Consider the following 906,810-nt stretch of genomic DNA (forward strand, 5'->3'; position numbering starts at 1 on the left):
GGCGCCGCCGATGGTGCCGAGCATGTAGTCGCGCGTTGCCTTCAGCGAGCGGCCGACACTCATCTGGGTCACGATCAGGGAGGTCAGCACCGCCCAGAGTGGCAGCAACAGATGCAGCGCGGTCGCGATCGCATAGGCCGCGGCCGCGGCCACCGTGACCCGGATCGCCAGCCCCAATTGCGTCCGCCGCGACCTGATATGGTCGAACAGCTCATTTTTGAGTGCCATCGAAGTCCCGGTCCGATCCTGGAAGCCAAGCAAAAGCATGGCTGATGCCCGCAGCCCCAAGGCCGCTTGAAAGGCCAAATCAGCCCGCCTAACTTGCGCGCCAAAACGAGGAAACACGATGGCCCACGAAACCGCAACGCTCGCCGCCTATGTCTTCAACCTGAAATACCAGGATATTCCGGCGGAAGTGCTGGATCGCGCAAAAGTGCTGACGCTGGACTTCCTCGGCAGCGCGATCCGGGCGCGACGCGAGGCCGAATCGACCCCGTCGATGCTGAAAATGCTGGAGGCGCTGGCGCTCGACACCAAGGGCGAATCGACCGTATTCGGCGACAGCAAGACCTGGACGCCGGCGGTCGCGGCGCTGCTCAACGGCGCGCTCGGCCATTCCCTCGACTTCGACGACACCCACGCCGATTCCTCGCTGCATCCGAGCGCGCCGGTGGTTCCTGCCGCCTTCGCCGTCGGCGAGATGGTCGGCGCGTCCGGCCGTGACGTGCTGACCGCGATCGTTGCGGGTTATGAGGTCTGCTGCCGGCTCGGCAACGCGCTCGACCCGACCTCGCATTATGCGCGCGGATTCCACCCGACCGCGACGGCCGGCACCTATGGCGCGGCCGCGGCGGCCGGCAAGCTGTTCGGCCTCAGCGAGAAGCAGCTCATCGCCGCGTTCGGAGTCTCCGGCAGCCAGGCCGCGGGCTCGCTGCAATTTCTGGTCAACGGCGCCTGGAACAAGCGCTACCAGGTCGGCGCCGCCGCGATGAACGGCGTGATCGCCGCGACGCTGGCGCGCAACGATTTCGTCGGCGCGACGGAATCGGTCGAGGGCAAGCACGGCCTGCTCGCCGCCTACACCGACGACGCGCATCCGGACAAGGCGGTCGCCGAGCTCGGCAAGACCTACGAGACCATGAAGATCGGCGTGAAGCCGTATCCGAGCTGCCGCTACACCCATGCCGCGATCGACGCGCTGATCGCGATGCGGCGCGAGCACAATCTGACGCCGGATCAGGTCAAGCGCGTCGAGATCGGCCTGCACCGCAACGGCATCACGCTGACCGGGGATGCAGCGACCAAGCGCCAGCCGCGCTCGATCGTCGGCGGCCAGTTCTCGATGTTCTTCACCGGCGCGCTCGCGCTCGACCAGGGCTCTTTCGGCTGGGACGATTACAACCGCCTGGGCGATGCCGCGATCGACGCGCTCGCCGACAAGTTCGACGTGGTGCAGGACGACCGCCTCGAGATCGGCCGCACCCACCCGTTCGGCGCCCGCGTCAGCATCACCACGGACGATGGCGTGCATGAGCGGCTCTATGCCGATCCCTCCGGCGAGCCAAATTCGTTCCCGGACACGCAGGCCATGCAGCAGAAATTCCTGACGCTGGCCCGCCCGGTGCTGAACGCGCGGGCGGAGAAATTCGCGGACGCGATCATGACGCTGGAGCGGTTCGATCGCGTCGCCAAGGCGACGGAGCTGGGGAGGTAGTGGATCTCTTCGCCTCTCCCCGCTTGCGGGGAGAGGCCGGAATCCAAGCTGCGCTTGGATTCCGGGTGAGGGGGATTCTCCGCGAGTCCAATTGTCACCTCCCTTGCGGAAACTCCCCCTCACCCCAACCCTCTCCCCGCAAGCGGGGCGAGGGAGAAGGGACGGGGCGCGTTGCCGCCACCACGTCGCGCACGAGATCGAACACGCCGTCCGCTTCCGGCGGGGCGTTCGGCGAGCGTCCCATGCGCACGATCACCAGCTTCTCCGACGGGATCACGATGGTGTATTGCCCGATCGTGCCCTTGGCGAAGAAGGCATCGCGCGGCCAGCCGTGCTCCACGCGAAACTTCGCGCCAAAACTGTCGCCCTGGTTGGTCCAGAAGCCGGCGCCGATGCCGACCCACGCGTTCGGCGTGGGCGTGGCCGTGTAGCTCACCCACCCCTCAGGGAGGATGCGCTTGCCGCCGGCGACGCCGTCATTGAGATAGAGCTGGCCGAAGCGCGCCCAGTCGCGTGCGGAGGCCAGCATCTCGCTCGATCCTTCGATCGTGCCCGAGCCATCGAGCTGGAGCACGACATGGCGCATGCCGAGCGGCGCGAACAATTCGTGGCGCGCGAAGCGGAGCGCGTCAGCGGGGTTGCCGCCGGTGGCGACGCGGATCAGATGCGAGAGGATGAGGATGTTGCCGTCGTGATAGTTCCACGCCGTGCCCGGCGCGGTCTCGAGCGGGACGGTCTCGGCATAGGCGGCCATGTCGGTCTCCACGAACTTCATCCGGTTGACCGGCTCGAACGCCGAGCCGAGCGAGGCTTGCAGCGAACTGCCGAGCGCAAGGCCAGCGGTGTGGCGAAGCAGCTGATCGACCGAGATGGCGTGACGCGGATCATCGGGATCTTTCCAGGCCGCGACCGGAGCGGGCCCGTCGAGCTTCAGCTCGCCCTGGCGCACCAGCACGCCGATCAAGGCCGAGATCACCGACTTCGTCATGGAGAAGCCGAGCAGCGGCGTCTCAGGTCCAATGCCGTCGGCGTAGCGCTCGGCGATGATGCGACCGGCCTTCATCACGACGATGGCGCGGGTGCGGCGGTGGGGCGGCTGCGCAGGCTCGGTGAAGGCACGGTCGAGCGCGGCGGCAATCTCGGGACTTTGCGGCGGCACGATCGCGGGGCCGGCGATCTCGGGCAACAATGCCGGCCGCCCGTCGTCTGCAGGCGGCTCGACGACGGTAACGCCTGCGCCGTGCTCGAGCGTGCAGCCCAGGCCCTCGCGATAGACGGCGTGGCTGCGGCCGAGGCCGAACAACGTCACCGTGACATCCTTGCGGACGCGGTCGACCCGGTAGTCCATCGCCCAGGTGATCAGGCCGGTCCCGGGCATGGCATCGTTGGTCTCGGCAAAGTTGCGCTCCGGATCGAGTCCGGAGACGAACGTCTCCGCGCAGAGAATGTCCGCAACGAAGCCGGTGGCCACCTTCGGGACGTCGCGGGCACGGGCGGCGCCGAGCGCGATACCGGCAGCGGCGATGGTGGCGGTGAGGAGGACGATCTTGCGGCGGCGGGTCACAGCTTTTCTCTCCGGCTTGGGGGCATGCAGGAAGGAAGCCGGAGCCGGCTGAGGCGCGCTCGCCGGATTTGGAAAATGGCCTGCCGGAAACTGTATCGCGGCTCGCCGATTCTGAAATTGCCTCGATATTACAATAACCTATGAATCAGACCGCATTTACCTTCAGCCGCCGATATTCCGTCGGTGTCACGCCGGTCACGGCCTTGAAGGCGCGGTTGAACGGTCCGAGCGACTGGAAGCCGGCGTCGATGGCGATGGTGATGACGGGGACCGCGGCCTGGGCGGGGTCGGCGAGCGCGGCCTTGGCCTCCTCGATCCGGTGATTGTTCAGGAACACATTGAAGTTGCGATAGCCGAGCTTCTGGTTGATCAGCCGGCGCAGGCGGTACTCGGGAATCTTGAGCCGGCCCGCCAGCACGCCGATGGTGATGTTCTCCTGGCGATAGATGCGCTCGTCCGCCATCAGGCGCATCAGGGCATCGATGAGCTTCCGGTCGGCGGATTCATCGGCCCTCCCGGGTTGGGCCAGAATCGCCGGCGCGGACGTTGACACCGGAAACAGATCGGCGCCGTCGACGCGCATCATCGCATAGGCAATGGCCGCAACGATGCAGGCGAGCACACCGGCATTGATCGTGTTGGCGACATCGCCTGCGCTGCCGGCAACGAGGATCTGAAGCAGCGCATTCAACCCGCCATAGAGCGCGGCGGCACAGACGATGAAGACACGAACATTGCGGCGGCGCTCGACCAGGTCAACCGACCACGAGGCGATCGTCTGCGCCACCGCGAGCGCGATGAAACCGAGCACGATCAAATCGACTGCGATCACGGAGAAGCGCGTGTTCCCGCCGGGTGCGATCCAGAGACACCCGACAAGGCTGAAGGCAGTCACTGCCGCCCAGATCAACCCGTGCCATGATTGCAGGCGAAATTCGTCATCGAACAGCGCGCGCGTGAACAACCAGAACACCACGATGTTGCCAGTCGAGAGCGCAATCAGCGGTGCATGCCACGCCGGGACCAGCGACGATACGCCGATCGAATAGCTCGCCGCATGCGCGGCCGAGCCGAGCGCGAAGGCCGCGCCGAGGCGGGCTGCCAGCACCTTGCGGAAGTCGGAGAGCAATGACGCCGCCAGCACCAGCAACAGCGCGACGCTGGCGGCGCGAAAGGCGAGCTCGGTTGCGGCAAGGGTCATCGGGTGGTGCGATCGGTCGCAGTTGAAGGCCGCCAAACATCGTTGGTTGCGCCAGGTTTTTCAAGGACCATCCGCAGGCCACGCCTAGAGCCACCTCCACCGCTGTCATCGCCCGGCTTGACCGGGCGATCCAGCAATCCGAGACAGCAGTGATGAATCGAGAGGCTGCGGCGTACTGGATCGCCCGCCTTCGCGGGCGATGACAGCGGAGTATGAGGCCTCATTGCGACACGACGTCTTGTCCGGTCTTTGCCGCGACGATGCTGCGAAATCCTGCTACGATCAGACTCACTGAGATACAAAAAGGAGTCCACCCATGAGCTGGCAACCCTCGAACGATCCCGTGCTCGGCGATCCCATGTCCTGCGATGCGCTCGATCTCGTCATCGTGCCGCGGACACGCGATCTCGGCGACGGATTCGCGGTGCGACGGGCGCTGCCGCACGGCAAGCGGCAGATGGTCGGGCCCTTCATCTTCTTCGACCATTTCGGCCCGGTGCAGTTCGTCTCGGGCAAGGGCATGGACGTGCGGCCGCATCCGCATATCGGGCTTGCCACCGTCACCTATCTGTTCGACGGCGCGATCATGCATCGCGACAGCGAGGGCAACGTCCAGGAGATCGCGCCGGGGGCGATGAATCTGATGACGGCCGGCCGCGGCATCGCGCACTCCGAACGCACGCCGGATGCGCAGCGCGCCTCGGGCCAGAAGATGCTGGGATTGCAGAGCTGGATCGCGCTGCCGGCCGGATCGGAAGAGATCGCGCCGTCGTTCCAGCACTACGCCGCGGGCGAACTGCCGATGATCTCCGAGCGTGATTTTACCGCACGCGTGATCGCTGGCTCCTCCTTCGGCATCGCCTCGCCCGTCACGATGGTGTCGCCCTGGTTCTACACCGAGGTCACGGCAGTCGCGGGCGCGACCGTGCCGCTCGATCCTGATCATGAGGAGCGCGCGATTTACGTGGTGGAGGGCGAGGTCGAGATCGCGAACGAACGTTACGAGGGGCCGCGGCTCCTGATCTTCCGGCCCGGCGACCGCATCACCGTGAAGGCGCTCAAGGCGACGCGGATGATGTTTCTCGGCGGCGATGCGCTGGAAGGCCCGCGCCACATCTGGTGGAATTTCGTCTCCTCCAGCAAGGAGCGGATCGAGCAGGCCAAGCAGGACTGGAAAACCGGCCGCTTCGCCGCAGTTCCGCAGGAACACGAGTTCATTCCGCTGCCGGAATAGGCTAATCGGGTTTCCGGCTGCGCCATCCGGCGCGGCCGGTTCATTGCCTGAAGGCCCTGCCTGCGAAAGCCATACCGATGTCCACCATGCTCTCCAGCGACCTGCCCCTGCCCAAGATCGGACGCGGCAAGGTGCGCGATATCTACGCCGTCGACGATGATCGTCTGCTGCTCGTCACCACCGACCGCATCAGCGCCTTCGACGTGGTGATGGCCGAGACCATCCCGATGAAGGGCGCCGTGCTGACGCAGATCAGCGCGTTCTGGTTCAACGAGCTCGAAGGCGTGGTGCCGCATCACATGATCAGCGCGGACACCGACGAGATCGTCGCGGCCGTGCCGACGCTGAAACCGCACCGCGCCGAGATCCTCGGCCGCGCCATGCTGTGCAAGCGAACCACCGTATTCCCGATCGAATGCGTGATCCGCGGCTATCTCTCGGGCTCCGCCTGGAAGGAATATGCCGCGAGCGGCACGCTGGCAGGCGAAAAATTGAAGGCCGGTCTCGTCGAGAGCGAGAAGCTGGAGCCCGCGATCTTCAGCCCTGCGACCAAGGCCGAGAGCGGCCATGACGAGAATATCACCATCGCGAAGATGCGCGAAGTGGTCGGCGACGAGGTCGCCTACACGCTGGAGAGCATGACGCGCGCGATCTACACGCTCGGCGAGGAGCTGGCGCGGGAGCAGGGCATCATCATCGCCGACACCAAGTTCGAGTTCGGCCGCGACAAGGACGGCCGCATCATCCTGATCGACGAGGTGATGACGCCGGATTCCTCGCGCTTCTGGGCGGTGGACGCCTACAAGCCCGGCCAGCCGCAGGCGAGCTTCGACAAGCAGCCGCTCCGCGACTATCTCGACGCAGAACGCCGCGCCGGCCGCTGGAACGGCGACGCCCCGCCACCGCCGCTGCCGGCCAGCGTCGTCGATGCGACCAGCAAACGATATCTGGAAGCGTATCGGCGGGTGACGGGGACAGAGCTGAAGATCTAGCGCGCATCTTTGTCGTCCCGGCGCGACGCGCTCGTCTCAGGCGTCCGACGGTACGATGCGTTTGGCAGGGATCGACCGATGACGCGCTTCATCGCCCGGCCGCGTGATCCGCATCCAGAGCCAGCAGGAGTTCGGCAACACGGTTGGCGGATGCGGTCCATTCCGCGAGCTTGGCATAATTGTCCGTGAACCAGTTGAACGGTCTGGACCACGACGAATGCCGCTGAAGCCTGAACCACTTCGCCCAGCGTCATCATGCCGCCAAGGTATTTGGGGTGGCAAAGCAGGAGACCGACCACCGGCGTCACCAGAAGACCCGTATAAGTGACCAGCGTCATCCGCATTCATTGCCAGCAGTAGATTCGCCAGATCGCAATCACGCCTGCCCACCATGGGCTCCCGTTCAGCGGCTGCCGGATCAGCAGGAGAGACGAACTTGGCTGGCGCGTGGCGCGATGCTCGTCTGCGGCATTGCCGACGAAGATGCCGGCCTTATCGGTTCGGCTCACCGGGCCAAGCAGCATGAGAGAGAATGGCAGCCATCACGCACTAGTGAAAGTTACAGCAGGACAGCCGCTGCCCTTGCGAGTGAACACAAAGGCCGGCAGGTGCGACCAACATTCTACAGCGGAAGAGTTGGCACAGCGCCTGCCTCAGCCGGCCGCATGTCAGCAGGTTCGAGGCAGCATTTTGGTATCCCAGGAGACGCCATATGCAGCTGAAAGATAAAGTCGGACGGTTCGCGGCGACGGGTCGAAGCTGCCAGAACTGGAAAAAGGACCAGGAGTTGGTCATTTCGCTGCTCAACAAGATCTCCATTTCCGACGGTGGTGCTGAGAACATGCTCAAACCGCAGCTGGTCGTGACCGGTCACGCCAGCGAGAGCCTCTACACCTCGATTCTGTATTTCCAAAAGAAGAACTTTCCCGGCACGCCTGACGGTTACATTCGGCCTACAGGTCCGACATTCAAGCGGCTCGTTGAACTGTCGACAAAGGCGGCTGCCAAGCCCGCCCCGCAAAAGGGCCAGTGGGATGCCGTCGCTACTCCTTCCGTCAATGCTGCACTTAGCAAAGGCATCGCCGACGATTTGAAGCTGGATTACGCGGAGGTGGTCGATATCATCCGGGCCACCGTCACGGACGGCATGGTCACCGCATTCGAGCTGGACGACCTGCTCACCATTGCGAACACCTCCAGAACGCTCTCCGCTACTTCGAAAAAGCTCATCAACCTCTTCGTCGGCGACGAACAGAAGAAGTGGCTTGGGATCGGACCGTACGACCTCAATTCGGATCACAAGAAACTCGCCGCAGAAATGGTCTGCGATTTCCTCAAGAACACGAGGACCACGTTCTTTCCGAAGCTCGACCCGCACCGCGTCGGCATAGGTATTCTCAGGCGCATCGCGAAGCCGAGCCTCATCGATCAGGATCAGGGAAGTCTGTGCGGGCCCTCCGCGCTGATGTTCAGCTACGCATCCGATAAGCCAGGGCACTACGCGCGGTTCGCGATCGACCTGTATCAGAAGGGACAGGCGCCTCTTGGCCGCCTGCTAATCAAGCCGGGAAAGGATGTGAGGAACTACACGCCGCCCTGGTCGCTGGACCACGTCGATTGGCTGACGTGCGCCTCCATACGCGATTCAGAGAATTGGTTCCTCGATTTCGACGACACGGGCAGAATCAGCGATCTTGCCGGCGTCACCCTGCCGAGCGAGATGGAGCAATGGTTCCGCAAGGCCGGATACCGGGACGTGCGCGAGAATACCAACATTTCGCGATTCAACAAAGGCATCGCCGATGTAAACGAAGCCAACACCCTGCTCGACAAGGGGTATCGCGTATGCCTCTTCATAAGCGCCAATATGACGGACTATGATGATCAGTCCGATAAAGGCTCCGCGTTCACGATGCACTGGGTCGTGCTGCGCGAGAAGATACAGGTCGCGAACGGGTACGTGAAGGCGAAGGTTTTCTCATGGGGCAATGGAGATTACGAGATCCCGCACCCGAATAAAACCGGCACCATAAAGCCCCTCGCCACCAAGGACTTTCTTATGAATTTTTACGGGTACGTTGCTGCGAAGGCGTGATTGGCGTGAAGCCCTAGCTGATCCCCCCTTCGACGGCCGCGCGTGTGCCGGCCGGCGAAAAAATGCGGGTCGTGAAAGGCGAAGGTAGCGGCACAGAGGCCGGGGGCTACACCCCCGCCATCATCACGTATTTGATCTCGACATATTCTTCCATGCCGTGATGCGAGCCTTCGCGCCCGAGGCCGCTCTCCTTGACGCCGCCGAAGGGCGCGACCTCCGTCGTGATGAGGCCGGTGTTGACGCCGACCATGCCCGACTCCAGCGCCTCGGCAACGCGCCAGACGCGGCCGAGATCGCGGGAATAGAAGTAGGAGGCCAAGCCGAACGGCGAGGCGTTGCACATCGCAATCACATCGGCTTCGTCCTTGAAGCGGATGACAGGTGCGAGCGGACCGAAGGTTTCCTCCTGCGCCACCAGGGAGTCCGGCTTGACGTCGGCCAGCACCGTCGGCTCGAAGAAGGAGCGTCCGAGCTCGCTGCGCTTGCCACCGGTGACGACCTTGGCGCCGCGCTTCACGGCATCGGCGATGTGGCGCTCGACCTTGTCGACGGCCTTCATGTTGATCAGCGGCCCCTGGGTGACGCCGCTCTCGGTGCCGTCGCCGATCTTCATCGCCGCGACCTTCTTCGAGAGCTTCTGCACGAACTCGTCGTAGATCTTGTCCTGGGCGTAGAGGCGGTTGGCGCAGACGCAGGTCTGGCCCATGTTGCGGTATTTCGAGACGATGGCACCTTCGACCGCGGCGTCAATGTCGGCGTCGTCGAACACCACGAACGGCGCATTGCCGCCCAGCTCGAGGCCGAGCCGCTTCACGCCGACCGAAGCCTGCTGATACAGGATCTTGCCGACCGCGGTCGAGCCGGTGAAGCCGACGAAGCGCACGGCCGGATGCTCGCACAACACCTTGCCGATCGGCGGAGCATCGCCGGTGACGATGTTGAAGACGCCCTTGGGCACGCCGGCCTTCTCGGCAAGCGCGGCAAGCGCGAGCGCCGACAGCGGCGTCTCGTTGGCGGGCTTCAGCACCACGGTGCAGCCGGCGGCGAGCGCCGGGGACACCTTGCGCGTGATCATCGAGTTCGGGAAATTCCACGGCGTGATGGCACCGCAGACGCCGATCGGCTGCTTGATCGCGAGCAGCCGCGCATCGGGGCGCTGCGTCGGGATGGTCTCGCCATAGACGCGCCTCGCCTCCTCGGCGAAGAACTCGACATAGGCGCCGCCGATATCGACCTCGCCGAGCGCCTCGGTGAGCGGCTTGCCCTGCTCGGAGGTGAGGATGAGCGCGAGGTCCTCGCGATTGGCGACGATCAGCTCGAACCATTTGCGCAGGATGTTGGAGCGCTGCTTGGCGGTGTGCTTGGCCCAGGCCGGAAAGGCGCGCTCGGCGGCTTCGACCGCCCTGGTCGTCTCCTCGGCACCAAGCTGCGGAACCTTGGCAAGCTCGACGCCGGTCGCGGGATTGTTGACGGCAAAGACCGGCGTGCCGACCCAGGCGCCGTCGATGTAGCAGGCTTCCTTGAGCAGCGACGGATCCTTCAACCGGTCGCGCAAATTGGACGTGGCTTGCGGGGCGCGTGCGGCGGCAGTCGGGGTCATGGCGTTACTCCCTGGGGGCGATCGGATCGGCCGCAATATAGGGACAGACGATGCGCAATGCACCGCCCTGCAACGCACGTCAGATGCCAGCTAGACTGGCAGCGGCCTTACGCCGCGCCGCTCATATAGGTCTCGCGCCGGCCGATCATGCGCTCGGCCGCGGCCTTGGCATCCGCCTTCGTGGACGTCGCGCACGTCCGGTATTCGAGATCGGGGACATGAGAGGTGTCGCGGCGGCCGAACCATGACCTCGAGCCGACCGGCAGCAGCGCCAGCGCCTGCGCCAGATTGTCGACGGCGCCGAAGGAATAGAGTGCGCCGGTGCCGGCGATGCGGACCTCGTAAATGCCGGGCGAAATCGGCGCCTCCAGGTTCTCGCCGCGTCCCTGACGGGGATAGCGCTTCCAGTCGCTCCAGGTCGAAATCATCTGAGGTCCCCCTCGCCACCCAGCCTCGGACGGCAACATTTGCATCAAGTCTTAACCGGCCCATGGATCGGACCGGGTGCTGAACGCGGCAGCTCACGAAATGTTTCAGGCGTCCGAAAACGCGTGAAACCTATCGCCTGGAGCCCCATCCAGGGTGAGGGCGACGCGCGGGCATCTACCGCAGATTGCAAAGGAGCGTCGCCGTCCAGCCCCGTTGTCGTCCTGCGTGGGACCAAGACCGTCAAGTCACGACATCGCGACCGGCGCATGCGCGTCGATGCGCTTGCCGCGCCGGGCATGTGGGACGACAATCGATCACTTCTAACAATAATCAAACCCGAGGAAACGCCATGCAAAGCAAAGCACAGATCGATGAGATTCTGCGTCAGAAGAGCGAGGCCAAGGAGATTCCGGGCGTCGTCGCGATCGCCGCGAGCGGTAACGACGTGCTGTATCAGGGCGCGTTCGGCAAACGCGACCTGTCCAAGCCCGACGCGATGACCGATGACAGCGTGTTCTGGATCGCATCGATGACGAAGGCGGTGACGTCAGCGGGCGCAATGCAGCTGGTCGAACAGGGCAAGCTGTCGCTGGATACGCCGATCGGCGATGTCCTGCCCGATCTCGCCAATCCGCAGGTGCTGGAAGGCTTCGATGCCAACGGCGAGGCGAAGCTGCGCCCGGCGAAGCGACCTATCACGCTGCGCCAGCTCATGACCCACACCGCCGGTTTCTGCTACAATATGTGGAACGGCGATCTCGCGGTCTATCTGGACAAGAACGGCATCCCCGCCATCACCACCTGCCAGAATGCGGCACTGAAGACCCCGATCATGAGCGACCCCGGCACGCGCTGGGAATACGGCACCAATATCGATTTCGTCGGCAAGGCCGTGGAAGCCGCCAGCGGCAAGCGGCTGGATGCCTACTTGCGCGACAATCTGTTCAACCCGCTTGGCATGAACGACACGGCCTTCAAGATCACCGACGACATGCGCAAGCGCCTGGTCGGCATGCACGCGCGCGGTGAGGACGGCCAGCTGGCTGCCATCCCGTTCGAGCTCGAGCAGGAGCCGGAATTCCACATGGGTGGCGGCGGCCTCTACTCGACCGCGGCCGACTACATCAAGTTCACCCAGATGATCCTCAACAAGGGCCGCGGCAACGGCAACCAGGTGCTGAAGGCCGAGACCGTCGCGACCATGGGCCAGAATCACATCGGCGATCTCGCCATGGGCAAGATGACGACGGCGGCGCCGATGTACACCAACGACGTCGATCTCTATCCGGAGCAGGTGAAGAAGTGGGGCCTCAGCTTCATGATCAACACCGCCAAGACCGCCGAGGGGCGCAGCGCCGGCAGCCTCGCCTGGGCGGGCCTCGCCAACACCTATTACTGGATCGACCCGGCCCGCGACGTCACCGGCGTGATCCTGATGCAGCTGTTGCCGTTCGCGGATGCGAAATGCCTGGAGGCCTTCGCAGGTTTCGAGCGCGGGGTTTATGCCGGGCTGGATGCGGCTGGAAGCGGGCAGAAGGCGGCCTGAAGGGCGCGGCTCTCACCAACCCGTCATGGCCGGGCTCGTCCCGGCCATCCACGTGCAGCCGCAGGGCACAAAGACGTGGATGCCCGGGTCAAGCCCGGGCATGACGACTGAGAGACTATGCTGGGTATTTTGACGAGAGGATTTCGACTTGGCTGACAATTTGGCCGATAAAGCGGACAGTTACGTTTGCGGCATCTCCGACGCGCCGCTGCTCGGCGACACCATCGGCCGCAGCCTCGACCGGGCTGTGCAGCGTTGGGGCGATCGCGAGGCGCTGGTTTCGCCCAGCCACGGCGTCAGATGGACCTGGAGAGAATTCGCCGAGCGGGTCGATGCGCTCGCCGCGGGCTTTCTCGCGCTCGGGCTCGAACGCGGGGAGCGGATCGGCATCTGGTCGCTGAACCGGCCGGAATGGACGCTGACCCAGTTCGCCGCCGCCAAAGCCGGCCTGATCCTGGTGACGATCAATCCGGCCTACCGGCTCAGTGAGCTGGAATTCGCGCTGAAGAAGGTCGGCTGCACCGCGATCGTCACCGCGACCGCGTTCAAGACCAGCAACTACATGGAGATGCTCAACACGCTGTTGCCGGAGCTGTCGGCCGCCGAGCCTGGGCAGTTGCAGGCGGCACGGCTGCCGGCCCTGCGCAATGTCATCCAGATCGGCGGCCCCTCCGCTGCCGGCACGATTCCTTTCGACGAGGTCGCGCGCATGGGCGGCGACCGGCACCGCAGGCAGCTTGTTGCGCTCGGCCATGAGCTGCAATTCGACGATCCCGTCAACATCCAGTTCACCAGTGGCACGACGGGATCGCCCAAGGGGGTGACGCTGACCCATCACAACATCCTCAACAACGGCTATTTCACCGGCCGGGCCATGCGCCTCACCGAGCAGGACCGCATCTGCATTCCGGTGCCGCTCTATCATTGCTTCGGCATGGTGATGGGCAACCTCGCCTCCGTCACGCTCGGCGCCGCGATGGTCTATCCCGGCGAGGGGTTTGACGCACTCACGACGCTGCGTACGATTGAACAGGAGAAATGCTCAGCGCTCTACGGCGTGCCGACCATGTTCATCGCCGAGCTCGATCACCCCGAATTCGCCCGCTTCAACCTGAAGTCGCTGCGCACCGGCATCATGGCCGGCGCCCCCTGCCCGATCGAGGTGATGAAGCGCGTCAACACCGAGATGAACATGCGCGAGGTCACGATCGCCTACGGCATGACCGAGACCAGCCCGGTGAGCTTCCAGAGCGCGGTGGACGATCCGCTGGAGCGCCGCGTCTCCACGGTCGGACGGATCCATCCGCATGTCGAGGTCAAGGTCGTCGATCTCGAAGGCAAGATCGTCAAGCGCGGCGAGCGGGGCGAGCTGTGCACCCGCGGCTACAGCGTCATGCTGGGCTATTGGGAGGAGAGCGAGAAGACCGCCGACGTGCTCGATGCGAACGGCTGGATGCACACCGGCGACCTCGCCACCATCGACGACGAGGGCTATTGCAACATCGTCGGCCGCATCAAGGACATGGTGATCCGCGGCGGCGAAAACCTCTATCCGCGCGAGATCGAGGAGTTTCTCTATCGTCACCCCAAGATCCAGGACGTGCAGATCTTCGGCGTGGCGGATAGCCGCTATGGTGAGGAGCTCTGCGCCTGGGTCCGCGTCAGATCGGGCGAACAGATGACGGCGGACGAGGTGCGGGCGTTCTGCGAAGGCCAGATCGCCCACAACAAGATCCCTCGCTACGTCGAGTTCGTCGACGAATTCCCGATGACGGTGACGGGCAAGATCCAGAAGTTCTTGATGCGCGAGGAAGTCGAGCAGCGGCTGGGACTGAAGGCTGCGAAGACGGCGTGAGGCCGGGGTAGGCGCGCACCTGCCTCCACACCGTGATTGCGAGCGTAGCGAAGTAGTCCAGAAACGTTCCGCGGAGACGGACTGGATTGCTTCGTCGCAAGGGCTCCTCGCAATGACGGGGAGAGAGACGAGCCTTATGCCGTCAGCCCGCGCTGCTGGGCCAATTCCTTGAGCGACACCTGCGGGCGGGCGCCAATGTGCTGAATCACTTCGGCGGCGGCGAGTGCGCCGAGCTCGCCACACTGCTTGTAGCCGAAGTTGCGGGCGAGGCCATACAGGAAGCCGGCAGCGAAGAGATCGCCGGCGCCGGTGGTGTCGACCACCTTGTCGACCGGGAGTGCCGGCGCGGCAACGGCGTCTTCCACCGAGACCACCATGCAGCCCTTCTCGCTGCGGGTGACGACGCCGAGATTGACGTCGTTGCGCAGCTGCTTCAGCGCGGTGTCGAAGTCCGAGGTCATGTAGAGCGAATGCAGCTCGGACTCGTTGGCGAAGACGATGTCGACGGTGCCGTTGCGCATCAACGAGAGAAACTCGTCGCGATAGCGGTCGACGCAGAAGGAATCCGACAGCGTCAGCGCCACCTTGCGCCTGGCGTCATGGGCGATCTGGGCTGCCTTGACGAAGGCGTCCTTGGCGTTCTTGGGGTCCCAGAGATAGCCCTCGAGATAGACGATGCCGGCAGCAGCGACCTCGGCCGGGTCGATATCGGCGGGCGACAGGTCCTGCGCCGCGCCGAGATAGGTGTTCATGGTGCGCTCGCCGTCGCCGGTGACCAGGATGTAGGAGCAGCCGGTGGCGGGGCCGTCCGTGGCGGCAGGCGTGTTGAAGGCGACGCCGGCGGCACGGATGTCATGGACATAGAGCTTGCCGATCTGGTCGTCCTTGACCTTGCCGACATAGGCGGCGCGTGCCCCTAAGCTGCCGATGCCGACGATGGTGTTGGCGGCCGAGCCGCCCGAGACTTCCGTGGCCGGACCCATGTCCTTGTAGATGGCGGCAGCGCGAGCCTCGTCGATCAGCGACATGCTGCCCTTGGCCATGCCATGCTTGGCCAGAAAGGCCTCGTCGGTCCTGACCAGCACGTCGAACAGCGCGTTACCGATGCCGAGAACGTCATATTTCACGTCAGCCATTCACCTTGATCCTGTTTGCCGGATTGCGATCCCTGCGGAAATCCGCTTCCTGTCGGCCTGAAATCCAAGCTCGCGGCCTATCATGACCGGGCCGGCGCGGGCAAGCAACGGTATGATAAAGGGCCGATGATCCGCTCCTTCCTCACCGTCTCGACGGGAACGCTGGCCTCGCGGCTGCTGGGTTTTGCCCGCGATTCCATGATTGCGGCGCTGCTCGGCACCGGCGCCGTGGCGGATGCGTTTCTCGCGGCGTTTCAGCTCGTCAACGTGGCGCGCCGGCTGCTCAGCGAGGGCGCGCTGAACGCGGCGCTGATCCCGGCCTGGCTGCGCATCAGGGATCGCGACGGGGCGGCAGCCGCAGCGGCGTTCGCCGGGCGCGTGCTCGGCACGGTCAGCGCGGCCCTGATCGCGATGTCCATCCTGCTCGCATTGCTGATGCCGCTGGTCATCGCGGTCATTGCGCCGGGCTTCCTTGGCAGCGGCACGCTCGATCGCGCGGTCGAGAGTGCGCGGCTGATGCTGCCTTATCTCGCCTTTGCCGGCCCGGTCACCGTACTGATGGGATTGCTCAATGCGCAGGGCCGCTTCGCGCTGACGGCGTTCTCGCCCCTGTTGTTCAACATCGCGCTGATCGCCGCGATCGCGGTGCTGCTCGTCTGGCAGGCTGACGCCAGTTTCGCTGCGTGGGTGTTGGCGGCCACCGTCGGCATCGCCGGCCTGCTGCAACTCCTGATGCTGCTGTCGCAGCGAAGCGCGCATCTTGCGACGCCGCTGCGCGCCAGTTTCGACAAGGAGATGCGCGGCTTCTTCGCCAAGGCGATCCCCGGCATGCTCGCAAGCTCGGGCCCGCAATGGCTGATGGTCGCGGGCGCGATCATCGCCTCGGCGACACCATCGGCGGTATCCTGGCTTTATTTCGCCAACCGCCTGATCGAGCTGCCGCTCGGCATCGTCGGCGTCGCCATGGGCACGGTGCTGGTGCCGGAGCTGACGCGCGCAGTGAGCAGCGGCGATCGCGACGCCGTGGCGCATGCCGAATCGCGCGCGCTGGAGCTTGCAGCCGGGCTGGCGCTGCCGGCGACGCTCGGCCTCGCCGTTCTGGCCGAGCCGATCGTACGGCTGCTGTTCGAGCGTGGCGCGTTTGGCGCGGGCGACAGCGCGGCCACCGCACATGCGTTGATGTGGCTGGCGCTGGGCCTGCCGGCGCATGTGCTGATCAAGGCGTTGTCGCCGGCCTTTTATGCCCGCAGCGACACGATGACGCCGCTACGCGCCACGGCCAAAGGCTTTGTGGTCGCAGTCGTGCTGGCCGTCCTGCTCGGCCATCTCTTCGGTACGAGCGGGATCGCCGCAAGCATCGCGGCCGGCGCCTGGAGCAGCGCGCTCTCGCTGCTCCGCAAGGGCACGCGCGAGTTCGGCTTCTCGGTCGACGCGATCGCCCGCAAGCGGCTGCCGCGGATCGTGCTCGCCGCCGCGGCCATGGGCACTCTGCTATGGCTGACTGCAGGCCTCGTGCCGGCCGGGACCCATGGCTTCATCGATTTCATCGTGCTCGGCGCGCAGATCGCGGCCGGAATCGCCGTCTACGGCCTGCTGCTGCAGCTCCTCGGAGCGGCGTCCTGGCGCGAAGCGGTTCACGCGTTGAAACGGCCCGCTCATTAGAGTGCGCGCCGACGGCTCTTCACCTCTCCCATCGGGAGAGGTCGATTTGCGCAGCAAATCGGGTGAGGGGACCAGGTCCCTCGATGGAGCCCAACCCCTCATCCGCGCCTTCGGCGCGACCTCTCCCGATGGGAGAGGTGGAATTGCCCTTGACGGGGCAGCGCCGCTGTTGGAAACGACGGCCAATTACCTATGAGAAGGCTGACCATGGCATTCGTTGAACGGGTCTTTTCGGGCGTCCAGCCGACGGGCAATCTGCACCTCGGCAACTATCTCGGCGCGATCGTCAACTTCGTGAAGATGCAGGAAACTCACAACTGCATCTATTGCGTCGTCGACATGCACGCGATCACGCAGGGCGTCGACGTCTGGGGCGGCCCGGCCGAGCTCACGCGCAACACCCGGGAGGTGACCGCGGCCTTCATCGCGGCCGGCATCGATCCGAAGAAACACATCGTGTTCAACCAGAGCCAGGTCTCGGGCCATGCCGAGCTCGCCTGGATCTTCAACTGCGTCGCGCGCATGGGCTGGCTCGGCCGCATGACCCAGTTCAAGGAGAAGGCGGGCAAGGACCGCGAGAACGCATCGGTCGGGCTGTTCGACTACCCCGTGCTGATGGCGGCCGACATTCTGCTCTACCGCGCCACCCACGTTCCGGTCGGCGAGGACCAGAAGCAGCATCTGGAGCTCTCCCGCGACATCGCGCAGAAGTTCAACAACGATTTCGGCGACTCGATCCGGGCACAGGGCGCCAATGACGGCCTGTTCTTCCCGCTGCCGGAACCCCTGATCACGGGCCCGGCGACGCGCGTGATGAGCCTGCGCGACGGCACCAAGAAGATGTCGAAGTCGGATGCCTCCGACAATTCGCGCATCAATCTCACCGACGATGCCGACACCATCGCGCAGAAGATCCGCAAGGCGAAGACCGATCCGGAGCCGCTGCCGACGGAGGAAAAGGGCCTGGAAGCCCGTCCCGAGGCCGACAATCTCGTCGGCATCTTCGCCGCGCTCTCCGGCCGCTCCAAGGCCGAGGTGCTCCGCGAGTTCGGCGGCGGCCAGTTCTCCAGCTTCAAGAACGCGCTGGCGGAGCTGTGCGTCACCAAGCTCGCGCCGATCGCAGGCGAGATGAAGCGCCTCGTCGCCGACCCCGGCCATATCGACGCGATCCTGAACGAGGGGGCCGACCGGGCGCGCGCGCTCGCCGACGAGACCATGAAGCTCTCCAAGGACATCGTCGGCTTCATCCGCCGACGCTAGAGGCGCTCGGCGCGAGGCGCCGGTCGCGTCTCCTCTCCCCAAGCGGGAGGGAGTGTGGCAGCATGCGCGCCATGCACTCGCCGGGACATGCATGACCAGCAAGCGACTTTGCTTCGAGCCGGGTCACAAGCCCAAATGCCTCGTCGTCGTCGACGACACCGCGGAATGGGATCGCGCGGTCTATTATGCCAGCCGCTGGGCGATCCGCGCCGGCGGCGGCGTGGTGATGCTGCGCATCATCGAGCCCGAGCAGCAGAGCCAGGAATGGCTTGGCGTCGCCGACATCATGCGCGCCGAGGCCCAGGAAGCGGCGGAAGCCGCGCTCGACCGCGCCGCCGGCCGCGCCAACGGCATCGCCGCGATCACGCCGGAACGGGTGATCCGGGAAGGCGCCGCCATGGAACAGCTGCTCGCGGTGGTCGATGAGGACCCCGACATCGCCATGCTGGTGCTCGCTGCCAATCCCGGTGCGGAAGGGCCGGGGCCGCTGGTCTCATTGCTCGCGCACGAGTTGGGCACATTCCCGGTGCCGGTGACCATCATCTCGGGCGCGCTGAGCGACGAAAGCGTGGATTCGCTGTCGTAGGTCCCTGGACTCGGAGGCGGCCTGTCGTTTGCTCGTCAGTGGATGGCCGGGTCAAGCCCGGCCACGACGATTGGCGATTTCGGCACCCTAACCTACTGATATGACAACGAAACAGTTCCCTCTCCCCTTGATCGTGCGTTCCCCGTCGCCATCTGCTAGTGGATAGGCACGCGCCGGCCTTGAACCGGCGACGTCTGGAGAAAACCATGTTCATTCAAACCGAAGCCACCCCCAATCCCGCCACGCTGAAGTTCATTCCGGGCCGCGTCGTGGTCGACGGCAGCCCCGTGGAGTTTTCGAGCCGCGAAGCCGCAGGCCGTTCGCCGCTCGCCGAAAAGCTGTTCGACGTGCCCGGCGTGACCGGCGTGTTCTACGGATCGGACTTCATCACCGTGACCAAGGCGAACGGTGAATGGCAGCAGCTCAAGCCCGCGATCCTGGGTGCCATCATGGAGCACTACATGTCGGGCGCGCCGCTGCTTGCCGACGGCGCAGCGCAGGGCGATGCCGATCTCGACGACGAGGACGAGTTCTTCGACGAGGCCGACGCCGAGACGGTCGACATGATCAAGGATCTGATCGAGACCCGGGTGCGGCCGGCCGTCGCCAACGACGGCGGCGACATCACCTTCCGCGGCTTCAAGGACGGCATCGTCTATCTCAACATGAAGGGCGCCTGCTCCGGCTGCCCGTCGTCGACGGCGACGCTTCAGCACGGCATCCAGAACCTGCTCAAGCACTTCGTGCCCGACGTGGTCGAAGTCCGGCCGATGTAGGCGAGCTGCCGTAGGGTGGGCAAAGCGAAGCGTGCCCACCTACTCTCTCGGCGAGAAAGTGGTGGGCACGGCGCAAGAGCGCCTTTGCCCACTCTACGAAATGCAGTGCTCTCAGAGGCTACAATAGTGAATGACGAATGGCGGATGGGCGTGTGGTCCGTTAGACTGTTCGCCATTCGTCACTCGCCATTCGCTTTTTCATGCTGATCCTCGCCATCGATACTGCGCTCGACGCCTGCGCGGCCGCCGTGCTCGACACCGAAGCGGCCGAACTGCGCGCGCAGGAATCGCTGCTGATGAAGCGCGGCCACGCCGAAGCCCTGATGCCGCTGATCGCGCGGGTGATGCAGTCGGCCAATCTCGCCTTCACCGCGCTCGACCGCATTGCGGTCACCGTCGGTCCCGGAAGCTTCACGGGCCTGCGCGTCGGCATTTCGGCGGCGCGCGGCCTTGCGCTCGCGGCCGGGCGGCCGGCCGTCGGCCTCACCACCCTGTCGGCCTATGCCGCCACCGTCGTGGGCCAGAGCGGAACGGCGCCCGTGCTCTCCGCAGTCGACGCGCGGCACGATCACGTCTATTTCCAGATCGTCGCCGGCGACGGCAGCCAGCTGGTGCGACCTAAGGTCGCCAGCATCGACGAGGCGATCGCGGCCTCGCAATTCGGCGCGCCGCATCTGGTCGGCAACGCCGCAGAGATCCTCGCCGATCGCTGGCCGAAGGATGGACCGCAACCTGTTGCGGTCGACGCGCAGCCCGCGCCCGATATCAGCTGGATCGCCTGGCTCGGTGCGGCGGCCAATCCCGACACCACGCCGGCGCGGCCGTTCTATCTGAAGGCGCCCGATGCAAAGCCGGCGGCACAGAGGCCGCTCGCAGCGCAAGCCGCAACCTCATGATGGGATGGCTGTCGGAGTGGTGGCACGGCGGCAGTGCCGTCGTCGAGCCCGCGACCTTGCGCGATGCCGCGCGGCTCGCGCAACTGCACGTCGCCTCCTTCGCGCACGGCTGGGGCGAAGGCGAATTCGAGAGCATGATCAGCGAGCGCAACACGCTGGTGCATCGCCTGCGTCTCGGCCGCAAGACGATCGGCTTTGCGGTGTCGCGGATCGGCGCGGACGAGGCGGAAATTCTCTCGATTGCGGTGGACGGGGCTTATCGCGGCCGCGGCCTCTCCCGCACGCTGCTGATGACCCATCTCGGCCACCTCGCCGGGCGCGGCGTGCGCACAATATTTCTCGAGGTGGAGGAAAATAACCAGCCGGCGCGGCGGCTCTACGACGGGTGCGGATTCGTGGTGGTCGGGCGCCGCGATCGCTACTATAAGCAGCCCAACGGGGAACAATTGAACGCCCTTCTGATGCGACGCGACTTGTCGTAACATCGGTGGCAGAAAGCGCCCGCCAGGCAGACAACGCTATGACCACATTGAAACCTTCCTCTGCATCCAAGGCGTCCGACATCGAGGCGCGCTGTGCCGCCACGGGCATGCGCATGACCGAGCAGCGCCGCGTCATCGCCCGCGTGCTCGCGGAAGCGATCGATCATCCCGATGTCGAGGAACTCTACCGGCGCTGCGTTGCGGTCGACGACAAGATCTCGATCTCGACGGTCTATCGCACCGTGAAACTGTTCGAGGATGCCGGCATCATCGAACGCCACGATTTCCGCGAGGGCCGCGCGCGCTACGAGCAGATGCGCGACAGCCATCACGACCATCTCATCAATCTGCGCGACGGCAAGGTGATCGAGTTCACCTCCGAGGAGATCGAGAAGCTCCAGGCGGAGATCGCCCGCAAGCTCGGCTACCGTCTGGTCGATCATCGACTCGAGCTCTATTGCGTCCCGCTCGACGACGACAAGCCGACGAATTGATGAACAAATTTTGCGACGGCCCCTCTTCACCTCTCCGCGTCGGGGAGAGGTGGCACCGCGCGCCCTGCGCCAGAATGCCATAACCAAGTTACACACTGAATGCCCATCGACCTCATCATCTTCGATTGCGATGGCGTGCTCGTGGACAGCGAGGTGATCTCCTGCCGCGCGCATGCGGACGTGCTGACGCGGCACGGATATCCGATCACGTCGGAGCAGGTGTTCGAGCGCTTCCTCGGCCGCTCGACCCGGCAGGCCAATCTCGAGATCGAGGCCGAACTCGGCCGCAAGCTCCCCGAGGCCTATCATGGCGACCTGCAGGATGAGCTGTTCCGGTCGTTCGAGGCCGACCTGGAAGCGATCCGCGGCATCCACGACGTGCTCGATGTCGTCACTCAGCGCGTCTGCGTCGCCTCGAGCGGCTCGCATCAGCGCATGCGCGTGAGCTTGGGAAGCACCGGGCTCTACGAGCGCCTGGCACCGAACATCTTCTCGGCCTCGCAGGTGAAGAACGGCAAGCCGGCACCGGACCTGTTCCTGTTCGCGGCAAGCGAAATGGGCGTGCCACCCGAGCGCTGTGTCGTGATCGAGGACAGCCTGGCCGGCATTGCCGGCGCGCGGGCGGCGGGAATGACCGTGTTCGGCTTTTACGGAGGCAGCCATTGCGGGGACGGCCATGCCGAGACCCTGCGGCAGGCTGGCGCCGATCTAACCTTTGCCGATATGCACCAGCTCCCGGAGTTGCTCCGGCGGGTCGAGGCGAAGGCCCTGGCCGGCTGATTATCGCCGTCATTCCGGGGCGATGCGCAGCATCGAACCCGGAATCACGGCCAAAACCTCTAGATTCCGGGTTCGCTCGCGCTGCGAGCGCCCCGGAATGACCGTCTCGGCCCCCATTCGCTGGATTTTCGCTCCTCCAGCCTATATCTGAGGGCCGTCCTCCACCGCCATTTTCGGGTTCCATGACGCCGCCGCGCAAGCTGCACATCAAATCATATGGCTGCCAGATGAACGTCTACGATGCCCAGCGCATGGTGGATACGCTGGCTCCGGAAGGATTCGTGGAGACGGCCAGCGCTGAGGACGCCGACCTCGTCATCCTCAACACCTGCCACATCCGCGAGAAGGCCTCGGAAAAGGTCTATTCAGAGCTCGGCCGGCTGCGCGTCGCCAAGGACGAGGCCGCGCGTGGGGGCCGCGCGATGCAGATCGCGGTCGCGGGCTGCGTGGCACAGGCCGAGGGCGAGGAGATCGTGCGCCGGGCACCTGTGGTCGACGTCGTCGTCGGCCCGCAGAGCTATCATCATCTGCCGGAGCTCTTGAAACGCGCCGGCGACGAAGGCCGCGCGATCGAGACCGAGTTTCCCGCGGCCGACAAGTTCGGCTTCCTGGCGCACCCGAAGCCCGATGCGATCCGCGCGCGCGGCATTTCCGCCTTCGTCACGGTGCAGGAAGGCTGTGACAAGTTCTGCACTTTCTGCGTCGTGCCGTACACGCGCGGCGCCGAAGTCTCGCGGCCGGTAGCGAAGATCGTCGATGACGTGAAGCGGCTCGCCGACAACGGCGTGCGCGAGCTCACGCTGATCGGGCAGAACGTCAATGCCTATCACGGCGATGGGCCGGACGGGACGAGCTGGCCGCTCGGCCGGCTGCTCGAGCATCTGGCGAAGATTCCCGGCATCGCGCGGCTGCGCTATTCGACCAGTCATCCGCGCGATGTCGACGACAGCCTGATTGCAGCCCATCGCGATCTCGGTGCCCTGATGCCGTTCGTGCACCTGCCGGTGCAATCGGGCTCGGACCGGATTCTGGCCGCCATGAACCGGAAACATACCGCCGATGATTACCTTGGGGTCATCGACCGTTTCCGCGCCGCCCGCCAAGACATTGCTTTTTCATCAGATTTCATCGTCGGCTTCCCGGGCGAAAGCGAGCAAGATTTTCTCGCCACCCTCGCGCTTGTCACGCAAATCGGTTACGCTGCGGCTTATTCGTTCAAATACTCCGCCCGGCCGGGAACGCCGGCCGCGGACATGCAGGAGACGGTGTCCCCCGCCGAGATGGACCAACGATTGGAGCGGCTCCAGGAACTGATCGACAGCCAGCAATCGGCCTTCAACAAGGCTGCGATTGGCTCAACGGTCGATGTGCTGTTCGAGCGTCCGGCGCGCAAGGAGGGCCAGATCGTCGGCCGCACCGCGTACCTCCAACCCGCCCATGTGATGGCCTCGCCCGACATCATCGGACAAATCCTGCCGATCCGCATCGACAGCCTCGAACGCTACAGCTTTCTCGGCGAACTCGTGACGCCGCATGGCGCGCGCGAGCCCGCTTTATCGCAAGCCACTGGAGCCTGAACCCTTGCCCAAAAGCGCATCGGATTCGTCTTCGTTCGCTCCCAGCCGCAAATTTGACCGCGACATGCAAGTTCCGCCCGAGACCCAGGTCGTCATCGACTTCGACGACAACCGCGCCGCTTCCGCGCTGGTCGGCCCCTACGGCCAGCACCTGGCGCAGATCGAGCGGCGGCTCGGCGTCGTCGTCGATTCCAAGGGCAACCACATCACCATCGGCGGCAGCCGCGACGGCTGCGACGCCGCGCGGCGCGTGCTGGAGATGCTCTACACGCAGGCCGTGAAGGGACAGGATCTCGACCAGGGTGAGGTCGAAGGCGCGATCCGCGCCGTGATCGCGCAGGGCTCGCTGTTCGAGTTCGACGCCAAATCGGCCAAATCGACCTTCGACAGCATCAACTTGCGCAAGCGCCCGGTGCGCGCGCGCACGGCCGCGCAGGACTCCTACATCCGCGCGCTGAAGCGGCACGAGCTGGTGTTCGGCGTCGGCCCCGCCGGCACCGGCAAGACCTGGCTCGCCGTCGCCCATGCCGCCCAGCTGTTCGAGCGCAAGGAGGTCGATCGCATCATCCTGTCGCGCCCGGCGGTGGAAGCCGGCGAGCGACTCGGCTTCCTGCCCGGCGATCTCCGCGAGAAGGTCGATCCTTATCTGCGGCCGATCTACGATGCACTCTACGACCTCATGGATGCGCGCATCGTCGAGCGTGCCCTCCAGACCGGCGAGATCGAGATCGCGCCGCTCGCCTTCATGCGCGGCCGCACGCTCACCAACGCCGCCATCATCCTGGACGAGGCCCAGAACACCACGTCGATGCAGATGAAGATGTTCCTGACGCGTCTCGGCGAGAACAGCCGCATGATCGTGACGGGCGATCCCTCGCAGATCGACTTGCCGAACGGCCAGACCTCGGGCCTGGCCGAGGCGACCCGCCTCCTGGGCGGCGTCGAGGGAATTGCCCAGGTTCATTTCAAGGCCGAGGACGTGATCCGCCACGAACTCGTGGCGCGGATCGTCGCCGCCTACGAAGGGCCGCCGCAGCGGCCGGCCACCGGTCAATCCTGACGAGGCAACACCGGACGGAGAAGGTGCGAACACCGCGCCTTTCGTCCCAGACAACACAATGTCCCATTCCAACCTTCCCATGACCGAGGTCCTCGTCGTCGCCGATTGCTGGCAGCGCGAGCCTGATTCCGAAGCCGTGATCCAGCGCGCCGTGGCGGCCGCCGCCGAGAGCGTCGACGAAGACGTTGCCGACGCGGAAGTGGCTGTGATGCTGACCGATGACGCCGGCATCCGCACGCTCAACAGCAACTGGCGCGGCATCGACAAGCCGACCAACGTGCTGTCGTTCCCCGCGCTCCAGCCGGAGGGCGGGTGGAAGCCGGGCGATGCGCCGCGCATGCTCGGCGACATCGCGATCGCCTACGAGACAATGCGGCGCGAGGCGGACGAGGAACACAAGCCGTTCGAGCACCATTTGAGCCACCTCGCCGTGCACGGCTTCCTGCATCTGATCGGCTACGATCACGAGGACGACGGCGACGCCGAGGAGATGGAAGCGCTGGAGACGCAGATCCTGGCGCATCTCGGCATCCCCGATCCCTATGCCGACCGCGCCGGGGCGCACTGAGATGCCGGATTCCGATCCAATCCAGGACAACCCGCGCAACACGCGCAATCTGCCCGCCGTTGTGGCCCATGGCGAGGTGCTGCGCCCGGCCGCCGAAGGCTGGCTCCTGCGCGCCATCCGGACGCTGTTCGGCTGGAAGGCGGGGTCGGTCCGCCACGACCTCCAGGTCGTGCTCGATGCATCGACGCCCGACGACACCGGCTTCTCCGCGGTCGAGCGCACCATGCTGCGCAACATTCTCGGCCTGCACGAGCGCCGTATCGCCGACGTCATGGTGCATCGCGCCGACATCATCGCAGTGAAGCGCGACATCCCGCTCGGCGAATTGATGGACCGGTTCGAGAGTGCCGGTCATTCCCGCCTCGTGGTCTTCAACGAGACGCTCGACGATCCCGTCGGCATCGTCCATATCCGCGACCTGCTCGCCTTCATGACCGCCCGCGCCCGCGTATCGGAAGCCACCAAGACCAAGCGCAAGAAGCCGTTGCCGGCCGGGCTCGACCTGCGCGCCGTCGATCTCGCGCTGCCGCTTCATGATGCGCACATCATCCGCAAGCTGCTCTACGTGCCGCCGTCGATGCGGGCGATCGACCTGCTCGCGCAGATGCAGGCCACGCGCATCCATCTAGCTCTGGTGGTCGACGAATATGGCGGCAGCGACGGCCTGGTCTCGATCGAGGACATCGTCGAGCAGATCGTCGGCGAAATCGACGACGAGCACGACAGCGACGAGCCACCCTCGATCGTGCGCCTGCCCGACAACGCCTTCATCGCCGACGCCCGCGCCAGCCTCGACGACGTCCGCTCGGTGATCGGCGAGGATTTCGTCACCGGCGAAGCCGGCGAGGAGGTGGAGACGCTGGGCGGCTATCTCGTCAGCTTCGTCGGACGCCTGCCGGTGCGCGGCGAGGTGATCTCGGGTCCGGGCACCTACGAGGTCGAGGTGCTCGACGCCGATCCGCGCCGGGTCAAGCGGCTGCGCATCTCGACACGGAAGGAGCGCCCCGCGCCGCGCACCCAGCGCGAGAGCCGGCGCCGCGAGGCCACGCCGGAGAGCGGACAGCCATCGGCCAGCGACACGCCCACGCCGCCACCGAGCGACGGGACCGGCCCGCAGTGAGTCCATCACAGCGACTCCGGCAGATTGCGCTTGCCATCATTCTCACCTGGGGATGGAAGCGCGCCGTCATCGCCATGGCGGCCGGGGCGCTGTCGGTGCTGGCACTGGCGCCGTTCAACCTCTTCCCGGTGCTGTTCGTAACCTTCCCGGTGCTGGTCTGGCTGATCGACGGCGCCGGCGCCGGCCGCTATGGCGGCGTCCCCGCCGCTGCGCTGACCGGCTACTGGTTCGGGCTCGGCTATTTCGTGCCCGGCCTCTACTGGATCGGCTACGCCTTCTTTGTCGACGCCGACGTGTTCGCCTGGCTGACGCCGTTCGCCGTCCTCGGCCTGCCGGCCTATCTGTCGATCTTCACCGCGATGGGCTTTGCGCTGGCGCGCCTGCTCTGGACCAAGAACGCCACGCGCGTGCTGGCGCTCGCAGCGAGCCTCACCATGAGCGAATGGCTGCGCGGTCACGCACTGACAGGCTTTCCCTGGAACGCGTTCGGCTACGCGCTATCCGAGCCGCTGCCGCTGGCCCAGACGGCGTCGCTGATCGGCCTGTGGGGCATGACGTTCCTGACGGTTGCGATCTTCGCAAGCCCGGCGACGCTGATCGACCGCACGCCCGATCGCCGCCTGCCGTGGCGCGTGCCGGCGGCCGCCGTCGCGCTTCTGGTCGTCATGAGCGTCTTCGGCGCAATCCGCCTGTCGCTGCATCCAACCACAATGGTGTCAGGCGCCAAGCTGCGCCTGATGCAGCCGAACCTCCAGCAGGACGCAAAATTCAACTACGCCGCGAAGACGGAGGTAATGAAGAAATACCTTGCGCTGTCGGACCGCGCCTCCGGGCCGCAATCGACCGGCGTACGCGATGCCACCATCCTGATCTGGCCGGAATCCGCCTTTCCGTTCTTCCTGACCCGCGAAGCCGACGCGATGGCGCAAATCGCCGACCTCCTGCCCAAGGGTACCGTGCTGATCACGGGCTCGGTCCGCGCGCCCGACCTGCCGCGGGGCACGCCGATCACGCGCGCCTATAACTCGATTTACGTGATCGATCACGACGGCAGCGTGCTCGCTGTGTACGACAAGGTGCATTTGGTCCCGTTCGGAGAATTTCTCCCCTACCAGGCGTTGATGGAGAAGCTAGGTTTCGAGCAGCTGACGCGTGTGCGCGGCGGCTTCATCGCCGGCAGCGTGCGGCATGTGCTGCCGGTCCCCGGCGCACAACCGGCGCTGCCGCTGATCTGCTACGAAGCCATATTTCCCGGTGAAGTGGCTGGACGCAACGAACGTCCAGGCTGGATCGTGAACCTCACCAACGACGGCTGGTTCGGCATCTCGACCGGCCCCTATCAGCATCTGGAGCAGTCGCGGATGCGCGCGATCGAGCTCGGATTGCCGCTGGTCCGCTCCGCCAATACCGGCATCTCCGCAGTGATTGATCCGGTCGGACGCACGGTCGCGAGCCTCGGCCTCGGCATCGAAGGCATTTTGGATGCAAACCTTCCGGCCGCGATCCCGCCGACCGTCTATGCACGGGTGGGTGATGCGCCCGCGGCGATGCTCGTCGCAGTGGCCGTGCTCCTGGCGCTCCGCCGGCGTGTCGCCAAGCGTCAGCCCTGATGACGCCGCCGCCGAGGCGGCCGGAATCCTTTGACAACCGTAGTCCCACGGTTGACAGACTGCACGCGGGCTCCCCATTCTGCACCAGCTGCGAAAGACAGAGGTGCGTTGCTAAATTTCTCCGCAATGTTTCCCAATAACAGGGTTTGGTTTTGACGATGCTGCACCCGAGGCATGCTTGATGATTGCGCCGAAGGTGATGTTTGGAGGGCTGAGGAAATGTCGAAAGCGCCCAACCCTGTTGACAAATATGTCGGCAGTCGCGTGCGCATGCGCCGCATCATGTTGGGCATGAGCCAGGAGAAGCTCGGTGAAGCTTTGGGCCTGACTTTCCAGCAGGTCCAGAAATACGAGAAGGGCACCAACCGGGTCGGCGCGAGCCGCATCCAGCAGATCGCCGAGATTCTCCAGGTGCCGGTGTCATTCCTGTTCGAAGGCGGCCCGAGCGGCGTGCCGGGTCCGGATGGCTTCAGCGAAGGCGCCTCGCCCTCTTATGTCTCGGACTTTCTCGCGACCTCCGAAGGGCTCGCCTTGACCAAGGCGTTCACGCGAATCACCGATTCGAAGATGCGCCGCTCCATCGTCGATCTCGTCGAGCAGATTGCGGCCCGCGAAGGCCCCGACAAGCGCTGAAGCGCCATCTCGATGGCGATTTGAGACTGCGTCAAATCTGGCCTATGTCGTCATTTAGGACCGCGCTTTGCTGCGCGCCCGCTTCGATGATGCGATTCAAAGGCACAGATGCGCTCATGACCGGCTCCAATTGGTTCGATTCCCAAACCATCCTCGATGGCATCCGCCGCTGGGTGGAAATCGAGACGCCGACCGAAGCGCCTGAACAGGTCAACAAGCTGGTGTCTCTGGTCGCGGAGCAGTACCGCGACCTGCCGGTCACGCTCGAGCGCGTCGCCGGCGTGGATGGCTGCGGCGATCATCTCGTGGCGCGCACCAATTGGGGTCAGGATCGACCGGGCATTCTGGTGCTGAGCCACCTCGATACCGTTCATCCCATCGGATTCATCGAGCGCCTGCCGTTCAAGGTTGAAGGCGACGTCGCGTTCGGCCCCGGCATCTACGACATGAAGGGCGGTGCCTACATCGCCCATCACGCCTTTCGCGCGCTTTGCGCGACGGCCGATCGCTCGCCGCTCGGCATCACGCACCTGTTCACCTCCGACGAGGAGATCGGCAGCCCGACGTCGCGTGCGCTGATTGAGAAGGAAGGGCGCAAGGCCAAATATGTGCTGGTGACCGAGCCGGCGCGCGACGGCGGCAAGATCGTCACCGGACGCAAGGGCGTCGGGCGCTTCCAGGTATTCATCAAGGGTGTGCCCGCGCATGCCGGCTCCAGGCCCGAAGACGGCCGCAGCGCCGTCCGCGAGCTCGGCAATATCATCCTGGCGCTGGAAGGAATGAACGATCTGACGCGCGGCGTCACCGTCAATGTCGGAGTGGTGCGCGGAGGCACGCGCCCCAACGTGACACCGGAAGAGGCCTATGCCGAAGTCGATCTGCGCGTGCCGGGCCTGAAGGACGCAGACGAGTTCGTGGGCAAGATCCTCGGGCTGACGTCGAAGACGGACGGCGTCACCGTCACGGTCACCGGCGAGCTCAATCGTCCGCCTTACGAGAAGAGCAATGCGGGCGCCTCGCTGTACGAGCATGCGAGGACGCTCGCCGCGGAGATCGGCTTCGAGCTGATCGACACGCATACAGGCGGCGGCTCGGACGGCAATTTCACCGCTGCCTACACCGCGACGCTCGACGGGCTCGGCGTCGACGGCAAGGGCGCGCACACCCATTATGAGCAGCTCTATGTCTCGTCGCTCGCGCCGCGCGCGCGACTGCTCCATCGCCTGTATCAGACGCTGCGATGAGCGAACGCAAATCAGGCCCCGATCGCGACGACAGCGACCGCGCCTTCTTCGGGCGCCGCAAGGGCCACAAGCTCAGGCAACACCAGGCCGGGCTGATCGAGCAGCTGCTGCCGCATCTTGCCCTCGACATCGACGGTGAGGCGCCGGCGGATGCCCGCGCGATCTTCGCTCCCGCAGCCGAAGACGTCAGGCTCGAGATCGGCTTCGGCGGCGGCGAGCATCTCGCGGCCGAGGCCCAGAACTTTCCCGCTACGGGCTTCATCGGCTGCGAACCCTACGTCAACGGCATGGCGAAAATCCTCGCGCAGATCGAGGCCGCCAACATCGGCAACATCCGCCTGTTCGCGGGCGATGCCGCCGAGCTCCTGGCCTGGTTGCCGAAGGATTCGCTGTCGCGGATCGACCTGATCCACCCCGATCCCTGGCCGAAGCGGCGACACTGGAAGCGGCGTTTCGTCCAGGACCGGACGATCGCCGCAATGGCGCGCGTGCTCCGAAGCGGCGGCGAGTTCCGTTTCGTCTGCGACATCGACGATTACTGCGCCTGGACGCTCTCGCATCTTGCGCGCTCGCAGGACTTCATCTGGCTGGCCGAGCGCGCCGATGATTTCCGCCAGCCATGGCCGGGCTACACCATGACACGCTACGGCCGGAAGGCCGCGCGGGAAGGACGCAAGGCGGCTTACTTGCGGTTCAGGCGGGTGTGAATTTTTTCACGCGATACATCCGCAGTCGTCATGCCCGGGCTCGTCCCGGGCATCCACGTACTTTCTTTCGACGGCACGAAGAACGTGGATGGCCGGGACAAGCCCGGCTATGACGACAACGCCTGTTCTTTAGATCGTCCGCCGGTTGCGCCAGAAATTCACGACGCGTTCGGCGGTCGTCGGCATCAGGCGCGTGAAGTTCACGCGCGCGGCCTCGAGGTCGGCATCGGCAGGCGTGCGTTGCGGACCGTACCAGAGCAGGATGAGCGCACGCACCGTGGGCCAGCCGAGATTGAGCACGCGGCCCAGGATCAGAAGCGGATCGTAGCGGTCGCCAGCGATCAGGCGGTCGAGGGTCGAGAGGCGAATGCCGGACATCGCCGAGAGCGAGGCGATCGATTCCTCGTATTTGTGCGCCTTGGCGAAGCCGAGCAGCGCGCTTTCGCCGAGATGGCCCTCTCGATGCAAGGCGAGCACCGTGCGCTGCGCGTCCGAAAAATCGCGGCGCGGCCCCGGCGGGCGCGCCGCCTCCTCGATCGCCGCCATCGCGCGCTTGATCTCGGCCTTGCGCGCGGGATTGACCACGCTGGAGAGGCGGCGGCGGATGACGTCGAGCGTCCCGTCGAGCAGCTGTTTCAGGTGCTCGCCGGAAAGGTCGTTGCGCTGGCCGATCCTGAGCGTCAGCACGCCGTCCTGGGCCGCGCGCCTGATCATCTCGGAATAGCTGCCTGGTGAGAACACCGCGCCGGCATTGCCTGCGGCGCGGCGCACCACGTCGCGATCGCCGCGCTCGACCAGCACGTCGGTGACGACGGGAGACAAGGCTGGGCGCTCCGTCATCGCCAGGAGATGGCCCTGGCCTTTCAGGCGCGCGATCTCGGCAAGAGCCGCGTCGTCGAGCACGGGCGAGCGGCGCAGCACGGGACCGGCCACCATGATCTCGTTTTCGCGCGCGAGCTGATTGACCAGGTGCGGCGGCGCGTTGTTCAGGCGCGAGAAGCGCTCGGCCAGATCGACCCGCGAGGACAGCTCGGCATGTGGGACGAGATCGATCAGCAGATTGTCGAAGAGATCGATCAACTCGGGGCGGAGCTTCTCCGCATCCTGGAAGAACAACTGGGCGATGGCCCGCGCGATCTCGCCGCGTCGCCGCGGATCGCCGCGTTTGACGATATCGTCCAGTCCAGGAATGAGCGACGTGGCAACGGTCATGAAAACGCAACTCGAACGGGGCACGCCGCGGGTGCGCCCTTGGTTCAAGCCGCCCCACGATCGCGGAAGTTAGGCCTGCTTGATGAAAGAAGCGTTGCGCAGGGTCCGCAGATCGGCGCAAAAAGGCCCCGTTCCCGCTGCGATGGGCCTTGTCCGGGAGGGCGGAAAGCGCTATATCAGCGCCAATTCATCTTCTCATACGATCCGCGTAGTGAGAGTGGGCCCGCAAGGACCCGCTCTTTTTTATTACCTGAACGCGGCTTGGCGGAAGATGCGGCCCAACGCGCTGTCGGGAAAGTTCCGAAGCGGGCTTTGAAGTCGTAACCAAGCCTTAACCATCGAGCGCCCTGACCCTGGACATGACCGAGCCGAACCCTGGTTCCACGGATGCCGAATTGCTGGCCGAGCCGCGGCTCGTGGTCGAGCCGGGCGTCGCGGCACGGGTGTCCGCGGTGGCTGCTCCCGTGCTCCAGGGCATGGGCTATCGCCTGGTGCGGATCCGCATTTCCGGGGAAGCCGGCTGCACCGTTCAGATCATGGCCGAGCGACCGGACGGCTCGATGCAGATCGAGGATTGCGAGGCGATCTCGCGGGCATTGTCGCCCGTGCTCGACGTCGCCGATCCCATCGATCGCGCCTACCGGCTGGAGATCTCCTCGCCGGGGATCGACCGCCCGCTGGTGCGCCGCTCCGATTTCGAGCGCTATTCCGGGCATCTGGTGAAGATCGAGATGGCGGTCGCGCACGAGGGGCGCAAGCGCTTCCGCGGCACGCTCGGTGCTGTCGAAGGCGATCGCGTGCATCTGCATCGCGACGACGTCAAGGCAGGTGACGAAGTCGACGTTCTCCTGACCATGGAGGATATCGGCGATGCCCGGCTGGTGCTGACCGACGAACTGATCGCCGAATCCATGCGCCGCGGCAAGGCCGAGGCGCGCGAGATGCGCCGCAATCTCGGTCTCGAGCCGCCGCAGGCGCCGCACGCGAAGATCAGTGAAAGAATCACCAAGAACACCAAGCCGAAGAAGAAGCCGGCTCCGACCAATACGAAGAAACATCGCCTGGCCGCCGAACGCGCGCGGCGGGGCGAGATCGAGCCTGACCAAGGAGACTAGCCATGGCAGTCAGCGCCAACCGACTTGAATTGCTTCAAATCGCGGACGCCGTTGCACGCGAGAAATCGATCGACCGCGGCATCGTCATCGCCGCGATGGAGGACGCCATCGCCAAGGCGGCGCGGGCCCGTTACGGCAGCGAAACTGACGTTCATGCCGAGATCGACCCGAAAAAGGGTGAGCTGCGGCTGTCGCGCCACATGCTGGTGGTCGACAAGGTCGAAAACCATGCCAACCAGATCTCGCTGGTGGACGCGCAGCGCGCCAATCCCGGTGCCCAGGTCGGCGACACCATCGCCGACACCCTGCCGCCGCTGGAATATGGCCGCATCGCCGCGCAATCGGCCAAGCAGGTGATCGTGCAGAAGGTGCGCGAGGCCGAGCGCGACCGGCAATACCAGGAATTCAAGGACCGCATCGGCGATATCGTCAATGGCGTCGTCAAGCGCGTCGAATATGGCAGCGTGATCGTCGATCTCGGCCGTGGCGAGGCCATCATCCGCCGCGACGAGATGTTGCCGCGCGAAGTGTTCCGCAACGGCGACCGCGTCCGCGCCTACATCTTCGACGTCCGCCGCGAGACGAGAGGCCCACAGATCTTCCTCTCCCGCACTCATCCGCAATTCATGGCGAAACTGTTCGCGCAGGAAGTGCCTGAGATCTATGACGGCATCGTCGAGATCAAGGCGGTGGCCCGCGATCCCGGCTCGCGCGCGAAAATCGGCGTGATTTCCCGCGATTCCTCGGTCGATCCGGTCGGCGCCTGCGTCGGCATGCGCGGCTCGCGCGTGCAGGCCGTGGTGAACGAACTGCAGGGCGAGAAGATCGACATCATCCCCTGGTCGCCCGACATCGCGACCTTCGTGGTCAACGCGCTGGCGCCGGCCGAAGTCTCCAAGGTCGTCATCGACGAGGACCGCGAGCGCATCGAGGTCGTGGTGCCCGACACCAACAACCAGCTCTCGCTGGCGATCGGCCGCCGCGGCCAGAACGTGCGTCTGGCCTCGCAGCTCACCGGCTGGGACATCGACATCCTGACCGAGCAGGAGGAATCGGAGCGCCGCCAGGCCGACTTCGAGAACTCCACTCGCGTCTTCATGGAATCGCTCAACGTCGACGAAGTGGTCGGCCAGCTGCTGGCGTCCGAAGGCTTCACCTCGGTCGAGGAACTCGCGATGGTGGACGTCAAGGAACTCGCCGGCATCGAAGGCTTTGACGAGGAGACCGCGCAAGAGCTCCAGAACCGCGCCCGCGAATATCTGGAGCAGCAGGAAGCCGAGCTCGAGGCCAGGCGCAAGGAGCTCGGTGTCGAGGACGCGCTCAAGGACGTGCCCGGCGTGACCTCGAAGATGCTGGTGAAGTTCGGCGAGAACGACATCAAGACGGTCGACGACCTCGCCGGCTGCGCCACCGACGATCTGGTCGGCTGGACCGAGCGCAAGGAAGGCAGCGAGCCGACCAAGCACGCCGGTGCGCTCGATGGCATCGACATTTCCCGTGACGATGCCGAAGCGATGATCATGCAGGCCCGCGTCAAGGCCGGCTGGATCACCGAAGCCGATATCGCCAAGCCTGCCGAAGAGGCTGCGGCGACCGAAGACCAGCCGGCGTAAGGGCCAGGGAGGATGTCATCCGGATGCTCGCCAGCATTGACAGCGAACTCGACCATGGGCCGCGGACCGAAAGGTCCGCGACCATGCGCATGTGCGCGGTCAGTCGCGAGGTCCGGCCGATCGACGAGCTGATCCGCTTCGTCGTATCGCCGCAAGGCGAGGTGGTTCCCGATCTCAAGCGCAAGCTGCCCGGACGCGGCATGTGGATCACCGCCTCACGCAAGGTGGTTGCGGAAGCCGTGCGGCGTCACCAATTTAGCAAGGCCTTCAAGCGCGATCTGCGCATCCCTCAGACGCTTCCCACCGACATCGAGGCGCTCCTGGTTCGGAGCGTGACGGAAGCCCTTGGGATCGCCGCCAAGGCGGGCCAGGTCGTGGCCGGCTTCGGCAAGGTCGAGAGCGCCCTTCGGGAGGGCACGGTCGAGGTCCTGATCCATGCCAGCGACGGGGCCGCGGACGGAATCCGCAAATTGGACATGCTGGCACGTCAAAATGCCGGAAATCGCGGCGCTGAGCCGCAGATTCCCGTCGTCACCGCACTGAAATCGGTAGAATTGGATTTGGCACTCACCCGGTCAAATGTGATACATGCTGCGCTGCTCGCGGGCCCGGCGAGCAGGTCATTCCTGTCACGTAGCCAGATGCTGGTCCGATACCGGATGGCGGACGATGACAAGACTGCCGAAAAGCACGGCCAGGATTTCTGAGAGACAACGACGACCCAATTGGACGGTGCGGCAACGCACAACACTGATAAATCAGGATTAGGACTGCTGAATGGTTGATACCAAGACCCCTGGCGACAAGAAGCTGAGCGTTCCGAGCAAGACGCTATCGCTCAAGCCGCGCGTCGAAACGGGGACCGTGCGCCAGAGCTTCAGCCATGGCCGCAGCAAGCAGGTCGTGGTCGAGAAGCGCGGCAAGCGCCGCATTGGCGATGGCCCCGAGCCGCACGCGCCTGAGGTGGCCGCAAAGCCGGCGCCGGCGGCACCCGCTGCGCCGTCGCGCCCGGCTCCGCCCGCCCCGCCTCGCAACGCCGGTTCCGGCGTGGTGCTGCGTACCCTGACCGAGGACGAACGTTCGGCCCGCGCCAGCGCGCTGGCCGATGCCAAGCTGCGCGAAGTCGAAGAACGCCGCCAGGCCGAGGAAGAGGCCCAGCGCCGCGCCGTCCGCGAGGCCGCCGAACGCGCCGAGCGCGAAGCCGCCGAAGCCCGCCGCAAGGCCGAGGACGAGCGCCATCGCCACGAGGACGAAGCCAAGCGGAAGGCCGAGACCGAAGCCAAGAAGCGTTTTGGCGAAGGCGAGCAGGCCGCAGCGGCCGCGCGCCCCGCAACCGCCGCACCGGCCGCGCCTGCGCCGCGGCCCGGCGCCCCCGCGGCCCGGCCCGGAACCACCACGACCCGCCCGGGAACCACGACGGCGCGTCCCGCAACGACGACCGCGCAGCGCCCGGGTGCACCGGCAGGTCGCGGCCCCGCAGTTGCAGCCGAGCCTGATGAGGACGAAGCTCCGCGCCAGATCCGTCGCGGTCCCGGCGGCGCCGCGCGTCCCGCGCCTCCCCCGAAGACCACCCACAAGCCCGGCCCGCAGAAGGAGCGCGGCCGCCTCACCGTGGTCACCGCGCTCAACGCCGACGAGGTGCGCGAGCGCTCGATCGCCTCGTTCCGCCGCCGCACCCAGCGCCTGAAGGGCCACGCCTCGAACGAGCCGAAGGAAAAGCTCATCCGCGAGGTGGTCATTCCGGAAGCGATCACCATCCAGGAGCTCGCCAACCGCATGGCCGAGCGCGCGGTCGACGTCATCCGCATGCTGATGAAGCAGGGCGCGATGCACAAGATCACCGACGTGATCGACGCCGACACCGCGCAGCTGATCGCCGAAGAACTGGGCCACACCGTCAAACGCGTTGCCGCGTCGGACGTCGAGGAAGGCCTGTTCGACACCGTCGACGATTCCACCGATACCGAAACGCGCTCGCCCGTCGTGACCGTGATGGGTCACGTCGATCACGGCAAGACTTCGCTGCTCGACGCACTCCGTCACGCCAACGTCGTCTCCGGCGAGGCCGGCGGCATCACCCAGCACATCGGCGCCTATCAGGTGGTGTCGCCCGAAAGCGGCAAGAAGATCACCTTCATCGATACGCCCGGCCACGCCGCGTTCACCGCGATGCGCGCCCGCGGCGCCAAGGTCACCGACATCGTCGTGCTGGTGGTCGCGGCCGATGACGGCGTGATGCCGCAGACGGTCGAGGCCATCAACCACGCCAAGGCGGCGCGAGTGCCGATCATCGTTGCCATCAACAAGATCGACAAGCCCGACGCCAAGCCCGAGCGCGTGCGCACCGAGCTGCTTCAGCACGAGGTGCAGGTGGAATCCTTCGGCGGCGAGGTCGTCGACGTCGAGGTGTCCGCCAAGAACAAGACCAATCTCGACAAGCTGCTCGAAATGATCGCGCTCCAGGCCGAAATCCTCGACCTGAAGACCAATTCGCAGCGTCCGGCCGAGGGCACCGTGATCGAGGCCAAGCTCGATCGCGGCCGTGGTCCGGTTGCGACCGTGCTGGTGCAGCGCGGCACGCTCCGCGTCGGCGACATCATCGTCGCCGGTGCCGAAATGGGCCGTGTCCGCGCCTTGATCTCGGATCAGGGCGAGACGGTGCAGGAGGCCGGTCCCTCGGTACCGGTCGAAGTGCTCGGCTTCAACGGTCCGCCCGAGGCCGGCGATCGTCTCGCGGTGGTCGAGAACGAAGCCCGCGCCCGTCAGGTCACCAGCTACCGTGCGCACCAGAAGCGCGAGAACGCGGCAGCTTCGATCTCCGGCATGCGCGGCTCGCTCGAGCAGATGATGTCGCAATTGAAGACGGCGGGCCGCAAGGAATTCCCGCTGATCGTCAAGGCCGACGTGCAGGGCTCGCTGGAAGCGATCCTCGGCTCGCTGGAGAAGCTCGGCACCGACGAGGTCGCAGCCCGCATCCTGCATGCCGGCGTCGGCGGCATCTCTGAATCCGACGTGACGCTCGCGGAAGGCTTCAACGCCGCGATCATCGGCTTCTCGGTCCGAGCCAACAAGGAAGCCGCTGCGGCCGCCAAGCGCAACGGCATCGAGATCCGTTACTACAACATCATCTACGACCTCGTGGACGACGTGAAGAAGGCGATGAGCGGTCTGCTCGCGCCGACCTTGCGCGAAACCATGCTGGGCAATGCCGAGATCCTGGAGATCTTCAACATCTCCAAGGTCGGCAAGGTCGCCGGCTGCCGCGTCACCGACGGCACCGTGGAACGCGGCGCCAATGTGCGCCTGATCCGCGACAACGTCGTGGTGCACGAAGGCAAGCTGTCGACGCTGAAGCGCTTCAAGGACGAAGTGAAGGAAGTCCAGTCGGGTCAGGAATGCGGCATGGCCTTCGAGAGCTATCACGACATGCGCGCCGGTGACGTGATCGAGTGCTATCGCGTGGAGACGATTCAGCGCTCCCTGTAAGTCCAAATCTTACCGAAGCGTTCGGATCTTTTTGAACTGAAATTGCGGGAGTGCGATGGCCGGATTTTTCCGGCCATCCACCCCTCTTCGTTTCAACAGGAAAACGACAATGCCCGTGTCCCAAGCACGGGCATGACGAGGTGATTTTCGAGAATGCCACGCCACCATCAGAAGAAAAGTTCCGCGCCCGGCGGAGGCTCGCAGCGACAGTTGCGCGTCGGCGAGCAGGTTCGCCACGCGATGGCCGACATTCTGGCGCAAGGCAACGTGCATGATGCGGATCTCGAAGGTCACATCATCACCGTGCCGGAGGTGCGGATGTCGCCCGACCTGAAGCTCGCGACGGTCTACGTGATGCCGCTCGGTGGCCGCGACACCGAGATCGTGATCGCGGCGCTCGAGCGCAACAAGAAATTCCTGCGCGGCGAGGTCGCGCGGCGCGTTAACCTGAAATTTGCACCTGACATTCGCTTCCGCGTCGACGAGCGATTCGACGAAGCGGAACGGATCGAGAAGCTTTTGCGAACACCTGCGGTGCAGAAGGACTTGGACAAGGATCTGGAACAGAATCCGGCTTCGGATCGGGAAGAAGAACAATGACCATGGACCCGGCTCACGGCACCATCGGCGGCAACGATGCCGATCAGCGCGAGGTGCAGAAGAATAATTTCGCGGATCTGGGAGGCGATGCCCGGCCGCATCAGGAGCCGCGCCGCGTCAACAACGATCCGCGCGCCAAGCAGCAGAAGGGCAACCAGCCGCGCCGGGACCGCCGCGACGTCCATGGCTGGGTCGTGCTCGACAAGCCGATCGGCATGACCTCGACGCAGGCGGTTGCGGTGCTCAAGCGCCTGTTCAACGCCAAGCGCGCCGGCCACGCCGGTACGCTCGATCCGCTCGCCTCCGGCGGGCTGCCGATCGCACTCGGCGAAGCCACCAAGACCGTTCCCTTCGTGATGGACGGCCGCAAGCGCTACCAGTTCACGGTCTGCTGGGGCGAGGAGCGCGACACCGACGACATCGAGGGCCGGGTGACCGCGACCTCCGACCAGCGCCCGACCCGGGAGGCGATCCTGGCTCTTCTGCCCCGCTTCACCGGGGTGATCGAGCAGATCCCGCCGCGCTACTCCGCGATCAAGATCCAGGGCGAGCGCGCCTATGACCTCGCCCGCGACGGCGAGGTCGTGGAACTGGCCCCCCGGCCGGTCGAGATTCACCATTTAACCCTTGTAGATCAACCGGATAAGGACCGAGCCGTATTCGAGGCCGAGTGCGGCAAGGGCACCTATGTCCGCGCCCTGGCCCGCGATATGGGCCGGATTCTCGGCACTTATGGCCATATCTGCGCCCTCAGGCGGACCCTGGTCGGCCCGTTCGGCGAAAACGACATGATTCCGCTGGATCAGTTGGAGGCTTTGTGCGATAGAGCCGCGTCCGGCGAGGGAAGCCTCGCCGACGCGCTTTTGCCCGTTGAGACCGCGCTGGACGACATCCCGGCACTGGCCGTCACTCGGGCTGATGCGGCAAGGCTCCATCGGGGCCAAGCCGTTTTGTTGCGCGGACGGGATGCGCCCACTTGTAGCGGCACAGTCTATGTCACGGTGGCAGGCCGGCTTCTCGCGCTTGCTGAAGTCGGCAATGGCGAAATCATCCCCAAGCGTGTGTTCAACCTGACCGGCCTGACTGCCAGCTCCGGTCGCAACGAGAGAAATTGACGATGTCGATTGCCGCAGAACGCAAAGCGGAAGTCATCAAGACGAATGCCACCAAGGCCGGCGACACCGGCTCGCCCGAGGTTCAGGTCGCGATCCTGTCGGAACGCATCAACAACCTCACCAACCATTTCAAGACCCACGTGAAGGACAACCATTCGCGTCGCGGCCTCTTGAAGCTGGTCTCGACCCGCCGCTCGCTCCTCGACTATCTCAAGAAGAAGGACGAGGCGCGGTACAAGGCGCTGCTCGAGAAGCACAATATTCGTCGTTAAGTGTTCGTGCGCGCGCCACTGGCGCGCGTTTTCGTGCGTGGTTTCGAACGAAAGCGCTTCCTTAAAGGTTTTTGATCGAGGCTGCGTGCGCGTCGGATGCGCGTCTTTGAGGATTCGCATCCGGGCATGAAGAGTGAAGACCGCGGTTCGGTGTTCGCGTTCGTGCCGACTGACAGTCCAGCAGCAATCCGGCGGCTGGGCACAACGGGCAAGGCGCCCGTATGACCCGAAAGGATGGACGCCATCCGAAATCCAAAAACCATGGCAGGATCGCAGGACGCTGATCATCCGCTCCGATCAGCGTCCCGCAATCTTGCGCATGGTTTTTGTTTTTCGACGCGGCCCTTCTTTCGAGAACCCATGAAAGAAGACCACTATGTTCAATAAGCATTCAGTCGAGATCGACTGGGGCGGACGCCCACTCAAGCTCGAAACCGGCAAGATCGCCCGCCAGGCCGACGGCGCCGTCGTCGCCACCTATGGCGAGACCGTGGTGCTCGCCACCGTCGTCGCGGCGAAGGCGCCGCGCGAAGGCGTCGACTTCCTGCCGCTGACCGTCGACTACCAGGAGAAGACCTACGCGGCCGGCCGCATCCCCGGCGGCTATTTCAAGCGCGAGGGCCGTCCGACCGAGAAGGAGACGCTGGTCTCCCGCCTGATCGACCGTCCGATCCGCCCGCTGTTCGTCGACGGCTGGCGCAATGAGACCCAGGTGATCGTCACCGTGCTGTCGCACGACATGGAGAACGACCCGGATATCGTCGCGCTGGTCGCGTCGTCGGCTGCGCTGACCCTGTCCGGCGCCCCGTTCAAGGGCCCGATCGGCGCAGCGCGCGTCGGCTTCGCCAATGACGAGTTCATCCTCAACCCGACGCTCGACGAGATGGTCGACACCCAGCTCGACCTCGTCGTCGCCGGCACCGCCGACGCCGTGCTGATGGTGGAATCGGAAGCCAAGGAGCTGAACGAAGACATCATGCTCGGCGCCGTGATGTTCGGTCACCGCCACTTCCAGCCGGTGATCAACGCGATCATCGAGCTCGCCGAGAAGGCCGCCAAGGAGCCGCGCGAAGTCACCGTGATCGACAACGCCGCGCTCGAGAAGGAGATGCTCGGCCTCGTCGAGCAGGAGCTGCGCGCCGCCTACGCGATTCCCGTCAAGCAGGATCGCTACGCCGCGGTCGGCAAGGTCAAGGAAAAGGTGATCGCCCATTACTTCCCCGAAGGGCAGGAGCCGAAATACGACAAGCTCCGTGTCGCCGGCGTGTTCAAGGAATTGGAAGCCAAGATCGTTCGCTGGAACATCCTGGACACCGGCAAGCGCATCGACGGCCGCGACAGCAAGACGGTCCGCAACATCATCGCCGAAGTCGGCGTGCTGCCCCGCGCCCACGGTTCGGCGCTGTTCACCCGCGGCGAGACCCAGGCGATGGTCGTGACCACGCTCGGCACCGGCGAGGACGAGCAGTACATCGACGCGCTGTCCGGGACGTACAAGGAAACGTTCCTGCTGCACTACAACTTCCCGCCCTACTCGGTCGGCGAGACCGGCCGCCTCGGCGGCACCAAGCGCCGCGAAATCGGCCACGGCAAGCTGGCCTGGCGCGCGATCCATCCGGTGCTGCCGCCGCACCACGAGTTCCCCTACACGGTGCGCGTGGTGTCGGAGATCACCGAATCCAACGGCTCCTCGTCGATGGCGTCGGTCTGCGGCGCCTCGCTGGCGCTGATGGATGCGGGCGTGCCGTTGAAGCGGCCGACCGCGGGCATCGCGATGGGCCTGATCCTCGAAGACAAGCGCTTCGCGGTTCTCTCCGACATCCTCGGTGACGAGGACCATCTCGGCGACATGGACTTCAAGGTCGCCGGTACCGAGCAGGGCATCACCTCGCTCCAGATGGACATCAAGATCGAGGGCATCACCGAAGAGATCATGCGCGTCGCCCTTGGCCAGGCCAAGGACGGCCGCATCCACATCCTCGGCGAGATGGCCAAGGCGCTGACCAACGCCCGCGCCGAGCTCGGCGAATATGCGCCGCGCATCGAGACCTTCAAGATCCCGACCGACAAGATCCGCGAAGTGATCGGCACCGGCGGCAAGGTGATCCGCGAGATCGTCGAGAAGACCGGCGCCAAGGTCAACATCGAGGACGACGGCACCGTGAAGGTCGCCTCCAGCGACGGCGAAGCCATGAAGGCCGCGATCAAGTGGATCAAGTCGATCGCCTCCGAGCCCGAAGTCGGCCAGATCTATGACGGCACCGTCGTCAAGGTGATGGAGTTCGGCGCCTTCGTGAACTTCTTCGGCTCCAAGGACGGCCTCGTCCACATCAGCCAGCTCGCCTCCAGCCGCGTGCAGAAGACCTCCGACGTCGTCAAGGAAGGCGACAAGGTCAAGGTCAAGCTGCTCGGCTTCGACGACCGCGGCAAGACCCGCCTGTCGATGAAGGTGGTCGACCAGACCACCGGCGAGGACCTCGAGGCCAAGGAGAAGGCCGCCGAGGGCGAGAAGGCGCCGCGCGAAGCGGCGGGCGAGTAAGCTCTCGCACCCAGCCAGAAACACGAAGGGCGGCCGAGAGGCCGCCCTTTTTGTTTGTGCCGTTATTCATGCTCCGGCCGATATGCGCTCCCTCTCCCGCTTGCGGGAGAGGGCTGGGGAGAGGGTGTCTCCTCAGAGAGACTTCCAATGCGGAGAGAACCCTCACCCGCCGCGCTTCGCGCGTCGACCTCTCCCGCAAGCGGGAGAGGTGAACCTGACCTCACGCCACGATGTCGTACCGGTCGAGGTTCATCACCTTGGTCCATGCCTTGGCGAAGTCCTTGACGAACTTCTCCTTGGAGTCCGAGGTGGCATAGACCTCGGCGAAGGCGCGGAGCTGCGAGTGTGCGCCGAAGATGAGATCGACACGCGTGCTGGTCCACTTCACCGCGTTGGTCTTGCGGTCGCGCCCCTCATAGGAGCCGTCGGCCGACGGCGTCCACTGCGTGCTCATGTCGAGCAGGTTGACGAAGTAGTCGTTGCTCAGCGTACCCAGCTTCGAAGTGAAGACGCCGTGCTTCGAACCGTTCGCATTCGCACCGAGCACCCGCAGGCCGCCGACCAGCACCGTCATCTCGGGACCAGTCAGCCTCAGCAGCTGCGCGCGATCGACCAGCGCCTCTTCAGGATGCATGAACTGATGCCGCTTGCCGATATAGTTGCGGAAGCCATCGGCCCGCGGCTCCAGCGGCGCGAAGGAGGCCGCATCCGTCTGCTCCTGCGAGGCGTCCATGCGGCCCGGCGTGAAGCCGACCTTGACGTCGACACCGGCGTCTTTGGCGGCCTTCTCGACCGCGGCGGTGCCGCCGAGCACGATCAGGTCCGCCAGCGAGACCTTCTTCGCGCCGGATGACGCATTGAAGTCCTTCTGGATCGCTTCGAGCTTGCCGAGCACCTTGGCGAGCTGAGCCGGCTCGTTCACCTCCCAGTCCTTCTGCGGGGCAAGGCGGATGCGCGCGCCATTGGCGCCGCCGCGCTTGTCGGAGCCGCGGAACGTCGAGGCCGACGCCCAGGCGGTCGAGACCAGCTCGGACACCGAGAGGCCGGAGCCAAGGATCTTGGTCTTCAGGGCGGCGATGTCCTGATCGCTGACCAGCTCGTGATTGACGGCCGGAATGGGATCCTGCCAGATCAGCGTCTCCTTCGGCACCAGCGGGCCGAGATAGCGCTGGATCGGGCCCATATCGCGATGGGTCAGCTTGAACCAGGCGCGGGCGAAGGCGTCAGCGAACTGATCCGGGTTCTCCAGGAAGCGACGCGAGATCTTCTCGTACACGGGATCGAAGCGCAGCGAGAGGTCGGTCGTCAGCATCGTCGGCCGATGCTTCTTCGACTTGTCGAAAGCATCGGGGATGATCGCCTCGGCGTTCTTGGCCGTCCACTGCTGCGCACCAGCCGGGCTCTTCGTCAGCTCCCATTCGAAATTGAACAGGTTCTCGAAGAAGTTGTTGCTCCACTTGGTCGGGGTCGTCGTCCACGTCACCTCGAGGCCGCTGGTGATGGAATCAGCACCCAGGCCCGTCCCATGCTTGCTCTTCCAGCCGAGCCCCTGATCTTCCAGCGCGCCCGCTTCCGGCTCCGGACCGACCAGCGACGCATCGCCGGCGCCGTGGGTCTTGCCGAAGCTGTGGCCACCGGCGATCAGCGCGACGGTCTCTTCGTCGTTCATCGCCATGCGGGCGAACGTCTCGCGGATGTCCTTGGCCGCAGCGACCGGATCCGGCTTGCCGTTCGGCCCCTCCGGATTGACGTAGATCAGGCCCATCTGCACCGCGCCGAGCGGCTCGGCGAGCTGACGCTCACCGCTGTAGCGCTCATCGCCGAGCCAGGTGCCTTCCGGACCCCAATAGAGCTCTTCCGGCTCCCAGACGTCGACGCGACCGCCGGCGAAACCAAAGGTCTTGAAGCCCATCGATTCCAGCGCGACGTTGCCGGCGAGCACCATCAGATCGGCCCAGGAAATCTTGCGGCCGTATTTCTGCTTGATCGGCCAGAGCAGACGGCGCGCCTTGTCGAGATTGGCGTTGTCGGGCCAGCTGTTGAGCGGCGCGAAACGCTGCTGACCGGCTCCGGCGCCACCGCGGCCGTCGGTGATGCGGTAAGTGCCCGCGCTGTGCCAGGCCATGCGGATCATGAGGCCGCCATAGTGACCGAAGTCGGCGGGCCACCATTCCTGCGAATCCGTCATCAGAGCGGTCAGGTCCTTGATGACCGCATTCAGGTCGAGCGACTTGAACTCCTTGGCGTAGTCGAAGTCCTTGTCCATCGGATCGGACTTGTCCGAGTTCTTGTGCAGGACCTCGATGTCGAGCTGAGTTGGCCACCAGTCGCGGTTGGCACGCGCGGGTTTTCCGCCCGAAAACGGGCACTTCGAAGTGTCGTCCATGAATACCTCCTCTGGCGGCGTCGAACTCGCGCCCTTGACCAGGTAGAACCACTCTAAGCGCCGCATCCCATCAGGGGAAGTTGACTTTAGTGATCGCTGCGATAGGATTTTCTTATGATAAATCTGACGCTGCGCCAGCTGCGGTATTTCGATGCGCTGGCGCGCCACGGCCATTTCGGCCGCGCGGCCGAGTCCTGTTCCATCTCGCAACCGGCCCTGTCGATGCAAATCAAGGAGCTGGAGGAGACGCTCGGCGGGCTGCTGCTGGAGCGCAGCGCGCGGCAGGTTGCGCTGACCCGGTTCGGCGAGGAGCTCGCCCAGCGCGTCCGTGACATCCTGCGCTCGGTCGACGAACTCGGTGATTTCGCCCGGGCCTCGCAGGACCGCTTCGCCGGCCGCCTGCGCATCGGCATGATCCCGACGATCGCGCCTTACCTGCTGCCCAAGATCACCAAGAATCTCACGCGCATGCATCCAGAGCTCGATATCCGCGTGCGCGAGACCATGACTCCCCGGCTGATCCAGGAACTGGTGGAAGGCCGGCTCGACACCGCCATCGTGGCACTCCCGGTGTCGGAGCCCTCGCTCACCGAGGTCGCTCTGTTCGAAGAGAAATTCTTGCTGGTCCGGCCGGGCTCCGACGAGGGGACCCCGGTGCCGTCGCGCGAGATGATGCGCGAGATGCGGCTTCTGCTGCTGGAGGAGGGGCACTGCTTCCGCGACCAGGCGCTCTCCTTCTGCAACATGCAGTCGGCGCCGCCGCGCGAGATGCTGGACGCCAACTCGCTCTCGACGCTGGTCCAGATGGTCAGCGCTGGCATCGGCGTGACGCTGATCCCGGAGATGGCGGTGCCGGTGGAGACGCGATCGGCCTCGGTCTCGCTGGCGCGCTTCCGCGACCCCGAGCCGTCGCGCACCATCGGTATGGTGTGGCGCAAGACCAGCCCGCTCGCACGGCAGCTGCTGCAAATCTCCGAGGTGGTCTGCCTGTCGGCCGGCAAGGTGCGCGCGCGTCAGAGCGTGCGCAGCCAGCGGGCCTAGCTCCGATGCCGCACCCTGTCATCCGCCCTGCCCGCGCAGACGAGTATGATGAGGTCGGCCGCGTCTGGATGGAGAGCTGGGCCTCGACCGGGCTTGCCGAGACGAGCGACTTCCTCCTGGCCAACTTGCGTGCGCGCATCAGGCGCGAGATCGCGAACGGCTGGAGCCTGTTCGTCGCCGACGACAACGGCACGGTCGCTGCGATGCTGGCGCTGCATGTGCCAAAGCTCTATCTCGACATGCTCTTCATCGCGCCAGACTATCAGGGTCGTTCGCTCGGGCGGCGACTGCTCGCGTTTGCGCGGACGCAGATGCCCGATGAAATGTACCTGCGTTGCGTGCGCGAGAACGAAAAGGCCTGGCGCTGGTACGAGCGCGAGGGTTTTGTATTCGAGAAGGAAGAGATCGAGCCGTCGAATGGGTTCATGATGAAATATTATCGGTGGAAGAGGGCAGCTTGAAGCCGCGCGCCATGCTTGCAGGCGCGGCTTACACGCTCTAGTTTTGCAGCTCTCACACTTTCGACCGCTCATTCCCCGATCATGTTCTGTCGTTTCATCGTCGCCATCGTCCTCGCTTCATCGTGCCTGACTGCCACTGGATGGGCCGAGGTCCCCACATCGGCGGCTCCTGGCGCGCCGGTCAAACCGGCTGTCAAGAAACCCGCCGCCAAGCCAAATGCAGCGAAGGCCAATGCGGCCACGAAGCAGCCGGCAGCGATCGAGACCGGCCCTTGCCGCCTGGGCGTCATTTCAGCGATCGGCGGTCGGTTCTCGGTCGAGAAGTTCGGCCTCACGGTGTTCGAGACCGAATTCAACGAGATTCCGATCGACGATTGGAGCCTTGACGACATCCCGCTGGCGCGTGTGCGTGCCGCAAGCGGCGCTGATCCGTCGATCAGGAAGATCAGCTACCCCAAGGGAGCGTTCGAGCCATTCTACAATCCGAAATCCAGGCTCTTTCCGGATCCGAGCGAGCGTTTACCGGCCATCGTTCGCAACATCACCGCCAATGCGAATTGCGACCGCTATCTCGTGGTGACGAGGTACAAGACCGAATTGCAAGGCTCCAGCCTGGTTCTGGACGGCATCGGCGCCTACAGCCGGGGCCTCGGCTCTTTCGCCAGACATTCGCATTTGTTCGCCAATGTTGCGGTCAACCTGATTGACGGCAGGAGCTATGAGCCGATCAATCGGCACTTCGCGAATTTCGGCTCCAATCTCGCCGAGAGCATGAGGCTGACGGAAGATCCGATCACCAAGCTCGACAATTCGCAGTTTCCCGATCCTCCTGCCACCGCGGCGGGCAATACAACGTTGCGAGAAAGGACCCGCGCGCTCGTTGCGGCGAGGCTCGACCGGACTCTCCCCGGCTATCTCAAGGAAGATTAAGCGCCTCGCCGCCGCGGCCCCGTCGACGAAGATGTCGCAAGGCATCACCTCCACGCATTGGGACTTGTACGTTGCGGATTCGCTACGGACAGGCGATGAATGAGCCTCGTCGCGCTTCACGTTGAGGAGGTTCCTCGCCATGATCAAGCTCTACTGGTCTCCCCGCTCGCGCTCGTTCACGACGCTTTGGCTGATGGAAGAGAGCGGCCTGCCCTACGAGCGCGTGCTGACCGATATTTCGACCGGCGCGCAGAAGACGCCGGACTTTCTAAAGATCAATCCGATGGGCAAGGTTCCGGCGCTGACCGACGGCGACGCGGCGCTCGGGGAAGCCGCGGCCATCTGCGCCTACATCGCCGACCGCTATCCCGAGACGAAGCTGGCGCCTGGCGTGACCGATCCGCGCCGCGCGCGCTATCTGCAATGGCTGTTCTTCTCGCCGGGCTGCATCGAGCCCGCCATCATCCAGATCTTCACCAAGATCGAGATCCCGACCTCGACCGCGGCGTGGGGCAGCGCGACGCAGGTGTTCGACGTGCTGGAAGCCGCACTTGAAAAAGGACCGTGGATTCTCGGCGAAGAATTTTCCGCCGCCGACATCACGGTCGGCTCCGGCCTGAATTTCGCGGTACGGCTGTTCAAGATGGTGCCGTCGCGGCCGGCCTTCGACGCCTATCTGGCGCGCTGCATGGCGCGGCCGGCGTTCCAGCGCGCGGAGAAGATCGCGGCCGGTTAGCGCATGATTCGGAAAAGTGTGCAGCGGTTTTCCGAAAGATCATGCTTACGGGTCAGCCTTCCGTCTTCAGATCGTCCGGCCGCGGCATCAGGATGACGTTGTAGCCGGAATCCACGTAGTGGATCTCGCCGGTCACGCCGCCGGAGAGATCCGACAGCAGATACAGCGCCGAGCCGCCGAGGTCGTCGAGCGTGACGCCGCGACGGAGCGGGGAGTGCTTCTGCATGAAGGCGAACATCGCCCGCGCCTCGCCGATGCCGGAGCCGGCGAGCGTGCGGATGGGGCCCGCGGAGATCGCGTTGACGCGGATGCCGTGCGGTCCGAAATCGGCGGCGAGATAGCGCACGGAAGCTTCCAGCGCCGCCTTCGCCACGCCCATCACGTTGTAATTCGGCATCGCGCGCTCCGACGCGCCGAAGGTCAGCGTGATCATGCTGCCGCCTTCCGTCATCAGCTCGGCGGCGCGTTTTGCGACCTCCGTGAACGAGAAGCAGGAGATCACCATGGTGCGCGAGAAATTCTCGCGGCTGGTGTCGGCGTAGCGGCCCTTGAGCTCGTTCTTGTCGGCAAAGCCGATCGCGTGGATCACGAAGTCGAGCCGGCCCCATTGCTCGCGGAGCGCAGCGAAGGTGGCATCGACACTGGCGATGTCCTCGACGTCGCAAGGCAGAACCAGATCCACGCCAAGCTGCTCCGCCAGCGGCTTCACGCGCTTGCCGAGCGCCTCGCCCTGGAAGGTGAAGGCAAGCTCTGCGCCATGGGCATGCAGCGTCCGCGCCATGCCCCAGGCGATCGAGTGATCATTGGCGATGCCCATGATCAGACCGCGCTTGCCTTTCATCAGACCTTCCATCTCACCATCACCTTCCGCTTCGCCGTGGCCGGGTCCATCGCTTCGATGCTTGAGGCCAAGACGTGGATGGCCGGGACGAGCCCGGCCATGACGAAGAAATCAACAATGCACCAACAATGATGTCACGCATCCAGCCGGCTGAACACCAGCGTGGCGTTGGTGCCACCGAAGCCGAAGGAGTTCGACAGCACGGTGCCGATCTTGACGTTGTCGATGCGCTTGCGCACGATCGGCATGTCGGCGAACACGGGATCGAGCTCCTGGATGTGCGCGCTCTCGCAGATGAAGCCGTTGTTCATCATCAGCAGCGAATAGATCGCTTCCTGCACGCCGGTGGCGCCCAGCGAGTGGCCGGTCAGCGCCTTGGTCGCCGAGATCGGCGGGCACTTCTCGCCGACGCCGAACACCTTCCGGATCGCCTCGATCTCCGGCGGATCGCCGGCGGGTGTCGAGGTCGCGTGCGGATTGATGTAGTCGACCTTGGTCTTCACCGTCGACATCGCCATGCGCATGCAGCGCTCGGCGCCTTCGCCCGAAGGCGCCACCATGTCGTGGCCGTCCGAGGTCGCGCCATAGCCGACGATCTCGCCATAGATCCGCGCACCGCGCGCCTTGGCATGCTCAAGCTCTTCCAGCACCAGCACGCCGGCGCCGCCGGCGATGACGAAGCCATCGCGATTGAGGTCGTAGGGACGCGAGGCCGTGGCCGGCGTGTCGTTGTATTTCGAGGACATCGCGCCCATGGCGTCGAACAGCACCGACAGCGACCAGTCCAGCTCCTCGCAGCCGCCGGCGAAGATGATGTCCTGCTTGCCGATCTGGATCGTCTCATAGGCGTTGCCGACGCAATGGTTCGACGTCGCGCAGGCCGAGGAGATCGAATAGTTCACGCCCTTGATCTTGAACCAGGTTGCAAGCGTCGCGGAGGCCGTGGAAGACATCGCCTTCGGCACGGCAAACGGGCCGACGCGCTTGGGTCCCTTGGAGCGGGTGATGTCGGCGGCTTCGACGATGGTGCGGGCCGAGGGACCGCCGGAGCCCATGATGATGCCGGTACGGATGTTGGAGACTTCATCCGGCGACAGGCCGGAGTCCTGGATCGCCTGCTCCATCGCGACGTGATTCCACGCCGCACCCTGGCCGAGGAAACGCATCGCGCGGCGGTCGACCACCGTCGACGGATCGAGCGTGGGCTCACCTTGCACCTGCGAACGGAAGCCGAGCTCGGCATATTTCCCTGCCCGCGAAATGCCAGACTTCGCCTCGTGAAGGCTCGCAAGCACTTCCTGGGTGTTGTTTCCGATGGACGAGACGATGCCCATTCCGGTGACCACAACCCGCCTCATGACAGCCTCGCCTCAATCGTTGTCTTCTTGGTGATGCGCTCAGACCAGGTTGGTGCCCTGCTTGAACAGGCCGACCTTCAGATCCTTGGCGCGATAAATAATCTGGTCATCGACCGAAAGCCACCCGTCGGCGATGCCGAGCACCAGCTTTGCCCGCATCACGCGTTTGATGTCGATGTTGTACACAACCTTGCGGGCGTCGGTCAGCACCTGGCCGCCGAACTTCAGCTCGCTCAGGCCGAGCGCCCGGCCGCGGCCTTCGCCGCCGACCCAGCCGAGGTAAAAGCCGACCATTTGCCACAGCGCATCCAGGCCGAGGCAGCCCGGCATCACCGGGTCGTTCTTGAAATGGCAGCCGAAAAACCAGAGGTCAGGCTTCACGTCGAGTTCGGCGCGCACCAGGCCCTTGCCGAATTCGCCGCCATTGTCGGTGATCTCCGTGATGCGGTCGAACATCAGCATCGGCGGCAGCGGCAGCTGGGCATTGCCCGGACCGAACATCTCGCCGCGGGCACAGGCCAGCAGATCTTCGTAATCATAACCGTTGCGCCTGTTCAGCATTCACGAGCCTCTGTTCAATCCCGATTGAGCGGCGTTCTTTGGCGAAAATGGCCCCGTCTCGATCGGACAGCAACGCCAATTGCCACCGTCGGCCGCGACTCGCGCAAGCCCCGGATGGACTGCGAACCAAGCCTTCATGCTCGGCTGCGCCAAAATCGGCTAAGCGGAACCGCGCGCTCTCTAACACAGGCCATTTCGGGTGGCAAAGCGCATCCATGAAGGTAAAATGACGCGCTCACCACGCGGTTCCAAGCCTGATTAGAACCTCTCTAGTTGCGAGAAACTTGCATCTGCATCTTTCTCTTCTTATACTACAAAGAGATATTGTTCACGCGTGCCCGAAATCTGGAAATGACCGAGAATACCGCGTCCCACTACGACGACGACGCCCATGCTGCGGCCCTCCTGTCCGGCCGCCAGCCGGCTTTGACCGGCTGCCCGTGGCACGACGTCAACGAAATGCTCCAGTCCGCGGGGCTCCGTCCGACGCGCCAACGCATGGCGCTCGGCTGGCTGCTGTTCGGCAAGGGTGCACGTCACCTCACGGCTGAAATGCTCTACGAGGAAGCGACGCTGGCCAAGGTTCCGGTATCGCTGGCGACCGTGTACAACACGTTGAACCAGCTCACCGATGCCGGCCTGCTCCGCCAGGTCAGCGTCGACGGCACCAAGACCTATTTCGACACCAACGTCACGACCCACCATCACTACTACCTCGAGAACAGCCACGAGCTGGTCGACATCGAGGACCCGCATCTGGCGCTGTCGAAGATGCCGGAGGTGCCCGAGGGCTACGAGATCTCCCGCATCGACATGGTCGTGCGCCTGCGCAAGAAGCGCTGAGGTCGTCCTACATCGCTGATCTGATCGTCATGGCCGGGCTTGTCCCGGCCATCCACGTTCTTGGGCTAAGCGTGAAAGTACGTGGATGCCCGGGACGAGCCCGGGCATGCCTGCGGCGTCAATTCACCTGCTCGTCCGAATAGACGCCCCAGAGGCGCTCCTGCTGGATCCAGCCGTCAAAGCCGTTGCCGATGACGCGGCACCAGTTTGCAGCGCACTTCTTCACCTGCGTGACGACGCCGGCCTGGAGCTTTGCTGCAACCGCGCTGTCGGGATCGGGCCGGTCGTAGATCGGGGCGAGGTCGTCCTTGTGCTTCATGGTGACGACCGCGGTGCGGCGGCCCGACAGCAGCGAGTGATAGACCCAGCCCTCGGCCCCCTCGGAATCGCGCACCCGGCGCCAGTTCTCGAACTCGGCGGTGATTTCGACCGGCAGGCCGGCGCGGGTGTAGACCCAGGCGACGTCATTGTCCTTGGTCGGGCCGGCGCGGACGTTCACGTGATCCGATTTGAGGCTGACATAGCGCGGCACCGGCAAGCCGCTGGCGGTCTGCGGGGTATTGTCCTTCGCCGAATGCGAGGGGCCGACCGAGGCGCTCAACCAGGTGCAAACGAGCGCCATCACCGAACAAAAACGCCCCAACGCCATCAACCCGTCTCCTGTCGAAGACCCGGCAAAACCGGATCCTCACCCCAAATTCCAAAACCCTGCCGCGTCTGCCCCTTTTCCCGCCCCACGCGGGTTCCAAGCCTTGGCCCGTGGTTCTTGTCTTGGCCCGGCCTTCTGCTAGAGAGGACGGGCATTTGAACAACCAGTTTGCCCCGATTTTCCGGCCGGAAATGTCGGGAGAGCTTGGAGGAATCGCCGGGGACGGACACGGCAAGGGCAGTGTCGAACAACCGGGTTAATGAGGCCTCAACGGCCGGCCTTTGGCGACAGAGGCGGACCGCGACGCCTCATGAGAGCAGGACATGTCGGTGAAGAAAAAGCCCCTCGTCGTCGTGACGCGCAAGCTGCCGGATTCGATCGAGACGCGAATGCGCGAGCTGTTCGACGCGCGCATCAATCTCGAGGACACGCCGATGTCACCCGACCAGATCGCGGAAGCCGCGCGCACCGCCGACGTGCTGGTTCCGACCGTGACCGATCACATCAGCGCCGATGTCGTGAACCAGCCCGACTGCAAGCTCCGCCTGATCGCCAATTTCGGCAACGGCGTCGACAATATCGACGTTGCAGCCGCCCATGCCCGTGGCATCACCGTCACCAATACGCCGAAGGTTCTGACCGAAGACACCGCTGATATGACCATGGCGCTGATCCTCGCCGTGCCGCGGCGGATGATCGAAGGCGCCTCAATCCTGACCGAGGGAAAGCCCTGGGCGGGCTGGTCGCCGACCTGGATGCTGGGCCATCGCATCGGCGGCAAGCGTCTCGGCATCATCGGCATGGGCCGCATCGGCCAGGCGGTGGCGCGCCGCGCGCGCGCATTCGGCCTTCAGATCCACTATCACAACCGCCGTCCCGTCGCTCCCGTCATCGCCGAAGAGCTCGGCGCGACCTATTGGGAAAGCCTCGACCAGATGCTGGCGCGGATGGACATCATCTCGGTGAATTGTCCGCACACGCCCGCGACCTATCACCTGCTCTCGGCGCGACGGCTGAAGCTGATCCGCAAGGACGCCTACATCGTCAACACCGCGCGCGGCGAGGTGACCGACGAGGACACGTTGATCAAGTTGATCGAAGGCGGCGAGATTGCCGGCGCCGGCCTCGACGTCTACGAGCACGAGCCCGCAATCAACCCGAAGCTGGTGCGGCTCGCCAGGGCCGGCAAGGTGACGCTGCTGCCGCATATGGGCTCGGCCACGATCGAAGGCCGCGTCGAGATGGGCGAGAAGGTGATCATCAACATCCGTACCTTCCTCGACGCCCACAAGCCGCCGGATCGCGTGCTGCCGAGCATGCTCTGAGGCTTACGTCCCGCGCCCTTCCCGCTTGCGCCAATCCGCGACGAAATCGATGAAGGCCCGCAGCGCAGGCGGCGTCTGGCGGCGGCTTGGATAGTACAGGAACGGTCCGGGAAACGGCTCGCACCAATCCTCCATCAGGCTGACCAGCGCGCCGGACTTCACGGCATCATGCACGTAGCCATCGAGCGTTGCCCACACGCCGACACCGTCGAGCGCGGCGCGCATGGCGAGGCCCATATTGGTCGAGATCAGCTTGGCCGGCGGATCGACCTTCATGATCTGACCCTTCTTCTCGAACTCCCAATCATGCATGACCCCGCTCGAATAGCGGGCGCGGATGCAGTCATGATCGAGAATATCCTTCGGATGCTTCGGCTTGCCGCGGCGCGCAAGGTACGCAGGCGAGGCCACGATGACGTAACGCTGCGGACCACTCAGGGAGACCGCCACCATGTCCTGCGCGAGGTGCTCGCCGTAACGGACGCCGGCATCAAAGCCGGCGCTGACGATGTCGACGAACCCGCTCTCGGAAACGATGTCGAGATCGACCTGCGGATGCGCCGCCAGAAACGGCCCGACCATCGGCGCCAGCACCAGATCGACCGCCGGCGGGGGCGCGTTGATGCGGAGGCGGCCCGAGGCGACCTCGCGCAGTCCGCGCACCTGATCCAGGGCATCGCCAACATCGCGCAAGGCCGGAGCGACGCGCGACAGCAGCAGTTCGCCCGCCTCGGTCAGCGCGACGCTGCGCGTGGTGCGGTTCATCAGGCGGACGCCGAGGCGCTCCTCCAGGTCCCGGAGCCGCTGGCTGAGACTCGACACCGACACACGAATTTCGACCGCCGCACGCCGGAAATTGCGGGTGCGGGCGACCGCCATGAAGACATCGAGATCGCGCAGGTCAGGCTCGGCCATTGTTCGCTAATGTGAACAAGCCATTCCGGATTGTCCAGCTTATCGGCTCAATCGGTCGGGCGCATATCTGCCTCGTCACGCGGCGCTCAGCCGCCGCCCTTCGAGGAGAGCCATCATGGAACAACGAAAACTCGGTTCAACCGGCCCCACCGTCTCGAGCCTCGGTCTCGGCTGCATGGCCATGTCCGACGCCTATGGTCCCTCCGATCGCGGCGAGAGCATCGCCACCATCCATGCGGCGCTCGATGCGGGCATCACGCTGCTCGACACCGGCGATTTCTACGCCATGGGCCACAATGAAATGCTGATCCGCGAGGCGCTCAAGGACGTTTCACGCGAGAAGGTGCGGATCAGCGTCAAGTTCGGCGCGCTACGCGGCCCCGCCGGCGACTTCATCGGCATGGACTGCCGGCCGGCCGCAACCAAGAACTTCCTCGCCTATTCGCTCCAGCGGCTCGGCACCGACCATGTCGACATCTATCGTCCGGCGCGGCTCGATCCAAACGTTCCCATCGAAGAGACCGTCGGCGCCCTCGCCGATCTCGTGAAGGCCGGCTACGTCAGGCATATCGGCCTGTCCGAGGTCGGCGCCGACACCATCCGCCGCGCGCATGCGGTGCATCCGATCGCCGATCTCCAGATCGAATATTCGCTGATCGAGCGCGGCATCGAACGCGACATTCTCAAGACCTGCCGCGAGCTCGGCATCGGCATCACCGCCTATGGCGTCCTGGCGCGCGGCCTGATCAGCGGTCACTGGTCGAAGGATTCGGGCAAGGCCGGCAAGGACTATCGGCTGATGACGCCGCGCTTCCAGGGCGCGAACCTCGATGCCAATCTCGCGCTGGTGGATTCTCTGCGCGCGATCGCGAATGAGGTCGGCGCGACGCCTGCGCAGGTCGCGATCGCCTGGGTGGCGGCGCAGGGCCCGGCGATCGTGCCACTGGTCGGCGCCCGGACCCGCAACCGTCTGGCTGAAGCGCTCGGCACAACCAAGGTGACGCTGACGCAAGCTCATCTCGCAGCATTGGCGAAAGCCTTCCCGCCGGACGTCGCTTCGGGCACGCGTTACGCGGCCGAGCAGATGGCGCATCTCGACAGCGAGAAACCGGCCACGAGGTAGCGGCGGCAATCAGGTGCGATGGGCGCTGAGATCGCTGATCACAGGCCCGTCGCCGTTGAGCGGATTGGCCGGATCGCGCCCGTAGCGCAGCGTCTCGAAGCGCATCGCGCGCGCATCGATCATCAGGAGACGGCCGACGAGGCCGTCGCCGAAACCGACGATCTCGCGGATCGCTTCCAGCGCCATCATCGAGCCGAGCACGCCCGCGAGTGCCCCCATGACTCCGGCCTCCGCACAGGCCGGAACGGTTCCGGGTGGGGGTGCTTCCGGAAACAGGCAGCGATAGGTCGGATTGAATTCGCCCTGCTCGTTCGTCTCATGCGCGCGGATGGTGGTGAGCGAGCCGTCGAAAGTGCCGAGCGCCGCCGTGATCAACGGCCGCTTCGCGAAGAAGCAGGCGTCGGAGACGAGATAGCGCGTCGAAAAATTGTCGGAGCCGTCGAGCACGAGGTCATAGTCGCCGATCAGGCTGAGCGCGTTGTCCGCGTTGAGCCAGGTGGCGTGGCCGACGAAGCGGACATGCGGATTGAGCGCCGAGATCCGCTCGGCGGCGCTCTCGACCTTGTGGCGGCCGATATCGGGCGTGGTGTGGATGACCTGGCGCTGCAGATTCGACAGCGAGACCACGTCGTCGTCGACCACGCCCAGCGTGCCGATGCCGGCGGCAGCCAGATACATCAGCGCGGGGGCGCCGAGCCCGCCGGCGCCGATCACCAGCACGGAGGCCCGCTTCAGCGCAGCCTGGCCCGGCCCGCCGACGTCGCGCAGCACGATATGGCGGGCATAGCGTTCGAGTTCGTCCGGGCTCAGCATCGTCTTTCGTTCCTCTCACCCCTCATGGTGAGGAGGCGCAAAGCGCCGTCTCGAACCATGAAGGCCCCGATCTCGCCTGCAGCCATCCTTCGAGACGCGGCCTCCGGGCCGCTCCTCAGGATGAGGAGCTCAGTTCGTGGCCACCAAGCGCCTGAACCACCCCAACATTGTTCGCGACCAACGAGATGTGCTTCAATGACACTGCGTTCAATGGGCTGGCTGGATTTGTCATGAGATCGATGCTTGCGGCAACACTGATGTTTGCGGCCGCCACAGGCGCGAACGCCCAGATGACGCCGCCACAGGTCCCCGGCACCAAGCCGAAAACGGTCCAGACCGTACCGATCCAGCCTCCCGCGATGCAGACGCCGTCGGCGACGGCCGATGCCATGGCAAAAGCGGAGCGGCTGTCGCTCCAGTCCAACCTCGCCTGGGTCGGCCAATATAACGGCGCCATCACCGGCGACGTCAGCGAGCGCATGGTCAACGCCATCAAGGAATACCAGAAGACCAGGGGCGGCAAGCCGACCGGCGTGCTCAATCCGCAGGAGCGCGCCGCGCTCGCCGAGGCGGCGCGAAAGAAGCAGGAGAGCGTCGGCTGGAAGATCGTGACGGAGCCGACCAGCGGCGCCCGGCTCGGCATCCCCGGCAAGCTGGTGCCGCAGCAGGCAAGCGACGCCAACGGCTCGAAATGGACCTCGCCGACCGGCACCGTTCAGGTGCTGCTCAGCCGCCGCAAGGAGGTGAACCCGACCTCGGCAAAGCTCGCCGATCTGGAGAAGGAGCCATCCGGGCGCAAGGTCGACTACACCGTGGTGAAGCCCGACTTCTTCGTGCTGTCGGGCTTGCAGGGCCTGAAGAAGTTCTATGTCCGCGGCACCTTCAAGGGTGACGAGGTCCGCACCATGACGATCGTCTACGACCAGGCGACCGAGAACACGGTCGAGCCGGTCGTGATCGCGATGTCGAGCGCCTTCAATGCATTTCCGTCCGGACCGCAAGCCGGGCCGCCGCCGCGCAAGACCGTCGAATACGGCACCGGCATCGTCGTCAGCGACGACGGTGCGATCGTCACCGACCGCCTCGTCACCGATGGCTGCCTCGCGATCACGATCGCCGGTCATGGCAACGCCGACCGCCTCGCCGAGGACAAGGAGCATGATCTCGCGCTCCTGCACATCTACGGCGCCCGCGCCCTGAAGCCGCTCAGCCTCGCCGGCGGCGCAGCGAAGGCGAATGTCGACATCGTCGGCATCGCCGATCCGCAGGGCCAGGGCGGCGCGGCCGGCGTGTCGAGCGTCAAGGCTGCGCTGGCGGCGGCCACGCAGAGCGCTTCCGCACTGTCCCCGCCGCCGGCGATCGGATTCTCCGGCAGCCCGGCCATCGACGCCGACGGCAAATTCGCCGGCATGGCGCTGCTGAAGCCGGCAATGGTTGCAGGACCTGCGACGTCGGTGCCGGCGTCACAGGCCGTGATGGTCTCCGCCGAGAGGATACGGGATTTCCTGAAGGCGAACGGCGTCGCTGCGAACGGCACGTCGACGGATGCGAAAGCCGCCGTCGTGCGCGTGATCTGCGTGCGCAAGTAGGACGGGCAACATCACCGCTCTCTCTCGTGCCCCGGACGCGGCGCGGCATGAAATGCCGCTCCGCTGCGCCGGGACCCATGCGTCGACAGCTCCGCTTGCGGCTTCCGGGCCCCGGCTCGGCAGCGCATCGCTTTCGCACTGCGCTTTGTCCGGGGCAGGAGACCGATCGGCAGCACCTTACGTACGATTACGGGTCCGGTAATGGTACGGATTCGCTGGCATTCCCCATTCCGCCATCATCGTTACCGTTGATTCGGACCCCCGCGATCCCCTTTGGATCGGGCCGGCACGTCCTGAGCGAGAAGAGCTCAGCATCGCAAAGCGGTGCACGTTCGCGTGGCGTATTCCTGACCCAGCCCTCCAAAGGATTGAACTTCAATGCACACGATCGTACTGGCCACCCAAAAGGGCGGCAGTGGCAAGAGCACACTCGCCGTCGGTCTCGCGCTGGCGGCTAGGCAGTCCGGCTTCACCGTTCGCCTGATCGAGACCGACCCGCAGGGCACCCTGTCCAACTGGCAACGCCGCCGCACCACCGACGATCTCATCGTCGAGCCGATCTATCACGCCGCCGATATCCAGCCGCGCCTGAAGATGCTCGCCGACAGCGGCCTCCAGCTCGCGATCGTCGACACCGCGGCCGGTCTCAGCGCCGCGACCACCGCCGCAATCCGCCATTCCGACCTCTGCCTGATCCCGGCCCGCCCGAGCGTCGCCGACATCGAGGCCACCGCCTCGACGCTGAGCGTCGCGCGCGCCTGGAGGCGGCCCTTCGGCTTCGTGCTGAACCAGACGCCGATCCGCGGCCAGCGGATCGACAACGCGGCCAACACCCTCGCTGAAGAAGCTTCGCTCGATCTCGCCGACGTGCTCGCGCGTCCACTGATCGTGATGCGCAACGACCACCAGGATTCGCTCGCCAGCGGCCTTGCCGTGAGCGAATTCGCGCCGAACGGCAAATCAGCGGACGAGATCCGCGGCCTCTGGCGCTGGATCCAGACCCGGCTGGAGCTCAAGGCCCCGACCAATGTCCTGATCGAGCAGGTGATGTCGGCCGCCGACGGCATGTTGCACGCCGCCGCTGGCCTTGCCGCGGACGAGACCACCACATCGGCGTCCTGAGCGGGGCGCTCGCTCAGCCGCCAGGCGGGGCTTCTTCGCCATCCGCAGAAAGAGCCCAGGCGACGAAGCAATCCGGCGACCAGCCCCGGCCGGATTGCTTCGTCGCAGGAGCTCCTCGATATGACGATTGCGGCTTCACTTCTGACATTTCGGACACCAGAAGGTCGACCGGCCGTTCTGCGTGAACCGCTTGATCGTGCCGCCGCAGCGCGGCGTCGTGCATTTCTCGCCTTCGCGGTCGTAGACCTTGAATGAGTGCTGGAAGTAGCCGAGTTCGCCTGACGTCTGGCGATGGTCGCGCAGGCTCGAGCCGCCGGCCTTGATGGCATCGTTCAACACGGTGTGAATCGCGCCGACCAATCGCTTGGCGTGGTCCGTTGGCTCGCCCCCGGCGACGCCTTTGCGTTGTCCGGACTTCGTCGACAAGGTCGCGGCGATCCGGCGCGGCGACAGATGCGAGCGGTGCAGCGCCTCGCAGACATAGATGTTGCCAAGCCCTGCCACGACGCGCTGGTCGAGCAGCGCGGCCTTCAGGCTGGTGGTCTTGCCGGCGCAGGAGCGCGCCAGCATCGCGGCGTCGAATTCGTTGCCGAGCGGCTCGGGTCCGAGGCCGCGAAGCAGAGGCTCGTCGTCGAGCGCATTGCGCGCGATCACCTTCATGTAGCCGAAGCGGCGTGGATCGTTGAACACGATGTCGGCGCCGGAGGACATCCGGAACAGCACGTGGTCGTGGGTCGAATCCTTGGCCCGCGGATAGTGAAACTCGCCGGGCCGAGTTTCGTTGTCCGGCTTGATGACGCGGAACGAGCCCGACATGCCCAGATGCATCAAGAGCACGTCGCCGGAGGCAAGGTCCGCCATGAGATATTTTGCACGGCGGCCGAGTCCGGTGACGAGCTGCCCCTTCAGCCGCGCCACGAAGTCCGGCTGGAACGGAAAACGCAAATCCGGCCGGCGGGCCTCCGCGACGAGGATCTTCGCACCCTCCATCACCGGCTGAAGGCCGCGGCGGACGGTCTCGACTTCTGGCAATTCAGGCATGGTCAGGCATTCACCTTATGAGGGCGGTGTGATAGCGCCATTGCGGCGGGCGCGCTATGGTCCGCCTCGCGGAGTAGGGTAATGGATCGGCCGGGCGAAACCACGCATTTTGGCTTCAGGGACGTCCCCCTGGGCGACAAGCAGACGCTGGTGAACGATGTGTTTCACAGCGTGGCGTCGCGCTATGACTTGATGAACGACCTGATGTCCGGCGGCCTGCACCGGGTCTGGAAGGACATCATGATCACGGCGCTCGACCCGCCCCGGGGCGACCGGCCGTTCGCGCTGCTCGACGTTGCCGGTGGCACCGGCGACATCGCGTTCCGCGCCGCCAAGGCCGCGGGTGCGGGTTTCCATGCCACCGTCTGCGACATCAACACCGATATGCTGGCCGTGGGCCGCGAACGCGCCGCCAAGCAGCATCTCGACACCCGGGTCGACTTCGTCGAAGGCAATGCCGAAACGCTCGCCTTCGCCGATCGCAGCTTCGACGCATATACGATCGCTTTCGGCATACGCAACGTGCCGCAGATCGACCTGGCGCTGCGCGAGGCCTATCGCGTGCTGAGGCCCGGCAGCCGCTTCCTCTGTCTCGAGTTCTCCACCGTCGAGATGCCCGGGCTCGACAAGCTCTACGATCTGTTCTCGTTCAAGGTGATCCCGCCGCTCGGCCGCATGGTCACTGGCGATGCCGAATCCTACCAATATCTCGTCGAATCGATCCGCAAGTTTCCGAAGCCTGCCGCTTTCGCCGACATGATCCGCGAGACCGGCTTTTCCCGCGTCAGCTGGCAGACACTCTCCGGCGGCATCGTGGCACTGCATTCGGGCTGGCGTTTGTGATCTCTGCCATCACCCACATGACGCGCCTGATCCGCGCCGCGTTCGTGTTCGCGCGTGAGGGCGTGTTCGGCTCGGTCGATCCGAGCCTGGTGCCGCCGCCGGGACAGCTCGCACTGAAACTGGCGCGCCTCATCGAACGCCGCGGCACCAAGCACGGCCCGCGGATAGCGCGCGCGCTGACGCGGATGGGCCCGGCCTATCTCAAGCTCGGACAATTCCTGGCGACGCGTCCCGACGTGGTCGGCGTCATCATGGCGCGCGACCTCGAGAGCCTGCAGGATCGCCTGCCGCCGTTTCCGCAGGACGAGGCCGAGGCCGCCATCGCGACGTCGCTGGAGCGACCGCTGAAGGACATTTTCGCAAGCTTCGGCCCGCCGGTCGCGGCTGCCTCGATCGCGCAGGTGCATCGTGGCGAAGTGCTGCGCGACGGCATCCGCAAATCGGTCGCCGTGAAGGTGCTGCGGCCCAACGTCGCCGCACGCTTCCGCCGCGATCTCTCCGATTTCTTCTACGTCGCGCACAAGGCCGAAGCCCATTCGGCCGAGGCGCGGCGGCTGCGCCTCATCGAGGTCATCAACACCATGTCGCGCTCGGTCGCGATGGAAATGGATTTGCGGCTGGAAGCCGCCGCGCTGTCGGAGATGGCAGAGAACACGCGCGACGATCCTGATTTCCGCGTGCCGACTGTCGACTGGGATCGCACCACGCACAACGTGCTGACGATGGAGTGGATCGACGGCATCGCGCTGAACGACCACAAGCGCCTTGCTGAGTCGCAGGTCGACCTGCCCGACCTCGGCCGCAAGATTATCCAGAGCTTCTTGCGGCACGCGCTGCGCGACGGCTTCTTCCACGCCGATATGCATCCGGGCAATCTGTTCCTGGATGACGCCGGCCGGCTCGTCGCGGTCGATTTCGGCATCATGGGCCGGCTCGGCATGAAGGAGCGGCGCTTCCTCGCCGAGATCCTGCTCGGCTTCATCACCCGCGACTATCGCCGCGTCGCCGAGGTGCATTTCGAGGCGGGCTATGTGCCCGCGCACCATTCGGTCGAGAATTTCGCGCAAGCCATCCGCGCCATCGGCGAGCCGATCCACAACCGCACCGCCGAGGAGATCTCGATGGCGCGGCTGCTGACGCTGCTGCTCGAGGTCACCGGCCTGTTCGACATGACCACGCGGCCCGAGCTGATCCTGCTGCAGAAGACCATGGTGGTGGTCGAGGGCGTGGCCCGCGGCTTCGATCCCAAGCTCGACATCTGGAAGATCGCCGACCCCGTGGTACGCGAATGGATCGAGCGCAATCTCGGGCCCATCGGCCGGGTGCAGGGCGCGCTGGCCGGGACCGGCGACATCGCGCGCGTGCTGATGCGCCTGCCGGAGATCGCCGAGCGGTCGGTGAAGGTCCTTGAGCAGCTCGAGACCATGACGCGCGAGGGCATCAGGCTGTCGCCGGACAGCATCGCGGCCATGGGGCGCAGCGAAGGCCGCAAGAACCGCTGGCGCACCGTGGCGCTGTGGATCATCGCCGCGACATTCATCGGAATCCTGATCGCCGTCCGGAATCTGTGATTGCACTGCAATCACACGAGTGATAGCATCGCTATCATTCCGTGCTGGAGGGGCGTCATGGCAAGCCTGACCATCCGCAAGCTCGACGACGGCGTCAAAACCTATCTGCGGCTGCGCTCGGCCAAGAACCGCAGGTCGGTCGAGGAAGAGGTCCGGGTCATCCTGCGGGAACTGATCGAGGGCCGCGAGGAGCCGCTGACGCCGTTTGCGGTGCCGCCTGCCCCGTCCGCCGCACCGGCGCCGCAGCGCACTGGCGCCCTCCCCGAAGCCAGCGTCACCCTGATCATCGGCGGCGGAATCGCGGCGTACAAATCGCTCGACCTGATCCGCCGGCTGAAGGAGCGCCGTATCGAGGTCCGCTGCGTGCTGACCAAGGCGGCCCAGCAATTCGTCACGCCGCTGGCGGTGAGCGCGCTGTCGCATGAGCGCGTCTATACCGACCTGTTCGACCCCCAGAGCGAATTCGACGCCGGCCATATTCGCCTCGCGCGCGACTGCGACCTGATCGTGGTGGCGCCGGCGACCGCCGACCTGATGGCGAAGATGGCGAACGGCCACGCCGACGATCTCGCCAGCGCCATCCTGCTCGCGACCAACCGCAAGGTGCTGCTGGCGCCGGCGATGAACCCGCTGATGTGGAGCAACGCGGCGACGCGCCGCAACGTCGGCTTGCTCCAGCGCGACGGCGTGGTGCTGATCGGCCCGAATTCCGGCGAGATGGCCGAAGCCGGCGAGGCCGGAATCGGCCGCATGTCGGAAGCGATCGAGATCGCCAATGCCGCCGAACGGCTGCTGCGGCCGCCGGTGCCGCGGCCGCTCGCCGGCAAGCGCGTGCTGATCACCGCGGGTCCCACGCACGAGCCGATCGACCCCGTGCGCTACATCGCCAACCGCTCCTCCGGCAAGCAGGGCTTTGCCATTGCCGCCGCCGCGCAGGCCGCCGGCGCCGAGGTGATCCTGGTCAGCGGCCCGGTCGACCTCGACGATCCACCCGGAGTGACGGTGAAGCACGTCGAATCGGCGCGGCAGATGCTGGAGCAGGTGCAGGCCGCGCTTCCCGCCGATATCGCGATCTTCGCCGCGGCGGTCGCCGACTGGCGCGTCGCCAACGAGGGCGAGCAGAAGCTGAAGAAGACCGCGGCCGGCATGCCGCCGCTTCAGCTGGTCGAGAATCCCGACATCCTCGCCACGATCTCGAAGCTGACCGACAAGCGCCCGCCCCTGGTAATCGGCTTTGCCGCCGAAACCGAACGTCTCATCGACAACGCCAAGGCCAAGCTCGCGCGCAAGGGCTGCGACTGGATCGTCGCCAATGACGTGTCGCCGGCGACCGGCGTGATGGGCGGCGACCGCAACACCGTCCACCTCCTCAGCCGCAAGGACGGTGCGAAGGACGGCGAGATTGCAGTTGATTCCTGGCCGGTGATGACCAAGGAACAGGTCGCCATCGAACTGGTCGCGCATGTCGCCAGAAGCGTGACCGACAAATCCCTGGAGACGGCATCTTGAGCACGAAGGTCACGGTCGAACTGCAGCGCCTCGCCCATGCCGAAGGTCTGCCGTTGCCGGCCTATCAGACCAGCGAGGCCGCCGGCCTCGACCTGATGGCAGCCGTTCCGGACAGCGAGCCGATGACGCTCGCCCCGGGCCAATACGCGCTGGTGCCGACGGGCCTTGCGATCGCGCTGCCGCCGGGGCACGAGGCGCAGGTGCGGCCGCGTTCGGGGCTTGCCGCCAAGCACGGCGTCACCGTGCTGAACTCGCCGGGCACGATCGACGCGGACTACCGCGGCGAGATCAAGGTGATCCTGATCAACCACGGCGCGGCGCCCTTCGTGATCAAGCGCGGCGAGCGCATCGCCCAAATGGTGATCGCACCCGTGGTGCAGGCTGCCCTCGTTCCCGTCGCGGCGTTGTCGCCGACCGATCGCGGCGCCGGCGGCTTCGGCTCGACCGGCCGCTGAATTCCTGACCTCTTCCGCGAGCGAAGCGGGAACGCGCACCCTGATCGTGGCGCGCCATCCGCGCGACCTGCGGAATCCCAAGAACCATGTGGGCGGGAACACCACGGCGGCATTTTTGGGGGGCCTCCTTTACGTTCACGATCTGGACTCTTACCGGCGGAGTCACGGTGGGGGTATTGTCTTTTGATTCGCGCGCGACGGGGGTCGCCGCGCGCAAATTCGTGCGGTCTTGGGGCAACTATGTCAGGCGTGATCGTGTCGATGCGTCGGACGCTGCTGTCGTGCACGTCGCTGGCGCGCAGCGCATTGATTGGGAGCGCTCTTGCGGCGCTGCTGCCGGCTGCGCAGGCCAGGGCCGCCGATCTCATCGACACCTTCTCCACCATGCTGGATTTCAACCGGCAGGAACTCGCCGTCCTCGCCACCGCGCTGGCGCTGCTCGGCTTCTCGGTGGTGGCCGCGATCCTGTTGATGCGCACGCGGGTGCGCCTGGTCAAGAACGAGGCGCGGCTGCGCGCCCGGATCGGGGAACTTCAGCTCCAGGCCGACCGCTTCGGCGCGCTGCTGTTCGCCGAACCGCAGATCCTGATCTCCTGGCCGGCCGGCGACAACCGCGTTCAGATCTCCGGCGACATCTCCATGGTGCTGCCGCGCGACTCCTCCCCACAGCGCGTGCTGGCGTTCGGAACCTGGCTGCCCCCGGAGCCAGCGCTCCAGATGGACCATGCCGTCGACGCGCTGCGCGATCGCGGCGACGGGTTCCAGCTGACCTTGACCACCGCGCACGGCCATACGCTGGAAGCGATCGGCCGTGCCATCGGCGGCCAGGCCATTGTCCGGATTCGCGAGCTCTCCGGACTGCGCCGCGATCTGGCCGAGACCCATCTGCGCTACAAGGCGCTCTCCGACGAGACCGAGATGCTGCGCGGCCTTGCCGCAGCCGCGCCCTGGCCAATCTGGGCCAAGGGTGAGAACGGCGCGCTGACCTACGCCAATCCGGCCTATGTGCGCGCCACCGAAGCGAACAGCGTCACCGATGCCCAGGAGCGCAAGCTCGAGCTGCTCGACAGCGCCAACCGCACCGCGATGGAACGGGGACTGAAGGACGCGGCCAATTTCAGCTCGCGGCTGCCGATCGTGATCGGCGGCGAGCGGCGTATCTATGACGTGCGCGCCATCAACGTGGGCGGCGGCAGCGTCGGCGTCGCAATCGATGCCAGCGAGGCGGATGCGCTGAGGTCGGCGCTGGTGCGGATGGCGGAGGCGCACCGCCGCACGCTCGACCAGCTCTCCTCCGGCGTCGCCGTGTTCGACGGCCAGCGCCGCCTCGCCTTCTACAACGATTCCTATCGGCGGCTGTGGGACCTCGACCGCACCTTCCTCGACGCCAACCCTGACGATTCCAGCGTGCTCGACCAGCTCCGCGCCGCGCGCAAGCTGCCGGAGCAGCCGGATTTCCGCGCCTGGAAGGCCAAGCTGCACGACGCCTATCGCGCGGTCGAGACCGCCAAGGACACCTGGTTCCTGCCCGACGGCCGCGCGCTCTCGGTCGTCACCACGCCGAACCCCGAGGGCGGCGTCACTTACCTGTTCGACGACGTCACCGAAAGCCTCGACCTCGCCCGCCGCTTCGACGGCCTGATCCGCGTTCAGCGCGAGACGCTGGACAGCCTCGCCGAGGGCGTGGCGGTGTTCGGCAGCAACGGCAAGGCGCAGCTGTTCAATCCGGCCTTCGTCCGGATGTGGAAGCTCTCCAGCGATGCCATGCGCGACGAGCCGCACATCCAGACGGTGGAAGGCTGGTGCCATCAGCTCTACGACGATCCCGTCGTCTGGCGCCAGATCCGCGAGGCCATCACCTCGATCGAAAACCGCGCCGACGTGCCGCTGAAGCTGGAGCGCAAGGACGGCAGCGTGCTCGACGGCATGATCCGGCCGCTGCCCGACGGCGCCACCATGCTGACGTTCCAGGACATCACCGACACCGAGAACGTCGAGCGCGCACTGCGCGAGCGCAACGAGGCGCTGGAGGCCGCCGACCAGATGAAGGTGGATTTCGTCCACCACGTCTCCTACGAGCTGCGCTCGCCGCTCACCACCATCATCGGCTTTGCGCATTTCCTCAGCGATCCCTCGACCGGGCCGCTGACGCCGAAGCAGGCCGAATATCTCGACTACGTCACCAAATCGACCAATGCGCTGCTCGCGCTCACCAACAACATCCTGGATCTCGCCACCATCGACGCCGGCGCGATGAAGCTGGAACTCGGGCAAGTCGACGTCAGCAAGGCCATCGAGCTCGCCGCGGAGGGCATCCAGGACCGGCTCGCCACCGACCGCATCCGCCTTAAGGTCGAGATCGCGCCCGACGTCGGCAGCTTCGTCGGCGACGAGAAGCGCGTGGTGCAGGTGCTCTATAACCTCCTCGCCAACGCCGTCGGGTTTTCTCCACAGGATTCCACCGTCGGCATCAGCGCGCGCCGCACCGAACGCAGCGTGGTCTTCACCGTGACAGATTCGGGACCTGGAATACCTGCCGACATGAAGGACAAGGTGTTCAACTGGTTCGAAAGCCGCTCGCAGGGCTCGCGTCACCGCGGCGCCGGGCTCGGCCTGTCGCTGGTGCGCTCCTTCGTCGAGCTGCATGGCGGCAAGGTGCGGGTGGATTCGATCGTCGGCCGAGGCACGGTCGTGATCTGCGATTTCCCGACCGACCAGGCGGCGCATCGCGACGCCGCCGAATGACGGAACCGACCACATTCTCCGTCGCGCTCCACAACGAGACGGCCACTGCGCAATTGATGGCCGACCTCGCGCTGCTGGTCGGCCCCGGTGACGTCATCACCCTCACCGGCGATCTCGGTGCCGGCAAGACTGCGGCAGCACGCAGCCTGATCCGCTACCTCGCCAGCGACGAGACGCTGGAGGTGCCGAGCCCGACCTTCACGCTGGTGCAGGGCTACGAGCTGCCGCCCTTTCCGGTGATGCATGCCGATCTCTACCGCGTCGAGGACGAGAGCGAGCTCGAGGAGATCGGCCTGTCGCCGCTCCCGGATGCCACCCTCGTCCTGATCGAATGGCCCGAGCGCGCACCGTCGGCGATGCCCGAGGATCGCATCGACATCGCCCTGACGCACCGGCCGGCGCTGGGATCGAGCGCACGCGCCGCCGACATCACCGGCCATGGCAAGGGCGCCGCGCAAGTCGCGCGGCTGAAGGCGCTGCGCGACTTCCTCGACGCATCCGGTTACATGGAGGCGACGCGCAAGCGCATGGCCGGCGATGCCTCGACGCGCTCCTATGCGCGGCTGCTGCGCGACGACAGCATCGTCATCCTCATGAACTTTCCGCAGCGGCCCGACGGCGCGGCCCTCTACAACGGAAAGTCCTACAGCGCCGCGGTGCATCTCGCGGAGAACGTCAAACCCTTCGTCGCGATCGCCGAAGGCCTGCGCGCGCAGGGAATCTCCGCGCCCGCGATTCATCATTCCAACCTCGATCATGGCTTCCTGATTACCGAGGACTTCGGCAGCGAAGGTGTGATCGAAGGCGATCCGCCACGCCCGATCGGCGAGCGCTACGAAGCCGCGACCGATCTGCTGGCGATGCTGCACGGCAAGGCGCTGCCGGAGACGCTGCCGCTGGACGGGAAGACCTACGAGATCCCCGTCTTCGACGTTGAGGCGATGCTGATCGAGATCGGATTGATGCCGGAATGGTACCTGCCCGATCGCAACGCGCCGTTGAGCGACGACAAGCGCGCGGAATTCTTCGCGATGTGGCGCGAACTGCTCAGGACGCCGCTGGCGGCGCCGAAGACATGGATCATCCGCGACTATCACTCACCCAATTTGATCTGGCTCGGAGAGCGCAGCGGCATCGAGCGGGTGGGCGTGATCGATTTCCAGGACACCGTGCTGGGGCCGCAATCCTACGACGTGGTGTCGCTGCTCCAGGACGCCCGCATCGACGTGCCCGAGAACATCGAGCTGACGCTGCTGTCGCGCTACATCAAGGCGCGGCGCGCGCAGGACACCAGCTTCGATGCGGCCGGCTTTGCCGAGCTCTACGCCATCATGTCGGCGCAGCGGAACACCCGCCTGCTCGGCACCTTCGCCCGGCTCAACCGCCGCGACGGCAAGCCGCATTATCTGCGCCACCAGCCGCGGATCTGGACCTACCTCCAGCGCTCGCTGGCGCATCCCGCGCTCGGCGCCTTGCGCGAGTGGTATCTCGCCAACGTCCCGCCGCCCCAAGAACCGTCCCAAGAACCGCCTCAAGCCTGATTTGCGGCGCGATTTACCGGCCGTTAGCCAAGACGTCGGTATTCTGGCGGCGAGGCAGCCGGATGATTACGGGGCTGGAGCGGGACAGATGGCGGTACAGACGGACCAGCGCGGCAACGGCCGGGTTGTTTTCGAACGCGGGATTCCGGCCCAGATCATGGGAATCGACGGCACCTGGCGGCGCGACTGCACCATGGAGGACGTCTCGGAGAGCGGCGCCAAGCTGACCATCGACGGCTCGGTGGAAGGGCTCCATCTGAAGGAATTCTTTCTCCTGCTGTCGTCCACCGGGCTGGCGTACCGGCGCTGTGAGCTTGCCTGGGTCAATGGCGACCAGATCGGCGTCAATTTCCTCAAGATCGGTGAAAGAAAGAAAAAGGCGCGTTCCGCGACCATTGGGGCGTGACGGCAACACCCGTCGTACAACCGTCACGGCGGGTGGTTAAGGCGGTCGAGATGCAATGCGGCTGATCGAGCCTCGTGGTACGATTGCTGCGAACGCGAAAGGTCTGAGAAAGCGAAGGATGCCCGTCAAACCGACCAAAGCCATGGTGCTCGCCGCAGGATTTGGCCTGCGCATGCGTCCGTTGACGGACACGATGCCGAAGCCGATGGTGCCGGTGGCGGGCCAGCCGCTGCTCGACCACGTGCTCGACAAGCTCGGCCAGGCCGGCGTGACCGAGGCGGTGGTCAACGTGCACTACCTGCCGGATCAGATCATCAATCACGTCGCTTCGCGCCAGCATCCGCGCGTGACCATCTCCGACGAGCGCGACCAGGTGCTCGGCACCGGCGGCGGCGTGGTCAAGGCGCTGCCGCTGCTCGGCGACGCGCCGTTCTTCCACGTCAATTCCGACACGCTGTGGATCGATGGCGTGCGCTCGAACCTGACGCGGCTCGCTGAAAATTTCGACCCGGCGCGGATGGATATCCTGCTGCTGATGGCGCCGACCGCAACCAGCATCGGCTATGGCGGCCGCGGCGATTACGGCATGCTGCCCGACGGTGCCCTGCGCAAGCGCAAGGAAAAAGAAGTCGTTCCGTTCGTCTATGCCGGCGCGGCGGTCATGTCGCCATCGATCTTCGCCGACGCCCCGAAGGGCGAGTTCTCTTTGACCAGGATGTTCGATCGCGCCAACGAGCAGGAGCGGCTGTTCGGCCTGCGGCTTGACGGTGTCTGGATGCATGTCGGCACGCCTGATGCCGTTCACGCCGCGGAAGAGGCGTTTCTGGAGAGCGTGGCGTAGGGCCATGCTGTCATGCCCCGCGAAGGCGGAGCATCCAGTACGCCGCGGCCTCTCGGGTCAAACTCCATCGCCTCTGGAATACTGGATCATCCGCCTTCGCGGATGATGACACCTGTCCAGCCTGGCGAACAGCGGGGAAGACCCCGCCGCAACGCATGACCATTTGACCCCGCCTCCCTATATTGCCCTGATTCTCGAATCAGGCGGCTCATGCGCGTTTTCAGCGTTCCCATCTCAGTTCCGTTTCTGCGCACGGTCGTCATGGCCCTGCTCGACGGCCGGCTGGTCGAGGGGTTCGAGGCCCGCAAGGAACCGGCGCGGCTGGCCGACGCCACGCTGTACCTGCCGACCAGGCGTGCGATGCGCGTCGTGCGTGAGATCTTCCTCGATGAAATGAAAGCGGACGCGGTCGTGCTGCCGCGCATCGTCGCGCTCGGCGACATCGACGAGGACGAGCTCGCCTTCGCCGGCGAGAGCGAACAGTTTTCCGGTGCAGCGCCGCTCGACATTCCGCCGCGGCTGGGCGAGCTCGAACGGCGGCTGACACTGGCGCAGCTCGTCGCCGCCTGGGCCAGGGGCCCGGTGCTGTCGCCACTGGTGGTCGGCGGGCCGGCCTCGACGCTGGCGCTTGCATCCGATCTCGCGCGCCTGATCGACGACATGGTCACGCGCGGAGTCGATTGGAGCGCGCTCGATGGACTGGTACCGGACCAGCTCGATCGGTACTGGCAGCACTCGCTCGAATTCCTGCGCATCGCGCGCATCGCCTGGCCCAATCATCTCGCGGAGATCAACCGGATCGAGCCGGCCGCGCGGCGCGATCTCCTGATCGCGGCGGAAGCCAAACGGCTGACCGCGCATCCGAGCGGGCCGGTGATTGCGGCGGGGTCGACCGGCTCGATGCCGGCCACCGCGAAGTTCTTGCACGCAGTCGCATCGCTACCGCATGGCGCGGTGGTGCTGCCCGGCCTCGACACCGATCTCGACGACGACGCCTGGCGCACCATCGGCGGCGTGCGCGATGCGCTCGGCAAGTTCGTGGAGCATCCGGCCTCGAACCATCCGCAATATGCCATGCACGCGCTGCTGCAGCGTTTCGGTATCAAGCGTGGCGATGTCGAATTGCTTCAGCCCCCGGCGGAAGACGGCCGCGATCTGCTCGCGTCCGAATCGATGCGGCCGTCTGCCAGGACGGAAGTCTGGCATGACCGCCTGAAGCAGCCTGACGTCGCCGCGAAGATCGCCGGCGGCATGAACAACCTCGCTGTCGTCGAAGCCCCCAACCCTGAAATGGAAGCGCTCGCGATTGCCATTGCGATGCGCGAGGCGCGGCATCTCGACAAATCGGCGGCGCTGGTGACGCCTGACCGCGCGCTGGCGCGGCGGGTGATGGCGGCGCTGACCCGATGGGACCTCGCCTTCGACGATTCCGGCGGCGATGTGCTGATGGAAACATCCGCCGGCACTTTCGCGCGTCTCGCGGCAGAGGCGGCGACAAGGGGGCTGGAGCCGCCGACATTGCTGGCGATGCTGAAGCATCCGTTATGCCGGCTCGGCCGCGCGCCCGGCGCGTGGAAGATGGCAATCGAAGGCCTCGAGCTCGCAGTCCTGCGCGGCACGCGCCCGCCGGCGGCCACCGCAGGCCTGTTGCGCGAATTCAACCGTTTCCGCGAGGAACTCGCAAAGCTCTGGCGCCGCGAGGTCTCCGCGCTGCACCGCGCCGAGCCGCGGGCGCGTCTCAAGGCGGAGGATCTCGATCGCATCCAGGCGCTGATCGATGTCCTGCAAAAGGCATTGGCGCCAATCGAGAGCCTGCCGCCCGCGAGACCATATGACTTCGCCGAGCTCGCGCATCGGCATCGCGAGATCCTGATCGAGCTGTCGCGCGACGAGCAGGGCATCCCGCTCGCCTTCGAGGATCGCGATGGTCTCGCGCTTGCCAGCGCCTTTGACGATCTCCTGCGCAGCGGCACGGCCAGCGGGCTGATGGTGCCGCTGCCCGACTATCCCGACGTCTTCCAGACGGCGTTCGGCGATCGCGCGGTGCGGCGGCGCGACAGACCCGGCGCCCGCTTGCAGATCTACGGCCCGCTGGAATCGCGGCTGATGCAGGCCGACCGCATCATCGTGGGCGGCCTGATCGAAGGTGTCTGGCCGCCGGCGCCGCGCATCGATCCCTGGCTCAGCCGGCCGATGCGGCACGAGCTCGGGCTCGACCTGCCGGAGCGCCGCATCGGCCTCTCCGCCCATGACTTCGCGCAACTGCTCGGCGGCGACGAGGTGATCCTCACCCATTCCGCCAAGGCCGGCGGCGCACCGGCGGTCGCCTCGCGCTTCCTGCACCGTCTGGAGGCGGTCGCGGGCGATGCTCTCTGGAACGCGGCTGTCCGTGCCGGCGAGAAATATGTGCAGTTCGCCGCCGCACTGGACCAGCCCGACGAGGTCAGACCGATCAAGCAGCCGGAGCCGCGGCCGCCGCGCGCCATGCGACCGCTCAAGATGTCCGTCACCGAAATCGAAGACTGGCTGCGCGATCCCTATACGATCTACGCCAAACGCATCCTGCGGCTCGATGCGCTCGATCCCGTCGACATGCCGCTCTCGGCTGCCGACCGCGGTTCGGCGATTCACGATGCGCTCGGCGAGTTCACCGAGGCCTATGCCGCACATCTGCCCGACGATCCCGCGCGCGTGCTGCGTGTGATCGGCGAGAAACATTTTGCGCCGCTGATGGAGCGTCCCGAGGCGCGGGCGCTGTGGTGGCCCCGCTTCCAGCGTATCGCGCGCTGGTTCGGCGAATGGGAGACGGCGCGGCGCGACGCGATCGAGGCCATCACGGCCGAGACCCGGGGCGAGATCTCGATCCCGCTCGACAATGCGCGCACTTTCTATCTTTCCGCGCGCGCCGACCGCATCGAGCGCCGCCAGGGCGGCAGCTACGCCATTCTCGACTACAAGACCGGGCAGCCGCCGACCGGCAAGCAGGTCCGCATGGGCCTGTCACCGCAGCTCACGCTGGAAGCCGCGATTTTGCGCGAGGGCGGCTTCCCTGATATCGACGCCGGCTCCTCGGTGAGCCAGCTCGTCTATGTCCGCCTCAGCGGCAACAATCCGCCGGGCGAGGAACGCATCCTGGAGCTCAAGTTCAAGCAAGGCGACGAGCCGCAGCCGCCCGATACCGCGGCAGCCGAAGCGCGAGCCAAGCTGGAAGCGCTGATCCGTGCCTTCGAGGACGAGAACCAAGCCTATACCTCGCTGAATCTGCCGATGTGGGCGAACCGCTACGGCACCTATGACGATCTCGCCCGGATCAAGGAATGGTCCGCCGCCGGCGGATTGGGGATCGAGGAATGGTGAAGGCGCCGCGGCCCATCCCTGACGAGGTGCGCGCGCGGCAGGCGCGTGCATCCGATCCGACTGCATCGGCCTTCGTCTCGGCGAATGCCGGCTCGGGCAAGACGCATGTGCTGGTGCAGCGCGTGATCCGCCTCTTGCTGTCGGGCGTGCCGCCGGAAAAGATCCTCTGCATCACCTTCACCAAGGCCGCCGCGGCCAACATGGCCGAGCGTGTGTTCACCACGCTCGGGCATTGGGTGACGCTGGATGATGCCGGGCTCGATGCCGCGATCCGCGCCGTCGGCATCCCGCATCCCAGCGCAAAGCTGCGGCGCGACGCGCGAAAACTGTTCGCCTGCGCACTGGAGACCCCGGGCGGGCTGAAGGTGCAGACCATCCACGCGCTGTGCACCCGCCTGCTCCAGCAGTTTCCGTTCGAGGCCAACGTGCCGGCGCGCTTCGCCGTGATCGACGAGCGCGACCAGACTGACATGATGGAGCGCGCCAATCTGAAGGTGCTGCTGGAGGCAGCGCGCGCCCCCGAGAGCGTGACAGGACGCGCGCTCCTGACCGCGATGTCGAGTGCCGCCGATGTCACCTTCAAGGAGGTCGTGCGCGAAGCGTGCCTCAGCCGCGATCATTTCATGGCCTGGACCGACGAGGCCGGCAACGCGGAAGCCGCTGCCGCGCAGATGGCTGCGGTGCTGGGCGTCGACACGAGCGATCGCATCGAGGATGTCGAGACGGAGATTCTGGACGGCCCGTTTCTGCCGCGCGCGCGCTGGGACGAGATCGCCTTTGCGCTTGGCGATGGGAACAAGACTGAAAAGGATCAAGCCGATTGCTTACGGTTGGCGAAGGCGTTGTCGGGGAGTGCGCAAGTTGATGCCTATCTCAGCGTGTTCCTAACCGATGAAAAGAAGCAACCGCGCAAGACGTTGTTGACGAAGCAATTTTGCAAAGATCATCCTTCCGTTGCTCATCTCTTCGACAGTGAGGCACGGCGACTCGACAGACTGATCGAGAAACGCCGCGCGTTAGCCGTGCGCGACCGCACGGCGGCGCTGCTGCGAATTGCGACCGCCGCTGCTGCAAACTACCGCCGCGAGAAGCAGGAGCGCGGTCTGCTCGATTATGACGACCTCATCGACAAGACGCTGGCGATGCTCGACCGCATTTCCTCGGGCTGGGTGCACTACAAGCTCGACCGCGGCGTCGATCACGTGCTGATCGACGAGGCGCAGGATACCAGCCCGCGCCAATGGGACATCGTCGCGCACATCATCTCCGAATTCACCGCCGGCGAAGGCGCGCGCGAGGGGCTGAACCGCACCGTCTTTGCGGTTGGCGACGAGAAGCAATCGATCTTCTCATTCCAGGGCGCACAACCTCGAGAGTTCGATCGACGCCGTTATGATCTCAGAAGGAAGTTTGAGGCTGCCAAGCTGAAGTTCGATCCGGTTTCTTTCAATTACTCTTTCAGATCGGGCGCAGCGATCTTGCATGCGGTCGATCATGTCTTTCGCGAAGAGACTATCTATCGCAGCATCCATGCGGAGAAAGCCTATCCTGTACACAATGCGCTCGCCGATGCAGGCCCGAGCGTAATCGAGCTTTGGGACTTAGCAGTCGCGGACGACAAGCAGAACATCGAGGGCTGGCGTGCGCCATTCGACGGCGTCGCAGTCACCAGCCCTGAGGTCAAGCTCGCGCGACGCATCCAGGCCGAGATCAAGCGGCTGGTCGAGAGCGGCACGCTGACAGGGCACGAGGGCGAGCGTCGTCCTCTACGCTATGGCGACATGCTGATCCTGGTGCGCCGGCGCGGCAACGCATTCGATGCCGTGATCCAGGCGCTGAAGCACGCCAATATCCCGGTCGCCGGCGCCGACCGTCTCAAGCTCACCGAGCACATCGCCATCATCGATTTGATGAACCTCGCCGACGCGCTGCTGCTGCCGCAGGACGATCTCGCGCTCGCGGTGGCGCTGAAGAGCCCGCTGTTCGGGCTCGATGACGACGATTTGTTCACGCTGGCCTGGGACCGCAAGGGATCGCTGCGCCGCGCGCTCGGCGAGCACGCAGCTGGAAGCGAAAAGTTCGCCGCTGCGTTGCGGCGCCTGGAAGCCTGCGAGATGCTCGCCACCGAGGAGACGCCGTTCGCGTTCTATGCCTGGCTGCTCGGCGGCGACGACGGGCGTGCGCGCATCCTGCGCCGGCTCGGCCATGAGGCCAACGACGCCCTCGATGAATTTCTTGAGCTCGCGCTGAACTACGAGCGTAAGGCACCGGCCTCGCTGCAGGGCTTCATGGCCTGGCTGCGCTCGGCCGATACCGAGGTGAAGCGCGACATGGAGATCTCGCGCGACGAGGTCCGGGTGATGACCGTGCACGGCGCCAAGGGCCTCGAGGCCTCCGTCGTGTTCATGGTCGACACCACCTCCTCGCCCGCGGACTCGCAGCGGCTTCAGCTGATCAACGTATCGCGCGACAATGGCGGCGAGGTCGTGGTCTGGGCCGGCCGCAAGGCCGACGATCCGAAGCCGGTCGCCGAGGCCCGCAATGCGATGATCGAGGAGACAGAAGACGAGTATCGCCGTTTGCTCTACGTCGCGATGACGCGCGCGGCGGACCGGCTGATCGTCGGCGGCTGCCTGCCGGGCAACAGGAAGGACGTCCGCAAGCTGAGCTGGTACGACCTCGTCGACACCGGTCTCGCCGGCGCGGGCCTGAACAAGCAGATCATCGAGACGCCGCTCGGCAAGGTCACCCGATTCGCCCGACCGGAAGATGTCGCGGCGCTGGGGGCGCCGGCGGCGCCCCTGGACCAATCGATCGTGCTGCCGGACTGGCTGCGGACGCCGGTGCCGAGCGAGCCCATCGACGACGATCCCGTGCGCCCCTCGGGCCAGTCTGCCGAGGAAGGCCGCAGCGTGCGGACCGGCGAGTCAATCCAGTCGCGCGCTCTGGCGCTGCAGCGCGGCACGCTGGTGCACCGTCTGCTGCAATCCCTGCCCGACATCGCCGTTGAGCGCCGGCGCGAGGCGGCGCTCGGCTTTATGGCACGCAATGCCTCGGACTGGCCGGAGGCCGACCGCATTGCGCTGGTCGACAAGGTGCTCAGCTTGATCACTGAACCGCGTTTCGCCGCGGTCTTTGCCGCCGGAAGCCGGGCGGAGGTTGCCATCGCCGGCCGGCTGGAGCGGCCGGGCCGCACTCCGGCGCTGGTGTCGGGGCAGATCGACCGGCTGGTCGTTCGCCCTGAGGAAGTCCTGATCGTCGATTTCAAGACCAACCAGGCGGCCCCCAAAAGCGCCGCAGAGGCGCCGGCGGCCTATGTCCGCCAGCTTGCGCTGTACCGGGCGGTGCTGTCGCGGCTTTATCCCCGGAAGCCTGTCAGGGCCGTCCTGCTCTGGACGGAGGCCCTTGAATACATGGAGATTTTGGCCCCCGCGCTGGACGCGGCGCTGGCATCCCTTCATCTCGGTGTGAGCGTCCTTGACCCGGCAAGGAGCCGTTCATAGGTTGACCGCATGATCCCAGGCGCGATTCCAGGTCGCGCCGATTCTCTTTCAACCGAGTGAGGTACTCCCAATGGCCGTTAGCAAGGTTTCCGACGCCGATTTCGAAACCGAAGTGCTCAAGGCGAACGGCCCCGTGGTCGTCGATTTCTGGGCCGAATGGTGCGGCCCCTGCCGCATGATCGCGCCCGCCCTCGACGAGATCGCCGGCGCGATGGGCGACAAGGTCAAGATCGTGAAGCTCAACGTCGACGAGAGCCCGAAGACCGCCTCCAAATATGGCGTGATGTCGATCCCGACCCTGATGATCTTCAAGGGCGGCGAGATGGCCTCCCGCCAGGTCGGCGCGGCGCCCAAGGCGAAGCTGCAGCAGTGGATCACCTCCGCGGTCTGATCCGCCTCGAAGATTATTTTCGGAAGCGGCCGGCGAAAGCCGGCCGTTTGCGTTGATGGGACGTGTTCAGCGTATGACGAGTCCCGCCCTTGCCAGCCCCACCTGCGAAGCGCGCCCGAAGATCGAGCTCTCTCGTCGCGATGGAGGCGCGTTCGGTCGACGAGATCCCGCGCGGCAAGGAATGGCAATATGAACCCAAGTGGGACGGCTTCCGCTGCCTGCTGTCGCGCGAGGGCGGCAACGTCGATCTGCGCTCGAAATCCGGCGAGGACCTTGCGCGCTATTTTCCCGAGATCGTCACCGCCGCGCTGAAGCTGAAGGCGGATCGCTTCACGCTCGACGGTGAGATCGTGGTGCCGCAAGGCAAGGGCTTTTCGTTCGACGCGCTGCTGCAGCGAATTCATCCTGCCGCAAGCCGGGTGAAGAAGCTCGCCCAGGAGACGCCCGCGCTCTACCTCGTTTTCGATCTGCTCGCGACGGCCGGAGACAAGCAGCTTGCGAAGGCGTCGCTTCGCGAGCGACGGCCGGCACTGGAAGCTTTTGCGAAGTCCCATCTCAAGGGCAGCATCTTCCGGCTTTCGCCTGCGACGACGAGTTACGCCACGGCCGGGAAATGGCTCGCGCAATCCGGCGGCGGCTCGGATGGCGTCATCGCCAAGCGCGTCGACCTGCCTTATCAGGCGGGCAATCGCGACGGCATGCAGAAGATCAAGAAATTCCGCAGCGCCGATTGCGTGGTCGGCGGCTTCCGCTACGCCACCAACGAGATCGCCGGCCGCAAGGTGGTCGGCTCGCTGCTGCTCGGGCTCTACGACGATGACGGCCTGCTGCACCATGTGGGCTTCACCTCGGCCATCAAGGCGGATGAGAAGCCCGACCTGACCGACCGGCTGGAGGCGCTGATCGGCGAGCCTGGCTTCACCGGGAACGCGCCGGGCGGGCCGAGCCGCTGGTCGACCGAACGCTCGGCGAAATGGTGTCCACTGAAGCCGAAGCTCGTCATCGAAGTCTGCTACGACCATTTCAGCGGCGAGCGCTTTCGCCATGGCACCTCGATCCTGCGCTGGCGCCCGGACAAGGCGCCGCGGCAATGCCGCTTCGAACAGTTGAAGCAGAAGGTCGCCGATCCGATGAAGCTGTTGAAGTGATGGCCGGACGCGCGCGGCCCTACTTGATCCACCCCGTCGCCAACGCGTTCGCCAATTCGGGCTGTCCGTTGCGGCGCGCCAGCGCGGCCATGGCCTCGTGATCATAGGCCACGTTTCGAAACGTCACCTGGCAACCGCCATCAGCGAGTTCGAGGATCGCATATCGCGCGTGCGGGCTGCCGGCCTCGACGACATGCGGGAATGGATGCTTGTCGCGATAACCAGGGCTGCCGACGCTGCCGGGATTGACGATCAGCCGGCCGTCGCGCAAGCGCACGGCACGGGCGAGATGGGTGTGGGCGCAGAGGATCAGCGGCTGCGTGATTCCAAGCGCAAATTGCTCGATGCGATCGAGCGGCGACAACGCGACCGTGCCGTCGGGATGCGCGGTGTCGAGCCAATAGACTTCATCGTTGCCGGGCGTCGCGTGGCAAAGAAACACCTGCTCACGGAAGACACTCGTCATCGGATGCCCGCGCAGCCAGTCGAGCTGCGCGGCATCGAGCTGTGCGTGGGCGGGCCGGTCCCAGGAGCCCATCTTCTCCGGCGGACGGTCGAGCAGATAGCGGTCGTGATTGCCGAGCACATGCACGGCATCGAGCTGCATCAGGATCTCGATCGTGCGGCGCGCATCGAGCGGGCCGCTCAGCATGTCGCCGAGATTGACGATGTCGGCGATGCCGTGCGCGCGGATGTCGGCAAGCACGGCCTCCAGTGCGAGATAATTTCCGTGGATATCGGCAATCGCGGCAAAACGCATTGTTGTTGTCCCAACTCTCGTGCCCCGGACGCAGCGCAGCACGCAGTGATGCGCTGCGGAGCCGGGGCCCATATCGCAGCATCCTGGGTCCCGGCTCTGCGCCGCGTCATTTCATGCCGCGCCGCGTCAGGGACACGAGACCGTCATGCAGGAGGCGTGCCGTTGATCGCCAGCACGTGGCCGGCGAGATACAGCGAGCCTGATATCAGGATGCGCGGCGGCACGTCGTAGGCGAGCTTGGCCAAGGCGCGCAGCGCGGCTTCGACGCCGGAAACGGTCTCGACGCGCATGCCGAGGCTGCGCGCGGCATCCGCGAGGCGATCGACCGGCATTGCGTTCTCGATGTCGGGAATCGGCACCGCGATGATATGACGGGTGAGGCCGGCGAAATTGGCGAGAAATCCCTGCGCGTCCTTGTTGGCCATCATGCCCGCGATCACCACCAGCGGCCGCGACACCCGCTCCTCGAGATCGCCGAGCGCCGCCGCTGCGACACGCCCGCCCTCCGCATTGTGGCCGCCGTCGAGCCAGATCTCGGAGCCCTGCGGACCCCAGGACAGCAGTTCACCCGAGGTGAGGCGCTGCATCCGCGCCGGCCATTCGGCACCGACGATGCCGGCTTCGAACGCGGCATGGCTGACCTTGATGGCCGGAAGCGCCCGCAGCGTCGCGATCGCGAGCCCGGCATTGGCGAATTGGTGACGGCCGAACAGACGCGGCGCCGGGAGATCCATCAGGCCGCGATCGTCGGAATAGACCAGACGCCCGCGTTCGACATTGACGTGCCAGCTCTCGTTGGCGGCAAGCAGCGGCGCACGCATGCGTTTGGCCTGCGCTTCGATCACGGCCATTGCCTCCGGCATTTGCTCGGCGCAGATCACGGGCACGCCGCGCTTGATGATCGCGGCCTTCTCGCCGGCAATCGACGTCAGCGTATCGCCGAGGAAATCCATGTGGTCCATGCTGACGGGCGTGATGACGCAGGCCGCCGGCGCATCGACCACGTTGGTCGAATCGAGCCGGCCGCCGAGGCCGACTTCGAGCAGCACCACGTCGGCCGGGTTCTGCGCGAACAGGTGAAACGCGGCAGCCGTCTTCAACTCGAACACGGTCGCGGCCTCGCCGGCATTGACGCGCTCGACCTCTTCCAGCGCGGCGCGCAACTCGTCGTCACCGACGAGCACGCCGCCGCCCACGCGGCCGAGCCGGAAGCATTCGTTGATGCGGACGAGATAGGGCGAGGTATAGGCGTGGACCCGCAAGCCCGCAGCTTCCAGCGTCGCGCGCAGATAAGCCAGCGTCGAACCCTTGCCGTTGGTGCCGGCGATGTGGATCACCGGCGGCAGCTTGCTTTCGGGGTGACCGAGCCGTTCGAGCAGGCGGTGCATCCGCTCGAGCCCGAGATCGATGCGCTTCTGATGCAGGGCCGACAACCGCCCGATCAGCTCGCCGAGCGGTGTCTTTGCACTGTCAGAGGAGGCGTTCACGCGTGGGGCGCAGCCGGCGCCGTCTCGGCGGCCGATACGATCTGCGCCGGGCTCGCCACCGGCTGCACAGATTTCGATGCGCCTTCCAGCGCCGGCGCCTTGGTCAGCAGTCGGCAGAGCCGCGCCAGCGTCGGGCGCAACTCGTGGCGATGCACGACCATGTCGACCATGCCGTGCTCCTTGAGGTACTCGGCACGCTGGAAACCTTCCGGCAGCTTCTCGCGGATGGTCTGCTCGATCACGCGCGCGCCGGCGAAGCCGATCAGCGCACCGGGCTCGGCGATCTGCACGTCGCCCAGCATCGCATAGGACGCGGTAACGCCACCGGTGGTCGGATTGGTCAGCACGACGATATAGGGCAGTTTTGCCTCGCGCAGCATCTGCACCGCGACCGTGGTGCGCGGCATCTGCATCAGCGACAGGATACCCTCCTGCATGCGCGCGCCGCCCGAGGCGGCGAACACGATGAACGGCGACTTCTTCTCGACCGCGAGCTCCATCCCGCGCACGATGGCCTCGCCCGCGGCCATGCCGAGCGAGCCGCCCATGAAGTCGAAATCCTGCACGGCGACGACGACGGCGGAGCCTTCGAGCTTGCCATAGCCGACCTTGATCGCGTCGTTCAGATTGGTCCGCGCCCGCGCATCCTTGATGCGGTCGACATATTTCTTCTCGTCGCGGAACTTGAGCGGGTCGGGTGTGACCTCGGGCAGCGCGACGTCGAACCAGGTCTCGTTGTCGAAGATCGACTTCAGGCGCGCCACCGCGCCCATGCGCATGTGGTAGTTCGAGCCGGGAATGACGAACTGGTTGGCCTCGACGTCCTTGTAGAACACGAGCTGCCCGGAATCCGGACATTTGATCCACAGATTCTCCGGCGTCTCCCGCCGCAGCATGTTGCGGATCTTCGGCCGGACCACATTGGTAAGCCAGTTCATGGTTTGCTCCGATGTGCGAACCCGCTTCGCGGATCGCCTGAAGGATATATGGCCGCCGGGCGCCCGTCCGGCAAGCCGCCGTGCGCGCTCCTCAAGAGCGGAACTATGGCCTATTCCGCCGCCTGAGGCGCGCCCTTGACGCCCTGGGCCAGGGCCGCCGTCAGCTCGGCGACGGCGTTGACGGTTTTGCCGGTCGCCCGCCCCTCCGCATCGAGGCTGTTCCTGAGCGCATCGACCAGTGCGGTACCGACGACCGCACCATTGGCATGCGAGGCAATGGCGCGCGCCGTCTCCGGCGTGCGGATACCGAAGCCGACGCAGACCGGCAGCTTGGTGTGCCGCTTGATGCGGGCAACTGCCTCGCTCACGGCCGCGGAGTCCGCCGCCGCCGCACCGGTGATGCCGGTGATGGAGACGTAGTAGACGAAGCCCGACGTGTTGGCGAGCACGGCCGGCAGACGCTTGTCGTCGGTCGTCGGGGTCGCCAGGCGGATGAAATTGAGGCCGGCCTTCATCGCGGGCAGGCAGAGCTCGTCGTCTTCCTCCGGCGGCAGGTCGACGATGATGAGACCATCGACGCCCGCGCTCTTGGCGTCGACCAGAAACTTGTCGACGCCATAGATGTAGATCGGATTGTAGTAACCCATCAGCACGATCGGCGTCGCGTTGTCGTCCCTGCGGAAGCCGCGCACCAGCTCGAGCGTCTTCTTCAGCGTCATGCCGGCCTTGAGCGCGCGCAGGCCCGCAGCCTGGATCGACGGGCCGTCGGCCATCGGATCGGTGAAGGGCATGCCGATCTCGATCACGTCCGCGCCGGACTTCGGCAGCGCCTTGATGATCTCGAGCGAGGTCGCCGGATCAGGATCGCCGGCCATCAGGAAGGTCACGAAGGCCGAGCGGCCCTGCTTCGCAAGCTCGGCAAAACGGGTGTCGATACGCGTGGTCATGATCCGGCCGCCGCTGTGCTATACCTCTCCCCTCCGGGGAGAGGTCGGCTGCGAAGCAGCCGGGTGAGGGGGATGGAGAGGTTCAAGTCCAGAGCGCGAAGGCTCCGCGAGTCACAGACGAGTGCCGAAGCAAAGCTTTGGCAGGCGCTGCGCAACAGGCAGCTCGCCCGCTGGAAGTTTCGCCGACAGCATCCGATTGATCGGTACATCGTCGACTTCGTGACTTTGGACGGCAAGCTCATCGTTGAAGTTGATGGCGTCACGCATTTCAGCCCAGCGGAAGTCCAACGCGACAAGGTCAGGACCGAAGTTCTCGAGGCCTGCGGATTCCTCGTCATTCGGGTCTCGAACACGGATGTGTACGAGAATCTCGAGGGCGTGCTTGAGCTCATCGCATCTTCACTGAGATTCGAGTAAGCGGAGAGACCCCTCACCCGGCTGCTTCGCAGCCGACCTCTCCCCGACGGGGAGAGGTGAAGAGAGTGCGACACTCGCCTCACTTGCTCTTGCCCCTCAGGATGTCGCCGACCTGCGGGACATCCTTGTCGCCGCGGCCGGAGAGATTGACGACCATCAGGTGATCCCTGGGCCGTTTCGGCGCGAGTTCCATCACCTTGGCGATGGCGTGCGCGGGTTCGAGCGCGGGAATGATGCCTTCGAGCTTCGACAGCAGCTGGAACGCGGCGAGCGCCTCGTCGTCCGTCGCGGAGAGATAGTTCACGCGGCCGACCTCGTGCAGCCAGGAATGCTCGGGGCCGATGCCGGGATAGTCGAGGCCGGCCGAGATCGAATGCGCGTCCTGAATCTGGCCGTCCGCATCCATCAAGAGATAAGTGCGGTTGCCGTGCAGCACGCCGGGACGGCCGCCCGCGATCGAGGCCGCATGCAGTTGCGTGAGCCCATGGCCCGCGGCTTCGACTCCGAATATCTCGACCGTGGGATCGTCGAGGAATGGATGGAACAGGCCCATCGCGTTCGAGCCGCCACCGATGCAGGCGACCAGCGAATCCGGCAGGCGTCCCTCGACCTCCTGCATCTGCGCCTTGGTCTCGTTGCCGATGATCGACTGGAAGTCGCGCACCAGCGTCGGATAGGGATGCGGACCTGCGACCGTGCCGATGCAATAGAAGGTGTTGTGCACGTTGGTGACCCAGTCGCGCAGCGCCTCGTTCATGGCGTCCTTGAGCGTGCGCGTGCCCGACTGCACCGGCATCACCTTGGCGCCCAGCATCTCCATGCGGATGACGTTGGGCTGCTGCCGCTCGACGTCGACGGCGCCCATATAGACCACGCATTCGAGGCCAAAGCGCGCGCACAGCGTGGCGGTGGCGACCCCGTGCTGGCCGGCGCCGGTCTCGGCGATGATGCGCTTCTTGCCCATGCGCCGCGCCAGCATGATCTGGCCGAGCACGTTGTTCACCTTGTGCGAACCGGTGTGATTGAGCTCTTCGCGCTTGAGGTAAATCTTGGCGCCGCCGAGATGCTCGGTCAGGCGTTCGGCGAAATAGAGCGGCGAAGGCCGGCCGACATAGTTCTTGAGGTAGCCGTTCATCTCGGCCTGGAAGGCCGGATCGTCCTTAGCGGCGGTGTAGGCCTTTTCCAGGTCGAGGATCAGCGGCATCAGGGTTTCGGCGACGAAGCGGCCGCCGAAGATGCCGAAATGGCCGCGCTCGTCGGGGCCGCTGCGGTAGGAATTGGGTTTGGCGACGGTCATCGAACACTCAACTCTTGGCTTGTATTTTGGCTGGCGCGCGCGGCGCGAATGAAGGCCTTGATCATCTCGGAATCCTTGACGCCGGGGGCGCTCTCGACACCGGAGGACACGTCGACGCCACCGGCGCGGGTAACGCGGAGGGCTTCAGTGACGTTGTCGGCGTGAAGCCCGCCCGAGACCATGTAGGGCAGTTTCAGATCGAGATTTTCCAGCAGGCGCCAGTCGAAGGGCTCCCCCAGGCCGCCTGGCCGCGTCGCATCCTTCGGCGCGCGCGCGTCGAACAAAATGCTGTCGGCGACTGCGGCGTAGCCCGGCAGAACGGCGAGATCGGCGGATGTTGCGACCGGGACCGCCTTCATCACCGGACGGCCGAACCGCTGCTTGATGTCGCGCAGCCGCGCCACGCTCTCCTTGCCATGGAGCTGGAAGATGTCCGGCGACAGCGCATCCATGATGTTGTCGAGCGTGGCGTCGTCGGCATCGACCGTGAGCGCGACCTTGAGCGCGCGCTGCTTCACCTGGCGGCCCAGCTCGCGCCCGGCCTCCAGGGAGAGATGTCGCGGGGACGGCGGAAAGAACACGAATCCCACCATGTCGGCACCGGCGTCGAGCGCCGTTTGAAGCGTCTCCCGCGTGGACAGGCCGCAGATTTTGACGAGCAGGGACATGGTCTCGAAGCAGATGGAGGCCGCGGGGTCCGCGGCCGGAAAACGGGGCTTTCGGTCGGGGCCGCTTCTACAACGTCGCGCGCTGCTTGTCTCGCCCGACGGGCCCGTACAGGCCCACCCCGGAGGGAGAGGGAAGCCGCAGGGACTCGGGCTTCGCTGTGGCCGTCTGGGCCCGAAGATCGGCCAGTTCGGCCCTGGCGGTCCGGGCCTCCGCGTCATTCCGGCGCGCCGCGCGCCGCCAGCGCCGCTGGCCGAACCAGACGGCTGAGCCGCCGACCACGACGCCCAGCGCAGCCACCAGGATCAGGAGCAGGAACAGCGGCAACGTCAGCGACAGCGACGGGTCGTCGGAAATGAAGGGATCGAAGGAGACCGTGACGAAATGCCGGTTGGCGACGGCGAACGCGACCAGGATCACGCCCAAGGGAATCACGATCAGCGCGGTCAGGAACTTTCGCATCTCGCTTCGCTCGCCTTGAATCAAGCCTGCGGCCGTATCGCGCGCGACCGCGAAAAACCCTGAGGCCGGCCTTGGAGCACGTTCCGGAAAAGTGTGCAGCGGTTTTCCGAAAAGATCATGCTCAAACAATAACCTAAAGCGCGATCACATCGCGCTTTAGTCTGCCGCGCCGGGATCCGGATGGTCGCGGTTCAGCCGCTCGCGCATTTCCTTGCCGGTCTTGAAGAACGGAACGCTCTTCTGGTCGACGGGCACATGGGCGCCGGTACGTGGATTGCGCCCTGCGCGTGCAGGGCGGTGCTTGACCGAGAAGGCACCGAAGCCGCGCAGCTCGACGCGATCACCGCGCGCAAGCGCCGCTACGATCTCTTCGAGAATCGCATTCACAATGTTCTCGACATCCCGCTGGTACAGATGCGGGTTGTGCTCGGCGATACGCTGAACAAGTTCGGATTTGATCATCGAGAGATAGGACCCGGAAGCGTGCGGATGACCATTTCCGTGAAAATACCGTGATCTGTCAAGACGCTAAATCAAGGCTGGGCATCGCGAAAATACGTGACAAATGCCGAAAAAGCGTGCTGCGCCGGCACTCGCAGGGCGAGAAAACTTTGCGGAACTCGCCTGTTCCCGTCAGTTTGATGCGGCCGGTTGCCACAAGGCCAGCATGCCATCCATTCCGAGCCGGTCGACCGCCTGCGCGACCCCGGTTTGGCCGATCTGATGCGCAATCGAGCCCAAACCGAGCGCTTCCAGCGTCACGGCAGCGGCCGTCTTGAGGAAAGTCAGATCGCCAAAGCGCGGCTGAAGCTTGTAATCGCGTACCGGAAGCCCCTTCTTGACGCCCTTGTGCTCGACCAGCCAGGTCACCGCCGCCTTCTCATCGCCGATCTGGTCGATCAGCTTGAGATCGATCGCCTGGCGCCCGGTAAAAACACGGCCATCGGCGACTTTTTCGAGCTGCGTGTCATCCATGCCACGCCGCTCCTTCACCATTCCCTTGAACCAGGCGTAGGAATCCTTGACCAGCGCATCGAGCGCGGCACGCGCCTCGGGACTGGTCGGCTCAAAACCGTTGGGTGCCGCCTTCAGCGGCGAGGACTTCACCTCCTCGACCTTGACGCCGATGGTCTTCAGCAGCTCGGAGACGTTGGGGTACTGGAACAGCACGCCGATCGAGCCGACCAGCGAGCTCTGCTGGGCGATGATGTGGTCACTCGCGATCGCCGTGATGTAGCCGCCCGATGCGGCGAGACCCTCGACGACGACGACCAGCGGCTTCTTCGCCTTCAGGCGGGTGAGCGAGTCGTAGAGCTGCTCGGAGCCGGCAGTGGTGCCGCCCGGCGAGTTGATGTGAACGATGACGGCGGCGGCCGCCGAATTCTCCAGCCGCTCCAGCGCCTGGGTGCGCTCGGAATCGCTGCGGATCAATCCATCGATATGAACGCGCGCGATCGAGCCGGCGGATGCGAAGGTGCCGCGCGCCCCCGGTGTCGCGATCAGCGCGAAGCTCGCGATCGCCGCGATCGCGATCAGCGCGGCCATCACACGCCAGAACGTCAGCTTGCGGCGGATCCTGCGGCGATCGACGATGATGTCCGAATCGAGCGACATCGGAATATCTCCAAATGAAAGGCTGGGCGCGTTGTGCCGTCACAGCGTGACCATTGGCTTATCTGGATACATCAATTGCGGCGCAATTTGAAGAAATGAAGGCCTGCGGCGGGGTAGGCAGGAGGCCGCCACATATTCGGTGTCGTCCCCGCGAAGGCGGGGACCCATAATCACAGGGAGGCGTGTAACGCGAGGCGCCCACTCCGAGTCGTCGTCAAACGGCACCCTGTGGGTATGGGTCCCGGGCTCGCGCTTCGCGCGCCCCGGGACGACAATCGAGTACGCAGCAACAAAAAAGCCCCGGCTCGCGCCGGGGCCTTGATGTCAGCAAAACGGACGTTTCGCTTACTTGCTGTCGCGGTTCTTGAGCGCGGTGCCCAGAATGTCGCCGAGCGTCGCGCCCGAATCGGAAGAGCCGTACTGCGCGATGGCCTCCTTCTCTTCGGCGACTTCGAGCGCCTTGATCGACACCTGGACCTTGCGGGCCTTCTTGTCGAACTGGATCACGCGGGCATCGACCTTCTCGCCGACGGCGAAGCGTTCGGCGCGCTGGTCGTTGCGGTCACGGGCGAGTTCCGAGCGCTTGATGAAGGTGGTGAAGTCGGTACCGGCGATCTTCACCTCGATACCGCTCTCCTTCACTTCGAGCACTTCGCAGGTCACGACCGCGCCCTTCTTGACATCGCCCGGCTCGGCGAAGGGGTCGCCTTCGAGCTGCTTGATGCCGAGCGAGATACGCTCCTTCTCGACGTCCACATCGAGCACCACGGCCTTCACCATGTCGCCCTTCTTGTAGTTGTCGATCACCTGCTCGCCCGGAAGCTTCCAGTCGAGGTCGGAGAGGTGGACCATGCCGTCGACGTCGCCCTCGAGACCCAGGAACAGACCGAACTCGGTCTTGTTCTTGACCTCGCCCTCGACCACCGAACCGGTCGGGTGAGCTTCGACGAAGACCTCCCAGGGGTTGCGCATGGTCTGCTTGAGGCCGAGCGAGATGCGGCGCTTGACGGAATCGACTTCCAGCACCTGCACGTCGACTTCCTGCGAGGTCGAGACGATCTTGCCGGGATGCATGTTCTTCTTGGTCCACGACATCTCGGAGACGTGGATCAGGCCTTCGATGCCCGGCTCGAGCTCGACGAACGCACCGTAGTCGGTGATGTTGGTGACGCGGCCGGTGAAGCGGGCACCCAGCGGGTACTTGGCTTCGATGCCCTGCCACGGATCGTCCAGCAGCTGCTTCATGCCCAGCGAGATGCGGTGCGTCTCGTGGTTGATCTTGATGATCTTGACCTTCACGGTCTGGCCGATCGAGAGCACCTCGGTCGGGTGGTTGACGCGGCGCCACGCGATATCGGTGACGTGCAGCAGGCCGTCGATGCCGCCGAGGTCGACGAACGCACCGTAATCGGTGATGTTCTTGACCACGCCGTCGATGACCTGACCCTCTTCGAGGTTCTGCACCAGCTCCTGACGCTGCTCGGCGCGGGTCTCTTCCAGCACCGTGCGGCGGGAGACGACGATGTTGCCGCGGCGACGGTCCATCTTGAGGATCTGGAACGGCTGCGAGTTGTTCATCAGCGGCGCAACGTCGCGGATCGGGCGGATGTCGACCTGCGAGCGCGGCAGGAACGCCACGGCACCGTCGAGGTCGACCGTGAAGCCGCCCTTGACCTGGTTGAAGATGACGCCGTTGACCTTCTCGTTGTTCTGGAACGCCTTCTCGAGCTTGCCCCAGCTCTCTTCGCGGCGCGCCTTGTCGCGGGACAGCACGGCTTCGCCGAGCGCGTTTTCGATGCGATCGAGGAACACTTCCACCTCGTCGCCGACCTTGAGATCGCTTTCACGGCCGGGGCCGGAAAATTCGCGCAGCGCAACGCGGCCCTCGGTCTTCAGGCCGACGTCGATGACGGCCATGTCCTTTTCAATTGCAACCACCTTGCCCTTGATGACGGAGCTTTCCTGCAGGTTGCCGCCTGCGAAGGACTCGTCGAGCATCGCGGCGAAATCGTCACGCGAAGGGCTATAGGTATCAGCAGAAGTCGAAGCCATTTGTTCTCCAGTTGCGGATCTCTTGCCGGCCGTTGGGTTCATGGGCGCATCGCACGCGCAGTGTCGGAAGGTCCGCAAAAACCTTCGAGCGACCGCTCGCTGCCCCGGCTCGGCGCCGGAACAGCGGAAGCGGGCCGGCAGAGGCCCGCGCGTTCGATACGTGGAATCTTTGTCCGGAGCCTGGATTGCGCCGGCCCCGAAACAGGGACCGAGGTATCGACATCAAAGAGGCGGGAGCGGGCGCTTCCTCCAATGACGGCTGCGGCTTAACCCCGCGACCGGCCCGCTCGGACGGCCTCGATAATGTCGATGGCGGCCCGGACGCCGCCTTCTATATCCAGTTGGGAGTTATCTAGCAAGTAAGCATCCGGGGCCGGTTTCAAAGGCGCAATCGGCCGGTTCTTGTCGCGTTCGTCGCGCTGGATGATGTCGGCGAGCACGGCGGCCTCGTCTGCCTCCTCGCCCCTCGCCCTGGCCTCCATGGTGCGGCGGCGCGCGCGAACCTTGGGGTCTGCGACGACGAAGATCTTCACGTCGGCATGGGGGCAGATCACGGTTCCAATGTCCCGGCCGTCCAGCACCGCTCCGGGCGGATCGGCGGCGAATTGCCGCTGGAAGTTGACCAGGACCTCGCGGACCCTGGGGATCGCCGAGACGATCGAGGCGCCCTCGCCGGCCTTCTGGGTCTTCAGCGCGGGATTGCCGAACTTTTCGGGGTCGAGCTCCAGCGCGGCCTGCACCGCCGCCGCCTCGTCGCGAAGATCGTGGCCGGACTCCATGAGAGAATAGGCCACCGCGCGGTAGATCACGCCGGTATCCAAGTGGCGATAGCCGTAATGATGGGCGAGACGCTTGCCGAGCGTCCCCTTGCCCGAGGCCGCCGGCCCGTCGATGGCGATGATCATGAAAACTCGGCCCCTAGCGAACGCATCATCGGAATGAAATCCGGGAAACTGGTGGCGATGAAAGCGGTGTCGTCGACCGTCACCGGCTGGTCGGAGGCGCAGCCCATCACCAGGGCCGACATCGCGATGCGATGGTCCATGTGGGTGGCGACGATTCCGCCACCGGGGACATGGCCGCGGCCCTCGACGATCAGATCATCGCCTGAGACCTCGACCTTGACGCCGTTGACGCGAAGCATGGCGGCGGTCGCCTCCAACCGGTCGGATTCCTTGACGCGCAGCTCCTGCAGCCCGCGCATGATCGTCGTGCCTTCGGCGAAGGAGGCTGCGACCGCCAGCACCAGATATTCGTCGATCATCGAGGGCGCGCGCTCCGGCGGCACCTCGACGCCGCGCAGCTTCGAGGCGCGCACGCGCAAGCGCGCCCTCGGCTCGCCGGCATCGCCCCGCACTTCGCTCTCCTCGATCGAGGCGCCCATTTCGCGCAGCGTGGTGAACAGACCGGTGCGCAGCGGATTGGTCATGACGTCGGACAGCACGATATCGGAGCCCTCGACGACCAGCGCCGCAACAATCGGGAAGGCCGCCGAAGAGGGATCGGCGGGGACGACGACATTGGCGCCATGCAGCTCGGGCTCGCCCACCAGCGTGATGCGGCGGCCGTGCTGGCCTTCCTGGACCGAGGTGATGTCGGCGCCAAAATGCTTCAGCATCAGCTCGGTGTGGTCGCGGCTGGCCTCGCTCTCGATCACGGTCGTAGTGCCCGGCGCAGCCAGGCCCGCCAGCAGCACGGCCGATTTGATCTGGGCCGAGGCGACCGGGGTCCTGTAGGTGATCGGCAGCGGATCGCGCGCGCCCTGGAGGGTCAGCGGCAGACGGCCGCCCTCGCTCCCGGACACGACCCTGGCGCCCATCTTTTCCAGCGGATCGAGGATCCGGCGCATGGGGCGGCTGCGCAGCGAGGCGTCGCCGTCGAACACCGCCGAGATCGGGCAGCCGGCAACGGCGCCCATGACCAGCCGGCAGCCGGTGCCGGAATTGCCGAAATCCAGCGGCGCCTTGGGCTGGGCGAAGCCCCCAACGCCCACGCCCTGCACTTTCCACGCGAAATCGCCGGTACGCTCGACCCTGGCGCCGAGCGCCTGCATGGATTTGGCTGTGTTGAGGACGTCCTCGCCCTCCAGCAGGCCTGAAATCCCGGTCTCGCCGACCGCGAGCGCGCCCAGGATGAGGGCGCGGTGAGAGATCGATTTGTCCCCGGGCACCCGTACTTTCCCGGTCAGAGGACCGCTGGCGCGGGCCTGGAGCGGCCTCGGTTGGTCGGAATGGGTCAAGATTGTGTCCTTGGATGCGCCCTCACCGGGCTGCGGCGCAGGTATCACATGGTCCGCGCCTCGTCACGGGCATGTCGTTCTCCTGTAATGCGCTATTGACAGCGGGCCGCCAACTAGCCAAGTGAAGCACCGCTTTTCAGACATTCCCAGGATTCCTGCCGTGGCCAAGTCCGAACTCGGAACTAAACGTATTTGCCCGACCACGGGCAAGAAGTTCTATGACCTCAACAAGAATCCGGTGATCTCGCCCTATACCGGCGAGGTGGTGCCGATCGCTCCGGTGGCGCCCGCTCGCGTCCCCCGCGGCGCCGAAGCCCGGCACGCGGCGACAGCGGATGCCGCGCCGGAGCCGGCGGAGGCCGAAGAATTGGTTTCCCTCGAGGAGGCCGATGCCGAGGAAAATACCGGCAAGGTCAAGGCCGTCGTGCCGGAATCCGAGGATGATATCGAGGTCGATGAGACCATCGACGACGACGATGACGATGATTCGACCTTCATTGCCGACGAGGAAGAGGGCGATGAGGACGTGACCGACATCATTGGTGACGTCGGAGGTGATGAAGAGACTTGAGATCAGCCCTGATCTGTGAAAAAGGGTGCACCGCGCGAGTCGAAAGGGCTCGCCGGTCCGGGGTGATCGACCAGGTTCACCCCGGTGAAGAATTAAGGGGCCATAGCTCAGCTGGGAGAGCGCTTGCATGGCATGCAAGAGGTCGGCGGTTCGATCCCGCCTGGCTCCACCACGCTTCGCCCTTCGGGCTACGCGTGGCGCAGCCGCGCAGAGCCCGAAGGGTGAAGCGTGGTGTCCGGCGTAGCCCGAAGGGCGAAGACGGACAGGTGAGACACCAGCCCAATGACGACCCACGCGACAGCCAGCAATGTGGTACGTCTACATTCTCAGAAGCGTTGAATTTCCTGACCAGGAATACATCGGCGCCACGGAAGATCTGAAGCGGCGAATCCCGGAACACAATGCCGGCAAATCCAGCCACACCGCTAAGTACAAGCCTTGGAAGTTGATCTGGTACTGCGCCTTTCCCGACAAGTACAAAGCTCTGGCGTTTGAGAAGTACCTGAAGTCTCACTCCGGCCGCGCCTTCGCCAAGAAGCGCCTCTAACCCCCTACTCCCCGATCACCGCATTGAGCCTGTCGCGCAGCGCGACGATTTCGTCCTTCATCGCGACCAGTTCCGACACCGAGCAATCCGACGCCGCCAGGATCGACTGCGGCACGGCGCGGGCCTTTTCCTTGAGCGCGTATCCCTGCGGCGTCAGCGCGATCAGCACCTGACGCTCGTCCTCGCGCGAGCGGGTGCGCTTGACGAGGTGGGCGGCCTCGAGCCGCTTGAGCAGCGGCGTCAGCGTGCCCGAATCCAGGAACAGCTTCTCGCCGATGTCCTTGACCGGCACGTCGTCGCGCTCCCACAGCACCAGCATCACCAGATATTGCGGATAGGTCAGGCCGAGCCGGTCGAGCAGCGGCTTGTAGACGCGGTTGAAGGCATGCGCTGCGGAATAGACCGCAAAGCAGATCTGGTTGTCGAGCCGCAGCGGCGCGTCCGCTGCCGATGGTTTCCGGGCCATTGCAGAATCTCACGAGGTTCGGCGGCATTGTGGGGCCGGTCGGCGCCACATTCAATTGCGAACAATTAAATGTGAGACGTCGCATTTTCAATTGCGCACAATCTAATTGCCTGCAATAAAGATCGCACCCACCCAAGATCAGGGAGACCACAATGTCCGTGAACGTCCTCTACAAGACCAGCGCAAAAGCCACCGGCGGCCGCGACGGCCATGCCGCGACCCTCGACGGCGCGCTCGACGTCAAGCTCACCACGCCGAAGGAGCTCGGCGGCGGTGGCGGCGCCGGCAACAATCCCGAGCAGCTGTTCGCGGCCGGCTATGCCGCCTGCTTCATCGGCGCGATGAAGTTCGTGGCTTCGCAGGGCGGCCCGAAGGTGCCGGCCGACGCCTCCGTCACCTCGACCGTCGGCATCGGCCCGCGCTCCGAGGGCGGCTTCGGCCTCGACATCGACCTGGCCGTCTCGCTGCCGGGCCTTGCCCGCGCCGAGGCCGAGGCGCTGGTCGAAAAGGCGCATCAGGTGTGCCCCTACTCCAATGCCACGCGCGGCAATGTCGACGTTCGCCTGACGGTCGTCTGATCGGGAGTGCGGATGGGCTGGCCCGGGATTCCCCTCGGGCCGGCCGTTTCCCCTGATTTGCCATTCTGCGGGATTGCGCGCAGCGGCGCATACGCCCCTTACCCGGAGGGGCATTGCTGGCGTGCACGAACCTCGCTAGGCCTGTGATCAAACCTCGACACAGGAGAAGCGAAGGCATGAGTTCTGAAGCCGCCCTAGGTGCCATGAGCGGACTGCGCGTCGTCGATCTCACGCGCGTGCTCGGCGGTCCCTACTGCACCCAGATCCTCGCCGACCATGGCGCCGACGTGATCAAGGTCGAGCCGCCCGCGGGCGACGAGGTGCGCGAATGGGGCCCTCCCTTCCACGAGGAGGACGCGGCCTATTTCGTCGGCATCAACCGCAACAAGCGCTCGATCGGCCTCGACCTCGGCTCAGAGGGCGGCCGCGCGGTGCTACTCAAGATGCTGGAGACGGCCGACGTCCTGATCGAGAATTTCAAGCCGGGCACGCTGGAGAAATGGGGCATCGGCAACGAGAGCTTGCGCGAAAAATTCCCGCGCCTCGTGCATTGCCGGATCTGCGGCTTCGGCGCCGACGGCCCGCGCGGCGGCAACCCCGGCTATGACGCCATCATCCAGGCCATGACCGGCATGATCGCAGCGACCGGCTCGCCCGAGAGCGGGCCGATGCGGATCGGCGTGCCGCTGGTCGACATCACCACCGGACTCTATGCGGCGATCGGCATCCTGATGGCGCTTTCGGAGCGGCAGCGCTCCGGCAAGGGCCAGTTCCTGGAGACGACGCTGTACGAGACCGGCCTTGCCATCATGCATCCGCACACCGCGAACTATTTCATGCATGGCAAGCCGCCGAGCCTCACCGGCAACGAGCACCCGAACCTCGTGCCCTACGCGATCTTCCCGACCAAGACCGACAACATCTTCATCGGCGTCGGCAATGACGGCACCTTCCGCAAGCTCGCCAAGGAGATCGGCAAGCCCGAGCTCGGCACCGACCCGCGCTTTGCCCGCAACAAGGACCGTATCGCCAATCGCGAGGCGCTGCGTGCCGAGCTTGCCGCCGTGTTCAGCCAGCACGAGGCCGAGCCGCTGTGCAATCGCCTGCTCGCCGCAGGCCTGCCCGCCGGCCCCGTGCAGAAGATCGACCAGGCGTTGACGAATCCGCACACGATCGCGCGCGGCGATATTATCGAGAAGGACTGGTACAAGGGCGTCGCCTCGCCGATCCGGCTCGATCGCTCAAAGCCGAGCCTGCGCCGCCTGCCGCCGAAATTCAGCCAGCACGCGGCGGAGGTGCTCGGCGAGTTCGGCTACTCCAAGGCCGAGATCGACGCGATGGTCGAGAACGGCACGGTCTGCGGCCCCGAGCGCAAGCGCTGAGTGGCGCGATCAAATAAGATCGCGAACGTCGCCGGAGGTGCGCTCCCTCCCCCGCTTGCGGGGGAGGGCTGGGAAGAGGGTGTCTCCGCGACGGGACAATCACCCAGAGGATAAAGCCCTCACCCGGCACTGCGCGCCGACCTCTCCCGCAAAGCGGGAGAGGTTTGGAGCCCCGCGGCCTGACCGTCAGCGTCACACAACGATGCCGCACTGCGGCGCGGACTGCGCATGTGCAGCGTGGGCGGAGGAGTGCGCGCACGGCTTCGCCTATTTGACAGCTTTCCTTTTCAAGCGCTTGCCGCTTTCGTTTCGGCCGCTTACACAGTCATGTGAACGTCATATGGCGCTGCTAGCGCAAGCGCTTCTTCAGTGACGGGCAAGGGAGGTTTCTTGATGGCTCTTCGACATTTTGGTGCGGCTGCCGCATTTGCACTCACGGTCGGCTTGTCGGCTTCGCCGGCCCTGGCTGTGACCGAAATCCAGTGGTGGCACGCGATGACCGGCGCCAACAACGACGTCATCGTCAAGCTCGCCAACGACTTCAACGCCGCGCAGAGCGACTACAAGGTGATTCCGACCTACAAGGGCAACTACGCCGATACGATGAACGCCGGCATCGCGGCGTTCCGCGCCGGCAACGCGCCGCACATCATGCAGGTGTTCGAGGTCGGCACCGCCACCATGATGGCCGCGACCGGCGCCGTGAAGCCGGTCTACAAGCTGATGGCAGAGACCGGCGAGAAGTTCGATCCGAAGGCCTATCTGCCCGCGATCACCGGCTACTATTCGACCTCGAAGGGCGAGATGCTGTCCTTCCCCTTCAACTCGTCGTCGACCGTGATGTGGGTCAATCTCGACGAGCTGAAGAAGGCGAATGTCGAGATCCCGAAGACCTGGCCCGAAGTGTTCGATGCCGCCAAGAAACTGAAGGCGGCCGGCCACGCGACCTGCGGCTTCTCGAACTCCTGGGTCACCTGGGTCAATCTCGAGCAGCTCTCCGCCTGGCACAACGTGCCGCTGGCGACCAAGGCCAACGGCCTCGACGGCTTCGACACCGTGCTCTCCTTCAACGGACCGCTCCAGGTCAAGCATCTCGAAAATCTGGTCGAGCTCCAGAAGGACAAGACCTACGACTATGCCGGCCGCACCAACACCGGCGAAGGCCGCTTCACCTCGGGCGAATGCCCGCTCTACCTGACCTCGTCGGCATTTTTCGGCAACGTCAAGGCGCAGGCAAAGTTCGCCTTCACCGCGGTGCCGATGCCCTATTATCCCGACGTGAAGGGCGCGCCGCAGAACTCGATCATCGGCGGCGCCTCGCTCTGGATCATGGGCGGCAAGTCGGCCGACGAATACAAGGGCGTCGCGAAATTCCTGACCTTCCTCTCCGATACGGATCGCCAGGTCTACATCCACAAATCGTCGGGCTATCTGCCGATCACCAAGGCGGCCTATGAGAAGGCCAAGGCCGAAGGCTTCTACAAGGACCAGCCCTATCTCGAGACCCCGCTGCTCGAACTGACCAACAAGGAGCCGACCGAGAACTCCCGCGGCCTGCGCCTCGGCAACATGGTGCAGCTCCGCGACGTCTGGGCGGAAGAGATCGAGCAAGCGCTGGCCGGCAAGAAGACCGCCAAGCAGGCGCTGGACGCGGCCGTCGAGCGCGGCAACACCATGCTGCGGCAGTTCGAAAAGACCGCCGTGAAGTAAGGCGACAAGCGGCAGGCCGGTGAAGCCGGCCTGCCGCTGCTGCGGGCATCATGCAAAAGCAAGCCATTTTCCAATCCAAGCTGTTGCCCTACGCGCTGGTTGCGCCGCAGCTCGCGATCGTCCTGATTTTCTTCTATTGGCCGGCCTTGCAGGCGGTGATCCAGTCCTTCCTGCTCCAGGACGCCTTCGGCCTCTCGACCAGCTTCGTCTGGTTCGAGAACTATATCGACCTGTTCAAGGAGCCCGCCTATTTCGAGGCGATCCTGCGCACCTTCTTCTTCTCGTTCGCGATCGCGGTGTCGTCGCTGTCGTTCGCGCTGCTGCTCGCCGTGATGGCGGACAAGCCGCTGCGCGGCTCGATGCTCTACCGCACGCTGCTGATCTGGCCCTATGCGGTGGCGCCGCCGGTCGTCGGCGTGCTCTGGATCTTCATGCTGCATCCCTCGCTGGGCGTGCTCTCGCGCTATCTGCGGGCCCTCGGCATCGACTGGAATCCGCTGCTCGACGGCGACCAGGCCGCGGCGCTGATCATCCTCGCCGCCGCCTGGAAGCAGATCTCCTACAATTTCCTGTTCTTCCTCGCCGGCCTGCAGAGCATCCCCAGAAGCGTGCTCGAGGCCGCCGCGATCGACGGCGCGCGGCCGATGCGGCGGTTCTGGACCGTGACCTTCCCGCTGCTGTCGCCGACCATCTTCTTCCTCCTGGTCGTCAACATCGTCTACGCCTTCTTCGACACGTTCGGCATCATCGACACCATGACCCGCGGCGGCCCCGGCAAGTCGACCGAGACGCTGGTCTACAAGGTCTATACAGACGGCCTGCTCGGCGGAAATCTCGGCAGCTCGGCGGCACAGTCGGTGATCCTGATGATCATGGTCATCGTGCTGACGGGCATCCAGTTCCGCTTCGTCGAACGCAAGGTGACCTACTGATGGTCGAGGAAGAGGGCTTCCGGCGCTACGTCGCCCACATCATCCTGTGGATCGGGATCGCGATCGTCGCCTTCCCGGTCTATCTCGCCTTCATCGCCTCCACCCAGGACAACGCGGTGATCGCCAACGGCCAGATGTCGCTGCTGCCGGGCGGCCATTTCCTCGAAACCTACTACCAGACGATCTTCGTCGGCACGAGCGGCTCGACCCGCGAGCCGGTCGGCAACATGATGCTGAACTCGCTGGTGATGGCGCTGCTGATCGCCGTCGGCAAGATCGCGATCTCGATCATCTCGGCCTATGCGATCGTCTATTTCCGCTTTCCGTTCCGGATGCCGATCTTCTGGCTGATCTTCATCACCCTGATGCTGCCGGTCGAGGTCCGCATCTATCCGACCTACAAGATCGTCGCCGATCTGCACATGCTCGACAGCTATGCCGGCCTGTCGCTGCCGCTGATCGCCTCGGCGACCGCGACGCTGCTGTTCCGCCAGTTCTTCATGACGGTGCCGGACGAATTGCTGGAGGCCTCACGCATCGACGGCGCAGGTCCCTTCCGCTTCTTCTGGGATACGCTGCTGCCGCTGTCGCGCACCAACATGGCGGCGCTGTTCGTGATCCTGTTCATCCTCGGCTGGAATCAATATCTCTGGCCGCTGCTGATCACCACGCGCGACGACATGCAGACCATCCAGATCGGCATCCGCAAGATGATCACCACCACCGACGCGCTGACCGAATGGCCGATCGTGATGGCGACCGCCGTGCTGGCCATGCTGCCGCCGGTGTTCGTCGTCGTCGTCATGCAGAAGCTGTTCGTGCGCGGACTGGTCGAGACGGAAAAGTGAAGATGGCGAATAGTGAGTGGCGAGCAGCGAATGGGGTCGCTGCGTCCGCCTTGCGTACCAACCAGTCCCCATTCGCCACTCCCTATTCGCTATTCGCCGGAAAATCCCATGGCTAACGTCACCCTGCGCAACGTCCGCAAGACCTATCCCGGCGGCTTCGAAGCCATCAAGGGCGTCGACGTCGATGTCGGCGACGGACAGTTCTGCGTGCTGGTCGGCCCCTCCGGCTGCGGCAAGTCCACGCTGCTGCGCATGGTCGCGGGACTCGAAACGGTCACCGGCGGCGAGATCGACATCGGCGGCCGGATCGTCAACGGAATCGAGCCCGCCGACCGCGACATCGCGATGGTGTTCCAGAACTACGCGCTCTATCCGCATATGAGCGTCTACAACAACATGGCCTACGGCCTGCGCAACCGCGGCATGGCGGAGGCGGAGATCCGGACCCGCGTCGACGAAGCCGCGCGCATCCTCGAGCTCGCATCGATGCTGGAGCGCAAGCCGCGCCAGCTCTCGGGCGGCCAGCGCCAGCGCGTCGCGATGGGCCGCGCCATCGTGCGCCAGCCCAAGGTGTTCCTGTTCGACGAGCCGCTCTCCAATCTCGACGCCAAGCTGCGCATCGCGATGCGGGTCGAGATCCGCAAATTGCAGCGCCGGCTCAACACCACGTCGATCTACGTCACCCACGACCAGCTCGAGGCGATGACGCTCGCCGACATTCTCGTCGTGATGAACGGCGGCCAGGTCGAGCAGGTCGGCAATCCCCTCGCGATCTACGAGAAGCCGGCGACGACCTTCGTCGCCTCCTTCATCGGCGCCCCGCCGATGAATTTGATGTCGACGCGGCCCGAGGAGATCCGGTCGCAGCTCGCCGGCAGCGCCGCGGCCGACGCCGGCATCCTCGGCATCCGCCCGGAAGACTTCGTCATCACCGACCAGACCCCGGACGGCGGCGTCGCCCTGCCGCTCACCGTGGAAGCGATCGAGCGCGTCGGCGCCGAAACCTTCGTCTACGGCTCCCGCGAGCAGGAAGAGCAGCGCGTCGCCGCCACGCCCGGCGAGCTGCCGCCCGGCGAGATCATCGTCCGGATTCCCGGGACCGAGGCGCCCGCCATCGGCGCGAAAATCCGCGTCGCTGCCGTGCGCCAAAAGCTGCACCTTTTCAGCAGCGACGGGCGCACGCGGATCGAGGTCTGACCGGCTTCGGCAGGCCGATCGATCAAAACTGCGAAAACAACCCCATGCACAGTAGAAGGGGGGTTGTTTTCATTGGGGAAATTCAGCGGCAGTTTCGTCATGCCCGGGCTTGCCCCAGACCATCCACGTTCTGCTGCGAGGAAGGTTCGTGGAGGGCCGGGACAGGCCCGGCCATGACGATCATTGGAGCATCCCGCGCGCTGTCTGGAGCCTTCGACGCACGGCCATGCCCCATCCACAGCCCTCCGCTACGTCCTTGAACCCACACGGGAACATGCCCATATTGCTGATCAAGGGGTGCCTTGACGGGCCCTGAAACACCAAAGTCGCTTCTGCGAGGACTTTGTAAACTATGTCTCGTGTTCCAACGCTCTCCAGTCCCTTTCTGCTGGGCTTCGACGAGATCGAGCGCGTGCTCGACCGCGTCGTCAAAGGCGCCGACGGCTACCCTCCCTACAATATCGAGAGGTGCGGCGGATCGGACGGCCAGCCCGAGCGTTTGCGCATCACGCTGGCGGTTGCCGGATTCACGCGCGACCAACTCGATGTAACCATTGAGGAAAACCAGCTCGTGATCCGCGGGCGGCAGCAGGACGACAAGACCCGGCAATACATCCATCGCGGCATCGCCGCGCGCCACTTCCAGCGCACCTTCGTGCTGGCGGAGGGGATGCTGGTGCTGGGTGCGGATCTGAAGAACGGGCTGTTGTCGATCGATCTGGCCCGGCCAGAACCGGAGAGGATCGTTAAGACAATCGCTATCAATGAGCACGAATAATGGAACGAGTAGCGGACTCGACCGCTTAGTGTTCCAGAGGAGTCGAGACCATGAGTGAAGGTCACGTTGCGTTCGAATACGAAGCCAAGAACGTCTCTCCGGAGACGCTGGCAACCCTGGGCGAAGGCCATATCGCCTATGTGAAGCAGATCCGTTCCGAGGACGTGCCGGACCTGTTTCCCGAGGCGCCGAAAATCGCGCCAGGCCTCAAGCTCTTCGCGCTCCACGCCGCCGACGGCACGCCGATCATGCTGACCGACAGCCGCGAAGCCGCCGTCGCCAACGCCTGGAGCAACGAGCTGCAAGCGGTGAGCGTGCACTGAGCGCACGCGCGTCACACGAATAGAGTTTCAAGCGGGCATGCCTTCGCACGAAGGCGTGCCCGTTTTGCTTTGGAAACATTAGGCCATCGGGGCAAGGGGCTTAACGGTCCCGCCTCGTCAGGAGAGTTGCTCCACCCCTACTCTCTATCCGCTTCGCCGGCGTTCACGCCACTGTAGCTCTGTCCGGCGCATCAAACTAAACTCGCACACGAACACGCTCTTGGATTCGTTGATAGAGAGCAACTTCCGCCTGCGCCCGCAACTCGATAGCTAGGGCAAATCTCTGATCTTCTGATGACCAGCCGCTTTCACAGCGGACGGCAAGGAAATAGCTGTCGCCGTAACGCTGAGAATTAGTAGTCATCGAAAACGTCGCGCACTGAAGCGTGCCGCGCTCTCTGCGCTGGGCACCGGGTTTCAGATCGCATTTGAGGCTGTCTTTTATGCGGAACACTCGCCCCTCATCGGCCTCCCATTTGCGAAACGCATCGAACACATCGTTTGCGCTTGCGCCTCGTATCAAATGGAAGCCCATCTTGAGACCTGCGTAGTCCAATCGCGTGTGCTTCACAGGTGGATCGAAACTCAGCGCCACCTTGATTTGTCGCGCGCCTTTCATCTGGAATACGTCCGGTATGGGCACCTCGTAGACTGCGAATTTGTCCGCCGAGAGAACGTCTTCTGCGACGAGCACAACTCGGTTATCTTCAGAGTCGAGCGCCTTAGCCACGTCTGGCCGACCATACCCAAGAAGATTGAAGATTGCGTCGTCATCTCCTAAACGCTGGTCGACGGCATCGGGATGTTCGGCGCTCAGCGCCAGCAGTGCCCTCACCAGATTTGCAGATGCGTCGGGAAAATCCTAGTTCATGAGCGAAAACCTCCGCCGTGAGAGTTTTGCCGCATCCCGGCGGACCGCAAAAAAGCAGTTTCGACCGCACCGTTAACCCGTGCCTGCGCAAAAGGTCCGCACCGCGGAACTCCTCCATCAGGCCCAAGAAGGTTCGAATGTTGTGGGGCGAGAGGACAAGCTGGTCTGGTGTGCGCTGAGGAACAACAACTTCCACCAGATTCGAGAAAGCCACGCCCTTAGCAAGTTTGAGCGGAATCAGCGGGAGGCCCGGTTCGATTGCCGTGATTGGCTTGCGCCGAGGAGACCTCATTAGGAGTCCGATTAGTGTGCACTGCGGAAATAGCGATACTCGGATCCAATCAAGCGACCGCCGCGCCTAAGCCGGACGACGAAAGGTTGGTCCAATTAGATGATTCGAGACTAAGACACTTTGCCGGGCCTCGCACCGAAGAACTTGGTTATCCCAAGATGATACGAGCCTTGAGAAACAAGGCTGTGTAACAACCTCTGGATCAGCTAAAAATAATGATGTAAAATCAATATGTAAGGGGTCAATCCTCGCAATCCTTTCCTGAGCACCAGTTTCTGCAAGTCCTGCCTTAGTCTAGTCCGTCGTCAAATCCTCCACGCCGGGGCGGTGGAGTTCAGGTCGCATAACCTTCCCGCTTCAACGCACCGCCGGAATCAGCGCCCGGATGATGTCCGGCTTCCAGGTTTGGCGCTCGCTGTCGAAGGCCGCGAAATCGTGGTCGAACTGCCAGTAGGCCCATGCCCAGCCGAGCCGCTCCGCGCTCCGCGCCACGAACGACAGATATCTCGTCCGTGCTTCGGCTGGAGCGGCCTCGTACACGCCGAACTCGCCGAGATAGATCGGGCGCTTCTCCCTTTCGGACCAGGACAGGATCTTCTCGAAATCGGCGCGAGCCTTGCCTTCGTCCTCCGCAGTGCCCCAATCAAGCGGACCGATTCGCGAGAACGTCGGCGACCACGGTGCGCCCTGATGGGTGAAACGGATCGGCGCGTAATAGTGAAACGTGACGATGAGGTTTCGGTCGTCCGACGGCAGGACCAGTTCGTCGACAGGCATGTCATCGACGTTGAGAACTGCGGCGATGACCGTCCGCCGGGGGTTGGTGGCGCGGATGATGCCGAGACACTCGTTCAGAAGGGCGTTCCAGGCAGCGGACGCCATCTGCCCGCCCGGCTCATTGAGGACCTCGAAGACGAGCTTCGGATATTTTCCGGCGTAGCGCGCGGCAATCTGCGTCCAGAACGCTTTCAGCTTCTCGGTGCACTCGGAGACGTCGCGCTGGCAGACATGGGTATCGTGCTCGTCCAGGATGGGGATGAGCTTTCGGGCGAGCACCTCCTCGATGACGGCATCAAGCCGCCTCAAGACGGTTTCGTCCAGCAGATTCCCGGGATTCATGAACTTGAAGCCGAAGAAATTGATACGAACGTGCGAGAACCCGGCGCGTCTGATCGCCGTGAGGTTATCCAGCCGAAATGGCGCGTTCCGGCCTCCCTCCCAGATGCCGTCGTAACCGAGGATGTTGATGCCGCGTCCCAATTTCGAGGGGGACGGCGCGGTGCCCTGGCCGGCTGCGTCGGCCCGGGATCCGATTGCGAGCACGGCGATCGCCAGAGCCAGACCGAACGCCAGCGGCCAGCGAGCGCAGATCGCCTTCATCCGTTCCTCCTCATCACGACAGGGATTGCTGCGGCACCGGCCTGCATACCGCAAAGAAGAATGCGACCAGAAGCACCGACGTGAACATCGTCGAGCGGAGGAACATCGTCTCCGTGAAATTCGATTGGAAACTCAGGACAACGAATCCGATGATGAGAGCGCAATGGCCGCGATCGATCGACCGGGTGGAGATCAAATACTGGACCTTCTCCGAGAACAGATAGACGCTGGCGGCGAACAGCAGATATCCCAGGAATCCCGTTTCGATCGCCACCGCGATGTAACCGCTGTGATAATTGTCGAGCACCCAGCCATGATTCTGGTTGAAATAGTCGTAAATCGCAGGGCGCGTCCAGAATCCGTTGATGCCGAAGCCCAGCAGCGGCGCATCGTTGAAATGGCTGATGGCGTACTGCCAGATGAAGGTCCGCTCGGTCAAATTGATGGTCGTTTCGCCGAGATGGATGGAATCGTACCCCGTCACGTAGAAATACAGGATCAGCAGGGCGGCCAGGATGCACATGATGAACGGCAGCACCGCGTAGACTCTCATGCAGCGGATCGACCACATCGAGGTAAAGAGCAGCGCTCCCGCGGCAACGGCAACGGCACCGGCGCCACGCGATTCCGAGGCGATGACGCACGTCGATGCCAACAGGAACATCGAGAGGAAGGCGATCCATCCCTGCCCCGTCATCTTCCGATAGCAGGCAAAGAACATCAGATAGGCGCTGATGAAGCCGAGCGTCTGCTTCGATTCGTAGATTCCCTGCCACTGGCCATTGTGCATCCAGCTCTGGTCGACGCCGATCTCGGGCACGAACACCGCGCACAAGGCCGAGGCCGCGACCAGAATGAAGAGCCCCAGCGCCGTCGACCCGACGATCTCGTCGATGTCGATCCGCGTGATGAGGCAGTACGCCCCGAAGGTCGTCACCGCGAGTGCCGCGCTCTTCATGAACGCCGCGCCGGCGAGGCTGGTCCAGAGAACGGAAACGACGGCAAGAGCATAGAATGCGACCAGCGCGATGAGATCGGGATTGCACTGCACGCGCACGCGCGGGCGTACGAAGGCACTGGCGTAGATCAGGATGATCCACATCAAGAGCGCTACGGCCTGTTGCACATAGCTCCACTCTGCGCGAAGCAGCGCGGGATTGAAGACGCCCATCGACGCGATCACGTTGACGGTGATCGAAATGCGGATCACGTTTCTGGCAAGCGTTTCCACGCCGACCCCGCGCGCTTTCCAGATCGCGCTGTCGTATGCCCCGGAATCCGCCACGGTATGCAGGCTGGCCATGAGCTGACCTTCCAGAAGCACGGTTAATATTTTGCTTAATGCCCATCGCGACCGCCCTCGCGCGGGCGGCGTTCCCAGGGCTCGAGATTCATCCGATGCCGGGGCCCGGAGGGCCCCGGACGATGCTTAAAGCGCGGTGCGATGAGGATGAAACGTCACCGCGCTTCAGGGTGTTGTTCAGGCATGATCTTTTCGGAAAGCCGCTGCGCACCTTTCCGGATCATGCTCAGGCCGCGGTCGCCGGCGGCAGTGCCAGCACCGAATAGATCGCCTCGGCATCGCGCGAGGCGCGGAGCTTCTTGGCGATGTCCTGATCGCGGAGCAGGCGGGCGATGCGGGCGAGCGCCTTGAGGTGATCGGCGCCGGCGCCTTCGGGGGCGAGCAGCAGGAAGACGAGATCGACCGGCTGGCCGTCCATCGCCTCGAAATCGATCGGGCGGTCGAGGCGCGCGAACAGGCCGAAGATCTTTTCCAGCTTGGGCAGCTTGCCGTGCGGAATGGCGACGCCGTAGCCGACTGCGGTGGTGCCGAGCTTCTCCCGCTGCAGCAGCACCTCGAACACCGAGCGCTCGTTCTGCCCGGTCAGCTCGGCGGCCTTGGCTGCGAGCTCCTGCAAGGCCTGCTTCTTGCTGTTGACCTTCAATGCCGGGAGAATCGCCTCGGGTGCGACCAGATCGGTAATCGGCATGGAGGGTTTCCGAGGTGAATTAAACCGTCAGGTTCCGATTTGGCCAACTTGATAGACCAAGCTGAGCCGGCGTCAATAACATGAAGCAGGAGGCGCACTTAGCCCCGGTCGAGATGTGGGGGGCTTCTACTCCAACGCAATCCCGGTGCCAACTCCCGCGTGTGGCTTTGCCACCGTCATTGTTAAGGGCCGGAATGGTACGGTGCCCGAATCCCGGGCCTAGCCGTGCGACTGGCCGTCCACTTTCGCCCCCGGCGGGTCAATCCAGCCCACATTGCCGTCCGCCCGGCGGTAAATGATGTTCACCCGACCTGACGAACCATGCTGGAATACCATGCAGGGCGCCCCGCTGAGGTCGAGTTCCATGACCGCTTCGCTGACCGAGAGCCGCTTCAGCGACGTGGTTTGCTCCGCGATAATGACCGGGCTGTAGCCGGTGACTTCCTCTTCGCCCTCTCCGGGCGCTTCCAGCACGTAAGCCGTGGCGTCGAGCGCAGCCATCGCTTCGGAGGCGACATGGGCCTTGCGCGCGGAGCGATCCTTGAGCCGGTTCTTGTAGCGCCGCAGCCGCTTCTCGATCATCAGCAGCGCCTGGTCGGCGCTGGCATAGGCGTCCGGTGCGTTCGAATCGGCCTCCAGCGTGATTCCCGAATCGAGATGCAGGGCGCAATCGGTGCGGAAACCGAAACCGTCCTTGCTCAGCGTGATGTGGCCGGAATAGTTGCCGTCGAAATATTTGCGCAGCACCTCGTCGGTGCGGTCGGCGACGCGGCCGCGCAGGGCCTCGCCGACGCTGATGCTCTTTCCCGAAATCCGGAGAGTCATGGGATGCCTCGCTTGGTTTGTAGCCCCAGTTGCGATGACGAATCATCGCAGCTGAAGTCGCTCCCTGCGCACGATCTTCGCGCAAACGCGCTCCGCGTATGTCGCGAGGAGAACCGCTGCACATCTTTCCGGATCATGCGCATGCCTGGATCGGTCTCGCAGGGAAGACGAGAGTAGCGCGATTTCGCGCCAGCGCAATCAGGCCGGCTCGGGGTTGCGGGAGCGATCGGACAATGCGGTGGAGAGAACGTTACCAAGTGCGCTCTGCTTGTCGCGGCGGCGTTGCACCGAGGAGGGTATGCGCATGGCTTCGCGGTACTTCGCGACCGTGCGGCGGGCAATATCAATGCCCGAAGCGCGCAAGCGTTCCACGATGGTGTCATCCGACAGGATCGCGGAGGGCTCCTCCGAATCGATCAGCTGCTTGATGTGGTGACGCACGGCTTCGGCCGAATGCGCCTCGCCGCCGTCGGCCGAGGCGATCGAGGCCGTGAAGAAATATTTCAGCTCGAACGTGCCGCGATTGGTCGCCATGTACTTGTTGGCGGTGACGCGCGACACCGTGGATTCATGCATCTGGATGGCATCGGCGACGGCCTTCAGATTGAGCGGCCGCAGGTGCGCCACGCCATGTGTGAAGAAGCCGTCCTGCTGGCGCACGATCTCGGTTGCAACTTTCAGGATGGTACGGGCGCGCTGGTCGAGCGCGCGCACGAGCCAGGTCGCGTTCTGAAGCGCGTCGGTGAAATAGGACTTGTCGCCGTCCTTGCCGACCTTCTTCGACAGCTCGGAATAATAGGTCTGGTTGACCAGCACACGCGGCAAGGTGTCGCTGTTGAGCTCGACATGCCAGCCGCCGTCGGGACCCGGACGGACATAGACATCGGGCACCATGGTCTGCAGGCGCGCCGAGCCGAACTTCATGCCGGGCTTGGGATTGAGGCGGCGGATCTCGCCGATCATGTCGGCGATGTCCTCGTCGTCGACGCCGCAGATCTTGCGCAAGGCAACGATGTCGCGCTTGGCAAGCAGATCGAGATGCTCGACCAGGGCCTGCATCGCCGGATCGTAGCGGTCGAGCTCGCGGAGCTGGATCGCCAGGCACTCGCTCAAATTGCGCGCGCAGACGCCGGGCGGATCGAATTTCTGCAGCACGGCGAGGACGCCTTCGACGTCGGCTTGCGATGCGCCGAGGCGCTCGGCGGCCTGGCCGAGATCGGCCGGCAGATAGCCGGCCTCGTCGACGAGGTCGATCAGGTACTGGCCGATCATGCGCTGGGCGGGGGCGGCGAAGGCGACCGCGAGCTGCTCGGCGAGATGGTCCGACAACGTTGTCTCGGCCGCGACAAAAGCTTCGAGATTGTAGTCTTCGGTCCCAGAGGCACCGCCGCCCCATTCGGTATAGGTGGTCGGCGCGGCGTCCTGGGCGTTGCGCGCCGCGGCCTCGGCGGGCTCCTCGGAGAAGACGTTGTCCAGGCCCGTATCCAGGGTCTGCTCGATCTCGGCGCGGGTGCCGAGATCCTTGCTCATCCATTCTTCCTGGCCCGGCTCGAAACCCTCGGCGCCGCCGCCGAAGCCGTCCTCGCCCTGACCATCGCCTTGACCGTCGGAATCGCCGTAACTCCCGGCCTCGGCCGGAGCCTCCCCCGCCGGGCCCTCGTCACTGGCCCGTTCCAGCAGCGGATTGCGCTCGAGCTCCTCTTCCACGAACGTCGTGAGATCGAGATTGGACAATTGCAGCAGCTTGATCGCCTGCATCAGCTGCGGCGTCATGACCAGCGACTGCGACTGCCGGAACTCTAGTCTCTGCGTGAGCGCCATGAAGCAAGAACCGTTCCCAAAAATTGGTCCGATTTTTGCTTATCCTAGTCCGAGCCCGATGTACACGTCTTGACGAAACGCAAAAACGGGCTAGAGGCGGAATTCCTCGCCAAGGTAAAGGCGGCGCACGTCCGGATCGGCAACGATCTCATCCGGAGTTCCCTCGGTCAAGATTTCCCCGGCATAGACGATATAGGCGCGATCGGTGAGGCCGAGCGTCTCGCGGACATTGTGGTCGGTGATGAGCACGCCGATGCCGCGATTGGTGAGATGGCGGACGAGGTCCTGGATGTCGCCGACCGCGATCGGGTCGATGCCGGCGAAGGGCTCGTCGAGCAGCATGTAGTTCGGCCGCGTCGCCAGCGCGCGCGCGATCTCGACGCGGCGGCGCTCGCCGCCGGACAGCGCGATCGACGGCGATTTGCGCAGGCGCGTGATGTTGAATTCGTCGAGCAGCGAATCGAGCTGCTGCTCGCGCTTCTTGTGCGAGGGCTCGACCACTTCGAGCACGGCGCGGATGTTCTGCTCGACGGTGAGGCCGCGGAAGATCGAGGCCTCCTGCGGCAGATAGCCGATGCCGAGCCGCGCGCGCTGATACATCGGGAGCTTGGTGACGTCGTGGCCGTCGAGCTCGATCGCGCCGCGGTCGGCCTTGATCAGGCCCGTAATCATGTAGAACACGGTGGTCTTGCCGGCGCCGTTCGGCCCGAGCAGGCCGACCGCTTCGCCCCGGCGCACATAGATGCTGACGCCGCGCACCACCTGGCGGCTGCCGAAACTCTTTTCCACGCTATGCACAGCCAGGAAGCCGGGCCGCTTCAGCAGCTGAGGGCCGCCCGCGCCGTTGGAACTCGCGGCGGCCCTGACCGGGTGAACGGCCTGCGGACGCGGCGGCTCGACTTGATAGCCGGCCTGGTAGTCATCCCGGAACTGGTCCGCCGCGCGCATCGGCTGGTCGCGGGCGACCGGCTGCGCGTCCCTGATGGGACTGGTCACGAGGCCGCCGACGCTGTCACCGAGCGAGGTGATGTCCTGACGCGCAAATCCTGGCCGGCCGCGCTTGGCGGGGCGCCGACGGAACATGCTGAAGAGATCGACCATCCCGCCTTCTAGCCTTTTCGCGACGATCCTGCGCGAATTCGCGTGATCTGCCGCACCGGCCTTTCAGTTCGCCGAGGCAGCATGAGTGAAGGGATGTCTCATGCCCAGTGAAACACGCCCGAAAAGCGGCGGATCCCGCTTCGAAAGCCCTGCGCGCTAGATACAGCCTCGCCGGGCAAGCTTCAACCTCGGATCGCGAGGATTCGAGACAAGTGATTGAATTCACTTTTGTTTACTTGCGCCGGGCAATTGCAGGGGCGGCGCCGCGCCGGGCTTGGCTCCTTGTCCCCCTTGGCCGCAATCATTGCTGCCGCCCTGCGGCAGCAGCGCCTGCACGCGGCCGTTGTCGGATTCGACGCGTGACACGCCGGTCGTCATGTCGACCATCAGGCGGTCGCCGCGCAGCACGTTCTTGCACTGGGTCAGAACCACCTGGCCGCCCGAGCCGCCGAGCATGGTGATGAGGTTGGTCCGGGTGTCGAACACGGCGGTCTCGCCGGTTACCACCTGGTCCTTCTGGGTGACCACGACATTGCCGCGCGCCTCCAGCCGCTTGATCGAGGAGCTGCCGCCCGGACCCGGCGTCGCCGACTGCATCGGCGCCGATTTCGTGCCCTTCGGCGCAGGCTGCGGCGCGGCCGGCTTATCGCCCGAGTCATAAAACACAACCAGCGTCTTCGAGGTCATGGTGGTGTCGCCCTGCACGACCTTCACATTGCCGGCGAAGGTCGCCTCCTTCTTCTTGTCGCGCATCTCCAAGGAGGCGGCCTCGATCTGGATCGGCTGATCGCGGTTCTGCGAAAAGCCCTGCATCGCGTTGGGCACGCCTTGCATCGTGCTCTGTGCAAAGGCCGCACCCGTGACGAGCAGTGCGAGACCGACGGCGAGCGCGGCCTTGCTGGCGACAGCGTCGCGCGGAAAACAGTTCATCATGAAAATCATCTTGAATTGGCAGACTTGTTCTGAGGCGTACGCGTCTTCGCAGGCGGCGCCGGCTCGGGCGGCGCTGGCTGGGCGGCGGGCTGCGCGGGCTGCTCGTCCAGCTTGTCCAGGTGCATCACCACATTGCCCTCGAAGCGGATGACGTCACCACCTTCGGTAATTCGCAAGCGATCCGCCGTCAGCGTGCCATTGGTCAGCGTGACGTCGACGCGCTCGTCCGAGGAGACCGTGCCCTTGCCCATGTCGACGAAGGCCGAGTTCAGCCGCGCCTCGTAGCCGGTCGAGGTGCGCAGGAAGATGTCCTTGTGCAGCTCGAGCTGCTGCTGCTTGTTGTCGAAGCGGCCGGTGCGGGCATCGAGGAAAAGCGTCGATCGATCCTCCATCAGCACCTTCGCGCGCAGGTCCGACAGATCGACATGATCGGGGTCGGTGATGTCCTGCGTCGCGGTCTTGGCCCAGAGCTCATAGGGCCGCTGGTCCGGGGTGAAGCCGGCGAGGTGCGGCGATTCCATCGTGATCTTGGTGCCCGACACCACCATGTTTCCGGAATCGAGCGGCAGCTTCGGCATCAGCATGCGGAACGGATTGAAGATCGAGACGCCGACGATGGCGGCCATGGACAACAGCACCGCACCCGGAACCGCGATGCGCAGAATCCGCACCAGGCGGCTGTGGCGCGCCGCGCTGGCGAACTTCGCCGCAAGCGCGGCGTCGTAGGTGGGATTCTGGGCCGAATTCACCTGGGCTCCTGAAGTCCTGGGCTCCTGAAATATCGCTCGCCTCGTCCGGTCGACGGGCGTCCCCATTGTATCCGGCGCCGCCCAAATATGCAGCCGGCGACAGGCCGTTACGAAAGTGTCCGAAACGGGGCGGCAACCTCAGGGTAACCGCCGCAGGGGGCCTCAGGAATGCGCGAAAATGTCCTCTTCCGCCCAGCCCTGGAGGTCGAGCAAGGCGCGGGTCGGCAGGAAGTCGAAACAGGCCTGTGCCAGCTGGCTGCGGCCTTCCCGGACCAGCATGGCATCGAGCCGTTCGCGCAAGGCATGCAGATGCAGCACGTCGGAGGCGGCGTAGGCGAGCTGCGGCTCGGTCAGGCTGTCGGAACCCCAGTCGCTGGATTGCTGCTGCTTGGAGAGGTCGATATTGAGCACCTCGCGCACGAGGTCCTTGAGGCCGTGGCGGTCGGTATAGGTGCGGGTCAGGCGGGAGGCGATCTTGGTGCAGTAGATCGGCCCGGTCATGACGCCGAAGGTCTGGTACAGCACCGCGATGTCGAACCGCGCGAAGTGGAAGATCTTCGTGACGGCCGGATTGGCCAGGAGCGCCTTCAGGTTCGGCGCATCGGTGTGCCCCCGGGGGATCTGCACCACGTCGGCGCTGCCGTCGCCCGGCGAAAGCTGCACCACGCAGAGCCTGTCGCGGTGCGGGTTCAGCCCCATGGTCTCGGTGTCGATCGCCACCGCTCCGGTGTAGCGGGACAGATCGGGCAAGTCGCCGCGGTGCAGACGTACGGTCATGGCGTGTCAAAACCTCGGGTCGAATCGGTGCGTCGATATCATAGGCTAAACGGATGGACCGCGATGTAGCCACTGGCGAGAGGTCACGCAAGCGGCGCCATGACCTGATGGCCCGGTCAGATCGCGGCGATGGCGTGCAGGTCGGCGATCCCCTAAAGCGGAATGGCTTCAGGTTGAATCGATCGCCGCGGGCCGTTCACCTCTCCCGCGTGCGGGAGAGGGCTTTCTCCTCTTGGGGATTGTCCCATTTGGGATACACCCTCTCCCCAGCCCTCTCCCGCAAGCGGGCGAGGGAGTGCACCTCCGTCGTTGCAGCAATCAAGCTTCATCCCATCAGGCCTTAGCCGGGATTGGAGGGATCGGCTGGTCCTGCACTCTCGCACATGCTGGGCGCTGAAGCGCTTGATCAGCCGCGGCACAATCAAGGTGACTCACACCCTCCACGGCGCACGAAATGATGGGCCGCTGCTCTTTCCGGCAGAGCAGGTTTTCAGGCCGGCCCGCTGCAATTCGCCCCGGCGCACCCTATCTGTTGCCGGCCTCTCCGCCCTCGCCCGCTCACCACGAATGAAGTGCCAATGACCGAACAGACGCTCGCCGCGCCGATCGACGACCACGGGAAACGCCAGCGCGGCTTCTCGCGCTACCAGGCGCTCCTCATCGCGCTGCTGGCGTTCACGCAGTTCACGATCATTCTCGACTTCATCATCATGTCGCCGCTCGGCGCCATCCTAATGCCCTCGCTCGGCATCACGGCCGGGCAATTCGGCGTCGCGGTGTCGGCCTACGCATTCAGTGCGGGCATTTCGGGAATCCTCGCCGCCGGCTTCGCCGATCGGTTCGATCGCAAACGCCTGCTGCTGTTCTTCTATGTCGGCTTCACGCTCGGCACTGCGCTCTGCGCGGCCGCGCAGACCTACCATGTGCTGCTGCTCGGCCGGATCGTGACCGGATTGTTCGGCGGCGTGATCGGCGCGGTCGTGCTCGCCATCGTCACCGATTTGTTTCCGCTGCACCTGCGCGGCCGCGTCATGGGCTTCCTCCAGACGGCGTTCGCCGCGAGCCAGGTGCTCGGCATTCCGGCCGGACTGTTTCTCGCCAATCACTGGAATTGGCATGTCTGCTTCGTTGCGATCGTCGTGGTGTCGATCGCAGCGATCGCCATCATCGCCCTGGTCATGGAGCCGGTCGATGCGCATTTGAAGCTGAAGCAGGACAAGAACCCGTTCCACCATCTGATCGCGACGATCGGTCAGCCGCGCTATACGCTCGCCTTCGCCGTCACGACGCTGCTGGCAACGGGCGGTTACATGCTGATGCCGTTCTCCAGCGCCTACACTGTGCACAATCTCGGCATCGACATCACGCATCTGCCGACGATCTATCTCGTCTCCGGCCTGTTCAGCATCGTCACGGGACCGCTGGTCGGACGTGCCAGCGATGCGTTCGGCAAATATCCGACCTTCGTGTTCGGCTGCGCGATGACCGTGGTCATGGTGCTAATCTACACACATCTCGGCCACGTCTCGCTGGCGACCGCGATCCTCGTCAACGTCCTGATGTTCGTCGGCATCTTCTCGCGGATGATCCCGTCGCAGGCGCTGATGTCGGCGATCCCCGACGCGAGCCAGCGCGGCTCCTTCAGCGCGGTCAGCGCCTCGCTCCAGCAGCTCTCCGGCGGGCTCGGCTCGGTGCTCGCCGGCGCGATCATCGCGCAAGCGCCCGACGGCTCGCTGATCCATTTCGACCGGATCGGCTACGTCGTCGTCGCGACGACGATCATCACGCTGGTGATGATGTATTTCGTGCAGAAGGCGGTGGCGGAGCGGGCGGGGAAGCAGGTGGTGTGAGGGCACCTTGCCGCAGCAGCAGCCCGGCTCCCAGATCAGCCGCCGCCGAACTTGGATGGATCGTCATAAGCGGGAGGATCATCGTGGTCGGTCCGCAGACCGCCGGGAACGGAGTCGTCGCGATAGATGCGCACGCCATTCGGAGTGACATAGACTGGAGCCGTGGCCTGGCCCGGCCGAACGATGACATGTCGCAACTTGTGATGCCCTCTTGCGGCGGCGTTCGCAGAAGCACACAGACCGATCAAGAAGCACAAGAAGACGCACGATCCCAAGACACAGCGCATTGCACTTTCTCGGCTCATGGCCCAATGCCAACGCAGCACTCTGAAAGGGCTTATCTATCTGGATCTGTTTGCGATCCTCGACCGATAGGTGACTGCTGTGTACCAGTCGAGTGTACCGCAGGCAACAGTTACAGACACAATCTATAGTCGCGACCTACATGGCTCGGTCTTGTCTGAAACTATACGTCGTTACAGCGGGAGCAGGACCCCAGGTCACCGTTCGTATTCACAAGCGGGCGGGCCGGCCATAACTTAGTTACAAACTTCAACACTTTCGCCGGTGTGGGTGTTCGCATTACCGCCCCTACGAAATTCCAATCGACAACCTTTGGACACTGGCCGGCAGCCGGCGCTATTGCAAACAATCTGTCCGCTCGACTGTGGCTTCGCGGGCGTAGCCTCGATCTTCTTACGCTCCGCGTCCCGCTTCGTCACATCCTCACGCGTGGCGACCGGCTTCTTGTCCTGGGCCTTCTCGCATTCATTATCGTCGTTGACGCGATAACCAGCCCGACATGCGATCTTCACGCAGGCATCGCCATCGGCCTTGAAACCGTGATCGCAGACCAACGGGCAGACCCGCCCTGGCTTGGCCTTGATCGCATCGAGCGCATCGAAGCTCGCAAGCGTCGTGTCGAGCTTCGTTCCCGCATACTTGTTGAACAACGTCAGGGAGCGCTGTGACTTGGCGCTCCACTCACCGTTCTCCGCATTGGCAAGACAGCCGACCCGGCGAAGTTCGGATTGCACCGACGAGGCGAGTTGTTGCGGCGACTGCGCCGGGGCGGGGGAAGGTGTCGGTGATGGCAGGGCAGCAATCCTCGGATCGGCTTCGGGGATGCCCTTCTTCTCCGCAGCCTGCTTGTCGGTCAGAGCCTTTGCGACAGCCGCCTCTATCTCCTTCCGCCGTTGCTCTGCTGCTGCCGCCTTCGCTTCTTCGAGTTCCTTGGTTTTCTCAGCGGCGAGCCGTGCATTCTCGGCGGCCTTGGCCGTAGCGGCCGCCTTGTCGTGTTCGGCCTTCTTTGCACGGTCAGCGGCAAGCCGCGCCTTGTCTTCTTCAGCCTGCCGTGCCTTCTCTGCGGCCACTGCGCGAGCTTCCTCCGCCGCGATCTTGTTGAGTTGACCCTTTGCGAGGCCTGCGTAGAAGCCCTCAGGATACTGAACGAGGAAAACAGTCCAGCCATCCCGAGTGCCGAGCTGCAGGGCAAGCTCATAGTTCCGGCGAATAGCGTCTTCCGGGCTTGCCTGAGGGCCGGTTGCTGTCGGCTTCGCTGCCACAAGCGGCACGTCATCGCCGCCGAGCGAACCGTAGACATAGGGTTCCTGCCTGTAGCTGGTGTTCTTCAAGACATCATCGCGGACGAAGCCAAACGCCTTGCGCAAATCGAGACCGGGCGTCGGCAGCCGCTCAACAAGAGCTGCGGCGAATGGGCTATTCTTGGCATCGCCATCCGAGGCCGTTGATCCCGCCTTGGCGGCAAAGGCGATCATGGTGTTGGGGCTTGTCGGCTCAATCTTGGCCAGACCGCGCCCGATAGCGCGGGAGGCCACGGTGCGCTTCATGGTCTTGGCGAACGGGTTGTCGCGGCAGGCATCGAGGATGACGAGGCGAAGCTGCTTCGCAGGCTCCACGGCGAACAGAGCGCGGTCCAGCGCCACGGTTTCATCGAGCACGTCGCTGTCGGTCTCAAGCGCCGCATCAGTCGGGATCAGGTAGTTGGTCCCGTCCAGCTCAATGCCATGACCGGCGTAGTAGATGACTGCGACCTCCGCATCACGTACGCGGCTGCCAAACTCACGCAGGGCCTTACGCATCTCCACGCCATTGAGATCGGTCCGGACGTCAATCAGATCGAACCCGGCCTTCTTGAACATGCCTCCGACCAAGGCGGCATCATTGGCGGGGTTGGCGAGCCGGGGCACACTCTTGTAGGCGGAATTGCCCATCACCAACGCGACACGGCGTTCGGCATGGGCCGAACCGCACGTCAGCCAGATAAAAAAGAACAATGAAAACCAACGAAACGTGCCCATCGTCGCCCCGAATAACACCCGTACAGCGTATCCAAAGACTGTCGCAAGGCAAGTTCCGGCTCTGTGACGCCAGTCACCTTAGCTCTCTGATTGTCCCCATTCGGATAGAAGGCATCGCCTACCGGGCCGCAACGAGTGCCGGGCTGGCATTCCCGGCGTGGCTACTCGGGAGGTTCTAGCCGTTCAATCCGTGAAAGGCCGAGGACGCCATTAGGGAGACACTGATCAGAGCGGAGGCGGCAGACTTCAAGATCGACCGCGTCGTCGCGGATCATGGCGTCTCGGGGATCAGCACTCGCCTCGCAGAACGCCCTGAGGGCAAGCGCCTCTTCGACATTCTCCGCAGCGGGGACGTTCTCGTCGTTCGCTGGATCGACCGCCTCGGACGCAACTACGGCGACGTTTGCGACACCATCAGGGAGTTCACTTCCGCAGTCTCATCCCCACGGGCACACGCAGCACCACGCCCACCGCCTTGTCGGTCAGGTCAGCGGGAACGCGCTTTCGGAGGTAGTGAACGGAGGAGCCGTCGCGGCGGATAGGAGAAGCCATTCGCAGAAGCATGTGTCCCGTCTCTGTGTACCAGTTGAGACGGTCGATCACCCTTGAATAACAGGGACTTCAGCGAAATCAACAACATCGCCGAGCGATGGTGCCCAGGAAAGGACTCGAACCTTCACGGCCGTTAAGCCACTGGCACCTGAAGCCAGCGCGTCTACCAATTCCACCACCTGGGCATGCCGTTTGGGGCACGGAGGCGGTTACTACGGTTCGGTGACGCCGTTGTCAATTCATGCGTGAGGCCCGGTTCGGGATGCCGATTGCGCATCGCAAACCGGCCCGATAAAAGCCTGACAAGACGCACTCTTTTCCGCAGGAACGGACACCCCCATGGCATCGAATCTGGACACGCTCGTCACGGTTTTCGGCGGATCGGGGTTTTTGGGCCGGAATGTCGTCCGGGCCCTGTGCAAGCGCGATTACCGGGTCCGGGTCGCGGTGCGGCGGCCGGAACTCGCCGGATACCTGCAGCCCTCCGGCAGGGTCGGACAGGTCCACACCGTGCAGGCGAATCTGCGCTATCCGGCCTCGGTCGAGGCGGCGCTGCGTGATTCGCATGTCGCGATCAACCTCGTCGGCGTCCTCACCGAGGGCGGCGCGCAGACCTTTGACGCCGTCCAGGCCAGGGGCGCCGAAACCGTCGCCAAGGCCGCGGCCGCGGCCGATGCCAGCCTGGTGCATGTCTCGGCGATCGGCGCCGACGCGGAATCGCCCTCGCGCTATGCCAGGGCCAAGGCGGCGGGCGAAGCCGCGGTCCTCGCCGCGGTTCCCTCCGCCACGATCTTCCGCCCCTCCGTGATGTTCGGTCCCGAGGACCAGTTCACCAACCGCTTTGCCGCGCTGGCCCGGATGTCGCCGGTGCTGCCGCTGATCGGCGGCGATACCAAGATGCAGCCGGTCTATGTCGGCGACGTCGCCACCGCGATCGCGGATGCCGTCGACGGCAAGGCCAAGGCGGGCGCCACCTACGAACTCGGCGGGCCGGAAGTGCTGACCATGCGCGAGATCATCGAGACCATCCTGGAGATCACCGACCGCAAGCGGATGCTGATCCCGCTGCCGTTCGGCCTCGCCCGCTTCCAGGCCGCCTTCCTGCAATTCGCGCCGGGCGCGTTCAAGCTGACGCCGGACCAGGTCACGCTGCTCGAGCGCGACAACGTCGTCTCGGAGGCGGCGAAGGCGGCCGGCCTGACGCTGGAAGGCCTCGGCATCACCCCCGATTCGCTGGAAGCGATCGCCCCGCAATATCTCTGGCGCTTCCGCGCCGCCGGTCAGTTCCAGCGCATGAGCGTGTGAGGCTGGTTTGCTTCTCCCGCTTGCTTGCGGGACGGCGTAGGCCGCCTCTGGCAGCCGTCCTCGAGAACGCCGGCGCATCGCTTCGGCAATGATGTCGCGACGGTGAGGACTTTCGCCTCACTGGAGGTCTCTCTGCGGAGACACCCTCTCCCCAGCCCTCTCCCGCAAGCGGGCGAGGGAGCGCACCAACGGAGTTCCTACTGCCCGAGCGCCAGCGCGATCAGGCCGAGCGTGCCGACGATGACGCGCCACCAGGCGAACACCACGAAGCCGTGACGGGTGACGTAGGTCAGGAACGTCTTCACCACGATGATGGCGGTGATGAACGACACCACGAAACCGATCGCAACGATGCCCATGTGGTCCATCGTCATCTCGGCGCGGCTCTTGTAGAAGTCGTAGGCGAACGCACCGATCATGGTGGGGATGGCGAGGAAGAACGAGAACTCCGCCGCCGCGCGCTTATCGGCTCCGAGCAGCATCGCCGCGACGATGCTGGCGCCGGAGCGCGACACGCCGGGGATCATCGCCACGCACTGTGCGATGCCGATATAGAGATACATCAGCAACGGAAATCTGGTGGCGTCATGCTCGCGCGGCTTGAGATCGAGCTTGTCGACCCAGAGCAGGATGGCGCCACCGACGATCAGCGTGAAGCAGATGACCCAGGGATTGAACAGCAGGCTCTTGATGTACTTGCCGGCGACGAGGCCGACGATCACGGCCGGCAGGAACGCCACCAGCACGCCGATCACGAAGCGCCGCGCATCAGCATCGCCCGTGAACAGGCCGATCACAACGTCCCACAGCTTCCTGAAATACAGCCCGACGATCGCGAGGATCGCGCCCAGCTGGATCAGAACGGTAAACGAATCCCAGAAGGCGCCTTCGCCGAGATGGAAGAAGCGCTCCGCGAGCAGGAGGTGACCGGTCGAGGATACGGGAAGGAACTCGGTCACACCCTCGATGATGCCGAGGATCACTGCCCGTATTACGTCTGACATATTTACGGTCCATTTCGGCTGGAAAAGCGGGGCTCTTCTCGCCTATTCGTTCCCATGCCGCAATCGCAAAATGCGAGATCACGACCTTGCCTCGCGGTTTTGAGGGACTAGTGTGGCGCCGCACAAACATTGATGGATTCTTAAGCACCATCAAATAGTCAAAGGCTTCATGTTTACGCTGTTTCATCATCCCTTCTGCCCGCATTCGCGCTTCATCCGCCTGATCGCGGGCGAATACGGGCTCGATCTGAAGCTGATCGAAGAGCGCAGCTGGGAGCGGCGCGAGGCGTTTCTGCTTCTCAATGCGGCCGGCACCACGCCGGTGTTGGTGGACGAGGAACAGCCGCCCATTCCCGGCGCGGCCATCATCGCCGAATATGTCGACGAGGCCTATGGTGCCGAGATGGGCCCGAAACGCCTGATGCCGCAGACGATCGGCGAACGCGTCGAGGTGCGCCGGCTGATGTCCTGGTTCAACGAAAAATTCTTCGAGGAAGTCTCGCACCCGCTCGTCACCGAGCGCATCTACAAGCGCTTCATGAGCGAGGAGAACGGCGGCGGCCCGCCTTCGGCCGACGTGATGCGCGCGGCGAAGGCCAATGTGCGCTATCATCTGGCCTATATCGGCTGGCTGGCGCAGACGCGCAATTTCCTCGCCGGCGACCGGCTCACCTACGCGGATCTCGCCGCCGCGGCGCATCTCTCGGCGATCGACTATCTGGGCGACGTGCCATGGAGCGAGGACGACGCAGCAAAGGCGTGGTACGCGCGGGTGAAATCCCGCCCGTCGTTCCGTCCGCTGCTCAGCGAATGGCTGGCCGGCGTGCCGGCGTCGCGGACCTACGTGGACCTGGATTTCTGATGAGGATCGTCATGCCCGGGCTCGTCCCGGGCATCCACGTTCCTTCTCTTATCATGAGCGCGACGCAAAGACGTGGATGGCCGGGACAGGCCCGGCCATGACGAGCGTGGATCCGACGGCGATCAAATCTACCCCCGACATGGATGGGCTGCGTTCCGCACTCGAGGAGCAGGCGCGCGCGCTTGGCTTCGACTGCATCGGCATCACCGCGCCGGGCACGATCGAGAGTGCCGGCAAACACTTCCTCGAATTCATCGCATCGGGCAGCCATGGCGACATGGACTGGCTCGCCGCAAGCCCTGAGCGCCGCGTCGATCCGCGCGGGCTGTGGCCCGACGTGCGCAGCGTGATCATGCTCGGCGTCAATTACGGTCCCGACTCCGATCCGCTGGCGATCCTCGAGCAGCCCGCGCGCGCGGCGATCTCGGTCTATGCGCAGGGCGACGACTATCACGATCTCATCAAGAAGCGTCTGAAGGCGCTGGCGCGCTGGCTGGTCGCGACCGCGCCGTCGGACGTGAAAGTCTTCGTCGACACCGCGGCCGTGATGGAGAAGCCGCTGGCGCAGGCGGCGCAACTGGGCTGGCAGGGCAAGCACACCAACCTCGTCTCGCGCGAGTTCGGCTCGTGGCTTTTTCTCGGCGCGATCTACACCACGCTGGAGCTGCCGCGCGATGCCGCCGAGATCGATCATTGCGGCTCGTGCCGGGCCTGTCTCGACATCTGCCCGACCGCAGCGTTCCCCGCGCCCTACAAGCTCGATGCGCGGCGCTGCATCTCGTACCTCACCATCGAGAACAAGGGACCGATCCCGCGCGAATTTCGCAAAGCCATCGGCAATCGCATCTATGGTTGCGACGATTGCCTTGCAGCCTGCCCCTGGAACAAGTTCGCGCAGGCGGGCCGCGAATCCAGGCTCGCGGCGCGCGACGAACTGCGTGCACCTCGGCTTGCCGAATTGGCACGGCTCGACGACGCGGCGTTCCGCGCGCTGTTCACGAAGTCGCCGGTCAAGCGCATCGGCCGCGACCGCTTCTTGCGGAACGTGCTGATTGCGATCGGCAACTCTGGCGAGGCGGCCCTGGCGGAGGAGGCGCGGCGGTTGCTGGAAGATGAGAGCCCGCTGGTGCGTGGCGCTGCGGTGTGGGCATTGGGGCAGCTGGTGGTTCGGGAAGAGTTTGAGGCGATGAGGCTGCATGCTCTCGATCGCGAGCCCGACGAGAGCATTCGCGAAGAGTGGAAAGCCGCTCTCTGACCCTCATCCTGAGGAGCCGCGCGAGCGGCGTCTCGAAGGATAGAGGCCGAGCTGCCGCAGCGCGGCCTGCATGGTTCGAGACGGCGCTTCGCGCCTCCTCACCATGAGGATTGAACGTCTTGATTTCCCCGCGCGTTTCTTCAATCTCGCGGGCATGACAAACATGCCTTTCTTCACCCGCGACGGCGAGACATTCCACCCGACGGAAGTTGCCAATGGCCCCTGGGATCCGAACTCGCTGCACGGGCGCGTCATCGTCGGCCTGTTCGGCTTCGCCATCGAGGAACGCCATTCCGGGCCCGAGTTCGTGCCGGCGCGGCTCACCGTCGACATGTTTCGGCTGCCGACCATCGACAAGCCGATTGAAGTGACGACGCGCCTGGTGCGCGATGGAATGCGCATCCGCGTGGTGGAAGCGGAGTTCTTCTCCGGCGGCGTCAGCATGGCGCGCGCCTCGTGCCAGCTGCTGCGGAAGACGCAAAATCCTGATGGCAATGTCTGGTCGCCGCCGAACTGGGATGTGCCGAAGCCGGCCGACATCCCCAAGCCCGCGGATCCCAGGCTCGGCATGAACGGCAAATGGACGACGCGGCCGATCGTCGGCCAGATGGGCTCGCTCGGGCCGCGCCGGCTCTGGATGAGCGAGGTGCGCGAGCTCGTTGCGGGCGTGCCGATGACGCCGTTCGTGCATGTCGCAACCGGCGCCGATTTCGCCAGCCCGTTTGCCAATGCCGGCGACAAGGGGCTCGGCTACATCAACAGCGACGTCACGATCTATCTGCACCGCCTGCCGGTCACCGAGTGGATCGGCTTCGAAGTCGTGAACCACCACGCCACTGACGGCGTCGCGATCGGCGAATGCTGGCTCTATGACGAGCAGGGCCCGATCGGCACCGCCACGGTCGCCGCGCTGGCGCAGCGCAAGCCGATGGCGAATCCGTCGAAGCGGTAGGAGCGCGCGCCTCTCTCCGGTCGTCATTCCGGGATGCGCCGTCAGGCGCAGACCCGGAATCCATCGGACCGCAGGCCAAAAGGCGAAATGGATTCCGGGTTCGCGCTTCGCGCGCCCCGGAATGACGATCAGGTGATATGCCGCTGCATCTCCGGGCGCGCCTTCAGCTCGGCGCCCTGCCTGGCGACGATCTTCGCGATGCGCTCCGGCGCGAACTTCAGATCGACGAACGCCGGCGCGGTGTTGGCGACCTCGTGATAGCTCGCGATCCTGCCGTCACGCAGCGTCATGATCGCCACGCCCTCGAACATCGCTCGCGCGCCTTTGGCTTCCGGTAGAGTCGAGCGATAGCTGAAGGTGTAGCGCGCATAGAGCGTGGTGCCATCGGTGACGGGATCGTGCATGTCCCAGCGGAAATCGGTCGCCGTGCGATAGAACCAGTCGTCGATCATCGCCGCGATCTTTTCGCGACCTTCGAAGGCGCCGTAGAACACGTCGTGATAGACGCCGTCCTCGGTGAACAGTTCGGCAAAGGCGCGGCCGTTGCGCTGCTCGACCGCGTCGCAGAAGGCGCGCAGCATGGCGGTGGTGGTCATTGTTGCCTCCCTTCCCATTGCTGTCGTGCCCCGCGAAGGCGGGGCGTCCAGTACGCCGCGGCGCCTCGGTTCAACCGCGACGGCCTCTGGAATACTGGATCGTTCGCCTTCGCGGACGATGACATCGAATGCTGGGCAACAGTTTCACCCGATCTCGGCGACCGCGGCAAGAAGGCGCGCGATGTCCTGCGGGCGGGAGAGGCGGTGATCGCCGTCCTGGATCATGGTCAGCACGACGTCGTCGGCCGGCAGGCGGTGGGTCAGCGCGAACGCGTGCTGCCATGGCACGTCGGGATCTTTCGCGCCTTGCAGAATGCGGACGGGGCAGCCGAGATCGATGGCGCTGCCGAGCACGAGGTGGTTGCGGCCCTCCTCGATCAGGTTCCGCGTGATCGGATAGGGTGAGCCGTCGCCGTAATCCGACGGCCGCATCCAGACACCCTTGGTTTCGATCTCCTTCTTCACCGCGGGCGAGAAATTCTTCCACATCAGCTCCTCGGTGAAGTCGGGCGCGGGCGCGATCAGGACGAGGCCGGCCAGCGACGCCTTGCCAGGACGCTTCTTGATCTCGCGCGCGAGCAGCAGCGCGATCCAGCCGCCCATGGATGAGCCGATCAGGACTTGCGGGCCGTCGCAAAACCGCTCGAACACCGCAACGCTCTCCTCCAGCCAGCGTCCGATGGTTCCGTCAGTGAATTCGCCGCCGGACTCGCCGTGGCCGGAATAGTCGAACCGGACCATTGCGCGGCTGTGATCCCGGGCAAAGGCGTCCAGCGCCAAGGCCTTGCTGCCCAGCATGTCCGACTTGAATCCGCCCAGCCAGACCAGTCCAGGCCCCTGTCCGCTCCGACTGCGTACCGCGATCCTGCGTGCGGACGGGCCCTCACCCACATCGATGAAGTCGAGCATGGCATCAGGAATTATATCGGTCATGGAACATTTACTCTGGCTGTGCGGTTTGAGCTGTCCGGGCGCGTCCCGCGATGCAACCCGATGGCTGCATTGGCCGCCCTTTGGGACGCTTGCGGAACAGAAGCAAGGTGTCTATGTCGTCTGCGTGCCCAGGCGTGACCAAAATGCCTCGCATTTGAGGGTTTTTCGCGCCGCATGAGCGACTTGCTTGCCGGCAAACGCATCTTCCTTCAAGATAGCCGCTTCTTTCACAACTTTGGAGAACCACCCATTCGCCGTCCTAATAAAGCTCCGCCCGCTGCCAGCAAAGACGGGCCGCGCATCAATGATGATATCCGCAATGCGCAGATCCAGCTGATCGACCAGACCGGTGACAACAAAGGCACGGTCGAGACCGTCGTCGCTATCCGGATGGCTCAGGAAGCCGGCATGGATCTGGTCGAGATTTCGCCGAATGCCAGCCCTCCCGTCTGCAAGATCATGGACTACGGGAAGTACAAGTATTCCGCTCAGAAGAAAGCCGCGGAAGCCCGCAAGCGGCAGAAGACCGTCGAGATCAAGGAGATCAAGCTCCGCCCGATGATCGACGACCATGATTACGACGTGAAGATGCGCGCGATGCAGCGGTTCTTCGAAGAGGGCGACAAGGTCAAGATCACGTTGCGCTATCGTGGCCGCGAAATGGCGCACCAGGAGATCGGCACCAAGCTGCTGGACAAGATCAAGACCGACGTCGCCGAGCTCGCCAAGGTCGAGCAGGACGCGCGGTTCGAAGGTCGCCAGGTCGTCATGGTGCTGGCGCCGCGCTGACGCGAAGCGCTTTGGTTCAGGACTGAGTTTTCAACGGCCCGTCCGGATCTCCGGCGGGCCGTTTTGTTGTGTGCGCGTTGCTGGAGATATCTCTCGCCACGAACTCGCTGCACCTCTCCCGCCTGCGGGAGAGGTCGACGCGCAAAGCGCGGCGGGTGAGGGCTCTCGCCTCTTGAGGATCCTCGCTTGCGGAAGCAGCCCTCTCCCCGACCCTCCCGCAGGCGGGGGAGGGAGCGCACCGCCGTCGTGGCGATGGTTTACCCTATCAGGTCCGCGTCGCCTGCCAGGTGCCGCTGCACTGGTCGCCGGAGATGATACCTCTCCACGAGCCGGCACCGTTCATGCCGGCAAGCCGGCCGCCGCCGCTGGCATGAGAGGCGCCGACCGAGACGTGGACAGCCACAGCGCCGGAGCGGTTGACCTTGCCCGAGACCCGGCCGCCGCCTGCGGACGAGACGCGGCTGCCCGTCACGGTGAAGGGGACGCTGTAGCCTGAGCTGCAACTGCCCCTCGTGGTGGCGAAGGTGACGTTCCAGATGCCGTCATAGCCGCCGACGCGGGCATCGGCAGTCGACGGCAGCATGGCGGCCGCGAGCAGGGCAAGCAACGCCAGATGACGCGGACGGACGAAGCCAGTCAAAGACGAAGGCGATCGGGAAAAATGGGCCATTTTGGTCCTGCTCCGGGCGACACGGCTGGGGACATGAGGGTGGCAACACCGGATAGTCTCCGGGCCTGTTCGGCCGGTTCATCGTTGCCATTTGGCTCCCGCTCTGTCATAAGCCCAGCCTTCATCGCCCGGCTGATTAAGGGCTGCCGTGGCGGTGTTTCGTGCGGGTTTCGCGCTCGTTCGCAAAAACCTGAGCACAATCAACGCTCTAACGAGCATTTAGACGGCCAGCCGCCTTCACGGGCGGATTTCTGTTGTGGCCATAGGAGAGCCAAATGCCCAAGCTGAAGACCAAATCGGGCGCTAAAAAGCGCTTCAAGGTGACTGCCACCGGCAAAGTGATGCACGCCCAGCGCGGCAAGCGTCACGGCATGATCAAGCGGACGAAGAAGCAGATCCGTCAGCTCCGCGGCACCCGCGTGCTGTTCAAGACCGACGGCGACAACGTCAAGAAGTACTTCTTGCCGAACGCCTGATCGCGTCCACGATCAATGCCAGCCGCGCCGCGCATCCCGCGGCGATCCGAAAACCAAGTCATCTCTGAAGGAATTCGTCATGTCTCGCGTCAAACGCGGTGTGACCGCCCACGCCAAGCACAAGAAAGTCTACAAGGCCGCCAAGGGCTTCTATGGCCGCCGCAAGAACACCATCCGCGCTGCCAAGCCGGCCGTGGAGAAGGCGATGCAATATGCCTTCCGCGACCGCAAGCGCAAGAAGCGGACGTTCCGCGCGCTCTGGATCCAGCGCATCAACGCGGCCGTCCGTCCGTACGGCCTGACCTACAGCCGATTTATCGACGGCATGGCCAAGTCCGGGATTACCGTGGACCGCAAGGTGCTGTCGGATCTCGCGATCAGCGAGCCCGCCGCGTTCCAGGCGATCGCCGAGAAGGCCAAGGCCGCGCTCGCGGCCTGAGGCCAGCGCTAGCGGGCCTTTTGGCCCGCAGCCTTCAACGCGCGCTGCGAGTAGCGCTGGGCGACCTCCGCCCGGCAGAATGCCGTAAACGACTGATACATGGTGCCGGACTTGTTCCGGTACTTGACGTCGCACGCGTGCATCTCGCGCTTGTAGGCCTGCGCCTGCGCGGCGCTGAGGCCGGGCTTGAAGTCCGCCTCGCACTTCGTCTCGACGGCGGCGCCGAGCTCGACATCGCCGCTCGCGGTCAGCTGGCAATCCCTGAAGACCTTCATCGCGCTTTCGCAGCTCTTCTGGCTGCTGATGGCGGCCGCGACCTCGTCCAGCGTCATGGATTGCTCCATGCAGACCATGGCGCGCGCCGGGGTACCTACAATGGACAGAACAGCGGCCAGAACGGCCCAACAGCATTTCGAAGGCATCGCGAAGGTCTCCTCGTATCCTTCCTTGGTGGCCCGCGCCCTCGCGAGGTTCACCCCGGCCGGGCGGGAGCCCGAAAACACCGGCTTTTCGCTTGACGTTACGCCCTTCCGGCGGCGACAACCCAGCCGAATTTGGCAGCAGGGATTTGACTGTGTCCGACCTCGCAACGCTCGAAACATCCATCCTCGACCAGATCGCCGCCGCCGGCGATGAAGCCGCGCTCGAAGCGGTGCGCGTCGCAGCCCTCGGCAAGAAGGGCTCGATCTCGGCGCTGCTCGCCACGCTCGGCAAGATGTCGCCCGACGAGCGCAAGACGCAAGGCGCGGCGATCAACCAGGCCAAGGACAAGGTCACCGAGGCGCTCGCAGCAAGGCGCGATGTGCTGAAGTCCGCGGCGCTCGATGCGCGGCTCGTGTCCGAGACGATCGACGTCACCCTGCCGCTGCGCGACGCACCGGTCGAGGCCGGCCGCATCCATCCGCTGAGCCAGGTCTGGGACGAGCTGACCACGATCTTCGCCGACATGGGTTTCTCGGTCGCCGAAGGTCCCGACATCGAGACCGACGACTACAACTTCACCAAGCTGAATTTCCCGGAAGGCCATCCCGCGCGCGAGATGCACGACACCTTCTTCTTCCATCCGAAGGAGGACGGCTCGCGCATGCTGCTGCGAACCCATACCTCGCCGGTGCAGGTGCGCACGATGCTGAGCCAGAAGCCGCCGATCCGCGTGATCTGCCCGGGCCGCACCTACCGCATCGATTCGGACGCGACCCACACGCCGCAATTCCACCAGGTCGAAGGCCTCGTCATCGACAAGACCTCGCATCTCGGCCACCTCAAATGGATCCTGCACGAGTTCTGCAAGGCGTTCTTCGAGGTCGACCACATCAACATGCGCTTCCGCCCCTCCTTCTTCCCGTTCACCGAGCCGTCGCTGGAAGTCGACATCCAGTGCCGCCGCGACAAGGGCGAGATCCGCTTCGGCGAGGGCGAGGACTGGCTCGAGATTCTCGGCTGCGGCATGGTGCACCCGAACGTGCTGCGCGCCTGCGGCATCGATCCCGACGAGTACCAGGGCTTCGCCTGGGGCATGGGCATCGACCGCATCGCCATGCTGAAATACGGCATCGCCGACCTGCGCCAGCTGTTCGACAGCGACGTCCGCTGGCTGTCCCATTACGGCTTCAAGCCGCTGGAGGTGCCGACGCTTGCCGGAGGGCTGAGTTCGTGAGGGCGGCACTCCAATCTGAGACCGCGAAGACTCTCTCCGTTCCCGTTGGGGAGACAGCCCTCTCCCTGACCCTCCCCCGCAAGCGGGGGAGGGAATGGATGGAGCGAACGCGTGGCGCTTGCCTCATGGAAACGTATTCTCTGTCGGCGCGACAGGTCGAACCCCCTCCCCCGCTTGCGGGGGAGGGCTGGGGAGAGGGTTTCTCCGCAACGGGGCTGCCGATGGTCGATCCCAAGCATCCGGACTGGAAAGTGCCGGCCAAACAGCGTGCCAATGCGCGCGCACTCAGGCGCAATTCGACCGATGCAGAGCGCATCCTGTGGTCGGAGCTGCGCGCCGGCCGATTGAACGGCGCGAGCTTCCGCCGCCAGGTGCCAATCGAGCGCTACATCGCCGATTTCATCTGCCACGCCGCCAAGCTCGTGATCGAGCTCGATGGCGGCCAGCATTTCTCCGATGAAGGCGAGCGCGCCGATGCGCGACGCTCTGCGGCGATCGAAGCGAAGGGCTTCAAGGTGCTCCGCTTCAGCAATCTCGATGTCATGACCAATCGTGGCGGCGTTCTCGACACAATCGCGACCACCATCGCGGAGAGAACCCCCACCCCAGCCCTCCCCCGCAAGCGGGAGAGGGAGCAGACCGTCTCCGTGGAGAAGAAGCAGCCATGAAATTCACCCTCTCCTGGCTGAAGGATCATCTCGAGACCGACGAGCCGCTCGACAAGCTCGCCAACAAGCTCACCATGATCGGGCTCGAGGTCGAGAACATCGAGGACAAGGCGAAGGCGCTGAAGCCGTTCACCATCGCGAAGGTGATCTCGGCCGAGCAGCATCCGAATGCGGATCGCTTGCGCGTCTGCATGGTCGACACCGGTGACGGCGGTGCGCCGGTGCAGGTGGTGTGCGGCGCGCCGAATGCGCGTGCGGGCCTCGTCAGCGTGTTCTCGCCGCCCGGCACCTACATTCCCGGCAAGGACATCACGCTCGGCATCGGCACCATCCGCGGCGTCGAGAGCCGCGGCATGCTCTGCTCGGCGGCCGAATTGCAGATCTCCAACGACCATGACGGCATCATGGAATTGCCGGCGGATGCGCCTGTTGGCGCGGCCTACGCCGAATGGGCCGGGCTCGGCGATCCCGTGGTCGAGATCAATCTGACGCCGAACCGGCAGGACTGCACCGGCGTGCACGGCATCGCGCGCGACCTCGCCGCCGCCGACATGGGCAAGTTCAGGGATCCCACGATCAAGCCCATCAAGGGCGAATTCCCGTGCCCGGTGAAGGTCACGGTCGAGGATTCCTCGCTGTGTCCCGGCTTCGCGCTCCGCCTCGTGCGCGGCGTCAAGAACGGACCGTCGCCGGAATGGCTGCAGAAGCGGCTGACCGCGATCGGACTGCGCCCGATCAACGCGCTGGTCGACATCACCAACTTCATGACCTTCGATCGCGCGCGGCCGCTGCACGTGTTCGACGCCAAGAAGGTCAAGGGCAATCTCGTCGTGCGCCGCGCCCGCGACGGCGAGAGCCTGCTGGCGCTCGACGGCCGCACCTACAATCTCGATCCCGCGATTTGCGTCATCGCGGACGAGCACGGCGTCGAATCGCTCGCCGGCATCATGGGCGGCGAGGCCTCGGGCTGCGACGATGATACCACCGACGTGCTGATCGAATCGGCGCTGTGGAACGAGATCAACATCGCCCAGACCGGCCGCAAGCTCGGCATCAGTTCGGATGCGCGCTACCGCTTCGAGCGCGGCGTCGACCCGGCCTTCATGGTGCCGGGACTGGAGCTCGCGACCAAGCTCGTGATGGAGATGTGCGGGGGCACGCCGTCCGAGACTGTCGTGGTCGGCAAGGCCTTTGGCGATGACCGCTTGATCGAGTTCCCGATCACCGAGGTCAAGCGACTCTCGGGCATCGAGGTGCCGCAAGCGGAGATGAAGCGCATCCTGACCCATCTCGGCTTCATGATGGCGGGCCCCGGCCCGGTCGTGAAGGTGGCGGTGCCGTCCTGGCGCACGGACGTGCACGGCAAGGCCGACATCGTCGAGGAGGTCGTCCGCATCTTCGGCGTCGACAAGGTGCCGATGACGCCGTTCGAACGCGGCGAGGACGCACGCAAGTCCGTTTTGACCCCGCTCCAGCTGCGCACCCGACGGGCGCGGCGCGCGCTCGCGAGCCGCGGCATGGTTGAAGCCGTGACATGGTCCTTCATTGCCAAGCCCGCGGCGGAATTGTTCGGCGGCGGCCAGCGCGAGCTCGAAGTGGCCAACCCGATCGCGTCCGATTTGTCGGACATGCGCCCGACCTTGCTTGCGGGCCTGATCGCGGCCGCGCAGGCCAACACTGATCGCGGCTTTGGCGATGTCGCGCTGTTCGAGGTGGGCCAGATTTTCAAGGGCGATCGCCCGCAGGACCAGTTCATGGCGGCAAGCGGCGTGCGGCGCGGCTTTGCTTCCTCCGAAGGTCTCGGACGGCACTGGACCGGCTCGGCGCAGGCTGACGTGTTCGACGCGAAAGCCGACGCGCTGGCGGTGCTCGCTGCGGCCGGTGCGCCGACGCAGGCGCTTCAGGTCGTGGCGGGTGGTCCTGGCTGGCTGCATCCGGGGCGTTCCGCCACGATCCAGATCGGCCCGCAGAACGTGCTCGGCCATTTCGGCGAGATGCATCCGCGCGCGCTCGAGGCGCTCGGCGTCGACGGTCCCCTGATGGTGTTCGAGGTCATTCTCGACCGCATCCCTGAGGCGAAGAAGAAGCCGACGCGCGCCAAGCCGCTGATCGAGCTCTCCGCCTTCCAGCCGGTGTCGCGCGACTTCGCCTTCATCGTCGACCGCGCCGTGAAGGCCGGCGACATCGTCCGCGCCGCGCAAGGCGTCGACAAGAAGCTGATCACCGGCGTGAACGTTTTCGACGTCTACGAGGGCAAGGGCATCGATGACGGCAAGAAGTCGATCGCGATCGCGGTGACGATCCAGCCGCGCGAGAAGACCCTGACCGACCAGGAGATCGAGGCCGTCGGTGCCAAGATCGTGGCCGAAGTCACGAAGAAGACCGGCGGTACTCTGAGAGCATGATGCCGAGAAGTGTGAAGCGGTTTTCGGACGACATCATGCTCCAGAATCGACAAGCATGAGTCTCGCCGACTTTCTCCCGAAGGATGTCAGCCTCACCATTGCGATGGCGCTCTGCGCCGTCGCTTTCGTTTCGGGCACCGCGCGCGGCTTCTCCGGCTTCGGTTCGGCGCTGATCTTCATGCCGCTGGCGAGCAGCATCGCAGCGCCGCGGCTCGTTGCCGCCCTGCTGCTCGTCATCGATTTCGTCGCGGCCGCGCCGCTGCTGCCTGACGCATGGCGGAAGGCCGACCGCAGGGCCACTGCCGTGATCGTGCTGGGCGCGCTGATCGGCGTGCCCGTCGGCACCTATTTCCTGAGCGTGCTGGAGCCCGTCACCACGCGATGGATCATCTCCTGCTTCGTCGCCGCCCTCCTGCTCCTGCTGCTGTCGGGCTGGCGCTATCGCGGCAAGGACCACGCCTGGCTCTCGGTCGGCATCGGCGGTCTCTCGGGCTTCTGCAGCGGCCTCGCGCAGACCGGCGGCCCACCGATCGTCGGCTATTGGCTCGGCCGCCCGATCGCACCGATCGTCGCACGCGCCAACATCGTGCTGTTCTTTGGCGCGTCGGATTTGTTCTCGATGATCAGTTACGCGACCACGGGCCTGATCAGCCGCGAATCGCTCGCGCTCTCGCTGATCGTCGGCCCGGTCTATGCGGCTGGCGTCGCGTTCGGCGCCTCGCTGTTCGGACGCGCGAGTGAAAGAGTGTTTCGCGGGATCTGCTATGCGCTGATCGCGGTGGCGGTGATTGCCGGGCTGCCGGTGCTGGACAGGGTGTTGCGGTAACTCTCTTCGCCGGGACGACGCGTCGAATTCATTGCGGTCTTGCCCGCCGCTTCTTCGTCGATTGCGTCGGCACGTCGGCCGGCTCGGCCTTGAGCGCGCCAATCTTGCGCAAGGCGGCATCCGCGGCGCGCTCGCCGCTTTCCCAGGCGCCGTCGACGGTGCCCCAGAGCGTCTCGTGCGTGGCTTCGCCGGCGAGGAACATGTTGCCGATCGGCTCGCCCAGGGTCCTTCGCGAAAGCTGGCCGCCGGGCGAGGATGCCGACATTGCGCCCAACACGTAGGGCGCGGCATTCCAGCGCGTCGCGCTGGTCTTCTGCACGGCTGAAGCGGCCTCGCTGCCGAACAGCTTCGTGATCCACTCCTTCGCGAAAGCGGCCATGGCCTTCTCGCCCTGCTCGGAGAGATCGCGGCCGAAGGAGCCGCCGACATCGATCGAGCACAACGAGGAGCCGCCGATATTGGCGAACATGAGCGCCGTGCGCGTCGAATTGCTCTGCTCGATGAGGATATCGTCGCGTGACAGGCCGAGCGGATTGCCCGGCAGTTGCAGCACGATGCGATCGTAGCTGCCGAGGCTGAGCTTTGAGGCCGCATCCAACGTGCGCTTGGGAATGTCGGGCGCGAACCTGATAGCGCCCGACGTCAGCACATTGGTCGAAACCGTGACGATGGCGGCGCGTGCGGCGATCTTGCCGGCTTGCGTCTCCACGCCGACGTCGCGGTTGCTCCAGACGATCCGGCTCGCCGGCGTCGACAGCGCCACCGGCACCTGCTCGCCGAGCTTGGCAATCAGAGTGCCGAGGCCCTGACGACAGGCGATCGCCGCATTGCGGTCCTGCGCGCGTCCCTTGTCGATCGCGGACAGCTCCTTCAGGTCCTTGCCGGCGAAGCCCGGGCCCAGCATGAACTCGGCCGCGCCCGCCCAGTCGCCGAGATCCTTCGGCAGCACGGACGCGCAGGAGGTATCCAGCTTGCCGCGCGCGGCCTCGTCGATGGCGCGGTTGGCGCGTACCAGCGCGGCCAGGAACTGCTCGGTCTCGCCCGCGCGCGCGTTGCGGCGGCCGATGCGCATCTTCTGGCCCGATGGCGCCGGCAGCGCATCCAGCCCGACACTGCGCGCCAGCCGGATCATCGGGTTGGTGTCGGGATTGTGCATCCACCGCGCGCCGCGATCGAACGGCGTGTCGAAGGTCGTGCTATCGGTGATGCAGCGGCCGCCTGCTTGCGATGCCGCTTCCACCACGATGACCTTGCGGCCCGCCGCCATGATGCGCCGCGCCGCGGCGATTCCGGCTGTTCCGGCCCCGATCACGACGATGTCGGCCTCGCGCGGCAGGGGCGCGGCGGATGCGCGCAGGACCGGCAGCGCCGCAAGAGCCGCCGACGCCGAAAGGAAACCGCGGCGCGTAATTGTCATGTGATGGTTTCCGGGGACTTGCGGCGTATGGGAACAGCCCGCGAACCTTGCTGCATCTGATGTTGCACGGCAACCATCATGGTGAATCAATCGTGCTTGATCTCACAGAGTGATGAACCGAATTGCAACACGTTTCGACCATGATAGAGAAGGGAAAAAGACGGCCGGAAAAGGCCGTGGGGGGAGTTTGACATGGGGACGGTCCTGGATTCAGTCGGCAAGCTGATTGCCGCGTACCTCTCGAAGGAGGTGCCGGGCTACGAGCCGTTCACGCCGAGCGACCCGGAGCATCTGCGCGGCGTCATCGAGCCCGGCGACGTGCTGCTGGTCGAGGGCAACAACCGCATCTCCGGCATCATCAAATATCTGACGCAGTCGACCTGGTCGCATGCGGCGCTCTATGTCGGACCGGTCGCAGGTGCGGAGGAGGCGGATGGCGAGCCGCATGTGCTGATCGAGGCCAATATCGGCGAGGGCGTCACCTCGGCGCCGCTGTCGAAATATTTCCCCTACCACACCCGCCTCTGCCGCCCGGTCGGACTGTCCTATGAGGACCGCACCACGGTCTGCCGCTACGCCATCAACCGCATCGGCTTCGGCTACGACACCAAGAACATCGTCGACTTGATGCGTTATCTGTTCCCGATGCCGATACCGCAGCGCTGGCGCCGGCGCATGATCGCGATCGGCTCGGGCGACCCGACCAAGATCATCTGCTCGGCGCTGATCGCGCAGGCCTTCGACGCCGTGCGCTATCCGATCCTGCCGAAGATCACCAAGGCCGGCAGCCGTGCCGCGCGCCGCGAGATCCTGCACATCCGCGATTCCTCGCTCTACATGCCCCGCGACTTCGACATCTCGCCCTATTTCGAGGTCGTCAAACCCACCATCGTGCACGGGTTCGACTACACCGCCCTGCACTGGGCCGACAAGCAGAAGCCGCTCGAGGAGGTAGCGGGCTCATTCAGTGTGTTTCCAGAAACGGTCCTGGCGCCGCCGCTCATTCCTGAGGCGATTGACGAAGAGGCGCCGGCTGAGATTCCGGCTGAAGAAGTGACCTTGCAGGCCGCGGGGGCCAGCGCCGCTTTCTCCGAGCATCTCGTGCTGCCGAGCGAACTCGCGGTGTACCGCGCGAGGACGCGGGAGATGGCGGCGTAAGTCTCCCGCCAACGTCATTGCGAGAAGCGTAGCGACGACGCAATCCAGAATCGCTTCGCGGAGGCAGCCTGGATTGCTCGCTGCGCTCGCAATGACCTGAATTAACGCTCCGCCCGCCCGATCACCGCCATCAGCTCCGCGATCTTCTCGCGCTGGTCGGCCTTGTCGCCGCTCGCAATGGCGTGCTCGACGCAATGGGCGACGTGGTCCTTCAGGACCTCCTCCTCGACCCGGCGCAGCGCGGCACGCACAGCCGAGATCTGCGTCACGATGTCGATGCAGTAGCGGTCTTCCTCTACCATTTTCGACAGGCCGCGAACCTGGCCCTCGATCCGGCCGAGACGTTTTCCGACAGATGCCTTGATGTCCTTGCGCATGGGGTCTATATACCCCTACCGGGTATAGGTTGCAAGCCCAGGACAGGACCGGAGCATGGCCATGAACAGCAGCGAGCATCGTCACGACGCGGAAACCCATTCCGGATGCGGCTGTTCCACGAAAGCTGCACCGCCGGCGGCGAAGCCCGCGGCATCCTCGTGCTGCGGCGGCCACGTCGATCATTCCAGCCACGCTCATCATCACGGCCACGACCACGGTGATTCCGCGGCCAAGGTGAAGGACCCCGTCTGCGGCATGACGGTCGATCCCGCGACCTCGAAGCACCACTTCACACATCACGGCGAGACCTTCCATTTCTGCTCGGCCGGCTGCCGTACCAAGTTCGCCGCCGATCCCGCCAAGTATCTTGCGAAGGAGAAGGCGCCCGAGCCCGAGATGCCCGCGGGCACCATCTACACCTGCCCGATGCATCCGGAGATCCGCCAGGTCGGACCGGGCACCTGCCCGATCTGCGGCATGGCGCTGGAGCCTGAGGTGGCGAGCCTCGAGACCGGACCCAACCCCGAGCTCGCCGACATGACGCGGCGGTTCTGGATCGGCGGCGCGCTGGCGCTGCCGGCCGTGGTGCTGGAGATGGGCGGCCATCTCGCGGGCCCGCACAACTGGATCGATCCGACGCTGTCGAACTGGATCCAGTTCGTCTTCGCGACGCCCGTGGTGCTGTGGGCGGGCTGGCCGTTCTTCGTCCGCGGCTGGCAGTCGCTGCTGACGCGCAACCTCAACATGTTCACGCTGATCGCGATGGGCACCGGCGTCGCCTATGTCTACAGCGTCCTCGGCACCGTGGCACCGCAGCTGTTCCCTGCCACCTTCCGCGGTCATGAGGGTGCTGTCGCCGTCTATTTCGAGGCGGCTGCCGTCATCACCGTGCTGGTGCTGCTCGGCCAGGTGCTGGAGCTGCGCGCCCGCGACGCGACCTCTGGTGCGATCAAGGCGCTGCTCCAGCTTGCACCGAAGACGGCACGCCGCGTCGAGGCCGACGGCAGCGAGCATGAGGTCGAGATCGACGCGCTCCATGCCGGCGAGTCCTTGCGCGTTCGCCCCGGCGAGAAGGTGCCGGTGGACGGCATCATCCTGGAGGGCCGCTCCTCGCTCGACGAATCCCTGGTCACCGGCGAATCCATGCCGGTCACCAAGGAGACCGGCGCGAAGGTCATTGCCGGCACGCTGAACCAGTCGGGCAGCTTCGTGATGCGTGCGGACAAGGTCGGGCGCGAGACGCTGCTGTCGCAGATCGTTCAGATGGTTGCGGACGCGCAGCGCTCGCGCGCGCCGATCCAGCGCCTGGCCGATCAGGTCTCCGGCTGGTTCGTGCCGATGGTGATCGTTGTCGCGCTCGCTGCCTTCGGCGCCTGGGCCTGGTTCGGACCGGAGCCGCGGCTGGCCTTCGGCCTCGTTGCAGCCGTCAGCGTGCTGATCATCGCCTGCCCCTGTGCGCTCGGCCTCGCGACCCCGATGTCGATCATGGTCGGCGTCGGCCGCGGCGCGCAGGGAGGCGTGCTGATCAAGAACGCCGAGGCGCTGGAGCGCATGGAGAAGATCGACACGCTGGTGGTCGACAAGACCGGCACGCTGACCGAGGGCAAGCCCAAGGTGGTCGCGGTCGTGCCGGCGGCCGGCTTTGCCGAAGACGACATCCTTCGGCTCGCGGCCAGCGTCGAGCGCGCCAGCGAACATCCCCTGGCTGACGCCATCGTGCGCGCGGCCAGGGAGAAGCAGCTCGCCCTTGGCCAGGTCGAGCAGTTCGATTCGCCGACTGGCAAGGGCGCGACCGGCAAGATCGACGGCAAGACCATCGTGCTCGGCAATGCAAAATACCTGACGTCGATCGGCATCGAGACCAAGACGCTCGACACCGAAGCCGAACGGCTGCGTGGCGACGGCGCGACCGTGATCAACATGGCCGTCGACGGCCGGCTGGCCGGCCTGTTCGCGATCGCCGATCCGGTCAAGGCCTCGACCCCGGAGGCGCTGAAGGCGCTCGCGGCGGAAGGCATCAGGGTCATCATGCTGACCGGCGACAACCGCACCACGGCCGAGGCCGTCGCGCGCCGGCTCGGCATCGCCGAGGTCGAGGCCGAGGTGCTGCCGGACCAGAAGAGCGCGGTGGTCACCAAGCTGCAGAAGGCCGGCCGCAGCGTCGCGATGGCCGGCGACGGCGTCAACGACGCGCCGGCGCTGGCGGCGGCCGAGGTCGGCATCGCCATGGGCACCGGCACCGACGTGGCGATGGAGAGCGCCGGCGTCACGCTGCTCAAGGGCGATCTCGTCGGCATCGTGCGGGCACGAAAACTGTCGCAGGCGACGATGAGCAACATCCGCCAGAACCTGTTTTTCGCCTTCATCTACAACGCCGCCGGCATTCCGATCGCCGCCGGGGTGCTCTATCCCACCTTTGGCGTGCTGCTCTCGCCGATCATCGCCGCAGCGGCGATGGCGCTGTCCTCGGTGAGCGTGGTCGGCAATGCGCTGCGCCTGCGCACGACGCGACTGTGAGCTACCGGCACACTCCCTCGCCTCCCTTCGGAGGAAAGGCTACAAATGGCCCGTAGCCCGATGGAGAGGACCCGATGCAGCGGATAACGATCACGATCGAGGACGATCTCCTGGCGGAGATCGACGCAGCGGCGGAGGCGCGCGGCTACCAGAACCGCTCCGAGATCATTCGCGATCTCGCCCGCGCCGGCCTGCAACAGAGCACGGAGGGCACGGCACAGACCGGCCAATGCGTGGCTGGTCTCGTCTATGTCTACGACCACGCCGCGCGCGATCTCTCAAAGCGCTTGGTGCAGGAATTCCACGGCCATCACGACCTCGCGCTGGCGACGCTGCACGTCCATCTCGACGACGACAATTGCATGGAGATGACGGCGCTGCGCGGCAACGCCTCCGAGGTCAGGCACTTCGCCGACCACATCATCGCCGAACGCGGCGTGCGCTACGGCCGCGTGGTGATGATTCCGACCGGCGAAGGCAAGCAGGCGAAGGGGCGCAAGCAAGGGCACAAGCATGGGTAGCTGGGCGCTCGCGTTCCCCCGACCGGGACACGGGTCGTGCCTGGGCAGCCGGCCGCCCTTGCCGAAGCCGCCTCGGGTGTCTACCTCTCGCGAAGTGTTGACCTGAGAGGATCTCCCATGCTGGATGCCGCCATCAAGGCGCTGTCGCAAATGATCTCGCCGCCGATGCGCTCGATCCTGTGGCGATCGGTCGGCTTGGCGCTGGTGCTGATCACCGTGCTGGCGATCGGCCTGCAGCGGCTCCTCAGCTGGTTTGCGGCCAATGGCGAGGTCTGGCTGGAAAGCCTGCTCGGACCGGGCTGGCATTCATCGATCGAAGTCCTGTCGTGGATCGTCTCGATCGCGGCGGGCCTGGGCGTCGTGTTCGGCGGCATCTTCCTGATGCCCGCGATCACCTCGCTGGTGGCGAGCCTGTTCGTCGACGACGTCGCCGACATCGTCGAGCGCGAGCATTATCCGGCCGAGCGGCCCGGCGTGGCGCTGCCGTTCAGCCAGGCGATCCTCGAGGGCATCAAGACCGCCCTCTTGACGATCCTGGTCTACCTCGCCGCCTTGCCGCTGGTGTTGTTCGCCGGCGCCGGATTCCTGATCTTCTTCCTCGCCGCGGCCTGGCTGCTTGGCCGCGAATATTTCGAGCTCGCGGCGATGCGCTTCCGCCCGCCGGAGGAAGCCAAGGCGATGCGGCGTGACAACGCCGCCACCATCTTCACCGCCGGGCTCTTCATCGCCGCCTTCGTCTCGATCCCGATCGTCAATCTGGCGACGCCGATCTTCGCCATGGCCTTCATGGTCCACATGCACAAGCGCCTGTCAGGCCCGCGGCCCGAGCTGATCGAGCCGGCGCGGCAGGTGCGGTGATTGTGCGCACCTTCTCCCGCAAGCTTGCGGGAGAGATGACCGCCCCCGTGGCGCGAGCGAACGAACCAACCATCACCGCATTCAGGCGGCCCGCACACCACACTTTCGCAGCAGCATCCTGGCGAAGCCGAACGGCGCCGGCGTGAAGGGACCCGTCGGCGCGCGGGTGACCAGCGCGACGACGCCGAGTGCGATCACCGCGAGCCAGAAGCACAGGCAGAAACCGTCGATATAGGCGAGCACATTGGCCTCGCGCTGCACGATGCCCGCGAGCGTGCCGACCGCGCGCGGCTGCGCCGATCCTGTGCCATGGGCGGCGAAGTGATCGGCGAGCTGCTTCAGCCTCTGCACCACATCGACATCGCCGACCGCAAGGTTCTGGCCGAGATAGAAGGAATGGACCTGCTCGCGCACGCGCAGCCAGGTGCCCATCAGCGCCACGCCGATCTCGGCGCCGCCGAGCCGCATGATCTGGATATAGGCGGCAAAGGAGGTGGCGCGGCTGGGATCGGAGTTGGAGAGCAGCGTGATGATCAACGGCAGCAAGGTCAGCGACTGCCCGATCGCCTGGAGCAGCACGATGCCGGCGAAGTCCTCGCGCGCCCAGACGTGGGTGAGTTGCGTGCCCCAGAGATTGGCCGCGGCGAAGCAGGCAAAGCCCACGACGACCACCGTCCGCGTATCGAAATGCCTCAGCAGCCAGATCGAGACCGGCACCAGCACGAACATCGGCAACGCGCCACAGGTGAGCAGCAAGAGGCCACTCTGCTCCGGCCTGAGCAGCGCGATGGTGGCGAGGAAGTTCGGCACCAGCGACGCATTGGACAGGCTGGTCAGCGTGTAGAGCAGGATCAGGAGCAGCCCGAAGCCGATGTTGCGCGAGAACAGCACGTTCACATGCGCCCAGGGCTGCCTGACCAGCGATTCGTTGAGGAGGAAGGCCAGAAACAGCACCGCGCCCGCTGCGAGCAGTGCCATCACCGTGCCGGAGCCGAGCCAGTCCAGCCGGTTGCCCTGGTCAAGTCCCGCATAGATCATCGACACCGAGGCGCCGAGCAGCAGCATGCCGCCCCAATCGGCCTCGCGCAGCAGCGCGCGGTTCACCGGCTCGTTCGGCGTGCCGAGATAGACCATCAGGCCCATCAAGGGCGCGATCACCACGCCCTGCCAGTACAGCCATTGCCAGCCGAGATGGTCGACATAGAAGCCGACCAGCGAGGTCGAGGTATCCAACGCGAAGCCGACGCGGATCGAATAGATCGAGATCGCCGGCAGCCACCAGCGGATCGGCAGATTGCGGAACACGATCATCAGCGTCGCCGGCACGAAGGTGCCGAGCAGGAGACCATGCACGACGCTGAGGACGAGCAATGTCGGATAGTCGTGCACGAACGGAATGATGAACGAGACGGCGGCGTAGACGAGGCTGGGGATGCCGAGCACGCGGCGCAGGCCGAACACCGTGGCAAGCCAGGCCACCGCAGGCGCGATGAAGATCTGCGAGCCGATGCCGGCGGTCGAGAGCCAGGCGCCCTCGTCAAAGCCGAGCGAGAATGCGCCGCGCAGGTCCGGCAGGCCGACCGTGGTCAGCCGGCTGTCGAAATTGGCAAGGAACGAGCCGAGCAGCACCGCCGCGACGGCGAACAGGGGCTGCGGCGCGACGCCGCCGCGCGAGAGCGGTTCGCGGCTGGCATCGTCATTTTCGGCCATTCGCGGCCTTCGTATCGATGCTGGTGACCACCGACATGCCCGGCACCAGCCGCGCCAGCAGCGGCTGGTCGTCATCGAACTGAATGCGCACGGGAATGCGCTGCACCACCTTTGTGAAATTGCCTGTTGCGTTGTCGGGCGGCAGCAGCGCCACCTGTGCCCCCGTCGCCGGCGCAATGCGCTCGACCCGGCCGCGCAGCTTCTCGCGCGGGAAACTGTCGACGGTGATCTCGACCGGCTGGCCCGGTGCCACGTGCGTGAGCTGGGTCTCCTTGTAGTTCGCGATCACATAGACCTTGGGCAGCGGCACCACGTTGATGAGGTTGGTGCCGATATTGACGTAATCGCCGGGCTGCACCTGGCGCTCGCCGACAACGCCGTTGAACGGCGCGGTGATCCTCGTGTAACCAAGCTTGAGCTTCGTACCCGCCAGCGTCGCCTTGGCCGCCTCGACATCGGCCGCGCGCTGCTTCCTGGTACCTTGCAGGACCTCGAGCTGATGCTGCTGGGCCGCGATCACGGCGCGGCTCGCGCGCACGTCGGCCTGGGCCTTGGCGTAGGCGGCCACCGCCTGCTCGAGGCGCTGGCGCGTGCCGGACTCGCTCTGCGACAGCGATTGCTGACGCTCCTGCTCCTGCCGTGCCTCGACCTCCATGGCCTCTGCAGACAACCGCGCGGCCTGCGCCTGCGCGATCGTCGCATATTGCAGCTCGATCTGGTTGGCGAGATTGTCGAGCGCGGCTTGCGCCGCGGCGACCGCAGCTTCGGCCTGCGCGACTTGCGCCTCGTAATCGGCGGGATCGATCTGGATCAGGAGGTCGCCGGCCTTGACGCGCTGGAAATCGGTGACCCCCACGCTGAGGACTTCGCCCGAGACGCGGCTCGAAAGCCGCGTCAGATCGGCGCGCACATAGGCGTCATTGGTGGTCTGGACCACGGCGTTGCCAACCCATTCGTCGAAGCGCAGCGTTGCCAGCGCGACGAAGGCGAGCGCGACGATGACCGCAAACAGCGGGATCGCGAGCCGGCTCCAGAGCGGCGTGGCCGGCCGCTGCGTCGGCTTCGGTGGTGGGGCAGGCGCTGCGGCGGGAGGCGACGATGGAACTTGCTCTTGTTGACTCACGACTTAACCTCAAACGAACTCACCGCGATCTCACACCGTCTTCTCCGGCCACCGGCAAAGATCGTTGATCAGGCACACCTCGCAGCGCGGCTTGCGCGCGAGGCAAGTATAGCGCCCGTGCAGGATCAGCCAATGATGGGCATGCAGCATGAATTCTGCCGGGATGACCTTTTCGAGACCGAGCTCGACCTCGAGAGGCGTCTTGCCGGGCGCAAGTCCGGTGCGGTTGCCGACGCGGAAGACATGCGTGTCGACCGCCATGGTGTGCTCGCCGAAGGCCATGTTGAGCACGACGTTCGCGGTCTTGCGCCCGGCGCCGGGCAGCGATTCGATCTCGGCACGCGTGCGCGGCACTTGGCCGCCGAATTCGCTGAGCAGCTTCGCCGACAGCGCGATCACGTTCTTCGCCTTGGTGCGGTAGAGGCCGATGGTCTTGATGTACTCGCGCAGGCGCTCCTCGCCGAGCTCGAGCATCTTCTGCGGGGTGTCGGCGACCTCGAACAATGCGCGCGTCGCCTTGTTGACGCCGGCGTCGGTCGCTTGCGCCGATAGCACCACGGCAACCAGCAGCGTGAACGGATTGACGTGCTCGAGCTCGCCCTTCGGCTCCGGATTGGCCTTGCGGAAACGGCTGAAGACCTCGCGGACCTCGGCCGGCGTCCAGGGTCTTGCGGCTCTGAGCGATTTCCTGGCGGACGCTTTCGGTTTGGTCGCGACCGGTTTTGCCTTTTTCTTCGGCACCGCCGCTTTACGCGGGGCCGGCTTGCGGGTGATTTTCGCCATGATCGGGATATACTGATGGACGATGAGCACAGGCAACGAAATTGAGCGCGCGCGATCTGAAAGCGAGGATGAGCCTCAGATCTTCTCCGCGCTGCTGACGCCGCACCGCTCGCTGAACCGCACAGGCTTTCTCGCCGTGATGCTGTTCCTGAGCGTCGTCAGCTTCGTCACCGGCCTCGCCTTCCTGATGATGGGCGCCTGGCCGGTGTTCGGCTTCTTCGGTCTCGACGTGCTGGTGATCTGGTGGGCCTTCAAGGTCAATTTCCGCGCGGCGCGGGCCAGCGAGGAGATCGTGGTGACGCCGTCGGAACTGCGCGTGCGGCGCGTCAGCCATCGTGGCCAGGTTGCCGAATGGACCTTCAATCCGCTCTGGGTCCGGCTCGACCAGGAGGTCGACGAGGAATACGGCATCGAGCACCTCTATCTGATCTCGCGCGGCCGCCGGCTGCTCATCGCCGGTTTTCTCGGACCGGCAGAAAAGGCAAGCTTTTACAATGGCTTGGTTGGAGCCCTCAACGCCGCGCGGCGTGGGCCGACCTATAATCCGGTGATTTGAGCACAGTCGGGAATCGGGTGGTTTCGAGCCACCCCTTCTCCTACATTCCGGCCATGATGACCCTCGCGATCCACGACCAGCGCCTGGCCAAGCCGGGCCCCCACAACGCCGCGTTGCGCGACTATGATTCGGTGCGCCGGGCGATCGCCTTCATCTCGGCGAACTGGCGCGCGCAGCCGACCATCGAGGCGATGGCGGATGCCGCCGGCGTCACGCCGGACGAGCTGCACCATCTGTTCCGCCGCTGGGCTTCGATCACACCGAAGGCCTTCATGCAGGCGCTCACCCTCGACCACGCCAAGAACCTGCTCAGGGATTCCGCCAGCATCCTTGACGCGGCGCTCGACTCCGGCCTGTCGGGTCCCGGCCGGCTGCACGATCTCTTCGTCACTCACGAGGCGATGTCGCCGGGCGAATGGAAGAACGGCGGCGCCGGCCTCATCCTGCGCTACGGCTTCCATTCCTCGCCGTTCGGCACCGCGATCGTGATCGCCACCGATCGCGGCCTGTCAGGACTTGCCTTCGCCGATCACGGCGAGGAGAAGATCGCACTCGCCGACATGACGCGGCGCTGGCCGAACGCCACCTATGTGGAAGATCACGAAGGCACCGCGCCGCTCGCGGCGCGTGTCTTCGACTCGAAGCTGTGGCGTCCGGATCAGCCGCTGCGCGTGGTCCTGATCGGCACCGATTTCGAGGTGCGGGTGTGGGAGACGCTGCTGAAGATTCCGATGGGACGCGCGGTGTCCTATTCCGACATCGCCTGCAACATCAACAGCCCCAAGGCCTCTCGCGCCGTCGGCGCCGCCGTCGGCAAGAACCCGGTCTCCTTCGTCGTGCCCTGCCACCGCGCGCTCGGCAAGAGCGGCACGCTCACCGGCTATCATTGGGGCATCACCCGCAAGCAGGCGATGCTGGGCTGGGAAGCGGGGCAGCTGGGGCTGCAGTAACGATCACCGTCATTCCGGGGCAGTGCGTCAGCACTGAACCCGGAATCTCGAGATTCCGGGTTCGCCCTTCGGGCGCCCCGGAATGACGCATCAAGGATTAACCCGCCAGATCCAGCTTCGAGGCCACCGTCGAATCGGCATTGAGCCGGTAGATGATCGGCACACCGGTGGCGAGCTCGCGCTTCAGGATACCCTCGGGCGAGAGCTTCTCCAGCACCATGATCAGCGCGCGCAGCGAATTGCCGTGGGCGGCAACCAGGGTACGCTTGCCGTTGAGCACGCCGGGCAGGATCTCCTGCACGTAATAGGGCAGCGCGCGCGCGAGCGTGTCCTTCAGGCTTTCGCCGCCGGGCGGCGGCACGTCGTAGGAACGGCGCCAGATCAGCACCTGCTCCTCGCCCCATTTCTTGCGCGCATCGTCCTTGTTGAGGCCGGAGAGATCGCCGTAATCGCGCTCGTTCAACGCGAGGTTCTTCGAGGTCGGCAGACCGATCTGACCGAGCTCGCCGAGGATGATGTCGAGCGTGTGCTGCGCGCGCGTCAGCACCGAGGTGAAGGCGACGTCGAACACGAGGCCCTGTGCCTTCAGCTTGCGGCCGGCTTCCGTGGCTTCCTTCACACCGAGCTCGGTGAGATCGGGGTCCTTCCAGCCCGTGAACAGGTTCTTCAGATTCCATTCGCTCTGGCCGTGACGCACGAGCACGAGAAGACGTTCGCTCATTGACTGCTTTCCGTTTGCTCAATCAGAAATCGGCGAGGCCGAGTACGTCGGCCATCGAGTAATGCCCCGGCTTCTTGCCGTGCGCCCACAGCGCCGCCTTCAGCGCGCCATGGGCGAACAGCATGCGGTCCTCGGCCTGATGCGACAGCGTCAGGCGCTCGAACGGGCCGAGGAAGCTGACGCTGTGATCGCCAGCCACGGTGCCGCCGCGCAAGGAGGCGAAACCGATATTGCCCGGCCGGCGCGCGCCGGTGATGCCGTCGCGCCCGCGCTCGGAATGGTCATCGAGGGTGACGCCGCGGCCGCCGGCTGCGGCCTGACCCAGCATCAGCGCCGTGCCCGAGGGCGCATCGACCTTCATGCGATGATGGGTTTCGACGATCTCGATGTCGAAGCTCTGGTCGAGCGCCTTGGCGACACGCTTGACCACGGCGGCGAGCAGGTTGACGCCGAGGCTCATATTGCCCGACTGCACCACGACGGCGCGATTGGTGACGCTCTTGATCACGGCGTTGTCGGAGCCGGACAGTCCGGTCGTGCCGATGACGTGGACGATGCCGCGCTCGGCGGCGATCGCGACATTGGCGATGGTCGCCGCCGGGACGGTGAAATCGAGGATGCCGTCGGCATCCCTCGACATCGCCCAGAGATCGGCGGACAGCTTGATGCCATTGGCCGGCAGGCCTGCGAGCACGCCGGCATCCTTGCCGAGCAGCTCCGAGCCCGGCGCTTCCAGCGCGCCCGCCAGCACGGCGCCCTTGCTCTCGGCAATCGCCCGCGTCAGCGCCCGGCCCATCCGGCCGCCGGCTCCTGCAACAATCAAGCGCATGTCGGACATGGTGTGATCCTCTGAGCCGCCGTTGTAGCGGGGGGATGCAGTTCCGGCAACCGAGGGGGGCAGGCAGGTCGCCTGCGGCCATCCTTCGAGACGCCCGCCTCCGGCGGGCCCTCAGGATGAGGTCTCGTTTCGCGGCGAGATGTCAGAACCTCATGGTGAGGAGCCCGCGCGAGCGGGCGTCTCGAACCATGCAGGCCCGAGAGGGCCTCAGCCGTCCTGCGGCTGCGGGCCGTCATAGCCCTCGATGATGATGAGGTCGGCGACCGAGTGCGGCTCGCGCACCTTGATGTTGGCCTGGTATTCCGGCGAGTTGTAACAGGCGAGCGCGGTCTCGTAGTCCGGGAATTCGATCACGACGTTGCGGGTGCGGCTGGCACCCTCGACGGTGGTGAACTTGCCGGCGCGGACGACGAAGCGGCCACCCCATTTCCTGAAGATCGGACCGTTGGCGACGGCGTAGGGCTTGTAGCCCTCGTCACTGCTCACGTCGACGCGCCCGATCCAGTAGCCCTTTGCCATTGCTCTTCTCCCTTGGTGATCAGCCGAGCGCTTGCACGATCTCGGCCTGGATTGCGTCGGCGGCCGCCTTGGGATCGGAGGCCTCGAGGATCGGCCGTCCGACGACGAGATAGTCGGCGCCCGCCGCGATCGCACGACCCGGCGTCATGACGCGCTTCTGGTCGCCGGTCGGTGCGCCCGCCGGACGGATGCCGGGCGTGACGAGGCTCATCTGATGGCCGACGATCTTGCGCAAGGCCCCCACCTCTTCCGGCGAGCAGACGAGTCCATCGATGCCGAGCACCTGTGCCTGCTGTGCGCGCGCTTCGACCAGATCGGAGACGCCGAGCCGATATCCGGCCGCGTGCAGGTCGTCGTCATTGTATGAGGTCAGCACCGTGACCGCGAGAATCTTCAAGCTCGATCCGCCACGCCCTTCGACCGCCGCCTTCATGGTCTGCGGATAGGCGTGGACGGTAAGGAAGGTCGCCCCCAGCCTGGCGACACTCTCGACACCGCGCATCACGGTGTTGCCGATGTCGTGCATCTTGAGATCGGCAAACACTTTCTTGCCCTCGCCGGCGAGCTTGCCGATCAGCGGCAGGCCGCCGGCATAGGCGAGCTGATAGCCGATCTTGTAGAACGTGACGCTGTCGCCGAGCCTTGCGACCATCGCCTCCGCAGCCTCCGGGCTCGACACATCGAGCGGAACGATCAGGCGGTCCTTGGGGGCGATCTCGGCTGGCGTCATGTCACCTCACATCATGCGTTGGGAAACGTCGATCAACTGCGCTACCAGCTCCTTCAACGCGGCGATATCGCCCTCATTCTTCAGCCTGTCCATATCGTCATAGGCCTGGTCGGCAAAGGCGAGCGTGAGCTGGCTGGCAATCACATTGGCGTGGCACGAGGAGAGGATCAGCCGCAAGGCCTGGAGCGCGCGGGCCGCACCAAGCCGGCTCTGCGAAGCGCCGGCGAGCGCGAAGACGCGGTTGCGGAACACCTCGCCGCGCGCCTCGTGCAGCTCGTGCACGCGGCTGACCCAGTCGATCGCGTTCTTGAGCAGCGGCGGCACCGAGGCGTTGTATTCGGGCGAGACGATGAGGATGCCGTGATGGGCGCCGATCATGCGCTTGAGATTGATGGCGTGCTTGGGCACGCCGGATTTGGCCTGGAGATCGCCGTCGTAGATCGGCAGCGGAAAATCGGCCAGCGAGATGCGGGTGACGTCGACGCCGGCCTGAGCGAATTCATACGCGGCGACCGCTGCCAGCTTCGCATTGTGCGAGCCGGTGCGCAGCGAGCCGGGAATGATCAGGATTTTGGGCGCGGACATCCAATCCCATGCGTTCGGCGAAACGGGCCCGCCGCACAAAAAGAGGAGCCGGCGGAATTAATCCTTGCGATACACCCAGACGCGGGCCGGCGGAAGGTTCATCCAGATCCGTTCCGAAGCCTCTGTGGACACGCCGTGCAGCGATTTCGGGATCGGCGGCACCACCGCATAGGTGAACTGGATGAAGGGCGCGCCGGGCGCGAGCGCGGTGAAGGCGTCGCGGATGAGCCGCAGCCGCGTCAGCATCGGTTTTGTGACGAGCGGCAGGCCCGAGACGACCGCGCTAGCCGGCGCGCTCAAGACATTCCAGAGCGTGTCGCGGAGGCGATAGGCATCGCCCTGCACCACCTTGGCTTGTGGGTAGCGGTCGCGCAGCAGCGCGCAGAAGCCGGGATTGTATTCGACGAGGACGAGACGCTTCTGGTCGACACCGCGCTCGATCAGCGCGGAGGTGATGGCGCCGGTGCCGGGTCCGAGCTCGACCACCGGTGCGTCCGAATCGACATCGACGTAATGAGCCATGGTCCGCGCCAGCAGCTTGCCTGACGGCATGACCGCACCCATGTGCAGTGGCTTTTCGATCCACGACCTGAGAAAGCGCACCTCGTCATCGAGTCGAGGCTTCTTCAACGCACGCGCGGACGATGGCAATGGCATGTTGGGACCGGACGGGACCGCGGGACCGCGGCGTGTCAGAAAATGGTCATAAAGACGTATAGGCCGAAGGCGGTACGGTCAAGACGAGTCAACTCGCCCGATTACCGAAGAAGTCCTTGACCTTGGCGAAGAAACCCTCGGATTCCGGCTGGGTGTTGCCGGAGGAGAGCTTGTCGAACTCGGCCAGCAATTCCTGCTGCTTCTTGGTGAGATTCTGCGGGGTCTCGACCACGACCTGGACATACATGTCGCCCATCTGGCGCGAGCGCAGCACCGGCATACCCTTTGATGCAATGCGGAATCGGCGGCCCGACTGGGTTCCGGCGGGCACCTTCACCTTGGTCTTGGCCTTCTCGATCGTCGGCACCTCGAATTCGCCGCCGAGCGCGGCCGTCACCATCGAGATCGGCACGCGGCAATGCAGATCGGCGCCGTCGCGTTGGAAGAACTGGTGCTGGGCCAGCGACAGGAAGATGTAGAGGTCGCCGGGCGGTCCGCCGCGGACGCCGGCCTCGCCCTCGCCGGCGAGCCTGATCCGTGTGCCGTCCTCGACGCCCGGCGGAATGTTGACCGACAGCGTGCGCTCGCGGGTAACCCGGCCCTGGCCCGCGCAGGACGGGCAGGCGTCCTCGATCATCTGGCCGCGCCCCTGGCAGCCGGGACAGGTCCGCTCCAGCGTAAAGAAGCCCTGCGACTGCCGCACGCGGCCGGCGCCGCCGCAGGTCGAGCAGGTCTTCGGCTTGGTGCCGGCCTTGGCACCAATGCCCGAACAGGCCTCGCAGGTGACCGAGACCGGGATCTCGATCTGTGCGGTCTTGCCGCCGAAAGCTTCCTCGAGGGTGATTTCCATGTTGTAGCGCAGGTCGGCACCGCGCTCGCGGCCGCCGCGGCCGCGCTGTCCGGCCATGCCGAACAGGTCTTCAAAAATGTCCGAGAAGGAGGAGGCGAAGCCCGCGCCGAAGCCGGCGCCGCCGCCAAAGCCGCCGCCCTGCTCGAAGGCGGCGTGGCCGTAACGGTCATAGGCGGCGCGCTTGTCCTTGTCCTTCAGGACCTCGTACGCCTCGTTGATTTCCTTGAACTTGACTTCGCTGGTCTCATCCCCGGGATTGCGGTCGGGGTGGAATTTCATCGCCAGCTTGCGGAACGACGATTTCAGCCTGGATTCGTCGGCATCACGTTCGACTTCGAGGGTCTCGTAATAGCAGCGCTTGGTGGACGTGGACATGCTGAGCTCGGTCTATCCAATCGCGATTCAAGTTGGGGCGAAACAACGTTGCCACGCAGCGATATAAGCGCCCTTCGACCTTGCGGCAGAGGGCAGCATGGCAGCGCTGGGAATAACGGCTGGGACTTGATCGATCATAATGGGCGCCTTGCCCGCCCGCCCCGGCACGACGGCCTCCCCCGCGAGGGAGGAGGCCGGCATTGCGTGTGGGGTCCAAGCCGTCCGCATCATCACCCTCTCGGGGTTCAGGCGGACTTCTTGTTGTTCTTGTCGTCGTCGACTTCGGTGAACTCCGCATCGACGACGTCGTCCTTGGCCGCATCCTTCTTGGCGTCGGCCTCGGCCTGCTGCTTGTACATGGCCTCGCCGAGCTTCATCGAAGCCTGCGCCAGCGTCTGCGTCTTGGCCTTGATCGCCTCGGCATCGTCGCCCTTCAGCGCTTCCTTGAGGTCGCTGACGGCATCCTCGATGGCGCGGCGCTCGCTCTCGGCGACCTTCGAACCGTGCTCGGCCAGCGCCTTCTCGGTCGAATGCACCAGGCCGTCGGCCTCGTTCTTGGCGGTCACGGCCTCGCGGCGCTTCTTGTCCGCCTCGGCATTGGCCTCGGCGTCCTTGACCATCTTCTCGATGTCGGCTTCCGACAGCCCACCCGAGGCCTGGATGCGGATCTGCTGCTCCTTGCCCGTGGCCTTGTCCTTGGCCGAGACGTTGACGATGCCGTTCGCGTCGATGTCGAAGGTCACCTCGATCTGCGGCATGCCGCGCGGAGCCGGCGGGATGCCCATCAGGTCGAACTGGCCGAGCATCTTGTTGTCGGCCGCCATTTCACGCTCGCCCTGGAAGACCCGGATGGTGACGGCATTCTGATTGTCTTCAGCCGTCGAGAACACCTGGCTCTTCTTGGTCGGGATCGTGGTGTTGCGGTCGATGATGCGGGTGAACACGCCGCCCAGCGTCTCGATGCCCAGCGACAGCGGGGTCACGTCGAGCAGCAGCACGTCCTTGACGTCGCCCTGGAGCACGCCGGCCTGGATCGCGGCACCGATCGCCACGACTTCGTCCGGGTTGACGCCCTTGTGCGGCTCCTTGCCGAACAGCTGCTTCACGACTTCCTGGACCTTCGGCATGCGCGACATGCCGCCGACCAGCACGACTTCGCCGATCTCACCGGCGGTGACGCCGGCATCCTTCAGCGCCTTGCGGCAGGGCTCGACCGTCTTCTGGATGAGGTCGTCGACCAGCGCCTCGAACTTGGCGCGGGTGAGCTTCATCGTCAGATGCTTCGGGCCGGTCTGGTCCGCCGTGATGAACGGCAGGTTGATCTCGGTCTGCGTCGTCGAGGACAGCTCGATCTTGGCCTTCTCAGCGGCTTCCTTCAGGCGCTGCAACGCAAGCTTGTCGTTGCGCAGGTTGATGCCCTGCTCCTTCTGGAACTCGTCGGCCAGATAGCCCACGAGGCGCATGTCGAAATCTTCGCCGCCGAGGAAGGTGTCGCCGTTGGTCGACTTCACCTCGAACACGCCGTCGCCGATTTCGAGAATGGAGATATCGAAGGTGCCGCCGCCGAGGTCGTACACGGCGATGGTGCCGGCCTTGGTCTTGTCGAGACCATAGGCGAGCGCGGCTGCGGTCGGCTCGTTGATGATGCGCAGCACTTCGAGGCCCGCGATCTTGCCGGCGTCCTTGGTCGCCTGGCGCTGGGCGTCGTTGAAGTAGGCGGGAACGGTGATGACGGCCTGATCGACCTTCTGGCCGAGATGGGCTTCCGCGGTCTCCTTCATCTTCTGCAAGATGAACGCCGAGACCTGCGAGGGCGAGTAGGTCTGGCCGTCGGCCTCGACCCAGGCGTCGCCGTTGGAGGCTTTCACGATCTTGTACGGGACGAGCTTCTTGTCCTTCTCGACCATCGGGTCGTCGTAGCGGCGGCCGATGAGGCGCTTCACTGCGAAGAAGGTACGCTCGGGATTGGTGACGGCCTGGCGCTTGGCCGGCTGGCCGACGAGGCGCTCACCGTCATCCGTCACGGCGACGATCGAAGGCGTCGTGCGCATGCCTTCGGAATTCTCGATGACTTTCGCGTTCTTGCCATCCATCACGGCGACGCACGAATTCGTGGTGCCGAGGTCGATCCCAATGACCTTTCCCATGGTCCTGATATCCTTCTTTTTGCGGCAGGTTGGCTGGGCCCAGAAGGCACCCGAACCGAAACCCCCTAAGATCAAACATCCGCGATATTGCGATGATTGAGGCTCATATAGGAGGGGGGGAGGGGCCCGCAAGGACCGAAGCTACGTTTCTGCCGCGAAAACATTGGGTTTTGAAAGATGATGTCCGGGCTCCGCCGCCCTTGCGAGTGAGGAATTATTAACAGGTTCGGGCCTCGGCAAGCCCCGCCACCCACAACAGGCCCTGCCCTGTTGCGGCAGGGCCAAACCCGCTAAAAGGCGAACCGGCCGGACAGCCGGCGCAGCTGCTTCGCGCGACAAAGCGGCCCGGCGGCCGACCATCGAACGGCCTCAATGTGAACCAGTCAGAGTGCCCATGAAGCTGATCCGCCCCCTCGCCGCGCTGGCCCTCCTCGCCGTAACAGTGTTTCCGGCCCTTGCCGCCGACGCCGTTTTCCCACCTGGCTTGCGCCTCGGCATGGTGCCGCTGATCGGCCTCAGCACCGCCAAGACCTTTCCGGGCTTCGAGAGCGAGGATGGCAGCGTCAAGGTGCTGGTCACCGAGCTGCCGCCGGCGGCCTATGGCGAGGTCGTGAGCGCCTTCAATTCCAATCCCGCCGGGACCAATGGCGTCACGCAGGACAAGATCGAGACCCCCGCAGGCCTCGCCTATTTCACCACCGAAAGCGGCAAGGCCGGCGATACCCCGGTGAAGCGCTATTCGATGATCGTGCCCGGCGCCGGCTTCTCCGGCTATGTCGCGGTGCAGATCCCGGAGAATGCGACCAAGATCTACACGGATGAAGCGGTGCGGCAGATGTTTGCGAGCACCGTCACCCGCAGGCAGGTCTCGGCTGAAGAGCAGATCGCGCTGATGCCGTTCAAGATCACCGATCTCGCCAACTTCAAGGACATCCGAACCCTCGCGCCGGGCAGCAGCATCATCCTCGCCGACGGCGATGAGAGCACGGGTTACGAGTCGAAGCCATTCATGATTCTCGGCGTGATCGGCGCCACCCCGCAGCAGGCCGACGACCGTGCCCGCTTCGCCCAGGAGGCGGCGCTCCAGATTCCCGGCGTGCGCGAGTCGCGCATCACCATGTCCGAGCCGATTCGCATCAATGGCCAGCAGGGTTTCGAGACCCGGATCGACGGCGTCAGCGGCAAGGACAAGATCCCCGTGACCGTGGTGCAGTGGATCCGCTTCTCGACTGGCGGCGCATCATTGCGCATCATCGCCAGCGCCCCACGCGACCAGTGGCTGCCCGCCTTCACCCGCTTCCGCGCGGTCCGCGACGGCATCCAGCCGAAGGGATAGCTGCATCCCGCAAGCGGGATGCGCTCCCTCCCTCGCTTACGGGGGGCTGGCAGAGCGTTGTCTCACCAGCAAAGACTCTCCCAGAGGAGAGCCTCACCCGGCCGCTTTGCGCACCATGAGGTTCAATCAGTTCGGCGCGCCGTTCGATTCGTTGTTGTTGGCGGCGGGGGCTGCCTTCGCACCGCCCTTGGCGACACCGACCAGCGCCGGACGCAGCACGCGCTCGCCGATGGTGTAGCCGGCCTGCATGACCTGCACAACGGTGCCTGAGGGCACCGACGCGTCAGGCACTTCGTACATCGCCTGGTGGAAGTTCGGGTCGAACTTCTGACCCTGCGGATCGAGCTTCTTCACACCATGCTTCTCGAGCGCGCTGTGCAGCGAGCGCTCGGTCAACTCGACACCCTCGATCAGCGCCGTAAGGCCAGGATCGGCCGCGGCACGCGCTTCGGCCGGAACGGCATCGAGCGCGCGCTGAAGATTGTCGGCGATGTCGAGCACGTCGCGGGCAAAGCCGGTGATGCCGTAGAGACGCGCGTCGGCGACCTCCTTGGTGGTGCGCTTGCGCAGATTCTCCATCTCGGCCAGCGTCCGCAGCATGCGGTCGCGCGCCTCGGCGGCTTCCTTCTGCAACGACTCGACCGAGCCGGGCTCGGGATCGTCAGGCATGATGTAGGGCTTTGACACCACGGGCTCGCCGGTCGCTGCAGCCGTGTCTTGAGGTTGCCGGTCTTGCTCGGTCATCGGCTCTAATCTCGAACTCGTTTCAGGGATTGTTGGCCCGGATATCGTGCCTAAGCTTGCGAAAATCAAGCGCCCGTGATCGGCGGAAACGCCGGTCAGCCCCCCAGAAGGCGGCTGACGATGCGGGCGGCGTAGTCCACGGTCGTGATCACGCGGGCATAATTCAGCCGCGTCGGGCCGATCACGCCGAGAACGCCGACGATGTGGCCGGCGGCATCCCGATAGGGTGAGATGATCGTGGAGGACCCCGACAACGAGAACAGCTTGTTCTCACTGCCGATGAAGATGCGCACGCCCTCGGCGGTCTCGGCGCGGCCGAGCAGGTCGATTACGCCGCGCTTGGTCTCGAGGTCGTCGAACAACAGGCGCACCCGCTCCAGATCCTCCAGCGCATGCAGATCTTCGAGCAGATTGGCATGGCCGCGAACGATGAGCTGGCGGTCCTCGTTCTCGCCGCCGGACCAGCTGGCGATGCCGGCCGAGATCACCTTCTGTGTCAGCTGATCGAGCTCGGCACGGGCCTCTGCAAGGGCCGTCTCGAGCTCGAGCCGCGCCTCGGCCAGGGTGCGGCCGCGGATGCGCGCATTGAGGAAATTGCCGGCCTCGGTGAGCGCCGAGGAGGGAACTCCTGGCGGCAGCGTCAGCACGCGGTTTTCCACCTGGCCGTCCTCGCCGACGAGGATCACCAGCGCTTTCTCCGGTTCCAGGCGGACGAATTCGATGTGCTTCAGCCGCGCATTGGATTTTGGCGTCAACACGACGGCGGCGGCCCGGGTGAGGCCGGAGAGCCGCATCAAGGCCTGGTCCAGCGCCGCCTCGACCGACTGCGCCTCGCCGACCGAGGAGAGCTGGCTCTGGATCGACTGCCGCTCGGCCTCGTTGAGGTCGCCGACCTGCATCAGGGCATCGACGAAGAAGCGCAGGCCGAGTTCCGTCGGCAACCGCCCGGCGGAGGTGTGCGGGGCATAGATCAGGCCGAGTTGTTCCAGATCCGCCATGACGTTACGGACCGAGGCCGGCGACAGCGGCATGGCGATCAGGCGGGAAATGTTGCGCGAGCCGACAGGCTCGCCGGTGGCGAGATAGCTTTCGACAATTTGACGAAAGATGTCGCGGGAACGCTCGTTGAGCTGGGCAAGGCCTGCGCGCGGCGCGATCAGATGGATCGGATCGTGATGGGCCACAGACGGTAACTCCTCTCAGATACTCGTAATTTGTCTATCCCGGGCGCTTCTGACAAGCGTGGCGTTTGCGGCCGCGAAATCAGGGGGTGAAAAAGCCTTGCCGCCCATCCCCGCCGCACCTACAAGCACCGCGAGCAGCCCTTTCCCGTGAGTTTTGGAGGTTTTCCCATGCGGCCAAGCCGCCGTGCGCCCGACGAATTGCGCCCCGTGACGCTGGAGCGCGGCGTGGTGAAATATGCGGAAGGTTCGTGCCTGGTGAAATTCGGCGACACCCATGTGCTGGTCACCGCCACGCTGGAGGACCGCCTGCCGCCATGGCTGAAGGGCCAGGGCCGCGGCTGGGTCACCGCCGAATACGGCATGCTGCCGCGCGCGACCTCGGAACGGACCCGCCGCGAGGCCTCCGCCGGCAAGCAGAGCGGCCGCACCGTCGAGATCCAGCGCCTGATCGGCCGCTCGCTCCGCACCATCATCAATCTCGAAGCCCTCGGCGAGCGCCAGATCACGGTCGATTGCGACGTGCTTCAGGCCGACGGCGGCACGCGCACGGCCTCGATCACCGGCGCCTGGGTCGCCCTCGCCGATTGCGTCAACTGGATGAAGGCGCGCAACATGGTCAAGGCCAACGTGCTGCGCGACAACGTCGCCGCGATCTCCTGCGGCATCTACAACGGCACGCCGGTGCTCGACCTCGACTACGCCGAGGATTCCGAGGCCGAGACTGACGCCAATTTCGTCATGACCGGCGATGGCCGCATCATCGAGGTACAGGGCACCGCGGAACGCGAGCCGTTCACCGAAGCCGAGCTGCTGGCGCTGATGGCGCTGGCCCGCAAGGGCGTCGCGCGTCTGGTGGACTTGCAGAAACTGGCTGTGGCGTAGTCAATAGGCCATGCACCGCCGAATCACGGACAAGCTGGTCATCGCCACCCACAATCCCGGCAAGCTCGCCGAGATGCGGGAGCTGCTTGCGCCGTACGGCATCGAGGCGGTGTCGGCGGGAGAGCTCAGCCTGTCCGAGCCGGACGAGACAGGCAGCGATTTCCGCAGCAATGCCGCCATCAAGGCGATCGCGGCGGCGCAGGCAGCCAGGCTACCCGCCTTCGCCGATGATTCCGGCATCGTCGTCGACGCGCTCGACGGCGCGCCCGGCATCTACAGCGCGCGCTGGGCCGGCCCCTCCAAGGATTTCAACGCGGCGATGGCGCAGATCGAGCGCCTGTTGCAGGAGCGCGGCGCCACCACGCCGGACAAGCGCAAGGCGCATTTCGTCTCCGCGCTGTGCGTCGCCTGGCCCGACGATCATCTCGAACAGGTCGAGGCGCGCGTCGACGGCACGCTGGTCTGGCCGCCGCGCGGGACTGCCGGCTTCGGCTACGATCCGATGTTCCTGCCCGACGGCCACAACCGCACCTTCGGCGAGATGGAGAGCATCGAGAAGCACGGCCTGCCGCCGCTTGGCCTCGGCCTGTCGCACCGCGCCCGCGCCTTCGTGAAACTGGCGGAGATCTGCCTTGAGCCGCGCTAGAGCGTTTTCGAGCGAAGTGGATACCGGTTCGCGCCAGGAAACCGCGTCAAAACAAGAATCTAAAGCCTTTGGCGTCTACGTGCACTGGCCGTTCTGCTTGTCGAAGTGCCCCTACTGCGACTTCAACAGCCATGTTCGCCACGCCGCGATTGACGAGGCGCGCTTCGCTTCCGCCTTCGCGCGCGAGATCGCAACCACCGCAGAGCGTGCGCCGGGCCGCGAGGTCACCTCGATCTTCCTCGGTGGCGGCACGCCGTCCCTGATGCAGCCCGCAACGGTCGGCGCCGTGCTCGATGCGATCGGCAAGCACTGGACCGTCGCAGGCGACGTCGAAGTCACGCTGGAAGCGAACCCGACCAGCGTCGAGGCCACGCGCTTTGCCGGCTATCGCACCGCCGGCGTCAACCGCGTCTCGCTCGGCGTGCAGGCGCTCGACGATGCCTCGCTGAAGGCGCTCGGCCGCATGCACAGCGCGCGCGAGGCGCTCGATGCGGTCGCCATCGCGCGCCGCTCGTTCGACCGCTATTCGTTCGACCTGATCTACGCCCGTCCCGACCAGACGCCGGAGATGTGGGCCGACGAGTTGCGTCTGGCAATCGATGAAGCGGCCGAGCATCTGTCGCTCTATCAATTGACGATCGAGGAAGGCACGCCGTTCTTCGGCCTGCACCAGGCCGGCAAATTGAAGACGCCGGATGAAGCGGTCGCGCGCGCGCTCTATGACGTCACACAGGAGACCTGCGACAGGCTGGGTCTGCCCGCCTACGAGATCTCAAATCACGCCCGGCGCGGCGCCGAGTGCCGGCACAATCTGGTGTACTGGCGCGGCGAGGAATATGCCGGCATCGGCCCCGGCGCGCACGGCCGCCTCGACATCGACGGCGTGCGCCACGCCACTGCCACGGAGAAGCGTCCCGAGGCCTGGCTGTTGCGCGTCGAGACCAACGGCCATGGCGTCGTCACCGACGAGCGCCTCAACAGCGAAGAGCGCGCCGACGAATTCCTGCTGATGGGACTGCGCCTTGCCGAGGGCATCGACCCCGAGCGCTACACCGCCCTCTCCGGCCGCCCGCTCGACCCCCGCCGCATCGCGCTGCTGCGCGAGGAAGGCGCGATCACGGTGGATCCGACGGGCCGGCTGCGCGTGACCAGCAGCGGTTTTCCGGTGTTGGATGCGGTGGTCGCGGATCTGGCGGCGTAGCGAGCTGCCGTAGGGTGGGCAAAGCGGAGCGTGCCCACGCAACTGCACGCGATTAGCTGGGATGGTGGGCACGGCGCGAGTGCGCCTTTGCCCACCCTGCGGCACCGTCGTCCGGAGCTACGCCCCAAAGCTCTTCGGTGAGCCCGCCACCGCAACGCCGCCGCCTTGCGTCACCTTCATCACTGCGAGCCCGCGTTCGTTGGTGCCGTCTGCGCGGAAGCGGAACAGGCCGTCGATGCCGGCGAAGCCCGAAGGGTTGGTGAGCACGTCCGGCGAGAAGCGGGTGGGACCTTGCGTGCGCGCCAGTGCGGCGACGAGGGCGACGGCGTCGTAGGCCAATGTCGCGGTGCGCACCGGCTCGCCGCCATATTTGGTGCGATAGCGGCCCGAGAAGGCGCGGAAGCCGGCCGGGTCGGGCGCGGCGTAGAGGCCGCCCTGGAGCGCGGCGCTGGCATAGACGCGCGGATTGTCCCACAGGCCGGTGCCGAGCAGCTGGATGTTGCGCAGATTCGCGCCTGCGGCCGTCATCGCATCCGCCACCGACACCACGGCATCGCCGTCGTCGGCAATGAACAGCGCATCGGCGCTGCCGAGCTGCTGCGCGACGGTGCGCGCCGGCGTGGCGCGATCGGCACCGTATTTCTCGAAGGCGACGATCCGCCCGCCCCGCCGCGGCACCGCCGCCTTCACCGCCGCTTCGACGACATTGCCATAGGCATTGTCGGGCACCAGCACGGCAACGGAGCGCTTTCCGATGCTGGCGGAATATTCGACGATGCGGTTGACGTCGGACTCCGGCAGGAACGAGAGCAGATAGACGCCGCGGCCGGCGATGCTGGAATCGGTCGAGAACGCGATGACGGAAATGCCGCGCGTGCGCGCGACCTGCGCCACCGCCGGCACCGACTGTGCGAACAGCGGCCCGAGGATGATCTCGGCGCCTTCGTCGACCGCCTGCTGCGCGCCGGCTTGCGCGCCTTGCGGGCTGCCATTGTCGTCCTTGATCAGGAGCTGGATGTTCGGGTTCTGGAACTCGGCCAGCGCCATCTCGGCGGCGTTGCGCATGGATTGCGCGGCGAGGCCGGCATTGCCGGCGGCGGAGAGCGGCAGAATCACGGCGACCTTCACGCCGCCGGTGCCGGCGGTCGTCGCCTGTTGCGGGGGCCCTGCCGGCTGGGCCGGCGGCGCGGAGCTCGAGAACGGGTTGGAGAACTGACTGAGACTCTGCTGCACGCCGGCGCAGGCCGACAGCGCGGGCGCGCCTAGCAACAGGCCGAGCGCACTCCGGCGGGTCGCCCCCGACGTTCGGGACCCCGGAGGCAGAGACTTTGGATGACGCGGGCCCACCATGGCAGCTTCTCTTCTGACCCGCCGTCGCCGGCCGGTCACGACATTCCTTCCGCGACACAGGCCGCGGATTCAGGCATATTGTCGGCAAACAGTTAACCAAAACAAAAGGATAACAGCCGCTTAACGCGACCGCTTTCCTGTCATGGCAGCCATTCGCCGTCGCTCATCCAGCATCAAGGCGGCGTTTCCGTCGTGAATATGGCGCGAAGGCCCCTCATTCCCTCTCGAGGTGATCCTGGCCGATCACATTCCCGTCCGTTCCTCGCCCCCTCACCTGGGCACGATCCTGGGCACGATCTTTTTCGACCAGCCGGTTCCCAGCCCTGCGGATCGTGCCTAAGTTGGCTTCATTATGCGCGCAAAGCCGGCCCCGATAAATACGCCTGAAGCTCAAGACCCCGCCTCGCGCGGTTTCTCCATCGATGCCCATCGGCTTGCGGCGCCGAAGGCCGCGCCGGGTCTCTATCTGGTCGCGACACCGATCGGCAATCTCGGCGACATCACCCTGCGGGCGCTTCAGACGCTTGCCGGCGTCGATGTCATCGCCTGCGAGGACACCCGCATCACGCGCCGCCTGACCGAACGCTATGCGATCGCAGCGACGCTCAAGCAGTATCACGAGCACAATGCGGAAGCGGCGCGTCCGAAGATTCTGGAGGCGCTGGCGCAAGGCCGCTCGGTCGCGCTGGTGTCGGACGCCGGCACGCCACTGATCTCCGATCCCGGCTTCAAGCTGGTGCGCGAGGTCTGCGCCGCCGGCCATCCGGTGCACGCGCTGCCCGGCCCGTCCTCGGTGCTGGCTGCGCTGTCGGTCGCCGCGCTGCCGACCGACCGCTTCTTCTTCGAGGGTTTCCTGCCGGCGAAATCCGCCGCGCGCCGCGCAAGGCTGGCCGAGCTTGCGCGCATCGACGCGACGCTGGTGATGTTCGAATCGGGCAACCGGATGCAGGCCACCTTGGACGATCTCGCGGAGATCATGGGCGAACGCGAGGCCGCGGTCTGCCGCGAGCTGACGAAGTTGCACGAGGAGGTCAGGCGTGCGCCGCTCGCCGAGTTCGCGCGGCAAGCCGATGCGCCCGAGACGCGCGGTGAGTTCGTCCTGGTGATCGGCCCGCCCGCAGCGGACGCCGATGTGCTGGCATCGGATGCGCTCGACGGGCTCTTGCGCGAGCAGCTTGCCGCAAACAGCGTCAAGGATGCCGTGGCGCATGCGGTCGCATTGTCGGGCCGGCCGCGCCGCGAGGTCTATGCCCGCGCGCTCGCGCTCGCAAAGGATCTTCGGGGCGGCGATGGCGAAGACTGAGATCCCCAGGGAACCGAAGGTCGCCTCGCCCGAGCGCGTCGCCGCGTTCCGCACCGGCATTTCCGCGGAGAGCCGCGCCGCGGCCTATCTGATGGCCAAGGGCTACCGCATCCTCGCCAAGCGCTACCGCACCCCGCATGGCGAGATCGACATCGTGGCGCGCCGCCGCAACCTGATCGCTTTCGTGGAGGTCAAGGCGCGGGCGAGCCTCGATGACGCCGCTTTCGCCGTGACGCCGCGCCAGCAGCAGCGCATCATCGACGCCGCGCAAGGCTGGCTCGTAGCGCATCCCGAGCATGCCGAATTCGAATTGCGATTCGACGCGATGCTGATTGCGCCGCGCTCGCTTCCGCGCCATGTGTTGGCGGCATTCGACGCCTCGACCTGAAAGGCAGATCATGAAACTCAATGTCGCCGTCCAGATGGATCCCATCGCCCGCATCAACATCAAGGGCGATTCCACCTTTGCGCTGCTTCTGGAAGCGCAGAAGCGCGGCCATGGCCTGTCCTATTACACGCCCGACAAGCTCTCGATGGTCGGCGGAGAGCTGGTCGCGCCGGTTCAGCTCCTGACCGTGCGCGACGAGCCCGGCGACCACTTCACCCTGGGCGAGCCCAGGCGCGAAGCGCTGAACGGCTTTGACGTGGTGCTGCTCCGCCAGGACCCGCCGTTCGACCTCGCCTACATCACCTCGACACATTTCCTGGAGCGCATCCATCCGAAGACCCTGGTCGTCAACGATCCCGCCTCCGTGCGCAACGCGCCGGAGAAGCTGTTCGTGATGAATTTTCCGCAGCTGATGCCGCCGACGCTGATCTCGCGCGACCTGGATGAGATCAACGCGTTTCGCGACAAGCACGGCGCCGTCGTCATGAAGCCGCTGCACGGCCATGGCGGCGCGGCGGTGTTTCGCGTGATGCCGCAGGACATGAATTTCGGCTCGCTGTTCGACATGTTCTCGGTGACGTTCAGGGAGCCCTGGGTGATCCAGCAGTTCATCCCCGAGGTGAAGCACGGCGACAAGCGCATCATCCTGGTCGACGGCGAGTTCGCCGGCGCGGTGAACCGCGTGCCGGCCGCCGACGACCTCCGCTCCAACATGGTGCGCGGCGGCGCGGCCCAGGAGACCGAGCTCACCCCGCGCGAGCGCGAGATCTGCGCCACCGTCGGCCCGGCGCTGCGCCAGCGCGGCCTCCTGTTCGTCGGCATCGACGTCATCAACGGCAACCTCACCGAGATCAACGTCACCTCGCCGACCGGCATCCGCGCGATTGCACGGCTCGGCGGCCCTGACGTTGCGGCGAGGATCTGGGACGTGATCGAGCAGAAGCGGAAGAAATAGCGCCGGCGACGCCGGCGTCATTCCATCACCATCGTCCTGAGCCGCTCGTCCTGCACGGCAGGACGAGCGCCGGCGCGTCGCGGCACACATGGCGATGGCGCCCGACGTCGCGCCTCTCCCGTCACTAACCACCCGTTCACCATGACGCCCACGCGCCGCATTCGATCGCGTGCGCGGTCTGCGTGAAACTACGGAGCCGCTGGCCGATCGAATAACGCCGCGTTCACCATCCGCCGAAAACCAGCATCGCGGCCGGCCATCGCATTCGGCCTCGCAACACCCCTTATACTTTTGCTCCCTACTCATCGACGCGGGGGAACACGCCACGTGCAGTTCGAGTGCCCCGCGTAAGAGTAGAGGCGCATGAACACCGCACGCATTGTCGTTCTCGTCATCGCACTGGGCGCCGGCGGCGTCGCTGCGTATCTGGCGAGCGGCTTCGACAACAATCCCGCGCCTGCCCTTCCCGTCGCCGAGAAGCTGCCGACGGTCGAGGTGCTCGTCGCGAAGAACGATATCCAGCTCGGCCAGGCCGTGAAGCCCGACGACCTGCAATGGCAGGCCTGGCCGGCCGCGACGGCGAGCAGCGCCTTCATCCGCCGCGACGGCAGGCCCGACGCTCAGACCCAGATCGCCGGCTCGATCGCACGCGTGCCATTGATGCAGGGCGAGCCGATCCGCGAGCAGAAGCTGGTCAGGGCCGAAGGCTCCGGTTTCATGGCCGCGATCCTGCCGTCCGGGATGCGCGCCGTCTCCACCGAGATTTCAGCCGAAACGGGCGCCGGCGGCTTCATCCTTCCGAACGACCGCGTCGACATCATCCTGACCCGCCGCCTGAAGAATCCCGACGGCAACAGCGATGGCCCGACCGGCGGCAACGACCTCATCCTGTCCGAGGTCATTCTCGCCAACATCCGCGTGCTCGCGATCGACCAGGCGCCGAAGGAAAAGGACGGCCAGAATGCCGTGCTCGGCAAGACCGTCACGCTCGAGCTCAGGCCCGACCAGGTCGCAACGCTCTCGGCCGCACGCCAGGGCGGCACGCTGACGCTCGCGCTGCGCAGCATCGTCGATGCCAACGCATTCGAGGGCACGCCCGAGGACCAGGCGGTCAAGCGCCCGGGCGGCGTGAACGTGATCCGTTACGGCGTGCAGGCACGACAACTGACGTCACAGAAGTGATGGGGATAGCATGAATTACGGGGGTGATCGAACGAGCCTGCGCATTCGGGGGAAGCGCGCGCGCTCGTTCCTGGCGGGGACGATGTTGATGCTGGGGCTGCTCGCAGCCTCCGACGCCGTCAGCGCCGCGGATGCGCCGGTCGGCGACCAGGCGCCGATGCAAGCGCCCGACCTCGGCGTGTCGCCGGTCTCGACGGTCGCAGCGGCGAGGACGCGATTCCTGTCGCTCGGCGTCGGCAAGTCCGTCGTCATCGACCTGCCGCGCGAGGTCAAGGACGTGCTCGTGGCCGACCCCAAGATCGCCAACGCGGTGATCCGCTCGGCGCAGCGCGCCTATATCATCGGCGGCCAGGTCGGCCAGACCAACGTCGTGTTCTTCACCGCCGACGGCCAGCAGGTCGCCTCCTACGACATCGCCGTGAAGCGCGATCTCAACGGCATGCGCGCGGCGCTGCGCCAGTCCTTGCCGGGCGTACAGGTCGAAGGCGTCGGCGACAGCGTGATGCTGACCGGCTCGGTGTCGAGCCCGGTCGAGGCCCAGCAAGCCGGTGACGTCGCCGCAAAGCTCGTCGGCGGCGCCGAGAAGGTCGTCAACAACATCGTCGTGCGCGGCCGCGACCAGGTGATGCTCAAGGTCGTCGTCGGCGAAGTCCGCCGCGACATCGTCAAGCAGCTGGGCGTCGATCTCAGCGCCAGCCTGAACGCCGGCACCGCGGTGGTGAATTTCAACAACTCCAACCCGTTCTCGGTCTCCGGCGGCCCGCTCGTCAGCAGCAACGGGCTCGGTGTCACCGGGCTCGCAAAAGGCGTGGCCACGGTCAACGCCACGATGCGCGCGATGGAAAGCGCCGGCGTGATGCGGACGCTGGCCGAGCCGAGCCTGACGGCGATCTCCGGCGAGTCCGCCACCTTCATTGCCGGCGGCGAATTCCCGATCCCTGCGGGCTATTCCTGCGATCCGGTCACCCATGTCTGTACCACCCAGATCACCTACAAGAAGTTCGGCATCTCCCTGAACTTCACGCCGGTCGTGCTCAGCGAGGGACGTATCAGCCTGCGCGTGATGACCGAAGTCTCGGAGCTGTCGAGTCAGAACGCCATCTCCGTGACGCAAGCGGTGTCCGCGGGCCAGACCAGCTCGATCACCATCCCGTCGATCCAGACCCGCCGCGCCGAGACCACGCTGGAAATTCCCTCGGGCGGCTCGATGGCGATGGCCGGCCTGATCCAGCAGCAGACCAAGCAGGCGATCAACGGCCTGCCCGGCGTCGACCAGCTGCCGATCATCGGCGCGCTGTTCCGCAGCCAGGACTTCGTCAACAACGAGACCGAGCTGATGGTGATCGTCACGCCCTATGTGGTGCGCGCGGTCGCCCAGAAGGAATTGTCGCGGCCCGACGACGGCTTCGCGCCGGCCTCGGACGCGCAGACGGCGCTGCTCGGCCGCATGAACCGCCTCTATGGCATCGCGCGCCGCGTCGATCCGATCAGCGGCACGCCGGGTGATTTCGGCTTCATCATCGACTGAGACGAACGCGCGGCGTGGGGACCGGGGCAGGAATTGGGGCAGGAGGGGATGAGGCGATGACGAAGACGACAGCCGATCGACGTCGCAATCTGGGCGTGGTGCTGGCACTGGCGGGGATCTCCGTCATGCTCGGCGCCTGCAACACCACCGAGATCGTCACCCAGACGGTGCCGACCGACTATCGCCAGCGCCACCCGATCGCGGTGCAGGAAGGCAAGAAGTCGATTGTGATTTTTGTCGGCAAGGCGCGAGGCGGCCTCTCAGCCGCACAGCATTCGGATGTCGCGGGCATCGCGCGGGACTGGGTGCGCGAAGGCACCGGCTCCGTCGTCGTCGACGTGCCTGTCGACAGCGCCAATTCGCGCGCGGCTGCTGCGACCTACCAGGAAATCCGGTCCGTGCTGGCGTCGGGCGGCGTGCCGTCGCGTGCCATCGTCCAGCATCCCTACCGCCCCGAGGATCCCGGGCTGCTGCCCACCATCCGCCTGAGCTATTCGAAGATCGCGGCCGTCGCCGGCCCCTGCGGGCTGTGGCCGGAAGACGTCGGCCCCTCCATCCTCGACCCCGGCTACAATGAGAACCGGCCCTATTTCAATCTGGGCTGCGCCACCCAGCGCAATCTCGCGGCCATGATCGACAACCCGGCCGATCTCGAGCAGCCGCGCGCCGAGACACCCGCCTATACCGCACGACGCAACATCGCGTTCGAACGCTATCGCAAGGGCGCGACGACCGCGACCGCCTATCCCGAATCCGACAAGGCCAAACTCAGCGACACCGGCAGATGACAAGCTTCGACGACGAAGAAGCGGACGATCCGCGGCACCCCGAGGAACACATTGCACCGGTTCCTCGCATTTCCGTGCAAGCCTTTTGCGAGACCGAGCAGACGCTCAATGCGGTGACCGCGGCGGGCCAGGATCGCCGGCTCGCCAAGGCCCACCTTACCGCCAAGGACGGTGGCCTCGCCGCGGCGATCGAGGTCTATGAATCGATGCCGACGCCGAACGTGATCGTCATCGAGTCCGACGGCACGCGCGACATCCTCGAGGGCCTGGACGACCTCGCCGGCGTCTGCGATCCCGGCACCCGTGTGGTCGTGATCGGCAATCCCAACGACACCGCGCCCTATCGCGAGCTGGTGCGCCGCGGCGTCAACGACTACGTGGTCGGCCCGGTCGAGACACTCGACGTCGTTCGCTCGATCTGCAGCCTGTTCTCGGCTTCCGAGGCCATCATCACCGGCCGCGTCATCGCCGTGGTCGGCGCCAAGGGCGGCGTCGGTGCGTCCACCGTCGCGCACAATGTGGCCTGGACCATCGCCCGAGACCTCGCGCTCGATTCCGTCGTGATCGATCTCGACCTCGCCTTCGGCACGGCGAGCCTCGACTACAACCAGGATCCGGTGCAGGGCATCGCCAATGCGGTGCTGTCGCAGGACCGGCCGGACACGGCGCTGATGGAACGCCTGCTCGCCAAATGCACCGATCGCCTCAGCCTGCTGGCGGCACCGGCTGCGCTCGACCGCGTCTATGATTTCGGTACCGAAGCCTTCGATGCGGTGTTCGACACGCTACGCATGACCACGCCCTGCATCGTGCTCGACGTTCCCCATCAATGGTCCGGCTGGACGCGGCGCGCGCTGGTCAACGCCGACGACATCGTGATCGTGGCCGAGCCCGATCTCGCGAACCTGCGCAACACCAAGAACATGCTGACCGTGCTGAAGGCGGCACGCCCCAATGATCGCCCGCCGTTGTACTGCATCAACCAGGTCGGCATGCACAAGCGCGCGGAAATCGAGGTCAAGGCGTTCGCCAAGACCATGGAGAGCCAGCCGATCGCGGTGATCCCGTTCGATTCGAAGCTGTTCTCGACCGCGGCCAATAACGGCCAGATGATCGCGGAGGTCGCCAAGACCCACCGCACCACCCTTCTGTTCCAGAACATGGCGAACCGCCTTGCCGGCCGCGGCGAGGTGAAGAAGCCGAAGCGCTCGCTGCTCGAGCCGCTCCTGAAGAAGCTGAAGGGCAGGTCGGGGCGCGGGTCGGCCCCGCATCGCAAGGCGTCGTAAAGATCGGGAATCGCAAAGATCGGAAGAGGGCGGACTATTTGTCCGCCCTTTGCTGTTTCTTCGCCAGCAACTGGCGCAGCGCCGCGACCTTGGCCGCCGCCTGATCGGGCGGCAGATCGGCCTTCACGAGTATTTCGGCTTCGGCCTCTCGGCCCTGTAATCCCAGCACGAGCGCGAGATTGGCACGAACCCGCGGATCGTTCTGATTGCGCTGATAGGCGCGGCCGAGCACCTGTTCGGCCTTCGGCAGATTGTTTTGCAGCACATAGGACAGGCCGAGATTGGACAGCACGGTCGGCTCGTTCGGCACGATCTTCAACGCCGCGGCGTAATATTGCTGCGCCTCCTCGTTGCGGCCGAGCTGATCGAGCGCCGCGCCCTGCGCCGACAAGATGCGCCAGTCCGGATCCTCAGGCGTATGCGCACGGCTGAGAACGTCGAAGGCCTGCTGGAAATTGCCGCTATCGGCGAGCGCGCGGCCGTAGCCGGCGAGCAGCGCCTTGTTGCTGGGATGGCTGAGCACGGCCTGCTCAAGCACCGCGACCGCCTGCGCGCGCTGGCCGGTCTCGCGCAGCGCCTTGCCGTAGGCGAGCGCAACGGAGGGATCGCCGGGCCTGGCGCGATAGCGCTCGCGCAATGCGTCCATGTCCGACCGGGCGTCGGCCTTGCCGGCTGTTTCCGATTTGCCGCCGAGCGCGCCGGTGACGTCCTCGAGGCCCGTCGTCTGACAGCCGCCCAGGCCGAGCACCAGGAGTGCGGGAAGCAGGAATCTCGCCGGAGGGGCGAGGGACGAACGCTTGGACATACTCTGATCACTCGGCAACTGATCAGAGATGCTGACCCATTAACGCTAAAGTCCCGTTAAGGAGGACGGCCCCTGCGGCCTAGTCCACGAATTCGGCGCCGAACTCGCAGCCGATGCGCCAGCGCAGGCGGCATTGGCGGGAATAGTCGGGCGCGAAGATGATGGTGAATTGCGGCGGCACTTCCAGGAATTCCGCCACCACTTTCACACCCCCATCCGAAATATCCGTGATCGTGCAGTCCCTCGGCAGCGAGCCCGCGCCAAAATGAATCTTGGCGAGCCGGCTGCACACCCGACGTTCGCTTCTCCGGCGATTTGCAAGCATCTTGCTACTTCACTTGTTAGATCACGGCCCATCCCGCAGCCTCAGGAGTAATGGACATTCGTTGGAATGTGCTGAGGACAGAAGCCCGCATTCGAGACGTAGTCTCCACGTCGCGTTTACGACTGGTTAGGATTTGGCGACCTGCGGGATTGTCCCGTATCATTCGTACGAAGGACGTGCGTCAGCTCGAAATTTTTCGGGCGATCCTGCCCGCGGGTCTCAATGATAAATGGCTGGGAAAACGGAACAATTCTCAATTGCGCTTCCGGTCGAAGCTATCGAAACGATCGAGAATGGGCTGATCCCGTTCGGAATTCACGGGAAGAAGCGCGGGACAGTATCCGCTCACCAACGTAAGGCATTGGTCTCGCACCTCGGTGCCATAGCTCAAAGGTGCCCATACGCGCCTTCGTCTCACCTTGAACCATAGGTCGCGCTAAAAGCCCGCCAGCGGAGCCTTCAAGGCGCTCTGATAGATTTCCAGCGCGAGTGTCAGAAAAGAGTAGTCCGTGGTGTCGGTGATGTTCTCTCGCCCTGTCTAGACTGCTGTCTCCCGATTGCTTCAGAAGAACCTCGGCCAACGCCAAGCTCATGATCGAGTAATAAAGTAGTGTCGGTTTGGTAGCGAGCGAGACCACTTTGCTTGCGAGGAAGTACTCTCGGGCCTGCATCAAGCAAAATCGGAGTTGGCGGGCCTGCTTTCGGGCATTCTGCTCTTGCTGCCTACTCAGTCCGTGAAGCTTGACGAGCTGATTGGTGACGGTGCTCACATTGTGGAACCGCTGAAGCGACGCCCAAGGTGCTCGCTCTTCGATTGTTCTAATTACCGCAATGTCTGTAAGCAGCATCTCCGGTTATTATCTGAACTCGGGTTGTATTTGACCTCAGCTCACCCAGACATTAGCGGCTTTCCACAAGCGAGCCGCCACCAAGCTCCGGAGAATGTTCCCGTATTGTTCTTGCGCAAGCGGCCGCGCTCTGCTACCCCTAATTGCGCGAAAGGGGCAGGCTGGTTCGAGCATGGTTCAGCGGGTTTCTACCGTCGCCTTCGAGGGGATCGAGGCCCGCGCGGTCGACGTGCAGGTGCAGGTCGCCCCTGGCCTGCCGGCCTTCGCCATCGTCGGCCTGCCGGACAAGGCGGTATCGGAGGCGCGCGAGCGGGTGCGCTCGGCGCTGATCGCCTCGGGGCTGGCGCTGCCGGCGCGGCGGATCATCGTCAATCTGGCACCCGCCGACCTTCCCAAGGAAGGCAGCCATTACGACCTGCCGATCGCGCTCGGGCTGATGGCGGCGATCGGCGCGATCCCGCCGGATGCGCTGACCGGCTTCACCGTTCTCGGCGAGCTCGGCCTCGACGGCTCGATCGCACCGGTGGCCGGTGTATTGCCAGCCGCGATCGGCGCCAATGCGCGCGAGGAAGGCTTGATCTGCCCGGCGGCCTGCGGCTCCGAGGCGGCCTGGGCGAGCCCGGACATCCAGATCATCGCGGCGAGTTCGCTGATCCAGATCGCCAACCATTTCAAGGGCACCCAGGTGCTGTCGCGGCCCTCGCCGAAAGTGCACGAGGCGCCCGCCTCCACGCTCGACCTGCGCGACATCAAGGGCCAGGAAAGCGCCAAGCGCGCGCTGGAGATCGCGGCCGCCGGCGGGCATCACCTGCTGATGATCGGCGCGCCCGGCGCCGGCAAATCGATGCTGGCCGCGCGCCTGCCCTCGATCCTGCCGCCACTGTCGCCGGGCGAGCTGCTCGAGGTCTCGATGATCGCCTCCGTCGCCGGCGAGATCGAAGGCGGCGCGCTGACGGCGCGGCGCCCGTTCCGCGCGCCGCATCATTCCGCCAGCATGGCCGCGCTCACCGGCGGCGGCATGCGCGCCAAGCCCGGCGAGATCTCGCTGGCGCATCAGGGCGTGCTGTTCCTCGACGAGCTGCCGGAATTCGATCCGCGCGTGCTGGATTCGCTGCGCCAGCCCCTGGAGAACGGCGAAGTTGCGGTGTCGCGCGCCAATCACCGCGTCACCTACCCTGCCCGCTTCATGCTGGTCGCAGCGATGAATCCCTGCCGCTGCGGCAATGCGTTCGAGCCCGGCTATGCCTGCAAGCGCGGCCGCATCGACCGCTGCACCGGCGACTACCAGGCGCGCATCTCCGGTCCCCTCATGGACCGCATCGATCTGCGCATCGAGGTGCCGGCCGTGACCGCGGCGGACCTGATCCTGCCCCCGGCGGCGGAAGGCTCCGCCGAGGTCGCCGCACGCGTGGCGGCGGCGCGCGACATCCAGCTCGCGCGCTATGCGGATGCCGGCCTGCCAAATGTCCGCACCAATGCCGAGGCGCCCGCCTCGGTGCTGGAGGAAATCGCAAAGCCGGATGCGCAAGGCGCCAAGCTGCTGCGCGATGCCGCCGAGACCATGCGGCTGTCGGCGCGCGGCTATCACCGCGTGCTGCGGGTGGCGCGCACGCTGGCCGACCTCGACAACGCCGACAAGATCGGCCGGCTGCATCTGGCCGAAGCGCTGTCCTACCGCGCACTCGCGGAGGATGTGCGGCAGATGGCGTGATCGCATCGCGCATCAACCCGGCGGTAACGATTTTCCTTTACGCTCTGCAAACCATAAGGCCCGCGCGTTTCGGTCGTGAGTTCCTGAAGGGCCCGGCGAGTAGAGTGTCATGTTGCGTTTCAAGATCCTGGCCTCGGTTGTTCCCCTGCTGGCGGCTGCGGTGTTCGCCCGTGCCGAGATCGGATCGGTCTCGCATCCCTGCATCGCGCTCAGCGACACGACGGTCGAGCTCACCTCCCTGTTCTGGACTGCCAACGTGCATGTCGCCTTCACCGACGATCCCGCCCGGGCGACGGTGCGGGTCCAGATCACCGATGACGCGGACGCCGCGGACTTCACCGTGGTGGACGACGGTCTCGGCTCCGAGCCGGACTCCTGCGAGCTCACCCCCTCGACACGGCTGATCTCGATTGCCGCGCAGCCCGTCGACGGCGGACCGGTGGTCTATCTCTCCAGCGAAGGACCGGCGGATTACCGCATCTATGTGCGCTCGAAGACGTTCTCGCAGCGCGAGGCTGCGGCGCTGATCGTCGGCGCCCGCGGCGGCCACCGCCAGCTCCAGGCCGCCTCGCTCTGAGCCGTTAACATCCCGTCAACCCTGTCTGAAGGCGGGGCCCAGGCCGCAAACTGTTCGCAAGGTCGGCGCGACATCGTGGCAGCCGGCGATCACAGGTTTCGAGCAAGAGAGTCGGGTCGGGTGGCGATGGATCGGATGTTCCGGATCAAGGTGCGCATGCGCCGCTTCAAGCGGCAGCACCCCCGCATTGCCTTCGCGATCCGCTCCTTCATGATCTTCTCGGCGACCTTCGGCGGCGCCTATGGTTTCGTGTCCGGCAGCCGCTCGGAGAATTCCGCCTACGATCCCCACGCCTTTGCGATCGGCGCGAGCTTCCTGTTCGCGCTCGCCTGCCTCGGCCTTGCGACGCTGAGCATGCGTCTGCGCTTCGTCAACAGGCGGCTGCGCACGCTCGCCGCCCACAATGAGGCCTTGATCGACCGCAATTGGGAGCTGAAGGAAGCGGAAGAACGCGCCCGCAGCCTGTTCGAGCAGCAGGGCGACCTCATCGTGCTGCGCGACACGGAGGGCCGCATCACTTTTGCCAACGAGGCCTATTGCGCGCTCGCAGGACAAGCGCGCGGCGCACTTGTCGGCACGCGCTTCGATTTCGACGTGCTGGAGCAGGGCGACAGCGCCCGCGAGAGCAACGGCACGCGCATCCACGACCAGAAGATCGCAACTCCGCTCGGCGCACGCTGGATCGCCTGGCGCGAGGGCTATGTCCGGCTCGACGCCGGACAGCCCGCCGAACTGCAGAGCGTGGGTCGCGACGTCACCGACCGTACCGAGACCGAACGCGCGCTGTCCGACGCGCGCGACCAGGCCGATGCCGCCAACCGCGCCAAGTCGCGCTTCCTCGCGATGGCCTCGCACGAGATCCGCACGCCGCTCAACGGCATTATCGGCATGGGCGGCCTCCTGCTCGACACCAATCTGACGCCGGAGCAGGCGACCTATGCCAGGGCGGTGAAGACCTCGGGCGAAGCCTTGATGGCGCTGATCGAGGAATTGCTGGACTATTCCAAGATCGAGGCCGGCAAGCTCGACCTCGATCAACGTCCCTTCGCGCTCTCGACCCTAGTCGAGGAGATCACCGAGCTGCTTGCGCCGCGCGCGCAGGCGAAGACGCTCGAGATTGCCGCCTATGTCGATGAGCGTCTGCCGCTCGAGGTCGTCGGCGACGCCGCGCGGCTGCGCCAGGTGCTGCTCAACCTCGCCGGCAACGCCATCAAGTTCACCGCGGGCGGCGGCGTTGCGCTGATCGTCGAGCCCGGCATCTGGCCGAACGAGATCAGCTTCCTGGTCCGCGATACCGGCATCGGCATCGCCGCCGAAGCCCAGCAGCGCATCTTCCGCGAGTTCGAGCAGGCCGACCAGCGCGTTGCCCGCACCTATGGCGGCACCGGGCTCGGCCTTGCCATCAGCGAACGCATCGTCAAGCGCATGGGCGGCCGGATCACGCTCACGAGCGAGCCGGGCAGGGGCTCGACCTTCGAGGTCGCGGTGCCGCTTCCGCCGGCGCAGGCCGGCGCCGGACAGACGGCATTTCCGAGCCCCGATCTCACCGGCAAGTCGATGCTCCTCGTCGCCGACGGCATCGAGGCCTCGTTGATCGCGCGGCGCCTCGCGCGCTGGGGCGGTCAGACCTGCCTGGTTGCGGATGCGGCGGTCGCCGAAGCGCTGTTGCCGGAACGCTCGTGGCACGCGGTGCTGATCGATCGCGCGATCGGCCCTGCCATTGCCGACCAACTGGGTGACGCGGCCCGCGCGCATGCCTTGCAGCGCCTCGTGCTGCTGACGTCGAGCTCGCGCCACGAGAAGCTGTCGCCGGCCTTCACCGGCTTTCTGATGAAGCCGCTGCGGGCCGCCTCGCTCGCCGCCCGCCTGGCCCTGACGCCGGAGGTCGCCTCGCCCGATCTCGCGCCGGAGCCGCCGGCCGCATCCACCGGTACAGCGCCGGCGAAGAGCCTGTCGATCCTCGTCGCCGAGGACAACGAGATCAACGCATTGCTGATGCGCTCGCTGCTGATCAAGCTCAGCCACCGCGTCGTCATCGCTGTCCATGGCGAGGCCGCGCTGGAATCCTGGCTCGCCGCCTCATCCGCCGGCACGCCCTACGATCTCGTGCTGATGGACATCCAGATGCCGCAGCTCGACGGCATCGAGGCGACAAAACGCATCCGCGCGCATGAGGCCGCCACGGGCGGTCAGCACACGCCGATCCTGGCGCTTACCGCCAACACGCTGGCGGAGGATCGCCATGCCTGCTTCGAGGCGGGCATGAACGGATTTCTGATCAAGCCGCTCGACCGGGAGAAGCTGGACGAGGCGCTGGCCGGGCTGGCCGCATCGCGGCATCTGGCAGTCCCGGATCACGGGAACCCGATCCCCGCCGGCAATCGCTAATTGAAATCGAGCGCGTTGCGCGTCACCATCCTCCGGGGGCATTTGCAAAAGAGGATTTGCGCATGAACGTGCTTTGCCGCCTCGCGCTTATTGCCCTCCTCGCTGGAATCTCCCGGCACGCCGCAGCCGATGCCCCGGACCTCATCTCGTCGCTCAAGCAAGGCGGTTACGTCCTGATCTTCCGGCACACCGCGACCGACGACAGCCAGAAGGACGTCTACCCGTTCAAGTTCGACGACATGAGCGCCCAGCGTCAGCTCAGCGACAAGGGCAGGGACATGGCGCGCCAGATCGGGGCGGCGATCAGGGAGCAGGCGATCCCGATCGGCGAGGTCTACACCAGCAGGCTGAACCGCGCGGCCGAGGCGGGCAGGCTGATCTCCGGCCGCGAGGTCAGGCCGGTCGATGCGCTCACGGACAGCAGCAATGCCAGCGCATCGGGAATGGCAAACCCGACCGGTGCCAATGCAAAGGCCGGGCAGGCCGTGCGTCAGCTCGTCGATGCGCCGCCGAAGGCAGGCACCAACACCTTCCTGGTCACCCACAAAACGAACATCGCCGATGCCTTCGGCAAGGAAGCCGGCGACGTGCAGGAGGGCGAAGCCTTCGTCTACAAGGCCAACGGCTCCGGCCCTGCCACCTTCGCGGGGCGCATCAAGCTTGCGGACTGGAACGCGAAAGCAGGCAGGTGAGGGGCCTGGCATCCGGCCGGGACTGCTGCCGGTGCGCAGGAAACTCCGGATCTCACGTCTGATCGCGTAGCCACGTTGCGATGAACGGTCGGAGCCGCCAGCTGGAGGGCCGGCATTGGGCCGGTTCACGAGCGCATGTTCCTGCGGCGACGCGGCGTAGCGATTGGCCCGGCGTGACTTTCCGCTCCGCCACGTTGTTGTGATACGGACATCTTATGACGAGCGACCGAAAGGCTGGCGACGACGTGAGAACATCAGAAGACCGCTCATTCCTCATCTTGCTTGCCGCGATCTCCGTTGCGTTCGGGTGGGTGCTTTGGCCATTCTCCGGCGCATTGTTGTGGGCCATCCTGCTGGCCATCATCTTCGTACCCCTCTATCGGCGCGCCCTGGAAACCCTCCCGGGAAGGCACAACCTTGCCGCATTGTTTACTGTCGTCGTCGTGATCGTCATGGTGCTGATCCCGGTGGCGGTCGTCATCGCTTCGCTCGTCGACCAGGGCGGGGAGCTGTATCAGCGCGTTCAGAGCGGGGAGATCAGTTTCGCTCATCCCCTGCAGCAATTGAGATCCGCACTGCCTGGCTGGGCTGCTTCGCTGTCAGATCGCCTGGCCCGCATGGATCTTTCGGCGCTGAAGGAACGCCTGTCGGGCCTGGTCGTCCCAGCCGGCCAACAGCTCGCCGGGCATGCGATCAACATCGGTCAGTTGACGCTGGAGTTCGTCGCAAGCCTGCTCGTGATGCTATACCTGCTGTTCTTCCTGCTGCGCGACGGCGAAGACCTGAGCGCACGCATTCGCGACGCACTCCCGCTGCGCCCGAGCCAGACCGCCGAGATCCTCGATGCGTTCACCCTCGCGGTGCGCGGAACGATCAAGGGGATCGTTCTCGTCGCCCTGATACAGGGGGCGCTTGGCGGGCTCATCTTCTGGCTGCTCGGCTTGACTGCGCCGCTGCTGGCGGGAGCGCTCATGGCGCTGGTTTCGCTGCTGCCCGTGCTCGGCTCCGCCCTGATTTGGGTTCCGGCCGCACTTTATCTGCTCGTGGCAGGCGCAGTCACGAAGGGCCTCATTCTGCTCGCTTTCGGCACCTTCGTGATTGGCCTGGCGGACAATTTTCTTCGCCCGATCCTGGTCGGCCAGTCGATCCAGATGCCGAGCTATGTCGTGCTGCTTGCCACCCTGGGCGGCCTCGCGACCTTCGGAGCGAACGGCTTCGTCATCGGCCCGCTCGTCGCCGCGATGTTCCTGACGACGTGGCACATCTTCGTCGCCTCGAAGGCGCAACAGGGGGTCCGGAAATGATCGTCATTCCGAGCCTCGAGCGGGCGATGGGCACCAGCCGGGCTTGGAATCCGGCCGACCCGGAACGTTATGCCGCATAATCAATAAACCGCGGCGCAGACAGCTTGTCGGGCGGCGCTTGGCCTCCCCGGAAGATGGTGTCTGCCTTGGCGGCGCGCTTGCAATGCGGGCACACGAAGAGATGCGCGATGATCGGGGTTGGCTCGTCCGCGAGCAGCTCGGAGCGAAACCACTTCATCTCGACATGGCAGTCGGGGCAGATCGGCGCTTCGAGCTGCTCCGCAGCGCTTCTGAGACGATCAACCATGCTGCCTTTCCCGCCGTTTCCAAAGGAATAGCGGAATACCCATTGTTGGTCTGCAACAAAAGATACTTTCGGCTCGAACCGGCCAGCGCTACGTTCACGGCGCCGTCACAGCCGCCTGAGCGCCACGCTCTCCACCGTGTGGTCGGCGCCCTTCTTCAGGATCAGCGTCGCCCGGGGGCGGGTCGGCAGGATGTTGTCCTCGAGATTGGCGAGGTTGGTGCGTTCCCAGATCGCGATCGCGGTGGCCGTGGCCTCCTCGTCCGACAGCAGCGCGTAGCGGTTGAAGTAGGATTTTGGATTGGTGAATGCAGTGTCGCGCAGCGCCAGGAAGCGCTTGATGTACCATTGCCGCAATGCCGCCTCGTCGGCATCGATATAGACCGAGAAATCGAAGAAGTCGGAGACGACAGGCACCGCCTTGCCGTCACGCGGCAGCTTGCCGGTTTGCAGCACGTTGACGCCCTCGACGATCAGGATGTCGGGCTGGTCGATCTCGGCCCACTGGTTCGGCACGATGTCGTAGGTCAGATGCGAATAGACCGGCGCGCGCACGTGGCGGCGGCCGGCCTTGATGTCGGAGAGGAAGCTGAGCAGCAGGGGCAGATCGTAGCTCTCCGGAAAACCCTTCTTCTGCATCATGCCGTGCCGCTCGAGCACCGCGTTGGGATAGAGGAATCCGTCGGTGGTGATCAGTTCGACCTTCGGCCGCGGCGACCAGCGCGCCAGCAGTGCCTGAAGAACGCGTGCCGTGGTGGATTTCCCGACCGCAACCGAGCCTGCGACGCCGATGATGTAGGGGACCTTGCGATCCCTGATGTTGAGGAACTGGCGCTCTGCGTAATACAGGCGCTGCATGGCGTCGACATAGATCGACAACAGGCGCGACAGCGGAAGATAAATGTCCTCGACTTCCTGGAGATCGAGGCGGTCATGCAGTGAGCGCAGCCGGTCGAATTCACCCGGCTCCAGCGTCATCGGCGTATCGTCGCGGAGGCGCGCCCACTGCTCGCGCGTATAGACGCGGTACGGATTATACTGCTGCTCGGGTGCGCGGATATCCATAACGCGACCTCTCCACTTCGGCTAGCTGCCGCTCTTGCGCGACGCCTTTTCTTCCAACCCTGACATATTCGTACGCTTGTCCAGCGCGGCTTCGACCTCTTCCAGCTTTACGCCGCGTACCTTGAGCAGCACAAGGAAATGATAGAGCAGGTCGGCGCTTTCAGCGATCAGATGCGCGCGATCGTTTTCGACTGCAGCGATTACGGTTTCGACTGCTTCCTCGCCGAACTTCTTGGCGCAATGCTCGGCGCCCTTGTCGAGGAGCTTGCGGGTATAGGAGGCTTCGCCACCCGAGGCCGCGCGGGCGTCGATGGTCTCGGCCAGATCGTGGATCGTGAAACGCGGCATCGGACTCACTCGGAAACACACAGGGCTACGGCGGCCATCCGCCAATCTAGCATTCTTGAGTACAGGAGTCGTCAGGCATCCAGGCGCATGGGGAGTCCCCGCCGCGCCATGTGCTCCTTGGCTTCGCGGATGGTGAATTCCCCGAAATGGAAGATCGAGGCGGCCAGCACGGCCGTGGCGTGCCCGTCGCGGATACCGTCGACGAGATGGTCGAGATTGCCGACGCCGCCCGAGGCGATCACGGGAACGGGAATACTGTCGGCGATCGCACGGGTCAGCGGAATGTCGAACCCCTGCCTGGTGCCGTCCCGATCCATCGAGGTGAGCAGGATTTCACCGGCCCCGAGCGAGACCACTTCCTGGGCGTATTCGATGGCATCGATGCCGGTCGAGTTGCGCCCGCCATGGGTAAAAATCTCCCAGCGGTCGCCGCCGGGGCGCTTGACGCGCTTGGCGTCGATCGCGACCACCACGCACTGCTCGCCGAATTTTTCGGCAGCTTCCTTGACGAACTCGCGCCGCGCCACGGCGGCGCTGTTGATCGAGACCTTGTCGGCACCGGCGCGCAGCAGCGTCTTGATGTCGTTGACCTCGCGCACGCCGCCGCCGACGGTCACAGGCATGAAGCAGGCCTCCGCCGTGCGCCGGACCACGTCCAGCATGATGCCGCGGTTCTCATGGGTCGCGGTGATGTCGAGGAAGGTGAGCTCGTCGGCGCCGGCGGCGTCATAGGCGATCGCGGCCTCGACGGGATCGCCGGCATCGCGCAGATCGACGAAGTTGACGCCCTTGACGACGCGACCGTCCTTGACGTCGAGGCAGGGGATCACGCGCACCTTGAACATCAGATGTCTCCTAAGTGCGCGCGTTGCGGATCAAGGCGAGGGCGGCGGCGGGGTCGAGCCGGCCGTCGTAGAGCGCGCGGCCGGCGATCGCGCCGGCGAGCTTCTTGGCGCGCGGCGTCAGCATCGCCTTGACGTCCTCGATCGAGGCGAGACCGCCGGAGGCGATCACGGGAATGGAGATGGCCTCGGCGAGCGCAATGGTCGCGTCGAGATTCAATCCCTTGAGCAGGCCGTCGCGCGCGATGTCGGTGAAGATGATGGCGGCAACGCCGGCATCCTCGAAACGCCGCGCGATCTCGAGCACCGTGACCTGCGAGGTCTCGGCCCAGCCTTCGACCGCGACCTTGCCGTCACGCGCGTCGAGCCCAACCGCGACGCGGCCGGGAAACTTCTTCGCCGCAGACTTCACCAGTTCAGGATCGCGCACCGCGGCGGTGCCGATGATGACGCGGGTGATGCCCTTGTCGAGCCAGGCTTCGACGGTCTTGAGATCGCGAATGCCGCCGCCGAGTTGCACCGGGATCTTGATCGTCCTCAGCATCGCCTCGACGGCCTGCGCGTTCACGGGCTTGCCGGCGAAGGCGCCGTCGAGGTCGACGACGTGGAGATATTCGAAGCCCTGCTCGGCAAAGCTCCGCGCCTGCGCGGCCGGATTGAGGTTGAACACGGTCGCGCGCGCCATGTCGCCTTGCTCGAGGCGCACGCATTGGCCGTTCTTGAGGTCGATGGCGGGAAAGAGAATCACGGCTTCCATCGCAAGAAGTTCGAGATCAGGGCCAGCCCGAAACGCTGACTCTTCTCGGGGTGGAATTGCGTTCCGATCGCGGTGTCCTTCGCCACGATCGCGGTGACGGGGCCGCCGTAATCGGCGCGCGCGAGCACGTCCGCCTCGCTGGCGGGGTTGAGGTGATAGGAGTGCACGAAATAAGCGTGCTGGCCCTTCGGACCGAGCGGCAGCTTGTTCAGCACCGGATGCTCCCTGAGCACCTCGAGCGTATTCCAGCCCATGTGCGGGATCTTCAGGCTTTCATCGCGTGGCGTGATCTTCTCGACGTCACCGCCGATCCAGTTCAGGCCTTCGGTGATAACATGTTCCTTGCCGCGGCTCGCCATCAGCTGCATGCCGACGCAGATGCCGAAAAAGGGCCGCGCCTTGACCCGCACCGCCTCGGTGATCGCCTCGACCATGCCGTTGACGGCATCAAGGCCGCGCCGGCAATCGGCGAAGGCGCCGACGCCCGGCAGCACCAGGCGGTCAGCCTCGTAAGCCTGGTCCGGATCGCTGGTGACGAAGATCTTTTGCGGGCTCTCCAGGCTGCGCGCGGCGCGCTCGAACGCCTTGGCGGCGGAATGCAGATTGCCGGAACCGTAATCGATGATGGCGACGCTCATCTTGACCCTCCCGGTTCTGGAAACAATCCAATGATGCCGCCGGCCGGAATTGGCGGCGGGTTCGAAAACGACTGACCCTGCGTGTTGCGGGTGGGCGGCGGACCGCCGCGATCGATGGCCCATTGATCGTTGACGATGCCGTGCTGCTTCTGGCTCCAGCGCTCGAAGAAGCGGCGCTCGGCGGTGTCGCCGTTGTCGGCGACCACCACGTCGAGCTGCCGCCATTTGCCGCGCGACAAGGTCCAGCGGCGCAGGCTCGAGGCTTCAAAACCCATCAGCAGCGCGATGATGAGATTGGCAAAGACGACCGAGCTGCGGCCGACACCGAGGCTGGACAGCCCCGCGCTGAACGCGGCCGTGAAAAGCACCCAGCCAATCAGCGCCAGCCACAGCCGATTCCACAGCAGCCAGAACGGACCGAAGATCATCGCCCAGAAATGGAAGCCGTCGCGCACGAAGACGAACTTGTCGGTCGCGCGCAGATCGGCTCCGCCAGGGAAGGGAGCGTGAACTGTGTAGACAGGCATGGTGATGCCCCGTTCTCTGAATTCAGTGATGCCGCCGGCAGCGTTTTGCCACCGAGACGAAGATGTCAGCCGCCGAGCGAACCCTTGGTGGACGGGATCTCGCCCGCCGCCTTCGGATCGATCGCGACCGCCGCCCGCAGCGCCCGCGCCAGACCCTTGAAGCAGGACTCGGCGATATGGTGGCTGTTATCGCCATATAGGGTCTCGACGTGGAGAGTCACGCCTGCGTTGATGGCGAAAGCCTGGAACCACTCGCGCACCAGCTCGGTGTCGAACTCGCCGATCTTGTCGCGGGGGAAATCGACCTTGAACACCAGGAACGGGCGGCCCGAGATGTCGATGATCACGCGCGAGAGCGTCTCGTCCATGGGCATGTGCACGCCGGCATAGCGGGTGATGCCCGCCATGTTGCCGAGCGCCTGCCTGACCGCCTGGCCGAGCGCGATGCCGGTGTCTTCGGTGGTATGGTGATGATCAATGTGCAGATCGCCCACCGCCTTGACCGTGAGGTCGATGCGGGAATGGCGGGCGAGGAGATCGAGCATATGGTCGAAAAAGCCGATGCCGGTCGCGATATTGGACACGCCTGATCCATCGAGGTTCACGGAGACCTCAATGTCGGTTTCCTTGGTCTTGCGCTTGATCGTCGCGGTGCGCATTGAAAGCTTTCGCTATGGTTTGCCCGAAAACGGCGGTCTTTTAACAGCCAAATGACGGCTTCGCTACTGCGGGAACGCTCCGTCAGCCCGGCACTTCCGCCTATGGTGAGCGAAATCTAGGGCCGGAACGGCCCGTTGTGCCCAGGTTGTGCCCTTTGCCCCGACCGCCTAAATCAGGCCGGACAACGAGGATCATCCATGCAGGCTCCCCAGAACAGCTCGCCGGTCTGGCACGGCACCACGATCTTGACGGTCCGCAAGGGCGACAAGGTGGTGATCGGCGGTGACGGCCAGGTCTCGATCGGCCAGACCGTGATCAAGTCCAATGCCAGGAAGGTCCGCAAGCTCGGCAAGGGCGACGTGATCGGGGGCTTCGCCGGCGCGACCGCCGACGCCTTCACGCTCTTCGAACGGCTGGAAGCCAAACTCGAGCAATATCCGGGACAGCTGACCCGGGCCGCGGTCGAGCTCGCCAAGGACTGGCGCACCGACCGCTATCTGCGGCGGCTGGAGGCCATGATGATCGTCGCCGACAAGGACGTCTCCCTGGTGCTGACGGGCACCGGCGACGTGCTCGAGCCCGAGGCCGGCGTGATGGCGATCGGCTCCGGCGGCAACTATGCCCTTGCGGCGGCACGGGCCCTGCTCGACACCGACAAGGACGCCGAGACCATCGTCCGCCGCTCCCTCGACATCGCCGCCGACATCTGCGTCTACACCAACCGGAATGTGACGATCGAAGGCCTGGCGACGGGCTAGGACCTATCTGTGACTCAACAGCGGCGCTCCGGACTGGCTGTAACCTCTCCTGCTTGCGGGAGAGGTCGGCGCACAGCGCCGGGTGAGGGTTTTCTCCTCGTGGGGATCGTCCCATTGCGGAGACACCCTCTCCCCCGCCCTCTCCCGCAAGCGGGCGAGGGGTCACAGCACCGCCGGGGCCGCTAGATGACCACCACCTACACTTTCCGCCCGATGACCACGGCCGACATGCCGCTGATCCGGCGGTGGCTGGACGCACCGCATGTCGCGGAATGGTGGCATGATCCGGAGACGCTTGAATTCGTCGGCGGCGACCTCGATCATCCCGACCTGGCACAGTTCATCGTCAGCAAGGACGGGCCCTTGGCGTATCTGCAGTGCTACCAGCTCGGCGAATGGCACCTCGGCTTCGGTCCGCAGCCGACAGGCACACGCGGCCTCGATCAGTTCATCGGCGAGGCCGACATGCTCGGATGCGGCCACGGCTCCGCTTTCATCCGCGCGTTCACCGACGAACTCTTCGCGCGCGGCGTGCCGCGCATCGTGATCGATCCGAGTCCCGCCAATGCCCGTGCGATCCGTGCCTATGAGAAGGCCGGATTTGTGCCGCAGCATGTCATCGTCACGCCCGACGGTCCGGCCCTCCTGATGATCCGAGACCCATGACGCTCGCCGTGACCCCCACTGCCAAGACCGCATTTCCGCCGCTCGCCTGGGTCGGCATCGCGCTGCTGCTGCTGGCGCTGCAGGCCTCGATCCTGCTCGCGATGGGGCGCGTGCCGATCTGCACCTGCGGCACCATCAAGCTCTGGCATGGGGTGGTGAACAGCTCGGAGAATTCCCAGCAGATCGCCGACTGGTACAGTTTTTCGCACGTGCTGCACGGCTTCCTGTTCTACGGCCTGACCTGGCTGCTGTTCGCAAGGCTGCCGTTCCTGCCCTTGTCCTGGCCGGCCCGGCTGATCGTCGCCATGCTGATCGAGGGAGCCTGGGAGATCGTCGAGAACTCGCCGTTCATCATCGAGCGCTATCGCGCCGGCACGATCTCGCTGGATTATTACGGCGACAGCATCGTCAATTCGGTCGCGGACAATCTGGCCATGATCCTGGGGTTCCTGGCCGCACGCGTGCTGCCGGTCACAGCGACCGTCCTGCTCGGCATCGCCTTCGAGATCATGCTGGCGCTCCACATTCGCGACAATCTGACGCTCAACATCCTGATGCTGATCCATCCGATCGAGGCCGTGAAACAATGGCAATCGGGGCCGCCGATCATCTGACCTGAAATGCGGCTTGTCCCGGCCCGCATCTGACCCTAGCTAAGCACACATGACAGACTTCTCTCCCCGCGAAATCGTTTCCGAACTCGACCGTTTCATCGTCGGCCAGGGCGACGCCAAGCGCGCCGTCTCGATCGCGCTGCGCAACCGCTGGCGGCGGCAGCAGCTCTCCGGCTCCTTGCGGGAGGAGGTTCTGCCGAAGAACATCCTGATGATCGGCCCCACCGGCGTCGGCAAGACGGAAATCGCGCGACGGCTCGCCAGGCTCGCGAACGCGCCATTCCTGAAGGTGGAAGCGACGAAATTCACCGAGGTCGGCTATGTCGGGCGCGACGTCGAGCAGATCGTGCGCGATCTCGTCGAGGTCGCGATCGCCCAGGTGCGCGAGCGCAAGCGCAAGGACGTGCAGGCGCGTGCCCAGCTCGCCGCCGAGGAGCGCGTGCTCGATGCCTTGGTCGGCGCCAATGCGAGCTCGGCGACGCGCGAATCCTTCCGCAAGAAGCTGCGCGCCGGCGAGCTCAACGACAAGGAGATCGAGATCGAGACGCAATCGTCCGGCGGCGGCATGCCGATGTTCGAGATCCCGGGCATGCCGGGCGCGCAGATGGGCGCGATCTCGCTCGGCGACATTTTCGGCAAGTTGGGGGGCCGCAGCAAGACGCGGCGGCTCACGGTGGAGAGCTCGCACGAGATCCTCGTCAACGAGGAATCCGACAAGCTGCTGGACACCGAGCAGCTGACGCTGGAGGCGATCAGCGCGGTCGAGAACAACGGCATCGTGTTCCTGGACGAGATCGACAAGATCTGCGCGCGCGACGGCCGCGTCGGCGGCGACGTCTCGCGCGAGGGCGTGCAGCGCGATCTCCTGCCGCTGATCGAAGGCACCACGGTCTCGACCAAGCACGGCGCGGTCAAGACCGACCACATCCTGTTCATCGCCTCGGGCGCGTTCCACGTCGCCAAGCCGTCCGACCTGCTGCCGGAATTGCAGGGCCGCCTGCCGATTCGCGTCGAGCTGCAGGCGCTGACCCGCGACGACATGCGCCGCATCCTGACCGAGCCCGAGGCCTCGCTGATCAAGCAATATATCGCGCTGATGCAGACCGAGGGCGTGACGCTCGACATCACCGACGATGCGATCGACGCGCTCGCCGACGTCGCGGTGGCCGTCAACTCCACGGTCGAGAACATCGGTGCGCGGCGGCTCCAGACCGTGATGGAGCGGGTGCTGGACGAGATCTCGTTCACCGCCCCCGACCGCAGCGGCGAGACGATCAAGGTGGATGCGGATTTCGTGCAGAAGCACGTCGGGGATCTCGCCAAGAACGCGGATCTGAGCCGGTTCATTTTGTAATTTGAGGCGGTCACGCTATTGATGCGGCGTGACCGTACACATCCTGCAAAATCCCTGGCGGCTGCTGCTCGCGATCAACGCCGCCGTCCTCGTCGGCGTCTTCGTCCACAAGATCCAGCTGCCGCCTTACGTCCCCTATATTCACCTCCTCGTCGACTATCATTTCGGCTTCATCAAGCGCGCGCTGATCGGCGCGGTCGTCGCCCTCTTCACCGACAAGGTGCCGGTCTGGCTGGTGTTTGCGCTCGGCGGGGCGACGTGGCTGGTGACATCAGCACTTTACGCAAGGCTGTTTCAGAAGACCTTCGGCTTCACCGCGAGGACGCTGCCGCTGTTCGTCTTCACCGCGGGCTCGCCGTTCTTCCTGAAGAACTTCATGCACACGCTCGGCCATTTCGACATCTATGGCTGCGCGCTGGCAATCATCCTGCTGCTGATGCCCGCGGGCTCGCTGCTGTTCGTCGCCACGGCTGCGCTGTTCTCGATCGTTCTCGTGCTGATCCATCACATTCATCTCTTGATGTATGTGCCGACGATCATCACCATCGTCGTGATCAGGCACTACCTGACCCATGGCTGCAATCGCAGCAACATTGCTTTCGGTAGCGTCGCCCTCGCCGTCGTCTCCGCGCTGTTCTTCGCGGCGCAGTTTTGGGGAACGATGCCGATCCCCGAAGCGGATTTCGTCACCTATCTGAAAAGCCGGATGGCCGATCCCGCGCGGACCGACCTGCTGCAATTTGCCTACATCTGGTACCAGCCGCTGGCGAAGGAGGTTGCCGACACCTGGGGCCGCCTGCCGCACAACATTCTCGGCGTGCCCGTGTTCGTCCTGCTGATCTGGCTGCACGCGCCGTTGTGGCGTTATCTTGCGCGCCTGATCGGCGCACTCGACAGCGAAACGAACCGCCGCCTCGTCGTCGCGGCGCTGGTCGGCATCAGCCTCGCCTATGTCGTGATGTTCGCGATGGTGTTCGACTATTCGCGCTGGATCTCGAACTGGGCGGTCTGCGTGTTCCTGATCCTGCATGCGGTGAAGATGCTGCCGGCCAAGCAGGAGGCTGCGCTGATTCCGGCGGAGGATCGCAACACGAACATCTTCGGCCTCATCGTCACGCTGATCCCACGCGTTGGAATCGTGCGGCCGTTTTGAGGCGGTGCGCTCCCTCTCCGCAAGCGGGAGAGGCAAGAGAAGCCGCACACGTCGGGACTGCTAACCCCTCGCCCGCCTAATCCGCACATACAGCGCGCCCTCGCCGCCGTGGCCGATATGCGCGGTCTCGAAGCCGACGACGAAGGCACGGAATTCCGGCAGGCTGAGCCATTCCGGCACCTGACGGCGGAGCACGCCGCTTTCGCCGCCGCTGCGGCCCTTGCCGGTGATGACGAGCACGAAGGTCAGGCCATCCTGATGGGCGCGGTGCAGGAAACCGGTCAGCGCGCGATGGGCGCGCGTCTGGGTCATGCCGTGCAGATCGAGCCGCGCCTCGATCTCGCTGCGGCCGCGCGACAGTTTTGTCCGCTCGCGCTTGCCAAGCGGCGCCAGGGGCGGAATGGACGGCTTCGTCACGCGCGGCGACGGCGCGGCAGCGACGGGCCGCGGCGATGACGCGGGTCGATTGGCCGGACCGGCGGGTGACGACTCCGGGCGCGGCGCGGCATGCGCCTTTGGCACGCGGTGCTTCCTCAGCGGCTTGACCTGCCTCGAAACGAGGTCCCACAGCTCGCGCTCCTCATCGCTCAGCGCACGGCGGCGCGGCGAGGGGCGAGGCTCCAGCACGGGCGGACGGGACGATCGTTTCATTGCTGCCGATGAGGACGATTCTTCACCGGACGGCGCGGCTCAGAGGCAGGGTCGATCGCGGGACGCGGCACCGGTATCGGAACGGGACCGGCGATGGCAACCGTTTCGTTCTTGTCTTGCGCCGCGGCGGCAGCGGGCGTTGCCGCCTTGGCCGGGACGGTTTGCGGAAACAGCTTTGCGATCTTCTCCGAGGGCCTGGCGTCCGGTATCGGCAATTTCGCGGCGCGCGGGCCCGGATCGAGGCTCTTCGGCACCAGCATCACGAAACGCATGGGATGGCGCAGCCGCCCGGAGACACGGCCGGCCTCCTGGCCGGCGCCGAAGAACAGATCGGCGCGTGCGGGGCCGATGATGGCCGAACCGGTGTCCTGCGCGATCATCAGCCGGTGAAACGGCGTCTTGGCGCGTTCGGACTCGATCGGCAGCTCGCCCTCGATGAAGAACGGCGTGCCGTAGACATGCAGCGATTTGTCGACCGCGATCGAGCGGCCGGCGGTCAGCGGAATGCCTTGCGCGCCCACCGCCTCGTCCTTGTCGGAGAGGTTGACCTCGCGGAAGAAGATGTAGGCACGGTTCGCGCGGCGCAACTCCTTGGCGCCGTCGGGGTTCTGCGCCATCCACTCCCTGATCTTCTGCATCGACATCTCCTCTTTCGGGATGATGCCGCGCTCGATCAGGATGCGGCCGACGGCCGTGTAGGGATAGCCGTTATAGGCGTCGTAATTGAGCCGAACCGAGCTGCCGTCCTCGAACTTGATCCGTGCCGAGCCCTGGATCTGGGCGAACAGAAGATCGGTCGGATCCTTGAGCCAGGCGATCTCCAGCCCGCGGCCGGCGATCTTGCCGTCCTCGATCTCGCCACGGTCGTAATAGGGCACCAGCTTGCGGCGGCCGATCTTGCGATAGACCGGGCCCTTGTTGGGCAGGCTGACCGAATCCTGCTTGTAGCCGCGCACGAACAGATTCGAGGGACGGCGATAGACCGGCACGTTGTAGACATCGGTTTGCGTGCGCGACCCCTCCAGCACCGGTTCGTAATAGCCGGTGACGAAACCGTCGGGCTCGCCGAGGCGCGAGATCCGCAGCGGCGTGAAGTTCTCCTCGAAGAAGGTCTTCGCCTTGGCGTCGTCGGCGAGATCGCGCGTCTTGGCGGCGCGGCAAGGCTCGCTCAGTGAGGCGCCCAAGGCCTTGGATTCGAGGGCCTTGGGTTCGAAGGCCTTGGGTTCGGCCCCGCCGTTCTGCGCATTGATCGGCCGGCAGCTGGCGCGGAACGTCTTGTAGGCGGCGAGATGGTCGTCCTCTTCCCAACCCTTCACGTCCGCCCAAGCCAGCGGCAGATATTGCGCGCCGGGAATTTCGAACGGCAGGGGGAGCTGCGGATAGGGCAAGGCCCGCGGCGGGGCGGCGGGCAATTGCCGGGCGTGATGATGATGGCTGCGATGGTGGCGCCGCGCCGCCTCGGCACCGAGCGAAAACGACGAGAGCACGACGGCACACGCGCAAAGCGCCGTCGCGCTGTTCTTCAGAAAGACCTTAGTTCGCGCTTCCGGTGCCAACCAGCTTCCAGTTCGGATCGCGAGAGGAGGTGTCGCGGGCGAAAGTCCAGATGTCGGTGATGTCGGCGACCGTGTCGGCGCTGCCGTCGACGATGTTGCCGGCCTTGTCGCGGGTGGCCGAGATCATCTGGGAAACGAAGCGCACGGTGAGCTGGGCGGTGCGGTCGCGCATCTCGGCGCCGACGAGCTCGGCCTTGTCGATCGAGACGAAGCGCGTCTCCGTCTTCTGCTCGTTCTTCTCGCGTTCCTTGATCGCGGCATCGAAACTGTCATAGACGTCCGACGACAACAGGTCGCGCAGCGCACGGCGGTCGCCATTGGCGAAGGCCAGCACGATCATCTCGTAGGCGCCGCGGGCGCCCGAGATGAAATGGCGCGGGTCGAACGTGGAATCCTTCTCGACGATGGCATCGAGGCCCTGCGCCAGCGCAGTGCCCGGCTCGGTCAGCCCCTTCCAGCGATCGGAGGGCGGGGTCGGCTCGGCCGTCGGCGCGAGCGGGGCCTGGTCGATCACCTTGCCCGGCACGGTCACGACGTTGTTGTCCTGGGCACCTCCCAGCGCATTGCGGGCGGCGGTGCGATCGAACGGCGGCCGCTCGTTGCCCGTGCGCTGCCCCAGCACGCTACGCAGTCTCAAAAAGATGAAGACTGCCAGCGCCAGGAATATGATGGTGTAGATGTCCACGTCGTATTCGCTTTCTGGTCTTTTCAGGGGTCGTCGCCGGGAAAATCAATCCGGCCAGTAGACCGTTCCCCACGGAAACGGCAAGTCCACATCACCATTTTGGGTCCGTATCGGGTCCGTGGGATGTAGGCACGAAATCTCGCTGGGCCAATGGCGCCTTTTGGCACAGCTCCAAGTGTAGCGCGTTTTATGCTTGAGGGGAAACCCGATCCTGCCGGGAAATCGCGCATCTTCAATCATTTAAGGCGCAATTTGGCGGAAAAGGCAGGATGACCGTCCAAACGGCGGGCGCGGCCCGATTCCCCGATCCGGGGCCGTTCGTCCTTGTGGAACGAGGCGGCCCTATGTTAGCCAACCGCCGCGAAATTCAGCCCCAATCGGGTAAGGAGAGACTTTCATGACCAACGGTAACGGCACCCCTCCCGAGGCGGCCCAGGCTCCCCAGCTCAATGTGCTGGCGCAATATACCAAGGACCTCTCGTTCGAAAATCCCAACGCGCCGAGCTCGCTCCAGCAGCAGAGCCAGCCGCCGCAGATCAACATCCAGATCAACGTCAACGCCAACAATCTCAGCGAACAGGAGTTCGAGGTGACGTTGTCGGTCGAAGGCAAGGCCGAGACCGCAGGCAAGGTGATGTTCTCGTTCGAGCTCGCCTATGCCGGCGTGTTCCGGATCGTCAACGTGCCCAAAGAGAACCTGCATCCGCTGGTCATGATCGAGTGCCCGCGCCTGTTGTTCCCGTTTGCCCGCGAGATCATCGCGACCGCGGTGCGCGACGGCGGGTTCCCGCCCCTGATGCTGGATCCGGTCGACTTCGTCGGTCTCTATCGCCAGAACATGGAGCGGCAAATGGCCGCTCAAGGTCAAGCCGGTCAGGCCTGACCGACCGCCACGGCGGCTGGAGCGGGCAGGTACTCGTTCCAGATCGCCTTGTCGCCGAGTGTCGCGATGAAGGCCCGATGGGCCTCTCGCTCGGCCTCCGAAATCCGCGGCGCGAGCGGCACCAGGCGCTGCCGCCGCGGCGCATCGCCGCCCGCATTGACGCGGATCTCCTGGGTGTCCGAAGCCAGCAGCAGCTGCGACTGTCGCGCCCCGACCAGATCGACATAGACTTCGGCCAGCAGCTCGGCGTCCAGCAGCGCGCCGTGCTTGGTGCGGCGTGAATTGTCGATCGCATAGCGCGAGCAGAGATCGTCGAGCCGGTTCGACACGCCGGGATGCTTGCGGCGCGCCAGCAGCAGCGTGTCCACCAGCCGCTCGCGCGGGATCGCGGCGCGCTTGATGCGGTCAAGCTCGGCATTGATGAAGCCGATGTCGAACGAGGCGTTGTGGATCACCAGCGGGGCGTCGCCGATGAACTCCAGAAACTCGTCGGCGACCTCGTGGAACAATGGTTTCGTCGCCAGGAATTCGGACGACAATCCGTGCACCGCGAACGCTTCCGCCGGCATGTCCCGTTCAGGATTGATGTAGACGTGAAAGGTCTGCCCCGTCGGCATGCGGTTGAGGATCTCGACGCAGCCGATTTCGACGAGCCGGTCGCCGCGGAGCGGATCGAGGCCGGTCGTTTCGGTGTCGAGGACGATTTCGCGCATGTCTTGGTCGCCGTGTGAGACGGCGAATCAGGCTCGCCGCTGCGGCATCTTAACGACCTCGGCCAGAATGTGCGCGATTTGCGCCCGCACCGGTTCAAGTCCGTGTGACGTATCCACCACGAAATCGGCACGCCGGCGCTTTTCGGCATCCGGCGTCTGCTTGGCGATGATGGCGTCGAGCTTGGCTTCGTCCATGGTGCCGCGCGCCAGCACCCGCTGGCGCTGGAGTTCGGGCGACGTCGAGACCACGACCACGGCGTCCACGCGCTTGTCGCCGCCGGTCTCGAACAGCAGGGGGATGTCCAGCACCACGACCGGCGCCTTGGCGGCCTCGGCGTCGGCGAAGAATTTCTGCCGGGAGGCGCCCAGCATCGGATGAACGATCTGCTCGAGCTGCTTGATCGCGGCAGGATCGTGCACGACGCGCGCCGACAGTTTTGTGCGGTCGACCTTGCCGTTGACGGTGGTGCCGGGGAAGGCAGCCTCGATCGCGGGAGCCGCTTCGCCTTCATAGAGCTGATGCACGGCGGCATCCGCATCGTAGACGGGCACACCGGCCTCCGCGAATAGTTTCGCGGTGGTGGATTTGCCCATCCCGATCGAGCCGGTCAGTCCGAGGATCCGCATCAAGCCATAGCCATGTCTGTCGGTCACACTGCAACTAGCCGCTCGCGGCGCAGGAACGCAAGCAGCGGCAGCAGCGGCAGGCCGAGAATGGTGAAATGATCGCCCTCGATCCGCTCGAACAGATGGATGCCGAGGCCTTCGAGCTGATAGGCGCCGACGCTGGTCGTGACGGCATCGCCGGCGGCGTCGAGATAGGCCGAAAGCTCGGCATCGGTCATCTCTCGCATGGTCATGCGGGCGACTGACACGTCCTCGAAAACAATCTTGCCGTCACGCGCAACGGCTATGGCCGAATTCAGCTCGTGGCTCTTGCCGGCGAGATCGCGCAATTGCGCCAGCGCCTGTGCGCGGCCTGCAGGCTTGTTGAAGAGACGCATCCCGAGAGCCAATGTCTGATCGGCGCCGATCACGTAGCTTCCTGGATGACTCGCCGAAACCGCCTTGGCCTTTTCTCGCGCCAGCAACAGGGCGATCTCGCGCGGGTTTGACAGTCTCGATGCGGCCTGAATGCCGCGCTCGTCGATATCGGCCGTCACGGCCTGGAATCCGAGCCCGGCATTGGCCAGCAGCATTTTGCGCGCGCTGCTTTGCGAGGCCAGGATCAACGGAGATGTACCGCGCCACAGAACCATGGCAGAAACTATTCCGAGGGCCGGTTGCGCTGGCGATCACTATAGAGCTTCATGATCGCCGCCGCGGTTTCCTCGATCGAGCGGCGGGTGACGTCGAGCAGCGGCCAGTCATGCTTGGCACTCAGCTTGCGAGCAAACGCGACCTCCTCGGTGACCGACTGCTTGTCGGTGTAGGTGTCGCTGCCGGACTCGGCTCCCATCGACAGCAGGCGATTCTGCCGGATCTGGATCAGGCGTTCCGGCGTCGCGTGCAGGCTGACGACCAGCGGCCGCGTCAGCGTCTCCAGTTGCGAGGGCACCGGAATGCCTGGAACCAGCGGCACGTTGGCGGTGCGGATGCCGCGATTGGCGAGATAGATCGAGGTCGGCGTCTTCGACGTCCGGGACACGCCGACCAGCACCACGTCGGCCTCGTCGAGACCTTCGACGTGCTGACCGTCGTCATGAATCATCGTGTAGTTCAACGCGTCGATGCGCTTGAAATATTCCGCGTTGAGGACGTGCTGCGCGCCGACGCGTCCGGTGGTCGCAGCGCCGAGATAGGCTTCGAACAGCTGCATCACCGGGCCGATGATCGACAGGCTCGGAACATTGATCTGCTTGCACTTGTCCTCGAGCCTGGCGACCAGATCCTTTTCGAGCAGCGTGAACAGCACGATTCCCGGCGCCTCCTCGATCTCATCGAGCACGCGGTCGAGCTGCTTTTGGCTGCGCACCAGCGGATAGACGTGCTCGACCGGTGTCACGTTGGCGTATTGGGCCGCGACCGCGCGCGCCACGGTGATGAGCGTCTCACCAGTGGAGTCGGAAACCAGATGCAGATGGAAATAATTGTTCGAGGTCGGCACAGAAACTCTTTGTATGAGGGCGGGGCGGTTTGTGGATTTCTGTGGAGCTTAACCCCTTGGAAAGGGATGTGCGACACCAGGGGCGGGACAACGGCCAATTTTCTTCACACCACTGCCCCTCAGGACAAGTCCGGCGCCCTCTGATGAGGCGAGCGGGATTGCGCGGATAACCCTCTTGATAAGCTGCCGACGGGGAAGCGCAAGCTCTTGAGTCCGGGCGGCTTATCCGAACGGCTCGAGGCCACGCTGGATATGTTGATGGATGTGAACAAGCGCATGCGAAGCGGCGGACGGAATTGTGTGAGTCCAATCCACGGTCACATAGACTCAAACCTTAAGATTCTAAAAGTTTTAGGTTTAGAAGAGCCGAGCACGCGGATATGTGTGTGCACCCAAATCTATGAATGAATTCTTACCGAGCTCGTTCCATCCACTGTCCGGTGAGACAGGGCGCGTTCGAACGACATGGATCCCGGTTCGCGTCCATAAAACGCGAAAGGCAAGACACGGAAGGCTGCCGGAATGTACGAGTGGATCAAGGCGCTGCACGTGATCGCGGTCATCTCCTGGATGGCCGGCATGCTCTATCTGCCGCGGCTGTTCGTTTATCATTGCGAGGCGGAGATCGGCTCGAAGCAGTCGGAAACGTTCAAGGTCATGGAACGCCGGTTGCTCAAGGCTATCATCAACCCGGCCATGATCGTGACCTGGCTGGCCGGTCTCTATCTCGCGTGGTCCGGCCATTGGTTCGCATCGCCCTGGTTGCACGTAAAACTGGCATTGGTCCTGGCGATGTCCGCGGTCCACGGCTTTTTTTCCCGTTGGCTGAAGGATTTCGCCGCCGACCGGCGCCCGCGGAGCCAGAAATTCTATCGAATAATCAATGAGGTGCCGACCGTTCTGATGATCTTCATCGTCATCATGGTGATCGTGAAGCCGTTCTAGGCACATCGCGCCGACGATTCGCTCAGCGCTTCGGCTTGCGGAGCAGGAAGCGATTTTCTATATTGTCGACATCCCACCCAACGCAGGCGGATGTGGTTGTGTCCGGGCTTTCCAGAAGCCGGATACCGCATCAGGTTTGAAGCCTCCCGGCGCTCACCTTGCCAGTCCTGCGGACCTTACCTTCTCACGTCCGCATTTCAGAGCCTCCTCGCACCCCCCTCTTCTAAGGCTACCCCACAGGACCACCCCAATGCGGGAAATCAAACTCCAGGACCTCAAGTCGAAAACCCCGGCCGAGCTCGTCTCGTTCGCGGAAGAGAACGGGGTCGAGAACGCAAGCACCATGCGCAAGCAGGAGCTGCTGTTCGCCATCCTCAAGCAGCTCTCGCTCGCCGAGACCGACATCGTCGGCGAAGGCGTCGTCGAAGTGCTCTCCGACGGCTTCGGCTTTCTCCGCTCGCCCGATGCGAATTATCTGCCGGGCCCCGACGACATCTACGTGTCACCATCGCAGATCCGCCGTTTTGGCCTGCGTACCGGCGACACCATCGAAGGCCATATCCGTAGTCCGAAAGAGGGCGAGCGCTATTTCGCGCTGCTGAAGGTCAATACGCTCAATTTCGAGGACCCGGAAAAGTCCAAGCACAAGGTCAATTTCGACAACCTCACGCCGCTGTTTCCGAATCAGCGCTTCCGCATGGAGATCGACGATCCCACGCGAAAGGACCTGTCTGCACGCGTGATCGACATCGTTGCGCCGATCGGCAAGGGCCAGCGCGCATTGATCGTCGCACCGCCGCGCACCGGTAAGACCGTGCTGATGCAGAACATCGCGCATTCGATCACGCACAATCATCCCGAATGCTATCTGATCGTGCTGCTGATCGACGAGCGTCCGGAAGAAGTCACGGACATGCAGCGCTCGGTGAAGGGCGAGGTCGTGTCCTCCACCTTCGACGAGCCGGCGGTGCGTCACGTCCAGGTCGCCGAGATGGTGATCGAGAAGGCCAAGCGCCTGGTCGAGCACGGCCGCGACGTCGTGATCCTGCTCGATTCGATCACCCGCCTTGGCCGCGCCTACAACACCGTGGTGCCATCATCCGGCAAGGTGCTGACCGGCGGTGTCGACGCCAACGCGCTCCAGCGCCCGAAGCGGTTCTTCGGCGCCGCCCGCAACATCGAGGAGGGCGGCTCGCTGACCATCATCGCGACCGCGCTGGTCGATACCGGCAGCCGCATGGACGAAGTCATCTTCGAAGAGTTCAAGGGTACCGGTAACTCGGAACTGATCCTAGACCGCAAGGTGTCGGACAAGCGCACCTTCCCGGCGATCGACATCTCACGCTCCGGCACCCGCAAGGAGGAGCTCATCACCGATCCGCAGGTGCTCAAGAAGATGTACGTGCTCCGCCGCATCCTCAATCCGATGGGCACGATGGACGCGATCGACTTCCTGCTCGACAAGCTCCGCTCGACCAAGAGCAACTCGGAGTTCTTCGAGTCGATGAATACCTGAGTGCACTGCAGCAAGGGATTAGAGGGCGCCTTCGGGCGCCCTTTTGTTGTGCGGCTTTGCTGCAGCGAAGTTGCGGCATGAAAGGTTGGTTCCCACCCGGATCGCGCGTTTTAATAATACGTTGATATCGCGAGGAAAGTTGGGATTGGACTCGACCCGAACTTTCTCGGGTACGGAACTTTGCAGCAAAATGCTGGAGTTATGTTGCGTTGCAGCATAGGCATTGCTGCAGGATTTGGTGCAGCAAATCCTCCGGCTGGCCGGCGGAAACGGACGTTTGCCTTTTCGCCGGGAGGCGGACAAATAGGCCATGCATCCGAGAGACCAGACCATTTTTGCGCTGTCATCCGGCCGGGCGCCCAGCGCGATCGCGGTGGTGCGTGTGTCGGGCCCGCAGGCCGGCTTGGTGCTGACAAGGCTCGCGGGCCGGCTGCCGGCACCGCGGCAGGCGAGCCGCCGGTTGCTTCGTGACGGCGCGGGCCAGCCGATCGACGATGCGGTGGTGCTCTGGTTTCCAGGACCGGCCAGCGCGACCGGCGAGGACGTCGCCGAGTTTCACGTCCATGGCGGACGCGCGGTGCTTGCGGCGCTCCTCGCGGCAATTTCGAATATTCCGAATACACGCGCCGCTGAGCCTGGAGAGTTCACGCGGCGCGCGTTCGAGAACGGCAAGCTCGACCTCACCGAGGCCGAGGGTCTCGACGATCTCATCCACGCCGACACCGACCGGCAAAGGCGCCAGGCGCTGCGCCAGTTGCAGGGTCTCCTCGGCGATCACGCGCGCGACTGGCGCGAACGCATCATCGAGGCATCCGCGCTGATCGAGGCGGGCATCGATTTTTCCGACGAAGGCGATGTGCCGGCCGAATTGAAGGCGCCGGCAGTCAGGGCAATCCAAGCCCTGCATGACGAAATTTCAAAAGTCCTTGCGGCACAGGGACAAGCTGAACGTCTGCGTGACGGCCTGGTGGTTGCGATCGCGGGCGAGCCGAACGTCGGTAAGTCGACCTTGATCAACCAACTCGCGCGGCGCGAGGTCGCGATCGTCTCGCCTCATGCCGGCACCACGCGCGATGTGATCGAGGTGCAGCTCGATCTCGACGGCTACCCCGTCACTGTCATCGACACAGCCGGCATTCGCGAGACCGACGATCCCGTGGAGCAGGAGGGCGTGCGTCGGGCGCGTGCACGAGCCGGGGACGCCGACCTGGTCCTGTGGTTGGTGGAGGACGGGCAAGCTGTCGACCCGGAAGCCATGCGCTCGCTTCGGATATCCGGCGACGGTGCTACTTCGCCGGGCGGCTCGGTCTGGATCGTCCGTAACAAGATCGATCTCGACCGGCGCGAGGGCCCGATGCTGCCGGGCGAGTTCCCGATCTCCGCGAGCCGGGGCGACGGCATTCCGGAGCTGGTCGAGGCGCTCGTAACGTTCGCCGCCAACTTCTTCGGAACGACGGAAGGCGCTTTGGTGACCCGGGCGCGGCAGCGCGATCTGCTGCGCCAAGCGTCGGACAGCTTGCGCCGGAGTCTGCAGCTTGTAGAAGAGGGCGAAGAGCTGGCGGCCGAAGAGCTGCGCGCCGCCGCTTATGCCCTGGGCCGTCTGCTGGGCCGGGTGGACGTTGAGGACGTCCTCGGGGCGATCTTTCAGAAATTCTGCATCGGAAAGTAGGGCTAGTTCTTCATTGTAGAACTAGGATTTGTTCCATTCCTTGTGTTTCACGTGAAACAGCGCAGGGAACGTCTTCGGCCTGTTTCACGTGAAACACCGGGGCGATCTTACGCTCCAATTCGCTCGCACATTGCGCGACTTGGGGCCCGCTTAGCACGAGTGGACGCTAGGGCCGCTGGCCGCGATCGCCTCATTGCGAGGAGCCTTTCGACAAAGCGATCCAACTGTCTCTATTTTGGCATACTCCGAATCGCTTCGCCGCGCTCGCATGACGGCGCGGTGCTGATCTGCTTTCTCGATGGATCGCCAGGATCGCATCCGCACAATCTACCACGGCCCCGTGGTTCGTTTTGGCGTGGTGAAACAACAGCATCTTCAACGCTCCTTCTACTGTGCATGGGGTTGTTTTCGCGAAAGCCGGGATCGGCCGGCGACACCTGTTTCACGTGAAACACGGCCGACCCCGAGTTTCCACTTCCGGCTTTTTGCGCTCTGGGATAGAAGTCCCACCATGCGAACAGAGCGAGCAAGCTTCGACGTCATCGTGATTGGCGGCGGCCACGCCGGCTGTGAGGCAGCGGCCGCTGCTGCGCGGATGGGTGCGGCCACCGCCCTGGTGACGCACCATTTCTCGACTATCGGCGCGATGTCCTGCAATCCGGCCATCGGTGGTCTCGGCAAGGGTCATCTGGTCCGCGAAGTCGACGCTCTCGATGGCCTGATGGGTCGCGTGGGCGACGCCGGTGGCATCCAGTTTCGCGTCCTGAACCGCCGCAAAGGCCCCGCAGTCCGCGGTCCTCGCGCCCAGGCTGATCGGAAGCTCTATGCGGCCGCCATGCAGGCCGCGATCCGGGAGACCGAGGGCCTTTCGGTCATCGAAGGCGAGGCCGACGAGCTGATCGTGGCCGAAGGGCGGGTTACAGGTCTTCGCCTGGGTGATGGCCGTGAGCTGCGGGCAGGGGCGGTTGTGGTCACCACCGGCACATTCCTCCGCGGTCTGATCCATCTCGGTGAGAAGAGCTGGCCCGCCGGCCGGGTCGGCGAAGCTCCTGCGATGGGCCTTTCAAGCTCCTTCGAGCGCGCCGGGTTCACCCTCGGACGCCTCAAGACCGGCACGCCGCCCCGTCTGGACGGCACGACGATCGACTGGTCCGCTGTCGAGATGCAGCCCGGGGACGAGCCGCCGGAGCCGTTCTCGGTCCTGACCGAGCGGATCACGACCCCGCAGATCCAGTGCGGGATCACCCGGACCACGACCGCGACGCACGAGGTGATCCGCGCCAATGTCCATCGCTCTCCGATGTACTCCGGCCAGATCAAGAGCTCCGGCCCGCGCTATTGCCCCTCGATCGAGGACAAGATCGTCCGCTTCGGCGACCGTGACGGCCATCAGATCTTCCTGGAGCCGGAAGGGCTGGACGATACGACCGTCTATCCCAACGGCATCTCGACCTCGCTGCCGGAGGAGGTCCAGCTTGCGATCCTCGCCAGCATTCCGGGCCTGGAACCGGTGAAGATGGTGCGGCCGGGCTATGCCATCGAATACGACCACATCGATCCCCGCGAGCTCGATCCGACCCTGCAGACCAAGCGCCTGCGCGGACTGTTCCTGGCCGGGCAGATCAACGGCACCACCGGATATGAAGAGGCTGCCGGGCAGGGCATCGTGGCCGGGCTGAATGCGGCATTGTCCGCCAGTGGGGCCGCGCTGACGGTGTTCGATCGGGCGGACGGCTATCTCGGCGTCATGATCGATGACCTCGTCACCCGCGGCATCAGCGAGCCCTATCGGATGTTTACCTCCAGGGCCGAGTATCGTTTGACGCTGCGGGCCGACAATGCGGACCAGCGCCTGACCGAGAAAGGCATCGCCTTGGGATGTGTCGGCAGCGCCCGAACCCGGCATCACCGCACCAAGATGGATGCTCTGAACGCAGCCCGGACGCTGTCGAAGTCCCTGACCATCACCCCGAACGAGGCGAGCAAGCACGGCCTGTCCCTGAACCGGGATGGCCAGCGCCGGTCGGCCTTTGAGCTGATGGCGTATCCGGAGATCGGCTGGAGCCAGGTTCGCGCAATCTGGCCGGAGTTGGCGGCGATCGATCCCGTCATCGCCACCCATCTTGAGATCGATGCGAAATACGATGTCTATCTGGAGCGCCAGAGCGCCGACGTCGAAGCGTTCAGGCGCGATGAGGGCATGGTGCTCTCGGACGTCGATTACCAGCAGGTCCCGGGTCTCTCCAACGAGGTCCGGGCCAAGCTGGAGAAGGCCCGCCCCTTTACCGTCGGCCAGGCTGGCCGGATCGATGGGATGACGCCGGCTGCCCTCGGCATCCTCGCGGCTTATCTGCGCCGTGAAGCTCGGAAAACCTCCAAGGCCATTGCATAGGCGTTTCACGTGAAACAGCGCGGACCGAGCGGGGACAGGCCGCTATTGCGACGACCCGGAGCAGGTGCCGCCGTGCGCCAATCCGACTCGACACCGGCCCGACCGAAGATCGACAAGGCCAACGCCAACGATCAGTCGCTGGACGCAATCATCGCAGCCGACAAGGTCGCGGCACTCAAGCTCGCGCCCGTTTCACGTGAAACCGAAGCCCGGCTCGATCGCTACATCGCCCTGCTGCGCGAGTGGCAGGCCAAGACCAATCTGGTCGCGCCTTCGACCTTGCCGCATCTCTGGACGCGGCACATCGCCGATTCGCTTCAGCTGGTCGATCTCGCGCCGACCGCAAGACGCTGGGCCGACCTCGGCAGCGGCGGCGGCTTCCCCGGAGTCGTCCTGGCCTGCGCCATGGCGGGGACGCCGGGCGCGAGCGTCCACCTCGTCGAGCGAATCGCCAAGAAGGCGGCTTTCCTGCGCGAAGCGATTCGCGTCACCACATCTCCGGGAGTCGTACATCTCGCTGAGATCGGGGATAATGTGGATAGAATCACCGGCCCCGTCGATTGCGTCACCGCACGCGCACTGGCTCCGCTACATCAACTCATCGGCTTTGCGGAGCCGCTGATGCGCCAAGGCGCAAAGGCGCTGTTTCCGAAGGGTCAAGATGTAGAGGCTGAATTGACCGAAGCCGCTAAATATTGGAATATTCAACCTCAGCTCCATCAAAGCCGCACGGGTGACGGCTGGATCGTGGAGCTGACGTCCGTCGAACGACGCGGGTGAGGCGTTCAGGGGGAGTGGGGAATTGCGATGAGCGTGATTGACGAACCGCAGCAAGAACAGACGGCCCAGGAGACCAACGAGGTCCCGCATGGCCACCCGCGCATCCTGGCGCTGGCGAATCAGAAGGGCGGTGTGGGAAAGACAACCACAGCGATCAACCTCGGCACGGCGCTCGCGGCGATCGGCGAGCGCGTCCTGATCGTCGATCTCGATCCGCAGGGCAACGCCTCGACCGGCCTCGGCATCGATCGCCGCAACCGCTCCTGCTCGACCTACGACGTGCTGGTCGGCGAAGCCGCGTTGCGCGAGGCGGTGGTCTCGACCGCGGTGCCGCGGCTGCACATCGCGCCCTCGACCATGGACCTCTCCGGTCTCGAGCTCGAGCTCGGCACCACGCCCGGCCGCGCCTTCAAGCTGCGCGACGCCATCGGCGCACTCAACAACAACGTCTCGCCGGACGCCGACTACACCTATGTGCTGATCGACTGCCCGCCCTCGCTCAACCTGCTCACGGTGAACGCGATGGCGGCCTCCGACGCGATCCTGGTGCCGCTGCAATGCGAGTTCTTCGCGCTCGAGGGTCTGTCGCAATTGCTGCAGACGGTGGAGCAGGTGCGCTCGACGCTCAATCCGAACCTGTCGATCCACGGCATTGTGCTGACCATGTTCGACTCGCGCAACAACCTCTCGAACCAGGTCGTCGCCGACGTCCGCCAGTTCATGGGCGAGAAGGTCTACAAGACCATGATCCCGCGCAACGTGCGCATCTCCGAAGCGCCGTCCTACGGCAAGCCGGTGCTGGTCTACGATCTCAAATGCGTCGGCAGCGAAGCCTACCTGCGGCTCGCCACCGAAGTGATCCAGCGCGAGCGCGAACTGCGCACGGCGCATTGAGGCTGCCGTAGGGTGGGCAAAGGCGCCTTCGCCGTGCCCATCGTCTTCCGCAAACAATCGGTGGGCACGCCTCGCTTTGCCCACCCTACGACAATTCAGTTCTGGAGTGCTGCACCGTGAATCCAAGGGAGCTGGCGATGGCCGACGAAGCGCGTTCGCGACTGGGCCGAGGTCTTGCGAGTCTGATCGGTGACGTCGGCGGCGAGGCTCAGCATGTCGATCGTCCGCGCGCACAGCGCAAGGTGCCGATCGAATTCATCAAGCCCAACCCGCGCAACCCGCGCCGCACCTTTTCGGAGACCGAGCTCAAGGAGCTCTCCGACTCCATCAGGCAGCACGGCGTGATTCAGCCGATCGTGGTGCGTCCGCTGAAGGGCGCGCAGGATCGCTACGAGATCATCGCGGGCGAGCGGCGCTGGCGCGCCTCGCAGCTCGCCGGCCTGCATGACGTGCCGATCGTTCCGGTCGACATCAGCGACAGCGACGCGCTGGAGTTCGCGATCATCGAGAACGTGCAGCGCGAAGACCTCAACCCGATGGAAGAGGCCCAGGGCTATCACGCGCTCGCCAACGAGTTCAAACGCAGCCAGGAGGACATCGCGAAGGTCGTCGGCAAGAGCCGCAGCCACGTCGCCAACATGATGCGGCTGACGAAGCTGCCGGCCGAGGTGCAGGCCTTCATCGCGACCGGTGAATTGACGGCGGGCCACGCCCGCGCGCTGATCGGCGTGCCGGATCCGCTCGCCGCCGCCAAGCGCATCGTCGAGGAGGGGCTCAACGTTCGCCAGGCCGAGGCTCTGGCGCACGAGGAAGGCGTGCCCGAGCGCAAGCCGCAGAAGGCGCGCAGCACTGGGGGCAAGGAAAAGGACCCTGATACGATCGACCTCGAAAAGCGCGTCAGCGACGCGCTGGGTCTCAAGGTCACGGTCAATCATCGCGATCCCGGCGGCTCCGTGCAGATCAACTACCGCAACCTCGATCAGCTCGACGAGGTGATGAAGCGGCTCGCCAAGGGCGCGCTGTAACTCCGCTGTCCCGTGCCGCGGGCACTGATCTCCACCCGTCATCCTGAGGTGGCCGCTTCTTCAGCGGCCCTCGAAGGGCGACGGCCCGGCTGTAGCAGCGCGGCCTTTCATCCTTCGAGGCTCCTGGCACGATGCGTAGCATCGTGCCACTCGCGCCTCAGGATGACGGATTTGGCCCCTTGCTTTGTTGCGTTCGCAGTGACGCGGAGAGAGCTCAGCCCCGCCGCTTCGCGTTCGCCGCAATCGCCATCAGCGCGCGCTGGGCTATGGCTGCGGCGAGGGTGGACTGCTTGCGGGTGTCGAGCGCCGCGGTTGCGAGCTGCTCGATGATCGCGGCAAGCCGCGCCGGGCTGAAATTGCGCAGCGCGGTTTCGACCGCGGGCTTTCGCGAAAAATGCAGGCGCGGAAAGCCGCCATCGAGCACGGCGGATGCCGGCGTGCCGTCGGCGATCGCGAGCGCGGATTTGTGCAGCCACGCAGCCTGCCGCTGCGCGGCGGAGATGATCACGCCTGGATAGGTGCCGGCGATCATGGCCTTGGCGAATTCGGTCTCGACGATGTCGGGCCGTCCGGCAAAGGCGCCGTCGACGATCGGATCGAGCTTCAGCTCCGACGCATCGGCGACCACGGCCATGACGTCATCCAGCGTGACCTCGCCTTTGCCGTGGGCGTAGAGGGTCAGCTTGCGCAGCTCGTTGCGCGAGGCCTGGCGGTCACCGCCGAGGAATGACATCAGCGCCGCGCGGGCGTCCTGAGCGATGCGCAAATTCGCGATACGGAGCTCGTCCTCCATCAGCCTGGCCAGATCGCGCTCAGTGTCGGGATAGCAGCCGATCGCCACGGCCGTCTTGGCGCGCTCGCATGTCTTGCGCAGCGGCGATTCCGGGCGAAGTTCGCCGGCCTCGATCACGATGCGGCAATCCTTCACGTTCATCTCGGCCAGCGTCTCTATGCCGCTGGCGAAGCTGCGCGAGCCGGCGCGAACGCGGATGGCGCGGCGGCCGCCGAACAGCGGCACGGTCATGGCTTCGTCGACGAGGCGCGAGGGCTCGGCGGAGAGCTCGTCGCCGTCGAGCTTGACCAGCGAGAACGGATCGTTGGGATCGTCGACGCTGGACGCGATCAGCGCATCGGCGCGCTCGCGCACGAGGCCCGCATCGGGACCGTAGAGCAGGATGATCGGACGGCCGGCATCGGGCCGAGCGAGGAAGGCGTCGATCTCTTTTCCGCGCAGTGCGACCATGGTCCAGATCGTCATTCCGGCGCGCGCGCAGCGCGAACCCGGAATCCAGAGGTTTGGGATCGAGATTCCGGGTTCACGCTGCGCGTGCCCCGGAATGACGGGAACGACTTAAGTGCCTGCGGTGAAGAACGAGGCGAGCCGGGTGGAGATGTTCTCGGCGATCTCGTTGGCGGCACGATCCTCGGCATCGCGCACGGCGCGGGTGCGCGAGAAGCGCTGATAGGACCCCGGCATGTCATAGGACACGCGTGAGAATGTCGAGCCAGTCATGACAGACTTGCCGGTCGCGACGTCGATCAGATTGTACTGGGCGTCGATGCCGAGATTTTCGCTGGTCGGCAGTCCGGTCGCGGCGCTGACGATCAGCGAGGAGCGGCTGGTGGTGAAGCGGATATCCAGTCGATGCGTCGGCGGCATGCCCGTCGCCGTGCCGTAAAGCTTGAATGCCAGCGCGTTGCGGATTTCGACGCCGACGCGGGCCTCGCGCGAAGCATTGGGCTTGCTGATCGGGGGTAGCTCGACGCCCATCAGCCTTTCGCGCAGACCGGGGGTGCCGTCAGTGCGCTCGGCATACATCGGCTGGAAGCAGCCTGCCGTCAGCGCCGCTAATGCAGCGACTGCCAGCAAGCGGGCTGCGATACGGATCCTAGCCGACAACATTCACGATCCTCTTGGGAACGATGATCACCTTGCGGACGGGCTTGCCGTCCAGGGCCAGCTTTACCGCATCGAGGGCCAAAACGGCAGCCTCGATTTCCGGATTCTGGGCCGCTGTTGCAACTGTGACCTCACCCCGCTTCTTGCCGTTGACCTGGACCACCAGGGTCACGCTGTCTTCGACCAGCAAATCGCGTTCGATTTGGGGCCAATCGGCTTCCGAAACCAGCCCCTTCTGGCCCAGAACCCGCCAGCACTCCTCGGCCAGATGCGGCATCATCGGAGAGAACAGCTGCACCAGGATCTGGCTGGCCTCCCGGATCGCCCAGGCCAGATCCGGCGCCAGGTCGGCTGCGGGCTGGCCCGGGCGCTGCAGCACCTCCGAGAACGTGTTGGTGAATTCGCGGATATGGGCGAGGCAGACGTTGAAGTGCAGCCGCTCGATGCCGGTTGTGACCTTGTCCAGCGCGCCGTGGGCGGCCTTGCGCAAGGTGGTCGCGTCCGGGCCGAAGCTGGCCGGCCGGGCCGCCGGCGCACCGTTGCCGAGTTCGGCGGAATCGTTCACCAGCCGCCACAGCCGCTGCACGAAGCGCGAGGCGCCCTGGACGCGCTCGTCGCTCCAGATCACGTCGCGGTCGGGCGGGGAGTCCGAGAGCATGAACCAGCGGGCCACGTCGGCGCCGTAGGTCTCGATGATGTCGTCGGGGTCGACCGTGTTCTTCTTCGACTTGGACATCTTCTCGATCGGGCCGATCTGGATGTCCTCGCCGGTGGCGAGCAACGTTGCGCGGCGCCCGTTGCCGCCGACCTCGATCTTCACCTCGGCGGGCTGCACGTAGGTGCCGTCGGCCTTCTGGTAGGTCTCGTGCACCACCATGCCTTGCGTGAACATGCCGGCGAACGGCTCGTCCAGCGCAATGTGCCCGGTCGCCTTCATCGCGCGGGTGAAGAAGCGGCTGTAGAGCAGATGCAGGATCGCATGCTCGACGCCGCCGATATACTGGTCGACCGGCAGCATCCGGTTGGCGACCGCAGGCGTCGTCGGCGCGTTCTCGTTCCAGGGATCGGTGAAGCGCGCAAAGTACCAGGACGAATCCACGAAGGTGTCCATGGTGTCGGTTTCGCGCTGGGCCATGCCGCCGCATTTGGGGCAGGTGACGTGCTTCCAGGTCGGATGATGATCGAGCGCGTTGCCCGGTCTGTCGAAGGTCGCGTCGTCCGGCAGCACCACCGGCAGGTCGGCGTCCGGCACCGGCACCACATCGCATTTCGGACAGTGAATGACGGGAATCGGGCAGCCCCAATAGCGCTGGCGCGAAATGCCCCAGTCGCGCAGGCGGAAATTCACTTGCCGCTCGCCGATCGGCGCGTTGCCGCGCAGCTCCGTCTCGAGACGCTTCGCCACCTCTTCCTTGGCCTGCTCGATGCTCATGCCGTCGAGGAAGCGCGAATTGATCATGCGGCCGTCACCGTCATAGGCGGTGTCGGTGATGACGAACGACTTCGGGTCCTGGCCCTCCGGACACACCACAGGCGTGTTGCCGAGACTGTACTTGTTGACGAAGTCGAGGTCGCGCTGGTCGTGCGCGGGGCAGCCGAAGATGGCGCCGGTGCCGTATTCCATCAGTACGAAGTTCGCGACATAGACCGGCAGCTTCCAGCTGGGGTCGAACGGGTGCACCGCGCGGATTCCGGTGTCGAAACCCTGCTTTTCCGCGGTGTCGATGATCTCCTGCGCGGTACCCATCTTCTTGATCTCTGCGATGAACTCCGCAAGCTTAGGGTTCTTCGCAGCGGCGGCCTGCGCCAGCGGATGATCCGCCGAGATCGCCATGAATTTCGCGCCGAACAGCGTGTCCGGGCGCGTCGTGAAGATCTTCAGCTCGCTCTCGCCGGCCGGCGTCGTCGCCGGATCCAGTGCGAAGCGGACCAGCAGGCCTTCCGAGCGGCCGATCCAGTTGCGCTGCATCAGCCGCACCTTGTCGGGCCAGCGGTCCAGCCCGTCCAGCGCGCTCAAGAGCTCCTGCGAGTACTTCGTGATCTTGAAGACCCACTGATTCATTTCCCGCTGCTCGACGACCGCGCCCGAACGCCAGCCGCGGCCGTCGATCACCTGCTCGTTGGCGAGCACGGTCATGTCGACGGGGTCCCAGTTCACCTTGCGCTTCTCGCGCTCGGCGAGACCCTCGCGCAGGAAGTCCAGAAACATCTTCTGCTGGTGCTTGTAATAGCTGGGATCGCAGGTTGCGATCTCGCGGCTCCAGTCCAGCGACAGCCCGATCGAGCGGAGCTGTTTCTTCATCGCGGCGATGTTGTCGTAGGTCCAGGCCTTCGGGGCGACCTTGCGCTCGATCGCGGCGTTCTCGGCCGGCAGGCCGAAGGCATCCCAGCCCATTGGATGCAGCACGTTGAAGCCCTTGGCGCGCATGAAGCGGGCCAGCACGTCACCCAGGGTGTAATTCCGGACATGGCCGATATGGATGCGCCCGGAAGGGTAGGGGAACATCTCGAGCACATAGTATTTCGGCCGCGGATCGTCGTTCCTGGAGACGAAGATCGCCTGCTCGTCCCAGAGGCGTTGCCAGCGCGGTTCGGCGTCGCGGGCGTTATAGCGTTCGGAGGTCATGGAATCGTTGGGTTTTCGTGGGTTCGGCCGTCTCAAGACGGCGGACTAGGCCATAGAAGACCTCAGGGGGTCAATGGGTTGCCGCGTTCTGGAACTTCGACCGCGCCTCCGCATAACTACGAGGGCCCGCGTTGGGGTGTGATTAAGGGGTCGATGCCAATTTGCGGCCCGACAAGGCCGCATGACCGCGATGGATTCCAGCTTCGACGATCCCGATTACGACTATGCCGCGTCCATCGCCGGACGGGCGATGCGGAGCATGGCCGAACAGCGCATTGCGCCGACCCCGGCCAATTTCGCGGTCTGGTTCCAGTATTTCGCGGGCAGTCATGACGATCTGCGCAACGCGATCGATCTGCTGATCGACCACAATCGTCCCTTCGATGCGCGAACCAATCAGGATCTGTTCGAGACCTACGTCGCGCCCCAGGCGAGTGCCGCCGCGGTCGACACCTCCGAGCGGCTGCAGACGCTCATGGGGGCCGCGAAGGAATTTCTGGCGACCGCGATCGCCGACAATCATTCGCAGATGCAGGTCATCAGCCAAGTGGCCGACCAGGGCAGGGCCGGCGTCGATCCAAAGTTGCTGGTCGCCCAGCTCATGAACGAGCTCGCGCGGGCCGCCACAAGGGCGACGCGGCTGGAGGCAGGTTTTGCGGAAAAGACCCGCGAGCTCGACGTGATCCGCGATTCGCTGTCGCGGTCCGAGCAGCGCGCCCGGACCGACATGTTGACGGGGCTGGCGAACCGGCGGGCCCTCGACGAATTCCTGCGCAAGGCGCAGACGACCGCGGAATGGGGCGAGCCGCTCGGCGTGCTGATGCTCGATATCGACTACTTCAAGGCCTTCAACGACAATTTCGGCCATGGCGTCGGCGACCAGGTGCTGCGCCTGATGGCGAAGGTGCTGCGCGAGAAAGTTCGCGAGCAGGATCTGCCGGCCCGCTATGGCGGCGAGGAGCTGATCGCGGTGCTGCCGGACGCCGATCTCGGTACATGTGCCGAGATCGCCGAGCGCATCAGGCGCGCGATTGCCGAATGCACGATCACGCGCCGCTCGACCGGCGAGATCCTGCCGAATATCAGCGTGTCGATCGGCGTGGCGCAGTACCGGACCGGCGAGGCGATCACCGATCTCATCGAGCGTTGCGACCGCGCGCTCTATCTCGCCAAGAGCGGCGGTCGCAATCGCGTCGTGACGGAGGTCGAGCTTGAGCGGGCCGGGGCCGCGGGCTAGGCGCTGGCCACCATCATCATATCAGCCGCGCCGGTCTCGATCGCCTGCACGCCGTGCTCGACGACATTGTTGCGGCCCCGATGCTTGGCGGCATAGAGCGCGGCGTCGGCGGCTTCGATCAGGTCGCCGGGACGCAAGGACTCGTTCGGCTTTGTCGCGGCGACGCCGATCGAGACCGTGACGATCATATGCGCGGACGTGATGTGCGGCAGGCAGAGTCTCAGCACGGCCGCCCGCACCTGTTCGCCGATTTCGGCGGCGCGCATCACGTCGGTATTCGGCAGCAAGAGGCAGAATTCCTCGCCGCCATAACGTGCCGCAAAGCCCATCGTGTCGGCGGCGATGCCGGACAGCGACTCGCCGAGCCGGGTCAGACAGGAATCGCCTTCGAGATGGCCGTAAGTGTCGTTGAACAGCTTGAAATGGTCGACGTCGATCATCAGAAGCGCGAGGTCGCTGCCATATTGCTGCGCGCGCATCCATTCGAAATCGAGCCGGCTCTGGAAACCGCGGCGGTTGGCGAGCCCCGACAGCATGTCGATCGAGGCCATCACCGTCAGCCGGTCGTTGCTCGCAATCAGCTCGCGCTCGCGCTGGCTCAGCTGCGCAGCCATCGCGTTGAGGGCGCGGGCCAGCGGAACGAATTCGGCCGGCAGCCGATTGCGTGCCGCGCGGGCCGACAGGTCGCCCTCGCCGAGACGCTTGGCCATGTCGGCGAGCATCTCGATTGGCTTGATGACGAGTTTCTCGGCGGCAATCAGCGCGCCGAGCAGGACGAACACGACGACAAAAGCGAGCTGCAGATAGGCGGTGCGGATGTCGCGGTTGACCGCGGCTGACACCTTGTCTTCATCGATGCTGGCGATCAGGCGGGCATTGGTGCCGGCGATGCGGATATAGCTGACCGCGCGGCGGGAGCCGTCGGCGGCGAGGAACGACAGTGAACCCTCGTCCTGGTCGGACCGCAGCGCCTTGTCCGCGATTGCGGACATCAGCGGCATGTTGTCGAGGGGACGGCCAACCGCGCTGTGCTGATCGGCGGGAGCCGCCAGCACGGTGCCCGCGCTGTCGACCAGCACCGCGGTGATGCCGGCGCGGCCGCCCAGATTGCTCATGACCTTCGACATCCAGTCGAGATTGACGGTGGCGAGCACGACGGCATCGGGCACCCCGCTGAAGGCCGAGACCGGATAGACCGCCATCACGGTCGGCGAGAGCACCGGCCGCGACAGGATGAAATCGCTGAGAACGAAGCGGCCGGTTTGTTGTGCCTGCTGGAAGTAGGGCCGGTCACTGAGATCGAGCCCGACATACATGTTGTTGGTGGCGCATTGGATGCGTCCGTCCTGGCCGGCGATCAAAAGCGTGCGGATCCAGGGAAGGCTCGACGGCAGGCTTGCGCGCAGCACGTCGCAGCTCTTGCTGATGCCGCCGGCGGAGGCGCGGATGAAGGCTTCCGATTTCAGGATGGTCTCGACCGACGAGATCACCTCGCGCTGCGCATCGGCACTGTGCCTTGCCACCGTGGTGAACTCGGCCGCAGCCTGCGCGATCTGCCGCACACGCGTGTCTTCGAGCGAGCGGATGCGCTCGAGCATTAACGGCGCCACGAGAATGACCGCAAGCAACGCAAGCCGCGCCCGGATTCCCAGAACCTGCTTGAGTTTCGCGCGTTTGCGGTTGAGACTGACGCTTGCCATCTTCGTTACCCACCCCATGGGCCAAGGTAAAGCGAAGGGTTCAAAAACTGTTTCTTGAACTCGGTAAAATTGGACTTAACTCGGGCTACGATCCCGGCCAAGAGACGTCATGACAGAAGCCATCGCCGCGCCGGTAACCGGCCATTCACCAAACGCGCTCGCCGCGGTCGAAGCTGAAATCGCCCGCGCCTGCACGGACGCGCGGCGCGACCGCGCCTCCGTGACGCTGATCGCGGTGTCCAAAACTTTCGCCGCCGATGCAATTATCCCGGTCATCGCCGCCGGGCAGCGGGTATTTGGCGAGAATCGGGTGCAGGAGGCCAAAAGCAAGTGGCCGGCGTTAACGTCTGTTTACCCCGATATCGCGCTGCATCTGATCGGGCCGCTGCAATCCAACAAGGCGAAAGAGGCGGTCGCGCTGTTCGACGCGATCCATTCGGTCGATCGCCCGAGCATTTGCCAGGCATTAGCCAAGGAAATCGAATCCCAGAACAAGCACCCGCAGCTCTTCGTCCAGATCAATACCGGCGAGGAACCGCAGAAGGCCGGCGTCGCGCCCGGCGAGGCCGATGCTTTCCTCGCGAGCTGCCGCGACACCTATGGGCTCACGATCTCCGGACTGATGTGCATCCCGCCGGTCGACGAACCGCCGGCCGCGCATTTTGCCCTCACCGCCAAGATCGCCGCGCGCAACGGGTTGAAGAACCTCTCGATGGGCATGAGCGCCGATTTCGCCACCGCCATCATGCTGGGCGCCACCCATGTGCGCGTGGGTAGCGCGATCTTCGGGCACAGGTGATTGTCGTAAGCGAGGGCCGTGCCCCACCCGAGTTCTTGAGTTCGTCATTGCGAGCGTAGCGAAGCAATCCAGGATCTTTCCGCGGAGGTAGTCTGGATTGCTTCGTCGCAAGGGCTCCTCGCAATGACGGCGGAGCTGTCTACACAAACCCCACCGACACCTTGCCCAGCACGCCAAAATCTGCCGCGAAATGATCGCCGGCCTGGATCGGCAGCGGCGGATGGCACGTGCCTGTCGTCACCACCTCCCCCGCCCGCAACGTGAGGCCGAGCCCGCGCAGCTCGTTGGCAAGCCAGGCGAGCGCAACGCGGGGATCGCCGAGCACGTTCCTGCCGTGGCCGACATAGTGCTCGCCGCGCAGCATGATCTGCGGGCGTTCCGCGATGAGATCGATCGCGCGCCAGTCCGCCGACGTCGCCGCGCCCAGCACGAACAGATGCGCGCAGGCATTGTCGGCGATGAGCTGGGCCTCGCCGGCGCGGGCGAAATCGGCAAAGCGCGAATCGGGAATCTCGATCGCGGGATGCAACGTCTCGACGGCGGCGAGCACCTCGTCGACGGTGTACGGCGCCGCGCGCGGCGGCAGATCGCGCCCGATCCGAAAGGCGAATTCCGGCTCGCCGACGCGCATCTCGTTGCCCTTCATCGATGTAGTCCCGCCGTCAGCGATCACGGTGTCGCTCATGATGCGTCCGGCCATGGGGCCTGCGACATTGATGTGCTTCTGTCCGGCCTCGCTGGTAGCCGCGATCTTCCAGCCGAACAATTTCCCGCTTGATTGTCGTTCGAGCGCGGCCTGGATGGCGTAGCCCTCGGCGCGACTCTGCGGCCGCAGCCGGGCCTCCAGTGCGTCCAGCTTGGTGCCGTCGCGCCAGTGTTGAACCAGGATCTGCGAAGCGACGGCGATCTGATCCTTGTCGAGCATGCACCCTCACCCGATGATGATTCGTGTTCGCGGGCCCAAGCGCCGCAGCAATTGCAGCATCGCAGACTTCGTCATGGAGACGCAGCCCGCGGTCGGGCCGAAATTGTCGCGGGCCAGGTGCAGGAACACCGCACTGCCGCGGCCGGCGATGCGCGGTCTGGTGTTGTGGTCGATCTCGATGATGAAGTCATAGAGGTGGTCGGCCCGCTTGAGCCGGTCACCGCCCTGCCCCTCGCCGAGCCGGATGCCCTGATTGTAATGGCGGTCCCGTGGATCCTCGCACCAGGCGTCTGCGCCGGTGATCATCCGGGCCGGCAAGAACGTCTGGGGGCGGCTGTGCCGGTCGCCCCGCCACCACAGCCGCCTGGGACGGAAACTGCCCCTGGGGGTGCCGCCATCGCCCTCGCGCTTGTTGGCCAGAATGCCGCCCCGCCCCAACGCAACCGGGATGGTCAGCGTTCCAACCGTCAGCCAGCCCCGGCGCGGATTTCCGGCCGCAGCCTTAACGCGGATCGCAGACAGCGGCCCGGCGCGTCGATTCCTGGCGTAACCGACTGAAGCTGCTCTATTTTTCATGTGAACGTGCAATGTCGAATTCATTACAGGACATTCATCAAATCGCCCTGCTATTCTGAGTTAGAGTGCTTCCGGCTTGTGAATCGGTAACAGCCCACTACTTCAACACGAACAACAATAAAACGGCGACCCTAAACTTCCCTCGCGGCTGGGTGCGGCATGGATGCGCGCCGAGCCGGACCCTAAAAGGATGACCCCCTATGGCCAATGCCCGCAAGATCCTGATCGTGGATGACGATACCGATCTGCGCGATACGTTGGTGGAGCAATTATCGCTGCACGAAGAATTCGAAGCCTCCGCGGTCGACACCGGCGCCAAGGGCGCGAGCGCCGCAAAGGCGAATTCTCCCGATCTCGTCCTGATGGATGTCGGCCTGCCCGATACCGACGGCCGCGAAGTCGTCCGTTCCTTGCGCAAGGGAGGATTCAAGGCCCCGATCATCATGCTGACCGGGCACGACACCGATTCCGACACGATCCTGGGGCTGGAATCCGGCGCCAACGACTATGTCGCAAAGCCCTTCCGCTTCGCCGTTCTGCTGGCTCGCATCCGTGCCCAGCTCCGCCAGCACGAGGCCAGCGAGGACGCGGTGTTCTCGGTCGGCCCCTACTCCTTCCGTCCCGGCTCGAAGATGCTGACCGCGGCCAATGCGCGCAAGGTCCGCCTCACCGAGAAGGAAACGGCGATTCTCCGCTTCCTCTACCGGGCCGGCCAGATGCCGGTGTCGCGCGAGACCCTGCTCCAGGAGGTCTGGGGCTACAATTCCGGCGTCACCACCCACACGCTGGAAACCCACATCTATCGGCTTCGCCAGAAGATCGAGAAGGACGCCGCCAACCCCGAGATCCTGGTTACCGAAGCCGGTGGCTACAAGCTGGTGCCGTGATACGTTCCGGAAACGCGCGATTCGTCGTAAATTGGCGCGTTTCTCGAGCCACGGACCAGAATGTCAATCGACGACGACGTAGCGCTTCTCGAGCGTGTCCCGACACTGCGCCTGTTGGGAGACGCCTCGTTGCGCATGCTGGCGATCGGTTCCGAGCAGCGTGACTTCGTCCGCGGTGATGTCCTGTTCGATCTCGGTGACGCCGCCGATGCCGGCTTCGTGGTCCAGCGCGGCGCCTTCAGGGTCGAAGACGGCGCCGGCGCCGAAATGATCGCCGGTCCTGGCGCGCTGATCGGCGAGCTCGCACTGGTGGTGCCGATGAAGCGGCCATCGCGTGCGATCGCGCTGGAGCATTCCTCCGTCATCCGCGTCGCACGCAGCCTGTTCCAGCGCGTGCTGGAGAGCGACCCCGCCGCCGCCGTGCGCCTGCGCGACGAATTCGCGGTGCGCTCCAGCCAGATCGCCAGCGATATATTGATGGCCGGCGCGAAGCTGACGTCGTAACTGCTCCGCGCGTTCCGGAGAACGACGGGATCCCTAGACCTCCAGCGTCACCGTGACGGGCACGTGGTCCGATGGACGCTCCCAGCTCCGCGCGTCGCGCAGGATCCTGAAATCGCTGACCGCGTCCTTCAGCGCGCGCGAGACCCAGATGTGATCAAGCCTGCGGCCGCGATCGCCGACGGTCCAGTCGGCGGAACGATAGCTCCACCACGTATAGACCTTCTCCGACATCGGGATGCGCTCGCGCGCGACGTCGATCCATTCGCCGGCGGCGAGCGCCGCCTTCAGCTTCTCGGTTTCGACCGGTGTGTGCGAGACGACTTTCAGAAGCTGCTTGTGCGACCACACGTCGTTCTCGTGCGGGGCGACGTTGAGGTCACCGACCAGGATGTGGCGGTCCTCGCCGCGCGGATGCAGCGGCTCGCATGCCTTCATCTCGTCGAGGAAGCGAAGCTTGTGATCGAACTTCTCGTTCAGCGCGGGATCGGGGATGTCGCCGCCGGCGGGCACGTAGAAATTATGCAGCACCAAAGGCTTTGCGATGCCCGCCTTCTCGCCGAACGACACCGAGATATGGCGCGAATCCACCTTGTCGCAGAAGGTGCGGATGTCCTTGGACTCGAAGGGAATCTTCGAGACGATGGCGACACCGTGATAGCCCTTCTGCCCGTTCAGCGCGACGTGCTCATAGCCGAGCCGCTTGAAGCGCTTCAGCGGAAAGGCGTCGTCGATGCACTTGGTCTCCTGCAGGCACAGCACCTCCGGCCGCGCGCTCTTCAAGAATTTCGCGACCAGGTCGATGCGCAGCCGCACCGAATTGATGTTCCAGGTTGTCAGAGAAAGACGCATGGCGACGATCTAACAAACTCCATCCGTCATGGCCGGGCTTGACCCGGCCATCCACGTCTTTTTGTCGGACCCAAAAACGTGGATGCCCGGGACAAGCCCGGGCATGAGGTGATTGGAGCGGCCATGCAATCTCAACCCGGCGACGGGCCATAATTGGTGAAATCGATCTTGAACATGTTGGGGTCGAGCTTCTTGCTCGAATCCAGATTGTAGACGGCGATCGTGGTGTCGTAGCCCTGCGGGTCGGTGACGGTCCACTGCTTGAGCTGTCCGTCCTTGGCGCCGAACATCAGGAGCAGCCGGCTGGTGCCGACCAGCGCCTGCTTCTCCTCGATGGTGACGCTGACGAAGACGTCGTCGGCCGAGACGTTGACGACGTTCGTGTCCTTCATCAGGTCGATGCGGTCGGACAGCAGAAAACGCAGTGGCGTCTGCGACAGCGGATAGATGTCCTGGGTCGCGAGCTTGCGGTCGCGCACCACCAGCGAGGATCCGTCGGCGACGATGTCGATCGGGCTCGGCGCGTCATATTCGAAGCGCACCTTGCCGGGCTTCTGGATGTAGAAATCGCCCTGTGTCTTGCTGCCGTCGGGGCCGACCTGGACGAAATTACCAACCAATGTCTGAAGCGACGACAGATAGGCGCTGACCTTGGCCGCCTGCGCTTTCTGGTTGGCATCGAAGGTCTGGAAGATGCTGGTCGGCACGTTGCGCCGCGGATCCGGGATGACCGGATTCGGCGGCGTCTGCGTCGCGCCGGTCACAGCGGGCCCACCGGCCGGCCCGCCGTCGCTGCGGCCCTTCGGTGCAGGCTTCGGCACCGGGACGGTCTGCGCGAACGACGTCGCAGTCACCATCGCGGCGGTGACGAGAAGCACGCCGGCCACGCGCGCACTTCGCGCGGCGATGGTGGCGGCGAATCGAATGTCCGGATGTCTGATCAACACGTCGTCCTGTATGGCTGGGCGCCCTTTTAGCGTGATTTCTGGCAAAAGCAGATATCGATTCTGCGTGAAATGATGTTCAGAGGCCCTTCGCCTCACATATGGCTGTCTTCTTCCTCGACCAGAATCTCGCGCTTGCCGGCGTGGTTGGCTGGGCCGACGATGCCCTCCAGTTCCATGCGCTCCATCAGTGATGCGGCGCGATTATAGCCGATTTGCAGGCGGCGCTGGATATAGCTGGTCGAGGCCTTGCGATCGCGTTTGACGATGGCAACCGCCTGCTGGAATAAATCGCCGCCGCCATCCCCGCCCATGCCGGTCGCGTCGAACACGGCGCCGTCCTCGTCCTCGGCCGGCTCCTCGGCGGTAACGGCTTCGAGATATTCCGGCTGTCCCTGCGTCTTGAGATGACGCACCACCTTCTCGACCTCCTCGTCGGAGGCGAAAGGTCCGTGCACGCGGCTGATGCGGCCGCCGCCGGCCATGTAGAGCATGTCGCCCTGGCCGAGCAGCTGCTCGGCACCCATCTCACCCAAAATGGTGCGGCTGTCGATCTTGGAGGTGACCTGGAAGGCGATGCGAGTCGGGAAGTTCGCCTTGATGGTGCCGGTGATGACGTCGACCGACGGACGCTGCGTGGCCAGGATCACGTGCAGGCCGGCGGCGCGCGCCATCTGCGCGAGACGCTGCACCGCGCCTTCGATGTCCTTGCCGGCGACCATCATCAGGTCGGCCATTTCGTCGACGATGATGACGATGTAGGGCAGCGGGTCGAGCGAGAGCTTCTCTTCCTCGTAGATCGCCTTGCCGGTTTCCTTGTCGAAGCCGGTATGCACCGTGCGCGTCGGCTCCTCGCCCTTGGCCTTCAGTTCGAGCAGGCGCGTGTTGTAGCCGTCGATGTTGCGCACGCCGAGCTTGGCCATGTTCTTGTAGCGCTCTTCCATCTCGCGCACGGCCCATTTCAGCGCGACCACCGCCTTCTTCGGATCGGTCACGACGGGCGTGAGCAGATGGGGAATGCCGTCATAGACGGAGAGTTCGAGCATCTTCGGGTCGACCATGATCAGCCGGCACTGGTCCGGGCGCAGCCGGTAGACCAGGCTGAGGATCATGGTGTTGATCGCGACCGACTTGCCCGAGCCGGTGGTGCCGGCGATCAGCATGTGCGGCGTGCGGGCGAGATCGATGATGACGGGATCGCCGCCGATGGTCTTGCCGAGGCACAGCGGCAGCTTTGCCACCGTGTCGGTCGCCTCCTTCGCCACCAGCAATTCGCGCAAATAGACCTTCTCGCGATGCGCGTTCGGCAGCTCGATGCCGATCGCGTTGCGGCCGGGCACGACCGCGACGCGCGCCGACAGCGCGCTCATCGAGCGGGCGATGTCGTCGGCAAGCCCGATCACGCGCGAGGACTTGATGCCGGGTGCCGGCTCCAATTCGTAGAGCGTAACGACGGGACCCGGATTGGCCTTCACGATCTCGCCGCGCACACCGAAATCCTGCAGCACGCCTTCGAGCGAACGGGAGTTGGTCTCCAGCTCGGCCTTGCTGAGCGGCTGGCGATCGCCCGCTTTCGGGGCGGCCAGCATCGAGACGGAGGGAAGGTCGAACTTGTCGGAGGACTTCCTGGCCGCGGCCTTCGGTGCAGCCTTCTTGCGCGGGGCGCGCGCGGCCGGCTGCTCCTCTTCCTCCTCCTCGTCTTCCTCTTCTTCGTGCTCGTCCTCGTGGTCCACGTCTTCGGATTGCGGCGAGATCGAGGGCGCGGCGCGGCCGCCGCCCAGATTCGGCTCCTGGCGGCTGAATGCAGCGGCCTTGGCTTTCGGTCCGCTCGAGACCAGCGAGCGGTAGGCGGCGCCAAGCAGCCAGATCAGCCGCGCCTTGGTGCTCATCAGCGCGTGGAACAGCCAGCCCAGCGACACCGAGCCGCGGTCGCTCTCCTCGTCTTCGTCGAGCGGCTTGTCGTCATCCTCGATCTCCGCGAGCTCGTCGTCCTGCTCGCGGGCGCCAAGGCCGCAGGCGATCAGGAAGGTCGCGGTCATCGCGGCGAACAGGATCGTGCCCAGCACGATGCGATAGATCGTGCCGGCCGGTCCGAAGATCACTGCCGGCGCACGCACCAGCGCGTCGCCGACCACGCCGCCGAGGCCGGTCGGCAGCGGCCATGCGCCGCCATGCGGCCAGCAGCTGACGAAGCCCGCCGCGATCACCGTGCAGAGAATCCAGGAGCCGAGCCGCAGTGCTTCGCGGTCGAACGGGCGATGGGTCATCATGCGCCAGCCCCAGACCGCAACCGTCAGGACCAGCATGATCGCGCCGAGCCCGAGGATCTGCATCGCAAGGTCTGCACCGATCGCGCCGGCATAGCCGAGAATGTTGCGGATCGGCCGCGAGGTGGCGTGGCTGAGACTGGGATCCTGCACCGACCACGTCATCAGCGCGGCCGAGGCGACGCCCGCAAGCGCGATCAGGCCGAGGCCGGTGAGCTCGCGCATGCGCCGCGCCAGACCCTCGCGGATCGATGGCGGCAGATGGCCGACCAGCGGAATGACACGTTCGATTGCCGACATGCTCATGGGCCCCGCCTAACCCAGAGTCTCGACCAGGCGGTGCAGCGCCTGCGCCGTGGTCTCTCCATCCTGCACCAGTGCGAGGCGAATGTAGCCTGCACCGGGATTGAAGCCATCGGGCTGGAGCCGGGCCAGATAACTGCCGGGCACCACGCGCACGCCTGCTTCCTTGAAAAGTCTCAGCGTCACCGACACGTCGTCGCCGAGGGCGGACGTGTTGAGCCAGACGCAGAAGCCGGCATCGGGCCGGCGATAGCCGTAGCGATTGCCGATGATCTGGTCGGCGAGATCGAACTTGATGCGGTAGAGCCTGCGGTTCTCCTCGACATGCGCTTCGTCGCCATAGGCAACGGTCGCGACATGCTGGAGCGGCACCGGCACCTGGGGCGCCGCAACGTTGCGCAGCTCCAGGAACATGCCGATGAACTTCTTGTCGCCGGCGGCGAAGCCGACGCGCATGCCCGGCAGGTTGGAGCGCTTCGACAGCGACTGGAACGCAACCACGCGGGTGAAGTCGGGGCCGGCGCATTCCAGAACGCTGCCAGGAGCCTCGCGGGTGTAGATCTCGGAATAGCACTCGTCGCTGAGGATCACGAAGCCGTAGCGGTCGGCGAGTTGCTTCAATCGTTTGAAATAATCGGGCGGGGCGACCGAGCCCTGCGGATTGGCCGGCGAAGCCAGATAGAACGCCACCGTACGCGCCAAAATCGCCTCGTCGATGGCATCGAGATCGGGCAGGAAGCCGTTCTCGACCGTGGTCGGCAGATAGACCGGCTCGCATGCCGCGGCGCGGGTGCCGGCGCCATAGACCGGATAAAACGGGTTCGGCATCAGGATCACAGGCTTGCCGGGACGCGGCCCGACATAGCGCGCCGCGGTGATCGCCGCGAAGAAAAGCCCTTCGCGGCTGCCATTGAGGACGAGAATCTCGCTCTCGGGATCGAGCGGCCGCGGCAGCTTGAACCGCGACGACAGCCAGGCGCCGGCGGCTTTGCGGAACGGCTCGATGCCCTTGCCGAGCGGGTAGCGGCCGAAATCGGCGATGTGCTTCGCCAGTACCGGGCCGACGAAGTCGGGCACGGGATGCTGGGGCTCGCCGACTGCAAGCGTGATCAAGGGCTTACCTGGCTGATGCGGCGCCAGCAGCTCGTTCAGCCGGATGAAGGGCGAGCGGTCGGTGTCCGGGCTTCCACCGGCCTGCGGCGCACGGGATGAAGCGGTCATAGCCATTCTGGGCGCCAGCACTCTTGGAACAGCCGGTCGCGCGAAGGCACCGGCGGGAAGCGGTTCAGTTCACCATAGATAGGGCGAGGTTAAGACGCGATTAACCATCGGCCGCCGCCCGCGTCCAGAGCGGGAATATCGAGGCCGGATCACAAACAGGATGCGGGCTACAGGGCCCGGCTGGTTCCTCCACCTCTCCCGCTTGCCTGCGGGAACACTCGCGCAATGGCACTGCGCCGGCATCATCGGATCGCCTTCGGCAACCCCTTTCTTCAGGCCCCGATCAAAAGAAAAAGGGGCTCCAGCTTGCGCTGGAGCCCCTCAACGGTCAGGGCATTGCCGGGTATGTGCCCGAACCGGAGTTGTGGACGTGGTCTGCGGGGAGACCCCGTCCCGGGAGGAGACTTACATGTTGTAGGCGCGCTCGGTGTGCTCGGTGATGTCGAGGCCTTCACGCTCGCTCTCGACATTGGCGCGGAGGCCAACGATCACGTCGACGACCTTGTAGAGGATCGCCGAACCGACGCCCGACCACGCCAGCGTGGTGCAGACGGCCTTGATCTGGGCGAGGATCTGCGTGGCGAAGTCGTAATCGGCAACCTTCGGCGGGATGGCCGTGTAGTCGACGATGCCGGCGCCGCCGAGAGCGGGGTTGACCAGGATGCCGGTGCCGATGGCGCCGACGATGCCGCCGATGCAGTGCACGCCGAACACGTCGAGCGAGTCATCGTAGCCGATCGCGTTCTTCACGACGGTGCAGAAGAACAGGCAGACCACGCCGACCACGAGGCCGAGGACGATCGCGCCCATCACGCCGGAGAAGCCGGCTGCAGGTGTGACGGCCACGAGACCCGCGACAGCACCGGAGATGACGCCGAGCACGGAGGGATGACCCTTGATGATCCACTCCGCGAACATCCACGACAGCGCGGCGGCCGCGGTGGCGACGAAGGAGTTGGTCATGGCGAGGGCAGCGCCGCCGCTGGCTTCCAGGTTGGAGCCGGCGTTGAAGCCGAACCAACCGACCCAGAGCAGCGAGGCGCCGATCATCGACATGGTCAGCGAGTGCGGAGCCATCAGCTCCTTGCCGTAGCCGACGCGCTTGCCGATCAGGAGAGCGCCGACGAGACCTGCGATGCCGGCGTTGATGTGCACCACGGTGCCGCCCGCGAAGTCGATCGCGCCCATCTTGAAGATCCAGCCGGCGTCGGCATTGACCTCGTCGAGCTTGGCCTGCGCCGCGGTCTTCGCCGCCGCATCACCCGCCGCAGCGAGAGCCTTGGCCGCGTCCTGGATCAGGTCCGGACCGGGCCAGTACCAGACCATATGTGCGATCGGGAAGTAGATCAGCGTCACCCAGAGCGGGACGAACAGAGCGAGCGCCGAGAACTTCATGCGTTCAGCGAAGGCGCCGACGATGAGGGCGGGCGTGATCGCCGCGAAGGTCATCTGGAAGCACATGTAGATGAGCTCCGAGATGTTGGCGTCGACCGAGAAGGTCGCGGCCTTCGAGTCGGTGGTGACGCCCATCATGAAGGCCTTGGAGAAGCCGCCGATGAAGTCGGAGCCGCCGGTGAAGGTGAGGCTGTAGCCATACACGGCATAGATCACGGTGACGACGCAGACGGTGTAGAACACCTGCATCAGGACGGAGAGCATGTTCTTGGAACGGACGAGACCGCCGTAGAACAGCGCGAGGCCGGGGATCGTCATCAACAGCACCAGCACTGTCGATGTCAGCATCCAGGCGTTGTCTCCCTTGTTGACCGTTGGCTCGGCGTAGGCTGCGGTCGCAGCGAACAGGCCGACTGCGAGAGCCGCCAATCCCGCGCCATAGGGACGCTTGAACGTCATATTATTTACTCCTGATTGGATAAGGTTGAGCGCGAAATCAGAGGGCCGCGGCATCGGCCTCGCCGGTGCGGATGCGCACCGCGTGGTCGAGGTTGATGACGAAGATCTTGCCGTCGCCGATCTGTCCGGTTTTCGCCGCGGACGTGATGGCGTCGATGGTCTTGTCGACCTGGTCGGAGGCGACAGCGACCTCGATCTTGATCTTGGGCAGGAAGCTCACGGCATATTCGGCGCCGCGATAGATTTCCGTATGACCCTTCTGGCGGCCATACCCCTTGACTTCCGTCACCGTGAGACCGTGAACGCCGATGGCGGTCAGGGCGTCACGGACTTCTTCCAGCTTGAATGGCTTGATAATCGCCATAACAATTTTCATGGGTCCTATCCCCGCTTGGGCCCGGTCCGGACGTGGCCGGGCGTTTCTCGACTGGTTCGCCACGAGGGAGAAAATTCACTACGCGGGCACAGCCGGACCCCTAGAATCAAATGCCGTGCCAGATCGGACGTGTTGCCTAACGGACTATGAAAACGGGTGTTTTCGCGTTTGACGGGTATTTCGGTGCGGTGCGCTATTACGTCGCGCTTAAAACGTGGTCATGTCTGCTCAAATCCAGTGCAGAACAGACTGCCGACACAATGTTGCTCACGCGTCGGGCAGCAAGAAGGTAATTTCGTAGTGCAGTCGCCTATTGCAGGGCTTCACCGTGCTGCGAAATATCCAGCCCCTCGAGCTCCTGCTCACGGGATACGCGCAAGGGCACGAACAGGCCGACCAGCTTGAGCAGGATGAAGCTCATGCCCCCCGACCAGACGAAAGTGACGGCGACCCCGTAGAACTGAATCAGGACCTGTTGAGGATGGCCCTCCAGAAGGCCCGCGGTGCCGCCGATGGCGCTGGTCGCGAACACGCCGCCGAGCAGGGTGCCGGTCAGCCCGCCGATGCCATGGACGCCGAACACGTCGAGCGAATCGTCATAGTTGAAGCGGTGCTTCAGCCAGGTGCAGGCCCAGTAGCAGACCGCCCCGGCGACGATACCGATGACGATGCCGTGCCAGGGCGCGACGAAGCCCGAGGCCGGCGTGATGGTGCCGAGGCCGGCCACCGCGCCGGAGATCATGCCGAGCACGGAAGGCTTGCGCCGCGTCGACCATTCGATCGCAGCCCATGTCAGCGCGCCGGCGCAGGCGGCAAGATGGGTCGCGATGATCGCCATCACCGCGCGTGAATTCGCTGAAAGAGCCGAGCCGCCATTGAAGCCGAACCAGCCGACCCACAGCAGGCCGGTGCCCATCACCGCGAGCGACAGATCGAACGGCGAGAGATTGTCGGTGCCGTAGCCGTGACGACGCCCCATCACCTTGGCCGCAACGAGGCCTCCGGTGCCGGCCGACAGGTGCACCACGAGGCCGCCGGCGAAATCCAGCACGCCCATGCTGGCAAGGAAGCCGCCGCCCCACACCCAATGCGCCAGCGGGATGTAGACGAAGATGAACCAGGCGATGGAGAACAGGAGATAGGCGGAGAACCGCATGCGGTCGGCGACCGAGCCCGCGACCAGGGCGACCGTGATGATCGCAAACGTCATCTGGTACAGCATGAACAGCGATTCCGGGATGGTCTTCGCCGCAGGGTTGACGCTGTCCATGGTCATGCCGGCGAGAAACCAGCGGTCGAGCGTGCCGATCCACGGCCCGTCTCCGACGAAGCAGAGCGAATAGCCGAACGCCACCCAGAGAATGGAGATCAGCGTCACCGCGGAGAGGCTCTGCGCCATGGTGGCGAGCACGTTCTTCTTGCGCACCATGCCGGAATAGAACAGCGCGAGCCCCGGGATCGTCATCATCAGCACCAGCGCGGTGGCGACGATCATCCAGGCCGTGTCGGCGGTGTTGATCCCGGAGGGCGCGGCGTGCGCCGGCAAGGCCACCACGGACACAAGCCCGATCGGCGCAGCCATGCACGCTGCGCGGCGCAACAATCCCGCCATGTCGTTTCCCCCCGGCATCAATTGGCGTCGCACGCTGTGGCGTCGTTGCCCGGTGCGATCGAAGATTTATCAGAGCGCTTTCGAGCGAAGTGGATACCGGTTCGCGTCGAGAAAACGTGTCAAACCGAAGCCTAGAGCGCGTCGCTGTCGGTCTCGCCGGTGCGGATGCGCAGCGCATGGTCGATCGGCGTGACGAAGATCTTGCCGTCGCCGATCTGCCCGGTGCGGGCGGTCGCGGTGATCACGCTGACCGCCTTGTCGGCAACGTCGGAAGCGACCGCGATCTCGATGCGCAGCTTGGGCAGGAAGTTCACGACATATTCGGCGCCGCGATAGATCTCGGTGTGGCCCTTCTGCCGGCCGTAACCCTTCACCTCGGTCACGGTCATGCCGTGGACGCCGATCGCGGTCAGGGCCTGCCGGACCTCATCGAGCTTGAAGGGTTTGATGATCGCGACGACGAGTTTCATGGTCAGGCCTATTCCCCGGGATGCGCCGCGCCGCATGTCCCCGGCGCAGCGTCAATCTGGCATCTTTCCGGGCAAATGGCATAAAAAAGTTGCAGACTGAAGCGGAAAAACGTCTGGCCATGTCAACGGCCGCCTCTGTACAGGGCAACCGTTCATCATTCACAATGCATTTTTGGCATGGATGCGGTGAACCCGCGGCGGTCGGGCGGTACAAAAGAGTTTTGGGGGACGCTTCATGGCGAGTTGGTTTTACGCATCCGAGGGCAAGCAGCAGGGGCCTTTTCCGGAGGGACAATTCCGCGATCTCATCGCCCAGGGCATCGTCCGCCCGGATACGCTGGTATGGACCGAGGGCATGGCGGGCTGGCAGAAGGCTGCCGAAGTCCCCGGCCTGATCGGCGGCGGCGCCCCGCCGATGATGCCGGCCGGCGGTCCACCGATGATGGGTTCCGGCGGCTATGCCGGCGCAGGCAGCGGCGGCTCTCTGGCGGTCGATTTCGGCATCCTGGAATTCACCTGGCGCAGCATCGTCCTGCTGATCGGAATGATCTTCATCATCCCGGCGCCGTGGGTTTTCGTCTGGTACACGAAATGGATCGTGTCCTGCGTGAAGGTCCCGGGCCGGCCCAATCTCAGCTTCATCGGCGACGCGATGACGCTGGTGCCCTGGTATTTCGGCTTCATCGTTCTGGCGATCGCCCTCGGCTTCATCGGCAGCGATATATTGAGCAACCTGCTGTTCGTCGCGCAGATCGTTCTCTACTGGCTCCTGATCAAATGGATGATCGCGAACCTCGCCTCCAACGGGCAGCCGCTCGGCTTGAGCTTCACCGGCACGATCTGGGCCTATATCGGCTGGAATCTGCTGTTTGCGATCTCCATCATCACCATCATCGGGTGGGCCTGGGTCGCCGCGGCCCAGATGCGCTGGTTCTGCCGCAGCGTCGAGGGCACGCGGCGTGAGGTCGTGTTCAAGGGGAGCGGTCTCGACATCCTCTGGCGCGGCATCGTCGCTGCGATCCTGTGCAGCCTGATCATCCCGATTCCGTGGGTCTATCGCTGGATCATGAACTGGTTCGCCTCGCAGACCGAGCTCGTTCCGCGCGGTTCGTTCGGAGCATGACCCGGACAGCCACCGGCGCGATCCATCGCGCCCCGTGGCGCTATGCCTTCCGCTCGCGCACGGAGCCTTCCTGCGCGACGGAGGCGACCAGCGTGCCGTCGGGCTTGAAGATCGAGCCGCGGGTCAGGCCGCGGCCGCCTTGTGCGCTCGGCGAATCCTGCGCGTAGAGCAGCCATTCGTCGGCGCGGAAGGGGCGGTGAAACCACATCGCGTGGTCGAGGCTCGCCGGCATCATGCGCTTGTCGAACAGCGTGCGGCCATAGCGCGCCATGATCGCATCGAGCAGCGAGAAATCCGAGGCATAGGCGAGCGCGCACATATGCAGCGCCGGATCGTCGGCCAGCTTCGCCGCGGTCTTGATCCAGACGTGAATGCGGCCGTCGTCGATCTTCTGGCCGAAATAGCGGCCGAGCTCGACCGGGCGCAGCTCGATCGGGCGGTCGGATTCATAGTAGCGGCGGATGAACTCCGGCATCTCCTTGAACATCGGCTGCTTCGCGACCTCCTCCGCCGTGAGCTTCTCCGGCGGCGGCACGTCGGGCATCTTGTCCTGATGGTCGAACGCGCTCTCCTCCTCGGCGTGAAACGACACCATGATCGAGAAGATCGCGTTGCCGTGCTGGATCGCGGTGACGCGGCGGGTCGAATAGCTCTTGCCGTCGCGCAGGCGCTCGACCTGGTAGATGATCGGGATCTGCGGATCGCCCGGCAGGATGAAATAGCAATGCAGCGAATGCGGCAGCCGGCCCTCGACGGTGCGGCACGCGGCAACCATCGCCTGCCCGATCACCTGGCCGCCGAACACCCGCTGCCAGCTCGTCTTCGGGCTGTTGCCACGGAACAGATTCACCTCGAGCTGCTCGAGGTCGAGGATCGAAATGAGGTCGATCAGGCTTTTGGACATGATGATGCTTTCGAAGATCTCGTCATTCCGGGGCATCGCGATAGCGATGAACTATAGTGCGCAATTGCGCACCTGAGAATCCCGAGCTGACAACCTCTGGATTCCGGGTTCGCGCTTGACGCGCGCCCCGGAATGACACATCGGGCCCTTCGGCCCTTGTTTCACCGCACTGTTTCGCCCAGCTCAAGTCTGCTAGCAAGACCGAGAATTGACCGGGAAACTTGGTATGTCGGTACAGGGTAGTATTGTCATCGGTGGCGGCGCGTTTGCAGGGCTTGCGCTGGCCCTGGCGCTGCGCCAGGGGCTCGGGCCCGAGATCCCCGTCATCGTCGCCGATCCCGCGCTCGGCACGCGGCCGAGCCGCGACCCCCGCGCCACCGCGATCGTGGCCGCCTGCCGCCGCCTGTTCGAGACGATCGGCGCCTGGGACGCCGTCAGGAGCGAGGCGCAGCCCATCCTCGACATGGTCGTCACGGATTCGAAGCTGGAGGACGCCACGCGTCCGGTGTTCCTCAACTTTGCCGGCGATGTCGCGCCGGGTGAGCCCTTCGCGCATATGGTCGAGAACCGCCGCCTGATCGATGCGCTGGTGGTGCGTGCGGAGGCCGAGGGCATCGATCTGCGTGCGACCACCGTGGCGTCCTACGACGCGCGTTCCGACGGCATCGACGTGACGCTTGGCGACGGCAGCGTCATCGCGGCGAGCCTGCTGGTCGCCGCCGATGGCGCGAGGTCGAAGCTGCGCGAGCGCGCCGGCATCGCCACGCATGGCTGGGAGTACGACCAGTCCGGCATCGTCGTCACCGTCGGCCATGAGCGCGATCATGAGGGCCGCGCCGAAGAGCATTTCCTGCCCGCAGGTCCCTTCGCGATCCTGCCGTTGTCGGGCAAACGCTCGTCGCTGGTGTGGACCGAGCGCCGAGCTGAGGCCGCGCGCATCATCGCGCTCAGTGACGAGGAATTTCACAGTGAGCTCGAGCGGCGCTTCGGCCTGCATCTCGGCGAGGTGAAGGCACTCGACAAGCCGCGCGCGTTTCCGCTGTCTTATTTCGTTGCGCGTTCCTTCATCGCCGAGCGGCTGGCGCTGGTCGGCGATGCCGCCCACGTCATCCACCCGATCGCTGGGCAGGGCCTCAACATGGGCCTGAAGGATGTCGCCGCGCTGGCGGAAGTGGTCGTCGATGCCGCACGGCTCGGCATGGATATCGGCGGTGCCGACGTGCTCGAACGCTACCAGCGCTGGCGCCGCTTCGACACCATGGCGATGGGCGTTGCCACCAACTCGCTGAACTTCCTGTTCTCCAACCAGTCGACGCTGCTGCGCACGGTGCGCGACATCGGCCTCGGCCTCGTCGACCGCGCCCCGCCGCTGAAGAACCTCTTCATCCGCCAGGCCGCGGGCCTCACCGGCGAGGTGCCGCGGCTGTTGAAGGGCGAGGCGTTGTAGGGGCGAATAGCGATTGGCGAGTAGGTCCATTCGCTATTCGCTACTCCCTATTCGCTCACATTCAATCGATCTTGCGCGCCTCTTCCGGCAGCATGATCGGGATGCCGTCGCGGATCGGATAGGCGAGCTTGGCGCTGCGCGAGATCAGTTCCTGCTTTGCGGCATCGAACTCGAGGGGGCCCTTGGTCAGCGGGCAGACCAGAATCTCCAGCAATTTGGGATCGACGCTGGCTTCGGCACGTTCGGTGGGCGCGTTCATGGGATTCTCCGGCACTCGGCTGCCTCTAAAGCACGATCCGGAAAAGTGCGCAGCGGTTTTCCGAAAAGACCATGCTTAAGCAACAACCTGAAGCGCGATGACGATTCATCCTCATCGCGTCGCGCTTTAGCATAGAAATTCGCGCCCGCCCATCGCAGGCCTAAGCCGAGACCATCGCCAGGAGCTCGTCGAGCAGGGCCTGAAGCCGCGCGGCCGGCACCGGCGGGCCTGACAGGGCGAAACCGAGAAATGTCCAGTACAGGATCTGCGCGCGGGCCTGCGCCGTCGCCGGGGTGAGCCCACGCTTGTCCAGCAGCTCTTCGATGTAGTCGAGCCTGCGGCGGTCGATTGCGCGCACCGCCCCTTGCGCCGCCGCATCGAACGCCGCCCAGTTGCGCACCGCGCGCTCGAGGTCGAGCCGCGCGCCAAACGATCTCCGCAGCAGCATCCTGAGCGGCTCGTCGCTGGCGGCCTCGACCTCGGCGATGATTTGCTCGGCCGCGATGTCGCGCCAGCGCTTCAGCACGGCGGCGTGAAACGCGGCCAGGTCGGCGAAATGCCAATAGAAGCTGCCGCGCGAGACGCCCATGGCCTTGGCCAGCGGATCGGCTTTCAGTGCCGTGAAGCCGCTTTTGGCGAGCACCTTCAGGCCCTCTTTGGTCCAGTCGTCGGCGGAAAGCTGTTCGGTCATGCCGGGCTCCAGATGGCGGCCATACACTAATGTATTGACAGCCTCCAGCAAGCAGGTGCATATATCCATACAGTACTGTACGGATGGAGCATGCCCCATGCGCGACCTTCTCCTGCAATGTTCCGGCCTCGCCGCGATCGTGCTGGCGCTCATCCACGGCGTGCTCGGCGAGACCAGGGTCTTCGCCCGCGCCAGCATCGAGCCGGCGCGCCTGCGCACGCTGATCCGACTGGTATGGCAGGCCGGCACGGTGGCGTGGGTCGGCGGCGGCGTGCTGCTGCTGGTTGCGCCCCGGCTGGAGTCGAGCCTTGCCCGGCACTGGATCGTTGCCACGCTCGCAATCGTGTTCGGCGCTGCGGCCCTCGCCAACGCCTTCGCCATGCGCGGCCGCCATTTCGGCTGGGTCGGCATGGGCGCAGTGGTCGCGCTCGCGGTCGCCGGCTACTAAAGCGCGATGCGATGAGGATGAATCGTCATCGCGCTTTAGGCTGTTGTTTTAAGCATGATCTTTTCGAAAAACCGCTGCGCACTTTTCCGGATCATGCTTTCGCGCTGCGCATCCGGCCTGCGAGGGGTAAGGCGGCAGCGGCGGGGCGAATCCGGGTTGTGCACCGGGCGCGCTCACGTTTTCGCTCATGTTAGAACTTATCTAAAGCGAACCAGGCCCGTACCCGATTGACTTCATCACCTCCTTTGCTTCCTTCGGTGCGCCCCGCGGCACTGCGGTGCGCACACGAGAGGAGGAGACGTTCGTGAAGGTCATTCGTGTTGTTGCCATTGCACTGACGCTCGGGATTGGCATGGGATCGGCGGCAATGGCCGACGGCTTCAAGAACTGCACCAAGCTCGACAAGGCGTCGTGGAAGCCGGCCAGCGAAGCCGAAGCCAAGGCCAAGGCGGCGGGCTACGAGGTGCGTCGCTCCAAGGTCGAGGGCTCGTGCTACGAGGTCTACGGCGTCAAGGAAGGCAAGCTCTACGAGTTGTTCTACAGCCCCGAGGATCTCAGCCTGAAGCACACGATCGCCAAGTAGGCTGCGCACCTGAGCCCCGAAGCGAATTGGGTTTGATGAAAGCAGTGCCGGAGGAGCGCGGGGTGTCCGACAGGACGCCCGCGAATCGACACGTCTCGCGGACGGTCGCGGTCTGGGACCTCCCGTTGCGCCTCTGGCACTGGGTTCTCGCGATTTCGGTTGCGATCGCGTGGTTCACGCCGACCGTGCATGACGGCGTTCACCGCATCGTCGGCTATGCGGTCATCGGCCTGCTCGCCTTCCGCCTGCTCTGGGGCTTCATGGGAAGCCGCTATTCGCGCTTCCGGATGCTCGGCGTCAGGCTGCGCGCCGCGCCGAACTATCTGTGGAATCTGCGGCGCGGCATGACCGGCCGCTATATCGGGCTCAATCCCGCCGGCAGCTTGATGCTGGTTGCGCTGCTGGCCTCGCTCGCCGTCTCGACGATCACGGGCGCGATGTCGGTCACCGTCACCTTCTTCGGCGTGTGGTGGGTCGAAGACACCCACCATTATTCATCGGACGCGGTCATCGTTCTGGTCGTGCTGCACGTGTTGGGCGTGCTGGTGATGGGGATTCTCCAGCGCGAGAACCTGGTCCGCGCGATGTTCACCGGGCGCAAGCGCATCCGGCACCATTCATAAAAATTTCGAAGGCCACATTCCCTCCTCGTCATGGCCGGGCTTGTCCCGGCCATCCACGTTCTTCTGTGTGGCAAAGACGTGGATGCCCGGGTCAAGCCCGGGCATGACGGAGCTTGTAGTGCCTACAGTCTCACTGCAGCGGCGGATCGCCGCTGGTGCGCCTCTTGGCGAGATCCATCTCGGTGACTGCGATCAGGATCTCGGCGCGGGTCTTCAGGTCGGGCGCTTCGAGCATCGCCTGCTTCTCCGCCGGGCCGTAGGGCGACATCATCGCCAGCGCGTTGACGAGCGCCTCGTTGGGCGCGCTCTCGACGCCCTCCCAGTCGACCTTGAGATTGTTGGCCTTCAGGAAGTCGGCCAGCACCGTCAGCAGCGCCTCGCGATCGACCTCCTCCTCGCCCATGCGCGCGGTGAAGTCGTCGACGAAAGCGAAGAAGTCCACCTTGCACTGCCGGTAGGCGGTCAGCACTTCGAGCTCCTCGACAACCTTGAAGCGCGCGACGCCGGTGAGTTCGAGGATGTAGCGGCCGTCGCCGGATTCGGCGAGCTGGGTGATCCGGCCGACGCAGCCGACGCGGAACAGCGCCGGCTTGTCGGAATTCTTCGGCGAATGCGCCACGTCAGGCTGGATCATGCCGATCAGGCGATGCCCGTCACGGAAGGAATCGTCGACCATCGCGAGGTAGCGCGGCTCGAAGATGTTGAGCGGCATCTGGCCGCGGGGCAGCAGCAGCGCGCCCGGCAGCGGAAACACCGGAATGATCTCCGGGAGGTCGGCGGGCCCGCGATATTCGATGTTGATCGGCATCTGCCCGGTCCCCCTGGCGTCGCCAGCGCGCCCTTACGAAAACAGGATCGTCGACAAACGCTTGCGTCCCTCGACGGTTGCATCATCCGTGCCGCCCCAGGCCTCGAAGAACTGCACCAGCTGCTTGCGGGCGCCGTCGTCGTTCCACTTGCGGTCGCGCTTGATGATCTCGAGCAGCTGCTCGGTCGCGGCGGCGCGGTTGCCTTGTGCGTTGAGCGCGGTGGCGAGGTCGAATCGGGCCTGATGATCGAGCGGGTTTGCGGCGACTTTCTGTTCCAGCTCGGCGACCGGTCCAAGCGATTTTGCCTGCTCGGCGAGATCGATCGCGGTCTGCACGGCCTTCACGGCCGGGTCGTTGCGCTTGGATTCGGGCACCATGGCCAGCGTCTGCTTGGCCTGCTCCATCGCGCCGGAGACGGCGTAGCACTTCGCGAGGCCCGCAAGTGCCGCGATATTGGTCGAATCATGCTGGAGCGCCTCGGCATAGATCTGCGCCGCCGCCGCCGTGTCGCCCTCGGCGAGCACCGCATCGGCCTCCTGCACGATCTCGGCGACGTTGACCTCGCCCGGCGCGGTGACGCCCTTGGTCAGCCGCTCGATGAAGGCATTGACCTGGCTCTCCGGCACCGCGCCCATGAAGCCGTCCGCCGGCTGGCCGTTGACGAAAGCGATCACGGCCGGGATCGACTGGATGCCCATCTGGCCCGGGATCGCCGGATGCTGGTCGATGTTCATCTTGACCAGCTTGACCTTGCCCTTGGCCGCCTTCACGGCCTTCTCCAGCACGGGGGTGAGCTGCTTGCAGGGGCCGCACCACTCCGCCCAGAAATCGATCAGCACCGGCTGGCGCTTCGATTCCTCGATGACGTCCTTCACGAAGGTCTGGGTGGTGGTGTCCTTGATCAGGTCGGCCGCAGCCGGGCCTGCCGCTCCGTTACCCTGGTCGATGATCGTCACGGGATTCCCTCGTCATGTCTGGAATGACGGCTCTTTAGCACGCCGCCACATCATATGCTTGTGGTCGGCACCTAAATTGGGCCGGGGTGGCCGAATTTCAATCCAGGCGACCCGATTCGCCGGTTCCGGGGCCTTTTCGGGTGGTTCGGTCGCTTTCAGGGCCCAAATGGGGCCCCCGATTGCGAATCTATGCCGCCGGTAGCTGTTGCATTCCCCTCCCGCTTTTGGCATACGACAGCCGTTGCCGGCGCGTCACGCGACCGACACAGGATGCGGGTGTAGCTCAGTGGTAGAGCACGACCTTGCCAAGGTCGGGGTCGAGGGTTCGAGCCCCTTCGCCCGCTCCAATTTCTCCCAGAGCATCCAGCCGAACCGGGTCGGGCCGTGGTTTCCACGCCGCTGACGGCTGTATTTTTGGGACTCACATGACAATTCTGATCACCGGCAGTGCCGGCCACCTCGGCGAAGCCATTCTCCGCACGCTCCGTGGCCACGGGTCATCCGTGCGCGGGATCGATCTGAAGCCCTCGCCCTTCACCGACGCCGTCGGCTCGATCGTCGATCCCGCGTTCGTGCGGGAGCAGATGGACGGCGTCACCGCCGTCATCCACACCGCGACGCTGCACAAGCCGCATGTGGCGACCCACTCCAAGCAGGACTTCGTCGACACCAATGTCACGGGCACGCTCAATCTGCTCGAGGCGGCTGCGGCGGCGGGTGTGAGGAGCTTCGTCTTCACCAGCACCACCAGCGCGTTCGGCTCGCAGCTCCGCCCCGAGGCGGGACAGGCCGCGGTGTGGGTCACCGAGGATCTGCCGTCCATCCCGAAGAACATCTACGGCACCACCAAGCTGATGGCGGAGAGCCTCTGCGAGCTGTTCTTTCGCGAGCGCGGTGTGCCGGTGGTGGTCTTGCGGACCTCGCGCTTCTTCCCCGAGGACGACGACGATCCCTCGGTGCGGTCGGCCTACGCGCTCGAGAACGCGCAGGCCAACGAGCTGCTCTATCGCCGGCTGGATATCGCGGACGCCGTGAGCGCGCATCTGCTCGCCGCCGAACGCGCGCCGAGGATCGGCTTCGCCCGCTACATCGTCTCGGCCACCAGCCCGTTCGAGCAGCGTCATCTCGCCGCGCTCGCGCGCGATGCGGCGGGCATGGTGCGCGAGCTCTATCCGGAATGCGCGCAGCTCTACGCGGCGCGCGGCTGGCGGCTCTTCCCCGCGATCGACCGCGTCTATGTCAACGACCGCGCGCGGCGCGAGCTGGGCTGGCGGCCCGAATTCGACTTCGCGCATGTGCTGCGCAGCCTGCAAGGCGACCGCGATTTTCGCAGCACGCTGGCCCGCGAGATCGGGTCGAAGGGCTATCATGACACGGTGTTCGACGACGGCCCCTACCCCGTCGCCTCGTAAGCGCCGCGATCGCCATTTTGCTCGACGCTTCAGATGTCTGGCCGGCGTCGCCGGGAGCGCGCCGATCTCAGCCGTTCTACTGTGCATGGGGTTGTTTTCGCGTTTTTGCACGAGCACCCCTCGTGCTGCGCGCAGACGATCCGCGCGCCATCTTGATTCCGCGCTGCAGCGAGAGCGTTGTCGTCGCTGCGTTCGCCCCCTCATTGACATTCCGTCTCAATTTTTTCGGAGCGCGAACGCGGTGCAGGCGGCGCGCTTCTCACCGTTCGCAGATGTGCTAACCTTTTTGGGTCTGTCGTTCTGACGGACCCAAGACTTCGTCTCTCGACTGGCAAAACCAAAATAACGCGCAGCCCTGACGGCTGCCTTAGGGGAGTGACGCGATGAAATTCCATCGATCCGTCTTTCAGTCCGTTCTGGCGCTTGCAGCGTTTGCCCTTCTTGCGGGGACCAGCGCCGGCAATGCGCAACAGCAGGACAAGAGCAAGCCGCTGAAGAAATACGAATCCGGCACCAAGGAGTTCTGGACCCATCCGCCGGACGACTGGTTCCTCGGCGACGAGACCGAGGCGCAGAAGGGCCTTGCGCCGCCCTCGGGCCCGCCGACCGGCGCCTCCGACGCCGAGCTCGCCAACGTCGTCAAGAAGATCAAGCTGCCGCCGGGCTTCAAGATCGAGGTCTACGCCTCGGGTGTGCTGGCCGCGCGGCAGATGGCCTGGGGTGACAAGGGCACGCTGTTCGTCGGCTCGTTCGGCCTCGGCAACGTCTATGCCATCAAGGACAACAACGGAAAGAAGGAGGTCAAAACCGTCCTCAAGGGCCTGAACATGCCCACCGGTCTCGCCTTCAGGGACGGCGCGCTCTACGTCATCGCCGTCGACAAGCTGATCCGCTACGACAACGCCGAAGCCAATCTCGACAATCTCGGCCAGGGCAAGGTCGTCTATGACGACATGCCGTCCTATGCCGCGCATGGCTGGAAATACATTGCGGTCGACAAGGAAGGCTGGTTCTTCCTGCCGTTCGGACCGCCCTTCAATATCGGCATCCCGCCGACCAGCGTCTCGCAGATCCGCCGCGTCGATCCCAAGACCGGCAACGCCGAAATCTGGGCGCTCGGCGTTCGCAACTCGGTCGGCGGCGACGTCGATCCGCGCACCGGCAAGCTCTGGTTCACCGAGAATGCCCGCGACTGGATCAGCGACGATCTGCCCAGTGACAAGCTGAACATGATCAACAGGATCGGCGAGCATTTCGGCTATCCCTATTGCCATCAGGGCAATCTGCCTGACGACAAGTTCGCGATGGGCCACAAATGCTCCGAGTTCACACCGCCCGTGCTGAATCTCGGCGCCCATGTCGCTCCTCTCGGCATGAAGTTCTATACCGGCGACCAATTCCCCGCCGAGTACAAGAACAACATCCTGATCGCCGAGCATGGCTCCTGGAATCGCCACAAGTACCAGGGCGCGCGCATCGTGCGCGTGATCGTCGGGCCGGACGGCAAGAATCCCAAGCGGGAGATCTTCGCCTCCGGCTGGCTCGAGGGCGACCAGGGCTATCTCGGACGTCCCAACGACATCATCCTCGCCAAGGACGGGTCGATCCTCGTCGCCGACGATTGGGCCGGCGCGATCTACCGCATCAGCTACAGCAAGAAGTAGCGCGCGCACGACACGAGGCTGCGGCGGCCGGAAGGCGCCGCAGCCTTTTGTTTGACACAGCAAGCACACAGCGGAACGCGTTCGTCATGCCCGGACTTGATCCGGGCATCCATCAAGCGGGAAGCCCTTCAAGAATGGGATGGATTGCCGGGAAGGCCCGGCAATGACAGTCGGAGACATCATTCATGCGAGCAGTTTGGTCGGGAGTTCTGGCAGCCACGCTTCTGATTGCGCCGGCCACGCGTGCCGCCGACGTCGCCGCCGGCAAGGCCAAGGCGCAGGTCTGTGCCGGCTGCCACGGCGAGAACGGCGTCTCGCAGACCGAGAACATCCCCTCGCTCGCCGGCCAGCCCGATCAATTCCTGCAATGGCAGCTGGTGTTCTTCCGCGCCGGCTCGCGCAAGAACGAGCAGATGCAGCCGATCGTCGAGGAGATCACCAACGAGGACATCCGCAATCTCGGCGCCTATTTTTCACAGCTCGCGCCGCCGAAGGGAGCCGAGGACGGAGATCCGGACCTGTCGAGGAAGGGCGCGCAGGTTGCCGCCGGCCGCCGCTGCGCTTCGTGCCACACGGACAGCTATGCCGGCACCAAGGCGGTCGCGCGGCTCGCGGGGCAACGCGAGGAATATCTCGTCAAGGCGCTGCATGACTACAAGGCCGGCCAGCGCGTCGGCGGCGGCGTCGCCGCGATGGCCGATGTCGCCTATCACATGAGCGACGAGGAGATCACGGCCGTTTCGCACTATCTCGCGCATCTGAAATAGCGCGGATCTGTTACCGCAAATTCCGCGTCGTCCCGGATCAGCGCTCACTTCGTTCGCTTGCTCGGGACGACGGCTATGTACGAAGCGCCTACCCCGCGCGCTGCTTCTCATACGCCTTCAGATGCGTGTACGCGATGCGCAGCTTCGGCACCGGCACCTTGGCGGCGTCGGCGCGCGCGATGAGGTCGCCGATGACGTGATCGGCCTCGACCGGCAAGCCAGCCTTGATGTCGCGGAACATCGAGGCGGTCATCGGCGAGCCTTCGGCGGTGAGGTTGCCCTTCACCCGCTCGAAGAACGGCCCGCCCGGCGGATAGCCGGACGCGGCGGCGACCGCGCTGGTCTCGTCCAGCATGCCGAGCAGGAAGTCCCGGCCGCCCGGAGCCGCCAGGATGTCACCGACCGAGGCGCGCATCAGGCTGGTGGATGCCGCGAGCGAGGAGAGGAACACCCACTTCTCCCACATGTCCTGCATGATGTTCTGGCTGGCGGTGGCGCCAGTGATGCCGCTCTTGAAGGCTTCGTCGATCGCTTTCACCCGGTCCGACATCTTGCCGTCGCGCTCGCCGTAATTGATCGACTGCATCGGCTGGAGCTGCACCACCTCGCGCTTCTCGTTCAAGGTCGCGGCGATGGCGCAGAGGCCGCCGAGCACCCGCTCCTTGCCGAACCGGGCATCCAGCGTGTCGAGATGCTTCATGCCGTTGAGCATCGGAATGATCGCGGTGTTCGGACCGACCGCCGCGGCAAACGACTTGATGGCGTCGTCGAGGTCGAACGCCTTGCAGCTCAGGAGCACGACGTCGAACTTGTCCTTGAGCGCGTCCGCCTGCACGGTCGGCGGATTTCTCAAGGTCACGTCGCCATTCGGGCTCTTGATGATGAGGCCGGCGCTCGCGAGCTCGCTGGCGCGCCGTGGCCGGACCAGGAAGGTGACGTCGCGGCCGGCCTGCAACAGCCTGCCACCGAAATAGCCGCCAATGGCGCCGGCGCCGACCACGAGAATACGCATTGCAGAACTCCGTTGAACGAGGCGAATGGCGAGTAGGGAATAGCGAATAGGGTGAGAGGCCGCAAATGACGAGTCACAATTTCACGACTCGCTCTTCGCCTTTCCCTATTCGCCCCCTTCCAGCACCATCTCCTCGACCTCGCGCAGCTGTTCCTTGCCGAAGAACATCTCGTTGCCGACGAAGAAGGTCGGCGAACCGAAGGCGCCGCGGGCGACCGCCTCCTCGGTGTTCTTGATCAGTTTGCCCTTGACCTCGGGTTCCCCAGCGCGGGCGAACAGCCTTTGCGCGTCGAGGCCGGAGGACGCCAGCGCCTTCGCCGCGATTTCAGGATCGTCCATCTTCTTCGGCTCGCGCCACATGTGGTGGAAGGCGGCCTCGACATATTTCTCGAACACGCCCTCGAGCTGCGCCGCGATTGCCGCGCGCATCAGGTTCAGCGTGTTGACGGGGAAATGCGGATTCCAGACATAGGGCTGGACATGGAAGCGCTTGATGAAGCGCTCGGTCTCGACCGCCTGGAATTCGCGCTTGTTCTTGATGCCGGCCAGGGTCTCCGCCGGCGACTTGTTGTTGGTCGACTTGAAGATGCCGCCGAGCAGGATCGGCACATATTCGAACTTGACGCCGATCCGCTGCTCGATCGCCGGAATCGCCAGATGGCTGAGATAGGCGTTGGGGCTGCCGAAGTCGAACAGGAATTGCGGGGCGGTACGGGTCAAAATCATGCTCCCTGACGTCGCTTTTCGTCATTGTGGCGCAGGCCGCGCCACAGGTCCACCGTTTAATGACGGTCATAATACTTAAGGTCCCGTCAGATCAGACGCTGGATCGCCTGCTTGCGCCACACCAGGAGGTAATAGCCCATCTGCAAAATGAACATGGCGCAGAACACGATCGGATAGGCCGCCCAGACGCCCGCAAGGCCGATCGTGCGGCTCAGGATCACCGCGGCCGGCAGTTCGATCGCGACAATCGCGAAGATCGACAGCAGCATCGGTGTGAACGCGACACCGGCCGCACGCATCGCGCCTGAAAACACCGTGGCGAGGCCGAACGGCACCGAGCTCCACAAGGCGATGTACAGCAGCCCTTTCGCAAGATCGAGCACGGCGCCATCGGTGATGAAGATGCCGAGCACCGCGCGCGGCGCGAGATAGATCAGCGCCACCAGCCCGCCGGTCAGCACGATATTGAGCATGAGGCCGGTGCGGACGATGCCGTCGAGCCGCGTCCTGTCGCTGCCGCCGACAGCCTGGGCGCCGAGGATCGAGACCGCGATCGAAATCGACATCGCCGTGAACTGCGTGTAGCCCATCACCTGGTTGACCGCGCCGTAGGCGGCCGTGGCCTCCGACCCGTAGCCGTTGACGAGGCCGAGCAGCACCAGCTCGGCGATCGCCATCGCCACCATGCCGATGACGCTCGGCAGCCCGATGCCGAGGACCTTTCCGAGCACGGCGCCGTTCAGCCGCAGGTGACCCAGCAACACAGCGTCCGGCGCGAGCGCGTGCTTCTTCCGCAGCAGATGGGCCGCGAGCACGATCAGCGTCGTCGCATTGGCGATCGCAGATGCCCATGCCGGACTGGTGATGCCCGCCGCCGGCAATCCGGACGCGCCGCGGATCAGCAATGGCGTCAGGATCAGGCCGGTCGCAGTCGAGAGCGCCAGCGCCAGCAGCGGCGTCAGCGCGTCGCCGACGCCGCGGATCATTGCGGTCATCAGCAGGAAGACGAAGCCGAGCGGCATCGTCAGCAGCATGATTCTCGCATAGGCGCTGGCCTCATCGAGAATGTCGGCGGGCGTGGCGAGCGCCATCATCAATTGACGGCTGAAGAGGCCGCCAATCAGTGCAACCGAAATCGACAGCAGCAGGCCGACTGCGAGTGTCGTGCCCGCGATGATCTTGATCCGGCCGTGCTCGCCCGCGCCGAAGGCCTGGCCGATCAACACGGTGGCGCCGGTGCTCAGCCCCATGACGAAGGCGAACAGGAAGAACATCACCGGGAAGAACACAGAGACCGCGGCGAGCGCATCGACGCCGATCATCTGGCCGAGATAGACATTGCTGACTGTGCCGAACAGCGATTGCAGCGCGTTGCTCAGCATCAAGGGTGCGAGGAAGTGGAGGAATGTGGTCCAGAGCGGTTTTGGAGCGGACATGGATCGGCCTTTCATCAGGGCGTGCGAAGCCGTTGCCGCGCAATGCGCGGCCCGGCCGTCGATGGGGTTGTGAAGAGCGCCGCGCTTTAAGCGCGGTCGCTGTAGGCGAGCTTGACGATGTGGTCGCGGATATCAGCCGGCCAGTCGGCGATCAGTCCGGTGAAGCGCCGCCGGTCATCTGCGAACAGCGCGCGCGAGGCCTCCTCGAACTGCGGCAGATCGCCGGCCATGGTCGACATGAAGTGATAGGCCGCATCGCGCGCCTGGCGCTCGCGGTCCTTGGCGCCGCTGGCGCGCCTCGCCTCGTCGACGAGCTTGCGCAGCGCGACCGAGGCGCCGCCGGCCTGGGCGTTGAGCCACTCCCAGTGCCGCGGCAGCAGCGTCACCTCGCGCGCGACCACGCCGAGCTTGGGCCGGCCGCGGCCGCGCGACTCTGCGGGTGCCTCGGCCGCCTCGGCCGGCGGCGGCGCCAGCTTCTCCAGCCGCGCCAGCACCTCGCGATCCTCGCCGCGCAGGTCGAAGTCGATCGACCGCCCGGTCCCGTCGTCGAAGATGATGATCGGCTGGTCTATCGGCTGCGTTGCCCGCTTGACGGCGAGCGCGACCTCGCCGGCCGGACCGGAGGCCAGCCGGCGCTGGCCGGCGAATGCTGTGTAAGTCCCTTGCATTGGAATCATTGCCATATTGATCGTGTTGGCAGCTTAATACCCGGGTAAATTACTCGCGTCAATATACCCGGGTGAAAATATCCGCGCCGCCGCCTCGACAATGTGTTCCCGGGCTGGCACGAACGCTCGGCCGATCGACCACGCCTAGCCCTGAGGACCCCGCGATGCTGACCGTTCACCACCTCAACAATTCCCGCTCGCAGCGCGTGCTGTGGCTGCTCGAGGAGTTGGGCGTGCCCTACGAGATCGTGCGCTATCAGCGCCAACCGGACATGCACGCGCCGAAGGAGCTGCGCGCCATCCATCCACTCGGCAAGTCGCCGGTCATCACCGACAACGGCAACACCATCGCCGAGTCGGGCGCGATCATCGAATATCTCATCGCGACCTACGGCAACGGCCGGCTGATCCCGCCGCCGAACACGCCGGAGCGGTTGCGCTACACCTATTGGCTGCATTATGCGGAAGGATCCGCGATGCAGCCGCTGCTGCTCAAGCTGCTGTTCACGCTGATGCCCAAGCGCGCGCCGGCGCTGCTGCGCCCGCTGGTGCGCAAGGTCTGCAACCAGGCGCTGACCGCGTTGGTCAATCCGCAGCTCAAGCAGCACATGGACTATTGGGAAGGCGAGCTTGCCAAGAGCGAGTGGTTCGCCGGCAGCGAGTTCACCGCGGCCGACATCCAGATGAGCTTTCCGCTGGAAGCGGCCCAGGCGCGCGGCGGGCTCGAGCAGGGCCATCCCAGGGCGATGGCGTTCCTGGAGCGCATCCACGCGCGGCCGGCCTATGCGCGCGCGCTGGAAAAGGGCGGGCCGTATCAGGTCGGGCGGTAGTTTCTTCACCGTCATTCCGGGGCGCCCGAAGGGCGAACCCGGAATCTCGAGATTGTGACGCGAGATCCCGGGTTCGGCTCTTCGAGCCGCCCCGGGATGACAGTGGCTACTAATCCGCGTACAGCACGCGCCCGCGTGTCTCCGGCAGCGCGAAGGCGGCGATGAAGAACACTGCGTACGCCGCCACCGCGAAGATCGCGATCGCATTGCCGAGCGACGTCGTCGCCGACAGCGCGCCAACCAGGAATGGAAACAGCGCGCCGATGCCGCGGCCGAAATTGTAGCAGAAGCCCTGGCCCGAGCCGCGCAGCCGCGTCGGATAGAGCTCGGTCAGGAACGCGCCGATCCCGGAGAAATAGCCCGAGGCGAAGAAGCCGAGCGGGAAACCGAGTATCCAGAGGATCTCGTTGGTCAGCGGCAGCTGTGTGTACAGAAGCACCACCGCCATGGCTCCGAGCGAGAAGATCAGGAACAGATTGCGCCGCCCGATCCGGTCGGCGAGCCACGCGCCCACGAGATAGCCGATGAAGGAGCCGATGATCAGCGTCGCGAGATAGCCGGTCGATCCGACGATCGACAGGTGCCGCTCCTTGGTCAGGAATTGCGGCACCCAGAAGGTGACGGCGTAGTAGCCGCCCTGGCAGCCCGTCGCCATCAGCGACGCAAGCACCGTGGTCTTCACGATCGGGAAGGTGAAGATCTCCCAGAGCTTCGGATGACTGCCCGTTTCCGCGTGCCTGGCGCGTGCCTCGACTGCGATCGCCGGTTCGGTGACAGAGCGGCGGATGTAGAACACCAGAAGTGCCGGCAGCGCACCGATCACGAACATCCAGCGCCAAGCCGTCTCCGCCGGCAGCAGCGAGAACAGGATCGCCTGCGACAGCACGGCCAGGCCCCAGCCGACCGCCCAGCCCGACTGGACCGAGCCCACCGCGCGCCCACGATATTGCGGCCGGATCGCCTCACCCATCAGCACGGCGCCCGCCGCCCATTCGCCGCCGAAGCCGAGACCGAGCACGGCACGTGCGATCAGGAGCTGATCGAAATTCTGCACGACGGCGCAGACCAGAGAGAAGAACGAGAACCAGATGATGGTGATCTGGAGCGTCCTGACACGCCCGATATGATCGGAGAGATAGCCGCCGAGCCAGCCGCCGATGGCAGAGGCGAGCAGCGTCACCGTGCCGGCAAGGCCGGCCGAGGCCGCATCGACCTTCCACAGGGCGATGATGGTGCCGATCACCAGCGGGTAGATCATGAAGTCCATGCCGTCGAGCGCCCAGCCCGCAGCGCAGGCCCAGAACGTCCGCCGCTCGGGCGCGTTCATGTCGCGATAGAAGGCGAGCAGGCTGGTGTCCTCGATCTCCGCGCGTTCGATGCGCTGGTTCGGATCGGCGGTGGTCATGCGCGTTTCCCCGGCAATTGCTTTTGGCCGGGCCGGTGGTAGCACGCACGCCGGCCTGTGCAAGCCGCTGCGCGCTGCCGTGCCATGCAGGGAGAGCGGGCTACTGCGCCGCCGCTTCCGCGCCGCGCGTCCGCGGATCGGCCGCGCCAAGCAATCCCTTCGGCGTCACGAGAATCGAATTCGCCGATGTCTGCCCCATCGGCTCGACGACGAGGTGGCCCATGGCCTTCAGCGCGAGCAGCACGTCGTCGGGAAAGCCGCGCTCGACGCGCACCTCATCCGGTAGCCATTGGTGATGCAGCCGCGGCGTTGCGACCGCGGCCGCAATATCCATCTTGTAGTCGAGCACGTTCACGATCACCTGGAGCACGGTCGAGATGATGCGGCTGCCGCCGGGCGAACCCGTCACCAGCACCGGCTTGCCGTCCTTCAGCACGATGGTCGGCGACATCGACGAGAGCGGCCGCTTGCCGGGGCCCGGCAGGTTTGCCTCGAAGCCGACGAGGCCATAGGCATTGGAAGCGCCGACTGCCGCGGTGAAATCGTCGAGCTCGTTGTTGAGCAGCACGCCGGTGCCGTCGGCGACGAGGCCGACGCCATAGCTGAAGTTCAGCGTATAAGTGTTGCTGACGGCGTTGCCGCGACCGTCGACGACGGAAAAATGCGTCGTGTTGCTGCCCTCACGCGGCGCGGCAGAAGCGGACACGAGCTCCTTCGACGGCGTGGCGCGTTCGGCAGATATGCCCGCGCGCAGCTCGGCGGCATAGTCCTTCGCGATCAGCGTCTCGATCGGTGCGTTGACGAAGGCGGGATCGCCGAGATAGCGCGCGCGATCGGCATAGGCACGCTTCATGGCTTCGATCAGCAGATGCAGCGATGCCGCCGATCCCTGCTTCAGATCGGCAAGCTGAAAGCCTTCGAGGATGTTGAGCGTCTCCAGCAGCACCACCCCGCCGGACGAAGGCAGCGGCATCGACACGATGTCGTAGCCGCGATAGGTGCCGCGCACCGGCGCGCGGATGACCGGCTGATAGGCCTTGAGGTCGGCCGGCGTCATGATGCCGCCGGCGTCGGCTACGGCCTTGGCGAGTTTCTCGGCGACCGGCCCCTCGTAGAAGCCGCGCGGCCCGAGCGCGGCGACGGCCGACAGCGTTTCGGCGAGATCGCCCTGCAGCAGCCGGTCGCCTTCGCCCAGCGGCGTGCCGTCAGGCCGCGAGAAGATCCTGGCCGAGGAAGGCCAGCGTGCCAGCCGTGGGTACCAGCTCGGCAGCGTATCGGCGATGTCGTCGCTGACGATGAAGCCATCGCGTGCGAGCGCGATGGCGGGCGCGAGCAGCTGCGCCAGCGTGAACCGGCCGGAGCCGTATTTGTCCAATGCCAGCGCGAGGCCCGCGACCGTGCCGGGAACGCCGACGCCGAGCGCGGAATCCCGTGACTTCGTCGTGTCAGGCTTGCCGTCTGCGCCGAGGAAGATCTGTGGTGTCGTCGCAGCCGGCGCGGTCTCGCGATAGTCGATCGTGATGTCTTCGTTGCGATCGGCGGAATGGATCACCATGAAGCCGCCGCCGCCGATATTGCCGGCGCGTGGGTAGGTGACGGCCATCGCAAAGCCGGTCGCGACCGCAGCGTCGACCGCATTGCCGCCGCGCCGCAGGATGTCGGCGCCGACCTGCGCAGACAACCTCTCCTGCGCCACCACCATGCCGTGCTCGGCGACGACAGCGCGAACCGCGTCGCGCGCGGGCGGCACGTAGCCCCGCCGCGCATCCTGCGCGGTCGCAGGCGCGAGACTGAACGCCAAAGTGGCTATGAAGGCGAAGAATGTCCGTCGTGTCGAATATGATGACATCATCAAAACGTCTGCCGCGGCCTCGGGCCAGTTCACACACCTCGCTGCAATGCTATACGGTTTGCTCCAAGAGGGACAAAACTGTTCGTGATGAGGACTGCCGGATGACGACGATTGCCCCCGATGTGCGGATGGCCGGCGCGCAGCGGACCTATCCGCCGCGCGCCGCCGTCGTCAGCTGGATCTTGTTCGATTGGGCCGTGCAGCCCTATTTCACGCTGATCACGACCTTCGTGTTCGCCCCCTATTTCGCGACCAGCGTTGCGCCAAATCCCGCCACCGGGCAGTCGCTGTGGGGTTTTGCAATGGCCGCCGCGGGCCTTGCGATCGCGCTGCTGTCGCCGGTGCTGGGGGCCATCGCGGATGCATCGGGCCGCAGGAAACCATGGATCGCAGGTTTCGGCGCGGTGCTGGTCCTGGCGTCCTGCACGCTGTGGATCGGCAAACCCGGCGATTACGCCATCATTCCGTCGCTGCTCACCGCCGTCGCGCTCGCCAGCGTGGGTGCGGAGTTCGCCACCGTCTTCAACAATGCGATGATGCCGACCCTGGTGCCGCCGGAGCGCATCGGCCGGCTCTCCGGCACCGGCTGGGCGATCGGCTACGTCGGCGGCATCGTCAGCCTGATCATCGTGCTCGGCTTTCTCGCCGCAAATCCCGAGACCGGTCGCACGTTGCTCGGCTTCACGCCGTTGTTCGGCCTCGATCCCGCGACCCATCAGGGCGACCGTGCTGCCGGGCCATTGACCGCGCTCTGGTTCATCATCTTCGTGACGCCGATGTTCCTGTTCACGCCGGATTATCCGGCGAAGCGCCGGTTGCGCGAGGCGCTGCGCGAAGGTCTGTCCGAACTGAAGCGATCGATCAACGCCCTGCCCAGGCAGAAGTCGCTTGCGGCATTCCTGCTCGCCAACATGATCTACACCGATGGTCTGGTGTCGCTGTTCGCGTTTGGCGGCATCTATGCCGCCGGTACGTTCGGCTGGCATACGATCCAGATCGGCACCTTCGGCATCATGCTCGCGATCGCCGGCGCGTTCGGCGCATGGTTCGGCGGCAAGCTCGACGATCGTCTCGGGCCGAAGCGTGTCATCGCCGGCAGTCTGCTGGTTCTGCTGCTGGCAGTGGCCGCGATCCTTCTGGTCGACAAGGACAGCGTCCTGTTCGTCAAGGTCGAGCCGCCGCAAGCAGGCGCTCCCCTGTTCTGGAGCGCGGCGGAGCGCGCCTATCTCGTGCTGGGCTGCCTGATCGGTGCAGCCGGCGGCCCGCTCCAGGCCGCCTCCCGCACACTGCTGATCCGCCTCGCACCGAAGGATCGCATCGCGCAGTATTTCGGCCTGTTCGCATTGACCGGGAAGGTGACATCCTTCATCGGCCCGCTCCTGATCGGCATGATCACCGCCGTGACCGCAAGCCAGAAGGCCGGCATGGCCGTGCTGGTGGTGTTCTTCGTTGCAGGACTGGGGCTGTTGATGCGGGTGCGGAAGTAGCATCCCCACCGTCATTCCGGGCTCGCGCTTCGCGCGTCCCGGAATGACAGCAAGCTCAATGCCTGAAGTGTCGTGTTCCCGTGAACACCATGGCGATGCCGTGCTCGTCGGCGGCCTTGATCACCTCGTCGTCGCGCATCGAGCCGCCGGGCTGCACCACGGCGGTGGCGCCGGCCTCGATGCAGGCGAGCATACCGTCGGCGAACGGGAAGAACGCATCCGATGCCACCACCGAGCCCTTGGTGAGTGGCTCGGCGAGCTTGAGCTCAGCTGCGGCATCCTGCGCCTTGCGCGCGGCAATGCGGGCTGAATCCACCCGGCTCATCTGGCCCGCGCCGATGCCGACGGTGGCGAGATCCCTGGCGTAGATGATGGTGTTGGACTTGACGTGCTTGGCCACGCGGAACGCGAACTTGAGATCGCGCATCTCGGCATCGGTTGGCGCCCGCCTGGTCACGACCTTGAAGGTCATGTCGTCGACCACTGCGTTGTCGCGGCTCTGCACGAGCAGGCCGCCGGCCACCGTCTTGGCGGTCAGGCCCGGCGCGCGCGGATCGGGCAGGCTGCCGGCGAGCAACAGGCGGAGGTTCTTCTTGCCGCCGATGATGGCGATCGCCTCCTCGCTGGCGTCGGGCGCGATGATGACCTCGGTGAAGATCTTCGTGATCTCGCGGGCGGTGTCGGCATCGAGCGGGCGGTTCATCGCAATGATGCCGCCGAACGCCGAGGTGGAATCGCAGGCCAGCGCCTTGCGATAAGCGTCGACGAGGCTGGAGCCTTCCGCGACGCCGCAGGGATTGGCGTGCTTGACGATGACGCAGGCCGCGGTGCGCCTGGCGTCGAACTCGCCGATGCATTCATAGGCAGCATCGGTGTCGTTGATGTTGTTGTAGGAGAGCTCCTTGCCCTGGAGCTGCCGTGCGGTGGAGACGCCCGGGCGCTTGTCGGGCGTGGCGTAGAACGCCGCGGTCTGATGCGGATTCTCGCCATAGCGCAGCGACTGGATCAGCCGGCCGCCGAAAGCGCGGAAGTCGGGCGCGTCGATCTCGAGCTGACGGTTGAACCAGTTCGAGATCGCGGCATCGTACGCCGCGGTGCGGGCATAGGCCTTCGCGGCAAGGCGCCGGCGCAGCTTCAGCGTGGTCGCGCCCTTGTTGGCGGCCAGTTCGTCGAGCACGGCCTGGTAGTCCTGCGCCTCGACCACGACGGCGACGTCGTCATGGTTCTTGGCGGCGGCGCGGATCATCGCGGGCCCGCCGATGTCGATGTTCTCGATGCAGTCTTCGAAGCCCGCGCCTTTGTCGACGGTCGCCTCGAACGGATAGAGATTGACAACGAGAAGATCGATCGGCGCGATGCCATGCGTCTTCATCGCGTCGGCATGCTCCTTGTTATCGCGGATCGCGAGCAGACCGCCATGCACCTTCGGATGCAGCGTCTTGACGCGGCCGTCCATCATCTCGGGGAAGCCGGTCAGCTCGGACACGTCCTTCACCTCGAGCCCGGCCGCGGCTATGGCCTTGGCGGTGCCGCCGGTCGAGACCAGCTCGACATCGTGCGCGGCGAGCGCCTTTGCGAATTCGACCAGGCCGGTCTTGTCGGAGACGGAAAGGAGAGCGCGGGTGACGCGGCGGGGATGGTCAGTCATGAGCAAGATCCTCTGTCTTAAGGAGTGTCTATGCCCAGGCGCGCGGCGGATGTGTCCCGCGCTTCCCGATGGTGCTCCATCCAAGGTCGCCAGTCGCGCGAGCGCGTGTTCGTTAGCAGCTTTTGCCCGTTTTCACAACGACGAGATGCGTTGAATTCGCGCGCCTACAGCGGAAGTTCCGGCTCGCGGCGAGCGTTGCGGCGGGCATTGGTGACGGCCGGCGAGGCGGTGGAGCGGACAAAGCTCCAGCGGATCGAGGGCGCCTGCCGCGCGTCCTGACGGATCACGATCTGGGCGGTGCGGCGCGGGCCGTCATTGCCGGCCAGGAACACGCTGTCCTCGAGGTCGACCTTGTCGTCGAGCGCCTCGAAGGTCCAGACGTCGCGGTTCGGCAGCACCAGCATCACGCCGCGGGCATCCGAGAGCCGGCTCGCCTTCACCGCCGGATGCAGATGGAAGCGCAGCGCGAAATCGGCATCCGCGCCCTTGAAGCGTCGGCCCTGCGGCGGCGAGAGCGTGTCCTCGCCGTCGATGCGGGCGCCGTCGTTGGCGATCATCAGCACGCGACGGTGGATTGCCCCGAACTTGGCGAGGTAGCCGTCATGCGATGTCGTGAGCAGCGTGCCGTTCTGCACGATCTCGCGATAGCTCTCGACCTCGACGGGACCGCTGGTGATGGGCGCGCCGTGCAGGAGCCGCTTCATCGCCGACATCTCGACGAACTGGCATGACGAGGTCTCGTGATAGGTCAACGTCGAATGCGCCGCCGTGCTGCGTGCGAACGGCCGCCAATTGTCGCGGCCCGTGGTCGGCATGCCGCAATTGGTGACGATGCGGCTGATGCCGGACGACAGTTCGAACGACAGGCAGCCGGCGTGGGCGTCGTGGCTGACGCCGGCCGGCGGCGGCGGGCCGGTGTCGATGATCAGCGTGGTCTGGCCGGCATCGAGGCGCTGGAAGCCGGTATGCGGCATGTTCGCCATCGGCACGCCGTGGGTGTCGTCATAGGCGAGCAGCGTGGCGAGCAGGTCCGAAGAGGTCGCGCTCATGCCGTTGAACAGGGCGAAATTGCCGTCGCCGTGCCGGAAGAAGCGCAGCATCGGCATCATGCGATCGATCGCGTTGAGCAGCGCCGGCGGCGGCGCGATGTTGCGCGCGGCAAAGGTCTGCCGCAGTGGCAGCAGGTCGATCAGGAGTTCGATCAGCGCGCCCGGGTTGCGGGAGATGTGTCCACCGTCGGGCAGGATCTGCCGCTGCAATTCGTCCGACAGCTTCTTCGAGGCGCTGCGGATGTGACGCGCCTGGTTGGCGAGGCACAGGGCCGCATAGCACAGCGCGATCAGCACCTGGAGCTTCGGCACCCCGTCGGGAATGTCGACCATGGCGTAGCGCAGGAAGCGGATCTCGCGGGCCAAGGCGCGCAGATAACGGCGATAGAACTTGTTGTCGGTCTCGCCCAGCACCAGCGGCGCCTGCGACAGCAGCGAGATCACGCGCCTGGCCAGCACGTCGGCGCGGCGCGCGACGGGGCGGCGCTTGTTGGCGGGGTTGGCGATCCAGTCCTCGATGAGCGCGCGCGCATTCGCTCGCGTCAGCGCAGTGTCGGCGGCGCGCAAATGACGCAACCAGCCGAAGCCGAGCAGCGCAACTTCCCAATCCTCCGACGGCGGCTCAAGATCGAAGATCGAGCGGCCGTGGCAATTGACGATCTTGCCGGCGAAGACGAAGCGGCCGGCATAGATTTCGGCAGCGCGAGTCGCGTCCGCGGTGCGCAGGTCGTGCGGTGCGATGATCAGCCGGTCGGTGCGGCCGGGCCAGACCCGCGACAGCGCAACGGAACCGCCGCTCGCGCGCGCGAGCATGTTCCGCGCGAAGCGGTTCATGACCAGCGTCGAGATATGTCTGCGTTGAGCGACCGACACGCCTTGCCTTGAAGGGGGAGAGGACGACGAATCCTTATTAATCCCAAAATCGGACGGCTGACACCACCTTGAACGGCGCGAATCAGCGTCGTGATGGCAAAATCCAGTGCAAAATCAGGATTTAACGAGCCGGGCCGCGAAAAATCCGTCGAGGCCGCCGAGCTTGGGATCGGCGTTCGGCAGATGGCAGGGCAAGGTGCGAAGATCGCCGTCCCGGTTGAGGATTTCGTCGAGACCTGCGACCTCCGACGCGTCGATCGGAACACGGCGAAGCGCAGGCTCGGCGGCGAGCAGCGCCGCTACGGCCTGTTCGCCTTCCTCGGGTTCCAGCGAACAGGTGCAATAGACCAGCGTGCCGCCGGGCTTGAGCAGCGACACCGATTTTCGCAGCAGCCGCTGCTGCAGCGTCGCCAGGGCGGCGATGTCGGATTCCTGCCGCAGCCATGCCACGTCGGGATGGCGGCGGATCGTGCCGGTCGAGGTACAGGGCGCGTCGATGAGAATACCGTCGAAGGCCTCGGCCGGGCCGGCCCATTCCAAGGCGTCAGCAACGACAGTCTCCGCCTGGAGCGACAGTCGCGCCAGGTTTTCGCGCAACCGCGCCACTCGCGCGGGCGAGCGGTCGATGGCCGTGACACGCGCGCCGGCATGCGCCAGCTGCGCGGTCTTGCCACCGGGGGCGGCGCAGAGATCGGCAATGGACTTGCCCTTGACGTCGCCGAACAGCCGGGCGGGCAAGGCGGCAGCGGCGTCCTGTACCCACCATTGTCCTTCGGCGAAGCCGGGCAGCATGGTCACCGAACCGTGCAGCAGCATCCGCACCGTTCCCGTCGGCAGCGTTTCGCCATGCAGGCGGCTCGCCCATTGCGCGGGATCGGACTTCACCGTCAGATCGAGCGAGGGCTCGTGGCCGAGCGACAGCGCCATGTCGCGTGCGGTCGCCTCGCCATAGTGCGCGCTCCAGCGCGCAAACAGCCATGGCGGCAGGTCCAGCGATTGTGTCGCGACCTCCTCGATCAGCCCCTTGCCCTCGCGCGCGCAGCGGCGCAGCACGGCGTTGACGAGGCCGGCATAACGCGCGGCGCGGCGGTCGGATTGCACGAGGCGAACGGAGAGGTCGACCGCGGCGTGATCCGGCACGTCCATCCAGAGGATCTGCGCCGCGCCGATCAGGAGCGCGCTCTGCGCACGGGGCGCATCGGAGGGAATTCCCTTGTCGAGCAGGCGGGACAGCACATGGCCGAGCGTGCCGAGCCGGCGCAGCACCGTGGCGACGAGGCGGCGCATCAGCGCGCGGTCGCGGTCGGCCAGCGTCTTCAGTCCGGGATGGGCGCCGCTGCCGTCGAGCTGGTCGTCGAGCGTGCGGTGCTTGTGCAGCACGCCGTCGACGATGTCGGCGGCAATCCGCCGTGCCGCTAGACCGGGCACTTCGGATGGAGGGACGAAACGTTGAGATGGCATGCGGAAGCAAGGTTCTGAGCGAGCGGCAGTTCCGCCGCAATGGCGCATGCCTCGAGAGACTGATCTCTGGCACGCGAATATGCCAAATGTAAGAATGGGCACTCGCGATTGCAGCCCGCAATGACCATTTCAGCAATGCGTTATTGGACCTCGCACTTCCCGTCATCCTGCGTTAGGAACCCGCCGAGATGAGTGACCAGCCCTCCCTTCCCGATCGCAAGCCGCTGTCGCCGGCCGCCCAGCGGGCCTTGGCCGAAGCCGAGGCGCGCCGGCAGGCTGCGGCGGCCGCGCATGATGAAGCCGCGCCGAAGGAGTTGCAGGGGCCAAAGGGTCCGGAGCCAACCCGCTACGGCGACTGGGAGCGCAACGGCATCGCTTCGGACTTTTGAGACGCCGCTTTACGCGCGCTCCTCATGAGCCATCTTGCCGGTTCGGCCGACTCAGCCCTAGCGTGCGCGGATGTCGCGCTTCGATCCCAGCCGTCCATACCGGACTTCATACAGCGGCTCGCCGTTCGGCCGTCGCTTCTCCGGACTGTTGCCGTGGATGTTCGTGGTCGGCGTTGTGACGGCCGTCGTGCTCGGCTTCCGCCAGGGAACGATCTGGCCCATTCCGCATGTGGATGACGAACGGTCGCGCGATGCCGAAATCATCCTGAAGCAGTCCGGCGCGGCGGGCGCTCGTCAACCGGTCGAGGTCCTTCGCACCGTCGACGGCGACACGTTTCTGGCGCGCGTGCACCAGCACAATGGCGGCGATCTCGTCGCACGTGTCCGGCTGCGCGGCATCGATGCGCCCGAACTGAAGGCGTCCTGCCAGGAGGAGCTGAACAAGGCCGAAGCTGCTGCCCGCGCGTTGCGCGATCTGCTCAGTCAGGGGGGCGTGACGATCACCAATCTCGGCCCCGACAAATACGGCCGTGTTCTCGCCGACGTCGCCACCCGGAAGACCGCGAGCGTTGCGGCGGCGATGCTCGCCGGCGGTTATGTGCGCAGCTACAATGGCGGCCATCGCGACGGCTGGTGCGCGCGGGGCTGGCGCTTGTGGTAACAAGAAAGCCGCGTCGCAACACGCGGCTTTCATCTCGACCGATTCAGGCGATTAGCGCGTCACGACCACCGTCGTGCCGACCGAGACGCGGCCGTAGAGATCGGTGATGTCGTCGTTGAGCATGCGGATGCAGCCATAGGAGACGAAGCCGCCGATCGAGCCCGGCACGTTGGTGCCGTGGATGGCGTATTCGCCGCCGGTCAGCGTCATCGCCGCGACGCCCATCGGGTTGCGCGGCGAGCCGCCGGGAATGACGTCGGGGATATCAGGCTTGTCGCGCTTCACCTCGGCGGGCGGCGCCCAGGCCGGGTTGAGATACTTGCCCTCGATCTTCGTCGTGCCGGCCCATTGCTTGCCGGCCTTGCCGACGCCGACCGGATAGCGGACGGCGTGGCCGTTATCGAGGATGAGATAAAGCCGCCGCTCGCTGGTCCTGACCACGATGGTGCCCGGCGAATAGTCGGCGAGGTGTGCGCCCACCAGCTCCGGCCGCGCCTCTGCCGCGGTCGACATCAAGACCCCAACCCCGATGGTGGCGGCCAGCGCCACCGCAATCCTCATCGACATCGATGCTTCCCCTTGCCCCAAACGGATCGTCCAAAAATTACGCAGAACCGGCAATCGTCGCCGCGCCAGGCCCTCGTCAGCGCTCATTCTTAACCGCGCCTGTTAACCGGATGGTTTCCACGCGCGGCCGCCGAGGGCCTGCCGGCAGCGGGAACAAAGGAAATGTTCGAAATAGAGTAAATGATCTGAAAACAACACTTTCCGGGAAAGATGCCGGTCGCGCCGGTGCGCGCCCTGACAAGAGCGTGAGGACGTGAACGGCTGTTGTTTTGGAAGGGCCGCGCAAGCTGCCTGTTGCTCTCGTGTCCCGGACGCGCAGCAGCGCCTTAGCGCTGTTGCGAGAGCCGGGTCCCACGGGGCCACACACGTTCTGCCGCTGCATGGGCCCCGGCTCAGCAGCGCACCACTTACGTGCTGCGCTGCGTCCGGGGCGCAAGATCTTACGCCGACTTCCGGTTCTGCCGGTTTTTGACGAGGTCGTCGACGACAGCGGGATCTGCCAGGGTCGAGGTGTCGCCCAGGCTGCCGGGCTCGTCCTCGGCGATCTTGCGCAGGATGCGGCGCATGATCTTGCCGGAGCGGGTCTTGGGCAGGCCCGGCGCGAACTGGATCTGGTCGGGCGAAGCGATCGGGCCGATCTCCTTGCGCACCCAGGTGACGAGCTCCTTGCGCAGATCCTCGGTCGGCTGGACGCCGGCCATCAGGGTGACATAGGCGTAGATGCCCTGGCCCTTGATGTCGTGCGGGAAGCCGACCACCGCCGCCTCCGAAACCTTCTCGTGCGCGACCAGTGCGCTCTCGACCTCCGCGGTGCCCATGCGATGGCCGGAGACGTTGATGACGTCGTCGACGCGGCCGGTGATCCAGTAATAGCCGTCGGCGTCACGCCGGCAGCCGTCGCCGGTGAAGTACTTGCCCTTGTAAGTCGAGAAATAGGTCTGCTCGAAGCGGGCGTGATCGCCATAGACCGTGCGCATCTGGCCGGGCCAGGACCGCGTCAGGCAGAGATTGCCGGTGGTCTCGCCTTCCAGCACCTTGCCATCGGCGTCGACGATCTCAGGCACCACGCCGAAGAACGGCTGCGTCGCCGAGCCGGGCTTGAGCTTGGTCGCGCCCGGCAGCGGCGTGATCAGGATGCCGCCGGTCTCGGTCTGCCACCAGGTGTCGACGATCGGGCAGCGATCGTCGCCGACGACGCGGTGATACCACTCCCAGGCTTCGGGATTGATGGGTTCGCCGACCGAGCCGAGCAGGCGCAAGCTCGCGCGCGAGGTCTTCTTCACGGGCTCGTCGCCGCCCTGCATCAGCGCGCGGATCGCAGTCGGCGCGGTGTAGAAGATGTTGACCTTGTGCTTGTCGATGACGTTCCAGAAGCGGGAATTGTCAGGGTAATTCGGCACGCCTTCGAACATCAGCGTGGTCGCCCCGTTCGCCAGCGGCCCGTAGAGGATGTAGCTGTGGCCGGTGACCCAGCCGACGTCGGCGGTGCACCAGTAGATGTCGCCGTCGTGATAGTCGAAGACGTATTGGTGCGTCATCGAGGCGAACACGAGATAGCCGCCCGTGGTGTGCAGCACGCCCTTGGGCTGGCCGGTCGAGCCCGAGGTGTAGAGGATGAACAGCGGGTCCTCGGCATGCATGTGCTCGACCGGGCATTCCGTCGTCACCATCGCCGCCGCCTCGTGGTACCAGAGGTCGCGCGTCGGGTTCATGTCGACCTTGCCGCCGGTGCGCTTGACCACCACCACCCAGTCGACGCCGTCGGCCTTCGTGAGCGCCGCGTCGACATTGGCCTTCAGCGGCACCTTCTTGCCGCCGCGCAGGCCTTCGTCCGCGGTGATGATGACCTTGGACTGGCAGTCGTTGATGCGCTGGGCGAGGCTGTCCGGCGAGAAGCCCGCGAACACGACCGAATGGATCGCGCCGATGCGTGCGCAGGCCAGCATCGCATAGGCGGCTTCGGGAATCATCGGCAGGTAGATGGTGACGCGGTCGCCCTTCTTGACGTTGCGGGTGCGCAGGATGTTGGCCATCCGGCAGACCTCGTCGTGCAGCTCCTGATAGGTGATGTGCCTTGACTGCGAGGGATCGTCGCCTTCCCAGATGATCGCGGTCTGGCTGGCGCGCGTGTGAAGATGCCGGTCGATGCAATTGTGGGCGACGTTGAGGACGCCGTCCTCGAACCATTTGATCGAGACGTTGCCGGGCGCGAACGAGACGTTCTCGATTTTCGTCGGCGCCTTCATCCAGTCGATGCGCTTGGCCTGCTCTGCCCAGAAGCCGTTCGGGTCCGAGATGGAGCGGGCGTACATCTCCTTGTACTTGGCCTGGTCGACCCAGGCGCGCTTCGCCCACTCCGCGGGGACGTCGTAGATCTTCTCGGACATGCTTCCCTCCACATGCGGCAGGCCGAACGCCAGCGATCGGCGAGCCGACTTGATCATTGACTGATTATGCGTCGGGCTAACCGGACCCGACAAGGAGCACAAGCTGGACCTTCGGCGGGCTACCGGCCATGCGGAGGATCAAGGCGACCCGCCGCGACTGTCGCAGATCTGAAACAGGCCCGCGGGGCGGCTTTTGGGCCTCGGCCCGGAGGCCCGGGTCAGGCGGTGCAGAGCTCTCATGCGCGAATGGAGGTATTTAGAAACCGCCTCTCACTGATTCGGGACTCGCAATACGGTTCGGAACACCCTAAATGGCCAACCCGGGTCCAAAGAGACCCCTCGGAACAAAAATCAGAACAGCGGCATTGATCGATAACAGGCAGGGCTAAGGCGTAAGGCTATGATGGATCAGCAGAATCTCGGGACGAAGCGGCTCGCTTCAGCCGATCCTGCGGCCATTGCCCTGGCCAAAGCCCTCGGACAATGGCCCAAACCGCCCAGTTTCAGGCGCCCCAGCCCGAAAAAGACCTTCGATGCGGCGCCGGCGACGGTCGAGGCGCTCGCCAGGGAGCACGGCTTGCGGCTCGGCGACCAGAACGAGCTCACCATCCGGCGCATCAAGCGCGGCAAGGGCTACTCCTTCGTCCGTCCCAACGGCGCGCATATCCGCGACGCACGCATCATCCGCCGGCTGCACGCGATGGCGGTGCCGCCGGCCTATCGCGAGGTGCGTTACTCCGCCGATCCCAGCTCGCACCTCCAGGCGGTGGGCCGCGATGCCGCGGGCCGGCTGCAATATCGCTATCACGCCGATTGGGAGAAGGTCCGCGAGCACCGCAAGGCGCACCGGCTGGAGAAGCTCGTCGGCGCACTGCCAAAAATCCGGCGCAAGGTCTCGGCGTTCCTGTCGGGCGACGAGCCGACGCGCGAGTTCGCGCTCTCGGCCGTGATCGAGCTGATCGCGCGCACCGCGATCCGCCCCGGCAACGAATCCTATGCCCGCCTCAACGGCACCCGCGGCGCCACCACGCTGCTGAAGTCCAACGTCACGCTCGAAGACGACTGCTTCGTGTTGACCTTCAAGGCGAAGGGCGGCAAGGCGGTGCGGAAGGAGTGCGACGCCGCCAAGCTGGTGCGCGCCATCGGCATCCTGCAGGGCGTCCCCGGCAAGCGCATGTTCCAGTATCGCGATGCCTACGGCATCGTGCGCGCGGTCAACACCACCCAGGTCAATGCGTTTCTGCGCGAGATCGCCGGAATCAAGATATCGCTGAAGGATTTTCGGACGCTGATGGCGTCCGCCGTCGTCGTGGAATCGCTGTCGCGGATCACGCCGGCGACGAGCCAGCGCGGCCGCAAGAAGCAGGTGCTGGACGCCATCCGCGCCGCCGCGGACAAGCTCTCCAACACGCCGGCGATCTGCCGCAAGAGCTACGTCCACGATACCATCGTCACCGCGTTCGAGGAGGGCATCCTCGAACGCTTTGCCGCGACCATGAAGGGCCAGCGCTCGCAGGCGCGGCGCGAGCAGCTCTTGCAGCAGGTGGTCGCGACGGCGGCGGTGTAACGACACTGCCCTAGGGTGGGCAAAGCGCAGCGTGCCCACGATCTCGCTGCGAATTCCGGCATGCAATGGTGGGCACGCTGCGCTTTGCCTACCCTACAGAGCTACGACTTGGCCGAGACGCCGTTATCGGGACCGGGATCGCCGCCTGCGGCCACGATCGTCAGCCGTTCCAGATAATGCGCCCACCCTGTCGCGTGCGAAGCCGCCTGCGCTTCGCTCGGCAGGCCGCTATGGGTCATGCGCAGCAGCGTGCCGCCATCGCGTTCGATCAGGTCGATCTCGATCAGGCTCGAGCCTGGCGCCACTTCCTGGCCACCTTCCCAGCCGAACGTGTAGGCCAGACGATGCACCGGCACGACCTCGCGGAAGGCGCCGCGGGCGACGCCGCCGCGCGGACCGACGCCCTTGAGCAGATAGAGCCCGCCGGGATGCGGCTCCGTGGTCACCTCCGAGCCCATCCAGCTCAGGATCTTCTCGGGGTCGGTCAGGTAAGCGAAGACGGTAGCGCGTGGAGCTGCGATCTGGGTCTCGCGTCGCACGATGAACGGTTCAGTCATGGGCGATCATCCCTTCGCTGACACTGGGACATGGCGGCGCGCGGGCGGCCCGTCAAGGATTGCCCGTGACAAACCCGGCCCGCCTTCGCCATGATCGGGCCATGCAGCTCTCCCCGACGCTCGCCTGGCTTGTCGATGTCGCCTCGGACAGTGCCGGGGCCGACCGCCTGCTCGCGGAACTCGGCGCTCATCTCATGGCCGACGGCGTGCCGCTTGCGGCGGGTGCCCTAACGCTGGAGGTGCCGCATCCGCTGATCGCGAAGCGGACATGGCTATGGCGGGCCGACAGCGGCCAGGTGATCGAAGCGCTCGGCTTCGCGCCTGGCGGGCTCGCACCGGATCCGCCGAACGATGCCGGTCGCCGCTGGCTGCGCGACATCGCGCGTGGCGAGCTGCACGAAGACATCGTCGGACGGCAAGAGGGGCCGCTGCTCGGCTGGATCGGGCCGCGGCCGTTCACCGCAGACGAAATCGGGCAACTGCGCCAGGCCGCGCGTTTCGCCGCGACGCCGCTCGCCGTGCTCGCCGCGCGCGCCACGTTGCGGGCAACGCTGGATGCCTATCTCGGCAGGCGCAGCGCCGAGCGGGTGCTGGCGGCACCCTTGCGGCGCGATCTCGGCGAGACCATTCAGGCCGCGCTGCTCTATGCGGATTTGCGCAATTTCACGACGCTGTCGGAAACCTCGCCGCCTGGCGAGGTCATCGCCGCGCTCGACGCCTGGTTCGATCGCATCGCCGGCGCTGTTCACGCCTTCGGCGGCGAGGTGCTGAAATTCATCGGCGACGGCGTGCTCGCGATCTTTCCGGTGGTCGAGGCATCGCCGCGCCCTGCCTGCGAGGCCGCTCTGCGTGCTGTAGGCGCCGCCGAGGCCGGGATGGCCTATCTCAATGCCGAGCGCGGCGCCGAGGGTTTGCCGCCGCTGGCGTTCGGTGCTGCGCTCCATCTCGGCGAGATGCTCTGGGGCAATATCGGTGCCGCGAACCGGCTCGATTTCACCGCGATCGGTCCTGCCGTCAATCTCGCCAGCCGCCTCGAAGGATTGTGCAAGCCGTTGGGGCGGACCGTGCTGGTGTCGGGCGCGATCGCCGCCGAGACGGACATGCCGCTGGTCGCGCTCGGGTCGCATTCGCTGCGCGGCATTGCCGCGCCGTGCCAGGTGTTCGCGCTCCCGGAGACGTGAGAAACTACACCCCGCCCATCTTGCAGACGAGCTTCCACTCCTCCGCCGTCACCGGCTGCACCGACAGGCGCGAATATTTCACCAGGGCCATGTCGGCGAGCTTCTTCTCGGCCTTGACCGCGGCCATCGTCACCGGCGTCTTCAGGGGCTTGTCGGCCTTGATGTCGACGCAGACGAACTTGCCGGTCTTGTCGGTCGGGTCCGGATAGGCTTCCTTGATGATCTCCGCGATCCCGACGATCTCCTTGCCCTCGTTGGAATGATAGAAGAACGCCTTGTCGCCCTTCTTCATGTTCACGAGGTTCTGGCGCGCGGTGAAATTGCGCACGCCGGTCCAGGCCTCGCCCTTGGCGCCCTTCGCGACCTGCTGGTCCCAGGACCACACCGACGGTTCGGATTTCACGAGCCAGTAGTTCATGACAACGCGCCCTATCCATTCGTCATGGCCGGGCTTGTCCCAGCCATCCACGTCTTGTCACCAGTTCAATATCAAGACGTGGATGCCCGCGACAAGCGCGGGCATGACGAGAAGACGTCATTCCTCTGCCTTGAAGGGGCGCGTCATCAGCCCCGAGATCGCGGCATCGATCGTGCTTCGGCCGCTCAGGATCGCCGCGACCGCTTCTGATACCGGCAACTCGATGTCTTGCGAAGCTGCGAGTTCGATCAGCACAGGTGCCGTGAACTCTCCCTCGGCGAGCTTGCCGGCGGGAGGCTGCTCGCCGCGCCCGAGCGCAAGTCCGAGCGCGAAGTTGCGCGATTGCAGGCTCGAGCAGGTCAGGATCAAGTCGCCGAGGCCGGACAGGCCGGAGAGCGTCTCGCTGCGCGCGCCGAGCGCGCGGCCAAGACGCGCCAGTTCGGCAAAGCCGCGGGTCGTGAGCGCAGCCTGTGCGGAGGCGCCGAGCTTGCGCCCGACCGCGATGCCGACTGCGATCGCCAGCACGTTCTTGGCCGCACCGCCGATCTCGACGCCCCGGATGTCCGTGGAGTGATAGGGCCGGAACGTCGGCGAGCCCAGCGCCTGCACGAGCGTGCGCGCCAACGCCTCATCGTTTGCCGCCAGGGTCACCGCCGTCGGCAGGCCGCGCGCGACGTCGTCGGCAAAGCTTGGGCCCGACAGGATCGCCGGCTGCGCGTGAGGCGCGGCCTCCGCGATCACGTCGGTCATGAACTTATGGGTGCCGTGCTCGATGCCCTTGGCGCACGCGACGATCGGTACCGGCCTCGCCAGATGCGATGCCAGCATGTTGACGGCGCCGCGCAGATGCTGCGCGGGCGTTGCGATCAGCAGCATGTCGGCGCGTGCGGCGAGCGCCAGCTCGCCCGTGACGACAATCTCCGCAGCAAGCCGCACGCCGGGCAGCCGCGGATTGTCGCGGCTCGACGCAATCCGCGCGGCATGCTCCGCATTGCGAGCCCAGAGCGTGACGCTCCGCCCGGCTCGCGCTGCCACCGTGGCGAGCGCCGTACCCCAGGCGCCGGCGCCGATCACCGCGACGGATTGCAGCGCGGCCATCGCTAGAATCCCGCCCGCGTGTTGCCGTAGCCTGTGGGCGCCGTCGCGTTGGCGTCGAGCAGCCACCGCGCGCGCGGCTGCGCGTCCATCGTATCGGTCAGGCCGAGCGCGAGGCGCTCGGCGCCGGCCCAGGCGATCATCGCGCCGTTATCGGTGCAGAGCGCCGGCGGCGGCATGATCAGTTGCGTCCCGGCCTGTCTTGCAACGTCATGCAGAGCGCCGCGGATCGCTTGATTGGCGGCGACACCGCCGGCGGCTACGAGCGCGCGCGGCGCGCCGAACTGCTCGCGAAAAAGTCTCAAGCCGACGCTCAGCCGGTCGGCGGTCGAGTCGAGCACAGCGGCCTGAAAGCTCGCGCAGAGATCGCTGATGTCCTGCGGTGTGAGCTCAGCCAGCCGGCCCGCTTCGGTGCGCACCGCCGTCTTCAATCCCGACAGCGAGAAATTGGCATCGGGACGTCCCTGCATCGGCCGCGGAAACGCAAAGCGGGTGGCATCGCCGCCCGCCGCCGCGCGCTCGACCTGCGGTCCGCCCGGATAAGGCAGTCCCAGCATCTTCGCGACCTTGTCGAAGGCCTCGCCGATCGCGTCGTCGACCGTGGTGCCGAGCCGTACATATTGGCCGACGCCGGTGACTGCGACGATCTGGGTGTGGCCGCCGGAGGCGAGGAACAGGCAATAGGGAAATTCGATTCCGTCGGTGAGGCGCGGCGTCAGCGCATGCGCTTCGAGATGGTTCACCGCGACCAGCGGCGTATCGTGCACCATCGCGATCGCCTTCGCGGTGGTCAGCCCGACGATGACCCCGCCGATCAGGCCCGGCCCCGCGGCGGCCGCGACGCCATTGAGCTGGGCAAAGCCGATGCCGGCCTCGCGCATGGCGCGGTCGATGATGCCGTCGAGCAGATCGACATGCGCGCGCGCGGCGATCTCTGGCACCACGCCGCCGAAGCGGGCATGTTCCTCGATCTGCGACCGCACGATGTTGGACAGGATCCTGCCGCTGCCGTCAGGCGCGCGCTCGATCACGGCCGCGGCGGTCTCGTCGCAGGTGGTTTCTATGCCCAGCACCAGCATTGGCGAATTGTTATCCAATTTGCGCCCTTGCGCTCATCCATAAACCAGCGTTCTGGTACGTCCGGTAGCATTCCGGGGTCGGCTTGCGCAATCGTCACGCGCAACCGTCTAGGTCAATGCGCCACCGCCACGTGGTTCGGGAACACCAGCGATGTCCATTCTTGTCACACGGCCGCATCCCGACAATGAGGCGACGGCGGAAAGTCTGCGCGCGCGGGGGCATGCGGTGCTGCTCGCGCCGGTGCTCAAGTTCGAGCCGGTCGCCGTCCATGACGAGAGTGAAGGTCCCTACGGCGCCGTTCTCGTCACATCGGCCAACGCGATCCGCGCCGTCGCGCCGCAATTGCCGGAGCTCGGGCTCCTGAAGCTGCCTTTGTTCGCGGTCGGCGAGCATACGGCTGCTGCGGCGCGCGAGGCCGGTTTCGCCGAGGTGATCGTCGCCGGCGGCGATGCTGCTTCCTTGCGCGACAAGGTGATGCAAAGCGCGCGCGACAAGGTGCTGAAGAAAAAGAGCGCGCTGCTGTATCTCGCCGGCGCCGATCTGTCGCGCGACCTCGGCGGCGAACTCGGTGCGGAGGGCTTTCGCGTCGTCACGCGGACCGCCTATCGCATGGCGCCGGTCAAGCATCTGCCGCGCGAGGTTTGCGAGGGTTTTGCCGCGCACGGGGTCGAGGCGGTGCTGCACTACTCCCGGCGCAGCGCACGCGCGTTCCTGGATGCGGCGCGGGACGAAGGCGTCGAAATCTCGGCGCTGGCCATACCGCATTGCTGCCTGTCCGAGACGGTTGCGAGCGTGCTGCGCGACGCCGGCGCGTCACGGGTTCTGGTGGCCGCAACGCCGGACGAAAGTGCCCTATTCGACACCTTGGAGCGTGCGTTGCGCACCCGTTTGGCGTAAGAGGTCAGGCCGAATCCGACGCAATCTAGTTCACCCGGGTATGGAAGTGTGAGGAACCGTCACGATGGCCGACGACAAGCCTGAAGACGCTGGATTGGCGCCCGAGACGGGTCGTACCAAGCGCACCCCGCCCACCATCGATCTTGAGGCGACGGAAGTCTCGACCCAGCCGCAGCAGGTCGCGGATGAGCCCGAGGCGTCCGAGCATGTCGCGCAGGAGCAGGCCAGGTCCGAAGAACCCGGATCCGAGGAGGTCAAGGCCGAGCCTCGGTCCGAGCCTGCAGAGGAGCAGGTTTCCGTCGCGGCCGCACCCGTGTCGGCGCCGATTTCGCCCTGGGTCATCGCGCCGTTCTCCGGCGCTGTCGCGGCTGCGGTCGTGATCGCGGTGGGCTGGATGCTGGGCTGGCCCGCGGTGCAGGCGCCGCCGGCCGCGCCTGAGGTAACCCGTGCGACAATCGATGCACTGAGCGCACGCGTTGCTGCGGTCGAAGCCAAGGCCGGCAGGCCCGCAGCCGATCCGGCCATGGCGGCGCGGATCGACGCGCTGGAGAAATCCGCAAGCAGCCTGCGCAGCGACATGGCCAATCTGCGTGCGCAGTCCGACAAGACTGCGAGCGCTTTGAACGACGCGAAGGTTGCCTCGCCCGCTGCAGCGCCTGATCTTGCCGCTATCATCGACCGCATCGCCCAGCTCGAGCGCGCCGGCAAGACGGAGCGCGCCGAGCTTGCGCGGCAGGGCGAGAAGATCGCCGAGGCCAGGACGATGGACGACAAGCCGCTCCGCCATGTGGTAGCGGCGTCCCTCCTCGACGTCGCCGTTCGCCACGGCGATCCCTATCAATCGCAATTGGCGGCGGCGCGGTCATTTGCGGCCAAGCCCGACATGCTGAAGCCGCTCGACGCGTTTGCGTCGTCCGGCATCCCGACGCCGGCCGCGCTGAGCCGCGAGCTCCTCAACATCGTGCCGAAGCTGTCGCCGCCTCCGGAAGCTCCGTCGAGCGACGCCGGCATCGTCGAGCGTCTCCAGGCCGGCGCGTCAAAGCTCGTCCGCATCGAGCGTACCGACGGGGTCGGCAACGATCGCGGTGCCATCGTTGCGCGCGTGACCGCGGCGGCGCTTCGCAACGATTTCGTGGAAGCGCGGCGCGAGCTGAAGACTCTGCCCGAGGCCGATCGTGCCCCGGCGCAGGCCTGGCTCGACAAGACCGATGCCCGCGAAGCCGCGCTCGCCGCGTCCCGCAAGTTCGCCGACGATGCCATGGCGGATCTCGCCAAATCTGATCCGGTCAAGCCTCTTCAGTAAAAGTTCGCGCAACAATCGGCGCGTATAGGGATCGCCATGCTTCGCATCGTCCTCTTTCTTGTCCTGATCGCACTGGCGGCGGCCGGCGCGGCCTGGGTTGCCGATCAGCCCGGCGATCTCGTGCTGACCGCGGCTGGTTTCCGCATCTCGACGACGCTTCCCAGGTTCGTTCTCTTGCTTGGCCTGTTTGCCGTGGCCGTCGTGCTGGTCTGGAGCATCCTGACCACGATCTGGCGCACGCCGGGGCGTCTGCGCCGCCGTCGCCACGAAAAGCGCCAGGCCCGCGGCCGCCACGCCATCACCCACGGCCTGCTCGCGATCGGTCATGGCGATTCCGCGCTGGCCCGCCGTCACGCCGACGCGGCGCGGCGGCATGCGCCGAACGATCCGCTCGCTCTGCTGCTGCACGCGCAGTCGGCCCAGCTCGAAGGCAATCGCGACGAGGCGCAGCGCGTCTTCCGCGTCATGGCCGAGCGCGAGGACACGCGGCTGCTCGGCCTGCGCGGCCTGTTCATCGAGGCGCAGCGCGCCGACGATGCGGTCGGCGCGGTGCTGATCGCGGAGGAAGCGATCAAGCTGTCGCCGTCCTCGACCTGGGCCTCGCATGCGGTGCTCGGCTTCCGTTGCGCGCGCGGCGACTGGCGCGGGGCACTCGCGATCCTCGACTCGAATCTGCGCGCGGGGCAGATCGACAGGCATACCTATCGCCGGCAGCGCGGCGTCCTACTCACCGCGCGCGCGCTGGAATTGCAAACGATGGACCGCGACGTCGCGCGCGAGAGCGCGATGGAGGCGGTCAAGCTCGCACCGACCCTGGTGCCGGCGGCGGTGCTCGCGGCAAAATTCGAGAGCGAGGCGCATCAGGTGCGCCGCGCCATGAAGCTGGTGGAAGCCGCCTGGCTCGCCAATCCGCATCCCGATCTCGCGGACGCCTATGCGCATGTGAAGCTCGGCGATACCGCATGGCACCGCCTACAGCGGGTGGAGACCCTCGCCGCCAAGACGCCCGCCGACAAGCCCGGTCATGTCGAAGGGCAGCTCGCGATCGCGCGCGCTGCGATCGACGCCTCGGAGTTCGCCCGCGCGCGCGAGGCGCTCGCGCCTTATCTCAAGGATCCGACCCAGCGCGTCGCGCTGCTGATGGCCGAGCTCGAGCGCACCGAGCATGGTGACGGCGGCCGCGCCCGCGCCTGGACCTTGCGCGCGGTGCGCGCCCGCCTCGATCCCGCCTGGACCGCGGACGGCTATGTCAGCGACCGCTGGCGTCCGGTCTCCCCGGTCACCGGCCGCCTCGATGCGTTCCAGTGGCAGACGCCGGTCGCGAGCCTGCCCTCGGACAAGGGCCCCACGCTCGAATCCTCGGCCTTCGAGGAAGCCATGCTGGCCGCTCCGCCGCCGAAGCGGGTGGCCGCCGCTCCCAGCGAAGCTCCGGTGGAACCGCCGGTGACGGCCCCGGTGTCAGCGCCGGCCGCCCAGGACAATTCGCCGCCTCAGGCCCAGGAGGTTGCCGGGGAATCCGCGAAGGAGGAGCCGGTGGTCACGCCCTCCGAGCCCGCGAATCCGGCTCCGGCGCCCGCCGAATCATCGCCGCTGGCGGCGACGCCGGTGTTCCGAACCCGGGCCGACCTCGGCAAGCCGACATCGGCGCCGGTCGAGGCCGTCATCCCGATCGTCCGTGCGCCGGATGATCCCGGAATCGACGACGACGGCCCCAGCGATGAATTTACGGAACAAATCGGCACGCCGAAGGCCCAGGCCGGCGGCTGGCGCGGATTCTGGTCCCGCTGGGGCGCGTGAAGCGCATTTCAGACCCGGCTTGTCCTTGCCAATTCGGGCCATGCCCGATATCAGGATCGCACGTATCGGGACCGGCATCGCCGAGGTCCCGGCAGGGTTCGCCGCAATAGCTCAGTCGGTAGAGCACGTCATTCGTAATGACGGGGTCGGGGGTTCGAATCCCTCTTGCGGCACCAGCCTTTTCGTTGTCCAGCCGGAGACATCGGTCACATGTCGTACCTAAGACATGGGTGGCAACCTCGTGCCGGTTCATCCGAGCCCGCAATCCCGTCGTTTCGACCAGCGCATCCAGGTCCAAGAACGTGTATGGCCGGGACAAGCCCGGCCATGTCGCTGGTTGAACCTATCTGAACGGATGGCAGTGCCTACTGCGAGACCGTCTGCACCACGCTTCCGATCGGACGCGTATTCGTGCCGGCGGTCGGCACCTTCATGTCCTTCATCAGCGCCTCGTCATATTCGGGCAGCGTCTGCAGCGTCGCCTTGGCCTTCATCTGCACGACCTTGTAGCCGCCGGCCTTGAGCCGCGCGAGCAGCGCCGGCATGGCTTCGCCGGTGTGCTTCTGGAAATCGTGCATCAGGATGATGCCCTTGCCGAGCTTGTCGAGCCTGGTCATCACGGTCTCGACGATCTTCTCAGGCGTCGCACCTTTCCTGAAGTCGAAGGAGTCGATGTCGGTCGAGAACATCGCGACGTTGCGGGTCCCGAAATAGGTCACCATCGCGGGATTGTGCTGGAGCTGCGGGAAGCGGAAGAACGGCGCCGGGTTGGTGCCGAGCGCGAATCTCACCGCGCTGAAGCCCTTCTCGACCTCGTCCTTGACCTGCTGCTCGGTCATCTTCTTGCTGTTGAGGTTGACGTGCGACCAGGTGTGCGTGCCGACCGTGTGGCCCTGGGCCAGCACCTGTTTCAGGATTTCCGGATGATAGGTCGCGTGCTTGCCGACCGAGAAGAACAGGCCCTTGGTGCATTCGTCGGCGAGCGCCTTCAGCACCGCGGGCGTGTTGACCGGCCACGGACCGTCGTCGAAGGTCAGCACGACCTCCTTGTCGGTGAGGAAGTCGAACTGCTTGAAGTGCTCGAAGCCGAAGCCGGGACCGCCCGTGGTGTCGATCTCGACGACGCGGGACACACCCAGCGCGTTCGGATTGGCGCAGGCCTGTCTCGGCTGCATCGGCATGACTGGGGCGGGCGCGGCTGCCGGAGCGGCTGCCGTGGACTTGGCCGCGATCGTCGCGGTGGTCTCGACGTCATCCTTGGCGGAGAGCTTCGCCTGTGCCGGCAGTTGATCGGCGGCACGAGCGGCAACTGTCTTGGGAGCGCCCTGGTCGGCGCGCGCGGAATAATAGAACCAACCGCCGGCGGCGATCACGACCGCCGCAACTACACTGGCCAGCATAAGGCCCAACGCATTACGCATCGCTACTCTTTCCAATTACGCAACCAAACCAGCGGAATTTTCCGCGCGACCAGCCATTAATGCGAAGTAAGAGTTAACGTGACACCAACACGACGGCGGCTGTGGAGGAATTTCAACGGGGTGCGCCAAAGTGACCGGGATCACAGATGATGGGTCTCCCGTGAGCGTCATCACAGTGGAAACGGTTTTGCCGGAGCATCGTGGCTCCCATCAACAACCGGCCCGCTTAGCGCGGAGCCAATGGGAGCTTCAAATGACCAGGTCTCTGAACACCAAGTCGTTTACCAGCAAGATCCGCGACACCAGCCTGGCTCTGGGCTTTGCCGCCATCGTCTCGATCGCTTCGACGAGCTCGAGCTTCGCGTTCTCGGCCGAGGCGCAGCAGATGTGCACCGGCGATGCCTTCCGCCTGTGCTCGGCGGAGATCCCCAACATCCCGAAGATCACGGCGTGCATGATCAAGCATCGCTCGGACCTGAGCGCCGGCTGCCGCGCGGTGATGGACAAGAACCTCGCCAAGGGCGCCTCGCGCAAGGTCGCTGACGCCCAGGACAAGCAGTAAGAACGCGCAACCGAGATCGTTGCGTCGGTCAGCTCCCCTCGCGATGTGCCCCGGCGTCAAGCCGAAGCCCCCCGCGGCGGCGCTCGTCCCGCCCGGCCACAAAGCCGTTGCAGCCCCGGGATCGTCGCACTAGCTTCGCCCGCACATCTTTCCGGGTAAGAGGCATTACGCGATGACCAGATTTCTTTTCATCATCCCTTTGCTCATGTTCGCATCGGCCGCGTCGGCGCAGCAGCTGGGCCAGGACGCTTGCGCGCGTGACGTCACGCGCTTCTGCCGCGCCGTCATGAACAATGGCGATGGCGCCGTGCTCGCTTGCTTGAAGCAGCACCGCACCCGCCTCAGCAAGGCCTGCGACAAGGTGCTGACGGATCACGGGCAGTGATGATTCCCGTAGCCCGGACGAGCACAGCGATATCCGGGACGCTTGGCCCCGCCTGTCGCTTCGCTCATACGGGCTACGGTCTGAAAGAGGCTACGTGCTGCTGCCTGCAGCGGTCGCAACCACCGGCAGCACCTCGCCATCGGCGCGGTCCGGCGTCTCGTCCTTCCACCGCACCGAGCCGAACGGGCGCTCGAGCATGCGGCGGATCCGCACCGGCTCGGGGCCGATGTGGAAGTCGATCGCCTGCTGATGCAGCGCGCGTTCGGACTGGGTCGAGCGGTTGCGCTGGCGCAGGTAATCGAACCAGGTCGGGCAGTGATAGCGCTCGGTCCATAGTTCGGGATCGGCAATGTCGCGCGCGATCGACCAGCCATAGGCGCCGTTGCGCTGGCGCGAGAGCTGCACGTCCTGCATCACGTTGTGGAACGCGCGCGCGTTCTCCTGGGCGACCCGGTATTCGATCTCGACCACCAGCGGTCCGCTGCGTCCGGTCAGCGACAGCTTGACCTCGGGATCGGCCAGCACGTCCGCATCCTCGTTGCGCGCGCCGACGCGTGGCATCGTGAGCCAGATGCCGAGCAACGGCGAGATCAGCATCAGGCCTGCCGCCGTCAGCAATGCGATCTCGACGCCGGCATAGTCCGTCAGACGGCCCCAGCCCCAGGCGCCGATCGCGATGCCGCCGGAGATCGAGGCCTGGAACGCCGCGAGCGAGCGGCCCGCGACCCAGCGCGGTGCCGACAGCTGCACGCCGATGTTGAACAGCGCGATCGCAGCCATCCAGACCGCGCCGGCCAGCACCAGCGCCGTCGCCGTCAGCACCGGCTCGCTGCTCACCGCAAGGGCGGCCATCGCGAACGCCATCGAGATGGTGCAGGCGCGGATCGCGGCCTCGCCGCTCATGCGCTTGCGCAATTCGTGGATGTTGAGTGCGCCGATCACCGCGCCCATGCCGAAGGCGCCGAGCATGATGCCGTAGGTCTGCGCGCCGCCATGCAGGAGGTCGCGCGCGACCAGCGGCATCAGGGCCATCACGGCGCCGCCGATCAGGCCCATCACCAGCGTGCGCAACAGCACGATCTTGATCGGCGGCGAATTGGTGATGTAGCGCACGCCCGAGACCATGGCGCGGTTGAGCTTTTCCCGCGGCAGGCGCGAGGGCTCGGTTCTGCGGCGCCAGAGCAGCAGCACGACCAGCAGCGGCAGATAGAGGATCGCATTGCAGGCGAACGCGGCCACGGCGCCGAGCGCAGCGACGATGACGCCGCCGACCGCAGGACCGAAGCTGCGCGCGATGTTGTAGCTGATGCCGTTGAGCGCCACCGCGGACGCCAATGCCTCAGGCGGCACCTGTTCGCTGACCGAGGACTGCCAGGCCGGGCCGAACAGCGCATTGCCGCTGCCGACGACGAAGCAGAAGACGAGCAGCAATTCGGGGGTGATCAGGTTGAGGCCGGCCAGAACGGTGAGCGCGCTCGCGCCGATCAGCGCGATCGACAGCGAGACCAGGGTGACGATGCGGCGGTCATACATGTCGGCGATGGCGCCGGCGGGCATCGAGATCAACATGATCGGCAGCATCAGTGCGGTCTGCACCAGTGCCACCTTGTCGGCCGAGGCGGCCATCTGCGTCATCGCCCAGGCTGCGCCTACGCCCTGGATCAGGAGGCCGAGATTGGAGAGCAGGCTGGCGAGCCAGATGCGCCGGAACAATGTGTACCGCAGCGGGGCGGTGATGCCGTCGCCGGCAAATGTCTGGCGTTTCGTCTGCTCGGTCATATCCCCTTCCATATCGGGTGTCAGAACTAGCTTCAGCGATTCCGATCGGATCACTGATGCCTGCGAAAGTCCTTCGCTGTCCAGTGGTTAGGCAGGTATAAGCGGTGCAAAGGCATGGTTTTGCCGGGAGGAACAGATGAGGCTGTCGCGACGGACGATCCTGCTGGGAGCCGGCAGCCTGCCTTTCGCGGTTGCGAGCATGCGGGCCGGCGCGATCGCCCAAACCGCACCGGGCGTCCCGCCGAGCACCGAGGTGCCGCCGATCCTGTTCGTCCACGGCAATGGCGATTACGACGCGCTCTGGATGACGACCTTGTGGCGGATGGAATCAAACGGCATCGCCCGCGAGCGCATGATGGCGATCAATTTCACCGATCCCCTGGCGCGCAGCGATGACAAGGTCGAGCAGGCGAACCGCTCCTCGACCGAGGACCAGCGCCGCGAGCTCGCCGCTGCCATCACTGAATTGAAGCGCCGGACCGGTGCGGCGCGGGTGGCCCTGGTCGGCAGCTCGCGCGGCGGCTATGCGATCCGCAACGTCATCGGGAACGGCGGCGCTGGCGATGTCAGCCACGCCGTCCTGTGCGGCACGCCCAACCACGGCGTGTTCGCGACCGATGACCAGCCGAACAACGAATTCAACGGCCGCGGCGTATTCCTGCGCGGCCTGAACGAGGGCGAGAGCGAGGTGACGTCGGGTGTTGCCTTCCTGACGCTGCGCAGCGACGGCATGGACAAATATGCGCAAGCTGACGGCCGCTTCATCGGCAAGCCTGGCACGCCGACCGGTGTGACCGCCGAGGGGCCCGAACTGAAGGGCGCCACCAACCTCGCGCTCGGCGCGCTCGATCATCGCGAGGTGGCGTTTCACCCTCGCGCCTTCCGCGAGATCTACAAGTTCATCGCCGGCCGGGAGCCCGCCCGCATCGCGATCGCGCCGGAGACCGGCGTGAAGCTGAGCGGGCTTGTCACGGGAATGCCAGGCGGTGTGCCGACCAATCGTCCGGTCGCGGGTGCAACCGTCGATGTCTTCCGTGTCGATTCCAATACCGGGGAGCGCAAGGGTGGTGCGCTGCACAGTGCAAAGACCGCTGCCGACGGCCGCTGGGGGCCGGCGCAGGTCGATCCGGCCTGGTCGCTCGAATTCGTCCTGACCTCGCCGGATGCGCCGACGACGCACATCTACCGCTCTCCGTTCCCGCGCTCGTCAGACGTCGTGCACCTGCGGCCTGCGCGACCGCTCGGACCGGCAGACAAGGACGCAGGGGCGGTCGTGATCATGTCGCGGCCGCGCGGCTATTTCGGCCTGCCGCGGGACGTGGTTCTGTTCGATGGCAAGGAGCCGGCCGACGTCAAGCAGGGCGTGCCCACGGATGCGGCAGCAACCCTGCGGCTTCCGGCCAGCGAGATCTGGCGTAACATCGTGGCCCAATTCGGCGAAGAACGGATCGTGGCGCGCGCCTGGCCTGCCGCCGAGAACAGGATTGCGATCGCCGAGCTGACTTACTAGCTGTTTAGCTGCGTCACATCTGCGGGAGAGAGCCATGAACTTCGCCAGCGTGCGTCGGCCCATCATCCCTCCGGCTCCTGCGCGTGCGCCCGACGACATGTCGTTCTTCGGCCGTCTCGCGGTGGTCCGGCAGAACATGATCGCGACCTGGGGGCAGCGCGCCTATGAGGAAGAGGTCATCCTGGGTCGCTTCTTTTTCCGCAACAGTTTCATCCTGAACCAGCCGGACGCGATCCGGCACGTTCTGCTCAGCAATTACGAGAACTATACGCGCACGCCGGCCGGCATCCGCATGCTGCGCCCGGTGCTCGGCGACGGCCTTCTGATCGCGGAAGGTCATTCCTGGACCTTTCAACGCCGCACCCTCGCGCCGGCCTTCACGCCGCGCGCCACCGCAAATCTCGTTCCCCATATGACGGCGGTGCTCGACGAGACGATCGCGAAGCTCGATCCGCAAACGGGCGAGCCGGCCGATCTGCGCGAGATCATGCAGCGCATGACGCTCGAGATCGCCGGGCGCACCATGTTTTCGTTCGGCATGGATCGGCATGGTACGACCTTGCGCAACTTCATCATGGAATACGCCGCGCGGTTGGGGCGCCCGTATCTCCTCGATATGGTGCTGCCGGTATCCTGGCCGAGCCCGATGGATTTCGCCCGCGCGCGCTTCCGCAGGCGCTGGACCGAATTCGTCGCGATGCTGATCGCGGAACGGCGTGCGGCCGGCAAGAAGGACGGTGCGCCGCCGCGCGACCTGTTCGATCTCATGGACGAGGCGCGTGATCCTGAAACCGGCAAGGGCTTCTCGGACGAGCAGCTCGTGGACGAGGTCGCGACCATGATCCTGGCCGGTCACGAGACCACGGCGACGGCGCTGTTCTGGGCGCTCTATCTGCTCGCGCTCGATCCCGATACGCAGGAGGAGGTGGCGTCCGAGACCCGCGGAGAGCATCTCGACAGCATGGCCGATATCGATCGCCAGAAATTCACCCGCGCCGTGATCGACGAGACCATGCGGCTCTATCCGCCGGCCTTCCTGGTCGCGCGGGCCGCGCGCGAGAAGGACAACGCGGCCGGTGTCGGGATCGGCAAGGGCGACATCATCATGATTGCGCCCTGGCTGCTGCACCGGCACGAGAAGCTGTGGGATCAGCCGAACGCGTTCGTTCCAAAGCGCTTCATGTCGAAGGAGGCGCCTGACCGTTTTGCCTACCTGCCGTTCGGCGCAGGTCCGCGCGTCTGCATCGGCGCGCCGTTTGCCCAGGCCGAATCCGTGCTGGCCCTGGCCCGGCTGATCGGCGCATTCCGTGTCGAGCTTGCCGACCCGGCGAATCCCGTGATCCCGCTCGGCGTCGTCACCACCCAGCCGGACCACTCACCCATGTTCCGCATCACGCGTCGGTGACAGGCGCTCGTCTGGCCGATGGCGTGATCCACCCTAGATAGAGCCCCGCCATGAGCGACATCCAGGCCCAGTTTTCCGTTCTCAAGCAGACCGCCGATCCCGTTGTGGTGGAGGCCATCGCGCAGCTGATCGCCAACGGTCACGATCGCGATCTCAACCGGATCAATGCGCTGGATTTTGCCAACCGTACCGGGCTCGACCAGGAGAAGGTCATTTCCGGCTTCCTGCACGCTTCGCGGCTCGGCCTGTTCGACATGAGCTGGAACGTGCTGTGTCCCGGCTGCGGAGGTGTGCTGGGGGCGCACGCCACGTTGAAGTCGTTGAAGCACGACGACTACAATTGCGCGCTCTGCGCCGCCGGATACGAGGCCTCGGTAGACGAGATGGTCGAGGTGGCCTTCACCGTCAGTCCGCGGGTCCGCCGCATCGGTGCTCATGACCCCGACACGTTGCCGATCTGGGAATATGTGCGGCAGATGTTCTGGAGCTCAGGCGTCGACATCAACGATGAATCGTTTTCCCGCCTGATCAACGAGGTGACACTCGAAGCCCTCGAATTGCCCGCCGGCGAGAAGGCGATCCTCTCGCTCAATTTGCCCAGCCAGTTCATCATCGTGTTCGAGCCGGTTACCCACTCCGCCCATTTCCTGGACGTTCAGGGCGAACCGACGAGCGAGCGTCAGCAGCTGTCGATCATGTTCAACAAGCTGGAGGCGCCGACGGGGACCACCGTGATGCGCCCCGGACCGTTGCGTCTCATGCTCGAGAACCAATCGGACAATCGCGTGTTGCCTTCGGTCTGGATTGCCGACCACGCGTTGCACGAGATGATCGGCAAGCGCAAGCCGATCCTGACGGCCAAGCGGATGCTGTCCAACCAAACGTTCCGCGACGTCTTCAAGGCCGACAACCTCAATGTCGACCAGCGGCTGAAGATCACGTCCCTGACGTTCCTGTTCACCGACCTGAAGGGCTCGACAGCGCTGTATGAGCGGGTCGGCGACCTCAACGCCTTCGATCTCGTGCGGGCGCACTTTCGCGCACTGCTGGAGATCATCGCCGCCGAGAAGGGGGCGGTCGTGAAGACGATCGGCGATGCCGTGATGGCGACCTTCGTCAGGCCCGAGCACGCCATCACCGCGGGACTGCGCATGCGCGCGGCGATGGACGAATTGAACAAGCAGCGCGGCGCCAACGACCTCGTTCTCAAGATCGGCATCCATGAAGGTCCCTGCCTTGCGGTCATGCTCAACGAGCGGCAGGACTATTTCGGTCAGACCGTCAACATCGCCGCGCGCGTGCAGAGCCTGTCGACTGCGCAGGAGATCCACATCACCGGTCCGGTGCTGGACGCTCCCGCGGTCGCCGAGGTGCTGGAGCAGCGCGCGATCAAGCCGATCCAGAAACAGGCAGCGCTCCGCGGCATCGCCGACAAGATGGTGGTGTACGAGATCCCGTGAGTTCGGATCGTCATTCCGGGGCGATGCGTTAGCATCGAACCCGGAATCTCGAGATTCCGGGTTTGCGCGCCCCGGAATGACGATGAAGAGATTGCCGAAACGTAATGCAGCGCGCGGAACTGACGCACATTGCGCCCGTTGAGTTTCCCTCTCATATAATGCTGGTAACAGCCGCGCTCCTTGCGGCTGTCATCGATCTCGGTAGGACCTTATGCTCGACGGCTTACGTCAATTCATCGCCGACATTGTCGGTCCTCAAGCCTCGGACCGCGCATTCGGCGACAGCGATTATCGGCTGGCGGCCACTGCACTGCTGGTCCACGTGGTCTCGTTGGACGGCCAGCCGAGCGCGGCCGAGCAGCGCAAGCTGCACAGCCTGATCGAGAGCCATTTCGGGCTCGATCGCGGCACTGCGGATCGTCTGATCGCGGACGCCACCCAGGTCGAGGGCGAGGCGGTGGACCTCTATCACTTCACCAGCGTCATCATGCGCTCGCTCGACGAAGAGGGCCGCAGGCGCATCGTCCGGATGATGTGGGAGCTGGTCTATGCCGACGGCCAAGTCAGCGAGTTCGAAGACAATGTCGTCTGGCGTGCTTCCGACCTGCTCGGGATTTCCCAGCGCGACCGGATCGAGCTGAAGCACGCGGTCGCGGAGCGTGCCGGTGGACAGCTCAAGGACAGCGCCGTCGGTTGACGGCACTGGACTCGGCGGATCGCGGCCCGCGTGGGCACATGACGAAAGTTTAATATGTTCGTCGCCTGCGCCGAATACGCCTGCAAATCAACGGCTTCTCTGCATTGTCGGTCGTTCTGCTCAAGCGGCCATGCTGCCGGTGCCGCTTGCCTGTTGCGCACGGCCTATGCTCTCGTTCCGCCGTTGCGGGGCTAAAATAGTTGAATTCAAGAGACTTCGATCGTGGCTGAGCGGGTGACGTTGATTACTGGTGCTTCGGCGGGCATCGGGATGGAGCTGGCGCGTGTGTTTGCCGCCAATGGACACCGCCTCGCATTGACCGCGAGACGGGCGGATCGGCTCGAAACGCTCGCGAACGAGCTCGCTGCCAAGGGCGGCAAGAAGCCGATCGTGATCGCCTGCGATCTCGAGAAAGCGGATGCCGGCGAGACGATCGCGGCAGCCCTTGCAGCCGAAGGCGTCGAGCTCGACCATCTCGTCAACAATGCCGGCTTCGGCGTGTTCGGCGATGCCATCGAGCGCGATCGCGTCGAGCAGCTCGGCATCGTCGATGTCAACATCCGGGCCCTGACGGATCTGTCGCTGCGCTTTGCCGATCAGCTGATCAGGAACAAGGGCGGCCTTCTCAATGTCGGCTCCGTCGCCGGCTTTCTGCCCGGTCCCGGCATGGCCGTGTACTACGCGTCCAAGGCCTATGTGATCTCCTTCACCGAAGCGTTGCGGGCGGAGCTTGCACCGCTCGGCGTCCGCGTCACCGTGCTTTGCCCGGGCCCGGTGCCGACCGAATTCCAGGCCCGCGCCGGCGTTGGGTCCGGACATGATACGGCCGTTCTCAACGTCTCCGCGACCGAAGTTGCGCGGGAGGCATATCGTGGCCTGATGGCCAACAAGCGGGCAGTGCTGCCTGGTCTCGGTATCAAGATTGTGCCGTTCGCGCTGCGTTTCTTCCCGCGCGGCTTCATCCTTGCGGCGACCAGCCGGTTTCAAAGGCACAGGCACTAGAGGCCCCGTAGTGGCCCGGAGTTTGCTTCAGTATCGCGCGTATGTGCGCGAACTCACACGATGTTAACCATCGCTTAGCTATGCTGGCGGTCTGAACCGATAGCACTCGCAGAGGCCATGTCGTTCCGGACGGACAGGTTTGGTGGCGCAGAGGTGGTGGCCTTCCCACGGAAGGCGCCGGGCGCCGCCGCCTCCGAAACCCGGCGGCCGGTTCTGATCGTCCTGCATCAGGAATGCTCGACACCGGGCCGCGTCGGCAATGCGCTGCGCGCGCTCGGCCATCGCCTCGATATCCGCCGTCCGCGCTTCGGCGATCCCCTGCCCGAGACGCTCGATCGGCATGCCGGCGCCGTGATCTTCGGCGGCCCGATGAGTGCTAACGATCCCGATGACTACATCCGCCGCGAGATCGACTGGATCGAAATTCCGCTCCGCGAGCAGCGGCCGTTCCTCGGCATCTGCCTGGGTGCGCAGATGCTGGCGATGCAGCTCGGGGCGCGCGTCGCCCCCCATGCGGAGGCGCTGACGCAGATCGGGTATTACCCGATCAGGCCGACCGCTGCGGGCCATGCGCTCTGTCCGCACTGGCCGGCGCAGGTCTATCACTGGCATCGCGAGGGATTTGAGTTGCCGGTTGGCACTGAGCTACTCGCCGAAGGCGATGATTTTCCGGTGCAGGCGTTCCGTACCGGCAATGCTTTCGGCGTGCAGTTCCACCCCGATGTGACCTACGCGATGATGCATCGCTGGACCACGCGCGGCTATGACGGCTTCAGCGCGCCCGGTGCGCGGCAGCGGCATCATCATTTCGCCGATCGTGCCGTCTACGATGTCGCGGAGCGCGCCTGGCTCGATCACTTCATCGACGGCTGGCTCGCACGCCGGCCGGTGCTGGCGCAAGCCGCCGAGTGATCGCGTCTTCGCGCAAGTCTTTTCGCGCCTTCGCGCAAGTCCTTGCCTCTTCCCTGGATATGCTAGGCTCTCCGCAAACGAGCACGCACCAATGCGTGCCGGCCGACAAGGGAGAGCGCCGTGGCCTACGAACACATTCTCTACGAGGTGAGCGACAGGATCGCGACCATCACGCTGAACCGCCCCGACCGCATGAATGCGTGGACGCCGATCATGGAACGCGACGTGCGTCACGCGATGGAAGCGTCAAGTGCCGATGACAATGTCCGCGTCATCGTGCTCACCGGCGCCGGCCGCGCCTTCTGTGCCGGCGCCGACATGGATGCGCTGAAGGGGCTCGACCCCGATGACGTCAGGCGTGCCTCGAACCTGCCGCCCTTCGACATGAATCGCCGGCCGGATTGGCAGACGCGCTACGGCTATTATCCGTCGATCAAGAAGCCTGTGATCGCCATGCTCAATGGCGCCACGGCCGGCATCGGACTCGTGCACGCACTCTATTGCGACCTGCGCTTTGCTGCCGACAACACCGTGTTCACGACCGCCTTCGCGCGGCGCGGCCTGATCGCCGAGCATGGCATCAGCTGGATGCTGCCGCGGATCGTCGGCCACGCCAATGCGCTGGATCTGTTGCTCTCGGCGCGGCGCGTATCGAGCGAGGAGGCGTTGCGGATCGGGCTGGTCAACCGGCTCTGCTCGCCGGAGAAGCTGCGCGAGGAGACCTACGCCTATGCGCGCGACCTCGCCGATTTCGTCTCGCCGAGCGCCATGGCCGTCATCAAGCGTCAGCTCTACGAGGTCCCGTTCCAGACGCTTGCCGAGGCGACGATCGAGGCCAACCGGGAGATGATGGTGGCGTTGAACGGGAGTGATTTCAGGGAAGGCGTCGCGAGCTTCATGGAGAAGCGGCCGCCGAGGTTTACGGGCAGGTAGAGGGATCTATCAGCTACAGCCCGTCTTCGCCTTGCGGGCTTCGCCGGACACCACGCTTCGCCCTTCGGGCTCCGTCGCGGCAGCGCCACGCGTAGCCCGAAGGGCGAAGCGTGGTGGAGCCAGGCGGGATCGAACCGCCGACCTCGTCATTGCGAACGACGCGCTCTCCCAGCTGAGCTATGGCCCCTTTGCTGGCCGCTCTGGTGAATGCGGCCGACAACCGGGCGCCATTTAAGTCCCCGCCAAGGTCAAGTCAAGGACGGGCGTAACCCGGTTTTAGCCATTCCGGTGCCCGAACTTCCCTTGTTTGGGCCGGGGGGAACCGATATCTAGCAAAAGCCGTCAATCCCGACCGACCCAGAGTTTTCAAAAGCCATGCGTGCCGTTCTCGACATCGTCATCATCGTGCTCGACCTCTACGTCTGGCTGCTGATCGCTTCCGCGATCCTGTCCTGGCTGATCGCCTTCAACGTGGTGAACACCCGCAACCAGTTCGTGTCGGCGGTGGCGGAGTTCCTGTACCGGATCACCGAGCCGGTCCTGGCGCCGATTCGCAATTTCCTGCCCAGTCTTGGCGGCCTCGACATCTCGCCGATCATCCTGATCCTGATCATCATGTTCATTGAGCGGGTGATCCTGTACTACATCTACCCGAACGTGATCTGAGACCGCTGGAGCGCCTTTGGTTGCCAAGGAAGCTCATAAAGATCCCTGGCGCTACTCGGCCACAGGAATCAGCATCGCTCTGAGGGTAACGCCGCGCGGCGGCCGCGACGACATCGACGGGATCGAGCAACTCTCGGACGGGCGTACGGTGCTCAAGGTGCGGGTGCGCGCCATTGCCGATGGCGGCGAGGCCAACAAGGCCGTCCTGGTGCTCCTCGCGAAATCGCTCGGCGTGACCAAGGCCAGCGTAAGACTGCTATCCGGAGCTACCTCACGGTTGAAGCAGATCGCGGTCGACGGCGATCCGGCGCGGCTCGGAGAGGCCCTTCGCCAGCTTGTGTCGGCCAAATCGAAAGACTGAGGGAACTGACATGACGGCCAGGATCATCGATGGAAAAGTCATTGCCGCGGAGCTGCGCGCCCGGGTCGCCGGGGAGGTTGCCAGGGTCAGGCGCGAGCACAACCTGATCCCCGGCCTTGCGGTGGTCCTGGTCGGGAACGATCCCGCCAGCGAGGTCTATGTCCGCTCAAAACACACCCAGACCCAGGCTGCGGGTATGGCGTCGTTCGAGCACAAGCTGCCGGCCGACGTCTCGCAGGCCGACCTGCTGGCGCTGGTCGCAAAGCTCAATCGCGATCCGGCCGTGCACGGCATTCTCGTGCAATTGCCGCTGCCGAAGGGGCTGAATACCGAAGCCGTCATCAACGCCATCGATCCCGCAAAGGATGTCGATGGCTTGCATCCGAACAATGCCGGCCGGCTCGCCGGCGGCTTCGAGGCGCTGTCGCCCTGCACGCCGCTCGGCTGCATCATCCTGACGAAGAGCGTGCATGCTTCGCTCGAGGGCATGAACGCCATCGTCATTGGCCGCTCCAACCTGGTCGGCCGCCCGCTGGTGCAGCTGCTGTTGAATGAAAATGCCACGGTCACGATCGCGCATTCGCGCTCGCGCGATCTGCCGGGTCTCGTAAGGCGCGCCGACCTCGTCTATGCCGCGGTCGGCCGGCCCGAGATGGTGCGCGGGGATTGGCTGAAGCCGGGCGCGACCGTGATCGACGTCGGCATCAACCGCATCCCGAAGGACGACGGCAAGACCCGTCTCGTTGGCGACGTCGCCTATCAGGAAGCGCTTGGCGTTGCCGGCGCGATCACCCCGGTGCCGGGCGGCGTCGGCCAGATGACGGTGGCGTGCCTGCTGGTGAACACGCTGCGCGCAGCCTGTGCGATCGCAGGGCTGCCGAAACCGGCGGTGTAAGTAAACTCTCGTGTCCCGGACGCGGCGCGGCATGAAATGACGCGACGCTGAGCCGGGACCCATGGCGCCACTGTACTGGGCCCCGGCTCAGCAGCGCATCGTTTCACGCTGCGCCGCGTCCGGGGCACAGAAACCTAGCCCTTCTTTTTCTTCTCGCGCTCGATGCCTTCGAGGATCAGCTTGTGCGCTTCCTCTGCGCCGCCCCAGCGCAGGATCTTCACCCATTTGCCCTTTTCGAGATCCTTGTAGTGCTCGAAGAAGTGCTGGATCTGCTGCAGCGTGATGTCCGGCAGGTCGGAATAGCTCTTCACCTTGTCATAGCGCTGCGTGAGCTTGGACGACGGCACCGCCAGGATCTTTTCGTCGCCGCCGGCTTCGTCTTCCATGAACAGCACGCCGACCGGACGCACGCTCATGACGGCGCCGGGAATGATGGCGCGGGTGTTGATGATCAGGACGTCGCAGGGATCGCCGTCATCCGACAGCGTGTGCGGGATGAAGCCGTAGTTACCGGGGTAACGCATCGGCGTGTAGAGGAAGCGGTCGACCACCAGCGTGCCGGCCTCCTTGTCCATCTCGTACTTGATCGGTTCGCCGCCCACGGGGACCTCGATGATGACATTGACGTCGTGTGGTACGTTTTTCCCGATCGAGACCGCATCGATACGCATTCAAGGCTCCGTTGTTGCCGAGGTGAAATCGCGCCCGGCAGCGATTTTGGCGCTGTCATACGCGGGCTTGGCCCGCTGATCCATCGCGTTTTTGTGAAATAATGAATCCTGCGATCACCGGCTCGAAAGGCGACGGTATCGACGGACGGAAACGCTGCCGGGTACGATTTCAGCAGCTCAATTGGTCCAAGCGAAGGCAACCTTGTCGAGCGACTTGGGCCCGAATCGCTCGGAAGAGCGCGCCACCATGCGGCCGCCCAGGGCACGGTAGAACTCCGTGGCCGGATCATTGTCCGAGAGCGCCCACACCACCATGCTCTTCAGCCCGCTCTGCATGAGGTCGCGGCGGGCGGCAGCGAACAGGCGGCGGCCGAAGCCGAGACCCTGGAATTCCGGTCGCAGGTAAAGCTCGTAGATCTCGCCGTCGAAATGCAGGCTGCGGGCGCGGTTGCGGCCGTAATTGGCATAGCCCGCGATCTTGTCACCGAACACGAGCACGCTGACGCGGCTGCCCTTGCGGATCGCGCTGTCCCACCACTGCGGACCGCGGCGGTTGATCAGCTTTTCCAGCTCGGCGCCGGGAATGATGCCCTGATAGGCCGAGCGCCAGGCTTCGTCATGAGTGGACGCCACCGCAGTTGCATCTGCAGCCTTGGCCGGCCGGACCTCGATCAGGGTTGTGCTCATGGACACGATCAAACCAAGTCACCGCGCCGGCGGCAAGACCTATCGTTAATTATCGGTTAACCTGTGGACTTTCTGCATCAGTATTTCGACCATGTTGTGCCGAAAGAGGACAAGCCGCTGCCTCGAACCGCAACCGCGTGCCGCGCGCCGGTGCAAAACTACGTCTCGGCGGCGAGGGGACGGCAATGGCAACGCAGAAAGTCGGCCGAAATTGATTCGTTCCTACTAATCTGGCTGTCGCTGTTCGCGTTCGCCTTCGGCCAATTCATGCGGCTCCTCAATACCATCGCGCTCGTGCCTCTGCTGGCTTTGCTGATTGCGTCCCCTCTGTGCGCCGAGGTCACGTTTGGCCCCTCGGGAGGGGAGAGCGAACCGTTTCGCCGGCAAGCGTGGCGGGTGCCCGCGCCGGATACCGACCTTGCCGCGCGTGCTCTCCTGTTTCGTCCCCCGGGCCCGGGTCCGTTCCGACTCGCGGTGATCGCGCACGCCTCGACGCAGAACGCGCTGCGTCGTGCGCAAATGCCGCAGCCGGAATACCGTCCGCTCGCCGCCTATCTCGTCGCGCGTGGATTTGCCGTGCTGGTGCCGGAGCGGCTCGGCCATGGTGCGACGGGCGGCCGCTATGTCGAGGATCAGGGCGGATGTGACGAGGCCGACTATGTGCGCTCGGGCCGCGCAACGGCCGACGCGATTTCGCTCGCGCTGGGCTTCTTGCGAAAGCAGGATTTCATCCGCAAGGATGCCGCGATCGTGATCGGCCATTCCGCCGGTGGGTGGGGTGCGCTGGCGCTCGCCAATGCCGATCCGAAGGTGATCTCCGCGATCACAGTGTTTGCGCCGGGGCGCGGCGGCCATGCCAATGATGAGCCGAACCGCATCTGTGCGCCGCATACGCTGCTTGCCGCGGCGGCGGAGTTCGGCAAGGTGGCGCGCATTCCCGTTACATGGCTCGTTGCAGGCAATGACAGCTATTTCGCGCCCGCATTTTCGCAGAAGCTCGCCGATGCATTTCGCGGAAGTGGCGGCAACGCCGACCTGCGCTTCCTGCCGGCCGTCGGCAGCGAGGGCCACTGGATGATCGAGACCGAAGCCGGCGTCAAAGCCGCTGGCAGTGCGCTCGAACGTACGCTGAACCCGCCCAAGCCTGTGGCGACCAAGAAGCCATGACGCTGTATTTCCTGGTCAAGTTCCTCCATGTGCTCGGCGCCATCGTCATCCTCGGCACAGGAACCGGCATCGCCTTCTTCATGCTGATGGCGCATCGTACGCACGACGTGGAGTTCATCGCGCGTACCGCTTCCGTGGTGGTGATTGCGGATACGATCTTCACGCTGTCGGCGGTGATCCTCCAGCCGGTCAGCGGCGGCCTGTTGATGATGCTGTCTGCCACGTCGATTACGGAACGCTGGCTGCTCGCTTCGCTGGCGCTCTACGCTATCGCCGGCCTGTTCTGGATTCCCGTCGTGTTCATGCAGATCGAGATGCGCGACCTCGCGCGCAAGGCCGCGGCTCAGCGCAGTGCGCTGCCACAGTGCTACCATGCGCTATTCCGCCGCTGGTTCGCATTCGGCTTCCCCGGCTTCGGGGCGACGATGACGATCCTGTGGTTGATGATCGCAAAACCCTTCTGAGTGCAGCGATGAATCAGCGAACCATCCTGGTGCTCGGCGCCTCCGGCCTGATCGGCCGCTTCGTCACCGACGATCTGCGCGGGCGAGGATTTCGTGTTGTCGGCGTGGCGCGCAGCCTGTCGCCGACGCAGAGAATGAGCGCGCTGGACATCGAGCTACCGATCCTCTCGCTCGATGCGGCCGCGCTGATGCGTCTCCTCGGCGAGCATGCCGTCGATGTCGTCGTGAACTGCCTCGGCGTGCTCCAGGATGGTCCCGGCAGCAACACGAGCGCGGTGCATCGCGATCTCGTCGCGCGCCTGCTTCAGGCGATCGGCGACAGCAGCCGCGCGATCCGGCTGGTGCATATCTCGATTCCCGGCACCGCCGAGACGGATCGCACGGCCTTCGCCACGAGCAAGCGCGAGGCCGAGCGCCTGATCGCGGCCTCCGGCATTCCCCATGCCATCCTGCGGCCCGGCTTCGTGGTCGCGCCGGCAGCCTATGGCGGCAGCGCCATGCTCCGCGCGCTTGCTGCCTTCCCGGTCGATTTGCCGGCAAAGGAATTGGCCACGCCATTCCAACCCGTCGCGATCGAGGACATTTCGGCGACCATCGCCTGGCTCGCCGCACGCGACGCCGACGATGCCGCCGTGAAGGCGGTGAGCTGGGACCTGATGCAGGCGGAGCCCGTCACGATGGCCGGGGTCATCGAGCCTTTTCGCCTCGCGTTCGGCGCGGCCGGCTGGCCGCGTTTCGCGATGCCGCGCTTCGTGCTCGATCTCGGCGCCAAGATCGGCGATCTCGCCAATCATCTCGGCTGGATGCCGCCGATGCGTTCCACGGCCATCGCAGAGCTGCGCCGCGGCGTGCGAGGTGATCCCACGGTCTGGATCGCCGCCACGGGCATCGCGCCGAAGCGGCTGGCTGATGCGCTCGGGCGCCATCCCGCCACCATCCAGGACAAATGGTTCGCGCGGCTGTTCCTGGTCAAGGCGCTGATCTTCGCGAGCCTGGTCGCATTCTGGCTCGTCTCCGGCTTCATCGCCCTGTTCGTGTCCTACCGCGCCGCCGCCGGCATTTTGAGCGCGCATGACTTCCCGCCCGCGCTCGTCGATCCCATCACCATCGGCACCAGCCTGATGGATATGGGCATCGGCATATTGATCGCCTTCCGCCGGACCGCGGCGATCGGGCTGGTCGCGGGCATCGTCGCCTCGCTCGGCTACATGGTTGGCGCGGCGATCCTCACTCCCGACCTCTGGATCGAGCCGCTCGGCGCGCTGGTGAAGACGGGACCGGCCATCGTGCTGATGCTCGTCGCGCTGCTCATGCTGGACAATCGCTGATGAGCAAGTGGCCCGACGATGACGTGATCCTGTTCGACGGCGTCTGCATCTTCTGCTCGCGCTGGGTCCGCTTCGTCGCCAGGCGCGACACGGCAAAACGGTTCCGGTTCACGCCGATCCAGTCGGATTATGGGGCTCGGCTTGCGCGCACGTTCGGCATCGATCCGGATGATCCCGACACGAACGCGGTCGTCCACGGCGGCGAGGCGTTCATGAAATCCGACGCCGCGCTGACAGTGCTGTCGCAGCTGCCGGGATGGAGCTGGGTGCGCGTATTGTTTGCCGTGCCAAAACCGGTGCGGGACCCGATCTACAGCCTGGTCGCGCGCAACCGCTATCGCATCTTCGGCAGGTACGATGCCTGCTTCGTGCCTGATGCCGATCTGCGGGCGCGGGTGATCGAGTAGCGCGTCATTGCGAGCTCGCAATGACGGCGTGTGCGGTTACGGCTTGTCCAAAACCGCCAGCACCTCCTTCGCCGCCCGCTCGCCGCTGTCCCGCGCGCCATGCGCCGTCGTGAAGAAAGTCGGCGACGTCGCTTCGCCCGCGAAGAACAGCCGGGCATCGACCGGTGCGGCCAGCACCGCGCGATCCCCGGCGTGCCCCGGCAGCGCATGCGAATAGGAGCCTCTCGCGAACGGATCGCGCGCCCAGCGGGATTCGCAGAGCGGCCTCAGCTTGCGCCTGATCTCGTTGCCGAGGAAGCCCGCGATCTCGTCGATGCTCTGCGCGGCGATGGCGCCGTCGCCGGCATCTTCCAGCTCGCGCGCAAAGCTGCCGCCGAAGAAGCCCTCGATGCAGGGCTGGCCGAACGGGCGGATGTGATAGGTGCCCATGTCCGTGCGCATGGTGGCGCCACGCAGATTGGCTTCCTTCGGAAAGGCTTCGGCGTCGTCGAGCGCCAGCGTTACCTTGTCGTCGACGCCCAGCGGCAGACCGGCTGAGGCATCGACCTTGGCGGGGAGCGGCGGCGAGAAGCGGATCGCCTCGAGGGCGATCAGATTGGTCGGAACGGTGACGATTGCCTTGGCCGCGGTCAGCGTGCCCCGCGACGTCTCGATGCGGATGCGCTTGTCGGAATGGTCGATCAGCGTGACGTTGCAGTTCAGCGCCACCGGGCAGGGTGCACCATACGCTGCAACCAGCGCGCCATAGCCACGGCGGACGCGCCAATTGAGGCCGGTATCCTCATAGGCGTCCCAATCCAGCGTGGACATGTCCTTGAGTTCGCAGCCGTTGATGTAGGTCGAGATCGCGTCGATCATGGGATTCCAGCGATTGCCGGCCTCGAGGCTCAGGCTCGCGGGTTCGTCCTTGCCCTTTTGCGCGGCTTCCCACAGGCGCTCATAGAACGCGTCCATCGCGTGCATGAAGTCGTCGCGCTCGGCCTGCGGAAAGGCATTGCCGAAGGCGCGCTCGCGCCAGGGCGGCAGGTCCTTGTTGACCTCGAAATCGAGTTGTCGCGCGATCGGCACGAAGGAGTTCTTGTCCGCCGAATGCAGCCAGCCGCAGCCGACGTCGAACGTCACCTCGGACGAGGCCTGCACAGTCCAGGCCCGGCCGCCGAGCCGGTCACGGGCCTCCAGCACGATCACGGAGAGGCCGGAGCCTCGCAGCGCGTGCGCCGCGCCAAGGCCGGCGGCACCGGCGCCGATGATCGCGACGTCGACGGAGGAGGGGAGGGAGGTCATGGGCGGGCTCTAGCACGTTCGCTGAGCGCGCTGAAGCCGGCCGGCGCATACCTACCGCAGCGCACGCGGATCCAGGATGCCACCTTCTCTCCGACTGCGCGACATTCGTGAAGGAGACCGGTGCGGCATCGGCCCGAGCCGACTTGTCTTTCGTGCCAAGGTTGTATTCAATTTGGTATTCTCTTTCGCCCATTCTTCAAGGGATTTCCCCCATGCTGAACATCGACTCGGGTGTCGAGCACAAGCGAACCGCAGTTCTGGTGGTTCACGGTATAGGCAGCCAGCGCGCGCTGGAAACTGTGCGCGGCGTCATCCGCGGTGTCTGGCGCAACAAGGGCAATCCCGACGACAAGGAAAACAAGCTCTGGACGCATCCGGAGAAAAGCGGCGTCGACATCGATCTGACGGTGATGACGACCAGCGAAGTGCCGGGATCGGCGGACAAGCGCGTGGTCGATTTTCACGAACTCTACTGGGCTCATCTCATGAGCGAGACCAAGGCGGTCGCCGTGCTGCTCTGGCTCTACGAGTTGTGCCGCAAGGGGCCGGTAATGAGAACCGGGCTGAACGCGCTCTGGTGGGCCGTGTCCATCTTTCTATGCCTGATGAACCTCTCGTTTGCCGTGCTGGCACTCAGGGGCGTGTTGCTGTTCTCGGAGACTAGCGCGCAAAATATCCTGATTGCGCCCTTCCTTCTGCTTCTATGCAGCGTCGTGTTCGGCCTTTACGTCGCGCTCAGATGGCAGGCTCTTCGTCTCATCCTGTGGCTGGCTGCCTTCTGCGTTGCGGGTTTCGCCGCCGGCCTCGGCTATCTGTGGCTTGAGGGTACTTTCCCCGGCGGAAACGGAGTCCTCGATGGTGCCGAGATCTTGACGCTGATCGGTCTTCCGACCTTGGATGCGTTGCTGGCGACGTACCTTGTGATGGGACAGCAGGGAGCGCGTGCGTTCTGGCGCACACTCGCGGTCTCGCTGCTCGTGTCCCTTGCCTTCATCTGGGCCGATCAGCACTGGTACGACAGATCACTAGCCGAAACCGTGCTCAGGGCATGGCCCTGGGGACTGAATTCGCCCTGGAGCGCCCCCATCGCGTTTGGTGTGATCGGCATCTATCTCGCCGCCAACGGTGCATTCCTCCAGCCTTATCTCGGCGATGCCGCGCGCTATTTCCGCGGCTCACCAGCCAATGTCGCCGTTCGCCGGGCCATCCGGAAGGAGGCGGTGGATACGCTGGCGCGCCTGCATGATAGCGGCCGATACGACCGTATTGTCGTCGTCGCCCACAGCCTGGGCACTGTCGTCGCTTACGATATGCTGCGAGCCTATTTCAGCAGGATTTGCGACGAGTTGCCGCCGATCACACTGCTCGGCCAGGAGTTCTTGGACGTCGATGGTGCGCCGTGGCAGCCCGAGAAAGTGGCCACCCATGAGGAGAAAGTGGAGCTCCGCCGTAAGGCACGGCAGTTGATCGCAAACATTGCCGATGTGACCGTCAGGCGGCCTGTCGAACAGCGGCATTTCAAGAGCTGGCTGGTAACCGACTTCGTCACGCTCGGGAGCGCCCTGTCCCACGCTCATTTCCTGATGTGCGAGGAGACAAAGGAGCCCGATGTCGCCGAGAAGAATGGACACGAAAGGTTGCGAGCAGATTTCAGGCGTCGTGTCGAGGAGCGCGAGTTTCCGACTTGTCCGCCGAAGCGGCTCCAGCATGATGGCTTGCTTGCCTTCGACAATCCGAGGAAGAAGATACGGCAGATCCACCACGGCGCGCTGTTCGGGTTGACGCGCTGGACCAATATCTACTTTCCGATCGAACAGATCTTCTGGGGCGACGCGATCGGCGGGCCGTTAGCCCCGATCTTCGGCCGGCACATCGTCGACCTGCCGGTCTCGACGAAGTTGGCCGGCGGTGCGGACTTCTTCACCCACACCGCTTATTGGAATGTCGACCGGAAGCCCGATACTTGGAAGGCGCCGCATCTTGCGGCTCTGCGCGACGCGGTCGATCTTTCCGACGGGACACCGACGATCGACCTCGTCGGTCGCGGCGAGGACGCGCCGGGCGAAGCCGGGGGGTAACTCTTACGCCACCGCTTCCTTGGCCTTTTCCGCGCGCTTGCGCTCGTTGGGGTCGAGGTGCTTCTTGCGCAGGCGGATCGACTTCGGGGTCACCTCGACGAGTTCGTCGTCCTCGATATAGGCGAGCGCCTTTTCCAGCGTCATGCGGATCGGCGGGGTCAGGCGCACCGCTTCGTCCTTCGAGGTCGTGCGGATGTTGGTGAGCTGCTTGCCCTTGAGCACGTTGATCTCGAGATCGTTGTCGCGGGTGTGCTCGCCGACGATCATGCCTTTGTAGACCTTCCAGCCCGGCTCGATCATCATCGGGCCGCGGTCTTCCAGCTTGAACATGGCGTAAGCCACCGCCTCGCCCTGGTCGTTCGAGATCAGGACGCCGTTGCGGCGGCCCTGGATCTCGCCCTTGTACGGGGCGTAACCGTGGAACAGGCGGTTCATGATCGCGGTGCCGCGGGTATCGGTGAGCAATTCGCCCTGGTAGCCGATCAGGCCGCGGGTCGGCGCGTAGAACACCAGACGCAGGCGGTTGCCGCCGGACGGCTTCATCTCGATCAGCTCGGCTTTGCGCTCGCTCATCTTCTGCACGACGACGCCGGAATGCTCCTCGTCGACGTCGATCACGACCTCCTCGACCGGCTCCATGGTGGCGCCGGTGGCCTCGTCCTTCTGGAACACGACGCGCGGGCGCGACACCGAGAGCTCGAAGCCCTCGCGGCGCATGGTCTCGATCAGGATCGCGAGCTGCAATTCGCCGCGGCCCGAGACTTCCATCGCGTCCTTGTCGGCGGCTTCGACCACACGCAGCGCGACGTTGCCCTCGGCTTCGCGCAACAGACGGTCGCGGATCATGCGGCTCGTCACCTTGTCGCCTTCGGTGCCGGCGAGCGGGGAGTTGTTGACGATGAACGACATCGACACGGTCGGCGGATCGATCGGCTGCGCCGGCAGCGGCACGTCGACGGTCGGATCGCAGAAGGTGTCGGCGACGGTACCCTTGGTCAGGCCGGCAATGGCGACGATGTCGCCGGCTTCGGCTTCATCGAGCGGGGTGCGCTCGAGGCCGCGGAACGCCAGGATCTTGGTGATGCGCCCGGACTCGACCAGCTTGCCCTCGGCGTTGAGCACCTTGACCTGCTGGTTCGGCTTGAGCACGCCGGAGGAGATGCGGCCGGTGATGATACGGCCGAGATAGGGATTGGCTTCGAGGATGGTGCCGATCATCCGGAACGGGCCCTCTTCGACCTTTGGCGGCGCGACGTGGCGCAGGATCAGGTCGAACAGCGGCTCCATGCCCTTGTCCTTCGGACCCTCCGGGCTGTCGGCCATCCAGCCCTGCTTGGCCGATCCGTAGAGGATCGGGAAGTCGAGCTGCTCCTCGCTGGCGTCGAGCGCAGCGAACAGGTCGAACACCTCGTTGATGACTTCGGTCGGGCGCGCGTCGGGGCGGTCGACCTTGTTGATGACGACGATCGGCTTCAGGCCGACCTTGAGCGCCTTGGACACGACGAACTTGGTCTGCGGTAGCGGGCCTTCCGCGGCGTCGACCAGGACCAGCGCGCCGTCCACCATGTTCAGGATGCGCTCGACCTCGCCGCCGAAATCGGCGTGGCCGGGGGTGTCGACGATGTTGATGCGGGTGTCCTTCCACTGCACCGAGGCTGCCTTGGCCAGAATGGTGATGCCGCGCTCACGCTCCAGGTCGTTGGAGTCCATGGCACGATCGGTCACCTTCTGGTTCTCGCGGAACGTGCCGGACTGCTGGAGGAGCTTGTCGACCAGGGTCGTCTTGCCGTGGTCGACGTGGGCGATGATGGCGACGTTACGGAGGTTCATGGGAGAGCTTCTTTGCGTTCGAACAATGGGTTAAGCGCGATCTCGCCGGTCGGACCGGGACCTCTTCTCGAAACAACGCTGGAAGACTGGAAACGGGCGCTCGCCGCCCAAAAGGGAAGCCCGGCCATATCGACCGGGCACCCTGCGCGTTGCGGCGCAATATATGCAAAAACGGCCAAAAAACAATGTGTTCTTTGGCCGTTGGTTGACTGAATTTTGTCCGGGAATTCCCGGAGCTTAAGACCGGGTTCCTGGGTGAGCCGGGGCCTTTCGGCCCTTGATGGCGGCCCAGATCAGGGCAACGCCCCCGATCCCGACGACCAGCCCAAGGAAGACCAGCGGCGCGATGTCGGAGGCGATCTTGCCATCCTCGAACACCGAGATCCCGCCGAAGAGCAGCGCACAGGCACCCGGCAGCAGCAGCATGATCCCGAACATCGCCATGAGCGCGGTCAGGCAGCCGCTGCGCTTTTGCGCCGGCGGCGGAACGGGAGGCGCGGGCGGCGGTGTGTCGCTGATGCTCATGCCTGCAAGACCCCTTCGGTCGCCTGAGCGGCCAACCCGGCGCGGATGCCGTCGATCTTTCCGTTCCGGTAGAACAAATTGTAGGTGTCGAACGGAATGATCGCGCCCTGCTCCGTCACGAAATGGATGCAGCTGCGCTTGACGTTGCCGACGCAGAAATTGAAGCGATCGAGGAATTGCACGATGGTGACGCGGAAAACATTCTCGTAAGTGAGCCCCTGCGGCACCTCGAAGCTCGGCAGGCAGCACAAGAGTTCGCAGACGCGCTCGCTCGTGTTCAGCGGTCCCGACGACAGCGAGAACAGGTCCAAGAACTTCTCCTGGAATTTTTCCCGCAGCATCGGATATTTTTCCGGGCTGATGGTGTTGGGCATCACTGCAACGAGCTGCTCCTGCGGGATCAGCGAGGTCAGCGGCAATACCTTCTCGCCGTTGCGCAGGCCGTAGCCGATCGAGATACTCTCGGGATTGCAGGGCAGCGGGATCATGTCCTTGTCGCCGAACACGCCGGTCTCGATGACGCGCTTGCGGATATCCGACAGCATGATGCGGTCGGTGGTCTTGTCGAAATTCTCGTTGCGCCCGGCGTCCTGCACCGGCTGCAGTGTGACGCCGCGCACGCATTTCCAGGTCAGCGCGTGGCGGACGATGTCGCCGATCTCGGCGTCGTTGACGCCGCGCTTGATGGTCGCGACCAGCGTGGTCGACACGCCATAATGCTCGAGATTTTCCAGCGCCTGCTGGCGGATTTTTCGCAGATCCGCGCCGCGCAGATCGATCAGCGCATCGCGCTGGAGCGAATCGAACTGGAGATAGACCTCCAGCCCGCGCCTGTTCTCGGCGAGCCGCGCCACAAAGTCCTTTTCGCGGGCGATGCGCAGGCCGTTGGTGTTGATCATGACGTGGCGGATCGGGCGGGCGCGCACCGCGTCCAGGATCTCGAAGAAATCCGGATGCAATGTCGGCTCGCCGCCGGAAATCTGCACCAGATCAGGCTCGCCTTCGCTCGCCACCAGCGCGTCGAGCATCCTCTCCACCGTCGCGAGGGGCGTGAATCTCGTTCGTGCCGGCGCGGATTCGGCAAAGCAGACAGGGCAGGTGAGGTTGCAGTGCTCGGTGATCTCGATCAGCGCCAGGCAGGAATGCTGCTCGTGGTCGGGACAGAGGCCGCAATCATAGGGGCAGCCGAATTCCGTGCGGTGCTGGACTTGCAGCGGCCGGTCGCCCGGCTTGATGAAATCCTTGCACAGCCGCCAATAGGCCGCGTCCGTCGACACCAGCGTCGACTGAACGCCGTGCTCCTTGCAACGCTTTTCGTACCAGACCTCGTTGCCAAAAATCTGGATCTTGGTCGGCGCCAGCTTCAGGCAGGTCTCGCAAAGGGATTGGGTCTGGCCCCAGAAGATGTAGGGACGCGACTTACGCAACGGCGCGTTCATGCAGGGATCTCGCTTTGGCCGCCGTCGCCAGCATGAATGCGGCGTAGAGCAGGATGGACAGCGACAGCAGGTGAAACAGCGTGAAAGGACCGATCAGCGTGCCGTAGGGCTTGAGGAATTCCCATAGGAAGCGCTGCGCTCCATAATAGGCGAGAACCAGGTAGAAACCATTGGTGATGGTGAAGGCGTTTCGGTTCAAGACCGCCAGCACATAGACAATCGCGAATACGGCCATGGCTGCGCTCTCGTAGAGCTGGACGGGATGGCGAAGGACGCCGTCGCCGAAATCATGGCCGAAAGGCAGCGCCGTCGGCGTGCCGTAGGTGAAGTCGTCGAGGCCCGCGAAGTAGCATCCGAGGCGGCCGATCGCGATGCCGAGCGCCAACGGCAGCGCAAACCGGGCGCCGGTTCGCACCGCGATCCCTGCGGACCATTTGTAGAGCTCGATCGCGACGATGCCGCCGGCCAGCGCGCCCTCGACCGAGCGCGCGATGCCGCTCTGTCCGGACAGCCACAGATTGGCCGACCCGAACAGATAGGCGCCAATTCCGGCGCCGAACACCAGCGCGGCGATATAGGGCAGCTCGAAGGATTGCGCCGGAAACTGCAAGCCCCGTCGCGCCAGCCAGTAGACGGCCACCGCGGCCGCCAGCCACGCTGCGATATCGAACAGAGTGTGAAGGAAAGCCCCGCCCATGCGGGAGGGAGCATAGCACGATCACGTTCAGAAAAGCGCGCCGCGCATCGCTGTGCCCCCAGGCCGCTACCCCGCCTCCCGCTCCTCGGTTGGATAGACGCCGCGCAGGACCTCCTCGAAATGCATCTTCACGGCATCGTTGCACAGGCAGGCGCGCAGCTTCAGGCCATCGCGGTTGCGAACCAGGATCGAGCCGCGCCTCGTGTCGAGAATGTGTTCGGCCTTGAACGACTGAAGCACGCGGCTGGCATAGCTGCGCCCGACCCCGAGCAGCGTCGCGAGCTGTTCGTGGGTCAGCGGCACACTGGTCTCGTCGCCGGTCCGCTCCATCGCCGCCAGAATCCATTTGGCGGTCCGCTGCTCTATCGAATGGATCGCGTTGCAGGCGGTCGACTGGAAGATCTGGGCCAGCATGCAATCGGCATAGCGGGCGAAGATGTTGCGCAGCGACGCCGAGCGCAGCTTGGCCGCTTCCAGCTTGGCAACGTGAATGCGCGCAAACGGCCCGCCGAACTTCACGCAGATCCGGGTATAGGCCGGCAGAAATCCCTCGCTGACGATGCCGCCCACCGCGCCTTCGCGGCCGACCAGAATGGTTTCGACGTCGCGGCCGTCCTCGTTGGGGACGAGGAAGGTCGCGAGCGACGGCCCGCAGGGGAAGTGGACGACCTGCACGTCATCGCCGGGATTATAGAGCAATTGGCCCGCTGCGGAGTCTTCGAAAGTCACGTGCGGCGCAAGGAGGGCGTAGTCGGCCTGGCTCAAACGCCGCAGCAGATTGTTGGCCGGCCGGCTCTCGACCTCGGTGACCTTGCCGATACGCGCATCCATCGTGAAACTCCCGTCCTTCCTCCCACCTTAGCGAGTTCCGCGCCACCCCTGTGTGCACAAGTGGACAGACTGAACAACGATGATGTGGTGAGTTTCGTTCCGGGAACCCTCCGATGCGCTGCGCGCAGGCATCGTGTCGCGGCAGTCCTGATCCTAAAACCTCAACGCAAGATGCGATCATGGCACCCGCACTTTCCAACGGCTCAGGCTGGCCGGCCGATGTTCTGATCGTCGAGGACGATCCGATCATCGCAATCGATTTCGAGGACCGTCTGCTCGGATTTGGTGTGACCGGCGTGCGGACCGTCGGTTCGGTGACGCAGGCGCTGGACGCCATTACGAAGCGTACGCCCGACTTCGCGCTGCTCGATGTCGAGCTGATCCGCGAGACCAGCTTTGCGGTCGCCGAGCGGCTGACCGCGCTGGAGGTTCCGTTCGTTTTCGTCACCGGCTATGGCGCCGAGGCGCGCATTCCGCCCGAACTGGCGGGCCGGCCGCGGTTGCAGAAACCGTGTTCGAGCGATGCGCTGGAAGCGGCGCTCAAGCTACGCGCCGCCAATTAGCAATTAGCCTTGCTTCGGATCGAGCGTGGTCGACCACAGCGCCACATCAGCGCGGTCGCGCAGGGTCACCGTCATTTGACCCGAGGCGCCGTCGATCTTGACGTGACCGAAGAACTGCATGCCCGCTGACGGCGGCAGGTTCTGGCTGTCCTTGCCCGGTGCCTTGACGAAGCGAACCTCGGGGCCAAAGGTGTTGTCGAGCGCGTTCGGACCGAACGTACCGGCGTGCAGCGGACCCGACACGAATTCCCAGAACGGCTCGAACTCCTGGAACTGCGCCTTGTTCGGATCGTAATAATGCGCGGCGGCGTAGTGCACATCCGCGGTCAGCCACACCGTGTTGGTGACCGGCGCCATCTTGATGAAGCGGAGGATGTCGGCGATCTCGAACTCGCGACCACGCACCGGACCGTCGCCCTGTGCAATGGCTTCCGAGCCACCCTTCGGCGTGTCCGAGACAATCAGGCTGATCGGCATGTCTGACGCGATCACCTTCCATGTCGCGCGCGAATTGAGGAGGCCGCGCTTGAGCCAGGCGATCTGGTCCGGACCGAGGAAGGAGCTGGCGGGGCCGTAAGCGGTCTCGAGATTGGGCCCGTTCGGGCCGCGATAGCTGCGCTCGTCGAGCACGAACACGTCGAGATGCGGGCCGTAGGCGATCTGGCGATAGACCCGGCCGGGCTCCACGATGCTTTCCCGCATCGGGTACATCTCGTGGAAGGCGCGCCCCGCGCGGGCCGCGAGCAGCGAGATGTCGCGCACCTTGTAGGCGGCCGGCAGCTCCTTCGACAGCGACCAGTTGTTGGTCACCTCGTGGTCGTCCCACTGCACGAAGATCGGCACTTCGGCATTGAAGGCTCGGAGGTTCGCGTCGGTGAGATTGTATTTGTGCGCGGCGCGGTACTCGTCCAGCGTCTCCGCGACCTTGGCCTTCTCCGGGATCGTGACGTTCTTCCAGACCTTGCCATCGGCGAGCTTCACCTCGGACTGGATGGGACCGTCGGCATAGATCGTGTCGCCGGAATGCAGGAAGAAATCCGGCCGGTGCTTGCGCATCGCCGAAAAGGTGAACATGCCGCCGTCATCGGGATTGATGCCCCAGCCCTGGCCGGCGACATCGCCGCCCCAGACGAAGCTGACGTCGCGGCGGTCGGCCGGCGCGGTGCGGAAGCGGCCGACGACCGCCTCGCCCTCGACCGCGCTGTGCGAGAGATCGCGGAAGCGGACGCGGTAAAAAATGTCCTGGCCGCCCGGCAAATTCTCCAGCAGCATTTTTGCCGTGAAGTCGCTCTCGGGCAGCGCGGCGATCGGCGGCAGCGCACGGGCATCCCTGAACGTATCAGTCGTCGCCACCTCGACCAGCATCTGTGCCGGCCGGTCGGTACGCGCCCACACCACGCCGCCATCGACGGTGACGTCGCCAGACTGCACGCCATGAGTGACCGCCGGCCGATCGGCCGCGCGCGAGAGATAGGGCATTGCGATCGTGCCGAGCGCACCGGCGCTGGTGGCGAGGAAGCGGCGGCGGGAGAATTTGATGTTCATGAAGATGGCTCGCTGACTGGCGCAGCTTTCGCTGTCATTCCGGGATGGTGCGCCAGCACCAGACCTCAGGTGCGCAATTGCGCACCGGGGAATCTCGAGATTCTCGGGTGCGCAATTGCGCACCAGGGTTCGATGCTGGCGCATCGCCCCGGAATGACAGGGAGCTATATTGAGACAATGTGACGCAGCCATTACGCCGGCAAGCGCCTACGCGTTGCCGGCGGCCCTGAACTGCGCGCCGGCGCGCTGCAGGTTCTGCGGCAGGCTCATCAGCAATGCCTTGCGGTCGGCGACCGCAGAGTGGAACTGGTCGAGTGCGATGTTGAAGGCGGTGAGCGCGCCTTCCTCGATCGCGCCGTGATCGTAGCAGCGCAGCGTATCGCGCAGGATGTCGTCAGCTTCGGTCTGCATCTGGTCGAGTTCTTCGGCCGTCTCGCACTTGCGCGCAGCGGCGATCATGTCGAGCAGGCGTTCGCGCTGATGATTGTTGCTGTCGCGCTCGTCCTTCTTCAGGTATCCGGCGAACCAGGCGCCGATCGAGCCCATGGCCGAAAGCGCCATCAGGCTCCACCAGATGTAGTCGCTGTATTTGTCGAGGAAGGTCTTTTCCTCGCCGTCGACGAAGGCCGCCGCGCCGGGATGCACCGGGATCACCGCATCCTTGTCGGTATCAGGCGTTTCGATCTTCGCCGCGAGCGGAAATTCCGTGACCAGTTGCTGGCGAACGGCGAAGAGCTGGCGCGTGAACGCCGCAATGGTGGTTTCGGCCACGCCTTTGCGCGCCACGATGTGGTGCGAGAAGCTGATGGTCTTCACCTCGTCCTCCGGGCGGGCAGGCGAGCCACCATAGGTGCCGGCGGGAATCTCGGACGCTTCGTAGACCGGATGGTTTTGCGCGATCGCATCCGCCGAATCGATCGCAAGGAAGGTGGGCGCCCCGAAATCCTTGGTGGAGGCGGCGATCGCATCCGACGTGATCTTGCTGTTGACGGGGCCGGCCGCGAGATAGACGTCGGCCTTCTGCGCCTTGATCGCCTCGGCGGCTTCGTTCGCCGGGAATTGCACGATCTCGACCTTGGCGGGATCGATGCCGTACTGCTGGAGGATCACCTTGAGCAGATTGACGTTGGCCTGGGTGCGGCCGACCACGCCGACGCGATGGCCGGCGAGCTGCGAGATCTTGGTGACCTTCGCGCCCCGCTTCTTGCCTTTGCCCGGCACGGACCACAGCACCACGACGTTCTTGCGCAGGGTCGCGACCGCTTGCGCGTTCTTGGGTACGTCGACGTCGCCGCGCACGATGGCGAGATCGACCTTGCCTTCCGCGAGCGCGTCGGCGCTCGCCGTGGCGCCGTCGGTCTGGAACGGCCGCAGCCGTACCTGAGCCTTGGTCTGGGTGAAGGCCTGCGTCAGCGCCTGCACGACCTTGATGTCATCGCTGTTGGCCGGGCCGACCGCGATCTTGAGCGTCACCGGACGCATCGCGAAGTAGTATCCGCCGGCGAGCGCGCCCACGATCGCAAGCACGAGTGCCAGAGACACGAGCGCCGTCTTCCGCGCCGCCGATCGCGGCGAAGGCGGAGGGGGCGCTTCGGCCAGGTCCAATCCCCCGGTCATCGATCTCCCAAACAGGCGCTTCAGGCTCAGTTTCATCTTGGCCGGCGATCTACCGTTGCAATTGTAGCAAATTTCCTTGTCCGGCGGGGTTACATCTCCGTCATGGTTAGCGGACGCAGGAAATCCCGTATGAACCCGGGCAGCGGCGCGGTGTTAGAGTAAAGTTCCCCCCAAAAGGCAAGGAGACGATCATGGCAGAACGGCTCTCGGCGGAGGAGCGCAGGCAGGCGCTGGGCGGACTATCGGGCTGGAGTGAGGTCCAAGGCCGCGACGCCATCGGGAAAATCTTTGTCTTCAGGGATTTCAACGAGGCGTTCGGCTTCATGACCCGCGCCGCGCTGGTGGCCGAGAAGATGGATCACCACCCCGAATGGCGCAACGTCTACAAGACGGTGGAGGTGGTGCTGTCGACCCATGACGCCGGCGGCGTCACCACGCGCGACATCGCGCTGGCCAAGGCGATGAACGCGATCGCAGGCTGACACTTGACGGATACTTGGCTGACGTCTTGCAGGGATCGGCCGCATCCCCATCTTGTGATCAGCCGGGACGGGACGACCCGCCGCCTCCGGCAGAACGGGGAGTTTTTGAGCATGGCTGCCGAGCACAGCGTCGGCTTCGAGCCGGCCGATCGGCTCGCGGAAGATCGCGAGAGCGTGCGCCGCCGCTTCTGGCGCAAGCTGAAGCGTGTCGCCGCGCACCTGCCGTTCGCGGAAGACCTGCTTGCCGCCTATTACTGCGCGTTCGACCGGCAGACGCCGCGCCACGTCCAGGCCTCGCTGCTCGGGGCGATCGCCTACTTCATCCTGCCGTTCGACTTCGTCACGGACGTGATGCCGATCCTCGGCTTCGCCGATGACGCCGCCGTGCTCGCCACTGCCATCCGCATGGTCGCCAGCCACATCACGAACGAGCATCGTGAGGCCGCCCGCGCCGCGCTGCGGCGTGGGGTGGATGAGGCGGAAGAATCAGCGGAAGCTTAGGAGCGCTCACCACGAGCGCGCTGTCATTCCCTGCGAAAGCGGGGAATCCAGTACGCTGCGGCCTCTCGGTTCATCGCTACCGTCTCGGAATACTGGATCGCCCGCCTGCGCGGGTGACGACAGTTGGGTATGTGGCGATGGCGTCGCGACACCATTCGCCACGACATCCTCACGGATGCAGGATCACCTTGCCCATGGCCTGGCGTCCCGCGAGCACCTTCAGCGCGTCCGCAGTCTGGGCCAGCGGGAAGGTGCGGTCGACATGCGATGAGATCTTTCCCTCCGCCGTCCACTTCACGAGCTTCTCCAGATTGGCGCGGTTCTTGGCCGGGTTGAGTCTCGTCCAGGCGCCCCAGAACACGCCGCGGATGTCGCAGCCCTTCAGCAGCGCGAGGTTCAGCGGCATCTTGGGGATGTCGCCGGCGGCAAAGCCGATGACGAGGAAGCGACCCTCCCAGGCGATCGAGCGCAGCGCCTGCTCGGCGTAAGCGCCACCAACCGGATCGAAGATGATGTCGACGCCCTTGCCGCCGGTGAGCTTGCGCAGGCCTTCCTTCAGATCTTCCTTGCCGTAGTTCAGCGTCAGCTCGGCGCCATGCGCTTTCGCGAATTCGAGCTTCTCGTCCGACGAGGCGCAGGCGATCACCTTCAGGCCCATCAGCTTGCCGAGCTCGCAGGCTGCGAGGCCGGTGCCGCCGGCCGCGCCGAGCACTGCGAGCGTTTCGCCGGGCTTCGGGCTCGCGCGGTCCTCCAGCGCATGCAGCGCGGTGCCGTAGATGATGATGATGCCGGCCGCGCGGTCGTAGTCGAGATTGTCGGGGATCTTCACGATCGATGCCGCCGGCAGCGCGATCTTCTCGCGCGCGCCGTTGTGGCCGCAGGATGCGACGACGCGGTCGCCGACTTTCAGATCGGTCACGCCGGGGCCGATGCTCTCGATCACGCCGGCGACTTCCGCAGCCGGAGAGAACGGGAACGGCGGCTTGATCTGGTACTTGCCCTGAATCATCAGGATGTCGAAGAAGTTCAGCGCCGCCGCCTTGATCGCGATCACGGCTTCGCCGGGACCGGCCACCGGATCCGGCACCTCGGCCAGAACGAGATCGTCGGGCTGGCAATATTGCGAGCAGAGGATGGCTTTCATGGCGGCACCTGAAGCGTTTCGAGTGGAATTATAGTTGACCTGTTTCTGCCGGATTTAGGCACGGGCGACAATCCGGTTTCTTTGCCCAAAGCGATGCACAGCCCTATCCTCGCGCCATTGCGAGCGCAGCGATGCAATCCAGACTATTTCCGCGGGACGGATTCTGGATTTGCTTCGCTGCGCTCGCAACGACGAAATCCACGGAGATGGGGATTCAAACGATGTTTGAAACAAACCTGCTCAAGAACAAGCGCATCCTCGTCACCGGCGGCGGCTCGGGCCTTGGCGCGGCGATGGGCCGTCGCTTCCTCGCGCTCGGCGCAGAGATCGTGATTTGCGGCCGCAAGCTCGACCGGCTGGAAGCAACCGCGCGCGAGATGCGCGAGCAGACGGATGGCAAGGTCACGACGATCAGCTGCGATATTCGCGATGGCGCAGCCGTCGACGGCATGATGGATCAGATCTGGCGCGAGGCGCCGCTCGACATCCTCGTCAACAATGCTGCCGCGACCTTCATCGCACAGAGCGAGCATCTCTCCTTCCGCGCCGCGGATGCGATCCTGGCGCCGACGCTGCATGGCGCGATGTATTGCACGCTCGCCGCCGGCAGGCGCTGGATCGACGGCACGCATGGCGGCGTCGTGCTGTCGATCCTCTCGACCTCCACCATCACCGGTCGCGCCTTCACGGTTCCGTCGGCGATGGCGAAGTCCGCCCTGCTGGCGATGACCAAGAGCCTTGCGGTGGAGTGGGGCCCGAAGGGCATCCGCACCGTCGCGATCGCGCCCGGTCCGTTTCCGACCGCCGGGGCGTCCGGGCAGCTCCGCCCCGAGGGCCGCGACGAAAGCTGGACCGCGCGCAACCCGCTGGGACGGACCGGCGGGCATAGCGAGCTTGCCGATCTCGCCAGCTTCCTGGTCTCCGACCGCGCCGGCTACATCAATGGCGAAATGGTGGTGATCGACGGTGGCGCGCATTTGCGCAGTTCCGGCGCCGAGGATTTGCTCGGCTGGACTGAGGCGCAATGGGCCACCCAACGCGCCGCGCGATCCAGGGCCTAGCCGCAGCCGATACCGCTAACTGCCTTCCCAAATTGGACTTTCCCGGCTATGCGTGCCCGGGGACAAAGCGCGATCGGGCCATCTTCCAGTCACAATATTGAGGGAACCACTCCGAGCATGTGGCGGGTGCTGATTTTAGCTTTGATGACTGGCGTCATGGCCGGGGGAATCGCCGATTCCGCGCGGGCGCAGACGGCGCAACCGGCGCCCAAGGCCGGACCAAAAGAGTCTGCTCCAAAAGAGGCGACACCGAAGCCGGCTGCGTCGCCGGCCCATACGACGGCAAAGGGGGCTTCGAAGCCCGAGAGCAAACCGGCGGCCTCGCCCGCCGCGGTTGCGGGTGGCGCCGAGCCGAGCTTGATCGGGCAGTTCGGCACTTGGGGGGCCTATGCGGCCACGCCCAATGGCAAGAAGGTCTGCTTCGCGCTGGCCAAGCCTTCGTCGTCGAAGACCAATCCGCCGAACCGGCCGCGTGATCCCGCCTATGCGTTCGTCTCGACCCGGCCGGCGGAAAAGGTCAACAACGAAGTCTCGGTCATGATCGGCTACGCGCTGAAGCCGGGCTCGGAATCGACCGTCGAGGTCGGCGGCGCCTCCTTCGCGATGTACACGCAGGGCGACGGCCTCTGGATCAAGAACGCGGCCGAAGAGGAGCGGATGGTCGAAGCCATGCGCAAATCCGCCGACCTCGTGGTCAAGGGGGTCTCGGCCAAGGGCACGGAGACGACCGACACCTTCTCGCTGAAGGGCCTCGCCCAGGCGCTCGACAAGATCGCGCAGGATTGCAAGCGGTAAGGGCGCAAGCGTTAAGGCTGCCGGCGATGAGGTCGCAATCGGCCGGTCCGATTGCTATATAGGGGCGGTTCCAGATTTTCGGTCGTCATGGCCGGGCTTGACCCGGCCATCCACGCGCAACCGCGATTGACGAAAGACGTGGTTGCCCGGGTCAAGCCCGGGCATGACGAACTCAAACAGCAGTAGTCCAGGTCCCATCAATGCAACCGACGACCGAGCCGCACAACGCAACCCTGGTGGAGAAGACTCCGCTCGAAACCTATGTGCCGCCGGCCAAGCCGTCGCTGATCGGTCTGTCGCGCACCGAGCTTGCCGACCGCCTCGGCGAGATCGGCGTCGCTCCGGCCCAGCGCAAGATGCGCGTGCAGCAGCTGTGGCACTGGATCTATTTCCGGGGCGCCCAGAACTTCGACGAGATGACCTCGATCTCGAAGGGCATCCGCGCCGATCTCGCCCGGCATTTCACGGTCGACCGGCCTGAGGTCGTGGCCGAGCAGATCTCCAACGACGGCACCCGCAAATGGCTGCTGCGGCTGCCGAGCGGCGATTCCGTTCAGAAGGCGCATGAGGTCGAATGCGTCTACATCCCCGAAACCGACCGCGGCACGCTGTGCGTATCCTCGCAGGTCGGCTGCACCTTGAATTGCTCGTTCTGCCACACCGGCACGCAGCGCCTGGTGCGCAATCTCACCGCCGGCGAGATCGTCGGACAGGTGATGGTCGCACGCGATCGTCTCAACGACTGGGCCGATCGCGAGGACGGCACGCGCCGCGTCACCAACATCGTGATGATGGGCATGGGCGAGCCGCTCTACAATTTCGACGCGGTGCGCGATGCGCTTCTCATCGTCGGCGACAACGAAGGCATCGGCATCTCCCGCCGCCGCATCACGCTGTCCACCTCCGGCGTGGTGCCGAACATCGTGCGTGCGGGCGAGGAGATCGGCGTCATGCTCGCCATCTCGCTGCATGCGGTGCGCGACGAGCTGCGCAACGAGCTGGTGCCGCTCAACCGCAAATATCCGATCAAGGAGCTGCTGCAGGCCTGCCGCGACTATCCCGGCGCCTCGAACGCGCGCCGCATCACCTTCGAATATGTGATGCTCAAGGGCGTCAACGATTCGCTCGACGATGCGAAGCTGCTGGTGAAGATGCTCAAGGGCATTCCGGCCAAGATCAACCTGATCCCGTTCAATCCCTGGCCCGGCACCGCCTATGAATGCTCGGACTGGGACCAGATCGAGAAGTTCTCCGAATACATCTTCAACGCCGGCTATTCCTCTCCGGTACGCACCCCGCGCGGCCGCGACATCCTCGCCGCCTGCGGCCAGCTCAAGTCGGAGACCGAGAAGCTCAGCGCACGCGAACGTCAGGCGCTCCGCGCCATGGCGATGACGGATTGAGGATGCGTGCCCGCGCTCTCGCATCCCCGTCATTGCGAGCGAAGCGAAGCAATCCAGAGCCTTTCCGCGGCGGCAGTCTGGATTGCTTCGTCGCTACGCTCCTCGCAATGACGTGAGGGTGGCGCAATGTCCCTGATTGGCCGCCTCATCGTCATCTTCATCGGTTTCCTTGCCGCCTGCTTTGTCGGCGGCATGATCGTCGTCGTCGCGCTATTGTTCCCGGAATTCGCCGATCTCGGCGCCGGTCCCGTCGATCAGGGCACGATCGACATCCTGCTCGGCTTCGGCTTCATCTTCGTCTCCGGCTTTGCGCTGGTGCCGGCAGCGGTGATCGTCGCGATCACCGAAGCGCTCTACATCCGCAGCGCGCTCGCCTACGCCGTCGGCGGCGGCGTCGTGGGGCTCGTCTGCTATCTCGGCCTCGTTCCCTTTCATCCCGACACGTTCCAGTTCGAGGGCATCGTGCGCCGTCACCTGGAGATCATGACCGGCGCGGGCATCGTCGCCGGCGTGGTCTACTGGCTGATCGCCGGCCGCAATGCCGGCGCCTGGCGCGATCCGCCGCCCGCGCGCCGTCCGCCTCCGCCACTGCCTTCACAGTCGCGGCCGGATGCGCGCTAGTTTTGCGCCTGTCATTCCGGGATGGTCCCGTGGCACCGCCCCGGAATGACGGGCGCGGGGTTTTCATCTCCTTCCCTCTCCGCTAAACCGCGCGCCATGAACCGGACTGGACTCTTCATCGCTCTGGCGCTGTGGCTCGTGATCGGCGTCGTCTTCGGCCTCTATCCCGAGCTCGACCTCAAGCTCGCCGCGCTGTTCTTCGATCCCGAGACCAGGACGTTTCCGCTCAAGCTGAACGGCTGGGCCAGTTTCGCGCGTGACGCTGCGATGTGGGTCGCCTGGGCATTCGTGCTGCCATCGCTGGTCGCACTCGTGGTCAAGATGATCCGGCCGGACCGGCCGCTGATGGTGTCGGGCCGCGCGATGGTGTTCCTGCTGGTCACGATCATCCTGTCGGCCGGCATCCTCACCAATCTCACCTTCAAGACCTATTGGGGCCGGCCACGCCCGGTGGTGGTGACCGAGTTTGCCGGCGACCAGCAATTCGTGCCGTGGTGGGATCCGCGCGGCGGCTGCGCGCGCAACTGCTCGTTCTTCTCCGGCGAAGGGGCGACCGCGTTCTGGACGCTCGCGCCGGCTGCGCTGGCGCCCCCGCCGTGGCGCCCGCTCGCCTATGCCGCCGCCGTGGTGTTCGGCGCCTTGACCAGCGGGCTGCGCATGGCCTTCGGGGGCCACTTCTTCACCGACGTTTCCATCGCCGGCCTCGTCACCTTCGTCGTGATCTGGTTCGCCTACGCCCTGATTTACCGTTGGCCGCGGACGCGGTTTTCGGACGAGGCGGTCGATGCCGCCCTGACCCGGCTGAGCATGCCCGGCTACCGGCTCCGCCAGCGCCTGTTCGGCCGCAAGACCGGTCCCGAGCCGTCGGTTTGAGCCATTAAAGGGGTGCCGAGCCCTGCGAAATTTGATATTCGCGCGGTCAAGTTCGAAACCTTCATCAGCCCTTGAGACCCGATTGGAAGCCCCATGACCACGATCCTGAAAAGCCTGCCCAAGGGCGAGAAAGTCGGCATCGCGTTTTCGGGCGGCCTCGACACCAGCGCGGCGCTGCTCTGGATGAAGCAGAAGGGCGCGCGCTGCTACGCCTACACCGCCAATCTCGGCCAGCCTGACGAGGCCGACTACAACGAGATCCCGCGCAAGGCGATGGAGTTCGGCGCCGAGAAGGCGCGCCTGGTCGATTGCCGCACGCAGCTGGTGCACGAAGGCATCGCCGCGATCCAGTCCGGCGCCTTCCACATCTCCACCGGCGGCATCACCTATTTCAACACCACCCCTCTGGGGCGCGCGGTGACCGGCACCATGCTGGTCGCGGCGATGAAGGAAGACGGCGTCAACATCTGGGGCGACGGCTCGACCTTCAAGGGCAACGACATCGAGCGCTTCTACCGCTACGGCCTGCTCACCAATCCAGGCCTGAAGATCTACAAGCCCTGGCTCGACCAGCAGTTCATCGACGAGCTCGGCGGCCGTGCCGAGATGTCGGCGTTCATGACCGCCCAGGGCTTTGCCTACAAGATGAGCGCCGAGAAGGCGTATTCGACCGACAGCAACCTGCTCGGCGCCACGCACGAGGCCAAGGATCTCGAGAGCCTCGACAGCGGCATCAAGATCGTCAACCCGATCATGGGCGTTCCGTTCTGGCGCGACGACTGCGTCGTCAAGGCCGAGAAGGTCGTGGTGCGTTTCGAGGAAGGCCAGCCCACGGCGCTGAACGGCCAGACCTTCTCCGATCCCGTCGCGTTGTTCCTCGAAGCCAACGCCATCGGCGGCCGCCACGGCCTCGGCATGAGCGACCAGATCGAGAACCGCATCATCGAGGCGAAGAGCCGCGGCATCTACGAAGCGCCGGGCATGGCGCTCCTCCACATCGCCTATGAGCGCCTCGTCACCGGCATCCACAACGAGGACACCATCGAGCAGTACCGCATCAGCGGCATGCGCCTGGGACGCCTGCTCTATCAGGGGCGCTGGTTCGACTCGCAGGCCCTGATGCTGCGCGAGACCGCGCAGCGCTGGGTCGCGCGCGCCGTCACCGGCGAAGTCACGCTCGAGCTGCGCCGCGGCAACGACTATTCGATCCTCAACACCGAGAGCCCCAACCTCACCTATGCGCCTGAAAGACTCAGCATGGAGAAGGTGGAGGACGCCGCCTTCACGCCGGCCGACCGCATCGGGCAGCTCACCATGCGCAACCTCGACATCGCCGACACCCGCACCAAGCTCAAGCTCTACAGCGACACCGGCCTGCTCTCGGGCAGCGAAGGCTCGCAGATCTTCCGCCTGGAGAGCGACAAGGGCTGACGTCTTCGTAGCTCGGATTTATCGCCGTGAATCCGGGGCTACGAATTTAATGACGGTGTCATTCTCGATCGCTACGCTTGCCGTTCCTGTCGGAAACCGGATTGCGGAGCATCGAGCATGGTCAGGGGATCGGCACTCGCCTCTCTCATCGTCCTCTGTTGGGCATCGTCATTGTCGGCGCAGACGATCTATCCGATCGATCGTGCCGAGATCCTGGCCGGAGCCAAATTCGACTTCAAGGTCGAGCTCCCTGGGCTGGTCGATCCCGCCAAGTTGAAGGTGACGGTGAACGGCGTGGACTACGCGACCGCGTTCGGCCGTGCCGGAACCTTCATCGAGCGCGAGGATGGCAAGGATCAGTCGGCCCTGATCCTGCGCGACGTCACGCTGACCAGGCCGGGCAACGTGGTCGTGGACGTGAGCGACGGCATGGGCCAGCACAGCGTCACATGGACGGTCTACGATACGGGGCCGCGCAAGGCGAAGAACGTCATCCTGTTCATCGGCGACGGCATGTCGCCGGCGCACCGGGTCGCAGCCCGAATCCTGTCCAAGGGGATTTCGGAGGGCAAAAGTCGCGGCAAGCTCGCCATCGACGACATGCCTCACATGGCGCTGGTGGCAACCGCAGGCTCGGATTCGATCATCACCGATTCCGCGAACGCGGCCAGCGCTTACGCGACCGGGCACAAGAGCGCCGTCAACGCGCTCGGCGTTTATGCGGACCGCACCGCAAGTCCGTTCGACGATCCCCGGGTCGAAACCATCACCAGCCTTGCCAGGAGGCAGCACGGCATGGCGATCGGCGTCGTCACCAACACCGAGATCGAAGACGCGACGCCGGCGGCGATGGTTGCGCACACGCGCCGCCGTGCCGCCTACGACGAGATCGTCGAGCAGTTCTTTGCGGCGAAGCCGGACGTCCTGATGGGCGGCGGCAGCGCGAATTTTCTGCCGAAGTCGGCCGCCGGCTCGAAACGCAAGGACGAGACCGACTACATCGCCAAGTTCCGCGATGCAGGCTATCAGGTGGCGACCACCGCGAGCGAACTCGGCGCTGTCTCGGCAAAGCCCGAGACGGCCAGGCTGCTCGGCCTGTTCGCCACGGGCAACATGGACGGTGTGCTCGACCGCAAATTCCTCAAGGGTGGCGGCGTCAAGAAGTTTCCTGAGCAGCCCGACCTGACCGAGCAGGTGCAGGCAGCGCTGCAACTGCTGTCGCGGAATGAGGCCGGCTTCTTCCTGATGGTCGAATCCGGAATGATCGACAAATATGCGCATCTGCTCGACATGGAGCGGGCCGTCTACGACACGATCATGCTCGACAATGCGGTGCGCCAGACGCGTGAATGGGCGCGGGCGCGCGGCGACGACACTCTCATCCTGGTGCTGGCGGACCACAATCATCCCAACAGCCTCGTCGGCACGGTGAATGACGACATGGCCACCACGCCCAACGTTCCCTTGCGCGAGCGCGTCGGAGTCTACGATCGGGCTGGATTTCCCAACTATCCGGCTCCCGACGCGGAAGGTTATCCGGCACGCATCGACGTCAGCCGGCGGCTCGCCATCTTCTCCGCCAGTCTGCCCGATCACTACGAGACGTTCCGTCCGAAGCTGGACAATCCCAACGAGCCGACCGTCAAGGCCGGCGCCGACGGGACCTTCAAGGCCAACGACAAATACAAGGACGTCCCGGGCGCGGTGCTGCGCCCCGGCAATCTCTCGGCGATGATCGGCGCCAGCGTGCATTCGGGCGAGGACGTCATCCTGACCGCGACCGGACCGGGCAGCGAGCGCGTGCATGGCTCGATGGACAATACCGACGTGTTCCGCGTCATGGCCGATGCGTTGGGATTGGCTGCGGGGCAATGATGCACAGGTTCCATTGCGAACCACCCGGTTGCACTCCTCCCGCAAACGGGCGCGGCAAGGCGATCCGCACCTGGCTCGCTCACGTCACATGCATTTCACGATGAGGGAGGCGGCGCGAAGACGAGCTTCACACAGCTGCGGAAGAGCAGAATCTGCCGCTCCAGCCGCTTCGGATCGTTGAGTGTCTTCGACATGATGATCGCGCCGTCGACCACGCACGAGATCATCTCTGCGAGATCGTCGAGGTTGATCGATTCGCGCGGCGGATGGACCGCTGCGATGCCGTCGAGGATCGCGCGGAAATGCGCATTCCAGGCCCGGACCGATTGCGCCGTCAGGTCGCGAACCTCGCGGTCGAACAGGCGCTCCTGATAGCAGATGCTGGCGATCAGGCACCCGGGATGGCCGTTGGGCAGATCGGCCATGACCTCGGCCAGCAGCTTCAGCGAGATCAGGAACGATTGCAGCGGATCGTCCGAGAGCTCACGCCCTCGCTGGAAGATCTCCTCGAACAGGCGATCGTTCGTCTCCACATAGCGGCGCAGCATCTCCCGCGCGAGCGCGTTCTTGTCCCTGAAGTGATAGAAGAATCCGCTCTTGGTCAGTCCGGCCTCGGCGATGACCTCATCGATCGAGGTTGCGCCGAAGCCCTTCGCGAGCACCGCCGCTTCGGCGATCTCGAGAATGCGTTCGCGCGTCGCTTCGCCCTTTCCCATCGATGCCTCCAAAACCGTACCAACGGTGTGGAATCCGCCGCGTGCGAAATCCGCGCCGCTCCCGGCGCTTCGCGTAAGCCTCTGATTTTGTATCCGTTTGCAGGTGGAGGTTCAGCCGCACCATCAGACTTCTAGAGCGGCGCGACATTATGCGGCACCACTCGCGCGAGACCGAAGGCGCCGCGACGCGACCGAAGTGGAGCGGCTGGCGCCAAGCGAAGGAGCGATCAATGGCCAAGTACAGACACGATCTGCCGCAGCACCGCGGCGGCATCTTCTTGACCGATGGCGGCATGGAAACCACCCTGATCTTCCACCAAGGGCTGGAGCTGCCGCACTTCGCGGCATTCGTGCTGCTGGACAGCGCGGATGGTTGCGCGCATCTGAAGCGCTACTACGAAGCCTATCTCCGCATCGCGCGGCAGCATGGACTCGGCTTCGTGCTCGACAGCCCGACCTGGCGCGCCAACCCTGATTGGGGCGCCAAGCTCGGCTACGATGTGGCCGGGCTCAAGGCCGTCAACATGGGCGCCATTCGCTTTCTCGACGAATTGCGCGGCACATGGGAATCGCCTCGCACGCCATGCGTGATCAACGGCGCGATCGGTCCGCGCGGCGACGGCTACAAGGCCGGCAACATGGACGCGGCGGAGGCGGAGGTCTACCACTCGGCCCAGATCGCTGCCTTCGCCGAGGCTGGCGCCGACATGGTGACGGCGTTCACGCTGAACAGCATCAACGAAGCCGTCGGCGTGGTGCGTGCAGCCAGGACGCAGGAAATTCCGGTCGCGATCTCCTTCACGGTCGAGACCGATGGCCGCCTCGTCAGGGGGGAATCGTTGCGCGAGGCGATCGAAGCGGTCGACGACGCAACGGAGCGCGCATGCGAATATTTCCTGATCAACTGCGCGCATCCGACCCATTTTGACGGCGCACTCGCGGCCGGCGAATCGTGGGTCCAGCGCATCCACGGCATCAGGGCCAACGCGTCGATCAAGAGCCATGCCGAGCTCGACGAGTCGGAGACGCTCGACAGCGGCGATCCCGTCGATCTCGGCCGCCGTTACCTTTCGCTCAGGCGCGCGTTTCCGCAGATGCGGATTCTCGGCGGCTGTTGCGGTACCGATCACCGACACGTTGCGGCCGTTTGCGAGGCCTGCCTGCCGCCAGAAGCGATGAGTGCGTAATACATGCAAAATGAAATGGCCGGGATCGCTCCCGGCCATTTGCGTTTGTGGCTTGTGCCTCAGCGCGGCGGCGCGGTGCCGGGCGGGGGCGGCGGCAGCGAGGCCTGGCCGCCGTTGAGCAGCGGCGTGATGCGGCGGACCGTGACGCGCCGGTTGATCACGCTCGGTCCTTGCGTCTGTTCCTTCAAGTACTGCTCGCCGTAGCCTTGCGACGTCAGGTTCTCTGCCGGCACACCGAACTGCTGCGTCAGCAGTTCGGCCGCGGACTGCGCGCGACGGTCCGACAATGACAGATTGTCGACCTCGTTGCCGACCGCGTCGGTGTGCCCCTCGATCAGGAACACCTCGCGCGGGTTGCGCTGGATCGCACGGTTGAGGCCGTCGGCGATCGCTTGCAACCGGGCCGCCTGGTCCGGTGGGATGGTCCACGATCCCGTCTCGAAGTTGATCGTGTTGACGTCGATGCTCGGCATCTGCATGCGAACATTGGGGCTGTAGCGGATCTCGTCGAGCGAGTAACGCCGATCGATCCGTTGCACCGGCGGCGCCTCCATGGTCTCGTAGATCAAGTCTGGCGACGCTTCCTCGGCATCGACGATGTAGCGATCATAGGGCATGTTCACGACCGGCGGCGGTACGTCGACATAGAAGCCGCCGACCGATCGCGGATCGCGGTAGGTGTTGTCGATGATGATGACCTCGCGCCCGGCGGGGTCTCTGCGGATGCGCCGCATCAGCCGGCCGTCGGTGCCGACCACGGTGATGATCTCGCTGCCGTCGGGACGGATCACGACGGTGCGGGTTTCGCCGCCGACGGTGTCGGTGCGGATGTCGCGGGCCCCATAGCGGAAGCGATAGAGATCGTTGCCGCGGACATAGGCCTGCCCGCCCGGATCGCGGACGATGATGCGGTCCGGCTCGGTGTAGACGGTGCGGCCGCCTTCGATGGTCTCGCGGCGCTGATTGTGGAGATCGGCGATGGTGGCACCGATCACGGCGCCGGCCACGACGCCCGCACCGATCGCGAGCGGCGTGAGGTCACGCTGCGGCGGACGCGGCGGCGGCGGCAGCGGTGCAGCAACCGTGGGAGCGGCCCGGAACGCGGGCGTCACCGTGGGCGGGGCGTATTGCGCCTTGTTCGGCGGCGGTGCGGCGGCCGGCGTGCCGGGAACCACCGTCGGCGCCGCAGCGCCGGCCGGAGGCGCCGGTGGGCGAGCCGGAGCGCCGGCTTGCGGTGACGCGGGCGGAGTGCCGGCAGCGGGTGCGCCTGCAGGCGGCGTACCACCTTGAGGGCCGGGCGTCGGTGTCACTGTGCCGGGGGTCGGCGTCGCGGCTGGGGCCGGGGTTGCGCCGGGTGCAGGCGTCGGTGCGGTCCCGGGACGTGCGGGCGGTGTCGTCGGAGTGACGCCACCTGGTGCCGGCGTGGCCGCTGGAGCGGGCGTGGCACCCGGAGCAGGTGATCCTGCAGCCGGAGGCGTGCCGGGACGCACGCCGGGCGGCGTCGCGCCGGGGGCCGGGGTCGCAGTCGGTGCGGGAGTCGTTGCCGGTGCGGGTGTGGTCGCCGGGGCAGGTGCGCCCGGGCGAGCCGTGGGCGCCGCTGTCGGAGCAGGGGGTGTTGCCGTGGGCGTCGGCGCGGGCCGTGCCGAAGGAGCCGCTGGAGGAGGCGGTGGCGGCGGAGTCGGGCGAGCCGCAGGCGGCGGCGGTGTGGGCGCGTGTTGCGGAGCCGCGGCGGGAGGCGGCGAAGGCTGCTTCGGCGCGGCAGGCGGCGGTGCTGGCGGCGTGGGAGCCGGGCGCGCGGCAGGCGGTGTCGGAGCATGCTGCTGCGGAGCCGCAGCCGGAGGCGGCGCAGGCTGCTTTGGAGCGGCCGGCGGCGGCGGGGGCGGCGGAGGTGCCGGACGGGCCGCAGGTGGAGGCGGAGGCGGTGGCGCCGGACGGGCCGCAGGTGGAGGAGGTGGCGGTGGCGGCGCAACCGGACGCGGCGGTGCGGCTGCCGGCGGAGGCGCGGCGGGCGGATGGGGCGGTGCAGCCGCGGGCGGTGGTGCCGCCGGGCGTGCGGGTGCTGCAGGCGGAGCCGCTGCTGGCGGTCCCTTCGGCGGCTGCTTCGGTTTTCCGTCAGGGCCCGTCTCTTGAGGCTGGGCCTGCGCGACCACGAGCGGCGAAGCGTCTTGCGCATGCGATGCGGTGTTTGCCAATTGCATCGCGGTCAGAGCCGTCGTCGCAAGCAGCACGAAACGAAGGTTGGTCATGGTGGTGAACTTCCCCGGAAGGTTCTTTGACGAAGTGTCGGGATGAACATCTACGCGTTAGGCCGCATTGTGGCAGGCGATGCAGCCGCAGCCCGATTTATTTCTGCATGCAAATCATTTCACTATGGCGACGTTCATTGCGCATTCAGACGCTGGTTGCAATCGCCTTGCATGTGATGGGTCGCGCCTCATGCGTAGTCCTGCGGCGAACTTAAGTCCGTCGCAGGATTTGGCGTGAGCGGCCCATTCGGACCGCGCGATGGAATCTCTTCGGGCATGCGGCCCGGCAATTCGTCGGGGCGCGGTGATTCGCCTGGCTCGCGAACCGGCGGTGTGATCTCGGGTTGCGGATTGCCAGGGGGAATTCCGGGCGGCGGTTCTGTTGGCGTGCCGGGTGTCGACGGCGGAATCTCGGGCGGTTCGATCGGCATCACATCGAGACCTTGCGGTTCTCGCCGATGTCCGGACGTGTGTTCGTGACGGCCGCGGCCGCCATCTTCACGTAGGAGATCACCGTCCCCGGCGAGTCCCAGAATTCGGCGTCGTCAGGTGTGACCTCGAGCACGCGGATGTTGGGATCTTCCGCAGAGTCCCACCATGCCTTGGCCGGCGTCGAGAACAGCTCCTTGATCTTGGCACGGTCGTTGGAAACGACGGCAGTGCCGGTCAGCGACACATATTTCTGGCTACCGGCATCCGCGAACGACAGGTTGACGGATGGACTGCGTGCGATTTCCTCATCCTTGTGACGCCGTGCATCGGTCAGGAAAAAAATCGTGTTCGCGTCGCGGTCGAGACGGGCGCTCATCGGCCGCGCGCGGAGCTTGTCGCCGTCGCGCGTGACCAGCATCGCGAATCCGATTTTCTGCATCAGATCCCAGACCCGATCGACGTCGCCGGCATTGTCGTTGGCCATGTCGTGCTCCTTTTTGCAAGGAACGATAACGGCCTGCCTGGAACGATGTTCCTGCCGAATCCTTCCTATTCCGGCGCGTGGCAGACGGCCTCGATATTGTGGCCATCAGGGTCGAGCACGAACGCGCCGTAGTAGTTCGGATGGTAATGCGGGCGGATGCCGGGCGAACCGTTGTCGCGGCCGCCGGCCGCGATTGCGGCCCTGTAGAAGGCGTCGACCGTGGCGTGGTCCTTGGCGCGAATGGCGACATGCACCGGCTTGTTCATGGCGCCTTCGCCGCCGATCCAGAAATCGGGCTTGCCCTCGGCGCCGAAGCCTGCGGCGGAAGCGTGGCCGGTCTGCTCGGCCGTGACCTCCATGACCAGGCCGTAGCCCAGCGGCGCCAGCGCCGTCGTGTAGAACGCCTTCGCGCGTTCATAGTCGGAGACCGAGATACCCAGATGGTCGATCATGGCAACCTCCCTTGTTTGTCCCTATCAGCATGACAGGAATGTATTGCGTCGGGTCTTGCGCGTCATCGCGCTTGAGCGAATGTGGCGCGAGATGCCCACTCCAAGTCTTCGCCAAATTGCTCCCTGTGGGTATGGGCCCCGGATCGGCGCGCGCTTGTCCGGGACGACGGAGAGAGTACTACGCCGCCCTCTTGCGTTGCCTCAGGAAGCGGCCAAGCAGCTTGCGCTTGCCTTTGCGCGGAATCAGGTCGATGTCGCTGACGAGCTTGGCGCCGCCCTTGCGCCGCTCCAGCACGATCTTGCGGCTGTGGAAGGCCTCCAGCTCGGCGCGATGCGCGACGCTGACGATCGTCGCCTTCGGCAGCGCGTCGGTGATCATCTTCATCATCTTGTCCTGGCTCTTCTCATCGAGCGCCGAGGTCGCCTCATCGAGCACGACGATGTCGGGATTGTGCAGCAGCCGCGCGAAGGCGAGGCGCTGCTTCTCGCCGCCGGACAGCGTCTGGTCCCAGGGTCCTTCCTCTTCGATCTTCTCCTTGAGATGATCGAGCCCGACCTTGTGCAGGGCTTCGCCGATCTCCTCGACGGTCCAGTGGTCGGCCGCGCCTGGATAGGCGACCGCCCGCCGCAAGGAGCCCGAGGGGACATAAGGCCGCTGCGGCAGCATGAACAGCCGGCGATCGACATGGAAATTGACGCTGCCGCCGCCCCATGGCCATAGGCCTGCGATGGCGCGCACCAGAGTACTCTTGCCGGTGCCGGATTCGCCGGCGACCAGCAGTCGTTCGCCGGGCTCGATCACGACCTCGGTCTCGCCGACCACGGCGGTGCCGTCGTCGAGCGTGACGGAGAGGTCCTTCAGCTCCAGCATGGCGTCGTTGCGCGTCTCGCCCCGCTTGATGCGGCCAAGGCCATCGCCCTGCTCGGCGCGTTCGAGGCCGTCGAGCGACATCATCAGCGAGGCGATGCGGCGCGCACAGGCGTTCCAATCTGCCAGCCGGGGATAATTGTCGACCAGCCAGCCGAATGCGCTCTGCACGATGGTGAAGGCGGAGGCCGCCTGCATCACCTGCCCCAGCGTCATGCTGCCGTCGAGGAATTTTGGCGCGCACAGCAGCAGCGGCACCACCGGCGCAACCAGGCTCGATCCCTGCGACACCAGCGTGGTGCGCATGTGCTGGCCGGCGAGTCGCGCCCATTGCCGCAGCACGCGGGTGAAATTGCGATCGATGCCGTCGCGCTCCTCCTCCTCGCCGCCGAGCAGCGCGATGCTCTCGCCGTTCTCGCGCACGCGCGTCAGCGTGTAGCGGAAATCGGCTTCGGCCTGGTTCTTGCCCTCGGAGACCTGGACGAAGCGCCGGCCGATCACCACGATCGAGCTGGATGCGATCGCGGCGTAGAGGATCGCGGCGATCACGAGGAAGCCGGGGATGGTGATGGCCGAGCCGCCGAGCGTGACGGTGAGCGCGCCGCCGATGGTCCAGAGCACGACGATGAAGGTCGCGGCTGACAGCAGTGCGGACGTCACGCCGGCGAGGAAATCGACCGGGGAGTCGGTCGCAATCCGCAGATCCTCGGCGATGCGGTATTCGGGATTCTTGTGGTCGCCGCCGACGAGATTGAGCTGATAGTAGCGCCCGTTCTTGAGCCATCGCGTCAGCACGCTCGCAGTGAGCCAGGCGCGCCAACGTCGCTGGATACCCATCCGCGCGAACACCTGCGCCACTGCGAGCACGATGCTGCCGATAGCGAGCGGGAAGAACACCATCGTGAGATGGAAGACACTCGCCGCATCGCGCTTCTCGATCGCGTCGAAGATCGCGCGATTCCAGACATTGATGCCGTATTGGAAGCCAACCGTCAGCACGATCAGCAGGCCGAGACCGATCGAGAACGGCCAGGCCAGGCGGTCGCCGTTGCGGCCCCAGAAGCCGCGGGCGCTAATCCAGAACCGGGTCAGCAGATAATCCTTGCGGGCCTGCTCGGCTTCCTCGGGTGAGAGCTCGGGGTCGGGTTCGACCAGCTCGGGCGGGGGCGGTGCCACGTCATCGCCGTTCTCGCCTTTGATTTCCACAATGGGCGGCTTCCTGCCCTGTTCGCGCGTTGTGGCCGGCTTGTGCATGGGCGGACAACGCACAGGGAAATCAATCGGTTCCCTTCGGTTCCGGCCGCCGGATCACTCGGCGGCGCCGTCGCGGACGTGCCGCAGCCGCGCGGCCCGGTGCAGAACGCGCGACAATTCCTCGATCGAATAGGGCTTTTGCACGAGATCGCAGCCGGCCGCGCCCTCTTGTGACAGAGCCTGGCTGTAGCCCGTGGTCAGCACGACCGGCACGGCGATGCTGCGCTCGCGGATCGCCTGTACCAAATCGAGCCCGGTCATCCCGGGCATCACCACGTCCGAGAGCACGACGTCGAAACGATCCGCGTCCACGACGAGCTCGGCAAGCGCATCGGCGGCATTGTCGACCAGCGTGATGCTGTAGCCGAGCTCGGTGAGGCCATCCGCGGCGAAATTGGCAAGCTCGATATTGTCCTCGACCACGAGCACCGACATGCCGGTACCGGCCATTGCCGGCGCAGTGTTGGGCGCCTGGCGTTGCGGCAGCAACTCCGGCGACACGCGCGGCAGATAAAGCGAGAAGGTGCTGCCGTGTCCCACCTCGCTCGTGACGGTCACTTCACCGCCGGACTGCCGGGCGAAACCGAACACCTGGGACAGGCCGAGACCGGTGCCGTGGCCGATCTGCTTGGTGGTGAAGAACGGCTCGAAGATGCGTCCGAGCCGTGCGGCGGGAATGCCGACACCGGTGTCGCTGACGTTGACGCGGACGAAGCCATGGTTTGCCAAGGTCTGGTTGGCCGAAAGCTTCGCCAGCGTGTCCGGAACGGTCGTTGCGGCCTCGACGCTGAAAACGATCCTGCCATTGCCCCGCATGGCATCGCGCGCGTTGGTGGCCATGTTGATCAGCGCCGTCTCGAACTGGCTGGCATCGGCATTGACGAGGTACGGCTCCGCCGGCAGCCGCATGACGATCTCGATCGCGGGGCCCAGCAGCGTGGCGAGCATGTCGTGCAGCGACTGCACCCGCGCACCGACGTCGAACACCTCCGGCTTCAGGGTCTGGCGCCGCGCAAAGGCGAGCAGCTGCGAGGTCAGCTTGGCCGCGCGCGCCACCGAATCCGCAATGGCCGTGATGTAGCGCTGTCGGCGCTCCTCCGTCAGTTGCGGCCGGTTCAGGAGGTCGACCGACGCGCGGATCACGGTCAGGAGGTTGTTGAAGTCGTGCGCGACGCCGCCGGTGAGCTGCCCGAGCGCCTCCAGGCGCTGGCTGTGCTTGAGCGCCTCCTCGGCCTCGCGCCGCTTTGCAGCTTCCGCCTGAAGGTGCCGGGTGCGCCGCAACGCGAGCGCCAGCAACAGAAACAGAAGCGCGGTGGCGGGAATGCCGAACACCAGGTGCTGGCCCATGGTGGCGAACCAGCGCGCGCGGATCGCCGAGGTCTCGAGCCCGGCGCTGACATAGATCGGATATTCGGCGACACGCCGGTAGGCGATGCGCCGCTCGATGCCGTCCGAGGGCCAGCCGACGGTGATGAGGCCGTGCTCGGGTTGAGCCGCGATCTTCCGGCCCACCGGCCCGGCCGGATCGAGCCGAAACTCGTGGTCAAGGCGGGGAAAATGCGTAAGCATCGCGCCGTCGGCACGTCCCATCGCGAAGAAGCTGCCGGGATCCGATCCAATTCTGGCGTAAAAGCTCTCGAAATATTCCGGCAGCACCGAGGCCTGGATCACGCCGATGAAGCTGCCGTCGTCGGAGTCGCGGCGGCGGCTGACCCCGAAGAAGCGCGCGCCCTGATAGGGTGGCCGTGGCGTCAGGGTCGTGCCGATGAAAGTGCCGATGCTCTGGTCGATGTGGGCATAGAAGTATTCGCGATCGGCAAAGCTGAGGTCCGCCGGCGGCGAGGCAAGGCTGTTGACCAGCGCTTTTCCGTTCGCATCGAAGATCCAGGCCGATTTGAGCTGCGGCAGCGCATCGGTCAGCCGCTTGAGGCGGCGATGCAGTGCCGGTTCTCGCGCGCGGATGATGTCGTCCGGCAAGCCACGCACGACCTCGTTGAGCTCGGCGAGGCTGCGGTCGATGGTCTCGAACACCTTGAGCGCGTGCTCATGAGCGACGTCGACCGTCCGCTCGATCTCACGGTCGGCGATATCCCTGGTGGAGGTGTAGGAGATCGTGGCGGCAACGGCGAAGAGCGCAATCGGCAGCGCCAGGGATGCCGCCATCATCCACTGCAACAGCCTCAGCGAGTTGCGTTGCGCCCTCTGCACAGTCGCTCCAGTCCCTGATCGTGAGCTTAACTGAATTTCGCGCCGGGAAGGAAGTCGGTTGCGATCGTAACCATTGGTTGCAATTTTATGGGTTCGCCCGCCATGCGGGTCAAGAACGATTCTACTCAAATTGGGGCAGGTCTTGGAATGTCACGCATGATCGGCCAAGGGGCGGCAAGTTCGCGTGGCATGCAGAGCGATGGAGCGGAGGCCGGCGCATCCGCGGTCCATCGCGCTACCGGAGGGGGGCGTCAGATATCGTGCTCGTCGCGCAGCGCGCGGGCCGCCTTCTCCCCGATGATGACGCATGGCGCCATCGTGTTCCCGGTGGTGATCCGCGGCATCACCGAGCCGTCGGCGATGCGAAGGCGGTCGATACCGTAGACCTTGAGCTTGCTGTCGACCACGGACATCGCATCGCGTCCCATCTTGGCCGAACATGTCTGGTGCCAGTAGGTCACCGCGGAGTCGCGCACGAAGCGTTCCATCTCGGCGGCGCCGAGAGGGCCGGGCATCGACTCGCGCGCCACCAGCGGCTCGAAGGCGCGGGTATTGCCGAGCTCACGGCAAACATCGACGCAGGCGATCGCCGTCTTCACATCGTCAGGATGCGACAGCATGTTGGCTTCGATCCGCGGCGTCGCAAGCGGCTCGGCGTTTCGGAGCCTCACCCTGCCTCGGCTCTTCGGCAATGCAAGGCCGGCGAACATCGTCCAGCCATGGGCAGGGGCCCGGCCTGCCGTCTCGGGACTCGGCACGGGAAACTCGACCTGGCAGAACAGCAGGTCGGGAGTCCTGAGTGCAGAGTCGGATTTCCAATAGAGCGTCGCCGCGTTGCCGGTGTTGCGCGGCGCGATCGGCTCGCGATACTCCCAAATGCATCCGAACGATACGTGATCCTGCAGGTTCTGCCCGACACCGGGCAGGTGCTGGACCACGGGAATCCCAAGCCGTCGAAGTTCTGCCTCATCGCCGATGCCGGAACGCATCAGCACGGACGGCGTCTGGATCGCTCCGAGCGCGAGTACGAGTTCCCGGGCCGCATGGATCCGCAACACCTGGCCGTCACGCATGGCCTCGACACCGACAGCTCTCCCGCGTTCGAGCAGGACGCGGGAGACCTGCGTGCCGGTCAGCAGGGTGAGATTGGGCCGATCGAGATAGGGATAGGTATAGGCGCGGAAGATGGAATGGCGTCTGCCGTTCCGGACCAGGATATCTGTAACGGCGCAGCCGCCTTCGCCCTCCATCATTTCACCATTGGGGCTTTCAAAGGTCGGAATGCCGATCTCCTCCGCGGCGCCGAGCATGGCCAATGCGGCTGGGCCGGGATCGGGTGACGGCTGCACGAAAACGGGGCCGCCGGTGCCGCGATGACGCGCATCAGGCGGGCCTTGCCAGTTCTCGATCTCCCGGAAAATCTTCGAGACTGCGTCATAACCCCAGGATTGATCGCCGGTTTCCTCGGCGAAGAAATCCCAATCACTGCGGTGACCCCGCGCCCACAGCATCACATTGATGCTGGAGCCGCCGCCGAGAACCTTGCCCATCGACATCGGAAGTGCGCGCCCGTTCAAGTGCGGGTTGGGCTCTGCGACAAAGCCCCAATCGGTCGCACTGCCGAGGTTTCCCGGCCATGCCGACGGCTCCATGACGGTCGGCACCTCGTCGCTTCCCCCTGCTTCGATCAGCAGAACAGTGACGGAGGGATTTTCGGCGAGGCGGCGCGCGACGACCGACCCGGAACTGCCAGCGCCGCAAACGACGAAGTCGTAACTGCCGCTGGAATTTTCGTGGAGGCGACGCTGATTGGCAGCAACACGGTCAGCAAACTCCGGAAGATCGGAAGGCAGAAAGTCACTCATGAGGATGCTCCAGACAAATCGACGGTGCGGGGGGACGCAACGCGCCAGGGAAGACGGCGGTAAGGGAGATGAAGAGGGGGCGTCGCCGGGACGAAGCTCGGTCGGGAGGCGTCACGGATCGCGACATTCCCGTGGTTGAGAGTGTGTGGAGTGGCCAGCCGCGCGGCGGTTCGGCTTGCGCGAGGACGATTCGCCGGGCGGCTCAGGGCCAGAGCCCGGCTTCTTCCAGAGGAAGACGTGCCCCTCGGCAGCTCGCATCTGCCATGCAGTGCGGAGCCATTCTATCAGATTTATCAAATCTATCGTTATCATCAAATCTATCAAAATAGCAGCCGCCTGCTCTTGTCAACACAAGTGGGAGCACGACATTGTGAGGTCTGGGACGAGGCCGGCCGGCGCGCGGTCGGGGGTAAAGATGGATGGTATGGCCAAGGACATTCTGACGACGGCGGAGGCTGCCAAGATACTGGGCGTCTCCGTGCGCACGGCTCAGCTTCTGATCGAAGGCGGCTCGATCCCGTCCTGGAAAACCCCGGGGGGTCATCGCCGCGTCTACCGCCGCGACGTTCTCGGGCTGATCGCCGGCTCCGGCGAGCCGCCGATGCTTGCTTCCGCCCGGGTGATCCTCATTGCGCGGCAAGAACGCATGGCCGATTACAAGGCGGCCTTGGCGGAGGTCGATTTCTGTGTCGTCGAGAGTTACTCGGACATCTACACCGCGCTGCTTGCGATCGGCACGCGGTTGCCGGCTGCCGTTGTGATCGAAGCCGAAACATCGGACGCCAGCAGACTCGCCATGCTGGAGAGCTTGCGCGCCGATCCATCACTCGGCAGTACCGAGATCCTTGTCGTCGGGCGCTCGGCTGGAACCCGGCGATCAGGCGGGGGCGGGCCCGGCTCCAGAATGACGGTGTTCGTCGACGAATTGCCCGCGTTGCCTGCAGCAATCGAAACCGTTTTCAAAGCCCCCGTCGGACACCCCTTTCCGTTCGAGACGCCGCCTTCCTTTCCCTTCCCGGACAATGAGGGCCAGCGGCTTCTCGCACTCGAACGCTCCGGCCTCGTCGACACGCCGCCTGAAGATTCTTTCGATCGTCTGACCTGGCTGGCGGCGCGCAGCCTTGATGCTCCCGTGGCATTGCTGACGATGCTGACCCCGACCCGACAATGGTTCAAGTCGCGCTATGGGCTCGATATGGTCGATACGCCGCGCGGCTGGGCGTTCTGCAACTACACCATTCTGCAGAAGGGCATCATGGTCGCCGAGAACCTCGCGACCGACCTGCGTTTTGCGGAGAATCCGGCGGTGAAGGGTGAGCTGGCGTTTCGGTTCTACGCTGGCTGCGCAGTGAGTGATCCCGACGGCTTTACCCTGGGGTCGCTCTGCGTGATCGACACTCGGCCACGCGCGCTAGACGAAACGCAGAAGCAGATCCTTGCCAATCTCGCCGCGCTCGCTTCGGACGAGATTAAGTTGCGCGCCACGGACCGCCAACTGCGCTGGGCAATCGAACGCGGGAATTCAAAACCTGGCGCGGCGGCAGCGTCGCCCCTGCCTGGCACCAAGCGTGTAGTGGAGCATCAATAAAGCGCGAGGGGGATCGGGTGATCGACGTCGCGCTTGGATCATCGTTTGAGAATGATCTTAAGCGTCGGTTCTGATTCGATCAGAACCGACAACGCTCCGGGCCCCAGTGAGACGCGTCCTCGCTCACACAGGGCCGATCAGATCTGGCGCTCGACCATCTTGAGCTTGAGCTCGGCGATGGCTTCCGCCGGGTTCAGCCCCTTCGGGCAGGCCTTGGCGCAGTTCATGATGGTGTGGCAGCGGTAGAGGCGGAACGGGTCCTCGAGATTGTCGAGCCGCTCGCCGGTTGCCTCGTCGCGGGAATCGGAGACCCAGCGGTTGGCCTGGAGCAGCGCGGCAGGTCCGAGATAGCGCTCGCTGTTCCACCAATAGCTCGGGCACGAGGTCGAGCAGCAGGCGCACAGGATGCATTCGTAGAGGCCGTCGAGCTTCTCGCGGTCCTCGTGGCTCTGGCGCCATTCCTTCTGCGGCGTCGGCGAGGTCGTCTTCAGCCAGGGCTCGATCGACGCATACTGGGCGTAGAAGTTGGTGAGGTCGGGGACGAGGTCCTTCACCACCGGCTGGTGCGGCAGCGGATTGATCTTCACCGCGCCGTCCTTGACGTCGTGCATCGAGCGGGTGCAGGCCAGCGTGTTCTGGCCGTCGATGTTCATGGCGCAGGAGCCGCAGACGCCTTCGCGGCAGGAGCGGCGGAAGGTCAGCGACGGGTCGATGTGGTTCTTGATCCAGATCAGGCCGTCCAGCACCATCGGACCGCAATCATTGGTGTCGACGTAATAGGTGTCGACGCTCGGATTCTTGCCATCGTCCGGGTTCCAGCGATAGACCTTGAACTCGCGGAGCTCGGTCGCGCCCGCGGGCTTCGGCCAGGTCTTGCCGCCCGATATCTTGGAGTTCTTCGGAAGTGCGAATTCAACCATTGCTCTAACCTTTCGTCATTCCGGGGCGGTGCGCAGCATCGAACCCGGAATCTCGAGATTCCGGGTCTGGTCCTTCGGACCATCCCGGAATGACGGCTACTGTTCGATCAATACACGCGCGCCTTCGGCGGGATGTACTGCACGTCGTTGGTCATGGTGTAGTCGTGAACCGGGCGGTACTCGATCCTGACCTTGCCGGTATCGTCCAGCCAGGCCAGCGTGTGCTTCATCCAGTTCTTGTCGTCGCGCTCGGAGAAGTCCTCGCGCGCATGGGCGCCGCGGCTCTCGGTGCGGTTGGCGGCCGAGTTCATCGTCACCACCGCCTGCGAGATCAGGTTGTCGAACTCCAGCGTCTCGACGAGGTCCGAATTCCAGACCAGCGAGCGGTCGGACACGGCGATGTCGCTGATGCCGCTGTGGACCTTCTGGATCAGGTTCTGGCCTTCGCTCAGCACCTCGCCGGTGCGGAACACCGCGCAATTGTTCTGCATCACGTGCTGCATGCCCTCGCGCAGCTTCGCGGTCGGGGTGCCGCCGGAGGCATAACGGAAATGGTCAAGGCGGCCGAGCGCCATCTCGGCCGAGTTCGCCGGCAGCTCGGGCTGCTTGCCGTTAGGCGTGAGCTTCTCGGCGAGGCGGAGCGCTGCGGCGCGGCCGAACACGACGAGGTCGATCAGCGAGTTGGAGCCGAGCCGGTTGGCGCCGTGCACGGAGACGCAGGCGGCTTCGCCGATCGCCATCAGGCCGGGGATCACCGCATTGTCGTCGCCGTCCCTCTTGGTCAGGACTTCGCCGTGATAATTCGTGGGGATGCCGCCCATGTTGTAGTGCACCGTCGGCACGATCGGGATCGGCTCGCGCGTCACGTCGACATTGGCGAAGATCTTTGCGGATTCCGAGATGCCCGGCAGGCGCTCGGCCAGCACGGCGGGATCGAGATGGTCGAGATGCAGGAAGATGTGATCCTTTTTCTTGCCGACGCCGCGTCCTTCGCGGATCTCGATCGTCATCGCGCGCGAGACCACGTCGCGCGAGGCAAGGTCCTTCGCCGACGGCGCATAGCGCTCCATGAAGCGCTCGCCCTCGGAGTTGACGAGATAGCCGCCTTCGCCGCGCGCGCCTTCGGTGACGAGGCAGCCCGAGCCGTAGATGCCGGTCGGATGGAACTGCACGAACTCCATGTCCTGCAGCGGCAGGCCGGCGCGCAGCACCATGCCGCCGCCGTCGCCGGTGCAGGTGTGTGCCGAGGTGCAGGAGGCGTAGGCGCGGCCATAGCCGCCGGTGGCGAGGATCACGGTCTGGGCGCGGAAGCGGTGCAGCGTGCCGTCGTCGAGCTTCAGCGCGATGACGCCGCGGCAGGTGCCCTGGTCGTCCATGATCAGGTCGATGGCGAAGAATTCGATGAAGAACTCGGCCGCATGGCGCAGCGACTGGCCGTACATCGTATGCAGCATCGCGTGGCCGGTGCGGTCGGCGGCGGCGCAGGTGCGCTGCGCCTGGCCCTTGCCGTAGTCCAGGGTCATGCCGCCGAACGGGCGCTGGTAGATCTTGCCGTCCTCGGTGCGCGAGAACGGCACGCCCCAATGCTCGAGCTCGTAGACCGCCTCGGGCGCGTTGCGCACCATGTATTCGATCGCGTCCTGGTCGCCCAGCCAGTCCGACCCCTTCACGGTGTCGTACATGTGCCAGCGCCAGTCGTCCTTGTGCATGTTGCCGAGCGAGGCGGAGATGCCGCCCTGCGCCGCGACCGTGTGCGAGCGGGTCGGAAACACCTTTGTGATGCAGGCGGTGCGAAGTCCGGCCTCGCTGCAGCCGACCACCGCGCGCAGGCCGGCGCCGCCGGCGCCGACCACGACGACGTCGTAGGTGTGGTCTTCGATCGGATAGGCTTTGCCGTTGGTGGCGGGAGCGCCGTTGCCCGTGCCATTCGTTGTGGCGGCCATGGGTTACACTCCGGAAGAAAGTTTCAGGATCGCATAGGTCGAGGCGAGTGCGACGGCGATCGAGAAGAAGTTGTTGAGCATGATCGCGGTGAGCTTCAGCTTCTCGTTATGGACGTAGTCCTCGATCACCACCTGCATCCCGATCTTCATGTGCCAGGCGCTGGCGAAGATGAAGAGCAGCAGGATCACCGCGATCGGCAGCGAGCCGAGGATCTGGGCAGCGCCGGCCTGGTTGCGGCCGAGCAGCATCATCACGATGACCACAACCGGAATCATCAGCAGCGTCATGGCGACGCCAGTGATGCGCTGGCGCCAGAAATCGGAGGTGCCGGAATGCGCCGCGCCGAGATTGCGGACGCGGCCGAGCGGGGTACGCATCGACGGCGGCTTCGGAGAGCCGTGGGATTCGCTGTAGCTCATCGTCCGCCTCCGATCGCATAGGCGATGATCCAGATCAGCACCGTCAGCACGATGCCGCCGATCAGGGCGCCCCAGGTCAGGGCTTCGCGCTCGTTGGCCTTGAAGCCGTAGCCGAGGTCCCACACGAAATGCCGGATGCCGCTCAGCATGTGGTGCATCAGCGCCCAGGTGTAGCCGAACACGATCAGGCGGCCGATGATGCTGCCGGTGAAGGCCTGGACGTGGGCGTAGGCGGTCGGGCCGGAGGCTGCCGCGATCAGCCACCAGGCCAGCAGCAGCGTTCCGACGTAGAGAGCGATGCCGGTGGCACGGTGAACGATGGACAGCGCCATCGTCAGGGTCCAGCGATAGGTTTGGATGTGCGGCGAAAGCGGTCGTTCGATCCGTGCGGTCATGGGCGGCTTTTGATGTTTGTTGCGGCCCAGCATGGGGCGCGCGGGGATCGCGAAAGGTCGGCTCTATTTACGGAGTCGATCTGGCCGGCGCAATCACCAAATCGCCATAAATCGAACTTGGGTTCAGCTCTATGGTCTTGATGAACCAAGGCCAATCCGGCTCTTGGTATACCAGGCCCGCGGTCCACCAACCAAGATAGGAATATAGATTCATATTTTTGGGTCGACGCGGCAAGGCGCATTGAAATCGCTATTGGAACTCCTCTAATCCGCCCATTTGCCATCGGCGGTTCGCGCCGGCCAGCGCATCGGCGCAGCCTGCCGCTCATTCCCTGGGACGGAATCTTCGCACGCAGCTCAACGGCGCCATGGCGCGCTGACGGCCGATATGCGCAGCCCGCATTCCACCCCAGCCGGGCTGCCCCGGCATGTCGACCAGATCGGTCAGATCGCCTACAGCTTTGCCCGCAGCCAGATCCGAGCCGATGCTTCGGAGGAGCTGCGCCAGTCGGCGGGGCAGTTCGGGGTGATCGCGGGTCTCGATATCAAGGAAATCGTCGAGCTCGCGCTGCTGCTGATCGCAACCGGCGCGCTCTCGGGATTTCTGGCCGGCGTGTTCGGCATCGGCGGCGGCGCGATCCTCGTGCCGGTGTTCTATGAGTGCTTCCGCATCGCCGGCGTACCGCTAGAGGTGCGGATGCCGCTGTGTGTCGGCACCTCGCTCGCCGTGATCATCCCGACCTCGATCCGCTCGTTCCAGGCGCATTACAAGCGCGGGGCGGTCGACATGACGATCCTGCGCGTCTGGTGGCTGCCGATCGTGATCGGCGTCCTCGCCGGCAGCGTGATCGCGCGCTACGCGCCGGAGCGGCTGTTCAAGATCGTGTTCGTGGCCGTCGCCTGGTCGGCCGCGGTCCGGCTGATCTTCGCGCGCGAGACCTGGAAGCTCGGCGACGATCTGCCGAAGGGCCCATTGATGCGCGTCTACGGCTTCTGCGTCGGCATCTTGTCGACCTTGATGGGCATCGGAGGCGGCCTGTTCTCGAACCTGCTGATGACCTTCTATAGCCGTCCGATCCACCAGGCCGTTGCGACCTCGTCGGCGCTCGCGGTGCTGATCTCGATTCCCGGCGCGCTCGGCTACGTCTATGCCGGCTGGCCGGCGGCGGCGAAATATCCGGCCGTCGCGGCCCTGCAGGCTCCCTTCGCGCTCGGCTACGTCTCGCTGATCGGTGCCGTGCTGGTGATGCCGATGAGTCTTGTGACGGCACCGCTCGGCGTGAGAGCCGCGCATGCGATGTCGAAGCGGACGCTGGAGGCCGCGTTCGGGTGCTATTTGTTGATCGTCGGCAGCCGGTTCGTGCTGAGTCTGGTGGGCGGGCTGTAGCCGCCGCAACGTTCGTCAATTGCGAGCGCAGCGACCTGTCCGCCGAAGCCTTGGCGAAGGCGGAAGCAATCCAGAATCCTTCCGCAAAGGCAGCCTGGATTGCTTCGTCGCAAGAGCTCCCCGCAATGACGCCGAGAGAGCGGAGCACGCTACGTCTTCGCGTAGATATCCTTGTACGTATCGCGCAGCACGTTCTTCTGCACCTTGCCCATGGTGTTGCGCGGCAGCTCGTCGACGACGAAGACGCGCTTGGGCATCTTGAACTTGGCGAGCCGGCCGTCGAGCGCCTTGAGCACCGAGGCTTCGCTGACATCGGCGCCCTTGTTGCAGACCAGCACCGCCGTGACACCCTCGCCGAAATCGGCATGCGGCACCCCGATCACGGCGGACTCGACCACACCAGGCATGGCGTCGATCTCGCTCTCGATCTCCTTCGGGTACACGTTGAAGCCGCCGGAGATCACGAGATCCTTGCCGCGGCCGAGGATGTGGACGTAGCCCTTGGCGTCGATCTTGCCGAGATCGCCGGTGATGAAGAATCCATCCGGCCGGAATTCGGCCTTGGTCTTCTCCGGCATGCGCCAATAGCCCTTGAACACGTTCGGGCCCTTCACCTCGATCATGCCGATCTCCTCGCGCGGCAATTCCTTGCCGGTCTCGGGATCGGTGACGCGCACCGAAACGCCGGGAAGGGGAAAACCGACCGCGCCGGGCACGCGCTCGCCGTCGTAGGGGTTCGACGTGTTCATGTTGGTTTCGGTCATGCCGTAGCGCTCGAGCACCGCATGTCCCGTGCGCGCCGACCATTCGCGGTGGGTGTCGGCGAGCAGCGGCGCCGAGCCCGAGATGAACAGCCGCATGTGTTTCGTGGTCTCGTGCGACAGCGCGGGATTCTGCAGGAGCCGCGTGTAGAACGTCGGCACGCCCATCAGCACCGTCGCGCGCGCCATCAGCTTGATGATCAGATCAGGATCGAGCTTCGGCAGGAAGATCATCGACGCCCGCGCGAACAGCGTCACGTTGGTCGCCACGAACAGGCCGTGCGTATGGTAGATCGGAAGCGCGTGGATCAGCACGTCCCTATCGGTGAAGCGCCAATAGTCGACGAGGCTCAGCGAGTTCGACGCGAGATTGTCGTGCGTGAGCATCGCGCCCTTGGAGCGGCCGGTGGTGCCCGAGGTGTAGAGGATCGCGGCGAGATCGTCGTTTTCGCGCGCCACCGTCGCGAATTCGCTGCCCGCCTTGTCGGCGGCCTCCGTCAGCGAGCCCTTGCCGTCGGGGCCGAGCGTCTCGACCTTGGCCTTCACCTTCGCCGCAATGGGGGCGAGGCCTTCTGCCTTTGAGGGATCGCAGACCACGAGCGACGGCTCGGCATCGCCGATGAAATAGTCGAGCTCGTTCAGCGTATAGGCAGTGTTGAGCGGCAGATAGACCGCGCCGGCCCGCACCGTCCCGAGATAGAGAACGATATTGGCGACCGACTTTTCCACCTGCACCGCGACGCGGTCGCCCGGCTTCACGCCGCGGGCGACCAGCACGTTCGCCATCTGCCCCGCGCGCGCGATCAGATCGCCATAGCTGATATGGACGCCGTCATGCGTCTCGATCGCGAGCCGCTTGGGATCGTCCAGGCCATCGAACAGGCGGGAAAACAGGTTGGCGTCGGCAGCTTGGTTCATGCAACATTCCTCGCCGGCAGAGGCCGGTCAAAACCGAGGGCTGGATTAGCAAAAACCGCCCCGCAGAAGCAACGGAGACAGTTTGCATGTCAAAAAACGGGAAACGCGTGGCCTGGGTCACGGGCGGCGGCAGTGGGATCGGGGAAGCCGGCGCCGAGGCGTTGGCTGCCGACGGCTGGACGGTGGTGGTCTCGGGCCGCCGCAAGGATGCCCTGGATACCGTGGTTGCCAGGATCACCGGGGCGGGCGGAGCGGCCGAGGCCATTGCGCTCGACGTCTCCAATGCGGCCGAGGCCCAGAAGGCGGCCGATCAGATCGTCGCAAAGCACGGCCGCATTGACCTCCTCGTCAACAATGCCGGCATCAATCTCCCCAAGCGCAGCTGGAAGGACATGGAACTGGAAGGCTGGGACAAGCTGGTCCAGGTCAATCTCAATGGCGTGCTCTATTGCATGCGCGCCGTGCTGCCGACGATGCGCAAGCAGAAGGACGGCGCGATCATCAACGTCTCGTCCTGGGCCGGCCGACACGTCTCGAAGATGCCGGGTCCGGCCTACACCACGACCAAGCATGCGGTGCTGGCGCTGACCCATTCCTTCAACATGGACGAATGCGTCAACGGCCTGCGCGCCTGCTGCCTGATGCCGGGCGAAGTGGCGACCCCGATCCTGAAGCTGCGCCCGGTGGTGCCGAGCGAGGAGGAGCAGGCGCGTTCATCGCGTCGATGCCGCCGCGCGTCTGCATCAACGAGCTGCTGATCAGCCCGACGCATAATCGCGGCTTCATCCAGACGCCGAACAACAGGGATTGAGACGCGAAGACCGTGCGGCAAACTCTCCTCGTCGTCCCGGGGCGCGACGCAGTCGCCAACCCGGGACCCATAACCACAGGGAGAAATTGTCGCGCGCAACGGGTCACTCCGAGTCTTCGCCAAACTGCTCCCTGTGCGTATGGGTCCCGGATCTGCGCTTCGCTTGTCCGGGACGACATTTGAGTGTGTCGCAGCGTGCTCGCCTCATACACGGACGCGCCGCCGCATAGTTTCACGCATCACAAAGAATTTTTCCGCGAAACCGCAACCCAAACCCTCCCGTAGTTCGGTGCAACGACGGCGCTGCTGCATCACCCCTCGACTGTCGCAGCTGCCGTTGTTGCCCCAACTCAATGCCGGCCACGCCGGTCACCATTCAATCGGGAGATCTCCATGTCGAAGCGCATTGCCTATCTCGCTGCCGCCGCCTTCAGCGCCCTCGCCATCACCGCGACCGTCGTCGCGCCGGCCAGCGCCGAGGAGAAGACCGTCATGGTCGGCGGCGCTGCGATGTTCCCGTCGAAGAACATCGTCCAGAACGCGGTCAACTCCAAGGACCACACCACGCTGGTGGCGGCGGTGAAGGCGGCGGGCCTGGTGCCGACGCTGGAAAGCAAGGGTCCGTTCACGGTGTTCGCGCCGACCAACGCCGCCTTCGGCAAGCTGCCGGCCGGCACCGTCGACAATCTGGTCAAGCCCGAGAACAAGGCGACGCTGACCAAGATCCTCACCTACCATGTCGTGCCCGGCAAGCTCGATGCCTCCGACCTCACCGACGGCAAGAAGCTGAAGACCGCCGAGGGCGAGGAGCTCACTGTGAAGAAGCAGGACGGCAAGGTCTGGATCGTCGATGCCAAGGGCGGCACCTCGATGGTGACGATCTCCAACGTCAACCAGTCGAACGGCGTGATCCATGTGGTCGATACCGTGCTGATGCCGGCGACGTAACACCGCGCGCCCCCGTTTCATCCCCCGAACAGGGTGCTTCGAGACGGCGAGCCGGGGGTCCCCGGCTCGCTTTTTTGTGACCGCGATAAGCTCGCAGCATCGATTCGATGCCGGACAGGGCGTAACGAAAGCGGAAACTTCGGCGTATAATTACCGTCAGACGATCTTCAGGACGGAACCAGCATGGCGAGTCTCACAGTCACCGACGAGCGGGTCGGGGTCACCCCGGCCAAAGTGATCCAGCCGGCCTGGGTGCGGATCATGCACTGGGTCAACGCGCTTGCCATGATCCTGATGATCCTGTCGGGCTGGCAGATCTACAACGCCTCGCCGCTGTTCGGCTTCAGCTTCCCGCGCGAATATACGCTTGGCGGCTGGCTCGGCGGCGGCCTGCTCTGGCACTTTGCGGCGATGTGGCTGCTGATGATCAACGGCCTCGCCTATCTCGTCACCGGCATCGTCACCGGCCGCTTCCGCAGGAAGCTGCTGCCGATCACGGCGTCCGGGGTGCTTCACGACGCCAGGGCGGCGCTGACCTTCAAGCTCGGCCATGACGATCTCACCGTCTACAACTACGTGCAGCGCCTGCTCTATGCCGGCATCATCGTGGTCGGCGTGCTGATCGTGTTGTCGGGGCTTGCGATATGGAAGCCGGTGCAGCTCTATTACCTCGTGATGCTGTTCGGCGATTATCCGGCCGCGCGCTATGTCCACTTCTTCTGCATGGCCGCGATCTGCGCATTCCTCGTCATCCATGTCCTTCTCGCGCTGCTGGTGCCGAAGAGCCTGCGCGCCATGATCATCGGCCGCTGAGGAGGAGACTATGGCAAAGCGCTCATTCCTGATTCCCGGCGTCGACAAGCGGCTCCTGATCAAGGACTCCCTCAAGACGATGCCCGATGTCACCCGCCGCCGCTTCATCGCAGGCGGTGCCAGTCTCGGGGCGCTGACGCTGCTCACCGGCTGCGACGTCGTCGACTCGTCCTCGGCCGAAACCATGCTCGCCAAGGTCTCGAAGTTCAACGACGCCGTGCAGGCCTGGATGTTCAATCCGGATGCGCTGGCGCCGACCTTTCCCGAGAGCGCGATCACCAAGCCGTTTCCGTTCAACGCCTATTACGATCTCGACGACGCGCCCGATATCGACGGCGCCGACTGGAAGCTCGAGGTGCGCGGTCTCGTCGACAACAAGAAGTCATGGACGCTGGACGAGCTCTACAAGCTGCCGCAGGTCACGCAGATCACGCGTCACATCTGCGTCGAGGGCTGGAGCGCGATCGGCAGCTGGACCGGCACGCCCATGCGCGATTTCCTCAAGTTGATCGGCGCCGACACCCGCGCCAAATATGTCTGGTTCCAGTGCGCCGACAAGGACGGCTACAACTCGCCGCTCGACATGCGCTCCGCGCTGCATCCGCAGACCCAGATGACGTTCAAATACGCGAGCGAGATCTTGCCGCGCGCGTACGGTTTCCCGATGAAGATCCGCGTGCCGACGAAGCTCGGCTTCAAGAACCCGAAATACGTGGTCTCCATGGAAGTCACCAACGACTACAAGGGCGGCTATTGGGAAGACCAGGGGTATAATTCGTTTAGTGGGAGCTAAAAGGGCGAATGGCGAATGGGGAGTAGCGAATAGAGAAGCACTGAAGCCAGTCCGTTCCCATTCGCCACTCACTATTCGCCATTCGCCCTCTAGGCCACCTTCCTTTGGCACAGCGACAGCACCGCCCCGAGCGCCAGCAACCCCGCCGACACGTTCAGCGCGTAGCTCAGGCTCCCCAGCGCATCCGTGATCGCGCCGACCACGATCGGCCCCAGCGTCTGGCCGACGCCGAACGAGATCGTCATCGCGGCGATCGCGGTCGGCCACACCTCGGATGGATAGTTGAAGCGCACGAAGGCCGTGGTCGAGCCGACCACGGCGAAGAAGGCGACGCCGAACACGACGGCGGAGACCGCGAGCCATGCCGGCGAATGCCCGAGGATCGGCAGTGCCGCGCCCAGCGCGTTGGTACCCAGGATGATCGCGGTGGCGAGGCCGCCGCGGTCCAGCGCCAGCACCCCGCGCCAGGCCCAGGGCGTGACGAAGGCGCTCAGCCCGATCAGGCTCCAGAACGCGGCCTGCGCCGCAGCCCCGCCGCCGCCGTCGCGCACATAGGCGATCATGAAGGTCATGTAGGCGATGTAGCCGGCGCCGAACAGGAAATAGCCGGCGAGGTAGATCAGCACGGGGAGGATCGCGAACGACGCGTGGCTGCCTTCCGAGAAGCGGACGCTGCTCTCGATGCGGATCAGGAACAGCGGGATCGTCATCGCGACGGACAGCAGCGTCAGCGCCCACCAGACGATCCACCACGAGCCCGGTCCGAAATGTTGCAGCGTGAACGGAGCGATCAGGCCGGAGGCGAGAATGCCGATGCCGGGCCCGGCATAGAACAGGCTCAGCAGGAAATTGGCCCGCTCCGGGCGCGACTGCGCGATGGTGGCGGCCAGCGCGCCGCCGGCGACGAAGCCGACTGCCGCGCCCAGGCCCAGCACGAGACGGGCCAGGCTCAGCGCGACGAAATTGCCTGATAGCGCGCAGGTGGCGAGCGCGGCGAGGCAGGCCAGGGTCCCGCCGCGGATCGCCGCGGACCAGCCGATGCGCTGGATCAGCCGGGACGCCACCAGCGCGCCCACGAGATAGCCGACGGCGTTGATCGTGTTCATGAAACCGGCGGCCGAGTAGGACCAGCCGAGGTCCTCCCGCATGTCCGGCAGCACCAGCGCATAGGCAAAGCGGCCGATTCCGAGCCCGACCGTCGCAGCCAGCGACAGGGTCAGGATCAGCCGCGCGAGGTGCGCGTTGGGCGGTAGGCCGTCAGGGGCGTGCAAGGGGTACTCCGGCGGAGGAAGTGTGGCAGGCTCCATCCGTTTTGCACAGCCGCCTCCCCGGCAATGGTGTCTTGCCAAGCACGCAACGCCGCTCTAGCACTCCGGCCGAAATTCACGAGATGCCGTCATGCCCGGCCTTGTGCCGGGCATCCACGTTCTTCGCGCCGCAAGCCAGGACGTGGATGGCCGGGACAAGCCCGGCCATGACGAAACGGAGGAAGAACGACCATGGCGACCCACAAACTGCTGCTGCTCCCCGGAGACGGTATCGGCCCCGAGGTGATGGGCGAGGTGAAGCGGCTGATCGACTGGCTCAATGCGGCCGGGATCGCCAGGTTCGAGACCGACACCGGTCTCGTCGGCGGCTCCGCCTATGACGCCCACAAGGTCTCGATCTCAGAAGGCGACATGGCCAAGGCGAAGGACGCCGACGCCGTGATCTTCGGCGCGGTCGGCGGACCGAAATGGGATGCGGTTCCGTACGAGGTGCGCCCCGAAGCCGGCCTGCTCCGCCTGCGCAAGGATCTCGCTCTGTTCGCCAACCTGCGTCCCGCCGTGTGCTACCCGGCGCTGGCCGATGCTTCCAGCCTGAAGCGCGAGGCGGTCGAGGGTCTCGATATCATGATCGTGCGCGAGCTCACCGGCGGCGTCTATTTCGGCGAGCCCAAGACCATCACCGATCTCGGCAACGGCCAGAAGCGTGCCATCGATACCCAGGTCTACGACACCTATGAGATCGAGCGCATCGCCCGCGTCGCCTTCGAGCTTGCCAGGAAGCGCAAGAACAAGGTGACGTCGATGGAGAAGCGCAACGTCATGAAGTCGGGCGTGCTCTGGAACGAGGTCGTGACCCAGGTTCACAAGCGCGAATACCCCGATGTCACGCTCGAGCACCAGCTCGCCGATTCCGGCGGCATGATGCTGGTGAAATGGCCGAAGCAGTTCGACGTCATCGTCACCGACAACCTGTTCGGCGACATGCTGTCCGACATCGCGGCGATGCTGACGGGATCGCTCGGCATGCTGCCCTCGGCCTCGCTCGGCGAGATCGACGTCAAGAGCAAGAAGCGCAAGGCGCTGTACGAGCCCGTGCACGGCTCCGCGCCCGACATCGCCGGCAAGGGCCTCGCCAATCCGATCGCGATGATCTCGTCCTTCGGCATGGCGCTGCGCTATTCCTTCGACATGGGCGATCTCGCCGACAAGGTCGATGCCGCGATCGCCGCGGTGCTCGCCAGCGGCCTGCGCACCGCCGACATCAAGTCGGAAGGCACCACGGCTGCTTCCACCACGCAGATGGGCGAAGCGATCCTGAAGGAATTGCAGAAGCTGCACGCGTAAGCGATCTGTCGTAGCCCGGATGAGCGCAGCGATATCCGGGAACTTGCCCGTCGCGTTCCCGGGTGTCGCTGCGCTCACCCGGGCTACGACTTCTCGGAGCCCGCCTCATGGATGCCTCTTCCCGACCCAAGATCGCGGAAACCATCGTCCATGAAACGGTGCGCCTGCGCGAGGCGCAGATCGGGCGCCGTTGCGAGGTGCTCGCGGGCACGCGCATCGAATATGCCTCGCTCGGCGACTACTCCTATCTGGGCGAGAATTGCGACGTCGCCGACGCGGTGATCGGCAAGTTCACGGCCATCGCCAACGCGGTGCGGATCGGCGCGCCCAATCATCCGATGGGCCGGCCGTCCCAGCATCGCTTCACCTACTGCCCCGAATATTACGATACGAGCGCGACGCGTGACCGCGACTTCTTCGCGGAGCGCCGCGGCGACCGCGTCATCGTCGGCAATGACGTCTGGATCGGGCACGCCGCCATCCTGCTGCCGGGCGTGAGCGTCGGCGACGGCGCGGTGATTGCCGCAGGCGCCGTCGTCAGCCGCGATGTCGAGCCCTACACCATCGTCGGCGGCGTTCCCGCGCGTCCCATCCGCAGGCGCTTTGACGAATCGGTCGCGGCAAGCCTGCGCCGGATCGCCTGGTGGGATTGGCCGGATGCGCTCATCTTCGAGCGCCTCGGCGATTTCCGCTCCGAGGCGATCGGGGAATTTTGCCGGCGTTACGACCCGGCGGCCAACGCGTGAGGCGGACCATCTCATCACAACAAAAATGGCCGGGCGTGAGCCCGGCCATTTTGATTTGGATCGCCTCGTCCGCTCAGTACAGCGGGAAGTTCTGCGGATAGCCGCCGACATCGCCTGGCGGCGAGAGCGGCTGGCGATCGATCGGGCGGTTCAGGTTCTCGCGGGCGAAGGACGGATAGCCAACGGCCGGCGGGAAGGCGTAGTCGGTGAACTTGCGATCGCCCGGATTGACCTCGGTGCCGCCATCCAGCCAGGAGCGCTTGCTCACATAGATGCGGGTGCGGCCCTGCTGATAGACCGCGTTGGGGCCGCTCGGGCCGTAGATGGGCCGGCCGCGATCGTCATAGCGCTGCTTGGACTTGGTGTCGGCCGAGGCCGGAGTCGCGAACGCGATGGCAATCACGGCGCCCGCCGCAAGCCAGGTCGCCAATTTGTTCGCCGCAGAAAATTTCGAGCTCATCACGTCCCCTTCAGGCGGCAGGCCGCCAGTCGATTTCACCGCATACTAGCCCGGCGGGGGTGACTGCAACTAGGTCAATTGGGTCACACCAGCGGGGAATAATCGTGCGCATCGGCAAAAGTTGCATGCAAACCAGCTACTTGAGCTTGATGCTGATCAAAGCGCTCCGCGCAATTGCGCGTTCGCGGCGCCCAGCAGCCAGTCCGCCGGGCCCGCGGGGTCACAGCGGCCGCGCTTCAGCTCGGCATGGGCGAACAATTCCGCCAGCCTCGGCTCGTTGCCCGAGGCCAGCAGCGTCAGCCGGTTCAGCGTGCAGGCGATCGCCGCGCGCCGGGCGGGCAGGCTGTCGCCCTGGCAGGTGAATCCGGAGATCTGGAGCGCCGGCTCCTCGCCGCGCTTGAGGTAGCCGAGACAAGCCTGCGCGCCCTCCATTGTGCCGGTTGGCCGGAACAGGGCGACGGGGCCGAATTTGGTGTCGATCAGGCCGGCCTGCTCGAGCGCGGTGGCCGCGCCCAAGCCCATCCGGGCGGCGAGGTCCGCGGTCGCCGGCCGTGTCACGTCGAATTCGGCGCCTTGGCGGTAGATTTCAAGCTCAGCCACGGGCCTGCCCGCGTCATCGCTCCAGCGCAGCACGTCCCTACGGCCGCCTTCGGGGTGCCTCAGGATGGTGTAAGACGCTGTTTTGTCGGAAGAATCGTGTCGGCTGACGGCGAAGGCCGGGTGTGAACGGTCCGCCACGCTCCAGCCCGGTCTCCCGGCCGGCTCGTCGTCGCGCAGATCGGGCAGCTGGCCCAGCGCTGCGAGGGCGAGGATGGCAAACAGCGCGAGCGTCCCCACATAGGCGAACAGGCGCGCCAGCGTGCCGACGACCTCGTCGGCGAAAGCGAGCAGCGCCAGCTGGATGGCGGTCCGGGTAGGGCTAACGGCCGTGCTGGCCTCAGGCGACTGCATCCACGGCCTTCAGGCATGGTCCCACGTTGTCTTGAGGCCGGTTCTCGCATAGAAGCGCTGCTCTTCCTGTTTAAGCGTCAGCTTCAGGAACGGGCTTTTTCATCGGAGAGTGAACGATGGGTTACAAAGTCGCAGTGGTCGGCGCGACCGGCAATGTCGGACGGGAAATGCTCAACATCCTGGATGAGCGCAAATTTCCCGCGGACGAGGTCGTGGCCCTGGCCTCGCGCCGCAGCGTCGGCGTCGAGGTCTCCTATGGCGACCGTACCCTGAAGGTCAAAGCGCTCGAGCACTACGATTTCTCCGACGTCGACATCTGCCTGATGTCGGCGGGCGGCGCGGTGTCGAAGGAATGGTCGCCGAAGATCGGCGCCGCCGGCGCGGTCGTGATCGACAACTCCTCGGCCTGGCGCATGGATCCGGACGTGCCGCTGATCGTGCCGGAAGTGAACGCGGCTGCGACGGAAGGCTTCAAGAAGAAGAACATCATCGCCAACCCGAACTGCTCGACCGCGCAGCTCGTGGTCGCGCTCAAGCCGCTGCACGACAAGGCCACGATCAAGCGCGTCGTGGTCTCGACCTATCAATCGGTATCGGGCGCCGGCAAGGACGCGATGGACGAGCTGTTCTCGCAGACCAAGGCCGTCTACACCAACAGCGAGATCGTCAATAAGAAGTTTCCTGCGCGCATCGCCTTCAACGTCATCCCCCAGATCGACGTCTTCATGGAGGACGGCTACACCAAGGAAGAGTGGAAGATGATGGCGGAGACCAAGAAGATTCTTGATCCCAAGATCAAGCTTACGGCCACCTGCGTGCGCGTGCCGGTGTTCGTCGGCCATTCCGAGGCCGTCAACATCGAGTTCGAGAACCCGATCAGCGCGGACGAAGCCCGCAACATCCTGCGCACCTCGCCGGGCTGCCTCGTCATCGACAAGCAGGAGCCCGGCGGCTACGCCACGCCCTATGAGGCGGCCGGCGAGGACGCCACCTATATCAGCCGCATCCGCGAGGACGCGACCGTGGAGAACGGTCTGGTGCTCTGGTGCGTGTCGGACAACCTCCGCAAGGGCGCAGCGCTCAACGCGATCCAGATCGCCGAAGTGCTGATCAACCGCAAGCTGATCAGCGCGAAGAAGAAGGCGGCGTAACTGGCGAATGGTGAGTTGCGAATGGCGAGTGGATCATTCGCCATTCGCTATTCGCCATTCGCCATCTTGAATTCCTTCGTCGTCTTGTCCAGCACGAACAGCGAGCCCTCCGAGACGCCGAAATAGGCGCCGTGCGTCTGCATCTGGCCGCTCTCCACCGCCTTGCGCACGAACGGGAAGGTCATCAGGTTTTCCAGGCTGCGGAACACGGCGGCCTTCTCGATGCGCTCGACGAACTGCGCCATGCTCTCGTGCTCGCGCTGCTCGACCACTTCGCCCGGCTTGATGAACATCTGCATCCATTTGCCGATGAAGTCGCCCGGCGTGAGCGGCTCGATCTTGTCGACGAAGGCGCGGATGCCGCCGCATTGCGCGTGGCCAAGCACCACGATGTGCTTCACCTTCAGCACCGTCACGGCATATTCCAGCGCCGCCGAGACGCCGTGGGCGGTGCCGTCGGGCTGATACACCGGCACGAGGTTGGCGATGTTGCGGACGACGAACAATTCGCCGGGGCCGACGTCGAAGATCACCTCCGGCGAGACGCGGCTGTCGCAGCAGCCGATCACCATCACTTCCGGCGACTGCCCCTTCACCGACAGCTCGCGATAGCGGGTCTGCTCGGTCGGCAGCCGCTGGGTGGCGAAGGCCTTGTAGCCTTCCAGCAAATGCTTCGGGAATGTCATCATACCTATGCCTAATCATAGACCGCTGGGGTGAACAAGCCTTTCGAATGGGCAGTCCAAGTGCTATCGGCTGATGTCAGACGACAGACGAGGAAGGAACGCTTGCATGACCCGCCCGCGCCGCAGCCATCTGTTCATGCCCGGCTCCAACCCCCGCGCGCTGGAAAAGGCGCGCAATCTCTCCGCCGACGGGCTGATCCTCGATCTGGAAGACTCGGTCGCCCCCGAGGCCAAGGCGGCGGCACGTGACGGCATCGCCGCCGCCATTGCGGCCAAGGGTTTTGGCAAGCGCGAGATTTTGATCCGGACCAACGGTCTCGACACGCCGTGGTGGGCCGATGACGTCGCGATGGCCGCCAAGGCATCGCCGGACGGCATCCTGGTTCCAAAAGTTTCAAGCATCGAGGATCTCGACGCCATCGGCCGCCGCCTCGCCGAGCTCGGCGCCGCGCCGAGCGTGAAGGTCTGGGCCATGATCGAGACCGCGCGCGCGGTGCTGCACGCCGAGGAGCTGGCCGCCGCCGGACGCGATCCATCGCGGCGCCTCTCCGGTTTCGTGTTCGGCCCGAATGATATCTCGCGCGAAACCCGCATCAGGATGCTGCCGGGCCGCGCCGCGATGATCCCGATGATCACCCACTGCATCCTGGCGACGCGCGCCCACGGCCTCGAGATCCTCGACGGCCCCTACAGCGACATCGCCAATTCCGACGGCTTCGCCACCGAATGCGCGCAAGCCCGCGATCTCGGCTTCGACGGCAAGACGCTGATCCACCCCTCGCAGATCGACGCCTGCAACGCGATCTTCACGCCTCCCGAAGAGGAAGTCGCGCGCGCCCGAAAGATCATCGCCGCGTTCGAGCTGCCCGAGAACGCCTCGCGCGGCGCGATCCGCCTCGACGGCGCCATGGTGGAGCGCCTGCACGCCGACATGGCCCGGCGCACGATCGAGATCGCGGACGCGATCGCAGCGATGGGGAAGGGCTGAGGTGTGCCTCAGACCCGTTCCGTTCTCCTCGATCTCGACGGAACTCTGGTCGATTCCCGCCCGGGCATTGTCGCGAGCTGCTCAGCCGCATTGCGTGTGCTCGGACACGATCCCGCCAAGGCACCCGATATAACCATCGGGCCACCGCTCGAAGACATCCTGCAGGTATTGCTTGCCGCGTACGGCGACGACCGGGTCAATGAAGCCGTCGTGGCCTATCGCGAGCACTACGGCACAACCGGTCTGCTCGGGAGTGAACTCTATCCCGGGATCAGTGATGCGCTTGACGAGATGCGTCGCGCCGGATTGCGGATCTATCTCGCCACATCGAAGCGCGAAGTCTTCGCGCGGCGAATTCTGGAAAACTTGAACTTGTCGCAGCACTTCGACGGCATCTACGGCTCGGTGCCAGGCGGCAAGCTGGATCATAAGCCGGAGCTGCTCGCCCATATCCTGTCCGAAGAGAATGTCTTCGCCTCTTACGGCCTCATGGCCGGCGATCGTCGCCACGACATTGCCGGCGCTCACGCGGTCGAGATGCGCGGCCTCGGTGTGCTCTGGGGATATGGCAGCCGGGAGGAACTCGAATCGTCCGGTGCAGACCAATTGGTGGAGCGACCCTCTGATCTCTCTCGCGTGGTCCTGTCGATGCTGAGCGGGTAGGCTCGGCTCTGCCCGCTACAAGATGCGAGGTCGTGCTGTCCCCGGCTGTGCCGATCCGCTGCTCGCGCACCTTCGCAATCATTCCGCGGCGCGCCCACCGCGATATAGAGCGTGTATCATCGTCTTACTGCCTTCGTCGCGCATTCTTCAGAGTCTCGGATGGCAGCTCACCGACGGTCCGCCGATATTCGGACGCGAAGCGTCCGAGGTTTCGGAAGCCGCATTTGAACGCCACGGCCAGCACGCTGGTCTGTACATCGGGCCGACGCAACAGCTCGGCCGCGTGCTGAAGCCGAACGCGGCGCGCGAACTGGCCGGGGGATCCGCGTCCGGCATCGGAGAACTCGCGGAAAATCGTCCGCACGCTCACATTGGCGATCCCAGCGATCCTTTCCAGATCGAGAGGTTCGCCCCAATGAGCCTCGATGTAGGACTCCACGATGTCGATCGCGGTCCGGTTGGCGCCCGGAGCGGAACGCTGAAGCCGGCTGGAGAAATTGTGCCGATGCGCCAGGAGAATCCGGACCATCAGCGCACGCTCCAGCTCTGCGATGGCAATGGGTGAGTAATCCTGCCCAAATCGATCCAGCTCTTCCGCGAACCTGAAGACCTCCTGGCGCACATGCGTCATGACCGCGGGATTGGCTTCGCCTGCGGTGAAACGCAGCTTGATGTCACTGTCGTCGCCGAGCATGCTCTTCAGCAGGCGCTCCAGCGCGGCGGCATCTATCCTCACCACCAGCTGGCGGTAGCCTGGCGCAAAGTCGAGATCCAGCCTGGCGTCGCCGGAGATGATCGGGCTCCAGGCCTCGATCGGCTGGCTATTTCCCTTCGTTCGGAAGCCCGCAGATCCCTGGATGGAAAAGAGCTGGCGGAGAATCTGCGATTCAGGAAAGGAGAGCGATGCCGCGCCCTCGTAGGCGCAGAAGGCGAGGCCGATGGACCTCAAGCGAGCAAAATTGGCCTCTATGCCGAACTCATCGTCATACTTGTCGAACCGATCCGCGCCGTAGGCCGCAAACAGGCGGTCGCGCGCGAACTCGCTGTCGCGCGACCGAATCAAGGGATAGCGGTCAAGATAAATAACGGTGCCCAAATCAGAGTTCCTCACCGTGCAAACTACCGTATCGCCTACGAGGCGCCACCAATTCGAGATTGAATGCAACGGCTGTCGGACGTGCCTGGATCACTCGAGGCGGCATGAACCGCACCCATGGCGGCTGCGACGAAATGCCCGGACGCGCACTGTAGCTGCGAACGACATCGACTTCGCTCACCGGCCAGCTGCGCGCCGCGATGCCGACGGTAAGCGAATGCTTGCTGCGAGCGCTTTGTCAGATTGCGATAGTGATTTTAGGACCGCGTTTGCAAGTTCAGGGCCCGTGCCGCCGCCGCCCGGTCGCGCGTCGCTGTCAGGTTAGCCGCTTTGGCAAAATCCGGCCATTGTGTCTGCGATCGGACAAATAGTTCGATAATTCGATTCAGATATCCCAGTTCGTATTGCGAGCAGAAACCCGCCTCGGCGTGCACACAACCGGGTTGATATTGGAGAGATCATGTTCAAGCGCAAGTCGAGCTCCGACGCGTTGACGTTGATGGCGGCGAAGGTCGTAAGTGCCAATCTGATGATCGCGGATAACGACCTCAAGATCGTCTACATGAACGACGCTGTGACGGATCTGCTTCGTGCCGCCGAGAGCGATCTCAAGAAGGGGCTGCCGCACTTCAACCTCGACACGCTCGTCGGGACCAACATCGACGTATTTCTCAGGAATCAGCAACATCAGCGCAGGATGCTCGCGAGCCTCAGTGGTGTGCATCGCGCGACGATCCAGATCGGCGAGCGGGAATTCGACCTCGTTGCAACTCCCTTGAGCAGCGCCGACGGCAGCCGGGCGGGCGTCGTGGTGGAATGGTCCGATGCCTCGGTTCGTCTGCAGAACCTCGATTTCGGGGCTCAGGTTGCCGCCGCGAACCGCTCGCAGGCGGTCATCGAGTTCAACATGGATGGCACCGTTCGCAGCGCCAACGAGAACTTCCTGCATACGATCGGCTACACCCTGAACGAGATCCGGGGCAAGCATCACAGCATGTTCGTGGCCGAGGCCGAGCGGGGCAGCGCAGCCTATCGCGAGTTCTGGGCCGCGCTCAACCGCGGCGAATACCAGGTCGCCGAGTACAAGCGCATCGGCAAGGGCGGCAAGGAAGTCTGGATCCAGGCTTCATATAATCCAATCCTCGACGAGAAGGGCAACCCCTTCAAGGTGGTGAAGTTCGCGACCGACGTCACCGCCGAGAAGCTGAAGAACGCCGATCTCGCCGGCCAGGTCGCGGCGATCGACAAGGCCCAGGCCGTGATCGAGTTCAACATGGACGGCACGATCATCACCGCCAATGCCAACTTCCTCGGCGCGCTCGGCTATTCGCTGGCCGAGATCAAGGGCCAGCATCACAGCATGTTCGTCGAGCCCAGCGAGCGCGACAGCGCCGGCTATCGCGAGTTCTGGGCCGCGCTCAATCGCGGCGAATACCAGGCGGCCGAATACAAGCGCATCGGCAAGGGCGGCAAGCAAGTCTATATCCAGGCCTCGTACAATCCGATCCTCGATCTCAACGGCAGGCCGTTCAAGGTCGTGAAATACGCCACCGACACCACCAAGCAGGTGCTGGTCCGCATGGGCAATGAGCGCGTCCGAGGCATGATGGAATCGGTCGCCGCCGGCTCGGAGGAGCTCAACGCCTCGGTGCGGGAGATCTCCGAGGCGATGACCAAATCCCGCGAAACCGCGATGAGCGCGGTGGAGCAGGTCTCGGCTGCCGACGCGCAGGCCCAGCGCCTCACCGAGGCCGCGCAGGCGATGAGCGGCATCGTCGAACTGATCAACAACATCACGGGGCAGATCAACCTGCTCGCGCTCAACGCCACGATCGAGTCGGCCCGCGCCGGCGAAGCCGGCCGCGGCTTCGCCGTGGTCGCTTCCGAGGTGAAGGGCCTCGCCAACCAGGCCAAGCAGGCGACCGACAAGATCGGTCAGGAGATCGGCAGCCTCAACCAGATCTCGGGCGACGTCGTCGACGCTCTGAGTGCGATCAAGCAGGCGATCAACAATGTCAGCGAGTACGTCACCTCGACCGCCGCAGCGATCGAGGAGCAGAGCACGGTGACGAACGAGATGTCGACCAGCATGCAGCGTGCCGCGGCCGAAGCCGCGGCGATGGCTGGTCGCGCGTGATCAGACGATCACGTCCTCGGAGCATCCTGTAGTTCAATGGGCCAAGCCGACGACTGAGCACGGGATAGGAAAGGGCGCCGACCAGCAGAGCAGCCGCTCGCGTCTTGCTCTACCAATCGCGTTGAGTATCTCTTCCTGGACATCTGCCTAGCGCGGATTTCCCTTGCCGGTCGCTGTGCACCGCAACGGCCGTTGCTTGGCGCGAACATGCCTGTGATTTGGATCACACAGGCCGGCTGCTTGCTTCGATAAATTCGCGTCGCTTAAATACTGCTTCCCGTCCCGGATATGGCGAATGGGCTTTGGTATGCTTCGCAAATTATTCTGGTGCTGCGTAATCCTTGTCCTCGCAGGCCCCGCAGCCGCTATTGACCGCGTCAAAGGCGACGTAAACCCGGCCATTGCCACCGCCTCGGAGGCCATCCGGCGAGATCCGAAGGACGCGAATGCGTACTACAACCGAGGGAATGCTTACGCCGCCAGCGGCGATACGGACCGCGCCATAGCCGACTACACGACGACGATCCGGCTCGATCCGGCGCATGTGAACGCGTATTACAACCGGGGCAACGGTTACAGCAGCAAGGGCGACACGGACCGGGCCATCGCTGACTACACGGCGACGATCCGGCTCGATCCGGCCTATGCCAACGCGTACTACAACCGAGGCAACGCCTACAGCAACAAGGGCAACACCGATCGCGCCATTGCCGACTACACCGAGGCGGTGCGCCTGCAGCCGGCGAATGCGAACGCGTATTTCAATCGCGGAAACGCCTACGGCAACAAGGGCGACGCGGACCGTGCCATCGCCGACTACACCGAAACGATACGCGTGGATCCCACCTATGCGAACGCGTATGTCAATCGCGGGCTGGCCTACGAGAAGCGCGGAGATTTCGCCAAGGCAAGAGCCGATTTCAACGCCACGCTCGGACTGACTCAGAGCGCCACAAGATGGGCTCTCGACAAGGCGCGTGAGCGGCTCTCCGCCCTGCCGCCGCCGCGGCCAGCTACGATCCTGGTCGAGAAAGCCGGCGTACCCCCGTCCGTCGCGGCGCCCGGGGTTGCGAACGGTGATCGCCGTATCGCCCTCGTCATCGGCAATTCCGCTTACGAAAACGTCGCCGCACTGCCGAACCCCGTCCGCGATGCGAGCCTCGTCGCCGATGTGCTGAGGCTCACCGGGTTCGAAGCGGTCACTCTGCTGACCGATCTGCGCAAGGATGCCTTGGTGAATGCCTTGCGCGAGTTCGCTGCACGTGCGGAAACGGCGGATTGGGCGGTCGTGTATTATGCCGGACACGGCATGGAGGTCGGCGGCATCAATTATCTCATCCCGACCGATGCGAGGATCGCCGCGGACCGCGAAATCGGGTTTGAAGCAGTGCCGGTCGATCAGGTCCTCAATGCCGCCGAGCGCGCCAGAAAATTGCGCCTCGTCATTCTCGATGCGTGCCGTGACAATCCGTTCGCCGCCCAGATGAAACGCACGATGACGATGGCGTCGCGTTCCGTGTCGCGAGGTCTCGCCCCGCTCGAGCCGGAGGCTGGAACGCTGGTCGTCTATGCCGCCAAGGACGGCGAGACCGCGCTCGACGGTGACGGGATCAACAGTCCGTTCGCGACCGCCTTCGTCAAGAATCTTCCGACGCCGGGCCTCGAAGTCCGCAGGCTGTTCGATTTCGTTCGCGACGATGTCATGGAAGCGACCGGCCGCAGGCAAAAGCCGTTCAGCTACGGCTCGATCTCCGGACGGCAGGACTTCTATTTCGTGGCTGGCAAGTGAGGTCCGACGGGGTGCAGCTCAGCGCGGCGCGAGGTCGGCGCGATCGAGCGACTCCAGCGTCGAGGCGTTCGCGCAATAGCCGTGATAGTTCTCCGCGGCGGTGCCCTCAGCGAGATCGCGGTCGCACTGTCCCTTGTGACCGCAGAGCGAGCAGGTCCGCTCCATGTCGCGCAGCAGCAGGGGCTGCGCCTGCCCGAGCCGCTCCGCACTGATGCCGAGCTGCTCCAGCATCTTCGGAAGTTCGTCGGCGGCGTGCCGGCCGTGACGGACCAGCTCTTCGAGATCGTCGGGCGCGATCCTGAGATCATTCGCGATCCGGTCGAAATCGGCGCGATCGAGCTGCCGCATCTCGTTCATCTCGCGGCGATGCTTCAGCCAGTTCGCAAAGGACTCGATGAGGTCCTGAACGATGGGATAAGGCTTGCTTGCGGTGCTCATGGAACGCTCCATTCGGACGTCGGAATTGGAGCGAATTAAGCACAATGGTGCAGGAGCGCGTTGCGCTGGATCAAACTGGGAAGGGGCCGCGGCCTCCGCTGCACCTCTCCCGCTTGCGGGAGAGGTCGACGCGTCGCGGGCGATGCGAAGCATCGTCCGGCGCGTCGGGTGAGGGTTTTCTCCTCTTGGGGATTGTCCCATTGCGGAAACACCCTCTCCCCAACCCTCTCCCCAACCCTCTCCCGCAAGCGGGAGAGGGAGCGCACCTCCAGCGCGGCAGCTACGCAAACCGCTCCGCCGCCCAGGCATACAGGCTGCCCGGAATCGGCTTTTCGCCGCCGCGGCCCTTGGGCGAGATGTGCAGGCCGATGATCTCGGGGCTGGTGACGAGGCCGAGATAGCTCGATGGGTCGAAGAAGCGTTTCGGCTCGGCATGCACGGCATAGAACGACTGCTTCGGAAGTGCGTTGTGCAACTCATCGGTGCGGCGCGCGAGCGCGGTCAGCGCGGCAGGGCCGTAGATCGCGACGCGAATATCCGAAAGGCGGTTCGAGCCGCCGCGCAGGCGGCGCATCATGAAGGTGACGCGGTGGCGCAGCGACAGCCAGTCCGGCGTCAGCTCATCCTGCTCCATCAGCTCCTCGAACGCGCGCACGATGCCGTGCCCGCGCGGAAGATAGATCACGGAGTTGCCGAGCTGGCGCGGCCGCTCCCAGGCGAAGTACGGTTTTGCCGGATCGATCTCGATGGGCTTCAAGAGCAGCACATCGGCATCGAGCCAGAGGCCGAGGCCCTTCGCCATCAGCTTCATGCGGAAGAAGTCGCTGAACTGCAGCTTGGTCCAGTCGCGCCAGCTGCCGTCCGGCTGCGGCGGCCGCAGCCGTTCGGAGAAGGCGTGCGGCAGGATCGCCTCGGCATCCGCATTGGCGATTCCTGCAGGCAGGCCGGGAATGGTGTCGAAGCTGTAGACCGTGATCTTGTGGCCGGCAGCGAGCTGCGAGCGCAGACAGGTCCGGCGCAGCGCATCCATCGGGCCATGCCAGAAGGTGACGATCTCGGGCAGCATGAGGAAAAGCTATACGGGATATCCGGAGCAAAGAAAAAGCCCCGGCGCGGATGGCGCACCGGGGCTCGAACGAGAACTAGAGCATGATCAGGAAAAGTGTGCAGCGGTTTTCCGGAAAGATCATGCTCAAAGAATATGAAGTCAGGCCCAGGCGCGTTCGCGCTTGAGCTTCTCCTCGTAGCTGTCGATCGAGGCCTTCTTCTCCATGGTGAGACCGATGTCGTCGAGGCCGTTGATCAGGCAGTGCTTGCGGAACGGGTCGATCTCGAACTTGACCTTGCCGCCGTCGGGGCCGCGGATCTCCTGGTTCGGCAGGTCGATCGTCAGCGTCGCGTTGGCGCCGCGCTCGGCATCGTCGAACAGCTTGTCGAGGTCTTCCTGCGAGACGCGGATCGGCAGGATGCCGTTCTTGAAGCAGTTGTTGTAGAAGATGTCGCCGAACGAGGTCGAGATCACGCAGCGGATGCCGAAGTCGAGCAGCGCCCAGGGCGCGTGCTCGCGGCTCGAGCCGCAGCCGAAATTGTCGCCGGCGACCAGAACCTTGGCGTTGCGATAGGCGGGCTGGTTGAGAACGAAGTCCGGGTTCTCGCTGCCGTCGTCCTTGTAGCGCTGCTCGGAGAAGAGCCCCTTGCCAAGGCCGGTGCGCTTGATGGTCTTGAGGTACTGCTTCGGAATGATCATGTCGGTGTCGACATTGATGATCTTCAGCGGCGCCGCGACGCCTTCCAGCGTGGTGAACTTGTCCATGGTTGCGCTTTCCCGGATGGGTCTGGAGGAACGGGTATTTATCGCGATCGGGGCAGGAATCCTAGGCCAAATTGGGCAGGGCTAGCCTGCTCAGCGAGTTTGAGACCGGACTGGCGCGGCGTCGGGACTTCACCTCTCCCGCCTGCGGGAGAGGTCGCGCCGAAGGCGCGGGTGAGGGCTCTCTCCTCTAGGGGACGGTCCCGTTGCGGCGACACCCTCTCCCCAACCCTCCCCCGCAAGCGGGGGAGGGAGCGCATCGTCTTCGTGGCCCTCGCTACTCCGCCCGCGCTTCGATCGCCGCCATATCGTCGTCGGAGAGGCCGAAATGGTGGCCGATCTCGTGGATCAGGACGTGGCGGACGATATGGCCGAGGCTTTCGTCGTGCTCGGCCCAGTAATCCAGGATCGGCCGGCGGTAGAGCCAGACCATGTTCGGCAGCCGCGCCACGTCGCCAAAGCTCTGCTGGGGCAGGCCTACGCCCTGGAACAGCCCGAGCAGGTCGAACTCGCTCTCGCACCTCATCTCGTCCAGGACCTCCTCGGTCGGGAAGTCGTCGACGCGGACAATCACGCCCTCGCAGAGCTTGCGAAATTCCGCCGGCAGGCGCTCGAACACCTCGTGAGCCATCGCTTCCATCTCGGCCAGCGAGGGCGCTTTCAATTCCGTCCACATGGGCTTCTTCTAAAGCGTTTTCGAGCGCAGTGGATACCGGTTTCGCGTGAAGAGGACGCGTCAAACTAGAATCCGGGGCCTGTTCCGATTCCATCAGAACGAGCTCTGTCGCGGGTTCCGCGGCGATGCATCTGGCATTATAAGCGCGGCGAGGTTGACGGGCGCCGCCAAAACGGGGAGCGTGGGGCCGTCGATGGGACGTTTCAGGTGGGCGGAAAAATGCGAGCGAAAACAGCGCTGACTCTACTGTGCATGGGGTTGTTTTCGCAGTTTTGCGTCGGCGCGGACGCCCAGACCGCCAGCCCCGGGATTCGCCTCGCCCAGGCGGCTCCGCCTGACGACGTTCCCCCGCCACGCAAGCGGCCCCCGGCGCGCCTGCGCGTCACGCCCTATTACAGCCCGGACGGTGTCTATCCCCGCTACAATCCGGGGCCCGACGCACTCCGCGTGTGCAACGCCACCTATGTGCAGGAGTACCGGCCGAGCGGCACCGTGATCGTGCCGCGCGTGAGCTGCTACTGGCGCCGGGGCTGACCAGTTCAATGCCCGCGCCAGCGAACAGCGCGGTGGCCTCGTGGGGGTCGTGATGGCGAGATGGATCGCATTGGCCGTTGCCGTCGCGCTTGCCGCCGGCCTGCTTCGCGCTGCTTCCGCGGCGCAAAGGGTGACGATACCCGAGGCCTCGGCGGGGATCGCGGTTTTCGATATGCGACGACACGCGCGAACCCGTGACATCGTGCGGCCTGCTGCGCGCCCTGATCCACGCTATTACGCGCGGCCCGTCTACTACCGCCCCTATCCTTACGGCGTGCCCGCACCTTTCGTGTTCAGCTACGGGCCCTTCTGGTGAGGCGCCGCTCTAACCGGGCGCAAATCCCCTGACCAGCAGCACGGTCGCCTGCGCGCCGGCCTTGCGATCACGCGAGATGTCCTCGTACTCGGGCGAGTTCGAGAAGGCGAGGAACGCGGCCTCGTCGGGAAACGACATCATGACCAGCTTGTCATGCGGCCATGCGCCTTCGAGCACGCGCGGATGTTCGTCGGCGGCGAGCAGCCGTCCGTTGTAGTTCTTGAACACGTCGAAGAATCGCGCCTGATAGCGGTCATAGGCCGCGCGGTCCGTCATCTTCAATTGTGCAATGGCGTAGACAGTCATCTGCAAAATTCCTCCCGTCGCGGCACTGCGTCGCATCGCGGGACCCAGCGTCGTTCATTCATGGCGCGTTCACCTCGCTCTCCTCAGTTTACCCGAGGGAGCGACCGTTGTTGAACAGCAATGGCGCAGCCGAGACGTCGCGCCGCAGCTCTGCTGTCCAGATTCAGGGAGGATTCCATGCTGAGAATGTTCGGCCTCGGGACGAGCCCGATGCGCTTGCTCGGGCTTGCGGCCGCCGCGACGCTGATGCTGTCGGCCGGCACCGCGCGTCGGGCTGAAGCACTCACCTTGATCAATCCGGCGACGTCACCCGCAACGAAGGCCGCGGCCGACGATCTCGTCACGCAGGTTCGCCACGGTGGCGGGCATGGTGGACATGGCTTTCACGGCGGAGGTTTCCGCGGAGGCGGCTTCCACGGCGGCGGGCGACATATCGGCGGCTTCCACGGCGGCGGTTTCCGCGGCGGCCATGTCGGTGGCTTCCGCGCCGGGCCGGCCTTTCATCACCGTCATGTCGGCGGCTTTCGGCACGGCGGCTTTCGGCCTGGCGGATATGGCGGCTACCACCGTCACTGGGGCCATCATCGCCCGCACTACGGCTATCGACACTTCCGCCGGCCCTATTACGTTGGCGGGTATTATCCCTACTACAACTATCCGCGCCGCTGCCGGATCATCTGGACCTATTACGGCCCGCGCCGCGTCTGCCACTGGCCGCGCTGGCAGTATCCGTACCGCTATTGGTGACGTGAGTGAATTGCTGGCCCTGCATCCGTCATGGCCAGGCTTGTCCCAGCCATCCACGTTCTTGGGGCTTGCACAGAGAGTTCGTGGGTGCCCGGGACGAGCCCGGGCATGACGGAGAGGCTGGTTAGAGCCAATCCTTCAGCTTCCATGACGAAGCCTTCCACCGCATCAAATTCTCGACCTTCCACTGCCTGAACATCGCCGGCGGCCAGCGGCTGAGCCTGGAGGTCTCCTCGACCTCCGGCTTGGCGACGATGCGCAGCGGCGTTGCGCGCCGGCGGTGCTGGCGCGTCGCGTCACTGATCAGATCGACATATTCCGGCTTGTTGGCCATGAGGCGCGTCCTCGCGAACCGTCGCGAGGACACAATGTGGGCGAGGCGGATTAACGGCGGTTTGCCGCGATCGCTACAATTGCAGGAACCGGCTTACCGCCAGTCCCTGACATCGACGAAGTGACCGGCGATCGCCGCCGCCGCTGCCATCGCCGGCGAGACGAGGTGCGTGCGGCCCTTGAAACCCTGGCGGCCCTCGAAATTGCGGTTCGAGGTCGAGGCGCAGCGCTCTTCCGGCTTCAGCTTGTCCGGATTCATGGCAAGGCACATCGAGCAGCCCGGCTCGCGCCATTCGAAGCCGGCCTTGATGAAGATCTTGTCCAGACCCTCGGCTTCCGCCTGCTCCTTCACGATGCCGGAGCCCGGCACGACCATGGCGTTGACGTTCGCTGAAACGGTCTTGCCTTCGGCAATCTTCGCGGCCGCGCGCAGGTCCTCGATGCGGCCGTTGGTGCAGGAGCCGATGAAGACGCGATCGAGCTTGATGTCGGTGATCTTGGTGCCCGCTGTCAGGCCCATGTACTTGAGCGCGCGATGCTTGGAGATGCGCTTGGCCTCGTCCGCGATCTTGTCCGGATCGGGCACGATGCCGGTCACGGAGATGACGTCTTCAGGCGAGGTGCCCCAGGTCACGATCGGCGGCAGCTTCGCGGCATCGAGGCGCAGCTCGTGGTCGAAATGCGCGCCGTCGTCGGAGCGCAGTGTCTCCCAATAGCGCATGGCCGCATCCCAGTCCGCACCCTTCGGTGCCTTCGGGCGGCCGCGCAGGAAGTCGAACGCCTTCTGGTCGGGCGCAACGAGACCCGCGCGGGCGCCGCCTTCGATCGACATGTTGCAGACCGTCATGCGGCCTTCCATCGAGAGCGCACGGATTGCCTCGCCGGCATATTCCAGCACGTAGCCGGTGCCGCCCGCGGTGCCGATCTCGCCGATGATGGCGAGGATGATGTCCTTGCCCGTCACGCCGTCAGGCAATTTGCCGTCGACGGTGACGCGCATGTTCTTGGCCTTCTTCTGGATCAGCGTCTGCGTCGCCAGCACATGCTCGACCTCGCTCGTGCCGATGCCGTGCGCGAGCGCGCCAAACGCGCCATGCGTCGAGGTGTGGCTGTCACCGCAGACGATGGTGGTGCCGGGCAGAGTAAAGCCCTGCTCGGGGCCGATGACGTGGACGATGCCCTGGCGCCTGTCGAACTCGTTGTAATATTCGACGCCGAATTCCTTGGCGTTCTCGGCCAGCGCCTTGATCTGCTCGATGCTTTCAGGATCGGGATTCGGCTTGCTGCGATCGGTGGTCGGCACGTTGTGGTCGACGACGGCGAGCGTCTTCTCGGGCGCATGGACCTTGCGTCCCGTGGCGCGCAAGCCTTCGAACGCCTGCGGCGATGTCACTTCGTGCACCAGGTGGCGGTCGATGTAGAGCAGGCACGTGCCGTCGTCGGCTTCGTGCACCAGATGGTCGTTCCAGATCTTGTCGTACAGGGTGGTCGGCTTGGACATGAGCGTCAGCTCCGAAGAATGTGTGTCAGCGATGAGCGCGCCTGGCGCGCGGGCAACAAAACCGTCAGCGCAGCTTTTAGGCTGCGCGCGTAAGCTCTGACGTTGCCGAGGTCGCGAAGCGTCCGAAGAACCGGCCAGGCAGCCGCGAGCGATCGTCGATGACGATGCGCTTGGCGGACGAGGGGCTGGTCAGATCTGGAAACATTCCAAGAATATATAGCAGGCCGAATTGAAATCGCGAGTGCTTTCAATGCGCGGTCAGGGCATGACCCTCATCCTGAGGAGCGCGCTCTTGCGCGCGTCTCGAAGGATGAAGGCCCGGTCTGCGGCCTCGCCCTTCGAGACGCGCGTTCCGCGCTCCTCAGGGTGAGGGGCGGCACCGCATGCGCGGCTTGAGGCCAAACAAAAAAGCGCGGAGCCGAGCCCCGCGCTTTGGAAACTTGCCCGGTGGGGCGAAGCTTACTCGCCGACGGCGGCCTGGCGGTCCTGCTTCTCGACGATGCGGGCCGACTTGCCGCGAAGGTTGCGGAGGTAATAGAGCTTGGCGCGACGCACCTTGCCGCGGCGCACCACCTTGATCGAGTCGATCATCGGCGACATCACCGGGAACACGCGCTCGACGCCCTCGCCATAGGAAATCTTGCGGACGGTGAAGCTCTCGTTGAGGCCACCGCCGGAGCGGCCGATGCAGACGCCTTCATAGGCCTGCACGCGGGTGCGGTCGCCTTCGACGACCTTCACGTTGACGATCACGGTGTCGCCGGGGCCGAATTCCGGAATGTCCTTGCCGGCGGACAGCTTGTCGAATTGCTCTTGCTCGAGCTGCTTGATCAGGTTCATGGGTAAATCTCCATCGGCGCGCCCAGCCTTTTCAAACGGGGGCTGCGCGAAATTCGTCTATCCAGCCATTGCGGATGTGGCCGCTCCTATAAGGCAAGCCGGAGCGTTTGTCACCCGTCTGTCTTGGTTTTTGGCGTTTTTTGGCGCCCGGCCCGATTCGGGACGGGGGTCGGCACTTGCGCCCACAAATCCGGCCGCCGGGCCGCCGTCAGGGCCTCCGATTGCGCCCGCCGCCAGCCTGCAACCTTGGCATGGTCGCCCGAGGTCAGGATTTCCGGGATCGGGACCCCCTCAAACAGCTGCGGGCGGGTGTATTGGGGGTATTCGAGCAGCCCGTCCGAAAAGCTTTCCTCGGTTCCCGAGGCCTCCTTGCCCATCACCCCGGGCAGGAGCCGCACACAGGCGTCGATCAGGGCCAGGGCCGCGATTTCACCCCCGGACAGGACGTAGTCGCCGATCGAGATCTCCTCGAGGCCCCGTCCGTCGATCACCCGCTGGTCCACCCCCTCGAACCGCCCGCAGACAATCAGGGGGCCGGGGCCCCTAGCCAGCTCCGTGACCCGGGCCTGGGTCAATGGCCGACCCCGCGGGCTCATCAGGAGGCGCGGCCGCTCCGGTCCGGTCTCCGCGGCGTCGATGGCGGCAGCCAGCACGTCCGCGCGCAGCACCATGCCCGGGCCGCCGCCGGCCGGGGTGTCGTCGACGCTGCGGTGGCGGTCGGTGGCGGAGGCGCGGATGTCCCGCGCCTCGAGCTGCCAGAGTCCGGACGCCAGCGCCCGGCCGGCCAGGCTCACGCCGAGCGGCCCCGGAAACATCTCCGGAAACAGCGTCAGCACGGTCGCGCGCCAGGGTGAGGGATTGGTCATCGGATCCAAAATGTCTCGTCGTTCCGGGGCGCGCGAAGCGCGAGCCCGGGACCCATAACCACCGCACTTCGCTTTGCGATGATGGGGGCTACCAGCTTAGCCAAAAAACCACGGCCTGTGACTATGCGTCCCCGCCCCCGTGCGCTTTGCGCACCAGGCGGGGACCACTCGCGGAAGGATGTTCGTCGCCCTCGATTTCCTGCGGCAGCGCGATCACCACGCGCCCGCCGGCGAGATCGACTTCCGGCACCACCGCATTGGAGAACGGCAGCAGCAGCGTCGGGCCCTTGGACGGGGCGATCTCGATGATGTCGCCGGCGCCGAAATTCTGGATCGCGACGACGCGGCCGAGCGCATCGCCGTCCGTGGTGACGGCGGCGAGACCGATCAGGTCGGTGTGGTAATATTCGTCCGCGTCGGTCGCGGGCAGCTTGTCCCGCGGAACGTAGAGCTCGATGCCGTTGAGGCGCTCGGCTTCATCGCGGGTCGTGACGCCCTTGAACGTCGCGACCAGATGATCTTTCGCCTCGCGCGCCGTTGCGACCTCGAACTGGCGCTTGCCGTCCTTGGACAGCAGCGGACCGTAGCGCCTGACGGCGAAGGGATCCTCGGTGAAGGTCCAGAGCTTGACCGCACCGCGCACACCATGCGCGGCGCCGATCCGCGCGACGCAGACCAGCGCCGACATGATCTGGCCTTAGGACTTGGCGGCGGCTTCGGCCTGCGCCTTGCGCTCCTTGCGCGGCACGGCCTTCTCCGGGTTGTTGCGCGCTTCGCGCTTCTTGACGCCGGCAGCGTCGAGGAAACGCGCCACGCGGTCCGAGGGCTGCGCGCCCTTGGCGACCCAGGCCTTCACCTTCTCCAGGTCGAGCTTGAGGCGCGCCTCGTTGTCCTTCGGCAGCAGCGGATTGAAATAGCCCAGACGCTCGATGAAGCGGCCGTCGCGCGGAAAGCGCGAGTCGGCAACGACGACGTGATAGACGGGACGCTTCTTGGTGCCTGCGCGGGCGAGGCGGATAACGACGGACATTCAGTTCTCCTTCAAAGTACAGTTTGTTCGGTTGATTGGTATTCCGCGTTGCGTGGGACCGGTGCAGTCCCCCGCGACGAATTCCTCATTTCTTCTTGCCCGGAAAACCGCCGAGGCCCGGCAGCGTGGGCTTGCCGCTCAGCCCGGTCAGTCCAGGAAGGTTGGGCAGACCCTGGCGAAGACCCGCCGGCAAATCCTTCGGCAGGTTCGGCAGACCCTGTCCGCCGCCGCTCTGCATCTTCTCCTGAAGCGCCTTCATCTCTTCCGGAGAGGGAGGCTTCATGCCGCCGCCAAAGCCCATCGCCTGGGCGATGCCGGCGAGCGGGCCGCGCTTGCCCGAGCCCATGGCCTTCATCACGTCGGCCATGTTCCGGTGCATCTTGAGCAGCTTGTTGACGTGCTCGACACTCTGGCCGCTGCCGGCGGCGATGCGCTTCTTGCGGCTCGCTTTCAAGATATCCGGATGCCGGCGCTCGTCGCGGGTCATGGAATCGATGATCGCCACCTGGCGCTTCAGGATCTTGTCGTCGATGCCGGCCGCCGCGATCTGGTTCTTCATCTTGGAGATGCCGGGCATCATGCCCATCAGCCCGCTGATGCCGCCCATGCTGGACATCTGCAGCAGCTGCTCGCGCATGTCGTTGAGGTCGAACTGACCCTTGCGCATGCGCTCGGCCGTGCGCGCAGCCTTTTCGGCATCGATGTTGGCGGCGGCGCGCTCGACCAGCGACACCACGTCGCCCATGCCGAGGATGCGGCCGGCGATACGATCGGGATGGAAATCCTCCAGCGCGTCGGTCTTTTCTCCGGTGCCGAGCAGTTTGATCGGCTTGCCTGTGACCGCGCGCATCGACAGCGCGGCGCCGCCGCGGCCGTCGCCGTCGACGCGGGTCAATACGATGCCGGTGAGGCCGACGCGCTGGTCGAACGAGCGCGCGAGATTCACGGCGTCCTGGCCGGTGAGACTGTCGGCGACCAGCAGTACTTCATGCGGGTTCGCCGCGGCCTTGATCGCCGCCGCCTCCGCCATCATGTCTTCGTCGAGCGTGGTGCGGCCGGCGGTGTCGAGCAGCACGACGTCGTAGCCGCCGAGCTTGCCGGCTTCCAGCGCACGCTTCGCGATCTGCGGCGGCTGTTGCCCCGCCACGATCGGCAGGGTCGGAATGTCGAGGTCGCGGCCGAGCACGGCGAGCTGCTCCATCGCCGCCGGACGGTAGACGTCGAGCGAGGCCATCAGCACCTTGCGCTTGTCGCGCTGGACCATGCGGCGGGCGAGCTTTGCGGTGGTGGTCGTCTTACCCGAGCCTTGCAGGCCGACCATCATGATCGGCACCGGCGGCACGGAATTGACGTCGATGGTCTGGCCTTCGCTGCCCAGCGTATTGACCAGCTCGTCATGGACGATCTTGACCACCATTTGGCCGGGGGTCACCGACTTGACGACGGTGGCGCCGATCGCCTGCTCGCGGACGCGCTCGGTGAAGCTGCGGACCACCTCGAGCGCGACGTCGGCCTCCAGCAGCGCGCGGCGCACCTCGCGCATCGCGGCGTCGACGTCCTTTTCGGTCAGCGCACCGCGCCCCGTCAGACGATCGAGAATGCCGCCAAGCCGTTCCGACAGATTGTCGAACAATGCCGTTGTCCCTTGTCCTGCTCGCGCAGGGTTGCCGCGTTCACCACTGTCATGCCCCGGCTTGACCGGGGCATCCAGTACGCCGTGGCTGTTCGGTTCCACCCGAGCCGCCTCTGGAATACTGAATCCCCCGCCTTCGCGGAGGATGACCGCTTTCCTGGGCAAGCGATCTTCCAAACACCTTTGCGCCCGAGGGCGCACAGCGCTGTCGGGCGTTGACCTCTGGTCCTAAGGCCAGTCGGCGGGTCGAAAAGAAAGCCTTTCCGAGAAAGTGGCGGGGTTAAACGCCGCTCCCGCCCAAAAGTCAAGGAAAGTTAGGGTGCCGGGGCGCCCTTGATAAGGCAAGGTACTGAAAATGTGACCTTTTTGGCCATGGGTTCCTTTTCTGCCAGCCCGGCCCATATAGCCGGTGATGTCTTACCGCCCGACTATCCCTACGAGCCTGCCGGTCACCCGACTTCTGGGGGCCGCTCGCCGGCGCCGGTGCTCCGGTCGGCGTCCTCGCGCTGGATCTTCCGCATGAAAACCTATGACGGCCCCGCCTCCGACCATTTCAACGGCCTGCACTTCTTCGATCCGGACGGGGCACCGCCGAAATCGCTTCGCGAGGTGCTGCGCTGGCAATTTGGCGGCAAACGGCAGCGCGCGAAATGGCCCGTTTGGGCGCCGAGCCCGCATGCCGACATCCCGCCGGAGCGCGTCGAGGGCGACAAGGTGCGGCTCTCCTTCGTCGGCCACGCCAGCTGGCTGATCCAGGCCGGCAGCCTCAACATCCTGGTCGATCCGGTCTGGTCGATGCGGGTCTCGCCGGTCGCCTGGGCCGGGCCGAAGCGGCACAACGATCCCGGCATCGCCTTCGAGAAGCTGCCGCAGATCGATGTCGTGCTGGTCTCGCACGGGCATTACGATCATCTGGATATCGCGACGCTGTCGCGGCTCACCAAGAATTTCGCCCCGCGCGTCGTCACCCCGCTCGGCAATGACGTCACGATGCGCGGCGCCGATCCCACCATCAAGGTCGAGGCCTTCGACTGGCACGATCGCGTCGAACTCGGCGGCGGCATCGCCGTGCATCTGGTGCCGACCCGGCACTGGACCGCGCGCGGCATGTTCGATCGCAACAAGGCGCTGTGGGCGAGCTTCGTGCTGGAGACGCCGGCCGGCCGGATCTACGTCGTCTGCGATTCCGGCTATGGTGACGGCCGGCACTTCCGCCGCGTCGCCGAGAGGCACGGGCTACTACGCCTCGCGATCCTCCCGATCGGCGCCTACGAGCCGCGCTGGTTCATGCGCGACCAGCACATGAACCCGGAAGATGCCGTCAAGGCGCTGCTCGACTGCGGCGCCGAGCAAGCGCTCGGGCACCATCACGGCACGTTCCAACTGACGGATGAAGCGATCGACGCGCCGGCGAAGGCCTTGGTGGAAGCGCTCGATGCCGCGCAGATTCCGCAGGACAGATTCGTGGCGATGAAGCCTGGGCAAGTGGTGGAGATTTAGCTCTCCACACGCACAGCTCGTGCCCCGGACGCAGCGCAGCACGTCAGTGATGCGCTGCTGAGCCGGGGCCCATGTCGCTGCATTGTATCGTGGTATCGTGTTGCTGCTGGGTCCCGGCTCTGCGCAGCGTCACTGCGTGCCGCAGCGCGTCCGGGACACGAGACCTACTGTCCCGGCTTGATCGCCCAGCTCACATTCACCGTCACCGACAGCGTCTCCTCGCCCGGCGCCACCGCGGCCTGTGGTGCAGCGGCCATTGGCGCTGCCATGCGGCCCTTGAACAGCGGCACCGGGCCGCCGCCCTCGGTGACGCTGAGCGGCGCGCCCAGCGTCACGCCGGCGGCCTTGGCATAGACCTCCGCCTTGCGCCGCGCATCGGCGATCGCCTGCTCGCGTGCATCGTCGAGCAGCTTTGACGCCTGCGTCACCTCGAAGGAGATATTGCCGATATCGTTGGCGCCGGCGCTGACCAGCGTGTCGATGATGCCGGCCACCTTGGTCACGTCGCGGATCTTCACGGTGACGCGGTTGCTCGCGCGGAATCCGACCACGGGCGAGGCGCCGGTGGATTTGTTCTGACCGTATTGCGGCTGCAGCGACAAGCGCGATGTCTGGAAGTCCTTCTCGGCGATCCCTGCGCCCTTCAGCGCCAGCAGCACCTTGCCCATCGCGGCATTGTTGGCGTCGGAAGCTTCCTTCGCCGTCTTGGCATCGTTGGCGACGCCGGCATCGATCTGCGCGAGATCCGGGGCTGCGGAAATCGTGGCTTCGCCGCTCACCGAAATGGCGGACGGAAAATCGTCGGCGCGTGCGGGCGCCGTCAGCAGTGCGGTGGCGAATACGGCGGCGAGCAGGGCAGGCTTTTTCATCATTCTCACTTCAGCGGCACGAAAACATTGATCACGAGCTTGTCCTCGGCCGTCTTCAGGGGATCGGTGAGGTACTCCTCGATGAAGGTGTCCTTGGCTTCCAGCTTCTTGTCGTCGAGATGGTTGGTGATCGCCTCATAGGTGTTGTCCATGTTGTCGTAGGACCCGCGATGGACGAATTTCAACGCCTTGCCCTCCGGCGATTTGCCGATGCTCATGTCCTTGGACAAGTTCTTCGGATCCTGGTCGACCGGGATCTCGGCAAGGAAGGTGAAGCCGGTGTCGTCGGTCGAGGTGTAGACGATCATCGCATTGCCGGCTTGCTTGATGCCCTGCTTGTCCAGCAGCGCATTGAGGGCCTTGAAGGCGTCGATCAGCGTGTCGAAGGCCGAATCCCAATTGGCAGTGCCCTTGACCATCACGACCTTCCTCGCCTCGAGCGTGGTCTCGAGGCCGAAGGGATCGGCGGTCTGCACCGGAGCGGGGCTTGCGGCCGCCGCGGGCGGGGACGCCGCCGGGCCGGGTGAAGCGCTGGCGGCGGGCGAAGGCGTCGCTGCCGGGGCTGGCGACGCGCTTGCCGCGGGGGCGGGTGCCGCCGATGGCGCAGGCGAGGGGCTTGCCGACGCGGCCGGTGCCGGGCTGGGTGTCTGTGCCGGAGCCCCGGACAGGCCAATCGACATGGCCGCCGGGATCAGCGCGGCCAGAGCGAGACGACGAAAACTGGTCATTCTATTCTCCCCAAGGCCTGGATTCACCAAGGCCCAAATTCATCAAGGCCTTACCCACCAAGGCCTCAACCTGGCCGCGCGTCCCGGTTCGCGCGAACCGCGCCGTTCTAACACGCGAGCGCCGAATTCGTCCCATGACAGATGCGTCATGGCCGACGTCCTGGCTCGCGGCCGCAAATCACTGGCCAAGCTGGCAAGGATCGCCATATAAGGCGGGCGAAATTCGGGAATTTTCATGAGCGCGCTGGCCAACCACGCATTTGCCAAGATGAACGGCATCGGCAACGAGATCGTTGTTGTCGACATGCGCGGTTCCGCAGGCCGGGTGACGCCGGACGATGCGCGGGCGGTAGCGGCTGCGCAAGGCGGCATCGCCTATGACCAGCTCATGGTGCTGCAGAAGCCGCGGCTGGACGGCACCGAAGCCTTCATCCGCATCTACAACAATGACGGCTCGGAGGCCGGCGCCTGCGGCAACGGCATGCGTTGCGTGGTGCGCCGCATCTTCGAGAAGACCGGGCAGACCGCCGCGACCTTCGAAACGGCCGCCGGCCTGCTCAATGCCTGGCAGGGCCCAGCGGCCGATCTCTACACCGTGGACATGGGTGTGCCGAAGTTCGGCTGGCAGGACATTCCGCTGGCGGAAGAGTTTCGCGACACCCGCTACATCGAATTGCAGATCGGGCCGATCGACGATCCGATCCTGCATTCACCCTCCGTGGTGAGCATGGGCAATCCGCATGCGGTGTTCTGGGTCGAGGACGTCAACGCCTATGACCTCGAACGTTTCGGTCCGCTGCTGGAAAACCATCCGATCTTCCCCGAGCGCGCCAACATCACGCTCGCCCATATCGTCGATCCCCAGCACATCACGATCCGCACCTGGGAACGCGGTGCGGGCCTGACCAAGGCCTGCGGGTCGGCGGCTTGCGCCACGGCCGTCGCCGCGGCGCGGCTGAAGCGCGCAGAGCGCAAGGTCGAGATCATGCTGCCCGGCGGCAAGCTCGGCATCGAATGGCGCGAGCGCGACGACCATGTGCTGATGACCGGCACGGCGACCTTCGAATATGAGGGCCGTTTCGATCCGGCGCTGTTCGCGCCCGTCACGTGATGGGCGTCGAGGTCGTCACCTTCGGCTGCCGCCTCAATGCCTTCGAGGCCGAGGTGATCCGCAGCAAGGCGGAGGGCGCAGGCCTTTCCGACACCATCGTCATCAACAGCTGCGCCGTCACCAACGAGGCAGTGGCGCAGGCGCGCCAGTCGATCCGTAAATTGAAGCGCGAGCGGCCCGGTGCGCGCATCGTCGTCACTGGCTGTGCCGCGCAGACGCAAGCTGCGATGTTCGCCGACATGGCCGAGGTCGATCGTGTCGTCGGCAATGACGACAAGCTGCATGGCGAAGCGTGGCGCGAGACGCACGCGGCGTTCGGCGTCGGCACCAGCGAGAAGATCGCCGTCAGCGACATCATGGCTATCAGGGAGATGGCGCCGCACCTCGTCGACGGCTATGCGAGCGGCCTGCCGCGTGTGTTCGTGCAGGTGCAGAACGGCTGCGACCATCGCTGCACCTTCTGCATCATCCCGTTTGGCCGCGGCAATTCGCGCTCGGTGCCGATGGGTGCCGTGGTGGAGCAGGTGCGGACGCTGGTCGAGCGTGGTCATGCCGAGATCGTGCTGACCGGCGTCGACCTCACCAGCTACGGCGCCGATCTGCCCGGCGCGCCAAAACTCGGCCTGCTGACCAGGCAGATCTTGCGGCATGTGCCGGAGCTGAAGCGCCTGCGCATCTCCTCGATCGATTCGATCGAGGCCGACAGCGATCTGCTCGATGCCATCGCCGGCGACGCGCGACTGATGCCGCACCTGCACCTGTCGCTGCAATCGGGCGACGACATGATCTTGAAGCGCATGAAGCGGCGGCATTCGCGGCAGGATGCGATCGCGTTCTGCGACCAGGTCCGCCGTCTGCGCCCGGACATCGCCTTCGGCGCCGACATCATCGCGGGCTTTCCGACCGAGACGGAGGAGATGTTCTCGCGCTCGCTCGGCCTCGTCGAGGAATGCGGCCTCACCTTCCTCCACGTCTTTCCCTATTCGCCGCGGCCCGGCACGCCGGCCGCGCGAATGCCGCAGGTTGCGGGGCCCGAAATCAAGGAACGCGCGAGACAACTACGCGCGGCGGGGGAGGTGGCGTTGCGGCGGCGGCTGCAAACCGAGATCGGCGCCACGCGCGATGTGCTGATCGAGAGCGCGGGGCAGGGCCGAACGGAGCATTATCTTCCGGTGGCTGTTGCGGGCGAGTGTGTTGGAAGCGTGGTGTCGCGCAAGATTACCGGCAGCGATGGCGAGCGGCTGACTGCGTAGCTCTGCTTCTTCCTTCTCCCCTTGTGGGAGAAGGTGGCGCGTAGCGCCGGATGAGGGGTTGTTTCAGCATACGCCATTGCGAGCGGCTCGCTCGCTGAGAGATACCCCTCACCCGTCTCGCCGCTACGCGGCGAGCCACCCTCTCCCACAAGGCGAGAGGGAAGAAACGTGCAACGCCGCATCCACCAAACAGAATTTACGACGCCCTGACCTGCCAGAACCGCAGCGTCCGCTTTGCATTCTCCGGCGTCATGCGCGCGTAGTGCGCTTGCGCCCTGGCGAGATCGGCCGGCTTCATCGCGCCCGTCGCGAATCGGCTTTCGAGCACGGCGCCTGTCGTCTCCCAGCTGAGCTGCGCGGCCTTGCATGGCACCAGCAGGCCGTCCTCGCGCACGCTCTGCATCAGCGGGCGAATCACCTCGACCGTCGATCCGGATAGTGCCGCAAGGGTCGCCACAGTCTCCTCATAGCGCCGTTGTCTGGCGAAGCCGAGCAATGCCGCCTCGTCGAGCTGGCCGGTCGCCTTGAGACCCGCGATGGCGCGCTTGGCGCCTTCGAAATCACGGACACCGGACATCTCGCGCTCGACGCCGATGGTGACGGCAGCGATCGCGCTCCGGATCTCCTCGAACAGATGCGGCGGCGCGCGCGACAACAGGCGGGCGCGCACGGCGTCCGTCGCCGAGCGCAATAATTGGCGACGCAGATCCGATGGCAGATCGACCCGAACGCCGATGCTGACGGCGAGCTCCGGATCGCTCTCGGCCTGTCCGACGATGATGGCAAATCCGCCTCCGGAGACGCGCGCGCCGGGATTGGCGGCGAGCCGCCGGCTGACGCTGGGATAGCGGCGCGCCAGCAGCGCGTCGGTGACGATCTCCTTCAGCCACCAGCGCCCGGCGATCGCGAGCAGATGCGGCTCGCCCTTGCTGGAGGCGATCTTCACCAGTTCGCCGTCGTCGAGGCGCGCGGATTCCTGCAGCACGGGACCGGCGATGCGGATCTCGTCATTGTTGGCGAGGCGGCGGATCACGGACGGCGGTGCCTGCGCGACCGGCGCGAGCTGGGCGCTGATCTCGGCGAGCGCGATGCGTGCGCCCATGTCGGCGATGGCGCGCAGCTCGATGGTGCCGATCAGGCGCTCGAGCACGTCGTCGAACAGTGCGATCTGCTCGTCGTCAAAGCTGCCGGCGGAAGTCAGGAACAGGTCGGTGACGCGCCGGGCCGTCTCCAGCCCCTTTTCCGGCGAGCCTGCCCGAATCGCGGATTCGACCTCGTCGATGATCGATTGCTGGGCCTTGGACATCACGCGCTGCTCGTCCCGAGCGGTTAACGGAAGCTTTTTCTAAGCAAACGCTATCATTAGAGAGGAGCGCTGAAGGTTTCGTAAACCATGGGGCTTGAGAGCGGCCACGAAGACAGTCGGCTCCCTCCCCCGCTCGCGGGGGAGGGGTGGGGAGAGGGTGTCTCCGCAAGCGAGGACCCCCAAGAGGATAGAGCCCTCACCCGCGTCGCTTCGCGCCGCGACCTCTCCCGCCAGCGGGAGAGGTGAACATCAGCGGCACCTATTCCCCATTCCACCCGCAAGCCCTGAGCTTCTCGTGCATGTGCGGTGGGGCCGGCGCCACGACGCGGACCGGCTCCTTGTTCCGGGAGATCGGCACCACGATCTCGCGGGAATGCAGGTGCAGCTTTGGCTCGCCGAAGCGCGGGCCGTTGCCGTAAATGTTATCGCCGAAGATCGGCCAGCCGGTCGCGGCCGAATGCACCCGCAATTGATGGGTCCGGCCGGTGACGGGTTCCATGGCGAGCCAGGTCAGGCCCTCGCCCCGGCCCATCACTTTCCAGTTGGTGATGGCCTTCTGCCCCTCCGGGTCGGGCTTCTGCCACCAGCCGCGCTCGGCGTTGAGGCGGCCGAGCGGCATGTCGATGGTGCCTTCGTCTTCCGCGGGGCCGCCCTCGACCACGGTCCAGTAGGTTTTGCCGATCTTGCCATGCTTGAACAGCAGGCCGAGCGATGCAGTGGCCTTGCGATGGCGGCCGAGCACGAGGCAGCCGGAAGTGTCCTTGTCGAGCCGGTGAGCCAGCACCGGCGGCCGCGGCAGGCCGAAGCGCAGCGCGTCGAAGGAATCCTCCAGATTGGCGCCGCCCTTGGGACCGCGATGCACGGGAAGGCCGGCCGGCTTGTTGATGACCAGCATCAAGCCGTCGCGATGGAGCACGCGCGACAAAATCTCCTCGGCGGTCAATTCGGGAACATCGAGCAATTGCAAGACTTTCGTTTAATCGTCGGAACGGCTAACACACACCAGTGCGGCGGATTTGGCATTCGCCCGGTGTTCGCCGCAAGCGCGAAGCGAATGCCAAATCCAAGAGCCGCACTGGCAAAGAAATTTTCGCTCGGGCCGCTCCTCGATTTGAAGTTCCTAACCGAACTTGCGGCAAGAGAGTAGGAACTTCAAATCGGCGGCACGAGCACATGAACGATACCTCCGAGACCCCCAAGCTGAGCTGGTGGCGCCGCCTGTCCAACGGGCTGAAGCGCACGTCGTCCTCGCTGGGGACCGCGGTCGCCGACCTCGTCACCAAGCGCAAGCTCGACCGCGCCATGCTCGACGACATCGAGGACGTGCTCTTGCGTGCCGATCTGGGCACCTCGGTCGCGGTCCGGATCGCGGACGCGGTCGGCACGGGGCGGTATGACAAGGCGATCTCGGCCGACGAGGTCAAGGACGTCGTCGCCACCGAGGTCGAGAAGGTGCTGGCGCCGGTGGCGAAGCCACTCGAGATCGATGCGGCCAGGAAGCCGTTCGTCATCCTCGTCGTCGGCGTCAACGGCTCCGGCAAGACCACCACGATCGGCAAGCTCTCGCAAAAATTCGCATCCGAGGGCCGCAAGGTGATGCTGGCCGCCGGCGACACCTTTCGCGCAGCGGCGATCGAGCAGCTCAAGGTCTGGGGCGAGCGGACGAAGACGCCCGTCATCGCCGGTGCGCAGGGCTCTGATTCGGCAAGCCTCGCCTTCAACGCGCTGACGGCGGCGAAGGAGCAGAACATCGACGTGCTCCTGATCGACACCGCCGGCCGCCTGCAGAACAAGGCCGAGCTGATGAACGAGCTCGAAAAAGTCGTGCGCGTCATCCGCAAGGTGGATGCCAGCGCGCCGCACGCGGTGCTGCTGGTGCTGGACGCCACCGTCGGCCAGAACGCGCTGTCGCAGGTCGAGGCCTTCCATCGCACCGCTGGCGTCACCGGCCTCGTGATGACCAAGCTCGACGGCACCGCGCGCGGCGGCATCCTGGTGGCGCTCGCGGAGAAATTCAAACTGCCGGTGCATTTCATCGGCGTCGGCGAAGGCGTCGACGATCTCGCGCCGTTCACCGCGCGTGATTTCGCCCGCGCCATCGCCGGAATCGAGTCGTAGGTTTCCTCGTCATGCCCCGCGAAGGCGGGCATCCGGTACGCCGCAGCTTCTCGGTTCAGCCGAGCTGCCTCTGGAATACTGGATCCCCCGTCTTTCGCGGGGGATGACAGCAAAGAAGGTCAGGTAATGGACAAGACCCAGCCGCATCCGCTGTTCAAGCTCGCGACCGAGCTCGGTCCGCTGCTCGTGTTCTTCTTCGTCAATGCGAAGTTCAATCTGTTCGCCGCGACCGGCGCATTCATGGTCGCGATCGTGGTGGCGATGGCCGCCTCCTATGTGGTGACGCGCCACATCCCGATCATGGCGATCGTGACGGGCGTGATCGTATTGGTGTTCGGCACGCTGACCCTGGTGCTGCACGACGAGACCTTCATCAAGGTCAAGCCGACCATCATCTACGGCCTGTTCGCTGCGATCCTCGGCGGCGGCCTGTTGTTCGGCCGCTCCTTCATCGCCGTGATGTTCGACCAGATGTTCAACCTGACGCCGCAGGGCTGGCGCATCCTCACGCTGCGCTGGGCGTTGTTCTTCGCCGGCATGGCCGTGCTGAACGAGATCGTCTGGCGCACCCAGAGCACCGACTTCTGGGTGAACTTCAAGGTATTCGGCGTGACGCCCATCACGATGATCTTCGCCATCGCCCAGATGCCGCTGACCAAGCGCTACCACCTCGAGCCGGTGTCGCTGGAGACCAGCGAGGCGGAGGCGGGGGATGTGAGCAAGGGCTGACGGTCTCGTGTCCCGGACGCGCGAAGCGCGAGCCGGGACCCAGTCTCTTTCCAAACGTGACGTCGTGGTGACATGGGCCCCGGCTCTGCAGCGCATCGATGAAGGATCGCTGCGCTGCGTCCGGGGCACGAGATGCCTTACGACCCCGCCTTCAACGCCTTCTCCATCTGCGGCATCAGCACAGTCCGCAGATTGTCCGGCGTGACCGGCCCCACCAGCTTGTAGACGATGGTGCCCTCGCGCCCGACGACGAAGGTTTCCGGCACGCCATAGACGCCCCATTCGATCGAGGCGCGGCCGTTCGCGTCCACGCCGACGCGGCCGAACGGGTTGCCGTAGCGGCCGAGGAAGCGGCGCGCATTGTCGGAGGCGTCCTTGTAATTGATGCCGACCAGTTGGAAACGCTTGTCCTTGGCGAGCTCGGTCAGGAGCGGCGCCTCGTCGTGGCACGGCACGCACCAGGACGCCCAGACGTTGACCAGGCTGACCTTGCCCTTGAACGCGGCGGGATCGAGCCCCGGCACCTGGGTGCCGTTGTCCTGCAATCCCTCCAGCGGCGGCAGCGCCGTCTGCGGCGCCGGCCGACCGATCAGCGCCGAGGGAATCCGCGAGGGGTCGCCGCTGCCGAGCCGGAACCAGAACAGCAGCGCGAGTCCGATGAAGGCGATCAGCGGCAGCACCATCAGGAAGGTGCGGCGCTGCGGCGGGGCGGAGGTCGACTGGTCGCTCATCGCAGCTCCGTCGCGCTGCGACCTGAACGACGGGTGATGCCGCGCTCTTCCAGTTCGCGCAGGCGCTGGGTCTGATTGCGATAATCGAGCACGATCCAGCCGATCAGGATCGCAACCACGGCGGCCGCCGCGGCATAGGACGTCACGATGAAAGAGGCGTAGGGACCGAGCGACATGATCAAGCGGCCCCGACTTCGTTTGAAGCGCCTTCACCACGCGAACCGCTTTCGCTCGAGAACGCGATGCGGCTCGCCTGCATCATCTGCAGCGAGCGGACGCGGCGGCGCAGGATCTCGTTGCGCATCGCAGCCAGATGCAGCGTGACGAACAGCAGCGTGAATGCGATCGCCATCACCAGCAGCGGAATCAGGAACGACTTGTCGAGCGCCGAGCCGCCCATGCGCATCACCGAGGCCGGCTGGTGCAGCGTGTTCCACCAGTCGACCGAGAACTTGATGATGGGCAGGTTGATGGCACCGACCAGGGTGAGCACCGCAGCCGCACGCGCCGCGCGCGAGGGATCGTCGACCGCGCGCCACAGCGCCATCAGGCCGAGATACATCAGGAACAGGATCAGCACCGAGGTCAGCCGCGCATCCCATTCCCAATAGGTGCCCCACATCGGCCGGCCCCATAGCGAGCCCGTGAGCAGCGCAAGGAAGGTGAAGCTGGCGCCGATCGGAGCTGCCGCTTTCGCGGCGACATCGGCGAGCGGATGCCGCCACACCAGCGTGCCCAGCGAGGCAATGCTCATCACGCCCCAGACGAACATCGACAGCCAGGCATTGGGCACGTGGATGAACATGATCTTCACGGTCGCGCCCTGCTGGTAGTCGTCGGGCGCGAGCGCGGATTGATAGAGGCCGATCGCGAGCAGGATGACGGTCGCGGCCGCGAGCCACGGCAACATCCGCGCCGTCAGGGCGAGGAACCGTGTCGGATTGGCGAGGTCGATCAGCGTCATGGTATCCTGATAATCACCGGGGGCCGCTCAGGCAATCAGCACGAAAGGCCGCAGCGAAAATTGATCGGAGTCAAGGTCGGTCGAGCCATCTCAATCGAGACCATGGCGCAGGCTCGCCGCCGCCGCGAACGGGCCGATGACGAGGCTGACCAGGGACAGCGCGCAGAGGATCGAGAACGGCGCCCCGAACGTCATGGGACCGACGATCACGGCCTGCGAGGCCGCAACGCCGAAGATCAGCACGGGAATCGACAGCGGCAGCACCAGCACGGCCATCAGCAGCCCGCCGCGGTGCAGCGTCACTGCCAGTGCCGCGCCGATCATGCCGGTGAAGGTCAGGGCCGGCGTGCCCGCCAGCAGCGTCAGCGCCACTGCGCCGGTTGCGACCATGTCGAGGTTGAGCAACAGGCCGAGCACGGGGGTTGCGACAATCAGCGGCAGGCCGGCGGCCAGCCAATGCGCCAGCGCCTTGGCGGCACAGGCGAGTTCCAGCGGCGTCCGGCTCATCGTGATCAGGTCGAGCGAGCCGTCCTCATGGTCGGCCATGAACAGCCGGTCGAGGGTGAGCAGGCTCGCCAGCAGTGCGCCGAGCCACAGGATCGCCGGCCCCAGCCGCGACAGCAGCGCCAGATCCGGCCCGACCGCGAATGGCATCAGCACCACGACAGTCAGGAAGAACAGCACGCCGATCAGCGCCCCGCCGCCGACGCGCAGCGCGATCCGGATGTCCCGGCGAATCAGGGCGGACAGGGCGGTCATGGAGGGCTCCCAGAGAGCCGCAGCGGCGGTGCGCCCCCTCCCCCGGTTGCGGGGGAGGGTCGGGGAGAGGGTGTCTCGACAACGAAGACTCCCCCAGCGGAGAGAACCCTCACCCGGCGCTGCGCGCCGACCTCTCCCGCAAGCGGGAGAGGCAAGGGAGCTCGCGGCGACACCCGATGCCAGCGAAATAGCTGCCCCGGCAGCCGCTGCACCTCCATCCGAGCGCAGGAAATCTGAGGGTGGCCTGATTTCACGCCTTCCCCCCGATCCGCAGCTCCCGTGATTCGATCCCCAACGGGGCATGGGTCGCTGCGACGATGAGGCCGCCCCGTCCAAGGTGCTCACGCATCAGGCCACCGAACATATCCTGGCCGGCCACATCCAGCGCATTGGTCGGCTCGTCCAGCAGCCAGACCGGGCGGCGGATGGTCAGCAGCCGGGCCAGCGAGAGGCGGCGGCGCTGGCCGGCGGAGAGGAAGGCGGCCGGAAGATGGGTGGCATGGTCGAGGCCGACGGTGGAGAGGCATTCAGCCGCGTCACTGCGCTCCCCGCCCAAGAAATCAGCCCAGAAGACCAGATTTTCCGCCACGCTCAGGGCCGGCTTCAGGGCATCGCGATGGCCGAGATAGTGGCACTGCTCCGGCACGGTCAGTTCGGCGTCGCCCCCGTCCAGCGCGATCGTCCCGGCGGCGGGAACGAGCAGGCCCGCGATCAGCCGGAGCAGCGAGGTCTTGCCCGATCCGTTGCGACCCGTCACCGCCACGGCTTCGCCCGAGGCGGCCGCGAATTCGAGGCCGGCGAACACCTCGCGTCCGCCCCGCACGCATCTGAGCCCGTGACCTGAAAGCCGCATCTCGCCTCGTTTCAACCCGCTCAAAGCCAGGCCTCAGGAAATCTTGGGGTAGCGCATGGGAATTTTTGGCTCGCGGATTGCTGCGGCACGATTGTGGCTGTGGCGGCGCCGTTAGAAAGCTTCTATAAGCCCGGAACTACTTGATGCAGCAACTCAACCTGCCCCTGCAAGCGGCCCAGCCTGATACGCTGACGGTGTTAAAATACCCTGCCGGGTATAGCTAACAATTGGGATCTCCTACATGACCTCGCTCGACAGCTTCAAATGCAAAAAGACCCTCAAGGTCGGCGCCAAGACCTATGTGTATTACAGCCTGCCCACGGCCGAGAAGAATGGTCTGAAGGGAATTTCGAAACTTCCCTATTCGATGAAGGTCCTGCTCGAGAACCTGCTGCGCAACGAGGACGGCCGCTCGGTCAAGAAGGAAGACATCGTCGCGGTGTCGAAATGGCTGCGCAAGAAGTCGCTGGAGCATGAGATCGCCTTCCGTCCCGCGCGCGTCCTGATGCAGGACTTCACCGGCGTGCCGGCGGTGGTCGACCTCGCCGCGATGCGCAACGCGATGCAGAAGCTCGGCGGCGATGCAGAGAAGATCAACCCGCTGGTTCCCGTCGATCTCGTCATCGACCACTCCGTGATCGTGAACTTCTTCGGCGACAACAAGGCCTTCGGCAAGAACGTCACCGAGGAATACAAGCAGAACCAGGAGCGCTACGAGTTCCTGAAGTGGGGCCAGAAGGCGTTCTCGAACTTCTCCGTCGTGCCGCCCGGCACCGGCATCTGCCACCAGGTCAACCTCGAATATCTGGCCCAGACGGTCTGGACCAGGAAGGAGAAGATGACGGTCGGCAAGAAGACCGGCACCTTCGAGGTGGCCTATCCCGACTCGCTCGTCGGCACTGATTCGCACACCACTATGGTCAACGGTCTTGCCGTGCTCGGCTGGGGCGTCGGCGGCATCGAGGCGGAAGCCTGCATGCTCGGCCAGCCGCTGTCGATGCTGCTGCCCAACGTCGTCGGCTTCAAGCTGAAGGGCGCGCTGAAGGAAGGCGTCACTGCGACCGACCTCGTGCTGACCGTGACGCAGATGCTGCGCAAGCTCGGCGTGGTCGGCAAGTTCGTCGAGTTCTTCGGCCCGGGCCTCGACCATCTCTCGGTCGCCGACAAGGCCACAATCGCCAACATGGCGCCCGAATATGGCGCGACCTGCGGCTTCTTCCCGGTGGACGCCGCCGCGCTCGACTACCTCAAGACCTCCGGCCGCGCCTCGGCGCGCGTCGCGCTGGTGCAGGCCTATGCCAAGGCGCAGGGCCTGTTCCGCACCGCCAAGTCGCCCGATCCGGTGTTCACGGAAACGCTGACCCTCGACCTCGGCGACGTCGTGCCGTCGATGGCGGGCCCGAAGCGTCCCGAAGGCCGCATCGCGCTGCCGACCGTCGCGGAGGGCTTCTCGCTTGCGCTCGGCAGCGAGTACAAGAAGGCCGACGAGCCCACCAAGCGCTTCCCGGTCGAAGGCAAGAATTTCGATATCGGCCATGGCGACGTCGTGATCGCCGCGATCACCTCCTGCACCAACACCTCGAACCCGAGCGTCTTGATCGGCGCCGGCCTGCTCGCGCGCAACGCCGCGGCGAAGGGCCTCAAGGCCAAGCCGTGGGTGAAGACCTCGCTCGCCCCGGGCAGCCAGGTGGTTGCGGAATATCTCGCCAATTCCGGCCTGCAGCCCCATCTCGACAAGGTCGGCTTCAACCTGGTCGGCTTCGGCTGCACCACCTGCATCGGCAATTCCGGTCCGCTGCCTGAGGAGATCTCGAAGTCGATCAACGACAACGGCGTTGTCGCGGCCGCCGTGCTCTCCGGCAACCGCAACTTCGAGGGCCGCGTCTCGCCGGACGTGCAGGCCAACTATCTGGCCTCGCCGCCGCTGGTCGTTGCCTACGCGCTCGCCGGCAGCGTCACCAAGAACCTTGCCGCCGAGCCGCTCGGCGAGGGCAAGGACGGCAAGCCGGTGTACTTGAAGGACATCTGGCCGACGACGAAGGAGATCAACGCCTTCATGAAGAAGTTCGTGACCGCGTCGATCTTCAAGAAGAAATATGCCGACGTGTTCAAGGGCGACACCAATTGGCGCAAGATCAAGACGGTCGAGAGCGAGACCTATCGCTGGAACATGTCTTCGACCTACGTGCAGAACCCGCCCTATTTCGACGGCATGAAGAAGGAGCCGGAGCCGGTCACCGATATCGTCGAGGCGCGCATCCTCGCCATGTTCGGCGACAAGATCACCACTGACCACATCTCGCCGGCCGGTTCGATCAAGCTGACCTCGCCCGCTGGCAAGTATCTCAGCGAGCACCAGGTGCGTCCGGCCGACTTCAACCAGTACGGCACGCGGCGCGGCAACCATGAAGTGATGATGCGCGGCACCTTCGCCAACATCCGCATCAAGAACTTCATGCTGAAGGGCGCCGACGGCAACATTCCGGAAGGCGGCCTGACCAAGCACTGGCCCGACGGCGAGCAGATGTCGATCTACGACGCCGCGATGAAGTACCAGCAGGAGCAGGTGCCGCTGGTGGTGTTTGCCGGCGCCGAATACGGCAACGGCTCCTCGCGCGACTGGGCGGCGAAGGGCACGCGTCTGCTCGGCGTGCGCGCCGTGATCTGCCAGAGCTTCGAGCGCATCCACCGCTCCAACCTGGTCGGCATGGGCGTGCTGCCGCTGACCTTCGAGGAAGGCACCTCGTGGTCGTCGCTGGGCCTGAAGGGCGACGAGAAGGTCACGCTGCGTGGCCTCGTCGGCGACCTCAAGCCGCGCCAGAAGCTGACCGCGGAGATCGTCTCCGGCGACGGTTCGCTGCAGCGCGTTTCGCTGCTCTGCCGCATCGATACGCTGGACGAACTCGACTACTACCGCAACGGCGGCATCCTGCACTACGTGCTGCGCAAGCTCGCGGCGTAAGCGCGGATTTGTGAACGATGGCTCACTGCGAAGTGAGTAGAAGCCTAAACGAAGGCGGCCTATCAAAGGCCGCCTTCGCGCGTTTGCGGTACGTTTCAGATGGGCTCGCCCGGCGGAAAACCTTCCCTTGGACGGTTGGCTGGACGGACGAATGTACCGTGCCCCGTAAGACTACGGTGACCATCCGGCGATAAGATTCCCCTTCCCACGAGCAATGGTGTGCGGCGTTCGACATGACGACAATGACGGCTTCTCATCCGATTTCGCGCTGGTCCAATGCCCTCTGGACGGGAGCTCTCGGCATCTGCGCGATCGTCGCCGTCATCCGCCCCGCGCAGGCTGATCCCCGCGCCGTTGTTGAATTGTTTACCTCGCAGGGCTGCTCCTCCTGCCCGCCCGCCGACCAGATCATCGGCGATCTCTCGAAAGACCCCTCGATCATCGCGTTGAGCATGCCGATCGACTATTGGGACTATCTCGGCTGGAAAGACACGCTGGCGGACTCGCGCTTCTCTGCACGGCAGCGTGCCTATTCGCGCATGCGCGGCGACCGCGAGGTCTACACGCCGCAGGCCGTCGTCAACGGCTCCACGCATGTCATCGGCAGCGATCGCGCCGGCATCGAGAATGCGATCGGCAAGACCGACAAGGGCACCGGCGTGATGAGCGTGCCGGTGACGATGTCACTGTCGGGCAAGCACATCAACGTCTCGGTGGCCGAAAGCAAGGAGCCCGCGGTCTCGCACGGCGAGGTCTGGATCTGCTCGATCGCCAAGTCGGTGCCGATCGCGATCACCCGCGGCGAGAATCGCGGACAGCAGGTCACCTATCACAACGTGGTGCGCAACCTGCTCAAGGTCGGCGACTGGACCGGCCGTCCGGAAAGCTGGACGGTGCCGATCGAGAACCTCACGCGCGATGGCGTCGACGGCGCGGTGGTCTATGTCCAGGACGGCAGCCGGGAGAAGCCCGGCCCGATGCTTGGTGCGGCCTACACGTCGCTGCATTGAAGGCGCGCTTCGACTCTTCCGACTCGAACACTTTTCAACCCTCATGGTGAGGAGGCGCGTCAGCGCCGTCTCGAACCATGCAGGCCCTGCTCCCGCAGCGTGGCCTTTGATCCTTCGAGACGCCGCGCGTAGAGCGCGGCCCTCAGGATGAGGGGAGAGTGTCTTTCCGGAGATGTTTGGAGAGACCGTCACTCGCCGCGATAGAAACAACACAAACAAAAAAGGACCAACTCGCGTTGGCCCTCCTTGCCGTGCGCACAGACCCGATCCTGTTCGACCCCGGGGGGCTGGGGGCTGAGGAATCCGGAACCGAAAGGACCGGGTCAACGCACAGGACTCTTTATCGCAGTGCAGGGCGGCGGGCGGTGGGCGGAAAAGCGGCGATACTATGATTCCTGCTAACGATCCCGTGACGGTTTGCCGCGACAAAGTTCCACCCCTGCGTGTGCCCTGACTCGCAGCGGATTCGGTGGGTTGAGCCCCCTTGCGGCGCGGAACGGTTGGCGCAATCATGCAATTGTCATGAGCGCGGTTCCGGGGACGGTCTTCGCGGACGCGGTCATGGCGTGCGATGAGGAGGCGCTTCCCATGAGCCTGATGTCGGAGGATGCCGATCCGAGCGAGCAGCGCGCGGCGGCGCGCCCCGCCGCTGCGAATGCGCAGCCGAACCGGGTGACGTTCAACCGGCTCGAGCTGCACCGGATTCTCAATCTCTACGGCCGCATGGTTGCCGACGGCGAATGGCGCGACTACGCCATCGATTTCCTGAAGGACCGCGCCGTGTTCTCGGTCTATCGCCGCGCCTCGGAGGTGCCGATCTATCGCATCGAGAAGGACCCGCGGCTCGCGCGCAAGCAGGGCATGTACAGCGTGATCTCGGCGACCGGGCTGATCCTGCGCCGCGGCCATGAGCTCGAGCGGGTGTTGCTGGTGATCGATCGGAAGCTGGCGGTGGTGTAGCCGTACGAAGGGTGCGTTGGGTGGGCAAAGGCGCAAAGCGCCGTGCCCACGATCTCTCGCCATCGTTACGTTTGGTGGGCAGCTTTCGCTTTGCCCATCCTGCAGCAGCCGTGATGTGCGCGAACTTCGTAGCCCGGATGAGCGAAGCGACATCCGGGTCTTGTCTCGCAGCGTTCCCGGGTATCGCGGAGCCTGTCATCGGGCGGCGCTTTGCGCCGACCCGTTGGCTCACCCGGGCTACAGAACCTACCTCTCCGGCACCGTGCTTGCGCCCTCGCCGAGGTCCCGCTGCATCATCACCGTGTCCAGCCAGCGGCCGAATTTCAGCCCGACATTGGGATGCGTGCCGATCATCTTGAAGCCGGCTTTGGTGTGCACGCCGATCGATCCGGCGTTGGCGGAATCGCCGATCACCGCGATCATCTGGCGAAAACCGCGCGCCTCGCATTCGGTGATCAGCCGTTCCAGCAGCAACGAGCCGACGCCGCGGCGGTGGAAGGAGGGATCGAGATAGATCGAGTTCTCCACCGTGAAGCGGTAGGCCGGCCGCGGCCGGTAGGCGCCGGCATAGGCGTAGCCGGCAATGCTGCCGTCGAGCATGGCGACGAAATAGGGATAGCCGCCGTCGATCAGCGTGCGGTAGCGACGCGTCATCTCGGCGAGGTCGGGCGGCTCCAGCTCGAATGTCGCCGTGCCCTCGCGGACGGCCTGCTGGTAGATGGCGGTGATGGCGGGAAGGTCGGCCTCGGTGGTGGGCCTGATTTCGGGTGCGGACATGGCGCGGAGATTAGAGCGTTCGCACGGAGGCTGGAAGAGCCCCGGCTGCCTCAGCACCCGTCATTGCGAGCGAAGCGAAGCAATCCAGAAATGCATCCGCGGAGGGACTCTGAATTGCCTCGTCGCAAGGGCTCCTCGCAATGACGAGGAGAGGCATGGGTCCACAAACAAAAACCCCGGCCTTTCGGCCGGGGTTCATGTCCGTTCTCTCTCGTCGTTGCGCTTACTCGCGCTGGCCGAGCAGCTGCAGCAGCAGCGTGAACAGGTTGATGAAGTTCAGGTACAGCGACAGCGCGCCGGTGATGGCCGCACGCTCTGCGATGTCACCGCCGGCCGAGGCGTAGCCGTAGATGTAGTCGTTCTTCAGCCGCTGCGTGTCCCAGGCGGTGAGGCCCGAGAACACCAGCACGCCGACCACCGACACGATGAACTGCAGCATCGAGCTGGCCAGGAACAGGTTCACCAGGCTGGCGAGGACGATGCCGATCAGGCCCATGAACAGGAACGAACCCATCCCGGTGAGGTCACGCTTGGTGGTGTAGCCGTACAGGCTCAGCGCACCGAAGGTCGCCGCGGTGATGAAGAATACCCGCACGATCGAGGTGTGCGTGAACACCAGGAAGATCGACGACAGCGAGATGCCCATCAGCGCCGAGAACACCCAGAACAGGATCTGGGCGGTCGAGGGGGCGAGACGGTTGATGCCCGCCGAGATCACGAACACCATCGCGAGCGGCGCGAGCATGAACAGCCACTTCAGGGGGCTGACGAACATGGCGTAGCCGAACGGCGTCAGGAACAGCTTGCCGACGCGGACCGCTTCCGGGGTCGCAACGTCGGTCACGGCGGCCATGTAGACGCCGAGGGCGGCCAGGCCAGTGATGGCCAAGCCGATGGTCATGTAGTTGTAGATGCGCAGCATGTAGGCGCGCAGGCCGGCATCGACCGTCGCGGCGTCAACACGCCCGGCGGCCCTGCCGAAAGGAGAAGCGTAGTTACGGTCTAGGTCCGACATGGTCGAAATCCCGCTGGTTGGCCGGTCCGGCATGAGGGTCGCCATGCCGCCGGTTCGTCAAATTCTATCTCGGATTACCAATCGCTGCCGACTAAATTCTAGCTAACAATCGGGTCTCCGAACCCATCCGATATGTGGGAAACTAACACATTCGGTGCAACCGTCCACGCGCGGCTGAATGTCGCCCTCGGCTACAATCCTGACGGGCGGCCATGGTTAATCGCAGGAATCGTGCGATTCCGCTCCCGCGCGGCGACCCGCTACATTTTGTCACAAATTCCGCAACACCGTCGCGGGCTTTTTGTTCAACGCCAGCAGCGTGCCGGCGAGTCCCAGCCCGACGGTGACCACGAGGGCGGCCGCGACCACGCCGGCCGCGCTGCCGGCCTGCCAGACGAAGCTGAGCGTCATCAGCCGCGTCACGATCATCCAGGCCGCGATGCTGCCAGCGATCACGCCGAACACCGCGGTGGCGAACCCGATCAGGAGGTACTCCAGCGCATAGGCGCCGAGCAGCCGCAGCCGCGTCGCGCCCAGGGTCTTCAGGATCACCGCATCGTAGACCCGGTGGCGGTGGCCGGCTGCGAGCGCCCCGCCCAGCACCAGGATCGCCGAGATCAGGGTGACGGCACTGGCGCCGCGGATCGCCAGCGCCAGGTTGGTCACCACCGAGCCGACCGTCTCCATCACCTCGCGCACGCGCACGCTCGTCACCATCGGATAGGCGTCGGCCACCTGCTTGATGATCTTGCCGTCACCCGCGGCATTGCCGCCGGCCTCGGTCAGGGTTGCGATATGGGTATGTGGGGCGCCCTTGAAGGCGTTCGGCGAGAAGACCAGGACGAAGTTGATGCCGAGCCCTTGCCAGTCGATGGTGCGCAGATTGCCGATTCTCGCCGGGATGTCGCGGCCGAGCACGTTGACCACGATCTCGTCGCCGAGCTTGAGGCCGAGTCCGTCGGCGATCTTCTTCTCCATCGAGACCAGCGGCGGCCCGGAATAGTCGGCGCTCCACCATTCGCCCTCGACTACCTTGGAACCTTTCGGCAGCTCGCCGGTGTAGGTCAGGCCGCGGTCGCTCTGCAGCACCCATTCGGAATCGGTCGTCGGCTTGAGTTCCTCGGCGCGGACGCCGCGCGCGGCGACGATGCGCCCGCGCAGCATCGGCACGTCCTCGACCTTCGCGCCGGGCGCGATCTGGCGCAGATAGAGGTCGAACTGCTCGGCCTGCGCGCTCGGAATGTCGATGAAGAAAAAGGATGGCGCCTGATCGGGCAGAGCTGCGAGGAACTGCCGGCGCAGATTGCCGTCGATCTGGGTGATGGTGACGAGCACGGCGAGCCCGAGCCCCAGCGACAGCACGACCGAAGGCGTCAGCGCGCCGGGCCGGTGGATGTTGGCGATCGCCAGGCGCAGCATCGGCAGCCGCGTCCGCGGCAGCCGCCGCGCGATGGTCATCAGCAGGGCGGCGATGCCGCGCAGCAGGGCGAACACGACCACCGAGGAGGCGACGAATACCGCGGCGATGCGCTTGTCGAAGGAGAGGCCGATCACAACCGCGATGAGCAGGGCGATCACGAGCCCCATGAACAGGAGATAGCCCAGGCGCGGCCGGTGCCATTCCGAGCTGATGGTGTCGCGGAACAGCGCGGCGACCGGCACGTCGTGCACGCGGCCAAGCGGCCACAGGCCAAAGGCCAGCGCGGTCAAGAGGCCGTAGACGAAGGACAGCGCGAGTTCGTCGGCATGCACGGCCGGCACCACGGGCAGCGGGAGCAGCTTGCCGAACAGGCCGACGATCGCAAAGGGCATGGCGGCGCCGAGCACGAGGCCGATCACCGAGCCGATGCAAGCGAGCAGCATGACCTGCGCAAGATAGATGCCGAAGACGTCGCGCCCGGTCGCGCCCACGGCCTTGAGGGCCGCGATCACCTCGAGCCGGCGGTCGATATGGCTCTTCACGGCATTGGCGACGCCGACGCCGCCGACCAGCAGCGCCGCGAGGCCGACCAGGGTCAGGAACTGCGTGAAGCGGCTGATGTTGCGCTCGAGCTGCGGCGAGGCATTGGAGCGGCTGCGAATCTCCCAGCCGGCCTGCGGCACGGCGTTGCGGGCGTCCGCGATGAAGGCTTCGGTGGCGCGCTCGTTGTTCGCGGCATCGGGCAGCTTGACCCGGTAGACCCAGCGCACCAGGCTGCCGGGCTGGATCAGGCCCGTGGCGCGCAGGCCCGCCTCGCTGATCAGGAAGCGTGGCCCGAAGCCGATGCCGCCGGCGAGCTTGTCGGGCTCGGATTCGACCGTCGAGCGGATCTGGAAGGTCGCCGAGCCAATGGTGACGCGGTCGCCGGTCCTCAGCGAGAGCCGCGCCAGCAGCGTCGGATCGGCGGCGGCGCCGAACGCGCCGTCACGCTCTGCGAGCAGGTCGGACATCGCCAGGGGCGGTGCCAGCGTCAGCTGGCCCAGCAACGGATAGGTGTCGTCGACCGCCTTCATCTCGACCAGCGCCAGCTTGCCGTCAGTCGTGCGCGCCATGCCGCGCAAGGTCGCCGCCGTCGACAGCGTGCCGCGCGAGCGCAGGAAGGCGACCTCTTCGGGCTTGGCCTCGCGCTGGAACAGCACGAAGGAGACGTCGCCGCCGAGCAGCGTGCGGCCTTCGCGCGCGAGGCCGTCGGAGAGGCTCGCGGACACCGAGCCGACGCCGGCGATCGCCATCACGCCGAGCGCGATGCAGGCGATGAAGACATAGAAGCCGCGCAGGCCCCCGCGCAATTCGCGCAGGGCATAGCGCAGCGACAGCGCAACGCCGCCCGGCCTCGCGAATGGTTCGACTGCCGCGCTCATGCCGGCGCAGACTGCGTGTCGATGCGCCCCGAGCGCAGGCGGATGACGCGATCGCAGCGATGCGCGAGCGAGGAATCGTGCGTGACCAGCACCAGGGTCATGCCGCGCTCGGCGTGCTTGCTGAACAGGAGATCGACGATCTGTTTTCCGGTTGTCTCGTCGAGATTGCCGGTCGGCTCGTCGGCGACGAGGATCGCGGGATCGGGCGCCAGCGCGCGCGCCAGCGCAACGCGCTGCTGCTCGCCGCCGGAGAGCTGCGTCGGATAGTGATGCAGGCGGTCGCCGAGCCCGACCGATTGGAGCTCCTGCGCCGCGCGCCGCGCGGCATCGGGATTGCCGGCAAGCTCGAGCGGCACGGCGACGTTCTCCAGCGCCGTCATGGTCGGAATCAGATGGAAGGACTGGAAGACGATGCCGACCTGGCGGCCGCGGAAGCGGGCCAGCGCGTCCTCGTCGAGGGCATTGAAAGGCGTGCCATTGACCACCACCTCTCCGCTATCAGGACGCTCCAGCCCCGCCATCACCATCAGCAGCGTGGATTTGCCCGAGCCTGACGGGCCGATCAGGCCGATCGTCTCGCCCGAGGCGACCCGCAGGCTGATATCCTTGAGGATGTGAACGCGTGCCGCGCCCGCGCCCAATGAGAGATTGACGTTGGAGATGGCGATGGTGTCCGCGGCGGTAGCGGCGAGCGAAGAGGGGTCGATGCGAGTGTCCATGGTCCGGTCATATGGCAACTCCGACAGCGCGGTCGAGAGGCGTTACGGTTTGTTCATGCACATAGCCGTGTTGATGCTCGCTTTGATGACGATCGCGCCCCCCGCCTGGGCGGACGCCGCAAAGCCGATCAGGCTCGTCGTTCTCGGCGATTCCCTCAGCGCCGGTCTCGGCCTCCCGGCCCAGGAGGCGTTCCCCCAGAAGCTCAAAAAAGCGTTGCAGGCCAAAGGCATAGACGTCGACACGATCAATGCCGGGGTGTCCGGCGACACCTCCTCCGGCGGCCGCGACCGGCTCGACTGGTCGGTGCCCGATGGAACCGATGGCGTCATCGTCGAGCTCGGCGCCAACGATGCGTTGCGCGGCATCGATCCCGACCTGACGCGGGCCGCGCTGACCGACATCATCCAGCGGCTCAAGGCGCGCAAGATCGCGGTGATGCTCTGCGGCATGCTGGCGCCGCCGAACTACGGCGCCGACTATGCCGCGCGCTTCAATTCGATTTATCCGGATCTGGCGAAAAAATTCGACGTGCCGCTCTACCCGTTCTTCCTCGAAGGCGTGGCGGCCGACGCCAAGCTCAACCAGGCCGACGGCATTCATCCGACTGCGGCCGGAGTCGACATCATCGTCGGCAACATCATGCCCACCGTGGAGGCATTCCTTGGCACGATAGCTGAGCAACGGCGTTGAAATGCAGGCAGCGCTAACCCTAATTCCCAGGGTTTTACGGAGGTGAGGCGCGGCATGCTTCGCAGAGTCACACAACTGCGATAGGAATCAGGGTACCGGTGATTCGTCGCCGGCTCTAATTTGGATATGATCCTGCTCAGGGATCGTACCCAAGCATCGGGAGTGCGAAACGATGCCGCGTTTGTTCACGGGTCTGGAAATTCCGGCCGAGATCGGCCAGTCGCTTTCCAACTTGAGGGGCGGCCTCCCCGGCGCCCGCTGGATCGATCCCGAAAATTATCACGTCACCTTGCGCTTCATCGGCGACATCGACGGCGTCTCCGCGAACGAGATCGCCTCGATGCTGTTTCGCGTCGACCGCAAGCCGTTCGAGGTGAAGGTGCAGGGCCTCACGAGCTTTGGCGGCCGCAAGCCGAGGGCAGTCGTCGCGACGATCGCGCCGAGCAAGCCGCTGATGGAATTGCAGGCCGAGCTCGAGCGGATGATGCAGCGGATCGGCCTCGATCCGGAGGGACGCAAGTTCACACCGCACGTCACGCTGGCCCGGCTGTACGACGCCTCCGACCGCGACGTCGCCGACTATCTCTCGCTGCGCGGCTACTTCCCGAGCAAGGCGTTCATGGCGGAGCGCTTCGTGCTGTTCTCGTCCCGCGCCTCCACCGGCGGCGGGCCGTATGTCGTCGAGGACGCCTACGAGCTGTGTGCGTGAGAGGGGCCTCGCCCCGCGCGCGCTATCGGAGCGGCGCCGCGACCGGTCGGCTGACATCGGTCTTCGCGAAGTCCTCGCCTTTGAACAGCAATGGTTCGCTGCGGGTCATGGCCAGCGCGTAAGAAAGGCAATCACCGTAGTTGAGCGATGCGGTGTGACGCCCCTTCCCGTAACGCCGCCAGGCGCGCCGTGCCGCATCGGCTTGAAAGGCATCTACTGCCACGATCTCTGCGCCGATCTTGACGAGCCAGAGATCGAACTCGCGCCCGCCGGCGTCACCGAGCCGCGTTTCGATCACCATCGTTGCTTCGAGCACGGTTGCGGCAGAGATCAGGCGGATTGGATCGTCCGCGATCAGTCGCTCCATACTGGCTGCATCGGCTTGATTGAACGCAATGGCCACGATCGCAGATGTGTCGATCACCATCAGCGTGGCAATCCATGCTCGTCATATCCGAGAATTTCCTCAGGCGTGCGGTCGTCGGCCACGGGCATTTCGCTCCAGCGTCGCCTGATCTCGGCCATGTCCTCCAGCAATGCGTCCCTGCGATTTTGACCGCCGAGCCTGCGCAATCGCTCCTCGATGGCGCGCTTGGTTGCGGCCGTGATGGTCTCGCCCGTCAATTGCGCCAGGCTTCGCGCCAATTGCTCTGTTTCGGGGTCCTTGATGCTCAGGGCCATTTCGAGGTTCCTTGGTTCCTTAATAGGTATATTCTAGCCCGGGTCAGCGCAACAACAGACTAGGCCCCGAGCTGAGCGTCGCGGCATCAACGCGCGTTCTGCTCGCCGAGGACGGCGCATGCCCGGTGTGCCAATACGCAGTTGCAATTTCCGCCGGTCTCTGGCGGTAAAGGGCCATGCTCTCGACTCCCAGTTCCCCCTTCAGCGACGCATACCAGGCCCAGGTCGCCTCCGGCGCGATCGAGCCCGATGCCGCGCAGGCCGAGGTCGCCGAGGCCTATGCGGCGCTCGACCAGCGGCTCGCCACTTACAAGCCGCAGCGCAAGCAGGGCCTGCTCAGCCGCCTGTTCAGCAGCAATGACAAGGAGGACGTGCCGCGCGGGCTCTACATCCACGGCGAGGTCGGCCGCGGCAAGACCATGCTGATGGACCTGTTCTTCCAGCACAGTACCGTCGAGCACAAGCGGCGCGCGCACTTCCACGAATTCATGGCGGATGTGCATGAGCGCATCTACGACTTTCGCCAGAGCATCGCGCGCGGCGATATCGCCGACGGCGACGTCATCGCGCTGACCGCGAACGCGATCTTCGAGGAGAGCTGGCTGCTCTGCTTCGACGAATTCCACGTCACCGACATCGCGGACGCGATGATCCTGGGGCGCCTGTTCGCCAAGCTGTTCGAGCTCGGCACCGTGGTGGTCGCGACCTCCAACGTCGCGCCTGATGATCTCTACAAGGGCGGCCTGAACCGCTCGCTGTTCCTGCCCTTCATCAAGCAGATCACCGACCACATGGACGTCGCGCGGCTCGACGCGCGGACCGACTTCCGGCTGGAGAAACTTCAGGGCGTGCCGATGTGGCTGACGCCGGCGGATGGCGATGCGGACGCCGCGCTCGACCGCGCTTGGAAGCGGATGTCAGGCGGCGCCAAATGCAGGTCGCGCGACATTTCGATCAAGGGACGCATCCTGCATGTGCCGTGCTCGGCCCATGGCGTGGCGCGGTTCTCGTTCGCCGACCTCTGCGAGAAGCCGTTAGGCGCATCCGACTACCTCAGGCTGGCGCACGACTATCACACCATCCTGGTCGACCATATTCCAGTGATGGACCTCTCTCAGCGCAACGCCGCCAAGCGATTCATCACGCTGATCGACGCGCTCTATGACAACGCCGTGAAGCTGATGGCCTCGGCCGACGCCAATCCGATCTCGCTCTACCTCGCTACCGAGGGTAACGAGGCCAACGAGTTCAAGCGGACCGCCTCGCGCCTGATCGAAATGAGCTCGGAAACCTATCTGGCGCTGCCTCACGGCCGCAAGGATTCCACCGCGAGCGGCTCGACCAAGGGCCTGGTGGAGACTTAAGTCCTATTTGCCACCGCTGTCATTCCGGGGCGCGCGGAGCGCGAGCCCGGAATCCATCGGTCCGTCGACTCCGCCGCCCGATGGATTCCGGGCCTGCGCCCGGCGGCGCATCCCGGAATGACGAGGATGTGGCTGGCGCCTCTCTCGGCAAGCCCGACAATTGGGCATTCGGCGACTTGAACGGGGGAGACGAAAGGGATAACCACCCGTCTCAGTTTTCCCCTCCTTACGTGTCTAAAGGACAGGTTCACATGGCGCGCGACAAGATTGCTTTGATTGGCTCCGGTCAGATCGGCGGAACGCTGGCTCATCTCATCGGCCTGAAAGAGCTGGGCGACGTGGTGATGTTCGACATCGCCGAGGGCGTGCCGCAGGGCAAGGCGCTCGACATCGCGCAGTCCTCGCCGGTCGACGGCTTCGACGCGCACTACAGCGGCGCGAATTCCTACGAGGCGCTCGACAACGCCAAGGTCTGCATCGTGACCGCCGGCGTGCCGCGCAAGCCGGGCATGAGCCGCGACGACCTCCTCTCCATCAACCTCAAGGTCATGGAGCAGGTCGGCGCCGGCATCAAGAAGTACGCGCCCGACGCTTTCGTCATCTGCATCACCAACCCGCTCGACGCCATGGTCTGGGCGCTGCAGAAGGCCTCGGGCCTGCCGCACAAGAAGGTCGTCGGCATGGCCGGCGTGCTGGATTCGGCCCGCTTCCGCTACTTCCTGGCGGACGAGTTCAACGTCTCGGTCGAGGACGTCACCGCCTTCGTGCTCGGCGGCCATGGCGACACCATGGTGCCGCTGGTGAAGTACTCCACCGTCGCCGGCATCCCGCTGCCCGACCTCGTCAAGATGGGCTGGACCTCGCAGGCGCGCCTCGACGAGATCGTCGACCGCACCCGCAACGGCGGCGCCGAGATCGTCAACCTGCTCAAGACCGGCTCGGCCTTCTATGCCCCGGCCGCGTCCGCGATCGCGATGGCCGAGAGCTATCTGAAGGACAAGAAGCGCGTGCTGCCCTGCGCCGCCTATCTCAACGGCGAGTACAGCGTGAAGGACATGTATGTCGGCGTCCCCGTCGTGATCGGCTCCAAGGGCGTCGAGCGCGTGGTCGAGATCGAACTCGCCGGCAAGGACCGCGAGGCCTTCGACAAGTCGGTCGGCGCCGTACGGGGCCTGGTCGATGCCTGCAAGAAGATCGCCCCCGATCTTCTCGGCCGCTAAGCCGCAAGCAATACCCCGCCGAAGATCGAAACCCGGTCTTCGGCGGTTTCACTTCCGGAGCCCGTGACCGGGCGGGTTCCGGCGCAGTCCAGATCTCGAAGTCAAAGAATCCAGGTTGCAGTTCCTGTGGTATATGGTATGCCAGCCACAAGACTGAGGTGGGCCCATGAGGTCACCGCCCGCGGGTTCAGGGAGCGACCATATGAATATCCATGAATATCAGGCCAAAGCGCTGCTGGGTGAGTTCGGTGTGCCGATCTCCAAGGGCGTCCCGGTCCTCAAAGCCGCCGACGCCGAAGCTGCTGCCAAGGCGCTGCCTGGCCCGGTCTGGGTGGTGAAGAGCCAGATCCATGCCGGCGGCCGCGGCAAGGGCAAGTTCAAGGAAGCCTCTGCCGGCGACAAGGGCGGCGTCCGCATCGCCAAGTCGGCGGCCGAGGTCTCCGAATTCGCCAAGCAGATGCTGGGTGCGACGCTCGTGACCGTGCAGACCGGCCCGGCCGGCAAGCAGGTCAACCGCCTCTACATCGAGGACGGCTCCGACATCGACAAGGAGTTCTACCTCTCCATCCTGGTCGACCGCGAGACCTCGCGCGTCTCGTTCGTCGTGTCGACCGAAGGCGGCGTCAACATCGAGGACGTCGCGCACAATACGCCCGAGAAGATCGTGACCTTCTCGGTCGATCCCGCCACCGGCATCATGGGCCATCACGGCCGCACCGTCGCCAACGCGCTGAAGCTCTCCGGCGATCTCGCCAAGCAGGCCGAGAAGCTCACCGCGCAGCTCTACGCCGCCTTCGTCGCCAAGGACATGTCGATGCTGGAGATCAACCCGCTGGTGGTGACCAAGCAGGGCCAGCTCCGCGTGCTCGACGCCAAGGTGTCGTTCGACGACAACGCGCTGTTCCGTCACCCCGAGGTGCTCGCGCTGCGCGACGAGACCGAGGAAGACGCCAAGGAAATCGAGGCGTCCAAGTACGACCTCAACTACGTCACCCTCGACGGCAACATCGGCTGCATGGTCAACGGCGCCGGTCTTGCCATGGCGACGATGGACATCATCAAGCTCTACGGCATGTCGCCGGCGAACTTCCTCGACGTCGGCGGCAGCGCCAGCAAGGAGAAGGTCGCAGCCGCCTTCAAGATCATCACCGCCGATCCCAACGTGAAGGGCATCCTGGTCAACATCTTCGGCGGCATCATGAAGTGCGACGTGATCGCCGAGGGCGTCACGGCGGCGGTTCGTGAAGTCGGCCTCAACGTGCCGCTGGTGGTTCGCCTCGAAGGCACCAATGTCGAGCTCGGCAAGAAGATCATCGATGAATCCGGACTGAACGTCGTTGCGGGCGACAATCTCGACGATTCCGCGCAGAAGATCGTGAAGGCCGTCAAGGGAGGCTAAGGCCATGGCCCAGGACCATCTCGCCGCACCATCTCCGCTTCCCGAGCACGCGCGTCTCGCCGCGTTCGCCGGCGAATGGAATGGCGAAGAGGTGGTCTTCCCGTCGCGCTGGACGGAAGGCGGGCCGGCGACCTCTCGCGTCGTCGCCCGCATGGACCTCAACGGGTTCTACCTGATCCAGGATTCGGCTCAGATGCGCGACGGCAAGCAGGTCTTCGCCACTCACGGCATCTTCACCTACGATCCCGACGACCGGACCTACAAATTGTTCTGGTACGACTCGCTCGGCTACACGCCGCCCTCGCCCGCTTCGGGCGGGTGGGTCGGCAAGACCCTGACGCTGGTGCGCGGCTCGCTCCGCGGCAATGCGCGCCACGTCTACGAGATCATCGACGACGATTCCTATTCGTTGAAGATCCAGTTCTCGCCGGACGCGGAAGGCTGGGCCGACGTGCTCACCGGCGTCTACCGCCGCATCCACTGACCTCTCACTCGTTAGTTCGCGAAAGCAGACCTCATGTCCATCCTGATCGACAAGAACACCAAGGTCATCTGCCAGGGCTTTACCGGCAAGAACGGCACCTTCCACTCGGAGGCTGCGATTGCCTACGGCACCAAGATGGTCGGCGGCACCTCGCCGGGCAAAGGCGGCTCGACGCATCTGGGTCTGCCGGTGTTCGACACCGTGCGCGAGGCGCGTGAGAAGACCGGCGCCGACGCCTCGGTGATCTACGTGCCGCCGCCGGGCGCGGCGGATGCGATCTGCGAAGCCATCGACGCCGAGATCCCGCTGATCGTCTGCATCACCGAGGGCATTCCTGTTCTCGACATGGTGCGGGTGAAGCGTTCGCTGGCCGGCTCCAAGTCGCGCCTGATCGGGCCGAACTGCCCGGGCGTCATGACCGCCGGCGAGTGCAAGATCGGCATCATGCCGGCCAATATCTTCAAGACGGGCTCCGTGGGCATCGTCTCCCGCTCGGGCACGCTCACTTACGAAGCCGTGTTCCAGACCTCCCAGGAAGGCCTCGGCCAGACCACGGCGGTCGGCATCGGCGGCGACCCGGTCAAGGGCACCGAGTTCATCGACGTCTTGGAGATGCTGCTCGCCGACCCCAAGACCGAATCGATCATCATGATCGGCGAGATCGGCGGTTCCGCCGAGGAGGACGCCGCCCAGTTCCTCAAGGACGAGTCCAAGCGCGGTCGCAAGAAGCCGATGGTCGGTTTCATCGCCGGTGTCACCGCCCCTCCCGGCCGCCGCATGGGGCATGCCGGTGCGATCATCTCGGGCGGCAAGGGCGATGCCGGTTCCAAGACCGAAGCGATGAAATCGGCTGGGATTACAGTGTCCCCGTCGCCCGCCCGCCTCGGCCACACGCTTGCCGAAAAGTTGAAAGGCTAATTCACTCTTTCGTGCTTTTCCGGGCGAAGTTTCGCAGCAAATAGGGTAAAGGGTGCCTGTCGCGCCGAGCCTCTGCCGGGGAGCTCGGCGCCAGCGCCGTTTGTTATGCGCGAACCGAAATCGCCAGGAACTCCAGTATGTCTCGCCAGGACGCGAACGCAGCCTTTGCCTTGTCTTCCTTTTTGCAGGGCACCAACGCCACCTACATCGACGAAATCTACGCCCGCTACGAGAAGGACCCGTCCTCGGTCGATGCCGAGTGGCAGGAGTTCTTCAAGAGCCTCAACGACCAGCCCTCTGACGTCCGGAAGAACGCCCAGGGTCCGTCCTGGGAGCGCGCCAACTGGCCGCTGACGCCGAAGGACGATCTGACCTCGGCGCTCGACGGCAACTGGGCCGAAGTCGAGAAGGCGGTCGGCACCAAGATCGCCGCCAAGGCGCAGGCAAAGGGCGCCGACATCTCCTCCGCCGACATCCTCCAGGCCACGCGCGACTCCGTCCGCGCCCTGATGCTGATCCGCTCCTACCGCATGCGCGGCCATTTCCATGCCAAGCTCGACCCGCTCGGCATCGAAGCGCCGCGCAACCGCGAGGAGCTCGATCCGCGCACCTACGGCTTCACCGAGGCCGATTACGATCGCAAGATCTTCCTCGATCACGTGCTCGGCCTCGAATACGGCAGCTTGCGCGAGATCACCGCGATCTGCGAGCGCACCTACTGTCAGACGCTCGGCGTCGAGTTCATGCATATCAGCAATGCCGCGCAGAAGGCCTGGATCCAGGAGCGCATCGAGGGACCCGACAAGGAGATCTCGTTCACCCGCGAAGGCCGCAGAGCCATCCTGATGAAGCTGATCGAAGCCGAAGGCTTCGAGAAGTTTTGCGACACCAAGTTCACCGGCACCAAGCGCTTTGGCCTCGACGGCGGCGAATCGCTGATCCCGGCGCTGGAGCAGATCATCAAGCGCGGCGGCAATCTCGGCGTGAAGGAGATCGTGCTGGGCATGCCGCATCGCGGCCGCCTCAACGTGCTGACCCAGGTGATGGGCAAGGCACACCGCGCGCTGTTCCACGAATTCAAGGGCGGCTCGGCCAATCCCGACGCGGTCGAGGGCTCCGGCGACGTCAAATATCACCTCGGCGCCTCCTCGGACCGCGAGTTCGACGGCAACCGGATCCATCTGTCGCTGACCGCCAACCCCTCGCATCTCGAGATCGTCGATCCCGTCGTGCTCGGCAAGGTGCGTGCGAAGCAGGACCAGCACGGCGATCCGCCGGACATGCGTATCTCCGTCATGCCGCTCCTGATGCATGGCGACGCCGCGTTCGCCGGCCAGGGCGTGGTGGCGGAGTGCTTCGGCCTGTCGGACCTGAAGGGCTACCGCACCGGCGGCTCGGTGCACTTCATCGTTAACAACCAGATCGGCTTCACCACCTATCCGCGCTACTCGCGCTCCTCGCCCTATCCGTCGGACGTGGCGAAGATGATCGACGCGCCGATCTTCCACGTCAACGGCGACGATCCGGAAGCCGTCGTGTTCGCGGCCAAGGTCGCGACCGAGTTCCGGCAGAAATTCCACAAGCCCGTCGTCATCGACATGTGGTGCTATCGCCGCTACGGCCACAACGAGGGCGACGAGCCGGCCTTCACCCAGCCGGTGATGTACAAGCGGATCGCGGCCCATCCCTCGACCCTCACGCTCTACTCCAAGCGCCTGATCGCCGAAGGCGTGGTCACCGAGGGCGAGGTCGACAAGCTGAAGGCCGACTGGCGCGCCCGGCTCGATGCCGAGTTCGAGGCCGGCACCTCCTACAAGCCGAACAAGGCCGACTGGCTCGACGGCAAGTGGTCCGGCTTCAAGATCGCCGACCAGGAAGAGGACGCGCGTCGCGGCGTCACCGGCGTCGACCTTCCGATCCTGAAGGACATCGGCCGCAAGATCACCAAGGTGCCGGACGGTTTTCGCGTCCACCGCACCATCCAGCGCTTCCTCGACAACCGCGCCAAGGCGATCGACACCGGTGCCGGCATCGACTGGGCGACCGGCGAAGCGCTGGCGTTCTGCACGCTGCTCCAGGAAAACCACCATGTCCGTCTGTCCGGACAGGATTCGGAGCGCGGCACCTTCTCGCAGCGCCACTCGGTCCTGATCGACCAGGAGGACGAGAGCCGCTACACGCCGTTCAACCATCTCGGCAGCCAGCAGGGCCATTACGAGGTCATCAACTCGCTGCTGTCGGAAGAGGCCGTGCTCGGCTTCGAATACGGCTATTCGCTCGCCGAGCCGAACACGCTGACGCTCTGGGAAGCCCAGTTCGGCGACTTCGCCAACGGCGCGCAGGTCGTGTTCGACCAGTTCATCTCCTCGGGCGAGCGCAAATGGCTGCGCATGTCCGGTCTCGTCTGCCTCCTGCCGCACGGCTATGAGGGCCAGGGACCGGAACACTCCTCGGCGCGCCTCGAACGTTTCCTGCAGATGTGCGCGGAAGACAACATGCAGGTGGTCTACCCGACCACACCGGCGAACTACTTCCACGCGCTGCGCCGCCAGCTGCACCGCGAGATCCGCAAGCCGCTGATCATGATGACGCCGAAGTCGCTGCTGCGTCACAAGCGGGCGGTGTCGCGTCTCGAAGAGCTGGCGAAGGGAACGACCTTCCACCGCATCCTGTACGATGACGCCCAGATGCTGCCGAGCGAGGCGATCAAGCTCGTTCCGGACGAGAAGATCCGCCGCATCGTGCTCTGCTCCGGCAAGGTCTATTACGACCTCTACGAGGAGCGCGAGAAGCGCGGCATCGATGACATCTATCTGATGCGCATCGAGCAGCTCTATCCTGTGCCGCTGAAGGCGCTGGTGGCCGAGCTCTCGCGCTTCAAGAAGGCCGAAGTGGTGTGGTGCCAGGAAGAGCCCCGCAACATGGGTGCCTGGCACTTCATCGAGCCCTATCTGGAATGGGTGCTGAACCAGGTGAACGGCGTGAGCCGGCGTCCGCGTTATGTCGGCCGCGCCGCTTCCGCCGCGACCGCCACGGGTCTGATGTCCAAGCATCAGGCGCAGCTGAAGGCGTTCCTGGACGAAGCACTGAGCTAGGCAATTTCAAACTGAGTCATGCCCCGCGAAGGCGGGGCATCCAGTACTCCGCGGCATTCGTTCTGCTCATCGACGTCACGGCGTACTGGATCGCCCGCCCCCGTGCGCAAGCGCGCACAAGGCGGGCGATGACACATGAATTCAAGACCGCGATCTCCTTAAGGAAAAGACCATGACTGAAATTCGTGTGCCGACGCTCGGCGAATCCGTCACCGAGGCCACCATCGGCCGCTGGTTCAAGAAGGCCGGCGATCCCGTCGCCGTCGACGAGCCCCTGGTGGAGCTCGAGACCGACAAGGTCACCATCGAAGTCCCGGCGCCCTCCGCGGGCACGCTGAGCGAGATCATCGCCGCCGACGGCGCGACTGTCGCCGTCGGTGCGCTGCTCGGCCAGATCACCGAGGGGGCCGGTGCTGCCAAGCCCGCCGCCGCTCCCGCCAAGCCGGCCGCGGCTCCGGCTCCGGCCGCTGCGGCTCCGGCTGCTGCCGCCGCTGCGCCGAAGGCGCCGCCGGCCGATGCGCCGCTCGCCCCGTCCGTGCGCAAGCTGTCGGCCGAGACCGGCATCGACGCCTCGACCGTGCCGGGCTCCGGCAAGGACGGTCGCGTCACCAAGGGCGACATGCTGGCTGCGATCGAGCGCGCCGCCTCGGCGCCGACCCCGGTCAACCAGCCCGCCGCCGCCGTGCAGGTTCGCGCGCCGTCGCCGGCCGATGACGCAGCCCGCGAAGAGCGCGTCAAGATGACCCGCCTGCGCCAGACCATCGCGCGCCGCCTCAAGGACGTGCAGAACACCGCGGCCATGCTCACGACCTTCAACGAGGTCGACATGACCAACGTCATGGCGCTGCGCGCGCACTACAAGGACGCGTTCGAGAAGAAGCACGGCGCCAAGCTCGGCTTCATGGGCTTCTTCACCAAGGCCGTCGTGCAGGCGCTGAAGGACATCCCGGCGGTCAACGCCGAGATCGACGGCACCGACCTGATCTACAAGAACTACTACCACATCGGCGTCGCCGTCGGCACCGACAAGGGCCTCGTCGTGCCCGTGGTGCGCGATTGCGACCACAAGTCGATCTCCGACATCGAGAAGAGCATCGCCGATTTCGGCCGCCGCGCCCGTGACGGCCAGCTCAAGATCGACGAGATGCAGGGCGGCACCTTCACCATCACCAATGGCGGCATCTACGGCTCGCTGATGTCGACCCCGATCCTGAACGCGCCGCAGTCCGGCATCCTCGGCATGCACAAGATCCAGGAGCGCCCGATGGTCGTCGGCGGCAAGATCGAGGTTCGCCCGATGATGTACCTGGCGCTGTCCTACGATCACCGCGTCATCGACGGCAAGGAAGCCGTCACCTTCCTGGTCCGCGTCAAGGAGAGCCTGGAAGATCCGGCGCGCCTGGTGCTCGATCTCTGATCCCTGTTGCTCTGCGAGCGCCGTCGCGATCAGCGCGGCGGCGCGTGTCGAACCATGGAGGTGCGCATGACGGATAAGGTCGTTGTCATCACCGGCGGCAGCCGCGGCATTGGGCGGGCGACCGCGATCGCGGCGGCCGCGCGCGGCTATCGCGTCGTGGTCGGCTATGCCAGCAACAAGAAGGCGGCCGACGAGGTCGTCGCTCAGATCGAGGCCGCCAACGGCAAGGCCATCGCGGTGAAATGCGATGTCGCCGAAGAAAACGACATCCTCGCCCTGTTCAAGGAAGCTGACGAGCTGGGCACGCTTGGCGCGCTCGTCAACAACGGCGGCATCGTCGGCAAGAGCGGCGTGCGCGTGGACGAAATGTCGGCCGAGCGCATCCAGCGCGTGATGGCGGTGAACGTGACCGGCTCCATCCTCTGCGCGCGCGAAGCCATCAAGCGGATGTCGACCAGGCACGGCGGCGAGGGCGGCGTGATCGTCAACCTCTCGTCCGTCGCTGCCAGGCTCGGCGCCCCCAACACCTATGTCGATTACGCCGCGTCCAAGGGCGCGGTGGATTCCTTCACCGTCGGCCTCGGCTACGAGGTCGCGGGCGAAGGCATCCGCGTCGCCGCCATCCGTCCCGGCCTGATCGACACCGAGATCCACGCGGCCGGCGGCGAGCCGGACCGCGCCCATCGCCTGGCCCATATGGTGCCGATGAAGCGCGTCGGCACCGCCGAGGAAATCGCCAATGCCATCGTCTGGCTGATGTCGGACGAGGCCTCCTACGTCACCTCAGCCATTCTCGATGTGTCCGGCGGACGCTGACGCACCGGCGGACGCTGACACATCCTCATCACGCCAAACTTCACGGGACTTTCACTCATGGCTACCTACGATCTCGTCGTCATCGGCACCGGACCGGGCGGTTACGTCTGCGCGGTGCGCGCAGCCCAGCTCGGCATGAAAGTCGCCGTGGTCGAAAAGAACGCCACGCTCGGCGGCACCTGCCTGAACGTCGGCTGCATGCCGTCGAAGGCGCTGCTGCACGCCTCCGAAATGTTCGAGGAAGCCGGCCATTCCTTCGCCAAGATGGGCGTGGCGGTCTCGTCGCCGAAGCTCGATCTGCCCGCGATGATGAACTTCAAGCAGCAGGGCATCGACGGCAACGTCAAGGGCGTCGAGTTCCTGATGAAGAAGAACAAGATCGACGTGCTCAAGGGCACCGGCAAGATCCTAGGCACCGGCAAGGTCGAGGTCTCCGCCGACGGCAAGTCGCAAGTCATCGAAGCGAAGAACATCGTCATCGCCACCGGCTCCGACATCGCGCGTCTGAAGGGCATCGAGATCGACGAGAAGCGCATCGTGTCGTCCACCGGCGCGCTGTCGCTGGACAAGGTCCCCGGCAAGCTGCTGATCGTGGGTGCCGGCGTGATCGGCCTCGAGCTCGGCTCGGTCTGGCACCGTCTCGGCGCCGAAGTCGTCGTCGTCGAATTCCTCGACCGCATCCTGCCCGGCATGGACGGCGAGATCGCCAAGCAATTCCAGCGCATCCTCGAGAAGCAGGGCTTTGCGTTCAAGCTGGGGGCCAAGGTCACCGCGGTCGACACTTCGGGCAAGACGCTGAAGGCGACGATCGAGCCCGCTGCCGGCGGCGCTGCCGAGACGCTGGAAGCCGACGTCGTGCTCGTCTGCATCGGCCGCGTGCCCTACACCGACGGTCTCGGTCTGAAGGAGGCCGGCGTCGCGCTCGACGCGCGCGGCCGCGTGCAGATTGATCCGCATTTCGCCACCAGCCTGAAGGGCGTCTATGCCATCGGCGACGTCGTCGCGGGCCCGATGCTCGCGCACAAGGCCGAGGACGAGGGCGTTGCAGTCGCCGAGATCATCGCCGGCCAAGCCGGCCACGTGAACTACGACGTCATTCCGGGCGTCGTGTATACCACGCCGGAAGTGTCCTCCGTCGGCAAGACCGAGGAGGAACTGAAGCAGGCGGGCGTCGGTTACACCGTCGGAAAGTTTCCGTTCACCGCCAATGGCCGCTCCAAGGTCAACCAGACCACTGACGGCTTTGTGAAGATTCTCGCAGATGCGAAGACCGATCGCGTGCTCGGCGTTCACATCATCGGCCGCGAAGCCGGCGAAATGATCCATGAAGCCTGCGTTCTCATGGAATTCGGCGGCAGTGCCGAGGACCTCGCGCGCACCTGCCACGCCCATCCGACCCGCTCGGAGGCCGTCAAGGAAGCCGCGCTTGCGGTCGGCAAGCGGGCCATCCATATGTAGGCACGCGCCCAGCACCGAATCGGGCGGGAAACACATGCTGCGCCGCCTCCTTCAACCGGTCTGGGTCCTGCTTGCGATCATCTTCCTGATCGAAGCCTGGCTGTGGGACCATCTCGAGCCGATCGTTGCCAGGGTCGTCGCAGCCATCCCGCTCGCGCGGTTCAAGCATTGGCTGACGGAGCGCGTCAATGCGCTGTCGCCGGCCATGACGCTGATCGTGTTCGCGGTCCCCATCGTCCCGCTGTTCCCGCTCAAGCTGGTCGGCTTGTGGCTGCTCGCGCACGAATATTGGACCAGCGCGGTCTTCATGATCGTGTTCGCAAAGCTGGTCGGCGTCGGCGTCACCGCCTTCGTGTTCGACGTGACGCGCCACAAGCTCCTGGAGATGCACTGGTTCGAGCGGATCTACGATCTGGTGCTGAAGGTGCGCGCCAAGGCCGCCGAACTGGTCGATCCGATCAAGCGCCGCATCCGCGAGCTGATCGCCGGCAACGGGCAGGGGTGGTCCGTCCGCACGCTTCGCCTGATTCAGCGCTTCCGCAAGAGCGTGCACGAAGCGCGGTGAGCGCCGGCACAATCATTCTCTCACCGTCACCCTGAGGTGGCCGCTTCTTCAGCGGCCCTCGAAGGGCGACGGCCCGGCTCTCTCTGCGCGGTGGCAGCGGTGGCCGCTCATCCTTCGAGGCTCCCGGCGCGATGCTTTTTGCATCGCGCCACTCGCACCTCAGGATGACGGGATTAATAGCGTCGGCCGTAGCCCTCAATGCAAATGCAACAGATGCGGCCACCACAGGCCGAGCGCGGTCATGATCAGGCCGGCGACCGTCAGCACGCCGCTGACATAGGCCAGCGCGAGCATGCCGGTGATGATGGTGGCCGAGGCCAGCACGATTCCGATCTGGAACGCGGCCGAGGCCAGCTCGAAATGGTGGTATTTCGCGGTCGCCTCGTCGCGCGCATGCTCGGCGTGCTTGGCCTTCTCCGCGAGCTGCTCGGTGCCTTCGCCGGTCTCCGGCTCGGAGCGGTAGCGCTGTGCGGTCTTGGTCCAGTCGTCGATCTGCTTCTGCACGGCCGGCTTCATGGCGGCGTCGTCGGCCAGCGAGCCCAGCGTCAGCTTGCCCTGCTCGGCCGCGGTAATCACCACGGTGCGGCGGATGCTCTTGGCCTGGAAGAATGCCCAGAGATTGGCACCCTCGACGTTCTTGCTGATCGATTCGGTCTGGGCGGCCTTGCCGAGCGTCTCCGAGATCGCCAGGAACAGCGCCAGCACCGCGATCAGCAGCGCGATCTTCTTGTTCGAGCCGGACGCGTGCTCGGCGTGCTCGGCGTGCTCCATGCTTTCGTGTGCGCCCATGATTCCCCTCTTGGTCGGTTCCGCAACGATTGACCGAACCGCGGCTGCCGCGCAAGAGGCACGCGAGCTATGACGAGAGTGTGTCAGCGCCGCGGATGCGCGCTCGCGTACACTTCCAGCAGCCGCTCGGAATCGATGCCGGTGTAGACCTGCGTGGTCGAGAGCGAGGAATGCCCGAGCAATTCCTGGATGGCGCGCAAGTCGCCGCCGCGCGAGAGCAGGTGCGTGGCGAAGGAATGGCGGAGCGCGTGCGGCGTGGCGCTGTCGGGAAGGCCCAGCGCGCCGCGCAACCGCTCCATCGCCAGCTGGATGATGCGCGGGCTCAGGGGGCCGCCGCGCGCGCCGACGAAGATCGGCCCATCCGCCGGCAGCGGATAGGGGCACATCGCGACGTACTCCTGCACCAGCTCCAGCACGTTCTGGAGCACCGGCACCATGCGCGTCTTGTTGCCTTTGCCTGTCACGACCAGCACGTCGCCTTCGCCGGGACGCGGCACCTCGCGGCGCTTCAGGCCGAGCGCCTCGGAGATGCGCAGGCCCGAGCCATACAGCAGCGCCATCACCGCAGCGTCGCGCGCCAGGATCCAGGTCTCGCGGTCCTCGCCGGCGCGCTCGTCGGCGTCGGCAAGCCGTTTGGCCGAGGCCATCGGCAGCGGCTTCGGCAGGCTCTTCGCAACCTTTGGCGCGCGGATTGCGGACAATGCACCGACCTTGCCCTTCCCCTCGCGTTCGAGGAAGCGGCCGAACGAGCGCAGGCCCGCCAGCGCGCGCATCAGGCTGCGGCCGGCAATGTCGTCGGCCCTGCGCATCGCCATGAAGGCGCGGATGTCGGTGGCTTCCAGCGCCGCGAAGCGCGCCAGCGTGACGCGCTCGCCCCAATGATTGCTGAGGAAATCCAGGCACTGCCGCAGGTCGCGGCCATAGGCCTCCAGCGTCTTCGGCGACAGCCGCCGCTCGGCGCCGAGATGCGACAGCCAGCGTGCCATCTCCTGCGCGATCGAGGGATCGGCGCTGGCGAGCTCGATCTGTGGGACGGCCGCTTTGCTCATGCGCTCTGGACGTGGTGATTCCGCACAGTATATCGCATCACACTCGTTTATCGTTCGCTAAGGCCGGCCCGTGGCGCTAGCCTTGAGCACCCCCGGTTCCGATTCTCCCCTCATGGATCATTCGTCGCGCAGCCCGACCGCCCCCGCCAACGCGACCCGCATGGTCGACGTGCTGGTGCCGGTCGCGCTCGACCAGACCTATTCCTACAAGGTGCCGCGCGGGATGGAGTTGAAGGCGGGCGATCTCGTCGGCGTGCCGCTCGGCCCGCGCGAGGTGCTCGCCGTGGTCTGGGGCGAGAACGCCAATCCCGATCCGCGCCTGCACAATCGCCTCAAGGAGGTCAGCGAGAAGCTCGACATCCCGCCGCTCAAGCCCGAGCTGCGCCAGGTGGTCGACTGGGTCGCCAATTACACGCTGAGTCCGCGCGGCATGGTGCTGCGCATGTGCCTGCGCATGGGCGAGAATCTCGGCCCGGAGCGGGTGCGCGCCGGCGTTCGCCTGGTCGGCGATCCCCCCAAGCGCCTGACGCCCGCGCGGCAGCGGTTGATCGCGGTGCTGTCCGACCGGCTGCTGCACGGCAAGTCCGAGGCGGCCAAGGAAGCGGGCGTCTCCTCAGGCGTGATCGACGGCCTCGTCGACGAAGGCACGCTCACGGTCGAGCCGATGCCGCCGCCTCCGCCCCCTCCCGCGCCCGATCCCGATTTCGGCCGGCCGGATTTTTCGCCGCTGCAGCGTGCCGGCGTGGATGCGATGCGCGCGCTCGCGGCCAACGGCACCTTCCATGTCGCGCTGCTCGACGGCGTCACCGGCTCGGGCAAGACCGAGGTGTATTTCGAAGCCGTCGCGGAAACCATCCGCCGTGGAAAACAGTCGCTGATCCTGATGCCGGAGATCGCGCTGACTGGCCAGTTCCTCGACCGCTTCGCGCAGCGCTTTGGCGTGCGGCCGATCGAATGGCATTCTGAATTGACGCCGCGCACCCGCGCACGCAATTGGGCGGCGATCTCCGCTGGCACCGCGCCGGTCGTGGTCGGCGCGCGCTCGGCGCTGTTCCTGCCCTATGCCAATCTCGGCCTCATCGTCGTCGATGAAGAGCACGACCAGGCCTACAAGCAGGACGACGGCGTGCACTACCACGCCCGCGACATGGCGGTGGTGCGCGCACACATCGCCAGGATTCCGGTCGTGCTGGCTTCCGCGACGCCTTCGGTGGAGTCCGAGGTCAATGCGCGCAAGAGCCGCTACCAGCGCATCGCGCTGCCCTCGCGCTTCGGCGGCCAGCACATGCCGCATATCGAGGCGATCGATCTGCGGCGCGAGCCGCCCGCGCGCGGCCGCTTCATCTCGCCGCGGCTTGCCGGCGAGATCAGAATCGCGATCGAGCGGCGCGAGCAGGCGCTGCTGTTCCTCAACCGCCGCGGCTATGCGCCGCTGACCTTGTGCCGTGCCTGCGGCCATCGCTTCGCCTGCACCATCTGCGATGCATGGCTGGTCGATCATCGCTTCCGCCAGCGCCTCGTCTGTCACCATTGCGGCTTCTCGATGCCGCGTCCGCACATCTGCCCGAACTGTTCCGCCGAGGAATCGCTGGTCGCGGTCGGTCCCGGCGTCGAGCGCCTGCAGGAGGAGGCGGCCGCGCTGTTCCCGGAAGCGCGCACCATGGTGCTGTCCAGCGATCTCATCACCTCGATCGAGACGATGCGCTCGGAGCTCGCCGAGATCGCGGAGGGCCGCGTCGACGTCATCATCGGCACGCAGCTCGTGGCGAAGGGCCACAATTTCCCGCGGCTCAATCTGGTCGGCGTGGTCGATGCGGATCTTGGCCTCAGCAACGGCGATCCGCGCGCGGCGGAGCGCACCTGGCAATTGCTCAATCAGGTGATCGGCCGCGCCGGACGCGAGCAGGGTCGCGGCGTCGGCTATCTCCAGACCCACCAGCCCGATCATCCCGTGATGAAGGCGCTGATCGCCTGCGACCGCGAGGCCTTCTACGACAGCGAGATCGAGCTGCGCGAGAAGACGCTCTATCCGCCGTTCGGCCGGCTCGCGAGCCTGATCATCTCGGCAGGCGACCGTCCGAGCGCGGAAGGTTTCGGCCGCAAGCTCGTCGCGCTGGCGCCGCGCGATGAACGCGTGGTGGTGCTGGGGCCGGCGGAAGCGCCGCTCGCCGTCATCAAGGGCCGCTACCGCTTCCGCATCCTGGTGAAATCGGCGCGCGGTTTCGATCTGTCGGACTATCTGCGCCGCTGGCTCGCGGTGTGCCCGAAGGCGACGGGCAATCTCAAGCTCGAAGTGGACGTCGATCCGCAGAGCTTCTTGTAGCGACACTCTCTCTCCCGCGTCATTGCGAGGAGCTCTTGCGACGAAGCAATCCAGAGTCTCTCGGCGGAAAGATTCTGGATTGCTTCGCTGCGCTCGCAATGACGGTGAGAGAGTGGTGCGCAAATCTCTCCTCGCGTGCCCCGGACGCGGCGCAGCGCCCTTCAGCGCTGCGCTGCAGAGCCGGGGCCCATGTCGCTGAGGAGCTCGCGGCTCCTGGGTCCCGGCTCTGCGCAGCAACGCGCGCGCGTTGCTGCTTGTCCGGGACACGCGCCGAGCCCCAATAAAAAAAGCCCGCGGTCCCCCAAGACCACGGGCTTGTCTCACGCGCGCAGCAAACTGATGGAAACTGCGCGTGTGAGGAGAGGCGCTTGAGGTGCCCCGTTAGGAGACGACTTCCGCGGTGACGCGGCCGACGCCGGCGCCGGTGAGGCCGATGGCGCGGGCAGCGCCCGTGGAGAGGTCGAGGACACGGCCGCGAATGAACGGGCCGCGGTCATTGATGGTGACGACCACGCTCTGGCCGCGATGGGTGACACGCAGCTTGGTGCCGAACGGCAGCGAACGGTGCGCCGCAGTCATGGCGTTCTGGTTGAAGCGCTGGCCCGACGCCGTCCGGCTGCCGGACTCGTTGCCGTAAAAGGAAGCCACGCCGGAGAAGCTGCGGCCCGTGCCGGAGGTCGGCGTCATCGACGCATTGGCGTTGCGCCAATCGGAGGTCGCGTTGGTGTCGGTCTGGGCGTGGTGGCGGTGATGATGATGCCGGTGATGCCGGGATTTGGCGGAAGCTTCGGTGGCGGTTCCACCGACGAGAAGGGTTGCGGCGACGAAAGCGATCGCCGTACGCGGCCGGGTCACAAAGCCCAGCGTCTTCAAAGACAGCATTTACTGGTCCCTAAGCTAGTATTGCCACATATGTGGCTAGTGGAGCCCCCATCAGTTTGTGAGCGGTTTGGCGTTTCGATTCCCAATGAGGCGTGAATTGGGCAGTAAATTGGGTATGTTTCGTCATGAAACATCTTGTTACCGTTGTACGATAATCAGAGGATGTTCCGTAATCTTTGGCTTTAACGATTCATTAACCTCATGATTACTTCTAAATACTGTAAATCGAAGTGATCGTTTCGATTGTTCAGAATTCGGTAAGTATTCGGCCAGTGGAACCGGCGGCGTCGGAATCACGCCTCAGTGATCCGTGTTCATGGCCGCTATGCGCTGGGGGCAGGAACCAACCGCCGGGAGGCTTCCGGCAATTTCCGCGATGCGGGAGGTCGTCGGTCCGGACGCGCCAGCGCCGCCCTCGCGGCGTCGTTCGCTGCGACGAACTGGCGAGAGAACCTCGTGCCTTTAATTTGGCGTCATGTTGCACCTGCGCGCCTGCTATGTTAGCAAAGCCGCGATTTTAACGAGCCCGGCACCTCCCGTGCTGGTCGAAAATCGAAGTCCCGCTTGAATTCCAAGGGCTTGGATCGCTAGGCGCCGCTTCGTGGCGACGGTTTTTCCCTTGCGAGTTTGACAGCAAAAAGAGCGCGTCTGTGGCTGCAGAAGATACGTCCGTTTCTGGTGTGTCCGGCCGTTATGCAACGGCCTTGTTTGAACTGGCCCGCGACCAGAAAGTGGTCGACGAGGTCAAAGCCGATCTCGACAAATTCGATGCCTTGCTGAACGAAAGCGCGGATCTCAAGCGCCTCGTCCGCAGCCCGGTGTTCGCGGCCGACGCCCAGTCCCGGGCCCTCTCGGCCGTGCTGGCCAAGGCCGGCATCGCCGGCATCTCCGCCAACTTCCTCAAGGTGCTGACCGCCAACCGCCGCCTGTTCGTGGTGGCCGACGTCATCCGCGGCTACCGCGCCCTCGTCGCCAAGTTCAAGGGTGAGACGACGGCCGACGTCACCGTGGCGGAAGCGCTCTCGGACAAGAATCTCGATGCCCTCAAGGTTGCCCTGAAGTCGGTGACCGGCAAGGACGTCGCGCTGAACGTGAAAGTCGATCCCTCGATCATTGGTGGCCTCGTCGTCAAGCTGGGCAGCCGCATGGTGGATGGTTCGCTTCGCACCAAACTCAATTCGATCAAGCACGCGATGAAAGAGGCAGGCTGATGGACATCCGCGCCGCGGAAATTTCCGCGATCCTCAAGGACCAGATCAAGAATTTCGGCCAGGAAGCTGAAGTCTCCGAAGTCGGACAGGTGCTGTCCGTCGGCGACGGTATCGCCCGCGTCTACGGTCTGGACAACGTCCAGGCCGGTGAAATGGTCGAGTTCGAGAACGGCACCCGCGGCATGGCGCTGAACCTCGAAACCGACAACGTCGGCGTCGTTATCTTCGGTGCCGACCGCGAGATCAAGGAAGGCCAGACCGTCAAGCGCACCCGCGCCATCGTGGACGCGCCCGTCGGCAAGGGGCTGCTCGGCCGCGTCGTCGATGCGCTCGGCAACCCGATCGACGGCAAGGGTCCGATCCAGGCCGAGAAGCGTATGCGCGTCGACGTCAAGGCGCCCGGCATCATTCCGCGCAAGTCGGTGAGCGAGCCGATGGCGACCGGCCTCAAGGCGATCGACGCCCTGATCCCGATCGGCCGCGGCCAGCGCGAGCTGATCATCGGCGACCGCCAGACCGGCAAGACCGCGATCGCGCTCGACACCATCCTGAACCAGAAGCCGCTCAACGCGCAGCCCGACGAGAACATCAAGCTGTACTGCGTCTACGTCGCCGTCGGCCAGAAGCGTTCGACCGTCGCCCAGTTCGTGAAGGTGCTGGAAGAGCAGGGCGCGCTCGAATATTCGATCGTCGTCGCCGCCACCGCCTCCGATCCGGCGCCGATGCAGTACATCGCGCCGTTCACCGGCTGCACCATGGGCGAGTACTTCCGCGACAACGGCATGCACGCGGTCATCATCTATGACGACCTCTCCAAGCAGGCCGTCGCCTACCGCCAGATGTCGCTGCTGCTGCGCCGTCCGCCGGGCCGCGAAGCCTATCCGGGCGACGTGTTCTATCTGCACTCCCGCCTGCTCGAGCGCGCGGCGAAGCTGAACAAGGACCAGGGCTCGGGCTCGCTGACGGCGCTGCCGATCATCGAAACCCAGGCCAACGACGTGTCCGCCTACATCCCGACCAACGTCATCTCGATCACCGACGGCCAGATCTTCCTGGAAACCGACCTGTTCTTCCAGGGCATCCGTCCTGCCGTGAACGTCGGTCTGTCGGTGTCGCGCGTCGGCTCGTCGGCGCAGACCAAGGCCACCAAGAAGGTCGCCGGCAAGATCAAGGGCGAGCTCGCGCAGTACCGCGAAATGGCGGCGTTCGCGCAATTCGGCTCCGACCTCGACGCCTCGACCCAGCGCCTGCTCAACCGCGGTTCGCGCCTGACCGAGCTGCTGAAGCAGCCGCAGTTCTCGCCGCTGAAGATGGAAGAGCAGGTCTGCGTGATCTGGGCCGGCACCAACGGCTATCTCGATCCGCTCCCGCTCAACAAGGTGCGCGCGTTCGAGGACGGCCTGCTCTCGCTGCTGCGCGGCAAGCACGTCGAGATCCTCAACTCGATCCGCGACACCCGCGACCTCACCGACGACACCGCTGCCAAGCTGAAGTCGGTTGTCGAGGGCTTTGCGAAGTCATTCGCTTAAGAAACAACCGTCATGGCCGGGCTTGTCCCGGCCATCCACGTCTATTGGCGTGCAAGACGGGACGTGGATGCCCGGGACGAGCCCGGGCATGACGACTGGGATAGGCTAGTGGCTTGGCCGTAATGGTCGAACCGCCGGGGTGAACGAAGAATGGCGTCACTTAAAGACATGCGCGTCCGCATCGCCTCCACCAAGGCGACGCAAAAGATCACCAAGGCCATGCAGATGGTCGCAGCCTCGAAGCTGCGCCGTGCGCAGACCGCCGCGGAAGCGGCGCGTCCCTATGCCGACAAGATGAGCGCGGTGATCTCCAACATCGCCAGCGCCGCCGCGGGCTCGCCCGGCGCGCCGGTTCTGCTGGCCGGCACCGGCAGGGATCAGGTGCACCTGCTGCTGGTCTGCACCGGCGAGCGCGGCCTGTCCGGCGCCTTCAACTCCTCGATCGTGCGCCTGGCGCGCGAGCGCGCCCTGGCGCTGATGGCGCAGGGCAAGGACGTGAAGTTCTTCTGCGTCGGCCGCAAGGGCTACGAGCAGCTGCGCCGCCAGTTCGACAAGCAGATCGTCGAGCATCTCGATCTGCGCAGCGTTCGCCAGCTCGGCTTCGTCAACGCCGAGGACATCGCCAAGAAGGTCCTGGCCCGCTTCGAGGCCGGCGAGTTCGACGTCTGCACGCTGTTCTATTCGCGCTTCAAATCGGTGATCGCACAGATCCCGACCGCCCAGCAGGTGATCCCGCTGGTCGTCGAGGAGAGCGCTGCTGCCAGCACCACGTCCTACGAATACGAGCCGGAAGAGGATGAGATCCTCACCCGCCTTCTGCCGCGCAATCTCGCGGTCCAGATCTTCCGCGCGCTGCTCGAGAACAACGCCTCGTTCTACGGTGCGCAGATGAGCGCGATGGACAACGCGACGCGCAACGCTGGTGAAATGATCCGCAAGCAGACGCTGGTCTACAACCGCACGCGTCAGGCGCAGATCACCAAGGAACTGATCGAAATCATCTCGGGCGCCGAGGCCGTCTGATCAAGGCGCGTCGGTACCCATCATACGCAACATCCCGGTCAAGCTGACCGTGGTCTAACGAGCATGATCCGGAAAAGTGGGAACCGGTTTTCCGCAAGATCATGCTCAAAAAGTAAACTAGCTCACGATCCGATCTGATCGGATCATGAGCTGAATTCGGATCGAAGGAGACATTCAATGGCAGCCCAGGTCGGTCGCGTCACCCAGGTCATCGGCGCCGTCGTCGACGTGCAGTTCGAAGGCCACCTCCCGGCCATTCTCAACTCGCTCGAGACCAAGAACGGCGGCAACCGCCTGGTGCTCGAAGTCGCCCAGCATCTCGGTGAATCCACGGTGCGCACGATCGCGATGGACACCACCGAGGGTCTGGTCCGCGGCCAGGAAGTGACCGACACCGGCGCGCCGATCCGCGTTCCCGTGGGCGAGGGCACGCTCGGCCGCATCATCAACGTCATCGGCGAGCCGATCGACGAAGCCGGCCCGGTCAAGTCGGAAGGCCTGCGCGCCATCCACCAGGAAGCACCGAGCTACACCGACCAGTCGACCGAAGCCGAAATTCTCGTCACCGGCATCAAGGTCGTCGACCTCCTCGCGCCCTACGCCAAGGGCGGCAAGATCGGCCTGTTCGGCGGCGCCGGCGTCGGCAAGACCGTGCTGATTCAGGAGCTGATCAACAACGTCGCGAAGGCGCATGGTGGTTATTCCGTGTTCGCCGGTGTCGGCGAGCGTACCCGCGAAGGCAACGATCTCTATCACGAGTTTATCGAGTCCAAGGTCAACGCCGATCCGAAGAATCCGGATCCGAGCGTGAAGTCGAAATGCGCGCTGGTGTTCGGCCAGATGAACGAGCCGCCGGGCGCCCGTGCCCGCGTCGCGCTCACCGGCCTCACCATCGCGGAAGATTTCCGCGACAAGGGCCAGGACGTGCTGTTCTTCGTCGACAACATCTTCCGCTTCACCCAGGCCGGCTCGGAAGTGTCGGCGCTGCTCGGCCGTATCCCGAGCGCCGTGGGTTATCAGCCGACGCTTGCCACCGACATGGGCGCGCTGCAGGAGCGCATCACCACCACGCAGAAGGGTTCGATCACCTCGGTGCAGGCCATCTACGTTCCGGCCGACGACTTGACCGACCCGGCGCCCGCGACCTCGTTCGCGCATCTTGACGCGACCACCACGCTGTCGCGCTCGATCGCCGAAAAGGGCATCTACCCGGCGGTGGACCCGCTCGACTCGACCTCGCGCATGCTCTCCCCGCTGGTCGTCGGCGAGGAGCACTACGCGGTCGCCCGTCAGGTCCAGCAGGTGCTGCAGCGCTACAAGGCGCTCCAGGACATCATCGCCATTCTCGGCATGGACGAACTCTCGGAAGAGGACAAGCTGACGGTGGCCCGCGCCCGCAAGGTCGAGCGCTTCATGTCGCAGCCGTTCCACGTCGCCGAGATCTTCACGGGATCGCCGGGCAAGTTCGTCGAGCTCGCCGACACCATCAAGGGCTTCAAGGGCCTGGTCGAAGGCAAGTACGATCACCTGCCGGAAGCCGCTTTCTACATGGTCGGCACCATTGAAGAAGCCGTCGAGAAGGGCAAGAAGCTCGCCGCTGAAGCGGCTTAAGAGGCGAATGGCGAATGGGGAGTAGCGAATAGTCCGCTGCTCCCGACCGCCCACTCGCTATTCGCCACTCGCTATTCGCAGGTTTCCCATGGCCACCTTCCACTTCGATCTCGTCTCTCCGGAAAAGCTCGCCTTCTCGGGCGAGGTCGATCAGGTCGACATCCCCGGCGTCGAGGGTGATTTCGGCGTGCTGGCCGGACATGCGCCGGTCGTGGCCGCGATCCGTCCGGGTATTCTCACCATCACCAGCGGCGGCAGGCACGAGAAGATCATCGTGCTCGGCGGCATCGCCGAGGTCTCCGACAAGGGGCTGACCGTGCTCGCCGACGTCGCGACGTCGCTGGCCGAGCTCGACCGTGCGCAGCTCGCCGAGACGATCGCGGAGATGGAAGAGGGACTGAAGGAGCACGAAGGCGGCGAGCTCGATCACGCCATCGAGCGGCTCGACCACTTCAAGAGCATCCAGCAGCAGCTCAGCTCCACGGCTATGCACTAAGCCCCGGGGCACCGCTCCGGGGCTCAAGCCTGCAAATCCCGAACAGGTTCAGCGCTCGTCACGACCGTGGCGGGCGCTGAGACTTTATTGCGGGATCGCTGGAGCTGCCGCCGATTTTATCGCGAGGTGTCAAACACTTCGCTACTGTGCATGGGGTTGTTTTCGCAGTTTTGGAGCATGATCCGGAAAAGTGTGCAGCGGTTTTCCGAAAAGATCATGCTCAAACAATAACCTAAAGCGCGATGACGATTGTTCCTAATCGCATCGCGCTTTAGCTTGCGAAGGCTGCAAACTCTCTCGCCACCGCCCGGTAGACCTCACGTCGGAATGGCACCACGAGATCGGCGACACGGTCGAGGCGCTCCCAGCGCCAGGCGTCGAACTCGGCGGGCTGGCCGTTGCGCGGTGTCAGCGGATCGATCTCGTCATCGCGGCCGGTGAAGCGCAGCGCGAACCATTTCTGGCGCTGGCCTCGGAATTTCGCCAGCCGGTGCGTCTGCGGCCCGTCGTAAGGCGGGAATTCGTAGGTGAGCCAGTCGGTCTCGCCGAGAAAGTCGGCGCTCACGACATTGGTCTCCTCCCAGAGCTCGCGCATCGCCGCATCGCGCAGATCCTCGCCCTCGTCGACGCCGCCCTGCGGCATCTGCCAGTCGAGCCCCGGCAGGACGATCTCCGGCCCGTCGCCCTTGAAGCGGTGGCCGATCAGCACACGGCCGTCGGCATTGAACAGGGCGATGCCCACGTTGGGGCGGTAGGGCTTTTCATTGGTCACGCGCGGATCCCTTGCCGTCATTCCGGGGCGATGCGAAGCATCGAACCCGGAATCTCGAGGCTCCGGGTTCGATACTTCGTATCGCCCCGGAGCGACAGTGGATCATTCATCCGCCAGCGCAGAAAATTCCTTCACCACGCGCTCATAGACCGGGCGCTTGAAGGGGATGATCAACTCAGGCAGATTCTTCATCGATTCCCAGCGCCAGCTCACGAACTCCGCCTTGTGGCCGCCACCGCCGGGCTTCTCGACGTTGATCTCGCTGTCCTTGCCGGTGAACCGCACCGCGTACCATTTCTGGCGCTGGCCGCGGTAGCGGCCCTTCCAGGCGCGCCCCGCAACCGTGCGCGGAATGTCGTAAGTGAGCCAGTCCGGGACTTCGCCGAGCAGCTCGACCGAGCGCACGCTGGTCTCCTCGTAGAGCTCGCGCTTGGCGGCTTCCCAGGTGTCCTCGCCGGGGTCGACGCCACCCTGCGGCATCTGCCAGACATGGGTGTCGTCGACATGCTCGATGCCGCCGGCGCGGCGGCCGATGAACACCAGTCCCTTTGGATTGAGCAGCATCACACCGACGCAGGTCCGGTAGGGCAGATCCTCGTAACGCGCCATTCCGCCAGACCTCTCGCATGCCTCAGGTCCGGCTTGATGCGGCCCCGCGGGAGCCGTGCCGTACCAATTCGTTGATTTAGCTGGATTTTGATTTCAGCATCGCGGTTGTCAATGGCACCAAAAGGATACCTCGGTCGCCCAATGTCTTGGTCCAGGCGCCGATGCGCTCGATCGAGACGGGCAGGGCCGAGGCCGTGCCGACAGCGATGCCGCGTTCTCGTGCGGTCGATTCGAGCTTGTTCAGAGCGCGGTCGATCTCGGTCGGCGTCGGCACCACGTCGATGGCGATGTCGCCCTTGCCGAACGGCATGGCCTGGTTCGCCGCGGCCTGGGGCGCGATGCTGCGCGGCGAGGAGCCGTCGTCGAAGAAGCCGAGGCCGCGCTTGGCGGCCTCGCGGATGATCTGCTGCATCGCCGGCTCGGTCGCGATGAATCGCGCGCCCATGAAATTGGTGAGGCCGGCATAGCCCTGCATCCGGCTCAGGTGCCAATAGAGACGGTCCATGTTCTGGTCGGGGCTGAGCGAGGTCAGCAGCGTTTGCGGTCCCGGATCGTTGTCGGGGAAGTCATAGGGCTCCATCGGGATCTGGAGGAAGATCTCGTGGCGCTGCGCGCGGGCGCGCTCGGCGAGCTTGCCGGGGTCGGAGCCATAGGGCGTGAAGGCCAGCGTCACCGCCGCCGGCAGCTTCATGATCGCGTCGGTGGTCTTGGCGGCGCCGACGCCGAGGCCGCCGATCACGATCGCCACCACCGGCATCTTGGCGGCCTTGGCGCGGTCGGCGTCCGCCGCATAGACGTCGAACGGCTTCAGCCCGTCAGCGGCCACCGGGATCATGCCGTAGCGCGATTTCTCCAAGAGCTTCGGATTGATCCCGGCCATGACGGGCGGCGGGGCGGATGCTGCCTCGCCCTTGTCGGCGGCATCGCCACCGCCGATCACCACGTCGTGGCGGGCGCCGGTCGAGCCGTCGATCATGGTGATGGTCTTCTGCTCACCGGGGGCGGCCTGCTTCGGCGCCTCCTTGGTCTCGTGCTTGCCCTCCGGCTTGCTCTCCGAGCCGTGGCCGGAGGCCGCCGGCTTCTCGTCCGTGGCATCGGGAGCGCGGATCGCGATCCGGGTCATCGGCTCGCCGCCGAGCGGATCCTTGTTGAAGATGGCGAAGCCGGCAAAGGTGAGGAGGAAAAGTCCGAGCAGGACGGCAAGCAGCTGCATGGCCGTGAACGGCAGCCGCAGCCGGCGTTTCCGGCGCGGCTTGTCCTGTCCGAGCGGCGCGCTCAGATCATCGGCCGTTTCAGTCATGCGAGATCCCGAATCACTCCAGCCGACGATACCATGCCGAGGTCAAGCGGCGGCAGGCCGGGATAGGCCGGGGGATCGGACTTGCAAGCAAAAGGGCGGCTCCAGGAGCCGCCCTTTTCGTCAGATCGCGGAAATGCGAGGACTCAGTTCGCCGCTTTGGGCTTGTCGGTCGTGGCCTTGTTGTCGCCCGGCGTGGGGGCGGCGGAGGCGCTGTTCTTGATGCCGTGGAGCAGGTCGCCGGCGAGCTTGAGCGCCTTGTCGTCCTTGGCATCCGGCGGGACGTAGGACTGCGAGCCGGTCTTCTCGTCGCCGTCGTTCTTCAGATGGCCGCGCAGCGAAGCCTCGCCCTTGGTGTCGGTGCGCGACTTCAGCTCGTCCGGCACGTCCTGCAGCACCTCGATGTCGGGCACGATGCCCTTGGCCTGGATCGACTTGCCCGACGGCGTGTAGTAGCGGGCGGTGGTCAACCGCAGCGCGCCGTTGCCGCTTCCGAGCGGAATGATGGTCTGCACCGAACCCTTGCCGAACGAGCGCGTGCCGACGATCGTCGCACGCTTGTGGTCCTGCAGCGCGCCGGCGACGATTTCCGACGCCGAGGCCGAGCCGCCATTGACCAGCACGATGACCGGCTTGCCCTTGGTCAGGTCGCCCGCATGCGCGGTGCGGCGCTGGGTCTCCTCGGCATTGCGGCCGCGGGTCGACACGATCTCGCCCTTCTCAAGGAACGAGTCGGAGACGGTGACCGCCTCCTCGAGCAGGCCGCCCGGATTGTTGCGGAGGTCGATGATGAAGCCCTTGAGCTTGTCGCCGCCGATCTGGTTCGTGAGGTTGCCGATCTCCCGCTTGAGGCCTTCGGTGGTCTGCTCGTTGAAGGTGGTGATGCGGATATAGGCGATGTCGTCCTGCTCGATGCGCGCGCGCACGGAGCGGACGCGGATGTTGTCGCGCACCAGCGTGACGTCGATCGGATTGTCCTGACCCTTGCGGATGATCTTGAGCTTGATCTTGGTGTTGACCGGGCCGCGCATCTTCTCGACCGCCTGGTTCAGGGTCAGGCCCTGCACCGCCTCGTCGTCGAGATTGGTGATGATATCGTTGGCCATGACGCCTGCGCGCGAGGCCGGTGTGTCGTCGATCGGCGAGACCACCTTGATCAGGCCGTCTTCCATCGTGACCTCGATGCCGAGGCCGCCGAACTCACCGCGGGTCTGCACCTGCATGTCGCGGAAGCTCTTGGCGTCCATGTAGCTCGAATGCGGATCGAGGCCGGTGAGCATGCCGCTGATGGCGGATTCGATCAGCTTGGTGTCATCGGGCTTCTCGACATAATCGGAGCGCACGCGCTCGAAGACGTCGCCGAACAGATTGAGCTGGCGATAGGTGTCCGCGGTGGCGGCTCGCGCGCTTGAGCCCATGAACACCGCGCGGGGCTGGGTCACGAACAGCGTCAGCGCTGCACCGGTGGCGGCGCTGAGGAGGATTACTGAAGTCTTGCGCATCATCCGCGAACCTTCTCGCCTTCACTTGCGGCCCACCATGGGCCTGGATCGATTGGAGTGCCGTCTTTACGGAACTCGACATACAGCACAGGTTGACTCGCGTTCGTGGCGAGAATGGAGGCGACTTGAGAGGTCGACCCCATGGTCGCGACCGGCTCCCCCGTGAGCACAAACTGTCCGATGTTGACCGAAATGCGCTCCATCCCGGCGATCAGGACATGATACCCGCCACCGGCGTTGAGGATCAAGAGTTGTCCATAGCTGCGGAACGGCCCGGCATAGACCACCCAGCCATCACACGGCGTCGTGACCTGGGAGCCGGGCTTGGTGGCCAGCGAAATCCCCTTCTGGACCCCGCCAACCCCGTCGGAACCGCCAAAGTCCCTGATCTTGTTACCGTTAACCGGCAGAGGCAGGAGTCCCTTGGCGGAAGCGAAGGAGATCGCCGGGGTGGTGCGGGACTTGTCCTTGAAGGCGCCCGGGCCCGACTTGGCGCTGGCGGCCGCTTTCGCCTCGGCCTGCCTTGCGGCCTCCGCGGCCTTCTCGGCAGCCTTGGCGGCGCTTTGCAGGTCCTGCTCCATCTTGGCGATCAGCCCCTGGAGATCGCCGACCTGCCTTGAAAGCGCGATGGCGCGCGAACTCTCGGCGTCCAGGTCCTTTTCGCGCGCCGCCTGCTGTCGCTGCCGCTCGTCGACCAAGGCGGCGAGCCGGGTCTGGTCGTTGCGGACCCTGTCGCGGTCAGAGGCGAGCTGGTCGCGCTCGGTGGCGATGGTCTTGCGCAAGGCCACGAGCTCGCCGAGCTCGGCCGCGATCTTCTCGGCGCGGCCGCGCAATTCCGGCACGACGGCGCCGAGCAGCATCGCCGTACGCAGTGATTGCAGCGCATCTTCGGGCCGCACCAGCAGCGCCGGAGGTGTGCGCCGGCCGGCGCGCTGCAAGGCCGCGAGCACTTCGACGATGTCGGCACGGCGCGAATCGAGCGAAGCACGCATCTGCTGCTCGCGGCCGTTCAGCGCGCGCAGCCGCGCTTCGGCCTCGTCGATCTTGGTCTCCACGGTGCGCACATTGGCGGCGGTCTCGATCAGCTGCTGATTGAGCTGGGTGCGGTCCTGGCCGAGCGCGGTGATCTCGGCCTTGAGCTTGGCCTGCGCTTCCTCCGCGCTCTTCTGCCTGGCGCGCGCGGCTTCCAGCTCCTGCTCGCGCTGCTTGATCGCGTCGGGCGAGATGGCTGCGGTCTGCGGCGCCGGTGTTGCCGTCTGGGCTTGCGCCAGGCTTGCGCCGGCGACGTTGGCGATCAGCAGCAGGTTGAGAATCGGCGCTCGCATCGCTTCTCGGCAAAAGTGCTCGTTGTGGCGCGCATCACGCGCGGTGATAGGGATGGCCGGCCAGAATGGTGGCGGCCCGATAAAGCTGTTCCAGAAGCATGACGCGGACCATTTGGTGCGGCCAGGTCGCAGAGCCGAACGCGATCGCGAGCTTGGCCTTACGGCGCAATTCGGGCGAAAGTCCGTCCGCCCCTCCGATCACGAAAATAGTATGTCCGGCGCCTTCGTCGCGCCAGCGCCCGAGATGCCGTGCGAACACGGTGGACTCGAGATTCTGGCCGCGCTCGTCCAGCGCCACCAGGATGGATCTTTCCGGAATATGCGCCGAGATCGCCGCAGCCTCCTCGGCCATCCGGGTGGCGGTATCGCGCGCGCGGCTCTCGGGAATTTCGTGGATGCTGAGCTCGCGGAATCCAAGCTTGCGGCCGGCCTCGTCGAACCGCTCGAAATAGCGGTCCGCAAGCTCCCGCTCGGGGCCCTGCTTCAGCCGGCCCACCGCAATGACAGCAACACGCATGATATCTTCAGGGTCTGATATCGTCAGGGTCGTGTTTCAAGACCGCGCGCCATAAGCGCGCGCACACGACGCTAGCATGCGCGTCAGCCGATTCGAAATCGGCTCGATGAGCCTAGATCGCCTTCGCCGCCCCCGGGCCCTGGGTGTACAATCTCTCGAGATTGTAGAACTCGCGGACCTCGGGTCTGAACACGTGCACGATCACGTCGCCGGAATCGATCAGCACCCAGTCGCAATTGGGCAAGCCCTCGACATGGATGTTCTTGATGCCGTTTTCCTTGAGGCTCTTGGTGACGTTTTCCGCGATCGCGCCGACGTGCCGGTTCACCCGGCCGGTGGTCACGATCATGTAGTCGGAGTACGCCGATTTGCCGCGAAGGTCGATGGTGACCGTCTCTTCCGCCTTCATGTCCTCGAGGCGGGAGAGGATCAGGCTCAGCGTCTTGTCGGCGTCGGGTTGCGCCTTCAAGGCCGCAGCTTTGGTCGATGTTTTACGCGTAGGCTTGGCAACCTTGGGTAAAACAGGCTTCGTCGAAGCTGACTTGGACAATACAGATGTGGTCAGGGACCATTCCTTTCACTGTATCGCGAACGCGAATCCGGCGCTCACTGGTTACACTACATCATGTGGGGTTAAGGGTTTCAATATGCCAGAGAGCCTCCAGCCCGCACACTTCGTCTCACTTCGTACCTTTCCAGCTTCCGTCCGGGTTCCGCAGGCCCGTCGAGGAGAGGTTCAGCTTCAATCCGGTCAGGAACACCCAGGCGGGCGCCGGCCGATCCGCAAGTCCTGCCGCCTTCGTCTCGGGCAGGCGGTAGCGCGATAGCGCCTGGGCGGCGGGGGAGGCGAGGGCACGAAAACTCTGCGGCGGGCGATCGATGATGGCCATCGGCACCTGGGCGGCGATGCGCCGCCAGTCCTGCCAACGGTGGAATTGAGCGAGATTGTCGGCGCCCATGATCCAGACAAAGCGCAGGCCGGGGAAGCGGCGGCGCAAGGTGTTGATCGTGTCGATAGTGTAGCGCGTACGGATGACGGATTCGAGACAGCTCACCTCGATGCGCGGATCATCAGCGACGTCGCGCGCGGCCTGCATGCGCGCGCCGAGCTCGTGCAGCGTGCCGTTCTCCTTCAGCGGATTGCCGGGCGTGACCAGCCACCACACGCGATCGAGCTTCAATCGCTTCAGCGCAAACTGGCTGATGGCGCGATGCGCCTGATGCGGCGGATTGAAGGAGCCGCCGAGCAGGCCGATGCGCATGCCCGGCGTGTGGGGCGGGACCGCTTGCGCCGGGGAACGCGGCACGACGAAATTGTTGCTCAATGCCCGCGCCTCGCGATGTCTACGGCCGGGTCTGCCCGGTGCCGTGGACGCGATATTTGAAGCTCGTCAACTGCTCGGCGCCGACCGGACCGCGGGCGTGGAACCGGCCGGTGGCAATCCCGATCTCGGCGCCGAAACCGAACTCGCCGCCGTCGGCGAACTGCGTCGAGGCGTTGTGCAGCACGATCGCGGAATCGACCTCGCTCAGGAACTTCTTCGCGGCAGCCTCGTCCGCGCTCACGATCGCGTCGGTGTGATGCGAGCCGTGGCTCTGGATGTGCGCGATCGCGCCGTCGACGCCGTCGACCACCTTCGCCGCGATGATCGCGTCGAGATATTCGGTGTCCCAATCGTCTTCGCTGGCGGGCTTGACCCGTGCATCGATGTTCTGCACGGCGTCGTCGCCGCGCACCTCGCAGCCGGCATCGAGCAGCATCTCGACCAGCGGCTTCAGGTTCTTGCCGGCAGCGGCGCGATCGACCAGCAGCGTCTCGGCCGCGCCGCAGACGCCGGTGCGTCGCATCTTGGCATTGAGCACGATCGACTTCGCCATTGCGAGGTCGGCGCTGCCATCGACATAGACGTGGTTGACGCCTTCGAGATGCGCGAACACCGGCACGCGCGCTTCCTGCTCGACGCGCGCGACGAGGCTCTTGCCGCCGCGCGGCACGATCACGTCGATCGCACCGTTCAGGCCTGACAGCATCATGCCGACCGCGGCGCGGTCGCGCGTCGGGACCAGCGTGATCGCGGCTTCGGGAAGGCCCGCTTCGCGCAGGCCCTGCACCAGGCACTCATGAATGGCACGGCAGGAGCGAAAACTGTCGGAGCCGCCGCGCAGGATCACGGCATTGCCGGACTTCAGGCACAGCACGCCGGCGTCCGCCGCCACGTTCGGCCGGCTCTCGAAGATCACGCCGACGACGCCGAGCGGCACGCGCACGCGCTCGATGGTCATGCCGTTCGGCCGCTGCCAGCTCTCGGTGACGACGCCGATGGGATCGGCGATGCCGCGGACGATGGCGATACCTTCGGCCATGCCCTCGATCCGCGCCGGCGTCAGCGTCAGGCGGTCGATGAAGGAAGCGGTCATGTTGCCGGAGGCACGGGCTTCTGCGACGTCCTCGGCGTTGGCGGCGAGAATCGCAGCAGAGCTTGCGCGGATCGCCCGCTCCATGGCCTCAAGCGCCCGGTTCTTCTGCTCCGGCGGCGCCAGCGCCAGCACGCGCGCGGCAGCGCGGGCTCGGGCGGCGAGATCGGACATCAGCGCCAAGAGATCGCCAGCTCGATCGGCATTGCCGTCAACGGCTTTGAGGGGGGCGGCCATGGGGTTCAACCTTCTGCTAAGGCGGTGTCCTAGCACGGAAATCCCGCTTTTGCGAAGGGTCGGGAGGGTATGGCTGGTCTCCCGACGTCATTCCGGGGCGGTGCGTGAGCACCGAGCCCGGAATCTCGAGATTCCGGGTCTGGTCCTGCGGACCATCCCGGAATGACGGCGCAAAGGGATCTACCCGCCCACCACGAGATCGTCGCGGTGGATCATCTCCGACCTGCCGCTGATGCCGAGGATGCTCATCACGTCCGGGGAGGAGCGGCCCTTGATCCGCTCGGCGACCTCGGCGTCATAGGCGATCAGGCCACGGCCGACCTCGCTGGTATCGGGGCCGCGGACGATGACGGCATCGCCGCGGGCGAACTGGCCCTCCACCTTGATCACGCCGGCCGGCAACAGGCTGGCGCCGGCGCGGAGCGCCGTCACGGCGCCGGCATCGATCGTCAGCGTGCCCTTCGGCTCCAGCGTGCCTGCGATCCAGCGCTTTCGCGAGGTGATGGGGTTGGCCGGCGTCAGGAACCAGGTGCAGCGGCCGCCATTGGCGATCGCCTGCAGGGGATGCTCGATCTTGCCGGAGGCGATCAGCATGTGGGTGCCGCCCGTCGTGGCGATCTTGGCCGCCTCGACCTTGGTGCGCATGCCGCCGCGCGACAGCTCGGACTCGGCGTCGCCCGCCACCGCCTCGATCTCCGAGGAGATGCTCTCGACCACGGGTATGAGCTTTGCGTCCGGGTTGTTCTTCGGCGGGGCGTCGTAGAGCCCGTCGATGTCGGACAGCAGCACGAGCAGGTCGGCGCTCGCCATGGTGGCGACGCGCGCGGCGAGGCGGTCATTGTCGCCGTAGCGGATTTCGTTGGTGGCCACCGTGTCGTTCTCGTTGATCACGGGGATGGCGCGCCATTCCAGCAGCTTGCCGATGGTGGAGCGGGCGTTGAGATAGCGGCGGCGCTCTTCGGTGTCCTGCAGCGTCACCAGGATCTGGCCGGCGCCGATGCCGTGCGCCCCCAGCACCTCGGACCAGATCCGCGCCAGCGCGATCTGGCCGACCGCGGCAGCGGCCTGGCTCTCCTCCAGCTTCAACGGACCGCGCGGCAGCTTGAGGCGGCTGCGGCCGAGCGCGATCGAGCCGGAGGAGACGACGAGGACGTCGCGTCCTTCGTTGTGCAGCTTGGCCATGTCGTCCGCGAGCGCGGCGAGCCAGGACGCGCGTACCTCGCCCTTGTCGGAATCCACCAGCAGTGCGGAGCCGACCTTGACGACGATACGGCGGAATTGACTGAGTTCGGGGCTGGCCATGTGTGTATGTGCTGGCGCGTGTGACGAATTGCTCTGCATCGGAAGCGGCGGAGCGAAAGAGCGGCGCCGGTGAGGCCTGCTTTTGCAGCAGGACGATGGCCGGCGCAAGGCGGGCGAGATGGTAAACGGCCAACGTCGGCCTTGTCTTGGACGCCAACCCGGTTCTAATGCCGGCAACCAAAAACGGGGTTGGAGAGGAAACGTATGGATCGCCGCAAATTCATGACCGGATGCCTCGGCCTGCCGCTCCTCGCGCATGCGGGTGGAGCGCAGGCGCAGGCCGGGCTGAGCAAGATCATCTTCCCGTTCGCAGCGGGAGCCGGCGGCGATACGCTGTGCCGGCTGATCGCGCAGGAGATGGCCCCGGTGCTGCAACGGACCATCGTGGTCGAGAACCGCACCGGCGGCGACGGCCTGATCGGCATCAAGGCGGTGAAGGGCGCAAGCCCCGACGGCAGCATGGTGCTGGTGACGACCGGCCCCACCATGTACCTGCTGCCGATGGTGGAGACGACACCGAGCTTCGACACGGCCAGGGACTTCATGCCGGTGTCGCTGCTGGCGCGGTTCGAATTCGCCGTCGTGATCGGCCCGGGGATCGACGTCCCGGATTTCAAGAGCTTTGTCGCCTGGCTGAAGGCGCATCCCGACAAGACGTCGTTTGGCGTGCCGAGCAACGGCACCATCCCTCATTTCACGGGCTCCAAGCTCGAGAAGGATCTCGGCATTCCCCTGACCCGCGTGCCCTATCGCGGCAGCGCACCCATCCTCAACGACCTCGTCGGTGGCCATATCTCGTTCGGCATCACGACATTGGCCGACGCGCTGCCGCAGCATCGCGCCAAGGGCGTGAAGATCGTCGCGGTGGCGAGCGCCGAGCGCTCGCCGTTCGCGCCCGACGTTCCGACTCTGAAGGAGAACGGCATCGATCTCGTCGCGGACGCCTGGTACGGGATGTGGCTTCCCGCCGGCAGCCCGCCGGAGTTTGCCGGCAAGCTCGGCGCAGCCGCGAGCGCGGCGCTGGCCAAGCCCGAGGTGAAGGAGAAGCTGACGGCGATCGGGATGATCCCGGTCGGGTCGACGCCGGAAGGATTGACGAAGGAGCTCGCCGCAAACACGGCGTTCTGGCAGCCGATCGTGAAGGCGACGGGCTACAAGATCGAGAATTGAATCTGTTTGGTCGACAATGACAGAGCGGTTACTCGGCGCGGCGCGCGTGTTTGCGAGCAATTATCAGATCGTCGTGTGCGACGATCCATTCAGGTCCCTTGAGAGCGAGGAGAACTGGGACGCGGAGAAAACCAGGCAAGGTTTTGCCGGCGTGCCGGCGTTTCGAATGATTGGCACCGAAGCCGATCTCAACGACCATTGGGTTGAGCTGGTGTCGAGTGACGGGCCGCCTTCATCGGATGAGTGGCAGCGGATCACGTGCGTGCATTTCAGTTGCGGGAGCGGGCATATTCACGTCATGTCGGTGATCGACACCGATCCTCCAATTTCTGCGGATATCGAGCGGGGTGACTACGCAGTCTACGTGGCTGGGCAAAATCTCGGAGTTGACCAGTCGAGCCTCGGTGAGACGGCCAAACTCTCGGACGCTGAAATCGCCGAGCGAAAGGATATGGAGTGGTACCGGCTCTTTCTGGTGCCAGGTAAGCCGAAATTTGAAGGCCGTTTGGTCGACCGTTAGTCGGCAGCATTTGCGCGGTCGTCGCTGGGCTTGATGCCTAGAGAGAGCGGCGCGCTCTCTCTATCCCCTCATCCTGAGGAGCGCGCTTTTGCGCGCGTCTCGAAGGATGAAAGGCCCCGCTGCTGCGGCTCGGCCTGCATGGTTCGAGACGGCGCTGTCGCGCCTCCTCACCATGAGGGTCTTATAGTTTCGCGCGCTGCGCGATGCCGTCCTTGATCGCCGCGAGCTCTTTCTCGTCCCAGATGCCGATCAGGATCCCGCCCTTCACCTGGAGCTGGTTGTCCGCATAGGCCGCGATCTTCTCGCGCGGCGTCGTGATGTGGCCGTTCGGATGCAGCGCCCAGTCGAACAGCTCGGCCTGGAGGCGCGCGATGATGCCCGCGCATTCCGGATCGTCGCCGCGATCGACGTATTCCTGAGGATCGGTTTCCAGGTCGTACAGCATCGGGCGGAAGCCGGAGGCGTGAATGTATTTCCAGCGGCCGTCGAACACCATGAACAGGCGGCAGCGTTCGATCGGCTGGTTCAGCTTCAGCCGCACGTCCTGCATGGCGTAGTCGTATTCGGAGAATGCCACCTTGCGCCAGTCCGGTGGTGTGGCGCCGCGCAGCAGCGGGAGCAGCGAACGTCCTTCGAGGATGTGGCCCGGCACCTTGCCGCCGAAATAATCGACGAAGGTCGGCGCGAGATCGATCGCCTCGACCAGCGCGTCGCTGCGCGTGCCCCGCGTGGCGTCGGCCTCCTTCGAGGGATCGATGATGATGAGCGGGATCTTCGCTGACTGCTCGTGGAACAGATCCTTCTCCCCCATCCAGTGATCGCCGAGATAATCGCCGTGATCGGAGGTGAACACGATCATGGTGGTGTCCAAGAGGCCTCGGTCCTCCAGAAACTTCATCAGCACGCCCATCTGGTCGTCGATCTGCGTGATCAGGCCCATATAGGTCGGAATCACCTTTTCGCGGGCATCGTCGCGCGCCATGTTGCGGGAATAGCGCATGTCCATATAGGCGCCGAACACGGGATGCGGATTCTGGCGCTCGCGCTCGGAGCGGATCACCGGAATCATGTCGTCGGTCGAATACATGCTCGCATAGGGCTCGGGCGCGATATAGGGCCAGTGCGGCTTGATGTAGGACAGGTGCAGGCACCACGGCCGGCCGTCGGTCTCGGCCTCGGTGATGAAGTCCATCGCGCGCCGCGTCATGTAGGGCGTCTCGGAATGCTCGTCCGGCAAACGCGCGGCCTTGTCGGCATGCACCAGCAGCCAGCCGTTCTGCAGGGAGCCATCGTCGGCTGCGCCTGAATTGGCCCAATGCTCCCAGGGATTGGTCGCCTCAAAGCCCTGCTGGCGCAGATAGTCATCGTATTTCGGTCGCGGCCGCCCCGTGGGATGCAGGCCGTCGTCGCGCTCGTAAGGCTCGAACCCACATTCGGCGACGTGCACGCCGATGATCGATTCCGGCGGGATGCCGAGCGCCTTCATGCCCTCGAGGTCCGGCGCCATATGGGTCTTGCCGACCAGCACGTTGCGCACGCCGATCTTCTTGAGGTGATCGCCGAGCGTAGGCTCGCCGACGCGCAAGGGCCAGCCGTTCCAGTGCGAGCCGTGCGAGCGCATGTAGCGGCCGGTATAGAACGACATCCGCGACGGCCCGCAGATCGGCGATTGCACATAGGCCTTGCTGAACAGCACGCCGCGCTTCGCCATCGCGTCGATGTTCGGTGTCTTCAGCGTGGGATGGCCGGTGCAGCCGAGATAATCATAGCGAAGCTGGTCGCACATGATCCAGAGAACGTTCTTCGCGCGCGCCATGCCTTGCCCTTTCCGCACATTCGTCGTTTGATGCTGCGATATAGGAGCCGCGATGACAACCTCTCCCGAAGGGAGAGGTCGATTTGCGCAGCAAATCGGGTTAGGGGTTCAGGTCCCACGAGAGGGCGGAGCCTCTCACCCGGCGCTGCGCGCCGACCTCTCCCTGTGGGAGAGGTGTCAAGTTCGGGGCTGCGTTCTCACAGGGGCCAAATCACGCCGACCACGGCTCCGCCTCGGCCGCGCTCTTCGCCTTCGCGGAGACGGGGCTCTCGCCGATCACGTCGGCAAGCGCGCGCAACGCTTCCTTGACGCCCTGGCCGGTGATGCCGGAGAGAAGCAGCGGCGTCTTCTTCGCCGCGCGTTTGAGGCGGTCCTTCTGCTTCTTGAGCTCGTCCGGCTCGACCGCGTCGATCTTGTTCAGCGCGACGATTTCGATCTTGTCGGCGAGCTGTCCGCCATAGGCGTCGAGCTCCTTGCGCACGGTCTTGTAGGCCTTGCCGGCGTGCTCGCAGGTCGCGTCGACGAGATGCAGCAGCACCCGGCAGCGTTCGACATGGCCGAGGAAGCGGTCGCCGAGGCCGGCGCCTTCATGCGCACCCTCGATCAGACCGGGAATGTCGGCCAGCACGAATTCACGGCCGTCGGCATTCACGACGCCGAGCTGCGGATGCAGCGTGGTGAAGGGATAGTCGGCGATTTTGGGCTTCGCCGCGCTGACCTTGGAGAGGAAGGTCGACTTGCCGGCATTGGGCAGGCCGACGAGTCCGGCATCGGCGATCAGCTTCAGCCGCAGCCAGATCCAGCGCTCCTCGCCGGGCTGGCCGGGATTGGCGTTGCGCGGCGCGCGGTTGGTCGACGACTTGAAATGCGCGTTGCCGAAGCCGCCATTGCCGCCCTCGGCCAGCACGAACTTCTCGCCCACCTTGGTGAAGTCGTGGATCAGCGTCTCGCGATCCTCGTCGAAGATCTGGGTGCCGACCGGTACCTTGAGCACGATGTTCTTGCCGTTGGCGCCGTGGCGGTCCGAGCCCGAGCCGTTCTCGCCCTTCTGGGCCTTGAAGTGCTGCTGGTAGCGGTAGTCGATCAGCGTGTTGAGCCCGTCGGCCACTTCGATGATGACATTGCCGCCGCGGCCGCCATTGCCGCCGGAGGGACCGCCGAATTCGATGAACTTCTCGCGGCGGAACGCCACGCAGCCGTTCCCGCCGTCGCCGGAGCGGATATAGACCTTTGCTTCGTCGAGGAATTTCATGGGCCATAGGTAGGCCAGCCGGTGCCTTGCGGCAACCCGCATTGCCCCGCGGATTGGCCGAATTTCTCCCGAAGTCGCGCCTTGCTTAACCTGCCGGGCGGCGCCGGATCAGGAATTTCTGCATGCCCTCCAGCACCAGCTCCTTGCGCTGGTTGAAGATCGTGCTTCGAAGCGTCACCACGCCGGTCGAGCGGCCCGGCGTGAGCTCGGTGACCTCGAGCGCGGGGTAGATCGTGTCGTCGGCGAACACCGGCTTGAGGAACCGGCTCGATTGCTCGAGGAAGCCGATCAGGGAGTCCTCGACCATGAACGGAAACAGGCCGGCACCGGGCGCGGTGTGGATCAAGGTCTGGAAGCCGTGGGCGAGCAGATGCGGCATGCCGCGGCTGCGGCAATATTCCAGGTCGTAGTGCACCGGATGGGTGTCGCCGCTCGCGGTCTGGAATGCGGCGAACACCGCCGAGGTCTGGGTGCGGCTCGGCAGCACGAAGCGCTCGCCGACGACGAAATCCTCAAACCAGCGTTGCGCGGGGATCATGCGATGCTGGGTGGGATCGAAGTCGGTCATGCGCTGCACCATCGGAACGGACTTCCATCGGAACGGACTTGGAGAATGATCCGTATCGCGCCGCGCGCAGTGCGACAATGCGTTCAATTGATCGAACGCGGACTTGTTTGGTGCCGTGTCGCCATTAAAAGGACCTTCCGACGCTCTATCGATCGCGCTGCTGCCCTGTCCTCCGTCATTGCGAGGAGCGCAGCGACGAAGCAATCCAGGCTGCCGCCGTGGTGACAGCCTGGATTGCTTCGCTTCGCTCGCAATGACGCGTTTCCCGAAGCAAACCCTGTCGATGCCCCTGTTCAAGAACCTTTCCGCCTATGACGACCGCTCGGCGCGGCTGGCCGGCATCGCGCTGATGGTGCTGTCGATCTTCATGTTCTCGTTCGGCGACGCCATGGGCAAGTTTCTGGTCGGCACCTATTCGGTCGGGCAGCTCTTGTTCCTGCGTGCCTGCGCGGCGCTGCTCTTGCTGTCGCCGATGATCTGGACGCAGCGTCGCCAGTTCCTGCATCTGGAGCGGCCGGGCTTGCAGCTGTTCCGTGTCGTGCTGTCGACGCTCGAGGTGGCTGCCTTCTTCCTCGCGACGGTCTATCTGCCGCTTGCCGACGTCATCACCTATTATCTGGCCGGTCCGATCTTCGTCACTGCGATGTCGGCGATCTTCCTGGGGGAAAAGGTCGGCTGGCGGCGCTGGACAGCGATCCTGATCGGCTTCTGCGGCGTGCTGATCGCGCTGCGCCCCTCCGCGCAGACCGTCAGCCTGCCGGCACTGATCGCGCTCGGCGGCAGCCTGTCGTTTGCGACCCTGATGCTGATCACGCGCAGCCTGCGCAAGACGCCCGACATCGTGATGGCGTCCTCGCAATTCATAGGCACGTTTTCGCTGGGTGCCGTGCTGTCGGCGTTCCACTGGGTGCCGCCGACGCCGGGCAGCCTCGTGATCTTCGCGCTGGCCGGATGCATCTCGGTGACCGCGCTGTTCTGCGTCAACCGCTCGCTCAAGCTGGCGCCCGCGAGCGTCGTGGTGCCCTACCAATATTCGATGATCGTCTGGGCCGTGATCTTCGGTTTTGTCGTGTTCGGCGACGTGCCGTCGATCGCAACCCTCGTCGGCGCCGCCATCATCATCGGCGCCGGCTTCTACATCTATCTGCGCGAGCGCGATCTCGGGCGCGCGGGTGCCGACGTGAACCCGCCTGCGTGAACGCGCCTTCGTCGTCCCGGGGCGCGCGAAGCGCGAGCCCGGGACGACAGCGGAGAATGTGGCGCGCTCTTGCCCTACCTCATGCGTCGCGCGCTGCTCCAGCTCTTCAGCGACGCCCAGACCCCGCGTGACAGGCGGAAGCAGTCGACGGGCGTCGAGGAGCCCAGCGCCAGGAAGCGGTGCAGCTGCACGCCGCTCCACTGGAAGCCGCACTTCTCCAGCACGTTGCGCGAGGCCGGATTGGTGACGCGCGCACCGGCATGGAGATGCTCGTCCTCGAACTCCTCGAAGAAGAAGTCGATCGCGCCGCGCGCGGCTTCGGTCGCATAACCCCGGCCCCAGTGCTCGACGCCGAGCCAGTAGCCGAGCTCGGCGTTGCCGGGCGTGGAGCAGTCGATACCGACCATGCCGACCGGCTCGGTGTCGTGCTCGATCAGGAACACGGTCTCGCTGCCGAGCGCGGCCGTGGCGCGGATGAATGCGACGGCGTCGTCCTGCGAATAGGGGTGCGGAAGGCGGCGGGTGTTCTCGGCGACACGGCGGTCATTGGCGAGCCGGGCGATCGTCCTGACGTCGGCGAGGGTCGGCCGCCGCAAGGTCAGCCGCTCGGTGGCGACGACGCTGGGTCTCGCCTCCTGCAAGGTCACGCTCGAGAAATCCTGCAACATGTCCGGCTCCGTGAAAGTCACTAATTCGAAGTGAGCAAGTCAAAGAAAAGGGGAGGCCGGTTTCCCGCCTCCCCTGGAGCCTGCTTGTGGACTCCGCCGGTTCAGTCAGGACCCGGCGGACTCCAAATTTGATCCACCGTCTATTCAGCCGCCTCGGCGATCGGGAGTACCGATACGAAGGTGCGGCCGTTGGCTTTAGCCTGGAACGCAACGCGGCCCTCGATCTTGGCGAACAGAGTGTGGTCCGTGCCCATGCCGACATTAAGGCCGGGGTGCCAGGTCGTGCCGCGCTGACGCGCAATGATGTTGCCGGGAGTGACGATCTCCCCGCCGAACGCCTTGATACCGAGGCGCTTGCCTTTGGAATCGCGTCCGTTACGCGATGAACCGCCTGCTTTTTTGTGAGCCATGGCTCGTCTCCGAAATCCTGCGTATGTCTAGGTCAATTCCTTGACGGAATCATTTCAAAAGGTCTCACGCATCAATTCGTGAACTGGCGTGATCGGTTCTCGTTACTCGGCGGCTTCGGCTGCCGGCTCCTTGGCCACCTTCTCCCGCTTCGGGCGCGGGCCCTTGGTGGGCTTGGCGCCATCCGTCAGGATCTCGCTGACGCGCAGCACGGTGATCTCGTCGCGGTAGCCGCGCTTGCGGCGCGAATTCTTGCGGCGGCGCTTCTTGAACGCGATGACCTTGGGGCCGCGCTTGTGGTCGAGCACCTCGACCGCAACGGACGCACCTGCCACCGTCGGGACGCCCAGCACCGGCGTGTCGCCGCCGACCACCAGAACTTCATTCAATTGCACGATCGAGCCGACTTCGCCTTCGATCTTGCCTACTTCCAGGACATCATCCGGCACGACGCGGTATTGCTTGCCGCCGGTTTTGATGACTGCGAACATCGTTTTTTTCCTTCGTGTTCAATCCCGGCCTCGCGACGGATATCGTCGGGGCCGGCTTTTTGTCAGTCGCTAAGGGTTTATGCGCGTTTGTGCGGGCGGGACTTACCCCTTTGAAAACCCACGCAAACGCAAGCGGCGCGAGAAACGCCCCGCGCCGGCTGTGGGACTTATAGCCGCTGGACGCCGCGAGTCAAGGAAAACCGCGGGAAAAGGCCCGAGATCTGAAGGATTTGGAGCGTTTGCGAGGGGTCGAGGGGAATCTCGGCCCGGGCTGCAACCATCGGGTTCCCTCGCCGTTGTCCTCGCAAATCTCTCGCGGGCAAGGGCTATCATGGCAACGGACGAACTGGTCAAGACAACGGGCATCGCCCAGCACGGCGCCGAGCGGCTGCCGTCGGTGGATGTCGACAGCTTCAACATCGAGATCAAGGACGAGGACGGCTTTCTCGGCGACCGCGCCAGCAAGGGCGCGTTCCGGGATATCCTCGATCGCTGGCGCAAGCCGCTGCGCAAGACGGGGGAGGACCCGTTCGGCAAGGTGCCGACGGAGGAGATCAACAAGAAGACGCTGGACGCCATCCTGGTCGGCGACGACACCGAGGCCTCGGCCGTGGTGCACAGCGCGATCGAGGATTTCGCCCAGGAGCTCGCCTATGTCACGCGCCGCTTCCTCAAGACCAAGGCCTGGGCCAAGACCGAGCGCATCGTCGTCGGCGGCGGCTTTCGCGATTCCCGGCTCGGCGAGCTCGTGATCGCCCGCGCCGAGATCATCCTGAAGTCGGAGGACCTCAAGATCGACCTGCAGCCGATCCGCCATCATCCCGACGAAGCCGGCCTGATCGGCGCGCTGCATCTGGCGCCATCCTGGATCTTCGAGGCCCATGACAGCATTCTTGCCGTCGACATCGGCGGCACCAACATCCGCTGCGGCCTGGTGGAAACCAGCTGGAAGAAGGCCAAGGATCTGTCGAAGGCCAGGGTGGTGCATTCCGAACTGTGGCGTCATGCCGATGACGAACCGACGCGCGAAGGCGCGGTGAAGCGGCTCACCAAGATGCTGAAGGGGCTGATCACGGAAGCCGAGAACGAAGGCTACAAGCTCGCGCCTTTCATCGGCATCGCCTGCCCCGGCGTGATCAACGCGGACGGCTCGATCGAGAAGGGCGCGCAGAACCTGCCGGGCAATTGGGAGAGCAGCAAGTTCAACCTGCCGGCGAGCCTCATCGAGGCGATCCCCGTCATCGGCGAGCACGACACGGCGATCCTGATGCACAATGACGGCGTCGTTCAGGGCCTGTCGGAAGTGCCGTTCATGCAGGATGTCGGGCGCTGGGGCGTGCTCACCATCGGCACCGGGCTCGGCAATGCGCGCTTCACCAACCGCCGCAAGGAGAACGGTAACGGCAAGGACCGCGATTCCACGGAGAACGGGAAGAAAAAGAGCAAGTCAGACAAGGAGTAACCTTGACCGGTTAGGTTAAGGGGCGGATTGCGTTGCGCCATGCGGGCTACACGCTACGGTCGAAATCGCCGCTTTCACTCGGCCGGCGAAGCCGCCCTTCCTGGCCAGTATTTCAATGAGCGGCACGGGACCGCCAGTGTTTACCGCGTCTGGCGGTCCCACCCCCCTTCTGCTTTCCCTTTGAGCCGTGATTCGCCCCTGCGTCCGCGGCCTCGGCCCCCGCGCCGGGCGAGGCGAAAACTCCGCCCCGAAACGCTCAAACGCGCGCCAAAATCCGCAATCGGCGCCGCCAGCACCGCGACCGTCGCAGGGTTCGGCGGAAAACCGTCCCGATTTTCGTCTCCCGCGCCTTGTCTGGCCCGCCATCCTCGCCTATTAACGCCCCCAACCACAGGGGCCGCAGCCCCTCAATGGCGCCTTCAGGAGAGGTGGCAGAGTGGTTGAATGCACCGCACTCGAAATGCGGCATAGGTGCAAGCCTATCGGGGGTTCGAATCCCTCCCTCTCCGCCATATTAGAACGGCCTCGAGAAAGCCCCGTAAAACAGAGACTTTTGCATACCCGGCGGGGTCCTGGTGGAGCCCTTGAGTGTAGCCCCAAGAAACCCACTATTTCGCACATGCGGTTGCTGCTGGCAGGATTCCGCACGCTTCGGAAGCTATCGTCGGGCTGGATTGGCCCCTTGCCTAAGCTCGTAAATCAGTTTTGTGAGGTTGGGGTCGTCCGGCCCGATGGCGGCGAGGCGCTGTGCATAGGTTAGCGCGGCTTCCGTATCGCCATTCGTTCGGCTGAACGCAATGAGCGCGGACAGGATGCTGCGATCGTTGGGATGGCTTGCCAGGGCTTGCTTCAGGACCGTCACAGCTTCGTCAGCATGGCCACTTGAATGGAGTGCGACCGCGTAGACATAGGCTTATTGCGGACTGTCCGGCTCCAGTTCGATTGCTTTCTGGAATTCGAGGATGGCTTCGTCCGGTCGCTTCAGCCGTGTCAATGTTAGCCCGAGCGCATGGCGGAGCGCGGCGTCGCGTGGCGATGTCGCGATCACTGTACGCAACGCATCTTCACCGTCCTTATCCCTGCCGAGCTGCCGATAGAGATCGGCGAGGTTGACGGCAGCGACCGTGTATTGCGGGCTCAGCCGCAACGCCGCCTTGTATTCCGACTCGGATTCGGCCGACTGTCCGCGCTGGGCCAGGAAGTTTGCAAGCGTCGTCCGCGCCTCGGGCCTTTCCGCGTTGGCGCGTTGCGCATCGACGAATTCCGCTGCCGCCTGATCGAAGCGCGCGCGATCCGCCTGGGGCTGTCTCGCGGCCGGGATGGCGGCGAGCAGCGAGGCCGTTCTGATCCGGACGCCGCGCACGGGATCGGCCAGCAGAGGGGATGCCAGCGGCCAAATCTGGGCGGCCGGGAGGTTTGCCAGCATGTCGAGGGCTCCGATCCGAACCATCGGGTCGGAATCGGACAGCCCGCTTCGCGCAGCATTGATGTTCGCCGGCGAAACGCGTGAGGCGAGTTCGCTGAGTGCGCTGGCGCGTGCGACGGCTGGTGCATTCTTGCCCGCGGCGATGATGCCGAGAAGGGCGGCGGCATCGACCTGGTCGGTCCGTGCTGCGCGGAAGGCGGGCCCAAAGGTCTGAAAACCCTTTCTGCCGGGACCGAACCACCGTTCGACGGCAGCGGCCGTCCACTCTGCGGGTTTGTCGCGGTGGCAATCGTTGCAGGCGTTCGGCGTACCCAATGTGAGGGAAAGATCGGGGCGCGGGACACGGAAGGTGTGGTCATGGCGGGGGTCGACGACCATGTAGGTGCGCGTCTGCATGTGGCACGAGGTGCAGGTTGGCTGCGGCTTGACGCTGCCGTGGTGATGATGCTCGACGTTGGCGTATTTCTCCGGCGCATGGCATTGCAGGCAGACGCCTTCGCCGGATGCTCGAAGCTTCGCGCTGTGCGGCTCGTGGCAGTCGCTGCAGGTGACGCCGGCGGCAAACATCTTGCCTTGCTTGAATGGCGTATAGTTATACGGCTCTTCCTCGTCACGGATCTGGCCATCGGAATGATAGGTCGTGCGCGCGAGCGGCTCGACCACGTGCGTCTGAGACAACCACTGTCCTGGCAGCCAGTCCTCGTGGAAGGAGGCCCGCCGCGCATGGCACAACCCGCAGGTCTCGACCTCCTTGCGAAGCGTGGCAGGCGCGACGCTGCGCCTGCCGATCCCTGTTTGCGGATCGATCGGCCAGGTGACGCCTTGGCGCTCGTCGAGCAGCGTGAGCAGCCCCTTGCTTGGGTCCTCGCGCTTGCCGAAGGGCCACCAGCTTTGTTGCTCGCGCGCCCAGGCGGCATGACGCGAACCCTGGCCGTGACAGGCTTCGCAGCCGACGCTGATCTCTGACCAGCCAGTCGCGAAGCGGTCTGTCTTGGCGTCGTAGTTCTTGCGTACGCCCGTGGAGTGGCACTCCGCGCACATGAAGTTCCAATTCTGGTTCAGCCCGGTCCAGTGCAGGACATCGTCGTGCTTGATCTGCTCATTGGGATAGATGTGAAACCAGCGCTGGCCGCCTTTGTCTTGCGGGCGACTGTCCCAGGCAATCGAAAGCGCCTGAATGCGGCCGTCGGAGAACTCCACCAGGTATTGTTGCAACGGCTCTACGCCGAAGGTGTATTTCACCTCGTAGACGGCGAGCTGACCATCCGGTCCGTCGGTCTCGACCAGAAACTTGCTGTCCTTGCGGAAGAAGCGGGAGTACACGCCATAATGGTCGAAGCCGGCGTCGTTGAAGTTGCCAAGCACAGTCTTCTCGGTGGCGTGCTGCATCGCAACCTTGTGCTGCGAGGCGTTCCAGAGCTTGGCTTCGGTACGATGACAGCCGGCGCAAACTTCGCTACCGACGAAGCTTGCGCCTGAATCGTCTTGCGAGTCCGAAACTGCCCCTCTGCTGCCGAGAAACCACAGGGCAAGTCCCAAAGCGGAGACCAAAACCAGTACGAACCCGAAAGCCGTCCGGGCCATTCGCATCGCGCGCAGAACGGCTCCTGATCCTGTTGACGTCGGTGCTTCGGCGACAGCCGGCTCTTCCCCGATGGGATCCTTTCGCAATCCCGATTTGGTGGAGGATCTCCGTCGCTTGCGTGCCAACGACACCCCCAGCGTTAGGACCGCGATGGTGCGATCGCGACTGTGCCGAGTTGCTGGCGCGGAGCCTTCTCGTCGCATATGCAATCGTCAGAGCTCTGGGGCAGGTCCAGCCCCATCGCCCTGTCGGTTGCCACCGTCGCCTTGCATGCCGCTACGACATTGAACTCGGGCACGCGGCCGCTGACGGGGATCACAAGTTGGCTTCCGGGCAGTGCCATCGAAAACAGCGCGACCTTCATACTGAAGCTCCCTGCGAACTGCCCCTCGTCGAATGAACCACCTGACTTCAGCGCCGCAACAAGTTGAGTCTTTCCGTCGGGACAACGTTGACCTGGATCAAAGGGGGGCCTGGTCCTGCTGACAGGCTCGCAGTTTGCCGTGCGTACCATCCCACCGGGAGTTCGCCATGAGATCCATTTGCAGTATGTTCGTGGGTGCATGTTTTCTCGCCCTGAATTGCGTTTCGGCATCGGCTCAGCAGATCACCGGCACGCTTGGTTCGCCCGGCGCCACCGCCACAATTGACGGAAAGCAAATTCCGCCACCTGATCCGAAGTTCGGCGGCGTAATCAACGAAAAGGCGTCGGAGTCGAAGCCGTGGTGGGCCCCGCGTGTCGTGCCGCCGAAAGGCGCGCCCAACGTGCTGCTCATCATGACGGATGATCAGGGCTTCGGTGCGCCGAGCACATTCGGCGGCGTGATACCCACGCCTGCGATGGATCGCATCGCGAAAGCTGGGCTACGCTTCACGAATTTCCACTCAACATCGTTGTGTTCACCGACGCGGGCGGCGCTGATCACAGGGCGCAACCATCACTCGGTCGGCTTCGGAGTCGTCGGCGAAGTAGCTACTGGTTTCCCGGGTTACAACTCGATCATTCCGATCGAGAAAGGAACGATCGGCACGGTCCTGAAGGCGAATGGATATGCAACGTCGTGGTTCGGCAAGGACCACAACACGCCATCGTACCAGTCGAGCCAAGCCGGGCCGTTCAATCAATGGCCGACCGGAATGGGTTTCGACTATTTCTATGGCTTCGTCGGTGGCGACGCCAGCCAGTGGCAGCCGAACCTGTTCCGCAACACGACGGCCATCTATCCTTTCGAGGGCAATCCGAAGTGGAATTTGGAAACGGCGATGGCGGACGATGCCATCCAGCACATGAAGCAGCTCAAGGCGCTCGCGCCCGACCAGCCGTTCTTCGTCTATTACGTGCCGGGTGCGACCCACGCGCCGCATCATCCGACGCCGGAGTGGATAAAGAAGATCAGCGACATGCACTTGTTCGATGACGGATGGAACAAGGTGCGTGAAACCATCTTCGCCAACCAGAAGCGATTGGGCATCATGCCCGAAAACGCCAAGCTGACGCCGTGGCCGAAAGAATTGCCGCAGTGGGATTCTCTCAGTTTCGAGGAGAGGAAGCTCTTCATCAAGCAAGCGGACGTCTATGGCGCATATCTCGCCTATGCCGACAACGAAATCGGCCGGGTCATCCAGGCCGTCGAGGATCTCGGCGAACTCAACAACACCATGATCATCTATATCGGGGGCGACAATGGCGCGAGTGCCGAAGGCATGATCAACGGCACGCCGAATGAATTCACCACGTTCAACGGCGTCGCGGTACCGGTCAAGGACCAGCTTCTCTGGTACGAGTTCTGGGGATCGGACAAGACATTCCCGCACTTTGCGGCGCCGTGGGCGTGGGCGATGGGCACTCCGTTCAAGTGGGTAAAGCAGGTGCCGTCGCATTTCGGCGGCACGGCGCAGGGCATGGTCATGTCCTGGCCCGGCCACATCAACGATCCGGGCGGCATCCGCAGCCAGTTTCACCACGTCATAGACATCGTGCCGACGATCCTCGAGGCCACGGGCATTCCGCAACCAGACATGATCAACGGCATCAAGCAAATCCCCGTCGAGGGGGTCAGCATGAAGTACACTTGGGACAAGGCGAATGCGAAGGCGCCGAGTCAACATACGACGCAGTACTTCGAGATGCTCGGCAATCGCGCGATCTACCAGGACGGATGGGTGGCGGCCACGACACCGGCGACACTTCCCTGGGCGCTCAGCTCGGCCGTGCCTCCGGATGTCATCACCGGCTACAAGTGGGAACTTTACAACGTCCAGGAGGACCCGACCCAGTTCGACGATCTCGCCGCCAAGATGCCGGACAAGCTCAAGCAGATGCAGGACCTGTTTTACTCCGAGGCAAAGAAGTACAACGTGCTGCCTCTCGACAATTCCACCCTCGCCAGGTGGAATGCGCCGCGCCCAAACCTCACGGCGGGACGAACGGTCTTCTCCTACAGGGGTGAGCTGTCGGGCGTTCCGGCCAGTGCAGCTCCAAGCATCCTGGGCAAGTCCTACGCCATCACTGCTGAGGTCACGATCCCGGACGGCGGCGCCGAAGGCATGATCGTTACCGAAGGCGGGCGCTTCGGCGGCTATGGCCTGTTCGTGAGCAAGGGCGAAGCCGGCGTTGGCCGCGGCAAGGTGGTGTTTCTCTACAACCTGCTCGACCTCAAGCGAACCATGTGGGAAGGGCCGGAGTTGAGCGCCGGCAAGCACACCATCATCTTTGACTTCAAGTCCGATGGTCCGGGTCTGGGCAAGGGCGGTACCGGCGTGTTGTCCGTGGACGGAAAGGAAGTGGCAAGACAATCCATGAAGAACACCATTCCCGTCACCTTCCCCGAGGATGAAACCTTCGATGTCGGCCTGGATACCCGCTCCGGGGTCGCGATGGTCGAATACCGCTACGACCCGCCGTTCAAGTTCACCGGCGAGATCGACAAGCTGACCTTCAAGCTTGAACCTTTCACGCCGGAGCAAGAGGCAAGCGCAAAGCCATAGCGGCACCGGTGGTTGGTTGCTTCGCAACAGCAGGCGGAACGATGAAGAATGCTCTGACGTTCGCCGCTGTTGCCGAAGCTGCCACCGGGTTGGCTCTGCTCGTTGCCCCTGCGCTGGTCGGCCAGCTGTTGCTGGGTGAGCGGCTGACAGGCATCGCAGTACCGGTCGCGCGCGTCGTCGGGATTGCCTTGATTGCTCTCGGCATCGCATGCTGGCCGGGGCCGCCGCTTGTCGGGATGTTGAGCTACAGCGCGTTGGTCACGCTCTATCTCGGCTACGTCGGCTTCGCGGATGGATTAGTCGGCGTGTTGCTGTGGCCGGCGGTCACGCTTCATTTGCTGCTGACCTTGTTGCTTGCTCGCGAAGCTGCTCTGCTCGGTCTTTCCGGTCGGTAAGCACCCCTTACGAATGTGTACCGCATTTGGCGCGCCATCGAGCCAATTGTCTTTGGGGCCTGCGGTGATCTTCTTCGACTTGATGCAGATCAAGGTTCGCACCGCGACCCGGACCCAGCCTTTCGATACAAATTATTCAAAGGGGATACGCCATGGATTTCAGCATCAGACATTTGGGGGCAGCCGCGTTGATGCTCTCGACCGCCGCGGTTTCGGCAAATGCGGCCGACATGCCGACCAAAGCCTACGTTCCGGCGCCTGCCGTCGCGCAAGTCTACAATTGGACCGGTCTTTATGTGGGGGTGAACGGCGGATACGGCTGGGGCTCGCAGGATCCCTTGACGCTCGTTTCCAACAGGTTCGATCGCACAAGCTTCAATATCAGCGGCGGAATGTTCGGCGGCACGATGGGCGCGCAAATTCAGCAGGGCATCGTCGTGCTGGGCGTCGAAGGTGATCTTGATTGGGCAAACATCAAGGGCAATGGCGTCTCCACTCCGACCATCGCAGGCGTTCCCCAAGCCATCACGCTCAACATCGCATCAAAAATCAGCGCCGTAGGAACAGCAAGGCTGCGCGCAGGCGTCGCCATGAACAACTGGCTGTTCTACGCCACCGGCGGCGCGGCGTTCGTCAAATCCAGCGCCGACGGCACCTCGATCGCCGGCTCTGCATGCGGAACGGCCGGCGTGCTCACGAACTGTTCTGCTTCGGCGTGGCGGCCGGGACTGGCGGTCGGTCTCGGTGCCGAGTGGGCGTTCACTCAAAACTGGTCCGCGAAACTCGAATATCTCTACATCGCCACTGTCGGAAGCGGTGCCAATACGGACCATCTGAATACGGTTCGTACCGGCATCAATTACAAATTCTAGCATGCGAACCGGTATCGACGAATTCGTCTGACCGCGAATGCGCATTCTCTTTGGATATCGAACGGAGCACGTCATGATGAAGCGATCAATCGTATTCTCGGGTCTACTGATGGTTGGATTGGCGTCTGGTTTCGTAGCCGCAGGCACGGAACCGGCCAGTGCCGTGGTGTACTGTCAGTATGTCGAATATCCCGTCGGCTGCGTTGCAAGGGCCGGTGTCGTGCTTCGGCCGCGACCGGTCGCGCGCGCCGTGGCGACTCCCGGCGTTGGAGTCGCGGGCACGCCCATGAACCGCGGTGGTCCCGTCAACCGAGCGGGCAGGCGCTGAGGCGACCAACATCGGCGCGGCATTGGATCGTGTTCGATTGTACCGGGAGAGCAATCATGAAACTGTATCGATCAGTTCTCGCTGCTGCGGGCGTATGGAGCCTGTCGTTGCTGGTGCCCCTTCCGGCAGCCGGCCAGCAGGTCAATGGTACTCTCGGTGCGCCCGGTGCAACCTCGACGATCGACGGCAAGCAACTGCCGCCGCCAGACGCGAAATTCGGCGGCGTCATCAAGGATGGAGCGCTGCAGTCGACGCCCTGGTGGGCGCCGCGCATCGTGCCGCCGAAGGGCGCGCCCAACGTACTGTTGATCATTACCGATGACGCCGGCTTTGGCGTGCCCAGTACGTTCGGAGGTGTCATACCGACCCCGACCATGGATCGCATCGCCAACAGCGGCCTTCGGTACAACCGGGTCTTTTCCACCGCGCTGTGTTCTCCGACACGCGCAGCGCTGATCACGGGACGCAACCATCACTCGGTCGGGTTCGGTGTGATCTCGGAGCAGTCGACCGGCTTTCCCGGCTACAACAGCATCATCTCCAAAGACAAGTCCACGATCGGGCGCATGTTGCTCGACAACGGTTACTCGACGTCGTGGTTCGGCAAGGATCACAACACGCCGGCCTTCGCAGCCAGCCAGGTTGGTCCGTTCGATCAGTGGCCGACCGGCATGGGATTTGAATACTTTTACGGCTTCGTTGGCGGCGATGCTAACCAGTGGGAGCCGAATCTCTTCCGCAACACGACGCAGATCTACCCGTTCCTGGGCAAGGAGTCGGGGACCTGGAATCTGGTTACCGCGATGGCGGACGATGCCATTGACTGGATGACGCGGGTCCATCAGACCGATCCGTCGAAGCCGGTCTTCATCAAATACGCGCCCGGTGCCACGCACGCGCCGCATCATCCGACCAAGGAATGGGTCGACAAGATCAGCAAGCTGCATCTGTTCGACGAAGGCTGGAATAAGGTGCGCGATCGGATCTTCGAGAACCAAAAGCAGCTGGGCGTGATTCCGAAGGAGACCAAACTGTCACCCTGGCCAAAGGATATCCTGAAGGAGTGGGACCAGCTGACAGCCGACGAAAAGAAGCTCTATATTCGTCAGGCGGAGGTATTCGCCGCCTATGAGGCCTACAGCGACCACGAGATCGGGCGCGTCATTCAGGCTTTTGAGGATCTTGGCAGGCTCGACAACACTCTGATCATCTACATCAATGGCGACAACGGCACGAGTGCCGAAGGCGGCCCGATCGGTACGCCCAACGAGGTGGCCTTCTTCAACGGCGTGCCGGTGCCCGTCGATGTCCAATTGGCCAAGTATTACGACGTGTGGGGTACCGAACACACCTACAACCACATGTCGGCCGGCTGGTCGTGGGCTTTCGATGCGCCGTTCTCCTGGTTCAAGCAGAACGCCTCGCAACTCGGCGGCACCAACCAGAACATGGTTGTGTCATGGCCGGCTCGCATCAAGGACAAGGGCGGGCTGCGCGAACAGTTCGTTCACGTGATCGACGTGGTGCCAACGATCCTCGAGGCCGCGGGCATCCGCGCTCCCGAGATCGTCGACGGCATCAAGCAGGCGCCGATCGAGGGCACGAGCTTCGCCTACACGTTCGAGGCGGCGAACGCGAAGGCCGCGTCGCGGCACAAGACGCAGTACTTCGAGATGATGGGCCAGTGGGCCCTGTATGACGACGGGTGGTTCCTGAGCACCAAGGTCAATCGCGCGCCTTGGGAGGCTTTCGGCCCCGCCAATTCCGACCCGCTGAACAACCAGACACTTCAGCTGTTCAACTTGAGCCAGGACTTCAGCCAGACCGAGGATCTTGCCGCGAAGAATCCGCAGAAGGTCAAGGAGATGAAGCAGAAATTCATCGCCGAGGCCAAGAAGTATCAGGTCTTCCCAATGGACGCCTCGGTCGCCGCGCGAATCGTCGCGCCGCGCCCGAACATTACGGCCGGTCGTTCCGAGTTCGTCTACACCCGGCCGATGACGGGATTGCCGCAAGGCGACTCGCCGCTGCTGCTTAACACCTCTTATGCGATCATCGCCGACATCGACGTTCCGACCGGTGGGGCGGAGGGCATGATCCTGACGTCGGGAGGACGCTTTTCCGGCTACGGCTTCTATCTCCTGCAAGGCAAGCCGGTGTTTCTTTGGAACATGATCGATCTCGAACGTATCAAGTGGGCGGGGGCTGAGGCGCTTCCGCCCGGACGGCATACGGTCGAATTCGACTTCAAGTACGAAGGTACTGGCGTCGGAACGCTTGCGTACAACAACTTCAGCGGCCTCGCCCAACCCGGCACCGGTACGCTCAAGGTCGACGGCAAGGAAGTCGATTCGAAGCGCATGCCGAAGACGCTGCCGATGATCCTGCAATGGGACGAGAGCTTCGATATCGGCTCGGATACGCTGACCGGCGTGAACGATGCCGACTACAAGCCGCCTTTCCCGCTGACCGCCAAGCTCAACAAGTTGACGATCAAGGTCGACCGTCCACAACTGTCACCTGCAGACATCAAGAAACTCGAGGCAGCAATGACTGAGAAAGCCAAGGCGGACTGATTTGGCCGCATCATGAGGGACGTGCTCCGTCAGCTGTTTCTCGATGTGCCACGAGCCGTCCCAATCCCGAGGCGGCGGGTTCGCTCTGATGCTTTCGATGCGTTGAAGTATCGCGATCGACGGTCCGTCGCCAGGCATCACCTCCAGTGAGGCACCAGGCCTCGCGAGTGCATCGTCCCATCGTCGCTCGCGGTAGGCCGGGTGCCCTTCCAGATACCTATCTCGCAGCGCATGTCTGCAGCTCCGCGTCGCCGGGACAGCCCGAAGGCGATTTCGCCAGCGCCCCCGCTACGGCGAATCCATCTTCCCCGCGGGTGAGGGTCATCACGGGATTTTCTTCGTATTTTCAATGACCGTGCGGCTGGCACACGCCTTGCGAAGTGGAGAGGGACGATGAGCGTCGCGCGGTTGCGATGGCCTGGCCTCGGGAATTCGGAATGCCCAGCCCACTAACCGAATACAGTCCCGAATGGGAAACTTTCGAGGCCGAGGCGTCGGGGCTGGCGGATTCGGATCGCCGCGAGATCATCGACGAATCCACTGAGCTCGATCTCGCCAGCGAATTGCTGGCGGTCAGCAACGAGCTGGAGCTCGACCAGTTTCTCGGCGATCTCATTCGCAAGGTCGGCCGCGCGGCCGGCTCGATCGTGCACTCGCCGCTCGGCAGGGCGATCGGCTCCGGACTGAAAAGTGTGATCAAAACGGCGTTGCCGCTCGCAGGCGGCACGCTTGGGACTTTCGCGGGTGGACCGCTCGGCGCTTCGATAGGCAGCGGACTGGCCTCCATGGCTGGGCGAGCATTCGGCCTCGAGCTCGAGGGACTGGGCCCGGAGGACAGCGAGCTTGCAGCGGCAAGGCGCTTCGTGCGCTTCGCCAGCGAGGCGGTGGGCGACGCGATCGGGGCACCGCGATCGCAGGACCCGGCCACAACAGCTCGACTCGCAATCGCGGCTGCGGCGCGGCGCAACGCGCCTGGATTGTGGCGCTACGGGATTATCCCGCGCGGCCGCAAACGTCGGCGGCAGTCGCAGCGCGACCGTTCGGGCGGACCCATCCACATTCGATCTGCGGAGGACAGCATGCACAACATTGGCCGCATTCAGCTCGAGACCGATCCCGAGTTGGAGAACTACGAAGCCGGGCAGCTCGAATGGCTCGGCGAAACCGTCTTCAGCGAGGCCGAGGAGATGGAGCTCGCCGCGCAACTGATGGAAGTCAACAGCGAGGAGGAGCTCGATCAGTTTCTCGGCGACCTGATCCGCAAGGCCGGGCGTGCGCTCGACAGCTTCGTGAGCTCCCCGTCCGGCCAGGCGATCGGCGGGATCCTGAAAGGCGCGGTCCGGCAGATCCTGCCGCACGCCGCGGGTGCGCTCGGCACGTTCGTCGGTGGGCCGCTCGGTGCGCAGATCGGCAACGGCCTCGCGTCGATGGCGGGCAACGAGATGGAAGCGGAAAGTTTCGAACAGGAGGATCGCGAATTCGCCGGCGCGCGGCAGTTCGTGCGTGTCGGCGCCGACGCCGTCAGGAACACGGTCGCGGCGGGGCCGCATGTCGAGGCGATGGAGGCGGCGCAAGCCGGTATCGCCCAGGCGGCGAATGCGCTGGCTCCGGCGTTGCTGCGGCCGCCCGCTCCCGACCTGGGACCATGTCGCTGCGGCCAGCGCGGCCGCTGGCGGCGTCGCGGCAACAAGATCGTGCTTTACGGCGTTTAGGGCAGGGTATCGTGATCGGCTCCTTCGCAAAATCGATGCTGCTGCACGAGACGCGCGCCCTGCTGGCGCGGCTGGCGCTGGTCAAGCCGTTTGCGCTGCAGGAGCCGATGCTGCCCGCCGCCGCGTTGCTCCCGGCCGCGGAGGTCGCGATCGACCGCTTCCTGCTCGCCGGCCGCCGCGAGCTGAGGCTCATGGTCGGCCGCTACCTGGCCTGGCTGAACGCGGCGGGCGACGAGGTCAGCGCCGAGGAGGCGCAGCGCCGTTTCGCGGTGCTGCGCCTCAAGTTCAACGCGGTGCTGACCCAGTTCGACACCTTCGCAGACGTGATCACGCAGCGTAGCGAGAACGAGTCGGGCGTCTGGCTGTCCGGGCTCGACGTGGTCGCGGCCGAGGCCCTCGCGCTGCCCGGCTATTGCGATCCGCCGCCGGTCATCTGCTATCTCGATCGCGACATCGGCGCAGCGATACGGCGCGCACGCACGCGCATGCCCGGCGGCGGCGAGAGTCCGGTGGCCATCATCCGCGTTCCGCGCGAGCGCATGGTCGGCACCAGCATCGCGTCGTCGCTGGTGCATGAGGTCGGGCATCAGGCGGCGGCCTTGCTGGACCTGGTCAATTCGCTCCGGCCGGCGCTGTGGCGGCTGCAGCATGGGGCCGGAGCCGCCCGCCGCGCCTGGCAGTTGTGGGAACGCTGGATCTCCGAGATCGTCGCCGATTTCTGGTCGGTCACGCGGGTCGGAATCGCGTCCACCCTCGGGCTCATCGGTGTCGTCAGCCTGCCGCGCGCCTTCGTGTTCCGCCTCAACGCCGATGACCCGCATCCGATGCCGTGGATCCGCGTCAAGCTCAGCGCGGCGATCGGAGATGCGCTCTATCCGCACCCGCAATGGCAGCGGCTGAGCGCGACATGGGAGTCGTTCTACCCGGCGGACGGCGTGGCGGCGGAGATACAGGCGCTGCTGCAGGAGTTGCAGGCGACCATGCCCGCTTTCGCGGCCGCGCTGATCAACCACCGGCCGCCGGCGTTGCGCGGCCGGTCGCTCGCCGAAGTGATGGACACCGGCGCGCGGCAGCCCGCGCGGCTCGCTGCGCTGTTCCAGTCCTGGCAGGCGCGGCCGTCGGAAATGTATCGCGCGAAGCCGACGCTGGTCTTCGCCGTGATGGGACAGGCGCGCTCGGACGGCAAGCTCGGTCCCGAGGACGAGAGCCTCTTGCTCTGCAAGCTGCTCACCTTCTGGGCGCTGCGCGCCACGTTGGACATGTCGGAAATCTGTGCGGCCGCGCCGGTTGCGCGCGCCCGCGCTGCATGAAGGCTCAAAGGAGGATCAGATGATCAAGAAGATTCAGACGGTAGAGCTCGAAGCCAATATCAACCTGGTTCTGCGGAATAGTGACACCGTGACCCTCACGGTCAATCTCTCGGATCTGGAGCTGGAGAGGATCACGACGGAGCACGGCCCGCTGGTGTTCGCAATCGACGGCGTGGATATCGACCTCGATGCACACAATCCGCGAATGGCACGATGGACGCCGCCGGAAAATATAACGACACGGGTGCACCGCGCGACGGTCGCCGTGGCCGGCCATGAGATCGGTGAGACGTGGATACACACCGTGCGCACCGCCAAACAGCCCGAGGACATGCCGGTGTGGGATTTCCACGTCGACGACGACGACAAGGGTGTTGAAGAGGGCGAACCAATCAAGCTCACAGTGGGAGGTCCATCGGTAGAGAGCGCCAAGCTGCATTGGCGTTTCGACACCGGCAACAAGGGGGCGATCCGTAACGTCAAGGTCGAAGCCAAATCGGTAACTGCCTCCTGGGATACGAGCGGGATGTTTGCCGGGACGCACACCGTCAGTGCCCTGCTGGTGGACGAGCGGGGAGCCGCCGTAATGCGCGGGCACGATCCTGTAGTCCTTAGCGACACGGGACGCGTCAGGGCGCAGCCGCTCGGCCGCGGCGACACGTTGCGGGTGTCACTGCAACGTCCGGCCGCACTACGCACCCGTGACCAGGCATTCTGGTCGCTGATCCGCAGTTGCACCGGGCAGATCAGCGGCGCTCGTTATGCCGAGTTCATCGAAGGCGTGCTCTGTAAGCAGAAGACCGACCTCGTCGGCCGCGGTTCGATGCTCGCGAGCCGGCTGGTGCGCGACGCGCGCGATCTGCAGCCGTTCAGCTACGGCGTCGGAGCCTACGAGCTCTTGAAGACCGCTACGCAGGTGTTCCTGCTGCTGGAATGCGGCGGCTGTCATGCGGAGATCAAAAATCTCGATCCGGACGACGAGTCGCTGCGCTTCGGCGAGCAGGTGACGCTGGAGGATCTGCGCGCGCGGCTCTGCGCCTACATCCCGCACGGACAGCTGCCCTACATCAAGCGTGTGCTCGATAGCGCTTTCCAGGGCGAAAAGGAGATCGCCAGCCTGCACTGCTATGGCGTGCTCAGCTCGCGGATCCAGGTGCCGTGCCTGCTCGAGCTGATCTGGTCGTACTGGCACGAGGAAGGCATGCTGGTGCAGAGCATCGGCGCCATCGCGCGGCGCTTTCAGAACGTGCGGGCGCGGGGAGACCGCGATCCGCTCGCCCATCTCGAGATCGATCCGCTGCGTCCGCTCGGCAACCTGTTGTGGGGCTACATTCAGGACGAGCCGAACCTGCTCTCCGTGAAGCGCCGCGCCTATGAATACGACCATCAGTATGGCCTGCAGCTCTACGGCAAGGCGGTGCCGCCGCTGCGTTCGGCGGACAGCCGGTCGAAATTCCTCGAGGCATTCCACCATCTGCTGCACCGCTGCTCGATCTTCTACAAGGAGGACAACGACACAACGGTGATCGCCGACGGCTTCGCGCTGCTCAACGCGCTGCAGGAGGTGCACATCCTGCTGGCCGAAGGCGCGAACAACCAGTTCGGCGATCTGCCGTGGACGGCTCGCGCCGAGATGCTGATGCAGCAATGGCTGCTGTCGCGGCCGGAGATGCGCGACTTCCTGCAGGGTCGCCGCATGGTGCCCTACAAGGAGCCGTGGATGGCGACGGTCGACACCATGAAGGCGCTGCAGGGATGGACCGACATTCCGGTCACCTACTTCCGCGACCTCGGTGTCTATGGCGAGCAGATCCTGCTGACGATCCGCTACGGCGACTGGATCGACGTCAACAACGAGGAGGCGGCGAAGAACTGGGCCCGCTCCTGGCGACCCGAGGTCCAGGGATACCTGCACGCCTACCGTGCCGTCACCGGCATGGATCTCACCAATGCCGAGATGGTCGACCACACCATGCCGGCGATCCACCTTCAGAACCGGTTGGCGATGCAGCGGTCCCGGTGAAGGGCCGCCGCGGCAGCGTCACTGAGATCTCGTCTCCGGCCGCGCAACCAAACTGTCAGCGAGGACATCATGAACAGGGCATTCGAGAGCGAACGCAGCGATTTCGAGTTCAATTCCGAGATGGACGAATTTGGCGAGGCAGAATTCGGCGAAGCGGAGTCCGATGAAGCCGAATTCGGCGAAGCGGAGATCCGCGATCACCGGCGTCGGTTGCCGCGTCTGCCGCCGCGCGCTTACCCGCAACGGCCATACGCATCACGCGTCAGCGCACCGTCATTCCGCTACTCGCCGTCCGGCCGGGTTTCGCGCTACTACGCGGCGCGTCCCTATCGTTCGACTGTCTATGGTTCGCGTCCCCTTGGAGCCAGTCGGTGGTGGCCGGCGCGGCCGGTCTATGGATCGCAGGCTTACGGGATGCAGCAACCGGTACGTTATGGTTACTGGCAGCAGCCTTATACGGCCGGCATAGCCCCGCGCTGGCGCCGCTGGCGTCGCTGGTATGGCGGCGGCTGGCCATACGGCCAGATGCGGTACCCGCAGCCTTACGACGAACCGCAATATCCCGAGCCGGCTTATGTCGAGCCGCCGCCACCGCCTCCGGTTGTTGCGCCGATGGTGCAGATGGCGCCGCCGCCTGTCGCCGAGCCGCCAAGTCCGGAGCCGGCCGAGCCTCCAGCGCCGCCGCCCACCGGCCAGTCAGGCGAGTTCTTTATCGAGCCGGAGGCCTTCGAGTTCGAGTCGGAATACGGCTACGAGGGCGAACAGGACGAGTTCGAGGACGAATACGAACAGGGCTGGTACACGCCGAAACGGCTCACGGGTCGGTGTCCAGCCTACGCCCCCGGCGAGGTCGCGAAGTCGAGGACCGAGGCGGGTCACCTTCCTGCCGATGTCTTCCCGCAGCCAAGCCAGGCGCTGGTCGCAGACTTCGGCGTCGATTGGCGCCATACCAAGCCGAGCCTCGCCCATGACGCCACGCTGCAGGCCTGGCTTGCGAGCGCAATCGCCGAGATGCGCGCCAATCCCGCGGTCGGGCTCTCGGTCATTGGCTTCAGCGATTGCGTGGGGCGTGAGAACAACAACAGCTTCCTGCGCCGCGGCCGGGCCGAACGCGTGAAAGAATTGCTGCTGCGGCTCGCGGGTCCTGACCGCGCGTTCCTCAGTTCGAGGCTCGACGCCTGGGCGGCACCGAGCGACGAATTCATCGCCGACAACGGCACGGTTGCCGGGCGCGCGCAGAACCGCGGGGTGCTGATCATGAAGTCGGAGATCATCCGCGTCACCGGGGCCGCGCCCGGTCGTGGCCGGCGATCAGGCCAGTAGCGTACTGACGACAACGGGAGGGTGACATGACGAGCCCATTCAATATCTCCCGGAAGCCGTTCGAATCCGTCGCGCCTGCGCCGCGCGACGGATTCGAGCGTCCTTCGCCGTTCCGCACCCACAACCTGTGGCCGGCGCAAGGCCGGGCGACGCCCGAGGAGTTCTATATCGAACCCGAGGCGTTCGAATTCGAGCCGGAGTTTGACGAGTACGAGAACGGATGGGCCGAGTCCGAAGGCGCCTTCGATGAATATGAAGCGCCGACGCCCCGGGCAGTGTGTCCTCCGTATCAGCGGGGCGAGGTGGAGAGGTCCCGAACCGCGCAGGGGCATCTGCCATCCGACGTCACCAGGCCCGGCAGCGGCGGCTTGCTGGTCATGGACTTCGGCGTCGATCAGCCCACTCCGAAGGCGTCCCTGAGAAGAGAAGCCGCGCTGAGGAGCTGGCTCAGGGAGATCATCCAGGTCGCTCGCGCCAATCCCAGCACCACCATCTCAATCACCGGATACAGCGATTGCGTCGGCCGGGAGAAAGACAATCGTGCCCTTCGCCTCGGCCGCGCTCGACAGATGGCGCAATTGCTCCAGCAGCTTGCCGGCTCCGACTGGAGGTACCTGGGCGGGAAGGTCCGAGTTGCCGCGGCATCGCCCGGTACTTACATTGCCGACAACAGCACGGTACAAGGACGCGCGCAAAACCGTGGCGTGCTCATCGAGAGTAGGCGCGAAATTTCATTTGCTCAGGAGCCTGTCAGAGCGCGCTTCCCGGCCCCCACGCCCAACATCGAGGAAGACCCCGAATATATCGGGCGGGTCATCCTGAGAGCTCGCGAGCTGTTTGGCCGTACCGGCAAGTGGGACCAATTCGGCATGCCCATCAACGAGGCGAAGCGACGGCGAATCCTGTGTCTTGTTGACCAGATTGCACGGCCCGGAAACGACATGCGGTATCTGACGGCTGACGCGGTGGACCGGTACGACCGGTACGTTGACATGACAGAACCGGAATTCAGCGACGCGATCGAGTTCCTGATCCCGTCCGTTCGGGCCTGGGGCCAGGCCCCTCACCTCGCCAAACCAGGTCCGAAAAAGACAGACAAGGAGATCTGGCGCGACATGACCATCCTCGAGGAGAATATCCGTGGCGGCATACGCATGATCAATCAGATGTTCGAGCTGCGACAAAGCGCAGTGTCGCAGCGTGTGCGGCGGTTGAGAGACTGGGTGGCAAAGCAGCAGATCAATCCTCTCAGCCTCTACCCTTGCTTCAAATGACGATGCTCATCGAAACGATCGCGCGGAGAAACGAGGGAGCGACTGTGGCAAGCGACTTCGGGATCCCGCCGGACACGTTCGAATTCGAAGCGGGATTCCCTGCGGTCATCGCGCCACGGTAAAACGCTTCGACCGATCCTCTCGACCAAAGCGGAATGGCTTTAGGTTGAATCGATCGCCGCGGGTCGTTCACCTCTCCCGCAAGCGGGAGAGGGAGTGCACCTCCGTCGCTGTCGCAATCAAGCTTCATCCCATCACGCTTTAAGTGCCCGAATTGCCGTTGTGAGCGCGCCGCGCGGCGCGTCGCATCTGCAGCGCACGGTCCGTCACGCCCAGGCGCTGCGCGGCGAGCTGCAGGCTCCCGTCCTCGCTGTCGATGGCGATGCGTATGGCGGTTTCGGCGGCGGCCTGGCTGATTTCCTTCAATCCGGCTCCAATGTCGACCGCATGGCGGATCGCCTGCTCGAAATCCGCGTTGAGCCACTGGCCATCTCCGGCGCCGACCGCGGGATATTCGTCGACGGGCACATCGCCGACGGTGATCGGGCCCGGTCCGACATGGCGGCTCGCGATGCGCGCCACAAGATGTCGCAAATCCCGGACGTTGCCCGGATATACCCGCGCGAGCAGCAAACTGCGCACCGCGGGCTCGAAGTCGAGGTCCGGAATGTCGGGGCGGAACACGCGCAGAAAATGCCGCGCCAGCGGCAGGATGTCCTCGCGTCGTTCCTGCAGGCTGGGTACCCGGACCACCCAGCTGGCGATGCGATAGTACAGGTCGTTGCGGAAACAGCCGTCCGCGATCCCCTCGATCAGGTTCTTGTTGGTTGCACTGACGAGGCGAAACGCGGCATGCCGCCAGACGTTGCCGCCGACGCGCTTGTAGGTGCCCTCCTGGATGACGCGCAGCAGCTGCGCCTGCAGCGGCATTGGGAGTTCGCCAACCTCGTCGAGAAACAGCACACCGCCGTCGGCCGCCGCGAAAGCGCCGTCGCGCATCGCCACGGCTCCGGTGAAGGCGCCGCGTTCGTGTCCGAAGAACTCACTGCCGGATAGTTCCGGCACGATCGTCGTGCAGTCGACGACGACCAGCTCGCTTTCGGCCGCGTTCGAATCCAGCTGATGGACGAGACGCGCCAGCAACTCCTTGCCGGTGCCGCTCTCGCCGGTCAGCAGGACAAAGGCGGACGTGAAGCGGGCAATCTCGATGACTTGGCGCAGCGTCGCGCGCCACGCTGCGGTCACGCCGACCAGCCGGTCCATGACCGCTGCGGATTGCATGAGCGCGTCGACGGCCTGCCAGCGCGCGAACCGCGCCTTGATGCGTTCGGCGACGCCGGGTGCCGACGACCATGTCAGCAGGTCCGATGCGCCGGCGTGCAAAAGCTGCCAGGCCTGCGCACCGTCTGCGGCCGTGCCAGCGGTCTCCAGCACCAGGACCCGCCCGTGATTGCGCGTGTGCTCGCGTACGAATTCACAGATGTCCTCGTTCAACCGCGCGATACACAGAATTCCGTCGCCCTCCGCACTGGAATCGAAGGGGCGTGGGCGAATGCCCGCGCCGGCAAGCGACTCGAGCAATGTCTTTCGGTCGCAGGACTCGTTCTTGTCCCATACATGCAACCACGGCTCACGATGCATGGCCTGCTCCGGACAGGAAATACAGGACCTCGCGATCCTGCCCTCAGGTGCGAACGGCTATTACGTGATCATCAGTGCCGTGCCGGAATTCCCGGCACTAAGCGCTTGCGAGCCGGGCAGTGCGAAGGCTGCCTACTCGATAGCAACGACATTGAAGCAAAGGGTGGCTCGATGGAGCTCCGGCAACCGAAGAATATGATCCAACACCAAACACGGGGCGACTCCAGAACGCAGAATCGACGCGGCAAGGGGTAGAACTTCATGCTCGCTCAGCTTGGCGGGAGTTTCTCACGCTGGCTGAAATCGGGAAAGACCCGAATCTGTGCCGCTGGAAAAATTCCATCGAGGAAGCAGGATGGCGCTTGCGCCAATGTAACCATGGCCTCAACCGGCGGTTGTGAATGCTGTTTCCCCAGGCCTGATGATTCCAAATGGATTGATTCGATTTAAGCGGGAATCCTTCTCTTTCCGCCAATCAAACCTCATCATTTGCAGCTGCTCGATCGGAAGATAGTCTGTGCGGGAGGTTCTTATGCGGACCCCACGGACGTAACTTCCGATCGCAAGATCGGGGTTTGAAGCGACTTGCATGATGTTCTGGCGGGTCAGTTCGTCATCGCATCGTTTGATCACCTCCACGAGTGCCGACGGCATGTTGAATGCAATGAAGGGAGCGCTCTCCGAGCGATCGGCTTCGGGTAATATCGATCGAGGAAGGCCCGAAAATCCCGCATGATAGGGAAGTCTGCCCATTGCGGGTCCGTCACGTCCATCTGATAGCCCGCGCTGAGAATTCCAAGCGCGTTCTACAAACCGGCAGGCCTTATTACAGCGCCGACCGAGACACGTAGGCGCGGACGAAATGGTCGGCTGAATGCCCGCACACCGAGCGCGAGGTGATCAGCCGAAATCCGAGTCGAGGGCCGTCAATAGTTCAGACGTTTCGCTAGGACCGGGAAGAACGGCTGCGTTACTAACGATGCGCCGTCTGGGCCTATCTGAGTCTTTGCAAAAAAGGCCTTAAGCCAACATCCCGCGACCATCCGCCGGCCCGGCAGCACGCGGCGGCTCTTTCCGGTTACCGCATGTTGGTGAGCTGCTTCTCGTCTCACCTGCTCGCTGCCGTCATTTCCCCTCACTCTTCAGATGAGGCAAGTCTGCGCCCCTCTGTTGAGCAGCCTTCCAGACATAACGGGTAAACGCAGCCGTTTCTGCCCATTGTAGATGCACCGGATCTGTAAATGCCGAGTCCGGCACTTGCCATTCGGTCATGCCATCGACCAAAATTGCTTTAGTAGGGGCAAGCGCCGATGCGACCGCAGATCTGAATTGTTCTCGTATCGAGCGGGATCGGTCGTGACGTGCGGCCCACCCCGGCATGACGGGAAAAGTCACCGCAACGAACTGAATGCCCTTCGATTCGAGCCAGGTGGCGAGGCCGGTTAGTTCCGCATAGCAACTCGACTCCGGCTTGACCGGGTATCCCGCGTCCGGCACGTCCCTGACCAGGGGGCCGGATCCAAACTCGTCAAACTGCAACTCGGAGCGGCGCTCTTCGGCGTAAAGCACGTGAAAGAAGACGTCTTTGAGACGAAAGTTACGAAAGCGAAGCCACGCCCTGTCTAGTCTGTTGCTTAGTTTTCGATCGATGAATTGATCGACCAGATCAGGATCGAAAAATGCAGTCGGATTCCTCGAACAGCCTTGGAAGTCTCGTGGTGCAAGGACCATCATTACAGTTTTTGCGTTCGATGCGCGCGAGAGAAGAAACTCGGTCATATAACGAGTCTGATTGACGGTTAGGGCGCAGGGCGCTGCGTTTATGATTCCCCCCTCGGGGCGAACCACATGGAAATCAAGATTACGCCAAGTCACCGACGACCCCACCCCGATGAGCGCCGCATTCTTCCAATCCGGGTTGTCTCTCAGCCAGACAAAACGGCCGTCGATGCACCACGTCCCGGATACCGGAGGCGGCGGCAGGCGATCAACGGCCCGCAAAACTCCGAGTGCTGCAAAGAATCCAACCACCGACAGGAGGACCGTAGTGGAAAATGCGGCAAGACAGACCCGCGCGCGACGTTCGGCGCTACCTTCATCGCCCGTCCGGATCATCTGCATTTTGGATTCCTCCGGTTAGAACTGGAAATAGAGGAAAGATTGCACGATGGACATCTGGGTCAGCGTGAAGACGAAAAGGCAGCCCAACGCCACGCCGTGCACTGGGTAGGCAGTCGCAAAGTGACTGGCCCAGGAGGAGTGCTCTTCAGCCCGATGCTGCGGATCGTAACCCAGCCACTGCTGTGAGTTGGGGGCAAACAGCGCAATCGCCGACAAAGTGACGATAGACGCCAGCGTCAGCAGGGTGGTCAGTTGCCGGTCGGCATTGATCCCGAGATCGAATCCATTCAGTCCGATCATCGTCCCCATCATCTTGGTTGCGCTTCCCATGGAGTCCGCGCGGAACAGCACCCACCCAAACACGACGAATATCAAGGTAAGGGTGCGGCCAGCCATGGCCCCGGATCGACTGGTGCCGCTGCGTTGGGCAGTACCGAAGAGACGTATCCAGAAATGGCATATGGCCAGCCCGAAGCCATGAAACGCTCCCCAGCAGACGAATGTCCATCCCGCGCCGTGCCACAGCCCGCCGAGCAGCATGGTGACGATCAGGTTTGCGAACCGCCGTATTTCCCCTCGGTGGCTGCCACCGAGAGCAAAGTAAAGATAATCGCGGAGAAATGCCGACAGGCTCATGTGCCAGCGTCGCCAGAAATCGATGAGGTTTTCTGCCTTGTACGGCGAGTTGAAATTCAGCGGAAGGCGAACCCCGAACAGGAGGCCCAATCCGATCGCCATGTCGGAATAGCCGGAGAAGTCGAAATAGAGCTGCAACGTATACGCCAGGGCTCCAACCCAGGCTTCGGCAAAGGTCGGCGAAGCTCCCCTGGCCACACCGTCGAAAATCAGATTGGCCTGCGGCGCCATGCCATCAGCGAACAGCACCTTCTTTGCAAGGCCGAGTACGAACAGGCCGCTTCCGAGCGCAAGAGTTGGGGCCCTCGCGCTCAATTGCTCGTTGCTCATGAATTGACGCATTAAAATCCGGTGATTGACGATCGGCCCGGCGATCAGGTGCGGGAAGAACACCACCATCAGTACGTAATCCTTGAAGCGGTACCCGTACGTTTCGCCCCGTGACGAATCGACGAGATAGGCGATCTCCTGAAATGTGAAAAACGAAATCGCCAGCGGCAACACCAGATCGAGGACAGGAATGTCGGCTCCAAAAATCGTATTGACGTTGGCGGCAAGAAAGCCTGCATACTTGAAATAGCCGATCATGCAGAGGTTAAATGCGATGCCCACGGCAAGCAGAAGTCCGGTTGGCCTTCCGCTTCGCGCGCGATCCGCGAGGCTCGTGCCGCAGATGAAATTGAGGGCGATGCTCGTGAAGAGCACCAGAAGATTCCATGGGTCCCAAGCCGCATAAAACGCCAGGGATGCGCCAATCAACCAAAGCAAGGTGACGGCTTTGGTTGCAAAGAAACGCAGGGCGAAATAGCCGAACAGTACGGCAGGCAGGAACACGAGTATGAACTGATAAGAATTAAACAGCACGTAGATTACTCCGCTCGCTGACGGTTAATCGCGTCGTTTTAGACTTAGTCAGAGCCAGTAACTCAGCCACTTGCCGCTGATTTCACCATCGTAATTGTAGGCGCCGAATCCTCAGCGAAGCTGCGTTCGAACAGTTCGATTCGCGAATGTACGGGAGGAGAGGATTCTCACGGTCGCCCGGGGCAGAAGATGACGTGCCGGGGCTTTGACGTTATCTGGCGGATGGGCGGCCAGAAGAGCCACCTGGCTTCTCACCAGGTCCATGTGATGAAGCCATCGTTGCAATTGGGCGGCAGCCGTTCTTGAGATTCGTCAAGTCATCCAGTGGCATTCAGTCGCGGGCACAATCGCGAGCGAACTATTGCCAATGACTGCATTCGATTTTCATTGAAATATTTCTGAGCGGAGTGCGAGACCGATTGTGCCCGCGTCAGGCATCGATCTGCCGCATCTCGACCGATCGAACTAGTTCGTCGGCGCTAAAAGTCTAGACCGCAGTTCAAGATGGCCGCTTTTTCCTGCAGAGCGGTGACGGGTTGAACCTGTTATGGGTGGGGTCCGACCTAGCAACGTCCCGCCCTCCGACGACACCCCGAGTATTCCCAAACGATGTTCGACAAATCCTACCGGCAGCGCCTCGAAGCCGATCTCGGGCGATGGGAGGCCGATGGCGTGATCGCGCCGGCGGCGGCGGCCTCGATCCGCAATGCGCTGCCGCCGCTTCCGGCGGGCATCAACATCGCAATGGTCGTCGCCATCGTCGGCGGCCTGCTGATCGCGGCGGCATTCCTCGCCTTCGTGGCGGCACATTGGACGGAGATTGCGCGACCGATGCGGTTCGCGATCCTGCTCGCCGGCATGGTCGTCACCGGCGGCCTCGGGGCCTGGTTCGCTGCGAGCGGCCGCAGCGTTCTCGCCGATCTCTGCGCCAGCGTCGGTGCGATCATCTTCGGTGCGGGCATCGCGCTGGTCGGCCAGATGTATCATCTCGGCGAGGATTTTGCCGGCGGCATGCTGCTGTGGTCGATCGGCGCGTTTGCCGCGGCGCTGCTGACCGGATCGCGCGGCGCGCTCGCGGTCAGTCTCGTCGCCGCCACCATCTGGACCTGCATGCGGACTTACGATGCACCCGACGTCCTGCATCTTCCGTTCGTGGCGGTCTGGCTGGTCGCAGCAAGCCTTGCCTTCGCCTGGAATTCGCGCGTCGCGGCTCATCTCGTCGCTCTGGCCGTGCTGCCGTGGTGGATCGCGACGTCGCTTCGCTTCGATTTCGCCGGAGCCCAGCCGTCATTCGTGCTCGCGAACGGTGCGGCCCTGCTGTTCGGCGCCGGGCTCGCGATCGCCGCAGCACCCTCGCCGCGGGCGCTTGGCCTCGGAACAGTTCTGTCGATCTACGGCGCGTTGTCGCTGGCCGGCGCCGCCGTCCTGGAAGTGACGACCGTCGACGACATCATCCGTCTCCGGACCGCCACGGTGCCGGCCCAGCCGCTTTGGGCGATCCTGTGCGGCGTCGCCGGCGTGATCCTTGCGCTCGTGTCCGCCGCGATCACCAGGCGCCCGGGTGAAGTCCTGGCAGGATGCGCGATCGGGCTCGTGCTGGTCGCGGCGCCGCTGTGGCCGGCATCCACGGCCGGCGAGCCCTGGTTCGCCTATGCCGCACTGCTCTGCGCCATGCTGTGCCTCGTCGTGTCGGGCATGCTCGATGCAACGCGCCCGCGCATCGTTGCCGGCTGGCTCGGGATCGCCGGCGTCATTGCGGGCATCACCTGGGCCGTGAAGGGCTCGCTGCTGCGCCGATCGGCTTTCCTTGCGGCCGCGGGCGTGGTGGCCGTCCTGTTCGCAACCGCGCTCAACCGCATGCTGCCGAGGGCTGAGCGATGAACAACACGATCGCGTCCCTCACCGGCCTCTGGCAGCGCATTCCGAAAGCGGCGCTGTTCGTCGCCGCCATCCTCATTCAATGCGCGCTGCTGGTCCTGATGGTCGCCGACCGCATGCAGATCCTGCGCGAAGGCAGGGAGGTCACGTTGCAGACCCAGCCGGTCGATCCCCGCGATCTCCTGCGCGGCGACTATGTCGTGCTCCGCTACGACATCTCGCAACTGCCGGCAGGTGCGCTGGCTGGCAAGCCTGCGGCCGAGCGCAATCCTGACGTGTTTGTGAAGCTCGCACCGAATGCCAACGGGCTCTATGAGGCGGTTTCGGTGCACGCCGCGCCCGTCACGGTCACGGCGCCTGAAATCCTGATCCGTGGCCGCGTCAGCCATTCCTGCGGTTCGACCGGCCGCACCTTCTGCGACAAGCTGACGATCAAATATGGTCTCGAAAGCTACTTCGTGCCCGAGGGCGAGGGCAGGAAGCTCGAGCAGGCGCGCAACCAGCAGAAGCTGCGGGTCGTCGCCGCCGTGCTGCCCTCGGGCCGCGCCGCCATCAAGCGGCTGCTGCTCGACGGCGAGCCGGTGTATGAGGAGCCGTGGTACTAGTCGCCGGTGCTTAGGGGCGCCGACTTCAACGCCCGCCGCAGCACGTCCCACATTCGCGGCTCGCTCATCTGTGCCACGTTGAAGCGCATGAAGCGCAATGCCGTCTGCGACACGCTGAACACGTTGCCGGGCGCCAGCACGACATTCTCCTGGAGCGCGGCGCGCGCGATCTGCGTGGCGTCCTGCCCGTCGGCCAGGCGGCACCACAGGAAGAAGCCGCCGCGCGGCATCAGCCACGGCTCGATCCCCAGCGCCTGAAGCTTGCGCGCGACGTCCCGACGCGTGCGCGTGAGCCTCAGTCGGAGCTCGTCCATGTGCTTGCGATAACTGCCGCCGATCAGGACTTTCGCAATGATCTCGGTCGCGACCGGGCTCGGCCCGCCGAAGCTGGTTGCGACCTGGAGGTCGACGAGATTCTCGATCCAGTCGGCGCGGGCCGCGATGTAGCCGCAGCGCACCGACGCCGACAGCGTCTTGGAGAAGCTGCCGATGCGGATCACGCGGTTGAGGCCGTCCAGCGCGGCAAGGCGCGGCGAGCGCTCCGGCTCGAAGTCGCCAAAAATGTCGTCCTCGATGATGGTGAGGTCGTGCCCGGCGGCCGCGGTCAGAAGCCGGTGCGCGGTCGCAAGAGACAGCGTCGCGCCAGTCGGATTGTGCAGAGCTGAATTGGTGATGTAGAGCCGCGGCCGTTCGCTGCCGAGGATCTGCTCGAAGCGCGCGACGTCCGGGCCCGACGGCGTATAGGGCACGCCGACGATCCTTGCCTGATGTGCGCGCAGCAGTGCACGGAAATTGAAGTAGCAGGGATCGTCGACCAGCACGGTGTCGCCGGGACGAAGCAGGAAGCGGCAGACGAGGTCGGTGGCCTGCGTCCCCGAGCCCGTCAGCATGAGCTGGTCGACTGACGCCTCAACGGCATCTTCCGCCAGCCGCGTGATCAGCAGCCGGCGCAGCGCCAGTGCGCCGCGCGTGCTGCCATAGTCTGTCAGCAGGCGCTCGTCGGCCCGCGCCAGCGCGCGGATGGCCCGCCGCAAGCCGGCCTCCGGCATCCAGTCTGCCGGCAACCAGCCGCAGCCCGGCTTGAGCACGGCCGCATCGGCGTCGAGCGACTGCCGCGACACCCAGAACGGATCGACTTCCCGGTCGCGCCGCGGCTCGACTTCGGCCAGCGCGAGCGGCGGTGTTGCCGTCGGGGAGACATAGAAGCCCGAGCCGCGGCGCGCGCGGATCAGGCCTTCGGCCGCGAGCCGGTCATAGGCCTCGACCACCGTGGAGGGCGAAACGTCCATGGTCGCGGCAAGACTGCGGATCGAGGGCAGGCGGTCGCCGGCACCGAGCGCGCGGCCCGCGACCTTGGCGCGGACCGCGCTCATGACATCGGCGGTCCGCGTGCCGTTGCGGCCCCTCATGCGTGTGTCGGCGCCCAAAGGTGTATGACCCTCCATACCAATACAGCTTTGCCAGATTGTATGGGATTGTCGCTGGCTTCGCCATGGTCGAAGCGGGTAGATGACCGCGCCAGGGAATGAGGTGACATGCAATCTGCGGGCAGCGGCTGGGGCAACGGTCTTCTGGGCGTCATCATCTTCAGCGGCTCGCTGCCGGCGACGCGGGTGGCGGTCGGCGGCTTCTCGGCGCTGTTCCTGACGTCGGCGCGCGCCGTCATCGCGGCGCTGATCGGGGCAGTGGTGCTCGGCCTGCTCCGGCAGGCGCGGCCGCAGCGGCGTGATCTCGCCTCGCTCGCCATCGTCGCGGCCGGCGTTGTGGTCGGCTTCCCGCTGCTGACGGCGCTCGCGCTCCAGCACATCACTTCCGCGCATTCGATCGTCTTCATCGGCCTCTTGCCGCTATCGACCGCGATCTTCGGCGTGCTGCGCGGCGGTGAGCGGCCGCAACCGCTGTTCTGGCTGTTCGCCGTGGCCGGCAGCGCCACGGTGGCCGGCTTCGCCCTCGCTGGCGACGGCTCGGCATCGCTCACCGGCGATCTCTTGATGGTGGCCGCGATCGTGCTGTGCGGCCTCGGCTATGCCGAAGGCGCCGCGCTGTCGCGCCGCCTCGGCGGCTGGCAGGTGATCTCCTGGGCGCTGTTGCTCGCGCTGCCGTTGATGGCGGCGCTCGCGATTCTGACATGGCCGCCCGTCTGGAGCGGCGTCACCGTGCCCGCCTGGATCGGGCTCGCCTACGTCTCCGTCTTCAGCATGTTCGTCGGCTTCATCTTCTGGTACCGCGGGCTCGCCGTCGGCGGCATTGCCCGCGTCGGCCAGTTGCAGCAGCTGCAGCCGTTCTTCGGTCTCGCGCTCGCGGGCTTCCTGCTGCGTGAGCCCGTCGCCTGGAGCATGATCGCCGCGACCGCGCTCGTGGTCGTCTGCGTCTTCTTCGCGCGGCGGTTTGCGTGAGGCTGTGCCTCACGCCTCCCCCATCACCGTCCGCGTCAGCGCGCTCCTTGCAAACTTCTTCAGCGGCATCGGCTTGCCGAACAGAAAGCCCTGCACGAGGTCGAAGCCGAGTTCGTTCGCCGCCACGAGGTCGGCGCGGCTCTCGACCCCTTGAGCCACGGTGCGCGCGCCAAAGCCCTGCGCCAGCTCGACGATGTGGCGGCACACCGTGCGCTTCAGCCGGTCCCCGCCGCTGCCGGTGACGAATTGCCGATCGGCCTTCAGCTTGACGAAGGGAATTTTGTCGAGCCCCATCAGCGACGGCCAGTTGGTGCCGAGATTGTCGATCGACAGCGCGATATTGTGCAGGCCCACCTCGCGCGCGACCTCGGTCAGGAGATCGAGCTCGCGGATCGCCTCCTCGCTGTCGATCTCGACGGTCAGTCCGCCGAAGGCCGGATGCGTCGGCACGCGACGGCAGAGATCGCGCACCGCGTGCGGCTCCCTCAGATAGGAGGCGGGAAGATTGATCGACAGATCGACCGGGCTTTGTTGTTCCAGAAGATAGTGCCAGTCCTGCACGGCGCGATCGATCACGAACTCCGACAGACCGCGGAAATGCGGATCGTGCGGCTCCGGGATGAAATAGGCCGGCGGTACCACGCCCCAGGTCGGATGCCGCATCCGCACCAGCGCCTCGGCGCCGCTGCGCACGAGCGTGCGCGCGTCGATCTTGGGCTGGTACCAGAGCTCGAGCCAGCCGGCGTGCAAGGCCTCGCCGACATGCACCGCCGGGCTCGGCGCCGGCTCCTCCGGCAGCAGCATCGCAACACGCTCGCGCAGCGTCTCCGCGGCAAAGGGCGTGGTCAGCGGCGGCAGCATCGCAAGGCCATACTCCTCACCGACCTGCCGCACGGCTTTGACGATGATCGATTCGCGGGCACCGACGGCGAGGACCCTGCCAGCAAATGCCTCGCGCACCAGGATTTCGAGGAATCGTCCCGGCTCGATGCCATCGGCGGCGACGCCGAGCAGGATCAGGTCCGGCAACTCGGTGGCGAGCACGGTCTTCAGCTCGTCGGCACTGGCGCATTCGCAGGTGACGAAGCCGAGATCCTCGAGCACCTCGCTGAGAAAGGCGCGCAGGTGACGCTTGCTGTCGGCCACGCAGGCGCGCGGCGTCACCTTTCGTCGTCCGAAGGTCACAGGCCTCCGGCCGACGAGTTCAGTCATCCCATCGTTCATCGTACACCACTCCCGTTCCGTGACGTTTTTTTAAACGGCGAGCGTGGGTTCAAATAAGGAGAGCTTCACATCGTTCTTGAATAATTTGAGTAACGTTAAGCTCTGCAATTTGAGCTAACTTTTCGACAGAAGCTTCGAAAAGAATCCGCATATCCAGGCATCGCATGCGCAACGCTGGTCGAAGCGCGCGAAAAATCTCTCGCGCGCAATGGGCGTGCAATTTTGCCGCTCGACCGCGTTGCGCAATGCGGTTGCGCTGTCGCTCCGGCGCAGGGATGAGGCCGACGGAGGATTGATTGCCGGCGACTTTCCCGTGTCACGCCAGCCCGCGTGCTCGTTCGAGGGGCGCGGCTAGTGGTGCTTGTCGTTGTGGTCGGTGCGCAATTGCCTTGCGGCGATGACGTCGGCGCCATTGTCGTCGACGCGAGCGTCAGCGCGCGCATCGGAGCGACGGCTGCGCCGGAACAGCTCGTCTTCCCGTCCTGCGCGCATGTTGCGCTGTCGCGCGCCGTGGTTCTGCGACAACGGGTCCGGGCCGGAGACCGAGAATGTGAAGCGCATCACACGCACATTGCTGCAGCTGCGCTATTGGTCCGCGCAGCCGGTGGTGGGCTGTCGAGGATTACAGCAATGTCGATGCGGCGAATGATGTATTGGTGGTTCAGATTCGTGCTGTCGGGGCGGTTTTTCGACCGTTTCCTGAGCCTGCCGCGCGCCCGGCGTGCCTAACTAATCGCATCGCGCTTTAGTTTTGCCCGATCAATTTGCGGAACGCCGCCGCACCGTCCTGCATCGCGTCGCGTCCCTTCCAGGCCAGATAAGTCAGCTTGCCGCCGAGCGTGTCGTGGCTGCGCAGCCGCCGCGATCCGAGAATGTGGCCCACATTGGCGGGGAAGCGGCTCACCTCGGCGGAGACCAGCTTCGCGATCGCGTCCATCAATTGCTGGAGGCGGACGCCCCAGTCGCAATGCTCGATGCCGTCGATGCGGACCTTGAGCGCATATTCGGTGTCGTAGATTTCGGCGAGCAGGTCGCGGGCGACCAGCACCCGGTTGTTTCGGAGCGCGATGCGAAGCGCGAGGCGCTTGTCGTCGAGCCGGTCGAGGACCATGTGAACGACGCAGGCATAGGGCGTGGCGGCAATGTCCGCGGCGGCCTTGCTCGCAGCAGCCTTGGTGGCAAGCCGCACCAATTGCCAGGGCGTCTTCAGACGCCGCGCCACCAGCGCCAGCGCAAAGGGCAGCGCGTCGGGATGGGCCTTCTTGAAGGCGTCGAGCTGCGCGGTGGTCTGAGCGACCTGGCCGTCGTCGAACTTCGCGATCCTCTCGGGCAGCTTCTCGTTGAACTTCGGTAGCGCATCGCCGGCGCGCAACACATGCAGCATCTTCACAACGTCGTCGAAGGCGGTGCGCGAGGCCGTGTATTGCGCGAGCTTGGCTCGCGCCGATTCGGTGCTCTCGGACGAGGTGAGGGTGCTTTCGAGGACCTTGACGACCTTGATCTGGAAGGTCGACGCGATCTTCTGCACCTCCTTCGGGTTGTTCGCCGCGACCTGGTCGTTGATCGCCTTGATGTAGTCGCGCGCCATGGTCGGCAGCAGATCGCGGCAGATCCACTCCCAGATCGGGGTGAGGGTGTTGCGCGAGATCCGCCCCAGATTGGCATGCTCGGGTGCGCCATCGATCAGCAGCAGCTGCAGCGGCGCGAAGAAATAGCGCGACGGGTTGGTGGCGCGCGCCTGGGTCGATCCGTCCTTGCGGAACTCGGCGCGCAAGCGGGACTGGATGTCGGCCGAGCCTGGCATGTCGATGCCGCACAGCTCGAGCCGCTCGAGCTCGCTGAGCAGACAGCTGCGCGACAGCGGCGTCAGCCTCTGCAGGAATTCCGACAGTCGATCGATCTCGTTCATGGCACGCATCTTTCGCAGCGTGTCCCGCTGGTTTGCGGGCCCAATGCGTGGAGGCATTTGCGCGCTCAACCGCCCTAGAGAAGCAAGTCGCCGTTAATTAATCCGTAAAAGCCGGGGGCCGACGCCGGTTGCAGGCGGCGCTCGAAGGGAGTTTTCCGGCCTGACGGCTCAAGGTGTCGGCCGGAACTCAACCGCTGCACGATCGAGGGCGGCCACACGCAAGCACAAATTGTGCCGAAGCCGCCTTTTTAGCGCAAAAGGGCCCAAATCACCGTAGTCTTACGGAGCAGAAAGTTAAGCACAGACCGGCTCCGGTTCCGCTAAACGAGTGCCATGGGGTCACCGAATGATACGGCCACTGATTCGCGGCCGTCGGAATGGGACGAAGGCGGCGCTGCGCCGGCTGAGGAGCCTGATTTCGTCCGCCTGAGCGCCGCCCGTGCCAAGGCGGCCGACGAAATGGCCGCGGCCATTGCCCGCGAGCTCAACGGCCCCCTGACTGCGCTCCTGCTCTACATGGGCGAGATCAAGCACCACAGCGATCAGCTCGTGCCTGCTACGGGCGATCGTGCCTATCTGCAGCGGGTGGTGGAGAACGCGCTGGTACAGACCGAGCGCGTTTGCGGCCTGGTCAAGCAGCTTGCCGGCAAGGGCGGCTTGCCGATCCCGTCCGGCACCGAGGAGGCGCAATCGAAGGCCGCTCGCGCGCTGCAGCCGCAGCGCGTGCCGAGCGCCGAGCTCGTCGGTCCGTCGGGCCAGAAGCGGCTGACCAAGCGCGAGCGCGAGGTGCTGAGGCTGATCAGCGAAGGCTATTCGAACAAGCAGGGCGCGCTTCGCATGCAGATCAGTCCGCGCACTTTCGAGAGCCATCGCGCCGAGGCGATGCGCAAGCTCGGTGCGCGCAACACCGCGGATCTCGTCCGTGCGGCGCTGCTGCATGCGATCGACTGAGGCGGGCGTGCGGCGTCGCCGGCAGGCGATGCGCCCGCGACATCTCTCGAGACGTTCGGAAACCCGTCCTGCTCAGAAATAATCTTCGGCGAACGGACGCGCGGGGGAGGCGCGACGCAGCGGCTTGATCTCTTCCTTCGGCGCGTTCGGAATGATCGTGATGGTCCAGCGGGGAGGCACGCTCGATTCCTGCTCAAGCACCGAACGCACGAAGCCGGTCACGGTGGACTCGCCAGCCTTCACTGTCGCCATCCGGCCGTTGAACTGCGCGATGCGGAAGCGACGAACCTCTTTCTGGTCTGCCGTCTCGTACTTGAACATTGGAAACCCTCCTGGTTTTCCCCGGGACTATCGCCTCCCATGATTAGCCATCTATGAAGATCCAAAACCGTAGAAGTACGGCGGGCTTCGCGTGGTCTGTACCCGAGCGTCTTCGAGCGGAGCGGATACCGGTTCGCGCACGGGAAACGCGTCAATCGCATCGCGCTTAGACCTGCGGCTCTTGTGCGCGCGCGGCGGCGTAGGCGGCATCCATCCGGTCCAGGAGCGCGCGGAATTCGGCCTCGCCGAGGCCCTCCGCGGTCTTCTCCAGCCGCAACGCCAGCGCTGCGAGCCTGACATAGCCGAATGTCCCGGCTGCGCTCTTGAGCGAATGCGCCTCGCGCGCGATCCGGGCGTGGTGCTGCGCAAGCGAGAGCGTGCGGAACAGTTGCAGGCGCGCGCGGGTCTCGCTCCAGAACACATCCCGCACTTCACAGGCAGCATCCTCGCCGATCTCGCGCACCAGCGCTTCGTACGCGCGCGGCTCACGCGCGGGGTCGGCATCGAGCGCGTTCAGCGCAGGCGCGACGGGGGCGTCAAACATGGCTTGCCTGCCTTGATCATCGTTCGTTGTCGCGCGGCACGTGGCGGCGCGAGGTACGTCCCGTGTCTACGGCATCGGAATTTCAGTTCCGGTAGCAGGATGGCCGGTGTTTGCAGACCGGTATTAGCCGGCGGTTTACCAATCGCCCGCGGCGTTCAGCGTGTGCCGAGCAGCCGGTCGTACTGGGCCTTCACGGTAGCGTAGCAGGCGCACGCCGTCCGGCGCAGGCCGTCGATGTCGATGATCTGGATGTGTCCGCGGCTGTAGTGGATGAAATTGGCCTGTTGCAAGGAGTGGGCGACCAGCGACACGCTGTTGCGCCGCGCCCCGATCATCTGTGCCATGGTCTCCTGGGTCAGCAGCAGCCGGGAGTCGCCCGACAGATCATGAGTGTGCAACAGGCACCGCGACAGCCGCGACTCCACGGGATGGGCGGCGTTGCAGCCGGCGGTCTGCTGCACCTGGACGTAGACTGCAAGCCCGTGGCGCATGAGCAAGGTGCGCAGGGTGCTGCTCTGGTCGGCGGCGATCCGCAGCGGGTCCAGATCCACCACTGACGCGACGCCGGGAACCAGCACGAGCGCGGTGTTCAATACAGACGCCTCGCCCATGATCGAAAACGTCCCGAGCAGGCTGTCGCGGCCGATCATGGCGACCTGCACATGCTCGTCCCTGGCCAGCTCCACCACCAGCGAGATGACGCCGCGGTGGGGAAAATAGGCGCGCTTCAGCGTCTCGCCGGTCTCGGCCAGCACTGCGTCATGGGGCAGATCAACCGTTCGCAGGTGCGGACGGATCAATTCGTAATCGTCCGGCGACAGTGCGGACAGGAAACCGTTGGGTGGACGGGCCATCGTTTCCAAAGCTGCCTCCCCTGTTCCTGCATCGTCGAATCGCGACAGGCGACATCACGGCCCTGTGCGGTAAGTTCAATCATGTACAGGCCGGGATATATTGGCAATTGAGACAGGTTGTCCGGCCGCGGCAATCGCTTCCTGCGGCGCTTCGTGCTTGCAAGACGGCGCGCTTGCGGCAGCGACTGGAAGGAAAGCTCCGATTTCGAGCATGGAGGCAGTTCCGGGGAACAGCACGACGCGTCCATCGGATGCCGTCGGCAAGTGCCGTTCGTCGCTCAGTTGTAGTTTTGGCAGATATTAACCCAAAGGTTGTGACCTAGTCCAAACAATTTCGGGTGACGATGGCAAGGCTGGCGAAGCCGGGCTGCACGCTCGAACACGACCAGCTCGATCTGATGATCATCGACATCGTCATGCCGCATTGCCTGCCAGAGCGTCGTGGCGGCGGCATTGCCTCGGCTGCGCGCGGCTAGGTTAGCGCGGCACGAGTCGCTATGGCCGCAGGGTAAGAGTCCGTTTACCTCATGAGCGGACGGCGCACGTCGCAGCAATTCCGCGAAGCGCAAGCCACGAGAGCATCGCCGGTTGCGAGCGGCTCGGGCCAACCCCCGCAGGCCGTCTCCAATGCTCTTCGCGAGCAGGACTTTCCCGCACGTCTCGCCTCGCTGTTATCGGCCCGTTTACCTCGCACGCCGACTCCTTGCGGCGTGGAGACGGATTTGCCGAAAAGCGCTGGGGCATGCGGTCGAACCGCAAACTTCTCTTCAATATCCGTAGTAGGACGGAGGATGAAATTAACGGGACTGTGAAAGGGGATGTCTAACGATCGAGGATAGGGCGTCCATCCGTGCCAAGGGTGGCTCGGGCGTCCAGTTTAAATCCAGGTCAGTAAGGCGTAGCTCATGGATGATCTGTTGCGGGAGTTTCTGACGGAGACCAGCGAGAGCCTGGACACCGTGGACAATCAATTGGTGAAGTTCGAGCAGGAGCCGAACAACGCCAAGATCCTGGATAACATCTTCCGCCTGGTCCACACCATCAAGGGCACCTGCGGCTTCCTCGGCCTGCCCCGGCTCGAAGCGCTGGCCCATGCCGGCGAGACCTTGATGGGCAAGTTCCGTGACGGCATGCCGGTGACCGGGCAGGCGGTGACGGTGATCCTGTCCTCGATCGACCGCATCAAGGAGATCCTGGCCGGGCTGGAGGCGACCGAAGCCGAGCCGGAGGGCAACGACCGCGACCTCATCGACAAGCTGGAGGCGATGGTCGAGCAGGGCATGGCGGCGATGTCAGCGTCGGCTTCGCCGATCGCGGCAGGCTCGGCGCAGCCGATGCCGTCGGCCGGTGCTGCTGCTCCCGTCACTGAGGCTCCGCCGCTGGCGCCGGAAGCCCCGGCTGCCGCTGCGCCTGCGCCTACCAAGGAGCTGACCACGGGCATGCTGATCGAGCAGACGCTGGAGCGCCCGTTGCGTCCCGGCGAGGTCTCGCTCGACGAGCTCGAGCGCGCCTTCCGCGAGACCGCGATCGAGGCGCCGGTGCCCGCGCCCGTTGCCAAATCCGAAGTCAAGGCCGAGCCCGCGCCGGCTGCCGAAGTCCCGGCTCCTGCTGCGAAGGAAGCCGCCAAGGAGAAGGCGCCCAAGGAGAAGGCCGCGCCGAAGAAGTCGATGGCCGACGAGGGCGCCTCCGAGGGCGACCGCATCGCCAACCAGTCGATCCGCGTCAACGTGGATACGCTGGAGCACCTGATGACCATGGTCTCCGAGCTGGTCTTGACCCGCAACCAGCTGCTGGAGATCTCAAGGCGCAACGAGGACACCGAGTTCAAGGTGCCGCTGCAGCGCCTCTCCAACGTCACCGCCGAGCTGCAGGAAGGCGTCATGAAGACGCGCATGCAGCCGATCGGCAATGCCTGGCAGAAGCTGCCCCGCATCGTCCGCGACCTCTCGAGCGAGCTCGGCAAGCAGATCGAATTGGAGATGCACGGCGCCGACACCGAGCTCGACCGCCAGGTGCTCGATCTGATCAAGGACCCGCTCACCCACATGGTGCGCAACTCCGCCGATCATGGCCTCGAGACCCCCGCCGAGCGGCTGGCTGCCGGCAAGGGCGAGCAGGGCACCATTCGCCTGTCCGCCTATCACGAGGGCGGCCACATCATCATCTGCATCGCCGACAACGGCCGCGGCCTCAACACCGAGAAGATCAAGGCCAAGGCGATCTCGAGCGGTCTCGTCACCGAGGCCGAGCTGGAGAAGATGAGCGAAGCCCAGATCCACAAGTTCATCTTCGCGCCGGGCTTCTCGACTGCGGCCGCCATCACCTCGGTGTCGGGACGCGGCGTCGGCATGGACGTGGTGCGCACCAATATCGACCAGATCGGCGGCACCATCGACATCAAGAGCGTGGCCGGCGAAGGCTCGAGCGTCACCATCAAGATCCCGCTGACGCTCGCCATCGTCTCGGCGCTGATCGTGGAAGCCGCCGGCGACCGCTTCGCCATCCCGCAGCTCTCGGTGGTCGAGCTGGTGCGGGCCCGCGCCAACTCCGAGCACCGCATCGAGCGCATCAAGGACACCGCGGTCCTCAGGCTCCGCAACAAGCTGCTGCCGCTGATCCACCTGAAGAAGCTGCTCAAGATCGACGACGGCGCGGCCTCCGATCCCGAGAACGGCTTCATCGTGGTGACCCAGGTCGGCAGCCAGACCTTCGGCATCGTGGTCGACGGCGTGTTCCACACCGAGGAGATCGTGGTCAAGCCGATGTCGACCAAGCTGCGCCACATCGACATGTTCTCCGGCAACACCATTCTGGGCGACGGCGCGGTGATCATGATCATCGATCCCAACGGCATTGCGAAGGCGCTCGGCGCCGCCGGCTCCTCGGCCCATGACATGGGCGAGGACGCGGCCGGCCATCACATCGGATCGGGCGAGCAGACCACCTCGCTGCTGGTGTTCCGCGCCGGCTCGTCCCAGCCCAAGGCGGTCCCGCTCGGGCTCGTCACCCGCCTGGAAGAGCTGCCGGCCGACAAGATCGAGTTCAGCAACGGCCGCTACATGGTGCAGTACCGCGAGCAGCTGATGCCGCTGGTGGCCATGGAAGGCGTCACCATTGCCAGCCAGGGCGTCCAGCCGATCCTGGTGTTCGCCGACGACGGCCGCTCCATGGGCCTCGTCGTCGACGAGATCATCGACATCGTCGAGGAACGGCTCAACATCGAGGTCGGCGGTTCAAGTTCGGGCATCCTGGGCTCGGCCGTGATCAAGGGCCAGGCCACCGAGGTGATCGACGTCGGCCACTTCCTGCCGATGGCGTTCTCCGACTGGTTCACCCGCAAGGAGATGAAGCCGTCGATGCACTCGCAGTCGGTGCTGCTGGTCGACGACTCGGCCTTCTTCCGCAACATGCTGGCTCCGGTGCTCAAGGCCGCCGGCTACCGCGTCCGCACCGCGCCGACCGCGCAGGAGGGCCTAGCTGCGCTCCGCGCCCAGAGCTTCGACGTGGTGCTGACCGACATCGAGATGCCCGACATGAACGGGTTCGAGTTCGCCGAAGTGATCCGGTCCGACAACAACCTCGCCGCGACGCCGATCATCGGCCTGTCGGCGCTGGTGTCGCCGGCGGCGATCGAGCGCGGCCGTCAGGCCGGCTTCCACGACTATGTCGCCAAGTTCGACCGTCCCGGCCTGATCGCGGCGCTGAAGGAGCAGACCGCGGGCGCCGCCGGCGCTTCCGAGCTGAGCCGGGCCGCGGCGTAACCCAGGGGATCAGGAGATAGGCTTATGGCCAGCAACAAGACCCAGTCCAGCGAAGGCGCCATGGTCGAATACGTCACCGCGATGATCGGCGGCCAGCTGTTCGGCCTGCCGATCTCCCGCGTCCAGGACGTGTTCATGCCCGAGCGCGTCACCCGCGTTCCGCTGTCCTCGCGCGAGATCGCGGGCGTGTTGAACCTGCGCGGCCGCATCGTCACCGTGGTCGACATGCGCGCCCGTCTCGGCCTGCCCAAGGCCGAGGACGGCAAGGTGCCGATGGCGGTCGGCGTCGACCTGCGCGGCGAATCCTATGGCCTGCTGATCGACCAGATCGGCGAGGTGCTGCGCCTGCCCGAGGCCGGCATGGAGGAGAACCCCGTCAACCTCGACCCCCGCATGGCCAAGCTCGCCGGCGGCGTCCACCGCCTCGACGGCCAGCTCATGGTCGTCCTCGACGTCGATCGCGTCCTCGAGCTCGCACCCGAAATGATGGCGGCCTGAACCAAAGAAACCATCGAAGCCGGAGAACCAAAATGAAGACGTGTTTGGTGGTCGATGATTCCAGCGTGGTGCGCAAGATCGCGCGCCGGATCCTGGAAGGTCTGGAATTCGAAGTGACCGAGGCTGAGGACGGCGCGAAGGCGCTCGAGATCTGCCAGCGGCAGCTGCCCGATGCGGTGCTGCTCGACTGGAACATGCCCGTCATGGACGGCTTCGAGTTCATGGGCCACATGCGCCGCCTGCCCGGCGGCGACCAGCCCAAGGTGGTGTTCTGCACCACCGAGAACAACGTGGCTCATATCGCGCAGGCGCTCAGCGGCGGCGCCAACGAGTACATCATGAAGCCTTTCGACAAAGACATTATCGCCGACAAGTTCGCTGAAGTTGGTTTGATCCCGGTCGGACAAGCCATGGTCTGAGTGTGTCTGGCCCGAGTGCTTGGGCCAGAGTGTTCCAGTACAGCTTCCGAGAGGCCATCCGTGACCCCGACCGAGTATGAGTATCTGCGCAAGTTTCTGAAGGACAATTCCGGTCTCGACCTGTCCGCAGACAAGCAATATCTGATCGAGAGCCGCCTGCTGCCGCTCGCCCGCAAGACCGGGCTCTCCGGCATCGCCGAACTGGTGCAGAAGCTGCAAGCCGGCTCGCGCACGCTGATCACCGATGTGGTCGAGGCGATGACCACCAACGAGACCTTCTTCTTCCGCGACAAGGTCCCGTTCGATCATTTCCGCGACCACATCATGCCCGAGATCATCAAGGCGCGGGCCAACCGCCGCAGCGTGCGGATCTGGTGCGCCGCCGGCTCGACCGGGCAGGAGCCCTATTCGCTGGCGATGTGCCTGAAGGAGATGGGCGCGGCCCTCACCGGCTGGCGCATCGAGATCATCGCGACCGACCTGTCGCAGGAGGTGTTGGAGAAGGCGAGGGCCGGCATCTACAGCCAGTTCGAGGTGCAGCGCGGCCTGCCGATCCAGATGCTGGTCAAATATTTCAAGCAGACCGGCGAGACCTGGCAGATCAATCCCGAATTGCGGGCGATGATCCAGCATCGCCAGCTCAACCTGCTGCACGACTTTGCCCAGCTCGGCACCTTCGACGTCATCTTCTGCCGCAACGTGCTGATCTATTTCGACCAGGACACCAAGATCAACATCTTCAACCGGCTGGCGCGCCAGATCGAGCCGGACGGCTTCCTGGTGCTGGGCGCCGCCGAGACCGTGGTCGGACTGACCGATACGTTCAGACCGATTCCGGAGCGGCGCGGCCTCTACAAGCCGAACGATCCGCGTGCGGCGGCAGCCAAGCCGGTTCTCGCCGCAGCGGCGCCGCGAGTGGCGGCGGCGATGGCGGGACAATAACATGGCCGACGATGGCAAGGGCGCGGAGCGCGTGACGTTCAGCCGCGGCTATGATGTCTGCATCATGGCCATCGACGGCACCTGGCGGCGGGACTGCAAGCTCAACGCAATCTCCGACACCGATGCCATCCTCACGGTGGAGGGCTCGATCCAGGGATTGAATCTGAAAGAGTTCTTCCTGCTGTTGTCGTCAACGGGCCTCGCCTACCGCCGCTGCGAGCTGGTCCGCGTCAACGGCGCCGAAATGGACATCCAGTTTCTGCGCGGCAAGAACAGGAAGAAGCGCGGTGCGGCCGGCGGCCACGACGCCGCGGCGTGATCTGGCCGCAGCTGCCGCCATTCCGTCCGGCACCTTGCTTCACATTTGTTGAACACATTCGAATCAATTGGCCGCAGCGGCTTTACATCGCCTAAGCGCGAGCCGTGTATCCATTGAGGGTCTCAATCTCAGGATACGGAAATGCCCAGAAGTTCTCTTTCCCCCGTCTCGTCAAACCTGCCGGACGTCGCCGAGCGGCGTGCGCTTCAGCTCCTGGTGGTCGACGACGACGCCACGCAGCGCCACCTGATCGCGGTCGCCGCCAAGCAGGCCGGCCACGAAGTCACCGTGGCGCCATCGGTGACGGACGCGATCGAGAAGCTCCGCGCCGCGCGCTTTGACTGCGTGACGCTCGACCTCGTGCTGGAGGATGGCGACGGCATCGACGTGCTGCGCGAGATGGCGAGCGCGAAATTTGCGGGCTCCGTGATCGTCATCAGCGGCATGGACGGCAAACGCCGCAGCGCCGCCCGCAGCTTTGCCCGCTCCGTCGGGATCGAGCTGCAGAGCCTGCCGAAGCCGCTGGATCTCGCGGCCCTGCGCATCAGCCTCGCCAATCTCGGCAAGATCGCGATGGGCCTGCCTGCGATCCACACCTGGGGTGGTGTCGCCAACGACGCGATCGTGGAACGGCACCGCGCCTGACGCGCAGAGCTGGCATGCGAGCGGCTGCTCCGCCGCGCTGATTGCAACTCAGGCCGGCCTGCCGGATTCCGATAATTGTTGCAGGGCGTGGTCGAGCCCCGCCCGGCAGGCAATGAGCGCGGCGCCCGCCGCGGCGTAACGGGGCGTGACGTCGTCGAGCACGAAAATCTCAATGGAACCCGCGATAGCGCTCGCGTGCCCCGCCGCGTCTTCCTCCGCCATGACTGCGTCGATCAGGCGCAGACTGATGTCGATGCGCGCGATCAGAGAGCGAAGATCGGCTGCGATCAACTGACGGCTGTCAGTTGCAGACGTCGCGACAAGCGGGGCCGTGCCGGCGAAATTTAGCATGGATAATCTCCGTGTCCCGCAATTAGGCACCCTGCCGCTACTTGTGCGTTAAGTCCATGTCCCGTACAAATACGGGTGGGCCGAATCCGCGCCGAGCGCCATAAGGGTTGGCGCGGACGCGAGTCCTTCATGCCAACCGGATGTGGCACATGGCCGAACAAAGCTCTCGCGGTGAAATCTTCGTGGTGGACGACGACGCTGCCGTTCGCGACACCTTGTCGATGGTGTTGAAGGCGGCGGGCTATGACGTGATCTGTTTTGCAGACGGAGCAGCACTGCTCTCGGTCGCGCGAAGCCGCACACCGGCTGCGATTCTGCTCGACGTGCATATTCCGGGAAAGTCGGGTCTCGACATCCTGAAGGAGTTGCACGGCGAGGATTATCCGGCGCCGATCTTCATGATCTCCGGTCAGGGCGACATCGCGATGGCGGTCGGCGCGATCAAGAGCGGCGCCCTCGACTTCATCGAGAAGCCGTTCCGCGGCAGCGAGATCGTCGGCCGGCTCGATGAGGCGATCGGCGCCTATGTACGCAGGCAGGCGCAGAATGCAGCGCCGAAGTTCGGCTCGCTGCATTTCCCCGGACGCGAGCCGTTGACGCGCAGGGAGCGCGAGGTGCTGGAGCAGTTCGCCTCCGGTGCATCCAACAAGGAAGCCGGCCGCACGCTCGGCATCAGCCCGCGCACGATCGAGGACCATCGCGCCAACATCATGAAGAAGCTCGGCGCGCGCAATGCCGCCGATCTGATCCGCATCGTGATGACTGCGGCCCAGCGCGCATCTTAGCAAGCTCTTGTAGCCCGGGTGAGCGAGGCGACACCCGGGACCGCTGCTGCAAAGTCCCGGATATCGCTTCGCTCATCCGGGCTACGCAGCCTCAAGTGCTCAGCGCCTTGCGGATGATCTGCGCCAGATCCGACTTGCGATAGGGCTTTGCCAGCAGCAGAACACCGGAATCCAGCCGGCCGTGATGGATGATCGCGTTCTCGGTGTAGCCTGACGTGTAGACCACCTTGAGATCCGGGCGCGTCTTCATCAGCTCGTCGGCGAGCTGCCGTCCGTTCATCTTGCCGGGCATGATGATGTCAGTGAACAGAAGGTCGAACGGCTTTCCGCTGGCGACGATCGTGAGCGCCTCCGCGGTGTTCGCGGCCTCCAAGGTGACGTAGCCCAGCGAATGCAGTTGGGTCAGCACGTAGTCCCGCACCAGACGGTCGTCCTCGACCACGAGGATCGTCTCGTGTCCGCCCTCGATCGTCGCCGGCGTCACGCCCTCGCCGACCGCTGTCGCCGTCTTGCCGGGCGGCAGGTACATCTTGATCGTGGTGCCGTGGCCCTCCTCGCTGTAGATCTTGATGTGACCTGCGGACTGCTTGATGAAGCCGTAGACCATCGAAAGCCCGAGCCCGGTGCCCTTGCCCGGTCCTTTCGAGGTGAAGAAGGGGTCGAACACCCTGGTCAACATGTTCGCGGGGATGCCGGTGCCGGTGTCGCTCACGGCGATCAGGACGTAGCGCCCCGGCGGCACGTCGTTCGCGCCGGCATAGACCTCGTCGAGATAGGCGGCGCCAGTCTCCAGGATCAGCTTGCCGCCGCCGGGCATGGCGTCGCGAGCATTGAGCGCGAGATTGAGGATCGCGGTGGTGAGCTGGTTGGGATCGACGATCGCGACGCAATTCTCATCCTCGAACACCGATTCGATCTGGATCTGCTCGCCCAGCGTCGGCCGCAACAGTTTCGCGGTGTCGACGATCAGCGAGTTGATGTCGATCTCGCGCGGCTGGAGCGGCTGCTTGCGCGCGAAGGCGAGCAGGTGCTGGGTCAGATCGGCGCCGCGCGCGGCGGCCTCGTCGATCATCTTGGTGATGGCCGCGAGCTGCGGCTCCTTCGCGACCGCTTCCGCGAGAATCTCGATCGTGCCGGTGATGACGGTCAGAATGTTGTTGAAGTCATGCGCCACGCCGCCGGTGAGCTGGCCGACAGCCTCCATTTTCTCGGCGTGACGGATGCGTTCCTCGGCGGCGATCTTGTCGGTGAGGTCGCGGCAGAACACGTTGAACAGCAGGCCCTCGCGGCGCTTCAGGGCGGTGACGCTCAGCTCGGCCCTGAATTCCCTGCCGTCGCGGCGGCGGCACATGAGCTCGCGGCGGCGGTTCAGCGTCGTGCCGTCCTCGTCCTCGAGGAAGCGCTTCAGCCCCGCCCTGACCCTCTCGCGCTCGCTCTCGGCGACGATCAGATCGATCGTGCTCTTGCCGAGCACCTCGTCCCGGCGCCAGCCGAAGAGCTGCTCGGCCTGCGAATTCCAGTTCAGGATGCTGCCGGTCTCGTCGGTCTGGACGAAGGCGTCGAGCGAGGTGTCGACGATGTTGCGGGCGAGCCGTTCACTCTCGCGCAGCGATTCCTGCGCGAGCCGTGCCTCTGTCATGTCGCGACCGACGAAGAAATATCGATGCGCCGGCTCGGACCAGTTGCCGAGCCAGGACAGCCACACCTCGTGGCCGCTCTTGTGGAAGCAGCGGGTGTCGGCGAGCTTGGGACGCTCGCCGCGACGCAAGGCGCGCATCTCGACGCGCGACTGCTCCAGATGATCCGGATGAATGAAATCGGCGCCGCTGCGGCCGGTCATCTCGTCCGGCCGGTAGCCGAGAATGGCTTCGCTGCTCGGGCTGATCTGCGCGATATGGCCCCGCGCATCCATGATCATGATCAGATCCTGCGATGTCTCGAAGATCTGCCGCCGCTCCTCGAGCTGGTGCTGCAACACCCGCTCGGCGCGCCGCGCCTCGGTCAGGCTGCTCGCGCTCCCGGAGACGCCGACGATCTGGCCGGATGGCCCCCTGATCGGCGAGAGGCTGAGCGAAATTTCGACCGGCGTGCCGTCCTTGCGCAGGCGCACGGTCTCGAACCGTTCGATCGGCTCGCCCCGCGCGATCCGCTGCAGATAGTCCTTGCCGTGCGCGCGACGGTCGGGCGGGACAATGATCGACGTGGGCTTGCCGATCGCCTCGTCCGCCGAATAGCCATAGAGACGTTCGGCGGCCGGGTTCCAGCCCGTGATGACCGCATCGAGCGTCTGCATCACGATCGCGTCGTCGGACGATTCCACCGCGGCGCTGAACAGCCTTTCGCGCGCCGCGTGATGGCTTCGCGCAGCCTCGGTGCGGCGATGCTCCTCGATCTCGCGCTCGAGAGCGGCCGTTTTCGCACGGGTCTCCTCGATCATCCGGGCAAAGGCCCGCGCCAGCACGCCGGTCTCGCCGCCGGCGTCGACGGGAATCTCCGCTGGACGTCCGCTGCCGATCGCCTGCACCGCCGCAGTGAGGCGCCCGATCGGGCGTGTCAGCGAACGCGCGAGCAGCACTGCGAGTGAGGCCGCTGCAAGCACGGCCAGCACACCGACGAGCAGGGAGGTTCTCTGGATGGCCCCTGGCACGAGGCCGAACACAGGCGCCGGAATCGTCTCGATGATTGCGACCCATTCCTTGCCCACGAGCAGCGCCGGCGCGATGGCTGCGCCGCTCGGCCGGCCCGATCCGTCCGTCATGAGCCGCGTGGAGACTTCCAGCGTGCCGGCCAAGGCGGCGAAATACGGAAAGTCCTTGCGCCAGTCGTTGGGACGGTCATGCAACGCACCGAATTCCCGCGTGCGATCGGGGTGGATGAGATAGTCGCCCCGCGAATTCACGACGTAGATCTCTCCTCCTGAAGTCGAGGTGGAGCGGACGCGGTCGAGTGCCGGGCGCATGTCGACATTGGCGACGATGATGCCGAACGGCTTGCCGTCGGATGTGAACAGAGGCATCGCAACCCGCAAAGTCGGAGCGTGAGCGGCCGTGGTTCCCCCGTGGCGGGTCGCGAGATCGATCGGGGACACGTAGATCTCGCCGGGCCGGAGCCGCATGGTTTCCCTGAAGTAGGCTCGGTCGCCCTTGCGCTCCAGTTCGCCGTCCGGGGCGATCCGTGCCGTTCCGCCCGGTCCGGAGCGATCGACGCGGACCAGTTCGCGCTGGTCGTTGTCGACACCGATGATCCGGAACTGCCCATAGATGGGCTTGGCGTCGATCTCGGCCGCGAGCCGCGTCGCGATACGCTCGCGCCAGGTTTGCTCCGAGACGCCATCGATGGGGTCGGTTCCTCCACTGGTGTGAGCGCGGATGAGGCCGTTGATTGCCGCTGCGGCGCGGTAGCCGATCAGATCGCCGCGCACGCCGGCAACGTAGGATTCGAGATTGGTCGCGAGCAGGCGTGACTGGGCTTCAACCCGCTCCAGGACCCGTGGAATGACGGCCTGTGTGGTGTTGCGATAGCCCAACCATCCGACTGCGGCCACGGTCACCGCCACCAGCAGGATCATCGCGATGGCCAGCCGCGTTGCCAGCGTCGTTGCCAGTCTCATGGGGACTTTCGCCGGGCTTGCCGTATCGCGTCTGTTCTGGCCCGGAGCAGAGGAGGTGTCCTGGTCATCTGCAGCCATCGCCGGCGACAGTCACGTGATAACCAGCCCGTTCCAGCAGCCGGATGGTGATCTCCAAGCCCGGATCGTCATCCACGATCAGGATGTTGGCCACGTCTGAAATCCTCCGGGTCAATGGGGAAGTCCCCGGCGACCATCAAAGCCATCAAAAACATGAAATTGTTGCGCGGATTCTCGTCTGCCGGCAAGCACTTCGGAGCCTCTCCGGCCTGAGGTGCCGATTTTTTGCCCCGCACCGTCCCTATGCCCGCCTGAGTGCATAGCAGAGGTTCGCTCTCGGCCCGCCCAGCGCCTTGCCGGGCATGGAGAGCCTGTGAGAAGAGCAGGGCCAATCCTTCGGACGGACAAGGAATGAAATGACCAACAAGAAGAAGTCGCCCGACCAGCTCCGCAGCGCGCGCTGGTTCGCGCCCGACGATCTGCGCTCGTTCGGCCACCGCTCCCGCGCCATGCAGATGGGCTATGCCCCCGAGGAGTGGAAGGATCGCCCGATCATCGCGATCCTCAACACTTGGTCGGACGCGCAGCCCTGTCACATGCACTTCAAGTCGCGTGTCGACGACGTCAAGCGCGGTATCCTGATGGCCGGTGGCCTGCCGCTGGAGCTGCCGGCGCTGTCGTTGTCGGAATCGCTGCTCAAGCCCACCACGATGCTCTATCGCAATCTGCTGGCGATGGACGCCGAGGAATTGCTGCGCAGCCATCCCGTCGACGGCGTGGTGCTGATGGGCGGCTGCGACAAGACCACGCCGGCGCTGCTGCTGGGGGCGACCTCGATGAACATCCCGGCGATCTATTTGCCGGCCGGTCCCATGCTGCGCGGCAACTGGAAGGGCAAGACGCTCGGCTCCGGCTCCGACGGCTGGAAATATTGGGACGAGCGCCGCGCCGGGAAAATCTCCGACAAGGACTGGCTCGACATCGAAGCCGGCATCGCCCGCAGCTACGGCACCTGCATGACCATGGGCACGGCCTCGACCATGACCGCGATTGCCGAGGCGATCGGCATGACGCTGCCCGGCGCCTCCTCGATTCCGGCGGCCGATGCCAACCACATCCGCATGGCCTCCGAATGCGGCCGCCGCATCGTCGAAATGGTGTGGGAGGACCTGACGCCGAAGGTGATCCAGACCCGCGAGGCGTTTGAGAACGCCATCGCGGTGGCGATGGCGATGGGTTGCTCCACCAATGCGATCATCCACCTCATCGCTCAGGCCCGCCGCGCGGGCCAGGACATTGGCCTGGACGATTTCGAGACCGCGAGCCGCAAGGTGCCCGTCATCGCCAATGTCCGTCCAAGCGGCGATACCTATCTGATGGAGGACTTCTTCTATGCCGGCGGCCTGCCGGCGCTGATGAACCGGATCAAGCCGCATCTGCATCTCGGTTGCATCACCGTCACTGGCAAGACGGTGGCTGAGAACATCGAGGGCGCCGAGGTCCACGATGCCGACGTGATCCGCTCCATCGACGATCCCATCTACAAGGAGGGCGCGCTCGCGGTGCTCAAGGGCAATCTCGCCCCCGACGGCTGCGTCATCAAGCCCTCCGCCTGCGCGCCGCGCTTCCTCAAGCATACCGGGCCTGCGCTGGTGTTCGACGATTATCCGTCGATGAAGAAGGCGGTTGACGATCCCGACCTCGACGTCACCGAGGACCACATTCTCATCCTGCGCAATGCGGGGCCGCAAGGCGGGCCGGGCATGCCGGAATGGGGCATGCTGCCGATTCCGACCAAGCTCGTGAAGCAGGGCGTGCGCGACATGGTACGCATCTCGGATGCGCGCATGAGCGGCACCAGCTATGGCGCCTGCATCCTGCACGTCGCGCCGGAATCCTATGTCGGCGGCCCGCTCGCGCTGGTGCGGAACGGCGACCGCATCACGCTGGACGTTGCCGCGCGCACGATCAATCTCGACGTGAGCGAGGCCGAGCTCGACAAGCGCCGCGCCGCCTGGAAGCAGCCCGAGCCCCGCTTCGAGCGCGGCTATGGCTGGATGTTCACCAGGCACATCAAGCAGGCCAATGACGGCTGCGACTTCGATTTCCTCGAGACCGATTTCGGCGCGCCGATCGGCGAGCCGTCGATTTACTGACGTCGTTCCGGGGCGCGAAGCGAACCCGGAACCTCGAGATTCCGGGTTCGATGCTTCGCATCGCCCCGGAATGACAGATGAGGATGCCCATGACCAAACTCAGTGACGCCACCCGCAACAAGCTCAAATCCGTCTCCACCGCCACGGTCGCCACCGCCCTGTTCAAGCGCGGCCTGCGCATCCAGATGATCCAGGATGTGCATCCCTTAAGTCCCGATCAGCCGACCATGGTCGGCGAGGCCTTCACGCTGCGCTACATGCCGGCGCGCGAGGATCTCAACACGATCGACGTCTTCAAGGACCGTTCGCATCCGCAGCGCAAGGCCGTGGAAGATTGCCCTCCGGGCGCTGTGCTGGTGATGGACAGCCGCAAGGACGCGCGCGCGGCATCGGCAGGCGCGATCCTGGTCACGCGATTGATGAAGCGCGGCGTCGCCGGCGTCGTCACTGACGGCGGCTTTCGCGATTCCGCTGAAATTGCAAAACTCGGTTTTCCCGCCTTCCACCACCGCCCCTCGGCGCCGACCAACCTCACGCTGCACCAGGCGATCGAGATCAACGTCCCGATCGGCTGCGGTGACGCCCCGGTGTTTCCCGGCGACGTCATCCTGGGCGATGCCGACGGCGTCATCGTGATCCCGGCGCATCTCGCGGATGAGATCGCGAGCGAGACCATCGAGATGACCGCGTTCGAGGACTTCGTCACCGAGGAAGTCGGCAAGGGCCGCGGCATCTTCGGCCTCTATCCCGCCACCGACCCGCAGACGCTCACCGACTTTGCGGAGTGGCGGAAGAAGAACGGGAGGTAGTCTCTTCGCCTCTCGCTGCAAGCGGCAGGGCTATCGCATATAGGCGATCTCGCCTGTGGCCATCCTTCGAGACGCCCGCCGTAGGCGGGCCCTCAGGATGAGGACCGAGGTCGTGGCGATCGGCTCAACGAACACGGACGCTGTTTAGCCTCATCCTGAGGAGACCGCGCAGCGGTCGTCTCGAAGGACGAGGCGTGCGCACCGGCCGTCGCTACAAGTTACATGCGATCGCCCTGCTGCTTGTGGGAGAGGGAGAAGAACTAAGCCTCCGCCATCCCTGCCGCCCACAGCGCGAACGCATAGACGATCGCGACCTCGTCGAGCCGGTCGAAACGTCCCGAGGCGCCGCCGTGGCCGGCGCCCATGTTGGTGCGGAGCAGGACCGGGCCGCCGCCCGTCATGGTGGCGCGCAGGCGCGCGATCCATTTGGCGGGCTCCCAATAGGTGACGCGCGGGTCGGTCAGGCCGCCCATCGCCAGGATCGCCGGATAGTCCTTTGCCGCGACATTGTCATAGGGCGAGTAGGACAGGATGGTGCGGAAATCCCTCTCGCTTTCGATCGGGTTGCCCCATTCCGGCCATTCCGGCGGCGTCAGCGGCAGCGTGTCGTCGAGCATGGTGTTGAGCACGTCGACGAACGGCACTTCGGCGACGATCCCTGCAAACAATTCGCCGGCGCGATTGGCGACCGCGCCCATCAGCATGCCGCCGGCCGAGCCGCCATGGCCAATGATGCGTTTGGCGCTGGTGTATTTCGCATCGATCAGTGCACGGGCGCTGGCCGCGAAATCATCGAACGAGTTGGTCTTCTTCTCGCGCTTGCCGTCGAGATACCAGCCCCAGCCCTTGTCGGCCCCGCCGCGAATGTGCGCGATGGCGTAGACGAAGCCGCGGTCGACCAGCGACAGGCGGTTGGCATTGAACGAGGCCGGCATCGCCATGCCGTAGGAGCCGTAGCCGTAGAGCAGGAGCGGCGCTGAGCCGTCGAGGTTCAGCCCGCGGCGATAGAGGATCGACACCGGCACCTCGGCCCCGTCATGCGATTTCGCCATGATGCGCGTGGTGACGTAATCGGCCACGTTGTGGCCGGACGGGATCTCCTGGCGCTTGCGCAGGGTGCGCGTGCGCTTGACCATGTCGTAGTCATAGACTTCCGACGGCGTCGTCATCGACGAATAGGCAAAGCGCAAATTCGTCGTCTCGAACTCGTAGGAGCCCATCGTGTCGAGCGAATAGGCGGCCTCGTCAAACGCGATCGCGTGTTCTTCCTTCGTCGAGAGATCGCGGATCACGATCGACGGCAGCGCGTTGGCGCGCTCCAGTCGGACCAGATGGCCGGCATAGAGATCGAGGTCGATGATGTAGATGCCGGGACGATAAGGGATCAGGTCGCGCCAGTTCTTGCGCTCGGGCGAGCCAAGCCGCGCCGTGACGATCTTGAAGTCGATGGCGTCGTCGGCATTGGTGAGAATGAAGAGCTCGTCCCCGCGGTCGGCCAGCGAATATTGCACGCCTTCCTCGCGCGCGGCGACCAGGCGCGGCGGTGCCTCGGGATTGGCGAGATCGATCAGCCGCTGCTCGCTCGTCTCGTGGTCGCCGCCTGCGATCACGCAGAAGCGGCCGCTGGTGCTTTCGTGCAGATGGGTGAACCAGCCGGCATCCTGCTCTTCGTAGACCAGCGTGTCGTCGGCCTGCCTGGTGCCGAGCTTGTGGCGCCAGACCTGCATCGGACGGTGATTGTCGTCGAGCTTCACATAGAAGAAGCTCTTGCAGTCCGCGGCCCAGACCACGCCGCCATCGGTCTCCTCGACGAGGTCGTCGAGATCCGCCCCGGTCGCCCAGTCACGCACGCGGACGGAAAAATACTCGGAGCCCTTGGTGTCCGCGCTCCAGGCCTGCAGCTCGTGATCGTGCGAGTGCCGGCTGCCGCCGAACTTGAAATATTTGTGGTCCTTGGCGAGCGCGTCGCCGTCGAGCACGATATGGCCCTCGCCGCCATCGCGCGGCATGCGGCCGAACAGCTCGTGCTGCCCGCCCTCGCGAAACCGGCGGAAATAGGCGAAGGGGCCGTCGGGCGACGGCACGCTCGAATCGTCCTCCTTGATCCGCCCGCGCATCTCGCGCACCAGCGTCTTCTGCAGGCTAGCTGTGTGGCCGAGCAGGCTCTCGGTGTAGCCGTTCTCTTCGTCGAGATATTTGCGGATATCGGGATCGAGCACCGCAGGGTTACGCAGCACCTCCTGCCATTTCTCGTCCTTCAGCCAGGCATAGTCATCGGTCACCGTGATGCCGTGGCGCGTGAAGGAATGCGGCCGGCGCGGGGCGACGGGGGGCTTCGAAGGCGTCTTGGCTTGTGTCACTCGGTCCTCGTTCGTGTCCGACGTCGCTGTTCTTCGCCTCTCCCCGCTTGCGGGGAGAGGCCGGGATTTGCGACAGCAAATTCCGGGTGAGGGGGACTCTCCGCGAATCCAACTCTCACCAGTCTTGCGGAGACTCCCCCTCACCCCGACCCTCTCCCCGCAAGCGGGGAGAGGGGGATTGAGGGCAACTCGCTGCGTTCCCTTATATCGTCCCGATTCCGCGAATTGCCAGCGCCGCTGCGCCGAGCCCGCCGGGTTGTTGACCGGCCCCTTGTATGCTTTAGGGACGATATCCCTGCCGCCGGTCCAGCCAGATGCTGTTCAATTCCTATCCATTCATCCTGCTGTTCCTGCCGGTTGTGCTGGCCGGCTATTTCCGGCTCGGCCAGCGCAGCAATCTCGCCCCGGTGATCTGGCTGGCGCTGGCCTCGCTGGCCTTCTACGCCATCGGCAGCTGGCAGTTCGTGGCCCTGTTGCTGGTATCGATCGCGTTCAACTACGGTGTCGGCCATCTCCTCATCGTGGCGGAGCTCAAGCCGTCACGGCGCCGGGCCGCGCTCGCTTTTGGCGTCGTCGGCGATCTCCTCGTGCTCGGCATCTTCAAATATGCCGGCTTTGCCGCTGAGAACATCAACGCGCTGCTAGGTACGCATGTTGCGGTCCACATCCTGCTGCCGGTCGGCATCTCCTTCTATACGTTCACCCAGATCGCGTTCCTGGTCGATGCCTATCGCGGCCAGGTCGCGGCCTATGCGCTGCCGCATTACACGCTGTTCGTGACCTATTTCCCGCACCTGATCGCCGGACCGATCCTCCACCACAAGGACATGATCCCGCAATTCGAGCGGGAGGAATCGAAGCATCCGCACGCGCATCTGATCCTGTGCGGAATCATCATCTTCGCCATCGGCCTGTTCAAGAAGACGTGCCTTGCCGACGGCATCCAGCCGCTGGTCGCGCTCGCCTTCGAGGCGCGTTCGCCGAGCTTCGACCAGGCCTGGCTCGGCGCGCTCGCCTACACCTTTCAGCTCTATTTCGACTTCTCCGGCTATTCGGACATGGCGATCGGGATCTCGCTGATGTTCGGCATCTTCCTGCCGGTCAATTTCAACTCGCCCTACAAGGCGACCAGCATCGTCGAGTTCTGGCGCCGCTGGCACATGACGCTGTCGCAGTTCCTGCGCGACTATCTCTACATCCCGCTCGGCGGTAATCGCAGAGGTCGCGTGCTGCGCTATGCGAACCTGATGATCACGATGCTGCTCGGCGGGCTCTGGCACGGCGCGGCCTGGACGTTCGTGACGTGGGGCGCGCTGCACGGCGCCTATCTCTGTCTCAATCATGCCTTCAACGCGCTGGTGCCGGATCTCCCGTCGTCACTGGCGCGCCCGGCCCGCATCGCCGGAGCGGTTCTGACGTTTCTTGCCGTCGTCGTCGCCTGGGTGTTCTTCCGCGCCGAGAGCGTCGCATGGGCGCTACGGATCCTCCGCGCCATGGCCGATCCCGCCGATATCGTCTTTGGCCGCGAGGAGATTGCGGCGCTGGTGCTGGTGTCGGTCTACGCGGCGCTGGTGTGGCTGACGCCGAACACCCAGGCGATCATGGGCTACGATCACGGCAATCGCAGCGTCGGCGGGGCCCTGCTGGCAGGGCGCATGCGACCGCTGTTTCTCTATGGCGCGTCGCTGGTGCTCGCGTTCGGCATTTTGGGCATCCAGAGCCACAGCGAGTTCATTTATTTCCGGTTCTGATGCGCGCACCGTTCACCAATGTGAGACGTCTTCTCCTCGCGAGCATCGTGTGCGCGCTGGCCGCGGCTGCGCTGACCTTCGTCGTCGATCCGCTGCAACTGTTTCGCCCCTCGCGCCTCATGGCGGCCTTCTACTCCGACGACACGCGCGTGCAGAATGCCGGGCTGATCCGCAGCCAGTCGTTCGACACCGCCTTCATGGGCACATCGCTCGCGATCCATTTCCGCCAGAGCGAGATCGATCGTGCGCTCGGCGTCCATTCGCTCAAGCTGGCGATGACCGGCTCCAATTCGCGCCAGCAGGCCTTCGTGCTGGAACAGGCGATCGACCGCGGCGCAAGGCGTGTGATCTGGGAGATGGACGACTTCATCTTCGTCGATGCCGCCGACATCGAGACGGATCCCTATCTCTCCGTCGACCTCTATCGCGGAACGGCCAAGGGCATCGCGTCTTATCTGTTCAGCGCGGCGATGGCGAAGGAATCCCTGTTCGCGCTGGCGCGGTCGATGCCGTCGCTGCGCGAGCCGCTGACCCGGGCGGCGCCGTTTCTACCGGTCAAGTTCGCGCTGTCCGACGTCGATGACATCTACGCGCTGCCGCGGGATTTCGATGTCGCGCGCGGCTACAACGCGACCAGGACGCTTGCCGCCTTCGCCTACATCACCGATCCCGTTCGCCGCCGCTTCCTCGGCGAAGGCTACGGCTACGACGCGATGGTCCGGCACTTCGAGCGCGATGCCGTCGGCCTGATCACGCGCCATCCCGACGTGACCTTCGACATCTACTTCCCGCCCTATTCGATCCTGCAATTCGTCGCCATGCGCGATGCCTCGCCCGGGACGCTGACGATTGTCACCGAACTGACGGCGCATATCGCGCGGCGCCTGACGCAGTTTCCCAACGTGCGCCTGCATGATTTCCGCGCGATCAAGGCGGTGACGCACGATCTCGATAATTACAGCGACGTCATCCACCATTCGCCGGTGGTGGACGCCATGGTGCTGAAGTGGCTGGCAAGCGGGGAGTATCGCGTCGATCCGAAGCAACCGACCGCGTCGCTGGATCAGTTGAAGGCGCAGGTCGAAGCGTATCGCCTCGAGCGCTGATCTTCCCCTCTCCCCTTGTGGGGGAGAAGGAAGAAAGCCTACGCCGCCACCTCTTCGCCGAGATACGAAACCGCCGCCTCCAGCCCGCCCTTGCCGTGCGGGATCTTCAGTGCGTTCAGGCCGACCTCGATCACGCCGAGCGTGCCCAGCAGCATCGGCGCATTCACGTGGCCCATATGGGCGATGCGGAAGGCCTGTCCCGAGAGGTCGCCGATGCCGGTGCCGAGCACGACGCCGCACTTCTCCTTGCAATAGCGTTGCAGCACGGCCGGGTCGTGGCCGTTGCTCATGGTCACCGTGGTGACGGTGTTGGAGCGCTCGCTCGCTTCGGCCACGTTGAAGCCGAGCACCTGGCCTTCCGACCAGACGGCGACCGCACGGCGCGCGGCTTCGGCGAGCAGGCTATGGCGACGGAAGGCGTTCTCCAGGCCTTCCTCGTGCAACAGGTCGATCGCCCGGCGCAGCGCGAACAACAGGTGCACCGGCGCGGTGCCGGCATATTTACGATAATTCTCGGTGCCCTCGCGCTCGCTCCAGCTCCAATAGGGCGTCGACATGTTGGCCTTCTTGTGCACCTCGAGCGCCCGCGCATTGGCGGCGACGAAGCCAAGGCCGGGCGGTGTCATCAGGCCCTTCTGCGAGCCGGACATCGCGACGTCGATGCCCCATTTGTCCATCTCGAACGGCATGCAGCCGAGCGAGGCGACGGTGTCGACCATGTACAGCGCGGGATGGCCGCTGGCCTTGATCGCCTTGCCGATCGCCTCGATGTCGTTCTGCACGCCCGAGGCGGTGTCGACCTGGACCACGACGACCGCCTTGATCGTGTGCTCCTTGTCGCGGCGCAGGCGCTCCTCGACCTCGTGCGGCCGCACCGCGCGGCGCCAGTCGCCCTTGAGCACCTCGACCTCGGCGCCCATCAGCGCCGCCGCATTGCCCCAGCCGATCGCAAAGCGTCCGCTCTCCAGCACCAGCACCTTGTCGCCGCGCGACAGCACGTTGCTCAGCGCCGCTTCCCAGGCGCCGTGACCGTTGGCGATGTAGATGTAGGACTTGCCCTTGGTCGCGAACAGCTTCGAGATGTCGCCGAGCAGGCTCTCGGTCAGATCGAGCATCTCCTTGGAGTAGATGTCGATCGCCGGACGATGCATCGCCCGCAGCACCTCGTCGGGCATCGTGGTGGGCCCGGGGATGGCCAGAAACTCCCGGCCCGCGCGAACGGTCATTGCTGTTGGTCCTTGTTGCTTGAGAACAGGCTGATTGGTCGCTGATTCATGCTTTTACGCGCCGCCGGGTCTTGAGAAAAGCACGTAAAATGCAGGGCTGGGTTATCGCTTCGTCTCCCGGCACCCGGCCGCTTCGGCTTCCTCCACCGAGCAGAACCAGCGAGTGCCCTTGCTGATCTTCATCTTGATCTGGGTGTACCAGCGGCTGGTCGGCTGGTGATAGATGCACTCGCCGGCGCTGTTCACATTGCCCTTGATGGTGCAGTCCGGCGAGGGCGCGACCGGCCCCGAGGCCGAGGCGAGCAGCACCGCATGCGCGCCGTCGGGCGGCTTGGTGGCGCCCAGGATGGCCGTCTTCTTGTTGCGCACGCGCCAGTCCCAGGGTGCGATGAAGGCGCCCTGCCACATCCCGGCCTTGGCCTCGCGCGCGGCCTTCTCATCCGCCTCATAGTCGTGGGACATGCGGGTGTAGGCCAGTGCCCAGCCGTTGCGCACCAGCCATTTCTGAATGTCCTCGCCGCCGACCTCGCAGCGCGCCACGGTGCGGCCGCGCCGGTCGATCGACCTCGTGTGGCAGGCCCAGCTCTTGCCCTCGGCGTATTTGGCAAGCTCGTCGCGGGCGGCGACGCCGCAGGTCCAGCGCTCGGTCTTGGTGTTGAGGCAGAGCTGGTCGACCGCGGGCGCGTCGATGCCGCCAAGCCGGATCCGCGTGTTCCCGATCACGACGGCATCGCCCGCGCGGACCTTTGCGTTGCCGGTGATGTCGGCGGCCTCGGCCAGCGACGGCAGGGCAAGGAAAGACAGTGCAATCAGGATTCTTCGCAGCATGCCTGTCCGCGCGTGATGAGATACCGGTAGAGCCCGCAATTGTGGTCGGCTTTTGACCTCGCGGCCAGCATATGCCTGACGACTGGGCTTTCAACTTCCCGTCATTGTGGTGAGTATCCACGCCTCTCTTGTCCCGGACGCGCTGCAGCGTGAAACGCTGCTGCGCAGAGCCGGGACCCAGAAAATCACGGACACAATTCGCAGTCGTATGGGCCCCGGCTCTGCAGCGCACCGCGCAAGTGCGCGCTGCGCCGCGTCCGGGGCACGAGAGGAGCTCACCCCCGCGCCATCGCCCTTTTCGCCACCGCCAGCCCCATCAGCACGAAGGCCGAGGTCACCTCGGGACCGCCGACCAGAATCCGCGTCGGTGTCTTCATCTTGTTCCATTCATAGGCGCGGAACGGGCCGCGGCGGCCGCCTTCGCCCAGGCTTGCGATGATCACGTTCAAAGCCGGCGCGAAGGCGCGCGGGTCGGCGCCGAGATGGCCGAGCGCGATCAGCGCGAGCGCGGCGTCGAACACGTTCATCTCGGCCGCCATCATCTCGCCCTTGACGTAGGACAGCACGCGGTGGCGGATGAAATCGAAATCGCCATCGGGATCGATCGCGGCCTGCGCCGCCAGCGGCAGTGCCAGGAAGGCGGCATAGCAGCGGCCGAAATAGGCGCTGTAGAGCTCCGGCAGGTAATAGATGTGCGAGCGCGGGTTGGCGAAGGCACCGCTGGCCGCCAGCCGCTTTTGGAAGCCGATGATGCGATGCACGGTGGCGAGCCGCGCCGGCGTCTCCAGAATCTTCCAGCGCGCCAGGTTGCGGAAGCTGACCTCGAGAATGTCGAGATTGAGCGTCGGATCGAGATCGTTGCCGTAAGGGCGCTCGCCGTCGAGATTGTCGATCCAGGTCGCAACCCCACCCTCATAGTCGATATTGTCGTTGAGCGGCACGGTCACGCGCGGCGCGTTGACGCCGGCGCGCACCTGATAGCCGGAGTAGAAATCCAGCAATGGCTGGTCGATGATGGGATCGGTGCAGCCGGCCTGCGTCGCCGCGGAGATCGAGCACGCCGTGGTGTCGCAATCCGGCACGTAGATGCCGAAGCCGAGATCCTGCTTGATCTGCGCGAAGTAGCGGGAAAAGCGTGGATGCGGCGCCGGCGCGAGCGCGGTGATGACGTTGAAGCGCGCGCCGTCGATGCCCTCGACCTCCTCGCGGCTGATGTTGACGCAGAAATCGACCATGTCGGCGATCGCGCGCTCCGCCGCGATCTTGTCGGCGACCGAGGCGAGCCCGGTCTCGACGTAGCTCAGCAGCGCCTCGATGAAGAACGCATCGTAATAGGCCGAGCGGTGGCGGATCTGCACCGGCTCCCACATCGGTTCGGCAATGCCTTTCCACGGTGGATTGACCACGGCCCGCGCGGACGAGCGCGCGATGAAGACGCGGGCGAGATTGAACAGCAGCGAGGAGTTCTTGTAGCCGCGCGCGTTGAGGCCCGTCAGGGCCATGATCAGCTCGCGTCCGCGGAAATCGGGATCGCCGATCAGGTTGAAGGCGGCATAGGTCGGCAGGAAGCCGTTTCGGCGGTACGAGCCGAGTAGATGCTGCGCGCAATCGCGGATCGCGCCGTCGATCTGCGCGCTCTGCGGCATGGCGGCGGTGAACGGCGCCGGCGGCGGCCTGGGGTGGTCGAGCGCGATGCTGTCGACGAGATCGGCGATCGGCCGCCCGACCGCCGCCCAGTCGGGCTCGACCTCGTCGCGGGCGTGGACGAGTGCCTCGCGCAGCCGGGTCAGCCTGGCTTCGTCGCGCAGCTCGGGCAGGCCGGCGCGGCGGAGCAGGATCCGCAGCGCGGGATTGCCGAGTGCGGTCTTGTAGAATTTGGCCAGATGCAGATCGCCGCTGGCCGTGTCAGACAATACGGGATCGCAGACGTCGTACAGCGACGGGCCGTCCTTCCGCGCCGTCAGCGCCCGGCAGGCGGCGCCGGCAAAATAATGAAAGCTCATGAAATACCTGGTCGCGGGGGCTCATCCGGGGCCGGCGAGCGCGCAGCTGTCCGCACACCACCCCCTGCAAGTCTTTGAAAAAGCTACCCGGATTCGCAGGAAAAACAAATGTGATAGACGTCACAAAAAAGCCGGCACGAGGCCTGCATGACGGCCTCCGGAATGCTACGGAGGCGTCAAGAATGGAGCCATCCAGCTCGGAGAATTAACCAACCTATTCAGAGACTTAACTCAAATTTCGAGCAATCTATTGCCCGAGGGCCTATATGCGGTTAAGGGTTTGTTTGGTGCGGCGCCGCAAATTGCGCGCAATTCGGGGGCACTCCCCCGGCCAATCCCTCAAACCTAAAGACGCTATCGCGCTACTCAAACAGTGTGCGCGCGCGTGGCTGGTCTTTGGCACAGGAAACGAACCGAGATGAATGTAAAGCAGCTCGACCTTTCCAGACGCACGATCGCCTTCGCCGCAGCCCTCATCGGCACGGTGTCGCTGGTGATCGGCGCCCATGCTGCTCTCAACATGCGTGCGATCGACGCCGCCAAGGCCGTCTCGACCGACCAGATCACCGGTTCGATCGGCCAGACCTCGCGCCTGGCTCTCGTCATCGGCAACGGACACTATCCCGACGCCAGCGCGCCGCTGACGCAGTCGATCAACGACGCCCGTGCGCTGTCCTCGTCGCTGCGCAAGAACGGCTTTGACGTCGACATGGTGGAAGACGCGACCAAGGACGACATGGTCCGCGCCGTCAACCGCCTGAAGTCCCGGATCAAGCACGACAGCGTCGTCATGCTGTTCTTCGGCGGCTTCGGCGTGCAGGCCGGCCGCGAGAGCTACATGCTGCCGGTCGATGCCGTGATCTGGAAGGAAAGCGACGTCCGCCGCCATGGCGTCTCCATCGAGGGCGTGCTCGAGATGATGAAGGAGCAGGGCGCCAAGGCCAAGCTCGTCGTGGTCGATGCCTCCCGCCGTAATCCCTACGAGCGCCGCTTCCGCTCCTACAGCCACGGCCTCGCGCCGATCAGTGCGTCGGACAATGCGCTGATCCTCACTTCCGCCTCGCCCGGCAAGGTCGTCGACGACGGCAAGGGCGAGCACAGCGTGCTGGTCAGCGAGTTCCTCAACAATCTCAGCAAGCAGGGCAGCGCCGAGAGCGTCTTCAACAAGACCCGCCTCGCCATCTCCCGCGCCAGCGAAGGCGACCAGGTCCCGACCGTTTCCTCCTCGCTGCTCGAAGACGTCCAGTTCGGCGAAGCCGGCGGCTAGGCTTTTCCGGGCTTTGCGATGTGCGTGTTGTTGCGCACATCTGTATCCACATCGTCATTGCGAGCGCAGCGAAGCAATCCAGATTCTTTCCGCGGAGGGACTCTGGATTGCTTCGCTGCGCTCGCAATGACGGTTGTGGCGACTACTTCGCGGCTTCCGCGCTCGCCATCACCGGGCGCACCGGATCGCCTTCGCGCAGCAATGCGCCGGCGCGGGCGACGACGACATCGCCTTCATTGAGGCCGTCGCGGACCTCGATGTTGCCGCCCGACATCAAGCCGACCTCGACACGCTTGGTCTCGACGCGGTTGCGGCGGATCACCTGCACCACGGTGCCCGCGGATGAATACTGCACGGCGGTCAGCGGCACCGCGACGTTGCAGCTCTGTCCGGTCTTGATCAGCGCGCGCCCGCTCGCGTTCAGGAGCAGACGCTTCTGCGATGAGATGCCGATATAGACCATCCCCTGCTGGATGTTCGGCTCGACGGTCGCGCCGATGCGGCGCACCTTGCCGCCGATGTCGTCGGCGCCTGCGATCCACACGCTCGCCTGCTGATTGACCGCGAGCTTGCGCACATCGGTGGTGGCCACCAGGCCGACGAGATCGTATTCGCTGCGCGCAACGATCGTGAACAGCGCCTCGCCCTTGGCCGAGGCGAAGTTGCCGATCTGCGCAGTCGAGGTCGCGATCACGCCCGCCACCGGTGCGGTGACCTGAAGCGTGCCGCCTTCGGGCAGCGCCAGCCGAGCCAGCACCTGGCCGGCGGTGGTGGTATCACCCGCTTCCGCCAGCACCTCCGTGACCTTCAGGCCGGGACGTTCGGGCCGCACCGAGGTTTGCTCGCGCGCGACGATCGTGCCGGTCGCCTCGACGATGTCGGAGAAGCAGGATTTCGCGACCTTCAGCACCGTGACCGCCGGCCCCTTGGGCGCGTCGTCATCGGCGGCTCCGGCCGGATGGGGGCTGAAGACGAGCAGGCCGGCGACGGCTGCGGGACACAGGTTTCGACCAACGGCACGGGGCAAATGACGCATCGGAAATTCCACAGGGGCTATGTCTCCAATCGATAGCAGATGGCCGCCGCCCGCACTATGGCCGCGTCGTCCCAAAACAGGATGCCGCGCCGCAGGCGGTCGCGGCAAGCCTTTGATTAGTCGCGGGATTGGTGAACAGGTTCGCGCTTCTGGGGTGCGCTTTGCCGTGGTCGTCCGGGCCCCGGGTGCGGCCGATCACGGTCTTCTCATCTGCGACAGCGACCTGTATGGGTTTAGCGTCAGAAACGATGCGGCGTTGCTGCCGTACAACTCTTGGTCGAGACGGGATGCAGCAGTTCGTATGCGAGCAGAATATCGTCCATTTCGAGCGGCTGCTCAATGAGACGAGCGACCCGACGGTCCAGAGTACCGTGCGCGCACTGCTGGCGTCGGCGAAGCGCCAGTTGGCGTTGTTGAACTCGGCCGCGTCCGGCGCCGATTCGACGCGGCTCGAACAGCGCCGGCGGCAGCATATCGACGGCGCAACGATCCGGCGGCAATTCCAGCCGGAGTTCGATAGCTCGCCGCACCCCTACATGTTGCTGGATCCCGGCCCGGGACTGTCCATCGTCGACATCAACGACGCCTATGCGGCGGCGACCTTCATCAGCCGGGCCGACGTGGTCGGCCGGTCCCTGTTCGAGATGTTTCCCGACAATCCCGACGATCCGCTCGCCGATGGCGTCAGCAATCTCTACGGCAGCTTACGGATCGTCGGCGAGACGGGGCAGGCCCATGCCATGGCGATCCAGCGCTACGACATCCGGGATTCCGATGGCACCTTCGTGGAGCGTCATTGGCAGCCGATCAACTCGCCGATCCATGACACGGCCGGCCATCTGGTCTTCCTGCTGCACCACGTCGAGGACGTCACGCCACAGGTCGCGGCGCCGCGTTAACCGTCAGCCGCGCCGATCGCCCAGCAGCTTGCCGGTCGAACGTTCGATCAGATGCAGCCGCGTGCAGGCCGGGCATGACACGGATACGTGCGTGCGGTCGGCCGGCTCATCGGTAAGCCGATGCTGCACGTTCAAGCCAGTCTGAGGGCATTTGAAGACAATCTGTCGATCCATGGCCGGAGATATGCCGCCAAGCCGGACCTTGCGAAATTACGGATGTTTACGTAGGTCGGCGGCCCCTCAAGGCAGGCTCAGGAACTCGACCCAGTTCGGCTTCCTGCCGGTGGGATAGGATTTAAGCTTGGCCAGCGCGCCGCTGCTCTGGTCGATGGCATAGACCGTCATGCCGTCCGAGAGCTCGCCGACCGCCGCGAGGTAACGCCCGCTGGGATCGATGGCAAAGCCGCGCGGCTGGGTCTCGGTCGGGACGCTGCCGATCGTGGTCAGCTTGCCGCTTGATCCATCGACCCTGTAGGCGGCGAGCGTGCTGGTGGTGCGCTCGGAGGCGTAGAGGAAGCGGCCGTCCGGAGTGATGTGGATGTCGGCGGCCCAAGGCTTCTTGTCAGGCTCTTTGGCATTGAACCCTTCCGGCAGCGTGGTGGCGCGCTGGATCTCGTCCCAGGCGCCGCTGCTGGCATCGTAGGCGAATGCCGCGACGTCGCCGTTCAGCTCGTGAAGGAGATAGACGAACTTGCCGCCAGGGTGAAACACGAAGTGCCGCGGCCCCGATTTTTGCGGTGCCTTGTGCGCCGGCGGATCGCTCGGCGCCAGCGTACCGGTTGCGGCGTCGAACGCGAAGCTCAGGACCTGGTCGGAGCCGAGATTGGTCGCGAACACGAAGCGGTTGTCGGGCGAGGGCAGGAAGGCGTGGGCGTTCAGCCCGGTCGGGATCACCTGCTTGGGTTCGCCGACGACGCCGTTGGCCAGAAGCGGATTCAGCGCGACCTTGTTGCCGCCATAGGAGGCGCTGAACAGGAACCTGCCGCTGCGGTCGAGGGCGATGTTGGCCATGCTGTCCGCGAGCGGTCCGTTGCCGAGATGGCTGAGCCGGCCCGTCCCGGGATCGATCGCAAAGCTCACCGCGAGGTATGGCTGCGAGCGGATTCCGGCAATCAGCACGCGATGGTCGGGCGTGATCGCGAGCGGCGTCGAGGAGCCGGGCTTTTCGACGTCCTTGAAGGCGGCCGTCTGCACGAGCGTCATCTCGCCGCGCTCGGTCATCTTGAACACGCTGATGTCGTTGCTGTCGGCGTTGCCGACATAGGCGAAGGTCTCGGCCATGCCGGCACGGGCTCCGGAAACGAGAATGAGGCAAGCGAACAGGGTGGTGGCGATCGCAGCGCGTGATGCTTTGGATGCGGATGCTCGGCGCGGTCTCGGCCTCGGTTTCGACATGGGCTCCTCCTAAGGCCGGATCGCGGCATCGTCGTTTTGCCGGCGAGGATAGCGGCAGGCGTGCCGCCGCACCAAATCCCAATCGGGATCGATCGATGCCGAATTCGTATCGGTGGCGCCGGGTTAGCCCACGCATCGCCGCCGTGCGGCCAGTGCATTGCAGAGCGCGACGCTCCCATGAGCCCTTTCACGGGTCGAAAACAGCCGATGCCGCTGCGAACCAATGCCGCGCGAGTGCATTGAACCGGCATGCCCCGTGAAAACGATCTCGAAGGCAAGCCCGACATGGGCGGCAAGCATGGCGGTCAAGCCGGCCAGCCCAAGCTTCCGCCACGCCCGCGCGAGGGCGAGCGCGACGAGGACGTCGTGGCAAAGCGCCACACCGGCCAAACCGATCGCGCGCCGCCACCGACCAAATCAAAATAGCGCCTCGTCCGCCCGCATGCTGTTGGACGGTCGTCGCGCCAGGGAACGGCGGCATCGCCACGCCGTTACCCAGGTGCGTCGGGCGAGAGATGGAAACGGAGGCTGGCCGTGTTTTGGATCTATTGGAACACCGCCTGGTCGCTGATTATCAGCGGCATCATGGTCGCCACCATCGTCAGCCATCCCGACGCCGAATTCGCCGAAGTGCGCGCGGCCCGGCGATCGATGTGAGCTTGCCGAGCTCGCGGGTTTGCCCCTGTTCCGGCGAGGTCCTGAGCAGCAGCCCGTCAGGCCTTGCCGCCACCGTGATCCCTGTTGCCGTCAGCCGGCCGCCCGCCGCGGCCTGACCGATGTGCCGGAGGCCGGGGGCCGCGCTCCCGTGACGTAGTCGGGAAGCTGAAACTTGCGCCGGTAATCCTTCGGCGACACGCCGGCCTGCTTTCGAAACAAGCGGCGGAACGATGCCACGTCCTCGTATCCAACCTCGCGGCAGATATCCTCGATGGCCGTTTCCGACGTCTCGAGCAGTTGCTTGGCTTCCTCGATGCGCAGCGTCTGCACATAGGCGAGCGGCGAATAGCCGGTCGCTGCCCGGAAGCGCCGGTCGAATGAGCGCTTCGGCAACCCGGAGTGATGCACCAGCGCCGCAATGAGGTCCTGCCGCTGGTAGTTCTGCGCGATGTAGTCTTGGCACTTCCTGATCACGCCGTCGCCGTGATCCACGTTCTGCACCATCGAGGCGAACGGCAATTGTCCCTCGCGATGCCACTGGTAGAGAAAGAGTTTCGAGATGCGAATCGCCTCTTCCGTACCGCCGTATTTCGCGACGATCAGCAGCGCGAGATCCTGCCAGGATGATGCACCGCCCCCGCAGACGAGATTGTGACCGGGCCCGTTCTGCACCAGCACGCGCTCCATGCGGAGCTTGACCTTGGGGAAATGCTTTCGAAACACCGGCTCGTAAACCCAGTGCGTGGTGGCCTCGTATCCGTCGAGCAGGCCGGCTTCGGCGAGCACGAGAGACCCGCCGCAGGATCCGTACAGCTGCGCGCCCGCTTCGTGCATCCGCCTGATCCATGCGATGAGCCGGCGATCGAGCACGGCGGTGCCCGTCTCTGCCGTGACGATCACATTCGGTACGAACACGATGTCGGTCGATTCAACCTGATCGACCAAGTCCTGCGGCAGGATGCTGACCCCGGTGATCAGCTTGATCGGGCCAGGTTCGGCGCCGACCAGCCGTGGTTCGAACAGGCCTTCCGGCGTGCCGCCCTTGACGCCGTCCCATATCCGTCCCGCGCCCCACAGCGTGTCGAATACGCCGTAGATGATCGACGGATCGCATTCGGCGAACACGGGAATACTCACGCGTACACGTCCACGTGACATTCTGCAGCCTCTGGCTCGATTGGCTCGAAACTGACTATTCTGCCTCTCCATCCGCGAGTCCAGACACCCTATGTCGCACCTCAGCGGCGCATCTCCGCGCCCTGAGGAGCCAGACATGAACTTGGATGAGAGAAAGCTCGAGCAGCTGCTTGGACTCGTCGTCAACGAACTCGGCGCCGCCTCCAATGCGGCGCTCGTCGTCCTCGGCGACCGACTGGGATTATTCCGCGCGCTGGCCGACAGCCCGATGACGTCAGCCGAACTGGCCAGGCGAACGGGGACTCACGAACGCTACGTTCGCGAATGGCTGTCCTCACAGGCGGCTTCCGGCTTCGTGAGCTTTGATGCGACGAAGGACACGTTCAGCATGACACCGGAGCAGAAGGCCGTATTCGCGGATGAGAACAGTCCGGTCGCGATGGTTGGCGGCTTCAGCCTGCTGCCGGCGGTTTATCACGATGAGCCGCGACTGGCCGAAGCGTTCAAGACCGGCAAGGGCCTGCGCTGGAGCGATCACTGCAATTGCATGTCCTGCGGCGTCGACCGCTTCTTCCGGCCCGGCTATCGCGCGCATCTGATCGCCGAATGGCTGCCTGCGCTCGACGGCGTCGTCGAGAAGCTGGAGCGAGGGGCCAAGGTCGCAGATGTCGGTTGCGGCCACGGCTATTCGACCCGGCTCATGGCCGAAGCATTCCCGAACTCGGACTTCATCGGCATCGACTACGACGAGACCTCGATCGACTGCGCACGGGCCGAGATCTCCGGCGCACGCAATCTGCGATACGAGGTCGCAAAGGCCCAGGATTTCGGGGGATCTGGCTTCGATCTCGTGACGATGTTCGATGCGCTGCACGACATGGGCGACCCCGTCGGCGCCGCCCGCCACGTTCGTGCCGCGTTGAAGCAGAACGGCACCCTGATGCTGGTCGAGCCGGCGGCGGGCGACAGCCTGGCCGACAATCTCAATCCGGTCGGGCGGGTCTACTACGCCGGCTCCACCCACATCTGCCTTCCGACGTCGCTGAGCCAGGACGTCGGTTTGGGACTCGGGGCGCAGGCCGGCGAAAAGCGCATCGCGCATGTGTTGCGGCAAGGCGGCTTCTCGCAGATCGGCAAGGCTGCCGCCTCGCCCTTCAATATGATCCTGGAGGCGCGGCCATGACGGCCGCGCACGTCCTTGTGCGCATCGGCGCGATCGCGGTCGAGCCGCACGCTGCGGACGCGAGGTGGCCGTGATTGACGTCGTCGTCCACCTCCTTCTCGCCCGCGCTTCGCTGGTCGCAGGCCTGTCCCGCCTGTCCTGGAGGCGGGTGGTTGCGCTCGGTCGCCGCGGATGGCGCGCGTTCTGGACGGTCACCGCGGGGGCGTGAAGCGCGGTGACGATTCATCCCCATCGCATCGCGCTTCAGGCTGCCACCGCCTGCGCCGCCAGCAGCCGTTTCAACTCCGCCGCGGGCACGGCCGGGCTGAACAGCCAGCCCTGCATCTGGCTGCATCCGAGCTGACGCAGCACCTCGCGCTGGGCCTCGGTCTCGACGCCTTCGGCCGTCGTCGCCATGCGGCGGGCGGCGGCCATGTGCACCACGGCCTGCACGATCGGCGAGGAATCCTCGGGCTCGCCGATGTCGCTGATGAAGCTGCGGTCGATCTTGATCTTGTCGAACGGGAAGCGGTGCAGATAGCTCAGCGAGGAATAGCCGGTGCCGAAATCGTCGAGCGCGATGCGCACGCCGAGCTCGCGCAGCTGCTGCAGGATCGTCAGCGCCTCCGCATCGTCACGGATGAGCACGGTCTCGGTGATCTCGAGTTCGAGCCGCCCCGGCGCGAGCCCTGACTCCGCGAGAGCGGCGGCGACCTTGAGCGCCAATGTCCGCGAGCGGAACTGGACCGGGGAGACGTTGACCGCGATGTGAATCTGGCCGGGCCAGGAGGCGGCTTCGAGGCAGGCCTGCTTCAGCACCCATTCGCCGATCTCGCCGATCAGGCCGGTATCTTCCGCCACCGGAATGAAATCCGCGGGCGAGACCATGCCGCGCTCGGGGTGGCGCCAGCGCAGCAGCGCTTCGCAGCCGGTGACCACATTGGCGGCGAGGTCGACCAGCGGCTGATAGTGCACCTCGAACTCGCCGCGCACGAGCGCGTGACGCAGATCGAGCTCGAGCTGCCGGCGCTGCCGTGCCTTGGCGTCGTATTCGGGTGCAAAGAGGCGGAAGGTGCGGCGCCCTTCCGACTTCGCCGCATACATCGCAAGATCAGCGCGCTTGAGCAGATCGTCGAGATTGTCGCCGTGGTCGGGCGCGATGGCGATGCCGATGCTGGCATCAGTCGGGATGTCCTGGCCCTTGCAGCTCACCGGCGCGCGCAACGCCCCGAGGATCGTTTCCGCCAGCGCCGTCAATTCGGCCGCGTCGTTCGTGCCGGCCTTGACGATGGCGAACTCGTCGCCCCCTAACCGCGCGACCATGTCGTTGCCGCTCACGCAGGCGCGCAGGCGGTTCGCCACCTGGCGCAGCAATTCGTCGCCGACCTCGTGGCCCAGCGAATCGTTGACGCCCTTGAACTCGTCGACGTCGATGTAGAGGATCGCGAACGGCTTGCCCTGGCCGAGCTCGGCGATGCGGCGCTCCAGATGCCCGCGCAGCAGCACGCGGTTGGGAAGGTCGGTCAGCGCGTCGTAATGCGCCATATGGGCGATGCGCTCGTCGGCGCGGATGCGCTCGGTGACGTCGTCATGGGTGGCGAGCCAGCCGCCGGCGGCGCCGGGCTGATTCTTGATCTCGACCAGGCGGCCGTCGGCGGTCTCGACGATGGTGCTCTGGGTCCGGCCGACATTGCTCAGGATGCCGTCGCAATAGGCCTCGACGTCGCCCTCGAACGAGCCGGTGTCCCGGCGATGCCGGATCACGTCACGGAAATGGACGCCGGGCTTCACCACCTCCGTCGACAGGCCATACATCTCGATGTAGCGCCGGTTGCAGACGATCAGCCGCTCGTCCTGGTCGAACATCAGGAGGCCCTGCGTCATCGTGTTCATCGCGGTGTCGAGCCGCTGCTTCTCGAGCGAGAGCCGGTTCGTCATCTGGCGGAAGATCAGATAGAGCGTGAGCACCAGCAGGCCCGTCGACAGCACGGCAATGGTGACGAAGAATTTCGTCTGCGTGCGCCAGGTCGCCAGCGTCGCATCCATCGACTTGGTCGCCACCACCACCAGCGGCTCGCCCGCGAGCAGGCGCGAGGCGACGATGCGGTCCTTGCCGTCGATCGGGCTTGCGAGCTGGGTGGTGACGAAGGTGCGCTCGAACACCGCCATCTGCTCCGGCGTGCCGTTGCGGAAATTCTGCCCGATCATCGCATCCGCATGCGGAATGCGCGCGAGCAGCTGGCCGTTCTGGTGGTGCATCGCGATCGAGGATTCCTCGCCGAGCCCGGTCGAGGCAAAGAAGGATTCGAGCTGTTCGGGCGCGATCGCACGCGAGACCAGCCCGAGGAATTCGCCATGCGGGCCGGAGACGCGCCGCGCGAACACGATCGCCGGTCCGCTGCCGAGCCGGGCGGGCTCGACTTCCACCTCTTCCTGCGAGGCGGGATCGTTCTTGAGCCGGTTGAAATAGCCGCGGTCGGCGACCGAGATGTCGGCGACCGGCCATTGCCGCGACGAGTTGATCAGCAGGCCCCTGGAATCGAACAAATTGGCGCCGGCAACGTCGGACCAGCCGCTGGCCTTGGCACGCAGCACCTCGTGCACGGCGAGCGTGCCCATTTCGCTGCGGAAGATTTCAGCGGATTCGATGCCGTGGCTCTCGAGCTCGGCGATGATGCTCTTCTGCAGCACCGCAAAGTCCTCGAACGCGCGGTCGAAATGCCGGGCGAGCATGCGGACGGAGTTTTCCAGGCTGTCGCGGCCGCTCTCGATCGCATTCTGCCGGAAGCGGTCGACGGTGAGCGCGGTGCCGATGGCGGTCGCAAGCATCAGCACGAAGCCGCCGATGATCAGCCATGTCAGCGGCGCCCCGCGCCAACGGCGGAGCAACGCGCGCATTCGCGCGGTCCATCTGATCGATGCGCCCATCCGGCCCTCCCGTGGGATGCAAGATGCAGCAAAACCGACAAGACCCCGTTACCATTAAAGGTTAGGAAAACATGAATCGGAGGTGGCGCTCACCGCCTGATCTCCCATCGCAGCGCCTCCGCATTCGCCTTGGCGAATATCGACGGCACGTCGAAAGTGCCGGTTTCGAGATCATAGCGGCAGCGCCAGTCGGCGAGGCCCTTCACGGCAACGTTCTTCGGATGCCTGTCCATCTCGCCCGATAGCGAGATCACGAGATAGCGGTTGTTGGGCCAGCGGACGCCGAGCCGGCGATAGCCATCCTCCGTGCCTTTCACGAGATTGGCCGAGATGTGGAAGTCGAGCTTCATCCTCTTCGTGTCGGACCGGCTGTGGAAATAGGCCCAGGCGAGATCGCTGAGCGACTTGCTGGTCGCCCTCACGACGGCTGCCTTCTCGACACGGTAGAGATAGAGGTCCTGCTCGCCGGAGCCGGTCTTCTGCATCCGCACCAGCCATCGCGAGTCGTCGGTGAAACGGAAGCCCGCCGGATAGGTCTGCTCCGGCTTCAGCTCGGTCATCTCTTCGCCGTGCCGAGCCCAGGCCTGCCACCTGACGTTGAAATCATCGCTCTCCTTCACGTGCTGCTCGATCCTGGTGGCGCCGTCGGGCGAGGTGAAGGCGAGATCCGTGTTGTCGGACAGGGTGAAGCCGGGCGGCGGGCCGGAGGCAGCGAGTGCGGGTGAAGCCGCCACCGTCAGGACGAGCGCCAGCCATCGGGCGGGACGGCGAAATACGGCCACGGGAAAATTCCTTGAAGACATGCCGCGCTGCGGCCTCGACGGTTGGACGCCGGCGGGGTCGCGCCGGTTCATCCCGGGCGCCGGGACGGAGGCTTATCATCCTATCGACCGTCTTGCTGCCGCAGCCAAATCGGCGCACTTTGCCGGCCTCGGCTGATTTGCCACCCAAGGTCCTTTTCAGATGATCACCGCATCCAAGGTCCTCATTGCCCTCTGTCTGCTCGCGCTGGCCGGCACCGCACTGGTGATCGGCCCGACCGAGCTGCGCCGCCTGTTGCCGGACGGGACGAAGACCGCCGTCGCCGCCAAGCCGGAGGCCAAAGCCGAACCCAAGGCTGAGGCCAAGGTCCAGCTCAAGCCGGAACAGCCAAAGCTCGCCGGCGGCGCGCCGCCGGCCCCGGCCCCCGGGCCGAAGGCGGGCGCGCTGGCCGAGACTCAGAACGAGGTCACGGCCGCGCTCGCCGATCTCGCGCCGGTCAAGCCGCCGCCGGCGGTTGCGGATAGCGGCCCTCGTTTCGACGTCGCCCGCGTCGACGATCACGGCGAGGCGGCGGTGATCGCGGGCCGCGCCACGCCGGGGGCAAGGGTCGAGCTGCTGCGCGACGGCAAGCCGCTCGATAGTGTGGTCGCGGACGCCTCGGGCCAGTTCGTCATGACCCCGCCGCAGCTTCCCTCCGGTTCCTATGAATTGACGCTCCGGGCCAAGGCACCGGACGGCACGGTGACGGAGTCCGGCCGGACCATGCCGGTGACCATCGCCGCGGCGGCGCCGCCGCCCGCGCGGCCCGCACCGGCAGCGAAGCAAGATGCGGGACAGGAGCCGAAGCAGGCCGAGAAGCCCGACGACAAGCCGGATGTCGTGGCCGCCCTGCCATCGGCCTCGCCGCGTCTGGCTTCAGCGCCTGACAGGCAGGCGGCCCGGCCGAAATTGACTGGCGCGCCGAAACCCAAGGTCCTCGCGCGCGCGCCGGCGGACACCACGGTCGCATCGGCCTCGCCGGCAGACGTGCTCACCGCCGCACCGGCGCCGGCGGGCGGCAGCCGGGTCATTGCCCGTGGCGACAGTCTGTGGGCTCTGAGCCGGCTCGCCTATGGCGACGGCGCCCGTTACGCGGTGATCTTCAAGGCCAACCGCGACAAGATCAACAACCCCAATCTGATCTATCCCGGCCAGACTTTCGTGATGCCGCAAAAGGCGGAGTGACGGCACGCTCCATCCTCCCCCGCCCAGGCGGGCGTCTTGAAAGTCGCCTGTCGCGGGCAGAGCGCGCGGTCGCCCGCGACGCTTTGCCCTGTGTCTCTCCGGAACAATCGGTTCCCTCGCGCGTCATTGTGCTGCGACGCATTGCGCTTGGCGCTGGGAGGAGGCCGAGGTGGTCAGGTCGGCGATCATGTCGGGACGCATGGGACTGGCACTGGCCGGCGCGACCCTCGTGATTGCGGCAGTGTTGCTGCCCAACAAGGCGGAGGCGCAGTTCGGATTGCGTGGCGGTCCGCTTGGCGTTGCACGTTTCGCGGTCGGCCACATGCTCGGCGTGTCGCGCCTGCGCCACTCCCGCATGGCCGTGCGCAGCAGCCGATACCGCTCCGCTGCGCTGCGGTCGCAAGATCTGCGCGGGGCCGAGCGCGGCCAGCTGTCCAATCCCTATGTCCTGCGTGCGGCCCTCACCGCGCAGGCTGCGCTCTCGGGCTGGCATGGCGGCCGGCGCCCGCAGGGCTGGTGGCGCCATCCCGACGGCAGCTACGGCTGGGTCGGCCCGGTGTTCTGGCCATTCGCGCATGACGATCTCACCACCGCGATCATGTTCGGCGACACCACCAGCCTCTCGTTCTATGGCTATGGCGACATCTATGCCGCGATCTTCTCGCCCTATGCGGCGACGGAGCTCGCCGCCTACACCGCGCCGCAAAGCCGGCGTGGACGAAGGGTCCCGACGGCGGAGACGCTCTGCGAGGCCAGCGACACCGGCGGCCTGCCGGTCGACCGCATCGCCGCGGCCGCGGCACCGAACGAGCTGCAGCGCACTGCGCTCGACGAGCTCGCATCCGCCTGGAATGGGGCGCGCGAGGCCATCCACACTGCCTGCCCGGAGCAGGCGCCCGCGACTGCGTCGGAGCGCCTCGGCCTGATGCGCGAGCGCCTCGAGGCCATGATCAAGGCGATCGACGCAATCGAAGCGCCGCTGGCGAAATTCACCGGTCTCCTCAATGACGACCAGAAGGCCAGGCTCAATGCCCTCGCCAGCGATCGCCGCGCTGCGCTGGCGTCCCGCCAGCCCAAGGATTCGCAGAAGGATGCGGCCAAGGATGTGGTCAAGGATGCGCAGGCGGCCGCCGCCTGCCGGCCCGACTACGATCCGCGTTATGACGAAAAGGCGCAGCGCCAATACGAGCAGCTGGTCCAGCAGCAATGGCCCGCCAACGACATTGCCTCCACGCTCCACCTCGACGAGGTGGCCCGCGCCCGCTTCGAGGTGCTCCAGGACACCACCCTGCGCACCATGCAGACGCTCAGCGCCTGCCCGACAGAGCCCGCCGCGACACCGCAAGCCCGCCTCCCGGCCGTGAAGGCGCGGCTGCAGACGATGCTGCAAGCCGTCGGCGACGTCACCGATGCGCTCGACGATTTCCAGGCGGATCTGAGCGACGAGCAGAAGGCCGGGTTCGAGTCGATCGGGCCGAAGCGGGGGGCGTGAGGCCGGAGTCGCAACGCCTCCCGTGAAGGTCGCTAAAGCATGATCCGGAAAAGTGCGCAGCGGTTTTCCGAAAAGATCATGCTGAAACAACAACCTAAAGCGCGATGACGATTCATCCTCATCGCATCGCGCTTTAGCCGACCTCCCGCCGAACCTTCGCCGCTGCGTCGCACATGGCCTTCAGCTTCCCGAACGCAGTCGCACGCGGCATGTATTTCATGCCGCAATCCGGCGCCGGGACGAGACGATCCGGCGAGACATATTTCAGCCCGTTGCGGATGCGCTCGGCGACGGTATCGACGCTCTCGATCGCGGGATCCGCGAGGTCGAGCACGCCGAGCATGATCTTCTTCGACGACAGGTCCTTGAGCACGCCGAGGTCGAGCTTCGGCTGCGCCGCCTCGATCGAAATCTGGTCGGCGGTGGTGTCGTCGAGCTCGGCCAGGAAGGAATAGCCGGCCGGCTTGTTCGAGCCCGGCACGACCGCAGCATAACCAAAGCAGAGATGCACCACGGTCGGCACCGTGATCCCTTGCAGCGCGCGATTGATCGCCTTGACGGCGTAGCGCTTGGCGAGTTCCGGATTGTTGCGCACCCAAGGCTCGTCGAGCTGGATCACGTCGGCGCCGGCCTTTTGCAGATCGAGCGCCTCGGCATTGACGGCCTCGGCGAGAGCCATCGCGAGCTCCTCGTCGTCCTTATAGTACTCGTTCTTGGCCTGCTGGCTCATCGTGAATGGTCCGGGAAGGGTGATCTTCGCCGCACGCTCCGTGTTCTTGCGCAGGAACTGCATATCGTGCAGCTCGACCGGGCCTTTGCGCCTCACGGGGCCGACGACGCGCGGCACCGGCGTCTGGGTGTTGCCGGTGCGCGCCACGATCATCGCGGGATTGTCCCCGTCGATGCCGTCGAGCGCTGTGGCAAAGCGATTGGAGTAACTCTCGCGGCGGATTTCGCCGTCGGTCACGATATCGATGCCGGCGCGCTCCATGTCGCGGATCGCGACGATGGTGGCATCGTCCTGGGCTTCTTCCAGGTGTTCGGGCGGCAACCGCCACATGTCGTGCAGGCGTGTGCGCGGCACCACCTTCGACAGCATGGCGCGATTCACCAGCCATTCCGGCTGCGGATAGCTGCCGACCACGGTGGTCGGCAGGATGTGCGTCGGCATGGGCATGGGGTTCTCCTTCTTCTTCTTGTTGTGGCTTGTCGTTGTTGAGCGCGACTGTTCAGGCCGCGCGCGTTGCCGCGGCCGATCCTTCGTCCTTGACGGGATTGCGCAGGATGCCGATGCCGGAGATCTCGATTTCGACGACGTCGCCGCCCTTCATCCACAACGGTGGCGTGCGATAGGCGCCGACGCCGCCGGTCGTGCCGGTGACGATCACGTCGCCGGGCACGAGCTCCGTGAAGGTCGAGCAATAGGCGATCAGGGCCGGGACGTCGAAGACGAGATCGGAGATCGGAGCCTTCTGCACTTCGACGCCGTTGAGCCGGGTGATCAGCGTCTGCTTTGCGATATCGGTCAACTCGTCGGTCGTGACCATCCAGGGCCCGAAGCCGCCGGTGCCGGCAAAATTCTTGCCCGGCGCGAATTGCGAGGTGTGGCGCTGCCAGTCGCGGATGCTGCCGTCATTGTAGCAGGCATAGCCGGCGACATGGCTGAGCGCGGCTTCACGCGAGATGCGGCGGCCGGCCTTGCCGATGATGACGGCCATTTCACCCTCGTAGTCGAAACGTTCGGATTCCAGCGGCCGGATCATCGGCTGGCCGTGGCCGACCTGGCTGTTGGCGAAACGGGTGAAGATCATCGGATGCGCCGGCGTCGGATGGCCGCTCTCGGCCAGATGCGTGGCGTAGTTGACGCCGATGCAGAAGATCTTGTCGGGATCGGGAATGGTCGGCAGCAGCGCGACGTCCTGCAACGCGTAGTCGGTCTTCTCGCCGGCGAGTTGCTTCAACTCGTCGAGCGCCCCCTTCGCGAGCAGCGCCTTCAAGGTCGGATATGTCTTCAGGCGCTTGCCGGCATCGATGACGCCTTTGTCGGTGACGATGCCATAGCTCGCAGTACCGGCGATCGTGAAGCTTGCAACTTTCATCGGTCAAACACTCTCTTCAATGCAGGAGACATAGTCGTTGATCGGAAGGACGATCTCGCCGCAGCGGATCGGAACGCATTGCGGCGGGAAATCCTGGCGGAAGCGCGCACCGGCGGCATCGGCGCGGTCGAGGAAACGCTCCAGATGATCCGTGGCGCCGGTCGGCAGATCGTGCAGCACCGTCAGCGTCCATGGCTGCCGGCTGCACTGGTCGAGGGCACGCTCGGTCCAGCCGTCGGGATCGTCCCAGTCGCGCGGAATGGAATTCCAGAGCACGCAGCTGTGTCTTTTGCGCGCGAGATAGTCGACGACGGAGGGCTTGAGCAGCCGCTTGTCGAGATTGCCGCCGCCGCCGAACGGCCGGAACCAGCGCTGCGGATGTGTGAGAGCGCCAATCGCGTCCTGCGCGCGTCCGATCTCGTTCTCTGCGGTATCGCGCCCCGATTGCTCACCGAGCGGAATGCTATGCGTAAAGGTGTGATTGCCGATCCAGTGCCCCTCACGGTGCGCGCGCTCCGCAAGTCTGCGCCGCTCGGGATCGGCAAGCTTCTCTCCGATGACGAAGAAAGTGGTCTTGATCCCGCGCTCACCGAGAATGTCGAGCACGCGCGGCGTCACCTCGGGGTCGGGACCGTTGTCGAATGTTAGGGTCAAATCGTACACGCGAGTACCTCAGGTCGCCGGCTGCATCGCGCTGGATGCGATGTCGTCGTTGGCCTGACCGGCGCGGGTGCCGGTCTGCCAGATCGCCGCCTTGCGCTCGATCCACCGGATCACGGCGTTGAATCCGATCGCAAGAAACAGCACGAGCAGTACGCCCGCGAACACGTGCGGGCTGTCGAGGATCGTCCGGTAGCGCGAGATCAGGTAGCCGATGCCCGCCGAGGAGATCAACATCTCCGAGACCACGACGCCGACGATGACCAGCGCACCGCCGACGCGCAGACCAGACAGCACCGTCGGGATTGCCGCCGGGATGATGACGCGGACCAGCCGCTGGCTCAGCGTCGCGCCCATGCTGCGGGCTGCGAGCAAGAGTTGCGGATCGATGGTCTGGATACCGGCGGCGGTCGCGAGCATCGTCGGCAGGAAGCCGTAGATCGAGGCGAATGCGATCTTGGATTCGGAGCCGATGCCGAGCCACACGGTGAAAACGGGATAGAGGATCACAAGCGGCACCGCATAGAGGCTCGACACCATCGGCATGATCAGCACGCGCGGGCGCGGCAGGCTGCCGACGATGGCGCCGAGCAGGATGCCGCCGCCGCAGGCGAACGCCATGGAGACCACGACCTCGTAGAGGGTGACGGCAAGCGCATGACCGTATTCACCCGCGTCTGTCCATCCCGCCATCAACGTGGACGACAGCGACGGCAGGAACAGTTCCGGGATGAGCCCGGCGCGCGGCAACAGCTCCCACAGCGCGATCAGGCCGATCACGATCAGATATCGCAGCGTCTTCGCGCTTATCCTGGCACTCATCTCCGCCTCACGCCGATTTGCGGATGTGCCGCCAGATGCGGTCGCGCAAGCTCCCGAAGGCATCGCCGCTCAGCATCTCGTAGGTGCGCGGCCGCGGCAGCTGGACCTGGAGATGGTCCACGATGCGGCCGGGCCGTGCCGACATGACGATCACCTCGTCGGCGAGATAGACGGCTTCGGTCAGGCTGTGCGTGACGAACACGACCGTCTTGCCGGTCGCGGCCCAGATGCGCAGCAGCTCGTCGCCCATGGTCATGCGCGTCTGTTCGTCGAGCGCTGCGAACGGCTCGTCCATCAGCAGCACCGGTGGATCCTGCACCAGCCCGCGCGCGATCGAGACGCGCTGCTTCATGCCGCCCGACAGCTCGTGCGGATGACGTTTGCCGAAGCCTTCGAGCCCGACCAGCTTCAACGCATCCTGCGCCTTGGCTCGCCGTTCGGCCTTGGGGACACCCCGCAACGCCAGCGGAAACTCGACATTGTCCTCCGCCGTCAGCCACGGAAACAGGCTCGGCTCCTGGAACACCACGCCGACCCTGTCGGGGTCGGGCTGCAGGATCGGCGCGCCGCTGATCGTGATGGTGCCCGCGGTCTGCTGACGCAGCCCCGCCATCATCATCAAAAGGGTCGACTTGCCGCAGCCGCTGGGGCCGACCAGCACGACGAAGCGGCCGGGCTTGATCTCGAGCGAGACGTCCTCCAGCGCGACGACGTCCTGCGACCGGGTCTTGAACACCTGGCCGACATTCTTCACCTCGATCGCGCCGGCGCGCGCGGCGGGCTTCAACGGGGTCACGTTCGCCAATGGCTGCATCGCGTTTCCACCCATCTGACAAGTTCGTTGAACGTCATGGCGATCGCGGCGACCATCACGACGCCGGCGAGGAGCTGCTTCATCTGGAAATTCTCGCCCCAGGTCGCGATCTGATGGCCGATGCCGTCGCGTGAGGCGTACATCTCGGCGAGAATCACGCCGGTCAGGTTGAAGATCATGGAGATCCGCAACGCCTCCAGCAGCACCGGCAGCATGCTCGGCAGGTAGACGCGGAACGCCGTCTGCATCGGCGTGGCGCCGTAGGAGCGCGCCACCGTCAGATGCTCGACCTTGACCGACTCAACCGCCGTCGTGGTCGACATGATCACGATGAAGATCGTAGAGAAGAAGCCGAAGCCGACCTTCTGGGCAAAGCCGACGCCGAACACGAGGATGAACATCGGCAGGAAGATCGATTTCGGGATGCTGAAGGCGAAGAACAACAGCGGCTTGGCGACATCGGCGAAGTAGCGGTTCTCCGCGACCAGAAAGCCGATCACCGCGCCAAAGGGGACGGCCAGCGCGAACGCGGCCAGCACCTCGGTCGCGGTCACCATCAGGTCCTTCTGCACGGCCGCGCGCTGCAGGAGATCGCCGAGCGTCACGAAAGTGTCGGACGCCGACGGCAGCAGGCGCGGATTGACGATGCCGGTACGCGACAACACCTCCCACAGCGCCAGGATCGCGACGATAATCGCGAGCCGCGCAAGGTTGATGGCAAGCGTGCTCTGCATCGCCAACTACTTGGTCGGGACGGGCTTGAACCTGGTCGAGATCACGTCCTCGACCGGCACGATGTCCTTGAGCCCGCCGAGCTTGGCGAGGTCGAGCGAGAGCTGCACGGCGGCGCTCACGTTGGCTGCGCCCATGTCGCCGCTGGTCTCGAGCTTCATGATTGTGTTGTCGTATTCGAGGCCGGCGATCTCCGGCGGCATCTCGTAGAGCTCGGCGATCAGCTTGATGGTGACGTCGCGATTGGCGCGCATGAACGCGACCGCGCCGTAGAGAGCGTTCACGGCCTTCTGCACCAGCTGAGGCTTGGCCTCGGCGAATTTGTCGAGCACGATCCAGCCCGCGGTCAGGTTCGGCGGAACCGCGGTCGCGTAGTCGAGGATGGTCTTGGCTTCGCCGGACTTCGAGATCTGGAAGCTCAGTGGCGAATAGACTACGGCGGCCTCGACATTGCCGGCCAGCAGATTCGGCACCAGGCCGCCGCCGCCGACGGGGACGCGCGTGAAGTCGATCTTCTTGTCCTGGATGGTCCACAGCGCGAGCAGGTCCGAGCCTGAGCCGGCCGCGGTGATCGCGACCTTCTTGCCGTTGAGGTCCTTGACGTCGAGCGTCGATTTGGCCGGCACCATCAACTGCCAGCCGAAATTGCCCATCGCGGCGTTGGCGACGATGCGCGACATCACGCCCTTCTTGCGCCCGGCGGAAACCAGCGAGGGCGGATCGAGGATGATGTCGGCTGCGCCCGCAGCCATGCCTTCGAACGTCTCCGCGCCGCTGCGATAGATGGTCAGCTCGGCCTGGATGCCTTCCTTCTCGAACAGCTTTTGCCGCACGGCCGTCTCGGCGATCGTCGTCGGCCAGTAAGTTTTCGTGGGCAGGCCGACGCGAATGGTGTCGGCGGCGCTCGCGGGGCCGGCGAAAATTGCGGCGGCAACGAGCGACATGAACGCGTGACGGCGATTGATCTTCATTGTTTCCTCCCGGTCTCTCTTTTTTTGTGCCGAATTTCTAGGGATCGTCAGGTCGTGCGGCTCACCTCCGCAATGCGCGAGGCGGCGAGCTCGACAAACTCCTTGGTGATGCCGAAATGCTTCGACAAGGCGCGAACTGCCGCGTCCGCGTCGCGTTTCATCACGGCAGCGACAATCGCCTCGTGTTCGGCCTCGACGTCGCGCGGCTTGCCACCGAGCTCGCGTCGGATCGAAAGACGGCGATATCTCTCACTCTGCTCGTGCAACACGTCGCGGAAGCCGAGCAGCCATGGCGAGCCGCAGGCGTTGACGAGCGCACGGTGGAAAATGCGGTGACGGATCACCCATTCCTCGTAGTGCACGGTCGGATCATCGGGGTAGTGATAGGGGACGGCCTTCAGATCCGCCCAGGTCGACTTCACCGACGCGAGCCAGGCGTCATCGCCCCGCTCGATCGAACGGCGCAGCGCGAGGCCCTCGATGTCGATCCGGGTCTGTGTCACGTCGGCGAGATCGGCGAGCGACACCGGGCTCACGCGGAAGCCGCGCTGGTCTGACGCCTGCACGAGGCCGTCGGCGACGAGACGCGACAAAGCCTCGCGGACGGCGGCAAGGCTCACCGAAAACTGCTTGGCGAGGCCGGCGATGTGCAGCTTCTGGGCCGGCAGCAGCCGCGCCGCCAGGATATCGGCGCGCAGCCGCTCATGCAGCGCCGACGTCAGGCTGCGCGGACCATCGCCGGGGTTTCCGGACATGTCGAACTGAAGCGGACCCATTGCGGAATGATTGCAAGGCGCCACCCCGCGGTCAACAGAAAATCGAAAATCGATTTTATTGGCGCCTCTTGGTTGAGCAGGAGAAGAAGCGGCACGCTTGGCGTGATCACCCGCAAGCCCAGTCGAACTTCATATCCCTGAAGTCGAGCTGGGCGTTGCCGCCGCCGAAATTGTAGCCGCCGAAATATTCCTCGAACTCGATGTAGAACGGGCTCATTTCGGGCACGGCCTGGCAGGGCCGCATCGTGCCGCCGAGATGGTTGTGGGCGTGATCCTTGCTCCAGTCATGCAGGCGGAAATTGTCGCGGCCGGGCACGCCGCCGACATAATAGTAGTAGGGCTGATAGCCGGTCGGCGTCTTCCCGCGCACGTGCTCGTCCTGCGGGCTCTTGCCGGCATTGGGATCGTTCGCGCGCGGCGACAGGGCGATCGCGCGATTCTCGACGAGATCCGCGCGCGGCGAAGCGGCGAACATCTTCCTTGCGTAAGGCGGCGTCGCCTCGAAGAAGGCGCTGGCCCCGCCGACGTCGAGCCAGCGGGGCCGCTCGGCCGTCGCCAGCGGTGCCGGCGGCGTCGCGAACGCGCCCTCGTACTCGGCCCGTGTCAGCAGCAGCGCGGCATATTCGTAGTCGAGAATGTCCGTCATGCGCGACAGGCGTGGATGGGAGATGCGCGCCATCACCGCCTCGCGAATCTCGGGATCATCGGGCGCGCCGCCGTCGTTGTGATCTGGCGCGGTGGCAAAGAACGACACCGCGACGATGTCCTCGCCATGCACGCGATAATCCTCCGGCAGCAACAGCGTGAACCCGTGCATCAGCGGATAGCCGCTGACCGGATCGAGCGGCCATTGTTCGCTCGTGATGCCCGGCGGCGGCCCAAAGACCCAGCCATGATCGCGCACGCGGTCGGCGGGACGGTCCAGCATCTGCAGATCATAAGCACGCGAAGGCGGGGCAAATGCCACGGTCGGCTCCATCCGGGTTCAGCCTCGCCGTTGAGGCGAGGGTTGGTCGCGAGGAGGCGGGATGTGGTTCGTGGGGATGCTACCGTCTTGCCGCTGTTTTCGCCCGACGTGTCAAACGCTTTGGCACCCGCGGAAAGGCCCCGCTAACCCATTGATTCCTAAGACCCCGTCTACTGTGCATGGGGTTGTTTTCGCACTTTTTGCTTCGGCTACCCGCGCATCCGCGCGACCGACGCATCCACCACGTTCTCCACCTCCTCGCGCCAGCTCAGGATCTCCATCGCCAGCACCGGGTGATTGAAGCCCTTGAGCTGGAGATCATCGAGGGCGCGGGCCTCGACCCACGGCTCGACCATGCCGTAGACGCGGCGGCTCACCACGATCTGGTTGGGCTTGGCTTCTCCGCACAGGCGGGAGGCGAGGTTGGTGACGCTGCCGATCGCGGCATATTCCAACCGCTGCTCGAAGCCGACCTGGCCGAGCGTGGCATAGCCGAGCGCGATGCCGATGCCGAAGCCGAGGCTATGGCCGCGGTTGCGCCAGCGCTCGGTCAGCGGGCCGATGGTGTCGCGCATCTCCACCGCCATCTTCACCGCGCGCCTGGTGTGGTCCTCGAACTGGATCGGCGCGTTGAACAGGATCATCACGCCGTCGCCGGCATATTTGTCGAGCGTGCCCTCATATTTGAAGATCAGCTTGCCGAGCGCGGCGTGATATTCGCGCAGCACGTTCATCGCCTCTTCCGGCTCGGTCGCTTCGGTGAACGCGGTGAAGCCGCGCAGGTCGCAGAACACGACCGTCACCTCGCGGCGCTGGCTGGTGAGCAGCCCCTCGGGGCTGTCGGAGGAGGCGATCAGCTGCGCCACCTGCGGCGCCAGGAAACGCTCGAGCTTGCGGATGCGCTCGATCTCGCCGAGCTGGGTCTTGACGCGCGCCTCCAGCGACTTGTTCCAGTCCTTGAGCTGCTCGGTCTGCTCGCGCAGCTTGTCCGCCTGGGCGCGCACGGTCTTGTTCGCGGCCTCCAGCGCGTGGCTCTTGTGGTCGACCTCGCTGAACAGCCGCGCATTGCGCATCGCCAGCACGGCCTGGTTGGCAAAGGTGCGCATCAGGCCGATGACGCTGCCGGCGAACTCGCCGCCGGCGTGGCGCAGCACCACCAGCGAGCCGAGCGTGCCCTGCTGGTCGATCAGCGGCACCACCAGCACCGAGTTGAAGCCGGCCGCGAGCGCGACCTCGCGCAGCGGCTGCTCGGCGGCCTCGCCGAGCTCGGCAAGCGCGATCGGCTCGCCGCTGGCGGCGGCCTCGCTCAGGATGTTCTCGCCCTGCTCGATGGTGACATGCGCGCCGTCGGCGGATTTGTCGATGCCGTTGGCCTCGACCAGGTTGAAGCGGCCCGCCTCGGCGTCGAAGCCGTAGATCAGCACCGCGTCGGCATGGGTGATCTCGATCGCACGGGCGGCGATCGTCGCAAGCACGGCGTTGAGATCGAGCGAGGAGGCCACCGCGCGGCCGACCTCCTCCAGCACCTTGAGCTCGTGAATCGACTGCGCGAGATCGCGGGTGCGCTCCTCGACCTTGGTCTCCAGGTTCGAATAGGTCTCCTGGATCTGGTCGGCCATGCGGTTGAACTGCCCGGCAAGGTCCTCCAGCTCGTCGGAGGTGTGCACGTCGATGCGGTGGCTGAAATCGCCTTCGCCGAGCCTGTAGGCGCCGTCGCGCAGCGCCGTGATCGGGATGATCATGCGGCGCGCCAGCAGCGTGCCGGCAAGGATTGCGACCATCAGGCCCATGCCGATCAGCAGCACGATGCGCACCAGCTGGTCGCGGATCGGCATCAGGGCCTGCGTGGTCGGCTGCTCGAACAGCACGCTCCAGCCGAGCTTCGGCACGATGCTCGCGGCGCTCATCACCGCATGACCATTGAAGTCGGTGCCGGACGTGTCCGGCTCGTGGCCGGGCGCGATCGCGGCTGCGACCTGCGACAGCCTGGAGAGGTCCTTGCCGATTTCGGGCCCTTTCGAGGACGTCGCAAGCACCCGGCCGCGCGGATCGACCACATAGGCAAAGGCCGCCTTGCCGACCTGGGCGTCGGACAGGAAATCGGTGAGGAAGCTGAGATCGATCTCGGCCACGGTGACGCCGGCGTTGAAGCCGGAATGCGCCACCGAGATCGACATCATCGGCGTCCGGTCGGCGAACCAGGCCGGCGCATAGCTGACGCCGCGGGCGACGGCGTCGGTGAAGCGCATGTCGCGGGAGAGGTCGGCATTGCCGCCGGTCGTGGTCGACTGCCGGGAGACGCGCAACACCTCGCGGCCGTCGCCGTTGAGCTGGAACAGCTGGTTGACGTCGGAGACCTGGTGCAGCAGCTGCGCGTAGTCGGCGCGGCGCTTCTCCAGCGTGTCCTGGCTCGCCCGCGTCACCCAGCTGATCTGGCGATCGAGCTCGGAGATCGACTGCTCGATCCGCCGGGCGGCCGCCTGGGCCTTGTTCTCCAGCCCGTCGGTCAGCGACGTCCGGGTGGCGCGGTAGGAGATCCAGGTCTCCATCGCCCCGTTGACGGCGAGGACGAACACGACGAGGCCGACGAGGGAGACGACGTATTTGGCGAACAGGCCCCCGCGCAGAGATCGTGTCTTGTCGTTCGCTCCTGCCATCCCGATCCTCTTGCGCCGCCATCGACGCCGGCGCTGCGGGCCGTTCTACCACAATTTGGGCCATGGGGCCGTGGCGGGGCCGGCGGACCGGCCGGTGTGGTTACCCCCGGTGGACTTCCGGGCCGGTGGAAGGGAGTAATTGCCGCAGCCTCATCCCGCTCGGAGGAAGCCGCAGGGGTCGAAGCCGATGCAGGGATTTGCCCGTGACGTCCAGCGCGCCAGTCCTTCGGTCAGCGATTGAAGAGCTGCCGCAGCACGTCGTTCATTGGCTGACTGTCCTGCTGCGCCGGCGGCGGGTCCTCCAGAGCGGGGGCCGCAGGCGAGGCCTGCGGCGCCGGCGTGGAGGGCGTTGCCGGCACGCTGCGGCTGCGGCCGGAGGCGGTGCCAGTGCCGGTTGCTGCGCCACTGGAAAGCCCCTGCTGGATCAGATTGCCGATCGCCTCCCCCAGCGGGCCGCCGAGCACATTGTTCTGTCCCGGCTGCTGGGCTTGCGGATTGGCATTGCCGGGCGCATTGCCGCCGCCTGGCGCGGTGGCGCCACCCAGCCCGAGGCTGCCCAGAATGTTGCCGAGCCCGGCGCCGTCGGGGCCGAACAGACCCTTGCCCATCTCGCGCAGCTTGGCATAGGCGGCGTCCGGATTGTCCAGCATGCCGGCCATATCAGGATAGATCCGCGGCTGCGACCAGCTGCCCTGGATCATCACGGGGATACCGAAGCCGACCGGCTCGGAGATGCGGCCCTGGCCTTCGGTCGTCATCACGAGCTTCGGCTCGACGCGAAAGCCCATCATCTTGGTGTCGAGCGCGATGGTGCCGGCGCCGGTCACGCGCACCAGCGGTCCGATCAGATTGAGATCGGTCGTCACCGCCTGGCCCTTGTCGATGCGGAAGGAGGCCGAGAGCTGCGACAGATCCGTGCTCTGTTCCTGGCCAGGGTCCTGATTTGCCTGCCAGCCGGACAGCGTGCCTGCCGTCAGCGAGCGGATCATCTGCGCGACGTTGATGCCGCGGATGGCGCCGTCCTGGAAATTGACGAAGGCCGTGCCTTGCATGTTCGCCATCAGCGCGCGCTGACTATTGCCGGCACTGCGCAGGGCGAGCTTGGCCTGCAGCTTGCCGTCGATGCGGTCGAATTCGGCAAGGCCCTGGAGCAGCGGCAGCGCGCGCACGCCGACGAGATCGGAATGCATGGCAAAGCTCGGCGCACCGCTGGTCGCATCCAGGATCACCTCGCCCGAGACCTGGCCGCCATAGGCGCCGAGATTGGAGGTGCCGGCCTTCAGCACGCCGCCGGCGAGCTTGGCGTCGAGCGCCAGCGGCGCGATGCGCGCATCGCCGATCAAGGCTTCGTTCGCGGAGATCCGCAACTGCGCGTCGACATAGTTGAGCCCGGACACGTTGATCGGCGCATCGCTCCAGGGCTGTCCGGCCGTGCCCTGCGGCGATTTCGCCAGCGGCATCGCGAGCCGCTGGAAATCGAGGTCGACCTTGACCAGGGGCTTGCTCGCGATGTCGACCGAAGCCCAGCCGTTGAATGCGCCGTCGCCGAGCCTGCCGTTCACGCCGTTGATCATCACCACATCGCGGTTGAGCCGCATCTCGGCGTGTCCGGTGAGCTGGGACTTCAGCACGTCAGGCATGTCGATGGCGAAATCCACGGGAACGGTCGGCCGCTCGGCTGGCGACGACGGCGCGGCCGCCTTGATGTCGAACTTGGTCGGATGATCGCCGACGCGCGCGGTGCCGGTGATATTGACCTTGCGGTCGTGGTCGACGGTCGTGTCGGCGTTGATGGCGCTGATGCGGCCCTCGACACGATCGCGCAGGCGCGAGAATGCAACTTCGCCGTCGATCACCTTGATGCGGTCGATGGTGGCGCCATTGGTATCGAGCGCGAGCGGCTTCGATGGGGCGCCGGCACTCGGCAGGCGCTCACGCAGCAGCGGCTGGTAGAGCACGGGATGGGTGACGACGAGTTCGCCGATCTCAGGGCGGCCGGACCATATGCTCGCGAGCGACATGTCGGCCTGCACGCTGTCGACCGTCAGGCGCGTGATGCCGCTGCGATCCCTGGGGTCGGCAAGCGTGAGGTCGTTCAGGGTGACGTTCAGCGTCGGCCACAGGCTGATCTTCGTGGTGCCGTCGATCGACAGGCGATAGCCGGTCGCGCTCTCGACGCGCGAGGCGATCGCGGCGGTCAGGAAGCCCGAGGGGATTCCCACCATCAGCAGGAGTGCGATCACGATGATGACGGCGGCCAAAGCTCCGCCGGCGAATTTCAATGCTCTCATGTCGACTTTCCAACGACGGATGATCGGCGTCGAATCCGGCAGATGACCCGTCCTTTGCGCCTTTAGTTTATCCCCGGACGGGAAGCGGCTCCAAGCGCGTAAAAATAGTCCGGGGGTGCTGCAAAGTTATGTGACTTATGACACACTTCTCCGGCGCGGTTTTACGCGATCCTGAAGTTTGATGGTTTCAAGCGATTTGACAGGAACAGTGACGTTCACAAGGACATTGAAATGAGCAAGCAGGCCGAATTTGCGGTCATCCTGAAGATGAACCCGATGTTCGCCGATCTCGGCGCAGACGAGCTCCAGCGGTTGTCCAATCTCTGTCACACCCAGCATCTGGGGAACGGCGAGGTGCTGTTCCAGAAAGGCGATCTCGGGGACGCGCTGTTCGGCGTGCGCCGCGGCCAGGTCCGCATCGAGACCGGCGCCTCCGACGGCAGCCGGCTGACGCTGAATTTCATGGGGCCCGGCGACCTGTTCGGCGAGGTCGCGGTGCTGGACGGCCAGAGCCGCACGGCGGATGCCACTGCGGGCGAGACCAGCGAATTGTTCGTGCTGCGACGCGAAGACTTCCTCGGCTTCCTCGAGCGCGAGCCAAAGGTCGCGATCAAGATCATCGCACTGCTGTGCCAGCGCATCCGCTGGCAGAGCGAGCGCATGGAGGAGTCCATGCTGCAGCCGCTGCCGGTTCGCCTGGCGCGGCGGCTCTGCGCGCTCGCCGCCGATTTCGGCTCCGAGGTCCACATCTCGCAGGAGCAGCTCGGCGTCTTCGTCGGCGCCGCCCGCGAGAGCGTCAACCGCCAGCTTCAGGCCTGGCGCAAGGAGGCGATCCTCGATCTCCAGCGCGGCCGGATATTGCTGCGGAACATGACCAAGCTGACCGCGATCGCTAGGAACGAGTAGGGGCGGCCGCTCGCGGCGTTCGATCCTTCCTGCTCGCCGCGCACTCATCATCGCACCCAACCGGCGGCGTCGTCCGTTTGAGACGCGCGATCCTACTCCGCCGCCGGGTGCACGAAGTTCTTTGGTACGTGGGGCGCCTCCGCTGGTCCCGTCTCGTGATGATCGTCCGTCTCGGCGTCCTCGCTGTGCACGATCAGCCGCTTGGCGAAGCGCCAGATCAGGGCGCCGAAATCGTCCATCACCATGAACATCGCGGGCACGAACACCAGCGACAGGATGGTCGAGAAGATCAGGCCGCCGATCACCGCGAGCGCCATCGGCGAGCGGAATTCGCCGCCGGCGCCGACCGCGAGAGCGCTCGGTATCATGCCGGCGGCCATCGCGATCGTGGTCATCACGATCGGCCGGGCGCGCTTCATGCCGGCGTCGATCATGGCTTCCTCGCGCGGCTTGCCGGCGCGAATGGCTTCGATCGCGAATTCCACCAGCATGATCGCGTTCTTGGTGACGATGCCCATCAGCATCAGGATGCCGATCCACACCGGCGTGGTGAGCTGCTTGCCGGTGACGAGCAGCGCTGCGATGGCGCCGCCGATCGAGAGCGGCAGCGAGAACAGGATGGTGATCGGCTGCAGGAAGGTGCCGAACAGCAGCACCAGCACGGCGTAGACCATCATCAATCCCGCCGTGATCGCGGTCGCGAAGCCGTCCGACAATTCGTTCAGGCTTTCCGCGTCGCCGGAGGGCGAGACCTTCACGCCCTTCGGCAGGGTCTTCATGACCGGCAGGTCGTAGATCTTCTTGGTGGCATCGCCGAGCGCGGCGGAGCCGACGAGGTCGGCCGCGACGGTCGCCTGCCGCTCGCGGTCGTAGCGGTTGATGCTGGTCGGACCCTGGTCGAGCTTGACATCGGCGATAACCGAGAGCGGCACGCCGCCCTTCTCGCCGCGCTCGCCAAGCGGCACGCGCAACTGTTCGAGCGTCTTCAGATTGCCGCGCGCGGCATCCTCGAGCTGCACCCGGATCGGTACCAGGCGATCGCCGACGTCAAATTTGGCGAGCGCAGGGCCGACGTCGCCGATGGTGGCGACACGGATGGTCTGCGACAGGCTTTCGGTGGACACGCCGAGCCGTGCGGCGAGATCGGCGCGCGGTTCGATACGCAGCTCGGGACGCTCCAGCGAGGTCTCCGAGATCACATTGGCGATGGTGGGAATGCGTTTCATCTGCGTCGCAAGCTCGCTCGCGACGTTGTTGACGATGTTGGGATCGACACCGGTCACCACCAGCGAGATCGCGCGCAGGCCGTTCTCGTCCAGGAACCAGAAACGGATATCGGGAACGTTCTCCAGCTCCTGGCTGATCGAGAATTCAAGCTCGCGCTGGGTGATGTCGCGGCTGTTCTTGGGCGTGTAGTTGATGATCAGGGCGGCACGCCGGACTTCCTGGGTCCCCGGCGGGACGCGCCCGCCGTCGACGAAGATGCTCTTGACCTCGGGCCGCTTGCGCAGGCGCGCGACGATGTCCTCGGTGACCTTTTCGGTGTAGGCGAGCTGGGTGCCCGGCGGCAGCTCGAGGGCAAGCAGCGAGCGGGCGCTGTCCTGCGCCGGCAGAAAGCCCTGCGGCAGCAGCGTGATGCTCCAGATCGAGGCGGCGAAGACGCCGAGGCCGATCAGCACCGTGATGAAATAGTGCTTCACCGACCAGCCCACGATCCGATGATAGGACCGCAATATGCGGCCGGGCGGCGGTTCCACATGCGTATGGTGCTTGAGGAAGTAGGCTGCCAGAACCGGGGTGACGAAGCGGGCCGCGAGCAGCGAGAAGAACACCTGCACCGAGACGGTGATGCCGAACTGCTTGAAGAACTGCCCGGCAATGCCCGACATGAAGCTCGCGGGTGCGAAGATCGCGATGATGGTCAGCGAGATCGCGATGACCGCGAGGCCGATCTCGTCGGCGGCCTCCAACGCGGCACGGTAGGGCGATTTGCCCATGTTCATGTGCCGGACGATGTTCTCGATCTCGACGATGGCATCGTCGACGAGAATGCCGGTCGACAGCGTGATGGCGAGAAAGCTGACGAGGTTCAGCGAGAAGCCGAGCAGGTCCATCGCCCAGAACGCCGGGAAGATCGACAGCGGCAGCGAGATCGCGGCGATGATGGTGGCGCGCAGGTCGCGCAGGAACAGCAGCACGATGACGACGGCGAGGATGGCGCCTTCGAACAGGGTCGAGATCGCCGCGTGGTAATTGCCGTTGGTGTATTCGACCGAGGTGTCGATCACCTTCAGATCGACATCGGGATAGGCCGCCTTGAGCGCGTCGATGCGCTTCTGCACGGCTTCGGCGACCTTCACGTCGCTGGCGCCCTTGGAACGCTTGATGCCGAGCGCGACCACCGGCTCGCCATTGAAGCGGGCGAAGGTGCGGCGGTCGGCGATGGTGTCGGTGACGGTACCGAGATCGTCGAGCCGGACCTCGCCGCCGCCGAACAGCGGGATCATGGTGCCGGCGAGATCGCCCAGCGTCTTGGCGCCCGCGAGCGTGCGGATCGCCTGGTCGTTCTTGCCGATCTCGGCGCGTCCGCCGGCGACGTCGACATTGGTGCCGCGCAGGCTCTGGCTGACATTGACGGCAGTCAGGCCCATGGCCTGCAAGCGATCGGGATCGAGCGAGACCAGGATCTCGCGCTCGACACCGCCGATGCGCTCGACCTGGGCGACACCGCGGACGCCCTGCAGCGCGCGCTTGACCACGTCGTCGACGAAATAGGAGAGCTGCTCCGGCGTCTTGCCGGGCGAGATCGCGGCATAGGTGACGATCGGCAGGCCGATGACGTCGACGCGCTGGATCAGCGGCTCGGTGACGTTCTGCGGCAGGTTGGAGCGCACGCGCGTCACCGCGTCCTTGACGTCGTTGAGCGCGCGGTCGGTGTTGGTCTCGAGCGCGAACTGGATCGTGGTGACCGACAGGCCGTCGGTGATCGAGGAGGTGATGTGCCTGACGCCCTCGACGCCGGAGACCGCGTCTTCAACCGTCTTGGTGACCTGGGATTCGAGCTCGGCTGGTGCTGCGCCAAACTGCGAGACCGCAACCGAGATCACGGGGATGTCGGCCGAGGGCAGCCGCGTCACTGCAAGCTTGGTGAAGGAGGTCCAGCCGAGAACCAGAAGGATGATCGAAAAGACGACAGACGGCAGCGGATGACGAATTGACCATGCCGAGATATTGAGAGCCATCAGCGTACCCGCGTGCGATCGAGTTCATCGGCGAACATGGTCTTGATCTGGTCGCCATCATGGAGCGAAGAGCCGGCGTCGGCCACGACGATTTCCCCGACCTCGAGGCCTTCCAGGATTTCCGTCGAGGTGTCGGACGACAGTCCGACCCGCACCTTGCGCGTCTCGACGACATTGCCTTTGACGACCTGCACCATGAGATGGTCGATCGCGGTCTTGGGGATGGAAACGCCGCAGCTGCGCTTGGCGTCGATCGAGGCGCGGGCGAACACGCCGACCTTGAGCGATGGATTGTTGGTGACGCTGATGCGGACGCGCCCGAGCTGGGTCGTGCGGTCGATTTCGGGCGCGACCAGCCGGACGCGTCCGATCAGATCGGGCGCGTCGTCGCGGCTGATGCGCACGGTCGCGCCGGAACTGAGCTTGGACATGTGCACCGCCGGCACCTGGGCGTCGAGCTCGATCTCGTTGTTGACGGCGATGCGGAACATCGGACCAGCCTGCGGCGAGGCCGGCGCGCCGACGATGGTGCGGACCTCGGTGATGAGACCCGGAGCAGGTGCTCTCAACGAGATCGGGCCTTGCGGGCCGGGTCGCTGCGGCTGGCCCGGGATCTGCGGCGGCGCAGTCAGGCGCGCCAGCTCCTGGTTGTCGGCGACAATGGCGCCCTCGGTGACCAGGAGGTCGGTGACTCTTGAGCCTTCCTGGTCGGCAACGACCACCGCCTCGCGGCGCGGCACGAAGAAGCCGGTCACCCGCACCAGGTCGGAGAAGCAGGCGTTGGTGGACTTCGTCACGATGACGAGCGCCTCGCCCGGCGTCTCCTTCGCTTCGGGGCGATGCCGATGCTCGAACAGATAATAGCCGACGCCGAGCACGGCGACGAACAGCACGGTTCCGGCCGGCTTGAGATATTGAGTCAGATTCATCGCCGGATCATCCTGGCCTGGCTCACGGCCGTCCGTGCGAGGCCCAGACAGAGCGTTTCCCCGAAATAAAGCGTCCCGCAAGGTTGCGGGACGCGCTTTGGAAGCGAGACCTTACACCACATCACGACTGTTCACTGTAAAGGATTACGTCGAGCTCACTTCGACGCGGTAGTCTTGTTTTCCATGTTGACGACCTGCACGCGGCGGTTGACCTCTGCCAGCGGCTGGCTCGGATTCTTGAGCTTGCTCTTGCCATAGCCGACGGTGACGAGATCGGTCGCGGAGATGTTGTACTTCTCGACGAGGTAGCGCTTGATCGAATCGGCGCGACGCTCCGACAGGTCCTGGTTGTAGGCTTCGCCGCCGGCGGCGTCGGTGTGGCCGGCGACCACGAAGGTCGAGCCCTTCAGGTCGGGACTGGTCAGCGCCCGGCCGAGCGCCTGCACCGACGGCATCGACTTGGCGCTGATGTTGGCGGAGTTGTAGTCGAACGTGATTTCGAGATCGATGTTCGGCTTGTCCTTGACGACTGAAGCGATTTCCTCGCGCTCGGTCGACGACAGCGAGCGCGTCGAGCGGCCGCGCACGGACTGAATCAGCTTGGTCTCCGCCGCGTTCGGCGCGGATTCGGTCTGCGGGCCGATCGAGAGGCCGCGGGTCAGGGGCTTCTTGGCCGGCGGTGCGAGCGCGCGGACGATCTCGTCCTCGGTGACATTCTTGCTGTTGCCGTCATCGCCTGCGTACGCGCGCGGCAATGACAGAGCGGCGCCGACGATGATGATGGACAGGATCGCGGTAAGTCCCTTTGCAGCCAATCTCATAGCCAGTCCCTCCTGCTCAGCCAGTCGCGTGCTTCCAAATTCCGGCAATAGGCCCCGGAAAAGGCCTCTTGCGGCATCCGCCCATTAGTCTTTCTTGGCCCGTCCAAGGTTCGAGGCTTTGACTGCCCCAACTCGAAAAAATATCAACGCACTCCGTAGCTTGCGAATTCCTGAACGATGTTCGGATCCATCGCCTTGGCATTGGCGATGTCCAGCGCTCCTTCCTGAGCGGAGCCGTTGCGTTGCTTGGCAAGGCCCCGTCCGTAGAGCGAGGAGGTCAGGCGCGGGTTGATCTTCAGGGCCGCGTCGAAATCGGCGATGGCGTTCTTCACCGCGCCCGACTTGAGGTTGACGAGTCCCCGGCTGTCCAGCGCATCGACGAAGTTCGGCCGAAGCCGCAATGCCTCGTTGCAATCCTTCAGCGCGCCCTGGAGGTCGCCGACCACGGTGCGAGTCCAGCAGCGGTTGTTCAGCGCCTCGACGTCCTTCGAATTGATCCGGAGGGTATCGTCGAAATCCTTGATCGCGAGGTTGTAGGCGCCCTTGCTGGCATAGACCTGGCCGCGCCGATACAGCGCGTTCACGTCGTCCGGATTGGCGGCGATCTTGGCGGTCAGGCCCTTGATCGTGGGATCGTCAGCCAGCGCGGAGGCGCTGGGTCCGCTGTCGGTGCTCGGCGCGGGATCGATCGGTTTCACCGGCGGCGGTGGCGGCGGCAGGGCGGCCTCGATCTGTGGCTTTGGCGCGGGGGGCGGCGCGGGTGCGGGGGCAGCTGGAGCAGCAGGAGCGGGTGCCGCAGCAGTGTCGGCCGGCTTCGGCGGCGGAGGCGGTGTCGGCGGGGCAGGTGGTGCCGGCGGCGGGTTGTTGGCGATGACGGCCGGCGCAGCGGGGGGCGCAGGCGGCGGCGTCGTTGCGGGACGCGATCCGCCGGCGCCCGGAATGAACGAGAAGTCTTCGGCCAATGACGAGGAAATCCACGGCACCTGCTCGCCGCGCGAGGCGCGGGTGACGCCCATCTTGGTGCGGTTCAGCGTCTCTTCGGCCATCAGGTCGGGGACGCGGATCTCCTTCAGCAACTCCTGGACGAACAGGCTGTGGTCGCCACCGGCGTCGGAGACCACCGAGGCCAGCGCCGCCGAATACATCACCAGCGTGCCGTTGGGCGCGATGACCGGGGTCAGGCCGGCCGAGAAGCTGCGGAACCGGCGCTCGAACGGATTGCGCCTGGACGCATCGATCAGCGCGATCTTGACGCCGGCGCCGCGGCTGTTGAGCTCGCCGAGCACGGTCTCGAGGCTGAAACCATCGCGGCGCACGTCGGACTCCGTCCAGATCTGCGCATCGACCGGCAGCAAGTAGCTCTGGCGCGCCGACTGGATGCCGAAGCCGCTGAAGAACACCAGCGCCACCGATCCCGGCTTGATCTTGCCGTAGAGCTTGTCGAAGGCGCGGCGCATCGCGTCGCCGGTCAGGTTCTCGCCGATCTCGACCGAGAAGCCGTCCCGCTTGAGCTCATCGGCGACGTCGCGCGCATCGTTGATCGGTTCCTTCAGCGGAGCATCCGCGTCCGGATATTTGGCGTTGCCGATGACAAGCGCAAAACGGTCGCCGGCCGCAAGCGATGGGGCAGTCGGGACAAGCGAGACGAGCAAGGGCAGAAGAAAAAAGAAGCGAATTTTCATAATCAGCGCGGTCCAGCCAAAAAGGCGCCGTTCCAGCTTGCGCCGCGGCGACCTTAACTTACGCTTCCTGCATTATCAAACCGGGGACGGGGGGCGTCAACCGCTTGGAGATTCGGCATTATCGTAGCGATTGACCGCAACGTATGGGCGTGCCCCGAGGGGGATGGACGGGCTGTCATGACGGTACTCGGCGCGGCCTGGTTCGATCCTGTCGGCACCATGTTTAAGGCAACCATGGCGATGAAAAATGTGATTGGTCTCACATTGCGGGGCCGGCTCCCGGCGCAATGCCCCATTTGACCTTTCCTGCCGACGATGGCTTGGTGTGCTCGATCGTCCCAGAAGATCCAACTCAGAAAAGCAAGACCATGGGAAACGTCTACGAAATCTACGCCCTTCGCTACGCGACGATGTCGCCACGCACCCCCAGCATGAACTTCCTGGCACCCGATCCACATGACAGTGCGGCGCAGGACCTCGACTATTTCGTCTGGCTGATCCGAGGGCACGGCCGCGACATTCTGGTCGACACCGGCTTCAATGCCGAGGAGGCGAGCGCGAGGGCGCGCAAGCTGACACTCAACCCGGTCGATGCGCTGGAGCGCTTCGGGGTCGCCGCATCTGCGATTCGCGACGTCATCGTGACGCATCTGCACTACGACCATGCCGGCAATCTCGACCGCTTCCCGAATGCGCGCTTCCATCTCCAGGAGCGCGAGATGGCTTACGCGACCGGCCGCTGCATGTGCAACGGACTGTTGCGACATCCGTTCTCGGTCGAGCACGTCACGCAGATGGTGCGCCACGTCTATCGCGAGCGGGTCAGCTTCTATTCGGGTGACGGCGAGGTTGCTCCAGGCGTGACAGTGCATCGCGTCGGCGGCCATTCCGACGGCTTGCAGGTGGTCAGGGTTGAAACTGCGCGCGGTCCGGTGGTGCTGGCATCCGATGCCGCGCATTACTACGCCAATCTGCAGCGCAGGAGCCCGTTCCCGATCGTCTACAATGTCGGCGACATGGCACAGGGCTGGGAGACGATCGAGCGCCTTGCCGGCCATCCCGACAGGTTCATTCCCGGACATGATCCGATCGTGACGGAGATCTATCCGCGCGCCAGCGAGAAGGTCGACGCCTGGGCGCTGCATATGCCGCCGACGCGATCGTTCGCGAAATGACGGCGAAGCCATCCGGGGCGCGCGTAGTGCGAATCCGGAATGCAGAAGTTGACGGCATCGGCTAATACGCCTGCTTGGCGTCGGCCTCTTGGCTGGTCTGGATCAGGTCGAGGCTCTGCTCGATCTTGCCGAGCAGGGCCGAGAGTTGCTTGCGCTCCTGCGCGGAAAGGCAGGCGAGGATCTCGTCTTCCCGCCGCAGCAATTGCGGGAAAAGCTCTTCGTAGAGCGCGCGGCCTTTCCTCGTCAGTTGCAGCCGGAATTCGCGGCGGTCGGCCTCGTTCTCGACCCGTTCAATCAGATTGTCGTTGAGCAGCGCGGTCACCGCACGGCTGATGGTGGATTTGTGCGTGCGGGTGCACTGCGCGATGTACTGCGCGCTGCAGGCATCGTTGCGGAAGCCGAGCGTGGCGATCACGCGCCAGGCCGGAATGTCGAGGCCATGCCGTTCTTGATATTCGACCGAAAGCGCGGAACTGACTTCCGCTGCGAGCCGGTTGAGGCGGAACGGCACGAACTTGAACAGGTCGAGCCGTGGCTTTGGCCGCGCCGAAGCCTCGTCGGCGTCGCGCGCCTTCAGCGCGATGTCGCTGGATGTCCTCGCCAAGGAAAGCGCTCCGAATTCCAGTTGACGGCCGGCCGGCTCCGGTCCAAAATAGTTGCACGTGAGACTATCTAGCAGATCAGTCCTCTCCTGACCAGAGCCGAGGTTAGTGTATGGCACAGGCCAAATCCCAGTTCGGCTATCGACGCCACCCCGATCAGGATCGTTCCGGCCAGAGCCCGGCCGAGCACGCGGTCGTGGTCGTCGGTGCGGGCCCGGTCGGGCTGTCGCTGGCGATCGATCTTGCTCAGCGCGGCCAGCGTGTCGTCCTTCTGGATGATGCCGATCGTATCGGCGAGGGCTCACGCGCGATCTGCTTCTCGAAGCGCTCGCTGGAATATTGGGACCGGCTCGGCGTCGGCGACCGCATGGTCGACAAGGGCGTGGTGTGGAGCGTTGGCCGCATCTTCCACGGCGAGTCCCAACTTTACCAGTTCAATCTCCTGCCGGAGAACGGCCACAAGCGGCCGGCCTTCATCAATCTCCAGCAATATTACGCCGAGGCCTATCTGGTCGATCGCATCGACGATCTTCCCGAGATCGACCTGCGCTGGCGCAACAAGGTGACGGCGCTCGAGCAGCGCAACGGTTCCGTCGCGTTGACGATCGAGACGCCGGAGGGCGCGTACCGCGTGCTCGCCCAATACGTCGTCGCCTGCGACGGCGCGCGCTCCTCGCTGCGGCAGATGGTCGGCGCCGAGTTCGCCGGGCAGGTGTTCGAGGATCAGTTCCTCATTGCCGACGTCAAGATGACTGCGGAATTCCCGACCGAGCGCTGGTTCTGGTTCGATCCGCCGTTCCATGCCGGGCGTTCGGCGCTGCTGCACCGGCAGCCTGACGATGTCTGGCGCATCGATCTCCAGCTCAACCGCTACGCCGATCCTGTCGTCGAGAAGAAGCCCGAGAACGTGCGGCCGCGGATCGCGCGTATGCTCGGCCACGACAAGTTCGCGTTCGAGTGGATCTCGCTCTACAAATTCCAGTGCCGGCGGATGGACCGCTTCATCCATGGCCGCGTGGTCTTCGCCGGCGATTCCGCGCATCAGGTCTCGCCCTTCGGCGCACGCGGCGCCAATTCCGGGCTGGAAGACGCCGAAAACCTGTCCTGGAAGCTCAATCGCGTGCTGCGCGGCACCTCGCCCGCGAGCCTGCTCGAGAGCTATCACATCGAGCGTAGCGCCGCCGCCGACGAGAACATCCGCGAATCGACCCGCTCGACCGATTTCATGGCGCCGAACTCGCATCAGGAGGCGCGGCTGCGCAAGGCGGTGCTGTCGCTGGCGAAGGAGACCGAGTTCGGCAAGCGCATGGTCAATGGCGGCCGGCTTTCGGTGCCATGCAGCTATGATTCCCCCTTGTCCTCGCTCGACGCGGATACGTGGCACGGTGGGCCGTCGCCCGGCTGTTCCATGCTCGACGCCCCCGTCACGACGCCGGCCGGCGAGCAGATCTATCTGACGGATGCCTTCCGCAAGGGTGGAACGGACTTCACCCTGCTGTCGTTCAGCAATGGTGCGGCCATCGATGCGCCCGATGGCGTCAAGGGCATCCGCATCGGCGGCGAGGGCGGGTTTGCCGATCCCTCGGGCTTGGTCGCGAAGCGCTACGGCGCCGAACCGGGCGCCGCCTATCTGCTGAGGCCGGATGGCTATGTCGCGGCGCGCTTCCGCCATCCGACGCGTGCGACGATCGCGGCAGCGCTGGCGCGTGCCGAAGGCTTGTATTGAGGTTCGCATGCCGCTTTCCACCAGCTCCAACTTCGCACGCCCCGACGACGCCTTCCGCGCCATCGTCGAGGCGCATCGCGGTCTCACCGAGGAGCAGAGCGCCGATTTCGACGCGGCGCTGGTGCTGATCCTCGCCAACCATATCGGCGATATCGACGTGCTGCGCGAGGCGATCGGGCTTGCGAAGCGCCGCATGATCGACGGCCAACAGCAACAACAGCAGCAACAATAACCCGGTGACTTGAAGGACGAATTGATGGCGAAGAACTTCGCATCCACTGGCGATCTCTCCGAGAAGAAGATCACATTCTCCGAGATCGGTACGGACCTCTATGCTTTCACCGCCGAGGGCGATCCCAACACCGCCGTCATCGTCGGCGACGACGGCTGCCTCGTGTTCGACGCGCAGGCGACGCCCGCGATGGCGAACAAGGTGATCGAGCGCGTGCGCGCAGTCACCGACAAGCCGATCAAATATGTCGTGCTGTCGCACTATCACGCCGTGCGCGTGCTCGGCGCCTCTGCCTACAAGGCGCAAGGCATCGTCGCCTCGCAGGAGACCTATCGGCTGATCGAGGAGCGCGGCAAGCAGGATTGGGATTCCGAATACGGCCGCTTCCCGCGGCTGTTCCAGGATGCGCAGAGCATCCCCGGCCTGACCTGGCCGACGCTGACCTTCGAAGGCGAGATGACGATCTACCTCGGCAAGCGCGAGGTTCGCCTGATGCAGCTTGGCGCCGGCCACACCTCGGGCGACATCGTCGCCTGGGTGCCGGACGCGGAGGTGATGTTCTCCGGCGACCTGATCGAATATCACTCGGCCTGCTATTGCGGCGATGCGCATTTGCGCGAATGGCCGATGACGTTGAACGAGATCCGCAACTTCAATCCCAAGGCGATCGCGCCGGGCCGCGGCGATGCGCTGAAGGGCACGGCCACGGTGCGCGAGGCCATCGCGATGACGCGCGACTTCGTCACCTCGCTCTACGGCGCGGCCGAAATCTCCGTTGCTCGTGGTCGCACGCTGAAGGAATCGATGGCGGCGACCCGCGAGGTGATGGATCCGAAATTTTCCAGCTTCGCCATCTACGAGCACTGCCTGCCGTTCAACGTGTCGCGCGCCTATGACGAGGCGTCGGGGATCGACGACCCCGTGATCTGGACCGACAAGCGCGACCAGGAAATGTGGGCTGCCTTGCAAGGAGGAGGATAGTCATGAACATCAATACCTCGCCTGACCAGATCATCCGCAGCTCGGCCCAGGTGACGCCGGGTTACATGTCCGGCTTCGGCAACAGCTTCGAGACCGAGGCACTGCCGGGCGCGCTGCCGATCGGGCGCAACTCGCCGCAGCGCTGCGCCTACGGGCTCTATGCCGAGCAGCTCTCGGGCTCGCCTTTCACCGCGCCGCGCGGCGCCAATGAGCGCTCCTGGCTGTACCGCATCCGGCCCTCGGTGAAGCATTCCGGCCGCTTCGAGAAGGTCGATGCCGGCCTGTGGCGCTCGGCGCCTTGCCATGAATACGAGCTGCCGATCGCGCAGCTGCGCTGGGATCCGACGCCGCTCCCCAAGGAGGATGTCACCTTCGTTGAGGGCGTGCAGACCATGACGACGGCGGGTGACGTGAACACCCAGGCCGGCATGGCCGCGCATGTCTACCTCATTACCAAATCGATGGTGGACCAGCATTTCTACAATGCCGACGGCGAGCTGATGTTCGTGCTCCAGCAGGGCAATTTGCGCCTCGTCACCGAGTTCGGCCGCATTGACGCCGAGCCCGGCGAGATCGTGGTGATCCCGCGCGGCGTCAAGTTCCGCGTCGAGATTCCGAATGGCCCGGCGCGCGGTTATCTCTGCGAAAATTACGGCGGTGCCTTCACCCTGCCGGAGCGCGGTCCGATCGGCGCCAACTGCCTCGCCAACGCGCGCGACTTCCTCACGCCGGTCGCGAACTACCAGGACAAGGACACGCCGACCGAACTGTTCGTGAAGTGGGGCGGTTCGCTGTTCAAGACCACGCTGCCCCATTCGCCGATCGACGTCGTCGCCTGGCACGGCAATTACGCGCCGTACAAATATGATCTGCGCACCTTCTCTCCCGTCGGCGCGATCGGCTTCGATCATCCCGATCCCTCGATCTTCACGGTGCTGACCTCACCGTCGGAGACCGCGGGCACAGCGAACATCGACTTCGTGATCTTCCCCGAGCGCTGGATGGTCGCGGACAACACCTTCCGTCCGCCCTGGTACCACATGAACATCATGAGCGAGTTCATGGGCCTGATCTACGGCGTCTACGACGCCAAGCCGCAAGGCTTCGTGCCGGGCGGCATGAGCTTGCACAATTGCATGCTGCCGCACGGCCCGGACCGCGATGCTTTCGAGCACGCCAGCAATGGCGAGCTGAAGCCGGTGAAGCTGACCGGCACCATGGCCTTCATGTTCGAGACCCGCTATCCGCAGCGCGTCACCGCGCATGCGGCGAAGGCTACGACGCTCCAGGACGATTACGCCGATTGCTGGAAGGGCCTGGAGAAGAAATTCGATCCGAGCCGGCCGTGACGGTCGTGCCCTCTCCCCTTGTGGGAGAGGGTGGCTCGCCGCGTGGCGGCGAGACGGGTGAGGGGGTCTCTCCGCGAGCGGACCTCTCTCATTCTGGATTCGCGGATAGAACCCCTCATCCGGCGCTTCGCGCCACCTTCTCCCACAAGGGGAGAAGGAAGAAAGGACCGGGCCAGACGTGACGACACACCCCAACGACCCCAGCCTCCGCTCCTTCATCGACGTCGATCCCGCCTCCGACTTCCCGATCCAGAACCTGCCCTATGGCGTGTTCTCGGCGAATGGATTGGCGCCGCGCGTTGGTGTCGCCATCGGCGCCTACATTCTTGATCTGTGGGAGCTCGAGCAGGATGGCCGCCTCGATGTCGGGCAGCCGGGGACCTTTGCGGCAGGCAGCCTGAATCCGTTCATGTCGTTGGGCTCGAAGGCGTGGTCGACGACCCGCGCGCGGATCAGCGAGCTCTTGCGGCACGACAATCCCGAATTGCGCGACAATGACGAGTTGCGCAAGCTGGCCCTGGTTCCCATGTCGGCTGCCAAACTGCATCTGCCCTTCACCGTCTCCGGCTACACCGACTTCTACTCCTCGAAAGAGCACGCCACCAATGTCGGCGTGATGTTCCGTGGCAAGGACAATGCGCTGCAGCCGAACTGGCTGCATATGCCCATCGCCTATAACGGCCGCGCATCGACGGTCGTGGTCTCCGGCACGAAGGTGAAGCGGCCTCGCGGGCAACTGAAGCCGCCGAATGTGGATGTGCCGAGCTTCGGGCCGTGCAAGCGGCTCGATTTCGAGCTGGAGATGGGCGTCGTGATCGGCCAACCCTCGCCGATGGGCGGCATGCTCAGCGAGAGCCAGGCCGAAGACATGATCTTCGGCTTCGTGCTGCTCAATGACTGGAGCGCGCGCGACATCCAGCAATGGGAATATGTGCCGCTCGGGCCGTTTCTCGCCAAGGCGTTTGCGACCTCGATCAGCCCCTGGGTGGTGACGCGCGAGGCGCTGGAGCCGTTCCGGCTGAAGGGGCCGGAGCAGGAGCCGGCGCCGCTCGACTATCTCAGGCAGACGAAGCCGCAGAACTACGACATCGCGCTCGACGTCTCCCTGCGCGCTGCGGGTGCCAATGCACCTGCCGGCATCAGCCGCACCAATTTCAAGTACATGTACTGGTCCTCGGTGCAGCAGCTCATGCACCACGCTTCCAGCGGCTGCGCCATGAATGTCGGCGATCTCCTGGGCAGCGGCACCATTTCTGGCCCTGAGAAGGACCAGCGTGGCAGCTTGCTCGAGATCAGCTGGAACGGCACCGAGCCGGTCGAGCTGCCCGGCGGCGCCAAGCGCTCATTCCTGGAAGACGGCGACAGCCTCGTGATGCGCGGCTGGTGCCAGGGCAGCGGCTATCGCGTCGGCTTCGGCGAGGTCGAGGGGACGATTCTGCCGGCGGAGTAGGAGCGCTCGCCGCCACAAGTACCGTCATTGCGAGTGCAGCGAAGCAATCCAGAATCTCTCCGCGGAAAGATTCTGGATTGCTTCGTCGCAAGGGCTCCTCGCAATGACGGCGTGGAGAGCGCTTATCGCCTCTCCGGCGGCACGTCGCGGACTCTCGCGCAATGCGCCGCGATATCTTCTACGCAGTACTTCAGATGCACCCGTTTGTCGGACGGCGCCTGCTTCGCTGTGCACACGCCCGGCCGCCATTCTTGCGCCGGCCTGATCGGGCGCGGGGCAAAGCCGCCGCCGCAATTCGGGCAGACGTTGAACAGCTTGGTCTCGACGCAATCCGCGCAGAACGTGCATTCATAGGAGCAGATCCGCGCGTCCGTTGCGCTCGGCGGCAGGTCGCGGTCGCAAAATTCGCAGTTCGGCCGAAGCTGGAGGGCCATGTCGAATCTCCGCACGTGGAGCCGGATCATCGCAGGTCGCGCGCGCCGCGCGAATGCCATAGTTCCCTCGATTTCAGCCGGCCCTGATTTCCTTGAGCGGCAGCCTGGAGCTTTCCTTGAGCCTGTCGAGCACGATGGAGGAGCGCACATGCGCCACGCTCTGGTGCGGCATCAAGACGTCGTTGACGAGGTTGGAGAGGCCCTTGAGGTCGCGCAGCACGGCTTTCAGCACGTAGTCGGCATCGCCCGTGAGCGAATACGCCTCCTGGATCTCGTCGATCCGGTTCACCAGCGCGCGAAAGCGCTTGGAATTGTCCGGGGAGTGGGTCGCGAGCCCCACCTGGATGAAGGCGATCACGCCGAAGCCGAGCGCCTCGCTGGAGAGGTCGGCATGATAGCCCGCGATCACCTTCTCCTCCTCCAGCCGCATCCGCCGGCGTGAGCATTGCGATGCGGAGAGGCCAGCGAGGTCGGCGAGCTCCTGGTTGGTGAGGCGGCCGTCGTCCTGGAGTGCGCCCAGGATCTTGAGGTCAAAGGCGTCCACAGGAATCATGCGTCAATCGTCCATTTTTTGCACAAAGCGTGCATAAAGTAGCGAAATCGCGACCCGTTTGCACGCCTCTTGCGCGCCCTATGAAGGATAGTTCCTCCCGGCAGCAAATTGGGAGAACCGCATGGGTCCGTTTCCGCACGATGCACCGCCGGCCACGATCAGCGCCGACAATCCGATGGGCACCGACGGGTTCGAGTTCGTCGAATATGCGCATCCCAATCCGGAACAGTTGCACGCGCTGTTCAAGCTGATGGGCTATGCGCCCGTCGCGCGCCACAGGACCAAGAAGATCACGGTCTATCGCCAAGGCGACATCAACTATCTCGTCAACGAGCAGCCCGGCACCCACGGTTACGAGTTCGTCGCCGCGCATGGCCCCTGCGCGCCGTCGATGGCCTTTCGTGTCGTCGACGCGAAGGCGGCCTATGACCGCGCGATTTCGCTCGGCGCCGAACCTGCCGATGTGCCATCGGCGCAGAAAACGCTCGACGTCCCCGCGATCAAGGGGATCGGCGGCAGCCTGCTTTATCTCGTCGACCGCTACGGCGCCAATGGCTCGGCCTATGATGCCGAGTTCGAATGGCTCGGCGCACGCGATCCGCGACCGGTCGGCGCCGGTTTGTTCTATCTCGACCATCTCACCCACAACGTTCATCGCGGCCGCATGGACGTCTGGGCCGGCTTCTATGAGAAGCTGTTCAACTTCCGCCAGATTCGCTTCTTCGACATCGAGGGCCGCGCCTCCGGCCTGTTCTCGCGCGCGCTGACGAGCCCGGACGGCAAGATCAGGATTCCGATCAACGAGGATGCCGGCGATTCCGGCCAGATCGAGGAATATCTGAAGACCTATCGCGGCGAGGGCATCCAGCACATCGCCTGCGGCTGCCACGACATCTACCGCACCATCGAAGGCCTGCGCGAAGCCGGCCTGCCGTTCATGCCGTCGCCGCCCGACACCTATTTCGAGAAGATCGATGCGCGCCTGCCCAAGCATGGCGAGGACGTCGCACGGCTCAAGAAGAACGGCATCCTGATCGACGGCGAGGGCGTGGTCGAGGGCGGCCAGACAAAGGTGCTGCTGCAGATCTTCTCGGCCAATGCGATCGGCCCGATCTTCTTCGAGTTCATCCAGCGCAAGGGCGACGACGGCTTTGGCGAGGGCAATTTCAAGGCCCTGTTCGAATCGATCGAGGAGGATCAGATCCGGCGCGGCGTGTTGAAGGTGGATGCGGCCTAGGTCGCTGCTTCAGCCACACTGCTGCGTCACAACAGGTGTCGTCCCGCGCAGGCGGGGACCCATAGCCACAGGGAGGAGTCGTCGTGCGAGACGGCAACTCCGAGTCTTCGTCAAACCACGTCCTGTGGATATGGATCCCGGGCTCGCGCTCCGCGCGTCCCGGGATGACAGCGGAAATTACTTCGCCGCCGCCCACGCCTTCATCACCGCGGCGATCTCCGCCGGCTCCGGCTCGCGCACCGTCGAGGGCGTGCGCGAGAAGCGCGGTGCCGGCCCCGGCTGCTTGATGCCGTGGCGCTCCACGAAGACCTTTCGCGCGACCATGTGCGGATGCTTCGTGGCCTCCGACATGGTCAGCACCGGCGCGAAGCAGATGTCGGTGCCTTCCATGATCTTGCACCAGTCCTCGCGCGTCTTGCTCTTGAACACTGTCTTGAGCTTTTCCTTCAGCCCGGGCCAGGCCTTGGGATCCATCTGCGCGTCGAAATCGGCGTCGGTGAGCCCGGCATGCTCGCGCAGCAGCGCGTAGAATTGCGGCTCGATCGAGCCGATCGAGACGAAATGGCCACAGGCGCATTCATAGACGCCATAGAAATGCGCGCCGCCATCGAGGAAGTTCTGGTTGCGCCCCTCGGTCCAGCGTCCCATCGCGGTCATGTCGAAGAAGAACGACATCAGCGATGCCGCGCCGTCGCACATGGCGGCATCGACGACCTGGCCTTTGCCGGATTTCTGCGCCTCCAGGAGCGCTGCGAGCACGCCGACGACGAGATAGAGCGCGCCGCCCCCGAAATCGCCGACGAGGTTGAGCGGCGGCACCGGTGCTTCCGTGGTGCCGATCGCGGCGAGCGCGCCGGTGATGGAGATGTAGTTGATGTCGTGGCCGGCGGCATTCGCGAGCGGGCCTTCCTGGCCCCAGCCGGTCATGCGGCCATAGACCAGCTTTGGATTGCGTGCGAGCACCACGTCGGGCCCGAGCCCGAGCCGCTCCATCACGCCGGGACGGAAGCCCTCGACCAGGGCATCGGCGCTGGCAAGCAGGTCGATCACCTGTGCAATCGCGGCCTTGTCCTTGAGGTCGAGCTCGATCACCTTGCGGCCGCGGCCGGCGACCGACTTCATGCTCTTCTTCGCACCGATCCGGTCGAGCGTGACGACCTCGGCGCCCATGTCGGCCAGCATCATGCAGGCGAACGGACCAGGACCGATGCCGGCGAATTCGACGACGCGGAAGCCCGAGAGCGGGCCGGAGGTGCGGACGGATGAGGTGGGGGCTGATTTATCGAGCACGTTGTTGTTTCCTCGGGGTCGCGAGCAGAGTGCCGGTGGTCCGGCAATCGCTTCCGACGTTCCTCTGTGGGCGAGTTAATTGACTGATTAACTTTTCTCGCCTTCACGTCAGCGAGGCAAGCGGTTTTCATGCCGCACGGCCAAATAAAAACGGCGCGCACCGAAGTGCGCGCCGCGGAAAATTTGCGTGGAGGCGCTATCAGCGAGCAGCGGCGACCGCGCGCTGCGCCATCACCTTGACGAGATTGGCGCGGTACTCCGCCGTGCCGTGGATATCGGCGAGGAGTCCATTCGCCGAAATCGTCACGTTGTCGATCGCCGAGGCCGACCAGTTCGCCTTTAGCGCGGCCTCGATCGAAGGCACCCGCATCACGCCACTCTGTGAGGCGCCGGTCGCGGCAACCCGAACCTCACCCGATTTGGTCTGCGCCACGAACACGCCGGTCAGCGCAAAGCGCGAGGCCGGGTGCCGCATCTTTTCGTAGCCTGCCTTCGCCGGCACGGGGAATGACACGGCGGTGATGATCTCGCCGTCTTCGAGCGCCGTGGTGAACAGGCCCTTGAAGAAGTCATCCGCCGAGATCGACCGCTTGTTGGTCTTCACGGTGGCGCTGAGCGCGAGCAGCGCGGCCGGGAAATCCGCGGCGGGATCGTTGTTGGCGATCGAGCCGCCGATCGTGCCGCGGTAGCGCACGGCGGGGTCGCCCAGCACCGAGGTGAGATAGGCGATCGCGGGAATTGCCTTCTTCACGTCGGCATTCGTCATGATGTCGTAGTAGGTCGTGGCGGCCTTGATGGTCAGCGTATCGCCTGACAGTTCGACGCCCTGCAGCTCCTTGATCCTGCCGAGGTCGATGACGTCCGACGGTGCGGCAAGGCGCTGCTTCATCACCGGCAGCAGCGTCTGGCCGCCGGCGAGGAATTTCGCCTCGCTTCCTTTGGCGAACAGGCTGGCGGCTTCGTCGACCGAGGAGGCGCGATGATAGGTGGTCTGGTACATCTTGGTTGCTCCTGAAATCTCTTCTCTGTCATTCCGGGATGCGCCATAGGCGCAGACCCGGAATCTCGAGGTTGAATTCGTGGCTCCAGATTCCGGGTTCGACGCCTCGCGTCGCCCCGGAATGACGACGGTGGTCGGCTAGGCCGCGTGGATCGTGCGCCACACCCGGTCCGGGGTTGCGGGCATTTCCAGAGTGTTCTTGCCGATCGCATCCGTGATCGCGTTGATCACGGCCGCTGACGCCCCGATCGCGCCGGCCTCGCCGCAGCCCTTGATGCCCAGCGGATTGCCCGGGCAGAGCGTCGTGGTGTGGGAGAGGTTGAACGACGGAACATCGTCGGCGCGCGGCATGGCATAATCCATGAACGAGGCCGTGACCGGCTGGCCGTTGGCATCGTAGATGGCATGCTCGAGTAGCGCCTGCCCGATGCCCTGCACAAGGCCGCCATGGACCTGGCCCTCGACGATCATCGGATTGATCAGCCGGCCGAAATCGTCGGCCGCGACGAAGTTGACGAAGGAGGTCTTGCCGGTGCCGGGATCGACCTCAAGCTCGCAGATATAGGCGCCGGCCGGGAAGGTGAAGTTGGTCGGGTCATAGAAGGCGCTCTCCTTCAGGCCCGGCTCCATCCCGTCAGGCAGATTGTGTGCGGTGTAGGCCGCGAGCGCGACCATCGGCAGGGCGATCGCCTTGTCGGTGCCGGTCACCTTGAACTCGCCGTTCTCGATGACGATGTCGGCCTCCGACGCCTCCAGCGCATGCGCTGCGATCTTCTTGGCCTTGGACTCCATCTTCTCCATGGCCTTCAGGATCGCGGTAAGACCGACGGCCGCCGAGCGCGAGCCGTAGGTGCCCATGCCGAACTGCACCTTGTCGGTGTCGCCATGGACGATCGAGACCTGGCTGATCGGAATGCCCAGCCGTTCCGCGACGAGCTGGCAGAAGGTGGTCTCGTGACCCTGGCCGTGGCTGTGCGATCCCGTGAGGATCTCGATGGTGCCGACCGGGTTGACGCGCACCTCGGCCGATTCCCACAGGCCGACGCCGGCGCCCAGGCTGCCGACCGCCTTCGACGGCGCGATGCCGCAGGCCTCGATGTAGCAGGACACGCCGATGCCGCGCAGCTTGCCGTCGGCTTTCGCCTTGGCCTTGCGGGCGGGGAAGCCGGCATAGTCGATCGCCTTCATCGCGGCATCGAGCGACGCGTTGAAGTCGCCGGTGTCGTAAGCCATGATCACCGGCGTCTGGTGCGGGAACTGGGTGATGAAGTTGCTCCGGCGCAGCTCCGCCGGGTCCACCTTCAACTGCCGCGCCGCCGTTTCCATCAGCCGCTCGATCAGATAGCTCGCCTCAGGGCGGCCCGCGCCGCGATAGGCGTCGACCGGCGTGGTGTTGGTGTAGACGCCGATCACCTCGGCATGGATCGCCGGGATGTTGTACTGGCCCGACAGCAAGGTCGCGTAGAGGTAGGTCGGCACCGAGGACGAGAACAGCGACATGTAGGCGCCGAAATTGGCGTAGGTCTTCACCTTCAAGCCGATGACCTTGTTGTTGGCATCGAACGCCATTTCGGCATGGGTGATGTGGTCGCGGCCATGCGCGTCGGTGAGGAAAGCCTCGGTGCGGTCGCCCGTCCATTTCACGGGACGCTCGACCTTCTTGGATGCCCACAGCGCCACCATCTCCTCGGGATAGATGAAGATCTTGGAGCCGAAGCCGCCGCCGACATCGGGGGCGATCACGCGCAGCTTGTGCTCGGGCGCGATGTTGTAGAACGCCGACAGCACGAGGCGGGCGACGTGCGGGTTCTGCGAGGTCGTATATAGAGTGAAGTGCTCCTCCGCCGCGTCGTAATCGGCGATCGCCGCGCGCGGCTCCATCGCGTTCGGGGCGAGACGGTTGTTGGTGACGTCGAGCTTCACCACATTGGCAGCCTTGGCAAAGGCGGCATCGGTGGCACCCTCGTCGCCGATCACCCAGTCATAGACCTGGTTGCCGGGCGCTTCGGGGTGAAGCTGGGGCGCGCCGGCCTTGATGGCGGCTTGCATGTCGGCGACAGCGGGGAGCTCCTCGTAATCGACGACGACGGCTTCCGCCGCGTCGCGCGCGAGATTCTTGCTCTCGGCGATGACGACGGCAACGGCCTGGCCGACGAAGCGCACCGTCTCGGGCGCCATTGCCGGCCACGCGCCCATCTTCATCGGGCTGCCGTCCTTGGAGGTGATGGCCCAGCCGCAGATGAGGTTACCGACCTTGTCGTCGACGAGCTGCTTGCCGGTGAGCACCGCGACCACGCCCGGCATCTTCAGCGCGGCGGAGGAGTCGATCCCCTTCACCTTGGCGTGCGCGTGCGGGCTGCGGATGAAATAGGCATGGGTCATGCCCGTCAGCTTGATGTCGTCGACGTAGCGGCCCTTGCCGGTAATGAAACGCTTGTCTTCCTTGCGCACGACGCGTGCGCCGATGCCTTCAACACCCATGACTGGTCCTCCCGACCGGAATTTTTGTTGACCCGCGCTTTCCCTCGAAAGCGGGAGTGGTGATTTCTTGCTTCGCGACGGCCGCTCTACTCGGCCGCCTGCGCGACCTTCATGCGTCCGGCCGCATCCAGCACGGCTTTCACGATGTTGTGGTAGCCGGTGCAGCGGCAGATATTGCCCTCGAGCTCTTGGCGGACGGTCGCCTCGTCGAGCTGGCCACCATGGCGTTGCACGATGTCGATCGCGGACATGATCATGCCCGGCGTGCAATAGCCGCATTGGAGGCCGTGATTGTCGCGGAAGGCAGCCTGCATCGGGTGCAGCTCGTCGCCCTTGGCGATGCCCTCGATCGTGGTGATGCTGGCGCCATCGGCCTGCCCCGCCAGCATCGTGCAGGATTTCACAGCACGGCCATCCATGTGCACGACGCAGGCGCCGCACTGGCTGGTGTCGCAGCCGACATGGGTTCCGGTGAGGTTGAGGTGATCGCGCAGGAGCTGGACCAGCAGCGTGCGGTCCTCGACGTCGACAGCAACGGCCTTGCCGTTCACTGTCAGGTTGACTTTAGACACGGCGTAGTCCTCCCGGGATTGATTTTGATTGCTTCTAATTAGAGACAGCGGCCCGGAACTTTGCAACTAGGATTTTGGTCGCCGGCGTCATTGAAAAGTCATTGATCCAGTTCGGCGCGCGAGGATTTGGGAGGCGGAGCAGCCGGGCTGGCGTGGGATGCCAGCAATCATCTCGATCCGGATCGGCCTTTGGCCGATGCGGCGAGCATCGTACGGGCCTGCCAAATTTACCGCCCCTTATCGATTCTGCCTTAGTTTTGCGCATCCAGGTCGGGGGGCGGGGCGCCTCCGGATCGCGGCTGAATTACAAATGGGGGTGGGAATGTCCGGGCGTATCGCGTCGCCGTCTAAGCGTACACTGTTTCCGGCCCTCAGGTTCCGCGCAAAGATCATTCTCGGCTTCGCCGCCGTGCTGGTGATTTCCGCCGGCAGCATGGCTTTCTCCTATTTCGGCTTCGAGCGGGTCGCCTCCGGGGTCGGGTCGTACCGCAGCAGCGTTTCCGAGGCCGATCTCGCCCGCAACATCGATCGCGAGCTGCTCGCCTATCGTTCGGCCGCCCGTTATTTCGTGGTGACCGGCAAGGAAGACGACGCCAAGGCGGCGCTGGATGCTGAAGGCAGCCTGAAGAACGCCATCGACCAGGCCGTGAAGGGCGCCAAGACGCCGGCGCGGCAGGAGAGCCTCGACAAGCTCGCCAAGGAGTTCTCCAACTTCTCCGCGACCTTCGCAAAGGTGCTCAAGGCCAAGCGCGACAGTGCGCTGCTGGTGCAGAACCAGCTCAGCCGCAACGCCAATCTCTTGAAATACAAGCTGGACGATATCGGCAACAACGCCTCCGACTCCGAAGCGCAGGCGATCGAGTTCGGCACGAAGCAGGTCAACGCCCAGTTCCAGACGGCGAGTGCGGCGGCGACCAATTTCGTGCTGACCTCCGACCAGGCGATCGCCACCAGCGCGCTGGCGCGGCTGAAATTCGTCGAGAACTCGCTCGGTGCGATCTATTCCATGGACGACAAGGTCGTCGCCGGCCTGAAGGATGCCAAGGCTCTGCTCGGCGCCTATCGCGAAGCGCTGGAGAAGCTGATCGCCAATGCCAAGCTGGTCGATGATCTCGTCACCGAGATGAACGGCTCCGCCGGTGCGATCCTGCAAGGAGCGACCACGATGAAGGCCGACCTCCTCGCCGAACAGCAGCGGCTGGATTCGGAGTCGGAGGCGACCATCGGGCGGACCGAGCAGCTGGTGCTGATGCTGGCCGTTGGCGGCACGCTGCTGGGCGCGGTCCTTGCTTTTCTGCTCGGCACCGGCATCTCGCGTCCGATGATCGCGATGTGCAAGGCGATGCGCGAGCTTGCCTCGGGCAATTTCGACGTCGTGCTGCCGGGTCTCGGCCGCAAGGACGAGATCGGCGAGATGGCCGGCGCGGTCGAGGAGTTCAAGGTTCAGGCGGTCGCCAAGGCCGAGCGCGACGCCGCCGCCAGCGAAATCCAGAACCGGGAGCAGGCCGCAAGCCGCCGCTCCGAGCTGATCCGCTTTGCCGACGATTTCGAGAGCGCGGTCGGCGCCATCGTCTCCAACGTCTCGGCCTCGGCCGTGCAGCTGGAATCGGCGGCCTCGACGCTGACCCGCACCGCCGAGACCACGCAGAGCCTGTCGAGCCAGGTCGCCGGCGTCTCCGAGCAGGCGTCCAGCAACATGCAGTCGGTCGCGACCGCGACCGAAGAGCTCTCGGCCTCGGTCGAGGAGATCGGCCGTCAGGTCCGCGATTCCAGCCGCATCGCCGAAGCGGCCGTGGTGCAGGCCAAGGAGACCGACGGCCGCATCGGCAAGCTGTCGCATGCCGCCCAGCAGATCGGCGAGGTGGTCAAGCTGATCACGGCGATCGCCGAGCAGACCAACCTTCTCGCGCTCAACGCCACCATCGAGGCCGCGCGTGCCGGTGAGGCCGGCCGCGGCTTCGCGGTGGTGGCGAGCGAAGTGAAATCGCTGGCGAGCCAGACCGCGAAGGCGACGGACGAGATCTCCTCGCACATCGCCGGCATGCAGGGCGCCACCGCCGAATCGGTCGCCGCGATCAAGGAGATCGGCGCGACCATCGGCCAGATCTCGTCGATCTCGACGTCGATCGCGAGCGCGGTCGAGCAGCAGGGCGCCGCCACCCAGGAGATCGCCCGCAGCGTCCAGACGGTCGCACAGGGCACGCAGACGGCCGCCACCGATATCGGCGAGGTCAACCGCGGCGCCGCCGAGACCGGCTCGGCCTCGGAAGAGGTGCTGAATTCGGCCAAGACCCTGTCGAGCGAAAGCACCCGCCTGCGCGCCGAGCTCGACCGCTTCATGGCGAATATAAGGGCGGCGTAGGTTCACGGCCTCCGAAGTCCGCGCTGCCTCATCTCCGCTGTCGTCCCGGGTCGGTGCTTCGCTCCCGCCAATGCTGCGCGTCGTCGGAAGCTGCGCTGGTCCGGTACGACAGCGGAGATTGGGCGGCAGTCAATTTGTAGCGGCCGGAGAAAGCGCGCCTTAACAATTCCCTGGGTCACCTAACCGCCAGTTGCGGCGCCACAAATTTACCACAGCTTATCCTTTGCCCCGTAACGTGCAGAAGAGCCGGGAAGCGGGCTGCTTCCGGGATGCGCCTGGTTTTCCGCGAATGGAATGGGGTGGGGGAATGTCGGTCAAGTCGAAGTCGAGCAAATCGAAGCTGCCAACGCTGCGTTTTCGCGCAAAAATCATCCTCGGCTTTGTGGCGGTGCTAGCCATTCTCGCCGTCAGCATGGCGTTCGCCTATTTCGGCTTCGAGCGAATCGCAGGCGCCGTGGCGTCCTACCGCACCAGCGTATCGGAAGCCGACCTGGCGCGGACGGTCGATCGCGAGCTGGTCGCCTATCAGGGGCTGGCGCGGGCCTATACCCTGACCGGCGCGGCCGATGATGAGACCGCAGCCAAGACCGCTGAAGGCAATCTGAAGAGCGCGATCGCCAAGTCGATGACGGCGACGACCGGCGCCGCCCGCCGTGAGCAGGTCGGCAAGCTCGAGACCGAGTTCCAGAACTTCACGAAAGTCTTCAGCGAGATCATCACGCTGACGCGCGAGAACAACAAGATCGCGGCCGATGAGCTCAACAGTGTCGGCAACAAGATCCGCTTCAAATTCGACGATCTCGCCGACACCGCAGCTCTGGCGGGCCTGAACTCGGTTCAGACCACGGCCAAGGACGTCACCTCGCAATATCTGGCGGTCTCCACCTCGGTCGGCGCCTTCGTGGCCAAGCCGGAGCCGAAGACCGCCGACGGCGTGATCGCCCGCATCAAGTTCCTCGAGACGCTGCTGGTCTCCATCTACGCGAATGACCAGAAGATCACCGATCGCGTCAAGGAGATCGGCGATCTCTTGAAGCAGTACCGCACCTCGTTCGCAAAGCTGAACGAGAACGTGAAGGTCATCGTCAAGCTGAACGGCGAGATGACCAGGACGGCCGCGACCATCCTCAAGCTCTCGGCCGAGCTGCGTTCGGATCTGACCGCCGACCAGCAACGCATCGAGGCGAGCGCCAATTCCACCATCGTGGAAACCGAGCAGCTGATGCTGATGCTGGCGCTGGGCGGCCTGGCCGTTGGCACCGTGCTGGCCTTGTGGCTCGGTAACGGCATCTCGCGTCCGATGATCGCGATGTGCAAGGCGATGCGCGAGCTCGCCTCGGGCAATTTCGACGTCGTGCTGCCGGGTCTCGGCCGCAAGGACGAGATCGGCGAGATGGCCGGCGCGGTCGAGGAGTTCAAGGTTCAGGCGGTCGCCAAGGCCGAGCGTGACGCCGCCGCCAGCGAAATCCAGAATCGGGAGCAGGCCGCAAGCCGCCGCTCCGAGCTGATCCGCTTTGCCGACGATTTCGAGAGCGCGGTCGGCGCCATCGTCTCCAACGTCTCGGCCTCGGCCGTGCAGCTGGAATCGGCGGCCTCGACGCTGACCCGCACCGCCGAGACCACGCAGAGCCTGTCGAGCCAGGTCGCCGGCGTCTCCGAGCAGGCGTCCAGCAACATGCAGTCGGTCGCGACCGCGACGGAAGAGCTCTCGGCCTCGGTCGAGGAGATCGGCCGCCAGGTCCGCGATTCCAGCCGCATCGCCGAAGCGGCCGTGGTACAGGCCAAGGAGACCGACGGCCGCATCGGCAAGCTGTCGCATGCCGCCCAGCAGATCGGCGAGGTGGTCAAGCTGATCACGGCGATCGCCGAGCAGACCAACCTTCTCGCGCTCAACGCCACCATCGAGGCCGCGCGTGCCGGTGAGGCCGGCCGCGGCTTCGCGGTGGTGGCGAGCGAAGTGAAATCGCTGGCGAGCCAGACCGCGAAGGCGACGGACGAGATCTCCTCGCACATCGCCGGCATGCAGGGCGCCACCGCCGAATCGGTCGCCGCGATCAAGGAGATCGGCGCGACCATCGGCCAGATCTCGTCGATCTCGACGTCGATCGCGAGCGCGGTCGAGCAGCAGGGCGCGGCCACCCAGGAGATCGCCCGCAGCGTCCAGACGGTCGCACAGGGCACCCAGACGGCCGCCACCGATATCGGCGAGGTCAATCGCGGCGCCGCCGAGACCGGCTCGGCCTCGGAAGAGGTGCTGAATTCGGCCAAGACCCTGTCGAGCGAAAGCACCCGCCTGCGCGCCGAGCTCGACCGCTTCATGGCGAATATAAGGGCGGCGTAGGTTCACGGCCTCTGAAGTCCACGCCGTCGCCCACACTCCGCTTGTCCGGGACGACGGCGGAATAAGAAGCGCGTGAGTCTTATTCTCTCCCGAAGGCTCGCTTCAGCTCCACCTTCGCGCGCTCCAGCCGCGTGCGCTGCGTCTTCGGCAGCGTCCTGCCGGCGCGGTTGATGTAGAAGGTCAGCATCGACAGCGCCGAGCGATAGGCGCCGGTCTTGCGACGCGAGCTGTGCTCCGCCGAGCGCTTCAGGGAGGCCGCGATCTTCCCGGGGTCCTTGAGCTTGAACACACCGCGCTTGAGATCGAGCGCGTCGCTCTCCCGCGTCACCCGTTGCGACCAGCGCTTCGGTGCCGCACGGCGACTCGACCTCTTGCGCGTCGTGCTCGTCTTGCGACGCGCGGTGTTGCGCGCGCCTGTCTTCCTTGAATGTGTCGTCTTTCTGACGTGAGCCATGCGTCAACTCCTTGCGGCTCCATCGGAAACGAGCGGTGCCAACGGACGTTCCCATGGGAACCTGGCCTCGCCGCAGGCGTTGTCGCAGGTGGCAGGCGAATTGCCGCACCCCGATGATCGGATCGACCCGTCCACATCACGTGAGAGGGGTCCTTTCCATTGATCAGACGAACCCGATGGAATTGCAGCAAAGCCCAGCCCTGAACTATGTACCCGTAGTCCCGTCGGCGACCGCGACCGACCGTATCGTCGAGACCAGCATTCCCTCGCGGCTCGACGCGCTGCCGTGGAGCGGTTTCCACACCCGCGTCGTGCTCGCGCTGGGCATCACCTGGATCCTCGACGGGCTCGAGGTGACCCTGGCTGGTGCGCTCTCGGGGGCGCTGAAGCAGAGTCCGTCGCTGCAGTTCTCCAATCTCGATCTCGGCATCGCCAACTCCGCCTATCTGGCGGGCGCCGTGCTGGGCGCGCTCGGCTTCGGCTGGCTCACCGACCGCATCGGCCGCAAGAAGCTGTTCTTCATCACGCTTGCGCTCTATCTCTCGGCAACGGCGGCGACCGCGCTGTCATGGAACGTCGCGAGCTACGCACTGTTTCGTTTCCTCACCGGCGCCGGGATCGGCGGCGAGTACACCGCGATCAATTCGACCATCCAGGAGCTGGTGCCGGCGCGCTATCGCGGCTGGACCGATCTCGTCATCAACGGCAGTTTCTGGATCGGCGCCGCGATGGGCGCGGTGGCGGCCATCGTGCTGCTCGATCCTGCTGTGATCGATCCCGAGCTCGGCTGGCGCCTGGCTTTTCTCATAGGCGCGATCCTCGGCCTCGTCGTGCTTCTGATGCGAATGTGGATCCCGGAAAGTCCGCGCTGGCTGATGATCCATGGCCGTCCCGACGAAGCCCACGCCATCGTCGACGGGATCGAGCGCTCGGTGATCGGGCATGATCAGGACCTGACGGATGGGCGCTTCACGAAGATCCGCCTGAGAATGCGCGATCACACGCCGCTCCGCGAGGTCGCGCATACGTTGTTCTCGGCCTATCGCCAGCGCGCGGTGGTCGGCCTCGTGCTGATGAGCGCCCAGGCGTTCTTCTACAACGCCATCTTCTTCACCTTCGCGCTGGTGCTGACCGATTTCTATGGCATCAGTGCCGATCAAGTCGGCTGGTACCTGCTGCCCTTCGCTGCCGGCAATTTTCTCGGGCCCCTGCTGCTCGGCCGTCTGTTCGATACGCTCGGCCGCCGCACCATGATCATGTTCACCTATGGCGCATCGGGCGTGCTGCTGGCGGTATCGGGCTATCTGTTCTCGATCGGCGTGCTGAGCGCACAAGGGCAGACCGTGGCCTGGATGGTGATCTTCTTCTTTGCCTCGCCGGCTGCGAGCGCGGCCTATCTCACTGTCAGCGAGACGTTTCCGTTGGAGGTTCGCGCGCTGGCGATCGCGGTGTTCTACGCGATCGGTACCGGCATCGGCGGCGTGATCGGGCCGGCGCTGTTCGGCGCTCTGATCGACACGGGTTCACGCAACAGCGTGTTCGCCGGCTATTTGCTGGGGGCAGTCCTGATGATCGCGGCTGCGATCGTGGCGTGGCGCTATGCCGTCTCGGCGGAGCGCAAATCGCTCGAACAAATCGCGCGGCCGCTCGCCTTTATGGAGTAGACTGATGAAATCGGAACTTGCGGACATGGCATTGGACCAGAAGCGCACCATGCTGGATGACGATGCGCCCGAAGCGGTGCCGGTGCCGCATGCCTTGGTGCCGCATCTCGATGAAATCGCCATCCTGCTCGACATCGACGGCACGCTGCTCGACCTGATGCCGACACCGCGCGAGGTGTGGGTGCCGCCGGGCCTGTCGGAAACGCTGGGCCGGCTGACCGAGCGCACGTCCGGCGCGCTGGCGCTGGTCAGCGGCCGCTCGCTCAACGACATCGACCTGATCTTCGCGCCGGACGTGTTTCGTGCCGTCGCCGGCCACGGCGCCGAAATGCGGCTGTCGGTCGACAACGAGGCCGATGCTGTCCATGCGCCCCCCCTCGACAAGGAGCTGAAGCGGCGCCTGGCTGCGGTCGCCAAGCTCAGCCCGGGCATTCTGCTCGAGGACAAGGGCTACTCGCTTGCCCTGCATTACCGTCTCGCGCCGCATGCGGAGAAGGCGATCTACGAAGCCGTCTCGTTGATCCGCGCCGACCTGCCCAATGCGCCGATCGAGGTGCTGCCCGGAAAGTTCGTCTGCGAGATCAAGCATTCCGGCTTCACCAAGGCGAGCGGCGTGCGCGAATTGATGAAGCACGAGCCATTCAGGGGGCGGCGCCCGATGTTCATCGGCGATGACGTCACCGATGAGACGGTATTCGCGATCATGCCCGACATGGACGGTCTCGCCTTTTCCGTCGGCCGCCGCGCCATGGGCGTGAATGGCCACTTCGATGCGCCGGCGGATGTGCGCGCGTTCCTTGCGCGCCTGCTCGATCCGAGGTGAAACGAAGGCAGCGCCACCTCGCAGACACAAAGCCCTGAGCGCAGCCTCACTGCGCGCCGCGATACATGCTGTGCAACACGACCGTAAAAGCCGTCTTTGCAGCGAAATCCCAGGGTTCCGCAAGCGAAACCAGTTCCCACGCGCGCGCCCGATTTTGGTTTCAATTGGTTGAAACGATGATCAGGAACCATATTGATGAACGGCAGTTAAACGGGGTGGAATGAACAGGAGGGGACGACCTGTGAACTTAGTCGTCGTTTCAAATCGTGTCGCGCGCGGCAAACCCAACGAGCCCATGACGGGCGGCCTCGCGGCGGCACTGCTTCCCGTGGTGGAACATTCTGGTGCGATCTGGGTCGGTTCCTCCGGCCGGGTGCGCGATGGCCATCAGAAGGAACCTTTTGCCGAGATCGAGGCGCTCGGGACCGGTGCGATTGCGACGCTGGACCTGCCGGCGGCGCATTATGGCGGTTATTACGAAGGCTTTGCCAATTCGGCGCTGTGGCCGGCACTGCATTCGCGCAGCGATCTGATCCGCGTCTCGCGGGAGGACTATGTCAGCTATCGCGAGGTCAACGCCTTCATGGCGCGCGCCTTGCTGCGCTTCCGAAAAGCCAAGACAGCGTTCTGGGTGCAGGACTATCATTTCCTCGCGCTCGGTGCAGAGCTGCGCGACCTCGGCGTCGATGATCCCATCGGCTTCTTCCTGCATACGCCGTGGCCCGTCGCCGCGGTGATGCAGGGCGTGCCCAACCATCGCGAGCTGATCACGGCGATGCTGGCCTACGATCTGCTTGGCTTCCAGACCGAGGAGGATCGCCAGAACTTTCTCGGTTATGTCGGCGGTGAGCTCGGCCTCGCCATCGAGGACGGCGTTGCGATCTCGCAGCATGGGCGCACCCGCTGTGAAGTCTTCCCGATCGGCATCGATGCGGAGAAGTTCGCGCAATATGCTGCGAAGTCTGCCTCGCACCCCGATGTGTCGCGGCTGCGGCGCAGCCTCAACGGCGAGCGGCTCGCGATCGGCGTCGACCGGCTCGACTATTCGAAGGGTCTCGTCAACCGCATCAGCGCGTTCGACCGGCTCTGGACCGAGCAGCCGCAATTGGCGCGCAGCATCTCGCTGCTCCAGATCGCCAACCCGTCGCGCGGCGGTATCGAGGCCTATGGCAGTCTCCAGAGCGAGGTCGCGCGCCTCGTGTCCGACGTCAACGGCCGCCACGGCGAGGTCGACTGGACGCCGATCCGCTATCTGAACAAGGGCTTCAGCCAGGCCGTGCTCGCGGGACTCTACCGCACGGCGCAGATCGGCGTGGTGACGCCGCTGCACGACGGCATGAACCTCGTCGCCAAGGAATATGTTGCCGCGCAAAACCCGGCCGATCCCGGCGTGCTGGTGCTGTCGAAATTCGCGGGCGCCGCCAACGAGCTGGACACCGCACTGCTGGTCAATCCGCACGACGTCGACGGTATGGCGCGTGCGATCGCGGTCGCGGCCTCCATGCCGCTCACCGAGCGCAAGATGCGCTGGGACGCGATGATGAAGAAGCTGCGCGGCCACACCATCCAGCAATGGTCCGCCGACTTCGTCGCCGAGCTTGAGAAGTGCCGGACGGAGAAGGCGGCGGTCGCGCCGCTCGCAGCCCAGCCGCCGCAGGCACTGCGCTGGCTGAAGTCGGCGATATCAGGCGTGCGGTTGATTTAAGATTCTCGCAGGCTCTGTCCACGCCGTGATGGCCGGCCTTGTCCCGGCCGTCACGTCTTGCCGCGCGGATCCGAGACCGTGGATGTCCGGGACGACCCTCGGGCATGACGGTATCAGGCGAATGGCGCGAACCCTCAATAGCAATACGACACGCCCTCCAGAATCGCGCATTGCCGCTTGTTCGGCGCGTTGGGATCGTCCAGCGGCACCACGCCCTTGCCCTGGCCGACGAATACGCCCGGCCCGACATGGACCGAGCTCTTGTTGCCGACGATCACGCTCTGATGCGGCGTCGAGCTCGAGCGCGTGCCGTCCGGCCAGAGGATGGCATCGCCCGAAAGCACCCCGCGCCGGCCGTCGTCACAGCTGACGTCGACGCCTTGCCGGGTGCAGACCTGCGCGGCGGCGGGCACGGCGAGGGCAGAGCCGAGGGCCGAAATCAGCCCAAGGGCGGCGATGGTCCTGCAGGTGGTCATGGCGTACCCCGTCGTGTTTGGCGGCTTCCCGTGAATCGTCGCGCCAAACCCGCCTGCGGTTCAGCCGGCAGGCGGGTCAAGGCACCTGCAGCGACAGATATTATCTCGCAAATACAACAAGTTGCGGAAAATCGCCCGATTCCCTCCGCGATCCCTTGCAAAATCATCGGCGCCCCTTCAAGAGAGGGCGCTCCGGAGAGATGGCCGAGTGGCTTAAGGCGCACGCTTGGAAAGCGTGTGTGCGGGAAACCGTACCGTGGGTTCGAATCCCACTCTCTCCGCCACCCGGCCAAAATGATCTCGTACTTGGAGCTGCAGACAGACCAAAAACTCGGCCGTTTTCCTGCATTTTTTTGGCGGGCGCAGAACCCACTGGCCATCCAACATGGGCCTGAACGACGCCGGAGAACCGAATTTTCTCCGAATCTTTGAATCCCCACAATCGGTCTAGTACGGCATTTCTCAGAAAATCAACGGCTTGGCTACCCGGCAGTTTGAATCCGTCTCGCTCAAGCGACTGGGGATTTGCCGTTCTTCATCCGGTCGCCGGATGGTCCGAAGCTTTGATCCAAGTCGACTTCCGCATCAAACATTCCGATGATCTCGCTCGTTCGCGGGGCGGTCAAAATCAGCGCCTCCCAAGCCTGAGCGGTGACGCCCTCTTTGAAGCCAGCGGCACCATCGAGTAGCTCATCAGAAGGAAAGCCCGTCGGTGAGTGGTGCATGTGGCAAAGCTCATCCGTGATGACAGGATCGATCTAACGAGCTCCGCGGCCTGCGGTTGAGGCTTACTTCCGATTCGGCGTCATTGATCCCCAGCGCATGCGAAGTGGCTATTATGCTCTGGCACTCTCGCTTGTTCGGTCCCTCGATGAACGGCCTAAACGACAGGAGTTTCGTTTTGATCGGAGAACTTGAGGCCGCAACCGTACAACGAGTTTGTAGCTTCATTGACGAGTGGGCTTAGTATCGCGTGCTGGTCGGGATTTTAACTACAACGAGTGCAGGGCTTGTGGGCGTTTTGTGTGGATCGATAGAACTGTTGCTTTGGGTACATAATCGTGGACGTCGTTCCCAATTGAAGGCTTGAGTTCATCGAAGCTTATTCGGAGCTATTCCGGGCGTGGGGCCGGCGTTCCGGGCGTCGACCACGTTGCCCCGCTTAGCGTTGAGTTCTGAAGAGGCTAGGCCAAGACGATCCAATCTACAAAGTCGCGTCGTTTCTCTTGGACCCTGCGCAGTGCATCCGCAACGAAGTTGGACTTGCCGGTGACGTTGATCACTAACGTATCAATCGCGCGAGTAAGTGGGATCATCACCCACCTTGACGCATGCTGCGAAGCGGTTTCTTCGGCAGTGGTGTATAGATTATCAACGAGGTGATCTTCAGAGAACCACTGATCTCTCTTGTAGTCCCAAAGCGTGTCGAGTTGATAATTAATCACGGTCCAGCCTTCGAGCCCGCGGCAGGAGTCGTATTGCACGAAGCGCAATTCATCGCGATGTGTCGGAAAATGCTCCCGGACATCACGGTTGGTTCCGTCCCAAACTCTGCCGCCGCCGCGGTCATAGTTCAGTGCTGGGCGACACAATTGTCCCAACTGCCCGGTTTCGACCATAAGCGGTGGAACGCAGGCGAGCATATCTACAGGGGCATTGCCCAGCGCATTGGCGTCGCCACACCAGCCTTGTAAGAGGTCTGGCCTACTTGCCAAATCTCCTTCCACGACGATCACGCGGCCGCCGGGCGCTTCGGTGTTTGGTTCCAGATCCCAATCTTCAATTCCGAGGCTTGACGCCATATCGCCGACAAACCTGGCGAGGTTAGCTTTCATGCGCATGCAGCGGGTGAGCCGTCGTGCGCGTAAGGAACTTTTCGAAACGCCGTGCGACCAGTCAGCCATCGACTCCCGCACATATTGGTCGACACCGTCCGAAACGGTAAGCCGCTCTGGCCCGTAAAGATGCCGCAAGATTGCGATCTCGTCAGTCGGCCAGTCCTGCCCCTCGTCGACGAATACAAGGTCCCAGTCAAAATCCGCCCCGTGCTGCATCATAAGCGCATCGAGATCCCCACGGTTTACTGTGCCCGATTGCAAATAATCGAGCAGCGCAGCCTTGTGTTCGTCAAAACCATCGAGAAAGCCCTCATAACTGTCGATGATTCCCAATTGCCGCATCACGCGACCGAAGAAGGCATGGACAGTGTCGATCGCGATTCCGCCTTTTTCCAAGCTCTTGGGAACACCGAGTAGAGCCATCGTGCGCCGAAGGTCGGCGACAAGGGCCTTGTTGAACGTCAGCAGTAGGGATCGCTGTTGGCGCATTTCATAAGCGCGATATGCCATTTGCAGCAGGATGACTGTCTTGCCTACGCCCCCACGACCTTTGAGGATCACCTGACGCTCGCCGAGATCATCCAGCCACGCATCGGACATTGCACGTTTAGCGATCATGTCCATTCGGCGCCGGTCGAGCGGCGTTGGCTCGAGCGTGTCGAAAAGTTCGAACTCCGTCGATAGAATGCGTTCGAACACATCAACCGCGCCGAACACGAGGTCTACACGATTTCCGTTGCGGTAAGGTCGCGCGATCTGGCCGAGCACGTTCAGCACGCGCGCGAAGCTGGCGTCATCGCCTAAACAATTGTGCGGTCGCTTCGGTAGATCGCTCTCGCGCAGGCCGGTAAATAGAATGAGGTCCTGAACGTGGATTTGATCGAGTCCATGCCGCCCGAGATACTTTTTGAACTCAAACATCTGCAGCCGGTTCTTCTCGGTCACGCACTCCCATGTCGTCTTTCCGTTGCGGATGTAGCGGACGGAAGCGACCTTGCCGTCGAAGCGAACCCCCGATGCGTCGTGGGATTTGACTTCTATCACGACGGCGAAGTTGCGGACGCTCGCAGTTCTGGGAACGAACGGTTCCATATCGCGCGGATAGAATTTCCACTCGACATCAAAAGAACGCGGCGCGGCTAACTGGCCGACCACGATAAGATCGAGATCTTCAACCTTGTATCCATACATCTTGAAACCGACGAAGATCTTGACGATGTCCTCGCGGCTCTGAGCCAAATCCGGCCAGAGCTTGAGAAGCAAGCGCCGCACGTGAACTGCCGCCTCGTACTCCTGCCCCTCCAAAACGCCTAGAATCTCTATCACGCTCGCGGCTCCTCCCTATTGCCCGAGCGCGCTTTGCACGTTCTTAGTCGCCGTTGGCAAGTTTCCGCGGACCAGCAACTCGTTCACGGGAACGACGGGTATCTCGCCCCACCTCTCACGCATACTTGCAATGGCCGGATCGGCCGGATGGTCTCCCGTCAAAGCGCCCGCGAGCGCAATCGCGAAACGCTTCCCATCAGCACGTGTGGCGAGGATTGGAATTGTCACCGGCCCGAGGCCGGGAACGCGAACTTCCTCATTCGCGGCGAATGTGACGCCATCCGTCTGCTGACGCTCGAGATCCTGGTGAAGGAGACGACTCGATTCCCGGATTCGGCGGGCGTTGAATGGCTGCATCTCACCACTGATGAGATAATCCAGTAATTCAGCGCCAACGTGTCGATCAAGAAGCCCGTGCTCGAACTTGTTCTTGAAACTCCGAAGACAGCGATAACAGGATGCGTCACAGTCCTCAGGACAGGTTTTCATGAGGCTCAGTGCCCGGTCGAACAGTTCGCTGCCGCGGTGGGCGACTTGACTGGCGAACCCCGCACCGCCCGGTAGCGTGTCGTAAAGAAATATTTCTGCCTCAAGTCCGCTCGTTCCCGCAGGAGTCAGTGCGGGCCGATACTCCGCCATCAACTCGCCTGGTTCGATTTCGAGCATCGAGGACGCAGCCTTAGCCAGTGCTTCACTGACCGACCGCAGCGCGACATCCGTGGGGTAGAGGCCAGGTTTGAGCTTGAGCGGTGCAGCGACTCTGAGCGAGAATAGGGCGATGTCGGTAATGAAGTCCGTGCCAAGCACAAGTCCGCGCGTAGTGCCGCTCCCCGGACATTGCGGTTCCTTATCGTCTGGAAACGGCTTTTGGTGTGGACCGCCGAGCGCTGCCGATGCCTCCACTGACGCCTCGATCCGCCCGCACTTGGTGCAGTAGTCGTAGCCCTCTTGCTTGGGCCCCGTGTTGGCGACCAGGAGGTGCTTACGGTCGGGCATTGCTCGGATCCGATCGTTGACCGGTATCCACTTCTCATCGTCGGCTGGCGTGGGCATCGTCAGTTTCGCCCGCGTGGCGTGGGCAGTCTCGGGCATGTCGTCCGGTGAGGTCATCTCCTCCTCGTAAACGGGATGCGCAAAGCCCGGCGGACGCATCCAGTAATGGGTGGGACCAAAGGTGCCTTCGCCACCGCAAGCATGACAATCATGCGCGACACCCGGCTTCAGCCCCGAGTCGAGTGGCACGGTCTCGGCGAAATGGCACTCCGAACACTCTCGATAGAGCCGTCGGTTCTGCCAAGCGTCGAAGCGGTCATCAGACATCGGCGCGTAAATCGCGCCGGAAGTATAGCATTTGCCGGAAATCCAGACAGTCTTGCCAGGTGCGTATTGAGACAGCGCGACAGGCAAGGATTGCGAAGGCGCAAACTTCATAATGGGCCGGAACGACGTCGAGCGGTCGACATCGAAGACGTTGAATGTCGCGACGTCGGTTGGAAAGGCGTAGCGCGGGAGCACGCCGCGGTAGAGCAAGCGGTCGAGTAACTTACCCGTCAGTGCTTTCTCGGGCGGCGCCTCGTCTCCTTCCTCCTCGGGAACCTCGGGCCTCTCTTCCCCATCTTCCTCGGCGATTTTCTCGCCCCCGAGAGATTTGGAACTCAGAGCTTCATCGACTGCCTCGAGAACGTCGCGCACCATTTCTTTCAGCAGCGCCTCACGGTCCTCGTCCCGCAATTCGTCCGGGATCCAGTCCGCCACGCGGGCCTGCAGATCCGCCTCCTTCGCTTTGAGCCACTGGGCGAAATCGCTTCTGTTGAGGATTTCGCCTCCAGATTTGAAGCCCTCGACAGTGCCGAGTACTGAGAAGAGGCTCGGATCGGCATCCGGATCGAAGCCAGGTATCCGGTCCTGGTGATAGCTTTGCAGCAGGAACGCCCGGATGTGTCGCTGTACGATGTCACGATTGTCGAGCGTCAGCTTTGGATCGACGACAGGTCCGGCGATCATGGCCTCGGGTTGACTGAAATAGTGTTCGTCATGGCTGTCGGCGCTGCCGAACGCAACCACTGTCGCGACTGCATTGCCTCGGCGGCCAGCTCGGCCGGCGCGCTGTTGATAGTTAGCCCGTCCCGGCGGCATGTTGCGCAGAGCCACCCCTGACAATGCGCCAATATCAATACCGACTTCCATTGTTGTTGTGCTCGAGAGCACGTCGATCGCAGTTGATCGCTTGGCTGCTGCCCCCCATTCGAGCGCGACATCCTGAAACAGCAACTCATTCTCCTCGGCGCGCGAGAACACGTCCTCGCTTTGTGGCGCATTCAACTGAGCGGTGTGCTCCGCTGCGATGAGCGCCATCGGTTTGCTGTTGGGGTCGGTGAGCGCCGCCACGACGGGGTTGCGATAGTAGCCCTTGCGGGCGGTGAAGACAGGATCAGCAGATGGATCAAGAGGCGCAATGTTGGTGCTTGCGCAATCGAGGCAGTGCGCTATCCGCGACATCGGACGGTGAACGGAGCGGCAATCGCCGCATCGAACCCACGGGCCGTCGAGTTCAAGAGAGAGATTCTTGCCGGCAAGCCGTTTGTAACCGCTCTCCATCTCTTCCGTGAAGATGGCCATCAGTTGCTGTTGCCACGTTTTGTCGAACGCTTTGCGCGTAGCACTGTCGGGGATCACACGCTGCATTGCCCTGAACGAGCCCTTCTGCGCGCGGACGCTCGTGCCGCGCCCCTTGTTGGGACGCTTGTACCAGGTGGGTGGCATGGCGTTCAGCCAGAAGCCGTTTGACCGCCAACAACGCAGCCACGCGCGGGCAAGGCCGATCTTCTCCTCGTTGCTCTCCGCGATTCCTGGGATGACGGGGAGCGCGTGTACCGCGGCAATTTTGTCCGCGCTCTCGCGAAGCGACGCGAGTGCCAACGCTTCGAGGCCCAAGTAGCGATCCTGAACTGTCTTTACGATATCGTCGAGCAGCGCCTGGGGCGCCACATCACTTCTGTGCTTGAAAAACAGCATCATCATCTTTGTCGGATCTTCGAGCGCGCCGTCCAGCACGGCCGCGGCAATCTCAGCGTCGGTGGCGAAGGTCTCGCCGGGCTTCAACTCGGGCCGCAGGCGTACGCCCAGTGCCTTTGAGGCGAGGATGACAGCAACATAGAGATCGCCCAGATTCAGCATCGAGGCGACCATCGGCTGCTGGCGAAATTTGTCGAACCCCCAGACGATCAAAGAACGCAGCGCGTCGCGCACTGAATAGAGTTGGAGATTGGGGGCCAGGCGCGCGGCTACCTGCCGCGAGTCAGAAAACACTAGCACCTTGCGTCCCCGCAAGGGCGCAAAACTGGTTGCCTCCTGCGGTCCTGGTGGTTGAACCTGAATCTGACGCGCGACGAGCGCCTGGAACGGCTGATCCCCCTTCGTCTGGTGGTCTTGAACCGATGTTCGCCCGAACGCAGCGGTCTCTCCGCACACCGCACAGGGTGTGAATTGTCCACGAACCTCCGCGCGGGTATCGGTTTCGCCGTTCTCATCTGTGGCGGGGGTTGTGCGATCCTTGCGCAGATAGACGGTCCGACTGCGCGGGCCGGGGACTGGGGGATTGATCCGACCGGTTTCGAGGTCGTACTCAGCAGCTTCCACGACATCGGTCAGCCGCGGTTCGGCGAGCAGTAGATCTAGGTCGAGCAATGGCGCCGTCTCGAGTCCGGGCATTTTGAGCCGGCGACCGGGTTCGGACCAGAGCGCGTTCGGCGTATCGACATCGTCCGAATGCGCGCGGGCATGCGCGGCACCACAGTTGCGGCAAGTGTAGAATTCCAGCACCCGCGAACCGCATCCACAAATCTCGCGCGGCTGACTGTACATGCGACCGCAGACGCCTGAGCGACCTTCCGGCGCCAGTTCGGTGCAGTCGGGATCCATGCAGACCCAAAGGCCGGGTAGGCCGCGATAGAAATTGTGAATCCGGCAGGGCAACAGACCGGCCGCCTCAGGCGACTCACGAGCCACGCTGCCCAGCGCAAGCAACGTCGTCACCGCTCGGTCTGCGAGATCCGGCGCGTCCGGAAACAGCGCCGCCCCCAGATCCGCCACAGGACGTGCTACCTTCATCGTCATGTTTACCAGCAGACCTAACGGCGCGAAGGTTTCAAGCGCAGCGTATAAGGACTTCTCCAGATCTGCCGACGGTGTGACGCGTCGGTGCGCCAAGAGCGGCGCGATGGCTGCTTGGCGTTCCGCCTCGTCAGATGCGTAGAACCGATCGAGATCAATCGCTGAGAGAACTTCGGCGTCTGCGGCCGTGCCCGGGGCTGCATGCGACCGCAAATCGAGGTCGCCTGTAATTGCCACGAAACTCTGCGCTGGCGCTCCAGACAATTGCCCCCCGAACTCGCCGGCCCTCTCGGTATCCGAAAAGCTCGCGGTCGCACAGATGACCTGAAATCGTTCCACAGGAATGCCAAGCCGAGCGCGCAATCGGCGGAGAAGCAGGCCGACTTCGGCGCCGGCGGCACCACGGTAAAGATGCGCTTCGTCGAGAACGACGGTAAATTTTTCATCCGGATTGTTTGCGAGCCACGCGCTCGTTTGATCGAATATCGTCCGTTCTATCGGACGCATGAGCATGTATTCGAGCATCGAATAGTTTGTGACGAGAAGATCCGGTGCCGCAGCTTGCGCTTCGTGCCGAGTGATCAGTTCGCTATCACCTGGCAACGTCACGGCGCGGAGCGGCTTACCGGTCTTGCGGTTGGCCCAGTCCGTGCCCTTGGCACCGAACCATTTTTCAAGGTCAGGTTTGGCGGGCCACTTGCCGCGTCCCTGCAACTGTGAGCGTAAGTTTGCCGCGAGTTTTTGATCGTCCGAGGGCTGACCCGATGCTTGGCGTTCAATCTCGACATAGAAGCTCTCGAATGAAGCGAGTTTCTTGCCGTCGCGTTTTCCCGACCGTACCCCGGCGTAGGGTGTGCGGCTGGTATAGCGCGCAAATGTAGGTGGACGACCCGCCCACTCGGTGAACATTTTGACGATCCGCGGATCGCCAAAGATCGCGCGCAATCGTCCTAATTGGTCATTAACAAGGGCGTTCATCGGATAGAGCAGCAGGGCGCGAACGCCACGTTGATCGCCGAAGGCCTTTGGATGCTCCGCCGCTTCACGGGCAAACTTGCCAAGGATCGGCAGCAGGAAAGACTCCGTCTTACCGGAACCGGTGCCCGTCATGATCACCAAGTTGCTGTCGTCAATCAGCGCATGACGGATGGCATCGCCCTGATGGCGATATGGCGGATCGAAGAGAAGCCGCGGATTGCCGCCGTCGCGCTTGGAGAGCGCAGAGTAGACAGCCAGCGCCGCAGGCGGCAGACCCGCCATATCTCCGAATCGTTGTCCGACCTGGTATTTGGGCGTCGATTCTAGATAAGGAATTTGATGAGTGACACCGGGACGATCGAGCAGTGTTCGGCGCTGCTCGATGAGGGCGGGGTCGCCGATGTGATACGTCGCCTCGATATAGTCCTTGAGCGACGTGTGCAGTTCATCGATCGTCTCTTGAATGGTCCGCGTCATGTGGCCGTGCCTCGCTCACTCGCTCTCGAAATAAAGATAATCGCGCAGGAATGCCTGTTCTGTATCCGCTTCATTCACAGGTACGCGGAACGACATCAGGCACCCCTCCGGGCTTAGCTCTTCGCCCACAACGCCGAGGCGTCGCCGAGCCCAACTCGGCAAGGGAAAGAAAAAGTCGAAATGCTTGAACCCGTCGTTGGAACGGACGCGATAGCGTTGCGACCGACCCGCGCGTTCGTCCAGCGCCAACTGGAGTCGCCAAGCACTATCACAACCACGCCAGCGATTCCCTGGAAGTGGCAAGTCGATCATCGCCTCGAGTTGACCGAGATTGAACCGACCATAAGCCCACAGGTCAGCGCCGTAAGCCTGAGGTCTACGAAAGATGAAGGTGCCTGTCTGCCGCAGTGGTGCGTACCAGCGGTCACGGTAGCGGCGCTTTTCCAACGTCCAATCGAGAAGACGCATATCGGTCATATCGCCAATCGGCGATCGCTGAACAAGCCTCGCATCCATGTTTGCGATGTGAGCAGCCGCATCTTCCTTCTTGGGATTCTTCAGCCAGGTTTCGAGCGATAGTTGACGAAATCCGATGCCGCGCAGCAGCAAGGAAAGATCTTCACCTTCGAGCGGGGCGATTGTCCGTATCGCGCCACGTGTCTTCACTCGTTCTAGTAGCTCCGCGGGCAGGGGCAGCGGATCGTCACCCGCGATACCTACAAGGAAAGCCGTTCCCGATTGATGGATAATGAAAGTTGGCGGAGCGGCGAAAAGCCAGGTCGCCTTGACGGTCTCGTCAAGCGTCGTGACGTCGCTCAGTTCCAGAAGATCGCCGGCCGCGACGAGCGAATCAATCAGGCGCTCGATCTTCTCCATAAAAGTGTCATCAACAGTAACAAGGTTACGATGACTCGCGATAACAGACGCGATCAATGTTCGCGGCGAGCACGGACAGTGGCACCCCGCCAATCGGCGCAGGGTGGCAATCCAATACGCATCATCCGCAACGGCGCCCACCGGCAGGCGCAGTGCCTGCCGAGCGGACGCCATTACAACGGCCGGTGAGACCACCGTGATCATCGACGGCCATGCTCCGCCGAGTTGAGTTGCGTGACGGGGACCGCAGTGGCAATACAAAGTACTCGCGCGGCACGAAGCAGGAATGGGACTGACTTCAATGTGTTGAGATGGGCTGCAAGTTTGTCGTTCCAAGGGCCGCCCTTTTCGAGCCACCAGCCCAACGCCAGCAATGCCGCTGCGGCGCCATTGGGAATTTTACTGTAGCGCCTGGCGAGCACTTCAACCTCAGTAGATTGCTTGGTAAGCGACATGGAGCGAAACTTCTCTATGTCCCGCGCGATTACGAAGTTAAAGGCCTTTGGAGCGCCGGTCTGCGCCATAAGGTTCTTCAGGTCTTTCCAACTCTTCCGTGAACGTGAGTAACAGGCTTCGGCGGCAACCCAATCCGATCCGAAGATCAACACTGCCAACTCGTGTTGGAAGGCGTCAAGGACCGCCTGTCTGCGCGGCGACACAAGGGGTCCAACAAGCTTTGCGCTCTTCCATTGCTCCATTATTCTGCATAGTTGCCCGATGCGATTCTTAAGGTCGGAGGCGAGAGCAATTTTGGGCTCGATTGCAAGTCCGGAGAGGCTACCGAGCGTTTGGGGCATGCTGACCACGAGCGTTTCGCATCTGTCACCGTAGGAAGCGACACAGAGGCCTCCTTGCCCACTAGGGTAGAATTCAGTTTCAAGTTCTTTTGAGTTGAGATCTCTGGGGCTGGCAGGCTGTGCAAACGGAAAAAACTGCGCATGAACGGGGGTGTCGCCGCCATGGTCGTCGATCAGGCGGAGCGCTGTGCGACTGGGGCCGCGATGCCAGACCCACCGCAAGGGCGCTACGTCCCGCTGAAGCGGCAATCGCCAAGAGCCGCTCGCTTCACTGTCAACAACGATCCTGCCCGATGTCGCTGTGAGATAGGCCCACGGGTCTGATTCTCTCTTCAGGAACGCGGCCAAAGTGCGCGACCATATGTCTGGCGTTACCGGCAGGGGAAGCACGGCGATCTGCTCGGTCGCGAGAACGTCGCCAGCAGCGTTCAGTAATTCCACGTAGATCCGCACTTGCTGCTGAGCGGGACCGAGTGCCTGGATGCTTACCTCGCCCTTCCAGAGTTGGTCGAGGCTTGGTTCCGCCGGATCCGCAGTGATCGCCAAGCCGCTATGGCCAGTAGTACCTGCGATCCATGGCTGATGTGGACGAATTGCGAGTGCGATGTAACCGGTCGCGGCCTTTGTGGCATTGTTGACCTTCGATCGAACTTCTACGGAAACGGTATGCTGTCCGACATCCAAATCCGTGAGTTTCAAGAAAACCGGCGCCCCCTTATTAGCCGGAACCTCAACCGGGAGGCCACCATCAAGCTGAACTCGGTAGCTATCGATCGAATGGTCTGCCTCGAGAGAGAGGCAGGGACTCTCACCGTCCATCCACTCGGCAAAGCCTTCCCCATCCCACCGGCGCGCTTCCAGCCCGGCTGGCGCGATCCGAACTGATTGCCCGATACCGAGTCCGAGGGCACGCAAAGCAGTGATCGCGTCATCCGAGAGGTACTGAGGAAGTTCAAAGCTAACAGCCGTCACACCCGTGGCCAGGATCGTCACCGACGTCCCAATCGGCCCCATCGCGATGGGGGCGTTCGAAACGAGCACATAGCTTTCGCCCGGCCGCACCATGCGGCCAATGACTTCGCGAGCGAGACCATCCGCTCCAACGCGAAACAGCCAAATAGGACCGTTCGTGATGCATCCGTCCGCGGTTAGCAATTGCGTTAGGATGAGCGGTGGATCGGTGAACTGTAAGAGCGGCCGGCGCGAAGCGGGCCAGGACACCAAAACCCGGCGCTGGTCCCCCAACATAAGCCAACCGGGTGGTAACAGACCAGGTGAGCCGAGGACGCTACACCTTGCGCGTCGCAGATAGGCACTGAGGTCAGGGGAAAGGTCCGCAATCGGTCGCAGCGTGGGCAACTCGGCCCACACCTTCCATTCCCCAGGCGCCATCCGCCGTAGTGTCAGGACTGGTCTGATGTACGGGTGGGGAGCGCTCCCACCGACCCGAGGCGACGTGCTTTTGCCGGTGCCGTCCGGAAGATGGCGCGTGGTTCCCTTGACTTGGAGCCGTTCGACGGCTTGGCGCGCGTCTCGGAGCCAAGCCCTCGCCGCGCTCGCTTTCTGAAGATCTGCAACGATACGCTCCAAGGTGATTGGAAGGATGAACTGCGCAACCGCCTCGGTTCGACCGCCGAGGAGCGCCATCACGATCCGGCCCGCAATCTCTTCCTGCTCGAGAAAATTCCGAAAGCGCGATGGGGCATCGTCAGACATGCTCGCCAAGAAGCGACCAATCTTCGCCGGATCGCCTCCCAGCATTTTGGCTAGTTGATAACGCCACTGGTACAACGCGCGAGCCAGTTGAGATTGCAGATCGCGCGGCAGAAGAGCGTGGGTAATGGGCCACGCGATGATAGAGAACCACTTAGCCCAAGGCCCTGTCGGCTTTAGACCTGCATACTTTTCGTGGAATCGTCGGAACCAGAGCCGGAGCGTACGCCGATCAACGCAATGTCGCCATTCCGGGGTTCGCCGCTCAAAGGTCGTCCAGTATTCATCGCCATCATATTCGTAGCCTTGCTCCGCAGCATAGACGACCCAGACAAGCCAAAATCGTCCCGGCTGCTCGGAGCCGCCAAGCGACCGATTGAGCAGTTTTCCGAGGTTGCCCCGTTCGTCGGAACCAAGACCATGCTCAATCGCAAAAACCGGCAGGGCCTTCGCGCGCCGAGTTTCGGCAAGCGCAGCGAAGTGAGCCTCGAGACGCTTCTGCCAATCATGAAGGGTCGCGGCTGAGCCGACGACCGACGCGCTAACCGACGACCGCACAGAGCGGCCGCCGCATGTGCTTATTCAACATACGGCCCCCCCACCACAATTCCTTTTGCCTTGGCGAATCGCCCGGCTAAATCAACAGGCGAATTATGCGGATTAGCGCAACTAATGCTAGTCCAACGTCCGTCTAAGGAAACCGTCGGCAGTCAGAACCTATTGATCTGGCGTAAAGCCCCGCTGGCAACTGCCGCTGCCAGCCGGCCAAAACCTTCGGGGTTCTAAAGTCCAGGCCTTTTGTTCCAGATTTGTGCGTCCCTCCCTCGGGCCCGCCCAGATCGAGCGTTTTCAGTGGATCGTGGCGGCTCAGGGGGGCGGCAGCGCTAAAAGGAGCTGACGGAGCCGTCGGATTGCTTTATCGGTTAGCGGCGAGGTCGCCGGCAGTGTGGAATAAGAGATAAGAGAGATGTCGAAGGTTGCCGCAATCCGAAGAGGGGCCGGTTCGGCGCCCGACACCTCGATTATCGCCCTGGATCGCTTCATCCAGTCAACGCGGGACTCCGGTTATAAGGGCACCGTCAGTGCCGTCGCCGAACTGGTCGATAACGCTCTGGAAGCATCCGCCCGGCGCATCGACATCCACATTCGGAAATCGACAGCGGGGGATGATTTCGAGGTCTCGATTCTGGACGATGGCACCGGGATGGACGCAGAGACGCTGACAGAGGCGTTACGCTTCGGAGGAACGACCCGCTTCAACAGCCGCAAGGGATTAGGTCGATTCGGCATGGGACTGCCGAATGCCTCGCTCAGCCAAGCCCGGCGCGTGGACGTGTACACATGGCAGCAGGGCGAGGCGCCGATCACCAGTTATCTCGACGTTGATCAGATCGTCTCCGGCACCCTCTCGGCTATTCCGAAGCCAATGCGTCAATCGCTGCCAACTGGCGTAAAGGCCAAGAAGTCCGGCACCCTTGTGGTCTGGACCCGTTGCGATCGCCTCGACCATCGCCGGGTTTCCACGGTTGAAAAGCGTCTGCATGCGGGCTTGGGGCGCATCTTCCGCCACTTCCTCTGGGCCGGGACCGTGATCGCGCTGAACGGCAAAGCGATCGATCCCGTCGATCCGATATTCCTCCAGGCGTCCTTTGAAGACGGTGACGCTAAGAAATTTCAAGATGTCATCACGGTCGAAATCGCAACGGAGCCCGAAAATCCATCAAGCCCTGCGGCACAGGTCCAGATACTATTCACCGAGTTGCCGGTCGCGGAATGGCACGAACTCTCAAATGACGAAAAGCGCGCCCGCGGCATCGCGAATGGCGCTGGTGTATCGATCGTACGTGGCAGACGTGAGGTCGATTTCGGCTGGTTCTTTATGGGAGCGAAACGCCGGGAGAATTATGATGATTGGTGGCGCTGCGAGATCAGATTCAACCCTGACCTGGATGATGCGTTTGGCATCACTCACACCAAACAGCAGATTCGGCCGAAGGAATATCTGATCGAGGCGCTTGAGCCGATCATCGAGGACACCGCCAAGGCGCTCAATTCGCGTGTCCGGCAAAAGCATCTGAATCTAAAAACCGAGAAGACTGGTATCGAAGCGGAAAAATTAGCGACTAAGCGACATGATCGCCTGCGTCCGATTCCGAAAACTAAGGGCCACGTTGCCGATACACGAGCGCTCTCCGACCTCGCAGATCGTCATGCGCGAGTGAAAGAGGCGCTGACAGAGAAAAGTCCGGACACAAAGTATCTTTTAGTCCAAGATGAACAGGACGCCGGACCGTTCTTTAAGCCGTTGGTCGCGGACGGCGTTCTCGTCGCGGTTCTAAACTCCAATCACCTCTTCTTCCGAAAATTCTACGAACCGCTCGTCGCTCAGAACGGGTTAGATTCGACGAAAGCGTCGCACGTGATCAATCTAATGCTTTTGGCCGCAACACGTGCCGAAGCGCTTTTCAGCAACAAGGATGAACGAAAAACGCTCGCCAAGTTCCGCAAGGAATGGAGTGAGGTGCTAGACGCTCTCCTGCGTTCATAGGACGAAAGTGAGCGCGATTGACATTACACCTACGGCGGTCACGACGACGGCTTCTAAGCGACTTCTTGCGCAATTTGTAGCCGATCTGTCTGCCGTGGGTGCTGACCTTGTGGAGGTTAAGTCACAGCGGCTCCGCGCGCGAAGCCGCTTGATTGCTGATGCCGAGAAATTGAAGACAAACGACAAACTCGGTCTCATTGCATCAGCCTCAGTTATCGCCGATCTGGTTGGCCAAGGTTGGCTTATCAAAGTCAACAAGAAAGAGAGAATTCTCGCTCACCGCCCGTCCGATGACGACGAGGAAGTACGTGTCCACAAGCGCCGCCGTTATCAAGCCGCACGCGAGGCCCAACTTAGGCAGCCAGCCACCCGCGCATTCATCGAGCGTATGGAACGGGGCGTGCTTACGAGCACCGGACGCCACTCGATCTTCTCGTTAATGCGGGATGGTCGACATCTTCAAATCGAGATTGCCGGCGCACTATCGGGCACATCAGGCAAAGTACTTGCCGATCTCGTGCGGCCTTATATCCAGTTTGTTCACTCCACGTCGAATTGCGCCATCACCGGCTTACCGCTGCAGGACATCTGGCGCTACTTTCGTCACACCTGGACCAATCCCTATGAAAGCGTGCCCGGACGCAGCATGCTGTTTCTCGTGCGCGATGAAGCCGCACCCAACCACCCGGTCATGGGTATTGGAGCCATAAGCAGCGCTGCTGTCCAACTCGATGCACGAGACCGCTTTATTGGGTGGCTCGGCGAAGATATCATTGCCGAGTGCCAACAGAATCCCAATCCAGAATATTCCGATTGGGCTCTCGCAACGATCGACAAGGCTTTGAAAGCGATCTACCGGCAAGACTTCCTTGAGAAGGGAATCTTGCCTGCGAAACTTCCGAAGCACATCCCGCAGCCCGTTATCGCCAAGTTGCAAAAACTTGCAGCGAAAGCGCGCGAAGAACACTACGCGCGCGCGGAAGCGACACAGAACAAGAAGAACGGTGACGCGTCGGGAGTCAAAGCGGCAGATTGGCAAAGATACGCACGCTCGCTGCTTTTTACCTTTAAGCGCGCACGAGAGATCGCGGCCCTTCTTGATACTCGTAATACGTTGCAATCGGCTTTCGATGGCGTTGCCAAGGCCAAGCGACTCGAAGCCCTATTAGCGTCAGGAGGCGGTCGCACGGCTTTTTCAAAAGTCGTACGACTTGCCCGTTCGATGACAGTTGGGACAGAGATTGCTGATCTTACGGTCTGTGGTGCGGTGCCGCCATACAATGCGCTTCTGGGCGGAAAGTTGGTGGCGATGCTGGCCGCAAGCCCCGAAGTCGTTCTTGAGTACAGGCGGCGTTATCAATCGCTTCCCAGCATCATCGCTTCCTCAATGGCCGGCCGTGCGATCGTGCGTCCTGCAAATCTGGTGTTTATTGGAACCACCAGCCTCTACGGCGAGCGTCCAAACCAATACGACCGTACATCGTATCCGTGCAAAGTCGTCGGAGGCCGGAAAGGCGAATCTGTTCGCTATAGATATCTTACGAGTCTGGAACGAAACCGCACGTCGGGCATCGGTACGTTTCAGTTCGGTCACGACACGAAGGCCGCAATCGAGAAATATCTATCAAGCACAACTAACGGACGCCGGGTTAACAACGTGTTTGGCGAGGGCACGAGTCCAAAACTGCGCTCGCTCCGTGATGGCCTGAATGCTCTCGGCATGAGTTCTGACGAAATGCTCCAGCACGGCATAGAAAAGGTGGTCTACGGCGCAGCATTGGTCTCAAACCCTGCCAGGTATCTCCTTCGACTAGATGACGTGCCTCACTACCTCTTCTCGCTCGATGAGGCACAACAGAGCACGGCCAGGATCGCACAACATTGGTTTGAACGTTGGGCTTCGGCGCGTATGGAGCGAGCCGAGACAGAACAGAAATTGTTGGCTCACACGCTTGTGCGGCCGGTCCGCCACGGGGCTCGCGTATTGCTCCCCAGCGATGATGCAGATCAACTGTCCTTCCGGATTTAGCAATCCACTAGCGTCACGCGAGGAGTGGCTGAAGCCGACATTGTGCAAAGCGGCTGCGGAGCGCTGGGCGGGTTGCGCGCGGTGTACAGGACCAACAAAGGGGCAGTAGTGATATCTCAACTTCTGAGATGCTTGCGGAGGCGTCTGCCGTCCTGGCGACCATCCTTTGCTTCAGTGAATAATTGATTCCGTTGCTCGCCCAAAATTCTCGCTGTATCGCAATTTCTCAGCACCCCACACCAAATTCCCGTTGCCCAATCGGGCGTACAGAAATCGCAATGAAATCTCTCGCTTCGGCAACTGAACGTCACATCTACACGGCACCCCGTAGAGTTGGCCGCAGGGCCTCATGCCGCAACCGTTTGAAAATGTCGAGAGCCGGCACCCAATTTCGTCGGGTGCGTTCCAAAAGGGAGAGCAAGTGCTTCCAAAAGGTTCTGCAGATCGCCGGTACACAGCCTCGGAAAACGCCACGCTGTAATTGCTGAGTGGGATTCGAAGTCTCTCGCCTTCTCTTCTAGAGCCGAGATGAAGTTCCAGATGAAGTTCCATACCATTCGATGTGCGAATCCGCGTCCTCAAAACCGCTTCCATCTTAGAAGGGTTTTAGCGGCTTCCGGCCTTCCGAGCGGATGAACTGAACAGAGCCTGCTGCTGGTCCCACTCAGCTGGTATGGATTTCAACAACTGCGCCAGCTCAAGCCCGCCAGGCTGCAGGCCGTTCAGGATGGCTTCGGTGATGGCCGGCGATAGCAACGTCAGCCGAAGTACGCGGCAGAGATAAGACTCGTTGATCTTCTCAGCCTTGGCGAGGTCTCGCACCGAGCTAAATAGGTTTGATTCAAGCATGCTGCGCCAGCGATGCGCCCGCACCACGGCTTTGACCAACGTGTTGTCGACCTGAGGCTTCGGCGGTGACCAAGCCTCCGCATTCGCGGGGGTAACCACCCGTTTGCGTCCACCCTGCCGGCGGAATGAGATCGGGATACTCACGACCAAGGTTCGGCCATCCCGACCGAGCTTCGGTCGCCCTATGGGCCCAAGTGTGAGGGTGGTCGGCCTGTTCATTCGGCTGCCTGCTGAAAGGGTTGTGGTTGCAGGTCCGAGGAGAGTGAGGTTAGGCCCTCGATCTTTAAGGAAATGTCCATCCGCTCGGCATGCATGTCGATGCGCTCCACGAGCAAACCGACAATGCGAGCCTGTTCGGCCGGAAAAAGCTCGTCCCAGAGGTCGTCAAAGCCGAGCAGGGCGCTCCGCACCTCCGCCTCGCTAGCTTCGGCGGATTGCTTGCGGAGAGCACGCCAGGTCTGAACGATGATTTCGGGTGTTTGCAGCAACCGTCGAACTTGATCGATGATGATACGCTCTAACTCGGCGGCGGGCACCAACTTGACGGGACAGTCTGATCTGCCCTGCTTCATCGCGGTCTGGCTGATGTAGTAGCGATAGAGCCGGCCGGACTTCCGGGTGTGAGTTGGCGACATCGCCGCGCCATCAGGCCCGAACAACAGACCCTTCAGCAGGGCAGGGGTTTGTGCCCGGCTATTGTTGGCGCGCTTGCGCGGGCTCTCTTTGAGGATGGCGTGGACCTGGTCCCAGAGCTTCCGCTCGATGATCGCTTCGTGCTCGCCCGGATATGAGGTCCCCTTGTGAACAGCCTCGCCAAGATAGACCCGGTTGTGGAGGATCTTGTACAGCACACCCTTGTCCAGGAGGTGCCCGTATCGCGTTCGTTCGTTAGCCGCGACGAACTCGCGGGCCAGAAGGGTCGCGGACTTGAGCTGTACGAAGCGCCGAAAAATGGCCCGAACCCGCTCGGCATCGACCTCGTGAATAAGCAATTTGCGGTCGCGGACTTCGTAGCCGAGCGGCGTCCAGCCACCCATCCATTTGCCGCGCTTGCGAGAGGCCGCAACCTTGTCACGAATGCGCTCCCCGATCAGTTCGCGCTCGAACTGGGCAAAGGTCACCAGAATGTTCAGAGCCATGCGGCCCATGGCATCCTTCGTGTTAAAAGATTGGGTGACTGAAACAAACGTCACCCCATGGCGCTCAAACAGCTCCACAAGGTTGAGGAAGTCGAGCATCGACCGCGAGAGTCGATCAATCTTGTAGACGACGATGACATCTACCTTGCCGGCCTGGACAGCAGCAATGAGCCGCTTCAAGGCAGGCCGTTCGAGGTTACCACCCGAGAAGCCGCCATCATCGTAGCGATCGGAAACCGCAGTCCACCCCTCGGCTCGCTGGCTCACGATGTAAGCCTCACACGACTCGCGCTGCGCATCGAGTGAGTTGAAGTCCATGTCGAGGCCTTCCTCGCTCGACTTCCGGGTATACACCGCGCAGCGAACCTTACGAGTTGCAGGGCGGGCCGAGCCGGCTTGTTCAAAGGCGCCGGCGAACGGGCTAGCTGCGCGTTTTGGCGATCGACGGGAGGTCATTTGCCAGCCGAATTCTTGAGGCCGAAAAAGACCCAGCCATTCCATTTTGTGCCGGTGATCTGGCGGGCAACTGAGGACAGAGACTTGTAGGGGCGGCCCAGATATTCAAAATCGTCGTGGCGAACGGTGACGCAGTGCTCCACGCCCTCCCATTCGCGGATCAGCTTCGTCCCGGCGACGGGGCGCAGAGTCGGCCGGGCCTTGCGGTCTGCCGGCTTCTGATCGGCATATTGCTTGGCCATGGCCTTGAGCCGTTCGGTGGTTTCCCGGCTCAGGCCGCCATAGGCCAATTCCTGAATGCGGTAGGCCAGCCGGCTCTCCAGGAAACGGCGGTTATAGGCAGGAGGCTCCGTATCGAAAAGATCGCGCCAGCGGGCCTTTAGAACGGGGGCAGAGGCGCCTTTCATGGCCGCCAGCTGCGCCAGCACGGATGATTTCAGGGCCATTTCGCGTTCTCCAGTACGGGTCGAACACCGCTCTGGCCGGGCGAGAAGTGAAGTGAACTTTCTCCCGGGTTCGCAAATTCTGCACTGGACTTCCTGGCGTTAAGGCGCAGTAGGCCGGCTGCCAATATCTCGGCGATATCTGTAAGATGTTCCGAGCGATCCGAAATGGAAGTCGAATCTGTGGCTTTGATCATGAGAAAGAGGGCGACTTGCTGCAACTCTTCTCCCATGCCTCGACCATGTCCAATGGATAGACCACCCGGTGGCCAATTTTGAGGTACCCGGGGCCGATGCCCTCTTGCCGCCAACGCTGCAGGGTGCGGTGCGAAATCGAGAGGCGCCGTGCCAATGCCTTTTCGCTGAGGTGCGCATCCATTGCCAAATCTCCGTGTTAGTACCTGTGACTACGCAGCGGAGTTTGTTGATTCGCGATCCAATTGTCGGCGGGCCTAAGGAGGTCGTCTGGCGGTAAGCCCTAGCATTGAAAATTCAACGCATTCTATTTTCATTGACTGGCGGGAGGCTGCTCGGAGGCTCCCGAGGGGGATCGATCGCCAGGCGATACATACCTTTACCGTCAGATTGAATGATTGACCTTCCGTCCTCCCTAGTCTTCAGCACATCGCTCAATTTCAGCTGCGATGAGCCGGCGAGTTCCAGTATTTTTTTACCGTTTCGCCACCCGCTGCTGTCGCCGAGCCAGGCCTCATGCAGAACACGCACAATGTTGGCCCACTGTGGCGACAAATCGTAACTGATCCCGTGCAGCCATATGTGACGATAATCTGGGTCATGGCGGAATTTGTTGTAGCCGAGCTGACCAAGATCGTCGTCCAGCCACTTCGGGATCGTCCTGATGTTGCGGGGCATAACTGATAGCTCGAAAAACTCAAGCTTTTCAAACTTGTGATGTTCTCCGACGGCTTCGAAGAATTCATAGTCGATTTCGAGAATGTCCCAGAGGCTTGGCTCGATAGGAATGCGCCCAGAGCCACCTTCCGGGATTCCGGATCCGATGATGACAGCGTTCGACAGCAGTTCCTTGAATGCTTGGTCGGCTGCCTCACGCAGCTTCTGATATTCGCGCAGCGTAACTGGATCTCCAATGACGCGATAAACAGCGACGTCAGAGGGCGGCTCAGCCTTACCTGACAGCCTCGCCAATTGAGTTAACTGCGCTTCGTCAGTCCATTTCCTGAAGGCGCTCTCCGGATCAAGCCCCCGCTTTGGTCGATTTGGCATGAGCGACATGGCATTTCCTTGGCTTAACTCTTCACCGGTTTAGAGCGCCGGTGATTCGGGTGTTTTCGTCATCTTAGCGCGCCGTGACATGTCCTTGGGCCGGGCTCCCTCATGTCATTGTGGATATTCGGTTGCGCTCTCTTACCCGCAACTACTCCATTCCGTCGCGCCACCTTGCAATCCAATGTGCCGAAATCCTTCTGTATGCGTGCAACAGGAATGGACAGCATGGGCCGCACAAATCAGCCAGGGGCTTTCCCGATATTGATCGCCTTCAAGGTCCTTGCGCTGACGGACCACATGTCAGCAGTAGAGCGCCGGGTCGGTGCGGCCCTGCTTGACAGCTTCAATCGGAAAACCCGGCAGTGCGATCCCAGCCTTGAGAGAGTGGCGGGCCTTTTGAATGTCCACCGCCGCACGGTGATCCGGGCTACCGCGAAGCTCGAAGCTCAAGGACTATTTCGTAAAATTCGGCATGGCGGCCATTCACACCGCAATCAATACGAACCAATCTGGTCCACGTTCACTGATCTCGAAGCCAGATGGCGCGGCCGGTTCGAGGCCGCCGCCCGCGAGCGCCGGACAGGAATGTCATCTTTAGCAGGGCCCGAAAGTCACAATGCTGGTGACCCCGGAGTCCCCCAAACCTGTCGTCCTAACCAATCTAAGCTAACCTCGTCGGATCGCCGCGTCGATGCAACCAACGGCCGGCGGAGCCTTTCGGTAATTAGCGAGGGCTCTGCAGTTGAGACCCCACAGCCTGCATTGTGCGCGACAGCCAGTCCTACAAAAACATCGACGCGGTCCCTAGACGCAGCCCGCACTGCAGCCGAGCGTCGTTGGAGCAACGATCTATTACGAGATTTCTCGGGCCGCCCTGCTGTTTATGCGAGCGTGGTCGATTTTATCGATGAGAAGCTGCAAACAGCGGCAACGGACGCCGAACTTTGCAGGCGCGGCTGTGGCAGCTTGCTTATCGTAGAGCGATATCTTGAGGACTCTATCTACCTGGGTTCACGCATAATGCGATCGGACGAGAAGTGACGTCGGGCTGCCGGGGGACGGGGGCGGGTCAAAAGTCGGTCGGTTTGCAACGAGCGGACCGGCGCCACTCTCATTCAGGGATTTTTTTCCCGCGGAGGCAAACTTTAGGGCCTGTAGCTGGATGCATTTCGGACCTGTCAGCAACGAAGCATCTGCGCAACCTGCTGGAGATCGTAACTTATTGGGAGCGCGCGACTTTTTCCCTCCGTTTTCTTCGCTTGGTACGCTGTGTGTCTCAACCTAGTGAGCAGGCCGTAGAATCGACCATTATTTTCCTGCGCGGCACCAGTGAAGCAACGGCGGTGGTTTGGAAAAAGTGTCGCGAAATTCCCCAGGGGGAGGGTGCCCGATGACGGCGCAGTGTTCAGAGGCCAAGACATGACACAACAAGCGACTTACCCCGAAGAAACAACCGCACGGCTTCAAATCGAATACTGGCCACTTGATCGGCTGATCCCCTACGCGCGCAATGCGCGCACCCATAGTCCGGCCCAAGTCGCCGAGATCGCCGGCAGCATTCGCGCCTTTGGCTTTTCGAATCCGATCCTCGTCAGCGAAGACGCAGATATCATCGCGGGACACGGCCGGCTGGCCGCTGCTCGCAAGCTTGGACTGACAGAGGCGCCGGTCGTGGTCCTCCGAGGGTTGACGGAGGTGCAACGCCGCCAGTTGGTGCTTGCCGACAACAGGATTGCGCTAAACTCCGGTTGGGACAGCAAGATGCTGAGCCTCGAACTGGCGGACCTGTCCGGCTTGGGGGCCGATCTCGCCTCTATTGGCTTCAGCAAGAAGGAGTTGGCGGCCGCGCTTTCACGGGTCGAGGGCGGCTTAACGGACGAGAACGATACCCCCTCGATCGTCGAGGCCGCAGTCTCCCGACCAGGCGACATTTGGCAGCTCGGTCCCCATCGAGTTGCGTGCGGCGATAGTCGAGATGCAGCTCTCGTCCGTTCACTGCTGGCCGGTGTCTTGCCTCAATTGATGGTTACCGATCCGCCCTACGGCGTTGAGTACGATCCGGAATGGCGTCATCGCCGCGGCGTCAACAATTCCAAGCGGACCGGAAAGATTCAGAACGATGAGATCGCCGATTGGGAGCCCACATGGGCTTTATATCCAGGCGAGATCGCCTACGTCTGGCATGGTGCTTTACGCTCGTCCATTGTAGCCGAAAGCCTCATCAAGAGCGGCTTTTCGATTCGCGCGCAGATCATCTGGGCCAAGGACCGCTTAGTGATGAGCCAGGGAGACTATCACTGGCAGCATGAGCCCTGCTGGTACGCGGTCCGGAAGAAGGGCAACTGGACCGGCGATCGCAAGCAAACGACGGTCTGGAACATCAGTAGCGGCGGGCAGGATGCCGAAACCAAGCATTCGACCCAAAAGCCAGTCGAATGCATGCGCCGGCCGATGCTGAACAATTCCAGTCCGGGGCAAGCTATCTATGAACCCTTCCTTGGAAGCGGGACGACCCTCATCGCGGCGCAATCGTGCGGGCGTATCTGCTTGGCATCCGAGATCGACCCATTGTTCGTCGATGTCGCGATCCGCCGATGGCAAGCCTTTACAGGTGAGAGGGCAATTCGCGAACGAGATGGCACTTTCTTTGAAACACTGCAGCAGGAGACGCTGTCGCCGGACGGCGCTCGTGATCCCATGGCGTAATCGAGAACGGATATGCGTGGCCGTCGTCCAAAACCAACGAGGATCAAGGCTTTGACGGGTAACCCGGGGAAACGCCCTCTCAATGTGCACGAGCCGCGGCCTGAACCCGCACTACCTGAGTGCCCACCGCAACTCAATTCGGTTGCCAGGCGGGAATGGGCGCGGCTGACCGGCGAGCTTTCAAAGCTCGGCCTCATAACTCACCTCGATCGCGGCGCCCTAGCCACCTACTGCGGCGCCTATGCGATGTGGGCAGAAGCGATGGAGCAGATCCAAAAGTTCGGTACGATGGTCAAATCACCGACCGGATATCCGATACAGTCGCCCTACCTGGCAATCGCCAATCGACAGGCGGAAATCATGATGCGCATAGCGTCGGAGTTCGGTTTCACGCCTGCAAGCCGCAGTCGGATAGTGACCCCTCCGCCAGATCAACTGCCGCTCTTCGCCGGATTAAGTCGGGAAGACGAAGATGCTAACGATGCCTTATGATGACGGTCGATGGGAACGGTCTGCCATTTCTCCTCGAGCCTGTCCCGAATTTAGCCCTATCTGGCAGACAGGGCTAACGTCGGCCAAAGCAAACTGAGGGGAATCGTGCTTACGGAACAAATTGCCGCAACCTTCTCGACAGTCATGAAAATGAGAGGGGGTGTGGCGTCTACATATGAACGCCAGCCACAGCTAACCCTGTCTGGCAGATAGGGCTAGTCGAATTGCTCTCTCGCTCGAAGCCTCCTAGTCAGCCGTTGGCCTGCTTCTTCCATAACAATGGATACGCGCACTCTTGTGCACTGCGGTGGAAACCTCATTCCCCCATTTTTGCCCAACGCGCTGGTCTGCTCCTCCCGATAGGCGCCGGCACTGAGAAGGCTATCTATGGTGTGATTTGATATATTCACAACCGAAGGGTCTTGGTGCATATTATCAACCGGAACGAGAAGGCAGGTGTCGGCAAATTGATACCACCTGTTTGTGACGAGCGGCCGGATGATGTCGGCGGCATAAGCTTTGTTATTTTAGGATATCTCGGCTCGCCTTCAGGCCCTGCCAATAAGTGTGAAGTCGGCCATCGTTTTTGGACTTATTTTGTTGTTCGATTGTGGGAGGCGGAGGCCAATCCCCAATGGGTGAACTTGAAAAGCTCAGTGGATTACAAAAGCGGGTTCTGAGAGAGGCAATTCTAGATACCTTCGGCCGCGATGACTTGAAGATCATGCTGTCGGATGAGCTTGAGGTCGATCTCGGCAAGATTGTTGGCTCCGGTACCTTCGAAAAGGAGGTTTTCGAACTCATTGAGTGGGCTCGAAGGCGAGCCAAGCTTGGCCGCTTGATCGGCGCGGTGGTGGCTCACAGGCCCGAGTTGGCCAACAGCATCACTTTTGCAGCAGCGCCTCCGCAGGCTGCTTCTCATCCGAGCCAGCTCGAGCGCCTCGTCCGCAATGGAGAGGGAATTGATCGCTACGGCCCGATGCTCGATAGATTTCTAGCATTGCAGGGACAGATCTGCCGAGTGGAGGCGACGCTCGGCGGGACTGGGTTTTTGGTTGCGCCCGATCTAGTGCTCACAAACTTTCATGTACTGGAGCCAGAGATCCAAAAAGGTCGCTACGACGGGGTGACCTGTAGATTCGACTTTCTTTCGGAAGCTTCGCGCGGTGTGGCGGTGCGCCTCGCTTCGTCCGAAACTTGCGTCGCGCACGCGGGGTATGCCCCGGCCGATGCCACGACGGGAGGTCGCTTGCCGCGACGAGGCGAACTTGACTATGCCCTAGTCAGACTCGCTTGGCCTGTCGGCAATGAACCGTTAGAGAGGAATGGGCAGCTTCGCGGCGCAGTAGCGGTTTCGTCTTCAGCGCCGGTACCGACTGAACAAAAAATCCTATTTATCGCTCAGCATCCCCAAAATGGCCCATTATCTTCAAGCTGGGGCCTCTCGCGCGGGCTGGCGAGCGGCGGCTTTCGCCTTCGGTACACGGCAGAAACCTTGGCGGGGTCATCGGGATCGCCTGTCTTCGACGGCGATCTATCACTCGTCGCGTTGCACCACGCCGGAGAACCAGGCTCAAGCCTCCAGCCCGGCGAATACAATCAGGGGATTCCGATTTCACTTATTGTCGCGGATTTGGCGGAAAGGTCGATTGAGGCGTTTTGGGAGTAGTTGTTATGAGCTGGAAAATTAGCGGAGCGGCGATCGGAAGGGCGCGGAAGATTCTCTTCGATCGGACTGAACGATCAGAAGTGATTACTGCAATAAGTGATCTCGAACTTCGTAACCCAGGACTTTCAGACGATCTGCAGTACGAGCCATGGCTTCAGCAAATGCTGGACCGATTGAATAGGGACTTGCAACTTCCGAGATTATTTGAAGAGCTCGCGAGCAGACTTGAACAAGTCAATCCCGGCGATCACAATGCGAGCGAACTGAGGCACATTGTAGCAAGCGCTCGACCGAAAGAGTCACAAGAGCCGGCGTCTGATGCCAAACGGCACGGCGAGAAGTTTGACCCGCGCAAGCCGCCAGCAAGGCTAAGCCGCATAATTCTTCTCGGTGAATCGGCAGCCTATAGCGCACCGCCTGTGGCCAAATCACGAGAAACTCTGCAAATCGTGCTTCAGCAAGCCTTTAAGGACGAAAAGGTTGATGTGATTGATTGGCATGATATGTGGAATGCTCGCCACGCCAAGCGTGCTGAAACAGGCGATGCAGAAGCGCTTTTCGTTCGCGTGGTCAATACGGACAGCATAGATGATGACTTGGAGCCGCTGATTACGCTACCGCGAAAAATTGCCCAAAAGCTTGAAATGGACGGCGCAATCGACGCCTCTCAGATCGTTATCTGGAATTGCGATAGTGATGGAGGTTTTGCGAATGAGAGCAAGGCCGATCAAGAGCCGCTGACGAATGGCGATGAGCTGCGCCCCCCAAGACACAAAGCCGTTGAATCGCGGCTTTCGCAAGAAAGGCTACTCCTCAATCAACAGCCGGTTGCCGATCTCGTAACTGTCTTACGTTCACGGCTACGACTAGAACGGTGGCCGCCTGCACTCAGAATAGAGCACCCAGGCGAGAACAAGCTGATCGAGAACAAGCTGATTGAAGTAATAGTTTCTCGAACAATGGGAACGTGCAAGCCACCATATCCGCAAATGCTTTACTTAGAGGCTACGTCGACTGAAAGCTCCGAAAGCTTGACGGATGAACTCGATGAAATTGTAAATAATGACGCGGCACGAGATGGGCTTATCATTGCCATTCACGATTTGAATTTGAGTCTCACGGACGATCGCAATGCGGCGCTGTGGGCGTTTCAGGACAGACTCAAAGAGTATGACGGCCTGCTAGAACCAATCATCAGGACAAAGGGTATACCGACAAAGAAAGTAATCAAGCTCGCAGTCATTATGGCGTCCGCCGACAAGCTGCCTCGCGGTGGATATCCATACTCATATTTGCATCGAGACTGGACAGTCGTTGGCATGAAGAAGGACGGCGAGGCCGCGAAACTCGAAACTTCCGATGAGCGCAAAATAAAGAGGATGGTCGATGAACTGCTGAGAGCGAACTAATGGAATCCGGCAAGCGAAAGCCAATATCGCAATTTTCAGCCGCATTTGAAGCTGAGCGCATCGGCAGTGGCGCAGTTGGTTCGTCGCACCAATCTTCGCTGCCGAAAGACGAGCACGGGTTTCCCCTCCCTTCACCTCGGCCCTATCCAGGACTGCGGGCCTTCACTCCTAGGGAGGCGAGGCTGTTCTTCGGGCGTGTGAAGGAAGCTGGAGATTTACGCAAGCGCTTGGCAGAAAGGAATGTCGTCGTCATTCTTGGTGGCTCAGGGTCGGGGAAATCTTCCCTTGTTCTCGCGGGAGTGCTGCCGCGGCTCAATGATGTCGGCAGGATACCCGGCCGGAGAGGACGATGGTACACGTTGAGCTTCCGTCCAGGGGACGATCCGAGCCAGAGACTATTCGATGCACTTTGGGCGGACGTTTGCCTGCCTCTGCTCGCACTCAAGCAAGGCACTTCTGTTTTTGCCGAAGTATTCGGCGGAAGAACAGTGTCCGAGCAGAAAGATGATTGCTGGTTAGGGGAATTGCGGAAACGTATCGACGCCGTTGTCAGGCCGGGCGGCACCTTAACCGTTTCTGGAGTCTACGACTTTCTAGCAAAGCTAGATGATATCGACTCGCAGCTAGCGGAACTGCGTGACAGCGTTAGGTCAGGAAAGGTGAATCTACTCCTGCTGATAGACCAGTTCGAAGAGCTGTTCCGCGATAAGGTTCAGGCCAATAAGCAACGAGACATCAAGACAATCGTTTCTCTATTGACCTATGCCAGCCAGCATCGAGACGAGTCCCTCGTGATCGTGGTCACTCTGCGCTCAGAAGAGCTGCATCGCTGCGTCGAAATCGAGGGACTGGCGCCCATAATTAACTGGGGCTTCTATCTGATCGATAGGCCGAGTATTGATGCACTCAAGTTAGCGACGATCAGTCCCGGTCATGAAACTTTGGCTGCGTGGGGCATAGGCGTTTCTGAAGGTCCAGGAACCGAAAGCAATCATGAGCAGGGAAGCGCGCCCTTTTCGATCGAGTTCATGGAAAAGCTTACTGGTTCAATCAAGAAATTCCAGGAGGGGGCGACCGCAACTTACGTTCAAACGGAGAGCCGTCGGCGACACCAAGCCGATTTGCTTCCATTGTTCCAGCATTACTTGCGCATTAGTTGGGGCGCAGCAGTCGGTCGCTGGGGTATGGATGAGGCAGAGACCGCAGTAGTGGAGCTTTCCGATCTAAAGGGTTGGATCGCTGCAAGAAGAGGACGCGTCCAAGAGCTTCGGGAGTGGATTCGTAGGACCACCCAATCAGAGGAACTTGACGTTGCTGTTGTTCCAAGAAATTTGCTCGAAAGGTGCTTCGACACTGCGTTCGCGGTTACGCTGAGCGAGGCAGTTATCGGCAAACGCTGGGATGAGAGGGAGGCGTGGCCCGACAACGACAGCGGAATGCATAGACGCCTTCGACTTGTTCAGGCGACCTTCGTCGCGCTCGCCACGCGCGACGATAAGGGAAATGATGCCCGAAGACCAGCAAGCGCCGAGGAGATTCTTGCCGCCTCCTATGAACAGGCGAATGCTGATGAGCTAAAGAACATCCTCTCCTTCTTCAAAAATCGAGATTACCTGCAGGGCGGGGAGAACGGCGAGCCATATGACGTCAGTCATGAGGCGCTCATTCGCAACTCGTCTGAGTATCAAGCGTGGTTGGCGGACGCGAGGAGAGTGACCGATGCTCTTATCCGAGCAAATGCGGTGCTATTAGCTGCTGGGACGGAGGTAAAGAGCTATCCGAAATCCAGCTCATTCTCTGTGTTGCTGCGCAAGTCAATCGCGAGCATATCACGAACCCTGCGGAACGCGTGGTCCAGCTACTTCTTAACCGACTTAAGCAGCGCTGGGGCGAAATTCTCGGAAGCTATGTGTCGAGAGCTGGAGCGCGTTTTTGGTCCAGGCGCGGTCTTCAATCCAGCTTGGATAGCCAATCGCGCACGACTAGGCGACGCTGACATCGATCAAGCTCAAGCGCTGCAGCGAATAGAATCTGTTTGGACCAAAGCTTATCGCTGGCACACTGACATCGAAACGCAAACGAACAAGGTATCGACGTACTTCGGAATAGGCCTGGTGAAGGAGGTCCGGGCAACAATTAAAGGGAAGAAAGCGCCTCTCAGGCCTGTAACGGGACGTACGCTTCGAGCAATTAGAGCCAACGCATTGGCTTATTTGCTTATACTCCCACCACTAGTTGGCGCGGTGCTTTATCTGAGCGTTTGGCCGCTACAGCAGAGGTCGGCACTATTTTCTGACTATGCCTCCAACAGTCGATCGAGCCAGTTCCGCGAAAGGCTCCTCCTGCTGGCTTCGACGCTTCGTGACAGTGATACTTTGATTGGCTGGCTAGCGTTAGACGCTAACGATCTCAGGCGACAGACGAGGGAGTTGTTGCTTCGTTCGCCGATCTTCGGAGGAACGTTCGCTGCGGCTGCGTGGAGCGCTGACGGTAAGCGTGTTGTCACGCTAAAGAAGAAAAACGACCCCCTAATTGTGCACGATCTATCGAATATGAGTAGCGGAACGCCGATAGAGTTGCCCGTTGACACAAGTGAGCCGGACATTGCTCCACCCCCAACGATCGGTTTTGTAAGGGAGAAGAACGGCGAAGCAATTGCCGCATTTCGCAGCGTTTCGGGCGCGCTTTGGGTTGGAAGAGAAGGAACGCAGTTTACTAAAGCCCTTCAACTGTCCGCAGAGAGTCGTTCACCAGGCGAATGGATCCAGCGAGTCATTATACTCGATGATCACGTGAAGATCGTCATGCCTCACTTCGCGAATGGCACAATTAATGAAATGAGTCTGATAGACCTCGATCGCAGTAAGGGAGGATATCCTCCATCTGCTGACGTAAAAAAGGTTCAGCTTGATTGGTCGCCAGCGGAACGGCAGGCGTTTAGGCAGCCAGTTCTATCCGAAGACTGCAGTGCTCACGCATTCTTGGGCAAAGAAACTGATAGCGAACTTCTCTCGAAAAATGACGTTATGCCAGGTTTCTTCGTTTGGATCCGCACTGATGGTGCAACGAAAATCGAACGCAAGAAGCTCAATGGCTTGTTGGCTACTGGCGGTGCGGTCGCCATCGCACGCAATTGCGGCTCCGTCGTGGTTCGCGACGACGGCGTAGATGGAAAGGTGAAGCTGCATCTAATCGCAATCGAAGGCGGTAAAATTGCCGACCCGATAGCCTTCTCACTGGAGCATCTAAGTGCCGATTTCATCAACAACGTTTCACCAGTCTTCCCCCAGACTCAAGCAATCTTTGCAGCTGCTCCAATTGGCGAAAAATCTTGGCGCGTGGGTTGGCCAACCGACCATGGCCTAGCGGTGGTGGATCTGCGCCCCGACACTGCAGGCCTTCCGAGCCCTCTTAATCAAGATAAAACAATGCTTACCGGGATACGGGGCGGTTATGAGACCGGCGCGTTGAGCATTAGCCCAGATGGAAAATATGCATTCTTGATCCGGCAAGAGACCTTCGCAGCACCAAATCAGGTGCGCGTATTTTCTCTCGATCTCGAGAAGCGTAAAACCGAGCTTGAGGCGCTAAAGACTACAGAGGGACTGGTGCGAGAGGCTTGTCGGATTGCGCAGCTTGAGGACGGCAGTTCCACTTTGTCTGAGGCCGAAATGCTCAACTGGTTTAAGGCGAAGGGGGCGCCTCAGCCGTGCCAATAAAATTGAGACTAGCCTGAGGGTTTTGCTCCCCGCGACTACAGCCATTGTACTCAAAAAGGAACTCGGTTCGCGAAAACAGCAGGAGGGCGAATAAAATGTCCGTTCATAAGCTAAGTATTCCCTATTCTTTCATACTAGCTCTATCGACCGTCGACGCAACTATCGGTGCGGGAAATGTTAACGGTATCGCCGACGTTCAGATTCTTGGACGCGCGCCAGGTCTCTTGGAGCAGGCATCGACTTCAGACGGTCCACAATCCAAAGAAAAGGATCTTGTGCGGTTAGCTCAAGGGTGCTGGTACGGGTATTGGCGGCGTTGTTGAGCCATGCTGAACCCACGATTGATCGTCCTCCAGTCAACCCCGTACTGCAACATCGATTGCGAGTACTGCTACTTAGGGAACCGAAACGATCGCCGTTTGATGGCTGCCGAAGTGGTCGATGCAATCTGCGAGAAGCTGTTCTCTCAATTGGATAGCGATGCAGCGCCTAGGGTCGTATGGCACGCCGGCGAGCCCACGGTAGCGCCAATTAGTTGGTACCAGCGGACCTATGAAAAACTTCGTCGTGTTTCTCCGCCGGGTACGACGTTCGCTATTCAAACAAACGGTGTTGCGATCTCATCAGAATGGATCGAGTTTTTGCGCCAGAATGACATTCATGTTGGCATCTCTATTGATGGTCCGGAGCGCTTTCACAATGCAAGAAGGAAGACCCGTGCGGGGGAAGCGACGTGGTCGCTCGTAATTAGAAACTTTCACCGCCTCCAAGGGGCAGGGCTGCATGTCCACGCCATTTCCGTACTGAGTCCTAGTAGCCTGTCGGCAGCCGATGAATATTACCGGTTCTACAAAAGTAATGAAGTAAGCCACGTTAGCTTCTCCATTGACGAGGCTGTTGGATCAAATCCGGTGAGTTCCTTCGATGGAGCCGATTACAAATCTGCTATAGTTGTATTTTTGCGAACGCTGTTAAGGCTCGCGTTTTCTGAGCGCTATTTGCTTCACATACGTGATATCGAACGGATTGCGCAAATTCATTCCGAGGGCGTGCCTGTCTATAACGAGCAGGTTAGGCCCTGGGACATTATCGCCATTGCCGCAAATGGAGACATCACAACGTTCTCGCCTGAATTTATGGAGCTAAAATCGGTTGAGCATAACGACTTCTCCTTTGGCAACATTCTTCAAGGCGAGTTTTCTGACGTCCTCGAAAGCTTAGTCGTCAAACAAACGGCAGACGAAGTGGCCGCGGGAGTCGAACTTTGCCGCAAGACGTGCCACTACTTCCCGGTATGTGGAGGCGGATCACCCAGTAACAAATTAGCTGAGAACAAGACCTTGGTATCGAGCGAGACTTCCTTCTGCAGACTTTCCATCCAAACAGCTGCAGATGCTCTCAACGAATTCCTGAAGGAAGTTAGTCACGATTGCAACAGCGATAGCGCGAAAAGCGTGCTTTAGAACTACTTGTGCAGTTCACAAAATCACCCGATGAAGCGAATTTGTTCCAACGTTCTAAGGGGCGCTCGCTTTAGACCGCTGAGCGTCTCTTCCGTGGTCACCAACGGGTCGAAACTCGCTAGCTTGCCAAAATTAATGCCGCTGCGCGCCGCTATCGAATGAACGGGTACCTGCGTCGCTACACTCAGCTGTGGTGATGTGAAGGCCCCGAAGACGAATTCCTCTTCAGGAAGTGTGCTTTCTTGATCCATCTCATAGCCGGTCGCGCACAGCTTCCCAGTCCTATCATGGACAAATGCTATCACTTTCCAAAATGCCAAAGGTATCCGGACTCCAAATCTCTCAGGATCGTGCTTTTCGAAATATGGACCGGTGAATACTGAAATCTTCATTTCGTCTTCTCGAGCGTGGTCTAGTGCGTAGTCCTCAAGAGCTAGCCATATCGGCGAATTGAAGGCTTGCATTTGCGGAGCCACATTCGTGACGTGCATCGAATCTTCGTTGCCCCGCCTGGCCGCCTTTAGATCACCCCAACCTGGATCTTCCCGCCGCGTCATGTGGCCGCGGCTAAATCTCGGTGGGTTGCCGTAGCATTCATTCATGATCTGCTGCGATTTGGCTATTCGTGGATCCCATTTCCAACCCACCCTCGCGCTTTTTCTTGAGAGAGCGCCGTCGATATTGACGGCGCTGAGCAAGCACATGCGTCGACTGCGGCTCATCACAATCGAATAGTGCTCATAGCGCAATTCGGTTTCTATCTTTCCATTGAATTCGAACTCCAGGACGTCGTCGGAGCCACGTTCTACAGCAGGCAAATCAACTCTCAATTCGTCCATCCCCAAAAAAGTGGCTCGATATCCAGCCCGATCACGGTAGTCCTCAGCTCTCGCCTCTTCTCCCTCGACTGCGTCATTGTCACAGCTGACCATTGCCGAGGGTGGGTTGGGCTGCGCGATGCCAGGAGATCTCCTAGCGTCGCCGACTGAAATTGTTACTGTAATTGGGATGGTGATGCTGGCGCTATTGCGTGCGGTCGATGCTAGCTTGTCGGGCGGAGTCGGAACCATGACTGGCTGGAATGACTTGCGAGCGCTTACTTTAGGAGACGCTAGCGTTCTTGTACGAAGGTTCTCCAGCAGGCGTTTGACGATGTCGGCGCGGACCGCGTAATTGGTGGCAAGAAAGCTGCCACTGAAATGGAGGCCGAGCGCCTCTCCGCTTTCGAGATCAATGACGGCAGAACCGGAGTTTCCGCCGAGCGTAGTGCAATTGTGTAGAATGCGCGTCGGCTCGATATCCGTTATTGCTCCCGGTGCAAGCCGCTTTTTGTTATAGATTCTGCCGAAAATATTCTCCATCAGATCCGGCTCGGGAATGCGGCTATCGTAGGCTGGATAGCCTATTGTGGCGACGTTCCGCGCGATCCCTATTTCAGCGGCAAGGCCGATCGGCATCGCCAGCTTTGAGCTACCGTTTGTGATATCGACCTCGAAAAATGCTAAATCTGGTCCCGGTTCTGCCGATATATGCAACGGTCTGACCAGCTTGAAAACAAGCCTCGCTGGATTGTCTATCTCCTGAAGGAAGTCGATGCAGGCGCTCATCTGTCCGTCCAGACCGGACCGAAAAGTAAGACCACTTCCCTCTGTTGTGGCAAACTCGCGCGCCACATGCCGGTTCGTTACAAGAATATTCTCTGCAACGAGCCAGCCAGTACCGGCCCAGTCTAGTCGCCCGCCTTGAAGATCAATGCGCCCGACAGCGCGAATTGCTTGGGTAAGCCTGGATTCTGCCTTGCGCAATCGCGCTAACCAGATCTCGCTGTCAGCCTTGTCAACAAAATCCAGCTTCGCGATGTTGTCTCGGATTGCGAGAACAGGCCGTGTGCGACGCAGGACAATACTTTCTAATGCGAGCGCTTCTTCCGGAGGCCGGGCCGGTGCCACAGATTCGAGCCCTGGGCGTGCTCGTCCGTGATCGGCACTCTCAGCCGACAATTCTGGATCGCTATCATGCACCAGGTCATTGAAGGCGCGTAAGCGCGCCAGTTGCTGCTCAATCGCTCCCATCTCGTGCCCCCTTTACGAACTTACTTAGCTAGATTGCGACCTTGGGTGCAGCCTCATGCCTGTGCACTCCCGCACGTCGTCCTTTTGGCGAGGTGCTAGGCGTTGCCGGTGAAGTAGATCACAAGTGAAAAATCGTGCAACCATAGGTTTGGAAGCTAGCAAAAGATCCCATAACCGCGCACTACGCGAGGGGCGCTGAGCTTGGCTCTGCGATCACACGTTAAGCGCTCGGCCGCCGGCCGAATGGTTTCATAACAACGCGTACGCGAATGCGACCAAGTCGATTCAATTGCACCTGGGCGTTCAGGCCGCGTTTGCCTCGGATTCCGTGATCCGCTGGAATTCAAACAGCAGTTCCTGGAAGTGCTTGGCGAGATAGCCGACCACCCGGCCGTTGCGCAGCAGCTTTGAGACGAAGCCGACCGCCAGAACCAGATCGAGGTGGTCGGTGCCGTAGGTCTGTTCAGCCACTTTGAATTCCCGGGCGAGCGAGGCCGATTCCCGCTCCATCAACGACAATTGCTCATCCGACAGGCCCTTGGGGGCGCGCGGGGTGTAGCCGGCCGCCAGCTGATTGCGCGGCGTCGCCGCCACTAGAGAGCGCACATAGCTGTTCGAGAAGTTGTTCATCGCGATCATCAACTCGGCGGCTTCGATCTGCCGCAAGGGCGCGAGCTTGCGCAGCTCAGAGAACGAGTTGAGGGTTAGATGCTTTTCTTTGAGCAGGTCGACGGCCTCCACGCAGATGCCGTCCAAGAGCTTGCGGCGCCTGCGGATACTGGCAACATCGACATTCAGCGCCTTGGCAATCCTGGCTTCCGAGACGCCGTTCTCGATCGCCTTTAGGATCATACGGTGCTCTTGAATGATCGCGATGCGGTTGACGCGCTTGTTGTAGGTGAAGGCTTCATCTTCCGTTGAGATCAGGCATTCGACCTCGAGCAGCCCGCGGTCTCGCAACACCTCCAGGCGTAAATGGCCGTCCAGAAGCAGGAATTTGCCGGAATTGTCGCGGCTTCGCGCCACCACAGGCGGCTCGACCAACCCGATCTCGCCGACGGAGGCGGCGATCTGCCGATACTTTGGCGAACGCTTCACCTCCTCGGACACCAGCTTCAAGGGCTGGATATCGGCCAGCCTGACCATGGCGGTCCGTTCCTCAAAGCCCATTCGCACCGAAATGTGAGGTCGGCGCGCCATCGCCTAGCCCTGCCCATGCAGCCGTAGCGCCAAGTTCTTGGGCAACGTATCGAGCCTTTCGTCCTCCAATATTGACAGAAATTCCGGCTCAACCAAAAGCTTGCGCAGGGCTTCAAGAATGAAGATCAGACGGGCCTTGGTGCTATTAGACTTGCGGATCAGCACCCGCTTGCGGTCAACATCCTGTCGGTAGGCCCGTAACAGCGCATTGGAGCTCATCGGCAACCCATCGGTTCGTCTCGGGCCGGTCTTATACCCCTTGCCCCGACGTCGCCGCTGCTCGATCAGCTTCTTGGCTGCGAGAAGCCGTTGCCCTCTCAGGAGCTTTTCCTCATAGGCTTGCTGCAGCACGGATTGGATGTCGGCGTCCTGTGCTTGCGAGATCATGACGGCAATGCTGACCGGCATCTGTCCAGCCTCGACGGCGCGGAGCAACCGATGCTCGCCGCTCTCCAACAGGCTACTCACGCCCTTGACATACTCGATGCTAAGTCCGGTTTTGCGGGCGATATCATCGAAATCGTAGCCACGCCCTCGCAGCCCCTCGATGTCATGCAGGAGGTCAATCGCGCGGTGCTGACGGCGGGCGCAGTTCTCAACCAGGCTCATAATGGCGCTGTCTTCATTGCTGGCATCGACCACGACGGCAGGAATCTCTCGTTGCCCGAGCGCCTGATAAGCTTCCAGGCGCCCTTGTCCGCACACGAGGTCGTACCGCGGCTCACCTTCGCTCGTCTTCCGTTTGACCGTGATCGGCCGCTTCAGCCCGAGTTCGGCGACACTCGTGACGATCTCCTTGAAAATCCGGCGATTGCGTGCGCGTGGATTGACGACATCGATGGCTCCGACCGGAATGATCTCAATGCATTGCGCCGATCCCATAGCTGACCTCCATCAGTTGCGAGCGCGCCGCGAGTTCAAACAGCATATCGAGCGCGTCATAGCGATAGGCATCTAGTGCCAGGCCATTGTGTTCGGCGAGGGCAAGCTGATCGGCTTCCATCTCGAAGCGTGGCAAAAGATAGTAGTCGAGTACGCCACTGTTCATCTGGTTCATCCGGATCGCTACCGTGATGTCCGGCCGCAGACCCGCATCGAAGCGGATCTTCCAGCGGTAGGAGCCAGCCATGGTCTCTTGCGACCGGACCAAGCAGAGGGAAGCGGTGAATTCGTCATTGACGGTGAGAAGGTCGGTTTCGGCGTCCTGTCGGACCGATCCTCCGATCTCTTCGATCCCGAGCACCGTCGCGGCAATAAAGTCCGGATACATCCGACGCAGCACGCGATTGATCTCGATGTAGCGGTAGTCCCGGTCTGGGCTGAACCCAATGAGTTCGTAGGCGCGGATCAGGCTCCCAAAGCGAGTGCGATAAGCGCTGCTGGACGGACCGACCTCGAGTTCATCTATGATGATTCCGGAGAGATAGCCGTGTTGCTCCAAGAGCCCGCGGAGCACATCGAGAAGCTCCTCATCGGAATAGCGCTTTGAGCGATCGGAAATGATGATTTGCGCGGATCTAAATGTGTCTTCGTCGACGATAGGCTCAAAAGCTTGGTCATGACGTATCCAACTTTCAGGGGGATTGTAGATCCGACGTCCCTTGAGCTTGCATGAGCATCTGTTCCAGACATTGTTGCCAATGTACTTCTCGTTGATGAGGATCTGATGCACGGTCGCCCTGCTCCAGGAGCGATCGAGATCGGTGGTGATGCCTCTGGCATTGAGGCTGTCCGCGATTTCCCGCTCGCTCTTGCCTTGAACGACGAAGGCCTCGTAGATGAACCGGATGGTCTCGATTTCTTGTTCGGGGCCGGGGATGAGCACGATTCTGTCGGTTTGGATGCTTTTGTGCTCGCCACGAACCAGCTCCGCTTTGGCGACACCATTTTGATCGATTAATTGCCGTCTCAATCCGAATCCGGCCGGCCCGCCTTGGCGATAACCAAGCTCGATCAAGCGCCGCTGCCCGGCAAACACTTTGACTGACAGTTCTCGACTGTACTCGCCGGCCATCGCGCGCTTGACGCCCTTGACGATGGTCGACACCGGGCTTCCATCATTCTCGAATTGCTCCGCGCAGTAGCGAACCGAGATGCCGGCGCGTTTGCAGATGTATTCGTAATAGGCGCTTTCGTCCGCGTCTTGGAAGCGGCCCCAGCGACTTACATCGTAGACGAGGACCGTCGAAAAGTCGGCCGAACCGTTTTGAACATCCTCGATGAGCTGTTTGAGAGCCTGCCGGTCATCAAGATTGAGGCCGCTCTTGCCACTGTCCTCGTACGTCTTTTCGATACGAAGGCCGTGACGGGCAGCGTACTCGCGGATCGCTTGTGACTGGTTCGCTGTGGAATATTGTTGGTGGTCGGTCGACATCCGCACGTATTCCGCCGCGGGTTTGCCGGCCCGGCTTTCCAGTTCAGCGCCTTTATGAGACGTGTCCTGCAACATCGTCGCCCTACTAGCGTCAAGAATGAATGATCGAGTATTTGAAACTATAACTTAGCTCGGGAGGAAACATGTTTCCGAAAACGGGCAAGAAGTTTCCAAAGGATGGAAATGCGTCGCCAACTTATGCGAAGTTGGTCGCCGATGTCCTCAAGTCAGAGCTGGGCAACAGCCATCAAGCTCACAAGACCCTGATGCGGTGGACGGGGGCTAATGAAAGGACAGCCAAGAATTGGCTTTCGGGCACTAACGGCCCGAGCGGCGAGCATCTATTGCAGCTCATGAGAAATTCGGATCGATTCTTTGAATTCGTCTTGAGACTATCGCATCGGCCGGCGCTGCCATCCAACCGAAGGCTTGAGGAGGTAAGGAACAGCTTACAAGTGACAGCTGATTTACTCTCGGAAGTTATTGAGATCCAGGACAGATAGGTCCTCTGAACTCGGTGCTGAAGTTCGCGAATAATGTGCGCGCAGAGAAGCGATTTGCCATCGCGAGGCACATCGTCGCCGAGGCCCTACAGAAGAATCTGGCCTCTCTTGCACAGCACACCTGGCAGCCTCGTCCGCGGCCTGTGGGGCATCGAGCATGCGTGGGGAGGTGAACGTAATCATTCAGCGTAGGGCGTGTTCCTCGGCAAGCGCCGGTTGAGGTCCGGAGCGCCGTCATTCGCCAAACCGGACCGCGTTCGCCCAATCCCCGCTTAGCCTTATCTACGGCTCGATGCGCGGCGGCTTCCGAGCATCAGGAATTGCCTTTGCGTCTCGTGCAGCCGGGCGGCCATCAGTGTCCGCACCTGCTCCGATCTCTCATGTTCGTCGAGGTTCGGGTTTGCCCATGCACCAAACACTTCCTCATCGCTGAAGTTCGCGCGCAGATCACATGACATGCGACTTTCCCACCCTGAGGTATCTTCCCGGCGGTAGTTGATGAAGATGCCCGTCATCGCGCGACCTCAGGTCGCAGACCACGTCGAAGTATTGGTAGAACAAGCCGCGTTCTGCGAGATCGCCATAGTGCTCGCTCAAAGCCAGATGGCAACAATGTTGTTTACTGCCGGATGCGGACGAGTCGTCTAATAGACTCGCAAGCAGTATTTTGTCGAGTAAACGGAGGTCTTTCTCTGTTAGTGTGGCCTCTTCGAAAGCGCTAGCTGCAGCGCGGCATGGGTGGCATCGCCGGCCCATCCATCGGCTATCAGGTTGTTGGCCTTTTGGAATTGCAGCACGGCGTCTTTAGTCACGGGCCCGTACTCACCATCGATTTCAAGTGTCGGATTGGCACCGAGGACATTCAGCGCGGTCTGAAGCCATTTTATCCTGATCGGGTCAAACATCGTCGACGCAGCTGCGGCCGGCGCAAATCTCTCATCAATGCCTGGAAACTTTTGCTTACCTATTTCCTTTAGCAGGGGCAGGAGATCACCCGCGTTTTCCTCCACCGCCTTGACGACTGGTGTTCCTATCCTAATAGCTTCCTGAATTTGTGGCGCGACGTTGATTGCTCGGAAGATAATGGGCAATAACTGAATGAGCAGCGTTTCCATAGGAATTCTCCCTCAACAACTGTGTCTGAATTGTATCGCGGCCCTCTCACGTGCAGTTTCGATCCTACAACCACCTCACGCCTGATTTTCGGGTCCAACAGCAGTGTGCTTCAAGGCCGATTTGAAAATCAGTTGATACGGCCAGCGGCGGCAAAGTGATCGCTCATTCCGATTCAGCGCCACGCCGCCTGGACGTGCATCCAGTCGTAATCTCTCTTGCGTCCGAGGCTATACCAGCCCTCGCGCTCCCAAATGGCCCACCAGTCGTTGTATTCCGGACGCGCTAGACTGGCCCTGTCCTTGTGCCATTTCAGGGCGTTGCGATCGGGATCCCAGTCGATCGCGATGCCCCAGGCATGGGTCGACCACTGATCACCCCCGCGCATCTTGCGGTTGTTGTAGCATCCGCCGAAAAGATCGAGGCGCAGGCGCTTCAGCTCTGCTTCGCCATAATGCTTATGAATCGCCTCGAGCACGACACCCAGGCTGTCCGCTACCTTCTTGTGGCACCTGATCGCCTTGACGGGAGCATACGGCTCCCACGCAAGCTGTAGCGGCCAAGGGCATCGTACGGGGACGAGCGCCCACTCATCTCCATGTGCCCCATAAAAGGCGGTCAGGGCGGCCTGGCTTTCTTTCGGCCAACCTCGCGGATTCGCGTCACTAGGAGCGCTGGCGTTATTATCTTCTTCGTCACGCCAGTTGGCAGGGTGTCGCCCGTGATCACGGAGATGTACCAGACCATCAAATGCGTTGTCCGTCAGTTGCCCCCAATAGCCATCGATGTCTCCGGGGCTCGTCCCCTTGTCTTTGCAGATGAGCTGGACTAGTGCGACAGCTTGGCGCTGGGCAGGCCACGTACGCAAATCCGGGGGGAGATTTGCAGCCCGCCGTTCGAGGAGTGCACCAACAGGGAAGGCACCCCAGTCGCGATCAATTCGCTCTCGTGCAATATGCGACAGGGCCATTGCCACGACGACCTTGTAGTCGCGCCCCAGGTCAAGATTGGCCGCGGAGATGACTGCTGGGGCTGGGGCCGGGACAGGCGGCCCCGGCGAGCCCACATCGGGGGAGAGCATGGGGGCTATTGGTTCAGCGATCGGCCTCGGTGGCTGGTCGGCGGCTTGACCCGTGCTGACGATGACTGGGGTATCCGCGCCTGGCACCCTGCCAAATGAGGCTGGCATGAACGTCGTGTCAGCATCTTCAAGTGCCGCCGGCTCGACCGAAAACGAGCCCAGGCCCCAATCCGCCATGTTGAACCGGTCGCCATGCACGGTGCCTTCACCCTCGCCGATCGCCGACCGTCGTTTCAGAACGTCCGCCTGCCAAAGGGGCTTTGCCGCCTGCGCGATGATCAGCGCCCATCTGCGGCGTCGCGGTAGTCCCTTAAGACCTGGTTCGGCGCGCATGAGGGCGTCCAAAGCGCTTGCCAGCCCTGGTCGCCGTCCGGCGCCCCCCATCTGGACGGCGGTGTCGTAAAGCATTGCTACGTCAAGCGCTTCGGCCGCTCGCCAGCGCTTCGCGTCTTCAACGCAGATTTTCCAGTACCGATCGCGCGCATTCTCGAGCTGGAGCTTTTGAACCTCGGGAAATGATCCGAGCCGCGCGAAAGCTTCTTTCCATTCGGCCTGAAGTCCGTATCGGTTGGCACCCGTCGAGATCGAGTTGGCCCAACTCTCCTTCTCGGCGGGCGAGGCCGTTAGGATCTGCCGCAGGATCTGCTCTTTGCCGCCAAAGGCCCGCGCGAGCGTACCTGGATACTCACGCTCCACCAGGCGCAGAAATGCGGGTAGATCACTCTTTAGAGTCATGCCGATGAGGCCAAACGTCACGCCGGCCCCGTCGAAGTTTCCAACGGCGCCCTCGAAGCCTGTCCCCTCAAAAGCGGCAGTCAAATGGAGACAGCGATCAAACAAAGATGGCGCAGGAAGGCCCGTGATGTCCTCCCAGTCCGATTCACGGCATTGACCGTCAGAAGTCGATCCGCGGACCGCTTGAAATCTTTTAATCGCACTCTCGGTCCCGGGGCCGTACTCGCCATCGACCTTGAGCGCATAGAAGTTTGCTTGCGCCAAAGCGGACTGCAAGATCTTGATCAAAAGACTTGTGGGGGACCTGAACCCTGTGGCGCTTCTGCGGAATAGGATCGAAGTAGGATCTGATGGCTGATTAAATGATTCGGAAGGCATGGCACTCGCCTCCGCTGTGTTGCGTGATAAAATTACAGGACGTGACGGGTCAAAAATTAAGAACCCGCCTATTTTTCCGCAGGTTCAACAGAAATCGATATACTCGCAAGGGTTGCTCAGTCCCCCCTATTTGTCAAGAGGCCCCACGGTCAGCCGGCGTCAACCACATGCCATTGTCAGCTAAGGCGTCGACTGTCATCATGGCACTCAATGTCTCAATCGGTCGCGTGAGCCTATCTTGGAAATACTGGCTCTTTTGCGCATCTCCGCTGTCTCTGTCGGCATAGCCCTGACCGAGTCAGCCTTCTGTCCCTACGCGCACGGCAGCGATACACCGTTGACGGACTGCAAGGCCGTCGGCAATGACGGAAGCTTTGCTCTCGATATTGAAGCCCATATTGTTCGAAGAGGAGAAGATGGAAGAGGCGTGCCGTACGATGTTATCAGCCGTCAACGACTTCGCGAACTTTCTGGCTACTGCGTCACACACGGACGCCGCTACCGCTATCGTACGGAAATTTATGGGCTCACTGTGGAATTCGACGACGCGGGAGCACGGCGTCGGCTTCGCTTTCGATGCGAGGCCGCTGAGGATGCCGCGCCCGCAGCTGTGACCTGCGACAGGGAGGTCCGCACCATCGATTGGCGAGCTCCATCGAACGTGTTCGACCGGTACCGTTAGACATTCCTGCCACACACGAATAGCGCATTGCGATCCGCCTGCTTACGAACAGGGCAAAAATGCTTATCCGCTGATTGTACGGGAAGCGGCGCATCGCGGAGCAACGTTCTTTCAAGAAATGCTCAAAAGCAGTCACTCAGCACGAAGCTGGAGTTGAAGATGTGAAGGAAAGGAGTCTGATTGGGGAACAATCAGTGTTCATGAATGTCGCCGCAACCGATCCGGGGCGAGATTTCCGCAAAGCCATCGATGAGCACGTCTCTTCTTCCGGAATCCTGCCTGTGGTGATCGGCAGGAATTGGTCCGATGCTGGCGATCAAACGGGACATCGGTGGATCCATGATCCGCTCGACTTCGTTCTCCTGGAAACGGGGACCTTCTCTGAAGCGTGATATCTCTGTTGTGCCGATCCCGCTCCAAGGAGCTTCGATGCCGTGCATGGATCAGCTTTGCGCAGAGCTCGCGGATCTTGCTTTTCGTAATGAGCTCTCAGGATCTGCAGTGGCATGTTGCGACTTTTCTGCTGCCAGGCGCGGGCGAGGTTGCCTCGGCGATTATGCCGGACTGCAACCCCGGTTTGTGTCGACTGCTTGTGGAAATCGCGGTCGCCTACTCTGGACCTAAGCAAACTTAGGCCATCGGTGTGCGGAGCGATACATCGGACCAAATACGGCACTCGGGGCTGTTAAGGCCCAAAACATTGGTGCAGCTGGCCAAAGGTGGTTGCTACCCGCCCAAGAGCTGGCATGTCGGTCTGAGCGCTCTTTAAGAGGTGCCATAATACGGCTAGCGGCTCGTTCCCGACGAACGTCTCGGACTGGAGAAGGCGTGCAGCTTTGGTCGTGACTGAGCAGGCGCAATGGAGCAATTTTCTTTCTAGTTTCTCTCCCTCCGCCATGTCCTGCTGATTCAAATTATGCTTTTTGATTTTTGACCCCGGATTAGCCTCCACGGCGTGCGCTATCTCCTTTGTTACTTACCCTGACGCCATGAGATACAGCGCAGGTCAATTGGTACAGGTCGGTCTGATGCGCGTCGCAAAATAGGATGTCAGGGCGAGCAAATGGACTCTCTGAGAGTCGCGCGGTAACGGACTAGAGCCTTTACCGCCTCGCTGGTAACAGCAAAATTGGCATCAGAGGACCTAAGAGGTGGTCCGGCAAAGTGCTTACTCTGAGCACCGCAAGACAGGCCGTTTGCAATGAACGCAACAGAGCAGACGGTTCGCGCGGGCTCAAAAGGAGATTGGCATGAGCAATGGAGCTGTACGCCAGCTGGACGAGAAAACGACTCTCGAACGGCAAATCGAAATAGGTAACCGGAACTACAATCCAGCCAAATGGGTACCGTTTGAATGGGACGATCCGAAGTTTGGTCCGCAAATCAAGGGCGAAGTCGCTGTCATTCGTAGTAATGGCACCAGCGGCTTCCTTCAAGCGGGCCTCTGGAGGACAGGCATTGGCATCGCGGGATGCGAAGCGAACGGTTCATGTCACGTGGACTATTCAGCGCCGCTCGGCGACGAAACCATAGTGATCCTCGAAGGGGCGGTGACAATCACCATAGCCGCCACCGGGAAGAAGTACCGTCTTGAGGCCGGATCGATCATCAGTCACCCAAAAGGAGTGGTGTTGAGCTGGGATATTGATCCGCCATTTCTCAAGAAGTTCTGGGTGATCTGGGACAGCCCAAATCCGGCAACTCGCGAGACCGATATTTTCGTCGGCAACATCAGCGATAATCCCGATCTTTGGGCACCGTATCGATGGGTCGAGCCCGACCACGGTCCGCAGACTTGCGGTGAGTTGTTTGAGCTCCGATCAACGGGAAGCACCGGCACGCTCAAGTGCGGTCTCTGGCGCACAGGAGTCGGCATCCCCGGCTGCGAGGCGGACGGATCCTCGACAATTCCCTATACCGCTCCGCTCGGTGACGAGACAATGCTGCTGCTCGAGGGGCAAGCTCACCTGATCAATGAAGAGACCGGTGAGGAGTACCAATTCAAGGCCGGCGACATCATTGCTCTACCTTCAGGTCTGAAGGTCAAGTGGACATCGAAAGCACCGTATGTGAAGAAGTTCTGGATCATCACAAACGAAGCCGTCGCTTAGTGACCCCGTAACTTAACTTGAAGAAACCTAAGGCTTGGGGGTACGTCCCCAAGCCAGTCCTCAAATCGTTGGCTATTCGTGCTCACTCGACGCCCGCCTAAGGCCCTGGGACCAGGTACGAGTTTGGCCGTACCGATACACAGGTTGAGAACCAGTCACGAGTCGAATGGTGCAGTTGCGAGCAGGTTCGTCCGGTACCTCGCGTGCTGAATCAGCCCAATAGCGGTTTGGATCTGTTGCGGATTCAGGCACGGATAGCCCAAGAGTATTTTTCGTTCCCCGTCTAGACGAGGGTGAAGCTGATGCGTCGGGCTTTCGTTCAACGTGTAGACGCCAACACCGATCTGCTGGCACTTTGACTTTAAGTCCGATGCCGAACCGAAGTCCGATTCGATCGTCCAAACCAAGTGCATGCCACCTTCGAAGCCACCAAGCGATGTGGCTGGGAACGCACGCCCGATGCATTCCATCACAGTGTTCCTGCGCTCCAAATAGCACGTCCTCATCCGAGACAGGTGCTGTTCGAACGCGCCGGATGATATGAAATCGGCCGTAACGGACTGCTCCAACCATGGATGACCGTTGTTCATCACTGACTTGAGGCAGCGAGCGGCTTTCGCCAGATCGTGCGGAAAGACCGCGTATCCGAGACGCAAGCCCGGCCCGATCGACTTGGAGAACGTCCCCAAATACACCACGCACTCGGGCGCCAGCGCTTGTAAGGCTATCAGCGGGGTCGAATTATGTCGGAAGTCGCTGTCATAGTCGTCTTCCACGAGTAGCGTACCGGTATGGCGAGCCCATTCGACCAAATTTAGTCGGCGCTCTCGCGACATGGTGACACCGAGTGGAAACTGGTGGGAAGGCGTCACGTATCCGACGCAACCGCCGTCCTTCGGCAGCATGTCGGTGTCCAAGCCATCGTCTCCGATTGGCACCGGCACCAACTGAGCACCAAGGCTCGAGAACGCCTGTGCAGCGCCACGATAGCAAGGATCCTCCACGACAACCTGCTTGTCACGGATTTCCATCAGCCGCGCCACCAAGTTCAGGCCTTCTTGGGCTCCTGCCGTGACAACGACCTGCTCTGGTTTACATAAGATGCCACGAGCGGTACGCAGATGATTTGCGATCGCCTCGCGAAGCAGTGGGTGACCGGCAGGATCCGTGTAGTCGCTTATCAGCCTAGTGAAAGTATCTAGGTGTTCGACCGTAAGTCGTCGCCATAAATTTCTTGGGAACAGACCCGGATCCGGGCGACCAATGCGGAAGTCATATCGCAGCCTGTCTCTCGGTTCTTGGTAGAGATGCATCCCATCAACCGCCCGCTTGAACCGGGCGAACGATAGCCGGGCTACTTCCGCGTCGGGATAGCCATCCCTTATACGAATGTATTCGCTCGGCAGCGGATCGCAGACGAAGGTGCCAAGGCCCGGCCTTGTCACAATAAGACCATCTGTGATCATGCGCTCGTAGGACAACACCACTGTCCGTCTGGAAATATTCAGGTCCGTCGCCATCTCCCGCGTGGAGGGCAGTCGAGCGCCCGGTTTCAATATTCCACGGGATATCAGCTCTCGAACTTGGTCGACGAGCTGGCGTTGGAGGCCGGCTTTCCCTTCCGAACCTATGTTGATCGGCAATTGCATGATACCAACTCGAAGCAATGCGCGTGCCAATAGTGTACCGGAAAAGAGGCTCCTAGCCGAGGTCATCCGGGTGGACTCATGGTCATTTTGCGATGCGGACCCATTCTCCTCAGGTCCTCCCAGCTTGCGATCCGTGGCTTCGTTCGCCTAACGCCACACTTGGATCAGCAAGTCGCTGCCCAATAGTTCTGCGGCATCGGTCATGAGCGACCTGGACTAAGGGAAAAATCATTTCCTGGCGCCAGTCAGAGTTCTGAATCGTTCTAGTCTTCACGCCGCCAGCGCAGTGGGCGCACCGGAAATGAGGACGAGTTATGGCGGTATATCAAAGCATGCAACGAGTACGGTTCTCGAGCGAGGACGGCTACAAGAAGTTTCAAGTCGTGTTTGCGAACGTGCGTCATCAGTTGAAAAAGCTCCCCGGCTTCCTCCATTTGACTTGGTGGGTGCATCCCGACGATCCGCACTGGTACAACGAAGTTAGCTTCTGGACGAGCTTCGAAGCTCTGAAGGATTGGCACATGGACACCTACCACAAGCACGCGAAGGAATGGGCGGTCCGCACCGGCGCCATCATGGAGGACATCATTGTCAACTTCGAGTACAAGAATGCGCGCCTCATTCGGGTGTGTCCGGCTTGTGCCTTCATTTCGGACAAGGCATTCGACGTCTCCATGGAACAAGCGGCGCTGGCCGAGCCCTGTCCCAAGTGCGGCTTCATTTTCCCCGTGATGGCTGAGACCGCGAATAGCACGGCGGTCTTCAAGGACGTTTCCTCAATACCGACAGCAATCGCCGCGGAATGAGAGGTGCTCGCTCCGGGATGCCGAGCGTCGATATGAGCCCGACTGCCGCACGGAAGCAGAAAGAAGACTCCTCGCGAGCGCGGAAGCTCTACCCTTCAGGGCCAGGGCTATTGCAAATGGTTCTTATACAGGTGCGAAGGCGCTCGGCGTCATGGTTCGAGACGCGCCGCAGGCGGCGCTTCTCACCATGAGGGTCCAAGATTTTGCCGCGAAACAAGACCTCATCCTGAGGTGCCAGCCAAAGGCTGGCGTCTCCAAGGATGGGCCGCAAAGACACCGCCTGCAGGTTCTTTTCAAATGCGATAGCTCTGCCTTCAGGGCCGAGCGTGGTCACCAGGTGTGCCTCGATGCTGTGGAATAGCCGAAAGAAACTGCCCGTTACCGTCTTGTCTGGATTTCTTGGCGCCGGAAAAACCACCCTGTTGAACGAGTTGCTTCTTAACCGGACTGGTCGGCGCGTCGCTGTGATCGTTAACGACATGTCGGACGTCAACATCGACAAGGCTCTGATAGAGTCGGGTGGATCTCAGTTATCCCGCACCGAAGAATCTTTGATAGAGCTTAGCAACGGCTGTATCTGTTGCACGCTCCGGGGAGATCTCATCGACGAGGTGAGAAAGCTCTGCAACGAACGACGCTTCGACAACCTGATCATCGAGGCTACGGGAATTTCGGAGCCAATGCCCATTGCGGCGGCATTTTCCTACCGAGACGAGAAAGGCCGGAGCCTGGATGATATCGCCTATATCGACAACATGGTGACGGTGGTCGACACCGCGCGCATTGCCCAGGACTTTTGGTCGCGTGAGCTCCTGCAAGCAAGACAGAAGGAAGTGTCCCCTGACGATAAGCGAACCATTGTCGAGTTGCTGGTCGACCAGGTGGAGTTTGCCGACACCATCATTCTGAACAAGATATCCTCAGCGACGAACGAGCAGCGCAAATATGCATATTCGATCATTCGCGGACTGAACTCGGACGCGAGAATCTATGAAGCGGATTTCGGCCGTCTGGATTTGACGCGGATCATCGGGGTAAGTCGGTTCGCCCCGGAAAGAGCCGCCCTGCATCCCCTTTGGAAGAAGGAACTCGAAGGATTCAAGGATCATGTGCCGGAGACGTTGGAGTTCGGCATTTCGAGCTTCGTTTACCGCGCCCGGCGTCCGTTCGATCCTCAGCGCTTTTCCGATTTCCTGGACAGCGGCTGGGGCGGAGTGTTGCGCGCGAAGGGATTTTTCTGGTTGGCCAGCCGACCTCGGTGGGTTGGAGAACTGAGCCATTGCGGTGCTCTCGTGCGAACCAGCGGGAGGAGCTGGTGGTGGTGTGCGGTCGATCAAAAGTTGTGGCCTAGGGATCCTGCCTGGCGCAGCCAACTCGCGGCCTCGTGGGACCCAAGGTACGGCGATCGCAAGCAGGAACTCGTATTCATTGGCGTGGGGCTCGATGTTGAGGATTTGCAAAGACGGTTGGATTTTTGCCTCACCGAATCGTGGCCGTTGGAAAATCCCGCAGAACTCGCTGACGAAAGGGATTGCTTTCCGGTGTGGCGGGCGAAGGCTGACTCAGAAGAATCCCACTTCGTGGCCGTATGACGTTGCCGAAATCTTGCACAATAGTGTGCAGTGTTTTGTGCACGTGCGGCAACGAACTATGCAAGTCTTTGTCGTCGGGTTGATACGATTAATGAAGGGGGCCGACATGGTGGCTTTCGACGTTGCTCGTCGTTGACGACCGCGCACGCCCGTCGCACGGGTATTGAACGAAGCGCCAAGCGAGGTATTCCGGATATTCTGAGCTGCCGGCTGGCTGATCCAGGATTCTTCTGACCGAACGGGAGCAGAGCCCGCACTGCGTCCAGGATATCATGATCACTGATGACGTTGCACTTCAGCGATTCGTGCTCATTCAGGAAGGATCACACGGGGGTCGACAAGGCATGCAATTCGCGGTTCAAATCGAAGAAGTTGGATGCACCAGCTGTGCTGTACAAGAGGAAGCCGTAGAACTCAATTGCATATCCGAGATAGCCGGAGATGATGACGCGCCTCACCGTCGCCAGCGAACTCGTGCGCCACATAGAGCGCGTGGTCGCATCGTTCGTCTTTGAACGGCAGGAAGACGTTGAAGATGGTCTCGCTCATGAGTCCCCCGATCCGGCTACTCAAGCGGATCTAGATTGCAATGGGTTCCAAATCCAGCGGTGCTAGTGCTGCCCCGCGGCGTCGTTACTCCGCTTTTTCGCTCGCAGGCTAATTGCCGCTCTTAGCTCGGGCGTAGTCCGGCGGCGATTGGCGGTAATTTTAGTGTTGGCGTAGTGGAAATGGCAAAAGTGGCGTACCCGACACGATTCGAACGTGTGGCCTTCGCCTTCGGAGGGCAAACGCCCACGCCCCAGGCTGAGCGGTGCGACGGCAATTTGCCTTTCGCTAGTCGCTTGGTGGCACTGTTGTCGATGACCGTCCATTGGACGGGATAGGCTTTTGTCGAAGGCGAAATTCCATTCCGGCGGTAGCTCAAACGGTGGGTTTGGTCTGGGAAGGTCGAAAATACTTGATCTTTCAATGAGGATTGACTGACACTCTCTCCGCCATAGGCGCGATTTGACCGCTTCGTTCGCCGGCTTACGATTTCGACGATTCGTACGACCGATGGAGTCGGTCCGCCGCGCCAGCTGACTGTCCCCAGGAAGCTCGCCGTCAAGCTCACGTGGCAAGTCCACCATGACGTCGTGACCCCATGGTGCAAGCGAAGTTCTTATTCCGCTGCCACGCGCGCCTGGGACCGACATCGCTGGGCATGACGTTTCGCACGACGAGGACAAGATCGGCCTTTCCGGGTTAGGCGCTTGCGTGAATGGGTGCAGATAGAGGTCCGGGCGATCATCCGCGATTCAAGTTTGTCTATCTCCGGCATCCGCGGCGAAGCGTGCAAAGGGCGGATGAGTGACTGGCGATCAGCAACAGTACATTTGCACCTTTGATGAAGGTGCGATCGTAAGGCGGCACTGTCTTGCGAAGCGGCGACGCTGCCAATGGCGTCTTTGCCGCGACCGGCTGCAATCTCCGCATCACAAACACCTTCCGCGGGAAATGCCCCGGCCCGGATTCTTCTGTATATAGCTGGGCCAATCGATTGATTCTCGATCTGCGCCGGCGCGGTAACTTGATCCGCATTGGCAATGCTGCAGCTGCCGCAACGCGCCAAGGGGGCATCAAAGAGACATTCATGAGCGCCATGCCGGTGGGCTGCTGGCCAACTCCGTGGCCGCCGGCGCCGGTGAGATGATGTTGCGATCGTGCGAGGTGCGGCCCAAACGATGGCTGCGCTGATCAGCGCTCATGCCCGTGAGCCCCGACGCAGGCGATGTCCGCGCGTTTTCGGAACGACGGCGGGCGGTGCGCCGGATGCAGAGTGCAGCACCGGGGCGATGGATATGCAGACGAGACAGACCGCGGCCGACATGGATGGTCCGCGTGGCGGGGGATGGCAGAGATGGAGATGTTGGTACTAACGGGGCGTGGTTTTGCCGGCCGGCCGGCTCGCTTGGCGGTTTTGGCGGGCCTGGTTTGCGCCATGCCGGCCCTGTCCGGCTGTAACGAGAAAAACCGGTATGCCGCGCCGCCGTCGGCAAAGGTGGCGGTGGCAAGCCCGATCCAGCGGCCGGTCACCCTCTACGCCGAGTTCACCGGCAACACCGCGCCGCTCGCCGCAGTCGATGTGGAGGCCCGCGTTCAGGGCTTCCTGACGGCGATCGGCTATCGCGATGGCGAAGCGGTCAGGAAGGACCGCGTGCTGTTCGAGATCGAGAGGGATCAGTACCAGGCGCAATTCGATCTGCAGCAGGCGCAGGTGGAGAGCGCAAAAGCCAAGCAGGTGAATAGCAAGCGGGAGTACGACCGGCAGGTCACGCTGGGTCAGAAGGACGTTTCCACCCAGCGTGCGGTCGACGAGGCGACGATGAACTACGAGATGGCGAACGCCCAGCTCGCCGCCAACGAAGCCAGTCTCAGGCTCGCGCAGACATCACTCGGCTACACCACGGTGCGCGCGCCCTTCGACGGCGTGGTCACTCGGCACCTTGCCGAGGTCGGTTCGCTGGTCGGCCAGTCCGGTCCGACCAAGCTCGCTACGGTCCTTCAGGTCAATCCGATCCACGTCTATTTCAACATTTCCGAGCAGCAGCAGATCGACATGCGTGACGCCCTTGCCAAGCAGGGCAAGACGCTCAGGGACCTGCGCGAGAAGGCCGAGGAGCGATCGGTCGAGGTGGCTCTCGCCGCGGATGCCGCATTTCAGTACAAAGGCAAAATCGATTACATCGCCCCGCAGCTCGACCCCAATACCGGTACGCTGCAATTGCGAGGGGTGTTCGAGAACAAAGATATCGCGCTGGTGCCCGGCCTGTTCGTGCGTGTCCGTGTTCCGGTCGGCAAGATCGAGAACGCGCTGCTCGTCAATGACACCGCTGTGATGTCGAACCAGGCCGGCAGCTATGTGATGGTGGTCGGCGAGGACAAGGTGGTTGCCCAGCGTCAGGTGACGACCGGTCCGGTGGAAGGCCAGCTTCGCGTCATCACCGGCGGGCTCAAGGCCGACGACAAGGTCGTGATCGGATCGATCCAGCGCGCGGTCGCCGGCAACACGGTCGATCCCGTCGCGGGCACAATGGCCGCGGCCGGCCAAGGCTCGACGTCCGCGCCTGCCTCTCCGGTCCCGGCGGCGGGGTCGGGACGAAGCTCGCAATAGGTCACCGGCACACACAAGGCTCTCATGTTCTCGCGCTTCTTCATCGAACGGCCGGTGCTCTCGAACACGCTGGCGTTCCTCATCGTCCTGGTCGGCGCGCTGGCGTTGGCGAGCCTGCCGGTGTCGCAATATCCGAATGTGGTGCCGCCGACCGTATCGGTGACGGCGACCTATCCCGGCGCCAGCGCGCGCACCGTGATGGATACGGTCGCCCTTCCCGTCGAGCAGCAGGTCAATGGCGTCGACCACATGATCTACATGCAGTCGACCAGCGCGAGCGACGGCAGCTATAGTCTTGTCGTCACCTTCGACATCGGCACGGATCCGGACACGGCGCAGGTTCTGGTGCAGAACCGGGTCTCGCTGGCGAGCGCGCAACTGCCCAGCGCGGTCTCGACGCAGGGATTGAATGTCCAGAAGAAGCAGACCTCGATTCTTCAGTTCATCAATCTCTATTCTCCCGAGGGCCGCTACGACAACCTGTTCCTCGCCAACTACGCCACCATCCACCTCCAGAACGAGCTGGCGCGCGTGCCCGGCGTCGGCAACGTCACGGTGCTGGGGTCGGGAGCCTACGCCATGCGCATCTGGCTCGATCCCGGCCGCCTGCAGGCGTTCGGCCTGACCCCGAGCGATGTGACCTCGGCGATCCAGCAGCAAAGCAACGAGGTGACCGCTGGCCTCGTCGGCGCGCCGCCGACGCCGGACACCGTCAACTTCCAATACGTGCTCAATGTCACCGGCCGGTTTTCCGAGGCGGCGGAGTTCGAGAACATCGTGGTCAAGGTGGCGAGCGGCGAGGGCGGCAGGATTGTCCGCATCCGCGACATCGGCCGGATCGAGCTCGGCGCTGCGTCCTACGGCCAGACCGCGACGCTGAACGGCCGGCCGTCGGCGGCGATAGCGGTCTCGCAGCTGTCCGGCGCCAACGCCCTGACGGTTGCCGAGAGCGTCAAGAGCAAGATGGACGAGCTGTCGAAATCGTTCCCGTCCGGGCTCGCCTACAAGGTCTCGTTCGACAGCACCAAGTTCATCACCGCTTCGGTCCGCGAAGTCTACGAGACACTGGTGATCGCCGCCGGCCTTGTGCTGATCGTGATCCTCGCGTTCCTGCAGGATTGGCGGGCGATGCTGGTGCCGGCGACGACGGTGCCGGTGACCATCATCGGCGCGTTCGCCGCGATGTCGCTGCTCGGCTTCACCGTCAATACGACGAGCCTGTTCGCGCTGGTTCTTGCCATCGGCATCGTGGTGGACGACGCCATCGTGATCGTCGAGGGCGTGGCGCGTCATCTGGATGGCGGCATGTCCAGCCGCGAAGCTGCCGTGAAGGCGATGTCCGAGCTGTTCGGCCCCGTGATCGGCATCACCCTGGTGCTGATGGCGGTGTTCCTGCCGGCGGCGACCTTGTCCGGACTGACTGGAAAGATGTATCAGCAGTTCGCGCTCGTGATCGCCGCGACCGCAGTCATCTCCGCGATAAACGCCGTGACGCTGAAACCGACGCAATGCGCGTTGTGGCTGCGGCCATCGGTGCCGCCGCAGGAGCGCAACGTCGCCGCGCGCGCCTTCAACGCCGTCTACGGGCGCGCCGAGATGCTGTACACGGCGCTGATCAGCCGCATCGTCGCCCTGAGCGTTCCGGTTGCACTGCTCGGCATCGCCTTGATCGGCGTTGCGTTCTACAGCCTCTCGACGGTGCCGACCGGCTTCCTGCCGGACGAGGATCAGGGCTATTTCGTCGTCAGTCTCAAGCTGCCCGACGCGGCTTCCGCGCACCGGACGGAGACTGCCGTCGCGGAGGCGGCAAAGCTCGTGCAGGCGGTCCCCGGCGTCGAGGACGTGATTGCGGTGTCCGGCATCTCGCCGCTCGACAATAACGCGACGCTGTATAACGCCGGCATGCTCTACGTGGTGCTCAAGCCCTGGGACGACCGGAAGACGGCCGATCTTGGCATCGGCAGCATTGCGGCCAATGCCCGGGCCGCTCTCGACGGCATGGACAGCGCGACGGCGCTGATCATGCTGCCGCCGCCGATCCAGGGCATCGGCAATGCCAGCGGGTTCACCATGATGGTGCAGATCAAGGACGGCAGCTCCGATTTCGTGGCGTTGCAGAACGCCGTCGACCAGCTCGCCGCCAATGCGTCGACGCAGACCGGGCTTGCCCATGTCGCGCCGAACTTCAAGGGGACGGTCAAGCAATTCCGTCTGGTGGTGGACCGCATCAAGGCCGAGGCCATCGGCATCACCGTCGGCCAGGTCTTCTCGGCGCTGGAGGCCTATATGGGGTCGACCTACGTCAACCAGTTCACCAAGTACAATTACGTGTTCAAGGTCTACGTCCAGGCGGATGCCGCGTTCCGGCTCCAGCCCGACGACATCCTCAAGCTGAAGGTCAAGGGTGCCGATGGCCGGATGGTGCCGTTGGGCACGGTCGCCGCCATCAAGGATGAGGTCGGCCCGCCGCTGATCACGCTGTACAATCTCTATCCCGCGGCGACCGTCACCGGCAGTCCGGCTGGCGGCTTCAGTTCCGGAGAGGCGATGTCGCTGATGAGCGAGGTCGCGGCCAAGTCGCTGCCGCCCGGCATGGGGACCGCCTGGACCGGCATGTCCTATCAGGAGCAGATCGTCGGCAACCAGATCTATCGCGTCTTCCTCATTGCATTGGTGCTCGTCTATTTCATCCTCGCCGGTCAATACGAGAGCTGGCTGCAGCCGCTCGCGGTGATCCTCGCCGTGCCGCTCGCGCTGCTCGGCACGGTCATCGCGCTCGATGCGACGGGCATGCCGAACAACCTCTACACCCAGATCGGCATCGTCCTGCTGATCGCGCTCGCTGCCAAGAACGCGATCCTGGTGGTCGAATATGCGCGCGAGAAGCGGGCCGAGGGCATGGAGGTCGCTGAGGCGGCGATCGAAGCGGCACGGCTGCGCCTGCGCCCGATCCTGATGACCTCGTGCGCCTTCATACTCGGCATGCTCCCGCTGGTGTTCGCCAGCGGAGCCGGCGCCGGCGCCCGTGTTTCGATCGGGCTGGCGGTCGTGAGCGGCATGTTGGCTTCGACCTTCCTCGCCGTGCTCTTCGTGCCGCCATTCTTCGTGGTGCTCGAACGGCTGAGCGTCGCATGGGCAGCGCGGACGAAGCGGGTGACCACGGCTTCGTGATTTCGGCCGCACCTCAGCAGCGCCGGAGCTGAAACGTTCGGCTCATTTCAGAGCAGTCGATTGACGCTCCCTTCGCCAGCCTCATCACACCAATCTCCACCTTCCATCACCCGCCCGCTTCAACGCCGGATCGCTCACCCGCACGTGCTCGGCCAGGAAATCGATGAACGCGCGCACGCGCGCGGGCAGTGGCGCGGTGTGGCCGACATAGACGGCGTGGATGTCTTCGCGGTCGCCGGGATTGTAGCCTTGCAGGACCGGGACGAGGCGGCCGGACTCGATGTCGGGGCCGATGTGGAAGAGGGCGAGCCGGGCAAGCCCGACGCCGCCCAGCGCAAGACGGCGGGCGGCTTCACCGTCGCTGGCGCGCGCGACCGGTGACGGCACGGCCTCCTCGGTGTGATCCCCGCGCCTGAACGGCCAACCGCGGATGCTGCGCGGAAAAGTCCAGCCGATGCCACGGTGATCGGCAAGGTCCGCCGGCGTTTTCGGCGTGCCGCAACGGGCGAGGTAGTCCGGCGCGCCGACCACGACCATGCGGCTGCTGCCGAGCTTTCGCGCGACGAGACGCGAGGCCCGCAGCGGGCCGACGCGGATGGCGACGTCGGCGCGCTCCTGCATCAGGTCAATCAGCGTGTCGGTCAGCACGAGATCGAGCGTGACGTCGGGATGCCGTTCCAGGAAGCGCGGGATCAACGGCACCAAATGCAGCATGCCGAAGGGAATGTTGCAATTGACCGTGAGGCGGCCGCGCGGCGCCGCGCCCGAGGCGGCCTCGCGCTCGGCCTCCTCCATTTCGGCGAGGATGCGCACCGCCCGCTCGTAGAAGGCCCGGCCCTCCTCGGTCAGCGTCAGCTTGCGCGTGGTGCGGTTGACGAGTCGCGCGCCGAGCCGCGCCTCCAGCCGCGACATCAGCTTGCTGACGCCCGACGGCGTCAGGCGCAGCTTTCGCGCGGCCTGGGTGAAGCCGCCGAGATCGACCACGCGGACGAAAACCTCCATCTCGGCGGAGCGGTTGGTGTCAAAACGGGCCATGTTGAATTCACGTCACAAATGATTGGATTGCCGACATTCTAATGGTGTTGCGGCCATGCCGCTATCTGCGGGGCTTCGTCTCATCCATCGGAGCCACGCATGCCTCCCGCCGTCCTCGCGCTCACCGCCGGTGCCTTCGGCATCGGCACCACCGAATTCATCATCATGGGCCTCTTGCTCCAGGTCGCCGCCGACATGCATGTTTCCGTGCCGGTCGCCGGCCTGCTGATATCGGGCTATGCGCTCGGCGTGTTCGTCGGTGCGCCGGTGCTGACGCTGGCGACGCGGCGGATGCCACGGAAAACAGTGCTGCTCGCGCTGATGGCGATCTTCACGCTGGGCAATGCGGCTTGCGCGCTGGCCCCGAATTACGAACTGCTGATGGCAGCTCGCGTGCTGACCTCGCTCGCCCACGGCACGTTCTTCGGTGTCGGCTCGGTCGTGGCCACCAGCCTCGTCGCCGAGGACAAGCGTGCCTCCGCGATCGCCACCATGTTCATCGGCCTGACGGTCGCCACGCTCCTGGGCGTGCCCTTCGGCGCGTGGTTCGGCCTGATGCTCGGCTGGCGCGCCGCGTTCTGGGCCGTGACGGTCATCGGCGTGATCGCGTTCGCGGTGGTCGCCGCGCTCGTGCCTGGCCATGTCGGCAGTGGCGACAAGCCGATCTCGCTCGCCGAAGAGGTCGCCGTGCTCGGTCGTCCGCAGGTGCTGCTCGGCCTCGCCATGACCGTGTTCGGCTTCGCCGGCCTGTTCGTCGTCTTCACCTATATCCAGCCGATCCTGACGCGCTTCACCGGTTTCTCGGAGGCTGCCGTCTCGCCGATCCTGCTGGTGTTCGGCGTCGGGCTCGCGATCGGCAACGTCGCCGGCGGCAAGCTTGCGGACCGCGGCCTGGCACGGGCCCTGACCGGCACGCTGGCCGCGCTTGCGATCGTGCTGCTCGGGCTGGCAGCCGTGCTATCGATCAAGATCCTTTCCATCGCGCTGATCCTGCTGCTCGGCATCGCCGCCTTCGCAACCGTCGCCCCGCTCCAGCTTCGCGTATTGGAGGCAGCCGGCCCCAGCGGCCGCACGCTCGCCTCCAGCCTCAACATCGCCGCGTTCAATCTCGGCAACGCGCTCGGCGCCTGGGCCGGCGGCGTCACCATCGACCGCGGGTTCGGGCTTCCCGCGTTGCCGCTGGTCGCGGCCGGCATCACAGCGATCGGCCTCGCGCTGGCGCTGTGGAGCCTTCGGCTCGATCGCGCGCCGGTCGCCGCCGCGGCGTGTCCGGCGGAATAGCGGAGGAAACCCATCATGGAATACCGCAATCTCGGCGCCTCCGGACTCAGGGTCCCCGTGCTCAGCTTCGGCACCGGCACCTTCGGCGGACAGGGCCCCCTGTTCTCGGCCTGGGGCCGCAGCGATGCGGACGAGGCGCGCAGGCTGATCGACATCTGCCTCGATGCCGGCGTCAACCTGTTCGACAGTGCTGACGTCTATTCGAACGGCGCGTCCGAGGAGATTCTCGGTGCTGCGATCAGGGGCCGGCGCGACAAGGTGCTGATCTCCACCAAGATGAGCCTGCCGATGGGCGAGGGGCCGCACGATGCGGGCTCGTCGCGGCAGCGGCTCCTGACCTCGGTCGATGCGGCGCTGCGCCGGCTTGGCACTGACCACATCGACCTGCTCCAGCTCCACGCTTTCGACGCCTTCACCCCGATCGAGGAGGTGCTGTCGACGCTCGACATGCTCGTGCGCGCGGGCAAGCTGCGCTATGTCGGCGTCTCCAATTTCGCCGGCTGGCAGTTGATGAAGTCGCTCGCCATTGCGGACCGGCATGGCTGGCCGCGCTATGTCGCGCATCAGGTCTACTACTCGCTGCTCGGCCGCGACTACGAGTGGGAGCTGATGCCGCTCGCGCGCGACTAGGGGGTGGGGGCGCTGGTCTGGAGTCCGCTCGGCTGGGGCCGCCTTACCGGAAAGATCCGGCGCGGCCAGCCGCTGCCGCCGAACAGCCGCCTGCACGCGACCGCACAGTTCGGTCCGCCGGTGCGCGACGAGACGCTCTACGCCGTCGTCGACGTGCTGGACGCGATCGCGATGGAGACCGGCCGCACCGTGCCCCAGGTCGCGATCGCCTGGCTGCTGAGCCGTCCCACCATCGCCTCCGTCATCATCGGCGCCCGCGACGAAGCGCAGCTGCGCGACAATCTCGGCGCAGTGCGATGGCCGCTGAGCGCGGATCAGATCAAGCGTCTCGACGAGGCCAGCGCGGTGATGCCGCCCTATCCCTACTATCCCTATCGCATCCAGCAGGGTTTTGCCCGGCTGAATCCGCCGCCGGTGTAGTCCAGGAGACGCAGGCAATTCGTCGCATCGGTGTACCGTCGCAATGCGCCATGCAGAAACGCGGCTGTACACGCCTCATCCTCGTCCGTAACCTCCGCCGCACAATTTCAGGAGATGCGACGTGGCGAAGAAAACGGCAACCAAGAAGAAAAGTGCTTCCAGGAAAGCGGCAACGAAGACGAGCAAGAAGGCATCGAGCAAGAAGACTTCGAGCAAAAAGACCCCAGCCCGAAAGGGCGTCGCTGCGAAAACGATCAAGCCAGCCAAGAAGGTCGCCGCGCGCAAATCAGCCACCGCGCGTCGGCCCAGGGGACCGGCCTGGCAATGGTCCGCGGTCGATACCGCGGCCGCGATCCGCTCCGGCGCAATCTCCGCGGTCGAGGTCGTGGAAACGCATCTCGAGCGGATGCGCACCGTCAATCCGGGACTCAATGCGGTTGTCGTGGATCTCTCGGAAGAAGCGCTTGCGGCCGCGCACGCCGCCGACAAGCAGCGCGCCAAGGGCGGCGAGCTCGGCCTCCTGCACGGTGTGCCCATCACCATCAAGGAGAATGTTGACTATGAAGGCCGGCCCAACTTCAACGGCGTTCCCGCCAACAAGGATCTCATCGCGCCGTCGGATGCGCCTGTTGTCCGCAACCTCAGGAAGGCCGGCGCCATCGTCCTTGGTCTCACCAACACCCCGGAATTCTCCTTCCGCGGCTTCACCGACAATCCCCTGCACGGGCTGACGCTGAACCCCTGGGATCCTGATATCACCTGCGGCGGCTCCTCGGGCGGTGCGGGTTCGGCGGTCGCGGCAGGCATCGGCACCATCGCCCATGGCAACGATATCGGCGGCTCGCTGCGCTGGCCGGCGCATTGCAACGGCGTCGCGACCATCAAGCCGACGCAGGGCCGCATCCCCGCCTTCAACGGAAGCGCAACGGCGGAGCGGCCGATGCTGGCGCATCTGATGTCCGCGCAGGGGCCGCTCGCCCGCCATGTCGCCGACGTTCGCCTCGCGCTGGAGGCGATGAGCCAGCGCGATCCGCGCGACCCCTGGTGGGTGCCGGCACCGCTGATCGGACCCAAGCCGAAGGGGCCGATCAAGGTCGCGCTGGCGAAGATCCCCGAGGACATGGACGTCGATCCCTCCGTCGCCGCGGCGCTGCGCCAGGCCGCCGACCATCTCGAGCGTTCCGGCTATCGCGTCAGCGAGGTCGAGGTGCCCGACATCAACGGCGTCTGGCAGACCTGGTGCGACATCATCACCAACGAGACCGTGGTGATGCAGGAGGCCGGCATGCTGAAGGTCACGTCCGAGGATTTCCACAAAGCCTGGGGCGGCATGAAGGCCAAGGCCAACGTGCTCGATCTCAAGGCCTGGATGCAGGCGACTGCCGCGCGCAGCGGCCACATCCGCGCCTGGCAATTGTTCTTCGAGGAATATCCGGTCGTGCTGGCGCCGACCACGGTGAAGCCGACGCCGGGCCCGCGTGACGACACCGTCAGTTCCGAGCGCGTGCGTGAGATCTTCTGGGGCGAGATCCGCTTCATCTCCGCCATCAACGTGCTGGGCCTGCCCGGCGCCGTGGTGCCTGTGGCCCTCCACGACGGCAAGCCGATCGGCGTGCAGCTCATCGCCGGCCGTTACCGCGAGGACCTCGCACTCGATGCCGCCGCCGCGATCGAGAAGCGTGCCGGCGTGCTCACCCACCGCCTCTGGGAGAACATGGCTTAGGCCTAAGCAACACCGCCACATTGACGATGCACCCCTCTCCGCGTGTGGGCGAGGGGTGCTCGCCGTGCAGCGGCGAGTTGGGTGACGCCGAGCAAGACACGGCGTGATCGGTTAATCGAATTTAACCGGGATCACTGCCAATTCGCCAGCAGGCGTTAGGGTTACTTCCTCGATCTCTATACGAATTATTGTCCGCTTTACCGCCCGCCTCTAACACGAGGACGGCGGACAACGCACATGCCTCATTCTAGGCCAATAAGTGCGGCCCGCCCCACGCGGAGGTGGCATAATGCGCAACGAGACGATCGCTATTCACGCCGGTTACGAGCCCGAAGCGACCACGCACGCGGTTGCCGTGCCGATCTACCAGACCGCGGCCTACGCCTTCGACAGCGCCGATCATGGCGCCGCCCTGTTCAATCTCGAGACCGAAGGCTTCCGCTACAGCCGCATCGCCAATCCGACCAGTGCGGTTCTGGAGAAGCGCATCGCCCAGCTCGAAGGCGGCGTCGGCGCGCTTGCGGTCGCGACCGGGCAGGCCGCGCTGCATTTCGCCTTCGTCAACGTCGCCGATCACGGCGGCAACATCGTTTCGGTGCCGCAGCTTTATGGCACCACGCACACGCTGCTCTCGCACATCCTGCCGCGCCAAGGCATCACCGGCCGTTTCGCCGAGAGCGACAGGCCTGAGGCGATCGAGAAGCTGATCGATGAGAACACCCGGGCCGTCTTTGCCGAGACCATCGGCAATCCCGCCGGCAATGTCTGCGACATCGAGGCGCTGGCGAAGATGGCTCATGCGCATGGCGTGCCGCTGATCGTCGACAACACTGTCGCAACCCCGATCCTGCTCAAACCGTTCGACTACGGTGCCGACATCGCCGTGCATTCGCTGACCAAGTTCCTTGGCGGTCACGGCACCACGCTCGGCGGCGCCATTGTCGATTCCGGAAATTTCCCCTGGGCCAAGCATGCCGAGCGCTTCCCGGCCTACAACAAGCCGGATGCCTCCTATCACGGTCTTGTCTATGCCGAGCGGTTCGGCCGCACCGCTTACATCGAGCGGGCGCGAAGCGTCTATCAGCGCACCATGGGCTCGGTGCTGTCGCCGTTCAACGCCTTCCTGCTGCTCCAGGGCATCGAGACCGTGGCGCTGCGCATGGAGCGTCATGTCGAGAATGCGCGCAAGGTCGCCGAATTCCTCCGCGGCGATCCGCGCGTCGCCTGGGTCAATTATACCGGTTTCCCGGACAGCCCCTATTATCCGCTGGTGCAGAAGTACCTGAACGGCAACGCCTCCTCGCTCTTCACCTTCGGCATCAAGGGCGGCATGGAGGCCGGCAAGACGTTTTATGATGCGCTGAAGCTGATCACGCGGCTCGTCAATATCGGTGATGCCAAGTCGCTGGCCTGCCATCCGGCCTCGACGACCCATCGGCAGATGTCGGCGGAGCAGCAACGCGTCGCCGGCGTGCTGCCGGAGACCATCCGTCTGTCGATCGGCATCGAGCATGCCTCAGACATCATCGAGGACATCGACCAGGCGCTGGAAAAGGCCTGCCCGTCAGCGCGGCTCGAGGCCGCGGAGTAGGCGGCGTCGCCCATGACGATCCTGATCGACAGGGATCAAGTCGTATCGAGCCCGGCCCTGGTGCCGGGCGAGGGCGATCTCGTGCGCGACCATGCCGGCGCCGACCTCACGATCGGGCTGATCAACAACATGCCGGATCCGGCGCTGAAGGCGACCGAGCGGCAGTTCATGAAGTTGCTCCAGGCCGCCGCGGGCCCGCACCGCATCCGCTTCCACTGCTTCTCGCTTCCCAGCGTGAAGCGGTCGCCCGAAGCGAAGTGGCATGTCGACAGCGAGTATTCCGACTTTTCCGATCTCGAGCGCGGCAAGTTTGACGGATTGATCGTGACCGGTGCAGAGCCGATCGCGCCCGCGCTCGACCAGGAGCCATACTGGCAGGATCTCACGAACCTCATCGACTGGGCCAAGGCCAACACGCGCTCGACGATCTGGTCGTGCCTTGCCGCGCATGCCGCGGTGCTGCATCTCGACGGTATCGAACGACGGCGGCTGCCGGCCAAATGTCACGGCATTTTCGATTGCGACGTCGTGACGCGCGATGGGTTGACCCGTGCTGCGCCTGCGCCGCTCAAGGTCTCGCATTCACGCCTGAACGAGATCGTCGAGAGCGACCTCGTGCAGTCGGGCTATCAGGTGCTGACACGCTCGGCCCAAGCCGGCGTCGACGTCTTCGTCCGCCAATATGCCAGCCGCTTCGTGTTCTTTCAGGGCCACCCCGAATATGACGCGCTGTCGCTCCAGCGCGAATATCTGCGCGACATCGGCCGCTATCTCGCGCGGGAGCGCGAGACCTACCCGCGCCTGCCGGTGAGCTATTTTGACGCAGCGACGGAAGAGAAACTGGCTCGCTTCGAGAAGAAGGCGGCGCATCAGCGCCATCCGGCACTCGCCAACGAGCTGCCCGGGCTGAACCTGCGCGCCGACATCGGCGCTGGCAACGCGGCGGCAATGCTATTCCGCAACTGGTTGCGCTATCTCGGCGCGGACGCCGACGCGTCGGTAGCGGCGCGCTAGCGGAAGCGGTCTTGGTCTCACGTTAGGATTACCCAGGCGTTAGGCTTGCCTCAACCTGCGCACGAATGTTTCAGTAGAGGAATAGGAAATCACGGGAAGCGCAGCGTGTGGTCGGCACTCCAGGGACGCGTGAACAATCGGCTGGCCCGGCATTTCCATGCCGCTCCGCACCGATTGCCCGCGCATGCGCCGATGGTGAGCTTCACTTTCGACGATGCCCCCGATAGCGCCGCAGGCGAGGGTGCCGAGCTTCTGGAGCAGCATGGCGGCCGGGGGACGTTCTATCTCGCCGGCAGCTTGATCGATCAGCCGTCGGACCATTGGCACGGTCTGTCGAACGATGCGATCGTGCGGCTTCACCGGGCCGGTCACGAGATCGCCTGCCACACCTTCTCGCACCGGAGTTCGGCCACGCTCGATGAGGCCGCGATGGCTCGCGAGATCGAGCGGAACCGCAGTCATTTCCGCGGCATCGATTCCTCGATCACGCTGGAGAACTTCGCCTACCCCTATGGGCTCGCCTCGGTCTGGCGCAAGCCGCAACTCGCGAAAGCCTTCCGTTCCGCGCGCGGCATTCTTCCCGGCGTCAACAGCGACGTCATCGATCTCCAGTTCCTGCGCGCCTCGCCGCTGGTCGATTGCGAGATCGATCCGGCAGGCGTCGATCGCTATTTCGACGAGGCGGTCGCAAGCGGCGGCTGGCTGATCTTCTACGGCCACGACGTCGCCGATGCGCCAAGCCCCTATGGCTGCACGCCGCACCTGATGCGTCATGCGCTGGAGGCCGCCGGTAAGCGCAACATGCCGATCGTGACCGTTGCAGAGGCGCTGCGACGGATCGGAGCGTAGCTGCCACCCTCTCCCGCAAGGGGAGAGGGGAAGAGAAGCGCCTGCCCCGCAAACAGTCTTGCCACGCCCGCGCCGGCATGCGACTGGCGTTGTGACGAATCTCACGGCCTGATCTGTTCCGCATGTCCGCTCCCTCCACCGCTCCGCTCTCTGCCCCGGCTAACGGCCGCGACGCGCTGTCGGTGCTGCATTCGGTGTTCGGCCTGCCGGGTTTTCGCGGAGCGCAGGGCGAGATCATCCGGCATGTCACCGAGGGCGGCAATTGCCTCGTGCTGATGCCGACCGGCGGCGGCAAGTCGCTGTGCTATCAGCTTCCGTCCTTGCTGCGCGAAGGCTGCGGCATCGTGGTGTCACCGTTGATCGCGCTGATGCGTGACCAGGTTGCCGGGCTGATCGAGGCCGGCGTCAATGCCGCCGCGCTGAACTCGTCGCTGACGCCGCAGGAGGCGTCCGACATCGAGCGGCGCCTGCTCGCGGGCGATCTCGACCTGCTCTATGTCGCGCCGGAACGCCTGGTCACGCCGCGCTGCCTGTCATTGCTGGCGCAGGCGAAGGTGGCGCTGTTTGCGATCGACGAGGCGCATTGCGTCTCGCAATGGGGGCATGACTTCCGTCCCGAATATGTCGGCCTCTCCATCATCGCCGAGCGTTTTCCCGACGTGCCGCGCATCGCGCTGACCGCGACGGCCGACGAGCTGACGCGCAAGGAAATCATCGATCGGCTTCAGCTCACGGGCGCGCCGCAATTCGTCTCGAGCTTCGACCGACCCAACATCCGTTACGAGATCGTCGACAAGCGCAACGCGGTGTCGCAGCTGAAGGAGTTCATCCGGGAGCGGCATGCGGGCGATGCCGGCGTGGTCTATTGCCTGTCGCGCAACCGCGTCGAGGAGGTCGCCGCCGCGCTTCAGGACGCCGGCATTGCGGCGCTGCCCTACCATGCCGGGCTCGACGGCAGCGTGCGCTCGCGCAACCAGGACCGCTTTCTCAACGAGGACGGCATCGTCATCGTCGCGACCGTGGCGTTCGGCATGGGCATCGACAAGCCCGACGTGCGCTTCGTCGCCCATCTCGATCTGCCCAAGAGCATCGAGGCCTACTACCAGGAGACGGGGCGCGCCGGCCGCGACGGCAAGCCGTCCACGGCCTGGATGGCCTATGGGCTCTCCGACATCGTGCAGCAGCGCCGCATGATCGACGAGTCCAGCGCCTCCGACGAATTCAAGCGGGTCTCGATCGGCAAGCTCGATGCGCTGGTCGGCCTTGCCGAGACGCCGCATTGCCGGCGCCGGCGGCTGCTCGCCTATTTCGGCGAGATCGTGATGGGTGAAAGCTGCGGCAATTGCGACAACTGCCTGACGCCGCCCAGGATGCGCGACGGCAAGGTGCTGGCGCAGAAGCTGTTGTCCTGCGTCTATCGAACAGGGCAGCGTTTTGGCGCGATGCACCTGATCGACGTGCTGGTCGGGCGCCTGACCGAGAAGGTGACGCAGTTCGGCCACGACAAATTGTCCGTGTTCGGCATCGGGCGCGAGCTCAACGAAAAGCAGTGGCGCACCGTGCTGCGGCAGTTGGTGGCGATGGGCCATTTGCAGAGCGACAGCGAAGCGTTCGGTGCGCTGAAGCTGACCGAGACTGCGCGCGGCGTGCTGCGCGGCGAAACCGAAGTGTGGTTGCGCGAGGAGGCGCCCGGCACGCGCATTCGCGCGAGCCGCGGCAAGTCCCGCCGCGGCGACCTTGCGCCCGCCGCCAGCGCCGCGCCAGGCGATGTCGATCCCGAACTGCGCGCGCGGCTGCGCTCGTGGCGTTCGGAGGTCGCGCGCGAGCGCGGCGTGCCGGCCTATGTGGTGCTGCACGATGCCACTATCGACGGCATCGTCCGGGCCTGGCCGACGACACTCGACGAGCTCCGCAACGTGCCCGGCATCGGCGACAAGAAGCTCGAGCATTACGGCGACGAGCTGCTGCAGATCGTCAAGACGCGATAAACGACAAATACTCCGCCGTCATCCCGGACAAGCGCGCCCAAGGCGCGCGCAGATCCGGGATCCATAACCACAGGCCGATGTGGTTACGGCAGGCAGGCCACCACGAGCCGTCGCAAGACGATTGCTGCGGCGTATGGGTCCCGGGTCGGCGCTGACGCTTGCCCGGGACGACAGCGGAGGGGAGGCGAGAGGTGGGTTACCTCACCCATTCCTGAACGCATACGCGTAGCCGTTCAGCGCGGGTGCACCGCCGAGATGGGCGTAGAGGATCTTCGCACCCTTCTCGAAATAGCCCTTCTTCGCGAGGTCGATCAGGCCCTGCATCGACTTGCCCTCGTAGACGGGGTCGGTGATCATGCCTTCGAGGCGCGCGGTGAGACGGATCGCCTCCTTGGTCTCTTCCGACGGCACGCCATAGGCGGGATATGCGTAGTCCTCGATCAGCACGACGTCGTCGGCGACGAGCTCCTTGCCGAGCTCGACGAGCTCAGCGGTGTTCTGCGCGATCTCGAGCACCTGCGCCTTGGTCTGGGCCGGCGTAAAGGACGCGTCGATGCCGATCACCTTGCGGGCGCGGCCATCGGCGGCGAAGCCGACCAGCATGCCGGCATGGGTTGAGCCGGTGACGGTGCAGACGATGATGTAGTCGAACTTGAAGCCGAGCTCGGCCTCCTGCTTGCGCACCTCCTCCGCGAAGCCGACATAGCCGAGCCCGCCATATTTGTGCACGGAGGCGCCGGCGGGAATCGCATAAGGCTTGCCGCCCGCCGCCTTCACCTCCTCGATCGCCTGCTCCCAGCTCTTGCGAATGCCGATGTCGAAGCCGTCGTCGACCAGGCGCACGTCGGCGCCCATGATGCGCGAGAGCATGATGTTGCCGACGCGGTCATAGACCGCGTCCTCGTGCGGCACCCAGGCTTCCTGCACGAGGCGGCACTTCATGCCGATCTTGGCCGCGACCGCGGCGATCATGCGGGTGTGGTTGGACTGCACGCCGCCGATCGAGACCAGCGTGTCGGCGTTGGAGGCGATCGCATCGGGAATGATGTATTCGAGCTTGCGCAACTTGTTGCCGCCATAGGCGAGGCCGGAATTGCAATCCTCGCGCTTCGCATAGATCTCGACATTGCCGCCGAGGTGTTTTGACAGTCGCTCCAGCTTCTCGATCGGCGTCGGGCCGAAGGTCAGCGGGTAGCGCGCGAATTTTTCCAGCATCATGGGTTATCCCGATTTGGCGGTGGCGTCTGAGGAACGGAGCTAGCATCGCCTCGGAAAAATGTGCTCTCGAATATTGGGTCAGTGCTGGCTATCTCTTGCGTCGATTGGCTCAATAGGCCAGATTTCTTCCAAATTATCCGCTACAAGTGAAAGCTTCTTCCGTGGCCGCTCGACTTGACCGCATCGACCTTAAGATACTGAGATTGCTGCAAAATAACGGCCGGCTTAGCAATGCCGAGCTGGCCGAGACGGTCGCGATCAGCCCCGCCACCTGCCATCGCCGCACTCAGCGCCTGTTCGAGGACGGCTTCATCGCCACCGTGCGCGCCATGGTCGCGCCGAAGAAGCTGGCAAAGGGCACGCTGGTGATGGTCGGCGTCGTGCTCGACCGCTCGACGCCTGAGAGTTTCGCCACCTTCGAAAAGGCCATCGCGAAGTTGAAGTTCGTGCTCGACTGCCACCTGGTCGCCGGCGACTTCGACTACTTCCTCAAGATCCGCGTCGGCGACATGGAGGATTTCAACCGCATCCATGGCGAGCAGCTCATCGCGCTGCCCGGCGTGCGCCAGACCCGAACTTTCTTCGTGATGAAGGAAGTCGTCGACAACGCGCCGCTGGAGTTTTGAGCAGAAGCGTTTTCCAGCGAAGTGGAAGCCGGTTCGCGCCATAAAACGCGTCAAAACAGAATCCTGCGCACTTGATGCGCGATCCGCATCATGAGAGGTTCATCCGATGCAGACATTTCCCTTCCGCCAGTACAATCCGGCCGGGCCGAGCTATCGGCGCGGCTGGGTCGACGAGGCCGTGGCTGCGATCGAGGCCGACCAGTGCCGCACCGCCGACACGCATCTGATCCGGTTGATCGTGCCGGCGCTCTCCGGCATCGACATCTATCTCAAGGACGAGTCCACGCATCCGACCGGCAGCCTGAAGCATCGTCTCGCGCGATCGCTGTTCCTCTATGCGCTCTGCAACGGCCACATTGGCGAAGGCACGCCCGTCGTCGAGGCATCGTCGGGATCGACGGCGGTGTCGGAAGCCTATTTCGCGCAGATGATCGGCGTGCCCTTCTACGCCGTGATGCCGCGGACGACCTCGGCGGAGAAGATCGCCGCGATCGAGCATTATGGCGGCAACTGCCATTTGATCGACGACGGTCGCGCGCTCTATGCGGACGCCGCGGCGCTCGCCGCCCGTCTGAACGGCCACTACATGGATCAGTTCACCTTCGCCGAGCGCGCCACCGACTGGCGCGGCAACAACAACATCGCCGAGTCCATCTTCACGCAATTGCAGGGCGAGCCGCGCCCGCTGCCGGACTGGATCGTGATGGGCGCCGGCACCGGCGGCACCTCGGCCACCATCGGGCGCTATCTGCGCTATCGGCAGTATCCGACGCGGCTATGCGTCGCCGATGTCGAACATTCCGCCTTCTTCGACTGCTTCCGCTCGCAGGACCGCTCCCATGTCTGCGACCGCCCGTCACTGATCGAGGGTGTCGGCCGGCCGCGCTGCGAGCCGTCCTTCGTGCCGGGTGTGGTCGATCGCATGATGAAGATCCCGGATGCGGCGACGATCGCGGCGATGAACGTGCTGTCGCGCCGGCTGCGCCGCGCGGTCGGCGGCTCCACCGGCACCAACTTCCTGGCGCTGTGCCGGCTCGCCTCGGAAATGCGTCAGGCGAACGCGACAGGGTCGCTGGTGACGCTGATCTGCGATTCCGGCGAGCGCTACCGGCAGACCTGTTACGAGCCCGCATGGCTGAAGGCGCGCGGACTCGATCCGGCGCCTTACGAGGCGGCCTTGTCGTCGTTCCTCGCGACAGGCGAGCCGCTGAGGCTCGATGTCGACGATGTCTTCAATCCGCAGGGCGTGCGAAGCCCCGCCGCGTCATAGCAGCGTCTTTCTGCCGTTTTTCAAATTGGCACGACCGTCACGGCAACTTCACTTGCCCTGCGCACGCATGCAGGTGACGGTTGTGGTCTCAACGAGGAGATCCCATCGTGCGCCTTCCCATTCTCGATCCCAAGGATCTGACTGACGAACAGAAGCCGCTCTATGACGATATGCGAGCCGGCATCACGGATCATTTCAAGGGTTTTGTGAACATGCGCGACGACGGCGCGCTGCTCGGGCCCTGGAACCCCTGGATCCGCGAGCCGCGCTTCGGCGGGCCGGTGTGGGAGCTGGTCAAGGCGATCGCGTCGAACCCGCTGCTACCGGCGCCGGTGCGTGAGGTCGCGATTCTCGTCACGGGCTCACATTTCCGGTCCGGTTACGAGCTCTATGCCCACGTTCTGGTCGCCGAGCAGCGCGGTCTGTCCGACGAGAAGCTGGCGACCATCGTCGCCGGACAGCGGCCTGTCGATCTGACCAGGCAGGAGGCGGTCGCCTATGACATGGCCTCGGCCCTGGTCAGCGGTGGCGTGCTGCCGGAGCTGACCTATCGTGCGGCGGTGAAGGAGTTCGGCGAACACGGCGCGGCCGAGCTGTCCTATCTGGTCGGCGTCTATTGCATGGTCTCGGTCACGCTCAACACGTTCGACGTGCCGGTGCCGGATTAGCAGCGGCTTTGTTTCAATTGAGCATGATCCTCTTCCGGGATCATGCTCAATTGCGCACGGCGTAGAGCGGCGTTCGCAACGTCAGCTGATAGGACGGCTTCGGCGTCCACGCGATCAGCGCGGTGATGCCGAACAGGCGGTTGTCGTTGTCGTCCATGCGGTCAAGGTCGAGCCGCAGGATCGGCTGGGTGAAGGACTCCGCGATCGTCCGTCCCGCGAGCTGTGCGCCACCGAAGGACTGCATGCCGAGGCGCCCGGTGAACTTCCAGTTGCTCGGCCATTGGTAGTAGCCGCCGCCATAGAGGATCGTGTTCGGCCGGATGCTGGCGAACGTACTGGCAATGGTGGCGGTGGTGTATTGCATGCCGGCCAACCAGCCCCGCGTCTCGTCCTCGTCGAGCGCGTAGTCGAATTCCAGGATGTTGTTGAAGGAATTCACCATGCCCTGCTCGTTCGGCACCGACTGCGTCAGCGTCGATTGCAGCGTGATCGTCGGGATCTTGCCGCCATTCTGCTGGTGGAGGTCGGCCTGCACGCCGATGTTCCAGCTGGTGATGTCGAAGGACGACCAGCCGCCGCCGATATCCGTCGTCGATCCGGACACGCCGCCATAGAGCGAGACACGGTCGGTGACGTCGACGGTCAGCGGCAGGTCAACGGCAATCGACTTCGCCGCCGGCAAGCCGCTCGGCAGCGTCGTGCTTCGTCGCGCCGCCAGGGCCTGGAACGCGGCCGACAGCGAGGTGGTGCCGAAGCCGAGCCCGAGCGTGCCTGCGGGGATCGTCGCGTAGCTGGTGCGGAGGTCGAGGTAGATGTTCGGAACAGCCGGCTTTGCCGGTGCGTCCTCGTCCGCCTCGGCGGCGAAGGCCGCGCTTGCTGAAACCGTCACGCAGGCCAGCCCCAGCGCGACGGCGCGCAAAGCCGGACGATGCGGTGGGTTGCGAGTTGACACGTGACAATCCGACGCGTGAGGCTCTGGTGGCGGAAGCGCACGCTAGATGGAACGTGATCGTTCCCGCGGTCAAGCGCTATCCGCAAACGATGGACTGTATCGACGCACGCGGCTACCCTGTCGTGACTGCACCGACACTCTCGCCGGCCAGAGTGCAGGCCAGACAACGGAGGACGACAGCCATGAACACGTCACGCCGCATCCTGCTCGCCGGAATGGCGGGGCTCGCCCTCGCTCCGACCGCTGCGGCGGCCGCACCGGCGCCAGTGGTCGATGATGTGACGGTTGCCGAAGAACGCTTTGCGCGCATGATCGCCGCCGCGCATGCTCCGGACGTCACTTGCGCACGGCAGGCGGAGCGCTATGCGGATGCGCATTGGCCCGAATATCTTGTGGCCGCCAGGGCCGTTCTCGACGCACGCGTGTGATTCTCACACTCACTCACTTCTTCACCGCCCTCCGCACCTGTTCGCCGATCTGCGACAGCACGAGCTGGGCCTGCGGCAGGATCGCGCCCATGGCGTGGAAATTGTGGACCATGCCGTCGTGGCAGACATGTTCGACGGCGACGCCCGCAGCGAGCAGCTTGCGGGCATAGGCATTGCCTTCGTCGCGCATCGGGTCGTACTCGGCGGTATGGATGATCGCGGTCGGCAGGCCCGTCAGCCGTCTCGCGCGCAGCGGAGAGACGCGGGGGTCGGCGGCGTCGATGCCCTCGGGCAGATAATCGGAAAGATCGGCTTCGATCGTGACGCGGTCGATCAGGTGGCCCTCGGCAAAGGCCTCGCGCGAGGGCGAGGTTTCCTCGAAATCCAGTACCGGGCAGATCAGGCATTGCGCGGCGATGGAGAGGCCGGCGGTCTGAGTCGCCTCCTGGCACACGACCGCAGCCAGCGTGGCGCCGGCGGAATCGCCGCCGATCACCAGGCGGTCCGCGTCGATGCCGAGCGATGCCGCCTCGCGCGCCACCCATTCGGTGGCGGCGATCGCGTCATCGACGGCGGCGGGGAATCTGTGCTCGGGCGCGAGCCGGTAGTCGACCGACACGAGGCGGCAGCCGGTGGCATGCGCCAGCGCGGCCGCGATGCGGTCGTGCGTGGCAATGCTGCCGGCGACGAGCCCGCCGCCGTGAAAGAACACGAAGCCCGGTGCGAGTTCCTCGGCGCTTGCCGGCGTGTAGAGGCGATAGGGCAGTTCGCCGGCACGGCCGGCCAGAACGCCGTCGGACGTCGTCACGTCCGGCGCCTCGGCACGCGCGAACTGCATCAGCTTTGCCAGCGATTGCCGCCGCGCTTCCACGCTGGGCCGGCTCCGCGCCTGCGGCGCAGCCGCAGCCATCATGGTCAACAAACGCTTGGCGAGCGGATCAAGGGGCATGGATCTCTCCTTTCTCCCACGAGGGGAGGGTAGCTCACCACGTCCCCGCAGGGAATCTTTTAGAAATTGGGGGCAATAGTGCCCGGATATTTCCAAGGGGAGGCCGGTCATGGCCGAGATCAAGAAGCCCATCGACTATTCGCCGAGCTGGACCTTCTTCGAGGGCGAATGGCACGAGGGCAACGTGCCGATCATGGGCTCGCGCACGCATGCGGCCTGGCTCGGCTCGATCGTGTTCGACGGCGCGCGCGCGTTCGAGGGTGTTGCGCCCGATCTCGACCGGCACGTCGCCCGCGTCAATCAATCGGCGATCAATTTTGGCCTGAAGCCGGTGCTCGATACCGGCGCCTGGCTTGCGCTCGCAACCGAGGGCATTGCGCGATTTGCGCCCGATGCCGAGCTCTATGTCCGTCCGATGTACTGGGCGCAGAACGGGAGCGGCGGCGGCGTGCTGTTCGACCCCGAGACCACCAATTGGTGCCTGTGCATCTACGTGGCGCCGATGCCAAAGCCCGTCGGCAACGCGATCACGCTGTCGCCGTTCCGCAGGCCCACCGCCGAATGCGCGCCGGTCGAAGCCAAGGCGGCCTGCCTCTATCCGAACAATTCGCGCGCGCTCGCCGAGGCCGCCGCGCGCGGCTTCAACAACGCGCTGATGCTCGACATGCTCGGCAACGTCGCCGAGTTCGGCAATTCGAACGTGTTCATGGCGAAGGACGGCGTGGTCTTCACGCCGGTGCCGAACGGCACTTTCCTGAACGGCATCACGCGCCAGCGTGTCATCAGCCTGCTTCGTGGCGACGGAATCACCGTGGTCGAGAAGACGCTGCGCTATGCCGATTTCCTTGCCGCCGACGAGATCTTTTCATCCGGCAATTTCGCCAAGGTCGCTCCCGTGATCCGCATCGACGAGCGCGAGCTGAAGCCAGGCCCGTTCTACACGAGGGCGCGCAAACTCTATTGGGATTTCGCGCATGCGGTGAGGCTGGCGGCTTGAGCCAGCTGTCGCGCGCTTACAGGCCGCGTCTCCGGAACCGGCTGAACTGAAACGCCTGCGTTGAATCCCACGGCGTGTGATGCGTCTCGCTGCGCGTCTCGACGAGCCCAAACTCAGGTCCGAGCTCCGCTGCAAGGCTCGCGCTGTCGTGTCGCTGAACCGGCAGGCCGCTGCATTTCTCCGGACCATCGGGCGCGAACGTGCCGATGATGACTTGTCCGCCGGGGGTAAGCGCTGCCCGCAGGCGTTCGACATAGGCCGCCCTGTCGCGCGGCTCGGTCAGGAAATGAAACGCGGCGCGATCGTGCCAGACGTCGTAGGCCTTCGCCGGCTGCCACGTCGTGGCGTCGGCAACGATCCAGTCGACGATCGAACCGGCTCCGCCGATTCGCTTCTTCGCCGCATCAAGCGCGTTGGCGGAGAGGTCCAGCACGGCGACGTCGCGATATCCGTCCTGCAGCAGCGCATCGACCAGCCGTGAGGCGCCGCCGCCGATATCGATGATGGCTGCGCCATGATCCGGATTGGCCGCGCGGATCATCTCGAGCGAGATTGTCGGACTGTCCTGAAACCAGCTGACCTCGGCTTCGCCCTTGGTGGCGTAGACATTGTCCCAATGGGTGCTTCGGCCAGACATGGCTCGTCCTCCGGCGCGCTGGGAGCCGGTGCCAATGAAAGACTACTCGTCCTTCTTCGACATCCGCTCGAGGCGTTCCTGCATCTCCTTCATCTGCTGGCGCAGGTCGTCGATATTGCTGTCCTTCGGCGCCTCAGTACTCGCATCGGGCTGCGGCTCGGCAGTGGTGGTCGGACGTGGCGCCGCAAACGGCTTGAACATCGAGAAGGTCTGCTGGAACAGCTCCATGTTGCGGCGGACCTGCTCCTCCAACGGAGCAAAAGGAGTGCCGGACAACGTATTGGCGATCTGCTTGCGGAACTTCTCCTGCTCTTGGGTCAGCGTCGCGATCGACTGCTCCAGATATTTCGGCACCACCATCTGCATGCTGTCGCCATAGAAGCGGATGAGCTGGCGCAGGAAGGTGGTCGGCAGCAGGTTCTGGCCGGCCTTGTTCTCCTGCTCGAAGATGATCTGGGCGAGCACGGAGCGGGTGATGTCGTCGCCGGTCTTGGCGTCATAGACCAGGAAGTCTTCGCCATCCTTGACCATGGCGGCGAGGTCTTCCAGCGTCACGTAGGTACTCGTTCCGGTGTTATAGAGCCGGCGGTTCGCGTATTTCTTGATGGTGGTGGGTTGGTCTGATTTCGCCATGGGCTCTCACTTGCAAACGCGGAGAACGGGAACCTGTCGGGCAATGCCGCAGGGCGGGAAGAGTACGCAACGCAACAAAATAAGCATTTTCAAAGGGCTCACGCTACCGTTTTGTGCGGCACGGTTAATTGCAGAGCAAAATCGTGCTTGCGAAAGCGCCAAGAACGCTATTTTGAATGCGTTGCGGCATGAATTCGGAGACCGTCCGATTGACATGCCTCAACGACGTTAACAGGATGCCGTTCGAGACTGGCGAGCCGTCTTTTCCCCAGCCCCGCCTGCCCCCTTCAAACCCAGGAGATGCCCATGTCAGACGATGTCGTCATCGTCAGCGCCGCCCGCACCCCGGTCGGTAGCTTCAACGGAGCGTTCGCGACCCTTCCCGCCCACGATCTCGGCGCCATCGCCATCAAGGCCGCGCTGGAGCGCGGTGGCATCGAGCCCGGCCGGGTCTCCGAGGTCATCATGGGTCAGATCCTGACCGCGGCCCAGGGCCAGAACCCGGCCCGCCAGGCTTCGATCGCCGCCGGCATTCCGGTGGAGAGCCCGGCCTGGGGCGTGAACCAGCTTTGCGGCTCGGGCCTGCGCACGGTTGCGCTCGGCTATCAGGCGCTGCTCAACGGTGATTCCGAGATCGTGGTCGCAGGCGGCCAGGAATCCATGAGCATGGCCCCGCACGCCCAGCACCTGCGCGGCGGCGTCAAGATGGGCGGCCTCGAACTGGTCGACACCATGATCAAGGACGGCCTGTGGGATGCCTTCAACGGCTACCACATGGGCAACACCGCCGAGAACGTCGCACGGCAGTGGCAGATCACCCGCGCCCAGCAGGACGAGTTCGCCGTTGCTTCGCAGCAGAAGGCGGAGGCCGCGCAGAAGGCCGGCAGGTTCAACGACGAGATCGTGCCCGTCACCATCAAGACCCGCAAGGGCGACGTCGTCGTCAGCGCCGACGAATATCCGCGTCATGGCGCCACCCTCGACGCGATGGCCAAGCTCAAGCCGGCCTTTGAGAAGGACGGCACGGTCACTGCGGGCTCGGCCTCCGGCATCAATGACGGCGCCGCCGCGGTGGTCCTGATGACCGCCAAGCAGGCGGCCAAGGAAGGCAAGAAGCCGCTCGCGCGCATCGTGTCCTGGGCTCAGGCCGGTGTCGATCCGAAGATCATGGGCTCGGGCCCGATCCCGGCCTCGCGCGCCGCGCTGAAGAAGGCCGGCTGGAATGCCGGGGACCTCGACCTGATCGAGGCCAACGAAGCCTTCGCGGCGCAGGCCTGCGCCGTCAACAAGGATCTCGGCTGGGACACCTCCAAGGTCAACGTCAATGGCGGCGCGATCGCGATCGGCCATCCGATCGGCGCATCCGGCGCACGCGTGCTGGTGACGCTGCTGCACGAAATGCAGAAGCGTGATTCGAAGAAGGGCCTGGCCACGCTGTGCATCGGCGGCGGCATGGGCATCGCCGTGTGTGTGGCGCGCGACTGACGACGACCTTGCACGGAGCTGACGCGTGCGCCGCACACGTCAGCGCGTGCATTGCACGCGACCAAAAAGGCAGCGGTTGCAAATCAAATATTCTTCGCAACCACGCAAGCCTCGACTAAAGAGAAACGCCCGGCTCGACGCCGGGCGTTTTGTTCTTGATGTCCGTCAAACCAATCGCATAATCCATCGCTAAAAACGGTCACTCAAAAGCGTCCGAAAAGTCCAAGGGAAGGATCACGACATGGCACGTGTTGCATTGGTCACGGGTGGTACGCGGGGCATCGGTGCGGCGATCAGCAAGGCGCTGAAGGCCGCCGGCTACAAGGTCGCGGCGAACTATGCCGGCAACGATGCGGCGGCGGAGAAGTTCAAGGCCGAGACCGGCATCGCGACCTACAAATGGGACGTCAGCAGCTTCGACGCCTGCGCGGAGGGCGTGAAGAAGGTCGAAGCCGATCTCGGGCCGATCGAGGTGCTCGTCAACAATGCCGGCATTACCCGCGATACCGCCTTCCACAAGATGACGATCGAGCAGTGGACCGCCGTCATCAACACCAATCTGGGCTCGCTGTTCAACATGACGCGCCAGGTCATCGAGGGCATGCGCGCGCGCAAATTCGGCCGCATCATCTCGATCTCGTCGATCAACGGCCAGAAGGGGCAGTTCGGTCAGGTCAACTATTCCGCGGCGAAGGCCGGCGACGTCGGCTTCACCAAGGCGCTCGCGCTCGAGAACGCCAAGGGCGGCATCACCGTCAATGCGATCTGCCCGGGCTACATCAACACCGAAATGGTGCAGGCGGTGCCGAAGGACGTCCTGGAGAAGAACGTGATCCCGCAGATCCCGGCCAACCGGCTCGGCGAGCCCGAAGAGATTGCGCGCGCAGTCGTGTTCCTTGCGGCCGACGAGGCCGGCTTCATCACCGGCTCGACCCTGACCGTCAACGGCGGCCAGTACATGGTGTGATGCGATCGCATCACGTGGCCCGATAATTTCCACATCGTCATGCCCGGGCTTGTCCCGGGCATCCACGGCCTTACAACAGCCGTCGCCACGGAAGAACGTGGATGGCCGGGACAAGCCCGGCCATGACGGAAGCATTGGGTCGATGACTGCCCGCACGGCAACGCTGATCGGATTGACCGCGATCCTGATGTGGTCGCTGCTGTCAGTGATGACGGTGGCGACCGGAAAGATCCCGGCGTTCCAGCTCGCCGCGATGACCTTCGCGATCGGCGGTGTCGTGGGGCTGCTCACCTGGATCGGGCGGAGCGAGGCGGCGAAAAGCCTGCGTCAGCCGCTCGCCGTCTGGGTCGTCGGCGTCGGTGGCCTGTTCGGCTATCATGCGCTGTATTTTCTCGCGCTACGCTTTGCGCCGCCGGCCGAAGCGGGCCTTCTGAATTACCTGTGGCCGCTGCTCATCGTGCTGTTCTCGTCATTCCTGCCGGGCGAGCGGCTGGCCGCGCATCACATCATCGGCGCGGTCCTCGGCCTCGTCGGCACCGTGCTGCTGTTTGCCGGCAATACCTCCGGCTTCGCGCCGGGGGCGGTGCCGGGATTGATCGCGGCCTTCATCGCCGCTTTCGTCTGGGCGACCTATTCGGTGCTGTCGCGCCGCTTGAAGGCGGTGCCGACCGACGCCGTCGCGGGCTTCTGCCTCGCCACCGCCGTGCTCGCCGCAGTGATGCATGTCGCGCTGGAGACCACCGTGTGGCCGGAGACCACGCTGCAATGGCTTTCCGTGATCGCGCTCGGCATCGGGCCCGTCGGCGCTGCCTTCTACGCCTGGGACATCGGCATGAAGCGCGGCGACATCCGTGTGCTCGGCGCCGCCTCCTACGCGACGCCGCTGCTCTCGACCGGCTTCCTCATCGCCGCCGGCTATGCCAAGGCCAGCGCCAACATCGCAATCGCCGCCATCCTGATCGCCGGTGGCGGCCTGATCGCGGCGAAGGATATGGTGCTGCGGAAGAGGTGAGCTACGGCTCCCAGCCCGGCGGAGCGAGTTCGAAGCCCGCGAAGTCGAACGCGGGCGCCACGGTGCAGCCGACCAGCGTCCATTCGCCGGTGGTTTCCGCCATCTGCCAGGCTTGTGCCGGCACGATCGCCTGCGGCCGCTCGCCGCCGACGAGGTCGGTGCCCAGCCGCACCTCATGCTGGGAGCAGCCGTCATGGGCGATGCGCAGCATCAAGGGGCTGCCGGCGTAATAGTGCCACGTCTCGACCGCATCGACGCGATGCCAGTGCGAACGCTCGCCGCGAGCCAGCAGGAAGTAGATCAGCGTCGAGCGCGAACGCCCGTTGGCGTCCGTGGCCAGATCACGAAACGTTTCGCGGTAATGCCCGCCTTCGGGATGCGGCCGGAGTTCGAGGCGCGCGATGATCTCGGCTGCGGTCGGCATCGATTCCCGTCAGGACTTGTTCTTCAGGACTTGTTCTTGCGCTCGCGCAGTTCGCCGAACACCGCGGCGGCATCCGCGCCCTTCATGTGTAGCCTGGCTGCGACCTCGGGCGCATCGGCCCGCAGGAACACGTTTGCTCGCTTCTCGTCACCAAGCAGTGAGGGAATCGTGGGCTTGTTCTCGGCCCGCAGCTTCGTCACTTCGGCGGCGCGCGCCTGGAGCGCCGGATTGTCCGGCTCGATGGTCAGCGCGAACTTGACGTTGGACGCCGTGTATTCGTGGCCGCAATAGAGCTTGAAGTCGTCGGGTAGCGCCCGCAGCTTCAGAAGCGAATCCCACATCATCGGGTAGGTGCCCTCGAAGACGCGGCCGCAGCCGATCGAGAACAGCGTGTCGGCGGCGAAGACCGTCTTCTCGGTGTCGAACACGTAAGAGATGTGGTCGAGCGTGTGGCCGGGCGTCTCCACGACACGCGCCAGCAAATTGCCGATCTTCACCACGTCGGCGTTGGCGACGCGCAGGTCGACATTCGCGATCTTCGTCGTCTTGTCGTGCGGCGCCACGACGCGGCAATTGTATTTCTGCTTGAGTTCGGCAACCCCGCCGACGTGATCGCCATGATGATGGGTGATCAGGATGTCGGTGAGCTGCCAGCCCTCGCGCTCCAGGGCCTCGAGGATGGGACCGGCCTCCGGCGCGTCGATCGATGCCGTCGCCTTGGTTTCCACATCGTGGATCAGATAACCGAAATTGTCGTTTAAACAGGTGAAAGTACGAATTTCGGCGGCCATGTCATCTCCATCGGGCTCAGCCCCGCCAGACAAATATGGCGTTAACGTTGCGCAGGCAATGCAATATTCCGCGCGCAGCGGCGGCCTTGCGCATGTTACATTGCCGTCATGACCATCGACGTCGTCGACCTCCGCGAGTTCTATTCCCGCCGCCTCGGGATCGTGGCGCGGCAAATGATCAATCGCGGCATCAGGGAGCGCTGGTCAAGCGCCGAGGGCCAGCGCGTGCTCGGCATCGGCTATCCCACGCCCTATCTGGGATTGTTCCGCGAGGACGCCGAGCGCTGCATCGCTTTCATGCCGGCGGCCCAGGGCGTCCTGAAATGGCCGACGGGACGACCGGCGCTGGCCTCGCTGGTCGACGAATACTCGCTGCCGCTTCCTGACGCCGCGGTCGACCGCATCCTCCTGGTCCACGCGCTGGAGATGTCGGACGATCCGGCCGCGTTACTGCGCGAGGTGTGGCGCGTGCTGTCGCCGTCCGGGCGCGTGATCGCCGTGATCCCGAACCGGCGCGGGGTATGGACTCGCACCGACAGCACGCCCTTCGGTCACGGCCGGCCCTATTCGCGCTCGCAGATCACCGAGCTGCTGCGCCAGACCTGGTTCACGCCGACCGCCTGGGGCGAGGCGTTGTTCATGCCGCCCTATGCCGGAGGCTGGGTGCTAAAATCGGCGCAGATGTGGGAGCGCGCCGGCGCAGCGTTGTCGCTGCCCTTTGCCGGCGTCCATATCGTGGAGGCGACCAAGCAGGTCTACCGCGCGATCCCCGCCAAGCGCGAGCGCGCGCGGCTCATTCCCTCGCTCGCGAAGCCGGTGCTGGTGCCGTCCCAGACGACAGCGACGCACAGCTAGAGCGCGATGCGATCAGGATGAACCGTCATCGCGCTTTAGGCCGTTGTTTAAGCATGATCTTTTCGTAAAGCCGCTGCGCACTTTTCCGGATCATGCTTTGGGCTCACCGTCCCCTACCGGGAGAGGTGGTCCGTGCCCGAGCGCTCACCGCTTCAGCCAGGCACAAACAAATCGTCCCGGCGAGGCCGGGACGAGTCGGGTCTGAAAATCAGAAGTGGCTACTCGCCAGGGGCGACCTCGTCGCTGGACGCGACTGGGGCGGCCTCACGCTCGGGGCGCGGGCCATGCGGTCGGCGCCGCCGCCGCGGATAGCGCTCGCCGCCACTGGCGCCCTCGAACCCGCCCTGGCCGCCATTCGCGGCGACATTCACTTGCGGCTGCGCGCCGGTGATGAAGGAGGGCAGGCGGTCGACGCTGCCGGCATCGGCGATGACGGGCTGCGGCTGGTTGGCGGGTTGCGGCTGATATTGCGGCTGTGCGCGATGATCGCGTTCGCGTTGCTCGCGCGGCTGCTGGTTGTCGCGCTGATAGGGCTGCTGGCCGTCGCGCTGCTGATGATCACGCTGGTGGTGATCGCGCTGGCCATCGCGGTCGCGCATGAAGGGCTGCTGCGGAGGCTGCGGGACGAAACCCGGCTCCTGGCCGAAGGCCGAGAAATTCTCGCCGTCATCCTCGCCGTCGTCGCTGCTGCTGATGGGCTCATCGCCGCGCGGCTGCTGGTTCTGGCGGAACTGCTCCTGGGCCGCCGCGATCAGGCGGAAGTAATGCTCGGCATGCTGGTAGTAGTTCTCGGCTGCAACGGGGTCGCCGGAGGAGCGCGCATCACGCGCAAGCTGGAGATACTTTTCAGCGATGTGCGAAGCGGTGCCGCGAATCTTGATGTCGGGTCCGTTGGACTCGTAGACCCGGGTCATCGGGTTCTGGCCGCGCCGGTTGTTGTTATTGTTGTTGTTGCGGTTGCGCATCCGCTGCTTGTTCTGACCGTTTCTCATGTCCTGCCTTCGATTCCAGCCCTAAAGGTTGCACGCATTACTGATTGCTAGGAGTGACCTGGTGACAGCGGCTCACGTCTCTCGCGCGCACCGCGCGCAAGCCGGATCGAGCCCTGCCAATGTTCGTCGACCGTCGCGTTCAACAAAGACGCGTTCCCCACCCGCCAGCATTCATTGCCAGCGAACCCATTCATTTCGCCTGCCGAAACAAGCCCAGCTTTCTTGCGTAAGTTTTCAAGCGCAATATCAGGCTTTCGTTCACGTTGCGGTCGGAGAGCAGCGCAGCTCCAATGGCCATCGCGCTCAACAGGACCTGCGGCTTGGAACCTTTAAATCAGTAAAGCTCTCGCCCGAGAGCCCGGCTTTCACCCGTAGGTATACGGGGCCGGCACCGATGTGTTGAACGGAACGTAGTCGTTCCCAGGCGATATTCCAAGAGGTTTTTTGCAGCCCAATCCGGCTTTTATGGAGGCATTTTTCGGGCCGAAACGGCCCGCGGAATGCCCGCCAGGTCGGCCTTGGGCGGCCGGTCCAGGGATAACGCGGCGCCCCTCATCAAGGTTTCAATATTTTGGGCCTGGCCCTGTCCGGCCTCGACGATTAGCGCTCCGCCGGGCGCGAGCCGTTCGGCCGCCTGGGGGATCAGCGCGCGGTAGGCGTCATATCCGTCATTGCCGCCGTCGAGCGCCAGATGCGGATCGTGCCCGCGCACCTCGATGCTCAGTTTCGGAATCTCGGCCGAGGGAATATAGGGCGGGTTCGAGACGATGAGATCGAACGGGCCGCGGAGCGCAGCGGCGTAGGAGCAGGCGACGAAGGCGGCGCGGTCGGCGAGGCCGAGCGCGGCGGCATTGTCCCCGGCGGTTCTGAGCGCGTTCTGGCTGAGATCGGTGCCGACGCCGAAAGCACCCGGAATTTCGTGCAGCAGCGCGAGCAGGATCGCGCCGGATCCGGTGCCGATGTCGACGATACGCGGCGGATGAGACGCCTGCCGCTCGCGAAATATCTCGAGTGCAAGCTCGACCACGGTCTCGGTATCGGGGCGCGGGACCAGGGTTGCTTCCGACAAGCGAAATGGCAGACCCCAGAATTCGCGTGTTCCGAGGATGCGCGCCACCGGCTCGCCGGCGATGCGGCGCTGCGCATGCTGCGCCAGCCGCGATGCCTCGGCCGCGGTGAGAGGACGGGCAGCCTGCGTGACCAGGCCGGTGAGGTCGAGGCCGAGCACCGCACTGATCAGGATGCGGGCGTCGAGCTCGGCTTCGTCGAGCTGTGCCGATCTCAACAGCGCAGCAAGCGTGCGCCGCGCACCCTCGATGGATTGTCCGGTGAAGGGGTTGCTCACGCCTCAGGCCGCCGCGCCTTGCGCAGCGAGCTGTGCGGCCTGGTGCTCCGTCGTCAGTGCGTCGATCAATTCACCCAGCGCTTCACCCGCGATCACCTGCGGCAGCTTGTAGAGCGTGAGGTTGATGCGGTGATCGGTGACGCGCCCTTGCGGAAAATTATAGGTGCGGATGCGCTCGGAGCGGTCCCCGGAGCCGACCTTCTCCTTGCGCTCGGCGGAGCGTGCGGCGTCGACGCGTTGCCGCTCGGCGTCGTAGATGCGCGAGCGCAGGATGTTCATGGCGGAGGCGCGGTTCTTGTGCTGCGAGCGGCTGTCCTGCATCATCACCACGATGCCGGTCGGGATGTGGGTGATGCGGATCGCCGATTCGGTCTTGTTGACGTGCTGGCCGCCCGCTCCTTGCGCGCGCATGGTCTCGATCCGCAGGTCGTCGTTCTTGATGTCGACGTCGACGTCCTCGACCTCCGGCAGCACGGCCACCGTCGCGGCCGAGGTGTGGATGCGTCCCTGCGTCTCGGTGTCGGGCACGCGCTGCACGCGGTGCACGCCGGATTCGAACTTCAGCTTCGAGAACGCGCCGCGGCCCTGCACCTCCGCGATGATTTCCTTGTAGCCGCCGACGGTGCCTTCGCTGGCCGAGATCACCTCGACCTTCCAGCCCTGAAGGCTGGCAAAGCGCTCGTACATTCGGAACAGGTCGCCGGCGAACAGCGAGGCTTCGTCGCCGCCGGTGCCGGCTCGGATTTCCAGCACCACGTTGCGGTCGTCCATGGCGTCCTTCGGCAACAGCGCGACGCGGATCTTCTGGACCAGCTCCTCGATTTGTTGCGTCAGCTCGTCGCGTTCGGCCTCCGCCATGCTGCGCATCTCGGCATCGGTCGCCGGATCGGCGATCAGTGCCTCGGTGTCCGCAAGCTCCTTGACGGCGGAGCGATAAGCCTTCACCGCCTCGATCAGCGGGGTGATCTCGGCGAGCTCGCGTGTGATCTGCACATACCGCTCGGAGGCAAGTTGTCCGAGCGATTCGGCCTCGAGCGAGGCGTGATGCGCGAGCAGGACGTCCAGTTTGGCTTCGGGGAGTGACGACATCGGTTCAGTCTCAATAGCGGCAGGAGGCGAGGCGGCGGGACGCGGCGAAAGGCCCGCTACAAGGCCAGGCCTTCGGCCTCGGCAAATTCCGTCAGCTTCCGCCGGATCGAGACGCTGCCGGCCGGCGCGTCCAGCAGCGGACCAAGCACCGCCTCGGCCTTCTTGGCGTCGAGATCGAGCACCATCGCCTTGACCGGGCCGAGCGCAGTCGCCGAGAGCGACAGCGAGCGGTAGCCCAGCGCGATCAGCGCGAGCGCGCCGATCGGCTTCGACGCCATCTCGCCGCACAGCGAGAGCGATTTCTTCGCCGCGTGCGCCTTGCTTGCGATGTCGCGCAGCGCGCGCAGGATCGGCGTCGACATGGTGTCGAAGCGCTCGGATACCTTGGCATTGCCGCGATCGACCGCGAACAGGAACTGGAACAGATCGTTGGAGCCGACCGAGATGAAATCGACCTTCTTCAGGAGCTCGTCGAGCTGGTAGAGCAGGGCCGGCACCTCGACCATGGTGCCGATGTCGATTCTTTCAGGCAGCGTGTGGCCGTGCTGGCGCAGATATGTCAGCTCGCGCTCGACCAGTGCCTTGGCCGCGTCGAATTCGGCGACCTCCGAGATCATCGGGAACATGATGCGCAGCGCGCGGCCGCCGCCGGCGCGCAAGAGCGCGCGGATCTGGCCGCGCAGCAGGCCGGGACGATCCAGCCCGAGCCGGATCGCGCGCCAGCCGAGCGCGGGATTTTCCTCGATCACGGCTTCCATATAGGGCAGCGCCTTGTCGCCGCCGATGTCGAGGGTGCGGAAGGTGACCGGCTTGCTGCCGGCCGCGTCCAGCACGGTGCGATAGAGCGCGAGCTGGTCGCTGGTGCGCGGCAGGCTCTGGCCGACCATGAATTGCAGCTCGGTGCGGAACAGGCCGATGCCGGCGCTGCCGGTGTCCTCGATATGCGGCAGGTCGATAGCCAGCCCTGCGTTGATCATCAGCTCGACCTTCTGGCCGTCCTTGGTGACGCAGGGCCGGTCGCGCAGCGCCAGATACTGGGCCTGGCGGCGGGCGCGGAAGCGCACGCGCTCGGCGAAGGCGGCCTCGATCTCCTGCGACGGGCGCACATAGATCGAGCCCGAAGTGCCGTCGACGATGATGGCATCGCCGGGATCGGCGATGCCGGGCGCGTTCGGCACTTCGCCGACCGCGGGAATGCCGAGCGCGCGCGCCACGATCGAGACGTGCGAATTTGCGGTGCCTTCCTCCAGCACGATGCCGCGCAGGCGCTTGCGGTCGTAGTCGAGCAGCGCCGCCGGGCCCATCGCGCGGGCGATGACGATGGCATTGTCGGGCAATTGTTCGCGCGAAGGCGCGTGATCCTGGCCGACCAGCTGCCGCATCAGGCGGTAGCCGAGGTCTTCCAGGTCGTGCAGGCGGTCGCGCAAGTAGGGATCGGTCGAGCGCAGCATGCGCGCGCGGGTGTCGGATTGCACGCGTTCGACGGCGGCTTCCGCGGTGAGGCCGGTGGCGACCGCCTCGTGCAGCTTGTGCGACCAGCCCTGGTCGTTGGCGAACATGCGGTAGGCTTCCAGCACCTCGCGATGCTCGCCGCCGTCGGCGACGTCGCCGCGCTCCAGCATGCGGTCGAGGTCGGCGCGCAGCTTGGCGAGCGCGGTGTCCAGCCGCTTGATCTCCTTCGGCAGGTCCTCGGCGATGTAGTCCTTGATGACGACGCGGGGCTCGTGCAGCACGACATGGCCGAGCGCGATACCCTCGGACAGGATCGCGCCGACCTTCTGCGCGGAATGGCGCGCCGCCGGCTCCTGGCCCGGCTGGGCCAGCGCGGACAGCTCGCCCGAGGCGATCAGCTCGGCCAGCACCATCGCGGTGGTCTGGAGCGCCTCGAGCTCCTCCTCGACATAGTTGCGCTTGGCGCGGTTCTGCACCACCAGCACGCCGAGCGTGTTGCCGGCGCGCAGGATCGGCACGCCGAGGAAGGAGTGGTAGATCTCTTCGCCGGTCTCGGGGCGGAACGAGAACGCCGGGTGGCTCTGCGCATCGCTCAGATTGAGCGGCGTCGCCTCGCTGGCGACGAGGCCGACCAAGCCCTCATGGGCGCTGAGCACGGTATGGTGCACCGCCTCGCGGTTGAGGCCTTCGGTGGCGTAGAGCTCGAGCGTGTTGTCGATGCGCAGCACATAGACCGAGCACACCTCGGCCACCATGTTGGCGGCGATCAGCACCACGATCTTGTCCAGCCGCTCCTGGGCCGAGACCTGCTCCGCCATGGTTTCGCGGAGCCGTCTCAACAAGACGCGGGGACCTCCCGACGCGCTCCGCATGAACCGTCAATCTCCTCCGTCTGCCGGGCCCGGCGGTATCAGCCGGCGGCTGGCTCAAAATTCCAGAAAAACAACCAAATTGTTTGTCCGGCGCAGGCACAAGCCCAAAATCTACCTGAGATTCAGCGCTTGTACCGAATCAGCGCCGCCTGAACTGGGACACAGTCTGCGGCAGCCCACCCTGTTCGCCGTATAGCGAATTGAGGCTTGTTTTGCCAAGCAAAACGCCTGCCAAACGCGAAGGTGTGTACACCTTCGCGTTTGCTGCGACCGCTAAGAGAAAATTAGCCTAGGCATGGTCCGGAAAAGTGCGAAGCGGTTTTCCGGAAAGACCATGCTCCAACAACAATCTAAAGCGCGACGATGGTCGCGCTTTAGGCCTGATCGAGGCCGTAGAGCGTATGCAGGGTGCGCACCGCCAGCTCGGTATAGGCGGCATCGATCAGAACCGAGAATTTGATCTCGGAGGTTGTAATGGCCCGGATGTTGATGTTCCGCCCGGCGAGGGCCGAGAACGCCTGGGCGGCCACGCCGGCATGGCTGCGCATGCCGCTGCCGATCACCGAGATCTTGGCGACGTCGGTGGCGGTATCGAGCCGCGCATAGCCGATCTTCGCCTTGGCGGCGGTAATCGTATCCTTGGCGCGGGTATAGTCGGCGGCCGGCACCGTGAAGGTGAGGTCGGTGGTCTTGCCGTCCTCGGAGACGTTCTGCACGATCATGTCGACGTTGATGTTCGCATCCGCCAGCGGGCCGAAGATCGAGGCCGCGACGCCGGGCTTGTCCTCGATCTGGCGCACCGAGATCTGGGCCTCGTCCTTCGAAAAGGCGATGCCGGTGACGACGTGGCTTTCCATGATCTCCTCCTCGCTGCAGATCAGCGTGCCGGGCGGCTGGTTGGCATGCGGGTCGATATCCTCGGGCTTGTCGAAGCTCGAGCGGACGAAGATCGGCATGTTGTGGACCATGCCGAGTTCCACCGAGCGGACCTGGAGCACCTTGGCGCCCTGCGAGGCCAGTTCCAGCATGTCCTCGAACGCGATCTTGTCGAGCCTCTTGGCCTTCGGCACGATTCGCGGGTCGGTGGTGTAGACGCCGTCGACGTCGGTGTAGATGTCGCAGCGGTCCGCCTTGACGGCGGCGGCGATCGCCACGGCCGAGGTATCGGAGCCGCCGCGGCCGAGCGTGGTGATGCGGTTGGTCTCGGGGTTGATGCCCTGGAAGCCGGCGATGACCGCGACCTCCTTGCGCTCCTGGAAGCGCTTGATGATCTCGCTGCCGTGGATGTCCTCGATCCGGGCCGAGGCATGGGCGTCGCTGGTCTTGATCGGGATCTGCCAGCCCTGCCAGGAGCGGGCCTGAATGCCCATGCCCTGGAGCACGATGGCAAGAAGACCTGAGGTCACCTGTTCGCCCGAGGCGACCACGGCGTCGTATTCGCGCGCATCGTGCATCGGCGAGGCCTCGGTGCACCAGGCGACCAGCTCGTTGGTCTTGCCGGCCATGGCGGAGACGACCACGGCCACTTCATGGCCGGCATCGACCTCACGCTTCACATGGCGTGCGACGTTGCGGATACGTTCGATGTTGGCGACGGACGTGCCGCCGAATTTCATCACGAGGCGGCTCATGACGACGCGTGCATTCCTTCATAAGGATCAGTATGGTGACCCGCACTGGACGGGTGCCTCGCGGACACCGACGCGCGTATACATAGCGGCGGGGCCGGGGGCAAGCGGGTTCCTGCGGGGGCAGGACGTGGGGGAAGTGGGTTAACCGAGATCATGGCGCGCTATATCGACGAGATCCTGCAACCGGGCGAGCGGGTGCTGTATTCGACCAATGCGCACTGGATCTTCTACTTTCCGGCCATCGTGGCCTGGATCGTGGCGCTGGCCCTGTTCGTGCTGTCCCGGCAGGCCACCGCCGACTGGCTCGTCCTGCTTTGCCTGGTCGCCTCGGGTCTCGTGGCTCTGGCGGCCTTGTATTGGACCATCAAGGGCTGGTTCCATCGCTTCACCACCGAGACCGACGTCACCAATCTCAGGGTCGTGCACAAGACCGGTTTCATCAAGCGCCGAACCTTCGAGATGGCGCTGGACAAGGTCGAGAGCGTCGACGTCGACCAGTCCATTCTTGGACGTATTCTCAACTACGGCGACGTGACGATTCGCGGCGTCGGCGAGGGCATCGAGACGATCAGGACCATCGCTTCGCCGCTCGCCTTCCGTAGTTCGATCACCACGCGGTAGGACCGCGCGCAACCATGAGCATGCAGCAAAATATTTCCCTTTCCGCCCAGCCGGGCTCGACCGTCGACGCCGCCGAGATCGCGAAATTCTCAAAACTCTCCGCGGAGTGGTGGGACCCCAAGGGCAAGATGGCGCCGCTGCACCGGATCAACCCGCTGCGGCTCGGCTATATCCGCGACGCCGCCTGCCGCAAGTTCGAGCGCAACGTGCGCAGCCTCAATTGCCTCGGGTCCCTGCGCGTGCTCGACATCGGCTGCGGCGCCGGCCTGCTGTGCGAGCCGTTGTCGCGGCTGGGCGCACAGGTCATCGGCATCGATCCTTCCCAGAGCAACATCGCCGCGGCGAAGCTGCACGCCGACAAGAGCCATCTTGCGATCGACTATCGCTGCACCACGGTGGAGGAGATCGACCCGCGCGAGCGCTTCGACATCGTGCTGGCGATGGAGGTGGTCGAGCACGTCACCGATGTCGGCGTCTTCCTGAAGCGCTGCGCCTCGATGCTGAAGCCGAACGGCCTGATGGTGGTCTCGACGCTGAACCGCAACTGGAAGAGCTTCGCGCTCGCCATCGTCGGCGCCGAATACGTGCTGCGCTGGCTGCCGCGCGGCACCCACGAATGGAGCAAGTTCGTCACCCCCGACGAGCTCGCAAAACACCTGCTCGACAACCGCCTCGTCATCACCGAGCAGACCGGCGTGGTCTACAGCCCCTTCGCCGACAAATGGACCCTCTCGTCCGATATGGACGTGAACTACATGGTGGTGGCGGAAGCCATGGTGTGACGCGCGGGCCGGCGGTCTTCGCCAACCTTCTCCCTGGGGTTATGGGTCCCTGCGTTCGCAGAGACGACACCGAGTTTGTGGCGTGAGCATCGCACCCATGACGTCTGTGCGGTTGACCACGCTGACCTCAACTTGCAGGTTGGCCGCAATCATTTCCCGCTAACGCCTGTCCCACCCCACCCCGATGCTCACCATCGCCAGTCTCTGGATTCCCTTCACCATCATTGCCGCGCTCGGGCAGGTCGCGCGCAATGCGATGCAGCGGTCGTTGACGAAGCCGCTGGGGACCTGGGGCGCGACCAATATCCGCTTCCTGTTCGGCTTTCCATTCTCGGTGCTGTTCCTCGCCGTCGTGCTGCTCGCGACCGGCGATCATCTGAGTATGCCGCCGACCGTGTTCTGGCCGTGGCTGCTCCTCGGGGCGCTCAGCCAGATCGTCGCCACCGGCCTGATGCTGCTCGCGATGAACGACCGCTCCTTCGTGGTGACGACGGCTTACCTGAAGACCGAGGCGATACAGACCGCGATCTTCGGCTTCATCTTCCTCGGCGATCACCTCACCTGGCTCAAGGTGCTCGCGATCGTGATCGCGACCGTCGGCGTCGTCATCACTGCGCTGCGGCCGGGCGGCGAGAAGAGCTTTGCCGAACTGAAGCCGACCATCACCGGCCTCGTTGCCGCCGCGGCGTTCGCGCTGTCCGCGGTCGGTTTTCGCGGCGCGATCATCACGGTGCCCGACGTGTCGTTCGTGACGGCCTCCTCGTTCACGCTGGTGCTCGGCCTGTTCGTGCAGACGCTGGTGCTGACGATCTACCTGCTTCTACGTGCGCCGAAAGTGCTGCAGGGCATCCTCGCGATGTGGCGGCCGTCGATGCTCGCCGGCTTCACGGGCGCCTTCGCCTCGCAATTCTGGTTCCTGGCGTTCGCGCTGACGGCGGCTGCCAATGTCCGCACGCTCGCTTTGATTGAGGTGCTGTTCGCGCAGGCCGTGGCCTACTATTCGTTCAAGCAGCCGATCGCGCCGCGCGAGCTCGCAGGGATCGCGCTGATCGTGATCGGCGTGGCAGTGCTGGTGGGCGTGTAAGGCACCGTCATTCCGGGATGGTCCGAAGGACCAGACCCGGAATCTCGAGATTCTCAGGTGCGCAAGTGCGCACCAGAGTTCACGCTTCGCGTGCCCCGGAATGACGCGTTGCGCGCATCAATTCCGGTCTTCCGGGAGCGTCGGCAGCGGCGAGACCTCGATGCCTTCGTCGATCAGCGACTTCGCCTCTTCCGGCGAGGCCTCGCCATAGATCGGACGGTGCTCCTTGTCGCCGTAGTGCATGGCGCGAGCCTCGTTGGGAAAACGCTCGCCGACATTGTCGGCGTTCTTGACGATATGATCGCGCAGCTCCTTGAGCTTGGTGCGCAGCTCGCGCTCCTGCGCCATCAGCAGCGAGGTCGGTCCTGACGGCGCGGCTTCGGGCGTCGTGGCCGTGGCGACTGGCTCCGGCGTCGCGCGGCCACGGCTCTTCTTGCCGACGATGCGCGGCGCCATGATCGCCTTCTCGACCTTGGCCGAGCCGCAGATCGGGCAGGTCACGAGCTTCCGCTTCACCTGCGAATCATAGGCCGACGAGCTCTGGAACCAGCTCTCGAAGGCGTGGTCGCGGTCGCAGCGAAGGGCGTAGCGGATCATGCCGAGCCCCGCACGAGGTGCAAATGGTCCGGTCCCGCCTTGGAGTCGGAGACGCCGAAGCGGCGGCCATGCTGGAGCGAGGGAATCGCCCGGCGGGCGGTCTCGACCCTGGCCGGATCGATCTTCGCCATGATGATGCCGGGCTCGACGTCACCCTCGGCCAGAATCTCGCCCCAGGGATCGATGATCAGCGAATGGCCGTAAGTTTCGCGCTTGTTCTCGTGCAGGCCGGCCTGGGCCGCGGCGAAGACGAAGCAGCCGGTCTCGATCGCGCGTGCGCGCAGCAGCACGTGCCAATGCGCTTCGCCGGTCTTGCGGGTGAAGGCCGACGGCACCGTGATGAAATACGCGCCGCTCTCGGCGAGCGCGCGGTAGAGTGCCGGGAAGCGCACATCGTAGCAGATCGTCAGCCCGATGCGACCCCAGGGCAGATCGGAGATCACGGCGGTCTCGCCCGGCTGGTAATTGGCGGATTCGCGATAGCTCTCGCCGTCCGGCAGCTCGATGTCGAACATGTGGATCTTGTCGTAGCTCGCGAGCACATCGCCCTCGGGCCCGATCAGGAAGGAGCGGTTGACCGCCTTCTCCGGCGAGAAGCGCAGCGCCAGCGAGCCGACATGGAGATGAATCTTCAATTCCGCCGCGAGCGCGCGGTAGGCCTTCAGCGAAGCGTCGTCCTCTTCACTCTGCAGATGTTCGAACAATGCCTTGCGGTTCAGCTGCATCATGTTGCTGACTTCGGGCGTCTGCACGTAGTCGGCGCCGTTGGCCGCAGCCTGCCGGATCAGCTTCGTTGCCTGTTCGAGGCTCGGCTCGGGCATCAGGCCGGTGCGCATCTGCACCATGGCCGCGGTGAAGGTGCGATTCTCGCTCATGAGACCGCCTTGACGCTCTCGAGCATGCCGTCGAGCTTGCCGTCGCGGTCGAGCGCATAGAGCTCGTCGCAGCCGCCGACATGGGTGCCGCCGATCCAGATTTGCGGGAAAGTCGAACCTTGGCCGGCGCGGCCGTACATTTCCTGGCGCCAGGACGGGTTCTTGGCGACGTCGAATTCGGTGAAGGTCGCCTTCTTGCGGGTCAGCAGCGACTTGGCGGCGGAACAATAGCCGCAGCCCGGCCGGGTGTAGATCTCGACAGCAGCAGTCATTTCGTCCGGCGCTCTCATGTCATGAATTCATTGAACTATATGGGACGGGGGCCGCTTTCGACAACCCGGGCGAAGACCAGCACGTCGACCTGGGCCGCTTTGGCGCGCAGCAGGACCCGCGCGCAGGCATCCAGCGTCGCCCCCGACGTCAGGACATCGTCGATCAGGACAATGCGGCGGCCCTGAATCTCGGCCTGACGGTCGGGAGATACCTGGAATGCGCCCTGCACATTGGTGGCGCGCTGGGCACGCGACAGGCCGATCTGCTGCTCGGTCGGGCGTACCCGGCGGAGCACCTCGCCTCGGACCCTCACCCCGCTTTGCCGCTCGATGACACGCGCGAGCGCTCCGGACTGGTTGTAGCGCCGGCGCCAGGCTCGTCGCCAATGCAAGGGAACGGGTACCAGCATGTCGGCGTCCGCGAGCAACTCGCTGCCCGCGCGCGCCATCCACCGGCCCATGGCCGGCGCCAGATCGGTGCGGTCCTGGTATTTCAGCGCATGCACCAGCGTGCGCGCGACGTCGTCGTAACGCACCGCCGCCCGCGCGCGCTGGTAGGCCGGCGGGCTCGCGATCGCCTCCATCGACAGCATGTCGGGGCCCGGGTCATAAACGAAGGGAATGCCCAGCCGCGGACAGTAGGGTCGCTCGATGAACGACAGCCGCGCCCAGCACGAAGCACAAACGCCCTCGCCGTCGACCGGCTCGTGGCAGGATACGCATTGCGTCGGCAGGGCGATGTCGAGCGCGAGCCGTGCCGCGCGCGACGCCACGTGGCGGCCAGCCGCCCACGCGGCGCGGAAGGGTGCGGCGATCGAGCGGGTCGGGGCGGCGTCGGCTTCCATGAGACAAGGCTAGCGTTCCGCTTGCGAGGGCTCAAGCGGCCGAATTCGGTGTCGTGCCCCGGACGCAGCGCCCCTGGCGATGCGAAGCATCGTCCGGGACAGGAGAGCGTTGCCAGAACCGTGGTGATCAGCGTAACCAGCGGCATGGCTCAGACCCCGCAAACCCCGCCCGCCTTGTTCGATCGCGCCTTGCTGAACGCGCGGCAGCGGCGCGCACGGGCGCTGGGCGAGGTGACATTCCTGCTCGATCGCGTGGCCGAGGACATGTCCGACCGGCTGGCTGCGGTGATGCGCGAGTTTCACGCTCCGGCCGATCTCTGGACGCCCGGCGAGGGGCTCGCGGCGTTGCGCGCGAGGCTTCCGACAATCGCGCGGATTGCACCCGATGCGACGGGTGTGGAGACACTTCCCTTCGCGCCGGAAAGCCTCGATCTCGTCGTCTCGGCGCTGGCACTGCAATTCGTCAACGACCTGCCGGGTGTGCTTGCGCAGGTTCGCCGGGCGCTGAAGCCGGACGGCCTGCTGCTCGCCGCCATGATCGGCGGCGACAGCCTGACCGAGCTGCGCCAGGCCTTCGCCGCGGCGGAAGCCGAATGCGAGGGCGGCGTCTCGCCGCGGGTGGCGCCGTTCGCCGACTTGCGCGACGTCGGCGCGCTGTTGCAGCGGGCAGGCTTCGCGCTGCCGGTCACCGACGTCGACCGCGTCGTGGTGCGCTATGCCAATGCGTTCGCCTTGATGCAGGATCTCCGCCGCATGGGCGCGGCCAACGTGCTGATCGAACGACGGCGAACGCCGAGCCGGCGCGCGACGCTGCTGCGGATGGCGGAAATCTACGCCGAGCGCTTTGCCGATGCCGACGGCCGCATCCGTGCGACGTTCGACGTCATCTGGCTCTCCGGCTGGGCCCCGCATGCGAGCCAGCAGCAGCCGCTCAAGCCGGGATCGGCCAAGGCGAGTCTGGCGGAAGCGGTGAAGAAGGCGGGGGAGACGTAGGCGTTTCCGAACGTCATTCCGGGGCGATGCGCAGCATCGAACCCGGAATCTCGAGATTCCGGGTTCGCGCGTTGCGCGCCCCGGAATGACGAGCGAATAATCGACGCCGCCGTTACGACCTCACATCAGTAGATCGATCAGATGTGGGATCAGCGGAATGTCCGCCGGCGGCATCGGATAGTCGCGCAGCTTGTTGGCGCGGACCCAGGCGAGGTTTTGCCCTTCGCGCGGCGTTACCAGGCCCTCCCAGCGCCGGCAGATGTAGAGCGGCATCAGGAGGTGAAAGGTCTCGTAGCCGTAGCTGGCGAAAGTCAGCGGCGCGAGGCATGGCTCGGCGACGGTGATGCCGAGCTCCTCATGGAGCTCGCGGATCAGGCTCTGCTCCGGCCGCTCGCCCGGCTCGAGCTTGCCGCCCGGGAATTCCCAGAGGCCGGCCAGCTGCTTGCCCTCGGGACGTTGCGCGATCAGGACGCGCTTGTCGGCATCGACCAGCGCGCAGGCCACGACGAGGGTGAGCTTCAGTTCGGCCATCCGGTCAGGACCTGTAATCCCCGTTGATCGCGACGTATTCCTTGGTGAGGTCGCAGGTCAGCACGCGGTCGCGGCCCTTGCCGAGGCCGAGCGCGACCTTGATCGCGATCTCCGGCGCCTTCATCGCTTCCGATACCTGCGCTTCGTCATAGTCAGGATCGCGCGCGCCGCTCTTGGCGACGCGGATGCCGTTGAAAGAGATCGAGAGCTTGTCGCGATCGGCCGGCTCGCCGGCCTTGCCGACCGCCATCACCACGCGGCCCCAATTAGCGTCTTCGCCCGCGATCGCGGTCTTCACCAGCGGCGAGTTGGCGATCGACATCGCGATCTTGCGCGCCGAGGCCTTGGTCTTGGCGCCCTCGACCGTGATCTCGACCAGCTTGCGCGCGCCCTCGCCGTCACGCGCCACCTGCTCGGCGAGGTTGGCAAGCACCTGGTTGAAGGCTTTGACGAAGGCCTTCAGGCGCGGATCGCTGGCGCGGCTGATCTTCGGTGCGCCGTGCCCGGCGGCGGCGCCGGTCGCAAAAGCCAGCAGCGTGTCCGACGTCGACGTATCGCCGTCGATCGTCACCGCATTGAAAGTGTCCTCCACGCCGCTCTTGAGCAGCGCCTGCAGCGCTGCCGGCGCGATCGGGGCGTCGGTGAAGATGAACGACAGCATCGTCGCCATGTCGGGGGCGATCATGCCGGCGCCCTTGGCCATGCCGTTGATGGTGACCCTGGCCTTGCCGAGCTTGACCGTCGCGGTCGCGACCTTCGGAAAGGTGTCGGTGGTCATGATCGCCTTGGCCGCGGCGAGGTAGTCGCCGGGCTCGGCGGTCTCGGCGAGGCGGCCGAGCACGCCGTCGAACTTGGTCGCATCCAGCGGCTCGCCGATCACGCCGGTCGAGGCGAGGAAGATCTCGCCCTCGCTGCAGCCGACCGCCTTGGCGGCGATCTTCGCGGTCAGCGCGGTGGAGGCGCGGCCGGTCTTGCCGGTGAAGGCATTGGCATTGCCGGAATTGACCACGAGCGCGCGGGCCTTGCCGCCCTTCAGCTTGGCGCGGCACCATTCCACGGGCGCGGAGGGGCACTTCGATTTGGTGAAGACGCCGGCGACGGCGGTGCCCTTGTCCATCACCGCCAGCAGCACGTCGGTGCGGTTCTTGTAGCGGATGCCGGCTTCGGCCGTCGCAAGACGGATGCCCGCGATCACGGGCATGTCGGGAACGGTTTTGGGGGCGAGGGGAGAGACGGCAGAGGACATCGTGGGGCGCCTTGGTGGGTCTGGACATGCAGATGGCCGGGGGATGCCCGGCCATTGCGATGCTTAGATACTCTCGGCGTCAGCGAAGTGACAGCGAATTCTTACTTCTTCGCCGGCGGCGCCATCTTGCTGTCGGACGGCTTGGCAGTGTCGGCGGGCTTGGCGTCCTTGGACGCATCCGCCGCCGGCTGGTCGAGCCGCTCGACCTTGGCTTCGGCGCGCAGCTTGGCGACATACTCGGCCTGAGCCTTGCGGGTCACGTACTGCTCGATCTGGGCCTTGACCTGCTCGAAATCGGGCGCCTTGCGGTTGCGCTTTTCCTCGACCTTGATGATGTGCCAGCCGAACTGCGACTTCACGGGGTCGGAGATCTTGCCGGGCTCGAGCGAGAACGCCACGGCCGAGAACTCCGGCACCATCTGCTCCTTGGTGAAGAAGCCGAGGTCGCCGCCATCGGCGGAGCCCGGGTCCTTGGACTTCTTCTTGGCGAGCTCGGCGAAATCGGCGCCCTTGTCGAGCTCGGCCTTCACCGCCTTGGCCTCGTCCTCGGTCTCGACCAGGATGTGGCGGGCGCGCACCTCCTGCTCGCCGGTGATCTGCTTGGCGGCTTCCTCGTAGACCTTCTTCATGGCGTCCGGCGTGGTGGCGGCCTTGCCCTCATTGGCGAGCAGGCTGTCCATCAGGAGCCGGTTGCGGGCGAATGCCAGGCGCTTCTTGAACTCCTCGCTGTCGGCGATCTTCTTGTCTTCGGCAGCCTTGCTGACGATCTTCATGTCGATGAGGAAGGACAGGACATTCTCGTCCTTGGTCGCCGGGTCCATCTGGGCGAGGCTCGGCCCGAGTTCCTCCTCGGCCATGGTGACGTCGCTCTTCTTGATTTCCGCGCCATTGACCTTCGCCAGCACCGGATCGTCGGCGGCCCGGAGCGGGCCCGCGAACGCCAGGGACAGCGCCAAGCAGGCTGTCAAGCCGAGGCTGCCAGCCAGGGCCGACGCATGCCGGAAGCGCTGGCCGGTGGTTACCGGGAACGAGGTGGTCATGGAAAATCCTTATGTTGAAGCAGGGGGCTGCTCGAGCGGGGCGGACACTCGCCCAATTCAGGGGGGCTTGGCAACGCGAAAAGTCTGTCAAAATGATGAATTAGCCGCAATGCGCCCGCCGTTGACAAGGCCCTGACCGGGCCATATCTCTGCCCGGTCGCGACCATGGCGATGGCGTTTATTTTGCTGCGTTTTTGGCCGTTGAACCCAGAGTTGCCCAATTCCCACCCATATGGCGGATGAACCCGCAGTCCGGGCTCAGATGCCGCGAGGCGTCACGGTGAGTTGATAGGCAGGCGGGTGACAACTTCTTGGCTGCAACGCGGTTAAATCGCGAACACAGGAACTAGGCATGATCGGCGCGCTCGCCCGCAAGTTTTTCGGCTCCGCCAACGACCGGCGGGTGAAGGGATATCAGTCCCGCGTCAACGCGATCAACGCGCTGGAGCCCGAAGTCTCCAAGCTGTCCGACGAGGCGCTGAAAGCGCGCACCGCCGAGTTCAAGAAGCAGCTCGCCGAAGGCAAGACGCTCGACGATCTCCTGGTGCCGGCCTTCGCCACCGTGCGCGAGGCGGCCAAGCGCACGCTCGGCCAGCGTCATTTCGACGTCCAGCTGATCGGCGGCATGGTGCTGCACGAGGGCGACATCGCCGAGATGAAGACCGGCGAAGGCAAGACGCTGGTCGCAACGCTCGCGGTCTACCTCAATGCGCTCGCCGGCAAGGGCGTCCATGTCGTCACCGTCAACGACTACCTCGCCCGCCGCGACTCCGGCTGGATGGGCCAGATCTACGGCTTCCTCGGCATGACCACCGGCGTGATCGTGCACGGCCTCGACGATGCCGAGCGCAAGGCGGCCTATGCCTGCGACATCACCTACGGCACCAACAACGAATACGGCTTCGACTACTTGCGCGACAACATGAAGTACCGGCTCGAGGACATGGTCCAGCGCCCGCACTTCTTCGCCATCGTCGACGAGGTCGACTCCATCCTGATCGACGAGGCGCGCACGCCGCTGATCATCTCCGGTCCGCTCGACGACCGCTCGGATTTCTACAACACCATCGACGGCTTCCTGCCCAGGCTCGACAAGACCGATTACGATGTCGACGAGAAGCAGCGCACGGTGACGCTGACCGAAGCCGGCATGGAGAAGATCGAGACCCTGCTGCGCGATGCGGGTCAGCTCAAGGGCGAGTCGCTCTACGACGTCGAGAACGTCTCCGTCGTGCACCACATCAACCAGGCGCTGCGCGCCCACACCCTATTCACCCGCGACAAGGACTACATCGTCCGCGACAACGAGGTCGTCATCATCGACGAGTTCACCGGCCGCATGATGCCGGGCCGCCGCTATTCGGAAGGCCTGCACCAGGCGCTGGAGGCCAAGGAGCACGTCCAGGTCCAGCCCGAGAACCAGACGCTCGCCTCGATCACCTTCCAGAACTACTTCCGCATGTACGAGAAGCTGGCGGGCATGACCGGCACGGCCGCGACCGAAGCGGACGAATTGTTCGACATCTACAAGCTCGAGGTCGTGGAGATCCCGACCAATCTGGCGGTCGCGCGCCTCGACGAGGACGACGAGGTCTATCGTACCCAGCAGGAGAAATACGCAGCCATTCTTGCCGAGATCGAGCGCGCCAATTCGCGGCTCCAGCCTGTGCTGGTCGGCACGGCGTCGATTGAGAAATCGGAGGTGCTTGCCGAGTTCCTGAAGAAGAACGGCTACAAGCAGATCGATTTCGGCAAGGAGGGCGCGCTCGACAAGCTCTATGCCGCGGCCCGCGCCGGCAAGCAGGCGAAGCTGTTCGCGGTGCTGAACGCGCGCTTCCACGAGCAGGAGGCCTATATCGTCGCGGAAGCCGGCGTGCCCGGCGCGATCACGATCGCCACCAACATGGCCGGCCGCGGCACCGACATCAAGCTCGGCGGCTCGCTGGAGATGCGCATCCAGCAGGAGACCGCTGCTATCACCGACGAGGCCGAGAAGGCGAAGAAGATCGAGCAGATCAAGGCCGACATCGAGCGCTTCCGCGAAATCGTGCTGAAGGCCGAAGAAACCGTCGAGATCGAGCCGGCGAAGGGGTCCAAGCCCGCCAAGACCGTGAAGAAGCCCGGCGGCCTCTACATCATCGGCTCCGAGCGCCACGAATCCCGCCGTATCGACAATCAGCTGCGCGGCCGTTCCGGCCGTCAGGGCGATCCCGGCCGTTCGAAATTCTTCCTGTCGCTCGAAGACGACCTGATGCGGATCTTCGGCTCGGACCGTCTCGACAGCATGCTCCAGCGTCTCGGCCTGCAAGAGGGCGAGGCCATCATCCATCCCTGGATCAACAAGGCCCTGGAGAAGGCGCAGCAGAAGGTCGAGGCGCGCAACTTCGACATCCGCAAGAACCTCCTCAAGTTCGACAACGTCCAGAACGACCAGCGCAAGGTGATCTTCGATCAGCGCGTCGAGCTGATGAAGGACGAGAGCGTCGCCGAGACCGTCACCGACATGCGTCACGCCTTCATCGACGACCTCGTCGCCAAGCACGTGCCCGAGCATGCTTATGCCGAGCAGTGGGACGTCGCGGGTCTGAAGGAGGAACTGAAGCGCGTGCTCGATCTCGACCTGCCGGTCGACGAATGGGCGAAGGAAGAAGGCATCGCCGACGAGGAGCTGCTGAACCGCATCGAGACCAAGGCCGACGAGCACATGGCGGCCAAGGTCGGGCAATGGGGTCCCGACGTGATGCGTTACGTCGAGAAGACCATCCTGCTCCAGACCCTCGACCATCTCTGGCGCGAGCACCTGATCATGCTCGACCATCTGCGCCAGGTCATTGGCCTGCGCGGCTACGGCCAGCGCGATCCGTTGCAGGAATACAAGACCGAAGCCTTCAATCTCTTCCAGGAGATGAGCGCTCACTTGCGCGAGGCGGTCACGGCGCAGCTGATGCGGGTCGAGATCGTCCCGCCGGAGCAGGAAGCTCCTGTCCTGCCGCCGATGGAGGCGCACAAGTTCGACCCGAATACCGGCGAAGACGAAATGGCGCTTGCCAGCGTCACCCTCGGCGCCCCGGCCACGGATGCGTCGCTACGGGATCCGAAGAACCCAGCCAGCTGGGGCAAGATCGGCCGCAACGAGGACTGCCCGTGCGGCTCAGGCAAGAAGTACAAGCACTGCCACGGCAGATATGCCTAGCCCCGGGCATCGGCCGGGCTCCCGGCCGGCCCGCCTTGGTTCCATCGCTGCTGCGGCGTCAGTGTCGTAGACACTAGCGGAACCCTCTGTAGCAAATGCTGTTGTCATGCCGTGACCTTGCGGGGACGTGCGCTCGTCTCGCAAGCAAGGACAACGTCGTCCGCCGCTGCCTGACCAGTTTCGACGATCGGAATTCAAGTCGGGACGGCTCAACGTGGGGAGGCCGCCACAACGCCGGCGATGATGCGACGTCGCTCGATAATGGCTGCGCTGGCCCGGGGGTGAGACCGTTTCATGAGTTCCGCAGACAATCTCCCGCCGTCCAGAACCGAAATCCTTGAGGCGCACGATCTTGAAAACCTTGCCGTTGAGGCGGGCTTCGATGAACTGACGTCGTTCACGGCGGCTCTGTGCGAGGTGCCAATCTGTCTCGTCAGCGTGGTCGGCGACACGATGCAGCGCTTCGTGGCCAGACACGGCCTCGACGTTTCCGAAACGCCGCGCGAATCCTCGTTCTGTGCGCACGCCATGCTGGGCTCCGACCTGATGGTCGTGCCTGATGCGACCCGGGATCCGAGGTTCGCCGAAAATCCCCTGGTGACGGGAGACCCGTTCATCAGGTTCTATGCCGGCGCGCCGCTCGTGACGGAGGACGGCTTTCCGCTCGGCTCGCTCTGTGTCATCGATCGCGTGCCCAGGCCGGGCCTTACGCCGCTGCAGCAGCAGGGCCTCCGCGTCATGGCCTCCCAAGTCATCGGCGCGATGGGGCACCGCAAGAAGACCAGAATCCAGCAGGCCAGCGAGGCCGTCGCAAAGCAGGCGCTGTCGGAGACCGAGCAGAAATTTCGCATCTTGGCTGACACCATGCCCCAGATGGTGTGGTCGACGCTGCCCGACGGCCACCACGATTACTACAATGCCAGGTGGTACGAATTCACGGGCGTGCCGGAAGGCTCCACCGACGGTGAGGGCTGGAACGGGATGTTCCACCCCGACGATCAGGACAAGGCCTGGGAGCGCTGGCGGCATTCGCTGAGAACCGGCGAGCCCTACGAGATCGAATACCGTTTGAGGAATGCCGACGGCAATTATCGCTGGACCCTCGGACGCGCCCTGCCAATTCGCGACGGCGAAGGCAACATCACCCGCTGGTTCGGGACCTGCACCGACATCCACGAACAGAAGCTGCTGATGGAGCAGCGCGAGATGATCAGCCAGGAGCTGAGCCATCGCATCAAGAACATCTTCTCCGTGATCAACGGGCTGATCGGCCTGTCGACGCGCACGCATCCGGAGCTCAAGCGTCTGGCGGACGAGCTGCGTTCGCGCATCATGTCGCTCGGCAAGGCGCACGACTTCGTACGTCCGCACAGCGCCCGATCGCAGCCGACCTCGACACAGGCGACCCTCAAGGGCCTCATGGAGCAACTTCTGTCGGCCTATCAGTCGGAGGCGCAGCGGGTTGCGATCACGGGCGGCGATTTCCGCATCGACGACCGCTCCGCAACGCCCTTGGCGCTGTCGTTCCACGAGCTGGCGACCAACGCCGCCAAGTACGGCGCGCTCTCGACGCTGGAAGGACGCGTCGCCATCGACATCAGCGAGGCGGACGAGGATGTCGTCATTGCGTGGACGGAAAGCGGCGGTCCGCAAGTCGAGGCGGCGCCGGCCGTGGAAGGCTTCGGCTCCAGGCTGATCGCGTTGAGCATGTCCAACCAGCTGGGCGGGGCGATCTCTTACGCCTGGAAACCGGAAGGGCTCCGGGCCGTGGCTACGATTCCAAAGGCCTCGATGAGCCGGCCGCTGCCGCAAAGAACGTGACGTCGGGGGAACGGGGCTGAGCCGCCTGGCCGGCGGCGTGATGAACTGCGGTCAGGATCGCATCATCGCTGAAAGGCTTGCGGATGAATCCAATGGCGGTCTCCGCCCGGGGCGCGATCTGTGCGGGATTTGCAGTGACGTAGACGATCTTGGTCCCGTATGTGCGCGACAGGTCGAGTGCGATCTGCGGCCCGGTCGATCCGTCGCGCAGATTGACATCCACCAGCGCGATCTGCGCCTTGGGCCCCGCTTCCAGCGCCTCCTTGCGATCCGCAGCGATCGCAGCGACGCGATAGCCCGCGTCTTCCAGGATCCGGGCAATGTCGCTGGCGACGAAGATTTCGTCTTCGACGATCAATACTGAGCGTGTCATTCGCGAGCCGTGGGTGGCCTCAAAAAGACGGGACCGGCTCGGTGGATTTTGTTCCTCACGGCCGTACGCGCCGGGATCAACCGTCAGTTCCGCTTTTTGTTCCGCCAAGCCGCATGGCCCGATCGGCTTTCACCCGGCGCAGCCGAGCCTCAGTTCGAGCTGTCGATCAGGCTCTCCAGTAGTCGCTTGAGCTCGCTCGTCGACTTGTCGCCGTAGCTTTCCAGGATGTGCTCCTCCTGGTCCACCGCGAGCGAGTTGAGCTTCCTGCACAGCACCTTGCCGCGGTCGGAGATGAACATCAGGACCTTGCGGCGGTCGTTCGGGTCCTGAACGCGATAGACCAGCGTGTCGGAGACCATGCGGTCGATCATCTTGGTCAATGTCGGATGGTTGAGCAGCACCGCATCCGCAAGCTCTCCCATCGAGTGGCCGTTGCCATCCGACAGCACTTTCAGGATGCGCCATTGCTCGACGGGAACGCCTTCCTTGCTCAACCGCAGTTCGAGCTGCCGGTTGATTTCCCGGTTGGCTTGCGCGAGCAGGTAGGCGAGGTGTTCGGTGATCGGGGAGTTTTCTTTCGGCGGTTTTGCCACGGCTAAGACTTCGTCTTGACCCAGATGAGTGAATGTCTTGCAATCAATGCTGCATCTATATGCACTTCAATTCTTGAACATTCAATATTTTCAAAATAGGATCATTGCCCAACAAAAGGGCGGAAGCCGCGGCCGCCTGATCAATGTGCTTTCAGGTCTGGTCCCAGACAGGAGTTGGCGTGCGCGCGACGGTGAACTTCCCGGCTCACGGCAGACCGGCGTTGCCGCCGTCCCTGCTGTTCAGGAATTTGTCGTCATCGGTGGCGGATTTCGACCTGTCCCCGGTCGATGCGCATTTCATGAAGCGGCGCGGCGCGCGCAACAAGCTGCGCATCGGCAATTTTCTCACCTTCACCGGCTCGCCGGGGATCTGGGGCCCGAGCTCCACCAACAGCGCGATGCTGGCGGTGGCCGAGATCAACAAGCGCGGTGGCATTCTGGGCCGCGAGCTGGAGCTGTCGATCTACGACTCCGGCGGCCCGATCGAAGACGTGGTTCGCCGCGCCGAGCAGGCGATCGCCTTCGACGAGGTCGACCTCATCATGGGCTCGCATATCAGCGCCGTCCGCGTCGCGCTGCGCAAGGTCACCGGCGACCGCATCCCCTATATCTACACCCCGGTCTATGAAGGCGGCGAGCGCACGCCGGGGGTCATGGCGATCGGCGAGACGCCGCGCTGGCAGAGCCGGCCCTCGATCCATTGGCTCGCGGAGGTCAAGAAGGCGGCGCGCTGGTACCTGATCGGCAGCGATTACGTCTGGCCCTGGCAGTCGCATCGCGCGGTGAAGCGCTACATCAAGGAGGCGGGCGGCCAGGTCGTCGGCGAGGAGTTCGTTCCGGTCGGCGAGGACAATCACGAGCCGCATCTGGCGCGCATCCGCGCCGCCAGGCCGGACGTGGTGCTGATCTCCCTGATCGGCACCGACAGCATCACCTTCAACCGCGCCTTCGCCGAAGCGGGCCTTGCCACCTCGACGCTGCGCCTCGGGGGCGCGATGGACGAGACCGTGCTGCTCGGCATCGGCGCCGACAACACCGAGAATCTGTTCTGCGCCTCCGGCTATTTCAACTGCATGGCTTCACGCGCCAACGACGAGTTCCTCAGCGGATACGAGGCCATGTTCGGCGCCAATGCGCCGCCGGTCGGCTCCGTCGGCCAGTCGAACTATGAAGGGTTGCGCTTCCTGGAGTCCGTAGCCAACCGCGCCGGCTCGCTGGCGTTTCGTCCGCTCCTGAAAGCCGCGCGCAACACCGTCTACTCGGCCGGCCGCGGACCCGTGACTCTTCGCGACGGCCGCGCCGAGATGCCGATGTACTTCGCTGAAGCCGACGGTCTCGACTTCAGGATCATCAAGACGTTCTGAATGCGGCCGCCGATACGTCGCAGCCGTCTCGCGAAATAATACTTGAAAAGGAAAATATTTCCGTCTGTAGTATCGCCGCGAAGCCGGATTGGCCCGCGCCGTGCAGGCGCGGGCGGAAGGCTTCCGTTCAACGCCAGGAAACAAGAAGCCTTCAAGGAGAGCGCCGTGACAGTTGTCCTTCCCACGCCCGACCAACTTCGCAGCGTCGCCGAGCAGTGCGGCCTTTCGCTGACCGACGACGACGTCGCCTCGTTCCGCGGCCTGATGCAGGGCTCGATCGAGGCCTACAATCTCGTTGCCACGATGCCGGACGAGGTGCCTGAGGTGAAGTACCCGCGCACGCCGGGTTACCGGCCCTCGGCCGAGGAGAACCCGCGCAACGCCTGGTATCGCAAGTCGACCGTGAAGGGCGCAGCCAGCGGCAAGCTGAAGGGCAAGACCGTCGCCCTGAAGGACAACATCATGCTGGCCGGCGTTCCCATGACCAACGGGTCGTCGACGCTGGAAGGCTATGTGCCCGATTTCGACGCCACCATCGTCACGCGCATGCTGGATGCCGGCGCCGAGATCAAGGGCAAGGTGCATTGCGAGCATTTCTGCCTGTCCGGCGGCAGCCACACCGGATCCTACGGGCCGGTGCACAATCCGCACAAGATGGGCTACTCGGCCGGCGGCTCGTCGTCGGGCTCGGGCGTCGTGGTCGCCCTCGGCGAGGTGGACATGGCGATCGGCGGCGATCAGGGCGGCTCGATCCGGATGCCGTCCTCGTTCTGCGGCATCTACGGCATGAAGCCGACCTGGGGCCTCGTGCCCTATACCGGGATCATGCCGATCGAGATCTATGTCGACCATACCGGCCCGATGACCGCGACGGTCGCCGACAACGCGCTGCTGCTCGAAGTGCTCGCCGGCGACGACGGCTACGATCCTCGCATCAAGGCTCCGAAGGTCGAGGAATACACCAAGGCGCTCGGTCAGGGCGTCAAGGGCATGAAGATCGGCATCGTCAAGGAAGGTTTCGAGCAGCCGGGCGCGGAGGCTGCGGTGAATGAAGGCGTGCGCGAGGCAGCAAAGCGTTTCAAGGATCTCGGCGCCACCGTCGAGACCGTCTCGATCCCGATGCACCTCCTGGGTGGCGCGATCTGGACCCCGATCGGCACCGAAGGCCTGACCCAGACCATGATGTTCGGCGACGGCTACGGCCTCAGCCGCGGCGACCTCTATTCGACCTCGCTGATGGATTTCCACCGTGGCTGGCGCCGGCAGGCCGACTCGCTGTCGGAGACCACGAAGTTGTTCATGATGCTCGGCACCTACATCAACAACAATTTCGGTCCACGCTTCTACGGCAAGGCGCTCAACATCTCGCGCCGGCTGACCGCGGCCTACGACAAGGCGTTCAGGGATTACGATCTCCTGCTGATGCCGACCACGCCGATGAAGGCGACCAAGCTGCCGGAGCCAAATGCAAGCCGCGAGGAGTACGTCGCCCGCGCGCTCGAGATGATCTCCAACACCGCGCCGTTCGACATCACGCATCATCCCGCGATGTCGCTGCCCTGCGGCATGGTCGACGGCCTGCCCGTCGGCCTGATGCTGGTCGGCCGCATGTTCGAGGAATCCACGATCTACCGCGCCGCCCATGCCTTCGAGCAGATCGGCGACTGGAAGAAGATGTGAACGAGGTGTTGATGCAGGTGGGCGGAACGCCAGATCGTTTTCGCGCGAACTGGACCCCGGTTCGCGTCAGGAAAACGCGTCAAAACCGAATTCTAGAGGCCCGTTCCGATTCCATCGGAACGGGAAAGGCTCCGGCGCATGGCTAATGCGTTCGTCGCGACGTTCGAGATCCTGAGCTTCGGGGCGATCATCGTTCTGATCGTGCTGGGGCTCGGGATCATCGCCAGCATGATGGGCATCTTCAACTTCGCGCAAGGCGAGTTCGTCCTGCTCGGCGCCTACATCACCTATCTCGCCTATGCCAGGGGCCTGCCGATCTGGGCCGGCATGGTCGCGGCGCCCTTCGTCGTCGGCGCGCTCGGCTTCGTGCTGGAAGCGCTGATCATCCGCCGCTTCTACGCCGCACCCATCGTCGCCATGCTCGGCACCTATGCGCTCGGCCTGATCATCCGCGAATCCGTGCGCGGGCTGATCGGCGGCTTCTATCTCACCGTGCCCGAGCCGATCGGCGGCTCGATCGACATCGGCGCCATGCACATCTCGGCCTGGCGCTTCACCATCATCGTCATCACGCTCCTGGTGATGGCCGGCTGTTACCTGCTGCTCTCGCGCACCAGCTTCGGCCTGCGCATGCGCGCCACGCTGGAGAACCCGTCGCTGGCGCGCGCCTCCGGCATCTCCACGCCCTTGATGTACGGCGCCACCTTCGCGTTCGGCTCCGCGCTCGCCGGGCTTGCCGGCGCGCTGATCGTGCCGGTGTTCAGCCTCTACGCCGATCTCGGGCTGCGCTTCCTGATCCAGGGCTTTGTCGCGGTCATGGTCGGCGGCGTCGGCTCCTTCATCGGCCCGGTCGCCGGCGCCGGCGTCATCGGCACGCTCAGTGCCGCTCTGCCCTGGGTGATGGCGCCCGTCGTCGCCGATGTGCTCGTCTTCGTGCTCGCCATTGTCTTCATCAAATTCCGCCCGCAGGGCCTCATCGCTGGAAAAGGGGTTTAATCACATGCTCGATCGTACTCAGCTCACGCGGCGTCGTTTCCTCTCCAATTTCGCTTTTGCGTCCGGCGCGGTCGCAACCGGTGTCGGCAGCTGGGTGATCCCGGCGCCCTGGGCCAATGCGGCGGAAGGCCCGATCAAGGTCGGCATCGCCACCGACCTCACCGGCCCGATCGCCTATGCCGGCAACGCCGACGCCAACGTCGCCAAGATGGTGATCAAGGAGATCAACGCGGCCGGCGGCCTGCTCGGCCGTCCGCTCGAGCTCTACATCGAGGACACCGCGTCCAACGAATCCGTCGCCGTCGGCAACGTGCGAAAGCTGATCCAGCGCGACAAGGTCGACATGGTGCTCGGCGGCATCACGTCCTCGATGCGCAACGCGATCAAGGATCCGATCGTCGCCCGCGGCAAGACGCTCTACATCTATCCGCAGCTCTACGAAGGCAAGGAGTGCACGCCCTACCTGTTCTGCACCGGCCCGACGCCGGCGCAGCAGTGCGACGAGTTCATTCCCTGGCTGATCAAGAACGGCGGCAAGAAGTTCGCGCTGCCCAGCGCCAACTATGTCTGGCCGCACACGCTCAACGTCTACGCCCGCAAGGTGATCGAAGCCAACGGCGGCGAGGTCGTGTTCGAGGAATATTACCCGCTCGACCAGGTCGACTTCTCCTCGACGGTCAACCGCATCATCTCCAACAAGGTCGACGTCGTCTTCAACACCGTCATCCCGCCGGGCGTCGGTCCGTTCTTCAAGCAGCTCTATGAAGCGGGCTTCCTCAAGAGCGGCGGGCGGCTCGCCTGCGTCTACTATGACGAGAACACGCTCAACATCAACCAGGCCGCGGAGATCGAAGGCCTCGCAAGCTGCCTCGACTATTTCAAGGTGCTGACCAAGGAAAACCCGTTCGACGCCAAGATCCAGGCCGCCTACGAGAAGGATTTCCCCGGCAACTTCCTGTTCGCCGCCGGCAGCGCCGCCACCGGCACCTATCGCGGCCTGAAGCTGTGGGAGGCTGCCGTCAAGGAAGCCGGCAAGATCGATCGCGAGTCGGTCGCCGCCGCGCTCGACCACGCCAAGATCGCGGAAGGTCCGGGCGGGCCCGCCGAGATGGTGCCGGGCAAGCGGCACTGCAAGATGAAGATGTACACCGCGGTCGCCAAGGGTGGGAACTACGAGATCGTCGCCCGCAGCAACGGCCTCGTCGATCCCAAGGAATGCTGACGTCAAATGCCGGGTCATCGTCAGTTTGGCTTGCATCTGTGCCAGCCGAGAGGCTCTCTCTTCACCTCTCCCCGTTGGGGAGAGGTGACACACGACCAGGCGGACTGATCCCACGATGTCGAATTCGAAATGCTGAAGTCCATGGGTGCGGCTAAACAGGCTGTCCACGCCAACGTTGGCAGCGAAGCGGACGTTCCGGGGGCCAAGAGCGCATCGTCAGGGCGGAAGATCCTGCCGATCGTGGAGGGCGTCGTGCTGGTTGCAGCGCTGCTCGCGCCGCTGGTGCTGCAGGACTATCTCACGGTGTTCGCGACGCGGGTGATCATCCTGGCGCTGTTCGCGCTGTCGTTTGACCTGGTCTGGGGCTATGCCGGCATCATGAGCTTCGGCCAGGCCCTGTTCTTCGGCTCGGCCGGCTACGGCGTCGCGCTGCTCGCGCGCGACCTCGACATCACCAACATCCTCCTGGTGCTGCCGGCGGGGACCATCATCGGACTCACCTTCGCGCTCCTGCTCGGCGGCTTCCTGCTGCTGGGACGGCATCCCTCGAGCGTGATCTTCGTGTCGCTGGGCACGCTCACCGGCTCCTACGCCGCCGATCGCCTGGCCCGCGGCTGGTATTATCTCGGCGGCCAGAACGGCATCCCCTCGATCGCGCCGATGTCGCTCGGCGGCTACGAGTTCACGGAAGGCCCGGCCTTCTACTATCTGGTGCTCGGCATCCTCGTCGTCGTCTACCTGCTCTGCCGCTTCCTGGTACGTTCGCAGTTCGGCCTGGCGCTCGCGGGCCTGCGCGAAAACGAGCAGCGCATCGCTTTCTTCGGCTACAAGGTGCAGCACCTGAAAGCCATCATCTTCACCATCGGCGGCGCCATTGCGGGCCTTGCCGGCAGCCTCTACGCCTTCCACGAGGGCTTCGTCTGGCCCAACATGGTCGGCGTCGTGGTCTCGACCCAGGTCGTGCTCTACGTGCTGTTCGGCGGCTCCGGCACGCTGATCGGTGCCGTCATCGGCACTGTCATCGTCGAGGGCGTCAGCTTCTGGCTGTCGGACAATTATCGTGACGTCTGGCCGATCATCCTGGGCCTCTTGCTGCTGCTCGTGATCCTGTTCCGGCCGCTCGGCCTGATCAGCTTCGTGCTCGGCGAGCGCGAGCGGGTCGGCAGCTTCGGTTCGAAGCCAAAGGAGAAGCGCAATGCCGCTCCTTGAGGCCGCCGGCATCAAGAAGGTCTTCGGCAAGCTCACTGCGCTCGACGGCGCGGCGCTCACCGTCGGCGAGAACGAGTTTCACGGCCTGATCGGCCCGAACGGCTCCGGCAAGAGCACGCTGATGAAGTGCATCGCCGGCGCCGAGGTGCCGACGCAGGGCAAGGTCTCCTTCGTCAACACCGACATCACCGCGTTCACGCCGACCGAGCGGGCGCGGGCCGGCATGAGCCTGAAATTCCAGATCACCAGCGTGCTGCCGACGCTGACGCTCTACGACAACATCCTGCTCGCGCTGCAGGCGCAGTGCTCGCTGCTCGACCTCGTGTTCTCGCGCACGCGCGGTCTCCTGCACGACCAGGTCATGACCATGCTGACGCAGTTCCGCCTCGCCGACCGCGCCTTCGATGCGGCCGCCGCGCTGTCGCACGGCCAGCAGCAATGGCTGGAGATCGCGATGGCGCTCGCCGGCAAGCCGAAGCTGTTGCTGCTCGACGAGCCCACCGGCGGCATGAGCCTGGAGGAGCGCCGCGTCACCGGCGAATTGCTGCAGCCGATCAAGCAGCATTGCTCGCTCGTCATCGTCGAGCACGACCTCGATTTCATCCGCGACATCTGCGATCGCCTCACCGTGCTCGACCAGGGCAAGGTGCTGGCGTCGGGCACGGTGTCCGAGATCCAGGCCAACAAGGCCGTCCAGGAGATCTATCTGCGCCGTGCCTGAATTTTTGGACATCAAGCATCTCGACGCCGGCTATGGCCGCAGCCAGGTCCTGTTCGACGTCAGCCTCGGCATTCCCTGGCGCGGCGGCGTCGCCGTGCTCGGCCGCAACGGCGCCGGCAAGACCACGCTGATGAAGACCATCGTCGGCGAGCTGCCGGCGTGGAAGGGCGAGGTCGCCTTCGACGGCCGCGACATCAGCCGCCGCGCCACCCAGGAGCGCGTCCGCGCCGGCATCGGCTACGTCCCGCAGGAGCATTCGGTGTTCGCGCGCCTGTCGGTGCGCGACAATCTCGCGGTCGGCTCGCTCGCGAGCAAGAAGGCCGACGCCGTCGATCACGTGCTGACCATCTTCCCAAAGCTCGGCCAGCGGCTCGACCAGCCCGCCGGCACCCTCTCCGGCGGCGAGCGCAAGATGCTCGCCATCGGCCGCGCCATGCTGGGTGATCCCAAGCTATTGCTGCTGGACGAGCCGACCGAAGGCGTCTGGATCGGCGTGATCGAGGAGATCACCGAACGCCTGATCGATCTCGCCAAGGATATCGCCGTCATCATCGTCGAGCAGCACCTCGACCTGGCGCTGCGCGTCGCCGACTACGCCTACGTGCTCGACCGCGGCAGGGTTGCGCTGCAGGGCGAGGCGGGCGAGGTCAGGGACAATCCGGAGCTGATGCGGTATCTGGCGCCGTAGGGATGCTCGTGAAGCGCGCCGAACCCACACCGACCACAGCTTTCATCCTCCGCGAAAGCGAGGCATCCGGTATGGTGCTCCGTCTCAAGCTAGGTCCAGACGCAACATTACTGAAAGCCTCATTATGCGGGAAGTCGCGACCAATAGGGCGCGGTTAGAAGCAGCATGAAAAGCGCGCGTTCGGCCTGGTACTTTGCGGCATATCGACTTGATTCCCGCCCTCGCACCACGACCGCTCCTCCGCTGGTGCAGACGCTCCACACCCATCTCTTTCGCTTGCGCTGCACCAAAGTCACTTCGAATGTCGAAAACTCCGATCTGACCATTGTCGCCGCTTCTCACCCTGCAACCAACCGGACAAACTTGAACCCGGAGGTCCGATCCCTGTCTTCACCCATTTGGGTGAAAGAGGACTTGCCCATGCCAGGGCAAGGTCTGGTCTGGGCCGTCGGGCGGAAGGGCGATGAGGGATGTGTCTGCGGGATAGGGGTCTAGCCGCCGCGCAATGCCTTGCCAGCGAGCAGGCTGACGAGCTCCTGCTGACGGGAAAGGCCGGTCTTTGAAAGCACGGCTTTGAGCTGCGTGCGCACCGTCTCTCGCGTCACGCCGATTTTTGATGCGAGTGCATCGACCGATCCGGCCTGAGCAACTCCACGTGCGACCTGGGCTTCTGCCGGCGTCAGGTCGAACAGCCCTTGCAGGACTTCCGCACTCGGTACCGCGCCGCGATCGACGGGCGTCACGATGAGCATGAAGGTGGCTTGCGTGAAAATATCGCGTGCGGATCCGCGCACCGGGACGACATGCAGGACCATCGGTACGCGATCCATGGCCGCTGCGATGGCGAGGGACTTGACGCCTCGACTGGTGCCAACGAACGAGGTCCCCAGCGCCGCCAAGAACAATCCGTCCGCAGTGACATCTGTCAGGGCCAACCGCTCTGCGCGGTCTTGGAACAGCGACGGCATCAGTGCTTCGAACAGGCCGTTCGCCGCGAGTAATTTGCCTCGTTCGCGCAATATTGCTCCGGGCAGCCCAATGGCCTGCAGTGCGTCGGCTTGCGCGCGCGCGCGCTCGAAGCCAAGGCGGTTTGCAGTCAGGGACGCCCGAGCTAGATGAGGCCTCAGGCCATCAAGGAACGAGACGACGTCGCGCGGCACCGGTCCGTTGTCTTGGTGTCGCGGCATGACGATCGCAATCGAATCGCCGCTCGGTATTGAAATGAGGGTCCCGGCTCTGTAGCCGATTCCGTGCCTGCGGTAGAAATTGCAGTACACGTCATTGGTCGCGATCTCCTCCTCCGATAGAAGGTCTCCATCATTGAGGAAGCCGGCGTAGTTGAGGGCGGCGGCACGCGGCAGCAACGGATCGCGCTCACTCCATCCCTCTTGCAAGAAAAGAGGCATGGTCTGGTCGTGATTGACGGAATTGACCCCGCTGATATAGCCGTCGCGTACCGCGAAAAGCAGTCCGCCATTGCCGCCGATAGCGTTACCGATTTCATCGAGAACCGCGGGCCACAATGACGGTATGAGCCCGGCCTCGTAGATACGGTCAATCAGATGATCGAGATGCCCAAATCCACTCATGCGCAGCGCGAGAGAGCAAACGGCGTAACTATAGCTGGGTGACCGGGTGACGCAATCCGGCACATCGAGAGGCGCCCCGGATCCTTGGAGGGAACCAGTCGGCTCCTCAATCCTCGCCGTGGCGGCCTTGTCGGAGGCGTTCGAACTCTACGACGAACTTTCTCCGGCCTTCCCCAAGTCGCGATTTCTTGCATTCCGCGTGCGGGATCAAGCTTCCCGACAAGCTGGCGGATCGCACGCGGCTATTGCTGCGGCGGGCCATGTGCGGGGAAGGGCAATCAGCAGGTTGTGCTTGGCTTGCTCCGGAAGGCGCGGCGCCCGCCTACTTCACCGCCCCAAACCGGCTGTCGAACGAGTTCGACTGCACCACCGGCGCGGCGCCCATGATCTGCGTCGCTTCACCCGCGCCATCCGACACGGACGGCTTCAGCGCCGGACGCGTCTGGGCGAGGCGGGTGTCGGGCTTCGGCGGCTCCGCAGGCTTGGCGGCGACGGCCGCCGGCTTCGGCGCATCCTTGGCCGTGTCCTTGGACTTGTCATGCCCCGGCACGAAGCGGGTCACAGCGGCCTTCAGCCTCGATGCTGCCGTAGGCGGCGTCACGGACGTCTGGGTCGGCGCCACGGACGCTGTGGCCTGCGGCGGCGGCGTGGTCGCCGTCGTCTCGGAGCTGCCGAGGCCCATCTTGCGGCCGAGGTTCGAGAAGAAGCCGCCGCCTTGTGATTTCTCGGCTTGCGATTTCTCAGCCTGGGGCTTCTCCGCCGGCGCAACTGCGGCGACGCGCGTGGTCGCGGGCGCGCTGACGGCTGCGACCGGCACGTCCTGCGGTGCGGTCGCGGACGCCACCGAGTCGAGGTTGGGCTTCGGCGGATTGACGTGACCGGGGATCGTGCCCGGCGCCTTGGCCATCGCCAGCATCTGCAGCGTGGTGCCTTCGGCGCCTTCGGACAGGCCGGTCGAGCCTTCCGGAATCTTGGCGGCGAACACCTTGTTCATGCCGCCGTCGATGCCGGTGTTCATGCGCGCCACCGGCGTGCCCTTGGCGACGAGCTTGGCGTATTCCGTTTCGTCCTTGGCCTGCTTCTCGCGGACGGCGGCGACGATCTCCTCGGGGATCACATAGGCCGGGCACTTCGCCGAGGCGTCGAACACCAGATCGCGCTTGGCGTCCGCCGGCTTCGCCGCGTCGAACACGTATTTCTTTTCGCAGAAATCGACCCTCGGCTCCTGCCGCGTCACCTCGAAATGATCATAGCCTTCCTTGATCATCTTCCAGAACGGCATGTTCGGATTGTTCCGGTGCCTGGCCATGTTCACCGGCGTCATCTTGAACGGATAGGCCTGCAGCTGGAACGCCTTCTGGCCGCCGAAGAAGGATTCGCGCCCCAACGAATAGATCTCCGCGATCTGCTCGTCCGTCATCGCGTAGCAGCCGCGCGACGAGCAATCGCCATGCACCATCAGCTGCGAGCCGGTGCGCCCCAAGGCCTTGTCGAACGCGTTCGGATAGCCCGTGTTGAAGGACAAGTAATAGGCCGACTGCGGATTCATCTGGCTCGGGTTGATCGAGTAGAATCCCTCCGGCGCCTGGCGGTCGCCTTCGCGCACCTTGGGGCCGAGGTCGCCGGACCAGCGGCAGATCGGATAGGTCTTGAGCAGCGCGAACTTGCCTGAGCGGGTCTGCTTCCAGATCTCGAGCTCGGCCTCCTGCTTGAACAGGCGGACCAGGATCGGCGATTGCAGGTCCATGTCCTTCTCGGCCATCGCAGCGATCAGCTTCGGCGGCACCGGCTGGTTGGCCTTGGCGTTGGTCGCGAGCGAGACCTGGTCGCTGTTGCAGCCGGTCAGCAGAACGCCGGCCGTCATCAGCGCAACCGAAGCCAAGAGCGCGCGAGCAAGCGAACGAGAAATCAAGATGGACCCCACACCGTGCCGGGCATTGATGCGCGAACCCCAATTCTATGGAGCATGATCCGACCGGCGAACCGGACCCGTCCACGGGCTTTTTCGGACCACGCCCCAGCGCTTATGCCCTGAAGCCATTGATTAAAATTCTAACCTCTGGGTCATGCGGTCGCAACCCGAGCGGGGATCACGAGGGCGTTGGCCCAAAGGTGTGGTCAACAGAGACTTAAACTGGGCCGGAACTTGGACCACGGCCAAACCACCACTGAGATCGCCGATTTGGGCAAAAAAAGGGTTAATGCGGGGTTACCGGGGGCCGTCCTGCGACGGTCTCGTGCCCCGGACGCAGCGCAACGCTCCTTGGGCGGTGCGCTGCTGAGCCGGGGCCCATGCTGCGGGTGAGCTGTGCGGCCTCCTGGGTCCCGGCTCTCCGCAGCCGCGTTCCACGCTGCAGCGCGTCCGGGACACGGCAACAAGCCCGAATCAGCCCAGTTTCCGGCCGATATCGAGGAATTTCTGCCGCCGCTGCTTGCGGATGGCATCCCCGTCGAGGCCCTGGAGCTCGTCGAAGGCCTTGGCGATGGCCTCGCCCGTCGTGGCGATCATGGCGGCGGGGTCGCGGTGGGCGCCGCCGACCGGCTCCTTCAGGATCTGGTCGATCACGCCGAAGCGGAGCATGTCCTGGGCGGTGATCTTCATGTTGTTGGCGGCTTCCTGCGCCTTGGTGCCGTCGCGCCAGAGGATCGAGGACGCCGCCTCCGGCGAGATCACGCTGTAGATCGCGTGCTCCAGCATCAGGACCTTGTTGGCGGTGGTGATGGCGATGGCGCCGCCCGACATGCCCTCGCCGGTGATGATCGCGACGTTCGGCACGGTCAGGGCGAGGCAGGCGTCGGTCGAGCGCGCGATCGCCTCGGCCTGGCCGCGCTCCTCTGCGCCGATGCCGGGATAGGCGCCCGCGGAATCGGCGAGCGACAGCACCGGCAGCCCGAAGCGCTCGGCCATCTCCATCAGCCGCACGCATTTGCGATAGCCTTCGGGCCGCGCCATGCCGAAATTATGCCGGATCCGGCTCTCGGTGGAATCGCCCTTTTCCTGGCCCATCACGCAGATCGGCTCGCCGCGGAAGCGGCCGAAGCCGGCGACCAGCGCCTCGTCCTCGCCGAACTTGCGGTCGCCGGCGAGCGGGGTGAATTCGGTGATCAGGCCCTTAATGAAGTCGTTGAAATGCGGCCGCTGCGGATGCCGCGCGACCAGCGTCTTCTGCCACGGCGTCAGGTTCTGATAGAGGTCGGCCAGCGCCTGCGCCGCCTTGTCCTCGATCCGCCCGATCTCGTCGCTGATGTCGGTGCCGGACGCCGCGAGCGCCCGCAATTCATCGACCTTGGAGTCGAGCTCGGCGACGGGCTTTTCGAAGTCGAGATAGCTGCGCATCTGGTCTTGCATCAACTCAATATAGGGGGACGGGGCCTTGGAGCGAAGCGAGGTTCGGGTCACGGAAAGATGTGTAGCGTCTTCAATGGTTTGGCTTGTGTGCTCGTGCGGCGCCAGCCAAATCAATCGGTGAGGCCCCGGCTCTTTCTGCGGAGACGCGGCCGAAGTCAAGGCGGTTCATGGGTCGCCGTAGCCCGGATGAGCGAAGCGATATCCGGGGCAGGTCGTGCCTTGGGCACAATCCCGGATGTCGCTTCGCTCATCCGGGCTACGACAGCCCCGTCCAGGGCACGAGACCTGTCTACTTCTCGGCCAGCGGGTGCAGGTCGCGCACCAGGCTCTTCAGCCGCTCCTCGACGACATGGGTGTAGATCTGCGTCGTGGAGATGTCGGTATGGCCGAGCAGGGTCTGCACGATGCGCAGATCGGCGCCGTTGTGCAGGAGGTGGCTGGCGAAGGCGTGGCGCAGCACGTGCGGGGAGACCAGCCGGGCCTGCAGCCCGGAGGCGACCGCGAGCTCCTTGAGGTCGCGGGCAAAATGCTGTCGCGTCAGATGTCCGCTCTCGCCGAAGGAGGGGAATAGCCATTTCGAGGCGGCGAGGCTGTCTTTCTTCTTCTCGGTCTTCGCGGCCTCCGTCGCGGCAAGGTAATCCGCCATCGCCTGCCGCGAGGCCTCGTTGAGCGGCACCAGCCGTTCCTTGTTGCCCTTGCCGCGCACCACGATCATGCGGGCGTCGCGCTTGGCCGCCGAGCGCGGCAGCGCCACCAGCTCGGAGACGCGCAGGCCCGTGGCGTAGAGCACCTCGAGCAGGCAATAGAGCCTGAGAGCGCGCAGCCGCTTCGCCGGCGAGGCCTCTTCCGCCTCGCTCAACTCCTTGGCGCGGCGGAGCATGCGGTCGACGTCCGCGATCGACAGCACCTTCGGCAGGCCGCGGCCGCGCTTGGGGCCGGACAGGATCGCGGCCGGATCATCGCCGCGGATGCGCTCATTGAGGAGGAAGCGGTAGAGATGCCGCATTGCCGACAGGCGGCGGGCGACGCTGGTGGATTTGAAGCCGCGGATGTCGAGATCGGCGAGATAGTCGCGCAGCGTCTGCGTTTCCGCGTCCACAAAATTGTGGCCGACACGGCCCAGGAATTCCGAGAAATCGGTGAGGTCGCGGCGATAGGCGTCGAGCGTATTGGGCCCCGCGCCCTGTTCCGCCGCGAGCATGTCGAGGAACAGGCCGATGAGCTTGGCGTCTGAGGGCTTGATGGGCATGCCTCGGAGGCTAGCGCCTATTTCTTGAGAAATTTATCCGGCGGGATCGTTACCGTCATTTCCCGCGGCTTGGGATTGACGAAGTTGGCCAGCGCGAAGACCACGCCATAGACGATGCCGGCGATCACGGCGACGACCGTCAGGAAGCGGAACAGGCTGGGCATCGTTCTGGGGTCTCGGGCAGAGGACTTGGATAGGGCTCTTGGATGGGGCTGTTGGTAGGTCTTGGCAGCCAAATTAACCAATGAAATCATCCAACATGTTCGCCGTTTCGTGGCAAGAGTCCTCTGGCGAGGGCCCCCATGGGATCGTATAGGTGGCCAAAGCATGCCGCCCCCGGCGGCAGATCGAGCGAGATCCAATCGAGCGAGACAATGTCCGACGCCGCGGTGCCAGCACAAGCGACCCCTGAGGCCGACATCCTGTCGGCGCTCGGCGCGCGCTCGATCGTGCTGGTCGGCATGATGGGGGTGGGCAAGTCCACCATCGGCCGGCGGTTGGCGGCGCGGCTTGGCCTGCGATTTCTCGATGCCGATGTCGAAATCGAGGTGGCCCACGCCGGCATGACCATCCCGGAAATCTTTGCGGCCCATGGCGAGCCCTATTTCCGCGATGGCGAGGCCCGTGTGATCGCGCGCCTGCTCGAGGGAGGTCCCGTGGTACTGGCGACGGGCGGCGGCGCTTTCATGCGCGAGGAGACGCGCGCGCGCATCGCGGCGAAGGCCATCTCGATCTGGCTGAGGGCGGACCATGACGTCATCATGCGCCGCGTGCGGCGCCGTGCCGACCGTCCGCTGCTTCAGACCGCCGATCCCGAAGGAACCGTGACGCGCCTTCTCGCCCAGCGCGAGCCGGTCTATGCCAATGCCGATCTCACCATCGCCTCGCGCGACGTGCCGCACGACCGGATCGTCGAGGAGTGCATCGAGGCGCTGCACGCCCATCTCTGCGGCGGACAGGCCGCCCAACCCCCTGCCGACGTTGCGAGTGCCGTACGATGACTGCGCCGTTGAAACATTCCGATCCAGTCAAGGTCGACGTCGCGCTCGGCGACCGCGCCTATGACATCGTCATCGGCCGCGGCGTGCTGTCTTCGCTTGGAGAACGGGTCGCAGCATTGCGGCCGGGCGTGCGCACGGCCATCGTGACCGACCGCACCGTCGCGAAATACTGGCTCGAGCCCACCGAGGCGTCGCTCGCAGCCAGCGGTATTCCGACCTCGCGCATCGTCGTCGAGGAAGGCGAGATCTCCAAGACCTATGCCGGCCTCGAAAAAGTCAGCGAAGCCCTGATCGCCGCCAGGATCGAGCGCAACGATCTCGTCATCGCGCTCGGCGGCGGCGTCGTCGGCGATCTCGCCGGCTTTGCCGCGGCGATCCTGCGCCGCGGCGTCGATTTCGTGCAGGTGCCGACCTCGCTTCTCGCGCAGGTCGATTCATCCGTCGGCGGCAAGACCGGCATCAACTCGCCGCAGGGCAAGAACCTGTTAGGGGCCTTCCACCAGCCGGTGCTGGTCATCGCCGACACCGCCGTGCTCGACACGCTGTCGCCGCGCCAGTTCCGCGCCGGCTATGCCGAGGTCGCCAAATACGGCGTGCTCGGCGACGAGGCCTTCTTCACCTGGCTGGAAAAGAACCATTCCGACATCTTCAAGGGCGGTTCGGCGCGCGAGCACGCGATCGCGACCTCGTGCCGCGCCAAGGCGGGCGTCGTCTCCCGCGACGAGCGCGAGAGCGGCGAGCGCGCGCTGCTCAATCTCGGCCACACCTTCGGCCATGCGCTGGAAGCGGCGACCGGCTTCTCCGACCGTCTGTTCCACGGCGAGGGCGTCGCGATCGGCATGACGCTGGCGGCGCAGTTCTCGGCCAGGCTCGGCATGATCGGCGAGGCCGATGCGGCGCGCGTCGAACGGCACCTGATCGAAGCCGGCCTGCCGACGCGCCTGCAGGACATCGCCGGTTTTGCGCAGGAAGGACTTGCCGATGCCGATGCGCTGATGGCGCTGATGGCACAGGACAAGAAGGTCAAGCGCGGCAAGCTCACGTTCATCCTGCTGGAGGCCGTGGGACGCGCGGTGATCGCCAAGGACGTCGAGCCGAGCCTGGTGCGCGATTTCCTGCAGTCGAAACTGTCGCAGTGATGGCGGGACCGTTCAGATCGGCCGCCCGCGAAACGGCGGGGAATGCCGAGGCGGTCGCGAGGCAAACATGAGTTCGATCTCGGTCAATCTGCTGCTGGCGGTCCTCTTGCTCGCCGCCAACGCCTTTTACGTGGCTGCGGAATTCGCGCTCGTGAAGAGCCGCGGCTTTCGCGTCAAGGCCATGGTCGAGCAGAATCGCTTCGGCGCCCGCCTGCTGCAGACGATGATGGGGAATATCGAATCCTATCTCGCCTGCTGCCAGCTCGGCATCACCATGGCGTCCCTCGGTCTTGGTTGGATCGGTGAGCCGACCGTGTCTGCGCTGCTGAGTCCGATCCTCCAGCCGCTCGGTTTGTCGGAGGCCACGCTGCACTTCGTCTCGTTCGTGGCGGGTTTCCTGGTTTTCTCCTCGCTGCATATCATCATCGGCGAGCAGGTGCCGAAAACGCTTGCGATCAGGGAGCCGATGCCGGTGTCGCAGTGGATCGCCTATCCGCTGCATGTCTCCTACCTGCTGTTCTATCCGCTGAGCTGGTGTCTCAACGCGGCTTCGAGCGCGATCCTGCGTCTGATCGGGGTCCAGGAGTTTTCGCAGCACGAGATCCTGACGGATTCCGAGATCGAGGGCCTGGTCGAGGAATCGGCCGTGCACGGCAAGATCGAGAGCGGCGAGGCCGAATACATTCACAACGTCTTCCGCCTCGGCGAGCTGACCGTGTCCGACGTGATGGTTCATCGCACCGCCATGGTGATGATCAATGCCGACCTGCCGCCGGAGGAGCTGGTGCGGGAGGTGTTGGCCACCGAGTACACCCGCATTCCGCTGTGGCGCGACAAGTCGGAGAACATCATCGGCATCCTGCACGCCAAGGATCTGTTGCGGGCCATCCGCGCGTCGGAGGGCGATACCTCGCGCATCGACGTCACCAGCATCATGCTGCCGCCCTGGTTCGTGCCGGAAATGCGGCCGATATCCCAGCAGCTCAAGGCGTTCCGCCGTCGCAAGACCCATTTCGCGCTCGTCGTCGACGAGTATGGCGAGGTCGAAGGCCTCGTGACGCTGGAAGACATTCTGGAGGAGATCGTCGGCGATATCTCCGACGAGCACGACGTGGTGGTCACCGGCGTGCGCCGTCAGCCCGACGGCTCCGTCGTGGTCGACGGCTCCGTGCCGATCCGCGATCTCAACCGCGCGCTGGACTGGCACCTGCCCGATGAAGAGGCAACGACGGTCGCCGGCCTCGTCATTCACGAAGCGCGCTCGATCCCCGACCGCGGCCAGAGTTTTACCTTCCACGGCTTCCGCTTCCGCGTCCTCCGCCGCGAGCGCAACCGCATCACCGCGCTCCGTATTTCAGCGGTGGCACGCGAGGGTGAGCTGGAGGAGACCAAGCCGAGACGGGCCGGAACGTCGTTCTGATCTCGCTCTCCGTCTCCCTCCAGGGGAGGGGCTATTGCATATGAGAGCATCTCTCTGGCGGCCATCCTTCGAGACGCCCGCCTTTGGCGGGCCCTCAGGATGAGGACGGAGTGTGCGGCCGCAGTTTCAACGAGCAAGATGCCGCTTAGCCTCATCCTGAGGAGGCGCGTAAGCGCCGTCTCGAAGGACGAGGCGCGTGCTCGGGCTGCAGCCAACAGTCATCTGCGATAGCCCTGCCCTCCAGGGGAGGCGAGCAAATCAGCCTTCCCCTGGCGCCTGCGCCTGGATCGCGAGCGCGTGCACGCCGCCCGAGAGTTCCGCGGCGAGCGCCGAATTTATCATGCGATGGCGGTCGACCCGGCTCTTCCCTTTGAAGGCGGCAGACACGATATAGACGCGAAAGTGCGTCTCGCCGCCCGGCTGATGGCCGGCGTGGCCCTCATGCAAGTGTGACTCGTCGACGACCCGCAGGCTTTCCGGCGTGAAAGCTTCCTGCAACTTGTTGCTGATAGTGTCTTTCATGACCATGAGTGCCATTAAGGGACGCGATCGCGGCCCGTCAACTCCCGGGCCTCACGCTAATTGCAATGTCAAGACTTGAAGGTTTTTGCATTGCGTAGTCAAAGTCAGCCATGCCGATCGATTCATCAAAGTTCTTCGACTCCATCCGCGTCAAGCCGCGCGGCAAGCAGGCGGAAGCGAAGCCGCGCGACAGCGTGGTCGCCTGCGAATGGACCGGCTGCCAGAACAAGGGCAGCCACCGCGCGCCGAAGGGCCGTGAGAACCAGCGCGAATACTGGCACTTCTGCCTCGACCACGTGCGCGAGTACAACCAGAACTACAATTTCTTTTCCGGCATGAACGCCGACGCCGTCGCGCGCTACCAGAAGGATGCGCTGACCGGCCACCGTCCGACCTGGAAGATGGGCGCCAATGGCGGCGTCAAGAAGGGCGCGGAAGCCGAGATCGACGGTGCGTTCGATCCATTCAGCATGTTCCAGGAGCTCAATGGCCGCACGGGCTGGCGGAAGGGCCCGGAGGCGCCGCCCAAGGCCGAAACGCGCAAGGTGATGAACGCCGAGCGCAAGGCGCTCCAGGTCATGGGCCTCGGCCCCGGTGCGACGCTCGCCGACGTCAAGGCCAAGTACAAGGCGCTGGTGAAGCAGCACCACCCCGACGCCAATGGCGGCGACCGCTCCACTGAGGACCGCCTGATCGAGATCATCAAGGCGTATAATTATCTGAAGACGGTCGTGCGGGAGGCGTAAGGCCTCGCATTCTTTCTTCCTTCTCCCCTTGCGGGAGAAGGTGGCGCGAAGCGCCGGATGAGGGGTATCCCTCCGAGATACTGCGCTGACAGTTTTGCGCGCGGAGACAACCCATCACTCGCCGCGGCGCGAAGCCACCCTCTCCCGCAAAGGGAGAGGGGAAGCACGGCACGCTGCCGCCGATCATTCACCGGGATACTTCACGTCTTCGGCATCGCCCCGACATAGGACGAACTCGGCCGGATCAACCGTCCCGTCCGCTGCTGCTCGCGCGCGTGTGCAGTCCATCCCGCGGCGCGTGCCACCGCGAAGATCGGCGTGAAGGCCTGGCGCGGAATCGCGAGCGCGTCGAGCAGGATCGCAGTGAAGAACTCCACATTCGTCTCCAGCGGCCGCTCCGGATTCTTCTTGCGCAGCGCGGCGCGGATATAGGCCTCGACCTCGCCGGCGAAGGGCAGGTCGGCGCCATCCGTTGAAAGCCGCTCGATCGCGGCCTTGAGCACGTCGGCGCGCGGGTCGCGCACGCGATAGACGCGGTGGCCAAAGCCCATCAGCCGTTCGCCGCCCGCGAGCGCCGCATCCACCCACGGCTGGATGCGTTCGCTGCTGCCGATCGCATCCAGCATTTCCAGCACCGGCTCCGGAGCGCCGCCATGCAGCGGACCGGTGAGCGCGCAGTAACCGGCGGTGACCGCGGCGAACAGATCAGCCTGCGTCGACGCCACTACGCGCGTGGTGAAGGTCGAGGCATTCATGCCGTGGTCGCAGACGGTGACGAGGTAGGCATCGAGTGCCGTGACCTCGCGAGGCTCCGGCGAGGCGCCGCGCAGCATCCGCAGCGTATCGGCGGCATGGCTTGCATTCGGATCGGGCGCGACCGGCTCCAGTCCCTTGGCGCGGCGGACCAGTGCGCCCGCGATCACCGGGAATGCGCCGACGATGGTCGCCTCATGCTCCAGCCCGTGCTCGGCGCGAAGCGCGGCGACGGCTGCGCGAAACCCGTCGACGATGCCCATGCCGCGCGTCGCCGGCAGCAGGTCGGGCAGCCGCGCGAAGGCGCACTCGCGCGCCGCGCCCAGGCTCGCCCGCACATTGGCTTCGCTCAGCGTGGTCTTGCTGGCGCCGTTCCAGAGCCGGGCGGTGACGCCTTCGAAACTCGATTTGGCGGCGAGGTTGCCGACATGCTCGCCGGCGATGATCAGCTCGCCGCGCTCGCCGTCGACATGGCTCAGCACGGTTTCAGCCGCGGGGACGCCGTCCAGCCCGATTTGGCTCTTGGTCAGATGAATGTTCATGGCCTGTCTCCTTTCACGCGAGATAAGGTCAGGCCTCTCGACAGATTGATCAATCTTGATTACGTAAATCAATATGAAAAATTCCGATGGGCTGTACCTTTCTGCCCGGGAGGCCGCCGCCGAGCTCGCGATCTCCCCGGCCACTCTCTACGCCTATGTCAGCCGAGGCCTGATCCGCTCCGAGCCGACGCCGGACTCGCGCAAGAACCGCTACCGCGCGGAGGATGTGCGGGCGCTGAAGGAGCGCCGCGTACCGTCGCCGGAGCCGCGCGGGCTACGCAGCTTCGATGCCGACCTGCCGGTGATGGACACGGAAATCTCGACCATCACCGAGGAGGGCGCGATCTATCGCGGCGTCAATTGCGTCGATCTTTCCGAGAGCGACACGCTGGAGCACACGGCGACGCTGCTCTGGGACGTCTCCGGCGTCGATCCGTTCGCTCCGGACAATCAACCGGAGATATCCGAGGAGATGCGCACGATCGGGCAGGCCGCGCGCCGGGCGGCGCCGATCGACCGGGCCATCGCCGTGCTCGCGCTGGCCGCCAGCGCCGATTCCCGCGCCTTCACCCGTGCGCCCGATGGCCGCGCGCTGGTCGGCGCGCGCATCGTCCGCCTGCTGGTCGCGACCATGCTCAATGCCGAGCCGTCGGCCGAGCCGCTGCATCGGCAGATCGCCAACGCCTGGGCGTCCGACAACAAGCATGCGCCCGATCTGATCCGCCGCGCGCTGGTTCTGCTCGCCGATCACGAGCTGAACGCCTCGACCTTCACCGCGCGTTGCGCGGCCTCGACCGGCCTCAACCTCTACGATTCCGTCATCGCCGGCCTCGCCGCGCTGAAAGGGCCCAAGCATGGCGGGGCCGGCGTGCTGGCCTCGCAGCTCGTGAAGGCGCTGGTCGACCGCGACGTCGAGCCGATGGTGCGCGAGCGCGTCGCGCTCGGCGAGCGTTTCGCCGGCTTCGGCCATGGCGTCTACAAGCGCGGCGATCCCCGCGCGCAATCGCTGTTGAACGCATTGTCGCGCGCCGGCGCGCCGCGCAAATTCACCCGCGAGGTGCCGGAGCGCATCGCGGAAGCCACCGGCGAGTTCGTCAACATCGACTATGCGCTCGCAGTCCTCGTGCAAGCGCTGCGCCTACCCGCGGGCAGCGAGCTCGCCCTGTTCGCCATGGCGCGCAGCGTCGGCTGGATCGCGCACGCCAGCGAGCAATTGCAGTTCGGCAAGCTGATCAGGCCAAGGGCCAGGTATGTCGGGCCGGCGCCGGGGCGGCGGGCGGGGGCTGCGGATTCCAGAATTCGGGGCGCATAGTCTGCCGACCTTGTCAGCTCAGGCTTCCGGCGAAACGTTCGGCGAGCCGGTTCTTCCTGAATGCCTCCGCCACCCAGTCCACGAAGACTCTCGTCTTCGCGGGCACGAGCTTGCGCGATGCATGATAGATCGAGATCGCACCGGCGTCGCAGTACCAGCGCGGTACCAGGCGCAGCAGGGAGCCGTCTTCGAGCGCTGGAAGGATGTCGGCTGTCGCGAGCATGGCCACTCCCAGGCCCAGCAGCGCTGCTTCGCGCATTGCGGCGGGATCGTTGACCACGATGGACTCCGACAGCGACGCCTGAACTTCCCGCCCCGAAACATCGCGCATCGACCAGTGCCGGATGCGCCCGGTTTGCAGCGAGCGCATCACGATGCCATTGAGCCCGGCCAACTCATCAGGCTTGGTCGGAGGCACGCGCCCGGACATGTAGGCTGGTGACGCCACGGCGACGATATGGGCGGGCGCAAGTGTTCGGCTCACAAGTCCCGGCGACAACTCGAACCCGCCACCAATAGCCGCGTCGTAGCCTTCGCCGATCAGATCGACCTGACGGTTCTCGAAGTGCCACTCAGGGCGGACCAGTGGATACCGGGCAAGGAAGCCGGGAAGTAGCGGCAGGATATGAGCCGTACCGAATGTCGGTGGCAGGCTGACTTTGAGAAGGCCTGCCGGCTCGGTGCTGCCGGTCGATATCCCTGCAATGGCTGCCTGAAGGCCTTCGAGATTGTCGGAGATCGCCACGCGAAACGTCTCGCCCGCCTCCGTCAGCGTCAATTTCCGCGTCGAACGATGAAACAGCCGGACGCCGAGATTGCGCTCCAGCATGGCGACGTTTCGGCTGACGGCGGCCGGAGTCAACGAGAGACGTCGACTGGCCTCCGAAAAGCTGCCGGATTCGGCGCTGCGGAGGAAGGACTCAAGGTTCGCCAGCGTTTCCATCTATCCATTCTCAAGCAATCGTTGAAAATATTACGAGCAATATCCTCCTAATCAAGGGGCAATGTTTGGACCATCTCTGCACCACCGATCAGCTTGCCTGATCCCAAGACATCTCGGAGATTTTCCATGTCCACTATCGGCATCATCGGCGCGGGCAATATTGGCCGCGCAATCGCCCAGGCCCTGGCGCGCAACGGCATCGCCGTGACCCTGTCCAACAGCCGCGGCCCGGAAAGCCTAGCCGCGACCGTTGCCGAACTCGGTCCGCTCGTGACCGCCGGCACCCGCGAAGAGGCCGCTGCCAAGGAGATCGTGTTCGTCGCAGTCAACTGGTCGAAGCTGCCGGATGCGCTCGCCGGGCTGCCGCCATTCGCCGGCCGCATCGTCGTCGACGCCAACAATCCGATCGAGGCCCCGCTGTTCAAGCCGGCTGAACTCGGTGGCCGCGCCTCGTCCGAGGTTTTCGCAGATCTCGTGCCCGGTGCGCGGGTGGTGAAGGCATTCAATCATCTTTTGGCGCAACTCCTCGCAACTGACCCTGCGAGCGACGGCGGCAAGCGCGTGCTGTTCTACTCGGGAGATGACGCTGATGCGAAAGCCGTTGTCGGCGCGCTGATCGATCGGCTCGGATTCTTCGGCATCGATCTGGGCTCGCTCGCGATCGGAGGCAGGCTGACCCAGTTTCCCGGTGGTCCGCTTCCGGCGCTGAACCTGGTCAAGTTCGGCTGACCCTTCGAGAAGGTTCACCAACGATATGAGATGATGAAAGGCTACCCAGATGACAACCGATAGTACCGATTTCGACCACCTGCTTCGCTCAAATCTGGAGCGCGTGTTCAACGAGCGGATCGAGGACAAACGGCGCGCCGCCATCGCCGAGTTGTTCGTCGAAGAGCCCGTGATGTACGAGCCGACGAAGATCGTCCGGGGCCGGTCAGAGATATCGCGCGTCGCCGGAGAACTTCTGCAGCAGTTTGGGCCGACATTCAGGTTCGTACCCGATGGCGTCGCCGTCGGGCATCATGGTTTGGCACGTCTGGCCTGGCATGCCGGGCCTGAGCATGGTCCAGTCGCCGTGACCGGGGCCGACGTCGCGGAAATCGAAGGCGGTAAGATCTCACGCTTGTGGGTGTTGCTCAACGCGCCGTGAGAGACGGTCGCCCTGCCGAAACTAGGTCTGCGGCTTCGACGCGGCGACTTCGCTGCGGCTCCGGCGGCGTATGAACCATAACGCGGCGCCGAATGCGATCGCCACGCCCGTCACGGTCAATATCCAGATGTGCTTGCCGACATGCCCATGATAATGCAGCCCGGCATATTCGTGCAGGGCTGAGACCGCCAGCACGCCCGGCAGCACATGCGCGGGCGCCCAGGCCAGGATGGCCGGGATGTTCACCGCGTAGAATTTCGCCGGTGCCATGCCGAGCGCGCCGGCGGTCACGGGGACGAAGGCCCGGACCGGCGGCACGAAGCGGGCGAAGAACACGGCCCAGGTGCCAAAGCGGTTGAAGAAGCTCTCGCTCTCGGCGACCACGCGCGGATAATTGGTCAGCGGCCAGGTATTGAGGATCTCGCGCTGGCGCCGGTGCCCGATCCAATAGGCTGAACCGTCGCCGAGCACGGCGCCGAGCGCGGCTGCCAGCAGCACCCATTGCAGCTTGAGTTCGCCGCCAGGGACCAGGGCGCTCAGCGCCAGGATGATGGTCGAGCCCGGGATCACCGATCCCACCACCGGCACGGCTTCGAGCAGCGCCGCCAGGAACAGGGTCAGATAGCCCAGCCATGGATGGGCCGAGACGAAGGCGATGAGCGGATCGAGGAAGGACGTCACGTCGTCTCTGTGGCGGGCTGGAGCATCGGGGTTCAGACCCTACCTAAGTAAGCACGTGCGGCAAACCTGCCATTTGGGCAGGCAGAGGCGTTGCCCCGCCCGAAATTCGAGCGTGATTCGCAAGGCAGCCCTCCAAAAACTGCGTTCCTTGCCTATCTAAATGAAAACACGATGGAACTTTGATTGGAGGGCGGGCTTCTGCCCGCCCCTTGTCTCTGATAGGTTGCTTTCCAGCACCCAGCCGCAGCCAACGTGCGAATAACCGGTTTCGGGACCGCCCGGGACCTCGGAGGATTGATGACGACCGCCGCCCTGTCCAAAGTTGAGGAAGTTTCCGGTCTGCCCGACATGAAAGTGTCGGTTCGCCAGGTGTTCGGGATCGATAGCGATCTCGAAGTGCCGGCCTATTCCGAAGTCGATCCTCACGTGCCCGAAGTCGACGCCGATTACCGCTTCGACCGTGCCACCACGCTCGCCATTCTCGCAGGCTTTGCGCGCAACCGCCGCGTCATGGTGACCGGCTATCACGGCACCGGCAAATCCACCCATATCGAGCAGGTCGCCGCCCGCCTGAACTGGCCCTGCGTGCGCGTCAACCTCGACAGCCACATCAGCCGCATCGATCTCGTCGGCAAGGATTCGATCGTGGTCCGCGACGGCAAGCAGGTCACCGAATTCCGCGACGGCATCCTGCCCTGGGCGCTGCAGCACAACGTCGCGCTGGTGTTTGACGAATACGACGCCGGCCGCCCGGACGTGATGTTCGTGATCCAGCGCGTGCTGGAGGTCTCGGGACGCCTGACGCTGCTCGACCAGAACAAGGTGATCAAGCCGCACCCGGCGTTCCGGCTTTTCGCCACAGCGAATACGGTGGGCCTCGGCGATACCTCGGGCCTCTATCACGGCACCCAGCAGATCAACCAGGGCCAGATGGACCGCTGGTCGATCGTCACCACGCTGAACTATCTCAGCCATGACGAGGAAGTGGAGATCGTGCTGGCCAAGGCCAAGCACTATCGCACCCAGGAAGGCCGCGACATCGTCAACAAGATGGTGCGCCTCGCTGACCTCACCCGCAACGCCTTCGCCAACGGCGATCTGTCGACGGTGATGAGCCCGCGCACGGTGATCACCTGGGCGGAGAACGCCGACATCTTCGGCGATATCGGATTTTCGTTCCGGGTCACCTTCCTCAACAAGTGCGACGAGCTCGAACGCCCCCTGGTCGCCGAGTTCTACCAGCGCTGCTTCAACGCGGAGCTGCCGGAATCGGCGGTGAACGTGGCGCTGAGCTGATCTCTCGCGAGATGTCGTCCCGGCGGGCGCCGGGACCCATACCGCGTGATATCTCGATTGAAGCGACGCTGATAATTTCCCTGACTACCGCCGGTGGCTATGGGTCCCCGCTTTCGCGGGGACGACGGTGAGATCGAGATGAGCACCACCTCCAACTCCAAATTCCGCACCAACAAGGAAGCGCCGACCGAGCCGTTCAAGCGCTCGGTAGCCTCCTGCCTCAAGGCGATCGCCAGGACGCCGGAGCTCGACGTCAGCTTCGCGGCCGAGCGGCCCGGCCTTGCGCCGGGCAAGGCGCGGCTGCCCGAGCCCGCGCGGAAGATGACCCGGCGCGATGCCGCGATCGTGCGCGGCCATGCCGATTCCATCGCGCTCAAGCTCGCCTGTCACGATCCCAAGGTTCATCGCAAGCTGATGCCCGGCAATCCGCAGGCGCGCGGCGTGTTCGAGGCGGTCGAGCAGGCTCGCGTCGAGGCGATCGGCGCGCGCCGCATGGCCGGCGTTGCCAAGAACCTCACCGCGATGCTCGACGATCATTTTCATCGCGGCAAGTTCGACGAGATCACCGACCGCGCCGATGCGCCGCTCGCCGATGCGCTGGCGATGCTGGTGCGCGAGCGCCTGACCGGCCTCGCGCCGCCGGCGGCGGCGAAGAAGATGGTCGACCTCTGGCGGCCCATCCTCGAAGACAAGATCGGCAAGCGGCTCGACCGGCTCGACGGCGTGGTCGAGGACCAGACCAAGTTCGGAGACGCCGTGCATGATCTGTTGTCGGCACTCGAGCTCGGCGACGAACGCAACGCCGACAGCGAAGACAATGACGAGAACGACGAGAACCGGGACGGCGACAACGACCAGTCCGGCGCCGAAGGCTCGCCCGATTCCGACGCCGCGCAGGAGATGAGCGCCGACCAGGCGCAGGCGACCTCGGAAGAGATGAGCGAGAGCGCGATGGAAAGCGCGCAGGCCTCGACCTCGGATACGTTCGACGACGGCGAGCTCGGCGACGACGAGACGCCCGGCGAGGCGACGCGTCCGAACGCGCACGGCAAGAACGAGCCGCGCGGGCCGGAATATCACGCCTTCGCGCCCAAGTTCGACGAGGTGATCGCGGCCGAGGACCTCTGCGACCATGACGAGCTGGAGCGGCTGCGCGCCTATCTCGACAAGCAGCTCGCGCATCTGCAGGGCATCGTCGCCCGCCTCGCCAACCGGCTGCAGCGCAAGCTGATGGCGCAGCAGAACCGCGCCTGGGAGTTCGATCTCGAAGAGGGCATCCTCGATCCCGCGCGGCTGTCGCGCGTCGTCACCGATCCCTATCATCCGCTGTCCTTCATGCACGAGAAGGAGGCGACGTTCCGCGACACCGTGGTGACGCTGCTGCTCGACAATTCCGGCTCGATGCGCGGACGCCCGATCACGGTCGCGGCGACCTGCGCCGACATCCTCGCGCGCACGCTGGAGCGTTGCGGCGTCAAGGTCGAGATCCTCGGCTTCACCACGCGCGCCTGGAAGGGCGGGCAATCGCGCGAGGCCTGGCTGGCCGCCGGCAAGCCGGCCAATCCCGGCCGCCTCAACGATCTCCGCCACATCATCTACAAGTCCGCCGACGCGCCCTGGCGCCGCGCGCGCAAGAATCTCGGCCTGATGATGCGCGAGGGGCTGCTGAAGGAGAATATCGACGGCGAGGCGCTGGACTGGGCGCACAAGCGCCTGCTCGGCCGGCCCGAGCAGCGCAAGATCCTGATGATGATCTCGGACGGCGCGCCGGTCGACGATTCCACGCTGTCGGTCAATCCCGGCAATTATCTCGAGCGGCACCTGCGCCACATCATCGAGGAGATCGAGACCCGCTCGCCGGTCGAGCTGATCGCGATCGGCATCGGTCATGACGTGACGCGCTACTATCGCCGCGCGGTGACGATCGTGGACGCCGAGGAGCTCGGCGGCGCCATCACCGAGAAGCTCGCCGAACTCTTCAGCGAGACCGCCACGGCGCCCACGCAAGCACCCGGTCGCCCGCGACGCAAATTGCATTCGTGAGCACGCATTCATCCCGCCGCCGCTTTCTCGGCCACGCGGCGGCGGGATTCTCCACCCTCGCAGTCTCCCGCTTCGCGCTGGCGCAAGCCACGACCGAGCCGCCTCCGCGCGCGCTCCAGGTCGAGCACGCCGTCGCAGAGCCCGTCAGCGTCGAGGTCAACGCGCGCCCCATTCCCAATTTCGAGCCGCGCGACCGCACGCGCACGCGCTTCGGCTCGCTGGACTATCGCAGCGGCCTGGTGCTGACCTCGCCCTATCGCGGCTTCGGCGGCTTGTCCGGCATCCGCTTCCTCGACGGCAAGGGCGAGCGCTTCCTCGCCATCTCCGACCAGGGCGGCTGGTTCACCGGCACCATCCGCTATGCCGGCCGCGAGATGACGGGCCTTGCGGACGTCGAGGCCGCGCCGGTGCTGGGCGCCGACGGCCGGCCGATCACCGAGAAGAAGCTCTGGTACGACACCGAGTCGCTCGCGCGCGACGGCAACCTCGTCTATGTCGGGCTCGAGCGCGTCAACCAGATCCTGCGCTACGATTTTGCCAGGGGCGGCACCCGTGCCCGGGGCGAGGTGATCAGCGTCCCGCCGGCCTTGCGCAAGCTGCCCTACAACAAGGGGCTCGAGGCGATGGTCGTCGTGCCCAAGGGTCAGGGCCAGCCGCTCGCGGGCAGCCTGATCGCCTTCTCCGAGCGCGGGCTCGATGCCGATGGCAACCTCATCGCCTTCCTGATCGGCGGCCCCACGCCCGGCCAGTTCGGCGTGCGGCGGACCGAGAAATACGACATCAGCGATGCCGTGCTGCTGCCCTCCGGCGAGCTGCTCATCCTCGAACGCAAATTCTCCTGGTTCACCGGCGTCAACATCCGCATCCGCTCGATCCCCCTGAAGTCGATTGTCCCAGGCGCGCTGGTCGATGGCCCTGCGCTGTTCGCCGCCGATCTCGGCCACGAGATCGACAACATGGAAGCCATCGACGCCCACGTCACCGCCGACGGCGAGACGGTGCTGACCCTGATCTCCGACGACAATTTCTCGATGCTGCAACGGACCCTGCTGCTGCAGTTCACGCTGGCGGAGTAGGCAGTCTCTCCCTGTCATTGCGATGGAGAGGCTGGCTCGCGCCAGATCGCAATTGCGGGAATGCACGCCGAGGCGACCCGCCATTCCTCCGCCCCGCTAGCAATCCGCGCGTCTGCCACTACACTCCGCGCATAGCCCCTCTCATCTTTCGGAACTCCCCGCATGAGCGTCCTGTTTTCCCCGATCAAGCTGCGCGGCCTGACCTTGAAGAACCGCATCGTGGTGTCGCCGATGTGCCAGTATTCGGCCGATGACGGCGTCGCCACCGACTGGCACTTCACCCACATCAACAATCTGAGCCTGTCGGGCGCGGCGATGTTCTGCATCGAGGCGACGCATGTGGAGGCGATCGGCCGCATCACGCCGGGCTGCCTCGGGCTCTACAGCGATGCCTGCGAGGCCGCGCTGAAGCCGATCCTCAATTCGGTGCGCAAGCATTCCTCCGCCGCGATCGCGATGCAGCTCGCCCATGCCGGCCGCAAAGCCTCGAGCGCGCGCCCCTGGGACGGCGGCCAGCTGATTCCGGTCAGCGACGGCGGCTGGCAGACGGTCGGCCCGAGCGCGGTGCCGCACAAGGAGGGCGAGGCCGCGCCTGCGGCGCTCGATGCTTCGGGCCTCAAGCGCATCCGCGAGGCCTTCGTCGACAGCGCCAGGCGTGCCGCGCGGCTCGGCATCGACGCCATCGAGGTGCACGGCGCGCACGGCTATCTCCTGCATCAATTCCTGTCGCCGATCTCGAACCGGCGCACCGACGAATATGGCGGCAGCCTCGAGAACCGCATGCGCTATCCGCTGGAAGTGTTCGACGCGGTCCGTGCGGCATTCCCCGCCGACAAGCCGGTCGGCATGCGGGTGTCGTCGACCGACTGGGTCGAGGGCGGCTGGGATCTGGCGCAGACCATCGAGTTCGCGAGAGCGCTGAAGGCGCGCGGCGTCGACTGGATCGATGCCTCCTCCGGCGGCGTCTCGCCGCTGCAGAAGATCGCGCTCGGCCCCGGCTATCAGGTGCATTTCGCAGACGCCATCAAGCGCGAGACCGGCCTGCCCACCATCGCCGTCGGCCTGATCACGGAGGCAAGGCAGGCCGAGGAGATCGTCGCATCCGGCAAGGCCGACATGGTCGCGCTCGCCCGCGGCATGCTCTACGACCCGCGCTGGCCCTGGCACGCCGCCGCCGAGCTCGGCGGCGAGGTCGAAGCGGCCCCGCAATATTGGCGCTCGCAGCCCTCGACGCAGAAGGCGCTGTTCGGCAAGACCACGTTCGGCGCGCGGTGAGGGCACCTGAGGCGCGATGATCCTGCCCCGCCCTCGTCATTGCGAGGAGCCCTTGCGACGAAGCAATCCAGGACTGCCTCCGCCGAGGGGTTCTGGATTGCTTCGCTTTCGCTCGCAATGACGATGGGGAGGCAGGCGTGCACCACACGTAGATGTCGAATTCCGGCGGGCGTGATTCAGACGTTCCTCGCCCCTCCGTAACTCCCCCGAGCTTCCACGCCCCTCGAAACTGGCCTAACCTTCCGCGCAGCCGAGGCAATGGAGGGCCGCCCATGCGTTATCCTGTTCGCAAAGCTGCTCACATCTTCGAGCGCGTGGGCCTTGCGATGGCCGGTGCATCGTGCGGGCTGTTCGTCGGCGCCTATGTCGGATCGGCGATTCCCGTGCTCACCACCCAGGGCTTCCTGCTCCTGATGATGGTGCTCGGCGGCATCGGCTTTTATCTCGGCATCGACACGCCGCAGCTGCCGTTCGACGATGCGCACAGCCAGATCGACGCCGCCGAATTCATGAGCTCCGCCGGCACGCTGCTTGCCACGCTCACCGCCTTCGTCTCCGTCTTCGTCATCGTGCTGCGGATCGACCCGCACATGCTCTGGACCTGGCTGGTCCTCGCCGGCTGGCTCGCCGGCGTCGTCATGCAGATCGTCGCGGGCGCCAAGGCAAGGATGCGGAAGTAGCTTTCTGACCCTCCCTCTCCAGGGCAGGGCCATCGCATATGGTGTGCACAATGCAGCGGCATCGGCACTGGGCTCCCTCTCCCGCTTGCGGGGGAGGGCTGGGGTGGGGGTGTCTCCGCATCGGGATTGCCAGGGATTGATGAGAATGTCCCTGCGTGGCGAGAGCCCTCACCCGCCGCGCTCTGCGAGCGCGTCGGCCTCTCCCGCAAGCGGGAGAGGCGGAGCAAGCCCGCAGACAGTCCTTGTGAATCCATATGCGATGGCCCTGCCCTCCAGGGAAGGGTCAGCAGCAGCAGGGCTCAGAACACCACGCCCACCCGCGTGCCGCGCTTCCAGGCGATGCGGCAGCGCTTCTTGGTGTTGACGTGCAGGAGCTCGAAGCGATCGGGGATCTTCACCTGGCCGCCGAGATCGACGCAGGCGCCGCCGGGCGAATAGTCGATCAGCGTGCAGGGGATCACCGGCGCGCGCGGGTCGGTGATGATCTTGGCCTGGCGCGACACCAGCCCTGCTGGCTTGACGCGGGTAAACTTTCGCGGATGCTGTGGCACGTCTCCTCCAAGTCCGCAGGTTCTGCAGTCGGTTTGGAGGGCCATGATGGCAGGCGAGATGATGCGATCGCGCTAAGCCGCGAATGAGAATTTTAACGAAAAGTGTTGGCGAAAGCAGAAAGCGGGGTAGCAGGATGCGCCGCCTTCCCCCTCTCCCCTTGTGGGAGAGGGTGGCTTCGCGAAGCGAAGCCGGGTGAGGGGTTCTCTCCTCACGACCGGTCTTGCGAGTGGAGACAACCCCTCATCCGGCGCGCGTTCGCGCGCCACCTTCTCCCACAAGGGGAGAAGGGAATCGCAGCTCACCCCGTCACGCCCCCTCCACCTGTGCCCCCGCCGCCTCCGCGTGCGCCGGCTCCACCGGCATCGGCACCGTCACGTAGTCCTTCGGCATGTTCACCGGCCGGTAGTCGGGCTCCACCGCCATCCGCTTCAGCACACTCTCATGCACGTGCGCGCCTTCGGGGATGACGCGCGGCTCGCAGTCGGGGATGTAGAAGCCGAAATAGGCCTTCCGCTCCGGCCATTCCTTGTACTTGGCGCTCTTCGGCAAATACTCCAGCACGCGCCAGGCCGGTGTCATCGAATCGTGCAATTGGCCCGTCTTGCCGGTGTAGGCCGGCGCGACATAGTGGAACGGCGAGTTCTTGCGCTGGACGCCCCAGGCGAGCTGGTTCACCGTGCGCGGGTTGAAGTTCAGCCCGGCCTTCGCGGCTTCCTCGATCATCCAGATCAGCGGGTATTTCGACTCCCCGCTCTCGACTTCCGGATAGCCGCCGCCGACGTCGCAATGCACGCCGGCGAACCACACCTGCAGAATGTCCTGCGGCACCTTCTTCTCATCTCGCACGTAGCGGTTGCTCCAGAAGTCCTGCGGCTGGCGGTACTGCTTCAGGCGGAACATGCAGCGCCGCTCGTCGATCGCGATCGCCTGCCGGAAGATCCTGACGCTGGGGTTGCGCAGCGTGAAGGCGAGCTCCTCCAGGCTGAACAGGAAGAAGAAATTGTCGCGCCGCGGCACGATCACGCTCGCCACCGTGTCCCAGACGCCGATGAAGTGGATGGTCGGCCAGCGCGTCGAGGTGATGCGCGCGAACTGCGCGGCGAGGTCGAATGTGTCCTTCGGCAGCGGCCCGCTCTCGTCGGTCGCGATGCCCTCGACGTCCTCGATCGCGTTGCCGCGCCCGGTGCCGGAATATTGCTTGTAGGCGACGAGGCCGCTGCCTGCGAGGTTCGCCTGCTCCGGCGAGATCAGGCCGATCTTGTGAATGAGCCCCGCCAGCACCCGCACGGTGTAGGCCCCGCGCGAGAAGCCGAACAAATAGATCCTGTCGCCCGGCGCATAATGCTCGACCAGGAAGCAATAGGCGCTGAGCACGTTGTCATCGAGCCCGTAGCCGGTGGCGAGCCCCAGCACCATGTTGACGTTGGCCTTGAAGCGATGCCACGTCGTCGGCTCCGTCACCGTGCCGACCCCGGGATCGTAATACACCATCTGCCGCGGCGACGTCCTGTCCGTCTTGCGCAGGCAGCGATAGAGCTTCAGGACGTTGGAGATGTTCTCGCTGATCTCGTTGCCGGTGCCGTCACAGCAGATGACGAGGTGTTTTGGCTCGGACCTGCGATCGGGAGTGGCTGCCTGATCCATGGGATGCGCCTCGGGGTGATGCTACCGGGGCGAGTATAGCGGAATTCGGGGCCGCACGCCTTCGATATTAGAGATACTAGGTATTGTGTTCGCCGTGTGGGAAAGTGCGGCGCAATGCAATTGCTTCACTGATGCGCGACCAATGCGAAGACGGCCAAGGCGGAGACGAAGAGCAAGATCGCGATTAGGAGAGCGCGATTTTGCCATTTGTGTCTTGTTGTCAATTGTTGGTCGCATGCGGAGCATATTGTTCGCAATGCATAGGTGTTTCGTACTGCGGCGACTCGACGCTTCAGCAATGAATTCAAAGTCCAATCAAGTAGTGGCCGCGAAGTGATTGCCATGCCGCCGACGCTTGTGCCGGAACGCACCGTTCTTCTATGACCTCTCCCGTTCGGGATTGAGGCACCACAAAGATGACATGTTGGCATATCAGAGTTGTTCGTGCATCATCAGAGATGAGAATGCCTGAGTGATTTATATCGCCAATTACGCAACCTTTTGCGTGAACCGCACCCACCGCATTTGCTAGATTGATCGCACTACGTACCAGAAAGGGGAAGTTGGCCTTTACAAACTTGGTTCGGCGGCTGCTTGGGGAGTAAAGCTCGTGAACAGGGCTTCGTCCTCCCACTTTCTCCATCGTGAATCCGGCGAACTCGCCATTCGAATGGAATAGTGGCTTCGTCGGGAAGGCGACGCTCGTTGCTCCATCTTGAAGCTTCGCCCGGACCATAGCTAAGACTTTGTCGCGCCGACTCCCTGCCTTTTCAGGGAAGTAGATTTTCGCAGCTTTGGTCGGGTCGCCGAGGATTTCGTATACGGCTCCTTCGCCGCCGCGGCCTAGCAGCTTCAATAGCGATACGGGGTGCCTTTGGTCGTCAACGAGTCCCTTGGGAATAGACATCCGCTTACACGCGTTTTGCCAGAACGATGGTCTTGTCGTCGTCTGTCTTCTCGCAAACCAACGGGCTCTCAAGAAGCAGTTTCAGTTGTCGGGACATTCTCCGGTCGCGTCCGGTATCACCGCCGTCAAATGCACCAAAGACCTTGTTGAAGAATGGAGCGAACGCCCGGCGCTCTGAAAATTCTAGAACTAGTCGCTCAATCCCGTCGGTAAAGATGCAAACTTCTTTTACGTCGCCCTCAATGTGAGTGATCGCTATAGCGGGTTGAGGGTCATCAGTTACGAAGTAGGTAGTTGAGGCGTATTCGCCGTGGCTAGGCGTGTCGCCGGCCGTTGATAGTGTCGGCGGATAGAAGTTCTGAACAGTCGTGAAGTCGGTTTCAACCGTGACGGGGCCGAATGTTACGATTGCTACTTCCACCCGCTTCGCAGCTAGCGAGTCCGCAAATAGCTCATCCCGAAATTGCTGCAGCCCTTCGTTCAGGTGTCGGATCGGGGCTCCGCCCATCGAACCAGAATTGTCCAGCACTAAGATGACCGGGCAACGGTTCTCCGGATTGTCTGCAAAGCCCAAGTCGGCAAATGGCTGCTGCTCAAAAGAATATTCGTTCACAATTCCCTCCCATACGACAAGGAGAACTTTTTAAGAGTATACGATCACATCTGCAACCAGCAGGAAAGAGGCGGGTAGCGATACCTTCGTAATATGGCCCCTCGACTAGGCGCGTGACCCCAAAACAAAAACGGCCGGATCTTCCGATCCGGCCGCAACGCAAACTCTTACTGGCTAAGCCTACGCCACGCTACTTAGCCCCCGCCCAATTCCGAAAACTCAGCTCGCCTGCTTCGCCGGCTGCGCCTCGCCGACCTTCTTCTGGATGGCGCGCTTCAGCTCGAGGGCGCGCGGCGACAGATTGTCGGCGTTGGCCTTGAGCAGGAAGGGGTCGAGGCCGCCATTGTGGTCGACGCTCTTGACCGCGTTGGTGGAGACGCGCAGGCGCACGTTGCGGCCCAGTGCTTCCGAGATGAACGTCACGTTGACGAGGTTCGGCAGGAAGCGGCGCTTGGTCTTGATGTTGGAGTGGCTGACCTTGTGGCCGACGAGGGGGCCCTTGGCCGTCAGTTCGCAGCGGCGAGACATGGCAAAAATCCTTATCCTGAACCCCCAACGATCTGCGGCCGCCATTCGGGGCGCCACGGGGGCAAATTCTTTCGTCCTTGCAGGGAGCGGGCGGACGTATAGGGGGGAAGGGGCGGGACGTCAAGGTTTTGGGGTGTCTTTTAGAGCCGCCCGGGTGGTGCGCTCCCTCCCCCGCGCGCGGGGGAGGGCTGGGGAGAGGGCTCTTTCCTCTTGGGGCCCGGACGTCATTGCGGATGGTGCCCCCAAGAGGAGAAAACCCTCACCCGCGCTTCGCGCGACCTCTCCCGCAAGCGGGAGAGGTGGAGCTCGTGGTTACCGCCCGATCACCAAAACGGCAATGATTATCGCGCCTTACCATCACATAAAGGGCGTATTCGCCGCCGAAATATCAGGGGGAGTTCCGGGGCGGATACGTCCGGACACATTGTTTGCCGCGGTTTTTGGTTTAAGTAACAGCGCATCGCGCCCTGATTGGATTGCTTCGTGCTTGCAACGTCTCTTTTTGCGCAGGATTTGCGCTCAGCCCGGCCACGCCTGGCCGGCTGGCTGATGGCGCTTTGCGCGCTGGCCCTGGCGTGGGGCGCGGTGCCGGCCGCGGCACAGGGCAAGCTCGAGGCGCAGTATGAGGCCTCGCTGGCGGGCATTCCCGTCGGCAAGGGCGCCTGGAACATCGATATCCAGGACGACGTGTTTTCGGCGGCGGCCGCGGGCGGCACCACGGGGCTACTGAAGTCCTTCACGGGCGGCTCGGGCACCGGCGCCTCGCAGGGCCGCGTCGTCAACGGCGCGCTGGTGGCGACCGGCTACCAGGCCTCCACCACCACCCAGAAGAAGACCGAAGAAATCCGCATCACCCTCGACAAGGGCAATGTGAAGGATTTTGCGATCCTCCCGGAGCCGCCGGTCGATCCTGATCGCATCGTCGTCACCGAGGCGCATCGCCGCGGCGTCTGGGACCCCATGACGGCTTCGCTGTTGCGCGTGCCCGGCACCGGCGATCCCGTTTCGCCGGACGCCTGCCACAACGGCGCGCCGGTGTTCGACGGCCGCATGCGCTACGACCTCAAGCTCGATTTCAAGCGCATGGAGACCGTGAAGGCGGAGAAGGGGTACAAGGGCCCGGTCGTGGTCTGCTCGCTCTATTTCGTGCCGGTCGCCGGCTACATCCCCGATCGTCCAGTGATCAAATACCTCGCCGCCCAGCGCAACATCGAGATCGCCTTCGCCCCCGTCGCCGGCACGCGCATCCTGGTCCCGTTCTGGCTGAAAGTGCCGACGCCGCTCGGGCCGGCCATGCTGGAAGCCACCAGCTTCATCACCTCGGCCCAGCCGCCCCGCGTCGCCAAGACGCAGTAGCGAGGTGTCCGCGCCTCTCCCTCCGCCGCCATTCCGGGGCGCGCCCCTTGGCGCGAACTATGGTGCGCCCTTGCGCACCTGAGAATCCATCAGGCCGCAGAGACGGTTGCGCGATGGATTCCGGGTTCGGCGCTGGCGCGCCGCCCCGGAATGACGAGCGAAATGGCCTCCAAAAGCACGCCCTAATGATTTCAATCACTTACCTACTGTGCATGGGGTTGTTTTCGCGAGTTTTGTTTTGGCGCCCCCGATCCGGGAATCCATTTGACTCCTCCCCGATTCTGATTCGACTCCGCGCCGTCCCCAGCTTTAACCGATACGCTCGCTTGTGCGACCGCGCAAAACTCCATCTAGTGCACAACCAACGCGAGTCCCGCGACATGTTGCGAGAACGGAACGGGACTCAACGGGGAGTCAGCGATTCGGCCGCGATTCGTTCTAGAGTCGTTCCGAAACTTAAGGCGAACGGGAAAAGCGTCGCAGAGTGAGACAGTTGCGCGGAGTTTGGCGCGGGGCGTTCCCACACCCACGGTGTCATCGCCCGGCTTGACCGGGCGATCCAGTACGCCGAGGCGGTTGTGGTCGAGCGGAGAGGCCGCGCCGTACTGGATGCCCCGGTCGAGCCGGGGCATGACAGCGGAGTGCGTGGTTGCCGCGCAGCGTTCGGAGACATGGCCGACACCCAGCCCCCTCACCGCCTCATGCAGCACTGACATTCGCCCAAATCGCCATTACCTAATCCCCCAGACATGGCTTTTTCCTCCTCCCCCTTCGCCTCCGAGCGCGCCCTTCACGATCGAGTGCCCGGCGCGGGCGTCACTGCGGTGCTCGGACCGACCAACACCGGCAAGACCCATCTCGCCATCGAGCGGATGCTCGCGCATCCCTCGGGCATGATCGGCCTGCCGCTGCGGCTGCTCGCGCGCGAGGTCTACAACAAGATCGCCGACAGGGCCGGCGCTGCCAGCGTCGCGCTCGTCACCGGCGAGGAGAAGATCAAGCCGAAGAACCCGCGCTATTGGGTGTCCACCGTCGAGGCGATGCCCAGGGATCTCGACGTCTCCTTCCTCGCCGTCGACGAGGTTCAGATCGCCGCTGATCTCGAGCGCGGCCACGTTTTCACCGATCGCATCCTCAACCGCCGCGGCCGCGACGAGACGCTGCTGCTGGGCGCCGCCACCATGCGCCCGATCATCGAGCGGCTGCTGCCGGGCGTGTCCATGATCACGCGGCCGCGCCTGTCGCAGCTCGAATTCGCCGGCGACCGCAAGATCACCCGCCAGCCGCGCCGCACCGCCATCGTCGCGTTCTCGGCGGATGAAGTTTACGCCATCGCCGAGCTGATCCGCCGCCAGCATGGCGGCGCCGCGGTGGTGCTGGGATCGCTGTCGCCCCGCACCAGGAACGCACAAGTGGCGATGTTCCAGAACGGCGACGTCGATTACCTCGTCGCCACCGACGCCGTCGGCATGGGCCTCAATCTCGACGTCGACCACGTCGCCTTCGCCTCCGACCGCAAGTTCGACGGCTACCAGTTCCGCCGCCTGACACCGTCCGAATTTGCGCAGATCGCCGGCCGCGCCGGCCGCGCCACCCGCAACGGGACCTTCGGCACCACGGGCCGCTGCGCGCCGTTCGAGCCCGAGCTCGTCAACGCGCTGCAGAACCACACCTTCGATGCAGTGAAGGTGCTGCAATGGCGCAATTCGAAGCTGGATTTCTCCTCGCTCGGCGCGCTCCAGGTGTCGCTGAACCTCGCCCCCGGCCACGAGGCGCTGACGCGCGCGCCGATCGCCGAGGACATGCGCGTGCTCGACCACGCCGCCCGCGACGGCGAGGTGCGCGATATCGCGCATGGTAAGGCCGCCGTGGAACGGCTCTGGGAAGCCTGCCAGATCCCGGACTACAGAAAACTGTCGCCCGCCGCCCATGCCGAGCTGGTGACGACGCTTTACGGCTTCCTGATGCGGAAGGGCTGCATTCCCGACGCCTGGTTCGAGTCCCAGGTCACCCAGGCCGACCGCATCGACGGCGATATCGACACGCTGTCGGCCCGAATCGCCCAGATCCGCACCTGGACCTTCGTCGCCAACCGCCCGGACTGGCTGAGAGACCCCGAACGCTGGCAGGGGATCGCGCGGGAGGTCGAAAATAAATTATCGGATGCGCTCCATGAACGCTTGACTGAGCGTTTCGTTGATCGCCGGACCAGTGTATTGATGCGCCGCCTGCGGGAGAACACGAGCTTGAATACTGAAATCGGCAAGACCGGCGAAGTCATCGTCGAAGGCCATGTCATCGGCCGCCTCGACGGCTTCACCTTTGCACCGGATGCTGCGGAAGCAGGCTCCGATGCGAAAGCCTTGCAGGCCGCAGCGCAAGCGGTGCTCGCCGGCGAGATCAACGCGCGCGCCGAGAAGCTCGGCAATGCGCCGGACGAGCAGTTCGTGCTGACCTCCGAAGGCATCATCCGCTGGACCGGCGATGCCGTGGCGCGGCTGTCTGCCGCAGACGACGCGCTGCATCCGCGCATCCGCATCATCTCCGACGAGCGCCTGACCGGCGGCCCGCGCGACAAGGTGCAGGCGCGGCTCGAACTCTGGCTCAAGACGCACATCGAGAAACTGCTCGGGCCGATGTTCGAGCTGTCGAAGGCCGAGGACGTCACCGGCATTGCCCGCGGCATCGCCTATCAGCTGGTCGAGGCGCTCGGCGTGCTCGAGCGTCCGAAGATCGCGAACGAGCTGAAGGATCTCGACCAGTCTTCGCGCGCCGTGCTGCGGAAATACGGCGTGCGCTTCGGCGCCTACCACATCTATTTCCCCGGCCTGCTCAAGCCCGCCGCGCGCGCACTCGCTGCGCTGCTCTGGGCGCTGAAGCAGGACAATGTCGATCTCTCCGCGCTCTCGGGCGCGCAGCATCTGGCGTCGTCGGGCCGCACCTCGTTCCCGGTCGACAAGCAGCTGCCGCGCGATGCCTATCGCGTGCTCGGCTACAAGCAGGCCGGCGAGCGCGCCGTGCGCGTCGACATCCTGGAGCGGCTGGCCGACCTGATCCGCCCGGCGCTGGCGTGGCGCGAGAACTCGCCCGGCGAAAAGCCCGCCGGCGCATTCGACGGCCGCAGCTTCGTGGTCACGCAGGCGATGACTTCGCTGACGGGATCGGCCGGCGAAGACTTCGCCTCCGTGCTGCGCGCGCTCGGCTATCGCATGGAGAAGCGTCCGCCGCTGCCGCCAAAGCCGGTCGTCGTCGAAACGGTTGCGGCCGAAACGGTTGTAGCCGAAACGGTTGCGGCCGAGACGCCGCCCGCCGAGGGCAGCGCGGAGACCTCGACCGAGGCTTCGACCGGGACCGCGGCGGAGGCCGTTGCCGGCCTGCCGGCGGAGACGACCGTCTCCACCGAAGCCGCTGACCAGTCCGTCACGGTCGAAGACGCGCCCGGCATGGAGCCGCACGACGAGCCCGCCCATGAGGAGCCGGCGCTCGAAGCCTCTCCCGAGACCCCCGTCACGCCCGAAGATGCCCCCGGCATTGCGCCGCCGGCAGAAGAAGCTGCGACGTCCCCCGAGGCCGCCGGCCTCGAAGCCGCTGCCGCCGAGACGGCCGCGACTGAAGCCGCGGCATCGCCCGACGCTGCCGCGCCCGAGGCGGCAGTCGCGCCCGCAGAGCCCGAGCTGGTCGAGGTCTGGCGCCCGGCCGGCCGTCACGAGGACCGCAAGCCGCGCCACGAGCGCCATCGCCACCAGCGTCACCATCAGCCTCGCCCGCAGGCGGGGGCTGAAGCTGGCGCGGCCGCACCCGGCGAAGCCGCCGAAGGCGCGAAGCCGGGACATCGTCACGGCGGCGGTCGCCGCGATGGCGGCAGGGACTTCCGCAAGCCGCGCGAAGGCGGTGCGGACGGCGCGCCGCGTCCCGAGGGCCGCGACGACAGGAATCGTCGTTTCGAGGGCAAGGGCGGCGACAAGGATCGCAACCGCGACAAGGGCAAGTTCGGTGGAGATCGCGACAAGGGCCGCGACAACCGTGGCCGTGATCGCGACAAGGGCCGCGACCGCCAGGGCGGTCCGTCGCTGCGCCCCTATGCCTCGAGCGCAAGCCCGCGCGAGCGCGACCGTCCGGCCGATCCGAACTCGCCCTTCGCAAAGCTTGCCGCGCTGAAGGAGCAGCTGTCCGGCCGGAAGGAGTAACGTCGCATCTTCAGGCGACGTGCGGAGCTGTTCGCGTGAAGACAATGCGTCAGAAGGAGCAGGGAGTAGAGTCACGACGACCGAGCGGCAGCGCCTCGATAAATGGCTGTGGCATGCGCGGGTGGTGAAGGCGCGCACCTCCGCCGCCGAGCTCGTCGTCACCGGCCATGTCCGCATCAACGGCGCGCGCGAGACCTCGCCGGGGCATGCCGTCAAGATCGGCGACGTGCTCACCATCGCGCTCGATCGCACGGTGCGCGTCCTGAAGGTGACGGGCTTCAACGAACGCCGCGGCGATGCTGCCTCGGCACGGGTGCTCTACCAGGAGCTCGGCGAGCGCAATTAATTGCGCTTTGTATTCATTTCTTGGTCGATCAAACGGCGCAAAGCCGTCATGATCGGCCTTCCCGATCTTGCGGCGCCGGGCCATCCGCGCTACGCAAGCCGCGACTTTTAAAAGAGCTTTTCGGAGCGTTGGATGACTTACGTCGTCACTGAAAACTGCATCAAGTGCAAGTACACCGACTGCGTCGAGGTCTGCCCGGTCGACTGCTTCTACGAAGGCGACAACATGCTCGTCATCCACCCCGACGAGTGCATCGATTGCGGCGTGTGCGAGCCGGAATGCCCCGCCGACGCCATCAAGCCGGACACGGAACCGGGCCTGGAAAAGTGGCTCCAGGTCAATGCCGACTACGCCAAGAGCTGGCCCAACATCACCCAGAAGAAAGAATCACCCGCCGACGCCAAGGAATTCGACGGCATGGAAGGCAAGTTCGAGAAATATTTTTCTCCGAACCCGGGCTCGGGCGACTAATTCGGGCCCAAACTTAACCCTAATAGCGGCGTTGGCGCCGAAAACCAGCCCTGAAGACCCCTAAATCATTGATTTTTGCGGGAAATGTGCTATATTGGGCACATTAAGCCGAACCCCGTCAGCCCGTTTGGCCCCTCTGGGTTCCCGTGAAACCAAATGTCGAACAGGGGCGTGGCAGTTTCCGCGCGCAGGCTGTGTCACAGAAAACGCGTAAAAAGAGTACTTCAGCGAGGGCTTCCCATAAGGAGGCCAAAAAAGTCGCCGCGGCCAGCCGTAGCGCATCCAAGGGTCGGACCGCGACGAAGGCGCCGGCTGCAAAGTCCTCGAAGAACAAAAGAAGCGCAATGCCTAACAAGACTGCCAAACCGGCCGCGAAAGCGACCGCTGCCAAGCCTGCTGCTGCCAAGCCTGTGACTGCAAAGCCGGTAACTGCCAAGGCTCCCGCTGCCGCTGCCAAGCCCGCGACGAAGGCTCCTGTTGCTGCTGCGCCTGCCAAGGCTCCCGCGGCGGCGAAGCCGGCTGCCAAGCCCGCTGCTGCGCCGAAGGTCGAGGAAAAGAAGGTCGTGACCCAGCGTCAGGGCTTCAAGGCCAACGAGTTCGTCGTCTATCCCGCTCATGGCGTCGGCCAGATCCTGGCCATCGAGGAGCAGGAGATCGCCGGTGCGAAGCTCGAGCTGTTCGTCATCAACTTCATCAAGGACAAGATGACGCTGCGCGTGCCCACCGCCAAGGTCGCCAATGTCGGCATGCGCAAGCTGTCCGATCCGGCGCTGGTCAAGAAGGCGCTGGAGACGCTCAAGGGCCGCGCCCGCGTCAAGCGCACCATGTGGTCGCGCCGCGCCCAGGAATACGAAGCGAAGATCAATTCGGGCGACATCGTCGCGATCGCGGAAGTCGTGCGCGATCTCTATCGCTCGGAGTCGCAGCCGGAGCAGTCCTACAGCGAACGCCAGCTCTATGAAGCGGCGCTCGACCGTCTCTCCCGCGAGATCGCGGTGGTGCAGCACTCGACCGAGACCGAAGCGGTCAAGGAGATCGAAGCCCAGCTCGCCAAGAGCCCGCGCCGCAACGCCAAGGCGGAAGCCGCCGAGGGCGAAGCCGACGCGGATGCCGAGGGTGAGTCGGACGATACCGATGGCGACGACACCACCGTCGCCGACGAGGCGGCGTAAGCCCCGCGTCGAACGCAAGAGATCAAAAGCCCGGCCGTTCGGCCGGGCTTTTTGTTTGGGGATCGTCATCTGGAGCGACCGGAGCTTTGCGCAAAGGCATCTCAACAAATTCGATGTCGTCCCGGCGAACGCCGGGACCCATAGCCCCAGGGAGAAATTTGACGAAGATTGGTCGTTCGGTACGCCTACCGATCGCAACGATAGATTCCGCGTTATGGGTCCCGGCGTTCGCCGGGACGACGAGAGGAGAGAGTCTTCGTCAAACGACGCGCGACGCTTTCATCACCTCACCGGCCGCTTCTCGAGCTTCCTTGCCAGCGTCCGCCGGTGCATGCCCAGCCGTCGAGCCGCTTCCGAGATGTTGAACTCCGTCTCGATCAGGGTCTGGTGGATGCGCTCCCATTCCAGCGTCTTGATCGAGGTCGGCCGCGCATCGAGCGCGACCTCGGCGTTGCCTTCGGCCTTGTTGAAGGCGGCTTCGATGTCATCGGTGTTCGACGGCTTTGCCAGATAGTGGCATGCGCCCAGCTTGATCGCTTCGACGGCGGTGGAGATGCTGGCAAAGCCGGTCAACACCACGATCAGCATGTCCGGATCATGCGTGTGCAAGAGCTCGACGCAGGCAAGGCCCGAGGCGCCGCCGAGCTTGAGGTCGACCACGGCGTGGCCGAAGGAGCGTTGCTCCAGCACCTGGCGCACCTCCTCGATCGAGGCGGCGAGCACGACCTCGTAGCCGCGGCGCTCGAAGGAGCGCTTCAGCGTGCGGGCGAAGCCGGCGTCGTCCTCGACGACGATGAGGGAGCGGTCAGGCGTCAAAATTCCCTCCGATCGCGAGCGTTGCGAGCGGCAACGTCAGGCGCACCGTGGCGCCGCGCTTCCTGTGGTTCTCGGCGGTCACGGTGCCTCCCAATTTGCGTACGACATTCACCACCAGGAACAGGCCGAGCCCGCCGCCGGCGCGTCCCTTGCTCGAGTGGTAGGGCTTGCCGAGCTGCGCCAGCATCTCCGGCGCAAAACCCGGGCCGCGGTCGCTGATCGACAGCACGAGATTGTCGCCTTCGCGCTCGGCCACGAGCTCGACCCAGTCGCGCGAGACCTCATAGGCATTGTCGAGCACGTTGAAGATCACCTGCTTCAACGCGACGTCGGAGACGATCGCGACGTCCTCGCCGAACGTGTTGACGAAGTACAGCGTGCGCGCCGAGCGCGCGTTGCGCCACTCTTCGACCAGTGCCGTGACGAAGGCCGTCACCGTCGTCGGCGAGGAGCCTTCGCCGCGCGCTTCGCCCGCCGACACCAGGATCCCCGTGACGATCGATTTGCAGCGTTGCAGCGATGTCTCCATCTCCGCAAGATCCTCGGCAAGCTCCGGATCGGCGGCGAGATCCGGCATGCGACGCCAGTCGCTGAGGATCACCGAGAGCGAGGCGAGCGGCGTGCCGAGCTCATGTGCCGCGCCGGAGGCGAGCAGGCCCATGCGCACGATGTGGTCCTGCTCGGCGGCATGCTGACGCAGCGCCGCCAGATGCGCATCGCGCTGGCGCAAGTTCCTGTTGATGCGGGTGACGAACACCACCAGCAGCACGGCGTTGAGGACGAAGCCGAGCAGCATGCCTGTTACGGTGAGGGTGTAGGTCTCGCTCAGCGGATTGGGCGGCAGGTCGAGCGGCCGGTAGGCCAATGTCAGCCAGACGAAGCTCGCACAGGTCAGCGCGACCAGCGACCAGGTCGAGCGGGCATCGAGCAGCACCGCGCCCAGCGTCACCTGGAGCAGGAACAGCGAGGTGAAGGGATTGGTGGCGCCGCCGGACAAATAGAGCTGCGCGGTCAGCGCGGCGACGTCCAGCATCAGGGCGACCAGGAGCTCGTTGTTGGTGATCGCGGCGCGATGGCGCACCCAGACCAGGCTGGAGACGTTGAGCAGCACCAGCGCGCCGATGACCGCGGCCATCCGCTCCAATGGGAGGGGGATGCCCAGACCAAAATGCACGGCGCCGATGGTCACGATCTGGCCGACCACCGCGGTCCAGCGCAGCTGGATCAACAGCGCCATGTTCTTGCGGTTGGTCTCGTCGTCGGTCGGAGCGCTGCCGATCAGCTCGCTGCGCGCATCGGCCTGCGACTGCAGCGTGACGGCCAGCCCGTCACGCGCAAGCGTCTGGGAAAGCGTTTTCCCGTCGTCAGGTCGGCTCGACGATCGTTCCAGCATCTGATCCCGTCCTGCGGGCGATGGCATCGGAGCCGCCGGCCGTTTCGTGGACGAAGCGCTTGCGGCGGAACAGCCCGCCGCCGAATGTGACGAAGAGTTTACCGGCCAGCATGAAAGCCAGGGCAAACCACGTCAGCGCGTAGATCAGGTGGTTATTGGGAAAGCGGATCACGGTCAATCCGCCGATCGGACCGCCGGCGATTTGTGATCCGGCGTCGGCATCGACGAAGAAGGGTGCGACGTCGTGAAGGCCGCGTTCCGCCGCAATCGCGGCGACGTCGCGTGAGTACCAGCGGTTGTGCTGGGGCGCGTTGTCCCGGAGAAATCCGCCCTTCGGCTCCGTCACGCGGATCAGGCCGGTGATCTCGACCTGACCGTCGGGATTGCCGCCCCTGCGCGTCGACGCGTCGCGCCGCTCGGACGGCACGAAGCCTCGATTGATCAGCACCAGCGTGCCGTCGCTGCGCTTCAGCGGCGTCAGCACCCAATAGCCCGGGCCTTCCTCGGTGACGGCCTGAACCAGAGTCTCGCGGTCATGCAGGAAACGGCCGCTGACGCTGACGTGCCTGTATTCGTCGTTCGCGGCGCTGATGGTGGGCCATGACGTGGGCGAGGGAACCGGCTGCGCCGGAGCATGAACGCGCTGCTCGACGCGGTCGATCAGCGCCAGCTTCCAGGCCCGGCGTTCGATCTGCCAAACTCCGAGCGCGCCCAGAATTGCAAAGGCGATGAGCAAGAGCGCCGTGAGCCACAAGGAAGGGGCGCGCACAGCCTCGCTGCGCGTCCCCCCTGGCTTGCTCGTCACGGTCCGGGTCTTGCTCACTTCGGAGTCTCGCTTAGTTCATTCCCGGCATCTGATGCACCGGCATCATGTTGCTGTTGAGGTGGCTCATCACCCACAGCGAACCGGACAGCGCGATCACCACCATCACGATGGTGAAGATCAGCGCCATCATGCTCCAGCCGTTCTCGGAGGCCGTGTTCATGTGCAGGAAGTAGATCATGTGCACGACGATCTGCACGACCGCGAAGGCCATGATGACCAGCGCGGTGATCTGCTTGCTCGGAAGCGCCTCGCTCATCACCAGCCAGAACGGGATCGCGGTGAGCACCACCGAGAGCACGAAGCCGAGCAGATAGGTCGAGAACGTGCCGTGGGCGTGGCCGTCGCCGTGGTGATGATGGTCCGCATGGGCGGCGTGGGTATCGGTGTTCATCGCAGAACTCCCAGGAGATAGACGAAGGTGAAGACGCCGATCCAGACCACGTCGAGGAAGTGCCAGAACATCGACAGGCACATCAGGCGGCGGCGGTTGGCCTCGATCAGGCCGAACTTCTGGACCTGCACCATCAGCGTCACGAGCCAGATCAGGCCGCACGAGACGTGCAGGCCGTGGGTGCCGACCAGGGTGAAGAAGGCCGAGAGGAAGGCGCTGCGCTGCGGCGTGGCGCCCTCGTGGATCATGTGGGCGAACTCGGTGAGCTCGATGCCGATGAAGGCAAGGCCGAACAGGCCGGTGATCGCCAGCCACATCTGGGTCTGGGCGACCTTGTTCTGCTGCATCGTCAGCATGGCAAAGCCATAGGTGATCGACGACAGCAGCAGCATCGAGGTGTTCACCGCGACCAGGTTCAGGTCGAACAGGTCCTTCGGGGCGGGGCCGGCGGCATAATTGCCGCCGAGCACGCCGTAGGTGGCGAACAGGATCGCGAAGATGAGACAGTCGCTCATCAGGTAGATCCAGAAGCCGAGCGCGGTGCTCCAGCCTTCCGGGTGCGGATGTTCGTCGGCGAGATAGAAGACCGGCTCGCCGGTTTGCGAGGGATTGACAGCGACAGTCATTTACTTGGCTCCGGCGAGCAGTTTGGTGCGCGCGTCCTCCGTCCGGATGATGTCTTCAGCCGGAATGTCGAAGTCGCGGTGATAGTTGAAGGTATGGCCGATCCCGACGGCGAGCATCGCGATGAAGCTCGCAGCCGCCAGCCACCACATGTACCAGATCAGGCCGAAACCCATCGCGGTGGCGAAGCCGGCGAGGATGATGCCGGTGCCGGTGCTGCTCGGCATGTGGATCGGCTTGAAACCGGTGAGCGGACGCTGATAACCGCGCTTCTTCATGTCCCACCACGCGTCATTGTCGTGAACGACCGGGGTGAAGGCGAAGTTGTAGTCCGGCGGGGGCGAGGAGGTCGCCCATTCCAGCGTACGCGCGTCCCAGGGATCGCCGGTGACGTCCTTGAGCTGCTCGCGCTTGAGCAGGCTGACCGCGAACTGCATCAGCATGGAGAGGATGCCGATGAAGATGAAGAGGGCACCGATCGCGGCGATGACGAACCAGATCTGAAGCGAGGGGTCTTCGAACACGCGCAGGCGGCGGGTCACGCCCATCAGGCCGAGCACGTAGAGCGGCATGAAGGCGAGGTAGAAGCCGGTGACCCAGAACCAGAACGACATCTTGCCCCAGAACGGATCGAGCTTGAAGCCGAACGCCTTCGGGAACCAGTAGTTGATACCGGCGAACGCGCCGAACACCACGCCGCCGATGATCACGTTGTGGAAATGCGCGATCAGGAACAGGCTGTTGTGCAGGACGAAGTCGGCCGGCGGCACCGCGAGCAGAACGCCGGTCATGCCGCCGATCACGAAGGTCAGCATGAAGGCGATCGTCCACATCATCGGCAGTTCGTAGCGGATGCGGCCGCGATACATCGTGAACAGCCAGTTGAACATCTTCGCGCCCGTCGGGATCGAGATGATCATCGTGGTGATGCCGAAGAACGAATTGACGCTGGCGCCCGAACCCATCGTGAAGAAATGGTGCAACCACACCAGGTACGACAGGATGGTGATGACGACCGTGGCATAGACCATGGAGGTGTAGCCGAACAGCCGCTTGCCCGAGAAGGTCGAGGTGACCTCGGAGAAGATGCCGAAAGCGGGGAGAACCAGGATGTAGACCTCGGGGTGGCCCCAGATCCAGATCAGGTTCACGTACATCATCGGGCTGCCGCCGAAATCGTTCGTGAAGAAGTTGGTTCCGACGTAGCGGTCGAGCGAGAGCAGCGCGAGCACCACGGTCAGGACGGGGAAGGAGGCGACGATCAGGACGTTGGTGCAGAGCGAGGTCCAGGTGAACACCGGCATCTTCATCATCGTCATGCCGGGGCACCGCAGCTTGACGATGGTACAGATCAGATTGATGCCGGATAGCGTCGTTCCGACGCCGGCGACCTGCAGCGCCCAGATGTAATAGTCGACGCCGACATCGGGACTGTAGCCGATGTTCGAGAGTGGCGGATAAGCCAGCCAGCCGGTGCGGGCGAATTCGCCGATGAACAGCGAGGCCATCACCAGCACCGCGCCGCCGACCGTCATCCAGAAGCTGAAATTGTTCAGGAACGGGAACGACACGTCGCGTGCGCCGATCTGGAGCGGCACGACATAGTTCATCAGGCCCGTGACCAGCGGCATCGCCACGAAGAAGATCATGATCACGCCGTGGGCGGTGAAGACCTGGTCGTAGTGATGGGCGTTGAGATAGCCTTCGGAGCCGCCAAAGGCGAGCATCTGCTGGCCGCGCATCATCAGCGCGTCGGCGAAGCCGCGCAGCAGCATCACGATGCCGAGGATCATGTACATGATGCCGATGCGCTTGTGGTCCACCGTGGTGAACCACTCGCGCCAGAGATAGCCCCAGAGACGGAAGTAGGTGAGGCCGCCGAGCAGCGCCGCGCCGCCGAGCGCGACCACCACGAAAGTGCCGACGACGATCGGCTCGTGCAGCGGCAGTGACTCGAAGGTGAGCCGGCCGAAGATGAGCTTGAGAAAATCAGGAGACATGCTGGATCTCTATTAGGAGTCTGACTTCGGACGCTGTCCGAGGAAGAAGGACGAGGACTTGAGCGGCGTGAACGACGGCCGCTTCAGGCCGGCGCCGATGAGCGGCATGGTGTCGGTCGGGGCCGTGATCGAGGCGGTGGTCTTGCCCTGCGGCGCATCCGGCGTGCAGGTGCCGGCGACGAAGCTCGGCTCCGGCCCAAGCGCGGTGCCGCGGCGGGCGTATTTGTCGTAGGCCAGCGGCAGCGTGTTGTTCAGGCCCTGATGGCCGGCGCCGCCCTTGGCGTCGATCGCCATCATCTCGCTCTGGCACATCTTGCCGGTCTCGACGCACATGTTGAGGATCAGGCGGTAGAGATCGGCATCGACGGTGCCCCAGCGCCGCACCGGCTCGTTCTGGCTGGGCTTTTCGAGCTGGAGATATTCGGCGCGGCCGAGCGCGCCGCCGGCCGACTTGGCGCTGGCGATCCAGGCGTCAAAGCCCTTGTCGTCGAGGCCCTTGAAGTTGAAGTGCATGCCGGAGAAGCCGGCGCCGCTGTAATTCGCCGAGAACCCCTTGTAGGTGCCGGGGTGGTTGACGACGGCGTGGAGCTTGGTCTCCATGCCCGGCATTGCGTAGATCTGGCCGGCGAGCGCGGGGATGTAGAACGAGTTCATCACCGAGGAGGCGGTGATGCGGAAGTTGATCGGACGATCGACGGGCGCCGCCAACTCGTTGACGGTGGCAATGCCGTAGCCCGGATAGATGAAGAGCCACTTCCAGTCGAGCGCGACGACGTCGACCTCGAGCGGGGCCTTGGACTGGTCCACGGCGCGGTCGGCATGAATGCGGCCGAGCGTGCGGTACGGATCGAGCAGATGCGTGCCCATCCAGGTCAGCGCGCCCAGGCAGACGATGATCAGCAGCGGCGCCGACCAGATCACCAGCTCGAGCTTGGTCGAATGGTCCCATTCCGGCTCGTAGCGAGCCGCCGTGTTGGACTGGCGGTAGCGCCAGGCGAACAGCGCCGTCAGCGCCATCACGGGCAGGACGATCAGGAGCATCAGGACGGTGGAGATGATGACGAGGTCGCGCTGCTGGGCAGCGATGTCGCCGGCTGGCGCCAGCACGACGTAGTTGCAGCCGCTGAGCGCAACTGCCAGGGGTAGTAGCGCCAGGATCTTGAGACGAGACACGGGCCGAGCCTTTGAGAATGAGTTTCCTTTGCGGGGGCAACGGGTAGCTGCGACGCAACAATCCGGACATTGGACAATTTGTCCAATGTTGCAGTGCAGAATGTTGGGACAGACAGAACCGGATTGCCTGGCCTTCGGCCGGGCGGTCGGCTTTGGTTTTCAGGACGTTAAGGGCGCACGAATGGCGACGGCACAGACCCCCGCAATGGCAGACCTCCACACGGGCGAGCACGGCCACGACCAGGCCAGTCCCGGCGAGATCGCTATCGGCGTCATCATCGGCCGCACCTCGGAATTCTTCGACTTCTTCGTCTTCGCGATCGCTTCGGTGATCGTGTTCCCGCGCCTGGTGTTTCCGTTCGCGAGCGAACTGACCGGCACCCTTTATTCGTTCATGATCTTCGCGCTGGCCTTCATGGCCCGGCCGATCGGCACCGTCATTTTCATGACGATCGACCGTGCCTACGGCAAGACGGCAAAGCTGATCTCGGCTCTCTTCCTGCTCGGCACCGCCACCGTGGCGCTCGCGTTCCTGCCCGGCTATCACGAGATCGGCGTCGCCGCGATCTGGCTGCTGGCGCTGGCGCGCATTGCGCAGGGTCTGGCCTGGGGCGGCGCCTGGGACGGCATGGCTTCGCTGCTGGCGCTGAACGCCCCGTCCTCCCAGCGCGGCTGGTACGCGATGGTGCCGCAGCTCGGCGCCCCGCTCGGACTGATCGTGGCGAGCGCGCTGTTCGCTTATTTCGCCGGCAATCTTTCCGCGGATGATCTCTTCGACTGGGGCTGGCGCTATCCGTTCTTCGTCGCCTTCGCCATCAACGTCGTGGCGCTGTTCGCGCGCCTGCGCATGGTGACGACGGAAGAATACGCCACGCTGTTCGAGACCCGCGAATTGCAGCCCTCGCGCATCTCCGAGACCGTCGCGCGCGAAGGCCAGAACATCATGCTCGGCGCATTCGCGCCGCTGGCGAGCTTCGCGCTGTTCCACATGGTCACGGTGTTTCCGCTGTCCTGGGTGTTCCTGTTCACCCGCGAGAGCCCGGTGCGCTTCCTGATCATCGAGATCGTCGCCGCCATGTTCGGTGTCGCCGCGATCGTGATCTCCGGCATCATCGCCGACCGCGTCGGACGCAAATCGCTGCTGATGGGATCGGCGATCGCGATCGCGATCTATAGCGGCTTTGCCCCGCAGCTGCTCGATGCCGGCGCGTTCGGAGAGACCATCTACATGGTGATCGGCTTCATCCTGCTCGGCCTGTCCTTCGGCCAGTCCTCCGGCGCGATCGCCTCGAACTTCCGGCAGACATACCGCTACACGGCTTCGGCATTGACCTCGGACATGGCCTGGCTGTTCGGCGCCGGCTTTGCCCCGCTGGTGGCGCTGCTGCTCGCCACCAATCTCGGCGTCATCGCTTCGGGTGCGTATCTGCTCTCGGGCGCGTTCTGGACCCTGCTCGCGCTCTGGCTCAGCGGCCAGCGCGAGGCGGGCGACATGGACGCGGGGCGTTAGGCTCGCGTCGTCGCCGCATCACAGGTGTCGTAGTGTCGTAGGGTGGGCAAAGGCGCATCGCGCCGTGCCCACCACCTGTCGCTATCATTGAGGGATGGTGGGCACGCTTGCGCTTTGCCCACCCTACGGCGCCGACCGTTGCCTCAATCCGCCACGATCTTCACGCGATCGCGCACCTTCACCTGGGCGGTGCGATCGAGGCCGTTCAGCACGCGGAAGCGCTCGGCGGGATGATCGACGCCGGCCATGCGGTGGGAGAGCGATTCCACGGTATCGCCGGGCTGCACGGTGATGACCTTGATGCGCAGCGGGCGCGCGGCCTGAATCTCTTCGAGAGTCAGGCGACGGAACGAGTTGACGGTCTCGCGCGCGTTGCGCTCGCTCTCGGTCGACTTCTGCCGTGTCGCGAAGATGAAGCGATAGACGTCGCTGCCGAAGCGCAGCGCATAGACCTTGAACTGCCACTGATCGCCCTTGGCGGTGGCGGACGCTGCCGGAAACCCGTTGATCGTGAGATCCTCGGTCGACGCCTTCTCGACGCCTTCCATCCAGCCCGAATTCAGGTAGTCGCCGAGCGACTGTTCGGCCGGCACGCGCACCACGTCGAAGCGCATCGCCTGCGCGCCGCCCTCGCGCACGCCGATCACGGCCTGCGCGGTGTTGTCGAGCGTGAAATTGTCCGGCGCCTGGAAGGTGAAGCCGAGCTTCGGATGCAGGAAACGCCGGCCGCGGACGAAGCCTTCGCTGGGATCTTCGCCATAGACGAGGTTGTCGATCGCGGCGAGATAGCTTTCGCGGTCGCGCTCGGCGCCCTCCGGCGCCGTGTATTGCCGCGCGATATTCTGCGCGTTCTGCACGCGTTCCGGGGTTGCCGGATGCGACGAAGTGAAATCCTGCGCGCGCGGATCGAGCGAGCTCTTGCCGGCCTTCAGCTCGGCATTGCGCTCCATCGCCGAGAGGAAGCGCGCCGCGCCATAGGGATCGAAATGTGCCTTGGCGGAAATGCCGACCCCGATGCCGTCGGCCTCGATCTCCTGCTTGCGCGAGAAACTCGCCATGGTGAGCTTGGTCTTGGCCAGCGCAAGCGCGGTGAGATCGGGATCGTTGCTCATGTCGGTGACGACGCGGGTGACGATCGCGGCCTGGCGGGCCTGGTCCTCGCGCATCGCGGCGTGCTTGGACAGCACATGCGCCATCTCGTGGCTGAGCACGGAAGACAATTCGGAGGTGTCGCTGGCGAGCGCGAGCAGGCCGCGCGTGACATAGAGCTGGCCGTTCGGCAGCGCGAACGCGTTCACCGCGCCGGAATTGAGGATGGTGACCTTGTAGCCCTGATCGGGGCGGTCGGAAGCCGCGACCAGCCGGTCGACGGTCTTGCTGACCAGCGCCTCGAGCCTGGGATCGTCATAGGTGCCGCCATAGCTCGCCAGGATGCGCTCGTGCTCCTTCTCGGTGGCGGGGGTTTGCGCCACGGCGGGCTTCGGCTTCGGCATCATGACGGTCGCCGGGGCCGCCGCGGTCTGGAACCGGCCCATATCGCCACAACCGGCGAGAACAGCCGTGCCCAGAACAAGGCACAGCGCGGCCGGCGCCGCCCGCAGGCGGCGGCGTTCAACCCGTACGTGCCGTTCTAGCACCCCATCCACGTCGCTTAACCCGTGCCTGGCCTGATCTTAAGGCCTTACCCCTGTCGGCTCGTTTGCGCCCAGCAACTCGACCTGCCCCACGAGGCGCACATCGATGCGCGGCCCCGTACTCCCCTCAACCCAGCCCCGAACTCGAATACGCCGATTCTCCAGGGACTTAAGGCTGATACCGGCGCCTTCGAACGCCGGCAGCGTGCGCTTTGAAATAGTCACGGCAAAGCCACGTGTCCAGTTCCGTCCGAAGTTGAGGTAGGTCGTTGCCCCAGCTTGCCGGACCGACAGGACTTTGCCCTCGACCACCGTAAAGCGCCCGATCTCCGCCAAAATATCGTCCGGACTTTCCGCGTTTTTTATGGCCGACAGGTCAGCCCAGCTGCCCATTTTTTGGCGCCGTGCCGCGGCTTCTGACGCCATCAGGGAGGCCGCGCAGTCCTTGTCCGCGATCTCGGCGGAGACCATGGCGTCGCCCCGGGCGAGCAGCGTGGCCTGCACCGGGGTGTCGCTTCCGCCGATGAAGACCAGCGCCCCTTGGCGGCCGTAGCGATCGGGCGTGTCGTCAGCACCGCGGAGTATCACGTCGCGGCCGGCGAGCAGCGATGTCAGCGCCTGCTTCGTCGTCGCCGTCGGCTCGATCCCGCTAAGGCGAATTTCGCGGCCGTCGTCGAGACGCACGCTGCGCGCATCGACGATCGCGGCAACGCGGCCTTCGTCTTGGGATTGGGATTCGAACTGGCACGGATTGGCGAGCGCGGCGCTTCTCGCGACGAGAAGACATGCGACGATGAGATGAAGCAGTCGCGTCACGTGACCCGGAGAGGTTGCGTTGCGGGCGGATCATAACTCAAGCGTCGTGAGCCGCGAAGAGTCTTCCTCACAATGACGGCGCGGAGGCGCATTTCCGCATCTCACCATTCCGCTTTGCGGAAAACGCGCGCGGCAATCGTGTGCTCTCAACACCCGCGCGCTTGCTGCGCTGTTGCGCATGCGGCAGGATTGCGGCAATAGCGATAGCGAACAGCTATAGCCAAGAGCAATAACCAAGCCGCCATCAGAGTACGGCGCGATAAAGGGAGATCGTTTTCGATGAAGAGACTTTTGCCTGGCATTTTTGCCGCCGCTTTTGCCTTGAGTGCAAGCGCCGCGCAGGCTCAGGACAAGCCGCCGCTGAAGATCGGCGGAATCCTCGACATGTCGAGCCTGTATGCCGACATCACCGGTCCCGGCAGCGAGACTGCGGCCAAAATGGCCGTCGAGGATTTCGGTGGCGAGGTGCTGGGGCGCAAGATCCAGGTGCTGGCGGCCGACCATCTCAACAAGGCGGATCTCTCCGCCAACATCGCCCGCGACATGCTCGACAACCAGGGCGTCGAGATGATCTACGACGTCGCGGCCTCCGCGACCGCGCTTGCTGCCGGCGAGATCGCGAAAGCGCGCAACAAGATCATCATCTTCAATGGCCCGGGCTCGATCCGTCTCACCAACGAGGCCTGCGGTCCCTACACCGTGCACTACGTGTTCGACACCTACGGCCAGGCCAACGTGACCGGCCTTGCGGCCGTGAAGTCGGGTCTCGACACCTGGTTCTTCCTCACCGCCGATTACGCTTTCGGCCAGGACCTGGAGAAGGACACCGGCAGCGTCGTGACCAAGACCGGCGGGAAGGTGCTCGGCAGCGTGCGCCATCCGCTCAACACGTCGGATTTCTCCTCGTTCCTGCTGCAGGCCCAGGCCTCCAAAGCCAAAGTCATCGGGCTCGCCAATGCCGGCGGCGACACCGTCAACGCGATCAAGCAGGCGGCCGAGTTCGGCATCACCAAGGGCGGCCAGAAGGTCTCGCCGCTGCTCGCCTTCGTCTCCGATATCGATTCGATCGGGCTCGAGACCGCGCAGGGCCTGTTGCTGGCCGAGGCGTTCTACTGGGACCTCAACGACGACACGCGCGCCTTCTCGAAGCGCTTCATGGAGCGTACCAAGCGGGTGCCGACCTCGGCGCAGGCCGGCGTCTATTCTTCCGTCACCCATTACCTGAAAGCCGTGAAGGCAGCCGGCACGACCGACGCCGCGGCGGTGATCAAGGTGATGAAGGAGACGCCTATCAACGACTTCTTCGCCAAGAATGGCAAGATCCGCGAGGACGGCCGCATGATCCACGACATGTACCTGTTCGAGGTGAAGAAGCCGTCGGAGTCCAAGGGCCGCTGGGACGACTACAAGCTGCTCGCCACCGTCCCCGGCAACGAGGCGTTCCAGTCACTGGAGCAGTCGCGCTGCCCGCTGGTGAAGAAGTGACGCGAAGCGTCATCCCGGGGCGCGCGTGAGCGCGAGCCCGGGATCTCGAGGTTCTCAGGTGCGCAATCGCGCACCGGGGTTCTCGTTGCGCGAGCCCGGAACGACGGAGCAAAGCAACAACAAGGGAGACGTCCTGTGAGCAACGACATGGTCCTGCAGAAGCTCGAAGGCGGGCTGCTCACCATCACGATGAACCGCCCGGAGCGGAAGAACGCGCTCAACCCTGACATGGTCGCCGGGCTGGTCGAAGCGGCGCGGCGCGCGGCTGATGATCCGGAGGTGCGGGCGGTGCTGTTCAAGGGCGCGGGCGGCTCCTTCTGTGTCGGCGGCGACGTCAAGTCGATGGCGGCAGGCCGCGCGCCGCTGCCGTTCGAGCAGAAGCTTGCGAATCTGCGCCGCGGCATGGAGGTCTCGCGCATCCTGCATCAGATGCCCAAGCCCGTGGTGGCGCAGCTCGATGGCGCCGCGGCCGGCGCGGGCCTGTCGATGGCGCTGTCCTGCGACCTGCGCATCGCCTCCGAATCCTGCAAGATCACCACCGCCTTCGCCAAGGTCGGATTCTCCGGCGATTACGGCGGGACCTATTTCCTGACGCAACTGCTCGGCAGCGCGCGGGCGCGTGAGCTCTATCTGATGTCGCCGGTGCTCACCGCCAGGGAAGCGCATGCGATCGGCATGGTGACCAGGGTCGTGCCCGACGCCGAGATCGATGCCGCCGCGCACGAGCTCGCGCTGTCGCTGGCGCAGGGCCCGTCGATTGCGCTCGGCTTCATCAAGCGCAACATCAACAATGCCGAGCATCTGGCGCTGGAGGATTGCTTCGACGGCGAGGCGATCCATCACACCCGCTGCGGCGACACCGAGGATCACAAGGAGGCCGCCAAGGCCTTCGTCGAGAAGCGCAAACCCACATTCAAGGGCGCATGACCATGGCGCCCTATATGCGGTTGCGGCAGATCTGCCTGGTCGCGCCGCAGCTCGCGCCCGTCGTTTCCGACATCGCGGAGATCATGGGCCTTTCCGTCTGCTATCGGGACGGCAATGTCGCCAAATACGGCCTGGAGAACGCGCTGCTCCCGGTCGACGCGATCTTGCTCGAGGTGGTGGCGCCCTTCAAGGACGGCACCACGGCGGGGCGCTTCATCGAGAAGACCGGCGGCCGCGGCGGCTATATGGCGATCTTCTGCTGCAACGATCCGGACGAGCGCGGCCGCAACGCCAACGCGCTCGGCGTGCGCACCGCCAACGTCATCGACCATGCGCCCTATCACGGCGTGCAGCTCCACCCGCGCGACTGCCGCGCCGCCTTCATCGAGTTCAACCACACCGAAGGCAGCGACGACATTCTGGGCCCCTATCCGCCGGCGGGGCCCGACTGGCAGAAATTCATCCGCAAGGATGTGACGCAGGCGCTGACGGCCGTGGAGATGCAGAGCCCGGACCCGCAGGGGCTGGCGGAGCACTGGGGGAAGATCATCGGGATTGCGCCGAGTGGCGATGCCGAACTGAAGCTGCCGAACGCAACCTTCCGCTTCGTGAAGGGCGCCAGCGAGATCATGAGCGCGCTGGAGTTTCGGGTGACCGACGCGGCTCAGGTGCTGCATGCCGCGCGAGCTAAGGGGCACGCGGTTGCGGGGAACGAGTTCCTGCTCAGCGGGGTGACGTTTCGCGTGAGCTGATCCTGTTCGTTATCCGTCACCCTGAGGTGCTCGCCTCTTCGGCGAGCCTCGAAGGGCGACGGCCACTGGCCCGGCCGTTCATCCTTCGAGGCTCTCAGCACGGCGCTATGCACCGTGCTGCTCGCACCTCAGGATGACGGGTCGAGACCGCCGCGACGAGATACGGCGGGGCAGAACTACCTTCCCTTGAAATTCGCCGCGCGCCGCTCTTCCGTCGCCTTCACACCTTCCTTGAAGTCTTCCGTCGCGCGCAACCTGGTCTGCTCGGCGAGCTCGTGGTTGGTCGCGGCCATGACGCGGTCGGCGAGGCCGGCGCGCATGGTGGCGCGGGTGGAGAGCAGGCCGAGCGGGGAGCATTCGGCGATCTCGCCGGCGAGCTTCATCGCGGCCGATTTCACCTGGTCCTGCGGCACCAGCTCGTTGGCGAGGCCCCACTTGTAGGCCTCCTCGCCGGTGACGCGGCGGCTGGTGTAGAACATCAGCTCGGCGTTGTTCTTGCCGATCAGCTCGGGCAACGTCACGGTCAGGCCGAAGCCGGGATGAAAGCCGAGTTTGGTGAAGTTCGCGGAGAAGCGCGCCTCGGGGCAGGCGACGCGGAAATCGGCCGACACCGCGAGCCCGAGTCCGCCGCCGATGGCCGCGCCCTGAACGGCGGCAACGATCGGCTTCTTGGCGCGGAAGATGCGCACCGCCTGGATGTAGAGATGGTTGATCGGGCCGAGGCTGTCGGCCGGATCGCCCTTCTTGTCGGCTTCGCGCGCTTCCTGCGCCTGCCGCGCCGGATCGCCGAAATTGGCGCCGGCGCAGAACGCCTTGCCCTGCGCTGAGAGCACGGAAGCGCGGATCTCGATGTCGCGATCGAACTCTTCCAGCGCATCCGCGATCTGGTTGATCAGCGATATGTCGAAGAAGTTCAGCGGCGGTCGGCGGATCTCGATGGTGCCGACATGCCCGACCTTCTCGACGCCGATATCCTTGTAGGTGCTCATTTCTAATCTCCAGTATCTCAGTAGCGAAGAATCACCTCTCCCATTGGAGAGGTCGATTTGCGCCAGCAAATCGGGTGAGGGGATCAGCTCCTCTATCGTGGGACCCTAACCCCTCACCCGGCGCTACGCGCCGACCTCTCCCGATGGGAGAGGTTGACGGAGCGCGAGGAGACAGGTCCGATCCCATCAGCTTAGCGCAAGCCAAGTCCGCGGGCGATGATGCCGCGCAGCACCTCGGTGGTGCCGCCCTGAATGGTGAGTTTCGGCGCGGTCTTGATGGCGAAGTCGAGCTGCCGCTCCAGCGTCTCGCGGTTGCTCGCGGTCTCCTCGACGAAGGCGGCGAGGTCGCGGACGCGGTGAGGAAGCTGCTGCTCCCAGACCGTGCCGATGTCCTTGACGATGGACGCTTCGACCACCGGCTCCTTGCCGGCTTCCAGCATGCCGGCAACCGAGACCGACATGCGGCGCATGGTGTGGAGTTGCGCCACCAGCCGGCCGATGCCCTCGGCGCTGCGCGTGTCCGGATTGGGACCGACTGCGCGCACCAGTTCGGTCAGCACGTAATAGGTCTCCAGGAAGCGCTCGGGGCCGGAGCGCTCGTAGGCGAGTTCCGAGGTGGCCTGCTTCCAGGCGCCGTCGACCTCGCCGAGCACGTGATCGTCGGGGATGAAGTGGTCGGTGAAGACGACCTCGTTGAATTCGTACTGTCCGGTGATCTGGCCGATCGGGTTCACCTTGATGCCGGGCTGCTTCATCTTGACCAGGAACTGCGTCAGGCCGTGGCGGCGGTTCTCCTTGGTCGGCGGCGAGGTCCGGAAGATCGCGATCATGTAGTCGGCGATGTGTGCCGACGAGGTCCAGATCTTGGTGCCGTTGATGAGGTAGCCGCCGTCGGTCTTGGTCGCGCGCGTCTTCGCCGCAAACAGGTCGGAGCCGGAATTCGGCTCGCTCATGCCGATGGCAAAGCAGACCTCGCCGCGGCAGATTCGCGGCAGGATCTCCATCTTGATGTGCTCGGGCGCGTATTTCAGCAGCACCGGCCCGCTCTGGCGGTCGGCGACGAAGAAGCGCCGCGTCGGCGCGTTGGCGACGCGCATCTCCTCGGTCACGACGTAGCGTTCGAGGAAGGAGCGTTCCTGGCCGCCATATTTCTTCGGCCAGGTCATCCCCAGCCAGCCCTTGGCGCCGACCCTGCGGGAAAATTCCGGCGCGTCGGTGTCCTCGCGGTTGGGCTTGTGCGGATCGAAGGTGCCGGCGGCGATTTCCTCGGCGAGGAAGGCGCGCACCTCCTTGCGCAGCTGTTCGCACTTCTCCGGCAGGCGGATCGGATCGAAACGGAGGGCAGCGGTCATTGTTGTCTCGTCTCCTGATCAGCGCGACGCCACGAGCGGCCACAATTCGTCGGCGCCGCGGTTCGCGACCAGCCTGCCGAGCTCGACGGCCCAGTAGCTTTCCGAGCCGAAATCGTCGCGCCAGGCCAGCGCCCGCAGCGAATAGCGGTGCAGGATATGCTCCATGGTGAAGCCGATCGCGCCGTGGACCTGATGCGCGATGCCGCCGCCTTTCTCGGCGGCTTCCGCGCAGCGGATCTTGGCGGAGGCGGCTTCGAGATAGACCTCGTCGTTGAAGGATCTTGCGTTGGCGATCGCGTCGGCGGCCGACGTCGCCGCCGCAAGCGCCGCGGCGGACTCGCCGGCAAGGCGCGCGAGATTGTGCTGCACCGCCTGGAATTTCGAGATCTTCTTCTCGAAGGCGACGCGCTCGTTGGAATAGCGCACGGAGATATCGAGCATCGATTCCAATGCACCGGCGATCTGAAGGCTGCGTGCGACGCCGCCCATCAGCATCAGCGTGGTCTGGTCGCAGCCCTTCGGCGCGGGTTTGATGATGATGGGCTGGACCTTGTCGAGCGTCACGGTGTCGCTGTGGTCGTAGCCGACATTGAGGCCGGCCTCGATCCGTGCCCTGGCCGCATCGACCAGCGCGATGGAAACACCGTCCTTGCCGTGCGCCAGCACCACGAAGTGCTTCGCTGTCTTCGCGAACGGCACGCCGCGGGCACGGCCGGAGAGCGCGCCATCGGCAGCGAGGCTGATGCGGTCCTTCGGCGAAGCCGGCAGCACCGTCATCTCGCCTTCGGGCGATGAGATCCTGGCCTGCGCCAGCAGCCACCCCGCCAGCATGGTCTCGGCCAGAGGCACCGCGACCGCGAAACGGCCGGCGGCGTTCAGCAGCGCAAAGCCATCGGCAAGGCTCGCGCCGGAGCCGCCGAGATCATCGGGCACCCAGGACAATGGAAGGCCGGCCTCGCTCAGCGCCCGCCACAGCGGCGCCTGCCACGAATCCTTCTTGTCGTTGTTGATGGTTTGCGGATCGGCGAGATCGGCGAAGATTTTCTCCGCGGTCTCGACGACGATATTGTCACTCTCCGCCACAGCGTTCCCCGTGTCTTGCCATTGGCGCGTCCCGTTCCGTAGGCGGGTGCGCGCTCTCTTCTTGCGCCCGAAGATCGGAAAAAGCCATGGCCCTGACAAGCGTTGACCGCAGGTCAACCTGCGGCGTGGGCATGGGCGCAAGGGCCAACAGGAGGCTAATTCCGCTTAGCGGAGTTTGCTCGATTTGCAGGGCGCGGCAAACTCGCTAAAGAGGACGCCAACGTCAGAACAGGGGAAGGAATTCGGGATGGCAAAGGACAGTCTGTGCGCAATCGTGACGGGATCGGCGTCCGGCCTCGGCGCGGCGACCGCGGAGATTCTCGCGCGGAGCGGGGCGCGGCTCGTCATCAACTATTCGTCGAGCCAGAAGGAAGCCGAGGCCACGGCCGACCTCTGCCGCAAGGCCGGCGCGGCGGAGGTCCTGGTCGCGCAGGGCGATGTTTCCAGGGATGAGGATTGCCGCAAGATCGTAGCTGCCGCTGCGCCCTGGGGCCGGCTCGATATCCTCGTCAACAATGCCGGCACCACCAAGCATGTCGCTCACGCCGATCTCGACGGATTGTCGGCGGAGGATTTCCAGCGGGTCTATGGCGTCAACACCATCGGTCCATTCCAGATGGTGCGCGCGGCGCGCAGCCTGCTCGAGGCGGGCGCGAAGGCTTCGGGACGGCCTTCCGCGGTGGTCAACGTATCCTCGGTCGCCGGCATCAGCGGTGTCGGCTCGTCGATCGCGTACGCCGCGAGCAAAGGCGCACTCAACACCATGACGTTGTCGCTGTCGCGTGCGCTGGCGCCGCTGATCCGCGTCAACACGGTATGCCCCGGCTATATCGACACGCCCTGGTTCACCAAAGGCCGCGGCGAGGCAGGGGCCAAACAGGTGCGCGATAGCGTTGTCGCAAAGGTGCCGCTGAAGGTCGCCTCGCGCGCAGAAGACATCGCGCAACTCGTCTGCTTCCTGGCGATGCCGGCCTCCAGCAACATGACCGGCGAGGTCGTGCGCATGGATGCGGGGATGCATCTGGTTACCTAGCTCGTCATTGCGAGCGAAGCGAAGCAATCCAGAATCCCTCCGCGGAAACGGCCTGGATTGCTTCGTCGCAAGCGCTCCTCGCAATGACGAGTACGGAGCGACGGCGTGCCCCGACTTCCCGCGCTACTACCCCTTGATCACGCCGCTCGCCACCAGCCGGTGCCAGATGAACAGCACCACCACGGCGCCGATCGTGGCCATGATGAAGCCGGCGCCCTGGTCGGGGCTGTAATGGCCGATGGCCTGGCCGAGGAAGGTCGCCAGAAATGCGCCGGCGATGCCGAGGATGGTTGTGAGGATGAAGCCGCTCGGATTATTCGGCCCCGGCGCCAGCCAGCGCGCGATAAGGCCGGCGACGAAGCCGACGACGATGATCCACAACAGGCCGCCCATGCTCATGAGTGTGCTCCCCTTCCCGAGAACGCTTCGAGCATGATCCGAAGAAGTGTGTCGCGGTTCTCCGAATGGATCATGCTCAGACCAAGAACTTCAGATTCGGCCCGAGATTTCGTTCTCGGTCGGCAGCCGTCCGTCCGGCGTCAGATGGTCGACCACCTGCGGCAGATATTGGCTGAGGCCGGAGAGCAGTTCCTCGCGTGACAGGCCGCTCTGGGCGGACAGGCTGTCGATCTGGTCGGCGCCGAGTGCGCTGGCGAGATCGCCGGGCGCGATCGGCTTGTTCTCGCCCCTGCCGACCCAGGAATTCGCAGCTTCGCCCTGGCCGCTCTGCTGGAGCTGGTTGAGGAGATCGCCGAGCCCACCGCTGAGCACGGTGCCGGCCGCGCCGCCCGCAAGCAGGCCGCCGAGGCCACCTTTGAGCAAATCGCCGAGACCGCCGCCGGGGCCGCCCGCATTCGCCTGCGTCGGAGGCGGCAGCGGCGACCGCGGCTGCGGGGCAGGCGCCGCGCCGGGCTGCTGGCCTGCCGTCAAATGCTTGAACGCCTTCCAGGCGAGCAGGCCGAGCAGCGCCATGGTCATCGGCGACATGCCGCCGGAGGATTTCTCGGAGCTCGGTGTGCTCGGGCCGCGCGGGCCGTTTTGCATGCCATTGAGGACGTCGAGTAGACCCATGGTGCTCTCCTTTGGCCTCTGGTTCGGCGAGCGCTCGCCGCTGACTGCCCCCGGGGCGAAAACATATGGGGCACGCATGACCGTTACAAGTCGGATGCACCGCGATTGGTTGCCGGCCTGGCCTCTGCTATCGAAGGCGAGCCGTTCAGGTTGAGCAAGGCGAGGTTATGACAAATCGACCGATCGTAGTCGCCGGCGCGGGCGCCATCGGCTGTTTCGTCGGCGGCATGCTGGCGGCCGCCGGCCGCCGCGTCGCGCTGCTGGTGCGGCCGCGGGTGAAGACCGAGATCGAGCGGTTCGGCCTGCTTCTGACCGATTTCGACGGCTCCGAGAAGAGGCTTGGCGCGGGTCAGCTCGCGCTATCGGAGGATCCCGCGATCTTCCACAGCGCAGGTATCGTGCTGGTCACGGTGAAGAGCGCCGACACCGCCGACATCGCGGATCAGATCGCGCAGCATGCGCCGCAGGATGCCGTCGTCGTCTCGCTCCAGAACGGCATCGGCAATGTCGCGGTGCTGCGTGAGCGGCTCGGCGGCCGCCGCGTGCTTGCGGGTATGGTGCCGTTCAACGTGATCGCGATGGGCGGGGGGCGTTTCCACCGCTCGACCTCCGGCGACATCCACGTGGGAGAGGATCCGGAGAACACGGCCGCCGCACTCTCCGTCGCCGGCCTGACGGTGCGCGCGAGCGGTGACATCACCGGCGTGCAATGGGGCAAGCTGATCATCAATCTGAACAATGCGCTCAGCGCGTTGTCGGACTTGCCGCTCGCCGCGCAACTGGCGAACCGCGACTGGCGCAGATTGTTCGCCGACCAGATGGCCGAGGGGCTCGCGGCGCTGAAGGCGGCCGGCATCACGCCGGTCTCGGCGACGCCGATCCCGATGAGGTGGTCTCCGGCCTTGCTGCGGCTGCCCGATGCGATCTTCAAAGCGATCCTGGGACGCACGATGAAGATCGATCCCGAGGCGCGCTCCTCGATGTGGCAGGATCTCAAGCAGGGCCGCAGGACCGAGATCGACTATCTCCAGGGCGCGGTCATCGCGCTCGCCGAGCGGAACAATGTCAGCGTGCCGCTGATGCGCCGCATTGTTGCGCTGATCAAGGAGGCTGAGACGGCCGGCAACGGCCCGCTGCGGCTGACGCCGCAGCAGATTCGCGGGTCGGCGTGAGTGCGAAGGAGGAACGCGATGAAGCGTGGTTTGATGATCGGGCTTGCACTGGCCGCGCTTTGCGCCGCATCGACGCTCGCCTACGCCAGGCCGCCGACGGTCATGAACTCGCCCGGCTATGACAGGCGGTTGCAGGAGAGCCGCAAGGAGTTGAGTGGTTCGATGGCCATAACGGAGCCCGCGACTGCGCCCGCGGTCAAGCCGAAGCGCGGCAAGAAGAAGCACACGAACTGACGCTCCACGCTCAATCCGGAAATGACGCTGTCTCGGCTCAGCCCTTCTTCGCGGGCTTGCTCGGGGTCGGGTTGAACAGCTTCTTCAGATCGTTCAAGCTTTCCGATAGCCGTGGCCATTCGCAGGAGAACGAGCCCTTGGTGCAGGGTGCGCCCTTCGGCCTCGGGCCTGCGGCCTGCTGGACCTTTGGCCGCTCGACCGGAATAGGCACGCGCTCGACTTCGGTTCGCAGTGCCACCTGCTGAAGCTGCTGCACCAGTTGCTCTTGCTGCTCGCGCTGCTGGCGAGCGGTGGCCTGGGCTGCTTCATTGCTGCGGCGCTGACTGGCGAGATAGGCGGTGTAGGCTTCGTCGATCTTCTTCTGTTCCTCCGGCGTCGGATTGGGGCCGGCGATGTCGAAGGTGCGATCCTGGAGGAAGTCGTAATAGGAATAGCCGCCGCCCGGCTTGCGGCGGCCAGCAAACTTGGCGTTGCAATCGGCAAGCGCGGAGGTCTTCTCGGACTTGGTTGCGGCCTTCTCGGCGGCGTCGGCGCATTCCTCGAAATCGACCGGCGCGCGCTTCCACCATTGCGCCTCGGCATGCGCATGCGTCAGCAGGAGAGACCCTGCTGCGGTCACAAGAAGCAGCGCCGCACGACGCGATGTAGCCACGGCCGACATTCTACGAGAGCATTCCTTGCAGGACTCAACCCGAACTGAGTCGAGACCGATTTTTGCCCCTTTATCGCCGCCTTGTCACCCATGGAACTTGGGAATTTCATGTCTGCAATGCTGACATTTTGTGCTTGACGTGGCGCGGGAGTCACAGCGCCCTGCCGGCAGACTGTTACACTCATGCCGTGAGCGCCTCACTCCCGAGGCGTCGCCAAGAAGACGAAGTGGAAACGCCTGATGCTGCTGCCCCTGTCCGACGTGCCGCGCTGGTACGCTGAACGCAAACCGCATGGCACGATCGCCATCCGTCACGGGCAGGACACGCTGACCTGGGACGAGCTCGAGCGTGGCGCCAACCGGCGCGCCCGGGCGTTCGCGGCAAGGGGCGTCAAGCCCGGCGATTTCGTGGCGATCGGCCTGCCGAACGGCAACACGTTCTTCGAGACCTCCTTCGCGGTATGGAAGTGCGGGGCGACGCCGACCTCGCTGTCATGGCGGCTGCCGCGCGGCGAAGCCGCCGCGGTGCTCGACATTCTGAAGCCGGCGCTTGTGGTCGGCGGCGAGGCCGACTGGAATGCGCCGAACCGGCTGCCTGCGGACTTCGTGCCGGAAGGTTTCTCGGACGAGCCGCTCAATGCGCCGGTGGCGCGCTATTGGAAAGCGATGACCTCAGGCGGCTCGACCGGCCGTCCCAAGGTGATCCTCGACCATCAGCCGGCGGTGACCGACACGGTCGCCGCGCCGCCGCTCAACATCCCCTTCGGAGTTTCGCTGCTCAATCCCGGCCCGCTCTACCACAATGCGCCGTTCATCGTGTCGCATTACGCGCTGTTCGTCGGCGGCAAGCTCACCGGCCTTACCAAGTTCGATGCCGAGGAGACGCTGCGCCAGATCGAACGCGAGCGCGTGCAATGGGTCAATTTCGTGCCGACCATGATGCACCGGATCTGGGCGCTGCCGGAGAACGTGCGCAACGCCTACGATGTGTCGAGCCTGCAGACGGTCTTCCACATGGCCGCGCCGATGCCGCCCTGGCTGAAGGAGAACTGGATCGCCTGGCTCGGGCCCGAGCGGATATGGGAGCTCTATGGCGGCACCGAGCGCCAGGGCGCCTGCATCATCTCCGGCACGGAATGGCTGACGCACAAGGGCTCGGTCGGCAAGATCGGCGACATGGCGAAGCTTCGCATCATCGGCGAGGACGGCAACGATGTTGCGCCGGGGGAGACCGGCGAGATCTACTTCCTCAACAATGACGGCAAGGACGCCACCTATCACTATCTCGGTGCCGAGCCGAAACGCCGTGCCGACGGCTGGGAATCGCTCGGCGATATCGGCCGGCTGGATGCGGAAGGCTATCTCTATCTCGGCGACCGCCTCGCCGACATGGTCTTGCGCGGCGGCGCCAACATCTATCCGGCCGAGGTCGAGGCCGCGGTCTCTGCCTGCCCCGGGGTGCGCTCCTGCGTCGTGGTGGGCTTGCCCGATCCGGAATTGGGCCAGCGTGTGCATGCCATCATCGAACCGGAGCCTGACGCCAACGGCCAGGCCATCGCCGACGGCATGACGGAGTTTCTGAAAGACCGGCTCAGCCGCTACAAGCACCCCGAAAGCTTCGAGTTCGTCGGCGCTCCGCCGCGCGATGATTCCGGTAAAGTCCGCCGCACCCTGTTGCGCGATGAGCGCGCGGCGTGGATGAAGGAGGGGCGCGCCTTCCGGATCTGGCCGGCGAAAGCGCGGGCGCACGTCGAGTAAGACAAACACGGAAGGACTGACATGACGATCACCATTGCAGCGAGCAGCGTGCCGAAACCGCCGGCCGATATCATCGAAGGTTTCAGGGACGCGCCGACCTCGGTGATCTCTGACAATCTCGCCCGGCTGCCGGGCGCGGTGGGGCTGAGGCCGTATCATCGCGGCGGCAAGCTGGTGGGAACGGCCTTCACCGTGCGCACCCGTCCCGGCGACAATCTCGCCATCCATCGCGCGCTCGACCTGGTCGGCCCGGGGGACGTCATCGTGGTCGACGGCGGCGGCGACGAGACGCGGGCGCTGGTCGGCGAGATCATGAAGAACATCGCGCAGTGGCGCAAAGCGGAAGGCTACGTCATCGACGGCGCGATCCGCGACGTCGCGGCTTTCGCGGCCGACGACTTTCCCTGCTACGCCCGCGCGGTGATCCATCGCGGTCCCTACAAGAACGGGCCCGGCGAAATCAACGTGCCGGTCACCATCGGCGGCAGCGTGATCTCGCCCGGCGACATCGTGGTCGGCGACGAGGACGGCGTGGTGTCGTTCCCCGCCGCCGGTGCCGCTGCGCTGCTGGACGCGGTGCGCGCCCAGGTCGCGCGCGAGGAGGAGACGCTGAAGGCGATCCGCGAGGGCCGCTACCAGGGATCTTATGGCAAAGCCTGATCAGATACGCGTGAAGGGGAGGATGGCGTGAGCCAGAAGGACGAATTCCACAACATCGACGATGCCAGCGACGGGCTGTTCCGCGAGCTCGCAGCCGGGGTGACCACGCGCATCTTCTCCGGCGAGCAGGCGATGCTCTCGGTGGTGACGCTGGCGCCGCATGCGCAGGGTACGCTGCATCACCATCCCGAGGAGCAATGGGGCGTGCTGCTCGACGGCTCGGCCATCCGCGTCCAGGGCGATGAGGAGATCCCGGTGAAGAAGGGCGACTTCTGGCGCACGCCCGGCAACGTGCCGCACACCATGCGGGCCGGCCCCGACGGCGCCCGGGTGCTGGACATCTTCAGTCCGCCTCGGCCAGAATACAGAAAACCAGGGTCGGGTTTCGGAACGACCTGAAGCGCCAAAGAGCAAAAGCCGGGCGCGGAGACACAAGGGAGGGGACGATGACGATCACAAGACGGGCGCTGCTGACAGCGCCCGCTATTCTCGCAATCGCGCCAGCGGAGGCGCAGGCCGGCAAGATTACACTGGTGGTGCCGTTCCCGCCGGGTGGCTCGACCGACGCGATGGCGCGGCTGTTGCAGGCCAATCTACAGACAAAACTCAATCGCATCGTCGTGGTCGAGAACAAATCGGGCGCGGCCGGCGCGCTCGGCGCGGCGCAGGTCGCCAAGAGCCCGGCGGACGGCTCGACCTTCCTGGTGACGTTCGATTCCCACGCGGTGATCCCGGCCATCCTCGACAAGCCACCGGTCGATGTCGAGCGCGAGTTGATGCCGGTGCTGCTGATCGGCACCGCGCCTTACGTGATCGCCGCAGGTGCCGGCCGTCCCTACAAGAGCTTTGCCGACGTGGTCGCGGCCTGCAAGGCGACGCCCGGCGCGGTGAAATATGCCTCTGTCGGCATCGGCACGCTCGGCCATCTCGCCATGACCGTGCTCGGCAGCAAGGCCGGGGTCGAGATCATGCACGTGCCTTATCGCGGCGGTGGCCCCGCGATGAACGACGTGCTCGGCGGCCATGTCGACCTGATCGCGGGATCGGCCGCGCTGGTCGCCGCCCAGCTCGGCACCAACATGCTGCGCCCGATCCTGCAGCTCGGCCGCGAGCGGCTGCCGGCGCTGCCGGACACGCAGACCGCGATCGAGGCCGGCTTCCCCGATTTCGAGACGCTGGCCTGGTGGGGCATCTTCGCCCCCGCAGGCACGCCGCCCGATATCGTCTCGGCCATGGCGACGGCGTCCAGGGAGATACTGAGCGAGCCCGCGACCGCCGCCCAGCTCAAGGACACCCAGCACATGACGCTGCTGCTCCAGGACGGCGCTGCCTTCAAATCCTTCTTCGACAAGCAGGTCGCCTATTGGGGCAAGGTGGTGAAGGACAACAATATCAGGGCATGAGAGGCCTCTGCCCGGGATTGCCATCCCGGGTCCGGTGGCAGGTCCGGTGCGCTCGCGCGGGCCTGAGCGTCAGAGCATCTTGCCAACGATCTTTGTCATATCCGCTGCCGAAAACGCGCGCAGCGTTTCGGTGCGGACGTTGCCGAGAGCGCTGAGACTAAGGCTGAGCGACATCGCGGCAGCCTCATCTGGAGCCTCGAGAACGGTCACAACGTCGTATCGTCCCTGCGTCCAGACGATCTCTTTCACAGTCACGCCGAACGTTTTGGCCATCTCCTTGAAGGCGTCGGCCCGCTTCGGCGAGTCCTTGACGTTGCGGGCTCCCTGATCCGTGAAGTTTCCCAGCACAACATAGGTTACCATGGTCGTCCTCCCTGGTTAGAACCTGAGGAAACCGCGCCGAGCTTGCCACAGCGGCCGAGACAGCGCTACTTGCACGTTGGGGAACGTCAGCGACTGCGACTTATTCGGTCAGGACAACGGCCGCGCGAAACTGAGCTCATGGCCGTCCGGGTCGGTGAGATGGAAGTAGCGCTCGCCCCATTCGGCATCGCGCGGCGTGGTCGACGGCTGCCATCCCGCAGCGCGCGCCTGCTGATAGGTCGCGTCCACGTCGGCGACATGGAAGATGACGCGGCCCCACCAGGACCAGCACCTGTCGTCCGGCTGCGCCGTCAGGTTGAGATAGCCGCTGCCGGCGCGAAAGCTCGTGAATGCCGCGGCCTCGCCGCCATAGAGAAGCTCGAATCCGAGCGAGCGGTAGAAATGCACGGCGCGCGCCATGTCATGGGTGCCGAGCGTGATGGCGCTGATGCTCTCGATCATGGTGGGCTGCTCCGCCGAGAGGGGCCTGGAAGCGATTGTATAGCCGCCCTGTTCAGGTTGACGATGGCTTGGCCCGCCTGACGGCTGGCGAACCGCATTTTGCTCTGCTATGACGGGATCGAACCCGTACCCACGGGTTCCGCGGTCCCGTAGCTCAGCCGGATAGAGCGGCGGTTTCCTAAACCGTAGGTCGGATGTTCGAGTCATCCCGGGATCGCCATTTTCATCTTCCTCCCGTATCGCGTATCAGGCCGAGATCCGCGCAAAGCGCTTGCGATATTCGGCGGGCGTCACGCCGACATGGCGGGCGAACGCGCGGCGCAGCGTGTCCGCGTCGGCAAAGCCGCAATGCAGGGCCACCTGCTTGGGCGCTTCGTTTCCGAGTTCCAGCAGGCGCCTCGCCGCGTTGACGCGGGCCTCCTCGACCCAGGTTGCGGGGGTGATTCCGACTTCGGCACGGAATAGCCGCGCAAAGTGACGCGGGCTGATGTCCATGCGCGTCGCGAGGCTCGCAACGCTGTGGTCCAGTCCAGGATTGGCGGCGACCCAGCGCTGCAGTTCCTGCAGCGCGGCACGGCCGGCGGGGACGGTCTCGCCCTTGCGGCTGAACTGCATTTGTCCACCCGGGCGCTTGAAGAACATGACGAGCTGGCTCGCAACCTTCATCGCCGTCTCGCGCCCGAGATCCTCCTCGACGAGGGCGAGCGCGAGATCGAGCCCCGCAGTGACACCGGCAGCCGTGCGAAGCTTGCCGTCGGTGACGTAGATCGCGTCCCTGTCCACGGTGACTGAAGGGTATTTTTCGGCAAGTCGGTCGGCGACTGCCCAGTGTGTCGTGACTCGTCTGCCGTCGAGGAGGCCCGCCGCTGCAAGGAAGAAGGCGCCGCTGCAAACCGATCCGAAGCGCCGGGTCCTGGTCGCCCGCCGGCGGAGCCAATCGGTCATCACGCCGCCTGCCGGCACGTCGGCGGCGTGCGGGCATCCCGCGATCAGCAACGTGTCGATGCTCTCCTGGAAACCGCGATCGATGATCCGGTCCGGCATCAGTCGCACGCCTGAAGAGCTGTGGATCGGGCCGGGCTCCGCCCCAGCCACCAAAAGCACATAGGCCTGATGGCCGGCCTGCACGTTGGCCTCGGCGAAAACGTCGAGCGGCCCCGCCACGTCGAGAAGCTGCACCCCGGGCAACGCCACGATCACAACTGTCCTCGGTTTCGGCTTCCCGCTCATGTCCGCCTCGGTCGGTATTTGTCCGCTTTAGACGTATTACGTCAATTGAAGACAGAATAGCGCGGATTTAGCTTGCGGGCGACCAGAGATTTTCAGGAGACCCTCATGCCACAGATTGTCAAAGCCGCCGCCATTCCCGACAGCAAGCTTGCGCGCGCCGTCACCGACTACATCCGTGACACCGAGACGGACCTGCTCTTCAATCATTCCAGCCGCGTCTATCATTTCGGCGCGCTGGCCGGCATTCGCCGCGCGCTGAAATTCGACCGCGAGCTGCTCTACGCAGGTGCGATGTTTCACGACATCGGCCTGATGCCGGGCCATGGCAGCAAGCACGAACGATTCGAAGTGGACGGCGCGCACGCCGCTCGTGACTTCCTGCGCAGCCATGGCATCTCCGAAGCCGACGCCTACACGGTCTGGACCGCGATCGCGTTGCACACGACGCCGGGCGTGCCGCAGTATATGCATCCCGTCGTCGCTCTGGTGACCGCCGGCGTCGAGATGGACGTTCTCGGCCTCACCTACGAGGATTATTCCGACGAGGAACGCGAGGCGGTGGTGCAGGCGTTTCCGCGAACGCCGCACTTCAAGGAAGACATCATCCAGGCGTTCTACGACGGCATCAAGCACAGGCCGGATACCACCTTCGGCAACGTCAAGGCCGACGTCATCGCCGACAAGGAGCCGCATTTCCATCGCGGCAACTTCTGCAGCGTCATCCGCGGCTCGCGTTGGCACGGCTGAGCCGCCGCCCGGCGCTGCCGCGCGGCCTTACCGCCTCTTTCTCCAAATCACCGATCGGGAATCATCACATGAGCGACAAGCCACCCTATCTCACGCACGCGACCGGCGCTCCCGTCAGCGACAACCTGAACATCATGACCGCGGGCCGTCGTGGCCCCGCTCTTCTCCAGGACATCTGGCTGATCGAGAAGCTGGCTCATTTCGACCGCGAAGTGATCCCCGAGCGGCGGATGCATGCCAAGGGATCGGGTGCCTTCGGCAGCTTCACCGTAACCCATGACATCACCCGCTATACCAAGGCGAAGATCTTCTCGCAGATCGGAAAGCAGACGCCGATGTTTGCACGCTTCTCGACCGTCGCCGGTGAACGCGGCGCGGCCGACGCCGAGCGCGACATCCGCGGCTTTGCGCTCAAGTTCTACACCGAGGAAGGCAACTGGGACATGGTGGGCAACAACACCCCCGTGTTCTTCTTCCGCGATCCCCTGCGTTTCCCCGACCTCAATCACGCGATCAAGCGCGACCCGCGGACGGGGATGCGCAGCGCCGACAACAATTGGGATTTCTGGACGCTGCTGCCGGAGGCGCTGCATCAGGTCACCATCGTCATGAGCGAGCGCGGCATTCCCAGGAGCTATCGTCACATGCACGGGTTCGGCAGCCATACCTACAGTTTCCTCAACGCTGCCAATGAACGGACTTGGGTGAAGTTTCACTTCCGCACGCAGCAGGGCATCGAGAACCTGACGGACGCCGAGGCCGAGGCGCTCGTCGGCAAGGACCGCGAGTCTCATCAGCGCGATTTGTTCGGGAGCATCGAGCGCGGTGAATTTCCGCGCTGGACTCTGTTCGTGCAGGTCATGACCGATGACCAAGCCAAAGCGTTTCCGTTCAACCCGTTCGATCTGACCAAGGTCTGGCCCAAGGCGGATTTTCCGTTGATCGAGGTCGGATATTTCGAGTTGAACCGGAATCCGGAAAACGTCTTCGCCGAGGTCGAGCAGGCCTCCTTCTCGCCGGCCCATGTCGTGCCCGGCATCGGCTTCTCGCCCGACAAGATGCTGCAGGCTCGTCTGTTCTCATATGGAGACGCGGCGCGCTATCGCCTCGGCGTCAACCATCACCTTATTCCAGTCAATGCCCCAAAATGTCCGTATCACAGCTACCATCGCGACGGCGCAATGCGGACGGACGGCAATCTGGGGAGAACGCCGACCTATTTCCCCAACAGTCACGGCGAGTGGACCGATCAGCCCGATCTCAACGAGCCGCCGCTGGAGATCGACGGCGCCGCCGCCCACTGGGATCATCGTATCGACGACGACCACTATCAGCAGCCCGGAGACCTGTTCCGCAAGATGAACGCGGCGCAGCGGCAGGTCCTGTTCGACAATACGGCCCGCGCCGTCGGCAGTGCAGCCGTCCACATCCAGGAGCGCCACATCGCGAACTGCACGAAAGCCGATCCGGCCTATGGCGCCGGTGTCCGCAAAGCGCTGATGCGTCTTGCCATGGTTCGCTCTGAATAGGTGCATCGACAGCATCCCCGGAGGAGACGGAATTTGCGTCAAAGGCCGGGGCGCGGCTCTTACGGGGGCTGCTGATTTGTCATGGGTCCTTCGTCTCGGTTTGCCAGGGACTCCGGCGCAAAAATTGCTAGAAGTGTGGGGATTCCTTCCCTTCGGTCGACCAGTCGGCCGCCTCACAGCTAGATCCGGAGACCATGATGCCTTTCGACTTGATCCTGCGCGGGGGGCGGGTGATCGACCCATCCCAGAAGCTCGATGCCGTGACCGATGTCGCCTTTGCCGGCGGCAAGGTCGCTGCGATCGGCAGCGGGCTCAAGGCCGACCCTGCCACGCAGGTGCGTGACGTCTCGCAGTTCATCGTGACGCCGGGGCTGATCGATCTGCACACCCATGTCTATTGGGGCGGCACCTCGCTCGGCATCGATGCCGAGGAATTCTGCCGTCTCTCCGGCGTCACCACGGCGGTCGACACCGGCAGCGCAGGTCCCGGCAATTTCGCCGGCTTCCGCAAGCATGTCATCGAGCCGAGCCAGGTTCGCATCCTCGCTTACCTGCACGTCTCGCATGCCGGCATCTTCGGCTTCTCGCACCGGATCATGGTCGGCGAGAGCGAGGAGCTGCGGCTGATGAATCCGATCGAGGCGGCCAAGGTGGCCGATGCCAACCGCGATCTCATCGTCGGCATCAAGGTGCGCGTGGGCTTGCACTCCTCGGGCACATCGGGCGCCGTCCCGCTCGACATCGCGCTGGAGGTTGCCAGCGAGGTCGGCATGCCCCTGATGGCGCATATCGACCACCCGCCGCCGAGCTATGAGGAGGTGCTGGCCCGCCTGCGGCCCGGCGACGTTCTCACCCATGCGTTCAGGCCCTTCCCCAACACGCCGGCGACCGCGCAAGGTACGGTGAAGAAAGCGGTGCTGGATGCGCGCGAGCGCGGCGTGCTGTTCGACATCGGCCACGGCAAGGGCTCGTTCGCCTTCAAGACCGCGCGCGCCATGCTCGCCAACGGCTTCTATCCCGACACCATCTCCTCCGACATCCATCAGCTCTGCATCGACGGCCCGGCCTACGACCAGGTCACGACCATGTCGAAGTTCCTGTGCATGGGCATGGAGCTGCCGGACGTGATCGCGGCCTCGACGGTGAACGCGGCGATGGCGCTGCGGCGCCCCGAGCTCGGCAGCCTCAAGCCGGGCAGCGTCGGCGACGCCACGCTGATCTCGGTCAGGCAGGGCCAGTTCGATTATGAGGACGTCGTCGGCGAGCACCTGATCGGTGACCGCAAGATCGTCTCCGAGGGAGTCGTCATCGGCGGCCGCTGGTGGCATCCGAATTGAACGGCCCACGATCGAGAGCGTGCGCAGGGCGCGCTTTCAATCGCGTCCCGCCTCCATGATGGCCCTGGCGAGCCGTGCCGGATCGGAGAAGCACAGCTCGTGGCTTCCCGGCACCTGCACCAGGCGGAACAGGCCGAGCTTCTCCGACAGACGCGGATGCCAGCCGTAGCTGTGCGGCAGCGCGGTGTCTTCGGTGCAGTTGATATAGGATTTGGCCAGCTGCATCTCCGCCGGATTGGTCTTGAGCGCGATCCTGTCGGTGAAGGTCGCCAGCGGATGCGGATTGAGGACGTCGTAGGCGCGCTGCGCCAGTGCGACATCTGCATCGTTGATGAAGGCTTCGCGCCAGACCGGGAAGGGCAAGACCACCGAGCCGTCGCCTCGCTCGGCCGCGATCGCGTCGAACAGTCCGATATAGTGTGGCGGCACCATGTCGTTGAGGCATTCGCCATCGTTGGGCACGAAGGCATTCCAGTACACCAGGCGACGGATTCGATCGGGCGCGAGATCGGCGACGCCGGTGATGATCATGCCGCCATAGGAATGGCCGAGCAGGATGACGTCCTTGAGATTGTTCTCGGCGAGATAGTCGGCGATCGACTGGATCGCCTCCTTCAGTCCGGTCGTCTTGGCATCGCCCGGGCGGTTGCCCTTGATCGTCGGCGTATAGACCTGATGGCCAGCGGCGCGGATCGGGGCCGCGACGGGCTCGAACTCGGCACCGGTGTGCCAGGCGCCGTGGACGAGAACGTAGGTCGACATGTTGTGGCTCCTCCCAAGGGTGTGGTTAGATCGAGGCTGCGCGGCCCTGCCGTACGTCGATTGTGGACCGGCGGCTGGTTTGCCGCTTGGCTGGGAGTGAACCGGATTGGTCTCGGAGTGAACCGATGCAGCAGATCGAGCGCGCCATTCCGTCACGTCAATCGGCCTGGAATACTGCGGGCGTGCGGCCGACCGAGCAATTCGCCTATTATCGCGAGGCGATCTGCCAGGCCTTCATGAATCTGACGCCGGAGCCGGCGGCCGCAGCCGGCTTTGCTGCCAGCGTTGATCACGTCCGCCTCGGCGATGCCGCGATCAACCGCGTCAGCTTTCCCGAGCACGTGGTGCGGCGCTCTGCGGCCGACATCGCGACATCGGACCGCAGCTGTTTCTACCTCAACCTGAAGCTGGCGGGCCGCTGTCGCATCCAGCAAGGGGATCGCGAGATCAGCCTTTCGTCGGGACAGGTCGGCATCTTCGACAGCGATCGGCAGTTCGCGCTTCTGCACGACCGCGGACCACAGTTGAGCGTTGCCTCGTTCTGGGTGCCGGCAGAAGCCTTGCGCGAGCGCCTGCCGGCCTCCTTCGACGTCGGAGCAGCGCGCGTCTCCGACGATCCCTTCGTCGGCCATCTCATCGTCGAGACCGCGCGCACGCTCAGCGAGGGGGCGCTGCGCATGAGCGAAGACGAGGGCGTGCGGCTATTCCGGGTTCTGATCGAACTGGTCGCCGTGAGCCTGTCGCGGCGCAGCCGGGCAGGCGCTGCGGAGTCCGAGAGTCTTGCCGATGCAACCACGCTGGCGCTGAAGCGAGCCATCCACCGGCGGCTCCGCGAGCCCGGCCTCGCGGTTGCCGATGTCGCCGAGGCCGTCGGCATCAGCGAGCGCTATGTGCACAAGCTGCTGGCGCGATCGGGCTCCAGCTTCACCGACTATGTCATCGACCACCGGCTCGACGGCGCGGCCAGGGATATCGGGGATCCCGCAATGGCGGACCGTGCGATCGGCGCCATCGCGTTCGACTGGGGCTTTTCGGACCTCTCCCACTTCACGCGGCGCTTCAAGCAGCGCTTCGGCTGCCGGCCGCGCGACTGGCGTGCGCGATGATCTACAGCGACTTGATCTATAAGGATCTGGCGATCAGCAGCTTCATGATCTCGTTGGTACCGCCATAGATCTTCTGGATGCGCGAATCGATGAAGATGCGCGAGATCGGGTATTCCTGCATGTAGCCGTAGCCGCCGAACAGCTGCAGGCATTCGTCAGCGGTCTCGACCTGCTTCTCCGAGCACCAGTATTTCGCCATCGACGCCGTGACCGTGTCGAGATCCCCGGCGATCAGGCGCTCGATGCACCAGTCGACGAAGACGCGTGCGATCATCGCTTCCGTCTTGCGCTCGGCGAGCGTGAAGGCGGTGTTCTGGAAGTCCATCAGCGGCTTGCCGAACGCCTTCCGCTCCTTGGTGTAATCGGTGGTGAGCTTGACCGCGCGCTCCATCGAAGCGACGGCGCCGACCGCGAGCGCGAGGCGCTCCTGCGGCAATTGCTGCATCAGCTGAGCAAAGCCCTGGCCCTCTTCCTTGCCGAGCAGGTTTTCCGGCGGCACCGTGACGTTGTCGAAGAACAGTTCCGACGTATCGGACGCATGCAGGCCGATCTTGTCGAGGTTGCGCCCGCGCTTGTAGCCGTCGGCACCCGCGGTCTCGACCACGATCAGCGAAATGCCCTTGGCGCCAGCTTCGCCGGTGCGCGCGACCACGATAACGAGATCGGCGGCCTGGCCGTTGGTGATGAACGTCTTCTGGCCATTGATGACGTAGGAATTGCCCTGCTTCTTCGCCGTGGTCTTGACGGCCTGGAGGTCCGAGCCGGTGCCGGGCTCGGTCATGGCAATGGCGCCGACCATCTCGCCGGAGGCCATCTTGGGCAGCCAGCGCTTCTTCTGCTCCTCCGAGCCGTAGTTGAGGATGTAATGCGCGACGATGGCGCTGTGCACGGAGACGCCGGTCGTCATCTCCGGCACGGTGCTTTCGAGGTCTTCCAGCACCGCTGCGTCATAGGCGAAGGTGGCACCCAGGCCGCCATATTCCTCCGGCACGCTCGCGAGCAGCGCACCCATCTCGCCGAGCCCGCGCCAGGCGAAGCGGTCGACCATCTTCTGCTCGCGCCATTTCTCGGCATGCGGCGCCAGGTCCTTGGCGAGATATTTCCGGAACTGGTCGCGGAACGTGTCCAGCTCTTCGGTCATCCACGACGATCGGTATTGCATCAGCGCCTCGCTCTCAGACAATCAGGCCGCCGCCGGCGACGACCACCTGGCCGCTGATATAATTGGATTCCGGGCTGCAGAACAGATAGACGGCGTCGGCGGCCTCTTCCGGCGTGCCGCCGCGGCCGAGCGGGATCATGCGCGACATGGCCTCCAGCATGTGCGGCTGCACGCCCACCTTGATGTCGCGGCCGGCGACGTCGATGGTCTTCTGCTGCGCCTCGATCGGCTGGGTCAGACGGGTGTTGATGAGGCCGAAGGCGACGCAATTGACGTTGACCTTGTAGCGGCCCCACTCCTTGCACATGGTCCGGGTCAACCCGATCAGCGAGGCCTTGGCCGAGGAATAGCTCGCCTGTCCGGCATTGCCGTAGAGGCCAGCGATCGAGGAGATGTTCACGACCTTGCGGAACACCTCGCGCCCCTCCTCGGCTTCCTTCCTGGCAAAGACGCGGATCGGCTCGGCGGCCGCGCGCAGGATCCGGAATGGCGCGACGAGATGGACGTCGAGCATGGCCTGAAACTGCTCGTCCGTCATCTTCTGGATGGTGGAGTCCCAGGTGTACCCGGCATTGTTGACGATGATGTCGAGCCCGCCGAACTTGTCCAGCGCGGCGCCGACGAACCGGTCGGGGAAGCCCGCTTCCGAGACGCTGCCGTTCACTGCGGCGGCGTCGCCGCCGAGCGCCTTGATCTCCGCGACCACCGCGTTGCCAGGCTCGGCATCGAGATCATTGACGACCACCCGGGCGCCTTCGTGCGCGAGCTTGAGTGCGATCGCGCGCCCGATGCCGCGGCCCGAGCCGGTGATGAGCGCGACCTTTCCTTGTAACTTTGCCATTTGCATGTGTCCTCCTGCTGTCACAGCGCGACGACGGCGCTGCCTTCGAGCTTGACCTCGCCGCGATCGTCCCTGGTGGTGAGCGCGAGCTTTGCGCGGCGCTCGCCATTCTCCGCGAAGAGCTCGGTCACGGTGCCTTCGCATGTCAGCTTGGCGCCGAGCTGGGTTATCGAGACGAACCGGGTCGCAAAGCTGCGGAGCTTCGACGGCGGCACTACATCCGTGAGCGCCTGTCCGAGATAGGCCATCACCAGCATGCCGTGGGCGAACACATCCGGGAATCCGGCCGTCTTGGCAAAGTCGATATCGACGTGGATCGGATTGTGATCGCCCGATGCGCCGCAATAGAGCGCGAGCGTGTGGCGGGTGATCGGCGGAAAGACCTTGTGGACGATGCGGTCGCCGGCCTTGATGTCTGCGGATGCCATCACGACGTCACCTTGTTGCGGACGACGATGGTGCGCGCGGTATCGGCGACATGCACGCCGTCCTGGTTGGTCACCTCGCATCGGATGCCGATCAGCGTCATCGCACCGCCCTTCTTCTCCGTCACGCTGGTCACGCTCGGCCGAAACGTCAGGGTGTCGCCGACCAGAACCGGCGCGTGATAGACGAAGCTCTGCTCGCCATGCAGCACGCGGCCAAGGTCGATGCCGAGCGCGCTGAACATTTCGAACGGGTCCCCGGCGTCCATCATCTCCAGGCAGAACAAATAGGTCGGCGGCACCGGCGTTCCGGCAAATCCGGCCGCGCGCGCAGCATCTGCGTCGCGGTAGACCGGATTCTGTTCACCCAGCGTATTCAGGAAGTAGCGAAGACGACCCGGCTCCACGCGCGCGGTGACGGGCGTGAAGCAGCGCCCTACGGCGGACTGATCGACCATGGCGATATCAATGGCGCTGGTAGAGCGTGACGACGCAGGCGCCGCCGAGGCCCAGATTGTGCTGGAGCGCGACCTTCGCACCCTCGACCTGCGTGGGTCCCGCCGTGCCGCGCAACTGCCGCGTTAGCTCGTAGCACTGCGCAAGCCCGGTGGCGCCGAGCGGATGTCCCTTCGACAGCAAGCCGCCGGACGGATTGGTCACGATCCGGCCGCCATAGGTGTTGTCGCCGTCATTGATGAACTTACCGGCCTCGCCCTCGCCGCAGAGGCCGAGCGCCTCGTAGGTGATGAGCTCGTTGTGGGCAAAGCAGTCGTGCAGCTCGACGACGTCGAGATCGTCGGGCCCGATGCCCGCGCTTTCATAAACCCGCCTTGCCGCCTCTTTGGCCATGTCGTAGCCGACCAGTTGCATCATGTCGCCGGCCTTGAAGGTCGACGGCGTGTCGGTGGTCATGGCCTGCGCCGCGATGCGCACCTGCTTGCCGATGCCATGCTGGTCCGCAAACCGCTCGGACACCAGTACGGCGGCGGCGCCGCCGCAGGTCGGCGGGCATGCCATCAGGCGCGTCATCACGCCCGGCCAGATCACCTGGTCGTTCATCACGTCGTCGGCCGTGACTTCCTTGCGGAAGAGTGCGAGCGGATTGTTCCTGGCATGACGGCTCGCCTTGGCGCGCACCTTGGCGAAGGCGTCGAGCGGTGTGCCGTATTTCTTCATGTGGCTGAGCCCGGCGCCTCCGAAATAGCGCAGCGCCAGCGGAATGCCGGGGGCGTCGATCAGCTGGTCCGCAGCCGCGTCGAATTCCTCGAACGCGCTCGGGCGATCGGTATAGACGCTGCCGAGCGCGCCGGGCTTCATCTGCTCGAAGCCGACCGCCAGCACGCAGTCGAGCGCGCCGCTCGCGATCATCTGCCGCGCCATGAACAGCGCGGTCGAGCCGGTCGAGCAATTGTTGTTGACGTTGACGATGGGGATGCCGGTCATTCCGACATGGTAGAGCGCGCGCTGCCCGCAGGTGGAATCGCCGTAGACGTAGCCGACATAGGCCTGCTCGACCTTCTCGTAGCCGAGGCCTGCGTCGGCGAGCGCGAGCTCGGCCGCTTCCGTCCCCATCTCGTGATAGGGCGCGCTGGCGCCCGGCTTGGCGAAGGGGATCATGCCGACCCCTGCGACGACCACGTCAGACATGGTTTCCTCCCGATAAATTACCCATTGGACTTTTTCTTACCCATGGGTAACATATCGGTCGATGTCCTCCGGAGTCAACCGATCAAGCATGGATTCAGCGCCGCCCGCTCCGCCCTCATCGCCGCCGCCCTGGCTGCCGTTCGAGAGTCGCCGCCGCGCCCGCGACGAGAAGCGCGAGGCGGTGCTGCGCGCCGCCGTGCAGCTGTTCCTGGAGCAAGGCTATCATCGCGTGACGCTGAACGAGGTCGCCGAACGGCTGAACATCACCAAGCCCGCGCTCTATAATTACTTCCGGGGCAAGGACGAGATCCTGTTCGAATGCTGGTCGATGGGCGCCGAGCTCGTCGACAGCGTCATCACGGAGATCAACGCCGGCGGTGGTTCGGGCCTCGCCAAGCTGCGCAAGCTGGTGCACGCCTATGCCGGGCTGATGGCGACCGACTTCGGCGCGAGCCTGGTGCGTTTCGATCTGCGCGACCTGACCGAGCGGAACGCCGGTGTCGCGCGCGCCGCCAAGAAGCGCATCGACGCCACGTTCCGGAAGTATATCTCCGGAGGCATCGACGACGGCTCGATCAGGCCTTGCGACCCCAAGCTTGCAGCGTTCGCGATCGCCGGCGCGCTCAACTGGATCGGCCATTGGTATCGCCGTGACGGCGGGCTGTCGCCGAGCGAAATCGCCGACGAGTTCACGGTTCGGCTGACGGAAGGCCTGGCGACCGCGGGCCGGCAGCAGATGACAAAGAAGACGCCGAGAGCGCCGCAACGGCGCAACTCAGGGCGCGGGACGACAGGGAAGAAGCGCACAGGAGGAGGAACGCGATGAATATCACGCATGGGCTGCGGCGCGCGCTGCAGATCAATCCGAACGGGCTGGCCACCGTCTATGGCCAGCGGCGGCGCAGCTGGGGCGATCTCGGCGAACGCGTTGCCAGGCTGGCCGGCGGCCTGCGCACGCGCGGTGTCAAGGACGGCGACCGCGTCGCGGTGCTGTCCTTCAACTCGGACCGCTATCTCGAGCTCTATCTGGCGACCGGCTGGGCGGGCGGCGTGATCGTGCCGCTCAACATCCGCTGGAGCGCCCTCGAAAACGAGGATGCGCTGCGCGACTGCCGTGCCTCCGTGCTACTGGTCGACAAGGCCTTTGCGCAGGTCGGCGCGCAGCTCGCCGGCGCCATTCCAGGGCTGAAGCTGATCTATGCCGACGACGGCGAGGTGCCGGCGGGCATGGAGAGCTATGAGGATCTGGTCGCGGGCAGCGCTCCGGTCGCCGATGCCATGCGCAAGGGCGACGATCTCGCCGGCATCTTCTACACCGGCGGCACCACCGGGCGTTCCAAGGGCGTGATGCTCAGCCACCAGAACCTGATGGCCAACGCGCTCAATGCTCTCGGCGAAGGACTGTTTCCGGCGAGCACGACCTATCTGCATGCGGCGCCGATGTTTCACCTCGCCAACGGTGCGGCGATGTATTCGCTGCTGCTCTCCGGCGGCTCAAACGTGATCGTTCAGGGCTTCACGCCCGAAGGCGTGATGGCTGCGATGCAGAACGAGCGCGTGACCGACGTTTTGCTGGTGCCCACGATGATCCAGATGTTCGTCGATCACCCCGCGATCGGAAACTACGACCTGTCGTCGCTCAAGCACATCATCTACGGGGCCTCGCCGATCAGCGAGGCGGTGCTCGACCGCGCCGCGCGCGCATTGCCGCATGTGCGTTTCACCCAGGCCTATGGCATGACCGAACTGTCGCCGATCGCGACCCTGCTGCACGCCGGCGAGCATGTCGGGGAGGGGCGCCGCAAGGGACGTCATCGCGGTGCCGGCCGTGCCACGCTCGGCTGCGAGGTCCGGATCGTCGACGAGAACGACCGGCCGATGCCGGCAGGGTCCGTCGGTGAGATCGCGGTGCGCGGCGACACCGTGATGATGGGCTATTGGGAACGGCCGGAAGAGACCGCGCGCGCCGTCGTCGACGGCTGGATGCACACGGGCGATGGCGGCTACATGGACGAGGACGGGTTCATCTACGTCGTCGACCGCGTGAAGGACATGATCATCTCGGGCGGCGAGAATGTGTACTCGGTCGAGGTCGAAAACGCGCTGGCGCAGCATCCGTCGGTGCTGCAATGCGCGGTCATCGGAATTCCCAATGAGCAATGGGGAGAGCAGGTCCATGCCGTCGTGGTCAGACGCGGCGGCGTGGAGGTTTCGGCGGGCGAGCTGATCGAGTTCACGAAGACGTTGATTGCCGGCTACAAATGTCCGCGCAGCATCGAGATCACGGAGGCACCGCTGCCCCTGTCGGGCGCGGGCAAGGTGCTGAAGCGCGAGCTGCGCAGGCCGTTCTGGGAAGGTCGGGAACGGCGGGTCAGCTGACGGCTTCCGCTCGCGTCGAGGTGCGCACGCCCGCGACGTGCGCGCGAAGTTTCATGTTTTCAGATCGCGGTCGCGCAGGTACCATCGGGCCCGATCCATTCGGGAATAGTGAGTCTTGGTCGAGACGCGCGAGCTCAAGCTCGACATCGAGCGCATCGGGACGGTCTCGGCGATCCTGACGCAGCCGGACCGTGCGCGCGCCTGCTACGTGCTGGCGCACGGCGCTGGCGCGGACATGCGGCATGCCTTCATGGAGAAGGTCGCAGCAGGCCTTGCGAGCCGCGGCATCGCGACGTTCCGCTTCAATTTCCCTTACATGGAGAAGAAGCTGGGGCGTCCCGACCAGCCGGCGGTCGCGCACGCCGCCATCCGCGCGGCGGTCGAGGAAGCGGCGCGGCTCTGTCCTGGATTGAAGCTCGTCGCCGGCGGAAAATCGTTCGGCGGGCGCATGACCTCGCAGGCGCAGTCGAAGTCTCCGCTGCCCGGTGTCAAAGGGCTCGCCTTCCTCGGCTTTCCCCTGCATGCCGACAAGAAGCCGTCCAGCGAGCGCGCCGAGCACCTCGCCGGCATCACGATCCCCATGCTGTTCCTGCAAGGCACGCGCGACGGGCTTGCCGATCTCGGCCATCTCAGGCCCGTGATCAAAACGCTCGGCGGGAGGGCGACGCTACATGAAGTCGAAGGCGGCGATCACTCCTTCGCGGTCCTGAAAAAGTCGGGCCGCAGCAATGACGAGGCGCTGACGGAAGTGCTGGACGTGCTCGCGGCCTGGATCGACGAATCGGTTAGCGCGTGATGACCTGAGCGCGATTGTGTTCAGGCAACAGCAAAGCTCTCTCGTTCCCTCCCCCCTTGCCCGCAAGGGGGGAGGGAACGCATCTCGATCGAGGCGCTAGCGAGGCTCATCCCATCAGGCGTAAAGCTCACGCCGCATAAAGTCCCTTGTCGCGTGCCTTCTGAATCGCCAGCGCGGCGATCAGGTCGAGCGTCGGCGTCGACAGGCCGGCGGTGCGCGCGAAGGCTTGGGGTGCCCTTACCAGCACGTCGATCTCCATGGCGCGGCCAAGCTCGTAATCCTGGAGCAGCGACGGCTTGTGATTGGGGGCAGAGCCGCTTCGGGTCACGCGCTTGACCTCGGGAATGAAGTGCTGGGCGATCTCGTTGGCCTCGCTCAGCATGCGTGGAATCACCTCCGCAAAGGCGGGGTCGTCGCGCACGCCACGCGCGGTCTGGCCGGTGAGGAGGCACAGCACCGACAGCGACATGTTGGTCAGCAGCTTTGACCAGATCGCCTCCCGGATCTCGGCCACCGGCGGCGATTCCAGTCGCGCGTCATTGAAGATACCGCGCAGCCTGGTGATGCGCTCGCAATGGCGGTCGTCGCATTCCCCGATCAAGACGCGATTGCGCTCTGGCGTGAGGTTGTGCACCACGCCCGGCGCGGTCACCTCATTGGAGGAGAAGATCACGCCGCCGATGATGCGCTCCTTCGGGATGCAGGCGCGCAAGCGTCCGCCGGGATCGAGGAAGGAAATGTCCGGCGGCGTCGGGTGCCGCGGCGGCAGGCCGATGCCGTACCACCAGGGAATGCCGTTCTGCGCGAACACGATCGCGGTGTCGTCCCGGAGCAGCGGCTTGATGCTGCCGACCAGCCCCGGAAGCGCGGTGGCCTTCAGCGTCGAGATCACCACGTCCTGTGGGCCGAGCTGGGCCGGGTCGCCGGAGGCGTTCATCCTGGCGCCGACCTCGGAATCGCCGACGCGCAGCTTGAGCCCGCTTGCGCGAGCCGCCTCCAGATGCGCCCCCCGCATCACGCAGCTGACCTCGTGGCCGGCGCGCGCCAGCCGTACCGCAATGTGGCTGCCGACGGCGCCCGCGCCGAAAATGCAGATGCGCATGATGATGTCCCGTCCTGGTCTCTTGCCGCCCGGCGCCAGCATGACACAAGCCGCCATGCGATGGACGCGGCTGCCCCACGCCGGAAAGATATGGATCAGGACGCGCCGTCTCGGCCATACTGCGTAGTAAACAAGCCGACCGGAGGATCGCCGATGACTGCCAGCCCCGTCCTGTGGACTCTCGATGAGCGTGGGGTTGCGACCGTCACGTTGAACCGGCCGGAGGTCAACAACGCCTATGACGGCGCGCTGATCGCGGGTGTGCTCGGGGCCATGGACGATCTCGGCAGAAAGCCGAACCTGCGCGTCGTCGTGCTCAGGGGCAACGGCAAGCATTTCCAGGCCGGCGCCGACCTCAAATGGATCAACGGCGTGCGGCCGCAATCGGCTGAAGCGAACGGAGCGGCGTCGCGGGCCACCTTCGAAGCGGTGCAGCGGCTCAACACGCTGCCGATCCCGACCGTCGCACTGGTGCAGGGCGGCTGCTTCGGCGGCGGCACCGGCGTGATCGCGGCCTGCGATGTCGTGATCGCCGCGGACAACGCCCTGTTCTCGATCACCGAAGTGCGCTGGGGCCTGACCGCCGCGATCATCATCCCGCAGCTCTGCGACGCCATCGGCGTTCGGCAGGTCCGCCGCTACGCGCTGACCGGCGAGCGCTTCGGCGCCGAGGACGCCCGCCGCATCGGCCTCGTCCACGAGGTGGTGCCGCTTGCCGAACTCGAAGCCGCAGGCAGCAAGGTGGTCGAGCAATTGCTCGCCAACGGGCCGGAGGCGATGGCTGAAACCAAGAAGCTCGCGCTGGAGAGCTCGTTCGGCGGCATGGCGGTGGACGATGCCGCTTACACCCGGCTCGTGCAGCTGCATTCGCTCAAGCGCCAGAGCGCCGAGGCAGCGGAAGGGCTGGCTTCGTTCGCGGAAAAGCGTGCGGCGAACTGGGGCGGCGGCTAGGCCGCCCACTCTTTCGTCCGCAGCGACTCACGAGTTTTCATGAGCGCAAAACCCAGCAGATTGAGCCCGGGCCAAGCATGCGGGTCTCCAGCCCGCTTGTCGTCGGCGGCAAGACCGATTCCCCAAATGCTGTCGACGGGACTGGCTTCCACAAGCACGGTCTCGCCGGTCGCGAGCAGCCAGTCTCCGAGCTCGGGGTTTTGGCCGAACTTCGCCAGATTGCCGCGCACTGCCACGTCGAAGCGATGAGCGATCCAACGCTCATCGTCGTAGTTCTTCACCAACCGACCGAGCTTTTTCGCCTGCGATGGAGCAGGTGCAGCAAGGATGGCGTCGAGGGTGTCTCGATCCCCAAAGAGCTCGGCCTTCTGCGCCATCATGTAGTGCTCGGCCGTTGCGTAGGCCTGGCCATCAACGATGAACGTCGCCGGCCACCACTGGCTGAGCACGTGCTTGTCGACCCTGTGATCCTTGGGCGTGTGTCCCCAGAAGAAAAGAAACTCGGGAACCCATCCAGAGCTGACGGCACTCTTCAGTGCGTCCAACCCGTCGATTTGCATCCATCCTCTCCTTTCATCATCATGGTACGCTCAGCAGCCGCGGCAGATGTTGTTGATGCTGCGGTAGACCGCGTCGTCGTCCTGCCGCAGCTGGCGCATCGTTTCGAGTGTCTTGCTCTCGTCGCTCGCAGGTGCAGGCTTGCGCTTTGCGGCCAGCTCTTCCTCCTGACGCTTGTAGCAGGCCTCGCGATCAGGCTTGGCCTGGATGAAGCGGCAGTTCTGCTCGAGGGCTGCGGCGGGCGTGGTTGAGAGCGCGAGGGCGACGACGGCGGGCAGGGCATGTTTCAAGAGCATCGGATCCGTTGTTTGACATGAGCGCGGCACTGTAGCCCGGATGAGCGAAGCGACATCCGGGAATACGGCGAGCGGCCCCGCATATCGCTTCGCTCATGCGGGCTACGGCCTCCGCGTACTTGGCGCACCTTCTCTCAGGTCCATTCTGCGAGAGCAACCGCCATCTTGTGACACCTTCGCGACGCAGCCTACAGCGACCGCGCCAGCGACGTTTTCAGCAGGGTGAGCAGCGCCTGCACCGCGGCGGCATTGCGCCGCCGTTCGGGGATCGCGGCCTTCACCCACAATTCGGGAATCGGAAAGTCGCGCAGCACCGGTTTGAGCGTGCCGTCGCGTAAAGAGTCCGCGACGAGATAGTGGGAGATCAGCGCGATACCATTGCCGGCGATGGCGCTGCGTGCCAGCACATGCCCCTCATTGGAGGAGAGCAGTGGGCTGACCTGGACGCTGATGCGGCCGCGCGGTCCGTCGAAGACCCATTCGGGGCCGGTGGGCATGAAACTGAGGCAACGATGCTCGACGAGGTCGCGCGGATGTTTTGGTGTGCCATGTTTCTTCAGGTAAGCCGGCGAGGCGCAGAGCAGCCGCTTCAGCGGGCAGAGCGGCTCGTCGATCACGCCGCCGAAGGAATGCGGGAAGGCGCCGATGGCGATGTCAAACCCCTCGGTGACGGGATCGACCGGACGATCGATCAGCACGATCTCGAGTTTTAGCCGCGGGTTCTGGGTCTGGAAGGCGCTGAAGGCATCGGCGAGGCGCGCCACCGTCAGCGAGGTCGGCGCCTTGATGCGCAGGTGATCGACGAGGTCGTGGCCCTTCTCGCCCATGCGCGAGAGCAGGTCGGTGGCGTCGGCCACGACACCACGCGCGCGATGCACATAGCGCTGCCCCGCTTCGGTGAGCCGCAATTGCCGCGTCGAACGGTGAAACAGCGGCGTGCCGATTCGTGCCTCCAGCTGCGTGACGCGCTTGGCGACGACCGAGGTCGAAACATTGAGCTTTCGTGCGGCGGCGGAGAATCCGGCCGCATCCGCGGTGGCGAGGAAGGCCTGAAGGTTCACCAGGACGTCCATGTCGGCCTTCCTCGATTCGCGAAAGCTGATCGCGTATTTTGGTGGATTGTAGCTTGCTGCGCGTTAATTCATAGTCGCCCTCAAGCAAGAAATTTCGGGAGCGGACGCGCCATGCGGGCGACGATGATCGAAGAGCCGGCACGACAAGTGCCGCTCTATGGCGAATACGAAGTTGTCGTGCTCGGCGGCGGACCGGCCGGCATCGTGGCGGCAGCTTCAGCGGCGCGCGCGGGACGGAAGACGCTGCTGATCGAGCGTTACGGCTTCCTCGGCGGCATGGGCACCGCGGCCGGCGTCACCAATTTCTGCGGCCTGCACGGCAATGTCTATGGCGAGCACCGGCGGCTGGTGCAGGGCATGGCGTCGGATCTGCTGGCGCGGATTGATCGGCTGAACGGCCTCAACACGCCGCATCTGATCCTCGGCAAGGTCTTCGCGCAGGCCTATGACACCGCCGCGTACAAGATCGCCGCTGACCAGCTTCTGGCCAGTCACAAGGTGCATATCCTCTTCCATGCGCTCGGTGCCGGCGTCGTGATGGGCGATGACCGCCGCATCGACGCGCTGCTGGTCGAGACCAAGGCCGGCCGGCAGGCGGTGCGATCAGAAATCTTCATCGACTGCTCGGGCGATGGCGATCTCGCCGTGTGGGCCGGGGCGCCGTTCGAGGTCGGCGACGAGCAGGGCCATCCGCTCTATCCCTCGATGATGCTCCGCCTCAACGGCATCGATCCCGGGAAGGCGGGCGAGGCCTGGCGGACCATCCCGCAACTGATGGAGAAGGCGCTCGCGGCCGGCACGCACACATTCCCGCGCAAGAGCGCCATCGTGCGGCCGCAAAAATCCGGCATCGAATGGCGCGTGAACTTTACGCAGGTCGCGCGCGAGGACGGCCATGCCATCAACGGCATCGAGCCCGACGATCTCACCCGCGGCGAGATCGAGGGCCGCAAGCAGGCGCTCGCCGCGTTCGAATTCCTGCGCAGCGCCGTGCCGGGCTTTGAAAATTCCTACATCGTCGACCTGCCGCCGCAGCTCGGTATCCGCGAGACCCGCCGCATCGAGGGCGGTTATCAGCTCAGCGGCGAGGACGTGCTCGGCTGCGCCTCGTTCGAGGATTCCATCGGCGTCAATGGCTGGCCGATCGAGGCCCATGTTCCCGGCGACGTCGTCTTCACATTCCCGCCAATTCCGGAATCGCGCGGCTACAACGAGCTGCCCTACCGGATGCTGGTGCCTCAAGGCGTCGACAATCTCCTGGTCGCCGGCCGTTGTGCCTCGATGACACATGAAGGCCAGTCGGCGGCGCGGGTCTCCGGTGCCTGTTTCGTGATGGGCGAGGCTGCCGGTTCCGCCGCCGCGCTGGCGCTCTCCGGAAACCGAATCCCGCGTGACATCCCCATTGAAAAATTGCAGGAAACGTTGAAGCAACAGGGCGCCTTCATCGGGCGGGACCAGGCCGTCCCCGAAGGGCTGTAGCGGACTGCAAGACAACGACGGCGGAGGAATTGGAATGATCGGGATGGCGCGGCTCGCGATAGCGGGCCTTGTGGCGATCATGGCGATGGGCACGGCGCGGGCCGAGGATGTGCTGAAGGCCAAGATCGGCGTGCTCCGCCTGTCGTCTTCCGCGCCCGTCTTCATCGCGCAGGACAAGGGCTATTTCCGCGACGCCGGCCTGGAGGTCGAGCTGAAATTCTTCGATGCGGCGCAGCCGATCGCGGTGGCGACGACCTCGGGCGACGTCGATTTCGGCGTCACGGCCTTCACCGCGGGCCTCTACAATCTCGCCGGCAAGGGCGTGCTGAAGGTGATCGGCGGCATGAGCCGCGAGAAGCCCGGCTATCCCCTGATCGGCTATTTCGCCAGCAACAACGCCTATGCCGCCGGCCTGAAGACCCCGAAGGATCTCGCCGGCAAGCGCGTGGCGGTGACGCAGGTCGGATCGAGCTTTCACTATTCGCTCGGCCTGCTCGCCGACAAATACGGCTTCAAGCTCGCCGACGTGAAGATCGTGCCGCTGCAATCGCTGTCGAATGCGGCGGCTGCGCTCAAGGGCGAGACCGTCGATGCCGCGCTGCTGCCGATCTCCACGGCGCGAAAGCTGATGGACGAAGGCGGCGCGAAGTTCCTGGGCTGGGTCGGCGACGAGACGCCATGGCAGTTGGGAGCGGTGTTCGCCTCGCCGAAGACGCTGGCCAACAAGACACTGGTCACAAAACTGCTGGGCGCGCTCGCCAAGGCCGATCGCGAATATCACGATGTCATCCTCGCTGCGATGAAGGACGGCGTCGCGCCGATCAATGACAAGACCAAGCCGCTCTTGGAGATCATCGCGAAGTACACCAACCTCCCGGTCGAGCAGGTGGTCGGCAATTGCGCCTATGTCGATCCCGACGGCAAGCTCGACGTCAAGAATGTCGACGACCAGATCAAATGGCTGCAGGAGCAGGGCTTTGCCGACAAGGGCTTTGATGCCAATGCGATCATCGCCAAGGAATTCGTGAAGGCGGATTGATCGATGCGCTTTCCCAACCATCCCCGTCACCCTGAGGTGCCCACCTTGCGGCGTGCCGCAAGGTGGGCCTCGAAGGGCGCACGGCCCGGATGCAGCGGGGCCGCTCATCCTTCGAGGCTCTCATTGCGATGCGTTCGCATCGCAATGAGAGCACCTCAGGATGACGGATCGGGAAGGGCGATCGAATGGACCTGATCGCCAGCCACATCTCCCATCGCTTCGGCGATCTCGCCGTGCTCGACGACGTCTCCTTCACCGTTAGCGCCGGCGAGGTGGTGGCGATCGTGGGGCCCTCGGGTTGCGGCAAGAGCACGCTGCTGTCGATCCTCGGTGGGCTGTTGCAGCCGACCTCCGGCGCGGCTGAGCTGCGCGGCGCGCCGCCGGCAGACAGTCTCAATCCGCTGACCTTCGTGTTCCAGGATTTTGCGCTGCTGCCCTGGGCCACGGTGGAGGAGAATGTCGAATTCCCGCTGCTGCATGCCCAGCTTACCGCTGCGCAACGCCGTGCGCTGGTCGAAGACGCCCTGCGCCGCACCGGCCTGACCGATTTCCGTCAGACCTATCCAAAGCAGCTTTCCGGCGGCATGCGCCAGCGCGTCGGCATCTCGCGCGCGCTTGCCGTGAAGCCCGCGATCCTGCTGATGGACGAGCCGCTCTCGGCCCTGGATTCGCAGACCCGCGAGCTCCTGATGGAAGACTTTGTCCGCCTGCTCGCCGAAGGCGGCATGGGCGCGGTCTACGTCACCCACAATCTCGAAGAAGCCGCACGGCTTGCCGACCGCATCGTGGTGCTGTCGCGGCGGCCGGGACGCATCCGCGAGGTCGTGACCGTGCCGATGACGCGCGCGGCGCGAGGCGAAGCGGCGGCGCGCGAAAGGCTGCTTGCGCTCCAGAACCAGATCTGGTCGCTGATCCGCAACGAGGCGATCGATGCCGAGCGCGAGGTCCAGCATGCTTGACCGCGCGCCGGCGGAGATTGCGAAGGACACTGCGACGCGCCGCGTCCGCTTCCGCGGCGCGGGCTTCGTGCCGGACTCGAGCCGCCACGGCGGCTGGATCGCGCTCGCGCTCGTCATCGCCATCTGGCAGGCCGCCGGCAGCGCCGGCCTCGTCAATCCGCTGTTCCTGCCGGCGCCCTCGGCGATCGCGCGCGCGATCTACCAGCTCGCGATCTCAGGCGCGCTCTGGCAGCACGTCTCGGCCTCGCTGCTGCGCATCGGCGTCGGCTGGCTGCTCGGCACCGCGGCCGGTGTCGCCGTCGGCTTTGCCATCGGCCTGTCGCGGCTGGCGCGCAGCGTCGGCATCACCTTCATCTCGGCGCTGTTCCCGATTCCGAAGATCGCGCTGCTGCCGCTGTTGATCCTCTGGCTCGGCATCGGCGAAGAGCCGAAGATCGCGACCATTGCGCTCGGCGTCTTTTTCTCGACCGCGATCTCGGTCTATAGCGGCGTCGATGCGGTGCCGCGCAACCTGATCCGCATGGCGCAGAGCTTCAACGTTCCGTTTGCCACCATCGTGCGCAAGGTGATCTGGCCGGGCGCGCTGCCCGCGATCCTCGCCGGCTTCCGCATCACCGCCTCCGTGGCGCTGCTGCTCGTCGTCAGCGCCGAGATGATCGGCGCGCAATACGGCATCGGCGCCTTCGTGCTGCAGGCCGGAAATCTGATGCAGACCGATCAGCTGCTCGCGGGCGTGGTGATCCTGTCGGTGTTCGGGCTGGCAGTGGGCAAGGTGATCGGCTGGCTGGAGACGGGGCTGTTGCACTGGCGGTGAAGCATACTCCGTCATTGCGAGCGCAGCGAAGCAATCCAGCATCTTTCCGCGGGGCAGTCTGGATTGCTTCGTCGCAAGTGCTCCTCGCAATGACGATGGGGCTAGAGCGCGATGCGATTAGGATGGATCGTTATCGCGCTTTAGGTTGTTGTTTAAGCATGGTCTTTTCGGAAAACCGCTGCGCACTTTTCCGGATCATGCTTTAGCAGCGCGCCTCACGCGTTGCCGCGATCTTCCCTGAACAAATCCAGCTTCTGCTGCACTGGCCGGTCCGAGAAGCTGAACAGCACGGCGTCGTCATCCGCCTCGTGCGTCACCCAGTGCCAGCTCGGCACCACGAACAGATCGCGCGGGCCCCATTCGAAAACGGTATCGCCGATGCGGCTGCGGCCCTTGCCTTCGATCGGGCAGAACACCGTCGCATCGGTCGCGCGATAGCGCGCGGTCTTGAAGCCCCTGGGCAAAAGCTGGATGAAGGTGCCGATGGTCGGCATGGCGAAATCGCCGGTCTCGGGGTTGCTGAACTTCAGCTTGAGCCCGTGACAGGCGTCCCACTCCTGGCTCGCGCGGGCCTTCTCCAGCGCCTCGCGGGTGTAGGCATAGGGATAGCTGAAGATCGGCGAGGTCTTCGAGCTCCGCTTCACATCGACCGGCAAGAGATTGTGGCCGTAGCGCGCAAAGCTGTCGCCGGCAGGTTTCGTGATCTTCTGCTGGTCTTCCTTCGATCCTTCCGCGAAGGAGCAGTCGAAGAACTGCACCAAGGGGATATCGAGACCGTCGAGCCAGAACATCGGCTGGTCGGTCTCGTTGGAATGATCGTGCCAGGTCATGGACGGCGTAATGATGAAATCGCCGGGCTCCATCGCGGTGCGCTCACCATCGACGGCGGTGTGGGCGCCTTTGCCCTCGAGCACGAAACGCAGCGCGGACTGGCTGTGCCGGTGCGCAGGGGCGACGTCGCCGGGCACCACCATCTGCACGCCCGCGTAGAGCGAGGTCGTGATCTTGGACTGGCCGCGCAGCCCCGGGTTCTCCAGCACCAGCACGCGCCGCTCGGCTTCCTTGGCGGTGATGAGCTTGCCGGCCTCGAGCATGTAGTCGCGGATGACGTCGAACTTCCAGAGATGCGGCCGGCAGGCGCTCTTCGGCTCCGGCGTGATCAGGTCGCTCATCACCGTCCACAGCGCGGTGAGATTCTCGCCGTCGATCTTGCGGTAGAACGCCTCGCGTTCCGGCGTCTTGGTCACGGCTTCCATGGTTGCTGCTCCCGATCGTTTGTTGATTGACAGTATACTGACGATCTGGGTTGCGTCAATGTGACGGGCCTATGTATAAGACAGTCATTCCGGGTTCGGCACTTCGATCCGCCGCGGAATGACGAAAACAGGGAGGTCCCGATGAAGCTGCACGGCTATTTCCGCTCCAGCGCCGCCTATCGGGTGCGGATCGCGCTGAACCTCAAGGGGCTCGGCGCCGAGCATCTGCCGCATCATCTTCGCAAGGGCGAACAATGCGCGCCCGCTTATCTGGCCATCAACCCGCAGGGCCTCGTGCCCGCGCTGGAGAGCGAGGGCGGTGCGGTGCTGACGCAATCGGTCGCGATCATCGAATGGCTCGACGAGACCCACCCCAGTCCTCCGCTGCTGCCGAAGGATCCGCTTCGCCGCGCCAAGGTGAGGGCATTCGCGCTGGCGATCGCCTGCGACACCCATCCGGTGCAGAATTTGAAGGTGCTGGCGCGGCTGCGCGAACTCGGGCTGCCTGAGGAGAAGGTCCAGGACTGGGCGGCGTGGGTCAATCGCGAGGGCCTGTCGGCCTGCGAGACCCTGATCCGAGCTGAGAAGGGGCCGTTCTGCTTCGGCGATGTGCCGACGCTGGCCGATCTCTGCCTCGTGCCGCAGCTTACCAATGCCCGCCGCTTCGGCGTCGACGTCTCCGCCTATCCGCGCCTGCTCGAGGCCGAGGCCGCCGCCAAGGCGCTGCCCGCCTTCGCCGATGCCGCACCGGAGAAGCAGCCCGATGCCGAGTAAGCCTGCCGCTCCGATCACCATGGACGCGGTCTATGCCGCGCCGGGCTATCTGTTCCGGCGCATGCAGCAGATCGCGGTCTCGATCTTCATGGAGGAGTGCAAGGCGTTCGATCTCACCCCGGTGCAATATGCCGCGCTGGTCGCGATCCATACCCATCCCGGCATCGACGCGACGCGGCTGTCGGCGGTGATCGCCTTCGACCGCTCCACGCTCGGCAGCGTGATCGAGCGGCTTCAAGCCAAGGGCTATATCGAGCGCAAGCCGGCGCCAGAAGACAGGCGGATCAAGCTGCTCCACCTGACCAAATCAGGCGCCGCGATCCTGCGCGACATCATTCCCGTCGTCGAACGTGCCCAGGCGCGGATGCTGGAACCGCTGAAGCCCGCCGACCGCAAGGCGCTGATGGGGCTGCTGGTGCAGCTCGTCGATCTCAACAACGAGGCCTCGCGCGTGCCGCTGCGGGCCGAGGACGCGCTGGAGCATCTGGGGAAGGCTGGGTGAGAGGGCTTCCAATGTCTCGTGTCCCGGACGCGCTGCAGCGCCCTTGCGCTGCTGCGCAGAGCCGGGACCCAGAACATTGGACGCGTGGCGCTGAAGTGTGGGCCCCGGCTCTGCATCGCTTCGCGCTGCACTGCGTCCGGGGCACAGCGCCGCGGCTACAACTGGGCCGCCGACCTCACATCCTCAGCAATGCCTGCCGGTCGATCTTCCCCGTGCCCGTCTTCGGCAGCTCGTCGATGAAGATCACCTCGCGCGGATATTTGTATGGCAAGAGCTTGCCCTTGACGTAGTCCTGCAGCCTGCGCGTCGCCTCACCCTGGTCGACGGCGCGGTTGTTCATCACCACCACCGCCTTCAGCGTCATCCGGCGATCCGGCAATTCTGCGGCGAACACCGCGCATTCGCGGATGTCGGGGTGGTCGGCGAGACACAGCTCGACCTCGAGCGGATAGACCCACTGGCCGGAGATCTTGATGAGATCGTCGGCGCGGCCGCGGAAGAAGTGGAAGCCGTCGGCATCGCGGACGAAGCGGTCGCCGGTGTAGATCCAGCCGCCCTCGCGAATCGTTTCCGCGGACTTGTCCGGCCGGTTCCAGTACAGCGGCGTGTTGGAATCGCCGCGCACCCACAGGATGCCTTCCTCGTTATCGCCGACCTCGTTTCCGTCCTTGTCGCGCAGCGCGACCTCGTAGCCGGGCACGCGCAGGCCGGCGGCGCCGAGCTTCTTCTGCTCGGGCCGGTTGGAGAGATAGATGTGCAGCACCTCGGTCGAGCCGAGGCCTTCGACGATTTCGAGCCCCGTGAGCGTCTTCCAGCCGTTGAAGACCTCGGCCGAGAGCACCTCGGCGGCGGAGAGCGCCATGCGCAGCGACGAGAAATCCGTCTTGTCCGCGCCGTCGGCCTTTGTCAGCGATGTATAAAGCGTCGGCAGCCCGAAGAAGACCGTCGGCTTGTATTGCGCGATCGCCGCGAAGATCGACGCCGGCTTGGGCTGGCCCGGCAGCAGCAGCGTCGCGGCGCCGGCAGAGAACGGGAAGGTGACGGAATTGCCGAAGCCGTAGGCGAAGAAGATCTTCGGCACCGAGAAGCAGATGTCGTCAGGCGTCAGCTTCAGCACGTTCTGCGCAAAGGCGGCATTGCTATAGGCCATGTCGTGCTGGAGATGCACGATGCCCTTGGGCCGTCCGGTCGAGCCGGAGGAGTACATCCAGAACGCCATCTCGTTGCGACGGGTGTCGGCTTCGGCGAGATCAGCCGGGAATTGCGCGAGCCAGTCTGCTGCCGCGAGCGTCGCAGGCGCGGCATGCTCGCCCGCCGCCCCGTTGACGACGATCAGCGTATGGAGCGTCGTATCCTTGCACGCCTCCGCGTTGAAGCGCGCCGCGAACTCGGCATCCGCGACCGCGACGGCCGCCCCGGAATCGGCGAGATAGAATTGCAGAAGGTCCGGCGGCGTCAACGTGTTGATCAGGAGCGGCACGAAGCCGGCCCGCACCGCGCCGAAGAAGGCCGCCGGGTAGGCCGGCGTGTCGTCGAGGAACAGGAGCACGCGATCGCCGCGCTCGAGGCCGAGCGAGGCGAAACCGTTGCCCCACCGGCAGGCTTCGCCGCAGAGCTCGGCATAGGTCCGCGTGCCTGCCGGGCCCATGAGCGCCATCTTGTCGCCGCGGCCCTTGCCGAGATTGTCGAACAGCACGCGGCTGGCATTGTAGATCTCGGGAACGGCAAAGCCTATTTCGCGTGCGCCCGCGCCGTCCGCGGGCACCTGGTCGCGGATCTCGTTGCTCATGCCGCATCTCCGCCGTTCTTGGCCGCCTCGTAGCGCGCCATGAAGGCCGGCGACATCGCGCGCAGCCGGAAATCGTCGATGCGGCCGGAGCGGGTGATGTAGCTGTAGGCGAAGTCCAGCAGGGGAAGCTTCATGTGCTCGGCGAAGTGCTCGTACCAGAACGCGCTCGTGCGCGCGGCATCGACGAGCTTCTGCACGATGGGCTTGCGCGCGGCCTGATAGCGATGCAGCGCGGTCGCAAGATGCGCATCCGACTCCAGCGCCTTGACCAGCGCGATCGCGTCCTCGATCGCGAGCCGCGTGCCCGAGCCGATCGAGAAATGTGCGGAATGCAGGGCGTCGCCGAGCAGCACCATGTTCTTGAACGACCAGTGCTCGTTCCAGACCCAGGGAAAGTTGCGCCAGACCGATTTGTTGGAGACGAGGCAATGGCCGCCGAGCGTGTCGGCGAACACCTCCTCGCAGACACCCTTGGACTGCTCGACGTCCTTGTAGGCGAAGCCGTAGGCCTGCCAGGTTGCGTGATCGCATTCGACCAGGAAGGTGCTTATGCCCGGCGAATAGCGGTAGTGATGGGCGTTGAAGGCGCCGCGGTCGGTCTTCACGAAGGTCTGCGACAGCGTGTCGAAGCGTTTCGAGGTGCCGTACCAGACGAACTTGTTGGAGGAGTAGGACAGCGACGTCCCGAAATCGCCTTCGAAGGCGCGGCGGACCAGCGAGTTCAGGCCATCAGCGGCGACGATCAGATCGTGGCCGTTGAGTTGGTCGATGGCTTGGATCGGCGTGTCGAAGCGCGGCGTGACGCCGACATCGAGCGCGCGCTGCTGCAGGAACTTGAGCAGCTCGAGGCGCCCGATCGAAGAGAAGCCGACCCCGTCTATGGCGACGCTGTCGCCGTGCAGGTTCAGCGTGATGTTCTCCCAGCTCTCCATATGCGGGGCGATCGCATCGACCGTCTCGGGGTCGTCGGCTCGCAGGAATTCCAGCGCTTGGTCGGAGAACACGACGCCAAAGCCCCAGGTCGCGTCGGCCGGGTTCTGTTCGAACAGGTCGACCTGATCCTCGGGATGACGCTTCTTCCAAAGATAGGCGAAGTAGAGCCCACCTGGCCCCCCGCCAATCACGGCGATCCGCAACGTCTGCCTCCCTAATTGACAGTATACTTACTATCTAGGGGTAGACTAATGTGCTCCGGCTCCCGGCGCCAGCGGAATTATCGGCAAGGCCGGCACGCCAAAGCTCGCCTTCGAACACCCGTTTCGCCGGTGTCCGAAACCTCAGGTGCGAACCATAGCCAAACCGGGGCGAATTGGCCACCGGGGGCATCAGACGCAGCGCTTCACATAGACCCCGTTCACCAGCGCCCTGGTGCAACGGACCGCGGGCACGGGCTTGCGGACCACGACGGCCGCGTTCGGACCGGCGCAGCCGGCGCGATACACGCCGCGGGCGCACACCACTTCGCACGCCGACCATCATTGCCGCGCGCCTTGCCGCGCGATGCGCCGCCTCATCGTGCCGCGAAGGGGGCGAGCACGTCCTTGCACGCGGGCGACAGCGAGGCGGCCCTGTTGGAGATGCATTGAATGATACGGCCGCCGCCGGGCGCGACCCCGGCGCAGAGCGTGCGGATGTCGGCGCCGCAGGCCGACCTCACGATGAACAACTCCTCTCGCGGCAGCAACGGGCGCAAGACGATCACGGCTGGCGCGGCTGCTGCCGCCGCTGGCGCTGCAGCTGCCGCCGGCGCTGCGCCCGCTGGCGCTGCCGTCTTTGCTGCGCCGCCGCCGGCTGCGGCGCTCACGGCCTTCTCGCAGGCCGGCGAGACCTTGGCCTTGTTCTTCTCCAGGCATTCGAGCGCCGCTGCGCCGCCCGGCGTCACGCTGGCGCAGACCTTGGGATAGTCGGCGCGGCACGCGCTCTTGACGGCCGCAACCTGCGCGCTGCTCGGCTGCTTGGCGGCAGCGGCCTTCGGCGTCGGTGCAGCGGCGGGCTGCGCTGCGGGCGCGGGCTCAGCCTTGGACGCAGCGGGCGGCGCCGATTCCACCTTGGGAGCGGCTTCCTTGGGCGCAGCCTCGGTCTTCGGCGCGGCGGGCGCGGCTTCGGTCTTCGGAGCCGCAGCGGGCTCGACGGCACGAACCGCGGTCTGGCATCCCGATGACAGGCTGGACATGTTTTTCGCCAGGCATTGATACGCTTCCGTGCCGCCGGGCGTCACGCTCGCGCAGTGCGCCATGAAATCCGAGCGGCATGCGGAGCGGATGGCGCTCTTCTGGGCCTCGGTCGGCGCTTGCGCGGCTGCCGATGTCGCGGTCGCAAAGAGTGCCGCCGCCAGCAGCGCCTTGCGCCGCGATGCATGCTTCAACGTGTTGAACATCTGAATGATTTCCTGCCCGTCGGGTGAGCCGAGGATTCTTGAAATGTGATGCAATCGCAATCGTCGCGAGTGACGCCTCGCAAGGCAGCATCATTCGCCGCTTTGACCTCACCCGCAAGTCAATTATGCCAGCGCCGACGGCGTCTCAGAGCCGGACCATGCGTTTGCCGCGGTTCTCGCCCGCGAGCAATCCGATCAGCGCCTTCGGTGTGTTCTCGAAGCCGTCGATGATATCCTCCTGCACCCTCAGCTTGCCGGACTTCACCCAGGCCTGCAGGTCAGCGAGCGCACGCTGGCTCTCCTTCATGTAGTCCATCACGATGAAGCCCTGCATGACGAGCCGCTTCACCACGATCAGCCCGGGCACGCCGCGCGGGCCGTGCGCGGCAGGCGCGCCGTCATACTGCGAGATCGCGCCGCAGCAGGCGATGCGGCCGTAATTGTTCATCTGTGGCAGGCAGGCTTCGAGGATGTCGCCGCCGACATTGTCGAAATAGACGTCGATGCCTTTCGGCGCCGCTGCGCGCAGCGCCTTGAACACCGCGCCGTCCTTGTAATCCACCGCGGCATCGAAGCCGAGCTCGGAGGTCAGCCACCCGCACTTGTCCGCGCCGCCGGCGATGCCGATGACGCGGCATCCCTTGATCTTCGCGATCTGTCCGACGATCGAGCCGACCGAGCCCGCAGCCGCCGAGACCACGACCGTCTCGCCCTCTCTGGGCTTGCCGATCTCCAGCAGGCCGAAATAGGCGGTGAGACCGGCGATGCCGAACACGCTGAGCAGGTGCGTCATCGGCTCGAGCTTCGGCATCTTGGTGAGATGCTTGGCCGGCACTGCCGCAAATTCCTGCCAGCCGGTGTCGCCGAACACGATGTCACCCGGCGCAAGCTCCGGCGCCTTCGAACTGACGACCTCGGCGATGGCGCCACCGGCCATCACGCTGTTGGCCTCGACCGCGGAACGATAGGTCGCGCCGTGCATCCAGGCGCGGTTGGCGGCATCGAGCGAGATGAAGCGCACGCGCAGCAACGCCTCGCCGTCCTTCGGCTCCGGCACTGTGCCCTCCACCATCTTGAAATGCTCGGGGCCGAGCTTGCCGCCGGGCTTCTCCACCAGCAGGATCTGGCGATTGACGTTGCCGTTCATGGCGTTCCCCTCTTTGATTCTTTGACGACCATTGATGCAGCCGCCGCGAACAAGACCCGCAGGCCGCATTTGCTATGCGTGGCCTCAAGGCTAGAGCGCTGCGTTCCATTTCACAACTGGAACATCCGCTCATCTTCCCCGAACACCCGGTCCAGCGCCGCGTCATATGTTGCCTGCACCAGTTCCGGATGCAGCTTGCCCAGCGCTTCCATCATCACGCCGGAATTGATCTCGAGCACTTTCCATTCGCCGTCGACACGCACCACGTCGATCGACGCAAAGGCAATGCCGATGGCGCTCGCGGCATCGACCGCGAGCTTCACGCAAGCCGTTCGAACCTCGCCGTCCTCCAGCAGCACGGGCTTTGCAGTGGCATCGAGATTGTGTCGCCAGTCCGAGCCACGCTGCTTGCTGTAGACGACGAGGGGCAGATCACCGAGCTGCACGACACGGACCTCGTCTTCGATCGCCAGATAGGGCGAGATCGCGAGTCCAGCGTTCATCGAGAAAACGTCGTCAACCGCGTGATCGAGTTCCGCCACCGTCGACACCTTGAACACCGACCGTCCCGACGTTCCCTCGTTCGGCTTCACCACCACACCTTGCGGATGGTCGCGAAGCAGTTCGAGCATGGCCTCTCGCCAGGTGGGGCCAACGATATTCCTGCCGAGCCTTGGGTTGAGGAAGAGCCGATGGGGAACGCATGGCACACCGGCCATCTCCAGCGCCTCGGCAGTCGCCGATTTGTCGTTGGCGAGGCGGTGGGCGATGGCGCTGTTGAGGCCGATGTCGTAGCCGAAGGCGAAGTGGCGCCTTTCGCCCCGGCGCATCGCGATCAGCCAGCCGCCGGGGCGGACATCGACCGTGATCCCATGCTGGGCGCAATAGCGCCTGATCGCCTGGACGAAGATCCGCTCGCCGTCTGCCATCTGCTCCAGTCGCTCTTCAGTCGTTCCTGGCGCCAAAAGCCGCAAAAGACGGGAATCGGCGCCAGACCGGGGTGAAAATCAGAGCTATTCTTAATGAAATTCTCGCGAGCGCGACGGAAATTAAGTGCTGCCATCGCGCCCCGCAGGGAAAAGAAATTGCCCACCGCGCGCGCTCGGCAGCAAATTCATCAATGATGCGCGGAATTCCGCCCAAATGCCGGTTTGATCGGCATCAATTGCATCCGAAACGAGGTTGATTATTGGTCTCAATGGCGTAGATCACACACGCGAAATCCTCCGCCATGGCAGATGGTGCCCGCCCCGCGTCAGGGGCCGGGCAGCGCTTTTGCCCTAAAACCGCAGTTATTCGGAATATCGAAAATCATGAGCGCGTTTTACCGAGAGAAGGTTCTTTCCGTCCACCACTGGACCGACACGCTGTTCAGCTTCCGCGCCACCCGCGATACCGGCTTCCGCTTCCAGAACGGCCAGTTCGCCATGATCGGCCTCGAGGTCGACGGCCGTCCGCTGCTGCGCGCCTACAGCATGGCGAGCGCCAACCACGAGGAAGAGCTCGAGTTCTTCTCGATCAAGGTTCAGGACGGCCCGCTCACCTCGCGCCTCCAGAAGATCAAGGAAGGCGACACCATCCTGGTCGGCCGCAAGGCGACCGGCACGCTGATCACCGACAATTTGCTTCCCGGCAAGCGGCTGATGCTGCTCTCGACCGGCACGGGCCTCGCGCCGTTTGCGAGCCTGATCAAGGATCCCGAGGTCTACGACCAGTTCGAGTCGATCGTCCTGGTGCATGGCTGCCGCCAGGTCTCCGAGCTCGCCTATGGCGAGAAGCTCGTTGCGACCTTGCGCGAGGATGAGCTGTTCGGCGAACTGCTCGCGGACAAGCTCGTCTATTATCCGACCGTGACCCGCGAGCCGTTCAAGAACCGTGGCCGCATCACCGACCTCATCAGCTCCGAGCAGATCTTCAACGACATCGGCCAGGGCCCGCTCGATATCGAAACCGACCGCATCATGATGTGCGGCAGCCCGGCGATGCTCGAAGAGCTGAAGGCGATGTTCGAGAGCCGCGATTTCGTCGAGGGAAGCGGCAACAAGCCTGGCCATTTCGTGATCGAGAAGGCCTTCGTCGAGCGGTAAGTTCTGTCGAAGAAGTGGCGTGATCGCGCGCCACACCCGACTCGTCGTCCCGGACAAGCGCGCCTAAGCGCGCGTAGATCCGGGACCCATAACCACAGGCCGTGGTTATGCGACGAGGCGGAGCGGACAGCTTTCCCAGCCCCAAAATCTCGTGGTTATGGATCCCGGGTCTGCGCTGACGCTTGCCCGGGACGACGGCTGAGCTTGTGGATCCAGTGTGGCCCGCTCGCAGCCCCATAGGAGCCTTGTGGCCTGCGGTCTCTTCCTCCCAACCCTTCTGTTGCGGTGCAGCAGCCCGCGATCGAGGCTGATTGATTTGCCTCGGCCGAATTCGCTAGCCAGAAACAAGGGCGGCGTCATATCCGTATGACAGGGGCGGGCGTATCGTATCGCTGCTGTAGGCAGGCAAGAGGACGGGAATCGTGGCCAACGACGACAAGACACATGAATCCCCCAAGCGCCTGCCGCTCGCGGAAGAGGGGATCATGGAAACCATGCTGCTGCCCTTCTCGCCGCGCTACATCGTGCTGACGATCTGCGCGGTGGTCACCGCGCTCCTGATCGGCATCGGCATCGCCGACCGCAAGATCTTCGACATCCTGCTGGTCCCGATCCTGATCTTCGGCGCACTGACGCTGCTCGGCATCCGCGATCTCCTGCAGAAGAGCCACGCGGTGCTGCGCAACTACCCGATCTCCGCGCATATCCGCTTCCTTCTGGAAGAAATCCGGCCCGAGATGCGGCAATATTTCTTCGAGAGCGAGAAGGACGGCATGCCGTTCTCGCGCGACACCCGCGCGGTGGTCTATCAGCGCGCCAAGATGGAGCTCGACAAGCGTCCCTTCGGCACCCAGGAGGACGTCTACCGCGACGGCTACGAGTGGATGCATCACTCGGTCGCGCCGAAGACGCATGCCGCGGAGAAATTCCGCATCACCATCGGCGGCCCAGATTGCACCAAGCCCTATTCGGCCTCGGTGTTCAACATTTCGGCGATGAGCTTTGGCGCGCTCAGCCCGAACGCGGTGCGGGCGCTGAATGCCGGCGCCAGGAAGGGCGGCTTCGCGCACGACACCGGCGAGGGCGGCGTCAGCCCCTATCACCGCGAGATGGGCGGCGACATCATCTGGGAGATCGGCTCGGGCTATTTCGGCTGCCGTCGTCTCGACGGCACCTTCGATCCCGAAGCGTTCGCGCGCGTCGCCAGCGAAGACCAGATCAAGATGGTCGAGCTCAAGATCAGCCAGGGCGCCAAGCCCGGCCATGGCGGCGTGCTGCCGGCGGCCAAGGTCTCGGAAGAAATCTCGAAGATCCGCGGCGTCGCCATGGGCGAGGACTGCATCTCGCCGGCTTCGCACCGGGTCTTTTCCACACCCGTGGGCATGATGCAGTTCATCGCCGAGATGCGCCGCCTCTCCGGCGGCAAGCCGGCCGGCTTCAAGCTGTGCATCGGCCATCCCTGGGAGTTCCTGGCGATCTGCAAGGCGATGATCGAGACCGGCATCTATCCTGATTTCATCGTCGTCGACGGCAATGAGGGCGGCACCGGCGCCGCACCGCTGGAGTTCATGGATCATCTGGGCATGCCGATGCGCGAGGGCGTCAACTTCGTCCACAATGCGTTGATCGGCATCAACGCGCGCGATCGCATCAAGATCGGCGCCTCCGGCAAGATCGCAACCGCCTTCGACATGGCGCGCGCCATGGCGATCGGCGCCGACTGGTGCAATTCGGCGCGCGGCTTCATGTTCTCGCTCGGCTGCATCCAGTCGCTGAGCTGCCACACCGACCGTTGTCCGACCGGTGTTGCGACGCAGGACCCGACGCGTGCGCGCGCGCTCTACGTGCCGCTCAAGATCGATCGCGTCCACAATTACCATCATGCGACGCTGTACTCGCTGACGGAGCTCATTGCCGCCGCCGGCCTCGAACATCCGCAGCAGCTGCGCCCGATTCACTTCAGCCAGCGGACGTCGACGACCCAGGTGCAATCCTTCGCGCAGCTCTATCCGGCACTGCGCCCGGGCGAGCTGCTCGAAGGTACGGAAGACCCGCGCTTCCGCGACGCCTGGCGCATGGCGCGCGCCGCGACGTTCGAGCCCGCGCTGTAGGATTCCGGTCGCAGAAATTCACCGCGCTTCAGGTTGTTGTGTGAGCATGATCTTTTCGGAAAACCGCTGCGCACTTTTCCGGATCATGCTTTGGCGCTTAACGTTTGGTTCAGCTTTGGGTGTAAATTCCGCCCATGGACGAGCGACGCAGCAAGGCGCGACATCGGGTGCTGAAGGCCGGAACCATCGAGTTCGGCGGCGGCGCGATCGACTGCGCCGTTCGCAATCTCTCCGATCATGGCGCCGCACTCGACGTCACCAGCCCCATCGGCATCCCCGAGCATTTCACCTTGTTCGTCCCGGCCGACGGAACGCATCTGTCCTGCACCGTGGTCTGGCGCAAGGAAAAGCGGATCGGGGTGAAGTTCGGGTAAGGGCTTTGCGTTGTCCGGGACGACAGCGGAGATTTTAGCTCACGCCGCAGCCCGTTCGCTCCGCCGGGTTGCCAGGATCTTGTCGATCCTCCGTCCGTCGAGATCGACCACCTCGATGTGCCAGCCGCGGAAATCGAAGGCATCGCCGGCACTGGGGAGCGCGTTGAACTGTTGCAGCACCAGGCCCGCCACCGTGTTGTAGCGGTGCGGCGGCAATTCGACACCGAGCAGCTCGCCGAATTCGTCGGCCGGCATCCAGCCGGAGATCAGGAGCGAATCGTCGGCGCGCCTGACATAGGCCGGCTCCGGCGGCCCCGCCTCGGAATGAAAGGCGCCGACGATCGACTCGAGGATGTCGGTGGCGGTCACCACGCCTTCGAAGGCACCGTATTCGTCGTAGACGAAACCGACGTGAACCGGAGCCGCTTTCAGGATGGTCAGCACGTCGCGCGCATCGGCCGACACCGGGATGCCGGGTGCCTCGCGCACGAGCGCGCGCAGATCCGGCGTGCGTTCGTTCATGTAGGCCACCAGCAGGTCCTTGGCCTGGAGCACGCCGATCGGCTTGTCGCGGTCGCCGTCGGAGACGGGAAAGCGCGAATGCGGGCTCCTGGCGATGATCTCCCGGATGGCGGCCGGATCGTCATTCAGGTCGATCTCGTCAACCTCCGTGCGCGGCGTCATGACGGCGCCGACAGGCCGATCGCCGAGCCGCATCACGCCCGCGATCATCTCCTTCTCGCCCGGCTCGAGCACGCCCGCGCTCTCGGCTTCGCTGACGAGGTGATGGATCTCGTCCTCCGACACCTTCTCCTCGGCCTTGCCGCCGCGGCCGAGCAGGGTGAGGATCAGCTTTCCGGAGACGTCGAGCAGGAAGACGAGCGGTAGCGATATCTTCGCCAGTACATGCATCGCGGGCGCGACGCGGACTGCGATGCTCTCGGGATCGCGCAGCGCCACCTGTTTCGGCACCAGCTCGCCGACGATGAGGGTGGCGTAGGTGATGAGCGTGACCACGATGCCGACCCCGACGATGTCGGCAATGCCCTTGGAGAGGCCGAGCTCGAGCAGCCATTGCGTCAGCCGCTGCCCGAGCGTTGCGCCCGAGAACGCGCCGGAGAGCACACCGACCAGCGTGATGCCGATCTGCACCGTCGACAGGAACTTGCCGGGATCGGCGGCCAGCGTCAGCGCCCGCTCGGCGCCGCGCACGCCCTTGGCCGCGAGCAGCGACAGCCGCGCCGGACGCGACGAGACCACGGCCAGCTCGGACATGGAGAGCAGGCCGTTGATGACGATCAGGACGACGACGATGACGAGTTCGAGCGAGAGCATTGACCTTCCGGAGGTAAGCAAGTGTGGCCGGATGACGGCGCAGGCCATTGATATAGGTATTCGGTGAGGAGATGCTGGTGATTCCGCGCATTCAGGCCTCGAAGGGAACCGGCGTCCGGCGGTGTTCCCGAGGGTCGTCCGCGACGACCTGACACTCCGCGGAACTACGGATTGTCGCTTAACGCCCCCTTAGTGGCCGCCCACTAGATTTTCGACATTGCAGAAATGGATTCGGGGAAATCAGGATGCGGATCGGGAAGCTTTTCGCGCTGTCGATGCTGACGGTGACGGTATTTGCGGTCATCCTTGGCGCCGAGGTGCTGATACCTCAGACGCGCATCTTCGCGAACCGCTCCGACGCGATCAAGACCGTCGATGCCTTTGGTGCGACCCTGATGGCCAGCCAGCACCTCGCCAGCCTTCGCGCTCCCTACATCGGACCGATCTTCCAGGAAGGCGCTGCGACGCAGGCGCAGCTCGAAGCTGCCGCGAAGGCTACGAAAACGGCCGAGGCGGGCCTCGACGCTGCAAGGCGCGCCATCATGGTGCTGGACGATGGCGGAGCGATCGCCGAAAATCTCGACCGTGCCGCGCGGCGGCTGAAGGAGATTACCACCGCTGCGGATCGCGCGATGAGCGTCCCCCTGGCGGCGCGTGACAGCACCGCGATAAAGGGCTTCCTGCCCGGCGTTGCCGAGGTCCTCGGCAACATCGAACCGGTCATGAACCGGCTCGAAGCGAAGGTCATCAATGCCGATTCCTCGCTTGCGGCGCTCTTGAGCCTGGCGCGAACGGCGCAGGATCTGCGGGTTTCGGCCGGCAGCCGCGCGGCCACGCTGTCCCCGGCGCTCTCCGCCCGCCGCCCGCTCACCGCGGCTGAGCTGTCGCTGATGGACCGCATGCAGGGACGCGTGGAGGCCGACCGCGAGCGCATCGAGGCCGGGATCGACCAGCTCGGAAATCCCTCCCGCATCGCCGCCGCGCTGAAGGCGGCAACGGAATCCTATTTTGGACAGGCAGCGGTTGCCGTGGACAAGGAGCTTCCTGCAGCGCGGAGTGACGGCAAGTACGGCGCCACCGCCGACGAGCTGGCGAAGGTCATCGTGCCGGCCATCCAGATGTTCTACGGCGTGCGCGACGCCGCGCTGGCGGAAGCTGCCGAGCGCGCCTCGGCCGCGCGAGACGGCGCGCTGGCAATGCTCGCGCTGGCCGCTGTCGCCGTGCTGGCGCTGCTCGGAACGCTCGGCGGCGTGACCGTGATGCTGCGCAGGCGCGTGGTGACGCCGCTCGGCCGGATCGCCGACGTGATCGGCGCGCTCGCCGCCGGACAGCACGAGGTCGAGATTCCCACGACCGGCCGCGACGACGAGATCGGACAGGTGGCGGGCTCGCTGCAGCACTTCAAGGATTCGCTGCTCGCCAAGAAAGCCGCCGACGAGGCCGCTGCGGTCGAGGCCGAGGCGAAGCTGCGGCGCAGCCAGCGCATGGACCAGATCGCGCGCGAGTTCGAAGCCATGATCGGCGACGTCATCAACACCGTCTCGTCGGCCTCCTCGGAGCTGGAAGCGTCCGCGGGAACGCTGACGAGCACCGCCGCGCAATCGGAGAATGTCACCGCGACCGTCGCGGCCGCCTCCGAACAGGCTTCCACGAACGTGCAGACCGTTGCTGCGGCGGCCGAGGAGATGGCCTCGTCGGTCGACGAGATCAGCCGTCAGGTCCAGGATTCCGCGCGCATCGCCGGCGAGGCGGTGCAGCAGGCCGGGCGCACCAACGACCATGTCGGCGAGCTCGCCAGGGCCGCGGGCCGGATCGGCGACGTCGTCGAGCTCATCAGCCAGATCGCGGGCCAGACCAATCTTCTCGCCCTCAACGCCACCATCGAGGCGGCGCGCGCCGGCGAGGCCGGGCGCGGCTTCGCCGTCGTCGCCTCCGAGGTCAAGGCGCTGGCCGAGCAGACCGCCAAGGCCACCGGCGAGATTAGTCAGCAGATCGCGGGGATCCAGAGCGCAACGGAGGATTCGGTCGGCGCCATCAAGGCGATCGGCGACACCATCACGCGCATGTCCGAGATTGCGTCCGCAATCGCCTCGGCGGTCGAGGAGCAGGGCGCGGCGACGCGGGAGATCTCCCGCAACGTGCAGCAGGCCGCGCGCGGCACCCAGCAGGTCTCCGCCAGCATCGTCGACGTGCAGCGCGGCGCGAGCCAGACCGGATCGGCTTCCTCCAATGTGCTCGCGTCGGCCAGATCGCTGTCGGGCGAGAGCAGCCGTCTCAAGGTCGAGGTCGGAAAATTCCTGGACGCGATCCGGGCCGCGTAGAGGCGAGCCCCCGCTCAGAACTCGCCGTGCACGCGCCCCGAAAACACTGACACTGGACCACGATCTGCGTTGTAGGCGGGATTGACGATGAGCTGGTAGTCGGCGGTGAAGGTGAGATTCTTGTTCAGCGCGTAGGCGTAGTAGGTCTCGAGCACGCGTTCGCGGCGGTAGTTGAGCTGGCCATCGCCGATCAGCGGGCCGAGACCGCCGGCGGCGATGAAGTCGCGGTGATCCTGCGACAGGGCGTTGACGGCGCCGGCGATCGCGACCACGTCGTCGGGCCGGCCCCATGTCGTGCCTTTGACCGAGACGCCACCGGACAGGCTGCGATCGATGTCGGTGAAGGCCATGATCTCGTTGCGGCCGTCGTTCCAGCTCCAGCGGCCGAACACGCCGATGTCGCCGGTGATGGCCTGTTCGAGGTTGAACGCGTAGCCGTACTTGATGCGGCCACGGCGGGTCTGGCTGATGTCCACGCCGAACGCGGGATTGTCCAGCGTCTCGCGATAGCTGCCGGAGAAAGCGCTGTTGACGAAACCGAGCGTGCGCAGCTTGCCGGGCTGGCCGAATAGCGAGTAACGCAACTCGAGCTCCGCGACGTACTCGCCGCGACGGCCGATATTCATGTCGAAATTGTTGGAGTTGGAGACGGCATCCATCAGGAAGTAGCCGCCGCGCAGCGCCCATTGCTTCTGGTTCAATTCGGCGGTGGCGCCATAGCCGAGGCCGAGCTTGTCGGCGGCATAGTCGAAGGCGCCGGAGGCCCAGATCGACCAGTTCATGAAATCCTTGCGCGGATCGTGCGCGTAGGCATTGCCGTCGAACACGTCGACCACCGAGAACTTGCCGACCTGCAAGGTCAGGCGCGAGACGTCGGCCTTGCCGGCAAGCTGAAACTGGCCGCTGGCCAGCTCCTCTTGCTCGCCGCCGAAGCCGAAGGTGTGGCGCACGAACAATCGCGAGGCGTTGAAGTGTGGATAGGGAAAGCCGGACTTCTGCGCTTCGCCGTTGGGGAAGCCCGCGGCGCCGGTCGTGTTGTTGAATCCGAAACCCTGGAGAAGCTCGGGGTTGAAGTAGACCTCGCCGCCGTCCCACAACCGCGCATTCAGATAGAGCGAATTGCTCCAGGTCTGCTGAAAATCCGGCGACGGGAGCAGGCTGTTCGGTCCGGTATAAGGCGCGTGGAACGCGGGGTAGCCCTGCCCGAGCACGGTCGACTGGCCGTGAATCTCCCAGCGGCTGGATTCGGTGTCGGTGACGTCGGATTTCGGGTCGTAGGTCGGCACGCCCGGCCAGTCGATCTTGCGATTGAGGCCGATGCGCAGGCTGTGAAAATCCATCGACGACGAATATTGCCCGCCCGAGGGGAAGGTGACGTTGGCGTTCTCGAACTTGCTGTAGAGATATTCGAGCCGAGCGCTCCAGTGCGGTGCAAAGGCGTATTCGGCGCCGCCGCCGGCAGTCCAGCCGAACCGCGTGTGCAACACTTTCTCTTCGTTCCCGCCGGTCGGCGTCGAGAGAAAGCGCTCGCCGGCGAAGGCCGCGCCGCCGGTCGCGTAAAACAGCCAGTTGCCGCTGGCATAACCGAGCCGCGCGCGCAGGCTCGCGACATAATCCCAGCGCTCCTCCGCGCTCGACAGCGCGGTCACCGCCGATGACACGACGTGATTTGAGGGGAGGTAGTTGGGGAAGGAGATATCGCCTTCGACGCCGAGCAGGAAACCTGAGTTGAGGCGCCAGTTGTAGCCGGCCTGGACGCCTCCGGTCATGCCGTTGAACACGTGATCGTCGGTCGCGAGGGTGGGATCGGCCAGCGTTGCCGCGGATGTGCCACGGGTGAAGCCGACATGCGCACCGATATAGAGGCCCGTCCAGTCATAGACCGCCTTCAGGGCCGAGGCCTTCAGCGGCAGATCAGCCGTGTGGCCGGTGCCCGGAAAAGCCAGTGCGCCCGAGGCAATCGCCGCAGCCGTCCGCAAGTACCTGTAACGGTGACCTCTCAACGTCAAAACGCACGCCCCCAAACGCGAATGTATTCCACCTGCGCGATATCCCTGCCGATTCGCGGCGCCCTGTCATCAGGCCTCGGCCGTCCACGCGATCGAGTCCCAAGTCCCGTGCGGTTGCTATCCTTATTGCAATTAATTCTTAATAGCAACTAGAGTGATTGTTGCAGGTGGATGCTTCGCACCGCCTTGTGACGGGGGTGCAACAACTGCCCTGCGCCTCCAAACAGATGACCCCGCCCGGGGGGACAGCCGGGCGGGGTCGGGGGCACGACACGGGGTGGATGAGGCGCCCGTGTCGGACGCAGGATCCAGGAGAGATCGGCCTCAGATACCCAAATCAGTAGCAGGTACGAACGCGGCCGACGTACTGGCCGAAGGCGTTGTACTGGGCGACCCAGCCGCAGCGGTGATAGCCGTGGTAATAGGGGTCGTTGCTAGCGGCGATCGCGGAGCCGACGACGGCGGCGGTGGCGATGCCTGCGCCGACACCCCAGACCCAGCCGGGCTGCTTGGCTTCGGCAGAAGAGGTGGTGGACACCATGCTGCCGGCGACGGCGAGGGCAGCGAGAGCTGCGGCGGCAACCTTGGTCTTGATCGACATGTGAAACTCATCCGGGTTGAGGCGGTCCGTTGTGGCCCGCGTGCCCAGTTGGACGGAGGTTCTTCGCGTCCGGTTCGAAGGCCGCAGATGTAGCCGCGAAGACTCGACCTTTCCCGTGTGAATCCAGAAGGATGCCGGCTAGCCGAGGGGGCCCTTCGCGAGCCTGTTCACGTCGAAGTTATCGACTTCACTGAGCAGCTCGCAGAAGGCGCGCGCACCCTGGTCGATCAGCCGCTCGCCCTTCTCGGCCACGGCCAGCGTCGCATTGCCGATCGCGCCGCTCGGGTTGAGATCCTGCGCCTGCCAGGCGAACGGCGCGGGGCGCTGCGTCGAGAGCCAGCGATACTGCTGCTCCATCGCGACGCTGCTCGCAGGGAAATCCGCGATTGCATCCATGCGCACCTGATCGGGATAGCGCGCCAGCATGATCGAGGTCTCGACCGCGCCGCCGTGAATGCCGTGGCGCACTTCCTCGGCCGGGAACAATCTGTCCGCGCCCGACAGCCGCGACCATGACGTCGTCACCACGAACAGTTTTTGGTGCGCGCGCAGGTCTTGCGCGACCAGCATCATGGCCGCGCTGTTGCCGCCATGGCTGGTGACGATGACGAGCTTCTTCACGCCGCGGCGTGCAACGTCCTCGCCGATCCCTGTCCAACTTTTCAGCGCAACGTCGGTCGGCAGCGTCTGCGTGCCCGGATAGTCGATATGCTCGGTGGAAATCCCGACCGGTTCAACCGGGAGAAATCCGGCCGGAATGCTCTCAGGCAGCAGCTCGCGCACGCGCGCCAGATAGGCCTCCGCGATCAGCACGTCGGTCGTGAGCGGCAGATGCGGACCGTGCTGCTCGGTCGCCGCCAGCGGCAGCACCGCGATCCAGCGCGACGCCTCCGCAGGGCCCGCATCGGCCCAGTCGATATCGATCCAGTTGCGGGGAGGCGTCTTCAAGGTTTCTTTGCCCGAATTTGTCACGTAATTTGGGGTATGAGGGGATGCGGGCCTGGCCGGTTCGCGTCCCCTGATGTCATGCGATTTTATCGCGTTGCCTTTACTTGAGCCAGACACGATTGGGCCAGCCACGATCGACGGAGTGCCATCATGACCCCCTCTCATCTGCGGCGAGCGTTAATTGCGGGTTTGTTGGCCGCTATCGTGTCCTTTGTGCCGGCGCGCGCCGAAACGCTCGACAAGGTCACCTTCGGCACCAACTGGGTCGCCGAGGCCGAGCATGGCGGCTTCTTCCAGGCGGTCGCCGACGGCACCTACAGGAAATACGGGCTCGACGTCACCATCGTCCCCGGCGGTCCCAACGAGAACAACCGCATGCTGCTGATCGCCGGCAAGATCGATTTCTTCATGGCCGCGAACACGCTGATGTCGTTCGACGCCGTCGCCAACAACGTCCCCGTCGTGACCATCGCCGCGATCTTCCAGAAGGATCCGCAGGTGATGCTGACGCATCCCGACGCCAAGGTCACGAAGATCGAGGATCTCAAGCCGCTGACGCTGTTCGTCTCCAAGGAGGGCATGGGCAGCTATTTCCAATGGCTGAAATCCGAATACGGCTTCAGCGAGAAGAACGTCCGTCCCTATAATTTCAATCCGCAGCCCTTCATCGCCAACCCCAAGAGCGCGATGCAGGGTTACGTCACCTCCGAGCCCTTCGCGGTGGAGAAGGCCGCCGGCTTCAAGCCGAACGTGCTGCTGCTCGCCGATTACGGCTTCAACACCTATTCGACCCTGATCGAGACGCGTCGCGACATCGTCGAGAAGAAGCCCGATCTGGTGCAGCGCTTCGTCGATGCCTCCATGATCGGCTGGTACAATTACATCTACCGCGACAATTCCGCCGGCAATGCCCTGATCAAGCAGCTCAATCCGGAGATGACCGACGATCTGCTTGCCTATTCCATCGCCAAGATGAAGGAACACGGCATCGTCGATTCCGGCGACAGCTTGAAGAACGGCATCGGCGCGATGAGCGACGAGCGCTACACCTCCTTCTTCAACAAGATGGTGAAGGCCGGCGTCGTGAAGGCGGATCTCGACTTCCGCAAGTCCTATACGCTGCGCTTCATCAACAAGGGCGTCGGCATCGAGCTGCGCCCGAACAAGCCCTAGCGCATGCCGGGATTGGATCGAGGCGTGCCGGTGTCGTCCACCTCTCCCGAAGGGAGAGGTCGCATCGCATCGCCAGATGCGATGCGGGTGAGGGGTTGCGCTCTCTCGTGGGCCCTCATCCCCCTCACCCGACGCTGCGCGCCGACCTCTCCCCGATGCGGAGAGGTGAAGGGCGCCCGAAACGCCGCAGTCATCGATCAATGGTAGAGCGCAACACCTCGCCCGGCGTCGAGGCCAGCCTGACGGCTCTTGCCGTCAGTCTGCGCGGCGTGACGAAGGCCTATGACAACGGGGTCATGGCACTCGGCCCGTTCGACCTCGCCGTCCGCAAGGGCGAGTTCATCTCGCTGCTCGGCCCGTCCGGCTGCGGCAAGTCGACGGCGCTGCGCATCATCGCGGGGCTCAGTGCGCCGTCTTCGGGCACTGTGCGGGTGGCGCGTCACGAGGGCTCGGTGCAGCCCGGCCATGTTCAACCGGGTCACGGCATCGGCTTCGTGTTTCAGGAACCGACCCTGATGCCCTGGACCAGCGTCCGCGAGAACGTGCGGCTGCCCTTGAGGCTCGCCCGCGTGCCGAAGGCAGACGCGCGCGCGCGTGCCGACGAGGCGCTGGCGAGCGTCGGGCTCGCCGATTTCGCCGATGCCTTTCCGCGCGAGCTCTCCGGCGGCATGAAGATGCGGGCGTCGCTGGCGCGCGCGCTCGTCACCGACCCCGAGATCCTCCTGATGGACGAGCCGTTCGCAGCCCTCGACGAGATCACGCGCTTCCGCCTCAACAACGATCTGCTCGCCCTGTGGCGCCGCCTTGGCAAGACCGTCATCTTCGTCACCCATTCGGTGTTCGAGTCCGTCTATCTGTCGCAGCGCGTTGTGGTGATGACGGCCCGGCCCGGCCGCATCCAGGCTGACATCCGCATCGAGACGGTCGAGCCGCGCGGGGAGGAGTTTCGGACCTCGGCCGCCTATTCCGATTACTGCCGAAGAGTGTCGGCCGCGCTGGCGCCGTCGTATTCGGGACAGTCGACGCTATGAGCGCGCAAGCTCCCATCACCGCGGGATCGTCCCGCGCGCAGCGCGTGATGCGCTTCGTGCTTCCCGTCATCGTGTTCGCGGCCGGCCTCGTCGCCTGGGAACTCGTGGTCCGCCTCAAAGGGATCCCGCCTTACGTGCTGCCGGCGCCGTCCGTCATCGTCCTGACGCTGCTCAAGGACTGGGCGGTCCTGTCACAATCGCTCGCCACCACGCTGCTGACCACGCTCGAGGGGTTCCTCGCGGCGAGCATCGGCGGCATCGCGCTGGCGCTGCTGTTCAACCAGTCGAAATGGGTCGAATATTCGCTGTTCCCCTATGCCGTGGTCCTGCAGGTGACGCCCGTCATCGCGATCGCGCCGCTGCTGCTGATCTATCTGGAGCAGCAGACCGCGGTCGTGGTCTGCGCCTTCATCGTCGCCTTCTTTCCGGTGCTGTCCAACACCACGCTCGGGCTGAATTCGGTGGATCGCAATCTCGCCGGCCTGTTCCAGCTCTATGGTGCCTCGCCACAGCAAGCGCTGCGCTTTCTCAAGCTGCCTTCGGCACTGCCCTACATCCTCGGCGGCCTGCGCATCGCCGGCGGCCTGTCGCTGATCGGCGCGGTCGTGGCCGAGATCGCAGCGGGAACTGCCGGCGCCGGCTCCGGCCTCGCCTACAGAATCGCGGAGTCCGGCTATCGCTTGAACATACCCCGCATGTTCGCGGCGCTGCTTCTGTTGTCGCTGGCCGGGATTGTCATCTATGGGGTGCTGGCGCTAGTTTCCCACCTCGTTTTACGGCGCTGGCATGAGAGCGCGCTTGGAAAGGAAAACTGATGGCTGCCGGTTCGATTTCGTCCGAAAAGATCGACCTTCTGATCTATGGGCCGGTGCGGCCGATTCTCGAGAACGGCTTTTCCGATCATTTCGTCGTGCACAAGGCGGAGACACGCGGCGATCTCGAGCGCCTGACGCCGGCGGTCCGCGACAAGATCCGCGGCGTCGCGGTGACCTATCACACCGTGCGCGCGGACAGGGATTCGCTGTCACAGCTGCCGAAGCTGGAGATGGTGGCGAGCTTCGGCGTCGGCTACGACCATGTCGACGCCAAATACGCCGCCGAGAACAATATCGTCGTCACCAACACGCCCGACGTGCTGACCGAGGAGGTCGCCGACGTCGCCATGGGTCTTCTGATCTCCACCTTGCGCGAGTTCATCAAGGCCGACCGTTACGTCCGCTCCGGCCTCTGGCAGACGCAGAACTATCCGCTCAGCGTCGGCTCGCTGCGCGACCGCAAGGTCGGCATCGTCGGCATGGGCCGGATCGGCCAGGCCATCGCGCGCCGGCTCGACGCCTCGCTGGTGCCGGTGGTCTACCACTCGCGCAATCCGTCCAAGGACGTCTCCTACAAGCACTACCCTGACCTGCTCGAGATGGCGAAGGCGGTGGACACGCTGATGGTGATCGTGCCCGGAGGCGCCGCCACGAACAAGATGATCAATGCCGAGGTGCTCAAGGCCCTCGGTCCGCGCGGCGTGCTGGTCAACGTCGCGCGCGGCTCGGTGGTGGACGAGCCGGCGCTGATCCAGGCACTGAAATCAGGCACCATCCTCGCCGCCGGCCTCGACGTGTTCGCGGCCGAGCCGAACGTGCCGGACGAGCTCAAGACCATGCAGAACGTCGTGCTGCTGCCGCATATCGGCTCGGCCTCGGTGGTGACGCGCAACGCGATGGACCAGCTCGTGGTCGACAATCTCAAGGCCTGGTTTGCCGGCAAGGCGCCGCTGACGCCGGTTGCGGAAACGCCGGTCAAGGGGCGCTGATGAGAGCTCTTCGGGTCGTTGCATTCGCCGTCGCGGCCACCTTGGCCGCGATCGGCATCGCGCATGCGCAGGATGCGACGAGCCTGAAGAAGCAGATGCCCGGACAGTGGGAACTCTCGACCACCGAGCGCAGCAAGACCTGCGTCGTCACGCTCAAGAGCGATGCGGCGGCGCAGGGCTTCAAGCTGGAGCTGGAGCCGGCCTGCAAGACGGCGCTGCCTTTCACGAAAGACATCGTCGCCTGGAACGTCAGGGGCCTCGACATCGTCCGCTTGCAGGACGCGACCGGCGAAGCCGTGATCGACTTCACCGAGGTCGAGGCCGGCATCTTCGAGGGCCTGCGCCAGGGCGAGGGCGTCTACATCCTGCAGGATCTCGCTGCCGCGCGTTCGATGGCCAAGTCGATGGACCAGATGATCGGCGACTGGTCGATGGTGCGCGGCAACGGCCAGCCGGTCTGCGGGCTGACGCTGACCAACACCGAGGCGGACTCGGACAATTTCCAGGTCTTCCTCAAGCCGAAATGCGACGCGACGATCGCGCAGTTCAACCCGACGCAATGGCGCCTCGAGCGCGGCCAGATCATCCTGATGTCGAAATCAGGCGAGGCCTGGCAGTTCGAGGCCGACGACCACGCGCAGTGGCGGCGCGTCCCCGACACCGCCGATCCCCTGATCATGCTTCGTCAATAGGCGACGCGGGCGTACTCGGCCTGCATGTTTCGCCCGGCGATGCGAAGCATCATCCGGAGACGCCCGCTTTGGCGGGCTCCTCACCATGAGGGTCTGATATCTCGCCGCGTAACGCGACCTCATCCTGAGGGCCCGCCGGAGGCGGGCGTCTCGAAGGATGGTCGCAGGTTACGTCGTCACCCTCGGCGGCGGCGCGGTGCCTTGCGACCATTTCTCCATCTTGCCGAGCACGCCCCAGACGGCGAGCGCGAGCGAGATCGGCATCGCGAACTGGCTGATGCCGGGCACGGCGGTCACGATCGTTCCGAGCAGTCCGGCGAGGCCGCCGGCGTTGGGGCTCGCCGTCACCGACGAGAGCAGCGCGGTGAGCAGCGAGCCGCCGATGCCGAGCGCGGTCTTCTTGCCGTCGAGCAGCTTGCCGACGGTCTCGCCGAGCGCGCCGTTGACCTGGCCCAGCATGGGCTTGCCTCTGCTCGTGTTGAGGAGAGTGCTGAGCAGGTCGACGACCTGCTTCAGCTGATCGACGGGGGCGGGGCTCGCCGGGGCGACCGGTCCCGGCACGGGCGCCGTCCTGTTGATGAGCGAGAAAAGCCGCTCGAACAGGCTGATCGGGTCATTCGTGGCAGGCAATGTCCTGCTCGGCACGGTCGCCGGCAGCGTCGCGCCGCCGGCTGACGGTCGCAGCAATTGCGCGAGGTCCTCCAGCCGCTTCAGGATCTGCGACAGGTCGACCGCCTGCACCGAGCCTCCAGGCTGCGTCGCGCGCGTGATCGCGGCGACCGTGGCCGCATCGAGAAGCCCGGTATCCCTCAGGCCGTTCTGTTCCTGAAACTGCGAGACCGCGGCCCTGGTCTTTGGTCCGCTGATGCCGTCCTCGGCGAGCGGCGGGTTGGCGCCGAGCTTGTTGAGCGCCTGCTGCATGAGAATGACCGACGAGGCGACGTCGTCCTCGGGCTCGCTGCGGCCGGCGAATTGCGGGCTGCCGTCGAGCGTGATCGAGGAGTCGAGTGACATCATCGCATGCAGGATCACGGCCGTGCCGAGCTGCGAATCGACATGATTGGAGTCGAATACATGGTCGCGAACGAATTTTCCCGCCCTTGCCTCCGGCGGGCCGTACAGCGTCGAGCCGCCATAGAGATAGGGCGAGTTGACGCCCTTGGAGTGATAGCCGAAGCCGTTGAACGCCTCGAGCCGGAACATCATCCGCGCGATGCTCCAATCGTTCGCACCAATGAAGTTCTGGATTCTGAACGCGTCCACGGCGCCGTCCACGAACGTGGCGAAGGGGCCGCGCCCCTTTGGAACGAGCTTCGTCACGCGATGAAGCGACTCGCCGTTGCCGAGATACGTGTCGAAATCGAAGTTAGACTCGCGGTAGTGGCAGAGCGCGGTGAAGAACCAGGGGACGCCCGTCAACCGTTCGATCTGCTGATACGTCGCCTTGCCGTTGAGGGCCTTGCGGGCGACTGCATTCGCCTCGGCCAGGCGTCCGGCCCGGATCTCGAGATCGGCCCAATTCCGCTCATACTCGTCTTTCAATCTTTCGAATGAGATCATTTTCCGCTCCCGCAAATTGACTGAATGATCGACTCTCCGTGCAAGCCAAAGTGAACCAGGTGCCGTGATCAGCGCGTCGCTCCGGCGTGATCTCCCGAAATCTGGCAGGTCGCCGACCCGGAGCATGTGAAATGGCTTACAGCTTCGGTGGGAAATCATCGGTAGAACCGGGAGCCCGGCGCGACCACCTTTCGGGGAACCGGCTCGCCCGTCCATCGGCTAGCGGCGAGACGGTCCGGCAAGGAGTCCTGCATCGCCAGGCGGGGCCTCGCGATCGGCATTGAACCCGGCAATGCGGGCATGGCGGTTTCCGATTGTCGAAATCTCCGCCAGATCCGAACTTTGTCTCCCTCTCGAGCGACCAAGACATATTGGTTTCGAAGCACATCGGGATTTGACATGAAATTTGCTGCTTTGGCTTTTTCGTGCCTCTTTTCGTGCCTTCTAGCGTTCTCGATGCCCGCCAATGCAAGTGACGCGGGCACCTTCAACGCGATGATGGTCCTGGCCACTCAAGGGGATGCCGAGGCGCAATACCATGTCGGCATGATGTACAATAATGGCATCGGCACCCAACAGGATCGCAGCCGGGCGTTCGAGTGGTTTCAGAAAGCGGCTGCGGCCAACGATCCGCTGGGAGCCTACAAGCTCGGCTGCTACTACGACGGGCAAGGCGTGGGCATCGTCGCAACCGACCAGGATCAGGCGTTGAAATACAAGCTTGTTTCCGCCAAAGCCGGTTATGCGCGTGCCCAGCACGATGTCGCTCTTCTGTACGACAGACGAGGAGATTCGGAAGAAGCGCTGAAATGGTGGAAGATGGCCGGCGATCAGGGACTTCCTGGCGCCCTGTTCGGCCTGTCCCGCGCGTACTCCGCCGGAAAGGGAACGCCGAGAGACCTGTCTCTGTCGTATGCGTACTTCAAGCTCTCGCAACTGGCGCCGGCCAAGAACGTGAACGAGATGGCTTCCATGTTGTCCAAGCCGGAGCTCGAGAAGGCCGAAAGATTGGTTTCCGAATGGAAGCCGCAACCGACTGCTTTGACGCTCAAGGCATTGAGCGGCATCAGGGCCGCAGAAGAGCACTTGAAGGTTGCCAGGAACAAGATGTTCTGATCTTGCCCGGAAGCATGATCCGGAAAAGTGCGCAGTGGTTTTCCCTCGCGACAAACGCGGAACGCGTTTGCGCGGAGATCATGCTTGAACAACAAGCTGAAGCGCGATGACGATTCATGCCAGTCGCATCGCGCTTTAGATCAGCCGCATCCCGCGCAGGCTGGCGTGGCCGTTCCTGCCGACGATGATGTGGTCGTGCACGGCGATGCCGAGCGGCTTGGCGATGTCGATGATCGCCTTCGTCATCTGGATGTCGGCCTGCGAGGGCGAGGGATCGCCTGAGGGGTGGTTATGCACCAGGATGACGGCGGTGGCGGAGAGTTCGAGCGCGCGCTTGATCACCTCGCGCGGATAGACCGGGGTGTGGTCGACGGTCCCGGTCTGCTGCACCTCGTCGGCGATGAGCTGGTTGCGCTTGTCGAGGAAGAGCAGGCGGAATTGCTCCTTGTCGGCAAACGCCATGCTGGTGCGGCAATAATCGATCACCTCGTTCCAGGACGACAGCGCGTTGCGGCTGTTGACGCCGCCCTTGGCCACGCGATGCGCGGCGGCGGCGATCAGCTTGAGCTGGTTGATCGCGGCTTCGCCGATACCGTCGACCTCGCGCAGCCGCGCCACCGGGGCATGGACGACCTCGGCGAAGGAGCCGAACGTCTTGATCAGGATTTTCGCCAGCGGCTTGGTGTCCCGCCGCGGCAGCGCCGGAAACAGCGCCATCTCGAGCAGCTCGTAGTCGCTGAGCGCATCCGCGCCCGCGCTGTAGAAGCGTTCGCGCAGCCGCTCGCGATGGCCGTGATAGTGCGGCGCGTCCTCAGGCTTGCTCTTGTCGTGGTCGGACTTGGCGGGCATCGGCCGCCAGCATTGCCATGTCGGAGGAATTTTTCAATCGGCAATTGTAATCGCCTCATGGCTTCCGCATGGGTGCGGTCACCGCTATGACCCCCATGACGATGAACGTCATGCCGGCCAGCATCGACCAGGTGAAGCTCTCGCCAAGGAGCGTGGTCCCGAGCGCGACGGCGAAGCCCGCGCGCAGATAACTGCCGCTCGTCGTGCCGAGCGGGCCCAGCGTGCGGATCAGGCGGAAATAGATCACCATTGCGAGCGCGGTGCAGACGATGGCAAGGCCGAGCACGGCTGCGATCGCCTGGCTCGTCGGCGCCAGCGTCCAGGGCCGGTCGAGGACAGCGGCTATGGGCAGCATCAGGGCGGCGGCGCAGGCCATCGCGCCGGCTGCCGTGACGGCCGCGGGAAGGCTCGCGAACCGCTGCCCCCAGATCGGTGCGAGCGCGTAGCAGAAGCTCGCGGCCAGCACGGCTGCCTGTGCCAGCGGCGCGGCGGTGCCGATCCCCGAGAGCGCATCGACTCCCATGGTCAGGGCAACGCCTGCCAGGCCGAGAGCAACACCGATGATCGTCCGGCCGCTGATCGCCTGTCGTCCGCGCCCGGTCGTCATCGCGATCGCAAGCACGAACATCGGCGGGGTCGCGTTGAGCACGCCGGCGAGACCGCTGGTGATGTGCATCTCGCCCCAACTGATCAGGGTGAAGGGCAGCGCGCTCTGCAGCAGCCCCTGCACGACGAACGCCGCCCACACCGACCCCTGGCGCGGCAGGGTGTATCCCTGCTTGGTTGCGATCAGGGCCAAGAGAAGGGCCGCGATCGTCACCCGCGCGGCGACCATCGTGAACGGCGGAATCGTCGGGACTGCAACCTTGATGAGCGTGAACGAGCTGCCCCAGATCAGGGAGAGAAGCAGCAGCAGCCCGATCTCGAATGCGAGACGGGTTTGCCCTGACGTCGTCTGTTGCGCCTGTGTGCTCATGCGATCTGCTCCGGGATCTGTCGACACCATGATCGGGAGCGGCGATGCAGGCTGGCTGAATTCGGACCTCATCGCCCGGTCGAGTCCGATTTCAGCTACTCGGCGGCGCGCCCTGAAACTATGATTTCGCCATGGCGACAGGCTCCGCGCATCGGCAAACGCTGCCACCGCATCTCGATTGGGAAACCTGCGACCGGGCGCGCCTCGCGCGGGCGCGCGCCTTCGACGGCCTGTTCTTCTCCGGCGTCCGTTCGACGCGCATCTATTGCCGGCCGGTGTGTCCGGTTCGGCCGGCCCGCTCCGAGAACGTCACCTTCTATGCGACCGCGGCGGCCGCCGAGCGGGCCGGCTTTCGCCCGTGCCTGCGCTGCCGGCCGGAAGCTGCGCCGGGCTCTCCGGCCTGGATGGGAACGGCCACCACCGTTGCCCGCGGCATGCGGCTGATCCACGACGGTTTTCTGGATCGGGCGTCCATGACGGATCTCGCGGACGCGCTTGGCGTCGGGCCGCGCCATCTCCTGCGTCTTTTCATGCGCCATGCCGGGGCGAGCCCCAGCGAGATCGCGGCAACGCGGCGCGTGCAGGAAGCCAAGCGTCTGATCGACCAGACTGACATGACGTTGGCGGAGATCGCCTTTGCCGCGGGATTCGGCAGCGTTCGGCGCTTCAACGACGCGTTTGTCGCGACCTACAAGAGGACGCCATCATCGTTCCGCCGCCGGCGGTAGGGCGGTATGAAGCACCGAACTACGGTGCGCAATTGCGCACCTGAGGATCTCGAGATTCCGGCTCGCTCGCTGCAGCGAGCGTTCCGGAATGACACGCCGGGCAATCACCCGATCTGCTTCTCGCCGTGCCGCTCCGACAGCGTGAATATCTCGACGCCCGTCGCGGTGACGCCGACGGAATGCTCGAACTGCGCCGACAGCGAGCGGTCGCGGGTGACGGCGGTCCAGCCGTCGGACAGGATCTTCACATGCGGCTTGCCGAGATTGATCATCGGCTCGATGGTGAAGAACATGCCGGGCTTGAGCTGCACACCCTCGCCGGGCCGGCCGACATGGATGATGTTCGGCTCGTCGTGGAACATGCGCCCGAGGCCATGGCCGCAGAAATCGCGCACCACGCTCATGCCCTGCGGCTCGACGAAGCTCTGGATGGCGTGGCCGATGTCGCCGGTGGTGGCGCCGGGCTTCACCGCGGCGATGCCGCGCATCATCGCTTCATAGGTGACCTCGATCAGCCGCTCGGCCTTGCGCGCGATCGGGCCGATCGCATACATCCGGCTGGAATCGCCATACCAGCCGTCGACGATGAAGGTGACGTCGATATTGACGATGTCGCCTTCCTTCAGCGGACGGTCGCCCGGCATGCCGTGGCAGACCACGTGGTTGAGCGAGGTGCAGGTCGAGTAGCGATAGCCGCGATACATCAGCGTCGCCGGATAGGCGCCATGGCTGAAGGCGAAGTCGCGGACGAATTCGTCGATCTTCGAGGTCGGCACGCCCGGCCCGACGATGTCAGTGAGCTCGTCGAGGCATTTTGCCACCAGCGCGCCCGCTTTGCGCATGCCGGCAAAGGCGCTCGGCCCATGCAGCTTGATCTGTCCGGTCTTGCGCAGGGAGGTATCGGTGGCTTCGACGTAGCTCATGCGTGTCAGGTCTTCTCGGGGCTGGTCTCGATATCGGCGGAAAGGATTGATTTCGGGCCCCAATTTAATGATTGCGGGCCTTCATGCAAGCCGAGGCAGAGCGTTTTCGAGCGAAGTGGCTACCGGTTCGCGTGAAGAAAACGCGTCAAAACAAGAGCTTGCCGGCCGGGCGGCGAAAGCGGCCTAATTCGGGACTTCTACGGTGGTTTCCACGGGGAGGGCGCCGCCGCGGATGCGGATTTCGCGGACGGGGTAGGGAACCCGGATGCCCTCGCGCTTGAACGCGTCCCACAGCTCCAGCATCACGTCGCTCCTGACCTTGTCCATGCCGTCGGGGTCGGCGATCCAGAAGGTCAGCGAGAACTTCATGCCGGCTTCCGCGAACTCGGTCAGGATGCAGGTCGGCGGCTTGCCCTTCTGCGCGCGCGGATGGGCGGCGGCGGTCTCGGCGGCGAGCGTGCAGACAAGGCGCGGGTCGGCATCGTAATTGGTGCCGAAGGCGATCTTCACCAGCGTGTTCTTGTCGGTATAGGTCCAGTTGACGACCTTCTGCGTCACCAGATCCTCGTTCGGCACCAGGAATTCGCGGCCGTCGCCGGCGGCGACGGAAATATAGCGCGTCTTCATCGCGCTGATGCGACCGGTATTGTCGCCGATGGTGACGAGATCGCCGGGCTTCACCGACTTGTCGGCGAGCAGGATGATGCCCGAAATGAAATTGGCCACGATCTTCTGCAGGCCGATACCGATGCCGACGCCGACCGCGCCGGAGAACACCGCGAGCGCCGACAGGTCGATCCCGACGGCGCCCAGCGCGATCACGATCGCGACGGTGAGTAGCCCGATACGGATGATCTTGACCAGCAGCACCTGCACCGACGGCGTCAGATCGGTGGTCGCGTTGATCCGGCTCTCGGCAAAATTGCTCGCGATGTTGGTGGCCCAGAGTGCGATGAGGAGGAGCGCACCGGCCTTGAGTGCCAGCAGCGGGGTCAGCCTGAGGCCGCCGAGCACGATCGCAAAGGAATCGAGCACGTCGACCGTGGCGTCGAGCTGGCCGAGGATGGAGAGCGCGGCGACGAACCACGCCGTGATCGACACCAGCTTGACGATGAAGGCGTTGCGCAGCACCGAGGTCACGAGCCGGATCACGAGCCAAGCGAAGCCCAGCTTGGCTGCGACCATCAGGAGATAGCTGCGGCTCGGCCAGGTCGCGTGGTACATCACCACGCGCGAGATGATCACGAGCAGCGTGAACACCGCCGTGGAGGCGCTGGAGACCATCACCCGGACGAAATGCCGGAGCGGCAGCGGCAAGCGCATCGCCAGCGAGGTCATGTCGACGCGGCTGCGAATCGCGGTCTCCGCGGCATAGGCGATGCCGGCCGCCGCCAGGATGAGACCGAATTGCAGGTAGAACCAGGGTGAGGAGATTTCCGCCCCGACGCTGCGTGCGGTCGTCTGCACGAACTCCATGAAGTCTTTGAGGTCCATGTCCATCGGTCTCGTCGGCAAGCGGGGAGGAATTGATTCGAGGGAGCCGCAGAATCCCACAAGGGGCGCGGCCGGACCATCGATACACCGTCAAGTGAAGCGCGTTAAGGCCGCAAAATGCGGGCAGATTGCCGCGAACCATGGGAAATGGGTTGGCGCGCGAGTCCGCCGACGATAAGGATGCAATCCCAGCGATTTTTACCCGGAAGGTGGATGGCTTCCCTCGACTCCGTCAGCATCGCCATATTGCTCGGCGCCGTCCTCGTCATGGCCGGCATCCTCTCGAGCCTGCTCGCGCTGCGCTTCGGCGCACCCTTGCTGCTCGTCTTTCTTGCGATCGGCATGCTCGCCGGCGATTCCGGCCCTGGCCAGGTCCAGTTCGACGACGTCCGCACCACCTATCTGGTCGGCTCCGTCGCGCTCGCCCTGATTCTGTTCGACGGCGGCCTGCGGACGCGCTTTGCCAGCATCCGCACTGTGCTGGCCCCGTCCGTGATGCTCGCGACCGTCGGCGTGCTGCTGACCGCGATTGTCACGGCGCCGTTCGCGAAATACGCGCTCGATCTCAACTGGTCGGAATCGCTGCTGGTCGGCGCCGTGGTGGCCTCGACCGACGCGGCGGCGGTGTTCCTGCTGGTGCACACCCAGGGCCTGCGCCTGCGCCCGCGCGTCGGCGCGACGCTGGAGGCGGAATCCGGCACCAACGACCCGTTCGCGATCTTCCTCACGCTCATGCTGGTGGAATACATCTCGATCGGCTCGAGCTCGCCCGGCCATGTGCTGATGGAGTTCATTCAGGAGGCGGTCCTGGGTGCCATCGTCGGTGTCATCGGCGGGCGCCTGGTCGTGATCGCGCTCAACAAGGTGGCGCTGCCGCAGGGCCTGCATGCCCCGTTCGTGGCCACAGCTGCACTCGTGATCTTCGGCGGCTCGCAGATCATGCACGCCTCCGGCTTCCTCGCGGTCTACCTTGCCGGCATCATCATCGGCAACCGGCCGACGCGCGCGCATAATTCGGTGGTGACGTTCCTCGATGCCGCGACCTGGCTGGCGCAGATCGTGATGTTCGTGCTGCTCGGGCTCTTGGTCTCGCCGAGCCGCCTCGGCACCAGCATATTGCCGGCCGTCGCCGTCGCGCTCGTGCTGATGCTGGTGGCGCGGCCGCTCGCGGTGTTCGTGTGCCTTGCCCCGTTCCGCTTCAACTGGCGCGAGAAGATCTTCATCGCCTGGACCGGCCTGCGCGGCGCGGTCGCGATCTTCCTGGCCTCGATCCCGATGCTGGTCGGGCTCTCCAAGGCCTATCTCTATTTCGACGTCGCCTTCGTCGTCGTCATCATCTCGCTCCTGCTGCAGGGCTGGACGCTGGCGCCCGCCGCACGCAAGCTGCACGTGGCGTTGCCGCGCGCCGAGCGCGGCCCGCGGCGCGTCGAACTGGATCTGCCCGGCCAGCTCGAGCAGCAGCTGGTCGGCTATCCGGTGCGGCCCAAGAGCCTGTACTTCCGCCGCGGCCTGATCCCGTCCTGGTCCAAGCCGACGCTGGTGATCCGCAACGAGAACATCCTGACGCCGGCGGAAGCCGACCCGATCGCGCCCGGCGACTACATCTATCTGCTGGCCCCGCCTGAAAAGGCCGAGTCGCTCGACCGCTTCTTCGTCGACATGCAGCCGAGCACGGCGCCCGATCCGCATCTGCTCGGCGACTTCATGGTCTCCGGCGACCACACGCTCGCCGAGCTCGCCGAGATCTACGGCGTCAAGGTCGGTGAAGACGAAGGCAAGCTGACCTTGGCGGACTATTTCGACGTCCATCTCGACCGCGCGCCGAAGGAGGGCGCCGAGCTCGCCCTGGACGAGATCGTCCTTGTCGCGCGCTCGATCTCCGGCGGTCGCGTCAATCTCGTCGGCTTGCGTCTGCCGGAAGAAGACGAGACGCCCGAGCCGCTGACGCGCGCGCAGGCGCTGCGGAAGAAACTTGCGGAGCTGTGGACCTCGGTGGCAGGGGTTTAGCGTATGATCCGGGTTCGCCATTCGTGCGCCCCGGGATGACGGGAATAGGGAACCGCCACCAAATCGCCGCAACCGCCGAAGATTTGCGCGGTTTCGTGAGCGCGAAACCGGAACGCTCCGCGGCGCCGCTCGTTCTAAGCCGCGAAACAGCTTGAACCGACAGGAGCATACCAATGCGAAAGTTCGTCCTTCCGATCGCGATGGCCCTTACGCTCGGCGCGGCGGCGCCGGCGATGGCCTATGACACCGGCGATCAGATCTCGATGCAGGTCGCGCTCGATGTCGCGAGCGCTCTCGGCGTCGTGACGATCTCGCACACGAACTTCCTCGGCGATGAATGGGAGATCGAGGGTCGCGACCGCGCCGGCCGCTGGATGGAGGTGGACGTCGATGCCCGAACGGGCGAGGTCCGCAACGTCGACCGCGGCTGGTAGCCGAAAGGAACACTGTGGCCCGGGTGGCGCGCAGCGGCGAAATCCGGGCTACCGCCGCCTCACGCCAGCACCTTGACCCCGCCGACCGACGTCACGCGGCCCTGCTTCAGCAAAACGATCTGCGTCGCGAGCTGGCGCAGCTCCGCGGCGTCGTGGCTGACATAGACCATCGGCACGTTGGCTTCATCCCGCAGCCGCACCAGATAAGGCAGGATCTCGAGCTTGCGGCCCTCGTCGAGCGCGCCGAGCGGCTCGTCGAGCAGCAGCAGCCGCGGCTTCGAGAGCAGCGCGCGTCCGAGCGCGACGCGCTGGCGCTCGCCGCCGGAGAGTTTTCCGGGACGGCGATCGAGCAGCGCGCCGATGTCGAGCAGGTCGATGATGCGCTTGTGCTGGGAGGGATCGGGCGGCAGGCGGTTCATCCGCCGTCCATAGTCGAGATTCTGCGCGACGTTGAGGTGCGGAAACAGCCGCGCGTCCTGGAACACATAGCCGATGCGGCGGCGCCAGGTCGGGACATGGATGCCGGCCGCGGTGTCGTCGACGGTTTCGCCGTCGATCACGATGGTGCCGCGGTCGGGCCGCAACAGCCCTGCGATCATGTTGACCAGTGACGTCTTGCCGGCGCCCGAGGCGCCGAACAGGCCGATGGCACGGCCTTCGCTGGCGAAGGTTGCATGCAGCGAGAATTCGCCGAGCTGCTTTTCGATGTCGACGCGCAGCATGGTCAGTTTCCGTGCAGCCGCGCGGTGGCGCGGCGGGCGAACCACTCGGCGGCAATCAACGCGCCCAGCGCCAGCACGATCGAGACGATCACCAGGCGTCCCGCCGCGGCATCGCCGTCCGGCGTCTGGATCAGCGAATAGATCGCCGAGGATATCGTCTGGGTCTCGCCGGGAATGTTGGAGACGAAGGTGATCGTCGCGCCGAACTCGCCGATCGCCTTGGCGAAGCCGAGCACCATGCCGGCGAGCACGCCGGGCAGCGCCAGGGGCAGCGTCACCGTGAAGAACACTTTCCATGGGGCGGCGCCGAGCGTCTCGGCCGCCTGCTCGAGCCGGCGATCGATCGCCTCGATCGACAGCCGCATCGGGCGGACCAGCAGCGGAAACGCCATCACGCCGCAGGCCAGCGCCGCGCCGGTCCAGCGGAATGAAAAGACGATGCCGAGATAGTCGGCGAGGAAGCCGCCGACGAGGCCGCGGCGGCCGAACGTCAGCAGGAGCAGATAACCGGTGACGACAGGCGGCAGCACCAGAGGCAGATGCACGACCGCGTCGAGCAGCGACTTGCCCCAGAAATCACGCCGCGCGAGCAGCCACGCCAGCGCGATGCCGAATGGCGTCGCCACCAGCGTTGCGATGATGGCGACCCTGAGCGAGAGCAGGATCGCCGTCCATTCGGCGGGAGAGAGGTCCGACATCAAGCCGCAGATATCACGTCGCAAGCCCTAAGTTATGGGACTGACCAGGAACTTGAAGCCGTACTTCTCGAAAATGGACTTGGCCGCCGAGGAGCGCAGGAACGCCAGATAGTCGCCGGTCTCACCCTTCGCGGTCGTGGTCGCGGCGACGGGATAGACGATCGCGGGATGCGAAGCCGCCGGGAAGGTGCCGATGGTCTTCACGCCGGGCTCGACCTTGGCATCGGTCGAGTAGACGATGCCGAGACCGGCTTCGCCGCGGGCGACCAGCGTCAGCGCGGCGCGGACGCTCTCGGCCATGGCGAATTTCGGCTCCGCGGCCTGCCAGGCGCCGAGCTTCTCCAGCGCGGCCTTCGCATACTTGCCCACCGGCACGGACTTGACGTCGCCGGTCGCGATCCTGCCGTCGCCGGCGAGCTTGGCGAGGTCGAAGCCTTGCGCGATGTCGACGTTGTCGATCCTGGCATCCTTCGGCGCGATCAGCACGATGCTGTTGCCAAGCAGGTTGACCCGGGTCGGCTCGTTGATGGTCTTCCTGGAGATCGCGTAGTCCATCCAGTCGGTGTCGGCCGAGACGAACACGTCGGCCGGCGCGCCCTGCTCGATCTGCTTGGCCAGCACCGAGCTTGCCGCATAGCTGACGCTGAACTTGACGCCGGTCTTGGCGGTGTAGGCGGCGTCGATCTCGTCCAGCGCGTTCTTCATCGAGGCGGCGGCGAACACGGTGATGGTCTTGTCCTCGGCGGCGGCGGGCGAGAGGGCCGCGCCCGCGAGGATCATGAAGGCGGTGAAAAGTCCTGAAATGCGTAACATGGGGAGCGCTCCGTGCGAGTCCGCGCGCGGCAAGATGCACGCGCAAGTCTGGCGTTGGGTGGGTTGATGCGATGGGTGGAAGCGCTGCTCCACGGGGCCCGGCAGCGGCTTACGACCGGCAGGGATATCGCGATTGCGAAGATAGCAGGCTTGCGCCTCCGGTCAAAGGCGACCGTTGGTCTGACCGCATGACCCGGACGGTGCGCAGCGGCTTTCCGGAAAGGTCATGCGCAAACAACGACGTACCCGTTTATTGCGCCGGCAGGATCGCAATGGAGACCGAATTTTCCTTGGCTCCGCTGACCTGCAGGACGAAAGACTGTGCCGACAGCTCGTACTTCATGGTCTTGCGGATGCCATCGCAATCGGTCGCGCCGCTGAAGTCCACGGGCTTGAGGACCTGCCCGTCCTGGACCACATCGACCCATGCGCCGGCCGACAGGCTGATCGTGTAGAGCCCGGCCTTCGGCGGCTTGATGCTGGTGAAGCCGGCAAAGGTGCCGTCCTTCGGCGCCCGCTCCGGCGGCGCGGGCAATTTCGCTTCGCTCGGGGCGACCAGCCCCAGCGTGATGGCCGATGCGGGCAGGGCAGCCTGCTCGCTTCCCGTGGCGAGCCTGGCGCGATCGGGTGCGGTCAGCGCGGCGCGCTCGCGCTCGATCGGCCATTTGAACTTGTCGCAGCCGCTGGGCTCCTCGGCAGCGAGGGCGGAGGTCATGCTGATCGTGAGCGCAGCGAGGAAGGTGAGGGCGCGCATGTGAAATCCCATCATTGGCCACGCGACGGCGCGAGGCTTGCGGTCAGGCTTGTTGAAAGATGGGATGCACATCCCGGGATGCCGCGGGCTTACGGCACGGCGGCAAAAGATGTTAGCGCATCAGGGGAGTACGAACCAATCAACGAGTTCGTCATCCCGGGGCGCATGCAGCGCGAGCCCGGGATCCATGGCCACAGGCGGCAATTTGGCGAAGACTCGGAGTTCTCACTTCGCGCCAAACTTCTCCCCGTGATGATGGGTCTCCGCGTTCGCGGGGACGACACCGATCGGGCGGTGACAGCATGCCCACCCGCACACATTACGGTTTCGCGTCGCCCGCGTGCAGCACCACCTTGCAGGCCGCGGGCATCTGCGCCAGCGTCATCGGCGGCTTCGGTTTTGGCGGCTCCGGCGGCGGCTTGGGGTGCAGCACAGCATCGGAGAACCAGTAGGCGAGATCGGCGGGTTTGCATCCTTCGTCCTCGGCCTGTGACGGCTGGCCCTCGCATTCGCCCGCCCCCGGCGGGCAGCGCATGCGGATGTGGAAGTGGTAGTCGTGGCCCCACCACGGCCGGATCTTCGACAGCCACGCGCGATCGCCCTTGGCCTCGCGGCACAACGCCCTCTTGATCGCGGCGTTGACGAAGATGCGCTGCACGGCGGGCTCCCGCGCGGCATCGCGCAGCACCAGCACATGGCCAGGCGTGAACACCTTGGGATCGACATCGAGCCGGTCCTGGCGCACCATCATCACCGCCGACATGTCCTCGCGCTCCTCGCGCGAGAGCCGGCGGTTCGGCATCGGCGTCAGCCAGATGTCGGCGTCGAGACCGATCTGGTGGCTGGTATGGCCTGACAGCGCCGGCCCGCCGCGCGGCTGGGCGATGTCGCCGACCAGGATGCCGGGCCATCCTGCGTCCTTGTGCGCCTTCGCCGCGAGCCGCTTGATCAGTGCGATCATGTCGGGGTGGCCGTAGCTGCGATTGCGCGACAGCCGCATCACCTGCCAATGGTCGCCGTTGACCGGAATCTGCTCCGCGCCGCCGATGCAGCCCCTGGCGTAGGAGCCGATGACATGGGCCGGCCCCTTCGACGGCAGCAGCTTTCGCGCGAACAGCTCCTTGGCGGGGAGATCGGGGTCGTTCGGATTGGCGAGCGGCGGCAGCGGCTTCGCATTGGTGCTGCCCTTGTCCTGGGCCAGCGCGCCGCCGGCAGCCAGGAGAGCGAGCGAGAGCAGGAGGAGTGTGATGCTGCGGCGACTCATGCTGATGTCCTTATAGCCCAATGCGCCATCAGGGTTAAGAACGAGGCATTGAGCGGATCGCAACGTCGCGGCGCACGGTCCAAATCGCGTCTCAAATTGCCGCTTTTTAACGGCGCAATAACCGTATCCTGCATTGACCAAAATTCGTGCGTGGAGGGAGGAATATCTGCGGTTCGCATGCAATCGCGGGCAATTTCGGAACTGATTCAGGTGCGCGCGCAGTTTTGCGCCAGATCGCCCGTTGATTGCGATGCCGGACTCGGTCCGAAGGCGCTTGCCGCCGCGGCCGCGCCGCGCAAACAGGCAGCAAGGTGCGCCTCGCGCGGACCGCGGCCGGGCAAGATTACTTTTTTTTCAGACACTTGCCTCAAGACTTGCGGCCGCCGGGCGCGCGACTGGGACGAGTGAAGTTGAGTTTGGGGTCTCGAAGAACGAAAAAGCGAAAGCAAGACGTGCTTGCCCGCGCCGGCAGAAAGGCGCGCAAGCCGCGTTTCGCGTGCGCGCCGCGAGACCTTGTCGAGCGCGACGAAGTCCTGCGCAGCCGCGCCGAGGCGGAAGCCGCGATTGCGGAAGCGCGCAAATCCCATGAACGCCTGCGCCAGGCCATCGATATCCTGCCGCAGGGCATCGTGTTCCTCGATGCCGAAGGCCGTTACGTCCTCTGGAACAAGAAATACGCCGAAATCTACAGCAAGACCGCCGATCTGTTCGAGGAAGGCGCGCGCCTCGAGGACACGCTGCGCATCGGCGTTGCCCGCGGCGACTATCCCGAGGCCATCGGTCATGAGGACGAGTGGATCGCCGAACGTCTGCAAAAGCTCTATCAGCCCGGTGCGCGCCACGAGCAGAAGCTGTCGGACGGTCGCGTCATCCTGATCGACGAGCGCCTGACCGACGACGGCGGCGTCGTCGGCCTGCGCGTCGACATCACCGAATTGAAGCAGCGCGAGGCCTCGTTCCGCCTGCTGTTCGACGGCAATCCCGTGCCCATGATCGTCTGCGCGCTGGATGACGAGCGCATCATCGCCGTCAACGACGCCGCGGTCGCGCATTACGGCTACAGCCGGGCCGAGTTCGAGAGGCTGAAGATCCGCTCCCTGCAGGCCTTCGACAGCGAGCCGCCCTGGACCGCCGACCACTCCAGCGAGGAACAGGCCGGCCGCACCTGGAAGCATGTCAAGGCCGACGGGACGCTGATCGACCTTGCAATCTACTCCCGCGAATTGACCTATGCCGAGCGCCCCGCGGTGCTGCTCGCGCTGATGGACATCACCGAGCGCAAGCGCGCCGAGGCGCGGCTCGCCTTCATGGCCCAGCATGACGGGCTGACCGGCCTGCCCAACCGCAGCCTGCTGCGGCAGCAGATGGATGAAATGCTGCTGCACACGCGGCGCAGCGCCGAGAAGGTCGCGCTCCTGATGCTGGGGCTCGACAATTTCAAGGCGGTCAACGACACGCTGGGGCATGCAGTCGGCGACAAGCTCCTGCGCGGTGTCGCCAAGCGGCTGCGCTCGACCCTGCGCGAAGAGGACGCGCTGGCGCGGCTCAATTCCGACGAGTTCGCGATCGTGCAGGGCGGACTGACCCGTCCCGAGGACGCGGTGATGCTGGCCAAGCGCCTCCTGGAAGCCATCGCCGATCCCTATCTGCTCGACGGCCATTCCGTGGTGATCGGCGCCTCGATCGGCATCGCCATGTCGCCCGGCGACGGCGACGATTCCGAGAAGCTGCTCAAGAGCGCCGACATGGCGCTGTCGCGCGCCAAGCTGGACGCGCGCGGCACCTTCGCCTTCTTCGAGGCCGCGCTGGATGCAAAAGCGCAGAGCCGCCGCAAGACCGAAGTCGAGCTGCGCGACGCGATCCAGAACGACGTGCTCCGTCCCTATTACCAGCCGCTGATCGATCTCCAGAGCGGCCGCATCACCGGCTTCGAGGCGCTGGTGCGCTGGCCGCATGCCGAGCGGGGCATGGTCTCGCCGGCCGAATTCATTCCGGTCGCCGAGGACACCGGCCTGATCAATCCGCTCGGCGGGCAGATGCTGCGCCGCGCCTGCCTCGATGCCGCGGCCTGGCCCGACGACGTTCGCGTCGCCGTCAACCTGTCGCCGCTCCAGTTCCGCAGCGGCAATCTGCTCTCGGTGGTGACGGACGCGCTGAAACATTCCGGTCTGCCGCCGCGCCGGCTCGAGCTCGAGATCACCGAGACGCTGCTCCTGGAGAAGAGCGCGCAGGTACTGGCGACGCTGCACGCGCTGCGCGCGCTCGGGGTGCGCATCTCGATGGACGATTTCGGCACCGGCTATTCCAGCCTCAGCTATTTGCGCAGCTTCCCCTTCGACAAGATCAAGATCGACCAGTCCTTCGTGCGCGATCTCGGCGCCAACCGCGAGGCGCAGGCGATCATCCGCTCCATCGTCAGCCTTGGCAAGGGTCTCGGCGTCACCATCACCGCCGAAGGCGTCGAGACCGAAGCCGAGCTGAGCTGTCTTCGCGCCGAAGGCTGCCATGAGGGCCAGGGCTTTCTGTTCAGCAAGGCCCGGCCGAATGCAGAGATCGTCAGCCTGCTCGCCGCACAGCGCGGGATTGATGCCGCCGATGACGAGGACGCTGCGCTGGTGGCGTGATCTCTCGTTCCTTTGGTACGTAGGGGACGCGCCGCTCTCTCGGTTAACCTCTCCCGCTTGCGGGAGAGGTCGCGCCGGGGGCGCGGGTGAGGGTTCTTTCCTCTGGGGGATTGCCTCGTTGCGGATAAACCCTCTCCCCAACCCTCCCCCGCAAGCGGGGGAGGGAGCGCAGCGTCACTTGTGGCTGCGGTTAGCGACCTTCCGCCAAGAGCGTCTTCCCCACATCCTCATAGTGCGTGTCCCGCGCCTGGATCTGCTGCGCGATGGCGTGCATGTCGCGGAACCGGCGCTCGAACGGGTTGCTGCGGAACACCGCGGTCGCGCCGGCCATGTGATAGGCCGTGTCGACCACGCGTGCGGATTGATGGATGGTCCAGGTCGCGGCGAGGCGGACCGCGCTGCGATGCGCCGCGCTGAATTCGCCGGTCGCAGACAGGTCGCGCCACATCGCGTTCGCAGCCGCATAGAGATAGGCGCGGGCGGCACGCAAATCACCCTCGGTGCGGCCGATCAGCCCCTGGACCGCACCGTTGTCGCGCATGGCGCCGGCCGCCAGCGATTGGTGCTTCTCCCGTGCCAGCGTGATAGCGGCATCCAGCGTGGCGCGCGCGACGCCCAGCGACACCGCGGCAAAGCCGAGGCTGAAGGTCGCGCCGGTGCCGATCTTGTAAAGCGGGCCCGGCTCGCGCAGCGCCGACGGCACGTCGCGAAACGCCGTGAAGCGCTCGGGGATGAAGAGGTCGTTGACCTCGTAGGAGTCCGTGCCGGTGCCGGCGAGCCCGATCGCCTGCCACACGTCGTGCAGGGTCGCGCGCGCAACCGGAAACAGGATGGTGCGCACCTCTGGCGCCCCGTCGGCATTCTTGCGCGGCACGCCGTCAGCCCCGACGATGCGGACATGGGCGCCGAGCCAGCTCGCCTGCCGCGAGCCTGAGGCGAAGTCCCAGCGCGCGGTGACGCGATAGCCGCCCTCGCCGATGCGTGCCTCATGCGCGATCGCGCCCCAGGCGAGGATGCCGGGCGGGGTGTTGAAGATTTCCTGCGCGGTGTCGTGATCGAGCCAGGCCGCGATCATCGCGCAGACACTGCACTGGCCGAGACACCAGGCCGTCGAGGCATCCGCCTTGGCGATTTCCTCCAGCATCTGCATGAAGGCTTCCGGCGCGGCTTGCGCGCCGCCGAGGCTCTGCGGCAGCAGCGCCCGGTAGAGCCCGTTCTCGATCAGCGCGGCCACGACGCCCGGCGTCAGCCGCCGTGTCCGCTCGATCGCGTCGGCTTCGCGTGCAATCAAGGGGGCGAGGGCTCGCGCCCGCTCGACCAGACCAAATCCGGGAAGCTCGGACATTCGCGCTGTCTCGCCCCTTCTGCCGTGAGCGGTAGAGGCGCGATGGTGATCCATCTGGCTGATGGGATCAAGGCGACGGCGACGGCGTCGGCCGGAACGGGCGCGTCACGGCCTGCCGCGGCGGTTCTGTTGATTTGGGTCAAGTCGAATTCGGCGGGCGCGCCCCACAATTGCAACGAGGGGCGGGACCTCGGGAGGCACACGATGCGACATCAGATGCTTGCAGCAGCCCTGCTGCTCCCCCTCCTCGGCAATTCCTCGCTCGCGCAAGCGCCTGCCGACCACCAGGCCCATCATCCGGATCAGAAGGACGCGCCTGCGGCCAGTCCGGCCACGCCGCCGGAGGCGCCGCGCAGCACTTCCCCCTCTCAGGGCAGGATGGGCGGCGGTATGATGAACATGATGGGCGGCAACATGCCGATGTCCGACATGATGCGGATGATGGGCATGATGCGTCAGTCCGGCGGTGACTGCATCAGCGGGATGGAGACCGTCGATCGCGTGGAGGGCCGGATTGCCTTTCTGCGCACCGAGCTCAAGATCACCGATGCTCAGGCGCCGGCCTGGAACGCGTTCGCCGATGCGCTGCGCGCGAATGCCAAGGCTCTCGGGGAGCTCCGCGGGTCGATGGCCGGCTCCGGGTCAGAGACCTTGCTGGATCGCGTGACCTGGCAGGAAAAATGGCTGTCGGCGCGGCTGGAGGCCACCCGTGCGATGAAGTCGGCGCTGACCAACCTTGTCGGCACTCTTTCCGACGAGCAGAAAAAGACCGCCGACGAATTGCTCGCGCCCAACATGGGCATGATGCCGATGATGCAGGGTGGCCGGATGGGCGCCATGCCGATGCAGGGCGGAAGATGAGGGCTTCACCCGCATCCTCGCCATGTCTCGATAATGTTGGCAACTGCGGCATGCTTTCTGGACCGTAGCGACGCGGCAATGTAGCTTCTGCGGTTGATTGAAGTAATGAGCCGGCGTCCACGACATCACCGCGCTGGCCCGGTAAGCGCTCGCCGCGGCGAGACGCTCTGATCAAGAGAGGCAGTGCGCTGGAGTGAAGTGGACTGCGACCAAACCACCACCCCTGAAGGAGCGCGATCTTCGGATCGACCTCTTTCGGGGCCTTTCCCTATGGTGGATCTATATCAATCACATCCCGGAAAGCTATCTGAACCGGTTCACGCCCAAGAATTTCGGCTTCAGCGATGCGGCGGAGATTCTCGTATTCCTGTCGGGCCTTGCGTCCGGCATCGTATACGGCGACCTGATGCGTCAGTCCGGCTTTGCGGCCGCGAGCTTGCGCATGTTGCGGCGTTCGTTCGAAATCTATGTCGCGCAGATCATGACTGTCGTCCTGTTGCTGGCGGAAGTGGCGTACATCGCGGCATGGCAGCCCGGCATGTTCGATCACGCCAACCTGGCCATCCTGCTGCAGGAGCCTGCAGAAACACTGGTTCAGGTGGCACTGCTGCGCTATTCCCCGGTCAATCTCGACCCTCTGCTCCTGATGGTCATACTCCACTTCGCGCTCATTCTCATCGTGCCGCTGACGATACGCGCCTGGCCGCTGGCCCTGACCGGATCCGTTGCTCTCTATGTTCTCGCCCATCAGTTTGACTGGTACATCCCGGCCTATCCGAGGGGGCAGCTCTATTTCAATCCGCTGAACTGGCAGCTGCTGTTCGTGATCGGCATCTGCTGGGGAGCAAACCGCGGCGATTGGCAGCTTGCCGTTCTCAATTCCCGGGCTCTTGCCGTTCTGGCGGCGGGCTACGTGCTGTTCTCGTTCGTGATCACCCTGGGCTGGCAGATCCACGCGATCGAAGCCTATGTGCCGGGTTGGCTGTCGCGTCTGATCTATCCGGTCGACAAGACCAATCTCGATATCCTGCGATTATTGCATTTTGCTGCGCTCGCACTGCTCTGCTGGCGCCTTCTTCCAAGCAATGCCAGCATCCTGAAAGCCAGGGCGCTGCTGCCGCTGATACGATGCGGCGAATATTCGCTCGCAATCTACTGCGCCAGTGTTCTGCTGTCCTTCGCGGCTCATGCACTGCTCAGCCTGGGCTGGAACAGCCTGGCATGGCAGACGCTGATCACTCTCCTGGGCCTGGGCCTGATGAGCGCCATGGCGACATTGCTCGCCGCAATCGATCGCGGCATGTTTCCCCATCTCAGGCCGTTGTAGTTTCGAGCACGAATGCGCAGGCGCATTGTTCCGGTGTCAGGCCGCGATGCGGCCGAGATCGAGCGATGGCCGGCGCCGCGTCGGGAAGCTCAGCGCCACCGCGACGGCGGCGAGCCCGATCGCGAACGAGCCGGCGTGCAGCCATGTGTAGCGCTGGAAATTGTCGAACACGAGCCCGCCGGCCCAGGGACCGAGCGCCATGCCGAGGCTGGCGAAGGCCGATACCGCGCCGAACACCGTGCCCATGATGCGCGCGCCGAAGAATTCGCGGACCAGCACCGCATAGAGCGGCATCACCCCGCCATAGGCGAGGCCGAACACCACCGAGAGCGCGTAGAATTCGCCGAGCTGCCCCACCGCCAGATAGGCCGCGATGCACATCGCCTGCACCAGCAAGCCGCCGACCAGCACGGGCTTGGCACTGAAGCGATCGGCAGCCGCGCCCAGCAGCAGGCGGCCGCCGAGGCCGGAGACGCCGGCGACGCTGTAGACCGTCACCGCCGTGAGCGGAGCGATGCCGCAGACCATCGCATAGGACACCATGTGGAAGATCGGGCCGGAATGCGCTGCGCAGCAGGCGAAATGCGCCGCCGCGAGCGCGATGAACTGCGGCGTGCGCAGCGCCTGCGCCGCGCTCAGCTCCACGTCAGGAGCGGCGTCCGCATTCGTGTTGCTTGCCGCTGCCGGAGCCGGACGCACCAGGAAGCAGGCGGGGATCAGCAGCGCCCAGGCAGCACAGCCGATCACCAGCATCGCGGTGCGCCAGTCATAGGTCGTGATCAGCCAGCTCGCGGCCGGCGCGATCGTCACCGGCGATACGCCCATGCCGGCGGAGACGAGAGCTACCGCAAGGCTGCGGTTCTTCTCGATCCAGGCGCTCGCGAGCGCCATCATCGGTGCATAGAAGCTGCCGGCGGCAATGCCGATCAGGACGCCGAAGGAGAGCTGGAACTGCCACAGCGTTGCCGCCTGGCTCGCGGTGACGAGGCCGAGCCCGAGCAGCAGGCTTCCCGAGAGCACCACGATGCGGGTGCCGAACCGGTCGGACAGCGTGCCCCAGAGGAAAGCGGCCACGCCCATGCAGAGGAAATCCAGCGTCGCCGCCGCCGACACCCCGGCGCGCGACCAGCCCATCGCTTCCGAGATCGGCTGCAGGAACACCGCGAGCGACAGCATCGTCCCGAACCCGACGCAGGTCATCAGCGCACCCGCGGCGACAACGACCCAGCCATAGTCGAAGCCTGACGGCTTGCTCATGCGTTTCCTCAGCGCTTTTGGTTTTGTTGACAGCGCGCAGGTGGGATGGTGGACCATCCGCAGGCGGAGGGCAAGGTTAGGGTGTTATGCGCGATTCTGAGCCCGTCGTCATTCCGGGGCGCGCCACTTGGCGCGAGCCCGGAATCCATTTCTCCGCTTTGCTTGCTGCACGATGGATTCTCAGATGCGCAATAGCGCATCACAGCTCGCGCCCCGGAATGACGATGTGCCACCCACCGCGATGATTGCACTATGCCAGTGTTTTGCCCGACGGAGCAAATCGAATTCTGAAAATCGAAAAATTCCAATCCGAACAAGGCCCCGTCTACTGTGCATGGGGTTGTTTTCGAGATCTTGGTTTGTCCGATCGCAGAACGCTCGGACCGGACCTCTCTTACCGCAATCTGGTCCCGCTCCCCGTTCATGGTCGGGCTTGACCCGGCCGTCCACGTCTTGGTCAAGCCCAAAAACGTAGATGCCCGGAACGAGCCCGGGCATGACGGTAGTTGACGTAGCCGTAAGTCTAAGCCCCGCCTCAGCTGTCCACCTTCAGCGCCGCGATGAAGGCTTCCTGCGGGATGTCGACCTTGCCGAACTGCCGCATCTTCTTCTTGCCTTCCTTCTGCTTCTCCAGAAGCTTGCGCTTGCGCGTGATGTCGCCGCCGTAGCATTTTGCGGTGACGTCCTTGCGCAGCGCGCGCACCGTCTCGCGGGCGATCACCTTGCCGCCGATCGCCGCCTGGATCGGGATCTGGAACATGTGCGGCGGGATCAGCTCCTTCATCTTCTCGACCATGGCGCGGCCGCGGCCTTCGGCCCGGGTGCGGTGGACCAGCATCGAGAGCGCGTCGACCGGCTCGGCATTGACCAGGATCTGCATCTTGACGAGATCGGCCGGCTTGTAGTCGGTGAGGTGATAGTCGAACGAGGCGTAGCCCTTCGACACCGACTTCAGGCGGTCGTAGAAGTCGAACACGACCTCGTTGAGCGGCAGGTCGTATTTCACCATGGCGCGCGAGCCGACATAGGTGAGCTCCTTCTGCGCGCCGCGGCGGTCCTGGCACAGTTTCAGGACGCTGCCGAGATATTCGTCGGGCGTCATGATCGTGGCCTCGATCCAGGGCTCCTGGATCTCGGCGATCTTCACCACATCGGGCATGTCGACGGGATTGTGGATCTCGAGCTCGCTGCCGTCGGTGAGCTTCATCTTGTAGATGACGCTCGGCGCGGTCGCGATCAGGTTCAGGTCGAATTCGCGCGACAGCCGCTCCTGGATGATCTCGAGGTGCAGCAGGCCGAGGAAGCCGCAGCGGAAGCCGAAGCCGAGCGCGGCCGAGGTCTCCATCTCGAAGGAGAAGCTGGCATCGTTCAGGCGCAGCTTGCCCATCGCCGCGCGCAGCGTCTCGAAGTCGTCGGCATCGACCGGGAACAGGCCGCAGAACACCACGGGGATCGCCGGCTTGAAGCCGGGCAGCATCTCGGTGACCGGCTTCCTGTCGTCGGTGATGGTGTCGCCGACGCGGGTGTCGGCGACTTCCTTGATCGCGGCGGTGATGAAGCCGATCTCGCCGGGGCCGAGCTCCTCGACCTGCTGCATCTTTGGCGTGAAGAAGCCGACGCGCTCGACGTCATAAGCCGCGCCCGTGCCCATCATGCGCACGCGCTGGCCCTTCTTCATGGTGCCGTCGACGATGCGCACCAGGACGACGACGCCGAGATAGACGTCGTACCAGCTGTCGACCAGCAGGGCCTTCAGCGTGGCGTCGCGATCGCCCTTCGGCGGCGGCAGACGCGTGACGATGGCCTCCAGCACGTCGGGGACGCCGAGGCCGGTCTTGGCCGAGATCATCACCGCATCCGAAGCGTCGATGCCGATGACGTCCTCGATCTGCTGCTTGACCTTCTCGGGCTCGGCGGCGGGCAGGTCGACCTTGTTCAGGACCGGGACGATCTCGTGATTGTTGTCGAGCGCCTGGTAGACGTTGGCGAGCGTCTGCGCCTCGACGCCCTGGCTGGCGTCGACCACCAGGAGGGAACCTTCGCACGCCGCCAGTGACCGCGAGACTTCGTAGGCGAAGTCGACATGGCCGGGCGTGTCCATCAGGTTGAATATATAATCCTTGCCGTCCTTGGCGCGGTACTGAAGGCGCACCGTCTGCGCCTTGATCGTGATGCCGCGCTCGCGCTCGATGTCCATGGAATCGAGCACCTGCTCCTTGCCCGCCATCTCGCGGTCGGAGAGGCCGCCCGTCATCTGGATCAGGCGGTCGGCCAGCGTCGATTTGCCATGGTCGATATGGGCGACGATGGAGAAATTGCGGATGTTGGAAATGGGGACGGTCGTCATGGGCGCGGGATACCACTCACATCCCCGTGCGGCAACCATATTGCTGTATTTTCAGGGCCTTTCTTCACGCCAAGCTGATTCCACGGCAGGCCAAAACGCGCTACGCAACGGCGCATGTCCACCACCTCGATCCCATCCGCCAGAGCGCGGGCGAAGACCCGCTTGAGTTACAACCGCTTCCGGGCCTGGCTGGTTGCCTGCGCGGTCCGTCCCGAGGCGCGGCTGTGGCTGGTGATCCAGCTCGCCATCCTGCATGCCGTGCTCTGGACCTTCATCCTGATCAATATCAAGGCGGCGCAGGACGTTCACATGGACGTCGCAGAAGCCTATGGCTGGGGCCAGAAATTCCTCTGGGGCTATGGCAAGCACCCGCCGCTGTCGGGCTGGGTGGCCGGCCTCTGGTTCAAGGTGTTCCCGGCGGCGGACTGGGCGACCTATGCGCTGGCGATGGCGACGGTGAGCGTCGGCATGGTGATCTGCTGGCTCGTGAGCTTGCGCGTGGTGGATGCGCGACGCGCGTTCCTCGTCGTGGTGATGATCGCACTCTACCCGATCTTCAATTTCAAGGGCTTCAAGTACAACCCGGACCTGCTCCAGCTCGTTACGCTGCCGCTCCTGGTGCTCGCTTATCTCAACGCATTCGAGAAGCGGACCTGGCAATCCGGAATCCTGCTCGGCCTTGCCGGCGCGCTGGCGCTGATGACCAAATACTGGGTGCTGACCATGGTCGGCGCCATCGGCCTCGCCGCGCTGATCCATCCCGACCGGTTGCGATTCCTGTCGTCGCCCGCGCCGTGGGTGGCGATCGCGACGATGGTCGCGGCGATGATCCCGCACATCGTCTGGCTGGCGGACGCGCATTTCGTGCCGCTGACCTATGCCGGCGACACCTACAGCCTCCAGGACAGCGGTCAGGTGCATCAGCTCGTCGCCGGCTATGTGCTGCATAATCTCGGGTTGCTGGCATTGCCGGTGGCGCTCGCGGCGCTGGCCATGGCGCTGGTGCCGCCCTGGGTCAAGTTGCTGCGGCGCGCCCCCTCGCGCGTCGTGACGCGCGCCTGGGCGCGGGGCGGCAATCCCGCCGTCAATCTTTCGCAGGCGCTGAACGTCTGGATCGTCCAGATCATCGTCGCCTTCGGCCCGCCGCTCGGCGCGCTGGTCTTCAGCATCTACATGAAGACCGATTGGGGCATCTCGCTGTTCTTTCTGGTCCCGCTCGCGCTGGTCGCGATTCCTGCGTTGCGGGTGCAGAGCGCCGTGCTGTTCAACATCGCCGCGATCTGGCTCGTGCTCAGCGCTGCGACGCTCGCCGCTTCGCCCTGGATCGCCGCGCGCGAGATGGCGGTCAATGGCGGCAACACCGCGACCTATGGCGCGCGGTCGGAGCTGGCGCGCGAGCTGACCCAGGCCTGGCACGCGCGCTTCGCCTCGCGCTGGGCCGTCGTCGCGGGAACGATGGAGACGATTCAGCCGATGGTGTTCTACAGCCCCGATCACCCCAGCCCGTTCACGCCGAACGAAGCCTGGGCTTCCGGGCTGACCTCGCTCGACGACATCAAGAGATACGGCTTCATCGGCGTGTTCGATGCGACCGACGAACGCCTGCCCAAGTTCGAGAAATGGATGTCCGAGACCGCGCCGAACGCCGAGCGCATCGTGATGACGACGCGCCGCTTTACCCACGGCAGAGCGGGCCCGTCGATGACCTGGAACGTCTACATCGCAGCGCCCGGGAAGTGAGGGTTATTGTCGTTCCGGGGCACGCGAAGCGTGAGCTACGGTGCGCATTTGCGGACCTGAGAACCTCGAGATTCCGGGTTCGATGCTGCGCATCGCCCCGGAATGACAATCGGGCCTAAGTCCCTTCCTCGTTGAACTTGCTCTCGACGAGTTCGGTGATCGCCGCGAGCGCGGCTTCGGCATCCGTGCCGGCGGCCGATACCGTGATCGTCGTGCCGGGACCGGCGGCGAGCATCATCAGGCCCATGATCGAGGTGCCGCCGACGGTCTCGCCGCCGCGCGTCACCCACACCTGCGCGTCGAAGCGCTCGACCGCCTGGACGAATTTCGCGGAGGCGCGAGCGTGCAGGCCGCGCTTGTTGATGATCAGGAGATCCTTGGAGATCGCGCCCGCGGGCACGCCTGTCCCCGCTTGTGGCGCCTCCCCGCTCATTTGCCGGCGAGCACGCGGCTGGCGATCGTGACGTATTTGCGGCCCGCTTCCTGAGCCATCGCGATCGCGTCGGGCAGCGAACGCTCCTCGCGCACCTTGGCGAGCTTCACCAGCATGGGAAGGTTGATCCCTGCGAGCACTTCGACCTTGGGCCGGCTCATGCAGGATATTGCAAGGTTGGATGGCGTGCCGCCGAACATGTCGGTGAGGATCGCAACGCCGTCGCCGGAATCGACGCGATTGACCGCCTCGATGATGTCGCTTCGGCAGAGATCGGAATCGTCTTCGGCACCGATCGTGATCGCTTCGATTTGCTTTTGTGGACCCATGACATGCTCAAGCGCTGCCTTGAATTCGTCGGCAAGGCGCCCGTGGGTCACAAGTACTAGACCAATCATCGGAAAACTCCTCGCGGGCGCTTTTGGTGCACCGCACGAACGCGCCACTTTGACCATCCAGAGCCCCCGCGCAAGAGGGGATGTTGCGTATCTCCCTGAATATAGACGGATGGATAATGGGAGCTGCGCCGGTCTACTCGGTCGCGATACTGGGGTTCATATGGTTACCATTTCCCTTCGAACAATCGCCGGTAGGGTTAACGGAAGATGAACTCTTGGTAGTGGTCAAGGCCGCAACAACCAGGAGGAGGGGCGAATGGTCGCGGCCGACCGGGACTCGCGGTATTTCGACACCAAAAATGCTGGTTTTCAACGATTCCGCCGCAGGCAGGCGCTCCGCGTCCGCCGCGTCCAGATCGACCACGAGACCGACGGTCGCATGCTCCACGAAGTCGCAGCGACGGATTCCCAAGCCCCGGATCTCGATCAGGCCAGCCAACACCGGCGCGGGGCGCACCTCAATTTCATGGCCGACTGTCGCCAGATGGACACGGTCATCACCGACCAGAACGGCCCTTTCGACCACGCCCGAGCGTCCCGCCATGATCAAATCAAAGGCAAGGCGCGACTTGCCGGAGCCCGACGGCCCGCGGATCAGCACCGCCAGAGATCCGACCTTGACGGCCGAGGCGTGAACGCTGGGCCCGCCGTCGCTCATAGGGCCGGCAGCCTGACCACGAAGCGCGCGCCGGCAACCGTCGGAGTCCCTTCGGCATCCAGCGGGCCAGGACGGTTCTCCGCCCAGATGCGTCCGCCATGGGCGTCGATGATCTGCTTGGAGATCGACAGGCCGAGGCCGGAGTTCTGGCCGAAGCCCTGATGCGGACGGTCGGTGTAGAAGCGCTCGAAGATGCGCTCCAGCGCGTCGTCGCGAATGCCGGGGCCGTCGTCGTCGACCACGATCTCGATCTCGCCGCGGACGCGGCGGCAGGTGAGACGCACCTTGCTGCCGGCTTCCGAGAACGATTGCGCGTTGGAGAGCAGGTTGGAGACCACTTGCCCCAGCCGTGAATCATGGCCGCTCACGGCGAAGGTGTCGGTCGGGCTGCGGCCCTCGAAGCGCGTCTCGACCGCGACGTCGTGGCCGAGCTTGGTCTCGTTGGCGACGGACACCAGCGTCGTCAGCAGGCGGCGCAGATCGACGGGGATCGCGTCCTGGCGCTGCAATTCGGCATCGAGGCGGCTGGCGTCGGAGATGTCGGAGATCAGCCGGTCGAGCCGCTTGACGTCGTGCTCGATCACCTCGAGCAGGCGCGCGCGGCTGGTCTCGTTGCGCGCCAGCGGCAGCGTCTCGACCGCCGAGCGCAGCGAGGTCAGCGGGTTCTTCAATTCATGGGCGACGTCGGCGGCGAACATCTCGATCGCTTCGATGCGGCTGTAGAGCGCGCTGGTCATGTCGCGCAGGGCGCCGGAGAGGTGCCCGATCTCGTCGCGGCGGCGCGTGAAGTCGGGAATCTCGATGCGGGCCTTGATGCGGCGGCGGACGCGCTCGGCGCTGTCGGCGAGCCGGCGCACGGGTCCGGCGATCGTGCTCGCGAGCAGCAGCGACAGCATGATCATGACGGCGGCCGCGACGCCGCCGACCTTCAGGATGGCGAGGCGCTCGGCGGTGACCATCTGGTCGATGTCGTCGCCTTGCGTCGACAGCATCAGCGCGCCGTGGATCGCGCGCGAGCGGAGCACCGGGACCGCGACCGACACGATCACCTCTCCGCGCGCATTGACCCGCACCATCGAGCGTTTCTGGCCCTGCAGCGCGTCCCCCACCTCCGCATAGCCATTGCCGTTCTCGGGCCCGAGCTCGCGATAAAGCGGCAGGTCGCCGCGGTTCAGCCAGGTGCGCACCGCGACCATGCCGCGCTCGACGAAACCGGGCTTCTCGGCCGGAGGCGGCAGATCGAAGCGCAGAACGTTCTCGAGGTTGCGGCTGTCGAGCAGCAGGCTGCCGTTCGGATCGTAGATGCGGGCGCGCGTCTTGGTCGGCGAGATCAGCGTGCGCAGCACCGGCGCCACGCGCTCCGGATTGATCGGGAAGTCCAGCGGCGAATATTCGTCCGAGCCGCCATAGGTCTCGCCCGGCTTGAGGTCGAGCAGCCGGTCGGGGTCGATGGTGATGGCGTTGGTCTGCACGGTCGCGGAGGCCGCGATCGCGCCGGCGATGATCTCGGCCTGCACCAAAAGGCTCTGCGCGCGCGCGTCGATCAGCCCGGCGCGGAATTGCGACAGGTACAGGATGCTCGCCACCAGCGCGACGAGGCCGGCAAGGTTGAGCGAGACGATGCGGCGGGTCAGGCTCGAGAAGGACAGCGCGAAGAAGAACTGCCCGGCGCGCTTCAGCCAGTTCAGCGGTCGCCAGCCCTGCGGCTTCTCATCAGTGACGTGCTCCGGAACGCCGTCGGATGCAAGATCCCCGGCGCTCTGGTCTGAGTCAGGCTGCGTTCGGTCAAGCAATGCTCACGCCCGCGTTAGGACAGCTCGTGCGAAGGTCCCCGCATCCTAGAGCGATCCTGGTCCCGATGGAACGAGAACCGGAGATGACATCGATCTTCGTGAAGGGCGCCAGCCGCCTCAGGCTTCCTTGAAACGGTAGCCGACGCCGTAGAGCGTCTCGATCATCTCGAACTCGTTGTCGACCACCTTGAACTTCTTGCGCAGCCGCTTGATGTGGCTGTCGATGGTGCGGTCGTCGACATAGACCTGGTCGTCATAGGCGGCGTCCATCAGCGCGTTGCGGCTCTTGACCACGCCGGGCCGGGTCGCGAGCGCCTGCAGGATGAGGAATTCGGTGACGGTCAGCGTCACCGGCTCGTTCTTCCAGGTGCAGGTGTGGCGTTCCGGATCCATGCGCAGCAGGCCGCGGTCGAGCGCCTTGGCGTCGTTCTCCTTCGGCGCGACGGTCGGGTCCTTCGGCGCCGAGCGGCGCAGCACCGCCTTGACGCGCTCGACCAGCAGGCGCTGCGAGAACGGTTTGCGGATGAAGTCGTCGGCGCCCATCTTGAGGCCGAACAGCTCGTCGATTTCCTCGTCCTTGGAGGTGAGGAAGATCACGGGCAGGTCGGATTTCTGCCGCAGGCGGCGCAGCGTCTCCATGCCGTCCATGCGCGGCATCTTGATGTCGAGGATGGCGAGATCGGGCTGGGTGGTGCGGAAACCGTCGAGCGCGGAGGCGCCGTCGGTGTAGGTCATGATGCGGTAGCCTTCGGCTTCCAGCGCGATCGAGACGGATGTGAGAATGTTGCGGTCGTCGTCGACCAAAGCGATTGTGGGCATGAGCCTCTGCTTTCTGCTTTCCGTTTGGGTCGTGGCTTGAAACGGCGAGCAATCCAGTGATGCGCCGCATACATACATGGGTGCCGAAGTGGCGTTCGAACCTTGTCACCGAGCAATGCAAGCTGGGCTGAAGTGTGACCAAGTTCCACGAAACGCGGCAGATTCGCCGCATCTCGACCCATAACCGGCCTCTCGTTTACCCGAAACAAGGCCCTCCATGCAACCACCTGACCAGAGAAAGCCGATGCAACCGACTCCCGATTTCGACCCCGGAAAGCTCGCCAAATCGCTGCTGCGGCGGTCCCGGCAGGGGGCCCTGGCGACGCTGATGACCGGCAGCGGCGATCCCTATTGTTCCCTGGTCAATCTCGCCAGCCACCCCGATGGCTCGCCGATCCTGCTGATCTCGCGCCTCGCCGTGCACACAAGGAACATCCTCGCCGACAGCCGGGTCTCGCTGATGCTGGACGAGCGCGTGGCCGGCGATCCCCTGGAAGGCGCCCGAATCATGCTGTCCGGCCGGGCGGAGGAGGCCGATGCCGACAAGGCTCTGCTGCAGCGACGGTATCTCAGTGCCCATCCATCGGCGGAGGGCTTTGTTTCGTTTAAGGATTTCGCCTTCTTCCGGATCCGTCCCACCGGGACCCATCTGGTCGCCGGCTTCGGCCGGATCGTCGACCTCAGGCCCGATCAGTTTCTCACGGACCTCACCGGCGCCGAGGACCTGCTGTCGGCGGAAGAGGGCGCCGTCGAGCACATGAATGCCGACCATCGCGATACCATGAACCTCTATGCAACGAAGCTCCTCGACGCCGCCGAGGGCGACTGGCGCTGCACCGGCTGCGACCCCGAGGGCCTCGACATGCAGGACGGCCAGACCACGTTGCGGCTGGACTTCCCGGAGCGGGTGACGGATGGCACGGCACTGCGCAAGATGCTGGTCCGCCTCGCTGGCGAAGCGCGCATGAAGATGGACCAGAGCGCAACGACTTGAACGCCGCGACCCGTCCCTGCGACCCATGACCGTGATGGTTTTCGGGCTCGCAGCGAGAGGGGTCATGGCGCGTCATCGTATGGCATGGGCCGCGGGTCTGGCGCTCGCGATCACCATCTTGCTTGCCACCCCGGCCCTCGCCCAGAAGGGCGATCTCGCCGCACAGGGGGCGCGGATCAACGCACTCAATCAGGCCGGCAGATATGCCGAAGCGTTGCCCCTGGCGCAGGCCATGGTCGCGAGCCTGGAGAAGGCCAACGACGGTCGCGAATTGTCCGCCGCGCTCAACAATCTCGGCCAGGTCCATGCCGGCCAGGGCCGCGACGATCTGGCCGAGCCGGTCTACAAGCGCGCCATCGCGCTGATGGAGAAGTCGCTCGGCCTCGACACCGGCTTGATCGCGCCCGAGCTGAACAATCTCGCCGCGCTGTTTCAACGGCAGGGCCGCTTCGCTGAAGCCGAGCCGCTGTTCAAGCGCGCGCTCGCCATCAGCGAAAAGAGCCTGTCGCGCGAGCATCCCGATGTCGGCCGAGCTCTGAACAATCTCGCCACGCTCTATGTGAAGCAGGAGCGCTTTGCCGACGCCGAGCCCCTGTTCCGGCGCGCGCTCGCGATCTATCAGAAAGCCGCCGGGCCCGAGCATCCCGCGGTCGCAACCGTCCTGAACAACATCGGTCAGGTCGATCGCGACCTCAATCGCGACGCCGATGCCGAAGCTCCGATCAAGCGCTCGCTCGCGATCCGCGAAAAGGTGCTGGGGCCGGAACACCCCGATGTCGCGCGCTCGCTCAACAATCTCGCCGGGCTCTACCAGCACCAGAAGCGCCATGCCGAGGCCGAGCCGCTTTATCGTCGCGCCCTGGCGATCCGCGAGCGTGCACTCGGACCGGATCATCCCGATGTCGCGACTTCGGCGAGCAATCTCGCCCATTTCCTGCAGGCGACGGGACGGACGGCGGACGCTCTGCCGTTTGCGCAGAAGACGCTCGCCGCCAATCGTGCCCAGCTGCGCGTGGTGCTGCCGATCCTGTTCGCAGCGCGGCAGCAATCGCTGCTGACGAACGACAGGGCGCTCGATAACGCACTCGGTGCGATCCAACGCGGCACGCAATCGTCCGCCGCCTCCGCCGTGACCAAGCTCGCAGTCCGGTTGGCCGCCGGCAGCGACCGGCTCGCGGAACTCGTGCGCAAGGACCAGGATCTCGCGGCCGAATCCGACGCGCTCGACAAGGCGATCGTCGCCGCGGTGTCGAAGCCGCCCGCGCAGCGCGACGTCGCGGCCGAGCAGCGCAGCCGCGCGCGGATCGCGGCGATCGCGAGCGCACGCAATGAATTGCAGAAGACGCTCGCCGTCGAGTTTCCCGACTATGCCTCGCTCTCCAACCCGCTGCCGCTGACGGTGAAGGAGATCCAGCCGCTGCTCTCGGCCGACGAGGCGATGGTGATCTATTCCGTCGTCGACAGTCAGAGCTATGTCGTCGCGATCACGCGCGAGAGCGTCGACTGGAAGGAGATTTCTCTCGGAGCGGATGCACTGGCGCAGAAGGTGGCCGCCTTCCGCAGGGGGCTGGATGTCGGCAAGGCGAGTGATGCCTCCGGCAAATCGGGACTGTTCGATCTTGCGCTCGCGAGCGAGCTCTATACCGCGCTGCTCGGCCCGGTCGAGGCGCTGACGAAGGACAAGCGCAACCTGCTGGTCGTGCCGTCGGCCGCGCTGACCGCATTGCCGTTTCATCTGCTGGTCACGGAGAAGCCGCAGGCGGCGATCCCGGACAGGCCCGAAGGCTATCGCGATGCCGCCTGGCTACTGCGGCGTCAGGCCGTCTCGGTGCTGCCGTCGGTGATCAGCCTGAAATCGCTGCGCGCCTTTGCCCGCAGGGACCACGGCGTCAAGCCGATGACCGGTTTCGGCGATCCCGTGTTCAACCCTGGAGCCGAAGGTCCTGCCGACCGGCGCGCCGCGAGCGGCAGGATCGCCGCGCGCAGCATCGCGACGATGGCCTATGCCGAGTTCTGGCGCGGCGCAGGCGTCGATCGCGCGCGGCTGGCGCAGGCGCTGCCGCAGCTGCCCGACACCGCCGACGAGCTGAATGCGGTGGCGAGGGACGTCGGCGCCGCCGCGGCCGATATCCATCTCGGGCGCGATGCCAGCGAAACGACGCTGAAGCGTGCAGCGCTTGCCCAATACGGCATCATCTACTTTGCCACCCACGGCCTCGTTGCCGGCGACGTCAAGGGACTGGGCGAGCCCTCGCTCGCACTCTCCATTCCGGATCAGCCGTCGGAGCTCGACGACGGTCTTCTTACCGCGAGCGAAGTGGCCCAGCTCAAGCTCAACGCCGATTGGGTGGTGCTGTCGGCCTGCAACACCATCGCGGGCGACAAGCCCGGCGCCGAGGCGCTGTCGGGATTGGCGCGCTCGTTCTTCTATGCAGGTGCCCGCGCGCTGCTGGTTTCGCATTGGGCCGTGGATTCGGAAGCTGCCACCCGCCTGACCACATCGACGTTCGCGCTGCTCAAGAACGAACCAAGGATCGGTCGTGCCGAAGCCTTGCGCCGTGCGATGTTAGCCTATCTCGATGACGCCTCGTCGCCGCGAAATGCCTATCCCGCGATGTGGGGGCCGTTCGCACTGATCGGCGAAGGTGAGGTCAGGTGAGATTGCGCCGCGGCGATTGTGCATCGCAACAACCCCGAGTAACGCGCAAACGTGCATTTGGTTGCGCGATCATTCGTACTTTTTTGCCGCGGCTGCTCAGAGCTGACATGCGCGACGTTTGGCGCGGTCCTTGAATAAACCAAATCCTGCGGGATCAGCTTGGCAACGCCAGCGTTCACGATTATGACGTCGTTCAGCCGAGGCCGAACGGCCCATTGATCAAGGTGACCGTGGTGGCGCTAAACTTGTCGCGCTGAGTGTCGCGGGTTCTAGGAGGATTCTTTCGTGCAAGAGACGGGCGTGCGCAACGGTGCCTTCGGCGCCGACAAATTCGGCTTAAGGAATCTCAAGCAGGTGCACTGGAATCTCCGTGCGCCGCAACTCTATCAATACTCGCTCGCAGCGGGTGAGGCGGTGCTCTCCGCTGACGGTGCGCTCTGCGCCGACACGGGCGAGTTCACCGGCCGCAGCCCGAAGGACAAGTTCACGGTCCGTGACGCCACCACCGACAAGAAGATGTGGTGGGCCGGCAACCAGTCGATCACCGCGGAGCAGTTCGAAACGCTCTACCAGGACTTCCTCAAGCACGCCGAAGGCAAGAAGCTGTTTGCGCAGGATCTCTATGGTGGTGCCGACCCGGCCTACCGGATCAAGACGCGCGTCTTCACCGAGCTCGCCTGGCACTCGCTGTTCATCCGCACGCTGTTGATCCGCCCCGAGGCGATCGAGCTGTCGACCTTCGTGCCGGAGCTCACCATCATCGACATGCCGAGCTTCCGCGCCGATCCTAAACGCCACGGCGTGCGCTCGGAGAACGTGGTCGCGATCGATTTCGCCCGCAAGATCGTCCTGATCGGCGGGTCTTATTACGCCGGCGAGATGAAGAAGTCGGTCTTCACCACGCTGAACTATTATCTACCCGAGCGCGGCGTGATGCCGATGCACTGCTCGGCCAATGTCGGCGCCAAGGGCGACACCGCGATCTTCTTCGGCCTGTCGGGCACCGGCAAGACCACGCTGTCGGCCGATCCCAACCGCACGCTGATCGGCGACGACGAGCACGGTTGGGGTCCGAACGGCGTCTTCAATTTCGAGGGCGGCTGCTATGCCAAATGCATCAAGCTCTCGAAGGAGGCCGAGCCGGAGATCTATGCGGCCTCGACCCGCTTCGGCGCGGTGCTCGAGAACTGCGTGCTCGACGAAGACACCCGCGTGGTTGATTTCGACGACGGCTCCAAGACCGAGAACACGCGTTCGGCGTACCCGCTCGAGTTCATCCCGAACGCCTCGCGCACCGGCCGCGCGCCGCAGCCGAAGAACGTGGTGATGCTCGCCGCCGACGCCTTCGGCGTGCTGCCGCCGATCGCAAAGCTGTCGCCGGCGCAGGCGATGTATCACTTCCTCTCCGGCTACACCGCCAAGGTCGCCGGCACCGAGCGCGGTCTCGGCAACGAGCCGCAGCCGGAATTCTCCACCTGCTTTGGTTCGCCCTTCCTGCCGCTCGACCCCTCGGTCTACGGCAACATGCTGCGCGACCTCATCGCCCAGCACAATGTCGACTGCTGGCTGGTCAACACGGGGTGGACCGGCGGCAAGTACGGCACAGGCAGCCGCATGCCGATCAAGGTGACGCGCGCGCTGCTCACCGCCGCGCTCGACGGCAGCTTGCGCAACGTCGAATTCCGCACCGACAAATATTTCGGCTTCGCGGTCCCGACCGCGCTGCCGGGCGTGCCGAGCGAGATCCTCAACCCGGTCAACACCTGGAAGGACAAGGACGAGTTCGACAAGACCGCCCGCGCGCTGGTCGGCATGTTCCAGAAGAACTTTGCCAAGTTCGAAGCCCAGGTCGACGCCGAGGTGCGCGCCGCCGCGCCGGACGTGAAGCTCGCGGCGGAGTGATCTCTCGCACTGTCCTCAATGCAAGAGGGCGGCCGTGAGGCCGCCCTCTTTGTTTGTACGCAACTCTCACCGTCATTGCGAGCGTAGCGAAGCAATCCAGAATCTTTCCGCGGAGACGGTCTGGATTGCTTCGCTGCGCTCGCAATGACGAACGTTGTGGAGACGGCCTATGCCTTGAAATACGCGATCTGGGTCGTGGTCGCGAGCAGCCTGCCGTTGGGCGACCACAGTTCGGCGTTCTGGTCGGCGTAGCTCTTGTGCATGATCTTCGAGTCCGCCGTCGCCAGCACGCGCGTGATGTCTTCAGCCGCGAGCTCTGCGCTGTCGGTGTGGAAATAGGTCGTCAGCGACACCGTGCCGAACGGCACGAGTTCGCGGCGCGCGTGGAAGATGCGGCCGAAGAAGGCGTCCGACATCGACATCAGCGACAGCATGTCGAGCTTGCGCGGCGTGCGGTCGCTGATCCAGATCTTCGAATAGGTGCTGGCGGGCTCGGCCTGCTGCGGGCCGATCCGCATCTCGCCCTCGACGAAGCGGAATTCGTACTGGTTGGCCCAGGACGCCGAGATTTTGGGAAACGGCATCGTCTCCTCGAACGGCTTTGCATCCGGATATTGCGCCACCCGGTGCTCCCAGGACGGCCGCCGCTCGGCGAACACCGCGGTGGCGAGCGTTGCGACCTCGCCGCCGCCCTGGCTGAGCTCGACGCTCCAATGCTGGCTGGAGCGATTGGCCTTCACCAGCCGCACGTCGAGATCGAACGGACCCTTCGCGATCGGCGCGCAGTAGTTGACGGTGAGGGCGAGCGGATCGCCGGCGGCCTGCGGATGCTCGATCAGCGCGCGCAAAATAGTCGCGGCAGTGGCGCCGCCGAATGGGCCGACGAAGGCCCAGTAATCGTCGCTGGTGTGCCCCTGCCAGCTGGAATCGCCGGCGGTGACGCGGGTGGCGTCGTCGAAGGGGTGGGGAAGCTTGGCGTGCATTGGAGTCCTCAGTGTCTCCCCGCCGTCATTGCGAGCGCAGCGAAGCAATCCAGACTGTCTCCTAGGAAAGATTCTGGATTGCTTCGCTGCGATCGCAATGACGCTGGTCGAGGTTGCTGCGGCGTGTCACCGGCGCCGCCTTGGGGATGATAACGATCATATCATCATCCGCCCTGCGAGATGCAATAACCTCGCAGGTAACGCCGTTTCACGCCGCGGAAAATCAGCCCGCGGCGTCGCGCAGATCCGGCAGCACCGGCGTGGTCGGATTGACCGGCACGTTCCAGATCTCCTCGGCGTATTCGCGGATGGTGCGGTCGGAGGAAAACCAGGCCATGCGCGCAACGTTGAGGATGGAGGCGCGTGTCCATGCCGACGAGACCAGCCAGCGCGCATCGACCGCGCGCTGCGCCTCGTAATAGGAATCGAAATCGGCGCTGACCATGTAATGGTCGAGATAGCGCAGCGCATGCGCGATCGATTCGAAGCGGCCGGGCTCGCCGGGCGAGAACTCGCCGGCGCCGATCGCGTTGATGGCGCGCTGCAGCTTCGGCGAGTTGCGGATCACGTCGGAGGCGTCCAGCCCCTGCTTGCGCCGGATCATCACGTCGCCGGCCTCCATGCCGAAGATCGCGATGTTCTCAGCTCCGACATGGTCGCGGATCTCGATATTGGCGCCGTCGAGCGTGCCGATGGTGATGGCGCCGTTGAGCGCCAGCTTCATGTTGCCGGTGCCGGAGGCTTCCATGCCGGCGGTGGAGATCTGCTCGGAGAGATCGGCCGCGGGAATGATCACCTCGGCGAGGCTGACATTGTAGTCGGGCAGGAACACGACCTTGAGCTTGCCGTCGATCGCGGGATCGTTGTTGACGATCTCGGCGACGTCGTTGATCAGCTTGATGATCAGCTTGGCGTAGCGATAGCTTGCCGCCGCCTTGCCGGCGAAGATCTTCACCCGCGGCACCCAATTGCCGCTGGGGTCATCCTTGATCGCCTGGTACAGCGCGACCGTCTCGATGACGTTGAGCAGCTGGCGCTTGTATTCGTGGATGCGCTTGATCTGCACGTCGAACAGCGCGCTCGGATCGACCTTGATACCGAGCCGCTCGCCGATCAGGCGCGCCAGGGCCGTCTTGTTGTGGTGCTTGACGCCGCGGAATTTCTTCTGGAACTCGACATCGCTGGCGCGCGCCTCGATCAGGCTGAGCTGGGTGGGGTCGTCGAGCACGGCATCGCCGCAGGTCTCGCGCAACAGGTCGGTCAGCTTCGGATTCGCCAGCATCAGCCAGCGGCGGAAGGTGATGCCGTTGGTCTTGTTGGTGATGCGGCCGGGATAGAGATGGTTGAGGTCGTGGAATACGGTCTCTCGCATCAGGTCGGAATGCATCGCCGAGACGCCGTTGATGCGGTGCGAGCCGACGAAGGCGAGCTGGCCCATGCGCACGCGGCGGCCGCTCTTCTCGTCGATCAGCGAGACCGAGGCGCGGAAGTCGATGTCGCCGGGGCAACGCGCCTCCGCGAGCGCCAGATGCTGCACGTTGATGCGGTAGATGATCTCCAGGTGCCGCGGCAACAGCCGTTCGAACAGCTCGACCGGCCAGGTCTCCAGCGCCTCGGGCAGCAGCGTGTGGTTGGTGTAGGAGAGCGTGGCGACGGTGATCTTCCAGGCCTCGTCCCAGCGGAAATTGTGCAAGTCGACGAGGATCCGCATCAGCTCGGTGACGGCAAGGCTCGGATGGGTGTCGTTGAGCTGCACCGCGACCTTGCCTGCGAGGTTGCGCAGCTGGCCGTCGGAGGCGAGATGCCGTTTCACCAGGTCCTGGAGCGAGGCGGAGACGAAGAAATATTCCTGGCGCAGCCGCAGCTCGCGGCCCGCCGGGCTCTCGTCGTTCGGATAGAGGAACTTGCAGATCGCCTCCGCGCGCGACTGCTCGGCGCTGGCGCTGACATAGTCGCCCTTGTTGAAAGCATCGAGCTTCAATGGATCGGGCGAGCGCGCCGACCACAGGCGCAGCGCATTGACGTGGTGGCCGCGCCAGCCGACGATCGGCGTGTCATAGGCGATCGCCTGCACGGTCTCGCCCGGATGCCAGATCGCGCGGTCGCGGCCCTTGTCCTCGACATGCTCGACGCCGCCGCCGAAATTGACGTCGTAGATCACCTCCGGCCGCTGCAATTCCCAGGGGTTGCCGAAGCTCAGCCATTCGTCGGGATATTCCTGCTGCCAGCCCTGATTGATGATCTGGCGGAACAGGCCGTAATCGTAGCGGATGCCGTAGCCGATCGCGGGAATCGACAGCGTCGCCATGCTCTCCATGAAGCAGGCGGCGAGGCGGCCGAGGCCGCCATTGCCGAGCGCGGCGTCCGGCTCGCACTTGCGCAGCTCCGGCAGCGAGACGCCGAGATCGCCGAGCGCGACCTCGAAGATCTTCAGCAGCCCCATGTTGTTGAGCGCGTCGGTGAACAGGCGGCCGATCAGGAATTCGAGCGAGAGATAATAGACCCGCTTGCGTCCCGCATCGTAGCTGTGCTTCTCGGCCGTCAGCCAGCGATGCACGATGCGGTCGCGTAGCGCCAGCGCCGCGGCCTGGTACCAGTCGTGTTTCGTCGCCATGCCGGCGTCCTTGCCGATGGCAAGGCGCAGCTTTGCCAGGATCGCGCCCTTGATCTCAGCCAGCGCGAGTTCGTCGATGGGCTGTCCGTGGGCCGGAGAACTGGGTTGGAACGATGAATCCTGCAAAGCCGTCACTTCCTGGGTCGAAAGAACTCTTACCAATCTACGCGTCCTGCCCTTGCACTGGAACTGTCGCCCGTGCGGTGGTGCACTGCGCTGGCGCAAATTTATGCAAGGAACGGGCCGAATTGGGAACCCGGGCGAGCACGGAGAAGCCGGGATTCGGTGCTAGATTACAAAAGATTCAGCCATCAGTGTGGAGGAGACCCCATGAGACTGCTGACGCGACTGCCGATCGAAATCGCCGCTGCGGCCCTGCTCGTCGTCTGCATCGGCGCCTCCGGCGCGGCGTTTGCCGCCGGCAAATCCGGTCGCAGCGCCGACGGTCTCAGTTGCGGATTCACGGTCCCGCAGAATGCGTCGCCCGCAGCCCGCTGCGCCGCGATGAAGCGCCAATGCGGCGGCAAGTTCTACGCAAATGCGTGCGGCGACAAGCTGCTGTCCGCGGCGAATTGAAAGCCGTCGGAGGTCCGGCGGGCTCAAGCCGCCTTCGTCTGCACCGTGTCGCAAAACTCAGCGAGGCGACCCGCAAGCCGCAGCGTTGCCGGGCTCGCGTCCGGCGAAGCCATCAGTGCGAGCTCGGTCTTGTTGATCGGCGCAAAGCCCTCCTTCGCCGTCAGCACGCGGTGCTCGGACTGGATCGACATCTCCGACAGGATGCTCAAGCCCATGCCGGCGGCGACCGCGGCCTGGATGCCGGCGAGATTCGATGACGTATAGGCGGTGTGCCAGGCGCGGCCGGCGCTCTCCAGCGCGTGGATGGCGCCGGCACGATAGATGCAGCCGAGCGGAAAGCCGATCAGCGGCACCGACGACACGTTGACGTCGACCGGATGGCTCTTGCTGGTGACCCAGTGCACCCGCTCGGGCCACACCGCGATCGCGTCCTTTCCCCCGGCCTCGCGCTTGTAGAGCGCAAGGTCGAGCTCGCCGCGTTCGAGATCGCGGGCCAGGTGCTTGCTCTGGTCGGCGCGCACGTCGAGCCGCAGGCCCGGATGCGAGCGCGAGAACGCACCCAGCAATTTGGGCAGCCGGTACGCCGCGAAATCCTCGGGGATGCCGAGCCGGATCGCGCCTTCGCTGTCAGGCTGGCGCAGCACGTCGCGCGCCTCCTCGGCGAGCGAGAGCAATCGGCGCGCATAGGAGAGCAGCCGCTCGCCGGCCTCGGTCGGCCGCACGTCCTTGCCGTCGCGGTGCAGCAGCAACTGGCCGACATCCTCCTCCAGCCGCTTGATCTGCTGGCTCACGGTCGACTGCGTGCGGTGGACGCGGGCGCCGGCGCGGGTGAAGCCGCCGGCCTCGACCACCGAGACGAAGCTGCGCAGGAGCTCCAGGTCGAGCATGCTGGCCTCCATTGGAAAATCCACTGATGTCGAGTTAATCATTTAATTTCCAAATGACAAGCGGTCTCCCTAGATCGGGGTCCAGAAGAAAAACATCCGAGAATGCCCTCATGTCGCTCGCCACCTCGCTTTCCGCAGCCCCCAGCCGTTTCAGCACGCTGCCGCTCGCCATCGGCCTGTTCTGCCTGCTCTGGAGCTACGCCTTCGTCGCCGGCAAGATCGGCGTCACCCATTGCCCGCCGCTGATCCTGCTCGCCGCGCGTTTCTCGCTCGCCGGCATCTTGATCCTGGGCGCGACGCTGATCCGCGGCGACGGCTGGTCATTGTCCTGGCGCGACGCCGCCATCTTCGCCGTGCTTGGCATCGCCAACAACGCGCTCTATCTCGGCCTCGGCTATACCGGGCTGCAATCGGTCTCCGCCGGTCTCGGCGGGCTGATCGTCTCGGCCAATCCGGTGTTCACGGCGGCGCTCGCCGCGATCCTGCTCGGCGAAGGCATGACCTGGCGCAAGGCGAGCGGCCTCCTGCTCGGCGTGATCGGCGTGACGGCGATCGTCTGGCACCGCCTCTCGGTCGGCACCGATTCGCTGCACGGCATCGTCTTCACGCTGGCCTCGCTGGCCTCGCTCGTGGCCGGCACCATCCTGTTCAAGCTGCTGGCGCCGAAGGGGTCGTTGTGGATCGGCAACGGCGTGCAGAACCTCGCCGCCGGCATCGTGCTGACGCCGGTCGCGCTCACCTTCGCCGATATCCATGCGATCGACTATACGCCGAGCCTGATCGGCGCCTTCGCCTTCCTCGTGCTCGGCGGCTCGATCCTCGCCTATTGGCTCTGGTTTCATCTGCTGAAGGTGTGCGGCGCCACCGCCGCCAGCGCCTATCACTTCCTGATGCCGCCGCTCGGCATGCTGTTCGCGTTCCTCGTGCTCGGCGAGCACGTCGAGGCGCGGGACCTGCTCGGCATCATTCCGGTCGCGCTCGGGATCTATCTGGTGACGCGGCCGGCCAAGGCGGCGTCGTGAGTGAAGTCTTCGTCATGGCCGGGCTTGACCCGGCCATCCACGTCTTCGTTGCCGCGCGCAAGAACGTGGATGCCCGGGACAAGCCCGGGCATGACGGCGACGAGGCAGTATGCGCCCATCAATCCTTCCGGAACACGATCGACGCCATCCAGCCCGTCATCAGCGCCATCGCTACCGTGGCCAGACCATACAGCAACCCGTTGTGCCGTGCGGTGGTGGCCACGAACTGCTCGAAGCCGACCTTGACGATCTCGAACGCGGTCTCGGTCTTGCCGATGAATGCGCCGTTCGCAAACAGCTTGATCTCGATCTCATAGGTCCCGATCGGCACCTCCGCTGGCAGTGGAATGCCGGTGCGGAACAGCGTTGGTGTCAGGAACGTCACCGCGCTCGGATCCTCGCGATAGAGGCCGCGCTCGGTGCGCAAGCGAATGAAGGCCGAGCGGAACGCATCGTTCGGCACCACGTCGGCGTAATCGCCGCCGACCCGCTGGGTCAGCAGCACGTTGTTGAGCCCGATCTGCTGCCGCCGTGCGATCTCGGGCGAGGTGATCGCATCGAAGGGGCGGTTGGCGAACAGCGCGAGATAGCTCGGCACCTGCAGGAACTGCCGGTAGTCGGTGTTGATCCAGATGCCGAAGGTGCGCTCCTTGCGCCGTGTCACCATGTCGGCGCGCGGGCCCCTCACGGTGACGACGAGATCGTAAGCCGTGCGGTCGGCGGGCGTCGTGGCGTCCCTCTCGACCGAGCCGAACAGCACCAGCTCCTCGCCGGAATAGTTCGGTGTCACCGTGACGCGGTGGTTGGAGACCGACACGATCAGCCGCTCGGCCCGCGCAGCGCCGCCGAGCAGCAGGACGAGAACGATTGCGAGAAGCGTGCGCGTCATCCGCTCACTCCGAGCTCGCGAATGGTGAAGAGATCCGAGGGCTGGATCACCAGCTCGATCGCGAAGCGGACGCCGACCGAAAGGATCAGCAGGCCGAGCAGCAACCGCAGCTGCTCGCCGCGGATCTTCTGGCCGGCGCGGGCGCCGAACTGCGCGCCGGTGACGCCGCCGACCATCAGGATCAGCGCCAGCACGGCGTCGACGAGGTGGTTGGTCACGGCGTGCAGCATGGTCGCGAACAGCATGGTGACGAGCGTCAGCACCATCGAGGTTCCGATCACCGTCGAGGTCGGCACCCTGAGCAGATAGATCATGATCGGCACCAGGATGAAGCCGCCGCCGATGCCCATGATGGCGCCGATGAAGCCGATCACGATGCCGACCACCACGACCGGAATCACCGAGAGATAGATCTTCGAGCGCTTGAACCGCATCTTCAGCGGCAGGCCGTGGATCCAGTTGTGCGTGCGTCGCGGCGGCAGCGCGCCGCGCCGGGTCCGCATCAACGCGCGCAGGCCCTCGGAGAACATCAGGCTGCCGACGGTGGTGAGCAGCACGACGTAGGAGAGCGCGATCATCAGGTCGAGCTGGCCGAGTGCGCGCAGCTGCGTGAACGTCCAGACGCCGAGCGCCGTGCCGGTCACGCCGCCGCAGAGCAGGACGCTTGCCAGTGCCGGATCGATCGCGCGCCGCCGCCAGTAGGACAGCGCGCCGGAAAAGGACGAGGCTGCGATGTGGCTCGCGACGGAGGCGACCGCCACCGCCGGCGTGATGCCGATGAAGATCAGCAGCGGCGTCATCAGGAAGCCGCCGCCGATTCCGAACATGCCCGAGACGAAGCCGACCGCGGCGCCCATGACGAGCACCAGGAAGACGTTGACCGGAAGATCGGCGATCGGAAGGTAGAGCTGCATTGAACCACGCACCGGCGAGACGGATCGACGAACGCGGAATGCTCGCGGAAAGGACGGAACGATTGCCGCGCCCCTCAATAGCGGACTTTGCCTGCGGGCGGGACCGGGAACTTCGCGCGTGGTGAATGGGCGCGGCGAGAGCGTGACCAAACCGGGCGAGATCGTTGCGACCACAAGGGTACGCTCCCTCCCCCGCTTCGGGGCAGGGCTATCGCATTTGAGAGCCTTCCCCTGTGGCCATCCTTCGAGACGCCCGCCTTTGGCGGGCCCTCAGGATGAGGGCTAAGTGCGCGGCAGCAGTTTCAGCGGGCATCGGTGCCACTTAGCCTCATCCTGAGGAGACCGCGAAGCGGTCGTCTCGAAGGACGAGGCGCGCGCTCAGGCTCCGCCAGGAACGACTGTTCAAGAGGAGAAAACCCCCACCCGGCGCTACGCGCCGACCTCTCCCGCACGCGGTCGAGGTGCACCGAGTCCGTGGCTGGCTTGGTTCGCTCTCGTTACTATGCGGCTCAATTCGCGGCCGAAGCCGAGCGCTTGGTCGCGACGGCCTTCGGCGCCGGCTTTGCGCTTGCCTGCGACGCGGTGTCCCAGCCGCCGGCGGGCGCTGCGACATTGACGGCATCGTCGGGCTGCGGCTCGGGGCTGAAAGTCTGGATCGCGAGCTTGGCGGCGGCGAGCGATTGCGGGTCGAGGCGCTTGGCGACGTCGTCGCGCTTGCCGGCCGCGTCCGCATCGCCCTGTGCGGCCGCCAGGCTGAACCATTTGTAGGATTCGGCGAGGTTCTGCTCGACGCCGATGCCGCGGGCATAGAGGATGCCGAGGTTGAACTGGCTGTCGGCGACGCCGCGATCGGCCGCCTTGCGGAACCACTGCGCTGCGCTCTTGTAATTGGCGCCGCGCCCACCGCCGTCGGCGTCGAGCACCGCGAGATTGTGCATCGCCTTGGCGTTGCCGCGCTCGGCGGCCTGGGTGTAGTAGCGGCGGGCGATGTCGGCGTCCTTCTTCACGCCAAGGCCCTTTTCGTAGAGCGTGCCGAGGCGGAAGATCGCGGGCACTACGCCGGCCTGCGCCGCGCGGTCGTACCACTTCGCCGCTTCGTCGTAATTCGTGGCGACGCCCTTTCCTTCGGCAAAGCGCACGCCGATCTCGTAGGCCGCGGTTGCATCGCCCTTCATCGCGGCGGTGCGCAAGGCCGGGCCGCCGATGCCGTCAGGCAATCTCTCGCTCGGCGGCACCTGGACGAGGCCGAGCTTGGCGCGGCTGGTGCCGGACAGCGCGCCGGTGACGTCGCTGGAGGCCGGCGGCGGGGCTGCGGCAGGCGCCGGCGGGATCTCGACGGAGGCCGAGTTGCCCGGAATGGCGGCGGGCGCCGGCGCGGCATTGATCTGGGATTGCCGTCCGATCGGCGTCGGCGACGTCATCGACGGCGTGATCTGCTCGGGCGTGGCGGGCTTGGTCTCGACCGGGGGCGGCGGGGCCAGCGGCGCCGGCTGGCCGGACGTATCGTCCATGGCCTGCGGCGCCGGCGGCGGGCTGCCGCCTTCGAGCAGGTTCATCGCCATCTTGAAGGTGCCGAGCACGATTACGACCACGCTTGCGCCGACCAGCAGCGAGCGGATCTTCGAAGTGATGGTCGAACCGCCGTCCTTGCCCTGGTCCTTGTTCTTGGATCGGTCGGCCCCTGCCTTGGCGGCGCGGCCGGTCTTTTCCGGCTGCGCGGCGGCGGCTTGCGCGGCGCGGCGTGCGGCCGCGATGAAGCTCGACGACGACACCGGCTCTTTCGGCGCGGTGGCAATTCCGCTGATCGCGCTCTCGGAGGCGGCGATGCGCTCCGACGGCGTGGCGAGGCGTCCGCCCGGCCGTGTGCCCGGCTCGAGCGGATGATCCGGTGGCAATTCCGGCGCGAGCGCGGTCCGCGCGGGCGCGGTGTGCGGCTCCAGGATTTCGCTGATCGCACGCGGCGGCAAGGGTGGTGCGACTTGCGGTGCCGCCGGCACCGGCGGCGGCGCAACGGGCGCGGCTGCGTGGAATTCGCGCGGCGCGGCGACGAAGGCGGCTTGCGCACCCTGCGCGGCGGCGGGATTGGGCAGCTCGGGCTTCGGATCGTATTTCGGCTGCTGCGGTTGTGGCCGCGGCTCGCGCGCCATCGGCGCCGGCTCCATCGGAGCGGCCATCGGCATCGGCTGCGGCGCCGGCACGGTGCGCACCGCGCGCAGATCGCCCTCGATCATCGAGAGGCGATCGACGACGTGGCCGAGCGCGCTGTGGACGGCCTCGAGCGAGTCCTGGGTGTGCCGGGTGGTCTCGGCCTGGCTGAAGCGGATGTCGGAGAGCTCGCGCTTGACGAGATCGACCATGCCGGAATCTGCGAGCGGTGCGGAGTTGCGGCTCTCGGCCAGCGCGGCATAGGTCGCCTGCTGCCGCTCCAGGTGGCGCAGGATGTCGTGCAGCCCGTCCTCGACGCGGCTCAGATTGCCGTTGTGCGGATCGGAGGCGGCTTCGATCCGTTCCAGCAGATAGGAGACGCGCTGTTCGAGATGCGCGAAGGTGGACGCGGAATCGCTGCCGACCTGCATGCGGTCGAAACGGTCCGACAGCGCGCGGATCGCGGCTTCGAGGTGCTCGGTGCTCTCGGATGGCTGAGGCCGTTCGCGGGTTTCGAGCGCAGCGGTGAGCGCGGCGATGCGCTGCTCCAGCACCGCGAAGCTGTCGCCGTGGCCGGAGGCGCGGGTGACCTGGTCGACCTTGGACGACAGCAGCTGCACGTCCTCGGAAAGCCGTGCCAGCGCCTCGTTGGAGGCCACGTTCGAGACGATGCCGCGCAGCGCCGAGATCGCGCCTTCGAGCTGCTGCACTGTCGAGGGATCGTCATTGGCGCGCAGGATCAGATCGAGCTTGGCGCCGAGATTGCGGATCGCCTCGTCGTAGCCGGTGAGCTGCTCGGCCGGCGTCAGCGTGCGCAGCACCTGCTTGATGTCGGACAGCGCATGCTCGATGCCGGAGAGGACCTGGCCGTCGGTGCCGTTGGACCGTGTCTCGTCGATGCGACGGTGCAGCGAGCGGATCTCGTTCTCGATCGATTCGATCGCGCGGCGCGGCATCGCCTCGGTGATGGCGGCACGGATTTCGGCAAGCTCGCTGCGGAAGGCGTTGATCGCCTGCTCGGTATTGTCGGGACGCTGCAGCGACTCGATCTGGCTCGTGATCTTGAGCAGGTGGCGCTCGAGCGATGAAAAATCCGGCCCCGGCTGCGGTGGCGGCGGCGCGTAGGCAGGCGCCGGCGGGGCCATGGGCGGTGCGTAAGGAGCGGCGGGCGCAAGCGAAGGCGCGGCACGCGGCGGCATCTGCCTGGGCGCAAAGCCGTCGAGCTCGCTCTGGCGCGCGGTGATCTCGGCGACCGCGACGTCGAACGAAGCCGGGCTCAGGGGTGGTGAGCTGCGATAGACCTGCGCGGCCGCGCGCTCGACCGCATCGGCCTGGCGCTGGCGCGTGTCGGCCGGGGCGGGGCGTGGGGCCTGCGGCTGCTGCGGTTGCCGCTGCGGGCGGGAGATTTGCGACAGGCGCGCATCGAGCCGCGAGATCGCATCGTTGAGTTGACGCGCGACGCCCTGCTCGCGCGAGACGTCTGGTCTTGAAGAGTCCTGGCGCGGGGCGGGCTTGGAAATCCGTTCGATCTGCTGGGTGATCGCGTCGAGCCGCTGGTGGATGTCCGCGACTTCGCGGCTCTCCTGACTGGGGCCTTGGCTCGGCATGTGCTGCGGACGCTGGTCGTAGGCTGCGCGAAAGTTCGGCGGGGCCGTCTCGCCGAGCGTGGAGCTCAGCCAATCGTTGAGTGACATGCCGGCTCTGCGCGCAGCAGCTTCGGCCCGCTCCCGGACGGATGGATCGATGCCGTCAACACTCCACGATACGCGCGAATTCATGACTCTGTCCGGTTCCGACTCCGGCGCCCCACCCGGCGCCTCCAGCCTCCCCACGCGCCCCGGTTGCAAAGACAATCGAATTTGGCGCGGGTCGTCTGCCTCGAAAACCGACTTTTTCCTGTTACGGTAAATAACGAGTTAAGGAATGCGGCGCCGCTGTCTTAAAGTTGGGCGGAACAGCGAGCCCCGGAACAAGGTGCGCTCCGCTTGCGGGAGAGGGTTGGGGGAGAGAGTGCTTCCGCAATCGAGAACCCCGAAGAGGAGAAGGCGCTCACCCGCGCCTTCGGCGCGACCTGTCCTGCAAGCGAGCGCTTTGCATAATTCGGAACGAAACCGAATGCACCGGAATCGAAACGAGAACTGACCAGATTCGTTTGCAGAACATCGCTCTAGTTCCGCCCCATTTTGCAAAGCTCTCGCAAGCGAGAGATGTGGGCACCGCCGAGGCCGAACCTAGCCCTTCCCGCGCTTCCCATCCTCCAGCGGCACTACCGTGGCCTTGCCACTCATCGCCGACAGCGCCTCGAGCGCGGCTTAGCGACCTGGCGGGTGCAAGCGCGTGTCCAGTGCGAATGGCTCCTGAGATCTCAGCTTGTAGGCGCCCGCCGCATTTGCGGCCGTGAAGATCAAATTCCAGCTCGCCGTCGAGACCACGCTCGGAATCACGATGAACCTGTGTTTCGCAAGCAGCTCATCCCCGAATGCCTGCTGGCCGGCGCTCGGTATCCCCGGCCTCAGCCAGTTGGGATTTGGAACGGTATTGGGCTCGACGACGAATACACCCGCTGGATCGATCGCTGTGGCCGTGATCACATGGGACACCATGTCCAACGCGCGAAATCCCTTATGAACGGCGACCTCCAGAATCGCCGTCGCGGGATCGATCGAACAGTAAACCGTGCGAACTCCTTTGCTGTTCCAGCGGCCTCCGACGAGAAACGCGCCCTCTCCACTGTCCCAGGTCGCAGCATATTTGGATTGATCCAGACGCCAAGCCACCAGCTCGGAGCCGCCGAGCGATGCGGGGAGCGGTGTCACGCGTAAACGCCATACTCAAGCCGTGCGAGAAAATCCTCGACGAGTTCAACCCCGGCAGGTGTGGCTAACAGATCAATCGGCTTGCGTTGATCGAGGCCAATGGCCGGGCGCTCCAGCCACTGCTCAGCCTCCTCCTTCGATCCGAGGACCGAAGTGGCTTTCGCCAATATTTCTGCGAGCTTCCACGCGCGCCCGCTCTGTTCAGGGCTGAGCTGCCGGATATTTTCAGCCGTGTGCCGCTGGTAGGTTCTATGGCTCATTCCGATCGCCTTGGCGAAAGAATCGTCCCAGCGGAGAAATGCGAAATTTGCGACCAGATACACCAGCGCCTTGGATGGGAGGCCACTCACGAGAATTTCGTGAGCCTCTAGTGGGCTCTTGGGCATCTTCCGAAAGGTGGAAGTTCCCCCGAGAAGCCGTGTGACGGCCGCCAGCCGGGCAATTTCAGGGGATTGAGCAAGTTCGTCCATCAGCATCAGTCTCGCCACTTGTCGCTCAAAATATGACAAGTGTCGAAATGATTTTCAAGGGCGGGGCACCAATTCTTGGTCGGGCTCGGCCCCTCAGCCCTTCTCGCGCTTGCCATCCTCGATCGGCACCACGGTGGCCTTGCCGCTCATCGCCGACAGCGCCTCGAGCGCTTCCTCGCAGAAGTCGGCCACCATCTGCTCGTGCCGGGCCCCCAGGCGGAGCAGGAGCAGGTTGCCGAGGTCGAGCTTGCCCTCTGCCGTGCCGTCCGGAAAGCGCTTCTTCAGGATGCGCTCGTAATTGGCGTGGCGGTCGCGGTGGTGCTCGAGCCGGGCCATCAAATCGGCGCGCAGCGGCTCGATGTCGATGCTGTCGAGCGCATGGAGGCGGACCAGGAGGTCGTCCTTGGTCGAGGCCGGCGTGCTTGGCCGCGCGGCCCAGTGCCGCAGCGCTGTTCGGCCCTCCGGAGTGAGCGTATAAACCAGCTTGTTGGGCTTGCCTGATTGCACGACCTCGCGGCCCTGGATGTAGCCGCGGTCGCGCAGCTTGGAGAGTTCGCGGTAGATCTGCTGGTGGTCGGCCTTCCAGAAGAAGCCGATCGAGGAATCGAACGTCTTGGCGAGCTCGTAGCCCGTCATCGGACGTTCCGTCAGGCATGCGAGGATCGCGTCGCCCAGTGCCATGACCGGTCTCCTGTTCTCGACCTTGTGGCTTGACTTTATGCGCATCGGCGCATATGCGTCAATGTGCATATGAGGCGGCTGAAGGGCCGGGCGAAAGACCCGTCCTGAAAACCCAGCGGAATCAACCCTTTCGCTACTGTGCATGGGGTTGTTTTCGCGTTTTTTGCCAAGGCTCCTGGAAAGCCCTTTAGGGAGGCACCCGAGAATGACCGGCCTCGATTCCTGGTACGCCTACATGAAGTCTCATGACCGCACCGCGCTCTGGGATCTTCTGCACCCCGATGCCGTGTTCGAAAGCCCCGTCGTTCACACGCCGCAGCGCGGCCGCGACATCACCTTCAAATATCTCTCCAGTGCCGAACAGGTGCTCGGCGGTCCGACCTTCACCTATGTGGGTGAGTGGAGGAACGAGCGCGGCGCCGTGCTCGAATTCAAGACCATGATCGACGGCATCGAGATCAACGGCGTCGACATCATCAGCTTCGACGGCGAGGGACGCATCACGCACTTCAAGGTGATGGTGCGTCCGCTCAAGGCGATCAACATGCTGCACCGTCTGATGGCGGAGCAGCTGGCTGCCCAATCATGATACTGCCCTGAGTTGCCGAACCCGCTAAGCTCGCGGGCGAACGCGCCGCAGGAACCGCACGAACATCATTTCAAGGCCCATGCCGGGAGAACCCCATGCCGATCTATAAAGCCCCCGTCGAAGACGTGAACTTCCTGCTCAACGACGTCTTCCAGATCGACCGCTACGACAATCTGCCGGGCTTCTCCGATGCGTCGAGCGACGTGCGCGAGGCGATCCTCGGCGAAGCCGCCAAGCTCGCCGAAGAGGTGCTGCAGCCGCTGAATCGCGTGGGTGATCTCGAAGGCTGCAAGCGCGCCGACGACGGCAGCGTCACCACGCCGAAAGGCTTCAAGGAAGCGTTCAAGCAGGTCGTCGAGGGCGGCTGGCTCGGCCTGTCGGCGCCGACCGAATATGGCGGCCAGGGCCTTCCGGTGACGCTGAGCCAGGCGGTCAACGAATTCCAGATCTCCGCCAACATGGCGTTCTCGATGTATGGCGGTCTGACCATGGGCGCGACCGCGGCGCTGCTGGTGCACGGCACGCCCGAGCAGAAGAAGATCTACGTCCCGAAGATGGTGGCCGGCGAATGGACCGGCACCATGAACCTCACCGAGCCGCATTGCGGCACCGACCTCGGCATGCTCCGCACCAAGGCGGTGCGCCAGGCGGACGGCAGCTTCAGGATCACGGGCACCAAGATCTTCATCTCGGCCGGCGAGCACGATCTCGCCGACAACATCATCCATCTCGTGCTCGCCCGCATCGAGGGCGCGCCGGCCGGCATCAAGGGCGTGTCGCTGTTCGTGGTGCCGAAATTCCTGGTGAACGCCGATGGTTCGATCGGGCAGCGCAACGGCGTCGTCTGCGGCTCGATCGAGCACAAGATGGGCATCCACGGCAATTCCACCTGCGTGATGAACTACGACAACGCCACCGGCTGGCTGATCGGCGAAGAGAACAAGGGCATGCAGGGCATGTTCGTGATGATGAACGAGGCCCGTCTCGGCGTCGCCGTGCAGGGCCTCGCGCAGTCCGAGGTCGCCTATCAGAACGCCGTCGCCTATGCCCGCGAGCGCATCCAGGGCCGTTCCCTCACCGGCGTCAAGGCGCCGGACAAGCCGGCCGATCCGATCATCGTGCATCCCGACGTGCGCCGCACGCTGCTGTCGATCCGCGCCTTCAACGAGGCCGCGCGCGCTTTCGTGATCTGGACCGCGCTGAAGAGCGACGTCGCCCACCGCTCCGAGGATCCCAAGGACCGCCAGGCCGCGGACGACCACATGGGCCTGATGACGCCGGTGCTGAAGGGCTTCCTCACCGACTACGGCTTCGCCAACGCGGTGCAGGCGCAGCAGATGTATGGCGGCCACGGCTACATCGCCGAGCAGGGCATGGAGCAGTTCGTGCGCGATGCGCGTATCGCCATGATCTATGAAGGCGCCAACGGCATCCAGGCGCTCGACCTCGTCGGCCGCAAGCTGCCGCGCGACGGCGGCCGCGCCATCATGGCCTTCTTCGGCGAGGTGATGGCCTTTGCCAAGGAGAATGGCGGCGACGAGGCACTCAAGCCCTTCATCACGCCGCTCTCCACCTCGCTCGGCCACCTCCAGCAGGCCACCACCTGGCTGATGCAGAATGCGATGGCGAAGCCGGACAATGCCGGCGCGGCTGCCACCGACTACCTGCATCTCTTCGGCTTCGTCGCGCTCGGCTATATGTGGGCGAGGATGGCCAAGGTGACGAATGCCAAGATTGCCGAGAGCGGGGCGACGCCCTATCTCTCGACCAAGCTCGTCACCGGCCGCTTCTTCATGGAGCGGATGCTGCCGGAGACCGCGGCCAATCTCGCGCGCATCCAGGCCGGATGCGCCACCATCATGGAATTGCCGGCGGAAGCTTTCTGAGGCCTGCTCCCGCCGCCGTTTCCCAATAGCTTTCAAACATCACATCAGGAGGGCGTCATGCCTGAGGCATTCATCTACGACCACGTTCGCACCCCGCGCGGCCGCGGCAAGGCGGACGGCGCGCTGCACGAGGTCACGGCGCTCGCGCTCGCCACCGTGCCGCTGAAGGCGCTGAAGGAGCGCAACAATCTGCCGGAAGATTCCGTCGACGACGTCATCCTCGGCGTGGTCGATCCCGTCGGTGAAGCCGGATCCGACATCGCGCGCTTCGCCGCGCTGAAGGCGGGCCTCGGCGACGCCGTTCCCGGCGTGCAGATCAGCCGGTTCTGCGCCTCCGGCCTCGATGCCGTGAACTTCGCCGCCGCGCAGATCATGAGCGGCCAGCATGAGCTGGTGATCGGCGGCGGCGCCGAATCCATGAGCCGCGTCGGCATCGGCGCTTCCGGCGGCGCATGGCCGATGGATCCTTCGATCGCGGTGCCGGCCTATTTCATGCCGCAGGGCGTCTCGGCCGATCTGATCGCGACCAAATACGGCTTCTCGCGTGACGACGTCGACGCCTACGCCGTGCAGAGCCAGCAGCGCGCGGCAAAGGCCTGGGACGAGGGGCGCTTCGACAAGTCGGTGGTGCCGGTGAAGGACATCAACGGCCTCACGATCCTCGCCAAGGACGAGCACATGCGTCCGTCGACCACGATGCAGTCGCTGGCGCAGCTGCAGCCGTCGTTCACCATGATGGCGCAGATGGGCGGCTTTGACGGCGTCGCGGTGCAGTCGCATCCCGAGATCGAGCGCGTGAACTACGTGCATCACGCCGGCAATTCGTCGGGCATCGTCGACGGTGCCGGCGCCGTGCTGCTCGGCAGCAAGGAGGCCGGTAGCAAGTACGGCATGAAGCCGCGCGCGAAGATCCGCGCGTTCGCCAACATCGGCTCCGAGCCGGCGATGATGCTGACCGGTCCGGTCGACGTCACCGAAAAGCTGTTCGCGCGCTCGGGCATGAAGAAGTCCGACATCGACCTGTTCGAGCTCAACGAGGCCTTCGCCTCCGTCGTGCTGCGCTACATCCAGGCTTTCGACATCGACAGCGCCAAGATCAACGTCAATGGCGGTGCCATCGCGCTCGGCCATCCGCTCGGGGCGACCGGCGCGATGATCCTCGGCACCGTGCTCGACGAGCTCGAGCGAACCAACAAGTCCACCGCCCTTGTCACGCTGTGCATCGGCGGCGGCATGGGCACCGCGACCATCATCGAGCGGGTGTAACTTCTTCCCCTCTCCCCTTGTGGGAGAGGGTGGCGCGAACACGCGAAGCGGGTTCTGGCCGGGTGAGGGGTCTGTCTCCGCGGATGCAGACCCCTCACCCCCTCGCTTCGCTCGGACCCTCTCCCACAAGGGGAGAGGGGAAGACGAGACCCCCATCAACCGCCGCGCCTGAGATCGGCTGCGGCACCGAGGAGCAACCAGCATGGCCTACAAGAATTTCAAGGTTGAGACCGACGCAGACGGCATCGCGCTCGTCACCTGGGACATCCCGGGCCGTTCGATGAACGTGCTCGACGAGACCTCGACCAATGAGCTCGAGGCGATCGTGAAGGAAACGACGGCAGACGCCGCGGTGAAGGGTGTCGTCATCACCTCCGCGAAAGAGGCGTTCTGTGCGGGCGCGGACCTGTCGATGCTCGAAGGCATGAACCAGGCCTATGCGAAGGTCTTCAAGGAGCAGGGCGAGACCGCGGCGAACCAGATGCTGTTCGACCAGAGCCGCCGCTTCTCGCTGGTGCTGCGTTCGATCGAGACGTCGGGCAAGCCGTGGGCGGCCGCGATCAACGGCCTCGCGCTCGGCGGTGGCTTCGAGATCACGCTGTGCTGCCACTATCGCGTCGCGGCGGAGAATCCCAAGACCCGCCTCGGCCTGCCCGAGGTCAAGGTCGGCCTGTTCCCCGGTGCCGGCGGGACGCAGCGTGTGCCGCGCCTGGTGCCGCCGCAGGATGCGATGACGATCCTGCTCAAGGGCGATCCCGTCACGGTCGAGAAGGCCAAGGCGCTGAACCTCATTCACGCCGTGGCGCCCGCCGCCGACCTCGTCAAGGCGGCGAAGGACTGGATCAGGGGCGGCGGCAAGGCCGTCGCGCCCTGGGACGAGAAGGGCTTCAAGCTTCCGGGCGGTCCGGTGTTCTCCAAGGCCGGCATGATGATGTTCCCGGCCGGCAACGCGATCTACCGCCGCGAGACCTACGACAATTATCCGGCCGCGCGCGCCATCATGAGCTGCGTCTATGAGGGCCTGCAGCTGCCGATCGACGCCGCGCTGCGGGTGGAGTCGCGCTACTTCGCCTCGGTGCTGCGCTCGAAGGAAGCGGCCGCGATGATCCGCAGCCTGTTCCTGTCGATGCAGGAATTGAACAAGGGCGCCCGCCGCCCGAAGGACGTGCCGCCGACCAAGGTGAAGAAAATCGCCGTCATCGGCGCCGGCTTCATGGGCGCCAGCGTCGGCTATGTCTCGGCCCGCGCCGGTCTCGACGTCGTCCTGATCGACCGCGACCAGGAGAGCGCCGACAAGGGCAAGGCGCATGCGCAGAAGGTGATCGAAGAGCAGATCAAGAAGGGCCGCGCCAAGCCCGGGGATGCCGAAGCGCTGCTCGCGCGCATCACGCCGACCGCCGACTATGCCGCGCTGAAGGACGTCGACCTCGTCATCGAGGCCGTGTTCGAGGACCGCAAGGTCAAGGCCGAGACCTTCGCCAAGGCGCAGCAATATCTGAAGCCGGACGTGATCTTCGCCTCGAACACCTCGACCCTGCCGATCACCTCGCTGGCCGAGGGCTTCAAGGACCAGGGCAAGTTCGTCGGCATCCACTTCTTCTCTCCGGTCGAGAAGATGATGCTGGTCGAGATCATCAAGGGCAAGAACACCGGCGATCTCGCGCTCGCGACAGCGCTCGACTACGTCCGGCAGATCGGCAAGACGCCGATCGTGGTCAACGACAGCCGCGGCTTCTTCGCCAACCGCTGCGTCGGCCGCTACGTCGCCGAAGGCAACGAGATGTTCCTGGAGGGCGTGCCGCCGGCGATGATCGAGAATTGCGCCAAGATGGCCGGCATGCCGGTCGGCCCGCTCTCGTTGTCGGACGAAGTCGCGCTCGACCTCGGCCTCAAGATCATGAAGGCGACGGAGGCCGATCTCGGCCCCAACGCCATCAATCCCGATCAGAAGAAGCTGATGGTGGAGATGGTCGAGAAGCAGGGCCGCCTCGGCCGCAAGAACAGCAAGGGCTTCTACGACTACCCCGAGAAGGGCAAGGGTCAGAAGAGCCTTTGGCCGGGACTCTCGGCGCTGCAGCCGAAGCAGCTCGATCCTGACACGCTCGACGTCGAGGAACTGAAGCAGCGCTTCCTGGTGGTGCAGGCGGTGGAAGCCGCGCGCACAGTGGAGGACCACGTCATCACCGATCCGCGCGAAGCGGATGTCGGCTCGATCCTCGGTTTCGGTTTCGCGCCGTTCACCGGCGGCACGCTGTCCTACATCGACTTCATGGGCACGAAGAAGTTCGTCGAGCTCTGCCGCAAGCTCGAGGCGAAATACGGCTCGCGCTTCACCCCGCCGAAGCTGCTCGAGGAGATGGCGGCGAAGGGCGAGACCTTCTACGGCCGCTTCGCGCCGAAGAAGGCGGCGGCCTGAGACAGACCTGTAGCCCGGATGGCGCGTGAGCGAAATCCGGGCACGCAGAGCCAAAAGGCCGGATCATTGATCCGGCCTTTTTATTTTCCGTCGCCGAATGGCGAGAATGCGCGCCCCGATACGGTCTCGCCGGCGAGACTGGCCGTCCAGCTGCCTTCGTCGCCGCGGCCGATGCGCACTTCAAAATGCCAGCCATTCTGGTTGGTGAAAGCGATGTCTGCGCCGCGTTTCGTCCTGGCGTAGCTGCACCGATATTCGGTCGGCCGGTCCGGAAAGACGATCTTTCCTTCCCTGCTCTCGAACACGGCCGAGGTGGTCTGTGGATGGATCATGAAGATGCAATCGCGCTGCGGCGCGACCGGCGTCGACAAGCCAAGAATCGCGAGCGGCGCGCCGGCGGTCATGAGGACGATCATGTTCATGAGGCAACTGTCTCCTGGAGATGATCCTTCGACGTCGTCGCCGATCACATGGTTCACGATGAAGAAGGGCCGGATGATCCACGCCAGAATCCTGCCGCAGCCACGCTCCGCCCTGGCACCGCTCTTGCTGATGTTTCCCCGGATGGCCCATTGGCATTGAAGGTGTCCCGCAATGATCCCCACCGTGTCTCAAGACAGCGCAGCCGGCGTTGCGGTAAGATACGCCCCCTTGCTGCTTCTGGGTCGGTCGTGGCGCCGCCGCGGGCTCCTCCGGCGGCGCAGAAAAATTCCCTCGTGGTTCGGCCTGGTCCTACTCGTTCTCCTTCTCGATATCGCGATGGCCGTGCTTGCCTGGCTCGCCGTCGATGTCGTCCTGCATTGAGAGCTCGCCCCTGTACAGGTAGAACGTCGCGGCCAAATAGGCGAGCTGGCCGGCAATCAGGCAGCCGACGACGATCGGAACGCCCGTCCAAAATCCAAAGCCTGAGGTCTGAAGGACCGTTGCTGTAACGATCGCGGTCGCCGGCGAGACCAGCAGCAGAGTCCAGACTCGGAAGATGAGCCCCGTCGCAAGGCCAGTGATTGCGCTCGCGAGCAGGAGAAGGAGTACAGCCGTCACAATAGCTTCCCGGTCCAGTCCAGTGGTCTGCGTCGTGTTCCCGCGCTGAAGCTGAGCCAAGTGGAGTGCTCTCACAAGGATTGTGACGGCCGCGGAGTGCACAACGCAGAGTTATTGTTAACCCTGACAATGCTCGTAAAATTGCAGTCAGTGCAGCGCGAATCTTCGGATTCAGCGAATGGCGCAAGCAGAGCGGCTGATCATCGATCCCCGTCTTCGTCGCTTCGCCTGTCCTGCTCGGTGAACGGCGGTCCAAAGCTCCCGCGCAGCTCGGAGGTGAGGAATTTCAGCTTGTGGTGCTCGGAACTGTCGCGGGCTGGCGCCAGCGCCTCGGCCGAGGCCAGACGGCGATCTTCTGGACAATCACCGGGCCTTCGGTCACGATCTCGCCGCTGTCGAGGCCCGGCGCAGGGCCTGGCCCCCAGGGGTCAGCTTCAGATAGTCCTCGCCCATTTTCGAGCTTCCTGGCGCCGATTCGACCTCGACCATCTCATAGGGCAGGCCGGCCGACAGGAGGGCCATGGGGATGGCGAGCAGGCACCGGTCGAATCCTGCGGTTTCGCGGAATTCCGCCTGATGCTTGGTTCGGCCGAAAGAGCAACTACATGCACCTGCTTGAAATAGTCAAGATTGATGCAGGTGCATCAAATGGAGTAAGAGACGGGCGACGAACTTGAGCGGGACCATGAAACGCAAACCATCGACCGAGGCAACAGCCGCCTGGATCCGCCTGATGCGGGTGCAGAGCCGCGTGCTCGATTGCGTCGAGCAGGACTTGAAGAAGGCCGGCTTCCCACCGCTGGCCTGGTATGATGCGCTGCTCGAATTGTCGCGGGCGCCCTCGGGCGAGCTGCGGCCGGTCGAACTCGAGCGGCAGATGCTGATTCCGCAATATTCCACCTCGCGGCTGATCGACCGCCTGGTCGACGAGGGCCTGGCCTCGCGGCGCGAATGCAAGATCGACAAGCGCGGCCAGTTCGTCGAGATCACGGAAGCCGGCCGCGAGTTGCAGAAGCGGATGTGGGGCGCCTATTCGGCTGCGATCGAGAAATATGTCGGCTCGAAACTGTCCGATGCCGACGCCGTCAAGCTCAGCAATCTGCTCGATCGCCTGGGCTGCTCGTGCGGCGAGGTGAAACTGCCGCCCGCGGGCGTCAACGAAAGCATGCCGTCGCGATGATCGCGCGGCAAACCGCTCGTCCGCGCAACCGGTGGGTTCGCGGGCCATCCCTGTCACCGCGCGCGTTCGGTCGAAGCGCCTTTTTGATTAGAGTTTGATATGGCGCGAGACCAGATCGATATGACGCCGCTGCAATCACGCGACGAACTCGTCGCGTGGTTCGAGGCCGGCTGCAAGGACCCGTCCGAATTCCGCATGGGCACCGAGCACGAGAAGACGCCGTTCACGCTCGAAGGCCACCATCCGGTGCCGTACGAAGGTGCGCGCGGCATCGGCGCGCTGCTCGAAGGCATGAAGCTCCTGCTCGGCTGGGAGCCGATCATGGAGCAGGGCAACATCATCGGCCTCTACGACGTCACCGGTGGCGGCGCGATCTCGCTCGAGCCCGGCGGACAGTTCGAGCTGTCCGGCGCGCCGGTCGAGAATGTGCACCAGACCCAGGGCGAGTTGATGGCGCATCTGGCACAGGTGCGCGAGATCGCAACGCCGCTCGGCATCGGCTTCCTCGGGCTCGGCATGACGCCGTCCTGGTCGCGCGCCGATATCCCGGTGATGCCCAAGGGCCGCTACAAGATCATGACCAACTACATGCCGAAGGTCGGTCAGTACGGCCTCGACATGATGTACCGGACCTGTACCGTGCAGACCAATCTCGACTTCTCCTCCGAAGCCGACATGGTCAAGAAGCTGCGCGTCTCGCTCGCGCTCCAGCCGGTCGCGACGGCACTGTTCGCCAATTCGCCGTTCACCGAGGGCAAGCCGAATGGCTTCCTGTCTTTCCGGTCCGAGATCTGGCGCGACACCGACAACGCGCGCGCAGGCATGATGCCGTGGGCCTTCGAGGACGGCATGGGGTTCGAGCGCTATGTCGACTACGCGCTCGACGTGCCCATGTATTTCGTCAAGCGCGGCGAGGAATACATCGACGTGTCGGGCTCCTCGTTCCGCGCGTTCTTCGAGGGCCGCAACAACAATCTTCCCGGCGAGCGTCCGACGCTGTCGGACTGGGCCAACCATCTCTCGACGATCTTTCCGGAAGTGCGGCTCAAGCGCTATCTCGAGATGCGCGGCTCCGATGGCGGTCCGTGGGGCCGTTTGCCGGCGCTGCCGGCGTTCTGGGTCGGGCTGCTCTACGACGACGTTTCGCTCGATGCCGCCTGGGACATGGTGAAGCACTGGACCGCGCATGAGCGTCAGGCCCTGCGCGATGACGTGCCGCGGTTCGGCTTCAAGGCGCGAATCAAGGACCGCTATCTGTTCGAGATCGCCAAGGAGTGCCTCGTTCTGGCACATGCCGGCCTGCGCCGGCGCGGCCGGATCGACCAGCTTGGCCGCGACGAGACCCGACACCTCGAGCCGCTCGATCGCATCATCGATTCCGGCCGGACGCCGGCGGAGGAGATGCTGGAGAAGTTCAACGGTCCCTGGAAGGGCTCGGTGGAACCGGTCTACGCGGAATACGCTTTCTAGAGTCATAGGCGAGCGACCGGATCCGAGCCGTTCATCGCCCGTACAGGTTTGCGGCGATCAAATGATCGGGCCGGAAAACCTGAGCGTCCTCAATAACTCGAAAGCTGTTCCGATGGTGAAGGGCCGCCTGCCTGGGGCCGTCATGGCACGCCTCTTGGCTTGTGCCGCGCTGCTTTTGCTCGCGCTTGCGAGCGTGCCCGCGCGCGCGCAGACAGCATTCGACAGGCCCGGCGGCGACTATTTCAGCACGCCGGTCACCTCGGGCGATCCCGAGGATTGCGCGCTGCTGTGCGAGCGCGACCGCCGCTGCCGCTCCTGGAGCTTCAGCTATCCCGACGTCGAAGGCGGCTCGGCGGTCTGCTGGTTGAAGAACACCGTGCCGCCGCGCGTGCCGGGAAGTTGCTGCATCTCCGGGGTGCGCGGCGCCGGCGTGATCGAGCCGCGCGTCGAGGGCGTCGAGACGTCGATCGACCGCCCGGGTGGTGATTTGCGCAATTTCGAGCTCAAGGACGGCGAAAGCGTAGAGGCCTGCAAGGCCGCCTGCACCGCCGACAACAAATGCCGTGCCTTCACTTATGCCCGCCCCGGCTACGTCGGGCGCGAGGCGCGCTGTTTTCTGAAGAAGGAGATCAAGCCGCCGCGCCGCAAGGCCGGATTCACGTCGGGCGTGGTGCGGTGATGCTCGTAGTCGTGCCCCGGACAGGGTGATGCGCTGCTGAACCGGGGCCCATTGCGGTCCCGCACTCTCTGCACGATGGGTCCCGGCTCTGCGCCGCGTCGCTTCGCGAGGCGTCTTGTCCGGGACAGGAGTGAGTCTTGCTCACTCTGCCGCAATCACCGTGAGCTCGGGCCACAGTGCCTTCCATCGCGCGGCTTTCGCCTCGTAGTTGGCGGCGGAGAAGTTCGGCGCCCGGTTGGGCCTTACGATCAGCCTTGCGACGTCATCGAACCCGTGGGGCGCATAGACGTCGAAATTCCCGCCGGCGGGTCGGATACCCAGTTGCGTATTCTCCGTGAGGAAACGGTCGATGCCGTCCGTCGAGCACGTCAGCGGCGGATAGGGCAGGCCATGCTTGTCGGGGTACCACAGATGCACCCGCGCCTGGTTGCGGATCTCGATCCTGGCGCCGAGATGAGCGAGCCGCGCATGCAGCCTGCGGATCACTGCGTCTTCCGCCTCCCACGACGTATCGGGATCGAAGTAGAACACGTCGTAGTCGGCGATGCCGTGACTGATCGCACGGCCGGTGAGCACGTTCCACACCGTCTGCACCAGGCAACCCGCGACCAGCCAGGCATCCGGCAGCGCAAGCTGCGCAAGGGCGTCGGCAATCGCAGCGTTGACGGGATTTCTCAGGGCAAGCGCGAGGAATTCGTCACGGTTCATCGTGAAGGGGAGAGACTTCCGCTCAATGCACGGCGGTGAAGAACCGGGCCAGCCTGAACCCGGACAGCCAGGTCCACACCGGCTGACCGCGCATGCCGAGATCCCAGGAGCCGAGCACGGCATCGGCACGGCCGATCAGATTGTCGATCGGCAACAGGCCGACGCCGCCGGCGCGCAGCGGCACGCGGCTGTCGGCGGAATTGTCGCGGTTGTCGCCGAGCACGAAGAGATGCCCGGCCGGCACCGTCACTTCGGGCGTGTTGTCGAGCGGGCCGTTGTCGCGCATCTTGAAGATCAAATGCGAGACGCCGTTCGGCAGCGTCTCGACATAGCGATAGGCAGGCTCGCTGCCGCCACGGTCGTCCTCGGCGGCGCCGACGCCGTCGGGCTTCAGCTCGGCGGGACGGTCGTTGATGAAGAGCTGGCCCTGCCGCATCTGGATGCGGTCGCCGGGCAGTCCCACGACGCGTTTGACCCAGGCCTGCGAGCGATCGCCGGGCCAGCGGAACACGACGACGTCGCCGAGCTTCGGCGTCTCCGCGAACACCCGGCCGCTCTCGGGCAGGCTGATCTGAATCGGCAGCGATGAGGTGCCGTAGCCATAGGGGAATTTCGAGGCGAGCAGCGCATCGCCGATCAGCAGCGTCGGCTCCATCGAGCCCGACGGCACGTAGAACGGCTCGGCCAGCGCGCCCTTGGCGATGAAGACCGCGGCCACGATGCCGGCGAGCTGCACGAGTTGCCCACCCCAGCCGCTGCTTTTCCGCTTGGGGGTGACAGTCACTTTGTCTTCCACGCTCATGCGCCCGTTCCACCCACCGTGATGCGTTCCATCAGCAGCGATGGCTGGCCGACGCCGACCGGCACGCCCTGACCGTTCTTGCCGCAGGTCCCGATGCCGGTATCGAGCGCAAGGTCGTTGCCGATCATGCGGATGCGATGCAGGTCGGTCGGTCCGTTGCCGATCAGCATGGCGCCCTTCAGCGGTGCGCCGATCTTGCCGTTCTCGATCTTGTAGGCCTCGGTGCACTGGAACACGTATTTGCCTGAGGTGATGTCGACCTGGCCGCCACCGAAATTCGCGGCGAACACGCCGTTCTTGACCGAGGCGAGGATCTCGGCGGGATCGCGGTCGCCCGCGAGCATGTAGGTGTTGGTCATGCGCGGCATCGGCACATGGGCGTAGCCCTGGCGACGGCCGTTGCCGGTCGGCTTCATGTTCATCAAGCGCGCGTTCTGGCGGTCCTGCATGTAACCGACGAGGATGCCATCCTCGATTAGCACGGTGCGATTGGTCGGCGTGCCCTCGTCGTCGATCGACAGCGAGCCGCGCCGCGAGGCGATGGTGCCGTCGTCGACGACCGTGACGCCCTTGGCCGCGACCTGCTGGCCCATCAGGCCGGCAAAGGCGGAGGTCTTCTTGCGGTTGAAGTCGCCCTCCAGGCCATGGCCGACCGCTTCATGCAGCATCACGCCGGGCCAGCCGGCGCCCAGCACGACGTCCATCTCGCCGGCCGGCGCTGGAATCGATTCCAGATTGACCAGCGCCTCGCGCAGCGCGCCGTCGGCGGCCTCGCGCCAGGATCTGCTCTCGATGAATTCGGCATAGCCGGCACGGCCGCCATAGCCCTTGCTGCCGCTCTCCTGGCGGTCACCCTGGCCGGCGACGACGGAAATGTTCACGCGCACCAGCGGACGGATGTCGCGATAGCTCTCGCCATCGGGCCGCAGGATCTCGACGACCTGCCAGGTCGCGCCCAGGCTTACGCTGACCTGCCGCACCCGCGGATCCTTGTCGCGCAGGTAAGCGTCGATCTCGGCGAGCAGCTTGACCTTGGTCTCGAAGCCGGGCGCATCGAGTGGATTGTCGTCGCCATAGAGCCGCACATTGGTGTGCGGGGGCGGCGCGGCGAAGCTGCCGGAGTAGCCGCCGCGCACGGCGGCGACCGCGTCGGCGGCGCGAATCAGCGCCGGCAGCGACACGTCGGAGGAATGGGCGTAGCCAACCGCATCGTCCTTGACGGCGCGTAGGCCAAACCCTTGCGAAGTGTCGTAGGTCGCCTGCTTCAGCCGCCCATTGTCGAACATCAGCGCTTCGGTCTGGCTGTATTCCAGGAACAATTCGCCGTCGTCGGCGCCCGAAAGCCCGCGCGCGACCTCGTGGCGAACCTGGTCGCGGTCGAGATTGGCACGGTCGAGCAGGGAGGTTGTTGCGGGGTTGGTCATGAGTCCGTCCATTATCGGGGGCTGTGGGGCAAGATAGTGGTTTCGGACCGGCTCCGCGAGGGCGCCAAGCCTCACATTACGGAAACAATAGGATCGCTCACCAGTGCCCGATCGGCCGCTACGGCAGCTTGTCGTAGCCCTCGCCGAGCCCGTTCAGGCTGAGCGGGAAGCCGATGCCTTCTTCGGGGGTCTCGAAGATAATGAAGGTTGCGGTCTTGGCGCTGCGCAGCTGGCCGAGCAGCTTGTCGTCCATCACCACTTCCGCCACGCAGCCGTTGGGCAGGCATCTGACGAAACCGGCGCGGCCGACGTCCTGGTTATCGAGCTTGAGTCCGAGGCCGGAGGGCAGCAGCACACCCAGCGGCGCCACCACGCGCATCAGGCGGCTCTTCTGGTCGGCGGTTTTCAGCACGATCACGGTCAGGCCGGCATTGGAGCGGTCTTCTGCCACCACGCTCTGGATCAGCGCGCATTGCTCGGTCTGGGCGCCGGGCGGGGTATCGCAGCGGATCTGCCAGTCGCCATGGACGGAGCGCACCGCGCCCTGCGCATGGGCGAGGCCGGGGAGCGCCAGGAGGACGATCGCGGTCAGGAGGGCGGCCAGCGCCGGGAGGCCGCTAGCCGGCTTTGCCATCGATCTCGAAAGCCCCATCGGGTCGGTCCCTCTGCTCGCCTGGGTCGCTCGCGCTTGGCAGGCCAATCTGGCGGACTGATACGGGAATGACGGCGTCTTGAAGGCGATTCCCAAGCAAATTCCGCGCCGCCTCGCACCGCCGCCGCCGGCACGAATCAGGCTCCTGCGCGGCCATCCGCCAGTGCCTACCGCGGGCAATTCCGCTGTCAAGCCGCAGCATCCCGGCAAACGGTATTTTTGTTTGATGTTGCTGGGAAATATCTTGCCGGTGATGGCTGACAGACCGAGCTCAAGACTGCATTGCGATAGATCAAGAATTATGGTTTGAGAGGCTTGATTTCGCGTTCTAGCGATCTGGCCCCAATTCCTCTTAGAGGTATTCTTGCGTGGCGGTTTGTCGGACTGGCGGATCGAATAAGCGTTTCCCGGAAATAGGGGAATGCACTTGGGGTGATTTCGTAAGGGGAGCGCGAACGGCATGAGGATGTCGATGGGTCGGGTGGGCCGGCAATTGCTGGGATTGGCCACCATCGCCTTGGTGGCGGCTGGCGTCACGCTGGGTACGGGTGGTGCGGCGTTCGCCGAGCTCGGGCAGCCGGCGCCGTGGGAGTGGACGCTGCAGCAGTCCGGTTCCCCGGTGATGGACAATATTGTCTGGTTCCACAATTTCCTGTTCGTGCTGATCACCCTGATCACGCTGTTCGTTCTGGCACTGCTGGTGATCGTGGTCATCAAGTTCAACGCGAAGGCCAATCCGGTGCCGTCGCGGACCACTCACAACACGCTGATCGAGGTGGCCTGGACGCTGGTTCCGGTGCTGATCCTGGTCGGCATCTCGGTGCCGTCGTTCCGGCTTCTGTTCCTCCAGCTCGACATTCCGAAGGCTGACCTGACCGTCAAGGCGACGGGCAAGCAGTGGTACTGGTCCTACGCCTATCCCGACAACGGCAAGTTCGAGTTCGACTCGCTGATGGCCCAGGACAAGCAGCCCCGCCTGCTCGGCGTCGACAACGAGATGGTGGTGCCGGTCAACAAGGTGATTCGGGTCCAGACCACGGGCGCGGACGTCATCCACGCCTTTGCGCTGCCGGCTTTCGGCGTCAAGATCGACGCCATTCCGGGCCGGCTGAACGAGACCTGGTTCAAGGCCACCAAGACCGGCATGTATTACGGCCAGTGCTCGGAATTGTGCGGCAAGGATCACGCCTTCATGCCGATTGCGATCCGCGTGGTCAACGACCAGGAGTTCGCCTCCTGGGTCGAGGCGGCCAAGAAGAAATTTGCGAGCGGCGGCACCAGCACCTACGCCTCCGCGGCCGGCCCGACGCAGTAAGCGCCGGGCGACGGCTCAAGGGGACTGAAAGCGACAAAAAGGGCGGGACCGCATAAGGTCCGCATGGGACGCAAGGCAGGATTTGAAAATGGCAACGAGCGCAGCGGCACACGGCGATCACGCGCAAGACCACGGACATGACGAGCACGCCCATCCGACCGGGTGGCGGCGCTACGTCTACTCGACCAACCACAAGGACATCGGCACGATGTACCTCGTCTTCGCGGTCATCGCCGGCGTCATCGGCGCCCTGATGTCGATCGCGATCCGCGCCGAGCTGATGTACCCGGGCGTGCAGATCTTCCACGAGACGCACACCTACAATGTGTTCGTGACCTCCCACGGCCTGATCATGATCTTCTTCATGGTGATGCCCGCGATGATCGGCGGCTTCGGCAACTGGTTCGTGCCGCTGATGATCGGCGCGCCCGACATGGCGTTCCCGCGCATGAACAACATCTCGTTCTGGCTGCTGCCGGCGTCCTTCGCGCTGCTCCTGATGTCGACCTTCGTCGAGGGCGAGCCGGGCGCCAACGGCGTCGGCGCCGGCTGGACCATGTACGTGCCGCTGTCGAGCTCCGGCCATCCGGGCCCGGCCGTCGACTTCGCGATCCTGTCGCTGCATCTGGCGGGCGCCTCGTCGATCCTCGGTGCCATCAACTTCATCACCACCATCTTCAACATGCGCGCGCCGGGCATGACCCTGCACAAGATGCCGCTGTTCGTGTGGTCGATCCTGGTGACGGTGTTCCTGCTGCTGTTGTCGCTGCCGGTGCTCGCCGGTGCGATCACCATGCTGCTCACCGACCGCAATTTCGGCACGACGTTCTTCGCACCCGACGGCGGCGGCGACCCCGTGCTGTTCCAGCATCTGTTCTGGTTCTTCGGTCACCCCGAGGTGTACATCCTGATCCTGCCCGGCTTCGGCATGATCAGCCAGATCGTCTCGACCTTCTCGCGCAAGCCCGTGTTCGGCTATCTCGGCATGGCCTATGCCATGGTCGCGATCGGCGGCATCGGCTTCGTGGTGTGGGCGCACCACATGTACACGGTCGGCATGTCCTCGGCGACGCAGGCCTACTTCGTCGCGGCCACGATGGTCATCGCCGTTCCGACCGGCGTGAAGATCTTCTCATGGGTCGCCACGATGTGGGGCGGCTCGATCGAATTCCGCGCCCCGATGATCTGGGCGGTGGGCTTCATCTTCCTGTTCACGATCGGCGGCGTCACTGGCGTCGTGCTGGCGAACGCGGGTGTCGATCGCGTGCTCCAGGAAACCTACTACGTCGTCGCGCACTTCCACTACGTGCTGTCGCTCGGTGCGGTGTTCGCGATCTTCGCCGGCTGGTACTACTGGTTCCCGAAGATGTCGGGCTACATGTACAACGAGACTTTGGCCAAGGCGCACTTCTGGGTCACCTTCATCGGTGTCAACCTGGTGTTTTTCCCGCAGCACTTCCTCGGCCTGTCGGGCATGCCGCGCCGCTACGTCGACTATCCCGACGCCTTCGCGGGCTGGAACCTGGTCTCGTCGGTCGGCTCCTACATCTCCGGCTTCGGCGTGCTGATCTTCCTCTACTGCGTGATCGACGCCTTCGCCCGCAAGGTGCCGGCCGGCGACAACCCCTGGGGTGCCGGCGCGACCACGCTGGAGTGGACGCTGCCCTCGCCGCCGCCCTTCCACCAGTTCGAAGTGCTGCCCCGCGTGCAATAGGCAATCTTCCGCGGCGCCCGTGACGGGCGCCGCGGCGCTATAACGAAGCGAGTAGATCTAAGTGTCCGTCCTCGACCAGAACGCCATCGACATCAATCCACGCATCTCAGAAGCGGGGGTTGGCGACTATCTCGCGCTGCTCAAGCCCCGGGTGATGTCGCTGGTGATCTTCACTGCGCTGGTCGGGATGGCGATGGCGCCGGGGCATTTCCATCCCGTGCTGGCGATCACCTCGCTGCTCTGCATCGCGGTCGGTGCCGGCGCCTCCGGGGCCCTCAACATGGCGCTCGAAGGCGACATCGACGCCAAGATGTCGCGCACCGCGAACCGGCCGATCCCGCGCGGCCGCATCACCCGTCCCGAAGCCATGGCGTTCGGCATGACGCTCGCCTTCTTCTCGGTGATGACGCTCGGCATCCTCGTCAACTGGATCGCCGGCGCGCTGCTCGCCTTCACCATCTTCTTCTACGTCGTGATCTATACGATGGGCCTGAAGCGCTGGACCGCGCAGAACATCGTGATCGGCGGCGCGGCCGGCGCGCTGCCGCCGGTGGTGGCCTGGGCTGCGGTGACCGGCACCGTCGACGTCGAGCCGCTGCTGCTGTTCGCCATCATCTTCTTCTGGACCCCGCCGCATTTCTGGGCGCTGGCGCTGTTCCGCTCCGACGACTACGCGCGCGCCGGCATTCCGATGCTGCCCAACGTCGCCGGCCCCGACGCGACCCGCCTCCAGATCCTGCTCTACACCATCGTGCTGATCGCGGTTGCCGCGGCGCCCTGGGCGCTCGGCTATTTCGATGCCGTCTACGGCATCGTCTCGCTGATCCTGGGCGCCGGCATGCTGGTGCTCGCGATCAACGTCTATATGCGCCGCGAACGCAGCCAGTCGCTGCGCGCGACCCGCAAGCTTTTTGCCTTCTCGATCCTGTATCTGTTCGCGCTGTTCGCGACCCTGCTGGCCGAGGTCGTGTACCGGGCGCTTGCTCCGATGGTTGGGGGCGCATGAGGCAGGAATGGCTGACAAACCCGAGCCAGATGGAATCGTCCTCACCGAGGCGCAGAAAAAGAGCCGTCGTCAGCGTTCGATCGCAATCGCGCTCGCGCTCGGCGTGCTGGTGGTGCTGTTCTTCGCCGTCACCATGGTCAAGGGACCGGCAGTGCTAGTGCGGCCGATGTAGGTAACATGGATCACGAGCCGACCATATCGCGGGATCAGAACCGGACGGCCACGAAGGGCCGTCTCGGTGGCCTTGGCCGCGACGCGCTGGTTGCCTCGATCTGCGGCGGCGTGGTCGCGCTGATGGTCGGTGCGTCCTACGCGGCGGTGCCGTTCTACAACTGGTTCTGCCGTGCCACGGGCTTCAACGGCACGACGCAGGTCGCGACCTCTGCGCCGGCCACCGGCCCGATCGCGCGGAGGATATCGGTGCGCTTCGATTCCAACGTCGCGCCCGGCCTTCCATGGAAGTTCGAGCCGGAGCAGAGCGAGATCGAGGTCAATATCGGCCAGGTCGTGACCGTCTTCTACACCGTGACCAATCAGGCCGCGCGCACCACCGCGGGCCAGGCCGCCTACAACGTCGCGCCGCTGACGGTCGGCTCCTATTTCCAGAAGATCAACTGCTTCTGCTTCACCGAGCAGACCATGGCGCCCGGCGAGAAGCGCGAGATGCCGGTCGTGTTCTACGTCGATCCCTCGATCGTCGACGACCACGAGAATGACGGGCTGGGCTCGATCACGCTGTCCTACACGTTCTATCCGGTGCGCGACCCCGTGGTGAAGCCGCTCGCTGCCAGCGAGGACGATAAACGCAAGGGAAATCTTTGACCGCCGGGCTCATGCTCAGGCGGTTGGAAACAAGGGGATAAGTGCCTGACAGGCACGGGATTGAGGAGAGAGACGGAATGGCTACGGCGCACACCAAGCATCACGACTATCACCTGGTCGATCCCTCTCCCTGGCCGGCCGTCGGCTCGCTCTCGGCCTTCATCATGGCGGTCGGCGCGATCGCCTGGATGCACCACATGTTCTCCGCCGCGCCGATCGTGTTCGGCGTCGGCACCGTGGGCGTGCTCTACACCATGGCGAGCTGGTGGGGCGACGTGATCAAGGAAGCCCAGTACAAGGGCGACCACACCCGCGTCGTGCAGCTGCACCACCGCTACGGCATGATCCTGTTCATCGCCTCCGAGGTGATGTTCTTCGTCGCCTGGTTCTGGGCCTATTTCAATGCCGCGCTGTTTCCGGCCGACGCCGTCCATGCCACCCGCGATGCGGTGTTCGGCTGCGGCCTCGGCACGCAGCCCGGCGCCTGCTCTGTCCCCGGCACCTGGCCGCCGAAGGGCATCGAGACTTTCGATCCCTGGCATCTGCCGCTCCTGAACACGCTGATCCTGCTCACCTCCGGCACCACCGTGACCTGGGCGCACCATGCGCTGCTCGAGAACGACCGCCAGGGCCTGAAATACGGCCTGATCCTCACCGTCGTGCTCGGCGCGCTCTTCACCTGCGTGCAGGCCTATGAGTACAGCCACGCGGCGTTCTCCTTCGCCGGCAATGTCTACGGCGCGACCTTCTTCATGGCGACCGGCTTCCACGGTTTCCACGTGCTGGTCGGCACCATCTTCCTGCTGGTCTGCCTGTTCCGCGCCTATGCCGGCCATTTCACGCCGAAGCAGCATCTCGGCTTCGAGTTCGCCGCCTGGTACTGGCACTTCGTCGACGTGGTCTGGCTGTTCCTGTTCCTCTGCATTTACGTCTGGGGACGCGGCGCCGAGACCATGGCCCACGCCGCCCACTAAGTTGCATCGAATCGATCAGAAAGGGCGGCCCCAGGGCCGCCCTTTCGCTTGCCGGCCGCCGAACGTTCGGCGGAAACTGTGATAGGGTCCGCCATCATGAACGACACCGCCGGCCCACCCCAGCCCGAAACCACCGTCCTGCAAAGCGCGATGCGCGGGCTCGCCTGCAAATGCCCACGCTGCGGCCAGGGCAAGCTTTATGCGGGCTTCCTGACGCTCGCGCCTGCGTGCGACCGTTGCGGCCTCGACTACGCCTTCATCGATACCGGCGACGGCCCGGCGATCTTCATCATCATGCTCGCCGGCGCCATCGTGGTCGGCTGCGCGCTGGTCGTCGAGGTCAAGTACCAGCCGCCGTTCTGGCTGCATGCGGCGCTCTGGCTGCCGCTGATCCTCGCCACCACGCTGTTGCCGCTGCGTGCGATGAAATCGCTGCTGATTGCGCTGCAGTTCCACCACAAGGCGGCGCCGGGCCGGTTGGTCGACCGCGCGAAATGAGCGAGCCCGCGCGCAAGGCCCGCGTGGGCGGCTTCGCGCTGTTCACGCTGTTCCTGACGGCTGCGTTCGTCGCGCTCGGTGTCTGGCAGTTGCAGCGCCGGACCGCCAAGCACGAGCTGATCGCGGCACTCACCGAGCGGCTTGCGGCGGCGCCCGTCGCGCTGCCGCCGCCGGCGCTGTGGACCGCGCTGAATCCTGCTCGCGATGAATTCCGCCGCGTCAGCTTCACCGCCACCTACGCGGCCCTGCCCGATGCGATGGTCTATTCCTCCGGCTCCGCGGTGCGCAAGGACGCCTCCGGCCCCGGCACCTGGGCGTTTCTGCCGGCGCGTCTACCCACGGGCGAGACGGTCGTGATCGATGCGGGCTTCGTCGAGAACACGATGCAGGATCGCGGTGTCGAGGATCGCGCGGTGAAGAAGCTCGTCACGGGCCAACCGGTGGCGCTCACCGGCTATCTGCGTTTTCCCGAGGCGCCAGGCTGGCTGACGCCGGCGGAGAATCGCGACAAGCGGCTCTGGTTCGTGCGCGATCACCTGGGAATCGCAAGCGCGCTCGGCTGGGGTACGGTCGCGCCGTTCTATGTCGATCTCGAGCATCCCGCGCCCGCGAATGGCATTCCACGACCGGGACCGCTCGACGTGAATCTGAAGGACGATCACCTGCAATATGCGATGACCTGGTTCACGCTGGCCGGCGCCGTTCTGATCGCCTTCGCCGTATGGGCAAGAGGCCGGCGGCAGGGCTGAGCTTGTTCGGAACCATCTCGCGGGAACCCGGTATCGCCCGGGGTTTATTATTCAGCGCATATTCACGAGTGTGGTCCTAAGCCGCTGGTTATTTCCGCGGCAGACAGGATTGCGGCGTGAGCGATTTCGACCAGATGGGAATTATCGTCGATTGGGTGGACGCCTGCCGGAAGGGCGACCTCACGGCGCTGCTCGATCTCTATGCCGACGACGCCCAGCTCGAATGCGCGTGCAACGGCACGCAGCGATATCAGGGACGGAGCGCGCTCGAAGCCTATTGGCAGCCTCGGCTCAGCGCCTTCGCGTCGGCAGGTTTCGGGCTGGAGGAAATCCATCCGACGCCCCACGGCGTCGATCTCGAATATTCCGTCGCCGGCGCGCTGCGCATTCAGGTCTCGTTTCGTTTCAACCCGGAAGGCAAGATCCGCAGCACAATATGCGAGCCCGCGCGCCAGAACGCGCATGACGGCTGCGTATGCTAGAGCGCGAAGCGGTTGGGATGAATCGTCATCGCAGCCTGGGTTGTCGTTCCAGCATGATCTTTTCGGAAAACCGCTGCGCACTTTTCCGGATCATGCTTAGCCTGCTGACGGCGCGTCCCGCGTCGTCTCGACGGGAAGACGGCAGCGGACGTAAGTTCGCTCATCCACGCGCAACAGGGACAGCGATCCGCTGAGCGCGCGCACGCGCTCATGCATGCCGGTCAAGCCCCGGCCGAAGACGTTGCCCGCAGGAAAGCCGCCGCCGTCGTCGGAGATCTCGATCGCGAGCGTCTCGCCGGCGACGGTCGCCCTTACATGAGCGTTGCTGGCGTTGGCATGGCGCAGCACGTTGGTCAGTGCCTCCTGGATCAGCCGATACACGGTTTGGGCCGCCGGCCCGTCGATCACGTTCAGATCGGCGTCGATCGTGTCCGTCAGGATGATGTGCGGAGCCTGATTGCGAAAGGTCCGGAGCAGCGTCTGCACGCTGGTCGAAAGGCCGAGTTCCTCGATATAGAGCGGCCGCAGCCGGTCGAGGATACGGCGATTGGTCTGCTGGAGCGCCTCGACCGATTGCAGCAGGCTCTGTGCGGAATTGCCGAAATTTCCCGCCGGCGGCGCAGCCTCGGCCAGCGCGATCGTGCCGGCGCGGATGCTGAACAACAGCGGTCCGAGTTCGTCGTGCAATTCGCGGGCGAGATCGCGCCGCTCGTCGTCCTGGAGCGACACCAGCCGGTGCATCAGATCGCGATTGTCCTGGCTCAGTTGCGCCAGCGTTGCAGCCAGCGCATTCGCCTCTTCGCAGCCTTGCCGGATTTCCGGCGGCCCCCCGACCGGAATCGGCCTGGTGTAATCGCCCCGTCGTATCCGCGTGAGACCTTGGCCGAGATCTTGCAAAGGCCGCAGGACGGATCCCGCCAAGACATAGGCGATCGTGCCGGTAAGAACCATCAGCACGGCGACCAGGCTGGTGAGCGCGAGAAAGCCGATCCATTTCTCGAACAGATCGGCCGACATGTCCTGCAGGAATACGATATCGCCGATGCGTCTGCCGTCGATCATCACCGGCGATGCCGCGTCCATGTCGGGGGTGGCGAGAAGGTCGATGAACCATTGCGGCACGCCATGCGGCTTGTGCAGGCCGTCCTTCGGTGACGGCGTGGTACCCGCATCCAAGGCGCGGAATTGGATATCGGAGGAGGTGTCCAAGGAATGGACAAAGGCGTCGAGCGTCCGCCGTGGATTGTCCGATGTGCGCAGCGTGTCGTTGAGCGCGGCGGCGATGGCCTCTGTCGAACGCCGTCTCGGCTCGTTCTCCGCCGCCAGTTGGTCCGTTGCGAATATATGGAGCAGCAAGCCCGCCAGGATCAGCGCCGCCAGAAAGCTGGCGCCGAGCGGAAGAAACAGTTGCGTCCTGAACGAAAGTCGTTGCCACATTAGGCCAATTCTAACGCGCATCGGCGGGATTTACCCTTTCCATTTATTCCCGCCGGTCTATGAGTCGAAAAACAAGAGAGTGCGCGATGCAAGATACCGCCAAGCTGGCGACCAGGGTCCTGATCGTCGACGACCATCCCGTGGTGCTGTCCGGTTGCCGCACCCTGTTCGCGTCCGACCATTCAATTCGCATTGACGAGGCGAGCGACGCCAAATCCGGGCATCGCGCCTATGTCAGCAAGCGGCCCGACGTCACCGTGATCGACATCAGCCTGCCCGATGTCTCCGGCTTCGAGCTCATGCGACGCATCCGCAAGGACGATCCCGATGCCAAGATCATCATGTTCAGCATGAACGACGATCCGGCCTTCGTGGTGCGGGCAGTGGAGCTCGGGGCGCAGGGCTATGTCTCCAAGGGCGACGATCCCCGGATCCTGCTGAAAGCGGTGCGCAAGGTGGTCGCGGGCGACCATTTCATCTCGCCGCAACTCGCCGAGGCCGTGACGTTTTCCGGTGCGGCCATCAAAGCCAATCCGGCCTCGCAGATGACGCCGCGGGAGCTCGAGATCCTTCGCCTGCTTGGACGCGGCGACAAGATCGTCGAGGTCGCCGAGGCGCTCGGCATCTCTTACAAAACCGTGGCCAACACCACATCCCTGCTCAAGCAGAAGCTGGGCGCCAAGAACCACTCCGACCTGATCCGGATCGCAGTGGAAATCGGGATGAACTGACCTTCTGCCAGCGACCGAACCGGCTGCTCCAGGATGCAGCGGTTCGGTCGACGGATCGACGCCGCCGTTTGCCGGGCAATGCATGGGCAACGGGCGGCACCCATCCGCGGACACAATGGGCCGGGCCTGTATTCGTTCCTGCAGCAGAAATTCTTTCGGGAAAAAGTAGCAATCTGAAATAAACCCCCGGCTGCATTGCAGTAGTCGTGCCCGAAACGAGTCGGGAAAAACAGGAACATTTTTCGGCCGGCACGGTTTTGGCCCTTGACGACTTCGTGGCCGGCGACGAATGCTTGCCGGAACGGTTTTGACGGGCGCGACCCTGACGAAGCAAACCGGTCTGCACACAACGACAGACCTTCCAAGAGAAGGGCTGCGGCAATGCCGCAGCCCTTTTTCATTGGGCGATAGGAGGGCCGGAAGCGGTTTCCCGATGCCGCAAAACACTTTATGGTGGCCCAAAGCCTCTGGCTGTTATCAAGTAGTTTCGTAAAATCAAAGGCTTAAGGATCGAGCCTCGGTTCGGCCGGCCTTTGGAGGGCAGTTTGACTCGTTATATCTCGACCCGGGGCGAGGCCCCCGAACTCGGCTTCTGTGACGTGATGCTGACCGGGCTTGCCCGTGACGGGGGCCTATATGTGCCGGCGACCTGGCCACAGCTCCCGACCGAGACGATCGCCGGCTTCTTCGGCCGGCCCTATTGGGAGGTCGCGGTCGACCTGATTCGTCCCTTCGCCGACGGCGAGATTTCGGACGCCGAGCTTGGTCGTATGGCGAACGAGGCCTATGCCACCTTCCGCCATCCCGCGGTGGTGCCGCTGCGCCAGATGTCGCCGCACCAGTTCGTGCTGGAGCTGTTCCACGGCCCGACGCTCGCCTTCAAGGACGTCGCGATGCAGCTGATCTCGCGGCTGATGGACCATGTGCTCGCCAAGCGCGGCCAGCGCACCACCATCGTGGTCGCCACCTCCGGCGATACCGGCGGCGCCGCGGTCGAAGCCTTTGCGGGACTCGAGAATGTCGATCTCATCGTGCTGTTTCCGCACGGCCGCATCTCCGAGGTGCAGCGGCGGATGATGACGTCGACGGGCGCGGCCAACGTCCATGCGCTCGCCATCGAGGGCACCTTCGACGATTGCCAGGCGATCGTGAAGGGGATGTTCAACAACCATCGCTTCCGCGATGCGACCTCGCTGTCCGGCGTGAATTCCATCAACTGGGCGCGCATCGTCGCCCAGGTGGTCTACTATTTCACCTCCGCCGTTGCCGTTGGGGCGCCGGCGCGCGCGGTCGATTTCGTCGTGCCGACAGGCAATTTCGGCGACATCTTCGCCGGCTACGTCGCCAAGCGCATGGGGCTGCCGGTGCGGACCCTGCGCATCGCCGCCAACGTCAACGACATCCTGGCGCGGACGCTGAAGACCGGAATCTACGAGGTGCGCGAGGTGCACGCGACGGCGTCGCCGTCGATGGACATCCAGATCTCGTCCAATTTCGAGCGGTTGCTGTTCGAGGCGAGCCGGCGCGATGCAGCAGGCGTGCGCCGTCTGATGGAGTCGCTGAAGCAGTCCGGACGTTTCGTGCTGCCCGACGCGACGCTCGCCGCGATCCGCGAGGAGTTCGATGCAGGGCGCGCCGACGAGACCGAGACTGCGGCTGCGATCCGCGCCGCCTGGCGCGAAGCAGGCGAACTGGTCGATCCCCATACGGCGGTGGCGCTTGCCGTCGCGGACCGCGATACCACCGACACGAGGGTGCCGAGCATCGTGCTCTCCACCGCCCATCCGGCCAAATTCCCCGACGCTGTGGAGGCGGCCTGCGGCCAGCGGCCGCAATTACCGGCCTGGCTCGACGGCTTGATGACCAAATCCGAACACATGAGGGTGATGAAGAACGATCAGGCCGAGGTCGAGCGGTTCGTGCTGTCGGTCAGCCGCGCCGCAAAGCAAGGAGTTGCCGGATGAGCGTCGAGATGACCAAACTTGCCTCCGGCCTGACCGTCGTCACCGACGAGATGCCCCATCTCGAGACTGCGGCGCTCGGCGTCTGGGCCGGCGTCGGCGGACGCGACGAGAAGCCGAACGAGCATGGCATCTCGCACCTGCTCGAGCACATGGCGTTCAAGGGCACGACCAAGCGCTCCTCGCGCGAGATCGTCGAGGAGATCGAGGCGGTGGGCGGCGACCTCAATGCCGGCACCTCGACCGAGACCACGTCCTATTACGCGCGGGTGCTGAAGGCCGACGTGCCGCTCGCACTCGACGTGCTCGCCGACATCCTCGCCAATCCCGCCTTCGAGCCCGACGAGCTGGAGCGCGAGAAGAACGTCATCGTGCAGGAGATCGGTGCCGCGCAGGATACGCCCGACGATGTCGTGTTCGAGCACCTGAACGAGCTCTGTTATCCTGACCAGCCGATGGGCCGCTCCCTGCTCGGCACGGCCAAGACGCTGCGCGCCTTCAACCGCGACATGCTGCGCGGCTACCTCTCGACGCATTATCGCGGGCCCGACATGGTGGTGGCGGCCGCCGGCGCGGTCGATCACGGCCAGGTCGTCGCCGAGGTCGAGAGACGCTTTGCCAGCTTCGAAGGGACGCCGGGGCCGAAGCCGCAAACCGCTCAGTTCGGCAAGGGCGGCGCCAAGGTGGTGCATCGCGAGCTCGAGCAGGCGCATCTGACGCTGGCGCTGGAAGGCGTGCCGCAGAGCGACGCGTCGCTGTTCTCGCTCCAGGTCTTCACCAACATCCTCGGCGGCGGAATGTCGTCGCGCCTGTTCCAGGAGGTGCGCGAGAAGCGCGGCCTCTGCTACTCCATCTACACCTTCCACGCACCTTATACCGACACCGGCTTCTTCGGCCTCTACACCGGCACCGACCCGGCCGACGCGCCGGAGATGATGGAGGTCGTGGTCGACATCATGAATGATTCGGTGGAAACGCTGACCGAGGCCGAGATCGCCCGGGCCAAGGCGCAGATGAAGGCGGGCCTGCTGATGGCCCTGGAGAGCTGCTCCTCCCGTGCCGAGCAGCTTGCCCGGCATGTGCTCGCCTATGGGCGGCCGCAGACGGTGCAGGAACTGGTCGCCCGGATCGATGCCGTCAGCATCGAATCGACGAGGGACGCGGCGCGTGCGCTGCTGTCGCGGAGCCGGCCCGCCGTTGTCGCATTGGGCAGTGGCAGGGGTCTGGACACGGCCGTATCTTTTGCGGAAGGATTGACCCGGGCGCGCGCCAAGGCGCGGCTGCATTAGGAGCTGTGCTAGGGAGCCTACCCCGGAAAGCATCACCATGGCCCTCTTTCGCCTGCCATCCAGTGGACCCGCCACCCTCGCCCCGCGCGGCAACGGGCTGCTGCTGCGTGCGCCGCAAATGTCGGACTTCCTGCAATGGGCTCATTTGCGCGAAACCAGCCGCGACTACCTCACGCCCTGGGAGCCGATCTGGCCGTCCGACGATCTCACCCGGTCCGGCTTCCGGCGGCGCCTGCGCCGATATTCCGAGGACATTGCCGCGGACCGCTCCTATCCCTTCCTGATCTTCCGTGAGTTCGACGGCGCCCTGGTCGGCGGCATCACGCTTGCCAATGTCCGGCGCGGCATCGTGCAGGCCGGCACCATCGGCTATTGGGTCGGCCAGCCTCATGCCCATCGCGGCTACATGACTGCCGCGCTGCGGGTGCTGCTGCCGACGCTGTTCGGCGAGCTCAATCTGCACCGGGTCGAGGCCGCCTGCATCCCCACCAATGCACCGTCGATCCGCGTGCTGGAGAAGTGCGGCTTCTCGCGCGAGGGCCTGGCGCGCCGTTATCTCTGCATCAACGGGGTCTGGCAGGATCACCTGCTGTTCGGCCTGCTGCACGAGGATTTCCGCGGCTGAGCTGCCATCCCGTGAGGGCAAGGTCTCCCTGCCTGCCACCTTTTTGCTGCCTTGGGTTCGCCGATTTTGACGATATAACGGCGCGGGCCGGCCGGCGGTTGGGTCCGGATATTGTGATGGAGCATGGGTGTCGATGGTGAAGGAGCTTCGGTCATCGCGGAACGCGTTGCGGCGGGGGACAGCGGCCGCGTTGGCGCTGTCGATTGCGCTCGTGTTCGTCTCGCCGGTGGCGGCCCAATCCTTGAGCGACCGCTTCAAGAGCCTGTTCGGCGGCAAATCGGACGAGCCGGCGCAGCCCAATCCGGCGCCCACGCCCGGCCAGCCAGCCGACGACGAACTCGATTGCCCGCAGGTCACCGTGCGCGCCGGCGCTTCCACCTATGCCGTCGGTGCGAACGGCAAGCAGGCCGTCGGTAACGACATCCGCTTCCAGGCCACGATCACCAAGATGGCGCGCGAATGCGCCCGGAATGGCGGCGACATCACCGCCCGGATCGGAATCCAGGGCCGCGTCATCGCAGGTCCCGCCGGTGCGCCAGCTACGGTCGACGTCCCATTGCGCATCGCGGTGGTGCAGGGCGGCGTCGGCGAGAAGGTGATCGCCTCGAAGGCCTACCGGACCACGGTCGCGATGTCGGAGGGCGGCAGCGTGCCCTTCACCTTTGTCGCCGAGGATCTGAGCTATCCGGTGCCCTCGGCCAAGGATGCCGATTCCTACATCTTCTATGTCGGCTTCGACCCGCAGGCGCTCTCGCCCGAGCCGAAGGCGCGGAAGAAGAAGTAGGCGAGGTGTTGCGGCAATCTCAGCTGTCATTGCCCGCGAAGGCGGGCAATCCAGTATTCCAGAGGGCGAGGTGCTTGAACCGAGAAGCCTCGGCGTACTGGATCACCCGCTTTCGCGGGCGATGACACCCAGTTTGCGGCTGCAGATCGACCAACAAAAAAGCCGGCGCTCATCGCGCCGGCTTTTTGATTGATGAGAGGGTACCCCTCAGTTCAGCTTCTGCCTGACTTCGTTGATGCCCTTGGCGAGCAGGTCGTCGGCGACCTGGCCTCTGACCGACTGCGACAGGATCGTGGAAGCGGCCTGGACAGCGGCTTCCGCGGCTGCGGCGCGGACGTCGGCCAGCGCCTGGGCCTCGGCGAGCGCGATCTTGCTCTCCGCGGTCTTGGTCCGGCGGGCGACGAAGTCTTCCATCTTCGCCTTGGCCTCGGTCGCGATGCGCTCGGCTTCGGCCCTGGCGTTGGCGATGATGTCGGCAGCCTCGCGCTCGGCCGTGGCACTGCGCGACTTGTAGTCGGCGAGCACCTTGGCCGCCTCCTGCTTGAGGCGCGCGGCGTCGTCGAGCTCGGCCTTGATGCGTTCGGCGCGATGATCCAGCGCCGTCATCGCCGTCTTGAAGACCCCGAGATAGCCGAACACGACCATCAGGATCACGAAGGCGACGGCGACCCAAAATTCAGGTTCGAAGAACATCTCGACTAACCCTTCAAGGACGCATCGACCGCGGCATTGACCGACGCGGCGTCCGGAACGACGCCGGTGAGCTGTTGCACGATCTGACCTGCCGCATCGGCCGCGATGCCGCGGACGTTGCTCATGGCGGCGGCGCGGGTCGAGGCGATGGTCTTCTCCGCCCCGGCGAGCTTGGCTGCCAATTGTTCTTCCAGCGCCTTGCGCTCGGCTTCCGCCTGCGCATTCGCCTTGTCGCGGGATTCGTTGCCGATTGCCTGCGCCCGCGTGCGCGCCGCAGCGAGCTCGCTTTCATAGGCCTTCAGCGCAGCGTCGGACTGGTCCTTCAGCTTCTGCGCTTCGGCGAGGTCGCCCTCGATCTTGTTCTGACGCGCCTCGATCGCACCGCCGATGCGCGGCAGGGCGAGCTTGGACACGATCACGTAAAGCAGGACGAAGAAGATCGCGAGCGACACCAGCTGTGAAGCGAAGCTGCTGCTCTCGAACGGCGGAAAACCGCCACCGTGGTGACCACCGTCAGCCTCGGTGTGAGCGCCCGCCGGACCTTTCGCGCCGCCATGACTCTCAGCCATGGAGTTCTCCTGTTGCTGTCACACGCGCCGTTCCAAGGACTGGAACGGCGCGAAAAACGTCGTCCTCAGAGCGGAACGAACAGCAGCAGCAGCGCGATCAGCAGCGAGAAGATGCCGAGCGCTTCGGTCACGGCGAAGCCGAAGATCAGGTTGCCGAACTGGCCCTGAGCGGCCGACGGGTTGCGCACGGCTGCGGCGAGGTAGTTGCCGAAGATCACGCCCACGCCGACGCCCGCACCGCCCATGCCGATGCACGCGATGCCCGCGCCGATAAGTTTTGCTGCTGCCGGATCCATTTTAGACTCCTTGGAAGAAAGATGGGGTTGTGGGTGGAAATTCCCCGGACCGCTCAGTGTCCCGGATGAATGGCGTCGTTGAGGTAGATGCAGGTCAGGATCGCGAACACATAGGCCTGGAGGAACGCGACCAGGATTTCCAGCGAGGTCAGCGCGACCGTGAGCGCCAGCGGCAGTACGCCGCCGATCCAGCCTATGGCGCCGAGCGAGAAGCCGAGCATGGCGACGAAGCCCGCGAACACCTTCAGCGCGATGTGGCCGGCCAGCATGTTGGCGAAGAGACGAACGCTGTGGGAGACCGGCCGCAGGAAGAACGACAGGATCTCGATGAACATGACCAGCGGCAGGATGTAGATGGGGACGCCGTGGGGAACGAAGATCTTGAAGAATTTCAGGCCGTTCTTGTAGAGGCCGTAGATCAGGACCGTGAAGAACACCAGCAGCGCGAGCGCCGCGGTGACGATCAGATGGCTCGACACCGTGAAGGTGTAGGGGATGATGCCGACCAGGTTCGAGACGCAGATGAACATGAACAGCGAGAAGATCAGCGGGAAGAACTTCATGCCTTCCGCGCCGGCCGTCGAACGGATGGTCGAGGCGACGAATTCGTAGGAGATTTCGGCGACCGACTGCAGGCGCCCGGGAACCAGCTGCGTGCCACTGGCAAGCATCAGGAGCGAGATGATCGCCACCGCCACCAGCATGTAGAGCGATGAATTGGTGAAGGCGATCGTGTGATTGCCGATGTGGCCCAGGGTGAAGAGAGGCTCGATGTTGAACTGGTGGATCGGATCGATTTTCATCAGCGCGGCATCTCTTGGTCTGCCGGGCAATGCCGGCGGGTCTCGGTCTGCCGGCCGGGCCGGCCCGTACCGGCGAGGCCGGCACGATCATTCCTCTCCTGGTGGGATCCGCTAGGAATCGCCGCGCCTGTTTTGACCCGCGCCCGCCGTTCTCACCACATTCACCACGCCAGCCACGAAGCCCAGCAGCAGGAACACGATAAATCCGAAGGGCGACGTCGACAGCAAGCGGTCGAACCCCCAGCCAATCCCCCCTCCGACAGCGACGCCGGCGATCAACTCCGAGGATAACCGGAAACCAAGCGCCATCGCCGAGGCTCTGGCCGCTCTGTCTCCACCGTCACCTGCGGGTTGCTCGGTCTTGGTCCGGCGGTCGCGAAATTCGGACAACCGCTGATCAAGACTTCCGAGCCGTTCGGAAAGCGCGGCTTCCTCGGACGATCTATCGCGATCTCCATCCTCGCCGTGTCCCGTGCCCTGTGTCATGCAACGAAGACCCGAAACGCTGCGGCTGAATGGAAATTGCGCCCGTCACCCTCAAAAGCCGCGCGGACCATACTGATGGCCCATAATCAAGTCAAGCCAAGTCACGATTGCGTCGCTTTCGGTTATGTATCTGATTTGTTTGATGATATCGGCGTGCGCGGCAGCGCTGCACACAGCGTGACGCCGCACCGCAGCAGGTCTCCTCATGATCGGCGGACGCGGCTGTCCTTTCGCCTCACGGCCTGGATCAAAGAAGCTACCGCGTTCGTTGATTCCAGAGGCCGGTTTTTGGCGGCGGATCGCCTGACGCGGGTGTAGAATTGCACAAAAGCCGCACCAGTGCCGTGGCGGAGAGGGCGATGAGACCAGCGACGTCATCCACAACATCATGGCTTGCGGCGGCCGCCGCGGTGATGGTCGTCAGCGGCGGCCTCGTGGCCGCGCAATCCGCGCCCGACGGCGAAAATGGCCGCTACAGCATGACGCCCATCGCCGAGGGCGTGCTGCGGCTCGACACGCGCACCGGCACGGTATCGACCTGCACCAAGAACGACGCCGGCTGGGCCTGCTACGCGGTGCCCGACGAGCGGACCGCACTCGACGCCGAGATCGGCAGGCTCCAGGCCGAGGTCGAGAGGCTGAAGGGACAGCTCGCGGCGGGGCCGACTGTGTCGGGCAAGATCGACGAGGCGCTGCCGAAATCCGACCAGTTGAAGAAGGCGGAGCCCAAGGCCGCCGAGGGCGAGCGCAAGATCGAGATCCCGCTGCCGAGCGACCAGGACGTCGATCGCGTGATGTCGTTCCTGGAAAAGGCCTGGCGGCGGCTGATCGACATGGCCAACCGCGTGCAGAAGGACGTGTCGGGCAAGATTTGAGAGTTTGAATGACCTCCGAGAAACAGCTGACGCGTTCGGTGCCATCGACCGTGCAGGCCACGGCCATCGGTACCGCCCTGTTGACGGTGCCGACGCCCGGGCGAACCTTCGTCGATCTCACCGCGGAAGCGACGAAATTCATCAAGGACGTTCACGCGCGCGACGGCGCGTTGACGCTGTTCATCCGCCACACCTCGGCCTCGCTGACGATTCAGGAGAACGCCGATCCCTCCGTGCTGGTCGATCTCACCACGGCACTGTCACGGCTCGCACCGGAGAACGCCGGCTGGACCCATGACACCGAGGGGCCCGACGACATGCCCGCGCACATCAAGACCATGCTGACGCAGACTTCGCTTCATGTGCCGGTCCTGAACGGGAAGCTCGCGCTCGGCACCTGGCAGGCGATCTATCTGGTCGAGCATCGCAGCCGCCCGCACCGCCGCGAGGTCGTGCTGCAATTCATCGGCAGCAATCAGTAAGCGCACAAGACAAAACCGGCCGCGGGGAGTCCGCGGCCGGTTCGTGTTGTCGATTACTGCTTCGATCAGGTCGCCTTGATGTCGACGTCCTTGGTCTCGGGCAGGAAGAAGAAACCGATCACGACGGTGATGGACGCGAAGATGATCGGGTACCAGAGGCCGGCATAGATGTCGCCGGTCGAGGCCACGATGGCGAAGGCGGTCGCCGGCAAGAGGCCGCCGAACCAGCCGTTGCCGATGTGGTAGGGCAGCGACATCGAGGTGTAGCGGATGCGGGTCGGGAACAGTTCGACCAGCATTGCTGCAATCGGGCCGTACACCATGGTGACGAACAGCACCAGGATGAACAGCAGGCCGATGATCGCCGCCACCTGCGGGCGGAAGATGTCGAGCGGATGCGACATCTTCACGATGCCGGCGTCGCCCGCCTTCGGATAGCCCGCCGCCTGCACCGCGGCGAGAACCGCCGGGTTGCTGTCCTTGGCGTTCGTGTAGGGCAGCTCCTTGCCGTTGATCATGATCTTCACGCCGGAGCCGGCGGGACCGGATGTCGTCGAGTACTTGACCGACGACTGCGACAGGAAGGCGCGCGCGGTGTCGCAAGGTGCGGTGAAGACGCGGGTGCCGACCGGGTTGAACAGGTCGCCGCAGCCTGCGGGATCGGCCACCACCTCGACCTTGGTCTGCTCGATGGCCTTCTCCAGCGCCGGGTTGGCGTTGGTGGTGATCATCTTGAAGATCGGGAAGAAGGTCAGCGCCGCGATCAGGCAGCCGCCGAGAATGATCGGCTTGCGGCCGATCTTGTCGGAGAGCATGCCGAATACGATGAAGAAGCCGGTGCCGAGCAGCAGCGACCAGGCGATCAGGAGGTTGGCGGTATAGCCGTCGACCTTCAGGATCGATTGCAGGAAGAACAGCGCGTAGAACTGGCCGGTGTACCAGACCACGCCCTGGCCCATCACGCCGCCGAGCAGGGCGAGCAGCACGAGCTTGCCGTTCTGCCAGTTGCCGAAGGCTTCCGTCAGCGGCGCCTTCGAACCCTTCCCTTCGTCCTTCATCTTCTGGAAGATCGGCGATTCGTTGAGGCGAAGCCGGATCCAGACCGAGACGCCGAGCAGCAGCACCGAGACCAGGAACGGGATGCGCCAGCCCCAGGCCGCGAAGTCCGCTTCGCCGAGCGCGGAACGGGTGAACAGGATCACCAGCAGCGACAGGAACAGGCCGAGCGTCGCCGTGGTCTGGATGAAGGAGGTGTAGTAGCCGCGCTTGCCGTTCGGCGCATGTTCCGCGACGTAGGTCGCGGCACCGCCGTATTCGCCACCGAGCGCCAGACCCTGGGCAAGACGCAAGATGATCAGGATGATCGGTGCCGCGATGCCGATGGTCGCGGCGTTGGGCAGCAGGCCGACGATGAAGGTCGACAGACCCATGATCAGGATGGTGACGAGGAAGGTGTATTTGCGGCCGACGATGTCGCCGATGCGGCCGAACACGATGGCGCCGAAGGGGCGGACCAGGAAGCCGGCGGCGAACGCCAGCAACGCGAAGATGTCGCGGGTTGCGGGCGGATAGGCCGAGAAGAACTGGGCGCCGATGATGCTTGCCAGCGAACCGTAGAGATAGAAGTCGTACCACTCGAACACGGTACCGAGCGAGGAGGCGAGAATGACGAACCGTTCGTCTTTCGTCATGCCGGCGCTGGCAGATGGTGCCGATGTTGCAGTTACTGTCGTCATCCGATTCGCTCCCGCTTGTTTTCTTTTCAAGAACCGATCCGCGCCACATAGGCGCGCCACCAATAGGGAGCGAGCAATTACATGCCTGCCGCGTCCGGCCCAATAGTACTTTCGACGCGAATGGGAGGGACCGCGTAGATACCGGTCAGAAATCACGGAACCGCAGCAACGAAATACCGTGGGGTCTGCAGCCTCAAACTAAAGTCCAAGTACGGAAAAGCCCATCGCGACAATCCACATCACGACGGACACCAGCGCAGACCAGTATGCAAACACCAGATAGGTCTCTCGCATCACCGCTGAGACTGTTTTTTGTGCATGCGGCTGGGGCGGGCGTCGGTCTTTTGGAAGATACAGCCACATCTCGGTGCGGCGGTGGTCTTTGGTCCGCGCCTCCTCTGCCTTCAGGAGAAGCACCAGTGTCATGATCAGGCTCAGAAAGCCCCCCGCCTGAAACGCGGAGCGCGGCAGAAACGAAAGGGCGATCATGACGCAGAATATGGCGAGGGAGGCAAATCCGCACGCGCGCAGGACCGTTTCAAAGGCGATGCGGCGCATTTCTTCCATGAGGAGGGACTCCATCGCCTGGCTCATTGGGATCGAGATGCGGCTTAGGGTAGTCCCTGCGGGGCCTGCCTTCAATGGTTCCCGCCCGCCGTTCAGAGGCCGATGCTGATGAAATTGCCGGCGGCGGGGAGCGCCAGGATAGCCGTGCCGGCCAGCCAGATCCAAAGCGAGACGCCGTTCGACTCCTGTGCGCCGGTGACGCGTTCGTAGATGGCGGCGGGAATGCCGCCCAGGATGACGGTAGCAGTCGAGACCATCAGCGAGGCGAACATCAGCGTCAGCGACATGCTTCCGAACAGAAGAGGGCCTGCGAGCGGCTGGACATAGAGCAAGGCGAAGATCAGCCAAAGCTGGTTGAAGAGGCCGTTGATCATTGCGAAGAAGGCAATACCGATCAGGAAGAAGTTGCGGCTCATGATCCTCCTCCCGCAAGCCGCGGCGCGAGATTGAGCACGAGCAATGTGTAGTGCAGCACGATCCGCAACCAGAACATCCAGACAAAACCGAACAGCCACACGACGGCTGGAGGAACTGCCTTCGGCGTGACGGTTGCAATGGCGGTGAGCACCGGATCGGTGAAGCGGCAGAAGAAGCGCCAGATATAATTCGGCGAGCCGGCGTCGACGAAGAGGCCAAGCAGGAAGCGGCCGAGCATGGTGTACATCAGAGCCGCCAGAACGAAGTTCGGCAGGTGAAAATACCAGTATCTGACGAGCGAGTCGGCAATGTCCAAGATCGGGTCCTCCTCCCGGGCGTCGCTGTGGAAGCAGCATGGTCTTGCGAGGGGCGCTCGCTCCGCCCGGGCCGTCGGACATGCTGCACCAGCCTCCGCACGCAACAATGTCAAGGCAGGCGGTTCGGGGCAAGCGAGCGCCACCGGTCGCAAACAAAAACGGGGCCTCGCAAGGCCCCGTTTGTCGCAATCCATCCGATCCGCTCAGGTCGTTTTCTCTTCGAGCACCGTGCGGCCTCGCGGCTTGCGGATCTCGTCGACATAGGCCTGCATTTCCCGCGACGGCGCCCGTCCCAGCAGGCTCACGACGATGATCACCGCGAAGCCGAAGGGCGCACCCAGCAAACCGCATGCGATGTTGTTGAGGTTGAACCAACCCACCTTGTTGGCCAGCGGGTGGGCCAGCGTCGGCCAACTCTCCATGGCGTTGGGCAATGCCATGGCCTTGACGATGTCGACCAGCGGTGCGCCGGTGACCGGATTGAGCAGCGACGTCATGCCGAAGTACTGGACGCCGGCGCCCGGGAAATAGCGCGTGACCAGCAGGTAGAACATGCACAGCCCAAATCCGGCGATGATGCCGCAGACCGCGCCCGCGGACGTCGTGCGCTTCCACCAGACCCCCATCACGAGCGCCGGGAAATTGCCCGCCATCGCCAGGGAGAACGCCCAGCCGACCATGGCCAGGATATCCCCGGGCTTGGTGGCGGCCGTCGCCGCGGCAATGACCGCGACCGCCAGCAGCAGCACGCGCGCGATGATCAGCCGGCGCGCCGTCGGCGCGTTCGGATCGATCATCTTGTAGTAGACGTCGTGCGACAATGCATTGGCGATCGCGAGCAGCAGCCCATCGGCGGTGGACAGAGCGGCAGCCAGGCCGCCGGCCGCGACGAGGCCGGAGATCACGTAGGGAAGCCCCGCGATCTCCGGTGTCGAGAGCACGATCACGTCCGTGTTGATGACGAAGTCCTGCAGCCGGACCACACCGGGGTGACCGGCAACGGCCTTGCACGCGGCAATGACGGCGTCGATGTTGACGGCGTTCTTGCCGCAGATCTGGATCAGCCCGAGCTCGCCCCAGCTGAACAGCCAGGGTCTGATCGCGGACAGATCGCGCCCGATGATGTTCGTGTACACCTCCAGCTTGGAGAACGCTGCGTAGGCAGGCGCCGAGAAGTACAGGAGGAAGATGAACAGCAGCGACCATGCTACGGATTGCCGCGCCTCACGCACCGACGGCGTCGTGAAGTAGCGCATCAGGATGTGCGGCAGCGAGGCCGTGCCGACCATCATGCAGAGGATGATCGCAAAGAAGTTCAGCGGACTGTAGCTGAGGAACGGCTGAATGTGCGGCTTGAGGCTTGCTGCCGCCGCCAGTCCGTTGGCGAGCATCTCCTGTTCGCGCGCCGTGATGTCCGCGATCGCATGTCCATAGGTCAGCTGGGGAATCGGTATCCCGTAGATCTTGGTCGACAGGATCACGATCGGCGTCAGGTAGGCTATGATCAGCACGATGTATTGGGCCACCTGCGTCCAGGTCACCGCGCGCATGCCGCCCAGCATCGAGCAGACCAGGATGCCGACCAGTCCCGCGAAAACCGCGAGCTCGAACTGCATTCCGAGGAAGCGCGAGGCGATGATGCCCGTGCCGTAGATCTGCGCCGTCACATAGGTGAACGAGCAGGCGACGAGCACGATGACGCCGAGCCCCCGGGCGAAATTGCCGCCATAACGGAAGGACAGAAAGTCGGGCACCGTATAGGCGCCGAATTTGCGCAGATAAGGCCCGATCAGGATGGAGACCAGCACGAAGCCGCCGGTCCATCCGAGCACCCAGGCAAGCCCGTCATAGCCGAGCAGGAACAGCGTGCCCGCCATGCCCACGAAGGACGCTGCCGACATCCAGTCGGCACCGGTGGCCATGCCGTTGTAGAACGCCGGCACGCTGCGGCCCGCCACGTAGTATTCCGAAACTTGCGCCGTTCGCGACAGAACGCCGATGATGGCGTAGACCGCGAGCGTGAAGAACACGAACAGATAGCCTAGAACCTTGTTCGGCACCCCGATCATCTCGAGGACGGCGAGCAGAAGCACAAACGCGACGAATCCACCGGTGTAGAAGCCGTAGATCCGCCCAAGGTTGCTGAGAAAGTCGGAGCCGCCGGTTGAGGCCTGCGTAGCCATGTTCCATCCCCCCTAGTCGTCTTCTGCAAAACCGTATTCGCGGTCGATCTTGTCCTGCTGTCTGGCGAACACGAACAGGATGACCACGAAGGCGATCAGCGAACCCTGCGCGGCCATATAGAAACCGAGCGGGAAGCCAAGGATCGGCAACTGGATGGTGTTGAGCGGAACCACGAACATGTGGATGACGTATCCGAAGAAGAACCAGATGCCGAGGTTGATCAGCATCAGGCGCGAGGTCTTGCGCCAGTGGGCTTCTTCTCGTTCTCTGAGATTGTGGGAGTCAGGCATGGGCTGCATTTCCTCTGTCACAACTCCGGCATGCGAGCCGGAGGAATCGAGGGGTTGCATACCCGTCGCTGCGGCCCCCCTCGTGCCGCCTTCCAACCGGTCTTTCGCCAGTTTGGAATGTCGGAGGCTAACATCAGGAATGCCGCGGTCTTTCTAATACTTTCGGAGGGAACCGATGCTGCGGATGCGAACGGCGTTGCGGCCGTTGACAATTCGGGCGCAGCGAGCGCGGGATAGCACGGCGATTCCGTCTGGCAGGATCGGACTGCGATGAAGCTGCTGCAAAAGTTCTTTCGTCCCCGGCCGCCGATTGGCGACCGCGAGGCACTTGCCGACTTCATCGACGCGCAGTCGGCATTCATCGTGCAAAAGGGCATCTACGAGTATTCGCGTGCCCGCGCCGGCCACTACGCCAAGGTGCTGTTTGCCGAGGAAGGATTTGCACTAGCCGTCGAACGTTCGCGCTGGCAGGCTTATCCGCTCGGGCTTGCGATGGTCGGCGAGATGGTCGAGGGGGTATTGCGCCCACATGCCGGCATGCAGCGCCGGGCGGTTCTCGACCGGATGATCCTCGTCGTCCTCTCGGTTTTCGACCGTTATCCAGTGCCGCCGTCGATCGGCGAGGACGCCTGGTTTCAGGCCCGGCGCGAGCTGGAGCAGCGGCTCGACCTCGTTGGCGGGCATGCGCCCAAGCGCGTGATGGATATTCCCGAGCCGCTGGCGGAAACCTATTTCGCGATGATGCCGATCCACGAAAAACTGCGCGGACGGGATTTCGAGACGATACGCAATTACCTGCGCGTCAGCCTGTGCAACATCCATGACGAATTGGTCGATCGCATCGATGCGGCTGCGGTGACCAACAGGCTGCTGGCGTAGCATCGCCCGGCCTCTGCCAATGCCCGGTTTGCCGGCCGGCATCGCACGGTCCGGGCCTTCCGAGGGAGGACAATGGATACGACAAGTGGTGCTGCCCCGCTTTTGTCGCTCGACGCCGTTGTCATCGATGCCGAAACGACCGGGCTCGATCCGCGCAAGGCGCGGGTGATTGAGCTTGCCGGCGTGCGTCTGTCGGCCGGAAAGCTGGTCGACGGCGGTTCGTTCGTTCAATTGCTGCGGCCGGCCGATCAACCGATCCCCGCCGAGACGACGCGCATTCACGGCATCGATGATGCCACGGTCGCCGAATCGCCGCTGTTTGTGGAGGTCTGGCCGCGTTTCGAGGCGTTTCTCGGTCGGGCTGTCGTCATCGGGCACATGATCGGTTTCGATCTGGCGGTCCTGAAGCGCGAATGCGATCTGGCGGGATTGCCATGGTCCCGGCCTCGAACGCTCGACACCAGACTGCTCGCGGAGATCGTTGCGCCGGACCTCGGCGGATACCAGCTGGAGAATCTTGCGGCCTGGCTTGGCATTGACGTGGCCGGCCGGCATTCCGCTCTCGGCGATGCGGTCACGACGGCACGGATCTTCCTGGCGCTGCTGCCGAGGCTGCGCGAGCACGGCATCCGGACCGTTGCTCAAGCCGAGCGGGTCTGTCGCGCGCTCACCGCCGTGCTCGACGATCAGGTGCGGATGGGCTGGATCGAGGCGGTCGAAGCGACAGCCCGCATCGATGCAGAGCAAACGCTGAAGCGGTTCGACGCCTATGCCTATCGCCACCGCAACCGCGACATCATGCGGTATCCCGCCATTTTCGTCGGTGCGGAGGTTTCGGTAGGCGACGCCCTGGCGCGAATGACCAGCGAGAGAATATCGGCTGTGTACGTCGGTGCGCCGGATGCGGCCGCGGACGACGTCAAGGCCGTCGAGGCCGGGATCGTTACCGAGCGCGACGTGCTGCGGGCGATCGCCCGGCTCGGTGCCCCGGCGCTGGAGCTGCCGGTGCACCGGATCATGAGCAGGCCGCTGGCGTCGATTCCCGAGGACGCGCTCGTCTATCGCGCGATTGGCCGGATGAATCGCCTCAAGACCCGTCATCTCGGCGTTGTCGATGAGGCCGGCCGGGTGGTCGGTGCGTTGTCCGCGCGGGACCTGCTGCGTCTGCGGGCAGGGGAGGCCATCTCGCTCGGGGACGAGATCGAGGATGCCGCGGATTCGCAGGCATTGGCGCTGGCCTGGGCGAAGTTGCCGCGGGTTGCGGAGGTGCTCCTGGCGGAAGGATTGTCCGGCCGTCAGGTTGCTGAGGTGATTTCCAGCGAGCTCTGCGCCCTCACCCGTCAGGCCGCTGTGATAGCCGAGCGGCTCATGCGGGAACGCGGCGAGGGCGCCCCCCCAACGCCATACACGCTGGTCGTGCTCGGGTCTGCCGGACGCGGCGAAAGCCTGCTGGCGATGGATCAGGACAGTGCCGTGATCTTCGGGCAAGGCGAGCCGGGAGGCGACGAGGATCGCTGGTTTGAGACGTTCGGGGCGCACGTTGCAGATATTCTGCACGAGGCCGGTGTGCCCTATTGCAAGGGGGGCGTCATGGCGAAAAACCCGCCCTGGCGCGGCTCTGTTGCAACGTGGCGGGACCGCATCGAGCACTGGGTCTGGCGCTCAAGTCCAAAGGATCTGCTGTCGGTGGATATCTTCTTCGATCTACGGGCCGTTCATGGCGACGGCAGCCTTGCCGTCTCCGTCAGGCAGGCGGCCTTCGCGGCAGCCGAGGGGCAGGTCGCATTCGCCAAGCTTCTGGTCGAAGGGATCAGCGTCCCCGCGAGCCTGAAATTCTTCGGCGGCATCCGCACTGAAGGCGGTCGCATCGACCTCAAGGCGGCGGGGCTGTTCGGCCTGGTCGCTGCAGCGCGTGCGATGGCGATTCGCTACCATGTGATGGGCCGGTCGACATCGCAGCGACTCGCGGGTGTGAAGGCCGTGGTTGGCCGTGGCGAGACCGATCTCGATGCGCTCGACGAGGCCCATGGTGTCTTTCTGGAGCTGATCGTGTCGCAACAGATTGCGGATGTGGCGCAGGGGACGCCGCCCTCTAATGCGGTGTTGGTCAAGCGATTGTCGGCCCGTGACCGCGAGCGATTGAGGGCAGCGCTTCAAGCGGTCGCCGTGATCGATGATTTGACCCGGGACCTGCTGTTCAGGGATTTATGAGACCCGTCAGCGGCTTTTTGCGTTGCAGCATCAATTGGTTCGCGGCTGTGATTAACTGCCTTGCGACGGCGGGCGGAAGGTTGCCTTGCAAGACGGCTCCAGTCAGTGAACAATCGTCATTGCTGCTTGATCAGCAACGAGTTGAAATTCTTTCCCGATCCTTCGTCGGCCTGCGGAACAGATGACTGCAACAGCCAATGCAAACACCCATCTCGTCATCGCCGATGACCATCCCTTGTTCCGCGATGCGCTGCGACAGGCGGTGGCGGGTGTCCTCCCGTCGGCCAGGATCGACGAGGCCGGATCCTTCGAGGACCTGACCGGGCTGCTGGAGCAGACCTCCGACGTCGACCTGATCCTGCTCGACCTCTCGATGCCCGGGATCTCCGGCTTTTCCGGTCTGATCTATCTGCGCGCGCAATATCCGGCGATTCCGGTCGTGATCGTCTCGGCGTCCGACGACAGCGCCACGATCCGCCGCTCGCTCGATTTCGGTGCTTCCGGCTTCATCCCGAAGCGTTTCGGGGTCGAGACGTTGCGCGATGCCATCCTTAAAGTGATGGAAGGCGACGTCTGGGTTCCCGCCGACACCGACCTGTCGGCTGCGGCCGATCCCGACATGACCCGTCTGCGCGATCGCCTGGTGACGCTGACGCCGCAGCAGGTCCGGGTCCTCATGATGCTGTCGGAGGGCCTTCTCAACAAGCAGATCGCCTATGAGCTCGGTGTCTCCGAGGCCACGATCAAGGCGCATGTCTCGGCCATCCTGCAAAAGCTCGGCGTCGAGAGCCGCACCCAGGCCGTGATTGCCGCCGCAAAGATCGCCGGCGGCCAGTGGAAGCAGGGCACGCCGACGGGGTGAGGATGGTTAAAGTCCGCAAGTCCCTTCGGCTTAGTATGTTGTGTTGCGGCTGCCAATTGCTACAACCTCTTGGTCAGAACAGATTTCGTTTGGAGCCGGGGCGTGGGGTTGGAATGGAGTGCGCGTGATCTCTTTCATTGCGCGCCGGTGCCGGATTGGGTTGATCACCAGCCTTATCGAACCGAAATTCCAGATGCGGACGTTTCCTGCGTCGCCGGCGGACTTTGTCGCCTGCTCTATGACTCGCAGGTTGATCTGCACAATTCCGAGCAAGCTTGGCACTACCGCACCGTCCAGCGGGTTCTGACGCGCGAGGGGGCAGAACGCGCCGCGCATGTGGTCGTCGAGTTCGATCCCGGCTATCAGCGCATTGACGTCCACTTCGTGCGGGTCTTGCGTGGTGCCGAGGTCATCGAGCATGCGAAGGTCGATGCTTTCCAGTTGCTCCGGCGCGAGACGAATCTGGAACGCCTTATCTTCGACGGGCGTTTGACCGCGTCTCTGCTGATCCCGGACGTGCGGATCGGCGACATCGTTGACCTTGCGGTCACCGTCTACGGCAACGTTCCGGTTCTGGGGCGACGCCATGCCGCGTGGGTTGTCTTCGATTGCTTCAATCCGTGGTTCGAGCACCGGCATAGGCTTCTGCGACCGCTGGAGCGGAATGTCACTGCCAAGACGTTCAACGATCCGCCTGCGCCGGCAGTAGTCGTAGATGGGCAGGTGGAGGATGTTCGCTGGCAGATGACTGGACAGGAGCGCCGCGCGATCGAGGGGTTGACGCCGTCTTGGGAGCTGCTCCGGCCAACGCTTCAGTTCAGCGAATTCGAAAGCTGGAACGATGTCGCAAGTCTCCTTGCGACATTCTACGAAGGGGCTGAACTTCCGCCTGCACTCGTGGAGGAGGTCGATCGCCTCGCAGCGGCCTATCCGGAGCCCGATCAACGTGCTGTCGAGTGGTTACGCTTCGTGCAGCGAGAATTGCGCTATTTTGCATTTTCGCTGGGCGAGGGCGGGCTGACGCCGCGCGCCCTCGACACGATCTGGAGCACGCGCTTTGGTGACTGCAAGGATGCGGCAACCCTTTATGTCGCCGGCGCCCGGCGGATGGGGCTCGACGCCTGTGCGGCCCTGGTTTCGACGACACATGGTAATTCCCTGATCCGGTTTCTCCCGAGTTCGGCCGTGTTCGATCACTGCATCGTTCGCCTGCGGTTGGATGCTGGGACCTACTGGCTCGACCCGACAGCCAGCGTTCAGTCTGGTACCCTCAAGAACGTCTTCCAGCCGCATATCGGATGGGGACTTCCGCTGTCGCGAGAGACGGTCGGGTTGGAAGAACTCGGGAGCGGTGCGGCTCTCCACATCCTGCATTGGGAAGACGACATCACGGTTGGACCGAAGGTGACGTCGCCGGCAATCGTCAGGCGCAAGATCGACTATTCCTTCTGGGCCGCCGACGCGATACGGAATCGCTTCGCCAACGATGGTCCGGGCACATTTGCCCAGACCATGCTGCGGGACTTGCAGGACGTCTGGCCCGGCGTCGCCGAGACCGCTCCGATGGAGATTCAGGACGACAAAGATCGCAATACGATTACCTTGAGTTTGAATTACGAGGTACGCAATTGCTGGAAACCCGACGACGAGCAATCGCAACTGAAGCTCGTTGTTGCACGCGCGCTGGGCGGGGAATTGCAGCCTCTTCCGGGTGAGCGCCGCGAGACCGACATCGCGCTCGGTCGTCCGCGCAAGATGACAGGATTCGTCCAGCTGAACATGCCGAGCCGTTGGCGCGGCGACGGCTGGTTGTATCGGCTCGAAGCCCCCGGCGTCAGTTTCGTAGATCGATCGTTGGTGAATGGGCGAGCGGTAACGGCATCCCAGGAACTGGTGATTGATGCTTGGTCGCTCGCCGCCGCCGAAGTTCAGACCTATAACGACATCGCGAAGAAGCTTCGGGAAAACCTGTTCATCCTCACAGGTCGCGAACAGTTCGGCAGGATTCGCCAATGGTTGAGCCTAAAGGCGCGTTTCCTGTTCGCCCTTCGCCTGATTTGGTATGTCGTGTGGGGTGGTTGGGTGCTGATCTTCCTGATCAGTATCCTGTTTTCCCGGCGGTGATCATTGGATGCAAGCCACGGCCCGGTTGCCATCTTGGCCGTCCATCCTTCGAGGCTCCCCATGGGACGCATTGCGTCCCATGCCTCGCACCTTCGGATGACGGAGCTTGATACCGTACACCTCTATGATGTCTGCAGTAGGCTGTTGGCCGCCGTGATATCCGCGGTCTCCGAGCGCTCGGCGAAGCCTTCGAGCGCCGATTGAAGCAATAGCCCTGCTTCCTCGCGCCGGTCGCGTTCGACAAGGAGTTCGGCAAGATCGATTGCCGCGCGCAGTTCCCAGGCTTTCGCGCCCTTGCTGCGGCTGCGCGAGGAGGGGGCAATCGCAAGCAGCGCCCGTTCCGACCAGCGCCGGCATTCGGTCAAGAGGGACATCGCGAGGAAGATCGGCGCTGCCGCGGCGGCGAGCGCAATGCCGGTGTTGGGGTCGCCGCCCGCGCCAAAACACCAGTCCAGCGCGGCACGCACGTTGTGAAGCGCGGAGAAGTGGATTGCCCGTTCGTCCGCATTCGGTGTCGCCGCCCATGTGCTGCCGGCCTGTTCCAGCCATCGCCGGATAGCCAGCAGGCAGCGATCCAGCAAGGCGGCTTTGCATCGGCATCAGACCGCGTTTGCAAGCCTCGTAACAGGTTCTCCGCCAGCCTCACAACTTCTCACAAGTCTAAACGCGTCTCCCGGGCGCGCCGCTGCTAGTTGGTTGCGCAGCGCCAAGGAGACTTTCATGACGCAAGCGGCAGAACTGCTCTACACGGCCCGGACGCACACCCGCGGTGGGCGGCACGACGACATGTCGCGCAGTTCCGACGGTCGCCTTGACGTCAGGCTGTCGCCGCCAGGTGGCGCAGGCATCGGCACCAATCCCGAGCAATTGTTCGCAGCCGGCTGGTCGGCCTGCTTCGAAGGCGCGATGGAAATGGCAGCCCGCAAGCGGAAAATCGTGCTTCCCAGGAAAAGTGCGGTCGATACGGAAATCGATCTTCTTCTCGATGAAGGCACTTATGCCCTCCGGGCGCGCCTCAATGTCAGCCTGCCGGGTCTCGATCGCGAGACCGCACAGGGCATCGTCGCTGAAGCGCATCAAACCTGCCCCTACTCCAAGGCCGTCCGCGGCAACATCGACGTCACGGTCGCGCTGGTCTGACGCAGCATCATCAATCACCAGGAGGTCGCAACGCCATGAAGCAGATCATCGATGAGCACCGCCGCCAGTTTCTCGGCATCGCCACAGGAGCCGTCGCCGTCGGTCTCGGCGTGATCGATCTCGCACGTGCCGAGACGGAACCGCTTCGATCCTCCGCATCGAATGCGTCCTTCGGGGCGATCAAGCAGATCGACGCCGGCGTTCTCAACATCGGTTATGCGGAGGTGGGACCCTCGAACGGTCCCGTCGCGATCCTGCTGCACGGCTGGCCCTACGACATTCACGCCTTTGTCGATGTCGCGCCGATCCTGGCGAAGGCCGGCTATCGCGTGATCATCCCTTATTTGCGCGGCTACGGCACGACGCACTTCCTCTCCAGTGAAACGCCGCGCAACGGCGAGCCTGCGGCGATGGCCGTCGACATCATCGCGCTGATGGACAAGCTCGATATCAAGAAAGCCGTCGTCGCCGGGTTCGACTGGGGCGCGCGCACCGCGGACGTCATCGCCGCGCTGTGGCCCGACCGCTGCCGCGCACTGGTGTCGGTCAGCGGCTATCTGATTTCCAGCCAGGCTGCCGGCAGTGCGCCGTTGCCGCCGCAGGCGGAGCTGCAATGGTGGTACCAGTTCTACTTCGCCACCGAGCGCGGCCGCGCCGGATACGAGAAGTACACGCACGATTTCGCCAAGCTGATCTGGAAGCTCGCCTCGCCGCAGTGGAAGTTCGACGACGCCACCTTCAATCGCAGCGCGGCGGCGCTCGACAACAAGGATCATGTCGCGATCACGATCCACAATTACCGCTGGCGGCTCGGGCTCGCCCAGGGCGAGGCGAAGTACGAGCATCTCGAAAAGAAGCTCGCGGCGGCTCCCGTCATCGATGTGCCGACCATCACGATGGAAGGCGACGCCAACGGCGCGCCGCATCCCGATCCGAGCGCCTATGCCAGGAAATTCTCGGGCCGTTACGAGTTTCGCCTGATCACCGGCGGCATTGGCCATAATCTGCCGCAGGAAGCACCGCAAGCTTTTGCCAAGGCCGTCGTCGACGCCGACGGCGCCTGAGCATCTGTCAGCACCTCGGTCCAGCCCGGCTGGATCGAGGATCGCCCCGTTGATCCCAGCTTGAAGGACGTCATGTCGCCAACCGAACCTGAAAAGAAGAAGTCCTTCTACGCCACGATGTTCGTGCTGACGGTGGTCTTGCTTGTCGTGCTCCTGACCTGCGGGCCGTATCTCGTCACGATCGCCTCCGCAGAGGGGCCGGCAGAACGCAGCGCGGCGGATGCCTCACCGATCTTCGGCGTCACGATTCCGCAAGGCTACAAGCAGTGGGAGCTGGTCGCGCCGGCCGAGGAGGCGGTGCCACTCGACGAGCTTCGCGCTGTGGTCGGCAACCAGACCGCAATCGAAGCCTATCAGGCCGGGAAACTCCCGTTCCCGGACGGCACCATTCTGGTCAAGCGCGCCTGGAAGCGGAAGCAATCGCCGGAGTTCGCGTCCGCAACCATTCCCGGCGCCGCCACCACGGTCCAGGTGATGGTCAAGGATTCCAAGAAATACGCTGCCACCGGTGGCTGGGGTTTCGGCCGCTTCATCAACGGCAGGCCGGTGGACGAGGCCCAGCATCGCACCTGCTTCGCCTGCCACGAGGCTCGAGCCAGGAGTCACGATTACGTCTTCACGCGCCTGGCGCCCTGAGCATCCGGAGAGAGGAATTGGAGAGGTGGCGCGCGCTCAGCCTATCGACCGACTACTGACCCACGCGTCTCATTCCGCCGCCACCATCTGCTGCGTGCGCCACTGACCCAGCAATGCCCGGAGCGAGGCCGGTTTCACCGGCTTGTTCAACACGGCGACCTTCTCCTCACGCGCGGCGACCTGCACGGCGGGGCTGCGATCGGCGGTGATCAGGATCGCGGGGATGGCGTCGCCGAAGCGGCGGCGGATCTCGCGGATGGCGGCGATGCCGTTGCCGCGATCGAGGTGATAGTCGACGAGCAGGCCGGTGACGCGCCGTCCGGCTGTTTCGATTGCGGCGATCGCGCCTTCGGGGTCGGCGACCGCGATCACCTCGGCGTCCCAGGCCTTCAGGAGCGTGCGCATGCCGTCGAGGATGGCCGCATCGTTCTCGATGCAGACAATCAGTGCGCCCGAGATCGGCGTGCGCGCCAACGGCGTCGCGCTGGTCACGGCCGCGGTATGGGTGATTGCCTTGGCCGTCGGCACCGTCACGGAGAAGACCGAGCCGCCGCTGGCATTGGCGTCGATGGCGATGCCGTGCTTGAGCACGCGTGCCAGCCGCTCGACGATCGATAACCCCAGCCCCAGGCCGCGCGCGATCCGCGCCCCCTGCTCCAGGCGATGGAATTCCTTGAAGATCTCGCCGCGCTTGACCGGGGGGATGCCGACACCGGTGTCGTAGACGCAGATCTTGAGCGAGGTGCCGCGGCGGCGGCAGCCGACCAGCACGCGGCCGCGCGGGGTGTACTTGATCGCGTTCGAGATCAGGTTCTGGAGCAGGCGCCGCAGCAAGAGCCGGTCCGACTCGACCGGCAGCGAGCAGGGCACGAAGGTGAGCTCCAGGCCCTTGGCGCGCGCGATCGGCGCGAACTCGATCTCCAGCGAGCGCATCAGATCGGCCATCTTGAAACTCGAGATCGAGGTCGTCATCGCGCCGGCATCGAGCCTGGAGATGTCGAGCAGCGCGCCGAGGATCTCCTCGATGGCCTGCAGCGATTCGTCGATGTTCTCGACCAGCCGCGTCTCTTCGCCTTCGTGCTGACGCTCGACCAGGCTCGTGACGTAGAGCCGCGCCGCGTTCAGCGGCTGGAGGATGTCGTGGCTGGCGGCGGCGAGGAAACGCGTCTTGGAGATGCTGGCGTCTTCCGCCGCGCTCTTGGCCAGTGCCAGCTCGGAGTTCAGCCGCGTCAGCTCCTCGGTGCGGTCGCGCACGCGCTTTTCCAGCGTCGCATTGGCGCGCTCCAAAGCTTCCGCGGCTTCGAAAGTGGGCGTGACGTCGGTGAAAGTGATGACGAAGCCGCCGCCGGGCATATGGTTGGTGAGCACTTCGATCACCATGTGGCGTTCCGGCAGGCGTTCGAGATAAGGCTCGCTGTCGGTGGTGTAGGCGGCGAGGCGCCGCTCCAGCAGGGCCTCGCTCTCGAGCGGATGCTCCGGATCGCCCACGCCGATGAATTCCAGGATTTCGCGCAGGGGCGTGCCGAACTGGATCAGATGCGGGGGAACGTTGAGGAGATCGCCGAACTGCCGGTTGGAGCAGATCAGTTGCAGATCGGCATCGAACACGGCGATGCCCTGGCGCACGTGGTTGAGCGCGGTCTGGAGGATCTCGCGGTTGAAATGCAGCGCCGCGTGCGAGTCGTCGAGCAGCTTCAGCGCGGCCTTGGCGGAGACCGTCCGCTTGCGCAGCAGCAGCGACATCACGAGGCGGGAGGAGGCCGCGCCGATCGAGGACGCGATCAGGTGCTCGGCGTGCTGCAGCAGCTCGAAATCGGCGGGTGCTCCGGGCTCCAGCCGCACGTTTCGCCGCGCCGAGAATGCCTCGAAGGAATGCCGCGCGCGGTCGGGTCCGAGATATTGCGCCACCGTGGTCTGGATGTCCTGCACGGTGATGCTGGTGCGCCAGCGGCGGAAGCTCGGGGAGATCGGTGCGAGCGTATTGGGCACGAACAGATCGGCCTGCAGCAGCTCGATGGACGATGGCTGGCGCGCCAGCGACAGCAGCACATAGGTCAGGATGTTGAGCGACAGCGACCAGATGACGCCGTGCATCAGTGGCGGCAGGTCGGCGCCGAACAGCGCCTGCGGCCGCAGCGCCTCGATGCCGAACGGGCCGTGCTGGAGCAGCATGATGCCGGCCGTCGAGGAATCCATGAAGCTCGGAATGAACAGCGTGTAGAGCCACACCACAAAGCCCACCAGCATGCCGCCGATGGCGCCGCGCGCAGTCGCGCGCCGCCAGAGCAGCCCGCCGAAGAAGCTCGGCGCAAGCTGGGCGATGGCGGCAAAGGAGAGCAGACCGATGGCCGCGAGCTGGGTATTGCCGAGCGCGCGATAGTAGAAATAGGCCATCACCATGATGGCGAAGATCGCGAGCCGCCGCGAGCGCAGCAGGAAGTCGCTGAAATCGGCACCGCCGGCGCGGCCCTCCGGCCGACGTTTCAGCACCAGCGGCACCACGAGGTCGTTCGAGACCATGATGGAGAGCGCGACGCATTCGACGATCACCATCGCGGTCGCCGCCGACAGGCCGCCGACGAAGATGACGACGCTGAGCAGATCGGCGCCGCCTTCCATCGGCAGCGCCAGCACGTACATGTCGGGATCGGCGGCGCCGAACGGGAAGGTCACGAGGCCGGCGATCGCGATCGGGATCACGAACAGATTGATGGCGACGAGGTAGAGCGGGAACAGCCATCGCGCCCGGCCGACCTCGGCATCGGAGGAATTCTCCACCACGCTGACGTGGAACTGGCGCGGCAGCAGCATGATCGCGCACAGCGACAGCAGCGTCATGGTCAGGAAGTTGCCGATCGACGGCGAATAGTTGATCGCGCGCACCGCTTCCGGCGTCTTCATCGCCCGCTCGATCAGCTCATGCGGCGAGAACATCCAGAAGGTGACGAAGATGCCGGCGGCGAGGAAGGCGATCAGCTTGATGATGGATTCGGTCGCGACCGCCAGCATCAGGCCGTGCTGGTGCTCGGTGGCATCGGTCTGCCGCGTGCCGAACAGCACCGCGAAGGCCGCCATCGACAGCGTCACCATCAGCGCCACGTCGCCGACAATCGGGATGTGGGAGAAGGCCTGGTCCTCGCTCAGGATCGTCTCGAGCGAGGAGGCAACCGCCTTGAGCTGGAGCGCGATGTAGGGCACCGAGCCGATGATCGCCATCAGCGCGACGGTCGCCGCCACCGCCTGGCTCTTGCCGTAGCGGGCCCCGATGAAGTCGGCGATCGAGGTGATGTTGTGGGTTTTGGCGAGTTGGATCACGCGGCGCAACACGCCGGCGCCGAGCCCGATCATCAGGATCGGGCCGAGATAGATCGCGAGGAAGTCGGTCGAGGTGCGGGTGGCGAAGCCGACCGAGCCGAAGAAGGTCCAGGAGGTGCAGTAGATCGCCAGCGACAGCGGATAGATCAGCCCGGAGGCGCGACCGCGCCCGGCCGGCGAGCGGCGGTCGCCATGGCTCGCCACCAGGAACAGGAAGCCGATATAACCGAACGCGGCGGCGATCACGCCCCAGTCGTGCAGCATGGTGAGCGTGCTTCTCTCCCTGGGCGCTGCCAGCGCCCGTGCTCATTTTCCCTGCAAACCTAGCGCGTTGGACGGTCGCAAGCGACAGAGAAATGCCGGGGTGGGGGAGGAACCGGGGTTGTCGTTAAGGTGCGGCCAGGAGGCGGCCCTTACTTACTGGAGGACGGGGGGAACGCTACATGCGGGCTTGTGGAGCACCGACGGTCTCCACAGCGTCATGGCCGGGCCTTGTCCCGGCCATCCACGCCTTCCATGCAGCACAAAGAACGTGGATGCCCGGGACAAGCCCGGGCATGACGACCTCCAAAATCTCAAATGCGTTCCGCCTCGCCATCCGGAGGAGGGTGGAAGGGGGGTCTACTCCGCTGCCAGCGACTTCTCGCGCAGCGGCAGGCCGAGGCGGTCCCACACCTGGAGCAGCGCTTCGGCGAGCTGATCGATCAGGCCGTCGTCGTGATAGGGCGAGGGCGTGATGCGCAGGCGCTCGGTGCCCTTGGCGACGGTCGGATAGTTGATCGGCTGGATGTAGATACCGTGCTCTTCGAGCAGGAGGTCGGAGGCCTGCTTGCACTTCTCGGGATCGCCGACGAACAGCGGCACGATGTGGGTGTCGCTCGACATGACGGGCAGGCCGGCGGCATTGAGGATCGCCTTGACGCGGGCGGCGCGGTCCTGGTGGCGCTCGCGCTCCCAGTTCGAGCTCTTCAGGTGCTTGATCGCGGCGGTCGCGGCCGAGCAGACCGCCGGCGGCAGCGCGGTGGTGAAGATGAAGCCCGGCGCGTAGGAGCGCACGGCGTCGATGATCTGGCCACTGGCGGCGATATAGCCGCCGAGACAGCCGAACGCCTTGGCGAGTGTGCCCTCGAGAACGTCGATGCGATGCATGACGCCGTCACGCTCGGCGATGCCGCCGCCGCGCGGGCCGTACATGCCGACGGCGTGGACTTCGTCGACATAGGTCATCGCGCCATACGTCTCGGCGAGATCGCAGATCTTGGCGAGCGGCGCGACATCGCCGTCCATGGAATAGAGACTCTCGCAGACGATCAGCTTCGGCCGATTCGGGCCGGCCGCTTTCAACAGCTCTTCGAGATGCGCAACGTCGTTGTGGCGGAACACGACCCGCTCGCAGCCGGACTGCCGGATGCCCTCGATCATCGAATTGTGGTTGAGCTCGTCCGACAGGATCAGGCAATTCGGAATCAGCTTTGCAATGGTCGGGATGCCGGTCTGGTTCGAGACATAGCCCGAGGTGAACAGCAGCGCGGCTTCCTTGCCGTGGAGGTCGGCGAGCTCGGCTTCGAGCTGGATCAGCGGATGGTGCGTGCCGGCAATGTTGCGGGTGCCGCCGGCACCGGTGCCGACGCGCGTCGCGGTCTCGACCATGGCGCCGACCACCTTCGGGTGCTGGCCCATGCCGAGATAGTCGTTGGAGCACCAGATCACGACGTCGCGCTTGCCCTTGGACGAGTGCCACACCGCATGCGGGAACCGGCCGGCCGTGCGTTCGAGGTCGGCGAACACGCGATAGCGCCGCTCAGTGTGGAGACGATCGAGAGCGGAATTGAAGAACTGGTTGTAATCCATCGGCAAGACCTGCAACGGAACCCGGCCATGACGGCCGCTCATTTTTTAGAGCTTTTCGAGCTCCAATGTCTATGCGCCAGCACACATTTGAGGCAAGGCGAGCGTGCCAATTGATAACCGCCGGTCCGGCGGCGATTGTTGATTTGGATCAAGCGCCTAACACAGGATTGCCGGCCGCGACCGGCCCGACCGGGGGAGGCAGGGCTGCCGTGGACATTTTGTCCATGGCGCGCGCACCGTCCATGATGGCCAAACTGGCGGCACCGACGCCATAGCCGTGCCCGGCTGGGGCGGCGCGCCGGTCAGTCGGACAGACCATGCGAAAGGAAGCCCCGATGAAGCGTGTCATGATCCTCAACGGTCCCAACCTCAATATGCTCGGCATCCGCGAGCCGCACATCTACGGCACGACGACGCTCGCAGAGGTCAACGCGAGCTGCGAGGACGCCGCCGCCAAGATCGGGCTCAAGCTCGCCTTCCACCAGTCCAACCACGAGGGCGTGCTCGTCGATCTGATCCAGTCGGCGCGGCAGGATGCCGACGCCATCGTCATCAACCCGGCCGGTCTCTCCTTCACCTCGGTGTCGATCATGGACGCGATCAAGACATTCGAGGGCCCGGTGCTGGAGGTCCACATCTCCAACATCCACGCCCGCGACGAATATCATCGCCACTCCAAAATTTCGTTCGTGGCGACGGGCGTGATCTGCGGACTGGGCCCGTTCGGCTACATCGCGGCGCTGCACGCGATCGCGAACATGAAGTGAGAACTTCTCCCTCGCCCCGCTTGCGGGGAGAGGCGAAGAAATTACGTCGTCCTGAATTGCAGCACGCCGTCTTGCATCTCTGCCGTCAGCCGGCCCTCGACGATCATATAATTGACGTGGGCGACGAGTTCGCCGGCGGCAAAGCCCATCTGGTGCTCGTCCAGCACGTGCTTGTTGAACACGACAGGCACCAAGGCGCGCGAGGTTTGCGGCGTCTCGCGGCAGGCTTCCGCGATCAGGCGGCAGCGCTCCTCGTGATGGTCGGCGAGCTGCTTGATGCGGGTCTTCAATCCATAGAACGGCACGCCATGGCCGGGCAGCACCAGCAGATCATAGGGCAGGGTGGTGGTGAGGCTCGCGAGCGAGGCCAGGTATTCGCCGAGCGAGTTCTGGTCGGGCTCGACCGCCCAGACGCTGACATTCGGCGAGATCTTGCTCAGCACCTGGTCGGCGGAGAGGAACAGCTTGTCGTCGGCGCAATACAGCATGACCTGGTCGAGCGCGTGGCCGCCGCCGGTGATCACCTTGAAGCGGCGCGTGCCGATCACGACCTCGTCGCCATGCGAGATGCGGCGGTAGGACGGCGGCAGCACCGAGACGCGCTTGAGATAATCCTGGCCGCGCCCGAGCAGCTTCTCGGTCAGCGACTCGTCCATGCCGTGACGGCGGAAGAACAGCCGCTGCGCCTCGCGCCGCTCCTCGGTGCCGCGGTTCTGGTGATAGACCGATTGCAGATACTCGACCTGCGACATCACCAGCGGGCAGTTGAAGCGTTCGACGATCCACCCGGCGAGGCCGACATGGTCGGGGTGGGAGTGGGTGACGATCAGGCGCGTGATGTTGACGCCCTTCAGCGGCCCGTCGAACAGCTTGGTCCAGGCCTCGATCGTCTCCTCGTTGCCGAATCCGGTATCGACCATGGCATAGCCGTCGCCGTCGGCGAGCAGGTAGATGTTCACGTGGTTGAGGCGGAACGGCAGTTTCAGCCGCGCCCACAACACGCCGGGCCGGACTTCGACGACCTCGTCGTGGCCGGGATGCTGGTCCCAGGGGTAGCGCAGGGCCTCGGCCGAGGACTGTGCGATGTCGGTTTTTGAGCTCATGCTACCCGCTTAAACCCAGCGCGCGCAGGGCGCCAGCCGAAAAAGCACGCCTGGCGGGCGCCGCATGGCCGTCATACCGGCCGTGTTTTTCCGCCTCTCGGTTTGAGGCCGCCAAAAACGCAGTCATTCCGGAGCGCGCGTAAGCGCGAGCTCTGGTGCGCGGTTGCGCACCTGAGAATCCGGAGATCGTGGTGCGGGATTCCGGGGACGCCTCTTCGAGGGCCCCGGATTGACGATCAGGCCGCCCGCATGTCGTTGAGGAAAGCGTCGATTTCCCCGCGCAGCATATCGGCCTCGCGCCGGAGCGCGTCCGAGGCGCTCAGCACGTCGCTTGCCGCAGCGCCCGCTTCGGCGGACGCGGTGGAGACACCGACGATGTTGCTGGAGACTTCGCTGGTGCCGCCGGCGGCATGCTGGATGTTGCGGGCGATTTCGCGGGTGGCGGCGCCCTGTTCCTCGACCGCGGCTGCGATCGTCGTGGTGACGTCGTTGATCTCGCCGATGATCCGGCCGATGCCCTGGATGGCGCCGACCGCGGAGGTCGTGACCTCTTGCATGCTGGCGATCTGGGTGCGGATCTCGTCTGTCGCCTTGGCAGTCTGGCTCGCCAGGCTCTTCACTTCGGAGGCGACCACGGCGAAGCCGCGGCCGGCCTCGCCTGCGCGCGCCGCCTCGATGGTCGCGTTGAGCGCGAGCAGGTTGGTCTGCGAGGCGATGGTCTGGATCAGGTCGACGACGACGCTGATGCGGCTCGCGCCGTCGGCGAGGCTCTGCACGGTGGCGTCGGTCGCTCCCGCTTCGTCGACCGCCTTCTTGGCGATCTCGGCGGAGGTCACGACCTGGCGGCTGATCTCCTGGATCGAGGAGGACAGCTGCTCAGTGCCGGCCGACACGGTCTGCACGTTGACCGACGTTTCCTCCGCGGCGGAGGCGACCGCGTTCACCAGCGCGTTGGACTGGTCGGCGGTGTTCGACATGCTCTGCGCGGTCGATTGCATCGAATTGGCCGACTGCGCGAGATTGTCGAGCGCGGAGCGCACCGTGCTTTCGAATTCGGCGATCTTCGCTTCCATGCGCGCGGCACGCTCGGCCTTGGCGATACGGTCCCTGTCCTGCTCGCTCGTCAGCGCGCGGGCCTCGATCATGCTCTCCCGGAACACTTGCAGCGTGTTCGCCATCACCGAGATCTCGTCGTTGTGGTTCTTCGAGCGGTAGATGTCGGTTTCGAGGTCGCCGTTCGCGAGCAGCTGCATCGATTGATGCAGGGCGCCGATCCGGCGCAGGATGCTGCGTCCGACATAGAGCCAGACGAACAGCGCCGAGCCGACCAGCATCAACGCGCCCATCGCCAGCATGACCGACGTCGCGAGCGAAATCTCCTGCCGCGCCTGGAAGGTCGAGGCGTTGGTCTCCTTCTGTACGCCGTCGACGAGCTGCTGCACGCTGATGCCGAGACCGACATTGAGTTTGCGGGTCTCGTCCAGGATGGTCTGGCCATAGTCGATGGAGTCGAGCTCCTTCTCGCGCAGATTGAACACGCCGGTCTTGCCGGTTCCGAGCGCGAGCAGCTTTTCCGCCGTCTCGCGCAGCATCTTGTTGCCCTGGTTGTCCGGCAACAGGTCGAGGTTGGAACGCAGGCGTCCCTGCGCCGTCTTGAATTCCTTCTGGATGTCGTCGAGCTTGTCGCTCGTACTCGCCGACAGCGCCGCGCTCATGTTGGCGGCGGCGAGGTTGCCGCTGGCGACAACGTTGCCGAGCTGACCGACGGTCTGCGCGGCTTCGGTTGCATCTGCGGCGGACAGGTCGGCCGAGCCGAGAATGGCGTTGACGCGGGTCTGCGCGTCCAGCATCGCCGGGCTCGCCGCGCCGACGAACGCGCCCTGCGCGTTTCGAAGCGCATCATATTGCTTCTCGTGGAGGGCCGCGATGTCGAGCCGTTCGCGGGCGGCCTTCGCAAGGCTCTGAGTTGCCTCGTTGATGCTCTTCATCGTGTCGCTGAGCCCGGAGACGACGCTCTTGTCGCCGCCGAGATCGATGATCTCCGTGAGCTTCCGCTGCGTCTGCTCCTGCAATTCCATGAGCTTCTTGGTGCGCTCATTCAGGGCGTCGTCGCTCTGCGCCGCAAGCAGGGCCGGTCCCTGCGCCGCAAGGCTGGCACTGAGTGCCGACAATTGGAGGCTGGCGGAAAGGCGCGGAATGTCCCGGCCGCTCAGTTCGGTCATGCGTCCGCCGAGATTCTGCAGCGCCAGCCCGGCGCCGGCCGCGATCACGAGGCCCATGCCCGCGATCACTGCGAAGGCCGCGAACAGGCTGCCGCGCACGCCCCATTTCGGCATTCTGAAACGAGGACGGAGACGGCCAAGGAAACGGCCAAGGCCCAGACGGATCGCCATCGAAAATTCCCCCAATGTTCTTGCTTCTGTTTGTGAGCGCAGTATCGGCAGCACCGGTTAAAAAATCGCACTTGGCACAATTGGTTGCGCATGTTCCGCAGAGCGAAAAAAGAAGGGCCGGCAACGAGGCCGGCCCTTCATCGTGATAAGGTTTTGATAACCGGTCAGTAGGGCGCGACCGCCGAGCCTGCCCAGTTGAAGCGGTAGTTGACGCCTGCCTTGAAGGTATGGTCGTCGGTGGTGAAGTTGCCGGTGCCCACCAGCGGGCCCGCCGTGAAGTGCGCATCGCCGAAATTGTAGTACTGGTACTCGGCCTTGGCCGACCAGTTCGGGGCGAACATGTATTCCAGGCCGGCGCCGACGGTGTAGCCGTTGCGGTGATCGCCGTCGATGATGAAGCCGGTCGGCACGCCGCCCACAGTCACCTTCTCGTTGTTGTCCGAATAGGCGTAGCCGCCCTTCACGTAGAGCAGTCCGGGGCCCCAGGTGTAGCCGACGCGGCCGGTGATCGAGCCGAGGCCGCGCTGGTCATTGGTATAGGCGATGCCGCCCGGAAACACTGCGCCGACGCTGCCCGTGAGCCAGGAATACTGGCCTTCGACGCCGACCACGAAGTTCGGGTTGAACTGCCAGTCCGCGCCGACCTGCACGCCGCCGAGGAAGCGGCCGTTGCCGTTGCTGCCGGTGGAGAGGCCGTTGAAATTGTTGTCGCTGGAGAACGCGCCGCCGACATGGGCGCCGAGATAGAAGCCCGTCCAATTGTAGATCGGCGCGGCATAGGCCGGCGCCGGCGACTTGTAGTAGCTGCGGTTGCCGAGATCGGCGCCGACGGCCGGCGCAGCCGCGCCCACCACGAGCAGCGCCACGGTCGCAAACAGAATCTTCTTCATCGTCTTGAACTCCAACACGTAAGGTCCCCGGCAGGCGCGCTTTCCTGCGCCGTCGTTGGTTTTGCAGATAGCTCGCTTTTGATGAAAATGCTGTCACATGCATGGCACAGCGACAGCCAACCTAACTTGTTGGGCTGTAAATGATTTTCGTGCTTAATGGCGGCTTAAGAAGTGATGAAGGAAGGCTTAACTTCGCGCATCCCAGGTAACTTGCGCGCGCCTCTTGTTAACCAAGACGCCGCCGCACCTCATCGCGCATCTGTTCGCGAAAGGCCGCGCGCTTTGCCGGCCGGTCTTCCTCGCGCACGTCATGACGATCGAAGATGTCGAACTTCTCCAGGATCGGATAGCGCTCGCTCGCCATCGCGAGCACGCGCAGAACCCTGGTCGCCGCCGGCGTCGGGCCACTGATCTCCCAGCGCCGGATGGTGTCGGCGCCGCCTGTCTCCGGCAATCCGCAAAGCCTGGCCATGTCGGCCGCAGTGAGCTTTCGCTCGAGGGCATCGGACAGGTCGTTGCGAAGCTGCTTCAGTTCGGGGCCGGTCATGCTGCTTGCGTCCAGGGAAGTGGCCGAACGCAAGGCACTACAGCATGATCCGGAAGAGTGTGCAGCGGTTTTCCGAAAAGGACCATGCTCAAACAATGACCTGAAGCGCGATGACGATTCATCCCAATCGCATCGCTCTTTAGCGCTGATTCGGGTCCATCCGAAGGCGACGGGCTGATGCGCTGCTTAGGCCTCAGATGCCTCTGCCACCCCGGTCGCCGATCACGCAGCGCCATGCAGCCAGCCGCTCGGCCGGATGCTGGTTCATCCATTCGGCGAGCTGCGGGGCACCCATCAGGCAGGACTGCACCGAGATTTGCGCAAAGTCCGAAGTGGTGACGATCTGCTCGTGACAATTGGTGGGAGAGGCGAGACTGCAAAGCACGGCGATGATCTTGATCACGATACGCTACTCCCCGTCGCGGCCGATGAAGGTGCGACCGATCGCCGGTTCGTCCTGCTCCTCGCCGGCCAGGTCCGCCGGAGGGAAGATGCTGTCGTAGATGGCGCGCGCCTCCTGGATGAGACGTGCTCGCTCGCGCTCGGATTTCGAGACAAATCGAATGACTTCGCTCATGGTGGCTCCAAATCTCAACTCATGAGTCTGTCATGAGATGACGCAAAACATCCAATCGTCATCTATGGTGCCGCCTTCGACCTTGAAGCGGCGCGGCAGTCACGACCGAATAAAAAGCGCGTGACCGCACATCCCAACGTCCCGGTGTTTCGTTGGGTTGCAAGGCCGGTCCACCACTTCATGTCAGTTGCGCAACTCCAGCAGCCGAGCGGGGAAATGCTTGTGTCGGCCTGTCCTTGCGCCCGTCGGCAAGGAAGGTCGCACGAAGCAGTGCTGCCGGAGCGAATCTGTTTCGCCTCTTGCGGCGTGCAAGTTTTTGGAACGATCTCGAAATCCGGTGAATCCGCCCGACCAGCCCCTCAGGCCGCCGGGGCTTGCTCCTTTCGACCCGGCACCGCCGCGAGCAGCTCGCGCGTATAGGCATGCTCAGGCGCGGCGAACAGTTGCGCGGTCGGCTTCAGCTCGACGATGGCGCCGCGTTGCATCACCGCGATGCGGTCGCAGATCTGGGCTGCGACGCGCAGATCGTGGGTGATGAACAGCATCGAGAGGCCGAGGCGCGCCTTGAGGTCTTCGAGCAGCTTCAACACCTGCGCCTGCACCGAGACGTCGAGCGCGGAGACGGCCTCGTCGGCGACGACGATCTCCGGCTCGAGCGCAAGCGCGCGCGCAATGCCGATGCGCTGACGCTGGCCGCCGGAGAATTCGTGCGGATAGCGTTCGAGCGAGCCGGCGTCCAGGCCGACCATCTTGAGGAGATCGCGGGCGCGGTCGAACGCGACCTTCGGATCGACGCCGGCCGCGATCGGGCCGTCGGCGATGATGTGACCGATCTTGCGGCGCGGATTGAGCGAGGCGAATGGATCCTGAAAGATCATCTGGATGCGATGACGCTCGGCGCGCAGCGTCTTGCCGGAAAGCGAGGTCAGGTCGGTCTCACCGATCCGCACCGTGCCGCGGTCGGCCTCGATCAGCCGCATCACCAGGCGCGCCACGGACGATTTGCCGGAGCCGGATTCGCCGACCAGGCCGAGCGTCTCGCCCTTGAGGATGTTGAAATTGACCGCGCGCGCCGCATCGACGCGGCGGTCCTCGCGAAACCAGCCGCCCGAGGTGACGTAGGTCTTGTCCAGCCCGATCACCTCGACGGCCCTGGCCCGATCGTCGAGAGGAGCGCGCGCCGGCGGATCCATCGACGGCACGGCGGCGAGCAGCGCCTTGGTGTAGTCGTGCTGCGGCGCGCTGAAGACGGTCGCGGCGGGACCTTCCTCGACGACCTTGCCGTGCCTGAGCACCACGACCTGGTCGGCAATGTCGGCGACGACGCCGAAATCATGGGTGATGAACATCACCGCCATGTTGCGGTTGCGCTGGAGATTGCGGATCAGCTTCAGGATCTGCGCCTGCGTGGTGACGTCGAGCGCGGTCGTCGGCTCGTCAGCGACCAGCACGGCCGGCTCGAGCGCGAGGGCCATCGCGATCATGGCGCGCTGGCGCTGGCCGCCCGAGAGCTGGTGCGGGTAGGCGCGCACGATTCGTTCAGGATCGGGCAGGCCGACTTCGCGTGCCAATGCGAGCGCCCTCGCGCGGCGCTCCCTCGGCGTCAGCAGGCCGTGCGCCTCGAACATCTCCGCCATCTGGTCGCCGATCCGCATCAACGGATTGAGCGCCGTCATCGGCTCCTGGAAGATCATCGCCAGCCGGCGGCCGCGCAGATCGCGCCAGCCGTCGTCGTCGAGCTTGAGCAGGTCGCGGCCCTCGAACATGATCTCGCCGGCCGTGACGTCGACCGTATCGGGCAAGAGGCCCATCAGCGCGTGCGCGCACATCGATTTGCCGGAACCGGATTCGCCGACCACGCAGACGATCTTGCCGGCCCGCAGGTCCAGCGAGATGCCGTCGACGGCGTACGGCCGTTCGGCGCTCTTGGGCAGCGCGACCCGCAGGTTCTTGATGGAGACGGTGGCGGGGGCGGTCATGTCAGCGTCCCTCGCGCGACAGGCGCGGATTGAGCGCGTCGTTGAGGCCTTCGCCGATCAGATTGAGGCCGAGCACCGAGATCAGGATGGCGACACCGGGAAAGACCGTGATCCACCACGCCTGGCGGATCACGGTGCGGCCGGCGCCGACCATGTAGCCCCAGGAGATCAGGTTGGGATCGCCGAGGCCGAGGAACGACAGCGAGGATTCCAGGAGGATTGCGGTCGCCACCATCAGCGAGGCCAGCACGATCACGGGCGACAACGCGTTCGGCAGGATCTCGCGCAGGATAATCCAGCTGTTGCTCTGGCCGGTGACCACGGCTGCCTGGACATATTCGCGCGTGCGCAGCGACAGCACCTCGCCGCGGACGAGGCGGGCCACCGGCGGCCAGCTCACCACCGCGATCGAGGTCACGATCGAATAGATCGAGGGCTGCAGGATGGCGACCAGCACGATCGCGAGCGCGAAGCTCGGAATGGTCTGGAAGAATTCGGTGAAGCGCATCAGGGCGTCATCGACCTTGCCGCCGAAATAACCGGCCATGGCGCCGATCGGCACGCCGACGATCAGTGCGACCAGCGTGGAGACGAGGCCGACCAGCAGCGACACCCGTGCGCCGAAGATCATGCCGGCGAACACGTCGCGGCCGAGCGCGTCGGTGCCGAGCGGCACGGACGAGAGCGTGAACGGCGGCAGGAACGGCCGCTGCACCATGCGCCACGGCGAGTTCGGGAACAGCATCGGTCCGAACACCGCGACGGAGATCGCAAGCAGGAGGATGATGAGCCCGATGACGCCGCTCGGGCTTTTCAGCATCGATTTCCAGAACTGTTTCATGAGGCGAATTCGATGCGTGGGTCGACCAGTCGGTAGACCAGGTCGGTGATGAGGTTGAAGATCAGGACCATGGCGGAGCAGATCACGAAGACGCCGAGCAGCAGATTGTAGTCCCGCTGCAGCAGCGCGTCGTACATCAGGCGCCCGATGCCCGGCCAGGCGAACACGGTCTCGGTGATGACGGCGCCGCCGATCAGCGTGCCCGAATGGACGCCGGCGAGCGTCACGACGGGAAGCAGCGCGTTGCGCAGCACGTGGCGGCGCTGGATCACGGCGTCGGAGAGACCTTTCGCACGCGCCGTCTTGACGAAGTCGAGCCGTTTCACCTCCAGCATCGAGGCGCGCGTCATGCGGGTGTAAGTCGCCATGAAGAACAGGCCGAGCGTCATCGCCGGCATGATCAGATGTTTTGCGACGTCGAGCGCATGAGCAAGGCCGGTGAGATTGGCACCGACCGTCTCGTAACCGAAGCTCGGCAACCAATCCATGGTGACCGAGAACAGCAGGATGCCCATCAGCGCCACCCAGAAGATCGGCATGGCGTAGAAGATCAGCGCGAACACGGTGATGGCGGTGTCGAGGAAGGTGCCGGCAAAGCGCGCCGCGAAGGTGCCGAACAGGATGCCGAGCGCGAGCGAGATCGCGAAGGCGGTCAGTGTCAGCAGCAGCGTTGCCGGCAGCCGCTCGCCGATCAGCTTTGCGACCGGCGCCTGCTGGCGGAAGGAGAAGCCGAGGTCGAGCGTCACGACGCCCTTGACGTAGATGAAGAGCTGCTCCGGCAATGGCTTGTCGAGCCCGAACTTCTCCCGGAGTTGCTTGACGAAGACCTGATCGCTGGCCCCGGCTTCGCCCGCCATCACCGCCGCGGGATCGCCGGGCGCAAGCCGGATCAGGAAGAAATTGAGAACGACGATCGCAAGCAGGACGATCACGCCCTTTACGACACGCTGAGCAACAAAGGAGAGCATCTAGACTCGTATGCCAGTTGATCGAGGCGGTCTCGCCGCGAGGAACACCTCTCCCCGACGGGGAGAGGTCGCGCCGAAGGCACGGGTGAGGGGGGTCTGGTCCCACGAGGGAGTGCAATCCCTCACCCGGATCGCATCTGACGATGCGATCCGACCTCTCCCTATGGGAGAGGTGGGCACCGCCGATGCCTCAGCGTCTCGATATGATTTCATCGTGAATCAGTTCGTACCCTGGAGCGCGACGCCGCGACTGAGATTTCATCGCGGTGTCGCATGCACCTCGTCACTTGTCGAGCCATGCGTCCTTGAAGCCGTCATTGACCCCGATCCCCGTGGTGATCAGGTTCTTGACCTTGCAGCGCATGATGGTCGGGAATTGCAGCTCGAGCATCCAGGCCACCGGCACGTCCTCGACCAGGATCTTCTGCGCCTTCTCGTAGATCTCCTTGCGCTTGGAATCCGGGGTGGCAACGGCGCCGTCGGCGAACAGCTTGTCGATCTCCGGGTTGGAATAGCCCTCGACGTTGTTGAACACCTGGCCCTTGGCAATGGCGCTGGAGACGTAGTTGCGGCCGACGCCGAGGGCGGGATCGCCGTACTGGTAGAGATACGTGAAGGCGATGTCGTAGTCCCAGTCGCCGATCTTCTGGTTGCCGCCGGCAACGTCCGTGGCGACCGTCTCGATCGTCATGCCGACGTCCTGGAGGTTCTGCTTCACCGCTTCACCCCAGCGCTGCCAGGTCTCGCCATAGGCGAGCGGCTGCAGGCGGATCTTCTCGCCCTTGTAGCCGGCTTCCTTCAGCAGCGCCTTGGCCTTGGCCGGATCGTACGGATATTTCTTCACGTCGTCGGTGTAGAACTTGATGGTCGAGGCTGACGGGCCGGTCGCGACCTTGCCGAGCCCGTTCCAGATCACGTCCTTGGCGAAGTCGCGGTCGATCGCGTACATGATCGCCTGCCGCACCCGCTTGTCAGCGAGCGGCCCCTGGCGGTTGTTCAGCCACAGCCAGGCCAGCGGCGAGAAGAACTCCCAGCCGGCGCCGGTGACGCAGGTGTCCTTGAGCTTGGACAGCCGCGGCACGTCGAAATTCTCGACCGAGCCGCCGGGCAGCACGTCCACCTTGCCGGTCTCATACGCCACCGCGCGTGCCGCGGCGTCGGGAATGACCTGCCAGTAGATCTCGTCTAGATAGGGCTTGCCCTTCTCGTGGTAGTTCGGGTTCTTGACCAGGCGGATGAACGAGCCCTTCTGCCACTCCTTGAACATGAAGGGGCCGGTGCCCACCGGCGCGTTGTTGTAGGGATTGGTCTTCCAGTCGGTGCCTTCGTAGAGATGCTTCGGCACCATCGGCATCGAGCCGACCTCGAAGATGCCGAGGAAGGGGCCGAACGGCTGCTTCAGCGTGAACACCACCGTGTGGTCGTCGGGCGCCTCGACCTTCTCGACCTGCGCGAGATTGTTGCGGGCGCGCGCGTGGGTCTGCTTCAGCATCTCGATCGAAAACAGAACGTCGGCGGCGGTGAAGGGCTTGCCGTCATGCCAGGTCACGCCCTTCTTGAGCTTGAAGGTGTAGGTCTTGGCGTCCTCGCTGACGCTCCAGCTCTCGGCAAGCTCCGGCTGCGGCTCGAGCTTGGGGCTGTAGCGCAGCAAGCCTTCGAAGATGTTGCCCGATACCATCTGGGTCGGGCCGTTCTGGATCTGCGCAAGCATCAGGCCGGGTGGCTCGGGCTGGATCACGGCATTGATCGCGCCCCCTGCTTTCGGCTCTTGCGCCAGCGCCGAGGCCGTGAGGCCGCAAGCCAGGAGAAGACCAAGCAACACTCGTTTTGGCATGTCGTATCTTTCTCAAGCGAGGCCAGCCGCAAACGCTTCGCAACGTCCTGGCGCGCAAAGCGACGGCCGGCCCATCCCAGTCCCCATCCGATATCGAGGCTCACACAGTCTCGTTCGGCGCCGCAAGATGAAAGTCTCGACAGTGTTCGCACAAAAAATGTACAGCGCGTCCTGTTTTCACTTGATTCATTCTCGTGTCACGGAGAGAAGTCCGCCATGGACAATGCCACGCGCTCCGAACGGTCCCGCAATGCCGCGCTCGAGGCGGCGATCGCCATCATCGCACGCGACGGACCCGGCCGGCTGACGCTCGATGCCATCGCGCGCGAGAGCGGCCTCAGCAAGGGCGGGGTGATGCATCAGTTCCGCACCAAGGAGGCGGTGCTGAAGGCGTTGCTCGAGCGGCAGATGGCGCATTTCGAGGAGTTCTCGACGCGCCACATGGCCAAGGTGAGCGCGTCCTCGGCAAGCCCCAATCTGGCGACGCAGCTCGCCACGATCAGGGAAGCGGCGAGCTCGCCGAACTCTGCCGCGCTGGCCCTGGTTGCGGCCATGGTCGAGAATCCCCGCCTGATGGCACTGCCGCGCGAGCGCGAGATGGAGAGGATGGCGGCGATCAGGGAAGAGGCCGCAGATCCGGACCTTGCGATGATACGCTGGGCCGGAGCGATGGGACTGCTGCTGAGCTCGCTGTTCGGCATGTCGCCGCTCAGCAAGGACGAGCACCAGCGACTCTTCGCGCGTCTGCTCGACGACGCGCAATGGAGCGGCCTCGAACAGCCGGCCGCGACGCGTGCCTCCAATCCCGCCAAATCGGGGACGGCATCGGCCGCAAAGGCCGCAACCCCTCGCAAGCGCGCCTGATTCATCGTTAACGAATTCCGACCGATCGCTGCCCAAAACCGCGCCTGCGGCCAAATGTGTCAGGACGTATCTTTGAGACTTTACAAACCAACCAGTCGGTTTTATAAATTGAAACACTGAGACGGCCCAAGGCATCCGAAACGCCCCGGACGATGCCTTGGGTTGGCAATGGTGAGCGCCGCAGCCGCGATTGGTCCCAAAGCGCGGCTGCGGTCGTCCTTGCCTTCCCAAGAAGCCGCAAGAGGAGTTTGGAATGGATCGCTCGATCGCCCTGCGCGGTCTGGGAACGCTGGTGCTTTGCGCGGGCATCGCCGGCTGCGCATCTGTCGCGCCCGTGCCCTATTCGGAGTTGGCGTCCTCGGCCTACATGGCCCCGGACAAGGCGGACGCATCAGGCCGCGTGCCCTACCGCTATTCCACGCCGGTCGACTGGCGTGCCTATCGTAATGTGATCCTCCAACCCGTCGCGGTCTATCGCGGCCGGGATCACCAGTTCGGCGACATGTCCGACAAGGACAAGGCGACGCTCGCCGCCTACATGCAGAACTGTTTCGCCGAGCGGCTGCGTAGCCGGTTCACGCTCGTGCGCGAGCGCGGACCGAACACGCTGCGGATCAGGCTGACGCTCACCGGCGCGGTCGCCAACACGCCGGTGCTCGGCACGCTCTCGCGCTTCGACATGGCCGGCGCCGTCTACAACGGGGTGCAGGCTGCGCGCGACGGCGAGGGGATGATGACCGGCTCGGTCATTTACGGTGTCGAGATCTTCGATGCCACGACCTCGCGCCTGCTCTCGGCCTACGTCACCAAGCAATATCCGGGCGCCTACGACATCAAGGCCAGCGTCGGCGCGCTCGCGGCCGCCACCGCCGGCCTCGACAAGGGCGCCGATGCGCTGATGGCGCAACTGAATTGAAGCCGCAACCCCTGCAACGAAAGGTGCCGCTGATGAACTTCCTGCTTCGCTTCGTGCTGCGCGTCGCGATCACCGTCGTGATGATGATCATCGGTGGCCGCGCGGGTGCGGCCGCTCCCGCCGATCCCAGCGGCACATGGCTCGTCGAGGACGGCCGCGCCCGCATTCGGCTCGAGCGCTGCGGTCCGGCGCGTGACCGCATCTGCGGCTTCATCGTCTGGATGAAGGAGCCGGCGGACAAGCGCGGCCAGCCCTATCGCGACAGTCAGAATCCGGACCCCGACAGACGCGCCCGCGCACTGCTCGGCCACCAGCTCATCATGGGCCTGCAGGCGACGCCCGAGGGCCGGTTTGCCGGCGGCATTTACAATGCCGAGGACGGCAAGTTCTATTCCGTCTCGCTGTGGCGCGAATCCACCGACCGCCTCAAGCTCAAGGGCTGCCTCATCAAGCTGCTCTGCCAGACCCAGACCTGGCAGCAGACCCTCGACGTACTGCCCGGCCAGCTCGTCGGCCTGACCGGCGATCTCAACGGTCCGCGCGCCGACAAGGAATGGGCCGCGGTGCCGGCTCCGAAGCCGATGCAGGCGAAGGCGAAGTAGCCTTCAGGAGGTCTCCAGCCCGTCGCAACTCGTCGAGCGCGCCTGCGCGTTACTCGCGGTGCGCGAAGTCGTGGTTGGGACGGCCGCGACGCTCCCGGTGGGCTCATGACCGCCCTCGCGATCGGTCAGTGGCGGATCCGCCCGCGAATTTGATCCGGATCAAAGCCAAGCCGCCGCTTTTGCGATCGAATGGCAACTGGCGGGACGCGGCACTGCGCGTCCCGTTTCCTTGAGCCGTGAGACGATCCATGGACATTCTGGCCACGACTACCCCAACGGATGACGATTGCGGGTCCGACGTCGCCGGCCTCGAGCACTCGTCGGAGGCGGGCGTGCAGCACTGCTTGCAATTGCTGAGCAATGCCGGCCTGCGTCCGACACGCCAGCGCCTGGCGCTCGGCCAGTTGCTGTTCCTGGGCGGCCATCGTCACGTCACCGCGGAGAGCCTCTATGAAGAGGCAATGGCGGCGAACGCGTATCTGTCGCTCGCGACCGTCTACAACACGCTGAACCAGTTCACCGAAGCCGGCCTGCTGCGCCGGATCGCTGCCGACGGCATCAAGTCGTTCTTCGACACCGACACCTCCGTGCATCCGCACTTCTATCTCGAAGGCGAGGATCTGCTGGTCGACGTTGCCGACGGCCTGGCCTTCACAAAAGTGCCCGAGGCGCTTCCCGGCCACGAGATCGCGCGTCTCGACGTCATCGTCCATTTGCGCCGCAAGCGCGTGGCGTAACCCGGGCCTGGCGAATCTCCTACCGCAAGCCCGCCCGCCGAAATCCCTCCAGATAGTGCTCGCGATCCCCGTCATTGGCCCACGGCAGTTGCGTCGCGATCCAGTGCAGCGAGATGCCCGGTTGGGTGCGACGGAGCTCGCCGAGCGCCATCTCCGCAAGCACTCCGTCGCCCGTCATGCCGGCGGAGACCGCGAGCACCCGGTAGGCGCCGGTGAGGTCGCCGCGGTGGCGGATCGCCTCGCGCGCCAGCGCGATGGCCTCGTCATAATGCCGCTCGGTGAAGCGGGCATAGGCGGCGATGCCGTGATAGATCGCCAGTGACGGATCGCGCGGTGACAGCCGGATCGCCCTCTGCGCGGCCTCGAACGAATCCCGGGAGCGTCCGGCATAGGACAGCGCCAGCGCGTAATAGCCCTGCGCCAGCGAGAAGTTCGGATTGAGCGCGAGCGCCTGCTCGAACTCGGACAGCGCGTCCGCAAGCCTGCGTGTCGAGAAGCAGACGCTGCCGAGCGCGGCATGGGCCCAGGCGTCCTCATGGTCGCAGCGCACCGCGGCGAGCGCGGCGGCTTCTGCGGCCGGGACAACCGTGGCCAGCTCGGCCCAGCCGAGATGCACGCCGAACATGTCGTTCACGGCCAGCACCGACAGCGCCTGGCCGTAGTTCGGATCGATTGCAATCGCGCGCTCGAGCAGCCCCCGGGCGGCGCCTGATCCTGCCGGGTCACGCGCCAGTAATGCGACAGCGCACGCATCAGCAGGTCCCAGGCGTCCAGGCTTGCGGGCGGCTTGCGATGGGCACGAAAATTCTCCGCCGCGTGGATCTGCGGCTCGATCGCCGCCGCGATCGCATTGGTGATTTCGTCCTGCACGGCGAAGACGTCGACGAGCTCGCGGTCATAGCGCTCGGCCCAGAGATGGTTTCCCGACACGGCGTCGTTGAGCTGCGCGGTGATGCGCACCCGGTTGTCCGCCTTGCGCACGCTGCCTTCGACGACGTAGCGGACGCCGAGCTCCTCGGCGATCTGCCTGATGTGGACCGCGCGCCCCTTGTAGGTGAAGGACGAGTTGCGGGCGATCACCATGAACCAGCGCTGCTTCGACAGTGCGGTGAGGATGTCTTCGCTGATCCCGTCGCCGAAATAGTCCTGCGCGGGATCGCCGCTCATGTTCTCGAAGGCGAGCACCGCGATCGCCGGCCGGTCCGCCACGCGCGGGGGAGCGGGCTTGGTTCCTGCCTGCGCGGGGGACGCTGCCGCTTCTTCCCGGACCTCGCCGACGAAACGAAAGCCCTTTCGCGGAATGGTCTTGATCAGCCGCTGGGCCGCGCCGTCGTCGCCAATCGCCTTGCGCGCGGCGTTGATCCGGCTGTTCAGGGCGGAATCCGAGATGATGCGGTCGCCCCAGATCTGGCCGATCAGGTCATCCTTGCTGACCAAACGGGCGTGTTGCGTGACCAGATAAAGCAACAGATCGAACACTTGCGGCTGCAATGGAACGGCCGTCCCGTCGCAAGTGAGCTCCCGCAGGTCACTGTCGAGCACATTGTTTTCAAAGCGAAATCGCACGTTTTCGTCGTCTCAAGCAAAAATCAAAGTCGTCTCAGGCGAAAATCAACCGTCCGCGAAAGTCCCGGGACGACCGATCCGGCATGGTGCGACGACCAAACCGTGTCGATGTCTCGGCACAACGGAGCATTTCATGACCCAACTTGATCAACACGTTCATTCTGTCGGCCCGGAGGTGACGGGCTCTCGCATTTTCAAATTCATCGCCTTTCTGTACGGAATTGCGGCATATCTCGTGTTTTTCGTCACTATTCTCTACGCCATCGGCTTCGTCATGGGGGTGATGGTGCCCAAGACCATCGACACCGGAAGCGACTCGTCGACGGTCGAGGCCCTCATCGTCAACCTCCTCCTGATGACGCTGTTCGCCGTTCAGCACAGCGTGATGGCACGCAAGCAGTTCAAGGCCTGGTGGACGCAGTTCGTGCCCAAGACGGTTGAGCGCTCGACCTATGTGCTGTTCGCGAGCCTGTCATTGCTCCTCCTGTTCTGGCAGTGGCGCCCGCTGCCGTCGGTCATATGGAACGTCGAGAATCCGGATCTTGCCGTGACACTTGTCACGATGTCCTTCGCCGGCTGGGTGCTGGTGTTCACCTCGACCTTCATGATCAACCATTTCGAATTGTTCGGACTGCATCAGGTGACCGACCATCTCGTCGGCAAGGAGGCGGCGCCGCCGCGCTTCAAGACGCCGCTGCTCTACAAGTTCGTCCGCCATCCGATCTATCTCGGCTTCATCATCGCGTTCTGGGCGGCGCCGACCATGACCGCGGGCCACCTGCTGTTCGCGGCCGTGACCACGCTCTACATCTTCGTCGGCATCGCGCTGGAGGAGAACGATCTCGTCGATCTCTTCGGCGAGGAGTACCGGCAGTACAGGCAACGCGTCTCCATGCTTATTCCCTGGCGCCGGTCGGTATAGTCTGAGCCTCGCCCCGCGCGTCCACCGAAAGGAGGGCGCGCGGGGCGCCGACGCGCAATGATGATCCCAAAAAAAGGAACGGAGACGCCCAAATGAAACATGTCGGAAACTGCTTCTGTGGCGCGGTCACGGTCGAGGTCACGGGTGCACCGGAGGCGATGGGCTATTGCCATTGCCGCTCCTGCCGCTCCTGGTCGGGCGGTCCGGTCAACGCCTTCAGCCTGTGGAAGCCCGAGGCGGTGCGCATCACCGAAGGCGCTCAGAATGTCGAGACCTTCGTCAAGACGCCGCTCAGCCAGCGCAAATATTGCAGGAAGTGCGGTGGCCATCTCATGACCAACCATCCGCCGCTCGGTCTGGTCGACGTCTTCGCCGCCACCATCCCGACGCTCGCGTTCACGCCCGGCGTCCACGTCAACTATGCCGAGACCGTGCTGCCGATGCGCGATGGCCTGCCCAAGCTGAAGGATTTTCCGGCGGAGTTCGGCGGCAGCGGCGAGATGATGCAGGAGTAGCGGCGGAGGGGTGAGGTGATCCTCACCGCAAATCCGACAAGGAGCTCGTGGGGGTCGCCCCCATCTGCAAGCCAAGGCCGAAGCTCTGCTTCGGCCTTTTCTCCAGAGGGCGGCAGAGCGCCGCCCTCGCTCTTGATGGGGAGAAGGACGAAGGACTAGCCTCCGCGCGATTCAACGACCTTGCGGCAGGAATCCGAGAGCTTCGACTTGTTCTCGCGCAGACAGGCGTTCATCTGCGGCGGCTTGCCGACATGCTCGGCGCAGAATTTGCTGGCGTCGCCGCGGCAGGCCATTTGCTCCTGGATCGATGGGCCGGACTGTGCAGCCGCGGGCAGGGCGGCAGCAGTGAGAAGCAGCGCGGCAAGAACCGAAATTTTCATAAAGCACCTCTTTGGAATCGTGGTTGGTCCCGACCGGGATCACGCGGGCCGGACCATCTCGCGAAGCCCAGGCGTGGGTCCATGCCATGTTCATGGCACCGGCTCGGTGTCCCGGGCGCCGTACCCCCATCTTCATGGCATGTATCCCAGCGCCGACTTTTGCCATTCAGGCTGCACCTCGGCTGCGAAAACCGGTGATTGCATCGGGACGCCGAACGGGAAGCAGGAGAACAAGATGTCGAAGAGAGCTGGAGCGCTGAGCGCCGGGCTGACGATCATGGCCCTGGCGGGCGCGGCGATGGTGTCGCTGGGCACGAGTCCGGCGCAGGCGGTGGTCTATTGCAAGACCGTCGGGGTGCCCAAGGGCTGCGTGGTGCGGCCGACCGCGGCGGTGGTGGTCGCGCCGGGAGCTCCGGTTGCGCGGGCTGCGGTCGCGACCCCCGGTGTCGGCGCGCCCGGCGTCGGCGTGCGCGCAGGTACGCCGATGAATCGCGGCGGGCCGGTCAATCGCGTCGGCGTGCGCTGATATTTCATTCGATTGATTTGACTGCATTGCTTCGGGCCAACGGAGCCTGCGGACGAACACCCCCCGTCCTCCGCAGGCAATCACCCGGCCCGTCCCCTCTCTCCGTGCGCCCCACACGTCCGGAGAGGGGGCTTTTCAGCCCGCAGCCATGTCGCTGTCGGGAAAACGCTGCGGCAATTGCAGCCGCACGCGCGTGCCGGAGGCATCCGAGCTCAGGTCGAGCACCGCGCCGCAGCGCGCGGCACGGCTTCTCATGTTGCGCAGGCCGCGCGCGGTCTGGCCCGCGCCTGCGGCCTCGCAATCGCCGGCCATCGCAAAGCCCCGGCCGTCATCCGTGACGCTGATCACGCCGTAAGGCCCCTGGCTTCCGTCATGCGTCTCGATGGTGACCGCGACGTGGCGGGCCTGTGCGTGCTTGACCGCGTTGGTCACCGCTTCGTCGAGGATGCGCACGATCTGGATGACGTGCCATGGCCTCAGCTCGGGATGCAGCGGCAGGCCCTGCGGCGTCGCCACGCGCCAGTCGAGCGCGATGTCGTGCGGCCGCAATTGTGCCGTGGCGCGCTCGCGCCAGGAGCCGAGCGCGAGCATCAGGTCGCCGCCGATGTCGTCCATGGAATCGATGACGAGGCGCAGATCCTTCAGCGCCGCTCGGGCGGCGTCCGTGATGGTCGCGCCCTCACTGCCGCGCTCGGACAATGCGACGATGCTCACGAGCTGCCCGCCGAGGCCGTCATGCAGGTCCCGCATCAGGCGCGTGCGCTCGTTGGCGAGCGCGGCGGCGCGGGCGCGCTCCTCCTCGCGGGCGAAGCTCGCCTTCAGCCGTTCCTCGGCCTCACGCACGCGCGTCACGAGCTGCCCGGCAAAGCTGTCGACCTGGTTCAACGCGCGGGCAAAGCGCCAGGTCAGCCCGGCGCCGATCGCGACCAGCATCGCCGAATAGGACAGGCGCGAGACGAAGATGCGAACGTTGGTCTCGATCTCGAGCACCGTGAGCATGTCCTGGATCCAGCAGACCAGCACGATGGTCACAGCGCAGCCGATCATGAAGCTCGCCGCGTCCTGCCGTCGTACCACCGCGGCAGCCGCGACGCAGGCCATCAGGAACAGGCAGAGGCCGACGGTGGGAATGCCGAGCACCAGGAAGAGGATGCGCGGCAGCGGCGGCCCCCCGATCAGCCCGACCACGAACACGACGACGCCGGGCACGAACAGCAGCGTGCCGTAGCGCGGCCAGCGCCAGCCGAAGAACAGCACGCCGAACACGACGACCAGCGCACTCTCGATCGGCGCGGACGCCAGCAGCACCGCGGCGAGCCGGGATGCGGTGGCCGGCGGCACCGGCGCCTGCGCGAACGCCTGCACCACGCCGAGCACCATCGCCACCGCCAGCACGCCATAGACCGGCTCGCGGCGCCGCATCAGCCACATGATCGCGAGGATGACGGCCAGGATCGCCTGCCAGGCGGAGAACACCACCGGCAGCGTGACGAACAGCAGCGTGCGTGTCTCGTAGGCTGGGCGCAAGGCGGCATCCGGCCCGACATAGACGGTGTCGAGGAAGCCCTTGAGCGGTCCCCACACGAACAGCCGCACCGTGATCTCGTTTCCGCCCTCGCGCAGCAGCGAAGCGGGGATGAGTGCGATCTGCGGCGTGTTGCGGTCGGGCCGGTTGGCGTTGGCATCGCGCCGGGAGTCGAGCACGACGACGCCGTTGACGGCGACCTCGACCGCGTTGCTGAAGCGCGGCAGGAACACCGACCAGCCCGAGGCCGCATCGCCGCTGCGGAAGGTGAAGGCGCCGGTGTAGAACGGCGGGTCGGCCAGGGAGTAGCGCGACGAGGTGAAATGCGGCAGCGTCACGGGGCGCGTGCCGCCGTCCTCCCGCAGCGCGAATCCGCCGAGCGCAAAATCCTCGGGGTCGCTCGGCTGGAGCAGCCGCAAGCCGAGAATGGTGGCGATCACGATCAGCGCCTGGAACAGCAGATAGGGCACGAGGCGCGAGGCCAGCAGCCGGCGCCGCGCGGGTGTGGCCGGTGCCTTCATAGGTGCCTTGGCCGCGAGCTCGCTCACAGCTTGATCAGGCCCTGCTGCACCGCCTCGAACACCGCTTCGCTGCGCGTGTGCACTTCGAGCTTGCGATAGATATTCTTGATGTGGCCGGGCACGGTCTGCCTGGACAGGCCGAGATGGCTCGCGATCTCGGCATAGCTGAAGCCCTTCGCGATGCCCCAGAGGATGTCGATCTCGCGCGGGGTCAGCCTGGCCGTGTTGAGCGCGGGCCCGGGCGGCGGCTCCGCCGAATTCTGTGCGGCCCCCTGTGTTCTGCGCACGATGAAACGGGCGATCGAGGCCGAGATCGGCGAATGGCCGGCGACCAGGTCGCGCACGGTGGTGGCGATGTCGGTGGGGAAGGCGTCCTTGAGCAGATAGCCGGTGGCGCCGACCGTGATCGCGGAGATCACGCTCTCCTCGTCGCCGAGCGCGGAGATCACCATGATCTCGGTGTCCGGAAAGCGCCGCCGGGTCTCGCGGATCAGCTCGACGCCGTGGCCGTCGGGCAGCCGCAGGTCGGTCAGCAGCACGCGCGGCGCGCCGACGCTCAGGGCCTGCCGCGCCTCCGCGAGCGTACCGGCGCTTCGCACCTCGTAACCGGCCTTGACCAGCGCATCCTGGAGCCGCCAGCAGGTCGGCGCGTCGTCCTCGACGAGGAGGATGGTGATGGCTTCACCCGTCTCGCCCTGTTCGGTCATGATCATCGTCCCGCACCGCGTGTCCCCTGCGCCGCGAAGCAAGTTTAACCGCAGCGCGGATGCCGCGACACCCATAATCATGGGGGCGGGGATGACACGGTCCCGAGCGGACATGCTCTGCCCTACTACTAAGCCGGCGCGGGGCCAAGAGCAGACTAAGCGTCCGCAAGCGAACGGCGGTGGGTTAGCCAATAGTCATTCTGCCACTCCTCGTAGCCAAGCAACTCGCCAAAGCGCCTTTCGCGGTTGTCGGACCAAGCTCCAGGCTCGCTCAGAAGCGTAAGCATTGCATCAACCCGCCACTCGTGGCCCGCTAAGGCGTAGAATAGCCTCCGGTATTTGAGCTGCGGCAGTCCAGGGCATGGTTCAATCACTTCGTGTCTTATTAGTCGGCCTACAGCAACATGCCTATCGAACAGCCGCCAATATCGAATACAGATGTCTGGCTCATCACCAACGATATCCATGAAATATGCGAGGGGCTTTGTGCCCCTCAGCATTAGGCCGAGTTCTCTGTTGGTGTGAACCAAATAGGGCAGCTGGCGAAGCCATTCGGGTTGCATGTTCGGCATCTTCACTGCACGACGTTAATTTCCGCTAAGAGTCACCAGCCGCCGATCAGCTCAGGCAGGTGACTTCCGCCTTGACTTGCGGAGCCGACGCTTATGAGTACACACCCTAGCCCGGCTACGAAAGATCGACCCGCGGCGGCGGATAGCGCCGGGCCAGCACCGACAAGGATAGAGGCCGTTCGTCCTCCGGCAGTTCCAGATAGGCCAGCACGAGCGGCCGCTTCCAGTCGCCGATGCCGAAATCCATCGCCATCCATTTTTGCGGCTCGGGGCCTTCCAGGCCCCGCACCCAGACGAAATAGCGGGGAAGGTCGTCGGCGTCCCTGTCCGTCGTGCGTCGCCTGGCCATCAAAGCTGTCCGCTGCATCCATCGTTTGCGAGAGGATATAGGGAGCGGCCGTGAGAAGTCGAATGCCTCGCGGCGGCACGGCATCTACTCCCTATCGATAGTTCGATGCACGAACAGCAGGTGGCTCGCCGCTTCGTGACGCAAAAATTCTTATTGACCGAAATTCGGAAATATCGTAGATGTGCTGCACCCCGGCCCAAGGATAGGGGCGTTTCGCGATCGTCACGATACGCGGGCCGGGTGGCGGTGGGCGCGGAGCGCATCGGCGCGCTGGGCGATCGCAGGGCGGGCTTGGCCCGTGAGCGGTTGCGCGGCGCGCACACGACCGGTGCGATTCCAGCGTACGGCAAAAGCGTGTGGTCCTGACGCCCGGGGTCTGTGCGTCAAGGCTTGCGGCAACGTGGCGGTCCGACCGGGTCCGCGCATCGGTCATCCGCAAGGCGACGGGGGCAATAGTGCATCGCTCCCCGGGGAGAGCGCGCCATAAGCCGTCAAACCACTGCGCAGGGAAAGGCCGGGATGTCCAGGCTGCCCTGTATGCCGCTGTGCATCTGTCTTCGCGCAATTTGCGCACAGCGGACCGCGGGTGCCAGCCGGCGCCCGGCCTTCCCTGCGCCCTTTCCAACGAAGGGGCGTCGAGAGAAGCAAGGCTCGGGCGCCATGCGTCGCGAGGCTGTACTGGCGTGTCCCGTTGTTTGAAAGTTGATCTGTGCCAGCTCGTCCTGCCAGTCACCGCCACAAGTCGCAGGTCGCCACGCGGTTGATGTCGGCGAGGCGGCGGTCGGCGTTTCCGTGCGGATCGAGGCTGCCGACCAGCGTCAGCAGACGTCGGTAAGCGCGATCGGCGACGTCGACCGGCAGCGGAGCCTCGTCGAAGGCGTCGACATAGCCGCCGACGAGGCCGCTCAACAGGCGGCATAGTCCGCGCTGGGCGGGATCGTCCCGGCCGAGCGTCTCGAGCTTTTGCTGAAAGGTCTGGAAGGTCCGCAAGCCGTGGTGTTGCTGCGAAAGCCACGCGTGCAGGTCGTTCATGTGAGCTCCTTCGAGTGACGGAAGAAGCTACCGGTTTATACAGGGGGCATGGGAAGATGGCTAGGAAGGGATTGTCGCCAGTCCGTCTTCGCCAAGAGGCTTCGCCGGACACGCTTCACCCTTCGGGCTTCGCATGGCCGCGCCACGCGTAGCCCGAAGGGCGAAGCGTGGTGCCCCTGGCCGGAATCGAACCAGCACTCCTTGCGGAACTCGATTTTGAGTCGAGCGCGTCTACCAGTTCCGCCACAGGGGCCCCCGGTCGGCCCTAAGGGGGGCGTCGCGAAGCCGGCGGACTATAGCCATGGACAAGACGGGGTCAACCCGCGCCAAAGTGATCCCGGCCGTTCTCGACAGCCGCACGGGCCGGAGCTAGAGGCTTGAGGGTGCGACCACCGGAAAGAGGCTGCCGTGACGACCCAGAGTGCCGCCATACCAGCGTTCAAGCAGGCCAGTGCGGGCCCCGCGCTGACCGCCTCGCTGCTGGTCACGCTGATCGCCGCAGTCACGATCGCCGGCGCCTGGTTCTTCCAGCTCGTGCTGGAGATCCTGCCCTGTCCGCTCTGCCTGGAGCAGCGCTACGCCTATTACCTCGCGATTCCGCTCGGTGCGCTCACGGCGCTGGCGGCGAGGAGCGGCGCGCCGCGGCCGCTGCTGCTGGCGGGTCTCGCGATCCTCGCGCTGGCGACGCTCGCCAATGCCGGCCTCGGCACCTATCATTCCGGCGTCGAATGGGGTTTCTGGAAGGGGCCGACCGATTGCTCCGGGCCCGTCGTCAATCTCGGCAGCGCTGCTGATCTGCTGTCGAAGCTCGACACGGTCAAGGTGGTGCGCTGCGACGAGGTGCAGTGGCGCTTCCTCGGCCTGTCGCTCGCCGGCTACAACGTGCTGATCTCGGTGCTGATGGCCGCGATCGCCGCGTGGGGATTCGTGCGGACGACGAAGCGCTAAGGCCTAATCATCCACATCGTCCTGCGTGCGCCCGAACAGGTGCACGATGCCCGGCGTCGCGATCGTCACGAAGACGAAACGCGACAAGTGGTGGGCGCCGACGAAGATCGGGTCGATGTGCAATGTCAGCGCCAGGGCCAGCATCGCATCCATCGCGCCCGGCGCGAAGGCGACGACGACGTCGGAGAATTTCACCTGCGTGGTCAGCGCCACGATCCCGACGAAGATGGCGGAGACGGCGATGGCCACGGCAAACGAGCCCAGTGCCGCGCTGAGGTGGCCGGCGAGCGTCTTGATCCGCATCCGCGCGAAGCGGCTGCCGATCAGTGCACCGATACCGACCAGCGCCACGCCGCGGACCCAGTCCGGCAGGCCGCCCTCGACCCATCCGGCGCCGTGCAGCACGCTGGAGGCGATCATCGCGCCGAACATCCAGCTCGCCGGAAACTTGATCAGCCGCAAGACGAGCGCTGCGGTCAGCGAGGCCGCGGCCAGCTCGAGGAGGTCGAGCGGCGAGGCGATCGTCGTCGTCAGCGACGGCGCAGCAGAGGACGCCACGCCTGCAATCGCCAGCACCATCGGCAGCGCGGCGGTCAGGATGATGACGCGCATGGTCTGCACCACCGCGATGCCCGGCAGGTCGGCGCCGCGCTCGACCGCCAGGATGGTGATCTGCGACAGCGCGCCGGGACTGCCGGCCAGGAAAGCCGAGGTGCGGTCCCAGCCATGGATGCGCTGGAGGTAATAGCTCGAGCCGAACGTCGAGCAGAAGGTGGCGAGCGCGAGCAGCCCGATGGTGAGGGGATAGGCGCCGACCTGCTGAAGCAAATGGCGCGAGACGACCGAGCCCAGCGAGATGCCGAGCAGCACCAGCACGGTCTGGGTCAGGATCGGCGGCAGCGTCAGCTGGCGGCCAGCGATCGCGGCGATCCCGACCGCGATCATCGAGCCCGAGATCAGTCCGCCGGGAAGGTTCGCGACGAGAAACACGAGACCGCCGGCGGTGCCGATGACGAGCGTCTCCACCGTGCTCAATATGCTGGCACGGCTCGGCCATTCGAACGTCAGGGAGGCGGTGATCTGCTTCACACCACCTTATCGCAAATTGGCGGGAGGCGCACAATTGCAGGCTCGTCATGCCGCAATGCGCGCGCCTCTCGCCGATGCTCGCGGAGGATCGTGACGGACTTACTTCTTGTCTGCGGCGGGGGCGGTGGGCGCGGCGGGAGCGGCGGTGCCGGCCCTCGCTTCCTTCTTGCACTCACGGCGAAACTTCTTGCGCTCCTTGCCTTTCAATCCCTTGGCGTCCGCCTGCTTGGAGCATTCGAGCGACTCGGCCGAACGCTCCTTCGGCGCCATCTTGTCGGCGGTGGCGGCGGCATCGGTCTTGGTTTCGGTCTTGGCTGCCGGCGCTGCGGTCTGTGCAAAGGCGGTGCCGGTGACGAGCAGGGAGGCGAGGGCGACGGCGGCGAGGCGAGACGTGAAGGTCATGTGTTGCACTCTGCTTGGGAGAATGACGAAGGGCTGGAACGTCGGCCTGCATTGCTGAACGCGACATGAATGAGCTGAGCGATGGGATCACTATATTTTGGCGGCGATAGCCATCGCATCCTTGTCGCAAGCGGCCGACACGCTAGGATAGCAATCCTCGTTTCACTTCCGTCGGGGAAGACCAAGCAGGAGACCCAGGGATGATCATTCAGACAAGATTGTTGTGCGCGATTGCGGCGTCCGGTGTCGCGGCATTGCTGGCGAGCGCGCCGGCGCAGGCACTGACCGCGCAGGAGTGCAGCGCGAAATATCAGGCCGCCAAGAAGGACGGCTCGCTCGGGACCATGAAGTGGAATGACTTCCGCAAGGCCCAGTGCGGTGCCGATGCGAAGCCCGCCGCTGCACCGGCCGCAGCTGCTCCGGCTGCGCCCGCCGCTCCTGCCGAGCCGAAGCAGGCGGCGAAGGAGGCGGCGCCCGCCGCCGCGCCGGCCCTGCCGGCCGGACCCGCGGTCTATCCGAACGCGGTCGATCCGAAATATGCCAAGGAGACTCCCGGCAAGGCGCGGCTGCACACCTGCGTCGACCAGTACAATGCCAACAAGGCCACCAACGGCAATGGCGGCTTGAAGTGGATCCAGAAGGGCGGCGGCTATTACAGCGAATGCACCAAGAAGCTGAAGGGCGCCGCCTGAGCTTCGAATCGAGACGATGGCCGGAGCAGCGCTCCGGCCATTTCGCCTGGAGCGTTTTCGAGCGAAGTGGACGCCGGTTTGCGTCAAGAAAACGCGTCAAGACAAGGACTGGAGCGCGTTCCGATTCCATCGGAACGGGAAGGCTCTAGCCGAGCAGCTTCTCGGCCGAGTTCGTCACGAGCTGCGACCGCTTGCGCGGGCCGCCCTCGACGAACAGCAGGCTCTGGCCGAAGATGAAGCAGTAGAACAGGAACGCCTGCGCGTCGGCCGCCTCGGCCGCAAGGCCGGTCGCGCGATAGAGTTCGCTGACGTGCTTGAGCCGCGCCGCGTCGACGCTCGCTACCGCCGCCGCGGCGTTCTCGTCCGAGCGGGCCCATTGCCGGATCGCGAGCTCGATCGCCATTCCTTCCGGATTGAGCCGCTCGGAATAGAGCTGGATCAGAGCCTTCAGGCGTTCGCGGGGTTCTTGCCCGTCGAGACTTGTCTGCTGCGCGATTGCGGCGACGCGCCCCTCGCGCCAGCCTTCCAGCATGGCATCGAGCAGCGCGGCGCGGTCGGTAAAGCGGCGGTAGAAGCCGCCCTTGGTGACGCCAAGATTCTTCGCGAGCACCTCGACCCGCACGCCCTCGACCCCCGCGCGGGCGAGCTCGGCAAAGCCTGCCTCGACCCAGACATCGCCCTTGCCGTCACTCATGAAGGAAACCCCACCGGCTCTTGATACGGTACCGTATTGCTAACGCGACTCGAGTTTGATACGCTACCGTATCAAGATCAAAGACGAAATTGCGGGAGGAAGTGCGATGGAGCAGGAGGCGACCTATCGCGGCACGGTCTATCCGTGGCAATGCGATCACGTCGGGCACATGAACATCATGTGGTATGTCGGCAAGTTCGACGAGGCCAACTGGAATCTGTTCGCCCGCCTGGGCTTGACGCCCAGCTATCTGCGCAGCTCCGGCCGCGGCATGGCCGCCGTGCAGCAGAACATCGCCTACCGGCGCGAGCTGCTGGCCGGCGACATCGTCGAGATCCGCAGCCATCTGCTTGAGCTTCGCGACAGGTCGATCCGCTTCCGGCACGACATGACGAATGCGGAGACCGGCGAACTCGCAGCGACGTGCGAGATCACCGGCGTGCACATGGACCGTCAATTGCGGAAGTCCGCACCATTCGCCGATGCGATCCGGGGGATCGCCGTGACGCACCTTTCCGAGCCGGCGGAGGCCTGAGCGATGGCCACGTTCGAGCCGAGAAACCCCGAGTACCGCACGGCCGCGACCGCGATGTTCGCCGCTCAGCCGGCGATGCGCACGCTGGGCATATCGATCGTCTCTCTGGCGCCGGGTCAGGTCGAACTGGCGATGCCGTATGCATCCGCCTTTACGCAGCAGAACGGCTTCGTGCACGCCGGTATCATCACGGCAGGCCTGGACAATGCCTGCGGCGTCGCCGCCTTCACCCTGATGCCGCGCGAAGCCGACATCCTCACCGTCGAGTTCAAGACCACGCTGCTTGCGCCGGCCCGGGGCGACCGCTTCGTCTTCAGGGCCGAAGTCGTCAAGCCTGGCCGCACGCTGACCTTCTGCGAGGCCAAGGCATTTGCCGAGCATGACGGTAAGACCACGCTGATCGCGACCATGACCGGGACCTTGATGGCGATGCTGCCCCGCATAGTGGCCGCGGACGTGCCGCCCACGTCTGCGCATGGCGGCGATTGACAAGCGTGCCACCGCATCCCTTGATGCGATCGTCATGCTTGCAAGTCTCGGCCTCATCCTGCTCTGCCAATTGATCGGCGAAGCCGTCGTGCGTGGGCTCGGCCTGCCGTTGCCGGGACCCGTGCTCGGTCTGCTGCTGCTTCTGATCCTGCTGCTCGTCCGCGACCGCTTTGCGCTGCTCGCGCGCGGGCCGCTGCGCAATGACGGTGTCGAGACGGCGAGCAAGGGCCTGCTGGCCCATCTCTCGTTACTATTCGTGCCGGCCGGCGTTGGCGTCGTGCAGGAGCTCGATCTGCTCGCGTCTCACGGCATCGCCATCATTCTCGTGCTCGCGCTGTCCGTGGTCATCACGCTGCTCGCGACCGTGCTGACCTTTCGCCTCGTCAGCCGCCTGTTGAAGCAACAGGACGCGCGATGAAGGACAATCCGTTCTCGCTATGGGTCTATCTCTCGCAATCGCCGCTGCTCTGGCTCACCGTGACGCTGCTGGTCTATGCGACCACGGACGCGGTCTCGCTGGCGACCCGGCGTCATCCGCTGGCCAATCCCGTGCTGCACGCGATGTGGATCATCGGCGCGTTCCTGCTGTTGACCGGCACCTCCTACACGACCTACTTCGCCGGCGCGCAGTTCGTGCACTTCCTGCTGGGGCCGGCGACCGTCGCGCTCGCGGTGCCGCTCTACGAGAATCGCAAGCGCGTCGTCTCATCGATCGTTCCGATGCTGGTGGCGCTGGTCGCGGGCTCGGTCACCGCGGTGGTGTCGGTCGTGCTGCTGGCCGAACTCGCCGGCCTGCCGCGTGACGTGGTGCTGTCGCTGGCGCCGAAATCAGTCACCGCCGGCGTCGCCATGGGTATCGCCGAATCCCTGCATGCCGATCCTTCGCTGGCGGCCGTCGCGGTCATCCTCACCGGCATCATGGGCGCCATCATCGTGACCCCGCTGATGAACCGCACCGGCGTCACCGATTATCGGGCTCGCGGCTTCGCCGCCGGCCTTGCCGCGCACGGCATCGGCACCGCGCGCGCGTTCCAGGTCGACGAGATTGCCGGCGTCTTTTCCGGCATCGCCATGAGCCTGAACGCCTTGGTGACCTCGTTCCTGGTCCCGCTGGCAGTCACACTGCTGGTGCGATGACATCGCTGCCGCGAGGCTCTATATGTCCGTAACATTTCCTGGTCCTGAGCCGTATTTGCGGTGATGGGGCCGAAACGGGACAAGATATGACCGAATTTGGGAACAAGGGCCGTCTGATGCCGACCCGGCGTGCGGCGCTGACGTTGATCGGAGCGGGCGCCGTCGCAGCGAGCGGGATCAACCTTGCGCGCGCGGCGACCGGTGAGGACGAGGTGCTGACCGAAGCCAAGGTGCTGCGCGATCCCGACACACCCGTCGCAGGCAATCCCGCCGGCAACATCACGATCGTCGAATGGTCCGACTACAATTGCCCGTATTGCCGCAAGCTCGAACCCGAGCTGCGCCAGGTCGTCCAGGACGATGGCAAGGTGCGGCTGGTGATGAAGGACTGGCCGATCCTCGGACCGGTGTCGGTCACGGCGGCGCGGACTGCGCTGGCGGCGAAATTCCAGGACAAGTACCATCAGGCCCATGACGCCATGATGGGCGTCAGCTCGCGCCTGACCGAGCCGCGCATCAACGAGCTGCTCGCGGCCGCCGGCGTCGACATGGACCGGTTGAAGCGCGATCTCACCGGCCACGCCAAGGACATCGACGCCATCCTCAAGCGCAACAACGAGCAGGCTGAAGCTTTCGGTTTCAGTGGTACGCCGTCATTCATCGTCGGCAAATACCGCGTGCCCGGCGTGCTCAGCATGGCCGAGTTCGAGCAGGTCATCGCCGATGCCCGCAAGGCCAAGATGAACTGACGCGCATCTTTGATCGTAGCCGACACAAAGGCGCCGCCGCGGAGATCGCGACGGCGCCTCATTCATGTCGGGCGATATTACTTCGACGAGATCCGGACCCAGTCCTTGTGCGCGCGGTCGCGCAGTGCGTCCCAATCGGCCTTGGCGACATCCCAGTTCACGATGGTGCGATTGGTGGTCGCGACCTCGCCATTGGCGACCGACGACGTCTGCATGGAATCATAGACGTAGACGCCGCCTGCAAGCAGCAATGCGCCCAGGATCATTCCGAAAAAAGTCTGCATGGCGAACCTCCGGTGACGGGCGATAACGTCGGCCCGGAGTGATGGTTCCCCGGCCATGCGGCGCATCTAAGGAGAGGTCGTTCATCCTCCATTCAGCCACTGCAGCAATTCCGCATTGATCTCGCGCGGATAGGTGTGGCTGAGGTCGTCGATTTCGCGGTAGGTGACATTGGCGCCGGCGGTGGAGAGCGCCGCCTGCGTCTGCCGTGCGGTCTGCACTGGAAACATCCAGTCGAGCTTGCCGTGAGTGATGAAGACCGGCAGGCCCTGTAGGCGCGTCGCGTCCGCCATTTCCGCCATCAGCGGATGAAAGGTCGCCGCAACAGGCGCGAGATGAGTGAACGGCGAGGCGCCGTCGAGCCCGGTGATGTAGCAGAAGGTGCCGCCGTCGCTCATGCCGGTCAGAAGCATGCGCGAGGCGTCGATGCTCCAGCGGCCGCGCACCGTCTCGAGGATGCGCATGAGGTTCGGCGTGTCGGTGTCGTCGCCCATCAGAGCCCAGGTCGGGCCGGTCGCGGTCGGCGCCACCAGGACCGCGCCGAGACTGCGCGCGTCGCGCAGCCAGCTCCACAGAAAGCCGCGCCCGTTGCCGCTGCCGCCATGCAGCGCCATCACCAGCGGCATTGGCCGGCCGGGCACGTAGTATTCGGGCACATAGGCTGAGAAGCCGCCACGGCTGCCGGGCTCATTGTGATCGTGGAAGATGCCGGTGTGCTCGCCCGCGCCGGCTTCAAGTCGCGACAGCAGATCGTGATTCTCGCGATTGGCGGCGTTGAGAAAGAAGCTGCTCACGGGCGGGAACTGCACCGCCAGCGGATAGAGCGCCTCCTGCGCGCGGGGGACATGGCGCAGGGCCCGGAAGACCGCGACGAGATCGCCATTGCCTCGCTGGACCTCGCGGATCCCGGCAAAGGCGGCGAGGGCCTCGTCGCAGGCGCGATCGAGCCGTTCACGCAAGCCGGCGAACCGTTCAGGCCAGTCGCCGATCGCCGCTCGTGCCGCCTGCAGCGCCTCGTCAGGTGTGCCGATTGCGTTCATCACCGCGGCGAAGGCCGGCGGGTGCAAATGCCGCTGGAAGAAGCCGAGTGCTTCCAGCGCATTGAGCAACGGTGGCAGCACGGCAACGATGTCGTCCACCACAGCTTCGGTCATCGCCCGCTTCTTCCTCAAGCCTTTGGGATCAGTCCTTGGGGTCAGTGCAGCTTCGGCGCCTTCAGGAGCTTGAAGCGATCGGTCGACGTCACAGTGACGTCGAAGGTGACGCCTTCATGATGCACTGTGAGCGGCACGTCGACGCCGGCAGCGCCGAGCGTCCACATCTTCCTGTAGAAGGCGCTCTGGCTCGCGACCTTCTCGCCGTCCACAGCGAGGATGACATCGCCGGTCTTGAGCTCGGCCCGGGCGGCCGGGCCGTTGGTGGAGATCCCGATCACCACCACGCGGTTGTCGATCTCGGTCGAGAAGAGTCCGAGCCAGGGCCGCGCCGGCCTGTTGACGCGGCCGAATTTGCGCAAGTCCTCGAGGATCGGTTTCAAGAGGTCGATCGGCACGATCATATTGACGTGCTCGGCCTTGCCGTCACGTTCCCGCTCGAGCTGGAGCGAGCCGATGCCGATCAACTCGCCGCGTTCGTTGAGAAGGGCCGTGCCGCCCCAGTTCGGATGTGCGGGACAGGTGAAGATGGCCTCATCGAGCAGATACTCCCAGTAGCCGGCGAATTCCTGCTTGGCCACGATTTGGCTTGCGACCGAGCGCGTGCGCCCGCCGGCGCCGCCGACCACGACGCGATCGCCGATCCGGGTTGCCGCCGACGAGCCGAGCGGCAGCGGCGCGACGTCGAGCTGGCCGAGCGCCTGCACCAGCCCGAACCCGGTCTCGGAATCGAAGCCGAGCGCATGACCCTCCACCACGCGTCCGTCGGCGCGGTGCAGCCAGACCGTCTCTGCCTCAGTGATGAGATAACCTATCGTGAGCACCAGCCCGTCGTCGATCACGACGCCGTTGCCGGCGCGTTCGGTGCCCAGCGTCTCGGCGCTGAAGGCGTCCGGCGGGACGATGGCGTGCAAGCCGACGATGGATGCGAGCGCGCGGTCGAGGTCGAAGCCGTAATCGCTCGCCCGCGGCTGGTTGGCCGGCGGCACTCTCCATTCGGTCAGAGCGGGCATGGAGTTCTCCTGGCTGAGAGCATCGCTCCGGTATGGCTAGCGGAACGACGAGCAAGCATAATTTAGGCCGGGGCAGGCCGTCTTGAAAGCCTCGTCGCCAACTATTCCGGAGAACGCCGCGTGAAATCTTCGAAAGGCGCGAAAGATCCCTCGTGGATTGGGCGTCCGTGCGATCCGGCACGGGCCGCATGGCTGCTGTCCGGCGGAATGCTAGGCGTCGCATGGCGAAGCTGCTAACCATTGCCGCTTCGTTTGACCTTGGGATCACGGACGACAAGCATGGACAACCGCAGCGACATCTGGCGTGGCATCGATACGATCAAGACACGTTTCATCGACCTCAGCGACAGGGTCTGGGGCATGCCTGAGGTCTGCTACACCGAGGCGCGGTCCGCCGCCGAGCATCTCGCCGAGCTGCGCCATCAGGGATTCCGGATCACCGAGAACGTCGCCGGCATCCCGACCGCGGTGACGGGCGAGTGGGGCGAGGGTGGTCCGGTCATCGCCTTCATGGGTGAATACGACGCGCTGCCGGGCCTCAGCCAGGAGGCGGGTGTCGCCGAGCATCGCCCGGTCGAGACCGGCGGCCATGGCCATGGTTGCGGTCACAATCTGCTCGGTTCCGCCGCGCTGCTCGCCGCGACCGCGGTGAAGGACTGGCTGGCCGAGAACAAGGTGCCGGGCCGCGTGCGCTATTACGGCTGCCCTGCGGAAGAAGGCGGCGCGGCAAAGGCCTTCATGGTGCGCTCCGGCGCGTTCGAAGACGCCGACATCGCCATCACCTGGCATCCGCACAGTTTCTGGGAAGTCGCGGTGACGCCGTCGCTCGCCAACACGCGCGCGGATTTCATCTTCACCGGCCGTACCTCGCATGCGGCCGCCTCGCCGCATCTCGGCCGTTCGGCGCTCGATGCGGTGGAATTGATGAATGTCGGCGTGAACTACATGCGCGAGCACATGCCGAGCGATGCCCGCGTGCACTACGCTTTGCTCGACACCGGCGGCATCGCGCCGAACGTGGTGCAGGCGCATGCGCGCGTGCGCTATTCGATTCGCGCCCGTGACCTTCCCGGCATGAACGAGCTGGTCGAGCGCGTCTCCAAGATCGCGCAGGGCGCCGCGTTGATGACCGAGACCAAAGTCGAGATGAAGATCATCTCCGCGGTCTCCAACATCCTGCCGAACGCGCCGCTGGAGCAGGCGCTGCACCAGCTGATGGAAGAACTCGGACCGCCGCATTTCGACGACGCGGACAAGAGCTTTGCCAGCCAGATCCGTGCGACGCTGAGCGACAAGGACATCTCGTCGGTCTATTATGCGATCGGCATGGAGCCGACCGACCGGCCGCTGGCCGACTTCCTGGTGCCGCTCGATGCCAAGCGCAACCCGCTGGTCGGTTCGACCGATGTCGGCGACGTGAGCTGGGTGGTGCCGACCGTGCAGGTGCACGCACCCACGGTTGCGATCGGCACGCCCTTCCACACCTGGCAGGTGGTCGCGCAGGGCAAGAGTTCACATGCCCACAAGGCCATGGTGCAGGCGGCCAAGGCGATGGCCGGTCTCGGGATCAAGGCGCTGACGGAACCGGAGCTGATCAAGGCCGCCAAGGCGGACCTTCAAAAGCGGACGGCCAAGACACCTTACATCTGTCCGCTGCCGGATCACGTCGCGCCGCCGCTCGACATGTCCGTCGGGTAATTCACCTCGATACTTCGTCGGATGTGGCGAACAAATTTTCCGCAGTGCAGCGCGCAATCCAGCACGTTTTGATGCTGGATTGCCGAACGGATGGGCTGCGGAACGCGATTTTGCCCAACGGACAGCCAGAAGACCGTTTGCATACACACGGTCCCAGTTGACGTGCACCCCATTCGGTGTGCCATCTACCGCCAGCCAAACCCGGCGGTCGCCTCTTGCGGCCGCCTGCATCCATGTCGGAACCAGACGGGGGACAACCATGCTGGATAAAGAACTGCGTTCGATGATCGGCCAGGTGAAGGACGGGCGGATGGATCGCCGCGCCTTCATCCAGCGCATGGCCGCCGTTGGCCTGACCGCACCGCTGGCCAACCAGATCCTCGCGCTCGGCGGTGTCGCCATGGCCCAGGGCGCCTCCACCTACAAGCCGACCAAACGCGGCGGCGGCGGTGCGCTGAAGCTGCTGTGGTGGCAGGGCCCGACCTTGCTCAATCCGCATTTCGCCACCGGCACCAAGGACCAGGACGGCTCGCGCCTGTTCTACGAACCGCTCGCCTGCTGGGATCCGGACGGCAACATGAAGCTGGTGCTGGCGTCCGAAATTCCCTCGACCCAGAACGGCCTGCTGGCCGCCGACGGCAAGTCGGTGACGTGGAAGCTGAAGCCCGGCGTGAAGTGGCACGACGGCAAGCCGTTCTCGGCCGATGATCTCGTGTTCACGTGGCAGTACATCAAGGATCCGGCCACTGCAGCCGTGACCATCGCAACCTATCGCGACCTCACTGTCGAGAAGATCGACGATCTCACGGTCAAGATTACCTTCCCGAAACCGACGCCATTTTGGGCCGACGCCTTCGTCGGTGCGACCGGGCAAATCCTGCCGAAGCATCTCTTTGCCGATTTCATCGGCTCCAAATCGCGGGAGGCTCCGACCAACCTCGCGCCTGTCGGGACCGGGCCCTACAAGTTCGTCGAGTTCAAGCCGGGCGATCTCATCCGCGGCGTGATCAATTCCGACTATCACATGGCCAACCGGCCCTATTTCGATACGCTCGAGATGAAGGGCGGCGGTGACGCCGTCTCGGCGGCACGCGCCGTGATCCAGACCGGCGAGTATGATTTCGGCTGGAATATCCAGGTCGAGGACGACGTGCTGCTGCGCCTGGAAAAGGGCGGCAAGGGCAAGACCGTCTATGCCGTCGGCGGCGATACCGAGTTCATCGCGCTCAATTTCACCGATCCGAACGTCGAGGTCGATGGCGAACGTTCGTCGATGAAGACCAAGCATCCGCTGTTCTCGGATCCCGTCGTGCGCAAGGCGCTGTCGCTGCTGGTCGATCGCGAGTCCGTCAAGAAGGCGATCTACGGCCGCGCCGGCCGCACCACGGCGAACTTCCTCAACGGCCCTGAAAAGTTCGTCTCCAAGAACACGAGCTGGGAATTCAACATCGAGAAGGCCGCCAAGATGCTCGACGACGCCGGCTGGAAGCCCGGTGCCGACGGCATCCGCGAGAAGGACGGCAAGAAGCTGAAGATCCTGTACCAGACCTCCATCAATGGTCCGCGCCAGAAGACCCAGGCCATCGTCAAGCAGGCCTGCCAGAAGGCCGGCATTGAGGTCGAGCTGAAGTCGGTGGTAGCTTCGGTGTTTTTCTCCTCCGACGTCGCCAACCCCGACACCTATCCGAAGTTCTACGCCGACATCGAGATGTTCCAGATCCCGCTCAGCCAACCGGATCCGTCGCAGCACATGCGCCGCTACCTGTCCACCAGCGTCGCGACCAAGGAGAACAAGTGGCAGGGCACGAACTTCCCGCGCTGGGTCAACAAGGACTATGACGCGATGATCAACGCTGCCGATATGGAGATGGATCCGGTCAAGCGCGCGGCGCTCTATATCAAGGCTAACGATCTGATGTGGCAAGACACGGTGTTCATCCCCGTGATGCATCGTCTCAAGGTGGAGGCGGCCGCGAACAACCTGCGTCCGGTGATCTCGGGTTGGGCCAACGAAACCGACAACCTGTTCGACTGGTACCGCGAGGAATGATCCCCCAGCGCTAGACGGGGGCTTTCCCTCATGAGTCAATACGTCCTGCGTCGTCTCCTGATCGCGATTCCGAGCCTGCTCGGAATCTCGGTCGTGCTGTTCGTCGTGCTTGCGCTCGCCCCCGGCGATCCGTTCTCTGAACTGGCGACCAACCCGAACGTGCCACCCGAAGTGCAGGCCGCGCTTCGGGCCAAGTTCGGCCTCGACGATCCGATCTACCTTCGTTACCTGCACTGGCTCAACGCCATGCTGCACGGCGACTGGGGCTTCTCCTTCGTCAGCCGGATGGACGTCGACCAGTTGATCCTCCAGCGCCTGCCGGCCACGCTCTACGTGATCGGCTCGGCGCAGATCCTGGCGCTCTTGATCGCGATTCCCGTCGGCGTCTACGCCGCGACGAAGCCCTATTCGCTGTTCGATCAGGTCGCGAACACGCTCGCCTTCGTCGGTTTCTCGCTTCCGACCTTCTTCACCGGCATTCTGTTCATCCTGATCTTCTCGATCACGCTGGACTGGCTGCCGTTCGTCTATACCACCGACATCAAGGCGACCGGTATCCGCTGGGTGCTGGAGATGATCAGGCAGGCGATCATGCCGGTGGCGGTGCTCGGCCTGTTCCAGGCGGCGTCGATGACACGCTTCGTCCGTTCGGCGATGCTCGACGTGATCCGGCTCGACTACGTCACCACGGCGCGTGCCAAGGGGCTTGGCCAGGCCACGGTCATCGTCAAGCACGTGATGCGCAACGCCATGATCCCGGTCGTGACGCTGATCGCGTTGCAGATGCCCGCGGTGTTCGGCGGCGCCATCGTCACCGAGCAGATCTTCCGCATTCCCGGCATCGGCTCGCTGCTGATCTCCTCCATCCTTTCCAACGACACGCCGGTGGTGATGGCCGTCACCTTCGTCTTCGCGTGCCTGGTCGTGCTGTTCAATCTCATCGCGGACGTCCTTTATGGCTGGCTTGACCCTCGCATCTCCCTCCGCTGAGCGGCGGGTCTACTCGCCCTGGCGCGAGACGTGGCGGCGCTACAGCCGCCACAAGCTTGCCGTCGTCAGCGCGTTCCTGCTCCTGGTTCTTGTCCTGGCGGTGGTGTTCGGTCCGTTCGTCTGGCGGGTCAAGATCGACGAGATCGACATTGTGGCGGGTATGCAGGGGCCGTCGCCGGCCCATCCGTTCGGCACCGACGATCTCGGGCAGGATATCCTCGCCCGCATGATCTATGGCGGGCGCATCTCGCTCGCCGTCGGCCTTGCCGCGATGCTGGTCTCGGTCTTTATCGGCGTGCTGATCGGCGCGCTGGCCGGCATGTCGCGCGGCGCACTCGGCCATGGCCTGATGTGGCTCACGGATCTGTTCCTGTCGCTGCCGCAGCTGCCGCTGCTCTTGCTGCTGATCTATCTCTTCCGCGACGGGCTGAAGCAGGTGTTCGGCCCCGAGGGCGGCATCTTCATCCTGATCGTGCTGGTGATCGGGGGGCTCCGCTGGATGCCGGTCGCGCGCCTGGTGCGCGCGCAGTTCCTGTCGATCCGCGAAAAGGAATTCGTGGAGGCTGCACGTGCGCTCGGTGCAAGTCCGCTGCGGCAGGTGGTCAAGCACATCCTGCCAAATGCGCTCGGTCCGGTGATCATCGCCGGCACCATCGACGTTGCGGCCGCCATCATCGCGGAATCGACGCTCTCCTTCCTCGGCCTCGGCTTTCCGCCTGATACCCCGACCTGGGGCCGACTGCTGTACGATGCCAAGGATTTCCTCGATATCGGCCCGCACTGGGCGCTGTTTCCGGGCGGCGCGATCTTCATCGCGGTGGTCGCCATCAACTTCATCGGCGACGGCCTGCGTGATGCGCTCGATGCGCGACGGGTGATCTGATGGCGCCGCTGCTCGAGATCAAGGGCCTGAAAACCCACTTTTCCACCGACGACGGTATCCTCCAGGCCGTCGACGGCGTCGACATCTCCATCAACAGGGGGGAGACGCTCTGCGTCGTCGGCGAGTCCGGCTGCGGCAAGACCGTCACCGCGATGTCGATCCTGAAGCTGATCGCGATGCCGCCGGGCCGGATCGCGGCGGGCCAGATCATTTTCGAGGGGCGCGATCTCGTGCCGCTGACCAGCAATCAGCTCGACGAGATCCGCGCCAAGGAGATCGGCTTCATCTTCCAGGAGCCGATGACCTCGCTCAATCCGGTGCTCACCATCGGCGAGCAGATCGCCGAGAGCCTGCGCCGCCACGAGGCGGTGACGAGAAAGCAGGCCCTGGAACGCACCATCGAGATGCTGAAGCTGGTGCAGATCCCCAATGCCGAAGGTCGCGTGCACAATTATCCGCACCAGTTCTCCGGCGGCATGCGCCAGCGCGTGATGATCGCGATGGCGCTCGCCTGCAAGCCGAAGCTGATCATCGCCGACGAGCCGACCACCGCGCTCGACGTCACCATCCAGGCGCAGATCCTCGACCTCCTGCAGGACATGAAGGAACGCTTCGGCATGGCGGTGATGTTGATCACCCATGCCATGGGCGTCGTCGCCGAGACGGCGCAGCGCGTCGTCGTGATGTATGCCGGCAAGGTGGTGGAGGAGGCGGCCGTCGACGAACTCTTCGGCGATCCCCGCCATCCCTATACGCAAGGGTTGATCCGCTCGATCCCGCGCATCGACCTCGACAGCGAGCACAAGACGCGGCTGGAGGCGATCGGCGGCTCGGTACCGATCCTGATCAATCCGCCGGTCGGCTGCCGCTTTGCCCCGCGCTGCAAGTTCGCGATGAACGTCTGCACCGAGAAGGAGCCGCTGCTGCGCGAGGTCGCGCCCGGCCATCGCATGGCCTGTCACTTGGGCGATACCAGCCTGGGAGGCGCGGCATGAGCGAACCGTTGCTGCGCGTCAGCGGCCTGAAGAAACACTTCCCCGTGCTCGGCGGCCTGCTGTCGCGCCAGGTCGGCACCGTCTACGCCGTCGACGGCGTGTCGTTCTCGGTCAATCGCGGCGAGACGCTCGGTCTCGTCGGCGAATCCGGTTGCGGCAAGTCGACGACGGGGCGTTGCGTGCTGCGCCTGATCGAGCCGACCGACGGCGAGGTCACCTTCGACGGCCAGGATGTGCGCAAGCTCGGCGGCAACGATCTGCGCGCGATGCGGCGGAACATGCAGCTGGTGTTCCAGGACCCGTTCGCTTCGCTCAATCCGCGCATGACGGTCGGCGCCATCCTCGGCGAGGCCTTCACGATCCATAATCTCGCGACCTCCGCCAAGGAGCGCGAGGAGCGCGTCGCGAGCCTGCTGGTCAAGGTCGGGCTCAAGGCCGAGCACATGCGGCGCTATCCGCACGAGTTCTCCGGCGGGCAGCGCCAGCGCATCGTGATCGCGCGCGCGCTCGCGGTCGAGCCGAAGCTGATCGTCTGCGACGAGCCGGTCTCCGCGCTCGACGTGTCGATCCAGGCCCAGGTGATCAACCTCCTGGAAGATCTTCAGGCCGAGTTGAACCTCACCTATCTGTTCGTCGCGCACGATCTCTCGGTGGTCGAGCACATCTCCGATCGCGTCGCAGTGATGTATCTCGGACGCATCGTGGAGCTGGCGAAGGCGAGCGATCTCTACCGCAATCCGCAGCATCCCTACACCAGGGCGCTGTTGTCGGCGGTGCCGGTGCCCGATCCCAAGCTGAAGCGCGAGCGCATCCGCCTCAAGGGCGACGTGCCGAGCCCGATGAAGCCGCCGTCGGGCTGTCACTTCCACACCCGCTGCCCGATCGCCCAGCCGCGTTGCGCGGAGAGCGCGCCGGTGCTGAAGGAGGGGGCGAACGGTCACCTCGTGGCATGCCACCTGGCGTGATGGTGCAGCGCGACGGCCTTGCGAGGACGGTTTTGCGCCGGTGCTCAGCGAAGCGTGCCGTTCGTCGTCCGCAGTGACTGGACGAAATCGACCACCGCCAGGATCACCACGCCAACCACAATGACGATGAGCGGAATGGCCTTGATCCAAACCACCAGAAACCCAAGAAATGTCATCATGAGCGCGAGGCCGATGAGTCCGGTGATCAGATTGGTCATCGCACGTTCCTTTTCTCCGCGCGGGGAGCCGAGTTCGTCCCGGCGTTTGGGACGTTGCGCCGAGCGCTGCCACGTGTGCGCCCGATAGTCTTGACGAGCCAGCGCGCCGTACGCAAGAGGCGGGCATCGTTGCCGCGGCGGCCGACGAGCTGGACGCCCAGCGGAAGGCCGGCTTCCGAACGCATCAATGGCAGGCTGATGGCGGGTACGCCGAGATAGGTCCAGAGCGTGCAGAAAACCGGGTTGCCGGTCGTTTCAATGCCGGGCGCCGCACCCGGCGCCGCAGGCGTCAGGACGGCGTCGTATTCGTCGAAAATGTGGTCCAGAGCCTGGTTGAGCGGCGCAATCCCGGCCAGAGCGCTGCAATAATCCACCGCGAGATGGGCGCGGCCGCGCTCGATCGCCTGGCGTAGAGGCGTGCTCAGCTTGTCGCCGCCTCGCTGGTAGTCGCGCCGCAGATTGTGCGCCATATCAACTTCCATGATGACACGGTGCATATCGACGGCTGTATCGAAGCTCGACCCAAGCTCGACTTCGCTGCACGCCTCGCCCAAAGCCTCGACGAGCTCAGCAAAGGCCTCACGGGTCACTGGCTCGGCCTGATCCCAGACCGGAGAGCGCACGAAGGCAAATCGCGGCGGCAATGGCGGCTCGCTCGCCGCTACCGCAGACAATGGCGGGCGCGCAACAGGCCGCGTGTCCAAATCCTCCCGGTCGAAGTCGACCATGACCTCGGCCAGCAGGGCCGCGTCCTCCACGTTGCGCCCGAACACGCCGACATGATCGAGTGTGCGCGACAATTCGAGTGCGCCGCTGCGCGGAATGAGGCCATGCGAGGGCTTGAAACCGACCACGCCGCAGAAGGCGGCAGGACGGATCACCGAGCCGTTGGTCTGCGAGCCGACAGCACCTGGCACCATCAGCGCCGCGACGGCCGCGGCGGAGCCGGAGGACGATCCGCCGGGCGTGTGATCCGGGTTGTGCGGATTTCGGGTCTTGCCCGGATTGTAGTACGCGTACTCGGTGGTCACCGTCTTGCCGAGGATCACGGCGCCGGCCGCCCGCAGCCGCGCCACGGCCGCCGCATCGCGCCGCGGCGTGCGTCCGGCCCACAACTCCGATCCGAATGCCGTCGGCATGTCGCCGGTGTCGAATATATCCTTGACGCCCACGGGCACGCCATGCAGCGGGCCGATAGCCTTGCCGTGCTTACGATGATCGTCAGCAGCCTCGGCCTGCCGCATCGCGTGGTCGCGATCAAGAAATGCCCACGCCTGGATATCGCGATCGACCTCGTCGATGCGCTTGAGGCAGTCGCCGACGAGCTCTTCCGAACTGAGCCGGCCGTCGCGGATGCCGGCCGCAGCCTCCATGAGGCCGAGCGCGCTGAGACTCATGCGGAACCTTTCGGCGGCTTGCCGGTCCCGCTCATCGCGATCCATAGAGATAGGTGGGCAACCACAATGCGATCCCCGGGAAGATGTAGACCAGTGCCATGGTGAGGAAGACCAGGCCGACGAAGGGAAGCGCGCCGGAGAAGATGTCGGTCAGCTTCACCTGAGGTGGCGCCACGCCCTTCAGATAGAAGGCCGCCATCGCGACCGGCGGCGTGTTGAACGCCGTCTGCGTATTCAGTGCCACCAGGATGCCGAAGAAGATCGGATCGATGCCGTATTGGGGCAGCAGCGGCAGGAAGATCGGCACGAAGATGATGATGATCTCGGTCCATTCCAGCGGCCAGCCGAGCAGGAAGATGATCACCTGGGTCAACAGCAGGAAGCCGATCGGCGACAGGTTCAGCGCGGCGAAGAACTGCTCGACCACAGTCTGTCCGCCGAGGACCGCAAACACCGCGGAGAACGTCCACGACCCGATGAACAGGTAACAGACCATCGCGGTGGCACGCACGGTCAGATAGACCGATTCGCGCATCATCGTGAAGTTGAGCGAACGATAGGCGGCGGCCAGAACGATGCTCATGAGGGCGCCCACCGCGGCCGCCTCGGACGGCGTCGCCAGGCCGAGCAGGATCGCGCCGAGCACCGAGACGATCAGCAGCGCCAGCGGCAGGAACGATGTGGCGAGCGCCCAGATTACCGTGCTGAGCGGCACGTTGGTCTGCTCGGGCGGCAGCTTCGGCGCCAGCGCGGGATTGATGATCGCGCGCGCCATCGCATAGAGGACGTAGAGTCCGGCCAGCAGGAACCCCGGAAAGAAAGCGGCCGCATAAAGCTTGACCGCCGAAACGCCGGCGGTTGCCGCATAGACGATCAGCAGAATGCTCGGCGGAATCAGGATGCCGAGGCAGCCGCCGGCGCAGACGACGCCTGCCGACAGCTTGACGTCGTAACCGGCGCGCAGCATCGCCGGCAAGGCCAGCAGGCCCATCAGCGTGACAACCGCGCCGACGATGCCGGTCGCGGTCGCGAACATCGCGCAGGTGATCAGCGTTGCCACCGCCAGCGCGCCCGGCACGTTCTTCATCGACAATTGCAGCGAGTAGAACAGGCGGTCGAGAATGTTTGCGCGCTCGATCAGATAGCCCATGAACAGGAACAGCGGAACCGCAACCAGCACATCGCTGGATGTGACCTCGAACGTCTTCTGCACCAGAAGCGTGAAGATACGGTTCTGGAAGAAGTCCTGACCGGGGGTATAGTAGGCATAGTAGCCGAACGAGACACCCATCGCCATCAGCGTGAACGCGATCGGGAAGCCGAGCATGATGATGAAGATGAAGAGGCCCAGCATCAGCATGCCGAGTTGAGGATCGGTCATGCGTCTGGTCCCTTCCCGCTCTGCGGCTCAGCCGCGTGCTGCTGATGTTCGCGGATGACGAGGCTCTCGGTCTCTTCCACGTCGTGCAGGCGTTGCGGCCATCGGCCGGTGCGGATGCACAGCACACAGCGAATGATCTCAGCGACCCCTTGCAGAAACAGAAGGAAACCGGTGAGAGGGATCAGCGCCTTCAGCGGAAACACCGGCACGCCGGCCGGACTGAAGATGCTGACTTCGCGGAAGCGGACCGACATCTGGGCGTAGTTCCAGCCCGAATACATCAGCGCGGCGATCGCCGGCAGGAAGAACAGGATATACAGGACGAGGTCCATCGTCGCCTGGGTGCGCGGCGACCAGAGGCGGTAGACCACGTCGGCACGCACATGGCCGTTGCGCGAGAGCGTATACGCGCCGGCCATCAGGAACATCGCGCCATAGGTGATGTAACTGATGTCGAAAGCCCAGGTGGTCGGCGCACGCAGCACGTAGCGCACGAATACCTCGTAGCTGACACCCAGTGTAAGGACGAGAATCAGCCAGGCGAACGCCTTGCCGACCCACGTGCTGAGCTCGTCGATGAAGAACAGGAATTTCGTCATGCGAGCTGAACTCGCTGCGAGCAGTACATCCGGATGTCCCCCTCCCAACTCGCGGGCGGCGCTTCAATGCGCCGCCCCTCACGATACGGCCTCACGCGATACGCCGCGACAGCCGTCACACCTTGAGCACGCCCGGGAAGTGATGCTCGAAGGCGCCGCGGTAGTCGGTCGCGTTGTTCATGTTGTAGTAAACCACGCGGCGTACCCAGGCCTTCTGCGATTCCATCACCTTCTTCATGAACGGATCCGCGCCGAGCTGGGCGATCAGACCGTCCCACGCCTTGATCTGCGCGTCGAACACCGACTTCGGCGTCCGCACGACGTTGACCTTGTCCTTGTTGATGAGCTCCTGCAGGTCCTTGGAATAATAGTCCATGCCTTTCCATTCGTTGGCGGAGGAAGCAGCTTCGGCTGCGTATTGCAGGATCGCCTGCTGTTCCTTCGGCAACGCGTTGAATTTGGTCCGGTTGAACATGATCTCGAAATATTCCGTCGCCTGATGGTGGCTGCCCATCATGTAGTTCTTGGCGACATCCTGTGCGCCGAAGCGCCGGTCCGAGGTCGGATTGTTGAACTCGAACCCGTCGATCACGCCGCGCTCCATCGCGGGCACGATCTCGCCGCCGGGTAGCTGCGCGACGGATGCACCCATCGCCTGGAAGAGATCGGCGGCAAGGCCCACCGTGCGATACTTCAAGCCCTTGAGATCCGCGTCGCTGGTGATGGGCTTCTTGAACCAGCCGAGCGGCTGGGTCGGCATCGGCATGGCGAAGAAGCTCTTGATGTTGACATTCATGATCTGGGTCTGAAGCTCCTCAAACAGCTCCTTGCCGCCGCCGTTGTGGATCCAGCCGAGGCCTTCGTTGGCGTTGAAGCCGAACACGGGACCTGTCCCGAACAGCGATGCTGCCTTGTGTTTGCCGTACCAGTAGACCGTCACCGTGTGTGCTGCGTCGATCTGGCCGCCATGAACGCCGTCGAACACCTGGAATGGATGCACGACCGAGCCGCCGACCAGATAGTCTATGCGGAGCCGGCCCCCGGCCATCTCGTTGACGCGCTTTACATAGTCTTCGGCCATCTCGTTGAAGACATCGGCCTTGCCCCACGAGCCCTGCATCTTCATGGTCACTGTCTGCGCCCGGCTGACTTGCGGCATGGCGATGGCAGCAGCGCCGGTCGCGCCGGCGGCCAGCAGGAATTTGCGACGAGTTGTTCTGGTCTTTTCAGACTTTGCAGTCATGGACGTCCTCCCTGGCGGCCTGGTTGTTCGAACGCGTTTCGGTGCGCTTCGTTTTTAACCGCTGGGGGCGTGCCGCATTCCAGCGACTTTGATCACAGTCTGGACGCATTGCCGGCATCCGACAAGCTGCGCGATGTCGCATTTTGGATGTCGGCGAGCTTTTGGTTTGCAGGAGTCGCATAACCGTCGCGTGTCGCAGCGCAGCAAATGCAGACGTTCTCTCAGACTTCGGAAAGCTGCGTGCACCGCCGAAGAGAAGCTGGCAGCGCGGAAGGCCGGACGGAAGGGTTGGCTGACTAGATTAGGGCTGCGATGCGCGCCGCCGGGCCAGTTGGTGCAGCACCGTGTCGATGGCCGGCACCGCTCCGGTCTCGCGCAGCCATGTGTCGGCCAGATCCCTCAATTCGCCCGGCGTCAGGCCGAATTTGCGGCGGAATGCGCGAATGAAGGTGGAATCGCTGCTGAAGCGCATGTCGACGGCGAGCTCGATCAGACGGCCGTCCTGCGCGGACGGCGATATCAACCGCCGGAATGCGAGATTGAGCCGCTGCTCCCGTACATAATGCGCAAGCCCGCCCTCGGCCTCGAACAGCCGGTAGAGCGTCGCGCGCGAGATATGGAAGTGGCGGCAGAGCCCCTCGCTGGCGAGCGCATCGGTGTCGAGATTGTTCGCGATGTGGCGCTTGATCATCGTGAGGTAAAGATGGCGCTCGGCGCGCTCGAGGCCCGCGACGATTTCGGCCGTCCCGCCGGCCGCGGCCGCCACGAGGTCGGCGATCGCCTCGACCGTGGCCTCGGCATTGCCGATCCCGGTTTCCGTTCCGGGCTCGGACGGCAGGCCAAGCGCGGCATAGTGGCTCGCGAGCAGGCGGGCATGAGGGTGGTCCGACGGCAATAGGGTTGCCGTCGCCGCATCCGGATATGCGAGCCGCGGCGCCAGCATCGCGCGCTGCAGGACGATCGTCATCAGATGGGTGCGGCCGCCGCCGGCGCGCAGCGCCGTCCGGTTCGGTTGCGCCATGTCGATGAGAACGATGTCGCCGGGTCGCAGCGCGACCTCGCGCCGGCCCGAGCTGAACTGCATCTCGCCTTCGACGCAGAGGGTGATCTGAAAATGATCCATGACGCCGCGGGCGACGTGCGCGGGCGTGCGGTCATAGTCCTGGTCGGAGGCACGCGTGTCGATCAGCAAGGCGTTGCGGGTCATCCATGTCACCGTGGTGACATGGAAATCGTTCTCCGCGGTACGCGGAACGACCTCGCAGATGTCGGCCGTCATGGCCCGCAAGTGCGCGAGCGCCTCCGGACCGCGCCCGGGATTGTCGGCTGCCATGCTCCCGGTCAACGCTATGTCGTCCACATCCCCTCACGATGCGGAAAGACCGCACGCAACTGATTTCCCGATCTCGGCTCTGGATGTAGCCATTCGGAAATCAGTGCGCAAGCGAGAGGCGGGTTGTTCGCAATGATAGATGCAACTCATGCGAGATCCGCATAGATTCTGTCTTGCTGAGACGCTGGGCACATCACCCGGCGTGCCGTCCTGTTAGAGATTCTCCCGTCTCTGGAATGCGAGCGCGCCATGCGGCCCGCGCCGTCGGAATGGGGTTACCGCGTGGGATCAATGGGAATTGAGGGCGCCGATCGTCGGCAACGACGTTCGCGCAGCTGCCGTCGTCGCCGGACAATGAGAGGTTGCGGGATGCTCGCCATCCTGGTTCTGCCGTATCTCGGCTCGACCTCCGCCAGCCGCGCGCAAATCGACAATTACGGGCTTTGGACCGCAATCAACAGCACGCCGGGGCAGGCGATCGAGTTCGGCACTCTGACCAACGCTCCGATCGGGTCCGCTTTTGCGACGAGCGCCTATCCTCACGCCGCAGTGTTTTCGGCCGATGGCCGTTTCGCCTATGTCGCTGCCATGTCCGGCGCGGTGGACGTCATCGACGTCGTCAGCCGGACGGTTGTCGCGACCATACCCGTCGCCGTCGGGCCGGCAGGATTGGCGCTCAGCCCTGATGGCTCGAGCCTCTATGTGACGTCCTCCGGGGCCAATTCCGTCACGGTGATCTCCACCGCGACCAATCTCGTGGTCGGTTCACCCATCGCAGTTGGTGCAGTCCCTTACGGCGTTGTCGTCTCGCCGGACGGGACCCGGGTCTATGTGGCCAACGAGGGCTCCGCGAGCGTTTCGATCATCGACGCCGCGTCGAAAACCGTCATCGGCGCGGTCGCGGTCGGAGGCGGCCCCTCCGGCATCTCCGTGTCTCCGGATGGAAGCCGGATCTACGTGGCCAATCAAGGCGGTGGCGTCTCGGTCATCGATGCGGCCTCGCAATCGGTGGTCACGACGGTTTCGATCTCCGGGCTCCCGCTGCATGTTGCAGTCAGCCCTGACGGGTCGCGGATCTACGTAACGACGCAGACCAACGTGCTCGTGGTGATCGATGCACTGACGAACACCGTCACGGCAAACGTCGCCCTGTCCAGCCACGGCGTCGGAGTGTCCCTGACGCCCGACGGAAGTCGCGCCTACATCACGACCGGCGCCGGGTTTTACGTGCTGGATACCGCCACGAACACGATCGTATCCTCCCCCTCGATGCCGATCGCGGACAACGGCACTTCCGGTGCGGCCTTCATTGGACCGAACGTCATCGTTGCGGCGGGTGGGGCGGTCTCGGCTGGCAGCGACGCCGCGCTCTCGGCGCTGAGTTTCGGGCAATACGTCAACTTCAATGGTGGTGCGCTGCGCTTCACGGGCGCTTTCAGCACCGCGCGGACGATTTCGCTGCTGGCGGGCGGCGGCACGATCGACACCAACGGCTTCAATGCGACGTTGTCCGGACAGATCATCAACACGGGGGCCCTGACCAAGACGGGGCTGGGCACGCTGACGCTGACCGGAGCCAACACCTACAGCGGCGGCACCTTCGTCAGCGGCGGCACGCTGGCCTTGAGCGGCGCCGGCACGCTGGGCGACGCCGGCGGGACGACCACGGTCAACAGCGGTGCCACGCTCGATCTGGGCGGCACGGCGCAGACCCAGGGTGCGGTCGGCCTCAACGGAGGCACGATCCGCAACGGCAATCTGAACGCGCCCGTCACGTCGACCGGAGGCGTCCTCAATGGCATCGGCGGGACCGCGAGCCTGACGACGACGGCCGGCTTCACCATGTTGGTCGGCAACAACGGCTATACCGGGGCCACGACCGTGAATGGTGGTGTGCTCGACGTCGAAGGAACCATCACCGGCACCTCTTCAGTCACGGTGAATGCCGGTGGCGTGCTGATGGGAGCGGGCACGATCGATCCATTGTTGGTGACGATCGCCGGCGGCGGCACCCTGGCGCCCGGCAACGGCACGCCCGGCAGCGTCACGAGCATTGTCGGCGATATCGCCCTGCAGCCGGGCGCGATCTATCAGGTCCAGGTCAATCCGTCGACGGCGTCCTCCGCAAGCGTATCTGGCACCGCAACCCTCGGCGGCGCCACCGTGAACGCGGTGTTTGCGGCCGGCAGCTATATCGAGAAGAGATACACCATCCTCAGCGCGGGCGGCGGCATCTCCGGCACCTTTGCCTCGACGGTTGTCAGCAGCAATCTGCCGGCGAACTTCAAGACCGATCTCAGCTACGATGCGAACAACGCCTATCTCGACCTGTCGCTCGCCTTCGTCCCGCCGCCGGCTTCCGGCCTGAGTGGCAATCAGCAGGCGGTGGCGAATGCACTGGTCCATTCCTTCGACGTCAACGGCGGCATTCCGTTGATCTACGGCCGCATGACGGCGGCAGGGCTGACGCAAGCCTCCGGCGAACAAGGCACGGCCACGCAACAGACGACGATCAGCGCGATGAGTCAGTTCATGGGCCTGCTCACCGATCCCTTCGCGCAACGGGAGAGCGGGCCGGGTCCGGCGAACAGCGCGGCTGCACTTGCCGAAGACTTTCAGTCGAGCGCCTATGCCGCCCGCAAGCGCACCGACGCCTTTGCCATGCTCGCCAAGGCGCCGGCGCAGGGATTTGTGCAGCGCTGGAGCGTGTGGGCTGCCGGCTTCGGCGGATCGCAATCGACCCATGGCAGTGCGAGGGATGGTTCCAACGACACGACGAGCCGCATCGCGGGTACGGCTGTCGGCGCGGACTATTGGCTCGCGCCGAGCACGAAGCTCGGCTTCGCGCTCGCCGGCGGTGGCACCGGCTTCGACGTCAACGGTCTCGGCTCCGGCCGCTCCGATTTGCTCCAGGCCGGCGCATATCTGTACCACGCGAACGGCCCGGCCTACGTTTCCGCCGCGCTGGCCTATGGCTGGCAGAACATGACCACCGATCGCACGGTGACGATCGCCGGCACCGATCGCCTGCGCGCCGCGTTCGACGCCCATGCGTATTCCGGTCGTCTCGAAGGCGGTTATCGCGTGGTCGCGTCATGGATCGGCGGAATTGGCCTTACGCCTTATGGCGCGATGCAGTTCACGACGCTCGATCTCCCCGGCTATGCCGAGCAGGCCGTCTCCGGCTCGTCGGCATTCGCCTTGAGCTACGCCGCGAAAAGCGTGACCGACAGCCGCAGCGAGCTCGGCCTGCGTACCGACAGGTCCTTTGCGATGCAGGATGGCGTGTTGGCCCTGCGCGGCCGTGTCGCCTGGGCGCATGATTTCAACCCCGATCGTGCGGCGGCCGCAACCTTTCAGGCGTTGCCGGTCGCAAGCTTCGTCGTCAACGGCGCGGCGCAGGCGCGCGACGCCGCGCTCACGACGGCTTCGGTCGAGATGAGATGGCCGACCGGCTGGTCGGCGGCGGCCACTTTCGAAGGCGAGTTCTCCAGCGTCACCCACAGCTACGCCGGCAAGGGCAGCGTTCGCTACGGCTGGTGAGCACCGTCATCCCTCCAGCGTGAAGCCGACGCGCAAGGTCACCTGATAGTGGCCGACGGTGCCGTTCTCGATGTGGCCACGAGTCTGCACCACCTCGAACCACTTCATCTCGCGAATGGTCTTCGACGCGCGGCTGATCGCGTTCTTGATCGCGTCCTCGATCGAGGTCTCGGACGATCCGACCAGGTCCAGGATCTTGTAGACATGGTCTTGCTCGGCTGCAGGCATGATGGGCTCCTTGGTTGCGCTGCGGCACGCGTCGTCGCGTGGGCTCCCATCTGAACGAGCGCCAGGCGGTCCGGTTCCATCCTGCGCGATGGCCCGCATGCACCAGCCGAGGTGGAGCGGCCGGCGTCCGCCTGCTAAGCGCTAGCCATGGATTCGGCGCAGCGCGACAGGACGATCGGCTCTCTCTGCCTCTGCGTGACGGCGTTCGGCTGGGCGTTGAACTGGCCGCTGATGAAGCTGTTGCTCCAGCAATGGCCGCCCCTGTTCGCACGTGGCCTTGCCGGGATCTGCGCCTCCCTCATTCTCGTGACCCTCGCGCTGAGCCGGAAGGAATCGTTCGCCGTGCCGCGCGAGGCCATCCCGCGGCTGCTGTTTGCGACCTTCACCAACGTCTTTGCCTGGATGGGTCTCGGCACGGTCGCCATGAAATATGTCACCGTGAGCGAGGGCGCTCTGCTCGCCTATACGATGCCGATCTGGGCGATGCTGTTTGCCTGGCCGGTGCTGCACACGCGGCCGGCCGCAAGGGATATTTTCGGGCTGGTCCTAGGCGTTGCCGGCGTCACGCTGCTTCTGAGCGGCAACGGCTTTGCGTTCGGCGCCGACAAGCTGCTGGGCATCGTGCTGGCGCTGCTCTGCGCCATCCTGTTCGCGCTCGGCAACGTGCTCAACCGCAAGCCGCTGCCGATGCCGCCGCTGGTCGTCGTCGCCTGGCAGGTCGGTCTCGGCTGCGCCGCGATGCTGATCCTCGGCGTCCTGTTCGAGCGTCCTGATATCACTGCGATGACCCCGCTGGGGCTCGGCTGCTTCGTCTATATGACGCTGGTGCCGATGGGCATCTGCTACGTCACCTGGTTCGAGACGCTGCGCCGTCTGCCACCGACCACGGCCTCGACCGGCATGCTGATCGTTCCCGTGATCGGCGTGGTCTCCGCCGCCATCATCCTGGGCGAGCCGCTGGGCCTGCGCGAATGGACGGCGATGGCACTCACGCTGGGCGGCGTGACACTTGCCTTGCAGCGGGGGTAAGGCGCGGAGGTTCGGTCCTACGGATCCAGCTCCGTATCCCAGTACAGATAGTCGAGCCAGCTGTCGTGCAGGTAGTTCGGCGGAAACAGGCGGCCGTTGCGGTGCAGCTGGTGCACGGTGGGTGCGAACGCGTTCTGGCGCGGAAACATCTTTGCCTGCGCAGGGGTAAGATTGCCCTTGCGCAGGTTACACGGCGAGCACGCCGCGACCACGTTCTCCCAGGTGGTCTGGCCGCCTTTGCTGCGCGGGATGATGTGATCGAAAGTGAGGTCTTCGGGCGAGCCGCAATATTGGCAGGCGAAACGATCGCGCAGGAAGACGTTGAACCGGGTGAAGGCGGGGTGGGTGGTCGGCTTGACGAAGGATTTGAGCGAGACGACGCTCGGCAGCTGCATCTGCAGGGTGGGACTGTGGACCGCCTGATCGTAGTGAGCGACGATATTGACGCGGTCGAGGAACACCGCCTTGATCGCGTCTTGCCACGACCACAACGACAGTGGGTAGTAACTCAGCGGCCGGAAGTCCGCATTCAGCACCAACACCGGCCAACTGCCTTGCGAGACATGTGCGTTCAAGTAACGCTCCCGGCCTCCAATATACGCTGCGAAGCAGCATGTACTGACATACTACATGCAGCGTGACGGGATTGTGAAGCCCGTTGAGCGACTTATTCAAGCGCAAGCAATGCGGCGGCGGAGTGGCAAAGTTGCTCAAAATGCCGCGACCCCGGGGGCGCGCGGAACCGCCGCCCCGCGTCGTGATGGCCCCTCCGCGGCAGCTACTCCCGTACCCGCTCCAGCTTCTGCAGGCACCGCGTCGTGCGGACCGCGGCCGGCATCTCCTCGTCCGGAAAGCTGGTCTCCCAATTGGTGACGCCGACCTCGCCGACATAGATGTCGCCCTGCGAGTCCAGAGCGATACCGTGCGGCGCGAGGAATTTGCCGCTGGCAACGCCCGGCCCCGTTTCGCCACCAAGCCGCGCGATGCGATTTCCCTTGGCGTCGACGATCGACAGTCGCGGGCCGAGATTGGGCACATTGCGGTTGATGGCGAGGCCGGGGCCGAGCTCGCCGATGACGAAGGTCGGGCTCTTTCCGCCGCCGCAGCAGCACAGCGCGCAGGGCCGGTGCAGATTGTTCCACTGCGCCTCATACCTGCCCTCGCCGTTGAACACCTGCACGCGGTGGTTCTCGCGGTCGGCGACATAGACCCAGCCGTCGGCGTCGGTCGCGATGTTGTGCACGATGTTGAACTGGCCGGGGTCGGTGCCGGGCTCGCCCCAGCTTTTGAGCAGCTTGCCGTCAGGGGTGAATTTGTGCACGCGCGCATTGCCGTAGCCGTCGGAGACGTAGATCTCGCCCTTCGGTGACAGCGCGGTGTGGGTGCAGCGGTGGAACGGCTCGCCGCTCATGAACGGCGCCGGCCTTGCGGGAATGCCGATCGTGAGCAGCACCTTGCCGTCGGTGGTGCATTTGCGCACCGTGTGGTCGCCGTCATCGGTGCAATAGAGGTTGTCGTCGGCATCGATGTGCAGACCATGCGCGCGGGAAAACAGTCCTTCGCCCCAACTGCGTACGAAATTGCCTTCGCGGTCCAGCACCACCATCGGGTGGGCGCCGCGGTTGAAGACGTAGACGTGGTCCTTGCTGTCGACGGCGACCGAGGCGACGTCGGTGAGCTGCCAGCCGTCGGGA

Annotated in this window: 827 protein-coding genes, 10 tRNA genes, 7 pseudogenes, 1 riboswitch and 1 other annotated feature (2 of these 846 cut by a window edge); of the genes and pseudogenes, 425 read left to right on the forward strand and 419 right to left on the reverse strand. The window is 64.7% G+C overall.

The features are described from left to right. Positions 1–228, reverse strand: the 5' portion of a protein-coding gene (locus tag AC1RQP_RS13230) for an FUSC family protein (RefSeq protein WP_239628360.1). The gene continues 888 nt to the left of window position 1, outside the view; the window shows 228 of its 1,116 coding nt (coding positions 1–228); it begins with the start codon at positions 226–228; its stop codon lies beyond the left edge, outside the window. A 118-nt stretch (positions 229–346) separates the two neighbouring features. Between AC1RQP_RS13230 and AC1RQP_RS13235 the strand changes: the two genes are divergently transcribed. Beyond that, entirely contained in the window at positions 347–1,714 is a 1,368-nt protein-coding gene (locus AC1RQP_RS13235) for an MmgE/PrpD family protein (protein ID WP_492937320.1), read from the forward strand. 94 nt (positions 1,715–1,808) lie between these two features. On the opposite strand, the gene AC1RQP_RS13240 is transcribed toward AC1RQP_RS13235, so the two are convergent. Together AC1RQP_RS13240 and AC1RQP_RS13245 are read right to left on the reverse strand one after the other, a co-directional pair. Further along, positions 1,809–3,278, reverse strand: a complete 1,470-nt coding sequence (locus AC1RQP_RS13240) for a serine hydrolase domain-containing protein (protein WP_492937321.1) — start codon at positions 3,276–3,278, stop codon at positions 1,809–1,811. Positions 3,279–3,423: 145 nt separating this feature from the next. After that, positions 3,424–4,479, reverse strand: a complete 1,056-nt coding sequence (locus AC1RQP_RS13245) for a helix-turn-helix domain-containing protein (protein WP_492937322.1) — start codon at positions 4,477–4,479, stop codon at positions 3,424–3,426. Positions 4,480–4,795: 316 nt separating this feature from the next. On the opposite strand from AC1RQP_RS13245, the gene AC1RQP_RS13250 reads away from it, so the two are divergent. The 3 genes from AC1RQP_RS13250 to AC1RQP_RS13260 all read left to right on the forward strand — a co-directional run bounded on the left by AC1RQP_RS13250 (position 4,796) and on the right by AC1RQP_RS13260 (position 8,800). After that, positions 4,796–5,713, forward strand: coding sequence for a pirin family protein (locus AC1RQP_RS13250; protein WP_028178100.1), 918 nt, complete (start codon positions 4,796–4,798; stop codon positions 5,711–5,713). Between the two features lie 77 nt (positions 5,714–5,790). Continuing rightward, on the forward strand, positions 5,791–6,705 hold the full coding sequence (locus AC1RQP_RS13255; RefSeq protein ID WP_492937323.1) for a phosphoribosylaminoimidazolesuccinocarboxamide synthase: 915 nt from the start codon (positions 5,791–5,793) through the stop codon (positions 6,703–6,705). A gap of 712 nt (positions 6,706–7,417) precedes the next feature. Then, the gene (locus AC1RQP_RS13260; RefSeq protein ID WP_492937324.1) at positions 7,418–8,800 is read left to right on the forward strand and encodes a hypothetical protein; all 1,383 of its coding nucleotides are present in this window, start codon (positions 7,418–7,420) and stop codon (positions 8,798–8,800) included. 106 nt (positions 8,801–8,906) lie between these two features. On the opposite strand, the gene AC1RQP_RS13265 is transcribed toward AC1RQP_RS13260, so the two are convergent. Together AC1RQP_RS13265 and AC1RQP_RS13270 are read right to left on the reverse strand one after the other, a co-directional pair. Then, positions 8,907–10,400: an NAD-dependent succinate-semialdehyde dehydrogenase gene (locus AC1RQP_RS13265; RefSeq protein WP_492937325.1), complete on the reverse strand. Its 1,494-nt coding sequence runs from the start codon at positions 10,398–10,400 to the stop codon at positions 8,907–8,909. A gap of 107 nt (positions 10,401–10,507) precedes the next feature. Beyond that, positions 10,508–10,828, reverse strand: a complete 321-nt coding sequence (locus AC1RQP_RS13270; protein ID WP_239628376.1) for a hypothetical protein — start codon at positions 10,826–10,828, stop codon at positions 10,508–10,510. 350 nt (positions 10,829–11,178) lie between these two features. Here AC1RQP_RS13270 and AC1RQP_RS13275 point away from each other — a divergent pair, with 350 nt between their 5' ends. Both AC1RQP_RS13275 and AC1RQP_RS13280 read left to right on the forward strand, forming a co-directional pair. Beyond that, positions 11,179–12,375, forward strand: a complete 1,197-nt coding sequence (locus tag AC1RQP_RS13275) for a serine hydrolase domain-containing protein (protein WP_492937326.1) — start codon at positions 11,179–11,181, stop codon at positions 12,373–12,375. A 160-nt stretch (positions 12,376–12,535) separates the two neighbouring features. Further along, positions 12,536–14,230 carry an AMP-binding protein gene (locus AC1RQP_RS13280; protein ID WP_492937847.1) on the forward strand — a complete coding sequence of 565 codons (1,695 nt, stop codon included), beginning with the start codon at positions 12,536–12,538 and terminating at the stop codon, positions 14,228–14,230. A 134-nt stretch (positions 14,231–14,364) separates the two neighbouring features. Here AC1RQP_RS13280 and AC1RQP_RS13285 read toward each other — a convergent pair whose 3' ends face one another. Next, complete coding sequence (locus AC1RQP_RS13285; protein WP_492937327.1) at positions 14,365–15,366, reverse strand: adenosine kinase; 1,002 nt, start codon at positions 15,364–15,366, stop codon at positions 14,365–14,367. Positions 15,367–15,492: 126 nt separating this feature from the next. Here AC1RQP_RS13285 and murJ point away from each other — a divergent pair, with 126 nt between their 5' ends. The 16 genes from murJ (at position 15,493) to trmB (ending at position 30,821) form a co-directional block, all read left to right on the forward strand. After that, positions 15,493–17,028 carry a murein biosynthesis integral membrane protein MurJ gene (gene murJ, locus AC1RQP_RS13290; RefSeq protein WP_492937328.1) on the forward strand — a complete coding sequence of 512 codons (1,536 nt, stop codon included), beginning with the start codon at positions 15,493–15,495 and terminating at the stop codon, positions 17,026–17,028. A 207-nt stretch (positions 17,029–17,235) separates the two neighbouring features. Then, positions 17,236–18,288 carry a tryptophan--tRNA ligase gene (gene trpS, locus AC1RQP_RS13295; protein WP_239628383.1) on the forward strand — a complete coding sequence of 351 codons (1,053 nt, stop codon included), beginning with the start codon at positions 17,236–17,238 and terminating at the stop codon, positions 18,286–18,288. Between the two features lie 91 nt (positions 18,289–18,379). Continuing rightward, complete coding sequence (locus AC1RQP_RS13300; RefSeq protein ID WP_239628385.1) at positions 18,380–18,874, forward strand: universal stress protein; 495 nt, start codon at positions 18,380–18,382, stop codon at positions 18,872–18,874. Positions 18,875–19,080: 206 nt separating this feature from the next. Further along, complete coding sequence (locus tag AC1RQP_RS13305) at positions 19,081–19,650, forward strand: NifU family protein (protein WP_239628387.1); 570 nt, start codon at positions 19,081–19,083, stop codon at positions 19,648–19,650. A 200-nt stretch (positions 19,651–19,850) separates the two neighbouring features. After that, on the forward strand, positions 19,851–20,546 hold the full coding sequence (gene tsaB, locus AC1RQP_RS13310; RefSeq protein WP_492937329.1) for a tRNA (adenosine(37)-N6)-threonylcarbamoyltransferase complex dimerization subunit type 1 TsaB: 696 nt from the start codon (positions 19,851–19,853) through the stop codon (positions 20,544–20,546). Next, positions 20,543–21,028: a ribosomal protein S18-alanine N-acetyltransferase gene (rimI, locus tag AC1RQP_RS13315; RefSeq protein WP_492937330.1), complete on the forward strand. Its 486-nt coding sequence runs from the start codon at positions 20,543–20,545 to the stop codon at positions 21,026–21,028. The genes tsaB and rimI overlap by 4 nt, the downstream gene beginning before the upstream one ends. 38 nt (positions 21,029–21,066) lie before the next feature. Beyond that, positions 21,067–21,522 (forward strand): Fur family transcriptional regulator, encoded by a 456-nt coding sequence (locus tag AC1RQP_RS13320; RefSeq protein WP_061879908.1) that lies wholly within the window; start codon positions 21,067–21,069, stop codon positions 21,520–21,522. 99 nt (positions 21,523–21,621) lie between these two features. Then, complete coding sequence (locus AC1RQP_RS13325) at positions 21,622–22,302, forward strand: HAD family hydrolase (RefSeq protein WP_492937331.1); 681 nt, start codon at positions 21,622–21,624, stop codon at positions 22,300–22,302. A gap of 182 nt (positions 22,303–22,484) precedes the next feature. Further along, positions 22,485–23,879, forward strand: coding sequence for a tRNA (N6-isopentenyl adenosine(37)-C2)-methylthiotransferase MiaB (gene miaB, locus AC1RQP_RS13330; RefSeq protein ID WP_492937332.1), 1,395 nt, complete (start codon positions 22,485–22,487; stop codon positions 23,877–23,879). Positions 23,880–23,943: 64 nt separating this feature from the next. Then, positions 23,944–24,939 (forward strand): PhoH family protein, encoded by a 996-nt coding sequence (locus AC1RQP_RS13335; RefSeq protein ID WP_239628396.1) that lies wholly within the window; start codon positions 23,944–23,946, stop codon positions 24,937–24,939. Positions 24,940–24,997: 58 nt separating this feature from the next. Next, positions 24,998–25,507, forward strand: a complete 510-nt coding sequence (gene ybeY / locus AC1RQP_RS13340) for an rRNA maturation RNase YbeY (RefSeq protein ID WP_194390553.1) — start codon at positions 24,998–25,000, stop codon at positions 25,505–25,507. Position 25,508: 1 nt separating this feature from the next. After that, positions 25,509–26,627 carry a hemolysin family protein gene (locus tag AC1RQP_RS13345; protein WP_239628398.1) on the forward strand — a complete coding sequence of 373 codons (1,119 nt, stop codon included), beginning with the start codon at positions 25,509–25,511 and terminating at the stop codon, positions 26,625–26,627. Then, entirely contained in the window at positions 26,624–28,237 is a 1,614-nt protein-coding gene (gene lnt / locus AC1RQP_RS13350; protein ID WP_239628400.1) for an apolipoprotein N-acyltransferase, read from the forward strand. Before AC1RQP_RS13345 ends, lnt begins: the two co-directional genes overlap by 4 nt. Positions 28,238–28,456: 219 nt before the next feature. Continuing rightward, positions 28,457–28,870: a helix-turn-helix domain-containing protein gene (locus AC1RQP_RS13355; RefSeq protein WP_007603895.1), complete on the forward strand. Its 414-nt coding sequence runs from the start codon at positions 28,457–28,459 to the stop codon at positions 28,868–28,870. 86 nt (positions 28,871–28,956) lie between these two features. Further along, complete coding sequence (locus tag AC1RQP_RS13360) at positions 28,957–30,114, forward strand: M20 family metallopeptidase (protein WP_239628402.1); 1,158 nt, start codon at positions 28,957–28,959, stop codon at positions 30,112–30,114. Further along, positions 30,111–30,821 (forward strand): tRNA (guanosine(46)-N7)-methyltransferase TrmB, encoded by a 711-nt coding sequence (gene trmB / locus AC1RQP_RS13365; protein WP_492937334.1) that lies wholly within the window; start codon positions 30,111–30,113, stop codon positions 30,819–30,821. The genes AC1RQP_RS13360 and trmB overlap by 4 nt, the downstream gene beginning before the upstream one ends. 129 nt (positions 30,822–30,950) lie before the next feature. Here trmB and AC1RQP_RS13370 read toward each other — a convergent pair whose 3' ends face one another. Continuing rightward, a complete protein-coding gene (locus AC1RQP_RS13370; RefSeq protein ID WP_239628406.1) occupies positions 30,951–32,033 on the reverse strand; it encodes a DUF2336 domain-containing protein in 1,083 nt (360 codons plus the stop codon). Positions 32,034–32,392: 359 nt separating this feature from the next. Between AC1RQP_RS13370 and rimP the strand changes: the two genes are divergently transcribed. The 4 genes from rimP (at position 32,393) to infB (ending at position 38,247) form a co-directional block, all read left to right on the forward strand. After that, positions 32,393–33,148: a ribosome maturation factor RimP gene (gene rimP / locus AC1RQP_RS13375; RefSeq protein ID WP_239628407.1), complete on the forward strand. Its 756-nt coding sequence runs from the start codon at positions 32,393–32,395 to the stop codon at positions 33,146–33,148. Positions 33,149–33,150: 2 nt separating this feature from the next. Continuing rightward, the gene (gene nusA, locus AC1RQP_RS13380; protein WP_239628409.1) at positions 33,151–34,761 is read left to right on the forward strand and encodes a transcription termination factor NusA; all 1,611 of its coding nucleotides are present in this window, start codon (positions 33,151–33,153) and stop codon (positions 34,759–34,761) included. A gap of 23 nt (positions 34,762–34,784) precedes the next feature. Next, positions 34,785–35,468, forward strand: a complete 684-nt coding sequence (locus tag AC1RQP_RS13385) for an RNA-binding protein (RefSeq protein ID WP_197965332.1) — start codon at positions 34,785–34,787, stop codon at positions 35,466–35,468. Positions 35,469–35,538: 70 nt separating this feature from the next. After that, complete coding sequence (infB, locus tag AC1RQP_RS13390) at positions 35,539–38,247, forward strand: translation initiation factor IF-2 (protein WP_492937335.1); 2,709 nt, start codon at positions 35,539–35,541, stop codon at positions 38,245–38,247. Positions 38,248–38,256: 9 nt separating this feature from the next. Here the strand turns inward: infB and AC1RQP_RS13395 are convergent, their stop codons facing one another. Further along, entirely contained in the window at positions 38,257–38,541 is a 285-nt protein-coding gene (locus AC1RQP_RS13395) for a hypothetical protein (protein ID WP_492937881.1), read from the reverse strand. On the opposite strand from AC1RQP_RS13395, the gene rbfA reads away from it, so the two are divergent. The 4 genes from rbfA to pnp all read left to right on the forward strand — a co-directional run bounded on the left by rbfA (position 38,458) and on the right by pnp (position 42,773). After that, positions 38,458–38,847: a 30S ribosome-binding factor RbfA gene (gene rbfA / locus AC1RQP_RS13400; protein WP_492937848.1), complete on the forward strand. Its 390-nt coding sequence runs from the start codon at positions 38,458–38,460 to the stop codon at positions 38,845–38,847. The two genes, AC1RQP_RS13395 and rbfA, sit on opposite strands and share 84 nt — an antisense overlap. Continuing rightward, positions 38,844–39,962, forward strand: a complete 1,119-nt coding sequence (gene truB, locus AC1RQP_RS13405; RefSeq protein ID WP_247799917.1) for a tRNA pseudouridine(55) synthase TruB — start codon at positions 38,844–38,846, stop codon at positions 39,960–39,962. Before rbfA ends, truB begins: the two co-directional genes overlap by 4 nt. A gap of 2 nt (positions 39,963–39,964) precedes the next feature. Then, on the forward strand, positions 39,965–40,234 hold the full coding sequence (gene rpsO / locus AC1RQP_RS13410) for a 30S ribosomal protein S15 (protein ID WP_008540131.1): 270 nt from the start codon (positions 39,965–39,967) through the stop codon (positions 40,232–40,234). Between the two features lie 376 nt (positions 40,235–40,610). Beyond that, the gene (gene pnp, locus AC1RQP_RS13415; RefSeq protein WP_239628419.1) at positions 40,611–42,773 is read left to right on the forward strand and encodes a polyribonucleotide nucleotidyltransferase; all 2,163 of its coding nucleotides are present in this window, start codon (positions 40,611–40,613) and stop codon (positions 42,771–42,773) included. 220 nt (positions 42,774–42,993) lie between these two features. On the opposite strand, the gene katG is transcribed toward pnp, so the two are convergent. Next, the gene (gene katG, locus AC1RQP_RS13420) at positions 42,994–45,159 is read right to left on the reverse strand and encodes a catalase/peroxidase HPI (RefSeq protein WP_492937336.1); all 2,166 of its coding nucleotides are present in this window, start codon (positions 45,157–45,159) and stop codon (positions 42,994–42,996) included. Between the two features lie 114 nt (positions 45,160–45,273). On the opposite strand from katG, the gene AC1RQP_RS13425 reads away from it, so the two are divergent. From AC1RQP_RS13425 to AC1RQP_RS13440, 4 genes are all read left to right on the forward strand, one after another. Then, positions 45,274–46,200 carry a hydrogen peroxide-inducible genes activator gene (locus AC1RQP_RS13425; protein WP_061879924.1) on the forward strand — a complete coding sequence of 309 codons (927 nt, stop codon included), beginning with the start codon at positions 45,274–45,276 and terminating at the stop codon, positions 46,198–46,200. Positions 46,201–46,205: 5 nt separating this feature from the next. Further along, entirely contained in the window at positions 46,206–46,661 is a 456-nt protein-coding gene (locus AC1RQP_RS13430; RefSeq protein ID WP_239628425.1) for a GNAT family N-acetyltransferase, read from the forward strand. A gap of 81 nt (positions 46,662–46,742) precedes the next feature. Further along, positions 46,743–47,591, forward strand: a complete 849-nt coding sequence (locus tag AC1RQP_RS13435; protein ID WP_239628426.1) for a hypothetical protein — start codon at positions 46,743–46,745, stop codon at positions 47,589–47,591. A 139-nt stretch (positions 47,592–47,730) separates the two neighbouring features. Further along, on the forward strand, positions 47,731–48,327 hold the full coding sequence (locus AC1RQP_RS13440; protein ID WP_271528975.1) for a glutathione S-transferase family protein: 597 nt from the start codon (positions 47,731–47,733) through the stop codon (positions 48,325–48,327). 52 nt (positions 48,328–48,379) lie between these two features. Here AC1RQP_RS13440 and fabI read toward each other — a convergent pair whose 3' ends face one another. From fabI to fabA, 3 genes are all read right to left on the reverse strand, one after another. Continuing rightward, positions 48,380–49,180: an enoyl-ACP reductase FabI gene (gene fabI / locus AC1RQP_RS13445; protein WP_492937337.1), complete on the reverse strand. Its 801-nt coding sequence runs from the start codon at positions 49,178–49,180 to the stop codon at positions 48,380–48,382. Positions 49,181–49,302: 122 nt separating this feature from the next. Further along, entirely contained in the window at positions 49,303–50,526 is a 1,224-nt protein-coding gene (gene fabB, locus AC1RQP_RS13450) for a beta-ketoacyl-ACP synthase I (protein ID WP_492937338.1), read from the reverse strand. A 39-nt stretch (positions 50,527–50,565) separates the two neighbouring features. After that, positions 50,566–51,087 (reverse strand): 3-hydroxyacyl-[acyl-carrier-protein] dehydratase FabA, encoded by a 522-nt coding sequence (gene fabA / locus AC1RQP_RS13455; RefSeq protein ID WP_239628432.1) that lies wholly within the window; start codon positions 51,085–51,087, stop codon positions 50,566–50,568. 351 nt (positions 51,088–51,438) lie between these two features. On the opposite strand from fabA, the gene irrA reads away from it, so the two are divergent. Next, positions 51,439–51,930 carry an iron response transcriptional regulator IrrA gene (gene irrA / locus AC1RQP_RS13460; protein ID WP_035674497.1) on the forward strand — a complete coding sequence of 164 codons (492 nt, stop codon included), beginning with the start codon at positions 51,439–51,441 and terminating at the stop codon, positions 51,928–51,930. Between the two features lie 118 nt (positions 51,931–52,048). Here irrA and AC1RQP_RS13465 read toward each other — a convergent pair whose 3' ends face one another. Next, a complete protein-coding gene (locus AC1RQP_RS13465) occupies positions 52,049–52,579 on the reverse strand; it encodes an SH3 domain-containing protein (RefSeq protein WP_028176484.1) in 531 nt (176 codons plus the stop codon). A gap of 323 nt (positions 52,580–52,902) precedes the next feature. Between AC1RQP_RS13465 and AC1RQP_RS13470 the strand changes: the two genes are divergently transcribed. Continuing rightward, a complete protein-coding gene (locus tag AC1RQP_RS13470; RefSeq protein WP_492937339.1) occupies positions 52,903–53,904 on the forward strand; it encodes a 2-hydroxyacid dehydrogenase in 1,002 nt (333 codons plus the stop codon). Between the two features lie 3 nt (positions 53,905–53,907). On the opposite strand, the gene AC1RQP_RS13475 is transcribed toward AC1RQP_RS13470, so the two are convergent. Beyond that, positions 53,908–54,819: a LysR family transcriptional regulator gene (locus tag AC1RQP_RS13475; RefSeq protein WP_492937340.1), complete on the reverse strand. Its 912-nt coding sequence runs from the start codon at positions 54,817–54,819 to the stop codon at positions 53,908–53,910. A gap of 115 nt (positions 54,820–54,934) precedes the next feature. On the opposite strand from AC1RQP_RS13475, the gene AC1RQP_RS13480 reads away from it, so the two are divergent. After that, positions 54,935–55,942 carry an aldo/keto reductase gene (locus AC1RQP_RS13480; protein ID WP_492937342.1) on the forward strand — a complete coding sequence of 336 codons (1,008 nt, stop codon included), beginning with the start codon at positions 54,935–54,937 and terminating at the stop codon, positions 55,940–55,942. Between the two features lie 9 nt (positions 55,943–55,951). Here AC1RQP_RS13480 and AC1RQP_RS13485 read toward each other — a convergent pair whose 3' ends face one another. Further along, positions 55,952–56,755 (reverse strand): HesA/MoeB/ThiF family protein, encoded by an 804-nt coding sequence (locus AC1RQP_RS13485; RefSeq protein ID WP_239628437.1) that lies wholly within the window; start codon positions 56,753–56,755, stop codon positions 55,952–55,954. Between the two features lie 230 nt (positions 56,756–56,985). On the opposite strand from AC1RQP_RS13485, the gene AC1RQP_RS13490 reads away from it, so the two are divergent. Next, positions 56,986–58,344, forward strand: coding sequence for a serine protease (locus AC1RQP_RS13490; protein ID WP_492937343.1), 1,359 nt, complete (start codon positions 56,986–56,988; stop codon positions 58,342–58,344). A 378-nt stretch (positions 58,345–58,722) separates the two neighbouring features. Continuing rightward, positions 58,723–59,466: a nucleotide-binding protein gene (locus AC1RQP_RS13495; RefSeq protein ID WP_492937344.1), complete on the forward strand. Its 744-nt coding sequence runs from the start codon at positions 58,723–58,725 to the stop codon at positions 59,464–59,466. 135 nt (positions 59,467–59,601) lie between these two features. On the opposite strand, the gene mutM is transcribed toward AC1RQP_RS13495, so the two are convergent. Beyond that, positions 59,602–60,507 (reverse strand): bifunctional DNA-formamidopyrimidine glycosylase/DNA-(apurinic or apyrimidinic site) lyase, encoded by a 906-nt coding sequence (gene mutM / locus AC1RQP_RS13500; protein ID WP_492937345.1) that lies wholly within the window; start codon positions 60,505–60,507, stop codon positions 59,602–59,604. An 81-nt stretch (positions 60,508–60,588) separates the two neighbouring features. Between mutM and ubiE the strand changes: the two genes are divergently transcribed. From ubiE to AC1RQP_RS13560, 12 genes are all read left to right on the forward strand, one after another. Then, on the forward strand, positions 60,589–61,350 hold the full coding sequence (ubiE, locus tag AC1RQP_RS13505) for a bifunctional demethylmenaquinone methyltransferase/2-methoxy-6-polyprenyl-1,4-benzoquinol methylase UbiE (protein WP_492937346.1): 762 nt from the start codon (positions 60,589–60,591) through the stop codon (positions 61,348–61,350). Further along, positions 61,347–62,921, forward strand: a complete 1,575-nt coding sequence (ubiB, locus tag AC1RQP_RS13510; protein WP_492937347.1) for a 2-polyprenylphenol 6-hydroxylase — start codon at positions 61,347–61,349, stop codon at positions 62,919–62,921. The genes ubiE and ubiB overlap by 4 nt, the downstream gene beginning before the upstream one ends. Before the next feature lie 57 nt (positions 62,922–62,978). Next, positions 62,979–64,430, forward strand: coding sequence for a bifunctional phosphopantothenoylcysteine decarboxylase/phosphopantothenate--cysteine ligase CoaBC (gene coaBC / locus AC1RQP_RS13515; RefSeq protein WP_492937348.1), 1,452 nt, complete (start codon positions 62,979–62,981; stop codon positions 64,428–64,430). Further along, positions 64,427–64,885: a dUTP diphosphatase gene (gene dut / locus AC1RQP_RS13520; RefSeq protein WP_492937349.1), complete on the forward strand. Its 459-nt coding sequence runs from the start codon at positions 64,427–64,429 to the stop codon at positions 64,883–64,885. Before coaBC ends, dut begins: the two co-directional genes overlap by 4 nt. A gap of 240 nt (positions 64,886–65,125) precedes the next feature. After that, positions 65,126–67,630: a sensor histidine kinase gene (locus AC1RQP_RS13525; RefSeq protein ID WP_492937350.1), complete on the forward strand. Its 2,505-nt coding sequence runs from the start codon at positions 65,126–65,128 to the stop codon at positions 67,628–67,630. After that, positions 67,627–69,171, forward strand: coding sequence for a tRNA (adenosine(37)-N6)-threonylcarbamoyltransferase complex ATPase subunit type 1 TsaE (tsaE, locus tag AC1RQP_RS13530; RefSeq protein WP_492937351.1), 1,545 nt, complete (start codon positions 67,627–67,629; stop codon positions 69,169–69,171). The genes AC1RQP_RS13525 and tsaE overlap by 4 nt, the downstream gene beginning before the upstream one ends. A gap of 88 nt (positions 69,172–69,259) precedes the next feature. Beyond that, complete coding sequence (locus tag AC1RQP_RS13535; RefSeq protein WP_239628455.1) at positions 69,260–69,577, forward strand: PilZ domain-containing protein; 318 nt, start codon at positions 69,260–69,262, stop codon at positions 69,575–69,577. A gap of 118 nt (positions 69,578–69,695) precedes the next feature. Next, positions 69,696–70,418 carry a nucleotidyltransferase family protein gene (locus tag AC1RQP_RS13540; RefSeq protein WP_492937352.1) on the forward strand — a complete coding sequence of 241 codons (723 nt, stop codon included), beginning with the start codon at positions 69,696–69,698 and terminating at the stop codon, positions 70,416–70,418. 210 nt (positions 70,419–70,628) lie between these two features. Next, positions 70,629–73,775, forward strand: coding sequence for a double-strand break repair protein AddB (gene addB / locus AC1RQP_RS13545; RefSeq protein WP_492937353.1), 3,147 nt, complete (start codon positions 70,629–70,631; stop codon positions 73,773–73,775). Then, entirely contained in the window at positions 73,769–77,278 is a 3,510-nt protein-coding gene (gene addA, locus AC1RQP_RS13550) for a double-strand break repair helicase AddA (RefSeq protein ID WP_492937354.1), read from the forward strand. Before addB ends, addA begins: the two co-directional genes overlap by 7 nt. 70 nt (positions 77,279–77,348) lie before the next feature. Next, positions 77,349–77,669, forward strand: coding sequence for a thioredoxin (gene trxA / locus AC1RQP_RS13555; RefSeq protein WP_074121876.1), 321 nt, complete (start codon positions 77,349–77,351; stop codon positions 77,667–77,669). A gap of 140 nt (positions 77,670–77,809) precedes the next feature. Further along, the gene (locus AC1RQP_RS13560; RefSeq protein WP_492937849.1) at positions 77,810–78,817 is read left to right on the forward strand and encodes an ATP-dependent DNA ligase; all 1,008 of its coding nucleotides are present in this window, start codon (positions 77,810–77,812) and stop codon (positions 78,815–78,817) included. A gap of 19 nt (positions 78,818–78,836) precedes the next feature. Here the strand turns inward: AC1RQP_RS13560 and AC1RQP_RS13565 are convergent, their stop codons facing one another. From AC1RQP_RS13565 to trpA, 4 genes are all read right to left on the reverse strand, one after another. Next, positions 78,837–79,577: a metallophosphoesterase family protein gene (locus AC1RQP_RS13565; RefSeq protein ID WP_492937355.1), complete on the reverse strand. Its 741-nt coding sequence runs from the start codon at positions 79,575–79,577 to the stop codon at positions 78,837–78,839. A 143-nt stretch (positions 79,578–79,720) separates the two neighbouring features. Further along, complete coding sequence (locus AC1RQP_RS13570) at positions 79,721–81,064, reverse strand: bifunctional folylpolyglutamate synthase/dihydrofolate synthase (RefSeq protein WP_492937356.1); 1,344 nt, start codon at positions 81,062–81,064, stop codon at positions 79,721–79,723. Beyond that, positions 81,061–82,002, reverse strand: coding sequence for an acetyl-CoA carboxylase, carboxyltransferase subunit beta (gene accD / locus AC1RQP_RS13575; RefSeq protein ID WP_239628466.1), 942 nt, complete (start codon positions 82,000–82,002; stop codon positions 81,061–81,063). The genes AC1RQP_RS13570 and accD overlap by 4 nt, the downstream gene beginning before the upstream one ends. A 110-nt stretch (positions 82,003–82,112) precedes the next feature. After that, complete coding sequence (trpA, locus tag AC1RQP_RS13580) at positions 82,113–82,949, reverse strand: tryptophan synthase subunit alpha (protein ID WP_492937357.1); 837 nt, start codon at positions 82,947–82,949, stop codon at positions 82,113–82,115. 72 nt (positions 82,950–83,021) lie between these two features. Between trpA and AC1RQP_RS13585 the strand changes: the two genes are divergently transcribed. Continuing rightward, positions 83,022–83,366 (forward strand): endonuclease domain-containing protein, encoded by a 345-nt coding sequence (locus AC1RQP_RS13585; RefSeq protein ID WP_492937358.1) that lies wholly within the window; start codon positions 83,022–83,024, stop codon positions 83,364–83,366. 79 nt (positions 83,367–83,445) lie between these two features. Here AC1RQP_RS13585 and trpB read toward each other — a convergent pair whose 3' ends face one another. From trpB to aroA, 8 genes are all read right to left on the reverse strand, one after another. Then, complete coding sequence (gene trpB, locus AC1RQP_RS13590) at positions 83,446–84,663, reverse strand: tryptophan synthase subunit beta (protein WP_492937360.1); 1,218 nt, start codon at positions 84,661–84,663, stop codon at positions 83,446–83,448. Beyond that, complete coding sequence (locus tag AC1RQP_RS13595) at positions 84,660–85,331, reverse strand: phosphoribosylanthranilate isomerase (RefSeq protein ID WP_492937361.1); 672 nt, start codon at positions 85,329–85,331, stop codon at positions 84,660–84,662. The genes trpB and AC1RQP_RS13595 overlap by 4 nt, the downstream gene beginning before the upstream one ends. Positions 85,332–85,398: 67 nt before the next feature. Continuing rightward, the gene (locus AC1RQP_RS13600; protein ID WP_492937362.1) at positions 85,399–85,791 is read right to left on the reverse strand and encodes a lipopolysaccharide assembly protein LapA domain-containing protein; all 393 of its coding nucleotides are present in this window, start codon (positions 85,789–85,791) and stop codon (positions 85,399–85,401) included. A gap of 156 nt (positions 85,792–85,947) precedes the next feature. Beyond that, positions 85,948–86,253 (reverse strand): integration host factor subunit beta, encoded by a 306-nt coding sequence (locus AC1RQP_RS13605; protein WP_008539997.1) that lies wholly within the window; start codon positions 86,251–86,253, stop codon positions 85,948–85,950. A 171-nt stretch (positions 86,254–86,424) separates the two neighbouring features. Next, a complete protein-coding gene (sppA, locus tag AC1RQP_RS13610; RefSeq protein WP_239628476.1) occupies positions 86,425–87,405 on the reverse strand; it encodes a signal peptide peptidase SppA in 981 nt (326 codons plus the stop codon). A gap of 345 nt (positions 87,406–87,750) precedes the next feature. Further along, on the reverse strand, positions 87,751–89,457 hold the full coding sequence (gene rpsA / locus AC1RQP_RS13615) for a 30S ribosomal protein S1 (protein ID WP_061879957.1): 1,707 nt from the start codon (positions 89,455–89,457) through the stop codon (positions 87,751–87,753). 266 nt (positions 89,458–89,723) lie between these two features. Further along, the gene (gene cmk / locus AC1RQP_RS13620) at positions 89,724–90,362 is read right to left on the reverse strand and encodes a (d)CMP kinase (RefSeq protein WP_131870510.1); all 639 of its coding nucleotides are present in this window, start codon (positions 90,360–90,362) and stop codon (positions 89,724–89,726) included. Continuing rightward, a complete protein-coding gene (gene aroA / locus AC1RQP_RS13625) occupies positions 90,359–91,696 on the reverse strand; it encodes a 3-phosphoshikimate 1-carboxyvinyltransferase (RefSeq protein ID WP_492937363.1) in 1,338 nt (445 codons plus the stop codon). The genes cmk and aroA overlap by 4 nt, the downstream gene beginning before the upstream one ends. Before the next feature lie 160 nt (positions 91,697–91,856). Between aroA and AC1RQP_RS13630 the strand changes: the two genes are divergently transcribed. The 3 genes from AC1RQP_RS13630 to AC1RQP_RS13640 all read left to right on the forward strand — a co-directional run bounded on the left by AC1RQP_RS13630 (position 91,857) and on the right by AC1RQP_RS13640 (position 92,814). Beyond that, complete coding sequence (locus AC1RQP_RS13630) at positions 91,857–92,267, forward strand: TIGR02300 family protein (protein ID WP_035673723.1); 411 nt, start codon at positions 91,857–91,859, stop codon at positions 92,265–92,267. A 96-nt stretch (positions 92,268–92,363) separates the two neighbouring features. Further along, a tRNA-Ala gene (locus AC1RQP_RS13635) sits at positions 92,364–92,439 on the forward strand. 135 nt (positions 92,440–92,574) lie between these two features. Next, positions 92,575–92,814, forward strand: coding sequence for a GIY-YIG nuclease family protein (locus AC1RQP_RS13640; protein WP_492937364.1), 240 nt, complete (start codon positions 92,575–92,577; stop codon positions 92,812–92,814). A gap of 4 nt (positions 92,815–92,818) precedes the next feature. On the opposite strand, the gene AC1RQP_RS13645 is transcribed toward AC1RQP_RS13640, so the two are convergent. After that, entirely contained in the window at positions 92,819–93,280 is a 462-nt protein-coding gene (locus tag AC1RQP_RS13645; RefSeq protein WP_061879961.1) for a MarR family winged helix-turn-helix transcriptional regulator, read from the reverse strand. Positions 93,281–93,432: 152 nt separating this feature from the next. Between AC1RQP_RS13645 and AC1RQP_RS13650 the strand changes: the two genes are divergently transcribed. The 8 genes from AC1RQP_RS13650 to AC1RQP_RS13685 all read left to right on the forward strand — a co-directional run bounded on the left by AC1RQP_RS13650 (position 93,433) and on the right by AC1RQP_RS13685 (position 101,028). Continuing rightward, entirely contained in the window at positions 93,433–93,858 is a 426-nt protein-coding gene (locus tag AC1RQP_RS13650) for an organic hydroperoxide resistance protein (protein ID WP_061023501.1), read from the forward strand. 176 nt (positions 93,859–94,034) lie between these two features. Next, positions 94,035–95,240: a CaiB/BaiF CoA transferase family protein gene (locus AC1RQP_RS13655; protein ID WP_492937365.1), complete on the forward strand. Its 1,206-nt coding sequence runs from the start codon at positions 94,035–94,037 to the stop codon at positions 95,238–95,240. Between the two features lie 393 nt (positions 95,241–95,633). Continuing rightward, on the forward strand, positions 95,634–96,950 hold the full coding sequence (gene ugpB, locus AC1RQP_RS13660; protein ID WP_061879963.1) for a sn-glycerol-3-phosphate ABC transporter substrate-binding protein UgpB: 1,317 nt from the start codon (positions 95,634–95,636) through the stop codon (positions 96,948–96,950). A 50-nt stretch (positions 96,951–97,000) separates the two neighbouring features. Then, a complete protein-coding gene (gene ugpA / locus AC1RQP_RS13665) occupies positions 97,001–97,882 on the forward strand; it encodes a sn-glycerol-3-phosphate ABC transporter permease UgpA (RefSeq protein ID WP_239628485.1) in 882 nt (293 codons plus the stop codon). Then, complete coding sequence (ugpE, locus tag AC1RQP_RS13670) at positions 97,882–98,730, forward strand: sn-glycerol-3-phosphate ABC transporter permease UgpE (protein WP_239628487.1); 849 nt, start codon at positions 97,882–97,884, stop codon at positions 98,728–98,730. Before ugpA ends, ugpE begins: the two co-directional genes overlap by 1 nt. Positions 98,731–98,838: 108 nt before the next feature. Then, positions 98,839–99,927 (forward strand): sn-glycerol-3-phosphate import ATP-binding protein UgpC, encoded by a 1,089-nt coding sequence (locus AC1RQP_RS13675; protein WP_492937366.1) that lies wholly within the window; start codon positions 98,839–98,841, stop codon positions 99,925–99,927. Positions 99,928–100,279: 352 nt separating this feature from the next. Further along, positions 100,280–100,705, forward strand: a complete 426-nt coding sequence (locus AC1RQP_RS13680; protein ID WP_035704151.1) for an Hsp20 family protein — start codon at positions 100,280–100,282, stop codon at positions 100,703–100,705. Positions 100,706–100,755: 50 nt separating this feature from the next. Continuing rightward, on the forward strand, positions 100,756–101,028 hold the full coding sequence (locus AC1RQP_RS13685) for a BQ00720 family protein (RefSeq protein WP_018645064.1): 273 nt from the start codon (positions 100,756–100,758) through the stop codon (positions 101,026–101,028). A 196-nt stretch (positions 101,029–101,224) separates the two neighbouring features. Here AC1RQP_RS13685 and AC1RQP_RS13690 read toward each other — a convergent pair whose 3' ends face one another. The 11 genes from AC1RQP_RS13690 to AC1RQP_RS13740 all read right to left on the reverse strand — a co-directional run bounded on the left by AC1RQP_RS13690 (position 101,225) and on the right by AC1RQP_RS13740 (position 111,768). Then, positions 101,225–101,863: a hypothetical protein gene (locus AC1RQP_RS13690; RefSeq protein ID WP_492937368.1), complete on the reverse strand. Its 639-nt coding sequence runs from the start codon at positions 101,861–101,863 to the stop codon at positions 101,225–101,227. Then, positions 101,799–102,191: an AAA family ATPase gene (locus AC1RQP_RS13695; protein ID WP_492937369.1), complete on the reverse strand. Its 393-nt coding sequence runs from the start codon at positions 102,189–102,191 to the stop codon at positions 101,799–101,801. The genes AC1RQP_RS13690 and AC1RQP_RS13695 overlap by 65 nt, the downstream gene beginning before the upstream one ends. Positions 102,192–102,548: 357 nt before the next feature. Next, positions 102,549–103,571, reverse strand: a complete 1,023-nt coding sequence (locus AC1RQP_RS13700) for a glycoside hydrolase family 5 protein (protein ID WP_492937370.1) — start codon at positions 103,569–103,571, stop codon at positions 102,549–102,551. A 13-nt stretch (positions 103,572–103,584) separates the two neighbouring features. Then, complete coding sequence (locus AC1RQP_RS13705; RefSeq protein ID WP_492937371.1) at positions 103,585–104,874, reverse strand: O-antigen ligase family protein; 1,290 nt, start codon at positions 104,872–104,874, stop codon at positions 103,585–103,587. Between the two features lie 226 nt (positions 104,875–105,100). Next, a complete protein-coding gene (ptsN, locus tag AC1RQP_RS13710; RefSeq protein WP_028179145.1) occupies positions 105,101–105,562 on the reverse strand; it encodes a PTS IIA-like nitrogen regulatory protein PtsN in 462 nt (153 codons plus the stop codon). 219 nt (positions 105,563–105,781) lie between these two features. Continuing rightward, complete coding sequence (gene hpf / locus AC1RQP_RS13715) at positions 105,782–106,387, reverse strand: ribosome hibernation-promoting factor, HPF/YfiA family (RefSeq protein WP_492937372.1); 606 nt, start codon at positions 106,385–106,387, stop codon at positions 105,782–105,784. A 198-nt stretch (positions 106,388–106,585) separates the two neighbouring features. Continuing rightward, on the reverse strand, positions 106,586–108,208 hold the full coding sequence (gene rpoN, locus AC1RQP_RS13720; RefSeq protein WP_239628503.1) for an RNA polymerase factor sigma-54: 1,623 nt from the start codon (positions 108,206–108,208) through the stop codon (positions 106,586–106,588). A gap of 90 nt (positions 108,209–108,298) precedes the next feature. Continuing rightward, positions 108,299–109,309: an LPS export ABC transporter ATP-binding protein gene (gene lptB, locus AC1RQP_RS13725; protein ID WP_492937373.1), complete on the reverse strand. Its 1,011-nt coding sequence runs from the start codon at positions 109,307–109,309 to the stop codon at positions 108,299–108,301. 222 nt (positions 109,310–109,531) lie between these two features. Next, the gene (locus tag AC1RQP_RS13730) at positions 109,532–110,251 is read right to left on the reverse strand and encodes an LptA/OstA family protein (RefSeq protein WP_239628507.1); all 720 of its coding nucleotides are present in this window, start codon (positions 110,249–110,251) and stop codon (positions 109,532–109,534) included. Next, a complete protein-coding gene (gene lptC, locus AC1RQP_RS13735; protein WP_239628509.1) occupies positions 110,248–110,991 on the reverse strand; it encodes an LPS export ABC transporter periplasmic protein LptC in 744 nt (247 codons plus the stop codon). The genes AC1RQP_RS13730 and lptC overlap by 4 nt, the downstream gene beginning before the upstream one ends. Before the next feature lie 162 nt (positions 110,992–111,153). Beyond that, positions 111,154–111,768: a ribonuclease D gene (locus AC1RQP_RS13740; protein WP_194390615.1), complete on the reverse strand. Its 615-nt coding sequence runs from the start codon at positions 111,766–111,768 to the stop codon at positions 111,154–111,156. Between the two features lie 578 nt (positions 111,769–112,346). Between AC1RQP_RS13740 and AC1RQP_RS13745 the strand changes: the two genes are divergently transcribed. After that, positions 112,347–113,618: an MFS transporter gene (locus AC1RQP_RS13745; protein ID WP_492937374.1), complete on the forward strand. Its 1,272-nt coding sequence runs from the start codon at positions 112,347–112,349 to the stop codon at positions 113,616–113,618. A 35-nt stretch (positions 113,619–113,653) separates the two neighbouring features. Here AC1RQP_RS13745 and AC1RQP_RS13750 read toward each other — a convergent pair whose 3' ends face one another. After that, entirely contained in the window at positions 113,654–113,815 is a 162-nt protein-coding gene (locus AC1RQP_RS13750; protein WP_239628513.1) for a hypothetical protein, read from the reverse strand. Between the two features lie 342 nt (positions 113,816–114,157). Then, positions 114,158–115,939 carry a caspase family protein gene (locus tag AC1RQP_RS13755; RefSeq protein WP_492937375.1) on the reverse strand — a complete coding sequence of 594 codons (1,782 nt, stop codon included), beginning with the start codon at positions 115,937–115,939 and terminating at the stop codon, positions 114,158–114,160. A 230-nt stretch (positions 115,940–116,169) separates the two neighbouring features. On the opposite strand from AC1RQP_RS13755, the pseudogene AC1RQP_RS13760 reads away from it, so the two are divergent. Continuing rightward, positions 116,170–116,364 (forward strand): annotated as a pseudogene (locus AC1RQP_RS13760) (recombinase family protein); the annotation flags it as partial. A gap of 225 nt (positions 116,365–116,589) precedes the next feature. Here AC1RQP_RS13760 and AC1RQP_RS13765 read toward each other — a convergent pair. Then, a tRNA-Leu gene (locus AC1RQP_RS13765) sits at positions 116,590–116,676 on the reverse strand. A gap of 154 nt (positions 116,677–116,830) precedes the next feature. On the opposite strand from AC1RQP_RS13765, the gene AC1RQP_RS13770 reads away from it, so the two are divergent. Next, entirely contained in the window at positions 116,831–117,796 is a 966-nt protein-coding gene (locus tag AC1RQP_RS13770; RefSeq protein WP_492937376.1) for a complex I NDUFA9 subunit family protein, read from the forward strand. 197 nt (positions 117,797–117,993) lie between these two features. Here the strand turns inward: AC1RQP_RS13770 and AC1RQP_RS13775 are convergent, their stop codons facing one another. Next, entirely contained in the window at positions 117,994–118,800 is an 807-nt protein-coding gene (locus AC1RQP_RS13775) for an undecaprenyl-diphosphate phosphatase (RefSeq protein ID WP_492937377.1), read from the reverse strand. 169 nt (positions 118,801–118,969) lie between these two features. Between AC1RQP_RS13775 and AC1RQP_RS13780 the strand changes: the two genes are divergently transcribed. The 3 genes from AC1RQP_RS13780 (at position 118,970) to AC1RQP_RS13790 (ending at position 121,869) form a co-directional block, all read left to right on the forward strand. After that, positions 118,970–119,662 (forward strand): glutathione S-transferase family protein, encoded by a 693-nt coding sequence (locus AC1RQP_RS13780; RefSeq protein WP_492937378.1) that lies wholly within the window; start codon positions 118,970–118,972, stop codon positions 119,660–119,662. Positions 119,663–119,759: 97 nt separating this feature from the next. Next, positions 119,760–120,917 carry a tRNA epoxyqueuosine(34) reductase QueG gene (gene queG, locus AC1RQP_RS13785; protein WP_492937379.1) on the forward strand — a complete coding sequence of 386 codons (1,158 nt, stop codon included), beginning with the start codon at positions 119,760–119,762 and terminating at the stop codon, positions 120,915–120,917. 154 nt (positions 120,918–121,071) lie between these two features. Next, a complete protein-coding gene (locus AC1RQP_RS13790) occupies positions 121,072–121,869 on the forward strand; it encodes an acyl-CoA thioesterase domain-containing protein (protein ID WP_492937380.1) in 798 nt (265 codons plus the stop codon). Between the two features lie 128 nt (positions 121,870–121,997). Here AC1RQP_RS13790 and AC1RQP_RS13795 read toward each other — a convergent pair whose 3' ends face one another. Further along, positions 121,998–122,465 (reverse strand): nuclear transport factor 2 family protein, encoded by a 468-nt coding sequence (locus tag AC1RQP_RS13795; RefSeq protein WP_492937381.1) that lies wholly within the window; start codon positions 122,463–122,465, stop codon positions 121,998–122,000. A 144-nt stretch (positions 122,466–122,609) separates the two neighbouring features. Beyond that, the gene (locus tag AC1RQP_RS13800) at positions 122,610–123,398 is read right to left on the reverse strand and encodes an alpha/beta hydrolase (protein ID WP_492937382.1); all 789 of its coding nucleotides are present in this window, start codon (positions 123,396–123,398) and stop codon (positions 122,610–122,612) included. 249 nt (positions 123,399–123,647) lie between these two features. Between AC1RQP_RS13800 and infC the strand changes: the two genes are divergently transcribed. Further along, on the forward strand, positions 123,648–124,187 hold the full coding sequence (gene infC, locus AC1RQP_RS13805; RefSeq protein ID WP_080659921.1) for a translation initiation factor IF-3: 540 nt from the start codon (positions 123,648–123,650) through the stop codon (positions 124,185–124,187). A gap of 265 nt (positions 124,188–124,452) precedes the next feature. On the opposite strand, the gene AC1RQP_RS13810 is transcribed toward infC, so the two are convergent. Then, entirely contained in the window at positions 124,453–124,857 is a 405-nt protein-coding gene (locus AC1RQP_RS13810) for a hypothetical protein (protein ID WP_492937383.1), read from the reverse strand. A 275-nt stretch (positions 124,858–125,132) separates the two neighbouring features. Here AC1RQP_RS13810 and rpmI point away from each other — a divergent pair, with 275 nt between their 5' ends. Both rpmI and rplT read left to right on the forward strand, forming a co-directional pair. After that, positions 125,133–125,333: a 50S ribosomal protein L35 gene (rpmI, locus tag AC1RQP_RS13815; RefSeq protein WP_008539890.1), complete on the forward strand. Its 201-nt coding sequence runs from the start codon at positions 125,133–125,135 to the stop codon at positions 125,331–125,333. 79 nt (positions 125,334–125,412) lie between these two features. Continuing rightward, the gene (gene rplT, locus AC1RQP_RS13820; RefSeq protein WP_492937385.1) at positions 125,413–125,772 is read left to right on the forward strand and encodes a 50S ribosomal protein L20; all 360 of its coding nucleotides are present in this window, start codon (positions 125,413–125,415) and stop codon (positions 125,770–125,772) included. Between the two features lie 8 nt (positions 125,773–125,780). Here rplT and AC1RQP_RS13825 read toward each other — a convergent pair whose 3' ends face one another. Then, entirely contained in the window at positions 125,781–126,104 is a 324-nt protein-coding gene (locus AC1RQP_RS13825; protein WP_492937386.1) for a hypothetical protein, read from the reverse strand. A 242-nt stretch (positions 126,105–126,346) separates the two neighbouring features. On the opposite strand from AC1RQP_RS13825, the gene pheS reads away from it, so the two are divergent. The 4 genes from pheS to AC1RQP_RS13845 all read left to right on the forward strand — a co-directional run bounded on the left by pheS (position 126,347) and on the right by AC1RQP_RS13845 (position 131,328). Further along, positions 126,347–127,429 (forward strand): phenylalanine--tRNA ligase subunit alpha, encoded by a 1,083-nt coding sequence (gene pheS / locus AC1RQP_RS13830; protein ID WP_492937387.1) that lies wholly within the window; start codon positions 126,347–126,349, stop codon positions 127,427–127,429. A gap of 125 nt (positions 127,430–127,554) precedes the next feature. Continuing rightward, on the forward strand, positions 127,555–128,097 hold the full coding sequence (locus AC1RQP_RS13835) for an endonuclease domain-containing protein (protein ID WP_492937388.1): 543 nt from the start codon (positions 127,555–127,557) through the stop codon (positions 128,095–128,097). Next, positions 128,094–130,502: a phenylalanine--tRNA ligase subunit beta gene (gene pheT, locus AC1RQP_RS13840; protein WP_492937389.1), complete on the forward strand. Its 2,409-nt coding sequence runs from the start codon at positions 128,094–128,096 to the stop codon at positions 130,500–130,502. The genes AC1RQP_RS13835 and pheT overlap by 4 nt, the downstream gene beginning before the upstream one ends. A gap of 55 nt (positions 130,503–130,557) precedes the next feature. Beyond that, positions 130,558–131,328 (forward strand): sulfite exporter TauE/SafE family protein, encoded by a 771-nt coding sequence (locus AC1RQP_RS13845; RefSeq protein WP_492937390.1) that lies wholly within the window; start codon positions 130,558–130,560, stop codon positions 131,326–131,328. Positions 131,329–131,356: 28 nt separating this feature from the next. Here AC1RQP_RS13845 and AC1RQP_RS13850 read toward each other — a convergent pair whose 3' ends face one another. Next, the gene (locus AC1RQP_RS13850; protein WP_492937391.1) at positions 131,357–132,745 is read right to left on the reverse strand and encodes a flavin monoamine oxidase family protein; all 1,389 of its coding nucleotides are present in this window, start codon (positions 132,743–132,745) and stop codon (positions 131,357–131,359) included. 192 nt (positions 132,746–132,937) lie between these two features. Between AC1RQP_RS13850 and AC1RQP_RS13855 the strand changes: the two genes are divergently transcribed. After that, positions 132,938–133,903, forward strand: coding sequence for a YiiX/YebB-like N1pC/P60 family cysteine hydrolase (locus AC1RQP_RS13855; protein ID WP_492937392.1), 966 nt, complete (start codon positions 132,938–132,940; stop codon positions 133,901–133,903). A gap of 101 nt (positions 133,904–134,004) precedes the next feature. Here the strand turns inward: AC1RQP_RS13855 and AC1RQP_RS13860 are convergent, their stop codons facing one another. Continuing rightward, the gene (locus AC1RQP_RS13860) at positions 134,005–134,280 is read right to left on the reverse strand and encodes a metal-sensitive transcriptional regulator (protein ID WP_007598521.1); all 276 of its coding nucleotides are present in this window, start codon (positions 134,278–134,280) and stop codon (positions 134,005–134,007) included. A gap of 61 nt (positions 134,281–134,341) precedes the next feature. Between AC1RQP_RS13860 and AC1RQP_RS13865 the strand changes: the two genes are divergently transcribed. The 3 genes from AC1RQP_RS13865 to AC1RQP_RS13875 all read left to right on the forward strand — a co-directional run bounded on the left by AC1RQP_RS13865 (position 134,342) and on the right by AC1RQP_RS13875 (position 138,177). Then, positions 134,342–136,798 carry a heavy metal translocating P-type ATPase gene (locus AC1RQP_RS13865; RefSeq protein ID WP_492937850.1) on the forward strand — a complete coding sequence of 819 codons (2,457 nt, stop codon included), beginning with the start codon at positions 134,342–134,344 and terminating at the stop codon, positions 136,796–136,798. 74 nt (positions 136,799–136,872) lie between these two features. After that, positions 136,873–137,319, forward strand: a complete 447-nt coding sequence (gene nikR / locus AC1RQP_RS13870) for a nickel-responsive transcriptional regulator NikR (protein WP_239628579.1) — start codon at positions 136,873–136,875, stop codon at positions 137,317–137,319. A gap of 117 nt (positions 137,320–137,436) precedes the next feature. Further along, positions 137,437–138,177, forward strand: a complete 741-nt coding sequence (locus tag AC1RQP_RS13875; protein ID WP_492937393.1) for a sulfate transporter family protein — start codon at positions 137,437–137,439, stop codon at positions 138,175–138,177. Positions 138,178–138,258: 81 nt separating this feature from the next. On the opposite strand, the gene AC1RQP_RS13880 is transcribed toward AC1RQP_RS13875, so the two are convergent. The 3 genes from AC1RQP_RS13880 to nth are packed head-to-tail and all read right to left on the reverse strand — an operon-like array spanning position 138,259 to position 141,793. Continuing rightward, positions 138,259–139,887: an MFS transporter gene (locus AC1RQP_RS13880; protein ID WP_492937394.1), complete on the reverse strand. Its 1,629-nt coding sequence runs from the start codon at positions 139,885–139,887 to the stop codon at positions 138,259–138,261. After that, positions 139,874–141,010 (reverse strand): HlyD family secretion protein, encoded by a 1,137-nt coding sequence (locus AC1RQP_RS13885; RefSeq protein WP_492937395.1) that lies wholly within the window; start codon positions 141,008–141,010, stop codon positions 139,874–139,876. Before AC1RQP_RS13885 ends, AC1RQP_RS13880 begins: the two co-directional genes overlap by 14 nt. 30 nt (positions 141,011–141,040) lie before the next feature. Beyond that, positions 141,041–141,793, reverse strand: a complete 753-nt coding sequence (gene nth / locus AC1RQP_RS13890) for an endonuclease III (protein ID WP_492937396.1) — start codon at positions 141,791–141,793, stop codon at positions 141,041–141,043. A gap of 22 nt (positions 141,794–141,815) precedes the next feature. Here nth and AC1RQP_RS13895 point away from each other — a divergent pair, with 22 nt between their 5' ends. Together AC1RQP_RS13895 and AC1RQP_RS13900 are read left to right on the forward strand one after the other, a co-directional pair. Further along, complete coding sequence (locus AC1RQP_RS13895; protein ID WP_492937397.1) at positions 141,816–142,349, forward strand: DUF2244 domain-containing protein; 534 nt, start codon at positions 141,816–141,818, stop codon at positions 142,347–142,349. A gap of 53 nt (positions 142,350–142,402) precedes the next feature. Further along, entirely contained in the window at positions 142,403–143,299 is an 897-nt protein-coding gene (locus AC1RQP_RS13900) for a methylated-DNA--[protein]-cysteine S-methyltransferase (protein ID WP_492937851.1), read from the forward strand. Between the two features lie 97 nt (positions 143,300–143,396). On the opposite strand, the gene AC1RQP_RS13905 is transcribed toward AC1RQP_RS13900, so the two are convergent. The 8 genes from AC1RQP_RS13905 to dnaK form a co-directional block, all read right to left on the reverse strand. Next, complete coding sequence (locus AC1RQP_RS13905; RefSeq protein WP_492937398.1) at positions 143,397–144,020, reverse strand: 2,3-bisphosphoglycerate-dependent phosphoglycerate mutase; 624 nt, start codon at positions 144,018–144,020, stop codon at positions 143,397–143,399. A gap of 22 nt (positions 144,021–144,042) precedes the next feature. Further along, entirely contained in the window at positions 144,043–144,858 is an 816-nt protein-coding gene (dapB, locus tag AC1RQP_RS13910) for a 4-hydroxy-tetrahydrodipicolinate reductase (RefSeq protein ID WP_492937399.1), read from the reverse strand. Between the two features lie 207 nt (positions 144,859–145,065). After that, positions 145,066–145,377 (reverse strand): DUF1330 domain-containing protein, encoded by a 312-nt coding sequence (locus AC1RQP_RS13915; RefSeq protein ID WP_492937400.1) that lies wholly within the window; start codon positions 145,375–145,377, stop codon positions 145,066–145,068. A gap of 19 nt (positions 145,378–145,396) precedes the next feature. Further along, the gene (gene pyrF, locus AC1RQP_RS13920; RefSeq protein ID WP_239628595.1) at positions 145,397–146,107 is read right to left on the reverse strand and encodes an orotidine-5'-phosphate decarboxylase; all 711 of its coding nucleotides are present in this window, start codon (positions 146,105–146,107) and stop codon (positions 145,397–145,399) included. A gap of 6 nt (positions 146,108–146,113) precedes the next feature. Beyond that, positions 146,114–146,692, reverse strand: a complete 579-nt coding sequence (locus AC1RQP_RS13925) for an NADPH-dependent FMN reductase (protein ID WP_239628596.1) — start codon at positions 146,690–146,692, stop codon at positions 146,114–146,116. Positions 146,693–146,749: 57 nt separating this feature from the next. Next, complete coding sequence (locus AC1RQP_RS13930) at positions 146,750–147,349, reverse strand: class I SAM-dependent methyltransferase (RefSeq protein ID WP_028178941.1); 600 nt, start codon at positions 147,347–147,349, stop codon at positions 146,750–146,752. Positions 147,350–147,437: 88 nt separating this feature from the next. Continuing rightward, positions 147,438–148,574 (reverse strand): molecular chaperone DnaJ, encoded by a 1,137-nt coding sequence (dnaJ, locus tag AC1RQP_RS13935; RefSeq protein ID WP_028178942.1) that lies wholly within the window; start codon positions 148,572–148,574, stop codon positions 147,438–147,440. Positions 148,575–148,819: 245 nt separating this feature from the next. Further along, a complete protein-coding gene (gene dnaK, locus AC1RQP_RS13940) occupies positions 148,820–150,721 on the reverse strand; it encodes a molecular chaperone DnaK (RefSeq protein WP_025033017.1) in 1,902 nt (633 codons plus the stop codon). 394 nt (positions 150,722–151,115) lie between these two features. Between dnaK and AC1RQP_RS13945 the strand changes: the two genes are divergently transcribed. Further along, positions 151,116–152,057, forward strand: coding sequence for a hypothetical protein (locus tag AC1RQP_RS13945; protein ID WP_028178943.1), 942 nt, complete (start codon positions 151,116–151,118; stop codon positions 152,055–152,057). A gap of 126 nt (positions 152,058–152,183) precedes the next feature. Here AC1RQP_RS13945 and grpE read toward each other — a convergent pair whose 3' ends face one another. Then, entirely contained in the window at positions 152,184–152,801 is a 618-nt protein-coding gene (gene grpE / locus AC1RQP_RS13950) for a nucleotide exchange factor GrpE (protein WP_492937401.1), read from the reverse strand. 95 nt (positions 152,802–152,896) lie between these two features. Beyond that, the gene (gene hrcA / locus AC1RQP_RS13955) at positions 152,897–153,985 is read right to left on the reverse strand and encodes a heat-inducible transcriptional repressor HrcA (RefSeq protein ID WP_239628600.1); all 1,089 of its coding nucleotides are present in this window, start codon (positions 153,983–153,985) and stop codon (positions 152,897–152,899) included. A gap of 168 nt (positions 153,986–154,153) precedes the next feature. Here hrcA and rph point away from each other — a divergent pair, with 168 nt between their 5' ends. The 3 genes from rph to hemW are packed head-to-tail and all read left to right on the forward strand — an operon-like array spanning position 154,154 to position 156,714. Beyond that, the gene (gene rph / locus AC1RQP_RS13960; RefSeq protein WP_028178946.1) at positions 154,154–154,867 is read left to right on the forward strand and encodes a ribonuclease PH; all 714 of its coding nucleotides are present in this window, start codon (positions 154,154–154,156) and stop codon (positions 154,865–154,867) included. A gap of 10 nt (positions 154,868–154,877) precedes the next feature. Beyond that, on the forward strand, positions 154,878–155,513 hold the full coding sequence (gene rdgB / locus AC1RQP_RS13965; RefSeq protein ID WP_492937402.1) for an RdgB/HAM1 family non-canonical purine NTP pyrophosphatase: 636 nt from the start codon (positions 154,878–154,880) through the stop codon (positions 155,511–155,513). Positions 155,514–155,529: 16 nt separating this feature from the next. Beyond that, entirely contained in the window at positions 155,530–156,714 is a 1,185-nt protein-coding gene (gene hemW / locus AC1RQP_RS13970) for a radical SAM family heme chaperone HemW (protein ID WP_492937852.1), read from the forward strand. Positions 156,715–156,831: 117 nt separating this feature from the next. On the opposite strand, the gene AC1RQP_RS13975 is transcribed toward hemW, so the two are convergent. Then, a complete protein-coding gene (locus AC1RQP_RS13975) occupies positions 156,832–158,064 on the reverse strand; it encodes a penicillin-binding protein activator (RefSeq protein WP_239628603.1) in 1,233 nt (410 codons plus the stop codon). A 352-nt stretch (positions 158,065–158,416) separates the two neighbouring features. Here AC1RQP_RS13975 and rsmI point away from each other — a divergent pair, with 352 nt between their 5' ends. The 7 genes from rsmI (at position 158,417) to AC1RQP_RS14010 (ending at position 165,494) form a co-directional block, all read left to right on the forward strand. Continuing rightward, positions 158,417–159,367, forward strand: coding sequence for a 16S rRNA (cytidine(1402)-2'-O)-methyltransferase (gene rsmI, locus AC1RQP_RS13980; RefSeq protein ID WP_492937403.1), 951 nt, complete (start codon positions 158,417–158,419; stop codon positions 159,365–159,367). Further along, positions 159,354–159,755, forward strand: coding sequence for a YraN family protein (locus AC1RQP_RS13985; RefSeq protein WP_028178952.1), 402 nt, complete (start codon positions 159,354–159,356; stop codon positions 159,753–159,755). Before rsmI ends, AC1RQP_RS13985 begins: the two co-directional genes overlap by 14 nt. A gap of 10 nt (positions 159,756–159,765) precedes the next feature. Continuing rightward, entirely contained in the window at positions 159,766–160,710 is a 945-nt protein-coding gene (gshB, locus tag AC1RQP_RS13990) for a glutathione synthase (protein WP_239628606.1), read from the forward strand. Between the two features lie 363 nt (positions 160,711–161,073). Next, the gene (gene cpaB, locus AC1RQP_RS13995; protein WP_194390652.1) at positions 161,074–161,892 is read left to right on the forward strand and encodes a Flp pilus assembly protein CpaB; all 819 of its coding nucleotides are present in this window, start codon (positions 161,074–161,076) and stop codon (positions 161,890–161,892) included. Positions 161,893–161,902: 10 nt separating this feature from the next. Beyond that, positions 161,903–163,420 carry a type II and III secretion system protein family protein gene (locus tag AC1RQP_RS14000; protein ID WP_492937404.1) on the forward strand — a complete coding sequence of 506 codons (1,518 nt, stop codon included), beginning with the start codon at positions 161,903–161,905 and terminating at the stop codon, positions 163,418–163,420. 56 nt (positions 163,421–163,476) lie between these two features. Continuing rightward, the gene (locus tag AC1RQP_RS14005) at positions 163,477–164,208 is read left to right on the forward strand and encodes a CpaD family pilus assembly protein (RefSeq protein ID WP_239628611.1); all 732 of its coding nucleotides are present in this window, start codon (positions 163,477–163,479) and stop codon (positions 164,206–164,208) included. Then, the gene (locus AC1RQP_RS14010; protein WP_492937405.1) at positions 164,205–165,494 is read left to right on the forward strand and encodes a CpaE/TadZ family protein; all 1,290 of its coding nucleotides are present in this window, start codon (positions 164,205–164,207) and stop codon (positions 165,492–165,494) included. The genes AC1RQP_RS14005 and AC1RQP_RS14010 overlap by 4 nt, the downstream gene beginning before the upstream one ends. 34 nt (positions 165,495–165,528) lie before the next feature. Here AC1RQP_RS14010 and AC1RQP_RS14015 read toward each other — a convergent pair whose 3' ends face one another. The 3 genes from AC1RQP_RS14015 to AC1RQP_RS14025 form a co-directional block, all read right to left on the reverse strand. Next, entirely contained in the window at positions 165,529–166,299 is a 771-nt protein-coding gene (locus AC1RQP_RS14015; protein WP_239628615.1) for a tetratricopeptide repeat protein, read from the reverse strand. A 79-nt stretch (positions 166,300–166,378) separates the two neighbouring features. Continuing rightward, complete coding sequence (locus AC1RQP_RS14020) at positions 166,379–166,624, reverse strand: PilZ domain-containing protein (protein ID WP_018644993.1); 246 nt, start codon at positions 166,622–166,624, stop codon at positions 166,379–166,381. Positions 166,625–166,899: 275 nt separating this feature from the next. Continuing rightward, on the reverse strand, positions 166,900–167,472 hold the full coding sequence (locus AC1RQP_RS14025) for a YaaC family protein (protein ID WP_492937406.1): 573 nt from the start codon (positions 167,470–167,472) through the stop codon (positions 166,900–166,902). Between the two features lie 172 nt (positions 167,473–167,644). Here AC1RQP_RS14025 and AC1RQP_RS14030 point away from each other — a divergent pair, with 172 nt between their 5' ends. The 5 genes from AC1RQP_RS14030 (at position 167,645) to AC1RQP_RS14050 (ending at position 174,144) form a co-directional block, all read left to right on the forward strand. Then, positions 167,645–169,183, forward strand: coding sequence for a YifB family Mg chelatase-like AAA ATPase (locus AC1RQP_RS14030; RefSeq protein WP_492937407.1), 1,539 nt, complete (start codon positions 167,645–167,647; stop codon positions 169,181–169,183). Positions 169,184–169,292: 109 nt separating this feature from the next. Continuing rightward, positions 169,293–169,760, forward strand: coding sequence for a hypothetical protein (locus AC1RQP_RS14035; protein ID WP_061880025.1), 468 nt, complete (start codon positions 169,293–169,295; stop codon positions 169,758–169,760). Between the two features lie 126 nt (positions 169,761–169,886). Further along, the gene (locus AC1RQP_RS14040; RefSeq protein ID WP_492937408.1) at positions 169,887–172,148 is read left to right on the forward strand and encodes a PAS domain-containing hybrid sensor histidine kinase/response regulator; all 2,262 of its coding nucleotides are present in this window, start codon (positions 169,887–169,889) and stop codon (positions 172,146–172,148) included. A gap of 62 nt (positions 172,149–172,210) precedes the next feature. Continuing rightward, on the forward strand, positions 172,211–172,840 hold the full coding sequence (locus AC1RQP_RS14045; RefSeq protein ID WP_492937409.1) for a histidine phosphatase family protein: 630 nt from the start codon (positions 172,211–172,213) through the stop codon (positions 172,838–172,840). A 215-nt stretch (positions 172,841–173,055) separates the two neighbouring features. Beyond that, positions 173,056–174,144: an AI-2E family transporter gene (locus AC1RQP_RS14050; protein ID WP_492937410.1), complete on the forward strand. Its 1,089-nt coding sequence runs from the start codon at positions 173,056–173,058 to the stop codon at positions 174,142–174,144. 67 nt (positions 174,145–174,211) lie between these two features. Here the strand turns inward: AC1RQP_RS14050 and AC1RQP_RS14055 are convergent, their stop codons facing one another. The 8 genes from AC1RQP_RS14055 to hisB all read right to left on the reverse strand — a co-directional run bounded on the left by AC1RQP_RS14055 (position 174,212) and on the right by hisB (position 179,284). Beyond that, on the reverse strand, positions 174,212–174,451 hold the full coding sequence (locus AC1RQP_RS14055) for a hypothetical protein (protein ID WP_492937411.1): 240 nt from the start codon (positions 174,449–174,451) through the stop codon (positions 174,212–174,214). 105 nt (positions 174,452–174,556) lie between these two features. Further along, positions 174,557–175,513 (reverse strand): type I pantothenate kinase, encoded by a 957-nt coding sequence (gene coaA, locus AC1RQP_RS14060; RefSeq protein ID WP_028180741.1) that lies wholly within the window; start codon positions 175,511–175,513, stop codon positions 174,557–174,559. A 21-nt stretch (positions 175,514–175,534) separates the two neighbouring features. Then, on the reverse strand, positions 175,535–175,861 hold the full coding sequence (locus AC1RQP_RS14065) for a phosphoribosyl-ATP diphosphatase (RefSeq protein ID WP_028180742.1): 327 nt from the start codon (positions 175,859–175,861) through the stop codon (positions 175,535–175,537). Between the two features lie 71 nt (positions 175,862–175,932). Further along, entirely contained in the window at positions 175,933–176,706 is a 774-nt protein-coding gene (gene hisF / locus AC1RQP_RS14070) for an imidazole glycerol phosphate synthase subunit HisF (protein WP_061023640.1), read from the reverse strand. 10 nt (positions 176,707–176,716) lie between these two features. Then, positions 176,717–177,451 (reverse strand): 1-(5-phosphoribosyl)-5-[(5-phosphoribosylamino)methylideneamino]imidazole-4-carboxamide isomerase, encoded by a 735-nt coding sequence (gene hisA / locus AC1RQP_RS14075; protein ID WP_492937853.1) that lies wholly within the window; start codon positions 177,449–177,451, stop codon positions 176,717–176,719. Beyond that, on the reverse strand, positions 177,448–178,098 hold the full coding sequence (hisH, locus tag AC1RQP_RS14080; protein ID WP_492937413.1) for an imidazole glycerol phosphate synthase subunit HisH: 651 nt from the start codon (positions 178,096–178,098) through the stop codon (positions 177,448–177,450). The genes hisA and hisH overlap by 4 nt, the downstream gene beginning before the upstream one ends. Continuing rightward, on the reverse strand, positions 178,095–178,625 hold the full coding sequence (locus AC1RQP_RS14085; RefSeq protein ID WP_239628628.1) for a DUF2628 domain-containing protein: 531 nt from the start codon (positions 178,623–178,625) through the stop codon (positions 178,095–178,097). Before AC1RQP_RS14085 ends, hisH begins: the two co-directional genes overlap by 4 nt. Positions 178,626–178,690: 65 nt before the next feature. Then, positions 178,691–179,284, reverse strand: coding sequence for an imidazoleglycerol-phosphate dehydratase HisB (gene hisB / locus AC1RQP_RS14090; protein WP_492937414.1), 594 nt, complete (start codon positions 179,282–179,284; stop codon positions 178,691–178,693). A 198-nt stretch (positions 179,285–179,482) separates the two neighbouring features. Between hisB and hslV the strand changes: the two genes are divergently transcribed. The 5 genes from hslV to AC1RQP_RS14115 all read left to right on the forward strand — a co-directional run bounded on the left by hslV (position 179,483) and on the right by AC1RQP_RS14115 (position 183,830). Further along, the gene (gene hslV, locus AC1RQP_RS14095; RefSeq protein ID WP_492937415.1) at positions 179,483–180,043 is read left to right on the forward strand and encodes an ATP-dependent protease subunit HslV; all 561 of its coding nucleotides are present in this window, start codon (positions 179,483–179,485) and stop codon (positions 180,041–180,043) included. A gap of 186 nt (positions 180,044–180,229) precedes the next feature. After that, complete coding sequence (locus AC1RQP_RS14100; protein ID WP_239628633.1) at positions 180,230–180,709, forward strand: GNAT family N-acetyltransferase; 480 nt, start codon at positions 180,230–180,232, stop codon at positions 180,707–180,709. Then, a complete protein-coding gene (locus tag AC1RQP_RS14105) occupies positions 180,706–181,323 on the forward strand; it encodes a DUF2585 domain-containing protein (protein ID WP_492937416.1) in 618 nt (205 codons plus the stop codon). Before AC1RQP_RS14100 ends, AC1RQP_RS14105 begins: the two co-directional genes overlap by 4 nt. Positions 181,324–181,372: 49 nt before the next feature. Next, on the forward strand, positions 181,373–182,677 hold the full coding sequence (hslU, locus tag AC1RQP_RS14110) for an ATP-dependent protease ATPase subunit HslU (RefSeq protein ID WP_492937417.1): 1,305 nt from the start codon (positions 181,373–181,375) through the stop codon (positions 182,675–182,677). Between the two features lie 28 nt (positions 182,678–182,705). Continuing rightward, positions 182,706–183,830 carry a hypothetical protein gene (locus AC1RQP_RS14115; RefSeq protein WP_492937418.1) on the forward strand — a complete coding sequence of 375 codons (1,125 nt, stop codon included), beginning with the start codon at positions 182,706–182,708 and terminating at the stop codon, positions 183,828–183,830. A gap of 60 nt (positions 183,831–183,890) precedes the next feature. Here the strand turns inward: AC1RQP_RS14115 and AC1RQP_RS14120 are convergent, their stop codons facing one another. The 3 genes from AC1RQP_RS14120 to AC1RQP_RS14130 are packed head-to-tail and all read right to left on the reverse strand — an operon-like array spanning position 183,891 to position 186,722. Next, positions 183,891–184,481 carry a Smr/MutS family protein gene (locus AC1RQP_RS14120; protein ID WP_492937419.1) on the reverse strand — a complete coding sequence of 197 codons (591 nt, stop codon included), beginning with the start codon at positions 184,479–184,481 and terminating at the stop codon, positions 183,891–183,893. Continuing rightward, positions 184,478–186,037: a murein transglycosylase A gene (mltA, locus tag AC1RQP_RS14125; RefSeq protein ID WP_492937420.1), complete on the reverse strand. Its 1,560-nt coding sequence runs from the start codon at positions 186,035–186,037 to the stop codon at positions 184,478–184,480. The genes AC1RQP_RS14120 and mltA overlap by 4 nt, the downstream gene beginning before the upstream one ends. Beyond that, positions 186,015–186,722 (reverse strand): Tim44/TimA family putative adaptor protein, encoded by a 708-nt coding sequence (locus AC1RQP_RS14130; protein WP_492937421.1) that lies wholly within the window; start codon positions 186,720–186,722, stop codon positions 186,015–186,017. The genes mltA and AC1RQP_RS14130 overlap by 23 nt, the downstream gene beginning before the upstream one ends. 397 nt (positions 186,723–187,119) lie before the next feature. Between AC1RQP_RS14130 and secB the strand changes: the two genes are divergently transcribed. After that, on the forward strand, positions 187,120–187,605 hold the full coding sequence (gene secB / locus AC1RQP_RS14135) for a protein-export chaperone SecB (protein ID WP_239628645.1): 486 nt from the start codon (positions 187,120–187,122) through the stop codon (positions 187,603–187,605). On the opposite strand, the gene dnaQ is transcribed toward secB, so the two are convergent. The 4 genes from dnaQ to AC1RQP_RS14155 are packed head-to-tail and all read right to left on the reverse strand — an operon-like array spanning position 187,596 to position 190,425. Further along, positions 187,596–188,318 carry a DNA polymerase III subunit epsilon gene (dnaQ, locus tag AC1RQP_RS14140; protein WP_197965020.1) on the reverse strand — a complete coding sequence of 241 codons (723 nt, stop codon included), beginning with the start codon at positions 188,316–188,318 and terminating at the stop codon, positions 187,596–187,598. The genes secB and dnaQ overlap by 10 nt on opposite strands. A gap of 27 nt (positions 188,319–188,345) precedes the next feature. Next, entirely contained in the window at positions 188,346–188,945 is a 600-nt protein-coding gene (coaE, locus tag AC1RQP_RS14145) for a dephospho-CoA kinase (protein ID WP_239629445.1), read from the reverse strand. A 23-nt stretch (positions 188,946–188,968) separates the two neighbouring features. Continuing rightward, on the reverse strand, positions 188,969–189,577 hold the full coding sequence (locus AC1RQP_RS14150; RefSeq protein ID WP_239628647.1) for a Maf family nucleotide pyrophosphatase: 609 nt from the start codon (positions 189,575–189,577) through the stop codon (positions 188,969–188,971). Positions 189,578–189,585: 8 nt separating this feature from the next. Then, positions 189,586–190,425 (reverse strand): pyruvate, water dikinase regulatory protein, encoded by an 840-nt coding sequence (locus AC1RQP_RS14155; protein ID WP_100233242.1) that lies wholly within the window; start codon positions 190,423–190,425, stop codon positions 189,586–189,588. 522 nt (positions 190,426–190,947) lie between these two features. On the opposite strand from AC1RQP_RS14155, the gene hemJ reads away from it, so the two are divergent. From hemJ to AC1RQP_RS14190, 7 genes are all read left to right on the forward strand, one after another. Next, on the forward strand, positions 190,948–191,370 hold the full coding sequence (gene hemJ, locus AC1RQP_RS14160) for a protoporphyrinogen oxidase HemJ (protein WP_028181379.1): 423 nt from the start codon (positions 190,948–190,950) through the stop codon (positions 191,368–191,370). Positions 191,371–191,620: 250 nt separating this feature from the next. After that, a complete protein-coding gene (gene rho / locus AC1RQP_RS14165) occupies positions 191,621–192,886 on the forward strand; it encodes a transcription termination factor Rho (protein WP_239628649.1) in 1,266 nt (421 codons plus the stop codon). Between the two features lie 310 nt (positions 192,887–193,196). Then, entirely contained in the window at positions 193,197–194,555 is a 1,359-nt protein-coding gene (mnmE, locus tag AC1RQP_RS14170) for a tRNA uridine-5-carboxymethylaminomethyl(34) synthesis GTPase MnmE (RefSeq protein WP_492937422.1), read from the forward strand. A 511-nt stretch (positions 194,556–195,066) separates the two neighbouring features. Continuing rightward, positions 195,067–196,947: a tRNA uridine-5-carboxymethylaminomethyl(34) synthesis enzyme MnmG gene (gene mnmG, locus AC1RQP_RS14175; RefSeq protein ID WP_492937423.1), complete on the forward strand. Its 1,881-nt coding sequence runs from the start codon at positions 195,067–195,069 to the stop codon at positions 196,945–196,947. A gap of 138 nt (positions 196,948–197,085) precedes the next feature. Next, positions 197,086–197,727, forward strand: a complete 642-nt coding sequence (rsmG, locus tag AC1RQP_RS14180) for a 16S rRNA (guanine(527)-N(7))-methyltransferase RsmG (RefSeq protein WP_492937854.1) — start codon at positions 197,086–197,088, stop codon at positions 197,725–197,727. Positions 197,728–197,754: 27 nt separating this feature from the next. Continuing rightward, on the forward strand, positions 197,755–198,621 hold the full coding sequence (locus AC1RQP_RS14185) for a ParA family protein (RefSeq protein ID WP_239628653.1): 867 nt from the start codon (positions 197,755–197,757) through the stop codon (positions 198,619–198,621). Positions 198,622–198,758: 137 nt separating this feature from the next. Then, positions 198,759–199,646 carry a ParB/RepB/Spo0J family partition protein gene (locus AC1RQP_RS14190; protein WP_239628656.1) on the forward strand — a complete coding sequence of 296 codons (888 nt, stop codon included), beginning with the start codon at positions 198,759–198,761 and terminating at the stop codon, positions 199,644–199,646. Between the two features lie 214 nt (positions 199,647–199,860). Here the strand turns inward: AC1RQP_RS14190 and holA are convergent, their stop codons facing one another. The 3 genes from holA to leuS all read right to left on the reverse strand — a co-directional run bounded on the left by holA (position 199,861) and on the right by leuS (position 204,172). Further along, complete coding sequence (gene holA, locus AC1RQP_RS14195) at positions 199,861–200,889, reverse strand: DNA polymerase III subunit delta (protein WP_492937855.1); 1,029 nt, start codon at positions 200,887–200,889, stop codon at positions 199,861–199,863. A gap of 108 nt (positions 200,890–200,997) precedes the next feature. Continuing rightward, the gene (gene lptE / locus AC1RQP_RS14200) at positions 200,998–201,549 is read right to left on the reverse strand and encodes an LPS assembly lipoprotein LptE (RefSeq protein WP_239628658.1); all 552 of its coding nucleotides are present in this window, start codon (positions 201,547–201,549) and stop codon (positions 200,998–201,000) included. Beyond that, positions 201,536–204,172 carry a leucine--tRNA ligase gene (gene leuS / locus AC1RQP_RS14205; protein WP_492937424.1) on the reverse strand — a complete coding sequence of 879 codons (2,637 nt, stop codon included), beginning with the start codon at positions 204,170–204,172 and terminating at the stop codon, positions 201,536–201,538. Before leuS ends, lptE begins: the two co-directional genes overlap by 14 nt. A gap of 190 nt (positions 204,173–204,362) precedes the next feature. On the opposite strand from leuS, the gene AC1RQP_RS14210 reads away from it, so the two are divergent. Beyond that, positions 204,363–205,409: a GGDEF domain-containing protein gene (locus AC1RQP_RS14210; protein WP_239629449.1), complete on the forward strand. Its 1,047-nt coding sequence runs from the start codon at positions 204,363–204,365 to the stop codon at positions 205,407–205,409. Here the strand turns inward: AC1RQP_RS14210 and AC1RQP_RS14215 are convergent. Beyond that, on the reverse strand, positions 205,406–207,109 hold the full coding sequence (locus AC1RQP_RS14215) for a diguanylate cyclase domain-containing protein (RefSeq protein WP_239628666.1): 1,704 nt from the start codon (positions 207,107–207,109) through the stop codon (positions 205,406–205,408). The two genes, AC1RQP_RS14210 and AC1RQP_RS14215, sit on opposite strands and share 4 nt — an antisense overlap. Positions 207,110–207,218: 109 nt before the next feature. Between AC1RQP_RS14215 and AC1RQP_RS14220 the strand changes: the two genes are divergently transcribed. Beyond that, positions 207,219–207,908 carry a YggS family pyridoxal phosphate-dependent enzyme gene (locus AC1RQP_RS14220; RefSeq protein ID WP_239628668.1) on the forward strand — a complete coding sequence of 230 codons (690 nt, stop codon included), beginning with the start codon at positions 207,219–207,221 and terminating at the stop codon, positions 207,906–207,908. Between the two features lie 139 nt (positions 207,909–208,047). On the opposite strand, the gene AC1RQP_RS14225 is transcribed toward AC1RQP_RS14220, so the two are convergent. Together AC1RQP_RS14225 and AC1RQP_RS14230 are read right to left on the reverse strand one after the other, a co-directional pair. Beyond that, positions 208,048–208,833 (reverse strand): 2-keto-4-pentenoate hydratase, encoded by a 786-nt coding sequence (locus tag AC1RQP_RS14225; RefSeq protein ID WP_492937425.1) that lies wholly within the window; start codon positions 208,831–208,833, stop codon positions 208,048–208,050. A 6-nt stretch (positions 208,834–208,839) separates the two neighbouring features. Continuing rightward, positions 208,840–209,409, reverse strand: coding sequence for a L,D-transpeptidase family protein (locus AC1RQP_RS14230; protein ID WP_492937427.1), 570 nt, complete (start codon positions 209,407–209,409; stop codon positions 208,840–208,842). A 200-nt stretch (positions 209,410–209,609) separates the two neighbouring features. Between AC1RQP_RS14230 and AC1RQP_RS14235 the strand changes: the two genes are divergently transcribed. Together AC1RQP_RS14235 and AC1RQP_RS14240 are read left to right on the forward strand one after the other, a co-directional pair. Continuing rightward, a complete protein-coding gene (locus AC1RQP_RS14235; RefSeq protein WP_008142830.1) occupies positions 209,610–210,296 on the forward strand; it encodes a response regulator transcription factor in 687 nt (228 codons plus the stop codon). A gap of 60 nt (positions 210,297–210,356) precedes the next feature. Next, positions 210,357–210,800, forward strand: coding sequence for a Crp/Fnr family transcriptional regulator (locus AC1RQP_RS14240; protein ID WP_028181423.1), 444 nt, complete (start codon positions 210,357–210,359; stop codon positions 210,798–210,800). Positions 210,801–210,833: 33 nt separating this feature from the next. On the opposite strand, the gene AC1RQP_RS14245 is transcribed toward AC1RQP_RS14240, so the two are convergent. The 8 genes from AC1RQP_RS14245 to AC1RQP_RS14280 all read right to left on the reverse strand — a co-directional run bounded on the left by AC1RQP_RS14245 (position 210,834) and on the right by AC1RQP_RS14280 (position 220,696). Beyond that, a complete protein-coding gene (locus AC1RQP_RS14245; protein ID WP_492937428.1) occupies positions 210,834–211,649 on the reverse strand; it encodes an exodeoxyribonuclease III in 816 nt (271 codons plus the stop codon). A 131-nt stretch (positions 211,650–211,780) separates the two neighbouring features. Then, positions 211,781–212,536: an outer membrane lipoprotein carrier protein LolA gene (locus tag AC1RQP_RS14250; RefSeq protein WP_492937857.1), complete on the reverse strand. Its 756-nt coding sequence runs from the start codon at positions 212,534–212,536 to the stop codon at positions 211,781–211,783. Between the two features lie 152 nt (positions 212,537–212,688). Next, a complete protein-coding gene (locus AC1RQP_RS14255; RefSeq protein ID WP_492937430.1) occupies positions 212,689–215,166 on the reverse strand; it encodes a DNA translocase FtsK in 2,478 nt (825 codons plus the stop codon). A 9-nt stretch (positions 215,167–215,175) separates the two neighbouring features. Continuing rightward, positions 215,176–216,390 (reverse strand): aminotransferase class I/II-fold pyridoxal phosphate-dependent enzyme, encoded by a 1,215-nt coding sequence (locus AC1RQP_RS14260; RefSeq protein ID WP_492937431.1) that lies wholly within the window; start codon positions 216,388–216,390, stop codon positions 215,176–215,178. Positions 216,391–216,789: 399 nt separating this feature from the next. Next, the gene (locus AC1RQP_RS14265; protein WP_492937432.1) at positions 216,790–218,238 is read right to left on the reverse strand and encodes an ammonium transporter; all 1,449 of its coding nucleotides are present in this window, start codon (positions 218,236–218,238) and stop codon (positions 216,790–216,792) included. 37 nt (positions 218,239–218,275) lie between these two features. Beyond that, the gene (locus AC1RQP_RS14270; RefSeq protein ID WP_008142813.1) at positions 218,276–218,614 is read right to left on the reverse strand and encodes a P-II family nitrogen regulator; all 339 of its coding nucleotides are present in this window, start codon (positions 218,612–218,614) and stop codon (positions 218,276–218,278) included. Positions 218,615–218,924: 310 nt separating this feature from the next. Continuing rightward, positions 218,925–220,226 (reverse strand): ammonium transporter, encoded by a 1,302-nt coding sequence (locus AC1RQP_RS14275; RefSeq protein WP_492937433.1) that lies wholly within the window; start codon positions 220,224–220,226, stop codon positions 218,925–218,927. A 131-nt stretch (positions 220,227–220,357) separates the two neighbouring features. Then, a complete protein-coding gene (locus tag AC1RQP_RS14280; protein WP_028176997.1) occupies positions 220,358–220,696 on the reverse strand; it encodes a P-II family nitrogen regulator in 339 nt (112 codons plus the stop codon). Positions 220,697–220,931: 235 nt separating this feature from the next. On the opposite strand from AC1RQP_RS14280, the gene AC1RQP_RS14285 reads away from it, so the two are divergent. Next, positions 220,932–221,819: a DUF4339 domain-containing protein gene (locus tag AC1RQP_RS14285; RefSeq protein WP_492937435.1), complete on the forward strand. Its 888-nt coding sequence runs from the start codon at positions 220,932–220,934 to the stop codon at positions 221,817–221,819. A gap of 40 nt (positions 221,820–221,859) precedes the next feature. Here AC1RQP_RS14285 and tesB read toward each other — a convergent pair whose 3' ends face one another. Further along, positions 221,860–222,723 (reverse strand): acyl-CoA thioesterase II, encoded by an 864-nt coding sequence (tesB, locus tag AC1RQP_RS14290; RefSeq protein WP_239628697.1) that lies wholly within the window; start codon positions 222,721–222,723, stop codon positions 221,860–221,862. Positions 222,724–222,949: 226 nt separating this feature from the next. Between tesB and AC1RQP_RS14295 the strand changes: the two genes are divergently transcribed. Continuing rightward, complete coding sequence (locus tag AC1RQP_RS14295) at positions 222,950–224,170, forward strand: ubiquinone biosynthesis hydroxylase (RefSeq protein ID WP_239628699.1); 1,221 nt, start codon at positions 222,950–222,952, stop codon at positions 224,168–224,170. A 61-nt stretch (positions 224,171–224,231) separates the two neighbouring features. On the opposite strand, the gene AC1RQP_RS14300 is transcribed toward AC1RQP_RS14295, so the two are convergent. Beyond that, on the reverse strand, positions 224,232–224,429 hold the full coding sequence (locus AC1RQP_RS14300; protein WP_028177001.1) for a Trm112 family protein: 198 nt from the start codon (positions 224,427–224,429) through the stop codon (positions 224,232–224,234). A gap of 160 nt (positions 224,430–224,589) precedes the next feature. After that, on the reverse strand, positions 224,590–225,120 hold the full coding sequence (locus AC1RQP_RS14305) for a TetR/AcrR family transcriptional regulator (RefSeq protein WP_492937858.1): 531 nt from the start codon (positions 225,118–225,120) through the stop codon (positions 224,590–224,592). 97 nt (positions 225,121–225,217) lie between these two features. Here AC1RQP_RS14305 and AC1RQP_RS14310 point away from each other — a divergent pair, with 97 nt between their 5' ends. From AC1RQP_RS14310 to AC1RQP_RS14320, 3 genes are all read left to right on the forward strand, one after another. After that, on the forward strand, positions 225,218–225,568 hold the full coding sequence (locus tag AC1RQP_RS14310; protein ID WP_239628702.1) for a hypothetical protein: 351 nt from the start codon (positions 225,218–225,220) through the stop codon (positions 225,566–225,568). Positions 225,569–225,872: 304 nt separating this feature from the next. Further along, positions 225,873–226,151, forward strand: a complete 279-nt coding sequence (locus AC1RQP_RS14315; RefSeq protein ID WP_492937436.1) for a PepSY domain-containing protein — start codon at positions 225,873–225,875, stop codon at positions 226,149–226,151. Positions 226,152–226,186: 35 nt separating this feature from the next. Next, complete coding sequence (locus AC1RQP_RS14320) at positions 226,187–226,774, forward strand: cytochrome b/b6 domain-containing protein (RefSeq protein ID WP_492937438.1); 588 nt, start codon at positions 226,187–226,189, stop codon at positions 226,772–226,774. Between the two features lie 130 nt (positions 226,775–226,904). On the opposite strand, the gene AC1RQP_RS14325 is transcribed toward AC1RQP_RS14320, so the two are convergent. Both AC1RQP_RS14325 and trxA (AC1RQP_RS14330) read right to left on the reverse strand, forming a co-directional pair. Continuing rightward, positions 226,905–227,582: an LON peptidase substrate-binding domain-containing protein gene (locus AC1RQP_RS14325; protein ID WP_239628708.1), complete on the reverse strand. Its 678-nt coding sequence runs from the start codon at positions 227,580–227,582 to the stop codon at positions 226,905–226,907. Positions 227,583–227,615: 33 nt separating this feature from the next. Further along, positions 227,616–228,539 (reverse strand): thioredoxin, encoded by a 924-nt coding sequence (trxA, locus tag AC1RQP_RS14330; RefSeq protein WP_131870627.1) that lies wholly within the window; start codon positions 228,537–228,539, stop codon positions 227,616–227,618. A 272-nt stretch (positions 228,540–228,811) separates the two neighbouring features. Between trxA (AC1RQP_RS14330) and AC1RQP_RS14335 the strand changes: the two genes are divergently transcribed. The 4 genes from AC1RQP_RS14335 to AC1RQP_RS14350 all read left to right on the forward strand — a co-directional run bounded on the left by AC1RQP_RS14335 (position 228,812) and on the right by AC1RQP_RS14350 (position 232,382). After that, positions 228,812–228,886, forward strand: a tRNA-Gly gene (locus AC1RQP_RS14335). A gap of 78 nt (positions 228,887–228,964) precedes the next feature. Further along, positions 228,965–229,951 (forward strand): NAD-dependent epimerase/dehydratase family protein, encoded by a 987-nt coding sequence (locus tag AC1RQP_RS14340; RefSeq protein WP_239628712.1) that lies wholly within the window; start codon positions 228,965–228,967, stop codon positions 229,949–229,951. A gap of 383 nt (positions 229,952–230,334) precedes the next feature. After that, the gene (locus AC1RQP_RS14345) at positions 230,335–231,615 is read left to right on the forward strand and encodes a PQQ-dependent sugar dehydrogenase (RefSeq protein WP_239628714.1); all 1,281 of its coding nucleotides are present in this window, start codon (positions 230,335–230,337) and stop codon (positions 231,613–231,615) included. A 185-nt stretch (positions 231,616–231,800) separates the two neighbouring features. Then, positions 231,801–232,382: a c-type cytochrome gene (locus tag AC1RQP_RS14350; RefSeq protein WP_239628715.1), complete on the forward strand. Its 582-nt coding sequence runs from the start codon at positions 231,801–231,803 to the stop codon at positions 232,380–232,382. Between the two features lie 88 nt (positions 232,383–232,470). Here the strand turns inward: AC1RQP_RS14350 and panE are convergent, their stop codons facing one another. From panE to AC1RQP_RS14370, 4 genes are all read right to left on the reverse strand, one after another. Continuing rightward, positions 232,471–233,394, reverse strand: coding sequence for a 2-dehydropantoate 2-reductase (gene panE, locus AC1RQP_RS14355; protein WP_492937440.1), 924 nt, complete (start codon positions 233,392–233,394; stop codon positions 232,471–232,473). Positions 233,395–233,499: 105 nt separating this feature from the next. Continuing rightward, positions 233,500–234,114, reverse strand: coding sequence for a 2-hydroxychromene-2-carboxylate isomerase (locus AC1RQP_RS14360; protein WP_239628719.1), 615 nt, complete (start codon positions 234,112–234,114; stop codon positions 233,500–233,502). A 92-nt stretch (positions 234,115–234,206) separates the two neighbouring features. Beyond that, positions 234,207–235,556 (reverse strand): MATE family efflux transporter, encoded by a 1,350-nt coding sequence (locus tag AC1RQP_RS14365; RefSeq protein ID WP_492937441.1) that lies wholly within the window; start codon positions 235,554–235,556, stop codon positions 234,207–234,209. 86 nt (positions 235,557–235,642) lie between these two features. Next, positions 235,643–236,224 carry a DUF2239 family protein gene (locus AC1RQP_RS14370; protein ID WP_492937442.1) on the reverse strand — a complete coding sequence of 194 codons (582 nt, stop codon included), beginning with the start codon at positions 236,222–236,224 and terminating at the stop codon, positions 235,643–235,645. Positions 236,225–236,388: 164 nt separating this feature from the next. Between AC1RQP_RS14370 and AC1RQP_RS14375 the strand changes: the two genes are divergently transcribed. Beyond that, on the forward strand, positions 236,389–237,054 hold the full coding sequence (locus AC1RQP_RS14375) for a glutathione S-transferase family protein (protein ID WP_492937443.1): 666 nt from the start codon (positions 236,389–236,391) through the stop codon (positions 237,052–237,054). 109 nt (positions 237,055–237,163) lie between these two features. On the opposite strand, the gene AC1RQP_RS14380 is transcribed toward AC1RQP_RS14375, so the two are convergent. Then, entirely contained in the window at positions 237,164–238,459 is a 1,296-nt protein-coding gene (locus AC1RQP_RS14380) for an MFS transporter (protein WP_492937444.1), read from the reverse strand. Positions 238,460–238,559: 100 nt separating this feature from the next. Continuing rightward, complete coding sequence (gene ggt, locus AC1RQP_RS14385) at positions 238,560–240,311, reverse strand: gamma-glutamyltransferase (RefSeq protein ID WP_492937445.1); 1,752 nt, start codon at positions 240,309–240,311, stop codon at positions 238,560–238,562. 101 nt (positions 240,312–240,412) lie between these two features. On the opposite strand from ggt, the gene AC1RQP_RS14390 reads away from it, so the two are divergent. Further along, positions 240,413–241,798 carry an MFS transporter gene (locus tag AC1RQP_RS14390; protein ID WP_239628730.1) on the forward strand — a complete coding sequence of 462 codons (1,386 nt, stop codon included), beginning with the start codon at positions 240,413–240,415 and terminating at the stop codon, positions 241,796–241,798. A 55-nt stretch (positions 241,799–241,853) separates the two neighbouring features. Here the strand turns inward: AC1RQP_RS14390 and purH are convergent, their stop codons facing one another. The 3 genes from purH to AC1RQP_RS14405 form a co-directional block, all read right to left on the reverse strand. Continuing rightward, positions 241,854–243,446 (reverse strand): bifunctional phosphoribosylaminoimidazolecarboxamide formyltransferase/IMP cyclohydrolase, encoded by a 1,593-nt coding sequence (purH, locus tag AC1RQP_RS14395; RefSeq protein WP_492937446.1) that lies wholly within the window; start codon positions 243,444–243,446, stop codon positions 241,854–241,856. Between the two features lie 25 nt (positions 243,447–243,471). Continuing rightward, positions 243,472–243,553: riboswitch (ZMP/ZTP riboswitch) on the reverse strand. A 57-nt stretch (positions 243,554–243,610) separates the two neighbouring features. Then, the gene (locus tag AC1RQP_RS14400; RefSeq protein WP_239628733.1) at positions 243,611–245,329 is read right to left on the reverse strand and encodes a heparinase II/III family protein; all 1,719 of its coding nucleotides are present in this window, start codon (positions 245,327–245,329) and stop codon (positions 243,611–243,613) included. Between the two features lie 153 nt (positions 245,330–245,482). Continuing rightward, the gene (locus tag AC1RQP_RS14405; protein WP_492937447.1) at positions 245,483–246,829 is read right to left on the reverse strand and encodes an RsmB/NOP family class I SAM-dependent RNA methyltransferase; all 1,347 of its coding nucleotides are present in this window, start codon (positions 246,827–246,829) and stop codon (positions 245,483–245,485) included. A 188-nt stretch (positions 246,830–247,017) separates the two neighbouring features. Between AC1RQP_RS14405 and AC1RQP_RS14410 the strand changes: the two genes are divergently transcribed. Then, entirely contained in the window at positions 247,018–247,218 is a 201-nt protein-coding gene (locus tag AC1RQP_RS14410) for a DUF1674 domain-containing protein (protein ID WP_239628737.1), read from the forward strand. Between the two features lie 70 nt (positions 247,219–247,288). After that, positions 247,289–247,879, forward strand: coding sequence for a thermonuclease family protein (locus AC1RQP_RS14415; protein WP_492937448.1), 591 nt, complete (start codon positions 247,289–247,291; stop codon positions 247,877–247,879). A 51-nt stretch (positions 247,880–247,930) separates the two neighbouring features. Here the strand turns inward: AC1RQP_RS14415 and AC1RQP_RS14420 are convergent, their stop codons facing one another. Both AC1RQP_RS14420 and acs read right to left on the reverse strand, forming a co-directional pair. Next, complete coding sequence (locus AC1RQP_RS14420; RefSeq protein ID WP_492937450.1) at positions 247,931–248,446, reverse strand: L,D-transpeptidase; 516 nt, start codon at positions 248,444–248,446, stop codon at positions 247,931–247,933. Positions 248,447–248,886: 440 nt separating this feature from the next. Beyond that, on the reverse strand, positions 248,887–250,833 hold the full coding sequence (gene acs / locus AC1RQP_RS14425) for an acetate--CoA ligase (protein WP_239628743.1): 1,947 nt from the start codon (positions 250,831–250,833) through the stop codon (positions 248,887–248,889). A 400-nt stretch (positions 250,834–251,233) separates the two neighbouring features. Between acs and AC1RQP_RS14430 the strand changes: the two genes are divergently transcribed. Then, entirely contained in the window at positions 251,234–252,400 is a 1,167-nt protein-coding gene (locus tag AC1RQP_RS14430) for a DNA topoisomerase IB (protein WP_239628744.1), read from the forward strand. Between the two features lie 101 nt (positions 252,401–252,501). Here AC1RQP_RS14430 and AC1RQP_RS14435 read toward each other — a convergent pair whose 3' ends face one another. Beyond that, positions 252,502–252,957 carry an SRPBCC family protein gene (locus tag AC1RQP_RS14435; RefSeq protein WP_492937452.1) on the reverse strand — a complete coding sequence of 152 codons (456 nt, stop codon included), beginning with the start codon at positions 252,955–252,957 and terminating at the stop codon, positions 252,502–252,504. A gap of 101 nt (positions 252,958–253,058) precedes the next feature. Here AC1RQP_RS14435 and AC1RQP_RS14440 point away from each other — a divergent pair, with 101 nt between their 5' ends. Beyond that, entirely contained in the window at positions 253,059–254,138 is a 1,080-nt protein-coding gene (locus AC1RQP_RS14440) for an adenylate/guanylate cyclase domain-containing protein (protein WP_492937453.1), read from the forward strand. 4 nt (positions 254,139–254,142) lie between these two features. Here AC1RQP_RS14440 and AC1RQP_RS14445 read toward each other — a convergent pair whose 3' ends face one another. From AC1RQP_RS14445 to tsaD, 3 genes are all read right to left on the reverse strand, one after another. Continuing rightward, a complete protein-coding gene (locus AC1RQP_RS14445; RefSeq protein WP_124161954.1) occupies positions 254,143–254,556 on the reverse strand; it encodes an EVE domain-containing protein in 414 nt (137 codons plus the stop codon). A gap of 117 nt (positions 254,557–254,673) precedes the next feature. Next, on the reverse strand, positions 254,674–255,654 hold the full coding sequence (locus tag AC1RQP_RS14450; RefSeq protein ID WP_492937454.1) for an NAD(P)H-dependent glycerol-3-phosphate dehydrogenase: 981 nt from the start codon (positions 255,652–255,654) through the stop codon (positions 254,674–254,676). A gap of 2 nt (positions 255,655–255,656) precedes the next feature. Next, entirely contained in the window at positions 255,657–256,730 is a 1,074-nt protein-coding gene (tsaD, locus tag AC1RQP_RS14455; RefSeq protein WP_492937859.1) for a tRNA (adenosine(37)-N6)-threonylcarbamoyltransferase complex transferase subunit TsaD, read from the reverse strand. 151 nt (positions 256,731–256,881) lie between these two features. On the opposite strand from tsaD, the gene AC1RQP_RS14460 reads away from it, so the two are divergent. The 4 genes from AC1RQP_RS14460 to AC1RQP_RS14475 all read left to right on the forward strand — a co-directional run bounded on the left by AC1RQP_RS14460 (position 256,882) and on the right by AC1RQP_RS14475 (position 260,904). After that, on the forward strand, positions 256,882–257,628 hold the full coding sequence (locus tag AC1RQP_RS14460) for a uroporphyrinogen-III synthase (RefSeq protein ID WP_492937456.1): 747 nt from the start codon (positions 256,882–256,884) through the stop codon (positions 257,626–257,628). Positions 257,629–257,692: 64 nt separating this feature from the next. Further along, complete coding sequence (locus AC1RQP_RS14465) at positions 257,693–258,931, forward strand: COG4223 family protein (RefSeq protein WP_492937458.1); 1,239 nt, start codon at positions 257,693–257,695, stop codon at positions 258,929–258,931. Between the two features lie 36 nt (positions 258,932–258,967). Further along, positions 258,968–260,728: a heme biosynthesis protein HemY gene (locus AC1RQP_RS14470; RefSeq protein ID WP_492937460.1), complete on the forward strand. Its 1,761-nt coding sequence runs from the start codon at positions 258,968–258,970 to the stop codon at positions 260,726–260,728. A 100-nt stretch (positions 260,729–260,828) separates the two neighbouring features. After that, positions 260,829–260,904 (forward strand) — tRNA-Thr (locus AC1RQP_RS14475). 189 nt (positions 260,905–261,093) lie between these two features. On the opposite strand, the gene AC1RQP_RS14480 is transcribed toward AC1RQP_RS14475, so the two are convergent. Continuing rightward, positions 261,094–262,149: a polysaccharide deacetylase family protein gene (locus AC1RQP_RS14480; protein WP_492937461.1), complete on the reverse strand. Its 1,056-nt coding sequence runs from the start codon at positions 262,147–262,149 to the stop codon at positions 261,094–261,096. A 253-nt stretch (positions 262,150–262,402) separates the two neighbouring features. Between AC1RQP_RS14480 and AC1RQP_RS14485 the strand changes: the two genes are divergently transcribed. Continuing rightward, on the forward strand, positions 262,403–262,711 hold the full coding sequence (locus AC1RQP_RS14485; RefSeq protein ID WP_492937463.1) for a hypothetical protein: 309 nt from the start codon (positions 262,403–262,405) through the stop codon (positions 262,709–262,711). A 172-nt stretch (positions 262,712–262,883) separates the two neighbouring features. Further along, entirely contained in the window at positions 262,884–263,096 is a 213-nt protein-coding gene (locus tag AC1RQP_RS14490) for a cysteine rich repeat-containing protein (RefSeq protein ID WP_492937465.1), read from the forward strand. A 90-nt stretch (positions 263,097–263,186) separates the two neighbouring features. Here AC1RQP_RS14490 and AC1RQP_RS14495 read toward each other — a convergent pair whose 3' ends face one another. Next, complete coding sequence (locus tag AC1RQP_RS14495; RefSeq protein WP_492937466.1) at positions 263,187–264,875, reverse strand: MFS transporter; 1,689 nt, start codon at positions 264,873–264,875, stop codon at positions 263,187–263,189. A 136-nt stretch (positions 264,876–265,011) separates the two neighbouring features. Between AC1RQP_RS14495 and AC1RQP_RS14500 the strand changes: the two genes are divergently transcribed. From AC1RQP_RS14500 to AC1RQP_RS14530, 7 genes are all read left to right on the forward strand, one after another. Beyond that, positions 265,012–266,385: a hydrolase gene (locus AC1RQP_RS14500; protein ID WP_492937467.1), complete on the forward strand. Its 1,374-nt coding sequence runs from the start codon at positions 265,012–265,014 to the stop codon at positions 266,383–266,385. Positions 266,386–266,419: 34 nt separating this feature from the next. Next, positions 266,420–267,790 (forward strand): cytochrome P450, encoded by a 1,371-nt coding sequence (locus tag AC1RQP_RS14505; RefSeq protein ID WP_492937468.1) that lies wholly within the window; start codon positions 266,420–266,422, stop codon positions 267,788–267,790. A 50-nt stretch (positions 267,791–267,840) separates the two neighbouring features. Continuing rightward, positions 267,841–269,250 (forward strand): adenylate/guanylate cyclase domain-containing protein, encoded by a 1,410-nt coding sequence (locus AC1RQP_RS14510; RefSeq protein ID WP_492937469.1) that lies wholly within the window; start codon positions 267,841–267,843, stop codon positions 269,248–269,250. A 211-nt stretch (positions 269,251–269,461) separates the two neighbouring features. Next, entirely contained in the window at positions 269,462–269,947 is a 486-nt protein-coding gene (locus tag AC1RQP_RS14515; RefSeq protein WP_492937470.1) for a tellurite resistance TerB family protein, read from the forward strand. 222 nt (positions 269,948–270,169) lie between these two features. Beyond that, a complete protein-coding gene (locus tag AC1RQP_RS14520) occupies positions 270,170–270,949 on the forward strand; it encodes an SDR family NAD(P)-dependent oxidoreductase (RefSeq protein ID WP_492937471.1) in 780 nt (259 codons plus the stop codon). A 117-nt stretch (positions 270,950–271,066) separates the two neighbouring features. Continuing rightward, positions 271,067–271,861, forward strand: coding sequence for a glutamine amidotransferase (locus AC1RQP_RS14525; RefSeq protein ID WP_492937472.1), 795 nt, complete (start codon positions 271,067–271,069; stop codon positions 271,859–271,861). Between the two features lie 120 nt (positions 271,862–271,981). Beyond that, on the forward strand, positions 271,982–272,794 hold the full coding sequence (locus AC1RQP_RS14530; RefSeq protein ID WP_492937473.1) for an enoyl-CoA hydratase: 813 nt from the start codon (positions 271,982–271,984) through the stop codon (positions 272,792–272,794). A gap of 111 nt (positions 272,795–272,905) precedes the next feature. Here AC1RQP_RS14530 and AC1RQP_RS14535 read toward each other — a convergent pair. Next, positions 272,906–272,981: transfer RNA gene (locus tag AC1RQP_RS14535), tRNA-Ala, on the reverse strand. Positions 272,982–273,169: 188 nt separating this feature from the next. On the opposite strand from AC1RQP_RS14535, the gene AC1RQP_RS14540 reads away from it, so the two are divergent. From AC1RQP_RS14540 to folD, 3 genes are read left to right on the forward strand one after another with little or no spacing between them, the layout of a single operon-like run. Further along, positions 273,170–273,460: a YggT family protein gene (locus AC1RQP_RS14540; protein WP_018318966.1), complete on the forward strand. Its 291-nt coding sequence runs from the start codon at positions 273,170–273,172 to the stop codon at positions 273,458–273,460. A gap of 16 nt (positions 273,461–273,476) precedes the next feature. Beyond that, a complete protein-coding gene (locus AC1RQP_RS14545; protein ID WP_239628780.1) occupies positions 273,477–273,821 on the forward strand; it encodes a DUF167 domain-containing protein in 345 nt (114 codons plus the stop codon). 10 nt (positions 273,822–273,831) lie between these two features. Beyond that, entirely contained in the window at positions 273,832–274,716 is an 885-nt protein-coding gene (gene folD, locus AC1RQP_RS14550) for a bifunctional methylenetetrahydrofolate dehydrogenase/methenyltetrahydrofolate cyclohydrolase FolD (RefSeq protein WP_492937474.1), read from the forward strand. Positions 274,717–274,850: 134 nt separating this feature from the next. On the opposite strand, the gene ppa is transcribed toward folD, so the two are convergent. After that, a complete protein-coding gene (gene ppa / locus AC1RQP_RS14555; protein WP_124161935.1) occupies positions 274,851–275,387 on the reverse strand; it encodes an inorganic diphosphatase in 537 nt (178 codons plus the stop codon). 177 nt (positions 275,388–275,564) lie between these two features. Continuing rightward, entirely contained in the window at positions 275,565–276,074 is a 510-nt protein-coding gene (locus AC1RQP_RS14560; protein ID WP_008136728.1) for a GNAT family N-acetyltransferase, read from the reverse strand. 267 nt (positions 276,075–276,341) lie between these two features. Here AC1RQP_RS14560 and AC1RQP_RS14565 point away from each other — a divergent pair, with 267 nt between their 5' ends. Genes AC1RQP_RS14565 through AC1RQP_RS14580 form a run of 4 tightly spaced genes read left to right on the forward strand, consistent with a single transcriptional unit; the run spans position 276,342 to position 279,440 of the window. After that, positions 276,342–277,241, forward strand: a complete 900-nt coding sequence (locus tag AC1RQP_RS14565; protein WP_492937860.1) for an alpha/beta hydrolase family protein — start codon at positions 276,342–276,344, stop codon at positions 277,239–277,241. Then, positions 277,238–277,705 (forward strand): DUF2269 family protein, encoded by a 468-nt coding sequence (locus tag AC1RQP_RS14570; protein WP_492937475.1) that lies wholly within the window; start codon positions 277,238–277,240, stop codon positions 277,703–277,705. Before AC1RQP_RS14565 ends, AC1RQP_RS14570 begins: the two co-directional genes overlap by 4 nt. 8 nt (positions 277,706–277,713) lie before the next feature. After that, positions 277,714–279,033 carry an SDR family oxidoreductase gene (locus tag AC1RQP_RS14575; RefSeq protein WP_492937476.1) on the forward strand — a complete coding sequence of 440 codons (1,320 nt, stop codon included), beginning with the start codon at positions 277,714–277,716 and terminating at the stop codon, positions 279,031–279,033. Further along, positions 279,033–279,440: a thiol-disulfide oxidoreductase DCC family protein gene (locus AC1RQP_RS14580; RefSeq protein ID WP_492937477.1), complete on the forward strand. Its 408-nt coding sequence runs from the start codon at positions 279,033–279,035 to the stop codon at positions 279,438–279,440. The genes AC1RQP_RS14575 and AC1RQP_RS14580 overlap by 1 nt, the downstream gene beginning before the upstream one ends. A gap of 36 nt (positions 279,441–279,476) precedes the next feature. Here the strand turns inward: AC1RQP_RS14580 and AC1RQP_RS14585 are convergent, their stop codons facing one another. After that, complete coding sequence (locus AC1RQP_RS14585; RefSeq protein ID WP_492937478.1) at positions 279,477–280,724, reverse strand: flavin monoamine oxidase family protein; 1,248 nt, start codon at positions 280,722–280,724, stop codon at positions 279,477–279,479. 107 nt (positions 280,725–280,831) lie between these two features. Between AC1RQP_RS14585 and AC1RQP_RS14590 the strand changes: the two genes are divergently transcribed. Further along, complete coding sequence (locus AC1RQP_RS14590; RefSeq protein ID WP_492937883.1) at positions 280,832–282,802, forward strand: hypothetical protein; 1,971 nt, start codon at positions 280,832–280,834, stop codon at positions 282,800–282,802. 3 nt (positions 282,803–282,805) lie between these two features. Here AC1RQP_RS14590 and typA read toward each other — a convergent pair whose 3' ends face one another. From typA to AC1RQP_RS14615, 5 genes are all read right to left on the reverse strand, one after another. Further along, positions 282,806–284,632: a translational GTPase TypA gene (typA, locus tag AC1RQP_RS14595; protein WP_492937479.1), complete on the reverse strand. Its 1,827-nt coding sequence runs from the start codon at positions 284,630–284,632 to the stop codon at positions 282,806–282,808. A gap of 237 nt (positions 284,633–284,869) precedes the next feature. Next, positions 284,870–285,157 (reverse strand): hypothetical protein, encoded by a 288-nt coding sequence (locus tag AC1RQP_RS14600; RefSeq protein ID WP_492937480.1) that lies wholly within the window; start codon positions 285,155–285,157, stop codon positions 284,870–284,872. Continuing rightward, positions 285,154–286,596, reverse strand: coding sequence for a radical SAM protein (locus tag AC1RQP_RS14605; RefSeq protein WP_492937481.1), 1,443 nt, complete (start codon positions 286,594–286,596; stop codon positions 285,154–285,156). The genes AC1RQP_RS14600 and AC1RQP_RS14605 overlap by 4 nt, the downstream gene beginning before the upstream one ends. Beyond that, positions 286,577–287,293 carry a prolipoprotein diacylglyceryl transferase family protein gene (locus AC1RQP_RS14610; RefSeq protein WP_239628795.1) on the reverse strand — a complete coding sequence of 239 codons (717 nt, stop codon included), beginning with the start codon at positions 287,291–287,293 and terminating at the stop codon, positions 286,577–286,579. Before AC1RQP_RS14610 ends, AC1RQP_RS14605 begins: the two co-directional genes overlap by 20 nt. A 66-nt stretch (positions 287,294–287,359) precedes the next feature. Next, a complete protein-coding gene (locus tag AC1RQP_RS14615) occupies positions 287,360–288,124 on the reverse strand; it encodes a Crp/Fnr family transcriptional regulator (protein ID WP_492937482.1) in 765 nt (254 codons plus the stop codon). A gap of 179 nt (positions 288,125–288,303) precedes the next feature. Here AC1RQP_RS14615 and AC1RQP_RS14620 point away from each other — a divergent pair, with 179 nt between their 5' ends. Beyond that, a complete protein-coding gene (locus AC1RQP_RS14620) occupies positions 288,304–288,687 on the forward strand; it encodes a response regulator (protein WP_239628798.1) in 384 nt (127 codons plus the stop codon). Positions 288,688–288,690: 3 nt separating this feature from the next. Here the strand turns inward: AC1RQP_RS14620 and AC1RQP_RS14625 are convergent, their stop codons facing one another. Together AC1RQP_RS14625 and AC1RQP_RS14630 are read right to left on the reverse strand one after the other, a co-directional pair. After that, complete coding sequence (locus tag AC1RQP_RS14625; RefSeq protein ID WP_492937483.1) at positions 288,691–290,232, reverse strand: alkaline phosphatase D family protein; 1,542 nt, start codon at positions 290,230–290,232, stop codon at positions 288,691–288,693. Positions 290,233–290,439: 207 nt separating this feature from the next. After that, positions 290,440–291,885 carry a TAXI family TRAP transporter solute-binding subunit gene (locus tag AC1RQP_RS14630; RefSeq protein WP_247799807.1) on the reverse strand — a complete coding sequence of 482 codons (1,446 nt, stop codon included), beginning with the start codon at positions 291,883–291,885 and terminating at the stop codon, positions 290,440–290,442. A gap of 152 nt (positions 291,886–292,037) precedes the next feature. Between AC1RQP_RS14630 and AC1RQP_RS14635 the strand changes: the two genes are divergently transcribed. Together AC1RQP_RS14635 and AC1RQP_RS14640 are read left to right on the forward strand one after the other, a co-directional pair. Beyond that, positions 292,038–292,331, forward strand: coding sequence for a 4a-hydroxytetrahydrobiopterin dehydratase (locus AC1RQP_RS14635; RefSeq protein WP_492937861.1), 294 nt, complete (start codon positions 292,038–292,040; stop codon positions 292,329–292,331). 111 nt (positions 292,332–292,442) lie between these two features. Then, on the forward strand, positions 292,443–292,832 hold the full coding sequence (locus AC1RQP_RS14640; protein ID WP_492937484.1) for a YkvA family protein: 390 nt from the start codon (positions 292,443–292,445) through the stop codon (positions 292,830–292,832). 169 nt (positions 292,833–293,001) lie between these two features. On the opposite strand, the gene AC1RQP_RS14645 is transcribed toward AC1RQP_RS14640, so the two are convergent. Next, positions 293,002–293,976: an NADPH:quinone oxidoreductase family protein gene (locus AC1RQP_RS14645; RefSeq protein WP_061880125.1), complete on the reverse strand. Its 975-nt coding sequence runs from the start codon at positions 293,974–293,976 to the stop codon at positions 293,002–293,004. A 221-nt stretch (positions 293,977–294,197) separates the two neighbouring features. Here AC1RQP_RS14645 and AC1RQP_RS14650 point away from each other — a divergent pair, with 221 nt between their 5' ends. The 7 genes from AC1RQP_RS14650 to AC1RQP_RS14680 all read left to right on the forward strand — a co-directional run bounded on the left by AC1RQP_RS14650 (position 294,198) and on the right by AC1RQP_RS14680 (position 302,035). Next, positions 294,198–295,037, forward strand: a complete 840-nt coding sequence (locus AC1RQP_RS14650; RefSeq protein WP_492937485.1) for an SDR family oxidoreductase — start codon at positions 294,198–294,200, stop codon at positions 295,035–295,037. A 117-nt stretch (positions 295,038–295,154) separates the two neighbouring features. Further along, positions 295,155–295,832 carry an invasion associated locus B family protein gene (locus AC1RQP_RS14655; protein ID WP_492937486.1) on the forward strand — a complete coding sequence of 226 codons (678 nt, stop codon included), beginning with the start codon at positions 295,155–295,157 and terminating at the stop codon, positions 295,830–295,832. A gap of 200 nt (positions 295,833–296,032) precedes the next feature. Further along, a complete protein-coding gene (gene rlmN / locus AC1RQP_RS14660) occupies positions 296,033–297,235 on the forward strand; it encodes a dual-specificity RNA methyltransferase RlmN (RefSeq protein WP_492937487.1) in 1,203 nt (400 codons plus the stop codon). Between the two features lie 126 nt (positions 297,236–297,361). Beyond that, entirely contained in the window at positions 297,362–297,856 is a 495-nt protein-coding gene (locus AC1RQP_RS14665; protein WP_239628807.1) for a hypothetical protein, read from the forward strand. A 96-nt stretch (positions 297,857–297,952) separates the two neighbouring features. After that, positions 297,953–298,729 carry a phosphatase PAP2 family protein gene (locus tag AC1RQP_RS14670; protein ID WP_194390753.1) on the forward strand — a complete coding sequence of 259 codons (777 nt, stop codon included), beginning with the start codon at positions 297,953–297,955 and terminating at the stop codon, positions 298,727–298,729. Between the two features lie 93 nt (positions 298,730–298,822). Then, on the forward strand, positions 298,823–300,160 hold the full coding sequence (gene argG / locus AC1RQP_RS14675) for an argininosuccinate synthase (protein WP_492937488.1): 1,338 nt from the start codon (positions 298,823–298,825) through the stop codon (positions 300,158–300,160). A 117-nt stretch (positions 300,161–300,277) separates the two neighbouring features. After that, entirely contained in the window at positions 300,278–302,035 is a 1,758-nt protein-coding gene (locus AC1RQP_RS14680) for an alkaline phosphatase (protein WP_492937489.1), read from the forward strand. 95 nt (positions 302,036–302,130) lie between these two features. Here the strand turns inward: AC1RQP_RS14680 and AC1RQP_RS14685 are convergent, their stop codons facing one another. Beyond that, positions 302,131–302,751 (reverse strand): TetR/AcrR family transcriptional regulator, encoded by a 621-nt coding sequence (locus tag AC1RQP_RS14685; protein WP_492937490.1) that lies wholly within the window; start codon positions 302,749–302,751, stop codon positions 302,131–302,133. 230 nt (positions 302,752–302,981) lie between these two features. Between AC1RQP_RS14685 and AC1RQP_RS14690 the strand changes: the two genes are divergently transcribed. Continuing rightward, entirely contained in the window at positions 302,982–303,938 is a 957-nt protein-coding gene (locus AC1RQP_RS14690; RefSeq protein ID WP_492937491.1) for a homocysteine S-methyltransferase family protein, read from the forward strand. A gap of 59 nt (positions 303,939–303,997) precedes the next feature. On the opposite strand, the gene AC1RQP_RS14695 is transcribed toward AC1RQP_RS14690, so the two are convergent. The 7 genes from AC1RQP_RS14695 to AC1RQP_RS14725 all read right to left on the reverse strand — a co-directional run bounded on the left by AC1RQP_RS14695 (position 303,998) and on the right by AC1RQP_RS14725 (position 313,747). Continuing rightward, complete coding sequence (locus tag AC1RQP_RS14695) at positions 303,998–306,184, reverse strand: OmpA family protein (RefSeq protein ID WP_492937492.1); 2,187 nt, start codon at positions 306,182–306,184, stop codon at positions 303,998–304,000. A gap of 188 nt (positions 306,185–306,372) precedes the next feature. Further along, positions 306,373–306,615 carry a hypothetical protein gene (locus AC1RQP_RS14700; RefSeq protein WP_239628822.1) on the reverse strand — a complete coding sequence of 81 codons (243 nt, stop codon included), beginning with the start codon at positions 306,613–306,615 and terminating at the stop codon, positions 306,373–306,375. Beyond that, the gene (locus tag AC1RQP_RS14705) at positions 306,615–307,100 is read right to left on the reverse strand and encodes a pyridoxamine 5'-phosphate oxidase family protein (protein ID WP_492937493.1); all 486 of its coding nucleotides are present in this window, start codon (positions 307,098–307,100) and stop codon (positions 306,615–306,617) included. The genes AC1RQP_RS14700 and AC1RQP_RS14705 overlap by 1 nt, the downstream gene beginning before the upstream one ends. Positions 307,101–307,165: 65 nt before the next feature. Further along, complete coding sequence (locus tag AC1RQP_RS14710; protein ID WP_492937494.1) at positions 307,166–307,552, reverse strand: VOC family protein; 387 nt, start codon at positions 307,550–307,552, stop codon at positions 307,166–307,168. 178 nt (positions 307,553–307,730) lie between these two features. Continuing rightward, complete coding sequence (locus AC1RQP_RS14715; RefSeq protein ID WP_492937495.1) at positions 307,731–309,674, reverse strand: ABC transporter ATP-binding protein/permease; 1,944 nt, start codon at positions 309,672–309,674, stop codon at positions 307,731–307,733. Positions 309,675–309,728: 54 nt separating this feature from the next. After that, positions 309,729–311,882 (reverse strand): hybrid sensor histidine kinase/response regulator, encoded by a 2,154-nt coding sequence (locus AC1RQP_RS14720; RefSeq protein ID WP_239628829.1) that lies wholly within the window; start codon positions 311,880–311,882, stop codon positions 309,729–309,731. Between the two features lie 251 nt (positions 311,883–312,133). After that, positions 312,134–313,747: a GMC family oxidoreductase gene (locus tag AC1RQP_RS14725; protein ID WP_492937496.1), complete on the reverse strand. Its 1,614-nt coding sequence runs from the start codon at positions 313,745–313,747 to the stop codon at positions 312,134–312,136. A 424-nt stretch (positions 313,748–314,171) separates the two neighbouring features. On the opposite strand from AC1RQP_RS14725, the gene AC1RQP_RS14730 reads away from it, so the two are divergent. Then, a complete protein-coding gene (locus AC1RQP_RS14730) occupies positions 314,172–315,335 on the forward strand; it encodes a helix-turn-helix domain-containing protein (RefSeq protein ID WP_492937498.1) in 1,164 nt (387 codons plus the stop codon). A 137-nt stretch (positions 315,336–315,472) separates the two neighbouring features. On the opposite strand, the gene AC1RQP_RS14735 is transcribed toward AC1RQP_RS14730, so the two are convergent. The 4 genes from AC1RQP_RS14735 to sdhC all read right to left on the reverse strand — a co-directional run bounded on the left by AC1RQP_RS14735 (position 315,473) and on the right by sdhC (position 319,013). Next, positions 315,473–316,255, reverse strand: a complete 783-nt coding sequence (locus AC1RQP_RS14735; protein ID WP_028179640.1) for a succinate dehydrogenase iron-sulfur subunit — start codon at positions 316,253–316,255, stop codon at positions 315,473–315,475. Positions 316,256–316,362: 107 nt separating this feature from the next. Further along, positions 316,363–318,198: a succinate dehydrogenase flavoprotein subunit gene (sdhA, locus tag AC1RQP_RS14740; protein ID WP_492937499.1), complete on the reverse strand. Its 1,836-nt coding sequence runs from the start codon at positions 318,196–318,198 to the stop codon at positions 316,363–316,365. 3 nt (positions 318,199–318,201) lie between these two features. After that, entirely contained in the window at positions 318,202–318,576 is a 375-nt protein-coding gene (sdhD, locus tag AC1RQP_RS14745) for a succinate dehydrogenase, hydrophobic membrane anchor protein (RefSeq protein ID WP_194393993.1), read from the reverse strand. Positions 318,577–318,614: 38 nt separating this feature from the next. Further along, positions 318,615–319,013 (reverse strand): succinate dehydrogenase, cytochrome b556 subunit, encoded by a 399-nt coding sequence (sdhC, locus tag AC1RQP_RS14750; protein ID WP_061880145.1) that lies wholly within the window; start codon positions 319,011–319,013, stop codon positions 318,615–318,617. A 526-nt stretch (positions 319,014–319,539) separates the two neighbouring features. On the opposite strand from sdhC, the gene AC1RQP_RS14755 reads away from it, so the two are divergent. Beyond that, positions 319,540–320,400 carry a sulfite exporter TauE/SafE family protein gene (locus tag AC1RQP_RS14755; RefSeq protein ID WP_492937863.1) on the forward strand — a complete coding sequence of 287 codons (861 nt, stop codon included), beginning with the start codon at positions 319,540–319,542 and terminating at the stop codon, positions 320,398–320,400. Positions 320,401–320,549: 149 nt separating this feature from the next. Here AC1RQP_RS14755 and AC1RQP_RS14760 read toward each other — a convergent pair whose 3' ends face one another. Then, the gene (locus AC1RQP_RS14760) at positions 320,550–322,079 is read right to left on the reverse strand and encodes a malonate--CoA ligase (RefSeq protein ID WP_239628837.1); all 1,530 of its coding nucleotides are present in this window, start codon (positions 322,077–322,079) and stop codon (positions 320,550–320,552) included. A gap of 86 nt (positions 322,080–322,165) precedes the next feature. Between AC1RQP_RS14760 and AC1RQP_RS14765 the strand changes: the two are divergent. From AC1RQP_RS14765 to AC1RQP_RS14780, 4 genes and pseudogenes are all read left to right on the forward strand, one after another. Continuing rightward, positions 322,166–322,890 (forward strand): annotated as a pseudogene (locus AC1RQP_RS14765) (SDR family oxidoreductase). Between the two features lie 393 nt (positions 322,891–323,283). Then, on the forward strand, positions 323,284–323,838 hold the full coding sequence (locus AC1RQP_RS14770; protein WP_239628840.1) for a fasciclin domain-containing protein: 555 nt from the start codon (positions 323,284–323,286) through the stop codon (positions 323,836–323,838). A 183-nt stretch (positions 323,839–324,021) separates the two neighbouring features. Further along, a complete protein-coding gene (locus AC1RQP_RS14775; protein WP_492937500.1) occupies positions 324,022–324,651 on the forward strand; it encodes a cytochrome b/b6 domain-containing protein in 630 nt (209 codons plus the stop codon). A gap of 10 nt (positions 324,652–324,661) precedes the next feature. Beyond that, positions 324,662–325,444: a molybdopterin-binding protein gene (locus tag AC1RQP_RS14780; protein WP_239628844.1), complete on the forward strand. Its 783-nt coding sequence runs from the start codon at positions 324,662–324,664 to the stop codon at positions 325,442–325,444. 89 nt (positions 325,445–325,533) lie between these two features. Here AC1RQP_RS14780 and AC1RQP_RS14785 read toward each other — a convergent pair whose 3' ends face one another. Continuing rightward, a complete protein-coding gene (locus AC1RQP_RS14785) occupies positions 325,534–326,715 on the reverse strand; it encodes a YbfB/YjiJ family MFS transporter (RefSeq protein ID WP_239628845.1) in 1,182 nt (393 codons plus the stop codon). A gap of 228 nt (positions 326,716–326,943) precedes the next feature. Between AC1RQP_RS14785 and leuB the strand changes: the two genes are divergently transcribed. After that, complete coding sequence (leuB, locus tag AC1RQP_RS14790; protein WP_492937501.1) at positions 326,944–328,056, forward strand: 3-isopropylmalate dehydrogenase; 1,113 nt, start codon at positions 326,944–326,946, stop codon at positions 328,054–328,056. 107 nt (positions 328,057–328,163) lie between these two features. After that, on the forward strand, positions 328,164–328,802 hold the full coding sequence (locus AC1RQP_RS14795) for a DapH/DapD/GlmU-related protein (RefSeq protein WP_492937503.1): 639 nt from the start codon (positions 328,164–328,166) through the stop codon (positions 328,800–328,802). Positions 328,803–328,875: 73 nt separating this feature from the next. On the opposite strand, the gene AC1RQP_RS14800 is transcribed toward AC1RQP_RS14795, so the two are convergent. Further along, a complete protein-coding gene (locus AC1RQP_RS14800; protein WP_239628850.1) occupies positions 328,876–329,262 on the reverse strand; it encodes a hypothetical protein in 387 nt (128 codons plus the stop codon). Between the two features lie 156 nt (positions 329,263–329,418). Next, positions 329,419–330,213: a hypothetical protein gene (locus AC1RQP_RS14805; protein ID WP_492937504.1), complete on the reverse strand. Its 795-nt coding sequence runs from the start codon at positions 330,211–330,213 to the stop codon at positions 329,419–329,421. Positions 330,214–330,329: 116 nt separating this feature from the next. On the opposite strand from AC1RQP_RS14805, the gene AC1RQP_RS14810 reads away from it, so the two are divergent. Beyond that, positions 330,330–331,364 (forward strand): aspartate-semialdehyde dehydrogenase, encoded by a 1,035-nt coding sequence (locus AC1RQP_RS14810; RefSeq protein ID WP_239628860.1) that lies wholly within the window; start codon positions 330,330–330,332, stop codon positions 331,362–331,364. A 47-nt stretch (positions 331,365–331,411) separates the two neighbouring features. Here AC1RQP_RS14810 and AC1RQP_RS14815 read toward each other — a convergent pair whose 3' ends face one another. Further along, positions 331,412–332,053: a carbonic anhydrase gene (locus AC1RQP_RS14815; protein WP_239628862.1), complete on the reverse strand. Its 642-nt coding sequence runs from the start codon at positions 332,051–332,053 to the stop codon at positions 331,412–331,414. A 103-nt stretch (positions 332,054–332,156) separates the two neighbouring features. On the opposite strand from AC1RQP_RS14815, the gene AC1RQP_RS14820 reads away from it, so the two are divergent. Together AC1RQP_RS14820 and AC1RQP_RS14825 are read left to right on the forward strand one after the other, a co-directional pair. Further along, positions 332,157–333,038, forward strand: a complete 882-nt coding sequence (locus tag AC1RQP_RS14820; RefSeq protein WP_239628864.1) for an HpcH/HpaI aldolase/citrate lyase family protein — start codon at positions 332,157–332,159, stop codon at positions 333,036–333,038. A 3-nt stretch (positions 333,039–333,041) separates the two neighbouring features. Further along, positions 333,042–333,701: an HAD hydrolase-like protein gene (locus tag AC1RQP_RS14825; protein WP_492937505.1), complete on the forward strand. Its 660-nt coding sequence runs from the start codon at positions 333,042–333,044 to the stop codon at positions 333,699–333,701. Positions 333,702–333,825: 124 nt separating this feature from the next. On the opposite strand, the gene AC1RQP_RS14830 is transcribed toward AC1RQP_RS14825, so the two are convergent. Continuing rightward, complete coding sequence (locus AC1RQP_RS14830; RefSeq protein WP_492937506.1) at positions 333,826–334,797, reverse strand: AraC family transcriptional regulator; 972 nt, start codon at positions 334,795–334,797, stop codon at positions 333,826–333,828. 460 nt (positions 334,798–335,257) lie between these two features. Between AC1RQP_RS14830 and AC1RQP_RS14835 the strand changes: the two genes are divergently transcribed. Then, positions 335,258–336,934, forward strand: coding sequence for a methyl-accepting chemotaxis protein (locus tag AC1RQP_RS14835; RefSeq protein ID WP_492937507.1), 1,677 nt, complete (start codon positions 335,258–335,260; stop codon positions 336,932–336,934). A 295-nt stretch (positions 336,935–337,229) separates the two neighbouring features. Continuing rightward, positions 337,230–338,723, forward strand: coding sequence for a tetratricopeptide repeat protein (locus AC1RQP_RS14840; RefSeq protein ID WP_492937508.1), 1,494 nt, complete (start codon positions 337,230–337,232; stop codon positions 338,721–338,723). A gap of 18 nt (positions 338,724–338,741) precedes the next feature. On the opposite strand, the gene AC1RQP_RS14845 is transcribed toward AC1RQP_RS14840, so the two are convergent. The 4 genes from AC1RQP_RS14845 to AC1RQP_RS14860 form a co-directional block, all read right to left on the reverse strand. After that, the gene (locus AC1RQP_RS14845) at positions 338,742–339,161 is read right to left on the reverse strand and encodes a DUF6455 family protein (RefSeq protein WP_131874192.1); all 420 of its coding nucleotides are present in this window, start codon (positions 339,159–339,161) and stop codon (positions 338,742–338,744) included. A gap of 280 nt (positions 339,162–339,441) precedes the next feature. Further along, positions 339,442–340,227 (reverse strand): glycosyltransferase family 32 protein, encoded by a 786-nt coding sequence (locus tag AC1RQP_RS14850; RefSeq protein ID WP_492937509.1) that lies wholly within the window; start codon positions 340,225–340,227, stop codon positions 339,442–339,444. Positions 340,228–340,368: 141 nt separating this feature from the next. Further along, the gene (gene leuD / locus AC1RQP_RS14855; RefSeq protein WP_061880161.1) at positions 340,369–340,974 is read right to left on the reverse strand and encodes a 3-isopropylmalate dehydratase small subunit; all 606 of its coding nucleotides are present in this window, start codon (positions 340,972–340,974) and stop codon (positions 340,369–340,371) included. Between the two features lie 274 nt (positions 340,975–341,248). Next, complete coding sequence (locus AC1RQP_RS14860; protein ID WP_239628874.1) at positions 341,249–341,647, reverse strand: metallopeptidase family protein; 399 nt, start codon at positions 341,645–341,647, stop codon at positions 341,249–341,251. Positions 341,648–341,899: 252 nt separating this feature from the next. Between AC1RQP_RS14860 and AC1RQP_RS14865 the strand changes: the two genes are divergently transcribed. Both AC1RQP_RS14865 and AC1RQP_RS14870 read left to right on the forward strand, forming a co-directional pair. Next, positions 341,900–342,181, forward strand: a complete 282-nt coding sequence (locus AC1RQP_RS14865) for a hypothetical protein (protein WP_492937864.1) — start codon at positions 341,900–341,902, stop codon at positions 342,179–342,181. Positions 342,182–342,233: 52 nt separating this feature from the next. Beyond that, a complete protein-coding gene (locus tag AC1RQP_RS14870) occupies positions 342,234–342,497 on the forward strand; it encodes a hypothetical protein (protein WP_492937511.1) in 264 nt (87 codons plus the stop codon). A 9-nt stretch (positions 342,498–342,506) separates the two neighbouring features. Here the strand turns inward: AC1RQP_RS14870 and AC1RQP_RS14875 are convergent, their stop codons facing one another. Then, positions 342,507–342,803, reverse strand: a complete 297-nt coding sequence (locus AC1RQP_RS14875; RefSeq protein ID WP_239628880.1) for a DUF1330 domain-containing protein — start codon at positions 342,801–342,803, stop codon at positions 342,507–342,509. 177 nt (positions 342,804–342,980) lie between these two features. On the opposite strand from AC1RQP_RS14875, the gene AC1RQP_RS14880 reads away from it, so the two are divergent. Then, entirely contained in the window at positions 342,981–343,550 is a 570-nt protein-coding gene (locus tag AC1RQP_RS14880; RefSeq protein ID WP_492937512.1) for a hypothetical protein, read from the forward strand. A gap of 124 nt (positions 343,551–343,674) precedes the next feature. On the opposite strand, the gene AC1RQP_RS14885 is transcribed toward AC1RQP_RS14880, so the two are convergent. From AC1RQP_RS14885 to ffh, 7 genes are all read right to left on the reverse strand, one after another. Continuing rightward, complete coding sequence (locus AC1RQP_RS14885) at positions 343,675–343,884, reverse strand: hypothetical protein (protein ID WP_197965103.1); 210 nt, start codon at positions 343,882–343,884, stop codon at positions 343,675–343,677. 93 nt (positions 343,885–343,977) lie between these two features. After that, a complete protein-coding gene (gene leuC, locus AC1RQP_RS14890) occupies positions 343,978–345,384 on the reverse strand; it encodes a 3-isopropylmalate dehydratase large subunit (RefSeq protein WP_239628885.1) in 1,407 nt (468 codons plus the stop codon). Between the two features lie 459 nt (positions 345,385–345,843). Next, positions 345,844–346,224 (reverse strand): 50S ribosomal protein L19, encoded by a 381-nt coding sequence (gene rplS / locus AC1RQP_RS14895; protein WP_011083318.1) that lies wholly within the window; start codon positions 346,222–346,224, stop codon positions 345,844–345,846. Between the two features lie 110 nt (positions 346,225–346,334). Continuing rightward, positions 346,335–347,090 (reverse strand): tRNA (guanosine(37)-N1)-methyltransferase TrmD, encoded by a 756-nt coding sequence (gene trmD, locus AC1RQP_RS14900; RefSeq protein WP_492937865.1) that lies wholly within the window; start codon positions 347,088–347,090, stop codon positions 346,335–346,337. Positions 347,091–347,211: 121 nt separating this feature from the next. Then, entirely contained in the window at positions 347,212–347,781 is a 570-nt protein-coding gene (rimM, locus tag AC1RQP_RS14905) for a ribosome maturation factor RimM (protein WP_492937866.1), read from the reverse strand. 6 nt (positions 347,782–347,787) lie between these two features. Further along, a complete protein-coding gene (gene rpsP, locus AC1RQP_RS14910) occupies positions 347,788–348,120 on the reverse strand; it encodes a 30S ribosomal protein S16 (protein WP_061880170.1) in 333 nt (110 codons plus the stop codon). A gap of 85 nt (positions 348,121–348,205) precedes the next feature. Next, a complete protein-coding gene (gene ffh / locus AC1RQP_RS14915; protein WP_492937513.1) occupies positions 348,206–349,753 on the reverse strand; it encodes a signal recognition particle protein in 1,548 nt (515 codons plus the stop codon). 519 nt (positions 349,754–350,272) lie between these two features. Here ffh and AC1RQP_RS14920 point away from each other — a divergent pair. Next, positions 350,273–351,253: an MBL fold metallo-hydrolase gene (locus tag AC1RQP_RS14920; protein ID WP_492937514.1), complete on the forward strand. Its 981-nt coding sequence runs from the start codon at positions 350,273–350,275 to the stop codon at positions 351,251–351,253. A gap of 164 nt (positions 351,254–351,417) precedes the next feature. On the opposite strand, the gene AC1RQP_RS14925 is transcribed toward AC1RQP_RS14920, so the two are convergent. Both AC1RQP_RS14925 and AC1RQP_RS14930 read right to left on the reverse strand, forming a co-directional pair. Beyond that, on the reverse strand, positions 351,418–352,122 hold the full coding sequence (locus tag AC1RQP_RS14925; RefSeq protein WP_492937515.1) for an SIMPL domain-containing protein: 705 nt from the start codon (positions 352,120–352,122) through the stop codon (positions 351,418–351,420). A 5-nt stretch (positions 352,123–352,127) separates the two neighbouring features. Further along, entirely contained in the window at positions 352,128–352,850 is a 723-nt protein-coding gene (locus AC1RQP_RS14930; protein WP_239628893.1) for a GyrI-like domain-containing protein, read from the reverse strand. A gap of 235 nt (positions 352,851–353,085) precedes the next feature. Between AC1RQP_RS14930 and dapF the strand changes: the two genes are divergently transcribed. Further along, complete coding sequence (gene dapF / locus AC1RQP_RS14935; protein WP_492937516.1) at positions 353,086–353,961, forward strand: diaminopimelate epimerase; 876 nt, start codon at positions 353,086–353,088, stop codon at positions 353,959–353,961. After that, positions 353,961–355,214 carry a tRNA (N(6)-L-threonylcarbamoyladenosine(37)-C(2))-methylthiotransferase MtaB gene (gene mtaB, locus AC1RQP_RS14940; protein ID WP_492937867.1) on the forward strand — a complete coding sequence of 418 codons (1,254 nt, stop codon included), beginning with the start codon at positions 353,961–353,963 and terminating at the stop codon, positions 355,212–355,214. The genes dapF and mtaB overlap by 1 nt, the downstream gene beginning before the upstream one ends. 196 nt (positions 355,215–355,410) lie before the next feature. On the opposite strand, the gene AC1RQP_RS14945 is transcribed toward mtaB, so the two are convergent. After that, positions 355,411–356,520: a DUF2336 domain-containing protein gene (locus AC1RQP_RS14945; protein ID WP_492937517.1), complete on the reverse strand. Its 1,110-nt coding sequence runs from the start codon at positions 356,518–356,520 to the stop codon at positions 355,411–355,413. A gap of 259 nt (positions 356,521–356,779) precedes the next feature. Next, on the reverse strand, positions 356,780–357,481 hold the full coding sequence (locus tag AC1RQP_RS14950) for an RluA family pseudouridine synthase (RefSeq protein WP_239629459.1): 702 nt from the start codon (positions 357,479–357,481) through the stop codon (positions 356,780–356,782). Between the two features lie 212 nt (positions 357,482–357,693). Between AC1RQP_RS14950 and ftsY the strand changes: the two genes are divergently transcribed. Together ftsY and AC1RQP_RS14960 are read left to right on the forward strand one after the other, a co-directional pair. Then, complete coding sequence (gene ftsY / locus AC1RQP_RS14955) at positions 357,694–358,638, forward strand: signal recognition particle-docking protein FtsY (protein ID WP_492937518.1); 945 nt, start codon at positions 357,694–357,696, stop codon at positions 358,636–358,638. A 126-nt stretch (positions 358,639–358,764) separates the two neighbouring features. Then, a complete protein-coding gene (locus AC1RQP_RS14960) occupies positions 358,765–359,367 on the forward strand; it encodes a septation protein A (protein WP_492937519.1) in 603 nt (200 codons plus the stop codon). 137 nt (positions 359,368–359,504) lie between these two features. Here the strand turns inward: AC1RQP_RS14960 and AC1RQP_RS14965 are convergent, their stop codons facing one another. From AC1RQP_RS14965 to ccmA, 5 genes are all read right to left on the reverse strand, one after another. Continuing rightward, entirely contained in the window at positions 359,505–360,098 is a 594-nt protein-coding gene (locus AC1RQP_RS14965; protein ID WP_492937520.1) for a DsbE family thiol:disulfide interchange protein, read from the reverse strand. Then, a complete protein-coding gene (gene ccmD, locus AC1RQP_RS14970; RefSeq protein WP_492937521.1) occupies positions 360,095–360,280 on the reverse strand; it encodes a heme exporter protein CcmD in 186 nt (61 codons plus the stop codon). The genes AC1RQP_RS14965 and ccmD overlap by 4 nt, the downstream gene beginning before the upstream one ends. Then, the gene (locus AC1RQP_RS14975) at positions 360,277–361,062 is read right to left on the reverse strand and encodes a heme ABC transporter permease (RefSeq protein ID WP_492937523.1); all 786 of its coding nucleotides are present in this window, start codon (positions 361,060–361,062) and stop codon (positions 360,277–360,279) included. The genes ccmD and AC1RQP_RS14975 overlap by 4 nt, the downstream gene beginning before the upstream one ends. Positions 361,063–361,152: 90 nt before the next feature. Next, complete coding sequence (ccmB, locus tag AC1RQP_RS14980; RefSeq protein WP_028150494.1) at positions 361,153–361,821, reverse strand: heme exporter protein CcmB; 669 nt, start codon at positions 361,819–361,821, stop codon at positions 361,153–361,155. 250 nt (positions 361,822–362,071) lie between these two features. After that, a complete protein-coding gene (gene ccmA, locus AC1RQP_RS14985; RefSeq protein WP_492937524.1) occupies positions 362,072–362,674 on the reverse strand; it encodes a heme ABC exporter ATP-binding protein CcmA in 603 nt (200 codons plus the stop codon). Positions 362,675–362,915: 241 nt separating this feature from the next. Here ccmA and acnA point away from each other — a divergent pair, with 241 nt between their 5' ends. The 3 genes from acnA to AC1RQP_RS15000 all read left to right on the forward strand — a co-directional run bounded on the left by acnA (position 362,916) and on the right by AC1RQP_RS15000 (position 367,606). Next, the gene (acnA, locus tag AC1RQP_RS14990) at positions 362,916–365,636 is read left to right on the forward strand and encodes an aconitate hydratase AcnA (RefSeq protein ID WP_239628909.1); all 2,721 of its coding nucleotides are present in this window, start codon (positions 362,916–362,918) and stop codon (positions 365,634–365,636) included. A gap of 233 nt (positions 365,637–365,869) precedes the next feature. After that, positions 365,870–366,646 (forward strand): DUF1223 domain-containing protein, encoded by a 777-nt coding sequence (locus tag AC1RQP_RS14995; protein ID WP_492937525.1) that lies wholly within the window; start codon positions 365,870–365,872, stop codon positions 366,644–366,646. A gap of 588 nt (positions 366,647–367,234) precedes the next feature. After that, a complete protein-coding gene (locus AC1RQP_RS15000; RefSeq protein WP_028177741.1) occupies positions 367,235–367,606 on the forward strand; it encodes a DUF2794 domain-containing protein in 372 nt (123 codons plus the stop codon). A gap of 246 nt (positions 367,607–367,852) precedes the next feature. Here AC1RQP_RS15000 and AC1RQP_RS15005 read toward each other — a convergent pair whose 3' ends face one another. The 4 genes from AC1RQP_RS15005 to AC1RQP_RS15020 all read right to left on the reverse strand — a co-directional run bounded on the left by AC1RQP_RS15005 (position 367,853) and on the right by AC1RQP_RS15020 (position 372,958). Next, on the reverse strand, positions 367,853–368,383 hold the full coding sequence (locus AC1RQP_RS15005; protein WP_492937526.1) for a GNAT family N-acetyltransferase: 531 nt from the start codon (positions 368,381–368,383) through the stop codon (positions 367,853–367,855). Positions 368,384–368,606: 223 nt separating this feature from the next. After that, on the reverse strand, positions 368,607–369,398 hold the full coding sequence (locus tag AC1RQP_RS15010) for a Bax inhibitor-1/YccA family protein (RefSeq protein WP_028177739.1): 792 nt from the start codon (positions 369,396–369,398) through the stop codon (positions 368,607–368,609). Between the two features lie 270 nt (positions 369,399–369,668). Beyond that, positions 369,669–372,239, reverse strand: coding sequence for an ABC transporter permease (locus tag AC1RQP_RS15015; protein WP_492937527.1), 2,571 nt, complete (start codon positions 372,237–372,239; stop codon positions 369,669–369,671). Beyond that, entirely contained in the window at positions 372,236–372,958 is a 723-nt protein-coding gene (locus AC1RQP_RS15020; protein WP_239628917.1) for an ABC transporter ATP-binding protein, read from the reverse strand. The genes AC1RQP_RS15015 and AC1RQP_RS15020 overlap by 4 nt, the downstream gene beginning before the upstream one ends. A 55-nt stretch (positions 372,959–373,013) precedes the next feature. Here AC1RQP_RS15020 and AC1RQP_RS15025 point away from each other — a divergent pair, with 55 nt between their 5' ends. Next, a complete protein-coding gene (locus tag AC1RQP_RS15025) occupies positions 373,014–373,649 on the forward strand; it encodes an arylesterase (protein WP_492937868.1) in 636 nt (211 codons plus the stop codon). Positions 373,650–373,821: 172 nt separating this feature from the next. Further along, on the forward strand, positions 373,822–374,358 hold the full coding sequence (gene thpR, locus AC1RQP_RS15030) for an RNA 2',3'-cyclic phosphodiesterase (RefSeq protein ID WP_239628919.1): 537 nt from the start codon (positions 373,822–373,824) through the stop codon (positions 374,356–374,358). Positions 374,359–374,380: 22 nt separating this feature from the next. On the opposite strand, the gene AC1RQP_RS15035 is transcribed toward thpR, so the two are convergent. Then, positions 374,381–374,785 (reverse strand): type II toxin-antitoxin system VapC family toxin, encoded by a 405-nt coding sequence (locus tag AC1RQP_RS15035; protein WP_492937528.1) that lies wholly within the window; start codon positions 374,783–374,785, stop codon positions 374,381–374,383. Next, positions 374,785–375,039 (reverse strand): type II toxin-antitoxin system VapB family antitoxin, encoded by a 255-nt coding sequence (locus AC1RQP_RS15040; RefSeq protein WP_492937529.1) that lies wholly within the window; start codon positions 375,037–375,039, stop codon positions 374,785–374,787. Before AC1RQP_RS15040 ends, AC1RQP_RS15035 begins: the two co-directional genes overlap by 1 nt. A gap of 176 nt (positions 375,040–375,215) precedes the next feature. Between AC1RQP_RS15040 and zapE the strand changes: the two genes are divergently transcribed. The 10 genes from zapE (at position 375,216) to AC1RQP_RS15090 (ending at position 387,775) form a co-directional block, all read left to right on the forward strand. Beyond that, positions 375,216–376,403 (forward strand): cell division protein ZapE, encoded by a 1,188-nt coding sequence (gene zapE / locus AC1RQP_RS15045; protein WP_492937530.1) that lies wholly within the window; start codon positions 375,216–375,218, stop codon positions 376,401–376,403. 251 nt (positions 376,404–376,654) lie between these two features. Continuing rightward, positions 376,655–377,623 (forward strand): malate dehydrogenase, encoded by a 969-nt coding sequence (gene mdh, locus AC1RQP_RS15050; RefSeq protein ID WP_492937531.1) that lies wholly within the window; start codon positions 376,655–376,657, stop codon positions 377,621–377,623. 202 nt (positions 377,624–377,825) lie between these two features. Then, on the forward strand, positions 377,826–379,022 hold the full coding sequence (gene sucC / locus AC1RQP_RS15055; protein ID WP_492937532.1) for an ADP-forming succinate--CoA ligase subunit beta: 1,197 nt from the start codon (positions 377,826–377,828) through the stop codon (positions 379,020–379,022). Between the two features lie 4 nt (positions 379,023–379,026). Continuing rightward, the gene (locus AC1RQP_RS15060) at positions 379,027–379,506 is read left to right on the forward strand and encodes a DUF1579 domain-containing protein (RefSeq protein WP_239628933.1); all 480 of its coding nucleotides are present in this window, start codon (positions 379,027–379,029) and stop codon (positions 379,504–379,506) included. A gap of 33 nt (positions 379,507–379,539) precedes the next feature. Then, positions 379,540–380,424 (forward strand): succinate--CoA ligase subunit alpha, encoded by an 885-nt coding sequence (sucD, locus tag AC1RQP_RS15065; RefSeq protein ID WP_492937533.1) that lies wholly within the window; start codon positions 379,540–379,542, stop codon positions 380,422–380,424. Between the two features lie 137 nt (positions 380,425–380,561). Next, on the forward strand, positions 380,562–383,519 hold the full coding sequence (locus tag AC1RQP_RS15070; RefSeq protein WP_239628934.1) for a 2-oxoglutarate dehydrogenase E1 component: 2,958 nt from the start codon (positions 380,562–380,564) through the stop codon (positions 383,517–383,519). Positions 383,520–383,691: 172 nt separating this feature from the next. Then, entirely contained in the window at positions 383,692–384,936 is a 1,245-nt protein-coding gene (odhB, locus tag AC1RQP_RS15075) for a 2-oxoglutarate dehydrogenase complex dihydrolipoyllysine-residue succinyltransferase (protein WP_370117555.1), read from the forward strand. Positions 384,937–385,002: 66 nt separating this feature from the next. Next, entirely contained in the window at positions 385,003–385,752 is a 750-nt protein-coding gene (locus tag AC1RQP_RS15080; protein WP_492937534.1) for an SDR family oxidoreductase, read from the forward strand. Between the two features lie 57 nt (positions 385,753–385,809). Continuing rightward, on the forward strand, positions 385,810–387,210 hold the full coding sequence (gene lpdA / locus AC1RQP_RS15085) for a dihydrolipoyl dehydrogenase (RefSeq protein WP_239628938.1): 1,401 nt from the start codon (positions 385,810–385,812) through the stop codon (positions 387,208–387,210). 34 nt (positions 387,211–387,244) lie between these two features. Beyond that, positions 387,245–387,775 carry a hypothetical protein gene (locus AC1RQP_RS15090; protein ID WP_239628940.1) on the forward strand — a complete coding sequence of 177 codons (531 nt, stop codon included), beginning with the start codon at positions 387,245–387,247 and terminating at the stop codon, positions 387,773–387,775. Positions 387,776–387,970: 195 nt separating this feature from the next. Here AC1RQP_RS15090 and AC1RQP_RS15095 read toward each other — a convergent pair whose 3' ends face one another. Together AC1RQP_RS15095 and AC1RQP_RS15100 are read right to left on the reverse strand one after the other, a co-directional pair. Further along, positions 387,971–388,564, reverse strand: coding sequence for a DUF4337 domain-containing protein (locus AC1RQP_RS15095; protein ID WP_492937535.1), 594 nt, complete (start codon positions 388,562–388,564; stop codon positions 387,971–387,973). 83 nt (positions 388,565–388,647) lie between these two features. Beyond that, complete coding sequence (locus AC1RQP_RS15100) at positions 388,648–389,613, reverse strand: tyrosine recombinase XerC (RefSeq protein WP_492937536.1); 966 nt, start codon at positions 389,611–389,613, stop codon at positions 388,648–388,650. Between the two features lie 112 nt (positions 389,614–389,725). Here AC1RQP_RS15100 and AC1RQP_RS15105 point away from each other — a divergent pair, with 112 nt between their 5' ends. Continuing rightward, positions 389,726–391,936 (forward strand): primosomal protein N', encoded by a 2,211-nt coding sequence (locus tag AC1RQP_RS15105; protein WP_492937537.1) that lies wholly within the window; start codon positions 389,726–389,728, stop codon positions 391,934–391,936. Between the two features lie 381 nt (positions 391,937–392,317). Here the strand turns inward: AC1RQP_RS15105 and AC1RQP_RS15110 are convergent, their stop codons facing one another. Next, complete coding sequence (locus tag AC1RQP_RS15110) at positions 392,318–392,818, reverse strand: septal ring lytic transglycosylase RlpA family protein (protein WP_492937538.1); 501 nt, start codon at positions 392,816–392,818, stop codon at positions 392,318–392,320. A gap of 650 nt (positions 392,819–393,468) precedes the next feature. Here AC1RQP_RS15110 and AC1RQP_RS15115 point away from each other — a divergent pair. From AC1RQP_RS15115 to AC1RQP_RS15135, 5 genes are all read left to right on the forward strand, one after another. Then, a complete protein-coding gene (locus tag AC1RQP_RS15115) occupies positions 393,469–394,029 on the forward strand; it encodes a F0F1 ATP synthase subunit delta (RefSeq protein ID WP_131874110.1) in 561 nt (186 codons plus the stop codon). Next, positions 394,029–395,558, forward strand: coding sequence for a F0F1 ATP synthase subunit alpha (gene atpA, locus AC1RQP_RS15120; RefSeq protein WP_239628948.1), 1,530 nt, complete (start codon positions 394,029–394,031; stop codon positions 395,556–395,558). Before AC1RQP_RS15115 ends, atpA begins: the two co-directional genes overlap by 1 nt. A gap of 150 nt (positions 395,559–395,708) precedes the next feature. Continuing rightward, positions 395,709–396,581 carry a F0F1 ATP synthase subunit gamma gene (locus AC1RQP_RS15125; RefSeq protein WP_061880208.1) on the forward strand — a complete coding sequence of 291 codons (873 nt, stop codon included), beginning with the start codon at positions 395,709–395,711 and terminating at the stop codon, positions 396,579–396,581. 177 nt (positions 396,582–396,758) lie between these two features. Further along, positions 396,759–398,192: a F0F1 ATP synthase subunit beta gene (atpD, locus tag AC1RQP_RS15130; RefSeq protein ID WP_131874106.1), complete on the forward strand. Its 1,434-nt coding sequence runs from the start codon at positions 396,759–396,761 to the stop codon at positions 398,190–398,192. Between the two features lie 88 nt (positions 398,193–398,280). Further along, positions 398,281–398,688, forward strand: a complete 408-nt coding sequence (locus AC1RQP_RS15135; protein ID WP_239628949.1) for a F0F1 ATP synthase subunit epsilon — start codon at positions 398,281–398,283, stop codon at positions 398,686–398,688. 271 nt (positions 398,689–398,959) lie between these two features. On the opposite strand, the gene AC1RQP_RS15140 is transcribed toward AC1RQP_RS15135, so the two are convergent. The 10 genes from AC1RQP_RS15140 to proB all read right to left on the reverse strand — a co-directional run bounded on the left by AC1RQP_RS15140 (position 398,960) and on the right by proB (position 408,664). After that, positions 398,960–399,460, reverse strand: coding sequence for an RNA pyrophosphohydrolase (locus tag AC1RQP_RS15140; RefSeq protein WP_239628951.1), 501 nt, complete (start codon positions 399,458–399,460; stop codon positions 398,960–398,962). A 102-nt stretch (positions 399,461–399,562) separates the two neighbouring features. Then, complete coding sequence (locus AC1RQP_RS15145; RefSeq protein ID WP_492937540.1) at positions 399,563–400,069, reverse strand: RNA pyrophosphohydrolase; 507 nt, start codon at positions 400,067–400,069, stop codon at positions 399,563–399,565. 76 nt (positions 400,070–400,145) lie between these two features. Further along, positions 400,146–401,369, reverse strand: a complete 1,224-nt coding sequence (locus AC1RQP_RS15150; protein WP_492937541.1) for a divergent polysaccharide deacetylase family protein — start codon at positions 401,367–401,369, stop codon at positions 400,146–400,148. 143 nt (positions 401,370–401,512) lie between these two features. After that, complete coding sequence (locus AC1RQP_RS15155; protein ID WP_239628956.1) at positions 401,513–402,871, reverse strand: S41 family peptidase; 1,359 nt, start codon at positions 402,869–402,871, stop codon at positions 401,513–401,515. Beyond that, the gene (locus AC1RQP_RS15160; RefSeq protein WP_492937542.1) at positions 402,868–404,193 is read right to left on the reverse strand and encodes a murein hydrolase activator EnvC family protein; all 1,326 of its coding nucleotides are present in this window, start codon (positions 404,191–404,193) and stop codon (positions 402,868–402,870) included. The genes AC1RQP_RS15155 and AC1RQP_RS15160 overlap by 4 nt, the downstream gene beginning before the upstream one ends. Positions 404,194–404,227: 34 nt before the next feature. Further along, the gene (gene rlmH, locus AC1RQP_RS15165) at positions 404,228–404,710 is read right to left on the reverse strand and encodes a 23S rRNA (pseudouridine(1915)-N(3))-methyltransferase RlmH (protein ID WP_239628960.1); all 483 of its coding nucleotides are present in this window, start codon (positions 404,708–404,710) and stop codon (positions 404,228–404,230) included. Between the two features lie 112 nt (positions 404,711–404,822). Then, on the reverse strand, positions 404,823–405,179 hold the full coding sequence (gene rsfS / locus AC1RQP_RS15170) for a ribosome silencing factor (RefSeq protein WP_024338888.1): 357 nt from the start codon (positions 405,177–405,179) through the stop codon (positions 404,823–404,825). 211 nt (positions 405,180–405,390) lie between these two features. Then, entirely contained in the window at positions 405,391–406,035 is a 645-nt protein-coding gene (locus AC1RQP_RS15175) for a nicotinate-nucleotide adenylyltransferase (protein WP_239628962.1), read from the reverse strand. A gap of 19 nt (positions 406,036–406,054) precedes the next feature. Beyond that, the gene (locus AC1RQP_RS15180) at positions 406,055–407,362 is read right to left on the reverse strand and encodes a glutamate-5-semialdehyde dehydrogenase (RefSeq protein WP_239628964.1); all 1,308 of its coding nucleotides are present in this window, start codon (positions 407,360–407,362) and stop codon (positions 406,055–406,057) included. A 180-nt stretch (positions 407,363–407,542) separates the two neighbouring features. Next, positions 407,543–408,664 carry a glutamate 5-kinase gene (gene proB, locus AC1RQP_RS15185; RefSeq protein WP_239628974.1) on the reverse strand — a complete coding sequence of 374 codons (1,122 nt, stop codon included), beginning with the start codon at positions 408,662–408,664 and terminating at the stop codon, positions 407,543–407,545. Between the two features lie 204 nt (positions 408,665–408,868). On the opposite strand from proB, the gene AC1RQP_RS15190 reads away from it, so the two are divergent. Next, on the forward strand, positions 408,869–409,834 hold the full coding sequence (locus AC1RQP_RS15190) for a Bug family tripartite tricarboxylate transporter substrate binding protein (RefSeq protein ID WP_492937543.1): 966 nt from the start codon (positions 408,869–408,871) through the stop codon (positions 409,832–409,834). A 16-nt stretch (positions 409,835–409,850) separates the two neighbouring features. Continuing rightward, entirely contained in the window at positions 409,851–410,354 is a 504-nt protein-coding gene (comJ, locus tag AC1RQP_RS15195; RefSeq protein ID WP_126261270.1) for a competence protein ComJ, read from the forward strand. A 181-nt stretch (positions 410,355–410,535) separates the two neighbouring features. Here the strand turns inward: comJ and AC1RQP_RS15200 are convergent, their stop codons facing one another. From AC1RQP_RS15200 to AC1RQP_RS15210, 3 genes are all read right to left on the reverse strand, one after another. Beyond that, positions 410,536–412,170, reverse strand: coding sequence for an alkaline phosphatase family protein (locus AC1RQP_RS15200; protein ID WP_492937544.1), 1,635 nt, complete (start codon positions 412,168–412,170; stop codon positions 410,536–410,538). A gap of 211 nt (positions 412,171–412,381) precedes the next feature. Next, on the reverse strand, positions 412,382–413,422 hold the full coding sequence (gene obgE, locus AC1RQP_RS15205; protein WP_492937545.1) for a GTPase ObgE: 1,041 nt from the start codon (positions 413,420–413,422) through the stop codon (positions 412,382–412,384). Positions 413,423–413,507: 85 nt separating this feature from the next. Next, positions 413,508–413,990: a MaoC family dehydratase gene (locus AC1RQP_RS15210; protein ID WP_492937546.1), complete on the reverse strand. Its 483-nt coding sequence runs from the start codon at positions 413,988–413,990 to the stop codon at positions 413,508–413,510. A 283-nt stretch (positions 413,991–414,273) separates the two neighbouring features. Here AC1RQP_RS15210 and AC1RQP_RS15215 point away from each other — a divergent pair, with 283 nt between their 5' ends. Then, a complete protein-coding gene (locus AC1RQP_RS15215) occupies positions 414,274–415,188 on the forward strand; it encodes a DMT family transporter (protein ID WP_239628982.1) in 915 nt (304 codons plus the stop codon). Positions 415,189–415,262: 74 nt separating this feature from the next. On the opposite strand, the gene AC1RQP_RS15220 is transcribed toward AC1RQP_RS15215, so the two are convergent. The 3 genes from AC1RQP_RS15220 to rplU all read right to left on the reverse strand — a co-directional run bounded on the left by AC1RQP_RS15220 (position 415,263) and on the right by rplU (position 416,755). Further along, on the reverse strand, positions 415,263–415,856 hold the full coding sequence (locus tag AC1RQP_RS15220; RefSeq protein WP_492937547.1) for a GNAT family N-acetyltransferase: 594 nt from the start codon (positions 415,854–415,856) through the stop codon (positions 415,263–415,265). Between the two features lie 140 nt (positions 415,857–415,996). Beyond that, on the reverse strand, positions 415,997–416,266 hold the full coding sequence (gene rpmA / locus AC1RQP_RS15225; protein WP_008538809.1) for a 50S ribosomal protein L27: 270 nt from the start codon (positions 416,264–416,266) through the stop codon (positions 415,997–415,999). A gap of 102 nt (positions 416,267–416,368) precedes the next feature. Beyond that, positions 416,369–416,755, reverse strand: coding sequence for a 50S ribosomal protein L21 (gene rplU / locus AC1RQP_RS15230; protein WP_124163569.1), 387 nt, complete (start codon positions 416,753–416,755; stop codon positions 416,369–416,371). A 331-nt stretch (positions 416,756–417,086) separates the two neighbouring features. Between rplU and AC1RQP_RS15235 the strand changes: the two genes are divergently transcribed. Both AC1RQP_RS15235 and AC1RQP_RS15240 read left to right on the forward strand, forming a co-directional pair. Next, complete coding sequence (locus tag AC1RQP_RS15235; protein ID WP_239628986.1) at positions 417,087–418,217, forward strand: ROK family protein; 1,131 nt, start codon at positions 417,087–417,089, stop codon at positions 418,215–418,217. Positions 418,218–418,639: 422 nt separating this feature from the next. Further along, a tRNA-Ser gene (locus AC1RQP_RS15240) sits at positions 418,640–418,729 on the forward strand. Between the two features lie 146 nt (positions 418,730–418,875). Here AC1RQP_RS15240 and AC1RQP_RS15245 read toward each other — a convergent pair. From AC1RQP_RS15245 to AC1RQP_RS15255, 3 genes and pseudogenes are all read right to left on the reverse strand, one after another. Continuing rightward, positions 418,876–419,112: pseudogene (locus AC1RQP_RS15245) on the reverse strand (tetratricopeptide repeat protein); the annotation flags it as partial. A gap of 18 nt (positions 419,113–419,130) precedes the next feature. Next, positions 419,131–421,227, reverse strand: a complete 2,097-nt coding sequence (locus tag AC1RQP_RS15250) for a cytochrome c3 family protein (protein WP_492937549.1) — start codon at positions 421,225–421,227, stop codon at positions 419,131–419,133. Positions 421,228–421,367: 140 nt separating this feature from the next. Beyond that, positions 421,368–421,592, reverse strand: a complete 225-nt coding sequence (locus AC1RQP_RS15255; protein WP_239619981.1) for a hypothetical protein — start codon at positions 421,590–421,592, stop codon at positions 421,368–421,370. Between the two features lie 185 nt (positions 421,593–421,777). On the opposite strand from AC1RQP_RS15255, the gene AC1RQP_RS15260 reads away from it, so the two are divergent. The 10 genes from AC1RQP_RS15260 (at position 421,778) to AC1RQP_RS15305 (ending at position 436,029) form a co-directional block, all read left to right on the forward strand. Then, positions 421,778–424,216, forward strand: coding sequence for an arylsulfatase (locus AC1RQP_RS15260; RefSeq protein WP_492937869.1), 2,439 nt, complete (start codon positions 421,778–421,780; stop codon positions 424,214–424,216). A 41-nt stretch (positions 424,217–424,257) separates the two neighbouring features. Beyond that, positions 424,258–424,611, forward strand: a complete 354-nt coding sequence (locus tag AC1RQP_RS15265) for a hypothetical protein (RefSeq protein ID WP_492937550.1) — start codon at positions 424,258–424,260, stop codon at positions 424,609–424,611. A gap of 152 nt (positions 424,612–424,763) precedes the next feature. Then, positions 424,764–425,483 carry an outer membrane protein gene (locus AC1RQP_RS15270; protein WP_492937551.1) on the forward strand — a complete coding sequence of 240 codons (720 nt, stop codon included), beginning with the start codon at positions 424,764–424,766 and terminating at the stop codon, positions 425,481–425,483. A gap of 73 nt (positions 425,484–425,556) precedes the next feature. Further along, positions 425,557–425,811 (forward strand): hypothetical protein, encoded by a 255-nt coding sequence (locus AC1RQP_RS15275; RefSeq protein WP_492937552.1) that lies wholly within the window; start codon positions 425,557–425,559, stop codon positions 425,809–425,811. 56 nt (positions 425,812–425,867) lie between these two features. Beyond that, entirely contained in the window at positions 425,868–428,387 is a 2,520-nt protein-coding gene (locus tag AC1RQP_RS15280; protein WP_492937553.1) for an arylsulfatase, read from the forward strand. A gap of 437 nt (positions 428,388–428,824) precedes the next feature. Beyond that, entirely contained in the window at positions 428,825–430,099 is a 1,275-nt protein-coding gene (locus AC1RQP_RS15285; protein ID WP_492937554.1) for a hypothetical protein, read from the forward strand. 35 nt (positions 430,100–430,134) lie between these two features. Beyond that, a complete protein-coding gene (locus AC1RQP_RS15290) occupies positions 430,135–431,409 on the forward strand; it encodes a hypothetical protein (RefSeq protein ID WP_492937555.1) in 1,275 nt (424 codons plus the stop codon). Positions 431,410–431,428: 19 nt separating this feature from the next. After that, positions 431,429–433,432: a hypothetical protein gene (locus AC1RQP_RS15295; RefSeq protein WP_492937557.1), complete on the forward strand. Its 2,004-nt coding sequence runs from the start codon at positions 431,429–431,431 to the stop codon at positions 433,430–433,432. Positions 433,433–433,501: 69 nt separating this feature from the next. Then, complete coding sequence (locus tag AC1RQP_RS15300; protein WP_492937559.1) at positions 433,502–434,755, forward strand: OmpA family protein; 1,254 nt, start codon at positions 433,502–433,504, stop codon at positions 434,753–434,755. A gap of 26 nt (positions 434,756–434,781) precedes the next feature. Further along, positions 434,782–436,029, forward strand: a complete 1,248-nt coding sequence (locus AC1RQP_RS15305) for an OmpA family protein (RefSeq protein WP_492937560.1) — start codon at positions 434,782–434,784, stop codon at positions 436,027–436,029. A gap of 261 nt (positions 436,030–436,290) precedes the next feature. On the opposite strand, the gene AC1RQP_RS15310 is transcribed toward AC1RQP_RS15305, so the two are convergent. The 3 genes from AC1RQP_RS15310 to AC1RQP_RS15320 all read right to left on the reverse strand — a co-directional run bounded on the left by AC1RQP_RS15310 (position 436,291) and on the right by AC1RQP_RS15320 (position 441,291). After that, positions 436,291–437,670, reverse strand: a complete 1,380-nt coding sequence (locus AC1RQP_RS15310) for a sigma 54-interacting transcriptional regulator (protein WP_492937561.1) — start codon at positions 437,668–437,670, stop codon at positions 436,291–436,293. Between the two features lie 1,125 nt (positions 437,671–438,795). Next, positions 438,796–439,791 (reverse strand): hypothetical protein, encoded by a 996-nt coding sequence (locus tag AC1RQP_RS15315; protein WP_492937562.1) that lies wholly within the window; start codon positions 439,789–439,791, stop codon positions 438,796–438,798. Positions 439,792–439,806: 15 nt separating this feature from the next. After that, a complete protein-coding gene (locus AC1RQP_RS15320) occupies positions 439,807–441,291 on the reverse strand; it encodes an MBOAT family O-acyltransferase (RefSeq protein ID WP_492937563.1) in 1,485 nt (494 codons plus the stop codon). Positions 441,292–441,500: 209 nt separating this feature from the next. Continuing rightward, positions 441,501–441,556 (reverse strand) — a sequence feature (sul1 is cis-regulatory element that is thought to sense ions involved in sulfur or methionine metabolism; They are found in Alphaproteobacteria). A gap of 344 nt (positions 441,557–441,900) precedes the next feature. Between AC1RQP_RS15320 and AC1RQP_RS15325 the strand changes: the two genes are divergently transcribed. Continuing rightward, positions 441,901–443,172 (forward strand): DUF2157 domain-containing protein, encoded by a 1,272-nt coding sequence (locus tag AC1RQP_RS15325; RefSeq protein WP_492937564.1) that lies wholly within the window; start codon positions 441,901–441,903, stop codon positions 443,170–443,172. Beyond that, positions 443,169–443,774: a GDYXXLXY domain-containing protein gene (locus AC1RQP_RS15330; protein WP_492937565.1), complete on the forward strand. Its 606-nt coding sequence runs from the start codon at positions 443,169–443,171 to the stop codon at positions 443,772–443,774. The genes AC1RQP_RS15325 and AC1RQP_RS15330 overlap by 4 nt, the downstream gene beginning before the upstream one ends. Here the strand turns inward: AC1RQP_RS15330 and AC1RQP_RS15335 are convergent. Continuing rightward, the gene (locus AC1RQP_RS15335) at positions 443,771–445,183 is read right to left on the reverse strand and encodes an aminotransferase-like domain-containing protein (protein ID WP_492937566.1); all 1,413 of its coding nucleotides are present in this window, start codon (positions 445,181–445,183) and stop codon (positions 443,771–443,773) included. The two genes, AC1RQP_RS15330 and AC1RQP_RS15335, sit on opposite strands and share 4 nt — an antisense overlap. Before the next feature lie 126 nt (positions 445,184–445,309). Here AC1RQP_RS15335 and AC1RQP_RS15340 point away from each other — a divergent pair, with 126 nt between their 5' ends. Further along, positions 445,310–446,170 (forward strand): DMT family transporter, encoded by an 861-nt coding sequence (locus AC1RQP_RS15340; RefSeq protein WP_492937567.1) that lies wholly within the window; start codon positions 445,310–445,312, stop codon positions 446,168–446,170. A gap of 9 nt (positions 446,171–446,179) precedes the next feature. Here AC1RQP_RS15340 and AC1RQP_RS15345 read toward each other — a convergent pair whose 3' ends face one another. From AC1RQP_RS15345 to AC1RQP_RS15355, 3 genes are all read right to left on the reverse strand, one after another. Further along, positions 446,180–447,394 (reverse strand): EAL domain-containing protein, encoded by a 1,215-nt coding sequence (locus AC1RQP_RS15345; RefSeq protein ID WP_492937568.1) that lies wholly within the window; start codon positions 447,392–447,394, stop codon positions 446,180–446,182. A gap of 351 nt (positions 447,395–447,745) precedes the next feature. Next, positions 447,746–447,955 (reverse strand): hypothetical protein, encoded by a 210-nt coding sequence (locus tag AC1RQP_RS15350; RefSeq protein WP_492937569.1) that lies wholly within the window; start codon positions 447,953–447,955, stop codon positions 447,746–447,748. 184 nt (positions 447,956–448,139) lie between these two features. Continuing rightward, entirely contained in the window at positions 448,140–449,303 is a 1,164-nt protein-coding gene (locus AC1RQP_RS15355; RefSeq protein ID WP_239620013.1) for a hypothetical protein, read from the reverse strand. 333 nt (positions 449,304–449,636) lie between these two features. Between AC1RQP_RS15355 and AC1RQP_RS15360 the strand changes: the two genes are divergently transcribed. After that, positions 449,637–450,254 (forward strand): LuxR C-terminal-related transcriptional regulator, encoded by a 618-nt coding sequence (locus AC1RQP_RS15360; RefSeq protein ID WP_239620014.1) that lies wholly within the window; start codon positions 449,637–449,639, stop codon positions 450,252–450,254. Between the two features lie 72 nt (positions 450,255–450,326). On the opposite strand, the gene AC1RQP_RS15365 is transcribed toward AC1RQP_RS15360, so the two are convergent. The 3 genes from AC1RQP_RS15365 to AC1RQP_RS15375 all read right to left on the reverse strand — a co-directional run bounded on the left by AC1RQP_RS15365 (position 450,327) and on the right by AC1RQP_RS15375 (position 451,973). Further along, positions 450,327–450,575, reverse strand: coding sequence for a hypothetical protein (locus tag AC1RQP_RS15365; RefSeq protein WP_061880238.1), 249 nt, complete (start codon positions 450,573–450,575; stop codon positions 450,327–450,329). A gap of 166 nt (positions 450,576–450,741) precedes the next feature. Then, complete coding sequence (locus AC1RQP_RS15370) at positions 450,742–451,119, reverse strand: Hpt domain-containing protein (RefSeq protein WP_239620016.1); 378 nt, start codon at positions 451,117–451,119, stop codon at positions 450,742–450,744. Positions 451,120–451,274: 155 nt separating this feature from the next. Then, positions 451,275–451,973, reverse strand: a complete 699-nt coding sequence (locus AC1RQP_RS15375) for a Crp/Fnr family transcriptional regulator (protein WP_492937870.1) — start codon at positions 451,971–451,973, stop codon at positions 451,275–451,277. 344 nt (positions 451,974–452,317) lie between these two features. On the opposite strand from AC1RQP_RS15375, the gene AC1RQP_RS15380 reads away from it, so the two are divergent. The 7 genes from AC1RQP_RS15380 to AC1RQP_RS15410 all read left to right on the forward strand — a co-directional run bounded on the left by AC1RQP_RS15380 (position 452,318) and on the right by AC1RQP_RS15410 (position 458,557). Beyond that, the gene (locus AC1RQP_RS15380; protein ID WP_256456024.1) at positions 452,318–452,449 is read left to right on the forward strand and encodes a hypothetical protein; all 132 of its coding nucleotides are present in this window, start codon (positions 452,318–452,320) and stop codon (positions 452,447–452,449) included. Positions 452,450–452,878: 429 nt separating this feature from the next. After that, on the forward strand, positions 452,879–455,734 hold the full coding sequence (locus AC1RQP_RS15385) for a hybrid sensor histidine kinase/response regulator (RefSeq protein WP_492937571.1): 2,856 nt from the start codon (positions 452,879–452,881) through the stop codon (positions 455,732–455,734). A gap of 24 nt (positions 455,735–455,758) precedes the next feature. Continuing rightward, on the forward strand, positions 455,759–456,232 hold the full coding sequence (locus tag AC1RQP_RS15390) for a chemotaxis protein CheW (RefSeq protein WP_239620020.1): 474 nt from the start codon (positions 455,759–455,761) through the stop codon (positions 456,230–456,232). A gap of 32 nt (positions 456,233–456,264) precedes the next feature. Further along, on the forward strand, positions 456,265–456,651 hold the full coding sequence (locus AC1RQP_RS15395) for a response regulator (RefSeq protein WP_028181013.1): 387 nt from the start codon (positions 456,265–456,267) through the stop codon (positions 456,649–456,651). Positions 456,652–456,711: 60 nt separating this feature from the next. After that, the gene (locus AC1RQP_RS15400; RefSeq protein ID WP_492937572.1) at positions 456,712–457,593 is read left to right on the forward strand and encodes a CheR family methyltransferase; all 882 of its coding nucleotides are present in this window, start codon (positions 456,712–456,714) and stop codon (positions 457,591–457,593) included. 1 nt (position 457,594) lies between these two features. Continuing rightward, positions 457,595–457,912, forward strand: coding sequence for a hypothetical protein (locus AC1RQP_RS15405; RefSeq protein ID WP_028181011.1), 318 nt, complete (start codon positions 457,595–457,597; stop codon positions 457,910–457,912). A gap of 141 nt (positions 457,913–458,053) precedes the next feature. Next, complete coding sequence (locus AC1RQP_RS15410; RefSeq protein ID WP_028181010.1) at positions 458,054–458,557, forward strand: response regulator; 504 nt, start codon at positions 458,054–458,056, stop codon at positions 458,555–458,557. Positions 458,558–458,605: 48 nt separating this feature from the next. Here AC1RQP_RS15410 and AC1RQP_RS15415 read toward each other — a convergent pair whose 3' ends face one another. Further along, on the reverse strand, positions 458,606–458,908 hold the full coding sequence (locus AC1RQP_RS15415) for a hypothetical protein (RefSeq protein ID WP_239620022.1): 303 nt from the start codon (positions 458,906–458,908) through the stop codon (positions 458,606–458,608). 149 nt (positions 458,909–459,057) lie between these two features. On the opposite strand from AC1RQP_RS15415, the gene AC1RQP_RS15420 reads away from it, so the two are divergent. Next, positions 459,058–459,693: a response regulator transcription factor gene (locus AC1RQP_RS15420; protein WP_492937573.1), complete on the forward strand. Its 636-nt coding sequence runs from the start codon at positions 459,058–459,060 to the stop codon at positions 459,691–459,693. A gap of 91 nt (positions 459,694–459,784) precedes the next feature. On the opposite strand, the gene AC1RQP_RS15425 is transcribed toward AC1RQP_RS15420, so the two are convergent. After that, on the reverse strand, positions 459,785–463,303 hold the full coding sequence (locus tag AC1RQP_RS15425) for a PAS domain S-box protein (RefSeq protein WP_492937574.1): 3,519 nt from the start codon (positions 463,301–463,303) through the stop codon (positions 459,785–459,787). A gap of 73 nt (positions 463,304–463,376) precedes the next feature. Then, a pseudogene (locus AC1RQP_RS15430) lies at positions 463,377–463,475 on the reverse strand (response regulator); the annotation flags it as partial. A gap of 262 nt (positions 463,476–463,737) precedes the next feature. Here AC1RQP_RS15430 and araD point away from each other — a divergent pair. Together araD and AC1RQP_RS15440 are read left to right on the forward strand one after the other, a co-directional pair. After that, positions 463,738–465,477: an L-arabinonate dehydratase gene (gene araD, locus AC1RQP_RS15435; RefSeq protein ID WP_492937575.1), complete on the forward strand. Its 1,740-nt coding sequence runs from the start codon at positions 463,738–463,740 to the stop codon at positions 465,475–465,477. Between the two features lie 89 nt (positions 465,478–465,566). Next, a complete protein-coding gene (locus AC1RQP_RS15440; protein WP_492937576.1) occupies positions 465,567–466,286 on the forward strand; it encodes a ribonuclease activity regulator RraA in 720 nt (239 codons plus the stop codon). A 260-nt stretch (positions 466,287–466,546) separates the two neighbouring features. On the opposite strand, the gene AC1RQP_RS15445 is transcribed toward AC1RQP_RS15440, so the two are convergent. Then, a complete protein-coding gene (locus AC1RQP_RS15445) occupies positions 466,547–468,646 on the reverse strand; it encodes a S9 family peptidase (RefSeq protein WP_492937577.1) in 2,100 nt (699 codons plus the stop codon). Between the two features lie 314 nt (positions 468,647–468,960). On the opposite strand from AC1RQP_RS15445, the gene AC1RQP_RS15450 reads away from it, so the two are divergent. Both AC1RQP_RS15450 and AC1RQP_RS15455 read left to right on the forward strand, forming a co-directional pair. Beyond that, the gene (locus tag AC1RQP_RS15450; RefSeq protein WP_492937578.1) at positions 468,961–470,397 is read left to right on the forward strand and encodes an MBOAT family O-acyltransferase; all 1,437 of its coding nucleotides are present in this window, start codon (positions 468,961–468,963) and stop codon (positions 470,395–470,397) included. Then, positions 470,397–471,503 (forward strand): hypothetical protein, encoded by a 1,107-nt coding sequence (locus AC1RQP_RS15455; RefSeq protein ID WP_492937579.1) that lies wholly within the window; start codon positions 470,397–470,399, stop codon positions 471,501–471,503. The genes AC1RQP_RS15450 and AC1RQP_RS15455 overlap by 1 nt, the downstream gene beginning before the upstream one ends. A 38-nt stretch (positions 471,504–471,541) precedes the next feature. Here AC1RQP_RS15455 and AC1RQP_RS15460 read toward each other — a convergent pair whose 3' ends face one another. From AC1RQP_RS15460 to AC1RQP_RS15470, 3 genes are all read right to left on the reverse strand, one after another. After that, positions 471,542–472,729, reverse strand: a complete 1,188-nt coding sequence (locus AC1RQP_RS15460) for a pyridoxal-phosphate-dependent aminotransferase family protein (protein WP_492937580.1) — start codon at positions 472,727–472,729, stop codon at positions 471,542–471,544. Between the two features lie 102 nt (positions 472,730–472,831). Then, positions 472,832–473,557, reverse strand: a complete 726-nt coding sequence (locus AC1RQP_RS15465; RefSeq protein WP_239620035.1) for a thermonuclease family protein — start codon at positions 473,555–473,557, stop codon at positions 472,832–472,834. Between the two features lie 275 nt (positions 473,558–473,832). Beyond that, positions 473,833–475,560 carry a hypothetical protein gene (locus AC1RQP_RS15470; RefSeq protein ID WP_492937581.1) on the reverse strand — a complete coding sequence of 576 codons (1,728 nt, stop codon included), beginning with the start codon at positions 475,558–475,560 and terminating at the stop codon, positions 473,833–473,835. 418 nt (positions 475,561–475,978) lie between these two features. Between AC1RQP_RS15470 and AC1RQP_RS15475 the strand changes: the two genes are divergently transcribed. After that, a complete protein-coding gene (locus AC1RQP_RS15475; RefSeq protein ID WP_239620039.1) occupies positions 475,979–476,827 on the forward strand; it encodes a caspase family protein in 849 nt (282 codons plus the stop codon). Positions 476,828–476,969: 142 nt separating this feature from the next. Here the strand turns inward: AC1RQP_RS15475 and AC1RQP_RS15480 are convergent, their stop codons facing one another. Then, positions 476,970–477,863 (reverse strand): efflux RND transporter periplasmic adaptor subunit, encoded by an 894-nt coding sequence (locus AC1RQP_RS15480; RefSeq protein ID WP_239620040.1) that lies wholly within the window; start codon positions 477,861–477,863, stop codon positions 476,970–476,972. A 287-nt stretch (positions 477,864–478,150) separates the two neighbouring features. On the opposite strand from AC1RQP_RS15480, the gene AC1RQP_RS15485 reads away from it, so the two are divergent. Beyond that, positions 478,151–478,762 carry a PAS domain-containing protein gene (locus AC1RQP_RS15485; protein WP_239620042.1) on the forward strand — a complete coding sequence of 204 codons (612 nt, stop codon included), beginning with the start codon at positions 478,151–478,153 and terminating at the stop codon, positions 478,760–478,762. A gap of 240 nt (positions 478,763–479,002) precedes the next feature. On the opposite strand, the gene AC1RQP_RS15490 is transcribed toward AC1RQP_RS15485, so the two are convergent. Next, positions 479,003–480,157, reverse strand: coding sequence for a lactonase family protein (locus AC1RQP_RS15490; RefSeq protein WP_492937582.1), 1,155 nt, complete (start codon positions 480,155–480,157; stop codon positions 479,003–479,005). A 249-nt stretch (positions 480,158–480,406) separates the two neighbouring features. Here AC1RQP_RS15490 and AC1RQP_RS15495 point away from each other — a divergent pair, with 249 nt between their 5' ends. Both AC1RQP_RS15495 and AC1RQP_RS15500 read left to right on the forward strand, forming a co-directional pair. After that, the gene (locus tag AC1RQP_RS15495) at positions 480,407–480,583 is read left to right on the forward strand and encodes a hypothetical protein (RefSeq protein WP_239620045.1); all 177 of its coding nucleotides are present in this window, start codon (positions 480,407–480,409) and stop codon (positions 480,581–480,583) included. A 108-nt stretch (positions 480,584–480,691) separates the two neighbouring features. Further along, positions 480,692–480,814, forward strand: coding sequence for a hypothetical protein (locus AC1RQP_RS15500; protein WP_256439331.1), 123 nt, complete (start codon positions 480,692–480,694; stop codon positions 480,812–480,814). A gap of 90 nt (positions 480,815–480,904) precedes the next feature. Here the strand turns inward: AC1RQP_RS15500 and AC1RQP_RS15505 are convergent, their stop codons facing one another. Next, complete coding sequence (locus AC1RQP_RS15505) at positions 480,905–481,951, reverse strand: GlxA family transcriptional regulator (protein WP_492937583.1); 1,047 nt, start codon at positions 481,949–481,951, stop codon at positions 480,905–480,907. A gap of 136 nt (positions 481,952–482,087) precedes the next feature. On the opposite strand from AC1RQP_RS15505, the gene AC1RQP_RS15510 reads away from it, so the two are divergent. Further along, positions 482,088–483,134 carry a class I SAM-dependent methyltransferase gene (locus tag AC1RQP_RS15510; RefSeq protein WP_492937584.1) on the forward strand — a complete coding sequence of 349 codons (1,047 nt, stop codon included), beginning with the start codon at positions 482,088–482,090 and terminating at the stop codon, positions 483,132–483,134. Between the two features lie 243 nt (positions 483,135–483,377). On the opposite strand, the gene AC1RQP_RS15515 is transcribed toward AC1RQP_RS15510, so the two are convergent. Then, a complete protein-coding gene (locus AC1RQP_RS15515) occupies positions 483,378–486,041 on the reverse strand; it encodes a bifunctional diguanylate cyclase/phosphodiesterase (protein WP_492937585.1) in 2,664 nt (887 codons plus the stop codon). A gap of 89 nt (positions 486,042–486,130) precedes the next feature. Beyond that, a complete protein-coding gene (locus AC1RQP_RS15520) occupies positions 486,131–486,823 on the reverse strand; it encodes a hypothetical protein (RefSeq protein ID WP_492937586.1) in 693 nt (230 codons plus the stop codon). 181 nt (positions 486,824–487,004) lie between these two features. Between AC1RQP_RS15520 and AC1RQP_RS15525 the strand changes: the two genes are divergently transcribed. Next, on the forward strand, positions 487,005–488,027 hold the full coding sequence (locus AC1RQP_RS15525) for a LysM peptidoglycan-binding domain-containing protein (RefSeq protein ID WP_492937587.1): 1,023 nt from the start codon (positions 487,005–487,007) through the stop codon (positions 488,025–488,027). 187 nt (positions 488,028–488,214) lie between these two features. Further along, positions 488,215–489,519 (forward strand): Spy/CpxP family protein refolding chaperone, encoded by a 1,305-nt coding sequence (locus AC1RQP_RS15530; RefSeq protein ID WP_492937871.1) that lies wholly within the window; start codon positions 488,215–488,217, stop codon positions 489,517–489,519. A 133-nt stretch (positions 489,520–489,652) separates the two neighbouring features. Here the strand turns inward: AC1RQP_RS15530 and AC1RQP_RS15535 are convergent, their stop codons facing one another. The 11 genes from AC1RQP_RS15535 to AC1RQP_RS15585 all read right to left on the reverse strand — a co-directional run bounded on the left by AC1RQP_RS15535 (position 489,653) and on the right by AC1RQP_RS15585 (position 502,308). Then, on the reverse strand, positions 489,653–490,696 hold the full coding sequence (locus AC1RQP_RS15535) for a uroporphyrinogen decarboxylase family protein (protein WP_239620055.1): 1,044 nt from the start codon (positions 490,694–490,696) through the stop codon (positions 489,653–489,655). 52 nt (positions 490,697–490,748) lie between these two features. Next, positions 490,749–491,618: a fumarylacetoacetate hydrolase family protein gene (locus AC1RQP_RS15540; protein WP_492937588.1), complete on the reverse strand. Its 870-nt coding sequence runs from the start codon at positions 491,616–491,618 to the stop codon at positions 490,749–490,751. Between the two features lie 3 nt (positions 491,619–491,621). Continuing rightward, on the reverse strand, positions 491,622–492,281 hold the full coding sequence (locus AC1RQP_RS15545; RefSeq protein WP_492937589.1) for a polysaccharide deacetylase family protein: 660 nt from the start codon (positions 492,279–492,281) through the stop codon (positions 491,622–491,624). A gap of 9 nt (positions 492,282–492,290) precedes the next feature. Further along, on the reverse strand, positions 492,291–493,100 hold the full coding sequence (locus AC1RQP_RS15550) for an ABC transporter permease (protein WP_239620059.1): 810 nt from the start codon (positions 493,098–493,100) through the stop codon (positions 492,291–492,293). A 7-nt stretch (positions 493,101–493,107) separates the two neighbouring features. Then, positions 493,108–493,914, reverse strand: a complete 807-nt coding sequence (locus tag AC1RQP_RS15555) for an ABC transporter ATP-binding protein (RefSeq protein ID WP_492937590.1) — start codon at positions 493,912–493,914, stop codon at positions 493,108–493,110. After that, positions 493,893–494,648, reverse strand: coding sequence for an ABC transporter permease (locus AC1RQP_RS15560; RefSeq protein ID WP_492937591.1), 756 nt, complete (start codon positions 494,646–494,648; stop codon positions 493,893–493,895). Before AC1RQP_RS15560 ends, AC1RQP_RS15555 begins: the two co-directional genes overlap by 22 nt. 6 nt (positions 494,649–494,654) lie before the next feature. Next, a complete protein-coding gene (locus tag AC1RQP_RS15565) occupies positions 494,655–495,617 on the reverse strand; it encodes an ABC transporter substrate-binding protein (RefSeq protein WP_239620063.1) in 963 nt (320 codons plus the stop codon). A 47-nt stretch (positions 495,618–495,664) separates the two neighbouring features. After that, the gene (locus AC1RQP_RS15570) at positions 495,665–496,393 is read right to left on the reverse strand and encodes a GntR family transcriptional regulator (protein WP_492937592.1); all 729 of its coding nucleotides are present in this window, start codon (positions 496,391–496,393) and stop codon (positions 495,665–495,667) included. Positions 496,394–496,499: 106 nt separating this feature from the next. Continuing rightward, the gene (locus AC1RQP_RS15575) at positions 496,500–497,321 is read right to left on the reverse strand and encodes a hypothetical protein (protein ID WP_492937593.1); all 822 of its coding nucleotides are present in this window, start codon (positions 497,319–497,321) and stop codon (positions 496,500–496,502) included. 248 nt (positions 497,322–497,569) lie between these two features. Further along, complete coding sequence (locus tag AC1RQP_RS15580; RefSeq protein ID WP_492937594.1) at positions 497,570–500,017, reverse strand: adenylate/guanylate cyclase domain-containing protein; 2,448 nt, start codon at positions 500,015–500,017, stop codon at positions 497,570–497,572. Between the two features lie 230 nt (positions 500,018–500,247). After that, the gene (locus AC1RQP_RS15585) at positions 500,248–502,308 is read right to left on the reverse strand and encodes an AsmA family protein (RefSeq protein WP_492937595.1); all 2,061 of its coding nucleotides are present in this window, start codon (positions 502,306–502,308) and stop codon (positions 500,248–500,250) included. A gap of 231 nt (positions 502,309–502,539) precedes the next feature. Between AC1RQP_RS15585 and AC1RQP_RS15590 the strand changes: the two genes are divergently transcribed. Beyond that, the gene (locus tag AC1RQP_RS15590) at positions 502,540–503,214 is read left to right on the forward strand and encodes a Crp/Fnr family transcriptional regulator (protein WP_492937597.1); all 675 of its coding nucleotides are present in this window, start codon (positions 502,540–502,542) and stop codon (positions 503,212–503,214) included. A 92-nt stretch (positions 503,215–503,306) separates the two neighbouring features. On the opposite strand, the gene AC1RQP_RS15595 is transcribed toward AC1RQP_RS15590, so the two are convergent. The 4 genes from AC1RQP_RS15595 to AC1RQP_RS15610 all read right to left on the reverse strand — a co-directional run bounded on the left by AC1RQP_RS15595 (position 503,307) and on the right by AC1RQP_RS15610 (position 509,888). Then, positions 503,307–506,456 (reverse strand): efflux RND transporter permease subunit, encoded by a 3,150-nt coding sequence (locus tag AC1RQP_RS15595; RefSeq protein WP_492937598.1) that lies wholly within the window; start codon positions 506,454–506,456, stop codon positions 503,307–503,309. Then, positions 506,456–507,385 carry an RND family efflux transporter gene (locus AC1RQP_RS15600; RefSeq protein ID WP_035670616.1) on the reverse strand — a complete coding sequence of 310 codons (930 nt, stop codon included), beginning with the start codon at positions 507,383–507,385 and terminating at the stop codon, positions 506,456–506,458. Before AC1RQP_RS15600 ends, AC1RQP_RS15595 begins: the two co-directional genes overlap by 1 nt. 155 nt (positions 507,386–507,540) lie before the next feature. Continuing rightward, the gene (locus AC1RQP_RS15605) at positions 507,541–508,206 is read right to left on the reverse strand and encodes an OmpA family protein (RefSeq protein ID WP_239620073.1); all 666 of its coding nucleotides are present in this window, start codon (positions 508,204–508,206) and stop codon (positions 507,541–507,543) included. A 143-nt stretch (positions 508,207–508,349) separates the two neighbouring features. Continuing rightward, on the reverse strand, positions 508,350–509,888 hold the full coding sequence (locus tag AC1RQP_RS15610; RefSeq protein ID WP_492937600.1) for a caspase family protein: 1,539 nt from the start codon (positions 509,886–509,888) through the stop codon (positions 508,350–508,352). 177 nt (positions 509,889–510,065) lie between these two features. On the opposite strand from AC1RQP_RS15610, the gene AC1RQP_RS15615 reads away from it, so the two are divergent. Both AC1RQP_RS15615 and AC1RQP_RS15620 read left to right on the forward strand, forming a co-directional pair. Beyond that, complete coding sequence (locus AC1RQP_RS15615; RefSeq protein WP_492937601.1) at positions 510,066–510,188, forward strand: hypothetical protein; 123 nt, start codon at positions 510,066–510,068, stop codon at positions 510,186–510,188. A gap of 68 nt (positions 510,189–510,256) precedes the next feature. Next, a complete protein-coding gene (locus AC1RQP_RS15620) occupies positions 510,257–511,063 on the forward strand; it encodes an N-acyl homoserine lactonase family protein (protein ID WP_492937602.1) in 807 nt (268 codons plus the stop codon). Positions 511,064–511,124: 61 nt separating this feature from the next. Here the strand turns inward: AC1RQP_RS15620 and AC1RQP_RS15625 are convergent, their stop codons facing one another. After that, positions 511,125–511,667: a MarR family winged helix-turn-helix transcriptional regulator gene (locus AC1RQP_RS15625; protein ID WP_492937603.1), complete on the reverse strand. Its 543-nt coding sequence runs from the start codon at positions 511,665–511,667 to the stop codon at positions 511,125–511,127. 110 nt (positions 511,668–511,777) lie between these two features. Here AC1RQP_RS15625 and AC1RQP_RS15630 point away from each other — a divergent pair, with 110 nt between their 5' ends. The 5 genes from AC1RQP_RS15630 (at position 511,778) to fahA (ending at position 517,403) form a co-directional block, all read left to right on the forward strand. Next, positions 511,778–513,391 carry an FAD-dependent oxidoreductase gene (locus AC1RQP_RS15630; protein WP_239620079.1) on the forward strand — a complete coding sequence of 538 codons (1,614 nt, stop codon included), beginning with the start codon at positions 511,778–511,780 and terminating at the stop codon, positions 513,389–513,391. Between the two features lie 7 nt (positions 513,392–513,398). Further along, a complete protein-coding gene (locus AC1RQP_RS15635) occupies positions 513,399–513,623 on the forward strand; it encodes a DUF2783 domain-containing protein (protein WP_025032749.1) in 225 nt (74 codons plus the stop codon). Positions 513,624–513,647: 24 nt separating this feature from the next. Further along, a complete protein-coding gene (locus AC1RQP_RS15640; protein ID WP_239620080.1) occupies positions 513,648–514,604 on the forward strand; it encodes an MBL fold metallo-hydrolase in 957 nt (318 codons plus the stop codon). 2 nt (positions 514,605–514,606) lie between these two features. Further along, entirely contained in the window at positions 514,607–515,953 is a 1,347-nt protein-coding gene (hmgA, locus tag AC1RQP_RS15645; protein WP_492937604.1) for a homogentisate 1,2-dioxygenase, read from the forward strand. A 178-nt stretch (positions 515,954–516,131) separates the two neighbouring features. Beyond that, complete coding sequence (gene fahA, locus AC1RQP_RS15650) at positions 516,132–517,403, forward strand: fumarylacetoacetase (RefSeq protein ID WP_492937605.1); 1,272 nt, start codon at positions 516,132–516,134, stop codon at positions 517,401–517,403. Between the two features lie 122 nt (positions 517,404–517,525). On the opposite strand, the gene AC1RQP_RS15655 is transcribed toward fahA, so the two are convergent. Together AC1RQP_RS15655 and AC1RQP_RS15660 are read right to left on the reverse strand one after the other, a co-directional pair. After that, entirely contained in the window at positions 517,526–517,837 is a 312-nt protein-coding gene (locus tag AC1RQP_RS15655) for a DUF1272 domain-containing protein (protein WP_492937606.1), read from the reverse strand. A gap of 73 nt (positions 517,838–517,910) precedes the next feature. Next, positions 517,911–518,390: an Lrp/AsnC family transcriptional regulator gene (locus AC1RQP_RS15660; protein ID WP_028178776.1), complete on the reverse strand. Its 480-nt coding sequence runs from the start codon at positions 518,388–518,390 to the stop codon at positions 517,911–517,913. A 121-nt stretch (positions 518,391–518,511) separates the two neighbouring features. Here AC1RQP_RS15660 and hppD point away from each other — a divergent pair, with 121 nt between their 5' ends. Continuing rightward, positions 518,512–519,627, forward strand: a complete 1,116-nt coding sequence (gene hppD / locus AC1RQP_RS15665) for a 4-hydroxyphenylpyruvate dioxygenase (RefSeq protein WP_492937607.1) — start codon at positions 518,512–518,514, stop codon at positions 519,625–519,627. Between the two features lie 177 nt (positions 519,628–519,804). Here hppD and AC1RQP_RS15670 read toward each other — a convergent pair whose 3' ends face one another. The 4 genes from AC1RQP_RS15670 to AC1RQP_RS15685 all read right to left on the reverse strand — a co-directional run bounded on the left by AC1RQP_RS15670 (position 519,805) and on the right by AC1RQP_RS15685 (position 524,970). Next, the gene (locus tag AC1RQP_RS15670; protein ID WP_492937609.1) at positions 519,805–520,917 is read right to left on the reverse strand and encodes a CaiB/BaiF CoA transferase family protein; all 1,113 of its coding nucleotides are present in this window, start codon (positions 520,915–520,917) and stop codon (positions 519,805–519,807) included. Positions 520,918–521,116: 199 nt separating this feature from the next. After that, entirely contained in the window at positions 521,117–521,917 is an 801-nt protein-coding gene (locus AC1RQP_RS15675) for an FAD binding domain-containing protein (RefSeq protein WP_492937610.1), read from the reverse strand. Positions 521,918–522,055: 138 nt separating this feature from the next. After that, positions 522,056–524,398, reverse strand: coding sequence for a xanthine dehydrogenase family protein molybdopterin-binding subunit (locus AC1RQP_RS15680; protein ID WP_492937611.1), 2,343 nt, complete (start codon positions 524,396–524,398; stop codon positions 522,056–522,058). A gap of 86 nt (positions 524,399–524,484) precedes the next feature. After that, on the reverse strand, positions 524,485–524,970 hold the full coding sequence (locus tag AC1RQP_RS15685) for a (2Fe-2S)-binding protein (protein ID WP_028181083.1): 486 nt from the start codon (positions 524,968–524,970) through the stop codon (positions 524,485–524,487). A 322-nt stretch (positions 524,971–525,292) separates the two neighbouring features. Here AC1RQP_RS15685 and AC1RQP_RS15690 point away from each other — a divergent pair, with 322 nt between their 5' ends. Together AC1RQP_RS15690 and AC1RQP_RS15695 are read left to right on the forward strand one after the other, a co-directional pair. Next, a complete protein-coding gene (locus AC1RQP_RS15690) occupies positions 525,293–527,332 on the forward strand; it encodes a methyl-accepting chemotaxis protein (protein ID WP_239620093.1) in 2,040 nt (679 codons plus the stop codon). A 307-nt stretch (positions 527,333–527,639) separates the two neighbouring features. Then, complete coding sequence (locus AC1RQP_RS15695) at positions 527,640–529,673, forward strand: methyl-accepting chemotaxis protein (RefSeq protein WP_492937612.1); 2,034 nt, start codon at positions 527,640–527,642, stop codon at positions 529,671–529,673. A 79-nt stretch (positions 529,674–529,752) separates the two neighbouring features. Here AC1RQP_RS15695 and AC1RQP_RS15700 read toward each other — a convergent pair whose 3' ends face one another. After that, the gene (locus tag AC1RQP_RS15700; protein ID WP_492937613.1) at positions 529,753–530,127 is read right to left on the reverse strand and encodes a DUF3175 domain-containing protein; all 375 of its coding nucleotides are present in this window, start codon (positions 530,125–530,127) and stop codon (positions 529,753–529,755) included. A 176-nt stretch (positions 530,128–530,303) separates the two neighbouring features. On the opposite strand from AC1RQP_RS15700, the gene AC1RQP_RS15705 reads away from it, so the two are divergent. The 3 genes from AC1RQP_RS15705 (at position 530,304) to AC1RQP_RS15715 (ending at position 534,319) form a co-directional block, all read left to right on the forward strand. Then, positions 530,304–531,791: an MFS transporter gene (locus tag AC1RQP_RS15705; protein ID WP_492937614.1), complete on the forward strand. Its 1,488-nt coding sequence runs from the start codon at positions 530,304–530,306 to the stop codon at positions 531,789–531,791. A gap of 4 nt (positions 531,792–531,795) precedes the next feature. Continuing rightward, positions 531,796–532,614 (forward strand): trehalose-phosphatase, encoded by an 819-nt coding sequence (gene otsB / locus AC1RQP_RS15710; RefSeq protein ID WP_239620100.1) that lies wholly within the window; start codon positions 531,796–531,798, stop codon positions 532,612–532,614. A gap of 241 nt (positions 532,615–532,855) precedes the next feature. Continuing rightward, positions 532,856–534,319, forward strand: coding sequence for a trehalose-6-phosphate synthase (locus AC1RQP_RS15715; RefSeq protein ID WP_239620101.1), 1,464 nt, complete (start codon positions 532,856–532,858; stop codon positions 534,317–534,319). Between the two features lie 134 nt (positions 534,320–534,453). Here the strand turns inward: AC1RQP_RS15715 and AC1RQP_RS15720 are convergent, their stop codons facing one another. After that, positions 534,454–534,795, reverse strand: a complete 342-nt coding sequence (locus AC1RQP_RS15720; protein WP_492937615.1) for a hypothetical protein — start codon at positions 534,793–534,795, stop codon at positions 534,454–534,456. Positions 534,796–534,989: 194 nt separating this feature from the next. Between AC1RQP_RS15720 and AC1RQP_RS15725 the strand changes: the two genes are divergently transcribed. Further along, positions 534,990–535,079 (forward strand) — tRNA-Ser (locus AC1RQP_RS15725). A 225-nt stretch (positions 535,080–535,304) separates the two neighbouring features. Here the strand turns inward: AC1RQP_RS15725 and AC1RQP_RS15730 are convergent. The 5 genes from AC1RQP_RS15730 to AC1RQP_RS15750 all read right to left on the reverse strand — a co-directional run bounded on the left by AC1RQP_RS15730 (position 535,305) and on the right by AC1RQP_RS15750 (position 546,265). After that, entirely contained in the window at positions 535,305–535,520 is a 216-nt protein-coding gene (locus AC1RQP_RS15730) for a hypothetical protein (protein WP_492937616.1), read from the reverse strand. Positions 535,521–535,979: 459 nt separating this feature from the next. Then, positions 535,980–537,959 (reverse strand): DEAD/DEAH box helicase, encoded by a 1,980-nt coding sequence (locus AC1RQP_RS15735; protein ID WP_492937617.1) that lies wholly within the window; start codon positions 537,957–537,959, stop codon positions 535,980–535,982. A 15-nt stretch (positions 537,960–537,974) separates the two neighbouring features. After that, complete coding sequence (locus AC1RQP_RS15740) at positions 537,975–543,527, reverse strand: DEAD/DEAH box helicase (protein WP_492937618.1); 5,553 nt, start codon at positions 543,525–543,527, stop codon at positions 537,975–537,977. A 15-nt stretch (positions 543,528–543,542) separates the two neighbouring features. Further along, complete coding sequence (locus tag AC1RQP_RS15745; RefSeq protein ID WP_492937619.1) at positions 543,543–544,607, reverse strand: hypothetical protein; 1,065 nt, start codon at positions 544,605–544,607, stop codon at positions 543,543–543,545. Further along, positions 544,604–546,265, reverse strand: a complete 1,662-nt coding sequence (locus tag AC1RQP_RS15750; RefSeq protein WP_492937620.1) for a hypothetical protein — start codon at positions 546,263–546,265, stop codon at positions 544,604–544,606. Before AC1RQP_RS15750 ends, AC1RQP_RS15745 begins: the two co-directional genes overlap by 4 nt. A 438-nt stretch (positions 546,266–546,703) precedes the next feature. On the opposite strand from AC1RQP_RS15750, the gene AC1RQP_RS15755 reads away from it, so the two are divergent. The 4 genes from AC1RQP_RS15755 to AC1RQP_RS15770 all read left to right on the forward strand — a co-directional run bounded on the left by AC1RQP_RS15755 (position 546,704) and on the right by AC1RQP_RS15770 (position 551,490). Further along, the gene (locus AC1RQP_RS15755) at positions 546,704–546,970 is read left to right on the forward strand and encodes a hypothetical protein (RefSeq protein WP_492937621.1); all 267 of its coding nucleotides are present in this window, start codon (positions 546,704–546,706) and stop codon (positions 546,968–546,970) included. A gap of 138 nt (positions 546,971–547,108) precedes the next feature. Continuing rightward, positions 547,109–547,438, forward strand: a complete 330-nt coding sequence (locus AC1RQP_RS15760; RefSeq protein WP_492937622.1) for a hypothetical protein — start codon at positions 547,109–547,111, stop codon at positions 547,436–547,438. Between the two features lie 442 nt (positions 547,439–547,880). Then, positions 547,881–549,461, forward strand: coding sequence for an ATP-binding protein (locus AC1RQP_RS15765; protein WP_492937623.1), 1,581 nt, complete (start codon positions 547,881–547,883; stop codon positions 549,459–549,461). A 7-nt stretch (positions 549,462–549,468) separates the two neighbouring features. Continuing rightward, positions 549,469–551,490: a Druantia anti-phage system protein DruA gene (locus tag AC1RQP_RS15770; RefSeq protein WP_492937624.1), complete on the forward strand. Its 2,022-nt coding sequence runs from the start codon at positions 549,469–549,471 to the stop codon at positions 551,488–551,490. Positions 551,491–552,096: 606 nt separating this feature from the next. Here the strand turns inward: AC1RQP_RS15770 and AC1RQP_RS15775 are convergent. From AC1RQP_RS15775 to AC1RQP_RS15795, 5 genes are all read right to left on the reverse strand, one after another. Continuing rightward, the gene (locus tag AC1RQP_RS15775) at positions 552,097–552,483 is read right to left on the reverse strand and encodes a hypothetical protein (RefSeq protein ID WP_492937872.1); all 387 of its coding nucleotides are present in this window, start codon (positions 552,481–552,483) and stop codon (positions 552,097–552,099) included. Between the two features lie 71 nt (positions 552,484–552,554). After that, positions 552,555–553,934: a recombinase family protein gene (locus AC1RQP_RS15780; protein ID WP_492937873.1), complete on the reverse strand. Its 1,380-nt coding sequence runs from the start codon at positions 553,932–553,934 to the stop codon at positions 552,555–552,557. Continuing rightward, entirely contained in the window at positions 553,931–554,380 is a 450-nt protein-coding gene (locus tag AC1RQP_RS15785; RefSeq protein ID WP_492937625.1) for a DUF2924 domain-containing protein, read from the reverse strand. Before AC1RQP_RS15785 ends, AC1RQP_RS15780 begins: the two co-directional genes overlap by 4 nt. A gap of 190 nt (positions 554,381–554,570) precedes the next feature. Further along, positions 554,571–554,756: a helix-turn-helix transcriptional regulator gene (locus tag AC1RQP_RS15790; RefSeq protein WP_492937626.1), complete on the reverse strand. Its 186-nt coding sequence runs from the start codon at positions 554,754–554,756 to the stop codon at positions 554,571–554,573. A 113-nt stretch (positions 554,757–554,869) separates the two neighbouring features. Then, a complete protein-coding gene (locus AC1RQP_RS15795; RefSeq protein ID WP_492937627.1) occupies positions 554,870–555,631 on the reverse strand; it encodes a hypothetical protein in 762 nt (253 codons plus the stop codon). 219 nt (positions 555,632–555,850) lie between these two features. On the opposite strand from AC1RQP_RS15795, the gene AC1RQP_RS15800 reads away from it, so the two are divergent. The 8 genes from AC1RQP_RS15800 to grrM all read left to right on the forward strand — a co-directional run bounded on the left by AC1RQP_RS15800 (position 555,851) and on the right by grrM (position 567,083). Then, positions 555,851–556,666, forward strand: coding sequence for a helix-turn-helix domain-containing protein (locus tag AC1RQP_RS15800; protein ID WP_492937628.1), 816 nt, complete (start codon positions 555,851–555,853; stop codon positions 556,664–556,666). A gap of 378 nt (positions 556,667–557,044) precedes the next feature. Next, a complete protein-coding gene (locus AC1RQP_RS15805; RefSeq protein WP_492937629.1) occupies positions 557,045–558,331 on the forward strand; it encodes a site-specific DNA-methyltransferase in 1,287 nt (428 codons plus the stop codon). A 12-nt stretch (positions 558,332–558,343) separates the two neighbouring features. After that, positions 558,344–558,823, forward strand: a complete 480-nt coding sequence (locus AC1RQP_RS15810) for a phage terminase small subunit P27 family (protein ID WP_492937630.1) — start codon at positions 558,344–558,346, stop codon at positions 558,821–558,823. Between the two features lie 425 nt (positions 558,824–559,248). Continuing rightward, on the forward strand, positions 559,249–559,503 hold the full coding sequence (locus AC1RQP_RS15815) for a hypothetical protein (protein ID WP_492937631.1): 255 nt from the start codon (positions 559,249–559,251) through the stop codon (positions 559,501–559,503). Continuing rightward, positions 559,458–560,492, forward strand: coding sequence for a trypsin-like peptidase domain-containing protein (locus AC1RQP_RS15820; RefSeq protein WP_492937632.1), 1,035 nt, complete (start codon positions 559,458–559,460; stop codon positions 560,490–560,492). The genes AC1RQP_RS15815 and AC1RQP_RS15820 overlap by 46 nt, the downstream gene beginning before the upstream one ends. 5 nt (positions 560,493–560,497) lie before the next feature. Next, positions 560,498–561,901 carry a hypothetical protein gene (locus AC1RQP_RS15825; RefSeq protein WP_492937633.1) on the forward strand — a complete coding sequence of 468 codons (1,404 nt, stop codon included), beginning with the start codon at positions 560,498–560,500 and terminating at the stop codon, positions 561,899–561,901. Beyond that, on the forward strand, positions 561,901–565,620 hold the full coding sequence (locus AC1RQP_RS15830) for an nSTAND1 domain-containing NTPase (protein WP_492937634.1): 3,720 nt from the start codon (positions 561,901–561,903) through the stop codon (positions 565,618–565,620). The genes AC1RQP_RS15825 and AC1RQP_RS15830 overlap by 1 nt, the downstream gene beginning before the upstream one ends. 326 nt (positions 565,621–565,946) lie before the next feature. Next, a complete protein-coding gene (grrM, locus tag AC1RQP_RS15835; RefSeq protein WP_492937635.1) occupies positions 565,947–567,083 on the forward strand; it encodes a cyclophane-forming radical SAM/SPASM peptide maturase GrrM/OscB in 1,137 nt (378 codons plus the stop codon). A gap of 23 nt (positions 567,084–567,106) precedes the next feature. Here the strand turns inward: grrM and AC1RQP_RS15840 are convergent, their stop codons facing one another. From AC1RQP_RS15840 to AC1RQP_RS15855, 4 genes are all read right to left on the reverse strand, one after another. Then, entirely contained in the window at positions 567,107–569,155 is a 2,049-nt protein-coding gene (locus AC1RQP_RS15840; RefSeq protein WP_492937636.1) for a DNA/RNA non-specific endonuclease, read from the reverse strand. A 303-nt stretch (positions 569,156–569,458) separates the two neighbouring features. Beyond that, the gene (locus tag AC1RQP_RS15845; RefSeq protein WP_492937637.1) at positions 569,459–570,265 is read right to left on the reverse strand and encodes a plasmid partitioning protein RepB C-terminal domain-containing protein; all 807 of its coding nucleotides are present in this window, start codon (positions 570,263–570,265) and stop codon (positions 569,459–569,461) included. 93 nt (positions 570,266–570,358) lie between these two features. Further along, on the reverse strand, positions 570,359–571,237 hold the full coding sequence (locus AC1RQP_RS15850; protein WP_492937638.1) for a plasmid partitioning protein RepB C-terminal domain-containing protein: 879 nt from the start codon (positions 571,235–571,237) through the stop codon (positions 570,359–570,361). Further along, the gene (locus AC1RQP_RS15855) at positions 571,215–572,804 is read right to left on the reverse strand and encodes a recombinase family protein (protein ID WP_492937639.1); all 1,590 of its coding nucleotides are present in this window, start codon (positions 572,802–572,804) and stop codon (positions 571,215–571,217) included. Before AC1RQP_RS15855 ends, AC1RQP_RS15850 begins: the two co-directional genes overlap by 23 nt. Before the next feature lie 68 nt (positions 572,805–572,872). Between AC1RQP_RS15855 and AC1RQP_RS15860 the strand changes: the two genes are divergently transcribed. After that, on the forward strand, positions 572,873–573,232 hold the full coding sequence (locus tag AC1RQP_RS15860; protein ID WP_492937640.1) for a hypothetical protein: 360 nt from the start codon (positions 572,873–572,875) through the stop codon (positions 573,230–573,232). Between the two features lie 278 nt (positions 573,233–573,510). Here the strand turns inward: AC1RQP_RS15860 and AC1RQP_RS15865 are convergent, their stop codons facing one another. The 3 genes from AC1RQP_RS15865 to AC1RQP_RS15875 all read right to left on the reverse strand — a co-directional run bounded on the left by AC1RQP_RS15865 (position 573,511) and on the right by AC1RQP_RS15875 (position 576,449). Further along, positions 573,511–573,747, reverse strand: coding sequence for a hypothetical protein (locus AC1RQP_RS15865; protein WP_492937641.1), 237 nt, complete (start codon positions 573,745–573,747; stop codon positions 573,511–573,513). Between the two features lie 180 nt (positions 573,748–573,927). Then, positions 573,928–574,347 (reverse strand): peptidoglycan-binding domain-containing protein, encoded by a 420-nt coding sequence (locus tag AC1RQP_RS15870; RefSeq protein ID WP_492937643.1) that lies wholly within the window; start codon positions 574,345–574,347, stop codon positions 573,928–573,930. 173 nt (positions 574,348–574,520) lie between these two features. Further along, the gene (locus tag AC1RQP_RS15875; protein WP_492937644.1) at positions 574,521–576,449 is read right to left on the reverse strand and encodes a peptidoglycan-binding protein; all 1,929 of its coding nucleotides are present in this window, start codon (positions 576,447–576,449) and stop codon (positions 574,521–574,523) included. Positions 576,450–576,777: 328 nt separating this feature from the next. Between AC1RQP_RS15875 and AC1RQP_RS15880 the strand changes: the two genes are divergently transcribed. From AC1RQP_RS15880 to AC1RQP_RS15890, 3 genes are all read left to right on the forward strand, one after another. Continuing rightward, entirely contained in the window at positions 576,778–577,221 is a 444-nt protein-coding gene (locus tag AC1RQP_RS15880; RefSeq protein WP_492937646.1) for a hypothetical protein, read from the forward strand. A 194-nt stretch (positions 577,222–577,415) separates the two neighbouring features. After that, on the forward strand, positions 577,416–577,613 hold the full coding sequence (locus AC1RQP_RS15885) for a hypothetical protein (protein ID WP_492937647.1): 198 nt from the start codon (positions 577,416–577,418) through the stop codon (positions 577,611–577,613). An 858-nt stretch (positions 577,614–578,471) separates the two neighbouring features. Continuing rightward, on the forward strand, positions 578,472–579,332 hold the full coding sequence (locus AC1RQP_RS15890; protein ID WP_492937648.1) for a cupin domain-containing protein: 861 nt from the start codon (positions 578,472–578,474) through the stop codon (positions 579,330–579,332). Positions 579,333–579,487: 155 nt separating this feature from the next. Here AC1RQP_RS15890 and pdxR read toward each other — a convergent pair whose 3' ends face one another. After that, the gene (pdxR, locus tag AC1RQP_RS15895) at positions 579,488–580,981 is read right to left on the reverse strand and encodes a MocR-like pyridoxine biosynthesis transcription factor PdxR (RefSeq protein ID WP_492937649.1); all 1,494 of its coding nucleotides are present in this window, start codon (positions 580,979–580,981) and stop codon (positions 579,488–579,490) included. Between the two features lie 314 nt (positions 580,982–581,295). Between pdxR and AC1RQP_RS15900 the strand changes: the two genes are divergently transcribed. Together AC1RQP_RS15900 and AC1RQP_RS15905 are read left to right on the forward strand one after the other, a co-directional pair. Next, a complete protein-coding gene (locus AC1RQP_RS15900; RefSeq protein ID WP_239620108.1) occupies positions 581,296–581,787 on the forward strand; it encodes an antibiotic biosynthesis monooxygenase family protein in 492 nt (163 codons plus the stop codon). A gap of 347 nt (positions 581,788–582,134) precedes the next feature. Continuing rightward, positions 582,135–583,379: a GTP-binding protein gene (locus AC1RQP_RS15905; RefSeq protein ID WP_239620110.1), complete on the forward strand. Its 1,245-nt coding sequence runs from the start codon at positions 582,135–582,137 to the stop codon at positions 583,377–583,379. 414 nt (positions 583,380–583,793) lie between these two features. Here the strand turns inward: AC1RQP_RS15905 and AC1RQP_RS15910 are convergent, their stop codons facing one another. Together AC1RQP_RS15910 and AC1RQP_RS15915 are read right to left on the reverse strand one after the other, a co-directional pair. Continuing rightward, entirely contained in the window at positions 583,794–583,928 is a 135-nt protein-coding gene (locus AC1RQP_RS15910) for a hypothetical protein (protein WP_492937651.1), read from the reverse strand. A gap of 189 nt (positions 583,929–584,117) precedes the next feature. Then, a tRNA-Arg gene (locus tag AC1RQP_RS15915) sits at positions 584,118–584,190 on the reverse strand. Positions 584,191–585,360: 1,170 nt separating this feature from the next. Between AC1RQP_RS15915 and AC1RQP_RS15920 the strand changes: the two genes are divergently transcribed. Further along, on the forward strand, positions 585,361–586,533 hold the full coding sequence (locus AC1RQP_RS15920; protein WP_492937652.1) for an efflux RND transporter periplasmic adaptor subunit: 1,173 nt from the start codon (positions 585,361–585,363) through the stop codon (positions 586,531–586,533). A gap of 24 nt (positions 586,534–586,557) precedes the next feature. Continuing rightward, a complete protein-coding gene (locus tag AC1RQP_RS15925) occupies positions 586,558–589,704 on the forward strand; it encodes an efflux RND transporter permease subunit (protein ID WP_492937653.1) in 3,147 nt (1,048 codons plus the stop codon). A gap of 84 nt (positions 589,705–589,788) precedes the next feature. Here the strand turns inward: AC1RQP_RS15925 and AC1RQP_RS15930 are convergent, their stop codons facing one another. Beyond that, positions 589,789–590,739, reverse strand: a complete 951-nt coding sequence (locus tag AC1RQP_RS15930; RefSeq protein WP_492937654.1) for a LysR family transcriptional regulator — start codon at positions 590,737–590,739, stop codon at positions 589,789–589,791. A gap of 99 nt (positions 590,740–590,838) precedes the next feature. On the opposite strand from AC1RQP_RS15930, the gene AC1RQP_RS15935 reads away from it, so the two are divergent. The 7 genes and pseudogenes from AC1RQP_RS15935 (at position 590,839) to recQ (ending at position 600,235) form a co-directional block, all read left to right on the forward strand. Then, positions 590,839–592,020, forward strand: coding sequence for an MFS transporter (locus AC1RQP_RS15935; RefSeq protein WP_239620115.1), 1,182 nt, complete (start codon positions 590,839–590,841; stop codon positions 592,018–592,020). Between the two features lie 15 nt (positions 592,021–592,035). Continuing rightward, a pseudogene (locus AC1RQP_RS15940) lies at positions 592,036–593,070 on the forward strand (aldo/keto reductase). A 121-nt stretch (positions 593,071–593,191) separates the two neighbouring features. After that, on the forward strand, positions 593,192–594,793 hold the full coding sequence (locus AC1RQP_RS15945; protein WP_492937655.1) for an amidase family protein: 1,602 nt from the start codon (positions 593,192–593,194) through the stop codon (positions 594,791–594,793). A gap of 289 nt (positions 594,794–595,082) precedes the next feature. Beyond that, positions 595,083–596,384 (forward strand): O-acetylhomoserine aminocarboxypropyltransferase/cysteine synthase family protein, encoded by a 1,302-nt coding sequence (locus AC1RQP_RS15950; protein WP_492937656.1) that lies wholly within the window; start codon positions 595,083–595,085, stop codon positions 596,382–596,384. Between the two features lie 12 nt (positions 596,385–596,396). Then, positions 596,397–597,398, forward strand: coding sequence for a homoserine O-succinyltransferase MetA (gene metA, locus AC1RQP_RS15955; protein WP_492937657.1), 1,002 nt, complete (start codon positions 596,397–596,399; stop codon positions 597,396–597,398). A gap of 105 nt (positions 597,399–597,503) precedes the next feature. Further along, positions 597,504–598,247 carry a polysaccharide deacetylase family protein gene (locus AC1RQP_RS15960; RefSeq protein ID WP_492937658.1) on the forward strand — a complete coding sequence of 248 codons (744 nt, stop codon included), beginning with the start codon at positions 597,504–597,506 and terminating at the stop codon, positions 598,245–598,247. Positions 598,248–598,369: 122 nt separating this feature from the next. Beyond that, complete coding sequence (gene recQ, locus AC1RQP_RS15965) at positions 598,370–600,235, forward strand: DNA helicase RecQ (RefSeq protein WP_492937659.1); 1,866 nt, start codon at positions 598,370–598,372, stop codon at positions 600,233–600,235. Between the two features lie 201 nt (positions 600,236–600,436). On the opposite strand, the gene AC1RQP_RS15970 is transcribed toward recQ, so the two are convergent. Next, a complete protein-coding gene (locus tag AC1RQP_RS15970) occupies positions 600,437–601,450 on the reverse strand; it encodes a 1-aminocyclopropane-1-carboxylate deaminase (protein WP_492937874.1) in 1,014 nt (337 codons plus the stop codon). Positions 601,451–601,614: 164 nt separating this feature from the next. Here AC1RQP_RS15970 and AC1RQP_RS15975 point away from each other — a divergent pair, with 164 nt between their 5' ends. From AC1RQP_RS15975 to AC1RQP_RS15985, 3 genes are all read left to right on the forward strand, one after another. Further along, positions 601,615–602,079: an Lrp/AsnC family transcriptional regulator gene (locus tag AC1RQP_RS15975; RefSeq protein ID WP_061882676.1), complete on the forward strand. Its 465-nt coding sequence runs from the start codon at positions 601,615–601,617 to the stop codon at positions 602,077–602,079. A gap of 106 nt (positions 602,080–602,185) precedes the next feature. Beyond that, positions 602,186–603,349 (forward strand): PLP-dependent cysteine synthase family protein, encoded by a 1,164-nt coding sequence (locus AC1RQP_RS15980; RefSeq protein WP_239620128.1) that lies wholly within the window; start codon positions 602,186–602,188, stop codon positions 603,347–603,349. Between the two features lie 107 nt (positions 603,350–603,456). Continuing rightward, on the forward strand, positions 603,457–604,017 hold the full coding sequence (locus AC1RQP_RS15985) for a carboxymuconolactone decarboxylase family protein (protein ID WP_126260685.1): 561 nt from the start codon (positions 603,457–603,459) through the stop codon (positions 604,015–604,017). A 46-nt stretch (positions 604,018–604,063) separates the two neighbouring features. Here the strand turns inward: AC1RQP_RS15985 and AC1RQP_RS15990 are convergent, their stop codons facing one another. Then, positions 604,064–604,936: a hypothetical protein gene (locus AC1RQP_RS15990; RefSeq protein ID WP_492937875.1), complete on the reverse strand. Its 873-nt coding sequence runs from the start codon at positions 604,934–604,936 to the stop codon at positions 604,064–604,066. A gap of 215 nt (positions 604,937–605,151) precedes the next feature. On the opposite strand from AC1RQP_RS15990, the gene AC1RQP_RS15995 reads away from it, so the two are divergent. Then, complete coding sequence (locus AC1RQP_RS15995; RefSeq protein ID WP_239620130.1) at positions 605,152–605,397, forward strand: hypothetical protein; 246 nt, start codon at positions 605,152–605,154, stop codon at positions 605,395–605,397. 13 nt (positions 605,398–605,410) lie between these two features. On the opposite strand, the gene AC1RQP_RS16000 is transcribed toward AC1RQP_RS15995, so the two are convergent. Continuing rightward, entirely contained in the window at positions 605,411–606,346 is a 936-nt protein-coding gene (locus AC1RQP_RS16000) for an alpha/beta hydrolase (RefSeq protein WP_492937660.1), read from the reverse strand. A gap of 109 nt (positions 606,347–606,455) precedes the next feature. On the opposite strand from AC1RQP_RS16000, the gene AC1RQP_RS16005 reads away from it, so the two are divergent. Beyond that, the gene (locus AC1RQP_RS16005; protein ID WP_492937661.1) at positions 606,456–607,343 is read left to right on the forward strand and encodes a branched-chain amino acid aminotransferase; all 888 of its coding nucleotides are present in this window, start codon (positions 606,456–606,458) and stop codon (positions 607,341–607,343) included. A 16-nt stretch (positions 607,344–607,359) separates the two neighbouring features. Here AC1RQP_RS16005 and AC1RQP_RS16010 read toward each other — a convergent pair whose 3' ends face one another. Both AC1RQP_RS16010 and phaR read right to left on the reverse strand, forming a co-directional pair. Continuing rightward, positions 607,360–607,980 (reverse strand): class I SAM-dependent methyltransferase, encoded by a 621-nt coding sequence (locus tag AC1RQP_RS16010; RefSeq protein WP_492937662.1) that lies wholly within the window; start codon positions 607,978–607,980, stop codon positions 607,360–607,362. 42 nt (positions 607,981–608,022) lie between these two features. Next, a complete protein-coding gene (gene phaR, locus AC1RQP_RS16015) occupies positions 608,023–608,613 on the reverse strand; it encodes a polyhydroxyalkanoate synthesis repressor PhaR (RefSeq protein ID WP_239620136.1) in 591 nt (196 codons plus the stop codon). A 306-nt stretch (positions 608,614–608,919) separates the two neighbouring features. On the opposite strand from phaR, the gene AC1RQP_RS16020 reads away from it, so the two are divergent. The 3 genes from AC1RQP_RS16020 (at position 608,920) to yddG (ending at position 612,077) form a co-directional block, all read left to right on the forward strand. After that, complete coding sequence (locus AC1RQP_RS16020) at positions 608,920–610,098, forward strand: acetyl-CoA C-acetyltransferase (RefSeq protein WP_239620138.1); 1,179 nt, start codon at positions 608,920–608,922, stop codon at positions 610,096–610,098. 241 nt (positions 610,099–610,339) lie between these two features. Continuing rightward, on the forward strand, positions 610,340–611,065 hold the full coding sequence (gene phbB / locus AC1RQP_RS16025; protein WP_492937663.1) for an acetoacetyl-CoA reductase: 726 nt from the start codon (positions 610,340–610,342) through the stop codon (positions 611,063–611,065). Positions 611,066–611,207: 142 nt separating this feature from the next. Next, positions 611,208–612,077, forward strand: a complete 870-nt coding sequence (gene yddG, locus AC1RQP_RS16030; protein WP_239620141.1) for an aromatic amino acid exporter YddG — start codon at positions 611,208–611,210, stop codon at positions 612,075–612,077. A 1-nt stretch (position 612,078) separates the two neighbouring features. Here the strand turns inward: yddG and AC1RQP_RS16035 are convergent, their stop codons facing one another. Then, positions 612,079–612,501: a cupin domain-containing protein gene (locus tag AC1RQP_RS16035; RefSeq protein WP_028177443.1), complete on the reverse strand. Its 423-nt coding sequence runs from the start codon at positions 612,499–612,501 to the stop codon at positions 612,079–612,081. A gap of 23 nt (positions 612,502–612,524) precedes the next feature. Beyond that, positions 612,525–613,292, reverse strand: coding sequence for a hydroxyacylglutathione hydrolase (gene gloB / locus AC1RQP_RS16040; RefSeq protein ID WP_239620144.1), 768 nt, complete (start codon positions 613,290–613,292; stop codon positions 612,525–612,527). A gap of 108 nt (positions 613,293–613,400) precedes the next feature. On the opposite strand from gloB, the gene AC1RQP_RS16045 reads away from it, so the two are divergent. Beyond that, the gene (locus AC1RQP_RS16045; RefSeq protein WP_492937664.1) at positions 613,401–614,147 is read left to right on the forward strand and encodes a class I SAM-dependent methyltransferase; all 747 of its coding nucleotides are present in this window, start codon (positions 613,401–613,403) and stop codon (positions 614,145–614,147) included. A 218-nt stretch (positions 614,148–614,365) separates the two neighbouring features. Here the strand turns inward: AC1RQP_RS16045 and AC1RQP_RS16050 are convergent, their stop codons facing one another. The 5 genes from AC1RQP_RS16050 to AC1RQP_RS16070 form a co-directional block, all read right to left on the reverse strand. Next, entirely contained in the window at positions 614,366–615,139 is a 774-nt protein-coding gene (locus tag AC1RQP_RS16050) for a DUF4167 domain-containing protein (protein WP_492937665.1), read from the reverse strand. Positions 615,140–615,602: 463 nt separating this feature from the next. Continuing rightward, positions 615,603–616,484 carry a peptide chain release factor N(5)-glutamine methyltransferase gene (gene prmC / locus AC1RQP_RS16055; RefSeq protein WP_492937667.1) on the reverse strand — a complete coding sequence of 294 codons (882 nt, stop codon included), beginning with the start codon at positions 616,482–616,484 and terminating at the stop codon, positions 615,603–615,605. A 3-nt stretch (positions 616,485–616,487) separates the two neighbouring features. After that, positions 616,488–617,573, reverse strand: coding sequence for a peptide chain release factor 1 (prfA, locus tag AC1RQP_RS16060; protein ID WP_492937668.1), 1,086 nt, complete (start codon positions 617,571–617,573; stop codon positions 616,488–616,490). 56 nt (positions 617,574–617,629) lie between these two features. Beyond that, positions 617,630–619,897: a phosphoenolpyruvate--protein phosphotransferase gene (ptsP, locus tag AC1RQP_RS16065; RefSeq protein ID WP_239620154.1), complete on the reverse strand. Its 2,268-nt coding sequence runs from the start codon at positions 619,895–619,897 to the stop codon at positions 617,630–617,632. Positions 619,898–620,271: 374 nt separating this feature from the next. Further along, complete coding sequence (locus tag AC1RQP_RS16070; protein ID WP_492937669.1) at positions 620,272–621,528, reverse strand: aspartate kinase; 1,257 nt, start codon at positions 621,526–621,528, stop codon at positions 620,272–620,274. 153 nt (positions 621,529–621,681) lie between these two features. Between AC1RQP_RS16070 and AC1RQP_RS16075 the strand changes: the two genes are divergently transcribed. From AC1RQP_RS16075 to AC1RQP_RS16085, 3 genes are all read left to right on the forward strand, one after another. After that, positions 621,682–622,149, forward strand: a complete 468-nt coding sequence (locus AC1RQP_RS16075; RefSeq protein ID WP_194390943.1) for a PH domain-containing protein — start codon at positions 621,682–621,684, stop codon at positions 622,147–622,149. Between the two features lie 14 nt (positions 622,150–622,163). Continuing rightward, positions 622,164–622,931 carry a bifunctional 2-polyprenyl-6-hydroxyphenol methylase/3-demethylubiquinol 3-O-methyltransferase UbiG gene (gene ubiG / locus AC1RQP_RS16080; RefSeq protein WP_492937670.1) on the forward strand — a complete coding sequence of 256 codons (768 nt, stop codon included), beginning with the start codon at positions 622,164–622,166 and terminating at the stop codon, positions 622,929–622,931. Between the two features lie 184 nt (positions 622,932–623,115). Further along, positions 623,116–624,015, forward strand: coding sequence for an EamA family transporter (locus AC1RQP_RS16085; RefSeq protein ID WP_492937671.1), 900 nt, complete (start codon positions 623,116–623,118; stop codon positions 624,013–624,015). 117 nt (positions 624,016–624,132) lie between these two features. Here AC1RQP_RS16085 and AC1RQP_RS16090 read toward each other — a convergent pair whose 3' ends face one another. The 4 genes from AC1RQP_RS16090 to AC1RQP_RS16105 are packed head-to-tail and all read right to left on the reverse strand — an operon-like array spanning position 624,133 to position 626,604. Continuing rightward, a complete protein-coding gene (locus AC1RQP_RS16090) occupies positions 624,133–624,612 on the reverse strand; it encodes a DUF1178 family protein (RefSeq protein ID WP_239620162.1) in 480 nt (159 codons plus the stop codon). Beyond that, on the reverse strand, positions 624,609–625,487 hold the full coding sequence (locus tag AC1RQP_RS16095) for a carbon-nitrogen hydrolase family protein (RefSeq protein WP_492937672.1): 879 nt from the start codon (positions 625,485–625,487) through the stop codon (positions 624,609–624,611). The genes AC1RQP_RS16090 and AC1RQP_RS16095 overlap by 4 nt, the downstream gene beginning before the upstream one ends. Further along, on the reverse strand, positions 625,484–625,759 hold the full coding sequence (gene grxC / locus AC1RQP_RS16100) for a glutaredoxin 3 (RefSeq protein ID WP_131872709.1): 276 nt from the start codon (positions 625,757–625,759) through the stop codon (positions 625,484–625,486). The genes AC1RQP_RS16095 and grxC overlap by 4 nt, the downstream gene beginning before the upstream one ends. A gap of 35 nt (positions 625,760–625,794) precedes the next feature. Then, positions 625,795–626,604, reverse strand: a complete 810-nt coding sequence (locus AC1RQP_RS16105; protein WP_492937673.1) for a ComF family protein — start codon at positions 626,602–626,604, stop codon at positions 625,795–625,797. Between the two features lie 144 nt (positions 626,605–626,748). Here AC1RQP_RS16105 and AC1RQP_RS16110 point away from each other — a divergent pair, with 144 nt between their 5' ends. Then, positions 626,749–627,597 (forward strand): methyltransferase domain-containing protein, encoded by an 849-nt coding sequence (locus tag AC1RQP_RS16110; RefSeq protein WP_492937876.1) that lies wholly within the window; start codon positions 626,749–626,751, stop codon positions 627,595–627,597. 120 nt (positions 627,598–627,717) lie between these two features. Here AC1RQP_RS16110 and AC1RQP_RS16115 read toward each other — a convergent pair whose 3' ends face one another. The 3 genes from AC1RQP_RS16115 to AC1RQP_RS16125 all read right to left on the reverse strand — a co-directional run bounded on the left by AC1RQP_RS16115 (position 627,718) and on the right by AC1RQP_RS16125 (position 630,414). Further along, the gene (locus tag AC1RQP_RS16115; RefSeq protein WP_239620167.1) at positions 627,718–628,128 is read right to left on the reverse strand and encodes a (deoxy)nucleoside triphosphate pyrophosphohydrolase; all 411 of its coding nucleotides are present in this window, start codon (positions 628,126–628,128) and stop codon (positions 627,718–627,720) included. A 4-nt stretch (positions 628,129–628,132) separates the two neighbouring features. Beyond that, the gene (gene argJ, locus AC1RQP_RS16120) at positions 628,133–629,374 is read right to left on the reverse strand and encodes a bifunctional glutamate N-acetyltransferase/amino-acid acetyltransferase ArgJ (RefSeq protein ID WP_492937675.1); all 1,242 of its coding nucleotides are present in this window, start codon (positions 629,372–629,374) and stop codon (positions 628,133–628,135) included. A 101-nt stretch (positions 629,375–629,475) separates the two neighbouring features. Then, on the reverse strand, positions 629,476–630,414 hold the full coding sequence (locus AC1RQP_RS16125) for a peptidylprolyl isomerase (RefSeq protein WP_492937676.1): 939 nt from the start codon (positions 630,412–630,414) through the stop codon (positions 629,476–629,478). 352 nt (positions 630,415–630,766) lie between these two features. Here AC1RQP_RS16125 and secA point away from each other — a divergent pair, with 352 nt between their 5' ends. Further along, complete coding sequence (secA, locus tag AC1RQP_RS16130; protein WP_239620173.1) at positions 630,767–633,607, forward strand: preprotein translocase subunit SecA; 2,841 nt, start codon at positions 630,767–630,769, stop codon at positions 633,605–633,607. 294 nt (positions 633,608–633,901) lie between these two features. Continuing rightward, entirely contained in the window at positions 633,902–635,428 is a 1,527-nt protein-coding gene (locus tag AC1RQP_RS16135) for a sensor histidine kinase (protein WP_239620174.1), read from the forward strand. Here the strand turns inward: AC1RQP_RS16135 and AC1RQP_RS16140 are convergent. Further along, positions 635,379–635,909, reverse strand: coding sequence for a response regulator (locus tag AC1RQP_RS16140; protein WP_492937677.1), 531 nt, complete (start codon positions 635,907–635,909; stop codon positions 635,379–635,381). The two genes, AC1RQP_RS16135 and AC1RQP_RS16140, sit on opposite strands and share 50 nt — an antisense overlap. A 41-nt stretch (positions 635,910–635,950) precedes the next feature. Beyond that, the gene (locus AC1RQP_RS16145; protein ID WP_239620178.1) at positions 635,951–636,394 is read right to left on the reverse strand and encodes a MarR family winged helix-turn-helix transcriptional regulator; all 444 of its coding nucleotides are present in this window, start codon (positions 636,392–636,394) and stop codon (positions 635,951–635,953) included. Between the two features lie 179 nt (positions 636,395–636,573). Between AC1RQP_RS16145 and AC1RQP_RS16150 the strand changes: the two genes are divergently transcribed. The 7 genes from AC1RQP_RS16150 to AC1RQP_RS16180 all read left to right on the forward strand — a co-directional run bounded on the left by AC1RQP_RS16150 (position 636,574) and on the right by AC1RQP_RS16180 (position 644,274). Then, the gene (locus tag AC1RQP_RS16150; RefSeq protein ID WP_492937678.1) at positions 636,574–637,758 is read left to right on the forward strand and encodes a substrate-binding domain-containing protein; all 1,185 of its coding nucleotides are present in this window, start codon (positions 636,574–636,576) and stop codon (positions 637,756–637,758) included. 165 nt (positions 637,759–637,923) lie between these two features. Continuing rightward, complete coding sequence (locus AC1RQP_RS16155; protein ID WP_239620181.1) at positions 637,924–639,438, forward strand: amidase; 1,515 nt, start codon at positions 637,924–637,926, stop codon at positions 639,436–639,438. 138 nt (positions 639,439–639,576) lie between these two features. Further along, positions 639,577–640,434, forward strand: coding sequence for a branched-chain amino acid ABC transporter permease (locus tag AC1RQP_RS16160; protein WP_194390956.1), 858 nt, complete (start codon positions 639,577–639,579; stop codon positions 640,432–640,434). A 4-nt stretch (positions 640,435–640,438) separates the two neighbouring features. Continuing rightward, on the forward strand, positions 640,439–641,656 hold the full coding sequence (locus AC1RQP_RS16165) for a substrate-binding protein (RefSeq protein ID WP_239620182.1): 1,218 nt from the start codon (positions 640,439–640,441) through the stop codon (positions 641,654–641,656). A 129-nt stretch (positions 641,657–641,785) separates the two neighbouring features. Beyond that, positions 641,786–642,865: a branched-chain amino acid ABC transporter permease gene (locus AC1RQP_RS16170; protein WP_492937679.1), complete on the forward strand. Its 1,080-nt coding sequence runs from the start codon at positions 641,786–641,788 to the stop codon at positions 642,863–642,865. Further along, complete coding sequence (locus tag AC1RQP_RS16175; protein ID WP_028177470.1) at positions 642,852–643,586, forward strand: ABC transporter ATP-binding protein; 735 nt, start codon at positions 642,852–642,854, stop codon at positions 643,584–643,586. Before AC1RQP_RS16170 ends, AC1RQP_RS16175 begins: the two co-directional genes overlap by 14 nt. Then, the gene (locus tag AC1RQP_RS16180) at positions 643,579–644,274 is read left to right on the forward strand and encodes a branched-chain amino acid ABC transporter ATP-binding protein (protein WP_492937680.1); all 696 of its coding nucleotides are present in this window, start codon (positions 643,579–643,581) and stop codon (positions 644,272–644,274) included. Before AC1RQP_RS16175 ends, AC1RQP_RS16180 begins: the two co-directional genes overlap by 8 nt. Before the next feature lie 491 nt (positions 644,275–644,765). On the opposite strand, the gene AC1RQP_RS16185 is transcribed toward AC1RQP_RS16180, so the two are convergent. The 5 genes from AC1RQP_RS16185 to AC1RQP_RS16205 form a co-directional block, all read right to left on the reverse strand. Then, on the reverse strand, positions 644,766–645,863 hold the full coding sequence (locus AC1RQP_RS16185) for a helix-turn-helix transcriptional regulator (RefSeq protein ID WP_492937681.1): 1,098 nt from the start codon (positions 645,861–645,863) through the stop codon (positions 644,766–644,768). A 322-nt stretch (positions 645,864–646,185) separates the two neighbouring features. Next, positions 646,186–647,727, reverse strand: coding sequence for a L,D-transpeptidase family protein (locus AC1RQP_RS16190; protein ID WP_239620189.1), 1,542 nt, complete (start codon positions 647,725–647,727; stop codon positions 646,186–646,188). A gap of 522 nt (positions 647,728–648,249) precedes the next feature. Beyond that, positions 648,250–649,212, reverse strand: a complete 963-nt coding sequence (locus AC1RQP_RS16195; RefSeq protein WP_239620191.1) for an acetyl-CoA carboxylase carboxyltransferase subunit alpha — start codon at positions 649,210–649,212, stop codon at positions 648,250–648,252. 289 nt (positions 649,213–649,501) lie between these two features. Then, positions 649,502–650,461, reverse strand: coding sequence for a site-specific tyrosine recombinase XerD (xerD, locus tag AC1RQP_RS16200; protein ID WP_492937682.1), 960 nt, complete (start codon positions 650,459–650,461; stop codon positions 649,502–649,504). Positions 650,462–650,478: 17 nt separating this feature from the next. Next, positions 650,479–650,625, reverse strand: a complete 147-nt coding sequence (locus AC1RQP_RS16205; RefSeq protein WP_035669499.1) for a hypothetical protein — start codon at positions 650,623–650,625, stop codon at positions 650,479–650,481. A gap of 210 nt (positions 650,626–650,835) precedes the next feature. Here AC1RQP_RS16205 and AC1RQP_RS16210 point away from each other — a divergent pair, with 210 nt between their 5' ends. From AC1RQP_RS16210 to AC1RQP_RS16220, 3 genes are all read left to right on the forward strand, one after another. Then, entirely contained in the window at positions 650,836–651,462 is a 627-nt protein-coding gene (locus tag AC1RQP_RS16210) for a shikimate kinase (RefSeq protein WP_239620194.1), read from the forward strand. Beyond that, positions 651,459–652,601, forward strand: coding sequence for a 3-dehydroquinate synthase (gene aroB / locus AC1RQP_RS16215; protein WP_492937683.1), 1,143 nt, complete (start codon positions 651,459–651,461; stop codon positions 652,599–652,601). Before AC1RQP_RS16210 ends, aroB begins: the two co-directional genes overlap by 4 nt. A gap of 67 nt (positions 652,602–652,668) precedes the next feature. Further along, positions 652,669–654,021, forward strand: a complete 1,353-nt coding sequence (locus AC1RQP_RS16220) for a hemolysin family protein (RefSeq protein WP_239620198.1) — start codon at positions 652,669–652,671, stop codon at positions 654,019–654,021. Between the two features lie 258 nt (positions 654,022–654,279). Here the strand turns inward: AC1RQP_RS16220 and AC1RQP_RS16225 are convergent, their stop codons facing one another. Further along, complete coding sequence (locus AC1RQP_RS16225) at positions 654,280–654,549, reverse strand: BolA family protein (protein ID WP_061882723.1); 270 nt, start codon at positions 654,547–654,549, stop codon at positions 654,280–654,282. A 104-nt stretch (positions 654,550–654,653) separates the two neighbouring features. Between AC1RQP_RS16225 and AC1RQP_RS16230 the strand changes: the two genes are divergently transcribed. Then, on the forward strand, positions 654,654–655,289 hold the full coding sequence (locus AC1RQP_RS16230; protein ID WP_492937684.1) for a J domain-containing protein: 636 nt from the start codon (positions 654,654–654,656) through the stop codon (positions 655,287–655,289). 200 nt (positions 655,290–655,489) lie between these two features. Here the strand turns inward: AC1RQP_RS16230 and AC1RQP_RS16235 are convergent, their stop codons facing one another. After that, on the reverse strand, positions 655,490–656,584 hold the full coding sequence (locus tag AC1RQP_RS16235) for a citrate synthase/methylcitrate synthase (RefSeq protein WP_492937685.1): 1,095 nt from the start codon (positions 656,582–656,584) through the stop codon (positions 655,490–655,492). Positions 656,585–656,657: 73 nt separating this feature from the next. Here AC1RQP_RS16235 and AC1RQP_RS16240 point away from each other — a divergent pair, with 73 nt between their 5' ends. Continuing rightward, the gene (locus AC1RQP_RS16240; RefSeq protein ID WP_492937686.1) at positions 656,658–657,896 is read left to right on the forward strand and encodes a citrate synthase; all 1,239 of its coding nucleotides are present in this window, start codon (positions 656,658–656,660) and stop codon (positions 657,894–657,896) included. 13 nt (positions 657,897–657,909) lie between these two features. Here the strand turns inward: AC1RQP_RS16240 and AC1RQP_RS16245 are convergent, their stop codons facing one another. After that, positions 657,910–658,839: a LysR family transcriptional regulator gene (locus tag AC1RQP_RS16245; RefSeq protein WP_492937687.1), complete on the reverse strand. Its 930-nt coding sequence runs from the start codon at positions 658,837–658,839 to the stop codon at positions 657,910–657,912. Between the two features lie 93 nt (positions 658,840–658,932). Between AC1RQP_RS16245 and AC1RQP_RS16250 the strand changes: the two genes are divergently transcribed. Beyond that, entirely contained in the window at positions 658,933–659,568 is a 636-nt protein-coding gene (locus AC1RQP_RS16250; protein WP_492937689.1) for an NADPH-dependent F420 reductase, read from the forward strand. 49 nt (positions 659,569–659,617) lie between these two features. After that, positions 659,618–659,989, forward strand: coding sequence for a nuclear transport factor 2 family protein (locus AC1RQP_RS16255; RefSeq protein WP_492937690.1), 372 nt, complete (start codon positions 659,618–659,620; stop codon positions 659,987–659,989). Between the two features lie 21 nt (positions 659,990–660,010). Here the strand turns inward: AC1RQP_RS16255 and AC1RQP_RS16260 are convergent, their stop codons facing one another. Further along, positions 660,011–660,670, reverse strand: a complete 660-nt coding sequence (locus AC1RQP_RS16260) for a DedA family protein (protein WP_492937691.1) — start codon at positions 660,668–660,670, stop codon at positions 660,011–660,013. 297 nt (positions 660,671–660,967) lie between these two features. Here AC1RQP_RS16260 and cobS point away from each other — a divergent pair, with 297 nt between their 5' ends. The 5 genes from cobS (at position 660,968) to AC1RQP_RS16285 (ending at position 667,040) form a co-directional block, all read left to right on the forward strand. Further along, complete coding sequence (gene cobS / locus AC1RQP_RS16265) at positions 660,968–661,966, forward strand: cobaltochelatase subunit CobS (RefSeq protein ID WP_239620211.1); 999 nt, start codon at positions 660,968–660,970, stop codon at positions 661,964–661,966. Positions 661,967–662,104: 138 nt separating this feature from the next. Then, positions 662,105–664,009 carry a cobaltochelatase subunit CobT gene (cobT, locus tag AC1RQP_RS16270; RefSeq protein WP_239620212.1) on the forward strand — a complete coding sequence of 635 codons (1,905 nt, stop codon included), beginning with the start codon at positions 662,105–662,107 and terminating at the stop codon, positions 664,007–664,009. Next, the gene (locus AC1RQP_RS16275; RefSeq protein WP_492937692.1) at positions 664,006–665,085 is read left to right on the forward strand and encodes an esterase-like activity of phytase family protein; all 1,080 of its coding nucleotides are present in this window, start codon (positions 664,006–664,008) and stop codon (positions 665,083–665,085) included. The genes cobT and AC1RQP_RS16275 overlap by 4 nt, the downstream gene beginning before the upstream one ends. A gap of 162 nt (positions 665,086–665,247) precedes the next feature. Continuing rightward, complete coding sequence (locus tag AC1RQP_RS16280) at positions 665,248–666,360, forward strand: NADH:flavin oxidoreductase/NADH oxidase (RefSeq protein ID WP_492937693.1); 1,113 nt, start codon at positions 665,248–665,250, stop codon at positions 666,358–666,360. A gap of 272 nt (positions 666,361–666,632) precedes the next feature. After that, a complete protein-coding gene (locus tag AC1RQP_RS16285) occupies positions 666,633–667,040 on the forward strand; it encodes a hypothetical protein (protein ID WP_197969279.1) in 408 nt (135 codons plus the stop codon). A 299-nt stretch (positions 667,041–667,339) separates the two neighbouring features. Here the strand turns inward: AC1RQP_RS16285 and AC1RQP_RS16290 are convergent, their stop codons facing one another. The 5 genes from AC1RQP_RS16290 to rpmB all read right to left on the reverse strand — a co-directional run bounded on the left by AC1RQP_RS16290 (position 667,340) and on the right by rpmB (position 671,284). Further along, positions 667,340–667,636: a PilZ domain-containing protein gene (locus AC1RQP_RS16290; RefSeq protein WP_239620216.1), complete on the reverse strand. Its 297-nt coding sequence runs from the start codon at positions 667,634–667,636 to the stop codon at positions 667,340–667,342. 262 nt (positions 667,637–667,898) lie between these two features. Next, positions 667,899–669,236: a T6SS phospholipase effector Tle1-like catalytic domain-containing protein gene (locus tag AC1RQP_RS16295; RefSeq protein WP_492937694.1), complete on the reverse strand. Its 1,338-nt coding sequence runs from the start codon at positions 669,234–669,236 to the stop codon at positions 667,899–667,901. Between the two features lie 304 nt (positions 669,237–669,540). Next, a complete protein-coding gene (locus AC1RQP_RS16300) occupies positions 669,541–670,143 on the reverse strand; it encodes a hypothetical protein (protein ID WP_492937695.1) in 603 nt (200 codons plus the stop codon). A 4-nt stretch (positions 670,144–670,147) separates the two neighbouring features. Continuing rightward, positions 670,148–670,756, reverse strand: a complete 609-nt coding sequence (locus tag AC1RQP_RS16305) for a protein phosphatase 2C domain-containing protein (RefSeq protein WP_492937696.1) — start codon at positions 670,754–670,756, stop codon at positions 670,148–670,150. A gap of 219 nt (positions 670,757–670,975) precedes the next feature. Continuing rightward, on the reverse strand, positions 670,976–671,284 hold the full coding sequence (rpmB, locus tag AC1RQP_RS16310; RefSeq protein ID WP_492937697.1) for a 50S ribosomal protein L28: 309 nt from the start codon (positions 671,282–671,284) through the stop codon (positions 670,976–670,978). 549 nt (positions 671,285–671,833) lie between these two features. Here rpmB and AC1RQP_RS16315 point away from each other — a divergent pair. The 5 genes from AC1RQP_RS16315 (at position 671,834) to AC1RQP_RS16335 (ending at position 678,816) form a co-directional block, all read left to right on the forward strand. Beyond that, entirely contained in the window at positions 671,834–672,640 is an 807-nt protein-coding gene (locus AC1RQP_RS16315) for a DUF3108 domain-containing protein (RefSeq protein ID WP_247804933.1), read from the forward strand. A gap of 749 nt (positions 672,641–673,389) precedes the next feature. Beyond that, complete coding sequence (locus tag AC1RQP_RS16320; RefSeq protein ID WP_492937698.1) at positions 673,390–676,827, forward strand: helicase-related protein; 3,438 nt, start codon at positions 673,390–673,392, stop codon at positions 676,825–676,827. A 19-nt stretch (positions 676,828–676,846) separates the two neighbouring features. Next, the gene (locus AC1RQP_RS16325) at positions 676,847–677,173 is read left to right on the forward strand and encodes an RNA-binding S4 domain-containing protein (protein WP_492937699.1); all 327 of its coding nucleotides are present in this window, start codon (positions 676,847–676,849) and stop codon (positions 677,171–677,173) included. A gap of 132 nt (positions 677,174–677,305) precedes the next feature. Further along, complete coding sequence (gene fdxA / locus AC1RQP_RS16330; protein ID WP_018643465.1) at positions 677,306–677,644, forward strand: ferredoxin FdxA; 339 nt, start codon at positions 677,306–677,308, stop codon at positions 677,642–677,644. A 344-nt stretch (positions 677,645–677,988) separates the two neighbouring features. Continuing rightward, positions 677,989–678,816, forward strand: a complete 828-nt coding sequence (locus AC1RQP_RS16335; RefSeq protein ID WP_239620233.1) for a CarD family transcriptional regulator — start codon at positions 677,989–677,991, stop codon at positions 678,814–678,816. A gap of 282 nt (positions 678,817–679,098) precedes the next feature. Here AC1RQP_RS16335 and AC1RQP_RS16340 read toward each other — a convergent pair whose 3' ends face one another. Genes AC1RQP_RS16340 through cyoA form a run of 7 tightly spaced genes read right to left on the reverse strand, consistent with a single transcriptional unit; the run spans position 679,099 to position 686,039 of the window. Then, positions 679,099–679,632, reverse strand: coding sequence for a response regulator transcription factor (locus AC1RQP_RS16340; protein ID WP_492937700.1), 534 nt, complete (start codon positions 679,630–679,632; stop codon positions 679,099–679,101). After that, complete coding sequence (locus tag AC1RQP_RS16345; protein ID WP_239620235.1) at positions 679,622–681,025, reverse strand: ATP-binding protein; 1,404 nt, start codon at positions 681,023–681,025, stop codon at positions 679,622–679,624. The genes AC1RQP_RS16340 and AC1RQP_RS16345 overlap by 11 nt, the downstream gene beginning before the upstream one ends. Further along, complete coding sequence (locus tag AC1RQP_RS16350) at positions 680,997–681,848, reverse strand: SURF1 family protein (protein WP_492937701.1); 852 nt, start codon at positions 681,846–681,848, stop codon at positions 680,997–680,999. Before AC1RQP_RS16350 ends, AC1RQP_RS16345 begins: the two co-directional genes overlap by 29 nt. Before the next feature lie 13 nt (positions 681,849–681,861). Then, entirely contained in the window at positions 681,862–682,242 is a 381-nt protein-coding gene (gene cyoD / locus AC1RQP_RS16355; RefSeq protein WP_492937702.1) for a cytochrome o ubiquinol oxidase subunit IV, read from the reverse strand. Continuing rightward, complete coding sequence (gene cyoC / locus AC1RQP_RS16360; protein WP_239620239.1) at positions 682,239–682,868, reverse strand: cytochrome o ubiquinol oxidase subunit III; 630 nt, start codon at positions 682,866–682,868, stop codon at positions 682,239–682,241. The genes cyoD and cyoC overlap by 4 nt, the downstream gene beginning before the upstream one ends. After that, on the reverse strand, positions 682,869–684,866 hold the full coding sequence (gene cyoB / locus AC1RQP_RS16365) for a cytochrome o ubiquinol oxidase subunit I (protein WP_492937703.1): 1,998 nt from the start codon (positions 684,864–684,866) through the stop codon (positions 682,869–682,871). Positions 684,867–684,878: 12 nt separating this feature from the next. Further along, positions 684,879–686,039: a ubiquinol oxidase subunit II gene (gene cyoA, locus AC1RQP_RS16370; RefSeq protein WP_492937704.1), complete on the reverse strand. Its 1,161-nt coding sequence runs from the start codon at positions 686,037–686,039 to the stop codon at positions 684,879–684,881. A 181-nt stretch (positions 686,040–686,220) separates the two neighbouring features. Here cyoA and AC1RQP_RS16375 point away from each other — a divergent pair, with 181 nt between their 5' ends. Then, the gene (locus AC1RQP_RS16375; protein ID WP_492937877.1) at positions 686,221–687,549 is read left to right on the forward strand and encodes an MFS transporter; all 1,329 of its coding nucleotides are present in this window, start codon (positions 686,221–686,223) and stop codon (positions 687,547–687,549) included. Between the two features lie 143 nt (positions 687,550–687,692). Here AC1RQP_RS16375 and AC1RQP_RS16380 read toward each other — a convergent pair whose 3' ends face one another. Together AC1RQP_RS16380 and AC1RQP_RS16385 are read right to left on the reverse strand one after the other, a co-directional pair. Next, positions 687,693–689,045, reverse strand: a complete 1,353-nt coding sequence (locus tag AC1RQP_RS16380) for a M48 family metalloprotease (RefSeq protein ID WP_492937705.1) — start codon at positions 689,043–689,045, stop codon at positions 687,693–687,695. 177 nt (positions 689,046–689,222) lie between these two features. Then, the gene (locus AC1RQP_RS16385; RefSeq protein WP_492937706.1) at positions 689,223–689,999 is read right to left on the reverse strand and encodes a thermonuclease family protein; all 777 of its coding nucleotides are present in this window, start codon (positions 689,997–689,999) and stop codon (positions 689,223–689,225) included. A gap of 279 nt (positions 690,000–690,278) precedes the next feature. Here AC1RQP_RS16385 and AC1RQP_RS16390 point away from each other — a divergent pair, with 279 nt between their 5' ends. From AC1RQP_RS16390 to AC1RQP_RS16400, 3 genes are all read left to right on the forward strand, one after another. After that, a complete protein-coding gene (locus AC1RQP_RS16390) occupies positions 690,279–691,484 on the forward strand; it encodes an ABC transporter substrate-binding protein (RefSeq protein WP_239620246.1) in 1,206 nt (401 codons plus the stop codon). A gap of 135 nt (positions 691,485–691,619) precedes the next feature. Beyond that, the gene (locus AC1RQP_RS16395; protein WP_124162768.1) at positions 691,620–692,411 is read left to right on the forward strand and encodes an enoyl-CoA hydratase; all 792 of its coding nucleotides are present in this window, start codon (positions 691,620–691,622) and stop codon (positions 692,409–692,411) included. Positions 692,412–692,413: 2 nt separating this feature from the next. Then, entirely contained in the window at positions 692,414–693,163 is a 750-nt protein-coding gene (locus tag AC1RQP_RS16400) for a VOC family protein (protein ID WP_492937707.1), read from the forward strand. Between the two features lie 176 nt (positions 693,164–693,339). On the opposite strand, the gene AC1RQP_RS16405 is transcribed toward AC1RQP_RS16400, so the two are convergent. The 3 genes from AC1RQP_RS16405 to AC1RQP_RS16415 all read right to left on the reverse strand — a co-directional run bounded on the left by AC1RQP_RS16405 (position 693,340) and on the right by AC1RQP_RS16415 (position 696,587). Next, a complete protein-coding gene (locus AC1RQP_RS16405) occupies positions 693,340–694,152 on the reverse strand; it encodes an enoyl-CoA hydratase/isomerase family protein (RefSeq protein WP_239620250.1) in 813 nt (270 codons plus the stop codon). Positions 694,153–694,343: 191 nt separating this feature from the next. Beyond that, positions 694,344–695,504 carry an acyl-CoA dehydrogenase family protein gene (locus tag AC1RQP_RS16410; RefSeq protein ID WP_135166830.1) on the reverse strand — a complete coding sequence of 387 codons (1,161 nt, stop codon included), beginning with the start codon at positions 695,502–695,504 and terminating at the stop codon, positions 694,344–694,346. Positions 695,505–695,522: 18 nt separating this feature from the next. After that, the gene (locus AC1RQP_RS16415; RefSeq protein WP_492937708.1) at positions 695,523–696,587 is read right to left on the reverse strand and encodes an acyl-CoA dehydrogenase family protein; all 1,065 of its coding nucleotides are present in this window, start codon (positions 696,585–696,587) and stop codon (positions 695,523–695,525) included. A 247-nt stretch (positions 696,588–696,834) separates the two neighbouring features. On the opposite strand from AC1RQP_RS16415, the gene AC1RQP_RS16420 reads away from it, so the two are divergent. After that, entirely contained in the window at positions 696,835–697,620 is a 786-nt protein-coding gene (locus AC1RQP_RS16420) for an SDR family NAD(P)-dependent oxidoreductase (protein WP_492937709.1), read from the forward strand. Positions 697,621–697,746: 126 nt separating this feature from the next. Here the strand turns inward: AC1RQP_RS16420 and AC1RQP_RS16425 are convergent, their stop codons facing one another. Both AC1RQP_RS16425 and AC1RQP_RS16430 read right to left on the reverse strand, forming a co-directional pair. Next, complete coding sequence (locus AC1RQP_RS16425) at positions 697,747–698,019, reverse strand: GlsB/YeaQ/YmgE family stress response membrane protein (RefSeq protein ID WP_239620257.1); 273 nt, start codon at positions 698,017–698,019, stop codon at positions 697,747–697,749. A 90-nt stretch (positions 698,020–698,109) separates the two neighbouring features. Further along, the gene (locus AC1RQP_RS16430; protein WP_239620259.1) at positions 698,110–698,691 is read right to left on the reverse strand and encodes a YidB family protein; all 582 of its coding nucleotides are present in this window, start codon (positions 698,689–698,691) and stop codon (positions 698,110–698,112) included. Between the two features lie 167 nt (positions 698,692–698,858). Here AC1RQP_RS16430 and AC1RQP_RS16435 point away from each other — a divergent pair, with 167 nt between their 5' ends. Together AC1RQP_RS16435 and AC1RQP_RS16440 are read left to right on the forward strand one after the other, a co-directional pair. Next, complete coding sequence (locus tag AC1RQP_RS16435) at positions 698,859–699,863, forward strand: 2-dehydropantoate 2-reductase (protein ID WP_239620261.1); 1,005 nt, start codon at positions 698,859–698,861, stop codon at positions 699,861–699,863. An 18-nt stretch (positions 699,864–699,881) separates the two neighbouring features. After that, the gene (locus tag AC1RQP_RS16440; RefSeq protein ID WP_239620264.1) at positions 699,882–700,097 is read left to right on the forward strand and encodes a hypothetical protein; all 216 of its coding nucleotides are present in this window, start codon (positions 699,882–699,884) and stop codon (positions 700,095–700,097) included. A 37-nt stretch (positions 700,098–700,134) separates the two neighbouring features. Here the strand turns inward: AC1RQP_RS16440 and AC1RQP_RS16445 are convergent, their stop codons facing one another. Next, on the reverse strand, positions 700,135–700,758 hold the full coding sequence (locus AC1RQP_RS16445) for a hypothetical protein (RefSeq protein ID WP_239620266.1): 624 nt from the start codon (positions 700,756–700,758) through the stop codon (positions 700,135–700,137). A gap of 231 nt (positions 700,759–700,989) precedes the next feature. On the opposite strand from AC1RQP_RS16445, the gene AC1RQP_RS16450 reads away from it, so the two are divergent. Genes AC1RQP_RS16450 through AC1RQP_RS16465 form a run of 4 tightly spaced genes read left to right on the forward strand, consistent with a single transcriptional unit; the run spans position 700,990 to position 704,570 of the window. Beyond that, positions 700,990–702,507: an AMP-binding protein gene (locus tag AC1RQP_RS16450; protein WP_492937710.1), complete on the forward strand. Its 1,518-nt coding sequence runs from the start codon at positions 700,990–700,992 to the stop codon at positions 702,505–702,507. A gap of 21 nt (positions 702,508–702,528) precedes the next feature. Next, positions 702,529–703,167 carry an RraA family protein gene (locus AC1RQP_RS16455; RefSeq protein WP_239620269.1) on the forward strand — a complete coding sequence of 213 codons (639 nt, stop codon included), beginning with the start codon at positions 702,529–702,531 and terminating at the stop codon, positions 703,165–703,167. A 27-nt stretch (positions 703,168–703,194) separates the two neighbouring features. Next, the gene (locus tag AC1RQP_RS16460; protein WP_239620271.1) at positions 703,195–703,566 is read left to right on the forward strand and encodes a dimethylsulfonioproprionate lyase family protein; all 372 of its coding nucleotides are present in this window, start codon (positions 703,195–703,197) and stop codon (positions 703,564–703,566) included. 47 nt (positions 703,567–703,613) lie between these two features. After that, positions 703,614–704,570, forward strand: coding sequence for a tripartite tricarboxylate transporter substrate-binding protein (locus tag AC1RQP_RS16465; RefSeq protein WP_492937711.1), 957 nt, complete (start codon positions 703,614–703,616; stop codon positions 704,568–704,570). A 69-nt stretch (positions 704,571–704,639) separates the two neighbouring features. On the opposite strand, the gene AC1RQP_RS16470 is transcribed toward AC1RQP_RS16465, so the two are convergent. Further along, on the reverse strand, positions 704,640–704,933 hold the full coding sequence (locus AC1RQP_RS16470; protein ID WP_239620275.1) for a GYD domain-containing protein: 294 nt from the start codon (positions 704,931–704,933) through the stop codon (positions 704,640–704,642). Positions 704,934–705,041: 108 nt separating this feature from the next. Further along, entirely contained in the window at positions 705,042–705,395 is a 354-nt protein-coding gene (locus tag AC1RQP_RS16475; protein ID WP_239620277.1) for a VOC family protein, read from the reverse strand. Positions 705,396–705,538: 143 nt separating this feature from the next. Between AC1RQP_RS16475 and AC1RQP_RS16480 the strand changes: the two genes are divergently transcribed. Next, a tRNA-Arg gene (locus AC1RQP_RS16480) sits at positions 705,539–705,615 on the forward strand. 26 nt (positions 705,616–705,641) lie between these two features. Here the strand turns inward: AC1RQP_RS16480 and AC1RQP_RS16485 are convergent. Then, the gene (locus AC1RQP_RS16485) at positions 705,642–706,625 is read right to left on the reverse strand and encodes a GlxA family transcriptional regulator (protein ID WP_239620279.1); all 984 of its coding nucleotides are present in this window, start codon (positions 706,623–706,625) and stop codon (positions 705,642–705,644) included. Between the two features lie 105 nt (positions 706,626–706,730). On the opposite strand from AC1RQP_RS16485, the gene AC1RQP_RS16490 reads away from it, so the two are divergent. The 3 genes from AC1RQP_RS16490 to AC1RQP_RS16500 all read left to right on the forward strand — a co-directional run bounded on the left by AC1RQP_RS16490 (position 706,731) and on the right by AC1RQP_RS16500 (position 710,238). Further along, the gene (locus AC1RQP_RS16490; protein ID WP_492937712.1) at positions 706,731–707,372 is read left to right on the forward strand and encodes an HD domain-containing protein; all 642 of its coding nucleotides are present in this window, start codon (positions 706,731–706,733) and stop codon (positions 707,370–707,372) included. 68 nt (positions 707,373–707,440) lie between these two features. After that, the gene (locus tag AC1RQP_RS16495; protein WP_492937713.1) at positions 707,441–708,901 is read left to right on the forward strand and encodes a catalase; all 1,461 of its coding nucleotides are present in this window, start codon (positions 707,441–707,443) and stop codon (positions 708,899–708,901) included. Between the two features lie 197 nt (positions 708,902–709,098). Next, the gene (locus tag AC1RQP_RS16500) at positions 709,099–710,238 is read left to right on the forward strand and encodes an amidohydrolase/deacetylase family metallohydrolase (protein ID WP_492937714.1); all 1,140 of its coding nucleotides are present in this window, start codon (positions 709,099–709,101) and stop codon (positions 710,236–710,238) included. A 36-nt stretch (positions 710,239–710,274) separates the two neighbouring features. Here the strand turns inward: AC1RQP_RS16500 and AC1RQP_RS16505 are convergent, their stop codons facing one another. Next, positions 710,275–711,000: an alpha/beta fold hydrolase gene (locus tag AC1RQP_RS16505; protein ID WP_492937715.1), complete on the reverse strand. Its 726-nt coding sequence runs from the start codon at positions 710,998–711,000 to the stop codon at positions 710,275–710,277. A gap of 125 nt (positions 711,001–711,125) precedes the next feature. Between AC1RQP_RS16505 and AC1RQP_RS16510 the strand changes: the two genes are divergently transcribed. After that, on the forward strand, positions 711,126–712,106 hold the full coding sequence (locus AC1RQP_RS16510) for a helix-turn-helix domain-containing protein (RefSeq protein ID WP_492937716.1): 981 nt from the start codon (positions 711,126–711,128) through the stop codon (positions 712,104–712,106). A gap of 16 nt (positions 712,107–712,122) precedes the next feature. Here the strand turns inward: AC1RQP_RS16510 and AC1RQP_RS16515 are convergent, their stop codons facing one another. From AC1RQP_RS16515 to AC1RQP_RS16535, 5 genes are read right to left on the reverse strand one after another with little or no spacing between them, the layout of a single operon-like run. After that, positions 712,123–713,268 (reverse strand): acyl-CoA dehydrogenase family protein, encoded by a 1,146-nt coding sequence (locus AC1RQP_RS16515; RefSeq protein WP_492937717.1) that lies wholly within the window; start codon positions 713,266–713,268, stop codon positions 712,123–712,125. 13 nt (positions 713,269–713,281) lie between these two features. Next, positions 713,282–714,109, reverse strand: a complete 828-nt coding sequence (locus AC1RQP_RS16520; protein ID WP_492937718.1) for an SDR family NAD(P)-dependent oxidoreductase — start codon at positions 714,107–714,109, stop codon at positions 713,282–713,284. A gap of 20 nt (positions 714,110–714,129) precedes the next feature. Beyond that, positions 714,130–714,537 (reverse strand): MaoC family dehydratase, encoded by a 408-nt coding sequence (locus AC1RQP_RS16525; protein ID WP_492937719.1) that lies wholly within the window; start codon positions 714,535–714,537, stop codon positions 714,130–714,132. Then, positions 714,537–714,992 (reverse strand): MaoC family dehydratase N-terminal domain-containing protein, encoded by a 456-nt coding sequence (locus AC1RQP_RS16530; protein ID WP_492937720.1) that lies wholly within the window; start codon positions 714,990–714,992, stop codon positions 714,537–714,539. The genes AC1RQP_RS16525 and AC1RQP_RS16530 overlap by 1 nt, the downstream gene beginning before the upstream one ends. Positions 714,993–714,999: 7 nt before the next feature. Beyond that, on the reverse strand, positions 715,000–716,181 hold the full coding sequence (locus tag AC1RQP_RS16535) for a lipid-transfer protein (protein ID WP_492937721.1): 1,182 nt from the start codon (positions 716,179–716,181) through the stop codon (positions 715,000–715,002). A gap of 88 nt (positions 716,182–716,269) precedes the next feature. On the opposite strand from AC1RQP_RS16535, the gene AC1RQP_RS16540 reads away from it, so the two are divergent. The 3 genes from AC1RQP_RS16540 (at position 716,270) to AC1RQP_RS16550 (ending at position 719,356) form a co-directional block, all read left to right on the forward strand. Next, the gene (locus AC1RQP_RS16540; RefSeq protein ID WP_492937722.1) at positions 716,270–717,007 is read left to right on the forward strand and encodes a TetR/AcrR family transcriptional regulator; all 738 of its coding nucleotides are present in this window, start codon (positions 716,270–716,272) and stop codon (positions 717,005–717,007) included. After that, a complete protein-coding gene (locus AC1RQP_RS16545; RefSeq protein ID WP_492937723.1) occupies positions 717,004–718,560 on the forward strand; it encodes a long-chain-fatty-acid--CoA ligase in 1,557 nt (518 codons plus the stop codon). The genes AC1RQP_RS16540 and AC1RQP_RS16545 overlap by 4 nt, the downstream gene beginning before the upstream one ends. A 115-nt stretch (positions 718,561–718,675) precedes the next feature. After that, entirely contained in the window at positions 718,676–719,356 is a 681-nt protein-coding gene (locus tag AC1RQP_RS16550; RefSeq protein ID WP_492937724.1) for an alpha/beta hydrolase family protein, read from the forward strand. Between the two features lie 127 nt (positions 719,357–719,483). Here AC1RQP_RS16550 and AC1RQP_RS16555 read toward each other — a convergent pair whose 3' ends face one another. Further along, entirely contained in the window at positions 719,484–720,458 is a 975-nt protein-coding gene (locus AC1RQP_RS16555) for a ketopantoate reductase family protein (protein ID WP_492937725.1), read from the reverse strand. Between the two features lie 153 nt (positions 720,459–720,611). Between AC1RQP_RS16555 and AC1RQP_RS16560 the strand changes: the two genes are divergently transcribed. Beyond that, the gene (locus AC1RQP_RS16560; protein ID WP_492937726.1) at positions 720,612–721,409 is read left to right on the forward strand and encodes an enoyl-CoA hydratase-related protein; all 798 of its coding nucleotides are present in this window, start codon (positions 720,612–720,614) and stop codon (positions 721,407–721,409) included. Here the strand turns inward: AC1RQP_RS16560 and ybiA are convergent. The 3 genes from ybiA to AC1RQP_RS16575 all read right to left on the reverse strand — a co-directional run bounded on the left by ybiA (position 721,406) and on the right by AC1RQP_RS16575 (position 723,336). Then, positions 721,406–721,969, reverse strand: a complete 564-nt coding sequence (gene ybiA, locus AC1RQP_RS16565; RefSeq protein ID WP_492937727.1) for a riboflavin biosynthesis intermediates N-glycosidase — start codon at positions 721,967–721,969, stop codon at positions 721,406–721,408. The two genes, AC1RQP_RS16560 and ybiA, sit on opposite strands and share 4 nt — an antisense overlap. Before the next feature lie 30 nt (positions 721,970–721,999). Continuing rightward, positions 722,000–722,263: a hypothetical protein gene (locus AC1RQP_RS16570; RefSeq protein WP_492937728.1), complete on the reverse strand. Its 264-nt coding sequence runs from the start codon at positions 722,261–722,263 to the stop codon at positions 722,000–722,002. Positions 722,264–722,451: 188 nt separating this feature from the next. Then, complete coding sequence (locus AC1RQP_RS16575; RefSeq protein WP_492937729.1) at positions 722,452–723,336, reverse strand: LysR family transcriptional regulator; 885 nt, start codon at positions 723,334–723,336, stop codon at positions 722,452–722,454. A gap of 111 nt (positions 723,337–723,447) precedes the next feature. Between AC1RQP_RS16575 and AC1RQP_RS16580 the strand changes: the two genes are divergently transcribed. The 4 genes from AC1RQP_RS16580 to AC1RQP_RS16595 all read left to right on the forward strand — a co-directional run bounded on the left by AC1RQP_RS16580 (position 723,448) and on the right by AC1RQP_RS16595 (position 727,627). Further along, positions 723,448–724,815, forward strand: a complete 1,368-nt coding sequence (locus AC1RQP_RS16580; protein WP_492937730.1) for an FAD-dependent oxidoreductase — start codon at positions 723,448–723,450, stop codon at positions 724,813–724,815. Between the two features lie 34 nt (positions 724,816–724,849). After that, entirely contained in the window at positions 724,850–725,854 is a 1,005-nt protein-coding gene (locus tag AC1RQP_RS16585) for an ABC transporter substrate-binding protein (protein WP_492937731.1), read from the forward strand. Between the two features lie 185 nt (positions 725,855–726,039). Further along, on the forward strand, positions 726,040–726,813 hold the full coding sequence (locus AC1RQP_RS16590) for an ABC transporter ATP-binding protein (protein ID WP_492937732.1): 774 nt from the start codon (positions 726,040–726,042) through the stop codon (positions 726,811–726,813). Next, the gene (locus tag AC1RQP_RS16595; protein WP_492937733.1) at positions 726,806–727,627 is read left to right on the forward strand and encodes an ABC transporter permease; all 822 of its coding nucleotides are present in this window, start codon (positions 726,806–726,808) and stop codon (positions 727,625–727,627) included. The genes AC1RQP_RS16590 and AC1RQP_RS16595 overlap by 8 nt, the downstream gene beginning before the upstream one ends. A gap of 215 nt (positions 727,628–727,842) precedes the next feature. Here AC1RQP_RS16595 and gtdA read toward each other — a convergent pair whose 3' ends face one another. Next, positions 727,843–728,883 (reverse strand): gentisate 1,2-dioxygenase, encoded by a 1,041-nt coding sequence (gene gtdA, locus AC1RQP_RS16600; RefSeq protein WP_492937734.1) that lies wholly within the window; start codon positions 728,881–728,883, stop codon positions 727,843–727,845. 141 nt (positions 728,884–729,024) lie between these two features. Here gtdA and maiA point away from each other — a divergent pair, with 141 nt between their 5' ends. After that, positions 729,025–729,657, forward strand: coding sequence for a maleylacetoacetate isomerase (gene maiA, locus AC1RQP_RS16605; protein WP_492937735.1), 633 nt, complete (start codon positions 729,025–729,027; stop codon positions 729,655–729,657). Further along, complete coding sequence (locus AC1RQP_RS16610) at positions 729,647–730,159, forward strand: MarR family winged helix-turn-helix transcriptional regulator (RefSeq protein ID WP_492937736.1); 513 nt, start codon at positions 729,647–729,649, stop codon at positions 730,157–730,159. Before maiA ends, AC1RQP_RS16610 begins: the two co-directional genes overlap by 11 nt. 175 nt (positions 730,160–730,334) lie before the next feature. Here AC1RQP_RS16610 and AC1RQP_RS16615 read toward each other — a convergent pair whose 3' ends face one another. The 6 genes and pseudogenes from AC1RQP_RS16615 to AC1RQP_RS16640 form a co-directional block, all read right to left on the reverse strand. Next, complete coding sequence (locus AC1RQP_RS16615; protein WP_492937737.1) at positions 730,335–731,948, reverse strand: benzoate-CoA ligase family protein; 1,614 nt, start codon at positions 731,946–731,948, stop codon at positions 730,335–730,337. Beyond that, on the reverse strand, positions 731,945–733,084 hold the full coding sequence (locus AC1RQP_RS16620) for an FAD-dependent monooxygenase (protein ID WP_492937738.1): 1,140 nt from the start codon (positions 733,082–733,084) through the stop codon (positions 731,945–731,947). The genes AC1RQP_RS16615 and AC1RQP_RS16620 overlap by 4 nt, the downstream gene beginning before the upstream one ends. 189 nt (positions 733,085–733,273) lie before the next feature. Further along, positions 733,274–733,408: pseudogene (locus tag AC1RQP_RS16625) on the reverse strand (hypothetical protein); the annotation flags it as partial. Positions 733,409–733,458: 50 nt separating this feature from the next. Further along, positions 733,459–734,325, reverse strand: a complete 867-nt coding sequence (locus tag AC1RQP_RS16630) for a cysteine rich repeat-containing protein (RefSeq protein WP_492937739.1) — start codon at positions 734,323–734,325, stop codon at positions 733,459–733,461. Positions 734,326–734,470: 145 nt separating this feature from the next. Further along, positions 734,471–735,472 carry an NADP-dependent oxidoreductase gene (locus AC1RQP_RS16635; RefSeq protein WP_492937740.1) on the reverse strand — a complete coding sequence of 334 codons (1,002 nt, stop codon included), beginning with the start codon at positions 735,470–735,472 and terminating at the stop codon, positions 734,471–734,473. Positions 735,473–735,582: 110 nt separating this feature from the next. Further along, complete coding sequence (locus AC1RQP_RS16640; protein ID WP_492937741.1) at positions 735,583–736,401, reverse strand: ATP-grasp domain-containing protein; 819 nt, start codon at positions 736,399–736,401, stop codon at positions 735,583–735,585. Between the two features lie 384 nt (positions 736,402–736,785). Here AC1RQP_RS16640 and AC1RQP_RS16645 point away from each other — a divergent pair, with 384 nt between their 5' ends. The 3 genes from AC1RQP_RS16645 to AC1RQP_RS16655 all read left to right on the forward strand — a co-directional run bounded on the left by AC1RQP_RS16645 (position 736,786) and on the right by AC1RQP_RS16655 (position 740,044). Further along, positions 736,786–737,559, forward strand: a complete 774-nt coding sequence (locus AC1RQP_RS16645) for a ferredoxin--NADP reductase (RefSeq protein ID WP_194391116.1) — start codon at positions 736,786–736,788, stop codon at positions 737,557–737,559. Between the two features lie 422 nt (positions 737,560–737,981). After that, entirely contained in the window at positions 737,982–739,670 is a 1,689-nt protein-coding gene (locus tag AC1RQP_RS16650; protein WP_492937742.1) for an FMN-binding glutamate synthase family protein, read from the forward strand. Positions 739,671–739,804: 134 nt separating this feature from the next. Beyond that, positions 739,805–740,044 carry a PilZ domain-containing protein gene (locus tag AC1RQP_RS16655; protein WP_492937743.1) on the forward strand — a complete coding sequence of 80 codons (240 nt, stop codon included), beginning with the start codon at positions 739,805–739,807 and terminating at the stop codon, positions 740,042–740,044. Between the two features lie 39 nt (positions 740,045–740,083). Here the strand turns inward: AC1RQP_RS16655 and AC1RQP_RS16660 are convergent, their stop codons facing one another. After that, entirely contained in the window at positions 740,084–741,379 is a 1,296-nt protein-coding gene (locus tag AC1RQP_RS16660; protein ID WP_492937744.1) for a hemolysin family protein, read from the reverse strand. 245 nt (positions 741,380–741,624) lie between these two features. Between AC1RQP_RS16660 and AC1RQP_RS16665 the strand changes: the two genes are divergently transcribed. After that, the gene (locus AC1RQP_RS16665) at positions 741,625–743,700 is read left to right on the forward strand and encodes a methyl-accepting chemotaxis protein (RefSeq protein WP_239620332.1); all 2,076 of its coding nucleotides are present in this window, start codon (positions 741,625–741,627) and stop codon (positions 743,698–743,700) included. 14 nt (positions 743,701–743,714) lie between these two features. Here AC1RQP_RS16665 and AC1RQP_RS16670 read toward each other — a convergent pair whose 3' ends face one another. From AC1RQP_RS16670 to AC1RQP_RS16680, 3 genes are all read right to left on the reverse strand, one after another. Further along, on the reverse strand, positions 743,715–745,679 hold the full coding sequence (locus tag AC1RQP_RS16670; RefSeq protein ID WP_239629527.1) for a carbohydrate porin: 1,965 nt from the start codon (positions 745,677–745,679) through the stop codon (positions 743,715–743,717). 367 nt (positions 745,680–746,046) lie between these two features. Continuing rightward, the gene (locus AC1RQP_RS16675) at positions 746,047–746,310 is read right to left on the reverse strand and encodes a hypothetical protein (RefSeq protein WP_239620334.1); all 264 of its coding nucleotides are present in this window, start codon (positions 746,308–746,310) and stop codon (positions 746,047–746,049) included. Between the two features lie 138 nt (positions 746,311–746,448). Further along, a complete protein-coding gene (locus AC1RQP_RS16680; protein ID WP_492937745.1) occupies positions 746,449–747,258 on the reverse strand; it encodes a creatininase family protein in 810 nt (269 codons plus the stop codon). Between the two features lie 150 nt (positions 747,259–747,408). Between AC1RQP_RS16680 and AC1RQP_RS16685 the strand changes: the two genes are divergently transcribed. The 5 genes from AC1RQP_RS16685 to AC1RQP_RS16705 all read left to right on the forward strand — a co-directional run bounded on the left by AC1RQP_RS16685 (position 747,409) and on the right by AC1RQP_RS16705 (position 751,958). Continuing rightward, positions 747,409–748,431 (forward strand): ABC transporter substrate-binding protein, encoded by a 1,023-nt coding sequence (locus AC1RQP_RS16685; RefSeq protein WP_492937746.1) that lies wholly within the window; start codon positions 747,409–747,411, stop codon positions 748,429–748,431. A 200-nt stretch (positions 748,432–748,631) separates the two neighbouring features. Continuing rightward, positions 748,632–749,462 (forward strand): ABC transporter ATP-binding protein, encoded by an 831-nt coding sequence (locus AC1RQP_RS16690; protein WP_492937747.1) that lies wholly within the window; start codon positions 748,632–748,634, stop codon positions 749,460–749,462. After that, positions 749,459–750,277: an ABC transporter permease gene (locus AC1RQP_RS16695; protein WP_239620340.1), complete on the forward strand. Its 819-nt coding sequence runs from the start codon at positions 749,459–749,461 to the stop codon at positions 750,275–750,277. Before AC1RQP_RS16690 ends, AC1RQP_RS16695 begins: the two co-directional genes overlap by 4 nt. Beyond that, positions 750,277–751,266 (forward strand): 2-hydroxyacid dehydrogenase, encoded by a 990-nt coding sequence (locus AC1RQP_RS16700; RefSeq protein ID WP_492937748.1) that lies wholly within the window; start codon positions 750,277–750,279, stop codon positions 751,264–751,266. The genes AC1RQP_RS16695 and AC1RQP_RS16700 overlap by 1 nt, the downstream gene beginning before the upstream one ends. Further along, entirely contained in the window at positions 751,266–751,958 is a 693-nt protein-coding gene (locus tag AC1RQP_RS16705) for an AprI/Inh family metalloprotease inhibitor (RefSeq protein WP_239620342.1), read from the forward strand. Before AC1RQP_RS16700 ends, AC1RQP_RS16705 begins: the two co-directional genes overlap by 1 nt. 168 nt (positions 751,959–752,126) lie before the next feature. Here AC1RQP_RS16705 and AC1RQP_RS16710 read toward each other — a convergent pair whose 3' ends face one another. After that, a complete protein-coding gene (locus AC1RQP_RS16710) occupies positions 752,127–753,518 on the reverse strand; it encodes a peptidoglycan-binding protein (protein WP_492937749.1) in 1,392 nt (463 codons plus the stop codon). A gap of 399 nt (positions 753,519–753,917) precedes the next feature. On the opposite strand from AC1RQP_RS16710, the gene AC1RQP_RS16715 reads away from it, so the two are divergent. Further along, positions 753,918–754,634 carry a tetratricopeptide repeat protein gene (locus tag AC1RQP_RS16715; RefSeq protein WP_492937750.1) on the forward strand — a complete coding sequence of 239 codons (717 nt, stop codon included), beginning with the start codon at positions 753,918–753,920 and terminating at the stop codon, positions 754,632–754,634. A 135-nt stretch (positions 754,635–754,769) separates the two neighbouring features. Here AC1RQP_RS16715 and radC read toward each other — a convergent pair whose 3' ends face one another. Then, entirely contained in the window at positions 754,770–755,483 is a 714-nt protein-coding gene (gene radC, locus AC1RQP_RS16720; protein ID WP_492937751.1) for a RadC family protein, read from the reverse strand. 55 nt (positions 755,484–755,538) lie between these two features. Then, complete coding sequence (locus AC1RQP_RS16725; RefSeq protein ID WP_492937752.1) at positions 755,539–756,459, reverse strand: DMT family transporter; 921 nt, start codon at positions 756,457–756,459, stop codon at positions 755,539–755,541. A 131-nt stretch (positions 756,460–756,590) separates the two neighbouring features. Here AC1RQP_RS16725 and AC1RQP_RS16730 point away from each other — a divergent pair, with 131 nt between their 5' ends. After that, positions 756,591–757,187 (forward strand): bifunctional transcriptional activator/DNA repair enzyme AdaA, encoded by a 597-nt coding sequence (locus AC1RQP_RS16730; protein WP_492937753.1) that lies wholly within the window; start codon positions 756,591–756,593, stop codon positions 757,185–757,187. A gap of 104 nt (positions 757,188–757,291) precedes the next feature. On the opposite strand, the gene map is transcribed toward AC1RQP_RS16730, so the two are convergent. Both map and AC1RQP_RS16740 read right to left on the reverse strand, forming a co-directional pair. Continuing rightward, positions 757,292–758,110 (reverse strand): type I methionyl aminopeptidase, encoded by an 819-nt coding sequence (gene map, locus AC1RQP_RS16735; protein ID WP_271531330.1) that lies wholly within the window; start codon positions 758,108–758,110, stop codon positions 757,292–757,294. A 183-nt stretch (positions 758,111–758,293) separates the two neighbouring features. Further along, positions 758,294–759,610: a mechanosensitive ion channel family protein gene (locus AC1RQP_RS16740; RefSeq protein ID WP_492937755.1), complete on the reverse strand. Its 1,317-nt coding sequence runs from the start codon at positions 759,608–759,610 to the stop codon at positions 758,294–758,296. Between the two features lie 207 nt (positions 759,611–759,817). Between AC1RQP_RS16740 and AC1RQP_RS16745 the strand changes: the two genes are divergently transcribed. Both AC1RQP_RS16745 and AC1RQP_RS16750 read left to right on the forward strand, forming a co-directional pair. Next, positions 759,818–761,611 (forward strand): potassium/proton antiporter, encoded by a 1,794-nt coding sequence (locus AC1RQP_RS16745; protein WP_492937756.1) that lies wholly within the window; start codon positions 759,818–759,820, stop codon positions 761,609–761,611. Between the two features lie 173 nt (positions 761,612–761,784). Next, on the forward strand, positions 761,785–762,045 hold the full coding sequence (locus AC1RQP_RS16750; protein WP_492937757.1) for a PepSY domain-containing protein: 261 nt from the start codon (positions 761,785–761,787) through the stop codon (positions 762,043–762,045). 59 nt (positions 762,046–762,104) lie between these two features. Here AC1RQP_RS16750 and modC read toward each other — a convergent pair whose 3' ends face one another. From modC to mepA, 5 genes are all read right to left on the reverse strand, one after another. Continuing rightward, a complete protein-coding gene (gene modC / locus AC1RQP_RS16755) occupies positions 762,105–762,767 on the reverse strand; it encodes a molybdenum ABC transporter ATP-binding protein (RefSeq protein ID WP_492937758.1) in 663 nt (220 codons plus the stop codon). 2 nt (positions 762,768–762,769) lie between these two features. Next, positions 762,770–763,465 carry a molybdate ABC transporter permease subunit gene (modB, locus tag AC1RQP_RS16760; protein WP_194391140.1) on the reverse strand — a complete coding sequence of 232 codons (696 nt, stop codon included), beginning with the start codon at positions 763,463–763,465 and terminating at the stop codon, positions 762,770–762,772. Between the two features lie 27 nt (positions 763,466–763,492). Next, positions 763,493–764,278, reverse strand: coding sequence for a molybdate ABC transporter substrate-binding protein (gene modA / locus AC1RQP_RS16765; protein WP_492937759.1), 786 nt, complete (start codon positions 764,276–764,278; stop codon positions 763,493–763,495). A gap of 250 nt (positions 764,279–764,528) precedes the next feature. Next, the gene (locus tag AC1RQP_RS16770; protein WP_492937760.1) at positions 764,529–765,032 is read right to left on the reverse strand and encodes a hypothetical protein; all 504 of its coding nucleotides are present in this window, start codon (positions 765,030–765,032) and stop codon (positions 764,529–764,531) included. A gap of 319 nt (positions 765,033–765,351) precedes the next feature. Continuing rightward, complete coding sequence (mepA, locus tag AC1RQP_RS16775) at positions 765,352–766,296, reverse strand: penicillin-insensitive murein endopeptidase (RefSeq protein ID WP_492937761.1); 945 nt, start codon at positions 766,294–766,296, stop codon at positions 765,352–765,354. Between the two features lie 452 nt (positions 766,297–766,748). Between mepA and AC1RQP_RS16780 the strand changes: the two genes are divergently transcribed. Next, positions 766,749–768,920, forward strand: coding sequence for an EAL domain-containing protein (locus tag AC1RQP_RS16780; protein ID WP_239620363.1), 2,172 nt, complete (start codon positions 766,749–766,751; stop codon positions 768,918–768,920). Positions 768,921–769,110: 190 nt separating this feature from the next. Here the strand turns inward: AC1RQP_RS16780 and AC1RQP_RS16785 are convergent, their stop codons facing one another. Beyond that, positions 769,111–770,265 carry an acyl-CoA dehydrogenase family protein gene (locus tag AC1RQP_RS16785; RefSeq protein ID WP_492937762.1) on the reverse strand — a complete coding sequence of 385 codons (1,155 nt, stop codon included), beginning with the start codon at positions 770,263–770,265 and terminating at the stop codon, positions 769,111–769,113. Between the two features lie 42 nt (positions 770,266–770,307). Between AC1RQP_RS16785 and AC1RQP_RS16790 the strand changes: the two genes are divergently transcribed. Both AC1RQP_RS16790 and AC1RQP_RS16795 read left to right on the forward strand, forming a co-directional pair. Further along, entirely contained in the window at positions 770,308–771,126 is an 819-nt protein-coding gene (locus AC1RQP_RS16790; RefSeq protein ID WP_492937763.1) for a Spy/CpxP family protein refolding chaperone, read from the forward strand. 193 nt (positions 771,127–771,319) lie between these two features. Beyond that, positions 771,320–772,453 carry an OpgC domain-containing protein gene (locus tag AC1RQP_RS16795; protein WP_492937764.1) on the forward strand — a complete coding sequence of 378 codons (1,134 nt, stop codon included), beginning with the start codon at positions 771,320–771,322 and terminating at the stop codon, positions 772,451–772,453. Between the two features lie 36 nt (positions 772,454–772,489). On the opposite strand, the gene AC1RQP_RS16800 is transcribed toward AC1RQP_RS16795, so the two are convergent. Further along, positions 772,490–773,710, reverse strand: coding sequence for an MFS transporter (locus AC1RQP_RS16800; RefSeq protein WP_492937765.1), 1,221 nt, complete (start codon positions 773,708–773,710; stop codon positions 772,490–772,492). Positions 773,711–774,245: 535 nt separating this feature from the next. After that, the gene (gene lepA / locus AC1RQP_RS16805; protein ID WP_239620379.1) at positions 774,246–776,057 is read right to left on the reverse strand and encodes a translation elongation factor 4; all 1,812 of its coding nucleotides are present in this window, start codon (positions 776,055–776,057) and stop codon (positions 774,246–774,248) included. A gap of 114 nt (positions 776,058–776,171) precedes the next feature. Here lepA and AC1RQP_RS16810 point away from each other — a divergent pair, with 114 nt between their 5' ends. Further along, positions 776,172–777,797, forward strand: coding sequence for a glycosyltransferase family 39 protein (locus AC1RQP_RS16810; RefSeq protein ID WP_492937766.1), 1,626 nt, complete (start codon positions 776,172–776,174; stop codon positions 777,795–777,797). 115 nt (positions 777,798–777,912) lie between these two features. Here AC1RQP_RS16810 and AC1RQP_RS16815 read toward each other — a convergent pair whose 3' ends face one another. From AC1RQP_RS16815 to AC1RQP_RS16835, 5 genes are all read right to left on the reverse strand, one after another. Further along, a complete protein-coding gene (locus AC1RQP_RS16815; protein ID WP_197968562.1) occupies positions 777,913–778,230 on the reverse strand; it encodes an HPr family phosphocarrier protein in 318 nt (105 codons plus the stop codon). Continuing rightward, positions 778,227–778,628 carry a PTS sugar transporter subunit IIA gene (locus AC1RQP_RS16820; RefSeq protein ID WP_024339151.1) on the reverse strand — a complete coding sequence of 134 codons (402 nt, stop codon included), beginning with the start codon at positions 778,626–778,628 and terminating at the stop codon, positions 778,227–778,229. The genes AC1RQP_RS16815 and AC1RQP_RS16820 overlap by 4 nt, the downstream gene beginning before the upstream one ends. Positions 778,629–778,761: 133 nt before the next feature. Continuing rightward, on the reverse strand, positions 778,762–779,286 hold the full coding sequence (locus AC1RQP_RS16825) for an HPr kinase/phosphorylase (RefSeq protein WP_492937767.1): 525 nt from the start codon (positions 779,284–779,286) through the stop codon (positions 778,762–778,764). Further along, positions 779,283–781,079, reverse strand: a complete 1,797-nt coding sequence (locus AC1RQP_RS16830) for a stimulus-sensing domain-containing protein (RefSeq protein WP_492937769.1) — start codon at positions 781,077–781,079, stop codon at positions 779,283–779,285. The genes AC1RQP_RS16825 and AC1RQP_RS16830 overlap by 4 nt, the downstream gene beginning before the upstream one ends. 117 nt (positions 781,080–781,196) lie before the next feature. Continuing rightward, positions 781,197–781,898 carry a response regulator transcription factor gene (locus AC1RQP_RS16835; RefSeq protein WP_008542552.1) on the reverse strand — a complete coding sequence of 234 codons (702 nt, stop codon included), beginning with the start codon at positions 781,896–781,898 and terminating at the stop codon, positions 781,197–781,199. A 244-nt stretch (positions 781,899–782,142) separates the two neighbouring features. Between AC1RQP_RS16835 and AC1RQP_RS16840 the strand changes: the two genes are divergently transcribed. From AC1RQP_RS16840 to AC1RQP_RS16850, 3 genes are all read left to right on the forward strand, one after another. Next, the gene (locus AC1RQP_RS16840; RefSeq protein ID WP_239620384.1) at positions 782,143–782,892 is read left to right on the forward strand and encodes a HugZ family pyridoxamine 5'-phosphate oxidase; all 750 of its coding nucleotides are present in this window, start codon (positions 782,143–782,145) and stop codon (positions 782,890–782,892) included. 64 nt (positions 782,893–782,956) lie between these two features. Further along, entirely contained in the window at positions 782,957–785,551 is a 2,595-nt protein-coding gene (locus tag AC1RQP_RS16845; RefSeq protein WP_239620386.1) for a CHAT domain-containing tetratricopeptide repeat protein, read from the forward strand. A gap of 285 nt (positions 785,552–785,836) precedes the next feature. Continuing rightward, on the forward strand, positions 785,837–787,453 hold the full coding sequence (locus tag AC1RQP_RS16850) for a phosphoenolpyruvate carboxykinase (protein ID WP_492937771.1): 1,617 nt from the start codon (positions 785,837–785,839) through the stop codon (positions 787,451–787,453). A gap of 167 nt (positions 787,454–787,620) precedes the next feature. Here the strand turns inward: AC1RQP_RS16850 and AC1RQP_RS16855 are convergent, their stop codons facing one another. After that, a complete protein-coding gene (locus AC1RQP_RS16855) occupies positions 787,621–788,436 on the reverse strand; it encodes an acyl-CoA thioesterase (RefSeq protein ID WP_492937772.1) in 816 nt (271 codons plus the stop codon). 223 nt (positions 788,437–788,659) lie between these two features. Continuing rightward, complete coding sequence (locus AC1RQP_RS16860) at positions 788,660–791,176, reverse strand: glycogen/starch/alpha-glucan phosphorylase (protein WP_492937773.1); 2,517 nt, start codon at positions 791,174–791,176, stop codon at positions 788,660–788,662. Positions 791,177–791,380: 204 nt separating this feature from the next. Here AC1RQP_RS16860 and AC1RQP_RS16865 point away from each other — a divergent pair, with 204 nt between their 5' ends. Further along, positions 791,381–791,626, forward strand: a complete 246-nt coding sequence (locus AC1RQP_RS16865) for a hypothetical protein (protein WP_492937774.1) — start codon at positions 791,381–791,383, stop codon at positions 791,624–791,626. Between the two features lie 23 nt (positions 791,627–791,649). Here AC1RQP_RS16865 and AC1RQP_RS16870 read toward each other — a convergent pair whose 3' ends face one another. After that, positions 791,650–792,513, reverse strand: coding sequence for a LysR substrate-binding domain-containing protein (locus AC1RQP_RS16870; RefSeq protein ID WP_239629532.1), 864 nt, complete (start codon positions 792,511–792,513; stop codon positions 791,650–791,652). Between the two features lie 110 nt (positions 792,514–792,623). On the opposite strand from AC1RQP_RS16870, the gene AC1RQP_RS16875 reads away from it, so the two are divergent. After that, positions 792,624–793,535, forward strand: coding sequence for a DMT family transporter (locus tag AC1RQP_RS16875; RefSeq protein WP_492937775.1), 912 nt, complete (start codon positions 792,624–792,626; stop codon positions 793,533–793,535). 118 nt (positions 793,536–793,653) lie between these two features. Here the strand turns inward: AC1RQP_RS16875 and AC1RQP_RS16880 are convergent, their stop codons facing one another. The 6 genes from AC1RQP_RS16880 to AC1RQP_RS16905 form a co-directional block, all read right to left on the reverse strand. After that, positions 793,654–794,424, reverse strand: a complete 771-nt coding sequence (locus AC1RQP_RS16880) for a TIGR02186 family protein (protein ID WP_492937776.1) — start codon at positions 794,422–794,424, stop codon at positions 793,654–793,656. After that, a complete protein-coding gene (locus tag AC1RQP_RS16885) occupies positions 794,421–795,338 on the reverse strand; it encodes a sulfite exporter TauE/SafE family protein (protein WP_239620395.1) in 918 nt (305 codons plus the stop codon). The genes AC1RQP_RS16880 and AC1RQP_RS16885 overlap by 4 nt, the downstream gene beginning before the upstream one ends. A 509-nt stretch (positions 795,339–795,847) precedes the next feature. Continuing rightward, positions 795,848–799,261: a tetratricopeptide repeat protein gene (locus tag AC1RQP_RS16890; protein ID WP_492937777.1), complete on the reverse strand. Its 3,414-nt coding sequence runs from the start codon at positions 799,259–799,261 to the stop codon at positions 795,848–795,850. A 534-nt stretch (positions 799,262–799,795) separates the two neighbouring features. Then, positions 799,796–800,299, reverse strand: a complete 504-nt coding sequence (locus tag AC1RQP_RS16895; RefSeq protein ID WP_239620411.1) for an RES family NAD+ phosphorylase — start codon at positions 800,297–800,299, stop codon at positions 799,796–799,798. Continuing rightward, positions 800,296–800,769, reverse strand: a complete 474-nt coding sequence (locus AC1RQP_RS16900) for an Xre family toxin-antitoxin system antitoxin (RefSeq protein ID WP_492937878.1) — start codon at positions 800,767–800,769, stop codon at positions 800,296–800,298. Before AC1RQP_RS16900 ends, AC1RQP_RS16895 begins: the two co-directional genes overlap by 4 nt. 93 nt (positions 800,770–800,862) lie before the next feature. Next, the gene (locus tag AC1RQP_RS16905; RefSeq protein WP_239620415.1) at positions 800,863–801,450 is read right to left on the reverse strand and encodes a PadR family transcriptional regulator; all 588 of its coding nucleotides are present in this window, start codon (positions 801,448–801,450) and stop codon (positions 800,863–800,865) included. A gap of 205 nt (positions 801,451–801,655) precedes the next feature. Between AC1RQP_RS16905 and AC1RQP_RS16910 the strand changes: the two genes are divergently transcribed. The 4 genes from AC1RQP_RS16910 to AC1RQP_RS16925 all read left to right on the forward strand — a co-directional run bounded on the left by AC1RQP_RS16910 (position 801,656) and on the right by AC1RQP_RS16925 (position 807,607). Beyond that, positions 801,656–802,039 carry a nuclear transport factor 2 family protein gene (locus tag AC1RQP_RS16910; RefSeq protein WP_028179840.1) on the forward strand — a complete coding sequence of 128 codons (384 nt, stop codon included), beginning with the start codon at positions 801,656–801,658 and terminating at the stop codon, positions 802,037–802,039. Between the two features lie 95 nt (positions 802,040–802,134). Then, positions 802,135–803,925 carry an acyl-CoA dehydrogenase C-terminal domain-containing protein gene (locus AC1RQP_RS16915; RefSeq protein WP_492937778.1) on the forward strand — a complete coding sequence of 597 codons (1,791 nt, stop codon included), beginning with the start codon at positions 802,135–802,137 and terminating at the stop codon, positions 803,923–803,925. A gap of 57 nt (positions 803,926–803,982) precedes the next feature. Next, positions 803,983–805,191, forward strand: coding sequence for an acetyl-CoA C-acetyltransferase (locus AC1RQP_RS16920; protein ID WP_492937779.1), 1,209 nt, complete (start codon positions 803,983–803,985; stop codon positions 805,189–805,191). 202 nt (positions 805,192–805,393) lie between these two features. Beyond that, on the forward strand, positions 805,394–807,607 hold the full coding sequence (locus tag AC1RQP_RS16925; RefSeq protein WP_492937780.1) for an FAD-dependent oxidoreductase: 2,214 nt from the start codon (positions 805,394–805,396) through the stop codon (positions 807,605–807,607). An 80-nt stretch (positions 807,608–807,687) separates the two neighbouring features. On the opposite strand, the gene AC1RQP_RS16930 is transcribed toward AC1RQP_RS16925, so the two are convergent. From AC1RQP_RS16930 to AC1RQP_RS16940, 3 genes are all read right to left on the reverse strand, one after another. Next, a complete protein-coding gene (locus AC1RQP_RS16930; protein ID WP_492937781.1) occupies positions 807,688–808,029 on the reverse strand; it encodes a hypothetical protein in 342 nt (113 codons plus the stop codon). 310 nt (positions 808,030–808,339) lie between these two features. Continuing rightward, on the reverse strand, positions 808,340–808,648 hold the full coding sequence (locus AC1RQP_RS16935) for a hypothetical protein (protein ID WP_492937782.1): 309 nt from the start codon (positions 808,646–808,648) through the stop codon (positions 808,340–808,342). 378 nt (positions 808,649–809,026) lie between these two features. Next, positions 809,027–809,170, reverse strand: a complete 144-nt coding sequence (locus AC1RQP_RS16940) for a thioredoxin domain-containing protein (protein WP_492937783.1) — start codon at positions 809,168–809,170, stop codon at positions 809,027–809,029. Positions 809,171–809,333: 163 nt separating this feature from the next. Between AC1RQP_RS16940 and AC1RQP_RS16945 the strand changes: the two genes are divergently transcribed. From AC1RQP_RS16945 to AC1RQP_RS16955, 3 genes are all read left to right on the forward strand, one after another. Next, the gene (locus tag AC1RQP_RS16945) at positions 809,334–809,828 is read left to right on the forward strand and encodes a MarR family winged helix-turn-helix transcriptional regulator (protein ID WP_061882499.1); all 495 of its coding nucleotides are present in this window, start codon (positions 809,334–809,336) and stop codon (positions 809,826–809,828) included. Positions 809,829–809,927: 99 nt separating this feature from the next. After that, complete coding sequence (locus AC1RQP_RS16950; protein WP_492937784.1) at positions 809,928–811,298, forward strand: glutamate--cysteine ligase; 1,371 nt, start codon at positions 809,928–809,930, stop codon at positions 811,296–811,298. A gap of 112 nt (positions 811,299–811,410) precedes the next feature. Further along, a complete protein-coding gene (locus AC1RQP_RS16955) occupies positions 811,411–811,977 on the forward strand; it encodes a PAN domain-containing protein (protein WP_492937879.1) in 567 nt (188 codons plus the stop codon). Positions 811,978–812,118: 141 nt separating this feature from the next. Here the strand turns inward: AC1RQP_RS16955 and AC1RQP_RS16960 are convergent, their stop codons facing one another. The 4 genes from AC1RQP_RS16960 to AC1RQP_RS16975 form a co-directional block, all read right to left on the reverse strand. Further along, positions 812,119–812,685 (reverse strand): nucleotidyltransferase family protein, encoded by a 567-nt coding sequence (locus AC1RQP_RS16960; RefSeq protein WP_492937785.1) that lies wholly within the window; start codon positions 812,683–812,685, stop codon positions 812,119–812,121. Positions 812,686–812,707: 22 nt separating this feature from the next. Then, positions 812,708–813,487 carry a signal peptidase I gene (gene lepB, locus AC1RQP_RS16965; protein WP_061882496.1) on the reverse strand — a complete coding sequence of 260 codons (780 nt, stop codon included), beginning with the start codon at positions 813,485–813,487 and terminating at the stop codon, positions 812,708–812,710. Further along, complete coding sequence (gene tldD / locus AC1RQP_RS16970) at positions 813,484–814,911, reverse strand: metalloprotease TldD (protein ID WP_492937786.1); 1,428 nt, start codon at positions 814,909–814,911, stop codon at positions 813,484–813,486. Before tldD ends, lepB begins: the two co-directional genes overlap by 4 nt. A 118-nt stretch (positions 814,912–815,029) precedes the next feature. Then, on the reverse strand, positions 815,030–815,563 hold the full coding sequence (locus AC1RQP_RS16975; protein ID WP_239620448.1) for an invasion associated locus B family protein: 534 nt from the start codon (positions 815,561–815,563) through the stop codon (positions 815,030–815,032). 460 nt (positions 815,564–816,023) lie between these two features. On the opposite strand from AC1RQP_RS16975, the gene coxB reads away from it, so the two are divergent. The 9 genes from coxB (at position 816,024) to AC1RQP_RS17020 (ending at position 823,123) form a co-directional block, all read left to right on the forward strand. Further along, a complete protein-coding gene (gene coxB / locus AC1RQP_RS16980; protein WP_061882495.1) occupies positions 816,024–816,878 on the forward strand; it encodes a cytochrome c oxidase subunit II in 855 nt (284 codons plus the stop codon). 88 nt (positions 816,879–816,966) lie between these two features. Continuing rightward, the gene (ctaD, locus tag AC1RQP_RS16985; protein ID WP_239620454.1) at positions 816,967–818,592 is read left to right on the forward strand and encodes a cytochrome c oxidase subunit I; all 1,626 of its coding nucleotides are present in this window, start codon (positions 816,967–816,969) and stop codon (positions 818,590–818,592) included. Positions 818,593–818,653: 61 nt separating this feature from the next. Continuing rightward, the gene (locus tag AC1RQP_RS16990) at positions 818,654–819,598 is read left to right on the forward strand and encodes a heme o synthase (RefSeq protein WP_492937787.1); all 945 of its coding nucleotides are present in this window, start codon (positions 818,654–818,656) and stop codon (positions 819,596–819,598) included. 7 nt (positions 819,599–819,605) lie between these two features. Next, the gene (locus AC1RQP_RS16995; protein WP_018644977.1) at positions 819,606–819,770 is read left to right on the forward strand and encodes a cytochrome c oxidase system small membrane protein; all 165 of its coding nucleotides are present in this window, start codon (positions 819,606–819,608) and stop codon (positions 819,768–819,770) included. A 5-nt stretch (positions 819,771–819,775) separates the two neighbouring features. Next, positions 819,776–820,420: a cytochrome c oxidase assembly protein gene (locus tag AC1RQP_RS17000; RefSeq protein ID WP_239620457.1), complete on the forward strand. Its 645-nt coding sequence runs from the start codon at positions 819,776–819,778 to the stop codon at positions 820,418–820,420. A gap of 77 nt (positions 820,421–820,497) precedes the next feature. After that, positions 820,498–821,394: a cytochrome c oxidase subunit 3 gene (locus tag AC1RQP_RS17005; RefSeq protein WP_197968579.1), complete on the forward strand. Its 897-nt coding sequence runs from the start codon at positions 820,498–820,500 to the stop codon at positions 821,392–821,394. Positions 821,395–821,490: 96 nt separating this feature from the next. Beyond that, the gene (locus AC1RQP_RS17010; protein WP_239620458.1) at positions 821,491–821,892 is read left to right on the forward strand and encodes a DUF983 domain-containing protein; all 402 of its coding nucleotides are present in this window, start codon (positions 821,491–821,493) and stop codon (positions 821,890–821,892) included. Then, positions 821,889–822,641: an SURF1 family protein gene (locus AC1RQP_RS17015; RefSeq protein ID WP_492937789.1), complete on the forward strand. Its 753-nt coding sequence runs from the start codon at positions 821,889–821,891 to the stop codon at positions 822,639–822,641. Before AC1RQP_RS17010 ends, AC1RQP_RS17015 begins: the two co-directional genes overlap by 4 nt. A 116-nt stretch (positions 822,642–822,757) precedes the next feature. After that, on the forward strand, positions 822,758–823,123 hold the full coding sequence (locus AC1RQP_RS17020) for a nuclear transport factor 2 family protein (RefSeq protein WP_492937791.1): 366 nt from the start codon (positions 822,758–822,760) through the stop codon (positions 823,121–823,123). A gap of 96 nt (positions 823,124–823,219) precedes the next feature. Here AC1RQP_RS17020 and AC1RQP_RS17025 read toward each other — a convergent pair whose 3' ends face one another. Beyond that, entirely contained in the window at positions 823,220–824,560 is a 1,341-nt protein-coding gene (locus AC1RQP_RS17025; protein ID WP_492937792.1) for a histidine kinase, read from the reverse strand. A gap of 86 nt (positions 824,561–824,646) precedes the next feature. Here AC1RQP_RS17025 and AC1RQP_RS17030 point away from each other — a divergent pair, with 86 nt between their 5' ends. From AC1RQP_RS17030 to AC1RQP_RS17050, 5 genes are all read left to right on the forward strand, one after another. Beyond that, on the forward strand, positions 824,647–825,291 hold the full coding sequence (locus AC1RQP_RS17030) for a response regulator transcription factor (RefSeq protein ID WP_239620462.1): 645 nt from the start codon (positions 824,647–824,649) through the stop codon (positions 825,289–825,291). Between the two features lie 545 nt (positions 825,292–825,836). Continuing rightward, the gene (thrC, locus tag AC1RQP_RS17035; RefSeq protein WP_492937793.1) at positions 825,837–827,255 is read left to right on the forward strand and encodes a threonine synthase; all 1,419 of its coding nucleotides are present in this window, start codon (positions 825,837–825,839) and stop codon (positions 827,253–827,255) included. Further along, positions 827,252–828,541, forward strand: coding sequence for a M16 family metallopeptidase (locus tag AC1RQP_RS17040; RefSeq protein WP_239620470.1), 1,290 nt, complete (start codon positions 827,252–827,254; stop codon positions 828,539–828,541). The genes thrC and AC1RQP_RS17040 overlap by 4 nt, the downstream gene beginning before the upstream one ends. Before the next feature lie 37 nt (positions 828,542–828,578). Next, positions 828,579–829,166 (forward strand): GNAT family N-acetyltransferase, encoded by a 588-nt coding sequence (locus AC1RQP_RS17045; protein WP_492937794.1) that lies wholly within the window; start codon positions 828,579–828,581, stop codon positions 829,164–829,166. 133 nt (positions 829,167–829,299) lie between these two features. Continuing rightward, entirely contained in the window at positions 829,300–829,950 is a 651-nt protein-coding gene (locus AC1RQP_RS17050; protein WP_239620471.1) for a hypothetical protein, read from the forward strand. A 207-nt stretch (positions 829,951–830,157) separates the two neighbouring features. On the opposite strand, the gene AC1RQP_RS17055 is transcribed toward AC1RQP_RS17050, so the two are convergent. From AC1RQP_RS17055 to AC1RQP_RS17075, 5 genes are all read right to left on the reverse strand, one after another. Beyond that, complete coding sequence (locus tag AC1RQP_RS17055) at positions 830,158–830,643, reverse strand: F0F1 ATP synthase subunit B family protein (RefSeq protein ID WP_061882483.1); 486 nt, start codon at positions 830,641–830,643, stop codon at positions 830,158–830,160. A 5-nt stretch (positions 830,644–830,648) separates the two neighbouring features. After that, positions 830,649–831,212 carry a F0F1 ATP synthase subunit B gene (locus AC1RQP_RS17060; RefSeq protein WP_239620473.1) on the reverse strand — a complete coding sequence of 188 codons (564 nt, stop codon included), beginning with the start codon at positions 831,210–831,212 and terminating at the stop codon, positions 830,649–830,651. A gap of 65 nt (positions 831,213–831,277) precedes the next feature. Further along, positions 831,278–831,508 carry a F0F1 ATP synthase subunit C gene (locus AC1RQP_RS17065; protein ID WP_007599451.1) on the reverse strand — a complete coding sequence of 77 codons (231 nt, stop codon included), beginning with the start codon at positions 831,506–831,508 and terminating at the stop codon, positions 831,278–831,280. 53 nt (positions 831,509–831,561) lie between these two features. Beyond that, positions 831,562–832,311, reverse strand: a complete 750-nt coding sequence (locus tag AC1RQP_RS17070; RefSeq protein WP_061882481.1) for a F0F1 ATP synthase subunit A — start codon at positions 832,309–832,311, stop codon at positions 831,562–831,564. A 111-nt stretch (positions 832,312–832,422) separates the two neighbouring features. Next, positions 832,423–832,797, reverse strand: coding sequence for an AtpZ/AtpI family protein (locus AC1RQP_RS17075; protein ID WP_239620475.1), 375 nt, complete (start codon positions 832,795–832,797; stop codon positions 832,423–832,425). A 75-nt stretch (positions 832,798–832,872) separates the two neighbouring features. On the opposite strand from AC1RQP_RS17075, the gene AC1RQP_RS17080 reads away from it, so the two are divergent. Genes AC1RQP_RS17080 through AC1RQP_RS17090 form a run of 3 tightly spaced genes read left to right on the forward strand, consistent with a single transcriptional unit; the run spans position 832,873 to position 834,154 of the window. Further along, positions 832,873–833,115 carry a hypothetical protein gene (locus tag AC1RQP_RS17080; protein ID WP_492937795.1) on the forward strand — a complete coding sequence of 81 codons (243 nt, stop codon included), beginning with the start codon at positions 832,873–832,875 and terminating at the stop codon, positions 833,113–833,115. 41 nt (positions 833,116–833,156) lie between these two features. Then, the gene (locus tag AC1RQP_RS17085; protein WP_028178156.1) at positions 833,157–833,672 is read left to right on the forward strand and encodes a hypothetical protein; all 516 of its coding nucleotides are present in this window, start codon (positions 833,157–833,159) and stop codon (positions 833,670–833,672) included. Between the two features lie 8 nt (positions 833,673–833,680). After that, entirely contained in the window at positions 833,681–834,154 is a 474-nt protein-coding gene (locus tag AC1RQP_RS17090; protein WP_239620484.1) for a secondary thiamine-phosphate synthase enzyme YjbQ, read from the forward strand. A gap of 65 nt (positions 834,155–834,219) precedes the next feature. On the opposite strand, the gene AC1RQP_RS17095 is transcribed toward AC1RQP_RS17090, so the two are convergent. The 6 genes from AC1RQP_RS17095 to AC1RQP_RS17120 all read right to left on the reverse strand — a co-directional run bounded on the left by AC1RQP_RS17095 (position 834,220) and on the right by AC1RQP_RS17120 (position 839,665). Beyond that, a complete protein-coding gene (locus tag AC1RQP_RS17095; protein WP_239629534.1) occupies positions 834,220–835,845 on the reverse strand; it encodes an MFS transporter in 1,626 nt (541 codons plus the stop codon). A 243-nt stretch (positions 835,846–836,088) separates the two neighbouring features. Further along, positions 836,089–836,457, reverse strand: a complete 369-nt coding sequence (locus AC1RQP_RS17100; RefSeq protein WP_492937796.1) for a hypothetical protein — start codon at positions 836,455–836,457, stop codon at positions 836,089–836,091. Between the two features lie 92 nt (positions 836,458–836,549). Then, the gene (locus AC1RQP_RS17105) at positions 836,550–836,873 is read right to left on the reverse strand and encodes a hypothetical protein (protein ID WP_239620488.1); all 324 of its coding nucleotides are present in this window, start codon (positions 836,871–836,873) and stop codon (positions 836,550–836,552) included. Continuing rightward, entirely contained in the window at positions 836,870–837,190 is a 321-nt protein-coding gene (locus AC1RQP_RS17110) for a hypothetical protein (protein WP_492937797.1), read from the reverse strand. The genes AC1RQP_RS17105 and AC1RQP_RS17110 overlap by 4 nt, the downstream gene beginning before the upstream one ends. A gap of 204 nt (positions 837,191–837,394) precedes the next feature. After that, the gene (locus tag AC1RQP_RS17115; protein WP_239620491.1) at positions 837,395–839,374 is read right to left on the reverse strand and encodes a sodium:solute symporter family protein; all 1,980 of its coding nucleotides are present in this window, start codon (positions 839,372–839,374) and stop codon (positions 837,395–837,397) included. A gap of 12 nt (positions 839,375–839,386) precedes the next feature. After that, a complete protein-coding gene (locus tag AC1RQP_RS17120) occupies positions 839,387–839,665 on the reverse strand; it encodes a DUF4212 domain-containing protein (RefSeq protein WP_239620492.1) in 279 nt (92 codons plus the stop codon). 270 nt (positions 839,666–839,935) lie between these two features. Here AC1RQP_RS17120 and AC1RQP_RS17125 point away from each other — a divergent pair, with 270 nt between their 5' ends. The 4 genes from AC1RQP_RS17125 (at position 839,936) to AC1RQP_RS17140 (ending at position 845,741) form a co-directional block, all read left to right on the forward strand. Beyond that, entirely contained in the window at positions 839,936–840,544 is a 609-nt protein-coding gene (locus AC1RQP_RS17125; RefSeq protein ID WP_492937798.1) for a hypothetical protein, read from the forward strand. A gap of 72 nt (positions 840,545–840,616) precedes the next feature. Continuing rightward, entirely contained in the window at positions 840,617–842,755 is a 2,139-nt protein-coding gene (locus tag AC1RQP_RS17130; protein ID WP_492937799.1) for a DUF294 nucleotidyltransferase-like domain-containing protein, read from the forward strand. Positions 842,756–842,936: 181 nt separating this feature from the next. Further along, positions 842,937–843,617, forward strand: coding sequence for a response regulator transcription factor (locus tag AC1RQP_RS17135; RefSeq protein ID WP_492937800.1), 681 nt, complete (start codon positions 842,937–842,939; stop codon positions 843,615–843,617). 102 nt (positions 843,618–843,719) lie between these two features. After that, on the forward strand, positions 843,720–845,741 hold the full coding sequence (locus AC1RQP_RS17140; protein ID WP_492937801.1) for a DUF3857 domain-containing transglutaminase family protein: 2,022 nt from the start codon (positions 843,720–843,722) through the stop codon (positions 845,739–845,741). 122 nt (positions 845,742–845,863) lie between these two features. On the opposite strand, the gene AC1RQP_RS17145 is transcribed toward AC1RQP_RS17140, so the two are convergent. Then, positions 845,864–846,322 (reverse strand): hypothetical protein, encoded by a 459-nt coding sequence (locus tag AC1RQP_RS17145; RefSeq protein WP_492937802.1) that lies wholly within the window; start codon positions 846,320–846,322, stop codon positions 845,864–845,866. Between the two features lie 139 nt (positions 846,323–846,461). On the opposite strand from AC1RQP_RS17145, the gene AC1RQP_RS17150 reads away from it, so the two are divergent. The 3 genes from AC1RQP_RS17150 to AC1RQP_RS17160 all read left to right on the forward strand — a co-directional run bounded on the left by AC1RQP_RS17150 (position 846,462) and on the right by AC1RQP_RS17160 (position 848,581). Then, the gene (locus AC1RQP_RS17150; RefSeq protein WP_492937803.1) at positions 846,462–846,881 is read left to right on the forward strand and encodes an organic hydroperoxide resistance protein; all 420 of its coding nucleotides are present in this window, start codon (positions 846,462–846,464) and stop codon (positions 846,879–846,881) included. 35 nt (positions 846,882–846,916) lie between these two features. Next, on the forward strand, positions 846,917–847,945 hold the full coding sequence (locus tag AC1RQP_RS17155; protein WP_492937804.1) for an alpha/beta fold hydrolase: 1,029 nt from the start codon (positions 846,917–846,919) through the stop codon (positions 847,943–847,945). Between the two features lie 72 nt (positions 847,946–848,017). Beyond that, positions 848,018–848,581 carry a cytochrome P460 family protein gene (locus AC1RQP_RS17160; protein ID WP_492937805.1) on the forward strand — a complete coding sequence of 188 codons (564 nt, stop codon included), beginning with the start codon at positions 848,018–848,020 and terminating at the stop codon, positions 848,579–848,581. A gap of 69 nt (positions 848,582–848,650) precedes the next feature. On the opposite strand, the gene AC1RQP_RS17165 is transcribed toward AC1RQP_RS17160, so the two are convergent. Together AC1RQP_RS17165 and hemA are read right to left on the reverse strand one after the other, a co-directional pair. Continuing rightward, entirely contained in the window at positions 848,651–852,160 is a 3,510-nt protein-coding gene (locus tag AC1RQP_RS17165; RefSeq protein WP_492937806.1) for a PAS domain-containing hybrid sensor histidine kinase/response regulator, read from the reverse strand. A gap of 357 nt (positions 852,161–852,517) precedes the next feature. After that, the gene (gene hemA / locus AC1RQP_RS17170; RefSeq protein WP_239620520.1) at positions 852,518–853,747 is read right to left on the reverse strand and encodes a 5-aminolevulinate synthase; all 1,230 of its coding nucleotides are present in this window, start codon (positions 853,745–853,747) and stop codon (positions 852,518–852,520) included. 335 nt (positions 853,748–854,082) lie between these two features. Here hemA and aroQ point away from each other — a divergent pair, with 335 nt between their 5' ends. After that, complete coding sequence (gene aroQ, locus AC1RQP_RS17175; RefSeq protein WP_492937807.1) at positions 854,083–854,514, forward strand: type II 3-dehydroquinate dehydratase; 432 nt, start codon at positions 854,083–854,085, stop codon at positions 854,512–854,514. Positions 854,515–854,555: 41 nt separating this feature from the next. On the opposite strand, the gene AC1RQP_RS17180 is transcribed toward aroQ, so the two are convergent. The 10 genes from AC1RQP_RS17180 to AC1RQP_RS17225 form a co-directional block, all read right to left on the reverse strand. Beyond that, a complete protein-coding gene (locus AC1RQP_RS17180) occupies positions 854,556–855,617 on the reverse strand; it encodes an MBL fold metallo-hydrolase (RefSeq protein WP_239620523.1) in 1,062 nt (353 codons plus the stop codon). 236 nt (positions 855,618–855,853) lie between these two features. After that, positions 855,854–858,010 carry a methyl-accepting chemotaxis protein gene (locus AC1RQP_RS17185; RefSeq protein WP_492937808.1) on the reverse strand — a complete coding sequence of 719 codons (2,157 nt, stop codon included), beginning with the start codon at positions 858,008–858,010 and terminating at the stop codon, positions 855,854–855,856. Between the two features lie 164 nt (positions 858,011–858,174). Beyond that, positions 858,175–858,900 (reverse strand): outer membrane protein, encoded by a 726-nt coding sequence (locus AC1RQP_RS17190; protein WP_239620527.1) that lies wholly within the window; start codon positions 858,898–858,900, stop codon positions 858,175–858,177. A 226-nt stretch (positions 858,901–859,126) separates the two neighbouring features. Continuing rightward, entirely contained in the window at positions 859,127–859,447 is a 321-nt protein-coding gene (locus tag AC1RQP_RS17195; RefSeq protein WP_492937809.1) for a helix-turn-helix domain-containing protein, read from the reverse strand. A 193-nt stretch (positions 859,448–859,640) separates the two neighbouring features. Further along, complete coding sequence (locus AC1RQP_RS17200; RefSeq protein ID WP_239620531.1) at positions 859,641–859,850, reverse strand: hypothetical protein; 210 nt, start codon at positions 859,848–859,850, stop codon at positions 859,641–859,643. A gap of 6 nt (positions 859,851–859,856) precedes the next feature. Continuing rightward, positions 859,857–860,024 (reverse strand): hypothetical protein, encoded by a 168-nt coding sequence (locus AC1RQP_RS17205; protein WP_492937810.1) that lies wholly within the window; start codon positions 860,022–860,024, stop codon positions 859,857–859,859. A 359-nt stretch (positions 860,025–860,383) separates the two neighbouring features. Beyond that, positions 860,384–862,003 carry an ABC transporter ATP-binding protein gene (locus AC1RQP_RS17210; RefSeq protein ID WP_492937811.1) on the reverse strand — a complete coding sequence of 540 codons (1,620 nt, stop codon included), beginning with the start codon at positions 862,001–862,003 and terminating at the stop codon, positions 860,384–860,386. 1 nt (position 862,004) lies between these two features. Next, entirely contained in the window at positions 862,005–862,844 is an 840-nt protein-coding gene (locus tag AC1RQP_RS17215; protein ID WP_239620541.1) for an ABC transporter permease, read from the reverse strand. Beyond that, positions 862,841–863,812, reverse strand: a complete 972-nt coding sequence (locus tag AC1RQP_RS17220) for an ABC transporter permease (protein ID WP_492937812.1) — start codon at positions 863,810–863,812, stop codon at positions 862,841–862,843. Before AC1RQP_RS17220 ends, AC1RQP_RS17215 begins: the two co-directional genes overlap by 4 nt. Before the next feature lie 283 nt (positions 863,813–864,095). After that, positions 864,096–865,646, reverse strand: a complete 1,551-nt coding sequence (locus AC1RQP_RS17225) for an ABC transporter substrate-binding protein (protein WP_492937814.1) — start codon at positions 865,644–865,646, stop codon at positions 864,096–864,098. 216 nt (positions 865,647–865,862) lie between these two features. On the opposite strand from AC1RQP_RS17225, the gene AC1RQP_RS17230 reads away from it, so the two are divergent. The 4 genes from AC1RQP_RS17230 to irr all read left to right on the forward strand — a co-directional run bounded on the left by AC1RQP_RS17230 (position 865,863) and on the right by irr (position 868,765). Then, complete coding sequence (locus AC1RQP_RS17230; RefSeq protein ID WP_492937815.1) at positions 865,863–866,510, forward strand: TetR/AcrR family transcriptional regulator; 648 nt, start codon at positions 865,863–865,865, stop codon at positions 866,508–866,510. 253 nt (positions 866,511–866,763) lie between these two features. Continuing rightward, positions 866,764–867,426 (forward strand): DUF3313 domain-containing protein, encoded by a 663-nt coding sequence (locus tag AC1RQP_RS17235; RefSeq protein WP_492937816.1) that lies wholly within the window; start codon positions 866,764–866,766, stop codon positions 867,424–867,426. A 32-nt stretch (positions 867,427–867,458) separates the two neighbouring features. Then, positions 867,459–868,028, forward strand: coding sequence for a DUF2147 domain-containing protein (locus AC1RQP_RS17240; RefSeq protein WP_492937817.1), 570 nt, complete (start codon positions 867,459–867,461; stop codon positions 868,026–868,028). 248 nt (positions 868,029–868,276) lie between these two features. After that, positions 868,277–868,765 (forward strand): Fur family transcriptional regulator Irr, encoded by a 489-nt coding sequence (gene irr / locus AC1RQP_RS17245; RefSeq protein ID WP_492937818.1) that lies wholly within the window; start codon positions 868,277–868,279, stop codon positions 868,763–868,765. 19 nt (positions 868,766–868,784) lie between these two features. Here the strand turns inward: irr and AC1RQP_RS17250 are convergent. After that, positions 868,785–870,331: pseudogene (locus tag AC1RQP_RS17250) on the reverse strand (winged helix-turn-helix domain-containing protein). 133 nt (positions 870,332–870,464) lie between these two features. Here AC1RQP_RS17250 and mddA point away from each other — a divergent pair. Together mddA and AC1RQP_RS17260 are read left to right on the forward strand one after the other, a co-directional pair. Beyond that, positions 870,465–871,253: a methanethiol S-methyltransferase gene (gene mddA, locus AC1RQP_RS17255; RefSeq protein ID WP_492937819.1), complete on the forward strand. Its 789-nt coding sequence runs from the start codon at positions 870,465–870,467 to the stop codon at positions 871,251–871,253. Positions 871,254–871,345: 92 nt separating this feature from the next. Next, the gene (locus tag AC1RQP_RS17260) at positions 871,346–871,768 is read left to right on the forward strand and encodes a GFA family protein (RefSeq protein WP_036040263.1); all 423 of its coding nucleotides are present in this window, start codon (positions 871,346–871,348) and stop codon (positions 871,766–871,768) included. Between the two features lie 155 nt (positions 871,769–871,923). Here the strand turns inward: AC1RQP_RS17260 and AC1RQP_RS17265 are convergent, their stop codons facing one another. Next, positions 871,924–872,148 (reverse strand): cysteine rich repeat-containing protein, encoded by a 225-nt coding sequence (locus AC1RQP_RS17265; protein ID WP_131872197.1) that lies wholly within the window; start codon positions 872,146–872,148, stop codon positions 871,924–871,926. Positions 872,149–872,383: 235 nt separating this feature from the next. Here AC1RQP_RS17265 and AC1RQP_RS17270 point away from each other — a divergent pair, with 235 nt between their 5' ends. Beyond that, entirely contained in the window at positions 872,384–872,674 is a 291-nt protein-coding gene (locus tag AC1RQP_RS17270; protein ID WP_060737488.1) for a hypothetical protein, read from the forward strand. Positions 872,675–872,809: 135 nt separating this feature from the next. Here AC1RQP_RS17270 and AC1RQP_RS17275 read toward each other — a convergent pair whose 3' ends face one another. The 5 genes from AC1RQP_RS17275 to AC1RQP_RS17295 all read right to left on the reverse strand — a co-directional run bounded on the left by AC1RQP_RS17275 (position 872,810) and on the right by AC1RQP_RS17295 (position 877,633). Then, a complete protein-coding gene (locus AC1RQP_RS17275; protein WP_492937820.1) occupies positions 872,810–874,747 on the reverse strand; it encodes a sensor histidine kinase in 1,938 nt (645 codons plus the stop codon). Next, positions 874,744–875,427, reverse strand: a complete 684-nt coding sequence (locus tag AC1RQP_RS17280; protein ID WP_492937821.1) for a response regulator — start codon at positions 875,425–875,427, stop codon at positions 874,744–874,746. The genes AC1RQP_RS17275 and AC1RQP_RS17280 overlap by 4 nt, the downstream gene beginning before the upstream one ends. 687 nt (positions 875,428–876,114) lie before the next feature. Further along, entirely contained in the window at positions 876,115–876,348 is a 234-nt protein-coding gene (locus tag AC1RQP_RS17285; RefSeq protein WP_492937822.1) for a hypothetical protein, read from the reverse strand. A 729-nt stretch (positions 876,349–877,077) separates the two neighbouring features. Further along, entirely contained in the window at positions 877,078–877,380 is a 303-nt protein-coding gene (locus AC1RQP_RS17290) for a hypothetical protein (RefSeq protein WP_239620570.1), read from the reverse strand. A gap of 168 nt (positions 877,381–877,548) precedes the next feature. Then, positions 877,549–877,633, reverse strand: a tRNA-Leu gene (locus AC1RQP_RS17295). Between the two features lie 155 nt (positions 877,634–877,788). Here AC1RQP_RS17295 and AC1RQP_RS17300 point away from each other — a divergent pair. Further along, positions 877,789–878,328: a disulfide bond formation protein B gene (locus AC1RQP_RS17300; RefSeq protein ID WP_492937823.1), complete on the forward strand. Its 540-nt coding sequence runs from the start codon at positions 877,789–877,791 to the stop codon at positions 878,326–878,328. Between the two features lie 3 nt (positions 878,329–878,331). Here AC1RQP_RS17300 and AC1RQP_RS17305 read toward each other — a convergent pair whose 3' ends face one another. Both AC1RQP_RS17305 and AC1RQP_RS17310 read right to left on the reverse strand, forming a co-directional pair. After that, on the reverse strand, positions 878,332–879,417 hold the full coding sequence (locus AC1RQP_RS17305) for an AbrB family transcriptional regulator (protein WP_492937824.1): 1,086 nt from the start codon (positions 879,415–879,417) through the stop codon (positions 878,332–878,334). 99 nt (positions 879,418–879,516) lie between these two features. Then, positions 879,517–879,819, reverse strand: coding sequence for a PsiF family protein (locus AC1RQP_RS17310; RefSeq protein ID WP_239620581.1), 303 nt, complete (start codon positions 879,817–879,819; stop codon positions 879,517–879,519). A gap of 200 nt (positions 879,820–880,019) precedes the next feature. On the opposite strand from AC1RQP_RS17310, the gene AC1RQP_RS17315 reads away from it, so the two are divergent. Next, positions 880,020–880,511 (forward strand): hypothetical protein, encoded by a 492-nt coding sequence (locus AC1RQP_RS17315; protein ID WP_492937825.1) that lies wholly within the window; start codon positions 880,020–880,022, stop codon positions 880,509–880,511. A gap of 145 nt (positions 880,512–880,656) precedes the next feature. On the opposite strand, the gene AC1RQP_RS17320 is transcribed toward AC1RQP_RS17315, so the two are convergent. After that, on the reverse strand, positions 880,657–881,205 hold the full coding sequence (locus tag AC1RQP_RS17320; RefSeq protein ID WP_492937826.1) for a TetR/AcrR family transcriptional regulator: 549 nt from the start codon (positions 881,203–881,205) through the stop codon (positions 880,657–880,659). 106 nt (positions 881,206–881,311) lie between these two features. Here AC1RQP_RS17320 and AC1RQP_RS17325 point away from each other — a divergent pair, with 106 nt between their 5' ends. The 5 genes from AC1RQP_RS17325 (at position 881,312) to AC1RQP_RS17345 (ending at position 884,115) form a co-directional block, all read left to right on the forward strand. Next, complete coding sequence (locus AC1RQP_RS17325; RefSeq protein WP_492937827.1) at positions 881,312–881,740, forward strand: acyl-CoA thioesterase; 429 nt, start codon at positions 881,312–881,314, stop codon at positions 881,738–881,740. Positions 881,741–881,743: 3 nt separating this feature from the next. After that, a complete protein-coding gene (locus AC1RQP_RS17330; protein WP_492937828.1) occupies positions 881,744–882,229 on the forward strand; it encodes a PaaI family thioesterase in 486 nt (161 codons plus the stop codon). A gap of 34 nt (positions 882,230–882,263) precedes the next feature. Then, positions 882,264–882,647 carry a CidA/LrgA family protein gene (locus tag AC1RQP_RS17335; protein WP_492937829.1) on the forward strand — a complete coding sequence of 128 codons (384 nt, stop codon included), beginning with the start codon at positions 882,264–882,266 and terminating at the stop codon, positions 882,645–882,647. Beyond that, positions 882,644–883,366 carry an LrgB family protein gene (locus AC1RQP_RS17340; protein WP_239620590.1) on the forward strand — a complete coding sequence of 241 codons (723 nt, stop codon included), beginning with the start codon at positions 882,644–882,646 and terminating at the stop codon, positions 883,364–883,366. The genes AC1RQP_RS17335 and AC1RQP_RS17340 overlap by 4 nt, the downstream gene beginning before the upstream one ends. Before the next feature lie 86 nt (positions 883,367–883,452). Next, positions 883,453–884,115 (forward strand): DsbA family protein, encoded by a 663-nt coding sequence (locus AC1RQP_RS17345; protein WP_492937830.1) that lies wholly within the window; start codon positions 883,453–883,455, stop codon positions 884,113–884,115. 77 nt (positions 884,116–884,192) lie between these two features. On the opposite strand, the gene AC1RQP_RS17350 is transcribed toward AC1RQP_RS17345, so the two are convergent. From AC1RQP_RS17350 to AC1RQP_RS17360, 3 genes are all read right to left on the reverse strand, one after another. Continuing rightward, the gene (locus AC1RQP_RS17350) at positions 884,193–884,399 is read right to left on the reverse strand and encodes a hypothetical protein (protein ID WP_018316294.1); all 207 of its coding nucleotides are present in this window, start codon (positions 884,397–884,399) and stop codon (positions 884,193–884,195) included. A gap of 81 nt (positions 884,400–884,480) precedes the next feature. Then, positions 884,481–885,551 (reverse strand): carboxylesterase family protein, encoded by a 1,071-nt coding sequence (locus tag AC1RQP_RS17355; protein ID WP_492937831.1) that lies wholly within the window; start codon positions 885,549–885,551, stop codon positions 884,481–884,483. A 41-nt stretch (positions 885,552–885,592) separates the two neighbouring features. Beyond that, positions 885,593–886,564: a S1C family serine protease gene (locus tag AC1RQP_RS17360; protein ID WP_239620599.1), complete on the reverse strand. Its 972-nt coding sequence runs from the start codon at positions 886,562–886,564 to the stop codon at positions 885,593–885,595. Between the two features lie 279 nt (positions 886,565–886,843). On the opposite strand from AC1RQP_RS17360, the gene AC1RQP_RS17365 reads away from it, so the two are divergent. The 6 genes from AC1RQP_RS17365 (at position 886,844) to AC1RQP_RS17390 (ending at position 894,145) form a co-directional block, all read left to right on the forward strand. Continuing rightward, positions 886,844–888,262: a M20 family metallopeptidase gene (locus AC1RQP_RS17365; protein WP_492937832.1), complete on the forward strand. Its 1,419-nt coding sequence runs from the start codon at positions 886,844–886,846 to the stop codon at positions 888,260–888,262. Between the two features lie 259 nt (positions 888,263–888,521). After that, positions 888,522–890,312: a peptide ABC transporter substrate-binding protein gene (locus AC1RQP_RS17370; RefSeq protein WP_239620606.1), complete on the forward strand. Its 1,791-nt coding sequence runs from the start codon at positions 888,522–888,524 to the stop codon at positions 890,310–890,312. A gap of 30 nt (positions 890,313–890,342) precedes the next feature. Then, entirely contained in the window at positions 890,343–891,302 is a 960-nt protein-coding gene (locus AC1RQP_RS17375; RefSeq protein WP_239620609.1) for an ABC transporter permease, read from the forward strand. Beyond that, the gene (locus AC1RQP_RS17380; RefSeq protein ID WP_239620611.1) at positions 891,268–892,185 is read left to right on the forward strand and encodes an ABC transporter permease; all 918 of its coding nucleotides are present in this window, start codon (positions 891,268–891,270) and stop codon (positions 892,183–892,185) included. Before AC1RQP_RS17375 ends, AC1RQP_RS17380 begins: the two co-directional genes overlap by 35 nt. Then, positions 892,185–893,180 (forward strand): ABC transporter ATP-binding protein, encoded by a 996-nt coding sequence (locus AC1RQP_RS17385; protein WP_131868950.1) that lies wholly within the window; start codon positions 892,185–892,187, stop codon positions 893,178–893,180. Before AC1RQP_RS17380 ends, AC1RQP_RS17385 begins: the two co-directional genes overlap by 1 nt. Next, entirely contained in the window at positions 893,177–894,145 is a 969-nt protein-coding gene (locus AC1RQP_RS17390; protein WP_239620612.1) for an ABC transporter ATP-binding protein, read from the forward strand. Before AC1RQP_RS17385 ends, AC1RQP_RS17390 begins: the two co-directional genes overlap by 4 nt. 44 nt (positions 894,146–894,189) lie before the next feature. On the opposite strand, the gene AC1RQP_RS17395 is transcribed toward AC1RQP_RS17390, so the two are convergent. The 6 genes from AC1RQP_RS17395 to AC1RQP_RS17420 form a co-directional block, all read right to left on the reverse strand. Further along, positions 894,190–894,363, reverse strand: coding sequence for a hypothetical protein (locus AC1RQP_RS17395; RefSeq protein ID WP_239620618.1), 174 nt, complete (start codon positions 894,361–894,363; stop codon positions 894,190–894,192). Continuing rightward, positions 894,360–895,760 carry an amidase gene (locus AC1RQP_RS17400; RefSeq protein ID WP_239620620.1) on the reverse strand — a complete coding sequence of 467 codons (1,401 nt, stop codon included), beginning with the start codon at positions 895,758–895,760 and terminating at the stop codon, positions 894,360–894,362. The genes AC1RQP_RS17395 and AC1RQP_RS17400 overlap by 4 nt, the downstream gene beginning before the upstream one ends. 31 nt (positions 895,761–895,791) lie before the next feature. Then, entirely contained in the window at positions 895,792–897,141 is a 1,350-nt protein-coding gene (locus AC1RQP_RS17405) for a TRAP transporter large permease (protein ID WP_239620621.1), read from the reverse strand. Continuing rightward, positions 897,138–897,740: a TRAP transporter small permease subunit gene (locus AC1RQP_RS17410; protein ID WP_239620623.1), complete on the reverse strand. Its 603-nt coding sequence runs from the start codon at positions 897,738–897,740 to the stop codon at positions 897,138–897,140. Before AC1RQP_RS17410 ends, AC1RQP_RS17405 begins: the two co-directional genes overlap by 4 nt. A 115-nt stretch (positions 897,741–897,855) precedes the next feature. Next, complete coding sequence (locus tag AC1RQP_RS17415) at positions 897,856–898,983, reverse strand: TRAP transporter substrate-binding protein (protein WP_239620625.1); 1,128 nt, start codon at positions 898,981–898,983, stop codon at positions 897,856–897,858. Positions 898,984–899,284: 301 nt separating this feature from the next. Next, entirely contained in the window at positions 899,285–900,316 is a 1,032-nt protein-coding gene (locus AC1RQP_RS17420) for a helix-turn-helix domain-containing protein (protein WP_239620627.1), read from the reverse strand. A gap of 369 nt (positions 900,317–900,685) precedes the next feature. Here AC1RQP_RS17420 and AC1RQP_RS17425 point away from each other — a divergent pair, with 369 nt between their 5' ends. Next, positions 900,686–903,859: an autotransporter domain-containing protein gene (locus AC1RQP_RS17425; RefSeq protein ID WP_492937834.1), complete on the forward strand. Its 3,174-nt coding sequence runs from the start codon at positions 900,686–900,688 to the stop codon at positions 903,857–903,859. A gap of 6 nt (positions 903,860–903,865) precedes the next feature. On the opposite strand, the gene AC1RQP_RS17430 is transcribed toward AC1RQP_RS17425, so the two are convergent. After that, on the reverse strand, positions 903,866–904,087 hold the full coding sequence (locus AC1RQP_RS17430) for a dodecin (RefSeq protein ID WP_239620633.1): 222 nt from the start codon (positions 904,085–904,087) through the stop codon (positions 903,866–903,868). A gap of 147 nt (positions 904,088–904,234) precedes the next feature. Here AC1RQP_RS17430 and AC1RQP_RS17435 point away from each other — a divergent pair, with 147 nt between their 5' ends. Next, positions 904,235–905,116, forward strand: a complete 882-nt coding sequence (locus tag AC1RQP_RS17435) for a DMT family transporter (RefSeq protein WP_492937835.1) — start codon at positions 904,235–904,237, stop codon at positions 905,114–905,116. Between the two features lie 17 nt (positions 905,117–905,133). On the opposite strand, the gene AC1RQP_RS17440 is transcribed toward AC1RQP_RS17435, so the two are convergent. Then, positions 905,134–905,691 carry an HNH endonuclease gene (locus tag AC1RQP_RS17440; RefSeq protein WP_028134115.1) on the reverse strand — a complete coding sequence of 186 codons (558 nt, stop codon included), beginning with the start codon at positions 905,689–905,691 and terminating at the stop codon, positions 905,134–905,136. A gap of 203 nt (positions 905,692–905,894) precedes the next feature. After that, positions 905,895–906,810, reverse strand: partial view of a peptidyl-alpha-hydroxyglycine alpha-amidating lyase family protein gene (locus AC1RQP_RS17445; protein ID WP_492937836.1) — the 3' portion only. It continues 62 nt past the right edge of the window; only the last 916 of its 978 coding nucleotides appear in the window; the start codon falls outside the window, past its right edge — the gene reads right to left on this strand; its stop codon occupies positions 905,895–905,897.

The sequence above is a fragment of the Bradyrhizobium sp. GW821-FHT13H06 genome, from assembly GCF_058803975.1.

Bases quoted from the DNA above. Each gene is read 5' to 3' on its own strand.
- AC1RQP_RS15145 (WP_492937540.1), bottom strand. From the start codon at position 400,069: ATGGCGCGTTACGAGGATCTGCCCTACCGGACCTGCGTCGGTGTGATG.
- AC1RQP_RS13795 (WP_492937381.1), bottom strand. From the start codon at position 122,465: ATGACCACCACCGCCATGCTGCGCGCCTTCTGCGACGCGGTCGAGCAG.
- AC1RQP_RS15980 (WP_239620128.1), top strand. From the start codon at position 602,186: ATGCAGACATTTCCCTTCCGCCAGTACAATCCGGCCGGGCCGAGCTAT.
- AC1RQP_RS13270 (WP_239628376.1), bottom strand. From the start codon at position 10,828: ATGATTTCGACCTGGAGCGACTGGAAGCGCTATCCCCGTCAGGGACGC.
- AC1RQP_RS16925 (WP_492937780.1), top strand. From the start codon at position 805,394: ATGGCCTACAAGAATTTCAAGGTTGAGACCGACGCAGACGGCATCGCG.
- tsaE (WP_492937351.1), top strand. From the start codon at position 67,627: ATGACGGAACCGACCACATTCTCCGTCGCGCTCCACAACGAGACGGCC.
- AC1RQP_RS16545 (WP_492937723.1), top strand. From the start codon at position 717,004: ATGAATATCACGCATGGGCTGCGGCGCGCGCTGCAGATCAATCCGAAC.
- AC1RQP_RS15215 (WP_239628982.1), top strand. From the start codon at position 414,274: ATGCCCCTGTTCAAGAACCTTTCCGCCTATGACGACCGCTCGGCGCGG.
- AC1RQP_RS17425 (WP_492937834.1), top strand. From the start codon at position 900,686: ATGCTCGCCATCCTGGTTCTGCCGTATCTCGGCTCGACCTCCGCCAGC.
- AC1RQP_RS17335 (WP_492937829.1), top strand. From the start codon at position 882,264: ATGCTTGCAAGTCTCGGCCTCATCCTGCTCTGCCAATTGATCGGCGAA.
- AC1RQP_RS13745 (WP_492937374.1), top strand. From the start codon at position 112,347: ATGACCGAACAGACGCTCGCCGCGCCGATCGACGACCACGGGAAACGC.
- AC1RQP_RS15255 (WP_239619981.1), bottom strand. From the start codon at position 421,592: ATGAAGGTCGCGCTGTTTTCGATGGCACTGCCCGGAAGCCAACTTGTG.
- AC1RQP_RS16690 (WP_492937747.1), top strand. From the start codon at position 748,632: ATGGTAGAGCGCAACACCTCGCCCGGCGTCGAGGCCAGCCTGACGGCT.
- AC1RQP_RS15605 (WP_239620073.1), bottom strand. From the start codon at position 508,206: ATGAGATTGGCTGCAAAGGGACTTACCGCGATCCTGTCCATCATCATC.
- AC1RQP_RS16865 (WP_492937774.1), top strand. From the start codon at position 791,381: ATGAGACTGCTGACGCGACTGCCGATCGAAATCGCCGCTGCGGCCCTG.
- AC1RQP_RS15250 (WP_492937549.1), bottom strand. From the start codon at position 421,227: ATGGCCCGGACGGCTTTCGGGTTCGTACTGGTTTTGGTCTCCGCTTTG.
- holA (WP_492937855.1), bottom strand. From the start codon at position 200,889: ATGGTCGCACTGCGCGGAAAAGAGATCGACGCCTTCCTCGCTCGGCCC.
- AC1RQP_RS17350 (WP_018316294.1), bottom strand. From the start codon at position 884,399: ATGCAGACTTTTTTCGGAATGATCCTGGGCGCATTGCTGCTTGCAGGC.
- gshB (WP_239628606.1), top strand. From the start codon at position 159,766: ATGAAACTCAATGTCGCCGTCCAGATGGATCCCATCGCCCGCATCAAC.
- AC1RQP_RS13810 (WP_492937383.1), bottom strand. From the start codon at position 124,857: ATGGCCCATTTTTCCCGATCGCCTTCGTCTTTGACTGGCTTCGTCCGT.
- AC1RQP_RS14460 (WP_492937456.1), top strand. From the start codon at position 256,882: ATGTCCATTCTTGTCACACGGCCGCATCCCGACAATGAGGCGACGGCG.
- mddA (WP_492937819.1), top strand. From the start codon at position 870,465: ATGACCCAACTTGATCAACACGTTCATTCTGTCGGCCCGGAGGTGACG.
- AC1RQP_RS14560 (WP_008136728.1), bottom strand. From the start codon at position 276,074: ATGAGCACAACCCTGATCGAGGTCCGGCCGGCCAAGGCTGCAGATGCA.
- otsB (WP_239620100.1), top strand. From the start codon at position 531,796: ATGAAATCGGAACTTGCGGACATGGCATTGGACCAGAAGCGCACCATG.
- trpA (WP_492937357.1), bottom strand. From the start codon at position 82,949: ATGACCACGCGTATCGACACCCGTTTTGCCGAGCTTGCGAAGCAGGGC.
- AC1RQP_RS15465 (WP_239620035.1), bottom strand. From the start codon at position 473,557: ATGCTGCGAAGAATCCTGATTGCACTGTCTTTCCTTGCCCTGCCGTCG.
- AC1RQP_RS14210 (WP_239629449.1), top strand. From the start codon at position 204,363: ATGGATTCCAGCTTCGACGATCCCGATTACGACTATGCCGCGTCCATC.
- AC1RQP_RS17355 (WP_492937831.1), bottom strand. From the start codon at position 885,551: ATGACCGAAGCTGTGGTGGACGACATCGTTGCCGTGCTGCCACCGTTG.
- phbB (WP_492937663.1), top strand. From the start codon at position 610,340: ATGGCACGTGTTGCATTGGTCACGGGTGGTACGCGGGGCATCGGTGCG.
- AC1RQP_RS17405 (WP_239620621.1), bottom strand. From the start codon at position 897,141: ATGACCGATCCTCAACTCGGCATGCTGATGCTGGGCCTCTTCATCTTC.
- AC1RQP_RS16880 (WP_492937776.1), bottom strand. From the start codon at position 794,424: ATGACGCGCACGCTTCTCGCAATCGTTCTCGTCCTGCTGCTCGGCGGC.
- cyoD (WP_492937702.1), bottom strand. From the start codon at position 682,242: ATGAACACCGATACCCACGCCGCCCATGCGGACCATCATCACCACGGC.
- AC1RQP_RS15480 (WP_239620040.1), bottom strand. From the start codon at position 477,863: ATGCGTCATTTGCCCCGTGCCGTTGGTCGAAACCTGTGTCCCGCAGCC.
- AC1RQP_RS16115 (WP_239620167.1), bottom strand. From the start codon at position 628,128: ATGGCCGAACTGAAGCTCACCCTCGTCGTGGCCTGCGCGCTGGTCGAT.
- AC1RQP_RS15935 (WP_239620115.1), top strand. From the start codon at position 590,839: ATGCCTCCCGCCGTCCTCGCGCTCACCGCCGGTGCCTTCGGCATCGGC.
- AC1RQP_RS16105 (WP_492937673.1), bottom strand. From the start codon at position 626,604: ATGGAAGCCGACGCCGCCCCGACCCGCTCGATCGCCGCACCCTTCCGC.
- AC1RQP_RS14820 (WP_239628864.1), top strand. From the start codon at position 332,157: ATGACCCGCCCGCGCCGCAGCCATCTGTTCATGCCCGGCTCCAACCCC.
- AC1RQP_RS17065 (WP_007599451.1), bottom strand. From the start codon at position 831,508: ATGGATCCGGCAGCAGCAAAACTTATCGGCGCGGGCATCGCGTGCATC.
- addB (WP_492937353.1), top strand. From the start codon at position 70,629: ATGCGCGTTTTCAGCGTTCCCATCTCAGTTCCGTTTCTGCGCACGGTC.
- AC1RQP_RS17045 (WP_492937794.1), top strand. From the start codon at position 828,579: ATGGCCCTCTTTCGCCTGCCATCCAGTGGACCCGCCACCCTCGCCCCG.
- dapB (WP_492937399.1), bottom strand. From the start codon at position 144,858: ATGTCCGACATGCGCTTGATTGTTGCAGGAGCCGGCGGCCGGATGGGC.
- AC1RQP_RS14615 (WP_492937482.1), bottom strand. From the start codon at position 288,124: ATGGATGCGCGTATCGGCAAGGTCACCGAGGTCGAGAGCCGGCCGGCC.
- sppA (WP_239628476.1), bottom strand. From the start codon at position 87,405: ATGTCGCTCGATTCGGACATCATCGTCGATCGCCGCAGGATCCGCCGC.
- AC1RQP_RS15610 (WP_492937600.1), bottom strand. From the start codon at position 509,888: ATGAAAATTCGCTTCTTTTTTCTTCTGCCCTTGCTCGTCTCGCTTGTC.
- AC1RQP_RS15365 (WP_061880238.1), bottom strand. From the start codon at position 450,575: ATGTTCAAGTACGAGACGGCAGACCAGAAAGAGGTTCGTCGCTTCCGC.
- AC1RQP_RS13600 (WP_492937362.1), bottom strand. From the start codon at position 85,791: ATGCGAAAGTTCCTGACCGCGCTGATCGTGATTCCCTTGGGCGTGATC.
- AC1RQP_RS16595 (WP_492937733.1), top strand. From the start codon at position 726,806: ATGCTTGACCGCGCGCCGGCGGAGATTGCGAAGGACACTGCGACGCGC.
- secB (WP_239628645.1), top strand. From the start codon at position 187,120: ATGACCAACGGTAACGGCACCCCTCCCGAGGCGGCCCAGGCTCCCCAG.
- AC1RQP_RS17290 (WP_239620570.1), bottom strand. From the start codon at position 877,380: ATGAACGACCTGCACGCGTGGCTTTCGCAGCAACACCACGGCTTGCGG.
- AC1RQP_RS15900 (WP_239620108.1), top strand. From the start codon at position 581,296: ATGGCGGTATATCAAAGCATGCAACGAGTACGGTTCTCGAGCGAGGAC.
- coaE (WP_239629445.1), bottom strand. From the start codon at position 188,945: ATGCGGATCCTCGGACTGACCGGCTCGATCGGGATGGGCAAATCCACC.
- AC1RQP_RS17220 (WP_492937812.1), bottom strand. From the start codon at position 863,812: ATGCTCTCCTTTGTTGCTCAGCGTGTCGTAAAGGGCGTGATCGTCCTG.
- AC1RQP_RS15530 (WP_492937871.1), top strand. From the start codon at position 488,215: ATGTCGGGACGCATGGGACTGGCACTGGCCGGCGCGACCCTCGTGATT.
- AC1RQP_RS16235 (WP_492937685.1), bottom strand. From the start codon at position 656,584: ATGAACATTCATCTGACCAAGAGCCAAATCGGGCTGGACGGCGTCCCC.
- dapF (WP_492937516.1), top strand. From the start codon at position 353,086: ATGAGCGCGCTGGCCAACCACGCATTTGCCAAGATGAACGGCATCGGC.
- AC1RQP_RS17420 (WP_239620627.1), bottom strand. From the start codon at position 900,316: ATGGCAGCCGACAATCCCGGGCGCGGTCCGGAGGCGCTCGCGCACTTG.
- ubiG (WP_492937670.1), top strand. From the start codon at position 622,164: ATGAGCATGCAGCAAAATATTTCCCTTTCCGCCCAGCCGGGCTCGACC.
- AC1RQP_RS16810 (WP_492937766.1), top strand. From the start codon at position 776,172: ATGTCCACCACCTCGATCCCATCCGCCAGAGCGCGGGCGAAGACCCGC.
- atpD (WP_131874106.1), top strand. From the start codon at position 396,759: ATGGCAGCCCAGGTCGGTCGCGTCACCCAGGTCATCGGCGCCGTCGTC.
- AC1RQP_RS15310 (WP_492937561.1), bottom strand. From the start codon at position 437,670: ATGCATCGTGAGCCGTGGTTGCATGTATGGGACAAGAACGAGTCCTGC.
- AC1RQP_RS13895 (WP_492937397.1), top strand. From the start codon at position 141,816: ATGAGCACAGGCAACGAAATTGAGCGCGCGCGATCTGAAAGCGAGGAT.
- AC1RQP_RS13430 (WP_239628425.1), top strand. From the start codon at position 46,206: ATGCCGCACCCTGTCATCCGCCCTGCCCGCGCAGACGAGTATGATGAG.
- AC1RQP_RS14525 (WP_492937472.1), top strand. From the start codon at position 271,067: ATGTCGTTCCGGACGGACAGGTTTGGTGGCGCAGAGGTGGTGGCCTTC.
- AC1RQP_RS17095 (WP_239629534.1), bottom strand. From the start codon at position 835,845: ATGACGAAAGACGAACGGTTCGTCATTCTCGCCTCCTCGCTCGGTACC.
- AC1RQP_RS16555 (WP_492937725.1), bottom strand. From the start codon at position 720,458: ATGCGCATCTGCATTTTCGGCGCGGGCGCCGTCGGCAGCCACATTGCG.
- AC1RQP_RS15930 (WP_492937654.1), bottom strand. From the start codon at position 590,739: ATGGCCCGTTTTGACACCAACCGCTCCGCCGAGATGGAGGTTTTCGTC.
- AC1RQP_RS16320 (WP_492937698.1), top strand. From the start codon at position 673,390: ATGGCTTTTTCCTCCTCCCCCTTCGCCTCCGAGCGCGCCCTTCACGAT.
- AC1RQP_RS16090 (WP_239620162.1), bottom strand. From the start codon at position 624,612: ATGATCCGCTACGCCCTTCGCTGCGACCGCGACCACGCCTTCGAGAGC.
- AC1RQP_RS14405 (WP_492937447.1), bottom strand. From the start codon at position 246,829: ATGCCATCTCAACGTTTCGTCCCTCCATCCGAAGTGCCCGGTCTAGCG.
- AC1RQP_RS17085 (WP_028178156.1), top strand. From the start codon at position 833,157: ATGAGACCAGCGACGTCATCCACAACATCATGGCTTGCGGCGGCCGCC.
- AC1RQP_RS16020 (WP_239620138.1), top strand. From the start codon at position 608,920: ATGTCAGACGATGTCGTCATCGTCAGCGCCGCCCGCACCCCGGTCGGT.
- AC1RQP_RS16890 (WP_492937777.1), bottom strand. From the start codon at position 799,261: ATGAATTCGCGCGTATCGTGGAGTGTTGACGGCATCGATCCATCCGTC.
- ggt (WP_492937445.1), bottom strand. From the start codon at position 240,311: ATGATGTCATCATATTCGACACGACGGACATTCTTCGCCTTCATAGCC.
- AC1RQP_RS15135 (WP_239628949.1), top strand. From the start codon at position 398,281: ATGGCCACCTTCCACTTCGATCTCGTCTCTCCGGAAAAGCTCGCCTTC.
- recQ (WP_492937659.1), top strand. From the start codon at position 598,370: ATGTCCGCTCCCTCCACCGCTCCGCTCTCTGCCCCGGCTAACGGCCGC.
- AC1RQP_RS16160 (WP_194390956.1), top strand. From the start codon at position 639,577: ATGGCTAATGCGTTCGTCGCGACGTTCGAGATCCTGAGCTTCGGGGCG.
- AC1RQP_RS17365 (WP_492937832.1), top strand. From the start codon at position 886,844: ATGGACAACCGCAGCGACATCTGGCGTGGCATCGATACGATCAAGACA.
- leuD (WP_061880161.1), bottom strand. From the start codon at position 340,974: ATGGACAAGTTCACCACGCTGGAAGGCGTCGCGGCGCCGCTGAAGATC.
- AC1RQP_RS16240 (WP_492937686.1), top strand. From the start codon at position 656,658: ATGAAAAATTCCGATGGGCTGTACCTTTCTGCCCGGGAGGCCGCCGCC.
- tsaD (WP_492937859.1), bottom strand. From the start codon at position 256,730: ATGCTGGTGCTGGGCATAGAAACCACCTGCGACGAGACCGCCGCGGCC.
- AC1RQP_RS16660 (WP_492937744.1), bottom strand. From the start codon at position 741,379: ATGCTCTCGCTCGAACTCGTCATCGTCGTCGTCCTGATCGTCATCAAC.
- AC1RQP_RS15040 (WP_492937529.1), bottom strand. From the start codon at position 375,039: ATGGCCCTGAGCATCAAGGACCCCGAAACAGAGCAATTGGCGCGAAGC.
- AC1RQP_RS16675 (WP_239620334.1), bottom strand. From the start codon at position 746,310: ATGTCGATCAAGACCAAGGTTGCCGCCGCAGCTCTCGCTGCCCTCGCC.
- AC1RQP_RS13645 (WP_061879961.1), bottom strand. From the start codon at position 93,280: ATGGCCCGGAAACCATCGGCAGCGGACGCGCCGCTGCGGCTCGACAAC.
- tldD (WP_492937786.1), bottom strand. From the start codon at position 814,911: ATGACCAACCCCGCAACAACCTCCCTGCTCGACCGTGCCAATCTCGAC.
- AC1RQP_RS13700 (WP_492937370.1), bottom strand. From the start codon at position 103,571: ATGAAGGCGATCTGCGCTCGCTGGCCGCTGGCGTTCGGTCTGGCTCTG.
- rho (WP_239628649.1), top strand. From the start codon at position 191,621: ATGCGGGAAATCAAACTCCAGGACCTCAAGTCGAAAACCCCGGCCGAG.
- AC1RQP_RS17265 (WP_131872197.1), bottom strand. From the start codon at position 872,148: ATGAAAATTTCGGTTCTTGCCGCGCTGCTTCTCACTGCTGCCGCCCTG.
- AC1RQP_RS17190 (WP_239620527.1), bottom strand. From the start codon at position 858,900: ATGAAGAAGATTCTGTTTGCGACCGTGGCGCTGCTCGTGGTGGGCGCG.
- metA (WP_492937657.1), top strand. From the start codon at position 596,397: ATGACGATCCTGATCGACAGGGATCAAGTCGTATCGAGCCCGGCCCTG.
- AC1RQP_RS16390 (WP_239620246.1), top strand. From the start codon at position 690,279: ATGAAGAGACTTTTGCCTGGCATTTTTGCCGCCGCTTTTGCCTTGAGT.
- AC1RQP_RS14390 (WP_239628730.1), top strand. From the start codon at position 240,413: ATGACGACGATTGCCCCCGATGTGCGGATGGCCGGCGCGCAGCGGACC.
- AC1RQP_RS16950 (WP_492937784.1), top strand. From the start codon at position 809,928: ATGGCGCGAGACCAGATCGATATGACGCCGCTGCAATCACGCGACGAA.
- AC1RQP_RS14570 (WP_492937475.1), top strand. From the start codon at position 277,238: ATGACGCTGTATTTCCTGGTCAAGTTCCTCCATGTGCTCGGCGCCATC.
- AC1RQP_RS16800 (WP_492937765.1), bottom strand. From the start codon at position 773,710: ATGAGCAAGCCGTCAGGCTTCGACTATGGCTGGGTCGTTGTCGCCGCG.
- AC1RQP_RS17395 (WP_239620618.1), bottom strand. From the start codon at position 894,363: ATGACCAATCTGATCACCGGACTCATCGGCCTCGCGCTCATGATGACA.
- map (WP_271531330.1), bottom strand. From the start codon at position 758,110: ATGAGCTACGTCGAAGCCACCGATACCTCCCTGCGCAAGACCGGACAG.
- AC1RQP_RS17270 (WP_060737488.1), top strand. From the start codon at position 872,384: ATGTCGAAGAGAGCTGGAGCGCTGAGCGCCGGGCTGACGATCATGGCC.
- AC1RQP_RS14030 (WP_492937407.1), top strand. From the start codon at position 167,645: ATGGTTCAGCGGGTTTCTACCGTCGCCTTCGAGGGGATCGAGGCCCGC.
- AC1RQP_RS15475 (WP_239620039.1), top strand. From the start codon at position 475,979: ATGAATGTAAAGCAGCTCGACCTTTCCAGACGCACGATCGCCTTCGCC.
- AC1RQP_RS15510 (WP_492937584.1), top strand. From the start codon at position 482,088: ATGAACTTGGATGAGAGAAAGCTCGAGCAGCTGCTTGGACTCGTCGTC.
- AC1RQP_RS17025 (WP_492937792.1), bottom strand. From the start codon at position 824,560: ATGTGGCAACGACTTTCGTTCAGGACGCAACTGTTTCTTCCGCTCGGC.
- AC1RQP_RS16665 (WP_239620332.1), top strand. From the start codon at position 741,625: ATGCGGATCGGGAAGCTTTTCGCGCTGTCGATGCTGACGGTGACGGTA.
- AC1RQP_RS16790 (WP_492937763.1), top strand. From the start codon at position 770,308: ATGGTGATCCATCTGGCTGATGGGATCAAGGCGACGGCGACGGCGTCG.
- AC1RQP_RS16710 (WP_492937749.1), bottom strand. From the start codon at position 753,518: ATGATCTCATTCGAAAGATTGAAAGACGAGTATGAGCGGAATTGGGCC.
- AC1RQP_RS14515 (WP_492937470.1), top strand. From the start codon at position 269,462: ATGCTCGACGGCTTACGTCAATTCATCGCCGACATTGTCGGTCCTCAA.
- proB (WP_239628974.1), bottom strand. From the start codon at position 408,664: ATGGCCAGCCCCGAACTCAGTCAATTCCGCCGTATCGTCGTCAAGGTC.
- AC1RQP_RS16940 (WP_492937783.1), bottom strand. From the start codon at position 809,170: ATGGCCCTCCTGTCGGCCGGCCTGCCCTATGAGATGGTCGAGGTCGAA.
- AC1RQP_RS13345 (WP_239628398.1), top strand. From the start codon at position 25,509: ATGCCGGATTCCGATCCAATCCAGGACAACCCGCGCAACACGCGCAAT.
- rsmI (WP_492937403.1), top strand. From the start codon at position 158,417: ATGCGCGCAAAGCCGGCCCCGATAAATACGCCTGAAGCTCAAGACCCC.
- AC1RQP_RS15700 (WP_492937613.1), bottom strand. From the start codon at position 530,127: ATGGCTCACGTCAGAAAGACGACACATTCAAGGAAGACAGGCGCGCGC.
- AC1RQP_RS14260 (WP_492937431.1), bottom strand. From the start codon at position 216,390: ATGGCTATGACCGCTTCATCCCGTGCGCCGCAGGCCGGTGGAAGCCCG.
- AC1RQP_RS16585 (WP_492937731.1), top strand. From the start codon at position 724,850: ATGATCGGGATGGCGCGGCTCGCGATAGCGGGCCTTGTGGCGATCATG.
- AC1RQP_RS15180 (WP_239628964.1), bottom strand. From the start codon at position 407,362: ATGGCCGCCCCCCTCAAAGCCGTTGACGGCAATGCCGATCGAGCTGGC.
- AC1RQP_RS15800 (WP_492937628.1), top strand. From the start codon at position 555,851: ATGGGCCGCACAAATCAGCCAGGGGCTTTCCCGATATTGATCGCCTTC.
- katG (WP_492937336.1), bottom strand. From the start codon at position 45,159: ATGGACGACACTTCGAAGTGCCCGTTTTCGGGCGGAAAACCCGCGCGT.
- AC1RQP_RS15600 (WP_035670616.1), bottom strand. From the start codon at position 507,385: ATGAATCTGACTCAATATCTCAAGCCGGCCGGAACCGTGCTGTTCGTC.
- AC1RQP_RS17430 (WP_239620633.1), bottom strand. From the start codon at position 904,087: ATGCCTGCAGCCGAGCAAGACCATGTCTACAAGATCCTGGACCTGGTC.
- ptsP (WP_239620154.1), bottom strand. From the start codon at position 619,897: ATGCGGAGCGCGTCGGGAGGTCCCCGCGTCTTGTTGAGACGGCTCCGC.
- gtdA (WP_492937734.1), bottom strand. From the start codon at position 728,883: ATGGAAGCCGTGACCAAGACGCCGGAACGCGAGGCGTTCTACCGCAAG.
- AC1RQP_RS15395 (WP_028181013.1), top strand. From the start codon at position 456,265: ATGAAGACGTGTTTGGTGGTCGATGATTCCAGCGTGGTGCGCAAGATC.
- AC1RQP_RS15015 (WP_492937527.1), bottom strand. From the start codon at position 372,239: ATGAGCGCGGCAGTCGAACCATTCGCGAGGCCGGGCGGCGTTGCGCTG.
- AC1RQP_RS13945 (WP_028178943.1), top strand. From the start codon at position 151,116: ATGAAGCTGATCCGCCCCCTCGCCGCGCTGGCCCTCCTCGCCGTAACA.
- AC1RQP_RS13845 (WP_492937390.1), top strand. From the start codon at position 130,558: ATGAGTCTCGCCGACTTTCTCCCGAAGGATGTCAGCCTCACCATTGCG.
- AC1RQP_RS14040 (WP_492937408.1), top strand. From the start codon at position 169,887: ATGGATCGGATGTTCCGGATCAAGGTGCGCATGCGCCGCTTCAAGCGG.
- AC1RQP_RS16995 (WP_018644977.1), top strand. From the start codon at position 819,606: ATGGCTGACAAACCCGAGCCAGATGGAATCGTCCTCACCGAGGCGCAG.
- AC1RQP_RS14465 (WP_492937458.1), top strand. From the start codon at position 257,693: ATGGCCGACGACAAGCCTGAAGACGCTGGATTGGCGCCCGAGACGGGT.
- AC1RQP_RS15970 (WP_492937874.1), bottom strand. From the start codon at position 601,450: ATGCTGGAAAAATTCGCGCGCTACCCGCTGACCTTCGGCCCGACGCCG.
- lptB (WP_492937373.1), bottom strand. From the start codon at position 109,309: ATGGTCGATCTCTTCAGCATGTTCCGTCGGCGCCCCGCCAAGCGCGGC.
- AC1RQP_RS14245 (WP_492937428.1), bottom strand. From the start codon at position 211,649: ATGCGTCTTTCTCTGACAACCTGGAACATCAATTCGGTGCGGCTGCGC.
- phaR (WP_239620136.1), bottom strand. From the start codon at position 608,613: ATGGCGAAATCAGACCAACCCACCACCATCAAGAAATACGCGAACCGC.
- AC1RQP_RS14365 (WP_492937441.1), bottom strand. From the start codon at position 235,556: ATGTCCGCTCCAAAACCGCTCTGGACCACATTCCTCCACTTCCTCGCA.
- hisB (WP_492937414.1), bottom strand. From the start codon at position 179,284: ATGCGCACCGCGACGATCAAGCGCAAGACCAAGGAAACCGACATTGAG.
- AC1RQP_RS16470 (WP_239620275.1), bottom strand. From the start codon at position 704,933: ATGGTAACCTATGTTGTGCTGGGAAACTTCACGGATCAGGGAGCCCGC.
- hmgA (WP_492937604.1), top strand. From the start codon at position 514,607: ATGAACATCAATACCTCGCCTGACCAGATCATCCGCAGCTCGGCCCAG.
- AC1RQP_RS16245 (WP_492937687.1), bottom strand. From the start codon at position 658,839: ATGGAAACGCTGGCGAACCTTGAGTCCTTCCTCCGCAGCGCCGAATCC.
- AC1RQP_RS16170 (WP_492937679.1), top strand. From the start codon at position 641,786: ATGCTGAAGTCCATGGGTGCGGCTAAACAGGCTGTCCACGCCAACGTT.
- AC1RQP_RS16955 (WP_492937879.1), top strand. From the start codon at position 811,411: ATGGTGAAGGGCCGCCTGCCTGGGGCCGTCATGGCACGCCTCTTGGCT.
- gloB (WP_239620144.1), bottom strand. From the start codon at position 613,292: ATGGCCGCCGAAATTCGTACTTTCACCTGTTTAAACGACAATTTCGGT.
- mnmE (WP_492937422.1), top strand. From the start codon at position 193,197: ATGCATCCGAGAGACCAGACCATTTTTGCGCTGTCATCCGGCCGGGCG.
- AC1RQP_RS14275 (WP_492937433.1), bottom strand. From the start codon at position 220,226: ATGGCGGGATTGTTGCGCCGCGCAGCGTGCATGGCTGCGCCGATCGGG.
- AC1RQP_RS14580 (WP_492937477.1), top strand. From the start codon at position 279,033: ATGAGCAAGTGGCCCGACGATGACGTGATCCTGTTCGACGGCGTCTGC.
- comJ (WP_126261270.1), top strand. From the start codon at position 409,851: ATGACAGAGCGGTTACTCGGCGCGGCGCGCGTGTTTGCGAGCAATTAT.
- AC1RQP_RS14225 (WP_492937425.1), bottom strand. From the start codon at position 208,833: ATGCTCGACAAGGATCAGATCGCCGTCGCTTCGCAGATCCTGGTTCAA.
- AC1RQP_RS14775 (WP_492937500.1), top strand. From the start codon at position 324,022: ATGGCGAGTCTCACAGTCACCGACGAGCGGGTCGGGGTCACCCCGGCC.
- AC1RQP_RS16510 (WP_492937716.1), top strand. From the start codon at position 711,126: ATGCAGCAGATCGAGCGCGCCATTCCGTCACGTCAATCGGCCTGGAAT.
- AC1RQP_RS13325 (WP_492937331.1), top strand. From the start codon at position 21,622: ATGCCCATCGACCTCATCATCTTCGATTGCGATGGCGTGCTCGTGGAC.
- AC1RQP_RS14350 (WP_239628715.1), top strand. From the start codon at position 231,801: ATGCGAGCAGTTTGGTCGGGAGTTCTGGCAGCCACGCTTCTGATTGCG.
- AC1RQP_RS14810 (WP_239628860.1), top strand. From the start codon at position 330,330: ATGGGTTACAAAGTCGCAGTGGTCGGCGCGACCGGCAATGTCGGACGG.
- AC1RQP_RS15790 (WP_492937626.1), bottom strand. From the start codon at position 554,756: ATGGATGCGCACCTCAGCGAAAAGGCATTGGCACGGCGCCTCTCGATT.
- AC1RQP_RS15595 (WP_492937598.1), bottom strand. From the start codon at position 506,456: ATGGCTCTCAATATCTCGGCATGGTCAATTCGTCATCCGCTGCCGTCT.
- lepB (WP_061882496.1), bottom strand. From the start codon at position 813,487: ATGAGCGTGGAAGACAAAGTGACTGTCACCCCCAAGCGGAAAAGCAGC.
- yddG (WP_239620141.1), top strand. From the start codon at position 611,208: ATGACTGCCCGCACGGCAACGCTGATCGGATTGACCGCGATCCTGATG.
- AC1RQP_RS16035 (WP_028177443.1), bottom strand. From the start codon at position 612,501: ATGCCGACCGCAGCCGAGATCATCGCGCGCCTCGAACTCCGGCCGCAT.
- AC1RQP_RS15025 (WP_492937868.1), top strand. From the start codon at position 373,014: ATGCACATAGCCGTGTTGATGCTCGCTTTGATGACGATCGCGCCCCCC.
- AC1RQP_RS13260 (WP_492937324.1), top strand. From the start codon at position 7,418: ATGCAGCTGAAAGATAAAGTCGGACGGTTCGCGGCGACGGGTCGAAGC.
- AC1RQP_RS15235 (WP_239628986.1), top strand. From the start codon at position 417,087: ATGGCAACGGACGAACTGGTCAAGACAACGGGCATCGCCCAGCACGGC.
- dnaK (WP_025033017.1), bottom strand. From the start codon at position 150,721: ATGGGAAAGGTCATTGGGATCGACCTCGGCACCACGAATTCGTGCGTC.
- AC1RQP_RS16095 (WP_492937672.1), bottom strand. From the start codon at position 625,487: ATGAGCGAGAATCGCACCTTCACCGCGGCCATGGTGCAGATGCGCACC.
- AC1RQP_RS16455 (WP_239620269.1), top strand. From the start codon at position 702,529: ATGACGATCACCATTGCAGCGAGCAGCGTGCCGAAACCGCCGGCCGAT.
- rpmB (WP_492937697.1), bottom strand. From the start codon at position 671,284: ATGTCTCGCCGCTGCGAACTGACGGCCAAGGGCCCCCTCGTCGGCCAC.
- AC1RQP_RS17375 (WP_239620609.1), top strand. From the start codon at position 890,343: ATGAGTCAATACGTCCTGCGTCGTCTCCTGATCGCGATTCCGAGCCTG.
- AC1RQP_RS17105 (WP_239620488.1), bottom strand. From the start codon at position 836,873: ATGAGCCGCAACTTCTTCCTGATCGGTATTGCCTTCTTCGCAATGATC.
- rpmA (WP_008538809.1), bottom strand. From the start codon at position 416,266: ATGGCTCACAAAAAAGCAGGCGGTTCATCGCGTAACGGACGCGATTCC.
- AC1RQP_RS16440 (WP_239620264.1), top strand. From the start codon at position 699,882: ATGAAGCGTGGTTTGATGATCGGGCTTGCACTGGCCGCGCTTTGCGCC.
- AC1RQP_RS15690 (WP_239620093.1), top strand. From the start codon at position 525,293: ATGTCCGGGCGTATCGCGTCGCCGTCTAAGCGTACACTGTTTCCGGCC.
- AC1RQP_RS14050 (WP_492937410.1), top strand. From the start codon at position 173,056: ATGACGAGCGACCGAAAGGCTGGCGACGACGTGAGAACATCAGAAGAC.
- AC1RQP_RS15070 (WP_239628934.1), top strand. From the start codon at position 380,562: ATGTCTCGCCAGGACGCGAACGCAGCCTTTGCCTTGTCTTCCTTTTTG.
- AC1RQP_RS15090 (WP_239628940.1), top strand. From the start codon at position 387,245: ATGCTGCGCCGCCTCCTTCAACCGGTCTGGGTCCTGCTTGCGATCATC.
- AC1RQP_RS16485 (WP_239620279.1), bottom strand. From the start codon at position 706,625: ATGAGCGGGAAGCCGAAACCGAGGACAGTTGTGATCGTGGCGTTGCCC.
- AC1RQP_RS15160 (WP_492937542.1), bottom strand. From the start codon at position 404,193: ATGCGAGCGCCGATTCTCAACCTGCTGCTGATCGCCAACGTCGCCGGC.
- AC1RQP_RS17240 (WP_492937817.1), top strand. From the start codon at position 867,459: ATGAACTTCCTGCTTCGCTTCGTGCTGCGCGTCGCGATCACCGTCGTG.
- AC1RQP_RS13320 (WP_061879908.1), top strand. From the start codon at position 21,067: ATGACCACATTGAAACCTTCCTCTGCATCCAAGGCGTCCGACATCGAG.
- AC1RQP_RS14280 (WP_028176997.1), bottom strand. From the start codon at position 220,696: ATGAAACTCGTCGTCGCGATCATCAAACCCTTCAAGCTCGATGAGGTC.
- radC (WP_492937751.1), bottom strand. From the start codon at position 755,483: ATGCCCGCCAAGTCCGACCACGACAAGAGCAAGCCTGAGGACGCGCCG.
- modA (WP_492937759.1), bottom strand. From the start codon at position 764,278: ATGTTACGCATTTCAGGACTTTTCACCGCCTTCATGATCCTCGCGGGC.
- AC1RQP_RS16685 (WP_492937746.1), top strand. From the start codon at position 747,409: ATGACCCCCTCTCATCTGCGGCGAGCGTTAATTGCGGGTTTGTTGGCC.
- AC1RQP_RS13475 (WP_492937340.1), bottom strand. From the start codon at position 54,819: ATGGCCGAGCCTGACCTGCGCGATCTCGATGTCTTCATGGCGGTCGCC.
- AC1RQP_RS15840 (WP_492937636.1), bottom strand. From the start codon at position 569,155: ATGGGAGCGATTGAGCAGCAACTGGCGCGCTTACGCGCCTTCAATGAC.
- hppD (WP_492937607.1), top strand. From the start codon at position 518,512: ATGGGTCCGTTTCCGCACGATGCACCGCCGGCCACGATCAGCGCCGAC.
- aroB (WP_492937683.1), top strand. From the start codon at position 651,459: ATGACTGCGCCGTTGAAACATTCCGATCCAGTCAAGGTCGACGTCGCG.
- AC1RQP_RS14880 (WP_492937512.1), top strand. From the start codon at position 342,981: ATGCTGAGAATGTTCGGCCTCGGGACGAGCCCGATGCGCTTGCTCGGG.
- AC1RQP_RS17050 (WP_239620471.1), top strand. From the start codon at position 829,300: ATGGTGAAGGAGCTTCGGTCATCGCGGAACGCGTTGCGGCGGGGGACA.
- AC1RQP_RS14340 (WP_239628712.1), top strand. From the start codon at position 228,965: ATGACAATTCTGATCACCGGCAGTGCCGGCCACCTCGGCGAAGCCATT.
- AC1RQP_RS14420 (WP_492937450.1), bottom strand. From the start codon at position 248,446: ATGTCGATGAGGATTGCGGTGGCGCTGGCCGCCACCATCGGGGTTGGG.
- AC1RQP_RS15125 (WP_061880208.1), top strand. From the start codon at position 395,709: ATGGCGTCACTTAAAGACATGCGCGTCCGCATCGCCTCCACCAAGGCG.
- AC1RQP_RS16190 (WP_239620189.1), bottom strand. From the start codon at position 647,727: ATGACGGCCGGCGTTCTGCTGACCGGCTGCAACAGCGACCAGGTCTCG.
- AC1RQP_RS16000 (WP_492937660.1), bottom strand. From the start codon at position 606,346: ATGCCCCTTGATCCGCTCGCCAAGCGTTTGTTGACCATGATGGCTGCG.
- AC1RQP_RS17130 (WP_492937799.1), top strand. From the start codon at position 840,617: ATGGATACGACAAGTGGTGCTGCCCCGCTTTTGTCGCTCGACGCCGTT.
- AC1RQP_RS15810 (WP_492937630.1), top strand. From the start codon at position 558,344: ATGCGTGGCCGTCGTCCAAAACCAACGAGGATCAAGGCTTTGACGGGT.
- sdhD (WP_194393993.1), bottom strand. From the start codon at position 318,576: ATGCGTACCCCGCTCGGCCGCGTCCGCAATCTCGGCGCGGCGCATTCC.
- AC1RQP_RS13250 (WP_028178100.1), top strand. From the start codon at position 4,796: ATGAGCTGGCAACCCTCGAACGATCCCGTGCTCGGCGATCCCATGTCC.
- AC1RQP_RS17005 (WP_197968579.1), top strand. From the start codon at position 820,498: ATGGCTACGGCGCACACCAAGCATCACGACTATCACCTGGTCGATCCC.
- AC1RQP_RS14945 (WP_492937517.1), bottom strand. From the start codon at position 356,520: ATGTCCAAGGCCCAGCAATCGATCATCGACGAGGTCGAATCCGCGATT.
- AC1RQP_RS16410 (WP_135166830.1), bottom strand. From the start codon at position 695,504: ATGACCGCTGCCCTCCGTTTCGATCCGATCCGCCTGCCGGAGAAGTGC.
- AC1RQP_RS15660 (WP_028178776.1), bottom strand. From the start codon at position 518,390: ATGATTCCTGTGGACGCCTTTGACCTCAAGATCCTGGGCGCACTCCAG.
- rlmN (WP_492937487.1), top strand. From the start codon at position 296,033: ATGCAACCGACGACCGAGCCGCACAACGCAACCCTGGTGGAGAAGACT.
- AC1RQP_RS16520 (WP_492937718.1), bottom strand. From the start codon at position 714,109: ATGGCAAAGTTACAAGGAAAGGTCGCGCTCATCACCGGCTCGGGCCGC.
- AC1RQP_RS15150 (WP_492937541.1), bottom strand. From the start codon at position 401,369: ATGACTGAAACGGCCGATGATCTGAGCGCGCCGCTCGGACAGGACAAG.
- AC1RQP_RS14795 (WP_492937503.1), top strand. From the start codon at position 328,164: ATGGATGCCTCTTCCCGACCCAAGATCGCGGAAACCATCGTCCATGAA.
- AC1RQP_RS14680 (WP_492937489.1), top strand. From the start codon at position 300,278: ATGGTCAGGGGATCGGCACTCGCCTCTCTCATCGTCCTCTGTTGGGCA.
- AC1RQP_RS17225 (WP_492937814.1), bottom strand. From the start codon at position 865,646: ATGCCAAAACGAGTGTTGCTTGGTCTTCTCCTGGCTTGCGGCCTCACG.
- AC1RQP_RS16345 (WP_239620235.1), bottom strand. From the start codon at position 681,025: ATGCTGGAACGATCGTCGAGCCGACCTGACGACGGGAAAACGCTTTCC.
- AC1RQP_RS16525 (WP_492937719.1), bottom strand. From the start codon at position 714,537: ATGGCATCCGCAGACATCAAGGCCGGCGACCGCATCGTCCACAAGGTC.
- AC1RQP_RS13300 (WP_239628385.1), top strand. From the start codon at position 18,380: ATGACCAGCAAGCGACTTTGCTTCGAGCCGGGTCACAAGCCCAAATGC.
- AC1RQP_RS14695 (WP_492937492.1), bottom strand. From the start codon at position 306,184: ATGACCAACCTTCGTTTCGTGCTGCTTGCGACGACGGCTCTGACCGCG.
- AC1RQP_RS16825 (WP_492937767.1), bottom strand. From the start codon at position 779,286: ATGAGCGACGGCGGGCCCAGCGTTCACGCCTCGGCCGTCAAGGTCGGA.
- AC1RQP_RS15450 (WP_492937578.1), top strand. From the start codon at position 468,961: ATGCTGTTCAATTCCTATCCATTCATCCTGCTGTTCCTGCCGGTTGTG.
- AC1RQP_RS16610 (WP_492937736.1), top strand. From the start codon at position 729,647: ATGCCGAGTAAGCCTGCCGCTCCGATCACCATGGACGCGGTCTATGCC.
- AC1RQP_RS16785 (WP_492937762.1), bottom strand. From the start codon at position 770,265: ATGTCCGAGCTTCCCGGATTTGGTCTGGTCGAGCGGGCGCGAGCCCTC.
- AC1RQP_RS15485 (WP_239620042.1), top strand. From the start codon at position 478,151: ATGCAGCAGTTCGTATGCGAGCAGAATATCGTCCATTTCGAGCGGCTG.
- AC1RQP_RS15630 (WP_239620079.1), top strand. From the start codon at position 511,778: ATGGCACAGGCCAAATCCCAGTTCGGCTATCGACGCCACCCCGATCAG.
- AC1RQP_RS16915 (WP_492937778.1), top strand. From the start codon at position 802,135: ATGCCGATCTATAAAGCCCCCGTCGAAGACGTGAACTTCCTGCTCAAC.
- AC1RQP_RS14415 (WP_492937448.1), top strand. From the start codon at position 247,289: ATGTCGCGCTTCGATCCCAGCCGTCCATACCGGACTTCATACAGCGGC.
- AC1RQP_RS15335 (WP_492937566.1), bottom strand. From the start codon at position 445,183: ATGAGGGGCCGCAACGGCACGCGGACCGCCGATGTCATGAGCGCGGTC.
- AC1RQP_RS15910 (WP_492937651.1), bottom strand. From the start codon at position 583,928: ATGAGCGAGACCATCTTCAACGTCTTCCTGCCGTTCAAAGACGAACGA.
- tsaB (WP_492937329.1), top strand. From the start codon at position 19,851: ATGCTGATCCTCGCCATCGATACTGCGCTCGACGCCTGCGCGGCCGCC.
- AC1RQP_RS15390 (WP_239620020.1), top strand. From the start codon at position 455,759: ATGGCCAGCAACAAGACCCAGTCCAGCGAAGGCGCCATGGTCGAATAC.
- AC1RQP_RS15560 (WP_492937591.1), bottom strand. From the start codon at position 494,648: ATGCAGAGCACGCTTGCCATCAACCTTGCGCGGCTCGCGATTATCGTC.
- AC1RQP_RS17210 (WP_492937811.1), bottom strand. From the start codon at position 862,003: ATGACCGCCCCCGCCACCGTCTCCATCAAGAACCTGCGGGTCGCGCTG.
- ugpA (WP_239628485.1), top strand. From the start codon at position 97,001: ATGCAAAAGCAAGCCATTTTCCAATCCAAGCTGTTGCCCTACGCGCTG.
- AC1RQP_RS15270 (WP_492937551.1), top strand. From the start codon at position 424,764: ATGGATTTCAGCATCAGACATTTGGGGGCAGCCGCGTTGATGCTCTCG.
- AC1RQP_RS16435 (WP_239620261.1), top strand. From the start codon at position 698,859: ATGACAAATCGACCGATCGTAGTCGCCGGCGCGGGCGCCATCGGCTGT.
- AC1RQP_RS15385 (WP_492937571.1), top strand. From the start codon at position 452,879: ATGGATGATCTGTTGCGGGAGTTTCTGACGGAGACCAGCGAGAGCCTG.
- AC1RQP_RS13275 (WP_492937326.1), top strand. From the start codon at position 11,179: ATGCAAAGCAAAGCACAGATCGATGAGATTCTGCGTCAGAAGAGCGAG.
- AC1RQP_RS14710 (WP_492937494.1), bottom strand. From the start codon at position 307,552: ATGATCGACCATCTGGGTATCTCGGTCTCCGACTATGAACGCGCGAAG.
- AC1RQP_RS13585 (WP_492937358.1), top strand. From the start codon at position 83,022: ATGGAGAGGTTCAAGTCCAGAGCGCGAAGGCTCCGCGAGTCACAGACG.
- AC1RQP_RS16070 (WP_492937669.1), bottom strand. From the start codon at position 621,528: ATGAGCCGCCTCGTGATGAAATTCGGCGGCACGTCCGTCGCCAACATC.
- AC1RQP_RS13675 (WP_492937366.1), top strand. From the start codon at position 98,839: ATGGCTAACGTCACCCTGCGCAACGTCCGCAAGACCTATCCCGGCGGC.
- coaA (WP_028180741.1), bottom strand. From the start codon at position 175,513: ATGGATATCCGCGCACCCGAGCAGCAGTATAATCCGTACCGCGTCTAT.
- AC1RQP_RS17330 (WP_492937828.1), top strand. From the start codon at position 881,744: ATGGCCACGTTCGAGCCGAGAAACCCCGAGTACCGCACGGCCGCGACC.
- AC1RQP_RS15655 (WP_492937606.1), bottom strand. From the start codon at position 517,837: ATGGCCCTCCAGCTTCGGCCGAACTGCGAATTTTGCGACCGCGACCTG.
- AC1RQP_RS15290 (WP_492937555.1), top strand. From the start codon at position 430,135: ATGCTGCTGCACGAGACGCGCGCCCTGCTGGCGCGGCTGGCGCTGGTC.
- AC1RQP_RS16705 (WP_239620342.1), top strand. From the start codon at position 751,266: ATGAGAGCTCTTCGGGTCGTTGCATTCGCCGTCGCGGCCACCTTGGCC.
- AC1RQP_RS16500 (WP_492937714.1), top strand. From the start codon at position 709,099: ATGCCTTTCGACTTGATCCTGCGCGGGGGGCGGGTGATCGACCCATCC.
- AC1RQP_RS13905 (WP_492937398.1), bottom strand. From the start codon at position 144,020: ATGAGCGAACGTCTTCTCGTGCTCGTGCGTCACGGCCAGAGCGAATGG.
- AC1RQP_RS13900 (WP_492937851.1), top strand. From the start codon at position 142,403: ATGATGACCCTCGCGATCCACGACCAGCGCCTGGCCAAGCCGGGCCCC.
- AC1RQP_RS13370 (WP_239628406.1), bottom strand. From the start codon at position 32,033: ATGACCGTTGCCACGTCGCTCATTCCTGGACTGGACGATATCGTCAAA.
- AC1RQP_RS13770 (WP_492937376.1), top strand. From the start codon at position 116,831: ATGGCATCGAATCTGGACACGCTCGTCACGGTTTTCGGCGGATCGGGG.
- AC1RQP_RS14925 (WP_492937515.1), bottom strand. From the start codon at position 352,122: ATGAAAAAGCCTGCCCTGCTCGCCGCCGTATTCGCCACCGCACTGCTG.
- mutM (WP_492937345.1), bottom strand. From the start codon at position 60,507: ATGCCTGAATTGCCAGAAGTCGAGACCGTCCGCCGCGGCCTTCAGCCG.
- AC1RQP_RS13875 (WP_492937393.1), top strand. From the start codon at position 137,437: ATGCTGGATGCCGCCATCAAGGCGCTGTCGCAAATGATCTCGCCGCCG.
- accD (WP_239628466.1), bottom strand. From the start codon at position 82,002: ATGAACTGGCTTACCAATGTGGTCCGGCCGAAGATCCGCAACATGCTG.
- infB (WP_492937335.1), top strand. From the start codon at position 35,539: ATGGTTGATACCAAGACCCCTGGCGACAAGAAGCTGAGCGTTCCGAGC.
- AC1RQP_RS15490 (WP_492937582.1), bottom strand. From the start codon at position 480,157: ATGTCGAAACCGAGGCCGAGACCGCGCCGAGCATCCGCATCCAAAGCA.
- AC1RQP_RS15615 (WP_492937601.1), top strand. From the start codon at position 510,066: ATGACGGTACTCGGCGCGGCCTGGTTCGATCCTGTCGGCACCATGTTT.
- trmB (WP_492937334.1), top strand. From the start codon at position 30,111: ATGAGCGAACGCAAATCAGGCCCCGATCGCGACGACAGCGACCGCGCC.
- AC1RQP_RS16695 (WP_239620340.1), top strand. From the start codon at position 749,459: ATGAGCGCGCAAGCTCCCATCACCGCGGGATCGTCCCGCGCGCAGCGC.
- AC1RQP_RS16515 (WP_492937717.1), bottom strand. From the start codon at position 713,268: ATGCAATACCGATCGTCGTGGATGACCGAAGAGCTGGACACGTTCCGC.
- AC1RQP_RS16725 (WP_492937752.1), bottom strand. From the start codon at position 756,459: ATGAGCACACAGGCGCAACAGACGACGTCAGGGCAAACCCGTCTCGCA.
- AC1RQP_RS16870 (WP_239629532.1), bottom strand. From the start codon at position 792,513: ATGCTCGACCTGGAGCTCCTGCGCAGCTTCGTCTCGGTGGTCGAGGCC.
- AC1RQP_RS15705 (WP_492937614.1), top strand. From the start codon at position 530,304: ATGGAATTGCAGCAAAGCCCAGCCCTGAACTATGTACCCGTAGTCCCG.
- AC1RQP_RS16175 (WP_028177470.1), top strand. From the start codon at position 642,852: ATGCCGCTCCTTGAGGCCGCCGGCATCAAGAAGGTCTTCGGCAAGCTC.
- cyoC (WP_239620239.1), bottom strand. From the start codon at position 682,868: ATGACTGTCGCTGTCAATCCCTCGCAAACCGGCGAGCCGGTCTTCTAT.
- AC1RQP_RS15765 (WP_492937623.1), top strand. From the start codon at position 547,881: ATGTCGAAGGTTGCCGCAATCCGAAGAGGGGCCGGTTCGGCGCCCGAC.
- AC1RQP_RS16220 (WP_239620198.1), top strand. From the start codon at position 652,669: ATGAGTTCGATCTCGGTCAATCTGCTGCTGGCGGTCCTCTTGCTCGCC.
- rlmH (WP_239628960.1), bottom strand. From the start codon at position 404,710: ATGCGTGTTGCTGTCATTGCGGTGGGCCGGCTGAAGCAGGGCCCCGAG.
- AC1RQP_RS15155 (WP_239628956.1), bottom strand. From the start codon at position 402,871: ATGATGCGCAAGACTTCAGTAATCCTCCTCAGCGCCGCCACCGGTGCA.
- AC1RQP_RS13790 (WP_492937380.1), top strand. From the start codon at position 121,072: ATGACAAACATGCCTTTCTTCACCCGCGACGGCGAGACATTCCACCCG.
- ccmA (WP_492937524.1), bottom strand. From the start codon at position 362,674: ATGCGGCTTTCAGGTCACGGGCTCAGATGCGTGCGGGGCGGACGCGAG.
- AC1RQP_RS14480 (WP_492937461.1), bottom strand. From the start codon at position 262,149: ATGCGTAATGCGTTGGGCCTTATGCTGGCCAGTGTAGTTGCGGCGGTC.
- odhB (WP_370117555.1), top strand. From the start codon at position 383,692: ATGACTGAAATTCGTGTGCCGACGCTCGGCGAATCCGTCACCGAGGCC.
- AC1RQP_RS17345 (WP_492937830.1), top strand. From the start codon at position 883,453: ATGACCGAATTTGGGAACAAGGGCCGTCTGATGCCGACCCGGCGTGCG.
- AC1RQP_RS17215 (WP_239620541.1), bottom strand. From the start codon at position 862,844: ATGAAACAGTTCTGGAAATCGATGCTGAAAAGCCCGAGCGGCGTCATC.
- rplU (WP_124163569.1), bottom strand. From the start codon at position 416,755: ATGTTCGCAGTCATCAAAACCGGCGGCAAGCAATACCGCGTCGTGCCG.
- AC1RQP_RS17340 (WP_239620590.1), top strand. From the start codon at position 882,644: ATGAAGGACAATCCGTTCTCGCTATGGGTCTATCTCTCGCAATCGCCG.
- sucC (WP_492937532.1), top strand. From the start codon at position 377,826: ATGAATATCCATGAATATCAGGCCAAAGCGCTGCTGGGTGAGTTCGGT.
- AC1RQP_RS15865 (WP_492937641.1), bottom strand. From the start codon at position 573,747: ATGACGGGCATCTTCATCAACTACCGCCGGGAAGATACCTCAGGGTGG.
- AC1RQP_RS15275 (WP_492937552.1), top strand. From the start codon at position 425,557: ATGATGAAGCGATCAATCGTATTCTCGGGTCTACTGATGGTTGGATTG.
- AC1RQP_RS16230 (WP_492937684.1), top strand. From the start codon at position 654,654: ATGCCGATCGATTCATCAAAGTTCTTCGACTCCATCCGCGTCAAGCCG.
- AC1RQP_RS15680 (WP_492937611.1), bottom strand. From the start codon at position 524,398: ATGGGTGTTGAAGGCATCGGCGCACGCGTCGTGCGCAAGGAAGACAAG.
- AC1RQP_RS15555 (WP_492937590.1), bottom strand. From the start codon at position 493,914: ATGCAGCCATTGGCGAACGTGACCCCGTTGAAGCCCGCCGCGCGCGCC.
- truB (WP_247799917.1), top strand. From the start codon at position 38,844: ATGACCATGGACCCGGCTCACGGCACCATCGGCGGCAACGATGCCGAT.
- AC1RQP_RS17385 (WP_131868950.1), top strand. From the start codon at position 892,185: ATGGCGCCGCTGCTCGAGATCAAGGGCCTGAAAACCCACTTTTCCACC.
- AC1RQP_RS16635 (WP_492937740.1), bottom strand. From the start codon at position 735,472: ATGAACGGCAACGTCAATCGCCAGATCCTGCTGGTGGAGAAGCCCGGC.
- AC1RQP_RS14020 (WP_018644993.1), bottom strand. From the start codon at position 166,624: ATGCTTGCAAATCGCCGGAGAAGCGAACGTCGGGTGTGCAGCCGGCTC.
- AC1RQP_RS16495 (WP_492937713.1), top strand. From the start codon at position 707,441: ATGAGCGACAAGCCACCCTATCTCACGCACGCGACCGGCGCTCCCGTC.
- AC1RQP_RS14150 (WP_239628647.1), bottom strand. From the start codon at position 189,577: ATGGTTCTGTGGCGCGGTACATCTCCGTTGATCCTGGCCTCGCAAAGC.
- fdxA (WP_018643465.1), top strand. From the start codon at position 677,306: ATGACTTACGTCGTCACTGAAAACTGCATCAAGTGCAAGTACACCGAC.
- AC1RQP_RS14045 (WP_492937409.1), top strand. From the start codon at position 172,211: ATGAACGTGCTTTGCCGCCTCGCGCTTATTGCCCTCCTCGCTGGAATC.
- lepA (WP_239620379.1), bottom strand. From the start codon at position 776,057: ATGACGACCGTCCCCATTTCCAACATCCGCAATTTCTCCATCGTCGCC.
- AC1RQP_RS17155 (WP_492937804.1), top strand. From the start codon at position 846,917: ATGAAGCAGATCATCGATGAGCACCGCCGCCAGTTTCTCGGCATCGCC.
- AC1RQP_RS16920 (WP_492937779.1), top strand. From the start codon at position 803,983: ATGCCTGAGGCATTCATCTACGACCACGTTCGCACCCCGCGCGGCCGC.
- AC1RQP_RS16975 (WP_239620448.1), bottom strand. From the start codon at position 815,563: ATGGGGCTTTCGAGATCGATGGCAAAGCCGGCTAGCGGCCTCCCGGCG.
- AC1RQP_RS13915 (WP_492937400.1), bottom strand. From the start codon at position 145,377: ATGGCAAAGGGCTACTGGATCGGGCGCGTCGACGTGAGCAGTGACGAG.
- fabA (WP_239628432.1), bottom strand. From the start codon at position 51,087: ATGCTGAACAGGCGCAACGGTTATGATTACGAAGATCTGCTGGCCTGT.
- dnaJ (WP_028178942.1), bottom strand. From the start codon at position 148,574: ATGTCCACGTCCACCAAGCGCTGCTATTACGAGACCCTCGAAGTCGAA.
- AC1RQP_RS16540 (WP_492937722.1), top strand. From the start codon at position 716,270: ATGGATTCAGCGCCGCCCGCTCCGCCCTCATCGCCGCCGCCCTGGCTG.
- AC1RQP_RS15860 (WP_492937640.1), top strand. From the start codon at position 572,873: ATGTTTCCGAAAACGGGCAAGAAGTTTCCAAAGGATGGAAATGCGTCG.
- AC1RQP_RS15110 (WP_492937538.1), bottom strand. From the start codon at position 392,818: ATGCTGTCTTTGAAGACGCTGGGCTTTGTGACCCGGCCGCGTACGGCG.
- AC1RQP_RS17260 (WP_036040263.1), top strand. From the start codon at position 871,346: ATGAAACATGTCGGAAACTGCTTCTGTGGCGCGGTCACGGTCGAGGTC.
- rimI (WP_492937330.1), top strand. From the start codon at position 20,543: ATGATGGGATGGCTGTCGGAGTGGTGGCACGGCGGCAGTGCCGTCGTC.
- AC1RQP_RS15100 (WP_492937536.1), bottom strand. From the start codon at position 389,613: ATGAGCAAAGCGGCCGTCCCACAGATCGAGCTCGCCAGCGCCGATCCC.
- AC1RQP_RS15035 (WP_492937528.1), bottom strand. From the start codon at position 374,785: ATGGTGATCGACACATCTGCGATCGTGGCCATTGCGTTCAATCAAGCC.
- rpsA (WP_061879957.1), bottom strand. From the start codon at position 89,457: ATGGCTTCGACTTCTGCTGATACCTATAGCCCTTCGCGTGACGATTTC.
- AC1RQP_RS14185 (WP_239628653.1), top strand. From the start codon at position 197,755: ATGAGCGTGATTGACGAACCGCAGCAAGAACAGACGGCCCAGGAGACC.
- AC1RQP_RS15785 (WP_492937625.1), bottom strand. From the start codon at position 554,380: ATGGCCCTGAAATCATCCGTGCTGGCGCAGCTGGCGGCCATGAAAGGC.
- sdhC (WP_061880145.1), bottom strand. From the start codon at position 319,013: ATGACCGCACGGATCGAACGACCGCTTTCGCCGCACATCCAAACCTAT.
- zapE (WP_492937530.1), top strand. From the start codon at position 375,216: ATGCTCTCGACTCCCAGTTCCCCCTTCAGCGACGCATACCAGGCCCAG.
- AC1RQP_RS15420 (WP_492937573.1), top strand. From the start codon at position 459,058: ATGGCCGAACAAAGCTCTCGCGGTGAAATCTTCGTGGTGGACGACGAC.
- obgE (WP_492937545.1), bottom strand. From the start codon at position 413,422: ATGAAATTCCTCGACGAAGCAAAGGTCTATATCCGCTCCGGCGACGGC.
- AC1RQP_RS16645 (WP_194391116.1), top strand. From the start codon at position 736,786: ATGAGCGCGTTTTACCGAGAGAAGGTTCTTTCCGTCCACCACTGGACC.
- AC1RQP_RS14920 (WP_492937514.1), top strand. From the start codon at position 350,273: ATGAAAACCTATGACGGCCCCGCCTCCGACCATTTCAACGGCCTGCAC.
- hslU (WP_492937417.1), top strand. From the start codon at position 181,373: ATGACAGACTTCTCTCCCCGCGAAATCGTTTCCGAACTCGACCGTTTC.
- folD (WP_492937474.1), top strand. From the start codon at position 273,832: ATGACGGCCAGGATCATCGATGGAAAAGTCATTGCCGCGGAGCTGCGC.
- AC1RQP_RS15995 (WP_239620130.1), top strand. From the start codon at position 605,152: ATGAACACGTCACGCCGCATCCTGCTCGCCGGAATGGCGGGGCTCGCC.
- AC1RQP_RS14310 (WP_239628702.1), top strand. From the start codon at position 225,218: ATGCGCGACCTTCTCCTGCAATGTTCCGGCCTCGCCGCGATCGTGCTG.
- AC1RQP_RS14345 (WP_239628714.1), top strand. From the start codon at position 230,335: ATGAAATTCCATCGATCCGTCTTTCAGTCCGTTCTGGCGCTTGCAGCG.
- AC1RQP_RS13440 (WP_271528975.1), top strand. From the start codon at position 47,731: ATGATCAAGCTCTACTGGTCTCCCCGCTCGCGCTCGTTCACGACGCTT.
- AC1RQP_RS14620 (WP_239628798.1), top strand. From the start codon at position 288,304: ATGGCACCCGCACTTTCCAACGGCTCAGGCTGGCCGGCCGATGTTCTG.
- AC1RQP_RS13695 (WP_492937369.1), bottom strand. From the start codon at position 102,191: ATGAGGTCTCCTCGGCGCAAGCCAATCACGGCAATCGAACCGGGCCTC.
- AC1RQP_RS14665 (WP_239628807.1), top strand. From the start codon at position 297,362: ATGTCCCTGATTGGCCGCCTCATCGTCATCTTCATCGGTTTCCTTGCC.
- AC1RQP_RS17195 (WP_492937809.1), bottom strand. From the start codon at position 859,447: ATGACCGGCCCCGAACTGAAGCAGCTTCGCAACGACCTGTCCGATGCC.
- AC1RQP_RS13305 (WP_239628387.1), top strand. From the start codon at position 19,081: ATGTTCATTCAAACCGAAGCCACCCCCAATCCCGCCACGCTGAAGTTC.
- AC1RQP_RS15850 (WP_492937638.1), bottom strand. From the start codon at position 571,237: ATGGGATCGGCGCAATGCATTGAGATCATTCCGGTCGGAGCCATCGAT.
- secA (WP_239620173.1), top strand. From the start codon at position 630,767: ATGATCGGCGCGCTCGCCCGCAAGTTTTTCGGCTCCGCCAACGACCGG.
- AC1RQP_RS15355 (WP_239620013.1), bottom strand. From the start codon at position 449,303: ATGAACGAGATCGATCGACTGTCGGAATTCCTGCAGAGGCTGACGCCG.
- AC1RQP_RS13860 (WP_007598521.1), bottom strand. From the start codon at position 134,280: ATGCGCAAGGACATCAAGGCATCTGTCGGAAAACGTCTCGGCCGGATC.
- AC1RQP_RS17100 (WP_492937796.1), bottom strand. From the start codon at position 836,457: ATGGAAGAAATGCGCCGCATCGCCTTTGAAACGGTCCTGCGCGCGTGC.
- AC1RQP_RS15455 (WP_492937579.1), top strand. From the start codon at position 470,397: ATGCGCGCACCGTTCACCAATGTGAGACGTCTTCTCCTCGCGAGCATC.
- purH (WP_492937446.1), bottom strand. From the start codon at position 243,446: ATGACTGACCATCCCCGCCGCGTCACCCGCGCTCTCCTTTCCGTCTCC.
- AC1RQP_RS16615 (WP_492937737.1), bottom strand. From the start codon at position 731,948: ATGAGCAACGAGATCCGCGACCAGGTGCCCGCGGACGGCGCGGGCGCA.
- AC1RQP_RS13425 (WP_061879924.1), top strand. From the start codon at position 45,274: ATGATAAATCTGACGCTGCGCCAGCTGCGGTATTTCGATGCGCTGGCG.
- cobS (WP_239620211.1), top strand. From the start codon at position 660,968: ATGACGACCGCCGCCCTGTCCAAAGTTGAGGAAGTTTCCGGTCTGCCC.
- AC1RQP_RS14670 (WP_194390753.1), top strand. From the start codon at position 297,953: ATGAACCGGACTGGACTCTTCATCGCTCTGGCGCTGTGGCTCGTGATC.
- AC1RQP_RS16420 (WP_492937709.1), top strand. From the start codon at position 696,835: ATGGCAAAGGACAGTCTGTGCGCAATCGTGACGGGATCGGCGTCCGGC.
- AC1RQP_RS14500 (WP_492937467.1), top strand. From the start codon at position 265,012: ATGAGGCTGTCGCGACGGACGATCCTGCTGGGAGCCGGCAGCCTGCCT.
- pnp (WP_239628419.1), top strand. From the start codon at position 40,611: ATGTTCAATAAGCATTCAGTCGAGATCGACTGGGGCGGACGCCCACTC.
- cyoB (WP_492937703.1), bottom strand. From the start codon at position 684,866: ATGTCTCCTGATTTTCTCAAGCTCATCTTCGGCCGGCTCACCTTCGAG.
- AC1RQP_RS15375 (WP_492937870.1), bottom strand. From the start codon at position 451,973: ATGGCCCGTCCACCCAACGGTTTCCTGTCCGCACTGTCGCCGGACGAT.
- AC1RQP_RS13490 (WP_492937343.1), top strand. From the start codon at position 56,986: ATGAGATCGATGCTTGCGGCAACACTGATGTTTGCGGCCGCCACAGGC.
- AC1RQP_RS16255 (WP_492937690.1), top strand. From the start codon at position 659,618: ATGACAACCGATAGTACCGATTTCGACCACCTGCTTCGCTCAAATCTG.
- AC1RQP_RS14600 (WP_492937480.1), bottom strand. From the start codon at position 285,157: ATGAGCATCAGCGACACACCGCCGCCCGCGCCTCCCGTTCCGCCGCCG.
- AC1RQP_RS14815 (WP_239628862.1), bottom strand. From the start codon at position 332,053: ATGATGACATTCCCGAAGCATTTGCTGGAAGGCTACAAGGCCTTCGCC.
- trxA (WP_074121876.1), top strand. From the start codon at position 77,349: ATGGCCGTTAGCAAGGTTTCCGACGCCGATTTCGAAACCGAAGTGCTC.
- AC1RQP_RS17320 (WP_492937826.1), bottom strand. From the start codon at position 881,205: ATGAGTGACGGCAAGGGCGATGTCTGGGTCGAGGCAGGCTTTGCCGAG.
- sucD (WP_492937533.1), top strand. From the start codon at position 379,540: ATGTCCATCCTGATCGACAAGAACACCAAGGTCATCTGCCAGGGCTTT.
- AC1RQP_RS13800 (WP_492937382.1), bottom strand. From the start codon at position 123,398: ATGACCGATATAATTCCTGATGCCATGCTCGACTTCATCGATGTGGGT.
- lptE (WP_239628658.1), bottom strand. From the start codon at position 201,549: ATGTTGTCGGCTAGGATCCGTATCGCAGCCCGCTTGCTGGCAGTCGCT.
- trpS (WP_239628383.1), top strand. From the start codon at position 17,236: ATGGCATTCGTTGAACGGGTCTTTTCGGGCGTCCAGCCGACGGGCAAT.
- AC1RQP_RS15640 (WP_239620080.1), top strand. From the start codon at position 513,648: ATGGCGAAGAACTTCGCATCCACTGGCGATCTCTCCGAGAAGAAGATC.
- AC1RQP_RS16655 (WP_492937743.1), top strand. From the start codon at position 739,805: ATGGACGAGCGACGCAGCAAGGCGCGACATCGGGTGCTGAAGGCCGGA.
- mtaB (WP_492937867.1), top strand. From the start codon at position 353,961: ATGGGCGTCGAGGTCGTCACCTTCGGCTGCCGCCTCAATGCCTTCGAG.
- AC1RQP_RS16135 (WP_239620174.1), top strand. From the start codon at position 633,902: ATGAGTTCCGCAGACAATCTCCCGCCGTCCAGAACCGAAATCCTTGAG.
- AC1RQP_RS15315 (WP_492937562.1), bottom strand. From the start codon at position 439,791: ATGCAGATGATCCGGACGGGCGATGAAGGTAGCGCCGAACGTCGCGCG.
- AC1RQP_RS13780 (WP_492937378.1), top strand. From the start codon at position 118,970: ATGTTTACGCTGTTTCATCATCCCTTCTGCCCGCATTCGCGCTTCATC.
- AC1RQP_RS14655 (WP_492937486.1), top strand. From the start codon at position 295,155: ATGTGGCGGGTGCTGATTTTAGCTTTGATGACTGGCGTCATGGCCGGG.
- addA (WP_492937354.1), top strand. From the start codon at position 73,769: ATGGTGAAGGCGCCGCGGCCCATCCCTGACGAGGTGCGCGCGCGGCAG.
- grpE (WP_492937401.1), bottom strand. From the start codon at position 152,801: ATGACCGAGCAAGACCGGCAACCTCAAGACACGGCTGCAGCGACCGGC.
- AC1RQP_RS15005 (WP_492937526.1), bottom strand. From the start codon at position 368,383: ATGTCCGCACCCGAAATCAGGCCCACCACCGAGGCCGACCTTCCCGCC.
- AC1RQP_RS14860 (WP_239628874.1), bottom strand. From the start codon at position 341,647: ATGTGGACGGAATTGAAAGCGCCCTCGCTGGCCGAGATGGAAGCGATG.
- AC1RQP_RS15425 (WP_492937574.1), bottom strand. From the start codon at position 463,303: ATGAGACTGGCAACGACGCTGGCAACGCGGCTGGCCATCGCGATGATC.
- AC1RQP_RS15345 (WP_492937568.1), bottom strand. From the start codon at position 447,394: ATGAACGATGGGATGACTGAACTCGTCGGCCGGAGGCCTGTGACCTTC.
- AC1RQP_RS13985 (WP_028178952.1), top strand. From the start codon at position 159,354: ATGGCGAAGACTGAGATCCCCAGGGAACCGAAGGTCGCCTCGCCCGAG.
- AC1RQP_RS14705 (WP_492937493.1), bottom strand. From the start codon at position 307,100: ATGGCCAACGACAATGCCGGCGACGTCGATCGGGTCTGGGATCTGATG.
- AC1RQP_RS14120 (WP_492937419.1), bottom strand. From the start codon at position 184,481: ATGAAACGATCGTCCCGTCCGCCCGTGCTGGAGCCTCGCCCCTCGCCG.
- AC1RQP_RS14650 (WP_492937485.1), top strand. From the start codon at position 294,198: ATGTTTGAAACAAACCTGCTCAAGAACAAGCGCATCCTCGTCACCGGC.
- AC1RQP_RS14470 (WP_492937460.1), top strand. From the start codon at position 258,968: ATGCTTCGCATCGTCCTCTTTCTTGTCCTGATCGCACTGGCGGCGGCC.
- AC1RQP_RS16820 (WP_024339151.1), bottom strand. From the start codon at position 778,628: ATGATTGGTCTAGTACTTGTGACCCACGGGCGCCTTGCCGACGAATTC.
- AC1RQP_RS14585 (WP_492937478.1), bottom strand. From the start codon at position 280,724: ATGACCTCCCTCCCCTCCTCCGTCGACGTCGCGATCATCGGCGCCGGT.
- AC1RQP_RS14975 (WP_492937523.1), bottom strand. From the start codon at position 361,062: ATGACGCTGATCGACCTCGCCAATCCGACACGGTTCCTCGCCCTGACG.
- AC1RQP_RS17410 (WP_239620623.1), bottom strand. From the start codon at position 897,740: ATGACGAAATTCCTGTTCTTCATCGACGAGCTCAGCACGTGGGTCGGC.
- AC1RQP_RS15780 (WP_492937873.1), bottom strand. From the start codon at position 553,934: ATGACCTCCCGTCGATCGCCAAAACGCGCAGCTAGCCCGTTCGCCGGC.
- AC1RQP_RS17280 (WP_492937821.1), bottom strand. From the start codon at position 875,427: ATGACCGAACAGGGCGAGACGGGTGAAGCCATCACCATCCTCCTCGTC.
- AC1RQP_RS16770 (WP_492937760.1), bottom strand. From the start codon at position 765,032: ATGCGCGCCCTCACCTTCCTCGCTGCGCTCACGATCAGCATGACCTCC.
- AC1RQP_RS14965 (WP_492937520.1), bottom strand. From the start codon at position 360,098: ATGAGCGACCAGTCGACCTCCGCCCCGCCGCAGCGCCGCACCTTCCTG.
- AC1RQP_RS14305 (WP_492937858.1), bottom strand. From the start codon at position 225,120: ATGACCGAACAGCTTTCCGCCGACGACTGGACCAAAGAGGGCCTGAAG.
- AC1RQP_RS14930 (WP_239628893.1), bottom strand. From the start codon at position 352,850: ATGACCAGTTTTCGTCGTCTCGCTCTGGCCGCGCTGATCCCGGCGGCC.
- dnaQ (WP_197965020.1), bottom strand. From the start codon at position 188,318: ATGCGCGAAATCGTCCTCGACACCGAAACGACCGGCCTCGATCCGCTC.
- AC1RQP_RS14430 (WP_239628744.1), top strand. From the start codon at position 251,234: ATGATGGATCAGCAGAATCTCGGGACGAAGCGGCTCGCTTCAGCCGAT.
- AC1RQP_RS15750 (WP_492937620.1), bottom strand. From the start codon at position 546,265: ATGGTGCGGCCGGGCGAAAGCTATGTGCTCGTTTCGAACGCCCCCATC.
- AC1RQP_RS14510 (WP_492937469.1), top strand. From the start codon at position 267,841: ATGAGCGACATCCAGGCCCAGTTTTCCGTTCTCAAGCAGACCGCCGAT.
- AC1RQP_RS14490 (WP_492937465.1), top strand. From the start codon at position 262,884: ATGACCAGATTTCTTTTCATCATCCCTTTGCTCATGTTCGCATCGGCC.
- lpdA (WP_239628938.1), top strand. From the start codon at position 385,810: ATGGCTACCTACGATCTCGTCGTCATCGGCACCGGACCGGGCGGTTAC.
- AC1RQP_RS16315 (WP_247804933.1), top strand. From the start codon at position 671,834: ATGGCGCTTTGCGCGCTGGCCCTGGCGTGGGGCGCGGTGCCGGCCGCG.
- fabI (WP_492937337.1), bottom strand. From the start codon at position 49,180: ATGGAAGGTCTGATGAAAGGCAAGCGCGGTCTGATCATGGGCATCGCC.
- prfA (WP_492937668.1), bottom strand. From the start codon at position 617,573: ATGTCGTCACTCCCCGAAGCCAAACTGGACGTCCTGCTCGCGCATCAC.
- AC1RQP_RS16700 (WP_492937748.1), top strand. From the start codon at position 750,277: ATGGCTGCCGGTTCGATTTCGTCCGAAAAGATCGACCTTCTGATCTAT.
- AC1RQP_RS17360 (WP_239620599.1), bottom strand. From the start codon at position 886,564: ATGCCCGCTCTGACCGAATGGAGAGTGCCGCCGGCCAACCAGCCGCGG.
- AC1RQP_RS15620 (WP_492937602.1), top strand. From the start codon at position 510,257: ATGGGAAACGTCTACGAAATCTACGCCCTTCGCTACGCGACGATGTCG.
- AC1RQP_RS16640 (WP_492937741.1), bottom strand. From the start codon at position 736,401: ATGGCAGACGGCGAGCGGATCTTCGTCCAGGCGATCAGGCGCTATTGC.
- AC1RQP_RS13880 (WP_492937394.1), bottom strand. From the start codon at position 139,887: ATGGCCGAAAATGACGATGCCAGCCGCGAACCGCTCTCGCGCGGCGGC.
- AC1RQP_RS17235 (WP_492937816.1), top strand. From the start codon at position 866,764: ATGGATCGCTCGATCGCCCTGCGCGGTCTGGGAACGCTGGTGCTTTGC.
- AC1RQP_RS16885 (WP_239620395.1), bottom strand. From the start codon at position 795,338: ATGCAGCTCTACCTTCCGATCGCCGATCTTCCGGTCAACGTCTTCCTG.
- AC1RQP_RS16285 (WP_197969279.1), top strand. From the start codon at position 666,633: ATGCGTTATCCTGTTCGCAAAGCTGCTCACATCTTCGAGCGCGTGGGC.
- rplT (WP_492937385.1), top strand. From the start codon at position 125,413: ATGTCTCGCGTCAAACGCGGTGTGACCGCCCACGCCAAGCACAAGAAA.
- typA (WP_492937479.1), bottom strand. From the start codon at position 284,632: ATGAACCTCCGTAACGTCGCCATCATCGCCCACGTCGACCACGGCAAG.
- AC1RQP_RS16210 (WP_239620194.1), top strand. From the start codon at position 650,836: ATGTCCGACGCCGCGGTGCCAGCACAAGCGACCCCTGAGGCCGACATC.
- panE (WP_492937440.1), bottom strand. From the start codon at position 233,394: ATGCGTATTCTCGTGGTCGGCGCCGGCGCCATTGGCGGCTATTTCGGT.
- AC1RQP_RS16590 (WP_492937732.1), top strand. From the start codon at position 726,040: ATGGACCTGATCGCCAGCCACATCTCCCATCGCTTCGGCGATCTCGCC.
- AC1RQP_RS15410 (WP_028181010.1), top strand. From the start codon at position 458,054: ATGCCCAGAAGTTCTCTTTCCCCCGTCTCGTCAAACCTGCCGGACGTC.
- AC1RQP_RS14995 (WP_492937525.1), top strand. From the start codon at position 365,870: ATGACGACAATGACGGCTTCTCATCCGATTTCGCGCTGGTCCAATGCC.
- AC1RQP_RS15515 (WP_492937585.1), bottom strand. From the start codon at position 486,041: ATGGGCGCATCGATCAGATGGACCGCGCGAATGCGCGCGTTGCTCCGC.
- AC1RQP_RS15080 (WP_492937534.1), top strand. From the start codon at position 385,003: ATGACGGATAAGGTCGTTGTCATCACCGGCGGCAGCCGCGGCATTGGG.
- AC1RQP_RS17285 (WP_492937822.1), bottom strand. From the start codon at position 876,348: ATGGCCAGGCGACGCACGACGGACAGGGACGCCGACGACCTTCCCCGC.
- AC1RQP_RS16750 (WP_492937757.1), top strand. From the start codon at position 761,785: ATGCGAAAGTTCGTCCTTCCGATCGCGATGGCCCTTACGCTCGGCGCG.
- AC1RQP_RS16430 (WP_239620259.1), bottom strand. From the start codon at position 698,691: ATGGGTCTACTCGACGTCCTCAATGGCATGCAAAACGGCCCGCGCGGC.
- grxC (WP_131872709.1), bottom strand. From the start codon at position 625,759: ATGACTGCTGCTGTCGAGATCTACACCCGGCCGGGCTGCGGCTATTGT.
- AC1RQP_RS15305 (WP_492937560.1), top strand. From the start codon at position 434,782: ATGACGAGCCCATTCAATATCTCCCGGAAGCCGTTCGAATCCGTCGCG.
- AC1RQP_RS13605 (WP_008539997.1), bottom strand. From the start codon at position 86,253: ATGATCAAATCCGAACTTGTTCAGCGTATCGCCGAGCACAACCCGCAT.
- AC1RQP_RS14495 (WP_492937466.1), bottom strand. From the start codon at position 264,875: ATGACCGAGCAGACGAAACGCCAGACATTTGCCGGCGACGGCATCACC.
- AC1RQP_RS15285 (WP_492937554.1), top strand. From the start codon at position 428,825: ATGCCCAGCCCACTAACCGAATACAGTCCCGAATGGGAAACTTTCGAG.
- AC1RQP_RS15795 (WP_492937627.1), bottom strand. From the start codon at position 555,631: ATGTCGCTCATGCCAAATCGACCAAAGCGGGGGCTTGATCCGGAGAGC.
- AC1RQP_RS15325 (WP_492937564.1), top strand. From the start codon at position 441,901: ATGTTCGACAAATCCTACCGGCAGCGCCTCGAAGCCGATCTCGGGCGA.
- AC1RQP_RS15740 (WP_492937618.1), bottom strand. From the start codon at position 543,527: ATGACGCGGACCATTCAAGAGACGATCGATGAACTGCACACGTCGCTC.
- AC1RQP_RS14715 (WP_492937495.1), bottom strand. From the start codon at position 309,674: ATGCACAAGCCGGCCACAACGCGCGAACAGGGCAGGAAGCCGCCCATT.
- AC1RQP_RS14065 (WP_028180742.1), bottom strand. From the start codon at position 175,861: ATGCCGCGTTTCACGATCCACGATCTGGCCGAGACCATCGACGCCCGC.
- AC1RQP_RS17015 (WP_492937789.1), top strand. From the start codon at position 821,889: ATGAGCGAGCCCGCGCGCAAGGCCCGCGTGGGCGGCTTCGCGCTGTTC.
- AC1RQP_RS16945 (WP_061882499.1), top strand. From the start codon at position 809,334: ATGAAACGCAAACCATCGACCGAGGCAACAGCCGCCTGGATCCGCCTG.
- AC1RQP_RS13565 (WP_492937355.1), bottom strand. From the start codon at position 79,577: ATGCGTTTTGCCGCGATTGCCGATATCCACGGAAATTATCTCGCACTG.
- rimP (WP_239628407.1), top strand. From the start codon at position 32,393: ATGACCGAGCCGAACCCTGGTTCCACGGATGCCGAATTGCTGGCCGAG.
- acnA (WP_239628909.1), top strand. From the start codon at position 362,916: ATGACCTCGCTCGACAGCTTCAAATGCAAAAAGACCCTCAAGGTCGGC.
- AC1RQP_RS14875 (WP_239628880.1), bottom strand. From the start codon at position 342,803: ATGACTGTCTACGCCATTGCACAATTGAAGATGACGGACCGCGCGGCC.
- nikR (WP_239628579.1), top strand. From the start codon at position 136,873: ATGCAGCGGATAACGATCACGATCGAGGACGATCTCCTGGCGGAGATC.
- AC1RQP_RS15300 (WP_492937559.1), top strand. From the start codon at position 433,502: ATGAACAGGGCATTCGAGAGCGAACGCAGCGATTTCGAGTTCAATTCC.
- AC1RQP_RS13535 (WP_239628455.1), top strand. From the start codon at position 69,260: ATGGCGGTACAGACGGACCAGCGCGGCAACGGCCGGGTTGTTTTCGAA.
- AC1RQP_RS15585 (WP_492937595.1), bottom strand. From the start codon at position 502,308: ATGAGAGCATTGAAATTCGCCGGCGGAGCTTTGGCCGCCGTCATCATC.
- AC1RQP_RS16875 (WP_492937775.1), top strand. From the start codon at position 792,624: ATGTCGCTCGCCACCTCGCTTTCCGCAGCCCCCAGCCGTTTCAGCACG.
- AC1RQP_RS14805 (WP_492937504.1), bottom strand. From the start codon at position 330,213: ATGCAGTCGCCTGAGGCCAGCACGGCCGTTAGCCCTACCCGGACCGCC.
- AC1RQP_RS16300 (WP_492937695.1), bottom strand. From the start codon at position 670,143: ATGTCTATTCCCAAGGGACTCGTTGACGACCAAAGGCACCCCGTATCG.
- AC1RQP_RS14800 (WP_239628850.1), bottom strand. From the start codon at position 329,262: ATGAGCTCGAAATTTTCTGCGGCGAACAAATTGGCGACCTGGCTTGCG.
- AC1RQP_RS15495 (WP_239620045.1), top strand. From the start codon at position 480,407: ATGCCCCGTGAAAACGATCTCGAAGGCAAGCCCGACATGGGCGGCAAG.
- AC1RQP_RS16050 (WP_492937665.1), bottom strand. From the start codon at position 615,139: ATGAGAAACGGTCAGAACAAGCAGCGGATGCGCAACCGCAACAACAAC.
- modC (WP_492937758.1), bottom strand. From the start codon at position 762,767: ATGCTGCGCGTCGACATCGAAAAGCAGCTCGGCGAATTCTCGCTGCAT.
- AC1RQP_RS16475 (WP_239620277.1), bottom strand. From the start codon at position 705,395: ATGATCGAGAGCATCAGCGCCATCACGCTCGGCACCCATGACATGGCG.
- AC1RQP_RS16745 (WP_492937756.1), top strand. From the start codon at position 759,818: ATGGCTTCCCTCGACTCCGTCAGCATCGCCATATTGCTCGGCGCCGTC.
- AC1RQP_RS16575 (WP_492937729.1), bottom strand. From the start codon at position 723,336: ATGGACGTCCTGGTGAACCTTCAGGCCTTCCTCGCCACCGCGGATGCG.
- AC1RQP_RS16815 (WP_197968562.1), bottom strand. From the start codon at position 778,230: ATGAGCGGGGAGGCGCCACAAGCGGGGACAGGCGTGCCCGCGGGCGCG.
- AC1RQP_RS13360 (WP_239628402.1), top strand. From the start codon at position 28,957: ATGATGCGATTCAAAGGCACAGATGCGCTCATGACCGGCTCCAATTGG.
- AC1RQP_RS14850 (WP_492937509.1), bottom strand. From the start codon at position 340,227: ATGCTGCCCGAGATCGTCACCTTCTGGCATGGCCCGATGGATGCGCTG.
- AC1RQP_RS14835 (WP_492937507.1), top strand. From the start codon at position 335,258: ATGTTCAAGCGCAAGTCGAGCTCCGACGCGTTGACGTTGATGGCGGCG.
- AC1RQP_RS17310 (WP_239620581.1), bottom strand. From the start codon at position 879,819: ATGACCTTCACGTCTCGCCTCGCCGCCGTCGCCCTCGCCTCCCTGCTC.
- AC1RQP_RS14450 (WP_492937454.1), bottom strand. From the start codon at position 255,654: ATGGCCGCGCTGCAATCCGTCGCGGTGATCGGCGCCGGCGCCTGGGGT.
- AC1RQP_RS16375 (WP_492937877.1), top strand. From the start codon at position 686,221: ATGGCGACGGCACAGACCCCCGCAATGGCAGACCTCCACACGGGCGAG.
- AC1RQP_RS15675 (WP_492937610.1), bottom strand. From the start codon at position 521,917: ATGTACCAGACCACCTATCATCGCGCCTCCTCGGTCGACGAAGCCGCC.
- AC1RQP_RS13650 (WP_061023501.1), top strand. From the start codon at position 93,433: ATGTCCGTGAACGTCCTCTACAAGACCAGCGCAAAAGCCACCGGCGGC.
- AC1RQP_RS13850 (WP_492937391.1), bottom strand. From the start codon at position 132,745: ATGACAATTACGCGCCGCGGTTTCCTTTCGGCGTCGGCGGCTCTTGCG.
- AC1RQP_RS15210 (WP_492937546.1), bottom strand. From the start codon at position 413,990: ATGACCGACTTCGATCCCACCCAGCATCGCATGATCCCCGCGCAACGC.
- AC1RQP_RS17165 (WP_492937806.1), bottom strand. From the start codon at position 852,160: ATGCTGCACGACTGGGGCGTGATCGCCGCCGCGTTCGGTTATATCGGC.
- AC1RQP_RS17070 (WP_061882481.1), bottom strand. From the start codon at position 832,311: ATGAAAATCGATCCGATCCACCAGTTCAACATCGAGCCTCTCTTCACC.
- AC1RQP_RS17075 (WP_239620475.1), bottom strand. From the start codon at position 832,797: ATGACACAGGGCACGGGACACGGCGAGGATGGAGATCGCGATAGATCG.
- AC1RQP_RS15950 (WP_492937656.1), top strand. From the start codon at position 595,083: ATGCGCAACGAGACGATCGCTATTCACGCCGGTTACGAGCCCGAAGCG.
- AC1RQP_RS15720 (WP_492937615.1), bottom strand. From the start codon at position 534,795: ATGACCACCTGCAGGACCATCGCCGCCCTTGGGCTGATTTCGGCCCTC.
- AC1RQP_RS14845 (WP_131874192.1), bottom strand. From the start codon at position 339,161: ATGAGCACCGCAAGCAAGCCTTATCCCATCGTTCAGGACCTCATCGAG.
- AC1RQP_RS15565 (WP_239620063.1), bottom strand. From the start codon at position 495,617: ATGAAGATCAATCGCCGTCACGCGTTCATGTCGCTCGTTGCCGCCGCA.
- AC1RQP_RS16905 (WP_239620415.1), bottom strand. From the start codon at position 801,450: ATGGCACTGGGCGACGCGATCCTCGCATGCCTGACGGAACGTCCGATG.
- AC1RQP_RS16900 (WP_492937878.1), bottom strand. From the start codon at position 800,769: ATGGACGAACTTGCTCAATCCCCTGAAATTGCCCGGCTGGCGGCCGTC.
- fabB (WP_492937338.1), bottom strand. From the start codon at position 50,526: ATGAGGCGGGTTGTGGTCACCGGAATGGGCATCGTCTCGTCCATCGGA.
- AC1RQP_RS14015 (WP_239628615.1), bottom strand. From the start codon at position 166,299: ATGTCCAAGCGTTCGTCCCTCGCCCCTCCGGCGAGATTCCTGCTTCCC.
- ugpB (WP_061879963.1), top strand. From the start codon at position 95,634: ATGGCTCTTCGACATTTTGGTGCGGCTGCCGCATTTGCACTCACGGTC.
- AC1RQP_RS15535 (WP_239620055.1), bottom strand. From the start codon at position 490,696: ATGCCCATGCCGACGCACATCCTGCCGACCACCGTGGTCGGCAGCTAT.
- thpR (WP_239628919.1), top strand. From the start codon at position 373,822: ATGCCGCGTTTGTTCACGGGTCTGGAAATTCCGGCCGAGATCGGCCAG.
- maiA (WP_492937735.1), top strand. From the start codon at position 729,025: ATGAAGCTGCACGGCTATTTCCGCTCCAGCGCCGCCTATCGGGTGCGG.
- AC1RQP_RS15695 (WP_492937612.1), top strand. From the start codon at position 527,640: ATGTCGGTCAAGTCGAAGTCGAGCAAATCGAAGCTGCCAACGCTGCGT.
- AC1RQP_RS13595 (WP_492937361.1), bottom strand. From the start codon at position 85,331: ATGTCCCTGCTCGTCAAAATCTGCGGCCTGTCCACGCGGGAGACGCTT.
- hpf (WP_492937372.1), bottom strand. From the start codon at position 106,387: ATGACTCTCCGGATTTCGGGAAAGAGCATCAGCGTCGGCGAGGCCCTG.
- AC1RQP_RS17315 (WP_492937825.1), top strand. From the start codon at position 880,020: ATGATCATTCAGACAAGATTGTTGTGCGCGATTGCGGCGTCCGGTGTC.
- AC1RQP_RS15380 (WP_256456024.1), top strand. From the start codon at position 452,318: ATGGCAAGGCTGGCGAAGCCGGGCTGCACGCTCGAACACGACCAGCTC.
- AC1RQP_RS15870 (WP_492937643.1), bottom strand. From the start codon at position 574,347: ATGGAAACGCTGCTCATTCAGTTATTGCCCATTATCTTCCGAGCAATC.
- AC1RQP_RS14100 (WP_239628633.1), top strand. From the start codon at position 180,230: ATGACCACCACCTACACTTTCCGCCCGATGACCACGGCCGACATGCCG.
- AC1RQP_RS13485 (WP_239628437.1), bottom strand. From the start codon at position 56,755: ATGCTGAGCCCGGACGAACTCGAACGCTATGCCCGCCATATCGTGCTG.
- argG (WP_492937488.1), top strand. From the start codon at position 298,823: ATGACCACGATCCTGAAAAGCCTGCCCAAGGGCGAGAAAGTCGGCATC.
- cmk (WP_131870510.1), bottom strand. From the start codon at position 90,362: ATGATCATCGCCATCGACGGGCCGGCGGCCTCGGGCAAGGGGACGCTC.
- AC1RQP_RS14375 (WP_492937443.1), top strand. From the start codon at position 236,389: ATGCTGACCGTTCACCACCTCAACAATTCCCGCTCGCAGCGCGTGCTG.
- AC1RQP_RS15060 (WP_239628933.1), top strand. From the start codon at position 379,027: ATGGCCCAGGACCATCTCGCCGCACCATCTCCGCTTCCCGAGCACGCG.
- AC1RQP_RS13825 (WP_492937386.1), bottom strand. From the start codon at position 126,104: ATGACGCTGGACGAGGTCGCGGCCGCCATCAGCAGCCAGAAGAGCTGC.
- AC1RQP_RS15010 (WP_028177739.1), bottom strand. From the start codon at position 369,398: ATGTCGGACCTAGACCGTAACTACGCTTCTCCTTTCGGCAGGGCCGCC.
- AC1RQP_RS16205 (WP_035669499.1), bottom strand. From the start codon at position 650,625: ATGCCCAGCCTGTTCCGCTTCCTGACGGTCGTCGCCGTGATCGCCGGC.
- AC1RQP_RS16715 (WP_492937750.1), top strand. From the start codon at position 753,918: ATGAAATTTGCTGCTTTGGCTTTTTCGTGCCTCTTTTCGTGCCTTCTA.
- tesB (WP_239628697.1), bottom strand. From the start codon at position 222,723: ATGTCCAAAAGCCTGATCGACCTCATTTCGATCCTCGACCTCGAGCAG.
- AC1RQP_RS13680 (WP_035704151.1), top strand. From the start codon at position 100,280: ATGTCTCGTGTTCCAACGCTCTCCAGTCCCTTTCTGCTGGGCTTCGAC.
- AC1RQP_RS14735 (WP_028179640.1), bottom strand. From the start codon at position 316,255: ATGGTTGAATTCGCACTTCCGAAGAACTCCAAGATATCGGGCGGCAAG.
- grrM (WP_492937635.1), top strand. From the start codon at position 565,947: ATGCTGAACCCACGATTGATCGTCCTCCAGTCAACCCCGTACTGCAAC.
- AC1RQP_RS16005 (WP_492937661.1), top strand. From the start codon at position 606,456: ATGGCCGAGATCAAGAAGCCCATCGACTATTCGCCGAGCTGGACCTTC.
- AC1RQP_RS16465 (WP_492937711.1), top strand. From the start codon at position 703,614: ATGACGATCACAAGACGGGCGCTGCTGACAGCGCCCGCTATTCTCGCA.
- AC1RQP_RS16125 (WP_492937676.1), bottom strand. From the start codon at position 630,414: ATGACCACCTCGTTCCCGGTAACCACCGGCCAGCGCTTCCGGCATGCG.
- AC1RQP_RS15855 (WP_492937639.1), bottom strand. From the start codon at position 572,804: ATGTTGCAGGACACGTCTCATAAAGGCGCTGAACTGGAAAGCCGGGCC.
- AC1RQP_RS14270 (WP_008142813.1), bottom strand. From the start codon at position 218,614: ATGAAAATTGTTATGGCGATTATCAAGCCATTCAAGCTGGAAGAAGTC.
- AC1RQP_RS16335 (WP_239620233.1), top strand. From the start codon at position 677,989: ATGCCTAACAAGACTGCCAAACCGGCCGCGAAAGCGACCGCTGCCAAG.
- ptsN (WP_028179145.1), bottom strand. From the start codon at position 105,562: ATGCCGATTACCGATCTGGTCGCACCCGAGGCGATTCTCCCGGCATTG.
- AC1RQP_RS14640 (WP_492937484.1), top strand. From the start codon at position 292,443: ATGGCTGCCGAGCACAGCGTCGGCTTCGAGCCGGCCGATCGGCTCGCG.
- irr (WP_492937818.1), top strand. From the start codon at position 868,277: ATGGACATTCTGGCCACGACTACCCCAACGGATGACGATTGCGGGTCC.
- AC1RQP_RS15830 (WP_492937634.1), top strand. From the start codon at position 561,901: ATGGAATCCGGCAAGCGAAAGCCAATATCGCAATTTTCAGCCGCATTT.
- AC1RQP_RS13685 (WP_018645064.1), top strand. From the start codon at position 100,756: ATGAGTGAAGGTCACGTTGCGTTCGAATACGAAGCCAAGAACGTCTCT.
- AC1RQP_RS16185 (WP_492937681.1), bottom strand. From the start codon at position 645,863: ATGAGTGGATTTGGGCATCTCGATCATCTGATTGACCGTATCTACGAG.
- AC1RQP_RS13495 (WP_492937344.1), top strand. From the start codon at position 58,723: ATGCACACGATCGTACTGGCCACCCAAAAGGGCGGCAGTGGCAAGAGC.
- leuB (WP_492937501.1), top strand. From the start codon at position 326,944: ATGGCGACCCACAAACTGCTGCTGCTCCCCGGAGACGGTATCGGCCCC.
- AC1RQP_RS15470 (WP_492937581.1), bottom strand. From the start codon at position 475,560: ATGAGCTTTCATTATTTTGCCGGCGCCGCCTGCCGGGCGCTGACGGCG.
- AC1RQP_RS16530 (WP_492937720.1), bottom strand. From the start codon at position 714,992: ATGGTCGATCAGTCCGCCGTAGGGCGCTGCTTCACGCCCGTCACCGCG.
- AC1RQP_RS15340 (WP_492937567.1), top strand. From the start codon at position 445,310: ATGCAATCTGCGGGCAGCGGCTGGGGCAACGGTCTTCTGGGCGTCATC.
- AC1RQP_RS15805 (WP_492937629.1), top strand. From the start codon at position 557,045: ATGACACAACAAGCGACTTACCCCGAAGAAACAACCGCACGGCTTCAA.
- AC1RQP_RS15575 (WP_492937593.1), bottom strand. From the start codon at position 497,321: ATGCTGGACCGTCCCGCCGACCGCGTGCGCGATCATGGCTGGGTCTTT.
- leuC (WP_239628885.1), bottom strand. From the start codon at position 345,384: ATGTCCAAGCCGACCACCCTGTACGACAAGATCTGGAACGACCATCTG.
- AC1RQP_RS17325 (WP_492937827.1), top strand. From the start codon at position 881,312: ATGGAGCAGGAGGCGACCTATCGCGGCACGGTCTATCCGTGGCAATGC.
- modB (WP_194391140.1), bottom strand. From the start codon at position 763,465: ATGTCGGACCTCTCTCCCGCCGAATGGACGGCGATCCTGCTCTCGCTC.
- AC1RQP_RS17415 (WP_239620625.1), bottom strand. From the start codon at position 898,983: ATGACTGCAAAGTCTGAAAAGACCAGAACAACTCGTCGCAAATTCCTG.
- AC1RQP_RS14410 (WP_239628737.1), top strand. From the start codon at position 247,018: ATGAGTGACCAGCCCTCCCTTCCCGATCGCAAGCCGCTGTCGCCGGCC.
- aroQ (WP_492937807.1), top strand. From the start codon at position 854,083: ATGAAGCGTGTCATGATCCTCAACGGTCCCAACCTCAATATGCTCGGC.
- rpoN (WP_239628503.1), bottom strand. From the start codon at position 108,208: ATGGCGCTCACGCAGAGACTAGAGTTCCGGCAGTCGCAGTCGCTGGTC.
- AC1RQP_RS14630 (WP_247799807.1), bottom strand. From the start codon at position 291,885: ATGAAACTGAGCCTGAAGCGCCTGTTTGGGAGATCGATGACCGGGGGA.
- AC1RQP_RS16835 (WP_008542552.1), bottom strand. From the start codon at position 781,898: ATGCCCACAATCGCTTTGGTCGACGACGACCGCAACATTCTCACATCC.
- AC1RQP_RS17000 (WP_239620457.1), top strand. From the start codon at position 819,776: ATGGATCACGAGCCGACCATATCGCGGGATCAGAACCGGACGGCCACG.
- hemJ (WP_028181379.1), top strand. From the start codon at position 190,948: ATGTACGAGTGGATCAAGGCGCTGCACGTGATCGCGGTCATCTCCTGG.
- AC1RQP_RS15405 (WP_028181011.1), top strand. From the start codon at position 457,595: ATGGCCGACGATGGCAAGGGCGCGGAGCGCGTGACGTTCAGCCGCGGC.
- AC1RQP_RS16400 (WP_492937707.1), top strand. From the start codon at position 692,414: ATGGCGCCCTATATGCGGTTGCGGCAGATCTGCCTGGTCGCGCCGCAG.
- AC1RQP_RS15360 (WP_239620014.1), top strand. From the start codon at position 449,637: ATGGGGTCACCGAATGATACGGCCACTGATTCGCGGCCGTCGGAATGG.
- AC1RQP_RS14440 (WP_492937453.1), top strand. From the start codon at position 253,059: ATGCAGCTCTCCCCGACGCTCGCCTGGCTTGTCGATGTCGCCTCGGAC.
- irrA (WP_035674497.1), top strand. From the start codon at position 51,439: ATGACCGAGAATACCGCGTCCCACTACGACGACGACGCCCATGCTGCG.
- AC1RQP_RS17135 (WP_492937800.1), top strand. From the start codon at position 842,937: ATGACTGCAACAGCCAATGCAAACACCCATCTCGTCATCGCCGATGAC.
- AC1RQP_RS14445 (WP_124161954.1), bottom strand. From the start codon at position 254,556: ATGAACTACTGGCTCGTGAAATCCGAACCGTCGGTGTGGTCCTGGGAC.
- ugpE (WP_239628487.1), top strand. From the start codon at position 97,882: ATGGTCGAGGAAGAGGGCTTCCGGCGCTACGTCGCCCACATCATCCTG.
- ccmB (WP_028150494.1), bottom strand. From the start codon at position 361,821: ATGACCGCCCTGTCCGCCCTGATTCGCCGGGACATCCGGATCGCGCTG.
- AC1RQP_RS14725 (WP_492937496.1), bottom strand. From the start codon at position 313,747: ATGAGTGACTTTCTGCCTTCCGATCTTCCGGAGTTTGCTGACCGTGTT.
- hisF (WP_061023640.1), bottom strand. From the start codon at position 176,706: ATGTTCAAGGTGCGCGTGATCCCCTGCCTCGACGTCAAGGACGGTCGC.
- AC1RQP_RS16405 (WP_239620250.1), bottom strand. From the start codon at position 694,152: ATGAGCACCTACAAGGATATCGGCGTCGAGAAGGTCGGGCATGTCGGC.
- AC1RQP_RS17055 (WP_061882483.1), bottom strand. From the start codon at position 830,643: ATGTTCTTCGAACCTGAATTTTGGGTCGCCGTCGCCTTCGTGATCCTG.
- AC1RQP_RS14685 (WP_492937490.1), bottom strand. From the start codon at position 302,751: ATGGGAAAGGGCGAAGCGACGCGCGAACGCATTCTCGAGATCGCCGAA.
- AC1RQP_RS13525 (WP_492937350.1), top strand. From the start codon at position 65,126: ATGTCAGGCGTGATCGTGTCGATGCGTCGGACGCTGCTGTCGTGCACG.
- AC1RQP_RS15095 (WP_492937535.1), bottom strand. From the start codon at position 388,564: ATGGGCGCACACGAAAGCATGGAGCACGCCGAGCACGCCGAGCACGCG.
- pdxR (WP_492937649.1), bottom strand. From the start codon at position 580,981: ATGCAATTGCCGATCAACATAGGTTCGGAAGGGAAAGCCGGCCTCCAA.
- pheT (WP_492937389.1), top strand. From the start codon at position 128,094: ATGAAATTCACCCTCTCCTGGCTGAAGGATCATCTCGAGACCGACGAG.
- AC1RQP_RS13655 (WP_492937365.1), top strand. From the start codon at position 94,035: ATGAGTTCTGAAGCCGCCCTAGGTGCCATGAGCGGACTGCGCGTCGTC.
- AC1RQP_RS16290 (WP_239620216.1), bottom strand. From the start codon at position 667,636: ATGGCCCTCCAAACCGACTGCAGAACCTGCGGACTTGGAGGAGACGTG.
- AC1RQP_RS14025 (WP_492937406.1), bottom strand. From the start codon at position 167,472: ATGCTGCTTACAGACATTGCGGTAATTAGAACAATCGAAGAGCGAGCA.
- nusA (WP_239628409.1), top strand. From the start codon at position 33,151: ATGGCAGTCAGCGCCAACCGACTTGAATTGCTTCAAATCGCGGACGCC.
- AC1RQP_RS15890 (WP_492937648.1), top strand. From the start codon at position 578,472: ATGAGCAATGGAGCTGTACGCCAGCTGGACGAGAAAACGACTCTCGAA.
- AC1RQP_RS17150 (WP_492937803.1), top strand. From the start codon at position 846,462: ATGACGCAAGCGGCAGAACTGCTCTACACGGCCCGGACGCACACCCGC.
- trpB (WP_492937360.1), bottom strand. From the start codon at position 84,663: ATGACCGTCGCCAAACCCAATTCCTACCGCAGCGGCCCCGACGAGCGC.
- coaBC (WP_492937348.1), top strand. From the start codon at position 62,979: ATGGCAAGCCTGACCATCCGCAAGCTCGACGACGGCGTCAAAACCTAT.
- AC1RQP_RS14435 (WP_492937452.1), bottom strand. From the start codon at position 252,957: ATGACTGAACCGTTCATCGTGCGACGCGAGACCCAGATCGCAGCTCCA.
- AC1RQP_RS16580 (WP_492937730.1), top strand. From the start codon at position 723,448: ATGCGGGCGACGATGATCGAAGAGCCGGCACGACAAGTGCCGCTCTAT.
- AC1RQP_RS16960 (WP_492937785.1), bottom strand. From the start codon at position 812,685: ATGAACCGTGACGAATTCCTCGCGCTTGCCCTGAGAAATCCCGTCAAC.
- AC1RQP_RS15260 (WP_492937869.1), top strand. From the start codon at position 421,778: ATGTTCGTGGGTGCATGTTTTCTCGCCCTGAATTGCGTTTCGGCATCG.
- AC1RQP_RS15550 (WP_239620059.1), bottom strand. From the start codon at position 493,100: ATGAGTGCCAGGATAAGCGCGAAGACGCTGCGATATCTGATCGTGATC.
- AC1RQP_RS13385 (WP_197965332.1), top strand. From the start codon at position 34,785: ATGCTCGCCAGCATTGACAGCGAACTCGACCATGGGCCGCGGACCGAA.
- AC1RQP_RS17040 (WP_239620470.1), top strand. From the start codon at position 827,252: ATGAGCGTCGAGATGACCAAACTTGCCTCCGGCCTGACCGTCGTCACC.
- queG (WP_492937379.1), top strand. From the start codon at position 119,760: ATGACGAGCGTGGATCCGACGGCGATCAAATCTACCCCCGACATGGAT.
- AC1RQP_RS14325 (WP_239628708.1), bottom strand. From the start codon at position 227,582: ATGCCGATCAACATCGAATATCGCGGGCCCGCCGACCTCCCGGAGATC.
- AC1RQP_RS13930 (WP_028178941.1), bottom strand. From the start codon at position 147,349: ATGCCATTGCCATCGTCCGCGCGTGCGTTGAAGAAGCCTCGACTCGAT.
- atpA (WP_239628948.1), top strand. From the start codon at position 394,029: ATGGACATCCGCGCCGCGGAAATTTCCGCGATCCTCAAGGACCAGATC.
- AC1RQP_RS14105 (WP_492937416.1), top strand. From the start codon at position 180,706: ATGACGCTCGCCGTGACCCCCACTGCCAAGACCGCATTTCCGCCGCTC.
- AC1RQP_RS14190 (WP_239628656.1), top strand. From the start codon at position 198,759: ATGGCCGACGAAGCGCGTTCGCGACTGGGCCGAGGTCTTGCGAGTCTG.
- AC1RQP_RS17090 (WP_239620484.1), top strand. From the start codon at position 833,681: ATGACCTCCGAGAAACAGCTGACGCGTTCGGTGCCATCGACCGTGCAG.
- AC1RQP_RS15540 (WP_492937588.1), bottom strand. From the start codon at position 491,618: ATGAAAGTTGCAAGCTTCACGATCGCCGGTACTGCGAGCTATGGCATC.
- AC1RQP_RS14780 (WP_239628844.1), top strand. From the start codon at position 324,662: ATGGCAAAGCGCTCATTCCTGATTCCCGGCGTCGACAAGCGGCTCCTG.
- AC1RQP_RS14380 (WP_492937444.1), bottom strand. From the start codon at position 238,459: ATGACCACCGCCGATCCGAACCAGCGCATCGAACGCGCGGAGATCGAG.
- AC1RQP_RS14235 (WP_008142830.1), top strand. From the start codon at position 209,610: ATGGCCAATGCCCGCAAGATCCTGATCGTGGATGACGATACCGATCTG.
- AC1RQP_RS14575 (WP_492937476.1), top strand. From the start codon at position 277,714: ATGAATCAGCGAACCATCCTGGTGCTCGGCGCCTCCGGCCTGATCGGC.
- AC1RQP_RS17030 (WP_239620462.1), top strand. From the start codon at position 824,647: ATGCAAGATACCGCCAAGCTGGCGACCAGGGTCCTGATCGTCGACGAC.
- AC1RQP_RS16845 (WP_239620386.1), top strand. From the start codon at position 782,957: ATGGCGCGTCATCGTATGGCATGGGCCGCGGGTCTGGCGCTCGCGATC.
- AC1RQP_RS15525 (WP_492937587.1), top strand. From the start codon at position 487,005: ATGATCACCGCATCCAAGGTCCTCATTGCCCTCTGTCTGCTCGCGCTG.
- AC1RQP_RS15280 (WP_492937553.1), top strand. From the start codon at position 425,868: ATGAAACTGTATCGATCAGTTCTCGCTGCTGCGGGCGTATGGAGCCTG.
- ybiA (WP_492937727.1), bottom strand. From the start codon at position 721,969: ATGCAAATCGACGGGTTGGACGCACTGAAGAGTGCCGTCAGCTCTGGA.
- AC1RQP_RS16450 (WP_492937710.1), top strand. From the start codon at position 700,990: ATGCTGCTGCCCCTGTCCGACGTGCCGCGCTGGTACGCTGAACGCAAA.
- AC1RQP_RS15905 (WP_239620110.1), top strand. From the start codon at position 582,135: ATGCTGTGGAATAGCCGAAAGAAACTGCCCGTTACCGTCTTGTCTGGA.
- AC1RQP_RS17435 (WP_492937835.1), top strand. From the start codon at position 904,235: ATGGATTCGGCGCAGCGCGACAGGACGATCGGCTCTCTCTGCCTCTGC.
- AC1RQP_RS13355 (WP_007603895.1), top strand. From the start codon at position 28,457: ATGTCGAAAGCGCCCAACCCTGTTGACAAATATGTCGGCAGTCGCGTG.
- AC1RQP_RS16280 (WP_492937693.1), top strand. From the start codon at position 665,248: ATGAGCGTCCTGTTTTCCCCGATCAAGCTGCGCGGCCTGACCTTGAAG.
- AC1RQP_RS14010 (WP_492937405.1), top strand. From the start codon at position 164,205: ATGACAAGCTTCGACGACGAAGAAGCGGACGATCCGCGGCACCCCGAG.
- AC1RQP_RS16505 (WP_492937715.1), bottom strand. From the start codon at position 711,000: ATGTCGACCTACGTTCTCGTCCACGGCGCCTGGCACACCGGTGCCGAG.
- AC1RQP_RS15000 (WP_028177741.1), top strand. From the start codon at position 367,235: ATGAGCCTGATGTCGGAGGATGCCGATCCGAGCGAGCAGCGCGCGGCG.
- AC1RQP_RS16195 (WP_239620191.1), bottom strand. From the start codon at position 649,212: ATGCAAGACCAGATGCGCAGCTATCTCGACTTCGAAAAGCCCGTCGCC.
- AC1RQP_RS14400 (WP_239628733.1), bottom strand. From the start codon at position 245,329: ATGAACCGCTTCGCGCGGAACATGCTCGCGCGCGCGAGCGGCGGTTCC.
- AC1RQP_RS14645 (WP_061880125.1), bottom strand. From the start codon at position 293,976: ATGAAAGCCATCCTCTGCTCGCAATATTGCCAGCCCGACGATCTCGTT.
- AC1RQP_RS13465 (WP_028176484.1), bottom strand. From the start codon at position 52,579: ATGGCGTTGGGGCGTTTTTGTTCGGTGATGGCGCTCGTTTGCACCTGG.
- AC1RQP_RS14230 (WP_492937427.1), bottom strand. From the start codon at position 209,409: ATGAAAAATAGAGCAGCTTCAGTCGGTTACGCCAGGAATCGACGCGCC.
- AC1RQP_RS14505 (WP_492937468.1), top strand. From the start codon at position 266,420: ATGAACTTCGCCAGCGTGCGTCGGCCCATCATCCCTCCGGCTCCTGCG.
- sdhA (WP_492937499.1), bottom strand. From the start codon at position 318,198: ATGGCCGCCACAACGAATGGCACGGGCAACGGCGCTCCCGCCACCAAC.
- trmD (WP_492937865.1), bottom strand. From the start codon at position 347,090: ATGACCAATCCCTCACCCTGGCGCGCGACCGTGCTGACGCTGTTTCCG.
- AC1RQP_RS13730 (WP_239628507.1), bottom strand. From the start codon at position 110,251: ATGATTTTCATGATGAACTGTTTTCCGCGCGACGCTGTCGCCAGCAAG.
- AC1RQP_RS13285 (WP_492937327.1), bottom strand. From the start codon at position 15,366: ATGGCTGACGTGAAATATGACGTTCTCGGCATCGGTAACGCGCTGTTC.
- AC1RQP_RS16380 (WP_492937705.1), bottom strand. From the start codon at position 689,045: ATGATGCCGAAGCCGAAGCCCGCCGTGGCGCAAACCCCCGCCACCGAG.
- AC1RQP_RS14255 (WP_492937430.1), bottom strand. From the start codon at position 215,166: ATGAGCATGTCGGCAATCGAACGTGTCATTCCGCTGGTCGGCCATCTG.
- AC1RQP_RS17010 (WP_239620458.1), top strand. From the start codon at position 821,491: ATGAACGACACCGCCGGCCCACCCCAGCCCGAAACCACCGTCCTGCAA.
- AC1RQP_RS14690 (WP_492937491.1), top strand. From the start codon at position 302,982: ATGGCCAAGTACAGACACGATCTGCCGCAGCACCGCGGCGGCATCTTC.
- hisH (WP_492937413.1), bottom strand. From the start codon at position 178,098: ATGAGCGTCGCCATCATCGATTACGGTTCCGGCAATCTGCATTCCGCC.
- AC1RQP_RS13235 (WP_492937320.1), top strand. From the start codon at position 347: ATGGCCCACGAAACCGCAACGCTCGCCGCCTATGTCTTCAACCTGAAA.
- AC1RQP_RS13470 (WP_492937339.1), top strand. From the start codon at position 52,903: ATGTCGGTGAAGAAAAAGCCCCTCGTCGTCGTGACGCGCAAGCTGCCG.
- AC1RQP_RS15825 (WP_492937633.1), top strand. From the start codon at position 560,498: ATGAGCTGGAAAATTAGCGGAGCGGCGATCGGAAGGGCGCGGAAGATT.
- AC1RQP_RS16295 (WP_492937694.1), bottom strand. From the start codon at position 669,236: ATGGATCAGGCAGCCACTCCCGATCGCAGGTCCGAGCCAAAACACCTC.
- AC1RQP_RS13705 (WP_492937371.1), bottom strand. From the start codon at position 104,874: ATGGCCAGCCTGCATACCGTGGCGGATTCCGGGGCATACGACAGCGCG.
- AC1RQP_RS13835 (WP_492937388.1), top strand. From the start codon at position 127,555: ATGGAAACGTATTCTCTGTCGGCGCGACAGGTCGAACCCCCTCCCCCG.
- AC1RQP_RS16570 (WP_492937728.1), bottom strand. From the start codon at position 722,263: ATGCTCTTGAAACATGCCCTGCCCGCCGTCGTCGCCCTCGCGCTCTCA.
- AC1RQP_RS13855 (WP_492937392.1), top strand. From the start codon at position 132,938: ATGGGGACGGTCCTGGATTCAGTCGGCAAGCTGATTGCCGCGTACCTC.
- AC1RQP_RS17080 (WP_492937795.1), top strand. From the start codon at position 832,873: ATGGCCCATAATCAAGTCAAGCCAAGTCACGATTGCGTCGCTTTCGGT.
- AC1RQP_RS14265 (WP_492937432.1), bottom strand. From the start codon at position 218,238: ATGACGTTCAAGCGTCCCTATGGCGCGGGATTGGCGGCTCTCGCAGTC.
- AC1RQP_RS16165 (WP_239620182.1), top strand. From the start codon at position 640,439: ATGCTCGATCGTACTCAGCTCACGCGGCGTCGTTTCCTCTCCAATTTC.
- AC1RQP_RS16110 (WP_492937876.1), top strand. From the start codon at position 626,749: ATGGCTCAGACCCCGCAAACCCCGCCCGCCTTGTTCGATCGCGCCTTG.
- AC1RQP_RS15105 (WP_492937537.1), top strand. From the start codon at position 389,726: ATGGATCATTCGTCGCGCAGCCCGACCGCCCCCGCCAACGCGACCCGC.
- pyrF (WP_239628595.1), bottom strand. From the start codon at position 146,107: ATGACGCCAGCCGAGATCGCCCCCAAGGACCGCCTGATCGTTCCGCTC.
- AC1RQP_RS15460 (WP_492937580.1), bottom strand. From the start codon at position 472,729: ATGACCGTTCGCGCGGGCCGGGAGTTTCTGGCCATCCCCGGGCCCACC.
- AC1RQP_RS14215 (WP_239628666.1), bottom strand. From the start codon at position 207,109: ATGGCAAGCGTCAGTCTCAACCGCAAACGCGCGAAACTCAAGCAGGTT.
- AC1RQP_RS15745 (WP_492937619.1), bottom strand. From the start codon at position 544,607: ATGATCACGGTGGTCTCACCGGCCGTTGTAATGGCGTCCGCTCGGCAG.
- AC1RQP_RS17380 (WP_239620611.1), top strand. From the start codon at position 891,268: ATGGCTGGCTTGACCCTCGCATCTCCCTCCGCTGAGCGGCGGGTCTAC.
- AC1RQP_RS15350 (WP_492937569.1), bottom strand. From the start codon at position 447,955: ATGCGCTTCACATTCTCGGTCTCCGGCCCGGACCCGTTGTCGCAGAAC.
- AC1RQP_RS15635 (WP_025032749.1), top strand. From the start codon at position 513,399: ATGCCGCTTTCCACCAGCTCCAACTTCGCACGCCCCGACGACGCCTTC.
- cobT (WP_239620212.1), top strand. From the start codon at position 662,105: ATGAGCACCACCTCCAACTCCAAATTCCGCACCAACAAGGAAGCGCCG.
- AC1RQP_RS17180 (WP_239620523.1), bottom strand. From the start codon at position 855,617: ATGAGCTCAAAAACCGACATCGCACAGTCCTCGGCCGAGGCCCTGCGC.
- AC1RQP_RS16930 (WP_492937781.1), bottom strand. From the start codon at position 808,029: ATGAACATGATCGTCCTCATGACCGCCGGCGCGCCGCTCGCGATTCTT.
- AC1RQP_RS17230 (WP_492937815.1), top strand. From the start codon at position 865,863: ATGGACAATGCCACGCGCTCCGAACGGTCCCGCAATGCCGCGCTCGAG.
- AC1RQP_RS14295 (WP_239628699.1), top strand. From the start codon at position 222,950: ATGTCGGTACAGGGTAGTATTGTCATCGGTGGCGGCGCGTTTGCAGGG.
- AC1RQP_RS14320 (WP_492937438.1), top strand. From the start codon at position 226,187: ATGAAAGCAGTGCCGGAGGAGCGCGGGGTGTCCGACAGGACGCCCGCG.
- ftsY (WP_492937518.1), top strand. From the start codon at position 357,694: ATGAACGATACCTCCGAGACCCCCAAGCTGAGCTGGTGGCGCCGCCTG.
- AC1RQP_RS14485 (WP_492937463.1), top strand. From the start codon at position 262,403: ATGACCAGGTCTCTGAACACCAAGTCGTTTACCAGCAAGATCCGCGAC.
- AC1RQP_RS14625 (WP_492937483.1), bottom strand. From the start codon at position 290,232: ATGAACATCAAATTCTCCCGCCGCCGCTTCCTCGCCACCAGCGCCGGT.
- AC1RQP_RS16910 (WP_028179840.1), top strand. From the start codon at position 801,656: ATGACCGGCCTCGATTCCTGGTACGCCTACATGAAGTCTCATGACCGC.
- coxB (WP_061882495.1), top strand. From the start codon at position 816,024: ATGAGGATGTCGATGGGTCGGGTGGGCCGGCAATTGCTGGGATTGGCC.
- AC1RQP_RS13755 (WP_492937375.1), bottom strand. From the start codon at position 115,939: ATGGGCACGTTTCGTTGGTTTTCATTGTTCTTTTTTATCTGGCTGACG.
- ppa (WP_124161935.1), bottom strand. From the start codon at position 275,387: ATGCGTATCGATGCGGTCTCGATCGGGAAAAACGTACCACACGACGTC.
- rpmI (WP_008539890.1), top strand. From the start codon at position 125,133: ATGCCCAAGCTGAAGACCAAATCGGGCGCTAAAAAGCGCTTCAAGGTG.
- AC1RQP_RS14840 (WP_492937508.1), top strand. From the start codon at position 337,230: ATGGGCTTTGGTATGCTTCGCAAATTATTCTGGTGCTGCGTAATCCTT.
- AC1RQP_RS16490 (WP_492937712.1), top strand. From the start codon at position 706,731: ATGCCACAGATTGTCAAAGCCGCCGCCATTCCCGACAGCAAGCTTGCG.
- AC1RQP_RS14085 (WP_239628628.1), bottom strand. From the start codon at position 178,625: ATGCCTGTCTACACAGTTCACGCTCCCTTCCCTGGCGGAGCCGATCTG.
- AC1RQP_RS15570 (WP_492937592.1), bottom strand. From the start codon at position 496,393: ATGGGTCCGCTTCAGTTCGACATGTCCGGAAACCCCGGCGATGGTCCG.
- AC1RQP_RS15265 (WP_492937550.1), top strand. From the start codon at position 424,258: ATGAAGAATGCTCTGACGTTCGCCGCTGTTGCCGAAGCTGCCACCGGG.
- AC1RQP_RS15370 (WP_239620016.1), bottom strand. From the start codon at position 451,119: ATGTTTGACGCCCCCGTCGCGCCTGCGCTGAACGCGCTCGATGCCGAC.
- AC1RQP_RS15730 (WP_492937616.1), bottom strand. From the start codon at position 535,520: ATGCACCACTCACCGACGGGCTTTCCTTCTGATGAGCTACTCGATGGT.
- AC1RQP_RS17390 (WP_239620612.1), top strand. From the start codon at position 893,177: ATGAGCGAACCGTTGCTGCGCGTCAGCGGCCTGAAGAAACACTTCCCC.
- AC1RQP_RS13335 (WP_239628396.1), top strand. From the start codon at position 23,944: ATGCAAGTTCCGCCCGAGACCCAGGTCGTCATCGACTTCGACGACAAC.
- AC1RQP_RS17400 (WP_239620620.1), bottom strand. From the start codon at position 895,760: ATGAGTCTCAGCGCGCTCGGCCTCATGGAGGCTGCGGCCGGCATCCGC.
- AC1RQP_RS14370 (WP_492937442.1), bottom strand. From the start codon at position 236,224: ATGCAAGGGACTTACACAGCATTCGCCGGCCAGCGCCGGCTGGCCTCC.
- AC1RQP_RS14730 (WP_492937498.1), top strand. From the start codon at position 314,172: ATGGCCAAGGACATTCTGACGACGGCGGAGGCTGCCAAGATACTGGGC.
- AC1RQP_RS15590 (WP_492937597.1), top strand. From the start codon at position 502,540: ATGAGCAAGCAGGCCGAATTTGCGGTCATCCTGAAGATGAACCCGATG.
- hslV (WP_492937415.1), top strand. From the start codon at position 179,483: ATGCAGGCTCCCCAGAACAGCTCGCCGGTCTGGCACGGCACCACGATC.
- AC1RQP_RS17370 (WP_239620606.1), top strand. From the start codon at position 888,522: ATGCTGGATAAAGAACTGCGTTCGATGATCGGCCAGGTGAAGGACGGG.
- AC1RQP_RS13540 (WP_492937352.1), top strand. From the start codon at position 69,696: ATGCCCGTCAAACCGACCAAAGCCATGGTGCTCGCCGCAGGATTTGGC.
- AC1RQP_RS14240 (WP_028181423.1), top strand. From the start codon at position 210,357: ATGTCAATCGACGACGACGTAGCGCTTCTCGAGCGTGTCCCGACACTG.
- AC1RQP_RS15580 (WP_492937594.1), bottom strand. From the start codon at position 500,017: ATGGCAGGAGCGAACGACAAGACACGATCTCTGCGCGGGGGCCTGTTC.
- AC1RQP_RS14870 (WP_492937511.1), top strand. From the start codon at position 342,234: ATGGCGAGATGGATCGCATTGGCCGTTGCCGTCGCGCTTGCCGCCGGC.
- ubiE (WP_492937346.1), top strand. From the start codon at position 60,589: ATGGATCGGCCGGGCGAAACCACGCATTTTGGCTTCAGGGACGTCCCC.
- AC1RQP_RS13740 (WP_194390615.1), bottom strand. From the start codon at position 111,768: ATGACCGTACGTCTGCACCGCGGCGACTTGCCCGATCTGTCCCGCTAC.
- AC1RQP_RS16560 (WP_492937726.1), top strand. From the start codon at position 720,612: ATGACTGCCAGCCCCGTCCTGTGGACTCTCGATGAGCGTGGGGTTGCG.
- AC1RQP_RS16085 (WP_492937671.1), top strand. From the start codon at position 623,116: ATGCTCACCATCGCCAGTCTCTGGATTCCCTTCACCATCATTGCCGCG.
- AC1RQP_RS16840 (WP_239620384.1), top strand. From the start codon at position 782,143: ATGCAACCGACTCCCGATTTCGACCCCGGAAAGCTCGCCAAATCGCTG.
- hemA (WP_239620520.1), bottom strand. From the start codon at position 853,747: ATGGATTACAACCAGTTCTTCAATTCCGCTCTCGATCGTCTCCACACT.
- AC1RQP_RS14605 (WP_492937481.1), bottom strand. From the start codon at position 286,596: ATGAACGCGCCGTTGCGTAAGTCGCGTCCCTACATCTTCTGGGGCCAG.
- cpaB (WP_194390652.1), top strand. From the start codon at position 161,074: ATGAACACCGCACGCATTGTCGTTCTCGTCATCGCACTGGGCGCCGGC.
- AC1RQP_RS14005 (WP_239628611.1), top strand. From the start codon at position 163,477: ATGACGAAGACGACAGCCGATCGACGTCGCAATCTGGGCGTGGTGCTG.
- AC1RQP_RS13975 (WP_239628603.1), bottom strand. From the start codon at position 158,064: ATGGTGGGCCCGCGTCATCCAAAGTCTCTGCCTCCGGGGTCCCGAACG.
- AC1RQP_RS16225 (WP_061882723.1), bottom strand. From the start codon at position 654,549: ATGGTCATGAAAGACACTATCAGCAACAAGTTGCAGGAAGCTTTCACG.
- AC1RQP_RS13255 (WP_492937323.1), top strand. From the start codon at position 5,791: ATGTCCACCATGCTCTCCAGCGACCTGCCCCTGCCCAAGATCGGACGC.
- AC1RQP_RS14565 (WP_492937860.1), top strand. From the start codon at position 276,342: ATGCGGCTCCTCAATACCATCGCGCTCGTGCCTCTGCTGGCTTTGCTG.
- ctaD (WP_239620454.1), top strand. From the start codon at position 816,967: ATGGCAACGAGCGCAGCGGCACACGGCGATCACGCGCAAGACCACGGA.
- AC1RQP_RS14960 (WP_492937519.1), top strand. From the start codon at position 358,765: ATGGACAAGACCCAGCCGCATCCGCTGTTCAAGCTCGCGACCGAGCTC.
- AC1RQP_RS13865 (WP_492937850.1), top strand. From the start codon at position 134,342: ATGAACAGCAGCGAGCATCGTCACGACGCGGAAACCCATTCCGGATGC.
- AC1RQP_RS13480 (WP_492937342.1), top strand. From the start codon at position 54,935: ATGGAACAACGAAAACTCGGTTCAACCGGCCCCACCGTCTCGAGCCTC.
- AC1RQP_RS13560 (WP_492937849.1), top strand. From the start codon at position 77,810: ATGGAGGCGCGTTCGGTCGACGAGATCCCGCGCGGCAAGGAATGGCAA.
- AC1RQP_RS13775 (WP_492937377.1), bottom strand. From the start codon at position 118,800: ATGTCAGACGTAATACGGGCAGTGATCCTCGGCATCATCGAGGGTGTG.
- AC1RQP_RS16075 (WP_194390943.1), top strand. From the start codon at position 621,682: ATGGCGCGCTATATCGACGAGATCCTGCAACCGGGCGAGCGGGTGCTG.
- AC1RQP_RS13265 (WP_492937325.1), bottom strand. From the start codon at position 10,400: ATGACCCCGACTGCCGCCGCACGCGCCCCGCAAGCCACGTCCAATTTG.
- AC1RQP_RS13245 (WP_492937322.1), bottom strand. From the start codon at position 4,479: ATGACCCTTGCCGCAACCGAGCTCGCCTTTCGCGCCGCCAGCGTCGCG.
- nth (WP_492937396.1), bottom strand. From the start codon at position 141,793: ATGGCGAAAATCACCCGCAAGCCGGCCCCGCGTAAAGCGGCGGTGCCG.
- rdgB (WP_492937402.1), top strand. From the start codon at position 154,878: ATGCACCGCCGAATCACGGACAAGCTGGTCATCGCCACCCACAATCCC.
- rpsO (WP_008540131.1), top strand. From the start codon at position 39,965: ATGTCGATTGCCGCAGAACGCAAAGCGGAAGTCATCAAGACGAATGCC.
- AC1RQP_RS14770 (WP_239628840.1), top strand. From the start codon at position 323,284: ATGTCGAAGCGCATTGCCTATCTCGCTGCCGCCGCCTTCAGCGCCCTC.
- AC1RQP_RS15415 (WP_239620022.1), bottom strand. From the start codon at position 458,908: ATGCTAAATTTCGCCGGCACGGCCCCGCTTGTCGCGACGTCTGCAACT.
- AC1RQP_RS14540 (WP_018318966.1), top strand. From the start codon at position 273,170: ATGCGTGCCGTTCTCGACATCGTCATCATCGTGCTCGACCTCTACGTC.
- AC1RQP_RS13435 (WP_239628426.1), top strand. From the start codon at position 46,743: ATGTTCTGTCGTTTCATCGTCGCCATCGTCCTCGCTTCATCGTGCCTG.
- AC1RQP_RS15330 (WP_492937565.1), top strand. From the start codon at position 443,169: ATGAACAACACGATCGCGTCCCTCACCGGCCTCTGGCAGCGCATTCCG.
- AC1RQP_RS15200 (WP_492937544.1), bottom strand. From the start codon at position 412,170: ATGGCGCGCGCGAAGAACGTTCTCTGGATCATGTGCGACCAGCTTCGC.
- murJ (WP_492937328.1), top strand. From the start codon at position 15,493: ATGATCCGCTCCTTCCTCACCGTCTCGACGGGAACGCTGGCCTCGCGG.
- AC1RQP_RS15920 (WP_492937652.1), top strand. From the start codon at position 585,361: ATGCCGGCCCTGTCCGGCTGTAACGAGAAAAACCGGTATGCCGCGCCG.
- mdh (WP_492937531.1), top strand. From the start codon at position 376,655: ATGGCGCGCGACAAGATTGCTTTGATTGGCTCCGGTCAGATCGGCGGA.
- AC1RQP_RS14760 (WP_239628837.1), bottom strand. From the start codon at position 322,079: ATGAACCAAGCTGCCGACGCCAACCTGTTTTCCCGCCTGTTCGATGGC.
- miaB (WP_492937332.1), top strand. From the start codon at position 22,485: ATGACGCCGCCGCGCAAGCTGCACATCAAATCATATGGCTGCCAGATG.
- AC1RQP_RS15820 (WP_492937632.1), top strand. From the start codon at position 559,458: ATGGGTGAACTTGAAAAGCTCAGTGGATTACAAAAGCGGGTTCTGAGA.
- rplS (WP_011083318.1), bottom strand. From the start codon at position 346,224: ATGAACCTGATCAAGCAGCTCGAGCAAGAGCAATTCGACAAGCTGTCC.
- araD (WP_492937575.1), top strand. From the start codon at position 463,738: ATGACCAACAAGAAGAAGTCGCCCGACCAGCTCCGCAGCGCGCGCTGG.
- AC1RQP_RS16535 (WP_492937721.1), bottom strand. From the start codon at position 716,181: ATGTCTGACGTGGTCGTCGCAGGGGTCGGCATGATCCCCTTCGCCAAG.
- AC1RQP_RS17120 (WP_239620492.1), bottom strand. From the start codon at position 839,665: ATGCCTGACTCCCACAATCTCAGAGAACGAGAAGAAGCCCACTGGCGC.
- AC1RQP_RS13640 (WP_492937364.1), top strand. From the start codon at position 92,575: ATGTGGTACGTCTACATTCTCAGAAGCGTTGAATTTCCTGACCAGGAA.
- AC1RQP_RS16445 (WP_239620266.1), bottom strand. From the start codon at position 700,758: ATGTCGGCCGTGGCTACATCGCGTCGTGCGGCGCTGCTTCTTGTGACC.
- mnmG (WP_492937423.1), top strand. From the start codon at position 195,067: ATGCGAACAGAGCGAGCAAGCTTCGACGTCATCGTGATTGGCGGCGGC.
- AC1RQP_RS17115 (WP_239620491.1), bottom strand. From the start codon at position 839,374: ATGGCTACGCAGGCCTCAACCGGCGGCTCCGACTTTCTCAGCAACCTT.
- AC1RQP_RS17185 (WP_492937808.1), bottom strand. From the start codon at position 858,010: ATGGCGATCCGTCTGGGCCTTGGCCGTTTCCTTGGCCGTCTCCGTCCT.
- AC1RQP_RS14700 (WP_239628822.1), bottom strand. From the start codon at position 306,615: ATGCCGATCGAACCGCCCGAGATTCCGCCGTCGACACCCGGCACGCCA.
- AC1RQP_RS15440 (WP_492937576.1), top strand. From the start codon at position 465,567: ATGACCAAACTCAGTGACGCCACCCGCAACAAGCTCAAATCCGTCTCC.
- AC1RQP_RS14285 (WP_492937435.1), top strand. From the start codon at position 220,932: ATGGCGAGTTGGTTTTACGCATCCGAGGGCAAGCAGCAGGGGCCTTTT.
- AC1RQP_RS15295 (WP_492937557.1), top strand. From the start codon at position 431,429: ATGATCAAGAAGATTCAGACGGTAGAGCTCGAAGCCAATATCAACCTG.
- AC1RQP_RS17205 (WP_492937810.1), bottom strand. From the start codon at position 860,024: ATGAGCGAAGTCATTCGATTTGTCTCGAAATCCGAGCGCGAGCGAGCA.
- AC1RQP_RS16630 (WP_492937739.1), bottom strand. From the start codon at position 734,325: ATGTTCAACACGTTGAAGCATGCATCGCGGCGCAAGGCGCTGCTGGCG.
- AC1RQP_RS15925 (WP_492937653.1), top strand. From the start codon at position 586,558: ATGTTCTCGCGCTTCTTCATCGAACGGCCGGTGCTCTCGAACACGCTG.
- AC1RQP_RS16010 (WP_492937662.1), bottom strand. From the start codon at position 607,980: ATGTCTGGCCGAAGCACCCATTGGGACAATGTCTACGCCACCAAGGGC.
- AC1RQP_RS15190 (WP_492937543.1), top strand. From the start codon at position 408,869: ATGGATCGCCGCAAATTCATGACCGGATGCCTCGGCCTGCCGCTCCTC.
- xerD (WP_492937682.1), bottom strand. From the start codon at position 650,461: ATGCCCATCAAGCCCTCAGACGCCAAGCTCATCGGCCTGTTCCTCGAC.
- AC1RQP_RS17160 (WP_492937805.1), top strand. From the start codon at position 848,018: ATGTCGCCAACCGAACCTGAAAAGAAGAAGTCCTTCTACGCCACGATG.
- AC1RQP_RS14000 (WP_492937404.1), top strand. From the start codon at position 161,903: ATGAATTACGGGGGTGATCGAACGAGCCTGCGCATTCGGGGGAAGCGC.
- AC1RQP_RS16855 (WP_492937772.1), bottom strand. From the start codon at position 788,436: ATGCACGCCAAGCTTCCCCACCCCTTCGACGACGCCACCCGCGTCACC.
- AC1RQP_RS14035 (WP_061880025.1), top strand. From the start codon at position 169,293: ATGTTGCGTTTCAAGATCCTGGCCTCGGTTGTTCCCCTGCTGGCGGCT.
- AC1RQP_RS14220 (WP_239628668.1), top strand. From the start codon at position 207,219: ATGACAGAAGCCATCGCCGCGCCGGTAACCGGCCATTCACCAAACGCG.
- acs (WP_239628743.1), bottom strand. From the start codon at position 250,833: ATGTCCGAGAAGATCTACGACGTCCCCGCGGAGTGGGCGAAGCGCGCC.
- mepA (WP_492937761.1), bottom strand. From the start codon at position 766,296: ATGAGTCGCCGCAGCATCACACTCCTCCTGCTCTCGCTCGCTCTCCTG.
- AC1RQP_RS14865 (WP_492937864.1), top strand. From the start codon at position 341,900: ATGGGGTTGTTTTCGCAGTTTTGCGTCGGCGCGGACGCCCAGACCGCC.
- AC1RQP_RS16730 (WP_492937753.1), top strand. From the start codon at position 756,591: ATGGCGACAGGCTCCGCGCATCGGCAAACGCTGCCACCGCATCTCGAT.
- rph (WP_028178946.1), top strand. From the start codon at position 154,154: ATGCGGCCAAGCCGCCGTGCGCCCGACGAATTGCGCCCCGTGACGCTG.
- AC1RQP_RS16045 (WP_492937664.1), top strand. From the start codon at position 613,401: ATGACCATCGACGTCGTCGACCTCCGCGAGTTCTATTCCCGCCGCCTC.
- AC1RQP_RS17060 (WP_239620473.1), bottom strand. From the start codon at position 831,212: ATGGCTGAGAGTCATGGCGGCGCGAAAGGTCCGGCGGGCGCTCACACC.
- AC1RQP_RS15020 (WP_239628917.1), bottom strand. From the start codon at position 372,958: ATGGACACTCGCATCGACCCCTCTTCGCTCGCCGCTACCGCCGCGGAC.
- rpsP (WP_061880170.1), bottom strand. From the start codon at position 348,120: ATGTCCGTCGTTATCCGCCTCGCCCGCGCAGGCACCAAGAAGCGTCCC.
- AC1RQP_RS16740 (WP_492937755.1), bottom strand. From the start codon at position 759,610: ATGGACATGGACCTCAAAGACTTCATGGAGTTCGTGCAGACGACCGCA.
- ybeY (WP_194390553.1), top strand. From the start codon at position 24,998: ATGTCCCATTCCAACCTTCCCATGACCGAGGTCCTCGTCGTCGCCGAT.
- AC1RQP_RS15220 (WP_492937547.1), bottom strand. From the start codon at position 415,856: ATGTTGCAGGATTTCTCGAGCGTGACCTTGCAGGAGGCGAGACCCAGC.
- argJ (WP_492937675.1), bottom strand. From the start codon at position 629,374: ATGTCCTCTGCCGTCTCTCCCCTCGCCCCCAAAACCGTTCCCGACATG.
- AC1RQP_RS13925 (WP_239628596.1), bottom strand. From the start codon at position 146,692: ATGTCCGCGCCCAAAATCCTGATCATTCCCGGCTCGCTGCGCACCGGC.
- AC1RQP_RS16425 (WP_239620257.1), bottom strand. From the start codon at position 698,019: ATGAGCATGGGCGGCCTGTTGTGGATCATCGTCGTCGGCTTCGTCGCC.
- AC1RQP_RS14055 (WP_492937411.1), bottom strand. From the start codon at position 174,451: ATGGTTGATCGTCTCAGAAGCGCTGCGGAGCAGCTCGAAGCGCCGATC.
- AC1RQP_RS14300 (WP_028177001.1), bottom strand. From the start codon at position 224,429: ATGAACGCGCCCACCGAACGTGCCGAAGCCAGCGTCGATCCCAAATTG.
- AC1RQP_RS17125 (WP_492937798.1), top strand. From the start codon at position 839,936: ATGAAGCTGCTGCAAAAGTTCTTTCGTCCCCGGCCGCCGATTGGCGAC.
- leuS (WP_492937424.1), bottom strand. From the start codon at position 204,172: ATGACCTCCGAACGCTATAACGCCCGCGACGCCGAACCGCGCTGGCAA.
- AC1RQP_RS14610 (WP_239628795.1), bottom strand. From the start codon at position 287,293: ATGGGCGGGGCTTTCCTTCACACTCTGTTCGATATCGCAGCGTGGCTG.
- AC1RQP_RS14885 (WP_197965103.1), bottom strand. From the start codon at position 343,884: ATGGCCAACAAGCCGGAATATGTCGATCTGATCAGTGACGCGACGCGC.